Below are 922746 nucleotides of genomic sequence, written 5' to 3' on the forward strand. Positions count from 1 at the left end.
CCGGTGCGGACGCGCACCCCGGTGATGTAGTCGTGGAGCTGCTCGGCGGTGGACCTGTTGCTCTGGGTCCAGTCGTAGGTGAAGACGTGCAGCCGGTCGGCGGGGTAGCCGTTGTCCAGGAAGTCCTGCCGCATGGACGACCACTGCGAGCCCTTACCGACGAAGCCGTGCACGAAGACGACGGGGTCGGGTTGGTCGGCCGGGGCGGCCTGGGCGGCGGGCGGGCCGAGGGTGAACGCCAGCGCCGCCGCGGCCGCGGCGGCGCCCAGGCGGGTGAGAAGACGACGCATCTGCGCTCCACTCCCGTGGTGGGGGAATTTTCAAGCAGTGTCCGCTATGTGTGCCTGCGACCGCATCGGCAATTTCGCCGGTGCATTGACCGTTGGTTTACCAACGAGTAACTTCGGCGGTGTGCTAGATGTGTCCCCCATCACATGTCCGGCCCGGCTGTACGGCCGCGACCGCGAGCGGAGCACCGTCCGCCGCCTCCTCGCGGACGCCCGCACGGGCACCAGCGGCGCCCTGCTCGTCCTCGGCGAACCCGGCATCGGCAAGACCTCCCTCCTCGACGACGCCCGCACCGCCGCACCCGAGTTCACCGCGCTGGAAGCACGCGGCGTCCCCGCCGAGACCGACCTCGCCTTCGCCGGCCTGCACCGGCTGCTGCGCCCCGTCACCGGCCGGTCCGCCGCGCTCCCCGACGCCCAGCGCGACGCCCTCGACGCCGCCCTCGGCCAGTCCGCCGCCGGAGCACCCGAACCCTTCCTCCTGTCCGTCGCCGTCCTCTCCCTCCTCACCGAAGTCGCCCAGAACCGCCCCCTGCTCGTCCGCGTCGACGACGCCCACTGGCTCGACACCCCCTCCCTCGACGCCCTCTCCTTCACCGCCCGCCGCGCCGGGACCGAGGGCATGTGCCTCCTCGTCGCCGCCCGCGGCGAGGTGCGCGCCGCCGAGGAGGACCACACGCGCCTGGCCGCCGGAGTCCCCGTCCTGCGCCTGGACCGGCTCGACGCCGACGCCATCCACGCCATCCTCGGCGACGCCGCGCCCCACCCCCCGGCCGACGCCGTGCGCACCGAACTGGCCGCCCTCGCCCAGGGCAACCCGCTGGCCGCCGTGGAACTGGTCGCCTCGCTCACCTCCGACCAGCTCGCCGGAACCGAACCCCTGCCCTGCGTCCCCGATCCCGGCGGGCGCCTGGGGCGGACGTATGCCCGACGCATCGGGCGGCTACCCGAGGCGACCCGCACGCTCCTGCTGCTCATGGCGGCGGCCGAAGGGCTCGCGCCGCCGACCCTGGTGCGCGCCGCCGAGCACGTCGGCGCCGACCTGGGCGCGCTCGAACCCGCCGAGGCCGACGACCTGATCCGGGTGGGCGAGGACGCGATCGGCTTCCGCCACCCCCTCGTCCGCTCCGCCGCTTACCACACCGCAGGGCTCGCCCGGCGCCGTGCCGCCCACCTCGTGCTCGCGCGCGTCTTCGACGAGATCGGCGACCCGCTGCGCGGAGCCTGGCACCGCGCCGCCACCGCCCCGCACCACGACGAGGAGTGCGGGCGCGAACTGGAGCAGGTCGCGGTCGCGGAACGGGGGCACAGCGGCTACGCCACCTCCTCCCGGCTCTTCGAGCGCGCTGCCGAGCTCACCCGGGACGGCGCCGCCAAGGCCGACCGGCTGACCGAGGCGGCCCGAGACGCCTGGCTCACCGGCCGACCCGGGCGTGCGCGCAGCCTGCTCGACCGCGTGCGCGCACTCGGCGACGGCCCGGGGCTGGACCGCGCCCGAGGCCGCACCGAACTCCTCCGCGGCCACATCGAACTCCGCACCGGCATCGCCATCGATGCCCACACCGCGCTCGGTAGTGCGGCCGAGCGGCTGCTGCCCGACCACCGCGACCTCGCCCTGCACACCCTGCTCCACTCGGCGGAGGCCGGCGCCCTGTCCGGAGACCACCACCGGTTCTGCGCGACCGCCGACCGGATGATGGCGCTGCGTCGGCCGGACGAGGCGCCGCACGCGCGCATCATGTTCGACTACGTCGCCGGGAAGGCGGCGATGTACCGGGGGCGCTACACCGAGGGCATCGAACCGCTGCGCCGCGCGGTCCACGCCTCCGAAGGCGTCGACGACCCCGAGGTACTCACCTGGGGCGGGATCTCCGCGCTGCTGCTGGGCGCCCCGTTGCGCGCCCACAACCTGCTGTCCCGTGCCGTGGCCGTGGCCCGCCGGACCGGGGCGGTGTCGGCCGTGCCCCACGCGCTGGAGTTCCTGACGTATGCCGAACTGTGGACCGGGCGGCTGCCCCTGGTGTCGGCCAACGCCACCGAAGGTCTGCGGCTCGCCGACGAGACCGGTCAGCGCAACTGCGCGAGCCACCACCGGGCGTCCCTCGCCATGGTCGCGGCGATCCAGGGGGAGCAGGACGTGTGCCGCAGCCAGGCCGCGGCCTCGCTGGGCCACGCCGAGGCCCACGACCTCGGCGTCACGGGGGCGCTGGCGACCTGGGCGCTCGCCCACCTCGACATGGGGATGGGCCGGATGAACGACGCGGTGGTCCGGCTGCGCGCCATGGCCAAGGCCGGTCCGGGGCGCGGCCACACGGCGCTGCGGCTGCTCAGCGCCCCGCACTACCTGGAGGCCGCCATCCGGACGGATGACGTGGGTCGGGCGGAGCGGGCGCTGCGCTCCTTCGACCGGTGGGCGCAGGCGACCGGCAGCGACGGCGCCCGCGCGCTGGCCGCGCGATGCCGGGCGCTTCGCGCGCAGGGGAAGGCGGCGGAAGGGCATTTCGAGGAGGCGATCGCGCTGCACCAGCGGGGCTACTGCGACTTCGAGCGTGCCCGCACCGAGCTGCTGTTCGGCGACATGCTGCGCCGCACCCGCCGGGTGCGCCGGGCACGCGAGTACCTGCACGGTGCGCTGGAGACGCTCGAACGGCTCAACGCCGTGCCGTGGGCGGACCAGGCCCGTGCGCAGCTTCGGGCATCGGGGGAGTCGGTCCGCACCCGGGAACGGCCCGCCCTGGAGTCGCTGAGCCCGCAGCAGCTGCAGATCGCCCGGTTCGTCGCGGAGGGGGCGACCAACCGCGAGGTCGCGGCCCAGCTGTTCCTCAGCCCGCGCACCGTCGACCACCACCTGCGCAATGTGTTCACGAAGCTCGGAATCCGCTCCCGCGTCGAACTCGCCCGCATGTTCACCTGAGCGGCGGCATGATGTGGACCGGGAGAGTCCGGCATACACATCTACGGCATACGGGGATCATTCCGCGCGGCCCGGGGCCGGTCCCGAGAAATACCGCTACCCGGGCATTGGTCCGTTGACCGCGCCATTACCGGAATGAGCGCGGTTGTTGAATCGGTGACTATTGAGATCGCCACCATCCGGGCGATCCGCCACATGAGTTCGTCGCCTTCCCGCTGATCATCATCGATTCTCATCGGACCCATCCGACCACCGTGGACTTTCACCCCGCTTATGGGCGGCTGAAGTATCGGCTGCCATTCGGATGAGCGGCGGGCGCGGGCGCGCACCGCTTGACCTCAAGCCTGGTTGATGTTTTAGCGTCGTGGGGCGAGCGGGGGATATCCCCCGGACCATGCGGATGATGGGAGCCGGAACATGGCGATCGAACTGAACCACACCATTGTCGCGGCGCGGGACAAGGAGGCCTCGGCGCGGTTCCTGACCGAGATCCTCGGCCTTCCGGCGGCCAAGCCGTTCGGTCCGTTCATGGCCGTCGAGCTGGACAACGCCGCGACGCTCGACTTCATGAACGTCGACGGCGAGATCCCGTCCCAGCACTACGCCTTCCTGGTCGGCGAGGACGAGTTCGACGCGGGCTTCGCCCGGATCCGGGAGAAGGGGCTGGACTACTGGGCCGACCCGATGCAGGAGCGGCCCGGTGAGATCAACACCGACGACGGCGGGCGCGGAGTCTACTTCCTGGACCCCGACGGCCACTTCCTGGAACTGATCACCCGGCCCTACGGCAGCGGCGCGGAGGACTGATCGGCCGTCGCCGCTCGCCCGGGGGCGGCCCGCGGCGCGTCGGCCAGCAGCACGGCGGCGGCGGCCCGGGCGTCCCCGGCGGCGTCGGGGTTGCTGCCGGTCGCCGCGCCGACGATCGAGCCGTCGACGAGCAGCAGGAGTCGGGCGGCGTGGTTCTCCGCGGCGGCGATGCCGTCGAGCTCCAGGAAGTCCGTGAGGTCGTCGTGGAGCATGCGCTTGTGGGTGTAGGTCGCCTGCGCGATCCGCTCCGATCGGGCGGAGAGCTCGCCGAAGGCGTTGATGAAGGCGCAGCCGCGGAAGTCGTCGGTGTCGAACCACTCGCCCAGGAAGTCGAAGACGGCCAGAGCGCGCGGCCCGCCGGTGTCGGCCGCCTCGACGAACGCCGTGAGGTCGCGGCGCCAGTGCAGGTCGCGCCGTGCGAGGTAGTGGATGACCAGGTCTTCCTTGCCCGGATAGCACTGGTAGAGGCGTTTGAGGGAGATCCCGGCCTCGCCGCGGATGGCGTCCATGCCGACGGCCTGGATGCCGTTGCGGTAGAACAGCCGTCCGGCCGCATCCAGGACACGGTCCCGAGCCTCGGCCAGGTTCACGTCGGCCAACTTTCCGATCGGAGGTACTTGCGCGCGAGAACGGTCGTTCTCTAGGGTACATAAGCGAAGGAGAACGACCGTTCTCCGCAGCCTGTCGACGCGTGCGACGGTCGACGGATCCGACCCGGAGGTGGACCACATGACCGCACGTCCGCCGCTTCCCCCCTTCGACGAGGAGTCGGCTCGACGCAAGGTCCAGGCCGCCGAGGACGCGTGGAACACCCGGGAGCCCGACCGCGTGGCCCTCGCCTACACGCCCGACTGCGTGTGGCGGAACCGCGACGACTTCATCGTCGGCCGTGCCGCGATCATCGACTTCCTGGCGCGGAAGTGGAAGCAGGAACTCGACTACGCGCTGCGCAAGGAGCTGTGGAGCTTCGGCGGAAACCGGATCTCGGTCCGGTTCCAGTACGAGTGGAACGACGTGGCGGGACGCACCTGGCGGAGCTACGGCAACGAACTGTGGCAGTTCGACGGGCACGGCCTGATGAGCCGCCGCGAGGCGAGCATCAACGACGTCCCCATCCACCCCGAGGAGCGCCGCATCCTGGGTCCTCGTCCGGACGAGGAGTACGGGAACGCGCTGCCGCTCCGCTAGGACACGATCCACGATCCACGCCCCAAGGGCGGGGGCGCCGGGCCGTTCGCCGGGGCGGCGCCGCCACCGATTCCGCGTGTCGCGCACGGGGGCCGTCGCGCGGGATCGGTCCTTCGGGGGTCAGCCGATGATGAGGAGGAAGAGACGGCCGGGCATGTTCACGAATCCGATGGCCCCGGCGAAGATCGCGGCGGCGATGAGCAAGGGCGTCGTCGCGAATGCCAGCACGACCTCGAACGTCGACGAAATATCGCGGGGGTGGAGTTCGCTGGGAACGTAGCGGATGGTCCGGGTCTTTTTCGGCGCCGCGTGGTCGGAGTCCCCCGGAATATGGGTGTACTCGCGCGCGGATCCGTCCGGATCGGTGAATGTGTAGATCTGGTAGGTGGTGGAATTCCCCTCGGCGTCGCGCCGGGTTTCGGTGTGGCTGTAGCGAGCCTCCATCCGGACGCCTTTCGTCAGCACCAGCCACGCGCTGCGAATTCCGTTCACGGAGAGAGTGAGAAGGGCGCCTGCCGCGTACCAGCCGATGAATCCGCACCAGGACATCAGTGCCCAGAACCATTCACCGAAGATGATGAGACCCAGGGAATTGAGGGTGAACAGCATCAGCAGGACGCGTGTTGCGAGTTCCTGGGGTTCGCATCGTTCGAGGAGCGGGGGCTCGTCGGGGCGGGGCGAGACGGTGACGGCAGACCGGGCGGAGGCCGCGGGGGCGTCTCCGTTCCGGGGGATCTGGGCGGTGATGGCCGTGGCGAAGGCGGTGGCGTCGCGGGGTGAGCACAGCAGTTCGTAGACGGACGGATGGCCGGTCCCGGTGTCACGAACGGTGACTCTCAGGCTACTGGCGTAGGCTGGGAAGGGGTCGGCCTCCGCGTCGGTGATGGCCGTGTAGGGAATGTGGCTCACCGTGACCGCGTCCTCCCAGACCAGGGCTTCCGGGGTGAGCCGGATGGTCACGCCCGCCCTGCGGATGCTCAGCGAGGGGGGCGGTGAGGGGTAGGTCTGTTCGGCCATGGCGAGACTTCCTTTTTCCTCTTTAGAGGCAATCATGCCTGAGAGGAGGCTAATAGGGGACACCCCTAGTCGGATCAATGAGTGAACAGCGATCTGCCTCACGTTCGCCGGGTGGGATTCCGGACGGGCCGCGGCATTCTCCGCTCCCGTCCGTGGGGTATCCGCGCGCGTCATGTATGTCACTCTTCGTTTCCAAGTGAATTCTCCGTGTAGTCGTGGGTGGCGTTTCGCGCGGCGTGCCGCGCTGCCACTGCGGTGTCGCTAAGGAGATTCGGAGCTTTCGGGCATCGGTATTCTGATGGGTTGATTCGCCATAACCCGGCGATGCGGTCGCCTCTGATGAAGCAGTGGTTATCCAAGGGTTAGAAAAAAGAGGCGGAGCCGTGCGTCGGGATTGGTCAGCCTAACCTCAGGAAAACCCGCGGGTAGGGAGAACGACCGGTCGACGTGGACGTCCCATGGATTGGTCACCGGCAAGGCGGCGGTCCGCCCCCGCAATGCGCGGACGGCGGGTTCCGCGCACATTCGACCATGCCCCCCAGGAACGCCCGTGCGGTGCACACCACCGCCCTGACCAGCCACGGAACCATACCACCCGGCGCACTTCCCGGACCTCGTACCGCGCCGGAGTACCCTTCTGGAACAACGCGGTTACGGGATTTCCCCACACCCCGCCGGACACCCCCCGACCGGAAACAAAGGTGGCCATGACCCGCGCGCGATCCGCTTCTCCACATGTCCCCGCACCCCCGATCCACGCCCCCGCCATCGTGGAACACACCGCCGCCCGCGGAAACGACCGGACCGCCGATCCCCGCCGGCTCCCGCGAAGGGAGTCGAGATGATGCCGGTGGACGCGATGGGTGCATTCGCGGCCGGTGCGATGGCGGGCGACCTCCCCCCGGCCCACGCGGCCGCCCAGGCCGCCGTGGAACCCGACGCCGCCCTCCTTGCCTCCTTCACCCTCTACCTCGTCCTGGTCATCGGCATCGCCGTTTACGCCACCCGCGTCGCCTCGGGGTCGGCGGCCGGATTCTTCCTCGGCGGGCGCGCGATGAAGCAGGTCGTCGTCGCGCTGAGCGCGGTCACCTCCGGCCGCAGCGCCTGGCTGCTCCTCGGCCTGACGGGGCTGGCCTTCATGACGGGGGCCTCGGCCGTCTGGTCGGTCGTCGGCTACACGCTGATGGAGCTCTTCCTGTTCCTGTTCGCCGCGCCCCGGCTGCGGCGGTTCACCGGCAGGCGGGGCGACATCACCCTGACCGACTACTTCGTCAGTCGCCTCGGCGGCGGACGGGGGCTGCGGGCGCTCATCGCCGCGGTCATCGCGGTCTTCATGATCGCCTACGTGTCCGCGCAGTTCACCGCCGGAGGAAAGGCCTTCGCCGGCACCTTCGGGCTGCCGACCGCGACGGGCGTGTGGATCACCGCGGGCATCGTGCTGTTCTACACGGTCGTGGGCGGGTACGCCGCGGTGGCGCTCAGCGACGTCGTGCAGGCCGTCTTCATGCTCTTCGGGCTGGTGGTGCTGCCGGTCATCGCCATGGCGAGCATCGGCTGGACCCCCATGGTGGCCACCCTGCGCGCGCTGGACCCGTCGCTGCTCGACCCGTTCTCCCTGGGCATCGGCGCGCTGGTCGGCGCGCTCGCGATCGGCCTCGGGTCACCCGGCAACCCGCACATCATCATCCGGTACATGTCCATCGACGACCCCCGCCGTCTGCGCGGCGCCGCCGCCTGGGGAACCGTGTGGAACGTCCTCATGGGGTGGGGCGCGGTATCGGTGGGCCTGGTCGGACGGGCGGTCTACGGCGACGTGGAAGCGCTGCCCGGAGCCGACAGCGAGCAGCTCTTCCCGTTCCTCGCCGCGGAGTACCTGCCCGCGTTCGTCGCCGGCCTGCTCGTGGCGGCGGTCTTCGCGGCCATCATGTCCACCGCCGACTCCCAACTCCTCGTCGGCGCCTCGGCGGTGGTCCGCGACATCTACCTGGGGCTCATCCGCGGAGGCCGCAGGCTGGAGGAGGCCACCGCCGTCCGCGTCAGCCGCTGGGTGGTCCTCGCCATGTGCCTGCTCGCGGTCGGCCTGCTCCACGTTCCCGGCATCGACGACGTCGTCTTCTGGCTCGTCCTGTTCACCTGGGCCGGCCTCGGCGCCGCGTTCGGCCCTCCCCTCCTGCTCTCCCTCTTCTGGAAGGGCACCACCGCGGCGGGGGCCGCGGCAGGCGTCATCACCGGCACGGTCACCACGGTGACGTGGTACTACACGCTCAGCGCCCACATGTACGAACTGATCCCGGGTTTCATCGCCTCCACTCTCGCCACCTGGCTCGTCAGCCTCGTCACCCGCAAACCGGACGACACCGACTCCCTCATGGCCGACATGCGCCCGGAATCCGACCGGCGGCCCGCCTCCGGAAACCAAGACGGGACCTGCCCGTAGTCGGTGGGATCCCTATGCGACTTGCTGCCAGCGGGCCGCCATCGCGTCGATCTCGGCGGCCTCATTGATTCCCCGGCGGCGGAACGGAGACAGCGTCGCGCGGATGTCGGCCACCGCTGCACGGGCGCGGGCCGAGTTCACGCCTTGCTGAGGTATTCCACGACCGCCGAGCGGCCGACTCCTCCTCCGAGGCGCTCGTCTGCGCGGACGACGTCGCGGACGGTGTCGACCTCGGCGTTGCCCACCGCCCCGCCCCGCAGGGCGGACTCGGCACGCTCGGACAGTGGGGCCGAGCCGGGTACCGCCATGGCAGCGGGCAACGAGAAGGCGGCGGTGAGGAATCCGTGTCGGTCCACGTCCATCCTCCCGAGGTGGGCGAGGTCGCCCACCAGGTCGCCAGTGGCGGCGGGGGTGTCTGCGGGCGAGCCTAGTCCCAGATCGGTCGGCGTGATCGGGCGTCGGGCCCGGCGGGCCAGGGCTTCGGCCAGATAGGCGGCGGTGGCGGGTTTCGGGCGGATGCCGCGCCCGGCCGTGCCCACCGTGGAGTCACCGACGTCCACCGGGGGTGAGCTTGCCGCCGAGAGCTGCGACCTCCCAGCCTGACGCCTGCCATGCGCCCACGTCCAGCCCGCCCCGAGCGTCCACCAGCCGAGCGTGGCGAATGGCGGTTCGCAGCTGGCCCGGGTCGATCTCGGTGAATTCCGGCCAGCCGGTGAGGTGGAGAAGGACGTCCGCGCCCACGACGGCGTCCAGGGCACTGGGCGCGTACACGAGGTCAGGGTGGGCCTTGCGGGCATTGTCCATCGCCTGAGGATCGTAGACGACGACCTCGGCACCTTCACCGACGAGGCGGGATGCGACATCCAGAGCCGGGGAGTCGCGCACATCGTCCGTACCGGCCTTGAACGCCGCCCCCCACACGGCCACACGGGAGCCCCGAACCGACCCGCACAGGTGGCGCGCGGCCCGGCAGACGGACTCGCGGCGTTCCTCGTTAACCGATTCCACACCCTGCAGAAGGTGGGCGAGCTGATAGGCACCGGTTTCACTGGACGACGCGATGAGCGCGCGCACGTCCTTGGGCAGGCAGCCCCCGCCGTATCCGAGCCCCGGCGCCAAGCCCTGAGAACCGATGCGCTGGTCGTGTCCCAGTGCCTCGGCGGCGGTGTGCACGTTCGCGCCGACCTGCTCGCACATACCGGCGATCGCGTTGATGAAGGAGATCTTGGTGGCGAGGAACGCGTTGGCGGCGACCTTCACCAGCTCGGCGGTCTGCAGGTCGGTGACCAGGAACGGGATCTTCTGCTCGATCTGCGCGGCGGAGACCTCCCGCATGGCCTCCTCGACCCGGGGGGAGTCGGTGCCGATGACGATCCGGTCGGGGCGCAGGGTGTCCTCCACGCCGAAGCCCTCGCGCAGGAACTCCGGGCTCCACCCCAGCTCGACGTCGCGCCCGGCCGGGGCCAGGGTCTGCAGCCGCGCCGCCGCGCAGGCGGCGGTGCCCACCGGCACGGTCGACTTGCCGATGACCACCGCCGGGCGGGTCAGCCGGGGGCCCAGCGCGTCGATGGCCGCGTCCAGGTAGGTGAGGTCGGCGGCGTTGGAGTCGGCGCGCTGGGGGGTGCCCACGCAGACGAAGTGGACGTCGGCGAACTCGGCGACCTCGTCGTAGGAGGTGGTGAACCGCAGGCGGCGGCCGGCCAGGTTACGGCGGAAAAGGTCGTCGAGTCCGGGTTCGTACAACGGGGCTCGCCCCCGTGTAAGGGCGTCGACGAGGTCGGGATCGACGTCGAGGCCGATGACATCGTGGCCCAGTTCGGCTGTGCAGGCAGCGTGGACGGCTCCGAGGTAGCCGCACCCGATGACACTTGTACGCATGGACACGTTCCTCTCAGGGGCTGGGCTACCCGCCCGTGAGAAGAGGGGTCAGGGGCGGGCGGCCAGGTAGCGGTCGATGGCTGTGCGGATGAAGGGCGGGATGGTCAGTGTGTCGAGCTGGCCGGGTGCGACCCAGCTGAGCTTGGCCCCCTCGGACAGCGGGAGGAGCGCGGCATCGCCGTCCCAGTTGGCGGCGTAGACGGTGATGAGCTGCCCGGAGCCGTGCTCGTCGAAGACTTCGCAGAGCTCTTCCAGGCGCGTGATAGTGAGCCCGGCCTCTTCGCGCAGTTCGCGTACGATCGCCCGGCGGGGGTGCTCGCCCGGGTCGCATCCGCCGCCCAGCACCGACCAGTGGCCGGGCCAGGCGATGGACGGGATGTCGTCGCGCAGGTGGAGCAGGAGCTCGCCCTTGCTGTTGGTGATGATGGCCACTGCGCCGCGGGGCAGATCGGTTCGCATCCGACCACGGTAGAGCGCCCGCTGATCGTGTGGCGAGCGAACACCTCAGGCCGCCGTTGCGCGGGCGCTGGTGAGCCACTGCGCGTAGATGACGGCCTGCATGCGGGTGCGGTCGTAGCGGTCGGCGGGTTTCAGGCCTGCCTGGAGCAGGGGATGCAGTGCGGCTGGGGCGTCGGGGATCGCCGAATGGACCTGCTGCTCGGCCCATGACGCGAGCGGGCCGTTCAGCCATGCGGGAACTGGTGAGGCGAAGCCCAGTTTGTCGCCGTTGGCCCACACCTCCTCCGGGACGCCGAGTTCGCGGGCGGCGTCGCGCAGGACGCGTTTGCCCGTGGCGGGGCGGAGGATCTTGTGGTCGGCCGGGAGGGCGTAACACCATTCGGCGAAGGCACGGGCGAGGTACGGGGAGCGCCGCTCCAGCGAGAAGGCGGAGGCGAGCTTGTCACTGGTGGCCACGAGTGGGCGCCAGCTCGTGGCCAGGTCCACCAGGGTCAGGGCGCGGGCGGCATCGCCGCCTGCCCGGTCGAAGCAGTCGGCGACCAATGCGCGCACCCGCCCATGGGGGTCGGGGCCGCGGGTGATCAGACGCGCGGCGGTCTCGGGTCCTGTAAGCGGCCGCGTGGCCGGGCCCATGAGCTTGGAAGCCAGCGGCCGGTAGGCGTGCAGCCCGCCTGCGAGGACGGCTCGGGCGCCGAAGAGCACCAGCGCATGGCGGACATAGCCCATGAGCAGTTCGTCGGGGCCCAGTCCGCCGTAGACGACGCGGATCCCGCGGTCGGCGATCGCCCGGTAGGCCATGTGCTCGCTGAGCAGGGAGGCGTTGCCGACCGGGTAGTCCAGGGCCGCCACAATGCGGGGGAGCTCCTGGCACAGGTCGTGCGCTGAGGGTTCGACGACGAGGAGTTCGGCGCCGACAGCCCGTGCAACGCGGGCGGCGGTGGCCGACTCATCCAGGCGCTGTTCACCGGGGTAACGAACGGTGACGCACACCTGAGGCCGCAAGAGATAGGCCAGCAGGGCGGAGTCCAGCCCTCCCGATAGCAGGAGTGCCGCCCTGCCACCATGGCGCCGCGCGGCCACATCGGATTCCAAAAGGCCGACCGCCCGCTCTACCGCGGCCGGATACGCCGGCTCGGCGGGGCAGGTCGACGCCAGATCCCACCACCGCCCCTGTGACAACGAGCCGCTGGCGGTGTCGAAGCACAGCACGCCGCCAGGGGGCAGCAGCTGTATGCCCTGATAGGGGGTGTCGGCCGCGACCGGTGTCTCCAACGCCCCCATCTCGGGCCGGTAGACCAGCGCGGCCGGCCCGTACCCTGTGAGGCTGGAGACCTCCGAGGCGAAGGCGAGCCGCCCGCCGTCCAGGCGCCAGTACAGCGGTTTCTCTCCGAAGCGGTCGCGGGCCAGGTACAGCACACCGCGGCGGGGGTCGTAGACAGCCAGCGCGAACATCCCGTCCGCCTCCTCCAACGCGTGCGGCCCGTGCTTGTTCCAGGCCCGCAGAAGCAGGTGGGCATCCGTCTCGTGCTGCTCCAATTCGATACCCCACCGCCGCGCCAAGCACCGGAAGTTGTAGACCTCCCCGTTGAGAGCCAGCATCAGTCCGGAGGCCGCATCGCGGTAGGGGCCGACGGCGGCGTCCGGCGCGACGACCTTGAGGATGCTCATCGCCAGCACCGCGCGGCCGTCGGCGGCACACGCCTGCCCGGTGCCATCAGGGCCGCGGTGGCGCTGGGCCCACCCCATGGCCGTGACCGTCTCGGCGTGAAGTGAGGCATCCGGGCCGGCGAGACCGGCGATTGCGCACATGAGACCTCCCGTTTGCGGATGGCCGGGCCTGCTTGGATCGGACGGCCACGCCTCCCAGCAAACTCCCGGCGCACCTCGGCGGGGGAGGGCTCACGCGGGGGCACACGAATCACGTGCGGGGTTCACACGCCCTCACCCACCGGCTACGGTCAGTGCACGCCCCCAGGAGGAGACTCCATGGCCCACCCCCCGAACACCGCGCTGCGCGACCTCATCCGCCACTCCGGCGCCAGCCACAAAGCGCTCGCGCACCGCATCAACCAGCTCGCCCCACCCGGCGCACCCACCGCCTACACCCACACCTCCATCGCGAACTGGGTCAGCCGGGGCATGAAGCCGCGCCCGCCCGCGCCGCGCCTGCTGGCCGCGGCCCTGTCCGAACGCCTCGGGCGCCGGGTGGAACTCGCTGAGATCGGCCTGGCCGGCACCGAGCCCATCGACGAAGATGTGGGTTTGGCCTTCCCCCGATCACTGCCCGCCGCCATCCAGGCCGCGGGCACCTTCTGGAGCCACATGGACCGCCGCCACTTCCTCAACGCCGCCTTCAGCACCGCAGCGTTCGGATCACCGACCCTGCGGTGGATGTCGCAGCACGCCGACGAAGCGGCCGCCCACCACGGCGGTCGGCGCATCGGACGCGCCGACATCACCGAACTGGCCGATCTCGCCGAACAGGCACGCCACACCGACTCCCGCTACGGCGGCGCCAGCGTCGGGGTGTCAGCGGTCGCCGTCTGCCTACGCGATGTGTGCGCCCCCATGCTCAACGGCACCTACACCGACGAGGTGGGCAAGGACCTGTTCACCGCCACCGCCATCCTCGCCCGGCTGGCCGGGTGGGCGGACTTCGACGCAGGCCACCACGCCCGCGCCCAGCGCCAGTGGATCCAGGCCCTGCGCATGGCACGCGCCGCCGGGGACGTCAGCCTCGGCGCCTACGTGCTGTCCTGCATGGCCCTTCAGGCTTCCCTTCGCGGCTTCCACGACGAGGCTCTCGACATGGTCGAGGCCGCCACCTCCGCCACCCGTCGCGGCTCTGCGCCACGAGTGCGAGCATTCCTTCACCTCATCGAGGCGCGGGCCCACGGCCGCGCGCTGCGTCCTCGCGCGGCCGGTCGCGCCCTGGCCATGTCGGAGCGCCTACTGGAGGCGGCTGGTGTCCGCAGCGGCGACGACCCGACGTGGATCGACTTCTACACGCCCGCCCGGTTGGCCGCGGACGCGGTGGAGATCCACCGTGACCTGGGGCAGCCCGAGGCGGCGTTGCGTTGGAACGGACAGGCGCGGATGCCGACCGACCGCTTCGCCCGCTCCTTCGGGCTGCGGTTGGCCGTAGTGTCCTCAGCGCACGTCCAATCCGGTGATCTGGACGCTGCCCTGCCCGCGGCACACCAGAGCGTGGACGTCCTCGCCCGAGTCGCCAGCCGCCGCGCGCAGGACTACCTCGACGACCTCGCCACACGGCTCGCGCCGTGGCGCGCCCAACTGCAGGTGGGGGAACTCTTGCGTCGAATCCACCCCGGCGAGCACCGCTGGGTGCCAGCCTGACCTCGCGAGACACGCAAACCATCCGGGTGTGGGGGCGAGTGGAGACGGTTGCCCCCCATGCACGCCGCCTCACCCGCCTTAGCGAAGGACTCCGTATCTCCTCCCTCCGAACCCATCGGCGAGCCAAGGGGCAGGCGGCCCTGCACTGGCTGCGCATCCGCCTGGAGCCCGGAGCTTGAAACACGCCGTGTGGCTGATCAGGGTTCCTCCCCGCCCCTTCCTCGGGGAAGGAACCCGGCTTTGAGTCGGCCTCTGCGATAATCGGATCGGCCGCTCCGGCCCTGCTAAGCCCAGGGCCGGAGCGGTTTCGTCGTTCCCGGGATCATGTCTCGGGGGTGCCTTCCAGGTCGAACCAGACCTCGCGACCGAGGACGTTGCCCCGGTGGCCGAATCCGCTGGCCAATGACCGCACCAGAGCCAACCCGCGCCCGCCGAGGGCGTCGGAGTCGGTGTCCTTGACTGTGGGCGTCTTCTCCGACCCGTTGTCGCGGACGACCACGCGGACCATCGAGGGGTAGAACTCGACGCGCACCCACACGACCCCGCCGATCCAGCTGGAGCGGGTGTGCGCGAGGGCGTTACTCGCGAGCTCGGTGACACACAGCTCCGCGACCCAGAGGACGTCGCCGGGGTAGTCGCAGAGGATCATACGGAGCCACGAGCGGCAGTTGGGAACCTCACTGGCGCTGCCCTCGAAGCAGCCGCACTTGATGCTGAGCGGGGGGACGTAGGTGAGCTGACCGGTCAAGGAAACCACCTGCTCAGGGGGTAGTGACACGCAATGTGCGCGGACGCTCGCTCTGAGCGTGTGGTCTCACTCTGCACTGAGCAAAAGCTCTGAGCAACCACTTTGAGTGAATCTGTTGAAAACCGCTCGCGCCACCGGGAGACTGAGCGCATGATCACTGAGAGTCCCACGCTGAACTCACTCCGCCTGGGGCGTTGGTTGCGTGAGCTACGGGAGAGTGCAGGCCTTTCCCCTGCGGATGTGGCTGATGGCGTCGGAATCCATCGCACAACGGTGGCGCGACTGGAAAAGGGGAAGGTTCGCCGTGTCAAGCGCAGAGATCTCACCGCGTTGCTGGACCTCTACGACGTCCATGATGAGGAGACCCGGGGCGAGATCTTCCAACTAGCCGAGGGTGCTCGCCAGCGAGCGTGGTGGGACAGCTACAAGAAGGACCTTTCAGAGACCTACTCCCACTTCATCGGCATGGAAGCTGGTGCTGAACGGATCAGAACGTGGCAGCCGCTTATCATCCCAGGGCTGTTGCAGACTGCGGACTATGTGCGCGCCACCATGAGTGCCCCGGGCTTCCACCTCGACACAGAGGCGATCGAACAGCGTGCTCAAGTCCGTATGGCACGACAGAGGCTTCTGGCACCGGAGCGTTCCCTGGACTTCTGGGCCATCCTCGACGAAGCGGCACTCCACCGCGAGGTCGGCGGTAAGGAGACCATGCGGGCACAGCTGCGACATCTGGCAGAGATGGCAGAACGCCCTAATGTAACCATTCAAGTCGTCCCGTATTCCGCAGGTATGCACCCGGGGACTGCTGGGAGCTTCATGATCATGGAAGCCCCTGAACTGGAGGGGAGCAGTGCGGTCTACATGGAAACGCCCATCGGGGACCTGTACCTACAAGACAATGCAGACGTGCAACGATGTCGAGATATATGGGAGTATTTGATCGCTTCTGCGCTGGGAAGACGGGACTCGGCCGGGCGGATCATGGCAGTGGCAAAGGACGTGAATGATGACTAACAAAGCGGGCCGGGGAGTGCAGCTCGGGAACTGGAGCACATCTAGCCACAGTGGGACGGGTGGCCAGTGCGTCGAGGTCGCCGACCTGGCTCGGCCTTCGTCCGTGTCGCAGGCACAGTGGCGCACCTCCAGTTACAGCCAGCCGACCGGCGAGTGTGTCGAGGTGGCTGCTTTCCCGGGGCACCGCGCAATGCGCGACTCGAAGTACCCGGGCGCGGGACACCTCGCCTTCACCGCTCGCGAATGGAACGCCTTCCTCCACGCCGCCAAGGGCGACCGACTGTAGTCCCTGTTCCCCCTAACCGACGATCGGGCGCTCCTCGGGGAGTTCGAAGCGGCGGACGTGGCGGCGGAGGGCCAGGGCCGAGGCGAGGGTGATGGGGCCGAGGCGGCCGATGAACATCAGGGCGATGATGATGAGTTCGCCCATCGTGCCCAGGTCGCCGGTGATGCCCGTGGACAGGCCGACCGTGGAGAAGGCCGAGGTGGTCTCGAAGAGGATCTCGTCGAGCGTGAACGGCGTGATGACCATCAGCGCCATCGTCGCGGAGAAGACCAGGCCGATCGCGAGCAGGGCGACCGTGATGGCCTGCTGGGCGACGCCCGCGGCCAGGCGGCGGTTGCCGACGTGGACGGTCGCCTCGCCGCGGACGTTGGCGTAGATGACGAAGGCCAGCAGCGCGAACGTCGTCACCTTGATGCCGCCGGCCGTGCCCGCGCTGCCGCCGCCGATGAACATCAGCATGTCGGTCATCAGCAGCGTCTGGGTGTTCATCTCCCCGAAGGGCAGCGATTCGAAGCCGGCCGTGCGCGGCATGACCGCCTGGAACCAGCCGGTGAGGACCTTGTCTCCGACACTGAGCGGGCCCATGGTGGCCGGGTTGCGCCACTCCAGCACCACGAAGGCGACCCACCCCACGGCCAGCAGCACGCCCGTGGTGGCCAGCGTGATCTTGGCGTGCAGGGTCCAGCTGTGCGGCTCCTTGCGGCGGCGCGCGTGGCGCCACAGCTCCACCCAGACCGGGAAGCCGAGACCGCCCGCGATGACCGCCACCGACACCGGGACCGTGATCCACGGGTCGGTCGCGAAGCCCTGCAGGCTGTCGGAGTACAGCGCGAACCCGGCGTTGTTGAAGGCGGAGACGGAGTGGAACAGCCCCAGGTAGGCGGCGTGCCCGATCGATTCGCCGTAACCGGCCCACAGCCGCAGGGTGAGGACGGCGCACACCGCCGCCTCGAAGATCAGCGTCACCCGCAGGATCCCGGACACGAGCTGGCGGACGTCGCCGATCGTCACGCTCTTGGTCTCGGTCCCCGCGGTGATCTGCATCCGCAGCCGGATCCGGCGCGTGACCACCAGCGTGAGCACCGTCGCCAGCGACATGATGCCGAACCCGCCGATCTGGACCAGTCCGAGGATCACGACCTCGCCGAACGTCGACCAGTACACCGGCGTGTCCACGACGATCAACCCGGTCACGCACACCGCCGAGGTCGAGGTGAACAGCGCCGTCACGAACCCGGCGGACTCCCCGCTCTCGGTCGCCGCCGGGAGCAGGAGCAGCACGGTGCCGAACGCGACCATCGCGGCGAACGCCAGCACCACGAGCGTCGCCGGACGCCTCAGCCCGGCCAGGTCGCGGAGGCGGTACCGGGCCGCGGCGGCCCCGGTTCGGGAACGGAACCGGTCGAGTCGGCTGGACCGTGTGAACCGGGAGCCGACCCTGGACGAGCTGCGCAGACTCAACCGGGTCCTCCGTGATCGTGAAGCGGGCGCGCCGATGGCCGCCGGGTCGGCGGGGCGCACGGTTCCGACACACGGTCGGAAATCGGGCATGGCTTTGCCAAACTAAAGCATGACCGGCCTTGCGGCGGCGCACCGCCACGGCCCACGGGCGTGTCCCACCGGCGACCTCCCCCTACACCGGCGGTGAGCCGAAACACCCCGCGCCGCCCGGTGGACCGGCCGCGCGCGGCGGCGCCGGGCGCATAGCATCCTTCGTCGGGACGTGCACACAGCCAGACGTGCACACAGCCACTCGAAGGAAAGAGGGATCCACCCATGTCGGGACGGTACGGCAGCGGCCAGGGGCGGGGCCACGGAGGGCGCCCGGATCACCGCGGCCGCACCGGCGGACGGCGGCCCGGCCGCAACGAGCCGCCGCGGATCCACGGCCGCCGCGACGACGCCCGCCTCGCCGCCGAGCTGCGCGACATGTCCGGCGCCTCCTACGGCCGCTACAAGTCGCTCCAGGGCGACTGGGACTACGGCGACTTCACGCTGACCGTCGACCGGGTGCAGTCCGACCCCTTCGCCCCGCCCTCCCGCGTCTCCGTGCTCATCCCCGCCGACGTCGCCGAACTGCCCGATTCGGCGTGGCGCTCGCCGGTGCGCCGCCGCGCCACCGCCGACTTCCTGGCCCGCCGCGCCTACCGCGTGCTCAAGGGCTCCCGGCTGCGCATCGACGTCGGCGGCCAGGAGGTCATCGACCGCGCCTCCGTGCAGATCGAGGAGGGCGACCTCCGGCTCCGCCTGGGCATCGAGCTGCCCGGCCACGGGCGGCGCATCGACGGCCGCACCGCCGAGCACGAGCTCTGCGACCGCCTCCCCGACCTGGTCGACGCACTGCGCTGGCCCGAGCTGGACACCCGCGCCGCCGTCGCTTTCGCCGACACCGTCGAGGACACCACCGCCCTGCGCGACCGGCTGCCCGACCTCGGCCTCGTCGCCTTCGTCGCCGACGGCTCGGTGCTTCCGCGGCGCAGCGGCGTCAGCGACCTGCCCATGGACGGGGAGGGAAACGCCGTCCCCTTCGCCTCCCCCGACAGCCTCCGGGTCACCGTCCGCCTCCCGCACCGCGGCGAGGTGCGGGGAATGGGTGTACCCGAGGGCATCACCCTCATCGTCGGCGGCGGCTTCCACGGCAAGTCGACCCTGCTGCACGCCCTGGAGCGCGGCGTCTACGACCACATCCCCGGCGACGGCCGCGAACTCGTCGCCACCCGCCCCGACGCCGTGAAGATCCGCGCCGAGGAGGGCCGCCGGGTCGAGCGCACCGACGTCGCCTCCTTCGTGCGCAACCTGCCCACCGGCGCCGACACCGGCGACTTCTCCACCGACAACGCCTCGGGTTCCACCTCCCAGGCCGCCAACATCGCCGAGGCCCTGGAAGCCGGGTCCGCCACGCTGCTGGTGGACGAGGACACCACCGCCACCAACCTGATGATCCGCGACGCCCGGATGCAGGCCCTGGTGCACGGCGACCGTGAACCCCTCACGCCCTTCGTCGACCTGGTCCGCCCCCTGCACCGGGAGCACGGTGTGTCCACGGTGCTCGTCATGGGCGGCAGCGGCGACTACTTCGACGTCGCCGACACCGTCATCATGCTCGACGGCTACCGCCCTTCCGATGTCACCGAGCGGGCGCGCGGCCTGGCCGCCGAGCGTACCGACGCCGAGTTCACCGTCCCCGCCCACCGGGTGGTCGACCCGCGCTCGGTCGACGCGACCGCCCGCGGCCGCGCCCGCCTCAAGCGCCGCGACATGGACGTGCTCACCTTCGGCGAACACGACATCGACGTCCGCGGCCTCGCCCAGCTCGTCGACCCCGGCCAGGTCATCGGCGTGGGCCTGGCGATGCGCCTGCTCGCCGAAGACGGACTCCTCGATACCGGGCGCACCCTGGCCCAGGCTCTCGACGCCCTCGACGAGCGGCTCGCGTCCGGCGGCGTGACCGCGCTCGGCCGCGGCTACGCCGGTGACTACGCCCGGCCCCGCCGATTCGAGGTCGCCGCCGCGCTCAACCGGTTGCGGACGCTGCGCGTCGCCCGCCTGGAGCGCCCTGTCGGCCGCGGCTGAGGCGGGGAACCCGCCGCGGTGCCGGAATGCGCCGCGGCCGGGCCGTGTTCGCTACGAATAGGGACCCACGGAGCGCCCGCACGCCACGGCCCCGGCAGGGACCGCCGCCCCGCGTCGCTATCCTGGTACGTCGACCCGTCGGCCGCCGCGCGGGGACCGCTCCTCCCTACGCCGGGCCCGCCCGCGGGCACCGCCCGGCGGCCCCTGCTCACTCGCGAATGGAGACCTGCCCACGTGCGTGACCACGCTGACCTCTACGAGCTGCGTCCCGGCTTCGACATCCGCGGAGCCGTCATGCTCGTCGTCCTCGACGGGTTCGTGGACGCGGGGTCGACCGGAAAGCAGGCCGTGAGCGCGCTCTTCGACGCGTACTCCGCCGAGGTCGTCGCGACCTTCGACATCGACCGGCTGCTGGACTACCGATCCCGGCGCCCGCAGATGACCTTCGTCGAGAACGCCTACACCGACTACGCCGAGCCCAAACTCGACCTCTACCTCATGCACGACGACGAGGGCACGCCCTTCCTCCTGCTCCACGGCCTGGAGCCGGACCGCGAATGGGAGGCCTTCACCGCCGCGGTGCGCAGCCTCGTCGACCACTTCCAGGTGAGCTTGACCGTGGGCATGCACGGCATCCCCATGGCGGTGCCGCACACCCGCCCGGCCACCGTCACCGCGCACGCCACCCGCCCCGAGCTGGTGGCCGCGCACACCCCCTGGATCGGCCGGGTCGAGGTGCCCTCCAGCGCCGTCGCCCTCCTGGAGTACCGGCTCGGCGAGGCCGGTCATGACGTGATCGGCTTCGGCGTCCACGTGCCCAGCTACCTGGCCCAGTCGGAGTACCCGCGCGCCGCGATCGCCGCCCTCGGCTACGTGGCCGGTGCCACCGGCCTGGCGCTGCCCGTGCGCAGCCTGGAGGAGAGCGCCGACGGCACCGACGCCGAGATCGAGGAGCAGGTGGCCGCCTCCGAGGAGGTCCAGCGCGTGGTGAGCAACCTGGAGCGCCAGTACGACGACATCATGACGGCGCGCCAGGCCTCCGACGAGCGCAGCGACGCCCTGCTGGCCGGTGACGAATCCGCCCTGCCCACGGCCGACGAACTCGGCGCGGAACTCGAACGCTACCTCGCCGAGCGCGAGCGTGGCTCGGAAGGTTGACCCTTGCTGTACCAGATGCTCTTTCACGCCGTGCTGCGGCACACCGACGCCGAGGCCGTCCACCGGCTGAGCTTCGCCGCGCTGCGCGGCGTCGCCGCCGTCCCGGGCGCCGCCGACGCCATGCGCAGGGTGCTCGGCCCGCGTGACCCGGAGCTGGCCGTGACCGCGCTCGGCCGCGAGTTCCCCGGCCCGCTGGGGCTGGCCGCCGGGTTCGACAAGAACGCCGAGGGTATCGACGGGCTCACCGCGCTCGGCTTCGGGCACGTCGAGGTCGGCACGGTGACCGCGCACCCGCAGCCCGGGAACCCGGCCCCGCGGCTGTTCCGGCTGGTCGAGGACCGCGCCATCGTGAACCGGATGGGCTTCAACAACCAGGGGTCGGTCGTCGTCGCCGACCGGCTGCGGGAGCGGAGCCGGGGGAGGGGCGTGCGCCCGGAGCCCGTCGTCGGCATCAACATCGGCAAGACCAAGGTCGTGCCGGAGTCCGAGGCCGTGGAGGACTACACCACCAGCGCGCGGCGGCTCGCCGACTTCGCCGACTACATGGTCGTCAACGTCAGCTCCCCGAACACCCCGGGCCTGCGCGACCTGCAGACCGTGGAGCGGCTTCGCCCACTGCTCACCGAGGTGCGCGCCACACTGGACGCCGAAGGCCACCGGGCGCTGCCGCTGCTGGTCAAGATCGCGCCCGACCTCGCCGACGAGGACATCGACGCCGTCGCCGACCTCGCGCTGGACCTGGGGCTCGACGGCATCATCGCGACCAACACCACCATCTTCCGTGAGGGCCTGCGCACCGATCCCGGGCAGGTGGAGGCGGCCGGTGCCGGCGGCCTGTCCGGTGCGCCGCTGAAGTGGCGCTCCCTGGAGGTGCTGAAGCGGCTGCGAGCCCGCGTGGGCGACCGCCTGGTCCTCATCAGCGTGGGCGGGATCGAGACCCCTCAGGACGCCTGGGAGCGGATCCGCGCCGGGGCCACCCTGGTCCAGGGCTACACCGGCCTCATCTACGGCGGCCCGCTGTGGCCGCGCAGGATCCACAAGGGCCTGGCGCGGCTCGCCCGTGCCGCCGGGTACGCCTCGGTCGCCGACGCGGTGGGGGTGGACGCCGGTATCACCGACGACGACGTGTACGGCTGACGCTCAGGCCCCGGCCGGTCCGAGCGGCGAGGGCGCCCCGCACGGGAGTGGAGTTCCGGTCGGGGCGCCCTCGTTCGTGGCCGGGCAAGGCGTCCGGGGTGGGTCAGGCCCGGGTGAGCGGTGCGGGGGCGTCGAGTTCGGCGCCGAGCAGCGGACCGTCCAGGTATTCGGGACGGAGCCGGACACCGGTGACGCGGTCGGCGAGCGCCAGCAGGGCGGCCCCCGGGTCGGCCGGTTCGGCGTCGTCGGTCAGCCCGACCGCCTGCATCTGGTCGGCCAGCGCGTCGGGGCGGGTGCCCCGGCGGACCGACGGGGTGGCGGCGTCGAAGAAGGTCTGCAGCACGCCGTCGACGACCCAGCGGAACTCGCAGACCTGATCGATCAGGACGCGTACCGACACCAGCTCGGTCTCGGCGGACAGCTGCCGGTAGCACTCGGGCCGGGTGGCGCGGCACCCGGTGGGCTCCACGATGACCGTCCACCCCTGGACGGACAGGGCGTGCACCGTGAGCGGAGGGGTCCCCTCGGCGCTCAGTCCGGCCTCGACGGCCTCGGCGATCGGTAGGCAGCGCAGGCGCCGCTCCGCCACGCCGAGCCGCCCCAGCGCCTCGGCCTTGGTCAGTCCCCGGACATAGGAGAGGCAGTACGCCTCGGCCAGATCCGGCTGCGTCTCTCGCAGCCAGGCGTAGTCACCTGGACACGCGACGGCCATCGGCCTTTCCCTTCTGCGTTCTTGGGCCTTTTCAAGCGGGGATCTCCCGCCTTGAAGGGGAAGTGCGCCCAATTGACGCTTTCCCCGGGTGAGGGGGGTTAAGCGGGCCACTTCAGGACACCGCTGTGGGATTGGGAGATGACGGCGACGGGTACCTCCCGCGCCGAAACCGCGGAGGCTATCGGGCCGCCGTCGGAATGCCGTGGCGGTAGCGCCACGCTGTCGGCCGACGTCCACGGCCTACCACACTACGCCCGGGTAGCGGGTGGCCGGTACCGGGGGACACGTGTTTCCCATGAGACGCGGCGCGCACCGGCCGTTCGCGGGGCGCGCCGCGTCGGGGGGCGACGGTAGCGCCCCGGTCAGTCCTTGTCGTCCTTCTTGTCGTCCTTCTTGTCCGACTTCTCATCCGACGAAGCGGATGTACCGTCGTCCTTGCCGTCCGTGTCGTCCTTCTTCTCCTCGGGGTGGCCGTTGAAGTAGGACTCGCCCGGCTCGGTGTCGCCGAGCAGCTGGGACACCGTGACCATCCGGTACCCCTTCTCATCCAGCTGCTTGAGGATGGAGGGGACGGCGTCGATGGTCGTGCCGTGGATGTCGTGCATCAGGATGATCGACCCCGGCTTCGCACCCTTGACCGCGCGCTTGGCCACGACGGAGGAGTCGCGGTCCTTCCAGTCGTTGGTGTCGACGCTCCAGATGATCTCCGCGAGCCCCTGCTCCTTGGCGATCTTGGCGACCTTGTCGTCGGTCGCACCGTACGGCGGCCGCATCAGCTCCAGGTCGAACCCGGTCTCGCGCCGGACCAGGTCGTTGACGGTGCTCAGCTCCGCGCGGATTCGCACCTCGGCCTGCCGGGTGAGGTCGGGGTGGTGCACGGTGTGGTTGGCGAGCTCGTGCCCCTCGGCGTACTCGCGCCGCACGGTGGCCGCGTGCTCCCGCACCGGCCCGCCGGTGAGGAAGAAGGTGGCCTTGGCGTCGTACTTCGCCAGGGTGTCGAGAAGTTCGGGGGTGCGCTCGCCCGGACCGTCGTCGAACGTCAGTGCGATGCACTTGGATTCCGGGTCGGAGCAGTCGACATCATCGTCTCGCGTCGCGAACACTCCCGGGACCCCCGCCTTCGACCCGTCCTTGGGGGCCGCCGGCTCCTCCTCGATCCGGTAGTCGGGGGTGACGACGACGGCCGCGGTCTGCGCCTTCCTCCCGAAGTCCGACAGCAGCGGCTCGACGTCCGCCTTCGCGACGACCGCCGAGACCCGGCCGGACTTCACCGGAGCGACCTGGCCCTCGTCGAACTCCACGACGAGGTCCCCATCGGGGTTGAAGCCCATCGAGTCATAGGAGCGCAGGATCGGGTAGAGGTGGGAGGTGTCCACCTTGTCGCCGTCGTTCTCCTTCAGGGCCTTCTTCACCAGCCCGTCCAGGGTCTCCAGCTCCTGCTGCCCTGCCAGCAGTTCGGTGGAGTAGGCGGTGGTCCCGGTCGCCGTGTCGTACCAGTAGGTGGCCCAGGCGGTGCGCTCGCCCTCGTCGTCCTTCTCGTCCTGGGTCAGCCGCACGGCCATGACGTCGTCGCCGGCGACGCTCAGGTTCCACCCGATCTTGATGGACTCGGCCTTGGGGACGGCCCCGAGGAAGTCGTCCCGCTCCCGGTCGGTGATCTCGTCGAGCCGCTTGGCGAGCGGGTCGGCGTTGGGGACCTTGGGGTAGCTCAGCGACGCCGTGACACCGTTCTCCTCGGTCTCCTTCTTCTCCTCGGTGACGTCCGGGACGTTGTCGAGATCGACGACGGTGAGCTCGTCGGCCTCACCGGTGGCCTTGGCGCGCTCGGGCTGATCCGACCGTCGTTCGGCATCGGGCGAGGTACAGGCGCCGAGCGCCAGGGCGGTCGCGAGTGCGACCACGAGCGGGGCGAAGACCCGAGGCAGGCGTGGGGTGCGCCGACCGGCCGCGGTCGGCGCGGGCGAATGGGGCGTGGTGAACGGCGTGTGGGAGCCGCCTGGATCTGTCTGCAAGGGAAGGAACGTCTTTCGCATTTTTGGGGAGTTCTTCAGACCCGAAATCTCGGTCGAGCAGGGGTCCGGATCGCCTTCGCCTGGGGGAGTTCCGGAGGTGGAACCGGGCCCACGCAACGAGCTTAGAACGGCAGAGGGGCCGCCCGCTGTGCTGACAGGCAATAAGAGCGTCAACACCCGCTGACCGGAACGCAAAACCCCAGCAAGAGGGATGATTCGGGCGGATGGTGGCATGTCGGACTCAAGCGCCCGCGGGCGCGTCCCTATACTGGCAGCCGCGGTCGGTACACGCATGGCATCCGCCGGGCGTGTCGTAAGAGGGAACCCGGTGCGAATCCGGGACTGCCCCGCAGCGGTGAGTGGGAACGACAGCCGTCAACAGCACTGGGCCGAAACGCCTGGGAAGCGGCGGCCGGTAGGTCGCGTACCGGACATCCGGTGCGCATGCCCACGAGTCCGAATACCTGCCCTCCGCCCGCGGACGCGCCCGCGTCCGCGGTAGGTCCACGTGCCCCGAGGGAGGGCCGAGGGCGGCGGGCGCCACGCGTGCACCCGTGCTCCCGCGCTGCTCCCCCGAACGGTACGGCCGGACCGCCGACGGCTGTTCGACGAGGGAGAGACAGAGCCAGATGACTATCCGAACCCCGTTCCGCGGCGGTGGTGTCCGATGACGACGACCGTGCTCGGCTACCCCCGCATCGGCCCGGACCGCGAGCTCAAGCGCGCGAGTGAGGCCTACTGGAGGGGACGCACCACCGTCTCCGAACTGGACGCCGTCGCCGCCCGACTGCGCCGCGGCGTCTGGGAGACGCTGCGCGACGCCGGGGTGGCGGAGATCCCCGCCAACACCTTCTCCTACTACGACCACATGCTCGACACCGCGGTCCTCTTCGACCTCGTGCCCGAGCGGTTCCGCACCCCGGCCTTCGCCGGGGAGGGCCGCGAGGCCGAGCTGCGGCGCTACTTCGCCATGGCCCGGGGCGCCGACGACGTCGCCCCCCTGGAGATGACCAAGTGGTTCGACACGAACTACCACTACCTGGTCCCCGAACTCGCCCCCGGCCGGCGGCCGCGCCTGGCCGACCCCGCCAAACCACTCTCGGAGTTCACCCAGGCCAAGGGGCTGGGCATCCGGACGCATCCGGTCATCGTCGGCCCGCTCACCTTCCTGATGCTGGCCAAGCCCGCCGCCGACGCTCCGGAGGGCTGGCGGCCGCTGGACCTGCTCGACGACCTGCTGGGCTGCTACGCCGAACTCCTCGCCCGCCTGGCCGCCGCAGGAGCGCACCAGGTGCAGCTGGACGAGCCGATCCTGGCGACCGACGACGGCCGCGCCGAACCCGTCGCGCTGGAGCGGGCCTACACCCGGCTCGGTGAGCTCACCGACCGTCCGGAGCTCTTCGTCGCCACCTACTTCGGGTCCATCGGAACCGCTGCGCTCGACGTCCTCAAGCGCACCGGCGTGGAGCGTATCGGCCTGGACCTGGTCGCCGGCCCGGAGTCGGTGGACGAGGTCGCCGCCGTCTCCGGTCTGGGCGGCAAGACCCTGGTGGCCGGCGTCGTCGACGGGCGCAACGTCTGGCGCGCCGACCTCCCCAAGGCGCTGTCCACCCTGGGCTCGCTGCTGGGCCTGGCCGACCGCGTCGTCGTCGGCACCTCCTGCTCCCTGCTGCACGTCCCCATCGACCTGGACGCCGAGACCGACCTGGACCCGGTGATCCGCGAGCGCCTGGCCTTCGCCCGGCAGAAGGTGGACGAGGTCGTGCTGCTCGGCCGGGCGCTCTCGGCCGGAGACGGGGGCATCGCCGCCGAGCTGGAACGGGCGCGCACCTCGGCACCGGACACAGCGGCGTTCGTCAACCCCCGGGTGCGTGCCCGCCTGGACGCACTGGGCGACAGCGCCGTCCGCAACGGCCACGACCGCCGCGGTGCGGCCCAGGCCGACGAGCCGCCGCTGCAGACCACCACCATCGGTTCGTTCCCGCAGACCCCTGATGTGCGAAAGGCGCGGGCCGACCACCGCGCCGGGCGCATCGACGACGCGGAGTACACCCGGCGGATGCGCGCCGAGATCGACCGGGTCATCAAGCTGCAGGAGGACATCGGCCTGGACATCCTCGTGCACGGCGAACCCGAGCGCAACGACATGGTGCAGTACTTCGCCGAGCGCCTCGACGGCTTCGTCACCACCCAGAAGGGGTGGGTGCAGTCCTACGGTTCGCGGTGCGTGCGCCCGCCGATCCTCTACGGCGACGTCTCCCGGCCCGAGGCGATGACCGTCGACTGGATCACCTACGCCCAGTCGCGCACCGACAAGCCCGTCAAGGGCATGCTCACCGGACCGGTCACCATGCTCGCCTGGTCGTTCGTCCGCGACGACCAGCCGCTTGGGGACACCGCGCGGCAGGTGGCGCTGGCACTGCGAGACGAGGTGTCGGACCTGGAGCGCGCCGGGATCCGGCACATCCAGGTCGACGAGGCCGCGCTGCGGGAGCTGCTGCCGCTGCGCGCCGAACGGCACGCCGACTACCTGGCCTGGGCGATCGGCTCGTTCCGGCTGGCGACCTCGGGGGTGGGCGACAGCACCCGCATCCACACCCACATGTGCTACTCGGAGTTCGGCCGGATCGTGGGCGCCATCGAACAGCTGGACGCCGATGTCACCAGCGTCGAGGCGGCCCGCTCGCACATGGAGCTCGTGGACGACCTCGCCGAGGCCGGGTACGAACGCGGCATCGGTCCCGGCGTCTACGACATCCACTCGCCGCGGGTGCCCACCGCCGACGAGATCGAGTCGGCGCTGCGCGACGCGCTGCGGGCCGTCGACCCGCGGCGGCTGTGGGTCAACCCGGACTGCGGGCTGAAGACGCGGCGCTACGAGGAGGTCGAACCGGCGCTGCGCAACATGGTGGAGGCGGCCCGCCGCGTTCGCGCCGACCTCGTCGGCTGACCCGGCGGCACCAGGCGGAGCAACGTAGGGAAACGTAGGGAAACGAAAACGTAGGGAAACGAAAAGGGGGGGTGTGCGGGCGGAGACCGCCGGCACACCCCCTCCTCACGCGGACGGGACCGGCGGCTAGGCGCCGATCGGGGTCAGCGACTGCTTGCCCAGGTCCAGCATCATGTCCTCCACGTCGGAGAACTTCAGCGGGGCCGGGACGCTCTCATCGGCGCCCAGGCCGGGCGACATCTGGAACTTGACCTCGGTGTTGATGTTGCCCTCGCGGACCAGCAGGGTGGCCACCGAGTAGTTGGAGTTGGTCAGCTTCTCCGTGGAGAAGACCAGCTTGGCCTCGTCGCCGAGCTTGACGTCCTGCTCCTCGTGGACCTCGCGCTCGGTGTAGCGGTTGTTCTCGTCGGTGACGAACTTGACGGCCGACTTGAAGTCGTCCTTGGCGCCCTCGACCGAGTCGGAGCCGGCGTAGGGGGTCTTGTACTCCAGGGAGAACGAGCCCCAGGTGTCGCCCTCGCCGTCCACCCGCCAGCGGCAGCTGGAGCGGTTGTCGCTGAGGTTCTTGCTGCCGTCCGAGATGGCGTACTCGCTGAGCTTGTCCTCGGTGTAGGTCTGGCAGGCGTCCTCAGGCAGGTCGTAGGGCGGCTCGCCCTTGTCGGCCTTGGGCTCGTCGCCGCCGTCGGAGTCCGCGTCCGCGTCGGGCTTGTCGGCCTCGCTCTGCTCGGCCTGCTGGGGTGCGGCGGCCGAGGTGTCGCCGCTGGGTCGCAGCACCACGATGAACACGGCGATCACCAGGATCAGGATGACCGCGCCGCCGCCGATGACCACCCACATGCCGGCGCTGCTCTTCTTCTGCGGCGGCGGGTAGTCGCCCGGCCCGCCGGGCATGCCCGGGCCGCCGTAGGGCGGCTGCCCCGGCGGAGGGGCGTACATGTTCTGGTCGTGCGGCGGCTGGTACCCGGGTCCCCCCGGCTGCGGCCCCCCTTGCTGGGCCGCACCGTAGGGGTAGCCCGGCTGTCCGCCGGGGTTCTGGCCGCCGTAGGGCGCCTGGTAGGGGCCGCTCGCGTACTGCTGGCCGGGGTGGGGGCCACCCTGCTCGGGCCCGGGCTGCCCATAGGGCCCGCCGTACGGCGGCTGCCCCCCGGAGCCGCCTTCGCCATCCTGCGGGAATTGCGGAGGCTGTGGATAGGGTCCGTTGTCGCTCATGACTCCCCTCGCGCCAGCTGCGTATGTGAACTGTCCGTCAGACGCGCGTCGGCGCGTTGCCGGTTCCATCGTGAATGGTCGGGATGACCGGTGGATCCGTATCGCTGATCCGCGTGCGGCGCGCAGCACACAGGATGGGACGCACCCGTCCGTGGCCACGGCTCGACTCCGGGCGGAAGCGATGGCTCGCCGCCTACCCTTCGCACCCGGCGGGTGGCCGCGTGTGCGTCAGGGGGCAGGACTCGGCAATCCTAGCTTCCGGAATCGTCCGAGGTTCCGGGGTCCCGGGGGAACGTCATGGATCGTCACTGTTTTGTGGCGGGAATGTGGGGATCGGGACCGGTTGTGGGGTTCTGTGCGCCGCCGCGGAGCGATGGATTCGCCGCCCGCGGGGTCAAGGGTGGCGACTCTACTGGGAAAACGGGACGAATCCGGCGGGATCGTTGTCGGATCGCAACCGCCCCGGCCGCCGGTTCCCCCGACCCCGGCGCGCCGCCGCGGGCCGGGGGATACGGTGGGTGTCCCCGGTTATCCGCGGCGTCCGCCCAGGGCGGGCCAGTGATGAGAAGGGCAGCAGAGGTGTCGTCGTCCTCCCCGCAGCGTCCCGACCACCGTCCCCGCCACGGCTTCGTCGCCTGGGCCGTGTTCATCCTCGCCATCGGTGCCGCGCTGGCCCTCATGGGAGGGTGTATGACCGTGCTCTACGCACCCCTGGTCACCGGGGGGTGAGGCGGCGGGGCGCGCCCGCTCAGAACATCGAGATGTGCACGTGGTCGAAGTGGTTCTCGGTGATACTGCCCCGGTCGGCCATGTCGCGCCAGCCCTCGCCCGCGCGCCGGACGTCCCAGATCTTCTGCCGGTAGATGATGTACATGATGCCCAGCCGCTCGGCGTTGTCCTGGGCGAACTTCGAGATCTCGTAGCCGCGGTCGATGTTCTCCTGCGTGGGCATCCGGCCCTCGTTGTTCACCATGAAGTCGCACGCCCGGCCCTTGGGGTGCTCACCGACGACCCAGCCGCCGTCCGGCCGGTAGCAGCCCACGCCGCCCTGCGCCCTGCCCTCACCGAACTTCTCGATGATGACTTCCTTCATCTGCCGGGTGCGCGGGGTGAGGTTGTCCGGCGGCCCCATCTCCTGGACGGGATGCTTGGCGATGAGCTCCTGCACCTTCTCGCGGCGCTCCTCCAGCTCGTCCAGGTCCTCCTGGACCTTGGCGGCCTTGCCCTCGGCGTTCTCCTTGGCCTTCCGGTCGCGGTCGATGGCCCGTTCCAGCCGCTCGATCTTGTCGCGCTGGCTGCTGGACAGGTGCCCGACCAGTGAGGCCTGGTCGATGACCCGCTGCGGGTCATCGTCGACGAACAGCGAGAAGGCGGGGTCGACGCCGCCCTGGGTGTAGCTGGCCACCGCCAGCTGGCGGACCTGGGCCTGGGCGGTGCCGACCTCCTCCTTGGTCCCCTCCGCCCGCTTCTCGGCGCGCTCCGCCTCCTCGATGACCCCCTCCATATCGATGAGGTGGCCGCCGTACTCCTCGCCCAGCGCCTCGGCGCGCTCCTGCAGGGAGCTCAGGCTCTCCTCGGCGGGCGCCGCCGACGCGCTCGGCGCCATCGGGGCCAGGCCGAGCGTGCCGGCGAGGGCGAGGGCGGGCAGGGAGAGGCGCAGGCGGCGCCGGGCCGCCGCTGGCAGGAGGGCCGGCCCGACACGGGGGTCGGGGGCCCAGAAATCGGGGAAGTCGTCCGGTCCGAATGGTCGGTCGGGCTCCACGTGGATCGCTCCTCGGTTCAGGCCGACGCACGAGCGGGATAGGGAGGCGGGCGCCTTCCACCCGCCACTGCGCGTCGGCTCTCGCATGGGGCCGGGACCGGGGCCGCGGTCCGCAGTGCGACCGGGACTCGGCGGCGAGGGTCGCTCCTCCCTCTCCGCGGAGCCCGGTGTCACGCCTCAGGCACATTAAGCGAGTTCCGCGCGTTTGCCAATCGATTGTCCGTGCTTGGGGCGCTGTTTGAGTCTAAGCAAGGGAGGTGTACGCGTGCGGGACGCTCGCCGAGACCGGTGCAGAAACCCCCTGGGAACAGGGGAATTCGGCTACAGGAGGCGAGAACTGTGGCGAACGTTACCCAGCATGAGAACGAAACAGCCTATTTCACACCACGTCGGTATGGTTTCGTAGGGGGCGTGAACTCACGCGATCGCGGCAACGTGACCTCCCGCGCCATGACGCGCGGCGGACGCCGGCGCTGCTCCATGGAGCACCGCGCCACCGGCGGCCTCTGTCGCATGTGCCGCTGACCGTTCACTCTCAGGCGTCCGCGCGCCGTACTCCGGCGCTTCTCCGACTCCGCGCGGCCCGTCCCCGGGCTCGGACGCGCGGGTCGGTCCCGGCCGGCATGGTGGTCCACCCGCCCGGTCCGCGCACGGGCGTCCGCTCCCCACACTCCGAAACGGGCGGACCCCACCGGATCGGCCCGGCACCACCGCACGCCCCGGCCACCGCCGGGCACCGCGGGACACCCCACACGACCCACGAGGAAACCAGTGATAGAAGCTGTGGGCCTGCGCAAGGTCTACCGGTTGAAAGACCGCGAGGTGCTCGCGCTCGACAACGTCGATCTGCACGTCCGCCAGGGCGAGGTCTACGGCGTGGTGGGGCAGAGCGGCGCCGGCAAGAGCACCCTGCTCCGCTGCGTCAACCTGCTGGAGCGCCCCACCGAGGGCAGCGTGCGCGTCGACGGCGAGGACCTCACGGCGATGGCCCCCGCCCGGCTGCGCGCGGCACGGCGCGGCATCGGCATGGTGCACCAGCACTTCGCCCTGCTGTCCTCCCGCACCGTCGCCGGCAACGTCGCCTTCCCGCTGGAGGTCGCCGGGGTGGGGCGGACCGCGCGCCGCAGCCGCGTCATGGAACTCCTGGACCTGGTCGGACTCGCCGACAAGGCGCGCGCCTACCCCGCCCAGCTCTCCGGCGGGCAGAAGCAGCGCGTGGGCATCGCCCGCGCGCTCGCCTCCGAGCCCAAGGTACTGCTGAGCGACGAGGCCACCTCCGCCCTCGACCCCGCCACCACCGAGTCCATCCTGGAACTCCTCCGCGAGCTCAACCGCGAACTCGGCCTCACCATCCTGCTGATCACCCACGAGATGGACGTGATCAAGCGGATCTGCGACTCCGCCGCCATCATGGAGTCCGGAGCGGTCCGCGAGTCGGGCCGTGTTCTCGACCTCATCGGAACACCGGGCTCGCTGCTGGCCCGCTCGCTGTTCCCGCTTCCGCCCACCGACGCCCCCGACGTGGTCGCCCTCACCTACCCGCGCTCCTACGACGAGCCGCTGATGTCGGAGCTCACCCGCAAGTTCGACGTCGACGTCAACGTCCTGGGCGGTGCGGTGGAGACGGTGTCCGGCCAGTCCGTGGGCCGGCTCAACGTGCAGATCCGGGGCGCCAACCGGGACGCCGCACTCGACTACCTGGGCGATAAGGGCCTGCTCGTGGAGGTGGCGGCATGATGACCTGGTCGACCGAATTCGCCGAACGGCTCCCCGAGATGTGGCCGGTCCTGTGGCTGGGCACCCTCGACACCCTCTACATGGTCCTGTGGGCCACCGTCTTCAGCGTCCTCGTCGGGCTGCCCTTGGGCGTGCTGCTGGTCACCACCGACCGCGGCGGACTCACCCCCGCACCGGTACTCCGGTCGGTCCTCAGCGCCGCCGTGAACATCGGGCGGTCGCTGCCCTTCATCGTGCTCATGGTGGCCGTGCTCTCGCTGACCCGGCTGCTGACCGGCAGCACCATCGGCCCGACCGCCGCGATCGTCCCGCTGAGCATCGGGGCCGTCCCGTTCTTCGCCCGCCTCGTCGAGTCCGCGCTGCGCGAGGTCGACCGCGGGGTCATCGAGGCGGCCCACGCGATGGGTACCCGCAAGCTCGGCATCGTCGGCAAGGTGCTGCTGCCCGAGGCCCTGCCCGGCCTCATCGCCGCGCTGGTCATGACCATCGTCACGCTCATCTCGTACTCGGCCATGGCCGGGGCCATCGGCGGCGGCGGTCTCGGCGACATCGCCATCCGCGAGGGCTACCAGCGCTTCGACGACTACTACCTGTGGGCCACGGTGATCCTCCTGGTCATCGTCGTCCAAGCCGCACAGAGCCTCGGCGACCTGCTGATCCGGCGGCTCTCCCACCGCTGAGGCCCGCGCTTCCCCGCGGCCCGCCCCGACCCGAACGTCCGACCGCACCACACACAGCAAGGAGCACGACCGTGCGCAGAACCTGGGGAATCATCGGCATCACGGCCCTGGCCACCACGCTCGCCGCGTGCGGCAGCCCCAGCGAGCAGGCGGCGGGAAGCGGCGACGCCGACGGCCTGACCACGATCAAGGTCGGCGCCTCACCGGTCCCGCACGCCGAGATCCTGGAGTACGTGCAGGAGAACCTCGCCGCCGACGCCGGGCTGAACATCGACATCACCGAGTTCACCGACTACAACCAGCCCAACGCGGCGCTGACGCAGGGCGACATCGACGCCAACTACTTCCAGACCAAGCCGTTCCTGGACGAGTACCTCGCCGGAAACAAGGGCGCCGACCTGGCCTGGGTGGACCCTGTGCACCTGGAGGCGTTCGGTCTCTACGCGGATTCCGACGATGTCACCAGCCTCGACGATCTGCAGGACGGCGCCGAGATCGGCGTGCCCAACGACGCCTCCAACATGGGCCGCGCCCTGCACCTGCTGGCCGACAACGACCTGATCACCCTCAAGGACGGCGCCGGCAGCGCCGCCACGGAGAAGGACATCGAGGACAACCCCAGGGACCTGCGGATCGTCCCGGTGGAGGCCGCGCAGCTGCCGCGCTCGCTGTCCGACGTGGACGCGGCCGTCGTCAACGGCAACTACGCGCTGGAAGCCGACCTCGCCGAGAAGGCCAACGTGCTGGCCCAGGAGCGGACCGAGGACAACCCGTACGCCAACGGCCTGGTGGTGGCCGCGGACAGGGCCGACGACGCCGACATCGCCAAGCTCGACGAGCTGCTGCACAGCGACGAGGTCCGCTCGTTCATCGAGGAGCAGTGGAAGGGCGTCGTCATCCCCGTCGACGCCGACTGACGCGGCGAGGCTTTCCCGCCTCCGCCTCCCGTCCCCCCGCACCCGACGGGCGCCCGCGCATCTCCGCGCGGGCGCCCGTCCGCGTCGGGCCCCGTTCCCACGCCGCGGCGCACGGCCCCGCACCGCGGCCGCGGTGCCGCGGCGACCTCCGGTACCGTGATCGCGGATGCGGCACCGCAGGAGGGGGCCGCTGAGGAGAGGGCGGCAATGCGCTGGGTCACCTACCTCTCGCCCAGTGGCGGGAGCGAACGCACCGGCACCATCGACGACGGCTGCGTCTTCGGCTACCCGGGAGAGGAGAGCGTCCCTGAACTGCTCGCCGCCGGAGGGGCGGCCCTGCGGGGCGCCTTCGACCGGGCTCTCGCCGACCCGGTCGAGATCATCGTGCACTTCGAGGCCTGCCACTGTCCGCCCGTCCGCCCGCGGCACCCGGTGCCCGTCCGGCTGGGTGACACGTGGACCGACATCGCCCCGGAGCTGGTGCGCGGCACCGACGACGGCGTGCTGCTGCCCGGCGCGTCCGGGGCGTTGTCGGCCGCGGTGGGCACCGCAGCCCTGTTCGACGCCCACGGGCGGTACGCCGGGTCCACCCTGGCCTGTCTGTGGCTCACCCCGGAGCGCACCCCGGCCGCCCTCACGCTCGGCCCGGCGGTCGTGACCCCCGACGAGTTCGCCGGCACCGACCTCGCGGTGCGGGCGGCGGCGGGGGAGGAGGTGCTGGCCACCGCCGCTGTCGGCGCCCCCGAGGAGTGGACCGGCGGCCGCGTCGGCACCGTGCTGGCCGACCTGACGGCCGAGACCCGGCCGCTCGAACGCGGTGAGGAGCTCTTCGTCGACGGCGGCCCACTGGGCATGTTCGAGATCCGCGTCGGCTCCGGCGCCTGACCCCCTGTCGCCGGCCTCGGCGACATCGCCCCGGTCGCGCCGCGCACGCGGTCGATGTCCCCCGGGTCGGCGGACGAGCTCCGTCAGGGGGCGGAGAACTCCCAGTGCCAGGGCTCGAAGCCGTTGCGGGCCCACGGCGGGTTGTGCCAGCCGTAGCGTGGCGCGTTGGCCAGCATCCACCCGTGCTCGGCCGATCCGTGCTCGTTGACTCCGCCGCACAGGTCGACCGCGATGCCCAGGCCGTGCGTGCTGGTCCCCGGCCGCGCGGCCATGCCCGCGGCCATCTCGCGGAACAACCGGACCTGCTCGTCCAGGGGACGGTAGGAGTCGGTGACGCACATCGCGCGGCCGAAGCGCTTCGCAAAGGCCCGGTCGAGCTCGATGAACGCGGCCGCGGCGTCGGCGCGGAGCATCTCGCCGGGCTGGGGAAGCGGGCACAGCGCCGAGCGGGGAATCCTCCCGTTCGCGTACTGGCCCAGGTCGCCGCCGGTGCACAGCCGGTCGGAACCGCCATCCGGCGACCCTGCGCTCTGCGGTCGGGTGGCCGGCGCCGCCGCGGCCCCCTCCCCGGAACCGGAGGACGCCGGGTCGCCGGAGCCGTTCCGGGCGGCCTGCTCGGCCCGCGCCAGGGCGCCGGTCCGCCGCTGCTCCGCGCCCGAGGCGCCGCCCGCGGCGCGGGACAGCCGTGCCTCCAGCTCCGACTGCCGGGCGAGCACGCCGGAGACCGCCTCCTCCTGGGCTCGGACCGCGTCGAACGCCTCCCGCTTCGCCTCGGCTGCGGCCTCGGTGGCCTCCTGCTGCTTCTCGACGGCGGAGTCGGCCATCGACCGCAGGGTGTCGGCGGCGACACCGCCGGCGTTGGCCCGGTCGAGGACATGCCCGCGCCGTTCGGACAAGACCTTGAGGTAGGCGGCGCGGTCCAGCACCTCCTGCGGGCCGCCCGGCTCCGACCAGGCGGCGGCCGGGTGCAGGTCGGCACCCTTGTAGGCGGCGCTCGCGTGCCGCACCGCATCGGCCCGGGAGTCCTCGTGGCGCTGGGCCGCGCGTTCGGCGGCGCGCCGGGCGGAACGTACCGCCCGCTCGGCCTCGTCCATGCGCCGGGCCTCGTCGAGATAGCGCAGGATCGCGCGGTCGGCGTCGTCGTACAGGTCGTCCAGGCGTGACCGGACGGCGGCCAGTTCCGCCTTGAGCCCGCCGACGGTGTCGGCCGCGTCGGTCCCGGCGGCCGAGGCGGGGCCGTCCGCGGCCGCCGCAAGGGCGGGTCCGGACCTGCTCTGGCCGGTCGCGGCGTCGCCGACGGGGTCGGCGAGCGCGGTCGGTCCGGACACGGCCAGGGCTGTCAGCGGCGCGGCGAGGCAGAGGCTGAGGGCGGCTGAGCAGGCCGCACGCGTCGCCCCCGACCGACAGGGCGCACCTGGACGATGTGATAACCGTTTCCACTGATCCACGGACGTTCCCCCCGAAACATGCGTGTGCAGTAGTCACATTGGCAGGTGATCGGACCTATCGCCCAGGACGTCGGTGGCGTGTTCGAAAAGTTATCGAGGCGTTGGGGGACCCGTGTCACAGCCGCCCTGGCCTGCGGAATCGGCGCGGTTGGGCGAATAATCCGGTCATCTGGCACGATCTACCCCAAGTCGATTGCCGGAACCGGCGGATCGGGGTATCCGAGGTCTCTGCGTGGATTGGTACGCTATCCACCTCACGTGCACCATTGGTGGTTTATGGAGCACAACGCCTCTCACCCCTCATGAGGCGCGTCCCGGTGCGTCAAGAGCCTCCCTAGTCCTCCGCGCGCCTTCGTCGGCGACAGCAGGCCCCAGCGGCTTTCCCGGCGTCACTCAGGGTTTTCCCGAACGTTGCCGGACCCGAGTACTCATGAGGTCCACGTCCCATCACCCGAGGCGGTGACACGAAAGGTTGCGAGGGTCCGTGTCGACACGAGCGACAGAACATGGAGCCGGCGCCCCTACCGAGGAGCCGACGGAAAACGCCGCAGCCGCAGCGCCCAAGCGCCGCGGCCGCTGGTTCACGCCGCGCAACTGGCGAGTCCGTTCCCGGCTCGTCGCGCTGATCGTCATCCCCACCGCCGTTGCCGTGGTGCTGGGTGGTCTGCGGATCTCCGAGAGCGTCGTGAACACGGTCACCCACGAGCGCATCGAGCGCACCGCCGCGCTGGGTGAGGCCGTTTCCGAACTCGGCAACCGGCTGGGCCAGGAGCGGGCCGCCAGCGCCGTCTACATCGCCGACGACCCCAACCCCGACAAGCGCGACGAGCAGCTGCTCCGCGCCCTGCAGGACCGGATCAACGAGACCCGGGACGCCCAGCAGAAGGTCGAGAACCAGATCAACGAGCTGGGCGACCCCGGCAGCGAGCTGGCCCGCAACCGCCTCTCACAGGTGCAGAGCAACCTGGACAGCCTCGGCACCGTGCGCCAGGAGGTCCAGGACTCCCGCATCACCGTGCTCCCCGCGGCCACCAAGTACCGCCAGGTGATCAACTCCCTCACCGACTTCAACCAGACCATCGCCGAGTCCACCGACGACACCTCCCTGCGGGAGAGTGTGCGCGCTCTCACCGCGATCAGCCGCGCCCGCGAGCACCTGTCCTACGAGTCGGCGCTCATGCTCCACTCGCTGATGCGCGGCTCGATGTCCAGCGGTGTCCAGGAGGCCATCGCCTCCAGCCGGGCGCGCTACGACAACGAGGTCCAGAACTTCACCGGCGCGGCGACCGTCGGCCAGCGGCAGATGTTCGACGACGTCTTCAAGGGCCTTGAGGTCAGCCGGATGGAGACCACCCGGTTGCGCGTCATGATGCGACTGGAGACCGACCAGAAGCTCACCGGCGTCACCGACAACGACGACGCCGGGAGTTATGAGGAGGCCGCGGGCGCGACCCTGGGCAAGATGCAGGAGGTCGAGGAGAAGCTCGCGGCCTCGGTGCGCTCCCAGTCCAACGACCTGGGGTCCACCGCCCTGTGGCGGGCCGTCCTGGAGTCGCTCCTCGTCCTGCTGGTCATCGGCGCCGTCTTCGTCATCACCTCGCTGGTGGTCCGCTCGCTGGTCCAGCCGCTGCGCCGGCTGCGCGAGGGCGCGCTGCGGATCGCCGAGGAGGACCTGCCCGACTCCATCACCCGCATGCAGGAGACCAGCTCCGCGCCCGAGGAGATCGTGGTCCAGCCCATCGAGGTCGGCACCGAGGACGAGATCGGCGAGGTCGCCCGCTCCTTCGACGAGGTCCACCGTGTGGCCCTGCGCCTGGCCTCCGACGAGGCGGCGCTGCGCAGCAACGTCAACGCGATGTTCGTCAACCTCTCCCGCCGCAGCCAGACGCTGGTCGAGCGGCAGCTGCGGCTGATCGACGGCCTGGAGCAGAGCGAGCAGGACTCCGACCGGCTGTCGGACCTGTTCGCCCTGGACCACCTGGCCACCCGCATGCGCCGCAACAACGAGAACCTGCTGGTCCTCTCCGGCCAGGACAACACCCGCAAGTGGGCGCAGCCGGTGCCGCTGGTCGACGTGCTGCGCGCCGCCGCGTCCGAGGTCGAGCAGTATGAGCGGGTCAACGTCCGCGCGCCGTCGCACATCTCCGTGCTCGGCCGCCCCGTCAACGACGTCATCCACCTCGTGGCCGAGCTGGTGGAGAACGCCACCTCGTTCTCGCCGAACGACTCCGAGGTCTCCGTGGAGGCGGAGGCCGCGGACAACGGCGCGGTGCGGATCGAGGTCACCGACAGCGGCATCGGCATGGAGCCCGACGAGCTCGCCGAGATCAACGAGCGCCTGTCCCAGCCGCCCGTCATCGACGTGGCCGTCTCCCGCCGCATGGGCCTCTTCGTCGTCAGCCGCCTGGCCGCCCGCCACGGTATCCAGGTGCGGCTGCGCCCGGCCCGCAACGGCGGCACCACCGCCACCGCGATCTTCCCGCCGGACCTGCTGATCACCCCGGTCGAGCCGGCCGGCCAGCCCGGCGCACTTCCGGCCGTGCCCGACACCTACGCCGAGGCCGCCGCGGCCTTCGCGGCGAACCCGGCCCCGGCCGAGCCCGGCGACGTCTGGCAGACCGGCGACGGGGGAGAGGGCACCCCCTCCGGGCTGCCCAAGCGCCAGCCCGGCGCGGCGGCCCGATCCGATGAGCACCCGCCCAGCGGCGAGGACCTGTGGGGCGGCGCCGGATGGAACACCCCGCCCTCGGCACCGCCGGCTCCGGCGGAGTCGCCGTCCCTGCCCCCGAGCACCCCCCCGGCGGCACCGGAGCCCCCGGCGCGCGCGGAGTGGCCCACCACCCCGCCGGCCGACTCCTCCACCACCGGGGCGTTCGGGACGCGGAGCCCGGCCCCGGAGCGTCCGGGGCAGCCCGGCGGCGGCTCCTTCGGCGGCGACGTATTCGGCGGCGATCCCTACGCCTCCGGAACCACCGGCGCGTTCCCGGCCGAGACCACCGACCCCCGGCACGCGGCCACGCCGGCCGAGCCGCCCGCTGCGGCGCCGGAGCCCCCGGTCCCGGGGTGGACCCCGGCCGGGACCTCCCCGGAGGCGGGCGGAGCCGACGACCGGCGCAGGGAGCCCGAGGCGGTGGTCGACCCGTGGGCCGCCGCCGAGCAGGCCGGGCCGCGCCCGGTCGCCGAGCCCGAGTCGCGCGAGGGTTACGGCTCCACGGCCTACCTCTCCCGCCGGTACGGCAGCAGCGCCGGAGCCAACCACAGCACCGTGGTCCCGCCGTCGCCGGACGGCGGCGAGGCGCTGCCGATCTTCGACGCGATCGAGTCGAACTGGTTCCGCCGCCGCAGTGGCGGCCCCACGGCCGCCGAGCCGGAGACCGGCCCCATGCCCCGCATGGGCGCGGCCGCGGGCACCGGCGCCCCGGCACCGGCACCCGCGGCGACGCCGCAGGTCGCGCCCGAGCCGAGCACACGGGAGTCGGCGGCGCCCGAGCCGCAGCCCGAGGACGAGTGGCGCTCCGACGCGGACCGCGGGTGGAAGGCGGCGCGCTCCGCGGCCGAGCCGATCGCGGGCGGTCTGACGTCCTCGGGGTTGCCAAAACGCGTTCCCAAGGCAAACCTTGTGCCCGGTACGGTTCCCCAACCGGAGAACGTCCGGCAGATCCCCGCCAGGTCCGCCGATCGGGTCCGCAGCCGGTTCTCAGGCCTGCAGCGGGGTGTCCGCGAAGGGCGCGAGCGGGGCACCGGCGAACAGCCGAACGAGGAGAAGTGAGCACGTGTCCAGTGCGACCGCGGCCGGTCAGCGACCGGCCTGCCGAGTCCGGGCCCGCGCGCCCGGGACGCGGGGTGGCCGAAGATCACGGATGGGCCATGAATTAGCATCATCCGCACTTCCAGGACATACGTTCCCCATAAAGTCACTATCGAAGAACACTTGGCTGACTGGCGGCCCCTGCTTGGGTGGCCCGCGCGAAGGCCGGGACGGACAGGAGAGCAGATGAGTCAACCGGTGAATGAGCTCAACTGGCTGATCACTGACTTCGCAAACCGTGTGCCGGACGTCGCCCACGCGATCGTCGTGTCCTCGGACGGGCTCCCGCTCGCCGCGTCGGCGGGGTTCCCTGCGGACCGCGCGGACCAGTTGGCGGCGATCGCCTCGGGGTTGTCCAGCCTGACCCAGGGCGCGTCGCGTGTCTTCGAGGGCGGGGCGGTGGCCCAGACCGTCGTCGAGATGGAGCGCGGGCTGCTGCTCATCATGTCGATCAGCGACGGCTCGTGCCTGGCGTCCCTCGCCTCGGCCAACTGCGACCTGGGGCTGGTCGCCTACGAGATGACCCTGCTCGTCGAACGAACCGGGCGGGCACTGACTCCGGCGGCGCGTACCTCGTGAATCCACTGAACCACCACGGACAGGAGGAAGTGGTGGCACCTCACAGTAGAGATGCCGGGAACGCCTCGTGGTTCGGACGGGAGACCGCCGGCGGCCCCAGAGCCCTGGCGGACGGTCCGGGCGGAGATGTTCCACGACCTAGCCAGCAACCAGTCGACCATCAACCACGGCCGGCGGCCCCCAACGGCCCCAGCTCTCTGGTCCGGCCCTACGCCGTCACCAAAGGGCGGACCAAGCCGAAGTCCCAGCTGCCGCTGGAGGCGCTGATCTCGGCGACGGCGACGGCCCGCAACGAGCAGGGCACCCTCACCCCCGAGTGCCAGGCCATCAGTGACCTGTGCAGGGAGTGGCGCTCCGTGGCCGAGATCTCCGCTCTGCTGCGGATCCCCCTCGGTGTCGCCCGGGTGCTCGTGGCGGACATGTCCGAGCAGGGTCTGGTCCAGATCCGCTCGTCGCTCAACGCCGAGAGCCGGCCCAACGTCAACCTGCTTGAAAGGGTGCTCAGTGGACTTCGCAAGCTCTAGCGCGGCCGATGACGGCGGTGCTGCGGCGAGTGCGATGACGTCGGTCAAGATCGTCGTCGCCGGAGGCTTCGGTGTCGGTAAAACGACGTTCGTGGGCTCCGTTTCCGAGATCGTACCGCTGACCACCGAAGCGGTCATGACCAGCGCCAGCGTCGGGGTCGACGACCTCGCCAAGACGCCGGACAAGCAGACCACCACCGTGGCCATGGACTTCGGCCGGGTCTCCCTGGACTCCGACCTGATCCTCTACCTGTTCGGCACGCCCGGCCAGCACCGGTTCTGGTTCATGTGGGACGACCTGGTCAAGGGCGCCATCGGTGCCGTCGTCCTGGTCGACACCCGGCGGCTCGCCGACTGTTTCCCCGCGATCGACTACTTCGAAGAGGCGCGCCTGCCCTTCATCGTCGCGATCAACGGGTTCGACGGCTACTACCCGCACGCGGCCGACGAGGTCCGCGACGCGCTCACCCTCAGCCCCGAGATCCCGATCGTCCAGGTGGACGCGCGCGACCGCACGTCCACCAAGTCGACGCTCATCACGCTGGTCGAGCACGCGATCACCGTGGGCGACCCGGGCGGCGCCGGCCAGCCGACCTCCACCGGAGGCCAGGGCACCTGGCGCTGACGCCGTGCTCCTGGGGGTAGGCACCCGGCAGTGGTGAGCCCGGGAGCATGGCCGGAAGGCGCCGACCGCGCGGGAGCGGGGCGACCGCGCTCCGCGGCGTCAGTCGGCCGTGCGCATCGCCACCGCGCGCACGGGCGCGCCGTCGCCGGCGGAGAGCCGGATCGGGAACGCGCTGAACACGGGGTCGGGGAAGTCGACCTCGTCCAGGGCGCACAGGTTCTCGACGATGGTGCCGCCCGCGCCCAGGAACGCGTGGTGCGCGTCCCAACCGCCGCCCGGGTGGCGGCCGTAGGGTGTCTCGTCCGGGCTCAGCGTGTCCACCCCGAGCGTGCGCACCCCCAGCTCCACCAGCCACCGCGCCGCCGCGCCGTCCAGGTACGGGTGGTCGAAGTACCGCTCGGTCCGGTAGTACGCCGACCAGCCGGTGTGCAGCAGCACGATCATCCCCGGGCCGAACTCCGCCTCCCAGGGCTCCAGGTCGGCCCGCGTGACGGGGGAGCGGTCGGGTTTCCCGGTCGCGTCCACGACCACGGCCCGGCCGAAGAACAGCTCCAGCGGCAGCTCCTCCAACCGGGGCCCCTCGTCGAGGAAGTGGTACGGGGCATCGGCGTGCGTCCCGGTGTGCGAGGTCAGGTGCACCTCGGTGGAGTTGAACCCCTCGACCGCAGTGGTCGCCGCCACCTCCAGCCGGGGCTCCCGGTCACCGGGGAACACCTGCGTCCCGGCGCCCACGGGACGGCTCAGATCGACGATTCGCGTCGCGCGCATCACGGCACACCTTCCACTCGGCTCACTCGGCCTTCCTCACGCTAACCGGCCCCACCTGGGGATGTGCGACGCGGCCCCGGACAGGGCAGGATGAACGGCGATGACTGAGAACGATCCACAGGGACGGCACGAACCCGGCGCCGACGGCGGTACCGATGCCGGCGCCGACGCCATGACCGACCGCTTTCACGACGTCGCGGAGCGCGTCTGCGACGCCCTGCTCGCCGAGTCCCCCGAATGGGCCAGCGACTTGGGCGACCACCGCCACGACGACCGGCTCACCGACCACTCCGCCGACGCCGACACGCGCCGCGCCGGGATGCTCGGCGACGCACTGGGTGCCCTCGACGAGATCGACGACCTGCTGCTTTCCGCCGCCGACCGGGTCGACCTGGAGATGCTGCGGGACCGTGTCTCCGCCGACCTGTGGCGGCTCACCGAACTGCGGCCGCACACCTGGGACCCCCTCCTCCACCTGCCGGGGGACGCCCTCTACGGCCTGATCACCCGTGCCACCCACCCCGCGGAGGAGCGGGTGGCGTCGCTCTGCGCGCGCCTGGACGCCGTGCCCGACTTCCTCGCGACCGCGCGCACCCGCCTGGCGGGCGGCCCCGGCATGCCGCGCGTCCACGTGGAGACCGCCATCGCCCAGGCCGAAGGGATCGTGACCCTGCTCGGCGGGGAGGTCGACACGCTGCTGGAGCACGCCCCCGCGCTCCGGCCGCGGGTCGATGCCGCGCGCGGCGGGGCCGTGGCCGCGCTCCGCGACCACCTCGACTGGCTCCGCTCCCGGCTCGACGGCGCCACCGCCGACCCCCGGTTGGGCGAGCGCACCTTCGCCGCCCAGCTCTGGTACACCCTCGACTCCGAGATCTCCCAGGACGCGCTGCTGACCCGGGCCGAGAGCGACCTTCTCGCCACCGAGGAGGCCATCGCGGAGGCCGCCGCCGAGTACGACGGCACACCGCGCTACCCCGGCCAGGTGCGCGACGTCCTCGACCGGATCGCCACCGCGACCGCCACCACCGCCGACACCATCCGGCCGCTCGCCGAGGAGGCCTTCGAGCACCTGCTCGGCCGGATGCGGGAGATCGACCTCGCCTCGGTCCCCGACCACCCCGTCAAGGTCATCACGATGCCCGAGGCGCGGCGCGGTGTGGCCGTCGCCTACTGCGACCCGCCCGGGCCGCTGTCCCCGGCCGAGGGCGAGCCCACCCTCATCGCCGTCGCGCCCCCGCCCGCCGACTGGTCGGCCGGGCGGCAGGCGTCCTTCTACCGCGAGTACAACGCCACGCTGCTGCGCAACCTCATGGTGCACGAGGGCATCCCCGGCCACGCCCTGCAGCTCGCTCACGCCGCCGGCTATACCGGCGGCACCCGGGTGCGCCGCGCCCTGTGGAGCGGCACGTTCATCGAGGGGTGGGCCGTCTACTGCGAGGACGTGCTGGCCCACCACGGCTGGGCCGAGGGGGCCGAGCGCGACAACCTCGCGCTGCGCCTGGTCCAGCTCAAGATGCGGCTGCGGATGATCATCAACGCCATCCTCGACGTGCGCACCCACGCCTTCGGCCTCACCGAGACCGAGGCCATGGCGCTGCTCACCGAGCGCGGCCACCAGGAGGAGGGCGAGGCCGCGGGCAAGTGGCGCCGCGCGCAGCTCACCAGCGCCCAGCTGTCCACCTACTACGTCGGCTACCGCGAGGTCGCCGACCTCGCCCGCGACCTCCGCAAGGCGCGGCCCGGCGCCGGGATGCGGGAGATCCACGACGCCATGCTGGCCCACGGTTCGCCCGCCCCGCGCCACCTGCGCACCCTCCTGGGCGTGTGACCCCGGCCGCACCGGCCGCGGATGTGGTGCGACAGTGGTCTCCTGCGGCGCCCGGAGCAGCGGACGCCTCCTATGCTGGAAACCGCCGAGCAGCGGGAGAATGGCTTCCATGACCGAAATCGATGAGGTGAGCGGGCGATGAGCGGTACGGAGCGGGCAGAGTCCGCGGGGAACGCCAAGGACCCCGATGGCTTCGAGCGCCTGTGGACACCGCACCGCATGGCCTACATCAAGGGTGAGAACAAGCCCAAGGGGCCGGCCGCCGGCGACGGCTGCCCGTTCTGCCGCGCCCCGGGCCTGCCCGATGAGGAAGGACTCGTCGTCGCCCGCGGCAAGACCACCTTCGCGGTGCTCAACCTCTACCCGTACAACAGCGGGCACCTGCTGGTCTGCCCCTACCGCCACGTCGCCGACTACACCGAGCTGGACGAGGCCGAGACCGCCGAGCTGGCCGCGATGACCCAGGACGGCATCGCCGCGCTGCGCCGGTCGGCCGGACCGCAGGGGTTCAACGTCGGCATGAACCTCGGCACGCCCGCGGGCGCCGGCATCGCCGCCCACCTGCACCAGCACATCGTGCCCCGCTGGGGCGGCGACACCAACTTCATGCCGGTGATCGGCCAGACCAAGGTGCTCCCGGAGATGCTCCGGGAAACCCGCGCGATCCTCGCCGAGAACTGGCCGGAACGCTAGGACGTGTTCGACGGATCATTCCCGGCTCGCGGCCACCGGAAAGCATCCGCCGAACACGCCCTAGGGCGTGATCCACAGAACACGGTCGAGGGACCACGGAGGCATCATGTCGACACCGGTGCTGGTTTACGACGGGGACTGCGCTTTCTGCAGCTCGTGCGTCGACTTCGCGCTGCGGCGCGTGGCGCCCGGGATCGCGGCGGTGCCCTTCCAGGACGGCGGCGTCACCGACGAGCAGCGCGCCCGCGCCGAGAACGAGGTGCTGGTGCTGCACCCCGACGGGCGCCGTGTCTGGGGCGGCGTCGACGCCGTGGCCGTGCTGCTGCTGGCATCGCCCCATAGCGCCTGGTGGCCGCTGGGAGCGCTGCTGCGCACGGGCCCGGTACGCCCCGTGGCCATGGCCGCCTACCGGTGGGTCGCGGCCAACCGGCACCGGATGCCGGGCGGGACCGCCGCCTGCCGGATCCGTCCGCCCGAGTGAGTCCGACCACGCGCACCGCATCGTGCGCGTGGCGCACCACAGGTGCCACGGACCATCCGCTCTAGGATCTAGAGAAGTCATGCTGCGAATCCTGCGTCCCACCGTCGCCCGGTTGACCCGCCCCGTAGGCCAGGGGCTGGCCCGGATCGGCGTCACCCCCAACATGGTCACCGTCATCGGGGCCGTGGGTGTCGTCGCGAGCTCGATGTACTTCTACCCGCGCGGCGAGCTCTACATCGGCACGATCGTCGTCACGGTGTTCGTGCTGTTCGACATGTTGGACGGCGCGGTGGCGCGCTCCACGGGCAACGACAGCAAGTGGGGGGCGTTCCTCGACTCCACTCTGGACCGTCTCTCCGATGCCGCGATCTTCGCGGGACTGCTGCTGTGGTTCACCGGCGGCGGCAAGGACCCGGTGCTCGCCGGGCTCACCCTGTTCTGCATGATCGCCGGGTTCGGCGTCTCCTACATCAAGGCCCGCGCCGAGGGGCTCGGCGCCAACTGCGACGTGGGCATCGCCGAGCGCACCGAGCGCCTCATCCTCGTCCTGCTCGCCGCCGGCCTGGGCGGCCTGGGCGTCCCCTACGCGCTGGCCGGCGGACTGTGGCTGCTCGGTGTGCTCAGCGCGGTGACCATCGCCCAGCGCCTGGTCGAGACGCGGGCACGGCTCACCGGCCCGCGTCGGCGCGCCAACGACTCCAACAACGTCTGACCCGCTGACCGGCGGACACCTCCGTTCACCCGATCAGCCGACCACCGGGCCCCACGGCCCCGCCCAGAGGCGCGGCCGTGTACCCGCGCCATCACACACGACCACGGAAGACGAGGCGAGAACGGGCATGGACGAACGGACCGCCGCTGCGGCCTTCACCGCGGGTTGGGCGCTGCTCCGCACAGTGCCCGAGGCGCCGGGCCGCCGCGTGTTCGACCGCATCGCCGACCACTCCTGGCGCCGCAGGATCGGCGGTGTCCGGCAGTTGGAGGCCAACCTGCGCCGGGTCGCCGGGCCCGACGCCACCCTGGCCCAGCTGCGCGCTCTCTCCCGGGCCACCATGCGCTCCTACATGCGCTACTACTACGAGATGTTCCGTCTCCCGGCGATGTCGGCGGAGACGGTCCTGGGGCGGGTCCGCGCCACCGGCATCGAGAGGGTCGAGGAGAACATCCGCGCCGGCCGCGGCGTCGTCGCCGCGCTGCCGCACATGGCCAACTACGACCTCGCCGGGGCGTGGATCGCGATGCGCGGAATTCCGCCCACGACCGTCGCGCAGCGTGTCCGCCCGGAGAGCGTCTACCGGCGCTTCGTCGCCTTCCGCGAGAGCATCGGAATCGAGGTGCTGCCGCTCACCGAGGGAGACGGCGACAACTTCGCCACCCTGGCCCGGCGGCTGGGCGACGGCGGCCTGGTGTGCCTGCTCGCCGACCGCGACCTCACCCGCAGCGGCGTCGAGGTCGAGTTCTTCGGCGAGACCGCCCGGATGCCGGCGGGCCCCGCCGCCCTGGCCGAGCGCACCGGCGCCGCGCTGCTGCCGGTGTCCCTCTGGTACGAGGGAGAGGATATGCGCGTGCGCGTGCACGACGAGATCCCGGTCCCCGGCGAGGGCGGGCGCTCGGCCCGGGTGCACGACATGACCCAGCGGCTGGCCGCGGAGTTCGAGGGGGCGATCGCCGAGCACCCGGAGAACTGGCACATGCTGCAGCGCGTCTTCACCGCCGACCTCGGTGCCGACCGCACCGCCCCCGCCCCGGCGCGCCCGGTCGGCGATCCCGGTCCCGGCGACACCCGCCGCGGCAGCGCGCGCGGCGGGACCCTCGCCACTACCGTGGAGGGAGCCCCCGACGCGCCGGCGGATCCGGTCCCGCCGCGCGACGACGACGTCGGCCGGAGGCGGTGAGGATGCGCGTAGGCCTGGTCTGCCCCTACACGTGGGATGTCCCCGGGGGCGTTCAGCAGCACGTGGGCGACCTCGCCGAAACGCTCATGGAGTTCGGCCACGAGGTCTCGGTCCTGACCCCCTGCGAGTCCGACACGGACCTACCCGACCACATCGTGCCCGCCGGGCGCGCCGTGCCCGTCCCCTACAACGGGTCGGTGGCGCGACTGGCGTTCGGCTTCCGGGTCGCGGCCCGGGTGCGGCGCTGGATCCGCGAGGGCGGGTTCGACCTGCTGCACGTCCACGAACCCGCTGCCCCGAGCCTGTCCCTGCTGGCCTGCTGGGTCGCCGACGGGCCGATCGTCGCCACCTTCCACACCTCCAACCCCCGGTCGCGGGCGATGTCGGTGTCGGCCGCCGCACTGCGCACCGCGCTGGAGAAGATCAGCGGCCGGATCGCGGTGTCGGAGGCCGCCCGCACGACCCTCGTCGCCCACCTCGGCGGCGACGCCGTCCTCATCCCCAACGGGGTCGCGGTCCGGCGGTTCGAGAAGGCCGAGCCGCTGGACGGCTGGCCCGGCGCGGGCGGCGCGATCGGCTTCGTGGGCCGCCTGGACGAACCCCGCAAGGGGCTGGGGGTACTGCTGGACGCGTTCACCGCCCTGGGCCGCGAGCGCGGTGGGCTGCGCCTTCTCGTGGCAGGCCCCGGCGACACCGCCGAGGCGCTCGGGCGCGTCCCCGCCGACCTGCGCGACCGGGTGGCGATGCTGGGGCGCGTCGACGAGCAGGCCAAGATCCGCGCCTACCACTCCGTCGACCTGTTCTGCGCCCCCAACCTGGGCGGGGAGAGCTTCGGCATCGTGCTGACCGAGGCGATGTCGGCCGGGGCCGCCATCCTGGCCAGCGACATCCCGGCGTTCCGCCACGTGCTGCGCGGCGGCGAGGCCGGCCACCTGTTCGCCGCGGGCGACCCCGGCGCCCTGGCCGGGGGTGCCGCCGAACTGCTCGACTCGCCGACCCGCCGCCGCGCCCTGTCGGCCTCGGCGCGGGCCGCGGTGCGCGGCTACGACTGGCGCACCGTCACCGAGGACGTGGTCCGGGTGTACGAGACCGTATTGGCCGGGGCCGCGGCCGGGCCGGTGACCGCCGGACGGCGCGAGGAGGAATGAGCCGTGGCCGAACTGCTCGCCGTCGTCTTCGCGGTCCTCGCGCTGCTGGTGCTGTCGGGCTTCTACGTCTCCTGGCGGGCCGGTCGGCTGGACCGGCTGCACACCAGGGTGGAGACCGCGCAGGCGTCCCTGGACGCCGCCCTGGAGCGCCGCGGTGCCGTCGTCCTGGAGCTCGCCTCGGCGCCCGAGCTGGAGCCGGCCTCGGCGGTGCTGCTGGCCGACGCCGCGGGCAAGGCGCGCCGCGCCGGCGACCGCGCCGCGCGCGAGCTCGCCGAGAGCAACCTGTCGCGCGCGCTGCGCGCGGTGGTGGAGGAGCCCGGCTTCGCCGACGCTATGGCCGCGACCCGCGACCCGGTCGGGGACGACCTGCTGGCCGAGGTCGAGGCCGCGGCCAAGCGCGTCCACCTGGCCCGGCGCTTCTACAACGACGGCGTCGCCAGTGTCCGCGAGGCGCGCTCCAGCCGCCTGGTCACCCTGTTCCGGCTGGCCGGGCATGCACGTATGCCGGAGTTCTTCGAGATGGACGACGAGCCCCCGGCGTGGAGCGCCCCCGCCTGAGCCGGCCGTCGTCCGAGACCGGCCGCGGGACGGACAGAGTGTCGAGAGCCCGCGGCGAAAGGCACCGAAATGTCCTGAGAAAGGTGGGGAGGAGAGGATCTAGTATGGGGGGTGAAGCAGCCCGGATGCGGACCGATCGCGGCGCATCGCGGGCGGGTAATCCCCTCTCCGCTGACGAACTGGGAGTCCGGCACCGTGGCCAACACCGTTGAGAACCCGACCGAGAGCACCGTGGGTACCACCCGCGTCAAGCGAGGCATGGCAGAGCAGCTCAAGAACGGCGTGATCATGGACGTGGTCACCCCGGAGCAGGCCAAGATCGCCGAGGATGCCGGTGCCGTCGCGGTCATGGCCCTGGAGCGCGTCCCCGCCGACATCCGCAAGGACGGTGGCGTGGCCCGGATGTCCGACCCGGACATGATCGACGGCATCATCGAGGCCGTCTCCATCCCGGTCATGGCCAAGGCCCGCATCGGCCACTTCGTGGAGGCACAGGTCCTGCAGTCCCTCGGTGTCGACTTCATCGACGAGTCGGAGGTCCTCACCCCGGCCGACGAGGCCTACCACATCGACAAGTGGGCCTTCACCGTCCCCTTCGTCTGCGGCGCCACCAACATCGGCGAGGCGCTGCGCCGCATCGCCGAGGGCGCGGCCATGATCCGCTCCAAGGGCGAGGCGGGCACCGGCAACGTCGTCGAGGCGACCCGGCACATGCGCTCCATCCGCTCCGAGATCAAGCGCCTGGGCACCCTTGACGAGGCCGAGCTGTTCGGCGCGGCCAAGGAGATGCGCGCGCCCTACGACATCGTCAAGGAGGTCGCGCGCCTCGGCAAGCTCCCGGTCCCGCTGTTCTCCGCCGGCGGTGTCGCCACCCCCGCCGACGCCGCCCTGATGCGCCAGCTCGGCGCCGAGAGCGTCTTCGTCGGCTCCGGCATCTTCAAGTCGGGCGACCCGGCCAAGCGCGCCGACGCCATCGTGCAGGCCACCCTGCACTACACCGACCCCGAGGTCATCGCCAAGGTCTCCCGCGGCCTGGGCGAGGCCATGGTCGGCATCAACCTCGACGAGCTCGACGACACCCAGCGCTACGCCGGCCGCGGCTGGTAGCCCCGCCCGGCCTCACGGCTCCGCCGGGCCCCTGAGACGCAGGGGCCGGCGGAGCCGTGCCGCCGTGTGTCGTGGCCGGAGCACCACAGCGTCTAGGCTGGATGTCCGGGTGGCCGGACGAGCGCGCCCCGGCCACAAGCCCCGGCACCGTGAACCAGCGAGCGAGGGAGTCCGTTGTCCGCCACACCCACCATCGGGGTCCTCGCCCTCCAGGGAGACACCGCCGAACACCTGCATGTCCTCGACGGGCTCGGCGTGCCCGCACGCCCCGTTCTGCGCCCCGAGGACCTCGACGGGATCGACGGCCTGATCCTCCCCGGTGGCGAGTCGACCACGATGTCCAAGCTCGCGGTGCGCTACGAGCTGATGGACCCGATGCGCGAGCGCGTCCACGAAGGGCTCCCGGCCTACGGCACGTGCGCGGGCATGATCCTGCTCGCCGACCGGATCCTGGACGGCACCGCCGACCAGCGGACCGTCGGGGGGATCGACATGACGGTGCGGCGCAACGCGTTCGGGCGGCAGACCGAGTCCTTCGAGTCGAAGGTCGACATCGAGGGGGTCGACGGAGGGCCGCTGGTGGCGGTGTTCATCCGCGCACCCTGGGTCGAGTCGGTGGGCCCGGACGTCGAGGTGATCGGCCAGGTCACCCACGGAGACCGGGCCGGTAGGATCGTCGCGGTACGTCAGGGGGCCCTGCTGGCCACCTCATTCCATCCCGAACTCACCGGGGACGCGCGTATCCACCGGCTCTTCGTCGACATGGTGAAAGGAAACGCATGAGCGGCCACTCCAAGTGGGCCACCACGAAGCACAAGAAAGCCGTCATCGACGCCAAGCGAGGCAAGCTCTTCGCCAAGCTGATCAAGAACGTCGAGGTGGCCGCGCGTACTGGTGGTGGCGACCCGGATGGCAACCCGACGCTGTTCGACGCCATCCAGAAGGCGAAGAAGAACTCGGTCCCGCTGGACAACATCGAGCGCGCCCGCAAGCGCGGGTCCGGTGAGGAGGCCGGCGGGTCCAACTGGGAGACCATCATGTACGAGGGCTACGCCCCTGGCGGCGTGGCCCTGCTCGTCGAGTGCCTCACGGACAACCGCAACCGCGCGGCGTCGGAGGTGCGCGTGGCGGTCACCCGCAACGGCGGCTCCATGGCCGACGCCGGATCGGTGTCCTACCTGTTCACCCGCAAGGGCGTGGTGATCGTACCGAAGGAGGGCACCTCCGAGGACGACGTCACGCTCGCGGTCCTGGACGCCGGCGCCGAGGACGTCAACGACCTCGGCGCGGCCTTCGAGGTCGTCTGCGAGGCCACCGACCTGGTACCCGTCCGCACGGCGCTGCAGGGGGCCGGCATCGACTACGAGTCGGCCGAGACCTCCTTCCTGCCCAGCATGGAGGTGCCCCTCGGTGAGGAGGACGCCAAGAAGGTGATGCGCGTCGTCGACGCCCTGGAGGACTCCGACGACGTCCAGAACGTGTTCACCAACGCCGACATCCCCGACGAGGTCATGGAGAAGATCGGCTGACGGCGCGGCACACCCGCACTCTGCGCCTCGGGCCCCGCTGCACCGCAGCCGGGGCCCGAGGCGTTCGCCGTGAAGGCCCCATCGCCCGATATGGTGGGCGACGCCCAGCCGCGGCCCGGCTCCACGGGCCGCGCCGTCCCCCGATCGAGCAACGGTGAGGAACCAGGCCGATGAACGCGCCCGGAGAGTACCCCTACGACCCCTCCCAGCCCTACGGCTACCACCAGCCGCCGCCCGGCGGCCCGGGTACGCCGCCGCCCGGCGGCCCCTACGGCCCCGGCACCCCGCCTCCACCGCCGGGCGGGGCCGTGCCGCAGGCGCCGGTGCCCAAGGGCTTCTTCGGATCGCTGTTCGATCTCTCCTTCCGGGACTTCGTCACATCCAAGATCATCAAGCTGCTCTACATCCTGTGGCTCGTGATGATCGGCCTGTTCACCCTGAGCGGCATCATCACCGCCTTCACGATCATGGCGATCGAGCCCGTCAGCGGGTTCCTCACCCTGGTCGGCGCCGTCCTCGGCGGTGCCATCGCGGTACTCATCACCCGCGTCGGGCTCGAACTGCTGATCGTGGTCTTCCGCATCAGCGAGGACCTGTCCGCCATCCGCCAGCGCGGCGGCTTCTGAGCCACCCCGCGGGGAGGCCCGCGCCGCGGGCCTCCCCGCGGTTCCCCTGCCGCGGCCTCCGCCCCGGGCATGTCGATGATCCACCGCTGTCCCCACCTGCCGGTAGGCTCGGACCCCGCGAACGGGCGTTCGACGCCCGGCGCGCCCCGAGCCGAGGCGGTACCGCGACCAGCGCCCCACGCCGCGGCGACCACCCCTCGACGGACGACACGGAGGAAGCGCGCGTGCGGGTATTGGGAGTCGACCCGGGTCTCACCCGGTGCGGCATCGGCGTCGTCGACGGCGCCATCGGGCGGCCGCTCGGCCTCGTCGCCGCCGGCGTGGTGCGCACCGCCGCCGACACCGAACTGCCCGCCCGGCTCCTGGGAATCGAACAGGGCATGGAGGCGTGGCTCGACGAGCACCGCCCCGACGCCGTCGCGGTCGAGCGCGTCTTCGCGCAGCACAACGTCAGTACCGTCATGGGCACCGCACAGGCCAGCGCCATCGCCATCACCTGCGCGGCCCGCCGCGGCCTGCCGGTCGCCCTGCACACCCCCAGCGAGATCAAGGCCGCCGTCACCGGCAGCGGCCGAGCGGAGAAATCCCAGGTCCAGCACATGGTCGCGCGGCTGCTCAACCTCGATGCCGCGCCCAGGCCCGCCGACGCCGCCGATGCCGTCGCCCTGGCCATCTGCCACATCTGGCGGGGCGGCGCCCAGGACCGGGTGGCCCGCGCCCAGCAGGAGTTCGCCCGCAAGGTGGAGATGGCGCGGCGTGCCCGCGGATGACGCGGGACCGCGCTCCGCACCCGCCCCACCGCACACCCACCGACCAGGATCCACGAGAGGAAAGTAGGAGAATGCCGTGATCGCGTTCCTCAGCGGCCGCGTGGCGGCCCGGGGCATCGGCACCGCCGTCATCGAGGTGGGCGGCGTCGGCATGACCGCGCAGTGCACCCCCGCCACGCTGGCCGCACTGCGGGTGGGGGAGCCCGCCACGCTGGCCACCTCCCTCGTCGTCCGGGAGGACTCCCTGACCCTCTACGGCTTCGCCGACGACGACGAGCGCGACGTCTTCGAGCGCGTCCAGACCGCCGGCGGGGTCGGGCCGCGCCTGGCCCTGGCCATGCTCGCCGTGCACACGCCCGACGCGCTCCGCCAGGCCGTCGCAGCGGAGGACACCGCCGCGCTCACCCGCGTCCCGGGCATCGGCAAGAAGGGCGCCCAGCGGATCGTCCTGGAACTGCGGGACAAGCTCGGCGCCCCCACCGGCGCACCGGGTACAGCCGACGGCACGGCCGACACCGCGGCACCCGCGGCCGCCGCGCCTTGGCGCCCCCAGGTCGTCTCCGGTCTCGTCAACCTGGGCTGGTCCGCCCGGGACGCCGAGGCAGCCGCCGACGCCGTCGCTCCCCAAGCCGACGAGCGGCCCGATGTCGCCGTGCTGCTCCGCAGCGCCCTGCGCTCCCTCAGCCGCGCCTGACCCCCACCATCCCTTCCGCCGGTTCCGGCAGGATCGACCCGATACGCGGTGACCGCGGTCGGTACCCCCGGGACCGGCGGGAGGAGGAAAGGAAACCGCCGACGCCATGACCGAGCACGAACGCGACATGGTCTCACCCGACGCCGACGCAGACGACCGGGCGCTCGAAGGCGCCCTGCGCCCCCGGAGGCTGGAGGACTTCGTCGGCCAGGAGCGGGTCCGCGAGCAGCTGTCGCTGGTGCTGCGCGGCGCCCAGCGGCGCGGCCGCGCCCCCGACCACATCCTCATGTCGGGCGGACCGGGCCTGGGCAAGACCACGCTGGCCATGATCATCGCCGCGGAGCTCGGCGCACCGCTGCGGATCACCTCCGGCCCGGCCATCGAACGCTCCGGCGACCTCGCGGCGGTGCTGTCCACCCTGCAGGAGGGCGAGGTGCTCTTCCTCGACGAGATCCACCGCATGGCGCGGCCCGCCGAGGAGATGCTGTACGTCGCCATGGAGGACTTCCGGGTCGACGTCGTCGTCGGCAAGGGGCCCGGCGCGACCGCGATCCCCCTCGACATCGCGCCGTTCACCCTGGTCGGGGCCACCACCCGGGCCGGGCTGCTGCCGGCCCCGCTGCGCGACCGGTTCGGGTTCACCGCGCAGATGGACTTCTACCGGCCCGACGAGCTCGAACTCATCCTGCGCCGCTCGGCCGGGCTGCTCGGCGTCGCCCTCGACGACGACGCCGCCGTCGAGATCGCCGGACGCTCCCGGGGCACGCCGCGTATCGCCAACCGGCTGCTCCGGCGCGTGCGGGACTACGCGGAGGTGAACGGCGACGGCCGACTCACGCTCGGCACCGCGCGCGCCGCACTCACCCTCTACGAGGTCGACGGTCAGGGGCTGGACCGGCTCGACCGCGCAGTGCTGGACGCCCTGCTGCGGCGGTTCCGCGGCGGCCCGGTCGGGCTGTCCACCCTCGCGGTGTCGGTGGGGGAGGAGCCCGAGACCGTGGAGGTCGTCGCCGAACCGTTCCTGGTGCGGTCGGGGCTGATCGCCCGCACACCCCGCGGCCGCGTGGCCACCCCCGAGGCGTGGGAGCACATGGGCGTCACCCCGCCCCCGGGCGCCGCCTTCGGCGCCGGGATCTGCGACGGCGCGTCCGCCGACCCGCCGGAACCGTCCTGACCTCGTGATCCGGCCGACACCGGGAGCACGTAAGCTGAGTGGCGGAACTCACCGGCGCGCGGTCTCGCCCGTGCCGCGCGGCCCTCGCCGCCGGACCGGAACGGCCCGAGCATGAGCCGTCGGGAACATGTGGCCCGCGCCGCCCGTTGACCAGGGCGCGACGTTTCGTTTTCCATGCCCGCGTGGCGGTGGCCACGAGCAGACACACAAGGAAGGACACCCCGTGGAGGGCCAAGACATACTCCTAGCGGCCGCCCAGCAGGACGGCGGCGGCATCCTTGGGATGATCCTCCCGTTCTTGCTGATCGCGGTCGTGTTCTGGCTGCTCATCCTGCGCCCGCAGCAGAAGCGGCGGCAGCAGGAGGTCCAGATGCAGAGCACGCTGCAGCCGGGCGTGGAGGTGCTGACCAAGGCCGGCTTCTACGGCACCGTGGTCGAGGTCCGGGAGAACGAGGTCGAACTGGAGATCTCTCCCGGCTCCCGGATCCGGATGCTGAAGATCGGCATCGGTGACGTCGTCACCCCCGGCCAGGGGACTCCGGATGACACCCCCGTCGAGGACCGCCCCGACTTCCCCGGCGGCTCGGGCGGCCCCAAGAACTGACCGCCGCGCCGCCGAGGCGGCGACCGGCGAGGCACTGGCGCACCGGCCCCGCACCGCGGGGCCGGTGCGCGTTGTTCGCCGTCGTTCCCGCCGCGGCCCCTGATCCCCCACCCCTGGACCCCGAACCTCCGACGAAGGCGAGACGACCCCACACCATGGCCGAACAACTCACCCGCCGCGACGACCTGAGCGACCTGATCGCGGCGGGCATCCGCGACGTTCCCGACTTCCCCAAGCCGGGCATCACGTTCAAGGACATCACCCCGCTGCTGGCGACCCCGGCCTCGCTGCGCGCCGTGGTGACCGCCGTCGCCGACCGGTACGCGGGCGCGGGCGTCGACACGGTCGTCGGCTTGGAGGCCCGAGGGTTCATCCTGGGCGCGCCCGTCGCCCTGGAACTCGACGCGGGTTTCGTTCCGATCCGCAAAGCCGGGAAACTGCCCTCGCGGACACTGCGGGAATCCTATGATCTGGAGTACGGCACCGCGACGGTCGAGATGCACGCCGACGCGATCACTCCTGGTAGCCGCGTGCTCATCGTCGATGACGTGCTGGCCACCGGCGGCACAAGCAGGGCCGCGGTGGAGCTGGTCCGCAAAGCGGGTGGTACCGTCGTGGGACTCTCGGTCCTGATGGAGCTCGCCTCCCTCCAGGGCCGCGATCAGCTGTCCGACGTGAACGTCCACGCTCTCACCGTGGTCTGAGCCCGTCCCCTCCGGTTCCGGTGCTCCCGGCCGTCCCCTCCGACGTGCGGAGATGCCCACAAATCGGGCATTAGACTTACGGGCATAGCCGAGCTACGACGGCGCGTCGGTACTGGTGAGCCGATCGTTCACGACGCAGACGTCAACCCGGCGGGCCGCGAGGGCGACGACCGTTCCCTTCTCGGGCACCGGGCCGAGCCGCGGGAGGGATGTCCATGCCACGTGAGGTACTTTCGGCCGAGACCGCGCCCGAGAGCCAGCACTCACCGACGTCCGCCCTTCCACCGGCGGGTGCGGCCGCACCCCGTGCGGAACGGCCGCGAAGATCAGAGTGTCCGGTGGGCGCCGCGGATTCCGCGGCGCCCACCGCTCGACAGGGCCGGGACGCCCCGGCGGCCGGAGGACGGCCGGACGCGGACACCCCCGGCACCGCGGACGGCTCCGCCGCGGGGGCCGGAGGTGGCGGTCTCGCACGGCCCGCCTCCCCGGCGCCCCCGGGGCCGTCCTCTACGGTGCGAGTACGGCGGCGACTCGCGCGACTCGGAGCCCAGCGGGGGGTGACCATGAACCCGGTTCTCGAACCACTGATCAAGACCGTGCGGGCGACCCACCCGAAGGTCGACGTACGGTTGCTGGAGCGCGCCTACGAGGTGGCCGCCCACCATCACCGCGACCAGAAGCGCAAGAGCGGCGATCCCTACATCACCCACCCCCTGGCCGTCGCCACCATCCTCGCCGAGCTGGGCATGCAGGAGCCGACGCTGGCCGCCGCCCTGCTGCACGACACCGTCGAGGACACCTCCTACACCCTCGACCAGCTGCGTGCCGAGTTCGGCGACGAGATCGCCGAACTCGTCGATGGCGTCACCAAGCTCGACAAGGTCAAGTACGGCGAGGCCACCCAGGCCGAGACCGTCCGCAAGATGGTCGTGGCGATGTCCCGCGACATCAAGGTGCTGGTCATCAAGCTGTGCGACCGGCTGCACAACATGCGGACCCTGCGCTACCTGCCGCAGCGCAAGCGCGAGCAGAAGGCGCGCGAGACCCTGGAGATCTTCGCCCCCCTGGCGCACCGCCTCGGCATGAACACCATCAAGTGGGAGCTGGAGGACCTCGCGTTCGCCACGCTCTACCCCAAACGCTTCGACGAGATCGCCCGCCTGGTCTCCGAGCGCGCCCCCCGTCGCGACGTCTACCTGCAGGACGTCATCGAGGCCGTCTCCGCCGACCTTCGCGAGGCCAGGATCAAGGCGACGGTGCGCGGGCGCCCCAAGCACTACTACTCGATCTACCAGAAGATGATCGCCCGCAACTGCGGCTTCGACGAGATCTACGACCTCGTCGCGGTGCGGGTACTGGTCGACAGCGTCCGCGACTGCTACGCGGCACTGGGCACCATCCACGCGCGGTGGAACCCGGTCCCGGGGCGGTTCAAGGACTACATCGCCATGCCGAAGTTCAACATGTACCAGTCGCTGCACACGACGGTCATCGGTCCTTCGGGCAACCCGGTCGAACTGCAGATCCGCACCCGCGCGATGCACCGGCGCGCCGAGTACGGCATCGCCGCGCACTGGAAGTACAAGGAGGACCGCGCCACCGGCGGCAAGGAGAGCACCAGGTCCAAGGGCGCCGGGGACATGGCCTGGCTGCGCCAGCTCATCGACTGGCAGCAGGAGACCAAGGACCCCGGCGAGTTCCTCGACTCGCTGCGCTTCGACCTGTCGGTGCAGGAGGTCTTCGTCTTCACCCCCAAGGGCGACGTCATCGCCCTGCCGCAGGGCGCCACCGCGGTCGACTTCGCCTACGCGGTGCACACCGAGGTCGGGCACCGGACCGTGGGCGCGCGCGTCAACGGGCGGCTGGTCGCTCTGGAGAGCGAGCTGCACAACGGCGAGACGGTGGAGGTCCTCACCTCCAAGACCCCTGACGCCGGACCCAGCCGCGACTGGCTGAACTTCGTCAAGAGCGCGCGGGCCCGCAACAAGATCCGGCAGTGGTTCACCAAGGAGCGCCGAGAAGCCGCCATCGAGCAGGGCAAGGACGCCATCGCCCGGGTGATGCGCAAGCAGGAGCTGCCCATCAAGCGGCTGTTCAGCGGCGAAGCCCTGATCGCCCTGGCCCGCGACCTGCGCTACGGCGACGTGGACGCGCTGTACGCCGCCGTCGGCGAGGGGCATATCGGCGCGCAGAACGTCGTGCAGAAGCTGGTGGACTCCCTCGGCGGGATCGAGAGCGCCGAGGAGGACATCGCCGAGTCCTCCCTGCCGACCCGCCCCAAGCCCAGGCAGCGCCCCGGCGGCAACCCCGGTGTCGTCGTGGAGGGCGACTCGGATGTGTGGGTGCGGCTGTCGCGGTGCTGCACACCGGTTCCCGGCGACGACATCGTCGGTTTCGTGACCCGGGGCAACGGCGTGTCGGTCCACCGCCGCGACTGCGTCAACACCCGGGCTCTGGACCCCGAGCGCATGGTGCACGTCGAGTGGCAGCCCACCGAGGACTCCATGTTCCTCGTGGCACTGCAGGTCGAGGCGCTGGACCGGTCGCGGCTGCTGTCCGATATCACCCGCGTCCTGTCCGACCAGCACGTCAACATCCTCTCGGCGACGGTGCAGACCAGCCGCGACCGGGTGGCGCTGAGCCGGTTCACCTTCGAGATGGCCGACCCCACCCACCTCGGCCACGTGCTGCGTGCGGTGCGTGGGGTCGACGGCGTCTACGACGTCTACCGGATGAAGAACTGAGCGGCGTGTCGGCCCTGCCCTCGTCGCAGGGCGGCCATACTGCCGAGTATGTTGAAGCTCTCACTGGACGCACTCGCCCGCAAACACCTCGACACGGCGGCCAGGTCGTCGGCCGGACGCAGCGCTGAGACGTTCTACGGCGGACACGAGCACGTCCTGCGGCAGACCCTGATCGCGCTGATGCGCGGCAACTCCCTGTCGGGGCACGAAACCCCGGGCGAGTCCACCCTGTACGTCCTCAACGGTCGGGTGCGGCTGACCTCGGACACCGACATGTGGGAGGCGCGGACGGGCGACGTGCTGATCCTGCCCTCCGCCGAGCACGCCATCGAGGCGCTGGAGGAGTCGGTCGTGGTCCTGACCGTGGCGATGCCCAAGACGGACGAGGGCACCTGGGCCCAGGAGTGAACCCCGCGGCACACCACGACCTGCCGCGGAGCTCCACCTCAGCGCATCAGCTCATCTCGTCGAGCGTCTTCTCGGCCTCGGTCAGCCAGGAGCGGCGGGCCTCCAGCGCGTCGGTGACCTCGCGGACCTTGCGGTCGCTGCCGCCGACACGGGCCTTCTCCAGCTTCGCCTCCAACTCGGCGATGGAGTCGCGCAGCTGGGCGACCGTGGCCTCGGCACGGGCGCGCGCCTCGGGATTGGTGCGCTCCCACTCCTTCTCCTCGGCCTTGCGGACGCCCTCCTCGATCTTGCGGAAGGCACCCTCCAACCGGTCCCGGGCGTCGCGCGGCAGCGGGCCGGCCTCCTCCCAGGCCTCCTGGAAGGCGCGCAGCCTCGCGCGGGCCTCGCGCGGGTCGGCGATCGCGGAGATCTCCTGGCGGGCCTCCTCCAGGATCTTCTCCTTGGCCTCCGCGTTGACCTGCAGTTCGGCATCGCGCTCGGCGAAGACCGCGTTGCGGGCCTGGAAGAAGCGGTCCTGGGCGGCCTTGAACCGGGCCCACAGCTTGTCCTCGCTGGTCCGGTCGGCCCGGCCGGTGGCCTTCCACTGCTGCATCAGGTCCCGGTAGCGCCCGGCCGTGGGACCCCACTCGGTGGAGTCGGCCAGGGCCTCGGCCTCGGCGACGATCTGCTCCTTGTCCTTGCGGATCTGCTCGCGCTGCTGGTCCAGCCCGGCGAAGTAGGCCTTGCGGCGCTTGGAGAACGCGTTGCGGGCGGCGGACATGCGCTTCCACAGCGCCTGCTCGGTGGGGCGGTCGGCGCGCGGCGCGGCCTTCCACTCGTCGATCAACTGACGCATCCGCTCGCCGCCGGTCTTCCAGTGCGTGGTCTCCTCGGCCACGCGCTCCGCCTCGGCGACGATGCGCTCCTTGATGTCGCGCGCCTCGGTGCGAGCCGCCTCCTGGGCGTGCTTCTGCTCGACCTTGCGCTGCTCCGCCCGCTCGGTGAGGGCGTCCAGCCGACGCTCCAACCCGTCGAGGTCGCCGACCGCGTTGGCGTCCCGCACGGCGGTGCGCAGCTTCTCAACGCTGGACAGCGCCTGGCCCGCCGACAGGTCGGTGGTGCGGAGTCGGTTCTCCAGCAGGTCGACCTCGGTCACCAGGGCGTCGTACTTGCGGCGGAAGAACGCGAGGGCCTCCTCGGGCGCGCCGGCCTGCCACGAACCGACGACACGTTCGCCCTCGCTCGTGCGCACGTAGACCGTGCCGTCGTCGTCTACGCGGCCCCAGGGGTCCGTGGTCACCGTGTCCTCCAGCTGTGATGTGCCTGACGCCGCGGCGTCGGGTCGTGTGTGTCGCGGCAGCCTACAACCTGATGTGCCGGGTCCGGTTGCGCACTCCGGCAGGCAGGGACTGACACGACGATGCATATGCACAATATCCGTACACAATGTCGGATATCGAGCTTGTCCGACTACTGTTATCGCATCTCAGCGGGGTGGACCAGCGGGTGTCGAACGCGTTGGCCGCAGCGCCGGGATGTCGGCCCGCCCCGGACTCCGGGTCCCGGAAGACCGGCCGAGATATGACGACGACCAATATGGCATCGACGGGCCGTCTGGCAAAGGGCCAAGTGGCGCGCGGTGATCGAATGGTGATGAAGCGGTACCGCCGCGACCCGCCGCGGAGGCCCCCGCAGGCCCGGGGGAACCACGAGGGTCACCGTCCCCGCCCACCGGAGGCCCGGACGGTGCGCGAATACCCGGTCGCCCCCCACCCCCTGTCCTCGGTACCCTCGGGGATAGGGACAGGGCCGCCCGCGCGGACGCCGCCGGACCGTCTCCACGCCCGGCCCCGCGAACACCCCGTGATCCACCGACAACGAATCGAGGACGACCCCGCCGTGCTCATCGCCGCCTTTCCCGCCGGTCCGCTCGCCGCGAACTGCTACGTGGCCGCACCGGCCAAGGGCGCGGGGTGCGTCGTCATCGATCCCGGCCAGGACGCCTCCGCCGGACTGCGCAAGCTGCTGGACGAACACGACCTCCGCCCCGAGGCGGTCCTGCTCACCCACGGCCACTTCGACCACGTCTGGTCGGCCGCCCAGGTGGGCGCGGCCCACGGTGTCCCCGTCCACATCCACTCCGCCGACCGCGCGCTGCTCACCGACCCGGCCAAGGGCCTCGACCCCGGCCTGGCCGCGCAACTGTCCGGCCTGCTGGGCGACGCCACCCCGGGAGAACCCGACGACCTGGTGGAACTGTCCGGCGGCGAGGAGCTGGACCACGCCGGACTGCGCATCACCGTCGAGCACGTCCCCGGCCACACCCCCGGCTCGGTCACCTTCGCCCTGCCGGGCGGCGACGAGCACCCCGGCATCCTGTTCACCGGCGACCTGCTGTTCGCGGGCTCCATCGGCCGCACCGACTTCCCCGGCGGCGACCACGCCGAGATCCTGCGCAGCCTGGACCGCGTCTGCCGCGATCACCCCGACGACACCGCGGTGCTCCCCGGTCACGGCCCCCAGACCACCATCGGCCGCGAGCGCGCCACCAACCCGTTCCTGCGAGATATCGCCGGCCGCTAGGGCATGATCCACAGAACTCGCCCCGGCCCGGTGCCCCGCATCGTCCGGGTCGGCCGCGCCGTCCACCGGCGCCACCACCGTGATCACCCCGGCCGCACCGTCCGAGGAACGGCCTGAGCCGGTCGGACACCGCCGTCATCGGGGGCGACCGAGGCCCGAGGCCGACCCGCGTGTGTGATCGAGGCGGTGGCCGAGATGGGTCGGGACTTCGCGCGCGTCAGGCAAGATGAGTTGTACTTGAGAACGTTGAAGGAGAACTCCGTTGATCCGCACGCACGACGCCGGTGCCCTGCGCGCCGAACATGCCGACGAGACCGTCGTCTTGGCCGGGTGGGTGGCACGCCGCCGGGACCACGGCGGCGTCGTCTTCCTCGACCTGCGCGAAGCTTCCGGCGTGGTCCAGGTGGTGGTACGCGAGGACGACCTCGCCCATGACCTGCGTGCCGAGTACTGCCTCAAGGTGACCGGCAAGGTCCGCATCCGGCCTGAGGGCAACGAGAACCCCGAGATCGCCACGGGTGCGGTCGAGGTCGTCGCCGACGAGATCGAGGTGCTGAGCGAGGCGGCTCCGCTGCCGTTCCCGCTGGACGGCTCCCAGGAGATCTCGGAGGAGGCTCGGCTCCGCTATCGCTACCTCGACATCCGGCGTCCCGAGCGCGCCGGCGCGCTGCGCACGCGCTCTACCGCCACCTATGCGGTGCACGACGTGATGCGCGAGCATGGTTTCGTCAACATCGAGACACCGAACCTCACGCGTTCGACGCCCGAGGGTGCGCGCGACTTCCTGGTACCGGTGCGGTTGCAGCCGGGCCATTGGTACGCGCTGCCGCAGTCGCCCCAGCTGTTCAAGCAACTGCTGATGGTCGGCGGCATGGAGCGCTACTACCAGATCGCTCGTTGCTTCCGGGACGAGGACTTCCGTGCCGACCGGCAGCCGGAGTTCACCCAGATCGACATCGAGATGAGCTTCGTCGACCAGGACGACGTCATCCAGGTGGGCGAGGAGCTCGTCGCGCGCCTGTGGAGCGAGGTACTGGGATACGAGGTCCCGCTGCCGCTGCCGCGCATGCCGTACTTCGAGGCCATGGACCGCTTCGGTTCGGACAAGCCCGACCTGCGCTTCGGTCAGGAGCTTACCGAGCTCACCGAGTACTTCGCCGAAACCCCGTTCCGTGTCTTCCAGGCACCCTACGTCGGCGGCGTCGTCATGCCCGGCGGTGCGACCCAGACCCGCAAGGAGCTCGACGGCTGGCAGGACTGGGCGAAGGCACGCGGCGCCAAGGGCCTCGCCTACGTGCTGGTTCAGGAGGACGGCACGCTCGGCGGGCCGGTGGCCAAGAACCTGGCGGAAGAGGAGCGTGCCGGACTCGTCGGCGTCGTCGGCGCGAAGCCGGGCGACGCCGTGTTCTTCGCGGCCGGTGAGCGCAAAGCCTCGCAGGAGTTGCTCGGTGCCGCCCGCCTGGAGATCGGCCGTCGGCTCGGCCTCATCGACGAGTCTCAGTGGTCGTTCCTGTGGATCGTCGACGCCCCGATGTTCGAAGAGGACGGCGAAGGCGGCTGGACTTCGGTGCATCATCCCTTCACCGGGCCCAAGCCGGAGTGGGCGGACACCTTCCACACCGACCCGGGCAACGCCCTGGCCTATGCCTACGACATGGTGTGCAACGGTTCGGAGATCGGTGGCGGCTCGATCCGTATCCACCGGGGCGAGGTCCAGCAGCGAGTCTTCGACGTTCTGGGCATCAGCAAGGCCGAAGCGGAATCGAAGTTCGGCTTCCTCCTGGAAGCTTTCAAGTTCGGGCCGCCCCCGCACGGCGGGATCGCCTTCGGGTGGGACCGGATCATCGCCCTGCTGACAGAGAGCGAGTCCATCCGCGACGTCATCGCATTCCCGAAGACCGCGTCGGGTGGCGACCCGCTCACCGGTGCTCCGACTCCGATCACCGTCTTCCAGCGCCGTGAGGCCGGAATCGACGCCGACCCGGAGACGGGTAAGGAGAAAGCGGAGGCGGAGCCGGCCGAGTAGGCGGCCGGTTCGTCGCCTTAGCCGAACCGTGGCGGAGCGGAGGAGTGGGGTGGAGGCACGGGTGCCTCCACCCCACAGATGTCGTACCCCCGCCTCCGTGGATCTCGGGAGAACGGTTCGAATTCTCGCCGGAATTCGAACCGTTCTCCCGAGATCCACGGGCGAGGGCCCGGCGGGGGTTTCCGGTGAGATCTGGACGATGCCCTGTGAGCCGCGCGGGTGGACGCGTACTGTGGGGGCGGGGTTCCCGCCCCCTGGGGTGGCTGATGTGCTGAGGGGTGGTGCGAAGGTCTACCTCTTCGCTGCGCCGCATTGCAGGCAGCAGATGGTCTCACTGTCGGGGTTGCTGTGGCTGCACAGGCGGCAGGTCCAGTTGCGGATGATCAGGTGCGGTCGACTGATTCCCCTGGTGCGGGCTGTTGATTCGCACATGAATGAATTGTAGATCCCTGAACCTTCGTAAAGATCGGTGCAATTTGGCCGGTTTCGGCATGTTTCGGTCGGCTGTGTTGTGGTGCGGGAGGGGCGCCCGCCGATCCGTGGTGATCACGGATCGCTCGTCGGGACCCGCGGGGGAGTGGAGGCTGAATGGCGGTCCTGTGCCGTAGCCTTGGTCGTGAGCAATGCGGGGCCATCGGGGGCCTGGTCACGTCGCAGTAACGATTGCGGAAAGATGCCCCCTCCTCCGCGGGTCGATTCGATGGGGTTTTTCCCTTATGACTGATTTTTGTGCAGTCGTTATGAAATGTCGTACAAGGTCGGAGGCGGGATCGGCGTACCGCGGGCGCATTGTGGGACGCGTCCGCCATCTGCCCTGACAGGCGGTCCTGTCGGTAAACTAAGCCGAATCGGAGGTCTCTGGGGAGAGCGTGCACTGGCGCGGGTGGAGACGTCCGGGACGACACAGGGATGATCGATTACGTGAACGGCACAACCGGCTCAACCGGTGGCTTCGCCGGTTCCTCCGCAGTGCCCGGCGCCGACCCGGCCCGGTCGGGAGATCACGTCGGCGCGGCGTTCCGGCACGCCCCGATCGCCATGCTCGTCGCCGACAGCGGGGGACACATCCTGGAGGCGAACGGAGCGTTCGGCGCGGTCGCGGACCGGGCGCCGGCCTCGCTCCGCGGCCGGTGCTGGCCCGAACTGCTGGCGGAAGGGGACAGGGCGACCGCCTGGGACCTGCATCGCGACGCACTGTCCTCTGCGGGAAGCGGCGGGTCGCGCGTCCTGCGCCTGGACATCCCAGGAGGCGCGCCCCTGCGGATGGTCGTCGAACTCCGCGGACTCGCCTCACCGCACAGCTCGCAGCGCAGCCCGGGCGACACCGCGAACGGATCGGGTGACGGGGACGGGGACGGAAGCGCGCACGGCAGCGGCAACGGGAACGCGGCCGCATCCGGTGGATCCGCCGACCCCGCCCACTCCGTTCCCTCGGCACGGTCCGGTGACGGTGGCGGTGACACCCCCGCCGGTGCCGACATCGGCGGAGACGGCGATCCCACCGCCGTTGCCGTGCTGTTCCGCGAGCCGCTGCCCGACGAAGAGACCCTGCGCGTCATCACCGAGCTGCGCACCGAGAACTCCGGCGCCGTGCTGTGGACACTCGACCTGCGCACCGGGCGGCTCGGCGAGCTGTTCGGCCCCTCACCGCTGGGCCGCATGCTCAGCGACGACGCCCGCGATCTGGAGGACTGCCTGGCGCGCGTCCACCGCGACGACATCGCCCGCGTGCGCGACGCGCTGGAAGCATCCCACCAGGGCCGCGACTACGAGCAGCGGTTCCGCATGTTCGACCGGACCGGTGAGGAGCGCTCGCTGCACGCCCGCGCCCGCTTCGTCGACGGCGAGCGTCCCCGGCTGATCGGCATCATCGACGACGTCACCGAGCACGTGCAGCTGGTCCGCCGCCTCGCCGACCGGCGCAGAATCGAGGCCGCGCAAGGGCGCCAGGTCACCGAACTGGCAGCGAAACTTGTCTCGGCCACCACCATCGACGAGGTCACCGGCCTCCTCACCGACGAGTTCGTGCCGATCTTCGGAGGCACCAGCGCGCACGTCATGCTCGTCGTCGACGGCGCCCTGCGGGCGTCCCCCGCCTCCAGTCGCAAGAGCGAAGCGATCGCGATGATCGACGGCCGCGACGCCGCAGACACCGCCTACCCGATGGGCGCCGTCGTCCAGGACCGCCAGCCCCGCTTCTTCGAGAGCCGCGCCGAAGCGGTGGAACGCTTCCCCGCGGCCGCGGAGATCCTGCACCACACGAGCGCGCAGTCCTGGGCCACGGTTCCGATCTTCGGCGACCGCCGGGTCGCCCTCGGCGTCTGGCAGGTCGCCTGGAACCAGCCCCACCACGCCACACCCGACGAGCGCGCGCTCATGCTCACCCTCGCCGGGCTGGCCGGGCAGGCGTTGCAGCGGGTCAGCCGCCAGCAGGCCGAGCTGGAGCTCGCCGACGCCATGCAGCGGCGCATGCTGCCGCCGCTGATCCCCGGGTTCGCCGCCCTCGACATCGCCGTCCGCTACCTGCCCGCCCGCGCCGGGTGGCGGGTCTGCGGCGACTTCTACGACGTCATCAAGCTCCCCGACGACAAGGTCGGCCTGGTCGTGGGGGATGTCCAGGGCCACGGTGTGGAGGCGGCGGCCGCGATGGGCCAGATCCGGGTGGCCTTTCGGGCCTACGCCACCAACCAGAGCGACCCCGGAACCGTCCTCGCCGAGACCAACCGCCTGCTCGGCGAGACCGGCGAGATCGTCTTCGCGACCTGCGGCTACCTCGTGCTCGACCTTGCCAGTGGCGAGATGCAGGCGGCCTGGGCAGGGCAGCCCCCGGCCGTGATCGGCACGGCCGACGGCTTCGAGCTGTGGGAACCGGAGACCGGCCCGCCCGTGGGCGTCGAGGCCGACGTCAAGTACCCGGTCTCGACACGGCGGCTGCGGGTCGGCGAGTGCCTGCTGGTGTGTTCCGACGGACTCGTCGAGAGCTCGGAGTGCACCATGGACGACGGTCTGGAGCAGGTGGGGGTCGTGCTGCGCGACCAGGCGGACAGCGTCGGCGTGCAGGGCATCGCGAGCGCTCTGACCGAGCTGGTCCCCGCGGGGCGCGGTGACGACATCGCCATCCTGGTGGTCCGGATGGCCGGGGCTGGCTCCCGCGACTAGCGCGGGCGGGCGGGAGGACGCGCCCCTAGCTCGCCTCGCCTACGCTGGGAGACGTGTCCGAAACACTGTTCGATGATGCCGGTGCCGAAGCGCAGCGCAGCCAGGAGCCCCTTGCCGTCCGGATGCGTCCGCGGGCGCTCGACGAGGTCGCGGGGCAGCGGCACCTGCTGGGGGACGGCAGCCCGCTGCGGCGGCTGGTCGAGGACGACGCCCCCATGTCGCTGTTCCTGTGGGGCCCGCCCGGGACCGGGAAGACGACGCTCGCCACCGTCGTCAGCCGGGTGACCCGGCGCCGGTTCGTGGAGCTGTCCGCCGTGACTGCCGGGGTCAAGGACGTCCGCGCCGTCATCGACGACGCCCGCCGCCAGATGGGCATGCGCGGCACCCGCACGCTGCTCTTCGTCGACGAGGTGCACCGCTTCAACAAGACGCAGCAGGACGCGCTCCTGCCCGCCGTGGAGAACCGCTGGGTGAGCTTCATCGGCGCGACCACCGAGAACCCGTTCTTCTCCGTGGTCAGTCCCCTGCTGTCCCGCTCGCTGCTGCTCACGCTTGAGTCGTTGGGGGACGACGACGTCCGCCTGCTCCTCGACCGCGCGCTCACCGACGCGCGGGGGCTGGCCGGGAGCCACACCCTGGCCCAGGACGCGGCCGACCACCTGGTGCGGCTCGCCGGCGGCGACGGGCGCCGGTCGCTGACCTACCTGGAGGCCGCCGCCCTGGTCGCCGGGGAGCGCGCCGAGATCACCGTCGACGACGTGGAGCGCGCGGTCGACCGGCACGCGGTGCGCTACGACCGGTCCGGTGACCAGCACTACGACGTCATCAGCGCGTTCATCAAGAGCATGCGCGGCAGCGACCCCGACGCGGCTCTGCACTACCTGGCCCGGATGATCGAGGCGGGGGAGGACCCCCGCTTCATCGCCCGCCGCCTCGTCGTGCACGCCAGCGAGGACGTCGGGATGGCCGATCCCACCGCGCTGCAGGTCGCGGTCGCCGCGGCCCAGGCCGTGGAGCTCGTCGGCCTGCCCGAGGCCAGGATCAACCTGGCCCAGGCGGTCATCCACATCTCGCTGGCGCCCAAGTCCAACGCCGTCATCAGCGCGATCGGCGCGGCAGAGGGCGATGTCCGCAAGGGCCTGGCCGGACCGGTCCCGCCGCACCTGCGCGACGGGCACTACAAGGGGGCGAAGGAGCTCGGCCACGGCAAGGGGTACAAGTACGCCCACGACTACCCGGGCGGTGTGGCCCCGCAGCAGCACGCCCCCGACGGCATCGCCGGCCGCGAGTACTACACGCCCACCACGCACGGCGCCGAACGCCGCTTCGGCGAGGTGCTGCAGCGGCTGCGGAACGTCCTGCGCGGGGAGTGAACCGCGCTATTCCACCGGCTGCGGGAACAGTTCGGTGATCCTGACGATCGTCCGCTGCCCGTCGTCGTCCCGGGCCTCGGCGAACTCCACCTCGGCGATGACGATGTCGCCCCACCCGAGGTAGTCGATGAACTCCTGGCCGGTCATCTCGTAGGTGCCGCGGCCGTCCTCGATGTGGCCGGGGCCGGGCCGGCAGAACCGGGCGCACCGCACCTCGGCCTCCGGGTCGATCACGGCCGTCCGCCGCTCGCTGCGCCCGGTCTCGTCCCACTGCGCCGCCCAGTCCCGCTGGGTGAGGAACCCCGGGTCGCCCTCCGGGGCGTCGTCCTTGTGCTGCTCGCGTTCGACCTCGACGTAGACCCACGGCCCGTCGACGGGGTTGTCCTGCTGGGTCGGGTCGAAGCGCACCACCGTGGTGCCCTCCTCCTGGTCCGGGGCGGGTGAGGCCGTCACGGGAGCCGCGGTCTCCTCCGGCCCGCCGCCCAGGGCGCCGTAGGCCGCCCACGCGCCGCCACCGAGGAGCGCGAGCGCCACCGCCGCGCCGACGGCGGCGAAGGCGGCCTTGCCCGGCCGTACGTCCGGGCCTTCCTGGACGGTGATCACGCGGGGGAGCCGCGCCGGCTCCACGACGCCCTGCCACTCCCGGGTCAGCACACGGGTGACCGCCGTACCCGGCACCGCCCGGTCCTCTCCCCGCTGACGCTCGGCCTGCAGGTCGCTCTGCTCCCAGACGGCGATGGCGGCCCCGATGAGCTCGCGGACGGTCGGTCGATCGGCCGGGTCCTTGGCCAGGGCGCGGGAGACCAGCGGCAGCAGGTCGGCGGGGACACCGGTGAGGTCGGGTTCCCCGTCGGCCACGCGGCCGGCCACGATGTGCGGCTCGGCCAGGCCGAAGGGGAGCCGTCCGGTCGCGGCGAATGCCATCACCCCGCCCCACGCGAACACGTCCGCGGCCGGGCCGGGCGGAGCGCCGGCGTGCCGCTCGGGGCTCAGCCAGGTGGCCGCGGCCGAGCGCAGGTGCTCGTCGTCGCCGGGCAGGGCGCAGTCGAGGATGCGCGGCCCCCCGGTGCCGAGCAGCACGTTGCTGGGCTTGAGGTCGCCGTGCGCGACCTGCTTGGCGTGCAGCGCCAGGATTCCCTCGGCCAGCCCCGCCGCCAGTGCGATGAGTCGGCCCGGCCCCAGCGCGCCCCGCCGCCGGACGTACTGGGCCAGCGGAATGCCCGACACGTAGCCCATGGCGATCCAGGGCGGTGAGGCGTGGGCGTCGAAGGCGATGGGCGGGACGTAGCAGCGGCCGTCGACGTGGGACAGGGCCTCCAGGCGCCGGTGCAGCAGGTCGCGGGTGGCGTCGTCGGCGAGGTGCGGGGAGCTCAGCGCTTTGACGGCGACGAGCGGGTCGTCGGTGACGGTCGGGTTGACCGCCGCGTAGACGCTCCCCGTCCCGCCGGAGCCGACTCTGCCGATCACCAGGTAGGGCCCGAGCCGACGGGGCTCGGCCCGGCTGAGCGGGAGGAGGTTCGGTGGTACCAGAACGGAGATCTCGCGCTGCGAACGTCGGCTCATGGGGGTCCTGTCGTTCTTTCCGTCGTGCCCCGGGGGATCGGGGGAGGGGAACTCGGCGGCGCAATCGTAGCCAAATCATGTCCTTCCACTCGGATTCTCCGCCATCCGCCCCGGTTCGTCGATGTCCGGCGGGTACCCCCCGCCGCGGGGAGCTGCGGCGATTCCGGTCAGGGGCCGTCCCGGAGGCCGCGGACCGCAACCGCCTCCGGCTCGACCGCGGGTGCTCCGGGCCGCCCGCATCGCGGCCGTGCCGATCCGGTGCCGCGGACATGGCGCGGTGTCGTTCTTGTCTCTCTCCCCAGCAGGCACAGTTCGGTGACGCGCAGCGGGGAAGCGCCTGACCGCCGCATGGGACGCGATAGGGTCTGCCCTATTCCGATCTTCCGGCCCCCACCCACGCGAGCGTGATCGAGCGAGCCCCTGACCGGAGATCGAACGACCCCGATCGTCGATACGGAGCCCTCATGCTGACCGGAGGAGAGCTGGCCGCCCTCATCGCCGCCGTGGTCTGGACGGTTCTGGTCGCGTTCCTCTGCGTGACCCTCGTCAAGCTCACACGGCTGTTGTCGGAGATGACCAAGGTCGTCTCCGAGTTGGGTGAACGCGCTCGGCCGCTGCTGGACGACGTCGCCTCCACCGTGGAGCGCACCGGCACGTCCCTCGACCGCGTCGAGGAGATCACCGCCAACGTCGCCAACACCACCGAGGACGTCTCCACGATGACCGCGCTGACGCGGTCGGTGTTCACCGGACCACTGGTCAAGATCGCGTCGTTCACCTACGCGGTGCGCCGCGTGATGGGCCAGCGCCGAGCCCTGGCCGTGGTCCGCAGCCGCCGCAGGAAGGAGCGCCGATGATCGGGCGAATCTTCTATCTGGTCGCGGGCGCGGCCATCGGCGGGTATGTTGTGCACAGGCTCAACCGCACGGCACGTGCGTGGAGCCCGGGCGGTATCGCCGACCGCGTCGAGGGCCATGTCGCAGATCACCGCGCCGCCCTCCGCGAGTTCAACGAGGACGTCGTGGACGCCATGGAACACCGCGAGGCCCAGTTGTGGCGCCTCTATGGTGACGGGAACCCCGGCGGCGCGGGGAGGCAACGGCCGCCCGGCCGATCCGCACTCCCGGCCGGCAGAGCAAACGAATCGCATGGCGCAATCGACGCCCCCGACCTGAAGGACGGCCGCTGATGGAGACGGCAGAAATCGCTCGCCGCTTCCTCGCTTTCTTCGAGAACAACGGGCACACCGTGGTCCCTTCGGCCAGCCTGGTCTCCGAGGACCCCACACTGCTGCTGGTGAACGCAGGCATGGTGCCGTTCAAGCCGTATTTCCTCGGCCAGCGGACACCGCCCTACGCCCGCGCCGCCAGCGCACAGAAGTGCGTGCGCACCATTGACATCGACGAAGTGGGGAAGACCTCCCGGCACGCCTCCTTCTTCCAGATGCTGGGCAACTTCTCCTTCGGCGACTACTTCAAGGCCGAGGTCATCCCGTTCGCCTGGAAGCTGCTCACCGACTCCGCCGAGGACGGCGGCTTCGGGCTCGACCCGGAGCGGCTGTGGGTCACCGTCTTCTTCGACGACGACGAGGCCGAGTCCATCTGGCGCGACAAGGTCGGCGTCCCCAGCGAGCGCATCCAGCGCCGCGGCATGGAGGACAACTTCTGGTCGATGGGCGTCCCCGGCCCCTGCGGTCCCTGCTCGGAGATCTACTACGACCGCGGCCCCGAGTACGGCGTCGAGGGCGGCCCCGTCGCCGACGAGAACCGCTACCTCGAAGTGTGGAACCTCGTGTTCATGCAGTACGAGCGCGGCCCCGGGTCGGGCAAGACCGACTTCGAGATCCTCGGCGACCTGCCCAAGAAGAACATCGACACCGGCATGGGCCTGGAACGCATGGCCGCCATCCTGCAGGGCGTCGACAACATCTACGAGACCGACACCCTGGGCACCATCCTCAGGCACGCCGCCGAGCTGTCCGGCACCGAGTACGGCGCCAACGAGAAGGTCGACGTCGGCCTCCGCGTCGTCGCCGACCACGTGCGCACCGCCACCATGCTGGTCGCCGACGGCGTCACGCCCGGCAACGAGAAGCGCGGCTACGTGCTCCGGCGCATCCTGCGCCGCTCCATCCGCAACATGCGGCTGCTGTCCGGCACCGCCGAGGACCGCCACTTCATGCACGACCTGACCGCCACCGCGATCCGGGTCATGGGCGACCTCTACCCCGAACTGCGCGGCAACGCCGAGACCATCCACAGCGTCATCGACGCCGAAGAGAAGAACTTCTCCGACACGCTCCGGTCCGGAACCACCCTGTTCAACCGCGCCGCCGAGCGCACCAAGGCCGGCGGCCACACGCAGTTCTCCGGTGCCGACGCCTTCCAGCTCCACGACACCTACGGCTTCCCCATCGACCTCACCCTGGAGATGGCGGCCGAACAGGGGCTCAGCGTCGACGAGGACACCTTCCGCTCGCTCATGCAGGAGCAGCGCGACACCGCCAAGCGCGACGCCAAGGCCAAGAAGCTCGGCAACGCCGACATCAGCGTCTACGCGCGGCTGCTCGACGGCTCCGGCACCACCGACTTCCTCGGCTACACCGACCACGAGAGCGAGGCCCGCGTCCTGGGCCTGATCGTCGACGGCGAACCGGTCACCGTGGCGCGGGCGGGTGACCGGGTCGAGGTCGTCCTCGACCGCACCCCGTTCTACGCCGAGAGCGGCGGCCAACTCGCCGACAAGGGCAGCATCGCCGCCGACGGCCGCGGCGTCGTCGACGTCGACGACGTGCAGAAGCCCATCCCCGGGCTGTTCGTCCACCGGGGCGCGGTCCGCGTAGGCGAGCTCGCCGTCGACGACCAGGTCCACGCCGTCATCGACAGCGGTCGGCGAGCGTCCGTCTCCCGGTCGCACTCCGCCACCCACCTGATCCACTCGGCGCTGCGCAACGCCCTGGGCAGCGGCACCGGCCAGGCCGGGTCGGAGAACCAGCCCGGGCGGCTGCGCTTCGACTTCACCGCGAACAAGGCGCTCACCCCCGGGGAGATGGCCGAGGTCGAGGAGGAGGTCAACACCGTCCTGTCCGGCGACATCCAGGTGCGCGACTTCCAGACCACCCTGGACGAGGCGCTGGCCATGGGCGCCCTGGCCATGTTCGGGGAGAAGTACGGCGACCGTGTCCGCGTCGTGGAGATGAGCGACTACTCCCGTGAGCTGTGCGGCGGCACGCACGTCGCCGCCACCGGCCAGCTCGGCATCGTCAAGCTGCTCGGCGAGTCCTCGGTGGGCTCCGGTGTGCGCCGGGTCGAGGCCGCGGTCGGCCTCGACGCGTTCCGCCGCCTGTCCCGGGAGTCGATGCTCGTCGGCCAGCTGTCCGAGCAGCTCAAGACGCCGCGCGAGGAGCTGCCGCAGCGTATCGACGCGATGGTGTCCCGGCTGCGGTCCGCGGAGAAGGAGATCGAGAAGCTGCGCGCCGCCCAGGTCCTGCAGGCCGCCGGCGGGCTCGCGCACAGCGCCCGCGCGGTCGGCGGGGCACGCGTGGTGACCCATCGGGTCGACGACGGTGTCACAGGCGACGACCTGCGCAAACTCGTCCTCGACGTGCGCGGGCGCCTCGGCGAGGACGGCCCCGTCGTCGTGGCCGTGGCCGGTGTGCCCAAGGACCGCCCGGTCGTCGTGGTCGCCGTCAACAAGGCCGGCCGGGAGGGCGGCCTGGCGGCCGGTGAACTCGTCGGTGTCGCCGCCCGTGTTCTGGGTGGGGGCGGCGGCGGAAAGGCCGACGTCGCCCAGGGCGGCGGAACCGACGCCTCCGCCGTCGACGCGGCCCTGCGCGCGGTGGAACAGCGGATTTCCGAGACTCTGTGATCTCATGGTGGATGTGTCGGCCGCCCGGTGGCCGACACATCCCGTGGGTTGTCTGGACGAAGACCGCGCAACGCGGTCGAACATCCCCGTGCGAGCCGACCGGCGCGTCCGTTCGCCCGATACGCCCGCAGTCACGCGGGGGAGGAAGGAATGCGAGAGTTGATCCCTCATTTCCCGGGCACCCGAACGGTCGCCGCGGCGCCGGCGGCCACCTGCCACCCGGGGGAGCCCGCCCGTTGAGGCACGGTGTACGTCTCGCGGTGGACCCGGGCAACGCGCGCATCGGGGTCGCGAGCAGCGATCCCAGCGGCCTGCTGGCCACCCCTGTGGAAACCGTTCCGCGCGGCGGCGGCGACACCGACCGCATCGCCCGGCTCGTGCTGGAGTACGAGGCGCGTGAGGTCATCGTCGGCTACCCCGCCTCCCTGTCCGGCCAGGAGGGCCCGGCGGCCCGTGACGCCCGCCGCTTCGCCGAGGCCCTGGCCGCCGAGCTCGCCCCTATCCCGGTGCGCCTCGTCGACGAGCGGCTGACCACCGTGACCGCGGAGAGCCAGCTCAAGTCGGGTGCCTCCTACGGAAAGCGCGGGGCCAAGGGCGGCCGCGCCCGCCGGTCGGTCGTCGACCAGGCCGCCGCCACCGTACTGCTGCAGACCGCGCTCGACATGGAACGCCAGACCGGGCGTCCCCCCGGGGAAGTGATCGGTGATTCCGCATGAGCGACAACGACACCTACGGTGATCCGCGGCGGCAGGGGCACGGGCCGGTCGATCCGGCCTACGGCGATCCCCGCCCCTACCGGGCCCGCCGCGCCCGGCTCGACCGGGAGTTCCCCGAGGATCCGCTGAGCGGCCCTCGCCCGGACACCACCGGGGCGTACCGCCCCGCTTCCGACCCCCTCACCGACCCCTGGCGCCGCGAGCCGCCCCGCCGCCCCGCGCCCGGCGGCTACGACACCTCCGGCCACCGGTTCCCCGCGTCCGGCCCCGCCGGATGGGACGAGACCGCGCCTCCCCCCGACCCCGACCTGGACCGGCCCCGCGGACGCCGCCACCGCCCCACCCCCGACACCGGGTACGCGCCCCCCGACGCCGACCCGCTGAGCGCACCGCGCCGCGCGTCGGACCCCGGCGAACCGCCGGCCCCGGGTGGCCGCCGCCGTGTCGCCGGACCGCCCGCGGAGACCGGCGATCGGGCCGAGGCGTGGGCGCAGCGCGCCCCCCGCGGCGACGACACACGCGGTGGCGACCCTCTCGGCGACGACCGGCCCCGCGGACGCCGCAGGCGCCCCGCCGCCGACTCCGGTGCGGAGCACACCGGTGCGCAGCGGGCCCTGCGCGACGCCGCCGGTCCCCGTGACGACCGCGAAGCAGCCGCGGATGCCGGTGCCCCCGGGCCGCGGCGCCGACGCGCCCGCGGCGACGATCCCGGGCGACCGGGCGGCCACGCCGCCGTCCCCAGCGACGAGAGCTGGCTGGACCAGGTGCGGTCCGACGCGGGAGACGACGACCTCGAACCGGTCGCACCGCGCGTCCTCGATTTCGACTCCGTCCCCGTCCGACGCAAGGGCGGGCGCGGCCGGAAGGCGGACGGCGCCCCCGCGCGGGAGCGCCGCGGGCGTCCCCGGAGCCGCGGACGCGACGCGGAGGAACCGGCCGGCGCACCCGACCCTGACGAGCAGGAGCGCCCGCGGCGCGCACGGCGTGCCGCCTCCGGTGCCGCGGACGCCGCCGAGAGCCCCGACCTCTACGACGAGGCCGACGCGGAGGACCGCGACGGGGACCGGGCCGAGGCGACGGACGGTGACGAGGGCCGCGGACACCGGCGGGGGCGGCGCGGCCGGGCCGGCCGCGACCGCCGCGGCACGGGCGGCGACGACGGCTCCGGTGGGCGGCGCGGCGGTGGGAAGAAGAAGATCGCGCTGATGGCCGCCGCGTCCGTGTTCGTCGTGCTCGCGGCCGGTGGCGCCTGGGGCGCCCGCACCTACGTGTTCCCCCCCGACTACAACGGCGAGGGTGGCGGCGAGGTCGAGATCGTCATCGCCCAGGGCGAGCACGGCGGGCAGGTCGCGCAGTCCCTGGCGGACGCCGGTGTCGTGGCCAGCCCACGGGCGTTCCTCAACGCGCTCACCGACGACCAGGCCAACCGGCTGTCGCCGGGCACCTACCGGCTCCGCTCCGAGATGAGCGCGCAGTCCGCGGTGGCCCTCCTGCTGGACCCCTCGGCGCGTGTCGGTGAGCGGATCACGTTCAAGGAGGGGCTGCGGGGCCAGGAGATCCTGGGTCTGCTGGCGGACAAGACCGATCTGTCCAGGGAGGACCTGGACGCCGCCTTCGCCGACACCGCGGCGCTGGGCCTGCCCTCCTACGCCGAGGAGGGAACGGAGGGCTACCTCTTCCCGGACACCTACACCGTCTCGCCGGGGGACACCGCCTCGGAGGTCCTCAAGCGCATGGTCGACCGGTTCAAGACCGTCTCGGAGTCCCCCGAGGTCGACCTGGAGGAGAGGGCGCGGGAGGTCGGCCACACGCCGAACGAGATCATGGCGATCGCCTCGATCATCCAGGCCGAGACGGGGACCATCGAGGACATGCCGAAGATCTCGCGGGTCGTCTACAACCGGCTCGACGAGGACATGGAGCTCGGCATGGACAGCACCTGCTTCTATGTGATCGGCCAGCACGGCATCGCGCTGACCAACAAGCAGCTCGCCGAGTGCAAGGACGAGGACAGCGACTACGCCACCTACGGGCGCAAGGGGCTGCCGGCCGGGCCGTTCGTCGCCCCCGGCGAGGACGCCATCCAGGCGGCCCTGAACCCGGCCGACGGCGACTGGCTGTTCTTCGTCGCCACCGACCCGGAGAACGGGGTCACCGAGTTCGCCGACACCTACGCGGAGTTCGAGCGGCTCAAGCAGAAGTTCAACGAGAGCCAGAGGAACGACTGATGCGCGCGGCGGTCCTGGGATCCCCCATCGAGCACTCGCTCTCGCCGGTCCTGCACACCGCGGCCTACGCGGAGCTGGGCCTGGCGGGGGAGTGGAGCTACGAGCGCTTCGAGTGCGACGAGGCGGGACTGCCGGCCTTCCTCGCCCGGTGCGACCGCACCTGGGCGGGGCTCTCGCTGACCATGCCGCTGAAGAGGGTGGCGCTGGAGCTCGCCGACGAGGTCGACGAGCTGGCCGTCCAGGTCGGCGGCGCCAACACGCTGGTGTTCACCGCAGGGCGCGTGCACGCCTGGAACACCGACGTCGCCGGAATCATGGCGGCGCTGCGTGAGGCGGGCATCGACCGTGTGCGGTCGGCCGCGGTCCTCGGCGGCGGTGCCACCGCGGCCTCCGCCGTTGCCGCGCTGCGCGGACTCGGTGCCCTGGATCCGGGCGCCGTGACCGTTCTGGCCCGCGACCCGGCCCGCGCGGCCGGGGTGGAGGCGGCGGCGGGGCGGATGGGGCTGGCGATCGGTGTGCGGCCGCTGGCCGAGATCGAGCGGCACCTCGATGTCGACCTCGTGGTCTCCACGCTCCCGGCCGGTGCCGCCGACCTTCTGGTGCCGGCCGTCGCGGCGAGCCGTGCCGCCCTGTTCGACGTGGTCTACAGCCCGTGGCCGACCGAGCTGGCGCGGGCCGTGCACGCGGCCGGGGCCGGTGCGGGGCAGCGGTCCGGGCGGATCGCGGTCGGCGGCTTCCCCATGCTCCTGCACCAGGCCGCGGTCCAAGTCGAGCTCATGACGGGGGCCGAGCGCGCCCCGGTCGAGGCCATGCGTGCGGCGGGTGAGGCGGAGCTGCGCCGCCGGGCATGATCCACGGAACTCACCCTGGGCGCGCCCGCGGTACTTCCGGGGGCGTGGCCGCTCTCGTAGCATGGACAGGGCGGGGAACGCCCGTCACACGGGTGGGTGTTCTCCACCACGGGGTACACCGTCGTTCCGGTGGTCGGAGGCCGTTGCCGCATCTAGTAGGATGAGTGGCAATTGGAAATGACCTGATCCGGCGCGGCGACGCTCCGGACACGTAAGCGGAGGTCGATCCTCCCACCTGCGGGGTTGTGAGCCCGCGCAGGTCCCGGTCGGCGACGTGCGGCGTTCGCCTGTCGGCTCCACTTGTCGGAGGCGGCGGCAGGTGACCGCTGAGCAGATGCCCGCCCGAAGGACGCATCCTTCGGCGGCGGCCCTGCGCAGCCGTCGCGCCGTACCGGTGGATCTACCCCGCTTGCGACCGCTGGCGGGGTTTTCGCTTTTCACGGCCTACCGGGCCGGGTGACCCCCGACACGAGCCATACGACGAAGCTAGGGAGGGGTCCCATCAGCGCAGAGCCCCGCATCAATGACCGTATCCGGGTTTCCGAGGTCCGTCTTGTCGGGCCCAATGGCGAGCAGGTCGGAATCGTGCCGGTGCAGGACGCACTGCGCCTGGCACAGGAGGCCGACCTCGATCTTGTCGAGGTCGCCCCGACCGCCCGCCCGCCGGTCGCCAAGCTGATGGACTACGGCAAGTACAAGTACGAGTCCGCGGTCAAGGCGCGTGAGTCGCGCAAGAACCAGTCGAACACGATCATCAAGGAGATCAAGCTCCGCCCGAAGATCGACCCGCACGACTACGAGACCAAGAAGGGTCACGTGGTGCGGTTCCTCAAGGGCGGGGACAAGGTCAAGGTGACGATCATGTTCCGCGGCCGGGAGCAGTCCCGGCCCGAGCTGGGGCGCCGACTGCTCGCCCGGCTGGCGGAGGACGTCCAGGACCTCGGCGCGGTCGAATCGCAGCCGAAGCAGGACGGCCGAAACATGGTCATGGTGATCGGCCCGCACAAGCGCCGTTCCGAGCACAAGGCCGAGGCCCGCGCGGCCGCCGGTGGCGGCAAGAGCCGCCGCGAGCAGCGGCAGCAGGTCGGTCAGGAGGGCTGACACCCTCCCGGGTGAACCCGGATCGTCCCATCCGCGGTCGGAGTGGTCCCGCCGCGGGCGGGTGAAGGGCGTGCCGCCGTCGGCCCAAGGTCGGCGGCGGCCGCGGGCCGACCCGCCGGGGTTCCTCGGCGCGGGACACGGTCGGGTACAGGGCGGTCCCTCAGGGACACGTGTACCGACCGGAGAATTGCGGAGAGCAGCGCCGGGTTCGCCTGTGCCCAGTGCAAAGCAAGACAGCACCACACCATCGTGTGGCGGTGCCGAGTGAGTAGGAGACGACGGCGACTATGCCGAAGAACAAATCGCACAGCGGAGCCAGCAAGCGCTTCAGGGTGACCGGCTCCGGCAAGATCATGCGCCGCCGTGCCAACAAGAACCACCTGCTTGAGCACAAGCCGTCCAAGCGGACCCGCCGCCTCGACAGCGACGTTCAGCTGGCCAAGGCCGACACCAAGATGATCAAGAAGCTGCTCGGCTAAGAGCCGCTTGCACATTCGTTCGACATCGGCCCTCCGGCGACACCGGGTCGGGCCGGCCGGTGGCGCGGTGAGCGCGCACCGGAAACCTACGAGGGAGTCACTGTGGCACGCGTGAAGCGGGCTCTCAACGCCAAGAAGAAGCGCCGGGTCGTCCTTGAGCGCGCCAGCGGTTACCGCGGCCAGCGGTCGCGCCTCTACCGCAAGGCCAAGGAGCAGATGCTCCACTCGATGACCTACTCCTACCGGGACCGCAAGGACCGCAAGGGCCAGTTCCGTCGGCTCTGGATCCAGCGGATCAACGCCGGTGCCCGCGCCAACGGGCTGACCTACAACCGGTTCATGCAGGGCCTGAAGGCCGCCGGTATCGAGGTCGACCGCCGCATGCTGGCCGAGCTCGCGGTGAACGACGAGGCGGCCTTCGCCAGCCTGGTCGAGACCGCGAAGAAGGCCGTTCCGGCCCCCTCCTCCACCTCCGCGGCCTGACGTCGCGCGCGAGGAGAGCGATAGCAGCGATGGCGAGCCACGAGTTCACGAGTATCCGGTCACCCCGAATCAAGGGGGCTCGTCGGCTCGCCAAGCGCGCCTTCCGGCAGCGTGAGCGCCGCTTCCTGGCCGAGGGGCCCCAGGCCGTACGCGAGGCCCTGGCAGCCCCCGGCGGGGTCCAGGAGATGTACGCCACCGCCGACGCCGTCCAGCGGCACAGCGACCTCGTCGACGCCGCCTACGCCGCCGGCATCCCGGTGCACCGGGTGAGCCTGGAGGTCATGTCCGAGCTCGCCCAGACGGTCACTCCGCAGGGCGTCATCGCCGTCTGCGACTTCGTCGACGTCCCCCTTCCGGAGGTCGGCGACGCCCGACTGGCGGTGGTCCTGTCCCACGTGCGCGACCCCGGCAACGCCGGGACGGTCCTGCGCACGGCCGACGCGGCCGGAGCCGACGTCGTGATATTCACCGACGCCTCGGTCGACCCCTACAACGGCAAGTGCGTGCGGGCGTCGGCCGGAAGTCTCTTCCACCTGCCCGTGGTCGTCGGGGTGCGCGTCGAAGACGCCGTCGCCCACCTGCGCACCCAGGGCGCGCGGATCTTCGCCGCGGACGGCGGCGGGCCGCGGGACCTGCACGCCGCGGCCGACGAGGGGGCCTTCGCCGACCGGGTCGGCTGGGTTTTCGGCAACGAGGCCTGGGGACTGCCCGAGCAGACCGTCGCCCTGACCGACGGCGCCGTCAGCGTGCCCATCTTCGGCGCGGCCGAGAGTCTGAACCTGGCCACCGCCGCAGCGGTCTGCCTCTACACCACCGCGCGCGAGCAGCGCGCGGCCGCCTCCGCGGTTCCCGCGGCCGCCCCGGCGGTCGGCGAGCGGAACTGATCCCGCCGAGCTGGCATTCCGGGAGCACCCGGTGCCGTGCGTCTCCGCGTTCCCATGCGTCAGAGGGGTAACAACCCGTGATCTGGGTAACCTCCCTCGGCCGGTGTTTCCTGCCTGGTAGAACGCGTCCATGACTGCAGAGCGTGATGCTTTGCCCCGATACCTCCCTGCGGTCCCGGGTTGCTGCGGCCCCCGCGATTCCCGCTACGCTCGGGGATCTCGACTCCGAACCGGGCGGTCGGACGTATCGGGCGCGGAATTCGGCGCGTAGTCACGGTGACCGGCGGGTAATGGTCTTCGATGGAGTCATCGGGCCTGTCACCGGGGAGGGCCGACTACAGCGCGTCGCGGTCCAGCGGTGCGGATGGCCACATGAGGGCGTCGCATGAGGGCAATGGGGAGGCCGGTCGTGGATGGCGACCATTCGACGGACCGTCGGCACGCGGAACCTCGCGCCGCGCACGCGGCGGCCGACCCCCTGCCACCGTCCGAACCGCTGCTGGCGGCCGAGGACCTTCCCGACGGCCTGATCGTCGCGGACCGCTCCGGACGCATCGTGACGTTCAACCGGATGGCCGCCCGGCTCTCCGGGATCGAGGCGGCCGACGCGCTCGGCCGCGACTTCCGCGACGTGCTGCCGCTGCACGACGCCGACGGCCGCGACTGGTGGAAGTCCACCGACCCCTACGGGGGCCTGCGGACCCGCACCCGCCAACCGGAGCGGCTGCTGTTCCTCGACGACGGCCGCGAGATCCTCGTGGCCGCGCGCTACGTCCGCGACCGGCCCCGCGGCGGGCTCGTCCGGCTCGTCCTCACCCTGCGCTCGGCCGCCCACCGCACGCGCAACGAGCGGCGCAGCGCCGACCTCATCTCCACGGTCGCCCACGAACTGCGCTCCCCGCTCACCAGTGTCAAGGGCTTCACCGCGACCGTGCTCTCCAAGTGGGACCGGCTCACCGAGAAGCAGAAGATCTTCATGCTGGAGACGGTCAACGCCGACGCCGACCGCGTCACCCGGCTCATCACCGAGCTGCTCAGCGTCTCCCGCATCGAGTCCGGGCGCCTGGAGCTGCGCCGCCACGTCGTCGACCTGCCCGACCGCGCCCGCAAGGTCGTGGCCGGACGCGTCGCCGCCGGGGAGGCGGAGGAGCGCTTCCGGTTGCAGGTGCGCGGCCCGCTGCCCGAGATGTGGCTGGACGCCGACAAGGTCGAGCAGATCATGTCGAACCTCGTGGAAAACGCGGTGCGGCACGGCGCTGGTACTGTCAACATAGTGATCGAGCCGTTCGAGGGAGGAGCAGCGGTGTCGGTGCGCGACGAAGGCAAGGGCATCCCGTCCGGGGCCGCCTCGCGCGTTTTCCGTCGTTTCTGGCGCACCAGGCGCCGGGGCGGCACCGGCCTGGGGCTGTTCATCGTCAAGGGCCTGATCGAGGCCCACGGCGGCGCGATCACGGTGGGCCGCGCACCCAGCGGCGGGGCGGAGTTCCGATTTACCATGCCCGCCGGCACCCCCGAGTTCGCCTGAGCGTTCCCGGGCGGGCCGCGGCGGGCGGTTCTTCCCAGCATTCCTGTCGGCTTTGAGCCCGTCGCGGACGCGGCGGGCCGTGACGACCGCTCCGCCCGTCCGACGGGCGGGGGCGGTGAGGCAATCGAAACCATGTCTGCACCCAACAGTTCCTATGATCCGGTCGAGGTGACCCCCTTGCATCCGGACGAGATCGCCCGGATGCGCGACGGAGCCCTGGCCGCGATCGCCGCGGCCGACTCCCTCGACGCCCTCAAGGAGGCGCGCATCGCCCACGTCGGCGACCGCTCGCCCCTGGCACTGGCCAACCGCGAGATCGGCGCGCTGCCCCCGCAGGCCCGCGCCGAGGCCGGCAAGCGCGTCGGCGGTGCGCGCCGCGAGGTCTCCGAGGCGATCAAGGCGCGCCAGGCCGCTCTGGAGGAGGAGCGCGACGCCCGCGTCCTCGTCGAGGAGGCCGTCGACGTCAGCCTGCCGTGGGACCGCGCCCCGCGCGGGGCGCGGCACCCGCTGACCACGATCGCCGAGCGCATGACCGACATCTTCGTCGGCATGGGCTTCGAGGTGGCCGAGGGCCCCGAGGTCGAGGCGGAGTGGTTCAACTTCGACGCGCTCAACTTCCTGCCCGACCACCCGGCCCGCACCATGCAGGACACGTTCTTCGTCGAGTCCCCCTCGGGCGGGGAGTCCGGTCTGGTGCTGCGCACGCACACCTCGCCGGTGCAGGTCCGCGCGCTGCTCGAACGCGAGCTCCCGCTCTATGTCGTGGCCCCCGGAAAGACCTTCCGCACCGACGAGCTCGACGCCACCCACACCCCCGTCTTCCACCAGCTGGAAGGCCTGGTCGTGGACGAGGGCATCACCATGGCGCACCTGCGGGGCGCCATCGACGCCTTCGTCGGGAGCATGTTCGGGGAGGGCCTGCGCACCCGCTTCCGCCCGTCCTACTTCCCGTTCACCGAGCCCTCCGCCGAGGTCGACATGGAGTGCTTCGTGTGCCGCGGCGCCTCGGTGGGCAACCCCGACTCCCCCTGCCGCACGTGCGGCTCGGAGGGCTGGATCGAGATCGGCGGCTGCGGTGTCGTCAACCCGCGCGTGCTGACCGCGGCCGGGGTCGACACCGAACGCTACAGCGGCTGGGCGTTCGGCCTGGGCGTGGAGCGGACCCTGATGTTCGCCCACGGTGTGGAGGACATGCGCGACATGGTCGAGGGTGACGTCCGCTTCACCTCGGCGTTCGGGAGGGAGATCTGATGCGCGTCCCCGTTTCCTGGCTCCGTGAGTACGTCGAGCTTCCGGCCGACGTCACCGCGCGCGGGCTGGCCGCCGAGCTGATCGCGGCCGGCCTGGAGGTCGAGACCGTCGACGAGGTCGGCGCCGACATCTCCGGTCCGATCGTCGTCGGCCGCGTCCTGGAGATCGAGGAGCTCACCGGCTTCAAGAAGCCCATCCGCCACTGCCGCCTGGACGTCGGTTCCGCCAACGGCACCGGCGAGCCGCAGAACGTCATCTGCGGTGCCCGCAACTTCGCCGAGGGCGACCTCGTCGTCGTGGCGCTGCCCGGCGCCGAGCTGCCCGGCGGGTTCGCGATCGGCGCCCGGAAGACCTACGGCAGGGTGTCGGAGGGCATGATCTGCTCGGCCGCCGAGCTCGACCTGTGGGAGGACCACGAGGGCATCATCGTGCTCCCCGAGAGCGCAGGTGAACCCGGCACCGACGCCTACGGCCTGCTCGGGTTGCGCGAGGACGTCCTGGACATCGCCGTCACCCCCGACCGCGGATACGCGCTGTCGATGAGGGGCGTGGCGCGCGACGCCGCCGCCGTCTACGGGGTGCCCTTCCACGACCCCGCCGAGGGCCTGGACGACCCTGCGGCGGTCGGTACCCCCGGCGCGGGCTACCCCGCCTCGGTGACCGGCCCCGAGGGCGCCTCCGGTGCGGCGATCTGCTCCACCTACGTGCTGCGCGGCGCCACCGGCTTCGACGCGGACGCCGCCACGCCGCTGTGGATGAAGCGGCGCCTGGCGCTGACCGGTGTGCGCTCGATTTCGCTGGCGGTCGACGTGACCAACTACGTGATGATGGAGCTGGGCCAGCCGCTGCACGCCTGGGACCGCGCCAAGCTGCGCGGCCCCGTCGAGGTGCGGCTCGCCCGTACCGGGGAGCGGCTGGAGACCCTCGACCACGTCAAGCGCGGCCTGGATCCCGACGACATCCTCATCACCGATGAGTCGGGTCCGATCAACATCGCCGGGGTCATGGGCGGCCTCGACACCGAGATCGGCCTGACCTCCACCGAGGTGCTCGTGGAGGCCGCGCACTTCGACGACCGGCACATCGCGCGCACATCCCGTCGGCACCAGCTCTCCTCGGAGTCCTCGCGCCGCTTCGAGCGGGGCATCGACTCCCGGCTGCAGCTCGCCGCCGCGACCCGGGCGGTCCGGCTCCTGGCCGAGCTGGGCGGCGCGAGCGTCGAGGACGGCTACACCCACATCGACCTGGGCGCCCCCCGTGAGCCGATCACCATGGCCGCGGACCTCCCGGGCCGGATCGCGGGTGTGGCCTACCCGAGGGACGGCGTCCGGCGCCGCCTCACCGAGGTCGGCTGCACGGTCGCCGAGAGCCCGGCCGACGCCGACGTCTGGCGGGTCACTCCGCCGTCGTGGCGGCCCGACCTCACCGATCCCAACGACCTCGTCGAGGAGGTCATGCGGCTGGAGGGCTACGAGAACATCCCGGCCATCCCGCCGCGCGCCCCGGCCGGGCGCGGCCTCACCCCGAGCCAGCGGCTGCGCCGGGCCGTGGGGCGGGGGCTCGCCGGCGCCGGCTTCACCGAGGTGCTGAGCTACCCGTTCGTGGGCGAGCGCGACCTCGACGGCCTGCAGCTGGACGCCGACGACGACCGGCGCCGCGCCGTCAAGCTCGCCAACCCGCTCAACGACGACGAGCCGCTGCTGCGCACCACGCTGCTGCCGGGGCTGTTCAAGACCCTGGTGCGCAACGTGGGCCGCGGGCTCGCCGACGTGGCGCTGTTCGAGACGGGCCTGGTGTACGCATCCAAGCCCGGCGCCCCGGAGCGGGCGCCGATGCTGCGGGTCGACCGCGGCCCCACCGCCGAGGAGCTGGCCTCCGTCGAGGCCGCCCTGCCCGACCAGCCGCGCCGGGTGGGCGCGGTACTGGCCGGCGACCGCGAGCCCTCCGGCTGGTGGGGCGAGGGCCGCGCCGCGACGTGGGCCGACGCCGTCCAGGCGGCCCGTGAGGTGGGCCGCGTCGCCGGCGTGGAGCTGACCGTCCGGGCCGCACAGCACGCCCCGTGGCACCCCGGCCGCTGTGCCGCGCTGTACGCGGCCGCGCCGGGCGGTGATGCGGCGGAGATCCTCGTCGGGTACGCGGGTGAGCTGCACCCGCGGGTCATCGCGGCCTACGGCCTGCCGCCCCGCAGCGTCGCCATGGAGGTCGGGCTCGACCGGATCGAGCAGGCCGTCACCCCCGTCCGCGCGCCCGCGGTGTCCACCTACCCGGTGGCCACCCAGGACGTGGCGCTGGTGGTCGACGCCTCGGTGCCCTCCGGCGACGTCGAGCAGGCGCTGCGCGACGGCGCCGGGGAGCTGCTGGAGAGCGTCCGGCTGTTCGACGTCTACACCGGCGCGCAGGTCGGCGACGGGCGCAAGTCGCTCGCTTACACGCTGCGACTGCGGGCCGGCGACCGCACGCTGACCGCGGAGGAGAGTACGGCCGCGCGCGATGCCGCGGTGGCCGCCGCCACCGAGCGCACGGGGGCGGTCCTGCGCGGCTGACCGCTTCCGGCCGCGGCCCCGCCTCCGGGCGGTTGCGCCGACGTGGATACGGCCCCGCGCCCCGGTTCGACGACCGGGGCGCGGGGCCGTATTACGTGGGCGAGACGTCCGTTTCGGGCGCTTTTTCCGGGTGGTTTCCGCAGGTCGACAGTGGTTTCGGGGAAGCCTTGCGGGGGTAGCGCGCATGATCGGTGTAAATACGGGGATGGTTTCTTGTTTCGCCTCTTGAACCCGGGCCAGTCGGGCATCTAGCCTGCTGCCATCTGCCGCGTTCGAGGGCTCGCGGGCTTCGCGGAACAGCAGTTCTCGTTGGTGTTTTCCTCTGGCGTTCGCACGTACAACCAGGCTCGGAGGTCGCTCTATGAGCGCAACAGCGGCTTCGTATGCGCGCACTACGACCAAGCAGCAGGAGCCAGGCCGCTTCTGGCACACCTTCTGCGACATGCACACCGTCACGCGGAACCAGAAGTTCCTGGTCACGCGGGCCGAGGGCGTGTGGCTGTGGGATGAGAGCGGAGATCGTTACCTGGACGGGACCGCGAGCCTCTGGTACTGCAACGTCGGACACGGGCGCAGGGAGATCGCCGACGCCGTCCACGCGCAGATGACCCGGCTCGACGCCTACACCGTCTACGGGGACTTCGCCAACGGCCCGGCGCTGGAGCTCGGCGAGCGGCTGGCCGCGCACGCCCCCGTGATCGACCCGCGGGTCATCCTGACCTGCGGGGGCGGGGAGTCCATCGACACCGCGGCCAAGCTGGCCCGCCGCTACTGGGGGGTCAACGGGCAGGCCGAGAAGACCCACCTGATCAGCCGGGCCGGCGGCTACCACGGCCTGCACGGGTTCGGCAGCAGCATCATCGGCATGGAGCGGTTCCGCGTCGGCTTCGGCCCGCTGATCGAGGACGTCTCGGTGGTCCCGCACGACTCGGTGGAGGCCCTGGAGGCGGAGATCCTGCGCGTCGGCCCGGAGCGCGTGGCGGCGTTCTTCGCCGAGCCCGTGATCGGCGCAGGGGGCGTCTACCCGCCCCCGGGTCCCGACTACTTCCGCCGGGTGGCCGAGGTGTGCCGCCGCCACGGGGTGCTGTTCATCGTCGACAGCGTCATCTGCGGCTTCGCCCGCATGGGCAACTGGTTCGGCATCGAGCGCTACGGCGTGCGCCCGGACATGATCGTCTTCGCCAAGGGGGTCAGCAGCGGCTACCTCCCGCTGGGGGGCGTGATCGTCAGCGGGGAGATCGCGGAGCCGTTCTGGGACCGGCCGGGCAACCCCTTCCTGCACGGGACCACCTACGCCGGGCACCCCGCGTGCTGCGCGGCGGCCATGGCCAACCTCGACATCCTGGAGCGGGAGGACCTGTTCACGGTCGCGCTGGAGATCGAGGCACAGCTGGACGCCGCCGTCCGGCAGCTGGCCGACCACCCGATGGTGGCCGAGGTGCGGGCGGGTACGGGCGTGATGGCGGCCGTGGAGCTGTCGGCGGAGACGCTGGACGAGCGGGGGATCACCACCGCCGAGGTGTTCGCCGAGGCGCGGTCGCGCGGGGTGATCCTGCGCGCGGTGCCGCGCGCCCTGCTCATCTCACCACCGCTGATCATCACCTGGGAGCAGATCGACCACCTGGTGAGCACTCTGCGCTCCGCGCTGGACGCCGTCTCCGCGGCGCACAACGGCGCGCAGCCCGGGACCGCCGGGGTGGCGGGCGGCTGAGGCCGCGGCGAGGAGCAGCCGGCCCGGCGTCGTCGGCGACGCCGTCGGGCCGGATCGGTTGCTGTCCGGAATGTCACCCGTTCCCAAGGGGGCAATTCCTTATCCAGGAAGATGCTTCTTGTTAACATCGTTAGCGGCAGAGGAACGGGTGACGAACGCGGGGAGTGGCGACATGAGCACGCAGACCGAGGCGGCCGCCGGCCGGGACGTCGGCGACGACGAACTCATCACCGCCTGGGGACTGTTCCACGAGGCGCTGCACAACACCGGTGAGCTGCTGCTGCGGGACGTCGACCCCAGCGGGGGCGACATGTCCGGCCCCTGGTTCGAGGTGCTGATCCGGCTGCAGCGCTCGCCGGGCAACCGCCAGCCGATGAGCAAGCTCGCCAAGGAGGTCTGCCTGAGCAGCGGCGGGTTCACCAAGCTCGCCGACCGGTTGGAGCGCAAGGGATACCTCGCGCGCAGGTCGTGTCCCTCCGACCGGCGCGTGGTCTACGCCGAGCTCACCGAGGCCGGCCGGGAACTGGCCGACGAGGCCCGGGCGCGGCACGTGGCGCTGCTGCGCGAACACGTGCTCGGCCCCCTCGGCCCGGACGGGCTGCGCAGGCTCGCCGAGCTCGCCCGCACGCTCCGCGACACCTCCCTGGCCACCTGACCGCACCGAGTCCGGGGCGACGCGTCGGCTCCGGGCCGGAGCGTCGCCCGCGCGCCCGGGAATCTTGACGGAACTTCGGCGTCCGCCACATCGAGTTGAGTGCGGACCGATAACCTGATCGGCGTTCAGGCGCGCACGCCTCGGTCCCCGGAGCAGCCCGGCGGGACGGCGCACCCGGTCGGCCCCGTGCGCGGGGCGACCGGGTCCGGATGGCCGGCGGACGCGAGCACCGTGCGCGCACTGGCCGACGCCGACCAACCAGCGCTGATCCGTCAGCACCGAGCAGTCCGGGGGCCCGAGATGAAACTCTTCGCCAGCGCGGCCGAGATGCGCGCCATTCCACGGTCGGCGGAGTTCCGCAACGGCGGCGTCTCGTTCTGGTACCGCGAACCCGGTCTGCCCGAGCGCCGCGCCGCGCTGCCCGGAGCGGCCGACTACGACGTGTGCATCGTCGGCGGCGGCTACACCGGCCTGTGGTGCGCCTACTACCTGAAGCGGGCCCAGCCCGACCTGCGCGTGGCGGTCCTGGAGCGGGAGTTCGCCGGCTTCGGCGCCTCGGGCCGCAACGGGGGCTGGCTCTCGGCGGAGTTCGCCGGATCCCGGCGGCGCCTGGCCGAAGCGCACGGCAAGGGCGCCGTGATCGCCCTGCAGCGCGCCATGATGGCCTCCGTCGACGAGGTCATCGCCACCGCCGAGGCGGAGGGCATCGACGCCGACATCGTCAAGGGCGGCATGCGCATGGTCGCCACCAACCCCGCGCAGCGGGCGCGCCTCGAAGAGGAGGTCCGCTACCTGCACGAGTGGGGCTACTGGCCGGAGGACGTGTTCATGATCGAGCACGGACACGAACCGCGGCTCCAGGTCGACGGCGCACTGCTCGCCTCCTACAGCCCGCACGCCGCCCGCATCCAGCCGGCCAAGCTCGCCCTCGGGCTGGCCGCGGCCGTCGAGCGGCTCGGCGTGGACATCTTCGAGGACACCGCCGTGACCGAGATCCGGCCCCGGGTCGGCGAGCGGCGGCCGGTCGCCGTCACCGCCGGCGGGGAGGTGCGGGCCGACCACGTCATCCGCGCCACCGAGGGCTTCACCTCGACACTGCAGGGTCGGCGGCGCGAGTGGCTGCCGATGAACAGCTCGATGATCGTGACCGAGCCGCTCGCCGAGGAGACGTGGAAGCACATCGGTTGGGAGGGCCGCGAGGTCCTGGGCGACGCGGCGCACGCCTACTGCTACGCCCAGCGCACCGCCGACGACCGCATCGCCATCGGCGGCCGCGGCGTGCCCTACCGATTCGGCTCCCGGCAGGACGCGGGCGGCGGCACGCCGCCCCAGGCCATCGCGGAGCTGTGGCGGGTCCTGGCACGGCTGTTCCCGGTCGCCTCGGACGTCCCGGTCGCCCACGCCTGGTCCGGCGTCCTGGGCGTGCCCCGCGACTGGTGCCCCACGGTGCACCTCGACCCCGAGACCGGCCTGGGCTGGGCGGGGGGCTATGTGGGCAGCGGGGTCACCGCCGCCAACCTGGCCGGGCGCACGCTGCGGGATCTGGTGTTGGGGCACAGGAGCGAGCTGACCCGGCTGCCCTGGGTGGGCCGAAGCGTCCGCGGCTGGGAGCCCGAACCGCTGCGCTGGGTGGGCACCCAGGTCGTCTACGGCCTGTACCGCACGGCCGACCGCCGCGAATCCGACCGCGTCTGCCACACCTCCCGCTTCGCCGACCTCGCCACCCGCATCTCCGGTCGCTGAGCGTCCGGGACCGGGGAGACCTGGCTCACCTTCCCCGCAGGCGCTTGCATAAATTTGCATTGGCATGCATGATGGTGCAGGTAAGTTCGGAGGAACACGGGGCAGGGGAGTCGACGCCATGGGGTATACGGCCGCCATCGCGGGCGCCAGCGGGTACGCGGGGGGAGAGCTGCTGCGCCTCCTGCTCGCCCACCCCGACATCGAGATCGGCGCGCTCACCGCCGGCGGCAACGCCGGGACCGGACTTGGCGACCACCAGCCGCACCTCGTGCCGCTCGCCGACCGGGTGCTGGCGGAGACCACCACCGACAACCTCGCCGGCCACGACCTCGTCTTCCTCGCCCTGCCGCACGGGCAGTCCGCCGCCATCGCCCGGCAGCTCGGCGACGACGTCCTCATCGTCGACTGCGGCGCCGACTTCCGGCTCAAGGACGCCGCCGCATGGGAGGCCTACTACGGCACCCCGCACGCCGGAACCTGGCCCTACGGACTGCCCGAGCTCCCCGGGGCCCGCGACGCGCTCGCCGGAGCCACACGGATCGCCGTCCCCGGCTGCCACGTCACCACCGCCACCCTCGCGCTCTTCCCCGCCCTCGCCGCGGGCCTGGTCGAACCCGACCTCGTCGTCGTCGCGGTCACCGGCACCTCCGGAGCGGGCAAGGCACCCAAGGCGCACCTCATCGGCAGCGAGGTCATGGGCTCCGCCGCCCCCTACGGTGTCGGCGGCGCCCACCGGCACAACCCCGAGATCGTGCAGAACCTCTCCGGCGTCGCCGGAGGCGACGTCACCCTGTCCTTCACTCCGATCCTGGCCCCCATGCCGCGCGGCATCCTCGCCACCTGCTCCGCCCCGCTGGCCCCCGGTACCACCGAAGAGCAGGTCAGAGCCGCCTACGAGCGACGATTCTCGGCCGAGCCCTTCGTGCACCTGCTGCCAGAAGGCACCTGGCCCACCACCGCGATGACCCTGGGCGCCAACACCGCACTGGTCCAAGTGACGGTCGACGCGGCGGCGGGCCGCATGGTCGCCATCGCCGCCCTGGACAATCTGACCAAGGGCACCGCGGGCGGCGCCCTGCAGAGCGCCAACATCGCGCTCGGACTCCCCGAGGCCACCGGTCTCCCCATGACAGGCGTCGCACCCTGACCGGCGCCCCACCCCTGAAAGGTCGCACCGTGAGCGTCACAGCACCCAGCGGCTTCCGGGCCGCCGGTGTCAGCGCCGGCATCAAGGCCGACGGCGAGCGCGACGTCGCCATCGTCATCAACGACGGTCCCTCGCGCTCCGCCGCCGCCGTCTTCACCCGCAACCGCGTCAAGGCCGCACCCGTCCTCTGGTCCCAGCAGGTCGTCAAGGGCGGCCGGGTGCGCGCCGTCATCCTCAACTCCGGCGGCGCCAACGCCTGCACCGGCGCCCCCGGGTTCCAGGACACCCACGCCACCGCCGAGCGCGTCGCCGACGCCCTGCAGGACTCCGCCGGCGAGATCGTGGTCGCCTCCACCGGCCTCATCGGTGAGCGCCTGCCCATGCCGGAACTCCTCTCCGGAGTGGACGCGGCCGTCGCCGCGGCCGCCCGCGACGGCGGGCTGAACGCCGCCGACGCCATCCGCACCACCGACACCGTCGCCAAGATCGCCTTCCGGCGCGGCCCCGGCTACACCATCGGCGGTATGGCCAAGGGCGCGGGCATGCTCTCCCCGGCGCTGGCCACCATGCTCTCGGTGATCACCACCGACGCCGAACTCACCTCCGAGCAGTGCGACCGCCTGCTGCGCGCCGCCACCTCCCGCACCTTCGAGCGGGTCGACGCCGACGGCTGCCTCTCCACCAACGACACCGTCGTCCTCATGGCCGGCGGCGCCTCCGGCACCGCCCCCGACGAGGCCGAGTTCGGGGCCCTGCTCACCGAGGTCTGCGATGACCTCGCCCGGCAGCTCATCGCCGACGCCGAGGGCGCCAGCAAGTCGATCGCCGTCGAGGTCGTCGGCGCCGCCAGCGAGGACGACGCGCTCACGGTCGCCCGCGCCGTCGCCCGCAACAACCTCTTCAAGTGCGCCATGTACGGCGAGGACCCCAACTGGGGCCGTGTCCTCGGAGCCGTCGGCACCACCGACGCGGAGTTCGACCCCGCGCGGCTCAACGTCGCGATCAACGGCGTGTGGGTCTGCCGCCAGGGCGCCGTCGGCGACGACCGCGCCAAGGTCGACCTGAAGCCCCGCGAGGTCACCGTCACCGTCGACCTGTCGGCCGGAAGCGTCGCCGCCACCGTCTGGACCACCGACCTGACCACCGAATACGTCCACGAGAACTCGGCGTACAGCACATGATCGCATTCCCCCCCGACCACGGGGCCCAGGACAAGGCCGCCATCCTCATCGAGGCCCTACCGTGGCTCAGCCGCTTCCACGGCAAGACCGTCGTGATCAAGTACGGCGGCAACGCCATGATCAACGAGGAGCTGCGCACCCGCTTCGCCGAGAGCGTCGTCTTCCTCTACTACGCCGGGCTGCGGCCCGTCGTCGTGCACGGCGGCGGCCCCCAGATCAGCGCCCACCTCGACCGCCTCGGCCTGCCGAGCACCTTCACCGCCGGGCTGCGGGTGACCACGCCCGAGACCATGGACGTCGTCCGGATGGTCCTCATGGGGCAGGTCAACCGCGAGATCGTCGGCCTGATCAACCGGCACGGACCGTTCGCCGTCGGAATGTCCGGCGAGGACGCCCACCTGTTCACCGCCGAACGCAAGCACGCCTACGTCAACGGCGAACAGGTCGACATCGGCCAGGTCGGCGAGATCGTCGACGTGCAGCCCGGCGCAGTGCGGTGCCTGCTCGCCGACGGCCGGATCCCCGTCGTCTCCGGCATCGCCCGATCGGACGACGGCGTCTACAACGTCAACGCCGACACCGCGGCGGCCGCGCTCGCCGTCGGCCTCGACGCCGCCAAGCTCATCATGCTCACCGACGTCGAAGGGCTGTACGCCGACTACCCCGCCAACACCGAGCTCATCAGCCGACTCACCGTCGGTGAACTGGAGGACCTGCTGCCCGGCCTGTCCTCGGGCATGCTGCCGAAGATGGAGGCGTGCCTGACCGCGGTGCGCGGCGGCGTGCCCCAAGCGCACATCATCGACGGCCGCGTCCCGCACTCCATGCTCCTGGAGGTCTTCACCAACCAGGGAGTCGGCACGATGGTCGTCGACGAGATCCGGGAGGCGGCCGAACTCGGCGCGCCCACCGACATCTACGGCGGCACCACCACCCAGGGGGAGAACGCGTGAACATTCCGGTGAACACCGGCGGACCCGCGGACGGCGGCAGCGCCACCGGCTCGGCGAGCGCGGCCGACCTGCGCGAGCGCTTCGCGGCCGCCATCATGCCCAACTACGGCACCCCGGAGATCGTGCTCGCCCGCGGCAAGGGCAGCACCGTGTGGGACGTCGAGGGGAACCGCTACCTCGACCTGATCGCCGGCATCGCCGTCTCCGCCCTGGGCCACGGCCACCCCGCCCTCGTCACGGCCGTCGCCGACCAGGCGGCCGCACTCGCCCACACCAGCAACCTGTTCATCCACGAGCGCGAGGTGGAGCTCGCCGAGCGCCTCACCGACCTGCTGCGCCGCGGGGGTACCCCCGCAGGGCAGGGCCGCTCCGGCGCCGACATCCGCGTCTTCTTCACCAATTCCGGCACCGAGGCCAACGAGGCCGCCCTCAAGCTGGTGAAGGCCGCGGCGGCAGGACGCGGCCTGGGTACCGGCAACGGCGACGGCTCCGGGCGGGCGGGCTACGTCGTGTCCACCCACGGCGCCTTCCACGGCCGCACCTCCGGCTCGCTCTCCCTCACCGGCAAGGCCGCCATCCGCGACAAGTTCGGGCCGTTCGGCACCGATGTGCGCTTCGTGCCCCACGGCGACGCCGCCGCACTGCGCGGCGCCGTCGACGACTCCTGCATCGCCGTCATCGTCGAACCCGCCCAGGGTGAGGCCGGGGTCGTCCCCGCCCCCGAGGGCTACCTCGCCGAGATCCGCGACATCTGCGACGCCACCGGCGCCGCCTTCGTCCTCGACGAGATCCAGAGTGGCATCGGCCGCACCGGACACTGGTTCGCCCACCACGGCGCCGGGGTCACCCCCGACGTGCTCACCCTCGCCAAGGGCCTGGGCGGCGGCCTGCCCATCGGCGCCTGCGTCGGCTTCGGCTCCTATGCCACCGCTTTCGCCAAGGGCGACCACGGCTCCACCTTCGGCGGCAACCCCGTGGCCTGCGCCGCCGCACTGGCCGTGCTCGACACCATCGACGCCGACGGCCTCCTGGCCAACGCCGCCGACCTCGGCGCGCTGCTCGCCGCCGAGATCACCGCCACCGGCCACCCCCTCCTCGCCGGAGTCCGCGGGAGCGGGCTGTGGCTGGGCATCCGGCTCACCGAACCCGCGGCCGCCGCCGTCCAGGCACGCGCCGCCGCGCACGGCTTCCTGGTCAACGCGGTCGCCCCGGACACCATCCGCATCGCTCCGCCGCTGACCATCACCCGCGCCGAAGTCCTCGGCTTCACCGCAGCACTCCCCGCGATCCTCGACCAGGCCGCCGCCACGGTGCGCCAGACAGGAGGTAGGCCATGACCCCGCCCCCCGCGCCCGCCGACCCCGCACTCCCGGCGGTCCGCCACTTCCTGCGCGACGACGACCTGGCCCCCGCCGAGCAGTCCGCGGTCCTCGACCTCGCCGACACCATGAAGAAGGACCGCTTCGCCCGGCGGCCCCTGGACGGCCCCCGCACCGTGGCGCTGCTCTTCGACAAGCCCTCCACCCGGACCCGCGTCTCGTTCGCGGTCGGCGTCGCCGACCTCGGCGGAATGCCGCTGGTCATCGACGCGCAGACCAGCCAGCTCGGCCGCGGCGAACCGCTGGAGGACACCGCGCGGGTCCTGGACCGCCAGGTCGCCGCCATCGTCTGGCGGACCTTCGCCCAGGAGCGGCTGGAAACCGTCGCCGCTGTCAGCGCGGTACCGGTCGTCAACGCGCTCACCGACGCCTTCCACCCCTGCCAGGTCCTCGCCGACCTGCAGACCGTGCGCGAACACCACGGGACGACGGGCGGCCGTACCCTGGCCTACTTCGGCGACGGCGCCAACAACATGGCCCACTCCTACCTGCTCGGCGGTGCGACCGCCGGAATGCACGTCCGTATCGCCGCGCCTGAGGGCTACCTGCCCGACGCCGCCATCCTGGCCGACGCGCAGGGGATCGCCGCCCGCACCGGCGGATCCGCCCAGGTCCTCACCGACCCGCTGGAGGCCGCGCGCGGCGCCCATGTGCTCGCCACCGACGTGTGGACCTCTATGGGCCAGGAAGCGCAGGCCGGCGACCGCGACGCGCCGTTCCGCCCCTACCAGGTCGACGACACCTTGCTCGCCGCGGCCGCCGCCGACGCCGTCGTGCTGCACTGCCTTCCCGCCCACCGCGGCGAGGAGATCTCCGCCTCCGTCATCGACGGCGCGCACAGCGCCGTGTGGGACCAGGCGGAGAACCGCCGCCACGCCCAGAAGGCACTGCTGGCGTTCCTCCTCGCCGGCGGGAACGCCGGCGGCGACACGGGAGAGGACGGCAGACGATGACGGTCGACGGTGCCGGTTCCGCCCCCATGACCAAGGCCGCCCGGCACGCGCGGATCACCGAGGTCTTGACCAGGAACGACGTCAGGTCGCAGAGTGAGCTCGCGCGGCTGCTCGCCGAAAGCGGCGTTCAGGTCACCCAGGCCACGCTCTCGCGCGACCTGGACGAACTGGGAGCGGTCAAGCTACGCACCGTCGACGGAAACCTCGTCTACGTGCTGCCCGGGGAGGGCGGTGAGCGCCTCCAAAGGGCGCGGCCCGACACCCTCGCCGACACACTCGACCTGGGGCAGGCCGCCAGCGCCCGCCTCACCCGGCTCGCCGAGGACCTCCTGGTCTCCGCCGAGGCCTCGGCGAACATGGTCATCGTCCGCACCCCGCCCGGTGCGGCCCAGTTCCTGGCGTCGGCGATCGACCACACCGACTTCCACGCCATCCTGGGGACCATCGCCGGAGACGACACCATCCTGGTGATCTCCCGCGACCCCCAGGGCGGCGAGGAACTCGCCTCGGCCCTGCTGCGCCTGGCCGACCGGCGCCCCTGAGCGCCGCGGTGCATCCCGCCACCGAGGTGCGCCACGACCGGAGGGGACGGACGGGGCGGGCCCCGACGGCAGCCGCAGTACCTGCTGACAAGCCGCACCTGCAACTCAAGGAGAGAAAACCCATGACCGAGCGGGTCGTACTCGCATACTCCGGGGGGCTCGACACCTCCGTCGCCATCGGCTGGATCGCCGAGGAGGCCGGTGCCGAGGTCGTGGCCGTGGCCATCGACTGCGGCCAGGGCGGTGAGGACCTCGACGTCGTCCGGCAGCGCGCGCTCGACTGCGGCGCCGTCGAAGCCGTCGTCGCCGACGCCAAGGACGAGTTCGCCAACGAATACTGCCTGCCCGCACTGCAGGCCAACGCCCTCTACATGGACCGCTACCCGCTGGTGTCGGCGCTGTCGCGGCCGCTGATCGTCAAGCACCTCGCCGACGCCGCCCGGTACCACGGCGCGACCATGGTCGCCCACGGCTGTACCGGCAAAGGCAACGACCAGGTGCGCTTCGAGGCCGGGCTGGCCGCCCTCTTCCCCGAGCTCAAGGTGCTCGCCCCGGTCCGCGACTCCGGCATGACCCGGGACAAGGCCATCGCCTTCGCCGAGGAGAAGGGCCTGCCCATCGACGTCTCCAAGAAGTCGCCCTACTCCATCGACCAGAACCTCTTCGGCCGCGCCGTGGAGACCGGGTTCCTGGAGGACATCTGGAACGGCCCCATCGAGGACGTCTACTCCTACACCGCCGACCCCGCCGAACCGCGCGAGGCCGATGAGGTCGTCATCTCCTTCGAGAACGGCGTGCCCACCGCCGTCGACGGCAAGGAGCTCACCGTCCTGCAGGTCATCGAGGAGTTGAACCGGAGGGCCGGAGCCCAGGGCGTGGGCCGGATCGACATGGTCGAGGACCGGCTGGTGGGGATCAAGAGCCGCGAGGTCTACGAGGCACCGGGCGCGATCGCGCTGATCGCCGCCCACCAGGAGCTGGAGAACGTCACCGTGGAGCGGGAACTGGCCCGGTTCAAGCGGGGCGTGGACCAGCGCTGGGGTGAACTCGTCTACGACGGCCTGTGGTTCTCCCCGCTCAAGCACGCCCTCGACGGGTTCATCGCGGAGGCCAACAAGCACGTCACCGGCGACATCCGGATGGAGCTGCACGGCGGCCGCGCGGTCGTCACCGGGCGGCGTAGCGAGGCCTCCCTGTACGACTACGAGCTCGCCACCTACGACACCGGCGACACCTACGACCAGAGCCTGGCCCGCGGCTTCATCGACATCTGGAGCATGCCGGCCAAGATCGCCAGCCTGCGCGACCGCCGGCAGTCCTAGGGCGTTTTCGACGGATCATTCCCGGCTCGCGGCCACCGGAACGACGCTCGCTGCGCCGCTCCACTCGTGAAGCCGACCTGGATTGACTTCGTGAAGCGGCTTGCGAGCGCCGCCCCGGACGGCCGCTCGCTCACCGGAAAGCATCCGCCGAACACGCCCTAGGGCGTGTTCGACGGATCATTCCCGGCTCGCGGCCACCGGAACGACGCTCGCCGCGCCGCTCCACTCGTGAAGCCGACCTGGATCGACTTCGTGAAGCGGCTTGCGAGCGCCGCCCCGGACGGCCGCTCGCTCAGGAGGAAAGCATCCGCCGAACACGCCCTAGGGCCTGGCCCGCGGACCGTACCCGGGCGGCCGCTCGCCGACCGCACGGCATCCGCGGAAGAGGCGCTCCGGGGCGCGTTCGGCGTGACGGGGCCGGGCCGCCGAGTCCCGGCCCGGCCCCGTTCCCCGTCGGGCTCGGGGGGGGACCGGTCGGAGCTCCGACCGGTCCCCCCCCGAGCCCGACGACAGTGGAGACTCCGACCGCTCGACCGATCATGCAAAGGACCCCGACCGTGGCTGACGAGCCCGACACCCAGGTCACCCGGCTGTGGGGCGGCCGGTTCGCCGGCGGCCCCTCCGAGGCGCTGGCCCGGCTCTCCCTGAGCACCCATTTCGACTGGCGGCTGGCCCGCCACGACATCGCCGGTTCCCGTGCCCATGCCCGCGTCCTGCGCCGCGCCGGGCTGCTGTCGGCCGAAGAGCTCGACGCGATGCTGGCCGGGCTCGACCGCCTGGAGGAGGACGTCGCCTCGGGGGCCTTCACCCCGGTGCTCGAAGACGAGGACGTGCACACCGCACTGGAGCGCGGCTTCATCGAGCGCGTCGGTGCCGACCTGGGCGGGCGCCTGCGCGCCGGTCGGTCGCGCAACGACCAGATCGTCACGCTCGTCCGCATGTACTTGCGCGAACAGGCCCGCGCCATCGCCGCCGAGCTGCTGGACCTGGTCGCGGCCCTGGCCGACCAGGCCGAGGCGCACGACGACGTCGCCATGCCCGGCCGCACCCATCTGCAGCACGCGCAGCCGGTGCTCCTCGCCCACCACCTGATGGCGCACGCCTGGCCGCTGGTCCGCGACGTGGAGCGGCTGCGCGACTGGGACCGCCGCGCCGCGGTCTCCGCTTACGGCTCCGGTGCGCTGGCAGGGTCCTCGCTCGGGCTCGACCCCGAGGCGGTCGCGACCGAGCTGGGCTTCCCCTCCTCCGCGGAGAACTCCATCGACGGCACGGCCGCGCGCGACGTCGTCGCCGAGTTCTCCTTCGTCGCGGCCATGATCGGGGTGGACCTGTCCCGGATCTCCGAGGAGGTCATCCTCTGGGCGACCAAGGAGTTCTCCTTCGTCACCCTGGACGACGCGTTCTCGACGGGATCGTCGATCATGCCGCAGAAGAAGAACCCCGACATCGCGGAGCTCGCCCGCGGCAAGGCCGGGCGGCTCGTCGGCGACCTGGCCGGCCTGCTCACCACGCTCAAAGGGTTGCCGCTGGCCTACAACCGCGACCTGCAGGAGGACAAGGAACCGGTGTTCGACGCCGTCGACACGCTCGACGTGCTGCTTCCTGCGTTCACCGGCATGATCGCCACGCTGCGGTTCAACCGCGAGCGGATGGAGGAGCTCGCGCCGCAGGGCTTCTCCCTGGCCACCGACATCGCCGAGTGGCTGGTGCGCCGCGGCGTGCCGTTCCGCGAGGCGCACGAGATCGCCGGGGCGTGCGTCCGCGCCTGCGAGGAGCGCGGCATCGACCTGCCCGAGCTCACCGACGCCGACTTCGCCGCGATCTCCCCGCACCTGACGTCGGGCGTGCGCGACGTTCTCACCGTCGGCGGATCGCTCGCCTCTCGCGCGAGCAAGGGGGGAACCGCCCCCGAGCGGGTCGCCGAGCAGTTGGAGCGCCTGCGCGGTGAGGTCGCCCGGCACCGGGAGTACGCGACGGGGCGCTGACCGCGCGTTCGCGGCTCGCGGTTCCCCGCTTGCCGCCTCCTCTTCCAGCACCAGGACATGACCCACGGAACACGCCCTGGGCCTCCGGTACTCCGGCACCGGCCCAGGGCCTTTCCGCCGTGGGAGTACGGCGTCCGCCTCCGCTCTCGGCCGGTGCGGTTCACCGCTGCGGTTCCCCTGCTCCGGCCGCCCGGTGGGCGCGTGGACAACTCGGTACAAGCCCGGCTTTCCCTCCGAATCCATCGTCCGATCCGGGGTTCTCGCAGGGAAATCAGCAAAAGCCCCTCACTGCGTGTACATGTGCTGTAGCGTCCAGAAGTCGTGGGCACCATGGGTGCACTCTCCCGCGATCAGCGTCCGGAGTGGCCCGTGCTGCATCGGGGGAGACGGCGGCCCGCGCCGCTTCGCGTGATATCGCCTCCGGCATCGCTGTGATGCCGTCTCTCCCACGGGCTGGGGCCACCCCCTGATCCGGCCGGGTGCCCGCGCTCACGTCAGCGGGAGGAGCGCAATGGGCCAGCCGGGCGGCGCAGACCGGAGCATCAAGGCGCAGCTCAACAGGATCGTGCTGATTCCCAGCATCACGTTCCTGGTGCTGTTCGCCGTCCTGAGCACCGCGATGCTGATGCAGGCCGTGTCGCTGCGCCTCGCCACCGGCGACGGCCGCACCGGCGCCTACCTCTACTACGCCGTCGCCGAGTTGCAGAAGGAGCGCCGCCTGGCGGCCGAGCACCTCGCCGACCCCTCCGAGGAGTCGATCAAGGAGCTGCGCGGCCAGATCAGCGGCACCGACGAGGCGGTCCGCCGGGTGGAGGACCGCAGGGAGAGCCTGAGCGGCCGCGGCGGCACCGAGGTCGCCAAGGTCGCCAGCGGATTCTTCACCGCCGTCGGCCGCCGCGATGAGCTGCGCGGGCACGTCATCGCCGGCGAGCTCGGGGTCGAGCAGACCGTCGCGGAGTACTCGGCCGTCGTCGACCGGGGCATCCGCCTCTACGACGCCGGCGGTCGCCAGCTCGACGACGGCGGATCGGCCGCCGCCAGCGCCGACGTCGTCGACCTCATGCGTGCCCAGGACCTGTTCACCCGCGCCGACGCCGTCCTCAGCGCCGCACTCGCCGCCGACCGGCTCACCCATGACGAGCAGGTCCGGTTCGCCGCGCTGATGACCGCCTTCCAGCAGCGGATCGTCAACGCCGGCCTCGTGCTGCGCGGCCAGACCGCCGACGCGCACGCGGCGCTCACCGGCAGCTCCCAGTGGGAGGAGCTCGACGCCATGAGCGAGACGGTCAGCCGCAACGTCCCCGTCATCGAGGTGGACGCCGCCGAGGGCGAGGAGTCGGGACCCGACGAGGAGCCGCCCGCCGGACTGGACGACTGGCGCACCGTCGCCGACGACGTCAACGCCGACCTGATCGTCCTCACCGACGCCCAGACCCAGGCCGTGGTCTCCGCCACGGACGCCGCGAGCACGTGGATGTTCACCATCGCGCTCGGCGGCGGCATCATGGCCCTGTTCGCCGGCACCATCGCCTACGGCGTCGCCTCGAAGTCCGCGGCGCGGCTGACCACGCGCCTGGCGCGGCTGCGCGCCGAGACCCTCGGCCTGGCCCGCGAGGAGCTGCCGCGGATCGTGCGGCGGCTGGAGAACGGCGAGACCGTCGACCTGGACACCGAGCTCAAGCAGCTCGACCACGGTACCGACGAGGTCGGGCAGGTCGCCGACGCGTTCAACACCGCCCAGCGCACCGCCGTCAGCGCCGCCGTCAAGCAGGCGGAGATCAGGGAGGGCGTGAACCGGGTCTTCCTCGGCATCGCGCACCGCAACCAGTCGCTGGTCCAGCGCCAGCTGCAGCTGCTGGACCGGGTGGAGCGCGAGGAGGAGGACCCCGACCTCCTCGAAGACCTCTTCCACCTCGACCACCTGGCCACACGGGGCCGCCGCAACGCCGAGAACCTGATCATCCTCGGCGGGGCGCAGCCGGGGCGGCGCTGGCGCAACCCGATCCCCCTGGTCGACATCCTGCGGGGGGCGATCTCGGAGACCGAGGAGTACGCCCGCGTCAAACTGCGGGTGGTCCCCGACCTCGCGCTGTCGGGGTCGGTGGTCGCCGACGTCATCCACCTGGTGGCCGAGCTCGTGGAGAACGCCACGTCCTTCTCGCCGCCGCACACCCCGGTGCACATCCACAGCGAGGTCGTGCCCAAGGGCGTCGTGGTGGAGATCGAGGACCGCGGCCTGGGGATGAGCGAAGCCGGTCTGGCCGAGGCCAACGCCACCCTCAGCCAGGCCCCGGAGTTCGACGTGATGGCGATGAACTCCGACTCCCGGCTCGGCCTGTTCGTGGTGGCGCGGCTGGCGGTGAAGCACGACATCCACGTCCAGCTCTGCCCGTCCCCCTACGGCGGGACCCGGGCGATCGTGCTGATCCCGTCGGCGCTCATCTCACCGGGGGAGGCGGCCGGCCGGCGGCGCCCCGCAGGTGACGCCGCGGACGGGGGCAGGCCCCAGGACACCGTCGCCACGCCCCCGCAGGGCATCACACCCGCCGGCGGCATTCCCCCTGCCGGCGGCCTCACACCGCCCGGTGGGACGACGCCGCCCGGAGGTCTCACCCCGAGCCGCGGCATTCCGGCACCCGCCCAGACCGTGGAGCGGGGGAAGGGTGACCTGCTGGCCGGGCAGCGGGGTGCGGGCGGGCGCCCGGGCAGCGCGCCCGGGACGGTCTCCGGGGCACCGGCGGCGCCCCGGGCGAACGGCCACGGGACGCCACCGGGAGCGGTTCCCGTGGCGCCCGGAACGGCATCGACCACGACCGGTCCCAACGGGCTCCCGATCCGCGAGGCCCGGCGCGGCGACCAGCACCCGCCGACGGGTGTTCCACGGCCGCCGGAGGACACCGGCGGCGGTGCCGCGGACCAACCCGCGCTGCCTCGGCGCCGCAAGCAGGCCAATCTCGCCGCGCAGCTCAGGAATGACCCCGCCACCCCCACACGGCGGGGACCGGAGACGTCGCGTTCCCCGGAGGAGGCGCTCCGGGCACTGAGCGCGTTCCAGTCCGGAACCAAGCGCGGACGCGAGGACGACCTGGGGTCCGGGGCGGCTCCGCAGCAGAACGCGGCGCCCGCACCGAACGGTGCGCGCCCCTCGGCTGCCGCCCCCCGGACACACGGGCGCGGCCCCGGAACCCCGGCTTCGGGGCTCCGCCGGACGAAGAGTGCGCCGGGCCGGATCGACCCGACCGCCAGCCCCGACGCCGCCCCCGGCGCGGTCGGCGGCGGCGGTGACGATGACGACGCCATCGTCACCTCCTTCCCCCGAGAGGAGCGGGGCCGGTCCGCCACGGCGGCAGCTACACGCGAGGGGCACGTCGGCCGTCCGGTCGGCGACCACATGGGAGAAAGCGATTAAATGGTGCACAAGAGCGGCAATTCGGCAGGCGATCTGAACTGGCTCCTCGACGACCTCGTCGACCGCGTGGTCAGCGTCGAGCATGCCATCCTGCTATCCGCGGACGGCCTCCTCATCGGCCGTTCGCGGGCGCTGTCGATGGAGGACGGCGAGCACCTGTCCGCCGTCGCCTCGGCGTTCCAGAGTCTCGCCCGCGGTACCGGCCGCCAGTTCGGCGGGGGAGCGGTCAACCAGACCCTCGTCGAGATGGAGCACGCCTACCTGTTCGTCACCGCAGCCGGCGAGGGCGCCTGCCTCGCGGTGCTCGCCTCGGAGGACGCCGACATCGGCATCGTGGCCTACGAGATGAACATGCGCATCCGCCGCGTCGGGCAGTTCCTCAGCTCCGCGCCCCGCTTTCCCGCGTCGGTCACGGCCACCGGCGGCGCCGGGTCATGACCGACGCACCGCCGTCGCACGAGGCGGCCACCGGGCGGACGCTGGAGCATCGGCGCACCATGTGGCCCGTGCCCGGCGTCGCCCAGGTCGACCGCGCGGCCGGGCCGCTGGTCCGCCCCTACACCATGACCGGCGGGCGGACCCGTCCCGCGGCGAGCGGGCTGGACATGATCAGCATCGTCGTGGCGGCGCGGGAGCGTGTGGACTGGGCCGCGCTGGAGCCCGAGCACGCCGCGATCCTCCGGCTCTCCCGCAGGCCGATCTCGGTCGCCGAGCTCTCGGCACAACTCGACATCCCCATGACCGTGGTCAAGGTGCTCCTCGGCGACCTCATCGCACAGGGCGACGTGTTCACCCGGGCGCCGACACCCGTGGCCGACCTTCCCGAACTGAACGTACTCCAGGCGGTACTCGATGGCATCCGCAGACTCTGACAGCGGAACCCGCGCTCCCATTCCGACGGCGGTGAAAATCCTCATCGCCGGGGGATTCGGTGCGGGAAAGACGACGATGGTGGGCTCGGTCAGCGAGATCACCCCCCTCAGCACCGAGGAGGTCATGACCGAGGCCAGTATGGGCGTGGACGATCTGGGCGGCGTGGAGGACAAGACCACGACCACGGTCGCCTTGGACTTCGGCCGGATCACCGTCAACGAGCGGGTCGTCCTCTACCTGTTCGGCACGCCCGGGCAGGGGCGGTTCTGGTTCATGTGGGACGAGCTCGCCGACGGCGCGCTCGGTGCGGTGGTGCTGGCGGACACCCGCCGTCTCGACACCTGCTTTCCGTCCGTGGACTTCTTCGAGAACCGGGATGTCCCATTCGTGGTGGCGGTGAACCGGTTCGACGGTGCCTACCCGCACACCCTGGAGGCGGTGCGCGACGCCATCGACGTGGGCGAGGAGGTCCCCGTGATGATGACCGACGCGCGGGACCGGGAATCGAGCAAGCGTGTCCTTCTCACCCTGGTCGACCACGTCATGCGGCGGCGCAGCCCAGCCCTGTCCACATGACCGCTACCATGGCCGGGCAGCCTCCACACCATGCCATCCCCCCGACGGTCGATTTCCCGATCCGTTGTTTCACGATCGGAATCGGCCTGGGGGCGCGATCCCTACTCCCGAGTCGTTAGCATTTTCCCGTGAATCCTGACAATATGCAGAATCCGGATAGACTACCCCCTCGCGATCTCCCGCGACGTCGGTCGGGACGGCACCGGAATCCATTGTCGTTCGACAGCTGGATCGGCACGCCCACGCTCGTACTGGCGGTGCCGGGCGATTCCGGCTCCGACGCCGACACCGGCGGTGTCGGCGCCCAGATGGTCGACCTGCTGCGCTCCTACCGGCCCGAGGTCACCATCCGGATCGGCTGCGTCGAGGGATCCGACCACCGCCTCGCCGACGCCCTCGCCGATCTGGAACCCGTGGCCGGGCACCCCCTCAGAGGCGTGGTCGTACCCCTGGTCACCGCCCCCCACCCGGCCACGAGCCGGGCCATCGCCGAGGCCGTCGAATCGACCGGAGCCGACGTCCGCGTCACCGACGGGCTGGGCCCCCACCCCATGCTCGCCGAGGTGCTCCATCTGCGCCTTGCCGAGTCCGGGTTCGTGCGCGCCGACCGGATGCGGCTGATCAGCGTCGTCGCGCCCAACACCACGATGACCGACGGCGTGATCGTGGGTGCCGTGGGCGGCGACGACGCGGTCAACGCCGCCGGTGTCACCGCGGTGCTGCTCGCCGCGCGGCTGGGAGTCACGGTGCTCCCCGCCGACCTGGAGGATGAGGCCTCGCTGGAGCAGGTGCGCGGCCAACTCGCCGACGCCGGATGCGTCCGGCCGGTCATCGCTCCCAGCATCGTCGGCCCGGAATTCGACGTGGACCGGCTCGCGGAGCTGGGCGAGCGCTACTCGGCCCGCTGCAGCGCCCCGCTCGGCGCGAGCAGCACGCTGGCCAAGATCGCCGCCCTGCGCTACGCGGAGATCCTCAATTCCGTCGGCCTCGACACCCCGCCCACCGTGGACGACCTCCCCTCGCCGGTGGGCTCCCGGCACCGCCCGGAAAGTTGAACCGGAGCCCGGCACACGTCCCTCCCCACCGTCCCCCCGCCATCGTCCGCTCAGTGCCCGGCGCCGCCCCCACATGCGGCGGCGCCGGAGGCAATGACCGAATGTAATGAAACAACAACACAGAGGCATGGTTTTTCGATAGCGTCGTTGCCCTATGGACGCGTTGGTGTCCACCTGCCGAGGGGTACCCCTCCGCGGCCTGTGATCCGCACCCGCGCGTCCGTCCAGGTTGGGGGAGACCATGGGCACACAACGACGCGGGGCTCTACGGGGGGCACCGCCAAAGCAAAGGGGCCGCAAAGAGCGGACCCTGCGGACGGAACTCTCGCGGATCGTCCTGATCCCGAGTATCAGCTTTCTCGCCCTGTGGCTGGTCATGACCGCCACCGGCACCTTCCAGGCCGGCACGCAGATGCTCTCCGTCATGGGGGGACGCGAGAGCGCCGACGTCTTCGACGACCTCGCCGCCGAACTGCGTGAGGAGCGGCGGCTCACCCAGATCCACCTCGGCGACCCCGAGCGGAAGCAAACCCGTGACCGGCTCGGTGCCCAGCGCGACAGCACCGACACCGCACGGGCCGCGGCCGAAGCGGAGACAGGCGCCGACATCCTCACCGGAGACTCCTCCGGCGACGACCTCGGTCGGCTCCGCGACGGCGTCGACGCCGGCACCGTCGGCCGCGCCGACGCTCTCGACCGCTACACCGAGCTGATCGAGGACACCGGCCTGCTCACCGCCGCCCACCTGCGCGCCCTGGAGCTCAGTCCCGGCCGCACCGACGCGGAACTGGCCCAGGACCTCGTCGGGGCGCACGAGGAGTTCTCCCGCGCCAACGCCCTGCTGGCCGGTGCGATCGCCGCGGGCGGAATGGACTATGAGGAGACCGCCCACTTCACCCACCTCACCGCCTCCTACCGCACCGCACTCGGCCGGGCCGAAGAGGACCTGCGGGGCGACGTACGGCGCGGCTACGAGGCGATGCGGGCGGCGCAGCCATGGGCCGACACCGAGCGGCTCAGCCGGGCCGTGGTCACCCGGCCGCCGGTAGGCGAATCCGACGTCCCGGGCAAGGCGGAGTGGAACTTCGACATCGGCGTCGACGCCGACGAATGGGAGGAGGCCTCCAGCGGCGCCGACCGGGAGTTCGGTGACCTCGTCGCCACCCAGCTGGACACCGCCATCGGCACCGCGTGGGCCGACGCGGTCCAGCGCATCGCACTGGCCCTCGCCGGGTGCGTGTTCCTCCTCGTCGCCGGGACGGCCTCCATCGTCATCGCCACGCGCGCCTCACGCCGCCTCGTCGGCCGGCTGTCCCAGCTGCGCAACGACACCCTCGCGCTGGCGGACACCCGGCTGCCCGACATCGTCGACCGCGCACAGAACGGGCAGCGGGTGAACCTCGCCGAGGAGCTCCCGCGCCTTTCCTACGGGCGCGACGAGATCGGCCAGGTCGCCGACGCGTTCAACACCGCCCAGCGCACCGCCGTGGGCGCGGCGGTCAAGCAGGCCGAGATCAGGGAGGGCGTCAACCGCGTCTTCCTCGGCATCGCCTACCGCAACCAGGCGCTGGTCCAACGCCAGCTGCACCTACTCGACGAGATCGAGTACGACGAGGAGGACCCGCGGACGCTGCAGCGCCTGTTCCGGCTCGATCACCTGGCCACCCGTGCCCGGCGCTACGCCGACAACCTCATCATCCTCGGCGGCGCCCAGTCGGCCCGCCGATGGCGCGACCCGCTGCCACTGGTGGACGTGCTGCGCGCCGCGATCTCGGAGACCGAGGACTACGAACGGGTGCGGCTCACCTCCGCGCCCCGGGTGCGGCTGCGCGGCACCGCCGTCGCCGACATCGTCCATCTGATCGCCGAGCTCGTGGAGAACGCCACCCAGTTCTCCCCGGCCGGGGCGCCGGTGGACGTCAACTGCGGGCCGGTGGCGGGCGGTATCGCGGTGGACGTGGAGGACCGCGGCCTGGGCATGACCGAGGAGGGGTACCAGGCGGCGGCGCGGACGCTCGCCGAAGCGCCGGAGTTCGACGTCATGGCGCTGCCGGACGAGCCGCGCCTGGGTCTGTTCGTGGTGGCGCGGCTGGCGGCCCGGCACGGCGTGCGGGTGCGCCTGTTCCCCTCGCCCTACGGCGGGACGCGCGCCACCGCGATCCTGCCCGAAACACTGATGGAGGAGGAGCACGACGCACGACCGGAGCCCGTGATGGTCCCCGACCAGCGTTCGGCGGACCACGGGCACTCGGGGGACGGAGCGGAGCGATGAGTGAGTCCGGGGGCGGCAGAGTGATGAGCAGCAGGGTAGACAGCGGCACCGTGAAGAGCGCCACGGCCGAAACCGGCAGGGCGGACGGCACCAGAGCGGGCAACGGCAGAGTCGGAAGCCATCGAGCCGACCGGGGCGCACCCGGCGTCCGCAGCGCGGTGCCGACGTCGGCCGTCCCCGGCCCGGTGGCCGCCTGCGGCGGGGGGAGCCGCGCGACACCTCCCGGTCGGCCCGCGGGCGCCCCGGCCGGGACCGGACGAGGGGAGTGCGGTGCCACCGAGAACAGGGCGGCCGTGCTCGGCGGGGCGGACGTCGGGCCAGCGCAGCACCCCCCTTCGGGCCGCCCCGAAACACATGGCGGCCAGCCCGATATCCGTGCCAATAAGGGGTCCGAGCGCCTGCTCCGCCCCTTCGCCATCACCATCGGCGGCGCCGCGGACACCAGAGGCCCCTGCCTCGACCTGCTCAGCATGGTGACCGCCACCCGACCGCCCGGCCCGCCCGATAGCCTGCGCCCCGAGCGCGAGACGATCCTGCTGCGGTCCCGCGAGCCGCAGTCCATCGTCGAACTCGCGGCCCACCTGGACCTCCCGGTCAGCGTGGTGAAACTGCTCGCCGCCGGGATGATCGCCGAAGGCGCGCTGCGGCTGCACGCCCCCGAACCGGAACAGACCCTCACCGGGCTGCCGCTCCTCTACGCCCTCCTGGACGGCCTGCGCGCGCTCTGATCCCGCGGCGGCCGACGAACGCGCGACCGGAGGGAAACCGGACTGATACGACCGGGATGCGGTACCGGACAAGGGGGTGCGATCTCGCCGATTCCCGTGTCCCCGGGCACATCCCGGTCCTACAGTCGTGTCATGGGAGACAGGGAGCGCCGCAACCCCGGTGTCAGCCGCCGCCGACTCGCCGCGGAGCTGCGCCGGCTGCGCGAGCGTTCGGGCCTCGACGTCGGGGAGGTGGCACGGCGGTGCGGGTGGTCGCCCGCGCACGTCGCCCGCATGGAGACCGGCGCCGCCCCCATCCGGGCCACCGACATCCGCTGCCTCGCCGACCTTTACCACCTCACCGACACCGAACGCGCAGCCCTGACCGAACTCGCCGAACGCACGGCGGCGAATTCCTGGTGGAGCCGGTTCTCCGACGTCCTGCAACCCGAGTTCGTCGACCTGGAGCAGGACGCGAGCCGCATCCGCCTGTGGGAGCCCTTGCTCGTTCCGGCGCCGCTACGGACCGACGCGTACCTGTGCGCGTGCGCTCGGGCGGTCCAGGCGCTCGACGGTCCGGACCTGGATCAGCTCGCCACCGCCCAGTCGGCCCGCCGAAGCGCGGTGCTGGGCGAATCCAGGGTTTCCCTGGATGCCGTCATCGGGGAGGCCGTGCTGAACAACGCCGTCGGCGGTCCGCAGGTGCTGCGCACCCAACTCGAATTCCTCCTCCACGCCGCGCGGCTGCCCGCGGTCACCCTCCGGGTCGTCCCCTTCACCGCCCACGACCACCCGGGCCACGCGGGCGGGTTCAGCGTGCTGACCCTCGCCGGAGCCACACCCGGGGAAGGCGGCGAAGACGTGGTCATCCACACCGAGCTGTCGGGCGCCGGCGCGTTCTTCGGGGACCACGACGGCGTCGCCCGCCAGGCGGCCAGGTTCACCTGGATCGAGGAGGCCGCACTGTCGTCTCGGGCGTCCTGCGCCCTCATCCAGCGCTACCTGAACCGGTGAGGCGGTGCGTGCCTTGCTAGCGTGTCGCGGGTGAGCAGCACACGCATCGGCATCATCGGCGCCGGAATCATCGGGCTGGCGCTGGCCCGATGGGTCACCCTGAACCGCCCCGGAACCCAGGTCACCGTCCTGGAGAAAGAGGACCGCGTCGCCGTCCACCAGACCGGGCACAACAGCGGCGTCGTGCACGCCGGCCTCTACTACAGGCCCGGGTCGCTCAAGGCCGAACTGTGCCACCGCGGCAAGGGGCTGCTGCGCGACTACTGCGCCGAGCGCGGGCTGCCCTACCAGGAGGTCGGCAAGGTCCTGGTGGCCCGTACCCGGGAGGACGCCGCACGGCTCGACGACATCGAGCAGCGCGCCGCGGCCAACGGCGTCGAGGGGGTCCGACGACTCGGTCCCGACGCTCTGCGCGACATCGAACCCCACGTCCGCGGCGTCGAGGGACTGCACTCGCCGCGCACCGCCATCACCGACTTCGTCGCCATCGCCGAGGCATTCGCCGACGACGTCCGCAGGGCGGGCGGACGGATCCGGCTGGGCAGCCCCGTGATCGCACTGCGGCAGGACGCCGACGGTGCTGAGGCGCTCACCGGCGCCTCGCACGGCGAGCGCGTCCGGTGGCGGTTCGACGGCATCGTCATCTGCGGCGGATTGCACGGCGACCGGATCGCCCGGATGGCCGGAGCCGGGGACGACCCGCGCATCGTCCCGTTCCGCGGCCAGTACCACGAACTGGTCCCCGAGCGGCGCGGCCTGGTGCGCGGCCTGGTCTACCCGGTCCCGGACCCCCGCTACCCGTTCCTCGGCGTCCACCTCACCCGGCACGTGCACGGGGAGGTGATGGCGGGGCCCAACGCCGTGCTGGCCGCCGCACGCGAGGGGTACCGGTTCCGCGATGTCCGGGCGGGTGACCTCGCCGCCACCCTGGCCTGGCCGGGCTTCTGGCGGCTCGCCCGCGCCCACTGGGGAATGGGTGCGCGAGAGGTCGCGGTGGCGGCATCCGCGGCGGCCTTCGCCCGGGAGGCGAGGCGGCTGGTCCCCGAGATCACAGCGGCCGACCTGCGTCCGGCCCCCTCGGGGGTGCGTGCGCAGGCGCTCGGGCGCGACGGCCGACTCCTCGACGACTTCGCCATCGACACGCATGGCCGGGTGGTCTGCGTGCGCAACGCCCCCTCCCCGGCTGCCACGTCAGCGCCGGCGATCGCCGAGTACCTCGGTGAGAAGGTGCTCGCCATTCTGTAGGAGCGGGGGAGGGGGCGTTGCCGCGCGCGGGTGTGTCAGCAGCGGCTGTTGAGCGTGCCCTGCAGGGCGGACTTCTCCGCGGAGTCGACGGTCAGGCGGTAGCGGTGTTTGACGTTGATCCAGGCCTTGGCGTAGTCGCAGTGGGCGGCGGTGCGGGGCGGCATCCAGTCGGCCGGGTCCTTGTCTCCCTTGGCACGGTTGCTGGTGGCCGTCACCGCCCACAGAGCGGGCGCGTTGACGTCGTTGGCGAAGTCGCGGCGCTTGGAGGTGCTCCACGAGTCGGCACCCGAGCGCCAGGCTTCGGCGAGCGGCACCAGGTGATCGATGTCGAACGTCGACGGGTCGGTGGTGGTGACGCCGTCGAACGCGCTGTACCAGCTCCCGGAGATGGGACGGCACTGGTCATCGGTGCGCACGTTGCTGCCGTCGCGCCGCAGCACGTACTCGCGGGCGTTGCAGTTGCCCTCGATCGTGATCCAGTGCGGGAACAGCGAGCGGTCGTAGCCCGCGGACGATCCCTCCGCTTGCACCGTCAACCCGTTGAGCTGCGATTGCGCGGTGGACTTGGAGGGGATTCCCGGAGGTACGGAGGCGGCGGCGGGTGCGGCGGGGGCGAAGACCGAAAGAAGGACGGCCGCGAAGACGGTGGCCGACGATGAGAACAGGCGGCGGCGGAAGGTACGCAATGTATTTCTCCTGCGGTCGGGAGGAATCCAAGCGGGACTTGCGAACACCTCAGACACTGAACGTCGAACGGGTCCTCTTCCAGTACCGCGGGTTAAATTCCTGTGGCCGGAGCCGACCGGGGCGGTGACGCAGGTGTCCGCGATCGACCCGGTCGGCTCCGGCCGCCTCCGGCGGGTACCGACCGCGCTCGCACTCTGCTCCGCCATCGGTCCTCCGCCGGTCGTCCACAGGTCGCAGAACCCGGGTGGCGGCGCGGAGACCGTGACCCGCAGTATGAGTTCTCGCAACGCCCCGGGAAGGGTTCCCGGGGCGGCGGCCGGAGGTTTTCGATGGGCTTCATACGGCGGTTTCTCGCCGTTCTCCTGACCGGCGTCATCGGCTCGATACTGATGGCGACGGGGGCATCGGCAGACCAGGGAGGTGGGGAGTTGGACGGATTCACGATCGGCCACCTACCGGACGACGTCGGCGGCGAGGTCGCGGATTTCGACTACGAGTGGGGTGGCGTCGAATTCGCCTCACGGGTGTGGGAGAGGCAGGCCGACACAGGCGGCTACGCCGTGGACCTGCAGGTCATCGTGATGCGCGGTGGCGGGCTGGACAGCCCCGAAGCACTGCTGCGCTTCCTTGCCGAGTACCACGAGCGTGATCCCGACGCCTGGGAGCTGCGGGCGTTCACGAACGACCGTTCCAGGGGCTTCATCGGCGGCTCCGAAGCCTTCTGGCTGGCCGAGCCCGGCGTGGCGGTGGAGGTGCGTATCGACGCCACCAGGTTCCCGGCCGAGGAGTTGCGGGCCACCGCCCTCGGGGTCCGGTCCGCCTACGCCTAACGGGCCGGTCCTGGCCGACCCGGGGATGCCGAACCGGGCATTCCCGGGTCGGCCGTGGGGCGGGCACCGCCGTCGGACGCGGACCGACTGCGGAAATCGATGCGGCGTCGCCGGGGGGCAGCGGATACGGTGGAGAACGTCCACCCGAACCGCGGGTGACCGGGGCACGGCGTCCGCCGTCGGACGGTTCCCGTCATCTCACCTCATATGGAAAGACCACAGTGACCGACATCATCGACGAACTGGAGTGGCGCGGACTCCTCGCGCAGACGACCGACCTTGACGAACTCCGCAAGGCTCTCGCCGATGGCCCGGTCACGCTCTATTGCGGCTTCGACCCCACCGCGGGCAGCCTGCACGTCGGTCACCTGACCCAGATCCTCACCCTCGCCCGGTTCCAGCAGGCGGGGCACCGCCCCATCGCGCTCGTCGGCGGTGGCACCGGCTTGATCGGTGACCCCAAGCCCACCGCCGAGCGCAGTCTGAACTCGGTCGAGATGGTCCAGGACTGGGTGCAGGTCCTCGGTCGGCAGCTCTCCGCCTTCTTGCGCTTCACCCCCGAGGGTGAACAGCCGCAGCAGACCGACGCCGTTCTCGGCAACAACGCCGAGTGGCTCGGCACCATCAGCGCCATCGAACTGCTGCGGGACGTCGGCAAGTACTTCAGCATCAACCAGATGCTCCAGCGGGAGACCGTACGGGCCCGCCTCGACGGCGAGGGCATGAGCTTCACCGAGTTCAGCTACGTCCTCCTGCAGTCCTACGACTTCGTCGAGCTGTACCGGCGCTACGGCTGCACCCTCCAGATCGGCGGGAGCGACCAGTGGGGCAACATCACCGCCGGCCTTGAGCTCATCCGGCGGACCGAGGGCAACCGCCCGCACGGCCAGGCCCACGGCCTGACCACCAACCTGCTGACGAAGAGCGACGGCACCAAGTTCGGCAAGACCGAGACGGGCACGGTGTGGCTCGACCCGGAGTCGACCACCCCGTACGCCTTCTACCAGTTCTGGTTCAACGCCGACGACCGTGACGTGATCCGCTACCTCAAGGTCTTCAGCTTCCGCTCACAGGAGGAGATCGAGGAGTTGGAGCGCCAGACCGCGGAGCGCCCCGCCGCCCGCGCGGCCCAGCGTGCACTCGCCGAGGAGCTCACGACACTGGTGCACGGTGCCGAGGAATGCGCGAAGGTCATCGAGGCGAGCCGTGCCCTGTTCGGCCAGGCCGACCTGGGCAACCTCGACGCCGCCACGCTCGGAGCCGCGCTGGCGGAGGTACCCAAGGCGGAGGTCCCGGGGCCGGTCGCCGAGCTTCCGGCGCTGGTGGACCTCCTCGCGGCAAGCGGCCTGGTGCCCAGCAAGTCGGCGGCCCGCCGTGCCATCCAGGAGGGCGGGGCGTACCTGAACAACACCAAGGTCACCGACGTCGACGCGCGTGTGGTGGAAGCGGACGTCCTCCATGGGCGCTACCTCGTGCTGCGTCGGGGCAAGCGAAACGTGGGTGGCGTCATCGTGGCAGGCTGAGCCAACTCCGACGCGGGAACGACCGGTCGGCCCTCGTCCTCCATCGTGTGCCCGCCCAAGGTGCCAGTGCACCCGGGCGGGCACACGTGTGCCCAGGATCTGGCAGGGTCTGCCCAGGCACCGAAAGTCCTTGTGCCAGTGGCGTTTAAGCCGATGTCGGTCCGGGGAAGTACCCATTCGGACGCAAAAGCTGACATACCGTGCGGGCCTGGTGCAAGAACGCGCGGGCGCGGGGGCCTGGCGAGGAGTCTCAACCCTCGACGTCCTCAGCCGACCACTGTGGACATGAGACCCGATTTGACGTAGCCGTGCACGAGCTCTACTGTAAGCAGGCCCATGTGGGGCGGTGAGTGGTCGCAAAGGCCCTCGAACCGAACCACATGAGGACTCCGAGCGGTCCTGTCCCGGGCGCTGGCCGCGGGTGATAGCATCATCCACCGGTCCTCCGTCCGGAGATGCAATCGGATCTCTTCAGCCAAGATCATTTCGACCGAATTCGCCGATTTGGTGGATGTCAGAAGGTCTGGTAAATTCGGAGGCACAACAAAGCGGAAAGCACCGCCTCTACAGAAAAGCCTGATCAGGATCGTTTGCGGATCAGCTTGTATGGGATGAGCGGTTGTTTCTTGAGAACTCAACAGCGCGTGTTTGTTTTTCTTTCAGCCAAGTTTGTTTTGGCCCCTTAGGGCACACGGATGCCTTGCGGTGTCCGGTTGGTGCTCGGGGTTCCTTTGATTGGCCAGGGTGATACCTGGTCGGTCAGGGTTATCTCTTCCAGGTTTACCGCCGCGCCCTCGGGTGCGTGCGGTTGTTTGACCTTTGATGGAGAGTTTGATCCTGGCTCAGGACGAACGCTGGCGGCGTGCTTAACACATGCAAGTCGAGCGGTAAGGCCCTTTCGGGGGTACACGAGCGGCGAACGGGTGAGTAACACGTGAGTAACCTGCCCCTGACTCCGGGATAAGCCGTGGAAACGCGGTCTAATACCGGATACGACGCCCCTCCGCATGGTGGGGTGTGGAAAGTTGTTTCGGTTGGGGATGGACTCGCGGCCTATCAGCTTGTTGGTGGGGTAACGGCCTACCAAGGCGATTACGGGTAGCCGGCCTGAGAGGGCGACCGGCCACACTGGGACTGAGACACGGCCCAGACTCCTGCGGGAGGCAGCAGTGGGGAATATTGCGCAATGGGCGGAAGCCTGACGCAGCGACGCCGCGTGGGGGATGACGGCCTTCGGGTTGTAAACCTCTTTTACCACTCACGCAGGCCCGGGGTTTTCTTCGGGTTGACGGTAGGTGGGGAATAAGGACCGGCTAACTACGTGCCAGCAGCCGCGGTAATACGTAGGGTCCGAGCGTTGTCCGGAATTATTGGGCGTAAAGAGCTCGTAGGCGGTGTGTCGCGTCTGCTGTGAAAGGCTGGGGCTCAACCCTGGTTTTGCAGTGGATACGGGCATGCTAGAGGTAGGTAGGGGAGACTGGAATTCCTGGTGTAGCGGTGAAATGCGCAGATATCAGGAGGAACACCGGTGGCGAAGGCGGGTCTCTGGGCCTTACCTGACGCTGAGGAGCGAAAGCGTGGGGAGCGAACAGGATTAGATACCCTGGTAGTCCACGCCGTAAACGTTGGGCGCTAGGTGTGGGGGCTTTCCACGGTTCCCGTGCCGTAGCTAACGCATTAAGCGCCCCGCCTGGGGAGTACGGCCGCAAGGCTAAAACTCAAAGGAATTGACGGGGGCCCGCACAAGCGGCGGAGCATGTTGCTTAATTCGACGCAACGCGAAGAACCTTACCAAGGTTTGACATCACCGGTAATCCGTTAGAGATAGCGGGTCCTTCGGGGATCGGTGACAGGTGGTGCATGGCTGTCGTCAGCTCGTGTCGTGAGATGTTGGGTTAAGTCCCGCAACGAGCGCAACCCTTGTTCCATGTTGCCAGCACGTAGTGGTGGGGACTCATGGGAGACTGCCGGGGTCAACTCGGAGGAAGGTGGGGATGACGTCAAGTCATCATGCCCCTTATGTCTTGGGCTGCAAACATGCTACAATGGCCGGTACAGTGGGCGTGCGATGCCGTGAGGCGGAGCGAATCCCTAAAAGCCGGTCTCAGTTCGGATTGGGGTCTGCAACTCGACCCCATGAAGGTGGAGTCGCTAGTAATCGCGGATCAGCATTGCCGCGGTGAATACGTTCCCGGGCCTTGTACACACCGCCCGTCACGTCATGAAAGTCGGCAACACCCGAAACCTGTGGCCTAACCCCTTGTGGGAGGGAGTGGGTGAAGGTGGGGCTGGCGATTGGGACGAAGTCGTAACAAGGTAGCCGTACCGGAAGGTGCGGCTGGATCACCTCCTTTCTAAGGAGTCTTTGATAGCCGACGGTTCCTGCGTTCGCAGGGTTTTTCCGATTGGTCGGCGGACTCGGAAGTGGACCCGGGTTCCTGGTCTGGTTTTTCTGGACCGGGGTTGCCTGGGATGGCTGGGTTTTGAGAAGCAAACGTCTCATGCCTTTCCTGGAAGAGGGGTGTGGGCGCGCTGTTGGGTGTCTGAGGGAGCGACCGTGTGGTTGTCTTCCCGCTGCCACCCTGACGAAGACCCGGGTTGCGGTCGTCCTGCTTGTTCGCTGGTTGTTGGCCGGTGGAGTTGGTGGGAGGTTCCGGCTGCTGCTGTCTGGTGTTGTGGTTGGGTGTGTGGCTGGTTTTTTGATTCGTGGATAGTGTGCGCGAGCATCTTGTATCTGTGGTGGCCAAGTATGTGTGGCATACGGTGGATGCCTTGGCACCAGGCGCCGATGAAGGACGTGGGAGGCCGCGATAGGCCGCGGGGAGCTGTCAACCGAGCGTTGATCCGCGGGTGTCCGAATGGGGAAACCTAGCCCGAGTTGTGTCGGGTTGCCGCCGCCTGAATGTATAGGGCGGTTGGTGGTAACGCGGGGAAGTGAAACATCTCAGTACCCGCAGGAAGAGAAAACAATATGTGATTCCCTGAGTAGTGGTGAGCGAAAGGGGATGTTGGCTAAACCGTGCGCGTGTGATAGACGGCAGTTGTTGCGTGTGCGGGGTTGTGGGATGTGCCTGTTCAGGTCTGCCGGCCTGGGGTGGTTGTGTGTTCTGTTAGCTGAATCCGTTGGGAAGCGGTACCGGAGTGGGTGAGAGTCCCGTAGGTGAAGGCAGAGCACTGGCTGCTGGGCATGCTCCCGAGTAGCGCGGAGCCCGTGAAATTCCGTGTGAATCTGGCAGGACCACCTGCTAAGCCTGAATACGTCCTGGTGACCGATAGTGCACTAGTACCGTGAGGGAAAGGTGAAAAGTGCCCCGGTGAGGGGTCGTGAAATAGTACCTGAAACCGTGTGCTGTCAAGCCGTCAGAGCCTGTGCTTTTGTGTGGGTGATGGCGTGCCTTTTGAAGAATGAGCCTGCGAGTTATGGTGTGTGGCGAGGTTAACCCGGGTGGGGTAGCCGTAGCGAAAGCGAGTCTGAATAGGGCGTTTGAGTCGCATGCTGTAGACCCGAAGCGGAGTGATCTACCCATGGCCAGGGTGAAGCGGCTGTAAGAGGTCGTGGAGGCCCGAACCCACCAGGGTTGAAAACCTGGGGGATGAGCTGTGGGTAGGGGTGAAAGGCCAATCAAACTCCGTGATAGCTGGTTCTCCCCGAAATGCATTTAGGTGCAGCGTTGCGTGTTGCTTGCCGGAGGTAGAGCGACTGGTTGGCTGATGGGCCCGACAAGGTTACTGAGGTCAGCTAAACTCCGAATGCCGGTTAAGTTGAGCGTGGCAGTGAGACTGCGGGGGATAAGCTTCGTAGTCGAGAGGGAAACAGCCCAGATCATCAGCTAAGGCCCCTAAGCGTGTGCTAAGTGGGAAAGGTTGTGGAGTTGCTGAGACAACCAGGAGGTTGGCTTAGAAGCAGCCATCCTTTAAAGAGTGCGTAATAGCTCACTGGTCAAGTGGTTCTGCGCCGATAATGTAGCGGGGCTTAAGCACACCGCCGAAGCTGTGGAGCCGGCACCTAGGGTGCTGGTTGGTAGGGGAGCGTCGTGCATCCGGTGAAGCTGCCGAGTGATCGTGTGGTGGAGGGTGTGCGAGTGAGAATGCAGGCATGAGTAGCGAGACACACGTGAGAAACGTGTGCGCCGATTGACTAAGGGTTCCTGGGGCAGGTTAATCCGCCCAGGGTGAGTCGGGGCCTAAGGCGAGGCCGACAGGCGTAGTCGATGGATAACGGGTTGATATTCCCGTACCCGTTCGCACGCGTCCAGTATCGAATCCTTTGATGCTAACCACCACTGAAGCGGTTTTTCACCTTCGGGTGTTTTTCCGTGGAGGCGTGGGACCCAGGAGGGTAGTAGGTAAGTGATGGGGTGACGCAGTGGGGTAGCTCTACCGGGCGGTGGTTGTCCCGGGATAAGCGTGTAGCCCGAGAGGTAGGTAAATCCGTCTCTCGTTATGTGGGTGAGGCGTGATGTCGAGCCGTTTTTGGTGAAGTGAGTGATCCCGTGCTGTCGAGAAAAGCCTCTAGCGAGTGTGTGGGCGGCCCGTACCCTAAACCGACGCAGGTGGTCAGGTAGAGAATACCGAGGCGTTCGGGTGAACCATGGTTAAGGAACTCGGCAAATTGTCCCCGTAACTTTGGGAGAAGGGGAGCCCTGTCTGGTGAAGGAGTTTTCCTCTGGAGCTGGGTGGGGTCGCAGATAGCAGGGGGAAGCGACTGTTTATTAAAAACACAGGTCCGTGCGAAGTCGTAAGACGCTGTATACGGACTGACGCCTGCCCGGTGCTGGAACGTTAAGAGGACCGGTTAGATTCCTTTCGGGGGGTCGAGGCTGGGAATCTAAGCGCCAGTAAACGGCGGTGGTAACTATAACCATCCTAAGGTAGCGAAATTCCTTGTCGGGTAAGTTCCGACCTGCACGAATGGCGTAACGACTTCCCCGCTGTCTCAACCATGGGCCCGGTGAAATTGCACTACGAGTAAAGATGCTCGTTTCGCGCAGCAGGACGGAAAGACCCCGGGACCTTCACTATAGCTTGACATTGGTGTTTGGGATGGTTTGTGTAGGATAGGTGGGAGCCTGTGAGGCCGCTACGCTAGTGGTGGTGGAGGCGTTGGTGAAATACCACTCTGGCTGTTTCGGGCATCTAACCCGCACCCGTGATCCGGGTGGGGGACAGTGTCTGGTGGGTAGTTTAACTGGGGCGGTTGCCTCCTAAAGGGTAACGGAGGCGCCCAAAGGTTCCCTCGGCCTGGTTGGCAATCAGGTGTTGAGTGTAAGTGCACAAGGGAGCTTGACTGTGAGACGGACGTGTCGAGCAGGTGCGAAAGCAGGGACTAGTGATCCGGCACCGGCGTGTGGAAGCGGTGTCGCTCAACGGCTAAAAGGTACCCCGGGGATAACAGGCTGATCTTCCCCAAGAGTCCGTATCGACGGGATGGTTTGGCACCTCGATGTCGGCTCGTCGCATCCTGGGGCTGGAGTTGGTCCCAAGGGTTGGGCTGTTCGCCCATTAAAGCGGCACGCGAGCTGGGTTTAGAACGTCGTGAGACAGTTCGGTCCCTATCCGCTGTGCGCGTTGGAGACTTGTGAAGGGCTGTCCCTAGTACGAGAGGACCGGGACGGACGAACCTCTGGTGTGCCAGTTGTTCCGCCAGGAGCATGGCTGGTTGGCTACGTTCGGGAGGGATAACCGCTGAAAGCATCTAAGTGGGAAGCCTGCTTCGAGATGAGGTCTCCCGCCCCACTTCGGTGGGGGTAAGGCTCCCAGTAGACGACTGGGTTGATAGGCCGGGTGTGGAAGCCTTGTGAGGGGTGGAGCTGACCGGTACTAATCGGCCGAGGGCTTGTCCACCGCAGATGCTGGGTGCTCGCGCACACTATCGACTTCTTTCACCGCTTGTGGGTGGTGGGGTGGTTGGCGAAGATCGCACACGAATCGTTTGTTTTTCATATTGTGCCGCTGTTGCGGCCCTGGTTTTCCACGCTGGTTTTGTCCGGTGGTGGTTGAGGGTTGCGGTGGTTTTGGCGGAGGGGAAACACCCGGTCTCATTCCGAACCCGGTCGTTAAGCCCTCCTGCGCTGATGGTACTGCCCTGTGGTGGGGTGGGAGAGTAGGTCGCCGCCGCGCGTTTTTGTTGGGGGGATCGCCTTTCGGGGTGGTCCCCCCTTTTTTTGTGCTGCCAGGGCTTGTGTGTTTGTGAACCCGCGGGTGGGTGGGGTTGTTGTTCGTTGATCTCGGAGATATCGGGGTATCCTGCGCGGTTTTCACCCCGATATCTCCGAGATCAACGGGGGAAGGCGGAAGGCCGCCGGGCAGCGCCTTCCCGCCCGCTCTTCCGATGATCTCGGGGGAAGACGCCGCCCGGGGGTAGGGTGGGGCGGCTCTGCCGCCCCTGTCGCTGCTGCTCGTCTCGCCAGATCACCGCGTGGGGGACCCCAGGGGCAGGGCCGGTCGGCGGACCCTCTCGTCTGGAGATTGGAGAAGATCGGCAGGGCTTGACGCACAGGCGGGCTTGACCGCCTGTTTCCGTCTGATTCCCTTCCGCCCGATTCCCGTTTCGCTTCGCCTTCCTGCGGCTTCGCTTTTCTACAGCGTGGTCAGGGGACCAGCCGCCGAGTTCTGATCTGTTCGATCAAACTGGCCAGCCCGGCCTTCGTGTGGCCGTCGGCCACTGTTCGGTCGGTCAGCCCCTTGATGTGCTGCAGAATTTCAACGTCGATCCCCTCGTCCTGGAAGGCCTTGATGAAGGTGGTCATTCCTGCGGCCTGCATTGCGAGTGGTGAAGCGTCGTCGGGGTAGTGGCCTTCGTCGATCTGCTGGGCCAGTTGTCCCATGCCGCCGCGGACGACGCCGTCGAGAAAGCTCTCGACGTAGGGAGCGAAAGCCGTCGCCTTGACGTCGGCGGTCCCCACCAGTGCGGCCCCGTAGAGGAAGCCGGTGAACGACATGTACATGGAGGTCAGAAGCCCGATGTCGTACAGGGCCGCCAGCCCGGGGTCAGCGCCGAAGTACGTGGAGGCGTCACCGAAGAGCTTGAGCGTGGCTTCGTGGCGTTCGAAGGCCGACTGGGATCCGCTGTAAAGGAGAAAGGCATCCGGTCTACCGATCGCCGGCGGCGTGGCCATGATCGCCCCGTCGAGATAGTCGATCGTGCGGTGCGTCGCCCACGCGGCGGCCTCCCGTGCTTGCTCCGGGGTCCCCGTGGTCAGGTTGACGAGCACGCGCCCTGCCAGGGCGTCGCACAGGGGATCAAGGAGCTCGTACATGGCCTTGTAGTCCAAGACACAGACGATCACCAGTGGGCTTGCCTGCACGGCTTCGGTGACCGTGGTCGCACGGGCAGCGCCCTGCTCGACAAGTGGGTCGGCTTTCTCCGGCGAACGGTTCCAGACCGTGGTCGGGTGCCCGTTCTCGATGAGTGCGGTTGCCAGTACCGAGCCCATCGCGCCCAGGCCGATCACGCTTACGGGAACGGGGTTGGTTTCCGTCATGGGGTGTCTCCTCGGGGGTGCTGTTCGGCCGATGTCCGACCGTGCTGGTGCCAGACTGCCCACCGGCACTTCGCATCGACTTCGGGGACACTTCCGGTGCACTTCGGGGGCCTTCGGGACTGCTCTGGCGGCATTGCCGGGGCATCAAGGCGTGATCAAAAGGAGTGATCAAGGCGTCATCGCTTCAGGGGTCGCCTCAGGAGCCGTCTCGGTTCGCCTCGGGCCGCCTTCCGTCCCCACCCCGCCGGGTCTCCGGAGACCCCTGCGCTATCTTGACGACATGCGCTTCGGGATGCTTGGTCCGCTGGCCGTGTGGACAGCCGACGGGCAGCAGGTCAGGGTCCCCGAGCTGAAGGTGCGTACGCTGCTGGCCGCTCTCTTGGCGCATGACGGCCGACCGGTGTCGGCCGACCGGCTGATCGATGACCTGTGGGAACGAAGGCTCCCCACCAATCCGACCGGAGCCTTGCAGGCGAAGGTGTCCCAGCTGCGGCGTGCGCTCGACGAGGCGCAGCCGGGGGGAAGGACCCTGGTGGTGTCGCGCGCCCCCGGGTACGCGCTGGAAGTGCCTCCTGATGCTGTCGATGCCCGGCGCTTCCAGGGGCTGGCCGCGCGTGCGCGCGCGACCGAGGATCTGCGCGCCAGGGCGGATCTGCTCTCCGACGCCCTGGCCTTGTGGCGAGGACCTGCCCTTGCCGATTTCGCGGACACGGAGTTCGCCCGACCGGTCATCGCCCGTCTCGGGGAACTGCACACCCTCGCGCTGGAGGAGCACGCGGAGACCCGTCTGGACCTGGGTGAACACCACCCTCTGGTCGGCGAACTGGCTGCCCTCGTGGCCCGCCATCCGCTACGGGAACGGCTTCGCGCCGCGCACATCCTGGCCCTTCACCGAGCCGGCAGGCAGCGTGAAGCCCTCGCTTCCTATGAGGACCTGCGCCGCCACCTGGCCGAGGAGTTGGGCCTGGATCCGAGCCCGGACCTCACCGGCCTCCACCAGGCCGTCCTCGAACAGGACCCCGGCCTCGCCTTGCCTCGTCGACCTGAACACCCTGCCGCACGGCCGTTCGCCGGACAGCCGATTGCCGCCCAGCCGCCGACTGCCCGGACGCCGGTGCCGACGTGGGCGTCCACCGAGGCGCCGGTGACGGAGCCGCAGTCGGTGTCGCCGCCGATGTCGCCGCCGGTACCGCTCACGAACCTGCCTGCTCCGCTCACGGACCTCATCGGACGGGGGAGCGCCGTTGAACAGGTACTGAGCAGGTTGCGCTCCGCACGCCTGGTGACCCTGACGGGGCCGGGAGGCGTCGGAAAGACTCGGCTGGCCCTGGAAGCAGCGGCGCAGTCCCTCCGCTCTTTCCCGGACGGGGTGTGGGTGGTGGAGCTCATCGGGCTCGGAGGGGCTGACGGTCGACCAGGGTCGGGCTACGGCTTGGCGGGTTGTGCGGAGGCGGTGAGCGCTGTGCTGGGCATACGGGACGATCCGGCAGCCGGTACCGGATCGCCGCCGGGCGCGCCCGTGTCGTTTGTCGACCGTGTCGCGGCTGCTCTCCGGCCCAAGCGCATGCTGCTGGTGCTGGACAACTGCGAACACGTGGTCGACGGGGTCGCGGAGTTGGCCGAGACTCTGCTGAGAACCGCGCCTGATCTGCGTATCCTCACAACGAGCCAGGAACCCCTCGGTGTGAGTGGCGAAGCGCTGTGGTCCGTCCCGCCGCTCTCCCTTCCCGACCCCTCGGTGGAGGTGACCCCCTCGGTGGTCGAGGTGTCCAGCGCGGCGCGGCTCTTCCTCGCGCGTGCGGCGGCGGCCGCGCCTGACTTCACCCTCGACGCCGAGAACGCCCACGCCGTCGCGACCGTCTGCCGCCGACTCGACGGCCTCCCGCTGGCGCTGGAGCTCGCTGCGACGCGCGTGCGCGTGCTGGGCGTACACGAGCTCGCGGAGCGGCTTGATGACCGTTTCCGTCTCCTCGCCGCTGGAAAGCGTGGTGCGCCGTCACGGCACCGGACGCTGCGCGCCATGATCGACTGGAGCTGGGAGCTTCTCACCGAGTCCGAGCGCACTGTCCTACGTCGCCTGGCCGTGCACGCCGACGGCTGCACTCTGGAGGCTGCTGAGACGGTGTGCACGGGGGAGGGGGTACGGGAGGAGGATGTCCCCCACCTGCTGTTCGACCTGGTCGATCGGTCGCTGGTGGTCACGGTCGAAGGTGCGGCCGGCACCCGCTACCGACTTCTCGAATCGGTCGCGGCCTACGGCGTGGAGCGCCTGCACCAGGCCGACGAGTTCGACCGAGTCACCCGCCGACACGACCGCTACTACCTCCGGTTGGCCGAGCGCGCCGAGCCGCACCTCTACGGGCCGAACCAGCGGCAGTGGCTGGAGCTCCTGGACGACGAGGCAGCGAATCTTCGCTCTGCGCTCGATCATGCCGTCCGGCGTGCGGACACCGACCCCGCCCTGCGCCTGGTCAATGCCCTGGCGTGGTACTGGTACCTGCGGGGCAGGACCGGGGAGGCCGTCCGGTCACTGGCGGGTGCGCTGTCCCTGAGCGATGGAGCAACGGATCTCCGAGCGAGAGCGGGCGCATGGCATGCCGGATTTCGGCTGCTGGCGGCGGAGGCGCCTTACCCGCCGGGGCAACGCAGGTCGGACATGTCGAGCTACGCGGGGATCGGCGACCCCCGTGCGCGGGCTCGCGCCCAGTGGTTCCTCGGGTTCGCCGGATGGGGCACCGGTGACTTGGGGAGCAGTGCGTTCCAGGTCGAACAGGCGCTCTCGGCCCTCAGCGCGGTCGGTGATCGCTGGGGCGAGGCGGCGGCGCTGAGCACGAGCGCGGTCCAGGCCATGCTCATGCGTGGGGATCTGAGGGGCGCACGGCGCGACGCGGAACGCAGCGCGGCCCTCTTCCGGCGGCTGGGCGACCGCTGGGGCGAACTGCAGGCGACCGACGCTCTCGGCATGGTGGCCGAGACCATCGGCGACTACGAGCGGGCCGGAGGGTTGCACCGGGAGGGCGCGGACATCGCCGAGGAGCTCGGGTTGTGGAGTGAGCTCTCCGCAAAGCTGTCGCAGCTGGGGAGAGTGCAGCTGCTGCGGGGGGACCACCGGCGGGCCGAGGACCTTCATCTGCGGGCACTGAGGTTGGCGGAGGAGCAGTCCGACGTGCGTAAGCAGGAGTACGCCGAGCTGGGGCTCGCGCTCGTCGCCCGGCGCGAGGGCAGACTGGACGTCGCCGAAAGTCGCCTGCGGGCCTGGGTGGAGTGGTGCCGCCAGGTCGAGGGCCAGCCGGGCCTGGCGCTGATGCTTGCCGAGCTCGGGTTCATCGCCGAGCAGAAGGGCGATGCCGAGCGGGCGCTTGAATTGCACGTGGAAGGCTGCGGTGCCGCACTGAGCACGGGCGACCCGAGGGCGATCGCGCTCGCTCTGGAGGGGGTGGCGGGTGCGCGGGCACTGACCGGACATCCGCGTCACGCGGCCGAGCTGTTGGGGGCTGCGGCCGCGGCCAGGGAAGCGATCGGGGCGCCGCTTCCGTCGGCGGAACGCGGCGATGTCGACCGCATCTCGGAGTCCGTGCGGGAAGAGCTGGGCGAGGAGGCTTTCGCCGCCTCCGTCCGGCGGGGCACCGCGCTGAGCGCAGAGGCGTGCGCCTCCGACCTGGTGCGGTCGGCGGCTGCCTGAGCGCCCGGTAGGCAGGGCGGGCAGGGTGTGAGGGATCGCCTGTGTGGACCGGTCCGCCGTGGCTGCGGGGTGGGCTCCAGGGCGGGCGTGATGCCGTAAAGTGGGATGACCGGGAATCACAATGCGCTGCTACGAGTAGGTGGCAGCGCTTTTGACTGCTTACGGACGGATAATGACTGACGACAGCCGATCGGGGGGCCGCGACGGCTCCGGAGCTCGCAATCATGGGGGGAATCGCCCCGGGGGTTCCGGTGGCCGCAGGGACGGCGGCGGTAGTGGTGACCGCTCCCGGTCGGGCTTCGGTCGCGGGGGTGGCGGACGCGGGAGTTTCCGCGGTGGTGAGGGCCGTCGCGATGACCGTTCGGGTTTCCGCGGTGGTGAGGGCCGTCGCGATGACCGTTCGGGTTTCCGCGGTGGTGAGGGCCGTCGCGATGACCGTTCGGGTTTCCGCGGTGGTGAAGGTCGTCGCGATGACCGTTCCGGCTATCGGGGCGGTGATCGCCGCCGGGACGGGGGGGAGGACCGGGATGGTCGGGGCGGTCGGCGCGACGGCCAGGGGCAGGCCAGGGGGAGCGGCCGCTCGTTCCGCTCCGACGACCGCCGTTCCGGAGGGCGCTTCGACCGCGACCGCCGCCCGCGCCGTGACGACCGCGACCGTGGTGACCGCCGCGGTGAGGAGCGCGACCCCCGGGACATCGCTCCCGCTGTTCCCGACGACGTGACCATCTCCCAGCTCGACGCCGAGGCCCGCCGCGAGCTCGGTTCGCTGCCTCGGACGCTCGCCGAGGTCGTCGGCCGCCACCTCGTGATGGCCGGGCGGCTACTGGACGAGGACCCGGAGCTGGCCTACCGGCATGCCGCCTACGCGCGCCGCAAGGCGTCGCGCGTGGGCGCCGTGCGCGAGGCGGCCGGTGTGGCCGCATACACCGTCGGGAACTGGCAGGAGGCCCTGTCGGACCTGCGTGCTGCGCGGCGAATGACCGGCCGTAACAACTTCCTGGCCGTCATGGCCGACTGCGAGCGCGGACTGGGCCGCCCCGAGCGTGCGCTGGAGATCGCCCGCTCGCCCGAGGCCGAGCACCTGGAAGCCGAGGACCGCGTGGAGCTGCGCATTGTGGCGTCCGGCGCCCGGCGCGACCTCGGCGAGTCGGAGGCCGCGCTCGTCGAGCTGCAGATTCCGGAGCTCAAGGAGCGGCGTGCCCGCCCGTACGTGGCCCGGCTGTTCTACGTCTACGCCGATGTCCTGCAAGAGCTCGGTCGTGACAAGGAGGCGCGGGAGTACTTCGCGCGCGCCTCGGCGGTGGACCAGGAAGAGTCGACCGACGCCGACGAGCGCCTGGCGGCGCTGGAGGGTGTGGAGATCGTCGACATCGACGACGGCGTCGTCTGGACCGACGCCGAGGAGCTCACCCTGGAGGACGAGATCGGACCCGAGGCCGAGGCCGAGGCCGCTCCCTCCGAGAAAGGTGCGGACCCCGATGGCGGCGGTCGACCCGAGGAGGACGCGCGGGACACCGGAGGCGGAGAGGCGAGCGCGCAGGATCGTTCCTGATCGTTCCCGGCCGCCGCTGGTCGACTCGGCCGACCGACGGGCGATGTGACGAAGGGCGCCGGTTCCCTGCCAGGGAACCGGCGCCCTTCGTCGTCGCGGCATGACCCGACACCCCCCTGATACGCGTGTGCCGTCCCCGCGTCTGCGGGGACGGCACACCGGATGACCGTGTGATTCCGCGGGTGTGAGCCCCGGGGAGGTCAGGTCGTGGGCGTCAGCTCTTGCCGACCGGCTCCTCGGTGACACTGGGCTCGCTCTGACGCCGGTAGTGGGCGTTGCGCCGCACCAGGATGGCCGCGGAGATCATCGTGGCGAGGAAGGACGCCAGCAGGACGCCGCCCTTGGCGTGCTCCAAGGTGGTCCCGGCGGGGAACGCGAGCTCGCTGATGAGCAGCGAAACCGTGAAGCCGATACCCGCGAGGAGGGACATCCCGGAGATGTCGATCCACTTCAGGCTGGGGTTGAGCTCGGCACGGGTGAACTTGGTGGTGAGCCAGGCGCCGCCGACGATACCGATGAACTTTCCGACGACGAGGCCGCCGATGATGCCGAGGGCGACGGTGTCGGTGATCATGCTCCCCATGCCGGAGAAGACGACGCCGGCGGACATCAGGGCGAAGACCGGCAGGGCGATCGCCGCCGACCAGGGGCGCAGGGCGTGCTCCGCACGGTGCAGCGGGGACTCGCTCTCGCCCTTGTGGATGCTGGTCCGCATGAGCAGACCCATGGCCACACCCGCGATGGTGGCGTGCACGCCGCTCTCGTGCATGAACATCCAGATGAGGAAGGCCAGCGGGATGTAGATGACCAGCATGGGGAAGGATGAGCGGTTCAGCGTGCGGGCGAACCCGCGGCCCCGCTGCAGGTAGGCGAAGACACCGAGCAGCGCGATCGCACCGAGCAGGTAGAGGAAGTCGAGCTTGTCGCTGTAGAAGATCGCGATGACCATGATCGCGCCGAGGTCGTCGACGATGGCCAGTGTGAGCAGGAAGGTGCGCAGCGCCGTGGGCAGATTGCGGCCGACGACCGCCAGGATGGCCAGCGCGAACGCGATGTCGGTGGCCATGGGGATGCCCCATCCGGGCAGCGCGTCGGGGCGGTGGATGTTCAGCGCGACGTAGACCAGGGCGGGCACGACCATACCGCCGAGAGCGGCGACGATCGGCAGCATCGCACGGCGCGGGTTGCGCAGCTCGCCGTGGACGAACTCCTGCTTGAGCTCGGCTCCGATGATGAAGAAGAACAGAGCGAGCAGGCCGTCCGCCGCCCACAGGCCGATGCTCAGGTTGAGGTGGAGGGCCTCGGGACCGATCTCGAAGTCGCGAATGCTCTCGTACAGGCCGGACGCGGGCGAGTTCGCCCAGATGAGGGCGATGATGGCCGCGGCGATGAGCAGGAAGCCACCGACCGCATCTTTTCGCAATGCGTCAGCGACCGCATGCACACCTGACTTCTGCACCATGGCAAAGCTCCCGAGTCGTCCTTGGGGGTTGCGTCCTTACAGCCGACCAGACTTCCCGGCACACCAGCGTCATGATGACGACGCAAACAACCACCTTGCCCTATGCGCAGGGTGGTGTCCAAATCGTCCCGGGCCGTCCGTTACTCCGCCATTAACGGTTTCCTAACGTAGCTTGGGCATTCCCACTGATCGTGAGATCAGTGTCACAGTGCGATGAGTCTGAAATCTGAGACCGACACGCCCTGTAGGATAACCGCGACCGAGCCCCTCAAACCGGAAGGTCCCCCGGATGACGAGTCGGCGTCCCCCACTCAACGGGGCGACGGTGCGGCTCGGCGGTGCGCCCGAGTGCTACGACTCGGTGGTCTGCCTGCTCTTCTCCGGAGAGCGACCGGTCATGGTCCGTAACCGGTACCGCGCCTGGGAATTCCCCGGCGGGCATGCCGAGGCCGGAGAGGACGTCGAAGCCACCGCGCGGCGTGAGGCGCGGGAGGAAGCCGGGGCCGAGCTCGCCGACGTCCACATCGATGGATACTACGTGCTCGCGAGCGGGCACACGACGGTCGTGACCCACGCCCAGGTGGCCGCCCGCGGCGCCCTCAGCGGGGACTTCGAGACCGTGGAGGTCCGCGAGTTCGACGCCCTGCCCTCCGATCTGTCCTGGGACGACGGCCTCTACGCCCACCTGCTGCGGGCCATCGGCCTGCCGGGCGCCCCCGGTCACAGCTCCGGTGCGTAGAGCCCCTCGGTGGTGTGGTGGCGGTAACAGAGCCGGGAGTCGATCGCGAGCATCGGCGCGTCGGCCGCGTCATCGGCCGTGTAGGCCGTGCGGAAGCCGTGTCCACGGGCGCGGTGAAGGGCGGCGGTCTTGGCGTACTTCGCGAGCCCGCGGCCGCGGTGTTCGCGCAGCGTGCCCGTCATCTCTGACTTCAGTCGCGTCCGGCCGTCGGCCTGCAGGGCGACGAGGCCCGCGAGACGCCCGTCGACCAGGAACACGATGCTCAGCCCGCGGTCCGGCCGGGGCTCGTTCCACACGAGGTCGACCCATGTGGTGTAGGGCATCGCGTCCATCGGCGTGTCACCCGGTTCGTCGGTGGCCACCGCCTCGTCGAGCGCGTGCACGGGACCCGGGTCGTCCGCGTCATCGGAGGCGGGGCGCAGCTCCACCCCCTCGGGCGGGGGGAGTGGCACCGGAAGCTCCGTCAGCTCCACCGCCTGGAGGCGGGTGGTGGAACGCCGCGCGTATCCGCGTCGGGTGGCGAACCCGTCGGCCTCGTCGGCAGGTCCGGCGGCGCGGACGATGGCCGCGCCGATGGAACGCAGGCGGTCCTCTGCCGCGCGGGCCAACCGGCTGCCGATCCCCCGGCGCCGGTGGTCGGGGTCCACGATGACCACGGCCTGCCCCTGGTCGTCGCGGCCGCTGCCCCAGACCGGCATCGCATGTGAGTAGCCGACGACGTTTCCGCCGACCTCGACGGACACGTCGTCGAGGTCGGCGGCGAACATCCGGAACCGCGCCCGCTCCGGAGCCCGTTCCATGCGCCACCGGAGCGCCGCGACCGTGGAGGTCTCGTACGGGAACGTGCGACGGCGCGGGGCGGCCGCGGCGGGGAGGTCCTCCGGGCGCACGGGGCGGATGGCAAGGCTCATCGAGCGGACCCTGGAGCAGGAGTCCCGGCGGGGCACACCGTTTTCCGCGCCGCGGCCCGGAGGGGGCCCGTGCGCCGCAGCCCCGGTGCCCGCCGCTGGGCTGCCTTCCGCCGTTACGGCGCCTTCTGTGCCGCGGCCGCATCGGCCGCCCGCTGGTCGGCGGCGACCCGGTCCAGCCAGTGCGCGATGCCCGCGACGTTGCCCTCCACCCCGCTGAGGATCTCCATCACCTGCGCCGACTCCGCGGACGCGCCGTCGGGCACGGGGCGGTAGCGGCCCTGGACACGCTCGCGGACCATCGCCACCGCGTGGTCGAGGTCACCGCTGTCGGGGCCGGAACGCCGTGCGTCGCGGACCGCTTGGACCCACGCGTGCAGCTCGGCGCCGGCCCGGTCCAGCGTCTCGTCGACGGTGTCCACCGCACCGAAGTGGGAGAACATCAGGCGGCGGGCCCTGATGTCGGCGAACAGCCGCAGCGACCCCAGGGCCGCGTCCATGTCGAAGTCCGGCGGCGGCGTCGCCGGCCGGATGTCCCAGGTGTCGGGGTTGTACACCCCCAGCGCGTCGCCGACGTAGAGATCGCCGGTCAGCGAATCGAGCAGTCCCATGTGGTGCTTGGCGTGCCCGGGCGTGTAGTGGCAGGTCAAGTGTCGCCCCGCGCCCAGGTCGACCGTTCCGGTCTCGGCGACCGCGCGGATGCGCGCGGTCTCGGTCGGGCGCATCCGGCCGAACAGCACGTCGAGCTTGTCGCCCCACACCATCCGGGCGCTGCCCATCAGCCGTGTGGGATCGGCCAGGTGGCGGGCGCCGCGCTCGTGTACGACGATCTCGGCGCCCGGGAACATCGCCGCGATGTCGCCGGTCCCGCCGGCGTGGTCGAGGTGGATGTGGGTCACCACGACGGTCGCGAGGTCGTGCGCGGCGACACCGAGAGCGGCCAGGGCGTCACGCAGCACCGTGGCCGATCCGGCGGTGCCGACCTCGATGACGCAGGGACGTTCGGTCCGGATCAGGTAGCTCGACGTGATCCCGGGGTATCCGGCCATCCGGGTGTCGATCGCGTAGACCTCGTCGCCCAGGGGAGTGATGCCGCTGGGGAGCCCGGTCGTGCCCGTTTCGTCGTGCACTTCCTCGCCTCCTTCTGCGTCGGCCGACGCCGCCGTAGACCGAATCTAGTTCACGGCGGGCCCGGACCCCAGGCCGGGTTGTCCACAGGGAGCGGATTCGGCTTTCGGAGCCGGGGCCGGCGTCGGGATGCTGGAAGCGCGCCACGGATCATCCGGTCGCACAGCGCTACCGGCCGGGGCACCGGACTATCCCGACGGGGAAAGGACCAGCATGCAGGAGAAGCCCGACGCTCACGCCTCCACCAGCCGTTCCACCACCGGCCAGGCCGTGGCCGCCCGCTCCGTCGACGGCCACTCGGTCGCCGCGCGGGCGTACTGCTCCGCGCAACCTGCGGCGCACGCCTGCTCGCCCTCCCCCTCCTCGCCGCCGTTGCCCAGGGCCGTCCCGGCGCCTCGCAACGGCCGCGCCCACGACCACCGCGGCGACCGCGGCCACCGCAACGAGGTGGTACTGGCGGGGCGGGTGACGGCGGAACCGTACGTACGTGAGCTGCCCAGCGGGGATCATCTGGTCACCTGGCGGATCTCCGTCGCGCGGCCCGCCGCGGACCGGCGTCCCAACCAGCCGGCCGACCCCATCACCTGCGTCAGCTTCCGGCCCGCGATCGAGGCGGCCACGCGCGGCTGGCGCATCGGCGACATCGTTCGGGTGAGCGGCGCGCTGCGGCGCAGGTTCTGGCGTTCGGCGAAGGGGGTGACCAGCGTGATCGAGGTCGAGGCCGCGTCGGTGGCCCTGGTCGAGAGCGCGGCGGCGGGCGGCGGTCGGCGCCGCGACGACGCGGCCGCCGGTCACCAGCCCAGCTGAGCCAGCGCCGGACCGTGGACGGGGCTCGTCGCCTCCGCCGGGGATGCGCCGCCGATGGGTGAGGTGGGGATGTGCCACGCGGCGGAGCACAGGGCGCGCAGGCCGTCGAGCCGGTCGCCGTCACCGGTCAGTTCGATGCGCCCTGCGCGCACCGTGGCGGTCCACCCGCCGCAGTGCGCGCCGGAGGCGTCGAGGTGGGTCTCGGGGTGCGGGAGGTTCAGCCCGCCGAGGTCCCAGGCGAGATAGGAGGGGCGGCGGTGCGGTGGGGCGGTGATGAGTTCGGCGGGTGTGGTGACTCCCGAGAGCACGAGCATGCCGGCCGCCCCACGCGCACACGCCCCTTCGATGTCGGTGTCGAGGCGGTCGCCGACCACCAGGGGGTCGGTGGCCCCGGTCCGGACCACGCCCTCCTCGTGCAGCGGCCGCATCGGCTTGCCCGCGACAAGGGGCTCCTCGCCGGTCGCGTTGGCGATCACCCGGGAGAAGGACCCGTTGCCGGGCAGCAGGCCGCGCTCCATGGGGGCGGTGGCGTCGGTGTTGCTGGCGATGAACAGCGCTCCCTGGGAGACCGCGAGGGTGCCCTCGATGATGCTGTCGTAGCCGAGTCGCGGCGAGTACCCCTGGACCACCGCCACCGGTCGCTCGGCCGCCACCGAGACCGGGCGCATGCCTTGTCGGCGCAGCGCCACGCGCAGCCCTGTGTCGCCCACGACGAGCACCGGGGAGCCCGCCGGAAAGCGTTCCGCCACCATGCGGGCGGCGGCCTCGGCCGACGTCACGACGTCGCCCGGCTTCGCGTGGACACCGAGTACGGTCAGCCGTTCGGCGATCGCGGCGGGGGTGCGCGAGGCGTTGTTGGTCACGAACGCCACCCGCATACCGCTGGCACGCGCCTTGTCGATGGCCTCGGGTGCGGCGGGGACGGCCTTCGGGCCGATGTAGACGACGCCGTCGAGGTCGAGCAGCGCGGCGTCATAGACGGTGTCCAGGGGTCGTGCGGAGCCGAGCAGGGTCATCGGTCAACCAGTTCGTCGGGTTCGTCGGGTCGGTATCAGCGGTGCCGCGGTCCACCGGCGCCGGGCGGCGGATCCGCCTCATTCCAGGTGGCGCATGACCAGCCCGGTGCGCGGCTTCGGGCCGAACGAGGTGGATTTTCGGGGTGTGAGTTCGCCGCGTGCGGTGACGGCGTAGACGTCCTCGACTTGAAGGGAGGGCACCAGGACGGCGGTGTCGAGCTCGGGCCGAGCCGTGGCCAGTGCCTCGGCGGGGTCGTCGTGCACCAGGTCGATGCGGCCGTTGTCGATCTCCCACAGCGGGCAGAGGAGGTGTTCCAGCACGGCGGTCGGCAGCGCGCGCCATTCGGCCGAGCGCTGCGGGACCGCGGTCGCCAGCCGTTCCATGTCGAATCCGTGCAGGAGGTAGCAGGCGTCCGCGCGGTGCCCGGCGAGCAGGAGCGCGGGGCCGTCCGCGGCGTCGCGGCGGAGCCGTTTCATCGCGGCCTGGACCTCCTCCGGGCCGGACAGCGGCTCGGAGAGCCGCTCGACCCGGGCCACCTTCGAGGCGGTGCGGGCGGCCGCGTGCACGTCGAGGTCCCGCAGCACCCGGTGGATGGCGCCCAGCTGGGGAGGTGAGGCATCGGAATCGACGAGCATGGCCAGGCCGTGCTCCCACGGCCCGGGGCCGGGGTGCTCGGCGCGCAGTCGATGGTAGGCCGCGTAGCGGTGGTGCCCGTCGGCGATCAGCGCCGTCCTGGTGGCCAGGTCGGCGGCGATGTCGGCCTGCACGGCCGGGTCGCCGACGGCCCACAGCCGGTGGGTGATGCCGTCGCCGGTGACGGTGTCCACCAGGGGCGTGGACCCGCCGTCCGCCGCGGCGTCGGTGGCCAGCGTGGCCGCCCCGCGCTCCGGACCGGTTCCGCCCCGGTAGAGCAGGAAGATCGGTTCGAGGTTGGCCCGGGTCGCGGCCATCAGCCTCGCGCGGTCGGCGACCGGCCCCGGGGCGGTGTCCTCGTGCGGGCGGACCGCCTGCCCGCCGGGGGGAGGAAGCCGGAGCGCCCCGATGAGACCGCGCTGGCGGCGCCCGGTGGGAGAGGTCTGCTCGTAGACGTAGATCACGGGGGTCGCGTCGCGCACCAGGATCCCGTCGCCGATCCAGCGGCGCAGTGTGCGGGCGGCCGCCCGGTAGCGGTCGGGGCCGGTCAGCTCGACGGCGGAGGGCAGGAGTCCGGGCAGCGACTCGGCCTCCACCCCGGCGGGCGGCGCGGTGAGCCGCATGGCGTTGTGCGGCTCGGCGCGCATCATGTCGAGGAACGACTCCGCGTCCACGACGTCATAGGGCGGGGCGAGGGCGAGTGCCAGGTTCAACGCGGGGGAGTCGATCAGCGCCCCGGCATCCGAGCTGGCGTAGCGCAGGCCGCGCAGCGGCGCCAGTTCCAGGGCATCGGTTCCCGTATGTCTCCGCACGTTTGGACGATACCCGCCGTTAACCGAGAAATCGTGCTCAGGTCAGAGCAACTTGCGCATCCGCATGAGGTCGCTGAAGCTGGCGTCGATCTTCACGCGGCCGGCGAACAGCGCCTTGCCGAAGTCCAAGCGGTCCTCGGCGAGGGCGATGAGGTCGGCGCCGGACGAGGTGATGCGGACCTGGGCACGCTCGCCGGGGGTGCCGGCATCGCGGGAGGTCACGTCCTCCAGCCCGTTCGGCGTCAGGCGCATGTCGAACACGGTGTCCAGATCGCGGACGGTGACGCTGATCGTGCGCTCCACGATGTGTTTGCGCCGGTCGGCCTCGTCGACCTCCATGATCCGGTCCGAGACTCGGTCGATCGCGTTCCGGCAGTCTTCAACGCTGGTCATGCGCTCCATGATGCCGCACATCTCCGCCCGGCGAAGTGCCGTGGGGCGGCGGAGCGGTGGGAGAGGGGCCACACAGTGCCGGTGCCGCCTGCGGGTTTCGCTCCACGTACGGCGATGATCCCGGTAGCGTTGTCGCCTGATCCCCCGTCGCGCCATCCGATCCGGTCGTTCACTGAGGAGCACGTCACAATGGTCGTGGAAGCGGTTCGCACGTATCTCGATGCCGCGAGTGGCCTGACCGAGCTGACCCGCAAGCGCGCGGTCGCGGCCGCCAAGACGCTGCTGAAGGCGGGAGACGACCGTGCCGGGGACACGGCCGATGCGGTCGCGACGGGCCGGGTCGGCCAGAACATCCAGGCGCTCGCCACCGACCTGATGGAGACCAACGACGCCAACCGCCAGGCACTGGGCGCGCTCGTGCAGGCGGAGGTGGAACGGGCCGTGGCCAACCTCGACCTGGTGCCCCGCGCGGAATATGAGCGCCTCAGCCGCCGCGTCGCGGAACTGGAGCGCCGACTGGCCGCCCGGCGGACTCCGGTACCCCCGGCCCCCGCGCCGGCCGCGGTGCCGGCGCCCACACCGATGCCGGCGGCGGTCGCCGCCCCGGCGGCCCCGGTCCCGGTGGTGCCCCCGGTGGCCGCGGCGGTGCCGGTCGCGACCGCAGCGTCCGCGACGCCCGCCGAACCGGACGGCCTGGAGACGGCCAACGGAACGGCGGCTCAGGTCACCCCCGTGGCGGCCCAAGCGGAGGCCTCGGAGCGGACCGTCCTGATCGAGACCCACCGCGAACCGGCGGAAGAGCAGCCCGCCACCGAGTCCGAGGAACGGCGGGCGGAGGGCGGCCGGGACGCCGCCGCGGCCGAGCAGCCCGCCCCGGCCGGCCGAACGCGGAAGGCGGAGAAGCCGGCCGAGCCCGAGAAGAAGACCGGGACCCAGAAGAGCACCGCGTCGCCGACCCGCAAGACGTCCACCACTAAGGCCAAGGGCACGACCTCGCGCACCCGGTCCACCGCCAAGGCGGGCGCGAAGAAGACGACCGGCCGCTCGAAGGGCTCCACCTCCGCGAAGAAGGGCGAGCAGACGTGAGCGCCCCCAGCGAGGAGGAGGCAGCGGCCGGCCTCGCCGAGCGGACGCTGGACGACACCCGTCGGCGGCTGGCCGACCTCGACGGCCTGCCGGTCTCCGAGCACGTCGCGGTCTTCGACCGGCTCCACCAGGACCTCACGGCCGTACTCGGCAGCCTCGACCAGCAGGAGGAGCAGGGCGGCCCCTGAACCGGTCGGGGATGGCTTCCGGCCCTCCGGGTGCGGGTATCGTCACCTCGCAGGTTTTCCCGACTCAGTTAGGCGCCCGACCTTCACCATGGCCAAGAGAACCCGGCTCGATGCCGAACTGGTCCGTCGCGGACACGCCCGCTCACGCGGGCACGCCGCCGAACTCATCGACGGCGGGTGCGTCCGCGTCAACGGGGTGGTGGCGACGAAGGCCGCGACCCAGGTGGGAACGGACCAGGCGATCGTGGTGAAGGTCCCCGACGAGGAGCCCGCCTACGTCTCGCGCGGGGCACACAAGCTCATCGGCGCGCTCGACGCCTTCGGGATCGACGTCAAGGGGCGGCGCTGCCTGGACGCGGGGGCCTCCACCGGCGGATTCACCGACGTGTTGCTCCGTCGCGGGGCCGACCACGTGCTCGCCGTCGACGTCGGTTACGGGCAGCTCGCGTGGTCGCTGCGCAGCGATGACCGCGTCCGCGTCGAGGAGCGGTGCAACGTCCGGGACCTCACCCCGGAGTCGGTCGGTGAGCCCCGCCCCGACCTGGTCGTCGGCGACCTGTCCTTCATCTCGCTCAAGCTCGTGCTGCCCCCACTGGTGGACTGCGCCGCGCCCGAGGCCGATTTCGCGATGATGGTGAAGCCGCAGTTCGAGGTGGGCAAGGACCGGGTCGGCGCGGGGGGCGTCGTGCGCGACCCCGGGCTGCGCGCCGAAGCGGTTCGCGACGTCGCCGCGCACGCCCTCACCCTGGGCCTCGGAACCGAGGCCGTGACCGCAAGCCCGCTGCCCGGCCCGTCGGGGAACGTGGAGTACTTCCTGTGGCTGCGGGCCGGGGCGCCGCCACTCGATGAGGCGCTGCTACGCCGCGCCATCGACGAGGGGCCGCAGTAGCAGACCGCCTCCGGCACGGGGCGGGGAACAAGACACGCTCGATGGTTCGTTCCCCAGACGGCGATGTGGCCGCGATACGGCCGTGTCGTCGGCGGCCGTTCGGCGCGGGGGCGCTGTTCGGATCGGGCCGTCGGCACCCTCCGGTTCGTTGTAACGTGACCCGGCCGGGGGTGCAGCGGCCTCGGCCCGGGGGCCGAAACGGTGACGAGAGGATCTTCCATGACCAGCGCGGGTCAGGGCGGCAGCGGAGTGGCCGGGCCGGGGGACCGGACCGGTCGCAGTGTGCTGCTGCTGGTGCACACGGGGCGTCCCGCCGCCATGCGCAGTGCCGAGCTCGTCCACCGCAGCCTGACCGATGCCGGGCTGACCGTCAGGATGCCCGCGGGCGAGGCCGACGACCTCAAGAAGGCCGGCTACGAGCTCGACCCGATCGAAGCGGCCCACGGCCCCGACACCGCCGACGGCGCCGAGCTGGTCATGGTGCTGGGCGGAGACGGAACGCTGCTGCGTGCCGCGGAGATCGCGCGGCCCGCCGGGGTCCCGGTCCTCGGCGTGAACCTCGGCCATGTGGGCTTCCTCGCCGAGGCCGAGCGCGAGGACCTGAACGAGACCGTCCGCGCCGTCGTCGACCGCGACTACGACGTCGAGGAGCGGATGACCCTCGACGTCGCCGTCTACAACGGGGGCCGCGACAGCGGCGCGCCCCCGATCCGCAACTGGGCGCTCAACGAGGCGACCCTGGAGAAGTCCACGTCCGGCCGGATGCTGGAGATGGTCCTGGAGATCGACGGCCGCCCGCTGTCGCGCTGGGGCTGCGACGGCGTGGTCTGCGCCACACCCACCGGCTCCACCGCCCACGCCTTCTCCGCGGGCGGCCCCATCGTGTGGCCGGAAGTGGCGGCCCTGCTGGTCGTGCCGATAAGCGCGCACGCGCTGTTCGCCCGCCCCGTGGTCGTCTCCCCGGATGCCACCATTGCTCTCGAAGTCGTACCGGACACGACCACGGGCGTGCTCTGGTGCGATGGACGCCGTATGGTCGAATTGCCCCCAGGGGCACGGATCGAGGTAACGCGTTCGGATGTGCCGGTCCGGTTGGCACGTCTGCAGCGCGCCCCGTTCACCGATCGGCTGGTCGCCAAGTTCGGCCTTCCGGTCGCCGGGTGGCGCGGGCGCGGCGAACGCGACCTGTAGCCGGACGGCCGCACAGATCCGGGGACACAGGCGAACATCGGTGGTGCCGCGCGGGCCTGGACGACATCAGGGCGGGCGGCACGCCAGTGATGGGAGCAGGAGAGGGTTCGGTGCTCGAAGAAGTCCATATCCGCGGTCTCGGCGTCATCGATGACGCCGTTCTGGAACTGTCTCCGGGATTCACCGTCGTCACGGGTGAGACCGGTGCCGGCAAGACCATGGTGGTGACCGGGCTGGGGCTGCTCTTCGGCGGGCGCGCCGACCCGCAGCGGGTGCGTCCGGGCACCGGCCGCGCGGTGGTGGAGGGGCGCCTCACCGTGCCAGCCGACGGCCGTGTCGCCGAGCGCGTCGTCGAGGCCGGCGGCGACCTGGACGAGGACGTCCTCATCCTGACCCGCATGGTGTCGGCCGAGGGGCGGTCCCGTGCGACCCTCGGCGGCCGGTCGGCGCCGGTGAGTCTGCTCGCCTACCTCGCCGACGACCTGGTGGCCGTGCACGGCCAGTCCGACCAGCAGCGGCTCCTGCGCCCGGAGCGCCAGCGGGCCGCGCTCGACCGCTACGCCGGTGCCGAGCTGAACCGTACGTGGACGTCCTACACGGCGGCCTACCGCCGCCATCGCGAGATCACCGAGGTCCTCGACGAGCTCACCACCCGCGCGCGCGAACGCGCGCAGGAGGCCGATCTGCTGCGCTTCGGCCTGGAGGAGATCGCCGCTGCGGAACTCCGGCCGGGCGAGGACGCCGAGCTGCTGGGGGAGGAGAACCGGCTGGCGCACGCCGACGCGCTCCGGGTCGCCGCCACCACGGCGCACGAGGCGCTCACCGGTGATCCGGCCGCCGAGGTGCAGGCCGACGTGGTGGGCCTGCTCGCGGCGGCGCGCGCCTCCCTGACCGCGGTGCGCGAGCACGACACCGCGTTGGCCTCCCTTGCCGACCGCCTCGACGAGGCCTCCTACGTTCTCAGCGACGCCGCCACGGAGCTGGCCTCCTACGCCGAGTCGGTGGAGGCCGACCCCGCACGGCTCGCCGCCGTCCAGGAGCGCCGTTCCCTGCTCACCCAGCTCTCCCGGAAGTACGGGGAGACCGTCGACGACGTCCTCGCCTGGGCCGAGGACGCCGCCAAGCGTCTGGCGGACCTGGAGGGCGACGACGACCGGATCGAGGAGCTGCGCGCCGAGGAGGCGGAGGTCGGCGCCCGGCTCGACGCGCTCGCCACCGAGCTCACCCGGATCCGCGTCGAGGCAGCCGAGCGGTTCGGTGCCGCGGTCACCGAGGAGCTCACCGCTCTGGCGATGCCGCACGCCCGTGTGAGCGTGCGGGTCACCACCGGCGACGGGTTCGGCCCGCACGGCCGCGACGACATCGAACTCCTCCTGGCCCCGCACCCCAGCGCACCGCCGCTGCCGCTGAACAAGGGCGCGTCCGGCGGTGAGCTGTCCCGGGTCATGCTCGCCATCGAGGTGGTGTTCGCGGGCGCCGACCCCGTTCCCACGTTCGTCTTCGACGAGGTCGACGCGGGGGTGGGCGGCAAGGCCGCGGTCGAGATCGGCCGCCGGCTGGCCCGCTTGGCGCGGCGGGCTCAGGTCATCGTCGTCACGCACCTGCCGCAGGTCGCGGCGTTCGCCGACAACCACCTCGTGGTGGAGAAGTCCAACGAAGGAACGGTGACCGAGAGCGGGGTGACCCGGCTGGACCGGGGCGGTCGGGCCCGGGAGCTGTCCCGGATGCTGGCCGGCCTGGAAGACTCCGAGCTGGGGCGCGCGCACGCCGAGGAGCTGCTCACGATCGCCGCCGCCGACCGCGCCTCCTGATCCGGTCGGCCCCCGCGGCGGTTTCGGTCGTATCCGCCCGGGGCATGACCCTGCCCAACGGGGGAAGACCCGTGTCCCCTTCCGGCCAGCGATTCGTCACCTGAACCTCGTTTACACCCAGGTGAGCACGGGAAACATGCCCGGGACGACTGTAGTGTGGTGAACACGCCGTGTACTTGCCGTTATAACTAATCCGGAATCGGCTCTGGCAGGATGCGAGCGATGAAGGTTCCGGCGGCGCTCAGCGCCCGACTCACACGACTCCGTCGACCGATCACCGACGACGGTTCCGCCGGTGTTACCGCCCCCGCCCGCTCGGACCGTCGGACCAAAGACCTCACCAAGCGCCTCAGACCCGGCGACATCGCGATCATCGACCACGTCGACATCGACCGCGTCAGCGCCGAGGCGCTGCTCGAACGCGGCGTCTCCGCCGTGGTCAACGTCGCCACCAGCATCAGCGGCCGCTACCCCAACCTGGGGCCGGGACTGATCGTGGAGGCGGGTGTCCCGCTCGTCGACGACGTCGACCCCGAGGTCTTCGCGCGCGTCCACGACGGTGAGGAGCTGCGGCTGGAGGGCGGGACCCTGTACCGGGGCGACGAGGTCCTGGCCAAGGGCGTCGTGCAGAACACCGACTCCGTCGCCGCCGCCATGGCCGAGGCCCGCGCCGGACTCTCGGTGCAGCTGGAGGCGTTCGCCGCGAACACCATGGAGTACCTCAAGCGGGAGCGGGAACTCCTCTTCGACGGCGTCGGCATCCCCGACCTCAGGACGGACATCGACGGCCGCCACGTGCTCATCGTCGTCCGCGGCTACCACTACCGCGAGGACATCTCGACCCTGCGCTCCTACATCCGCGAGTACCGCCCCGTCATGATCGGGGTGGACGGCGGCGCCGACGCGCTCCTGGAGGCCGGTTACCGGCCCGACATCATCGTGGGGGACTTCGACTCGGTGTCGGACCGGGCCCTGGCCACCGGTGCCGAGCTGGTGGTGCACGCCTACCGGGACGGCCGCGCCCCCGGGCTCAAGCGCCTCACCGACCTGGGGTACGAGCCCGTCGTGTTCCCGGCCACGGGCACCAGCGAAGACGTGGCCATGATGCTCGCCGACGACTCGGGGGCGACGCTCATCGTCGCGGTCGGCACGCACGCCACCCTGGAGGAGTTCCTGGACAAGGGGCGCGCCGGGATGGCCAGCACTTTCCTCACCCGGCTGCGTGTCGGCGGCAAGCTGGTGGACGCCAAGGGTGTGAGCCGCCTCTACCGCAGCCGGATCTCGCCGTGGGCGCTGCTCGCGCTCGTCGCGGCGTCTCTGCTCACCGTCCTCGTCGCGGCGTACAGCTCGCCGGCGGGACAGGTGTATCTCACCTCCCTCGCAGCGCGTTGGGACGCGCTCGTCTACTGGCTCACGGGGCTGTTCACGTGATCGATTTCCGCTACCACCTGGTGTCCATCGTCGCGATCTTCCTCGCGCTGACGGTCGGGCTGGTGCTCGGCACCACCATGCTGCAGGACCCGCTTCTGAACACGCTCAAGTCGGAGACCTCCGACCTGCGCGAGCAGAGCGACCAGCTGCGGTCGGACAAGGACGTCGCCGACAAGCTGAACGCGGGCGGAGGCGAACTCATCTCGGCCTACGCCGACGCCATGCTCGCCGACCTGCTGGACGACGTCGACGTGGTCGTCCTGGAGTCCCCCGGGGTCGACACGGCGACCCGCGACGAGCTGGTCGCCCGCATCGAGCAGGCCGGGGGCAACGTGCCCGGCCAGGTGGTGTTCACCGACAAGTACGTCGATCCCGGACAGGCGACGTTCGTGGACGAGCTCACCGAGCAGCTCGCCGAGGGGATGCGGCTGCCCAAGGGCGGGGCGCATGAGAAGGCCGGAGCCGAGCTCGCCCGCGCCGTGCTGCGGCCCGAGGACGACGCACGCGGCGGCGGTGACGACGACGCGGCGGACGGGTCCGATGACGAGGCGGGCGAGGAGTTCGACGCCGACGCCGTACTCGCCGGCTTCACCGAGGCCGGGCTGCTGACCGTGCAGGGCCGGGTCGCCGAGCGGGCCGATATCGCCGTGGTTCTCGCCCCGGCGCGGCCGTTCACCGCCGAGAACGCCCCGTCGCCGAAGGACGCCGAGAATCCTCCGGGCAACGACGTGATGCTGGCCCTGACCCGCGCACTGGACGACGCCTCGGACGGCGCGGTGCTGGTCGGCGGGACCGGTTCCACCGACCCCGGCGGTCTCGTCGCGCAGGCCCGAGCGGAGGAGGCGGCGTTCAGCACCGTCGACAGCGCCGGGTCGACCAGCGGAAACGTCGTCGCCGTCCTGGTCATCGCGGACGCGAGGGCCACGCGCAGCGGCGCCTACGGCATCGGTGACGGTGTCGACGGCTTCCTGCCGGACCCCCTGCCCGAGCCCGTCGAGAAGAAGGACGCGGACAACGGAAACCGGCAGCAGCAGGACGTGCAGGCGTCGGCGTCCACATCGTGAACCCCGCTGTCGGGCCGGGCCCGGTGCCGGTCCACCGGGCCGGTGCCGCTCCCACGGCGCCTTGATGCGGAGCTGACGGGGTACTGACGAGGATTCGACGACGAAGAAGACGAAGAATCGGAGCGAGCCCATGGCCTTCCCTCGCCGCACCCCCGGTGCGAGCCGCGTCCGGTCCCTCTGCACGGGGCTGGCCGGTGCCGTCCTCGGCGCGGTCGCCGCGCGGACGGCGTTCACCCGGGCGACCCGGGCGCCCCGCGGCGACACCGTCGACGACGTGTTCCTCGACTCCGGGCCCTCCCGCGATCTGTGGACCCGCACCAACTTCCGCGGCGAGAAGGTCACCCTCCTGGAAGGCCCCGCGCTGGCCGCGGGCACCTGCGCCGCGGCCGCCCTGGCGCCGGGCGTGCCCCGGCGGCTGCGCGCGGCGACGGTGACCGCCGCGGCGGGGGCGGCGGGCTTCGGCGCCTACGACGACATCTCCGGCTCCGCGGGATCCCGCGGGTTCAAGGGACACCTGGGTGCGCTGGCCCGAGGCGAGGTGACCACCGGCGCGGTGAAGGTGGCCGGAATCGGCGTGACCGGTCTGCTCGCCGGGGCGATGATCGACCGCCGACCGTTCGACGCGCTGGTCAACGGCGCGCTTATCGCCGGCTCCGCGAACCTCCTCAACCTGTTCGACCTCCGCCCCGGGCGGGCGGCGAAGGTCGGTCTCGCCGTGGGCGTCCCCGCGCTGGCCGGACCCGGGGCCGGAGCCGCCGGGCCGGTGCTCGGCGCCACCGCCGCGCTGCTCCCCGAGGACCTGGGCGAGCGCGCCATGATGGGCGACGCGGGAGCCAACGCCCTGGGCGCCGTCCTCGGCGTCGCAGCGGCGGCCTCCCTGCCGCGCTCCGCCCGTGTCGGGCTGCTCGGTGCCGTCGCGGGCCTGACCCTGGCCAGCGAGTTCGTCAGCTTCAGCAAGGTCATCGACGCCACTCCGCCGCTGCGCGCCCTGGACCTGGCGGGGCGACGCCCGGCTCCCACCCCCGCTCCGGCACCGGCGCCGGAAGAGGAGGAGGCCGCGGCCCGGGCCGTCGGCGACGTGCCGTGGGCACCCGGCACCGAGGCGATCACGGTCCCCGCCCAGCAGAGCCTCCGGACGACCCGCCGCACGGATACGGGGGGCCCGGACCGGCCGTGACCCGCTCGCCTTCGCAGCCGCCCTCCCCGCCGCAGGGCCGGACGGGCGACGCCTGCCCGCCCACCCCGCCACCCGGTGCGGGCGGGTGCCCTGACCCTCCCCGCCGCCCCCGCCGCCGGACGGGCGGCCGCCGCGGGCCCGGCCGGCGGAGACGGGTGCGGGTATGAGCCCGAGGCGACGTCTGCTGGCCGGGGTCGCGGGTGCGGCGGTGCTGATCGCCGTGGTGACCGCCTTCGCGCGGATGGCCGGATTCGGGCGGACCCTGGTCTTCTCGCAGACCGTCGGGGACAACTGCCTGGGCACCGCCTACGTCACGGCGAACATGCTGCCCACCATCCTCTTCGAGATCGTCATCGGGGGCGCGCTCGCCGGGATGGTGGTGCCGGTGCTGGCCTCCGGCGCCGACAAGGGGCAGGGCGAGCAGGTGCGGCAGACGGCATCGGCCCTGGTCACCTGGGTGGTCGTCATCGCCGTGCCGTTGAGCCTGCTGCTCGCCGCGGTGTCGGTCCCGGCGATGGCGGTGATGCTGGGCCCGGGAGCGGGGTGCGACCGCGCCGACCTGGTCCGGCTGGCCGTCCGGTTCCTGCTGGTCTTCTCCCCGCAGATCCTGTTCTACGGACTGGCCGCCGTGCTCTACGGCATCCTCCAGGCGCACCGGCGCTTCCTCGCCCCGGCGCTGGCCCCGCTCGTCTCCAGCCTCGTGGTGATGGCCGCCTACATCGCCTTCCGTCCCCTGGGCGGGGCCTACACCGACGACCTGGCCCACCTGCCGCTGAACGCGGAGCTGACCCTGTCGGTGGGGACCACGGCCGGTGTCGCCGCGCTGTTCCTCACCGCGCTCGTCCCGACGATGCGGCTGCGGCTCGGGCTGCGCCCGCGGTTGTCCTTCCCGCCGGGGGTGGCGCGCAAGGTGCGGTCGCTGGCCGCGGCCGCACTGCTGCCGCTGGTGGCCATGCAGCTCAGCCTGCTCCTGGCGGCCGCCCTGGCGAACCGGGGCGGCGGCTCGGGCGCGATCGTGCTGAACAACTACGCCTGGGTGCTGTTCACGCTGCCCTACGGGATCATCGCGGTCCCCATCGCCACCAGCGCGTTCACCACCCTGGCGGTCCGGCACGGGGAGAGCGACCGGCGGGGGTTCGATCGGGTGCTGTCGGGGAGCGCCCGCGCCTCGGCGATCATCACGGCGGCGCTGGCGACCGGGCTGGCCGCCGCGGCCGCACCGGTGGCGTCCCTGTTCGCCGAGGCCGACCCGCTGCCGCTGCAGCGCGCACTGCTCTGCTACGCGCCGGGCATCGTCGGGTTCGGCCTTCTCGCCCTGCTCAGCCGGGCGCTGTACGCCTCCCGGCACGGCCGCGAGGCGGCGCTGGCCCAGGTGGCGGGGTGGGGCGCGGTGATGGTCGCCAACGCGGCCCTGGTCTGGCTCCTGCCCCCCGACTGGACGGTGGCGGCCCTGGGCGCGGGCACCTCCCTCGGGTTGACACTGGCCGCCGTGCTCTTGGGCGCCGCGACCCTGCGGGCGCACGGGCGCGCGGCCTTCGCCGGGCTGGGCCGGGGGTTGCTGGCGGTGGCCGCCGGAGCGGCGGCGGGGTATCCGGCCGGTGCGGCGGTCTCGGCGTGGTCCCGGCCGCTCCTGGAGGCCGGGCCGTGGGGTGACGCCGCGGCCGCCGTGGCCGCGGGAGGGGCCGCGATCGCGGCCTTCGGAGCGCTGGCGCTGCTGATCGACGGCCGCGCGGTGCGCGCCGCGGTGCGCCGCCTGCGCGCCGCCGACGGGGCACAGGAGGGACCGGGCGAGGACGGCACCGCGCGCAACGGCGGAGGCAACCCCGGTGGGGGCGCTTCCGGCGGTGGCACGGACGACGGTGAGGTCAAGGGTGAGGGCAGATGAGAGGGGATCGGGTGAGCACGATGCGGGTCGCGCTGGTGATCGGTACCAGCAGCGGGGGGGTGGGAAACCATGTCCGGTCGCTGAGCGCGGGTCTGGTCGACCGCGGCCACCGGGTCGCGGTGGTCGGGCCTCCGGGCACCGACGAGCACTTCGGCTTCACCGGCGCCGGAGCGCGCTTCGCCGCCGTCGACGTCGGTGCGCTGCCGCGCCCGGGGACCGACGCCGTCGCGGTCGCGCGGCTCAGCGGGATGCTGGCCCGCGCCGACGTGGTGCACGCCCACGGCGTCCGCGCCGGTGCCCTGTGCGCACTGGCCGGGGCGGCCCCGCTCGCCGTCACCGTGCACAACGCGCCGCCGCAGGCGTCCGGTCCGCGCAGCCTGGTGTTCCGGGTGCTGGAGCGGATCGTGGCGCGGCGCGCCGACGTCGTACTGGGGGTATCCGGCGACCTGGTGGAGCGGATGCGCGCACACGGTGCCCGCAGGGTGCTGCCCGCCGTGGTCACGGCGCCGCCGATGCCTCCCGCCGCCGTCCCCCGCGACGTCGTGCGGGTGGGGCTGGGTGTCCCCGAGGACCGGCCGCTCGTACTGGTGGTCGCCCGGCTTGCCGCGCAGAAGGGGCTCGACGTGCTGCTGGAGGCGGCGTCCCTGGTCGCGGCGCGGGGTGCCGCGGAGGCCGGGCCGCCGCTCATCGCCGTCGCGGGGGACGGCCCGCTCCGCGGTGACCTGGCCCGCCGGATCGACGCGCGCGACCTACCGGTCCGGCTGCTCGGCCATCGCACCGACATCCCGGACCTGCTCGCGGCCGCGGACCTGTTCGTGCTGCCGAGCATGTGGGAGGGGCCGTCGCTGGTCATCATGGAGGCGCTGCGTGCCGGGCTGCCCGTGGTGGCGACGCGGGTGGGCGGTATCCCCGACCTGTACGAGGACGTCGCCCTGTTGGTGCCGCCGGGTGATGCGGTGGCGCTGGCGGAGGCGATGGGCCGGGTGCTCGGTGATCCGGGCCTGGCGGCGAAGATGCGGGCGGACGCCGAGCGCGCGGCCGAGCGGCTGCCCACCGAGGAGGACGCGCTGCGCCAGGTGGAGGGTGTCTACGCGTCGTTGACGCGGGGGTGAGGCACGGAGCGTGGACGCCGAAGCGCCCGTGTACCGCGGCCGTCGCCTGCGACCCGGGGCACCGGGGTGCCGCGCGGGCCGGAACGGATCGGGCGCGCCGGGGGCGCACGGGCGACCGTTCGATGGCTCACCGGAAGGCGGGCGGGACGATCCGTCGAATTTCCGTCGAGAGTGGTCCCCAGAGCCGCCGGGAGATGGCATGATGGACGACAGCTTCCGGGCCCGGCGGGAATGTCCCGCGCGTCCGGATCATTCTAGATAGAGGTGAGGGGAGTATCCCTTCGCGGCGGTGTCGTCATCACGGATCGCAATGACGCGTTCCCGGTGCCGCCGGTCCACTACCCGCGTTCGTCCGCCGAGCGCTGCGGTGTGGGCGGGAGAGACCTCCGGTTGATCGGCATGCGCGAAGCTGCGGCTTCGGGTGTGCGGCCGGAGGAGTGCCCTGATGAACGTTCCCCTGTGGGTCTGGATCGCAACGATCGGCGCGATGGTCGCCGTCCTGGTGATCGACCTCGCCATCGTCGACCGCCCGTGGAACAAGAAGAGCGGTCCGCGAGAGTTCGGTGTGAAGCAGGCCGCGTGGTGGGCCGCCTTCTACGTCGGGATCGCGATCCTCTTCGGGTTCGGGCTCTGGTACTTCGCCGGCGCCACCGTGGCGGGGGAGTACTTCGCCGGGTTCATCACCGAGAAGAGCCTGAGCGTCGACAACCTCTTCGTCTTCTACCTGATCATCGGCGGTTTCGCGGTCCCCCGCCGGTACCAGCACGAGGTGCTGCTGGTCGGAATCGTGATCGCGCTGGTCATGCGCGGGTTCTTCATCGCGATCGGCGCCCAGGCCATCAACGCCTGGAGCGAGGTCTTCTACGTCTTCGGCGCCTTCCTCATCTTCACCGCCGTGAAGATCATCCGCGACCACCTCGACCACGACGGGGACGCCGACTACACCGACAGCTTCGCGGTGCGGATGGTCCGCAAGGTCTGGCCGGTGACCGACACTTACCACGGCGCGCGCATGACGGTGAAGATCGACGGGCGCCGCTATGTGACCCCGATGCTCATGGTCATCGTCGCGATCGGCGTCACCGACCTGGTGTTCGCGGTCGACTCCATCCCGGCGATCTTCGGCCTGACCCAGGACCCCTACATCGTCTTCACCGCCAATGCCTTCGCCCTCCTCGGGCTGCGCCAGCTCTACTTCCTGCTCGCCGGGCTGATGGACCGGCTCGCCTACATCAGCTGGGGCCTGTCCGCGATCATGGTGTTCATCGGGATCAAGATGATCCTGCACGCGCTGCACGAGAGCGGCGTGGCCGCCCCGGAGATCACCACGGGCACCTCCCTGGTCGTGATCATCGGCGTGATGACCGTCACTGTCGTGGCGAGCCTGCTGCGGTCCCGGGGCGGCGCCAAGCGCGAGGAGAAGCAGCTGGAGGTCGAGCGCGGCGGCGCCGAATGACGGGGGAACGAGCGCGGTTCGAACGGATGTTCGTCTATAGTGGTGGTGTCCGCCGGATCATCCGCGCGGGCACCCCGCGTTTCCCCCGGGCGGAAGTTTCCGCCCGCCGAAGTCGTTACCGTTAGAAGGTCCATCGCCGCGGCATCCGGCGCGCCCTCGTCGCGCCGCCGCGCCCACGGTGGGCCGTATTCCGTGCGGTGTCCTGACCAGGGCCGGTGTGTCTCCACCCGAACCGCGCGCCGATGCCGAGGGGGCTGAAGCAAGAACATGGCCGAGCAGCTGGTGATCCGGGGAGCCCGGGAGCACAACCTCAAGGACATCTCCCTCGACCTGCCCCGCGACGCGATGATCGTGTTCACCGGACTCTCCGGGTCGGGCAAGTCGTCGCTCGCGTTCGACACGATCTTCGCCGAGGGGCAGCGCCGCTATGTGGAGTCGCTGTCGGCCTACGCCCGCCAGTTCCTCGGCCAGATGGACAAGCCCGACGTCGACTTCATCGAGGGCCTGTCACCGGCGGTCTCCATCGACCAGAAGTCGACCAGCCGCAACCCCCGCTCGACCGTCGGCACCATCACCGAGGTCTACGACTACCTGCGGCTGCTGTGGGCGCGCATCGGTGTGCCGCACTGTCCCGAGTGCGGCCGGGAGATCGCCCGGCAGACCCCGCAGCAGATCGTGGACCGGGTCCTGGAGCTGACCGAGGGCACCCGGTTCCAGGTGCTCGCCCCCGTCGTGCGCGGGCGCAAGGGCGAGTACACCGAGCTCTTCAAGGACCTGCAGGCCAAGGGCTTCACCCGGGCCATGGTGGACGGCACCATGGCCCGGCTCGATGAGGCACCGGCCCTGAAGAAGCAGGAGAAGCACGACATCGCCGTCATCGTCGACCGGCTCACCGTCAAGGAGTCGGCGAAGAAGCGGCTCACCGACTCCATCGAGACCGCGCTGGAGCTGGCCGGCGGCACGATCACGCTGGACTTCGTCGACCTGCCCGACGACGACCCCGAGCGCGAGAAGGTCTTCTCCGAACACCTCTACTGCCCCTACGACGACCTCTCCTTCGAGGAGCTGGAGCCGCGCTCCTTCTCCTTCAACTCACCCTTCGGTGCCTGCGCCGAGTGCGCCGGTCTGGGCACGCGCATGGAGGTCGACTCCGAGCTGCTCATCCCGGACCCCGGTAAGACGCTGAACGAGGGCGCCATCGCGCCCTGGTCGGGCGGCCACGCCACCGAGTACTTCGGACGCCTCATGCAGGCCGTGGGCGACGCCGTCGGCTTCGACCTCGACACCCCGTGGGAGCGGCTGCCCAAGACCGCCCGCAAGGCCCTGCTCGACGGCCACGACACCCAGGTTCACGTCCGCTACCGCAACCGCTACGGGCGCACTCGCTCCTACTACACCGACTTCGAAGGCGTCATCCCGTGGGTGAAGCGCCGCCACTCCGAGAGCGAGAGCGACTTCAGCCGCGAGCGCCTTGAGGGCTACATGCGCACCGTTCCCTGCCCGGCGTGCGACGGAAAGCGCCTCAAGCCGGTGGTCCTGGCGGTCACGGTGGGCGGCGCCTCCATCGCCGATGTCAGCGCCCTGCCGCTCAGCGAGTGCGCCCGGTTCCTGCGCGACCTGCGGCTGAGCGAGCGGGACCGGGTCATCGCCTCCCAGGTGCTCAAGGAGATCAACGCCCGGCTGGGCTTCCTGCTCGACGTCGGACTGGACTACCTCAACCTGGAGCGGCCCTCCGGTTCGCTCTCCGGCGGTGAGGCACAGCGCATCCGGCTGGCCACGCAGATCGGCTCCGGGCTGGTGGGCGTCCTCTACGTGCTCGACGAGCCGTCCATCGGCCTGCACCAGCGCGACAACTTCCGGCTGCTGGAGACCCTGCAGCGGCTGCGCGACATCGGCAACACCCTCATCGTGGTGGAGCACGACGAGGACACCATCCGGGCCGCCGACTGGGTCGTCGACATCGGCCCCGGCGCGGGCGAGCACGGCGGCAAGGTCGTCGTCTCCGGCTCCGTCGAGCAGCTGCTCGCCAGCACCGACTCCGCCACCGGCGACTACCTGTCGGGGCGCCGGGGCATCGAGGTGCCCACCACGCGCCGCCCCACCGCCAAGGGGCGCGAACTCGTGGTCAAGGGCGCCCGCGAGAACAACCTCAAGGACATCGACGTCGCCTTCCCTCTCGGGGTGTTCACCGCCGTCACCGGGGTCTCCGGCTCCGGCAAGTCCACCCTGGTCAACGAGATCCTGTACAAGGCCCTGGCCAAGGAGCTGCACGGCGCCCGCTCGGTGCCGGGGCGGCACACCAGGGTCAACGGGCTGGGGCAGGTCGACAAGGTCGTGCACGTCGACCAGAGCCCCATCGGCCGCACCCCGCGGTCCAACCCCGCCACCTACACCGGCGTCTTCGACCACATCCGCAAGCTGTTCGCGCAGACCACCGAGGCGAAGATGCGCGGCTACCAGCCGGGCCGGTTCTCCTTCAACATCAAGGGCGGCCGCTGCGAGGCGTGCGCGGGCGACGGCACGATCAAGATCGAGATGCAGTTCCTGCCCGACGTGTACGTCCCCTGCGAGGTGTGCCACGGTGCGCGGTACAACCGCGAGACCCTGGACGTGCACTACAAGGGCAGGACCATCTCCGAGGTCCTGAACATGCCGGTCGAGGAGGCCCTGGAGTTCTTCGAGCCGATCTCCGCGATCCGCAGGCACATGCAGACCCTCAACGATGTCGGGCTGGGCTACGTGCGGCTGGGCCAGCCCGCGACCACGCTGTCCGGCGGCGAGGCCCAGCGCGTCAAACTCGCCTCGGAACTGCAGCGCCGCTCGACCGGGCGCACCGTCTACGTGCTGGACGAGCCCACCACCGGCCTGCACTTCGAGGACATCCGCAAGCTGCTGGGAGTGCTGGACCGGCTGGCCGACAACGGCAACACCGTCATCGTCATCGAGCACAACCTGGACGTCATCAAGACCGCCGACCACCTCATCGACATGGGGCCCGAGGGCGGTGCGGGAGGCGGCACGGTCGTCGCCACCGGCACCCCCGAGCAGGTCGCGGCCGCGGACGGCTCCTACACCGGGCAGTTCCTCGCCAAGATGCTCTAGCGGGGGGCGTACGCACTAGGGTGGGATACTGAAACGCGCGACCATCTGGGACGCCGCCGCCTGGACGACGCTCCCCCCGGGGGCCCGTTCGCGGCGTCGGAGCACCTGGAATCGAGGAGACGATGAGCGACGCCCTCTCCGGGCGGCCCGGTGCCGGCATCCAGGTACCGGCCGGGATGGGCATGCGGGTCCTCGCCCGGGTGATCGACCTGGTCATCGTCGGTTCCATCGGCTTGGTGGTCAGCGCCGCCGTCTCCTACGAGGTGCCGGTCGGCAGCGAGACGATGATGAAGGAGTTCCTCGCCTCCCTGGTCTCCTCGCTCATCCTGTTCGTGCTCTACGCGGGCTATGAGGTGGCGTTCACCGCGCTCTACGGCGCCACGCCGGGCAAGCTCTTCTGCGGCCTGCGGATCGCCATGAGCACGGAAGAGGAGGACGGGAGCGGCGGCCCGGCCGACGCGCTGGGCGTGCTCAAGCGCTCCACCGTCCTGTACCTGTCGGTGCTGTTGAACTTCGTCCCGGTCATCGGACTGCTGGCGCTGGGCGTCTCCATCTACGCGGTCACCTCGGCCTTCCTCGACCAGCCGCGCGGACGCGGCCTGCACGACCGGCTCGGCGGCACCGAGGTGGTGACCACGCGAGAGCGGCCGGTATCGTCGGAAGGCGCCTGACACAGGCGTTCGACAGCGTGAGCGTTCCCCGACGACAAGCCCCCTGCCGAGAAGGTCGCAGCACAGATGAACCAACCACCGCCGTGGAATGAAGGCGCGGTGCCCGCCCCCGGTACGCCCGGGACGCCGGGACGGCCCGTCGGTGCCGCGCACGGGGGCTCCCACGCCCCTCCGCCACCGCAGCCGGGGTGGGGTGCGGCGGAGCCGGGCCCGGTGCCGCAGGTCGCGCCGGCCCGTCCCCCGGCCACGTGGCTGCGCCGTACGGGCGCGCGGCTCGTCGACCTCGTCCTGGTGATGGTCCCGTCCGCCGTGGCGGCCGGGATCGTGGGCCTGGTCTGGCTGGGCGCCCTGGCGCTCGGCGGCGGGGCGAAGGCCGAGAACTTCTTCATCATCTTCTGCGTCTGCTACTTCCTCATCCTGGTCGGGTACGACGCGGTCAACGTGGCGCGCAGGCGCCGCACGGCCGGTAAGAAGCTGCTCGACCTGGAGGTGGCGCCCCGCGAGGGGGGCGGCCACCCGGGCCCGATCCCGATCGCCTCGATCGTCGCCCGCGCCGCGGTGTTCCATGTCTGGGTGCTGTTCTGGTGGATCCCGGGCTGGAACGTGGTCGCGGGCATCCTGTTCCTGGTCTTCTGCGTGCTGTGGCCGCTGTGGTCCCGGCCCTATGGGCAGGGGGTCCACGACCACGTCGCCCGCACCATCGTGGTGCACAGCGGCTGACCAGGGCATCGGGGCGTGTCCCCGGTGACCGTTCCGCACCGAACTAGTACTACGCTATGTAGTGCTTTTCCGGGTTCGATCGAAGGGAGCCGCGTGATGGGTGCGGGGGCGACGTGTGCGTGCGGGATGAGCCGGAGGCGGCTGCTCGGCGCCGCGGGGGTCGCGGGAGCGGCCATGGTGGGAGCGAGCGCGTGCGCCAGCGCGGAGGGTCGGCCCAAGCCGCAGGACGTGCTCCGGGGCAGGGTCGTCGCGCAGACGACGGAGATCCCCGAGGGCGGCGGCAAGGTCATCGTCCAGGGCAAGCTCGTCATCACCCAGCCGGAGAAGGGCGACTACCGCGCCTACAGCGCCGTGTGCACCCACTCGGGCTGCACGATCCAGGAAGTCACCGAGACCGAGAACATCCACTGCCTGTGCCACGGCAGCGAGTTCGACATCGCCACGGGCGAGGTGCTCAAGGGCCCGGCCACCGAGCCGCTGGAGAAGTTCTCCGTCACCATCGACGGCACCGACATCGTGCTCGACAAGTCCGACGACTCCTGACCTTCCCCTTCCCGCCGGCGCTCTCGGGGGGAGGGCCGCGACTCCGGCCGGAGCCCGACCGCTCTCCCGAGATCGATGCGAGGATGCGGGGGCGACGGCCCGCTCAGGTGCCGTCGCCGTCTCCGTCGCCATCCCCGTCGCCGTCGCCGTCGGTCCGCGAGGTCTCGGACCCCTCCGCCGCCTCCGAGCGCAGCGAGCCGTCGGGGGCGCCGCCGGTGCCCTCGGCTCTGCCCCGGCGGCGCCGGAAGGCCGACTCGGGGAAGACCAGCCCGTAGGGGTCGTCCTCGGTGCGGGTCACGAACTCGGTCCGGCGGCGCGGAAGCGAGTCCGGGAAGTTGGTCGTGATGAACCCGATGAGGTGCTCGCGCAGGTCGCAGCAGAGATCCCAGCGGGCGTCGGCATCGGCGGTGGTGGCCACGGCGCGCAGCTCGACAAGGCCGCCTTCCAGGATGTCGGTGGCCTGGAGCGACCAGCGCCGCCCGTCCCACAGCGGGTGGGAGGTGATGAAGTCGCCGACCTCCTCGCGCAGCCGCTCGATGGGGATGCTCCAGTCGACCCGGAGCAGCACCCAGCCGGTGATGGAGGTGTTCTCCTTGGTCCAGTTCTCGAACACGTTGCCGGTGAAGTGGGAGACCGGCACGACCAGGCGCCGTTCGTCCCACAGCCGCAGCGTCACGTTGGTCAGGCTGAGCTCCTCGACCCGGCCCCAGTTGCCCTCGAACACCACGATGTCGTTGAGCCGCAGTGCGTCGCTGAACGCCAGTTGCAGCCCGGCGAAGAGGTTGCCCAGTGTCGACTGGGCCGCGATGCCGGCGACGATGCCGATCAGGCCGGCGGAGGTCAGCAGCCCGGCACCGAGTGGTTTCACCGCGTCGAAGGTGAACAGGACCGCCGCTGTGGCGATGACGGCGATGATGGTGGCGGCGATCCGGCGCAGCAGCCGCACCTGGGTCTGCAGGCGGCGGGAACGCCGGTCGGCGTCGCCGTTGCTGACCGAGAGCCGCTTGAGCACGGTGTCGGTGATCGCGTAGGCCACCGTGAGGGCGAGCCAGGTCAGGGCGATGATCATCGCGATGGTCAGGGCGTGCTGGATCACCGGGTAGAGCGTGCGGTCGGCCATCTCGGCCTGGTCGGGCCGTGAGATGTTCACGCCGACCACGGCAGCCGCCGCGTACGCGGAGTAGCGGCAGCGTCGCACCAGGGGCTCGGCCAGCTGCCAGACTTTCGACAGCTGGTGGGTGAGCAGCCAGTGCACGACCGTGACGAGCAGCACGGAGATCGCGACGGAGACGCCGATCACGGTCCACTGTGCGGCATCCACGGGAACGGTCCCCCTTTGAGAAACGGAATAATCGGGCGAGTACCTCGCCTAACCTAGGCCATCGGGATACCGAATCGTGACGTTCGCCGGGTGAGGTCGCGCATGCTCGCTGGTCACCCTCTGTATCTTCCACCTTAGGTCCGCGGGTGGCCGCGACCCCGTGCGGCGCCGACCGGGCGGCCGGCACGGCGCCAGGTGGCCGAATGTCGGCCCCGCCGACGACAATGGGGGTATGGCTGCCCGTTCCCATCTGCGCCCCAGCCCCGGTTCGATCCCGACCTCCCCCGGGGTGTACCGGTTCTCCGACGAGCACGGCCGGGTCATCTACGTGGGCAAGGCCAAGAACCTGCGGGCCCGGCTCTCCTCCTACTTCCAGGACTTCGCCGCGCTGCACCCCCGCACCCAGACCATGGTCTCCACCGCCGCCCACCTCGACTGGACCGTCGTGGGAACCGAGGTGGAGGCGCTCCAGCTGGAGTACTCCTGGATCAAGGAGTACGACCCCAGGTTCAACGTCAAGTACCGCGACGACAAGAGCTACCCCTACCTCGCGGTCACGCTGAACGAGCAGTATCCGCGTGTCCAGGTGATGCGCGGCGCCAAGCGCACGGGTGTGCGCTACTTCGGCCCCTACGGGCACGCCTGGGCCATCCGGGAGACCGTCGACCTGTTGCTCCGCGTCTTCCCGGTGCGGACCTGCTCGGCCGGGGTGTTCCGCGGAGCCCGCAACAGCGGCCGCCCCTGCCTGCTCGGCTACATCGGCAAGTGTGCGGCGCCGTGTGTCGACCGGGTCTCCGCCGAGGAGCACCGGGGGCTGGCCGAGGACTTCTGCGCGTTCATGGCCGGGGACACCGGCCGATTCATCAGGCGGCTGGAGCAGAGCATGCGCGAGGCCGCCGCAGAGCAGGAGTACGAGCGCGCCGCGCGGCTCCGCGACGACATCGAGGCGCTGCGCACCGCCCTGGAGAAGCAGGCCGTGGTGCTCGGCGACGCCACCGACTGCGACGTCATCGCCTTCGCCGAGGACCCGCTGGAGGCCGCCGTCCAGGTCTTCTACGTGCGGGGCGGGCGCATCCGAGGCCAGCGCGGCTGGGTGGTCGACAAGGTCGAGGACGTCGGTACCGGGGAGCTCGTCGAGCGGTTCCTGGCGCAGACCTACGGCGGGGCCGATGGCGGCGCCGCGGACCCTGCCGGCGCCGGGGCCGCCGCACCCGGGGGCCCGGAGTCCGCGATCCCCCGTGAGGTGCTGGTGTCGGCGGAACCGGCCGACCGGGACGCGGTCGTCGCCTGGCTCGGCGAACGCCGCGGCGCCGCGGTGAACCTGCGGGTGCCGCGGCGCGGCGACAAGAGGACGCTGCTGGAGACCGTTGCCAAGAACGCCGAGCAGGCGCTGGCGCGGCACAAGACCCAGCGCGCCGGCGACCTGACCACGCGCAGCCGCGCGCTGAACGAGGTCCAGGAGGCGCTCGGGCTGGACGAGGCGCCGCTGCGCATCGAGTGCTACGACGTCTCCAACCTGATGGGCGAGCATGTCGTGGCGTCGATGGTGGTCTTCGAGGACGGCCTGGCGCGCAAGTCGGAGTACCGGCGCTTCAGCGTCCGCGGGACCGGCCGGAACGGGGCGGAGCAGAACGACGTCGCCTCCATGCACGAGGTCATCAAGCGCCGCTTCACCCGCTACCTTGAGGAGAGCAGCCGCCACGGCGAGGTCGCCCGGATGGGCGACGGCGCCGAGAACGGGACCGGAGGGGGTACGGACGGGACGGCCCGGCCCGGGAAGTTCGCCTACCCGCCTAATCTGGTCGTCGTGGACGGCGGCCTGCCGCAGGTGCGGGCCGCTCGGGCGGCGATGGACGAGCTCGGCGTCACCGACATCGCGGTGTGCGGGCTCGCCAAGAGGCTGGAAGAGGTGTGGCTTCCCGACGACGAGGACCCGGTGATCCTGCCGCGCGCCGGAGAGGGGCTGTACCTGCTGCAGCGGGTGCGCGACGAGGCGCACCGCTTCGCCATCACCTACCACCGGCAGAAGCGGGCCAAGGCGCTCACCGGCAGCGCCCTGGACGATCTGCCGGGCCTGGGGCCGGCCCGGCGCTCGGCGCTGATCAAGCACTTCGGATCGGTGAAGCGGCTGGCGGCGGCCGACACCGAGCAGATCGCCGAAGTGCCCGGCATCGGCCCGCACCTCGCCCGGACCATCCACGACCGGCTGACCGGTGCGGACGGCGGGTCGGACGGCGGCGTGAACGGCAGCGGAGGCGACGGGGCGCGTGCGGGCGGCCGCAACGCGCCGGACGGGAAGGGCGGCTAGCGCGCGTTCCGCGGATGTCTTCCGGATACCGCGAGAGAGGAAGAGACCCGCCGAGAAACGCCCGATCACCGGTGGTCGGCGACGGAGACCACCGCGCAGGGCGCGGCGGAACGATGGACGACGAACGGGATGTGGATGAGGACGGCGAGACCTACAGCGAATTGGGGGAGAGGGGACGCATGACGAACAATCTCAGCGGGGAGCTCCCGCCGGAGATCGTCATTGTCACGGGCATGTCCGGTGCCGGCCGGAGCACGGCCGCACGGGCGTTGGAGGACCTCGACTGGTTCGTGGTCGACAACCTGCCGCCGGGCCTGCTCCCGACCATGATCGATCTCGCGGGGCGGACCCAGGGCGCGGTCCCCCGCGTCGCCGCGGTCGTCGACGTGCGCAGCATGGCGTTCACCGAGGACCTGCTGTCCATGGTGGAGGAGCTGCGGTCGCGGGGCATCATCGCGCGCGTGGTGTTCCTGGAGGCCGGCGACGACGAGCTGGTCCGCCGGTTCGAGAGCGTGCGCCGTCCGCACCCGCTGCAGGGCGACGGGCGGCTGACCGACGGCATCTCCCGGGAGCGCGAGACGCTGCGCGCGATCCGCGGCGAGGCCGACCTGGTCATCGACACCTCGCAGCTCAACGTGCACCAGCTCAAGGCGAAGGTCATCGGCTTCTTCGGCGGGGCCGAGGAGGCACGACCCCGGGCCAACGTGGTGTCGTTCGGGTTCAAGCACGGCCTGCCGGTCGACGCCGACCTGGTGCTGGACTGCCGGTTCCTGCCCAACCCGCACTGGATCCCCGAGCTGCGCCCGATGAACGGGCGCGACACGCCGGTCCGCGAATACGTCCTGGCCCAAGAGGGCGCCAAGGAGATGCTGGACGCCTACACCGAGGTGCTGCGGCTGATCCTGGCGGGCTACCAGCGTGAGGGCAAGCACTACATGACGTTCGCCGTGGGGTGTACGGGCGGCAAGCACCGCAGTGTCGCGATGTCGGAGCGGTTCGGCGAGCGCCTGCGCGAGCAAGGCATCGAGGTGCACGTGGTCCACCGGGACCTCGGCAGGGAGTGACCTCCGCCCCCGGATGGCCAAGCGGCGCCGGGATCCCTAGCATTGGCTCGTTCACTCTCGGTGGCGCGGGACCTTGCGGCGTGTCCGGCGCGGGCACTGCGGCCCGGTCCCGGGCGCAGGCGAGGAAAGGTACGAGGTAGACGGCACTGATGTCAGGCAACACGCAGGAGCGCGACGACCACGGGTGCGCCGATCCGGACCGGCCGGCGGCCGACCCCGGGGAGGACGACCTCCCGCCGCGGGTCGTGGCCCTGGGCGGCGGGCACGGGCTGCACGCCTCGCTGTCGGCGCTGCGCCGGGTCACCACCGACCTCACCGGGGTGGTGACGGTCGCCGATGACGGCGGGTCGAGCGGTCGGCTCCGCCGCGAGCTCGGCGTGCTGCCCCCGGGGGACCTGCGCATGGCGCTGGCCGCGCTGTGCGGCGACGACGAGTGGGGCCACACCTGGAGCGAGGTGGTCCAGCACCGCTTCCAGTCCGAGGGCGAGCTGCACGGGCACGCGGTCGGCAACCTGCTCATCGTCGCCCTGTGGGAGCTGCTCGGCGACTCGGTCGCCGGCCTGGACTGGGTGGGCCAGCTGCTGGGAGCACACGGGCGCGTGCTGCCGATGTCCTCGGTGCCGCTGGACATCGTCGCTGAGGTGCAGGGGGTCGACCCCGCGCGCCCCCACGATGTCACCACCGTGCGCGGCCAGGTGGCGTGCGCCAGCACCCGCGGCCGGGTGCGCTCGATCTCGCTGATCCCCGAGGGGCCGCCGGCCTCGCCGCAGGCGGTCAAGGCGGTCCGGGAGGCCGACTGGGTCGTGTTCGGTCCCGGTTCCTGGTTCACCAGTGTGCTGCCGCACCTCCTGGTGCCCGACCTCGCCCAGGCGCTGGTCACCACGGCGGCGCGGCGCATCGTGACGCTCAACCTGTCGCCCCAGCGGGGGGAGACCGACGGTTTCGCGCCCGAGACCTACCTGGAGGTGCTGGCCGCGCACGCGCCCAACCTGAAGGTCGACGTGGTGCTGGCCGACCGGGGGGCGGTCGAGGACACCCATCGGCTGGCCGAGGCGGCCAAGGCACTCGGCGGCCGGCTGGTGCTGGCCGACGTGGGGGCGCCCGACGGGTCGCCGCGCCACGACCACGATCGGCTTGCGGCGGCTTTCGACGACATCATCCGGAACTGACCGAAACCGCTCCGTCGGTACTCTGCGGCGCGGGGTGGGGAGGGCGGGGGCGCTTTCCTACCAAGATCGTCGGAACGGGGAAGAACGCGACTCGCCGGTTCGACCAGCGACATCGGACACGCGGCCAAGTGAGTGGCGAACCGGCCGCAGGCCAGTAGTCTGCGTACGAGGCCGCATTGCGCCCGCGACCGATATGTGCGCGAATCTTCGTCGCCGTGGCGAGCGCGGCCGCCTCGCGGCGGCGGAGGACCCCGCCGACGCGGGGGCAAGCGCGACGAGCTCCAGGGGGAGGACCGCATCCATGGCGATGACCGGCGTGGTGAAGGACGAGTTGAGCCGGCTGACCGTTCTCAAGCCATGCTGTCGGAAGTCCGAGGTCTCCACGATCCTCCGCTTCACCGGCGGCCTGCACCTGGTGGGCGGCCGGATCGTGATCGAGGCCGAGCTCGACACCGGGGCGGCCGCGCGGCGGCTGCGCAAGGACATCTCCGAGGTGTTCGGGCACGAGTCCGAGGTCGTCGTCCTGGCTCCCAGCGGACTGCGCAAGGGCAACCGCTATGTCGTCCGGGTGATCAAGGACGGCGAGAGCTTCGCGCGGCAGACCGGGCTGATCGACAACAACGGGCGGCCGGTGCGCGGCCTGCCGCGGCACGTGGTCGCCGGCGGGGCGTGCGACTCGGAGTCGGCGTGGCGCGGGGCGTTCATCGCCCACGGGTCGCTGACCGAGCCCGGGCGCTCGATGTCGCTGGAGGTCACCTGCCCGGGGCCGGAGGCGGCGCTGGCCCTGGTGGGGGCGGCGCGGCGGCTGAAGGTGCACGCCAAGGCGCGGGAGGTGCGCGGCGTGGACCGGGTGGTGGTGCGCGACGGTGACTCCATCGGGGCCCTGCTCACCCTGCTGGGGGCGCACCAGAGCGTGCTGGCCTGGGAGGAGCGGCGGATGCGCCGCGAGGTGCGGGCCACCGCCAACCGGCTGGCCAACTTCGACGATGCCAACCTGCGCCGCAGCGCGCGTGCGGCGGTGGCCGCCGGTGCGCGGGTGGAGCGGGCGCTGGAGATCCTCGGCGAAGAGGCCCCCGAGCACCTGGTCGCGGCCGGCCAGCTGCGGCTGGCGCACAAGCAGGCGTCCCTGGAGGAGCTGGGCCAGCTGTCCACGCCGCCGCTGACCAAGGACGCGATCGCCGGGCGGATCCGGCGGCTGCTGGCCATGGCCGACAAGCGCGCCTCCGACCTCGGTATCCCGGGCACCGACGCCAACCTCACCCCCGACATGCTGGTGCCCTAGTGTCCTGATTGGTTAGTTCGTTTATGGTTGTGGGATGAGTCTTCCCGGACCGAAACCGCCACCGCTGGACCTGTCCGAGGACGAGCGCACCGAGCTCCAGCGGTGGGTCAGACGCCGCAAGACCGCCCAGGACCTGGCCCTGCGGGCGCGGATCGTGCTCGCCTGCGCCCAGGGCATGTCCAACGCCCAAGTGCGGCGCGAGCTGGGGGTGTCGGCGCCCACGGTGACCAAGTGGCGGCAGCGCTTCGCCGAGCACCGCTTGGAGGGCCTGACCGACGAACCACGGCCGGGCCGGCCGCGCACCGTCACCGACGCCCAGGTCGAGGCGGTCGTGGCCGCGACCCTGGAGACCAGGCCCGCCCACGGCACCCACTGGTCCACACGCTCCATGGCCAAGCACACCGGCCTCACCCAGAACGCGGTCTGGCGGATCTGGAACGCCTTCGGCCTGCAACCCCACCGCACCGAGTCGTTCAAGCTCTCCACCGACCCGTTCTTCATCGACAAGGTCCGCGACGTGGTCGGCCTGTACCTGGACCCTCCCGAACGGGCGGTCGCGCTGTGCGTGGACGAGAAATCCCAGATCCAGGCCCTCAACCGCACCCAGCCGATCCTGCCGATGATGCCCGGCACACCCGAGCGCGCGACCCATGACTATGTGCGCGCGGGAGTGACCAGCCTGTTCGCAGCCCTGGACACCGCCACCGGCCGGGTGATCACCTCCATCCACCGCCGGCACCGCGCCACGGAGTTCAAGAAGTTCCTGGCCAAGATCGACCGCGAGGTCCCTGCCGAGCTGCAGGTACACCTGGTCCTGGACAACTACGCAACGCACAAGACACCCGAGATCCGCAGGTGGCTGCTGCGCCACCCCCGGTTCCACCTCCACTTCATCCCGACCGGCTCGTCCTGGCTGAACCTGGTCGAACGCTGGTTCGCCGAGATCACCGAGCGGCTGATCCGCCGCGGCACCCACCGCAGCGTCCAAGCCCTGGAAAAGGACATCCGCGCCTGGGCCGCGTCCTGGAACGAGGACCCCCGCCCATATGTGTGGACCAAGACCGCCGAGGAGATCCTCGACAGCCTTGCCTTCTACTGCCAACAAATCAACAAACGAACTAACCAATCAGGACACTAGGGCGTGTTTGACGGATCATTCCCGGCTCGCGGCCACCGGAACAACGCTCGCTGCGCCGCTCCACTCGTGAAGCCGACCTGGATTGACTTCGTGAAGCGGCTTGCGAGCGCCGCCCCGGACGGCCGCTCGCTCACCGGAAAGCATCCGCCAAACACGCCCTAGGTGTACTGACCACAGAAGTTGGTGACACAACGGGGCAAGCTGGACATAAAGGAAGGGCCTTCGGTGTCGGTGTGGGCGTCCGACGTCCACACCGGCTCACCGGAAGGCCCTTCACCCTTCAAGCCCCACGCTGCCCACACCGACGCCGACCTCGCGCCCCGGACCCGCCCCGGCCCGCCGAACGCGTCAAGTCGGCCGGGATCGACCCCGTGGAGCGGCACGAGAGCCCCCGGAGGGCCGCCCACCGCGGAGCATCCGCCGAACACGCCCTGGGCGGACGTCCCCCGCGCGGGGGACCGCGGGCCGTCCGGAACCGGGCCGATCGGCCGTCGACCGTTGCCCGGTCCGTGTTGCACTCTGTGAACAGCGCGAAGGTCCGGATAACTTCGGCAAATGGTATAGACCTCTGCCGGGTGTCGGTGCGACGATGGCCCGGGTGCTCGCGGAGCCGGTCGGCTAGGGCAGGGCGGACACCTTCACCTGCCGCTACTCCGCTAAGCTCGGTCTCGACCCCAGCGCGCATCTTCGCCGGGCCGTAGAACACTCGTCTCGTCGGTGCGGCGATCGTCAAAGCATGCAACAAGTGAGGAGACTGGTTCCGTGACCATCCGTGTAGGCGTCAACGGATTCGGCCGGATCGGCCGCAACTTCTGGCGGGCGGTCCAGGCCGCCGGCAGCGAGGTGGAGATCGTCGCGGTCAACGACCTCACCGACAACGCCACGCTCGCTCACCTTCTCAAGTACGACACCGTCCTGGGCACCCTCGACGGCGACGTCGCGGTCGACGGCGACACCATCCGCGTCGGCAACGCCTCGGTCAAGGCCATCGAGGAGCGCGACCCGGCCCGGCTGCCGTGGGGCGACCTCGGCGTGGACGTCGTCATCGAGTCCACCGGCCGCTTCACCAAGGCGGAGGACGCCAAGAAGCACATCGCCGCCGGGGCCAAGAAGGTCATCATCTCCGCTCCGGCCAAGGGCGAAGACCTGACCGTGGTCATGGGCGTCAACGACGACAAGTACGACGCGGCCCGGCACCACGTGCTGTCCAACGCCTCGTGCACCACCAACTGCGTGGCGCCGATGGCCAAGACGCTGCTGGACAACTTCGGCATCGTCAAGGGTCTGATGACCACGACCCACGCGTACACCAACGACCAGGTCATCCTGGACTTCCCGCACTCCGACCTGCGCCGGGCGCGCGCCGCCGCGCAGAACATCATCCCGACCACCACGGGCGCCGCCAAGGCCACCGCCCTGGTGCTGCCGGAGCTGCAGGGCAAGCTCGACGGCATCGCCATGCGCGTCCCGGTGCCGGACGGCTCGGTCACCGACCTGGTGGTCGAGCTGGAGCGCGAGGTCACCAAGGACGAGGTCAACGCCGCCTTCAAGGCCGCCGCCGAGGGCCCGCTCAAGCAGGTGCTGACCTACACCGAGGACCCGATCGTCTCCTCCGACATCGTCGGCACCGCGCCCTCCTGCACCTTCGACGCCAGCCTGACCATGGCCTTCGGCAGCACCGTCAAGGTCATCGGCTGGTACGACAACGAGTGGGGCTACTCCAACCGCCTCGTGGACCTGGCCAAGCTGGTCGGCTCCAGCCTGTAACCCCAGCCGGCAACCGTCGCGGTCCGGCCGTGCGAGCACCGGGGTGGCGCCCCTTCGAGAACGGGAGGGGCGCCACCGCGTTCCCATGCAGGGGGCGGTTCCCCACGGGCGCGGTGCCGCGGCCCTCACCGCGGAAGCAAGGAGAGTACTCACATGCGGACGATCGACGACCTCGACGTCTCCGGCAAGCGCGTGTTCGTCCGGGCCGACCTTAACGTCCCCATCGACGGTGACCGCATCACCGACGACGGCCGGATCCGCGCCGCCCTGCCCACCATCGCCAAGCTGCGTGAGCGGGGTGCCCGCGTCATCGTCGCCGCCCACCTCGGCCGTCCCAAGGGCGCGCCCGACCCCCAGTACACGCTGCGCCCCGTGGCCGTCCGGCTCGGCGAGCTCCTGGGCACCGAGGTCGCCTTCGCGGCGGACACCGCCGGTGACTCCGCCGCCGCGGTGACCGCCGCCCTGGTCGACGGCGAGGTCGCGCTGCTGGAGAACCTGCGCTTCGAGGCGGGGGAGACCAGCAAGGACGATGCCGAGCGCGGCGCCTTCGCCGACCGCCTGGCCGCCCTCGCCGACCTGTACGTCGGCGACGGCTTCGGCGCCGTGCACCGCAGGCACGCCAGCGTCTACGACCTGCCCCGGCGGCTCCCGCACGCCGTCGGCGGGCTGGTGCTCGCCGAGGTCGAGGTGCTGCGCAGGCTGACCACCGACCCCGAGCGGCCCTACGCCGTGGTCCTGGGCGGTGCGAAGGTCTCCGACAAGCTCGACGTCATCGACAACCTGATCGACACCGCCGACCGCCTCATCATCGGCGGCGGCATGGTGTTCACCTTCCTCAAGGCCCAGGGGTACGAGGTCGGCGGCAGCCTGCTGGAGGCCGACCAGGTCGAGACGGTCCGGGGCTACCTGCGGCGCGCCCGGGACAAGGGCGTGGAGATCGTGCTTCCCGTGGACGTCGTCGCCGCGGAGTCGTTCTCCGCCGACGCCCCGCACGGGCCGGTCGACGCCGACGCCATCCCCGCCGACCGCATGGGTCTGGACATCGGGCCCAAGAGTGTCGAGCTCTTCGCCGCCAAGCTGGCCGACACCCGCACCATCTTCTGGAACGGCCCCATGGGCGTCTTCGAGATGGAACCCTATTCGCACGGCACCCGCGGCCTGGCCGAGGCGCTCGTCGGTTCCGGCGCGTTCACCGTCGTCGGCGGCGGGGACTCCGCCGCCGCCGTCCGCGCGCTCGGCTTCGACGAGAAGGCCTTCGGGCACATCTCGACCGGCGGCGGCGCGAGCCTGGAGTACCTGGAGGGCAAGACCCTGCCGGGTATCCAGGCTCTCGACGACTGACCCCTTGTGAACGACGCCCACCACAGCAGCCGAGGACACGAAGACACCATGGCCAACGCCAAGCGCAAACCGCTGATCGCGGGCAACTGGAAGCTGAACAACAACCACCTTGAGTCGATCGCGCTCGTGCAGAAGCTGGCGTTCGCCCTGACCGACGCCGACTTCGACGCCGCCGATGTCGTGGTCCTGCCCCCGTTCACCAACCTGCGGACCGTGCAGACCCTGGTCGACGGCGACAAGCTCCGGATCGGCTACGGCGCCCAGGACATCTCCGAGCACGACAAGGGTGCCTACACCGGTGAGGTGTCCGGCGCGATGCTGGCCAAGCTCGGTTGTGCCTACGCACTGGCCGGGCACTCCGAGCGGCGCCAGTACCACCACGAGGACGACGCGATCGTCAACGCGAAGGTCAAGGCGGCGTTCGCCAACGACATCACACCGATCCTCTGCCTGGGCGAGGGCCTGGAGGTCCGCAAGGCGGGCGAGCACGTCGCCCACACGCTGGCCCAGCTCGACGGCGCGCTCAAGGACGTCACGGCCGAGCAGGCGGCCCGGCTGGTCATCGCCTACGAGCCGGTCTGGGCCATCGGAACGGGCGAGGTCGCCACGCCGGAGGACGCCCAGGAGGTCTGCGCGGCCCTGCGCACCCGCGTCGGCGAGCTCTACACCCCGGAGATCTCCCGCGAGACGCGCGTCCTCTACGGCGGTTCGGTCAAGGCGGACAACATCGCCGGGATCATGGCCAAGAGCGACGTCGACGGCGCGCTCGTCGGCGGTGCCAGCCTCAAGGCCGAGGAGTTCGCGAAACTGGCCCGCCTCGGCAAGGAGAAGTGATATACCGCTACTGAGCGGTTCTGAACGGTTGCAGCCACGCGACCCCGGCCGCGTGGCTGCGGCTGCTTTCGCGGATCCGCCGGTGCGGGTGACCGGACCGCTCGGGAGCTGAACGCCGTTCGCGCCCCTGGTGCCGGAACGGAACGGCCCTCCGTGCACGTTAGACTGCGCGGAAGGTATTTTCCTGCAGTGTCCGTGTGTCGTTGTGGCACGCGGTAAAATCGAGCAACGTCCCCGGTCCCTCCTCCGTCAAGGCCTATGGCCCCGCTTCGGCTGGGTCCTCCTGCGGTCGTTGGATCAAGGTCGTCAATTCCCCCTCGTCGGGGTCGAGTTACGGGTGAGAGCGTGATCCTCGGTCTGTCCATTGTCGTGATGCTCTGCAGCGTGCTGCTGATCCTGCTGGTGCTCCTCCACAAGGGCAAGGGCGGTGGCCTCTCCGACCTGTTCGGCGGCGGTGTGACGTCTTCGCTGGGCGGATCGTCGGTGGTGGAGCGCAACCTCGACCGGCTGACGATCGCCACTGGTCTCGTGTGGATCGTGTGCGTGGTCGCGCTCGGTCTGCTCATCAACCGGGGCGTGTAGGTCCGTCAGCGCCTCGCACCCGCGCGGTGCGGGGGTGCGTCGTACGCGCCCCGCCGCGGTGCGGGGCGCGTGTTCGTCTTTCCCCCTTCGTGGGGTATGTCCGCCGAAGGAGTTTTTCGTGGGTAGTGGCAGCGCCATCCGTGGCAGCCGCGTCGGCGCCGGTCCCATGGGCGAGGCCGAGCGCGGCGAGTCCGCGCCGCGTATCCGGGTCCCGTTCTACTGCGCCAACAATCATGAGGTCGTGCCGAGCTTCGCGCACGAGGCCCAGGTTCCCGAGGAGTGGGACTGCCCCCGGTGCGGCTTCCCCGCGGGCAAGGACCCGCACAACCCCCCGGCTCCGCCGCGTACCGAGCCGTACAAGACGCACCTGGCCTACGTGAAGGAGCGGCGTAGCGACGAGGAGGGCCAGGCCATCCTCGACGAGGCGCTGGCCAAGCTTCGCGCCGATCGTGCCGAGGTCGAGGCCTACATGCGGGCCAACGCCAACTAGCGCCGACGAGCGTCGACCGGCACGTCGCCGGCAACCGGGGTCGTTGTCGACTTCGCGGCGCCGCCTCCTCTTTCGGGGGAGGCGGCGCCGTCGTCGTGTCCGTGCGCGTCCGACCGGTCACGGGTGCCGTCGGCGCAGATGCAGGCGGGTGACGTAGGGGAGCTCGACCCGTTCGGCGGCGCCGTGGGCCTCCAGCAGGGCGCGCAGCTCGGCCGTGATCCGCTCCCGGCCCATCCGCCGCACGATGGGGCGCACCATGGTGGTGGACAGCGCCATGCCGATGAAGGCCTCCGCGTCGAGCTCGCGCACCCAGGGCGTCGTGGTGTCGACGGCGTCGCCGAGCCCGTCGACCCGGTCGAGTTCGGCGGTGAAGTCGATGTCCCGGTAGCGGCGCGAGTACCCGTCGCCGTGGCGCTCGATGAACGACTCGTAGTCGTCGACGAGTGCGCTGCGCTCCCAGTCCCTGTCGTTGGCCATCAGCGCCAGTGCTCCGCCGGGGTGCAGCGTCCGTACCGCTTCGGCGTAGAACACCGGGCGGTCGAACCAGTGCGCGGCCTGTGCCGCCATGACCAGGGCGGCGGTCCCGGTGGCGGCGGGCAGCTCCTCCGCGGTGCCCGCGCGGAACCGGATGTCCATCGCCTCGCGGGGGCCGCCGGGGCCGTGCTCGGACTCGGCGGCCGCGCGCATCCCCTCACCAGGCTCCACACCGACGATCTCGGGCTCGGAGCCGAAGGCGGCGCGCAGGGCGCGGGCCGAGATCCCCGTGCCCGCGCCCACGTCGATGAGCAGGGCCGGGCCGCGGCCGTGCGGGGCGATGCCCTCGTGCACGTAGGCGGTGACGTGCTCCAGCGCGGCCCGGGGGTACCCGGGCCGGTAGCGCCGGTAGAACTCGGCCAGGTCGTCGAACGCCCGGGTGCCGTCGATGACACTCACCCGCTTTCATCCGCCGCCGCGGTGGCACCATGCCGCTCGTGGGCCGCCGAGGCGATCCGTCGGGACTCCTCCATGTCCGGTTGTACCCCGTGGCGAACTCCCGCGGGGCGCCGTGTGCCGCGCCGGCGCCTCCCGGTCACGCTCTCAGGCCGACTCGGGCGGCCTGCCGCCCAGACGACGGGTGAGTTCGCCGGCGGCGTCGCGGGCGCGGCCGGCCAGCGCGGCCGGGGTGACCGGGCGCGCGCTGGGGACGGTGAGGCTGATCGCGGCGACGGGGACGCCGTTGTGGTCGAACGAGGCCGCCGCCACCGACGAGAATCCCTCGGTCACCTGGCCCTCTTCGGTCGCGTACCCTTGGCGGCGCTCGCTGCCGAGCAGTTCGCGCAGCTCCGAGGGGGAGGCCGGGCCGGAGCCGGTTCGGTCGACGAAGCTGTCGGCCCCGGGGTAGAGCGCCCGCACCTGGGCGCGGGGCAGATGCGCGAGGAGGGCGCGGCCGGAGGCGGTGAGGTGGGCGGGCAGGCGCACACCCACGCCGGTGATCAGCGTCGGCGCGTGCGGGGGCGTCTCCTTGAGCAGGTAGAGCGTGTCGGCGCCGTGCAGCACGCCGAGGTGCGCGGTGGCGCCGGTCTCCTCGCTGAGCCGCGCCAGCAGCGGACGGGCCAGGCGTTCCAGCGGGTCGTGGCGCAGGTAGGCCGATCCGATCTCGAAGGCGGCCAGGCCCAGCCCCCAGCGGTGCTCCTCGGGCAGGTGGGTGACGAACCCTTCTTCGGCCATGGCTTCCAGCAGCTGGTACACGCTTGACCGCGGGAGCCGCAGCTCCGCCGCGATGGACGTCGCCGACACCGGGCCGGGACGCGTCGCGAGAAACCTGAGCAACCGGAGTGCCCGGGTGGCCGCCGGAACGTGGGTCATGGCGCCGATTGTGCCATGGAGGCGCCGTGCCGTCGGACGATCGGCGCTGCGAGCCGGAGATCGTCGACGCGGGCACTGTCTGAAACATCAGACAGAACTGCTGTGTCGGCCCTCGCGAGAACGGTGCGAAGGGTGTGCGATGGGTACATGTCCACCACCCATGAGATTCCGGTCGGCCGAGAGCCGCTGAGCCCCCAGGACGTCGTCGCCGTCGCCCGAGGCGGCGCGCGGGTCCGTATCACCGACGACGCGCGCAAGGCCCTGACCGAGGGGCGCGAGCGGGTGCGGGCGCTGGCCGAGGGCGAGGTCCCCGCCTACGGCGTGAGCACCGGGTTCGGCGCGCTCGCCACCCGGCACATCGCACCCGACCTGCGCGCCAAGCTGCAGCGCTCGCTGATCCGCTCGCACGCCGCCGGCACCGGGGGCGAGGTCGAGCGCGAGGTGGTCCGCGCGCTGATGCTGCTGCGGCTGCGGACCCTGACCTCCGGCAACACCGGCGTCCAGGTCGAGACCGCCGAGACCCTGGCCGGGATGCTCAACTCCGGCATCGCCCCCGTCGTGCGCGAGTACGGCAGCCTCGGCTGCTCCGGCGACCTCGCCCCGCTGTCCCACATCGCGCTCGCGCTCATGGGGGAGGGCGAGGTGCGCACCGCCGACGGCACTCTCACCCCCGCCTCCACCGCACTGCACGCCGCCGGGCTGAGCCCGGTCGAGCTCGGCGCCAAGGAGGGGCTCGCCCTCATCAACGGCACCGACGGCATGCTCGGCATGCTCCTGCTGGCCTGCCACGACCTCGACCGGCTGGTGCGCGTCTCCGACATCGGCGCCGCCATGAGCGTCGAGGCGCTGCTCGGTACCGACCGCGTCTTCGCCGCCGACCTGCAGGAGCTGCGCCCGCACCCCGGCCAGGCCGCCTCGGCGCGCAACATGCGCAACCTGCTGGCCGACTCGCCCATCGTCGCCTCGCACCGCGGTCCCGACTGCACCCGCGTCCAGGACGCCTACTCGCTGCGCTGCGCCCCGCAGGTCACCGGCGCCGTCCGCGACACCCTCGACCACGCCCGCAACGTGGCGCTGCGCGAACTCGCCGCGGTCATCGACAACCCCGTCGTCCTGGACGACGGCCGGGTCGAGTCCAACGGCAACTTCCACGGCGCCCCCGTCGGCTACGCGCTGGACTTCCTGGCCATCGCCGTCGCCGACCTCGCCTCCATCGCCGAGCGCCGCACCGACCGCATGCTCGACGTCGCCCGGTCCCACGGCCTGCCGGCCTTCCTCGCCGACGACCCCGGCGTGGACTCCGGGCACATGATCGCCCAGTACACCCAGGCCGCGATCGTCTCGGAGCTCAAGCGCCTGGCCGCACCCGCCAGTGTCGACTCCATCCCCAGCTCGGCCATGCAGGAGGACCACGTCTCCATGGGCTGGTCGGCCGCGCGCAAGCTCCGCCGTGCCGTGGACGGCCTGACCCGGGTCCTGGCCGTGGAACTGCTCACCGCGGCCCGCGCGCTGGACCTGCGCGCCCCCCTGCTGCCCGCGCCGGCCACCGGCGCCGTCCTTCGCACCCTGCGCGAACAGGTCCCGGGCCCCGGCCCCGACCGCTACCTGGCGCCCGAGATCGACGCGGTCGCCGACCTCATCACCGACGGCTCCGTGATCGGCGCCGCCGAATCCGTCACCCCGCTCGCCTGACCCACCCCACACGACCCAGAAGGGGAAAGGGAAACCACGACCATGACGACCCACCACGCGACCTCCGGCCCGCGCCCCGTGCGCGCCCCGCGCGGCACCGCGATCTCGGCGAAGGGCTGGCCGCAGGAGGCCGCCCTGCGCATGCTCCACAACAACCTCGACCCCGAGGTCGCCGAGCACCCCGACGACCTCGTCGTCTACGGCGGCACCGGCCGCGCCGCCCGCGACTGGCGCAGCTTCGACCGCATCTCCGCCTCCCTGCGCGACCTGGAGGCCGACGAGACGCTGCTGGTCCAGTCCGGCCGACCCGTCGGCATCATGCGGACCCACGAGTGGGCACCGCGCGTCCTCATCGCCAACAGCAACCTCGTCGGTGACTGGGCCGACTGGGAGGAGTTCCGCCGCCTGGAGGCGCTCGGCCTGACCATGTACGGCCAGATGACCGCCGGATCCTGGATCTACATCGGCACCCAGGGCATCCTGCAGGGCACCTACGAGACCTTCGGGGCGGTCGCCGCCAAGCTCGCGGGAACCGGCGTCGGGACGCTGGCCGGGACCATCACACTGACCGCGGGCCTCGGCGGCATGGGCGGCGCCCAGCCGCTCGCCGTCACCATGAACGACGGCGTCGCCATCGTGGTGGAGTGCGACACCAGCCGCATCGACCGCCGCATCGAGCACCGCTACCTCGACGTGCGCACCGACAGCATCGACGAGGCGCTGCGCCTGGCCGTGGAGGCGCGCGACGCCCGCCGACCGCTCTCCATCGGCCTGCTGGGCAACGCCGCGGAAGTCCTGCCGGAGATGCTGCGCCGCGGCGCGCCCATCGACATCGTCACCGACCAGACCTCCGCCCACGACCCGCTGGCCTACCTGCCCGCCGGGGTGCCGTTCGCGGAGTGGCACGACTACGCCGCCGCCAAGCCCCAGGAGTTCACCGAGCGCGCCCGCGCCTCCATGGCCCGGCACGTCGAGGCGATGGTCGGCTTCATGGACGCCGGTGCCGAAGTCTTCGACTACGGCAACTCCATCCGGGGCGAGGCCAAACTGGCCGGGTACACCCGCGCCTTCGACTTCCCCGGCTTCGTCCCCGCCTACATCCGCCCGCTGTTCTGCGAGGGCAAGGGCCCGTTCCGATGGGCGGCGCTGTCCGGCGACCCCGCCGACATCGCCCGCACCGACCGGGCCGTCTGCGACCTGTTCCCCGAGAACGAGCACCTCACCCGGTGGATCCGCATGGCCGGGCAGCGCGTCGCCTACCAGGGGCTGCCCGCCCGCATCTGCTGGCTGGGCCAGGGCGAGCGCGCGGCCGCGGGGCAGCGCTTCAACGAGCTCGTCGCCTCCGGTGAGATCAGCGCCCCCCTGGCGATCGGCCGCGACCACCTCGACACCGGTTCGGTCGCCTCCCCCTACCGCGAAACCGAGGGGATGAAGGACGGCTCCGACGCGATCGCCGACTGGCCGCTGCTCAACGCTCTGGTCAACACCGCCTCCGGCGCGTCGTGGGTGTCCATCCACCACGGCGGCGGGGTCGGCATGGGACGCTCGATCCACGCCGGCCAGGTCAGTGTCGCCGACGGCACCGAACTGGCGGCGATGAAGCTGGAGCGGGTGCTCACCAACGATCCGGCCATGGGGGTCATCCGGCACGTCGACGCCGGCTACCCCGAGGCCGAAGCGGTCGCCCGGCAGCACGGGGTGCGCGTTCCGATGAGCGAGGGCTGAGCCGACCGAGGCGCCGCCCCCGAGCGGTGCCGGGGCCGATCTTCCCCGGCCCCGGCACCGCCGAGCGGCATGACCACCACCAGTGCCAGCCGGGCACCGGCGACGACGAGGACGAGGACAGGGCGGGTATGAGCGAGGGCTTCGATCGACTCTGGGCGGAACTGCAGCCCCTGGGCCGCAACCGGACCACCGGCGGCTACCGGCGCTTCTCCTGGGGGGAGGCCGACGCCGATGTGCGCGCGTGGTTCACCGACGCGGCGGCCGCCCGCGGGCTGACCGTCGAGACCGACCGGAACGGCAACCTGTGGGCGTGGTGGGGCGACCCCGGCCCCGACGCCGTGGTCACCGGCTCCCACCTGGACTCCGTCCCGGATGGCGGCGCCTTCGACGGGCCGCTCGGCGTGGTCAGCGCGCTGGCCGCGGTCGACGAGCTCAAACGGCGCGGGGTGCGTCCGGACCGCCCGTTCGCCGTGACCGTCTTCGTGGAGGAGGAGGGCGCCCGCTTCGGCGTGCCGTGCCTGGGCAGCCGGCTGCTCACCGGCGCCATCACCGCCGAGCGGGCGCTGGGCCTGACCGACGCCGACGGCGTCACCTGGGAACGCGCCATGGAGCAGGCCGGACACGACCCCGCCCGTATCGGCGCCGACCCCGACCTGCTGGGCCGCATCGGCGTCTTCATCGAGCTCCACGTCGAACAGGGCACCGCGCTCATCCACACCGACTCCGCCGTCGGGGTCGCCGGCTCCGTGTGGCCGCACGGCCGGTGGCGGATGGACTTCACCGGCCAGGGCGACCACGCCGGCACCACCCGCCTGGCCGACCGCAAGGACCCGATGCTGCCCTTCGCCCAGACCGTGCTGGCCGCGCGCGCCGCGGCCAAGGCGCACGACGCGGTCGCCACCATCGGCAAGGTGCACGTGGCGCCCAACGGCACCAACGCGATCCCCAGCCGGGTGCGGACGTGGCTCGACGCCCGAGCCCCCGACGAGGCGACCCTGCGCGCGGTGGTCGACCACGTCGACGCCGCCGCCCGCAGCGCCGCGGCCGCGCACGATGTCTTCCACGCCCGCTACGAGGAGTCCTACACCCCCGTCGTCGACCTGGACGCCGCTCTGCGCGACCGCGTCGCCTCCGTGATCGGCACCGCCGACCGCCCGGTCCCCGTGCTGCCGACGGGAGCCGGGCACGACGCCGGCGTCCTCGCCTCCTCGGTTCCGACCGCGATGGTGTTCGTCCGCAACCCCACCGGCATCTCGCACGCACCCCAGGAGTTCGCCCGCCCCGACGACTGCCACCAGGGTGTCACCGCCCTCGCCGACGTCCTCGCCGACCTCTTGGCGGAAGGGCGACGGGGGGCGGAGACGCCCGGCGCCGCGGGGCGGGGCTGAGCGCCCCGCCACAACGGCCCCCGGCCGCACCGGGCCGCGGGCGCGACCGGGACCGGCGATGCCGCAAGGCGGCCCGCGCGGCCATCGCGGTCCGACCCAGACGACGAGCAGGCGACGAGAACAGGGAGATCACGCGTGAGCAGCAGACCCTGCGGCAGGACACCGCACGGCGCTCCCGGAACCCGTGCGCGCGGGCGCACTCGGGCAGGTCGGGAAGGTAGGTCGGCATGAGCATCGACCCCGCCTCCGGCGGCCGCCGACCGCACAGCGGCCGTGCGGAGCCGGCTCCGGAAGGCACAGCGCCCACGCGGCCGGCGCCCGGCCGCGCCGTGCGCCGCTACTGGTGCGCGTGGGCCTGGACCGGCGGTGAGGACGCGCCCGTCGCGGCCGACGTCCTGATCGAGGTCGACGCGGTCGGCCGCATCGCGTCGGTCACCCCCGGCACCCCGCCCCCGGCCGATGCCGAGCACCTGCCCGGGCTCACCATGGCCGGGCTGGCCAACGCCCACTCCCACGCCTTCCACCGGGCGCTGCGCGGGCGCACCCACGCCGACGGCGGCTCGTTCTGGACGTGGCGCGAGCGGATGTACGCGGTCGCGGACCGGCTCACCCCCGACTCCTACCACCGGCTGGCCCGCGCGGTCTACGCGGAGATGGCGCTCGCCGGGATCACCTGCGTCGGCGAGTTCCACTACCTGCACCACGACCGCGGCGGCGCCCGCTACGCCGATCCCAACGCCATGGGAGCGGCCCTGGTCGCCGCCGCCGCCGACGCCGGGATCCGCATCACCCTCCTGGACACCTGCTACCTGTCGGGCGGGCTGTCCGCCGACGGCGAACACCTGCCCCTGGACGGCCCCCAGCTGCGGTTCGGCGACGGCGACGCCGACACCTGGGCCGCGCGCGTGGACGCCTACACCCCGCAGGGCGACCACGCCCTGCTCGGCGCGGCCGTGCACTCGGTGCGCGCCGTCCCCGCCGCGCAGATCCCCGAGGTCGCGGCCTGGGCCGACGCACACCGGGCGCCCCTGCACGTCCACCTCTCCGAGCAGCCCGCCGAGAACACCGCGTGCCTGGCCGCCTACGGCCGCACCCCCACCGCTCTGCTCGCCGACTCCGGGGCGCTGGGGCGGCGCACCAGCCTGGTGCACGCCACCCACCTCACCGACGCCGACGTCGGCGCGATCCGGGCGGCCGGCTCCACCGTCTGCCTGTGCCTGACGACCGAGCGCGACCTCGCCGACGGCATCGCCCGCACCGGCGACCTGGTGTCCGCGGGGTTCCCCGGCGGCACCGCGCCCGCGCCCCTGTCGCTGGGCACCGACCAGCACGCGCAGATCGACATGTTCGAGGAGATGCGCGGAGCCGAGCTGCATGAGCGCCTGCGCACCGGGCGCCGCGGCACGCTCACCCCGAGGGCGCTGCGCGATGCCGCCACCCGGCACGGGCACGCCTCCCTCGGCTGGGGCCCCGGCACCGTGGCCGGGGTGCTCACCACCGGTGCCCGGGCCGACCTCGTCACCATCGGTCTCGACGGTGTCCGGCTCGCCGGCCTCGACCCCGCCCGTGCCAGCGACGCCGTCGTGTTCGCCGCCACCGCGGCCGACGTCCGGCACGTCATGGCCGACGGCCGGTGGATCGTCCGCGACGGCGTGCACACCGCGATCCCCGACACCGCCCGCGAGCTCGACGCCGCTATCACCGCGCTGTACGCCTGACCCTCCCGGCCCCGGTGAAACCCCTCCGGAATCGACAGGTCCGACCAGAAGGAGCCCCGCACATGACCGCACCCTCCGCCCCGGCCGCCGTGCTGATCGACGGGATCGGCAGCCTCGTCACCAACGACCCCGCGCTGGGGGAGGGGCCGCTGGGGGAGGTCGCCGACGCCGCCCTGATCGTCGAGGGCGGCCGCGTCGCCTGGGTGGGCCCATCCGCACGGGCGCCCCGGGCCGACGTCCGCGTGGACGCGGCCGGGCGGTGCGTCATCCCCGGCTTCGTCGACAGCCACTCCCACATCGTCTTCGCCGGTGACCGCAGCCGCGAGTTCGCCGCCCGGATGAGCGGGCGGCCCTATGAGGCCGGCGGCATCCGCACCACCGTCGCCGCCACGCGCGCGGCCGGCGACGCCGACCTGCTGGGCAACGCCACCCGCCTGCTGCGTGAGGCCCATGCACAGGGCACCACGACGCTGGAGGTCAAGTCGGGCTACGGGCTCAGCGTCACCGACGAGGAGCGTTCCCTGCGGATCGCCGGGAGGGTCACCGACGAGGTCACCTTCCTCGGAGCACACGTCGTCCCGCCCGAGTACGCCGAGGACCCCGCCGGCTACGTCGACCTCGTCACCGGGCCGATGCTGGACGCGTGCGCCCCGCACGCCCGCTGGATCGACGTGTTCTGTGAGCGCGGCGCGTTCGACGAGGAGGCATCGCGCCGCGTCCTCACCGCCGGACAGGAGCGCGGGCTGCTCGCCCGCGTACACGGCAACCAGCTGGGCCCCGGGCCGGGCGTGCGACTGGCCGTCGAGGTCGGCGCCGCCTCGGTGGACCACTGCACCCACCTCGCACCCGAGGACGTGGACGCCCTCGCCCAGTCGGCCGAGGGCGGCGAGGGCACGGTCGCTACCCTCCTCCCCGGGGTGGACTTCTCCACCCGCCAGCCCTACCCCGACGCCCGTGCCCTCCTCGACGCCGGCGCCGCGGTCGCCCTGGCCGGGGACTGCAACCCCGGGTCCTGCTTCACCTCCAGCATGGCCTTCTGCATCGCCCTGGCGGTACGCGAGATGCGGATGACGCCGGACGAGGCGCTGCGGGCGGCGACGGTGGGCGGCGCCCGCGCCCTGCGCCGTACCGACGTGGGGCACCTGGGGGTGGGCGCCCGTGCCGACTTCGCCCTGCTGGACGCCCCCAACCACATCTACCTGGCCTACCGTCCGGGTGTGCCGCAGGTCGCGGCGGTGTGGAAGGACGGAGAACTCGTCAGCGGACGCCCGTGACCCGTTCTGACCTCCGCATTCGTCACTCCGAGTGACCCGCTGTGCCGCCCGCCGGGAGGTGGGCGAGCCCCGAAGGGCGGCCGCGAAGCCTTGCACCGCCGAGGATTCGGGGTTGAACCCACCCCTAACCGGCCCGTAGCCTGATCGAAACATAGGGTAATCAGACTCGGAGCGAATCGGCGCTCCCCGCTGCTGGCCCGCCGTCGTGCCGCCGCGGGGAGCGCCCACGTGCAAAGGGAGTGCTCATGACCCTGTGGCGGATCCGTACGGTCGTCGAAGACCGTCCCGGCCAGCTCGCCGGGGTGGTCGGGACGATGGCCGCCCACGGCGGCAACATCGTGGGCCTGTCCATCCACACCGACGCCGCCGGGGTGGTCGACGAGTTCATCGTCGACGTTCCGGGAGAGCACCACTCGCTGCTGCGCGCCGTCGGCCGGAGCAGCGTCACCGACTCCGTCGTGGCCGCTCCCGCCGAACGCCGCGAAGTCGGCGACGACGTCACCCGTGCCCTGCTCCTCACGGCGAAGCTGCAGCGCGAGCCCAACCGCCTGCCCGAGGCACTGGCCGAGCTGCTGCTCGCCGACGACGCACGGTGGACCAACCTCACCAAGCCCGTGGCCGAGTTCCCCGAGGAGCCCGAGAGCACGCTGCTGGTGCCCGTCGGGCCGCTGCGGGGGGTGCGGCTCCGCCGCGAGGATCGGCCGTTCACCTGGACCGAGTCGGCCCGCGCCGACGCGATGGTCCGCTCCGTGCTGCCGTCTGCGGGCCCGGCCCCCACCGACGGCGCCGTCGTCACCCACCGCGGCACCGACCTGTACGTCTGGCAGGTGGGGACGGGCGACGCCGCCGCACTGCAGCGCCTGCACCGGCGCTGCTCGGCGGAGACGACGCGGCGCCGCTACTTCTCCAGCGTGCGCGAGCTCAGTCCGCGGATGCTCGGTGTCTTCTGCGACCCCGAACGCGGCCTGACCCTGGCGGCGCGGTCGCTCAAGGGCGGCGAGCCCGTGGCCCTCGCCCACCTGATGTACACGCTGGACCCGGGGGTGGGCGAGATGGCCTTCCTGGTCGAGGACGCCTGGCAGCAGACGGGGGTGGGGACCGCTCTGGCGCGGGCGCTCACCGCCATCGCGGCCGACTGGGGGCTGGCGGAGGTGCGCGCCGAGACCACTCCCGGGAACAGGTCGATGCTGCGGATCATGCGGCGCCTGGGGGCGTCGGTGGGCCCCCCGCGTGACGGCGTCGTCCAGGCCCGCCTGCCGGTCGCCGGCACGGTGCCGTCGCGGCGGCCGGGGCGCCTGATGAGCCTGCTGAGCCAGGCCGGGTCGCCCAACGCCGCCCTCGGCTGACACGCGGCCGCCGCCCCTCCGGTGATCTCGGCGGTGCCGGTCGCCGGGAGGCCGGTCGCCGGAACATCGACCCGATACCGGTGAGGAGGAGGCCGATATCCCGAGACCGGCGGAGGGGCGGCGTGGCCGGGGTATCAGGCGGCGTCGTGGGGCACGGCGCTTCCGGTCGGCTCGGCCGCCGCCTCGCGCTGGGCACGTCCCAGTCGGCTGTTGCGCATGCCGTAGGCGAGGTAGATGGCCACGCCGAGCGCCATCCAGGCGAGGAAGCGGATCCAGGTGTCGACGGTCAGGTTGAGCATCAGCCAGCCGCAGGCCAGGGCAGCGATGATCGGTAGAACCGGGACCCAGGGGGCGCGGAAGGCGCGCGGCAGGTCGGGCCGGGTGCGGCGGAGCACGATCACGCCGATGGACACGACCACGAACGCGAACAGCGTCCCGATGTTGACCATCTCCTCCAGCGTGCCGATCGGGATCAGTCCGGCGAGGACGGCGACGACGGCCGTGGTGGCGATGTTCATGACGTACGGGGTGCCGTAGCGCGGGTGCGTCCTGGACAGGCCGCGCGGCAGCAGGCCGTCGCGCGACATCGCGAACCCGACGCGGGCCTGGCCCATCATCAGGACCAGGATGACCGTGGTGATGCCGATGACGCCGCCGAGCGAGATGAGGGTTCCGGCCCAGTCGGCGCCGACCGATCGGAACGCCTCGGACAGCGGGGCGGGGGTGTCCAGCTCCGTGTAGGGCCGCATGCCGGTGATGATCGCCGAGACGGCCATGTAGAGCACCGTCACGATGATCAGCGAGCCGAAGATGCCGATCGGCATGTCCCGCTTGGGGTTCTTGGTCTCCTCGGCGGTGGTGGCGACGACGTCGAAGCCGATGAAGGCGAAGAAGACGATCGAGGCGGCCGTGATGACGCCCCACAGGCCGTACTGGGTCGGCTCCAGGCCGAAGAGGAGGTGGGTGAGCGGGGTGTGCCCGACCGCGGTCTCCTCGGCCGGGACCGACCGCGCTTCGGGGATGAACGGCATCCAGTTGGCGGCCTTCACGTAGAAGGCGCCGACGGTGATGATGAGCAGCACGATGCCGACCTTGATGGCCACGATGACCATCGTGACGCGGCCGGAGAGCTTGGTGCCGAGCGTGCTGAGGGCGCCGAGTAGGACCACGATGAGGATCGCGCCGACGTTCACCGTCAGCCCGGCGATCTCGAACGTCGTCGGGACGCCGGTCAGATCGCCGGCGTAGCCCGACCAGCCCACGGCGACCACCGAGGCGGCGAGGGTGAACTCCAGGATCAGGTCCCAGCCGATGATCCAGGCGAGGAATTCGCCGAGTGCCGCGTAGCCGAAGGTGTAGGCGCTGCCGGCCACGGGCACGGTGGAGGCGAACTCCGCGTAGCACATCGCGGCGAGCCCGCACACGAGCCCGGCGATGAGGAACGCCAGCACGATCGCGGGGCCCGCGTTCTCCGCGGCCTGGCGTCCGGTGACGACGAAGATGCCGGTTCCGATGATGACACCGATACCGAAGACGATGAGGTCGAATCCGTTGAGGTCCTTCTTGAGCTGATGACCCGGCTCGTCGGTGTCGCGGATCGACTGCTCGATGCTCTTGGTACGCGTGAAACTGCGTAAAACGCTCAAGAGGCGCCTCCGTGCCCGTGCGTGGCCCTTGTGGGGCGGATGGGATGAAACAACGTCGGGTGATCCTACCGGGGATTTAACGCGAACTAACACCCCGCGTTTAGCTTCATCTGCTCCAGACGGCGGTCGGCGGGTGGAGATGAAGTAGACGGGGTCGTCGGGGGCGAAAAGATGTAGGCCGACTTCATCTCGGGCGGGGGCGCTCGCCCGTGCCGGCGCGTGGGGTGGGGCGGAGCACCGGACCGGATCCGGTGTGGAGGCGCCGGGGAACGCGAAAGCCGGTGCCGCGCTGGGGCGCTGCACCGGCTTCGCGTGTGCGGGGGCGAAACTCAGGCGTCGGAGTCTGCGGCCGACTGCTCGTCCGCCGAGGGCTCCGCCTCGGGGGCGGCGGCCTTGGGCTCGGCCTTCTTGGTGGCGCGGCGCTTCTTCACCGGGCGGGAGTAGTCGACCAGCGGCTCGAAGCGGGTCTCGTGCTCCTTCTTGCACTCGGTGCAGGCGTCGACCTCGCGGACGGTGCCCTCCCAGGCGAACTGGATGACCTCAGTCGCCTCGACCTTCTCCTCGCGGAGTGCGTGCGGATCGCAGTACTTGAGCGTGAAGACCTCGGTGACCACGGCGGTGGCATCCCTTCGGTTGTCGGATTGGGGACTGGTGCCCAGATCATACACGTGTTCGAAGGGTCTTCAGGGGGTGTTGCGAACCCCTTTTCGAGGCCGGAAACGCAGAAGTGGGGCGCGGTGTGGCCCCTGTGAAGCCTAGCGAAGCCGGGGGCGCGTCCGATGCGGATGGGGCGGGTGGGGGGAGGGGATATCGGTCACGCCCGTGTGGCGACCGACACGTGGTGAGCAGGGGTGGGGCTCGCATAGCATGTAGCTTCCAGGGAAGATATTTCCTTCTCAAGTCTCCGCATCCGGGGAGAATACGGGTGGAACGCCGCCCGGGCCTGTCTCCGACACCGACCGATTGAGAGTAGACCGATGCCAGGACAGACTCTGTCGACGAACCTGCCCACCACGACCCTGCTCGCCGACGTCACCGCCCTGATCGCACGCGTCGTCATCGGCGCCTCGTTCATCCTGCACGGGATGCAGAAGGTCGGCATGGGGGTGGACGGTACGGCTCAGATGTTCGCCGCGATGGGCATCCCGATGCCGCAGGTCGCCGCGATCGTCGCCATCGCCATCGAGGTCGGCGGAGGCGTCGCGCTGCTGATCGGCTTCGCGCTCCCCGTGGCCGGTGTGGCACTCGCCCTCCAGATGGCCGGCGCCATCGTCTTCTACCACCTGGCCGAGGGCCACGCCTTCGTCGCCCCGGCCGGCGAGCCGAGCTTCGAGCTGGCGGCCGTCATGGGCGTCGCCGCCCTCGCACTGGGCTTCACCGGTGCTCGCCTGGCCGTCGACCGGTGGCTGCCCTGGGGCAGGCAGGCTCAGAGCGTCGGCGCCTGACGTCGGCCGCGGCCGCGGAGGACGGCCGCGCGTGAGTGCCGGGCACACCCGAGGAAGGGGTGCGCCCGGCACTCGCCGTTGCACGCGCTGCCCGGATCAGGCGGTGCCCGATGCTCCGCTCCCGTCGTCCGCGTACCCGGACAGGCGCTCGGTGAGCAGCCTGACGAACCGCTCGGCGTCGACGGTGCGGCCGATCCGGGTGGTGCGCTCCCGGTCGGGGGTGCGCAGGTCGGCCACGAGCGCGCCGCGGGTGTACTCGCCGTGGCACTCCACCGTGGCGGAGCCGCTCTCCCAGCCGATGAGGTCGGGGTGGGTCACCGCCGCGACCGCGAGCGCGTCGTGCACCGGTGACCCGGCCGCTCCGGATGCCGCGATGACGCGCCGCGTGTAGACGCCGAGCAGCCGCCCGGCGACCCCCGCCGCGCCAGGGAGGGCGCTGAGCTCTTCGGCCGCTGTGAGCGGGAACAGTGCGGCGCGGGTGACGTCCAGGCCCACGATCCGCACCGGCAGCCCCGACTCCAGCACGCAGCGGGCCGCCTCGGGGTCGCAGTAGAAGTTGAACTCCGCGGCGGGCGTGATGTTGCCCTGGACGAACGCGGCGCCGCCCATCACCACGATCTCCCGTAGAGCCGCGCCCGCCTCGGGGTGGCGGCGCAGCAGCATCGCCACGTTCGACAGCGGCCCCACCGCGATCAGGGTCAGCTCGCCGGGCGCGGCCAGAGCCTGGGCCGCCAGCCAGTCGACCGCATGGGCGGGGTGGCGGCGGCGCGCGGATCCGGGCAGGTCGATCCCGCCGAGTCCGCCCTCGCCGTGGACCGGTTCGTCCCGGAGATGGCGCCGACGCGCGATCGGGCCGTCGAGCCCGGAGACCAGGGGAACGTCCTCGGGGACATCGGCCAGGTCCAGGACGCGGGCGGCGTTGCGCTCGACATCGGCCAGTGAGACGTTGCCGGCGACGGTGGTCACCCCGCGCACCTCCACCTCGGGGGAGGCGAACGCGAGAAGGAGGGCGACGGCGTCGTCCACCCCCGGGTCGCAGTCGATCGCAACAGGGGTCCTCGGCGTGCGCTCCACGGCGCCTCCATCCATGCGTCGGTGTTCCGGACGTCGTGTTTCCGCAGTGCGCCGTGACGGCCGCCCACGGCGGCCCGGAGGGGTGCGGTCCGGGGCCACCGGTGATCATCCCACCCCCACCTCCGATCTCCCACCTTTTCCCCCGCGGTCCTTCCGCTTTCGACGCCTTCGCTCGGCACTCGGGATGATCGCGTTCTTTCGCCGGGCGGCCCCTTGCGGCGACTCCGGTGTCGGCGGGCCCGCGGCCGGTGCGCTGCGGATCTTCTGGGGTTTCTCGGAAATCTATCGGCCGATTTGCGAATATGGACCCGGCGGTACCTCTTTCGCGTATAACGTGTTCCACCACCCCGATGGGCCCCGATGTGGGCGGTCGACGCCGTCCGCAGGGGTCGATCGGTGCCGATATCGCTCAGGGGAGGGCGAATCGGAATCGAGGGGGAGGAGCGGGCCGCGGGTCCGCCGAGTTCTCGTTTCCATCCACGTATTGGGGAGGATCGTGGTCGACTATCTGGAAGGCAGGCCCGGGAAGGTGCCTGAGGAAGGGGAGGTGGAGCGGTTTCGCAGCAGGGAATGTCGGGACGGCGGTAATTCCGCAGGGGCTGCGGGCGGCTCGGCTTCGGCCGTTTTCGCGTCCTGGGATCCGCAATTCGTCACGCTGCGCAGGCGGTCCATCGCGCTAATGGCGATTCTGGTGACTCTCGTCCTGGGATGGTATCTCGGCTACCTTTTCATGTCCGCCTATCAGCGCGACGTCATGGGCCATCAGCTCGTCGGCTGGGTCAATGTCGCGCTCATCGCCGGTGTCGGGCAATTCGTGTCGACATTCGCCCTCGCGTGGGCCTACGGGCGCTACTCCCGACGCCACCTCGACCCCCTCGCCGAACGGATCCGCGCCGGATCCCGGCGCGAGGGGGCCGACCTCCGCACCGCCTTCGGCGGGAAGGCGGAACACCTGTGACCACCACCGACATCGCCGCCATCCCCGAACGGGCCTTCGGCGCCTCGCACGCCTGGACGCTGGTGCTGTGCGCCCTGTTCATCGTCGTGACCCTGGCCATCACCCTGCGGGCACGCCGCACCACCCGCGCAGCCGTCGACTTCTACGCCGGAGGCCGCAGCTTCAGCAGCACCCAGAACGGGCTCGCCCTGACCGGCGACTACCTGTCGGCCGCGTCCTTCCTGGGGATCGCGGGCATGATCGCGCTGCAGGGCTACGACGGCTTCCTCTACTCCATCGGCTTCCTGGTGGCGTGGCTGCTCGTGCTGCCGATGGCGGAGCTGATCCGCAACACCGGCCGCTTCACCCTGGCCGACATCCCGGCGTTCCGGATGCGCCGGATGCGGATCCGGCTCGCCTGCGCCACCTCCACGGTGACCGTCAGCGTCTTCTACCTGATCGCCCAGATGGTGGGGGCGGGGGCGCTGGTGACCGTCCTGCTGGGTATCGCCGAGGGCGGGACCTTCCTCGGCCTGACGGCCTCGCAGACCAAGACCGCCGCGATCGTCTTCGTCGGCCTGCTGATGATCGTCTATGTCATGTACGGCGGTATGAAGGCGGCCACGTGGCTGCAGATCATCAAGGCGTTCCTGCTCCTGTTCGGCACGATGCTGATGTCGTTCATGGTGCTGGCCGTGTTCGGGTTCAACGTCAGCGCTCTGCTGGGCAGCGCCGCCGAGGCCAGCGGCCAGGGGCAGGCGTTCCTGGAGCCGGGACAGCGCTTCGGGGTCGAGGTCCCCGGCGATCCCGTGCAGACCCTGTTCAACAAGCTCGACCTGTTCAGCCTGGGGCTGGCGCTCGTGCTCGGCACCGCCGCGCTGCCGCACATCCTGATCCGCTTCTACACGGTGCCCGACGGGCGCGCCGCGCGCACCTCGGTCAACCGCACCATTCTGCTGGTCGGCACCTTCTACCTGATGACGCTGGCCCTGGGCTTCGGGGCGGCCGCGCTGGTCGGACCGGAACGCATCCGGGCCCAGGACCCGGCGGGCAACACCGCCGTGCCGCTGCTGGCCGCGGAGCTCGGCAGGATCGCCGGGGGGCCGGCGGGCGCCGCCGTGATGCTCGCGTTCATCAGCTCGGTCGCGCTGGCCACCATCCTCGCCGTCATCGCCAGTCTCACCCTGGCGTCGTCCTCCTCGGTGGCCCACGACATCTTCGGGCACATCCTCATGTGGGGCCGCCCCAAGGAGTCCCAGGAGGTCGGCGTCGCGCGGTTCTCCGCCGTCATGATCGGGGTCGTGGCGATCACGCTGGCGATCCGGGCGCAGAATCTCAACGTGGCGTTCCTCGTCGGGCTCGCGTTCGCCATCGCCGCCGCCGCCAACCTCCCGGTGATCGTGCTGTCGCTGTTCTGGCGCCGGTTCAACACCCGGGGGGTCGAATGGGGCATCTACGGCGGACTGAGCGCGTCACTGCTGCTGGTGCTGCTGTCGCCGGTGATGTCGGGCAAGACCGACCCCCGGACGGGGGAGAACCTGTCGCTGCTGCCCGACTGGATCGACATCCAGGTCTTCCCCCTGGAGAATCCCGGCCTGGTCGCGATCCCGCTCGGTTTCGCCTTCGCCGTCATCGGCACCCTCCTCTCCGAGGAGCGCAACGCCGACCGCTTCCAGGAGCTGCGGGTGCGGGCGCTCACCGGACTGGGGGTGAAGTAGGCCGACCGGTGGGCGGGCGGCACGATCCGGAACCGACGCGCCGCCGAGCCGTGCACACCCGCGGCACCACCCGGCACGCCCCGCTGACGGCGACGGCCCCGCCCCCCCGAGATCCGACCGACAAGGGGGCAGGGCCGTCGAAGCCGCTGAGAGGCGCGTGCGCGAGCGCTAGAGAGCGCCGGGGACCTCCAGGCCCTCGGGGAGCTTGGCCGCGGCGGCGCGATCCAGCAGGAACAGGGTGCGGTTGCGGCCGCGGGCGCCGCAGGCCGGGACCTGCACCGCCCCGCCGTCTCCCAGGGCCATGCGCACGGCGTCGGCCTTGCCCTCTCCGCCGGCCAGGACCCACACCTCGTGGGAGGCGCGGATGGCCGGGAGGGTCAGCGACACCCGGGTGGGCGGCGGCTTGGGGGCACCGTGCACCGCCACCACGGTCCGCTCCTCCTCGTACAGCGCGGGCTGGCCGGGGAACAGCGAGGCCACGTGCGTGTCGGGGCCGATGCCCAGCAGGCAGATGTCGAACGACGGCACCCCCGCGTGGTCCTCGGGGCGCGCCGAACGCGCCAGATCCTGGGCGTACCGCTCGGCACCGGGCTCCGGGACGTCCCCGTCGGGACCGTCCGACGCCGGCATCGGGTGGACACGCTCCGGGGCGACCGCCACGTGGTCCAGCAGCGCCTCGCGCGCCTGGGTCTCGTTGCGTTCCGGATCGCCGGCGGGCAGGAAGCGCTCGTCGCCCCACCAGATGTCCAGTCGGCGCCAGTCGATGGCGTCGCGCGCCGGGGCCTGGGCGAGCTCGCGCAACACGGCGATACCGACCCCGCCGCCGGTGAGCACGATCGACGCCGTGCCCCGCGCGGCCTGCGCGTCGACCAGCCGGGTCACGATGCGCGCCGCCGTGGCCTTGGCCAGCAGGGCGGCATCGGGGTGAACGATGATGCGGGGAGCGGTCACGCCGTCGCCCCCGATCGCTGCAGTCGGGTGCCCACGTGCTTGGCGGTCCTCTCATAGATCTCGTCGGCGTCCAGGCGGCGCAGCTCCTCGGCGAGCGCCTCGGCGGCGCCTCGCATCGACAGCGCCACCTGCTGGTCGGGCTGGTTGGGCCGCGACAGGGTCGCCACCCGGCCGTCCACCCGGGTGAGCGCGATGTCGCCGCAGTCGGTGATGAGCCGGGTGCCGGTGATGCCGGGGCCGTCGGACTCGGTGCGCTCCACCGGTACCTCCAGCTGGTCGGAGAGCCAGGAGGCGAGGAGTTCGGCGCTGGGGTAGTGCGGTTCGGCGGTGACCTCGGCCGCCGTCACCCAGCCGCACGGCTGGTCCATGGTGCTGGCCAGCAGCGAGCGCCACGGGGTCAGCCGGGTCCAGGTGAGGTCGGTGTCGCCGGGCCGGTAGTGCCGGACACGGCTGAGCAGGTCGGCGACGGGGTCCTCGGCACGCAGCGCGTCGGTGATGCGCCGGTGCGCCATCTGGCCGATCGGGTCGGCCGCGGGGTCGTGCGGTCCGACGCCCGGCCACCACGCCACCACCGGGGCGTCGGGCACCAGCAGCGGGGTGACGACGGAGTCGGGGTGGTCGCCCAGCGGGCCGTACAGGCGCAGCAGCACCGCCTCACCCGGGCCCGCGGTACCGGGGCGGCGGATCTCGGCGTCGATGGCGGGTTCGGCGTCCGGGTCGCGGCGGATCAGCGCGATGACCCGCGAGGGGTGCTCGCGGCCGGCCTCGGTGGCGGCGCGCACGGCGTCGTAGTGGTCGGCCTCGTCGGTGACGATGACGAGGGTCAGCACCATGTTCATCGCGCCGCCGCCGACGCTGTTCCGCTCGGCGGCCAGCTCCTCGGAGATCTGGGAGGTGGTGGTGCGCGGCAGGTAGAGCGTCATGGTCTCCTCCATTGGCGGCCGTCGCGGGCGAGCAGGTCGTGCGCCGAGGGCGGGCCCCACGTTCCGGCGGCGTAGGCGTCGGGACGGCCGTTCTTGGCCCAGAACTCCTCGATCGGGTCGAGGATCTTCCACGACAGCTCGACCTCCTCCTGGCGGGGGAAGAGCGGCGGGTCGCCGATGAGCACGTCGAGGATGAGACGCTCGTAGGCCTCCGGGCTGGACTCGGTGAACGACTGGCCGTAGGCGAAGTCCATGGTCACGTCGCGCACCTCCATGGCGGCGCCCGGGACTTTGGAGCCGAACCGCAGGGTGACGCCCTCGTCCGGCTGGATACGCAGGACCAGCGCGTTCTGCCCGAGGTCGGCCACGTCGGTCTTGCTGAACACCTGGTGCGGAGCGCGCTGGAAGACCAGCGCCACCTCGGTCACCCGGCGGCCCAGCCGCTTGCCGGTTCGCAGGTAGAACGGCACCCCGGCCCAGCGGCGGGTGTTCACGCCCAGCTTCATCGCGGCGTAGGTCTCGGTGACCGAGTCGGAGGGGATGCCGTCCTCCTCCAGATAGCCCGACACCTGCGCGCCGCCCTGCCAGCCACCCGCGTACTGGCCGCGCGCGGTGCCGGCGGCGAGGTCCGGCGGCAGTGTCACCGCCGACAGCGCCTTCTCCTTCTCCAACCGGATGTCGTCGGCCCTGAAGGACACCGGTTCCTCCATCGCCACCAGCGCCAGCAGCTGCAGCAGGTGGTTCTGGATGACGTCGCGCGCCGCGCCGATGCCGTCGTAGTACCCGGCGCGGCCGCCCACGCCGATGTCCTCGGCCATGGTGATCTGCACGTGGTCGACGTAGTTGCGGTTCCACAGCGGCTCGAAGAGCGTGTTGGCGAACCGCAGCGCCATGATGTTCTGGACGGTCTCCTTGCCCAGGTAGTGGTCGATGCGGAAGACCGAGGCGGGCGGGAACACGTCGTCGATGACCGCGTTGAGGTCCCGGGCGCTGTGCAGGTCGTGGCCGAACGGCTTCTCCACGATGACGCGGCGCCAGGCGTCCTCGCGGGACTCGGCGAGCCCGGAGCGCTTCAGCTGGGTGACGACCGTGGGGAAGAGCTTGGGCGGCAGCGACAGGTAGAACGCGTAGTTGCCGCCGGTGCCGCGCCGGGCGTCCAGGTCGCGGACGGTCCGGGCCAGCTCGTCGAACACCGCGTCGTCGTGCAGTTCACCCTGCACGTAGCGCACGCCCTCGCTGAGCTGGCGCCAGACGTCCTCCCGGAAGGGAGTGCGGGCGTGCTCGCGGACGGCGTCGTGCGCGAGCTGCGCGAAGTCCTCGTCCTGCCACTCCCGGCGGGCCACCCCCACCAGGCCGAAGCCCGGCGGCAGCAGGCCGCGGTTGGCCAGGTCGTAGATGGCCGGGAGCAGCTTCTTGCGGGCGAGGTCGCCCGTGACGCCGAACAGGACGAGCACGCTCGGCCCGGCGACGCGGGGCAACCGCCGGTCGGAGAGGCTGCGCAGCGGATTCGGGATCGCTCCCGGCATCACCGGTTCTTTCACCTTCGACGAACTCCCCGTGTGGTGGTGTGCGGCCGTGCCTGCGGTCGTGTCAGAGACGACGTGCGGAGATCGAATCGTCCGCCGCCCGGCGGGTCCCTGTCGCCGGAACACGCGGGGACCCGCCGAAGCGGCACCGATCTCCTGTCCTCGCGGCCGCAGAGAGCGGCCGCGGAGGGTTCAGCCCGCCGAGCCCAGGCGGTCGGTGACCATGGCCAGCAGGCTCTCCCAGGACTTCTCGAACTTCAGGACGCCGTCGTCTTCGAGCAGCTTGACGACGTCGTCCATGTCGATCCCGGCATCGGCGAGGGCCGCGAGGTCGGCGCGGGCCCGGTCGTAAGTGTCGCGCACGGTGTCACCGGTGATCTCACCGTGGTCGGCGGTGGCCTCCAGGGTGGCCTCCGGCATGGTGTTGACGGTGCCGGGCGCCACGAGTTCGGTGACGTACAGCGTGTCGGGGTAGGCCGGGTCCTTGACGCCGGTGGACGCCCACAGCGGGCGCTGCGGCCGTGCTCCGTCGGCCTCCAGGGCCTTCCACCGCCGCGAGCCGAAGACCTCCTCGTAGGCCTCGTAGGCCAGGCGGGCGTTGGCGAGGGCGGCGCGGCCGCGCAGCGCCTTGGCGGCGTCGGTGCCGATCGCCTCCAGGCGCTTGTCGATCTCGGAGTCGACGCGGCTGACGAAGAACGACGCCACCGACTGGATACGCGACAGGTCGTGCCCGTTGGCCGAGGCCTGCTCCAGACCGGCGAGGAAGGCGTCCATGACCGCCCGGTAGCGCTCCAGCGAGAAGATCAGCGTGACGTTGACGCTGATGCCCTCCGCCAGCGCCGCCGTGATGGCCGGAAGGCCCTCGACGGTGGCCGGGATCTTGATCATCAGGTTGGGGCGGTCCACCATCCACCACAGGGCGCGCGCCTCGGCGACGGTGCGCTCGGTGTCGCGCGCCAGCCGGGGGTCCACCTCCAGGGAGACCCGGCCGTCGACGCGGTCGGTGGAGTCGTACAGCGGGCGCAGCACGTCGGCCGCCCAGCGGATGTCGTAGCCGGTGATGAAGCGGACCGCCTCATCGACCGAGACTCCGCGCGCGGCGAGGTCACGCAGCTGCGCGTCGTAGGCGTCGCCCTCCTTGAGGGCCTTCTCGAAGATCGTCGGGTTGGATGTGACCCCGACGACGCTGCGGGTGTCGATCAGCTCCCGGAGGTTGCCGGAGCGCAGCCGCTCGCGGCTGATGTCGTCCAGCCAGACGGCGACGCCCTCGCCGGACAGCTTCTGCAGCGGATTGGTCATCTGCTCTTCGCCTCTTCACTCGTCGGGCCCGGCCGTGTCCCCGGCGCCCTGCCTCGCGGGGCGCCGGGGTGGTGCGCGGCGCCCGATGTACGCGGGGAGGGCCCTCCCCGGTGCGGTGGAGGACCCTCCTCATAACACTCAGTTTCCGGTTGTCGTTCCCCGCTCGCCGCCGAGCTTGGCCATGCTGGCGTGCACCGCGGCGACGACGCGGTCGGGCGTGAGCCCGAACTGCTCGTAGAGCGTCTGGTAGGGCGCGGACGCGCCGAAGTGCTCCAGGCTGACGGTCTCACCGGCGTCGCCGACGAACTCGCGCCACCCCATGCCGATGCCGGCCTCGACCGCGACGCGGGCGCGCACCGACGGCGGCAGCACGTGCTGGCGGTAGGCGTCGTCCTGTTCGCGGAACCACTCGACGCTGGGCATGGACACCACGCGGGTGGGGGTGCCGGACTCTTCGAGCCGCTTGCGGCCCTCCAGCGCGATGGCGACCTCGCTGCCGGTGGCGATGACGATCGCCCGGGGCTTGCCGTCGGACGCCTCGGCGAGGATGTAGCCGCCCTTGGCGGTGGCCTCGGCGTCGCCCAGCTCGGAGCGGTCGAGGGTCGGGACGTTCTGCCGGGTCAGCGCGAGCGCGACGGGGCGGTCGCCGTTGCACATGATCTGGCGCCAGGCCACCGCGGTCTCGTTGGCGTCGGCCGGGCGGACGACGTCCAGGCCGGGGATGGCGCGCAGCGACCACAGGTGCTCGACCGGCTGGTGGGTCGGGCCGTCCTCGCCCAGCCCGATGGAGTCGTGCGTCCAGACGTAGGTCACGGGGAGCTTCATCAGCGCTGCGAGCCGCACCGCCGGGCGCATGTAGTCGCTGAACACCAGGAAGGTGCCGCCGTAGGGACGGGTGGGGCCGTGCAGCGCGATGCCGTTGAGGATCGAGCCCATGCCATGCTCGCGGATGCCGAAGTGCAGCACCCGGCCGTAGCGGTTGCCGGAGAACGCCTTGGTGGAGTACTCCTCCGGGATGAAGGAGGGCTCGCCCTTGGGCGTGGTGTTGTTGGACCCGGCCAGGTCGGCCGACCCGCCCCACAGCTCCGGCAGCACCGGCGCGATGGCGTTGAGCACCTCGCCGCTGGCCTTGCGCGTGGCCATGCCCTTCTCACTGGGCTCGAAGACGGGCAGGGCGTCCTCCCAGCCGTCGGGCAGCTTGCCCGCGGCCAGCCGGTCGAACAGCTCGGCGCGCTCGCCGGCCGGGCTCCGCCAGCCTTCGAACGCCTCCTCCCAGGCGGTGCGTGCGGCGCGGCCGCGGTCGACGGCCTTGCGGGTGTGGGCCAGCAGCTCCTCGGGGACGTCGAAGGACGCCTCGGGGTCGAGCCCGAGGATCTTCTTGGTCGCGGCGATCTCGTCCTCGCCCAGGGCGGCGCCGTGCACGGCGCCGGTGTTCTGCTTGTTCGGTGCCGGCCAGCCGATGATGGTGCGCAGCTTGATGAACGAGGGCCGCTCGGTCTCGGCCTGGGCGGCCAGGACGGCGCGGTGCAGCGCCTCGACGTCCTCGGTGTAGGCCTCGCCCGCGGTCCAGTCGACCTCCTGGACGTGCCAGCCGTAGGCGGCGTAGCGGGCGGCGACGTCCTCGGAGAAGGCGATCTGGGTGTCGTCCTCGATGGAGATGTGGTTGTCGTCCCACAGGACGATCAGGTTGCCCAGCTTCTGCGTGCCGGCCAGCGCGCTGGCCTCGTGGCTGACCCCCTCCTGGACGTCGCCGTCGGAGCAGATGGCGTAGACGAAGTGGTCGAAGGGGCTCTCCCCGGGCGCGGTCTCCGGGTCGAACAGGCCGCGCTCGCGGCGCGCCGCCATGGCCATGCCCACGGCGTTGCCGATGCCCTGGCCCAGCGGTCCGGTGGTGGTCTCCACGCCCGCGGTGTGCCCGTACTCGGGGTGGCCGGGGGTGAGGCTGTCCCACTGGCGCAGCCGCTTGATGTCGTCCAGGCTCAGCCCGTATCCGGCCAGGAACAGCTGGATGTAGAGGGTGAGGCTGGAGTGGCCGCAGGAGAGGACGAAGCGGTCGCGGCCCACCCAGGACGGCTCGCTGGGGTCGTGCCGCATGACCTTCTGGAAGAGCAGGTAGGCGGCTGGGGCGAGACTCATCGCGGTCCCCGGGTGGCCGGAGCCCGCCTCCTCGACCGCGTCCATCGCCAGGGCGCGGACCACATCGACGGCACGCCGGTCGAGGTCCGACCAGTCAAGGGCTTGGGAAGTGTCGATGTTCACGCGGGCTTCAGGGCTCCTTTCACGCATCCAGCCGATACCCGGACACCTCGGCCGGGGACCGTGAATGTGAGGTTGTCCATCTCTGTGGTGATCTGCCGAGCGATCCGCGCGCAGGGGAACCGGCACGGGGTCGGCGGCCGAGTCACGGCGGCGCGACCGGGTACCCCGGAGAACGCGGCAGGTGTGACCAACTGCGAGCTTACCGCCCACATGGGCTCCGCGCCTGTCTGGGATGTCACAAATGAGCTTACCCCGCCACACCTGAGCGGCGGGTGGGAGCGGCGGAGCGTGGCGTGCCCGGCCTTCCGGTGCCGGATATGGGAAGCTGTGGAGGCTGCGCGGCGCGCCCGAGAGGCCGATCCGACGGCGCGGTGCGGCCGGTGCGGCGGGTACGTGGCGACGATGTGCGGCGGCGCGGGGCGGAACCGGGCGGAGTGGCGGGACGAACCCCGGTCAAAGGTGCGCCGGAGGAAGTACTACAGTATGTCGTTGACGGGGCTTACGGCATCTTGACCCGAGCGTCTGGAGTGACCTGGATCCCCGCTGTGGCGAGCAGTGAAGATCCCTGATTTCTTTGAGGTTCAGCGTGTCTTTGTCCGTAGGACGGATCATCCCCGCACTCCCCGAGGCGACGGCCCCCGCGCGGCCGGGAACACGGCGGCACTGATGGCACTGATGAACCGATCCGCCGACGACGCCTCCGGGGCGCGTCCCGACGAGTCGACCGAGGATTCACCGCGCACCACCCCCTCCTTCGGTGACTACGTCCGGGCCTATGTCGCCCTGTCCAAGCCGCGCGTGATCGAGCTGCTGCTGATCACCACCATCCCGGTGATGTTCGTGGCGGCCGGCGGGGTGCCCCCGCTGTGGACCGCGGTCGCCACCCTGCTGTTCGGCACCATGTCGGCGGCGAGCGCGAACGCCATCAACTGCTACATCGACCGCGACATCGACCAGGAGATGCGGCGCACCCGCCGCCGCCCGGTCGCCATGGCCCAGGTCACCCCCCGCGGCGCCATGGTCTACGGGCTGGTGCTGGCCGTGGGCTCGACCGTCGGCTTCGCGGTGTTCGTGAACTGGCTGTCGGCCGCGCTGTCGGTGTTCGCGATCGCCTTCTACATCTTCGTCTACACGATGCTGCTCAAGCGGCGCACCGCGCAGAACGTCGTGTGGGGCGGCATCGCCGGCTGCATGCCGGTCCTCATCGGCTGGTCGGCCATCACCGAGCGGCTCGACTGGGCCCCCTTCATCCTCTTCCTGGTCGTGTTCTTCTGGACACCGCCGCACACCTGGGCGCTGGCCATGCGCTACCGGGAGGACTACGCGGCGGCCAAGGTCCCGATGCTGCCGGTGGTCGCCGGTGACCGCCGCGTCATGCTGGAATGCGTCGCCTACAGCTGGGCCACCGTGCTGGTGTCGCTGCTGCTGTGGCCGGTCGCCGGGACGACGCTGGTCTACCCGGTGGTCGCGGCCGTACTGGGTGCGCTGCTGCTCGTGCAGGCCCACCGCCTGCTGGCCAAGGTCAACGCCGGGGTCACCGGGGCCAAGCTGCAGACGATGGGCTTCTTCCACCTCTCCAACGCCTACCTGGCCCTGCTGTTCTGCGCCGTGACCGTCGACCCGCTGCTGGCGGGCATCGTGCCCTGACCCGCGCGGCGACCGCCACCGGGCGGTGGGCCGCTCCCGCGGCCCGCCCGACCGGCCCACCGAACGGCGCGGACGGGCCCTGACGAGCCCTGGAACCGTTACCATCTGGGGCCATGCCCGCACTTGACACCAAGGCCATCCTCCAAGGGCGCAAGCCCGGCCGGTCCACCAGCCTGACCATCGGCATCATCGTCGGCACCCTGTGCACGCTGGGGATGATCGGCTACCTGCTCGTCTCGGGGCTGGCCCACGGCGGCGTCCACGGCATCCTCGGGTTCCTGCTGAGCCTGCTCGCGGCCGTCATCCCGGTCGCCATCCTCATCCCGCTGATCCTGCTCCTGGACCGGCTGGAGCCCGAGCCCGGGCGGCTGCTGGTGTTCGCGTTCCTGTGGGGTGCGGGCGTCGCCGTCGTCGTCTCGCTCATCCTCAACACGCTCGGCATGGAGGCGGTCGCCGTCCCCGTGTTCGGAGCCGACGTCGGCGAGATGGTGAGCACGGCCGCCGTCGCCCCGGTGGTCGAGGAGAGCGCCAAGGGCATCGTGCTCCTCCTGCTGCTGTGGCGGCGCCGCCACGAGATCGACTCCTACACCGACGGCGTCACCTACGCCGCGATGGTCGCCACCGGGTTCGCCTTCACCGAGAACGTCCTGTACTTCCTCAGCTCGTTCTTCGAGGAGGGTTTCTTCGGCCTGGTGTTCACCTTCGTGCTACGCGGCCTGATCGCGCCGTTCGGCCACCCGATCTACACCGCGATGATCGGCATCGGGGTCGCCTACGCCGCGATGAACCGCGGGAGGCTGCGCCTGCTGGCGCCCGTCGCGGGCTGGGTGGCCGCGGTGCTGCTGCACGCGATGTGGAACGGCTCGACGTTCTTCGGCTGGGCCGGGCTGGGCGCCGCCTACCTCGTGCTGTTCTTCGTGCTGCTGGGGATCATCGTGATCGCGGTGCAGGACCGGCGCCGCCAGGTCGCCGCGATCTCCTACCACCTGCCCGCCTACATCCCCACCGGCCTGGTCACCCCGGCCGACATCCGGATGCTCAGCTCGATGAAGGGCCGCCGCGGGGCACGCGCCTGGGCGCAGCGCAACGCCGGCCAGCGCGGCCGCCAGGCGATGAAGGACTACCAGCTGGCCGCCACCGAGCTCGCCCTGCTGCACCAGCGGCTGGACCGCGGCGTGGCCCGCCCGCACTGGGAGGGCCGCCGCGACAACTTCCTGGCGCTCATGCACGTGGCCCGCGAGGCGTTCCTCGGCCGGGTCCAGCAACCGGTCGCCCCGGGCTGGGCGGCCACTCCGACCGACTCCGGCTTCCTGCGGCGCGCCGACTTCGCCCACGTCATCGCGAGCGCGCAGGAGCAGCGGGAGCAGCGGGAGCAGGGCGCCCGGCCGTCCTCAGGACGCCACCGCGGCGCCGGCCAGCGCTACCGCAGCCACGGCGACCCTCGGCACGGGCGCGGGAACCCCGGTTAGGGCATGAAAGGCCGAACTCGCCCTAGCTTCGGGTGGGCGCGGCAGCGGCCGCACGGTCCTCGGGAGGCGACCCGGGGACGCTGACGGCGACGCGTTCGGCGGTGGCGAAGTAGAGCCGCAGGATCGCGATCCAGGTCAGCCCTGACCCGAGCACGTGCAGCACGACCAGCCACTCGGGCAGGCCCATCACGTACTGGGTGTAGCCGATCGCGCCCTGGACCAGGAGGACGGCGATGAGCAGCCACGCCTGCGTCCGCGCCGTGCGCGACGCCGGCCCGCGGGCCAGCAGCAGGACCATGGCGACCGCGCCGATCAGGACGCTCCAGGCCAGGGTGGAGTGGATCCGCGCGACCAGCACCATGTCGAAGCCCCAGCGCGGAGCCTCGGCGTCGCCGCCGTGCGGCCCGTTGCCGGTGACCACGGTTCCGGCGACCAGCAGGAGAAAACCGAGGCCGACGAGCGCGGTCGCCAGACGGCGGGCCGTGGGGGAGACGGTCACCCGTAGCGGCCCCTGCGGTTCGCGGCAGCGCACGTAGAACGCCACGGTCAGGACGACCACGACCATGGACAGCAGGAAGTGCGCGGCGACCGACGCGGGGTGCAGCTTGGTCCACACGGTGATGCCACCGACGACGCCCTGGCCGAGGACACCGACGGGGATGATCGCCGCCAGGCGGATGAGGTCGCGGCGGCGCGGCCGCATGCGCAGGCACGCCACGAGCACGATGACGCCCACGGCCAGCACGACGAAGGTCAGTGTGCGGTTGCCGAACTCGATGGCGGCGTTGAACGCCGAGTGCCCGGTGTCGATCGGGACGAAGCTCTCCTCGGTGCACTTGGGCCACTGCGAGCAGCCCAGCCCGGACGAGGTCACCCGAACGGTGGCTCCGGTGACGGCGATCCCCGTGTTCACGACGATGTTCCCCAGCGCCCACCAGCGCAGGCTGCGCGTGGTCGGCTCCCAGATGGTGCGGGCGAGCACCACCAGCGCGATCACGCCGAAGACGGCGAACGCGATCTGCCAGGCCCACAGAGGCAGGGAGAGGAGTTCGATGTCGTCCGTCGCGATCGCGGCCGGACCGGGGTCAGCAATCATACGACGAACTGTAGTAGACGCCCGCGGCCACCCCGGACCCCCTCCGCCGATCTCGGCGAAGTGCACTGAACACTGGAAACCACCGCGGTCTTTCCGTGCGCTTCGCCGGGATCAACGGCCAAGAGAGGAACGGCCGCGTCGGCGGCCGGGTCAGGACCGGGAGCGGGTGGCGCCCGCGCTCGCACCGACCACGCAGGCCACCGCGACCCACTGCCACACCGACAGCTGTTCGCCGAGCACCGCCAGGCCGATCAGCGCGGCGGCGGCCGGCTGCAGGCTCATCAGGATCCCGAAGACGCGCGGCGGCATCCGGCGCAGCGCATGCATCTCCAGGGAGTAGGGCACCACCGACGACAGCACCCCCACCGCCAGCCCGAACAGCAGCAGCCGGGGGTCCAGCAGCGCGGTGCCGCCCTCGGTGACCGCGGCGGGGGCGAGCAGCACCACGCCCACCAGGCTCGCGACGGCCAGCCCGGAGGTGCCGGAGAACCTCCGCCCGGTGGCGGCGCTGAGCAGGATGTAGCAGGCCCATGCCGCGGCCGCGAGCAGAGCGAAGCCCACCCCGGCGAGGTCGATGTCCCCCTCGCCCCGGCCGAGCAGCAGGACACCGGTTCCGGCCAGGGCCACCCAGACGAGGTCGACCGCGCGCCGGGAACCGATGATGGCGAGGGTGAGCGGGCCGAGAAACTCGATGGTCACCGCGATGCCCAGCGGGATGCGCGCGATGGCCTGGTAGATCGCCCAGTTCATCCCGGCCAGCGCCACCCCGAACCCGACGACCACCAGCCAGTCGGCGCGGGTACGCCCGCGCAGCACCGGGCGGGCCAGCACCGCCAGCAGGATGGCCGAGGTCAGCAGCCGCAGCCACACGACCGAACTCGGCGGCAGCACCGCGAACAGGTTCTTGGCGAGCCCCGCCCCGGCCTGAACGGACAGGATGCCGACCAGGATCAGCGCGGTCGGCGGGACGGCATCACCGGCCGAGCGGAGCACGGCGCCGGCGCTCGGCCGACGGCCCCACAGGGCGCCCCCGGAACCACTCACCGCTGTGTCGGCACTCACGACCCACCATCCTATGAATGACGTGGGGCAGCTCACGCCACTGATCGCCGCCGGCTGTCACGAGTGCAGGTCAGTGCCCCTTACCGTGTCCAAGTGCCGTGTATGGGCCCCACAAGGGACCGCCACCGCACGCGGGGACCGGACGCACGGCCCCGCCCGACGGAATTTCCCAGGTGAGACGGCAGTTCCACGGTGAGGCGGTGGCCCCCCACGCCGCCCCGCGTCTCGCCTCCACGCCTTGATCGAGCGGTACCGCACGCTGTGCGGTGCCCTCGCGCGCGGGCGGGCGAGAGGAATTCGTCGAGGCGGGCCGGGATGCGTCCGTCCGGTCACACCATCGACTTGTCGGCTCGGGCGCGGCTGCGCCCGCAACGGGGAAACGGATGCCACTGTGGCTGTAACGCAGGTGGAACGGGCACCACAGCAGGGGGAGGGCCCGACGGCCGACCAGCGCGGACGCGGCGCCCTCGGGCTGCCCATGGCGACCGCTCTGGTCATGGGCAACATCGTCGGCATCGGCATCTTCCTCCTCCCGGCCGAGATGGCGAGTTTCGGCACGGTGAGCCTGGTGGCCTTCGTGCTGGTGTCCATCGGCGCGGTGGCGCTCGCCGCCGTGTTCGGCCGACTCGCCGCCCGGCTGCCCGCGCCCGGCGGACCCTATGCCTACGCCCGCGCCGCCTTCGGCGACTTCACCGGTTTCTGGATCGCCTGGTCCTTCTGGATCACGACGTGGGCCGGGATCGCCGGGATCGCGGTGGCCTGGACCGGGTACGCCAACCACTTCCTGGGGTGGACGTCGACCGGAGGCCAGGCCGCCATCGCGCTGGTCGGGGTCTGGATCCCGGCCATGGTCAACCTGCTCGGCGTGCGCGTCATGGGCGTCATCCAGGTGATCAGCACCGTCGCCAAGTTCGTGCCGCTGGTGGTGGTCTCGGTGATCGGCCTGTTCTTCATCGACCCGGCCAACTACGGGCCGTTCAACGCCACCGGCGGGTCGCTGCTGATGGCGGTCTCGATGGCCGGAGCCGTCCTGCTGTTCGTCTACTCGGGCGTGGAGAGCGCCTCCATCGCCGCCGAGAAGGTGCGCGACCCGCGACGCAACGTCGGCCGGGCCACCATCATCGGGACCCTCGCCTGCTCCGCCGTCTACCTGCTGTGCCTGGTCTCGATGATGGGCGTCGTCCCGCACGACCGGCTCGCCGGATCCCAGGCCCCCTTCGCGCTGGCCGCCGACACGATGTTCGGCGGCGATTTCTGGGGAGCGGCCATCGCCGCCATGGCGGTCATCTCCGGTCTGGGCGCGATGAACGGCTGGATGATGGTGGTCGCCGAGATGCCCATGGCCGCCGCCCGCGACGGTCTCTTCCCCCGCTTCCTCGACCGCACCAACCGCCGCGGTGTGCCGCACGCCGGCGTGATCGCCGGAGCGGTCATGGCCTCGCTGGTCATCATCGGCAACTTCTACGGTGCGGCCGACGCGTTCCGGTCGATCGTCCTGCTGGCCACCTTCACCTCGGTGGTGCCCTACTTCTTCTCCGCCTGCGCCCAGCTCTACTGGCTGGCCACCGGCGCCCGCCAGGTGAGCACCGCCAAGCTCGTGATCGACTCGGTGCTGGCCGCACTGGCCCTGCTCTTCTCCCTGTGGATGGTGCTGGGTGCCGGAGCCGAGGCGACCTTCCAGGGGATGATCATCATGCTGCTGGGGGTGCCGATCTACACGGTGGTGAAGGCCCGCAGGGAACGGGAACGGACGACCGAGGCCGTCGACGCCTGACCGGTCCCGAGAGGTTCGCGGGGTGTGCGCGGGGAATGTTTCCGGCGTTGTGCATCCGCGAGAGAAACCGAGGGACCATGGGGTTTTCGGTCGCGTCGGAGGTGGGGCGGCTCCGCCAGGTGGTCGTGCACCGCCCGGAGCTGGAGCTCAAACGGCTCACCCCGTCCAACAACCACGAGCTGCTCTTCGACGACGTCCTGTGGGTGCGCCGGGCCCAGGAGGAGCACGACGCCTTCGTCGCGCAGCTGCACGACCGGGGCGTCCGCGTGCACTACTTCCACCGGCTGCTGCAGGACGTCCTGGAGATCCCGGAGGCCCGCGCCTTCGTCCTCGGGAGCATCCTGGACGACCGCTTCTTCGGGCCGATGGCGATCGACGCCATCCGCACCGCCTTCGACGCGATGGACGCCGAGACCCTGCGCCGCTTCCTCATCGGCGGCATCACCAAGCGCGAGCTGCTGCGGTACATGTCCGAGCCGCGGTCGGTCTGGTTCCACACCCTCGACATGGACGGGTTCGTCCTGACCCCGCTGCCCAACCACATCTTCACCCGCGACACCTCCTGCTGGCTGTACAACGGTGTCTCCATCAACCCGATGCGCAAGAAGGCGCGGCGCCGCGAGACCATCCACTACGAGGCCGTCTACGCCTGGCACCCGATGTTCGCCGAGGAGGACTTCGAGGTCTGGAACCCGGGCCGGGCCTGGGCTCCGGCGACGATCGAGGGCGGCGACGTCATGCCCATCGGCAACCGCTCGGTGCTCATCGGCCTGAGCGAGCGCACCCGCCCCCAGGCGGTCGAGCTGCTTGCCCACGAGCTCTTCGCCCGCGGCGGCGCCGAGAGGATCCTGGGCCTGTGGATGCCCAAGGCCCGCGCGGTGATGCACCTCGACACGGTGATGACCAACGTCGACCACGGTGTCTTCACCAAGTACGCGGGGCTGGGCATGCTGCCGTCCTACACCATCGAGCCGGGCGACAACGAGAAGGAACTCAAGGTCACCGACCACCCGCCGGAGGACATGCACCGCGCCATCGCCCAGGCGGCCGGACTCGACGACATCACCGTACTCACCCCCACCCAGGACGTGTTCTCCACCGAGCGAGAGCAGTGGGACGACGGCTGCAACGTCTTCGCGGTCGAACCGGGCGTGGTCATCGCCTACGAGCGGAACATGACCTCCAACACCTACCTCCGCAAGAACGGTATCGAGGTCATCACCGTCGCCGGCAGCGAACTCGGCCGGGGCCGGGGCGGCCCGCACTGCATGACCTGCCCTATCGAGCGGGACGCCTGAACCCACAGAAGGTAGCGGACCGTAGGCCCAAGTCGCCCGGGAAGGAGTTCGAGAAACGGTGGGAACATCTTCGTACCGCCCTGTACGGTGGGTACATGACGGTACGCAAGATGTCGATCTCCATGCCTGAGGAAATCGCCGAACTGATCAGAGATGCCGCCGAGGAGAACGGGCAGTCGGTGTCGTCCTGGGCGACCGAAGCGTTCGAGGAGAAGTTGCGTGCGGCCGCTTGGCGGAAGCAAGCCGAAGAGTCGTCGCGCGAGCTCATCATCGCCTATGAAGCCGAGCACGGTCCGATCCCGGAGCATGACCGCGAGGCAGCCTTGGAATTCATGCGCGGGGTCGGCCTGCTGGGGGACGCGCACGTGGCGAAGGCGGGCTGATGCAGACCATCGTCTATGACACGGGGGCCTTGATCGCTGCTGAGCGGGGAAGTTCGAGGATGCTCAGCCTCCACCGCGAGCTGATCAAAGCGCACGTCTACCCCACCGTTCCGGTCGTGGTGCTGGCTCAGGCGTGGCGTGGGGGGCCGCAGGCAATGATGTCGCGGCTGCTCAACGGCTGCGAGGTCGTTCCGGATGGTGAGTTGATCGGGCGCAGTGCGGGAGCCGCATGCCGTGCGGCCGGGACATCCGATGTGGTGGATGCGATCGTCGTCATGACGGCGATCCAGAAGCAGTCGTCCGTCGTGACAAGCGATCCGGACGACCTTCGAGCCATCAGTGACAGTATCAACGTCAAGCTGCCCATGTACGTCATCTGATCGAGCGTGTGGCGTCCCCGCCCGTGTCGGAGGGCGGCGGTCCTACTCCCAGCGGAAGAAGCGCGCGGCCAGAGTGGCGCCGAGGGCGGCCCATGCCGCCAGGACGAGGACGGGGAGCAGGGCCGGGGTGGCGCCGTCGGTGAGGACGGAGCGCAGGCCCGTGGCCAGGGCGGTGATCGGCAGGGCCTGCACCACCGGCTGCACGGCCTCCGGGAAGCGGTCGACGGCGAAGATGACGCCGCCCAGGCCCAGCATCACCACGTAGACGAGGTTGGCGGCGGCCAGTGTCGCCTCGGCGCGCAGGGTGCCGGCCATCAGCAGGGCCAGGGAGCTGAACGCCGCGGTGGCCAGCACGACGAGCAGCGCCGCGTACAGCGCGCCGACGATCCCGCCCTGGGGCGACCAGCCCAGGGCCAGTGCCACGCCGCCGATGACCGCGATCTGCAGCACCTCCACGGCGACGACCGCCAGGGTCTTGGCCGCGAGCAGGCCGAACCGCGACAGCGGGGTGGCTCCCAGCCGCTTGAGCACGCCGTAGCGCCGCTCGAACCCGGTACCGATGGCCTGCCCGGTGAAGGCCGTGGACATCACGGCCAGGGCGAGGATACCGGGGGTGAGGAAGTCGACCCGAGCACCGGTGCCGATGTCGAGGACCGAGGTGAGGCTGAACCCGACCAGCAGCATCACCGGGATGACCATGGTGAGCAGCAGCTGCTCGCCGTTGCGCAGGAGGATGCGCAGCTCCATGGAGGCCTGCGAGAGCACCATGCGGTGCATCGGCGCGGCGCCCGGTGCGGGGGCGAACGTCGTCGGGGTGTTCTGGACGGAGTTGCTCATGTCTCGCGGAGGTCCCGGCCGGTGAGGTGGAGGAAGACGTCTTCGAGGGTACGGCGCCGCACCCGCAGGTCCTGGGGGAGGACGCCGTTGGCGGCGCACCAGGTGGTGACGGTGGCGACGAACTCCGGGCCGATGTCGGCGGCCTCGGCCGTGGTGACCGCGTAGCGCACGAGGTCGGTGTCGGAGCCGAGGACGTCGACGCGGCTGCCGGGCGGCAGGGCCGAGAGCAGGCTGTCGGTGTCGAGCCCGCCCGCGGTCGCGAACAGCAGCTCCTGGCGGGTGTCGGTGAGGTCGTCGGTGGTGCCGTCGGCCACCACGCGGCCGTGGTCGATGATGACCACGCGGTCGGCGAGGCGCTCGGCCTCCTCCATGTAGTGCGTGGTGAGGACGACGCCGACCCCTGCGGCGCGCAGTTCGGCGATGAGGTCCCAGGTGGCCATGCGGGCCTGGGGGTCGAGCCCGGCGGTGGGCTCGTCGAGGAAGACGAGCTCGGGGCGGCCGATGACGGCGGCGGCAAGGGAGAGCCGCTGCTGCTGGCCGCCCGACAGGCGGCGGAAGGGGGTCTCGGCGACCGACACGAGGCCCAGCCGTTCCAGGAGGGTCCGGGGCGGGATGGGCCGGGCGTGGAAGGAGGCGACGAGGCGCAGCCACTCCCCGGCGCGGGCGCCGGTGGGCACGCCGCCGGACTGGAGCATCACGCCGACCTTGGGTTTGAGCGCGGCGGCGTCCGCCACCGGGTCGAGTCCCAGTACCCGTACCCGACCGGAGTCGGCTGTCCGGAATCCCTCGCAGATCTCGATGGTGCTGGTCTTGCCGGCCCCGTTGGGCCCCAGCAGCGCGGTCACGGCGCCCCGGGGCGCGGCGAACGACAGGCCCGCGACGGCAGTGGTGTCGCCGTAGCTTTTGACCAAGTCGGTGACCTCGACCGCGGCTGTGCTCATGGACTGAGAGTCTACGGCGGCTCAGCGGGCTCCTTGCACAGCCCCGTGCGTTTGGCAAGAGGGCGGGCGCGCCCCACCCTCCGCCGCGGCGGAGGGTGGGGCGCGCGGGGCGGCGAGCGGCGGAGGACGGAGGTCGAGGGCGCGGGGCGGGAATATCCGGAGGCGTCCGATGGTCGTCACCTGTGGCGCCGCCGTGCTCCGATACCGACACGTGTCTCACAGTTCGGTAACCTCGTCTTATTGATCGAGATTTACGGCGCGCGGTCCCGGGAGTGGATCGGGAGGTCGGGGCGGTGCGCCCCGCATAAGTCCTGTTAGGCAAGGCTTGCCTGCGTGATGAAGTGCATCGCGGGGCGTTTGCCCGCAGGGACGTATTTACGCCACACTGATGTTGTGAAAAAGGTGAGCAGCAGACGACGAGCAGGCGGGAGCGCCGTATCCGGTGCGCCCCGGGTGCCCGTCGGTCCCGAGCGGGGGGCCGAGACCGGCACCCGCGCGCGGGTGGCCCGGCTCATCCTGGAACACGGTCCGATCACGGCGTCCACGCTGGGGGAGCGCCTCGGACTCACACCGGCGGCCATCCGCCGCCACCTTGACAACTTGATGGACGAGGGGATGGTGGAGGCGCGCGACGCCCGGCCGCACGGGCGCCGCGGGCGCGGGCGCCCGGCCCGCGTCTTCGCCATCACCGAAGCCGGCCGCGACGCCTTCGTGCACGGATACGACGACCTGGCCTCCAGCGCCCTGCGCTTTCTCGCCGAGAAGGCCGGCCCCGAGGCCGTCACCGAGTTCGCCCGGCTCCAGGTCGCCGACCTGGAGCGGCGGTACCGGCCGCTGCTTGAGTCCGTTCCCCCGCAGCAGCGGGTCCGGCTGCTCGCCGAGGCGCTGTCCAACGACGGCTATGCGGCAACGGCGGGCGAGGCCCCGGCCCCCGGCGGCGGCGAGCAGCTGTGCCAGCACCACTGCCCGGTGGCGCACGTCGCGGCGGAGTTCCCGGAGCTGTGCGAGGCCGAGGTCGAGGCCTTCGCCCGGCTGCTGGGCACGCCGGTACGGCGGCTCGCGACCATCGCCCACGGCGACGGCGTGTGCACCACACACGTCACCCCCCGCGACATCGCCCGAGAGGACCCGCCCGAACCCCGGTGAAGCAGGCGAGGGCGGCGAACGCAAGCAATGCCAGATGAAGGACGTCTGAGTCCAGGAGGATCCGCGTAATGACGTCTATCGCGCACCCCGAGCTCGAAGGGCTCGGAAACTACGAGTACGGCTGGGCCGACCGTGACGAGGCCGGAGCCTCTGCTCGGCGCGGTCTGAACGAAGATGTCGTCCGCGACATTTCGGCCAAGAAGGACGAGCCGGAATGGATGCTGAAGCGTCGGCTCAAGTCGCTCAAGCTCTTCGACAAGAAGCCGATGCCCTCCTGGGGTGCCGACCTGTCGAAGATCGACTTCGACAACATCAAGTACTTCGTCCGCTCCACGGAGCAGCAGGCCACCTCCTGGGAGGACCTGCCCGAGGACATCAAGAACACCTATGACAAGCTCGGCATCCCCGAGGCAGAGAAGCAGCGCCTGGTCGCCGGCGTCGCCGCGCAGTACGAGTCCGAGGTCGTCTACCACCAGATCCGCGAGGACCTGGAGGAGCAGGGCGTCATCTTCCTCGACACCGACACGGCCCTCAAGGAGCACCCCGAGCTCTTCGAGGAGTACTTCGGCACCGTCATCCCGTCCGGCGACAACAAGTTCGCCGCGCTGAACACCGCGGTGTGGAGCGGCGGCTCCTTCATCTACGTGCCCAAGAACGTGCAGGTCGAGATCCCGCTGCAGGCCTACTTCCGGATCAACACCGAGAACATGGGCCAGTTCGAGCGGACCCTGATCATCGTCGACGAGGGCGCCTACGTCCACTACGTCGAGGGCTGCACCGCGCCGATCTACAAGTCGGACTCGCTGCACTCCGCCGTCGTCGAGATCATCGTCAAGAAGAACGCGCGCTGCCGCTACACGACCATCCAGAACTGGTCGAACAACGTCTTCAACCTGGTCACGAAGCGTGCCGTCGCCTACGAGGGCGCCACCATGGAGTGGATCGACGGCAACATCGGCTCCCAGGTGACCATGAAGTACCCGGCCGTCTACCTGATGGGCGAGCACGCCAAGGGCGAGACCCTGTCGATCGCGTTCGCGGGCGAGGGCCAGCACCAGGACACCGGCTCCAAGATGGTGCACTGCGCGCCGAACACCTCCTCGACCATCGTCTCCAAGTCGGTGGCCCGCGGTGGCGGCCGCGCCTCCTACCGCGGCCTGGTCCAGGTGCAGGAGGGCGCCGAGCGCGCCCGGTCCACCGTCAAGTGCGACGCGCTGCTGATCGACACCATCAGCCGCTCCGACACCTACCCCTACAACGACATCCGCGAGGACGACACCGAACTCGGCCACGAGGCGACCGTCTCCAAGGTCAGCGAGGACCAGCTCTTCTACCTGATGAGCCGGGGCCTGGACGAGGACGAGGCCATGGCGATGATCGTGCGCGGGTTCGTCGAGCCCATCGCGCGCGAGCTGCCCATGGAGTACGCGCTGGAACTGAACCGGCTGATCGAGCTGCAGATGGAAGGAGCGGTTGGTTAAGTTGGCCAGCCCGAATCTCGGAATCCAGGAACACTCCCACGGCAACGTGGAGCTTCCGATCTCCAAACTCGACGTGCACGGGTCGTTCGACGTCGACGACTTCCCGGTGCCGACCGGCCGCGAGGAGGAGTGGCGCTTCACTCCGCTGCGCCGGCTGCGCGGCCTGCACGACGGCCGGAACATCGCCGACGGCGCCGTCAAGGTCGAGACGCGTGCACCCGCCGAGGTCACCGTCGAGACCGGCGTCGCCTCCGGCGACCCGCGCCTGGGGACCTCCTTCCTGCCCACCGACCGCGTGAGCGCGCTGGCCTACCGCGACTTCGGCCGGTTCAACGGGGCCACGGTCGTCACCGTGCCCAAGGACACCGAGGTCGCCGAGCCGGTCTTCATCACGACCTCCGGCTCCGAGCACGGCGACGCCTACGGCCACACCCTGGTCCGCGTCGAGCGCCACGCCTCGGCCACGGTCGTCCTGGAGTACAACGGGTCGGCGGTCTACGCCGACAACGTCGAGTTCATCCTCGACGAGGGCGCCCGGCTCACCGTGGTCAGCCTGCAGGACTGGGAGACCGACGCGGTCCACGTCAGCCACCAGTACACCAAGGTCGGCCGCGACGCCCGCTTCAAGAGCCACGTGGTCACCCTCGGCGGCGACCTGGTCCGGCTCTCCCCGAAGGTCGGCTACACCGCCCCCGGCGGCGACGCCGAGCTGCACGGCCTGTACTTCACCGGGGACAACCAGCACCACGAGCACCGCTCGCTGATCGACCACAACGTGTCCAACACCCGCAGCCGCGTCAACTACAAGGGCGCGCTCAGCGGTGAGGGCGCGCACGGCGTGTGGATCGGCGACGTCATCATCGGCGAGGGCACCGAGGGCACGGACTCCTACGAGTACAACCGCAACCTCGCGCTCACCGACGGCACCCGGGTCGACTCCGTTCCCAACCTGGAGATCTTCACCGGCGAGGTGGAGGGCGCCGGGCACGCCAGCGCCAGCGGCCGCTTGGACGAGATCCACCTCTTCTACCTCCGCTCGCGCGGCATTCCGGAGGACGAGGCGCGCCGCCTGGTCATCCGCGGCTACTTCGCCGAGCTGATCAACCGGATCGAGATCCCGGAGCTGCGCGACCGGATCATGGACGAGGTCGAGGAGAAGCTGGCCCGCCATGAGTAACGAAGGATTCACCAGGATCTGCGCGCTGAGCGACATCCCCGAGGAGGGGGCGCTGGGCGTGGAGGTCGGCGACACTCCGGTGGCCGTCGTCCGCAGCGAGGGCGAGGTGTTCGCGATCAGCGACATCTGCTCGCACGCCGAGGTGAACCTGTCCGAGGGGGAGGTCGAGGACGGCACGATCGAGTGCTGGCTGCACGGTTCGTGCTTCGAGCTCTCGTCGGGCAAGCCGATCAACCCGCCGGCGACGCAGCCGGTCCCCACCTACGCAGTCAAGATCGATGGCGATGACGTGCTCGTCTCGCTGGACACGAAGAATTCCTGAGGCTGATTCACACATGACGAAGTTCGAACTCCGCGGGGTCCGCGCCGATGTCCTCATCGGGGCCGAAGAGCGTGAAGAGATCCTGAAGGGCGTCGACCTCACCATCAACTCCGGTGAGACGCACGCGATCATGGGCCCCAACGGCTCCGGCAAGTCCACGCTGGCCTACGCCATCGCCGGCCACCCGAAGTACGAGATCACCGACGGCGAGGTCCTCCTCGACGGTGAGAACGTGCTGGAGATGAGCGTCGACGAGCGCGCCCGCGCCGGCCTGTTCCTCGCCATGCAGTACCCGGTCGAGGTCCCGGGCGTCTCCATGTCCAACTTCCTGCGCAGCTCGGTCACTGCCGTGCGCGGCGAGGCCCCCAAGCTCCGCGCCTTCTCCAAGGAGCTGCAGGGCGCCATGAAGGGCCTGGCCATCGACCCGGTCTTCGCCGCCCGCGGCGTCAACGAGGGTTTCTCCGGCGGTGAGAAGAAGCGCCACGAGATCCTCCAGCTGGAGCTGCTCAAGCCCAAGGTGGCGATCCTGGACGAGACCGACTCCGGTCTCGACGTCGACGCCCTGCGCGTGGTCTCCGAGGGCATCAACCACGCCAAGGAGACCCACGAGATGGGGGTCATGCTGATCACCCACTACACCCGGATCCTCAACTACGTGAAGCCGGACCACGTCCACGTGTTCTCCGGTGGCCGCATCGTCGAGTCCGGCGGCCCCGAGCTGGCCGACAGCCTGGAGGCCGAGGGCTACGAGCGGTTCGTGAAGGCGGGCGCTTAACCGTGACGACGAGCGAGCTGGCGCTGCTCGACGCGGAGGCCATCCGGGCGGATTTCCCGATCCTCGCCCGGACGGTCCGCGACGAGCGCCCACTGGTGTATCTCGACTCCGGGGCGACCTCGCAGAAGCCCCGGCAGGTCCTCGATGCCGAACGCGAGTTCTACGAACGCCACAACGCGGCGGTGCACCGAGGCGCGCACCAGCTCGCGGAGGAGGCCACCGACGCCTATGAGGCCGCGCGGGCGACCATCGCGGCCTTCATCGGCGGCCGGCCCGACGAAGTGGTGTTCACCAAGAACACCACCGAGGCGGTCAACCTCGTCGCCTACGCCATGAGCAACGCGGCCACCGGCGGCGAGGCCTACGCCCGCTTCCGCGTCGGCCCGGGCGACGAGGTCGTCGTCACCGAGATGGAGCACCACGCCAACCTGGTGCCCTGGCAGGAGCTGTGTCGGCGCACCGGCGCGACCCTGCGCTGGTTCTCGGTGACCGACGAGGGCCGACTCGACCTGTCCGACCTGGAGCAGCTCGTCAACGAGCGCACCAAGATCGTCGCGCTGACCCACCAGTCGAACGTGCTCGGCACCATCAACCCGGTGCGGACCGTCGCCGACCGCGCCCACGAGGTGGGCGCCCTGGTGCTGGTCGACGCCGCCCAGTCGGTGCCGCACATGCCGGTGGACGTGCACGGGCTGGGCGCCGACTTCCTGGTGTTCTCCGGGCACAAGATGCTCGGCCCCAACGGCATCGGCGTGCTGTGGGGCAAGCCCGAGCTCCTCGCCGCGATGCCGCCGTTCATCACCGGCGGCTCGATGATCGGCGTGGTGTACATGGACCACTCGACCTGGGCCGAGCCGCCGCAGCGGTTCGAAGCCGGGGTGCCGATGGCCCCCCAGGCCGTCGGCCTGGCGGCGGCGTGCGACTACCTGAGCGCCATCGGCATGGACCGGGTGTTCGCCCACGAGCACGCGCTCACCGAGTACGCGCTCAAGCACATCGGAGCCCTCGACGGGGTCCGGATCTTCGGGCCGATGGACAGCGACCAGCGCGGCGGCGCCGTCTCGTTCACCGTGGACGGCATCCACCCGCACGACGTCGGCCAGGTTCTGGACGACCGCGGGGTGGAGGTCCGTGTGGGGCACCACTGCGCGTGGCCGCTGCACCGCCGGTTCGAGACGGTGGCCACCACCCGGGCGTCGTTCTACCTGTACAACACGTTCGCCGACATCGACGCGCTGGTCGAAGGCGTTCAGGAGGCCCAGCGGTTCTTCGGGACCACTGGGGCCCGGTAAGGGCGAGGGATAGCGACAGCGATGCGTTTGGACGCGATGTACCAGGAGATCATCCTGGACCACTACCGCAACCCGCACAACAAGGGCCTGCGCGACCCGCACAACGCCGAAGCGCACCACATCAACCCCACCTGCGGTGACGAGGTGACGCTGCGGGTGGCGCTCACCCCCGCCGACGGGCGGAGCCTCGACGGCCGGGCCGTCGTCAGCGACGTCTCCTACGACAGCATGGGGTGCTCCATCAGCCAGGCCAGCGCGTCGGTCCTGACCGACCTGCTGATCGGCAGGACGGTGGACGAGGGCATGCGGATGCTCGACGCGTTCACCGAGCTGATGCACTCCAAGGGCCAGGGCGAGCCCGATGAGGACGTCCTGGAGGACGCGGTGGCCTTCGCCGGAGTGTCGAAATATCCTGCCCGTATCAAGTGCGCCCTGCTCGCCTGGATGGCGTGGAAGGACGCGACCGCCCAGTCCCTGGAGAAGGAGAAGGAGGGCGCCTCATGACGGAGAAGGAGTCCGCCGAGGCCGTGGCGGCCCCGGAGCAGAAGCCGGCCGCCGGTGACGAGGCGCTGGCCGAGGAGATCGCCGAGACGCTGAAGGACGTCATCGACCCCGAGCTGGGCGTGAACGTCGTCGACCTCGGGCTGCTCTACGGTGTCAACGTCGACAAGGACGCCATCACCCTCGACATGACGCTCACCAGCGCGGCCTGCCCGCTGACCGATGTCATCGAGGACCAGGCCACCAGCGCGCTCGACGAGTTCGAGCGCGACGTCAAGATCAACTGGGTCTGGATGCCGCCGTGGGGTCCGGACAAGATCACCGAGGACGGCCGCGACCAGCTGCGCATGCTGGGCTTCAACGTCTGACGTCCGTACCTCGGCCGGGCGGTCGGACCGCACGACAGCCTCAGGGGCGAGCGCGAACGCGCTCGCCCTTTTTCCGTTGATCTCGGAGATACTGGGGTGAAAATCGCGTGGGAGACCCCACTATCTCCGAGATCAACGAAGGGGCGGTGGCTCGCCGGCGAACCGTCAGTGGTTCACGGCGTACAGGCCCGGCCCCAGCTCGCTGACGATGTCGTCGTCTCCGCGCTTGGCCAGCCGCTCCAGCAGGGCCTGCGGCTCGGCCGGGACCTCCTCGCCCTCCGGGCTGATCCGGTGCGCGATGATCTTCATCGCCTCCTCGGTGGTGGCCGGGGCGGTGTATCCGATGAGGTGCAGCGCCCGGCTCGTTGGCGTGTGGTCGCCCAGGGTGTCGGCCGGGAGCCGCCGCGCGTCGAGGCGGTCGCCGTTGACGGTCATGAAGACGCGGTCGCCGGGCTGCGCGGACAGGCGGCGCAGCAGCGGGCGCAGCGAGTCGAACGCGGGCTGGTCGCGCCAGACCAGCACGAGCAGGTCGGCGCCGGGGGCGGTCAGGCACAGCAGGCGCCCCGGCCGCAGGCCCAGGTGGGTGGCGTAGCCGGGGGGTACGGTCACCGGCGCCCCGTTGAGGTGGTCGGCGGTGACGTCCACCCGGTGCCACCACCGGCCGTCGGGCGCGCGGAAGCAGCGCGCCGAGGTCTCCACCCCGGGCAGCGACGCCTGGGTGTCCGCGGCGGCGGGTGCCGGGGCCGTCTGCCGCTGCCCGGGTGCCGGCCGGCGCCGGATGGGCAGCCCGTTGGTGGTGGTCGACCCGTCGGCGGCCTGGTGCATGCCGGCGTGGCCGCCGCCCGCGGCCTGCGGCGGGGGTTCGATCGGCGTGGCCGGGTCGACCAGCACCTGGCCGTCGCGGATGCTCACACCGGGGGTGCTGAGCAGCCACGCGCGCAGCGACTGCTGCCGGATGCCGAGGCGGCCGAGCCGGATCCCGGCCTCGGTCAGGCTGGGTGCGTCGCCCAGCATCTCGCGGGTCTGCCAGCGCAGCCGCTGCGGGTCCTCGGTGACCAGCCAGCCGTTGTGCAGGCGGCGGTCGGTGAACAGGGTGATGACGACCCGCCACAGCGGGGTGCGCAGCGTGGGCACCTCCGCGGGGTGGTCGGGGTGCGCGCTGATCAGGTGGTCGATGGTGGTGGCGGTGCCGAGCCGGTCGGACAGGTCCCGCAGGTGCTTGGTGACGGGGGCGCCGGCCGACGATCCCAGCCATTGCAGCAGCCGTTCCTCGACACTGCGCTGTGCGTTGCGGATCTCGGCGATCTCGACGTGCACCTGGTCGGCCAGCAGGCGGATGCTCACCGGGTCCGCGGCGAACAGGCGCTCGGCGGCGACCGTGCGCTCCAGTTCGTCCCAGCCGCGGAAGAGGTCCTCCAGCAGGTCGACCAACGGGTGCGTGCCGAGTTCGGGGGCGCCCTGGGCGCAGGTGGGGCCGGGCGCGGCCGCGTTCTTGGTCGGGTTGAAGGACGGGCGGCGCGAGCCGTCGCGGCCCAGCAGCGCGTTGCGGCGCTTGGCGAGTTTGCCGGACAGGGAGGCGGCGGTGGCCGGGGCGGGCTGCTGGTCGTCGCTGCCGCCGGACTCCTCCTCGCTGCGCTGTGCGCGCAGCGCCCGCAGCGTGCGGATCGCGCGTGAGGCCGGGGTCTGCGGTGCCTCCTGCGCGCCGCCGGGCCCGGCGGCGCAGTCGGCTCCCGTGGCCGTGGCCAGGTAGGACAGGGCGTTGTGCACGTGCTCCGGAGCCGAGGCGGGAATCCAGTGGGTGACCGCGCGCACGGCCTCGATCACCAGGGCGGGGGAGGGGGCCGGTGTACGCACGGCGTCGCCGGTGAAGGGCTGCAGGGCCTGCCAGGCGGCCGTGCTGACGACGTCGGTGATGCCGCACTCGCCGTGCGGGAACCATCCGGCCATGGTCTCGGGTGTGGAGGACACCAGCTGGTCCCAGCCGCCGGCCGTGGCCAGGACGGCGCTGCGCACGGGCTCGGCGATGTCGTCCACGTCCAGCGGGCATTCGCGCAGGGTGGGCAGGAAGTCGCCGAGTTCGAGGTAGGGCCAGTGCTCGGTGGAGAGCCGGGCCAGGCAGTGCGCCAGCCAGGTAGGACCCGCGATGTCCAGGACCCGGGCCAGAGGGAGGGACCGCCACCATCCGTCGACCAGCCGGGCATGCCGCAGCACAGGAGAGACGTCCGCGGGGTTGCTCCAGCGCAGGGCGGGCGCGAGGTCGGTGAGGCAGATCGGGGAGATGGCGTTCATCTGCGGAAGACCTCGACCTCCAGGCTGTCGGCTCGTGAACATGAAGGGGACCGCACGGGCATTCGGCTAGTGCCCCACATTACGCGTCCTCGGCCGGGGTGGCGGACCAAGTCGCTCCAATGGTCGCCAGCAGCGACGATGGCGTCGCCCTGCGCACTTCCCGGTGATCGTACGTCGGTCCGTGTCTCCTGGGTAGTCCCCGCTGCCGGATCGGCCGGACCGACGAGGCGATTCCCGGGGCGGCGGCGCGTGCCCCGGGTGACGGAGCGGGATGGCCGCCGGGGGAATCGGGCGCCGCCAGGGGCGGCTTCCCCAGGCGAAATATGTCATAGGTCACATCTGCTGGCCGGGGCCGGTCACGTGCACGCCTGGCAGAAGCGACATCACGTGTGATATTCCACCGCAGCGCTCTTCGCGGTCGGCCCATCGGATCCCGGAACGGATCCCCGGCGGGTCGGCGCGCGGTCGTCGGCGGCGCAGGGGCAGGGCCTGTACCGCCACGTGGCGGCGGTCGGCGGTATGCTGGTCGGGCACGCCGCCGTATCCCCAGTGGCGTCCGCTCGCGGTCGGTGCGAAGAGGGCTCCTGGCAGGCCAAGTCCACGACGTTTCCGTGCGCGTCAACGCGGATTGGGCGTGCCGTACGCACGGGTCGAGCCGCACGATTGGTAGTACGTGACTGACCTGGAGATGAACCCCCTCCGTGGCGACCGCCCGGAGAGCACCCCGGCCATTGGCTCCTATATCGCCATAGGGGACAGCATCACCGAAGGCCTCGATGATCCCGGGCCCGACGGCGAGTACCGCGGCTTCGCCGACCGCCTTGCCGCGCACCTCGCCGGCGGCGTGTCCGACTTCCGCTACGCGAATCTCGCGGTGCGCGGGCGCCGCGTGCGGCACATCTTCGGCGAACAGCTCGACCACACCCTGGCCTGCCTGCCGGACCTGGTGACGGTGCACGCCGGAGGCAACGACGTGCTGCGCCCCAACACCGACCTGGACGTGCTCGCCGCGGACTTCGAGCGCGGAATCCGGAGGCTGCAGGAGGCCGGGATCCGCCCCGTCATCCTCTCCGGCCACGACACCGGCTGGATCCCGGTACTGCGCGCCTACCGCGGCCGGATCGCGGTGTTCAGCATGCACCTGCGCCGTATCGCCGAGCGGACCGGCGCCGACATCGTCGACCTGTGGGCGATGGAGTCCCTCAACGACCCGCGCGCCTGGAGCGTGGACCGGCTGCACCTCAACTCCACCGGCCACCGGATCGTCGCCGCGCGCATCGCCGATCTCCTGGGTGCCCCCATGGGGCCGCAGGAGATGTGGGAGCGCCCCTGGGACACCCCGCCGCCGCAGCTGCCCCGGATCCTGCGCCGCCGCGAGACGCTGCGCTGGACCCGCGAGCACCTGGTCCCGTGGCTCAGCCGCCGCGCCCTGGGCCGCTCATCGGGCGACGGCCGCATGCCCAAGCGCCCCGAACTCACCGAACTCAACGGCGACCTGGGCGCCGACCGCTGGCACCTGTCCTAAGGTGTCCTAAGGCGTGTGCCGCGGAGGCTCGCCGGTCGGCGAGCGCCGTCGCGGCGGCCGGGAGCACCCCTTACAGGGGGATGTTGCCATGGGCGCCCCGGGCAGCGGGGGCGGTGGAGATGGCCTGGGCCAGGGCGCTTCGGGTGCGGGCCGGATCGATGACCTCGTCGACGACCCCGAGGTCGCGGGCGCGCTCCAGGCCGCCGGCCTCCTTCTCCTGCTCGGCGGCGAGAGCCTGCTCCAGCGCGGGGCGCTCCTCCTCCGGGACGGCGGCGAGCTTCTTGCGGTGCAGGATGCGCACCGCCGCGACCGGGCCCATCACCGCGATCTCCGCGGTCGGCCACGCCAGCACCCGGGTGGCGCCCAGGGACCGGGAGTTCATCGCGATGTAGGCGCCGCCGTAGGACTTGCGCGTCACCAGGGTCACCCGCGCCACGGTGGCCTCGGCGAACGCGTGCAGCAGTTTGGCGCCGCGGCGCACCACGCCGTCCCACTCCTGGCCGACGCCGGGCAGGTACCCGGGCACGTCGACCAGCACCACCAGCGGCACGCCGAACGAGTCGCACATCCGCACGAAGCGCGCCGCCTTCTCCGCCGACTTGGAGTCCAGGCACCCGCCCAGCCGTAGCGGGTTGTTGGCGATCACGCCCACCGTGCGCCCGCCGAGCCGGCCCAGCGCCGTGACGATGTTCGGCGCCCATTTGGCCTGCAGCTCGATCGCGCCCTCGCCGATCGGTGCGTCCAGTACACGGTTCACCAGCGGCTTCACGTCGTAGGCCCGCCGCGGCGACTCCGGCAGGACGTCGCTGAGGTCGGCGTCGGCGACGTCGTCGAGGCGCAGCTGGCCCTGGTGGCCGAGCAGCAAGGCCAGCTCGCGGCCCCTGACCATCGCCGCGGTGTCGTCCGGTGCGGTCAGGTGGACCACACCACTGCGGCGGCCGTGGGCGTCGGCGCCCCCCAGCTCCTCGGCGGTGATCTCCTCGCCGGTGACGCTGCGCACCACGTCGGGGCCGGTCACGAACACCTTGCCGCGCTCGGACATGACCACGATGTCGGTCAGCGCCGGGCCGTAGGCGGCACCGCCGGCAGCCGCGCCGAGCACGACCGAGATCTGCGGGACGACGCCGGAGGCCCTGGTCATCGCCGCGAACACGCGGCCGACGGCGTGCAGGCTCTCCACCCCTTCGGCGAGCCGCGCACCGCCCGAGTGCCACAGGCCGATGACGGGCATCCGCTCGCGCACCGCGTGCTCGTAGGCGGCCTCGATGGCCGCGCACCCCGCGGTGCCCATGGCGCCGCCCTGGATACGGGCGTCGTTGGCGAAGGCGACGGCGGGCATGCCGTTGATCCGGCCGAGGGCGGCCAGCGCGGCGCTGTCGTCCTCGGCGGTGAGCAGCCGCAGCGACCCCTCGTCGAAGAACGCGGCCAGCCGCAGGCGCGGTGTGCGCGGGTCCTCGGCGGCGGTCGCCGTCGGCGTCCCCGCCACTCTGCTGTCGGTCACGGTCATGGGGCCGACTCCTTCTGATGGAAGCGGGCGATGGTGAACCGGTCGGAGCCGCCGATGCGCGTCCGCGGGCTCCGCGGGAGCACGGGGTGGTCGCTTGCGGTCACCGCGGAACGTTCGGACGTGTCGTGCCGGCGGTGGGTGATCGGCGGAGGGTCGGCGCGACTCGGTGGGGTCGTCAGGGTCCACCTCCCGACGGCCGGTGCGGTCCCCGGCACGGCCGTCGGGAGGGGACGTCTCAGGGGCGGCGGAAGATGGTGCAGATGTTGTGGCCGCCGAAGCCGAAGGACTCGTTGAGCGCGGCGACCGGTCCGGCGGGCAGGTCGCGCGGCTTGTCCCGGACGATGTCCACCTGGACGCCGGGGTCGAGTTCCTCGATGTTGGTGGTCGCGGGGATCACGCCCTCGTGCAGGGCCAGGATGGTGGCGATGGCCTCGACCGCGCCCGCGCCGCCGAGCAGGTGCCCCGTCATGGACTTGGTGGAGGTGACCGCCACCTGGTCCGCGGCGTCGCCGAGCGCCGCGCGGATCGCGACGGTCTCGCCGACGTCGCCCGTGGGCGTGGAGGTCGCGTGCGCGTTGATGTGCGCGATGTCGCTCGGCTTGAGGTCGGCGTCGGCCAGCGCCTGGGTGATGGCGCGGGCCTGCCCGACGCCCTCCGGGTCGGGCTGGACGATGTCGTGGGCGTCGTCGGTGTAGCCGACACCCGCGGCCACGGAGTAGACGCGCGCGCCGCGCGCGGCGGCGTGCTCGGCCGACTCCAGCACGATGATCCCGGCACCCTCGCCCATGACGAACCCGTCGCGGTCGACGTCCCACGGGCGGGAGGCGTGCTGCGGGTCGTCGTTGCGGGTCGACAGGGCCCGCATGGACGCGAACGACGCGATGTTCAGCGGGTGGATGGCCGCCTCGGTGCCGCCGGCGATGACGACGTCGGCACGGCCGTCGCGGATCATTCTGATGGCGTCGGCGATGGCCTCGGAGCTGGAGGCGCAGGCACTCACCGGTGCGTGCGCGCCGGCCCGGGCGCTGAACTCCAGGGCGACGGCGGCGGACGGGCTGTTGGGCATGAGCATCGGCACCGTGAACGGCGAGACGCGCTTCCAGCCGCGCTCGCGGAAGGTGTCGTACTGCTCCAGGATGGTCAGGATGCCGCCGATGCCGCTGGAGACGACGACGCCCAGGCGGACCGGGTCCACCGCGGGGGCGCCTGCGTCCTCCCACGCCTCCTGGGCGGCGATCAGTGCGAACTGCTGCGTCCGGTCGAGCTTGCGCAGCCGCTGCCGGGGCAGCTTCTCGGCGGGTTCCACGGCGATCCGGCCGGCGAAGTGGACCGGGAGCCGGTCCTTCCAGTCCTCGGGAAGCTCGGTGATGCCCGACCGACCTTCGAGGAGGGCCGACCAGGTCGTGGTGACGTCACCCCCCAGCGGGGTGGTGGCGCCCAGGCCAGTGACGACGACATCGGTGGTACTCATCGGCCTATCGCCCTCTCGTCTCGTTGGTCGGTTCGCCCGGCGGGGTCGCGGCGGGGAACGGGTCGGATGGTCGGGGCCCGCCGGCGGGGGGTGGGCCGGCGGGCTCGGGACGGGCGCGGCGGCATCGGCGCCGCGACCCGTCGCGGGGACTACTTCTGGATGAAGGTGATGACGTCCTGGACCGTCTTGAGGTCCTTGAGCTGGTCGTCGGGGATCTCGACGCCGAACTTGTCCTGCGCGGCCACGGCGATCTCGACCATGGACAGGGAGTCGATGTCGAGGTCGTCGACGAAGCTCTTGTCCGGGGTGACGTCCCCCGCGGGCACACCCGCGATCTCGTCGACGATCTCGCCGATGCCGGCCAGGATGTCCTGCTCGGTGTGAGCCATTTCGGGTTGCTCCTTACGTTGGTACTACTGCGATGCGGTGAAAACGTTCGCCGTGGGGGCCGGGCGCGCACGCCGGAGGCCAGGGGTCCACGGAGGGTCAGGGAATCTCCAGCACCTGTGCCGCATAGGTCAGGCCGGCGCCGTATCCCAGGGTCAGCACCCGTCCTCCGGACGGCAGCTCGCCGCGCCCGATCATGCGCGAGAGCGCCAGCGGGACGGAGGCGGAGGAGGTGTTGCCCGCAGTGACGATATCGCGAGCGATGATCGCCTGCGGTGCCCCGAGCTTGCGGGCGATCGACTCCACGATGCGCAGGTTCGCCTGGTGCGGGACGAAGGCGGTGAGTTCGCCCGGCTCCACCCCGGCGCGCTCCATGGCGTCGAGCGCCACCTGGTAGAGCTCGGTGGTGGTCCACCGGAAGACCGCCTGGCCCTCCTGGTAGAGGTACTTGTGGTCGCGCAGGTAGATCTTGTCCGCGCGTTCGCCGGAGCTGCCCCAGACCACCGGGCCGATGCCGACGGTGTCGGAGGCGCCGACCACGGCCGCGCCCGCGCCGTCGGCGAAGATGACGCAGGTGGAGCGGTCGGTCCAGTCGACCCACTCGGACAGCTTCTCCGAGCCGATGACCAGCGCGTTTCGTGCCGACCCGGCCCGGACCTGGTCGGCGGCCACGCTCAGCGCGTAGCAGAACCCGGCGCAGGCGGCGTTGATGTCGAACGCGCCGGGGGCGGTGATGCCCAGCCGCGCGGCGACGGTGGCGGCGGCGTTGGGGATCTGGTCGGTCTGGGTGCAGGTCGCGACGATCACCAGGTCGATGTCGTCGGGGGTGAGCCCGCTGGTGGCGAGCGCCTTGCCGGCGGCGATGCACGCCATGCTCTCGACGGTCTCCTCGGCCCCGGCGATGCGGCGCTCGCTGATGCCGACACGGCTGCGGATCCACTCATCGGAGGTGTCCACCCGGCGTGCGAGGTCGTCGTTGGTGACGACGTTGCTCGGCTGGTACTCGCCCAGGCCCAGTACGCGTGCTCCGGGGGCCATCGGGGACTGCTGCAGCATGATCAGCGACCTTCCGGGTCGGCCGCCGGGCGTCCGGCGTGCTCCTCGATCAGCCGGCGCGCGGCTTCGAGGTCGTCAGGGGTCTTCACGGCCAGGCGTTCGACGCCGCGCATCGACCGCTTGGCCAGGCCGGTCAGCGTGCCCGCAGGGGGGAGCTCGATGAGCGCGGTGACGCCCAGGTCGAGCAGGGTCTGCGTGCAGGCGTCCCAGCGGACGGGGGAGCTGATCTGGGAGACGAGTCGGTCCAGGTACTCCCGGCCGTCGCCGACCACCGCCCCGTCGCGGTTGGACAGCAGGCGGACGCGGGCGTCGGCGGGTCTCATCCCGTCGGCGAGCCCTTGCACCTTCTGAACGGCGGGGGCCATGTGCGCGGTGTGGAAGGCCCCGGCCACCGACAGCGAGCGCAGCCGCGCCTTGGCGGGCGGTTCCGCCGCGAAGGCGTCGAGCTGCTCGGCGGTGCCGGCGGCGACGATCTGCCCGGCGCCGTTGTCGTTGGCGGGGGTGAGCCCGGCGGCCTCGATGGCGGCCAGGACCTCGTCGCGGTCGCCGCCGAGGACGGCGGTCATCCCCGTGGCGATGCCGGCCGAGGCCGCGGCCATGCTCCGCCCGCGCTCGGCGACCAGCGCGAGGGCGTCCTCGGGGCGCAGCACGCCGGCGATACCGGCGGCGGTGAACTCGCCGACGCTGTGCCCGGCGACGGCGTCGACGGCCTCGGGAGCCTTGTCCAGGTCGTCGAACAGGGCGAAGGCCGCGGCCAGTCCCGCGCCGACCAGAAGCGGCTGGGCGACGGCGGTATCGCGGATCTCGTCGGTGTCCGCGGTGGTGCCGTAGCGCGCCAGGTCGATCCCGGCGACGTCGGACCACTGCTCGAAACGCTCGGACATGCCGGGCAGTTCGAGCCAGGGAGCGAGAAAGCCGGGAACCTGGGCGCCTTGGCCAGGAGCAACGATTACAAGCACGACATCCACCTTGCCCTGTAGAAGATCGCCAGAATGATGGCGGTAGCCACGAAGTTTTCAAGATCGCGTTTGTGGATTACCTACAATAGGAGGCGTTGGAAGGGGGATCGGGGTGGAGCACGTCACGTTGTGACCGCTCGGTAGGGCATGCGCCCCCGCCGCGCCGCGCCCCGGACGGCCGAGGAACCGGCGTCCGCCGCCGGCGGCGGACCCCCGCCCGGAGGTCCGGCGCGGTGTGCGCCGCCGCGCCCGGCTGATGACACCCTGGAAAGCGTGACCACGGAACCCACGGAACACAGCGAACCGGTCGACCAGGAACGCCCCTCGGGCGACGACTCCCGGGTGCGGGCGGAGACCGCCCGGCGGCTGGAGCGCGCCATGGGCGCGCTCGGCACCGCCGCCGTCGCCCGGATGGAGAGCCGCCTGTCCTGGTTCCGGCAGATGTCGGCGGAGGACCGGTCCTGGGTGGGCCTGGTGGCCCAGTCGGGTGTGGCGGCGTTCGTCGAGTGGTTCAAGAAGTCCGGCAAGGGGCGTCCGGCGATCACCGTCGAGGTGTTCGGCACCGCGCCGCGCGAGCTCACCCGGTCGGTGACGCTGCAGCAGACGGTCGACATGCTGCGTGTGGTCATCGACGTGGTGGAGAACCAGGTCGACGAACTGGCCGCCCCCGGCGGCGAGCAGCAGCTGCGCGAGGCGGTGCTCCGCTACACCCGCGAGGTGGCGTTCAGCTCCGCCAAGATCTACGCCCGCGCGGCCGAGGCGCGCGGTGCCTGGGATGCCCGCCTGGAGGCGCTCATCGTCGACGCGCTGCTGCACGGCGACCGCGAGGAGGGACTGCAGACCTGGGGTGCCGCGCTGGGGTGGTCGCGCACGCCCGTCGTCGCCGTGGCCGGGGGGCTCGGCGAGCAGGGGGAGGCCGGACTGCTGGAGGACCTGCGCTCGGTCGCCCGCCGCGCCGGGCACGACGTCCTCGCCGGGGTCCAGGGGCAGCGCGTCATCGTGGTGATCGGCGTCAACGACAAGTACGCCGACGACTCCGACCCGATGGCGGCGGTGGAGCCGCTGACCGGCATCTTCGGGCCGGGGCCGGTGGTCGTCGGTCCTGCCGTCGCCGACCTGCGGGCCGCGGGGGAGTCCGTGGCCGCCGCCGTCAACGGGCTGCGCGCCGCCGTGGCCTGGCCCGACGCCCCGCGTCCGGTGCTCGCCGAGGACCTGCTGCCCGAACGGGCGCTGGAGGGGGACGGGTCCGCGCGCCGTCAGCTGGTGGAGGAGATCTACCTTCCGCTGCGCAACGCCGGCTCCCCGCTGCTGGACACGCTGTCGGTGTACCTGGAGTACGCCTCCTCGCTGGAGTCCACCGCGCGGATGCTGTTCGTGCACCCCAACACGGTGCGCTACCGGCTCAGCCGGATCGCGGAACTCACCGGCTACACCCCGTCCGACGGCCGGGGCTCGTTCGTGCTGCGGATCGCGGTGACGCTGGGGCGGCTCGCGGAGGGTACGGGCTCGGGGAGGTAGCCGGGATGCGGCCCTCGCGAGCGGGCCGGGAGGGCGGTGCGCCCGGCCGTCGTGGTCCAGGCGAAAATCCGGGGAATCGGACGCCGGAACCGGGAACCCCGTCGTGGTCCGGGACGTTGCCACACAAGCGGGTGTATCCGTCCTGACTGGATGGAACATCGCAGGTGGGCGCCGATGTGAGCGAACCAGAGCGAATCGCGCGCCTCCCGCGTCAACCGGGAGCGAAGCACAGGCGTCCACCTTCTGCGGGGGATTATCGGGCGATGGTGAATAGAGGGCCGAAAAGCGGATAACGTGACCCGTGAGCGGGTGTTCACGGGCTGAAGCGAGATTCGGCTTTCCCCTCCGGCCGGTGTGCAGGCGCCGGCCGCACCGTCGGCTCGGAGGGTCCCCTGCGCAGGAGCAAGAGGCCGCACGAGGTTTTGGGGGGTGCCATGGCAGAAATCGGCGCGGGCGTGAAGAAGCTGTACCGCAGATGGCAGGAGATCGTCCGAGAGCCGACGGAATCGGGACAACTGACGCGCCAGGTCCTCTTCTTCCTGCCGACCCCCATCCCCGTCCTCATTCTGACCGCGCTGGCCGTCGGTGGCAGCTGGTCGGCGTCGGGCTGGATGATCCTCCTCTCCGGATCCGTCGCCGTCGCCGCGATGCTGCTCGCCGTCGTCGTCCAACCGACCCCGCTGCCCGAAGGGCTGTCCGCCGACGCCTCCGTGCGGCGCTCCCTGCACCGCTTCCGGCAGATCACGGCGCTGCGCATCGCGCTGGCGCTCACCCCCGTCGCCGTCGGCGCCGGGGCCTCCATCGCCGGGGGCGGGCTGATGCCGCTCCTGGTCGCCCTGGCCCTGGCCTGGCCGCAGCTCGTGCTCGCATCCCCCATCTTCTTCACCATCACCCGGGCACGCCGCGCCATGGAGGCGTGGGGCACCAAGGCCTACCTGTGGGCGGCGCTCGCCCAGCCCGCGCCGGTGGAGTGGCCCGTCGCCACCGCGCTGATGGCCCGCTACCGCGCCTGGAAGGCGGAGCGCGCCGCAGCGACCGCGGGGCGGGAGGCCGGGACTCCGGCCGCGGGTGACGAGGGCGACGACGCGTCGGCGGAGGGATCCGGAACCGCGGGCGTCGGCGACACCGCGTCCGGTACCGGGGCCGTCGCCGACCTCCCCGAGCGTCTGGCGGTGCCCAGCAGCGAGCCCAAGCCCGAACCCGCCCAGCTGATCCCCGGGTTCGAGCTGCCGGCCGTGACGGCCCGCCGTGTCCTGCGCGGTGGCGGCGCACTGCGCCGCACCGTCCGCCAGGCACGGGGAGCCGGTCGGCGGCCCAAGACCAGGAGCTGACGGCGCCGGATCGAACCGCGCGGGGGACCGGGACATGACGTCCGGCCCGGTCCCCCGCCCTGTTCCGCCCCTCGCCCTTCCCTCCACCCCCTCGGCCGATTCCCCCCGCACCGCGACGCGTACGGTGCGGGCCCCCAGGGAACACCGTCACGCAGAGACGTCGGGGGAAAGGGGAGCGGCGTGTCCGCACGTGGCTGGCGGTTCTGGGTGGACCGCGGCGGCACCTTCACCGACATCGTCGCCCAGCGCCCGGACGGGCGCCTGGTCACCCACAAGCTGCTGTCGCAGGATCCCCGCCGCGACCGGGACGCCGCCGTCGCCGGGATCCGCGCTCTGCTCGGCCTCGGCGAGGACGCGCCCATTCCGGGGACGGCGGCCACCGCGGATCCGGACGGCGAGCCGATCCGCGTCGAGTCCGTGCGGATGGGGACCACCGTCGCCACCAACGCGCTGCTGGAACGCAAGGGCGAGCGCACCGCCCTGGTGATCACCCGCGGGTTCGCCGACGCCCTGCGCATCGGCTACCAGGACCGCCCGCGCATCTTCGACCGGCACATCGTCTTGCCCGAGCCGCTGCACGAGCGGGTGATCGAGACCGGCGAGCGCGTCATGGCCGACGGCACCGTCCTGCGCGGCCCCGACCTCGACCGGCTCGGCGCCGAGCTGGAGCGGGCGTACGCCGACGGGATCCGAGCGGTGGCGGTGGTGTGCATGCACGGCCACCTCCACCCCGACCACGAGCGGGCGATCGGCGCACTCGCCGAGCGCGTCGGCTTCCCCCAGGTGTCGCTGTCCAGCGAGGTCAGCCCGTTGATGAAGCTGGTGTCGCGCGGCGACACCACGACCCTGGACGCCTACCTCTCACCCGTGCTGCGCCGCTACGTCGACCGCGTGGCCGCGCAGATGCACGGCGTGCGGCTGATGTTCATGCAGTCCAACGGGGGGCTGGCCGAGGCCGGGCACTTCCGGGGCAAGGACGCCATCCTCTCCGGCCCGGCCGGGGGCATCGTCGGCATGGTGCGCGTGTCCCGGATGGCGGGGTTCTCCCGCATCATCGGCTTCGACATGGGCGGCACCTCCACCGACGTGTCGCACTGGGCAGGGGCCTATGAGCGGGTGTTCGACACCCGGGTGGCGGGAGTACGGCTGCGCGCCCCGATGCTGGACATCCACACCGTCGCGGCAGGCGGGGGGTCCGTCCTGCACTTCGACGGCAGCCGCTACCGGGTCGGGCCGGACTCGGCCGGAGCCGCTCCCGGCCCCGCCTGCTACCGCGCCGGAGGGCCGCTGACCGTCACCGACGCCAACGTCATGCTCGGCCGCATCCAGCCCGCGCACTTCCCCCGGGTGTTCGGGCCCGGCGGCGACCAGCCGATCGACGCCGAGACGGTGCGCCGCCGCTTCGCCGAGCTGGCCGCCGAGATCACCCGGGCGACCGGCGACGCGCGCTCACCCGAGCAGGTCGCCGAGGGCTACCTGCAGATCGCGGTGGCCAACATGGCCAACGCGGTCAAGCGCATCTCCGTGCAGAAGGGCCACGACGTCACCGGCTACGTGCTGACCACGTTCGGCGGCGCTGGCGGGCAGCACGCCTGCGCGGTGGCCGACTCACTGGGCATCTCCACCGTGCTCGTCCCGCCCATGGCCGGGGTGCTCTCGGCGCTCGGCATCGGCCTGGCCGACACCACCGCCATGCGCGAGCAGTCGGTCGAGGCGCCCTTGGCGGAGGAGGGGCTGCCGCGGATCACCGCGCTCGCCGACCGGCTGGCGGAGGAGACCGTGGGCGAGCTGCTGGACGAAGGCGTCCCCGAAGAGCGGATCACCGTGCTGCGTCGGGCGCGGCTGCGCTACGACGGCACCGACACCCCGGTCGACGCGGACCTGGCCGACGTGGACGCGATGGTCGCCGACTTCGAGGCCGAGCACCGCCGCACCTACTCGTTCCTGCTGGACCGGCGGCTCATCGTCGAGGCCGTCACGGTGGAGGCCGTCGGCCGCACCGACGAACCCGACCTGAGCCACCTGGGCCGGCCGCCCGAGGCCGACCGCTTCGGGGCGGCGACCTCCTCCGAACCGGAGATGGTGTGGCTGCACACGGGCGGGGCGTGGCGCAGGGCGCCGCTCTACCGCAGGTCCCACCTGAGCCCCGGGGCGCAGGTGATGGGTCCCGCGGTCATCTCCGAGGCCGATGCCACCACGGTCGTCGACGACGGGTGGCGGGCGGCGGCGACGGAGAGCGGCCACCTGATCGTCGAACGCGTCCGCGCCCGCGCCGACGCCGGTGTCGGCACCGCGGCCGACCCGGTGATGCTGGAGATCTTCAACAACCTCTTCATGTCGATCGCCGAGCAGATGGGCGCCCGGCTGGAGTCCACGGCCCAGTCGGTCAACATCAAGCAGCGCCTCGACTTCTCCTGCGCGCTGTTCGACCCCGAGGGCAACCTCATCGCCAACGCCCCGCACATGCCCGTGCACCTGGGCTCGATGGGCACCACCGTCAAGGAGGTCATCCGGCGCCGGGAGGGCGACATGCGCCCCGGCGACGTCTACGCGGTCAACGACCCTTACCACGGCGGCACCCACCTGCCCGACATCACCGTGGTGACGCCGGTCTTCGACGCGGGGCGGCCACCCGGCGCACCGACGCCGGGAGCGGCCGCCCCGGACGGCGGCGAGGTGCTGTTCTTCGTCGCCTCGCGCGGCCACCACGCCGAGATCGGCGGGCTCACCCCCGGGTCGATGCCGGCCACCAGCCGCGAGGTGCACGAGGAGGGCGTCCTGTTCGACGACCACCTGCTCGTGCGCGGCGGCGAGTTCCGCGAGGAGGCCACCCGGCGCCTGCTCACCGAGGCGCCCTACCCCTCCCGCGCGCCCGCGACCAACCTCGCCGACCTGCGCGCCCAGATCGCCGCCAACGCCAAGGGGGTCGAGGAGGTCGGCAGGATGATCGACCACTTCGGCCTGGACGTCGTGCAGGCCTACATGCGCCACGTCCAGGACAACGCCGAGGAGGCGGTCCGCCGCGTGATCGACGCCCTCGACGACGGCCGGTTCCGCTACGAGATGGACTCCGGCGCGGTGATCGCGGTGCGTGTGGCCGTGGACCGCGAGCGGCGCGCCGCGACGATCGACTTCACCGGTACGTCGCCGCAGCTCGGCACCAACTTCAACGCGCCGTCCTCGGTGGCGACCGCGGCCGTGCTCTACGTGTTCCGCACTCTGGTCGCCGACGACATCCCTCTCAACGACGGCTGCCTGAAACCGCTGCGCCTGGTCATCCCGGACGGGACGATGCTCTCGCCGGCCTACCCGGCCGCCGTCGTCGCCGGGAACGTCGAGACCTCCCAGGCGATCACCGGCGCCCTGTACGCGGCGCTGGGTGTGCAGGCCGAGGGGGCCGGGACGATGAACAACGTGACCTTCGGCAACGAGCGGCACCAGTACTACGAGACCGTCTCCTCCGGGGCGGGCGCCGGGGACGGGTTCGACGGCGCCTCGGTCGTGCAGACCCACATGACCAACTCCCGGCTGACCGACCCCGAGGTCCTGGAGTGGCGCTTCCCCGTGCTGCTGGAGGAGTTCCGGATCCGCCGTGGCAGCGGCGGCGCAGGCCGCTGGCGCGGCGGCGACGGTGCGGTGCGCCGCGTGCGCTTCCTGGAGCCGATGACCGTCAGCACCCTCAGCGGCCACCGCCGGCGGCCCCCCTACGGCCTGGCCGGAGGCTCCCCCGGAGCCCTGGGCCGCAACAGCGTCGAGCGCGCCGACGGCACGGTCGAACCCGTCGGCGGCTGCGCCTCGGTCGACATGCGCCCCGGCGACGTCCTGGTCATCGAGACCCCGGGCGGAGGCGGCTACGGGCCGGCGGATTCACCCGACTGACGCGCGGGGGTGGCGGCCGTGGGGCCTTCTCCCGCGATGATCATGGGATTGCATCCGATGGTGCCCGTTTTGCCGGATCGAACCCCATGGTCATTCACGGGAACCGGGCAAATCGGGCGTCGGGATGTTAGGGCTGTCCGCCACCCCCGATCAGGCGCGCCTGGAATCGACCCACCCGGCGACAGCCCTTCCCCGCGCCGGCACCCGCCCCGACCGCGGCGTGGCAGGTGCGCCCCACCCCGCTCCCGCCGTCGCTGCTGCTTTTCCCGCAGAACATCCCGCGCCGCGACCGCGGAGAAGGCCGCCCAGCAGACCCTCGATTCCCTTTCCTTTCCTTCCTCCTCGCCGATGATCTGACGGAGGGAGGTGGAATGTCAGGCGGGCTGCTCCAGTGCGGTGAAGGCGTCGACGAGCTGGCGTTCGGCGGCGTCGAAGTAGGCGGCGAGGAGGTCGGCCGCGCGGTCGGTGGCGCCGGTGCGCAGGAGGTCGTAGATCTCGCGGTTCCGGTCGAGGTAGGGAGCGTGGAACTCGCGGGGTGCGGCCATGATGTGGAAGACCAGCCGCAGTTCGGCCAGCAGCCGGTGGACGATCTCGTCGGTGCGGGGGCTGCCGGCGAGCCCCGCGATGGCCTGGTGGAAGCGCATGTTGGCGGTTCCCACGCCCCACCAGTCGCCCTTCTCCAGGGCGGCGGTGCCCTCGTCGACGGCGGCGCCGACGCGGGCGACCGCCTCCGGGGCGGCGCCGCCTGCCGCGCGCAGCGCCGAGAGCTCCAGGGCGCGCCGGACCCGGAACAGGTCGACGACGTCCGCGGCGGTCGGTTTGGCGACGAAGACGCCGCGGTTGAACTCGTGGACCAGCAGGCGCTCGTGGCTCAGCAGGCGGAAGGCCTCGCGCAGGGTGTTGCGGGAGACACCCAGTGCGGAACCGATGGCCTCCTCCGACAGCCGGGTGCCCGGGGCCATCGCGCCGTCGACGATGTGGGCGCGCAGCGCGTCGGCGACGCGTTCCGCGGTGCTCGACCGCTCCAGCGTGTCGCGGAAGCGCGTGAGCGCGTCGAATCCGTCGTCGATCACGGCCGCGTTCACTCCTTCGCCGTTGTGGTGGGGGATCGCCTTTCATTGTCGCCGATTCCGTCGCCGGGCGCGGACGGTCGGTGAACGTAGCGCCCCCGGGAACGGGGGGAGGGGCGGCGCGGGCCGGGGGCGATGCGCCGGTGTGTGTCGTGTGGCATAGGGGGGTGTGTCGCAATCGGCGTCGGCCATGTACTATGGCGTCGCTCACGCGATTGGAGGATTGTTGAACAATCCTCCAGAGTGTGGCGAGCAGTATCCCCCATCTCTTGAGTGCTCTCTCATCGGACCAAACCGCCGATCCGGCAGAAACGAGGGTCGCCATGGGCGAAACGCAGGCCCCCGCCCCCGCCCCCAGCCTCCGCGGCGCGGCCGCGCGCAGTACCCTCCTCGGCGCGATGTTCCTGATGGCCACCAGCGCCATCGGCCCCGGGTTCATCACCCAGACCACGCAGTTCACCGCGCAGCTCGGCGCCGCCTTCGCCTTCGCGATCCTCGTGTCGATCGTCATCGACATCGCCGTCCAGCTCAACCTCTGGCGGGTCATCGGCGTCGCCGGGGAACGCGCCCAGGACCTCGCCAACAAGGTGCTGCCCGGCGCCGGGTACGTTCTCGCCGGACTCGTCGTCTTCGGCGGCCTGGTGTTCAACATCGGCAACATCGGCGGGACCGCCCTCGGCCTCGACGCGCTCGCCGGCGTCGACGTCCGGGTCGGCGGCGCGGTCTCCGCGGCCATCGCCATCGCGATCTTCCTCAGCAAGCGCGCCGGGGTCGCCATGGACCGCATCATCGTGGTCCTGGGGCTGCTGATGATCGCGCTGACGCTGTATGTCGCCCTCGTCTCCCAGCCGCCCGTGGGTGAGGCGATGCGGAGTGCCGTCCTGCCCGGGACCATCGGACCGGACGGCTTCGTCGCGATCGTCACCATCGTCGGCGGTACCGTCGGCGGATACATCACCTACGCCGGGGCCCACCGGCTCGTCGACGCCGGCATCAGCGGCCCGGACAACGTCCGCGCCATCACCCGATCGTCGGTCATCGGCGTCATCGTCACCGGTGTGATGCGCGTCGTGCTCTTCCTCGCCGTGCTCGGCGTCGTCACCGGCGGCGCCTCACTCATCGGTGTCGACAACGCACCGGCGGCGGCCTTCTCGCACGCCGCCGGCGAGGTCGGGCTGCGCCTGTTCGGCGTGATCATGTGGGCCGCGGCGATCAGCTCCGTCATCGGGGCCTCCTACACCTCGGTCTCCTTCATCACCACGTTCTCCCCGAAGCTGGAGCAGCACCGCACCTGGGTGGTCGCCGGGTTCATCGCGGTGTCCGCCGCCGTCTACCTGCTCCTCGGCCAGGCGCCCGTCACCCTGCTCATCCTCGCCGGAGCGCTCAACGGGCTCATCCTCCCGGTCGGCATGGGGATCATGCTCTGGGTCGCCACGCGGCGCTCCGCCGACCTGCTGCACGGCTACCGCTACCCCTTCTGGCTGCTCGCCACCGGCTGGATCGCCTGGCTGATCACCGTCTACATCGCCTGGATGGCGCTGTCGGGCATCAGCGCCCTGTGGTCATGACGACGGCGCACCCCACCCACCACCGACCGACAAGGAGAACCGACGACGTGCGCATCGACCTCAACTCCGATCTCGGCGAGAGCTTCGGCCGCTGGGAGCTCGGCGACGACGCCGCCCTGCTGTCCATCGTGACCAGCGCCAACGTCGCCTGCGGATTCCACGCCGGAGACCCCACGGTGCTGCGCACGACCTGCGAACAGGCCGTCGAGCGCGGCGTGGCCATCGGGGCGCAGGTCGGCTACCGCGACCTCGCCGGGTTCGGCCGGCGGTTCATCGACGTGCCGCCCGCCGACCTCACCAACGACGTCCTCTACCAGATCGGTGCGCTGGACGCGATGGCGCGTGTCGCCGGAGACCGGGTCCGCTACGTCAAGCCGCACGGGGCGCTGTACAACGCCATCGTGCACCACGAGAAGCAGGCGGCGGCCGTGGTCGAGGCGGTGCTCGCCTACGACCCGGGCCTGCCGGTCATGGGGCTGCCCGGATCGCGGTGGCTCCGCCTCGCCGAGGAGGCCGGGCTCACCGTGGTGCGGGAGGCGTTCGCCGACCGCGCCTACACGCCCGAGGGCACCCTGGTGCCGCGCGGTCAACCGGGAGCGATCCTGCACGACGCCACCGAGATCGCCGACCGCTGCCTGCGCATCGTCCGGCGCGAACCCGTCGCCGCCGTCGACGGCACCGCCGTCCCGATCGAGGCCGACTCGCTGTGCGTGCACGGCGACAGCCCCGGTGCCGTGGACATCGCCCGGACCGTCGCCGCCCGGCTCGGAGCGGCGGGCGTGGCCGTGGCACCCTTCACCGCGGTCGGGGCGTCATGACCGGGACGCGTCGGCCGCTCCGCGCCCGGGGCGCGCTCGGGAGGCCGGCATGCAGGTCCTGACATGTGGCGACTCCGGTGTCCTCGTCGAGGTGGCCGACCTCGACGAGGTGCTGGCGCTCAACGCCGCCCTGACCGCGGATCCGCTGCCCGGGGTCAGCGACGTCGTCCCCGCAGCGCGCACCGTGCTGCTGCGCCTCGCCGAGGACGGCGACCCGGCGGCGGTCGCCGCGGCCGTGCGGCGGCTGCGGCCGCGGACCGTGCGCGCCGGGACGGCCGAGGAGGTCGGGATCGACGTCCAGTACGGCGGAGCCGACCTCGCCGACATCGCCGCCCACACGGGGCTGAGCCAGCGCGAGGTCGTCGCCGCGCACACCGGAACCGCCTGGACCGTCGCGTTCTGCGGATTCGCCCCCGGCTTCGGCTACCTGGTCGGCGGCGACCCCCGCCTGGACGTCCCACGCCGGGCCGAGGCGCGCACCCGCGTCCCCGCCGGAGCGGTGGCGCTGGCCGGGCGCTTCACCGGTGTCTACCCGCGCAGCTCGCCCGGGGGCTGGCAGCTGCTCGGCCACACCGACGCCGTCATCTGGGACCTGGAGCGCGACCCGCCGGGCCTGCTGCGGCCGGGCCTGCGCCTGCGCTTCCGCGAGGCGTAGCGGCGCCGAGCACACGCAAGGAGGCCGGGCGGGACGGCCGAAGGACCGGCGGGCCCCGCCGGGGCCGACACACGAGACGACACGCAGGGGGGATGGTCGGCGACATGGCGGCCACGACGGGCACAGCGGGCCTGGAGGTGCTGCGCACCGGACCGCTCACCACGGTGCAGGACAGCGGGCGGGCGGGACACGCCTCACTGGGCATCGGGCGCTCGGGCGCGGCCGACGCCGCCTCCTACGCCCTGGCCAACCGCCTGGTGGCCAATCCGCCCGGCGCCGCGGCGCTGGAGACCACCCTCGGCGGGCTCGCGCTGCGCGCGCACGGCCCCGCCACCATCGCGGTCACCGGGGCACCCGCGCCGGTCACCGTCGACCGGCGCGCCGCCGCGCCCGACACCGTACTGCACCTGCGCGACGGCGCAGAGCTGCGGCTCGGCACTCCGCCGCGCGGGCTGCGCACCTATGTGGCGGTGCGCGGCGGCTTCGACGTCGCCCCCGTGCTCGGCTCGCGCAGCACCGATACCCTCGCCGGCCTCGGCCCCGACCTCCCGGCCGTCGGCGACGTGCTGCCGGTGGGACCGCCGCCCCCGGGCTTCCCCGTGATCGACCACGCCCCGGTTCCGCCCGTCCCCGGCGACGAGGTCGAGCTGCGCGTCGTCCCCGGGCCGCGGGACGACTGGTTCCACCCCGAGGCCCTCGACGTGCTGCTGAGCCACCCGTTCGAGGTCACCGCCCGCAGTGACCGGGTCGGGGCCCGCCTCGCCGGCCCCCCGCTGCGCCGCGCCGAGCACGAGGAGCTGCCCAGCGAGGGCATGGTGCCGGGCTCCCTGCAGGTCCCTCCCGGCGGCGAGCCCGTGCTGTTCCTCGCCGACCACCCCGTCACCGGGGGCTACCCGGTCATCGCCGTGGTCATCACCGCCGACCTCGCCCGCGCGGCGCAGGCCCGCCCCGGGGCGCGCCTGCGGTTCTCGGTCGCGGTGAACCACCGGTCGACCCGTGGGCGATGAGGGGTGCGAGGGGAGGAACGCCCCCAGTGCGGCGACCGGCCCGTGTGCGGTGGACGGCGCGCCCGTGCCGAGGGGAGTGCGGTGGTTCCCCGGCGGGAATGCTCGGACCCCGGGCCGGCACACGACCGGACCCCGTCCGCTGAACACTCGGCGCCCGGCACACGTGTTGCGGGTGACCGGATACGCGTTCACCACCGCATCCACCCCGACGCCGCTCCCCGCGGCCGCGCCGACCCGTCCGGCGGCCCCGCCGGGTTCTCCCGGAGGCGACCGCGGTCACGGAGAAAATGGCGGTGGACGCCCGATCGTACCGACGCGAACACGGAGCACGCCCATGACAGCCGACGACTCCGGCCCCGGCCCGTCACCCGCCGTCCCACCCGCCGAACTGCGTCCGCGGCAGGCCCGGGCGCTGTTCCGGCGCGGAGTCCGGACGCCCACCGCCGGGTACTGCGCCGGCTACGCCCAGGCCAACCTCATCGCCGTGCCGCGCGACCTGGCCTACGACGTGCTGCTGTTCGCCCAGCGCAACCCGAAATCCTGCCCGGTGCTCGATGTCACCGAGCCGGGCGACACGCGCGCCTCCATCTTCGCCGGGGACCTGCGCACCGACCTGCCCGCCTACCGGGTCTACGCCAACGGTGTGGTCGTGGCCGAACCGGGGGACGTGGGCGACGTGTGGCGCCGCGACCTGGTGTCCTTCCTCATCGGATGCAGCTTCACCTTCGAAGCCCCGATGGTCAGGGCGGGCATCCCGCTCCGGCACCTGGAGACCGGCGGCAACATCGCGATGTTCCGCACGGACCGGCCCTGCCGCCCGGCCGGGCGGCTCCGCGGGCCGCTGGTCGTCACCATGCGCCCGATCCCCGCCGACCGGGTCGCCGACGCCGTTCGGATCAGCTCCCGCTACCCGGCGGTCCACGGCGCACCCGTGCACGTGGGCGACCCGGCCGCGCTCGGCATCGCCGACCTCGATCGGCCCGACTTCGGGGACCCCGTGGAGGTGCGGCCGGGCGAGATCCCCGTGTTCTGGGCCTGCGGCGTGACCCCGCAGGCCGCCGTCATGGCCTCGGCCCCCGAGTTCGCCATCTCGCACGCGCCCGGCCACATGGCCGTGACCGACGTGCGCGACACCGACTACCAGGTGCCGTGAAGGGCCGGGGATGACCGCCGCCGGAGCGGGCCGGGGGGAGCCGTGGCGGGGCGGTGAAGCCCCGGCAGCGCGCCGTGCTCAGCCCGACAGCCTCCGGCGGACCAGCTCGGCCACGGGCGGCCGCGGTGCCGAGGGCGGTGCCGCAGGGGAGTGCTCCCAGTGGACCTCCGCCGCGCGCCCCTCCAGGACCAGGGTGGCCAGCGTGTTCTGGTATTTCGGAGGGCCATCCAACCGCCAGGCCAGCCGTGGGCGGCGGATCCCGGCGGCGCGGGAGAGGAGGGCGCCGACCGCGCCCCCGACGCGCAGCGTCGACAGCCGGGTCAGCCGGCGCATGAGCGGCGGCAGCCGGTTGCACGTGGGCGAGCACACCAGCTGGGCGATCCGCGTGGCGGAGCCCCGCGCCGCACCGTCCCGGGGCCGTGCGCGGGCGAGGTAGGAGAAGTGCACGTCCCCGCCGAGGAACAGCACCGTCGCCGGTGGCGTGCCCCGCTCCCCGGCCGCGACCTCCAGCACCGAGTCCGCCAGCGACCGGAACGAGCGCTGGAAGGCCGCCCAGTGCTCCAGGTCGATGGCGCGGCGCAGGCGCTCGGCCAAGCCTCGCGGCGCCCGTCCCCATGCCCCGGCGCACACGGCCTCGTTCCACGCCTCCAGGTGGTGCACGGCCGTCGGCAGCAGGACGGGCAGGCCGCTCGCCACCACCAGGTGGTCGACACCGCCGGTCAGCCCCTGGTCCAACCAGGCGGTGCCGTTGCGGTCGAGCATGGAGCGGTGCGCGTCGTCCTCGACCTCGCGGCCGCAGCGGGTGTCGACCATGAGCACCCGGGTGCGGCCGATGTCCAACCGGTAGGACCAGAGGTAGGCCGCGGGCTCCGCGTCGGCCCGCCGCGCGAACGCGTCGAGGACCGGGGCGGCGTCGCGTCGGCCCGGGGCCGGGTCGTCGGCGGCCGCGCGCACATCGGCGTACACGGGGTCGGCGGCGCGCTGGTCGGGGGTGAGGTTGCCCAGGTGCTGGTAGACCCAGTACGCGCCGAGCCCTGCGGTGATGCGCCGCGCCCACCACGGGGTGCGGGCGATGTCGCGCCGCCAGGAACCGGAGGTGTTCCAGTCGTCCCGGATGTCGTGGTCGTCGAAGAGCATCAGGGTGGGGACGGTCGACAGCAGCCAGCGCACGTCGGGGTCGGACCAGGCCTGCCGGTAGAGCTCGGCGTACTCGTCGAAGGACACGACCTCGTCGTCGGGCGGTCGGGTCCGGCGCAAGCGGTCGGCGGGGGCGGCGGGATCGCCGGGGCCGGTGCGGCGGTGGTCCTCCGGCCCGTCCGCGCCCGCGTGCGCGCCGACGTCCCGCGCGCGGTGCGCCCGCAGGAACTCCAGCATCCGCGGCTGCAGCTCGTCGGCGTACACCTGGTCGCCGATGAGGAGCAGCACCGTGGGCTCCTCGGTGTCCGCGCCCGCCCTGCGGCGCTCTGCGAGCCGCAGGGCGTAGGCGCGCAGCATGTCGGGGCCGTAGCGCTCGACGGCCGCGGGGGAGTGGTCGGTGGGGGTGTGGCAGGAGCCGAAGACGATGCGGGCGGGCGCCGCATGGTCGAGGGTGCGCAGGAGGCTCGGCGGGTGGGCGGAGTCCGGCTCCGGCCACACCGGGGTGCCGTCCAGCAGCACCTCGTAGGCGAGCGCCGCCCCCGGGGGGAGCCCGGACAGCTCGCAGAGCGCGTAGTGGTGGCCGTGCACGGTGAACGTCGGGGCGTCTGCCGTGAACACGGCAGTGTCCGCCTCCGCGGCGTCCGCGGCTCCCTGCGTGCGTGCGCGGACCGTCACCCGGCACGGCGCATCCGCCTCCACCCACACGGTCGCCGTCGTGTCGGCCACGTTCCGCAGCAACGGGCCGAGCCGAAGTGCAGCTCCCACGTCCACCGCCTCCCTCATCCTCGTCGGTCCCCGCGCACCCGCCGCCGCTCGGGGGTGCGACACGCCCGGGCGGGCGTCCGCGCCCGACATCCCGGCCACCTCGGCCACCTCGGCCACCTCGGCCACCTCGGCCACCGAGTACGGCGCGCGCCGCCGGTGCGCTGGGGCGGGGCCTCCCGACACAGCGTGCCGCGTCAGAGTTGCATGTGGGCGCCGCCTGGGTAACCGTTGCCACATGCGGACAAAACTTCTCGACCTCCACACCGGGGGTTCGGAGAGCATCACCGACATCACCCCGGACTGCCGCGACTTCGCGGCGGAGGCCGGCGGGGACGGGCTGCTGCACGTCTTCGTCCCGCACGCCACCGCCGGTGTGGCACTCATCGAGCTGGGGTCCGGGTCCGACGACGACCTGCTGGCCGCACTGGACGACCTGCTTCCGCCCGACGACCGGTGGCGGCACCGGCACGGCTCGCAGGGGCACGGGCGCTCCCACGTCATGCCGGCGATGGTGGCGCCCTATGCCACGCTCCCCGTCGTCGACGGGCGTCTGGAACTGGGAACATGGCAGTCCGTCGCCGTGGTGGACCTGAACGTGGACAACCCGGATCGGCAAGTGCGGCTGTCGTTCTTGACGGCTGCCGCTCAGGTAGCAGGATGGTAGGTCAGACGGTAGGGAGCGGTGACGCGTTGACGGATCAGGCTCCCAACGTGTGAACTTATCCGAACAACAGCGGGATCGACCCGGCAACGGGGCCGCGTACAGGGCCGAGCCCGTCTCTTCGGACAACGGGTCGGCGGGGTATATGAAGTGTGGAGGAGGACTTTCGTGAGCGCGACCGCGGGCCAGGCACAAAGCGAACGTGGCCTGGCCGAACGACTCGGGTTCAAACCGGGTCAGGTGGTGCAGGAATTCGAGTTCGACGACGACGTTGACGAGCAGCTGCGTGCGTCGATCGCCGAATGCACCGGTGAAGAGCTGGTCGATGAGGACTACGACGGCGTCGCCGATGCCGCCCTGCTGTGGTGGCGGAGCGACGAGGAGGACGACCTCACCGATGTTCTGGTCGATGTGCTCGGCGCGGTCGAAGGCGGCGGCATCATCCTGGTGCTGACCCCGAAGGCCGGACGCGAGGGCCACGTCTCGCCGAGCGAGGTGGCGGAGGCAGCGAGCACCGCGGGTCTGTCCCAGACCAGTGCGGTGAGCGCCGGCCCGGACTGGGCGGGGACCCGCCTGGTCGCCCCCAAGATCCAGCGCTGAATCGATCCTGTCGTGCCCGGGGCGGCGGCCGGGGGCCGCCGCCCGCCCAGAGATGGGCCGCGCAGGGCACCGCCCGTCCGGTACGGCGGGCGGTACCGGCGGTGCGTCCGCGAGCGGCCGCACCGGAGTTCACGAGAAGTGGAGTTGACGGATGTCCATCGAGGTCGGCCAGAACGCGCCCGATTTCGAGCTCACCGACCAGCACGGGCAGGCCGTCCGGCTGTCGGATTTCGCCGGACGCAAGAACGTGCTGCTGGTGTTCTACCCGCTGGCGTTCTCCGGCGTGTGCCAGGGCGAACTGCGCGACCTTCGGGACAACACGGCCGAGTTCTGCAACGACGACGTGCAGGTGCTGAGCATCTCGGTCGACTCGATGTTCGCCCACCGTGCCTGGGCCGACACCGAGGGCCTCGACTTCCCGCTGCTCTCGGACTTCTGGCCGCACGGCGAGGTGGCGAGCGCCTACGGCGTCTTCGACGACACCCGGGGCGTCGCGGTCCGGGGCACCTTCCTGACCGACAAGGAGGGCGTCGTGCGCTGGAAGGTCGTCAACCCGATCTCGGAGGCCCGCAGCATCGACGACTACCGCAAGGCCCTCACCGACCTCTCCTGACCGCCCGGCCCGCTCCCGCGCGGGGGCGCCCGCGCCGCCCCGCGACGGGCACACCGGCGCCGCGAAGCCGGTACTATTTCTTCCGGCGTCCGACCGCGTCTGAGACACGCGGTAAGCCGGACCGGCCACATCACCGGGGCGCGTAGCTCAGTTGGTCAGAGCCCCCGCCTTACAAGCGGGTGGTCGGAGGTTCGAGTCCTCTCGCGCCCACCCCACAGGAACATGCGAAACGCCCCCTGGACTGCCAAGGCAGTCCAGGGGGCGTTCGTACGTCTGTCCGGTTGGCTACGGCCGGATCCGGCCGTAGCCGGTTAGCTGTGCCGAATACGTGCCGACGAACCCGGTCCGCCGCCGTAGGTGCAGTGCCGACCCGTGGCGTGGTCGGTGATCGTTTCCACGAGGTGCGGAAACCCGTCGGCGGGCATGTGCTGCCGGACCTCGTCGGCGGATTCGTCGACGCTCCCTCCCGCTCCGACGGGGAGGTCGGGCTCGGTCAGTACCAAGCCGTCTACATAGGCGTCCATCGCCGAGGACGTGTGTGCCGCCAGTGCCCGGCGCGCCGAGGCGCCCGCGACGACATCGCCCCGGCCGGATGCGGCCATCGGGCCGACCGCCGCCCCGGGGAAGGGGGAGGAGGTCTAGGATCGCGATGGTGACAGGCGTTGCGGTAGGGGGACGCCCGCCCCCATCCGTCTGCTGAGCGGCGAAGGAGAACGCGGTTGTCCGGGGCGCAGCACAACGAAACGCGGGATGTCTCGGGCGCCGTCGCCCAGTCCGAGACCATGCGGGACGTCATCTTCAACCTCGCGCCCCCCGAACCGCCACCCGCCGCGCGGCAGTTCCCGCGCACGGACCGCAGGTACACCAACCGTCTTGCCGAGCTACGCGAGGTGGACCGGGTGGTGGAGGACGTCGTCAGGCGTGGGCGGGGCGCCCGATACCTGCTCATCGGGCCGGAGGGCATCGGCAAGTCCGCGCTCATGGCCGAGATCGGCGCACGCAGCCGGGCCGACTTCGACGAATCGCTCCACCTCGACCTCGCCGAGGTCCGCGACCGCGAGGGCAGCGCCGACTACGCCCAGGCGCTGCGCCGACTCCTCTTCGCACTCCACGACCGCACGGCCGAGGGCCTGACCGACGTGGCCCGGCTGCGGCGGCGGTTCCAGGACATCACCGGTGGCCGGAGCCTGCTGCTGTTCCTCGACGACGTCGCCGACCGCGAGGAACTCGCGCTGTTCACCCCCGGCGAAGGCCGGTGCCTGCTGGTCGCCGCCTGCCGCCCCGGGTTCGTGGGCGCCGCCCTGGAGCAGCGCGACGGCGCCGAGGTGATCGAACTCGGCGCGCTCCGCACCCACGACGGCCTGCGGCTGCTGCGCGAGTACTCCGCCGTCGACACCCTCATGCGCGAGCCCGACGAAGCGGGCAGCGCCGAGGAACTGGTCGCTCTCTGCGGAGGCCTCCCCCTCGCCCTGCGCGTGGCCGCCACGCACCTCGACCGCCGCCCCGAACTCACCATCGGCGACCTCGTCGACGCGGTCCGGGCGCGCGTCTTCGCGGAGCCCGGGACCCCTTCGGCCCAGGCGGTCATCGAGCTGGGACTGGCCCGACTGAGCGCACGGGAGACCGAACTCATCGCCAGGGCCGCCGAGCACCCGGGCCGATTCTTCCCACCCGAGCTCGGCACCGCGCTCATGGGCCCGGACGGCCCCGACCTCATCGACGGCCTGGTCGAAACAGGTGTCCTGCGGCCGACCGGGGCGTCCGGCTACAGCATCGCCGAGCTCGCGCGCCAGACGGTGCGCAGCGGCCCGGTCCGAGACCCCGGCCGCGTCGCCGCCGACCGCGCCGCCATCCTGCGCTTCTTCGGGGTCGGCCACCGGCTCGCCGACCTGTACGGCAACGGCGAGCGGTTCCGTCTCGCCGACGTGATGGAAGCCGACGAGTCCACGGTCGCCCCGGCCGACTACCCGCAGCCGTTCGCGACCCCGGCCGAGGCGGGAGACTGGCAGGACCGGCATCTCGGCCACACCCCCGGCCTGATGCGGTCGGCCGTGGACATCGGCCGTCCTGCGGCCGCGCTGCTGCTCGCCGACCATACCTGGCCCGCCCACTACAACCGGCGCCGGTTGGCCGCGGGCACCGCCGTCTACGGCTACGCGGTCCGACTCGCCCGGACCCTCGGCCACCAGCACGCGCTGGCCCGGTGCCTGACCTACCTCGCCCGCCTCCACCTCGAACTGGAGGACAGGGACCGGGCCGCGGAGCTGCTGCGGGAGGCCGACGCCGCGGCGGACGCGTCCGGAGAACCGCTCAACCACGCCGTCGTCCTGGAAGCGCGCGGACTGCTCTACGGACGCGGCGCCTCCCCCGACCGGACAGCGGCCCGCGAAGCGCTCGCGGCGTCGCGCGCGATCCACCGCGAACGCGGCCGTGCGCGCGGTGACGTCCTGCAGACGTACCAGCTCGCCGAGGAGCACCGGAGAGCCGGTGAGCCCGACCGCGCACTGGAGGAGCTGCGGGACGCCGAAGCCAGGGCGGAGCGCCGCCTCACCGAGCTCGACCGCGCGGATGACCCCCGGCGGTCCGAACACCTCGTGCACGACTGGAAGCTCATCCAGGGCCGGGTGCAGCTCGCCCTCGCGCGCGTCCTGGACGCCCAGGGGCGGGCGGAGGAGGCCGAGCGCCGCGCGGAGGCGGCGCGCCGCGTGTTCGACGACGCCGGGCAACCCGTCAGGGAGGCGCGGGCGCTGCGCCTGCTCGCCGAGATCGCCGAACGGCGCGGGGACACCGAGTACTGCCGCGCCCTGCGGATCCGGACACAGCGGCTCTTCGCCCACTACCACCTGGATGATGACGCCGCCGAGGTCCACCGGCGGATTCCGCCCCGGCCTGCCTCAGGGCCGACCGGCTGAGTCCCCCGCCGGCTATCCGTCGGCTCCGAGAAAACGGAACTCGCGCGGGGGGGGGTAGGCCCTCACCTGCGTCTCGGCATCGCCTACGCCGACACGCACTCCGCGCCGCCAGGGGTGCCACGCCCTGCCGGTCCGCGCCCATCCGGCCGCCGCGGCGGCCAGTACGGCCGCGTCGAGCCGTCCTGACGGCGTCCGCGCGCGGAACCCGCGCCCGTCCCGGTCGACCAGCAGCGCCTGGCCGTCGCCCGTCGCGGCCGCGGCGAGGCGTGCCTTGGGGTACGTGGCGAGCCTGTCGTCGAGCCAGCCCACCGCCTCGCGTTCGGACATCGGGCGCCGCCGCGACCAGGCGTGTGCGGACTGCCAGCGCGGCACGACGGTGTCCTCCGCGTCGACCACGAGCAGGCGGTCCGGGTCCGGTGCGGTGAGCGAGGGCGCGCCCGCCGGGAAGCGGCGCAGCATGACATCGGGGCGGCGCCCCCCGGAGGCACCCGCCGGGGTGGTGTACTCCACCTGCCACGCCGTGACGTCCTCGTACAGCACGTCCAGGTCCGGGAGCGTCGGGTAGTGTGCGGCCGTCGCCGGCTCGGACAGCCCGAGCAGCCCGTACAGCAGGCCCCGCATCCGCTCCGCCGATCGGCCCTGGTGCTCGATCAGCAGGTCGGCGGTGGAGTGGGGGCGGCTCGCCACGGCCCGGTCGACCTGATCCTGCAGGTCGTCGTCGGGCGCGATGCGGCGGGCGCCGCGCCCGAACGTGAACAGCGGCGAAGCGGGATCCAGCTCGGCGTCGCCGAACGCGGCCAGGAGCACCGGGCGGCCGAGCGCCGAGGCGTAGAAGGTCACCGACCCGTGGTCGCCGATGACGACGTCGGCCGCGATGAGGGCGGCCCGCCATCCCTCGTACGGCGGGATGAGGATGAGCCCCGCCGCGATCTCGTCGGCGAACCACAGCTCCAGCATGGCCCGGCCGTGCCGGTACCAGACGTTGGGGTGGGCGATGAGGCCGACCCGGTACCCGTCGACGGGAAGGGCCGTCAGCAGCGCGCGGACGAGGTCGCGCTCCGCCCCCAGCAGCGAGTCCTTGTTCCAGGTCGACGACAGCACCACGAATCTCCGGTCGCCGCCGTCCCCGGACACCTGACCGGATCCGGCCCCTCCGCCGCCGGTGCTTCCCCCGGTCCGCAGGGCGGCCCGGTAGCGGTCTCGGCGCCCCAGGTGCGCGAGCATCCGATCGAAGGTCGGGTCGCCCACGACCACACCGCGCCGCGCCGCCGGCGGGCACGTCCGGTTCAGGCGGGCGACCTGCTCGGCGTGCGAGAGGGCGATCCGGTCCGGGACGATCCGGCCGTCGTGCAGGAGTTGGGACGGGTCGAGCCCCGAGGCGGTGGTGAGCGAGCCCGGAGCCTCGCCGACGAGCCGGTTGTGGCCGACCCCGTGCGGCATCAGCACCAGCGGGGAGGCCACCTCGTGGAGCGGCCCCTTGGGGCTCGCCGCGAGCGCCAGGGAGAAGCGCCTCCCCTCGGTCCGCGCCTGTTCGGCCCGGACCTGCTCCCATGACACGACCCGGGCCACCCCCGCCTCCCGGAGGAGTCCCCGGACACCCGGCTCGGAGACCGAGCCCGGGTCCGGGAGGAAGGTGACCTGGATGCGGTCGTCGCCGCGGAAGAGCCCGATGACGTCGAGGAGCCGGTTGGTCGAGGGGACGCTCCGGGAGATCGCCAGGACCTCGTGATCGGCGGCGATCGTCCCCCAGGGGTCGTCGTGTCTGTCCACCAGGAAGCGGTGATCTCTCTCGTTCGGCCACCGCGCGCGTCGTGGGCCGTGCGGCGGCGCGCAGCGTCGGATCACGGGGGTCTCGGAGGCGGCGACGGTGACGTCGGTGGCGGCAGGGACGTATCAGCCGACCAGGATAGAGGAAGGGCGGATCGGTGCGGACCGGCGGGTGCCGCGCCGCCCCGGGGAGGCCGGGGCGGGAGTGGCGCAGGCGGGCGGCCCGGTCGCACGAGTCGCCGCATATGGGAACTCTGTGTAATCGTTCGGGTGTAGTGTGTCACGCGGTGGCGAATCGAGCCGGGGGAGTGATCGTGCGAGTCGTCGGGTCCGGTGCCTGGGCGGAGGAATGTCCGATCGGGGATGACGGGGGGCGCGAAGCGCACGACGGTGCGGGGGCGGCCCCCGCGGAGTCGTTGCACCCGCTGGACTTCGCGGCCAAGCCCCTCGTGCTCGACCGGCTGCGCGTGCAGGCCGGGGCGTTCTTCGACCTCATCCGGCCCGATCGTGTCTGGGAGGAGCCCACGGCCGCCGGGCACTGGGAGGTGCGCGACCTCGCCGCGCAGATGGTGGCGGTGACCACGCGCCACCTGGCCTGCCTGACCGCGCCCGCGAGCACGCGCCACGTCGAGCTGCCGCGGCTGGAAGGGCACGCGCGGCGCACCGACGAGGCGGTGATGGCGGCCCGCACCGTCAGCCGAGTCGACACCCTCGCCGCCCTGGGCGACCGCTTCGCCGTGGTCACCGCGCTGCTGGACAGCCTCGACGAGACCATGTGGACCCGACCGGTCGTCGCCCACCCGGTGTTCGGCCGCGTGCCCGGCGTCTTCTGCGCCGCCCACCTCATCCTCGCCTCCACGGTCTACGCGTGGGACATCCGCGAGGGCCGCCGCCAGCGGCACGCGGTCTCGGCCGATGCCGCCGACATGGTGTCGCCGTTCCTGCCGAAGATCTGGCAGCTGACGCTGAAAGCGGCACCGGCCAGGCCGATCCGCGTCGGTGTGCAGGTCAGCGGGCGCAACGGCGCCGGGTACCTGGTCCACGTCGACCGCGCCGACGGCTTCCGCTGCACCATGGGCGATGCGTGGAGCGCACCCACCGTTCTGGAGTTCGACCCGGGGAGCTTCCTGCTGACGGTCTACGGGCGGATCAACGGCGGGTGCGACTACGGCGACCTCACCCAGGCGCGCAGGTTCCGCAACCTGTTCTTCCGGATCTGACCCGGGCCGCCCGCGCCACCCGGCCTACTCCACGTCCGTCCGGTAGCGCGGGCGCAGCGCCCGCGCGCGCAGCGCGGCCAGGGCGGTGATCTCGCCGCCCTCGGTCAGCACCGGCGTGTCGTCCACCAGGCAGTCGTCGTCGAGCATGCCCAGCGACCACATCCGGAGCCGGAACCGCTGCGCTTCGCGTCGGATCGGCTCGGCGAGGTCGCCGCCGTCGCGGAACGCCCACCCCTCCTCGGCGAGGATCGAGGTGAGCCGCCGGATCAGCTCGTCCCCGGTGCTCGGTGCCGAGGTGAGCAGCACCAGCAGCTCCGCCTCCCGCACGGCGACGCCGAAGTCGGGCTCGCCGCCCTCACGGCCGATGACGGCGGCGGTGGCGGTCCGCCAGAAGGTGTCCGCGTCCTCCAGCATGTGCAGACCCGTCTTGGTCAGGACCAGGAAGGTTCCGGCCCTGCGGATGGCGCGCATCTCCCGCTGCGCGAGCGAGCGCAGCGTGTGCAGCGGGACGACGTCGAGCTCGCGGTTGAGCGGGCCGGTGAGCCACTCACGCCACCCGAACAGGTCGACGGCCTCCGCGACCAGTGTCGGCGTGATGTAGTGCCGCGCTGTGAGCGGCAACCGGTCGCGGCTGTGCCCCAGCATCCAGCCCAGCGCCCGCATGACCCCCTCGGGCACGGGGTCGGGCGCCGTGGAGGGGATGGCCAGCAGCCGCGGTGAGAGCTCTCCGGCGAGGGTCGAGCGTTCCCCGTGGCGTTCCACGACCCAGGTCTCCAGCCGCTCGGAGTGGATGCGCTCCAGCCAGCAGGCGCCGTCGAGTTCGGGTCGTCCCTGGGTGAGCCAGCGGGTGAGCAGCACTTCGCGGGCCTGCTTCCATCCGCGGCCGCCCACCCGCAGTTCGCCGGAGGCCAGCGCCAGGTCCAGGGCCGCCGCGCAGTCCCCGAAGGCCGCGTTCTCCTCGGGGCCCATGAGCGTGCCCCAGGTGTGCAGCGGGGTGGCGGTCGGAACCGAGCCGCTGCGCGTGGTGGCCTCGGTGTAGGCGGCCACACCGGCGTCGTGGCCCTCCTCCTCATAGATCCGCAGGATCCGCTCGGTGAGCTCGGACTCGCACAGCGCGGCGTAGCGTTCCAGTCCGTTCAGGTTGAGCAGGCGGCCGAGCGCATGGGCCACCTGGACGCGTTTCTCCGTGCTGATCATCCATTTGACCGGCAGGGCGTACCAGAGGAAGTCCTGCATGCGCAGCAGATCGATGCCCTCCAGGCCACCGCTGGACAGCCAGCCCATGGCGGCGGCCGCGTCTTCGGCGTGCTCCGGGTTCTCCTGGCGGAGTACCGTCAGCGCCTCTCGTTCGCTCAGCATGGCGCCAGTCTGCCGTGTCGTGTGCGCCGAAGTACACCAGCAGGGGGAGGTGTTCGCGGTTCTCTCGATGTGGTGTCGGCCGTGCCGCCGGTGGACGGAGGCGCGCAGGGCGGTCGTGGCCGACCATCGGGGCGCGGGGGAGGGATGCGGGCCGGGTGGGAATGGGCCGGGACACCGACCTGCCCGGGCGTGGCGCGCGGGGGACCGCGGGAGAAGGCGGCCGGGGGTGCTGGCACCTCCGGCCAAGGGTGTGCCCGAGCCATGGTGGCCGTTTGCACCGGCCGCGTAGGTTGAAGGCGTCGGCTCCGGTGGTGCGTATACGGGCATACCGGTGCCGGTTCTCCTGTCCTGCAGGGGCAGGGAACCGGGCACGTGTCCACGCCGCGACCGTCCGGCCGACCCGGCTCGTCCCCACAACGCACCACCCGCGGTTCCGCACGGCCTGAGTGCGGCCGGTCGTGCCTCCCGGCACGCCGATCCGACCGGCCCGCCCAGCCCCGCCCGCCGCCCCCCATGATCACCGGCCCCACCGCCCCTACCGCCCCTACCGACCCGCACGATCCGCGTGGCCCGCCGACCGCCCCCACCGTCGGCACACATGGCCACGCAGCCCGCCGCGGCCGTCCCACCAGCTCTCGCCCCTCCCCCTGTCCCGAGCGCGTCGGGCACGGGGACCACCTGCCGAGGAGGAGAACAGTGCCCGCCACCGAAGTGAACCCCAGCCCGGCCGAGCCCGATGTCCGGACGGCACGACGCCCGGCGTCGGCCCGCGGAAGCGACTTCGCCCGGCTGTCGCGGCGCGTCGCCGAGGCCGGCCTGCTCGACCGCGCACCCGCCCACTACTACGTGCTGCGCCTCGGCCTCATCGGGCTGTTCTTCTTCGGCGGCTGGGCGGCCGTGTTCGTCCTCGGAGACTCCTGGTGGCAGATGCTCACGGCGGTCGTCCTCGCCGCAGCGTTCGGCCAGGTCGCGCTGGCCGCCCACGACCTCGCCCACCGCCAGGTGTTCCGGAACCGGGTGCCCAGCGAGGTGTGCGGGCGCCTCGTGGGCAACCTCGGCATCGGCATGAGCTACGGGTGGTGGCAGGACAAGCACACCCGCCACCACGCCAACCCGAACCACGAGGACCTCGACCCCGACGTCAACCCGGACGTCCTGGTGTGGTCGAAGGACCAGGCCGCCGCGGCCTCGGGGGTGGCCCGGTTCGTCGGCCGCTACCAGGCCTTCCTCTTCTACCCCCTGCTCACGCTGGAGGGCCTGAACCTGCACGCGCAGAGCGTGCGGGCGCTGTTCCAGCCCTACATGAAGAAGCGCGGGCTGGAGGCCGTGCTCCTCATCGGCCACTTCGCCGTCTACCTGGCCATCGTGTTCTCGGTGATGTCGCCGGACAAGGCGATCCTGTTCGTCGTCATCAACCAGGCGCTGTTCGGCGTCTACCTCGGCAACGTCTTCGCCCCCAACCACAAGGGCATGCCCACCCTGAAGAAGGGCGAGAAGCTCGACTTCCTCCGCAAGCAGGTGCTGACCTCCCGCAACGTCAGGGGCGGCTGGTTCGTCGACAACGCCATGGGCGGCCTCAACTACCAGATCGAACACCACCTCTTCCCGAACATGCCCACCCCGCACCTGCGCCGGGCACAGCCCATCGTGCGCCAGTACTGCGCCGAGATCGGCATCCCGTACCACGAGACGGGGTTCGTCCGCTCGCACGTCGAGGCGATGCGGCACCTGCACGACGCGGGCGCCCCCCTCCGCCGACCGGCGGGGGCCGTCTAGGGCCGCGCCGCCCCCAACCCCGTCCGAAACCGGCCCACCCGGATTGAGTACCCGTACTCAGGCGCCCGTGCGCCGGCCGCGATGAGATGGTTCCGGACAGCCGGGGTAGAGGTTGATCGACGGCCGCGAGCGGTCCGTGCCCGACCGGGAGGCACGGGCCGCCGCGGCGTCCGAGAGGGGACGGCGACGATGTTCAGGGAAGGCCGGGGCGGCGACGCCGATGCCCGGGACGAGGTCTTGGGCCGACTGGTCGAGCAGGGGGTGGTCTCCGCCGGACAGGCGGCCGCGGTGGGCGAGGCTCTGGAGCGCGCCGGGATCGGGACAGGCGGCCGTGCGGCCGTCCGCTGGACGGAGATCGCCGGATACGCGGGCGGCGGACTGGTCCTCGCGGGTGTGTTCGCCCTGCTCGCCACGGCGTGGCAGGACCTCGGCGACACGGTGCGCGTGCTGCTGCTGGCCGCCATCGCCCTGGTCGCCGCGGTGGCGGGGGTCGCGATGGCCGGCGGGCCGCGCGCCGTGCTCGGCCCCGACTCCCTGGCCGGGCGGATCCGTCCGGCCCTGGCGGGTCCCGCGGTCCCCGTGGTCCGGCGCCGGGTCGCCGGAGTGCTGTTCGCACTGGCCGCGGTGGCCACGGTGTTCGCCGTCAACGTCGGTCTGGGCGAGTCCGAGGCGTCGTGGTGGGTCGCACTGCTCGGCGGGTTCGCGGTCGCCGCCGCCGGCTATGCCGCACTGCGCTCCGCCGTGGGACTGGTGGTCTGCTGGTGGATGAGCGGCGGGCTCGCCCTGGCGGTGTTCGATGCGGTCGCGCCCACGAGGGTCGGCTACGAGGTGTACCAGGGGCTGATCCTGTTCGCGCTGGGGCTGGTGTGGGGCGGGCTGGCGGTCGGCGGGGCGTTCGTCGAGCGCAGGCTCGGACTCGGGCTGGGCGCCGGGATGGCCCTGCTCGGTGCCCAGCTCCTGGTCGCCTGGGACGCGGCACCGGTGGCGGGCTACCTGCTCACCCTGGCCACGGCCGCCATCCTGCTGGGCTACTACCGGTGGGAGCGTGCCGCGGTGCTGCTGGTGTTCGGGGTCCTCGGGGTCACCGTGGGGGTCACCGAGCTGGTCTGGGACATCACCGACGGCGCGATCGGCGCGGCGGCGATCCTGCTGACGGCCGGAGCCGTCCTGCTGGCCTCCTGCTGGGCGGGGATCCGGTTGCACGCGGGCGGCGCAGCACCGACCGGGCGGCCGGGCGCCGGCCCCGGGGACGGCGCCCCGGAACCGGACGCCCCCGAACCCGCACCCGGAACCGACAGGGCCGAGTGAGGCGGCCCCGCACACGGGGCCGCCCGTCCCACCCGCGACCGCGGGCGGAACGGGCGGCCCGGACCCGTTCGGGTTCCGTCAGCCCAGGCCCTTGTCGAGACCTGCGCGGCGCAGCGCCTCGGCCATCGCGCCGCCCGGTGCCGGCTCCTGGCGGCCCCCGCGGCCCCGGTCCGACCTGCCGCCGCGGCGGCCGCCCTGTCCGCTCTTGCCGCGGTCGCCGCGTCCGCCGCCGGAGGGGCCGGGCTCCCGCTGCCCGCCGCCGCGGCGGTCGCCTCCGACGGGGGCGGCATCGTCGTCGAGCCGCATGGTCAGCGAGATGCGCTTGCGCGCGGTGTCGACATCGAGCACCTTGACCCGCACGATGTCGCCGGACCTCACCACGTCGCGCGGGTCGTTGACGTAGTTCTTCGACATCGCCGAGATGTGTACCAGGCCGTCCTGGTGCACGCCCACGTCCACGAACGCGCCGAACGCCGCGACGTTGGTGACGGTGCCCTCCAGCAGCATGCCGCGTTCCAGGTCCTCCAGGGTCTCCACCCCCTCCTTGAAGGACGCGGTCGTGAACGCCGGGCGGGGGTCGCGACCCGGCTTCTCCAGCTCCGCGAGGATGTCGGTGACGGTCGGCAGGCCGAAGGTGTCGTCCACGAAGTCGCGGGGCCGCAGCGCCCGCAGCACCTCCCCGTTGCCGATCAGCGTGCCGATCGCCACACCCGCGCGCTCCCGGATGCGGCGCACCACCGGGTAGGCCTCCGGGTGCACGCTGGAGGCGTCCAGCGGGTCGTCTCCGCCGGGGATGCGGAGGAAGCCCGCGCACTGCTCGAACGCCTTCGGGCCCAGCCGCGCCACCTCCTTGAGCGCCTTGCGCGAGCCGAACGGGCCGTTGGCGTCGCGGTGCGCCACGATGTTCTCCGCGATGGTGGAGTTGATCCCCGACACCCGGGTCAGCAGCGGCGCCGAGGCCGTGTTGACGTCCACGCCGACACCGTTCACGCAGTCCTCGACCACCGCGTCCAGCGACCGCGAAAGCTTCACCTCCGACACGTCGTGCTGGTACTGGCCGACCCCGATCGACTTCGGGTCGATCTTGACCAGTTCGGCGAGCGGGTCCTGGAGGCGGCGGGCGATCGAGACGGCGCCCCGCAGCGACACGTCGAGTTCGGGCAGCTCCTTGGAGGCGTAGGCGGAGGCGGAGTACACCGACGCCCCGGCCTCGGAGACCGTGACCCGGGTGAGACCGAGCTCCGGGCGGCGCTTCATCAGCTCCGCGACGAGCCGGTCGGTCTCCCGCGAGCCGGTGCCGTTGCCGATGGCGACCAGCTCGACGCCGTGCTCCCCGGCGAGGCGGCCGAGGGTGTCCAGCGACTCGTCCCAGCGGTGCTGCGGCGCCAGCGGGTAGACGGTGGCGGTGGCGACCACTTTGCCGGTCCCGTCGACCACCGCGGCCTTGACGCCGGTGCGGATGCCCGGGTCCAGCCCCATGGTCGGGCGGGTCCCGGCCGGAGCGGCCAGCAGCAGGTCGCGCAGGTTGGTCGCGAACACGCGCACGCCGTCGTCCTCGGCCGCCTGCCACAGACGCATCCGCAGGTCGATGTCGAGGCGGACGAACACACGGGTGCGCCAGGCCCAGCGCACGGTGTCCAGCAGCCAGCGGTCGGCCGGGCGGCCCCGGTCGGCGATGCCGAAGTGCTCGGCGATCGCGGTCTCGTAGCCGCTGGGAGCCCGGCTCTCGGCCGGCGGGTCGGCGGGCTCCTCCGGCTCCAGGGTGAGGCTGAGCACCTCCTCCTTCTCGCCGCGGAACATCGCCAGAATGCGGTGCGAGGGCAGTTCGGTGAGCGGCTCGGCGAAGTCGAAGTAGTCGGCGAACTTCGCGCCGGCGGTCTCCTTGCCCTCGCGCACCTTCGCCACCAGGCGGCCGCGCTGCCACACGCGCTCGCGCAGCGTCCCGACGAGGTCGGCGTCCTCGGTGAACCGTTCGACCAGGACGGCACGGGCGCCCTCCAGCGCGGCGGCCGCGTCGGCGACGCCCTTGTCGGCGTCGACGTAGGCGGCCGCCGCGGTCCGGGGGTCCTGCCCGGGGTCGGCCAGGAGCAGGTCGGCGAGCGGTTCGAGGCCCGCCTCGCGTGCGATCTGCGCCTTGGTGCGGCGCTTGGGCTTGTAGGGGAGGTAGATGTCCTCCAGGCGGGCTTTGGAGTCGGCCTGCCTGATCCGCTCTTCGAGGGCGTCGTCCAGCTTGCCCTGGTCGCGGATGGACTCCAGCACGGTGGCCCGGCGTTCCTCAAGCTCCCGCAGGTAGCGCAGGCGCTCTTCGAGGGTGCGCAGCTGGGCGTCGTCGAGGGTGCCGGTCACTTCCTTGCGGTAGCGGGCGATGAACGGCACGGTGGCGCCGTCGTCGAGCAGCCCGATGGCCGCGGTCACCTGCTGCTCCCGAACGCCGAGCTCGTCGGCGATCCGCTGTTCGATGGAGGTCGTCACGTTGGCTTGTTCACCTTCTTACTCCGGTACACCGATGCATTGTCCTGGTGGGGGGCGGCCTTGTCACACCGATCGGGGTAGGGGGGCCGGCGTGGCGCGGGCCGCGGGGCCGGGGGCCTGTGGGGATGGCGCCCTCATTGCCCTCCTTTGGTGCGGCCGTGGCCCGCCACTCACCGGGCATTGATACCGGCCCTGGTCTCCTGTTAAGGAGGGAGTAACCACCTCTTCCGGTCCGCCGGACGGGGCTACATCGACGAGGGGCGGTATCACCGTGATCCTTGATCAGGCGTCGCTGCGGGACCTGGCGACGATGTCGGACGACAGCGGGGTGCTCTCGGTCTACGCCACGGCCGACCCGCGGGACCGGACGGCCTCACCGACCTGGCGGCGGACCGTCGCCAACTCGATCACCCGCCTGCGCAACGAGGTCGCCGCCAACGGCGACAAGAAGCACGCCGCCGCCGTGCTCTCCCGGCTGGAGAAGCTCGAACCGGAACTCGACGGGATCCTCGGCGCCACCGAACCCGGCCTGGGGCGGGCGCTGTTCGCTCCGGTCAGCAGTGACGAGGTGCGGACCGTGGTGGTGCAGGTTCCGCTTGTCGACTGCGCCGTACTGGAACCCAAGCCCTACCTGCGGCCGCTCGCCGCGGCCTTCGCCACAGGGGCGCCGGCGGGGGTCCTGGCGGTGGCCCAGGACGGCCTGCGGGTGGTCGACGTGCGGTTCGGCACCGCTACCGATATCACCCGGTTCACCTTCGAGGTCGACACTGACGAGTGGCGCGAGATGCGCGGACCCGCCTCGGCGGGGCGCCCCGGCATCGTCGACCGCGCCGCCAGCCAGACCGACCGCTTCGACCGCCGCCTGGAGGAGCAGCTGCTGCGCTACCTGCACTCGCTGCGGTCGCGGATCACCGAGATCGCCGACGCGCAGGGGTGGGCGTCCATCGTCATCACCGGTGACTCCCGGCTGATCGATGTCGTCCGCAAGGGCCTTCCGGCCAACGGTCCCCGCGACATCGTGCTGCTGGACCGCGTGGTCGAGACGCTCCCGGTCTCCGACATCGCCGCCCGGGTGCGTCCGGACCTGGAGGCCGCGCGTGTCCGCCGGTGCCGGGAGCAGGCCGAGCGGGCCCGTGACGCGGCGCTGTCCGGAGGTCCGGGGACCGTGGGGCTCAGCGACACCCTCGGCGCCTTCCGTGAGGGCCGGGTGGCCCACCTCTTCCTCGACGGGTCCCGGGAGATGCGCGGCCACCGGGCCGCCGACGGCTGGTACTACGCCCAGGGTGAGACCCCGCCGGGCGACTCCGGCACCGGCATGGCCGAGGAGCGGGACCTGGGCGAGCGCATGATCGAACTGGGCCTGGCCGGGGGCGCCGAGGTGACGGTGCTGCCGGAGACGGCCGCGGACGTCCTTGCGGAGGACGACGGCGTCGCGGCGCTGCTGCGCTGGTGAGCCCGGATCCGTCCCGCCCCTGATCGCGGGGCGGGACGGATGCCGCGCGCTCGGGGTCCACGCGGGCCGCGGCGCGGTGGGCGACACGGGTGCAGGCGGGCGTGGCCGGTGGACCGGCCACGCCCTGGGAGCCGGCCCTGAGACTCAGCGGCGGTAGCTGTGCCGCGCGTGGTGGCGCATCAGCAGTGTGGCCGTCGCGAAGATCAACGGGATCCCGATGGCGAGTAGGGCCATGATGACCAGCTCGGCGGTTTGCAGTCCCATGTCAGTGGTGTACCCGTCCGGTGCGGTGAATCACCGCCCGCCGCACGTGCGGCCGTCCGCCCTCGTCCTGCCCGCACGAAAGGGGCCGGGGTCCGCGGATGCGCGACATCGCCGTCCGACGCCGAGTCGGCCGTGCGCGCGCCGACCCCGGCCGTCGGCGTGATCTGGGACTTCTCCGTTTCGTAAGCCCGGCGTTACCGACGGGCAAGTTAAGGTTCTCCGGTGCCCACTGCATTATTGGCCGATAATGCCGTCAGATGGGATCCGCGGTGCGGATGATCCATCCGATGTCAGGGTTCTGCCAACGCCGACGGCTGGGAGTGAATAACCCGTGAAGATACGTCATGGCTGGTGCGCGCGGGCGGCCGCGGCCCTTGCGTCAGCCGCTCTCGTGCTGGGCCTGTGCGGGGCCGGGGCCGCGCTCGCGGACCCGGTCACGGGCGATCCGCAGGCGGGGACCGAAAAGTTGGGGTTCGGGCCCAAGAATGTGATTTTCCTGATCGGCGACGGGATGGGGTACAACCAGGTCGACGCCGGCAGTCTGTACGAGAACGGTACCTCTTTCAACCAGGTCCGCGTCGATCCGGAAACGGGGAAGATCGAACACGAGCCGGGCACGGCGAGCCAGGTGTACGAGAATTTCCCGGTGCGCCTGGGAATGGCGACATATCAGCACCGGAACGGCTATGAACCCGACAAGGCCTGGGGGGATTTCGCGTGGGTCCTGAAGAACCCGCCGGACTCCGCCGCGACGGCGACGGCCATGGCGACCGGCGTGCGCACGTACAACGGCGCCATCGGGCTGGACCCCGACCGCCTACCGGTGCGCAACCTCACCGAGCGCGCCCAGGAGCTCGGCAAGGCCAGCGGCGTGGTCACCAGCGTGCAGTTCAGCCACGCCACCCCGGCCGCGTTCGTCGCGCACAACGAGAGCCGGGGGAACTACCGCCAGATCGCCCGGGAGATGGTCTGGGAGCACGAGCTCGACGTCCTGATGGGAGCCGGCCACCCCTACTTCGACGATGACGGACAGGCCCGGGACACGCCGGACTTCCGCTACATCGACGAGGCGACCTACGAGGCCGCCGTGTCCGGGGCCACAGGGCACACCTTCATCGAGAAGGCGGGCGACTTCGCCGACCTCGCGGACGCGTTCGACCCGCCCGAGCGCGTCTTCGGACTGCCCCAGGTGGCGCGCACCCTGCAGTTCCACCGCAGCGGGCCGGACCGGGACGCCGACGGCACGCCCGTCGAGGGGGCCGAGCCCTACACTGCCCCCGAACTGCGGACCGTGCCCTCCCTGGCCGAGATGGCCTCGGGCGCGCTCAACGTGCTGGACAACGCCTCCGACCGCGGCATGTTCCTCATGGTCGAGGGCGGCGCGATCGACTGGGGCGGGCACGGCAACGAGATGGGCCGGATGATCGAGGAACAGCTCGCCTTCAACGAGGCGATCGAGACGGTCGTCGACTGGGTGGAGCGCGAGAGCAGCTGGCAGGAGACCCTGGTCGTGGTCACCGCGGACCACGAGACCGGCTACCTCGCGGGCCCCGGCGCCGGAGCGGACACGGGGTGGACCCCGCTCCGCGGCGAGGCCGGCGGTCTCCCGGAGCACTCCTGGCACACCGGCGGCCACACCAACTCCCTCGTCCCCCTCTACGCCAAGGGACCGGGCGCCTCACGCATCGACCACCACGCCCGGCACACCGACCCGGTTCGCGGTGACTACCTGGAGAACGTGAAGCTCGCCGAGAGCGTCTTCGACTTCTGGGGCCGGGGGGACACCGCGTCCCCCTGACCCGGAGGAGCGGCGGCCCGGTCACCCGCGGGTGACCGGGCCACCGGTCGACCTCGGGTGACACCTCCGGGGAGGGCCCGAGAGGGGAACCGTCACCGGCGGGCACCGGCGGATCACCCCGGTCCGAACCGCCTCAAGTGTCGTCGTTGAGGAGGTCGGGGGCGTAGTACTCGTCCAGCGGGACCGGGCCGCGGTAGCCCTGGCACATGCACTGGCGGTAGGTGCCGCCGGTCTGGCCGGTCCAGCGGCCGGGGATGACGACCTGGGCCTGGCACATCTTGGTCTTCTGATCGTGGAAGACGAGGTGGTGGCCGCAGCCGCAGATGGGCTGCGGGGTGCGCTGGGCCGCGGTGACGGTCTGCTGCTGTTGCTGCGACTGGTGGGCGTGGCGGTCAGATCGCCTGGGGAGCATCCGGCCGACGAGGATCCCGCCGAACGCGATGGCCGCTCCGAATACCAGACTCACCGGGTCCATGCTGTGCACCGCCCTCCGTTACGCATCGTTCTCATTGTGGCCCACGCCGGCGGGTCGGCGGCTCGGGGGACGGGGGAACTCCGGCGAATACCCACCCGGATGCGACGCCTGCGGTGGTGGGAGGCCGCCGCCACCGCGCGGCCGGATCCGGACGGCCACCCGGCCGGGTTTCCCTCGGTCCCCGGCGGGGCAACGGGGACACCGGAGCCGCAGCGTGCCTCTCCGTGCCTCCCCTGGCGCCGGACGGGCGTTCGGCCACCTCGACGTGGGTATGCCTGCACCAGGCCGTCCTTCTCCGAACGGAGGACGGCGAGGAACCAACCTGGGAGGGTCCGTGGAGATCACCGGCATCATCAGCGCCCTGGTCGTCGGTCTGATCATCGGCGCGCTCGGCCGCCTCGTCGTTCCCGGCAAGCAGGCGATCCCGATCTGGCTCACGCTGATCCTGGGCATCATCGCCGCGTTCATCGGCGGAGCCATCGCCGCACTGTTCACCACGTTCTGGGTGTTCGTGCTGATCGTCCAAGTCCTGGTGGCGGCCGCCGCGGTGGTCGTCGCCGAAAAGCTGTACGTGCGGGGCACCTGACCCCGCACGGCACCGCACCCCGGCATCGGGGGCCACCGCCTCCGGCGACGCCCGGCGGCCGCTCAGGACGGCCGGGGCCCGTCCCCGCGCAGCTCCTTAAGTGTCCGCACGTCGGCCGCGTGCGGTCCCTCCGGACCCGGAGTCTCCAGGGTGATGGGAACGCCCGCGCTCACCGGGTGGCGGAACAGCTCACCGAAGGGGTCGGCGCCGATGTGGCCCGCGCCGATGTTCTCGTGCCGGTCCTTCCTGCTCCCGCACGGCTCCTTGGAGTCGTTGGCGTGGATCAGCCGCAGCCGGTCGGCGCCGACGACCTCGCCGAAGCGGTCCAGCATCGCCCGCATGCCGGCGCGCGTGGCGATGTCGTGCCCGGCCGCGAACGCGTGCGCGGTGTCCAGGCACACCGCGGCCCGCGGGTGCCGGTCCAGTGCGTCGAGGTACCCGGCCAGGTCGTCCACCGTCGCGCACAACACCTGGCCCTGCCCGGCCATAGGTTCCAGCAGCACCGGCGGGACACCGTCGCCGAGCCGGTCCAGCAGCGGCAGCAGCCGCGACCGCATGCGGTCCAGCCCTTCGTCGCGCCCGCCGCGGACCGCGGACCCGGTGTGCACGACCACGCCGAGCGCCCCGATCTCCGCGCCGCGCCGCAGCGCGTGCTCCAGGGACGCGACCGACTTCTGCGCCACCGCCTCGTCCGGAGCCCCCAGGTTGATCAGGTAGGGGGCGTGGATGAAGACGGGCAGGTCGTCGCGTTCGCGCAGCCGCGCGTCCTCCGCGGGGTCGCCGGGCACCGTCGCCCAGCCGCGCGGGTTGGTGACGAACACCTGGATGGTCTCGGCGCCGATGTCGGCGGTGTAGGCGAGGCCGCGCTTGGCCAGGCCTCCGGATACGGGTACGTGCGCCCCGACGGGCGAAACAGGCAGATCAGTCATGGCTGATCACCACGTTAGCGGCCGCAGCGCTCCGGTCCGACCCGGACACCCGCGCGGGCACACCGGAGCCCTACCGGGAGTCCCGGCCGGTCAGGGCGTCCACGGCCACGGCGACGGCGATGACCAGCGCGGCATCGCCCCCGGCGTCGCTCCGGGCGGTGTCGACGTCGACCGCGTAGGTGTCGCGGATCCGGAACCATGCACGGGAGATGTGCGCGACCGGCCCGTCGCCGTCGCCGATCGCGTACTCCTTGTCGAAGAGGCTGCCGCTGATCTCCCAGCCGCCGCCCTCCTCCAGTTCGACCGCCAGCCTGTCCTTGACCAGGGTGAACATGCGCCTGCGTACGGTGGCGACGGTTCGGCCGTCCCGCTCGATGCGCATGGTGTCGCGCAGGCTGAGCAGCTTCTTGCGGATGACGAGCAGGACCTCGCCCTCAGGGGTCTTCAGCTCGAAGGTCCGGCGCACCCTCAGCACCTTGCCGTCGACGTGGAAGGCCCGCTCCCCGTTCTCGTCCTCCACCCAGAAGTCGTCGCCGATGTCGAAGATCCGCTCACGCACCAGGAACTTCATCGCCCCGCCCTCCTCCTCGCCCCCGCATGCGGGCGGCCGTTTCGCTCCCCACGGTAGGGCGTTCTCCGTGGATCATGTCCTGGGGCGCAGCGGCGCGCCCCAGCGCCCCTCCGATGTGTCCCCGCGGTCCCGCCCGTGCGTCCGGCGCGACTCGGTACGCACCCGCCCGACCCGCTAATCTGCGGTCCGTGACCACAACGCCTGCACCCGTGACCCTGCACGACGTGACCCGCGCCTTCGAAGAGGTCTACCCGCCCTCCTGGGCGGCGTCCTGGGACGCCGTCGGGCTGGTGTGCGGCGACCCCGCGCAGCCCGTCCGCCGTATCCTGTTCGCGGTCGACCCCGTCTCCGTCGTCGTCGACGAGGCCGCGGAGTGGGGCGCCGACCTGATCATCACGCACCACCCCCTGCTGCTGCGGGGGGTGACCAGCGTCGCGGCGACCACCCCCAAGGGGCGCCTGGTCCACCGGCTGATCTCGTCGGGCATCGCCCTGTACACGGCCCACACCAACGCCGACTCCGCCGCGCCGGGCGTCTCGGACGCCCTGGCCGCCGCCGTGGGGCTCGACGGCGACCTGCTCCCGCTCGACCCCGACCCCGCCGATCCGGAGGGGCGCCGCGGAATCGGGCGCGTCGGCGCCCTGCCCCGGCCGATGGCGCTGCGCGAGTTCGCCGCGCAGGCCGCCGCGGGACTCCCCGCGACCGCCTCGGGCATCCGCGTCTCCGGCGACCCCGGCCGCACCGTGCGCACGGTGGCGGTGTCCGGCGGGGCGGGGGACTCCCTCCTCGGGGCGGCCCGCGCCGCCGGGGTCGACGTCTTCCTCACCTCCGACCTGCGCCACCACCCGGCGTCGGAGTTCGCCGAGCACGACGACATCGCCCTCGTCGACACCGCCCACTTCGCCAGCGAATGGCCGTGGCTGGCCGACGGCGCCGCCCGACTCCGCAGCGCCCTGGGCGGGGAAGGGGCTAACGTGGAGACCCGCGTATCGACGACCGTCACCGACGCCTGGTCACAGACGTTCTGAGCCCGGCACCCCGCCCGGGCCAGCACACCCCACCCCCGCCCGGCCGGTCGGGGACCACCGCCGCACAAGGAGTCTGAGAGCACCCGTGAAAGCAGAACCCGCCGACCAGAAGCGACTGCTGGACCTGCAGGAGGTCGACAGCCGCATCCGGCTGTTGACGCACCGCCTCCGCACCCTCCCGGAGACCGTCGAGGTCCAGCGGCTGGAGGGCCGGGTCAGCGAGCTCCGCGACGCGAAGGCCGCGGCCGCCACCAGGCTGGGCGACCTCGACCGCGAGCAGCGCAAGGCCGAGTCCGACGTCGACCAGGTGCGCGCCCGCGCGGAGCGCGACAACCAGCGGCTCAACGCCGGCCAGGTCTCCTCCCCCAAGGAGCTGGAGCGGCTGCAGTCGGAGATCGCCTCGCTCCACCGCCGCCAGACCGAGCTCGAAGAGGTCGTGCTGGAGGTCATGGAGCGCCGTGAGGCGGCCGACGCCGAGCACGCGCGGTTGCAGAAGGAGATCGAGGCGGCCGAGGCCGAGCTCGAAGCCGTGGAGGAGCGCCGCTCCGCCGCCGTCGTGGACATCGAGGCGGACCTCGCCTCGGCCAAGGACCGCCGCGGCCGCGTCTCCGCCGAGGTGCCCGAGGACCTGCTGGCCCTCTACACCAAGCTGCGCGCCCAGTACGACGGCATCGGCGCCGCGATGCTGCGCTACGGCCGCTGCGAGGGCTGCAAGCTGGCCCTCAGCACCGCCGAGCTGGGCCAGATCCGCCAGGCGTCCGCCGACGAGGTGCTGCGCTGCGAGGACTGCCGCCGCATCCTGGTCCGCACGACCGAGTCCGGCCTGTGACGGTCGGCGCACGGAAGGGGAGGGGACACCGGTGACCCGCCGCCTGGTGGTCGAAGCCGACGGCGGTTCCCGGGGCAACCCGGGGCCGGCGGGGTTCGGCGCGCTGGTCCGCGACGCCGCCGACGGGGAGCTGCTGGCCGAGGTCGCCGAGGCCATCGGGGTGGCGACCAACAACGCCGCCGAGTACCGGGGGCTGATCGCCGGGTTGCGCGCGGCCGCGGAGATCGACCCGGGCGCGGCCGTGGAGGTACGGCTCGACTCCAAGCTCATCGTGGAGCAGATGTCGGGGCGCTGGAAGATCAAGCACCCCGACCTGCGCCCGCTCGCCGAGCAGGCGCACGCGGCCGCCGCGGACCTGGCCGGGGTGACCTACACCTGGGTCCCGCGCGCCGAGAACGCGCACGCCGACCGGTTGGCCAACGAGGCCATGGACGGCGCGTCGGTGCACTGGGGGACGGGCCCTGCGGACGCGGGCGGGGACCTTTCCGGAGAGCCCGCCGCCGCGGAGTCCGCGGCGGCGTCGCGGGTTGGGCGCACGGGCTGGGCCGCGCCGGACGGCACGCCGACCCGGCTGCTCCTGCTGCGCCACGGCCAGACCCCGCTTTCGGTCGAGCGGCGCTTCGCGGGCCTGGGGGACGTGGAGCTCACCGAGGCAGGCCATGAGCAGGCCCGCGCGGCGGCCCGGCGGCTCGCCGGGCGCGGTGGAATCGACGTCATCCTGTCCTCTCCGCTGCGCCGGGCCCGCGACACCGCCGACCACGTCGCGCGGGAGCTGTCGCTGCCGGTGGAGGAGTGGCCCGCGTTCGCGGAGACCGACTTCGGCGCCTGGGAGGGGCTGACCTTCGCCGAGGTCGGCGAGCGCTGGCCCGAGGAGATCGCCCGGTGGCTGGCCGACCCCTCGGTCCCGCCGCAGGGCGGGGAGAGTTTCGCCTCGGTCGCCGCGCGCGTGGGTGCGGCCCGCGACAAGGTCCTGGCCGAGTTCACGGGCAGCACGGTGCTCGTCGTCAGCCACGTGACGCCGATCAAGGTGTGCCTGCAGCAGGCGCTGCTCGCACCGCCCGAGGCGCTGTACCGGATGCACCTGGACGTCGCGTGCCTGTCGGAGATCGACTGCTACGGCGACGGCCCGATGGTGGTGCGGTCGCTCAACGACACCGCGCACCTGTCCGCACTGTGCTGAGCGGCGCCGGGAGCGGTGCCCCCGCGCCCGGCGCGCGGGGCGGAAGGACCCCCGCGACCGCCGTAGAATGGGCGGCACAGGGGAGAGTCGGCCAGACGGCCGCGGCGCCGTTCGCGGTGTCGAGGAAAGTCCGGACTCCACAGGGCAGGGTGGTCGGTAACGCCGACCCGGGGTGACCCGCGGGACAGTGCCACAGAGAACAGTCCGCCACCGCGTGCGGTGGTAAGGGTGAAACGGTGGTGTAAGAGACCACCAGCGGCCGGAGTGATCCGGTCGGCTAGGTAAACCCCACCCGGAGCAAGGTCGAGAAGGGGGACCGCAAGGTCCTCCGCGCGGATGATCGAGGGCGGCCCGCCCGAGTCCGCGGGTTGACCGCACCGAGGCTGTCGGCAACGGCAGTCCCAGATGGATGGCCGTCCGGTCCCACCGGGACCGACAGAATCCGGCTTATCGGCCGGCTCTTCCCCTCGTACGCCCCTCTGCGGCCGTGGTCGGCCGCCGCAGGCCGGGGGAGTGCCGGTACGGGCAGCGAAACCCCTGCGGAGTGGCGGAAGCCGGGCGTGAGCCGGGGGTGATCACCGCTAGATTGGACAGCGCCCGCCCCCCACCGAGCCGGCGTGCGGGGTCGGAACCGCGTCGAGCCGGCGTCGCTTGCGAATCAGGTGTCGGTACATGCTGGACTCTCCCGTGCTCTGGGTGATCATGTTCGGTCTCCCCATCATCGTGATCGTCACGATCGTCTCGCTCGCCTATTACCACACCACCGAAGTGCAGGATGACGGGCGCGATGACGAGCCGAGCGGACCCACCGAAGGGTAGACCCCCGCGCCGACCGCGCCATACCGGCGGAACGGGGCCGGGCGGCCCGGAGATCCGGGCCGCCCGGCCGGTGTCGCGTGCTGCGGGGAGCCGACCGGGCGGTCGGCCGCCCCGTCAGGCGGGTGAGCGCTCGCCCGGTCTGGGCTCGGCCTCGGTGCGGGGCCCGGGGATCCGCTCCTGCGGAACCGGGACGAACTCGCCGAGCCGTTCGTCTAGTACGTGCACCTCGGCCGTCTCCAGGTCGTAGTAGAGCCCGGTGAGCTCCAACCGCCCTTCCTGCACCCGTTGCCGGACGGCCGGGTAGGTGAGCAGGTTCTCCAGCTGCCGCACCACGTTGGCCTGGGACAGTATCCGGACCGCCGCGGGGGACGGTGTCGGCATGCTCTCGCCGAGGAGGGCGGTGGACCGGGGCAGCCCGGACGCGCCGCTGGAGAGCCAGCGCTGCAGATGGTCCATCCGCGGGTCCGGCGGGTCCTCGTGGGCGCCGTCGAGGACCGCCTTCATCGCACCGCAGTGCGAGTGGCCGCACACCACGATGGACGGCACCTCCAGTACCGTGACCGCGTACTCGATCGCGGCCCCCACGGAGTCGTCCCCGCGTCCGTTCGGCGGCACCAGGTTGCCGATGTTGCGCAGGGTGAACAGGTCGCCCGGCCCGCTGGCGGTGATGAGGTTGGGCACCACCCGCGAGTCGGCGCAGGCGATGAACAGCGCCCGCGGGTGCTGGGCCAGTGCCAGGCGGCTCATCAGCGAGCGCATGCGCCCGGCCGTGCTCGCGTGGTACTCCCGGGCGCCGGTGATCAGCAGCCCGGAGGCGGTGTCGGCGTGGTCGTAGCCGCGCAGCCCCCACGGTGCCCACCAGCGCGCCAGCCCGTCCGGCGAGGTCTTGCCCGACGGGGGAACGTGCCGGGACCTGCGTTCGTACCAGTTCTCGTGGACCTCGTCGATGTCCACGGACCCGCCGGTGCGCTCGTGGTCGACCCGCCAGGCGTGGATCGACTCGAACGCGGCGTGGTCCATGAAGTCGACGTGCAGGTCGAGGTCGACCGAGGTGCCGGGCGGGATGTTGCGCAGCACGTGGGTCACCCGGGGCACGCCCAGGAAGGTCAGGGACCCCTGGACGACCACGTGGTGGCGGTCGCCGCGCCGCTCGGTGTGCACCGCCACCCGGGTGAGGCGGTGCAGGGAGAGGACCAGGGCCAGGGCGAACCCGATGATCACGCCCTCCAGGAGCCCCAGCACCACGACCGCGACCAGGGTCATCAGGTAGATGCTCGACTCGTGGTGGCGGCGCAGGTCGCGCACGTGGGCGAGGTTGACCATCTGCACCCCGATGAAGACCAGCAGCCCGGCCAGGGCCGCCATCGGGATGAGCTCCACCATGCCGGCGAAGAGCGCGACGAAGAGGAGGATCCACACGCCGTGCAGGATCGTCGAGAGCGGGGTGCGCCCGCCGGCCTGCACGTTGGCGGTGCTGCGCACGATCACCCCGGCCACGGGGAGTCCGCCGAGCGCGCCGCTGCCGATGTTGGCGGCGCCCTGTCCGACGAGCTCCCGGTCGAGCCGGACGCGGCGGCCGTCGTGCATGCGGTCCACCGCGATGGCGCACAGCAGGGACTCCACGCTGGCCACCATGGCGACCGCCGCCACGGCGATGACGACGCCGTGGACCTGGTCGGCCTGGGGCAGGATCGGCCCCGCCCACGCGTCGGCCAGTGAGTCGGGCAGGGTGACCCGCTCCAGGTTCCATCCGCCCCAGGCGGCGAAGGCCGTCGCGGCCACCACCGCCACGAGCGCCGCGGGCACGCGGCTCGGCCGTAGTCGGCCGATGGCGGGCAGTCTCCCCCACAGGAACATGGTGGCGATGGTGAGGACGCCGACGGCGACGGCACCGGTGTGGTTGTTGGCGATCTGGCCGGGTAGCTCGGCGATGTTGTCGATGGCCGAGCTCTGCGGTGCGCCGCCGAGGACCACGTGGAGCTGGGCCAGCGCGATGGTCAACCCCACACCGGCGAGCATGCCGTGGATGACGGCGGGGGAGACCGCCAGCGCCGCCCGCGCGATGCGGAAGGCGCCCAGCGCCAGCTGGACCACACCGGCCATCACGGTGATGAAGCAGGTGACCCGCCAGCCGTAGGTGTAGACGAGGTCGGCGACGATGATCGTGAGCCCGGCGGCCGGGCCGCTCACCTGGACCGCCGAGCCGCCGACGGCTCCGGCGACGATGCCGCCCACGACGGCGGCGATGATTCCCGCGACCAGGGGCGCCCCCGAGGCGACGGCGATGCCCAGTGACAGCGGGACGGCGACGAGGAACACCACCAGGGAGGCGGCGACGTCGGACATCGGCGAGCTCGGTAACGGGATGGAGCGGAGCCGGGAGAGCGGGCGAGCCGTCGTCTCCTGCGGGTCGAGTACCGGTCCCTGGGCGTCGTGACGCATGCATACCCCCGATTGGGTCAAACGAAATGGCGCTCTGGGACAGCCGCCTTTCGGAGAGGCCCGATCGCGGACACCGGTGGAGGGGGATGCCCGGTTCCTCCGGGAATCCAGCGATTCGGTTACTCAACGAATGCTGTCAACAACTAAATGTAGTTAACTTTGGCCGCGCCGGTGCCGTCGGACGTAGGATCTTGATCACCAATTTTCCTGCCGGATCCCGCAGCTCCGACGGGAGGCGGCGGCGGACCGTGCCGGAACGCCCCCGTGACGGCGAAGGGGCGGGGCGCTGACAGCGCCCCGCCCCTCCGCGGAGGATCGGTGCCCGCCCGGCGGGCTCAGCGGAATCGGTCGTCGCCGGGACCGCCGTAACCGTAGCCGTAACCCCCCTGGTCGTAGGGGGGAGCGCCGTCCGCGGCGTCGCGGTGGCCCGGGTGCGCGTCGCGGTAGGACGGCCACTCGCCGCTGGGGGCCTCGTAGCCGACCGGCGGGTAGCCGCCCGTCTGGTCCGCCGCCCCCCGGCTGTAGTCGCCGAGGACGTCGGAGTAGCCCGGATAGCGCGGCTGCGGATCGGTGTAGGCCGGGCCGGCGGGACCGCCCGCCCCCGGATCACCCGGCCGGGGGTAGGAGCCGGTGCCGTAGGACGGCGGGCCGTAGGTACCGGTGTCACGGGGTGCCGGCGGCTCGAACCCGGTCTGCGGCGCCATCGACGGCTGCTCACCGGTGGCCCCGCCCCATCCGGCGGGGTCCCATGGGGTGGCCGGAGTGCCGCCGTTGTAGCCGTACCCGCCGCCCGGCGGGTAGGAGCCGGGGCCGGAGGGCTCCGGCGGCGGCGCGGGAGCGTCCGGGGCGCCGGGGCGCGCGTAGCTTCCGGTGTCGTAGGCGGAGTGGGAGAACGATCCGGTGGAGTAAGGGGAGGGCGCCTCGCCCGGCAGGGGCGACGGTGCGGCGCCCCCGCCCTGGGGGAAGGAGGACGGCTGGGCGGGGCGCGCGTGCGTCCCGGTGTCCATGCTGGACCAGATCGGGGAGGGGGCGTCGGAACCCGGCCGCCCGGAGGGGGCGAGCGGGTCGCTCAGCGGGTCACCGCCGGGCGCCCCCGCGGTCGGCATCCCGGGGTCGTACGCCGATCCGCCGTAGCCGGGCCGGTTGTGCGATCCGGTGTCGTAGGCGGAGCCGCGGACGTGCGATCCCGTGTCGTAGGCGGACCCCGAGGCGTAGCCGGAGTCCCGGGAGTGCGACCCGGTGTCGTACGGCGAGGGCGGCTGCGCCCCCGGACCGTAGCCCGGTCGGGCGTGGGACCCGGTGTCGTAGGCGGAGCCGCGGCCGTGGGACCCCGTGTCGTACGGCGAGGCCCCGCTGTCCCAGGACGCCGCGGGCGCGGTGGCCCCGCTGTCGTAGGACGCCCCGGTGTAGCCGGGGCCGCGGGTGTGGGAGCCGGTGTCGTAGGAGGAGCCCGGACCGCCGTAGGCGGAGCCTCGCGTGTGCGAGCCGGTGTCGTAGGAGGAGGGGGCCGGGCCGCCGGAGGCGCCGGGCGTGCCCAGCGGATCGCGGGAGAACGCGCCGGAGTCCCGCGTGTCGCCGCCGAGGGGGGAGGCCGCAGGGGACCAGGGCCGACCGGGGGTCGTCGGCGCCGCCGGGGGGGCGGCCGGGGTCGGGCCGGTGTCGCGGGTCCGCGGCAGGGGGCCGCTCAGCGGGTCGTCGTCCGCAGCGGGTGCCGCGCCGAGCGCGGGACGCTCGACGGGAGCGGCGGCCGGGGGCTCCGCCGGCGCGGTCGGCTGGGCCGGGGCGCCACCCTGCCCGAGGCTGGCGAGCACCGCGAGGTCGGGGTTGGCGAAGTCGCCGGTGTCCTTGGCGGACGGGGAAGGCGCGGCGGACGCCGAGGCCGGTTCGGCCTCTCGCTCGTGGCGGGAGCGGCGGCCGCGGGGCCGGGGGGCCGGCGGCTCGTCGTCCTCGTCGTCTTCCGGGCCGTCGAGGACGGCCTCCATCGCCTGGGTGGACTCGTAGCGGGTGTCCCGCCGTCCGGCCCGCTCCGGGCGCTGGGCGGGTTCCCGGTCGGGATCGTCGTCGTCGGAGAGGCTGGACCAGAAGTCGTTGTCGGACAGGTCGTCGGAGTCGTCGCCCCAGTCGTCGTCGCGTCCGCGGCGCGAGCGGGGGCGTCGCGACCCCCGGGAGGGCTCGGAGCCCCGCTCGCCGCGTGGGCGGCGGCCGCGGGGCGCGGGTTCGTCGTCGGTGTCGCCGAGGTCGTCCTCGGCGCCGTCGTAGGAGTAGCCGTCGTCATAGTCGTCGTCGTGGTCGTCTCTGGTGTTGCCGACGCTCAGCGCCCGCATGCCGAGGAGGATGAGCACGAGCACGACGAGTACGACGATGATCGCGATGATGGAGATGATCGCGACGGTCATGGTGAATGCACCACCCTTGGGCCCGTGGCCGTTACGAGGACAGAGGTGCCACCGGCGGGGGTGACGTGGCCGGAGCGGGCGGAGCCGCGCGCAACGGGCCACAGACGGTGGGAGAACTCCGGATTCGATTCGCGTCGCCCGCGGCGTCGGTCACGCGGATCCGCTGAGGCGGGGACACGGATCCCGCGGCTGCCGCAGCGCTGCTTCGGGCGCCGGGGGAGGGGCGACCCGTGGCCGAGGCCCGCCTGGGACGGGGCGGGACGGTGCGCTGCGGCATGCTGCATGAAATCGGTCATTACAGAATCGACGGGGGGCACGGCCCCACTTTATGCCTAGTTGTGCTGTCGGTGCAGTGGGCGACCGGGGACAACTCCCGTGATCCAGGAGAAGACGGCGGCGAAATGCGGACAATCGGCAGATATGGGGGAAGGCTCTGCTCGTTGAGCATTCCGCTACTCACCGGTAGCCGTAAGCGTACCCCGCGCGATCGTCCGCTGCGCGATCGCCTCCAGCGATTCCTGCAGCGGCGCGTCGTCGCCCAGGCCGATCTCGCTGTCGAGCGCGTAGACGGTGAAGCGGACATCGTGGGTGTGGGTCTCGCCGGGGCACGGCGGTGCGTACTCCGCCAGCCCCTCGCTGTTGCGCCCGGTGTGCCCCGGCTGCGGAACGCTGTTCTGCCGGATCTCCGCGAGCTGCGGGTCCAGCCCGTAGAGCACCCAGTGCACCGTCGCGCCGCGCGGGTCGTCGACCACCACCGCCAGTGACTCCGCGTCCTCGGGCAGCCCCGACCACTGCAGGGGCGGTGACACGCCCTCGCCCTCGCAGGTGTAGGTGTCGGGCAGCGGATCGCCCTCCTTGACCATCGTGCTGGTCACATTGATGTCGGTGCTGACCTCGCCGTTGGTCCCCGGGACGAGCCCCGCGCAGCCGGACGCCGCCAGCAGGGCCAGCGCCCCGCCCGCCGCGGCGGACCACCGCCGCGCGCCTGTCCGTTGCGGGAACATGCGGGCTGAACGGTGAGGTGCGACCGAGAACATGGGGCTCCAGCGATGGGTGATCGGCGACGGGGACGGAAGATCGGTGGCTCCGCTCGGGAGCCGCCGGTGGGCGGCGGGCGTCCTGCGCGGGGGTTCCCCCGAACCATACTGCGGTCCGCGCGGACGCTGGCCGCGCATACGCGGACTGTACATATGTATGCGCCGGACGCCGGTGACCGCCACGACCGCATGGGCGGCCCGCTGTTCGCGTCGGGCGGACATCCCGCGCACACCGGCCGCACTCGATTATCCGCGATCATAGGAGCGTGCGGTTCTCCATTCTGGGCCCAGCGACGGTCCGCGACGACGCGGGCGAAGCCATCGGTATCGGCGGCGCGCGCCTGCGCCGCCTGTTGGTGCTGCTTCTGCTCGACCCCGGCCGCACGGTCGGCACCGAGCGGCTGATCGACGGGATCTGGGGGGACGACGCGCCCGCGAGCGCGGGCAACGCCCTGCAGGCGCTGGTCTCCCGGCTGCGGCGGGTCCTGGGCGACGGGGCGCCCCTCCACGGCGACGCCACCGGCTACCGCCTGGACGTCCGCCCCGAGGACATCGACCTGCACGAGTTCGACGCCCTTGTCGAGCGCGGCCGGCGCGCTCGGGCGGACGGCGACCCGCGCACCGCCCAGCGGCTGCTCGGCGAGGCCCTCGACCTGTGGCGCGGTCCCGCCCTGGCCGACCTCAGCGGTCCCGACGGCGCCGAGGACATCATCGTCCGGCTGGACGGGCTGCGCCGCGCCGCGACCGCCGAGCGCCTGGCCATCGCCCTGGACCTGGGCGCCCACGCCGAGACGCTGCCGGAGATCGAGGCGCTGGTCGCCCGCGAGCCCCTGCGCGAGCAGCCGGTCGAACTCCTCATCCGCGCGCTGGCCGGATGTGGACGCCAGGCCGATGCGCTGGCCGCCTATGAGCGGCTGCGCCGCGGGCTCGCCGACGAGCTGGGCATCGATCCCTCCGAGCACATGCGCGAACTGCATCTGCGGCTGCTGCGCGGCGAACTGGAACCGCAGGGGTCCGAGGGCGCCGCGGAACCGGCCGCGCCCCCCGAAGCGCCGGATCCGGCGCACAGGCCCGCCGCCGCGGACGGCCGGCGTGCCGCCGTCACCCGGTTGCCGCATGTCATGACCAGCTTCATCGCGCGCGAGGACGAGGTCCGCGATGCCGTCGGGCAGCTGTGCCGCGAGCGCCTGGTCACCCTCATCGGGCCCGGCGGCGCGGGCAAGACCCGGCTGTCCATCGAGACCGGCGCCCGCTTCGCCGAGCACCGCGCCGACCTGGCCGCCGACGGCGTCCGGTTCGTCGAGTTCGCCCCGGTCAACGACGGCTCGAACATCGCCCACGCCGTCCTCGGGGCGCTCGGACTGCGTGAACTGTGGGCACGGACCCTGGGGGGCGCACCGGCGTCCTCCGGGCTCGACGACCCCGTGGACCGGATCGTCGAGTTCCTGGCCGACCAGCGGCTGCTGCTCGTCCTGGACAACTGCGAGCACGTCATCATCGACGCCGCCCGGCTCATCGAACGGCTCCTGGCCGCCTGCCCGGGCCTGCGCATCCTGGCCACCAGCCGGGAGCCCCTGGCCCTGGCCGGGGAGCGGCTGCTGCCGGTGCCCTCGCTCGCGCTGCCGCCCGAGCGGACCCCCGCGGAGCGCGCGGGCTCCTATGCGTCGGTTCGGCTCTTCGTCGAGCGCGCGGCCGCCGTGACGCCCGGGTTCGCCGTCGACGAGGCCAACGTGGAGCACGTCGTGCGCATCTGCCGCGAACTCGACGGCATGCCGCTGGCACTGGAGCTCGCCGCCGCGCGGGTGCGGGTCATGCCGGTGGCCCAGCTGGCGGCGCGCCTGAGCGACCGCTTCCGGCTGCTCACCAGCGGCAGCCGTTTCGCCCTGCCCCGCCACCAGACCCTTCAGGCCGTGGTCGACTGGAGCTGGGAGCTGCTGGACGACGCGGAGCGCACGCTCATGCGCCGCCTGTCGGTGTTCGCCGGGGGAGCGACCCTGGAGGCGGTCGCCCGCGTGTGCGGCGACGGCCGCGGCGACACGATCGGCGGCAGGGACGTGTGGTCGGTCCTGTTCGCGCTCGTCGACAAGTCACTGGTCGTATCCGACGGTCCGGCCCACGACGGCGCCGAACCCCGCTACCGGCAACTGGAGACCGTGCGCGCCTACGGGTCCCAGCGGCTGACCGAGAGCGGGGAGGAAGCCGCCGTCCGGCGGGCCCACGCCGACCACATACTGCAGCTGTGGGCCGAGGCCGACCCGCACCTGCGCGGCGCCGACCAGTTGACCTGGGTGTCGCGGTTGCGCGCCGAGCACGACGACTTCTCCGCCGCGCTGCGCTGGGTACTGGACAGCGGCGACACCGACCTCGCCCTCGACCTCAGCCACGTCGCCCAGTGGTACTGGCAGATGACCGACGACTGGGCCGAGCCGGGCCGCTGGTCGGCGGAGATCCTGCGGCTCATCGGTGACACCCCGCCGGCGGGCCGGGAGATCTCCTACGCCGAGTGCCTGTTCATGGTGGCGTTCGGCGGCGGCGACATCGACGAGGGGCTCCTTCTGCGTATCACGGAGGTCCTGGAGGGGGTGGGCGAGCGCCCGGAGGACCACCGCGCGCTGGTGTTCGTCCCGATCGTGCTGGCCATGTTCGGCCACGACCCCGAAGGCACCATGCGGCGCCTGGACGCCGGAGCCGAGCGCCAGGACCCCTGGCTGCGCGCCACCACGCGGGCCTTCGTCGGGATCCTCGCGATGTCCGCGGGCCGGGCGCGGATGGCCCGGGACCGGCTCACCGCGGCCCTGGAGGAGTTCCGCGAGGTCGGCGACCGGTGGGGCATGGCGCAGAGCATCATCATCCTCTCCGACCTCGTCCGGTACGGCGACCTGGAGGGGGAACTCGCTCTGCTCGACGAGGCCTGCCACCTCGCCGAGGAGCTGGAGCTGACCGCCCTGATCCGCGGGCTCAAGGCCCGCCAGGCCGGGAGCCGGGCGCGGATGGGCCGGTTCGACGACGCCCGCCGCGCGCTGGCGGAGGCCCGGGAGCTCGTCGGGATCAGTCGGGAGAACCGCGTCGTGCTCCACATGGGCGAGGCCGAGGTGGAGCGGTCGGCGGGCGCGCCCGCGCGCAGCCGCGAACTGCTGCTGGACGTCGGCGAGGCCGTCACCGGATCGTCGACGGTCATGCGCGCCTACCTGGGCCCGCTGTGGCACAGCCTGGTCGCCGCCGCCTGCGCCGACCTGGGCGAGGAGGAGCAGGCGTGGCACCACGCGCGCGAGGCCTGGGCGACGCTGCCTCCGACCTTCCTCTCCCAGCAGACGGCCTGCGTGCTGGAGTGCCTCGCCGAACTCACGGTCGGGCGGGACCCGGAGCGCGCCGCGACCCTCCTCGGATACGCGGAAGCCGTGCGCGGACTGCCCCACGTGACCGATCCCTGGGTCGGCCGGGTCCGGGATCGGGCGCGCGAACGCCTGGGCGACGCGGGGTTCGCCCAGGCGTACGACGGCGGCGCGGCCACGGCGACGGACAAGGTCATCGCGGCCGTCGGCGCGTGGCTGGAACAGGCGGAGCGGCACTGACGCCACGCCCCTCGCGTTGATCCCGGGGGTCGCGGGGGCGCCCGGGCGGCCCTTCCCGCGGCCGCCGGGACCGCCGCAAGGGCCCGCTGCGGTCGGCGGGCGCCCGGGTCAGGCGCGCCGCTTGTAGGCGCGGGTGGCCAGCGGGAAGAACACCGCGATGAGCAGGACGGTCCACACCGCGGTCCACATCAGCGGTCCGGCCACCGGGCCGCCCTCCATGAGCCCGCGCATCGCGTCGGTCACGTGGGTGACCGGGTTGATCTTGGCGAACGCCGACATCCAGCCCGGCATCATGTCGGGATCGACGAAGGTCGAGCTGGCGAACGTCAGCGGGAACATCCACAGCGTCCCGAAGATGTTGACGGCCATCGGCGTGCGCAGCAGCAGCCCGACGAACGCGGAGAGCCAGCACAGTGCGAACGCGAACACCATGACCACGGCGAACGCTCCCAGAACGCCCGGAACACCGCCGGCGGGCCGGTACCCGATGGCCACGCCGACCAGCAGCACGATCACCACGGTGATCGCGTAGCGGACCAGATCACCGAGGATGGCACCGGTCAGCGGGGCCGACCGGGCCACGGGCAGCGACCGGAAGCGGTCGAAGATGCCCTTCTCGATGTCGGTGTTGAGCGAGACGCCGGTGCCGATCGTGGCGAAGATGACCGACTGCGCGGTTATGCCGGGGATGATGAAGTCGCGGTAGACCTGCCAGTCGCCCATCATCGCCTGGCCGAACACGAAGACGAACAGCGCGACGAACATGATCGGCATGAACGTCAGGCCGAGGACCTCTTCGGGGTTGCGCTTGATCTTGAGCAGGCTGCGCCAGGTCAGCAAGGCGCCGTGGTGGAGTGCGGAGACGGGGGTGATCCGCTCCGCCACGCTGGGTCCGGACGGCGGGGTCGGCCGCTCCTGGGTGGTCACGGCGCTCATCGGGGGTGCGGAGCGCGGGTCGCGGCCGATGGCCGCGGAGTGTGCGCCCCTCCCTCCTCTCCGGTGGTCGGGTCGGGTGCGGTACGGGGAACTGCGGTCGGGGACATCAGGCTCCGGTCCGTTCGGGCGCCGGGCCCGCGGCGCCGGAGGGGATATCGTCGGCGGGATGGCCGGTGAGCGCGAGGAAGACCTCGTCCAGGCTGGGCTTGCGCAGCGTCAGCTCGGCGACCGGGACCTGCTCGTCGTCGAGTCGGCGCACCACCTCGGGCAGGACGGAGGGATCGGTCACCGCGGCGCTGACGACGGCCTGCGAGGAGCGGACCTCCGAGCCGGTGACCGCCTCCACGATCTGCGCGGCCTTCGGCAGCAGGCCGAGGTCGACCGGCTGCACCTGCAGCACCTGGGTGCCCGCCTGCGCCTTGAGCTCGTCGGGCGTGCCCCGGCTGATGACCCGGCCGTGGTCCAGCACGACGATGTCGTCGGCCAACTGGTCGGCCTCCTCCAGGTACTGGGTGGTCAGCAGGACCGTGACGCCGTCGTCGGTGAGCCCGCGGACCACGTCCCACAGTTCGTTGCGGCTGTGCGGGTCCAGGCCGGTGGTCGGCTCGTCGAGGAACAGCAGGCTGGGCCGCCCCACCAGGCTCGCCGCGAGGTCGAGGCGGCGCCGCATGCCGCCGGAGTAGGTCTTGGCGGCGCGGTCGCCCGCGTCCGTCAGGGAGAAGCGCTCCAGCAGCTCGGCGGCGCGCGCCCGCGCTCTCGGCCGCGAGTAGCCGAGCAGCCGGGCGATGAGCACCAGGTTCTGGGTGCCGGTGAGGTCCTGGTCGACCGCCGCGTACTGGCCGGTCAGGCCGATGAGGCGGCGTACCTCGTGGGGGTGGGTGACCACGTCGAACCCGCCGACGGTGGCGCGTCCGCCGTCGGGGCGCAGCAGGGTCGACAGGATCCGCACGGTGGTCGTCTTGCCGGAGCCGTTGGGACCGAGGACACCCAGCACGGCTCCCGTGCGTGCCACGAGGTCGACCCCGCCCAGGGCGGTCTGCCCCTTGAACTCCTTGACCAGGCCTTCCGTTCGGATGGCGTCAGTCATTCGTCCTCCAATCGGCATGTACAGGTCCCAGTTTCACCGCAGGTACTGACAAATCGCTGATATCGGTATCCGGTGGCCTGACACCCCGCTGTCGCGGTTTTCACGCGGGTTCCGCACCCTCGGGGGCGGAGGGCGGCCGTGTATGGCACAACACCGTGGGGTTGATCCGGATTGCCCGCTGTTCTGATCCTTTACCGCCGTTTTCCACACGGGGATCGGCGCCGCGGAGCCGTAGACTCGGGCCTGTGGCAGTGTCTCCGTCTTCTTCTACGTCGCCCTTGCGCCCTCCGGCGCACCGCGTCTCACCTCGGGCCGTCCCGATGTGGCGCTTGTCCATCGCCATCGAGTCGGTGGTGATGCTCGCCGTGCTGGGCGCGGCGGCCCTGGGGATCTCCTGGGTCGGCTGGGACTGGATCCCGGGGTGGCTCGCCGAGAACGCGTGGTGGATCCCGGTCCTCTACGGCGTCTACGCCGCGGCCAAGACCGCGATCGCGCCGCGCTGGCGCTACCGGGTCCACCGCTGGGAGATCACCGCCGACATGATCTACACGCGCGTCGGCTGGCTCAACCGGGCCTGGCAGCTGGTGCCGGTGAGCCGGATCCAGACCGTCGACCACACCCAGGGCTGGCTGGAGCGGATGTTCCGGGTGGCCACGCTGGAGGTGCAGACCGCCTCGCACGCCGGGTCCTCGACCATCGAGGGCCTGGACGCCGACGAGGCGCGGCGCATCTCCGAGGAGCTGGCCGTGCGCGCCGGTGAGCTGCGGGATGATGCGACGTGAACGGTGAGGACCGCCGCGCGCACGAGGACTTCGGGGACGCCCCGGCGCCCGAGGAGCCGCGCGCCGAGCGGCCGGACGCCGCGGAACCGGCCATCGGACCGGCCGAGGAGAGGGTGCAGGACGGGCCCGGGACCGCGCCGGAGCCCGGGCGCGACCCGGCCGCCGCGGCTGCCCCCGGCCCGGCATCCGGGGACGGGCCGCCGTCCGCGGCCGACGAAGACGGACCGGGCGGCCCCGAGGCCGAGCCGGAGCCGGAGCCGTGGCACCGGCTCAGCCCGCTGACACTGCTCACCGCACCGATGGGCTACCTGAGGAGCTTCGCCGTCCCACTGCTCATCGCGCTGGTGGCGGGCACGTTCAACCTCAATCCGTGGGTTCTGGGCAGCACGCTGGTGGCGATCATCGCCACGCTGATCGCCGGGGTCATCACCTACAAGACGTTCCGCTACCAGGTCGGCACCGACCGCCTGGAGATCCGCCGGGGCCTGATCAGCCGGTCCCGGCGCAGCATCCCGCTGCAGCGCATCCGGGGCGTGGACGTGACCGCCCAGCCCCTGCACCGCATGCTCGGCCTGGCCGTCGTGAAGATCGAGGCGGCCTCGGGCGGCGGGGAGAGCGAAGAGGGCAAGCTCGACGCGGTGACCGCGGCCGAGGCCGAGCGCCTGCGCACCGTCCTGCTGCACCGGCGCGCCGTGCTGCGCGGCGACAGCGCCGACGGGGCCACCGAGGGGGCCGGTCCCGCCGGAGCCCCGCAGGTCGCCGCCGGGGCCGGGGTCGCGCCGACCGTCTACTTCGTGATGCCGCCGTCGTGGTACTTCTACGCGGTGCTGAGCCTGGGCTACCTGCTGACGCCCTTCGTCGCGCTGGCCGCGCTGCTCGGCTTCGGTGGCCAGGCCATCGACGTCTCACCGGGGACCGAGGGCGGCGACGCCGCGCACCTCACCTACCTGTGGTTGCGGGACGTCGGCGTGACCGTGCTGCTCCTCCTGGCGGTGCTGCTGCTGGCGGTGCTGGTGCTGATGATGCCGGTGGCCGCCGTGATCTCCTACGCGATCACCTACTGGCGGTTCACCCTGCTGCGGCGCGACTCCTCGCTGGTGGCCGAGCGCGGGCTGCTCACCCGGCAGAGCGTGACCCTGGAGCACCGCCGGATCCGCGGCTACGAACTGCTCGACAACCCGCTGCAGCGACTGCGCGACGCGGTCAAGCTGCGCGCGATCGTGACCGGACTGGGTGAGACCGCCACCCGTGCGGTGCTGCTGCCGATCGGCGACCGCACCCGGGTGCTGCAGGTCGTCGAGCGTGCCCTGGACCCGTTCCGCGGCACGCTGATCGGGCACCCGAGGGCGGCCCTGGGGCGGCGGCTGTTCCGCGCGGTGATGCCCTTCGCCCTGGCGGCGGCGGTCGCCTGGGCGCTGGACATGCCCTGGGTGGCGGGTCTGTTCACGCTGCTGGCGCTGGCGGGCGTCCCGCTGGGCATCGACCGGTACCGGTCCCTGGGGCACGGATACGACGGCCGCCTGGTGAGCGTGCGCTCGGGGTCGATCAGCCGGGAGCAGGCCGTGGTGCAGCGCGCGGCGGTGATCGGGTGGACCTGGCGGCAGAGCGTGTTCCAGCGGTGGTCGGGCCTGGCCGACCTCGACGCGACGGTGGGGGCCGGCGATGGCGCCTGCACCGCGATCGACGCCGGGTTCGACGAGTCGGTGCTGTTCGCGGCCGGGGTGACGCCGGAGATGGTGGAGCCGTTCCTGCGTCGGCCCGGGGGAGCCGACGGCCGGGCCAAGGGGCCGAAGGACCGGCCCGCGGATGGGGCGGGGTCCGCGGGAGACGGGCAGGCACCGGACAGGGGGCCCGCCGGCTCCGCATGAACGTGAGCGGTGCCCGGGGCGCGGCCCCGGGCACCGGAGTCCCGGGTCAGTCCGTCTTCTTGGTCGACCCGAACATGATCTCGTCCCAGGAGGGAACCGAGGCGCGGCGCCCGCGCCCCTTGCGTCTGGGCGGCTGCGGGGCGGCCGCCGCACCGGCCGCCGCCGCGGGCAGCGGCGGCTCCTTGCGGCGGCGGGGCTCCGGCCGGTCCGCGGAGCCGGGGCGCTGGATGGCCGGTGCCTCAAGCGGGTCGATCGTGGGGCGGGCCCGGGTCGGGCGGCTGATCTCGGGGCGCTCCGGGCGGGCCGGCGGCTCCGCCTCACGCGCGGCCCCGTGCTCGACCGGCGGCGCGCTCTCCTCCGCGGCGGCGGGAGCGGGGCGGACATGCTCGGCGGTGATGGGAAGTCGACCGGCCGGAGCGGGGCGCTCCGGCAGCGGGGAGGGGAGCGGGCCGTCGGCGGCTTCCGGCGCGGGCTCGGCGGCCGCCTCCTGGCGGCGGGGCACGAACGGTGTGACGTTCGCGCTTACCGCGCCCAGGTCCATCGGCTCCTCGGCGTCGGGGTCGCTGAAGCGCAGCGCCTCCTCGTCGGCGGGGGTCACACTCCGGCGGCGCGGTTCGTAGACCCAGTGGGCCACCCGCTCCTCACCGGCGAGGAAGAAGGCGAGCTTGATCTGCCAGGTGTTGTCCTCGCGCTTCCAGGAGTCCCAGGCGGCGTCGCCGGTCTCCAGCTGGTGGGCACCGATGCGCTCGGCCACGATGTCGCCGAGTGCCGGTCCGGGGGCGGACTCGCCGGGGCGGCGCACGGAGGCCCGCTGGGCCTGCTGCGCCATGTACTCGCGTTCCTGGAGGACAGGGCCTTCGAACCAGCGCACGCGTTCGATGGGGATTCCCGCGTGGTCGGCGATCGCCTCCGCTGTCTCACCGGAGCGGATCCGGGCCTGGATTTCCTTGGGGCGCAACGGATTCTCCACTTCGATCTCGTACTGGCCGAGTCGGGAGAACTGGCCGCGAACGGCGGCGCGGAGACGGTCGTCGACGGGCAGCATGAAACGGGTTCCACGGCCGGCGCTCGCCAGCACCAGGTAGGTGCCGTCCTCACTCACGGCAACGAGGCGAAGCTCCTGCATCGCCCTCCCTTTCGCGTCCCGTCGAGGGTGGGTCCTCGGCCATCCCCCATGTTCTCAGTCTCAACAACAACCGGTTGTTCGGCCAGTACCGGGCGCGGCATGTCCGAACTGTTGGGCGACCCTGCGGGCGCGTGTGCCGCCGCCGCGAGCGTCGTGGTGCTCCTATCGTGCCATCTTGACACGGGAGTGGACCGGGGGCCGAGGACTGGGGCCGGGGTTTCGGTCGGGGCGGTGTTCGACACGCCGGGTCCGACCGCGGCTCGCGGCCCCCCGGTGGCCCCGGCGAGGGCGCAGGGGCGTGCAGGGCGCCACTGCGTCCGGAGGGTGGCGCAACCCGACACGCCGATCGAGATCACAGGGTGATTGATCCAATCTCTGACATTTATCGGAACATTAGTGCTCTTCGCGTAAGTTGTCCGGTTATGGATGGGGTGGAGTCGGTTGACTCCGCGAGAACGTGTTGCGGTCCAGCCGAAACCCCCCGTGGTCAACGAGCAGCCCGAAGCGCGCCAGGGGGCGCCGGAGGGGGGAGGATTGAGCGAGGGCGAGGATAAGAAGAAGCGGATCGACCTGAGCGTGTCCCAGGTCGTCGGTGGTGGCCTCGCTACGCTGGGCGCCGCTTCGGCGGCGTCGTACCTGGGGGTCTGGGGCACCATCGGCGGTGCCGCGGCCATGAGCGTCATGAGCACGGTCGGCGGCGCCGTGATCCAGCACTTCGTCAAGCAGAGCGGCGACAAGGCCAAGGAGCTGGCCGAGCGGACCCAGCTGGCGCCCACCGACCGGGAGGGGTCCGCCGCGGGCGGGGTGACCGGGGCCACCGCGGTGGCCCCGGTCACCGAAGTGCGCGGTGACCCCGACGCCACCCGGGCGATGCCGGTGGCGGACGCGATCGATGACGCCGCGACCGCGGCGCTGGCCATGCCCGCAGCAGCGGATCCGGCGGCCGACGCCGCTGCGACCCGGGCGATGCCCGCGGTCGGCGGCGCCGCGGCGGAGGAGCGGTCGGCCGGGCCGGATGCCGGGGCCGTTGATGGTGCCGACGGGTCCGACATCGACGACGAGCGGACGTGGTGGCAGCGGTGGCGCGCGATCGTCATTCCGGCTGCCGTCGTGTTCGTCGCCGTCATGGCGGTGATCCTGGCGATCGAGCTGCTCACCGGCAAGACGCTGAGCGATACGGTCCAGGGCAACGACGTCCGCTCCGGCCCGACCATCCTGGGCGGCCAGAGCCGGTCCGCCGACACCGGGATCGATGTCCCGGACCCGGGTGCGACCCCGGACACCGGCGGGCAGGACGGCGGGACGACGCAGCACGACGGCGCGACCCCCGACCCGGGAACCGGCGGAACGACCGACCGGAACGACGGGACCGACGGCGGGACCGACGGCGGCACGGGCGGCTCCGACGGGTCGAGCGATGGCGGGACCGGGGAAACCGGAGGCGAAACCGGCGGAGGCACCGGTGGTGGCACCGAGCACGGTGGCACCGGCGGCTCCGGTGGGACCGGGGGCGGCGGCGAGCAGGGCGGTGGCACCGGTGGCTCGGGCGGAGCCGACGGCGGAACCGACCAGCGGGCCCCGAACTCCGCGCCCTCCCCGGGCGCCGGCTGACCAAGGCGGTCCGCGCCCCGCCGCGGGGCGCGGACCGTCGGCCGCGCAGGGTCGGATCGCCCTCAGTGCCCCAGCACGGCCTCCAGATAGGCGTTGGTGAACCTGCGGTCCGGATCGACGCGGTCGCGGATCGCGAGGGCGTCGCCGAAGCGCGGGTACACCGACTCCAGGTAGGCGCGGTCGCGGGTGTGCATCTTGCCCCAGTGCGGGCGCCCGCCCACCGCGGTGAAGACAGCCTCCAAATCGGCGAAGTACCGCTCATGGGGGGCGCCCCGGTAGACGTGGGCGGCCACGTAGGCGGTGTCGCGGCCGTATGCGGTGGACAGCCAGACGTCGTCGGCCGGGGCGAAGCGCACCTCGATCGGGAAGCCGATGCGGTGGTCGCGGCGGTCGATGATGGAGCGGATCTCCCGGAGCACGTCGGCGACGTGCTCGGCGGGGATCGCGTACTCCGTCTCCACGAACTTCACCCGGCGGGTGCTGGCGAACACCCGGTAGGAGGTGTCGGTGTAGGCGCGCGCCGACAGGGCGCGCGCCGCGACCTGGTTGATCGCCGGGATCGCCGCGGGCGCCCGCAGCCCGGCGCGGTTGGCCCACTCGAAGACCGATGAGGACAGGAATTCGTCCTCCAGCCAGGCGCGCAACGGCCCGACCGGATCGGCGGGGCCGCCGACACGGTTGTTGCGCTTGGTGTAGGTGCGTCCGGTGTGCGGGAACCAGAAGAACTCGAAGTGATCGTTGTCGGCGCGCAGCCGCGCCCAGTTCTCCAGCACCGCGTCCAGCGGCAGCGGGATCTCCCGGGCGCGCAGCAGGAACGACGGGCGCACCGACAGGGTCAGCGCGGTGACGACGCCGAACGCGCCCAGCCCGACCCGAGCGGCGTGGAACAGATCGGGGTCCTGCTCGGCCGAGCAGGCCGCCACGGTCCCGTCGGCCAGGACCAGCTCCATCCCGACGACCTGGTCGGCCAGCCCGCCCAGGTCGCGGCCGGTGCCGTGCGTCCCGGTCTGGATGGCGCCGGCCGCCGTCTGCACGGCGATGTCGCCCATGTTGGCCAGGGCGAGGCCGTGCGCGTGCAGCGCCTCGTTGACATCGCACAGCTGCATTCCGGCCTCGACGGTGGCGGTCCCGGCGGCGGGGTCCACGTCGCGGACGCGGGTCAGGGAGGTGGGGGAGAGGAGGGTGCCGTCGGTGACGGCGACGTCGGTGAAGGAGTGCCCGGAGCCCACCATCCGGACCCGGCTCCCGGCCGCCGCGGCCGCGCGGACGGCCGCGACGACGTCGCCGGTGGTGTTGGGTGCCTCCATCCGGCGCGGCCGTGCCCGGTGTGTCCCGGGCCATGTGGTCCACAACACATTGGTCATACTTCGGCACCGTACCGAACCCGGTTCGGCGGTGCGGCGGCGACCCGGCGTCCGGTGACGTTCGCAACGCGCCGTCGACCCCGACCCGGGGCGGTGCGGCCACCGCAGCCTGGTTACATGGAACCCATGAGGCCCTACGACGCGTTTCTGCTGATCTCCTTCGGCGGCCCGGAGGCCGTCGACGACGTCATCCCCTTCCTGGAGAACGTCACCCGCGGCCGCGGCATCCCCCGCGAGCGGCTTGCGGAGGTCGGCGAGCACTACTACCTGTTCGACGGTGTCAGCCCGATCAACCAGCAGTGCCGCGACCTGATCGAGGCGATCCGCGCCGACTTCGCCGCGAACGGGGTGGACCTGCCCGTCTACTGGGGCAACCGGTTCTGGGAGCCGATGCTCGGCGACACCGTCGCGCGGATGGCCAAGGACGGGGTCCGCCGCGCGGTGGCGCTGTCCACCTCGGCCTACTGCAGCTACTCCAGCCACCGCGCCTATCTCGACGACATCGCCAAGGCGCGCGCGGCCGTCGGCCCCGACGCCCCGGAGATCGAGCTCATCCGCCCGTTCTTCGACCACCCCGGGTTCATCGAGCCCCTGGTCGAGTACGCCCGCGCGGCGCTGGACCGGCTCCCCGAGGGCGAGCGGGCCGGGGCGCGCCTGCTGTTCTCCGCGCACTCCATCCCCACGGCCATGGCCGAGGCCAGCGGCGACCCCGAGCAGGGCTACGGGCCCGGCGGGGCCTACGCCGCCCAGCTGGCCGAGGTCGCCCGCCTGGTCACCGAGCGCCTGGGCGGCGGGCACGACTACGAGCTCGTCTACCAGAGCCGCAGCGGGCCGCCCAGCCAGCCCTGGCTGGAGCCCGACATCAACGACCGGCTGGAGGAGCTCGCCGCCGAGGGGGTGACCGCCGTCGTCACCGTGCCCCACGGCTTCGTCTCCGACCACATGGAGGTCAAGTACGACCTCGACCACGAGGCCGTGGCGACGGCGCGCCGTCTGGGCATCGCCTTCGAGCGCGCGCTGAGCCCTGGCACCCACCCGAAGTTCGTCGCCATGGCGCGCGAGCTCGTCACCGAGCGCGCGACGGGCGCCGAGCGCGTCGGCCTGAGTGACCTGCCCGGCTGCCCCGAAGGCTCGGCGACCTGCTGCGCACCACGATGACCGGCGGAGGAGCGCTGTGAGAAGCATCACCGGTGGCCCGGGGGCGGCGCCGTGACCTCGCGGTCGCGCGGGCGGGCGCCCGGCGTGTCCCGGGCGCGGCCTGCGATGACGCCCCCGCCGACCGCCGGTTTCCGCGGGCGGCGGCTACGATGCATCGCGTGAGAGCCTGGCTGACGCGCGTCCGTCCGCGCGTGACCGTTCCGGTCGCGATCCTGGCCGTGGCGGTGGCCGGTGCCACCGCCACCGCGGTGGCACCGGGTGCCGACGACCCCTCCTACCGGGTGATCGACCAGGTGATCGAGGTTCCGGAAGAGCCCGGCGGCGACACCGCCATCGGACTCGACACCAGCCTCTTCCTGCCCGACGACGCACCGGGCCCCGTCCCGGCGATCCTCGTCGCGCACGGCTTCGCCGGAAGCAAGGAGACCAGCCGGGAGGAGGCCGCCGAGCTCGCCGAGGCCGGGTTCGCGGTGCTGACCTGGACGGCCCGCGGCTTCGGGGCCTCCGGCGGGCGGATCGGGCTCAACGACCCCGACTACGAGGTCGCCGACGTCACGCACCTCATCGACTGGCTGGCCGAGCGCCCCGAGATCCGGCTGGACGGCGAAGGCGACCCGCGTGTCGGCATGACCGGCGGATCCTACGGCGGCGCCGTCACCCTGCTCGCGGCCGGGGCCGACGACCGGATCGACGCCATCGCCCCGCGCTCCACCTACCACGACCTCGCCGACGCGCTCTTCCCCGACGCCTCCGGCGGCGGTCCCGGGAACGGCGTCTTCAAGCAGATGTGGACCGGGCTGCTGTTCACCGCGGGCAGCGCGGGAACCCAGGACCCCGAGGGGCTGGGCGGCCTGGTCGGCCCGGGCGCCCCCGGCACACCCGGCGAGGACCCGGACGGCGGCGGCGCACGCGGCGGCGCTTCGGACGCCGACGCCCCCGCCCCCGCCCCCGACGCCGACACCGGATCGGTGCGCTGCGGACGGTTCCGCGCCGACTTCTGCGCCATGTACGAGGAGGCCGCGGAGAAGGGCCGCCCGTCGGCGGACATGCTCGACCTGCTCCACCGCAACAGCCCCGCCTCCGCGGTCGACGACATCACCGCCCCCACCCTGCTCGTCCAAGGCATGCAGGACACCCTGTTCCCGCTCGACCAGGCCGACGCCACCGCCCGTGCGCTGCGCGACAACGGCGTCCCACTGGACGTCATGTGGACCGAGGGCGGCCACGACGCCGCCGAACCCGAGGGCCGGGACACCGCCGACGCCATCCGGGACTGGTTCGACGCCTGGCTGCGGGGCGACGGCCCGGACGAGGCCGAGACCGGGTTCTCGGTGACCCGCCCGCAGCACGTCAGCAACGGCGGCCGGTCCACCCGGCAGGGCACCGTCCCCCGGGCGGCGCGCGCCGAGGACTACCCGGGCCTGGAGGGCACCGACACCGACACCCTGCCACTCGCCCCCGCCGGCTCCGCCCGCGGCCAGGACGGCCCGCAGGAGATCGTCGCCCCGCCCGGCGGATCGCCCGCCGCGCTCTCCTCGGTGCCCGGCCTCGGCGCGCTGAGCCGCCTGGGCGGCGGGCTGCCCGGAGGGGGCGGGATCGCCGTGGACATCCCCGGGCAGACGGCGGTCTTCTCCTCCGACCCCCTCGACGAGGACCTCACGGTGACCGGCGCACCCACCGTCACCGTCCGCGTCGGCGGGGGCGGAGACGACGCCCCCGCCGAGGCCGTGCTGTTCGCCAAGGTCTACGACGTCACGCCCGACGGCATGGCCACACTTCCGCGCCAGCTCGTGGCCCCCTTCCGCGTCTCCCTCGGCGACGGGCCCTCCGACGTCGAGGTCCGCCTCCCGGCCATCGACCACACCTTCGCCGAGGGCCACTCCCTGCGCCTCGCGGTGAGCACCGGCGACATGGCCTACGCCCAGCCCGACACCGCCGCGACCTACACCGTCGACCTGCCCGACACCCAGGCGGGGCTCACCCTCCCGCTCCAGCCCGACCTGGTCACCCCCCGGGCGATGCTGCCCGCCTGGACCTGGGCGCTGCCGCTGTCCGCGGTCATCGTGGCCGCCGCCCTGCTGCTGCTCGGCCGCCGCCGGTCCGGGCCCGCGCCGGCCGACCCCGGCCTCGCCGACGTCCCGCTGCGCATCGACGGCCTGACCAAGCGGTTCCCCAACGGCCACCTCGCGGTCGACGACCTCTCGCTGCGGGTGGAGCGCGGCCAGGTACTCGGGCTACTCGGGCCCAACGGCGCCGGCAAGACCACGACCCTGCGCATGCTCATGGGACTGGTGCGCCCGGACGCGGGCGACATCCGCATCTTCGGCCACCAGGTCGTCCCGGGCACCCCGGCGCTGGCCCGACTGGGCTCCTTCGTCGAGGGGCCCGGCCACCTCCCGCACCTGTCCGGGCGCGCCAACCTGGAGCTGTACTGGCGTGCCACCGGCCGCCCGCTCGGCGAGTCCCGCGTCGACGAGGCCGTGCGCATCGCCGCTCTCGGCGAGGCGCTGGACCGCCCGGTGCGCACCTACTCCCAGGGCATGCGCCAGCGCCTGTCCATCGCCCAGGCCATGCTCGGCCTGCCCGACCTGCTGGTCCTGGACGAGCCCACCAACGGGCTCGACCCGCCCCAGATCCGCGAGATGCGCGACGTGCTGGTGGCCTACGCCGCCACCGGCCGCACCGTGATCATCTCCAGCCACCTGCTCGCCGAGGTCGAGCAGACCTGCACCCACGTCGTCGTGATGGACCGCGGGCGGCACGTCGCCGCCGGCCCGGTCGCCGACATCGTGGGCGAGGGGGACGCGGTCCTGGTCGGCGTGGACGACCCGGCGGCCGTCGCCGACCGCGTCCGCGCGATCGACGGCGTCGCCGAGGCCGAGCCCGCCGAGGACGGCCTGGTCGTCCGGCTGCGCGAGGGGCAGGGCGGGGTCGCCCGGCTCGTCGCCGAGCTCGTGTCATCGGGCCTCGACGTCCACCGGGTGGTGCCGCGGCGCCGTCTGGAGGACGCGTTCCTGTCCCTGATCACGGCCGGCGAGCGGCGAGTCGGCGAGCGAGCGGAACCGCCGCCGCCGGGTGCCGAGGGCCGAATCGCCGGGGCGGCGGAGACGAGCGGGCGGGCGAGCGCGAGGGGCGACACGGAGGCGGGGGAGCGGTCGTGAAGGAAGGAGCATCGGACGGCACGGTGAACGAGGCCGCGCTGCGGCACGCCGGTGCCACCGGCACGGCGACGGAGGCCGAGCGCCATGTCCGCCACACCCTGCCGCTGCGGGTGGAGCTCAGCCGCCAGCTGCGCCGTCGGCGCACCCTGCTGACGTTCGGGTTCCTGCTGCTGCTCCCCTGGCTGCTGGTGACCGCGTTCGCCGTGGACGGCGGGGACGACGGCGGGGGCGCCTCCAGGTGGAACCTACTGGACCTGGCCACCACCGGCGCGTTCAACTTCACCGTGTTCACGCTGTACGTCTCCGCGGGCTTCCTGCTGGTCGTGGTGGTGGCGCTGTTCTGCGGCGACACCGTGGCCAGCGAGGCCGAGTGGTCGAGCCTGCGCTACCTGCTGGCCGCGCCGGTGCCGCGGATGCGGCTGCTGCGCCAGAAGCTGGTGGTCGCACTCGGGCTCAGCGCCGCCGGGGTGCTCACCCTGGCGCTGATGTCGCTGCTGGCCGGGGGGCTCGTCTACGGCTGGCAGCCGATCGAGCTGCCCGTCGGCGGACCCGATCCCGGAGTCGCCGACTCGCTGATGCGGATCGGCATCGTGGTCGGCTACCTGATGGTGGCGCTGCTCGTGGTCGCCGGCACCGCGTTCGCGCTGACCGTGGCCACCGACTCGCCGCTGGGAGCCGTCGGCGGCGCCGTCGCGCTGATCATCATGTCCAACATCCTGGAGGCCGTCGACGCGCTCGGCGCCATCCGCGAATTCCTCCCCGCCTACTGGATGTTCGCCTGGACCGACGCGCTGCGCCCCGAACTGCCCTGGGACGGGATGGTGCAGGGGGCGGCGGTGTCGTTCTCGTATGCGACCGTGCTCGTCGCCTGGGCGTTCCGGCATTTCCGCGACAAGGACGTGGTCTCCTGACGGCCGTGTCGGCGGTGGCCGCGGCGGTCCGCCGCTCACCGGTCGGCCGGGCCGCGGGCGGCCGCTCCCGATAGGGTCGCCCGCACAGCGCTCGCCGCGTCCCCTCATGGACGCCGAAACACAGGAGGTTCGCGTGGTCCGACCCTGGCACGAGCTGTCCGAGTACGTCCGTCTGCGGCGCGTCAACGGGCTGCGGCTGTCCCCCGACGGGACGCGCCTGGTCGCGCCCGTCAGCGAGCTCCAACCGGACGGCAGGACCTACGGCACCGCGCTGTGGGAGATCGATCCGGCGGGTGGGCGCGACCCCCGCCGCCTGACCCGCTCCGCGGCCGGGGAGTCGGCCCCCGACTTCCTCCCCGACGGTTCGCTGCTGTTCACCTCGAAGCGCGCCGACCCCGAGGCGGCGCCCAACGGGTCCGCCGACAACGCCAAGCCCGCCCTGTGGCTGCTGCCCGCCGAAGGCGGGGAGGCCCGCCGCGTCGCCACGGCCGCCGGCGGTATCGCGTCCTTCGCGGTGGCGCGCGACACCGGCACCGTCGTCTACGCGGCCGCCGTCCACCCCGGCACCCAGGGTGCGGAGGCCGACGAGCAGTGGCGCACCGCGCGCCGGGACAGCGGGGTGACGGCGATCCTGCACGAGTCCGGCCTGGTGCGCTCCTGGGACAGCGACCTCGGCCCCGACCATCCGCGGCTGTACGCGGCCGCCCCGCCGGACGGCGCCGCCGCCCGGCCGGGGGAGGCGCGCGACCTCACCCCCGACGCCGGAAAGGCGCTGATCGACCAGGTCAGCGACATCACCCCCGACGGCGGCACCGTCGTCACCGGCTGGCAGGTGCCCGCCGGCCGCGGTGCGTGGCGCCGCGAGGTCGTCGCGGTCGACACGGCGACCGGGCGGCGCAGGCCCGTGGCCGACGACCCCGGGTTCGACTTCACCGGCCCCCGGGTCTCGCCCGACGGGCGCTACGCCGTGATGGCACGCGCCTTCGACGGCGAGTACGACGGGGAGCCCCGCGACCGCACCCTCTGGCTCGTCGACCTCGCCACCGGTGAGGGCCGCGACCTGCTGCCCGACACCGAGCTGTGGCCGGGCGAGTACGCCTGGGCCGCCGACTCCGCCGCCGTCTTCTTCACCGCGGACGCGGGCGGGCGCCGCCCGGTGTTCCGCGTCGACGTCGCCTCCGCCGTGCTGACCCGGGTGACCGGTGACGACGGTGCCTACAGCGCCCTCAACCCGGCCCCCGACGGCGCCGCCCTCTACGCTCTGCGCGACGCCGTGGACGCCGCGCCCGCGCCGGTCCGCCTCGACGCCACCGCGACCGACGGGCGGCCCACCCGGCTGCGCTCCCCCCAGGAGCCCCTGGACGTCCCGGGAACGCTCACCGAGATCGAGACCCGGGCGGACGACGGCACCGCGGTCCGCGCCTGGCTGGTGCTGCCGGCCGACGCCGCCGACACCCCGGCGCCGCTGGTGCTGTGGGTGCACGGCGGCCCCTACATGAGCTACAACGGGTGGAACTGGCGGTGGAACCCGTGGCTGCTGGCCGCCCGGGGCTACGCCGTGCTGCTGCCCGACCCCGCGCTGTCGACCGGCTACGGCCAGGACATGCTGCGCCGCGCCTGGGGGCGGTGGGGGCCGCGCACCTTCGCCGACCTGATGGCGATCACCGACGCGGCCGTCGCCCGCCCCGACATCGACGCGGAACGCACCGCCGCCATGGGCGGCTCCTTCGGCGGCTACATGGCCAACTGGATCGCCGGGCACACCGACCGGTTCCGGGCGGTCGTCGCGCACGCCTCGCTGTGGGGGCTGGACGCGTTCGGCGGCACCACCGACTACCCGTGGATCTGGGAGCGCGAGTTCGGCGAGCCCCGCACCCGGCCGGAGCGCTACGAGCTCAACAGCCCGCACCGGCACGTGGCCGGGATCACCACCCCCATGCTGGTGATCCACGGCGACAAGGACTACCGGGTGCCCATCGGGGAAGGTCTGCGACTGTGGTGGGATCTGATGAGCCACGAAGTGGACGCCAAGTTCCTGTACTTCCCGGACGAGAACCACTGGATCCTGACACCGGGCAACGCCCGCATCTGGTACGAGACGGTCCTCGCCTTCCTCGACCACCACGTGCACGGCAAGGAGTGGAGCCGCCCGGAGCTGCTGTGACCCCGGACACGCGGCCCCGGTGGCTAGGGTCGGATGCGTCGACCATGGGATCCGGGCGGACCAGTGCCCGGCCATAGACCAGGGGGATATCCGATGTCTGCAGCCGCCGGGGACCCGGCCGATCTCCTCGCGCTCGCCCTCGACGCCGCCCGGGAGGCCGGGCGGCTCGCGGCCGAGGGCCAGGACGGCATCGACGTGCTGGCGACCAAGACGACGCCGACCGACGTCGTCACCGCCATGGATCGCGCGGCCGAGGAGCTGATCCGCAAGCGCCTGCTGGGCGCCCGGCCCGGGGACGCCGTCCTCGGTGAGGAGGGCGGTGCCGAGGACGGCACCAGCGGGGTGCGGTGGATCGTCGACCCGATCGACGGGACGGTGAACTACCTCTACGGCCGCGAGGACTGGGCGGTGTCCGTCGCCGCGGAGGTCGGCGGCGAGGTCGTGGCCGGGGCCGTGGTGGCGCCGGTGCGGGGCGACGAGTACACGGCGGCGCTGGGCGGAGGAGCGTTCTGCAACGGCGCACCGCTGCGCGTGCGCCCCGCGGTGCCGCTGGAGATGGCGCTGGTGGCCACAGGGTTCGGCTACAGCGCCGCGCGCCGGGCCCGCCAGGCCGAGGTGGTGCGCACCCTGCTGCCGCGGGTACGCGACATCCGGCGCGTGGGCTCGGCGGCACTGGACCTGTGCGGGCTGGCCCGCGGCCGCTTCGACGCCTACTACGAGCGCGGGCTCAACGCGTGGGACTGGGCGGCGGCCGCGCTCATCGCCCAGGAGGCCGGGGCGCGGGTCGGCGGTCTGCACGGCGCGCCGATCAACCCCGAGCTGGCGATCGCGGCGCCTCCGGGCCTCTTCGAGGAGCTGCACGACCTGTTGGCCCCGCTGAACGCGGACGCGGACGCGAATCCCGACGAGAGCTGACACACCGCCGCGGCGGGGCACGCGAAGAGGGCCGGCCGGATCCTGGGGATCCGGCCGGCCCTCGGAAGGTCACGAGGTCAGGCGGACTCGGGGTCGATCCCGTTGCGGGCCGCGATGCGGCGCAGGTCCTCTAGCTCCGACGCGTGCGTGTCGGCGAGGAAGTCGTCTCCAGCGGACTGGGCCGCTTGGAGCGACATGGAGGTTTCTCGGATGCGGCACTTGATCTCCGCGAGGAACTCGCCCATTTCACCTCACTCAGTGTTCAAGCAGGAACTACGGTGTGTCACGACGGTGTGACAGGGGTACTGCCGCTCGGGCCGTGATCATGCCTACCCACCGCCCCGGTCCGGGTAAACCTGGCCTTTGCCGTCGGTGCCGATCCGCGGTCAGGCCTGTTCGGTGGTGCGGCGTGCCCACATCATGCCAGGCGGTGTGACGCGCCTCGCACCGGGGCCGGGTTTCCGCTTCCGGTTCCGGGCGGCCGCCCGCGCTCCGATCATCCCGGCCCGGGGTGGCGATCGCGGCGCCGGCCGGGCGATTCGGTCGAGGTGCGGGTGAACGGCTACCTTAGGAGTGTCGCGCGACACATCGGGTGATTCGTGCGAGGGCTTACTTCTTTCTTATCCTGGATGTGTCAGATTCGAGATGTGCGGGGTGATGCCGCTGCCGGCGGTTGGGGGATACGCCGGTAGCGGCTCCTCGCTTTCGAGGGAACGGCGGTCGCCCGGTCCGACGGGAACCGGCCGCCGAAACCCACGGCTTCCCGGCGCCTGCCGAGGTCGCCGCGCCCCGGGTTCCGCCCTACGTCGGGCGGTGCCGGGTGAAGGGCCGCTCCACCGCGGCCCCGCCGCAGTTCGCAAGGGCTGCGACGGTTTACTTCATCCTTATTCGGGGTGTGGGACAACAGTGGACGTGGCCGGGGATTAGACGCCGCTGCCGGTGTGTTGGGGGATGCGCCGGCAGCGGCCCATTCCGGGCTCTCCCATGGGAAACGAAGGACGACGGACACAGTGCGCGTACTTGTGGTCGAAGACGAGCGAGTGCTCGCCGACGCCATCGCCGTCGGCCTACGGCGCGAATCCATGGCCGTGGACGTCGTCTACGACGGCGACACCGCCCTGGAGAACGCCGGGGTCAACGAATACGACGTCATCGTTCTGGACCGGGACCTGCCCGGGGTGCACGGGGACGACGTCGCGCGCTCCCTGGTCGACCAGAGCTATACGGGTCGCATCCTCATGCTGACGGCCTCCCGCGAACTGGAGGACAAGGTCGAGGGCCTCACGCTCGGCGCCGACGACTACATGGCCAAGCCGTTCGCCTTCGCCGAGCTCATCGCCCGCGTGCGTGCCCTGGGCCGCCGCGCGGTCCCGCCGCTGCCGCCCGTGCTGCGCCGCAGCGGGATCACGCTCGACCCGGCCAACCACACCGTCGAGCGCGACGGCCGCGACGTGGCCCTCACTCCCAAGGAGTTCGCCGTCTTGGAGGTGCTGATGCGCGCCGACGGCACGGTGGTCAGCGCCGAAGGGCTGCTGGAGAAGGCCTGGGACGAGAACGCCGACCCCTTCACCAACGTCGTGCGCGTCACCGTGATGACCCTGCGCAAGAAGCTCGGCGAACCCCCCGTCATCCAGACCGTCCCCGGCGCGGGATACCGGATTTGAGCACCGGCGACGCCGAATCCGCGGTGCCACCGGGCGAGGTGGCGCCGACCCCGCCCGGTGAGACCGGCACATGGCGGCGGCTGAGTGTCCCCGCCGCGCCCTCGGACAAGCCGCAGAGCGCCGTCTCCCACCAGGTCCACCGGCTGACCGACAACATCAGCCTGCGCGCCCGGCTCACCCTGATCTACGGGATGCTGTTCTTCGCCGCCGGCTCGCTGCTGGTCCTGCTGAACTACGTCATCGTCGCCACCCTTCTGGACAACCTGGAGTTCACCCTCTCCACCGCGGCCCCCTACGAGGAGCCCCCGCCCGGGCTCGTCGAGGAGCTCAAGAACCAGCTGATCGAGTCGGTGCTGGCCCAGGTCACCCGCTTCTCGGTGCTGGCGCTGGTCATCGTGGGACTGCTCGCGGTCGCGCTCGGCTACGCGATCGCCGGGCGAGCCCTGTCCCCGCTGCACAAGATCACCCGCACCGCGCGCCGCCTGTCCGAGCGCTCCCTGCACGAGCGCATCGCGCTGGGCGGCCCCGAGGACGAGATCCGCGAGCTGGCCGACACCTTCGACGGCATGCTGGAACGCCTCGACCGCGCCTTCGACGGGCAGCGGCGGTTCGTCGCCAACGCCTCGCACGAGCTGCGCACGCCCCTGGCCATCAACCGGACCCTGCTGGAGGTCGCGCTGAGCGACCCCGACGCCTCGGCCGACCTGAAGTCGGTCGGGCGCACCCTGCTGGAGACCAACTCCCGGCACGAACGCCTCATCGACGGGCTGCTGCTGCTCGCCAAGAGCGACCGGGAACTCGACACCCGTGTCCACATCGACATGGGCGAGGTCGCCGAGACCGTGCTGAGCCAGCTGTCGGCCGAGATCGCGGCGTCGGGACTCAACGTCCGCTCCGACCTGCGCGCCGCCCACGTCACCGGCGACCCCGTCCTCTTGGAGCGGCTGGTGGCCAACCTGGTGGAGAACGCGCTGCGCTACAACGTGGCCGACGGCGAGATCACCATCCGCACGGGCATCTACGACGGCGCGCCCGCCGTCCAGGTGGAGAACTCCGGCCCGGTCATCCCCGGCTACGAGGTCGAGGGTCTGTTCGAGCCCTTCCGCCGCGCCTCGGGCGACCGGCTGAGGTCCGCCAAGAGCGCCGGCCTGGGGCTGTCCATCGTGCGCTCCGTCGTGCGCGCGCACGGAGGCACGGTGCAGGCCTGGCCGCGCGCCGGAGGCGGTCTCGTGGTCACCGTGTGCCTCCCCGAAGGGCGCGCGGAAGCCCCGTCGGGCACGGGCCGCTGAGCCTCTGCCGGACCCGGCTGCGCCGGGGATCTCGTCCGTGATATCTATACGTGTCGCACGACACGGCCACCACGGGACCGAGCACTTGCCACGGGTAGGTATGCTCACCCGGGCGTGAACACGGCGGGAAGTCATCCCGGCGTGAGCGTGTCTTCAGACCTTGCCACTCGGGGAGTACCCGCGCTCGTCCGGTGCGAGGAAAGACGATGAAATAGGTCGGAATCCTTCGGGCGTTGGGTAGCACATGAGAACGAACCGGTCCGCGTCGCCCACGGGCATGACCGGACCCGGCCGCTCCATGGCGCCAGCAGGTGGAACGTTGCCCGGGAGGGGGAACACTCCACTCGCGACCCGAGAGATTTTTGGCCGAAACGGGCACAAGAGGCGTCTCTCAAGCGTTACATCCGCGCGACGAGGCAAAGAACGAGGGGGATGGAGTTAGCGCAATGGCCACCGATTACGACAGCCCGCGCAAGACCGACGAGGACATCAACGAAGACAGCCTGCAGGAGCTGCAGGCGCGTCGGGTCGACAAGGGCACCGGCACCATCGACATCGACCCCGACGAGGTCAACGAGGGCCTGGAGCTTCCGGGGGCGGACCTGTCCGGTGAGGAGCTGGCGGTCCGAGTGCTGCCGCGGCAGGCGGACGAGTTCACCTGCTCGCGCTGCTTCCTCGTGCACCACCGCAGCCAGCTGGCCGAGGAGCGCAAGGGCCAGCTCGTCTGCAAGGAGTGTGCCTGAGAACGGGGAGCCTCCCTCCCTTGAGTCGCCTCGACGGCCGTGCGCCCTGGCATATCGATGCGTCCCCGCGAACCGGGGGCGCATCGCCTTTTCCACGGCCGGGACCGCCGCATCGCCGCCGCATCCCCGTCTGGTTTCATGGAGGAAACGCCGAGAGGAAGGTGAGACCGTGGCTGCGGCAGCGTCGGCATCACCGGGCGCGCCGGGGCCCCGGCCCCGTGCGGCCGACACCCACGACGGGGACACCGCCCCCGTCGGTGCCACCCCCGGCTCCGAGGGCGTCGCCGAGCTCGTCGGCACGATCGTCGCCGACGGCGGCACCGATCCCCGGCACCGTGCCGGACACATCGCGCGCCTGGCCCGCGCCCTGGCCGACAGCGCCCGGACCGCGGGCGTCGCGAGTGCGGCCACGGGCCGCTGGATCACGGACGTCTTCGCCGACGAGATCGCGCCGCGCATCCCGGTGCGCGACCGCGCGACCCTGGTCCGCCACCACAACGGGCTGGACGGCGAGGAGCTCGCCGACGCCCTGGTGCGCAACGCCGCCCACACCACCACCGCGGTCGGCGCCGCCGGCGGCGCGCTGGCGGCCGTCCAGCTGACCGCGCCCCCGCTGCTGCTCACCGCGCCCGCGAAGATCGCGGCCGAGACACTGGTGGTCGCAGCCGTCGAGGTCAAGCTCGTCGCCGAGCTGCACGAGGTGTACGGGACCCCGATGCCCGGGGCCGGGCTGCAGCGGGCCACGGGCTACCTGTCGGCGTGGGCGCGCAAGCGCGGCATCGACCCCCTCCAGGTCCCCGAGTCGCTGGCGATCGCGCTGGGCACCGCGGCCAAGGCGGCCCTGCGCAGGCGCCTGCTGCGGCTCATGGGACGCCACCTCAGCACGCTCGGCCCCTACCTCAGCGGCGCGGTGGCCGGCGGCACCCTGAACCGGATGGCGACGTTCGCGCTCGCCAAGGCCGTCCGCACCGACCTGCGCGCCCGGACACCGACCGCGGCCCCTCCGCCGGTCCCGGCGAGGAACACCGGGTGATCGGCGGTATCAGGTGTCCTGCGCCGGGACCGGCGGAGGGGCCGCGGTGTCGGTAGGGCAGGGGTCAGTCGCGCTCCAGCTCGCGGTGCCGGTGCGGCCCCATGCGCTTGTAGGCGGCGCGCACCGCCAGGACGCGGGCGACCTCCATCCCGACGCCGGTCACCACGGCCCAGCCCAGGGCCTCGCCCAGGCCGATCTCCAGCGACTCGGGGTCGTTCGGCGGCTCCTTGCCCGTCACCTGGGTCCATGCGAAGGTCAGGACCTTGCGGGCCGCGTACCCGGCCGCGAGGGCGGCCACGCCGCCCACGATCTGCGCGGCGAGCTCACCTTCCTGCTTTGCCATGCGATTCGATCACTTCCGTTGTCGTCGTCCGCGTGCTGCGGGGGTGTGCCGATGACGATACTGGCTTCTCCCGCGCCGTGTCCTGTGCCGTAGGGCCGTGCCCGGCGGTGACGCGCCCCGGCGGCTCCCGGCGCACCGGTGAGGCACGCGCCACGATCACACCGATGGTGGTGGATTCCCGGAGCGATCACGGTCGCTGGAGCAATACCATTGCCCCATGACCAACCGCTCTCGTTCCTTCCGCGTGCCCGACAAGCCCTCGCTCGACGGTATCGAGGCGAAATGGGTCGACGTATGGGATGAGTCCGGCGTCTACCATTTCGACCGCGCCAAGAGCCGCGAGGAGATCTTCTCGATCGACACCCCGCCGCCCACGGTCTCGGGGTCCCTGCACATCGGGCACGCCTTCTCCTACACCCACACCGACACCGTCGCCCGCTTCCAGCGCATGCGCGGCAAGTCGGTCTTCTACCCGATGGGCTGGGACGACAACGGCCTGCCCACCGAGCGCCGGGTGCAGAACTACTACGGGGTGCGCTGTGATCCGTCGGTCCCCTACGACCCGGACTTCTCCCCGCCGGCCAAGCCCGACCCCAAGCGGCAGGTGCCGATCTCCCGCCGCAACTTCATCGAGCTGTGCGACCGGCTCACCGCGGAGGACGAGAAGGTCTTCGAGCAGGTCTGGCGCCGCCTCGGGCTGAGCGTCGACTGGCGCTACACCTATGCCACCATCGACGACACCTCGCGCACCGCCGCCCAGCGGGCGTTCCTGCGCAACCTCGCGCGCGGCGAGGCCTACATGGCCGAGGCGCCCACGCTGTGGGACGTCACCTTCCGCACCGCCGTCGCCCAGGCCGAACTGGAGGACCGCGAGCGCCCCAGCGCCTTCCACAAGCTCGCCTTCCACCGCGCCGACGGCGGGAGGGTGCACATCGAGACCACCCGCCCCGAGCTGCTGGCCGCCTGTGTCGCGCTGGTCGCCCACCCGGACGACGAGCGCTACCGGGAACTGTTCGGGCAGACCGTGCGCACCCCGCTCTTCGACGTGGAGGTGCCGGTCAAGGCGCACCGGCTGGCCGACCCGGAGAAGGGCTCCGGGATCGCCATGATCTGCACCTTCGGTGACACCACCGACGTCACCTGGTGGCGCGAGCTGCAGCTGGAGACCCGCGCGATCATCGGCTGGGACGGCCGCATCGTGGCCGAGCCGCCCAAGGGCATCGAGGCCGAGGCGGGACGCCTGGCCTACGGCCGCCTGGCCGGCGCCACCGTGCACACCGCGCGCGAGCGCATCGTCGAGATGCTGCGCGAGTCCGGTGACCTGGTCGGCGAGCCCACGCCCGTCACCCACCCGGTCAAATTCTACGAGAGGGGCGACAAGCCGCTCGAAATCGTCACCACCCGCCAGTGGTACATCAGCAACGGCGGCCGCGACGCCGACGTCCGCGACGCGCTGCTGGAGCGCGGCCGGGAGCTCGCCTGGTACCCGGGCCACATGCGGTCCCGCTACGAGCACTGGGTGGAAGGCCTCAACGGTGACTGGCTGATCAGCCGCCAGCGCTTCTTCGGCGTCCCCTTCCCGGTCTGGTATCCGCTGGACGCCGAGGGCAACCCGCGCTATGACGAGCCGATCCTGCCCGATGAGGCGGCGCTTCCGGTCGACCCCAGCCAGGATGTGCCCCCCGGCTTCACCGAGGACCACCGCGGCCGCCCGGGCGGCTTCATGGGCGACCCCGACATCATGGACACCTGGGCCACGTCCTCGCTGACGCCGCAGATCGTCGGCGGCTGGGAGCGCGACAACGACCTGTTCGAGCGGGTGTTCCCGATGGACCTGCGCCCCCAGGGCCAGGACATCATCCGCACCTGGCTGTTCGCCACGGTCGTCCGGTCGCACTTCGAGCACGGTCGGGTGCCGTGGAAGAGCACCGGCATCTCCGGTTGGATCCTGGACCCCGACCGCAAGAAGATGTCGAAGTCCAAGGGCAACGTCGTCACCCCGATGGACCTGCTGGAGCGCTACAGCTCCGACGCCGTGCGCTACTGGGCGGCCAGCGGACGGCTGGGCACCGACACGGCCCTGGACGAGGGCCAGATGAAGGTCGGCCGCCGCCTGTCCATCAAGATTCTCAACGCCGGCAAGTTCGTGCTGTCGGTCGCGGGTGAGAATGCCTCCGAGGACCCGTCCGCGGTCACCGAGCCGCTGGACCGGGCCATGCTGGCGGCCCTGGCCGACGTCGTCGAGGACGCCACCGCCGCCTTCGAGGCCTACGACCACACCCGTGCCCTGGAGCGCGCTGAGCGGTTCTTCTGGGAGTTCTGCGACGACTACCTGGAGCTGGTCAAGGCCCGGGCCTATGACGCGGAGTCCGCTTCGGGCGCCTCGGCCCGCGCTGCCCTGCTCATCGCGCTCTCGGCGCTGCAGCGGCTGTTCGCCCCGTTCCTGCCGTTCGTCGCCGACGAGGTCTGGTCCTGGTGGAACGAGGGCTCGGTGCACGCCGCCTCCTGGCCCGATGCAGCCGAGTTCCGTGCGGCGGCCCAGGACGGCGACCCCGCCGTGCTGGCCACCACCTCCGAGGTGCTCAGGGCCATCCGCAAGGCCAAGTCGGAGGCCAAGCTGTCGATGCGCGCCGAGGTCGAGCGCGTCGTCGTGCGCGGCAAGAACGTGCAGAACGCCCGGGTCGCCCAGGGCGACATCGCGGCCGCCGGCCGCGCGGCCGCGATCACGTTCGAGGACACCGGCGACAGCGAGCTGACCGTCGACGTGGCCCTGCCCGCGCCCGAGTCCGACGCCTAGCGACACGGCGCGGGTCGCCCCGCCCGCCCCTCCGGTGGGCGGGGCGACCCGCGCTGCCCGCGCGCTCCCGCCGTCCCGGGCACGCCCGTTCCACCGAGCCCGGCAGCCCCCGGGCCGCGATAGGCTCGCCAAGTGTGAGTAGTACTTCCGTTAACGCCCCGGTGGAGATCCTCATCCGCCGCCTGGACCCCGGCGTACCGGTCCCCGCCTACGCCCACGCCGGCGACGCGGGCGCCGACCTGGTCACGACCGAGGACGTCGTCCTGGACCCCGGACAGCGCGCGACCGTGGGCACCGGCATCGCCATCGCCCTGCCCGACGGTTACGCCGCGTTCGTCCACCCCCGCTCCGGGCTCGCCGCCCGGTGCGGACTGACCGTCGTCAACGCCCCCGGCACGGTCGACGCCGGGTACCGCGGCGAGATCCGGGTGACCCTGCTCAACACCGACGCGACGACCCCGGTCAAACTGGCGCGCGGCGACCGGATCGCCCAGATGGTCGTCCAGCGGGTCGAGCGGGCCGCCTTCCGCGAGGTCGACGGCCTCCCGGACGACACGACGCGCGGGACAGGCGGGTTCGGCTCCACCGGCGGCCACGCGGCACGGAGATGACGACGACCACCCCCGGCGACCCCGGGGACGACGAAGTAGCGGGAGAGGTGTGAGGCGTGTTCGGACGCCGACGCAAGAAGAGCGAGAAGAGCGGCGCTGCCGACACCCCCGAGGTCGCCCAGCAGCCGACCCCGGTGCAGGAGCCGGACAAGCCGGAGGACCGGCACCGCGCCGAGGGCCCGTGGGACGCCTCGGAGTCGGTACCCGAGGTCGCCCGAATCGACCTGGGCGCCATCCGGGTGCCGGTGTCCCAAGGCCTGGAAGTGCAGGTCAATGTCGCGCAGCGGACCAACCAGATCATCGGTGTCACCCTGGTCCAGGGCAACTCCGCCCTGCAGGTCCAGCCGTTCGCCGCGCCCAAGTCCAGCGGCCTGTGGGAGGAGATGCGCGGCGAACTGCGTGAGCAGGTCGTCTCGCAGGGCGGCAAAGTCGAGGACTTCGACGGTCCGTTCGGCCGGGAGCTGCGGGCCATCGTCCCGGTCGAGGGCAAGACCAACGAGGAGGGCCGCCAACTGGGCCAGCGGGTCCGGTTCATCGGTGTGGACGGTCCCCGCTGGGTGCTGCGCGGCGTGATCCGCGGCGAGGCCGCTGCCAAGCCCGAGGCGATGGCGGGGATGGAGCAGGTCTTCCAGCAGATCGTGGTGGTCCGCGGCGACCAGCCCGTCCCACCCCGTGACCTGCTGGAGATCACGGTTCCGCCGGAGATCCGGCAGTCCATGGCCGAGCAGCAGAAGCGCGCCGCGCAGGCGGCGCAGGCGGAGCAGAACGGCCAGGGTGGCCAGGGCGGCCAGGGCGGGGCACAGCAGCAGGGCTGACCCCCGCCGCCCCCCACCGCCGGAGCCCCTACCCCGTCGCGCTCGGGGCGGCACGCCACCGCGGTCCGCCACCCCGAGCCGCCGTCGCCCCTCGGGCGCGTGCGGCGGATCGAATCCCCACCCGTGCCACCGGAACCACGCTCGTCGCGCCACTCCACGCGTCACGACGGCCCGACTCGACCTCGCGCAGTGGCGCGCGAGCGCCGCTCCGGACGACGGCTCGCCGAACGGAGAGCATCCGCCGGGCACGCCCTAGGCTGGCACCCATGACGACCTCAACCACTCTGCAGCCCCTGCGGGACGACTGGACCCGCGCGCTGACCGTCGTGGCGCACCCCGACGACCTGGAGTACGGCGCCTCCTCCGCGCTCGCCCGCTGGACGAGCCAGGGCAAGGCGATCACCGAGCTGCTGGTCACCCGAGGCGAGGCGGGGATCGACACCCTCCCGCCGCAGGAGAGCGGTCCGCTGCGCGTCCAGGAGCAGCTGGCCTCCGCCCGCGCCGTGGGCGTTGAGTCGGTCGAGTTCCTCGACTTCCCCGACGGCACCCTGGAGTACGGGCTGGACCTGCGGCGCGCGATCGCCCGGGCGATCCGCCGCCACCGCCCGGAACTGATCGTCTCGATCAACTTCCGCGACCACTTCCCGGGCAGCACCTCCTACAACCACGCCGACCACCGCGTGCTCGGCCCCGCCCTGCTCGACGCCGTCCGCGACGCCGCCAACCGATGGGTCTTCACCGAGCTGATCGACGAGGGACTGGCGCCCTGGTCCGGGGTGCGCGAGGTGGCGTTCGCCGCCGCACCCCACCCCACCCACTTCGTCGAGCTGTCCGAGGCGGACCTGGACGCGGGCATCGCCTCGCTCGACGCCCACGAGGTCTACCTGGCCAACCTCGGGGACTTCGACCAGAAGGCCTTCCTGCGCTCCAACGCCGAGGAGGCCGGCGCCCAGGCCGGCGTGGGGCTGGCGGTCGCCTTCGAGGTGCTGCCGGCCTGAGCCCGGGGCGGGAGCCGCGAAATACACCTTGACGATGGGCGCCCTCGGCGGCCACCCTGGCCCGGTGATGATCCGGCGTGAGACTCCCGCAGACGCTCCCGCGATCCGGGCCGTGACGGCGGCCGCCTTCGGCGCCGCCCCCTACAGCGCGCCGCCCGTGGAGCCCGGCGGCCCGCCGGGCGAGGCCACCCTCGTGGAGTGGCTGCGCGCCGATCCGGGCTGGATCCCCGAGCTGTCCCTGGTCGCCGTCGACGGCGGCGGCGAGGACGGTGGGGGCGCGGTCATCGGGCACGTCGTGTGCACCCGAGGCCGGCTGGACGGCGTCGCCGCGCTGGGGCTGGGGCCGCTGAGCGTGCTCCCCGACCGGCAGCGCGCGGGCGTCGGCGCGGCGCTGATGCACACCGTGCTCGGCGCCGCCGATGCCCGGGGTGAACCGCTGGTCTGCCTGCTGGGCGATCCCGACTACTACGCCGGGTTCGGCTTCCGCCCCGCCTCGGACTTCGCCATCCGCGGGGCGGACCCGGACTGGGGCGACCATTTCCAGGCGCGCGCCCTGAGCACCTACGACCTGTCCATGACGGGCACCTTCGCCTACGCCCGCCCTTACGGCCGCCTCTGATGCCGGTGGCGGAGTGGACGTCACGCCGGACCGGGGTCCTGCGGGTCGGCGACGTGGCCGAGGAACAGGATGGCCGAGCGGCGGCGCAGGATGACGGTGAACGGGCGGTCCGCCGTGAACACCACGGGCCGTGCCGGGAACGCCGCGGCGAGCGCCACCATGACGGCCGTCGCCGCGGCGCCTTCGGCACCCTTCTCGTCGACGCGTAGCACCGCCTGGTGGATCACCTGGTCGATACGGAGCCGCCGCGCGGAGATCCCGCCGAGGTCGGCGGCGTCGGTGAAGACCGTCCGCACACCGGTGTCGGCAAGGGGGCCGTTGAGCTCGGAGCGGTGCGTCAGCTCGAACCGCGGCAGTGACAGGTCCACGGTGGTCGGGCTCGCCTTGCGGTACAGCCGCTTCAGGGCCTCGGGGGTGAGCGCGGCGTCGGCCCGGTCGGCCAGTAGCACGTCCAGGGCCAGGTCGTGGTCGCCGCCGAGGGTGACCATGCTCCAGCCGTCCGCCTGCGCGTAGGGCAGGCGGCTCTCGCGGCGCATCATCGGGACCTCGCGGGTCCCTCGGGGGGTGTGGAAGTCGCGGGGCGCTGTCGCCGCGGGGTCGAACGGGTCGGGCCAGCGCAACCGCGCCCACAGCGCGTTGAGAAGGACCGCCTGGGTGTCGGTGCGGACGGTGCCGGGGAGGAGCAGCTCGTCGATCATCCCCCGGGTCACCTTGGCGACTTCGCTGTTGACCGCGGTGCGCACCCCCTCGGGGTCACCGCCGAAGTCGGCGGTGTGCACGGCGGACTCGGGGCGGGCGCGCACGTCGGCCTCGAACTCGGGCCGGACCGCCACGTCGTCGCGGACCCACAGCCCGGTGGTGGTGGCGAGTTCGGGCCCGTCGGCGACCGCGTCGTCCAGCGCCGCCAGGTGCGCCGAAAGATCCTGGCCGAGCAGGCCGGTCAGCTCCGCTCGCGTCGCTCCGCGGGTGCCGGTCGCCACGAGGCCCAGCGCACTGGCCACCGAGTAGGGCGACCACACGAATCCGGCGGGGTCGGCCGCGGCGGACAGCTCGGTGTGGAGCCGCAGCGCGAAAGCGACATGATCGGGGCGCAGGGACACGGACACAGCCACGGCACACTCCTCGCGAGAGCCACTCGGGTCTCCCGCCAGCCTACGCACGGCCGCCCGAGGGGTCCACGGCCCCCGTCGGCCAACACTCGGGGGCGGAGGGAACAACGACCCTGCGCCGAGCCGTTGACCTAGGGTGGACTGCACAACAGCCGATGTCAGTCCCCCGGCGGACACCGCGCCGCCGATTCAACCTGGAGCAGCATGACCGACCAGCAGCGGGCCGTGGAGACGTCCCGCCCGTCACCCGCACCCGCCCCGAACGGCGGCACCGACCGCCCGGGCGCTGCCGACGACGCCGCGCGGACCGCCCCGGAGCCGCCGCAGGCCGCCGCGGACCGCGGTGCCGACGGTTCGCACGGCGCCGACGGCTCGAACGGCTCGAACGGCGCGGCGGGTCCGCGGCGGGACGGCGCCGACGGTGCGCCGGAGCCCTCGGAGAACGGGGAGCAGCCGCAGGTCTCCGAGCAGACGGTCGAGGCCGTGGTGCGCGCCCAGCTGTCCAAGGCACTGGGCGGCAAGCGCGGCATGGTGGAGGCCGCGGTCCCCACCATCGCCTTCACCGTCACCTACATCGTCTCCCAGCACCTCCAGCTGGCGCTGGGCCTGGGGGTCGGCGCGGCGGTGGCACTGGCGCTCGTGCGGATCGTGCAGCGCTCCTCGGTCCAGTTCGTGTTCAACAGCCTCTTCGGCATCGGCATCGCGGCGATCTTCGCGCTGCGCAGCGGTGAGGCCGAGGACGCGTTCCTGCCGGGCATCATCTACAACGCGGTCTACGCGCTCGTGCTCATCGGGACCATCGTCATCCGCTGGCCGGCCGTGGGCCTGCTGATCGGCTCGGTCACCGGCGATCCCACCGGATGGCGGGACAACCCCGCCGTGGTCAAGCTCAGCTCCCGGCTGACCTGGCTGCTGGTGCTGCCCTGCGTCATCCGAGTGGCCGTGCAGTACCCGCTGTGGGCGGCGGCGAGCTACGGCATCGCCGACACCTTCGCCCTGCTGGGCATCGCCAAGATCGCGATGGGCTGGCCGCTGCAGGTGGCGGCCCTGGCCGCCATGGTGTGGCTGCTGGCCCGCGGCCGTACCGCGATGGACGGCCCCACCCTCGCGCCGCCGCGCGACCGCGACGGCGACGGCACTTGAGCCCGTGTCCCCCCCGATGACCTCGGGAGGCCGGTCGTCATTCTCCGGGAATGCGAACCGGACTCCCGAGATCATCGGCCGGGAGGCCCAGTAGGCCCAGTAGGCCCAGTAGGCCCAGCAGGCCCAGTAGGCCCAGCAGGTCCGGTCGGCCCGAGAGGTCAGGGAGCGAGGAGAAGCCCCAGTTCGTCCACGGAGTCGGTGCTGCTCAGGAAGACCAGGTCGTCGCCGGCCGCCAGGACGGTCTCCGGTGCCGGAGGCCGCACCCGGCCGTCGCGCACGAGCGCGACCAGGACGACCCCCTCGGGCAGGGCCGGGGCGAGCTCACCCACCGGGCGCCCCGCGTGCGGGGTGTCCGGTGGAAGCGTGAACTCCAGCAGGTCGGTCTCGGGCAGGGACACCGGCGCCATCGCGTCACCGCCATCGGTGATCGCGGCGACGTCGTCCACCAGCGAGGCGATCAGGCGCGGCGGCGAAACCGCCACGTCCACCCCCCAGTCGTCGGTGAACAGCCACTCGTTGCCCGGGTCGTTGATCCGGGCGATCGTGCGGTCCACCCCGAACTCCTTCTTCGCCAGCAGGCACACCACGAGGTTGACCTTGTCGTCGCTGCTGGCGGCGACGACCGTGTCGAAGTCGCCCAGCCGCGCGTCCTCCAGCGTGGACAGCTCGCAGGCGTCGGCCAGCATCCACTCCGCGCGCGGCAGCTCGTCCACGCCGATGGCGCGCGTGTCCCGGTCGATGAGCAGAACCTCGTGCCCGCTCTCACTCAGCTCGGCGGCGATGGAACGCCCCACGCTTCCGGCTCCGGCGATCGCGACCCGCATCGCCTACACCCCCTGGTCTTCGCTCGCGCGGGCGCTCAGCCGCGCCTGCAGGCCGTCGATGTCGGCGGCGCGGGCGAGGATGTGCAGTACGTCCCCGGCCCGCATCGTCTCGTCCCCGCGCGGTAGCAGGATCTCGCCGCCGCGTGAGAGGTAGGCCACGCGCAGCGGCAGTGCGGACTCCAGCTGCTCCACGCGCTGCCCCACCCAGGGGTGGGAGAGCGGAGCCTCGGTCATCAGCAGACTGCCCGACGGGTCGCGCCACAGCGGGGCCAGCTCCAGCCCCTCCGACCCCGGGACGAGGCGCCGCAGCACGGTGTCGGCGGTCCACCGCACCGTGCCGACGGTCGGGATGCCGAGCCGCTGGTAGACCTCGGCGCGCCGCGGGTCGTAGATGCGGGCGACCACGTTCTCCACGCCGAACACCTCGCGGGCGACCCGCGCGGCGATGATGTTGGAGTTGTCGCCGCTGCTCACGGCGGCGAACGCGGCGGCCGACGCGATGCCCGCGGCGATGAGCGCGTCACGGTCGTGGCCGATGCCGTGGACCGCCGTCTTGGCGGTCGAGGAACGCAGCCGCCGGAACGCGTCGGGGTCCCTGTCGATCACCGCGACCGTGTGCCCCATGTCCTCCAGCGTGTGCGCGAGGGTGGAACCCACCCGGCCGCAGCCAAGTATGACGATGTGCACAGGTCATCCGCTCCCGGTCTCGGCGTTCGGACGTGGGGCCGCTCGGTCGGCCGACCGCCGCGGATACGACCCCGGCAACGGTATACCCAACCGGAGCAAGGTGCCCGCTCGGCTAGTGTGTATGCGCAGATGGGCGGTGGCTGTACGCGGGGGGTCACCTGGCTACAGCCCGAAGAAGTCCCGTCGTGTCGGAGGTCATCCTTTCATGAGCCGTGTCGGATCCCACCTGGAGCTGCGCATCGACGGTGTCGCGCACGGCGGGTGGTGCGTGGGACGCCACGACGAGCAGGTCGTCTTCGTCCGCCACGCCCTGCCGGGGGAGCGGGTCCGGGTGCGGGTCACCGAGGAGACCAAGCGCTTCCTGCGCGGTGAGGCGGTCGAGGTGCTGGAGGCGTCCGCCGACCGGGTCGAGGCGCCCTGCCGGTTCGCCGGGCCGGGCAAGTGCGGCGGCTGCGACTGGCAGCACGCCACCCTGGACGCGCAGCGCCGGATCAAGGCGCAGGTGGTCACCGAGCAGCTGCGGCGCATCGCCGGAATCGAGCGCGAGGTGACCGTCGAAGAGCTCCCCGGCACCCCCGACGGCCTGGGCTGGCGCACCCGGGTGCGGTTCGCGGTCGACGGGAAGGGCCGGGCCGGGCTGCGCAGGCACCGCTCGCACGACCTGCAGCAGATCGACGAGTGCCTGATCGCCCACCCCGAGGTGAACCGCCTGGGCGTGCCCGAGCTGGAGTGGCCCGGCATCGCCGAGGTCGAGGCGGTCTCCTCCGGGTCGTGTGCCGACACCGCCGTCATCGTCACCCCGCGCGGCGCCAAGCTGCCCCTGCTGCCCACCCCCAAGGCCTCGGCCGCCGTGCTGCGCCGGTTCAAGGGCGGGCGCACCCAGTCGGTGCGGGGGCGCCGCGGCATCCGGGAGACCGCGGGTGGACGCGAGTACCGTGTCAGCGCCGGAAGCTTCTGGCAGGTGCACCCGGCCGCCGCGCAGACGCTGAGTGACGCCGTCATCGACGCCCTGGCGCCCAAGCCGGGTGAGACCGCGCTCGACCTGTACTGCGGCGCCGGGCTCTTCGCCGGTGCGCTGGCCCAGGCCGTCGGCCCCGAGGGGCGGGTCCTGGGCGTGGAGGGCAACGCCGAGGCGGTCCGCGACGCCCAGCACAACCTGCGCGACCTCCCGTGGGTCCGGGTGGAACGCGCCGACGTCGCCAGCCAGCTGCGGGAGTGGGTCGACATGCGCGTGGACGTCGCGGTCATCGACCCGCCGCGCGCGGGCGCCGGACGGGTCGTCGCCGAGCAGCTCGCCGAGCTCCGCAACCGCCGGGTGGCCTACGTCTCCTGCGACCCGGCGACCCTGGCCCGCGACCTCGTGGCGTTCCTGGAGTGCGGCTATGAGCTGGCCGACCTGCGGGCCTTCGACAGCTTCCCGATGACCCACCACGTGGAGTGCGTGGCCACCCTGGTGCGCGAGGGCGCCGCCTGACCCTTCCTCGGGCGATGATCATGGCGAAAGGCGTCGATTTCGTCCGCTTTCTCCGAGCGTTCGCCATGGTCATCGCGGAAGGGGAGGCTCACCGGCAGGGCGGGGCCGCGCTGTCCGGAACGGGGGCGACCAGGGCGAAGTCGGCCTCCTCAGGCGCGTCCTCCGGCTCGTCGCCGCGCCAGGCCTCGACGAACTCGGCGGCGCGTCGGCGGTGGGTGTCGGTGACGTCGATGCCGAGCAGCCGGGCCGCCTCGTCGGCGCCGGTGCCGGGGGAGACCAGCCGCTCCCAGTGCGCCTCCAAGCCCCGGGCGACCCGCTGCTCCGGGGCGTCGAGCAGGGCGACCGCGACGGCGGCCTGCTCGGTGTCCCGCGCCGTCCACCGGTTCTCGTACAGGGCGTTGAAGAGCAGCTCGGTGTCGTGCGACCCCCGGGCGACGAGCCACAGGTACACCGGCAGCCGGGCCTGTCCGCGGATGCTGCAGTCGTACTCGCGGTAGGTGCGCAGGCCGAGCGCGGGCAGCGCGATCTGCTCGGCGAGGTCCAGCCGGGGTGTCTCCTCGGCGGGGTCCCAGTAGTCGATGGGTGTGGCCAGGCCGTCCCGCAACGCGTCGGCCTCGCCGTTCCAGGGGTAGCGGCCGAAGGTCTGCTGGACCACGCGCGGCACGTCGCCGCGCGCCCGGCGGGGCAGCGCCGCGGCGACGGGGGCGGCCGCCGCGTGCCAGTAGGGGATCCACTGCTCGTAGCCGGCGTAGGCGCAGTAGGTGATACCCCCGCGGGTCCGGCACGTGTGGTCGGGCACCGGCCCGGCCCACGGCGCGTAGGAGCCGACGTCCATCTCGTAGTCGTTCATGCGGCGCCCGTCCTCGTAGCGCTGCGTGTAGGCGGCGGCCGATCCGGTCAGGCACACGGCGGCCAGCGCGGCCGTGAGCGCCCGGCCCCACCCCCCGGACTGGTGGCGCAGCAGGGCGAGGGCGGCCGCAGCCGCCAGAGCGAGTCCGAGGTAGACGAGGTGGGCGGGGGCGAGCCACCAGTAGCCGGGGCTGTAGTAGCTGCCGGGCTGCAGCAGTGCGTCCGCGACGCCGCCGATCTGGAACACGCCGGGGATCGCCGTGGCGTCGACGACGCGGACGTCGACCGTGAGCAGCTCGTTGGCGGCTACCAGGAGGATCAGGGCGGGCACCATGAGCCATGACCGCGTCCACACCCCGACCAGCACACCGACGGTGCCGCCGAGCGCCGAGACCAGCAGCGGCAGGGCGAACGCGGCGGGCGTGACCGAACCCGCGAGCGGCGCCGGGCCCGACGTCCAGACCAGCACCGCGTAGGGGATGAGGAAGAGCACGGCACCGCCGATCGCGGCGGCGACCAGCAGCGCGGTCAGCCGCGCCCGCCGGGCCACGGGCAGGGCGGTCCCACCGGTGTAGCGGACCTCCCGCACGGCCGCCGGCAGCGCGGCCACGAACATCCCGGCGCCGGTGATCGCGGAGCCGACCAGTGCGATGTCGAGGATGCTCCCCCAGTGCGCCAGTTCGGGGCGGTCGAGGTCGCGCAGCGACACGTAGGCGACCGCGAGCCACGGGGCGGGGTTGCGCGCCAGGCGGGTGAGCTCGAAGGCGACCAGCCGAGCCAGGGACACCAGGGACACCAGGGACGCGATCCGCCGTACACCACCGGGATCCGCCTCACCGGCAGGGCGGCAGGTCGGGATCGGCGTTCTCATCGGCGGCGTTCTCCTCATCCAGCAGGGTGAACTCGGAGGTGTGATCGGCGACGTAGATCCGGTCGAGTTCCTCTTCGGCGCGCGCCCGGTGGGCGTCGGTCACGTCGACGCCGAGCAGCCGGGCGGCGTCGGCCGACGTGGCGTCAGGCGAGGTTAGCCGCTCCCAGTGCCGGTCCAGTCCGCGGACGATCCGGTCCTCGGGGGCCTCCGCCAGGGCGAGGGCGGTCGCGATGTCCTCGGTCCTGGCGCCGGTGGCGTCCTCGCCCCAGACGGTCCACATCCCCTGGTCGGCCTCGTCGGGGGCGGGCCTGGTGGCGAGCCAGAAGTACAGCGGAAGGCGCGCCTGGCCGCGCAGCGTGCACTCGCCGTAGTGCCACCTCTCGGGCAGACCCAGTGTGAGTTGGACGAACTGGGTGGCCAGGTCCTGCTCGCTCCAGAGGGGGTCGGTGTCCCAGATCTCGACGGGAACGGCGACACCGTCGAGAACAGTCGCCTGCGGGCTCTCGAAACTCTGCAGGGCGACCTCCGGCAGGTCGGCGCGCTGGGTGGGCGGCAGGGCCGCAACGACCGGTTCCACGGCCCGCCGCCAGTAGGGGATCCACCGCTCATAGCCGGCGTAGCCGCAGTACGTCACGCCGTCGTGGTCTTCGCACACGCGCTCCGGGACGGCGACCCAGCTCGGGATATCGGGGCCTTCCCCGGACCACAGGTCGCCCTGCGACCGCTGGTCGGTATAGGCGGCGGCCACTCCGGCCAGCAGCAGGACGGTGAGCCCGGCGGCGGTGGCCCGCCGCCGCAGACCGGGCAGCGAGCGCAGGACCGCGGCGGCGTACCCCGCGGCGATGAGGCAGAGGAGCTGCACCACGTGGACCGCCGGGATCCCCCAGAGGGACGAGTAGCCGTCGGCCTGGGGCCGCAGCAGGGCGTCGGCCGCCGTGTAGGCCGCGGCCGCGCCGGCCGCCGGCGCGTCGACCAGCGTCGATCCGACGTTCATGAACTCGGCCAGGAACAGGTAGCTCGGGATGACCAGCACCGGCACCAGGGCGGGGAGCAGCGACCTGGTCCAGGTGCCGATCAGCACCCCGGCGACCCCTCCGGCGGCCGCGATCAGCGGCGGAGTGGCGAGTTCTGCCGGGGTCAGTGTGCCGGCGACCTCGGCGGGGTTCACGAACAGCGGCACCGTCGCCCAGGGCAGCGCGCCCAGAGCCGCGCCGCACAGCGTGACGGCGGCCAGCAGAGCGATCGAGCGCTGCACGGGCCCCAGCGGCGCGGTGACGGCGCCTCCGTAGCGGGCGTCCCGCACCGCGGGGAAGAGCCCGGCCAGGAACATGGCCGCGGCGGCCATCTCGCTGATCTGGATCGCCTCACGGGCCAGTGCTCCCCAGGCCTGAAGCTGGCCGGTGTCGCCGCGGCCGCTGGGCAGCCCCTGCAGGAGGATGATCCCGGCGACCGCGAGCCAGACGAACGGGCTCCGCACCAGCCGCTTGGCATAGAACCAGGTCAGCCGTGCGATGGACATCGTCATGTGAGACCCGGGCCCGCCGTCCCGCGTCCTGCCGTGTCCCCGGTCCTGGCCGTGTCGGCCGCGCCGGTCAGCAGCAGGTAGCCGTCCTCCAGGGTGGGCTCGACCGGTTCCGCGGACTCCTCGTAGCCCTCCGGCGGCCGCGTCGCGTCCGGGGTCAGCACGCGGTACCGGCCGTCGGGCCGCCGCCACGTCGTGGTCCCCGCCGAGGGCCGCTCGGGCAGTGACCACACGTGCCCGTGCGCCCGCCCGATGAGCTCGGCGGGGGTGCCGGTGAACACCAGCCGCCCCTCGTCCAGCACGACGACGCGGTTGCACAGCGCCTCGACGTCCTCGATCTGGTGGGTGGACAGGACGACCGTGCGCGTCGTGGCGAACTCCGAGACCAGGTCGCGGAAGCGGATCCGCTGCTCGGGGTCGAGCCCGATGGTGGGCTCGTCCAGCAGCAGCAGCCGAGGCTCGCCCAGCAGCGCACCGGCCAGTGCGAGCCGCTGCTTCATTCCGCCCGACAGGCGGCGCACCCGGCTGAAGCGGCGGTCGTACAGCCCCACCAGGCCCAGTACCCGGCGCACCTCGTCGTGCCGCCGCCTGCGCCCGCCCAGCTCCTTGAGCACGGCGATGTAGTCCAGCAGGCCGAACGCGGTGAAGTGCGGGTACAGTGTCGGGTTCTGCGGCAGGTGGCCGAGCCGCCGGCGGATCTCGGTCCGGTCCGCGGCCCGTTCCGGGTTGAGGCCGAGGATCTCCAGGCGGCCGCCGGTGGGGTCCAGGTCGGTCGCCAGGCAGCGCAGCAGCGTGGTCTTGCCCGCTCCGTTACGCCCCAGCAGGCCGGTCACCCCCGTGCCGAGCTCCAGCGTGAGGTCGCTCAGGGCGGCGCGCAGTCCGTAGCGCCGCGTCACCCCCTGTGCGGAGACGGTGGTGCCGAGCCCGGGGCACGCGGGCGTCGCGTGTGCGGTGGATGTGGTCATTCGGACCACCCGTGCCGCATCCGCAGGACCGCGAACGATCCGGCCATCAGGAGGAACGCCGCGGCCCACAGCGCCTGGGCGTGCGGGGCGAACAGCTGCTCGGGCCGCAGATGCTGGGCCGCGGTCGTCAGCGTCAGCGACGCCAGCCAGCCACCGGCCAAAAGAGCGCTGGCCAGGGTGAGGTTCACCCATCGCGACAGCGTCAGCGACGCCGCGACCAGGGTCAGCGCCGGGAGCAGCCAGGCGATCGGAGCCCAGTCGGGACCTGCGGTGCCGGGCAGCAGCAGGGCGGCGACCGTGCACAGTGTGAACGCGGGGATGAGCACCGCCATGGCGCGCAGGAACAGCAGCCGCTGACCGCCCATCGGGGTCACCGAGGTGAATTCGTGTGCTGGGTCCACGCCCCGGCCGTAGGCCAGGGCCACGCCGACCAGCGGGAGAACCGGGGCCAGGAAATAGAACATCAGCGAACCGTGCGGGACCGTGTGCGCGGCGACCAGGGCCGTGCCCAGGACCGCCACCATCGCGATCAGCCACGCGCGGTAGAGCGCCGGTGTGGCGACCAGGAGCCGTGCGGTGGACTCGTTGAGCCCGCACGCCTCCAGTGCGCGTTCCAGCAGGCTGCGTCGGGGGCGGTCGACGATGTCGCGCAGCTGCGCCCAGCTCGCCTCCAGCCACTGTTCGTCGGTCGGCAGGTCGTTGCGGCAGGTCGCACAGTGCATCAGGTGGGCCTCCGCGGACATCGCCGAAGCGTCGTCCGCACGTCCGGCGGCATAGTCCGCGAGTTGCCGGGATGTGAGATGCCAGGTCATGTCAGCTGCTCCCGGAGTTGGGCCTTGGCCCGCATGACACGGGTCTTGACGGTGCCTTCGGGGATCTGGAGCATCAGCGCGGCCTCCCGCACGGTCAGCCCGTCCAGGATGGTGGCCTGGATGGCCAGGCGCAGCTCCGGGGAGAGGTTGTTCAGCGCCACACCGAGCGGGCCGTGCTCGATACGGAGCAGCACCAGGTCCTCCGCCGAAGCCTCGCCCACGGGCTCGTAGGGCTCCGGGTCGGTGTCGCCGATCCACTGGTTGGCGCGCCGGCGCAGCTGCGAGATGAGCTGGCGGATGGCGATCGTCCAGATCCACGCGCCGGCGTCGCCGTCGGCGTCGCGGGGGGTGAACGTCCTGGCGTTCTTCCAGACCGCGAGGAACGTCTCCTGCAGGGCGGCGTCGACCAGGTCGGGATCGCTGCACCGGTAGCGCAGGCGCGCCCGCAGCCAGGGGGCGTGCCTGCGGTGCAGGTGCTCCAGGGCGGAGGAGTCACCGCACGCGACCGCGGCGAGCAGCTCGGCGTCCGAGCCGTCGGGGTCGTAGTCGGGGGTGCGCTTGGCACGTCGGAACAGCTTCACGTCGCTACTATCGCGCCTTCGGTCGGGATCGGTTCACCGGGAGGCGCAGGACCGGCGCCGACATTCGACGGTATCCGCTCCCCGCCGGCCGTGCATCCGTGACCTGCGACGCAGCGCCGTCCGAGGCCGCGCCGTCACCCATTGCGAGTGTTCGGGTTTCCCGTTCCCCGTGTTGGTAGAACAATGGGGTGCATGCGCCTGAGGATTTTCACTGAGCCGCAGCAGGGGGCGAGCTACGACACCCTGCTGACGGTGGCGAAGGCGGCGGAGAGCCTCGGCTACGACGCCTTCTTCCGGTCCGACCACTATCTGAAGATGGGGGACGTCGACGGTCTCCCCGGCCCCACCGACGCCTGGATCACCCTGGCGGGGCTCGCCCGCGACACCTCGCGCATCCGCCTGGGCACGCTGATGACCGCTGCGACGTTCCGGCACCCGGGCCCGCTGGCGATCGGTGTCGCCCAGGTCGACCGCATGAGCGGCGGCCGGGTCGAGTTCGGCTTCGGTGCGGGGTGGTACGAGGAGGAGCACGCGGCCTACGGCATCCCGTTCCCGGCGTCGGGCCGTGAGCGCTTCGACCGCTACGAGGAGCAGTTGGACATCATCACCGGGCTGTGGGCGACCCCGGTGGGTGAGTCGTTCCGCTACGAGGGCCGCCACTACCGGTTGGCCGAGGGGCCGGCGCTGCCCAAGCCGCAGCAGGCGCCGCGCCCGCCGGTGCTGATCGGCGGGACCGGTAAGAAGCGCACCCCGCGGCTCGCGGCGGCGCACGCCGACGAGTACAACGTGCCGTTCTGCGGCGTGGACGACACCTTCGCGGCGTTCGAGCGCACCCGGGCCGCGGTCAAGTCGTCGGGCCGCAGCGAGCCGATGGTGTACTCGGCGGCCCAGGTGCTGTGCTGCGGCCGCGACGACGCCGAGGTGGCCCGCCGCGCCGGGGCGATCGGGCGGGAGGTCGAGGAGCTGAAGGAGAACGGCCTGGCCGGGACCCCGGCGGAGATCGTCGACAAGCTCGGCCGGTTCGCCGAGATCGGTACCGAGAGGATGTACCTGCAGGTGCTCGACCTGTCCGACCTGGATCACCTGCAGCTGGTCGCGGAGCAGGTCGCCCCCCAGGTGGCCTGACGGGCCACCGGGCGCGGATACGGGCGGCGGCGGTGCCCTCGGCGGTTCCGCCGCACCCTCGTGTGCCCGGGCGGGGCCCCGGGGGATAACTTGATATCGAGATATACGTTCGATAGCTTGATGTCGAGATAAAAAACGACAGTTGGTCACCGGGTGTGAGGTTGGCCGCTGCCACCCTGAGGCAGCCGCGCGTGCGAAACCGCGCGGCCGGTGCGCGCGGCGGCGCGGGCGGCGACATCACCCCTGGTAGAACAGTTACTTTGGCGTGCTGTGAGGTGGGTCGGCCCCGGTCCACGCGCCATCTCATAAGGGCAGCCTCAGTGATCTCCCGGCGTCGCCGTTAGTGCAGGATGCTGGGAGAAAGTGGCGAGATCAGGAGGCAAGCATCGTGTCCGCGAACAGCTTCGGCAGCCGTGACACGCTCCGCGTTGGCGACGAGTCGTATGAGATCTTCCGCTTGGACGCCGTCGAAGGCTCCAAGCGACTTCCCTACAGCCTGAAGGTGCTGCTGGAGAACCTCCTGCGCACCGAGGACGGCGCGAACGTCACCGCCGAGCACATCCGTGCCCTTGGCAACTGGGACCCCAAGGCCCAGCCGAACCAGGAGATTCAGTTCACCCCCGCGCGGGTGATCATGCAGGACTTCACCGGCGTGCCCTGTGTGGTGGACCTCGCCACCATGCGCGAGGCCGTCAAGGAACTGGGCGGCGACGCCGACAAGATCAACCCGCTGGCCCCCGCCGAGCTGGTGATCGACCACTCCGTCATCGTCGACGTCTTCGGCCGGCCCGACGCCTTCGAGCGCAACGTCGAGATCGAGTACGAGCGCAACCGCGAGCGCTACCAGTTCCTGCGCTGGGGCCAGACCGCCTTCGACGAGTTCAAGGTCGTCCCGCCCGGCACCGGCATCGTGCACCAGGCCAACATCGAGCACCTGGCCCGCGTGGCCATGGTCCGCAACGGCCAGGTCTACCCCGACACCTGCGTGGGCACCGACTCCCACACCACCATGCAGAACGGCCTGGGCATCCTGGGCTGGGGCGTCGGCGGTATCGAGGCCGAGGCCGCCATGCTCGGCCAGCCGATCTCGATGCTCATCCCGCGCGTGGTCGGCTTCAAGCTCACCGGCAAGCTCAACCCCGGCACCACCGCCACCGACCTGGTGCTGACCATCACCGAGATGCTGCGCGAGCACGGCGTGGTCGGCAAGTTCGTCGAGTTCTACGGCGAGGGCGTGGCCGCGGTGCCGCTGGCCAACCGCGCCACCATCGGCAACATGAGCCCGGAGTTCGGGTCCACCGCCGCGATCTTCCCGATCGACGACGAGACCATCCGCTACATGAAGCTGACCGGCCGCAGCGAGGCGCAGACCGCCCTGGTCGAGGCCTACGCCAAGGAGAACGGCCTGTGGCACGACCCGGCCGACGAGCCGGTCTTCTCCGAGTACCTGGAGCTGGACCTCGGCGACGTGGTCCCGTCCATCGCCGGCCCCAAGCGCCCGCAGGACCGCATCGCCCTGTCGACCGCCAAGCCGACCTGGCGCCGCGACGTCCAGAACTACGTCGACGACCCGGTCGACGAGGCCAGCGACGAGTCCTTCCCGGCCTCCGACGCCCCGGCGCAGGCCGCCAACGGCGGCCGTCCCAACAAGTCGGTCAAGGTCACGCTGGCCGACGGCACCGAGACCGAGATCGACCACGGCGCCGTCGTGATCGCCGCGATCACCTCCTGCACCAACACCTCCAACCCGTCGGTCATGCTGGGCGCCGCCCTGCTGGCCAAGAAGGCGGTGGAGTGCGGCCTCACCCGCAAGCCGTGGGTCAAGACCTCGCTGGCGCCGGGCTCCAAGGTCGTCACCGACTACTACGAGCGCTCCGGACTCACCCCGTACCTGGACAAGCTCGGCTTCAACCTGGTCGGGTACGGCTGCACCACCTGCATCGGCAACTCCGGCCCGCTGCCGGAGGAGATCTCCAAGGCGATCCAGGACAACGACCTCGCGGTCACCTCGGTCCTGTCGGGCAACCGGAACTTCGAGGGCCGGATCAACCCCGACGTCAAGATGAACTACCTGGCCTCGCCGCCGCTGGTGGTGGCCTACGCCCTGGCCGGGTCGATGGACATCGACATCACCACCGAGCCGCTGGGCACCGGATCCGACGGCAAGCCGGTCTACCTGTCCGAGATCTGGCCGTCGCCGGAGGAGATCCAGGAGGTCATCGACTCCGCGATCGCCTCGGACATGTACGAGACCGCCTACTCCGACGTGTTCGCCGGTGACGAGCGCTGGCGCTCGCTGCCGACGCCGACCGGCAACACCTTCGAGTGGGACGCCGAGTCCACCTACGTGCGCAAGCCCCCGTACTTCGAGGGCATGGCCACCAGCCCGGCCCCGGTCACCGACATCACCGGCGCCCGCGTGCTGGCCAAGCTCGGCGACTCGGTCACCACCGACCACATCTCGCCGGCCGGCGCCATCAAGCCGGGAACCCCGGCCGCCGAGTACCTGAAGTCCCACGGGGTGGAGCGCAAGGACTTCAACTCCTACGGCTCGCGGCGCGGCAACCACGAGGTGATGATCCGCGGCACGTTCGCCAACATCCGCCTGCGCAACCAGATCGCGCCGGGCACCGAGGGCGGCTACACCCGCGACTTCACCCAGCCCGAGGGCCCGGTGTCGTTCATCTACGACGCCGCGCAGAACTACGCCGAGCAGGGCACGCCGCTGGTCGTCCTGGGCGGCAAGGAGTACGGTTCGGGCTCGTCCCGCGACTGGGCCGCCAAGGGCACCCGCCTGCTGGGCGTCCGCGCCGTCATCACCGAGTCCTACGAGCGCATCCACCGCTCCAACCTGATCGGCATGGGCGTCCTCCCGCTGCAGTTCCCGGAGGGGCAGTCCGCCGACTCCCTCGGCCTGACCGGTGAGGAGACCTTCTCCATCACCGGCGTCACCGAGCTCAACGAGGGCCGCACCCCGTCCACGGTGAAGGTGACCACGGACACCGGCGTCGAGTTCGACGCCGTCGTCCGCATCGACACCCCGGGCGAGGCCGACTACTACCGCAACGGCGGCATCCTCCAGTACGTCCTCCGCCAGCTGATCGCCAAGTAACCCCCGGCGATCGCGACCCACATCGGGCCGCCCCGTCCACAAGACGGCGGCGGCCCGTTTCGTGTGTGCAATGTTCTCGGGAGGCCTTCTCAGTCGTTTCCGATGAGATTTCGCACCACCCGTTTCACGTGGTCGTGCCGGTCGGGGCGTAGATAACCGACATTCTCGCGCAGCCAGGTCTGCGGAAACCAGACAACGCGATCGAGAAGTGCGACACCGAGGTTGGTGATAGGTTCGCTGATCTCCGGGTCGGTGAGTTGGTGGCGGTTCACCTCGCACAGGATCACGCCGAGCCCTGACTCGTTGTAAAGGTCACCGCTGACGACCAGGTGCGGTACAGGAGGCAGGATGTCGTCATCGTCTCCTTGGCCGATCGTCCAGACTTCGCCGAATCGGGGGGTCACTCCGCCTCTCCCGCACCGCGTGTCTCGCGGTGGACCGCAGCACGTCGGCGGGCATACGCGGCAAGGTGATCGGGTCCGAAGAGACCAGCGCGCTCTCTCTCCGCATGGGCGCGGGCATACGCGGCTCGCGTGGCCTCACGATGGGCGGCGCGTTCCACCCACTCCGACAGGCTGATTCCTGCACGCTCGGCCTCGGTTCGGATCTCGGTGGCGATGTCTGGGTTCACACTTACCGTAAGACGTTCCTTCATACCTTTCACTCTAGGCGGAGGACGTCAGGCACGACAGGAAAACAGAGAAAGTCGGCGCAGAGTCCCTCCAACGACCCGACAGACCGGTTGAGCCGGGCGGGAACACCAGCCCCTGCTCTGTACGGGAGGTGCGCTCAGTCGGGTCGGCGCCGGGGCATGCGCCGCAGGCCGGCCGGCTCCCTGCCGCAGCCACGCCGACGAAGGCAGCAGGGTCCAGGGGCCGCTGGTCGTCGTGCGGGTGAGGGCCACTCGGTTCGGGGCCTCGGCCCGACGCCACTCCCCGCGATGATGATGGGATTCATTCGCGCGAAACGGACATGTCGGGCGCACAGGTGGCAACGCGCTTGAGCTGGTCACAGTCCAAGGTCAGCAGAGTCGAGAACGGCCGCACCGCCGTATCGACCAAGGATCTGCGTGATCTGCTTACCCTCTACGGAGTCCCTGAGGTGCGCCGCGGCAGCTACATCGAGCTCGGCAAGGGAGCCCGGGTTAAGGGATGGTGGGATGACTATGCCGATGCTATCCCGCAGGACTACGCCAACTACATCGGTTTGGAGACGGAGGCTGCCCAGGTCCTCAGCTACGCGCCGCAGGTCGTCACTGGGATTCTCCAGACGGAGGACTACGCGCGGCATGTGATCAGGGCGGCGTTGTTGATATCTCCGCCAGGAGAGGTCAACCGTCGGATCAAAGTCCGGATGGAGCGTCAGGAGCGATTCATCAATGATCCGTCTCGCTCCCTCTCCGTGGTGCTGGATGAGGCTGCATTGCGGCGTAAGGTCGGTGGCCGGGAGGTTATGCAGGAGCAGCTGTCGTGGCTTCTTGCCGTTGCTGAGCGGGACAACGTCACCCTCCGCGTTTCGCCATATGAGGTGGGCGAACACCCCGCCACCGCAGGGGAGTTCACCATCCTGCAGTTCCCGGAGGACGGAGACCCCGACGTGGTTCATGTAGAAGCGATGACAAGTAGCCTCTACGTCGAGGAGGAGGCCGATGTCTTTCGCTATACGCTCGCCTTCAACCAGTTGTGCACGATGGCACTGCCCCCGGAGAAGACGCGCGCGTTCATGGCCTCCCTCCTCGATAGATGAAACCAGGTAGTCAAGAGGAGCCTCGGCATGTCCACGTCGGAGCCGTCCCCTAGAGGCTGGCGGAAGTCCAGTTACAGTGGGAACGGCCCCACATGCGTAGAAGTCGGAGACCTCCCCTCAGGGAGAGCCGTCCGAGACTCCAGGCATCCGGAGCTTGGTCACCTCTCCTTCGGGTTCTCGGAATGGCGGGCCTTCGTCTCTACGGTGAAATCCACGTGAAGGAGACCAGGTAGATGGTCCGCAAGTCCCCCCAGCCGCTCGGGCGTACCAGCAGCTACAGCGGAGGCGGGAAGGAATGCGTCGAGATCGCTCAGGCGGCTCGTGCGTCACTGGTCCGAGACTCCAAGCACCCGGAGCGTGGTCACCTCTCCTTCGGATTTCCCGAGTGGGAGGCCTTCGCCTCGTCGGTCAAGGAGGGTGAGATCGACGGCTGAGTCTCGGTAACCTCCACGCTCTACGTACGGACCCGGACCTCAGAGGGATCTGGTCCGGGGCTTTCCCGTGGCGTCACGGTCCGATCAGGGGGTAATCCATTGATTCTCAATCCCCTGATATCCACAAGTATCCCCTTTTTCTTATGATTGTTTCAATCAAGGATTTCACGTTGGCAATGTCGGTGGATATCTCTGGTCGGCGAAGGGCGATGCTGTCGAGCTCTTCGAGGATGCATGTTAGCTGCCAGGTGTTGAACATCGTGTCGGCGTGCAAGTGGATTCCCGACAGGAATGTCCCTTCTGTGGCGGCGTCGAATATTCTTTCCGTTGCAGAGCTGAGTTCTGGCCCCGCGTATTCGCGCTGGTGGATCTGGTCTTCAGTGAAAACAGAGATTCCCAAGACTTCTCCGCTGCTTCTGTGGGTTTGGGCTAGAGTGGATGCATTGTTATTACGCCACCCCACTTATCTTGAACTACCCTATATCTTCTTGTGGGGTCACCGCCTGCATTTTGTGACTTGTTTCCGATGATTTCGCTGGCTGTGACATCCCTTTCATAGTTGCCATTTCTGTTGGGTCCCCTTGCTGGAGTGGATTCAGCTGCCTCGACCAGCGCGTCCAGATCGACGTCGCTCCTGAACAGGCTCTTGTCAGGGGTGACAAGTGGCCCACCTGGCATGTGCTTGTCCCTAACATACTTCTCAGACTGGTCGTCGAGCATCGGTGGAGGGCAGTCGTTGTTGTGGACAAGGATATCCATTCCCGGCGCAGCAACGTAGTAAGTGCTGATCCCGTCGACCGTGAAGTTGTGGACATTCTGGTCGGAGGCCCTGCTCGTCTGGACTGCTGTAACCTGCACCCACGTTCCGTTGGAGGAACGGAGCCATGTGCCGGGATCCAGGTCGATCGCGTCGACCCACTTACCCTTCTCGGGAGCCCAGAAGGGGTGTTCGTCGGTGGCGGTGACCGATCCTGTGTCACCGTTGTCATCGGCGATGGTGATCTCGACGAGGGTCTTCTCGCCCGAGCCGGTGATGGTGGCGGTGACTGAACGGGGACCCTCCTCGCCGGTGAGGGGGTCGAATGCCCAAACGTCGCTGCCGACGGCTATGTCCTCGATGGGCGCCGATGTGCCGTCTGCGAGCAGGACGGGGGTTCCGGGGAGGAAGCTGTTCCCCGTCTTGCATCCAGCTGCCCTGTTGTCCTCATTCTTCTTTTCGTCGTTCGAAGAGTCTTCCTTGTCGGACTTCTGCCCGCTGTCCTTATCCGAGCCGTTTCCGTCGGGAGGTTTCGACCCACCTCCCTGGGGTGTCTTGGTGGCAGCCTTCCCACCCTTCAGAAGCAGGCCGACCCCACCTACGAGGGAGGATCCGATGTCCCACACGCCGTAGCCGAAGGCCGCCGGCCAGTCACCTCGGTCCCAGGCGTCGCGCAATTCCTGGCTGAGAATCAGTCCGAGAGGATCCTCAGCGATGGCGTCCCAGCTGTCGCCAAGGGATCCCACCGGATCGGTCAGCAGTTCCCCGATCCCCTCGATGACCCCACCGACATCGTTGCCGGCACCATCAGCCAGAGCGTCGAGAAACCGTTGCACCGGCGGGTCGTCTTCGTCGACCTCTCCGAGCCCTTTCGGCGTGACCTCGTCGCCCGGCGCCAGTATCAGCGGCTCGCCGTCTTCATCTACCGGGAAGTCCGTGCTGTGGGTGCGGCTGTATTCCCGGGTCGTCGCGTCGCCGGGAAGGCCGGTCGTTTCGGCCCCGTGGTCCGCGGTACCCCCCGGATCGATGTCGTCGCCCGCGAGTTCGGTCGGGTCGTGGCCGGCAGCGGTCTCTTCACCGGAGACGCCTTTGAGTGCCCGCTCGATCTCGGCCGCGACGCGGTCTCCGATTCCGGCGTCCATGACAACGCTGACGATCGCGGCGACCAGGAGGATGACCGCGGCGTATTCGATCATGTTCGCGCCGCGGTCGGGGTCGTGAATCCTGCGAAACACCAGGAGGACCTATCCGGGGGGGTTGGGGGGTGAGGGTTCCGGTGCGCAGGCTCTTATCTGTGGAGGGAAGAGCCTGACGTCAGAAAGGCGCGGGAGGATTTCTGTAGGACGAAGACGGTGATCAGGACCGGGAAAAGGAGATTCGTCAGCCCTTGCGGGTCGCCATTGCCGATCCGTCCGAGCGCAAAGAGAAGTAGGAACACCTGAAGGACCAGGATCGCCGCCAGTATCCACCTTCCACCTCTCGGGATGCGCAGGGCGAGGAACAGTGCTGCGATCCCGGGAAGCGCAGTCCATACGAGGAGGCCGAGTAGCTCGGGTCCCATGTCGAAGATCAACAGGCCGCCGATGACCTGGAGGCCAACGACAGCGGTTAGGACGAACAACAGGATCCGGGTGATGCGGAGTGGGGTCGGCAGCGTCTCACGCATGAGGAGAGACCTCCAGGGTGAGAAGCGGTGAGCGGCCGACGTCGAAGTGGGGGGAGGGGCGGGACACGGGATTCTCCGGGCGATGGGGGATGGAAGGGCCGGGGGAGGAGGGCGCAGAGGCGCCGGGCGGTAGCGACCCTAACGCGGACAGCCACAACAACGTCAAACCTCTGGCCGAAACTGGACACACGTATGAATCGATGCCTGACGCTTGTGTGACCGGCGGACCCCAGGCGCCTACTCGCATGAGGACGCGATGATCAGCAGGAGGATGAGGATCCCCAGGTGGGGGAGGCAGCCGAGGGAGTTGGGGTTCTTCGTATTGATTTCGACGCTGCCGCCGGGGATGAGTTCGGGGTGGTGGTCGGCGTAGTGGGCGATCGCGCGGTCTTCTGCCTCGGACTCGGTGGTCCATCCGGTTTTGAAGCCGCATTCGCCGCACCGGTAGCGGTAGGCCATATCGAACCTCCTCAAGGTCTTTCTCGAACGAGAAGGGGGTAAGTGAGCCGGGCCTCGGCGCGGGCCCGCGTGCGGCGGCGGAGCCGTCCCATGCGCCCAGACCGGTACTGCTTCGGGCTGGGCGATCTCTGCCGCGTGCACGTTCACCGGCCGACGGGTCCGGCCCGGCTCACCTTGACGATGGCGGCCGCGTGCGCCCGGTGAACAGGCCAGGGGACCGGCCAAAGATGACCTGCGGTTGACCTGCTTCTATGTGGGCGGCCATGGCGGGGGTGGATGGGGAAGAAGCCCGGCGGCCGGTTCCCCGTTCGGGCATGCGAACGCCTCGCGAGCCGTTCGTGCATCGCGAGGCGTTCAGCGGTCCGTGGGGATCGGGGTCAGGATCGCGGCGGCTGCCCCTCACACAGGGCCGTGTCCATCAGGTCCAGTCTCAGCTGCATGTTCGAGGAGATCACGACGAAGCCCGCGTTGGTCACGAGGGCAGCGTGGCGGCCGTCCTCGGTGACCAGGGTGTAGGTCGAGTAGCCCGGTACGTCGCCGCCGTGGCCCCATGCCTCGCCACCGCAGGACAGTTCATGCCGCATGAGGCCGAGGCCGTAGCCGCGAACAGAGTCGCCCATGTCGCGGATCTTCTGCATCTCGGCCAGACCCGCGGGCGAGACAACCTTGCCGTCGGTCAGCGCTCGGTAGAACTCCGTCATGTCCTCCAGAGTCGATGTCATTGCTCCGACGCTGCTGTAGAGGGACGGATCGTACGTGGGGGCGGAACGCCAGGCGAAGAAGCCGCCGACCCGGATACCTTCGTAGCCGTTGACGGCCGGAGTGGGCAGTGCGCGGTCGCCCGGCGCGGGGAATGCGGTCCGATTCAGGCCCAGCGGTTCGATGATGCGGCCTGTGATGGCCTCGTGCACCGCCATCCCCGTCACCTCCTCGATGAGCATGCCGAGGATGAAATAGCCGGTGTTGGAGTAGGTCCAGCCGGCGCCGGGCGCGGAGACCGGCGCATAGCTGAGCCCCTTGCGAACCGAGGCGGCCAGGTCGTAGGTGCCGTCCGGGTTGGCCGGAGGCTTCTGACCGAGCCAGTGCGGGTGGGGGGCGTACGGTGCCAACCCGCCGGTGTGCTGGAGCAGGTGGCGCACGGTGATGCGGGTGCCGTCGTAGCCGTCGCCGGTGACGACGCCGGGCAGGTAGTCCTCGATGGGGTCGTCCAGGGCGACCTCGCCCTCGTCGACCAGTTGCAGCACGACCGCCGCAGTGAACGTCTTGGTCTGGCTTGCGATACGGAAGTGCTCATCCGACTGAATCGGTCGGTTGGCGTTGACCGTTCCCGTGCCGACCGACAGTGTCCAGGTGTCGTTTCCGTCCCCGGCGTGGACGGCTGCTCCAGGGCCCGCGCTCCGCTGGAAGGCCTTCAGCGCAGCGAGCGTGGCAGGGTGGTCCTGCTCGGTCGTCTGCGCGCTCGCCGCCGGTCCCGACAGCGTCAGCATCGTCGCGCACACAGTGCCGATGATGATGGAGAGCTTCGTCTTGCTCCGCTTCTCTGCCATGGTGTCTGCTCCTTCGTGAGGGGGCACGCCGGTCAGTTCGTCGCCGCGGCCGCGAATGCGGCCTCCAGACGGGGGATGTAGTCAGCGATCGCGGGGGCGAAGCAACCGTAGTTGTGGCCGCCGTTGCAGGTGGGGGAGAGCGATGCGCCGTTGCCGTAGTTGACGGCGCGGCTGGGGATACCGAGCCTGTCCAGGCGGGATGTGACGGTGCGGACGCCGGCGGCGGTGCGCTTCTCGATGAGGTCGTTGTCGCCGGTGTAGAGAGTGATGCCGGTGTCGGCGAGCTTGGCCAGGTTGGTGGAGGACGCCGGATCGACCGACCTCCAGATGTGATCGGCGTTGAAGACGGGGTACGGCGAGCCGAAGATCGCGTCGCTGTCGACGACGGGGCCGTAGTCGGCACATCCGCGCGAGCTGCTGACGGCGCACCAGGCGCTGAGAAGGTTGAGCTCGGTGGCCACCACGGCGCCGCGGACGGCGTAGTCGCCGAAGTCGATGGCGCCGGACAGCGAGGCGACATGGCCGAACAGGTCGGGTCGGGCCTGGGCGTAGTGCATGGAGCCGAATCCGCCCATGGACAGCCCGATGACGGCGCGGTGGTCGCGGTCGGGGACGGTGCGCAGGTTGGCGTCGATGAAGGGGACGACCTGTTCGAGGTGGAAGGTCTTCCAGTTGGCCGCGCCTTCGGCGGTGTCCTGCATGAGCCAGTCGGCGTACCAGCCCTTCCGGCCACCGTCCGGTGCGACGGTGATCATCCGGTCCGAGCGCAGTCCCTCGACCGCGCCGGCATCGTCCGCGTTTCCGGGCCCGCCGTGGAGGAAGTACGCCACCGGCCAGCGCTTGCCGGGCTCGGACGCGTAGTCGCTGGGCAGGAAGATGCGGATCTTGCGCGGCCCGGCCACTTCGGGGGTGGTCACCGTGATCGAGAAGTCGGTGCCGGAGTGCACCTCCCGGGCATCCGGGACCTGGGTGAGCCCGAATCCGTCGGCGAACTCGGGTACGGCGGGCGCATCGGCGTGGGCGACCGGACCGGTCAGGGCCGCCCATGCCACGGCCGCGGTGGCCGCGGCGATGACTCGGGTGGCACGGAACCTGCGCGACAGCGTGGATCTCAGCACGTTCGTCTCCTTGGTGCGCAGTGGCGGGGGGAGAGGGCGGGGCCGCCGGCACGGCCCCGCCCTTGCTCGGGCGGACGCGGGCGGCTGACACTGGGGGTCGGCTCAGCACGCCGGATCACGTCCACCCGCCACGACCATGGGGTTTCCCGCCGCTTCACGAACAGGCCAGGGGACCGGCCATTGGTGACCGGTCGTCACGCTAAGCTCACAACGCCTGAGTTCGTGTGAAGGGCGGCCAATGTGACGGACCAGTCGGGCACGCTGTTGCGGCGACTGCGCAAGCATGCGGGCCTCACCCAGGAACAGCTCGCGGAGCGTGCCGGGGTGGGTGTGCGTACCATCCGCAGGCTGGAGACCGGCAAGTCCGCCGACCACCGGCTGGCGACGGTCAATCTGCTGGCGGACGCGCTGAACGCCAGTCCCGAAGACCGCCAGAAACTGACAGGCCCGCTGGTCCCGGCACCACGCGAGCCGGGCACTCCGCAGTCGGCACCGGATGCCCAGCCGTCCCAGCTGTCGCCGCCGTTTCGCGGGTCGGCTCGCGGGATGGTGCCGTCGAGCAACGCGCTCGTGGGCGCCGCCGATGCCCTGGCCAGAGAAGTCGGGCGCCGGTGGCAGCGGGAGGAGGACCAGCGCCGGGTCCCCGATCCGTTTCCGCTGCCGGTGCGGTGGCAGCAGGCTCCCGCAGATCTGACCGACCATGCGGAGAACATCCAGCGTCTTCCTCCGGGAGCGCCCCCGCAGGACGTGGATCTCAGCGGTGATGTGGGGAGCGTGGCCGAGACCTACCGGCGCATCTCCTCGGGACGGCTGGTGATCCTCGGCAGGGCGGGCTCCGGAAAGTCGATCCTGGCGATCAGGTTCGTGCTGGACCTCCTTTCGGCCCCGGATTCCCCCGGCCGGGTACCGGTGATCTTCGGCCTCGGATCCTGGGATCCGACGACCACCGCACTGCGGGACCTGCTGGTCGACGGGCTTCTACGGGACCATCCGCACCTGGCCGAAAGGGCGCCGGGCGGTGGGACGCTGGCCGCCGCCCTGGTCGACGCCGGACTGATCCTGCCGGTCCTGGACGGGTTCGACGAGATCGCCGATGGTCTGCGAGGCGAAGCGCTCCACACACTCAACACCACCCCGTCCATGCCGCTCGTTCTGACCAGCCGACGCGACGAGTACGCCCGCGCCGTCCGCACGGCGCACTCGCCCCTGGTCTGGGCCGCCGGCATCGAACTTTCCGACCTCACCCTCGACGACCTCGCCGGCTACCTGCCCCGCACCGCGCGGCCCGTCGCCCACGGCGACGCTTCCGGCGGCGACGCGGGGCTGTGGGACGCCGTTATGACCGAGCTGCGATCCGGGCTGACGCAGGGGAGCGTGAACCTCGCCGGGGTGCTGCGTACCCCGCTGATGGTCGGCCTGGCGCGGACGATGTACAGCGAAACACCGGGCAGCGACCCCGAGGAACTGCTCGACACCACGCGTTTTCCCACCGAGGACCACCTCGAAGAGCACCTGCTGGCCGGGTTCATACCGGCGGTGTACCGGCGCCGCGCCCCCGAGCGGTCCGACGACGGCCAGCCGCGCAGGCACCGGGATGCGCACCGCGCCCAGCACTGGCTCGGCTACCTCGCCCGGCAGAACCGCGGCCGCCAGGACCTCGGATGGTGGCGCATCGCGGGTTCCCTGGGCCTCCCGACACGCGTCCTGAACGTCGTGCTGGTCGCGACACTGTGCGTGGCCGTGTCCATCTGGATCGTCGGCGCGTTCCTGTCCCCGTGGGTCGTCGATGAACCGTGGAACCTCGGAATGATCCTGCTGCAGGGCGCCCTCTTCGGTCCCTGTGCCGGTGTCGCGTTCGGAGCGGCCTACTGCGCCCTGCCCTCCTTCCGCCGAGGGGCCGTCGAGCCGTCCCATGTGCGGTTGCGGCTGCCTGTCACAAGCCGCGGCGTGCGGCCCAGACCGGTCCGCGCGTTCACGGCCCGCTTCACCATCGTGATGCTGGGCGGAGTGGTGGTGGGCAGCGGACTCGCGTGGGCCGACGTCCTCCTGGGTGTGGTCCGGAAAGGAAACGCGTTCACCGACCCCGGAGTGCTCCAGAGCGCGGTCACCAACATGCTGGTCTTCGGACTGATCTTCGGAACGGCGGCCGGGCTGGTCTTCGGGCTGCTCGCCGTGCTCGAAGCCCCCATGGACATCACCGCCGCGGCCACCCCGGTCAGGCTGCTCTCCTCCAACCGCACGACCGCGGCACGGCAGTTCCTCGTCCTCGTACCGACGCTCAGTTTCGGCATCGCGCTGTCCGGCCACGTGGTCGTCGCCCTGTTCCAGCAAACCATTGGACCGCTGGCCTGGGGGCTACCCAGTGCCCTCCTGTTCGGGGCGGCCGGCGGACTCGGCGGCGCCTCCTCCTACGTGCTCGCCTTCACCGCCTGGGGCCAGTGGCTGACCCTGTCCCGCATCTGGCTCCCCCTCACCGGCAGGCTCCCCTGGGACCTGGTCGCCTTCCTCGACGACGCCTATCGCCGCGGCGTGCTGCGCCAGACCGGCGCCGTCCACCAGTTCCGCCACATCCGGCTGCAACACCACCTCGACCGCACATTCTGCGATCAGCAGGCCGACCCCCGACCCGCCCGAGCCGCAGCGAGCCCATGAGCGACCGGGACCCTGGAGAAGACAGCGGGGTGTGCCAGTGGCGTAGTGGCGTATCCGCGTTGGCGTTCTCATCCTCGATTCAGCGATTGGCGCCCTTCAGCGATCCCGTGGTTCCTCTGGGATCAATGATGACGCAGGTGACCTGGCGGTCGTTGAACACATTCCACGATTGTTCGCTGGGGTGGAGCAGTGAGAACTCAAGCTCGGAATCGTCGTAGTCGACATTCACAAACCACAGGAACTCCTCCCTGCAAATATCCTCGGCCGTCTCCTTGACCTTCGCCAAACCGGGGAAGTCACCGTCATCCAGCGTGGTGATGGCATAGACCTCGGCTCGGTGGGGATCCGTGCAGTCGACGGTGTTCACTCTGTCGACCTCGTCATCCGTGAACTCTGTGAGCAGACAGTCACCGACCTCAAGGCGGTAGGGGCTGTCCGCTCCGGGGTCGAAGAGAACGACCGGGAGGAACCCGCAGCCTGAGAGGGTCAGGCCTGCGGCGACGGCGGCGGCCGTGCTGATGGCGCGACCGGCACGGAGACGGGGGGCGGTGGGAGGCATGAAAGCTCCGTGAAGAGGTTCGGGGGTGTCGAGGGTCAACATATCGGTCGTTGTGGACGTTCAGGACTCTATTTGGTCACGACCGAAAAACGCCAATTCTGCGATGAACATGGTTTTCGTCGGGGCAAAACGGACGGAATTGACGCGGATTGCCATGGTCATCGTGAGGAATTATGGAAAAGCGGGCGAGGATTTCGGTGCGGTCGGAGGTGAAACGGAGGCAAATCTCTGTGTCGATTCGGGCTAAGCCGCGCCGTCAGACGTGGCGAGCACCGGGGTTCCGGCGAAGCTGTGTTTCAGAGATCGTGTCCGGTCGTCCGCGCACCGTGGGGGAGGAGCTCATGGCACTGCACAAGGCCGACCGGCCTGCCGAGGAACAGCTCGCGGACATCTTCACGAGCCGGCTGAGCGAGGCGCCGCTCCCCAAGTACCGCATGCCGGAGACCCAGTCCGTCCCGCGCGTCGCCTACGCCCTGGTGCGCGACGAGCTCTCCCTGGACGGCGATGCCTCGCAGAACCTCGCGACCTTCTGCACGACCTGGGCCGATGACGAGACCTACCGCCTCATGGCCGGAAGCCTCGGCAAGAACGTCATCGACAAGGACGAGTACCCGCAGACCGCAGAGATCGAGTCGCGCTGCGTGCACATCCTCGCCGACCTGTGGAACTCGCCCGAGCCGCGGCACACCATCGGGTGCTCCACCACCGGATCCAGCGAGGCCGCGATGCTCGGCGGTCTGGCACTGAAGTGGAGCTGGCGCAAGCGCCGCCGAGCCGAGGGTGCCGACGCTTCGCGCCCCAACATCGTGGCGGGGCCGGTGCAGGTCTGCTGGGAGAAATTCGCGCGCTACTTCGACGTGGAGCTGCGCCAGGTCCCGCTGGAGGAAGGCGCCACCGGTCTGCGCCCGCACCAGCTGCGCGACCACGTCGACGAGAACACCATCGGCGTCGTCGCGATCCTCGGTGTGACCTTCACCTGCGACTACGAACCGGTCGCCGACATCGCGGCGGAGCTGGACGCCATCCAGCGCGACACCGGGCTGGACATCCCCCTGCACGTCGACGCCGCCAGCGGCGGGTTCATCGCCCCCTTCTGCCAGCCGGACCTGGTGTGGGACTTCCGGCTGGAGCGTGTCGCCTCCATCAACACCTCGGGACACAAGTACGGCCTGGCGCCGCTGGGGGTGGGCTGGGCGGTGTGGCGGACCGCGGACCTGCTCCCCGAGGAGCTGGTCTTCAACGTCGACTACCTGGGCGGCGAGATGCCGACCTTCTCCCTGAACTTCAGTCGGCCCGGCGGTGAGATCATCGCCCAGTACTACGACTTCGTGCTGCTGGGCCGGGAGGGCTACCGCACGGTGCAGCAGCACTGCCTGGACACCGCTGCCCGGCTGGCCGAGGAGGTCGACCGGATGGGGCCGTTCACGCTGCTGTACCGGGGTGAGGGCGGTCTGCCCGCGGTCTCCTACACGCTTTCCGAGCCCGATCCCGGGTTCAGCCTGTACGACCTGAGCGACCGGCTGCGCATGCGCGGCTGGCAGGTCCCCGCCTACCCGCTGCCGCCCGACCGGGACATGACGGTCGTCCAGCGGGTGCTGGTCCGCCACGGCATCAGCGCGGACAAGGCCGTTCTCCTGGCCGAGGACATGCGCCGGGCGCTGCGGGAACTGCGATCGGGCGCGGCCGGGCCGGGCGCTCGGATCGGTTTCCATCACTGATCGCCGGGGCCGCTCGCACGATGGTGGCGGTGCCCTTCTTCGCGTGATGTCGGCGAGAGCCGTCGCCCGGACGAATACGCCGCGCTGCGCGTCCGTCCGGGCGGGGTCGGATCAGGCCTCGCTGTTCGTCAGCGAGCCCGTGGTGCCGTCCAGGTCGACGACCATGCAGGTGACAGCACGGTCGTCCATGTTGTTCCAGGAATCCTCGGTCGGCATCAGGAAGGTGTAGGAGAGTTCAGCGTCGTCGTTGTCGTCGATGAGCGCCTCCAGCTCCGAACGGCAGAAGGAGTCCGCTTCCTTGTCGGTCTCCTTCTCACCGGGGTACGTGTCGCCCGAGAGCTGATGCTCGGCGTAGACCTCTGCCTCGTGCGGCTCGGCGCAGTCGATGGTGTCAGCGTCGTTGATCTCCTCGCCGTCAGGGACTGTGGCAAGGCAGTCACCGACCTTGAGGTCGAAAGCGCTGCCCGCGAGGAGGCCGCAGCCGGAGAGGGCCAGGCCTGCGGTGACAGCGGCGGCGGTGGTGAGGGCGCGGCCGAGGCGGGGGTGGGGGAGGACAGCAGGCATCAGGCACTCCGTGATGGTTCAGGGGATTGCGGGGGGTCGAACAGAGATAGAACTTAGCGGTCGGAAGGGTGGTGAACGGTCGTTTTCGGGCGCGGTCGGGATTTCCTGGAAGAACTGTGACCTGGGCGGGCATCGAAGGGGGACGTTCGCCGCCGGTGTTCCACGCGGCCGGGGGCCGGGGCGGTGCGCCCGTGTCCGCCTCGGGGCGCCGACGACCGCGGACCCGGGGCAGGCTCCGACTGCGGTGGCGCCGCCGGTTCCGCCGACCAGGGTCGAACCCTCGACTCGGCCGACCGCGGTGGAGCCCGGGCACTCGCCGACGACCTCCAGGCCGCCGAGTCGGCGGCGGTCGCCTTCATCGACGAGCTCCGCGGCCGCCTCGACGGCTGGCGGCAGGCCCCGCAGGTCTACGTCGACCCCGCGCTGGTCCTCGCCTTCCTCCTCCACCCGGGCCAGGTCCGGCCCCCGGACAGCAACGGGGACGCCGAGGCGGGTGAGCTGTTCGGCGCGCTGTGGCAGCGGGTCGGGCGCTCCGAGGGACCCCTGCGGGCCGGCCACGCCGCGGCCGTGCACGCGGCGACGGGTACGGTCCGCACGATGGCCGAGAACCGCCGCGCGTGGCGCGGCGAGCTGGACCTGGCCCACACCGACCTCGACAAGGCACGGAACCGGTGGGCCCTGCAGATCTTCCTGCACGTGGCCAAGATCCTGATGTTCGTCGGCGCGATCGCGCTCATCCCCATCGGGTTCACCAACCTGGGCTACGTCAGGTCGACCGACCCCGCCTCCACCACGAGCGCGTTCAACACCTGGATCCTCTGGGAGGCCCTGCTGTTCGGCGGGGCGATCGCCATCGCGACGACCACCGGTGGGCACAACGGGTTCCGGACGCGCCGACATGCCGCCCAGGCTGGGCGGGCGTACGCCGCCGCCCGTGTCGAGGAACTGCGCGCGGGGATCGCAGCGGGCGACGAGGAGCTGCGGCTCACCCGCGAGATCTGCGGGCGGTAGCGGCCGATCGAGACCGACGGGGGCACCCTGGGGCTCAGACCTCCACCTTCATCGGATCCTCGCTGGGTTCGGGCATGCCCGACGCCGGTTCCAGGGTGATACCGATCTGGCGGGCCGTCCCCAGATCCTTGGCCATCCCCGAGAGCATGCCGTCCGCGGTCGCCTCCAGCATCCCCGCCGAGCGCATGCCGTCGTCGTCCACCAGCCACATCTGGTATCCCATGCCCTCGGGCGGCGGGGCCAGGCCCTCGACCATGATCATGGCGCTGCCCATCTCATCCGAGGTGACGACGGTCGCGCGCGCGGTCGTACGCGGCACCTCCGACGCGCGGATCCGCGCGTCGGAGGCCGCCAGCAGCGCCTCGACCTCGGCGGTGTGGGCGCGCATGTCGTCCATGCGCTGCTGCATCGCCACCACGGTCCCGCCCAGGGCGAGCGCGACGGCCAGGCACGCGGCCGCCGCGAGCCAGGGCAGCACCGTGCGGCGGCGCCGCAGCGGGACGGCGGGAGCGGTGCCGTCGGGGGCCGGGGACGCGGACTCCTCCTCGACACCGCCGGGCGCCGCCTCCGAGGCCGCGGTCTGCGCGCCGTGCTCGGCCGTCAGCGGCGGGAGCCGGCGGATGCCCGGCACCGAGGCGCGCAGCCGCTGCCAGACAGCCGGGTCGGGCTCCTGGGCCTCGGCGTAGGCCAGCCGCACCGTCGTCGCCCGGAAGTCGTGCAGGTCGCGGCGGCAGTCCGCGCACCGGACCAGGTGCCGTTCGGCGCGCTCCCGCTCCTCGCCGGTCAGCGCGTCGACCGCGTAGGCGGCGGTGAGGCCGTGGACCTCGTCGTCCGGTGCGCTGTGGTCCGGCGTGCTCATCGGGTCACCCCCAGGCAGTCGCGCAGCTTGATCAGTCCGTCGCGCAGGCGGCCCTTGACCGTGGTCAGCGGGACCTGGAGCAGCTGGGCCGCCTCACGCTGGGTGTAGCCGGTGTAGTAGGTCATCCGCACGGTCTCGCGCTGGATCTCGGTCAGGTGGCGCAGGCAGCGCCGCACCTTCTCCCGCTCCAGGCGGTGGGCGACCCGGTCGGGCACGTCGTCGGCCGGGGAGGCGTCCGGTTCCAGCCGACCGGCATGCTCCAGGCGGGTGGCCGCGGCCTGCTCGGAGCGGACCCGGTCGACCGCGCGCCGGTGGGCGATGGTGAGCACCCAGGAGCGCACGCCGCCGCGCTCGGCGTCGAAGCGGGCGGCGGTCCGCCACATCTCCGTGAACACCTCCTGGGTCACCTCCTCGGCCTGGGCGCGGTCCCGGATCACCCGCTGCACAAGGCCGAACACCGGCCCGGAGAGCTCCCGGTACACCGCCTCGAACGCGTCGAGATCGCCTCGGGCGGTGCGGCGCAGCAGGGGGCCCAAATCGCCCTGACCGTCGAGTGGGTGCTCGTCCGCCGTATCGCCGCCCCCCGGTGGGGGACTCACCGGTATCGCCTGCTCCACCCTGCCACCGCCCTTTCCTCGTGGTGCCGTCTCGCCGACTCCCACCATGTCATTCGGAGCCGGGGCGGGGAGGGCGACGCCGCCACGCGCCTCGCCCGAGGGCTTTACCGTTTCGTTGCCGAAATCGCCGTCGCCCCACCGTGCACCGGTCCGAACGAAGGACGTGTCGCATCAACGGAACGATTCGCCCGGAGCCCCTGGCCTCAGTGGCGCCATCGCCCTGCCGAACCGCGCCACCGCCGCGCTGTGCGGGCTGATCGCCGGGGGCGCCGGACTGGCTGCGGCCGAGGCCGTCGGCGCCCTCACCCGGCCCGAGGCCACGCCCCTGCTCGCCGTCGGAGCGGCGGTCATCGACCTGGTCCCGCGCCCGCTGAAGGAGTTCGCGGTCGCGGCCTTCGGCACCGCCGACAAGGCGGTGCTGCTGGGCGGGATGGCGGTGACGCTGGCCGCCCTCGCCGCGCTGCTCGGCACCGCTTCCCGGCGGCGGCCGGCGGTCGGCGGTGCCGGGATCGCTCTTGTCGGCCTCATCGGTGTCGCCGCCGCCCTGACCCGGCCCGACGGCGGTCTCCTCGACGGACTGCCGTCGGCGGTGGGTGCCGGCGCGGCGACGGTGCTGCTGCGCGGCCTACTGGCCCGCGCGCCCCGGCAGGGCGGTCCGCCAGAGGAGGGCGACGCCCCGCCCGGCGCGCGGGGTGGGCCTCCGGTCGGCGCGTCCGCCGACATCCCGGCGTCCACCTCGGCGGCGAGTCCCGACGCGGCCATCGGAGAGCGCGTCCCATTCGACCGCCGCCGCTTCACCCTGCTCGCCGGTGCCGCAGCGGCGGCGTCGGCCGGAATCGGCACGGGCGCGCGCCGGTACGCCGCCTCGCGGGCCGAGGGTGCCGCGTCGGCCGGACGGATCACGCTGCCCGCCCCCGCCTCGCCCGCACCGCCGCTTGCGGATGGAGTGGACCTGGAACTGGACGGGCTGACCCCCTTCTTCACCCCCGACGGCTCCTTCTACCGCATCGACACCGCGCTGACGGTGCCGCGCATCGACGCCACCGCCTGGACCCTGCGCGTCCACGGCCAGGGCGCCACCGAACGCCGGTACTCCTTCGACGACCTGCTCGACCGCCCCGACCTGATGGAACGCGACATCACGCTGGCGTGCGTCTCCAACCCTGTGGGCGGTTCCTATGTCGGCAACGCCCGCTGGATCGGTGTGCCGCTGGCGGCACTGCTGGAGGAGGCCGGGGTCCGTCCGCCCGCCGAGGGCGGCCCGGCCGACCAGCTCGTCTCGCGCTCCTCCGACGGCATGACGATCGGCACCCCCGTGGCCGACGTGCTCGACGGCCGCGACGCCATGCTCGCCCTCGGCATGAACGGGCGCCCCCTCCCACCCGAGCACGGATTCCCGGTGCGCATGGTCGTCCCCGGGCTGTACGGATACGTCTCGGCCTGCAAGTGGATCGTCGAGATCGAACTGACCACGTTCGACGCCTTCGACGCCTACTGGGTGCCGCGCGGCTGGGCCGACCGGGCACCGGTCAAGGCCCAGGCCCGCATCGACACCCCGAGGCAGCAGGCGCGGCTCGACGCCGGACCGGTGACGGTGGCCGGAGTCGCGTGGGCACAGCACGTCGGCGTCGACGCGGTCGAGGTCCGGGTGGACGACGGCCCGTGGCACCCGGCCCGGCTCGCCGCGGAGGGGACGGCCGACACATGGCGCCAGTGGGTGTTCGACTGGGACGCCGAACCGGGGGAGCACCGGCTCGGCGTTCGCGCCACCGACCGGAACGGAGATGTGCAGACCGGGCGGGAGGCCCCGCCCGCCCCCGACGGCGCCACCGGGTGGCACACGGTCGACGTCACCGTCGAAACGACATAGCGCCCGCCGGGGAAGCGGGGCGCGCACGGCCCCGGCCAGCGCCCCGTCCGCCCCTGCCCATGCCCCCGTGCGGTCCCCGCGACCGGTCACGGAGACGGCGGGTGCGCATCGCGCCCGTCACGTATCGCAAGTTCCGACCCACGAAAAGGAACCGAGGAGCCAGTATGTCCATTCGCTCGATGAACCGGTTGCGTTCCCTCGCCGCAGTCGGCGGTATCGCCCTGGCGATCGCGCTGCCGCTGTCCGGCTGCCTGAACAGCGAGGACAGCGGCGACGAGATGTCGACCCAGCAGGAGTCCACCGATGAGGACATGGGCGACATGAAGGACGACGAAGGCCAAGGCGGCATGGGCGGGGAGTCCATGGACGACGGGGAGATGATGGACGACGGCGACGCCATGCGGGGCGACGGCGACGACGGCGACGACATGGACGACATGGACGACATGGACGACGCGGGGGAGATGGACGACACGGACGAGGGCGGGGACATGGAGAGCGACGGGTAGTCCTCAGGCGACCTCCTGTCCCGCCGCGTCCGGCGCCGCGACCCGCTGTACGACCGGGCGGCGGGCGCGGCGCTCACAGCCGCCCCGCCGCCGTGTTCTCGATGATGAGGTCGGCGTGCTCGCGCGGGCGGTGTTCGGCGCAGAACGCGTCTTCCTGCCGGGCCCACATCTCCCGGTAGGGGGCGTAGAGGGCGGCGTCCCCGCGCTGCGCGAGGCGCTGTGCGCGCACGTCGGCAGGGGCGTCGACCCACGCCAGAACCGACAGGTAGGGGCGCAGCTCCCGTGCGCCCGTACCGCAGCCCTCGATCAGCAGGAACGGACCGGTCGGCGTCTCCTGCCACTCCTCGGCGTGCCGTCCCCGGTCCCAGTCGTAGGCCCGCCACCGCGGGTGCCCGCCGCGCAGCAGCGGATCGATCACCCATGCGCGCACCAGTGGGACCACGGCCGCCAGCCCGTCCCACCCGGGGTACAGGTCGTCCATGCGCATCACCGGGCAGCCCAGCTCGGTGCCGACACGGTCGGCCACGGTGCTCTTGCCCGCGCCCGAGGGGCCCTCCAGCGCCATGACCCGGCAGCGCCCGGCCCGGGGCGGAGCGCCGCGCAACAGCCCGGCCGCGGCGGCGGGCCAGGAGGGATCACCGGTGGAGAGGACAGGCACGCGCGGAGTCTAGCCCGACCGCGGCGACTCGACCGTGCCGGCCGTCGACGCACCGCAGCGCGGTGACCGCCGTGGGCGTGGGCCGGGCATCACGGCTAAGCTCCCTGTCACCGAAGGCCCGGCCGCCGGTCCGGGCCCAAGCCGTGAACCCAGGAGCGACGAGGGGAACCCGTTGTGACCGACACCGAGGTGGCACCGGGGAGCCAGGCGGAGCTGCGCCGGGCCAATCAGCGGCGGGTGGTCGAGGCGCTGCGTGCCGCCGGCACGCTCACGCAGGCGGAGATCGCCCGGGCCACCGGCCTGTCTCCGGCCAGCGTCTCCAACATGGTGCGCGACCTGCGGGCCGCCGGGACCGTGTCGGTGCGCGAGACATCGTCGAACGGGCGGCGGGCGCGCGCGATCACGCTGCTGCGCCCGCCGGGCGCCGTGATCGCGATCGACTTCGCCCCGGCCCGGCTCGCCGTCGTGCTCGGTGACAGCCAGGGCACGACGCTGGCCCGGGAGTCGGTCGCCTACGATGTCGCCGCGGACCCGGCACGCGGGGTGCGCCGCGCCGTGTGGCTGGTGGAGACGGTGCTGGCCGCGGCACGGGTGGACCGCTCGACCGTGACCTCCGCGGTCGCCTCGATCCCGGGCCCCATCGATCTGGGCAGCGGCGAGATCGGGGAGATCAGCTGCCTGCCCCGATGGGCGGGTTTCCGCCCGGCGGCCGCCCTGGCCGAGAAGCTGGGGGTGGGGGTGCTCGCGGAGAACGACGCCAACCTGTGCGCCCTGGCCGAGACGGCCTCCGGGGCTGCGCGGGGCCTGGAGCACGTCATCCACGTTCAGCTCTCCGAGGGCGTGGGCGCCGGGATCGTGATCGGCGGTCGGCTGCTGCGCGGTACGCGCGGCAACGCGGGCGAGATCGGGCATATCGGGCTGGACGAGCGCGGGCAGGTGTGCCGCTGCGGCAACCGCGGCTGCCTGGAGACGCTGACCGGGGCGCCGTACCTGCTGGGGATGGTGCCGCCGCGGCAGCAGAACGGCGACACTCCGGGCACGATCCCTGAGGTGGTGGCGGCGGCCGCGGCCGGAGACCCGGGGTGCCGCCGTGTGGTCGCGGAGGCCGGGAGCGCCCTGGGCCGGGGGATCGCGATCCTGGTGAACACGTTCAACCCGGACATGGTGACCGTCGGCGGCGAGCTGGCCGCGGCCGGGGAGCTGCTGCTGGAGCCGATGCGCCGGGAGGTGGAGCTGGGCGCACTCGGCAGTGCGGTGCGCGATCTGCGGGTGGTGCGGGCCGAGTTCAGCGGCGATTCGGCGTTGCGCGGTGCGCTGCGGCTGGCCGTGACCGCGGCCGGGTGACGCGGCCGCGTGACACGATTCGGTAAACAGGCCCGTGGCGCACGGATCTTCACACCCCCCGCATTCCCGTCAGGCGCTGGACTTTCGGTTTGTTCATGTCTTGAAGGCAACGTGCGTGACGTTTCGGTTATGCGTTCACACCTTGACGTCAACTTTGCCGGGGGTTTTGACTTCCGCCCATGACCTCACCGGGCCCCACCCCATCACCTGCCCGGTGTGAGCCCCAGAGGAGGACACCCCGTTGCAGAAGCGCACAGGATTCGTGAGCCGCGCCGCGGTCGGCGCCGCAGCCGCGCTGGCACTGCTGGCCGCAGGATGCGCGACCACCACCGGCGGGGACGGCGCGAACGGCGGCGATGCCAGCGTCGAGAAGGGCTTCAAGGTCGGCCTCCTCCTGCCCGAATCGAAGACCGCGCGCTACGAGAAGTTCGACAAGCCCTACTTCGAGCAGGCCCTCGCCGAGCTGTGCGAGAAGTGCGAGCTGTCCTACCAGAACGCCGACCAGGAGACCGCCAAGCAGCAGGCACAGGCCGAGGCCATGCTGACCGAGGGCATCGACGTGCTGGTCCTGGACGCGGTCGACGCCGAGGCGGCCGGCAAGATCGTCAAGGACGCCAAGGGCCAGGGCGTGCCCGTGGTCGCCTACGACCGGCTGGCCCACGGCGGCGTCGACTACTACGTCTCCTTCGACAACCGCAAGGTCGGCGAGGTGCAGGGCCGCGCGCTCATCGAGGCGCTGGAGAAGGAGGGCGCGGCCGGTGAGGGACAGATCGTCATGATCAACGGCTCGCCCACCGACCCCAACGCCGCCGATTTCAAGGCCGGAGCACACGCGGTGCTCGACGGCGAGGTCGAGATCGGCGCCGAGTACGACACTCCCGACTGGTCGCCGGACCGGGCGCAGACCCAGATGGAGCAGGCGATCACGTCGATCGGCGCCGACGACATCGTCGGCGTCTACTCGGCCAACGACGGTATGGCCCAGGGCGTGCTGGCCGCTCTGAAGAGCGCGGGAGTGGACGAGATCCCGCCGATCACCGGTCAGGACGCTGAGATCCACGGTATCCAGCGGGTCATCTCCGGTGAGCAGTACATGACCGTCTACAAGGCCATCCGCCCCGAGGCCGAGACCGCCGCCGCGATGGCGGTCGCCCTGGCCACGGGCGAGGACTACGCCGGCGGCGAGGACGGCCTCACCGAGGTGGAGAGCGGCGACGGGGAGAAGGTGAAGGCGGTTCTGCTCGACCCGATCGCGGTCACCGAGGACAACGTCGAGGAGACGGTCGTCTCCGACGGCTTCTACACCATCGAGGACATCTGCACCGAGGCCTACGCCACGACCGACTTCTGCACGTCGGCCGACGACAGCTGACAGGGGATCCGGTGGCGGGCGCGTGGCACGGGCGCCCGCCCCGCGGACCGTCCGCAACCCGCCGCAGGCGGAGTCTGAGGGATACGACATTGAGCACACCAGTCCTGGAGCTGTCCGGGATTTCCAAGAGATTCGGCGCCGTGCAGGCGCTCAGCGAAGTCGACCTGCGGGTCGCGGCCGGTGAGGTCGTCGCCCTGCTGGGCGACAACGGCGCCGGAAAGTCCACCCTGGTCAAGACCATCGCCGGGGTGAACCCGGCCGACAGCGGCACCATCCGGTGGGAGGGGCGGCAGGTCGCCGTCACCAAACCGAACGACGCGCAGCGGCTCGGCATCGCCACGATCTACCAGGACCTCGCCCTGTGCGACAACCTCGACATCGTGGCCAACCTCTTCCTCGGGTCCGAGCGGACCGGATTCGGCCTGCTCGACGAGGTGGAAATGGAGCGGCGCGCCCAGGACCTGCTCGACTCCCTGTCGGTGCGCATCCCGAGCCTGCGGGTCCCGGTGGCCTCGCTGTCGGGCGGGCAGCGGCAGATCATCGCGATCGCGCGCTCGCTGCTCGGCGACCCCAAGGTCGTCATGCTCGACGAGCCCACCGCCGCGCTGGGCGTCGCGCAGACCGCCCAGGTGCTCGACCTCATCGAGCGCCTGCGCGACAACGGGCTCGGCGTCATCCTGATCAGCCACAACATGGCCGACGTGCGCGCGGTCGCCGACCGCGCCGTGGTGCTGCGGCTCGGCCGCAACGCCGGTGACTTCCGTGTGGAGGACACCGCTTACGAGGAGATCGTCGCGGCCATCACCGGCGCCGCGGACAACCCCGTCGCGCGACGGGCCGGGCGCGTCTCGGTGTCCGGAACGGAGGAAGCGTGATGGCACAGCGGACATCTCTGGCCGGAGGGTCCGACGGGACCGCGCGACCGGCGGCTCCGCAGCGCGACCCCCGGCTGATCGTCGCCGACGCTGCCTCACCCGGGGACATCCTCCGGGCGCTCAAGGAGCGCCTGCGCGGCGGTGAACTGGGGCCGCTTCCGGTCATCACCGGCCTCATCGTCATCTCGATCGTGTTCCAGAGCCTGCACGACCGCTTCCTGTCCCCGCAGAACCTCTCCAACCTGACCGTGCAGATCGCCGCGGTGGGCCTGATGACCACCGGTGTGATCATGGTGCTGCTGCTCGGCGAGATCGACCTGTCGATCGGGTCGGTGGCCGGTGTGTCGGCCGCCGTGCTGGCGGTCCTCTCCGTCAAGCAGGGGCTCCCCGAATGGGCGGCCATCGCCGCGGCCGTCGGCGTCGGCCTGGCCATCGGCATCCTGCACGGCACGATCTTCGCGAAAGTCGGGGTACCGGCTTTCGTGGTGACGCTGGCCGGGCTCCTGGGCTGGCAGGGCGCGCAGATCTACCTGCTCGGCTCCGACGGCACGATCAACATCGGCGACGGCGGCCCGATCGCCTTCCTCACCCAGACGTACTTCGTTCCGGCGGTCGGCTGGGGGATCGCCGCGACCGTGGTGGCCGTGTACGCCGCGACCACGGTCCACGGCGAGCGGCGCCGCCTGCGGGCGGGGCTGCCGCCGCGGACGCCCATGGAACTCGCCTTCCGCGGGCTGCTGCTGGTGCTGCTGGCCGTCCTCGTCTTCGGCGCGGTGGCGGTGCTCAACCAGTTCAAGGGCGTGCCGCTGGCGTTCCTGATCTTCGTCGGGTTCGTGGTCGCCTTCGACCTGATGCTCCGCAAGACCCGCTACGGGCGGATGGTGTTCGCGGTCGGCGGCAACGCCGAGGCGGCCCGCCGTGCCGGCATCGACGTCGACCTGATCCGCATCTCGGTGTTCGCGCTGTCGTCCATGCTGGCCGCGATCGGCGGCGTGCTGATGGTGTCCCGTTCGTTCTCCGCCAGCCTGGACACGGCCGGCGGCGACGAGCTGATGCTCGCGATCGCCGCCGCGGTCATCGGCGGCACGAGCCTCTTCGGCGGCCGCGGCAACGCCTACTCGGCGCTGCTGGGCGGCCTGGTGCTCGGTGCGATCACCTCGGGGCTGTACCTGCTGCAGATGGACGCCTCGGTGCGGTACATGATCACCGCCCTGGTGCTGCTCATCGCGGTCATCCTGGACGCCATGTCCCGGCGCAGCCGCAGGACGCACGCCCGAGGCTGACCCCCGCTCCCCCGTCCCGCCCTTCCGTCCGGGGCGGGGCGGGCCGCCACGACCACCGGCCGCGCCCCACTCCCACTCCCGTGGGCGCGGCCGGTCTCCGCCGAGGCAATGGGTCGGGAGATCCTACCTCTGTAATCCGGTCTGGAATGCGGAGATGTAGCGTCGTCCGACGATGCCCGATATCTCCTTCCTTCTCATCGCCGGGACCGCGGTGATGGTCGGCGCCGTGGTGCAGAGCAGTGTCGGCCTGGGGCTCGGCCTGGTCGCCGCTCCCGTCGTCTCCTTCCTCGACCCCACGCTCATGCCCGGCGCACTGCTCATCGTGACCGCGGTGCTGCCCGTGTTCACCCTGGCCGCCGAGTGGCGCCACATCGACTGGCGCGGCCTGGCCTGGGCGCTGCCCGGGCGCCTGCCCGGCTCGGTACTGGGGGTGTGGGTGGTGGCGACGCTCACCCCCGAGATGATGGGCGTCGCCGTCGGTGCGATGGTGCTCGTCGCGGTCGTGCTGTCCCTCCGCGCGGTCCGGGTCCGCATCACGCCCGGGTCCCTGTTCGGCGCCGGCGCCCTGTCCGGGCTCACGGGCACCGCCACCTCCATCGGCGGACCGCCCATGGCCCTGCTCTACCAGCACGAGGAGGCCGCCCGGGTCCGCGGGACCCTCGCCGCGTTCTTCCTCATCGGGGTCATGATGTCGCTGGCGCTGCTCGCGGCCGGAGGCCAGCTCGGCGCGCACGAGATCCGGGGCGGACTGGCGCTGGTGCCCTTCCTCATCGCCGGGTTCCTCGCCGGGCGCCCGCTGCGCCGCGTCGTGGACGCCGGTCGCATGCGCACCGCCCTGCTCGCGGTCGTCACCGTCTCCGGGCTGGTGCTGGTCAGCAGCTCGCTGCTGTAGCGGTCGGAGGCGCCCGGAGACGGGGACGGCACCGGGGCGCAGGCGAGGACGCGCGGACGACGAAGAGAAGGTAGGCTCCACAGCCCATGAAGGCGACACCCCGGCCGCGCCCCACCAAGGCCGACCTCGCGGCCGCGCACGGCACCACGATCCCCGACGTCATCGCCCCCGGGCTCGACGTGCTGTTCTGCGGAATCAACCCCGGGCTGTACTCCGGGTACACCGGGCACCACTTCGCCCGGCCGGGCAACCGGTTCTGGCCGGCGCTGCACCGGTCCGGCTGGACACCCCGGCGGCTCCGCCCCGACGAGCAGGACCTGCTACCGCAGTGGGGAATGGGCATCACCAATCTCGTGGCCCGCGCCACCGCCCGCGCCGACGAGCTGAGCGCCCGCGAGCTCCGCGAAGGCGGCGAGAACCTGCGCGAACGCCTGGAGCGCTACCGGCCGCGCACACTCGCCGTCCTCGGTGTGACCGCCTACCGCTCGGCATTCGGCCGACCGAAAGCGCGGATCGGATCACAGCAGGACATGATCGGGCATACACCGGTATGGGTGCTGCCCAACCCGAGCGGGCTGAACGCCTCGTGGCCCGTGGACGCCATCGCCGCGGAGCTGGCGCGGCTGCGCGGCCACTGCCGCGGGGGCGACACGTGACGACCGCCTCCCCGGCCCGGCACGCGCGGCGCGCACGGGCGGCGGAGCGGCCGAGACGACCGGGGCGGGCACGCCCCTGGACCGGTACACAGAGGCGATAGGTTCGGGTGGGAGCCGCTGCACGCGGCCCATACACTCGATGGGACGTGCGTGCCAGGTGTGCGCAGTGCAACCCGCACACACGCCGAACGCACGCTGGACGAGGGGACTGAGGAGAGTTGGCGCTGCTCGATACGATCGGAAATCCGGACGACCTGAAGAAGCTCGGCGAGGACGAGATCCCACAGCTGGCGCAGGAGATCCGTGACTTCCTCGTCTCCGAGGTGTCGCGCACCGGCGGACACCTGGGCCCGAACCTCGGGGTCGTGGAGCTCACGGTCGCACTGCACCGCGTCTTCGACTCGCCGCGCGAGCCGATCCTCTTCGACACCGGCCACCAGTCCTACGTGCACAAGATGCTCACGGGACGCCAGGACTTCTCCAAGCTCCGCAACGCCGGCGGGCTGTCCGGCTACCCCTCGCGCGCCGAGTCCGAGCACGACTTCATCGAGAACTCGCACGCCTCCACCGTCCTCTCCTACGCCGACGGCCTGGCCAAGGCCAACGAGCTCCAGGGCCGCGGCGACCGCACGGTCGTCGCCGTCATCGGCGACGGCGCCCTGACCGGCGGGATGGCCTGGGAGGCGCTGAACAACATCGCCGAGGGCAAGAACCGGCGCATCGTCATCGTCGTCAACGACAACGGCCGCTCCTACTCGCCGACCATGGGCGGACTCGCCGACCACCTCGCCACCCTGCGCATGGCGCCCGGCTACGAGCAGGCGCTCGACCTCGCCAAGGTCGCGCTCAACCGGGCGCCGGTCGTGGGCCCGCCGCTCTACGACGCGCTGCACGGCCTGAAGAAGGGCATCAAGGACGCCATACAGCCCCAGATCATGTTCGAGGACCTGGGACTCAAGTACCTCGGCCCGATCGACGGCCACAACGAGCAGACGGTCGAGAAGGCGCTGCGCCGCGCCCGCGACTTCGGCGGGCCGGTCATCGTGCACTGCATCACCCAGAAGGGCAAGGGCTACGCCCCCGCCGAGAACCACGACGAGGACCAGTTCCACGCCATCCCCAAGCTGGACGCCGACACCGGCAAGGCGAAGTCCGCACCGGGCTCCGTCAAGTGGACCAAGGTCTTCAGCGAGGAGATGGTCGAGCTCGGCGCCGAACGCGAGGACATCGTCGCGATCACCGCCGCCATGCTGCACCCCACGGGGCTGGCCGCGTTCGCCGAGGCCTACCCGGACCGGATCTACGACGTCGGCATCGCCGAGCAGCACGCCGCCACCTCGGCCACCGGTCTGGCGATGGGCGGGCTGCACCCGGTCGTGGCGGTGTACGCGACCTTCCTCAACCGCTGCTTCGACCAGGTGCTGATGGACGCCGCCCTGCACCGCCAGGGGGTCACCTTCTGCCTGGACCGCGCCGGTATCACCGGCGACGACGGCGCCAGCCACAACGGCATGTGGGACCTGTCCATCCTCAACGTGGTGCCGGAACTGCGCCTGGCCGTGCCGCGCGACGCCACCCGGCTGCGCGAGCAGCTGCGCGAGGCCGTCGCGGTCGACGACGCCCCCACCGTGGTGCGCTACCCCAAGGGCGAGGTCGCCCCGGAGATCCCGGCCGTCGGCAGGATCGGCTCCATGGACGTCCTGCGCCGCGCCGCGGACGGCGGCCACTCCGAGGACCTGCTACTGGTCGCCGTCGGCCCGATGGCCGAGACCTGCTGCGAGGTCGCCGACCGCATGGCCGCCCAGGGCATCGGCGTCACCGTCATCGACCCCCGCTGGGTCAAGCCCCTGGACCCGGCACTCGTGGCCGAGGCCGCCGGATACAGCGTGGTCGCGGTCGTCGAGGACAACGGCCGCGTCGGTGCGGTGGGCGACGCCGTCGCCCGCGCCCTGCGCGACGCCGACCTGGACATCCCGGTGCGCACGTTCGGCATCGACCAGGAGTTCCTGGACCACGCCAGCCGCACGACCATCCTGGCCGACATGGGCCTCACCCCCCAGGAGCTCTCCCGCAAGCTGACCGAAACGGTCTCGCGGCACACCGAGCGCTCCCCCTTGGCGGACGAGCCGGCCCAGAGCTGACGGCCGCCAGTGGCCGGCGCGGCCACTTCGTCGGGCAGGGGCCGCGGACCATCGGGTCCGCGGCCCCCTGTCGGAACCTTCCTGGGAAAGCGGCCTCCGCCTGGAAGGATTCGGTGGTTCCGATCAGGGAGTGCTGGCGGCGAATTCCGTCAGCGCACGCGAGAGCGGCGTGACGACGCAGTCGCCCTCGGTGGGTTGGAAGGTGCCGACGCCTACCAGTCCACCGCTCAGTTCGGCCACGGGACCGATGACCGAGAAGTCGACGCGTGTGGTGTGGGTCTTCTTCTGACCGTCGACGGTGGTCGCCGTGATGCTGATCGTCCCACTGCCGGTGAGTCCGGGGTCGTCGATGAACGAACCGCAGTTCACCGGCTCGTCCGACCGCAGGTTGAGCCCGGCGGTCGCCAGTGTCGTGGTGTCGATCTTCTGCCCGCCGATGGTGCCCTCGCACACGGCGAGCTCGTCCTTCGCGTTGAACGACGACCGTGTCTTGATCGGCGAGCCGATGGGCTGCAGCGGCGGGGTGAGGGGGCCTTCGGCGGCGATCACGCAGGTCAGGTCGGCCCGGGTCGACTCGGCCTCCTCAGTGGCCTGGGCGTTGGCGGCGGTGATGCCGGTCAGGGTGAGGGCGGTGGTGGTGAGGATTACGGGCACGATACGGCGGATCGGGGGACGTGCCATGGAAGAGTCTCCGTTCCGTTGCGGCCCTCGGGCGCGCGCGAGCGCCGAGCCGAGCGGGGGGCAGGGGGATGGGCGAGTGGTGTGGCGTTTCCTATCCGCGGGTGGCCGTGTTTCCTGAGGCCACCGATGGAGGTCCGGACCTGTCATTGGTCTTACGTCAGTTCGCGATCTTCCGCAATGGCCGGTCGTCCGGGTCAACTCAGGGATATGCGCGGAACGTGGTGAAAAGCCGTTGGCCCGCTCGGCCGGGCGCATGCGGCGAAAGATGCGGGCCGACGCGATTCGGCGGCCGACCCGTGTCGGGGCAGCAGGCCATGGCCCTGTCGCGGTGGAGTCGGCGGTCGATGATCGACCCACTCGCCCTGGAAGCGCGGCGGCCCAAGGCCCCTCGCCGCCCTACCGCGCGCCACGGATGGTGAGATCCCTACCCGCCCGGTGGTGTCACCGTGGTCGCCGGACCTGGCCGCCAGGTACTGGGTCGTGGACGGACCTGACCCGCCGGTTCCGGCGGAGACGGTCACAGATCCTTCCCCGGGGTGCGAACTCGGCCGTTCCGGGCGGGGACCGGTGCGTGTTCCGGTCATCGCCCGGTGGCGACAGATGATCGGAGGGCGATAGCGCCCCCCCGGGTCGTGTGAGGCATGGATCGCCGCGGTGTCGCCGCGGCCCGGATCGGCCTGCGCTCACCGGCGCCGCGCGAGCGGAGGCCCCCGCGGGCGGGGGCGGAGGACGCGGGTGGTGAGCGGAAGCGGTGATTCCGGGGTCGGGATCCGGCGGGACCGGTCGGCCTTCGCGGGATCGGTCGTGCGAAGCGGCCGTCCGACCGCATCGACCGTTCACGAAATGAATGGTGTTCAACTCATATTTAAAGGGATTGTCGAAAAGAGATCGTCATCTTACGGTGATTCCAGATCAACGCACCCATGCGGGTGGAGAAGTATTCACGGGCGGGTCGCCTGAGAATGCCCGGCCGTTCATGGATGTTCCGGCTTCGGAACACCGAACCCCGCGTCCACGTCATTTACGGCAAGGGCGCGGGAGGAGGAATCGAGGGAATCACATTGATCGAATTCAAAGCGGGACTGAAGGGCATCGCCGCCGCGGGAACCGGCGCGTTCATGGTCTTCGGCCTCCTCAGCGCCCCCGCCCACGCCGCGCCGACCGCCGCGGACAAGGCGGCCGACGCCGCCCCTGCCGTCACCGAGGCCGGCGAAGCCGCCGACGGAGAGGTCGGCACCCTGAGCCACTGGCCCAACCCGGTCAACGCCACCAACAAGAAGACCGTCCCGGGGAGCTCCACGACCACGTCGCGCGGCACCATGCAGCTGCGCCGGGGAGTCGTCGACGGGCAGCGCATGGTCTGGGCTCGGGCGGTCAACGCGAATTCGAACCTCTACATCATGCTGCAGTTCCGGAGGGACGACGGCTCGTACGGAACGAGTCTGCCGCGGCGTATCGGCACCCGGAACTACACCAATGCCGCCCACGCCACCAACACCGTCGCTCGCAGCTTCCGGGCCTGCATCATCGCCGACCCGAACGACCGCCGGTGCAACAGCAACCACGCCGGTCCGTGGGTCCTTCGCGGAGACGTCTGGAATTAGATCCGGCCCCTGGCCCGAAACGGCGTGCACTCCTCACGCGTGCGTTTCTCCCGACCGCGGTACATGACCGTTCCCGGCCTCGCCCCTCCGAGGCCGGGAACGGACCCTGTCAGGGGCGGCCGCCCAGTGGGGCGGTGTGCTCCCGGCTGTGGGGCGCCCTCGTCCGCCGGCCACCGGAACGGAGACGCGGCGCCGGCTCCTCCAGCAGGGCGGCGCCCAGCCGGGTGACCGTGTGCAGGACGCGGCCGCCGTGCCGCCGGCTGTGGATCAGCCCGGCGTCGCGCAGGACCGAGGTGTGGTGGCTGGCGGCCGCCGGGGTGACCCTCAGGCGCCGGGCCAACTCACCGGTGGTGGAGCCCGACGCGGTGAGCTCCAGCATGGTGGCGCGGGTCGACCCCAGCAGGCGTCCCAGTGCCCGGCCTGCCGGGTCGGAGCCGCCCGTGTCCGACGCCCAGCCGAGGGCCGGAGGCGCGGGGTAGACGAGGACGGGAAGCAGGTCGTCGTCGTAGAGGGAGATGGGCGTCCGCCAGCAGAAGAACGACGGTTGCAGAAGCAGTCCGCGCCCGCCGAGCACCAGGTCGCGGTCGACCGGGTAGTCCGCTTCCAGCACCGGCGGGCGCCACCGCATCGGCGGCCCCAGGCCGCTGAGCAGGGTGTGGGCCCCGCCGCGCAGGAACGCGCGGGCGTGTGCCGTGTGGACGGCGTCGACGTGCGCCCGGATGGCCGGTGCGAAGGGCGCGATGAACTCTCGGTGGCATGCCCGCATGGCCTCGCCGATGCGGTGCAGGGCGTCCGGTTCGCCGTCGGCGACGGCGCGTGCCCATCCCGGTAGCCGGTGGTCGGCGGCCAGCCGCGCCATCTCGGTGCGCAGGCGTCGCCGGGGTGTGCCCAGCACGGTGTCGATGCGGGATTCCAGGTCGGCCGGGCCACCGGAGGGGGTGAGGAAATCGGGGAAGTAGTTGCTGTTGGGGACGAGTGGAGCCAGGAGCCGTGCTTCGGGGGGAATCCGTCGGCGGCAGGCCCGGCGCCATTCCTCGAACGCCAGGCCGCCGTGTGATCCGCCGAGCATCTGCAAGCTGAGGACGATCTCCCACGTCGCGTCGGGCCCTTCGGCCATGCGGGTGCGCGCGAGGTCGTCGCCGGTGAAGTGGATCCGCAACATTGCGTCTCCGGTCGTGCACACACTGTGCGGTTGGGGGATGACCTCCGATTTTAGGCACAGAGGGGCGCGTTTTCGCCCTGTATTGGCCGGATATGGCCGCGGGTGCGGGTCGTCCGGAAACACCGGTCGGCCGCGCACCCGCCCCTCGTGCTCCGCCTGTTCAGGCGGTGTACAGCGAAGCCGCCGCCAGCGCGACCGCCGCTGCGGCCAGGACGATCAGGGCGGTGTTCAGCTCCGGCGGCAGCGGCTCCCCGCGGCTGCGCGTATAGCTCCAGAGCAGCAGCACACCGGCGACCATGAGCACGGCGACCATGAGGACGAACAACAGCTCGGACATGCCACCCCGTTTCCGATCGTGAACCCCGTCTCGCTCCCATCCTCCCCCCTTACCTCCCCGCGGGGCGGTAGGACAGCCGCAGTGTCCCACGGGCGACGGCACGCCCGAAGGATGGGGGAGAATGGGGTAATGAGCTCTCCCGACTCCCTGCGCGTAGCGGTGATCGGTTCCGGTCCCGCCGGGATCTACACCGCCGACGCCCTCACCAGGCAGAGCCGCGAGACCGTGGCCGTCGACGTCATCGACCGCCTGCCCACCCCCTACGGGCTGGTGCGCTACGGTGTCGCCCCCGACCACACCAAGATCAAGGGTGTGGCCCGCACCCTGCGCCAGGTCCTCGAACGCCCCGAGGTGCGCTTCATCGGCGGGGTGCGGTTCGGCCGGGACGTCACCGCCGACGACCTGGACCGCGTCTACGACGCCGTCGTCTACGCCACCGGCGCCAGCGTCGACCGCAGACTGGGCATCCCCGGCGAGGACCTGCCGGGCAGCGTCGCCGCCACCGACTTCGTGAACTGGTACTGCGGCCACCCCGACACCGGGGTCGAGCGGTTCCTCCTCGACTCCGAGGAGGTCGCCGTCGTCGGCGCGGGCAACGTCGCCCTCGACGTCGTCCGGATCCTCGCCAAGTCCGCCGAGGAGCTGCGCCGCACCGACATCCCCCAGCCGGTCCTGGACGTCCTCGCGGACAGCAAGGTGCGGCGTATCCACCTGCTCGCCCGCCGCGGGCCGCTGCAGGCCAGGTTCACCGCCCCCGAGCTGCGCGACCTCGGTGAGCTGGCCAACACCGACATCGCCGTCCGCCCAGGCCAGGTCGACATCGACCCCGCCGGCGAGGCGATGCTCGGCGCCGCCCGGGCCGCGCGCACCAACCTCAAGATCCTCACGTCCTGGGCGCAGCGGCCCTCCGCGGACCGCCCCCGCCGCATCGACCTGCGCTTCTGGGTGCGCCCCGTGGAGATCCTGGGGGAGGAGTCCGTGGCCGGGCTGCGGGTCGAGGGCACCCGGATCGGCGACGACGGACGCCTGGCCGGAACCGGCGAGGAGGAGGTGCTCGACGTCGGCATGGTGTTCCGGTCCATCGGCTACATGGGCGTTCCCCTGCCCGGCGTGCCTTTCGACGAGTCCACCCGCACGATCCCGCACACCGACGGCCGCGTGCTCGGCCCCGGCGGCGGGGTGCTGGCCGGCCGGTACGTCGCCGGATGGATCAAGCGCGGGGCCACCGGCGTGATCGGCACGAACAAGTCCGACGCGGCGGCGACCGTGCGCAGCCTGCTGGACGACGCCCCCGCCCTGCGCGAGCGGCGCGCCGCGGGCGCGCACGATTCCTCGATCGAGGCGCTGCTGGCCGAGCGCGGGGCCTCCTTCACCGACTACGGCGACTGGCTGGCGATCGACGCCGCCGAGGCCGAGCGCGCCGCCGACCTCGACCGCGGCGAACGCGTGAAGCTGCACCGCTGGGACGAGCTCTACGGCGCCCTGGGCCGGTAGCGGCCGCTGAGACGGTGGCGGCCGCCCCGCGCGGGGCGGCCACCACCGCTCGGGCGTCGGTGCGGGTCCGCGGTCAGCCGACCCTGGACGCCGGGGCACCGAAGGTGTTGCAGGACTCCAGGGTGTCCCCGGTCGTGCCCGCCGTGTACCACTGGCGCCGGTTGATCGACTTGCCGTGGGTGGGCAGGTCGCCGCCGGAGTTGAGGAGCTCGTTGACCTCCTTGATCTCGGAGTCGTCGAACGCCCCCAGCCCGCGCATGGCGACACCGGCGAAGCACTCGGCCTGCAGCTCGGTACGGCGGAGCGACTCCAGCCGGACCGACTCCGAGGCCCCCGACTCCGCCGCCACGGAGCGGGAGATGATCGCCGTCACCTGCTGCACGTGGTGGCCGTACTCGTGGCCGAGCAGCGCGGCCCAGACGCTCTCCTGGCTGCCGTCGGGGATGAACTCCGCCATCTCGTTGACGTTGGGCAGCACCACGGTGATGGTCTTCTCGTCAGGCTTGTAGAAGGCCAGGACCACCCCCTTCTCCGCGGGGGCCTGCCGCGGCTTCTCGTTGGTGACCCCGAAGGTCGGGCCGGGCGTGCGGATCCCGAGTTCCTCGAAGCGCGGCTTCCACATCTCGTTCAGGCAGTCGCCCACCTCGGTCGTGAACTCCTCCCACGACGCGTCGGAGGACGTGTCGAGCCTGGGCACGTCGCAGTCGATGGGGTCGGGGGTCGCCGTGCCGAAGGCGGGGTGCTCGTCGAGGTCGAAGTCGGGCTCGACGGGGCGGTCGTCCAACTGCCGGGAGTAGAACGCGGACAGGTCCTCGCCGCCCGCCAGCGGCTGCTGGGCCCCTTCCGAGGAGGCGCCGGTGCCCTGGGCCATGAGGGTGATGAGGACGGTGAGGGCGGTGACGATGGCGAGCGCCGACCCGCCGGCGCCCACCACGACGGCCGTGGAGGGGCGGCGCCGCGGCCGGGGCGGCACTCCGGTCGGCGGGTGGGGGCCGAGCTGCCCCGGCATCCCCTGGGTCGGTCGGGGCGGCCTACCGTGCGGGGCGCCGCCGTACGGGGCGAAGGCGCCGGGGTGCCCCTGGGGTCCCGGCCCTCCCTGCGGCCCCTGCGCTCTGTGGGCCGTATGCGGCCCCTGCGGGGCGGGCTGCCCGTGGTGCCCGGGGGGTGCCTGGGGGCTGTGGGGCGGGCGTGGGGGCGCGTGGAAGGCGGTCGTGTGCGGCCCCTGCCCGGGGACGGCGGGGCGGGGTGCCTGCGGCGGGTGCCCGGCCTGTCGGCCCGGCGCGCTGTGCGGTGCCGGCCCCTGCGGCCGGTACGCCTGCTGCGCCCGCTGCCCCGGTGGCCCAGGGGCGGCGGGCGTCGGCCCGCCGGCCGGGGGCGGGGACGGCCGCGGGGGCGCAGCGGGTCGCGGCGAGTCCCGCGGGGCCTCCTGGGGGCCGGGGTACCGGCCGGCGTCGGGTGTCGGGGCGGGCGCGCCGGAGGAGTCGGGCGGCCGGCCGCTCCCGGGCACGGGCGCACCGTCGGGGGAGGTGTCCACTAGGTCGATCCTTCTGTTCTGCTGCGCGTGGGCAAGCCGGACGATCAACCCTATTCGGACCGGCGGCGGAGCCGGTAGTTCGCCGGTGGTTCAACGGTGGCCGGGAGTGGCCGAGGGCGCGGCCCGAGCGCGTCGGGCCGGTGTCAGGGCGCGCGGTAGGTGACGCCCACCGTGCGCAGGATGCCGGGCAGCTCGGCCTCGAAGAGCGGCTCCATGTCCGGCATGACGAAGGACAGGTGCTCGAAGACCTCCATGCACACCAGGCCGTAGATACGCACCCAGCACGAGGTGAGGACGTGCAGGGCGCCGAGCGGGACGTTCTCCGTCGCGAACCCCGTCTGCTCGGCGAAGGCCTCCAGCTGGCGGCAGAGCACGGGCGAGAGTTCGGCCTCGTCGGGTACCTCGAAGCGCCGCTCCCGGAGCAGGCGGTCGAAGAGGGCGAAGAAGATCGCGGCGAAGCGCTGGCCGGCCTCCAGGGTCGCGCCCCGCTCGTGGTCGCGGTGGTGGTGGGGGCCGGGCGGGCCGAACATCAGCGCGAACTCGGCGCGGTTGGCCAGCGCCCAGGTGCGCAGGGCGCGCAGGGAGGCGAGGATGCGGCCGTCGACGTCGTCGTGGGGCAGCGACCGGTCGGCGGCGGTGACGGCTTCGGCCAGCTCGGTGAAGAAGTCGGCGGTCAGCGAGGAGAGCAGGTCGTCGAGGCTGTTGAAGTAGCGGTACAGGCCGGGCGCGGTCATGCCCATCTCACGGGCGATGGCACGCAGGGACACCCCGGGCGGTCCCTGTTCGACGAGGTGGCGGCGGGCGATCTGCTTGATCTCCTGCGATGTGGCTTCGCGGACCCGTTCGCGCCGTGACAGCGCCGCCGTCGCCGTCGGCTTGTCCTCCTCGACGTGCACTGGTGTCGCCTTTCTGCCGCGGTCCGGTCGGGAGGCGCGGGTTAGGGATGTCCGGGGATGTCATAGGTCACATTGACATCACTGATTGATACGAGTTCTAGTGAACACCGTAAGCAAACAGCGTTCACGTGCGCTCTTCACCTCACGTTAACAGTCAGGCCCGGGGGGGATTCATGTTCGGAGGCCTTGGGCGCTTCGCCTACCGGTGGCGGGTCGGGGTGCTCGCCGCAACGGCGCTCTTCATCGCCTTCGCCGTGACCTGGGGAACAGGACTCTTCGGATCCGTCAGCCACGGCGGCTTCGAGGACCCCGACTCCGAGTCAAGCCGGGCCGCCGAACGCCTGCAGGCCGAATTCGGCCACGACGCCGTCGACGTCGTCGCCGTCTACCGCAGCGACGAACTGAAGATCGACAACCCGGTCTTCGCCGCCAACGTCCGCAACACCGTCGACCGCCTTCCCGAGGACAAGGTCGCCTCCGCCCCCAGCTACCTGGACGAGGACCTCTCCGACACCGAGCGCGGCATCCTCATCTCCGAGGACCGGCATGCCACCTACGTCCCCATCACCTTCAAGGGCGCGGACAACGACGAGCGCATGGCCGCCTTCACGTCCATCGCCGACGACCTCGACGCCGGCCCGCTGGACACCTACCTCGGCGGCCCGCTCGCCGTGGGCAAGGAGATCTCCGCCGGGGCCGAGAGCGACGTCGTCACCGCCGAGCTGATCTCCCTGCCGGTGCTGCTCGTGCTCCTCGTCGTCATCTTCGGCGGGGTCGTCGCCGCGCTGATGCCGCTGGCCGTCGGAGGCATCGCCGTCCTCGGCTCCCTCACCCTCCTGCACGCCCTCACCTACGTGACCGAGGTGTCGGTCTTCGCCGTCAACGTCGCCACCCTGCTGGGCCTGGGGCTGGCCATCGACTACGGGCTGTTCATGGTCAGCCGGTTCCGCGAGGAGTCCGCCCGCGACGGCACCGACACCCGAACGGCCATCGCCCGCACCCTGGCCACGGCCGGACGCACCGTCGCCTTCTCCGGCGTCACCGTCATGATCGCCTTCGGCGGACTGCTCTTCTTCCCCCAGCCGATCCTCCGCTCGATCGGCCTGGGCGGCATCGCCGTGGTCCTCTTCGACCTGCTGGCCGCACTCGTGATGCTGCCCGCACTGCTCTCCGTGGTCGGCCACCGCATCGACGCCCTTCAGCTGCGCCTGTTCCGACCGCGCCCCCGAGCGGGCACCGCCGACGCCTCCGCCGCGATGCGGACGGTCCCGACCGGCACGGGGGCGTGGGCGCGCCTGGCGCACAGCGTCATGCGCAGCCCCGCGCTCTACCTCGCCGCCGTCGGCGGCGTCCTGGTCGCCTTCGCCTCCGCACTGATGTTCACCCACGTCGGCTCCACCGACCAGCGCTACCTCCCGCAGGACGCCAACAGCCGGATCGCCACCGACATGCTCCGCGACGACTTCCCCGCCGGGGGCGTCAACCAGATCGACGTCGTGCTCGCCGGCGACATGTCCGGACGCGACCTCGACGGCTACGCCGAGCGCCTCGGCGGGCTGCCGGGCGCCGCCGGCGCCGACGTGGCCCGCACCGGCGACGGCGCCGCGCACGTGACCGTCGCCTACGAGGGCGAGATCGACGACCCGGCGACCACGGACCTCGTGCGCGACGTGCGCGCCGAAACCGCCCCGGAAGGCGCCGACGAGGTCCTGGTGGGCGGACCGGCGGCGGTGCAGCTCGACAACATGGACGCGATCGTCGACGCCGTGCCGTGGACGCTCGCCTTCGTCGTCACGGTCACCGTGGTCCTGCTCTTCCTGGCGTTCGGCTCGGTGGTGCTGCCGCTCAAGGCGGTGCTGATGGGCTTCCTGTCCCTGGGCGCGTCGCTGGGCGTGGTCATCTGGGGCTTCCAGGACGGCCACCTCGGCGGGCTCCTCGGCTTCGACGGGGTCGGCACCATGGACCCCACCTACCTCGTCCTCATCCTCATCGTGGCCTTCGGGCTGGCGATGGACTACGAGCTCTTCCTGCTCAGCCGCGTCCGCGAGGAGTACCTGCGCAGCGGCGACAACACCCATTCGGTCGCCGTGGGCCTGCAGCGCACCGGCGGCATCATCACCAGCGCGGCCCTGCTGCTCGTGGTGGTCATGCTCGCGATGGGCTCCTCGTCGCTGCTGTCCCTCAAGATCATCGGCATCGGCCTGGCCGTGGCCGTGATCGTCGACGCCACCCTGGTGCGCGCCCTGCTCGTCCCGGCCGGCATGCGCTTGCTGGGCCGCGCCAACTGGTGGCTCCCGCGCCCCCTGCGGTGGCTGCACGACCGCATCGGCATCTCCGAGGGAGAGGAGGCGGACACGGCGCCGCAGCCCGAAGCCCGCCCGGCCGTCCCTCCGGTCACGAGCGCCCACGATCCGGCGGATCCGGCGATAAGGAGCCGATAAACGCGGCTCGTAGGGTCCTTCTCGCCCTCCTCGGAGAGTGAGGACCGGGATCGACCGAAGGAGTCTCGTTGAAGAGCAAGCTCAAGGCCTTCGCCGCCGCAGCCGCCGTTCCGGCCAGCGCCTCGGCCGCCCGCCACCGCAGCTCCTCCCAGCGGCGCACGTGCGCCGCCAGACCGGCGATGCCCAGGCCGTCGAGCACGGGACCCCGCCACAGTGCGAGCGCCGCGCGCAGGCCGCGCGCCGCCTCGGCCATCCGCCCCTCGCCCATGGCCCCCCGGGCCGACTCCACCAGCCGCTCGGCCTCCAGGGCGTCGAGGCGCACCCCCTCGGTACGGAGCCGGTAGCCCGCCTCCCGGGTCTCGATGACCTCGCCCTCCTGCCCCGCGTCGCGGAACAGCCGCCGCAGCCCGGACACGACGATGGCGACCTGGGTCCGCGCGGAGGCCGGCGGCCAGTCCTCCCAGAGCACCTCCGACAGCCGGTCGACCGTCACGGTCCGGCCGGGACGCAGCAGCAGCGTCGCCAGCACCAGCTGCGCCCGCCTTCCGCCCGGAGCCAGCCGCTTCCCGCCGACCCCGGCCTCCAGCGCACCCAGAATCCCGAACTCCACCGGCTCGCACCTTTCCGCGGATTCGCACCGATCGCCTACCCTGCTGCATCGGTAGCGGCCGCGGAGAACGTTTTCCCTGGCGCGACAACGTGAGGCCGGAATGGGACACAGGACACGCCTCCGCGAACGGCCCCGGAGGCGTCGGAGGAACATGAGACTGCGCATCCACTTCACACGGGACGATCTGCTGCGCATCCGCCTGGCCGACGCCCCCGACCCCATGTGGGAGATCGTCAACAGCCTGCACCTGCTGCAGAGCGGCGGGGGCGGTCTGGTCTTCGACCGGTGGCGGCGCGGCAGCGCCCGGCGCCTGGACGGCGGTGAGGCGACGCGCCGGGCGTGGCGGATGCTGGTCCTCCTCGCCCCCTGCGCGTCCTACTTCCCCGACTTCCTCACCCCCGCCGGGGGACACCGCGAACTGGACGCCGCCGTCGACTCGGTGCTCAGCACACCGGCCGACCGGTTGGGCCGGGAGATGGGGCGCCTCGCCTCGGGCGGCCGCCCCCAGCCCTGGTTCGCCGCACTGGCCCGCGGCGACGCCGCGGTCATGGGCGTCCTGGGCGAGGCGCTGCGCACCTACCACCGCGGCGCGATCGAGCCGCACCGGTCGGCGATCCAGGCCGCGGTGCGGGCCGACATCGCCGCGCGCACCCGCGCGCTCCTCTACGGCGGCGGTGAGGCGCTGCTCGACTCACTGTCGCCGCTCATGCGGTGGAGCACCCCGGTGCTGGAGATGGACTATCCCGTGGACCGCGACCTCTACCTCGACGGGCGCGGCCTGCGCCTGGTCCCGTCGTTCTTCTGCTGGCGCCACCCGGTGAGCTACGCCGACCCGGGCCTGCCGCCCACGGTCGTCTACCCGGTCGGCCCGGCGCCCGGGTGGACGGACCCCGACGCCCAGGGCGGCGCCTCCGGGGGGCTCGCCGCGCTGGTCGGCCCCACCCGCGCGTGGATCCTCGAACTCGTCGCCGAACGCCCGGCCACCACCACCGACCTCGCCCGCGCCGCCGGGGTCTCACCCGCGACGGTCAGCAAGCACGCCGCGGTCCTGCGCGGTGCCGGGCTGATCTGCAGCCACTCGGAGGGCCGCCATGTGCTGCACACCGCGACCGCGGTCGGCATGACCCTGCTGGCGCAGCGGTGAGCGGGCGCTCAGCCCCCGGACCGCCCGGCCAAGGCCGTGCTCGCGCGCTCCACGACCTCGCCCGTCACCGGCACGGTCACCGGCTTCGTACCGGTCTCCTCGGCACCCAGCGCCAGCCGGGCGGCCTGTTCGCCCATCCACTCCAGGGGCAGGCGCACCGTGGTCAGTCCGGGGGTGAGGTCGCGCAGCGTGGGGATGTCGTCGAACCCGGCGACGGCCAGGTCCGCCGGGACCCTCAGGCCCGCGTCGCGGACGGCGGCCATGGCGCCGGTCGCCATGACGTCGTTGACGGCGAACAGGCAGCTCGCCTCCGTTCCGGCGGCGAGCAGCCGCCGGGCCGAGGCGTAACCGCCGTCGCGGGTGAACCCGCCGCGGATCACGTCGTGCGGGGCGAGGGCGATCCCGGCGTCGGCCAGGGCCGCGCGGAAGCCCTCCAACCGGTCGACGGCGGTGCGCAGCTCCGCCGGGCCGGCCAGGACCGCGAACCGGCGGTGCCCCTGGTCGATCAGGCGGCGGGCGAGGTCGGCGGCGCCCCCGCGGTTGTCGGGGACGACGGTGTGGGCGGGCAGACCCTCCTGGGAGACGCACGAGACGGCGCCGCCCTGCTCGACCAGCGCGGTGATCTCGGCGCTGAGCGGGACGAGGTCGGCCGCGTCGGTGGTGCGGGTGCCGACCAGCACCACGGCGCGGGCGCGGTGCGCGCGCAGGGTCGACATCAGGGTGACCTCGCGTTGCGGGACGCGTCCCGTGGTCCCCAGCACGACGACGAGGCCTTCCCCGTCGGCCACCCGGGTGACACCGGCGGCGATGCAGGAGAAGTAGGGGTCGGCGATGTCGTGGACGACCAGCCCGACCAGGCGGCTGGTGTTGCGCGCCAGTGTCTGCGCGTAGGGGTTGGCGAGATAGCCGAGTTCCTTGGCGCTGGCGCTGACCCGATCGGCCAGCTTCCGGCCGACCTGCCGGGTACTGCCGTTGAGGACCCGCGACGCGGTGGCCAGTGAGACCCCCGCGTGCCGAGCCACCTGCTGCAGAGTCACGTATCCGCCGCCCAAGGCGTCCTCCTGCTCCCTATCGGTCAGGCCCGGCCAGGCTGTTCACGGTTTTTTGCCAATCGTAGAGCAACGGTTGGGACACTCTTGGTGGAATCGCGGAGGCGGGCGGCGCGGGAACATGCCCAGGGTGCGGGGTGCGGGGTGCGGGGTGCGGGGTGCGGGGTGCGGGGTGCGGGGCCGTCACTCGACGTGCGCCCGGCGCATGCCCGGGGGGCGCCGGTCGTCGAAGGTGATCCCCGGCCGGCGGCGGCGGGCTTCGGCCACCACGTCCTCCACGGTGCGGTCCCAGGTCCGGTGGATGCGCACCGCGCGGTCCGGCCGCCACGGCGCGGGCGGCTGAAACGGGCGCGCCACCTCGTGGGGCGGGACGAAGACCAGGTACCACTGCGGCACCGCGCCGCCCTGGGCGGTGATGTCCTGGGAGCACACCCGGATGAGTGCGATGTCGTTCCAGTCCATCCACAGGTCGTCGTCGGACGAGCGGGGCCACGGCGCGACGACGCGCACGCCCTCGGCGTCCAGGACCAGCGTCGGCCGCCGGGACAGGAAGCGCGAGGCCGCCAGCAGCCCGCCGCCGCCGAACATCAGCACGGCCAGCAGCCCGATGGCGATGTCGGCGGTGCCGCCGCGCACGACCAGGGCGGCCCCCATCCCGGCGAAGATCAGGCACCCGGCGGCCAGTCCGACGCCGTCCCAGGTGACGCGGAACTGGTCGCGGACGGCGAACTGATCGGTTGGGCCGGTCATCCACCAAGGATAGAACGGGAGCGGCCCCCGGATCGTGAGGATCCGGGGGCCGCCGCGGTATTGCGCCCGATGTGCGGAGCCTCGTGCCGCTCTGTCGGGATTTGAGGGCGCCCCGCGCCCGGGTTCAGGACAGGGCCGACAGGCCCTCGGGGTGGAAGAGCTTCCCGTTGACCTTCTCCGAGACGCCCGACCGGTCCAGGTAGGGCGTGATGCCGCCCAGGTGGAACGGCCAGCCGGCGCCGGTGATCAGGCACAGGTCGATGTCGGCGGGCTTGGCGACCACGCCTTCGTCGAGCATGATCCGGATCTCCTCGGCCAGCGCCCGCAGGGCGCGGTCCAGGATCTCCTCCTCCGAGGAGGGCGTGCCGCCGCCCGTGAACAGCTTCTTCACCTCGGGGTCGATGCTGAAGTCCGGCGCGAAGATGGTGTTCTTACCGGCCTCCACGATCGTGCGCAGCTGCGCGGAGACGCCGAAGCGCTCCGGGAAGGCCTCGTGCAGCGTCTCGGAGACGTGCAGCGCGACGGCCGGCCCGACCAGCTGCAGCAGGAGCAGCGGCGACATCGGCAGCCCCAGCGGTGCCACGGCGCGGTCGGCGACCTCCGGCTCGGTGCCCTCCTCCACTGCGGCCAGTACCTCGCCCATGAACAGGGTGAGCAGCCGGTTCACCACGAACGCCGGGGCGTCCTTGCACAGCACCGCCGACTTCTTCAGCGACTTGGCCGTGGCGAAGGCCGTGGCCAGCGCCGCGTCGTCGGTCTTCTCGCCCCGGATGATCTCCAGCAGCGGCAGCACGGCGACCGGGTTGAAGAAGTGGAAGCCCACGACCCGCTCGGGGTGCTTGAGCTTGCTCGCCATCTCGGTGATGGACAGCGAGGAGGTGTTGGTGGCCAGCACCGCCTCGGGCGAGACGACCGCCTCGACCTCGGCGAAGACCTGCTGCTTCACCTCCATCTTCTCGAAGACGGCCTCGATGACGAAGTCGGCGTCGGCGAAGGCGTCCTTGGTCAGCGAACCGGTGACCAGGCTCTTCAGCCGCGCGGCCTTGTCGGAGTTGACGCGGCCCTTGGCCAGCAGCTTGTCGACCTCGCCGTGCACGTAGGCCACGCCCTTGTCCAGGCGGTCCTGGTCGAGGTCGGTCATGACCACCGGCACGCCCAGGCGGCGGGCGAACAGGAGGGCGAGCTGCCCGGCCATCAGGCCCGCGCCCACGACGCCGACCTTGGTGACCTTGCGCGCCAGCGACTTGTCCGGGGCGCCGGCGGGGCGCTTGGCGCGCTTCTGCACCAGGTCGAAGGAGTACAGCCCGGCCTTGAGCGTGTCGCTCATGATGAGGTCGGCCAGCGCGTCGTCCTCGGCGGCGAAGCCCTCGTCGCGGCTGCGGTCCTTGGCCGCGGCGACCAGGTCCAGTGCGCGCACCGGGGCCGGGGCGGCTCCGCGCAGCTTGCCCTCCACGGCGAAGCGGGCGTTGTTGACGGCCTGGTCCCAGGCCTCGCCCTTGTCGACCTCGGGGCGCTCGACGGCGATGTCGCCCTTGACGACCTTGGCCGCCCAGCGCAGCGACTCCTCGACGAAGTCGGCCGGCTCGAAGACGGCGTCGGCGATCCCCATCTCGTGCACCTGCGGGCCCTTGATCATCTTGTTCTGGGCCAGCGGGTTGTCGATGATGATCTTCAGCGCCTTCTCCGCGCCGATGAGGTTCGGCAGCAGGTAGGTGCCGCCCCAGCCCGGCACGAGGCCGAGGAAGGTCTCGGGCAGCGCGAACGCCGGGACGCCGGAGGAGACGGTGCGGTAGGTGCAGTGCAGCGCCACCTCCACGCCGCCGCCCATCGCCGCGCCGTTGATGAGCGCGAACGTCGGCACCTTCAGCTCGCCGAGCTTGCGGAACACGTCGTGGCCGAGCTTGCCGATGGCGTGCGCCTGCTCGCGGGTCTGCACCTTGGGCACACCCGTCAGGTCGGCGCCCACCGCGAAGATGAACGGCTTGCCGGTGACGGCGACGGCGACGATGTCGGTGCGGTCCTTGACCGACTCGATGGCTGCGTCCAGCTCCAGCAGCCCGCCGGGGCCGAACGTGTTCGGCTTGGTGTGGTCGTGGCCGTTGTCCAGGGTGATCAGGACGGCCTTGCCCGCGCCGTAGGGGAGTTCGATGTCGCGCGCGATGGCCTTGGTGACGACCTCGTCGCTGAACAGCTCCGAAAAGGAGCCGTGGCTCGCAGCGCCTCCGCTGGGGGCGGTGGCGGGCGACGGGCGGGATTGCTCGATCGGGGTGCTCACTTGGCGTTCCCTTCCCAGTTCGTGTTCTCCCACAGCACGGTTCCGCCCATGCCCATGCCCACACACATGGTGGTGAGGCCGTAGCGGACGTCGGTCCGCTCCGCGAAGAGCCGGGAGAGCTGCATCATCAGCCGCACGCCCGAGGAGGCGAGCGGGTGGCCCAGCGCGATGGCGCCGCCCCACGGGTTGACGCGGGCGTCGTCGTCGGCGATGCCGAAGTGCTCCAGGAACGCCAGTACCTGGACGGCGAACGCCTCGTTGATCTCGAAGAGGCCGATGTCGTCGATGCTCAGGCCCTGGCGGGCGAGCAGCTTCTCGGTGGCCGGGACCGGGCCGACACCCATGACCTCCGGCTCAACACCGGCGAAGGAGAAGTCGACCAGGCGCATCTTGGCGTCCAGGCCCAGGTCGGTGGCGACGTCCTCGGCGGCGATGATCGCACCGGTCGCGCCGTCGTTCAGGCCGGCCGCGTTGCCCGGAGTCACGTTGCCGTGCGGGCGGAACGGCGTCTTGAGCCCGGCCAGGGACTCCATGGTGGTGCCCGGCCGCGGCGGCTCGTCGGCGGTGGCCAGGCCGTAGCCCTGCTCCACGGAGCGGACCAGCACCTCGACCAGGTCCTGCTGGATCTTGCCGTCGGCGTAGGCCTTGGCGACCTTTTCCTGGCTGCGCACCGCGTAGGCGTCGGCGCGCTCCTTGGTGATGGACGGGTAGCGGTCGTGCAGGTTCTCCGCCGTGTTGCCCATGACCAGTGCGGAGGGGTCGACCAGCTTCTCGGAGAGGAAGCGCGGGTTGGGGTCGACGCCCTCACCCATCGGGTGGCGGCCCATGTGCTCGACACCGCCGGCGATGGCGATGTCGTAGGCGCCGAAGGAGATGCCGGCGCCGGTGGTGGTGACGGCGGTCAGGGCGCCGGCGCACATGCGGTCGATGGCGTAGCCGGGGACGCTGCGGGGGAGTCCGGCCAGGAGGGCGGCGCTGCGGCCGATCGTCAGCCCCTGGTCGCCGATCTGGGTGGTGGCGGCGATGGCGACCTCGTCGATGCGCTCCGGCGGGAGGCCGGGGTTGCGGCGCAGCAGCTCTCGGATGACCCGGACCACGAGGTCATCGGCGCGCGTCTCGGCATAGAGGCCCTTGCCGGCCTTGCCGAACGGGGTCCGAACCCCGTCGACAAACACGACATCGCGGGCAGTTCGCGGCACGATTGCCCCTCCTTCTCAAGCGGATGGGTGACTTGTGTCCCCCATGCTACTCGCCAGTAACTAGTGTCGCGAGCTGCGGGGGGCCACAAACCGAATCAAGTTCCGAAAATTGCCGCGGGTTGGTCTCCACCGGCCCCCACCACGGGGGATCCGGCCGGTGCGCGACGCTGTCGCCGTGCTGTCAGTCGAATGTAAGCGGCGGCGGGCATGCTGGGTCCGCCCGCGCCGCCGGATCTGTCGGAAATTTTCGCTTGACGGCCGGTTGGTGCGAGCACCCCACAGTCCTGGTGCCCGCCCACGCCACCCACAACCGAATGGAGCACGCATGCCGGACCCGGACCCGTCACGGCCCGACGCCCACGAGGCGGAGCCGCGTGGTGCTCCCAAGGCGCCGGTGCGCCGGATCTGGGAGTACGCGCGGCCGCACTGGAAGGCACTTGTCGCCGGCGGGCTGCTGACCTTCCTCGGAGGTATGACAGGACTCGTCCAGCCGCTCGTCGCCAAGGCCGTCATCGACGCCCTGGGCGCGGGGGAGTCGCTGGTCGGCCCGCTGCTCGTGCTCACCGGGGCGGTCATCGGCGGCGCCGTCATCAGCGCCGCGGGCAGCTTCGTACTGGAGCGGACCGGGCAGAGCGTCGTGCTCGGCGTCCGCCGCCGACTGGTGTCGCGGCTCATCCGGCTGCGCGTCGCCGAGGTCGACCGCCTCAAACCCGGCGACCTCGTCTCCCGGCTCACCGCCGACACGACCCTGCTGCGCACCGTCACCACCAGCGGCATCAGCAACGCACTCACCAGTTCGGTGCTCCTGGTGGCCGGAATCGTCCTCATGGCCGTGATGGACCTGTTCCTGTTCGGTGTGACGGCCGTGGTGATCGTGCTCAACGTGGTGGTCATGGTGGTGGTCCTGCCCAAGATCGGGCGGGCGACCGAGGCTTCGCAGGCCGCGCTCGGCGAGATGGGCTCGATGCTGGAGCGCGTCTTCGGTGCGTTCCGCACCGTCAAGGCGGCCTCGGCCGAGACCGCGGAGGCCCGGCGGCTCGACGAGGCGGCCGAGCGCGCCTGGAGCAAGGGGGTGGCCGTGGCCGGGTGGAGCGCGGTCGCCGGCGTGACCGCCTGGCTCGCGATCAACATCGCCTTCCTCGCCGTGCTGGGCTTCGGCGGTGCCCGAGTGGCAGCGGGCGACCTGGAGGTCTCCTCGCTGATCGCCTTCCTGCTGCTGCTCTTCTACCTGATGGAGCCGATCAGCACCCTGGCGGAGTCCGCCACGGAGCTGCAGAGCGGACTGGCCGCCATCCGGCGCATCGACGAGGTCGGCGAGCTGCGGCGCGAGGACACCGACGCCCCCGGCGGCGGGGACGGGGGTGCCGATGTGCCGGGGGGCGGGGCGCCTCCCCCCGACCCGGGGCCCGACGGGCGCCGCCCCGCCCGAGTGGGCTTCACCGACGTGACCTTCCGGTACGCCGAGGGCCTGCCGCCGGTCCACCACGGGGTGACCTTCGAGGCCGCCGGGGCCGGGCTCACCGCACTGGTCGGCCCCTCCGGTGCCGGCAAGACCACGGTGTTCTCCCTGCTGGAGCGGTTCTACGACGCCACCGGCGGCAGCGTGCGCGTCGACGGTGTGGACGTGCGCGACTGGCCGCTGGCCGGGCTGCGCGGCGCGATCGGCTACGTCGAGCAGGACGCCCCCGTCCTGGACGGGACGCTGCGCGACAACCTGCTGCTGGCGGCCCCGGAGGCGACGGAGGCCGCCATCGCCGACATCGTGCGCCGCGCGCGGCTGACCGAGCTCGTCGGCCGCCTCCCCGACGGCCTGGACAGCGCGGTCGGCCACCGCGGGACCACCATCTCCGGCGGCGAACGCCAGCGGGTGGCGATCGCCCGCGCGCTGCTGCGCCGCCCGCGCCTGCTCCTGCTGGACGAGGCCACCTCGCAGCTGGACGCCGCCAACGAGGCGGCGCTCAAGGAGGTCATGCTGGAGGCGGCGCGGGACACCAACGTCATGGTGGTCGCGCACCGGCTGTCCACGGTGACCAGCGCCGACCGGATCGTGGTGCTGGACGCCGGGGTCGTGCGCGCGGTCGGCACCCACGAGGAACTGGTGGCCGCAGACGACCTCTACCGGGACCTGGCCGCCTCCCAGCTCCTCACCACCCCCTGACCGCCCTGCCCTTGCGTTGATCTCGGAGATATCGGGGTGTCGGCGGCGATTTTTACCCCGATATCTCCGAGATCAACGCAGGAGGCGAGGCGGTCAGCAGGGGACGACCTGGACCTCGACTCCCTGGTCGCGGATCCGCTGCAGCTCGGCGCGGGGGAGGCCGTCGTCGACGACGACCACGTCGAAGCGGGTCAGCGGCGCCAGCGCGTACAGGCCCTGGCGGGTGAACTTGGTGTGGTCGACCAGGAGCACCCGGCGCGCCGCCGCCTCCATCAGCGCGCGCTTGACGTGCACCGTCTCCTGGGACTGGTGGTAGCAGGTGCCGTGGGTGATCGCCGTGGTCGACATGAACAGCACGTCGGCGCGGAAGGAGCCCACCGCGTCGGCGGTGTGCAGGCCGAGGAAGGCGTCGTAGGCGGGGTAGTAGGCGCCGCCCAGCGCCACCACGTCGATGCCGGGTACTCCGGCCAGCGCCTTGAGCGCGGTCAGGAAGTTGGTGATGACGGTCAGCGGAGCCCGCTGCGGCAGCCGCTTGGCCACGTACAGCGCGGTGGTGCTCTCGTCCAGCATCACCGACTGCCCGGGGGCGACGAGCTTGAGGGCCGCCGCGCTCAGCCGGTTCTTCACCTCGGGCATGGCGGCGGTGCGCTGCTCCAGGTCGCCGTGGAACACCGCGGAGGTCTGGGTGGTCGCGCCGCCGCGCACCTTGCGCAGCCAGCCCTGCGACTGCAGCGCGTCCAGGTCGCGGTGGATCGTCATCGGGCTGACACCGAACTCCTCGGCGAGCGCCTCCACGCGGACGAAACCGGCGTCGGTGACGCGGTGGCGGATGTCCAGCTGCCGGGAGAGCCGCCCGGCGCCCGGCCCCGCGGCATCGTGTCCACCGGGTGTGCGCTCCGGCGCCATGGCGCCCTCCTCGGCGTGGCAGGAAACTGTGATATCTCACAGTATTTAACATCTCCGGAATGTGCCAGATCGCGCACCTGACGAGCCTTTCAGGCCGCGGGTTCACACGGGGACCGGCTCTGTATGTGATGAGTATGTGGCAGCGTCTTGTGTCCTATAACACCACGCCTCTTTCATGGACCCACATGCGGTACCGCACCAGGTCCAACGGCCGGCTCCGCGACGACCGGCCCCGACGAACAATGAGGTGACCTCGGTGTCCAGCACACGACTCGATCCGCGGTCCGAGGCGGGGCCCGCACCCCGCCACTGGACCGAGCGGATCGGCATCCCCCGACCGCTGGCATGGGGCTTCATCGGCCTGCTGATCTTCATGATCGGCGACGGCGTCGAATTCGGATACCTCTCGCCCTACCTCCTGGACCAGGGCGTCCCCGGGCAGCGTGTCGCCCTGGTCTTCACCGTCTACGGGGCGACGGCGAGCATCGCCGCCTGGTTCTCCGGCGCGCTCTCCGACATGTGGGGGCCCCGCCGGGTGATGTGGGCCGGGCTGGCGATCTGGGTCGTCTGCCACATCCTCTTCCTCACCATGGCCCTCACCACGGTCAACTACGGGCTCATCCTGCTCACCTACGGCCTGCGCGGATTCGGCTACCCGCTCTTCGCCTTCGGGTTCCTCGTGTGGGTCGCCGCGGCCACGCCGCAGCGGCGCCTGGGCACGGCCGTGGGCTGGTTCTGGTTCGCCTTCACCGGCGGGCTGCCGACACTCGGGTCGCTGGTGGCCAGCGCCCTGGTGCCGTGGATCGGCCCCTACGCCACCCTGTGGGCCGCACTCGGGCTCATCGTCATCGGCGGCCTCATCGCGCTGCTGATGGTCAACGAACCCACGGGCCGCCGGCGCCTGGCACCCGAGGGCGAGCGCCCGATCATGACGCTCCTGGGCAGCCTGACCATCCTGTGGCGGCGCCCGCGCATCGGCGTCGGCGCCATCGTCCGCACCATCAACACCGCCCCGCAGTTCGGCTTCCTGGTCTTCCTCCCGATCTTCTTCACCGACACCGTCGGCTTCTCCCTGGAGCAGTGGCTGCGCCTGCTCACCGTCATGTTCGCCACCAACATCGTGTTCAACCTGATCTTCGGCGTCGTCGGCGACCGGCTCGGCTGGCGCCGGACCGTCGCCTGGTGCGGCGGAGTCGGGTCGGCGGTCAGCGTGCTGGCGCTCTACTACGTGCCGGCCGCGGCCGGGCCGCAGTACGCGCTGGCGGTCCTCGTGGCGGCGTTCTACGGGGCGACGCTGGCGGGCTACGTGCCGCTGTCGGCGCTGATGCCGTCGCTGGCGCCCGAGCACAAGGGGCAGGCGATGGCCGCCCTGAACCTCGGCGCAGGGGTCAGCGTCGTCGCCGGTCCGGCCATCGTCGCCGTGTTCCTCGAACCGCTGGGCGTGGCCGGCGTGATGTGGATCTTCGCCGTCCTCTACCTGGCGAGCGCCGTCATGACGATGTTCCTCAAGCTGCCCGAGGAGACGGGCGGCCGAACACCCGGCGGCGCGGGCGCCCCCGGCCGCCGGGGCGCCACCGCCGAACCGGAGGCCGAGGCCGCGCCGCCGAACCGGGAATGATCAGCGGTACCACCGCGCCGAGGAGAACCCGCCGCCGCCTTCCGGACCGGGAGCGGCGGCCCCACCACCGACAGGAGGACACAGATGGCGTTCATCGCCGTCGATGTCGGCACCTCGATGATCAAGGCCGTCGTCTTCGACGACGACGGCCGCGAGGCCGCCGTCGCCCGCCGCACCACGGAGGTGCGCCGCCCCCGCCCCGGCTGGGCCGAGCAGGACATGGACGACGTCTGGGACACGGTGGCCGCCGCCGTCCGCGAGGTGCGCGAGGGTGTCCGCGAGCCGATCGGCTTCCTGGCCGTGACCGCGCAGGGCGACGGCTGCTGGCCGGTGGACGCCGAAGGGCGGCCCACCGGCCCCGCGATCCTGTGGTCCGACGGCCGGGCCGCCCCGATCGTCGAGGAGTGGCGGGCCGAGGGTGTGCTCGCGGCCGCGTTCCGCCGCAACGGCTCGCTCACCTTCGCCGGACTGGCCAACGCCCTGCTCACCTGGCTGCGGCGCAACGACCCCGACCGGCTGCGGCGCACCGCCGCCGTCCTGTCCTGCGGCGGCTGGGTGTTCCACCGGCTCACCGGCGCCGTCGCCGTCGACGAGTCGGACGCCGCGGCCCCCTTCCTCGACCTGCGCACGCGCCGCTACGATCCGGACTGCCTCGCCCTGTTCGGCCTCGAATGGGCCCGCGACCTGCTGCCGGAGGTGCGCGGCGACGACCGCCGAACCGCCGGGCTCACCCCCGCCGCCGCGGCCGAGCTCGGCCTGCCCGCCGACCTCCCCGTCGTCATGGCGCCCTACGACATCGCCGCCACCGCCCTGGGCACCGGCGCCGTCGCCGACGGCCAGGCGTGCAGCATCCTCGGCACCACGCTGTGCACCGAAGTGGTCACCACCGAGCCCGACACCACCGGCGAGCCCAGCGGCCTGACGATCGCGCTCGACTCCTCCGGGCACCTGCTGCGCGCCTTCCCCACACTGGCCGGCACCGAGATCCTCACCTGGGCGGCCGCGCTCCTCGGCGCGGGCGACCCGGTCCGCCTCGGCCGGCTCGCGCTGGCCGCCGAGCCCCGCCCCGGAGGCCCCCTCTTCCTGCCCTACCTGTCGCCCGCCGGCGAGCGCGCCCCCTTCCTCGACCCCCACGCGCGCGGCACCTGGTGGGGGCTGTCCCTGGAGCACGACCGGGCCCGCGTCGCCCGCTCGGTGTTCGAAGGTCTCACCCTCGTCCTCAAGGACTGCCTCGCCGCCGCCCGCATCCCCGTCACCGAACTGCGGGTGTGCGGCGGGGGCGCCAACAGCGACGCGTGGTGCGACCTCATCGCCGACGTCACCGGCGTCCCGGTCGTCCGCTCCACCGACACCGAGGCCGGGGCCAAGGGCGCCTTCCTCAGCGGCCTGGTCGCCACCGGGCGCGCCCCCGACCTCGCCACCGCCGCCGACCGCCACGTCCGGCTGCGCGCCGTCCGCGAACCCGACGCCCGCCTGGCCAAGCACTACGCCCACACCTACGAGCGCTTCCTGGAACTGCGCGACCAGGCCCGGCCCGGCTGGCGGCTGATGGGAGACGGCGGGGCGGGAGAAGGGACGGGCCATGGCTGACATCCCCGCCGACCCCGTGTGGGTCGGCATCGACCTCGGCACCCAGAGCGTCCGCGCACTCGCCGTCGACGCGACCGGAGCCGTCCTCGGCGAGGCCCGCGAACCGCTCAGCGGCCGCCGCGACGGCGACCGCCACGAACAGGACCCCGAGGACTGGTGGAGCGCCGTCGCCGCGGCCTGCCGCTCCGCGCTTCGCACCGTCCCGCCGGGCAGGGTCGCGGGCGTGGCCGTCGACGCGACCTCCGGCACCATCCTGCTCGCCGACACCGGCGGCACCCCGATCACCCCCGGCCTGATGTACGACGACGGGCGCGCCGCGGTTCAGGCCGCCCGCGCCGACGAGGCCGGCGCCCACGTGTGGGCGGAGCTGGGCTACGGCCGCATGCGCGCCCCGTGGGCGCTGCCCAAGCTGCTGTGGCTGCTGGAGCGCGAGCCCCGCGCCAGGTCCGGTGCCGCGCTGCTGCTGCACCAGCCCGACCTGATCACCTGGCGGCTCACCGGGCACCGCACCGCCGCCGACTCCAGCCACGCCCTGAAGACCGGCTACCACCTCGTCGAGGAGCGCTGGCCCCAGGAGGTCATGGACGGGCTCGGCGTCCCGGCGTCGCTGCTCCCCGACGTCGTGCGGCCCGGAACCGAGCTGGGGGAGGTGTGCGCCGCCGCCTGCGAACGCACCGGCCTGCCCCGCGGCGTCCCGGTCATCGCGGGCATGACCGACGGCTGCGCCGCTCAGCTGGGCGCCGGGGCGCCGGCACCCGGCGCCTGGAACTCCGTGCTCGGCACCACCCTCGTCCTCAAGGGCGTGACCCCCGACCTGCTGCGCGACCCCGGCGGCGTGGTCTACTCGCACCGCTCGCCGACCGGGGACTGGCTGCCCGGCGGGGCGTCGAGCACCGGTGCCGGCGCGCTCACCCACGCCCTGCCCGGCCGCGACCTGGACGAGCTGTCCGCGCGCGCCGCCGAGCGCGGCGCCACCCCCGCGGTCGCCTACCCGCTGGTCTCCCGCGGCGAGCGGTTCCCGTTCAGCGCGCCCGAGGCCGAGGGGTTCCTGCTGGATACCCCCGCCGACGAGGTCGACCACTACGCGGCCCTGCTCCAGGGGGTCGGCTACGTCGAGCGGCTCTGCTTCGACTACCTCGACCTCCTCGGCGCACCGACCGACGGCCCGCTCAGCCTCACCGGCGGGGCGGTGCGCAGCCGCCACTGGTGCCGACTGCGTGCCGACATCCTCGGCCGCCAGGTCCTCGTCCCGGACAACGCCGAGCCCGCGCTGGGTATGGCGGTGCTCGCCGCCTCCCGGGACCGCGGCCCCGCCGAGGCCGCCGCCTCCATGGTGCGGATCCGCGCCGCCATCGACCCACGCGAGGACCGTGCCGAGGCCGACCTGCTCCGCGAGGGCTACCTGCGGCTCGTCGACGCCCTTGCCGAACGCGGCTGGCTGGCACCCGGAGTCGCCGCGCACGCCCGCGCGCGCAGCGCGCTCTGACAGGGAGGCGAGCGACGCGTGGCACGAACTGGGTAGCACCGAGTAAACAGCTCTGAACAGCGAAAACGCGCACTGCGCGCAGCGCGGACGACATCCCGTCCGGTCCGGCCTCCCGCCCGGCCCGGCGGCGAGAACGGAGAGTACAGTGACCGACCTTGTACTGGCGCGGCACGGGGAGACGACCTGGCACGCGAACAACCGCTACGCGGGCTCCAGCGACGTACCGCTGACACCCCGCGGCTACGACCAGGCCGAAGCGCTGGCGACCTGGGCCGGGGGAGCGGGCCTGGACGCGGTCTGGTGCTCGACGCTGTCGCGCGCCCGCGAGACCGCGCTGCCCAGCGCCGAGGCGGTCGGCGTCGAGCCGCACGCCGACGAGCGGCTGTGCGAGGTGGACTTCGGCCAGGGGGAGGGCAAGACCGTCGCCGAGATGGAGAGCCTGTTCCCCGAGCGCCGCGCCGCCTTCGTGGTCGACCCGGTCGCCCACCACCTCCCCGGGGGTGAGGACCCGCGCCTGGCCGTCAAACGCGCCCTGGCCTGCTTCGAGGACATCGCCGACGCCCACCCCGACGGCCGTGTCCTGGTCGTCGTCCACGGCACCCTGCTGCGGCTGGCCCTGTGCCGCCTGCTGGGCCTGCCGCTGCGCGAGTACCGCCGCCTCTTCCCGGTCGTGCGCAACACCGCCCTGACCACCGTCCGCCTCAGCGGCGGGACCGCGGCCCTGATCGAGTACAACGTCCCGACCGCGGCCGCCACCGCCCTGCCGTTCGGGCCGCACTCCCCGTGACCGGCCCGGCAGGGTGCACCGCGCCCCCGCAGGCCCCCCGCCGGCCCCCCGCCGGCCGAGACCGACCGAGTAGGAAGACCCCCATGACCACCACCGTCCTCGCCGCAGGCGACCGCTTCGTGCTGCCGGGGCTGCTGTCCGACGCCGTCCGGGCCCGCGCGGGCGCCGATGTCGAGGTGCGCGAGCTGGCCCTGCCGTGGCCGCACGTGCCCTTCGGGCCCGTCGCCGAGGTCCGCGAGGCCTCGGGCACCGAGGAGGAGCTGATCGCGGCCCTGCGCGGCGCACGGGTCTGCGTCACCCAGATGGCGCCGCTCACCGAGCGCGTCCTCGCGGCCTGCCCCGACCTCGAACTCTTCTGCGTCAGCCGCGGCGGTCCGGTCAACGCCAACGTCGAGGCCGCGACCCGGCACGGCGTCGCCGTCTGCTACGCCCCCGGCCGCAACGCCGCCGCCACCGCCGAGCACACGCTCGGCCTCATCCTCGCCGCCGCCCGCCACATCCCCGACCTCCACGCCGACCTGCGCGGCGGGCGCTGGCGCGGAGATTTCTACGACTACGACAACTGCGGGCCGGAGATCGAGGGGGCCACCGTCGGGCTCATCGGCTACGGCGCGATCGGCCGCAGGGTCGCCGCGGCGCTGTCGGCGCTGGGAGCGCGCATCCTGGTGCACGACCCGTATGTGACCGGCGACGCACTGGGGGACACGGCCGCCAAGGCCGACCTCGGCGACCTGCTGGCCGAGTCGGACATCGTCTCGCTGCACGCGCGCCTGACCCCCGAGACCGAGGGACTGCTCGGCGCGGCCGAGATCGCCCGGATGCGGCCGGGCGCCGTCCTGGTCAACTGCGCCCGCGGCGGACTCCTCGACTACGGCGCGGTCTGCGCCGCCCTGGAGTCGGGCCACCTGCACGCGGCCGCGTTCGACGTCTACGCCGAGGAACCGGTCCCGCCCGACGCCCGTCTGCTCACCGCCCCCAACGTCGTCCTCACGCCGCACGTGGCCGGGGCCAGCCGCCAGGTCGCGCACAAGGCCGCCGACATCGTCGCGGCCGAGGTCGGCCGTTTCCTGACGGGTCGGCCCCTCGCCCACTGCGCCAACCCCGCCGTCCTGGACGCCGGGGGCGTGCACCGGGGGCCGTGACGGAAGCGGGCCGGGGCCGCCCTCAGAACAGGGAGGCGGCCTCGCGGTGGCGGCCGCAGGCGCTGAGCGCCCCGGCGAGGTCGCGGCGCATCTTCATGGTCAGCATGCGGATCTCCGGGTCGCCGGCCTCGGCCAGGGCGTTGCGGTAGGCCGCCTGGAGTGTCTCCACGGCCTCCGCGCTGCGCCCGGCCTGGGTGTAGGCGCGGCCGAGGCGGTGGTGGATCACCAGGGTGTCGAGGTGGCGGCTGCCGAGCCGGCGCCGCCGCTGCGCCAGCACCATGCGCAGCTGCTGGATGGTGTCGTCGAACCGGCCCACCGCGTTGTAGGCGAGGCTGAGACCGAGGCGCAGGTTCTCCCGGTCCTCGGGCACGGCCGCGTCCTCGATCGCGCGCTCGAAGTGGGCGATCGCGGCGTCGTGCCGGCCGCTGCGGCGGTAGGAGACGGCCAGCCGGGAGCGCGCGGTGACGGTGTCGGCGGCGACCGGCCCCAGGTTCTCGTGGCGGTGCTTGAGCAGCGCCTCCCACTGCTCGGCGGCATCCGCGTGCCGACCCACGTCCCCATAGGACCAGGCGAGGTTCTCGCGGATGACGTCGGTCTGCGGGTGGTCCTCGCCGAAGGCCCGCGCGGCTTCGTCCAGGGCCAGCTCGAACTGGGCGACCGCCGCCTCGCGCCGCCCGATCTGCGCGTACTTGCTGGCCAGGTTGTTGCGGGCGGTGATGCTGCGGGGGTCCTCGGTGCCGAGCCGCTCGATGTGGTCCTTCAGGGTGCGCTCCAGCGACGCCGCGCGCAGCGCGGGGGTCTGCCCCGGGCCTTCGGTGGGGACGCGGACGGGCGAAGGGGCGCCGTTCGCCCGGGTCTCCGAGGAGACGAACCTGGTCTTGCGCAAGAGGGCACGCCACACCGACATGAGACTCACCACCCCGGATCGACTCGAATCCCGACCGCCACGGACCTTGCTACCCCGCATCAGCAACAGCACGATTCAATAACTTAATCCGCAAATCCGGACAGAGGAAGCATCTCGGGTGCAGCGGAGCGTGAGTTACCTCACTTATCCGATTTTTAACGCGATAAGTGGTTTAAAGGTACTCGGATCGGTTCGGCGGTGAGCGCGCGGGGGCCGTGAACGCGGGGCGGGCCCCTTCTCGGGCTCGGTGGTGTCGGGCACCGAAGCCGGGAAGGGGCCCGCCTGTGCGTGGGGCCGGGAAAGGGGCCGCTACTCGTTGGCCTTCGCCAGTGCCGCGGCCAGCTTCTCGGCGGTCAGAGCGACCTGCCAGGCGCGCGCGCCGTTGTCACGCAGGTGCTCGGCCACCGAATCGGCGTCGACCGACCCCGGCGGTGCCCAGGACAGCCGCCGCACCAGATCGGGCTGCAGCAGGTTCTCCGTGGGCATGACCACCCGTTCGGCGATCGACGTCACCGTCGCCCGCGCCGCCTCCAGACGGCGCGCGGCCGCCGGGTCGCGGTCGGCCCACCGGTTGGTCGGCGGCGGGCCATCGCCCGGGGTGCCGGGCTGCGGCAGCTCCGCGGGCGACATGTCGCGCACCCGGTTGACCGCCTTGATCCATGTGGTCAGATACCGGCGGCCCAGCCGCACCCCGAACGGCTTGATCGCCCCCAGCTCCTGGGCGGTGCGCGGCATCAGCGTCGCGGCCTCCACGATCCCGGCGTCCGGCAGCACCCGCCCCGGCGACATGTCCCGCTCCTGGGCGATGCGGTCCCGCTCCTGCCACAGCTCCCGGACCACGCCCAGTCCCCGCTGGTTGCGGACCTTGTGGATGCCCGAGGTGCGGCGCCAGGGGTCGGGCCTCGGCTCCTTGGGAGGGGCGGCCAGCACGGCGGCGAACTCCTCCAGCGCCCACTCCAGCTTCCCGGCCTTCTCCAGCTCCGTGTGCAGCTCGTCGCGCAGGTCCACCAGGACCTCCACGTCCAGCGCCGCATACGTCAGCCAGTCCTTCGGCAGCGGCCGGATGGACCAGTCCACCGCCGAGTGCTCCTTGGCCAGCCGCAGACCCAGTACCCGCTCGACCATCGACCCCAGGCCCACCCGCTGGTAGCCGAGGAGCCGCCCCGCCAGCTCGGTGTCGAACAGCCGGCGCGGCCGCAGGCTCACCTCGCCCAGGCACGGCAGGTCCTGGTGCGCGGCGTGCAGCACCGCCTCGGTGTCCGCGAGGGCGGCGTCGAGCGGTGCGAGGTCCGGGCAGGCGACCGGGTCGACCAGTGCCGAGCCGACCCCCTCGCGGCGCAGTTGGACGAGATAGGCGCGCTGGCCGTAGCGGTAGCCCGAGGCCCGCTCGGCGTCGACGGCGACGGGTCCGCTGCCCGCTCCGAACTCCTCGGCGGCACGGGCGAGGTGCGCCGCGTCGGAGATGACCGGCGGAAGCCCCTCCCGCGGCTCGCTCAGCAACGGGGCCTGCGGGCCGTCCTGATCACCGGGATTCTCCGGATCCGGGGTATCTGTCTTGGGGTTCAGCACATTCGCCACAGCACTACGGTATGTGCTTTCGTCCCCTGGCATGCGCCGTCGGGGGCGACCGCGGGCCGCGAGGACCGGCGGAATCCCGTGGTGGCGGGCGTGATCAACTTCCCGGCGGGGGGCGGCGCTTGGCGATGGCCGCCACATCGGCGGGGGGCAGGCCGGCCGCCGCCGCCAGCAGGTCCAGCCACGCCGCCATATCCCCGGACAGGTCGTCGGAGGTGGGCGACCACGACGCCCGCAGCTCCAGCTCGGTCGAGGGGGGCTCGTCGGCCTTGGCGGCGAAGCCCTCGGTGGTGGCGCGGGTGACCGTTCCGCTGAGGGTGTGGTGCTCGGCACCACGCGCCTCCAGCGCTTCGGTCAGCCAGCTCCACGCCACCTGCCCGAGCAGCGGGTCCGCCGCCAGCTCGGCCTCGACGTCGGCACTGGCATAGGCGACCACGCGGAAGGGCCCGGGCCAGTCGCGGGTGCCCTCGGGGTCGTAGAGGACGATCAGCCGCCCCACCGCGACATCGTCGTCTTCGACCCGGACGGTCGCCGACTTGGCCACGGCATGGGGGGCGAGGCGCTGGGGCGCGGGCATGTCCTCGACCGTGACCTCGGGCCGGACCGCGCGTGTTCGGAGGCTCTCGACTGCGCGCCGGAATGCGGGTGGCGCCTCATCGACTCTGCCGAGAGGGGGCATGGTGGAAACGTCAGCCTTAATCGTGTGAATCGACAATCATGTGCAGCTGGACCGCGCGCCGAGGGCCCCGGACGGTCCCGGTCCGCGCGAGCGGGCATGGGGTGACCGCGGCCCCACCGCCATGGAGAATCACCCCGAGGTTCGACGGAGCGTGACGCCGGGCACCGTATGACGGTGGCACGAGTCACCGTGCGGATCGCGGAGTTCTCCCGGCGTGTCGGGGTTTTGTGATGATCTCGGAATCCCTCCTGAGATGCCGCCGTTACGAACCGGTTTGGGCGGCCCGTGGCCGGGGCCGGCCACCCCCGGCCGCGGCGCGAGGTGGGGAGTCGGGGCGCGAGGGCGTTCGGGGCATGGCACGATCGAGGTGTGACGCTGCAAGACTCTCCCTTCCTCCGCGCCTGCCGGCGCCTCCCGGTGGACCACACCCCGGTGTGGTTCATGCGCCAGGCCGGTCGCTCACTGCCCGAGTACCGCAGGGTGCGCGCCGATGTCCCGATGCTGGAGGCATGCGCGCGGCCCGACATGATCGTCGAGATCACCATGCAGCCGGTGCGCCGGTACGGCGTGGACGCGGCCATCTACTTCAGCGACATCGTGGTGCCGCTGAAGGCGATCGGCCTGGACCTCGACATCAAGCCCGGGGTCGGTCCGGTCGTGGACGACCCGATCCGCGACGCCGAGGGCGTCAAGCGGCTCCGCGACCTTGAGCCCGGCGACGTCTCGTATGTGACCGAGGCCGTCGGCGAACTCGTCGGCGAGCTGGGCGACCGCCCGCTCATCGGCTTCGCCGGCGGGCCGTTCACGCTGGCCTCCTACCTGATCGAAGGAGGGCCGTCGAAGAACCACGAGCACACCAAGGCGCTCATGTACGGCGCCCCCGACCTGTGGGCCGACCTGATGCGCCGCCTGTCGGCCATCACGCTGGAGTTCCTCAAGGTGCAGATCTCCGCCGGCGCCAGCGCCGTGCAGCTCTTCGACTCCTGGGTGGGCGCGCTCAGTGCCGAGGACTACCGCGAGTCGGTCCTGCCGCACACCTCGTGGATCTTCGAGGAGCTCAGCAGGTACGACGTGCCGCGCATCCACTTCGGGGTGGGCACCGGTGAGCTGCTGAGCCTGCTCAGCGAGGCCGGCGCCGACGTCGTCGGCGTGGACTGGCGGGTCCCCCTGGACAAGGCCGCCCAGCGGGTCCAGCCGGCCACGGCGCTGCAGGGCAACCTCGACCCGGCCACGCTGTTCGCCCCCTGGGAGGCCGTGGCCGAGCGCACCCGCGACGTCCTGACCCGGGCCCGCGCCGCCGAGGGGCATGTCTTCAACCTCGGCCACGGCGTGCTCCCCGCGACCGACCCCGACGTCCTCACCCGCCTGACCGAGTTCGTCCACCAGGAGACCGCCCGCTCCTGAGCGTCGGCCCGGCGCCGCCGGATCCTTCGCCGATCCCCGGGGGTGCACCCACGACCGCCGGTCGTCCGGTGCGCGTACCCGGGATCGGCGAAGGGCCGGGGCCGGTGGCGGGGTCAGCCGCGCCCGGCCGGCCCGTCGTCGGCGTTCGAGGAGTCCTCGGGCGCAGTCGCGTCCGGGCCGGGGCGCGGTGCCGCCGCGGCGTCCGTGCGTCGCACGCGCAGGCGCCGCCACCACAGCGCGGCGGGCGACGCCAGGACGATCAGGGCCACCAGGAACGGCAGCGCCCAGCCCGCGCCCGCGGCGAGCGCCCCCAGCAGCCCGGAGAACGCCTTCCACCCCTCCCGCAGGCCGCCGGCGAAGCCCAGCGAGCCGGTGCCGTCCTCCTCCACCTTGCCGGGCGGCGGGGTCAGCTCCAGGTTCACCGTGCCCAGCGCGGTCCGGTCGGCCAGGGCCGCCCGGCGCGCCTGCAGCGCCTCCAGCTCCTCCTGGCGGCCGTCGATCTCCCGCTCCACGCTGAGCACGTCCTTGACACTCTCGGCGTCGTCCAGCAGCTCGCGCAGCCGTTCCAGCGAAGCCTCCGCGGACTTCACCCGGCTGTCGACGTCGGCGACCTCCTCGGTCACGTCGACGGCCTCCCGGTCCAGGCTCTTGCGCGTGCCCAGCCCGGCCAGGCCGTCCAGGGCGTCCTCGTAGCGGTCCTGCGGCACCCGCAGCGTGAGCGACGCCCGCGGCGCGTCCCCCGCGGTGGTGCCGAGGCTCTCGGCCCCGACATGGCCGCCCGCCCCGGTCACCAGCTCCTTGGCGTCGGCCGCGGCCTCGTGCACGTCGGGCACCTCCACCCGCAGATCGGCGGTGTGGATCACGTCGCGCTCGACGACATCGACTGCGACGTTCGTCACCCCAGCACCGTCGTCGGAATCGGCGCTGTCCTCGGCCTCACCCGACCCGCCGGGCCCCTCCTCGGCGTCCGGCGGAGCCGGAGCCTGCGGGGCGGCGTCGCGGGCAGCGGCGTCCTCCGTGCCGGCGCTCTGCTCGACGACGGCCCCTGAACACCCCGCGAGCAGGGCGGTCGCGAGCGCTACGGTGATGGCGGCCGCGGGCAGGCGGCCCTTGCCGGGTTCGACCACTGCTGGCTTCATGACCCTTCGACGTGACGCGGGCCACGCCCGTTGCGCGGGCCCGGTAACGCCTGGGTCACGGATCCCGGGAGGGGTTCCCGACACCCCGTCAGCACCCCGCGCCCGGCGGCGCCGCGTCGCACGGGGTCGGGTAACAGTGCCCGCGGCGATCTGGAAAGCTGGGGGCCATGCAGACGAAACCGCACGTCGTCGTGGTCGGTGGTGGTGTCTCCGGGCTGACCGCCGCCTACCGCCTCAGCCGTGCCGGGGCCGGCGTCACCGTGCTGGAGTCCGCCCCCCGCCTCGGGGGAAAACTGGCGGCCTCGCCGGTGGCCGGCGTCCCGGTGGACGCCGGCGCGGAATCGGTGCTGCGTCGGCGCCCCGAAGCCCTCGCGCTCATCTCCGACCTCGGCCTGGACGACCGGGTCGCCCATCCCGCCCCCGTCCCCGCGAGCATCTACTCCCGCGGTCGGCTGCGGGCCTTCCCCGAGGGCCAGATGATGGGCGTGCCCGGCGACCTGGCGGCGCTCGCCCGCAGCGGGGTGCTGTCCACGCCCGGCCTGCTGCGCGCGGCCGCCGACCTCGTCCTGCCGCCCACGCCCGTCCAGGGCGACGTCTCGGTCGCGGCCCACATCGGCCGCCGGATGGGCGCGGAGGTCGTGGACCGGCTGGTCGAACCGCTGCTCGGCGGTGTCTACGCGGGCCGCGCCGACCGGCTGTCGCTGCGTGCCACCCTCCCGCAGATCGCCGAGCTGGCCCAGGGCGGCCGATCGCTGGCCCGCGCCGTACGGGACGCCAAGGCACGGCAGGCCGCCGCGCCCGGCGGCTCCGGCCCCGTCTTCGCCACGCTGCGCGGCGGACTGGCCACCCTCATCGACGCGCTCGCCGAGCAGAGCGGCGCGGAGATCCGCACCTCGTGCCCCGTGCGCGAGCTGCGCCGCGAGGGCGCCTCATGGGCGGTCACCGCCGGGCCGCCGGACGCCCCCCGGCACATCACGGCCGACGGCGTCGTGCTCGCCTGCACCGCCTCGGCCGCATCCCGGATCCTCGGTCCCGTGGCGCCGACGGCCGCCGGCGAGCTCGCCGCGATCGAGTACGCGAGCATGGCCATCGTCACCCTGGCCTACCCCGCCTCCGCCTTCACGCGCCCGCCCGAGGGCAGCGGGTTCCTCGTCCCGTCCCGCGAAGGCCGCACCATCAAGGCGGCCACTTACAGCAGTATCAAGTGGCCGTGGCTGGGGGAGGCCCTGGCGGCCGCCCACCCCGGCGGCGGGATGGTGCTACTGCGCGCCTCCATCGGACGCTTCGGTGAGGAGGCGGTCCTGGAGCGCGACGACGCGGAGCTCGCCGCGCTGGCCGCCGCCGACCTCGCCGACATCTGCGGCGTCGGCGGCACCCCCGCCGAGCGGCGGGTCACCCGCTGGGAGGAGGGCTTGCCCCAGTACGTCACCGGCCACTCCGACCGCGTCGGGCGCGCCCGCGCCGCCCTGGCCGACAGCCCGGACCTGGTGCTGTGCGGAGCGGCCTACGACGGGGTGGGCATCCCCGCCTGCATCGCGGGCGCCGAAACCGCCGCGGACGGGTTGGCCGCCCACCTGGCCGGGGACCGCCGGTCGCCCCGGCCGACCGGGCCGACCCCGTAGCGGGCGACCGGGAGACCGCTATCGCTCAACAAAGCCAATCGCGACATGTGGACCGGTCCAGCGCATGCACTGCACTGGCCGCCCACCGGAGTCAACCGACGAGTACAAGGGAGTGCACGTGACCACGGGCCAGCCCGCCACCGCAGAGGCGGCAGAGGAACTCAACAAGCTCATCCGCTACACCATGTGGTCGGTGTTCAAGGTCGGCGACCTGTCCGGCCTCGACCGCGCGGCCGCGGCCGACGAGCTGTCCGCGCTGTTCGACGGCGCGGCGGAGAAGGGGGTGACCACCCGCGGCGCCTACGACGTCCAGGGCTTCCGCGCCGACGCCGACATCATGTTCTGGTGGGTCGGCGAGACCCCCGAGTCGGTCCAGGAGATGTACTCCGCGTTCCGCCGCACCCGGCTCGGCCGCGCCACCACGCCGGTCTGGTCGGTCGTCGGCCTGCACCGCCCCGCCGAGTTCAACCGCGCCCACATCCCCGCGTTCCTCGCGGGGGAGGAGCCGCACGACTACATCTGCGTCTACCCGTTCGTCCGGTCCTATGAGTGGTACCTGCTGCCCGAGGACGAGCGTCGCGCGATGCTCGCCGAGCACGGCCGGATGGCGGCGGGGTACAAGGATGTGCGCGCCAACACCGTCTCCACGTTCGCGCTCAGCGACTACGAGTGGATGCTGGCGTTCGAGGCCGACGAGCTGCACCGCATCGTCGACCTGATGCGCCACCTGCGCGGTGCGGAGGCGCGCCGGCACACCCGCGTCGAGGTGCCGTTCTACACGGGCCGCCGCAAGGGCGTCGCCGAACTGGTCGAAGCGCTGGCCTGAACACGCCGCACGGCGCCCGGGGGTGCGGGGGAGGGGCCCGGCCGGGCCCCACCGGCCCTGGAGAGGCCGCACAAGCGTGAAGGGGTCCATCCGCCTACCGGATGGACCCCTTCACGCTTGTGCGGCCTCAACGGTCGCCTCAGCCCTCCCGGGGTGTGGGCGGGGCCGGGGCCGGCAGGCCGTCGTCCTCGTCGTCATGGCCGCCGCGGCGGGTCATGAACACGTAGACGGGGATCGCCAGCATCAGCATGAGGACCAGGCTGGAGCCGGAATAGAGCAGGGCCTCGCCGGCGGGCGCGTCCATCGCCCAGGCCGCCAGGCACGCCACAGAGCCCAGCATCCAGGCCAGCACGGCGTAGGCGAGGCGCCCGCGCGGCTTGGGGTACTCGATGCGGCTCACCATCAGCCATGCGACCACGAGGACGGCGACCGTCCCGACCAGCACGGGCGGGTCGAGGAGCACGATGGTCACGACCGCCATCGCCCCGAACGGGCCGGGCAGCCCGCTGAAGCTCGTCGCCCCCGGCGACTGGCAGGAGAACCGGGCCAGCCGCACCACCACCGCGAGCAGCACGGCCGCCGCCGCGATGACCGGTGCGATACCGCCGTCACCGCCGAGCGTGCCCCAGGCGACCACGAAGAACGCCGGGGCGAACCCGAAGCTGATCACGTCGGCCAGGTTGTCCAGCTCGGCGCCCATACCGCTGCCGCCGAACTTGCGCGCCACGCGCCCGTCGAACAGGTCGAAGGCGGCCGCGGCCAGCAGCAGGATCACGGCCGTGGCGATGGCGTCGCGCTGCAGCGGCACCGACGCCGCGGCCGCGTAATGGGCCGCCGCGGCCAGCTGCCACACCGCCATGAACCCGCACAGGGCGTTGCCGAGGGTGAAGTAGTCGGCCATCGCCAGGCGCAGGCTCGGCACGGCGTCCTCCGACCCCATGGCGGCGGTGCCGGGGGCCAGATGGCCCTTAGTCGTGATCAAGACGCGTTTCACCCGCCCGGACCTTTTCCCCGATCGCCACCGATGGGGAGATACCGGCCGGGAGGTAGACGTCGACCCGGGAACCGAACCGGATGAGCCCGATCCTCTCGCCCTGTTCGACCTTCTGCCCTTCAGTGAGATACGGGACGATACGCCGGACCATCGCGCCGGCGATCTGAATGACCGTGACCTCACCGATCTCGGTTTCGAAGGTCCAGATGAGGCGTTCATTGCGCTCGCTGTCCTTGTCGAATGCGGGACGGAAGCCCCCGGGGCGGTGCTCCACGCTCTTGACCACACCCGCCAACGGCGCACGGTTGACGTGCACGTTGAGCGGGTTCATGAAGACCGCGACCCGAGTCCGGCCGTCCGGCTGGGGGTCGATGCTCTGGACGACGCCATCGGCCGATGAGAGGACCCGTCCGTCGGCCGGACCGCGGTCCGGGTCGCGGAAGAACCAGGCCATCCCGGCCGCCAACCCGACCGCGGGGACCGCGAGGGCCCGGCCGAGGCGGCTTCTGCGGCCGGCCAGCACGGCGGCACCGGCGACCGCGCACGCGGGAACGAGCCAGGGCGCGGAGCCCTTGGCCATCCGGATACCCGGCCTGGCAGGAACGTCGGGATGTGAGTCGTGGGTCATCGAGAGCTTTCGTAGGAGTGTTGTGGGTGGGTTCCCCCGCGGGGACCGCTGTGGTCCTCAGCGGGGACCGTGTGAGCCGCGGCACCGGACGCGATCGGGGGACATCGGTCGGCGTGTCCCGCTGAACGAGGATGCTATTGCACCGAGTCGTCCGCCTCTAGTGCGAGAGCGACCGAGTTGATGCAGTAGCGGTCGTCGGTGGGGGTGGCGTAGCCCTCCCCGTGGAAGACGTGGCCGAGATGGGAATCACAGCGTGAGCAACGGACCTCGGTACGTATCATGCCAAGGCTCCGATCCTCGTGCAGCGTTACCGCGGAGCTGTCCGAAGGATCATAGAAACTCGGCCACCCGCAGTGCGACTCGAACTTCGTTCCGGAGCGGAACAGCTCGGCGCCGCAACCGCGGCAACGGTAGACGCCGACCGTCGTGGTCCCGACGTATCGGCCGCTCCACGGCCGCTCCGTGGCACCCTCGCGCAGCACAGCGTAGGCCTCGGCGTCCAACCGCTCGCGCCACTCCTCCTCGCTCCGAGGGATCGGCGCCGTCGATTCGTCCATGGTAGAGACGCTACCTCCACTCGGCCCGCCCGTCTCCTCGCCATCGTCCCGGCAGGACGCGCGGCGCAGGGCGTCGCTCCTCGCCTACGTGCGGCTTGGGGGGAGTCAACCGTTCGTGATGGATAAATGCCGGTTTCTTCACGCCTGGTGAGTTCGCGAAAAAACTTACCGGGTAGGCCTTTGACAGGGTCTCATGGGTAGCCGGGAGAACTGACCATGCTCGTTTCGTACCGACAACCGTTGGGAGTGGGATACCGGCAACAGCCTCTGCACGTGGGCTGGACGCGCTACCTCCGCCTTTGGTTGGACCACCACGCCGATCACCTTCGAGAGGAAATGCGGCCGGGTTGGCGCGCGCTGACCTCGGCCGCCGCGGAAGTCCGCTGGGTCGTGCTCTTGACCGCACTGGACACGGCCGCGCGAATGGAACGGGTCCGTCCGCACCCGTGGACGGACGGAAAACTCCTCACCGCCCTGACGGTCACCGCGATCGGTGCACTGTCCGTGGCCGTCCTGCTGGGGATCTCCCTGGCCGAATGGTGGGCGGACACCTCCCGCGACCTCCTCCCCGCGGCGGGCGGGGCACTGGTCGTCGGAGCGGCACTGCTCACTCTGCTCTTCCTGGTCTTCGCCTCGACGGGGCCGAACCGGCCGGAGGAGCACTGACAGCGGCCATCGGGGAACGGGGACGCGCCGGCCCCGCTCGCGTCAGCGGGCCGGGGCCGTCCTCCCCGGCCCGCCGTTAGCGGCCCCTTACTCGCGGTGCCGGAGAGCCTTCGACGGGGGCCAGGGAGGGTTCTCTAGAGAACCCGTACTCCTATCTCGACACGGAACCTGCCGCGCGTCAACCGTTATCCCGGCGAATGTCCGGGTTCCGTTGCAATTTCGTGGGGGCAATAGCGTGGGCGGGAGAACCGCGTGATGCCGCCTGCCGCGGAATGCGTTCTCATCTCCGCACGTCAAGCATCGAAGTCGTACTGCAGGACGTAGGCCGACCCGTCCAGGGTCATCTCGTTGAGCTCGACGGCCCGGTGGTCGTCGGTCAAAGCCGTGCGCAGCACCTCCAGCACGGGGGTTCCGGCCGTCAGCCGCAGGTCGCGCGCCTCGACGGGATTGGGCATCCGCACCCGGATCTCCTCGGTGAAGTGGGCGGGGGCGTGGCCCAGATCGGCCAGCCGGGCGTAGATACCGCCCGGACCGGTGTCGACGCGGGTGATCGGCGTTCCGGCCACCAGGTCCAGCGGCAGGTAGGAGGTGGCGAGCTGCATCGGCCGCCCGTCCAGCCGGTAGCGGCGCCGCCGCCGGACGACACGCGCGCCCTCGGCGAGGCCGAGGGCGCGGATCACGTGCTCCGGCGCGGGATCCTCGCTCACCTCGATGTTGTCGGTCTCGAACCCCCGGTCGGCGGCGTCGGCCTGCCAGATGGACCGGCCGGTGCCCCACAGCTCCCGGGACAGACGTCGCGGTCCGTGGCGGCGCAGGGGACGGAACGTGCGGACGTAGATGCCCGATCCGCGGATCGGGACCACCAGGCCCTCGTTGATGAGCACCGACAGGGCCTGGCGCGCGGTGGCTCGGGCGACGCTGTACTGCCTCATCAGTTCGTTCTCGCCCGGCACGCGGTCGCCGTCGGCGAGCTCGCCGGAGGCGATGGCGGACCGCAACGCCTCGGCGATTTCCCGATAGACCGGCGGGGATTCGTTTTCGGACGTCGGCACTGAATTCATCCTCTCGCCCGGAATGCGTGGTCACGCCGTTCGAGTCGTCCTCGTGGTCCTTGTGCGTCCTCTAGGTCCTCGCGGCTCTCGTGGTCCCCGAACGGCCGTCCCCGGGCGGCGCTGTGCGCCGGGAGGGACGCATACCGGTGTGCTCCATGTGTATACCCCTCACCTCCTGACCCGGATCGCCGCCAAAGGTACACAGCCGGTATGTCCGTATGCGGAAGGGTTTATGCGTGCGCTGGGGGGATCCGGAATCGGCCAATCCCCACAAGGTCCGACGTCCCGGTCGGCGGCGGTCACACCACGCGGTAGCGGGCGAACAGCGCCCCCTCCGACTCCAGGAGCGACTCCAGGCGCAGGTCGCGCGGGTGAGAAGGGGAGTCTCCGGCGACGATCCGCGACGCCGCCGGTCCCAGCAGATGCGGACTGACCGTCAGGCACAGCTCGTCGAGCAACCCCTCAGCGGTGAATTCGGCCAGCAGATGCGGCCCACCCTCCGTCAGCACGCGGAACAGCCCGCGCTCGGCCAGCGCCGCCAGGACCTGTTGCGGTCGGACCGAATCCTCGCCCGCTACCACGACGTCGGCCATGGCGGCGGCCGCGCGGCGCCGCTCCTCCGGTGCCGACTCGGTCGTGAACACGATCGTGCGCGCGTCGGCCGGCGCCTCCGACAGCAGATCGGGGTGGAGGTCCAGTGTGCGGGTGACCACCGCGATGGACGGCGTCGCCGGGCGCCCGGCGCGCAACCCCTTCCACACCTCGCGCGGCCGGACCGGGCGGTAGCCCTCGATGCGCGCCGTGGCCGCACCGGCCACCACCACGTCGGACAGACCGCGCAGCACACCCATCACCGCGCGGTCGGCCCGCGACGACAGCTCCCGGGTGCGCCCCGACGCGCCCCACGCGCCGCCGTCGGCGCTGGAGACCATGTTGGCGCGCAGCCAGGGCCGCTCCGGCACGGCGGGGTAGGCGTAGGAGGACGCGAGGTCGACGTCGAACTCGGGGCGCGGGAAGAGCGACCGGAACAGCGGGGCTGCGCCGGCGTCGGCGTGAACGGAACCCATGGTGCCCGAGCCTAGACGCTGCTCGCGGCGGGACGGCGCATGCCGGGGGCGCGTCAGCCGGCGCCGTCCCCGGCGGCGGGCACCGGGCCCTGGTACTGCTGCGGCGCGTCGCGCTGCGAGACGCGCCGCAGCAGTACCAGGGCCCGGTCGATCACCCGGACCGTCCCCGACGCCGGGACGAACGGGCGGTCGCCGACGTCGGGCTCGGCGGTGTCCAGCGTGGTCTCCCACGCGGTGCCGTACTCGGGACCGGGAACGGTGAAGTCCACCGGTTCGGGGCTGCCGTTGAGCAGCAGCAGGAAGGAGCCGTCGGTGACCCGCCGACCCCGCGGGTCGGGCTCGCTGATGGCGTCGCCGTTGAGGAAGACGCCCAGCACCCGGCCCCCGGAGCGCCAGTCGTCCTCCGACATCAGCCGGCCGTCGGGACGCAGCCAGGCGATGTCGTGCAGCTCGTCGGCCGGCGACGGCCGCCCCGTGAAGAACCGGCGGCGGCGGAAGACCGGGTGCTCGCGCCGCAGCCGCGCCAGGCGGCGGACGTAGGCGAGCAGGTCCGCGCTGTCCTCCGCGCCCTTCCAGTCCACCCAGGCAAGCTCGTTGTCCTGGCAGTAGGCGTTGTTGTTCCCGGCCTGCGTGCGGCCGACCTCGTCGCCGTGCGAGAGCATCACCACGCCCTGGGAGAGGAACAGTGTGGCCAGGAAGTTGCGGACCTGGCGCCGCCGGAGCGTGACGACGCCCGGATCTTCGGAGGGCCCCTCCACCCCGTGGTTCCACGAGCGGTTGTCGTCGGTGCCGTCGCGGTTGTCCTCCCCGTTGACCTCGTTGTGCTTGCCGTCGTAGGACACCAGGTCGGCGAGGGTGAAGCCGTCGTGGCAGGTGACGAAGTTGATCGAAGCCACCGGGCGGCGGCCGTCGTTCTGGTAGAGGTCGCTGGACCCGGCCAGCCGCGAGGCGAACTCGGGTACCACCGGCTCGCCCCGCCAGAAGTCCCGCACGGTGTCCCGGTACTTGCCGTTCCACTCCGTCCACAGCGGCGGGAAGTTGCCCACCTGGTAGCCGCCCGGCCCGACGTCCCACGGCTCGGCGATCAGCTTCACCTGCGAGATCACCGGGTCCTGCTGCACGATGTCGAAGAACGTGCTCAGCCGGTCGACGTCGTGGAACTCCCGCGCCAGCGCCGAGGCCAGATCGAAGCGGAAACCATCGATGTGCATCTCGGCCGCCCAGTAGCGCAGCGAGTCCATGATGAGCTGCAGCGAGTGCGGGTGGCGCATGTTGAGGCTGTTACCGCAGCCCGTGTAGTCCAGGTAGTAGCGCCGGTCGTCGTCGCGCACCCGGTAGTAGCTGAGGTTGTCGATACCCCGCAGCGACAGTGTCGGCCCCATGTGGTCGGCCTCGGCGGTGTGGTTGTAGACGACGTCGAGCAGCACCTCGATCCCGGCCGCGTGCAGCGACTTCACCATCGCCTTGAACTCCTGCACCTGCTGGCCGCGCGAGCCGTTGGCGGCATACCCGCTGTGCGGCGCCAGGAACGCCAGGGTGTTGTACCCCCAGTAGTTGGTCAGGCCGCGGGCCACCAGCGCGTGCTCGGGCAGGAAGTGGTGCACCGGCATGAGCTCCACGGCGGTCACCCCGAGCGCGACCAGGTAGTCGAGCATGGCCGGGTGGGCCAGCCCGGCGTAGGTGCCGCGCTGGTGCTCGGGGATCTCCGGGTGGCGCATGGTCAGGCCGCGCACGTGCGCCTCGTAGATGACGGTCTCGTGGTAGGGGATACGCGGGCGGCACTCGTTGCCCCAGTCGAAGAACGGGCTCACCACCACGCACTTGGGCACATAGGGCGCGCTGTCGCGGGTGTTCTGCTTGGAGGGCGCGTCGAAGTGGTAGCCGAACAGGGACTCGTGCCAGGTCACCGAGCCGTCGATGGCCTTGGCATAGGGGTCGGTCAGCAGCTTGGCCGGATTGCAGCGCAGCCCGTTCTCCGGCTCATAGGGGCCGTGCACGCGGTAGCCGTAGCGCTGGCCCGGGCCGACACCGGGCAGGTAGCCGTGCCAGACGAAGCCGTCGTACTCGGTCAGGGGGACGCGGGTCTCCGCGTCGGCGTCGTCGAAGAGGCACAGCTCGACGCGGTCGGCCACCTCCGAGAAGAGCGAGAAATTGGTCCCCGTGCCGTCGTAGGTCGCACCGAGGGGGTACGTGCTTCCCGGCCAGATCTCCACCATGGCCTCACAGGTCTCGCACTCGGGCTCATCCCCACACGTGTGGGGCACGGAGTCCGGCCGGGCTCCTAAGGCCGGACGTCACACCGCTGGACACCCCCATTGTGCACACTTCCCGGAGCCAGACCAGGGATCCGGCGCGCCGACGCGGCCGGGGAGCGGCCCGGCGGCATCGGCGAGCGGCCTCTGCCAGCGGAAACGGAGGGTCAACCCAGGGTACGCGGCCGGTTCCGGTCGATGATGGTCCGGGTGTCGGTGCCGCGGGGCAGGGTCCCGAAGACGTGGCCCCACTCGCCGCCGAGGCGCGAGCCGACGAAGGCGTCGGCGACGGGCGCCGGCGCGTGCCGGAGCAGGAGCGACGCCTGCAGGGTCAGCGCCATGAGCTCCACGACGCCGCGCGCCCGGAACTCCGCCTCCTCCAGGTCACCGAGCTCGGAAAGCAGCCGCTTCACGGCCGTGTCGTAGCGGGCGTCGGCGCCCTGGGCCCGGCCGAGCTCGGCCAGGAACGCCTCGACGGAGGCGGGCTGCCGGGCCATGGCCCGCAGGACGTCCAGCGCGGCGACGTTGCCCGAGCCCTCCCAGATGGAGTTGAGCGGCGACTCGCGGAAGAGGCGCGGCATGCCGGACTCCTCGACATAGCCGTTGCCGCCGAGGCATTCGAGGGTTTCGGCGGCGTGGGCGGGGAGGCGCTTGGTGACGTAGAACTTGCCGACGGCCACCGCCAGGCGTCGGAACGCGGCTTCGGCCTCGTCGCCCCGGATTGCGCGGTCGGCGGCCCCGGCCAGGCGCATCATCAGCGTCGTCGCGGCCTCGGACTCCACGGCCAGGTCGGCCAGGACGTTGCGCATCAGCGGCTGCTCGATCAGGAGGCGCCCGAAGGCCTGGCGCTCACCGGCGTGGTGGAGCGCCTGCAGCAGCCCCGCGCGCATCCCGGCGGCCGACCCGATGACGCAGTCGAGGCGGGTGCCGTTGACCATCTCGATGATGGTGCGCACGCCCCGGCCGAGCTCGCCGACGGGCCAGGCCAGCGCGCCGTCGTATTCGAGCTCGGCGGAGGCGTTGGAACGGTTCCCGAGCTTGTCCTTGAGCCGCTGGATGTGGAGGGGGTTGCGCGTGCCGTCCTCCAGGACACGCGGCACCAGGAAACAGGTGAGGCCTTCGGGAGCCTGGGCCAGCGTCAGGAACAGGTCGCCCATGGGGGCCGAGGTGAACCACTTGTGCCCCGTGAGCCGGTAGGAGCCATCAGCCGAAGGTACGGCCCGCGTCGTATTCGCACGGACGTCGGAGCCACCCTGCTTCTCCGTCATCGACATCCCGGCGAGCAGCCCCTGCTTGCCCAGCGGCGGGCGCAGGCCGAAGTCGTAGGTGCGGGCGGCGAGTAGCGGCTCATATCGGTCGGCCAGCTCCGGAGAATGCCGAAGCGCGGGCACCGCGGCATAGGTCATCGAAATCGGACACCCGTGCCCGCCCTCGACCTGTGACCACGTGTAGAACTTCGCGGCGCGGGCCACGTGTGCGCCGGCGCGGTCGTCGGCCCAGGGGGCGGCGTGCAGCCCGTGGGAGACGGCGGTGTCCATCAGGACGTGCCAGGCGGGGTGGAAGTCGACCTCGTCGACCCGGTGCCCGTAGCGGTCGTGGGTCCGCAGCTGCGGCTCGTTGACGTTGGCCTGCTCGCCCCAGGAGCGGGCGCGTGCGGTCCCGGCCAGGCGGCCGATCTCGTGCAGTTCCTCGGCGGCCCACGCGGCACCTTCGCGCTGCAAGCCCTCGGTCAGCGCGGCATCGGCGGCGACGTCGTAGTCCTCCAGGGGAGAGGCTTGGTTGAACACCTCGTGCGTGGGGGGCATGGGCGACGCCGTCCTTTCCGAACGTTTCCGAACGCGATTCGGTTTCAGAGCCGACTTCACCCTAGCGCGCCCCGCCCCCACCTCTCCACACCCGACCTCCCCTTCCCCTGACCTCCGTTGATCTCGGAGATACTGGGGTGAAAATCGCCGCGGAGACCCCAATATCTCCGAGATCAACGAGGGGGGCGGGGCAGCGCGGGGGGATCAGGGCGTGCGCCCCACCGCGCAGTACTGCAGGACCTCGGCGGCGTCGGCGTTCTCGGGGGCGGGCCTCCAGTGCGAGCATGACACGATGCCGGGGTCCAGCAGCTCCAGGCGGCGCATGAACGCGGCGAGCTCCCTGGGGGAGCGCAGCTTCTGCGGGGTCGCGCTGGTCTCGTTCAGCCGCCGGATGGCCTCCTCGGTCCTGGCCCCGCCGACCTCGGCCGTCGGGTGGGCGATGGCCAGGTAGCTGCCCGCGGGCACGGCGTCGAGGAGCCGGTCGACGATGGCGTGCGCTTCGTCGTCGTCCAGGATGAAGTTGAGGATCCCGAGCATCATCACGGCGACGGGTTGGTCGAAGTCGATCGTGTCGGCGGCCTTCGCCAGGATGCGGTCCGCATCGCGCGCATCGGCGTCGATGTACTCGGTCGTGCCTTCCTGAGCGCCGACCAGGAGGGCCTGGGCGTGCAGCAGCACGATGGGGTCGTTGTCGACGTAGACGACCCGGGACTCGGGGGCGATGCGCTGGGCGACGGTGTGCGTGTGGTCGACGGTCGGCAGGCCGGTCCCGATGTCGAGGAACTGCCGGACCCCGGCGTCGTCGGCGAGAAAGCGAACGGCCCGCGCCAGGAACGCCCGATCCTCCTGCGCGACTTCCCTAAGATCCGGCTGCAACTGCAACGCCTGCCGCACAGCTTCCCGGTCCGCGGCGAAGTTGTCCTTCCCGCCCAGCAGGTGGTCCCAGAACCGCGCGGAGTGCGGCACGGTGGTGTCGATCTGCGGCGGCAGGTCGGAGGTCTCGCTCATCCACACGCTCCCTTGCGTTTCACGGCGTATTCGACGCATTCGTCGGAGTCGGTCGGAATCCTACGCCCCTCGCAGGTAGCCTGAAAAAATCATGCGACACCCACCCAAACCCCCTGTTGCCGTCCGGCGGACGCCCCGATACGAAGAACAAGGAGCCATAGTTGGCATCAGGTCTCGACCTGCGTGAATTACAGGTGGGAATCTTCGGAACCCGCGCGGACCTGCACTGGTACCTGGAGGAGATCCGCACCCTCCTCGACGAGATGAGGAATCACGGCTCCCCGGAGCTCACCTACGACCTCCACCACCTGGAAAGCGACGAACCGCTCTCTCCGGATGAAGCTGAGGAGGACGGGATGTCCGTCGCCGAGGGCTATGACGAACTCCCGGAACAGTGGCGCGTCGAGCATCCCAACGAAAGCCCTGGTAGTCGCACCACCTTCGAGGTCCGGGTGGGCTTGCTGAGCACGGAGGAGGAAGCCGATCACCTGGTTGACCGCCTCCCGGCCCTGATCTGCCCCGAAGAGTTCCACAAGGGCCCCTGCCACATGCCGTGGACCAGCAGCTGCCACCCTCCAGCCGGCGACGCCGACCGCGCCCGCTTGGAGGCCCGCTACGGCCACCTGCGCGACTGAAGCGCCCGGAGGTGCCATCGGACGGCACCACCGGTCGCGTTCGCGGGGTCTAGCACCAGACGAGCACGCCGCCGCGTCGGTCGGCGAACAGCTCGGGGTCCTGGAAGGAGAAGAGGTCCCTTCCGGTCAGGGGCCGCGCGATTCCGCCGCCCGCCGGGGAGGTCACCCCGTAGTAGGTGTGCACGAATTCCTCTGCGTCGTCGTCCCAGCAGTCGACATAGAACGCACGCGGGCGGTCGGACGCAGCGGGAGGCTGGTAGACAGGAACTGAATCGAGGGGGTTGGTGTCCTGCATAGGTCCATCCTTCCTTGGTTCGTTAGGCCCGGGCGGTTGGTTGTCGAGGCCCTTCGCCCGGGCCGTCTGATCGGTCGAGCGGACGGCGCCGCAGTCCACGTCCGATTTCGCACGATTCTGCGACCACCGCCTCACTCTCTGTTAGAGTTGCACATACCAAAGGGTCAAACAAGCTTGTATTGAAGATCTGTGGACAACTCATGTGGGGGGTGTTCCGTGGGGGTTCGAAAAGCCAAGACAGCCACGCTTCGCAGTCGATGGCTCGGCCGTCGGCTCCGAGAACTCCGCGAAGAGACCGGCATGAGCATCGAGGAGGTGGCCGACTACCTCCAGCGTAATATGGGAACGGTCAGTCGGTTTGAAAATGGGATATATCCGGTAAGGCGGCCGGACATGTTGGCCATGCTCGATCTGTACGGGGTCAACGAGCCACGGCACCGAGACAACCTCATCAAGCTCAGTGAGAGTGTCTGGCAGACCGGATGGTGGGACGGTTTTCCCGACGAGTTCGAGGAGTTCGTCGACTTCGTTTGGTTGGAAGGGCAGGCGGTCGAACACATGCTCTTCGACAACACGGTCCTTCCTGGGCTGCTCCAAACGAGGGCCTACGCCGAAGCGGCCATCCGGACCGCCGAGTACAACTCACCGGAAAGTTTCGTCAGGCAGGGCGTCGAACTGAGGCTGGCGCGTCAGCGACTCCTTGAGGCCGAATCTCCGCCGGTCATCAGGTCGGTTCTTGACGAGGCCCTCCTCCACCGTTGTGTGGGTTCCCCTGGCGTCATGAAGGAGCAGCTGCGGCATCTCGTCGACCTCGCCGGTCGTCCTGCGGTGCACCTGCGTGTACTGCCGTTCAGCGCGGGCGCCCATGAGAGCCCGACCGGTGCCTTCAACCTGTTCCGGATGGTCGACCCTTACCCCGAGGTCGCATACGTCGAGACCCCGAAGGGGGCCTTGTACATCGAAGCGTCCGATACAGGGGCAATTCGTCAGATATACGATCGATTGTGGAACGCTTCTCTGACCGAGGAAGCATCCGTGGAGTTCATCTCACGCTTGATCGAGGAGTCAAAGTGATCACCCCCCTGACCTCGCAACAGCTCGCCGACACGGAGCTCGCGAGTGTCACGTGGCACATAAGCAGCTTCAGCACGAACGGCGGCGCCACGTGTGTCGAGGCCGGCCCTCTCAACGACGGCACCGGCCGCGTCGCCGTCCGGCACAGCCGCCACCCTGATGGCGCCGTGATCGTCTACACCCGCCAGGAGTGGGAGGCCTTCACCAAGGGTGTTCGGGTTGGCGAGTTCGATTTCACCGGGTGACGGCTGTTTGCCTTGAGTGGTCGCCGGGCGGCTGTTACAGGGCCGCTGTCTACGTCGGCCAACGGCAATTGATGCGATGATCTGAGAAGCTAAGCGTCGGGTGGCTGGTCGGGTGGCCGAGAGGCACCTGACGGGCAATCGAAACACAGTGAGTGGTTTGCGGGCTTTGGTTGGTATGTCCAAATCGTGGGAAGTTGCATATTCGGTACCCTCGCCGGGATGAAACCGCAGGTCACCGAGTCTGCTCCCCGCGCACGCGGGGATGGACCCCCGGCCGGTTCCGTCCAGGACGCCGCGGACAACTGCTCCCCGCGCACGCGGGGATGGACCCCCAACGACGGTGCGTGTCATCAGTGACGCCGACTGCTCCCCGCGCACGCGGGCTTGCTGTGGGCGGTGGCCACCGGGCACTGGTGGGCTCGACTGGCGATCGATCCATCAGCGCTTGTCTTCACGAAGTACGGCGCGCGTCTCCCAGCCGTCACGTGTCCGGCGTAGCACCGGCTGAAGGTCCCCATAACCCGGTCGCCCGGCGGCCCGCCAGCTCTCGACCCACGACCGCAGTGTGTCCAACGCGTTCTGGGTTCCGTAGTGGACCACATCATGGCGGAACACGCCGTCGGTGACGGTGCGGCGGAGCACCGCTGCCCCGTCGGCGTCCGCGTAGCCGACGTGCCACCCGGACGTCCCCATGCCGATGACGGTGATGTCGTCCGGGAACCCGGCGTAGAGGTAGCCGGTGAAGTCCTCGTCGGATTCGGTGTCGTTCAGTTGCCGGTGCGGCGTCGTGGGAGCCGCAGCGATTTCCTCCAGCAGCCGCGCTGCCGCCTCAGCTCCGGTTTCCTGCCCGACCCTGGGGGCGCCGTCCTCCGCCCAGGCCGCCGAGATCCACCATGGGTTTCCGTCGGCATCTCGAATCAGGGCGTCGGCCCCGCGCGGCGGCACCAGCCATTGGTCCAGCGGTTCACTGTGCATCTCCACGTATCCGCCGGCTGCGAGGGACTCACCGATGATGCGCCTGTCCTCGGCCACGGACGCGGTGAGGATGGCATTGGTCCTCGCTCGGCCGGTGATCCGAACTGGAGTGATGATCACGGCGCCCGGCTCGGCCTGATCCGCCCACGCCTGTGGGAGCAGGTCCGGTGTCGTCCACGCGACGATCCGGTCGAAGGTCCCGTGCCCTGGCGCGCCCTTGCCGCCATCGTCGGTGAGCAGCTGGATGTTCGCCCGGCCTTGACGAGCATGCAGTTCGCGTGCCCGCTCGATGAGCCCGGGCACCACGTCCACGGACACCACCGTGCCCACAGGCCCGACCAGCTCGGACAGCAACGCACCGGAGAAGCCGGAACCCGTGCCGATCTCCAGCACGCGCATGCCCGGTCGAACGTCGAGCGTGTCCAGCGTCGCCGCGATGAGCCAGCAGGCGGTCGATTGTGTGACCAGGTTCCCGTCGGGGCGAAGCGTGTAGTAGTCCTCATCCACGGCCTCAAGGGCTGTCCGCACGGCCGGGCTGTAGCTCATGAAGCAGGGCCTTTCCTCGCGTTGGGGGAGCTTGTCGGTTGGTCGGTCAGGTTTGAAGCAGAAGCAGGTAGGGGCGGTCTGGGGGCAGCGGTTCACCGATGGCACGGCCGTCCGCCTCGATCCAGGCGTGGGCGGTGTAGGGCATGAGGCGCGCACCGATGCACCAGACGACGCGTCGACGCATCAGCACGGCCGTGAGCGCGGCGGCGAGAGAGCCCTCCAGGCACGCGGCCCGGCCCGGAAACCAGCGGGCGGCCGCCCGGCTCGCGGCGACGATGGTCTGGGCCTCGGCCATGGCCGCTGGCTTCGGCGTGCTCCGGTTGAGGCGTCCGACGACCGCTACACCGTGCTTGAGTGGAAATCGGAGCAACAGGATCGCGGCCGCGAATCCGAGGACGCCGAGGAGCCGATCCTTGAGGCGCAGCCGCTGAAGGTCTGGCTGCGGGAGTGCCATATGCGACGTCATCGGCGCCTTCCCCTGTTCGCCGTGCGGTCAAGCGGTATGAGCAGGCCGACGGCGTGCAGAGCGTGAACCAGACGGTGGGTGTCCCGACGCATGCGCGCCTCATCGACGCTCAGGGCCGGGGCCAACTCGTGGGGAATCTCAGTAAGGGGAACACCGTCGGCGATCTTCTTCCAGATCGCGGCGGCGGTCGGGTTGAGGCCGTAGAACTTTCCCGCCGCGAGGTCGAGTAGCACCGCCCCGTCCGCCTGTGCGGCGAAGTGCACGCTCGGGGAGGGCGAGAGGGCTGGAGGGAGAGAAGAAGTCGCGCTCATGGACGCTCCTCGGCTGAAACTGCGGACCGTGCTCCTGCGGGAACGTGCTCTTCGAGCCCGCGTAGCCAGATCTCGGCAGCGACGACGTCACCGAGGGCGGCCATCGCGGCCGGTCCGCCGTTGATGGCGCGGTCCAGCTCACAGAGAACGGCGCCTGGGCGGATGACGCCGAGGTCACCGAGCCGCGATTCGCGGAGCAGGGATCGCAGGTACGCGGAGTTGCGGCGCACACCGTGGTACTCGCACGAGCCGTAGTCGCCCTTCGTGCGCCGAGCGAACAGTTCCGGCGGAAGTGTCTCGGCCAAGGCGGACCGTAGGAGCGGTTTCGCCTGGTAAACCGATACACGATCGGCGGGGGCAACGGCGTAACAGGCATCGATGACCTGGTTGTCGAAGAAGGGGGCGGCGATACGCACGCCGAGCCGATCGGCGACGTCGACGAAAGCGCGTGTTGCCGCTCCGTGCCGCCAGAGCATCCGCCAACCGTGCGCGTCGACTTCCGAGGTGACCGGGGGTGCTTCCGCTGCGGCTGCTTGCAGTTTCTGGGCCACCGCCACTCGGGCTCCGTGTGTCGCCCACTCCGCGGCGTCGCTGAGTGAGGCCCACGTGATGCCGTCCTCCATGAGGGAAACCGCCGAACGCCGGGGCACGGAAGCGGTTGTCGTCGCCGGAGTTTCGAGTGTTTGGGCGAGTGCGTTGAGGGTGTCGTGATAACCGGTACGGGCGGTGCCGGCCGCGGCCCTGAGAACCCGGTGGACGGGGCGGTTTCGGAGCCGTGCCCATGCCCGGCTGTCGGAGATCAAGTGGGCGAGCCGCCGCCTCTGGAGCAGATCCCCCAGGTAGGTCAGCGGCGCCCCGAGAACGATGTCGCCGCCGTCGCCGACGAAATGCACCGTCGCTCCGGACACGAACGCAGGGGCGAGGCGGGCTCGGGTCCGTGCCCAGATCACCGTCTCCAGGCTCGGCAGGTCGGTGAACGGCGCGGCCCGCAGCGAGGTGAAGGGCAGAGCATCCGCGTCGCCGTGAACCACGACACGGTCCAGGGCCGGTTCACGGGTGGAGATGCGCTGCGCGTGGTCGATGTCGTCGTCATTGGCCGCGAAGTCGTCCGCGTAGGTGATCGTGCGAACTCGATGCCGGTGGCAGCTTGCGGCGAGCAGGGCCAGGGTGGAGGAGTCCAGTCCGCCACTGAGATCCGCCGTTACCTGCAGGGCGCCAGAGACCCGCTCTTCAACGGCGGTGAGCAAGGCACTGCGCAAAGCGTCCCCTGCTGCGGTCGGGTCCACCGGTTCACGCTCCAGTGGCCGATCTGCGAGGGAGATGTGCCGACCCTTCACGACGAGTATCCGGCCGGGCGACAGCTCGGCCACACCGTGGAACAGCGAGCCGTCATTCAAGCCAGTGGTGAAGTCAGCGCATAACAGGCGAGCGGCGAGCGCGTTGCGATCGAGCTGAAGTCCGCTGTCGTACGCGAGGGGCAGTGGACTGGTCGCGAATTCGACGCTGTCCCGTCCGGGCCGGAACCAGATCCGGATGATCCCGGCTAGGTCCCCGGCGACCGCCGCCTCTCCCCGGCTGTAGACGAGTACGCCATAGCGGCCGGGGAATCGAGAGATCTTCAACAACGCCGCACGAGCCGATGTCGCCCCGCTGAGTTCTCTGGCCACACAGACATCGGACGTGAGGCATTCACCGAAGATGACAGCCTTCCAACGGTCGACGTTCAGCTTCCGCAGCCGAGAAGTGGGCCGGTCTTCAGAACACCACAGTGAGCCGCGCCCCGAGCGATGCACCCGACCGCGGATGACATTCGAACCATAGGCAGCCGACACTCGACCGGTTCGGACGTCCATCGAATTCTGGATCTTCACCGACACCTCCTTCGGATCGGTAGCCGTATCCGGTGCGATCCTGTGCGGCCCTGGTTGGGCCACACAGGTCGCCGGGGTTTACCAGTAATGGGAGGTGTTCAAATCCGCTGTGTCTTGGGATCCGTTGCCCAAGATGAACTCCCGGGCATCGCCGAGCTCCACCACAGCCGGAGGTTCGTAGGCCAACTCGGGCATCTCCTGCGTCTCGTTCACGGTTTCTCCTTCCTTCCGGACAGTCGAGACCCTACGAAAGAGTGCGTGAAGCGCCAAGAGGTATGGAGAAATATTCACGCGATCAGCCAGGGGCGGACCTGACGCCGAATAATCCCGAATAAACAAGGGTTCGCGAACGCGAACCCGGTATCCTGGAAGGTGAGTCAGGAGGTCAGATCCTCGGAGATGCGGTCGAGGATGACGCGCGCGTCACGCCCGTACCGCGCGGACTCCGCCACTGCGCGGAAGGCCCGCTCGTAGGTCGCGACCTCGCTCTCATGCCCGAGGTTGAGCTCAGCGGAGACCGTCTCGACCACCACTCTGTCCTCGTCTTTAATCCAGAATCCGTGGAGAGGAAGGTAAGGCAAGCACGCAGAAAACGGCAGGATGCCTATAGAGACGTTGGAGAGGCGCGATGCTGATATCAGACGATCCACCTGGCCCAACATCACTTCGCGCCCCCCGCGCCAGTAGCGCAAAGCCGATTCCCCCATGACGAAGTGGAATCTCTTCTTGTGGGTGTAGAGGACTTCCTGTCGGCGCATCCGCTCGCGCACCGCTTCCTCGGCGCCAAGTGGGGTCCGGTCCATGCGTGAAGCCGATTGAAAAACAGCACCTGCGTAATCGGGCGTCTGTAGTAGTCCAGGAACGATCATCGGCTCATAAATCCGAAAAAGGGAACATTCCTTTTCTTCGTGAGCGATGCGCTTCTGGATACCGTCAAATCCGCCGCGTAGCTGTAGCTTCCATTCGACATACATCGACTCCAGGTCGCTCAGTCGGGCATTCAAGGCGGCAACCGCGTCATCGCGGCCACAGGCATTCGCCCACTCAGCGATCTCGGCTTCGGACGGCGCCTGCCGACCGGTCTCGATCTTCGAGATCTTCGGCTGGCTCCAGCCCAAACGCTCCGCGAGGTGCGCGCCGGTCAACCCGGCTGTCTTCCGCAGCTCGCGGAGCCTCTGTCCTAGCTCCTGACGGGCACGCTCAACGCTGTACGACACCTACGTATTGAACCGCTTCGCTGCCCCAGGGGTGTACTCGTCGTGCGGAGTCGCATAGTGCCAGGCGATGTCTCGCCACTGGCAGTGCTGTGCGACGATCAGCGGATCGTCGATGACCTCGAAGGACGTCACCTCATCGTTCTCGTCGAAGTGCAAGATGCAGAGGCGCTTGCTGTCGAAGAGCCAGAAGTCGAGGTCCGGTAGCTGATTGACGGCCGAGTGGTCTCGGGGAAGCCACCGGATGTCCTCACCGGCCGCGTTGTTGTACCGGGTCACCGCGTGCTCCCACCGGATGTAGTTGCTCAGGGGCTCCGTCACGACCCGAACACGCTGCCAGATCTTCCCCTCCTTCCTGCTCTGGACCACGTTGCGGTGCCACCACGAGGTTTCGAGATCGCTCTCGTCGCGGCCGATGTCACCAGTTGTCAGGAAGCGTTGGAGCGTCTCGCGCTCCTGAGGGATGGCGTACCGATCGCGAACCTCCAGCTTCCACGCGGTGTGCTCGAAGTCGACGAACAGCTGGTCGAACTCTTCGTCAGAGATGAACTTGGACATCGACGTCCGCTCCCGATCGGCGTACCGGAGTAGCTCACGAGGAACCTCCACAACGTCCTCGTCCTCCGCGAGGCTCCGGACATCAGCCAGAGCCTGCGGATCGGCGACCTTGTAGCCCTGCACAGCGATCGTTCCTCGATCGGTCTCGTAGAGCGTCGGACAGGTACCCCTTTCACTGTCGGTGCCCAAGAACCTGAGGCGCATCGGACGACTCCTCGCATAGTCGCGAATATTCGACTCAATAACACAGTGCACCATCGATGAGCAGTCTGATAGATGCATTGGGTGACCGGAGTCGGCCAATCCAGCAGTCTGCAGAGGCCGGGGCGCCTCACACACCAAACGTGGGACCAGCGTGTCCCCACGTCGTACAGGGTTCGTATGCGGTTCGGCTGGCCCTGGCCTGGTACACGAAACAGCCCCGTTCCCCAGGCGGTGGGGCCCTCCCGCCTGATGGATGACGAGGAGGGCATGTCGCGACGTCGTGGGTGCTCGGCGCATCGGCGGTCAAATGCCGACCCAGCAGGTCCGTCACGAGCAGAAATGCCGCATCGAGCAAGGTGGTGCCTACCTCTTCCTGCACAGGTGGACACCCTCGATACCGGCGGAGCGCATCATTGGACACTGCGGCGGTCCTCGCCCAAGCAGAAGCGGCTCACTACTCTATTTCTCCCGCGAAGCAGGCGGTCGCCTTGCGCAGGAACGCCCAAGCTTCCTCCAGCTCGGCGATACGCGCGCGCAGCTGCCGGTTCTCCTGCTCCAGGCCGGGCTCTTCAGGGGTGGCGGCCCCCGGGCCCTGCGGCTGTCGTCGATCCGGATCCAGGTGCGCAGGGTCGCTCGGCTGACTCCGAGGCCGTGGGCGACCTCGGTGATGGTGGCCCCGGGGCGAGAGCGGTAAAGCGCGACGGCGACGGCCTTGAATTGCGGTGGGTAGGCCTTGGTGACCATGGTGGGGACTCCTCCTGAGGCTCAATTTTCCTATATGTCCACTGCTTGGGGAAGTGTCCCGAGAGTGGGTGGGTGGAAATTCTGGCATGGGGACGTGGTGCGCGGGTGTGGATTGTGAACTTCCGTTGGCAAGTGTAGGTATTCGACATCCAAATCCCGTGTTGAGAAACCTTCGGGAGCCGTCTGAGTGTGGGTTCTCAGTGACTAGTATGGAAGTTGGTCTATGGGGTTTTGTTCCTGGCTTGTGCCGGGTTGATCCAACGGGATCTGGTTGTCGATTTCGTATGTGCCGTTGCTCCCCGTGTACGCGGGGGTGGTTTGGTGGAGGCGTCTGTGTTGAAAATTCCCTGTTTGGGGGGTTTGTGTTTTGTGTCCAATTTTCGAGAAGTTGCATATACGGGCTCCCGTCCTGAATAAACCCGCAGGTCACCGAGTCTGCTCCCCGCGCACGCGGGGATGGACCCTTTCCTGCCAGGATCAGCCGGGCGTGGCTGGGCTGCTCCCCGCGCACGCGGGGATGGACCCTCCCTTACAGGCACCCCCTGTCTCCCTTGCCCCTGCTCCCCGCGCACGCGGGGATGGACCCTCCCTTACAGGCACCCCCTGTCTCCCTTGCCCCTGCTCCCCGCGCACGCGGGGATGGACCTCGGCCGAAAGGTTGGCGTGGGAGGAGAGCCAGCCGCTCCCCGCATGGACCCAGCCCGGCGACCGTTTGGGCGGCCGCGGTGGCCTGCTCCCCGCGCACGCGGGGATGGACCCTTCCGGGGATCACTGGCTACAGCTGGCGGATGCTGCTCGCTGCGCGGTATACGCCGATCCGATTCGGCGGCCTCCTCCCGCTACCATCGCGCCTGTGGGCATGAGCGTCCCCGTCAGACTGGTGGCTGATGGCAGTACGTCCTGTCAGCCTGATCATCGCCTCCCGCACGACGGGCCGTAGCAGGCTTCTTTGCTGCTTCCGCGTATAAGCGCCTAGTATGCATGCGTACTAGCGGCTAGTCTGGGGGTGGGGCCTATCAGTTGGAGATGGTGGAAGAGGTCCGGGAATGGTTGCACACTCTGCGGCGGACAGATCGTAGTACGGCGATCTTGGTCGGCCAGGCGGTCACGGCACTGCTTGATGCTGGCCCCAGCCTCGGCCGACCCTTGGTCGACCGTATCAAGGGATCGAGTCTGCACCGTCTGAAAGAATTGCGCCCTGGCTCGTCTGGGACTTCCGAGATCCGTATCTTGTTCATTTTCGACCCGGACCGGAGGGCTGTTCTTCTTGTTGCTGGAGACAAATCTGGCCAATGGTCGACTTGGTATCGAACCGCGATACCTCAGGCAGAAGAGCGGTACGCCATCTATCTCAAGGAGAGGCAGGGATGAGCGGTACTCACAGCTACGACCGCGAAAGCTTCTTGAATGAGTTCTTTCCTGACACCGAGGATCGTGCTGAAGTCGAAGCCGGTGCTCGGCACATGGTCGAGGTAAGCCATGCCTACCGTTTGGCTGAGATGCGGCGTCGCCTCGGATTGACCCAGAGTGAGGTCGCGGAGCGCATGAATGTTCGGCAGGAGCGGGTGTCGGCGATCGAGAGAGCTCAGGTCGGCGCCACAGAGTTTCGGACGATTTCAGCCTATATTGAGGCATTGGGCGGCCGAGTGGAGATCGTAGCTGATTTTGGTGGCGAACGTCTCGTCGTTGGATAATAGTCGATTCGTTCTGCTGTTGGTTGAGGGCGTGTGATGGCTGCTGTTTTGCACTCGCGGTCGCTCTCCGCTCGACTTCCGGTCGGCGTTACGCGGCGCATTAGTAGCTTCGGTGCGAACGCCGCTGCCGGATTCGTCAATTCCGGACCTGTGAACGACGGTACGGGCCACATGGCCGGATGCGAACTCCTGTGAGTTGGTCTTCATGATGATGTTCAGGGTCCCGTTTCGGCTCCCCGTGCACGCGGGGATGGACCCTGCCCTCCGCTGGAACCGCTGACCGGGCTGGCCTGCTCTCCCTCTCCCGCGCATGCGGTGGCGTTTGGGCAGGTCAGGGGGGTGTAGGTAGCGAATTTTGGGATTCTGCCGAAATCGTCCGCCATCTTCGGTTGAATGTGCGCCATGCCCGCCTCTACCCCCCTTGGCCTGGCCGTGGATCGGCTTTCCTCGGCTGCTGGTGTCGCCTGGGCCAAGCACAGCCATGATGATCAGGCGTGGCTTCCTCTTTGGTGTCACATGGCCGACAGCGCTGCCGTGGCGGGGCGGTTGTGGGATGTCTGGCTGCCGAGGCAGGTGAAAGACGGGGTCAGCGCGGTGCTGCCCGGTGGGGCCGACGACGCTCGGGCCATGGTGGTGTGGCTGGCGGCGGTCCACGACATCGGTAAGGCGACACCGGCCTTCGCCTGCCAGGTCGACGAGCTCGCCGGGCGCATGCGCGATGCCGGGCTCGGCATGCCGACCCTTGCGCAGATGCGTTCAGACCGCCGTCTGGCCCCGCATGGCTTGGCCGGGCTCGTGCTCCTGCGCGAATGGCTCGTCGAGCACCACGCGTGGCGCAAGCCGACCGCCCTTCAGCTGGCAGCGGTCGTCGGCGGCCATCACGGGGTGCCTCCCACGAACCTGGAGATCGGCGAACTCCTCGACCACCCCGCTCTGTTACGCGCCAGGGGCAGCGAAGAGGCCTGGCGCCACGTGCAGACCGAGCTCCTCGACGCGGCCGCTGCCGAAACCGGCGCCCTGGCACGCCTCGATGCCTGGCGCGACGTGAAGCTCCCGCAGACCGCCCAGGTCGTGTTCTCCGCCCTGGTCATCGTGGCCGACTGGATGGCTTCCTCCCGCGAGCTCTTCCCCCACAGTCCCGACGCACCCCTCGACGATCCCGGCCGTGCCGAGAACGCCTGGGCGGCGCTGGACCTGCCCAGGCCATGGGAACCGGACCAGCCGGTCGAAGGCACCGCCGCCGAGCTGTTCGCCGGCCGCTTCCAGCTGCCAGCCGACGCGGTGGTCCGCCCGGTCCAGGAACAGGCGGTGCGCGCCGCGCGCGACATGGCCGGCCCGGGGATGCTGGTCGTCGAGGCGCCGATGGGCGAGGGCAAGACCGAGGCGGCGCTCGCTGCCGCCGAGATCCTGGCCGCGCACACCGGCTCGGGCGGCTGCTTCGTCGCACTGCCCACCATGGCCACCGGCAACGCAATGTTCCCCCGGGTCCTGTCGTGGCTGGAGAACCTCCCGGGCGGTCGGACCGATCCTGAGCAGCACTCCGTGTTCCTGGCCCACTCCAAGAACGCGTTGAACGACGACTACGCGGCACTGCTTCGCGGTGGCCGACAGGTCACGGACATCGACCGGGACGGGGCGCCGGACCGACCGTCGGAGCGCGCCGAGCACGGAAAGGGCGACCTGCGCGACTGGCGGGGTTCTCGCCGCCACGCCCCCGCAGAGCTGGTCGCCCACTCCTGGCTGCGCGGGCGAAAGAAGGGTCCGCTGGCATCGTTCGTGGTCGGCACCATCGACCAGCTGCTCTTCACCGGCCTCAAGAGCCGCCACCTGGCACTGCGCCATCTCGCCGTGGCCGGCAAAACCGTCATCATCGACGAAGCCCACGCCTACGACGCCTACATGTCCACCTACCTCGACCGGGTGCTGGCCTGGCTCGGCGCCTACGGCGTCCCCGTGGTCGTGCTCTCGGCGACCCTGCCCGCCCGGCGCCGCCGCGAACTCGCGGCCGCCTACGCACGGGCGCGCCGCGACGACACCGCATTCGCCCCGCTGGCCGAGGCCGACGGCTACCCGCTCATCACCGCCGTCCCCGCGGGCAGGGCCCCGTCCGTCACCGCTCCCGAAGCCTCCGGGCGCAGCACCGACGTCCGCGTCGAGCGGCTGGACGACGACCTGGACACACTCGCCGCGCTCCTCACCGCCGAACTCGCCGACGGCGGTTGCGCCGCAGTGGTCCGCAACACCGTTTCACGCGTCCACGAGACAGCGCACCACCTGCGGGAACATTTCGCACGCGCAGGCGTCGGCATCACCGTCGAGGTCGCCCATTCGCGCTTCGTCGCCTTGGACCGGGCCGAGAACGATTCCCGCCTGCTCGCTGACCTCGGCCCCCCGGACCGGGTCGCCGACCTCGGCGGGACGCGCCCGACCTCCGGACACGTCGTCGTCGCCAGCCAGGTCGTCGAGCAATCCCTCGACATCGACTTCGACCTCATGGTCACCGATCTCGCCCCGATCGACCTGATCCTCCAGCGCATGGGCCGGCTCCACCGCCACCGGCGCGGCGAGGGTCAATGCGAGCGCCCCCGACGGCTGCGCACCGCGCGCTGCCTGGTCACCGGCGCCGACTGGACAGCCGGCCCACCGCAGCCCGCCCGGGGATCCACCGCCGTCTACCCCCTCTACCTCCTGCTACGCGCCGCCGCCGTACTTGAACCCCACCTGTCGTCGAACGACGACCACGGCCGGAGCATCCGCCTGCCCGACGCCATCAGCCCCCTGGTCCAGCACGCCTACGCAGACGCCCCGGCCGGTCCGCCCGCGTGGCAGGACGAGCTGGAACAGGCCCGCCGCGACCACGCCGGCCGCGAAGCGGACCAGGAGGAACGGGCCGCCGACTACCGGGTCGCCGCTCCCGGCCGTGCCGGGCGCAGCCTGGTGGGCTGGGTCGACGCCGGGGTCGGCGACGCCGACGAGACCCCGCGCGGCCGGGCCCAGGTCCGCGACAGCGCGGAGAGCCTGGAAGTGCTCGTGGTGCGCCGACGGGCGGACGGCTCGTTGGCCACCCTCCCCGACCTCGGCCAGGGCCTGGGCGACCAGCCGATCCCCGAAGACACAGCGCCCCCGCCCCGCCTCGCCCGGATCATCGCCGGATGCTCGGCGCGGCTGCCCTACCAGTTCACCCTGCCCCGGGTCATCGACCAGGCCATCGAGGAACTTGAGGACCGGAACTACTTCCCCGCCTGGCAGCACAAGGACTGCCACTGGCTGGCCGGAGAGCTGATCCTCGTCCTGGACGAGAACCTTCACACGAACCTGGCAGGTTACCGGCTCACCTACTCCCGATCCGACGGCTTCGAGGTCCGCATGGCGAATGAACCCCCCGTCCTTTCCTTCGACCTCACCGAGCGCCCCTGGATCCCCGTCCAGCGGCTGGACGGGAGCGAAGCGGAACTCTCGCTTCGCCAGGTCTTCGTGCAGGCCGACACCCTGCGCCGCATCTCGGGCGACCTACCGACCCAGGAGTTCGCCCTGCTCCGGCTGCTGCTGGCCATCCTGCACGACGTCGTCGACGGTCCCGCCGACGCCGAGGAGTGGCACGACGAACTGTGGGCCGAGGGCCTGCCGATCACCGCCATCACGTCCTATCTGGACACCCATCGCTCCCGATTCGATCTCCTGCACCCCAGCACCCCCTTCCTTCAGGTCGCCGACCTCACCACGGGGAAGCGGGACGTCACGTCCCTGGACAAGATCGTCGCCGATGTCCCCAACGGCGCCCGGTTCTTCACCATGCGGGCGCACGGCGCGCCCCGGCTGGGCTTCGCCGAGGCCGCCCGCTGGATCGTGCACGCGCACGCCTACGACCCCTCTGGGATCAAGTCCGGCGCGCTCGGCGACCCCCGCGTCAAGAGCGGCAAGGGCTACCCGCTGGGGGTGGGCGGCGCCGGAAACCTCGGCGGGGTGTACGTCGAGGGGGACGACCTGAGCCAGACGCTGATCCTGAACCTCATCGCGACCGAAGACGCGGAGGTGATGGGCCTGCGAACGGATGACGACGACCGGCCGGCCTGGCGCTTCCCTCCCTCCGGTGCGGCACCGCTCGACACGGTGGAGCAGAGTCGGCGTCCGTACGGCCTGCGCGACCTCTACACCTGGCAGAGCCGGCGCGTGCGCCTCCACTACGACACCGCAGGCGTGCACGGTGTTCTGCTGGCCTACGGTGATCCGCTCGCACCTCAACACCTGCGCCGACGCGAGCCCATGACGGCGTGGCGGCGGAGCCCCGCCCAGGAGAAGAAGCTGGGCAGGGCTTTGGTGTACATGCCGCGCGAGCATGACCCCGCCATCAGCGCCTGGCGGGGGCTGGGCGCCCTCATCACCGGTGAAGCTCCCGGTTCCCGGCAGCGGCAGGAGGCCGCGAGCGGTCTGCCGCCCCGCATCGTCGAGTGGATCGCGCGGCTCGCCCGGGACGGCTACGTGAGTCCCACACACAGGATTCGGCTGCGGCTCGCCGGGGCCGTCTATGGAACCCAGCAGTCGGTCATCGACGAGGTCGTCGATGACCGGATCGACATGGCGGTCGCCCTCCTGCACGAGCGGGAGTCGACGCTCGGACAGGAGGCCGTCGACGCGGTGCGCGCCGCGGAACGGGCGGTGGGCGCGCTCGCCAACCTGGCGTCGAACCTTGCACAGGCGGCGGGTGAGGACCAGGAAAGCCCGCGCGCCACCGCACGGGATCACGGCTACGGCGAACTGGAAGCGCCGTTCCGGGAGCACCTGCGCCGGCTCCTACCGGGCACGGACCCGGCCGAGTGGCAGGCCCGGTGGCACCGGGAGGCGTACCGTGCCATCCGCGGCATCGGCGCCGACCTGGTGAAGCAGGCCGGAGAGGCCGCCTGGACAGGCCGGGTCATCGGGACGGGGGACCGCAGCTGGGTTCTGGACGCCGCCTACGCCGAGGGGCGGTTCCACGGCGAGCTGCGCCGCGCGCTCGACAGGTCCGGTGACGGGCCGGCGGACCAGGACACAGGACCAGGACAAGAGTGAGGACGACGAATGACGACGACCCGGGTGGGCGATGAGGCCCAAGTGGAGACAGAGCGCCCGAACGTCCCCGACCGGGACGGACCCAAGACGCTGCGCGCGGCCGTGAGCGAGCGCGCGGCCGAGCTGGCCCGGGGATACCGCGACGACGACGCCGGAGCCATCGCCGACCTCGCCCGCCTGCGCAAGGGGGCGGGGAAGCTCCCGCAGGACACACCGGAACTGTGGGGATCCACCTGCGACCCCGCCGACTACGCCCAGGAGCCGTGGTCGGTGGGGGACGACGAGGAACGGGCGGAAAGGGCAGTGCACGTCGCCCTCACCCTGTTCGCCCTGCACCAGCAGTCCCGCAGGGAGAAGGCGATGCACTGGGAAGGCGTGTGGATCTCCGGAAAGCGGCGCGAACGCGACCTGGGGTGGGCGGTGCGCGAGCTCATGCCGCACGGCAAGGTCGACGAGACGCTCCGCCACCGCCTGGTGCACGCCGGGAAGGCGACGAGTATCGACAGCCTCGCCGAGCGGCTGCGCGCCATCGTCCAGCTGCTCCGCCGTGACGCGATCCCCCTCGACTACGGCCTACTCGCCCAGCAGCTCCTGACCGCGCAGCGGCCCGGTGGCATGAGCGAGGTCCGACGCTCATGGGGCCGCGGTTTCCAGTACCACCGGCCTGCCCAGGACAGCGGCGACGCGCCGGACGGCCCCGTCGGCGCCCATGGCAACGAGAACGAGAACGAGAACGACCCCGCCCCCGACCCCGCATGACGAACCACCCGAATCGCTCCAGCTAAGGAACCCCTCCGTGACCCGAACCATCCTCGATCTGCATGTCCTGCAGACCGTGCCGCCGAGCAACCTCAACCGCGACGACACAGGAACCCCCAAGACCGCGCTCTACGGCGGGGCCCGCCGCTCACGCGTCTCCAGCCAGGCCTGGAAGCGCGCGACTCGTGCGGCCTTCGCGGAACTGCTCGCCCCGGAGGAGCTCGGGGTGCGCACGAAGCGCGTCGCGGAGTTCGTGGCCGAGCGCATCCACGAGCTCGACGACTCCATCGACCGCTCCGAGGCCCTGGCCTTGGCGGCCGAGACGGTCAAGGCGGCGACCGGGTCCAAGATCGAGGTGCCCAAGCGCAAGAGCGGGAAGAAAACGGATGACGGAGCGAGCGAACCGCCCGCCCCCCAGTCCTCCTACCTGATGTTCCTCAGCGCCCAGCAGCGCGACGCGCTCGCCCAGCTCGCCGTCAAGGGGCGCGCCGACATCAAGGCGTTCTTCAAGGACAAGGACAACAAGGAGGAAGCCAAGTCGAGCGCCAACACCCGCCATTCCGTCGACATCGCGCTGTTCGGCCGGATGGTCGCCGACGGGGCCGACATCAACGTCGACGCTGCGACCCAGGTCGCCCACGCCATCAGTGTGCACGCGGTGGAGAACGAGTCCGACTATTACACCGCCGTCGACGACCGCCGCAAGGACGAGGAACCCGGCGCGGGCATGATCGGCACGGTGGAGTTCAACTCGGCCACGCTGTACCGCTACGCGGCACTCGATGTGGACCGGCTCGCCGCGAACCTCGGCAGGGGACTGCGTGACGGTGAGGAGCCCACCACCCCCGTGCGCCGCGCCGTCGAGGCGTTCGTGGAGGGGTTCGTGGATTCCATGCCGTCGGGGAAGATCAACACCTTCGGCAACCACACCCGGCCCGAGGCCGTCATCGTCAAGCTGCGGGGGACGCGTCCCGTCAACTTCGTGAGCGCCTTCGAGCAGCCGGTCGTGGCGGATGTCGGCAGCGGCTATCTGCGCAAGGCCTGCGAACGCCTCGCGGACCACATTTCTCAGATCGAGGAGGCCTACGGTACGCACGCAGACACCACGACCTGGGTGCTGCGGGCCGGTGCGAACACGGAGCCGCTGGCCGGGCTCGGCGCGGAGTCGTCGATGGGGGAGTTGGTGGAGAGCGTCGGCCGAGCGGCCGCTGACCGGCAGGCGGAGACAGCGTGAGCGTACTCGCGCTGTGCTTGGCCGGCCCGCTACAGGCGTGGGGCTCGTCCGCCCGCTTCGCACGGCGTACCACGGAGAACGTCCCTACCAAGAGCGGCGTGCTGGGGATGCTCGCCGCCGCGCAGGGGCGTGACCGTGCCGCCGACGTGTCCGACCTGGCCGAGCTGCGGTTCGGCGTACGGGTCGACCAGCGGGGCACCCGGATACGCGACTTCCAGACCGCCCACCACACTGAGACCGGCAACGCGATGCCGGTCTCGGAGCGCTTCTACCTGGCCGACGCCGTCTTCGTCGCGGGAGTGGAGGGAGACGGCGACCTGATCGCCGCCCTGCACCGCGCGGTCCGTTCGCCCGTCTACCTGCCCTACCTCGGGCGCCGGTCCTGCCCGCCGTCCCGTCCCGTCGATATCGGGGCGTTCGACGGCACCGACGCCGTCCTTGAGGACGTGTTCCGCAGCGTCGAATGGCAGGCCGCCGAACACCACCGGAGGAGGCGTAGCGGGGAGCGCCGGGTCGCGCTACCCGTCTTCATGGACGCTGCGGAGGGGGACCGGGAGAAGAACAGCCGGCGCGACCTGCCCGTGAGCTTCGACCCCCGGCACCGCCGCTACGCGCTCCGAGACGTGAAGGCCGACACGGTCGAGGTTCCCAACCCCACCCACCGGGCGCCCGCGGCCCCCTCCCACCACGATCCGATGCCCCCTCTTGGAGGCGACTGATGTACCTCACGCGCTTTCGCGTCAACACCGCGCGAGTGGGGGCGCGCAAACTCCTTTCCTCGCCGCAATCGCTGCATGCTGCGGTGATGGGCGGGTTTCCCGGAATCCTGCCCAGCGCGGGTGGATCCCCGCGGGTGCTGTGGCGGCTGGACCGCAACGCCCGCGCGGAGGTGCTGCTCTATGTGGTCAGCCCGGACAAGCCCGACCTGACCCATCTCGTGGAGGACGCAGGCTGGCCCACGCTGCCCGAGGTCGGGTGGGAGACCCGCGACTACATGCCGTTCCTGGACCGCTTGGCGGTCGGCGATGTGTGGGGGTTCCGACTCACCGCGAATCCGGTGCACTCCGTCCGCGTCGAAGGCAAGGAGGACAAGGAGAAACACGACACGAAACCCACGCCGCACGTCACACCTCGCCACCAGATGCGCTGGCTGCTGCAGCGCGAGGAACGCTCGGGCTTTCAGGTGGTGCGCAAGGCGGCTGAGCAGGAACGGCTGCCGGACGGCGACGACTGCGAGCTGGTGGTGTGGGGCGCGCAGCGGCTGCGGTTCCGCAAGACGGGTTCGGCGGAGAGGGCCGGAGGCCGAGGCGCCTCCGACGTCAGGTTGACGACCGTGACGTTCGACGGTCGGCTCCAGGTCACCGACCCGGCCAAGCTGCGACACACCCTCACCGCCGGCCTCGGCCGCGCCAAGGCGTACGGGTGCGGGCTGATGACACTGGCGCCCGTCGCCTCAGCGGGTGCGACCCAGAGGCGGTCGGCGTGACGGTGAGCAAGCGGGGGGCTTCCACACCTCGTGAGCTGGCCAGAGTCAAGGACCGTGTCTCCTTCGTCTACCTGGAACGGTGCACGGTCCACCGAGATGCGAATGCCATCACCGCCGAGGACAGCGAGGGTGTTCGGCACATTCCTTCCGCGACGATCGGCACCCTCCTCCTGGGGCCCGGGACCCGCGTCACCCACCAGGCAATGAGCGTCCTCGGCGAGTGCGGGGCCGGGGTGGTGTGGGTCGGGGAGCATGGCGTGCGCTACTACGCGGGCGGCCGCGCCCTCACCCGGTCCTCAGCGCTCGCGGAGGCACAGGCGGTGGCGTGGGCCAACCGCAGGACGCGCTTGGACGTCGCGCGTGCGATGTACAGGCTGCGCTTCCCCGACGAGGATCCGGCGGGCGCCACACGCCGGGAACTGCTCGGCCGGGAAGGCGACCGCGTCAAGGCGTGCTATCGACGTGAGTCGGCACGTACAGGCGTCCCCTGGCATGGTCGACAGTACGTGCCGGGCGACTTCACTGTCGGCGACCCACCCAACCAGGGGGTCACTGCGGCCGCCCAGTGCATGTACGGAGTGGCCCAGGCTGTCGTCGCCGCGCTCGGGTGTTCTCCCAGCCTCGGGTTCGTCCACTCCGGCCATGAGCTGTCCTTCGTCATGGACGTCGCTGACTTGTACAAGACGGACGTTGCGATCCCCGTCGCCTTCGACGTCGCGGCGGCGGGGGCGGAAGACGTGGGGTCGCGGACCAGGCGGGCGATCCGGGACCGGATCAACGAGGCCGGGCTGCTGGAAAGGTGCGTTCGCGATATCAAGCACCTGCTTCTTGCCGAGACGGCCGACGATGTGGCGGACAGCGGCGAAGACCGAGTCGGCCTCCAATCCGATCGCGGCATACAGGTGGAAGCGGGGCGCAATTACGGATCGGACGGTGACTCGGCTGAGCTCTGGGACGTGATGTGGTGACCGTCATCGTTCTCACGCTCTGCCCGGAGGGCCTCCGCGGTTTTCTGACCAGGTGGTTACTGGAGATATCCCCCGGCGTATTCATCGGAAGTCCCTCTGCGCGTATCCGCGACATTTTGTGGACCGAAGTGCGCCTGTACGCGGGCAATGGCCGTGCCCTGTTGGTCTACAGCGCCCCGAATGAGCAAGGGTTCACGTTCGAAACCTTCGAGCACAAGTGGGAGCCGATTGACCATGAGGGCCTCACGCTCATCCACCGTCCTCACCAGCAGTCCAGTGCGAAAGCTGAGGGTGAAGGGAAACGAAAGAACTGGAGTAAGGCGGGGCGACATCGCCGTTTTGGGAGAAAATGAGGGCGACGTTCGCCTGTCGTCCTTTATGTCCGAATTTCAAGAAGTTGCAGATTCAGGGGTCCCGCCGTTGTAAACCCGCAGGTCACCGAGTCTGCTCCCCGCGCACGCGGGGATGGACCCAAGCTCGGGCGGATCCGGGCCCGAGCGCTCGCCTGCTCCCCGCGCACGCGGGGATGGACCCAATGGCCGGTTTCAACGCATTCGGCTCTCAGTCTGCTCCCCGCGCACGCGGGGATTGGCTCATCGATGTCATGTCGCCGTTCTCGCTCGCACGCCGCGAAGCCATCAGCGGTTACTCGTCGAAGGCGTTGCCTCCACGAATCGGTACCGCCGTGTCAGGGGATCTCGGAGCGCGCGGCGACGGGCCTCGCCCTATCCGGTTCCGGTGTGCGGACTCCTCTCACCACCAGCCACAGCATGAACGAGATCTCCGCGATCGCCGCCGGGGTCATGACGTACAGCGAGATCGCCGCGCCGAAGTCCGGGGCCAGCAGCCGTGCGAACACGTCGGCCAGGTGGCCGCAGGCTCCGACCATCAGCAGGTAGCCCAGCATCTTGGGGAAGTAGCCGGACTTCACGACCAGGTAGCCCAGCGGCAGCAGCCACAGGCCGAAGAACGTCTGGGCGATGAGGTAGCCGTCGTGGTACAGGTCGGTGAACAGCAGGGCGAGCCGGTCGGCGCTGTCCGGGCCGAGGGTGTCCTCGTAGGCCTGGCCGGTGGCGATCATCAGCGCGGCGTTCTGGTTGAGCAGGTTCAGGCACTGGATCGCGACACTGACCGCGACGACGGTGACCATCGCCGCGGCGACCCGCTGGTCGACGTGCTTGAGCAGCAGGTACAGCGCCATGGCCGTGGACAGGAAGAACACGGCTCCCACCAGCTCGCTGACGAAGCCGAGACGGAAGAGTGCGGCCGAGGCGCCGATGTTGTCGGCCGTGGCCGCCGCGTCCCCCGCCTCGACGATGCGCATGTTCACCACCCCGGCGAAGATGGTGAAGGCGGAGACCAGCAGGTACAGGGTCCCCGCGATCCTGGCGAGCGTCCGGGGAGCGATCATGGGGCGGTCCTCTCGCGGCCGGTGCGGTCGGCTGCTCATGACCGGCCGCCGGTGCGGGCGTGGGCAAGTGCCGAGGGGGTCAGTCGGCCGACGATGGCCGGAGCCTCGTGGATCAGGGCGTCGTTCTCCACTGCCTCGACCATGAAGCGGGCGTAGTCCACGCGGCGGGTCCGGTTGCTCGCGAGCACCGGATCCCCCACGTGTCGGCTCCATACGGGCAGCCCCTGGCTGTCGCCCTCCTCCAGATCGCTGCCGCGCACCACCGTCCACCGTGCATCGCTGTCGAAGACGCGTCGGCACGCCTCCACTTGGTCGTCCACGTCCACGAACCTGATCAGCTTCGCCAGCGGCCCGAACACGGCCACCTCCATCCGCAACTTCCAGGGGTAGACGTCCCTGCCGTCGCGGCTGATGTGCCAGCCGCAGGAGAACACCAGGCGGGCGCCCGGCCGCGCGTGGTCGAGCACGGCCTGGGCGGTGCCGGACGCGTAGTGGTCCACCCCGAACGGCACCAGCACCGTGAGCACGGCGTCGCACCCCTCCACGGCATGGGAGACGACCTCGCGGTCGTCGGTGGCGCCGGGGATCACGGTGATCCGGTCCGCGACGTCGGCGAGCTTGCCCGTGCTCCGTTCCCGGCACACGCCCACCACCTCGTAACCGCGGTCCAGGGCGTGGTGCACCATGTAGCGCCCGAGCTTCCCGGACGCGCCGATGATGCACATCCTCTTTCCGGTGCCCGGCTTTCCGACATCGCCTGTCACGTTCGATTCCATGACGTCCTCTTCCTCTTCCTCGATCCGCACTACTCGACTTACGCCGTAAGGTACAGCCTTGCACTGTAAGGTTGTCAAGGTGGTCCAACGAAGAGGAGGAAACGGCGTGTCACCAGAGCCGACCGGCGCACCGAGCCGCGGCCCGCTCAGCAGGGAGAAAGTGCTGCGCACGGCGATGGAGATGGCAGACGAGTCGGGGAGCGGGGTGCCGAGCATGCGCGGCCTCGCCAAGCGGCTCGGCGTCGAGGCGATGTCCCTGTACCACCACTTTCGCAACAAGGACCTGATCCTCGACGGCATGGTCGACCTCGTCTTCGGCGAGGTCGAGCTCCCCGCCGAAGACGACGACTGGCGGACCGCGATGCGGCGCCGGGCCGCCTCGATGCGCGACGCGCTGACCCGCCACCCCTGGGCGGTCAGCCTGATGGACTCACGGACCAGCCCCGGCTACGCGACCCTGCGCCACCACAACGCGGTGATCGGCTGCCTGCGGTCGGGCGGTTTCTCGATCGCCGGTGCGTCGCACGCGTTCTCGGTGCTGGACAGCTACGTGTACGGGTACACGCTCCAGCAGCTCAGCCTGCCCTTCGGGTCGTCCGGCGACATGGAGGGTGTGGCGGGATCCATCCTGGAGGGGCTGCCCGAGGAGTTCCCGCACCTCGCCGAGATGATCACCGGCCACGCGCTGAAGCCGGGCTATGTGTACACCGAGGAGTTCGACATCGGGCTGGAGCTGATCCTCGACGGGCTGGAGGGGCGGCGCGAGCACTGGGGGTAGGAAGGCCCACCTTGCCCGTGCCTCTCCCGGACCCGCCGCACGAGAAGCCACCCGCGGTGGCAGGACACCACGGCGGCGGAGCCGGCGGGTCGCCTCGCCGCAGCGGGCTCCACCGCGGTGGATACTCGCCGACGGCTCGCTCGTGGTTCTCCACACCGGCAGGCAACGGTCGGTCGGCCCTGGGCGGGTGGAAAGCGCAGTGCGGGGGCCTCGTCGGGCTCGCGGTCGGAGTGCCGGCAGGCCCTGACGCTGTCCGCACCGGTCACCTGCCCGGATCGTGGACGGCGCCGTCGGGCCGGGGAAGCATGTCACCGCCCCCGGCCTCCGTCTGCACCCAGTCACTGTGGGCCCGTCTTCGGGTGGAGGGCATTCCGGCTCTCCGCCCGCCATGTCGACCCACCTCCCCTTTCCCCCGCCCCTCCCGCGGGCGGTCCCCCGGTCATGGCCGGTGTCAGGCGTCGAGTCGTGCGCCGCTGTTGGGCGCGAACACGTGCGCCCGGCGGACCCTTGCGTGGACCGTCTCCCCGATGCGGGGCGCACGGCCCGGGGCGACCCGGATGACGATGTCGTCTTCCGCGGGGTGCCCGGGGATCCCGCCGTACACGTAGCAGTCGGCGCCCAGCTCCTCGACGAGCCGCACCTCCAGGGCGAACCCGTCGGCGGGCCGGGCCGGGTCGGCGTGCATGGCCAGGTCGGCCGTCTCCGGGCGGAAGCCCAGCAAAGCGGTGTCGGCCCCGTCGCGCTCCAGGCCGGCGAGCTGCCGCCGGGAGAGTGGAATGTCGGCGTCACCGAGCCGCAGCGCGTCGCCCGCTACCTTGCACTCGCGCAGGTTCATCGCCGGGGAGCCGATGAAGCCCGCAACGAACGCGTTGGCCGGCCTCTCGTAGAGCGCCATCGGGCTGTCGCACTGCTGGAGCACCCCGTCCTTCAGCACCGCGACCCGGTCGCCCATCGTCATCGCCTCGACCTGGTCGTGCGTCACGTACACGGTGGTGGTCCCCAGCCGCTTCTGCAGCGCGGCGAGCTGCGTCCGGGTCGACACCCGCAGCTTGGCGTCGAGGTTGGACAGCGGCTCGTCCATGAGGAAGACCTGCGGTTCACGGACGATCGCCCGCCCCATCGCCACCCGCTGGCGCTGTCCGCCGGACAGCGCCTTGGGCTTCCGGTCCAGGTAGGGTTCCAGGTCGAGGAGCGCGGCGGCCTCGCGCACGCGGCGGGTGCGCTCGTCCTTGGGGACCTTCGCCAGTTCGAGGGCGAACCCCATGTTCTGCGCGACCGTCATGTGGGGGTAGAGAGCGTAGGACTGGAACACCATCGCGATGTCCCGATCCCGTGGCTCCAGGTGGGTGACGTCGTTGCCGCCGATGCGGATCGCCCCGTCGGCGACGTCTTCGAGCCCGGCGAGCATGCGCAGCGACGTCGACTTCCCGCAGCCCGACGGGCCGACGAGCACGAGGAATTCGCCGTCGCCGATCTCCAGGTTCAGCCGGTCCACAGCGGGCACCTCGGAGCCCGCATACCGGCACGTGGTGTTCTCGAAGCTGACCGTAGCCATGTCTGTGTTCCTCTCTCAGCGGGACTGGGGATGGACCTGGAGTTTTCGGCCGCGTCCCGCACGGAACGCGTCGAGGGCGTCGGTGTATTCGTCCAGGGTGAACCGGTGGCTGATCATCGCGTCGGCGTCCACCGCCCCCTTGGCCATGAGGTCGACCGCCCGGCCGTAGCTGTGCAGCACGGCCATGGAACCCACGATGGTGATCTCGTCGTTGTAGACGCGGAAGGGGGAGAAGTTCGCCGTCGCCTCACTCGGCGCGACACCGAACACCTGGAACGTGCCGCCGCGGCGCACCCGCTTCAGGCCGTCCTCGATCGCCGGAACCGCCCCTGTGCAGTCGATGACCACATCCCAGCCCGGCCGGTCGAGCCCGTCGGCGCTCGTCGCGGTGTGGTCCGCGGCGAGCTTCGCGGCGACCGCCAGGCGCTCGCTGTTCAGGTCGACCACGGACACGCTCGCCGCCCCGGCGCCGCGCGCGAGCTGCGCCATGAACAGGCCCATGGTCCCGGCCCCGTAGACCAGGTAGTGCTCGCCCATCCGCCCGGGGAGGAGGTCGAAGGCGTGCACCGCGCAGGAGAGGGGTTCGATGAGGGCGGCGTGGTCGAAGGGAAGCGCCTCGGGTATGCGGTGGCAGTCGGCGACGGGCGCCGCCACGTAGTCGGCGCACGCACCGGATGTGGTCACCCCGATGGCGCCCCACCGCTCGCACAGGTTGCCGCGCCCGACCGCGCAGTAGTGGCATTCTCCGCAGAACAGCGACGGGTCCACGGCCACGCGGTCGTCGGCCGCGAGCTCGGTGACCTCGGAGCCGACGGCGACGACGGTTCCCGCGAACTCGTGGCCGGGGATGATCGGGTAGGGAGTGGGTTCGAACTCGCCGTCGAGGATGTGGATGTCCGTACCGCAGATCCCGACGGCGGCGGGCGCCACGATCACCTCGCGGGGACCGGGTGCGGGGTCGTCGACCGTGGTGAGGGACACCCGGCCGGGTTCGTCGATGACGATCGCGCGCATTTATTTCACGGCTCCGAGGGAAAGGCCGCGGACCAGCCACCGCTGGGCGGCCCATCCGGCGAGGATCACGGGCAGTGCCGCCATGGTGGAGGCGGCGGACAGGCGGGCCCAGAACAGCCCCTCGCCGGTGATGAAGCCGACGAGGAAGACCGGAACCGTGGCCGCCTGCGTGGCCGTCAGGCTGACGGCGAAGAAGAACTCGTTCCAGGCGAAGATGAAGCAGATCAGCGCGGTCGCCGCGAGGCCGGGCGCGATCATCGGGAAGATGACCCGCCACATCTCGGTGCGCCGGGTCGCGCCGTCGAGCCGGGCCGCCTCCAGCACTTCCTTGGGCAGTTCCATCAGGAAGGAGCGGATCATCCACACCGCGATCGGCAGGTTCATCGCCGTGTAGACCATGGCCAGCATCGTCACGTTGTCCAGCACGCCCAGGTTCGTCGCCAGCACGTAGAGCGGCAGGATCATCGCGACGGGCGGCAGCATCTTGGTGGAGATGAAGAAGAACAGCGAGTCGCGCCACGCCGGAATCCTGACGAGCGACAGTGCGTAGGCCGCCGGAAGCGCCAGGGCGACGGCCAGGACCGTCGAGATCAACGACGCCGAGAGCGAGTTGAGGAAGTAGGGCGCGAAGTCCCGGCCCAGCACGGCCCGGTACTGGTCGAGCGTCGGCGCGAAGAGGAAGGTCGGCGGATCGGTCGACGCCTGCGCCTCCTGCTTGAATCCGGTGGCGAACATCCACAGCACGGGGAAGAAGAACAGCAGGCCGGCGAGCCAGGCCAGGATTCCCACGACCGGCAGCCGCCGGCGGTAGCGGAGACGGCCGGGCAGGCCGGCCACCCCCTGTACCTTCGTCTTGGGCGGTGCGGCGATGGCGGTGGTCACGACTCCTCCTCGAACAGGTTGGAGATCACCCGCAGCGCGAACATCGCGATGGCGATCGTGGCCGCGACGACGATGACGCCGGCCGCGGCGGCCTCCCCCACGTCGAAGGCGCGGAACGCCTGCAGGTAGATGAAGTAGGGGAGGTTGGTCGACGCCTGGCCGGGCCCGCCCTGCGTGATCATGAAGATGGCGTCGAACGTCTGCACGACGTAGATGGTTCCGAGCAGGATCCCCAGTTCGATGAAGCGCCGCAGGTGCGGGAAGGTGACCCGGCGGAACGTCGCCCAGGATCCGGCGCCGTCGACCCGGGCCGCTTCGAGCACCTCGGGAGACTGGCTCTGCAGGCCCGCGAGCACGATGAGCATCATGAACGGGGTCCACTGCCAGGTCAGCACGGCGATGATGGACAGCAGCGGGTACTGGCTGACCCAGTCGGCGCTGATACCGAAGGGCGAGAGCGCCCAGTTGACCAGCCCGAACACCGGGTGGTACATGGACGTCTTCCACAGCAGCGCGGCGGCGGCGGGCATGACCAGGAACGGCGTGATCAGCATCGTGCGGACCACGGCGCGCCCGGCGAACCGCTGGTCCAGGAGGACCGCGAGCGCGATGCCGAGCAGCATCGACAGCGCCACCGCGCTCACCGTCAGGACGACGGTGTTGGCCACGGCGTTGCGGAAGTGCGGCTCGGCGAGGACCTTCGCGTAGTTCGCCAGCCCGACGAACTCTCCGGAGTCGGGTCGGAGGAGGTTGCGGCCCTGGGTGCTGTAGTACACGGTGAACAGGAACGGCACCTGCGTCAGGGCGATGACGAAGAGGAGTGCGGGGAGCAGCGGTGCGCGGCGCCCCCACCGTTGCGCGCGGGTGAGCGCGCCGGCGTCCGGCCGGCGGACCGGCGCCTTTGACGATTGAGCGGTCATGGCTTCTTCCTGTGCGGGGGGCGGGCCGGCGCAGTGCCGCGCCGGCCCGGCGTGCTAGTCGCGGTAGCCGCCCGATTCGGCGGTCGACTCGGCGTAGCGCTGGGATTTCTCCAGAGCCTTCTCGACGGACTGCTGTCCGGCGATGGCGGCGGAGATCTCCTGGGAGACCTTCGTCCCGAGGTCCTGGAACTCGGGGATCGCGACGTACTGGACGCCGGTCCACGGCTGCGGGTGCAGGCCGGGCTGGTGCACGTCGACGTTCTCGATCGCCTCCAGCGTGGCGCTCGCGAACTTCTCCGCGGCGGACTGGTACTCGGGCTTGGAGTAGGTGGACATCCGGCTGCCCGGCGGCACCCGCTCCCAGCCCAGCTCCTCACCGACCAGGGAGATGTACTCCTTGGACGTGGCCCACGAGATGAACTCCCATGCGGCATCGGGGTCCGAGGACGTGCTCGGAACGGCCATGGACCACGCCCACAGCCAGCCGGCGTGGTCGGTCTCGGCCACCGGGGCCGGCGCGTAGCCGATCTGCCCGGTGACGTTGCTCGACTCGGGGTCCTCAAGGAGGCCCGCGGCGACGGTCGCGTCGTAGAACATGGCGGCGTTGCCCTGTGCCATCGTCGTCAGGCACTCGGTGAACCCGTCGTTGGGCGCGCCCTGCTGGCCGTAGTCGCGCAGCAGGTCGACGTAGAGCTCGACGGCTTCCTGCGTCTCCGGGGAGTCGAGGTGCGCGTTCCAGTCCTCGTCGTACCACTGCCCGCCGTGGGTGAGGATGACGGTGTTCAGCGGCGCGAGCAGCTCTCCCCAGCCAGGCAGGCCGCGCATGCAGATTCCGGCGACGTCGTCGTCGGGGGCGTGCAGCTCCTCGGCGAACCCGGCGATGTCCTTCCACGTGGGCTGCGGGGGCATCTCCAGGCCGGCCTCGTCGAAGAGGTCGGTGCGGTACATCATGAACGACGACTCGCCGTAGAACGGGGCCGCGTACAGCTCGCCGTCGTACGAGAGCGCCTCCCGGACGGCCGGAACGAGGTCGTCGACGTCGTAGTCGCCCTGGCCCGCGTACTCCTCCAGGCTGACGAGCCAGCCGTTCTCCGCCCAGATCGGCGCCTCATAGGTGCCGACGGTGACGATGTCGTACTGCCCGCCCTGGGTGGCGATGTCCTGTGTCACGCGGTCGCGCAGCTGGTTCTCGGGCAGCGTCACGAACTGCACGTCGATGTCCGGGTGCTGCTCGGAGAACTTCCCGGCCAGCTCTTCGATGTCCTGCATCTGCGGGTTGGCGACGGTGGCGATCGTGACCGTGCGCTCCGCTCCGCCGCCCCCTCCCGCACCGGCGCAGGCGGTCGCGGTGAGCAAGGCTCCGGCCGCGGCCGCGGCCAGGCCTGGACGTCTCAGGGGGATGAACATGTGGACCTCCGAAAGGTGAGGGGTGTCGGCGGTCTCGGGGAGAAGAGGTCGCGCAGCCGGTCCCTGCCCCAGTGACCACCGGGTGCTCATGTGAGCGGAAATATGTGCATTTGAGCTCCGATGCACTTCAGTTAAGGTGTGACCCCTCTCACCAGTCAAGATGCTCTGCAATAATGAGACCAAGCGCGCTCATATGAGCAGCAAAGGAGGGGGTGGCTGATGGCGACCGGGGCGCCTGCTCTCCGGCCTGCAGAGTTGATCCGCGCGGCCGCGATCGCCCGCCGCTACTACATCGACGGCGTTTCCAAACTCCACATCGCGCAAGAGTTCGGCATCAGCCGGTTCAAGGTCGCGCGCATCCTCGACGATGCGCGCGCCGCGCACATCATCCGCTTCGACATCTCGGTGCCCGCCGAGATCGACGCCGAACTGTCGGACGCCCTCCGCTCGGCTTACGGGCTACGCGAGGCGATCGCCGTCGCCACGGCCGACGACCGCGACTCCCTTCACCGCGACAACCTGGGCCGCCTCGCCGCCGACTACCTGACCGAGGTACTCGGCGAGGGCGACACCCTCGGACTCGCCTGCTCGCGCACACTGAACGCGATGACGCTCGCACTCGGCGCGCTACCCCGGTGCACGGTCGTACAGCTGACCGGTGTCCTGCCCGGCGGCGTCGAGGAGAACTCCGTGGAGCTGGTGCGCCGCGTGGCGAGCCTTGCCCGCGGCCCCGTCTTCCCCATCTACGCGCCGCTCGTCGTCCCCGACCCCGCGACCGCACGTGCGCTCCGCCGCCAACCGCAGGTCGCCGACACGATGCGGCGCTACGCCGACCTCACCAAAGCCGTGGTCGCGATCGGCTCGTGGGAGCCGCCCGCCTCGCTCGTGCGCGATGCCCTGCCCCCGGGCGAAGGGGCGCTGCTGTCCCATCACGGCGTACGGGCCGAAGTCTGCGCGCGGCTCATGGACGGCGACGGCGTCCCGATCGCGACGGACCTGACCGACCGCACCATCGCCATCACGGTCGACCAGCTGAAACAAGTCCCCGAGGTCGTCGCCGTCGCCGGGGGCGCGGACAAGACCGCAGCCATACGCTCGGCCCTGAAGGCAGGCTTCATCACGTCCCTCGTCACCGACGCGGCGACGGCCCGCGCCCTCACCCAGGGCGGTTGACCGGCGCCGCCCCGCCACCGCAGGACCGGAGCCGCGGCCCCGCCCCCGCCGGCACGATCAGGGGCCACAGATGAGCGAGGAGGGAATCCGGCGCGCGGCCTCGGCGCCCGTTCGCGCCGCGTACTCCGCCACACCATCGGCGGTCTCGCCGGCCCAGCCCACGTAGCCGTCCGGGCGTATGAGGAATACGCCCACGCCGTATCCCTGAGGCGCGGCCGCGCCTGTCGTCAGCAGGGTCCAGTGCGCACCCCGCAGCGCGTCGAACAGCCGCACCCCCGCCACCGTCGCGTCCGGTGCACGGTCGCCGGCACGCACCGGACCCGGGGCGGCGCGGGTCTCCTCTGTGAGGGAGGAGGCGCGGTAGCCGAGGCGGAGCTGGCGGGTCGCCTCGCCGCGGCGGGTTTCGCCGCGGTGAATGCGCGTCGACAGGCCGAGCATGTCGGCGGCGATCGGGCGCCGTTCCTCCTCGTAGGTGTCGAGGAGCGAGGCGGGCGCGCCGTCCCGCAGCACCGCGCCCAGCTTCCAGCCCAGGTTGTAGGCGTCCTGCACGCCGGTGTTGAGGCCCTGGCCGCCGGCGGGTGAGTGGACGTGCGCCGCGTCTCCGGCGAGGAAGACCCGGCCCTCGCGGAAGCGGTCGGCAAGGGCCGCCCGAGGGCGGAAGTCCGAGGCCCACCGCGCACCGGTCACGTCCTCGGGGGCCAGGTGCGAGCGGGCCGCGACGGCCGTGCGTATGCCGTCGAGGGAGAGGTCCACCTCGGTGCCCTCGGGGAACCGGGCCACGAGCTGGAAGTCCTCGGTGCCCGCGAGCGGGCAGATCGTCAGGAAGCCGTCACCCTCCCCGTTCGGCGGGAAGATGTGCCAGTTGTCGCGGTCGAGGCCGGTGATACGGACGTCGGCGACCAGCATCGGGCTCGGGTCGACGGTCTCACCGGCCATGCCGATGCCGAGTGCCCGGCGCACCGTCGAGCGGCCCCCGTCCGCGGCGACCACGTACCCGGCCCGCAGGTCGGGACCGTGGGCGAAGCGTACGGTCACCCCGTCGTCGCCCTGGGAGAGGCCGATCACTTTTTGGCGGAAGGCGACCCGCCCACCCAGCGCCTCCAGTCGTGCCAGCAGGATCTCCTGCGTGCGCCACTGCGGCAGCATCCACGGGTCGGGGTACGGGGCCTCCTCCGTCGCCCCCGCCGGTTCGAAGATCCGCCGCTCGCCCATACGCCGACCGTCCTGCCAGATCATCCCGGCGGGGTAGGGGCCGCCGGCCGCGCGGATCGCGTCGAGGACGCCGAGGTCGTCGAAGACCTCCAGGGTGCGCGGCTGGATCCCCTTGCCGCGCGAGCCGGGGAACAGCGCGTCGGCCTGCTCGACGACGAGCACATCCACCCCGCGGCGGGCGAGGTCGATGCCGAGGGTCAGTCCACTGGGTCCCGCACCCACGACCAGTACGTCCGTCTGTACGTCCAGTTGTGCAGCCATGTGCACACGCTCCTTAACGACGTTAAGTTGATGGTGCGACTATGTACTTAACGGCGTTAAGCTGTCAAGTGTGAACGCGAAACCACGTGTACCCCTCGACCGCAAGCGCGTCGCCGACACCGCTCTCAACCTCCTCAACGAGGTGGGCCTGGACGGTCTGACGCTGAGCGCGATCGGCCGCGAGCTGGGCGTCAAGGCACCCGCCTTGTACTGGCACTTCAACAACAAGCAGGCGCTGCTGGACGAGATGGCCACGGAGATGAACCGGCGGATGGTCGCCCGGACGCCGCGCGACCCCGCCGACACCTGGCGGGAGCGGCTGCGCACGTCCAACCACGGCCTGCGCGCGGCGCTGCGCGGCTACCGCGACGGCGCGAAGGTCTTCAGCGGCTCACGCTTCACCGGCATCGAGCACGCCGAACAGATGGAGGACGACCTGCGCCTCTTCACCGCAGCCGGGTTCACTCTCACCCAGGCGGTCCGCGCCCTAGCGACGACGTACCTCTACACGACCGGCTTCGTCGCCGAGGAGCAGGGTGTCGAGCCGCTGCCGGACGAGCGGCGCGAGGGCTACGACGTCGAAGAACGCGCCCGGATGATGGCCGACTTCCCGCTGTCCGCCGCCGCGGGCACCGAGATCTTCGAGAACTACGAGGAGCACTTCGCAGAAGGGCTGGAACTCGTGATCACCGGTATCTCGGCCCGGTACGGAATCGACTGACGGGCGCAGGGCCGCCTGCGGTTCTCCGGGGATTCTCCGGGAATCACCCGGGGAATCGCGCCCACCCGGCTCCGTCCCACCCCTCCGCCGACCTGTGCCCCTGTCTCCGATGATCGCGGGAGAACGGTTGGAATTTCCGGCGGATTTCGAACCGTTCTCCCGCGATCATCGGAGACTGAGCGGAGTCAAGGTGTCGGCCGGGACACCGGGGGAGCGTCGCCGTTTGCCGCCATGGCCGCGTACCGACGTGCGACGGCGTGATAGGCGGCCTTGGGTGCCCACTGCTCAGCGGCCTCGGGAGTGTCGCCGGCCTCTCGGGTGACCTTGACGATTCCGAAGCAGCCCAGGTCCTGGTCGGTCGCGGGGTCGGCGGTGTGCACGTAGGTGGGCTCGCTGAAGGCGAACACGAACGCCCCGTGGACTCCGGCCGATGTGAGCGCGTCGAGCGACTGGGTCACGTAGTCGGCCTGGACATCCTCGTCGCGCGTCAACTCGGCGGTGATGCGCGGCGGGTCGGTCCGGTGGTCGAAGATGTCGTACCCGTCCGCGCCGAGCTCGGCCGCGCCGCGGTAGGCGCAGCAGCCGAATTCGGTGATCAGCACGGGTTTGCCGCGCTCGACGTGGCGGCGGACCTGGTCGGCGTAGACCTGCGCGTTGCGCTCGTCGCGATAGGTGTCCAGCCCGACGTAGTCGAAGCGGGACCAGTCGACCGACTCCCAGTCGCCAGCGCTGTAGGTGATCGGGCCGTCGAAGGATTCCCGGGTGACGGTGACCAGGCGGTCCAGGAGCTCGTTGAGCTTCCGGTCGAACCGCGGCTTCCTCTTACGGATGAGCTGCGGCAATCGTTGGCTCCGGTGGCCGAACAGGCGCCCGGGCACGATGCCCCGACTGGTGAGGGTCAGTTCGCAGCCGACGTTGATTCCGATCTTCCCGTGCTGGGAGCGTCGGCGTTCGGCGGCCGGGCCCAGCTCGCGCAGCACGGACGCGGTCGCTCTGGGGCGGCCGTCGATGACCCGCGGCTGAAGCCAGGCGAACAGGCCCGATTCGACGGCGATGTCCGCCGCCTCGATCAGCCGCCGCGGGTCGGTGGCCATGATGGAGACGGCATTGCAGGACAGGTCCTCCCGGATCGCGGTCATATCGCGGCGGACGTCATCGGGCCGCCAATGTGGCCGGGAGGGGAATTTCCTGTGGTAGAGGACACCGGCGTCGTAACAGATACCGCGAACGGGAAGGACGGCCATACTCAGCACCTCGTGGTCGCCACCTGTGGTTTCGCGAACCGTTCAACGCCGCCTCCTCGGAGCCGAAGACGCTGGCCGGTACGCAACGGTAACAACGCGCTTCCCGTCTTTCGGGTTCCCGGGCGAAGAATGAGCGCGGCGAACACCCTGGAATCGTCGGGCCGGGCCGCCCACACGGCATCGATCACGCCGAACAGAACCCGTTCTCCCAAAGTAGAGAGCGGGCCAGACGCTGATGGAGATAATCGGGGAGACCAGCAGGGTCTGAGTGTTTTCGATGCCGTCAGAAAATGTCTAGAAGTGTCTGATTTTGTGTGGTTCGAGCGTACATGTCTGATTTTCAGGAAGTTGCATATTCAGGGGCTGGCCCCAGGTAAACCCGCAGGTCACCGAGTCTGCTCCCCGCGCACGCGGGGATGGACCCACGCGGACCGGCAGGCCGCGCCGAACCGTGGCCTGCTCCCCGCGCCGGATGGGGTCGTTTCGCCCGTCCAGGTGTCCGGTGTCAACCGTCCTCGCGGAGGCGGTCCACCATTCCCTGGGTCAGTTCCAGCTCCTCCAGGTTCCAGCGGAGATCTTGCTCCGCGTGGTTGGTGGACCAGAAGACCGCCACTCCTTCGTCGATCAGCCGGGCGAACTCGGCGTAGGACGAGCCGTTGCCGCCGTTATGCCAAACGACCTTGCGCTCGTCTTGGACCATGACGACCCACCCGTATCCGTAGTGTGTCTCGCCGTCGTCTTCCAGAACGTGTGGCTCGAACAGCTTCTTTTTCGCCGCCTCCGACAGGATGCCGTGTCCGTCGAGCGCGACATGCCAGCGGAACATGTCCGGCGCGGTGGATAGAATCCCACCATTGCCACGAAGGTTCCAGTAGGGGCCGTCGGTGTCCCACAGATGGTCGTTCGGTCTGCCTTTCGGTGTTCCTTCCGCGTCATATTCGACTGCTACTTGTGTCCGCTCCCAATTCGGCAGAACGTATCCGGTGTGAGCCATTCCGGCCGGGACGAAGAGATACCTGGAGAGGTACTCTTCGTAGCCGATCCCTGAGACCATCTCGATGACCGCGGCCAGCACGCTGTAGCCAACGTTGGAGTAGTGGTACTCGGTTCCCGGAGCCGACAGCAGATCGGATCGGGCGGCAGCGGCCAAGATGCCGTCCCGGGACTGGGCGTCGTAGTCGTCTCCGATTTGTTCGACCAATCCCGAGGTGTTCGTCAGAAGCCGGTGCAGTGTGATGTCCTGCTTGTCCTCAGGGAGGCCGTCGACGAAGTCCGAGAGCGGATCACTCGTCGCCAGCTCTCCGGCCATCTCCAGTTTCAGGATCGCCGCGGCCGTGAACTGCTTGGTGATCGACCCGATGTCGTAGACGGTGTCGCATTCGGCGCCGATGTTCGATTCCCTGTCGGCGAAACCGATGCCTTTGCAGTACACGATTTCGCCGTGCCGAGCCGCGAGAGCCGTCAGGCCGGCCCCCTCCGGGACCGTCTCGGTGAGGAATCCGTCGATCGAATCGCCGATATGTCCGCCGTCCGATTCCGGTGTGGCGCTTCCGTCCTGCGCTGGGGTGCAGCCGACCACGGCGCCCGCTGCTCCGGTCAGGGCCGCACCCGACAGCAGCGCTGCGGCCTGTCCCACGAACTGTCGCCTCGTCGTTCCTGTCATCGGACTACTCTCCGTGCCGTTTCGACATGAAGCTCACCCATTCCGATGTGTCCTGAAGGGCGCCGGTATGGGTGCGGGGGTCGGTAGTCAGCGTAGAGGAAGAGCGCTGCGGGACTCAGAGGGCGGAGGAGACCTTCGCCGTTGAGCCAGGTCGGGGCGATGGCGGGCGGCGTCGGATCGGCAGTTCGACACGAGTTCGACACGAGTTCGACAGGCTGCTGTCGGCGGTTGACGGCGAGAATGCCGCTCCCGCCTCAGCCGCCCAGCGGTTCGGCGGGGCGTGGGGCGGCGGTGTTCCAGGACCACCGGGAGGCGACCCGGTCGCGCCCGGCAGTGCCCATGGCGGTGGCGCGGGCGGTGGCGGCCGGCAGACCGGCGGCGGCGATGGTGAGCGGGCTGCCGCCGTCGACGGCGTGGCCGGTCACCCCCCTGGCGCCCGGCCTGAGCCGCACCCTGGCCCTGTTCCACCTCCATTCCTTTCGGTGACCTCGGGGAGATCGACCGAATCCGCGGCGGAACAGGGTCGATACCCCCGAGATCAGCGGAGGTGGGTGGGTCAGGCGGTGGGAATGCCGGGGACGGGGAGGCCGTGCCGGGCCGCGTCGTAGCGGTCCAGGACGACCTCGGCCAGCTGCGGGACGTCGCCCAGCGCCGGGGCGACCGCCGTGGCGCCCGCGGCGAAGGACTGGTCGGCGACGCGGTCGGAGAAGAAGCCCGGGGCCAGCAGGTAGCCCGACACCGCGACCCTTGCGGCGCCGGCGGCGCGCAGCCGGGCCACGGCCTCCCCCGGGGTGGGGGAGGCCGCCGAGGCGTAGGCCGGCACGACCTCGCGCCAGGGGTTGCGCCGGGCGAGCGCCGCGGCCATCTCTTCGATGGTGCGGTTGGCGTCCGGGTCGCTCGATCCCGCGGAGGCGAGGACGAGGGAGGTGTCGGGGGCCGCCACCGCGCCAGCCTCCTCAAGGCGCTGTTCGACGGCATCGAGGAGCAGCGGGTGGGGGCCCAGCGTGTCGGCGTAGTGGATGTGCAGCCACGGGCACGATGCCCGGACCCGGTCGAGGACGTCGGGCAGGTCGACCTTGCTGTGGTACGCCGAGGTGAGCAGGGCCGGCAGCACGACGACCTCGCCGACCCCCTCGGCGGCCACCCGGGTGACGGCCTCCTCCGCGCCGGGGGAGACGTGGTCGAGGTAGGCCACGCGCACGTCGAGCTCGGGGCGGAGGCGCCGCACGCGGGCGAAGACCCGCTCGACCGTGTGCGACGACCGCTCGTCCCGGCTGCCGTGGGCCACGGCGACCAGGGGGATGGGCGGGCGCCCGTTCCCCCGCGCCTCGACGACGTCGCGCCCCATCACAGGTGGATTCCGCATTCGGTCTTGCCCATACCGGCCCAGCGGCCGCTGCGCGGGTCCTCACCCGGGGCCACCGGGCGCGTGCACGGGGCGCAGCCGATCGAGGGGTAGCCGTCGTACCGCAGCGGGTTGACGATGACGCCGTGCTCCTCCATGTAGGCGTCCACGTCCTGCTGGGTCCACCGCGCGATCGGGTTGACCTTGACCATCTTCTTGCGGGCGTCCCACTGCACCACGCCCACGCCGCGCCGGGTCACGGCCTCGTCCCGGCGCAGGCCGCTGACCCAGGCGTCGTAGGGCTCCAGCGCGCGCTGCAGCGGCTCGACCTTGCGCAGGTGGCAGCAGATGTTGGGGTTGCGCCCGTGCAGCCGCGGCCCCAGGTCGCGGTCCTGCTCCTCGACCGTGCGCAGCGGCTCGACGTTGACGAGGTTGATCGGGTACACCTGCGCGACCGCGTCGCGCGTGCCGATCGTCTCGGCGAAGTGGTAGCCGGTGTCCAGGAAGATCACGTCGATGCCCGGCTTCACCCGCGACACCAGGTCGACCATGAGCGCGTCCGCCATCGAGGAGGTCATGCACAGCCGGTCGCCGAAGGTCTCGGCGGCCCACCGGATGATCTCCTGGGCGCTCGCCTCCTCCAGCTCCGCCGCGGCCCGATCCGCCAGCGCCCGGCCGTCCTCCAGTGCGACGTTCATGCCTGCTCCACCGTCCCGTCCGTGTGTCTCCTGGCGCCCGCCGCGTCGCCCGCACCGGCCACCGCGGCCGCCCGGAGTCCGACGAATTTCACCCGGAACACCCGTGCGCACGACAGGCAGTCCCAGGCGTATCCAGCGCCCTTCTCGGCCTCGCCCTCGTGCGGCATCAGGTCCTCGTCGCCGCAGAAGGGGCAGTAGTAGGGCGCCGCCCGCTCGCTCACTTGAGATCGCCTTCCTCGGCCCGGCCGACCCACGTCGCGAACGCCTCGCCGTCCTGCTTGGTCTCCAGGTAGCGGCGCAGAACCCGTTCGACGTAGTCGGTCAGCTCCTCCGACGTCGTCTTCAACCCGCGCACCTTGCGGCCGAATCCGGCGTTGAGCCCCATGCCACCGCCCAGGTGCACCTGGAAGCCCTCGACCTGACGGCCGTCGGCGTCGGTGACCAGCTGGCCCTTGAGCCCGATGTCGGCGACCTGGATGCGGGCGCAGGAGTTGGGGCAGCCATTGACGTTGATGGTGATCGGTTCCGGGAAGTCCGGCAGCCGCTGCTCCAGCTCGTCGACGAGCGACGCCCCGCGCGCCTTCGTCTCCACGATCGCGAGCTTGCAGAACTCGATGCCGGTGCACGCCATGGTCTGGCGCCGGAACACGCTCGGCCGCACCTCCAGGTCCTCGGCGTCCAGGGCCGTGACGAGCGAGTCGACCTGGTCGTCGTCGATGTCGAGGATGACCAGCTTCTGGTCGGCGGTGGTGCGGATCCGGTCCGAGCCGTGCGCCTCGGCGATGTCGGCGATCCGCGCCAGCTTGGTCCCCGAGACCCGTCCCACCTTGGGGGCGAAGCCGACGTAGTTGCGTCCGTCGCGCTGCCGGTGCACGCCCACGTGGTCGCGGCGCAGGTCCTGGGCGAGCTCGGGCTCGGGCCCGTCGGGCAGTGCGTAGCCCAGGTACTCCTTCTCCAGCACCTCGCGGAACTTCGCCGCGCCCCAGTCCTTGATCAGGAACTTGATCCGGGCGCGGTGCCGCAGCCGCCGGTAACCGTAGTCGCGGAAGATCGAGCAGACGCCCGCCCACACCTCGCTGACCTGGTCGGGCCGGACGAACGTGCCGAGCCGCTGGGCGAACATGGGGTTGGTGGACAGCCCGCCGCCGACGAACAGGTCGAAGCCGGGGGTGCCGTCGGGGCCGATCACCCCGGCGAACGCGACGTCGTTGATCTCGTGGTTGGTGCAGTAGGCCGAGCACCCCGAGATGGAGCTCTTGAACTTGCGCGGCAGGTTGGAGAAGAGCGGGCTGCCGATGTGGTCGTCGTAGATCCGGTGGATCTGCTCGGTGGCGTCGACGATCTCGTCGGCGGCGATCCCGGCGAGCGGGCAGCCGAGGATGACGCGCGGGGTGTCGCCGCACGCCTCCATCGTGCTCAGGCCGACGGCCTCCAGCTTCTCCCAGATGGCCGGCACGTCCTCGATGCGCACCCAGTGCAGCTGGACGTTCTGCCGGTCGGTGATGTCGGCGGTGTCGCGGCCGTAGGCGGTGGAGATCTCGGCGACGGTGCGCAGCTGCGCGGCGCTGAGCTGGCCGCCGTCGATGCGGATGCGCAGCATGAAGTAGCGGTCGTCGAGCTCCTCAGGCTCCAGCACCGCCGTCTTGCCGCCGTCGATCCCCGGCGCGCGCTGCGTGTAGAGCCCGTACCAGCGGAAGCGGCCGCGCAGGTCGGCGGGGTCGATGGAGTCGAACCCCGCCTTGGAGTAGATGTCGATGATGCGCTGGCGGACGTTGAGCCCGTCGTCGTTCTTCTTGTTCTCTTCGTTCTTGTTCAGCGGTTCCCGGTAGCCGAGGGCCCATTGGCCCTCGCCACGGCGGGGGCGGGGGTTGCGGCCGGGTGCTGCGGGAGCGGAGCCGGCCGGTGCGGATGTGGGAGGCATCGCGGAGTCCTCCGAGAGGTGCGCGGGGGGCGGGCAGCGGCCGCCGCGCGCATCACCGCAGGGCCCCGTGTCCGGCACGTCGTTGTGCTGCGGTCACGTTGCTGCTGGTCCGAGGGTGATGAGGGAACGTCGGCGCCGCGTGCGCCCCGGGAAACGGGCGGAATCGATCACACGGTGGTGGCGGGGGTCAGCCGACGTTGCGACAGATGGCGCTGCTGACCCGCAGAAAGTCCACGTGCCGGCGCACGCGGAGCATCGGGTCAAGAACAGCGGTCATGCCCTCGACGATGACACGGCGCGGGCGGGTTTGTCCAGGAGTCGCCGGTACTCCCGCACCGTGAAGCACGTCACGTCGGGGCGGAGACGGGGTCGGCACTCTCCGCCCGGAACCACAGGGGCGTGGGCGGCCTGGTCACGAAGTTACATCGAAACCGTATGGATGCACGCGGATCGGGCGTCGTTTCGGGGCGCGGTGGCGGTGCTGCCCCTACGTTGGAGCGCGTGTGGGGCTTGTGGGAACGAATCTGGCGTGCCGTCGACGAGGCACTCTCCCGCCATCCGAGGCTGAGCGACCTCGTCCTGCTCATCGCGCGCACCGGCCGCTCGGCGACGCGCACCCGGCTCGTCGGCCTGTCCGCCGAGTCGGCGTTCTTCGCCCTGCTGTCGCTGCCCGCGCTGCTGCTGGGACTGGTGGGGACGCTGGGCCACCTGGGGGCCGTGCTGGGCACCCGGACCGTCCTGGACATCCGCGCGTGGATCCTCGACCTGGCGGCCAAGGCGCTGACCGGCGAGGTCGTCGACACGGTCGTGGTCCCCCTCATCGACGACTTCCTGCGCGGCGCCCAGGCCAACGTCCTCTCCCTCACCTTCCTGGTGTCGCTGTGGTGGGGGTCGCGGGCGATGCGGGTCTACATCGAGGCCATCACCATCGCCTACGGGCTGGAGGGCCTGCGCGGCTATGTCCGGCAGCGGGCGCTGGCGTTCGTCGCCTACCTCGGCGGCCTGCTGTTCGCGCTCATCGTGCTGCCCGTCCTGGTGGCCGGGCCCAACCTGGTGCAGGACCTGCTCCCGGTGACGGCGGGGCGGCTGAACGTCGCCTACTGGCCGGTGGTCGGCGGGGTCTCGGCGGCCGCCGTGGCCCTGCTGTACGTGCTGGCCGTGCCGGTGCGCACACCCCTGTGGCGGCACCTGCCCGGCGCCGTGGTCGCCACGCTCGGCCTCATGCTGGGCTCCGCCCTGCTCCGCGTCTACCTGGACCGCTCGTTCGGCGAGGTCACCATCTACGGGTCGCTCGCGGCGCCCATCGCGATCCTGGCGTGGCTGTGGGTGGTGTCGATGGCCGTCCTCGCGGGCTCCCTCCTCAACGCCGAGATCGACTCGATGTGGCCGACCTCCCGCACCGCCGAGGCCCGCGCCGAGATCGCCGCCCGCCGGTACGCCCGCGCCACCCGGCTGGTCGAGCGGCACGAGGAGGCGCTGCGCCGCGTCGGTGAAGCCGGCGGCGCGCCGGACGGAGGAGAGGAACGGGAGCGCGCAGCGGGCGCCGGGGGCCGCGAGGCTCCGGAGGACACCGGGTCGCAAGCGGAGCAGCCGGGGCGGGCGCGGCCGGAAGCGGACGCGCCGGACGGCGCCCCGCCGCCTTCGGGCGCCGGCTCCGCGGCCACAGGTGGGGAGCGGGCGCCGGAGGAGGGGCCTGGGGAGCCGGAGGGCCCGGCATCCGGCCCGGACGGTACAGCGGACGGCACGAATGAGAGCAGGGGCACGTCGTCCCCTGGGGAGAGGGAACCGCGGGATCCGGCATGATCTTGTCTGGCCGGTCTCCCCGCGGCGCCCCGCACCGCACCGGCCGATCCCCCGACCCCCGCACCCGTTCCCCGCCCCCCGACCCCCGCACCCGTTCCCCGCCCCCCGACCCCCGCACCCGTTCCCCGCCCCCCGACCCCCGCACCCGTTCCCCGCCCCCCGACCCCCGCACCCGTTCCCCGCCCCCCGACCCCCGCACCCGTTCCCCGCCCCCCGACATGTGCACGCAGGAGAATCGAATGAACCGTCCTTTCCGCAGCGACTCCGGCTCCGGTGGCAGGAAGGGGTTGACCGGCCTGCTCGCCTCCGCGGTGGCGGTGATCGTGCTCGCCGCCGTCATCTCGGCGTTCACCGGCAAGGACTTCCTCGACACCGCGGGCGACCTCCTCGGCCGCGACGGCGGGTCCGGCTCCTCCGCCCCCGGCCCGGGCTCGGCCGACGACCGCTGGGGGACCACCGACCAGGAGGTCGCCGAGGCGCGCAAGCGGCTGGAGACGATCGCGATCGCCGAGCCGCAGCCGCGCGGCGACTACGAGCGCAAGGAGTTCGGCTCCTCCTGGATCGACACCAACAACAACGGCTGCTCCACCCGCAACGACATCCTCGCCCGCGACCTGGAGGACACCCGCGTCAACACGGACTGCAAGGTGCTGGAGGGAACGCTGGAGGACCCCTACACCGGCGAGACGATCGACTTCACCGCGGACAGGCCGCAGGAGGTGCAGATCGACCACCTGGTGCCGCTGTCGCTCGCCTGGCGGATGGGTGCCAGCGAGTGGGACCGCGACAAGCGCGTCGAGTTCGCCAACGACCCGGAGAACCTCTTCGCCTCCGACGGACCCGCCAACATGCAGAAGGGTGACGCCGGGCCGGGGGAGTGGCAGCCCTTCGAGGGCTTCCAGTGCACCTACGCGGTCTCCTACATCAACGTCAGCGTGGGCTACGGCCTCCCGGTCGCCAAGGAGGACCACGCCGGCCTGAAGGACATGCTCGCCACCTGCTGACCGTAGGCGGGCATGCGGCGGCGCGGGGGCGGTTCGGCAGGAGGGGCCGCCCCCGCGCCCGTGCGGCCGGATGTGGTCATTTTTGGCAGAACTTTTCGGTCGATAGTGGTGATCCCAAACCGGGGTGATCGCGTCTCCGCCCCGCCGCGCGACCCCGAGCCGCGAGGATCGCCGCAGGTGAGAGGGGATCCTCGGGCGGCGCGCGAGCCCGTCACCGCCTCCGGTGGACCGCCGCATCCCCGCTGCGGCAGGCGCATCCGGGAACATGACCGTTACCCGAGGTCAGTATCATCGCGTTGGCCCGTCATCACCTCCCGGCCCGATGGCGGCCCTTTTCGCCTTCCCCGGGTCCTCTCCGACACCCCCGTACCCCCGTGCGGCGCCGCATCGGCGCCCCACGCTCGATGACGAACAGGTTCAGATCACCATGAGCGCCGCGTTTCCGCCGCGACGAGGTATGCGACCGCGCCTCCGTCCCATCGGATCCGCCGCAGGCCGCCACCCGGCGTGCCCGGACAACGGACCGCACCCGCGTGCCGACCGGCGGGTGACCGTATGACCGGCGGGAGGGAGCCGGGCCGCCAGCGCGGCTCGGTCGTCATCGTCATCGCCCACGACGAGTGCAGCGCCGAGATCACCATCGAGGGGCGCACCCAGGTCGTGACCGGTGCGATCCCCAAGGAGACCCGCCGCGCCGCGCTCGACGCGGCCACCGCCTACGCCGCCCACCTCGGCCGCTCCGTGCTGGTCAACGCACGCGACGCCAACGGCGCCTGGCAGCTCATCATCAGCCCGACGGGTGTGGTGCGCGCCGCCGGCGGGAGCGAGGCCGAACTGGTGGTCCGCCCGGACACCCAGGGCCGGGGCAGGGGCCGGAAGATCGCGCTCGCCCTCACCGGCGGCGCCCTGGCCGTGCTGGCCGCGGTCGGCGTCGGCGCCGTCTGGGTGGTGCGGGGCTCCGACGTCACCGGTACCGAGGTCAACGGCGGCGACATCGAGGGGTCCGGTATCCGCCTGGAGACCCGGGCCGCGCCGCCCGGGTTCAGCGTCGAAGCGGCGTGGCGGCTGCCGACCCGGACCGGGACCCGCCCGGCCGTCGCCCCCGACGGCACCCTGGCCGCGTTCGTCAACCCCGATGACGAGCTCGTCGTCGTCGGCCCCGACGGGGAGCCGGCGTGGTCGGCCGAACTGCCCCTGTCCTCCTCCGCCATCGAGGGCGCGCCGGCCTTCACTCGCGCCGACGGCGGTTGGGGAGTCGCGCTCACGGACAACGCGACGCTGTGGCGGTGGCCGGCCGGCGGCGGGGACCCCGAAGCCGTCGAGCTGCCCGAGGACGCCCGCGTGACCTTCGCCGGAACCAGTCCGCTCGTCCTTGAGGAGGCGGACGCCTATGTCCCCGAGGGGGACGAGCTGACCGAGGTCGAGGTCCCCTCCGGCTTCGGCGCGATGCTCGCCGACGGCGACCGCGTCCTCATGGGCGTCAAGACCGGCCGGTGGACCTGGGTGGGCGTCGACGGCGATGAGGGCAGGGAGATCGTGCCCAAGGCGCCTTCGGGCGCGGACCGGCCGATCGAGCTGCTCACCGCCCGCAGCGAGCACACCGTCGTGCTCTGGAAGGCCGATGGCGGGGGCGCGGACATCGTCGCCGTCCACGACGCCGAGGACGGCTCGGTGGTCGCGGCGGCCGCGGCCGACGACGACCGGCTCACCGACGCCCGGTGGGTCCGGGGCGGCTCGCTCGCCGCCTACGGGCCGGTGATCTTCGACCTCGATGCGGGTGAGGCGCGGACGCTCGACGGCTTCACCCCGGCCAGCGCGGCCGGCGGCCATGTCTACGGCGAGGTCCCCGGCGACGGCCGGTCGGCCGGTGTGCCGGTCGCGGTGACGGGTGACGGCGACCCCGTGGACATGGATGCCGATGCGGTCCGGCCCTGGGGGCTCCTGGACGACCGCGCCGTCGTCATCGCCGATGGCGACCTCTATGCCCTTCTCCCTGAATAGAAATATCCCCCTATGAAAGAAAGGAGCAGGATGTCCTTTACAGCACGCGCGGTCACCGTGACGGCCGCGGGCCTGCTGGCCGCCGGATTCCACGCGGTTCCGGCGTTCGCGGACACCGTTGCGGAGACGGCCCCCGAGGCTGTCGAAGCCCCGCAGCAGCAGGAGGCTCCGGCTGCGACCACGCTCTCCAAGCCCGCTGACGTGGCGCCGGCGAGCATTCTGCCGGACCTCGGGAACCTGATCCCGGGTGACCAGCCGGACCCGCAGCCGGAGCCTGAGCCGGAGCCGGAGCTGCCCGACCCGGGCCCGAGCCCCGAGCCCGAGCCGGAGCCCGAGCCTGAGCCGGAGCCGGAGCTGCCCGACCCGGGCCCGAGCCCCGAGCCGGAGCAGCCGGGTGGCGGCAACGAGGGCGACCAGCAGAACCCGGGGGCGCCGGGCAAGCCGGGCGAGCCCGGTCCCCAGGGCCCGCAGGGTCAGCAGGGCGCTCAGGGGCCGCAGGGCCAGCAGGGTGCCCAGGGCCAGCAGGGCGAGAGCGGCCAGTCCTCGACCGGTGGCGACGGCAAGTCCGCGCCGCAGAAGGAGGGCGGCTCGTCGGGTGGCAGCACCAACCAGGCGGGTCAGCAGCTGCCGGTCACCGGTGTCGACCTCACGGGCTTCGTGCTCGGCGGGGCCGTCATCGCCGGTGTCGGTGCGATGACCGTGTTCGCGTCGCGGGGCCGCGCCCCGCAGCTGCGCTAGGACAGGCGGCGACCACCGCCCGGGCGGCCGTGAACGCGGCGCCCGAGCGCGCGGACATCCCGATGAACCCGTCCCGGGCCACACTGTGGCCCGGGACGGCCTATGTCCGGGTGACCTGACCTCCGCCCGCGGCGCGCGGGCGCAGCGCGAAGGCGAGCACCGCCGCGGTCAGGGCCCCCAGCGGTACCAGCCACAGCGCCGTCCCCAGCGACGAGGCGTCGGCGACCGCTCCCACCAGCGGCGGGAACAGCATGAACCCGAACCGCCCCAGCCACCCGACGACCACCACCCCGTCGCCGCTGCGCACCCCGGGAACGTCCCCGGCGGCCGCCAGGGTGAGGGGGAAGAGCGTCGCCACCCCCAGCCCCACCATGCCGAACCCGGCGATCGCGCTCGCGGCCGTCGGCCACACCAGCGCCACCGCCATGCCCGCGGCCGCGAGGACCGCCCCGCCGCGCGCCACCGCCACCGGGCCGAACCGGTCGGTCAGCCGGTCGCCGACCAGCCGCCCCACCGTCATCATCGCCTGGCAGGCGATGAAGGGGAGGCCCGCGAGCAGCAGCGGGGCACCGAGTTCGCCGTGCGTGTAGACCGCGCCCCAGGACGCGGCCGAATCCTCGATCGCACCGGCGAGCATGAGCAGCAGGCTCAGTGTCAGGAGGGTGCCGAGGGCCGGGCGCGCCCACCGCAGCAGCTCCCGCGGACCCGGCGCGGAGACGGCGCCGACGCCGTATTCGGTGTGCTCCGGCCCGGGCAGCAGGAACCGCGAGGTCGCGAGGACCGCGGCGACGAGCAGCACCGCGACCCCGGTCAGGTGCAGCGCCAGCGGCACGCCCAGCTGCGCCATGCTCGCACCGACCAGCCCGCCGGCGACGGCGGCGATGCTCCACACGGCGTGGAAGGTGTTGATGATCGAGCGCCCGTAGCGGCGCTGCACCCGCAGCCCGTGGGCGTTCATCGCCGCATCCATCCACGCGTCGGCGACCCCGAGCGCGAACAGCGCCGCCGCCAGCGCCCACCACCCCGGTGCCGCCGCCACCAGCGGCAGTACACAGGCGCCCAGCGCTCCGGCGGCCACCGCGACGCGCCCGCTGCCGAACCGCGCGATCAGCGGACCGGCCAGCATCCCGGTCAGCAGCGCACCGAACGGCATGGCCGCGATCGCAGCGCCCAGTGCCGCGTTGGACAGGCCCAAGCCGTCCTTGATCGCGGGAAGCCAGGGCACCACGTTGGTGTAGGTGAAGCCGTTGGCGAAGAAGAGCACGGCCACCGCGCGCCGCGCGCGCACGGCTCGCCGTCCCGCCGCCCGCGCCTGTCGGCCGACCGCCACCCGCCCCTCCCTGTCGTCGCCCCGGGGGTCCCGTGGGGGAAGTACGTCCGGTCATCGTAGGGGGTTGCAATCGATCGGGAACGCCGTTTACGTATGATCTTCTGGCATATTCCACCCCTGTTACGACGATCGCCACGCCCCCAGCCGGATTCCCGCTCATCCGGCGATGACGACCGGAGTCCCCCACGATGATCGACCTGAGCGCCCTGCGCGAGAAGCCCACGCTTTCGGGTGAGCACGTCCGCCTGGTGCCGGTGAGTGAGGAACACGCCGACGACTTCTACGCGTCGATGCGGGACGAGGAGGTGCGCCGCCTGACGGGGACGCACCGGAGGTTCGGCTACGCCGAGATCCGACGCTGGTGCGCGACCCGGGCCGAGCAGCTCGACCGGGTGGATCTGGCCATCATCGAGCGGCCCACCGGGCGCTTCGTCGGCGAGCTCGCCCTCAACGACATCGACGCCGACAACGAGAGCGCCGCGTACCGCATCGCCCTGTCGGCCATCGAGTTCACCGGGCAGGGGCTGGGCAAGGAAGCCACCCGCCTGGTTCTGGAGTACGCCTTCGACCACCTGGGCCTGCACCGGGTCTGGCTCGACGTCTACGCCTTCAACATGCGGGCGATCGCCGTCTACCGCGCCTGCGGGTTCAGCGTCGAGGGCCGCCTGCGCGACGCCCTGCTGTGGGAGGGCCGCCGCCACGACGCCCTCATCATGGCCGTGCTGGAGAGCGACTACCGCAAGGCGGCCGGCTGAACCGCGGGCGCGGCCCCGATTTTCCCCGCCGGGGATGTTGCCCGAGGTGGGGAAACGGGTATCCCCGTAGCACTTTCTCCACCGCACCATCGGGAGGGGAGCGGCGCCGACTCCGCCGCGCATGGCGGCGGAGACGCCGGACGACGATGAATCCGCTACCCGTATCGCTGCCGTTCACCGACAGGTCCGAGGCCGGACGTCGGCTCGCCGAGCGTGTGCGCGAGCTCGACCTCGACAACGACCCCATCGTGCTGGCACTGCCGCGCGGCGGGGTGCCGGTCGGCGCCGAGCTGGCCCGCCGCCTGGGGATCCCGCTCGATGTGCTGCTGGTCCGCAAGATCGGCCTGCCCGGCCACGCCGAGCTCGGCGTGGGCGCCATCGCCGAGGACGGCCAGGTCGCCTTCGACGACGTCGCCCTCGCCCGCCTGCATGTGCCCCGATCCGCCCTGATGGGAACGGTCGACCAGGAGCGTGCCGAGCTCGACCGCCGCCTGCGGGCCTACCGCGGGTCGCGGTCGTCGCCGCGGTTGGGCGGCCGGGACGTGGTCGTCGTGGACGACGGTGTCGCCACCGGCGGCACCGCGCGCTCGGCGCTGCGCATGGTCCGCCGCGCCCATCCCTCGCGGGTGGTGCTCGCGGTGCCCGTCGGTTCGCAGCAGGCCGTGGAGGCGCTGCGCCCCGAGGCCGACGAGCTGGTGGTGCTGACCGCGCCGGACAACTTCCACGCGGTGGGGGAGTGGTACCGCGACTTCGCCCAGCTGACCGATACCGACGTGACGGCGCTGCTGTCCGAGCTGCGCGAGGCGGAGGCCGGGGCCGAGGCGGAGCGAGCGGTCCGGATCCGCGCGGGCGACGTCCACCTGGACGCCGACCTCACGACCCCGGCGTCGGCGCGGGGCGTGGTCGTCTTCGCGCTCGGGCACGGGCGGCACGACCCGCGCCACCGGGCGGTCGCCGCGCGGATGCGGCGGTCGGGCCTGGCCACCCTGCTGATCGACCTGCTGACGTCGGAGGAGTGGCACCGCGCCAACGGCGGGGGCGGCGAGGAGGTCACCGCCATGACGCTGGCCGCGCGGCTGGAGGAGGCGGTGGACTGGGTGCGCCGGGCCACGGACGTGGGCGATTCCCGTGTGGGGCTGTTCGGTGCGGGTGCGGGGGCGCCGGCGGCGCTGGCCGCCGCGGCCGGCCGCCCCGACGACGTCGCGGCGGTCGCGGCGCACGGCGGCCGGATCGATCTCGCCGAGGAGCGGCTGCCCGGGGTGCGGGCGCCGACGCTCGTGCTGCTGGAGGGGGGTGACTCGTTCATCCGCGAGCTCACCGAGTGGGCGCTGGGCCGACTGGGGGCACCGCATGAGCTGCGGGTCGTGCCGGGGGTCGAGCAGCTGCTCGGGGAGCCGGGCGGGTGGCGGGAGGTCGGGGCCGCCGCGACCGAGTGGTTCGGCCGGCACCTTTGACCCGCCGTACCGGGCGGGCGGCGGGGAGGAGTAGAGGCGTGCCGTGCGGGGCGTCGCGGCGGTCGAGGTGCCGGAAAACCCGTGGCGCCCTCGACGTCGAGGACGTCGGGGCGCCACGGGTGAATATCGAAGGCCGGGGCCGCAAAGGGAACTGGGATCGTCTCCGTGTGCGGGGGGCGCCTGGTCTCAGGCCGCCACCGCCGGGGACGCAGAGCCCGGGAAGCGAGGAACCGGGTCAGGCGGCGTTGGCGCGGCGCATTCGGCGCCGACGCTCCGAGGCCCGCTCGTCCTCGTTGAGGCCGCCCCAGGTACCGTACTTCTCGGGCCGCGAGATCGCGTAGTCGAGACACTCGGTACGGACGGGGCAGGCGCCACAGATCTCCTTTGCCTTGCGCTCGCGGATCTCCCGCTCCGGCTGGCGTTCGCCATCGGGGCCGAAGAAGAGCACGAGGTCTTCGCCCCGGCACGCGGCGGCATCCTGCCACCCCCAGCTCGGGCGGGGGCGCAGCGCGGCCTGCCGACGTACCTGAGACATGGTTGAACCACCTCTACTGAATTCGCTAGTAAGCTGTCGAGCAGCTAGGGTCAGAGCAAAACAATGGTCAAGCGGCGTGAGTCACCCCGCACGACGCAAACGCCATGCGATGCTTCGGTGTTCCCGGTGTGGTGGAGACCACTGCGGCGCAGATCCGCCGAAGACGGCGGGCGCTCACGCGAACGGCCCGGAAGGCGATTCCGCTCTTCCCGCGAGCCGGTACGTAATCATGCCATCCCCACTCCCGCTTGCGCACGGGGGGTGGGGAAATTTCTCGCTCAACCGTTACCTCAACCGACGGATACGCGACCGATCTTTGCGGATCTGTCCGGTTTGGGGCGTGAATCACGACGTCCGGCATCTTTCAGCCGGACGCACACATCGTAGGGGGGATTTCGGTCGCTGCCTAGGGGTGGGCCCTGATGCACGCATCACATTCCGGTCTAGACCAAGGCCCGGTCATGTCCGCTCCCGGCCCCTACAGGTCGTCCTGCTGGCCCGGCAGCATCCGGGCGTAGTCGACGCCGGGCACCGTCATCCCGAGCACGCGGGCGTAGACCCCGGCTCCGTCCTCGCTGAGCAGGCCGTCGTGGATCGCGAGCGCGCGGCGCGGCGCGGCCTCGCGAAGGTAGTCGATCACCTCGCCCACCTTCGACCACGGTGCCTGCACCGGCACCAGGAGGGTGTCCACCGGGTCCTCGGGCACGGTCAGCGCGTCGCCGGGGTGGAACACGCCGCCCCCGGATGTGTCGATCCGGAATCCGATGTTGGTTATGACCGGAATGTCGGGGTGGATCACCGCGTGGCGCTCCCCGTAGACGTGCACGTCGAATCCGGCCATCCGCGCCGTGTCGCCGTGCGCCACCGTGTGCACCCGCGCCCCCAGTTCGCGCAGCGGCTCCAGCTGCTCGGCGATGCCCGCGTGCGTGTAGATCTCCACCCCCGGCCGACCCCGCAGCGCCGCGCGCAGCCGCTCCAGGTCGAAGTGGTCGGGATGCTCATGGGTGATGGCGATGGCGTCGGCCCCCACCGCCGCGTCGGGCTCGCTGAACCCTCCCGGGTCGATGACCAGGGTGCCGCCGTCCCGCTCCAGGCGGACGCAGGCGTGTCCCAGCTTGGTCATGCGTGTCGTGCCGGTGCGCACCGTCGGTGGTCCTTTCGGTCGTGTCGGATCCGCCGAGGCCGGGGGGCGCTCCCGGACGGCACGTCGCCCGGGACGCCTCGGAGTGTGCGACCGACCCTATCCCCGCCCTCGGCGGCGCCCACCGCAACCCACCGACCCGGCCGCGTCCGGAGGACGACCGTTCCCCCTAGGGGAAACATGCGGGACACGGGTGGGAACACAATGCGCCCCGTTGCCGTCGGAGGGAGAGTGAACGTGAACCGGGGTGCCGGAGCGCTGTGGCCTCCGGCTCGACCGCGAACGCGGACTCCGACGTGGATTCGACGTGGAAACGAGGCATCGTGGCCCTGCTGCGGCTCATTCTCAACATCATCTGGCTGGTCGTCGCCGGCTTCTGGCTCGCGCTCGGGTACGTGGTCGCCGGCATCATCTGCTGCATCCTGATCGTGACGATCCCCTTCGGCGTGGCCTCCTTCCGCATGGCCAACTATGCGCTGTGGCCCTTCGGGCGGGAGTTGGCGCGCCGCCCGGGAGCGAGCGGCGGCAGTACACTTCTCAACATCATCTGGCTCATCGTGGCCGGTTGGTGGTTGACGATCGGGCACATCGCGACGGCGCTCGGGCTGGCCGTCACCATCATCGGCATTCCGCTGGCCTGGGCCTCGCTGAAGATGATCCCGGTGGCGCTGGCTCCGTTCGGCAACGAGATCGTGCACAGTGGTCGTGCCCGGGAGCCGTGGCAGTTCTGACGCGGTCGGAGGCGGCGGGCCGGTGCGGGCGCACGGCGGGCCGCGGCAGCGATGAGGGTGAGTGCCGCCCGGATGCCGGGGGCCTGCGTCCGGAGGTGCGGCGGGCCCGGTCCTCCGGGGCCGCAGGAGGGAAATCAGCGAAGGGGCCGATGTGTGGATGAACCGTCCGGGGACGTGGTCGTTCCTGGAGTCGTTCTTGAAGAGGCGGAAGACGGCGCGGGAGGTCGTGGCCGAGCGGCCCGAGCCCGAGCCCGAGGAGCAGGAGCCGCAGGCCGAAGCTCCGGAGAGTGAGGACCTGCTGTTCAGGATGAGCAGCGCCGCCTGGCGGATCCTCGTCATCGGGCTGTTCATCGCGGTCATCGTCTACGTGCTGGTGCAGGTCCGGCTCGCGGTCATCCCCGTGGTGCTGGCCGTCTTCCTCACCGCGCTGCTCATGCCGCCGACCAACTGGATGCGCCGGCACGGCCTGGGCCGGGGCTCGTCAACGACCATCACCATCATCGGCGCGTTCGTCGTGTTGGGCGGTGTCATCACGCTGGTGGTCCAGCCCGCCATCGACGGTTTCGCCGGCCTGGTCAGCAGCGTGCAGAAGGCCGTGGCCGGGCTGCCCGACCTCGCCGAGAGGCTGGGGCAGGACCCCGCCGTTGTCGACCAGCTCATCGAGAACGTCACCGACCAGGTCCGCGGCGCGCTGCAGGAGGACTGGAGCGAGTGGGTCAGCCAGGCCTGGGCCGCCGGGGCCAGCGTCATCGAGCTGCTGGTGGGCCTGATCCTGGTCCTGGTGCTGACGATCTACTTCGTGCACTCCGGCGACCGGCTGGTGTCGTGGCTGCTCACCTTGTTCCCGGCGCAGACCCGGCGCTCCCTGGGCGCCGCCGGGCAGACCGCCTACGGGGTCATGGGCCGCTACGTGCGCGGCGTGGCCATGGTCGGGCTCATCGACGCCGTCGGCATCGGCGTGTTCCTGATCTTCCTGATCGATCCCAGCCTGGCGATCCCGCTGATCGTGCTCACCTTCATCGGCGCGTTCCTGCCGGTCATCGGTGCGTTCGTGACCGGCCTGCTGGCCGCGCTCGTCGCCCTGGTCACCGAGGACTGGGTCATCGCGCTCATCGTGGTCGCCGTCGTCATCATCGTCCAGCAGCTGGAGAGCCACGTCTTCGCCCCGCGCGTGTACGGCAAGGCGCTGGACCTGCCCGCCGCGGTGGTGCTGCTGGCGATCACCATCGGCGGTCTGGTCGCCGGCATCGCCGGGATGTTCCTGGCCACTCCGACCGTCGCGGTGATCGCGGCGCTGCTGCGCAACCGCCCGGCCGTCCAGCCCGCCGCGCCGCAGGTCCGGGAAGCCGAAGAGGAGGAGGCGAACCCTGCCCCCGCCTCCGCCGCGGCCGCCCCCGCCACCACCGAGCGCACGGAGCAGCAGGAGAGCTCCGAGCAGTGACACGCATGGCGGGGCCGCACCGGACACCGGTGCGGCCCCGCCGGTGCGTCGGTCCCGCCCGTGGGGCGGGCGGGCGCAGGGCGGCGAAAATCACGCGCGCCGCCCGGCCCGTCACGGATACCGTTGAGCCCGTGCGCGTGACGTGAGGATCGATCGCCCCCCGCAGTGACCCCGCCGGGCCCGGCCGCGCCGCGTGTGCCCGGTGCCCCGCCGCACACCCTCGTTAGAAGAGAGAGTTCTTCCTACTCCCATGCTGATCGCCTCTGATCTGGAAATGCGTGTGGGCTCCCGGCTGCTGCTGGAGCCCACCTCCTTCCGTGTCGCGGCCGGTGACCGCATCGGCCTGGTCGGCCGCAACGGCGCCGGGAAGACGACCCTGACCAAGGTCCTGGCCGGAGAGGGGCTCCCCGCCGCGGGGCAGGCGACCTCCACGGGCAGCATCGGCTACTTGCCGCAGGACCCCCGCACCGCCGACCCGGAGGAGATCGCGCGGGACCGCATCCTCTCGGCGCGCGGCATCGCCGAGGCCCTGCGCGACCTGCGCGCGGCCGAGGAGAAGATGGGCAGCGACGACGACAAGACCCGCGACAAGGGCGTCCGCGCCTACGCGCGGGCCGAGGAGCGCCTGCACGTGCTCGGCGGATACGCCGCCGAGGCCGAGGCCGCGTCCATCGCCGACAGCCTCGGCCTGGACCAGCGGGTGCTCGCCCAGCCGCTGGGTACGCTCTCCGGCGGCCAGCGGCGCCGCATCGAGCTGGCCCGCATCCTGTTCAGCGGGGCCGACACGCTGCTGCTGGACGAGCCCACCAACCACCTCGACGGCGACTCGATCATCTGGCTGCGCGACTTCCTCAAGTCCCACCAGGGCGGGCTGATCGTCATCAGCCACGACGTCGAACTGGTCGAAGAGGTCGTCAACAAGGTCTTCTACCTGGACGCCAACCGCTGCGTCATCGACATCTACAACATGGGCTGGAAGGCCTACCAGACCCAGCGCGAGGCCGACGAGCGCCGGCGTCGGCGCGAGCAGGCCAACGCCGAGAAGCAGGCGGGCGCGCTGCAGAAGCAGGCCGACAAGTTCCGTGCCAAGGCCACCAAGGCCCGGGCCGCCCAGCAGATGGCCAACAGGGCGGAGAAGATCCTCAGCTCGGTGCAGGGCCAGCACAAGGCCGACCGTGTCGCCAAGCTCCGCTTCCCCGACCCCGCGCCCAGCGGGCGCACCCCGCTCATGGGCGAGGGGCTGTCCAAGTCGTATGGGTCGCTGGAGATCTTCTCCGGGGTGGACCTCGCCATCGACCGCGGCAGCCGGGTGGTCATCCTCGGCCTCAACGGCGCCGGTAAGACCACGCTGCTGCGGCTGCTGGCCGGCGTCGAGCAGCCCGACACCGGCAGGGTGATCGAGGGGCACGGGCTGCGGCTCGGGTACTACGCCCAGGAGCACGAGACGCTGGACCCCGGCCGCACCGTGCTGGAGAACATGATGAGCGCGGCCCCCGACCTGCCCGAGGTGGAGGCCCGCCGCACGCTGGGCTCGTTCCTGTTCACCGGCGACGACGTCGACAAGCCGGCGGGTGTCCTCTCCGGCGGGGAGAAGACCCGGCTGGCGCTGGCGACCCTGGTCGTCTCCAGCGCCAACGTGCTGCTGCTCGACGAGCCGACCAACAACCTCGACCCCGCCAGCCGCGAGGAGATCCTGGCCGCGCTGCGCAACTACAAGGGCGCGATCGTGCTCGTGACGCACGACGAGGGCGCGGTCGACGCACTGCGGCCCGAGCGGGTGATCCTGCTGCCCGACGGTGTCGAGGACATCTGGAACGCGGAGTTCGCCGACCTCATCGCTCTGGCGTGAGCCGCACCGGCCCGGGCACCGGGCCCGGGCCGGTGCCCGCCGGACTACACGGACGTCCATATAGGCCTTCGGGTTCACACACTCCGGGTTTCGGTCGGGGTTATCTGATGACCGGAATCCGCGCCGCCACTCGACACGCCCCTGTGCCGCAACCGATGGGTAGCCAGCCGGGTCGCCATGGCTGATCATGGTCTGCAATGTCGCTACACGATCACTGAGAGCACACAGGAGGAACTCGTGGCCGAGACCCTGAGAAAAGGCACCCGCGTGACGGGCAACGAGCGCTCCGAGCTCGCGAGTGAGCTCAAGAGACGCTATGACGAGGGCGAGAGCATCCGTTCCTTGGCCGCCTCGACGGGCCGTTCCTATGGGTTCGTGCACCGTCTTCTCACGGAGGCAGGTGTGACGTTGCGTGGTCGCGGCGGTGCGACCCGTCGCGGCTGATCACGCGGTGGTCGCTCCGCTCCGGGCGGGCCCCGCCGGACGGCCGCCGGTGGCGGCGGACTAGGGTGGGCGACCGTCGAAGGTGGAGATCGAGAGCGCCCGATCGCCGGGCGCGGCGGATATGCGGAGGCAGGACAGATGGTGGAGTCGGCACCCCCCTCGAAGGACGATCTGGCCGCGGCCGGGCTGCGGCTGGAGATCGCCGACGCCGTCGCGACGGTCACCCTGTCCCGTCCCGAACGCCGCAACGCCATGACGGGGCGGACATGGACGACTCTGGCCCATGTCGGCCACACGCTGCCCCCATCTGTCCGAATTGTTGTCATTAAGGGTGAAGGGTCAACCTTCTCCTCGGGTATCGACCTTGCGATGTTCTCGCCCGAAGGTGTCGAGGGTGAGGCATCCGTCCTGCGGAACATCGGAGACGACACCGAGAGCCGCGCAGCCCTGGACGCGACCATCGCCGCGTACCAGGAGGGCTTCCTCTGGCTGCGCCGACCCGACATCGTGTCGATCGCGGCAGTGCGCGGCCACGCGATCGGTGCCGGGTTCCAGCTCGCGCTCGCCTGCGACCTGCGGGTCCTGGCCGACGACGCGCAGCTGTGCATGAAGGAGCCGGCGCTCGGGCTGGTCCCCGACCTCACCGGCACCAAGCCGCTGGTGGACATCGTCGGGGTGAGCCGCGCCATCGAGCTGTGCCTCACCGCCCGCTCGGTGGGCGCGGCCGAGGCGCGCGAGCTCCGGCTCGCCGAGCTCGTGGTCGAGGGCGCGGAACTCGACGCGGCCGTCCGGGACTTGGTGGCGGCCCTGTCCGCCACCGCGCCCGAGGCCGCCGCGGCGACCAAGGAACTGCTCCTCCAGGCCCCCCACAACACCCTGGACGAGCAGGTCGTGGTCGAACGCCGGGCCCAGGCCGACCGGCTCAACGCGCTGGCCCGGCAGCTCGGGATGTAGGGCCGAGGCCGCGGCCGGGTGCCCCCGGCCGCGGCCTCGCCGCCCCGGAGAGGCGCGGATCACCGGGGAATTCCCGGCCCCGCGTCCCCGTTATGGGATGAGTTCTAGTACGCTGCAGCAAGCGGTCAATTCATGCTGCGCGCATCCGGCGCGCCGGGCCGCTCGGCGCCGGGGGAACTCTCCATCGCCCCCGAGTCGCGTATCCGGCGCGTTTGTGTGATTTCTTCGCTGTGCCCGTAGGGTCGCGGAGCCTTCCTCGAAACGCCGCCGATTGATGAGGAAGGTTTACGTCACTTGACGGACAACGACGCATGCCCGCTTTTCGCCGATCTGGGTCTTCCTGAGGAGATCGTCGACAAGCTGGCCCAGAACGGTGTGACCAACCCGTTCCCGATCCAGGCCGCCACGATCCCCGACGCGCTGGCCGGACGCGACGTGCTGGGCTGCGGCCGCACGGGCTCCGGCAAGACCCTGGCCTTCGGCCTCCCGCTGCTGACCCGCGCCGCGGAGCAGCGCGCCGCCTCCCGCCGCCCCCGCGGCCTCGTGCTCGTCCCCACCCGTGAGCTCGCGCACCAGGTGCGCGACGCCCTGCGGCCCTACGCCCAGATCCTGGGCGCCCGGGTCGGCGACGTCGTGGGCGGCAGCTCCTACACCCGCCAGATCAACGAGCTGCGGCGCGGCGTCGAGGTCCTCGTCGCCACCCCGGGCCGGCTCAGCGACCTGATCGAGCAGGGCGCGGTCGAGCTCGACGCCGTGGAGCTGTCGGTGCTCGACGAGGCCGACCAGATGTGCGACATGGGCTTCATGCCGCAGGTCAGCGAGCTGCTCGACCAGGTGCAGCCGGGCGGCCAGACGCTGCTGTTCTCCGCGACGCTCGACGGTGACGTCGACAAGCTCGTGCGGCGCTACATGAACGAGCCGCGCACCCACTCGGTCGACCCGCCCGTCTCCCAGGTCGCGACCATGGAGCACCACCTGCTCAAGGTGCTGCCGCGCGACAAGAACAAGATCACCACCCTGATCGCGGCGCGCGAGGGCCGCACCATCCTGTTCGTGCGCAGCAAGTACCGCGCCGACACCATCAGCGAGCAGCTGGTCAACGCCGGCGTTCCGGCCGCGTCCCTGCACGGCGGCAAGACGCAGAGCGTGCGCACCAAGACGCTGGCCAAGTTCCGCGAAGGGCGGATCCAGGCGCTGGTCGCCACGGACGTCGCCGCGCGCGGCATCCACGTCGACGGGATCGACATGGTGGTCAACGTCGACCTGCCCACCGGGCACAAGGACTACCTGCACCGCGGCGGCCGCACGGCACGCGCCGGCGAGTCCGGACTGGTCGTGTCGCTGGTCGCGCCGAATCAGCGCCGGACGGCGCGCAGGCTGCTCGGCGATGCCGGTGTGGATGCCAAGCAGCACCTGGTCAACCCCGGGGACGAACTGCTGGCCGAGCTCACCGGGGCGCGCGAGCCTTCCTGGGAGCCGTGGATCGAGCCGCCGGAGCCCGAGCGTCCGCGCCGCGGCCGCGGCGGACCGCGCGGTCGGCGCAACGGCTACGGCGGACCGCGCGGCGACCGCCGCCCCTACCGGGACCGTGACGACCGCCGTCCGTTCCGCGAGGACCGCGGTGAGCGCGGTGGGCGTGACTTCGGTCGCGACCGGCGTGACGACGACCGCGGTGGGCGCCGGTTCGACGGCGAGCGCCGTCCGTTCCGCGAGGACCGCGGTGAGCGCGGTGGGCGCGACTTCGGTCGCGACCGGCGCGATGACGACCGCGGTGGGCGCCGGTTCGAGGGTGACCGCCGCGAGGGCGGGCGCCGGTTCGACGGCGAGCGCCGTCCGTTCCGCGAGGACCGCGGCGCGCGCCGGGACGACCGCCGCGGTGGCGGCCGCCCGTCCTACCGGGGCGACCGCGAGGGCTTCAGCGCCCAGCGCGGCTGACACCGGCCGGACGACGCGTGCCGACGGCCGCCTTTCCCCGCGGGGAAAGGCGGCCGTCGCCGTGTGCGGGTGCGGTGGCGCCTCCGGCCGCGGCCCCCGTGGCAGCGCCGGGGAAACCGCCGGGGAAACCGCCGGGAAAAGGTGTGGGCTGGTAAGCGGCACGAGGCTACAGTGAACCTGTGTCAGGATCACCACACGAGAACGCGCCGTCCGCACCCGTCCTGCTGACGGGCGAGCGGCTGGCCCTGCGCCCCTGGGGACCGGCCGACGGCCCCGAGCTCAACCGGATCGTCGCCCTGCCGGAGGTCGCGCGCTGGTGGGCGCCTGAGGACTTCACCCGGGCCGACGACGAGGCGTGCCGCTACACCATCGTCGTCGAGGGCGCCGTGCGCGGTCTGGTCCAGTTCTACGAGGAGACCGACCCGGACTACCGGCACGCGATGCTCGACATCTTCCTCGACCCCGCGGTGCGCGGCCGCGGCCTGGGCGTCGAGGCGGTCCTGCTGCTGATCCGCTGGCTGTTCGAGGCCCGGGGGCACCACCGTGTCACCATCGACCCCGCCTTGGACAACGAGGCCGCGATCCGTGCCTACGAGAAGGCGGGCTTCCGGCGCGTGGGGGTGCTGCGCGAGTTCTGGCGCGACCATGCCGACGGCGTCTGGCGCGACGGCCTTCTGCTCGACCTCCTCCGCCGCGACCTGCCCGGCTGACCCGGGCCGGGCGCCGTGGCGGCCTCGGAGGCCTCGGCGACCCATCTTCAATGGGGCGAAAGGGATATAGCGCCCAAATAGGTGTTATTGTCGTCATTCTGCGGAGGTCACCGCGTCCTTACGCGTGTCGATATCGGGCATAGCCACCCGTCGGCGCGAAGATGGACGCACCGGGGCCGGGGGACCACCGGGCCGCCGACACGTCGGCCGCTCCCGTGAGGCAGACCCCACCGCAGACCGCCTGCATCGCGTTCACCCCGTCCGTGGGTGGAGTTCGCCGTGCCCTCTCGAAGGAGAAAGTCACCGCGTGGACGCATTGAACGACGGCATCGTCACGCTCAACGATGCCTTCTGGACCTACCTGCTCATCCCGCTGCTGGGGCTGCTCGCGGTGTACTTCACCGTCCGCTCCGGCCTGGTGCAGGTCCGGATGCTGCCCGAGATGTTCCGGGTCATCCGCAGCCAGCCCGGGATCGCCCCGGACGGCAAGAAGGAGATCTCCTCCTTCCAGGCCTTCGCGATCTCCGCGGCGGCCCGCGTCGGCACCGGCAACATCGTGGGTGTCGGCGTCGCCATCGCGCTCGGCGGGCCGGGCGCGGTCTTCTGGATGTGGCTGATGGCGATGGTCGTCGGCGCGGCCGCCTTCGTCGAATCGACCCTGGCCCAGCTCTACAAGGTCCCCGTCTCCACGGGCTTCCGCGGCGGCCCCGCCTACTACATGCTGCACGGCCTCAAGCAGCGCTGGATGGGCGTGCTGTTCGCCGTCGTCATCACCGTGACGTTCGCCTTCGTGTTCAACTCGGTGCAGGCCAACAGCATCGTCGGGTCGATCTCCGGGTCGGCCGCGGCCTTCGGCTTCGACACCGGGCTCGGGCTGCAGCTGGCGGTCGGCGCCGCCCTGGTGCTCATCACCGGTCTGGTCATTTTCGGCGGTGTCCGGCGCATCGCGCACGTCGCCCAGACCCTCGTGCCGTTCATGGCCATCGTCTACATCCTGCTCGGCCTGGCGGTCGTCGCGCTGAACGTCGAGCGTGTCCCGCAGGTCTTCGCCGACATCTTCGCCAGCGCCTTCGGCGCCAAGGAGTTCGTCGCCGGCGGCATCGGAGCGGCGATCATGAACGGCATGCGCCGCGGCATGTTCTCCAACGAGGCCGGCATGGGCTCGGCGCCCAACGCCGGCGCGACCGCCTCGGTCAGCCACCCGGTCAAGCAGGGCCTGGTGCAGACACTGGGCGTCTACTTCGACACCCTGCTGGTCTGCTCGGTCACCGCCTTCATCGTGCTGCTGAGCGACCCGACCTACGGCGAGACCGCCGGTGTGGCCATGACGCAGAACGCGCTGGAGGCCAACCTCGGCGGCTGGGCGGTGCACGCGCTGACGATCATCCTGTTCCTCCTGGCCTTCACCTCGGTGCTGGGCAACTACTACTACGGCGAGTCCAACCTGGCCTTCCTGTCGGCCAAGCCCGGGGTCATGACCGGGTTCCGGGTGATCGTCCTGGTCATGGTGTTCGTCGGCGCGCTGGCCCCGCTGGACCTGCTGTGGAACATGGCCGACGTCTCCATGGGCGTCATGGCGACGATCAACCTGATCTCGCTGGCACCGCTGTGCGGCATCGCCTTCCTGCTGCTGAAGGACTACACGGATCAGCGCCGCCAGGGCCTGGACCCGGTGTTCCGCCGCGAGAAGTACCCGCAGCTCACCGGCGTGCAGTGCTGGGGCAGCGAATCAGACGAGCACGGGCGCCCCGCGACCACGTCCTGAAACCCGCCGCCACAGCGGGACCGATGCGGAGGGTGAGGGGGAGTCGCGGCTCCCCCTCACCACATATCCGCACCTCATTCCACAAGTGAAAATGATTTCCGGTAGGGTGCGTCAGAGCGAACCGACGACTGACGGAGTTCCACCTTGCCCGAAAGGCCGCCGGGACACGCACCCGCTACCCCCTCCTCTCTGGGCGATTCGCTGGCCACCGGCTGGGACGGCCGCGACGACGCCCTCCCGCCCTCCGACTGGGGGCGCCCCACGGGCCCCCGCCGCACCGCCACGGTGTGGATGTTCGCCGTGTTCATCATGGCGCTGGCGCTGGGCAACGCCTGGCTGACCGACCGCCTGACCAGCGAGGCGTTCCTCGCCTGGGCGACCATCTTCACCGCGATCAGCCTGCAGGCGCTGCCCTTCCTCGTGTTCGGCGTCGCGCTGTCCGCGGCACTGACCGCGTTCGTACCCCCGTCGTTCTACCAGCGCATCATGCCGCGCAACCCGAAGTTGGGCGTCCCCGCCGCCGGACTGGCCGGCGGGGTGCTGCCCGGCTGCGAGTGCGCGTCGGTGCCGATCGCCGGGGGACTGGTCCGGCGCGGCATCGCGCCCGCGGTCGCGCTGACCTTCCTGCTCTCGGCACCGGCGATCAACCCGGTGGTGATGGTGGCCACCGCCGTCGCGTTCGCCGGGCAGCCGGAGATGGTGGCGGCGCGGTTCGTGGCCTCGCTGGGCGCGGCCGTCGTCGTCGGGTGGTTCTGGGTCCGCTTCGGCAAGGCCGACTGGCTGCGCCTGCCCCGGCGGTCGCACGACCCCTCGGCGTCCAAGTGGCAGGTCTTCCGCGAGTCGATGGTGCACGACATGATGCACGCCGGGGGCTACCTGGTCGTGGGCGGCCTGGCGGCGGCCTGCCTGAACGTACTGGTGCCCCGCGAGTGGCTGCTGACCGTCGCCGGGATGCCGATCGTCTCCGTCCTGGTGCTGGCGCTGCTGGCGATCCTGCTGTCCATCTGCTCGGAGGCCGACGCGTTCGTCGCGGTCAGCCTCACCGACTTCTCTCCCACGGCCAAGCTCGCCTTCATGGTGGTCGGACCGATGGTCGACCTCAAGCTGATGGCGATGCAGGCCGGGACGTTCGGCTGGGGCTTCGTGATCCGCTTCGTTCCGCTCTGCCTGGTCGTGGCCCTCTTCTTCAGTTTCCTGATCGGAGCTCTGATCACGTGAACCGGATCGCGCAGGGACTCGTCCTGGTGCTGCTGGGAGCGGCCGCGCTGAGCAGCACCGTGGTCTCCGACCTGTACCTCAACTACGTCCGCGACTACTTCCAGCCGTTCCTGATCGCGGCCGGGGTGGTGCTGGTCCTGCTCGGCGGGTGGCTCATCGCGGCCGAGGTGCGCAGTGCCGGCACCGAGGGCGACCACGCCCACGGCGACCACTCCCACGGCGGGGGTCACGACGACGGACACGGGCACGACCACTCCCGCGCCCCGGGGGTGGCCTGGCTGCTCCTGCTGCCGGTGGTCGCGGTGTTCGTCGTCGCGCCCCCGGCGCTGGGTTCCTTCACGGCCGGCCAGGCCACGGACCCGGGTGCCCCGTCGCCGCGCACCGAGGGCCGCTACGGCGACGCGCTGGAGGACACCGACCCCTCGCAGCCCGCGGAGCTCAAGCTCCAGGAGTTCGTCCTGCGCGCCTGGACCGACGAGGAGCGCGAGATGGCCGGGCGCCCCATCGAGCTGACCGGCTTCGCGGTCCCCAACGAGCAGGGCGAGGGCTGGTACCTGGCGCGGCTGCAGATGTCCTGCTGCGCCGCCGACGCGGTGGTCAACCGGGTGCTGGTCACCAACGCCGAGGAACCCGAGAAGGACAGCTGGTGGACGGCCCGCGGCACCTGGGTGGAGCCCGAGGGCGACCTGCAGAGCGTCCGCGACCACCGCTTCTCGGTCGACACGATGACCCAGGTCGACAACCCTCCGGACCCCTACGAGTAGCCCGCCTCCGCACCCCCCTCCGTCGATCTCGGGGATATCGGGGTCTCAGCGGCGATTTTCACCCCGGTATCTCCGAGATCAACGGAGAACAGTGAGGCGCCGCCCTCCAAGCGGGTGAGGGCGGCGCCGGTTCCGGCGGGATCGGGTCAGAAGTCGAAGATCCCGGCGGCCTCGACCCCCACGAGGCAGGGGTTGCCGAACGTGCGGGCGTAGTGGATCGGAGTGCCGTCCCAGACGCCGAAGACCTCCATGGGCACCGGCCGGTACTCCAGCGTGCAGGCCGCGTCCCTGGGTGGAATCGCCTCGAACCGGCCCTCGGCCGTGCGGATGGCGGCGCAGGCCTCGTCGGCGCGCGAGTGGTCGCCTGTGTTCGGGTTGCAGATCAGGGTTCCCACGTGCTCGCGGGCGATCGGAGTGTCGCGGGTGATCGTCGCCTCCCCGCGGAAGAAGTGGAGCACGGCCCCCGGGCGCCTCTCGGTGTTGTCCGGAGCCCCGGCGATGGCGGGCGCGGCGGAGGCCGGGAGAAGGCCCCCGATGAGGGCGATCGCCGTGAGGACGCCCGCGAGTGAGGGCTTGCGCATGGTCAGTCTCCTGAGGTGGTGCAGGTCGTGCCCTAGGCACCGGCGGTAGTTGCGTCACTACTTTACGTGCTCAGGTCGTGACAGTGCGGGATTGCCGGGATGTGTCGGGCGTGGCGCGTGCGGGATGGCTGCGGCGCGCGCGGGGGTGGTGTCGGGGTGCGTCGCGGCCCATGTAAGATAACGATAATCATTTTCAATCCTGGAAGCCGAGGTAACCCCAGATGACCCAGGCCATGCCCGCCCGGGTGGTCCTCGTGGCCGGGCTGCACGGCGCGGCCCGGACCACCGCCGTCGACCGGCTGCTGCACGCCGACCCCAGGGCGATCGCCATCCACCACGACCTCAGCCGGATCGGCGAGGGCGAGGTACAGCGCGTGACCCGCGACCGGTGGGGCGAGATCGACCGCACCCGGGTCGACCTGGTCCACGCCTGCGTCTCCTGCACCCTGCGCGAAGACCTGGTCCCGCTGCTCTGCGAACTCGCCGAGCGCGGCGAGTACTCCTCCTACATCGTCGAGGCCTGGGACGGGGTCGAACCCCGCCCGATCGCCGAAGCACTGACAGGCACCGTCGTCAACCGCCGTCCGGTGACCCGCTGGCTGCACCTCGCCGCGGTCATCACCGCCGTTTCCGCCGACCGCCTCGTCGCCGACCTGTCCACCAAGGACGACATGGTCGACCGCGGCCTCGCCGTCGCCGAAGAGGACGACCGCACCGTCGCCGAGGTGCTCGCCGAGCAGATCGAGTACCCGACCGCCCTCGCCCTGCACGGCGGCGGGCGCGACCCGCAGGTCGGCGCGCAGTGCACCGCCGTCCTCACCCAGCTCAACCCGGCCGCCGCCGTCGTCCCCACCGAGAAGGACGCCCTGCACGCGCTCACCGGCGGCGGATTCGACCCCGTCGCCGCGGCCGCGCGCATGGACCCGGCGGCCGCCCAGCCCCCGGAGCGCTGTGAGATGGGCGAGGTCCGCACCGTCACCTGGCGGCGCTCCCGACCCCTGCACCCCGCACGCCTGCACGCCGCCCTGGACGACGTCGTCGGGGTGTCGCTGCGCAGCCGCGGCCGATTCTGGCTGGCCAGCCACCCCGACACCCTGCTGGTCTGGGACGCCGCCGGATCCTCGCTGGCCATGCAGCCGGCCGGGCCCTGGCTGGCCGCGCTGCCCGACGCCGCCTGGGACCTGGTCCCCGAGCACCGCAAGGCCGCCGCAACCCTCGACTGGGCACCCGAGTGCGGCGACCGCTGCCAGTGCATCTCCTTCACCGGGGTCGGCCTGGACACCGACCGCCTGGTCGAAGTCCTCGACTCCTGCCTGCTCACCGAGGAGGAGGTCGCCGACGCCACCCTCACCTTCGACCGCGCCGACGACCCCTTCGCCGAACTCCTGGACACCGCCTCCTGACCACACGGCCGGCTCCGGCCCCGCGACGCCCGCCGTCCCGGCTCCACAGAAAGGACATCCGAGCATGCCCACGCCCCGCCGCCGCCCCGAGCGGCCGCGCCGCTTCGCCAACCCCCTGCACGGCGTCGACTACATCGACTACAAGGACGTCGACCTGCTGCGCAAGTTCATCTCCGACAAAGGCAAGATCCGCAGCCGCCGCGTCACCCGCGTCACCGCACGCCAGCAGCGGCTGATCGCCACCGCGATCAAAAACGCCCGCGAGATGGCGCTGCTGCCCTACCCCAACGGCTCCCGCAGCTGACCGACCGGGCGCTCGGCGAGGGCGGTCCGGCCGGGGAGGGCATCCCCGGCCGGACCGCCCTCGTGTGCGCGGAGGGTCCGCCGACCCCTCGCCCACTCCCGGCCGGAGAGTGCGGCACGGCCGACGCCGGTCGACACCGCGCGGCCGACCGGCGGGTAACGTCGTGATCAGAGCGATGACCCGGCGATCGAGGGATCTTGCCGGGCACCGAGGTCACCTCGACGTCCACCGCCGCCGGTGACCGCGGCGACGGGGCGGACCCGAGGCAGGGGGAGGGGCTGCGAGTGCACGAGGCCCAGTCCGGGGTGCCCGCAGACCCGGAGCGCAGCCACGCCCGGCGCCCCCGTTCGATCCGCTCCCGGGTGACCGCCGGGGCGGTGCTGGTCACCGGCATCGTCCTCGTCCTGGCCATCACGGCGGTGTCGCTGGTCACCCGCGACGCCCTGCAGCGCGACCTGTCCGACCGCACCGACGCGGCGGCCCGCCACGTCATCGAAGAGATCGGCGACCGGCGCTACGTGGGCCCGATTCCGGCCCAGAGCGGCATCACCCGCCTGCAGATCGTCGACAAGGACGGCGACGTGGCCGCGGCGAGCGCGCCCCTGGCCGGCTACGGACCGATCACCGAGCTCCGGCCCGAACCCGGCGACTTCCGCGTCGACACCACCGTGTGCCGGAGCGCCGAGGCCCTCGCCGGATGCCTCACCGTCGTCGGCTACCACGAGGCCAACAGCGCCTACGGCGACGTGATGGTCTACGCCGCCACCCAGCAGCCGGCCCTCCTCACCGGCCACATGATGGAGCTCGTGCTCGTGGTACTCGGACTGGTCATCCTGGCCGCGACCGGATGGGTGACCTGGTGGGCGGTGGGGAGGACACTGCGCCCGGTGGAGACCGTCCGCGCCGAGCTCGACCGGCTCACCGCCTCCGACCTGCACCTGCGCATCACGGTCCCGGACAGCGGCGACGAGATCGCCGACCTGGCGCGCACCGCCAACGCGACCCTCGACCGGCTGGAGTCGGCCATGGCCCGCCAGGCCCGCTTCGTCTCCGACGCCTCCCACGAACTGCGCAACCCCATCGCCGGGCTGCGGGTCCGCCTGGAGGTGGAGCTGGCCGACCCCGAGGGCGGCGACGCCGTCGAGGTGCTGCGTGCCGCGCTCGGCGATGCCGAGCGCCTGGAGGGGATCGTCAACGACCTGCTCGAACTGGCCCGGCTCGACGCGGATGTCACCACCGCCCGGGAGAGCGTCGACCTGGCCGAGCTGGTGGAGCGCGAGGTGCGCGGGCGGGTGACCGCCAAGGAGGTCACCACCGAGCTCACCCCCGGCGTCGTGGTCGAGGGCAACCGGATGCGGCTGGCGCGGCTGCTGGTCAACCTGCTCGCCAACGCCGAGCGGCACGCCCGCGACCGCATCCTGGTGACGGTCGGTGCCGAGGACGGGCAGGCCGTGCTGCGGGTGCACGACGACGGGCACGGCATCGCGCCCGAGGACCGCGAGCAGATCTTCGAGCGCTTCACCCGCCTCGGCGAATCCCGGCGCCGCGACCCCGGCGGCAGCGGGCTGGGTTTGGCGATCGCCCGCGAGGTCGCCCTCGCGCACGGCGGCACCATCGACGCGGGCGAGAGCCCCGAACTGGGCGGGGCGGTGTTCACCCTGCGGTTGCCGTGCGCCTGACCCGGACGCCGTGCGGTGGCGCCGGTGCGCCAAGAGACACATGCGGCGGGTTTGTCGCGTATGTCGGAATGGGGAATGTACAGGTCAACAGGATTTCGGGGGCCATGCGAGGGGGGAATGATGCCCGGCGACATGACCGATGACATGGGGAACGACCTGCAGGAATCGGAGATCAACCTCTACGAGCGGTACATCGACGACCCGCCGGAGGAACTGATCATCGAGGAGGCCGAGGTCGGCCACGAACTCGGGATCTCCGAGGAGGTCGCCGAGGAGGAGCCGTCGCCGACGGCGGACGCGGACGAGGACGACGAGGAGCCGTTCCCGGAACCGCGGCAGCCCACCGAAGGCAGCGGCCTGCACGTCGAAACCTGACGGGGAGCACGGCAGACGACTCCCCGCCCGCCGGCTCCCGGCTCCCAGGGGGGCGGCGCACCACCGGGCTCCCGGTGGTGCGCCGGAGCCGGAGCCCACGCGGCCGCGGACCGTGCGGCCTCAGCCGAGCAGCCCGCGGGCGATGACGCGCTCGCGCAGCGTGCGCTCGATGTCGGCGGCGTCGCCGAGGTGGCCGGAGTGCTCGGTGCGGCGCCGGACCTCCAGACGGATCGCCTCGATGACGGTGTCGGACAGCAGGGCGTCGGCCAGCCGCTCGGCCTCCAGCGCGTCGCGCCACCGGCGCAGGTCGTCCAGACGCCCGGCCTGCACCGCCTCGCGCGTGAGGTGGAACAGCAGGTCGAGGGTGGCCTGCGCGTCCTCGGCGCCCAGCACGTCGACGTCGAGGATGAGCCCGCTGCCGTCCTCGTCACCGGCACCGAAGTGGTGGGCCTGCCAGCGGCGGCCGTTGGTGAGGAGGACCCACTCCACGCCGTCCTCGGCGGCCTGTGAGCGGGCCGGGCGAAGACTGCGGTGGTCGAGTTCCTGCCCGCACTGCTTCACTTCGACGAACGCGAACACGCGGTCGTCGAGCAGGATTCCGTAATCGATGGATTCACCGGAGGTACGGTATTCGGTCGTCAGCCCGCCGTACTTGCTGTAATTGAGGGCGTCGCTCAGGAAATCCGCGACCAGCATTCGGGTGTCACCCTCGTTGGCGTCCCGCGCGATCAGGTCGGACAGGGGTCCGGAGAAGCGGTGTACGCAGGCTGCCAGCCGCGCGCGGACCTCCGCCTCCCACTGCGGTGTGGAGGCCTGGCCGAAGGTGAATTCCCCGGTCCTGGTCATGACCTGGGTCGTGTCCGCATCCATTATCCAGTTGATTCCGTTCCATCTGTTCCCGCCCCTGGCGGCCGCAGCCGAAAAGCCGCGCCGAAAGAAAAAGATAACTCTCGCGGGGGGTAGGTGGCAAAACGGCCCCGGCCGGAGCACCCGGCCGGGGCCGCCCCCTCCTCCCGGCCCGCGCGGGCCGTCCGGCGGGCGTCAGCCCGGTGGCGGGTGACCTGTCACCCCTGGTCGACCGATGCGCGGCGGCCGTCGATGCCGTCGCTGCCCTCCCAGACGAGGCGGAAGTAGGTGCCGCACTCTCCGGGCAGCGTGCCGAGCTCATCGGCGAAGTGCAGGGCGAGCCGCAACCCCCGGCCGTTCTCGGCATCGGGACCGGGGTCAGGACCGGCATCGGGGCCGACGTCCAGGGTGAAGGGGCGGCCGGTGCTCGCGCCACCGTCGATGACCCGGGCGGTGAGCGCACCGGGGGTGAGCGTGAGACTCACGGTGAACCGGCCGTCGTCCTTCACGCCGTCGCTGTGCAGAACGGCGTTCGTGCTCAACTCGGAGACGAGAAGGACAGCGGTGGCGACAGTGTCGTCGGGGACGAGCGAGATGCGGACCGCCGTGGTGAGCACTGAGTCCACCCAGTGCCGCGCCTCGGCGACCTGCTCCGGCACCCCGGGAAAACTGCGGGCGTAGACAGGCATGTTCACATCGCCTCCCCGACACGGACACGGACGTAGGGACGCACCCGAGACCTCGGACCGGAGGGGGAGTACCCCCGAACCGGGCCCCGCCAGCGACACGAACCGGTCGCTTGCTCTGGCTGATGGACGATAACGTTCATATCGGGTCCTCACCTGTTCTTCCTTGTGTGCTCAGGTTGGGGATCAAGGCCCTGCGCCCGGTGTGTGCCTACACCGGCCAGGGCCGTCTTTACGTCACCTACCTTGCATTCACCGTTAACGGGAGTCCAGAGAAGTCACAGCCAGAGAGTTTTCTGTGGAATCTCGGGACGCTGGTAGAGGCTGTGTGTATAAAAGTAGACATGGTGGATCGGGTGAACGAGAAGTGGCGGCGTTGGGGTGATGAGCTGCGGAGATGGCGCAGCCTGGCGAAGAAGACTCAGGCCCAGTTGGCAAGCCTTCTGAACGTGGCCCCTGTGACGGTCAGTGCGTGGGAAAGAGGTACAAGAATCCCAAATCGGGACACGGCGCAAGCGGTAGACGAAAAGCTGGGAACTGGAGGTGTCCTGGATCAGCTATGGTGCGAGTTGACCAATTCCCGGGAGATCCCCGAGGAGTGGCGCGACTTCGCGAAGCTGGAACGTCAGGCGACTGCGATCCGCGCATACCAACCCATGGTGATCCCGGGCCTGTTGCAGACTAGGGAGTACGCCCGGCACATCATGCTGCAGTGGGAGCCGGAACTCGACAGTGACCAAGTGGAACATCAAGTCACGTCCCGAACATCCCGCTTGGACGGGCTGCGGCGTACCGCACTGACCTTCGTTTTGGAGGAAGGAGTAGTAGGTCGACAGGTGGGCTCGGCTGACCTGATGCGAGAGCAGCTCGACCACATCCTGAACGTGATCGACGACCACCGGATACGCGTGTCGGTGATCCCGAGGCACGCTCCACTTCGCCCGCTCATGACCGGATCGTTTCGGATCATGACCCTGCCCGACGGGCGTCTCGTCGGGCATCAGGAACTTATGCGGGGTGTCCACGTCACGACTGGCACCGTGGAGGCTGGGAGGATGGTCTCGATGTTCGGCTCGCTGCAGGCGGAAGCACTCTCTCCCGGAGCTTCCGCCGATTTCATCGCGAATCTGAGAAAGGAAACCTGATGGATATGCTGAACTGGGTAAAGAGCAGCTACAGCGGTGGAGCGAATCCGGACTGCGTGGAGGTCGCCAGATGTCCGGAGGAAGCCTACGTGCGTGACACGCAGAATCGTCAATTCGGGCACCTGGCGGTGTCGGCCCAGGAGTGGGCGGCCTTCCTGTCCGGTGTGCGTGCCGACCGCATGTAGGATCCCATCCTCCGTTTCCCTCTTGTGCCTCCTGCCGTACGCGGTCGGGGGCCGTTCTCCTTGGTCAGTCGCACACCATGCTTCATAGCGTGCAAGGAGAGTGCAGGTGAACATCACCGAATCCGCCTGGCACAAGTCCAGCTATAGCAAGGCAGAGGCCAACTGTGTGGAGGCCGTGTGCGTGGCGTCTGGGAACGCTGCCATCCGCGACACGCGGAACCGTCACCTCGGGCACCTGACAGTCCCGGTTCAGGAGTGGGCGGCTTTCCTGTCCGGTGTTCGTACTGAGCGTCTGTAGGGCGCCTTGCCCGTAGGCGGAGTCGGCAGCCGCCGCCCCTGGGGAGCACCCTTAGCGCGCGGGCGGCGGTGGGTAGTCCGTGGACGGGTCCGGGTGCGATGGGGGTGTGGCCCGCTGCCGCCGGTGCCGTGCCAGGCATTTCCCGCTGCCCACCAGGCAGGCCACGGCGGCGATGAGGACGCCTGCTCCGATGTAGGCGAGGATGTCGAATGCGCCCGGCTCCGTCGAGGGGACCGTCACGGCCTGGTGGGGACGCTCGGGGTGGTAGGCGATGGTGAGCCGGTCGCCCTCGTAGTAGTGCGCCGGGTTGACCCCGTGGAGCCGCACATCGGTGTGCTCACGGCCGTCCACCGCGTAGGCGACGTAGACACGTGCCGAGCTGGGTCCGGAGTTGGTCGCGGAGCCCGAGCTCCGTTCCTCGACCCGGTTCACCACGACGGCATCGGCGCGCCCGGTGAAGTCCGTGTAGTCGTTGAACATGGTGGATAGCACCATCATGGCACCGATGAACCCCAGCACGGCGCCGAGGATCAGAAGGAAGAAGAACTCGGCCAAAGGGCCCTTGGTCCGCCATACCTGAGCATTCATCCGTGCCGCCTCCCTGGGGTGAGCCAAGTGACCATCCGACCGGTTTCGACGCGCGTGCCGCGGCCGGGGTTGCAGGCGGCGCCGGCTTGGTGCTGCCGGACGTCTCCGGCTCCGCGATGACCATGGCGAACGGCGGGACGAAACGGTCGGAATCGACGCCTTTCGCCATGGTCATCGGCGGAGAGCGGCGGGCGACTACCAGCTGGACTTGGTGATGCCGGGGAGTTCGCCGCGGTGGGCCATTTCGCGGAAGCGGATGCGGGAGAGGCCCGCCTTGCGGATGTAGCCGCGGGGGCGGCCGTCGACGGAGTCGCGGTTGCGCAGGCGCGTCCTGCTGGCGTCGCGCGGCTGCTTGTTCAGCTCCAGTACCGCCGCGGCGCGGGTCTCCGGATCGGTGCCGGGGTGCTTGATGAGCCGCTTGAGCTCGGCGCGGCGCTCGGCGTACTTGGCGACGACGACGGCGCGCTGTTCGTTGCGGGCGATCTTGCTCTTCTTCGCCATGGTTCAGACCCGCTCCCCGCGCGCGCGGATGTCGGAGATGACGCGCTCGATGCCGCGCTGGTCGATCACCTTCATCCCCTTGGTGCTCACCCGCAGCTTCACGAACCGCTGCTCGCTGGGCAGCCAGTACCTCTTGCTCTGGATGTTGGGGTCGAAGCGCCGCTTGGTGCGGCGGTGGGAGTGCGAGACGTTGTTGCCGAAGGTGGGGCGTTTGCCCGTCACCTGGCAGACGCGGGACATGGGCGTCTCCTCGGTCGGAGGTGTTCGGTGAGGAGAGCAGCCTACACGAAATGAAAACCGTTTTCATTTGGGGCCGGGTGCCGACGCGCTGAGGGGCGGGGCCGTCGGCCCCGCCCCTCAGCGCACACCCTTCTTCCGCGACATCACCACCAGGGGGAGCGCAGCTCGGGCTTGCACGGCAGCGCGGTGTCTTCGAGGATGCAGGCCTGGAAAGCCCGCTCCGACGTCTTGGCGGTCGGGTAGCCGGGTGTGTACTGGCGGTCGCCCAGGCGCACGTAGCGGGAGTCGTCCCACCGCCGGTCGCCGTCGAGGTCCACGTCCAGGCTGAGGTGGTGGTCGGGGTTGGCGGGGTCCTGCACCCACGCCCACGCGTACTGGATGCCCAGGTAGGTGCCGTACGCCAGGTGGATGGTCCCGGAGTCGGTCTTCGTGCTGGAGGCCACCTTGCCGTCCTTGATGACGGCGGGGTCGTACAGCCATGGGTCGTGCTTCGGGTCGTCGGACGCGCCCATCTGCTCGGCGGTGGTGCGCATGTCCTGGCCGACCCCGGCCGGTGCGGAGCCGAGCAGGGTGACCCCCACCAGGGCCGCGACGCCGAGCGCCGCGGCCCGCCGCACCAGGGTTCTGATCGGTTGCATGTCCTCTATCCCCGTTCTCCGTGGCCGTGCGTCCGTCCGCACACCGCGCCGGATTCCGGAAGGCGGGTTGCGGCCACGGGGCGGTCGGCGAAGGTTTCCGACATGGACGAGGTTACGCCGCGTAAGCACGTGATTCCGGGAAGTGCGAACGGGGTGTCGTGCACCGCGGCTCCGCCCGCTGAGCCGCTGCTCTAACGTAGGTGCGCTGACGAGACGTGATCAGGGGAGGCGGACGTGGCCGAGGGGCAGAGCGGCGCAGGGCACGAAGCAGCGGTCGGGGGAGGAGGGGAGCGCGCGGCGGACGGGGGTCCCGCGGCCGATCGCGAGCAGGGGCAGGGGGTGCGCGCGGCGGTCGCGGCGCCTCCGGGGCCCGAGGCGGAGCAGGGGCGGCCGTCCGACGAAGCCCCCGGCACCGCGGCGCCGGGCCGCCTCAACTTCTTCATGCTCGGATTCACCGGCGCGCTCGGCGTCTTCGCCGCGTGGCTGCTCTTCCAGGCGATCGTCGTCGCCCAGGCGATCTTCGTCTACATCCTGGTCGCGCTCTTCTTCGCCGTCGGCCTCAACCCCATCGTGGAGTGGCTTCGCGGACGGGGGATTCCACGCTGGGGCGGCATCGTCGCCCTCTGCGTGGGCCTCATCGCGTTCGTCGTGGGCTTCATCTGGGCGATCGTGCCCCCGCTGACCGAGCAGGTCACCGACTTCGTCACCCAGGTGCCGCACTACGCGGCCCAGCTGCAGGACAACCGGCTGATCGCCGACCTCGACCAGCGCTTCGGGCTGCTGAAGCGCTTCGAGTCGGTGGTCACCGACCCCAACGTGGGCCAGCAGGTGTTCGGCGGGGTGTTCGGCTTCGGGCAGGCGGTGCTCAACTCGCTGATCGCGACGTTCACCGTGCTCGTCCTGACGCTGTTCTTCATGGCCTCGCTGCCCGGTATCGCCGAGGTCGGCTACCGCCTGGTGCCGCGCTCGCGCCGCGCGGGTGTGCGGGCGATCGGTGACGAGATCATCGTCCGCATCGGCTCCTACATCGGCGGCCAGCTGCTGACGGCGTTGATCAGCGGGGTCGTCGCGCTGGTCTTCCTGTTCCTCATCGGGTCCGACTACGCGCTGACGCTCGCGCTGGTCGTCGCCGTCACTGCGCTCATCCCGCTCATCGGCACGACGCTGGGCGCGCTGGTGTGCACCGTGGCGGTGGGGGTCGGCGACCTCTTCCTCGGCGCGGTGACGCTGGTGTTCTTCATCGTGTACCAGCAGATCGAGTCCTATGTGATCTCGCCGCGCATCATGCGGCACGCGGTCGACGTGGCGCCGACGGCGACGATCACCGCGGCACTGCTGGGCGGGGCGGTCATGGGCCTGATCGGCGCGCTGATCGCCATTCCGGTGGCGGCCGCCGTGACGCTGGTGCTGAAGGAGGTGGTCTTCCCGCGGCTGGAGGAGCGATGAACCGGGTCGTGGGGGACGGGCCGTGTGAGGCGTTCGTCGCGCTGTCTCCGGGTTGACAGCGGCTGCCGCGGGGCGAAGACTGGCGGGCGGCTGGTTAGGTAAGCGTAACCTTAGTAAGGTTCGCTTGGCCTTTGTCGTCCGAAAGGATCCCGGTGACCTCCACGCAGCAGCCTCCGTCCGTCGATGCCCCGACCGGTGGTGGCACCGGTCCACGCGATCGCATCGCGACCTGGAGGCCCCGCGCCCGATGACCGTCACCGTGACCGGCGAATGCCCACCCGACGATGATGACGAGGCGTCGATCGTCGCGTTCGGGCTCGACGCCGCCACCCACCGAGCCGTCCGCCGTGCGGCGCGGGCCTACGGCACCACCGCGTCGGTGTTCCTGCGCGCCGCCGTCGCGATCCTGCTCCGCCGGCTCGGCGCCGACACGGCCCTCCCCGGCGGACACCCGGCTCAGTGCGGCCTCGACCTGTCCGGCGACCCCACGACGCGCGACGTCCTGGCGCGCGCACGCGCCGCCGACCGCGACGGGCGCCTCGGCGCCGAAGCCCGGACCCCGTTCTCCCTGCGCCGCCTGCTGCGCCTGATCGGCACGGGGGAGACGCCCGGCCCCGCCGATCGGCTCAAGCAGGTGCTGGTGCCCATGATCGTCGCGCCCGACCTGCCGATCAGCGACATCGACGTCCGCACCGACGCCGAGTGCCGACGCCGCCGGCGAACCGACCCGCACCCGGTGCCGCCCGGCGTCGGGCGCGGCCCCGTCCCGCTGTCGACCGCGCAGCGCGCCGTGTGGGCGGCGGGGCGGACACACGTCCGCCCGGAAGCCGACAACGCGTGGTGGACCGTGCGGCTCCGCGGCGCCCTCGACGCCGACGCGCTGCGGGCCGCCGCACGCGACGTCGTCGGCCTGCACGAGCCCCTGCGCACCCGCTATCCCGAGCACGGCGGAGAGCCCGCCCAGGAGATCCTGGACGCCGATGCGGTCGGCGACCCCCTCGACGTCGTGGACGCCGCCGGTGGCGATGTCCAGGACCTCCTGGCCGAGGCCGTCCGCCGCCCCTTCGACCTCCGCCGCGAACCCCCGTTCCGGATGGTGCTGTTCACCGCAGCCCCCGACTCCCACGTCCTCCTGCTGCTCTTCCACCGCATCGCCGTCGACCCCGCCTCCCAGGGGCCGCTCCTGTGGGACCTGCAGGCCGCCTACGGCGCCCGGCGCTCGGGCACGGCCCCGGCCTGGCCGCCGCTGCCGGTGCGCTACGCCGACGTCGCCGCCCGCCGGCACGCGCGGCTCGGCGCGGCCGACGACCCGCGCAGCCGGTGCGCCCGGCAGCGCGCCTACTGGGCGCAGGCACTGGCCGACCTGCCGCAGGCGGTCACCCCGGCCGCCGGTCCCGCCACGACCGGCGGCGCCCCGTCGCCCGCGGCCGCCTTCCCGGCGGCCGACTCCGAGGGGTCGGGCACCGTCCGCGCCGAGATCCCGGCGGCCCTGGCGCAGAGCATGGCGGCCTTCGCCCGCGAACACGGGACGACGACGGCGACGGTGTTCCGCTCGGCGGTCGCCGTTCTCCTGCACCGCTCCGGGGCGGGCACCGACGTCCCCCTCGGCACCCTGGTGAGCGACCGGGCAGAGGAGGAGGGCCTGCACGACGCCGTGGGGACGTTCCTGACCCCCCTGGTCCTGCGCGCCGACCTGTCCGGTTCCCCCTGCTTCTCCGACGTCGTGCGGCGGGTCAGCGCCACCGGCCGTGCGGCCCGCGAGCACGCCGACCTCCCACTCGACCAGGTCGCGGACGCCGCGGCCCGCGCCCCCGGCCCGGTGCCGGGGCGGCCGCCCCTGTTCGGGACCATGGCCTCCCACACCACCCGGGCCGAGCGCCCCCGGCGCCTGTTCGGCCTGGACACCGCCATCGGCGCCGACGGATACGCCGCGCCCCGATGCGAGTGGGAGTTCGACGCCGTCGAGGCGCCGGAGGAGGAACGGACGGCGCTCACACTGCGCTACGCGGCCGACCGCATCGACCACGCCACCGCCGAGTCGATCGTCGCGCGCCTGCTGCGGCTGCTGGCCCGGGCCATCGCACACCCGCGCCGACCGATCGGCGACCTGGAGACCGCCCCCGGCGAGGAGGACCGGGAGCGCGGGCGCTCCGCCGTCATCCTCGTTCTTCCGGACCGCTCCGGAGCGGCGACGGGCCGCGTTCCACCCCGGCACGCCCGGTTCGGCAGGGTCCCGCGCGACGCCGTCGCCGCCCACAGCGGCCCACCCCACCCGATCTGGAGGCTGACATGAGCAGAGCCACCTACCGGTACGAGACACGGTCGCCGTCGTGTGCGCCGCGCGCCGCACGTCCCGGTCCCCCGCACAGGTCCCGGACAGCGGAGCGCGCCGGGGAGCCGCACCACGGCGGCGGGATTCCCGTCCTTCCCTTCGCCGCCGACGACGCGGGGCTCACCATCGCCGAGATCGACGCGACCGTCGACCGGCTGGTCCGCGACCTCACCGCGCTCGGCGCCGGGCCGGGGACCGAGGTCGCCGTCGCCCTGCCGCGCTCGCCCGGACTCGTCCTCGCGCTGGTCGCCGTCATGCGCACGGGCGCCACCCACATCGCCCTCGACCCCGACCACCCGGACCGCGCGGCCCGAGCCTTGGCCGACGCCGCACCCGTGTGCGCGGTGTGCACCGCCGGGGCCGACGCCGCCGAGGGGATCGCCTCCCTGCTCACGGCCGGGCCGGGGGAGCGGAACAACGGGGCCCGCCCCGGCGTTCGACCTTTCGGCGGGCGGGAGAACGACCCCGCCTGCGCCTCCGCCCCACGGCAGGGGCCATGATGGAGGAGTTCACGGGACCCTTTAGGGCCTGTAGTCACTTCGCATCACACAGCTGAGGATGAAGCACGTGCGTCGCACACTGTTCAACGGCAAGATCCACCGCGCCACGGTGACCCAGGCCGACCTGCACTACGTCGGCTCCATCACCATCGACGCCGACCTCCTGGACGCCGCCGACATCGTCGAGGGCGAGCAGGTGCACGTCGTCGACATCGACAACGGCAACCGCCTGGTCACCTACACCATCGCCGGTGAGCGCGGCAGCGGCGTGATCGGCATCAACGGCGCGGCGGCGCACCTGGTCGACCCGGGCGACCTGGTCATCATCATGTCCTACGTCGAGGTCGACGAGGCCGAGCGCGCCCGGCACACCCCCAACGTCGTCCACGTCGACGCCGACAACCGCATCGTCCGCCTCGGCACCGACGCTTCCGAGCCGGTCCCCGGCTCCCCCCTCGTCTCCGGGGCCGTGACCGCCGGTCCTGCGGGCGCTCCCTGATCGCACGCCCCGCACCCCTCCCGGCCTGGGAGAGCCGCTGCAGCGGCTCTCCCAGGCCGGCCTTTCCCCGCACCTGTGCCGTCGGGCATCCGTGCGGGGAAATGATCATGATGTGACTCTTCGGCCATCCGAATGATCGTGCTAGTGTCCCGGCATGTCCCCGGCACATTGACGTGTCGATTTCTGCTCCGTGGCGGCTGACAGGGCAGATCAAGGAGACTCGGGCGGGCACCGGGGTGTGGCGAATCCCGGCTCGGGGCGATCGACGCCGCGCCTTCCGTGGAACTCGATCACACGCCCATGCGAGATGGCCCTCTGCTCGGGTGCCCGCTCCGGGGATCCTGCCTGTGCTCTTTTCCAGGAGGGTGAGTGAAGATAGTAGTCGACGAACTGTCGGGCCAGGAGATCATCGAATTCCTCGAAGAGCACGTCGAGGAGATGAGGTCCGTCTCCCCGCCCGAAAGCACGCACGCCCTCGACCTGGAAGGGTTGCGTCGGCCCGAGGTCACCTTCTGGTCGGTCATGGACGGCGTAGCCATAGCGGGCTGCGGTGCGCTCAAGGAGCTGGCCCCCGACCGTGGCGAGATCAAATCGATGCGGACCGCGGCTGCGTACAAGGGCCGCGGCGTGGCCTCCATGGTGATGCGGAACATCCTCTCCGAGGCCAGAGGCCGCGGCTATCGCCGCCTGAGTCTGGAAACCGGGTCCTGCGCCTTTTTCGCTCCGGCGCGCAACTTCTACCTGAAGCATGGGTTTTCCTACTGCAAGCCGTTTTCGGGCTACCGGGATGATCCGAACAGCGTGTTCATGGAGAAAGTCTTGTAGGGGTGCCTGGAAATCCCCTCCCTCTCGTGCGGTCGGGGATATGTTTTCCAGTGTTTCTCAAATTTTTCCATTCGACCGCCCGGGGCATTTCCCGGTGGCCCGGTGGCGCTGCGTGCATCGCCTCCTGCCCGGGGCTCCAGCGCAGGGTCTCCTGCCACCTTTCCGCTTCTGTGCGCTTCGCCGCTTTCCCGGGCGCAGAGTAACGACGCGATCATTTCACCGGCGCTTTCGCCTTTTTCAGGGCCTGTGCCGTGAGTTCGGCGAGGCGCCCGACGAACGCCACCGGCTTCCTCGCGGTCGCGTCCGCTGGGCGGCCGTCGTCGGCGGGGCTGCATCCGGGTCCGCACGCGGGTGTGAAGCGGCAGTGCGGTCCCGTCGGCGGCCACGTGACCACATCCGGCCCGTGGGGTGGGTGAGCCCCGGGGCGGACCGGCGGGTATGCACCTATTGCGATGAACGGTGAGGACGAGGACCAGCGAGAGGTCGCCGCGCATATCGAGTGGCAGAAACGGGGCATGTGGCTGGTTCTGTGGGGGTATTACACCCGCCGTTACTGGGCGTTCGCCCGATGGCCGGTCCCGGCCGGAGGGGTGGTCGTCTCGGCGCCCGACCCCGACGGCCTGTATGCCGAGATGCGGCGCATGGAGCGCGAGCACGGTTTCCTGCGCTGGCGCTACGGGGGCGGGTGAGCGCGGACGCGGTGCCCGGCGGCCGCGCTCGCCCCCCCGGGCGGAATCCTTCGTCCCGATCGCGGAAACACCGTGCGGCTTCCGGTGCGACGGTGACCTCCGGTGGTTATGGTGCGAGATGGAAACTCGCCGGGTCCCGCTGTGAACCGCCGCGCCACGGGAGCCGTCGGGTCTATGAGGAGAGTTCCGCATGACCCACCATCCGCCGCCCGTGGAGCCCCCGGGCGGGGACAGCCCCGGGCAGCCGCCCGAGGGCTCCGCCCCGTACCCCGACGGCGCCCCCGGGGGGCCGGCGCAGCCGCCCCGGCTGACGCCGTGGGGAAAGATCATCGGTTTCGGCTGCGTCGTGGCCGTGCTGCTCGCCCTTCTCGTGGCGGGGTGCGTGATCGTGCTGATCAGCCTCGGTGACGACGCCATCGAGCCCGGTATCCAGTACACCCCCGAGGGCCCGCCGCCGACCGGGCCGACCGAGGGCGCCATCGGCGACTCCGTCTACTCCGGCCACCTGCGGATGACGGTGACCGGTGTGCAGACGGGGGTGCTGAGCGTGGGCGCGGATCCGCTGCGCAAGGACGCCGAGGGGCAATACATCATCGTCAACGTCACCGTGAAGAACCTCGGTAACACGCCGACGGCGTTCGAGGGCTCGGGCCAGGTGCTCATCGGGGACGACGGCCGGCGCTACGCCAACGACGGCCAGGCCGAGGTCTACCTCGGCAACGAGGAGACGTTCTTCCGGAAGATCCCGCCGGGTGACACGATCGACGGGCGGCTCGTCTACGACATCCCCGAGGATGTCCGGCCGGAGGAACTGGAGATGAAGGACCTGCTCTCGCCGGACCCGCCGGTGGTGGTCGACCTGTCCCGGTAGCCGCCCCGGCGCGCCGCCGCGGTGCTCAGGGCGCCATCGCCGGGTTGCGGATCCACCGGCGCAACTCCACCCGGCGGTCGGTGTCGCACTTGAGCGGGCAGGTGGTGCAGTAGCCGCTCTCCGGGTCGCCCTTGTAATCGAAGCAGCAGGTGCCGCGCACGGCCCAGGTGCCGCGCGGGTGGTTCTCGTAGAACGGGAAGAGCCGGGGCCGCGCGCGGGCGGCGGCGCCCGCCGCGATCAGCGCCTCGCCCAGGCGCCCGGCGCGCTCCCAGGCGTGCCGGGCGTCGCGGCCCAGGAACCGGGCCGGGTTGAGCATGTAGAAGTGGGTGGTGTCCAGGGCCCAGCCCCACAGGGTGCGCCGCCCTACGCGGGTGTGGTCGTGCACGGCATCGATGACCGGGGTGAACGTCTGCACCATGTGCTCGGCGGCCATTCGGTCCAGCTCGGCCTCGTCCGCGGCGACGACGGCGTCGGGGTGCCCGGCGGCGGGGTCGCCGGCGGTGACGGCCACGCGTGTGCCGGTGACGGCGGGGGTGCCGAAGCCGCCGCTCGGCAGCCAGGGGAACCACAGGTGCTCGGGGGCCAGCAGGGGGGCGCGGCCGGTGAGGTAGAGGCCGGCGGAGACCAGGAACACGGGTTCGCGCAGCAGCACGCGCAGGAAGCGGGTGGCGGCGGGCAGCCGGTGCGCGGGGCCGTTTCGGGTGGTGAGCCGGTCGAACAGGGGGCCGACATGGCCGTCGGCGGCCATCCGGTCGGCGCGGTACCAGTGTTCGGTGCCGGAGCGGGGGCGCGGGGAGGCCGCCTGGTCGGGCAGGTCGGCCCGGATGTAGGGCAGCGGCGCGAACTTCAGCGGCGCACAGGCGTCGATCACCGCCTGGAGCGGCGGGACTGGCGTCATGGTCATGCTGAAGGCTCGACCTTTCTGCGCGGGTGCCCTGCGGAACGCGCCCCTGGGGGCGGACTCCGAAGCGTCCTTCGGGACGCGGAACGGTGGGCCGACCGGCCACTGCGGTCAGGTTCGACCCCCGCCATCCCTTAGCTGAGGCTACCCTAACGATGCCGGGGGCGGCAATGAATCCGCTCCTTCCGGCGATGCGTGTCCGCCGTGGTCAGGCGGGCCGGGAGTGCCGACCGCGGCGTCGGTGTCGAATCGCATTCGGTAATTCGGACAAGCGGTTGTATATTTCTCATTCGGGTTCGTAGTTCACTCCTGGTGTCGGTGAGCCCCGTGCGGTCGCACCGCACGGTCGGCGCCCGGGGCTGCGTTCACCGCCACTCCGCACCACCGGGCCCGACCGGCGCCGCCGAATGCCGCCGTCATGCCGATCCGTCCCGTGGTCGGGGCCAGCCACCCGCGACCAATGGGGAAGGGAAGGCGTAATCCGTTGCGCAAGCACCCCAGAGGGTTGATCACCCTCGCCGGTACCGAACTCAACGAGCGGGCGTCCTTCTACGGGATGCGCGCCATTCTCGTCCTCTTTCTGGCGGCCACGGTCGCGGAAGGCGGCATGGGACTGGGGACCGGCACCGCCACCGCCATCGTCGGCCTCTACATGGCGCTGAGCTACTTCACCACCCTGCCCGGCGGGTGGATCGCCGACCGGGTCCTCGGCGAGCGGCGCACCGTCCTCGTCGGCGGCGTCATCATCATGCTCGGCCACGTCTCCCTGGCCGTGCAGGTCGGCGACGTGTTCGTGTGGGCCGGGCTGATCCTGGTCTGCCTGGGCACCGGCTTCCTCAAGCCCAACGTCACCTCGCTGGTCGGCAAGCTCTACACCGACGACACCGACGCCCGCCGCGACGCCGGCTACTCGCTCTACTACATGGGCATCAACATCGGCTCGCTGATCGGGACACTGGTCATCGGCTACATCGGCGAGAAGGTCTCCTGGCACATCGGCTTCAGCGTCGCCGCCGTCGGCATGGCACTGGGCCTCACCCAGTACGTGCTGGGGCAGCGCAGCCTCGGCGAGGCGGGCAAGGAACCCGGGCAGCCGCTGACCGCCCCGGAGCGCACCAGGATGATCCGCTGGGTCGCGATCGGGGCCGCGGTGGTGTGCGCGGCCATCGCGCTGTCCGTCGCCACCGGGACCTTCAGCATCGACCGGGTCACCTACGTACTCACGGCGCTGGCGATCGTCGTCCCGATCCTCTACTTCGTCAACATGTTGGTGGTCAAGCGCGACCGGATCGTCGGTGAGGAGCGCACCAAGCTCAAGGCGTTCCTGTGGCTCTTCATCGCCTCCGCCGTATTCTGGATGATCTTCGACCAGGCGGCCGGACCGCTGACGCTGTTCGCCAAGAACGACGTCGACCTGCACCTCCTCGGCTTCGAAGTCCCCGCCGGGTGGACGCAGGCCGCCAACCCGCTCATGGTCATCCTCTTCTCCGGTGTGTTCGCGCTGGTGTGGACGAAGCTCGGCAACCGGGTCAGCACCGCGGCGAAGTTCAGCGTCGCGCTGGTCGTGGCCGGCCTGTCCTTCGTCCTGATGGCCGCGGCCACGGCCGCCACCGACGGAGGCACCGTCAAGGTGAGCCTGCTCTGGCTGGTCGGCGTCTACCTGCTGCTGACCATCGCCGAGCTGTGCCTCAGCCCGGTCGGCCTGTCGATGACCTCCAAGCTCGCCCCCAAGGCCTACGCCGGGCAGATGATGGGACTGTTCTTCCTGTCCATCGCCGCCGGCGACGCCGTCGGTGCCCAGGTCAGCCGGCTGCAGCCGGCCATGGGCGGCACCTACTACCTGGTGCTGGGCCTGCTGGCCATCGTCTGCGGCATCGCGCTGAGCCTGTTCGTCGGCAAGCTGCGCGCGCTCATGGGTGAGCACCGCGACACCGATACGGCGGCCGACGCGGCAGCGGAGCAGCGGGCCTGAGCCCCGGCTAGGGCTGGGAGCCCTCCCCGGGGCGCTCCTCCTCGACGTCCGCGGTGATCGCCGAGCGCAGCTGCGTCTCGGTCAGGCCGCGCACCGTCGACAGGTCGACCCCCCACAGGTCGGCGTCCTTCAGGTCGGCGCCCACCAGGTTCGCGTGGTCGAGGTTGGCCCCCACCAGGTCCGCGCGCTGCAGCTGGGCGCCGACCAGGTCGGCGCGCTGCAGGTGGGCGTCGACGAGGTTGGCCTGCTCCAGGTGCGCGCCCACCAGGTAGGCGTCCTCCAGGTGGGCGCCGCCGAGGTTCGCCCGCTCCAGGTGCGCGCCGCGCAGGTTGGCGTGCTGCAGGTGCGCGCCCAGCTGGTTGGCGTCCTCCAGGTGGGCGTCCACCAGGTAGGCGTGTTCGAGGTGGGTGTCGACCAGGTTGGCGCGCTGCAGGTGGGCGCGTCTGAGGTTGGCGTGTTCCAGGTGGGTCCCCACCAGGTAGGCGCGCTCCAGGTGCGCCCCGAGCAGCCGCGCGTGTTCGAGGTGGGCGCCCACGAGGTTGGCGTCTTCGAGGTGCGCCCCCCACAGGTCCGCCCGGCGCAGGTGGGCGCCGCCCAGGTAGGCGTGGCGCAGGTCGGCGCCCCACAGGTCGGCGTGCTGCAGGTGGGCGCGTCTGAGGTTGGCGTGCTGCAGGTGGGCGCGTCTGAGGTTGGCGTCCTCCAGGTGGGCGCCGCGCAGGTCGGCGTGCTCCAGGTGGGCGCCGCGCAGGTCGACCTGTTCGAGGTGGGCGCCGCGCAGGTCCGCGCCGCGCAGGTTGGTCGTGCCCAGGTCGACCCGGTTCTGCTCGGGGCGCCGGGGGCGCCGGGCGATCACCGTCAGCGCCGTCTGGATGTCGGTCGCCGGGCGCTTGCGCGTGTGCGGGTCGTCGGGCGGGTCGAGTGTGCCGGTGGGCGGGTGCATCCACCGCCCCCGGTCCCGTGCGGACGCCCACACCTCGTCGGCCGGGGCGTTCTCCCGGATGAAGGCCGACAGGACCTCGACGACCGTCGAGTGGTCCCGCTCCGACTCCCGCATGATGTGCTCCAGTGCGTACATCCCCCCGATGCGCTCGGCGAGCTTGTCGGAGGCGAGGTTGCCGATCGCCGCCGTGTAGCGCTCGGTGATCTGCCCCCGTCGGTTGAGCCGGTAGTTGACCGCCGCGAACGCCAGTGCCGACAGCGCCGCGGTGCCGCCCACCGACTGCAGCACGGTCATCCGCACGTGGTTGAGGGCAAGCGCCTGGTCCTTGTCGGGAAGCCGGTGCACGACCGGTCCGGCCACCCAGTGCGTGAACGGTCCCAGCAGCATCGCCAGCATGAACATGATCACCGCCGCACCGACCGGGGCCGCCAGCCAGACCCCGTACCGCATGGTCCACGTCGGCTCCGCCTCGCCCCGACCCAGAGTCCTGCCCATGCTGTAATTCCAGCATCACCGAGCGTGCGGCGTCGGGGAAACGGTCGCCATCGTCCGGGTGGCCGCGGACCGCCGGGGCATTGGTCGTCAATGGACACAACGCATCCGAGCTGATCGGACCGGGAAAACCCCTGCCGACCAGGCCAGGAGTGGCCACATGCCCACAGTCCGCAATGATCCGGAACCGGCGAATCCGGTCGCCTTAATCCGGGGGCGGCGGGATGCGCTCCCTCACCGCAGCAGCACGAGGTGGTGGCGGACCAGGGCGCGCAGGATCTCGGCGGTGATGGGCATCGGGGTGCCGGAGCGTTCGGCCAGGTCGGCGGCCGACAGCTCGCGGTCCTCGGCGAGGCGGGCAAGGACGGGTTCGGCCACGGCGGGCAGGCGGTAGCGGCGGCCGGCGACCGTGGCGGTCACGCTCGACCCGTCGCGCTCCAGGTGCGGGGCGAGCAGGGGGACGAACTCCACGCGGGTGTCGGGGGCGGGCACGGCGCCGTCCACCGCCCAGGCCAGGGAGAAGGAGCGGCGGCGCGGGAAGCGGGCGTCGCGCTCCCGCAGGAAGGCGTCGACGTCGAGGTCCTCGGCTAGCTCGGCCAGGCCCCGGACCAGCTCGTGGTGGTGTTTGCGCCGTTCGTCGGGCGTGGCGAACCGCGGTAGGTCGCGGCGCGCGAACTCCGATTCGTGCAGCCGGTCCAGCAGCGCGCGGGCCCAGTCGACGCCGGTGGCGCGGGTGAACCCGAACGTCAGGTGCATGCTGACGTCGCCGGTGCCGCGGACCGTGTGCCACCATCCGCGCGGCACGTGCAGCACCTGCCCGGGGCGCAGCACCCCCTCCCACACCACGCCGTCGGGCGGGGTGTGGGAGTGGTCGGCGTCGACCTTCATCGGGTTGCGGCGGCTGCCCTGGCCGTGGACCTGCCAGGACTTGGTCCCGGCGAGCTGCACGACGAAGGTGTCGTGGTCGTCCCAGTGGGTGTCGAACCCGTGGGAGTCGCCCCAGATCAAGTACAGGTTGGCCTGGGCGCGCTCGTGCACGAGGCGCATGAGGTCGTCGGCGGCGGCCCGGACGGGCGGGTGCAGCCGGTCGACCCCGTCCAGCACCAGACTGGCGCCCTCGCGCAGCTGCCGGTAGAGGTCCTCGGGCCGGATGACCGAGCGGGCGCTGCCGGACGCCTCGCCGGGCTCGGTGTAGCGGTCGGCGGGGACCGGCCGCCCCCGCTTGTGCAGCCGCAGCCGGGGTGGTTCGAGTTCCCGGGTGCGCAGGATCTCGTCGAGGTCGGCGAAGGTGAGCAGGGAGCGCACGGTGTCGGCCCCCAGGTCGGTGCGGATGACGTCCGACGAGAGCCGGGCGGAGAGCAGGTCGTCGCCGAGGGCGGCGCGCAGCGTCTCGGTGAACAGGCGGTCGGTCACGGTCGGCCTCTCTGCGTTCTCCACGGGTACGGGGACCGCCGGGGAGCGGGGGCTTCCCCGGCGGCCGGCCGCCGATGGGTGGGTCACTGCATCGGATCGTGTGTCCGCGCGGACACGGGGTGGGGATCAGATGAAGTCGGAGCTGGAGTCCGTGCCGTCACTGTCGCCGCCCGCGGTGATGTCCCGCGAGGTGACCTGGGTCAGGTCCTCGACCTCGACCTCGATCGGGTCCATGTGCGTTCACCTCTCTTCCTCTGGGGAGTAGGCCGCCCTCACACGGATCGGATCCGCGGGGACAACCCCGTTCGCGCGGCCGCGAACGCGTGCGCGTCGGCCGCGAGTTCGATGGCGCTGGTCACCGCGCGCGGTCCGTGCCCGACGTCGCGCTCGTAGCGGAGCAGCACAGGGCGGTCGGGGGAGGTGGCGGCGCTCAGCGCCGCGCACATCTTGCGCGGGTGTGCGGCGTCGGTCCGGGTGTCGCCGTGGAAGCCGGTGAGCAGCACGGCCGGGTAGCGGCAGCCGTGGCTGCGCAGCGCCCGGTGGTAGGGGGAGTAGGACATCAGTGCGGCGAAGTCGACGGGGTCGGCCGTGGTGCCGAACTCCCGGGTCCACAGCCGTCCGAGCCCCAGCTGCTCGAAGCGGGCCATGTCGGCCAGCGGTGCCGAGGCGATGACGGCCGCGCACAGGTCGGGGCGCATGGTGGCGGCGGCGAGGACGAGCAGCCCGCCGGCCGAGCCGCCCGACAGGCACAGCTGCCCGCGCGAGCAGTACCCGCAGTCGACGAGCGTGTCGGCCGCGGCGACGAGGTCCTGGACGGAGCGGATCTTGTTGCGCCGCGCGCCGCGCATGTGCCAGTCCTGCCCGGCGTCGCCGCCGCCGCGCACGTGGGCGACGGCGTAGCGGCCCCCGGCCAGCAGCCAGGACAGCACGGTCGCGCTGAACCCGAACCGGCGGGCGCGGCCGAAGCCGCCGTAGGCGTGCAGGATCGTGGGGCCGGGCTCGTCGAAGGGGCGGGCGGAGAAGAGGGTGACGGGGACGCTCGTGCCGTCGGCCGAGCGGCACCGGATGGTGCGGCGGCGGGGGCGGCTGCCGCGGCTGCGGCCGATCGGGACGGGCGTGCGCGGGGAAGGCCCGGAACGGGTGGTCGAGGCCGGGCGCTGCGCGGTGTCGTCCGGCGCGGGGACGGTCCAGGGCCGGGGGCGGCGCGCCCCGTGGTCGAGCACCAGCACCTTCTGCTGGGTGGCGACGTCGGCGTAGCAGAAGTAGGCGGTGTCGGGGGCGGCGTCGGCCTCCAGCCGGGTCACCATCCCCTCCCCGGGCAGCTCGACGCGGCGCAGGCGGCGGCCGTCGTGCGCGTCGTGGGCGGTGAGCTCGCTGATGCCCAGGAGGTTGCGGGTGACCAGGAGTTCGAGGGCGTCCGGTGTGCCGGTCACGGTGAACGCGTCCAGGGTCGCACCGGGGTCCTCGGGGACGATCTCGCGCCACCGCTCGGGGGCGGGGTCGCGGGGGTCGGCGGCGCAGATACGGCGGCGCGGGGCCTGGAGCGTGGTGCGCAGATAGAGGCGGCCGTCGGGGCCGACGTCGGCCTCGGAGTCGATGTCCTCACCCACGTGGACCGGCCGCAGCCGCGGTGCCCGTGCGCGGCCGCCGGAGAGGTCGGCGATCCACAGGTCGGTGCGGTGCCCGGTGCCGTGGTTCTCGGTGAGCAGCAGCCACCTGCCCCTCACCAGCCGCACGCCGGGGACGGCGCACGGGCCGGCGGTGGAGTGGACGAGGATGTCGGGGACGCGCGGCACGGCCAGGACGCGGTGCAGCCACACGCCGGGGCGGCCGCCGCGGGAGTCGCGGCGCACGTAGTAGAAGGCGGCGTGGTGGGGGGCGGGCAGCCAGGCCACCTGGGAGTAGCGCACGCCGCGGATCGGTTCCTCGACGGGCAGCCCGCTGTCGGCGGACAGGACGCGCAGCGCGCCGCGCTCGGTGCCGCCGGTGGAGGTCTGGACGGCCACCAGGCGGCCGTCGGGGCTGGGCTCCCAGGCGTCCAGAGTGGTCCGGCCGCTGGGGTCGTGGACGGCCGGGTCGAAGACCACGCGCTCCCGCCCGTCGCGGATCGTGACGAGGCGGGGGTGGTCGGCGTCGGCGTCGCGGCGGGTGGTGAAGGCGAGGCCGCCCCGGTGGACGGGCGGGGACCACAGTTCGGTGGCGACCAGGCGGCGGATCTGCCGGGCCAGGCGATCGCGCATCGGCCACGTGGCGGTGGCGCGTGCGAACTCCCGGGACCGGTCGGCGAGCCACCCGCGGGTGGCGGGGGAGTCGGGGTCCTCCAGCCACCGGTAGGGGTCGGCGACGGGCCGTCCGTGCAGGGTGTCCACGACCGACACGAGGTCGCCCCGCCCCGGCGCCCTGGCGAGGCCCTGACGGGGTGACGCCGTGCTCACCATGGAAGGCCCGGGGAGCGGGCGGGGGCACGGGAACAGCCGCGGTGTCGGTTACGCACGCCCACATCCTTCAAGCGCTCGGTAACGGCGGTCAAGTAGCAGCTGACTGGCGGGAGGTAACAGGAAGCTGTCGGAGAAGTTATATTACAAATCGGAAATATCTCCTTTGAACTGCGAGAACGCGCGGTCTGTGCGGCGCTTTCCTCGGTGTCCGGTGCGACTTCCAGGATGGAATGTCCTCACTCTTCGGAGCCATGCTTGTGGACGCCGGGCCCCGTCCACCGCGGACGTCCCGGTGTTCCCGGATGCGCTCGGCGGTGATCGGACGGACGGGGCCGGGCGGGGCCGGGCGGGCGGCGCCGGTCGATTCTGGTGGATTTTCGGCTATGCACCTTTCGCAACCTTTATTGGGCCTTGGGCGTCTCACCGGTGAACGGGTGCGTGAAATCACGCGAAATCATGCGAAATCACCACGGCGGGCGCGGCAGCCGAACAGGCGACACGTGCACCGGCGGGAACTCGAAAACGGGGAGCGCGGACATGACCACAACGGCACGCAGGGCGGCGCGCGCGGCCCTCGCATCGGCGGTGGCGCTGGGCGTCGCCGCGGCGGGCTCGGGCACGGCGGCCAACGCCGAAACGGAGTGGCGGATTCTGCACGGCGGCCAGAGCCTCGGCGGGTCCTTCGGCGCGGTCGCGGCCGCCGACGCCGACCACATCTGGGCGTTCGGCGACGACCAGGCCCAGTCGGACGGCGCGACCTGGGTGTACGGCTGGGACGGGCGGCAGTGGACCCGGGAGGACCTGCCCGAGCAGTGGAGCCTGGTCCCCGAGGTCGCCGACGCCTCCGCCCCCGACAACGTCTGGGCCGCCGGGCGGGGCGCGGACCGGCAGGCGGGAACGCTGCGCTACGACGGCGAGGAATGGCGCACCTTCGACCTGGACCCGGCGCTGTGGCCCAACGACATCGCGGCGGTGGCCCCCGACGACGTCTGGCTGCTGGGTGGAATTCCCGGCGACCCGCCACGTGCCGCGCGCTTCGACGGCGAGATCTGGCGCGACTACTCCGCACCCCGGGTGGGCGGGGCGCTGTCCGCCCTGGACTCCGGTGACATCATCGCGGTCGGAGAGGCCGACGACCGCCCCGCCGTCGACCGGTGGAACGGTGAGGAATGGGTGCCCATGGCCGCGCCCGAGGTGGACGTGCCCCCGGGGGAGTCCGGTGCGGCCCTCACCGACGTCCTCGCCCGCGCCGACGACGACATCTGGGCGGTCGGCCACATCCACTACAAGGACCCCGACGACGTGGCCCACCGGAAGCCGATCCTCGCCCACTGGGACGGAACGGAGTGGGACACGACCGTCGAGGAGAGCGACACCGGCTACGACGTGGTCGTCGACGACGGGGCCGGCGGCGTGTGGATCCGCGAGAGCCACTGGAACCCCACCTACCTCCACCGGGCGGCCGACGGCGCCGTCACCCGCCACACCGTGGACGGCGGCGAGTACGACCTGGCCGTCTTCGGAATGGCCCACGTCCCGGGCACCCACCGGGTCGTGGCGGCCGGCACCGCCTTCGAGAAGGGCGACCCCGACGAGTTCCACGACTACGGCGTCATCCTCGGCCACGGGTTCTAGCCGAACCGGCCACCGGGGTCGGCGCCGCGACGGGGCGGCCGGACACCCGGCCGAGGCGTGCGGTCACGGCACGGCGGTCGGGCATCACCCGTGGCGAGGGCGGGCACGGGCGACCGCAGCACGGCCAACGCGACCGACGGCGACCGCCGCACCGGGTGGAACGGCCGGAGGTCGCGACCCGCGCCGACTTCGGTCGATGCCCTGGCCGCGGCACGGCGGCGCGGGCCGGGGCGAGGGTAGCGTCGTTACCCATGGAAGGTCCCGATCCCCGGCCCGCCCACCGGCGCAGACTGCGCGACCGGTGCGTCGACGCCGCACTGTTCGCCTGCGCGGTGCTCTTCGGGCTGCTGGTCCTCCTGGAACGCAGCGGCCCGCCCCCGTGGCCGCAGTGGCTGGTGGCCGTCGAGTACGCCCTCGGCGCCCTGAGCTGCCTGGCCCTGTGGCTGCGGCGCCGGTGGCCGGTCGCCCTCGCGGTCGTGCTCGTCGTCCTGGCCAGCGCCATCGAACTGGTGGCCGGAGCCGCGCTGGTGGCGCTGTTCACCGTCGCGGTGCACCGGCCCTGGCGGACCACCGCCGCCGTCGCCGGGCTGTCCGTCGCCCTCGGCGCCGTCGTCGTCGCGCTGCACTCCGGCCCGGTCATGCCGCGCGCCCTCGACGAGCTGCTGGGCACCAGCATCCTGCTGGGGCTGGTCGGCTGGGGCCTGTTCATCCGCCACCGGCGCCAGCTCGTGCTGTCCCTGCGCGACCGCGCCGAGCGCGCCGAGACCGAGGCCCGCCTCCGCGCGGAACAGGCGCAGCTGCTGGCCCGCGAGCAGATCGCCCGCGAGATGCACGACATCCTGGGCCACCGCCTCTCCCTGCTCAGCGTGCACGCCGGTGCGCTGGAGTTCCGGCCCGACGCCCGCCCCGAGGACATCGCCCGCACCGCCGGGGTCATCCGGGAGAGCGCCCACCAGGCCCTCCAGGACCTGCGCGAGGTCATCGGCGTGCTGCGCGCCCCCACCGAGGAGCTGCCCCAGCCCACCTTCGCCGACGTACGCGGGCTCGTCGCCGAGTCCTCCCGCGCCGGGACACCGGTCGAGCTCGACGAGGACATCACCGGAACCGTCCCCGACACCGTCGGCCGCACCGCCTACCGCATCGTCCAGGAGGCACTCACCAACGCCCGCAAGCACGCGCCCGGCGCCCCCGTCCATGTCGCCCTCGCGGGACGGCCCGGGGAGGGGCTGACCGTCGAGGTCCGCAATCCCCTTCGCGGCGGCGGTCCACGGGCGGGCACGCCCGTGCCCGCCGGGGCGCCCGCCGCGAAGGCCGGCCACGGCCTGCTCGGACTGGCCGAGCGCGCCGCCATCGTCGGCGGGCGCCTGCGCCACGGCCCCACGACCTCCGGCGACTTCCGGGTCGAGGCCTGGCTACCCTGGCCCGCATGACCTCACCCGGGACCCAGCACATCCGCGTGCTCATCGTCGACGACGACCCCCTGCTCCGCGCCGGACTCGCCATGATGCTGGGAGGCGCCCCCGACATCGAGGTGGTCGCCGAGGCCGGCGACGGAACCGAGGTCGCCTCAGCGGTCGACCGGCACGCGCCGGACGTCGTCCTCATGGACATCCGGATGCCGGCCATGGACGGCCTGGCCGCCACCGAGGCCCTGCGCGCCCGCACCCGCGCGCCCGAGGTCGTCATCCTGACCACCTTCGACGCCGACACCCACGTGCTGCGCGCCCTGCGTGCGGGCGCCGCCGGATTCGTCCTCAAGGACACCCCGCCCGCCGAGATCGTCGAGGCCGTGCGGCGGGTGGCCACGGGCGAACCCGTGCTGTCCCCGGCGGTCACCCGCCGCCTGATCGACCGGGTCACCGAGTCCGACGAGGACCTGCGCCGCCGCCGGGCCCGGGAACGCCTCACCCTGCTCAACGAGCGGGAGCGCGAGGTGGCCGTGGCCATCGGCGGCGGCCGCTCCAACGCCGAGATCGCCGCGAGCCTGTACATGAGCGTGCCGACGGTCAAGTCGCACGTCTCGCGCATCCTCACCAAGCTCGACCTGAACAACCGGGTCCAGGTCGCCCTGCTCGCCCACGACGCCGGCCTGCTCGACGGCGCCGACTGACCCCCTCCCCGCCCCCGACCCGCGCCTCCCTCCGTTGATCTCGGAGATATCGGGGTGAAAATCGCGGCCGAGGCCCCGATATCTCCGAGATCAACGACGAGAGGGGCGGTGGTCGACTTCGGTCGCGGTGGCCGATACCGAAGGACGATGCCCCGGCCCGGCGGCTCGCCCTAGCGTCGGGGGCGTACCTCGCCGCCGGCCCCGGTCGGCGGCATCCGTCCCGAGGAGAAGCGAAGAACCGCGCCATGGAATCGCCGATGAGCCGCCCCGAGAACACCACCGTCGTCCGCGAGCACGTGTGGTGGATCGGCCTGCCCCTGATCGGCGCCGGACTCGGCTGGCTGCTGAGGTCCGTCGCCGGGTGGGTGGCATCCCTGGAATGGGCGCCGTTCCAAGGCCCGTTCAAGCTCGTCGCCGCCCTGCCCGAACCCGTCGCCACCATCGGCGCCCTCGCACTGGGCGCGGCGGCCGGACTGGTCCTGGCCGTGCTGTGGTGGGCCGAGAGTCTGACGGTCACCGTGACCGACGACGGGGTCGAGCTGAAGCGCGGCGACAGCGCCCAGGACTTCCGGCGCTCCTCGGTGCACGCGGCCTTCCTCGACGGCGGACACCTCGTGCTGCTCGGCGGCGGCACCCGCGAGCTGGCCCGGGAGAAGTGCGACCTGGACGCCGCGGCCCTGGCGGGCGCGTTCACCGCCCGCGGATACGCGTGGCTGGCCGACGGCGACCCCCACCGCGAGGAGTTCCGGCGCTGGGTCGAGGGCGCCCCCGAGCTGTCCGCGTCGGCCGACGCCCTGTTCCGGGCCCGCCAGCGCGCACTGGAGGAGAAGGACGGGGACGACGCCGCCGAGCTCCGCCGCGAACTCGCCAAGCTCGGCATCGTCGTCCGGGAGGAGAAGAAGCGCCAGTACTGGCGTGCCGCCGACACCGGCGACCGCCCCTGACCGGCGTCGGCGCCGCCGGTGCGGCCTCCGCGTTCGCGGCGATCCCCTTTCGTCCGCCTCTTTCATCCGCCTCTCATACGCGGCCGCCACGATCGGGCCCCATGGCAGAAGAACCGCATGAGCACCGCGCGACCTCCGCAGCGCCTCCGCCCGCAGCCACCGACTCCGCCCGCCCGCCGCGGCCCCGCCCCGGCCGACTGCTGGCCGGGATCGCCGCCTGCGTCGGCGTGGGTGTGGCCGTGCCGCTGGCCGTCGCAGCGGCCGCACAGCCCGCCGCCGCACCGGTCCGAGTCGAGGACGGATCGGTCATCGTTCCCATCCGAGGCGGCGACGCCGTGGTCGACACGGCCACGCTGGCCGTCACCGCCCGGCCCGACACGGACGGCGGCCCGCGCACCCTGTCCGAATCCGCCGAGCAGGACCTGGGCGAACCCGGCGACGTCGCGGTCGACGGCGACGGCGCCCACTGGTCCTACCCCGACCTCGGGCTGGAGGCCACGGCGACCGCCGAGCAGGGCCGCCTCGCCGTCGAGCTGCGCTCCACCGCCGAGGCCGCCGCCGACACCACCCTCACCTGGCCGGTGACCGGCACCGACCCCGCCGCCTCCGCCGTGGATTTCCCCCGCGGGGAGGGCCTGTCGGTCCCGCTCGACGACGACTTCTGGAACTCCGAGGACGCCGGGCTGGCCGGGACGGACATCGACATGAGTTCCGGGCTGACCATGCCCTTCTGGGGGATCGACCTGGGCGGGCTCGGCGCCGCCTACAGCGTGGGCGACGACGGCATCGGGACCCTGCTGCGCTTCGTCTCCGACGGCGGGCGGCTGTCCAACGAGGCCGAGCACACCTTCTCCGGGGCGTCCGGGACCCTCGACTACGCGGTGACGATCGCCCTGACCGGCGCCGAGCCCACCGCCGCGGCGGCCGACTACCGCTCCCTGCTCAAGGAGCGCGGGCGGCTCGGCTCGCTCAGGGCGAAGATCGCGGCCAACCCCGAGGTCCAGAAGCTCATCGGCGCCTTCCACGCCTACACCTGGGGCGCCGGCAGCCGTGCCGAGGGCATCGCGCGGATGCGGGAGCTGGGGATCGGACGCATGTGGCTCGGCTACGACCCCGAGAGCGCGCCGATGGACGCCGAGGCGGTGGGCGCCGCCGACGACGCCGGGTACCTCGTCGGCCCCTACGACTCTTGGGCCAACGCCCAGGACCCCGCCGATTCCGACACGGCCCTGTCGGTCTGGCCCGACGGTGTCTACCCGCGTGACTGCGTCATCGAGGCCGACGGCACACCGAAGACCGGCTTCGGCGGCCGCGGCTGCTACCTGAGCTCCCAGGCCGTCGCCGACGGCGACGAGCTCCGGGAGTCCATCGCCGAGCGGGTGAGGGACCTGACCGCCAACGGCGCCACCGGCTACTTCCTCGACGTCGACGCCGCGGGTGAGCTCTTCGACGACCACAGCCCCGACCACCCGATGACCCAGGCCCGGGACCGCGACAACCGCATCGAGCGGATGCGCGGCCTGACCGAGGACGACGGCCTGGTCCTCGGCTCGGAGTCGGCCGTCGGCTGGGCCAATGAGGTGATCGCGTTCGACCACGGCTCCTCCACCCCGGTCGCCGACGGCCTGTGGGCGGCCCAGCGGGACCGGGAGAGCTGGGGCGCCTGGGCCCCGGCGAGCGGCCCGAAGTTCTTCTTCAAGCCCGCGACCCTGCCCGAGCCGGTCGCCACGGCCATGTTCGACCCCGCCTACCGGGTCCCGCTGTACCAGACCGTGCTGCACGACTCGGTGATCGGTACCGACCGCTGGGAGCTGCCCCTCTACAAGCTCCCCGACCGGAAGCGCGACCGTGTCCTGCTCGCGATGCTCTACAACACCCCGATCAACCTGGTGCTCAACGACGACGAGCTCGACGCGCACGGCGAGGAGATCGCCGAGCTGCAGAACTACTTCCAGCCGCTGCACGAGGCGGCGGCCACCGAGCCCATGACCGGCTTCGCCTACCTGTCCGACGACCATCTGGTGCAGCGCACCGGGTTCGGCGACGGGGCGCTGACCGTCACCGCCAACTTCGGCGACGCGGCCGACCCCGGCACCGGACTGCCGGGCGGCTGCGTCGAGGCGAGTGTCGACGGCGGTGCGCCCCGGCGCCTGTGCCCCGAGGCGGCCTGACCACGGGCCCCTGACACCGCCGTTCCCCCGAGACCATCGGAGGGAATACCGCCATGGGGTAGCGTCCCCGGCGTGCGGGGGACCGGTGACGCGGAGAGGCGGCCACGATGCGGGTCGAGGGATTCACGGCCACCTGATCGACGGCGTCCTGCGTGCGGGCGCCGACACCACGCTGGCCGAGGTCTATGCGGGTGTGGTGCGTCCGGCGCTGGGCATCGAGGCCTACTTCGGGGTGCCGGAGCACGTCCTTGCCCGGGCCGCCGACCTGGAGTACGCCGACGCGGAGTGGCCGCGCCGGCTGCCCGCACTACCGTGGATGGCGCCGCCCGCCGGAGCCATGGACATGGGCCGGATGAACAGCCCGGAGTGGCGGCGCGCGGTCTTCGGTGCGATCAACCTGCACACCACCGCGAGCGCCGCTGCGAAGTTCTTCGCCGATCTGACCCGCGAGGACGGCCCCGTGCGCGCACTCCTGGGCCCGCGCCTGCACGGCGAATTCCTCCGACCCCAGGTCACCGGCCACGACGACCTGTTCGGCACCGAGGTCACCTGGACGCCGGGCTTCGTCCGCGACCATGTCAAGATCGCCAAGGGCGGGCTCGGCGGCTCGGCCGCCTGGTGGTCGCTGCGGCACCACCACGCCTGCGCCTACCTCACGCGCCGCCTCGACGACCACGCGCGCGCCGCCGAGATCGCGGCCGCCCTGGGCGACGACCTGACCGTGATGCCGCTGCGCTGACCTCGGCGGGGGCGGCTATACCCACCCGGCGTCGTGGGCGAGGATGGCCGCCTGCACCCGGTTGGTCATGCCGAGCTTGGAGAGGATGCGGCTGACGTGTGCCTTGACCGTGGCCTCGCGCATCCCCAGTTCGCGGCCGACCTCGGCGTTGGACATGCCGCGGGCGATGGCGACGAGCACGTCGCGCTCGCGGTCGCTCAGCACCTCCAACCGCTTGGCGGCCACCGGCGCCTCGTCGGACGCGGGTGCGGCGAAACGCTCCAGCATGCGCTTGGTGACGCTGGGCGCGAGCATGGCGTTGCCCTCGTCGATCGTCCGCACGGCCGAGATCAGGTCGCGCGGCGGGGTGTCCTTGAGCAGGAAGCCCACGGCCCCCGCACGCAGCGCGCGGTGCACGTACTCGTCCAGGTCGAAGGTGGTGAGCAGGACGACTTTGGGCGGGTTCGGCAGGGCCGTCAACTCGGCGGCGGCGGTCAGCCCGTCGACGCCCGGCATCCGGATGTCGAGCAGGACGACGTCGGGCGCCAGCTGACGGGCCAGGCGGACCGCCTCGGCGCCGTCGGCCCCCTCGCCGACGACCTCGATGTCGTCGGCCGAGTCCAGGATCATCTTCAGCCCCGAGCGCACCAGCTGCTCGTCGTCGATCAGTATCGTGCGGATCACCCGCGTTCCCCTGTCTCCTCAGACTCCTGCGTCCCCACCGGCAAGATAGCGCGAACCTGCCACCCGCCGTCCGGGTACGGGCCCGCGGACAGGTCGCCGCCGACCAGACTGATGCGCTCGCGCAGCCCGGCCAGCCCGTATCCGCTGCTGGGCGGAGGTTCCGAGCACGGGCCGGCGGTGTCGCGGCGCGGCTCGTTGGTGACGACGATCTCCAGGTTGTCCTCGCCGTAGTCCATGCGGACCGTGACCGCGCCGCCGGGGGCGTGCTTTCCGGCGTTGGTCAGCGCCTCCTGCACCGTGCGGAACGCGGTGCGCTCCACCTGGGCGGGCAGCGGGCGCGGGGATCCCGTGGTACGCCACTCGATCCGCATTCCGGCCGTCCGCCATTCGGAGATCAGCCGGGCGAGGTCGGAGAGGACCGGCTGCGGGGCGGTGGGCGCGTCGGCGGCGGGGTCGTCGCGCAGCACGCCGAGGATCTCGCGGAGCTCGGAGAGGGCCTCGCGGCCGGTGCTGCGGATCAGCCCGGCGGTCTCGACGGTCGTCGGGTCGGAGGCGGACACCTCCAGTCCGCCGGCGTGCAGCACCATCAGGCTGACCCGGTGGGCGACGACGTCGTGCATCTCCCGGGCGATGCGGGTGCGTTCGGCGGTGATGGCGCGGTCGGCCATCAGGTGCTGTTCGCGCTCCAGCCGCTCGGCGCGCTCCTTGAGGTTGTCGACGAGCTGGCGGCGGGTGCCCACCCACAGCCCGATGGTGAGGGGGAGCGCGATGAACACGATCCACACGCTCAGGGTGAGGAAGACGGGCGTCTCGCTGAAGGAGTAGGCGACGGCCGCCCCGATGACCATGGTCAGGGTCCAGGCCGCCAACCGCCGCCGGTCGGAGAACCAGGCGGCATACGAGTACAGGGCGATCGCGGCCGCCACCCCGCTGCCGAACACGAAGAGCATCACGGCCGCGGCTATCAGCAGCAGCTCGGGGCGGGTACGGCGGAACAGGATCGCCAGCGCCGTCAGCGCGGGGAACAGCAGCACCACCAGGCCGATCGCCACCAACTGCAACGGCCACGCCACGGGTCCGTCCAGCAGGCGCATCACCGGAGCGGCCATCCCCGACTGCGATGCGGCGGAGGACAGGATGATCCACGGCCAGAGGGTGATCGCGTAGAACCAGTCGGCGAACCGGTAGCGGCGGTCCCACCACCACTTCCAGAGCCGCGTCGGGCGCTCCCCGAACGCGCGCCGCAGCTTCTCTTCCTCTCCATGGAACATGTGCCGGAGTCTATGGCGCGCTCTGCGCCGCGGGCTTCGCCTGGTCAACGGCGTTTTCCCGGGGGCGGCGAAAGTCGATCACCCATCAGCGCCGCAGGTCAGGAAGGCGAACCCGGGCGAGTCCGGGGAGGCGGGGGTGGAGGGGCACCGACGAAAGTCGGTACCGGTGCCCCGACGAAGGCGTCGCCGGCGCCGTTCGGCCGTACTTTCGGCCCAGGCGGAAATCGGCTCTCCGACCGAGGAATCCGTGACATGCGCGGACATACCGTGATCAAAGTTGCGGCGGGCCATGCACCCGCCCGTCGCCGGAACAGACCCCGTTGAATCCGTCAGGAGAACCGATCGTGAGCGAAAGCGCCGCACTGGCCACGCCGCACCGACAGCACCCGCAAGCCCCGCCCGTGGTGATCGCCCGTAATCTCACCAAGGTGTACGGCAGCGGGGACTCGGCGGTCCGCGCCCTGGACGACGTGTCGGTGGAGTTCACCCGCGGCGCGTTCACCGCGATCATGGGCCCCTCCGGATCGGGCAAGTCCACCCTCATGCACACCCTGGCCGGACTGGACACCGCCACCTCCGGCACCGTCCACCTCGGCCGCACCGACATCACCCGCCTCAAGGACAAGCAGCTCACCCTCCTGCGCCGCGACCGCATCGGCTTCATCTTCCAGTCCTTCAACCTCCTGCCCATGCTCACCGCCGAGCAGAACATCCTCCTGCCCGCCCAGATCGCCAAACGCGGCACCGACCGCGAGCGCTTCGACCACATCATCAAGGTCGTCGGCCTGGAGAACCGGCTGCACCACCTGCCCTCCAAGCTGTCGGGCGGCCAGCAGCAGCGCGTGGCCGTGGCCCGCGCCCTGCTCGGCGCCCCCGAGGTCGTCTACGCCGACGAGCCCACCGGCAACCTCGATTCGCGCTCCGGCGCCGAGGTCCTGGCCTTCCTGCGCGACTCGGCCCGCGAGCTGGGCCAGACCATCGTCATGGTCACCCACGACCCCGTCGCCGCCTCCTACGCCGACCGGGTCGTCTTCCTGCGCGACGGCCGCCTGGTCGACGAGGTCCACGCCCCCACCGCCGAGACCGTGCTCGACCGCCTCGTGAAGCTGGAGGCCTGAGCCGTGCTGCGCACCACCCTGGCCGGCCTGCGCATGCACAAGGGCCGCCTGATCACCACCGCCCTGGCCATCATCCTCGGCGTCATGTTCGTCTCCGGCACCCTCGTCTTCACCGGAACCCTCAAGGAGAGCTTCAGCAGCCAGGTCATGGGCTCCGCGGACAAGCTCTCCGCGATCGTGGAGCCGGAGAGCACGCCGCACCAGGCCCCGGACGCCGAGCCGGACCTGCTGCCGAGCTCGACCCTCGACGACATCCGCGACCTGTCCGAGGTCGACAAGGCCGACGGCGTCATCAAGGCCGACGCCCCGCTCCTGGACAAGGACGGCCGCGCCGTCGGCACCTTCCCGACCAAGGGCATCTCGGTCGGTGAGGTCACCCGCTACGACGCGACCGCGGGGCGCCTGCCCACGGCGGGCGACGAGGTCGCCCTGGCCACCAACATCGCCGCCGAGACCGGTTATGAGATCGGGGACAAGGCCGAGGTCCTCGACCCCGACGGTGAGAAGCACACCTTCACCGTGACCGGCCTCATCGACGTCGGCGTCGACCAGGAGCTCGCCTTCATGGGCGCGCTCGCCTTCACCCACGACACGGCCGTGCGGATGACCGGTGTCTCCGACTACAGCGAGATCGACGTCATCGGCACCGACGGTACCGACGACAGCGCCGTCGCCTCCGCCGTGGAGAAGGCCGCCGGCAGCGGCGCCGAGGTCATGACCGGCCAGGAGAAGGGCGAGGCCCTGGCCAAGGCGGCAGGCGCCCAGGCCGATGTCATGGCCACCGCCCTCATGCTCTTCGCCCTGATCTCGGTCTTCGTCGCCGGGATCGTCATCTACAACACCTTCGCCATCCTCATCGCCCAGCGCCAGCGCGAGATGGCCCTGCTGCGCTGCGTCGGCGCCCATCGCGGCCAGGTCTTCGGCAGCGTGCTCACCGAAGCGCTCGTCGTCGGCCTGGTGGCCTCGGCTCTGGGCGTGCTCGCCGGCATCGGCCTGGGCTACGGCGCCTTCCAGCTCGGCGGCGAAGCCATCGGCGGCGACGGCGCCCCGGCCGCGCTGGTCGTCAGCCCGTCGGCGGTCATCGTCGGCATGCTCGTCGGCACCCTGATGACGCTGTTCGCGGCGCTGGTCCCGGCGCTGCGCGCCACCCGCGTGCCGCCGCTGGCGGCGCTGCGCACCAGCGCGGTGGCGCACGGCCTGGACAAGGGCTTCGGGTGGAAGCGGATCGCCGGTGCCGCGGTGTTCTTCCTGGCCTCCGGCGGACTGATCCCCCTGGCGATGGACGCCAAGGGGCAGGACGGCCTGACGCTGACCGCCGTGTCCGGCATCCTCGCCTTCATCGGCGTGGTCATCATCGGCCCGCTGCTGGTCCGCGCCGTGGTCACGGCCGTGGGCGTTCCGATGCGCAGGATCGGCGTGCCCAGCATGCTCGCCGCCGACAACGCGCGGCGCAGTCCCAAACGCGCCGCCACCGCCATGATCGCGCTCACCGTCGGCGCCACCCTCATCACCGGCTACTCCGTCATCAGCGCGTCGGTCTCCAAGACGATGACCGAGATGATGGACAGGCAGTTCCCGGTGGACTACCAGGTCACCCAGCAGGTCAGCCTGGACGGCGACGGAAACGGCCGCGGCATCCCGGAGGCGGTCGTCGACCGCCTGGAGGCCTCCCCGAAGATCGCCACGGTCATCGGCCAGCGCAGCACCGACGTGGAGGGCGAGGACGGCTACACCCCGGTCTCCGCCTATGACGGCGCCACCCTCGGTACCGACATCAAGTCCGACGTGGAGGCCGGCGACCTGGCCGACCTGGGCCCGGGGAAGGCCGTCCTGTCGGACGACACGGCCACCGGCGGATCGGGCGTGGGGGACACCTACACCCTGCGGACCGAGAAGGGCGAGCGCTCCTTCGAGATCGTCGCGATCACCAAGGACTCCCCGCAGATGTGGGGCGTGACCCTGGACCCGGACGACTTCGCCGCGGACTTCCCCGGCGTCAGCGGGTACCGGCAGGTCTCGGTCAAGGGCGCCGAGTCGGCGCCCAGCGACGAGGTGCGCGACGCGGTCTACGCCGCCGTCGACGACGACCCGACGCTGCAGGTCGCGTCGGTCGCCCAGGTCAAGAAGCAGTTCGACGACATGCTCAACATGGCGTTCCTGGTCATCGCGGCCATGCTCGGCCTGGCGATCATCATCGCGGTGTTCGGCATCGCCAACACCATGGCGCTCTCCGTGCTGGAGCGCACCCGCGAGTCGGCGCTGCTGCGGGCGCTGGGACTGTCCAAGGCGCAGCTGCGGCGGATGCTCAGCCTGGAGGCCGTCCTGCTCTGCCTGATCGGCGCGGGCGTGGGCATCGGGCTCGGTGTCCTGTTCGGCTGGGTCGCGGGCGCAGCCTCGTTCCAGGGCATGCAGTTCGCCCTGCCGGCCGGGCAGATCGCGGTCTTCATCGCGGTCGCGGTCGTCGCCGGCCTGCTGGCCTCGGTGCTGCCGGGCCGCAAGGCCGCGAAGACCTCGATCACCGGGGCGCTCGCCAGCGAGTAGCCCCGGCCGGGGCGCGGGGTCGTTTCACCGGGCGGCCCCGCGACACACCGGTGGCGCGGGCGGTTCCCCCTCAGGGGGGCCGCCCGCGCCGTAGTGTTTCCCGGGGAGGTGAGCCGGGTGATCGGTGGCGGGACCGGCCGGGTCGCCGCGGGCGAGGTCGCCTGGGGCACCCCGGCGGCACGGTGGATCATGACCGCGACGGTGCTGGGCTCGGGCATGGCGTTCCTCGACTCGACGGTCGTCAACGTCGCGCTACCCGACATCTCCGCCGACCTGGACACCGGCATGTCCGGGCTGCAGTGGATCGTCAACGGCTACATGATCACGCTGTCGGCCCTGATCCTGCTCAGCGGGTCGCTCGGCGACCGGTTCGGCCGGGTGCGGCTGTTCATCCTCGGTGTCGCCTGGTTCGCGGTGGCCTCGGCGCTGTGCACGGTCGCTCCGGACCTGTCCTGGCTGGTGGCGGGGCGCCTGCTGCAGGGGGTGGGCGGCGCGATGCTCACCCCGGGCAGCCTCGCGATCATCCAAGCGGGCTTCCGCAAGGAGGACCGGGCGCGGGCGATCGGCGCGTGGTCCGGGCTGACCGGCGTGGCCGCGGCGGCCGGGCCGTTCGTCGGCGGCTGGCTGGTCGACACGGGCTCATGGCGGCTGATCTTCCTCATCAACCTGCCGCTGGCGGTGGTGGTGCTGTTCATCGCCTGGCGCCACCTGCCCGAATCGCGCGACACCGAGGCGCCGGAGCGGCTGGACCATCGCGGGGCGGTCCTGGGCGTCGTCGGGCTGGCCGGGATCACCTACGCGCTGATCCAGTCGGGCGCGCCCCAGGCTCCGGTGGCGGGGATCGCGGCCAGCGCGGTGATCGGGGTGGCGGCGCTGGTGGCCTTCGTGGTCGCCGAGCGGCGCAGCCCCCACCCCATGCTGCCGCTGGACATCTTCTCTTCGGTGCGCTTCAGCGTGACCAACGCCGTGACCGTGCTGGTCTACGGTGCGCTGGGGCCGCTGTTCTTCCTACTGGTCATCTACCTGCAGGAGGTGCGCGGCTACAGCGCGGTGGCCGCCGGCGCCGCCGCGCTGCCCATCACCGTGCTGATGCTCGTGCTCTCCGGCCAGTCGGGGCGGCTGTCCGAGCGCATCGGTCCGCGCCCCCAGCTGACCGTCGGCCCGCTGCTGGTCGCCGCCGGGACGCTCCTGCTGGCCAGGCTGGGCGCTCCCGAGCCCGGCCAGGAGGCGACACTGGGCGACTACACCGCCGCCGTGCTGCCCGGCGTCGTCCTGGTCGGGCTGGGGCTGTCCACCGTGGTCGCGCCGCTCACGGCCACCGTGCTGGCCTCCGCCCCCGAACGCCACGCCGGGGTGGCCTCCGGCGTCAACAACACCCTGGCGCGCGGCGCCCAGCTGATCGGTGTGGCCGCCGTTCCGGTGCTCGCGGGGATCACCGGTGCGCGCGGCATCGCCGCCGGGTTCGGCCCGGCGATGCTGATCCTCACCGGACTCGGCGTCGCCGCGTCGGTGCTGGCCCTGTTCCTGCGGGACCACGAGGTCCGGGCCCGCGCGTTCCGCCGCACCTTCTGCGACGTGTCCGGGCCGCCGCTGAGCCGCTGCCCGGGATCGACGGCGGGTGAGGGACCCGGCGCGGCCGACCGCTGAGTCGCGTCGGCGCCCGAACCGGTCTCCGAGCGTGCCGGACGCGCATCGCGCCTGGTCTAGCCTGGCCGGAGGGGCGCCATCCCCGCCGCGGGATGAGCACGGGAAGGGAGAACGGGGTCCTGGGAGTGGGCACGAGCCGGAACGCCGCCGAACCGGTCATCGCGTTCGCGGGCGGCGGCCCCAGCGCCGCGCTGGTGGCCATCGCGCTGCTGCGCGCCACCACCTGGCTGCGCCTGGGCTACGAGGTGGTCCTGTTGGACGAGTACGGCCGGTACGCCCGCGGCACCTCGTGCGCGGGCGGCGACGACCGGCGGCTGGACGCGCCGGTCCGCACGCTGTCGGCCTTCCCCGACCGCCCGGCCCATCTGCTGGAGTGGGCGCGGAGCAGCGGGGTGCGGTGCAGCCCGGCCACGCACCTGCCGCGGCGGGTGTACGGCGACTACCTCGCCGCGACGCTCGCCGATACCACCGACTGGGCCTGGCCGCACGCCGCCGTCCACCGGCGGAGCGCCCGGGTGGCCGCACTGGCGGCCGACGGGGACGGGGTGGTCCTGCACATCCGCGACGACCGTCCGGGGCGCGCGAGTGCCCGGACCCGGTCGGCCGGAACCGGAGCGGGCCCCGCCGGAGAGGAACGGCTGCGGGTGGCCGCCGCCGTCGTGGCCACCGGAGACCCGGCGGTCCACGCCCCGCCGCCCATCGCCGGTGTGCCCGCGCAGCGTGGCGCGGCAGGGCTGGCGAGCTGCCCGCGCGGGGCACTGATCACCGTGTCGGGCGGCCCGTCGCCGTGCCTGTTCGTCGTCGGCCCGGCGCGCCGCGGGCACCGGTTCGACGCCCTCCCGCGCATCCGCGACCAGGCCGAACGCCTCGCCGGGCTGATCGCCGACACGGTGCTGCGCCGGGCCGGAACCGCGCATCGCGGGGACCCGGCCGGGTAGCCGGCGCCCTCACTCCTGCTGGAACAGGCCGATGAGGTTGCCGCAGGTGTCGTTGAAGACGGCCTGGGTCACCGTCCCCTCCTTCGTCGGCTCCATGATGAACTCCACGCCGAGTTCGCGCATGCGCTCGTACTCGGCGTGGATGTCGTCGGTGGCCAACGAGGTCATGGGCGTTCCGGCCGCCATCATCGCCCCCTGGTACTGCCGGGCGATCCGGCTGCCGCCGGGTTCGAGGAGCAGTTCCACCCCCTCCGGTCCCCGGGGTGAGGCGACGGTGAGCCACCGGGCGTCGCCGATGGGGAAGTCCTGCTTCTTCTCGAAGCCCAGCACGTCGGTGTAGAAGGCCGGCGCCTTCTCCTGGTCGGTGACGTACACGCCGGTCAACGCGATCCTGATCATGAGGGGCATGCCCTTCCGGTCGGTGCGCGAGGAGTGATCACCGCCGAGTCCCGCACCTGCCGGTGACACCGCACGGGACGGACACGGTGCGCCCATAGGAGAGCGGACCGCCCCGCGCGGCCCCTCATTTCCTGCGCGCCTCGCGCTCGTAGGAGCGCAGCCGGAACGGGCGCAGCGCGGACTCGACCTGGACGGCCAGGTCCATCTTGCTGGACCCCTCCTGCCGGTCCTCGAAGTGGATCGGGATCTCCACGATCTTCTGCCCCCGCCGGTAGGCGCGGAAGTGCATCTCCACCTGGAAGCTGTAGCCGCTGCTGTGGATGCTCGGCAGGTCCAGCACCTCCAGCGCCTCGCGGCGCCACAGCTTGAAGCCCGCCGTCACGTCGCGGACCGGCATCGCCAGGATGGCCTTGACGTAGGCGTTGGCCCACCCGCTGAGCAGGCGGCGGCGCAGACCCCAGTGTTCCGACAGGCTCCCGCCGGGAACGTAGCGGCTGCCGATGACCACCCCGGCGCCGGTGGACAGCAGGGTCCCCAGCAGCTGCGGCAGGTAGCCCGGCGGGTGGCTCAGGTCGGCGTCCATCTGGGCGACGTACTCGGCACCGTCCTCCAGTGCCCTGGTCATCCCGGCGACATAGGCGCGCCCGAGCCCGTCCTTGGCGGTGCGGTGCACGACGGTGATGCGCGGTGCGCCCGCCCCGACCTCCCCGGCGCTCGCGGCGAGCTTGTCGGCGATCTCACCGGTGCCGTCGGGAGAGCCGTCGTCCACGATCACCAGCCGCAGGTGCGGCAGGCCCAGGGCGAGGACCTGTTCGACCAGGACAGGGAGGTTGTCGGCCTCGTTGTAGGTGGGGACGACGACGGTCACCCGGGCCTGCGACCACGGCTCGGGGAGTGTCACGGGAATCGGCATACAGCGGTCTCCAGGGGGACGGCGGTCGTGGCGGGCGGGCGTGGAACGGCCCTGCGCGCTGCCGCACCCTCCGGTACCTGCGACGCCGCCCGTGCGCCCACCCCTTACCGACCAGTATCGGACGTTGTGTCCCCGGCCGCCAGCCGGCGGCGATGGCGGCGGACGACGGCCCGGAGCCGCGGGGCGCCGAAACCCCCGCCTCTACTCGCCGCGGTCGACCTCCAGCACCGCGACGTGCACGAGCGTGCCCATGTCCTCCAGCGTCATCAGCACCTCGGGATCGGCGTGGTTGTCGGTGATCAGGTGCGCGATGTGCTCGGGTGCCACGGTCTGCACCATCGTGTCGGCGCCGACCTTGGTGTGGTCGGCCAGCACGATGACCTCCTCGGCGCAGCCGACCAGCGCCCGGTCGGTGCTGCCCACCGCCGGGTTGGGCGTGCTCAGCCCCCGCTCGGCGGTGACGCCGTTGCCGGACACGAACGCGCGGTGCACGCGCAGCCCGGCCAGTGACTGCTCGGCGGCGGTGCCGACCAGCGCGAGATTCGTGCTGCGCAGCGTCCCGCCGGTCACCACCACCTCCACCCCGGGTGCGGCTGCCAGGATCTCGGCGACGGGCAGCGAGTTCGTCACCACGGTGAGGTTCCGCCGCCCGACGATCTCGCGGGCCAGCGCCTCGGTGGTGGTCCCGGGGCCGAGCACGATGGCGTCGTCGTCCTGGACCAGCCGGGCGGCGGCCGCGGCGATGGCGAGTTTCTCCGGGGCGGCCGTGCCGGAGCGCTGGGTGTGGTTGTGCTCGTGGACGAGCCGACCGGGCAGAGCGGCCCCGCCGCGTCGCCGGTCGATCAGGCCCTCGGCCTCCAGCACGCGGATGTCGCGGCGCACGGTGACCTCCGAGGCGCGGACCTGGGCGGCGATGTCGCGCAGCGCCATGCTGCCGTTGGCGCGCACCAGCTCCAGGATGCGCTCCCGGCGCTCCGCCGCGAACGCGGGCCTGGTCTCCTCCGTCATCCCTGTGTCCCCCCTGATCACGCCGGGCCTTCGGCTCGATCATAGGGCGGGACCGGGGGGCCGCTCTTCTCAGGCTCTCATCCGAGGTGGACGCCGTGGGCGTGCGACGAGCGGTCGACCTCCTCGTCGTCGGCCTGTTCGGCGTCGCCGGCATCGCCCGCCCCGGCCAGCAGTGCCGTCATGAACAGTCCGACGAGTAGAGCGAACATCGCCAGAGACCCGATACCGAACATCACCATGATGGACACGGGGGCCTCCTTGGGGGACGGACCGACCTGCCTCCCCGGCCCCGGCGGCACGGACCGCACCACCGGGCACCCGGGGTCTGGAGAACGGATTCCCAACGGGACCGGCGGTTACACCTCATCGGACGCACCCGGTGCGGTGCGTGACCGTCACCTCACCGGGCGCAGCGCTCCGGCCATTCCCGCCATGAGCAGGGCCAGCAGGGCGGGCAGCGCCAGTGCGACGCCGAGTCCGCAGAGGTGGGCCAGGGCGCCGATCAGCACCGGACCGCTGAGCAGGCCGACGTAGCCCGCGGCCGCGACCCGGCTCAGGTTGCGTCCGGCGCGCAGCGGATCGAGCGCGGCCGCGGCGGTGAAGGCCTGCGGGACGATGCACGACAGGCCCGCCCCCATCAGCCCGAACCCGGCGACGGCCGCCCACGGCACCGGGACCAGCAGCGCCGCCCCCAGTCCGGCCGCCGCCAGCAGTCCGCCGCCGCGCACCACGGTCGCGGGGCCGAACGCGGCGCTGAGCCGGTCACCGACGAGCCGCCCGGCGGCCATCGTGGCGGAGAAGACGGCGAAAGCGCCGGCGGCGACCGCGGCGGAGCTCCCCATCGTGTCGTGCAGGTAGACGCTGGACCAGTCGAGTGCGGCGCCCTCGCCGAGGAAGGCGGCGAACGCGACGAAGCCGAACAGCAGGAGCTTCGGCGCCCATGCCGCAGGGGGGACGGGCGCGGGGGGACCGGCCTCGACCGCCCCGGCGGCGGGCGGTGCGGATGCGGCGTCGGGCCCGGCCAGCAGGCCCCGCCGCACCGCCACCGACACCGCGGCCATGACCGACGCGACGCCCCAGAAGTGGGCGGCCGGACCCACACCGGCCTGGGCGGCCAGCGCGCCGATCCCGGCCCCGGCGAATCCGCCGAACGAGAACGCCGCGTGGAACGAGGCCATGATGGGACGGCCGTAGAGCCGCTCGACCCGGGCGGCGTGCACGTTCATCGGGACGTCGAGCATGCCGTGCCCGGCGCCCAATGCGAACAGCGCGGCGAAGAGGAGGGGCAGCGAGTCGGCGTGACCCGGCGCCGCGAGCGCGAGGCTGCCCGCGACCGCCGCCGGGAGGATGACGGCGGCGCTGCCGAAGCGGTCGCTCAGCCGACCGGCGGCCTGCATGGCGGCGAGCGCGCCGAGGGCCAGGCCGAGCAGGCCGATGCTCAGCCGCCCGTCGTCGAGGCCGGTCTGTGCCTTCACCGCGGGGACGCGGGCCGCCCACGTCGCGATGATCAGCCCGGCGATGAAGAAGTACGCGGCCACGGCGCCGCGTGCGCGGCGCAGTCGGCGGTCGGGGCGGGCGGCGGAGGGGCCGCTGCCGTGCCCGGTGGACGGGGCGGATGCGGAGGCGTCAGGCACGGACGACCGTCACCCCCGCCGCCTGGAGGTCGGCCACGATGCCGTCGGGGGCGGCGGAGTCGGTGACCAGGGTGTCGATGGCGGTGACGGGGCCGACGCGGCCCATCGTCACCTGCCCGAGCTTGGTGGAGTCGGCGGCCAGGACGGTGCGCCGGGACGACCGCATGGCGGCGCGTTCGACCGCGACCTCGCCGAGGTCGTGGGCGGTGATGCCGTCGCCGACCGTGATCCCGCAGCAGCCCAGCACGGCGACGTCGAAACGCACCGCGTCCAGGGATGCCTCGGCCAGGGGTCCGTGCAGGCTGAGCTCGGTGGGGCGGACCTCGCCCCCGGCCATCAGGACCTTGGTCGCGCGGTCCGCGCTCAGCAGCTGGGCGGCCTGCAGCCCCAGGGGCATCACGGTGATGGCCCGCCCCGCCAGGACACGGGCGACCTCGGCCGCGGTGGTTCCGCCGCCGAGGACCACGGCGCTACCGGGGCCGATCAGCTCGCCGACGGCGGCGGCGATGCGCCTCTTGGCCTCGGCCGACTGGCGCTCGCGCAGTGCGTAGGGGGCCTCCTGGCCGCGCGGGACCAGGCTGACGGCGCCGCCGCGCACCCGCCGCAGCACGCCCTGGGCGGCGAGCTGGTCGAGGTCGCGGCGGATGGTCATCTCGGAGTGGTCGGTGAGTTCGGCGAGCTCGGTGACGGTCACCTCGCCGGTCTCCCGCAGCCGGGAGACGATCAGATCGGTTCTGTCCGCACTGTCCATGCCGCCCATTCAAACACATATCATGTTCGATGTCGGGAAAAACTATCGTTATCCATGTTCGAAGGAACATCGGGGTCGGGTGTGCCGCGGGCGCGGACGACCCGCCACAATGGGGGCGTGACGAAACCGACCTGTGACGTGTGGTGGGCGGAACCGGCCCAGGCGCACCCCGGCCTGCTCGACCTGCTCGACGAGGAGGAGCGCGCCCGCCACGCGCGCTTCCGCCTCGCGGCCGACCGCGACCGCTACGCGGTGGCCCACGCCCTGGCCCGGCTCGTCTGCGCCCGCCGCGCCGGGTGCGCACCGCAGGAGGTGCGCTTCACCCTGCACTGCAGGAACTGCGAGTCGCGCCGGGAGCCGCGCACCGAGCCGCACGGCAAGCCGCGCCCCGCCGGGCCGGCGCTCGGCCTGGAGATCTCGATCAGCCACTCCGGCGACCGGGTCGCACTCGCCGTGTCCGACGGGGTCGAGGTGGGGGTCGACGTCGAGGCGGTCGCGCCCGACCGGGACATCGACCGGCTGGCCTCCTACACGCTCACCGAGAAGGAGCTCGCGGCCTGGCACGCCTTGCCCGGCGCCGAGCGCACCGCCGGCTTCTTCCGGTACTGGGCGCGCAAGGAGGCCCTGCTCAAGGCGACCGGGGACGGACTGTCGGCCGGGCTCGGCAGTGTCGGGGTCACGGGGCCGGGCGACCCGGCGGGTCTGGTCGCCTGGAGCGCGCCGAAAGCGCCCGCCGACGTGTGGCTGACCGACCTGGACGCCGGGGCCGACTACCGCGCGGCGCTGGCGGTGCTGGCCCCCGGCCCGGTCGCCCTCGCCATGCACCGGGCCGCCCCGCTGCTGGCCGCCGGGTAGCGCCGCTACCCGGATCCGGTCAGGCGGCCAGCGCGAGGGCGACGCCGAAGGCGGTCAGCGCGACGCCGCTGCCCAGTTCGATGCCCTGGCGGACCCGGCGGCGGCGCAGGAACTCGGTCAGGCGGGTGATCGACAGGATGTAGATCAGCCACCACGCCCCCGTCACCAGCACCACGATGGAGCCCAGCACCGCCGTCTGCAGGGTGGCGTCGGCGGGGGAGTCGATGAACTGCGGCAGCGCGGTGAGGAAGAACGCCAGCGGCTTGGGGTTGAGCACGTTGTTGAGCAGGCCCTGCCAGAACGGGGCGCCGCCGTGCACCCCCGTGCCCTCGGTCGGCTCTCCCTCCCCGCCGGAGGCCGGGTCGGCGGCCTGGACGAGGGTGCCCGCGCGCCATCGCCGCCGGAGCCGCACCAGCGCGCTGGTGCCCAGGTAGATGAGGTAGGCCGCGCCCGCCAGGCGCAGCACCGTGACGAGCGTCGGGTTGGCCGCGATGAGCACGGTCAGCCCGGCCGCGGCCAGGGCCGCCCAGGCCGACATGCCCAGCACGCAGCCTGCGGCCGTCGCGAAGCCGGTGCGGCGTCCCCCGGTGAGGGTGTTGCGGGTGACCAGGACGAAGTCCGGTCCGGGTAGGACCACGATCAACACCGTGGTGAGGGTGAAGAGGAGCAGGTGCTCCGGCTGTGGCATGGCGGATCCCTCCCATCGGGTGAGCTGCGTCACCGCTGCGGCCTGCGACACGACGAAACGACCGGGAGGTCCCGGTCGTTTCACGGCAAGAACAGCTCAATTATGTTGAGTTATCGGTCTATATGGCAAACTGCCGTGATATCTTCGGACCATGGCCGATAATCTGCGTCTTGATTCGACCGACCTGGAGATTCTGCGGGTTCTGCAGAACGATGCACGGATCACCAACCGCGAACTCGCCGCCACCGTGGGCATTGCGGCCTCCACCTGCCTGGACCGCGTCAACCGGATGCGCGAGGGCGGCGTCATCCTGGGCTACCGCCTCCAGGTTTCGCCCGAGGCTCTGGGGCGCCCCATCCAGGCATTCCTCACCATCCGCGCCCAGCACCGCCGCGAACTGCTCGCCTCCCTGGCCGAGCACATCCGCTCCCAGCCCGAGACCCGCGCGCTCTACCACCTGGCCGGGCGCGACGACTTCCTGGTCCTGGTGGCCGCCGAGAGCGTCGCCGACCTGCAGCGGCTCGTCATCGACGAGCTCACCTGCCGACCGGAGATCACCCAGGTGCAGACGACTCTGGTGTTCCAGGAGTGGGAGGGCGGCCCGCTGCTCCCGCCCGGCGCGCGGGCCTGACCGCGCAGACGTGTGCGGGTGACCGGCGTCACCCTCGCCCGGGGCGCGTCCCGGTCTATTGTGTGCACGTGGCCCCCGCACCGGGGCCCTCGGAGAACACGACCCGACCGGGTCGCACAGCGGCAGAACAGTGACAGAAAGGCCGTGCCGTGGCCGTCCGAACCCGCGGTGGCGAAGGCAGCTCAGCAAGACCCCCGTCCCCGGCGTCCTGCGCCCCCGCCGACCGCGCCGAGGCCGCCGCGGCGGCCGCGGCCGGTGAGAGGGCCGGCGCGGCGGCCGCGGCCGGTGAGAGGGCCGGCGCGGCGGCCGACACCGTGCCGCGGCGCCTGCTCACCGCGGCCACCCGGCTCTTCGCCGAGAAGGGCTTCGACCGCACCTCCGTGAAGGAGATCGTGGACGCCGCCGCCGTCACCAAGGGCGCGATGTACCACTACTTCGCCGCCAAGGACGACCTGCTCGCCGAGGTCTACGCGCGGGTGCTGCGCATGCAGATGTGCAGACTGGAGGAGATCGCCGCCTCCGGCGGGCCCGTCGACGACCGCCTCGGCCGGGCCGCCGCCGACGTCGTCGTCAGCACCATCGCCAACCTGGACGACGCCACGATCTTCTTCCGCTCGATGCACCAGCTCAGCGCCGCCAAGCAGCGCGAGGTCCGGGCCGAGCGGCGCCGCTACCACGAGCTGTTCCGGTCGCTGATCAGCGAGGGCCAGAGCGAGGGCGTCTTCGCCGACCGCGTGCCCGCGGACCTGGTGGTGGACTTCTACTTCGGCTCGGTGCACCATCTCAGCACCTGGTACCGCGCCGAAGGCGCGCTGACCCCCGCCGAGATCGGCGCCCACTACGCCCGCCTCCTCCTCGACGCCCTGCGGCCCGCGACCGCCCCCGCCTGACCCCGGCGCCGTGCGCCCGCCCGGCCCGGAGCACCCCCGGCGGAGCCGGAACCCCCGCCACCACTACGATGCGTGCGACGCACCGGCAGACCGAGCACGCACAACGGGGGCCCCGCCATGACCGAACGTCCCGCCTGGATGCAACCCCGCTTCGACGACCCCGCGGCACCGCCCGGGATCGACACGAGCGCCGCCCACCCCGCCCGGATCTGGGACTACTGGCTGGGCGGCAAGGACAACTTCGCCGCCGACCGCGCCACCGGCGATCTGATCCTGGAGGCCATGCCGCAGATGGGCGCCAACGCCCGCGCCGACCGCGCGTTCCTCGGCCGGGCCGTGCGCCACCTCGCCGCCGACGCCGGCATCCGGCAGTTCCTCGACATCGGAACCGGCATCCCCACCGCCGACAACACCCACGAGGTCGCCCAGTCGGCGGCCCCGGACAGCCGCGTCGTCTACGTCGACAACGACCCGGTCGTGCTCGCCCACGCCCGCGCCCTGCTCGTCGGGGACGAACGGGGCAGGACCGACTACGTCCACGCCGACCTGCGCGAGCCCTCCGACGTCCTGGAACAGGCCGCCCGGACCCTGGACTTCGACCGGCCCGTCGCCGTCATGCTCCTCGGCGTGCTGGAGTTCATCACCGACCCCGGGCAGGACGCGGCCATCGTGCGGACCCTGATGGACGCCCTGCCCTCCGGCAGCCACCTGGCCGTCTCGGTGTCCACCACCGAGGTGGACGCCGCGGCCATGGAGGAGGCCGCGCGGCTGTGGAACGAGGGCGGCTCCACCCCGCTGGTGCTGCGGACCGCCGACGAACTCGCCGCGCTGTTCGACGGCCTGGAAACGGTGGCACCCGGCGTCGTCCCGTGCACGGAGTGGCGCCCCGAACCCGGTGCCGACACCACCCCGGTGGCGCAGTACTGCGCGGTCGGCCGCCGCCCCTGAGGCGCCGCGCGGACACGCCGACGGCGGACACGGGTGGGTCGACCGCTCTCCTGTGGCCCCTGATGCGGTAGAACGTCGACATGACGGAAAGCATGAGTGACAGCGCGCCCGGATGGTTCTCGCCCGAGGAGCTGGACGGCGTGCGCAGTCGGCTGCCCATCCTCTATGTCAACGCCGTCCCGGTGCGGACCGACGAGTCCGGCATGGTGACGCACGTCGGCCTGCTGCTGCGGGCCGCCCCGGACGGCACCATCAGCCGCGCCCTGGTCTCCGGGCGGGTCCTCTACCACGAGCGCATCCGCGACGCGCTCACGCGCCACCTGGAGAAGGACCTCGGCCCGATGGCGCTGCCGCACGTCCCCGCATCGCCGCAGCCGTTCACCGTCGCCGAGTACTTCCCGACCCCCGGCATCACGCCGTTCCACGACCCGCGCCAGCACGCGGTGTCGCTGGCCTACGTCGTCCCGGTCACCGGCGACTGCCAGCCCCGCCAGGACGCGCTCGACCTGGTGTGGTTCACCCCCGAGGAGGCCGCCGGCCCCGCCGTCCAGCAGGAGATGAGCGGCGGCCAGGGCGTGCTGCTGCGTCAGGCCCTCGGGCACGTCGGCCGCCTTTCCTGAGCGGGCCGGTGCGCCGCTCAGACCAGCAGCGCCGCGCCCAGCGCGGGGGTGCCGAGCAGGCAGCCCCACCGGATGACCAGTTCCACCGGAGAACCGGTCGAGAAGCGCAGGCCGTGGGGCATCCCGACCATCCGCCAGCGCTGCCCTCGGATGCGCACCGGCCAGGCCAGGGGGACGGCCGTGCGCGTCAGTGCGTCGCCCAGCGAGTGCACGATCATGCCCATCGCCAGCACCGCGCCCACGTAGCCGCCCGTGGCCACGCCGCCCCAACCGACCAGTAGCGCGGTGGCGACGCCCGCGAGCAGGGACACGGTCGGCCACGATCCCAGCTCCCGCCGGTTGCGGCCGCGGGGCAGGCACTGGCCCAGGCCGCGCAGTGCCAGGGAAAGCGTCAGCCACAGGACGACCGCAAGCGCCTGCCACCACAGGCTGCAGACCACTCCCACCGCGGCGCCCACGGCGAGCGCGAACAGCGGGGTGTGCAGCAGGTAGCGGTGCTCGCCGTCGGACACGCGGTCGCCGCGGGTGCGGGTGCGCCGGTAGACGGCGGCCGACAGCGCCCGGGCGCCGCGGCTGACCAGCCCGGTGGCCGGGCCCTGCGAGCGGGTGGCCGTGGAGTTGGGGTGGTCGAGGTCGGGCAGGAGGGCAGCGCCCGCGCCGATCCCCGCGGCGGCGGTCAGCTCCACCGGCCCCGCGGGGACGCCGAAAAGCGGGGCGAGCAGCCCGGTGGCCGCCACCCCGGCCAGTGCGCCGGTGGCGGCGTGCGAGCCGCCCATCATCGCGCGGCCGCCTCACCGTGCGTAGCGGTCCGACGTGGTGTCCGGTGAGGGGTGAAGCATGGGGAATCGGCGCAGGGGAGGGCGGTGTGGGGCACCGGGGGCCTTTCTTCTCTTGTCGGAGGGGTCCTTCCAGGGTCACACACCGTGCCGACATGTCGGTCCGGGAGGCCGCCCTCCGAGCACCCTCCGACCGGACGCAGATCGAATACCGACCGGGTGGTATGTTGGTCGCTCCTCGAAGGCATCGAACGGCGGGAGGGCCGACCGTGGGTACGGCGACGACGAACCCCCCGGGGCTGGACCCGCAGCGGCTGCGTGCCCACCTCGACGCCGAACGGCCCGGACTCGTGTGCGGCGACCTGCGGGCCACCCTCATCACCGGCGGCCGCTCCAATCTCACCTATGACGTCACCGACGGCCACCGGCACTGGGTCGTGCGCCGCCCGCCGCTCGGCCACGTGCTTCCCACGGCGCACGACATGTCGCGCGAGCACCGCGTCGTCACCGCGCTCGCGCCGACGCCCGTCCCGGTGCCGGGGACGGTCCTGTACTGCGACGACCCCGAGGTCATCGGGGCGAGCTTCTACGTCATGGAGCGGGTCGTCGGCACGCCCTACCGGGAGGCCGACCGACTGGCCCGACTCGGCCCGCGGCGCACCCGGAACATCGCCCACGCGATGATCGACACCCTGGTCGACCTGCACGCCGTCGACCCGGCCGCGGTCGGTCTCGGCGACTTCGGGCGCCCCGACGGGTTCGTCGAGCGCCAGCTCCGCCGGTGGGCCCGCCAGCTGGACTCCTCCCGGAGCCGCGAGCTGCCCGGCATCGACGAGCTGCACTCCCGGCTCGCGGCGGCGCTGCCCGCCTCACCCCCGCCGACCATCGTCCACGGCGACTACCGGCTGGACAACCTCCTGATCGGCGCCGGGGACGGTGCCGGCCCCGACGACCGCATCACCGCCGTCCTCGACTGGGAGATGTCCACCCTCGGCGACCCCTTCACCGACCTGGCCCTCCTCATCGCCTACAGCAGCCCCGCCATCCCGCCCGTCCCCGGCGTCAGCGACGCCCACACGGCGCCGGGCTACCCCGGCCCCGACGAGATCGCCGAGCGCTACGCGCGGTGCTCCGGACGCGACGTCTCCGGCCTCGACTTCTACGTCGCCTTCGCCTACTTCAAGCTCGCCGTCATCCTGGAGGGCATCCACTACCGCTTCGCCCGCGGCCAGACGGTGGGGGACGACTTCGACCGGCTCGGCGAGGCCGTCCCCCGGCTCGTCGAGGCCGGACTCAGGTCTCTCGGCGCGGACTGACGATGTCGCCGGCCCGGACGAGCTGCGCGTGCGGGTCCCGCTCGCTCAGGTGCGCCCGGTCGTGCGGTGCGTGGAAGTCCACCTGCGGCCCGGCCGGGACGATCCGGCGCGGATTGATCGCGCTGTGCGTGACGAAGTAGTGCCGCTTGATGTGGTCGAAGTCGGTGGTCTCGCGGAACGCCGGCTCGGAGTACAGGTCGCGGGTGTAGCCCCACAGGTTCGGGTAGTCGACCAGGCGCCGCACATTGGTCTTGAAGTGCGTCACATAGACGACGTCGAACCGCACGAGGGTCACCCAGAGCCGCACGTCGGCCTCGGTGATGCGGTCGCCGAACAGGTAGCGGCGCGTACCCAGCCGCTCCTCCAGGTCGTCGAGGGTGGCGAAGAGCTCGCTGACCGCGCTGTCGTAGGCGGCCTGGGTCGGCGCGAAGCCGCACCGGTACACCCCGTTGTTCACGGTGGAGTAGATCCTGCGGCTGAGCGTGTCGATGTCCGAGCGCATCCCGGCCGGGTACAGCTCGATCCGGTTGCGCGCCCAGGCGTTGAAGCAGGAGTTGAGGTCCAGTGTGATATCGGGGAAGTTGTTGCTCACGATACGGCGGGTGAAGGTGTCCCACAGCACCGGTACCGAGACGTGCCCGTCGTAGCCCGGCCGACTGGCCGTGTAGACGTCGCGCAGCAGCGCGAAGTTCCCCACGTCGTCGGGGCCGTGCCCCGGACCTTCGCGAAACGCCCAGCCCCGGCCGTCCCGGATCGGGTCGGCGATGCCGACCGAAACGACGTCCTCCAGGCCCTTGAGCTTGCGGACGATCAGCGCGCGCTGGGACCAGGGGCAGGCGTAGGAGGCGTACAGGTGGTAGCGGTGGGCCTCGGCGGGGAACCGCTGCGAGCCGACCCGGCCGCGGAAAGTGTAGGGAGGCCGGACGAAGGCCGCTTCCTTCGGGCTGGTCAGGAACGTTCCGTAGTCGCCGTGGGCATCGAAGTCGACGGGTGAGGCGGTGGTGATGGTCTTCATGGGTCCTCCCCATGCTGCGGGCGGCGCGTACCCGGATTCCTCTGGCCGTACACCGGCACAGTCCTCTGTACCCGCGCGGCCGCCCTCTGACGCCGTCCGCACCCATCCTGATCCGCGGTTTTGCCGACAGCAGGGGCCGACGCCCGGGCGTGCCGGGCCCGGTTCCCCCGGCTCGATTCCGTTACCGCCAAGTAGCTGGATACGCTGCTGTCCGTTCTGGCATGGTTGTCACCGCGCTCATCAGCGCATTCGGAGGTAGTTCGAGATATGTCCCGCACGGCACTGGTCACCGGCGGCAGCCGGGGGATCGGCCTGGCCATCGCGCGTGAGCTCGCCGCGGCCGGCGACGACGTCGCCGTCACGTACCGGTCGGGCGAACCGCCGGAGGGCCTGTTCGGCGTCCACTGCGACATCACCGACACCGCTCAGGTCGACGCCGCGTTCAAGCAGGTCGAGGAGGAGTACGGCCCGGTCGAGGTCCTGGTGGCCAACGCGGGCGTCACCAAGGACCAGCTGCTCGCCCTGATGAGCGAGGACGACTTCGCCTCGGTCCTGGACACCAACCTCACCGGGGCGTTCCGCGTCGCCAAGCGCGCGGTCCGCGGCATGATGCGCAAGCGCCGCGGCCGGATCGTCCTGGTCTCCTCGGTCGTCGGCCTGCTCGGCTCCGGCGGCCAGGCCAACTACGCCGCCTCCAAGGCCGGGCTCGTCGGCTTCGGCCGCTCGCTCGCCCGCGAGCTGGGCTCCCGCGGCATCACCGTGAACGTCGTGGCCCCCGGCTTCATCGAGACCGACATGACCGCGGCCCTGCCCGAGGAGCGGCAGGCCGAGATCAAGAAGAACGTCCCGCTGGGCCGCTTCGGAACGGCCGAGGAGATCGCCAGGACGGTGCGCTTCCTCAGCAGCGAGGACGCCGCCTACATCACCGGTGCGGTCATCCCCGTCGACGGCGGCCTCGGCATGGGCCACTGACCCCGACGCCACCAACCCGCCGGCAGCGGCGGCGCTCCCGCGCCGCGGTCCCCTGCTACCGGGCGCGAACGAAAGAACTGGACGGAAAGACTCCATGGGAATCCTTGAGGGCAAGCGCATCCTCGTCACCGGGGTGATCACCGACTCCTCGATCGCCTTCCACGTCGCCCGCCTGTGCCAGGAGCAGGGCGCCACGGTCGTGCTCACCGGCTACGGCCGGCTGAGCCTGGTCGAGCGCATCGCGCAGCGGCTCCCCGAGACCCCGCCGGTGATCGAGCTCGACGTCACCGACAGCGGCCACCTCGACAGCCTCGCCGACCGGATCGGCAAGCACGTCGACGGCATCGACGGCATCGTGCACTCGATCGGCTTCACGCCGCAGGGCGCACTGGGCGGCAACTTCCTCGACACCGCGTGGGAGGATGTCGCCACCGCCGTGCACACCTCCACGTTCTCGCTGAAGTCGCTGACCACGGCGGTGCTGCCGCTGATGCGGGACGGCGGCTCCGTGGTGGCCATGGACTTCGACAACAGCGTCTCCTACCCGGTCTACGACTGGATGGGCGTCGCCAAGTCCGGGCTCACCTCCACCGCCCGCTACCTGGCCCGCTACCTCGGCGACCAGAAGATCCGGGTCAACCTCGTCTCGGCCGGCCCGCTGCGCACCATGGCCGCCCGCAGCATCCCCGGCTTCGACGAGCTCGCCGGGCACTGGCCCGAGCGCGCCCCGCTCGGCTGGGACACCTCCGACCCCGAGCCGGCGGCGCGCGCCGTCGTCGCGCTGCTGTCGGACTGGTTCCCCGCCACCACCGGCGAGATCGTCCACGTCGACGGAGGGTTCCACTCCACGGGCGCATAGGGTGAGAGGTTCCCAGGCATGATCACCGCGGGCGCCCCCTTCGCCGCGGGCAGGGGGCCGCCCGCGGCCGCGTGCGGGACAAGCGCGGCCACACCAGAGAGGACGTAGAACGCCGATGGATCTCGGACTCCAGGGAGCCAGGGTCGTCGTCACCGGGGCGAGCCGGGGCATCGGCCGCGCCATCGCCCGGACCTTCGCCGAGGAAGGGGCCGACCTCGCCATCTGCGCCCGGTCACCCGAGCCGCTCAAGCGCGCCGCCGAGGAGCTGCGCGCGACCGGCCGCCGGGTCGTCGAGCAGGCGGCCGATGTCACCGACGGCGAGGCGCTGCGCGGCTTCGTCGCCGAGGCGGCCGAGCGGCTCGGCGGCATCGACGTGCTGGTGTCCAACGTGTCGGGCGGCAGCGCGGCCACCCCCGACCAGTGGGAGCGCGGGCTGGCCGCCGACATCCTGCCGTTCGTGCGGCTGACCGAGTACGCCGAGCCGCACCTGGCCGCCTCCGAGCGGGGTGGGGCGGTGGTCCTCATCTCCACCACCTCGGCCCTGCACGCCAGCGCGCCCTCCGGGCCCAAGGCCTACGGCGCGGTCAAGGCCGCGCTCAACCACTACGCGGCCGCGCTGGCCCGGTCGTGGGCGGAGAAGGGCGTGCGGGTGAACACGGTCTCGCCCGGCCCGATCGAGTTCCCCGGCGGCGGTTGGGACCGCCGCAGGCACAACGACCCCGTGTTCTACGAGAGCATCCGGGCCAGGATCCCCTACGGGCGGCTGGGCCGCCCCGAGGAGGTCGCCCGAGCCGCCGTCTACCTCGGCAGCCCCGCGGCGAGCTTCGTCACCGGAACCAACCTCGTCGTCGACGGCGCGTTCCTGGACCGCGTCCACTGACCCCGCCCGACCCCGGCCCCTCGGTGAGGCCGCCGCCCCCGTGGCGGCCTCACCGAGGGGCCGGCGCCGTCACCGAGGGGCCGGCTCCAGCCCCAGCTCCTCGGCAGCCCGGGCACGCATCTCGACCTTGCGGACCTTGCCGCTCACCGTCATCGGGAACGACTCCACCACCCGCACGTAGCGCGGCACCTTGAAGTGGGCGAGCCGGTCGCGGCAGAACCCGGCGACCTCGTCGCGGGTGGGCGGGTCGGCGGGGTCGCGGGGGATGACGCAGGCCAGGACCTCCTCGCCGTACTTCGCGTCGGGCACCCCGACGACCTGGACGTCGGCGACCTTGGGGTGGGTGTAGAGGAACTCCTCGATCTCGCGCGGGTAGATGTTCTCCCCGCCGCGGATGATCATGTCCTTGAGGCGGCCGACGATCGCCGCGTAGCCGTCCTCGCGCATCACCGCAAGGTCGCCGGTGTGCATCCACCTCCCGGCGTCGATCGCCTCGGCGGTCTTCTCCGGCTCCTCCCAGTACCCGGTCATCACCGAGTACCCCCGCGTGCACAGCTCGCCCGGCTCGCCGCGGGGCAGGGTGACACCGCTGGCCGGGTCGACGACCTTGATCTCCACGTGCGGCATCACCCGGCCCACGGTGGCGGTGCGGCGCTCCAGGTCGTCGTTGACCCGGGTCATCGTGGACACCGGGGAGGTCTCGGTCATGCCGTAGCAGATGGCGACCTCGGGCATGTGCATCTCCGACATGACCCGCTTCATGATCTCCTCGGGGCACGGCGAGCCCGCCATGATGCCGGTGCGCAGGCTGGACAGGTCGTAAGCGGCGAAGTCGGCCAGCCCCAGCTCGGCGATGAACATCGTCGGCACCCCGTACAGCGCCGTGGCCCGCTCCTCGGCGACCGCGCGCAGGGTGGCGGCCGCCTCGAAGGACGGCGCCGGGATGATCGCGCAGGCGCCGTGGCTGGAGGCCGCCAGATTCCCCATGACCATGCCGAAGCAGTGATACAAGGGCACGGGGAGGCAGATCCGGTCGTGTTCGGTGTAGCCCAGCAGCTCGCCGACGAAGTACCCGTTGTTCAGGATGTTGTGGTGGGTCAGCGTCGCACCCTTGGGGAAGCCGGTCGTTCCCGAGGTGTACTGGATGTTGATCGGGTCGTCGCAGGACAGCGTCGCGGCGCGTGCGGCCAGCCGCTCCGGCGGCACCCCGGCCCCCCGGTCCAGCAGCAGGTCCCAGCTCGGGTCGTCGAGGTAGACGACGTCGCGCAGCGCGGGGCAGCGCTCCCGGCTCCGCTCGGCCATCCGCCGGTAGTCGCTGCCCTTGTGCCGCTGCGCGGCCACCAGAAGCCGCACACCCGACTGGTCGAGCACGTACTCCAGCTCGTGCGCGCGGTAGGCGGGGTTGATGTTCACCATGATCGCGCCGACCTTGGCGGTCGCGTACTGCACCAGCGACCACTCCGGCCGGTTGGGTGACCAGATCCCCACCCGGTCGCCGCGCTCGACGCCCATCGCCAGCAGGCCCAGCGCCACGGCGTCGACCGCGGCGCCGAACCGGGCATAGGTCCACCTGCGGCCCGATACGACGTCCACCAGCGCCTCTCTGCGCGGGAACGTCGCCACCGTCCGGTCCAGGTTCTCCCCGATGGTGTCGCCCAGCAGCGGCTGGGGGGAGGCGCCGCTGGCATAGGACTTGGTCATGGTCGCCGTCCTTGTCGTTCGGTCGTGGTCGCGCGGGGCGGAGGGGACGCACTACGATCGTTGCCGATGTGACCGGCGTCTCCCTACCCCCGAACGGGGGTAGGGGATCGCGCCCGACACGGGAGGGAACTCGGTATGCAGCCCCGTGCCGCCCGCGGCGACGACCTCGCGGAGATCCGCTCCGCCCTACCCCGCCTCCGCAGAGACAGCGGGCTGCCGGTGGTCTTCGGCGGCGCGGTCGGCCCCGGCGGCCGCGCCCGCTACACCGAGCTGGCCGGAACCCGCACCGAGGCCATCCGCGGCCTGGTCGTCGAACCGGGGTGCGGGCTGGGCGGCAAGAGCCTGGCCACCCGCCGCCCGGCCTGGGTGCGCGACTACATCTCGGCCTCGGCGATCAGCCACGAGTACGACGCCGCCGTGCGCGCCGAGAAGCTCGGCGCCATCGTGGCGGTCCCCGTCGTGGTGCGCGACCGGCCGCGCGGGCTGCTGCTCGGCGCGCTGCGCCAGACGCTGCCGATGGGCGACCGCGCCATCGCGGCGGTGCACGCGGTCGCCCGCGCCGTCGAGCAGGAGATCGCGGTGCGCGACGAGGCCCAGCGGCGCCTGCTGGACCTGGAGCGCGCGCGGGCCGGGCCGCGGGACCGCGGCACCGCGGCCGGCGCGCCGCACTGGGAGGAGATCCGGGCGCTCAACGCCGAGCTGCGCTCGCTGGCCGGGCGGGTGGTCGACGCCGACCTGCAGGCGCGGCTGCTGGAGATCAGTTCGCGGATGGCCTCCGCCGCGGACGGCGACCAGGCGGGCCGCGGCCGGGACGGCGATGCCCCGGCGCTGGCGCCGCGCGAGCTCGACGTGCTCTCGTGCGCCGCCCTGGGGTGCACCAACGCCGGAATCGCCGACCAGCTGGGGCTGCGGCCCGAGACGGTCAAGAGCTACCTGCGCTCGGCCATGCGCCGCCTCGGCGCGCACACGCGGCTGGAGGCGGTCAGCGAGGCGCGCCGCCAGGGGCTGCTGCCCTGAACCCGACGCCGCGTGCCGCGCCGGACATTTCTCGGACTTCGCGGCCCGCATCCGCCCGGATTTGGTGTGAATTGTCGTCCCCCATGGGTTTTCTTTATTGTCGGAGCGGATAGTGAATTGCCGTTATGGGTATTCGTCTCCGGAGAGCGGTCGCAGATGTTCCCGGGGGTGGACGCAATGGCGCACGCGACGAATTATCCGGTCCGGGTCGAAGGGGAACTCGGTCCGGTCACCCGATGGATGTGGCTGGTCAAGTGGATCCTGGCCATCCCGCACTGGATCGTCCTGTTCTTCCTGCGGATCGCGTTCGCGATTCTCACGGTGATCGCCTTCTTCGCGATCCTCATCACCGCCCGCTACCCCAGGTCCATCTTCACGTTCAATGTCGGGGTGCTGCGCTGGCGCTGGCGCGTCAACTTCTACACCTATTGGGCGCTGGGTACCGACCGGTACCCGCCGTTCACCCTCGCCGAGGTCGACGACTACCCCGCCAAGTTCTCGGTGGACTACCCCGAGCGGCTCTCCCGCGGGCTCGTGCTGATCAAGTGGTGGCTGCTGGTCATCCCGCATCTGATCGTGATCGGCTTCTTCACCGGCATCGCGGTCTGGACGACCCGCGACGGCGAGGCCGGCTGGGTGTGGAAGAGCGAGGACATGCCCGCCGTGTGGACCGACGACTACGGCAAGTACGTGGCCGTTCCGGGACTCATCTTCGTGCTCGTCGCCTTCGCCGCCATCGCGCTGCTGTTCGCCGGCCGCTACCCGCGCGGCATCTTCGACTTCGTCCTGGGCATGAACCGGTGGTTGCTGCGGGTGCTCGCCTACCGCTCGCTGATGACCGACCGCTACCCGCCGTTCCGCATGGAGCCGGGCGGGCGCGACCCGGGGCGGCCCGCACGGCCGACCACGCCTCCCGCCGAGGGCGGCGATGAGGGGGGCGATGAGATGCCGGTGTCCGGCGGCGGTACCGCCTGAGCGGCGGTCCGAGGCGGAACGCGGCCGGCCTTCCTCAGCCCTCGCGCAGAATCCGCACCAGGCGGCTGTGCCGGGGGAGGGACGGGATCTCCCGGACGGCCCGGGCCAGGGCGGGGCCGGACGCGTGTACGACCGACAGGTGGTGCCGCGCCCGGGTGACGGCCGTATAGACCTGCGGGCGCGACCCGCGGGTCTGCGGACCGAACACCGCGACCACCGCCGGCCACCGCCCGCCGTGCGCCGCGGCCACGGTGATGGCCCACCCCGGGCGCAGGTGCGCGGCGTCGGCGAGGCCGACCGACGTACCATCGGGCAGCTCCACCGCGAGGCCGCCGCCCTCCACCGCGCGCAGGTGGCCGACATCGCCCGCCGCGTAGCCCGGTCCATCGGCCGCCAGCAGCACCCGGTCGCCCGGGTCCACGCCGTTGTACGCCCCCGGACCCGGGTTGAACCGGGCCTTGCAGGCCGCGTTCAGCGCGTCGGCGCCCGCCTCGCCGCCCCGCGTCGCGGCGACGATCTGCACCTCCTCGGCGGGGATGCCCACCGCGCGCGGGATCGAGTCGCCGATGAGCTGCAGCGTGCGATGCGCCGCCTCGGCGCCGGATCCCGCGGGCACGACCACGACCTCCCGCCGCGGGGCCGCCACCTCGCCCAGCTCCCCGCCCGCGACCAGGGCCGCCAGCTCGGCCAGCGGGCCGGCCCCGGCGGCGTCCGGCAGTTCCGCCACGGCCAGCGCACGTGACGCCGCGAGGTCGGCGACCACCTGCCCCGGGCCGACCGACGGTGCCTCGGCCGGGTCGGCGACCAGCACCAGGTGGGTGCCGTCCGCGCACGCCTCCACCAGCGCCGCCGCGTGCTCCACGTCCAGCGCCATCGCGTCGGTGACGACGACCAGCCCCGCCTCGACGGGGCGCTCGGCGCCGCGCCCGAACGCGCCGGGGCCGCGGCACTCCAGCAGCCGCGCCAGCGGAACGGCCACGGCGCCCGCCCCGCCGTCGCCCAGGGCCGTCAGCTCCGCGTTGAGCGCGGCCGCGGCCTGCGCGGTGGGCGCGGCGACGGCGACACCGAGTTCGCTCTCGGCCCCGATGTCGGCGGCGCACGCCACCACGTGGGCGACGGCCGCGCGCGACCCCGCACCGTGCGTCAGGACCGACACACCCCGCAGCGCCACCGTGACCAGCGCGGCGACGGTCTCCGGGGCGATCTCGACGCCGAGGCGCGCCGCCGTGGCCGCGACGGTCTCGGCGGCGGTCGCCGAATCCATGACCGGCTCGCCGGTGCCCGACAGCCGCACCAGGCCCTCACCCAGGTCCTGCTCGGCCAGGCCGAGGCGCGCCAGGCCGTAGTGCCGCTCGGGCTCGGGCATCTCGGCGGCCTCCCCGCCCTCGCCGAAGGGGTCGCCGTCGTCCGGGAAGGACTCGAACACCATGACGCCGCCGTCGTCGAGGGCCGCCGTCATCGCGGCCTCGGCCGTGCGGACCCCGGCCGCGCGCACCGCCCGCGCCAGCCGCCGCTCCTCGATGGCGGTGTGGCCCTCGCGCGCCGCGCGGCCCAGCAGGTGGGCGACGATCGCGCGGCCGCGCCGCGGGTCGTCGGGAGAGGGGCCCTCGCCCAGCGCCCGCCGCGCGCAGTGGTCGGCCTGCTCCGGGGTGATGCGGGGGAGGGCCAGCAGCCGCCACGGGTCGGCGTCCAGCTCCTCGGCGGCCCCCGGCCCCAGCACACCCACCAGCGGCTCCGCCAGGGGTTCGGGCGCGCCCAGCCGCGCCAGCACCGCGCGGGTGCGCTCGACGGGGCCGCCGCCCTGGGACCCCGCCGCGATCGGTGCCTCGGACATCGGGAGTTCCTTTCCTGCGCGAACAGTGGTGTGCGAACGTCCCTGGGAGCTTAGCGAGCGCGGCGGACGGATCCGGCCGCCGCGAGCCGGGCTGTGGACGGCCGGACCCGCGCCGCCCCGCCGGCGAAACCCCGCGGAACTCTCGCGGTCGCCCGCACGACGTCCGGATGAACGTTCCCGGTGCCGCCCCTGGGTGCCCCGGGCCCGCGGGTGACCAGGGCGTGATCCACGGAACACGCCCTGAAGGCGTCACCGAGCCGGGGCGGAGGAGGCGTCGTCGAGGGCTTCGCGGATCTCCCGCGGCAACTCGACATCCTCGGCGGCGAGGACGCCGTCGAGCTGGGCGGTGGTGCGCGGACCCACCACGGCGGCGGTCACCCCCGGCCGGTCGCGCACCCAGCTCAGTGCCACGGCCAGCGGAGACACGCCCAGGCCGTCGGCGGCCGTGCAGACCGACTCCACGATGCGGCCGCTGCGCTCGTCGAGGTAGGGCTCGACGTAGGGCGCCATGTGCGGCAGCGCGGCGCGCGACCCCTCGGGCACTCCGCTGCGGTACTTGCCGCTCAGCACCCCGCGGCCCAGCGCCGACCAGGCGATCAGCCCCGCCCCGCGGTCGGCCGCCGCCGGGAGCAGGTCGTGCTCGGCACCCCGGTTGAGCAGGGAGTACTCCGTCGCGGTGGCGACCACCGGGGAGCGCCCGGAGCCGGGAGCGGCCTGCTGCCAGGTGGCGTAGGTGGCGAACTGCCAGGCCGTCAGGCCGCCCACGCCGATGTAGCGCACCTTCCCGGAGGCCACGGCGGCGTCCATCGCGGCCAGGGTCTCCGCCGCCGGGGTGTCGGGGTCGTGGACGTGCAGCTGCCACAGGTCGATGTAGTCGGTGCGCAGGCGGCGCAGGGACGCGTCCAGCGAGGCCAGCAGGTGGCGCCGGGAGGTGTCGCAGGGGCGGTAGCCCTCGGGGGTGTGCCCGGCCTTGGTGGCGATGATCACGTCGTCGCGCCGGACGACGCCGGTCACCAGCCGACCGATGATGCGCTCGCTGTGCCCGCCGGTGTAGATATCGGCGGTGTCGATCAGTGTCCCGCCGGCATCCACAAAGGAGGTGAGCTGGTCGCCGGCCTCCTCCTCCGAGGTGTCTTTTCCCCAGGTCATGGTGCCCAGGGCAGTACGAGACACCCAGAGCCCCGACCCGCCCGCCTGTCGCTGTTCCATGGCGCGGAGGGTACCGTGTCGCGTCGCACCTGGCTGTGATCCGCTCCGGGAACGGCCGATGGCGGCCGCGGGCCGCGGCCGCCGTCCGCGGGCACGCCCGCCCCGCCCGCGTGCCGCCGCGGCCGCCCGAAACGCCCCGACGGGCCGTTCTCGCACGTCGGCGCGGACGCGGCGGCTTGAGTAAGCTGCCCACATCCGTTCCGCGCCGCAGCCCGAGCCGGCGCACCGGTCCCACCGGATCTCCCCGGGTGCCGCCACGCGCGGTGCCGGAGTCCGCATGCCGTTGGAGACACGTCCGCCGTGAGCATTTTCGAGGCCATCGTCCTTGGGCTGATCCAGGGACTGACCGAATTCCTGCCGATCTCGTCCAGCGGCCACCTGCGGGTGTTCTCCGCCCTCTTCGGCTGGCCCGACCCCGGCGCGGCGTTCACGGCGGTGAGCCAGCTGGGCACCGAACTCGCCGTGGTCATCTACTTCCGCAGGCGGATCGGGGCGATCATCGCCACATGGTCGCGCTCCCTGGTCGACAGGGACCTGCGGCGCGACATCAACGCCCGCATGGGCTGGTACGTCATCATCGGCACACTGCCCATCGTCGTGCTGGGGCTGCTGTTCGAGGAGCAGATCGACAGCGCCTTCCGCGACCTGCGGCTCGTCGCGCTCACCCTCATCGTCTTCGGCGTGATCCTCGGCCTGGCCGACCGCCATACCCGCAAGCACCGCGAACTCGTCGACCTCGACGCCCGGCGCGGCATCACCTTCGGCTTCTTCCAGGCGCTCGCGCTCATCCCCGGGGTCTCCCGCTCGGGCGGCACCATCACCGGCGGAATGCTGCTGGGCTTCAAGCGCAAGGACGCCGCCGAGTACTCGTTCCTGCTCGCCATCCCGGCCGTGTTCGGTTCCGGGCTGTACAAGCTCAAGGACATCGGCGGCGACGAGTACGCCGGGGTGGCGGCCACCGTCGTCGGCACCGCCATCGCCGGTGTGGTCGGCTTCGCCGTCATCGCCTGGCTCATGCGGTTCATCTCCACGCACAGCTTCATGCCGTTCGTCTACTACCGGGTCGCGCTGGGCATCCTGGTCCTCACCCTGGTCGGCTTCGGCGTCCTGGACCCGCACGGCGGTGCCGACGCGGACCACCCCAAGAAGGAGATCATCGCCGAGGAGCAGGCCGCGCGGTCCTCGGCGGAGCCCGCTCCCTCCGCCGAGCCGGGCCCGGATCCGTCCCCGGCGCCCGCGCCGTCCGCGGTCCCGGCGGTCGGCTGACGGCACCGCCGGCGGGCGTATCGGCGGCCGGGGATCTATGCTGACGCACCATGGGGAGACCAGCGCAGCCGCAACCGCCCGAATCCGCCGCCACCCTGCTGCTCGTCCGCCACGGCCTGACCGCGGTCACCGGCAGCCGCCTCGCCGGACGCACCCCCGGCCTGCACCTGGACGGCCGGGGCCGCGCCCAGGCCGAGCAGACCGCCCGCAGACTCGCCCCGCTGCGCCTGGACGCCGTCGTCACCAGCCCGATGGAGCGGTGCGTCCAGACCGCCGCGGCGATCGCCGCGGCCACCGGAACCCCGGTCACCGAGGACGAGCGGTTCACCGAGTGCGACTACGGGGACTGGACCGGCCGCGACTTCGACGACCTGAGGCGCGACCCCCACTGGCCGATCGTGCAGCACCACCCCAGCGCCGCCCGCTTCCCCGGCGGCGAGACCCTGGCCGCGATGGCGGCGCGGGCGGTCGCGGCCGTTCGCGACTGGAACGACCGGCTGGCCGCCGCCACCCCCGCCCCCGTGTACCTCGTCTGCACCCACGGCGACATCATCAAGGCGGTCGTCGCCGACGCGCTCGGCCTCCACCTCGACCAGTTCCAGCGCATCGTCCCCGACCCCTGCTCCCTGACCGCCGTCCGCTACACCCCCACCCGCCCCTTCCTCGTGCGCCTCAACGACGTCGGCGGCTCGGTCGACGGACTGCTGCCCGGCCCCGCCGCGACCTCCGGCGACGCCGCGGTCGGCGGGGGAGCGGGGGCGGCCGGATGTGGCCGCTCGGCGGACCCGAGTGGCGGATCACGGCGGTGACCGCCATCATCTAGGGTTGATGACCATGCCCGTCTACTCTTACGACCCCCCCGAGCGTTTCGTGGCCGGAACCGTCGGCCGACCGGGGGAGCGCACCTTCTTTCTGCAGGCCACCGGCGGGGGCCGGATCACCAGCGTGGTACTGGAGAAGGCCCAGGTATCGGCGCTCGCCGAACGCATCGAGGAGCTGCTCGAAGAGGTACGGCGGCGCTTCGGGGAGCAGCCGGAGGACACCCCGCCGGCCCCCGAGGACATCGACGACGCCCCGCTGGAACAGCCCATCGAGGAGGACTTCCGCGTCGGGACGCTCGCGCTGGCCTGGGACGCCGACGCCGCCCGCGTCATCGTCGAAGCCCAGGAGGTCGAGGAGCCGGAGGAGACCGGGGAAGACCCCGTCGCCGAGCAGATCGAGGTCTTCGCCGAGGAGGCGCCCGCCACCCGCGACGTGCTGCGCGTCCACCTCACCCCGGCCGCCGCGCGGGCGTTCGCCGGGCGCGCCATGCGCGTCGTGGCCGCCGGACGGCCCAACTGCCCGCTGTGCGGCGGCCCCCTCGACCCCGGGGGCCACATCTGCCCGCGGCAGAACGGGTACAAGCCCTCCGGGCGCTGATGGGCCGGGCGGATCCGCGATGACCGCGTCCTTCCAGGGGCTGCCCACGACCGATGCCCTGGACCTGCTGCGCACCGGTGAGCTCACCGTCGAGGGGCGGCTGACCGACGCCTCCAACACCACCCTCTACTGCACCGTCTCCGGCGGCGGGCGCCGCGCCGCCTGCGTGTACAAGCCGGTCGCCGGTGAACGCCCGCTGTGGGACTTCCCGGAGGGGACGCTCGCCGGACGCGAGGTCGCGGCGTTCGCCGTCTCCGACGCACTGGGCTGGCACATCGTGCCGCCCACCGTGCACCGCGACGGCCCGTTCGGGGAGGGCATGGTGCAGCTGTGGGTGGACGGCGACCCCGGCGTCGACCTGGTCGCGCTCGCCCGCGACGTGCGCCACCCGGGACTGCGCCGGATGGCCGTCTTCGACGCCGTCATCAACAACTCGGACCGCAAGATCGGCCACCTGCTGCCCACCCGCGACGGCCACCTGTACGGCTGCGACCACGGTGTCTCGTTCGCCGAGGTGTACAAGCTCCGCACCGTGCTGTGGCAGTGGCAGGGCGAACCGCTGCCCGACGCGGCCCTGGCCGACCTGGACGCCCTGCACGCCCGGCTGCAGACCGCCGGCAGCGCGGTCGCCACCGAGCTCGCCCGGCACCTCACCCGGCCGGAGGGCTACGCCGTGCGCCGCCGCGTCGAACTGCTGCGCGAGCACCGCATCCACCCCTACCCCTCGCCGGAGTGGCCCTCGGTCCCCTGGCCCCCGGTCTGACCCGGCCGCGGCCGCCGGCCCGGTCAGACGCCCGCGGTCTGCCGCTCCGCCGCGGCCGCCGCCCGCTCCCGGTCGTGGCGCTCCTTGGCGCGCTCGATGAACCGGTCGTCGACCAGGCGGACGACGGTGATGAGCGTGGCGGCGACCCCCGCCACGACCAGGGCGGTGACCAGCTTTCCGGGGTCGCTGATGTCCAGTGCGAAGAACTCCCGCCCCTGCGGGGTGAACAGCACCGAGCACAACAGCCCCACCATCGACGCCACCAGCACGACCTTCCACCACACGTACGGCTTGGCCACCAGCAGCAGCACCCACAGCGTGGTCGCGCACAGCGTGACGACCACGGCCGTTCGGTCGGTCAGCTCCGGCATGGCCGAGCCGCCCAGCACCAGCAGGTAGGTGGTGACCGCGGCCAGGCCGCTGATGAGCCCGGCCGGTACGGCCAGCCGCAGGGTGCGGGCCACGAACCCGGGACGGGCGCGCTCGATGTTGGGCGCCAGGGCCAGGAAGAACGCCGGGATGCCGAAGGTCACCGCGTTGATCAGGGTGGCGTGGCGGGGGAAGAACGGGTAGGAGACGGCGAGCAGGCCGACGATCGTGGCCATCGTCATCGAGTACACGGTCTTGGTCAGGAACAGGTTGGCCACCCGCTCGATGTTGCCGATGACCCGCCGCCCCTCGGCGACCACCGCCGGAAGCGTGGCGAAACGGTTGTCCAGCAGCACGATCTGGGCCACCGACCGCGACGCCGGGCTGCCCGAGCCCATGGCCACGCCGATGTCGGCCTCCTTCAGCGCCAGCACGTCGTTGACGCCGTCACCGGTCATCGCGACCGTGTGCTCGCGCTTCTGCAGCCCCCGCACCATGTCGCGCTTCTGCTCGGGCGTCACCCGCCCGAAGACCGAGGTCCGCTCCACCGCGTCGTCGAAGCCGCCCTGCCCGCTCGCCAGCTCCCGGGCGTCCACGGGTGACTCGGCGCCGGGCAGCTCCAGCTCCCGGGCCACGGCCCCCACCGAGGCGGCGTTGTCCCCCGAGACCACCTTGACCTCGACGCCCTGCTCGGCGAAGTAGCGCAGGGTGGGCGCGGCGTCGTCGCGCAGGCGCTGGTCCAGCACGACCAGCGAGACAGGGGTGAGGGTGCCGGGCGCCTCGGGGGCGTCGACCGGTGTGCCCGAGCGCGCCAGCAGCAGCACCCGCATGCCCTGGGCGCCGATGCGCTCGGCCTCGGCCGCCTCCGGGCTGTCCGGCGCGGCCAGCACGTCGGGCGCGCCGAGCACGTAGTGCCGCTCCCCGGCCGGGGTGGCGAAGCTCGCGCCGCTCCACTTGCGCGCCGAGGAGAACGCGGCGGTGGCCGTCACCGCCCAGTCCGGCGGCCCGCCGCAGGCCTCGCCGACCGCCGCCAGGCTCGCGTTGGGCCGCGGGTCGGCCGCGGCCAGTGCCGCCAGCACCTCGCGCGGCGCCGTCCGTTCGCCGTTGACCCCGCCGCCCAGGTCGCGGACCTCCGCCAGCCGCATGCCGTTCTCGGTGAGTGTGCCGGTCTTGTCGGTGCACACGATGTCGACGCGCGCCAGCCCCTCGATCGCGGGCAGCTCCTGCACCAGGCACTTGCGGCGGCCCAGCCGGATGACACCGACCGCGAAGGCGACGCTGATCAGCAGTACCAGGCCCTCGGGGACCATCGACACCAGGGCGGCCACCATGCCGCGCAGCGCCTCGGCCAGCGGCCCGTGGATCTGCCCCCCGTCGAGGCTCTCCCTGATGCCGACCTGCCCGCCCAGGGCCAGCTGGCTGAAGATGAGCAGCCCGCCGATGGGGAACAGCGCCCAGGTGATGAACTTCAGGATCCGGTCGATCCCCGAGCGCAGCTCGGAGTGGACCAGACTGAACCGGCTGGCCTCCTCGGCCAGCCGCGCCGCATACGCGTGCCGACCGACCTTGGCGGCGCGGAACCGGCCGGTGCCCGCGACGACGAAGCTGCCCGACATCACCCTGTCCCCGGGGGCCTTGAGGACAGGATCGGCCTCGCCGGTCAGCAGCGACTCGTCGACCTCCAGCCCGGCGGCGGCCACCACCGCGCCGTCGACCGGCACCTGGTCGCCCTGGCCCAGCTCGATCACGTCGTCGAGGACCACGTCCTGCGGCCGGACCTCGACGACCTCCCCGTCGCGCACCACCCGCGGGTGGGCGGCGTTCACGATGGCCAGTTTGTCCAGGGTGCGCTTCGCACGCAGCTCCTGGACGATGCCGATCAGCGTGTTGATCACGATCACCAGGGCGAACAGGCCGTCCTGCATCGGGCCGATGACCGCGATGATGCCGAACAGCACCGCGATCATGGCGTTGATGCGGGTGAACACGTTGCCCCGGACGATCTGCCCCAGCGTGCGGCTGGCCCGCACCGGAACGTCGTTGGTGCGGCCCTGGGCGACGCGTTCGGCGACCTCGGCGGAGGAGAGCCCGCGCACCTCCTCGGCAGGGTCCGCGACCTGCTCCATTCGTTCGCCCTGGGGGGCCATCCACGCTCCAAGTACTCGCTGCGGTCACAATGAAGGGGAAAACGGCCGGCGGGGATCCTCACTTCGCACCCGACCGACCAGCAGCCTATGTGAAGTCGCGGCCCGCGGCGGTAGGACAAGGGCCCGTTTCGCCCGGTGTGCCGCCTGTCCTCCGACCCGGGCGCGCAGTGGCGGCCGGTCGGCGCCGGGGCACCGCGCAGCCGGACGGAACACCGAGGGCGAGGAGAACACGTATGTGTACGGCCGTCGTCGGCTTCGACCCCGGAGCCGAGGTGCCGCTGCTGGTCGCCGCGATACGCGACGAAATGGCCGACCGCGGTTGGGAGCGCCCCGCCCGCCACTGGCCCGGCCACCCCGACCTGATCGGCGGGCGCGACACCCGCGACGGCGGGACCTGGCTGGCCGTACACGCCGGCGCCGGCACCGGGCCGCGCGTCGGCGCCCTCCTCAACGGCTGGCCGGGCGGTGGACGCACCCCCCGCCTGGAGCCGACCGTCCCCGACCGCAGGCGCCGCAGCCGCGGACACCTGCCGCTGCTCATGGCCGAACACGGCAAGCTCACCCTCAGCGGCACCGAACTGCGCCGCTACGAACCCTTCCACCTGCTGGGCGCCGACGCCGCATCGGCGGTCCTCTACAGCTGGGACGGCCGCGAGCTCACCGAACGCGCCCTGCCCACCGGGGTGAGCGTCCTGGTCAACACGGGCCTGGACCCCGAGGAGCCGCGCGCCGCCCGGCACACCCCGCTGTTCGCGGCCACGCGGCCGAGCCCCGGCGCCGACACGCTGCGCTCGGCCGCCGACCCCGCACGGATCTGGGGCGAGTGGCCGCGCCTGGTCGACGCCGCAGCACGCGGCCCCGCCCGCACCGGCGGGTTGGGCCCCGGGCCCGACGACCCCTCCTCCCTGGTCGCCCGGGCCGACCTGGGCGGCGGCCGGATCTGGGCATCGGGATCTGTATCCTTGGTCGCCTGCTCCCCGCGGGAGGCCCGATACGCCTTCACCGGCGCGCCGGGAGACCCGGAGGCGTGGCGGATGGTCCGTTGACCTGGTGATCTTCCCGGGTCAGGGGTCGTCTCCGGTAAACCCCGGCGGTGCGTGTGGCGTCTCCTACTCGACGGCGCCTCCCGCGCCGCCGCTCGGGAGCCGGGGCCTCTCCGCGCCCGTCCTCGACCACGTCAACCCACGAAGCCGACCCACGAACAGGCGCCCGCCCCGGCGGGGACCGCCCGGGATTGCGACAACAGGTGATAGCTCGAAGATTCAGTGACCGGAGCCAGCGGGGCGAGGACGACGGGATCGCCCGGCCCCGCCTCCGCCCTCCCGGCTACTACCTCGAATCCGCCGCCTACTGGCTGCTCTACGTGGTGTCCTTCGCCGCCGCGTTCATGCACTGGCGGCTGGGCAACGAGCTGCTCGCGGCGCTGTGCGCCGGCGCCGTGATCGTCAGCGTGGCCGCCATCGCGCGCCTCTACCGGACCAGCCGCGCCCTGTAGCCGCGGCGGCGCCACCGCCCTCTTCCCTATTCCCCGAGGCGCTGGGAGGATCGCCTCTCTTTCCGCCCGCAGACTCCGGGCATTCCCCCACACACCGGCGGATAGTCTCGGATGTATGCGTTCTTGGTCTGCGCCTGACATCGTCCGCCTGCCGGGTAACGGCGGGCCGCTCCGCGTCCACGACACCGCCACCGGTACCCTGCGCACCACCGACCCCGGTCCCACCGCGCGGATGTATGTCTGCGGCATCACGCCCTACGACGCCGCCCACATCGGCCACGCCTTCACCTACCTCACCTTCGACCTCGTCGGCCGGGTGTGGCGGGACGCCGGGCACGAGGTCGACTACGTGCAGAACACCACCGACGTGGACGACCCCCTGCTGGAGCGCGCCGCGGCCAACGGGGAGGACTGGCGGGCGCTGGCCGAACGTGAGATCCAGGTCTTCCGCGAGGACATGACGGCGCTGCGCATCCTGCCGCCGCGCGCCTACGTCGGCGTCGTGGAGTCCGTGGAGCTCATCGCCGAGTTCGTCGCCAAGATCCGCGAGCGCGGCGCCGCCTACGAGATCGACGGCGACATCTACTTCTCCGCCGAGTCCGCGCCCCGCTTCGGTGAGGTGAGCCATCTGGGCCGCGACGAAATGCTGCGGCTGTTCGCCGAGCGCGGCGGAGACCCGGAGCGCCCCGGCAAGAAGGACCCCCTGGACTGGCTGCTGTGGCGGGCCGCGCGCCCCGGAGAACCCGCCTGGGACACCGTCCTGGGCCGGGGCCGCCCGGGATGGCACGTGGAGTGCAGCGCCATCTCCCTGCACGAGCTGGGCATGGGCTACGACCTCAACGGCGGCGGCAGCGACCTGGTCTTCCCGCACCACGAGATGGGCGCGGCCGAGGCCCGATGCGCCACCGGCACCGGACCCCACGCCCGTAACTACCTGCACGTCGGCATGGTCGGCCTGAACGGCGAGAAGATGTCGAAGTCGCTGGGCAACCTCGTGTTCGTCTCCCGGCTGCGCGAGCAGGGCGCCGACCCCATGGCGGTCCGCCTGGCCATGCTCGGCCACCACTACCGCACGTCCTGGGAGTGGGGCGACGCCGAGCTCACCGCGGCGACCGAGCGCCTCGCCCGCTGGCGCGCCGCGGCGGCACTGCCCACCGGCCCCGACGCCCTGCCGCTGCTCGCCCAGGTCCGCGCCGCCCTCGCCGACGACCTCGACACCGTCACCGCCCTGGCCGCGGTGGACGCCTGGGTCGGGGCCGCCCTGTCCGGCAGTGCCCAGGACGACCCCGCCGCCCCGGCCCTGGCCGCCGACATCACCGACACCCTGCTCGGTATCGGGCTGTAGGGCGCCCCGCCGTCCGGCCGCCCCCTGCGGGCGGGGCGGCCGGACGCGTGCCCGCATGCGCGCCGCCGGGCACACGTCCGGATCGACGCGAACCGGCGGCCCGAATCCCGGCCGCCATCCCGCCGCCCACCGGCGCTCGCGCCCGATCCCCACCCCTTCGGGCCGGGAAGGCCGCGACCGTCCGCGCGACACCCCCAACCATGGTGAGATGGGGGCATGACAACCCCCATCCAACTGTCGACCGCAGCAGAACTCGTCCGCGCCTTCGTCGCCACCGGCGACACCCTCGGCGACCGTGCGGACCTCGCGCGGTTCCTGCGTGAGCGCCGACTGGCCACCGACGGGGCCATTCCGATCACGCTCGCCGACTTCGACGAGGCCATCACCCTGCGCGACGGCCTGCACGCGCAACTACGCCGCGCCGCCGGCCACCCCGCCGACACCGAGGCCATCGCCAAGGCCCAGCGCGTCCTCGACGGGCTGCGGGTGACCGTGCGCATCGAGCCGACCGAGGGAACGGTCTCCGCGCTCGCCCCCGCCGTCGTCGACGAGGTCCGCCGCGGACTCGCCCGCATCGCGGGCGCCTGGGCCACCGTCCTCGCCACCGGCGAGTGGCGCAAGATCCGGGTCTGACCCGCTGCCCCGCCCGGTCCCTTGCGTCGACCTCGCGGATACGGCGGAGTTCCGCCGATTCCGCCCGTATCCCGAGATCGACGTCAAGGACCGGTGGCGCCGCCGGGGGAGGGACTAGGGCGTGTTCGACGGATCATTTCCGGCTCGCGGCCACCGGAACGACGCTCGCTGCGCCGCTCCACTCGTGAAGCCGACCTGGATTGACTTCGTGAAGCGGCTTGCGAGCGCCGCCCCGGACGGCCGCTCGCTCAGGAGGAAAGCATCCGCCAAACACGCCCTAGCCCCGGCCGCGGCGCTTGAGGTAGCGCTCGAACTCGCGGGCGATCGCCTCGCCGGTCGCCTCGGGAAGCTCGGCCGCGTCCTTGGCCTCCTCCAGGCTGCGCACGTAGCCCGCGATGTCCTCGTCCTCCGAGGCGAGCTCGTCGACGCCGTGCTCCCAGGCCCGGGACTCCTCGACGAGGTCGCCCAGCGGCACCGTGACGTCCAGGACGTCCTCCACACCCCGCAGCAGCGCCAGCGTGGCCTTGGGGGAGGGCGGCTGGGCCACGTAGTGCGGCACCGCCGCCCACAGGGACACCGTCTCCAGTCCCGCCGCGGCGAAGGTGTCGTGCAGCACGCCGATGATGCCGGTGGGGCCCTCGTACCCGGCGGGCTCCAGATGCAGCGACGACAGCAGGTGCTTGGGCGTGGTCACCCCGCTCACCGGCACCGGGCGGGTATGGGGGACGTCGGCCAGCAGCGCGCCCAGCAGCACCACCCGGCGCACCCCGAGCTCGCGGGCCACCGCCAGCAGGTCCCCGGCGAAGCCGCGCCAGCGCATGTTCGGCTCGACGCCGCTCACCAGCACGACATCGCAGCCCCCGCCCGCCGGCCGGGCGACGGAGATCCGGGTGCTGGGCCAGCTGATGCCCCTGCCCTCCCCGTCGACGACCTTCGTCCGCGGGCGCGCGACCTGGAAGTCGTAGTAGTCGTCGGGCTCCAGGGCCAGCAGCTCGTCGGCGCCCCAGGCCGCCGCTAGATGCTCGACCACCGACCCGGCGGCCTCCCCGGCGTCGTTCCAGCCCTCGAACGCCGCGACCAGGACAGGCTCGACGAGCTCACCCACGCTGTCGAGCTCAGACAACGGCCGTCTCCTCACACTTCCCCGGGCCGCCCTGCGCGCGGCCGGCCCGGCCGGGTTCCACTGACACACGCGACGTCCTCCGACGCGCCGTCCAGCCCTACCACGCCGCGCCGCCGCTACGACAGCCACGGGGCCGGACGCCGGCACCGGCAGCCGGACAGAACCACCCTATGGGGTGGGTGCAACGCCGCGGAACGCGCTGAGGTATCGTCGCTGGAAAGCGACGGCGGATCATCGGATGAAGTCATCCGGCGCCCCCGCCGCAGGCGCCCCACCTGCCGCATCACCGCACCGACGGCGAACGCAGGACCCCATGTCCTGTGCGGAAGGCAGGCCGACACTACAGTTAAGGGTCATGAGCTCTCGACTCTCCTTCCGGGATGCCCTTGCCCAGCGCGTCATCATCGCCGATGGTGCGATGGGCACCATGCTTCAGGCCCACGACCTCGACCTCGACGAGTTCGAGGGCCACGAAGGCTGCAACGAGATCCTCAACGTCACCCGGCCGGACGTCGTCCGCGCCACCCACGCCGCCTTCTTCGACGTCGGCGTCGACTGTGTCGAGACCAACACATTCGGTGCGAACTACGGCAACCTCGGCGAGTACGACATCGTCGACCGCACCTACGAGCTGGCCGAGGCCGGCGCGCGGGTCGCCCGCGAGGCCGCCGACGAGTACTCCACGCCCGACCACCCCCGCTACGTGCTCGGCTCCGTCGGTCCGGGCACCAAGCTCCCCACCCTCGGCCACGCCGAGTTCACGACCCTGCGCGACTACTACGAGCAGTGCCACCGCGGGCTCATCGAGGGCGGCGCCGACGCCATCCTCATCGAGACCTGCCAGGACCTGCTGCAGACCAAGGCCGCGGTGATCGCGGCGACGCGCGCGCGGCGCGCCGCCGGCTCCGACATCCCGATCATCGCCCAGGTCACCATCGAGACCACCGGCACCATGCTGCTCGGCTCGGAGATCGGCGCCGCGCTGACCGCGCTGGAGCCGCTCGGCATCGACATGATCGGGCTGAACTGCGCCACCGGCCCCGCCGAGATGAGCGAGCACCTGCGCTTCCTCTCCCAGCACTCCCGGGCGCCCATCTCCTGCATGCCCAACGCCGGCCTGCCCGAGCTCGGCGCCAACGGCGCCGTCTACCCGCTGGAGCCGCACGAGCTCGCCGACGCCCACGACACCTTCACCGGCGAGTTCGGGCTGTCGATGGTCGGCGGGTGCTGCGGCACGACGCCCGAGCACCTGCGCCAGGTCGTGGAGCGCGTGCAGGGCCGCGGCATCAAGGAGCGCCGTCCGCACAGCATCCCGTCGGCGGCCTCGCTCTACCAGAGCGTCCCCTTCCGCCAGGACACCAGCTATCTGGCCATCGGCGAGCGCACCAACGCCAACGGCTCCAAGAAGTTCCGCGAGGCGATGGTCGCCGAGCGCTACGACGACTGCGTCGAGATCGCCCGCGACCAGATCCGCGACGGCGCGCACCTGCTCGACCTGTGCGTCGACTACGTCGGCCGAGACGGTGTGCACGACATGAAGGAGCTCGCCTCCCGCATGGGCACCGCCTCCACCCTGCCGCTGGTGCTGGACTCCACCGAGCCCGCCGTGCTCGAAGCGGGCCTGGAGCTGGTCGGCGGGCGGGCCGTGGTCAACTCCGTCAACTACGAGGACGGCGACGGCCCCGACTCCCGCATCAACAAGATCATGCCGCTGGTCCAGGAGCACGGCGCCGCCGTGGTCGCGCTGACCATCGACGAGGAGGGCCAGGCGCGCACCGCCGAGTGGAAGGTGCGCGTGGCGGTCCGGCTGATCGAAGAGCTCACCACCAGGTGGGGGATGCGGGTCGCCGACATCATCGTCGACACGCTGACCTTCCCGATCGCCACCGGCCAGGACGAGACCCGCCGCGACGGCATCGAGACCATCGAGGCGATCAAGGAGGTCAAGCGCCGCTACCCCGACGTGCAGACCACGCTGGGGCTGTCCAACATCTCCTTCGGCCTCAATCCGGCCGCGCGCATCGTGCTGAACTCGGTGTTCCTGCACGAGTGCGTCGAGGCGGGGCTGGATTCGGCCATCGTGCACGCCTCCAAGATCCTGCCGATGAACCGGATCCCCGACGAGCAGCGCCAGGTCGCCCTCGACATGGTCTACGACCGGCGCACCGAGGACTACGACCCGCTCGCCAGGTTCCTGGAGCTGTTCGAGGGTGTGGACGCCAAGGCGCTCAAGGCCTCGCGCGCCCAGGAGCTGGCCGCGCTCCCGCTGTGGGAGCGGTTGGAACGGCGCATCATCGACGGCGAGATGGTCGGTCTGGAAGCCGACCTCGACGAGGCGCTCACCCAGCGCCCCGCCCTGCAGATCGTCAACGAGACGCTGCTGGGCGGGATGAAGGTGGTCGGCGACCTGTTCGGCTCCGGTGAGATGCAGCTGCCGTTCGTCCTGAAGTCCGCCGAGGTGATGAAGTCGGCGGTCGCCCACCTCGAACCGCACATGGAGAAGACCGACGACGACGGCAAGGGCCGCATCGTGCTCGCCACCGTCAAGGGCGACGTGCACGACATCGGCAAGAACCTCGTCGACATCATCCTCTCCAACAACGGCTACGAGGTCGTCAACCTCGGCATCAAGCAGCCGGTCTCCACGATCCTGGAGGCCGCGGAGGAGCGGCGCGCCGACGTCATCGGCATGTCGGGCCTGCTCGTCAAGTCCACCGTGATCATGCGGGAGAACCTGGAGGAGATGAACGCCCGCGGCATCTCCGAGCGCTACCCGGTGCTGCTGGGCGGCGCCGCGCTCACCCGGTCCTACGTCGAGCAGGACCTGGCCGAGATGTTCGAGGGCGACGTCCGCTACGCCAAGGACGCCTTCGAGGGCCTGCGGCTGATGGACGCCTTCATGGCGGTCAAGCGCGGCGTCGAGGGCGCCGAGCTGCCCGCCCTGCGCAAGCGCCGGGTCAAGAGCGGGGCCAAGCTCCAGGTCACCGAGCCCGAGGAGATGCCGGCCCGCAGCGACGTCTCCACGACCAACGCCGTACCCACCCCGCCGTTCTGGGGCGACCGGATCAGCAAGGGCCTCCCGCTGGCCGACTACGCCGCCTTCCTCGACGAGCGCGCCCTGTTCATGGGGCAGTGGGGCCTGAAGGCCTCGCGCGGCGGCGGCCCGGGCTACGAGGAGCTCGTGGAGACCGAGGGCCGCCCGCGCATGCGGATGTGGCTGGACCGGATCCAGACCGAGGGGTGGCTGGAGGCCGCGGTCGTCTACGGCTACTTCCCCTGCCACAGCGAGGGCGACGACCTCGTGGTGCTGGACGAGGACGGCGGCGAGCGGACCCGGTTCACCTTCCCGCGGCAGCGGCGCGACCGGCACCTGTGCCTGTCCGACTTCTTCCGCCCCAAGGAGTCCGGCGAGACCGACGTGGTGGCCCTCCAGGTCGTCACCGTCGGCTCGGCGATCAGCCGGGCCACCGCCGAGCTGTTCGAGAAGAACGCCTACCGCGACTACCTCGAACTGCACGGCCTGTCCGTGCAGCTCACCGAGGCGCTCGCGGAGTACTGGCACACGCGTGTGCGCGCCGAACTCGGCTTCGCCGGGGAGGACCCGGCCGACCTCGACGCCTTCTTCAAGCTCGGCTACCGCGGCGCCCGGTTCTCCCTGGGCTACGGGGCCTGCCCCGACCTGGAGGACCGCGCCAAGATCATGAAACTCCTGGAACCCGAGCGCGTCGGCGTCTCGTTGTCCGAAGAGTTCCAACTCGTTCCCGAACAGGCAACCGACGCGATCGTCATCCATCACCCGGAAGCGAAATACTTCAACGCTTGACGTCATCCCCCGTCCGAGGGCGGGGGATTCTCATGGCTCGCGCCGTGAGGATTCCTGCTTCACAGCCGACCGCCCCGTCCGGGAGGACTCCCGTTGAGGTCTTACGCCGGCTCGACAGGCCGACACCGCCAGCCCGGCGGCCGTGATGTTCTCCGCGGCGTTCACGTCCCGGTCATGAGCCGTGCCGCAATCGCATGTCCAAGTGCGCACGCGCAGCGGCATCCGCGTGGCGAGGGCGCCGCATGCCGAACACGGTTCGGAGGAGGGAAACCAGCGGTCGACCACGATGAGTTCGCGGCCGTACCACCGGGCCTTGTACTCCAGCATGCTCCGAAGGTCGTTCCATGCCGCGTCCGAGATGGCTCCGGCGATCTTCCTGTTCTTCAGCGGTGTGCGGACGTTCGAATCCTCGATCACGATCGTTCGGTTCTCACGAACGAGTCGAGTGGTGACCTGGTGCAGGTGGTCACGCCTGCGGTCGGCGATGCGAGCATGAATGCGGGCGACCCTGCGCCGCGCCTCGGCCCGATCGGCTCCAGAGCCTCGGGCCTTACGCGCGAGCGCTCGCTGTGCGCGAGCGAGCCGCTTTCGGTCCTTCCGCTCGTGCCGTGGGTCGGCGATCTCCTCACCGGTCGACACTGTCATCAGGTGGTCAAGCCCGGCATCGACCCCGACGGCACCGCCGGTCGCGGAGAGCGGTTCAACCGCCGGGTCTTCGCACAGGAGCGACACGAACCAGCGCCCAGCGGGGTCCTGGGACACGGTCACCGTCGACGGCGTCGTGCCGTCAGGGAGTGGTCGGGACCACACGATGTCCAGCGGTTCGGCCATCTTGGCGAGTGTAAGTTCACTGTCCCGGAACCGGAATGCCCTGGTGGCGATTTCTGTATATCTGCTCCTTTCTCGTGGGATATCGTTTTTTCTCCGCCTCAAAGGCGGGGTTTCGTCGGAGGTATCTGATGGCACATGCCGAGACCCGTGGCGCGCCCGGGGACGCTGCGACCGCGCAGGCCCCGGGCGGGTCTGTGCAAGCCGTTCTGTTCGATATGGACGGCACCCTGATCGACAGTGAGGGCCTGTGGGGGGAGGCCGAACGCATCGTCGTCGCCGGGCTCGGCGGGGAGTGGACCGAGGAGGACCACGAGCGCAATGTGGGCGGGTCGACCGGGGTCGTCGCCCGCTACATCATCGACCTGACCGGGGCCGCGGCCACCGAGGCCGAGGTGGGGCTGGCGCTGTACGAGGAGTTCGGCCGCCTGCTCGCCGACGGTGCGGAGCTGCGGCCCGGCGCCAAGGAGCTGGTCCGCCTGGTGGCCGACTCCGCGCTGCCGCTGGCGCTGGTGACCTCCACCGAGCGCCGCCTGGTGGAGCGCGCGATCGGCGGGATCGGCTTGGGCTCCTTCGATCTGAGCGTGGCCGGCGACGAGGTCGAGCGCAACAAGCCGCACCCCGACCCCTACCTGAAGGCGGCGCGGCTGCTGGGTGTGGACCCGCGGCGGTGCGTGGCGTTCGAGGACTCGGTCGTGGGCGTCGCCTCGGCCCGGTCCGCCGGATGCATCACGGTGGGCGTGCCCAACCACGTCGACATCGCCCCGGCGGACGGCCTCACCGTGCGCGACTCGCTGGTCGGCATCGACCTGGAGTGGCTGCACGGCCTCGCCGGACCGGCCCGGGGCTGACGCGTCGGCGTTGCCCCACCCTCGTTACATCTCCTTAGACGAAATGAGACCTAGGCCTCCGTAGAGTCAGCCGTTATGTGCACCACGACCGCAGGCACGCCGCCCGGTGTCGAAAACCCGGCCCGGCGGTGTGCCCGGGGGAAGGTGAAGCGTGGTGCGCTCACATCCGGTGGTACTCGACGAGAGGGCGGAGACGTGAGACGAACGGTAATGGCCCCCATCGCGCTGGGCGCTGCGGCGACCCTGCTGCTCAGCGCGTGCGGCGGTGGCGGCGGCGAGGACGGCGGGGGACCGGACGCGGCCGCGTTCGACGCGGGCATCACCGAGGTCGTGAACGCCGACGACACGGCCGGCGGCACGCTGCGCTTCGCGATCACGACCAACATGGAGAGCACCGACCCGGGCAACATCTACTACGGCTACATGTGGAACTTCAGCCGCCTGTGGGCCCGCACGCTCTACACCTACGCCGCCGCGCCCGGCGATGAGGGCCGCGAGGTCGTCCCGGACCTCGCCGAGGGCGAACCCGAGGTCAGCGACGACGGCACGACCTACACGGTCAAGCTGAAGGAGGGGCTGAAGTACGAGGACGGCTCGGAGATCGTCGCCGAGGACGTCAAGTACGCGATCGCCCGCAGCAACTTCGGGGACAAGGCGCTGCCCAACGGCCCCAAGTACTACAAGGAGCACCTCGACGTCGACGACTACGAGGGCGTGTACGAGGACGGCGCCGACGACCCGCTCGACGGCTTCGACGCGATCGAGACCCCCGACGACCACACCCTGGTCTTCCACCTCAAGGGTCCGTTCGCCGACTTCCCCTACGTGCTGGTGCAGCCGCAGAGCGCCCCGGTGCCCGCCGACGCCGACACCGGCGAGCGCTACCAGTCCTCGGTGGTCTCCAGCGGCCCCTACCGGTTCGACGGCGAGTACCAGCCGGGCAACGGGCTCAAGCTGGTGCGCAATGACGAGTGGGACGCCGAGTCCGACCCGATCCGCACGGCGCTTCCCGACGAGATCACCGTCGCCGAGGGCATCAACCAGGACGAGATCGACAAGCGGCTGGCGACCGGCGAGCTCGACGTCGACCTGAGCGGCACCGGCCTGGGCCCGGCGCGCAAGGGCGAGGTCTTCACCGATGAGAGCGAGAAGGCCAACGTCGACAACCCGGAGAACAGCGCCCACTACTACCTGACGGTCAACACCCAGGTGGAGCCCTTCGACGACGTGGCCTGCCGCCAGGCCGTGCAGTACGCCATGGACCGCGACGCGGTGCACCGAGCCTGGGGCGGTGACGCCGGCGGTACCCCGGCCACCCAGATCCTGCCCCCGGCGGTCCCCGGGTCCGACCCCGACCTCGACCTGTACCCGTCCAAGGAGGACGACAACAAGGGCGACGTCGAGGAGGCCCGCAAGAAGCTGGAGGAGTGCGGCGAGGGCGACGGCTTCACGGCCAACCTCGGGGTCCGCTCCGACCGGCCGGCCGAGGTCGCGGCCGCCGAGGCCATCCAGGAGGGGTTGAAGCGCGCCGGGATCGAGGTGAAGATCCAGCAGTTCCCGTCGGACACCTACACCAACACCCAGGTGGGTTCGCCGAGCTTCGTGCACGAGAAGGAGCTGGGCCTGAACATCTACGGGTGGATGCCCGACTGGCCCACCGGCTACGGCTACATGAGCCAGATCCTGGACGGCGACGCGATCAAGGCGGCCGGCAACTCCAACATCTCCGAGCTCGACGACCCGGAGATCAACCGGCTCCTCAAGGAGGTCGTCGCGGTCCCCGATGAGGAGGAGCGCAACCGCATCTACGCCGAGATCGACGAGAAGGCGATGGAGCAGGCCGTCATCGTCCCGATGGTCTTCCACAAGGCGGTGCTGTACCGGCCGGACAACGTGACCAACGTGTTCTTCAACCCGAGCTGGAAGATGTACGACTACGCGACGCTGGGTGTCGCCGACGGCTCGTGACCGGGCGGCGCTCCCGCGTGACCACCCGCGCGGGAGCGCCGGCACCTAGGGGAACGACCGGATGCGCGCGGGGCACCGCGAATGGGACACTGTGAGCATGGGTGTTCCGGAACAGTTGCCGATCGCGGGTCCGATGCTGGGAGCCGCCCTCACGATCGTGGGGCTGCTCATCTCCTGGATGGTGTGGCGCCGGAAAGGTGCCGCGGCCGGGCTCCGCGGTGTGGCGTGGTCGCTGCTGCCGCTGGCGGCGGGGCTCATGGGGTTGATGACCATCCTGTGGCGGCTGGTCTTCGACCTCTCCCGGTTCTTCACGGGGTTGATCTTCAACCCGATCGTGTGGGCCGGGGTGGCGCTGGCCGGGCTGGCCGTCGTGCTGTGGGTGGTCTCGGGGATCATGCGGGCGCGCGGCATCGGCACGGGCGGCGCCGCGGCGCCGAAGGCCGCCGAGGCGGGCGACGGGGCCGCAGCGGGGATCCCGGGGCCGCAGGCCGCGGCTCCCGCGCCGAGCCCGAAGCAGGCGGCGCCGAAGAAGGCCGCGCCCAAGCAGGGGGCCGACGAGGACTTCAGCGACATCGAGGCGCTGCTGCGCAAACGCGGCATCGAGTAGACCAGCGCACGCCGCCGAGACAGGTGAGGCAGGGGCCGAAAGGGGTACGACCCCTTTCGGCCCCTGTGCGTCTCGGGTCGCGGCCGCGACCCGATCATCGACCGCTCCGACTGCGTGCGCCCGCCGGTCGCACCGGCGCGCCGGGCAGGGCCGCGGGGCGCCGCGGCACGGCGTTTAGGCGGCCTGACGGTGCGGCGACGGCCCGGCTACGGCCGCCCTCTAGGCGGATCCGGGGAGTGCGCGCAACTGATTTTCCGGTTTTCGGACGTCCGCGACCGCGATTCGGCGCCGTTCTCGCAGGCGTCGCCTGCTCACCGGGTGTGAGCGGTCGGGTGCTCCGGCGCGTCCTGCCTCCTTCGTCTTGGCCGGTCAGGCACACTCTGTCGTGAGTGGTGTGCTGCGTGTCACGTTGCGGGAAGTGACGGATCCGTGTTTCTCGAATCACAATTCGGCCACATCGCTGCTAACTGGACGGTTTGTGTCCAAAACGGGCGTAAATTGATCGCGATGCACCGTTAGGTGGGTCACATGCGTTAGCCGTGTTGATCTCCCGAGCTAAGTCGACATGGATCAGCGCATGTCCCGGCGGCCGGGCGCACCCGCGCGCCGCCGGATCAGGGTCGTCCGTCTGTCGGCCCCGGGCACTCGACCAGTGCCCCACCAGGGCCTTGCAGGAGCCTGTCTCCTCGGGGCCCTGTCCGGACTTCAGGGCCGCGCCAAAAGCGGGAGTAGTGGGGGAGTAGTGGTGCAATGACCGCGCCTTCGGATGCGCCTGGGACAGCGGGCGACGCCTCGGAGGTGGAGCCGGCACAGGGCAGCGGCGACACCGCGAGCCGCTCTCTCCGCCAGATCGCCTGGCAGCGGTTCCGCAGGGACAAGGTCGCGATGGTCGGCGGTGTCGTCGTCCTGCTGCTGATCGCGGTCGCGATCTTCGCGCCGCTGCTGGTGAAGCTCTTCGGCTACCCGCCCAACGAGTTCAACCAGGCGCCGATCGACCCGCTGACCGGCGGTGTGCTCAAGGACCCCGACGACCCCATGAGCGGCATCGACCCGTGGGGCGGGATGAGCTGGAACCACCTGCTCGGCCTGGAGCCGGTCAACGGCCGCGACCTGTTCAGCCGGGTCGTCTACGGCGCGCAGATCTCGCTGCTCGTCGCCTTCGGCGCCACCGTGCTGTGTGTGGCCATCGGCACCGTCCTGGGCATCCTCGCCGGGTACTTCGGCGGCTGGGTCGACACCGTCATCAGCCGGGCCATGGACATCTTCCTCGCCTTCCCGCTGCTGCTCTTCGCCATCGCGCTGGCCGGCGTCATCCCCGACGGCGCCTTCGGCCTCACCGGCAACGGGCTGCGCATCGCCCTGCTGATCTTCATCATCGGCTTCTTCAACTGGCCCTACATCGGGCGGATCGTGCGCGGTCAGACGCTCACCTTCAAGGAGCGCGAGTTCGTGGAGGCCGCACGCAGTCTCGGGGCGAGCAACCGGCACATCCTCTTCCGGGAGATCCTGCCCAACCTGATCACCCCGATCCTCGTCTACTCCACGCTGCTGATCCCGACGAACATCCTGTTCGAGGCGGCGCTGTCCTTCCTCGGTGTGGGCATCAACCCGCCCACACCCACCTGGGGCGGCATGATCTCCAACTCGCTGCAGTACTACACGACCTCGCCGCACTTCGTGATCATCCCCGGGATGGCCATCTTCATCACCGTGCTCGCCTTCAACCTCCTCGGTGACGGCCTGCGCGACGCGTTCGACCCGAGGTCCTCCGACTGACGGGGGCGGGGCCCACCCGGCTCCGCGACCCCGCACGGGCGGTTCAACCCACGTCTGCGAGAAAGGCAGGACATGACGAAACGAACTCTGGGGTTCGTCGCCCTCGGCGCGGCGGCGGCCATGCTGCTGAGCGCCTGCGGCGGCGGCGCCACGGACGGGAACGGCGGGGAGGCCGCCTTCAACCAGGGGGAGACCCAGGTCGTCAACCCGTCGGACGCGACCGGCGGCACGCTGCGCTACGCCATCTCCGCGGACTTCGACTCGCCCGACCCGGGCAACATGTACTACGCCTTCGCGTGGAACTTCAGCCGCTACTACGCGCGCACCCTGCTGACCTACACCGGCGAGCCCGGCACCGAGGGCACCGAGCTCCAGCCCGACCTCGCCGAGTCGATGCCCGAGGCCAGCGACGACGGCAAGAGCTACACGGTCAAGCTGAAGGAGGGGCTGAAGTACGAGGACGGCTCGGAGATCGTCGCCGAGGACGTCAAGTACGCGATCGCCCGCAGCAACTTCGGCGAACAGGCGCTGCCCAACGGCCCGAAGTACTTCAAGCAGCTGCTCGACAAGAGCGACGACTACGAGGGCCCCTACGCCGACGGCGACGACCCGCTCAAGGGCTTCGACGGCATCGAGACCCCCGACGACCACACCCTGGTCTTCCACCTCAAGAAGCCGTTCGCCGAGTTCGACTACATCCTGCTGCAGCCGCAGACCGCCCCGGTGCCCGCCGAGGCCGACAAGGGCGAGCAGTACCAGACCCGCGTCCTGTCCTCCGGGCCCTACAAGTACGACGGCGACTACAGGTCCGGCGAGAGCCTCCACCTGGAGCGCAACGACCAGTGGGACCCCGAGAGCGACCCGATCCGCGAGGCGCTGCCCGACCGCGTCGAGGTCGAGATCGGCGTCGAGCAGAACGAGATCGACCAGCGCCTGGTCAACGGCGATCTCGACGTGGACCTCGCCGCCGCCAGCGTCGGCCCGGCGATGAAGGGCACGCTGCTCAGCGACGAGTCCAAGAAGGTCAACGTCGACAACCCCGAGACCAACACGCTGCGCTACGTCAACGTCAACACCGTCGTCGAGCCGCTGGACGACCTGGCCTGCCGCCAGGCGATCATGTTCGCCGCCGACCACGACGCCCTGCAGCGCGCCTGGGGCGGGGCGGCCGGCGGTGAGATCCCGACGCAGATCATGCCCAAGGAGCTCGACGGCTCCGACCAGAGCATCGACCTGTACCCGTCGGAGGACCGCAAGGGCGACCTGGACAAGGCCCGGGAGAAGCTGGAGGAGTGCGGCGAGCCCGACGGGTTCAGCACCAACATCGGCGCCCGCTCCGACCGCCCGGCCGACGTCGCCACCGCCGAGGCCCTGCAGTCCAGCCTGAAGCGGGTCGGCATCGACGCCCAGATCAAGCAGTACCCGTCGGACACCTACACCAACACCCAGGCCGGGTCGCCCGACTTCGTGCACGAGAACGAGCTGGGCCTGACGGTCTACGGCTGGGCGCCGGACTGGGCCACCGGCTACGGCTTCATGAGCAAGATCGTGGACGGCCGCTCCATCCAGAAGGCCGGCAACTCCAACATCTCCGAGCTCGACGACCCCGAGATCAACAAGCTGTTCGACGAGGTCGTCGACGAGCAGGACCCGGACGTCCGGGCGCAGAAGTACGCCGAGATCGACCGCCTGGTCATGGAGAACGCGGCGATCCTCCCGGCGGTCTTCGAGAAGACGGTGTACTACCGCCCGGACAACCTCACCAACGTCTACTACCACGTGGGCTACGCGGGCTACGACTTCATGGCCCTCGGCACCACCCGCGAGTAGCGGTTCCGCTCCGATTCGGTTGACAGAAGGCAGGTGAAGGCGGCGGGGGCGGCCGGATCCCCACGGGGACCCCGGCCGGCCCCGCGCCGCCGGCCAAGTTGCTGACTTACATTCTCCGCCGCGTGGGCGCCGGCGTGCTGCTGCTCGCCATCGTCACCCTCGTGACGTTCACGATCTTCTACGTCGTTCCGCGGCTGGCCGGGCAGACCACCGAGCAGCTCGCGACGATGTACGTGGGCAAGGCACCCACACCCGAGGCCATCGAGGCGACCATCGACCGGCTCGGCCTGGACCAGCCGATCACCGTGCAGTTCTGGGAGTTCCTCCGCGGCATCTTCGTCGGGGCCGAGTACCAGTTCGGCCGCGACACCGTGCAGTGCGCCGCGCCCTGCTTCGGCTACTCGTTCCAGAACTACCAGGAGGTCTTCCCGGAGATCATCAAGCGCCTCCCGGTGACCTTCTCGCTGGCCATCGGTGCCGGTGTCATCTGGCTGGTCGGCGGCGTCGCCGTGGGCGTCATCTCCGCCATCAAGAAGGGCAGCGTCTTCGACCGCGTCGCCATGGGCATCGCGCTGGCCGGCGTCTCCCTGCCGATCTTCTTCACCGGCCTGCTCTGCCTGGCCTTCCTGGTGCACGCCACCGGTCTGTTCCCGAGCCCGTCCTACACCCCGTTCACCGACAACCCGGTGGCCTGGGCGACCGGCCTGATCCTGCCGTGGGTCACGCTGGCGTTCCTGCACGCGGCCCAGTACGCGCGCCAGACGAGAGCGGGCATGCTGGAGACGATGGGCGAGGACTACATCCGTACCGCGCGGGCCAAGGGGCTGGCCGAGCGCAAGGTCGTCCTCAAGCACGGCCTGCGGCCCACCCTCACCCCGATCGTCACCATCTTCGGTCTCGACCTGGGCCTGGTGCTCGGCGGTGCGGTGCTGACCGAGACCGTGTTCTCCCTCAACGGCATCGGCCGCTACGCCGTCACCGCGATCGTGCAGAGCGACCTCCCGGTCATCCTGGGCGTCACCCTGTTCGGCGCGTTCTTCATCGTCGTGTGCAACCTCATCGTCGACCTGCTCTACGCCTGGGTGGACCCCCGGGTCAGAGTCACCGCCTGACGACCCCCGGCCGCCGGAGCCTCCCGGCGGCCGGGTGCGAGACCACGCAGAGCAGTCCTACTCACCCCCGGCCGGCCGACCGGCCGACCGGGGCCCGAGCCGAAGGAAGACCGGCAATGACCACTCCGGGAGCCGCGCAAGGGTCCGCGGCCGGCGCCGACGCGGCGGTCCGCGTCGCCGACCTGACGATCACCTTTCCGACGATGGACGGCGACGTCCACGCCGTGGACGGGCTGTCCTTCGAGGTGCCGCCGGGCGGCGCCCTGGGCATCGTCGGCGAGTCCGGCTCCGGCAAGAGCGCCACGTCGCTGGCGCTGATGGGGCTGCACCGCGGCAGCAGGGCCCGGATCACGGGGGAGATCACCGTCTCCGGGACCGACATCGTCGCCGCGACCGACGCCGAGGTGCGGGCGATGCGCGGCAACGACATCGCGATGGTGTTCCAGGACCCGATGTCGTCGCTGCACCCGCAGTACACCATCGGCGACCAGCTGATGGAGGCCTACCGCACGCACCGGCCGAAGGCGAGCCGCGCCGAGGCGCGGAAGCGCGCGGTCGACTCCCTGGACCGCGTGGGCATCCCCGACCCGGCCCGCAGGATCAACTCCTACCCGCACGAGTTCTCCGGCGGCATGCGCCAGCGCGTGCTCATCGCCATGGGGCTGATGTGCGACCCCAAGGTCCTGCTCGCCGACGAGCCGACCACGGCGCTGGACGTGACCGTGCAGGCGCAGATCCTGGACCTCCTCGACGACCTCCGCCGCGACCTGGGCATGTCGCTGATCCTGGTCAGCCACGACCTCGCGGTCGTCGCCGGGTCGGTGGACGAGGTGCTGGTCATGCAGAAGGGCCGCGCCGTGGAGCGCGGGGACGTGCGCCGGGTCCTGTCCGAGCCCGAGCACCCCTACACCCGGGCACTGCTGGCGTCGGTGCCGCGGGTGGAGGTGTCGCGTGCCGAGCGCCGCGCGCAGATCCGCGCCGAGCGTGCCGAGGCGGAGCAGCACGCCCGCCGGGAGCGCGAGGCCCCCGCGGCGGAGGCGGAGGCCGCCGAGCCGTCCACCGCGGGAACGCCGAGCGCCGCCGCTCCGGCCCCGGGGCCCGAGCGTGCGGCGGCCCCCGAAGCGGGCGAACCGCTGCTGCAGGTGCGCGACCTGCGGGTGCGGTTCAAGGTCCGCAGCGGCCTGTTCAGCCCCGCCACCGACTTCTACGCCGTCGACGACGTCTCCTTCGACCTGTTCAAGGGCGAGACGCTGGGCATCGTCGGCGAGTCCGGGTCGGGCAAGAGCACGCTGTCGCGCGCCGTCATGCGGCTGCTGCGGCCCACCTCGGGATCGGTCCGCTTCGAGGGCCGCGATATCACCGACCTGTCGGACCGGCGGCTGCGCCCGCTCCGCCGCGACGTGCAGATGATCTTCCAGAACCCCTACTCCTCGCTGAACCCCCGCATCACCATCGGCGACAGCATCGGCACCGCCCTGCGGGTCCAAGGCGAGAAGGACGGCAAGCTGATCAAGCGGCGCGTGCAGGAGCTGCTGGAGCGCGTGGGCCTGGAACCGCGGCACTACAACCGCTTCCCGCACGCGTTCTCCGGCGGCCAGCGGCAGCGCATCGCCATCGCGCGGGCGCTGATCCTCCGGCCCAAGCTGGTGATCTGCGACGAGCCGGTGTCGGCGCTGGACGTGTCCACCCAGGACCAGGTGCTGCGGCTGCTGTCGGAGCTGCAGGACGACTTCGAGCTGACCTACATCTTCGTCGCCCACGACCTCGCGGTGGTGCGCCAGGTCAGCGACCGGGTGGCGGTCATGCGCCGGGGCCGGATCGTGGAGATGAGCGACGGCGACGAGGTCTATGAGAACCCGCGGCACGACTACACCCGCCAGCTGCTCGCCGCAGCCCCGGTCCTGGACCCCGACGAGGCGCGGGCGCACCGCGCCGAGCGCGTCCGGATGCGCCGCGAGAAGGCCGAACAGGTGACCACCTCGGCCTGACGCCCCCACAGGGGCGGATGCGGGCCGGGGGCGCGGGTCCCGCACCCCCGGCCGCTCACCCCCGCCGTTCCCCGTCCACCGCGGCGGAGGCGACCGGTGCGGGCCCGGCCGCCGCGGAGCCGCGGGACCCCATGGCCTCGACCGCGCCCCACACACCGATCACCGTGTTCCAGAACATGAAGATCGCCAGCGGGGTGGAGAACCCGTCCAGGGCCGCCGTGCGCTCCGGGTCGCCCACGTACAGCGTCAACCCCGCCAGGGTGCCGCCGCCGACCAGGCAGGCGAGCAGGCCGCGCAGCCACGCCTTGCCCTCGTGGCGCAGCCGCGCCGAGCGGCCGCTGGGACGCGGCGGCGGTGGCGGTCCGCCGGCGAAGCGGTGCGCGAACCGGACGTCGGCCCAGGTGATGACCGAGTGCCCGTAGGCGACGGTGAATCCGAGGTAGAGCGCCCCGAGCCCGTGCGTCAGATCCGCGGTGGCCCCGTGGCCGAGGTGGAGGGCGATCACCGTCAGCAGCACCACGTCGAGGACCGGCACGAGCAGCAGCAGGACCGTGCTCAGCCGCCGCATCCGCAGCAGGTAGCGGGCGGCCAGCCCGCCCAGCACGAAGACCCAGAACAACGCCTCGACCACCAGGATCAGCGCCGCGATCACCGTGTCGTCCCCCTTGCTTCCCGCACGCGGGCGGCCCGGGTCCGCCGGACGCCCACATCGACCCCGCCCATCATCGGGGGCCGGGCCGGGGCCGCGGATCGGCGCGCGTGAGGAGATCGCCGTACGACCTTCGAAGTACGCGCGGGAGGGCCGAACGTGCTGAGATAGGGGCGTGATGCCGTTCTCCCGACGCTCCGAGGTGCTCGACCGCCGCATCCTCGGCGGCCGCCTCTACCTCGGCAGCACGCTGTGGGCCGGGCTGCACCTCGGCGGCGGGCTGCTGCTGTGGGGGCTCGGCGCCTACCTGGACCGGCCCGGTACCGACCCGCGCTGGCTGCTGCTCACCCTGGCCGGGGTGTGCTCGGCCGTCCTACTGCGCCGTATCGCCCCCGGGGTCGGACTGGCCGTCGCCTCGCTGTTCCTCGCCGCGGACATCGCGCTCGGGCCCTCGGCCGCGGTGTTCATCGTCTACGGCGAGGTCCTCTACGCGGTGGGCGCGTGGAGCCGCCGGCGGCTCGCCTACGCGACGGCGGCCGTGGTGGCGGCCGTCGCCGCGGCCGTGCTGGGCATCCTGCTCTACCTGCTCGCCCACGGAGTGCTGGGCGGGCTGCTGGACGTGATCCAGCTCCTCGGCCTCTATGTCCTGGTCTTCATCGCCCCGCTGATGACCGGGCTGACCGTCCGTGAGCACCACCTGCGTGCCGAGCTGGAGCGCCAGCGCGCCGACCAGCGCGTCCGCATGGCCGAGCTGGACCGGGGCACCGCAGTGGCCGAGGAGCGCGGCCGGATGGCGCGTGAGCTGCACGATGTCATCGCCAACCACCTCAGCGCCATCGCGGTGCAGTCCACGGCCGCACTGTCGATGCGCGACCCCGACCCCGAGCGGATCCGGCAGATCCTGGGCGTGGTGCGGGACAACAGCGTGCAGGGGCTCGCCGAGATGCGGCAGATGATCAGCGTGCTGCGCGCCGACGACACCCCCGACCTGGAGCGCGTCATGCCGCGCCTCAGCGAGGCCGACCGGCTGGTGACGACCGCGCGGCAGTCCGGGTTGGACGTGCGCATCGAGCAGCTCGGTACCGAGCGGCCGCTCCCGGTGCAGGTCGACGCGGCCGCCTACAGGATCGTTCAGGAGTCGCTCACCAACGCCCTGCGCTACGCCGAGCCCCGGAGGGTGGCCATCACGGTGGAGTACGCCGCGGCGGATACGGCCGGGGCGGAGGGCGACCGGCTGGTGCTGACGGCCGAGAACCCGGCACCGGACCGGCCGGAGCCGGACTGGCGCGCCGAGTTGGGCGGCGGGGCCGGCCTCACCGGGATGCGGGAGCGGGTCGCGCTGCTGGGCGGCCGGTTCGAGGCCGGGCCCGCGACGGACGGGGAAGCGGGCTGGCGGGTGCGGGCCGAGCTGCCGCTGGGGCGGCCCGGCGAGCCCGAGGCGACGGATGGACACAGAACGGGGATGGGCGCGTGATCCGGGTCGTGGTGGCCGAGGACCAGTGGGCGGTGCGGTCGGGGCTGGTGATGATCCTGGACGCCGCGCCGGACATCGACGTGGTGGCTGAGGCGGCCGATGGTGAGGAGGCGGTGGCCGCGGCGCGGCGCCACCTGCCCGATGTCGTGCTCATGGACGTGCGGATGCCGCGCAAGGACGGTATCGCGGCGGCCCGGGAGCTGGCCGGGACAGGTGTGGACGTGCTGATCCTGACCACGTTCGACCTCGACGAGTACGTGTTCGGCGCGCTGCGCGCCGGGGCGGTCGGGTTCCTGCTGAAGGACATCGAGGCCGACGAGCTGGTGGAGGCGGTCCGCGTGGTGGCGCGGGGCGAGGGGATGATCGCCCCGGCCGTGACGCGGCGGCTCATCGCCGAGTTCGCGGGCGGCGCGGCCCCGTCGGGCGGCGAGTGTGCCGGGCCGCGGGTTCCGGGGGTGAGCCCGGTCGCCGTCGGCGAGCTCACCCCCCGGGAGCACGAGGTCCTGGCGTGCGTGGGGGAGGGGCTGAGCAACCAGCAGATCGCCCGTCGGCTGTGCATCACCGAGACGACGACCAAGACCCACGTCAGCCGGATACTGGCCAAGCTGGGGCTGCGCAGCCGGGTCCAGGCCGCCATCGCCGCCCAGGAGCTAGGCATCACCCGCAAGTGAGCGCAGCAGTGCCTCCAGGCCCGCGTCGAACGCGGTCCGGGGGTCGGGGTCGAGTCCGCGCAGCCGGGCGACGGTGGGGAAGCGGCCGTCGAGCACGGCCGGGTTCGCGCCGGCCAGGCCGTCGCCGCGGACCTGGCCGATGACGGCGCCGGTCACATACGCGTCCAGGGCGGCGGCCGCCCGTACGATGTCGGCGCCCTCCAGTCCGGCCTCGGCGAAGGCGGCGTAGTGCAGTTCCAGGGCGTGCAGCGCCGCCTCGGTGTCGGGGCGGCGGTGGATGAACAGCGGCAGCGCTCCGGAGTGGCGCAGCAGCGCCGCCCGGTAGTCGTGCGCCCACGAGCGCAGCCGCTCGTCCCAGGGCCGGTCGTCCTGGGCCGCCTCCCCGGCCGGCGCGGTGCCGCCATCGGCGTCCCCGTCGGTGCCCTCGGTTCCGGTGCGCTCGGGGCGGGAGACGTCGGTGACGTATTCGACGATCGCGTCGAACAGCTGCTCCTTGCCGAGGGGGAAGTGGTGGTAGACGGCCATGGCCTCCACCTCCAGCGCGTCGCCGAGGCGGCGCATGGTCAGGCGGCGCAGCCCCTGGCCGTCGATGATCCGCAGGGCTTCGGTGATGATGCGTTCGGCGCTCAGGCCGGCATTGTTTCGGCTCACCCACCCGATCCTAGACTTACTTTGTAAAGGCGGTGGGTGGAATGCCACCCCGCGCGTCCACCGGTGACACGCATCACCTCTAGAGTGGCAGGCGACCCTGATCCACACGACGCCAACCCGCCGGAGGGAACCATGGGGCTCATCGGCCCGAAGGTCGACGACGACGCCCGTCGCCGCCACAGCGAGGACGAGCAGGCCGCGCACCGGCTGCCCGGGCTGCTGGAGGAGGTCGCGGCGGCCGAGCGGGCGCTGATCGCGGCGCAGGAGGACGGAGCCTCCGCCGCGGAGCTGCGCCGGTGCGGCATCGAGCTGGACCGGGCACTGACCGACGCGATGCGCGCCGCCTACGCCCGGGAGCGCGCCCTGATCGGCCCGCGCGGCTACACCGACCGCATCCACCGTCGCAAGCGGCTGGCCACGCGGGACGTCCGCCACGCCACCGAGCTCGCCGAGCGCCTGCTCACCGAGCGGGAGGCGCACCGCCTGCACGGCATCGCGCAGGTTCCCCGGAGCCCGGTCGGCGCCTGAGCCGCGGTCGGCCCCTCCTCACCGGCCTCCGAGCGTGCGCCCGGCGTCCTCGGATGGCAGGATCGTCAGGGAACACGGCGCCACCGGACGGCGCCGCGGAGGCCGACAGGACGTGGGCCGGACGAATGGAGTGGGGACGAAGATGCCGGGGTTCATCGAACTCGATCCATCATCGAAGGTGCCCCCCTACGAACAGATCCGGTCCGCGGTCGCCAACGCCGCGGCCAACGGCGACATCCCCGTGGGGTTCAGGCTGCCCACCGTCCGCGCGCTGGCGGGGGAGCTGGAGGTGGCGGTCAACACCGTCGCCCGCGCCTACCGCGAGCTGGAGCAGGCCGGCGTGGTCGAGACGCGCGGCAGGTCCGGCACCTTCGTCGCCGCCGGAGGCGACGCACAGCGCGAGGAGGCGGTGTCCGCGGCCCGCGACTACGCCGACGTCATCTCCCGGCTGGGCCTGGAGCGCGGTGAGGCGCTGGACATCGTGCGGGCCGCCCTGGAGCGCTGAGACCCCCACCGCTCCGTCGATCTCGGGGATATCGGGGCCTCAGCGGCGATTTTTACCCCAATATCTCCGAGATCAACGGAGGGGTCGGTGGGAGAGCGCTCTCCCGCGTGGTGCGTGCGGGTTGGGGCGCCCGGGTCGGGGGTTGCGGTGCGCCCGGAACCGCCGCCCGGAACCGAAAGGCGCCCGGAAGGCGACCTCCCGTCCCGTTTCCGTTGATCTCGGGAGAACGGTTCGAATTATCGCTGGAATTCGAACCGTCCTCCCGAGATCAACGGGGGAGTGGGGTGGTGTCGCGCCGGGCGGGGTGCTAGTCGCGGATCGCGATGATGGTGATGATGTAGAGCAGGACGAGCCCGCTCCACGTCGCGGCCACCCCCAGCGCCCCGCCGTAGCCCCCGCTGATGGCCGTCAGCGGGACGGCCAGCCCCAGCGTGATGATGGCCAGCACCATGCGCGCGGTCCGCGCCGGCACACCGCGCGGCTGGGCCCGCTCCCGGGCGGCGACGTGGTGCCGGACGCGTTCGTCGATGCTCTGCTCCAGGCGCTCGGCGAGCGATGCGGCGATCGCGTCGTCGTAGTCGGCGCCGAGCTCCCGGCCCGCGCGCAGTGACGCGGCCAGCTCGTCCGTGGGGAGGGGGTCGTTGGACATGCCCCCAGTATCCCCGCGCCCGAGGGCGTTGTGCGGCGCCGCGTCACCGGACCAGGGAAAGTTCAGGGATGTCCCTGGGGCCGACGGCGCCCGTGCGGCCGCACCGGTGGTGCGAGGACGCCGACGGCCCCGGTGCCCGCGTTCGACGCGGGCACCGGGGCCGTGGCCGCGGGGGACGTGCGGTCCCCCGGTGTCGATGTGCTCCTCCGTGAAGGTGTCAGCTCGCGAAGTCCAGCAGCTGCTGGGCGCGGCTGGGGTGCCGGAGCTTGGACAGGGACTGCTTCTCCAGCTGCCGGATGCGCTCCCGGGTCAGCCCCAGGTGCTTGCCGATCTCGTCGAGGGTGCGGGGACGGCCGTCCATCAGGCCGAACCGCAGCGACATGATCGTGGCCTCGCGCGGCTCCAGGTCCTCCAGGGCGCGGCGCAGCTGGTCGGCCATGAGCTGCCGGTCGACGACCTCCGAGGCCTCCGAGGCGTCGACGTCCTCGATGAGGTCGCCGATGCGGGTCTCGCCGTCCTCCCCGATCGTGGAGTCGAGGCTGATCGGCTGGCGCGTGATCCGCAGCAGCTCCTCGATCTGGCTCGGCGTCTTGTCCAGCTCGTGCGCCAGTTCCTCGGGGCTGGGCTCGCGGCCGAGGGTCTGGTGCATGTCGCGCTCAAGTCGGCTGACCTTGCTCAGCAGCTCCAGCACGTGCACCGGGAGGCGGATGGTGCGGGCGGAGTCGGCGAAGCCGCGCTGGATGGCCTGCCGGATCCACCACATGGCGTACGTGGAGAACTTGAAGCCCTTGGTGTAGTCGAACTTCTCCACCGCGCGGATCAGGCCGAGGTTGCCTTCCTGGACGACGTCCAGCAGGGACATGCCGCGGTCGCTGTACTTCTTGGCGACCGAGACCACCAGGCGGAGGTTGGCCTCCAGCATGTGCTGCTTGGCCTGGCGGCCGTCCTCGGCGACGGCCTCCAGCTCGGCGCGCTCGGCGTCGTCGAGCCGGGCGACCGGGGCGTCGTCTTCGACGAGCCCCAGACGGTACTCGGCGTAGAGACCGGCCTCGATCCGCTTGGCGAGGTCGACCTCCTCCTCGGCGGTGAGCAGCTTGCGGCGACCGATGGCCTTCAGGTACGTGTGCACCGAGTCGCCCATGGCCGGCGACTGGTCGTCGAGGTCGGCCTCGGGGCCGTCCGGCTCCTGGGCGGCGGTCTTCTTCCCCCGCGTCTTGGAGACGGCCTTGACGGCCTCCAGCGTTTCCTCCAGCACCTCGTCATCGGTGTCGGCGTCCACGGACTCCACCGCCGCGGCGTCGTCGCCCCCGTTGGCGAGCCGCACTCCGGCGTCGGTGAGCTCACGCAGGATGGAACGGCCGTCGGCCGGGCTGATGCCGGCCGCGGAGAACGCGGCGCGGAGCTCCGCGAGGGACAGGTGTCCCTGGGAACGCCCCCGAGTGATCAGCTGGTCGAGAGCCGCGGACGCGACATCATTGCCGTCTGCGGTCTCCGCCACTGTGTCCGCCACCGTGGGAGTGGGAGAAGTGGCTAGGGCAGTGCGCGACATGAAGGCACCTCCCTCCCTTCCAAGACGTCAGGCGCGAGGCGGTGGGAAACCGCCGTCTCGGCGCGCCAATATGTCTAACGTGTCAGAGAGTCAAATGTTCCCGGTCTCGATTGGATATCGTGCGTCGTGGTGTACATCACGATCGCTCGTGTGGCCGTCCGGTCCCGGGAGCGGGTAGTGGACTCGGCCCACGGTCGGCGCGTCGGGCGCGGCACCGTCTGCTGCTGCGTGTGATCCCCCCTCGATCGGATGATCCGCACTTTCGGCCACTCGCTGAGCCCCTCACATCGGTCGGCGAAACCGGATGCAGGAGTAGACGCCGATACTCCGCAGGAAGTTCCCCCGAATCGCGGATCCGTCCGGCTCCGGACACGCCTCTCATCTGATCGTGCCCGAGGAGCACCAGGTCAATCGCTGTGCCCGGAGGACGCCCGGAGCGCGGAGAGATCCGGTTTTCCCGAACCGAGCAGCGGGATCCGCGCGCGCAGGTCGAGCTCCCGGGGAGCCGCGTAGCCGGGCAGCCGGGACTTGACCCATTGTCTCAGGTCATCGAGTGAGGGCGGACACGCGGGGTCGGTGGGCACCACGACCGCGGTGACGCGCTGCCCCCATTCGGGGTCGGCGCGGCCGACCACCACCGCCTCGGCGACCGCGGGATGGCGTGCGACCAGCGCGGCCACCTCGCCGGGGACGACCTTGTGCCCGCCGGTGTTGATCATGTCGTCGGCGCGGCCCCGGACCCGCAGCCGCCCCTCCTCGTCGAAGCGTCCCAGGTCGCCGGTGCGGAACCAGCGCTCGTCGCCGCGGCGGCCGGCGGGCGGGAGCAGGTGCGCGGCGGTGTGCTCGGGGTCGAGGCGGTAGCCGGAGAAGAGCGCCGGGCCGGCGAGCAGGATCCGGCCCTCCCCGTCGAGGTCGGCGCGCATCCCGTCGAGGGGGACGCCGTCGTACACGCAGCCGCCGCAGGTCTCGCTCATGCCGTAGGTGGTGATGAGGCGGCCCCCCGCGGCGCGGGCGCGCTCCAGCAGCCCCTCGTCGGCGGCGGCGCCGCCGAGCAGGATGGTGCCGAACAGCGACAGGTCGGCGTCGGCGGCCAGCAGCCGGTGCAGCTGCGTGGGGACGAGGGAGACGTGCGGGCGGTGCGCGGCGGCGACGGCCATCGTGTCGGCGGGATCGAAGGCGCGGTGGACGGGCTCGGTACCGCCGACCAGGGCCCGCAGTACGACCTGCAGGCCCGAGATGTGCGCCGTGGGCAGGACGCACAGCCAGGCGTCGTCCGGGGCGGCGCCGATACGGCGGATCGAGGCGCGCGCCGAGTGCAGCAGGGCGTCTGCCGACAGCTCCACCCCCTTGGGGACGCCGGTGGAGCCGGAGGTGGCGATGACCAGGGCGGTGTCGTCGGCGACGCCGCCGTCGCCGCCGGGGAGGGAGCGGACGCCGTCGGCCGAGCGGATCCGGTCGGCGCGCATGGCCGTCAGCAGGGCGTCCACTCGGGCGGGGGGCAGGCCCGGGTCGATGGGCAGCAGGGCGGGGCCGCGGCCCGCCAGGGCCTCGGCCAACAGGGAGGTCAGGTGCGCGGGGTCGAGCCCGGTCACCGCCTGCAGAGGTCGGTTCGCCACGTCGACCAAGGTTAACGCGCGCCGCCGGTGCCGGCGGCGCGCGTAGTGATCGCGGGCGCCGGTACGGCCGCACTTGGCGGAACGACTATGGTTGACCCCTGACAGGCGCGGTGTTCGCGCAGGCGGCCGGGGGCGCCGTGCGCCGCCCCGACGAGCCGCGCGGGCGCTTCGCCGTGCAGTACCACCGGTGTCCGGGTTAGGAGAGACGAGAGCCGTGAGCAGCGTGATCGACTGGCAGCGGTCGGGAGAGTATTCCGACATCATCTACGAGACCGCCGAGGGCATCGCCAAGATCACGATCAACCGGCCCGAGCGCCACAACGCGTTCCGCCCGCAGACGCTCTTCGAGCTGCAGGACGCGTTCAACGTGGCGCGCGACGATTCCTCGGTCGGGGTGATCATTTTCACCGGCGCCGGCGACCGGGCGTTCTGCTCCGGCGGCGACCAGAAGATCCGCGGGGACGACGGCTACATGGGCGATGACGCGGTCGCGCAGCAGGGCATCGGCCGACTCAACGTGCTCGACCTGCAGGTGCAGATCCGCCGCCTGCCCAAGCCCGTCATCTGCATGGTGGCCGGCTGGTCGATCGGCGGCGGCAACGTGCTGCAGGTCTGCTGCGACCTCACCATCGCCGCCGACAACGCGAAGTTCGGGCAGACCGGCCCCAAGGTCGGCTCCTTCGACGGCGGGTACGGTTCGTGGCTGCTCGCCCAGACGGTCGGCCTGAAGAAGGCTCGGGAGATCTGGTACCTGTGCCGCCAGTACAGCGCGCAGGAGGCGCTGGAGATGGGCATGGTCAACACGGTCGTTCCGCTGGAGCGGCTGGAGGCGGAGACCGTCGCCTGGGCACGCGAGATGCTGGAGAAGTCCCCGCTGGCGCTGCGCATGGTCAAGGGCGCCATCAACGCGGTCAGCGACGGCGCCGCGGGGATGCAGCAGTTCGCCGGGGACGCCACGATGCTCTACTACATGAGCGAGGAGGCCCAGGAGGGCCGCGACGCCTTCAAGGAGAAGCGGCGGCCGCAGTTCGACAAGTTCCCGCGTCGTCCGTAGGCGGCCGGGGATGCGCGCTGCCGGCGCCGCCGCCGCGGACACCGCCGCCGCGGGGCGGGCCTTCTCCATCCCGATGCGGACCCGGTTCCGCGGTGTCACCTCCCGCGAGGGCCTGCTGGTCCGCGGCCCGGCGGGGTGGGGGGAGTTCTCCCCCTTCGCCGAGTACCCGCCCCGGGAGTGCGCCCGCTGGTGGGCGGCGTGCCGCGAGGCCGCCGAGGACGGCTGGCCCGAGCCCGTGCGGGACCGCGTCCCGGTCAACGTCACGGTGCCCGCGGTCGGGCCGCAGGACGCGGCGCGCATCGTCGCCGAGGGCGGGTGCGCCACCGCGAAGGTGAAGGTGGCCGAGCGCGGGCAGGACGCGGGCGAGGACATCGCCCGGGTGGAGGCGGTGCGCGACGCCATCGGCCCGGCCGGGCGGGTCCGCATCGACGCCAACGGCGCCTGGGACGTGGACACGGCCGTCCGCAGGCTCGGCGAGCTGCGCCGCTTCGACCTGGAGTACGTCGAGCAGCCCTGCCCGACCCTGGAGGAGCTGGCGCAGGTGCGGCGGCGCACCGACGTGCCCGTGGCGGCCGACGAGTCGATCCGCCGGGCCGAGGACCCGCTCAAGGTCCGCGCGGCCGGTGCCGCCGACATCGTGGTGCTGAAGGTGCAGCCGCTGGGCGGGGTGCGCTCCGCCCTGCGGGTGGCCGAGGCCTGCGGGCTGCCAGTGGTGGTCTCCAGCGCCGTGGAGACGTCGGTGGGCCTGGCCGCGGGTGTCGCCCTGGCCGCCGCGCTGCCGGAGCTGCCCTATGCCTGCGGGCTGGCCACGATGCGGCTGCTGCGGGCCGATGTGGCCGCCGACCCGCTGCTGCCCGTCGACGGCCACCTGCCGGTGCGCGCCGCCGAGGTCGACGAGGAGCGCCTTGCGGCCGTCGAGATCGACCCCGGGCCGTGGCGTGCGCGGATGGCGGCGGCCCGGGCGCAGTGGCGGGGCTGAGCCGCCTCGGCGGCTCCGCCGGTCGCGGCGGAGGTGGGGCGTATCGCACGGCTGTGCCGGACGATTACCGTGGGAAGACGCGTTGCACGGAACGGACCGTCGCATCACCGCCGCCTCCCCGCGGGCGTCGGCGCCCCGGAGGCGTGCGGGTGTGAGGGCCGCCCATCGCCGTGCCGAACGCGGTCGGGGTGCCGCTGCGGTAGGGGGGGAGCACGGCGGACGGGACGCTCCGCCGATACTGGTTGTCCACGTACGACTTGAGAGCAGTGTGCATGAATCCGTCAACCGCGCTGGCGCGGGTCCTCGTCGATGAACTGGCCCGATGCGGGCTGGCCGAGGCCGTCGTCGCGCCGGGGTCGCGTTCGACGCCCCTCGCGCTCGCCCTCGTCGCCCACCCCGGCATCCGGGTCCACGTCCGCATCGACGAGCGCTCCGCGGCGTTCTGCGCGCTGGGGCTGGCACGCGCATCTCGGCGCGCCGTCGCCCTGGTGTGCACGTCGGGGACGGCGGCGGCGAACTTCCATCCCGCGGTGCTGGAGGCCGACCAGAGCGGCATCCCGCTGCTGCTGCTCACCGCCGACCGGCCGCCCGAGCTGCGCGGCACCGGGGCCAACCAGACCGTCGACCAGATCAAGCTCTTCGGGTCCGCGGTGCGGATGTTCGCCGAGGTCGGCACGGCCGAGCGGCTGCCGGGCATGGTCGCCTACTGGAGATCGCTGGCGTGCCGCGCGTGGGCCGCCACCGGCCCTGAGCACCCCGGCCCGGTCCACCTCAACCTGGCGTTCCGCGACCCCCTGATCCCCGATGAGCCGGGCAGCGGTGTCCCCTGGCCCGAGCCCGTGGCGGGCCGCGCGGGCGGCCGCGCGTGGATCGAGCGCCCCGTACCGCCCGTCGAACCCGCGCCCGTGGCGGCGCCCCCGGTGGAGCGCGGCGTCATCGTCTGCGGCGACGGCGACTACGATCCCGTCCCCTACCTGGCCCTGTCCCTCGCGACGGGGTGGCCGCTGCTGGCCGAGCCCACCTCCAACGCGCGCCGCTCCGAGGCCGTCTCGACCTACCGCCACCTGCTGGCATCGCCGCGGTTCGTCGCCGCCCACGAGCCCGAGCTGGTGGTCAGCGTGGGCCGCCCCGGTCTCTCCCGCCAGCTCCTGGCCTACCTCCGCCGCGCCCCCCGGCACATCGTCGTGGGCGACCCGCGGTCGTTCGCCGACCCGGTACGCACCGCCACCGAGGTCGTCGGCGCCCTCGCCACGCCGGCGGGGGCCGCCCCCGACACCGCGTGGTCGCGCTCCTGGCAGGAGGCCGAGGCCGCGGCGCGCACCGCGGTCGACGCGCTGCTGGACCGGGAGGAGGCGCTGAGCGAGCCGCGGCTCGCCCGCGACCTCGCCGCGCACCTGCCCGACGGGGCGCTGCTGTTCGCCGGGTCCAGCATGCCGATCCGCGATCTCGATGCGGCCATGGGCGCCCGCTGCGGCGCGCGCATCATCGGCAACCGGGGGGTGAGCGGTATCGACGGCACCGTCTCCACCGCGATCGGCGCCGCCCTGGCCCACCGGCGCGAGGGCGGCGGCAGCGGGTTCGCCCTGCTCGGCGACCTGGCCATGCTGCACGACCAGAACGGCCTGCTGCTCGGCGCCGAGGAGCCGCGCCCCGACCTGGCGATCGTCGTCGTCAACAACGACGGCGGCGGCATCTTCTCCGGCCTGGAGCAGGCCGGGCACCCCGACTTCGAGCGGGTGTTCGGCACCCCGCACGGCGTCTCGATGGAGCGCGTCGCCGCCGTGGCCGACGTGCCCTACACCCGCCTGGAGTGGGCGACCGACCTGCCCAAGACCCTGCTGGGGGAGGGGATCAGGATGATCGAGGTCCGCACCGGCCGGGTCGACTCCGCAGCCCTGCGCCGCCGCCTGCAGGAGGCGGTCGACCGCGCCCTGGAGGCCTGACCCGTCTCCACACCCCCGCCCGCCCGTGGGACCCCGGATACCTCCGAGGTCGGCGGCGGGGGCGGATCGTCGTGTGCCTCTGGGCCGAGGGGGCCCCGGCGGACGATACTGGCCTCATGAACTACGTGCTGCACATGACCGACCTGCGCGAGTGGCGCCGCGGAGAGGGCGATCTCGAACCGGACTCCCTGCACACCCAGGGGTTCGTGCACGCCTCACCCGACGAGTCCACCCTGCTGGCCGTCGCCAACGCCTTCTACTCCGACGTGCGCGCACCCCAGGCCGTCCTGGTGATCGACACCGGGCTGCTGGACGCCGAGGTGCGCTGGGAGGAGCCGAACCCGCAACCTCCGCCGGGAGTACCGCCCGACGTGCTCTTCCCGCACATCTACGGCCCCGTGCGGCGCAAGGCCGTCATCGGAGTCCGCTACCTGCGCCGCGACCCCGACGGGGTGTACAGCGCCGTCCAGCACCGCGGGGCCGTCGCCGAGGAGCTCGACCTCATCCCGCACCCCGAAGGGGGCTGGTACCGCTCGACCTGGCGCAGCCGCCACACCCTGCGCCCCGAGGGGTACCCCGGGGAGCGCGACGCGGCTTCGGGCACCCTGTTCATGCTGGGGCCCGGCGAGGAGTCCCGCTGGCACCGGCTGCGCTCCGACGAGATGTGGGTGTTCAACCGCGGCGGCCCGGTCGAGCTGGTCTACGGCGGCACCGGGGAGCGGCCCGTCGCCGACACCCGGATCACCCTCGGCCCGCACATCGAAGCCGGGCAGGTAGTCCAGGCGCTGGTCCCGGCGGGAACGTGGCAGTCGGCGCACCCGCTCACGGGTAGCGAGGGCGTGGTGAGCCTGTTCGTCTCGCCGGGGTTCGAGTTCGAGGACTTCGAGGTCGAGCCCGGCGAGGGCATGGACCGCGGAACCCGGGCCTAGATGTGCCGGTCTGAGACGTCGGGAACGCGGGCGGCCCGCGGTCTCCCGGGTCAGTCCACCAGGGCCTGGCGCATGACCTGGAACTTGGAGTCGGCCTCGGCGAGCTCGGCGCCGGCCGTCGATCCGGCCACGATGCCGCAGCCCGCGAAGAGCCGTGCGCGGGCCCCGGAGATATGGGCGCAGCGCAGCGCGATGCCCCACTCGCCGTTGCCGCGCGCGTCGATCCAGCCCACCGGCCCCGCGTAGCGGCCGCGGTCCATCGCCTCCAGGTCGCGGATCAGCTCCATGGCGGGGCCGGTCGGGGTTCCGCCCACCGCCGCGGTCGGGTGCAGAGCGGCGACCACGTCGAGGGTGGAGACACCGGGCCGCAGCTCCGCGCGCGCCGGGGAGGCCAGGTGCTGCACATTGGCCAGGCGCAGCAGACGGGGCCGGTCGGGCGTCTCCACGGCCTCCGCCAGCGGGGCGAGCGCGGCGCGCAGCGACTCGATGGCGTACTCGTGCTCCTCAAGGTCCTTGGCCGACGTGGTCAGCTCTGCGGCCAGCCGCTGGTCCTCCTGCGGGGTGGCGCCGCGCGCCCGCGTCCCGGCCAGCACCAGTGAGCCGATGCGGCCGCCCTCGCGCCGGACCAGCAGCTCCGGGGTCGCCCCGACCATGCCGTCGATGCTGAACGTGTAGCAGCCCGGGTAGTCACGGGTGAGGCGGCGCAGCAGTGTGCGGATGTCGATGTCCTGCTCGGCGCGGGCGCGGACGTCGCGTGCCAGCACCACCTTGGAGAGCTCGCCGGCGCGGATACGCCGGACGGCGGTGGTGACCGCCTCCCCCCACGCCGCCGCCGGAATCGACCCCTCCGTCCAGGCCAGCGGGCCGATCGGACGCGCCGGAGTGCACGCGTCGAGGATTTCGCCGGGGTGGGTCCCGGGGCGGTCGCACACGGTGGTCAGCCAGGCCCGGTCGGCCCGTCGTCCCACGATGACGCGGGGGATGACCAGGGACGACCCCGCCGAGCGGCCGTCGAAGGTGAAGCCGCCGAAGGCCACCAACCCCGTCCCGGGCAGGCCCACCCCGTCCCGCACGTCCGTCTTCGCCGCCGCCTCGGCCAGCCACGCGGCTGCGGCCGTGAAGCGCTCCGCCCCCAAGCCGGAGTCCTCGCCCGGCCAGTCGAACCGCGCCGCCTCGCCCCACGCCACCAGCCCGTCGCCGCGGTGCGACCACGCCAGCGGGGCGCCGGCCGGAAGGTGGTCCAGGAGATCGCGCCCGTCCCGCAAGGGAACGGTGCGTACGGCCAGATGGGGCGGGGTTGCTGCGGCGACACTCACGACATCGCAGTTTAGGGCGCCGCCCGCGGCGTTCGCGCGCACCACGACGGCCACCGGTCGCCGGGACCGTGCCGAACGTCACGCCCGGCCCCTCCGCTCACCCGCGCCCGCTCCGCCGGCCGGCGCCCGCGCGCCACCCGGACGGCCTTAGGCTGTGCGGGGGAAAACCGGGGATCGCGCCGCCCTGCGCGGGCACGCGGTGGACCGGGGGGAGCCGAGGTGGTGGGTCGATGAGTCGGATCGGACGGGGAGCGGTGCTGTTCGCCGCGATGTCCCTACTCGCGGGATGCACGGGCGTGCCGCCGGGGGCCGAACCCGGGGCGGCGGGCCCCAACGCGGCCGCGGACGCCCGGGAACCGGGTGCCGCGATCCCCGACGGGTGCACGGTCGAGACGACCGCCCCCAAGCGCCAGATGCGCGGCGTCTGGCTCACCACCGTGCGCAACATCGACTGGCCGTCCACGGACGGCCTCGGCGAGTCGGAGCAGAAGAAAGAACTGATCCAGCAGCTCGACCGCGCCCGGGAACTCGGCCTCAACGCCGTGTTCTTCCACGTCCGGCCCACAGCAGACGCCGTCTACCGCTCCGACAAGGAACCGTGGGCGCGCTATCTCACCGGCCGGCAGGGCGGCGACCCCGGCTACGACCCGCTGGAGTTCGCCACGGCCGAGGCGCACAAGCGCGGCCTGGAGCTGCACGCCTGGTTCAACCCCTATCGCGTCGGCTGGAACGACCCGGACCTGAAGAACCTCGCCGAGGACCACCCGGTCAAGAAGAACCCCGAGTGGCTCATCGAGTACGACGACCAGGGGTGGATGGACCCGGGCAACCCCGACGTGCGCGCCTGGGTGGGCGACGTCGTCCTCGATGTCGTGGACCGCTACGACATCGACGGTGTCCACTTCGACGACTACTTCTACCCCTACCCCGACGACGGCGGATCCGATTTCGACGACGACGCCAGCTGGAAGAGGCACCGCGGTGACTTCACCGACCGCGGGGACTGGCGGCGCGACAACGTCGACAAGCTCATGTCGGAGATCCACGAACGGATCGAGGGCGCCAAACCCTGGGTGCGGTTCGGCGTCAGCCCGTTCGGGATCTGGCGCAACGACCGCACCGACCCGGCCGGCTCCGCCACCCGGGGCCTGCAGTCCTACGACGCCCAGTACGCCGACACCCGCGCCTGGATCCGGGACGGGTCGATCGACTACGTCGTCCCGCAGCTGTACTGGCCGCAGGGGTTCGAGGTCGCCGACTACGCCGAGCTCGTGCCCTGGTGGGCCGAGCAGGTCGCCGGGACCGACGTCGACCTGTACATCGGCCAGGCCGCCTACAAGGTCGGCGACGACGGGTGGAAGGGCGCCGGCGCCCTCACCCGGCAACTGGACTTCAACACCGGCCACCCCGCGGTCACCGGAGACGTCTACTTCTCCATGAAGAGCCTGAACGATGTGGCCGCGGACGCCATCGAGGAGGCCGCCGCCGCACACTACCGGCACCCGGCGCTGCCGCCCGAGGCCGACGGCGACGCCCCCGCCCCCGAACCGGTCGCCGACCTGGAGGCCGAACCCTCCTCCGACGGCGTCCGGCTGGTGTGGGAGACCGGCGGCGGCGCCCGGTTCCACGCCGTGTACCGGGTGCCCGGCGAGGGCGGGGAGGACCTGTGCGCGCTCGCCGACGCCTCCCACCTGCTGGCGGTCGTCGGCGGCAACGCCAAGAAGGGCAAGCAGGCCTTCACCGACACCGACCCGGCCGAGGGCCCCGTCCGCTACTACGTGACCGCCCTGGACGACTACCGTGCCGAGAGCGTGCCGGGCCCCGCGGCGCGGCTGGACGGCGCACAGGGCGGGTGACCGGCGCGGGGGCGGGGAATCCGGTCAAGGCGGGTAAGGAGATCCGTACCGTCAGGTGAGAGGCGATTTCGCGGAACAGGGCGATTTCCGCTCTCCGGCCCCGATAGAAATCAGTGGATGCAGGGGAGACTCGACCCACGCCTCGGAGTTGCCCCCGACCAGCGAGGAGGAAGCGATGGCTCTACGCGAGTACGAACGGCGGGTCCTCGCCGAGATCGAACACCGCCTCAGCGAGGACGATCCCGACCTGGCCGGGTACCTGCGGACCTTCAACGCCGAAGCCCCGACCCCGCCTGAGCCGCCGGAGCGGCCGGGGCTGGGCTGGCGGCCGTGGGCGGTGTGCGGACTCGTCTCGCTGGCGGTCATCGCCCTACTGCTGGCGCTCATCGTGACGGCGCCGGGGCTGCGCGAGGTGCCGGCGGGCACCGGCGGGGGCACCGAGACCGTCGCACCCGCACCCGGCGTCGGCTGATACGGGGCAGGTCGGCCGTTCCCCGCCCTGCGGTGAACACAGCGGGCCGGCGGCCCGGTGGCGGTGTCCGGACGACGGACACACGGCACCGGGCCGCCGGCCCGACCTGAGCGGTCGGCAGCCGGGCCCGCCCTACAGGGCGTTGGCGAACTTCGCGGCCACCGGCCCGGCGACCGAGCCGCCCGCGCCGCCGCCCTCCACGACGACGGCGAAGGCCACGTCGCCCTTGTACCCGACCATCCAGGCGTGCGAGTCCAGTTCGTCGTCCTCGTTCTCGGCGGTGCCGAACTCCGCCGACCCCGTCTTGCCGTAGACCTCGCCCTGGAAACCGGCCTTCTCCGCCGTGCCGTCGGTGACGACGGCACGCATCATCGGGCGGAGCTGCTCGGCGTGCGGGATCGGCCGGGGCTCCGGCTGATCGGGCAGTGCCGGGTCGGTGACCAGCACCGGCGACCGCCAGGAGCCGTCCTTGATCGCGGCCGGGACGGTGGCCATGTGCAGCGGAGTGGAGATGACCTGCCCCTGGCCGATGCTCTGCGCGGCCAGCATGGTGACGTTCTCCGGCGTGGGGAAGGAGGGGCGGCGGGTCGGCAGGCCGATGTCGAGGTCGGCGTTCATGCCGAACTCCTCGGCGGCCTTGGTCATCGACTCGGACGTCAGCTTCTTCTCGACCTCGGTGACCAGCGCGGTGTTGCACGACGTGGCGAAGGCCTCGGTCACGGTCTGCTTGCCGTAGGCGGCGTCGCCGGCGTTCTTGAACGGCCAGCCGCCGACATCCGCGGTCTTGGGGCAGTTCATCTCGGCGCCGGTGGACATGCCGTTCTCCAGCAGTGCCTCGTAGGTGATGATCTTGAACGAGGACCCGGGCTCGTACTGCCCGTCGAAGGCGCGGTTGAAGTCGCCGGCGTTCATGGCCACGGCCAGGATCTCGCCGGTCGAGGGGCGCACGGCCACCAGTGAGGTGGGCTTGCCCTCCGTGACCACGGCCTTCGCGGCGGCCTCCTGAACCTTGGGGTCGAGGGAGGTGGTGACGTCCTCACCGGCCGTGCCCTCGATGGTGCCGACCACGGCCTCGGACTCGCCGGCCTTGTCCTCCTCACCCGCGGCCACGACGCGGATCGAGGTGGAGGCGGTTCCGGCCAGGCGTTCTTCGAAGGCCTTCTGCAGGCCGTCCTGGCCGGTGGGATCGTCGGCCTGGTAGGCCGGGCCCAGTTCCTCCAGGTCCTCCTCGGTGGCGGGGCCCACCTGCCCGGTGAGCATCCGTACCGAACCGGTGGCGCCCTCGGTGTCCAGCCGGGAGCCGTCGGCGGCCAGGATGTGCCCCCGCTCGCCCCAGTCGTTGGTCCGGGCGAGCGTCTGCCCCTCGCCGAGGTCGGGGTGGATCACCGCAGGGGAGAAGTCGACCTTCCACTCGCCGTCGGCTCGGGTGAGCGGGAAGGTGCCTTCGTAGCTCCACTCACCCGCGTTGCTGAGGGACAGCGTCGCGGTGTAGGCGGCGGTCGCGGTGTCGCCGTCGGCGGTGACATCGCCGAGCTCGACGGAGGCCGCCTCGACGCCGAGGTTCTTCTCCACCTCCTCGAAGGCATCGGCCAGCCCTTCGCCGGTGGCCGCGGCGGCCATGGTCGGGTAGTCCTGGGAGTCCCACGCGGCGACGTAGTCCTTGGCCGCTTCGTCGGGACCGGGTGTCTGCGTCAGGAACCACGAGATGCCGCCGCCGACCAGGGCGAGCACCACGACGGCGGCTCCGATGCCGATGAACAGGCCCTTGCGGGAGCGGGGAGCGGGGTCGTCCCCGGTCCCCGGGCCCTCGGGGCCGGTCGGGCCGCCGGGGCCGTCGGTCCCGCCCGCGCGGTGCGGCTCGCCCGGCGCGTTCGCGGCCCCGAGAGGACCAGGGTGGTGGGGCGGTGTGCCCGCGTCGGCCCCGGCCTCGTGGAGCTGCGGGGAGAACGGCGGGGGAGTGGCGGGACGCGGCGGCTCCTCCGGCCGCGGGCGGCCTGCGGCCGCGGCACCGAAGTCCGGGCCGTAGCCGGGTGCGGGGATGCCGCGGGTCGGCGCGCCCGAGCCCTCGGCCTCCGGCCGGGCGGCCGCGCCGCCCGGCCAGGCGTCCCCTTGGGGGTGCCCGGTGGGCACAGCGGGTGGCGCGGCGGGCCGCGGAGGCCCCTGGTCCGGCTCGGGGAGGGGCGGCGGCTCGCTGCGGTAGCCATGCGGCGGTGTGGCGGGGGCCTGAGGGAACCCGGACGGCGGTGTGGCGGTGGGCGGTGGCCCGGCGGTGGCGCCGGGCAGGGGCCTGCCGGAGTGCTCCGGGGGGCCGGGCGGAGTGGCGGCGGGCGCGGCAGGGAACGGCCCCGTCGCGGTGCCCCCGGAAGGCCCGTCGGCAACGGAACCGCCGGTGGGTCCCTCAGCGGGCACCGCGGGGAAGGCCCCGGTGCCCTGTCCGTCGGAGGGGGCCGCGGGGAACGAGGTGGTGCCCTGGGGGTGGGCGGGGAGTGCGGGGAAGGCCCCGGTGCCCTGTCCGTCGGAGGGGGCCGCGGGGAACGGCCCCGTGGAGCTCCGGCCGTCGGAGTCCGGCTGCGGGGTGGGCCGATGCGGCGCGGCGGGCTCGGCGGACACGGGGGCGTCCTGTGCCCCCGAGGCCACCGCGGGGGCGTCCTGTGCCCCCGTGTCCGCCTGGGGCTCGGGCGGGCCCGCGGGGTGATCCTCTCCCGTGCCCCCAGGGCCGGAAGGAGTCGCGGGCCGCTCGCCCTCCGACTCCGGGGTCGACCTCTCGTCCACGCCTGCCGTCCTTCCCATCCGCCCGATACAGCTCCGCCCCACGCTCCCAGGGACCGGGAGAGCGGGGCGGGAACACGTGTGAGTGGCCGGTGTGGCGGTCGCCTCTCGGCGCGGGGCACAACGCGGCTCCGGCAGTCCGCGCGATCACCCGCCGAAGCGGGCCCCGCGCGCGGTATTCCACGAAGGCTATAGGTGAGGCCCGGGGGACACTTGCTACCACACCGACCACCAGTGACTCTAACCCATCGAGCCGCCCCCGTGTTCCCGTTGGAGCGGGGAAAGCGCGGGTTATCCAGGTCACAGGCGCCCCGCCAGGGGGCGACCGGCCGCCGGGCCGGGCGGGAATCCCCCGCCTTCAGGCGGGGGAGCCTTCAAAGCCACTGGCCGGAACCGGCCCCGGGGCGGGGCGGCGGGCGGGGGCCTCAGGCCTCGTCGCGGGCGATCCGCGTCATCTCCTCGCGCTGGAGGACCTTGACGCGCTTGCGGCCCTGGGGCTCGCCCAGAGACTCCTCGTGGGACTCCAGGCGCTGCCACCCCTCCCAGGTGGTGTAGCGGACGCCGCGCTCCTCCAGCAGCTGGATGAAGGACTCCGGCTCCGGGGCGGCGGCCGGGGCGAAGCCGTCGCGGTCGGCCACCAGGTTGGTGACGGTCTCCAGTGCGTCGCCCTTGGTGTGGCCGATGAGGCCGACCGGGCCGCGCTTGATCCAGCCGGTGGCGTAGACCCCGGGGATGGGGGCGTCGTCGAGGTCCAGGACGCGGCCGCCGTCGTTGGGGATGACGCCCCGGTCCTCGTCGAAGGGCAGATCGGTGGCGGGGGAGCCGAGGTACCCGATGGCGCGGTAGACGGCCTGGACCTCGTGGTCGACGAACTCGCCGGTGCCGCGCACATCGCCGTCGCCCGTCAGCTCCATGCGCTCGGTGCGCAGCCCCTCGACCCGCTCCGTGCCGAGGACCTCGACGGGGCGGTGCAGGAAGTGCAGGTGCAGGCGCTTGCCCTCACCGCGGGGGTCGCGGATCGCCCAGTTCTGCAGGACCTTGACGTTGGTCTTGATCTGGTTGGAGTCCTCGATCGCGGCGAGGCTCGCGTCGTCCAGGTCGAAGTCCTCGGGGTAGACGATCACCTCGACGCCGGCCTGCTTGTCCAGCTCACGAAGCTCCATGGGGGTGAACTTGCCCTGGGCGATGCCGCGCCGGGCGAAGACGTGCACGTCGGTGATCTTCTTGGCGCGCAGTCCCCGGTGCACGTTGTCGGTGATGTCGGTGTCGAGGAGGTCGTCGGCGTCCTTGGCGAGGATCCGCGCCACGTCGACGGCGACGTTCCCGGCGCCGATGACGGCGACGCTGGTCCCCTCGACGTGCCAGTCGGGGGCGACGTCGGGGTGGCTGTCGTACCAGAAGACGAAGTCGGCGGCGCCGTGGCTGCCGGGCAGGTCGATGCCGGGGATGTCCAGGGGGCGGTCGCGGTCCGAGCCGGTGGCGAAGATGACGGCGTCGTAGTGGTGCTGCAGGTCTTCGAGCTTGAGGTCGACGCCGTACTCGACGTTGCCGATGAAGCGGATCTCGGGCTTGTCCAGGATCTTGTGCAGGGCGCCCTGGATCTGCTTGATCCGGGGGTGGTCGGGGGCCACGCCGTAGCGCACCAGGCCGTAGGGGGACGGCAGCTTGTCCAGGATGTCGATGCTGACGGGTGTGCCGCTCGCGGTCAGGGTCTCGTCCTTGGTCAGAAGGTCGGCCGCGTAGATACCCGCAGGGCCCGCGCCCACGATTCCCACTCGCATCGGTCGCGTCATTGACATCTCCGTTTCGTCGCGTCTGTTCCGGGCGGCACAGTGGGGACCGTGTCGTGCCGCTCTCCACGTCACCCGGGACGCGGTAAATCAGGCAAGGCTAGCCTAATCTAATGCGTGCGGCATTTTCATACTTAGTCGACTATAAAGGTAGACAACCCGACTCCCGTTGCGATGCGCAGGGTGGGCGCCTCCCGGTCGAAGGTCGCATCGGCCCAGGCCACAGGGGAACAGCGGCCCCGGCACTTGGCACAACACCCGTCCGGCGCGACAATCAGCCCGAAACGGCTGTGGGGAACCTCACGCCTGCGGCGCGTGTCCATCCGCCCCGCGCGGCCGTCGGCCACAGGCGGATCAGGAACTCCTCGCGCCCGCGCAGCCCCTGCTCGGCGATCCGGAACTCGGCGGAGTGCGGGTCGCGATAGCGCTGGAGTAGCTGATCATAGCGCTCGGCCACCGCGCGCCGCTGCCGGGCGTGGACATCGGCGCGGTAGGGGCCGCTGCCGCCGAACAGCCGGTGGCGGACGGAGCGCCCGGGGATGTCGCCGCTCACGATCACCTGGCCGCGCAGGAACACGGTGGCCGAGGCGGTCTCCTCCCAGCCGTCGCAGGCGGCGTCGGGGGGCGCGATGTCCCACTCCTCCAGTGCGACGTTGACGTCCACCCGGCCCTGCAGCGTGCTGAGCTCCAGGTGGTCGAAGCCTCCGACGAGCAGTGAACCGCCGGACAGGCCGCTGATGTCGGCGCCACCGGCCGGTGCCCCCGGCCCGTAGACGTGGAAAAGCCCGTTCCCGGGGAAGACCGGGAACAGCAGCCTGGCAAGCCGTGCCACTGCTCCTGCACCTCCACACGCTGATGTCCGTACCCGGTGCCGGGCCGCCGCAGGGCGGCCGTCATCGGGCAGGACCGGCAGGGCGAGGGGACCGGTCTTGGAGCGACTCTAGACCTCCATCACGCGCCGTGTTCGCGGAACAGCGGAACTCCGACCGGGACGTGCCCCGACCGGGGGCCGGAGGGGCGGGCCGCAGAGTGGGTGCGAACGACGGGCTAGACCGACTCGGCCTTGACCGAGCCCGCGTAGCGGGCCACCGCCTCCTGGCCGGAGATCTCCCGGACAGCGGCCATGACGGCATCCGTCGCGGCGCGCCGGGAGCGTGCGTGGTCGTGCTTGCCGGCCCAGTCGGAGAGGTCGACCGGAGGGCCGCAGCGCACCTCGACCCGGCGGAAGATCGCGGGCAGCCGCCGCCCCCGGGGCAGGATCCGGTCGGTCCCGACCAGCGCGACGGGCACTACCGGAACGTCGGCTCGCAGGGCGAGCCAGGCCAGGCCGGTCTGTCCCTTGTACAGGCGGCCGTCGGGCGACCGGCTGCCCTCCGGAAAGATGCCGAACACGGCGCCCTCTTGCAGCACCCGCAGGCTGTTGTCCATCGCCTCCTGCGAGCTCTGGCCGGGCCGCCGGTCGACCGACAGCTGACCGATGGCGCGCAGCGCCCGGGTGAAGGCGCGCTGGGCGATGTTCCCCTCGGCGAACAGCTCCCGCTTGGCGATGAAGGTGACCGGGCGGCGCACGGCCACGCCGATCACCAGGGGGTCGAGTACGGACAGGTGGTTGGACGCGAGGATGACGGGACCCTCGGTGGGAATGTGCTCCGCTCCCGTCACGCGGATCGGCCACAGCGCCCGCGTGACAGGGGCGATCACCGCTTTGGCGATGCCGTAGGGCGACACGGCGGTGTCCTCTCTGCTGTCTTCGTCTCAGGGGATGGGCGGCGGGCGGGTGCGGGCGGGCCGCGGCCGCCGAACGCGCCGCCAGAGCACTGTATCGGGGCGTGTGGGCGGCGGAGCGGCGCCGGGGACACGCGGTTCGCCCCGGTCCCGGGGGGAACGATGGCACCGGACGTGGTCCGCACGCCCGAAATGACAGGGGGTTTCGGATGGAGCCCGGGCCCGGTGCGCACACGAGCTCCGGGAAACCGCCGGAAACCGGTGGTGGCCCAGGTCTCACCCGTTCTACTCTGGTCTAGACCTCTGCCCGGAGGTGTGCGGAGCCGCGGACCGCGAGCCCCAGGACACGGCACAGGGACACAGGGAATGAGGGCGGAAACGTGACACAGCTGGTCGACATCAGCCACCAGATCACCGCCGGGATGACCACCCACCCGGGACTCCCCGGACCGGAGATCGACGACCACCTGACCTTCGAGGAGTCACAGCGGAGGTACGCGGCGGGCACGGAGTTCAGCATCGGCCGCATCTCGATGGTCGCCAACACCGGCACCTACCTCGACACACCCGCACACCGCTACCGCGACGGCGCCGACCTCGCCGACCTCGACCTGGAGAAGGTCGCCGGCCTGCCCGGCCTCGTCGTGACCGCCGACGAACGGGAGATCGGCGCCGAGGCGTTCAAGGGACTGGAGGCGGAGGGCAGGGCGGTGCTCATCCGCACCGGCTGGGACCGGCACTGGCGGACCGAGGCCTACGGCTCACCCGAGCACCCCTTCCTCTCCGAGGATGCGGCGCGGGCGCTGGTGGACGCGGGTGCGGCGCTCGTCGGGATCGATACGGTCAACGTCGACGACACCTCCGAGGACGCGGGCGGCGCGCGCCCCGCACACTCCGCGCTGCTGGCCGCGGGCATCCCGATCGTGGAGAACCTGTGCGAGCTGGGCCGCCTGCCGACCGAGGGCTTCACCTTCTTCGCCGTCCCGGCCAAGGTGCGGGGCCTGGCCGCCTTCCCTGTCCGGGCCTTCGCCATGGTCTGAGACCGGGCGGGCCCCGGCGGCGACGGCGCCGGCCGCTACAGGTCGGCGTCGACCTCCTGGCGGGCGCGGTGCCGCTCGCGCTGCGCCCGGCGCTCCGCCTCCAGCGCCGCGCTGCGCTGGTCCTGGGCCACCGCGGTGCGCATCGACGAGGACAGCGCCCGCAGCTCCATGTTGATCCGCGGGTAGTCCGTCAGCCGGGGCAGCGCGCCCAGCCGCGGCGAGCGGTGCTCGCGCATCGCCGACATCAGCTCCTGGAAGGCGAGATCCACCCGCTGCAGGGTGATGTACGAGGCGGCGGGCGGCTTCTCCAGCGCCAGCGCCGCCAGCGCGAGATAGCCGGTGCGCTGGGTCGCCACCACGACCGGCCACAGCGGACGGGTGGTCCTGGCACGCGGAACGTCGCCGATGGCGCTGTCGTACACGCCGCGCAGGCTCAGCAGCGCCGCGCGCAGGTCGCGGCGGAGCCGGTAGCGGCGCTCAGGGCCGATCGTGACGTCGGGGTCCAGCACCGCCACGACCGCCGCTCGGGAGCGGTCCAGCGCGGTGGTGATGGTCTGCGGGAGGCGCGAGGCCGACGCGCGCCGCCACAGCAAGAGCGCGCCGAGCATGCCGACGAGCGAGCCGACGACCGTGTCGGTGATACGGGTCTCGGCCAGTGTGGTCACCGGGAAGGGCGCCGCTGTGTGCGCGAGCAGCAGCGCCATCGGAGTGAGGAACACGCTGCCGTAGAAGTAGTTCCGTCCGACCACCAGCTGGGTGAGTCCCTGGAAGGCCGAAGCGAGCGCGATGATCGCGGGCAGCGGCAGGTCGAGCATGAGCAGCCAGGCGGCGATGGCGACACCGACCAGTGTCCCCAGCGCGCGCTGCATGGACCGGTTCACGGTGAGGACGACGTTGCCGCCCTGCAGGACCGCGGTCGCGGTGATCGAGATCCAGTAGAAGCGCTCGAAACCCAGCGCCAGCCCGAGGAGTCCGGCGGCGGCGACGGTGATGCCCATGCGCAGCGCGGTCGGGCGGATCAGCGAGTCGCGGGTCAGGCTGGACCGCAGCGAGCTCGCCACCGAGGGGGAGCGGCTGTCGTACAGTCCCAGCCCGTGCCCCTCGTCCTCGTGCTCGGACCGCCGCGCCGCCTGCGCGGCCCGGACCAGCCTGTTGTACAGGCGCACCTCCAGCGAGCGCGGGCGCAGCCCCCTGTACAACCCGTCGAGGGTGTCGGGGGCGGGGCACTGGTCGGGGCGGCCCACGGCGTCGGCCAGGCCCTCGGCGAACACGACCGCGGCCTCCGGCAGCGGTTCGGTGCGCGCAAGGGACACGTCCGTGGCGGTCAGGTGGATGTCGGAGACCCAGCGGAGCAGCGCCCGCAGCCGCGCCGCGGCGGGCGTGTCACGGTAGCCGCGGGTCTGCGCCAACAGCACGATCCGCCAGGCCTCGGCGACCGCGAGGGAGGCCTCGTGCTGCACGTGGTCCAGCTGGGGCGTGCCGATCGCCCGCATCAGCTCGGCCAGCTGGCGGAAGGCCTCGGCGACCGCGCGGTTCTCCGGGTGCCGGCTGCGGACCGGGGCACCGGCCATCGACACCGCCCAGCCCACGGCCGCCCCGATGGCCGCGATCCCGGCATGGGTGGGGACGTCGGCCAGGCCGCCGGGGGCGATGGTGGAGATGGCGCAGACGACCACGAAGAAGATCGCACCGGGCTTCTCCGCGCGCAGTGCCTGGCACAGCCAGGTGGAGATGCCCGCGACCGCGCCGATGGCGATCGCCCCGGTCCACAGGGTGGCCGAGGCGAGTGACCCCACCGCCACGCTCGCGACGAACCCGAGCCCCACGACGGCGAGCGCCACGGCGCGGTAGCCGTACGGGGTCTTCTTCTCGTACAGGACGGTCATCGACCCCAGCGCGGCCAGGGTCGCCACCTGCGGGCCGATCAGGAACAGGGCGATGGTGAACGACACCGACATCGCGATCGCCGCCTGCGCGGCGGTGGTCCACGCCCAGCTTCCGGAGGCCAACCCGAAGATCGCCGACAGGTCGACCCGCGGCCGCGGCCGCTCGGCGATCCTCGACCGCACCCGGGCCGGCGGGTTCCAGATGGGCTCACTGGGTGTCGGATCGCCGCCGCTGTCTCGTGAAGCCCCCTGGTCGTGCACGTCCCCCATGTTAAAGGGATGCCGGGGTTCTCCCGCCGCCGACCGAAGGGAGGATCCGCTCAACCGATCTCCCCTCCGGGCCGAGGACCGGGAGACGGGTGACGATCCGCCCCCGGCCGGGTCGGGAGAGTCCGCTGAGGGCTGCCGGCACGGCCGCCGGCGGACCCTCCCGGCCTACCGGTCGGCGTCGGCGCGACCGTCGCCACCGGAGGCGGCGCGTAGGTGCTTGAGCTCGGCCAAGGCGTCGTCGAGGTGGGATTCGGCGCGTTCGGCGCGGTGGAGGGCCTGGTCGCGGCTGTGCTCGACCGCGGTCAGTCGCTCCTGGACGGCGGCGAGGCGTTCGGCGGCCGTCTCCTTCAGGTCGGCCAGGGCACGGGTCGCCGAGGCGCGTTGTTCGTCGAGCTCGCGGGAGAAGCGGGCGCGGTCGGTGTCGTGGGCCCGGCGCGTGCGCTCCAGCTCGGCGGTGAGTTCCGCGGTGCGGGAGCGTTCCCGTCCGGCGTCGGCCTCGGCGCGTTCGGCACGGCCGACGGCCTCGTCCTTGGCCCGCGCCTCCTCGGCGAGCCGGCCGCGGAGGCGGTCGGCCTCCGCGGCCGCCTGCTCACGGGCGGTGGCGAGCTCCTGCCGGGCGCGGCTGCGCTCCTGGTCGAGGGCCGCGGCCGCCTGGTCGCGTTCGTCCTCGATCCTGTGCTCGGCGTCGGCGAGGCGCGATGCGAAGTCGGTGCGCGCCGCTTCCAGCTCCTCGGCGGCGTTGCGGGCCCGGTCCAGGGCCGCGGTGCGCTCGGCGGCGGCCGCGTCGCGCTGTTCGCGTGCCGTGTCCCGCTCGGCGTGGGCGGCCTCGCGGCGCAGGATCGCCTCGTCGGCCATGCGTTCGGCGGCTCCGGTCGCGGCGATGGCCGATGCCGCGGCCTCCTCGGCGGCGAGGCGGGCCTGCTCGGCGGTGCGGCGGCGGTTCTCGGCCTCCAGGCGGGCGGTGTCGGCCTCGGCGACGCGCCGGGCGGCGTCCAGGCGGGCGGCCTCCACCTGGGCTTCGGCGCTCGCCGGGTCGGTCATGGTGCCGAATGCCCGGGTCGCGGCCTCCAGTGTCGCGGTCAGCTGCTCGGCTTGGACGGCGAAGCGGGTCAGCAGGTCGTCGGCGCGCAGCCGTGCGCTCGTCACCGGTGCCGGGTCGGCCGGGGAGGGGGCCGGGTCCGCGGTGCGGCGCGCGGTTCCCGATCCGTCGGCGGGGGTGGCGGGGGCTCTGCCGTTCGGCCCGGTGGCGGCCGTGCCGGGCGCGGGTGCCGCCTGGTGCGCCTCTTCGGCGGCGCGTCGGTGCTCCTCGGCCTCCTGCTGGAGCCTCTGGCGTTCCCGCCAGGCCCGCCAGCGGGTGTGCTCGGGCCGGTCGCAGTACTCCGGCGGCCGCCCGGGGGAGCTGCTGCGGGGCACGGGCCGGTCGCATCCGGGGAAATTGCAGGTGTTCGCGTCGGTATCGAGGGCCACGCGGATGAGCCTAGTGGTCCGGCCGGGCGGGACCGCGCCGCCCGGCCGGACCCGTCGGGCTATTCCTGTCCGCGCCGCAGTCCCTGCTCCGCCAGGAGGCGGCGCAGGTAGTCGGGCAGGGGGGTCTCCGCCGACATCGCGGGGTCGGGGACGGGGGTGCCGAGCGTCCGGGAGACGGGGATGACGCCGGCCCAGGTCGGGAGGTCGCGGTCCTCCGGTTCGTCGTTGACTCCGCCGGTGCGGACCTTGGCCGACACCTCCCGCAGGTCCAGGCGGATGACGGCGGTCTGGGCGAGCTCCTTGGCGGTGGCCGGGCGGCAGTCGGCGGCGCGGCCGGGGACGATGCGGTCGATGATCGCGTCGAGGGCGGTGCGGTGCTCGTCGGGGTCGGTGACGCGGTGGGCGGTCCCGTGTGCCACGACGGAGCGGTAGTTGAGTGAGTGGTGCATACCGGAGCGGGCGAGCACGAGCCCGTCGGTGCGGGTGACGGTGACGCAGACCCGCAGGCCCTCGGCGGCGCCGCGCAGCGGGCGGCTTCCGGTGGATCCGTGCAGGTAGAGGCGGCTGCCGACGCGGGCATAGGTCGTGGGCAGGACGATGGGGCCGCCGTCGGCCGACACGAAGCCGAGGTGGCAGATGTAGTCGGAGTCGAGGATGGCGTGGACGGTCGCGTGGTCGTAGTGCGCGCGTTCGCGCGCGCGGGTCGGGGTGGTGCGCGGGGTGGCGGGGTAGGGGGCGGCAGTACTGCTCACGGATCCACCTTTTGTATGGGTTGGAAGTTGAGTATGTACTAGTTTGATGTCCGGAGTCGGGTCGCGCAAGCCCCCGACGCCCCGGAACCGCACGGGGCCCGCGGAGACGCTTCCCCCGCGGGCCCCGTGGCAGTCCGCCGCCGCTACCGGGCCTCACGGCTGGATCAGTAGCGTGCGCCCCGGGCCTCCGGCAGCGCGCCGAGTTCGGCCAGTTCTTCAGCCGACAGCTCCATGTCCGCCGCGGCGGCGTTGGCTTCCAGGTAGCGGAGCGTCTTGGTGCCCGGAATCGGGACCACGTGGTCGCCATGAGCGCACAGCCACGCCAGGGCGATCCGCGCGGCCGACACCGCGCGCGGCTGGTCGAGGAGATCCGGAGGCTGGAGGCGACGGTCCGCTACCTCGATCGGAAGATCGGGATCTATGACGAGAAGCTGGCGCAGTGTGCGGCCGAGTCTCATGCGCGGGCGGGGGAGGACACCGGGGGCCGATGAGTGCCGCCCGCCGGCAGGCGGCGGAGAAGGCCGGAGAACGGCGGCGGCTCCCGCCGCGGACCGGTGGCCGGTCGCGGCGGGAGCCGCCGTGTGTCCGTCGGTGGACGTCAGTCGTGTGCGCCGACGCCGCCGATCCGGCAGACCATGGTCGTCACGAAGGGGCGGAACCCCTCCTGCTCGAAGAACCGGATGTCGTCGGAGCTGGTGGCCAACGCCGTCAGTTCGATCTCCCGGATGCCCATGGCGCCGACCTGCCGCCGGACCTCCTCCAGCAGGCCCGACCGCACGCCGGCCCCGGCGTATTCGGAGGGCACCGAGAGCGTCTGGACGACGGCCACCCGGTCGCCGCGGTCCCACGACCCCTTCGGGTTGTCCCTGATCGTCACCATGGCGTACCCGACCGGCTCGCCGCTGCTCTCCGCCAGCACCGCGAGGGTGTCGGGGTCGGCCAGCCAGCTCAGGTACTGGCTGCGGCGACGCCGCCAGGACTCGTCAGGGGACACCGACGTCACGATGTCCTCCAGGTGCGGGGCGATCGAGGTGTGCTGCTCGTGCAGGGTCATCCAGAGCTCGGCGAGCTCCTCGATCTCGTAGGGCCCGAGGTAGCGGAACCGCAGCACGTCCGAAAGAGGAGTGCGCGGTTTAGTCACCAACGAAGTTTCCATGTTCTTCCCACCCGTTCCGCCCGCAGTGACGTGACTACTCCCTGTTTTGGTCCAGACCAATCCATGGGATGAGCTGTGCCTCCGAGATTACGACCCGCGTCGATGCCGACGTGGTACCGGGCAAAGAAAAGGAGAGATCGTCATGACGGAAGGAAAAAATTTGCAGGATTTCACGATTCCGGCCGCCGGTGGGGCCGGCGGCCCGCTCGCCCGTGCCCGCCCCGGCGGCGGTGCGGCACCGGACCGCCCCGCGGGCGCGGGCCAACGTGTACGGGATCACGTCCCCACGGGGCCAGAAGATGTTACGGACGTGTTTCAGCTGGCCTAAATTGGCTCCCATGATCGATGTTCGGCGATTGCAGTTGCTGCGGGCGCTCGACGAGCACCACACCGTCGCCGGGACGGCCGAGGCGCTGCACGTGACCCCTTCCGCCGTCTCCCAGCAGCTGGCGACCCTGTCCAAGGAGACCGGGGTGACGCTGGTCGAGCGGCAGGGGCGCCGCTTCCTGCTCACCGGGGCCGCGCGCGTCCTGCTGGAGCACGCCGACGTCATCTTCGCCGAGATGGAGCGTGCCAAGGCCGACCTCGCGGCCTACGCCGACGGCACCGTCGGCGTCATGCGCGTCGGGTCCTTCTCCACCGGCATCTCCGACCTGCTGGGCCCCGCCGTCGCCGGGCTGCGCGAGACCCACCCGGGCTGGCGCTTCGAGATCATCCAGGCCGAGCCGGAGGAGAGCACGGAGATGATCCGCACCGGCGAACTGGACCTGGCCATCACCATGTCGTCGGTGCACCTCCCGCACAACGGATCGCCGGAGTTCCGCGCCGATCCGATCATGGTCGAGCCGTTCGACGCGGTGCTGCCGTACCACCACCCGCTGGCCAACTCCACCGATCTGGAGCTCGCCGCGGACCTCGGCGACGTCGACTGGATCATGTCGGCGCCCGGGACCGCCTGGTACGACTGCGTGACGGCCGCCTGCAACCAGGCCGGGTTCCAGCCCCGCATCGTGCACACCGTCGACGAGTTCAGCGCGGTGCTCGCCCTGGTCCAGGCGGGGCTGGGGGTGGCCCTGGTGCCGCGGCTCGGCTGGACCGGTCTGCCGGCGCCCAACATCGTCGTCCGGTCGGTCCGCAACACCGCGCGCCGCCACATCGTCGCGCTGAGCCGGGCCGGGTCGGTGCCCGAGCCGCTGCTGAGCGCGGTCCGCGAGGCCGCCGGCAAGGTACCGGTGCCCACGGTCGGTCCGCTCGTCGCCTCGGCGGGCTGACCGAACCGCGGCGATGCCGGCCCCGGCGCTCAGGCGGGTGCGTGCGGGCTCACCGGGTCGGAGAACGACAGGGAGTCCTCGACGTCGTCCAGCACCTCGCGGGCGACGCGGTGCAGGTACTCGGCCAGCACCCGCATCGGCGGCCAGGCCCAGCCGCCGGCCCGGCCGACCAGGTAGATCCGGCGGTTGCCACCCAGCTCCCCGAGCGGTGAGTGGATGACCCCCCGCCGCGTCACCGCCGCCAGCTTGGGCATCACCCCCACGCCGCGGCCGGACGCCACCACCTGCTCGACCACCTCCAGGTTGTCGATGCGGTGCCGGATGCGCGGTGCGAACCCCGCGGCGGCGCACATGCGCTGGACGAGTTCGTCCTCGTCGCTGCCGCGCGAGTTGGAGATCCAGGAGGCGGAGGAGAGCTCGCGCAGCCGCTGCCGGGTCAGGGGGCGGCTGGAGGCCGGCCGCCCCGAGGGCTGGGAGAGCAGCAGCGGCTCGCTGCCCAGACGGCGCAGTGTCAGCGTTTCCGGGAAGTTGCGGGGGACCAGGCTGTACTCGTAGACGAGGCCGACGTCCGCGTCGCCCGTCTGCAGCAGGCCCAGCGCCTCGTCGGGCTCGTGTTCGATGAGCCGCACATCGATCCCCGGGTGGTCCTCCCGCAGCCGGCGCAGGGCCGGCAGCACGATCGGCGGCGCCGCGCTGATGAACGTCACCAGGTCGATACGGCCGACCGGCTCCCCCTCGCCGGCGAGCTCGGAGCGCGCGGCCGCGACACGGGACAGGATGTCCACGGCGTACTCGGACAGCCGGTGCCCGGCCGGGGTGAGCCGGACCCGCCGCCCGTCGGGCACCAGCAGCGGAACGCCGACCTCCCGCTCCAACACGGCGAAGTGCTTGGAGACGGCGGAGGTCCCCATGCCCGTGACCTCGGAGACCGCCGTCATCGTGCCCAGCCGCTCAAGCTCGACCAGCAGGTGCAGCCGTGTCAGATCCATTCACCAAAAGTACAAGGTAAATCCACCATCGGTCCCTGGACAGAAACATAGGCCGTAGATCCAATGGCCGGGTGATCATCTCCATTCGTGACCTCCTTCGTTCTGCCCCGACGCGTATCCCCGCACCGATCCTCCTGGTGTGTGGGATGTTCGCGCTGCATACGGGCAGCTCTCTGGCGGTCACCCTGTTCGACGAGATGGGGTCGCTCGGCGTCACCTGGCTCCGCCTGACGTGGGCCGCGCTGATCCTGCTCGCCCTCGGCGGCCGCCCGCTGTGGGCCGCGTTCCGCGGAGCGTCGAAGAACGAGCTGGTCACGGTCGTGATCCTGGGCACAGTCAGCGCGGGGATGATGGCCTTCTACTCCGAATCCACGGCGCGAATCGACCTCGGCACGGCCACCGCGATCGAGTTCCTCGGCCCGCTGGCCGTGGCGGTCCTGGCCATGCGCCGTCCCCGGGAGTTCATGTGGATCGCCTTCGCCCTGCTGGGCGTGGTGTTCCTGACCCAGCCCTGGCACGGCGAGGCCGACCTCACCGGCGTCGCCTTCGGGCTGGGCGGGGCCGCGTTCCTCGGCTTCTACATCGTCTACACCCAGCGCGTGGGCAGCAGCTTCCGAGCGATACACGGGCTCGCGCTGTCGATGACCGTCGCCTCGGTCCTGATGGCCCCGCTGGGGGTGCCCGAGGTCGCCGCCAACCCCGACCCGCACGTCGTCCTCGTCACCCTCGGCATCGCACTGCTCTTCCCCGTCATCCCGTTCCTGCTGGAGATGATGGTGCTGCAGCGGATGAGCCGGACCACCTACAGCACGCTGGCCAGCCTGGAGCCGGCGGTCAGCCTGGTGATGGGCATGGTGGTCATCTCGCAGCACCCCGCCCTGGCGCAGATCGGCGGGATAGCGCTGGTGGTGATCGCCGGGGTCGGCGCGGCCCGCGGCGACTCGGCCGTCACCGACCCCGCACTGTCCGAGCAGAGCGTCCTGGGGACGGAGCGGGCGGCGCCCGACAGGGCCGCGGCGCGGCCACATCCGGACATCCCCGAGCCCGCCCGGCGAGCGCGGGGCGGTGCCCGGCGCTGAACCGGCGCCCCCGGCTCACTTCTCCCGGCGGCTACCGCCATACTTCTTGTGCACGGCCTGCTTGCTGATACCGAGGATCGTCGCGATCTCGGACCAGGTCGCGCCCTGCAAGCGGGCCCGCCGGACGTGCACCGCCTGCAGCCGCTCGACCTCCGCGCGCAGCTGGACGGTCGCGTTGAGCGCGGTCAGCGGCGACTCGTCCTCGCGTGCGGACTGCATGAGCCGGGTGAAGCGTTCGTCCTCCATACAGGGCAATCTAACGCCGACCCGGCGCCCCCGGGTACCGCACGCCGGGGCGGCCCGCGGGAACCGAAGCGAGGGGAGAGATCCACTAGTGTCAGGAGCAGTCATGAGCGAGAGAACTGATCTGGAACTGCTCCGGGCCTTCGAACCGGTCCTGCGCTACACCAAGGGCGAGCTCTTCTTCCCCACCGACGTCGAGGCCTACCTTCGCGCCTGCAGCCTGTGGGTCGAGGACGGCGGCGGCAAGGAGCGCGAACTCGTCCCCGCCGGCCACCTCACCCTGGACCGCCTGGCCGGGGCCGAAGACGAGTGGCCCGGACGCTACAAGCACCTCCGGTTCGTCCAGGAGGCGACGCTGCGTGAGGAGGCGCGGCGGTTCAGCTCCACCGCGCGCCCGGGAATCCCCAAGAGCGGACGGCTGGCCGCGGTCGGCGTGTTCGGCCGCATCGTCGACGTCCTGGTCAAGTTCTCCCTTCTCATCCGCGGCGCGGTCCCCGGCGGGCTGACCGCCGCCGCGGTCACCCGCTACCGTGAGCAGGTCGACAGCGGCGGTGCCACCTACTACGGGCGGGTGGTCCGTGAGGGCGGCTACATCGCGCTGCAGTACTGGTTCTTCTACGCGATGAACGACTGGCGCTCCATCTACGGCGGCGTCAACGACCATGAGGCCGACTGGGAGAAGGTCACCGTCTACGTCGCCGAGACGCCCGACGGCGGCGTCAGACCGGTCTGGGTGGGCGCCTCCTCCCACGAGTACACCGGCGACGACCTCAGGCGCAGCTGGGACGACCCCGCCCTGGACCGCCAGGGCGACCACCCCGTCATCTACGTCGGCGCCGGATCGCACTCCCACCAGATGCTCCCCGGCGACTACCTCATCCAGGTCGACCCCGCGCCGCTGCGCGGCGTCGTGCGCGCCTGGCGCAACGTCATCGCCCGCCTCTTCCCCAACTCCACCCAGCTCGACCGGCACGGCATCGGCGTGCCCTTCGTCGACTACGCGCGCGGTGACGGCGTGTGCGTCGGCCCCGGCGGCGACCGCGAGTGGAGGGCCGTCGTCATCGACGACGACACCCCGTGGGTGCGGGGGTTCCGCGGCCTGTGGGGGCGCGATACCCGCGACTGGTTCGAGGGGGAGCGCGCGCCCAGCGGCCCTCGCTACGAGCGCGACGGCACCATCCGACACTCCTGGTCCGACCCGCTGGCCTGGGTGGGCCTGCAGAAGGTCGCCCCTACCGAGGAGGCCGCGCGCGAGGACCTCGCCGCGCACCTCAAGGAGCTCGACACCCGGATCGACGACGCCGATACCGAGATCGCCGAACGCCGCGACCGGATCCGCCGCATGTCCGCGGCCCAGGCCGTGCTGTGGCGCGACCCGCACTCCCAGACGCGGGCGCGCGAGTACGGCGAGCGCATCCAGCAGGAGGAGCACGAGCTCGCCGGGATCTACCGCGAGCGGTCGCTCAAGGCCGACGAGCGCGACGCCCACCACCGGGCCCTGGAATCGGACGAGCCCATCGCCGCCGGGCCCACCGCGCACCTGCGCTCGCCCCACCTGCCGTATGCCACCGGAGAGCAGCGCACCACCCGCTTCGTGCACATCTGGGTCGCGCTGAGCACGCCCTTGCTCATCACCGCGCTGGCGGCCATGCTGTGGCTGCACGGCCCCTACACCATCCCGACCATGATCGGCGTGGTGCTGCTGTTCGCCGCCTTCGACAGCTTCGCCCGCCGCAGGCTCCGCACCTTCCTGGCCGGCCTGGCCGTACTGGCTCTGGTCGCGGGAGCGGCCACCGGCATCATCCTGGCGTTCATGGCCGACTGGCGGATGACACTGCTGGTGCCGATCGCGGCCGTGGTGGCCGTCCTCTTCGTCGTGAACGTCCGGGACCTGCTGCGGCGCTGACCGGTTTCGGCCGGTCGGCCGGCACTACGGCGGCTCTGGGTCGATTCGGGCCGATATTGCCGTGGTTTTTTGGCAGACTCGTACAGGAGGCGGGGTCCCTCCTGCGGCTACGCCCGCACGGTCGCCACGCGAGGGGATGGGGATGAGCGTCGTCGACCCGGCCCCGGAGACCGGTGCGCTCTCCGGGGCGGACCCGGGCGCCGACGCGGGCCCGGACGGGGGCGGCGCCGTCGGCCCGCGGGCGCGGCGGATCGCCGACCACGCTGTGCGGGCACTCATCGAGGAGGTCGTGCTCACCCCGAAACCGGGCCTGGTCGACCGCCGCGGCGGCGGTGCCCACCCCGACATGGACCTGGACCTGATGGAGCGGTCCGCCGAGGCGCTGCGCCCCGCGTTCGCCCTCATGGTGGCCGCGGCGGAGGGCCGCACCCCCGGCGAGGCGCTGCGGCGCCGACTGGGCGCCCACGGCCGCCGTGCCGAACAGGACATGCTGCGGGTCACCGGCGGGGTCAACACCCACCGGGGTGCGATCTGGGCGCTGGGCCTGCTGGTCGCGGCGACCGCCCTGCACCCCGACGGGACACCGGCGCACGACATCGCCCGCAGCGCCGGCCGGATCGCCCGCATCCCCGACCCCGTCGTCCCCGCCTACGCCGAACCCACCCACGGGGAGCGGGCACGGGCCCGCTACGGCCTGCGCGGGGCGCGCGGCGAGGCCGCCGACGGCTTCCCGACACTGGTGTGGAGCGTCCTGCCGGTGCTGCGGATCTCTCGCGCCGCCGGGGTGGACGAGGAGCACGCCCGGCTCGATGCCCTGGTCGGCGCGCTCGCCGTGCTCGACGACACCTGTCTGGCCCACCGCGGCGGGCTCGCGGCCCTGCGCAGCGTCCAGCGCATGGCCGCCGGGGTCCTGGAGGCCGGAGGCACCTCGACCGCCGCCGGGTATGAACTCTTCACCGGGCTGGACGACCACGTTCGGCGCGGCGGACTGTCGCCGGGGGGATCGGCCGACCTGCTGGCGGCGGCGCTGTTCCTGGACCGGGTCGCCGGACCGGGAGCGCACCGCCGGGAGTGAGGCCGCCGCCCGGTGCGGGCGGGGAGCCCGGGCGCCGCGCGTCGGCGCCGAGCGCGCCCACCGGGGCTGCGGGGTGGGCGGTGCGAGGGTGCCGCATCCCCGCGTGATAGCGTCCCACGCCCGAGCCGGCGCGGCGAGCGCGCCGCCCCTCCGCGGGGCACACACCCGGCGCGGGAGCGGGCCCCGCCGCGCTGGGCGGGGAGGAGGTCGACCACGCGATGAGACGCACTCTCAACGGTGCGCGCACCGCCTTCAGCGGGCTGAGCGCGCGTGAGCGCGCCCGCGCCGTTCTCGACGCGGGCACGTTCCGCGAGCTCCTCGACCCGGCCGACCGGTTCGCCTCCCCGCACCTGGCCGCCCAGGGCCTGGTGCCCCAGGACGACGACGGCGCGGTGGTCGCGCGCGGCCGCATCGGCGGCGCCCCCGCCGTGGCGGTCTCCCTCGACGGCACCTTCCTCGGCGGCGCGGTCGGCGAGGTCGGCGGCGCCAAGGTCGCCGGCGCACTGGAACTGGCCGCACGCGACGCCGCCGCCGGGACACCCATCCGCCCGGTCCTGCTGCTGGAGACCGGCGGCATCCGGCTGCAGGAGGCCACGCTGGGGCTGCTCGCCGTCGCCGACATCCATGCCGCCGTCACCGACCTGCGCCGCCACGTCCCGGTCGTCGGCGTCATCGGCGGCCCGATCGGCTGCTTCGGCGGCATGGCGATCGCGGCGGGCCTGTGCACCCGGCTGGTCATGACCGCGCGGGGGCGCCTCGGCCTCAACGGCCCGCAGGTCATCGAGGAGGAGGCCGGAGTGGGCGAATTCGACGCCGCCGACCGCGGCCTCATCCTGCGCACCTTCGGCGGGCGGCGGCGCGTCGCCGACGGGTTCGCCGACACCCTCGTCGCCGACGGCGCGGCCGAACTGCGCGGCGCGGTCCGCAGCGCGTTCGCCGAGGGGGCGGGTGCGGAGGAGTCCGTTTTTCGCAGCGGCCACGTCGCGGCGTCCATCGCCGGCCTGGCGCGGCACGCGCCGGAAGCGGCCCCTGCGGCCGCGGCGCGCCGGGCCGGGACCGGGGACGCAGGGGCCGCCCCTGCCACGGGTCGCAGAGGCGGTGTGTGGATCGAGGCCCTGATCGGCGCCCCGGTGGCCCCGCCGCCGGAGGGGCCGGCGTCGGTGCGCGTCGCCGATGGTGAGCTGGGCGGCCGCACGGCGCGCTTCCTCTCCGTCGTCGCGGATCCCGCCGCCCGCTGGCCGCGCGCCCGGGCGGGCGAGGTCGGCCTGGAGGAGGGCTGGGCGCTGGCGGCCCACGTCCGCGCCGCGGTGCGGGCCGATGCGGTGCTGCCGGCCGGGCGGAAGCGTGTGCTCGTCGCCATCGTGGACACCCCCGGCCAGGCCTATGGCTACCGGGAGGAGCTGCACGGCATCCACCAGGCGCTGGCCGGGGCGGTGGCGGCTTACGCCGACGCCCGCCGCTCCGGGCACCCGGTCGTCGCGCTCGTGGTCGGGCGGGCCGTCTCCGGCGGTTTCCTCGCCCACGGCCTGCAGGCCGACCGCATCGTCGCGCTCGACGACGGTGCCGTGGCCGTCCAGGCCATGTCGAGGGAGGCGACCGCCCGGCTGACCCGGCGCACTATCGCGGAGCTGGACGCCATCGCCCGCCGGGTCCCCGCCACCGCCGACGACATCAGGTCCTTCGCCTCCCTGGGCGCCGTCCACCGCCTCGTCACCGGAGTCGCCGCCGACGCCCCCGGCGCCGAGGACGCCGACGCGGTGCGCGCGGCCCTGGCCGAGGCCGCCGCCGACGCGCGCTCGGCACCGGTGGGGCTGTCGGCGCGGCTGCGGTCCGCCGGGGCCCGGAACGACCGCGCCGCCTCGCGGGAGGTGCGCCGCCGCCTCACCGCCGCATGGGGCGGCTGACGCGAACGGAAATTCACCCTGGCCCCGGGAACAGTGCTGGGGGTAACATGCCACTCACATTGCGTCATCTCGGGGTCAAGCGGAGCCAAAATCCCCTTGACCCCGCGTCGCGATCCGGGAGTGTCGGCGCAGGTGGGGGATGGGTCGGCGACCGCGGGCCGGTGGGACGGCAAGGGACGACCGGAACGTCTCGCGCGAAACGGGATGAACCGCGCCGGTGCCGCTGCACGTGTGAGAGACGACCCCGCTTCGGCGGGGGTGGACCACGGGGAGGCGATCGAGTGGTTGGCGACGAAGAGCTGGGCGCGGGATACGCGGTTGGGGGCCACGGGACCGGGACACTGACCGGCTACCGGGCCCACGACCTGCTCCGCTTCGACGACCCGGGCGCGGTTCTGCCCGAGGGGCCGGAATCGGACCTGCCGCTGTGGGCCGTGTCGATGCTGCGCGACGTCCCCTGGGTGGTGGTGCGGCGGGGCATCGCCTCCGCCGGAACCGTTCCGGTCGGGATCCGCGGCGTCCGGCGGGCCGACCGCGTCGCCGCGTTCCTCCCCGAGTCCGCCGTCGTCGACCGCGTCACCCCGGAGCAGGCCGCCCGCTCCCACCCCCGGCTGCCGGACGGGCGCCGGGCGGCCGTGCCCGCGCTCGGTGTGCTCACCCGGCTCGACATGACCCTGCGGCGGCACGTTCCCAGCTGGGGGATCGGCGGCAGCGCCGGGTTCGAGATCGTCACCGGCCTGCCCGTCACTCTGCCCGGCAGCGACCTGGACGTCGTCATCCGCCCCCGCGGACCGATCCCGCTGCTGCGGGCCGCCACGCTCCTGGCCGACCTGCGCGCGCTGCCCGTGCGGGTCGACGTGCAGCTGGCGTCCGCCGCGGGCGCCTTCACCCTGGTCGACTACGCACGCGGCGGGCCGGTGCTGGTCCGCCCGCTGGACGGCTCCCCGCCGCGCATGGCCGAGGACCCCTGGGCGGACCCGAGCGACCGCCCCTCACCCCCTCGCGTGGCGCGGCCACGCGAGGGGTGACGGCCGTCGGCGGATTCATCCGCGAATCTCAGCCTTTCTCATCGCCCTTCGGGCCGTGTGAAGCTTTCCGGGTGGGCGGCACGCGACGGCGTGCACGACCGAACCGCGTGGACGTGGGCGGAACAAGGCCGCATGCCGGTCCCTGGCGCCGGTATCCGTCGTCCACGACCTGCTCGCAGTGCGGGGAAGTGAAAGCCAGGCTTCCCCTGCACGTCCGGGTCTGCTCCTGCGAAGCGTGCGGTCTCATCATCGACCGCGATGAAAACGCCGCACGCAACCTCGCCACTCGTGCGGCGGCGTGCAGTACCGGTACCGGAGCGGCCGGAGACCAGGACGCCCAAGCGTCGAAACCGCGTGGAGCCGACCGTAGGACCCGGGCCACCCGTTCCCGCCGTGCGGCGGGAACGGGCCGGGCGGGTGGCGAAGAACCCGAACCCGGCGGGAAGGAAGCGCGAGACCGCCATCCGGACACCGCGGCCCTTATGCTTGAGTGACCCCGGTACGGACCTTCCTGTCCGAATGAAGGGGAATGCTGAGAGCCGCCGATGCTCTCAGCGACGGAACCTGGAACTCAGGGGGCGAGGCGGGCGCCGGCCGAGCGGGATGCGGCCGGGCGGCCGGTGGGGCGCGGCACCCGGCGGATCATACGCAGCCACGTGGACGCCGGGCATCCCGGCGTTCCCGGGAGTTCGGGCGGCGCCTTCGGGTGGGTATCACTAGGTTCGCCCGTCTTTGCTCTCGATGGCGAGGGACGCCCGATGAACGAAACCGGTACCACCCGCGACAGCATCGGCCACAGCGCGAACCTTCCGGTCGCGCCGGGGGGCACGGCGCCCGCCATACCGGCCCAGGACACCGCCCCCCTGCCCCTCACCCCCCTCGCCGACGGGGAGGAACCGTCCTCGGTTCCGACCATCGGCACCGAGGAGGAGTTCTTCGTCATCGACGCCCGGACCTTCCGGGCCCGCGCACGCGCCCCCGAGGTCCTCTCCGGTGCCCGCGCACGCCACCGCGGCGGCCGCCGCGAATCGGCGGTGTGCGCCGAGATCACCCGCCTCCAGGTCGAGGCGACGACCCCCGTCTGCCGCTCGGGCCGGGAACTCTACGGCCACCTGGTGTCCGCCCGGCAGGCGCTCGCCGACGCGGCCCGCGAACACGGGCTGGGCATCGCGGCGACCGGAACCGCGGTCATCGGCGACGCCGACCCCGCGCCGCTCACCCAGAGTGAACGCTACGCCCGGATCGACGCGCGCTTCGGCGCGCTGCGCGACGCGCACACGGTCTGCGGCTGCCACATCCACGTCGGCGTCGCCGACCGGGAGCCCGCAGCGTACGTCGCCAACCACCTGCGAGCCTGGACACCGGTGCTGCTCGCGCTCAGCGCGAACTCCCCGTTCCTGCTCGGCCGCGACACCGGCCACGCCAGCTGGCGCGCGGTCACGTGGGCGCGGCTGCCGTCGGCGGGGCCGCCGCCGTTCGTGCGCTCGGCCGCCGACTACGACCGCGCGGTCGAGGAGATGCTGGTGGCCGGCGCGATCCTGGACCGGCAGATGGTCTACTGGGACGTCCGCCTCTCCGCGCGCCTGCCGACGGTGGAGGTGCGCGCCGTCGACGCGGCCGGCACGGCGGAGGAGGCGGTTCTGGCCGCGCTGCTGGTGCGCGGCCTGGCGGCGGTCGCGCTGCGCCGGGCCGCCGAGGGGCGGCCCGCCCCGGCGCCCAGTGACCAGATCCTGCGGCTGGCGGTGTGGCGCGCGGCCCACGACGGCTTGGAAGGGGAGGCGTTCGATCCCTTCCGCGGCGAACTCGTCCCCGCCCGCCGCCTGTCCGAGCAGATGCTGGAGCAGGCCCGGCAGGGCCTCGACCCGGCCGACGCCGACCTGGCCGGACGACTACTCGACCGGGTGCTGGCCGTGGGGTCGGGCGCGCACCGGCAGCGCATCGCCTATGCGCGCCGGGGGCGGCTGGGCGACGTGGTGGAGCTGCTGGTCCGCCAGACCCGCCACGGCCTGGTCGCCGTGGAGGGCTGACCGCCGTCGCACCGGTGCCCTCACCCCAGCCCGGAGGCGCGGACGGTGATGTTGAGCCGCCCGCTGTCCAGCCCGGCCGCGGGGTCGGCGGTCCCGGGCAGGACGCGCGGCACGCCGTGGTAGGCCATGCGGGACGGGCCGCCGAACACGAACAGGTCGCCGCCGCGCAGCTCGACGTCGGTGTAGGGGCGGCCGCGGGTCTCGGTGTTGCCGAAGCGGAACACACACGCGTCACCGAGGTTGAACGAGACGACGGGAACGTCGGCCTGCTCCTCGCGGTCCTGATGCAGGCCCATCTTCGCCTCGGCGTCGTAGAAGTTGACCAGGGCCACGTCGTAGTCGGGGGTTCCGGCGGGCGGCGGGGCGCCGTAGGCCGCGGCCACACCGGCCCGGGCGAGCTCCCCGAGCAGCGGCGGGAACGGCCGGACCGGCTCGCCGCCGGGAAGCGTCCTGGAGTACCGGTAGGGCTCCCAGTGCCAGCCCAGGGAGACCATCCGCACGCTCATCATCCCGCCGCGCGGCATCCGGTGCCGCCGCATGCCCGCGGGTCCCCGCGCCCACTCGCGGCAGAGCGCCACGAGCTCGCGCTGGGTCGGCGTGCTCAGCCAGCCCGGCACGTGCACGGCCCCGGGCGCCACCTCCACGGGTTCGGCCGGGACGTCGAACAGACCGTCGCCCATGCCCCCACTGTGCCAGTGCGGCACACCCGAGTGCACGTCAGGGACACGGGTGCGCCCGTGCCCCGGGTAGGCCGGGGCACGGGCGCACGGTGCCGATCACGCGCGTCGGGCGGCTCCCCTCCTGGGCTGCCGCGTTCTCCTGCCGTTTTAGTGGCAGATCATGACGCTGAGGCCGCTGTCCCCGATATCGCAGGCGTCGGCCATGCTCATGGTGCTGTCAGGGATGCTGCCGAACACGTTCCGTTCGGCCTCGTGGGTCGCGGAGGCTTCCAGGGACTGCAGGTCGAGGATGTAGGGCATGGTTCTCCTGTCCTTTCTGGGCTGGCGTCGCTAACGTTCTCGGGTCGGATGGGGACGGGTACCCCCTTCGTCATCGGCTTCGGGGCGGGGCTCGCGGTGTCGCCGCCCGCCCGGGGCGGAGTCGGCGGACCGGCTGACGAAGGGGAGGACGGGCAGGCGGTCGTCGCGGACCGCGGCCAACCCGAGGAGGACGCCGGCCGCGCCCGTCGCCAGATCCATGGAGAGACGCAGCAACTGGTCGCCGGGGACGGCGATCTCGCCGCGCAGCCCGACCATGTGCCAGCGCAGCCGGTCGCGCCGCAGACCGATCTGCTCCTCCAGCCGCTCGTCGTTCTCCCCCGGGTAGCGCAGGTGGGCGAGGAAGCCGAGGAGCCCGGCGGCTCCCTGGAAGAGCGCGGGAAGGACGCAGAACGCGGGCTGTGCCGCGCGTCGGATGCGGTCCAGCGCCGTTGCGAAGACCTCGCTGTCCCGGTGCCGCAGGAATTCGCCGAGCACCAGGCCGATGCCGGCCGAGCCGTCGGCGAGATAGGGCAGGGTGCGCCGCCCGTCGTGGACGGACAGGGTGTCGTCGGTCGCCCGGTGGACGCACGAACGCAGGTCCCGTTCCAGGGCCCGCTGCGCCAGGTCCAGGTAGCCGGAGTCCCCGGTCTCCCGGTGGAGGTGGATGAAGAGCAGCGCGTGGCCGGAGGGGCCGCGCAGCAGCCCCGCCGGACCGCGTCCGCTCGGCTCACCGCCCTCCGCATACCCGTCGGCGATCCGCTGCGCGTCCTCCACCGCGGCGTCGAGGAGGCCGCGGTCGCCGAGGCGGCGGGAGAAGTGCACGCGGTTGAGGGCCGTGCCGCTCGATCCGGCGGCCAGGCTGTCGGGCATGACGGCGCCGCGCTCGTGGCGGTCGGCCGCCTCCAGGATGTCGAGTGCGTCCTCGCGCAGGCCGATCTCCTCCAGCGCGTAGGCGATGCCGTGCAGCCCGTCGAAGAATCCGAGGCGGTGCGGCCGCCGGTGTTCGCGTACCCGGCGCAGCAGCCATCCGGTCCATACCGCCCACTCCTCCGGATCGGTGGGGCGGCCGTGCCCCGCGACCGACAGCGCGTAGAGGACTCCGGCGGCGCCGTGGGCGAGGCCGAGGCCGGAGACGGTGAACTGTGCGATGTCGCCGGGAAAGAGCCGGTCGGTGCGCTCCGGTGCGGCACTGGCCCGGATGGCGCGCGCGATGGAGGCCTCGATCGCGGGCCAGTCGGGACCGCCCCGGGCCTCCGGCCCTCCGTCCCGTGGCGCCGGGCGCCGGGCGGCACCCGAGATGAGGGCACCCGAGATGAGGGCGGACGAGCGTGCCATCTGCCGCGCGGTGCCCGCCCACGGCGCGGGGCCGAGGTCGAGGTCGGCGAGCACGTTCCCGCCCCAGTCGGCCGGGACGTCGAACAGTCGCCCGATGGTCTCGACGAGGGCACGTGCCCTTCCGGTGTCCAGCGAGAGCAGCGTGGTCAGCGGGAGGAACAGGGCGATCTTCAGACAGCCGAGCGCATAGCGGTCCGCCGCGTAGGCTCCCCGGCGGTCGGGCGGTGTGAACCCGGGGGCGCCCATGGCCGTGTGCGGTCGGTCGCCGCCGGCGGTGGCGAGTTCGAAGTCGCCGAGGGCGATGCGGCCGTCGTCCCGGAGGAGGACATTGCGCGTGTGGAGGTCGCCGAAGGCGACGCCCCGGTCGTGCAGCCGCGCCACCGCCCGCTCGACCTGGTCGGTGACGCCCAGAACCCAGCGTGTGTAGTCCGCGTTCCCGGTGTCGTCGGGATCGGGGTGGATGAGGGGATGCCGGCGCACCATCTCGCGGCTGAGCGTGCCGCCCGCCGCGTACTCCTGGACGAGGAACTCGTGCTCCCAGGCGGTGAACCGGCCGCGGACCCCGATGACCTCCTCGACGTCGGCGAGCCGGGCCAGGATGTCGTGCTCGTGCCGCAGCCGGGCGACGGCGTCGCGTCCCAAGGGGTCGAGCGCGGCGTGCGGGCGCGCCTCCTTCACGACGACCTGCGCGCCGCCGGTGCGCGCGTGGGCGAGGTAGACGCCGCCCCCGTTGGAGTGGTGCAGGGCGGAGGTGATCACGTACGGGAAGGCCTCGGGCGGGTGGCCGGAGCGCCGTTCCTCCACCAGGGGGCGGAGGAACTCGGGCGGCCGTACCCAGTCGGGGCAGGAGAACACCGGCCGGCGGAGGTCGGGGCACAGCCGCCCCTGGGGGTCCTCGATCGCCGGAACCGGCTCGCCCTGCTCGTCGCGGACATACCGCCGCGTGAAACCGCCGTACCGGAGATAGAGCGGTCCGTCGTTCCACCGCAGATCGCTGAGGATGTAGGGGCCGCCGAGGCCGTGCAGGCGCTGGGTGAGCTCGTCGAGCGCGGCGTGCAGCTCCTCGTCCGATGAAGGGTAGACGGTGATGAATTTTCCGCTCGCAGAACGGTCCGCGTACTTGGCGTTCCTCCACAGGAAAGCGGTCTCATGGATGAGGAATTTGAACGAGATTCCTTTTTCGATGCAATAGTCGGACGTGATGTCCAGCGTTTTCTGTGCCGATTCCAGGCGGGCCGATACGTGGATCTTCCAGCCCTGGGCGGGGAGCCCCGCGCCCTGCCGCCTGTAGTGCACCCACGGGTGGTCCTCGCTCGTCGCCCACTGCCCGTCGGCGGGGGCCGGAGGGCGGGAGTAGGCGGCGCGGTCCGCCATCCGGTTCTCCGGCGCGTCATAGAAGAGGCGGTCGGCGACACAGTACTGGAAGTAGTCGGATTTCATCGTGTCCCCGATGAGAGATTTCTGTGTGCGATCCCGCACCGCTGCAGAAGTGTAGCCGTCGGATAAATGAGGTCGCAGCGTCTTCGTCCGGGGTTCGGTGGCCGCATTCGGCCACCTCCGCTGGGTGTGAAACGGGCGCGCGTCGCAATTTTATATTCTTGTCGGTTTCGGGGGGTTCGGATTCTGTTCGGCCCGGATGTGGCGCGATGCGTCCGAGTGGCGGTGTCCGGCCGCGGTGGCGGCGGGGTGGAGTGCGCTGCGGCGGGATGGACTTCGCGAGCCGAGTATGATAATCATTTTCGCAATGGGGTGTCCGTCGCCCGTGCTCCGCTCCGCTGCGGGGGCGCCGACGGACCGTGAGCCACCCGCCCCGCCTCGCAGGGGTCCGCCTCCCCCGAGGACCCCGCTCGCGGCGACGGCGGTGCGGGTTCGGCCGACCCCGGCCGGGGGTGTGCGGATGCCCCGGCCGGGCCAGGCCTCCGCCGCGAGGTGGGCGACCTCCTCAGCGCTCGCCTCGCGGCGGTCTTCGGCGCCGGCGCCCCACGGCACGTCCCCCCGCGATCTCGGCCGTCTCATGTGAGAATCGGCCTACGCGGCGCTACGGTGGGCGGTGGCGGCGATCACGACAGGGGGATCCCATGTCCGGAGGAGACAACGAGGGCAGAGAACTGCTGCGGCTGCTGGCCGGGCCCTGGCTGACCGAGGCCGTCGTCACCGCCGTCCGGCTCGGCGTGATCGACCGGCTCGGCGACGGACCGGAGACCCCCGCCGAGACCGCCGAGGGGCTGTCGCTGAGCCCCGAGCCGCTGGCGCGCCTGCTGCGCCTGCTCACCGCCGCGGGTGTGCTCGGTGAGGAGGGCGGCCGCTACGCCCTCACCGAGATGGGCGAGTTCCTGCACAGCGACCACCCCGCCTCGATGCGCGCCCTGGCGCTCCTCTACAGCAGCGACTTCTTCACCCGCGCCTGGCGCGGGCTGGCCGACGCGGTCCGGACCGGCGAGCCCGCCTTCCCCGCCGTCCACCGCCAGGGCATCTACCCCTACCTCGCCGACCACCCCGACGACGAGAAGCTGTTCGACGCCGGTATGGCCGCCGGCAGCACGTTCGCCACCGGCCTCCCCGCCGCCTACGACTTCGGCGCCGCCAAGAAGGTCGTGGACGTGGGCGGCGGCGACGGCACGCTGCTGGCCGCCGTCCTACGCGCCAACCCCCACCTGCACGGGGTCCTCTACGAGCGCGGCCCCGCCCTGCACGGCGCCCGCCGGCGCCTCGCCCCGCATCTCGCCGAGGGTCGCTGCGAGCTGGTCGAGGGCGACTTCATGCGCGACATCCCCGGCGACGGCGACGTCTACATCCTCTGCCGCGTCCTGCACAACTGGGACGACGAGGCCTGCCACCTGCTGCTGGCCAACTGCCGCGCCGCGATGGGGGCGGCCTCCCGGCTGCTGGTCGTCGAGCGCGTCATCCCCGACGGTCGGCACCCGCTGCTCACGCTCGCCTTCGACGTGCACATGATGGTCATGACCAGCGGCCGCGAACGCACCGCGAGCGAGTACGAGTCCCTGCTGCGCCCGGTCGGGCTGACCACCGACACCATCGCCGACCTCGCGGCGGAGATGCGGCTGCTGGTCGCCCGCCCCCGCTGAGGCCCGCGCGTGCGCCGACCCCCCACCGCGCCCGTACGGATTCCCCACCATCGGCGGGACCTTCGGCCCTCCCCTCACCGCGCCCCGCGGCTAGCGTTGAAGTGGCAGTGACATCGAGGACGGAGGAGACCATGGCCGGGCAGAGCACGGCACCGATCGTGGTGGCGGTGGACGGCGGTTCGGCCGCCGAGCGCGCGACCGACTGGGCCGCCGAGGAGGCCCGGCGCCGGCGCCGCCCGCTCCACATCGTGTACGCCAACGAATGGCCCATGTACCACTCCTCCGTCGGCCCCGCCGCGGAAGAGATGGCCCACGCCGCCCGCGACCTCATCGAGACCGCGCAGAAGCGGGCGCGCGCCAAAGCCCCCGACATCGAGGTCACGGCGCGCTCCGTCGTCGGCTACGGCTCCGCCGTGCTGCTGGAGCACTCCCGCCGCGCACACTTGATGGTCTCGGGAACACACCGTCTCAGCGGCCTGGAGACGCTGTGGATGGGATCCATCGGGCTGGAACTGGCCACCCAGGCCCCCTGCCCCGTCGTCCTCGTCCCCGACATCGAGCCGGGTGAGCCGCGGCAGACCGTGTCCGTGGGCGTGGACGGCTCCCCGGCCGCCGACGCGGCCGCCACGCAGGCGTTCCTCGCCGCCGCCGAGCGCGATGCCGTGCTGCGCGTCGTCAGCGCCTACGGCCCGGCGTCCCAGGGCAGGTTCGGCCCGCTCGACCACGCCGACCTCACCTGGCACGACGCCGCGCCCGAAGAGCCCGCCGCACGCGCCGAAGCCGAGCGCATGCTCGCCGAGTCCATCGCCGGCGAGCGCGAGCACCACCCCGATGTCAGGGTCGAGGAGGTCGTGCTGCGGGCGTACCCCGAGCGGGCGCTGATCGCCGAGTCGCACCGTGCCGACCTGGTCGTCGTCGGCGCCCGGGGCCGCGGCGGCTTCACCGGGCTGCTGCTCGGCTCGGTCAGCCAGAAGCTGGTGCAGCACGCCGACTGCCCGGTCATGATCGTACGGGCGGCGCGGGAGCCACGTGCCTGACGGCCGGTGGACCGGGCACGGATGGGGAATGCTCGTGGATGAGAGAACACGGAAAGCAGGTGCGGCCCGATGACCGCTGACGGCGACAACGCCACGACCAGGGTCTTCCTGGTCGACGACCACGACGTCGTACGGCGCGGCGTGATGGCCCTCTTCGCGGACGAGGCCGATATGGAGGTGGTCGGCGAGGCCGGCACCGCCGCCCAGGCCGTCGCCAGGGTCCCCGCCGCGCGCCCCGACGTCGTCGTGCTGGACGTGCGGCTGCCCGACGGCGACGGGGTGACCGTCTGCCGGGAGATCCGCTCGCGCATGCCCGAGGTCCAGTGCCTCATGCTGACCTCGTTCGCCGACGACGACGCCATCTACCAGGCGGTGATGGCCGGGGCATCGGGCTACGTGCTCAAGCAGATCCACGGCTCCGACCTCGTCGGCGCCGTGCGCACGGTGGCGAGCGGAAAGTCCCTGCTCGACCCGGTCAGCACCATGCGCATGCTCAACCGCGTGCGGGAGCAGGCCGAACGCAAGGACCCGCTGAGCCGGCTGTCCGACCAGGAGCGCAAGATCTTCGAGCTCATCGGCGAGGGCCTGACCAACCGGCAGATCGGCGAGCGCGTGTTCCTGGCGGAGAAGACCGTCAAGAACTACGTCTCCAGCATCCTGTCCAAGCTCGGCATGCAGCGCCGCACCCAGGCGGCGGCCTACGCCGCCCGGCTCGCCGAACGCGAGGACACCGGTAACGGCGCCGCCGAGTAGGCGCGCGGCCGGGGCCGAGTGCCGGCTAGGCGAGCGGGACGCGCCAGTGGAAGACCGTCCCGCCGCCGTCGCGCGGGCGTAGCTCGAACAGGCCGCCGAGTTCCTCGGCGCGCGTCCGCACGTTGTTCAGGCCGCTGCGCCGCCCCCCTTCGGGGACGCCCGAACCGTCGTCCTCCACCTGGACGGCCACGGCCTCGTCGGCGACACGGATGTCGACACCGACCTGGGAGGCCCCGGCGTGCCGGGCCACATTGGACAGCGCCTCCTGCAGCACGGCGAGCAGATGGTCGGCGATGCCCGGATCCACGGCGCTGTCGATCGGGCCCTCCAGCAGCAGCCGCGGCGCGAACCCCAGTGTCCCGGCGGCGCCGTTCACCATGTCCACGATCTGGCTGCGCAGCCAGTCGGCCCCGCCCTCCGCGGTGTGCTGCAGCTCGAAGATGGTGGAGCGGATCTGCCGGATGGTGTCGTCGAGGTCGTCGACGGCCCGCTGCACCCGCTCGGTCGACTCCTTGTCCGCGATGCGGTTGGCCGCCCCCATGAGCGACATGGCGGTGGCGAAGAGCCGCTGGATCACGATGTCGTGGAGGTCGCGGGCGATCCGGTCGCGGTCCTCCAGCACGCTGAGCCGCTCGGCGTCGTCCCGCGCCTCGGCCAGCTCCAGCGCGACCGCGGCGTGGTCGGCGAAGGTGGACAGCATGTCCTGCACCGCGTCGGGGAAGGGCGAGCGGCCCGGCCGGTTGCCCACGATCAGGACGCCGCGGACCCGGTCGGGGGGCCCGAACGGCACCAGCAGCACCGGGCCCAGCCCCAGTTCCTTGAGGAAGGCGGCGCCCAGGCTGGGGTGGGTGGTGACGTCGGCGAGCCGCGGCTCGCCGCGGTTGTAGACCTGGCCGACCAGGGTCCCGGAGGCGTCGACCGCCCGCCCGCGGCCCTTGTCGCCCTGGAAGCCCTCGCAGACCCGGACGGTGAGCCGGTCCTGATCGCGCTCGGGCAGGGCGACCAGCGCCAGGTCGGCATCCGACATCAGCCGGGCCCGGCGCGCCACCAGGCGCAGCACCTCGTCGGTGTCGGCCCCCGACAGCAGCCGGGTGGTGATCTCGCCGGAGGCGTCCAGCCAGGTCTCCCGGCGCCGGGTCTCCTCGAAGAGGTGCGCGTTCTCGATGGCCACTCCGGCCGCGGTGGCCAGGGCGAGAACGAGGGTCTCGTCGTCCTCGTCGAAGTCGTCGCCGTCGGTCGTGTCGGCCAGGTAGAGGTTGCCGAACACCTCGTCGCGCACCCGGATGGGGACACCCAGGAATCGCAGCATCTCCGGGTGGCCCTTCGGGAATCCGACCGACGCCGGGTGGTCGGCGATCGCGGAGAGCCGCAGCGGGCGCGGCTCCTTGATGAGCAGGCCGAGAAGGCCCTCACCACGCGGCCAGTGGTCGATCCGGGCGATCTCCTCCTCGGTGACGCCCACCGGGATGAACTGGGTGAGCTCCCTGTTCGGGCCGATCACGCCGATCGCGCCGTAGCGCGCGTTCACCAGGGTCACGGCGGCCTCGGCGACCCGGCGCAGCAGCGTCTCCAACTCCAGGCCCTCGCCGATCGTGATGACGGCTTCCAGCAGTGCGTGGATGCGGTCGCGGGTCGCCATGATGGTGGCCATCCGCGACTGCACCTCGTTGAGCAGGTCGTCCAGCCGCATCTGCGGCATCGGAAGACCCTCCCGGCCCGTATCCCCCGACCGCGGGTCGACCATCGCAGTCCGCCTCGTTCCGCTCGGGGCTCTCCGTCCGCAGGGAGCCCATCGCTTTCGAGTCTAGATCCCCGGTATCGGGGGTCACCCGAGCCCGCCCACGGGCGCGGGCGGCCCTTTCACCCCGTCGGCGGGTCCGCTGCGTCCTGCGTCGCATCCGCCGTATCCGCCGATGGGAGCCACCGGCCGGAGATCCGGGTCGGCATGATCTTGAGGTAGGTGTCGCGCTCGCCCCCCGCCCACGGGCGGATGGCGCGGACCTGCCGGATGTCCCTCAGCTCCAGCGGGTCGCGGATCCAGTGGGTCCGGCCGGTGATCAGCACGCTCCACCCCTCGTGGCGGACGGGGTCGATGTGGTCGACCTGGAAGGCCACGTGGCCCTCGGCGTTCTGCGCGATCACGCCGAACGGCGCGGTGCGGAAGACGACGACGTCGTTGAGCACCGCGAAGTTGACCGGGAGCACCGTGGGCGCGGCGTCGCCCGGGATGACGAACGAGATGCGGCCCAGCCCGCCCTTCCCGATCAGGTCCAGGCACCGCTGGGCGCTCAGGTGCTCGGGCATCGGGGCGGCGGGGCCGGCGTCGCGCTGCGGGGGTGGCTCGGTCCCGCGGAGCATCGCCGGTGTGGTCCGCAGCGCGTCGGCCAGGCGGGCCAGCGCCCAGCGGCTCACGAACGCGGGGTGCTCTTCGAGGTAGGCGAGATACCCGGGGGTGATCCCGGTGCGCTCTGCCACGGTCTCCCGGCTGAGCCCCAGCTCCTCGCGGCGGCGCGCGACGCGTCGGCCGAGTTCCCCCCGGCTCCGCTGGGTGTGGTCGACCCTGGGCACGATCATCGCCTCCTCACGTATACGTCGGTCCCTCATACCCCCAGTCTCCGCTCACCGGCCGTCGCGGGCCGGAGGCTTAGGGCATCGGCCCGGAGAGTCGGAGGTCCCGCCCGCGCGCTCGCGTGCGACTCGGCCGGATTGGGCGGAAATTTCGCGGATTCGCCCTTATCCGGGTCCGTGGACCGATACGATCTTGCGCACGGGGGAGTGATGGTGTTGTCACGTGGGGTCGTGTAGAGAGGCGGCGCGGGGTGACCGAACGACGGTCGGACAGCTTCCCCTGCCATGAGGCCATCGTCGTTCCGGTGCGCGGGGAGATCGACATCGCCACCGCCGATGACATGCGCGACCGCGTCCTGCGGGCCGCCCATCCGTCGCCCAGCACCGTCCTCACCGAAGGCGTCGCCGTCCGGGCGGGCGCCGCACGACGCGGGGCCGCCCCGCGGCAGGGCGGGCCGTGCGTCATCGTCGACCTGTCCGGGGTCGTGTTCTTCGACGCCAGCGGCGTGCGGGCGCTCATGGCCGCCTACCGCGTGCTGATCCGCGAGGGTCGCCACCTGGTGCTGGCCGAGCCCTCCCCGGCGGTCGCGCGCATCCTCGCCACCCTGAACATGGACCGGGTCTTCGAGATCTACCCGATCGTGGAGATGGCCCTGGCCCACGTCCGCGCCCCCGAGCGGGTCAGGCGCGCTCCAGGAACGGGGTGAGCAGGTCCGGAACCGCGGCGTCGGCGAACGCCAGGCCCTCGCCCAGGCCCACGTCCGGCGCGCAGTAGACGCCGTCGCCCGCGGCCGTGGTCGCGCGCACCGTGGCCAGGCCCAGGCGGCGCTGGAAGGGCGACCGCGATACCGTCCAGCCGATGACCGCCTCGCGCCGCAGCGCAACGGTGGTGCGCGCCAGCATCCCCGTGCGCACCACCAGGTACCGGCGGCCCACGGCATGCCCCAGCCCCCGGTAGCAGCCGACCGCGTAGGGCGCCAGCAGCGCCGCGGAGCCGAGCGCGACCACCGCCACCCCCCACAGCGGCAGCCGGTCCAGCAGCGTACCGGCCACCGCCGCCGAGACGCTGAGGGCGCCCGTGGCCGCGGCGGCGCGGTTCAGCCGACGGCGCAGTGCCGCCCGGGGGTGGGCGGTCAGCGGGACGTCGGTCGGCGAACCCGCCTCCGCGAGGACCGCGCCCGCGACGCGCAGTGCCTCGGCGCGCGGCATCTCCGGGGTCAGGGAGCTCTTGGCGACGGCGGCACCCTCCCGGTCGGCGAGCCCGGTCGCCACGGCCGACACGGCGGCGGCGCCGAACCAGCGCAGCGGCAGGGGTTCGCTCACCGCCACCCCGCGCAGCCGGCGCTCCTCCAGGGACAGCGAGGCGAGGTTGAGCAGGCCGCGGCGGAGGCGCAGCGTGCCTCCGGGCTCGCGGGACAGCCGGTAGCCCCACCACGCCTCCAGCTGTAGGGCGACGGCCGCCACGGCGCCGGTGACCAGCACGAACAGCAGGGCCGCCGGGATGGCCAGGATGAGGCGGGCCAGCAGGAAGGCATAGATCTCATGGGCGGCCTCGACCGGAAGGAGGGGGAACGACCCGGCCCGTTCCGGGCCGATCCAGCCCAGCCCGCCGAGTACGCCGCCCAGCGCGGCGGCGCCCAGGGCGACGGTGTACCAGGTCAGTGCGGCGTAGCCGAGCCAGACGGGGGTGAGGCGGGCGAGCTCGGCGGGCGCGGCCGCCCCGTGTTCTCCGCTGTCCCCGGTGGACTCCGGGGACCGGGACCCGCCGCGGCCGGCGGCATGGACCAGCAGCTCCCTGCGCAGCCGCTCGCCCTCGGCCGCGATGACGTAGTCCAGGCGGAGTTCGTCGGCGCCGGTCGCGTCGACGTTCCGGCCGGTGCCCACGACCACGCCGCACAGTCCGAACGGGCGGGCCCATACCGGCGCGTTCACGTCGACGCTGCGGATCCGCTCGCGCGGGATGGACCGGTAGCTCCGGGCGAGGATGCCCGTGTACATCTCCACGCGCTGCCCGGTGACCCGGTAGCGGGTGAGGCGCAGCCGCAGCAGGTCGATGCCGACCAGCCCGGCGACCAGCAGGGCGGTCGCCGGGACGATGACCGCGGCCCAGGGCGGCAGGCCGTCGAGGAGTGCGATCACGGCGGTGGCGATCAGTGCGGGTAGGCCGAGGACGACGGCGAGGGCCACCGCGCCCGCCCACGCGGTCAGCGGGCTCAGCGCGCGCCAGGCGGGCTCGGCGCACGGCGCCGGACCGCCCACCCGGGCGGAAGGGGCGTCGGTGCGGCCGTGGCGGGGCAGGGGGGTCGCCGGAGCTCCGGTACTCATGTCGCGTCTCCCGGGGTGGCCTGGGTGGTCTGGGTGAGGTAGCGGGCGAGCTCGGCGGCCCGCGTGCGGTCGAGGCCGACGATGCGCAGCGACCCGGCGGCCGACGCCGTGGTGACGGTGACGGTGGACAGGCCGAGCAGCCGCTGCAGCGGGCCGCGCTCGGTGTCGACCGTCTGGATACGGGACATCGGCGCCACCCGCCACTCCTGCCACAGCCAGCCGGAAGAGGTGTAGACGGCGTCCACGGTGGTCTCCCAGCGGTGCACGCGGTACCGCCACCGCGGCATGGCCAGGGTGACGGCCACGGCCGGAGCGGCGAGGGCGGCGGTGCCGAGCCACAACCACGCGGCGAGCTCCTCGACCAGGGCCGCGGCGATGGCCGGGGCCGCGACGGCGGGCACCGCGACCAGGAGGGAGTGCAGGGTCCACAGGATGATGGCGCGGCGGTCGACCCGGTGGTGGGGTGGCCGCAGGCGCAGATCCGTGGTCATCGTGTCGTGCTCCTTCGGACCGTCGGTGTAAAAAGTGATATCACAATGATAGTCTTACGTCATCGGTAAGCTTGGATGTCCGAGATCAGCGAAAGGTTCCGACGATGACGGCCGACACCACCACCAGCGCCCCCGGGGGCCCGATGCCCGAACCCCAGTACCGCGAACACGCGGCCTTCGGCTTCCCCGGGGTGCCGGCGTTCCTGCTCTGCCTGCTCGTCCTCGCGGTCGGCGCCGCGCTGGTGGCCGCCGGGTTCGCCGCGGGGGTCGTCGCGCTCATCCCCGCGGGCGCGGTGCTCGTGCTCGCAGCGGTCGGGGCCGCGCTGGGGCTCACCGTCGTCGCGCCGAACGAGGCCCGCGTCCTGCAGTTCCTCGGCCGCTACGTCGGAACCGTCCGATCGGACGGGCTGCGCTGGGTCAACCCGCTGACCACCCGCCGGCCGGTGTCCACCCGGATCCGCAACCACGAGACCTCGGTCATGAAGGTCAACGACTCCGACGGCAGCCCCATCGAGATCGCCGCCGTGGTGGTCTGGCAGGTGGAGGACACCGCACGCGCGGTCTTCGAGGTCGACGACTTCGTCCGGTTCGTCTCGATCCAGACCGAGGCGGCCGTCCGGCACATCGCCAACAACTACCCGTACGACGCCCACCAGGCGGACACACTCTCGCTGCGCGACAACGCCGACGAGATCACTGAGAAGCTCTCCAAGGAGATCTCCGAGCGGGTCCAGTCGGCCGGGGTGCGTATCATCGAGTCCCGGTTCACCCACCTCGCCTACGCCCAGGAGATCGCCCAGGCGATGCTCCAGCGCCAGCAGGCCACCGCGGTCGTCGCGGCGCGGCAGCACATCGTGGAGGGCGCCGTCGGCATGGTCGACCTCGCTCTGCAGCGGCTCTCCGAGGAGCGGGTGGTCGAGCTCGACGAGGAGCGCAAGGCCTCCATGGTCAGCAACCTGCTGGTGGTGCTGTGCTCGGACCGTCCGACCAACCCGGTCGTCAACACCGGATCGCTGTACCAGTAGGGAGCGGCCGAACATCGTGGCCGAGCGGAAGAAGATCCTCCTCAGGCTGGACCCGGCGGTCCATGACGCCGTCGCCCGCTGGGCCGGAGACGAGCTGCGCAGTACCAACGCCCAGATCGAGTTCCTCCTCCGCCGGTCCCTGACCGACGCCGGGCGCATGCCCAAGAACCCGGGCGAGATCCCGCGCCGCGGGCGGCCGCCTAAGCGCGCCCCCGGCGGAGTGGAGGGGACCGACGACACCGACCCGACCCAGGACGGGTGACCTCCGGGGGTCGGCCGCACCGTGTGGCGGCCGACCCCCGGGCTCCGGCCGCGGCACCGCACGGCGTCACGCCCCGGCCGCGGAGCACGGGGGAGGGATGATCGGGCCGGGGCGGGCTCCGCGGCCGCGCATCTCCATCGCGTCGGACATGGCGCTCACGATATGTCTCAAGACCGGAGCGGTGGGGCGCGAACGTGGCGGCGCGGCAGGGCCGACTCCGCTGCCGCCCGCTACGACCTGCGCGCTCGCACCGACGGCAGGCGCGTCAAGGGCGCCATGTGGCCAGAATCGGCCACTCATGACCCATATTCGGTGCGCCGAGGACTGCCGGGTGGGCCTCCGACGACCTCGGAATCCGGCATCGGACCGCAGCCCGCCGCCACCGCCACCGATCCCTCGGGTCGCCGTCCGCGGATTCGGGCCGGGGAGCCGTCAACGGTTCTCGACGATCATCGGCAGCGCGTCCGGGCGCGGCACCGCCGCGGGCACCTCGCGGACCCGGTGCCAGCCGGCCGGGCGCAGCCGCCAGCGCGAGCACACCGCCGCCACCGCCACCGTCATCACCGTCCAGGCGATCGCGTCACCCACGCACCGGCGGCCGCCGTCGCCGAACGGGAGGAACGCGCCGCGCGGCAGGATCCGCGAACCCTCCGTCGACACCCAGCGGTCCGGGTCCAGGCGCTCGGGGTAGGGGAACAGCCACGGGTTGCGGTGCATGGCGTAGGGGCTCACCGCCAGTTCGGTCCCCTCCGGAACGTGCATGCCGCCGATCTTGACAGGTGAACAGGTGCGGCGCGGCAGCAGCGGCGCCGCGTGCAGGCGGACCACCTCGTTGAGCACCCGCTGCGTGTACGCCAGGCGGGGCGGGTCGCCGGGGGCGCACGGCCGCCCGTCCAGGACGCGGTCGACCTCCTCACGCAGGCGGTCCGCCACCTCCGGGTGGCGGGCCAACTCGTGGAACGACCAGGCCAGTGTCGCGGCGGCCTGCTCGGTCCCGGCCATGAGCAGGGTGACCAGCTCGTCGCGGATCCGGTCGTCGGTCATGCCCGCGCCGGTCTCCGGATCGCGTGCCGCCATGAGCAGTGACAGCAGGTCGTCGAACCCGCCGTCGTCGGCCCGGCGGTCCTCGATCAGGGTGTCGACGACGAACCGCAGCCGCGCCGCGGCGGCGTCATAGCGCTGGTGCGGCGGGTTCGGCAGGCGGTCGAGCAGGCGCGGCGTGATCGCGCGGCCGAGTACGCCCTTGGCGACCACGCGCGTGGAGAACCGGATCTCCGCCGCGGCGGCCCGCCCCAGCCCGCTGGAGAACGCCGCCTCCAGCAGGATGCCGAGCACCAGGTCGAACATGGCCTCGTCCACCCGCACCATCTCGGCGGTGCGCCAGGCGGAGGTGAGCTCCTCGGCGTGGTGCGCGCTGATCTCCGTATACCGCGCGGGCGGGACCCCGCGCAGCGCGGCGCGTACGAGCCGCCGCTGCCGCCGGTGCTCCCCGCCGTCCGACATCGCCAGGCCGAGGCCCAGCACCGGCCGCAGCCGTTCGTACAACCGCCCTCTGCCGAGGCTCGCGGCCTTGGTGACCAGCACCTCGTACGCCAGCTCGGGGTCGGTGACCAGATAGACCGGGAGCGGGCCCACATCGACGCGGACCATGCCGCCCTTCGGCCGCTGGGAGGCGAGGAAGGCCAGTGGGCGGCGCCACAGGGGCACCGTATGCCCGGCGAGCGGGATCCGGCCCCGCGCGGCCGGGACGGACCCCAGAGAAGCCAGCGAAGCCAAGGCCATGGTGTGTCTCCTCCTTCGCCTCTCCGGCGCTCCGCCGCCGGCGCGGGCGGTGCGCATAAGGGCCGACAAGATCCCCCAGAGCCGATGAAAGCACCGATCTGCCTGCGGTGATCGCCAGGGCGAGAAACGGACCGCAGCATGGAGCAAGGAACCCGAGAAGAGGACGCGCCGGAACCACCCGCCGCCACGATCGGGATGTCGGTCGGCGCACGACCGGCGATCGCCGCGGCGCGCCGTGATCACCGTCGGGAGGCGGCGCCACCCGTCAGGCCGAGGGCGGGGGCGAGTCGGCCGCGGTGCCACTCCGGGGAACCGAACAGCAGGGCCGAGCCGTGAGCGCGTTTGAAATAGCGGTGGGCGTCGTGCTCCCAGGTGAGGCCGATCCCGCCGTGGAGTTGGATGGCCTCCCCCGCGATCGTGCGGAACGCCTCCGAGCAGGACGACTTGGCCAGCGCGGCCACCGCCGAGGCGTCGGGGTCGCCATCGGCCAGGGCGAAGGCGGCCGCGTACGACGCGGAACGGGCGCCTTCCAGCAGGACGTACATGTCCGCCAGGCGGTGTCTGACCGCCTGGAAGGCGCCGATCGGGCGGCCGAACTGCACGCGGCGGCGGACATGCGCGAGCGTCATGTCCAGGCAGTGCGCCGCCCCGCCGACCTGTTCGGCGGAGAGGGCCGTGCACGCGGCGTCCATGACGTGCCGCATCACCCGGTCGCCGTCCGCGCACAGCAGCATGGCGGGGGCGGCGTCCAGAGCGACGCGGGCCTGGGGGCGCGACAGGTCCATCGGCACCTGCGGTTCGACGGTGACGCCGGGTGCCGCAGGGTCGACCGCGAACAGTGCGAGGTCGGAGCCCGCGCGCGCGGCCACCAGCAGCACCCCGGCGCGGTCGGCGTCGAGTACGTGCTCCTTGACCCCGGTCAGCCGCAGGCGGGCGCCCGCCCCCGGCAGCCCTGCGTCGGGCGGGTCCGCGTCGGCGCCCCCGGTGCCCTCCTCGGCCCGGGTGGCGATGTCGTCGGGGTCGAAGGAGCCGCGCTCCGCCCACCCCAGCGCCCCGACGCGCGTCCCCGCGGCGATCTGCGGCAGCCAAACCGCGCGGATGGCGTCGGCGCACGCCGCCAGGGCCTGGGCGGCCAGTACCGCCGAGCCCAGGAACGGGGTCGGCGTCAGAGCCCGCCCCAGCTCCTCCATCACGACGTGCGTCTCCACACAGGAGAACCCGGCGCCTCCGTCCTGCTCGGCCACCGCCAGCCCGGCCGCCCCTACCTGGTCGGACAGCACCCGCCAGATGCCGTCGGCGGTCCCGCCCCCCGCCGGTTCCACCCAGGGCGCTCCCCTGGCGGACCCGTTGCCGCGTTCCAGCACCCTGCGCACGGTCGCGCGCAGTTCCTCCTGTTCGGCACCGAAGCGCATGGGCCTCCTCCGACTCCGACGGGCACCGGGGGTCGCGTACGCCGGACGGTGGGGAGAGGGGATCGTGCCACCGTCCGGCGCCTCTCGTCCAGTATCACCTAACAAGTGTTTGATAGGGTAGCGTCCGCCAGCCCGCGGGGACAGGAGGGGCCGGATGGAGGCAGTCGACCCACACGCTGAGCGGCACGCCGATGGCGCCGGCGGAGACACCCGCGATGAGCGGGAGTTCCGCGAGGAGGTACGGGACTGGCTGGACGCCAATCTCACCGGTGACTTCGCCCGCGCCCGCGGCCGGGGCGGCCCCGGCCGCGACCACGAGGCCTTCGACGTCCGTCTGGCCTGGGAACGCCACATGGCGGCGGCCGGGTGGACCTGCATCGGCTGGCCGGAGGAGTACGGCGGCCGCGGCGCGAGCATCCGGCACCAGGTCGTCTTCCACGAGGAGTACGCGCTGGCCGAGGCCCCCGCCCCGGTCAACCACATGGGGGAACACCTCCTCGGCCCGACCCTGATCGAGCTGGGCACCCCGCGCCAGCGCGACCGCTTCCTCGCGCGCATCACCGCCGTCGACGAGCTGTGGTGCCAGGGCTACTCCGAGCCCGGTGCCGGGTCCGACCTCGCCGCCGTCGCGACCCGTGCCGACCTCGTCGGCGACCACTGGGTCGTCAACGGCCACAAGGTGTGGACCTCGCACGCCGACCAGGCCGACCGGTGCTTCGCGATCGTCCGCACCGAGCCGGGGTCCCGGCGGCAGCAGGGCCTGAGCTGCCTGCTGATCCCGATGGACCGGCCCGGCGTCCACGTCCGCCCGATCACCCAGCTCACCGGGGCCTCGGGCTTCTGCGAGGTGTTCTTCGACGACGCCCGCACGGACGCGGCCGACATCGTCGGCGCGCCGGGTGACGGCTGGCGGGTGGCCATGACCACCCTCGGCTTCGAGCGCGGGGTGTCGATGCTGGGTCGGCAGGTCGGCTACGAACGGGAGCTGCGGCGGCTGGTGGAGGCCGCGCGGGCCAACGGTGCGGCGGACGACCCGCTGATCGCCGACCGGCTCGTCCAGGCCTGGATCGGGGTCCGGACCATGCGCTTCACCGCGCTGCGCACCATGGCCGGGCTGCGCGACGGGGCGCCCGGCCCGGAGGCTTCCACCGGCAAGATCCACTGGGCGCGGTGGCACCGCGCCCTCGGCGAGCTCGCGATGGACGTGCTGGGCGCCGGGTCGATGCTCACCCGGGGCGCGCCCTACGACCTCGACGCCTGGCAGCGGCTCTTCCTGTTCTCCCGCGCCGACACGGTGTACGCGGGCACCGACGAGATCCAGCGCGACATCATCGCCGAGCGGGTGCTGGGACTGCCCAAGGACCGCGGCCCGCGACCGCCGGAGGACCGGCGGGGACGGTGAGCGACCGGCCGTGGCCGGTCGGGGCCGGGGGGCGGACGCTCGCGCCTTCGCTCTGCGGAGCCGCGGCGGAAGGGGCCGGTCAGCCGTCGCCGATCCACCCCTGCTCTGTGCGTACCTGCTTCTTCAGCAGCTTCCCGGCGGCGTTGCGCGGCAGGCCGTCGTCCACGACGCGGATGTGGTCGGGGATCTTGAAGGCGGCGAGCCGCGACTTCAGGTGGTCGCGCAGTTCGCCGGGGGCCAGCCGGTGGCCGCTGTGCAGGCGCACCACCGCTCCGACCTCCTCGCCGTACACCTCATGGGGGACGCCGACCACGGCCACCTCGTGGACGGCGGGATGCTCGTGGATCGCCGCCTCCACCTCCGAGCAGTAGACGTTCTCTCCGCCGCGGATGATCACGTCCTTTATCCGATCTACAACGTAAAGGAAGCCCTCGTCGTCCATCCGACCGATGTCACCCGTCCGCAGCCACCCGTCGACGAAGGTCGCCGCCGTCGCCTCCGGCCGCTGCCAGTACCCCAGCACCACCCCGGGGCCGTTGAGCCAGATCTCACCCGGCTCGCCCGGTGGCAGTTCCGCCCCCTCCGCGTCGACGATCTTCACGTCGACCGCGGCGACGGGTACCCCGGCGCTGTCCGGTCGCAGCAGGTAGTCGGTGGCTGCGTTGAGCGAGGCCGTGGCCGAGCATTCGGTCAGCCCGTAGCCCTGCGCGAGCACCAGGTCGTGCAGTCTCCCGTGCGCCCGCGAGACCAGCGCCGGTGCGGCCGGAGCGCCACCCGTGCCCAGGGACAGCAGGCTGGAGAGGTCGTATTCGCCCAACCGCGGTGAGGCGAGCATCTGCGCGACCATCGTCGGCACCGCCGTGATGCCGGTGACCCGCTCGCGCTCCACGAGCCGCAGGGCGTCCTCGGCGTCCCACCGGTGCATCAGCACCAGCGTCCCGCCGCGCGCCACCGTCGGCAGCATGATGGTCTGCGCGCCGGTGGCGTGGAACAGCGGGACCGGACACAGCACTACCGGGCGCGGCAGCGCCTCCAGGTAGCCGACGCCGTCGTCGAAGTCCAGGCCGATCCGCATGAGTGAGCGGACGCGCGCGTAGTTCAGCGAGACGATGTTGGAGAGCATGTTGCGGTGGGAGGCGACCGCCCCTTTGGGGGTGCCCGTGGTACCGGAGGTGTAGAAGATCGCCGCGGGATCGTCCGGAGCGATGCCGGGGTCCGGGGGCAGCACGTGCTCCTCCGTAGGGCCCAGCACCTGGGCCCACGTGCGCGTCCCGGCAGGGAACGGGCGCCGCTCGCCGTCCGTCCCGCGTCCGGGGGTGCTCGCGGTGCTGCGGACGGCGATCACGGGGACGCCGAGCCGCGGCAGCGCGTCGGCGAGCCGGTCCGTCCGCTCCTGGTCGGCGATCAGTACCTTCGCACCGCTGTCGCTGAGCCCGAACTCCAGCTCGCCGGCGGCCCACCACGAGTTCAGGGGCACGGCGATCGCGCCGATGCTCGTTGCGGCGAAGAACGCGATCACCCACTCCGGGTGGTTCCGCATGGCGATCGCGACCCGGTCGCCCTTGGCCACCGCGTTGTCCTCGGCCAGGCGGCGGGCCAGGGTGGCCGCTGCGCGCTGGAACTCGGCGTGGGTCATCCGCTCCCGCTCGTAGACGAGGGCGGGGGCGTCACCGTGCTCGCCGGCCGCCTCCAGCACCGCCCGCAGGTGGGGCGGGGTGTGCTTCCAGACGCGGGTGGCGGTTCCGTTGACGTCGGCGATCTCGATCTCGAAAGGGCTTCCGGACACCAGCATGCGGGCGGTGACGGCGGCCATCGGGCGCAGGGGGCGGGTGGGGTCCGTCGATGTCATGTCTGCTCCGATCGGGTGTCCCCGGGAGAACCGGAGAGCGGGGCGGAGGGGGAAACGACGAAGGGCGGCGCGAAGGCCGCCCTGGTGCGCGTCATCCGATCCGGACCGGTGCGAGCGCGCTGATGGGGAGGGTACGGGAGGCGTGGCCGCCCCACCGGTCGATCCTGTCGGTGCGACACATCGATGTCTCCAACGGCGCGCGTGGGGTCCGTAACCGAAGTGAGGCGACCCTATAGGACCGACCGGTCGGTGTGCCCGCCCGGGTTGCCCGTGGCCGGGAGATCAGCCGGTGACCAGCGTGAGGTCGTACTTGGGCAGGATCTGCTCGATCGGCCGGAAGAAGGTCACGCCGCCGGTCCGGCAGTTGCCGCTGCCTCCGATGGTGATCCCTTGGAGCTGGTCACCGCTGTAGACGGGGCCACCGTGGTCACCGGGCTCGACGCAGATGGTCGTCCGGGTCACCCCGTGGACGGGCCAGGGGACGGGGTAGAGGCTCTGGTTCTTGGCCTGGATGGTCCCGCAGTGCCAGCCGGTGGTCGGGCCGGATCGGCAGACGGAGTCTCCGACCGGGGCCTCACGCGATCCCCTGACGGTGAGGTCGTCCCCGCCACCGTAGCGGTGGGCGTAGGGGGTCAGGATCCAGTCCTGGTGGGCACGGACGAAAGCCACCACGTCCGAGCGGGAGGCCCATTCGACGGTTCCCCGCTGGCCGTTGGCCAGCCGGACGGTTCCGCCCACCTCGCCGCAGCCGTATCCGGTGAGGAAACCACCGCCGCCGTCCGCGGTCCGGACGACGGCGCCGATCGCGCAGTGCCCTCGGTCATCGATGAACAGGGGTTCCCCGGCGATGAGCCGCGTCTCCTGACCGAAGGCGGGAGCGGGGGCGAGGGCGAGAAGTGTTGCGAGGGCCAGCAGGGAGGCGCCGACGAGGCGGCGAATGGGTGTCATGGCTGCGTTCCTTGATGCGTGGTGGGGTGGGAGAGAGGAGGGGATGGAGTGCGGGGCGGGGACCCGTGCCGCCGCCTCCGCATGGTCACCCCGTGATGAGCCGCAGGTCGTGCTTCTGCAGGACAGGAGCGATCGGTTTGAAATGGGTGATCCCTCCGATACGGCAGTTGCCGCTTCCGGCGATCAGGATTCCCTGGAGTTGGCTTCCGCTGTAGAACGGGCCTCCGTCGTCACCCGGCTCTCCGCACGCGTCGGTCCGGGTCATCCCGCGCAGTCGCCAGGGGTAGGGGATGGTCTGGTTCTTGGCCTGGATGGTCCCGCAGTGCCAGCCGGTGGTGGTTCCGGATCGGCAGACGTCGGCCCCGACGTCGGCCTCCTGCGATCCCCGGATGAGCAGGGGGCCGCCGCCCTGGTAGCGGCGGGCGTAGGGGGTGAGGATCCAGTCCTCCCGGCCGCGGACGAAGGCGACCCCGTCACCATCGCGGTCCGACCACACGACGGTGCCCCTCTGGCCGTTGGCGAGGGTGACCGTGGCGCCGACCCGTCCGCAGGTCGCGGTGGTGAGGAACCCGCCGGTACCGTCCGCGGTCATGACGGTCGCGCCTATGGTGCAGCGCGTGTTGGCCCCGTAGACGGCGTCGCCGGCCATGATCTCCACGGTGTCATCGGCCGTGGGGGTGGGCGTTGCGGTGCGGCCGGTGTCGGCCGTGGCGGTGGGGGTGAGGGCGAGGAGGGTCGCGAGGGCCAGCAGGGAGGCGCCGAGGAGGCGCAGGGTGTGGGGGATGGGTGTCATGGCCTGTTCCTTGGTCCTTGCCTGGGGGAGCGGACGAAGGGAAAGAGGGAAGAGCGGGGCCCGGGGTGGGGAATCGTGCCGCTCTTCCGTGGGGTCAGCCGGTGACGAGCCTCAAGTTGTACTTGTGCAGGATCGGGTTGATCGGTTTGAAGAAGGTGGTGCCTCCGGTCCGGCAGTTGCCGCTGCCGCCGACGATGAGGCCCTGGAGCTGGCCGTCGCGGTAGACGGGGCCGCCTTCGTCGCCGGGCTCAGCGCACGCGCTGATCCGGGTCAGTCCGCGCATGGCGCCCCACGGAAAGGCGACGGTCTGGTTCTTGGCCTGGATGGTTCCGCAGCGCCAGCCGGTGGTCGGGCCGGATCGGCAGACGGCGGCGCCGACCGGAGCCTCCTGGGACCCGCGGATGGTCAGGTGGCCGCCGCCTTGGTACCGGTTGGCGTAGGGGGTGAGGATCCAGTTCTCTTTGGCCCGGACGAAGGCGACCCCGTCTTCACGGGAGGACCACACGATCACGCCGGTCTCGCCGTTGGAGAGGCGGACCGTGGCGCCGGCCGGGCCGCAGGTGGCGGCTGTGAGGAACCCGCCGGTGCCGTCGGCGGTTCTGACGGTCGCGCCTATGGTGCAGCGCGTTCCGGTCCCGTAGACGGGGTTGCCGGCCATGATCTCCACGGTGTCATCGGCCGTGGGAGGGGGTGCTGCGGTGCGGCCGGTGTCGGCGGATGCGGTGGGGGCGAGGGCGAGGAGGGTCGCGAGGGCGAGGAGGGCGGCGCCGAGGAGGCGCAGGGTGTGGGGGATGGGTGTCATGGCCTGTTCCTTGGTCCTTGTCTGGGGGGACGAAGGGAAAGAGAGAAGAGCGGGGTCCGGGTGGGGGCCCGTGCCGCTCTTCATCTGGGGTCAGCCCGTGACGAGCCGCAGGCTGTACTTGTGCAGGATCGGGTTGATCGGCTTGAAGAAGGTGGTGCCGCCGGTGCGGCAGTTCCCGCTGCCGGCGACGGTGATGCCCTGGTGGTGGGTACCGCTGAAGTACGGAGTTCCCAGTTCTCCCTCTCCTGGCTCAACACACACATTGGTCCGGGTCAGCCCGTGCATGGGTCCTTCGGGGAGGTCAACGGTCTGGTTCTTGGCCTGGATGGTTCCGCAGCGCCAGCCGGTGGTAGGGCCGGAACGGCAGACGGAGGTTCCGATATTGGCCTCCTGCGATCCCGTGATGGTGATATATCGGCCGACGCCGGACAGGCGAGTGTAGGGGGTGAGGATCCAGTCCTTGTGCGCCTGGACGAATGCGACGCCGTCTTCGCGGGAGGACCACACGATGGTGCCGCTCGTACCGCCCGGCGCGGTGACGATGTCGCCTGCTCGCCCGCAGGAGAACGGGGTGAGGAATCCACCGGTGCCGTCTGCGGTCACGACGACCGCGCTGATCGTGCACTGGCGGCTGAACCTGGAGAAAGAGTCACCCGTGATGAGGTGGACCGCTCGCTCGGTGGTGGGAGTAGAGGTGCTGGCGCGGCCGGTGTCGGCGGATGCGGTGGGGGTGAGGGCGAGGAGGGTCGCGAGGGTCAGCAGGGAGGCGCCGAGGAGGCGCAGGGTGTGGGGGATGGGTGTCATGGCCGTGTTCCTTGGTCCGTGCCTGGTGGGGTGGACAAGGCGCGGCGGCGTGCGGGGACGGGGGACCCCCGTGCCGCCCGTTTCCCAGGGGCGGCCCGCGTCGTGTGCGGGGCGTTCTGGGGCGGGGTTCATCCGATGAAAGTTGAACCAGTCGAACGATAAGCAGATGGTGGGGCGTCCGAATAGACCCCTTTGTTTACTGAAACGGTCCGGGTACGCCGGACGGGGCCGGGGCCCGCGGTGATGCCGCAGGTCCCGGCCCCGTCGGAGAGCAGGCCCGGGTGCGGGGCGGCCGGTCGGCTGACCGACACCGGCCACGCGGTCGCGCCCGCCCGGTCAGCCGACCTCGCCGGAGCCCAGCCCCGCGATCGAGGTGCGCGCGGCCTTACGCGCGGGCAGGACCGCGGCGAGCAGCCCGGCGATCACCGCCGCGGCGAGGAACACCGTGATCAGACCCGTCGGCACGCGCAGGATCAGGTGGTCGAACGTGGCCGCCGCAGCGGCCCAGCCGAACACCACTCCGAGCGCGACCCCCAGAGCGGTGCCGATGAGGGACACCAGGACGGCCTCGATGCTCAGCATCCTCCGCAGCTGCGCCCGGGTCAGGCCGAGCGCGCGCAGCAGAGCCGACTCGCGGGTGCGTTCCAGCACCGACAGTGCCATGGTGTTGGCGATGCCGAAGACCGCGATGATGATCGCCAGCCCGAGGAGTGCGGCCACCGTCCAGAACACGCCGTTCATGATGCCGGAGTACTGCTCCTTCATCTCGGCCGCGCCGCCGAGGACGAGCGTGGGGTCCGCCGATATCGCACCCAGGATGGCCTCTCGGACGTTCGCCAGCTCTTCCCCATCCGCTGCTTTCACCAGCACCGCGTCGTCGGTGGTGGAACCGGGGAAGGCGGCGGCGAAGTCGGTGTCGTCCAGGACGATGCCCCACAGCGGGCCGTCCCCGTCGGGGATGGCCGCGATCTCGTAGGACCGCTCTCCCCGCTCGGTGGGGAGCGTGATGGTGTCACCGACCTCCAGGCCGAGCCAGTCCGTCAGGCCGAGGTGGACCGCGATCTTGCCCGGCCCGACCTGGGAGAGGTCTCCGGCGACGACCTTCTGCCGCACATCGGTGCCGACCTCGGCCCCGATGTAACCGACGACCGGGGTCGAGAACTCTTCCTCAGGGCCGTCCAGCGTGGCTTCGGCCTGGCGCCGCGGGAAGGTTCCGTCGATCTGGGGAAGCGCGTCCAGTTTCCGGGTGATCTCCGGTGGGACGCCGGTGTCGGCGTCCTCCTCATCGGCCGCGGCGCCGAGGCCCCCGATCGGCTGGCGCATCACCTCGTAGTCGACGGAGAACTTCAGCCCCAGCTGGTCGTCGAGGGTGGCCTCCATCGAGGAGTTGATCACGGCGTAGCCGGTCATCAGGGTGGCGCCGACGGTGAGCGCGATCATGGCGGTGGCGGCGCGTTTGGGACTGCGCCGGGCGTTGTCGGCGGCGAGCATGCTGGGCACGCCGATCTTTCGCATGGGGGCGCCGACGAGGCCGACGACGGCGCGCACCAGCAGCGGGCCGATGGTCACGACTCCGACGAAGCACACCATTCCGGCGGCGGCGACGAGGATCATCCCGGTGTCGTCGGCCTCGCCGCGCACGGCGTAGGCGACCATCGCGGCCGCGGCGAGGAAGAACACCGCGGATGCGGCGGCGCGCTTCCACCCGCTGCCCTCCTCCATGCCGGCGGCTACGGCGCCCGACCGCAGCGCCGCGAGCGGCGGGATGGCGGTGGCGCGCCAGGCCGGGAGCAGGGCGGAGACCACGGTGACGGCGGTGCCGACCAGCAGTCCGGCGATGACGGTGGTGGGGCTGAGCGTCGGCAGGCCGCTGACGGTCACGCCGTCCAGGAGGGCGGGTGCCAGGGAACCGACGGCGGTGATGCCCGCGGTGGCCAGGAGGTATCCGGCCGCGATTCCGATGAGGGAGGAGAGGGCACCCACGACGGCCGCTTCGGTCAGGACCTGGCCGAAGACCTGGCCGCGATGGGCGCCGACGCAGCGCAGCAGGGCGGTTTCGCGCTGGCGCTGGGCGATGAGGATGGCGAAGGTGTTGTAGATGACGATGCCGGCGACGAACATCGCGACGGCGGCGAACAGCAGCAGTGCGGTGCCCAGGAGTTTCACCTGGCCGCCGCCGGCACCCTCGGCCATGGCGTCGCCGAGTTCCTGGCCGGTCATGACCTTGGCGGGGGCGCCGAGCGCGGTGTCGAGGGCCTGTTTGACTTCGTCGGGTGTGGTGCCGTCGGCGCCGATGACGTCGATCTCGGTGAAGTCGGACGACCCGGTCATCCGGGTCGTGGTCGCGGGGGTGAAGCCGACGGCGCCCTGCATGGCGAGGTCCTGGTCGACGCCGAGGTCGATGATGCCCACGACGGTGAAGTCGCGGGGGTCGCCGTCGGAGTCGAGGATGGTGACGGTGTCGCCGGGGCCGTAGCCGGTGGCGGTGGCGCTGGTGTTGCCGATGGCGACTTCGTCGTCGGCCGTGGGCAGGCGCCCCTCGGCTGCGGTGTGGCGGGTGGCGAGGTCGTCGCCGACGGAGATGCCGGCGGTGCCCCAGCCGACGATGCGGCCGTCCTTGTCGAGCAGCGGGGCGTCGCCGCGGATGAGGCCGTCGGCCTCGGCGACCTCGGGCAGGTCGCGGGCCGCGGCGAGCATGCCGGGGGTGAGCGTGGGCTCCTGCCACTCCTGTTCGTCGTCGGGCTCGGGGGCGGCGGTGTCCCAGTCGATGAGGACGGCGGCGTCGATCCGGTCGGTGGAGCCCTTCACCTTGGCGTTGAAGGTGTCGTCGATGGTGTCGGTGAAGACGAGGGTGCCGGAGACGAACATGACGCCGAGGATGATGGCCAGGGCGGTGGTGATCAGGCGGCCCTTGTGCATGCGCAGGCCGGCCAGGGTGGTGCGCAGCACGGCTCAGGCCTCCAGCTTCACGAGGCGGTCGAGCACGGTCTCGGCGGTGGGGGCGTGGACCTCGTCGACCAGGCGGCCGTCGCGCAGGAAGACGACCCGGTCGGCGTAGGAGGCGGCGACGGGGTCGTGGGTGACCATGACGATGGTCTGGCCCAGCTCGCGGGCCGAGTCGCGCAGGAAGGCCAGGACCTCGGCGCCGGAGCGCGAATCGAGGTTGCCGGTGGGCTCGTCGGCGTAGACGACCTCGGGGGCGCCGAGCAGGGCGCGGGCCACGGCCACGCGCTGCTGCTGGCCGCCGGACAGCTTGGAGGGCAGGTGGTGCAGCCGGTTCTCCAGGCCGACGACCTTGATGATGTGGTCGAAGCGCTCGCGGTCGGTGCCGCGTTTGGCGATCTGGGCGGGCAGGAGGATGTTCTGCTCGGCGGTGAGCATGGGCAGGAGGTTGAAGGACTGGAAGATGAAGCCGATGCGGTCGCGGCGCAGGAGGGTGAGCTGCTTGTCCTTGAGGCGGGTGATGTCGGTGCGGCCGAGGTGGACGGTGCCGGAGGTGGCGGTGTCCAGTCCGGCCAGGGTGTGCATGAGGGTGGACTTGCCCGATCCGGAGGGGCCCATGATCGCGGTGAACGCGCCGCGGGTGAACTCCACCGACACGTCGTCCAGGGCGCGGACCGCCGAGTCCCCGCTGCCGTACACCTTGGTGAGATTACGGGCGGTGACGACCGGCTCGGGGCTCGATGGCCGGGGTGCGATGGCAGTGGCGTGTTCGCGCACTTCGTGTCCTCCTGGTCGCGGTGGTGGATGGGTCCGCGGGCCGGGTCGCGGGAGGAGCGACCTGGCCACAGGAGGGGTAACGCCGCCGGTGATCGATCCGGTTCACCGGGCGGGGGTGTGGCGGCGCTCACCCCTGCCGGGGGCGCCGCCACCGCGGTCGGCCGTGGTGGGCCGACGTCAGTCGGCGGGCAGCCGGGGCGCGCCGAAGGTCGCGCCCTCGTCGTGGGAGACCACGAGGACGCCGTGGACGACGGCGGCGATGTGGTCGGGCGTGGCATGGAAGGCTTCAGGGGCGCCTTGGGCCGATCCGAGTTCGCTCCAGGTCCGCCCGGCGTCGTCGCTGCGGTGGACGCCGCCGGTGGGGTCGATTCCCAGGACGGTGTCGTCGGCGGACCAGTCGACCAGCATGAGCGGCGGGGCGCCGTCGACGGTGGTGAAGGTCTCGCCGCCGTCGGTGGAGCGGCGCACGCCTTCCTGCGTGGTGGCCACGACGGTGGTGGCGTCGTCGTCGGTGGCGAGGGAGATCGCGGCGACATCGGGGGCGAGTTCGCGCCACTTCTCGCCGTCGTCGGTGGCCACAAGGGCGCCGTCGAAGCCGATGACGGTGTCCTCGGTGGCGGTGAGGGCGTGGAAGTCGGACTGGCCCGCACGGGAGAGGGTGGTCCAGGTCTTGCCGCCGTCGGTGGATTCCAGAAGGCCGACGGGGTTGGGCAGGTCCTGGGTGCCGGTGCCGGGGTGGCCGCTGGCCACGAGCCGGTCGCGGCCGGCCTCGGCCAGGCCCATGTAGTCCATGACCGGGCCGATCAGCTCGGCTTCGACGTCGTCGTCGGCGCCGGTGACCCGGTAGATGCCGTAGTGGGTGCCCAGCAGCAGGCCCCCGCTGTCGGGGTCGGAGACGATGCCGTGCACGTGCGCGGTCTCTTCGGGCAGGAGGAAGCCGTCGACGGGGGTGCCGTCGGCGCCGTCGGGGGCGGCGTCCTCGGCCGCGGGGCCGCAGGCGGTGACCAGGAGTGCGGAGGCGAGAAGCGCCGCGGGGCCGAGCAGGCGCTGTGTGGTGGTGTACATGGTGGCGTGTACCGCTTTCGTCGATCGGTGGTTCTGTTCCGGGTCCGTGGGTGGGGGACCGGTATTAGATCCGCAGGATCGACAGTTCGGCCAGGTCGGGGGGTGGGGAGGGGCCGATGGTGTGGGCGGGCGGCAGGCCGGTGGCGGGGGGTGCGGGCGGCGGCAGGAGGATGTCGGGTGCCGGGGCGGGGGCGGGCAGCGGCAGGGCGGTGGGGGCGGTGAGGCAGCCGCCGTTGTCGGAGGAGTCGCAGGTGCCGGAGGAGGTTGTGCCGGTGCCGTGTCCTGCGCCGTGGGATGCGGGTACGGCGGAGGCGGTGGTGTGTGGGTGGGGGCCGGTGTCGGCGCCGTGTGGCGCGGCGGCCGCGGACGGCGCGGCGGGTGCGGCGTGGACGGCGTGCTGGGGGAGCAGGAGCTCGTGGTGGGCCGCGAAGACGACGGCCATGAGCGCGGCGAGGATGCCCAGGGCCAGGTGGGCAGGGTGGACGCGGCCGCGGGCCCGTCCCCCGGTCCTCGTCATGGCACCCCGCATTCCCGGCCGTCGTGTCGGCACCGCGGTGGGGCGCCGTTCCTCATCCTAGGGGGAGGGGCGCCGCGCAGGTCGGCGGATGGGGGCGAAGGCAGGTGCGCGGCGCCGGGTTCGACAGGGCCGCATGGGTGGTGCTAGAAACACGGTCGTAAATGAAAACCGTTTTCGATCTGGGGGTGCCCCCATGGAATCCGCGCCCGCGACCGTCGGCGGCGCAGCCGCAGCGCTCCCGGTCACCGTCCTGTCCGGTTTCCTCGGTTCCGGCAAGACCACGCTGCTCAACCACGTCCTGCACAACCGGGTGGGGCTGCGCGTCGCCGTGATCGTCAACGACATGAGCGAGGTCAACATCGACGCCGGGCTGGTGCGGGGTGGCGGCGCGCTGTCGCGCACCCGGGAGCGGCTCGTCGAGATGACCAACGGGTGCATCTGCTGCACCCTGCGCGACGACCTGCTCGTGGAGGTCGACCGGCTGGCCCGGGAGGGCCGCTTCGACCACCTCCTCATCGAGTCCAGCGGCATCTCCGAGCCGATGCCGGTCGCCGCGACCTTCGCGTTCGCCGATGAGAACGGGGACAGCCTGCTCGACCGCGCCCGCATCGACACCATGGTCTCCGTCGTCGACGCGGCCGACTTCCTGCGCGAGCTCGACCGCGGCGACGACCTCACCGCCCGCGGGCTGGACGCCTACGAGGGGGACGAGCGCACCGTCAGCGACCTCCTCATCGACCAGGTCGAGTTCGCCGACGTGCTGGTGGTCAACAAGGCCGACCTCGTCGGGCCCGCGGAACTGGACCGGGTCGAGGCGGCGCTGCGGCGGCTCAACCCGCCGGCCAGGGTGGTGCGTACCGAGTACGGCCGCATCGACCCGCGGCTCATCGTGGGGGCCGACCTGTTCGACCTGGAGCGTGCGTCCCGTGCGCCCGGCTGGGCCGCCGAACTCAACGGCGACCACGTCCCCGAGACCGAGGAGTACGGCATCTCCAGCGTGGTGCTGCGCTCCGAGCGGCCGTTCCACCCCGGCCGCCTGTGGGAGCTGGTCGAAACCGGGCTGGACTCGGGCACCTACGGCACCGTCCTGCGGTCCAAGGGCTTCTTCTGGCTCGCCACCCGCGCCGAGGTCACCGGACTGTGGTCGCAGGCCGGGCCGGTGGTGCGGTTCGAGCCCTCGGGTGTGTGGGACCCGGCCGACGGCCCCCGGGTCGGCTACCGCCCTGAGGACCTGGAGGGCGCCGAGAGCGTGCCCCCGCGCCAGGAACTCGTCTTCATCGGCACCGGGCTGCGCGGCGACGCCCTGCTGCAGGCGCTTCGGGACTGCCTGCTCACCGACGCCGAGATGGCCCTGCCTTGGGGCCGCCTGCCCGACCCCTTCCCCGAGTGGGATATCCGCGGCCTGCACTCCCACTCCCACTCCCACGATCACGACCACGCCCTCCACCTGCCCGGTGCGGGCTGAGCCGCCGACGGTCAGCGCCCTGCGGAGCGGTCCTCGCCCCCAGCCGTCCCGGCCCGCCGCCGCTCCCGGACCTGCTCGGGCGTCTCGGGGATCTTGACCACCGCGATCAGCGACACGATCCCCAGCAGCACCATGTAGGCCGACACCGACAGCGTGGTGCCGGTGGACTCCGTCAGCGCCGCCGAGGCGAACGGTGCGAAGCCGCCGCCCAGGATCGCGCCGAGAGCGTAGGCGAACGACGCGCCGCTGTAGCGCACCCTGGCCGGGAACAGCTCCGCGTACAGCGCCGCCTGCGGCCCGTAGGTCAGGCCGAGCCCGACCGCCAGCATCAGCACCGCGGCCAGCATCATCGGGACCGCGGCGGTGTCCAGCAGCAGGAAGAACGGGAAGGCCCACAGGATCAGCCACACCGAGCCCAGGAGATAGACGGGGCGCCGCCCCACCGCGTCCGAGCGCCAGGCCGCCCACATGGTGGTCGCCATCCACAGCAGCGCTCCGGCCACGATGACCAGCAGCATCGTGTTCTCCGCGACGCCGAGCCGGGTGGTGGCGTGGATGAGGACGAATCCGAGGAGCACGTAGCCCATGCCGTTGTTGGCGACGAACACGCCGATGGCGACGAGGAACGGGCGGGGGTGGTGGCGCAGCATCTCGGCGATGGGCCGCCGGGAGCGCTGGGCGCGCTGTTTGAGTTCGGTGAACTCGGGGGACTCGTCGACCCGCAGCCGGATGAACAGTCCCACGACGATGAGCACCGCGCTGAACAGGAACGGGATGCGCCAGCCCCACGACTGGAACTGCTCGGCCGTCGTCGCGCTGGTGACCAGGAAGAACGCGCCGTTGGCCAGGACGAGCCCGGCCGGGGCGCCCAGCTGCGGGAACGCGCCGAACAGGCCGCGCCGGTGGACGGGCGCGTGCTCGACGGCCATGAGCGCCGCCCCGCCCCACTCGCCGCCCGCGCTCAGACCCTGCAGCAGCCGGAAGACCACCAGCAGGACCGGTGCGGCCAGGCCGATCTGGGCGTAGGTGGGCAGGAGGCCGACGCCGACCGTCGCCACACCCATGAGCAGCAGGGCCAGCACCAGCATGGCGCGGCGGCCGATGCGGTCGCCGAAGTGGCCCATCAGGACGCCGCCCAGCGGTCGTGCCACGAAGCTGACGCCGATGGTGGTGACCGCCGTCAGGCTCGCGGCCGCGGGTGACAGCGCGGTGAAGAACTGCGACCCGAAGACCAGCTGGGCTGCGGTGGCGTAGATGAAGAAGTCGTACCACTCGATCGTGGTGCCGATGAAGCTCGCCCCGGCCACGCGGCGGACCTGCGACCCCGGCCCGGTCTCCCCGGTGGTGCGTTGTGCCAACGTCGTCCCCGTTCCCAGTGAGATGGAGCTGCGGGTCGGATCCGCGGTGATTGTAAATGTGGCACGGAACACCAACAAGGGGGGCTTTCAGTCCGTCGCAGAGCGTAACGGCACGTCGATGGCGGTATGTGGTGATCGTCCGTATCCGGGTGGCTTTCAGGGGCCTCGGTAGGGTCGGAGACGTGGTCAGCAAACAGCGGCGGTTGCCGCGTCAGGTCAGAGAACAGCAGGTGATCGACGCCGCCGTCCAGGTGTTCTCGCGCGTCGGCTACCACACGGCCAGCGTCGAGGAAATAGCCGAGGCGGCCGGAATATCCAAGCCCATGGTCTACATCTATCTGGGCTCCAAGGAAGGGCTGTTCACCGCCTGCATCCACCGCGAGGCCGACCGGCTCGTCGAGGCGGTGCGCTCCGCGCTGCGGAGCGACGCCACACCCGAGCAGCGCCTATGGGAGGGGCTGCGCGCGTTCTTCCGGTTCGTCGCCGGCCACCGCGAGAGCTGGAAGGTCCTCTACCAGCAGGCCCGCAGCCAGGGCGAACCCTTCTCCAAGGAGGTCGCCCAGGCGCGCTGCCGCGTCATGGACGAGATCACCGCGCTGGTGGTCTCCGGTACCGAGCTGCCCGACGGCGGACGGATCATCTCCACCGAGGATGCCGAGCTCCTCGCCCGCATCGCGGCGGGCGCCGCCGACGCACTCACCGACTGGTTGCTGGAGCACCCCCGGGAGACGCCGGAGGACCTGACGATGCGCGTCATGGAGATCGCCCGCATCGGAGCCCACCGCTACTACCGCCCGGGGGCGGCGGGCCCCGGAATCGTCCGCCCCCGGACGGGGAGCTGACCGGGGCGGCCCCGAACGGGGCCGGTCAGCGCGGCGCCTCCCACCGGGTCAGGGCGAACCACAGGCGCATCCGCTGCTCGGGGTCGGCGAGGTCGGCGCCGAGGTCGCGCTCGATACGGCCGATGCGGTACCGCACGCTGTTGCGGTGGGAGCCCACCTCTGCGGCGGTTCGGTCCCAGCTGCCGTGGTGGGCGAGCCAGGCCCGCAGGGTCGCGCGTAGGCCGCGCGCGTCCTCGGTGTCGGCGCCCAGCGGGCCCAGGATGGCGCGGGCCGCGGCGCGGGCGCGCTCAGGGTCGATCGCGTCGGCCAGCGGGTCGGGCCCCTGGGGCCACAGCAGCGGCGCGCCCGCCGCCGCGGCCCGCGTCAGGAGGGTGGCGGCCCTGCGGTCGGCGCCGGCCAGCCCAGCGGGCGCGACCGGGTCGCTCAGCGCCGCCAGCCACCCCGCGCGGTGCAGCCGCTCCAGCTCGGCGCGGTGCGCCTCGGGGTCGCCGAGGTCGGCGAGCACGGCGCGCAGCTCGCCCTCTCCCGCGTCCACCAGCTCCGTCCCGGCCACGGCCGCCGGCGCCGCACCGGGAGGTGCCGGCCGCCGCCCGGTCCACCGGGCGCGTAGGACGCGGAAGGTGTCGGCGGGCACCCCCTCCTCGGCGTCCCCGGCCAGGTCGGCGAGCAGGGCGGCGAGCTCCGCGCCGGGTTCGGGGTCGAGCAGGAGGCGGGTGATGATGCGGCCCGGTGTGCGGACGGCGGGGGAGCGGCCGTGGGCGAGCAGGCCGAGCAGGGCCACCGCGGTGCCCAGCACAGCCCGGTCGGTGGGGTCGAGCGGGGCGGGCCGCCCGACGACCAGGACCTCGCCGGCGCCGGTCGGGCCCCCGACGGCGTGCAGGAACACCTCGTCGCCGCCTAGCCGGGCCTTGGCGCTGCGCGGCCCGCCCGGCCGCCGCACCTTCTCGACCAGGTCGACCACGTCGTCGCTGAGGGGCGGGACGTCTCCGGCGCGGGCGATCACCCAACCGGCGGCCAGGGCCGTCCAGCAGCCCAGGGCCCGCGCCAGCGTGGCCACCACCCGCTCCACCGGCGCGGCGCCGGTGACCGCGCGTGCCAGTGCCCGGTGCGCCTCACCCAGGCGGCGCAGGTCCTGGACGTGCAGCTCCTCCAGGGCCTCGCCGACCGCCTGGCTCACCGCGACGAACGGCGTCTGGCGCGGCACCTCCAGCAGGGCGAGCCCCTGGGCGCGGCACTCCTCGGCCAGGGGCGGGGGCAGGCGGTCGTGGACGGGGGTCACGCCGAAGCCGAGCGCGGCGACTCCGGCCCGCTTCAGCCCGGCCACATACGCGCGCACGTCCTCGGGCCGGGTGGACATGTTGACCCCCGCGGTCAGCAGCAGTTCGGCCCCGCGCAGGTAGGGCACGGGGTCGGGCAGCTCGCTGACCAGCGCCCAGCGCACCTGCGGCGCGTCGTTCGGCGCCCCGACCACGGTGCGCAGGTCCAAATCGCGGCGTTCGGCGACGGTGCGCAGCGGGACCGTGCGCGGGGAGGGGCGGTGGGGCATCATACGGGTCAACAGTGCGATCCAACCATGCGTGAGAATAAAACTGGACGGATCGTCCATTTCCTCGCAGCTTATCCGGTGTCTACGGTGCTCCCAGCGCACCGGCCGCCACCGGCCGGTGCCGCAGCACCCAGGGGAAACGAGGAAGACGAGGACCATGACCGCTCCGATCGGACCCACCGACTCCAGCCGAGTGCCGCGCTTCGCGGGCCCGGCCACCTTCGCCCGGCTGCCCCGCATCGACGAGGTCGAGCACGCCGACATCGCGGTCGTCGGTGTCCCGTTCGACACCGGAGTGTCCTACCGGCCCGGAGCCCGCTTCGGCCCGTCCGCCATCCGGGAGGCCAGCCGCCTGCTGCGCCCCTACAACCCGGGCCTGGACGTCGCCCCGTTCGCCGAACTGCAGGTCGCCGACGGCGGGGACATCGCGGTCAACCCCTTCTCCATCGGGGATGCCGTCGAGACCATCGAGGACGCGGCCCAGGCGTTCGCCAAGGCCGGCACCCGCCTGGTCACCCTCGGTGGCGACCACACCATCGCGCTGCCGCTGCTGCGCTCGCTGTACCGCCGACACGGCCCCATCGCGATGCTGCACTTCGACGCGCACCTGGACACCTGGGACACCTACTTCGGCGAGCCCTACACCCACGGCACCCCGTTCCGGCGCGCCGTGGAGGAGGGGATCCTCGACACCGAGGCGATCTCGCACGTCGGCACGCGCGGCCCGCTGTACGGCAAGAAGGACCTGGAGGACGACCGCCGCTTCGGGTTCGGCATCGTCACCTCCGCCGATGTGATGCGCAAGGGCGTCGACGAGATCACCGACGCGCTGCGCCAGCGCATCGGCTCCCGCCCGCTGTACGTCTCGGTCGACATCGACGTGCTCGACCCCGCGCACGCCCCGGGCACCGGCACGCCCGAGGCCGGCGGGTTGACCAGCCGCGAGCTCCTGGAGATCCTGCGCGGCCTGGCCGACTGCAACCTCGTGGGCGCCGACGTCGTCGAGGTCGCCCCCGCCTACGACCACGCGCAGATCACCGCGACGGCCGCCTCGCACGTCGCCTACGACCTGGTCAGCGTGCTGGCGCTGGAGCGGTCCCGCGGCGGGCACTCCTCCGCCTGACCGCCGCTGCCGGGCCGTCCGCCGCAGAGGAGGGGCGGGCAGCCCGGCAGCACGGCCCTCGGGCGGGGCTGCCCCGTGCGGCTCGGCCTCAGGGCGCGGCGGTCGGCTCCTTGTCGCGGCCGGTGGCCGGCCGCGCCCACACCGTGGCGATGAGCGAGCCGGACATGTTGTGCCAGACCGAGAACAGCGCGCCGGGCAGGGCGGCCAGCGGCGCGAAGTGCGCGGCGGCCAGGGCCACGGCCAGGCCGGAGTTCTGCATGCCGACCTCGATGCTCACCGCGCGCCGCGCCGATTCGGGCAGCCCGGTGGCGCGGCCCGCTGCATAGCCCAGGGCCAGGCCCAGCGCGTTGTGCAGGACGACCGCGAGCCCCAGCAGGGCGCCGGTGGCCAGGACCGCCTCGGCGTTGGCGCCGACGATGGCCATGACCACCACCGCGATCCCGCCGACCGAGACCACCGGCAGCAGCGGCAGCACCCGCTCCACCAGCGGCCCGGCCACCGCCCGCACGACGAGCCCGGCGACCACGGGGCCGAGCACCACCTGCAGGATCGAGGTGACCAGGGCGGCGGCGTCCACCGGCAGCGACGACCCGGCAAGCCACAGCACCAGCAGCGGGGTGAGGAAGGGCGCCAGCAGGGTCGAGACCGACGTCATGGCCACCGACAGCGCCACGTCCCCGCGCGCCAGGTAGACGATCACATTGGACGCGGTCCCGCCCGGGCAGGCGCCGACCAGCACCATCCCGACCACCAGCAGCGGCGGGAGCTGCAGCAGCACCGCGATGCCGTACCCGGCCAGCGGCATGACCAGGAACTGCGCGGCGATGCCGATGAGGACGGCCTGCGGACGCTTCGCCACGATCGCGAAGTCGGCGGCCCGCAGGGTGAGCCCCATCCCGAACATGATCACCCCGAGCAGCACGGTGATCCCGGGCGCCAACCGCGCCGCCTGCTCGGGCACCACCAGCCCGGCCACCGCGCCGAGCAGGATCAACACCGCGAACCACCGCCCGGCGAACGCGCCGATCCGCGCCATGAGGGCCATGTTTCCGTCCTTCCTGCATGTCATGTCGGAGCAGGATCGCAGAGGCGGGTTCGGGAGACGACGCCGGGCCGCCCCCCATTTCCGATACATCCTCCATTGCGACAATGTCCATGGGTATGGTTGTTCGTCCCGGTCGGCCCCGCCGGACCGGAGCCACCAGCGCGGAGGTCGCGATGGAGAACAGCCATGGCAGGAAGGCATAGTAGAACTCGTTGCACCCGGGTGCTAGCGTCCCGTCATGAGAGTCGATGAGTACCTGGCGCACGACGCCGTCGGCCTGGCGGCACTGGTCCGCGACGGCGAAGTCTCGGCCGCAGACGTCCTGGAGGCCGCGATCTCCCGGGCCGAGGAGGTCGACCCTCGCCTCAACGCGATCATCCGGCCCATGTACGAGGAGGCGCGCCGCCGCGCCGCCACCGCCCCCGCCGACGCGCCGCTGGCCGGGGTCCCGTTCCTGCTCAAGGACCTCTTCCAGGACTACGCCGGGGTGCCCACGTCCATGGCCTGCCGGGCCATGCGCGACATCCCCGCCCCCGCCCACGCCGAGGTCGTCCGCCGCTGGCTGGACGCCGGGCTGATCCCCTTCGGCAAGACCAACCTCCCCGAGTTCGGCGCCAAGGGCGTCACCGAGCCCCGCGAGTTCGGCCCCACCCGCAACCCCTGGAACCTCGCCCGCACCCCCGGAGGCTCCTCCGGCGGGTCGGCCGCGGCCGTCGCCGCCGGGATCGTCCCCGCCGCAGGGGCCAACGACGGCGGCGGCTCGATCCGCATCCCCGCCGCCTGCTGCGGGCTGGTCGGCCTCAAGCCCGGCCGCGGACGGGTCCCCTTCGGCCCTGCCGCCGGCGAGCCCATGCACGGCGCCGCCGTCAACGGCGTCGTCACCCGCACCGTGCGGGACAGCGCCGTCCTCCTCGACGCCATGGCCGGGCCTGAGCCCACCTCCCCCTATCCCATCGCCCCGCCCGAGCGCCCCTACGCCGACGAGGTCGCCCGCGACGCCGGGCGGCTGCGCATCGGGTTCACCCACCGCTCCCCGCTGGGCACCCGGGTGCACCCCGAAGCCGCCACCGCCGTCCGCAACGCGGCCGGACTGCTGGAGAAGCTCGGCCACGACGTCGAGGAGGCCGAACCGGGCATCGACGGCCGCGCCCTCACCGAGGACTTCCTGACCCTGTGGTACGGCTCGGTGGCGGCCCTCGTCGACGACATCAAGGCGCGCACCGGGTGCGGTGACGACGCCTTCGAACCCGACACCCACATGCTGGCGGCCATGGGCCGGTCGATGGACGCCTCGGTCTACGTGCGCTGCCACGAGCACTGGAACGAGCACATCCGCGCGCTGGCCGACTTCCACGGCCGCTACGACCTCCTGCTCACGCCGACCATCGCCGGACCGCCCATCCCCATCGGCCGCCTCGACCCGCCCGCCTGGCTGCGCGCCGCCGAACGCGCGCTCGTGCGCACCCGCACCGACCGGATCGTCGCCATGACCGGACTGGTCACCACCGAGGTGATGCACAACCTCACCGCCACCCCCTTCACCCTGCTGGCCAACCTCACCGGCGCCCCGGCGATCTCGCTGCCCCTGCACTGGACCCCCGACGGGCTCCCCCTCGGCGTGCAGTTCGTCGCCCCCGCCGGCGGCGAGGGCCTGCTGCTGCGCCTGGCCGCCCGCCTGGAAGAAGCCCATCCCTGGGCCCAGCGCAGGCCGTCGGCCGTCCCGTTCCCCGCACCCGCGGCGTCCTAACGGAGGCCGCAGCCCGCACCTCGCCCGCCGCCCCCGCGAGGGGCGGCGCGGTGGACCGGCCCTGAACCCTCAGCCCGTGGCCGCCGCCACGGGCGCGGCCGCCGCGCGGTACTCCGACGGGCGCACACCGTAGGCCCGCTTGAAGGCCGTGCTCAGCGCGAAGGCGTCGGCGTACCCGACCCGGCGGGCGACGGCGCCGACCGTGTCACGCGTCCCGCGCAGCAGGTCGGCGGCCACGGCCATGCGCCACCCCGTCAGATACGCCATGGGCGGTTCCCCCACGAGGTCGGCGAAGCGGCGGGCGAAGGCCGCACGGGAGGCGCCGCTGCGCTCCGCGAGCCCGGCCACGGTCCACGGGCTCGCGGGGGCGTCGTGCATGAGCCGCAGGGCCGTTCCCACCACCGGGTCACCCATCGCCCGGTACCAACCGGGCACCCGTGTGGCGTCCCGGGCGAACCAGTCGCGCAGCGTCGACACCAGGAGCAGGTCGAGCAGCCGGTCCAGCACGACCTGCCGCCCGGGCTCCTGCCGCGCCAACTCGTCGAGGATGAGGCCCGCCTCCGCGCACGGGCTCCCGTCGCAGTCGAGCACGACCAGCGGGGGCAGAACCGCCAGCACCCGCGCTGCGACCTCGCCCGCCACCTGGTACCCGCACATCAGGAAAGCGTCTCTGCCGTCGGGATCGGTGCCCCACGTGTAGTCGTCCAGGCGGCAGCCTTCGCCGATCGGCACGCCGTCGGGGCCGACGCACACCTCGGTGCCGTGGACGGTGACGCTGGTCGGTGTGTCCGGTGCGTCGGAGATGCCGAACGGGGCTCCCCCGATGAGCACGGCGGCGTCGCCGACGTCGATCGGCACCGGGTCGCCCCCTTCGGGAGTGATCCACCCCCGCCCCCGCACCATGCTGACCAGGGTGACCGGGGTTCCGTCGAGGAATCGCAGCGACCATGGCGGATCCATGATCGAGCGGGTGAACACGGCGCTGCGCGCCCGGACTTCGTGCAGGAGGGTCGAGAGTACGTCCACGCCGCAGATCTTAGACGCTCGAACATCATTTGTGGACGGACAGCCATGGATCGTCTCGCTGCTCTCCGGTGGAATGACACCCATGACAACGAACACCGACACGACCCGACCGACGACCCTGGTCCTGGGCGCCACCGGCAAGACCGGCCGCCGCGTCGCCGCCGCGCTGCGCGAGCGCGGCCTGCCGGTGCGCGCGGCGTCCCGCTCGGCCGCGTTCCGCTTCGACTGGGACGACCGGGGCACCTGGGGGCCCGCGCTCGACGGCGCGAGCGCCGTCTACCTGGTGGACTCCCAGCGGCCCGACGCGGCCGACACCGTGGGCGACTTCTCACGGCTCGCCGCGGAGCGCGGAGTCCGCCGCCTGGTGCTGCTGTCCGCCCGCGAGGACGGAGACGCCGCCGCGACCCTGCCGGCGACCGAAAGCGCGGTCAAGGAGTCCGGCGTCCCGTGGACGATCCTGCGGCCGGGCTGGTTCTCGCAGAACTTCACCGAGTCCGACTTCCTCCACGACTCCATCGTGGAGGGCGAGGTCCGGCTCCCGACCGGAACCGGCCTCGAACCGTTCATCGACGCCGACGACATCGCCGCGGTGGCGGTGGCGGCCCTCACCGAGGACGGACACGCCGGCCAGACCTACGAGCTGTCCGGACCGCGGCTGCTGACCTTCGAGGAGGCGGTGGGCGAGATCGCACGGGCCACCGGGCGCGATATCCGGTTCGTTCCGGTGTCAGTGGAGGAATACGTGCGGTCCATGACCGCACGCGGCTACCCCGCCGAGATCGCCCGCTTCCTGGGCGAACTGTTCGACTGGGTCGGGCAGAAGAAGCACGAGTACCTCTCCGACGGCGTGCGGCGCGCCCTCGGCCGCGAACCGCGTGACTTCAGCGAGTACGTGAAGTCCGCGGCGGCCGCCGGTGCCTGGAACGCCTGACCGCCGACCCCGCGGTACCCGATGGCGGGGCGCCGTACCGGGGGCGCCCCGCGGCCTGCCTCCTACTCCTGGTCGGTGCCCTGGGCGCCCTCCACGGTGATGCTGTGGGCGACGCCCGGCCGGGTGCCGTCCTCGGGGGTGACGCACGGGGTGTCGAAGGGGCCGAGGATCGGCGCGTCGATCCGGATCACCACGTCGCCGGGGGTGAGGTCGACCGTCCCGGCCCCGGCGACGGTGAAGTCGCCGGTGAACGGCCGCAGTTCGATGACGTCGCCGCCGCGGATCCGGTCGGCGGTGGCCCCGGGGGAGGCGAGCTCGGCGGACCCGCCCGCGGAGCCCGCGATGTCCAGGGTCCCGGTGACGGCGCTGCCCCGGAGCCCACCGACGAGGTTGACGATGCCCGGCGCCCGCTGGGGCGGGTCGAGTGTTGCGGTGGCCTGCAGAGCGACGGTGGCGCCGGGCGCGGCCGTCGCGGGGCCGGTCAGCTCCACGGTCACCTCGGCGTCGAACGGCGGGAAGTGGTCGTGGTACTGCTCGGGCGGGGTGCAGCGGAAGTCGTAGGTGGTCGTCCCGGCGTAGGCCGCGGTGGGGGCGGCCAGCAGGGCTCCGGCGGCGGTGAGCGCGAGGACGGCGGCGGAGGCGGTCGGGCGTCTGCGGGGTGTCGTCTCCATGGCGGTGCTCCCAGGTGGCGGGGGATGAGCGCAGGGGCTCGCTGTCGGGGAACGCCGCACGCGGCCGACCACGGTCGCGCCTACCGAAAAGGGGCCGAGTGCGGTGGGGGTGATCGCGCCCGGTAGTGGTGGGGATGGGGAGGCGTGGGGGGAGAACAAGGGGTCGCTGACACTGGGTGAGGGCCACTTGCTCACTTCGTCTATATCTCAACCAGATCCGGGCAGGGACGTCAACGGGGGAAACCGCGAAAACCGGAAAGTCAGTGAACCGTCCTGCCCGGTCGCGTGCGCCGCCGTGGCCCTGCGTATCTCTCGATCCGGGCTGACGACGACTGACGGCCGCCCGAACCGCGGAGAACGCGTTGAACGGGGGGAGCGTGTGCTGCCAGACTTGGTCGGATGACCGGTGGAGGAACGGCGCGCGCAGGGCTCCTGGTCCGGCAGTTCGACATCGCGCGGGCGCTCATGGGCCACCACCTTGGGCGCATCGACGGCGCCGCGTGCCTGTGGCAGCCCGCTCCGGGCAGTTGGACCGTGCGCCCGGACGGACGCGGCCGGTGGGTCGCCGACTGGCAGGTGCCGGAGCCGGACCCCGCGCCGACGGTGACGATCGGGTGGCTGACCTGGCACCTGGGTTTCTGGTGGACGATCACGCTCGCCCACTGCTTCGGGACGGGGGCCGCCCCGGAACGCGAAGAGATCGGCTGGCCGGGCAGCGCTGCGGCCACGGCCGAGTGGATCCTCGGCCTGGAAGCCCGGTGGCGCGCCGGACTGCTGCGGCTCGACGATACCGACCTCGACTCCACGGAGCGGACCGCCGCCCTGCCGTGGGGCGACGGCCGGACCCTGGCCGACGTGGCGGCCTGGGTCAACGTCGAGCTGACCAAGAACATCGCCGAGATCGGCATCGTGCACCACCTCTACCGAGCGCGGCTCGCCGCCGCGCCGCGGGAATAGGTGCGGCCGGGGCCGCGCGCCGTCTTCCACCTCGGCGCTCTTCCCGAGGCCGACACCCTCCGGAAGCCGGACGAATCCGCTGCCGTGATCGCCCGGTTCCGCGGCTGAGGCGCGGCCTTCGCAGAGGCGGACAGCGCTGTACGCGCCGATCCGGGTGCCGCTACTCGCCCTCCCCGCGTGCCGGGCGGCCGTGATAGGCGGGGGACTCGTAATCCGGCAGGGTGTGTCCCTCCACGGGGTCCCACTGACCGCGGCGCAGTCCGAGGCGGGCGGAGATGCGGCTGTAGGCCTCCATCGACCGAATCGCCTGCTCCCGCACCCAGACCCCGGCCCGACCCGACCGCGGTGCGAAGAACGAGGTGCTGAAGTTCGCTATCTCCTGGCCTCCCGGGACGATGCCGCGCATCTTCTCCTCATAGGCACCGAACGCGGCCGTGTGGTCGCCGTCGGCTTCCCTGAGCTCCCCGGCCAGGATGTGCGCGCCCGCCAGGCCCAAGCTGCTGCCGTAGCCGGCCATCGGGTCCGGGCAGTAGCCGGCGTCCCCGACCAGCGCCACCCGGCCCCGGCACAGGGAATCCATGCGGATCTGGGTCGAGGGGGAGAAGTGGAAGTCGCGGGAGTCCCGCATGGCCCGCAGCAGCCCCGGGACCTCCCAGCCGTCCTCGCGGAAGATCCTGTCGACGAACCGCATCCGCTCCTCGCGGCTCAGCGAGCGCACATCCAGCGGACGCGTGCTCCTGATCAGGAACATCCCCTCCAGTTCGGTGTTGCCCGGGAACGTGGTGATGGCGCAGCCCCGGTAGGGCCAGACGTGCCACAACCCGGAGTCGCGGAGGCCGAGGTAGTTGTCGACGGTGAAGATGACGAGGTTGGTGCCGAGGAAGTGGGCGAAGCGGCCGCTGTCGCCGAACACCAGCGAACGCACGTTGGAGTGCAGGCCGTCGGCCCCGATCACCAGGTCGAACCGGCGGGGCGCGGCATTCTCGAAGGTGACGTCCACGCCGTCGGCACTCTGGCGGACCGCCTCGATGGAGTCGTCGAAGATGTACTCGACCTCGCCCTTGACCTGCTGGTACAGAATCCCGGACAGTGGTCCGCGCTTGATGGCCACCTCGTCGCCGGGCGCCGCGGGACCGGATCCGGCCGTCGGATCGGACTGGAGGAAGGTGATGTCCGTGGGGCGGTTTCCGGGGCCCGTGTACAGCTTCACCGAGGGCGCGGGTCCTCCGGCGGCCCGCACCTGCTGCGTGATACCGAGGTAGTCGAAGGCCTCCAGGCCGATTCCGGACATCTCGATGCGCTGCCCGCCGGTCCGGATCTCCGGTGCGCGTTCCACGATGGTCGGCGTGAAGCCGAACCGGTGCAGCCAGTAGGCAAGGGCGGGCCCGGCGATCCCGCCGCCGGATATGAGGATTTCTCTGTTCCGCAGTGTCATGCTCGCCTCCACGGGGAGTCGGGGGGTGGGTGGTTCCGCGCCGCTCGTGTGACCGAGCGTAGGCGGCGACGCTAACAGAGCCCTTACCGCCGGCCGTCCGGCGGCCGACATAACGGCCACCGCGGTCGTTCGACGACATAGGGTGATCTACCGTCGACGCGCGTGGGCGATGTCGACCGTTGACGCACACGACGTTCGGAAAGGCGAGTGCCCGGATTGACCTTCCCTCCCAACAGCGGTGGCGCCCCCCGGCCGTACCCCGGTGGACCGCACCCCCACGCCCAGCCCCCGCAGGGCCCACCTCCGGTGCCCCACCCACCCGGGTACCCCGTCTACCCGGGCACCGGCGCCCCTGCAGGGGACGGGCCGTCTCCCGGCGGAAGGAAGCCGAAGACCGGCCTCATCGTGGCCGCCGTCGTCTCCGGTGTACTGGCCGTGGCCCTGGTCGCGGTGGTCGCCGTCGTGGCACTCGGCGGTGGCGGCGGCGAGGGCACGGCGGGCACCGGGGCCGCGCAGGAGGACACCGCCGACGGTACGGCCGAGGATGACGCCGGGCCCGGCCGCGGTGACGGTGGGGAGCGCCTGCAGGACGACGGCAGCGTCGTGGTCGCGGCGAACGGTGCGGACGCCCCGGTCGTGGAGGTCTACGCGGACTACCAGTGCCCGGCCTGCAAGCAGTTCGAGACCGCGGCCGGCAGCACCCTGCAGCGGTTGGCGGCCGACGGCGAGGCGATCGTGCACTACCGGCCGGTGAGCATCTTCTCCCAGCAGCCCGCACCGATCAGCGGCAACTCGCTGCGCGCCGCCGCCGCGGCGCGGGCCGCGGCCGACCACGGCAAGTACGTGGAGTTCAGCGGGTTCCTGTTCGACAACCAGCCGGCCGAGGGGAGAGCCGGGTTCGCGGTGGACGACCTGGTGTCCTGGGGCGGGGATGTCGGCATCGACGACCCGGCCTTCGCCGAGCGGGTGGCGGCCGAGAGCAAGGTCGTCGACACCTACACCGGCGACTACACCAGGGAACTGATGAACAAGGCCCAGGACGAGCTGGGCACGAACGAGCTGTCCACCATGACCGCCGGCGAGCTCATCGCGTGGGGCGACGGCAACGGCGTGGACGGCTCCTTCATGGACGGCACCTACGTCAAGGAGACCCTGGAAGCCACCAACGCCGCCTCCGCCCGCTACTCGGGGAGTGACAAGTTCGAGGGCACCCCGTCGATCTACATCAACGGAAGCAAACTGGGCAACGAGGCGTTCGACCCCCGTCAGCTCAAGAAGGCGATCCTCGACGCGTCGCCCGGAGAAGCGGACACCGACCCGGCATGACCGGGGCAAAGGGGAGGGGCGCTGTGCCCTTCCCCTCGATGCCGCTCCCCTCGATGCCGCTCCCCTCGATACCGCCCTCTCCCACCGGGCGGCGCCGCGGTCTCAGCTCAGCAGCTTCTTCTGGATCTTGCCCATGGCGTTGCGCGGTAGCGCGTCGACCACCCGGACCTCGCGGGGACGCTTGTGGACCGAGAGGTGGGCGGCCACGTAGTCGATGATCCCCTGCGCCTCGATGCCGTCTCCCACCAGGTAGGCGACGATCCGCTGGCCGAGGTCGTCGTCGGCCTCGCCCACCACGGCGGCCTCCCGCACCGCGGGGTGCCCGAGGAGCACGGCCTCGACCTCGCCTGCGCCGACCCGGTAGCCGCCCGTCTTGATCAGGTCGGTCGACATCCGCCCCACGATGCGGTGCCACCCGTCGGCGTCGCGTACTGCCGCGTCGCCGGTGCGGAACCAGCCGTCGGACGTCCAGCCGGCCGCGGTCGCCTCCGGCAGGTCGAGGTAGCCGTCGAACAGGGTCGCCCCGCGGACCTGGAGCTCGCCCGCGCTCTGGCCGTCCGCGGGGACCGGCCGCCCGTCCTCGCCGCGCAGCCGCGACTCCACCCCCGCCAGTTCCGTGCCGACCCACCCGGTGCGCCGGGGCGCGTCCGCGCGCGCCCCCAGGGTGATCAGGGTTTCGGTCATCCCGTACCGCTCGACCGGGGAGAGCCCGACGGCCGAGCGCAGCGCGTGCGCCACCGGGTCGAGCAGCGGCGCGCTCCCCGACACGAGCAGCCGTGCCCCGGCCAGCGCCGACACGCTGCCGGGGTCGTCGGTGATGCGCGACCAGACGGTGGGGACGCCGAAGAGCAGCGTGCCCCCGGCCCGTGCCGCCGCGGCGTAGGCGGCGGGGGTGGGCCGGACGGTGTGTACCAGCGGGCTGCCCACCCGCAGCGCCCCCAGCACGCCCAGGACGAGGCCGTGCACGTGGAACACGGGCAGCCCGTGCACCAGCACGTCGTCGGGGGTCCAGGCCCACGCGTCGGCCAGGGCGTCGAGGTCGGCGGCGATGGCCCGTCGCGATACGACCACCCCCTTGGGTGGTCCGGTGGTCCCGGAGGTGTACATGATCAGCGCCGTGGCGTGCGGGTCGGGCTCGGGCACGGTGAAGGACGAGCGGGCGGCGCCGTCGACGGGGACGACCGGCAGTTCCACCCCCGGCTGCGGCGCGCCCAGCCACAGCGCCGCGCCGGAGTCGCGCAGGATGTGTCCGCGCTCGGCCACACCGGAGTCGGCCGGGACCGGGACCACCGGCACTCCGGCCTGCAGGCCGCCGACGACCGCGACGACCGTCGACAGGCTCGCCTCGCCGTGGACCGCGACCGCCGGGGCGCCGGCGATCCGCTCGGCCACGGCCGCGGCGGCCGACCACAGTTCCTCTCGGTGGAGGCCGGCGTCGCCGAACCGCACCGCGGGCAGACCGGTCGGTGCGGCCGCGCCCGAACCCAGCAGCATGATCCGGTCCTCTTTCCTGCGTCGTGTCGTCTGCGGCCCGTGTCCGGGGCCTCGGCAGGGCCACGCTAGCCCACCGGCCGCCCCGGCCCAGGCCGGGGGCAGCGGTCAGCGCGGGGTGCCGGTGTCTGCGGTGTCCGCCGGGCCGAAGAGGAGGTCGAGGTGGTAGCGCAGGATCTCCGCGGCGGCTTCGGGGGCGCGCTGGCCGACCAGGACGCTGGTGCCCAGGCCGTGGTTGACGGCGATCAGGCGGGCGGCCTCGCGGTCGGGGTCCAGGTCGGCGGCGAGTTCGCCCTCGGCCCGGGCCTGGCGCAGTACGTCGGCGAGTCGGCGCTCCAGCCGGTTGGGCCCCTCGACGAACGGCTGGTCGGCGAGGCCCTGGTCGGTCATGGCCAGCACGGCATAGGAGGTCCACACGAGGTGGAAGACACGGCTTCGCACGTCGGTCGGCAGCGCCTCGGCGAGGAACGCCTCCACGTATGAGCGCGCCGAGCAGGGGCGGGGCGATTCCGCCAGCCGCGCCGCCCACCGCCGCCCGACGGTCGGGCCCTCGCTGGACCTGATGCCCTACGACGTCGATGAGATCGTCGCGGAGTGGCGCGAGCGGCACCGGGGCTGAGCCGGAGCGCCGCGGCCCGGGTGTCCCGCCCGTCGCCCTACGCCGAGGGCGCCTGCGGCCGGCAGCTGAAGCAGTTCATTCGGAAGACCTCCTCGCCGTCGACCGTGCCCAGGTACTCTCCGGGCAGGCTGGCGTCGCCCGGCTCCTGGTGCGCCAACCGGTCCCGGTCGATCGATCCGACGAAGCGGGCCTCGCCGTCGGCGTGCGTGACGCCGATGCACTCCACGACCAGGTCGGCGGGTTTGCCGATGTTCGGCTCGCACTCCAGCCTTCCCTGGATGGGGTGGCCCTTGCGGGCGAAATGGTCCTGGGCCTCCTTGCGCATCAGCGCGGCCGAGAGTTCACCGGTGACCCGCTTGAACTCCACCAGTTCCGAGGCGCACCCCGGCAGCAGCAGGGCTGCGGCCAGCGCGATCGCCGCGGTGGATGTGCTCCGGCGTCCCATGGGCAGATCTCCGATCCCGGCCGTGTCTCGGGCGTGCTCCTTCTGCTCGCTGCGACCTCTCCGCGCTGCCTCGCGCCCCCCTCCAGGGCACAGCGGCCAATGCGTAGAGTACACGAATGGTGATTCTAAGTAACGGCACGAATGCGTAAGCCCTCCTCATGGCCGACGATGCCATTGCTCGGACCTGTCCGGATCCGGGGATCCGCCTCCTTCCCATACCCGGCGAATATCGCCATTGCCGGCATAACTCTCCGGGATCCCCCGCCGATCGGCAGCGGGCTTCTCAGTTTCGGTTGATCTCCACCGCGACCCACACAAGGATGAAGTGATCCGCCCTACCAGTGAGGTCAATGGTCCCTGTGGCGCCGACACGGCTTGACACCGCCCTCCCCGCCGGCATCGATGCGCGGGAGTACGCACGACTGCTCCACCGGGTCCACGAGGCCACGCTGTCGGGGTCCGCCCCGCCCGCGCGGCTGCGTCCCGTCATCGAGGAGTCCTGGCAGCGGATGCGTCGCCATCGCATCGACCCCGACCACTGCAAGCCCGCCATGGCACTGCGCCGCGAGGAGGTGCAGCGCCACCGCAACGACTCGCCGCTGGCCGACCTGATGCCGCTGCTGCGCCAGTCCCTGGTGCCGGTGGCCGAGGACGCCGGGCACGTCATGGTCGTCGCCGACGACAAGGGCCGCGTGCTGTGGCGCGACGGCCCCCGGGAGATCAGCAGGGTCGCCGACGGGGCGGGGCTGATCGTCGGCGCGGCCTGGGACGAAGGATCGGCCGGGACCAACGCCATCGGCACGGCACTGATGGTGGGGCGCCCCGTCCAGGTCTACTCAGCCGAGCACTACGTGCGCGGCCTGCACTCGCTCACCTGTGCCTGCGCCCCCATCCGCGACCCCCGCGACGGCCGCCTCGTCGGAGCGATCGACGTGAGCGGGCCGGCGTCCACCGCCCACCCCTCCACCCTCGCCCTGGTCGACGCCGTGGCCCGCTTGGCCGAATCGCGGTTGCGCTGCATGCACCACGCGCATCTGGAACGCCTCCGCTCGGTCGCCGCACCTCTGCTGGCCGGGATGTCGGAGAAGGCGCTCGTGGTCGACGACGAGGGCTGGACGGCGGCCGTGGCCAACATGGAACCGGTGCGCCGCATCCCGCTACCCAAACGCGGCGGGCACGACCGGGTCTGGCTGCCCAAGCTGGGGGAGTGCCGGATGGAGCCGCTGCCCGGCGGGTGGCTGGTCCGCCCCACCGACGCGGAGTGCGCACCGGCCATGCGCGCCTGCCTCGACCTCACCTCGCCGCCCGCCGCCACCATCACGGTCGGAGGCCCGAGCGGTGAGTGGACCCAGCGCCTCACCGTCCGCCACGCCGAACTCCTCTTCCTGCTCGCCCGGCACCCCGACGGGCGCAGCGCCGCCCAGCTCGCCGCGGACCTGTTCGGCGACGAGGACCGGGTGGTCACGGTCCGCGCCGAGATGTCCCGGCTCCGCCGCCACCTCGGCGGGATCGTGGCGAGCCGCCCCTACCGGTTCAGCGAGAACGTCGACGTCACCGTGCGCGCGCCGCGGGACGCCATGGACCTCATGCCGACCTCCCACGCTCCCGGGATCCGCAGGGCGCGCGCGGATCTCGATCCCGGCGAGGACCTGATCCCCGGCTGAGGGCGCTCCCGGTGCCCGGCATCGCCCCTGGCGTCACACGAGTATCCTCCGCAACCGTGCGATGACCCTCGGTCAGCATGTTGCAACGTTCTGCAACCTTTGCCGGTCGCCCGTCCATGCGATGGACTGGTCCCACGTCGACGGGGGGTCGGCTCCGACCACGTCCGCCGGTGGTCCGCGCATTGGGGGAGCGGGGGTCGACCGCAAGGCGGACCGTCCAGCGGCGGCCCGAGGGCGATGGGGAATACCTCGGGCCGCCGCACCCAGAAGTCTCCGTGGTGAGGTCCCGCCTCCGGGACTCCGGCGCCCTCGCCGCGCGGGACCGGTACCCGGTTGGACGGGGCCGGGTAGCGGGACTGGGTCGGCCGGGCCCGGGTGTGCAGGTTGATGGGCGGCCCGGCCACCGAGGACGACGCCCTTCGCCTCCGGGGCAAGCCGACCGGCGGCGGAGGGCGTGTGAGTCCGCCCACAGCGACCACCGGTCCGGCGAACGGGCCCGCGCGACGTGCGCGGGCCCGTTCGCCGGACCGGTGAGAAGGAGCGATCGGGCCGCCCCTCCCCCGTGCGGGCGGCGGTCAGCCGACGAGTTCGGTGTCCTTCGGATGCTCCAGGGCGTGCCGCAGCAGCGCCATCAGGACACTGCCGCACGACTGGGTGTCGCGCGCGTCGAAGTCGACGATCTGCACGTCCGGGCCGACCTCCAGGGCTTCTCGCACCTGGTCGATCGAGTAGTCGAGGTGGCCGTCGAACCTGTTCAGCGCGACGATGTAGGGGATGCGCTGGTTGGTCTCGAAGTAGTCCACCGCATCGAAACTGTCGGCCAGACGGCGGCAGTCCACCACCACGACGGCGCCGACGGCACCTCGCACCAGGTCGTCCCACATGAACCAGAAGCGTGACTGTCCGGGCGTGCCGAACATGTACAGGATCAGCTCCCGGTCCACGGTGATCCGCCCGAAGTCCATGGCGACCGTGGTGGTGGTCTTGAAGGGGGTTGCGGTGGTGTCGTCGTGTCCCACGCTGGCCTCGGTCATGATGGCCTCGGTGGCGACCGGCGGGATTTCGGAGACCGAGCCGACCAGGGTCGTCTTCCCGGCCCCGAAGCCGCCGGCAATGACGATCTTGGTCGATAGCATCGACCTGCTGTCACTGGAAGAGTCGTTCGAGACCACGAAGAGCCCTCTCGAGAACCTGGTTTTCGGACGGACTGTGACCGGTAATGGTCGGGTGGATGTACACGAGGTCTTGATCGGCGAGGTCGCTCAGCAGAACCTGGGTGACGCCCAGCGGGATCTTCAGCTCCGCCGACAGCTCCGCCACCGACCGCGCCGTTCGGCACAACTCGAAGATGTTGCGCGCCTCCGGCATCATCGACGACGGCGGCTGAGTTCCGGGATCCGCGATCGACACCAGCGTCTGCACCATGAGCGGATGCCGGGATCTGGTCCGCCCGCCGGTGAAGGTGTAGGGGCGGATGCGGCCGCTCCTTCTCCTGCGATAGCTCATGTGATGGCAACCTCTTCACGGATGATTGACGACGGCTGGGGCTAGTTGCCGACCACTTCGCGGAGCTCGGAACGCAGCTGGGGGGTGAGCACGTGGGCGGCGCTCTCCACGAGCAGCGTCATCTGGTAGGCGACGATCCGCATCTCGGCATCGGGGGAGGTGAGCACGGCCAGGGAGGAGCCGTCGCTGATCGCCATCACGAACAGGTGCCCGCGCTGCATCCGCACGATGAGCTGCTCGCAGTTGCCTCGGGAGAACATCCGGGCGGCGTTGTGGGCGAGGCTGTGCAGGCCGGTGGCGATGGCGGCGAGCTGTTCGGCGTGCTCCATCGGGAAGGCGTCCGACGCGGTCAGCAGGAGGCCGTCGGAGGAGACCACGATGGCGTGCTCGACGCCGGGGACCTCTTCGACGAAGTTGGAGACGAGCCAGGCGAAGCTCTCCGCATTCTCACTCAGCTGGCGATTCATTCTTCAGACACCCTCTTCTCAACTAGGGACCGGTGGGGAGTGGGACATGCGCCCTGTTCACAGATCGACATCGCGGTCACAGGTCGTTCTTTCCGGAGGCCGCCTGCTCGCCTTGGACGAAGCCGTCGAGGTCGGCACTGATCCGCGCGGCCCGCTCCTCGGAATCCGCCGGCGGCGGGGCCGCGGCGTGTTCCGCCGGCGGCATGTCGTCCAACCCCTCGACCCCGTCGACCAGCCGCTGGGCGGTCTGGGACCGGTTGGCGGTGCGGCGGGGCAGTCCGGCGGAGGTGACCGGTGACCGATCGCCGTCGGCCTGCGGCGCGTGGCGGCCGGTGGGGGACGACGGGGGGCCGCCGGGGGACACGAGTGCGGGCATCGTGGGCCGCGGCTCCTGCGGGGCGGGGGCGCCGTAGGGGGAGGCGGCGCGCAGCAGCTCGGTCGGCACGATGACGAACGCGCTGATGCCGCGGAACGCGCGCGACTCCAACTGCACCTGGAACCCGTGCTGCTGGGCGAGCAGGCTGACCACGTACAGCCCCATGTGCCGGATGACCTGCTCGTCCAGCACGGGTTTGCCGGCGAGCCGGTGGTTGAGGTCGGTGATCTGCTCCTTGGAGATGCCGATGCCCTCGTCTTCCACGGCGAGCAGGACCCGGCCGTCGGCCATCCGCTGGCCGCTGATGACCACCTGTGCGTGTGCCGGGGACTTCGCGGTGGCGTTGTCGAGGAGTTCGGCGAGCAGGTGGCTGAGGTCGTCGGCGGCCGAACCGGCCAGCGCGGTGGAGGGCAGGCGGCCCACCTGCACGCGGTCGTAGTCGCTGATCTCGGAGATGGCGGCGCGGGCCACGTCCAGCAGGGGCACGGGGTCGGTGCGCGGGTCGTCGATCTCCTGGCCGGCCAGGACCAGCAGGTTCTCGCCGTTGCGGCGCATCCGGGTGGCGAGGTTGTCGATCTTGAACAGCCGGGCCAGCAGGTCGGGATCGTCGCTGGTCTCCTCCAGGTCCTCCACCACGGCCAGCAGCGAGTCGATGAGCGTGAGGTCGCGCATCGCGAGGTTGGCCAGCGTGTCGGTCATCAGCCGGGCCTGGCGGGCCGCCGCGGCGTCGATCGCCGTCCGGTCGACCGCGGGCGCGCGCTGGACCGCAGGCTCCGGCGTCCCGTGAATTGCGCCACCGGCGCCCTCAGGTGCCGGCGCCGCCCGCCGGGTGTCCGGCTCGGTCCGCGGCTGCGGTGCCGCAGGGGCACGCTCACCGGCAGGAGGGGATGGCGCGGGCACCGGTGCGGCGGGGGTGGCGGCGCCGGGAGGGACCGCGGCGGCGGAGGGCGGTGCCGCCGGGGGAGGGGCGGGGGGCGTGTCGGCTCTGGGCGCCGTGCCCGGCTGGGCGGGGATCACGGGCGGGGTCCGCGGGGTGGAGGGGGAGGGGGCCGAACCCCCGAGCCACGACAGGAAGCGTCGAAACCGGCCCCTGCGGGCCTCGCCCTTTCTCCTCGTGTCGGGTGCTTCCTCCTTCCCCGGAGGCTGTGTTCGGGGCTGGTCGTCGCGACCGGCCGATGACGGCACTTCTGCCACGGCGCATCTCCTTACTCGGGGCTGCCCCGCTCAGAGCGGTCCGCTGACTCACCGCTCCGGCGGCGGTATGCCGCTGTTGGTCTGGGGCCGCGGATGGCAACCGAGTCGAGCGTCACCGCGGCACTGGTCGTACTGGTCGGTCCTTCTGGTCGGCTAGGGGGTCACTGGTCGTTGTCGGACATGCGGACGGAATGAATACGGAGGGCACCGTAAAGTGCCCGCCGATGGTGCGGAGAACCGTGCCGGTGAACACCGGCGGACGGCTTCCGCGGCGGCGGGGAAAATGTTCTGGGGGATATCGGACGCCAGGTGCGACGCATGATCGGAAACCCGAAACTTCGCCTTACCTGGAATTCCAGATCGACGTGCACCAATACGGCGGCCGACGTGTTCTCGCCGCCCGGCCCGTTAACGGCCGAGAAGGAAGATGCTCGCCTCCAGCTGTCTGATCGGCCCGTGCGGCGCCGACGCCGAACCAGGGGCTCCTTCCCCGGTCGCGCCGGGGACGTTCGATCCCGTCACCGCAACACCTAACGTCTGAGACTGCACGAGAATCCCTCGTCACGCGGTCCCTGGCCGCTGAGGCGGCCAGGCGGTCCGCACCGAGGAACCGGTTGTTCTGCGCCTGCTGTTCTGCGTGGCTCAGAACAGTACTCCGGCGACAGGTACTCGCTCAGGCGTTTCCGTATATTTCCGGGGCCGATTCGCCGGTCCGTCCCTGAATCGATCCGGGGAACCGTCATGGCCAGGTATGACGATTGCGGGGAAGGGCAGAGGGGCGAGATCGTGGCCCGCACTATTCCAGCGGGGTGATGTAGGGCTCGCCCTCGGCGGCCCGGATGGATTGCGGACCGGCCACCTCGATGACCGGGATGACCTTGCCTCCGGGATTGCCGCCGCGCGTCTGGCTGAAGCTCAGCGTTCCACTGGCGCCGGGCACGCTGTGCTCGGTCTGGAGCAGGAGCAGCGCGTCCAGCACGTGCGACGGGAGCAGCTCCTGTCCCTCGGCCGGTTGGGCGATGCGGATCGCGCCGACCGCCGTCGCCATCGCGTCGTGGTGCATGACCGCGTACCCGTCGGCGAGGGCATCGCCGCTGCGGCCGGAGAAGTCCTCGTAGGCGGCGAGGAAGGCCGGGAAGTGCTCGGGCGCCGCGTCGAGATCGCGCGACCAGCCCGGATCGGTGGCCGACGCGTAGGCGATGGTGATGTTGCCGTCCTCCAGTTGCGCCAGCGCCTCCTCGTCCTCCAGGACGGACAGCCCCGTCACCGAGAAGACGAGGGTCAGCGGTTCGTCCCGGCAGACCCGAACGGACAGCGCGTCGACGAGTCCGTGCAGGTCGTGCGTGCGTCCGGCATAGACGACCACGTCGGGGCCGGCGGTGCAGATGTTGCGCGTCACCGCGTCGAACAGCCCCGCGCGCACATCATCACCCATCGTCGACCCGCGGAACGGCTGCGGCGGGAACCGCAGCAACTCGGGAAGTTCACGCTCGTAGGCCGTGCGCAGGGTGGAGACGAACAGGTCGGGTTCGTTGGAGTCGTAGACCAGGATGCCCGACTCCAGCTCCTCGCGCTCCTCGATGTAGGCGCGCAGCGCCGTCACGTAGTCGGTGTTGCTCGGCGAGGCGCGCAGCAGGCCGGGGATCGCGTCGTGGTCGAGGCCGTCGGCGGTCACGACGGCCGACACCATCGGGATGTCCTTCGCGGAGAAGTAGTGGGCCGCGTCCGCGGTGGCGGTGATGCTCACCCCCATGCCGATCACCGCGACCAGGGGGGCCTCATCGTCCGCGGTCATCTCGGCGAGCCGTCGGGCGACGGGCTCCCACTGCTCCTGGCGGCTGCCCTCGTTGGCCAGGTACAGCTGCACCAGCGGCAGCCGGTCGCCGAACTCCACACCGTGGTTGGCGCGCATCTGCGCGACGTAGGCGCCCTCCAGTGCGCTGCGCACCCGCGAGGCGTCCAGGGGGCTGACGTCGGTCGGCGTCAACGTGGTCAGCAGCGCGACCCTGACGTGCGGCCGGCCCTGCTCGGCGACCCGGTCGTTCTCCGCTTTGATCCGCTCCTGGATCGCGTCGAACCGCTGATCGAAGACGAAGGCCCCGTCGGTGACCCCGACGCACTCGCCGTCGACGAGTGCTATCCCGGACCGGGGACCACCGCACATCCAGGCGGGATAGGACCACACGCCGATCCCCGCCAGCACGACGAGCGCCATCGCGATCGCGGCCCGCCGCAGCCAGGTCCGCCGCTGCGGGGGAGTGGGGGTGAAGGGGCTGGGGGCGTTCATCTTCCGCGCTTCTCCTCACGCGTGTCGGGGTGGCGGCCGCGGCGGGTCGGGGAGGCGGGCGGCTCACGACCACAGGCGGGCCAGCCGGTCGTGCTCGTCGGCAGCCTGGAACAGTTCCGCCGAGCCGCCCGGGGAACCCAGCGCCAGGGAGCGGTAGTCGGCGGCGATCCGCTCGTGGAGGTGGCGCCGCCCCGGGCCGGTCATCGGGTCGGCGGCCAGCCACAGGGCGGCGACCAGCCGCCGGGTCTCGATGCGGGCGGCGCCGGGGCTCGCCGGTCCGCCCTCCTCGGCGGCCCGGGCCAGCAGGGTGTGTACGTGCTCGATGGGTGCGGGCCGGTCCAGCGCGACATCGGCGCGGGGAGCGCGCGTCACGGCGGTCAGCAGCTCGTTCCAGGTGCGGGGCGCCGCGCCGTTCACCGCGGGCTCGCCGCCGACACCGGCGAACCGTTCCTCCAGCGCGTCGGCGACGCGGACCAGGTCGCCGAGGGCCAGCGTGTAGTACAGCTCGCCGACGGCATCGCCCCGGCGCCGGGCCTCCGCGCACAGCCAGCCGAAGACCCGGGGCCAGTTGGTCTTGGTGTTGGGCCCGCGCCGGGCCAGCCGTCGCAGCAGGAGGCGGTGGAGCAGCGCCTCCCCGCCGTTGCCGTGGGCGAAGTGCGGGGCAGGGCGCCGCAGTTCGGCGCGGTCCCGGTAGGCGGGCTGGACCAGCCGGCTCTTCTGCGCCAGCCGTAGCGCGTCGGCCCCGGTTCGGGCGGCGGCGCAGGTGGCCATCGCGTGGATGAGGCCCTTGGGGGCGGAAACGCCGCCGGGCAGGCCGATCAGGTCGCCGAACAGCTGCGTCTCCTCCTGGGCCGTGGGGAACGCGGCCGGGTCGTCGACCCCGGCCAGGACCCGGCCCAGGCTCTGGTGGGGCGGCATGCGGTCGATGGCGTCGAGCAGCCGCCGCGTCGACCCGGGGTGGCCGCCGGTGAAACCGCGGATGATCCTGTTGGCGTGGCGGTAGGTCTTGTGGCCGACGCCCCGGACGGCCATCAGGGTGTCGGTCTCCTCATCGGTGAGATCGCCGAGCCGATACCGGGTCCAGTCGGGAGGCCGGTCGCCGGGGCGGGGACGGGGGCGGACGGCCTCGACGGGGTCGTCGGCGCTCACGGTGACCGCGGCCTCGTCGGACAGCGTCCACAGCAGCGGACCGCGGCTGGTCGCCACGATGGTCAGTGCCCCGTCGCGGTCGTCGACCTCGGCCCTGCGGCGGGCGCGGGCGAGGTGTTCGAGCAGGGTGCCGCCGGGGGCGTCGTCGGCGTTGTCCAGCAGGACGACCGGGGTCAGCAGCCAGGAGGCCGAGCGCCCGCCGTGTGCGAAGGCGTCACGCAGGTCGGCGAGGAAGGCCGCGCAGAGCACGTCGACGGCGCGCTCGCGGCCGCCGTGGCGGTGCGTCGCGTTCCACTGCTGGTTGAGCTCCACCAGCGCGTCGACGGGGTCGTCGGCGCCTCCGGCGTCACGGTGCCGGTACCAGTCCTGGTGGCGGCCGAGGAAGGGGCGGCTGCTCAGTGTCCAGGAGGTCAGGGCGCCCACGGCGGTGGCGACCGGTCGGCGCAGCGCCCGCGAGGCGGGATGCCCGGCAAAGGGAACGGCGGACACGACATCGCCCGCGGTTTCGCCGAGGAGTTCTTCGACGCGGTCGAGCTTGCGGTGTTTCTTGATTTCCGCGATGACGCGTTCCCGCGCACCATTGCGGTCGGTGTGGCCGAGGTCCAGCCGCAGAACCGATTGGCCGATGATCAGCCGGGGAAAATGCAGGCGGCCGTAGTTGGGGGTGTGACGGCTCAGACCGAAGGCCAGGGCGGAGAGCAGCTGGGCCGCATCTGCCTGCGGGCTGTGCCGGACATCGATGTGGGCGTGGGGCACCTGCTGGTGCAGAAGCCCGGAGACGTGGTCCAGCAGGGCGGTCTTTCCGATGCCGTGCATGCCCTCGAACACCAGGATCGGCCGCCGCGCGCCCGTCGGCGTCCCCTCCGGCCCGGGGCGCGTCATGAGGTGCCGAATGGCCGCGATGGCATGTTCGCGCCCGACGATGCCTCTGCCGTCCGAATTCACCACCTCCTCATTTGCCTTGTCCGTATCCCGCGTGAACGTTCGATAATAACGATGGCGGGGGTGAATGTCCGCGACGTATGCGAATTTGGAATGATCAACACCTGCTTCGATCCTCCGACCTGCGGTGATCTGTGGATCGGTGTCCGCATCCGGTCGCCGACTCCCGTGCGGCAGGTCGGCGGGTGGAATTTCGCGGATTCGCCAGGTCGAAATGCGCGATCCCGAGCCGAAGGGAAAGAATGAGCCCCCTGGCGGCACAGGAGGCGATTCTCTCCCCATCCGTCGCGAGCATCCGCTCTCCGCTACTTCTCCGGCCCCCTCCGCGCGTCGGTGGCCGCCGGCGCGACGCCGAGCCGCGCGGGGCCCCGTGGCGGGCCCCGCGCCGCGGCGGCTGGACAGGGGCGCATACACTGAACCGTGACCATTGCGCCGCCTGAGGCCGGTGATCACGCGGGTGCCGTCCGACCCGCCGGGATGACATGCGGTGACGAACGTCGCGAAAGCGCACGGTTGCGAACCATCACCGCCGTCCGCGCGTCTCACATGTCATCAATCCAACGTCGAACCAGCGGAGGTGGATCGTGTCCCAAGATCCCCGAGAACCCCACCGGCAGCCCTCGACGCAGGGCTCGCGGATCGACCCCTACGTCGGCGCCTACGCCGCACGGGCCCAGGGGATGGTGGCCTCGGAGGTCCGGGCACTCTTCGCCGTCGCATCGCGCCCCGAAGTGGTCTCCCTCGCGGGCGGCATGCCCAACGTCGGCGCGCTGCCGCTGGACCGCATGGGCGAGATCGTGCAGCAGGTCGTCGCCGAACAGGGCGCCACGGCGCTCCAGTACGGCTCCGCCCAGGGCGACCCCGTGCTGCGCGAACAGATCTGCGAGGTCATGGGCCTCGAAGGCATCGAGGCCGACGCCGACGACGTCATCGTCACCGTCGGCTCCCAGCAGGCCCTCGACCTCGTCACCCGCGTCTTCGTCGACCCCGGCGACGTCGTGCTGTGCGAGGCGCCCACCTACGTCACCGCCATCAACACCTTCGCCGCCTTCCAGGCCGACATCCGCCACGTCGCCATGGACGAGGACGGCGTGCTCCCCGAGGCGCTGGAGGAGCACCTCACCCGGCTCGCCGCCGAGGGGCGCACGGTCAAGTTCTTCTACACGATCCCCAACTTCCAGAACCCCGGCGGCGTGACCCTCACCGCCGAGCGCCGCCGCCGCGTCCTGGAGATCTGCCGGCGCCACGGCCTGCTGGTGCTGGAGGACAACCCCTACGGCCTGCTGCGCTATGAGGGCGAGCCCGAGCGCCCGCTGCGCGCGGATGCCCCCGACAACGTCATCTACCTCGGCTCCTTCTCCAAGACGCTGTCCCCGGGCTTCCGCATCGGCTGGGCGCTGGCGCCCTCCGCGGTGCGCGCCAAGCTCGTACTGGCCGCCGAGTCCGCGATGCTCAGCCACTCCACCTTCAACCAGATGGTGGTGGGCCGCTACCTGTCCACCCACCCGTGGCGGGAGCAGATCAAGGACTTCAACGAGATGTACCGGGAGCGCCGCGACGCCATGTTCGGCGCGCTCGACGCGCTCATGCCGGCCGGGACCACCTGGACCCGCCCCGAGGGCGGCTTCTTCGTCTGGGTCACCCTGCCCGAAGGGCTCGACGCCAAGGCCATGCTGCCGCGCGCCGTCACCGAGCGCGTCGCCTACGTGCCGGGCACCGGTTTCTACGCCGGCGACGAGGGGCACCGCAACATGCGCCTGTCGTTCTGCTACCCCACCCCCGAGCAGATCCGCGAGGGCGTGCGGCGCCTCGTCGGCGTGATCAAGAACGAGATGTCGCTGCGTGATACGTTCGGCAGCACGTCGGTCCCGCCCACCAGGGGCAGCGACGCGCCGACGCCCGACATCCCCTGACCCGCGAGGCGGGATCCGCCGTGGTGGCATCAGCAGGACAGAAAGAAGGCAGGACCGTGGCCGATCTCGACCGTGTGCTCGTACTGGCGGGCGGAATGTCCCCCGAGCACGAGGTCAGTGTGCGCTCCGGGCGACGCGTCGCCGAGGCGCTGCGCCGCCTGGACATCGAAGTGCAGGTCGCCGACGTCGACTCCGCGCTGCTGGGCATGCTGCGCAGCGACCCGCCGCAGGTCGTCTTCCCGGTGCTGCACGGCGCGGCGGGCGAGGACGGCGCCATCCGGGAGATCCTGGAGTTGAGCGGCGTCCCCTACGTCGGCGCGCCGCCGCAGGCGTGCCGGGTGGCCTTCGCCAAGCCGACGGCCAAGGCGCTGGTCGCCGAGCAGGGCGTGGCGGTGCCGCGCGGGGTGACGCTGCCGAAGTCGGCCTTCCACGACCTGGGCGCTCCGGAGCTGCTGGAGCGCATCGTGGCGACGCTGGGGGAGTCCCTGTTCGTCAAGCCCGACCAGGGCGGTTCGGCGTTCGGCGCGATGCCGGTCGACGCGCCCGAGGCGCTGTCGGCCGCACTGGTGAGCTGCTTCGCCTACGGTGACCACGCGCTGATCGAGGAGCGTGTGCGCGGCACCGAGATCGCGGTCGGCGTCCTGGACACGGGCGACGGACCGGTGGCGCTGCCGCCGGTGGAGATCGTGCCCGACGGCGGAGTGTACGACTACGCGGCGCGCTACACGGCCGGCCGCACGGAGTTCTTCTGCCCGGCCCGCCTGGACGAGGAGACCGTGCGCGCGGCCTCGGAGGCCGCCCTGACGGCGCACCGGGCACTGGGCCTGCGCGACCTGTCGCGCACCGACCTCATCGTCGACGCCGAGGGCGTCGTGCGTTTCCTGGAGGTCAACGTGGCTCCCGGGATGACGGAGACGTCCACCTTCCCGATGGCGGTCGAGGCCGCCGACCGCGACTTCGCCCTGACCTGCCGCGAACTCGCCCACCGCGCCCTGCTGCGCGGCTGATACCGGCGGCACCGATTCCACGGGCTGGTCGGTGGCTCTGCAGAGCCACCGACCAGCCCCTTTCGTATGCCGCGCCCCAACCTCCCGCCAGCCGGAGGAAAATTCACCCTGGACTCCCCGTACGACATACCGTACAGTGTACGAGCCAACGCGGTCGAACGGGCGTGCCGCATAGCGCTACTGGAAAGGTGGGGCATGACATTCTCGACCGGGGCTCACGGAATCACGACCGGCTACACGCCGACGGAGGAGGACCTGAGGAGCCTCGGATCCTGGTTCGCCCGCTACGACGAGCGCGCCGATGCGGGCGAGGCCGAGGGCATGGTGGACATGGGCATGTTCCCGATGAACCTCGTCAGCGACGACTCGGCCGGCAACGGCGTCGCCGCCCAGTGGAGCCGCGAGCAGTACCTGCGGATGCTGACCCACCAGGTTCCCGAGGAAGGCACGGACCTCACGACCGAGTCCGTCCGCACCCCGGTGTTCCTCAGTCCCCAGCTGGCCGTGGTGTTCACGGAGGCCACCATGACCGTCAACGGCGAGACCATGAAGATGCACTACGCCGACGTCCTGGTGAAGTCCGACGGCGACTGGGCCTACCAGACCATGGTCCAGGGAGGCTGGGGCGACGCGATGAAGGGGTAGTAGGGCCGATGAAGACGTGCTCCAGGGCATCGCCCTGGAGCACTGTCGTATCTGCGGGGGATGGGGAGGGCTAGACGAGTTCTCCGCGCTTGAGGCCGTCGACGAAGGATCTCCACTCACCCGCCCCGAACGCAAGCGATCCGAGGTGCCGGTGCTGGGTGTCTCGTACGAGCATCGTGCCTGGGGCTTGGCCGACCTCGACACAGTTGGCGCCAGTCGTGCTGCTGTAGCTTGACTTGCGCCATTGCCGGGGGTCATACATTCGAGTGCTCTTTTCGTATCTGTTTCATGAGCTCTATCGAGGCGCTTGGGGGAAGCGCCTCGGCTTGCAGGTCGCCGAACCACGTTAGGAGCTGCTGGATCTGCTGCGGCTTGCTGACCACGGTCTCCCCGAAGCAGTGCTCCACATGCGCTACCTGCCTGCTGGCTTCTAGGGTCATCACACGGAAGGCGCCCTGAATCAAGGGGCGCCCCGGCGCGAACTGGGGCACCACGGATATGTGTATCAGGGGCCTAACGCTGAGGGACAGCAGATGGTCCAACTGATCGACCATGATTTCAGGGCTTCCGATGACCTGACGCAAGGTCCGCTCATCGATCACGAAGTAGAGGGTGGGGGATCGGTGTAGCGCGTCGAGGCGAGACGCCCTGGCAGCCACCTTCTCCTCGATATGTTCGTCCGGTGCCCCAGGCTCATGGCGTCGATAGATGGTGCGGATATACAGCGGAGACTGGAGCAAGCCTGGGATCGCTTCACTGGCCCGCTCGCGGATCACATTCGCAGCACGTTCAAGGCTGATGAAATGCTTCCACTCATCAGGTATGTCCCGGACCTCGCAAATCTGTTCCCAGAACTGCGTCAGTACGCCTCCGGTGCATAGGTACTCATCGAGAGTGACTGCTTGCTCCCTCGATGGGGTTCGTGTCCCTATTTCGAGCTTTCCGATCTGCTGTCGCGATACAAGCAGCTCGCCTGCGACCTCCCCCTGCGTTCGCCCAGCTAGCCTACGGAGTTTCCGTAGCCTCTTTCCCCACTCGTCCCATCCTGACCTGACTGTTTCTGCCATGCACCAAGGATGAACCAGGCATGCCCCAGCGTGCATCCGGTTCCCTTTGAAGCGCCAAGAATGTAGCGGTTATGGCAGGTCGTTCTTCCTCCCGGCATCTTGGTTTCAGGCGCTAAGAAAGGAGCTGGGATGGAAGTCAATCGGCCGCCGAGGGTGCGGCCTTACGTCCCTCACATGGTCCTGATAGCGGGACGCGTCATCGCACTGCGAATCACCGGGCGGCGGTGGGGCTAGTGTCCGCATCGGCTACATGGGTCACTCGCTCCGGGATCACGACCCTCACGCGGGGCCGAGTCCGGATCACCTACGACCGCTACGCCGCCGAAAGCCGATGCTGGTCGGTGTACTTCGACGGTCGGCCCGCCGCCGAGCGCGTCGGGATGGACTCCGCCCACTGGGCCCTCCTCATCAACGGCGTGCCCACCATGATCGAGGCCGTCGACCTGCTCAACGCCGCCAAGGGCGACCAGAACGCCCGCCGACGCCTCAAGAGCCAGAGCGCGGACAGACGACGCTAGTGGTCCACCACCTCTTCCCTCCCCGCATCACCGGCCACGCGCACCTCAGGAACACGCGTGGCCGACCGGGGAGGGGAGCCGGGCAGGGCCAGTGAGGGCTTGGTCCAGGCCCGGCGCCGGGTGCCCCCGAGTCCGGGGAAGCAGCGGGGCACCCGGCTCCACTCCTAGCGTGCGGCAACCTCGCCGACGCCCTCCGCGGAATGCTTGGACGTCAAGACCCCGAAACGCAGCCGCCATCCGACGGCCCGCGCGTACCGCTGGATGGTGCTGATCCGCGGATTGCCGCCGATTCGCTCCAGATCGGAGACCACCGACTGCGTCGTCCCCATGCGCTGGGCGACATCGCTCTGGCTGAGCCCTCCCTGCTTGCGGAGGCTGACGAGGGCATCGATGAGGTTGGCGTACTCGCGGGCGTCCTCATCCGCCTGCTTCTGCCGCGGGTCGTCGGGGTCGACGCCGATGTGTTCGTATAGGCCGGTTCCCATGCTGGTGGCTCCTTGTCGGCCTCGGGCCCGCCCCAGGCCATGGCCAGACGTCTACTGGACCTGGGCAGGCTATGGGAGATTATCGCCTATAGGCGATGCTGTCTGCAAGGCGGGCCGTTATTCGTGATTGCGGCGCCTCCAGTCGCTGAGTCGGTCGAGCGCGAGCTGGATCGCCTTGGGCTCTGTCTGTCGTCTCTTCTCGAAGAAGTGCAGTGCCAACAGCACGACCCCGCAGGCGACCTCTGCGTACACGACGCGGAAGATCCGGTGGTCCCCGTCGGGCCTTCCTTCGAAAACACCGTCCCGTAAGGCTTTGACGTCTCTTGGGTAGGTCGACCTCTCAGCTATGCGCTGGAGGAGCAGTTCGAGGCGGGCGAGTTCGCTACGGCTCAGACGTGCGCGCTTGATATCGTCGGCGATCTTGTCCCGCCCTGCTGGGCTGGAGTAGAACTCCCACCGTCGCCCTGTCATCAGATCCCCTGTCGCGTGGAGGCTGCGGGGGTGAACATTGTTCCGCAGAGCCTGAGGAAATATCGGGTTTTCCGATGAAGATGTCGGTTGGCGGCAGCGCCGCTGGGGAGGCAGTACGAGTGGAACAAGCGGAGTCCGCGTGCTGGGAGGTGAGTGTGGCCTGACGGACTGATGTTCTGGCGGGATTCCAGACAGCGGGTACGCAGGATCGGCGGACCGCCGTAGACTCGTCGGATGACGCGCCCATACGACATCGTCCTTTACGGCGCCACGGGGTTCAGCGGTGGACTCACCGCCGACCGTCTCGCCGCCAACGCCCCGGCCGACACCCGCTGGGCACTGGCCGGGCGCGATCGGGCGCGGCTGGAGGCGGTGCGCGAACGCCTCGCCGGGATCAACCCGGCCTGCGCCGATCTCGACCTGCTGACCGCCGACTCCACCGACCCCGACTCGATGCGGGCCGTCGCCGAGTCCGCCCGCGTCGTGGCCGCCGCGGCCGGCCCCTTCGCCGAGGTCGGCGAGCCCATGGTCGCCGCGTGCGCTCAGGCCGGAACCGACTACCTCGACATCACCGGGGAGACGACCTTCGTCGACCGGATGTACGTCGCCCACCACGAGGAGGCGCTGCGCACCGGCGCCCGCCTCGTCCACGCGTGCGGGTTCGACTCCGTTCCGCACGACCTCGGCGCCTACTTCACCGTCCAGCAGCTGCCCGAGGACGTCCCGATCAGCATCGAAGGCTTCGTCCGGATGTCGTCGACGCCGTCCGGCGGCACCTGGCACAGCCTCATCGGGATCGTCGCCGACCAGGGTGCCGCCGCGCGCGCTGCCAAGGACCGCGCCGCCGTGGAGCGGCACCTGGCACGTCCTGAGGAAGGCATCGGAACGGGACGGCGCGCCCGGGTCGACCAGCGCCCCGTCCCCCGCACCCGGCTGACCAAGGGCTGGGCGCTGCCGATGCCGAGTCTGGACCCGCAGATCATCCGGCGCTCCGCCGCGGCGCTGGACCGGTACGGCCCGGACTTCCGCTACGGCCAGTACATGGCGACCCGCCGCCTGGTGAGCGCGGCGGGCACGGCAGCCGGTGTCGGCGGTCTCGTCGTCGGTTCCAAGATCCCCCGGGTCCGCGACTACCTCCTCGGCAAGCGCACGCAGGGCGACGGCCCGTCGGCGGAGGAGCGCGCCCGCGGGTACTTCCGCCTCCGGTTCCTCGGGGAGGGGGGAGGCCGCCGCGTCGTCACCGAGGTCGCGGGCGGCGACCCGTACGACGCCACCGCCGATATCTTCTCCCAGGCCGCACTGTGCCTGGCGCACGGCGACCTGCCGACGACCGCGGGCCAGGTCACCCCGGCCGTCGCCATGGGCGCCGCTCTCACCGCCCGGCTGCGGGGCGAAGGCATCTCCTTCCGCGTCCTCCGGGAGGAGTGACGCGCCTGGCAAGGTCCGGCGAGCCCGTCAAGCCCGTCAAGCCCGGCAAGCCGATGGGACGTCGGGTGGGCGACCGGTACGTCCGGGTGACCAGGTCTCCCGGGAATTCGGGGCATACCTGGATGCGGCTGGCCGGATAACGGGGATTGTGCCGATGTCTCGGTAGGCGAGGCGCGTGCGGTGCTGAAAAGTGGCCGATTGGCCATCACCGTCAGCGCTTGGAGCAGCGTGAAGCGTTACGTAGCCGTTCTCGCCATCGCCGGACTCGTTCTCGGTGGGGTGGCGTCGCCCGCGCATGTCGCCAGGGGAACGTTCTCCTACACGGTCGGTTTCCGCGAGCCCCACCTCGTCGACCCGCCGAATAACGTGTGCCACACGCTGGCCGAGGCCGTTCCCGCCCGTCGGCTGACCAACTCGACCGATGCGCGTGCACTCGTCTTCAACGAGCCCGACTGCCACACCTTCGTCTCCGACCTGGAGCCCGGCGAGACCGCTTCCCCGGTGATGACCGGCCGCAGCGTCACTTTCCTTTGACTGCTGCGCGGGTGGCGGGGGCAGGTGGGGTCCGCTGGGCGGCCTTGTCTGCGGTCACGTGCGGGATGTTCTGCAGGAAAAGCGGCAGCGACGGCGGCAGGGGTCTGGGCCCGCCTTTTCTCTGTGGGTGGGCGGGTGGCCGGGCCAGCGGCGAGTGCCAGCGCCTGCGGTCGGCCCCGGTCCCGTACGGAGAGGCAGCGACGAGGAGGAGCCGGGAGGGCGCCCCTCCCACCCCTCGGCCCGTGCCGCAACCGGCCTCATCCGCGGCCCTACTTCCGTTGATCTCGGGGATATCGGGGTAGAAACCGCCCGCGAGACCCCGATATCTCCGAGATCAACGAGGGCGGGGCGGGAAAGCGCTACCCCGAGCCCAAACCCCGGTGGCGCGCGGGTGAGGGCCCCGGATCGGGGGGCTGGTCGGACCAGAATGGATCCCCGCGATGACCATGGGAAAAAATCGGGCGAAACGGACACCACCGGATGCGAGCCCATGATCATCTTCAGGGAGGGGTCGGAGCTCCCGGATCATGGAAACGGCTGCACGCGAAGCGGAAAGCCGGACTTCCGGCCGGGCCGAAGCCGCCGGTCCGCCCGCCCCCAACCATCCCCCGCACCCGAAAGACCATCGGACAGCGCTTTCCCACCCCCTCCCCCGTTGATCTCGGCGAAGTGCACCGAAAAATCGCTGCCATTAGGTGCACTTTGCCGAGATCAACGGGGGAGGGCGCCGGTACGGCCGGTTGCGGCACGGACCGGGGGTGGGTAGGGGCGCCTATGCCCCACTCCTCCTCGTCGCTGCCTCTCCCAACGGGACCAGGACCGGACCGGCGCGAAGGCCCCCGCCGTTGGCCCGGCCGCCTGCCCACCCGCAGGGCGACCGGCGGCCCCAGTCCCTTCCTGCCCTCGTCGCTGCTGTGCGTCTCCGCAGGACACCGCGCACGGGACCACCGACACGGCCTCCAGCAGCGGGCCCGCTGCGCCCGCGCCGAAGGCCGACGGGCCGCCCTTTCGGCCTCCTAGCGCTCCAGTACCCGGCGCAGGGCGGACAGGACCAGCTCGGCGCGGTCGAGGCGGGCATTGTGGCCCATCAGGCCGATGCGCCAGATGGTCGAGGCGAGGTCGCCCACGCCCGCGCCGATCTCGATGTCGTACTCGGTGAGCAGCCGCTCGCGCACCTTGGCCGAGTCCACGTCCTCCGGGACGCGCACCGAGGTGAGCTGGGGGAGTCGGTGGCCCTCCGCCGCGAACGGTTCCAGGCCCATCTCCTGCAGGCCCTCCTGCAGGCGGGCGCCGACCGCGCGGTGGCGCTCGGTGACGGCGTCCAGGCCTTCCTCCTGGATACGCGCGAGCGCGGCGTCCAGGGACGCGATCATCGCGGTCGGTGCCGTGTGGTGGTACACGCGCCCGCCGCTGCCCGGGGCGCCGTGGACGTAGGCGCCGAGCAGGCCGAGGTCCAGGTACCAGACCGGCGGCACCTCCACCCGGCGCTCCCATGCGCGCTCGGAGAAGGTGAACGGCGCCAGCCCGGGGGCGACGCCCAGGCACTTCTGCGTGCCGGAGTAGGCGATGTCCACCCCCCACGCGTCGACGGCCACGGGGATCCCGGCGAGCGAGGTGACGCAGTCGGCCAGCAGCAGCGTCTCCGTCGAGCGCGACCGAAGGGCCGCGCCCAGGGCCGCGATGTCGCTCTCGACCCCCGTCGACGTCTCGGCATGCACGGCGGCGACGATCGCGGGGGAGGGGTGCGCGGCAAGGACGCGTTCGGTGTCCACCGGCTCGCCCCAGGTGTGGTCGACCCGGATCACCTCGGCGCCGTAGCGGGACGCGACCTCGCACATCCGCACGCCGAACACCCCGTTGACCGCGACCACGACGACGTCACCGGGGCGGACGGTGTTGGCGAACGCCGCCTCCATGCCGATCGACCCGGTCCCCGACAGCGGGAGCGTCACCGGGTTGGCGGTGCCCCACACCGTGCGCAGGCGGTCGCACGCGCGGTCCAGGAGCTTGATGAACTCCGGGTCGAGGTGCCCCAGCAGTGGTGCGGCCAGCCCGGCGGTGGCCTCGGGGTAGGGGTTGCTCGGTCCAGGTCCCAGCAGGATGCGCTCGCTCAAAGCCATGCCGTTCACTCTAGACGCGGGTGTCCCGCCGCTGCGGACCCGCCCCACCGTTCGCCGGTGTGCGTGCGGTTCCCGGCGGTGTGCAGGCATGTCCGGATCTGGGCGGTGGCGGGCGTATCGTGCTTTCGGGCCGCCTGTGGGGTGGGCCGATGGGACCAGAAGGACACGAGGCGAGCGGAGGGGCGGCGCATGGGTACATCGCGCGGCGGGCACAGCGGGCGGTGCGCGACCCGCGATCCGGGCCGGGTGGCGGCCGGGGCCGGCGACGGGGGCGGGGGCGTCGGCGTAACCGCAGATGGGATCACGGGGATCGCGGTGCGGTCCGTTCGCATCACCGACCCGCTGGCGGCGCCCATGATCGCCGAGCTCACCGCCGAGTACAGCCGCCGCTACGGCGAGGAGAACGGCCGCTATGAGATGAACTCCATCCCGGACTCCGACTTCGCCCCGCCGCACGGCGGCGTCCTGCTGCTGGAGGAGCACGGTGAGGTCATCGCGGGCGGGGCGTTCCGCCGCTGGGAGCACCCGTTGGACGGGGTGCCGGGTGCCCGTGTCGCGCCCGGCGCTCCGACGGCCGAGTTCAAGCGCGTGTGGACCGCTGGCGCCCACCGGCGCCGCGGGCTGGCCCGCCGGGTCATGGCCGAACTGGAGGCGGCGGCCCACCGCGCCGGTTACCGTACGGCGTTCCTCAGCACCGGGCCGGCCCAGCCGGAGGCGATCGCGCTCTACACCCGCCTCGGCTACACCCGTCTCGACCCCGCCGAGGTCCCGGGGATCGTGTACCCCGACTGCGTTCCCTTCACCAGGCTTCTGGGGTAGCGCACCGACGCGAGCGATGAGAGGAACGAATGAGAGGGAAGGGACGGGGGGACGAGCTGGAGGGAGGCTGGAGGGAGGTGGAGGGGAGATGGGAGGGAGGTGGAGGGGAGATGGGAGATGGGAGGGAAGCGGGGGAGTGGCGTCGGTCGCTAGCTGGTCGGCTGTCGCGTCGAGCTCGCCTCCGGGCCCGGTCCGGGTGCTCCGGGGTGGGCACCGGCGCGTGCGTTCGCGGCGGCGGTGGGCACAGGGGTATCCGGGTGGTCCGATCCTCATACGATGAGGAGGAAGCGCCGCCACGAGCGGCGCCCGCACCACACGCACTCGATGAGGAGGGCCCTACCGTGTCCGACCACCAGCATCCGCAGGCCGAGACGGAATCCGCCGGCACCGCCGAGGCCCCGGTGTTCAAGCCCCGCAAGAACGGCCAGGCGCAGGCGCCCTCCGAGGAGCTGGTCGCATGGATGCGCACGGGGTGGGCCGACACCGAGATGCGCGACCTGAAGCCCATCGAACAGGCCGCCCACACCGCGCGGCGGCGCGAGGCGCTCAGTGCCGCCTTCCCGGGCGAACGGCTGGTCATCCCGGCGGGCAACCTCACGACCCGCTCCAACGACACCGAGTACCCGTTCCGCGCCGCCTGCGACTACGTCTACCTCTCCGGTGACCAGACCGACGACGGCTGCCTCGTCTTCGAACCCCGCGCCGAGGGCGGGCACGACGTCACCGCCTTCCTCCGGCCGCGCTCCAGCCGGGAGAACGGCGAGTTCTGGCTCGACGGCCACGGCGAGCTGTGGGTCGGCCGCCGCGAGAGCCTGCAGGAGTCCGCCGCACTGCTGGGGATCGACACGGCCGACGTACGCACGCTGCCCGACGTCCTGCGCAAGGCGCCCTCCGCGCCCACCCGCATCGTGCGCGGCCACGACAGCGGACTGGAGTCGGTGCTGGCCGAGGTACGCGGCGCCGTCTCCCAGGAGGAGCAGGACACCGCGGCCCGGCGCGACGAAGAGCTCACCGTCACCCTGCACGACCACCGCCTGGTGAAGGACGAGTGGGAGATCCGCCAGCTGCAGCAGGCGGTCGACTCCACCGTGCGCGGCTTCCACGACGTCGTGCAAGCGCTCCCCAAGGCCAAGGCCACCTCCGAGCGCTACATCGAGGGCACGTTCTTCCTTCGCGCCCGCGTGGAGGGCAACGATGTGGGCTACGGCAGCATCGCCGCCTCCGGCCCCAACGCCACCACCCTGCACTGGGTGCGCAATGACGGCCCGGTGCGCGACGGTGAGCTGCTGCTGCTCGACGCCGGGGTGGAGACCACCACCCTCTACACCGCCGACGTCACCCGCACGATCCCGATCTCCGGCCGGTTCACCGACGTCCAGCGGCGCGTGTACGACCTCGTGTTCAGGGCACAGGAGGCCGCGCTCGCCGCGGTCGCCCCGGGCAACCGGTTCCTCGCCTACCACGAGGCCGCGCAGCGGACCCTCGCAGAAGGCCTGGTGGAGTGGGGCCTGCTCGACGGCCCGGTCGACAAGGTGCTGGAGCAGGGCCTGCAGCGCCGCTACACGCTGCACGGAACCGGGCACATGCTGGGCCTGGACGTGCACGACTGCGCGGCCTCCCGCACCGAGGTGCACCTGTACGGCGAGCTTCAGCCCGGCATGGTCCTCACCGTCGAGCCGGGCCTGTACTTCCAGCCCGACGACCTCACCGTGCCGGAGGAGCTGCGCGGCATCGGTGTCCGCATCGAGGACGACGTGCTCGTGACGCCGGAGGGCAACCGGGTCCTGTCGGCCGCCCTGCCGCGCCGCTCCGAGGAGGTCGAGGCCTGGCTGGCCGAGCACTCGCCCCGGGCCTGAGCCGCCTCGCACGGAGTCACGCGTCGTCCCGGCCGGGGTAGGCGTTGTACACGCCCGCCTCCTCCTGGCCGGAGAGGCGCTGAATCGCGGCCATGATCTCGTCGGTGATCGCGCGCCGTGCGGGGCCGGGCTTCCGTCCGCCGTAGTGGTCGGGTCCGAAGACCATCGGGGTGCCGAAGCGGATGGTGATCTCGGCGACCCGGGGGATCCGCGCGCCGATGGGCTGGATGCGCTCGGTGCCCGACAGCGCGAACGGGACCACCGGCGCGCCGGACTCCATGGCCAGGTGGGCCACGCCGGTGCGGCCGCGGTACAGTCGCCCGTCGCGGGACCGGGTCCCCTCGGGGTAGATCGCGAACGCCTCGCCGTCCTTCAGTGCCCTCAACCCCAGTTCGAGGGCGTCGAGTGCCTCGCGGCTGCTGCCGCGTCGCACCGGAACGGCACCGAGGGCGGTGAAGGTGAACCGGGAGAGCCGCCCCTTCACGCCGGGGCCCTCGAAGTAGGCCGCCTTGGCGAGGAATCGCACGCGGCGCGGAACGGCGAGCGGGATGACCACGCTGTCGCTGAAGGAGAGGTGGTTCCCGGCCAGGATCACCGGGCCGGAGGGCGGGATGTTCTCCACGCCCTCGATGGTCGGCCGGTAGACCACCTTGCCCAAGGCCGACGCGGTCGCTCGTAGCGTGTCGTAGAGCACGGGTCTCCGATCGTCGGACGTCTGACCGCGGGTCCGCCGCAGCGTTCCCGCCACGACAATCTAGTGCCCGTCGGCTCCGCTCGGGGCGGCGCCCGTCTGCTCCGGACCCGCCCGGGCCGGGCCGGAGCGGGGGAGACGAACGCGATCAGCGGGAACGTGACCCGAGCGCGACTCCGGGCTGGTGCAATGGTGCAGCGTGAACGACGCGCACATGAGTAACGGAGACGACGCCCTGGCTCGGTGGCAGCGGAACACCGAGATACCGCTGGCCGTCGCCGCCCTGGTCTTCCTCGCCGCCTACGCCTGGCCCATCCTGGATCCCGGGCTGCCCCAGGCCTGGGTGGATATCTGCGACGCGACCACCTGGGTGATCTGGGGGCTGATGGTGGCGGACTTCGCGGTGCGGCTCGGCATCGCGCCGCGGCGCCTCGCCTTCCTCCGCGCCAACCTCTTCGACCTCGCGATCATCGTGGCGCCGTTCCTGCGGCCGCTGAAGCTGCTGCGGCTCATCACGGTCGTCAGCGTGCTGAACCGGAGGCTGACGGTCACCCTGCGGCGCCACGTCGCCCTGTACGCCGTCAGCGTCTCCAGCCTCGTCGTGTTCGTCGGCGCGCTGGCGATCCTGGAGACCGAGCGGGGGGTGCCCGGAGCCAACATCACCACGTTCGACGAAGCGCTGTGGTGGACGCTGGTCACGATCACCACGGTCGGCTACGGCGACCACTTCCCGGTCACCACACACGGTCGGATGATCGCCGTCGGGCTGTTCATCGGCGGTATCTCACTGCTGGGTGTGGTGACCGGAACGGTGGCCTCGTGGTTCACCGAGAAGGTCGAGGACTCCCAGAGGGCGGCGCTGGCCACCCAGGAGCAGGTGGCCCTGCTGACGGCGGAGGTCCGGGCGCTGCGCACCGAGCTCGCGGAGCGGGGGGAGGGGCAGGACCGTGAGCAGAGCCGGGGGCGGCTCGGAGCGGGGGAGCGGTCGGCGGCACCGGTCGGCGAGGGGCGCGCGGGCGCCCCGGGAGGCGGGTGAGGGGCGGGAGCGTTCGGGGTCGGTCAGTCGGCGGGCCGCCAGTCGGCGTTCGCGCCGCAGATCACCAGGCAGGGGTCGTCGCCGGGGACCCGTCCGGCCAGCCAGGCGGCGAACGGGACCGCGGCCGCGGGCTCGGCGGCGATGCGGAACTCCTCCCACAGCCGGTCGCGCGCGGCCAGGATCTCCGCGTCGCTCACCAGTACCGGTGTGACGGGGTTCCGGCGCAGCACCGCGAACGGCACGTCGCCCACCCGGGCCGCGCCCAGCGCGGAGGCCGCCACCGAGTCGACGGGGGCGTCCACGGGTTCCCCGGCGGCCAGTGCGGCGTGCAGGCTCTGGCAGCCCTCGGGCTCCACGGCGACCACCCGTCGGCCGCCGCAGCCCAGCCGGACACCCGCCACCAGGCCGCCGCCGCCCACGGCCACGGCCACGGTGTCGCAGTCGGGGGCGTCCATCGCGATCTCGTGGCCGATCGTGCCCTGTCCGGCCACGACGAAGGGGTCGTCGTAGGCGTGCAGGTAGCGCACCCCGGTGGTCTCGGCGTACTTCCGTGCGGCCGCAGCGGCCACGGCGTAGTGCTCGCCGACGCGCACGACCTCTGCGCCGGACGCTTCCAGGCGTCGGGCCTTGGCGTCGGGGACGGTCTCGGGCACGTACACCACGGCCTCGATGCCCAGCAGCCGTGCGGCGGTGGCCACGCCCAGACCGTGGTTGCCGCCGGAGGCGGTGATGACCCGGCCGGCCTTCGGGCCGGCCAGCAGCGCGTTGAGTGCGCCGCGCAGCTTGAACGCGCCGGTGAGCTGGAGGTGTTCCAACTTCAGCGTGAGCGTGCGGCCGTCCACCTGCGCGTGCAGTACCGGTGTGCGCCGCGCGTGGATGGAGATGCGATCGGCCGCCGCGCGGACGTCTTCGGCCGTCGGGACGTGCGCGGGAACCGCGGTGCTGGGTGTCATGTTCCGACTCTGCCCGCCACGGTCATTAAGTTAAAGTTGCCTTTGCTAAAGATGATTAAGCAAAACTTTGTATCAATTTACGTCTGTGCTGGTGGGTTGTGCGCCCGGATGCGCCTGGCATCGCGTCCGGTCGCTCCGGACTCGACACCCTAGCGGGTGACGGGGCGCGTTCGTGTGGACACGCGCCGTCCGCGCGGGTCGCGCGTCGACCGGGGGGAACAGGTAGGGACACAAGGGGTGGGCGCCGGGGAGCCGGCGGCGACGGGGGCAGGTGAGACACGGCCATGCTCGACGCGAACCGGGTCCGGGTACTGGTGGAGATCGCGCACGCGGGCTCGATCGCGGCGGCGGCCGAACGGATGTCGTTCACCGCGCCCGCGCTCTCCCAACAGCTGGCCAAGCTGGAGCGGGAGCTCGGCTGTGCGCTGGTCGAACGCGGCCGCGCCGGGATCCGGCTCACCGAGCCGGGGGAGGTCCTGCTCGCCTACGGGGAGCGGATCCTGGGCGAACTGCGCGATGCGGAGACAGCGGTGCGCTCCACCGCGGGCGAGGCACCCCTGCGGCTGTCCCTGGGAACGTTCGCCAGCGCCGGCAAGGTGCTCGTGCCCAACGCCCTGGCGGCGTTCGGCGAGGCCCACCCGCACATCCGCCTCGCGCTGTCCGACGTCGAGCCGCCCGGCGGTTACGGTCTGGTGACCGCGGGCGAATTGGACCTGCTCATCACCCACCGGTACTCGGGGGTGGGCCTGCCCCCGGCGGCCGGGCTGCATCGCGAGCAGATCCTCGTCGACCCCCTGCTGCTGGTCGTCCCCGATGGCCACCCGGCCTCCGCCGCGCCGCCCCGGCTCGCCGATCTCGCCACGGAGGAGTGGATCTGCGGTGCGCCCGGCATCTCCAACCGAACCTGCCTGGACCTGGCGGCCGAAGCCGAGGGCGTGCCCCTGTCGGTCGCCTACGAGACCGGCGACTACGAGGTCACACTCGCGCTGATCCGCGCCGGCGTGGGGCTCGGCCTGATCCCGCGCAGCATCCTGGGCGCGGCCCTGCCCGGGGGATGGGTCGCCCTGCCGCTCGCCGGGGTCGAGCTCGTCCGGGAGATCTACGTCGTCCACCGCCGTCGCCCGCCCGCCCCCGTCCCCGAGATGGTCGCCACCCTGCGCCGCACCGCCGTCGCCTGAGGGCAGGGGGCGCCGCGGGCGTCATACGGGTTTGCGGGCCATGGCCGCCATCATCGCGCGCTGGTGCGGCTGCAGGTCCTCGACCGCCGCGAGGGGCGCGCCGGGGTTCTCCGGGTACCAGCGGGCGATGTACTCCAGGCCCGGCGGCAGCAGCTCCAGCCCGTCGAACAGGCCGCGGATCTGCTCCAGCGGCCGCTTCCACCCCGTGCCCAGCGTTTCCAAGCAGGCCCGCGACAGCGCCTCCTGGGCGGGGTCGCCGGTGTCGGGCCACTGGGTGGTGAACACGTGGCTGCCCGGGCACATCGCGTCCATCAGCTCCCCCATGAGCCGACCGGGCCGATCGGCATCGCTGATGTGCATGATGATGCCGACCAGGATCAGCCCGATCGGCCGGTCGAAGTCGAGGAAGGAGGTGATGCCGGGGTGGCGCAGGATGGTCTGCGGCTCGCGGAGGTCCGCGGTGATGACCGTACTGCTGCTCCCGGTCGCGAGGTAGGCGCGGCCGTGCGCGAGAACGATCGGATCGTTGTCGACATAGGCGACGCGCGCGGCCGGGTTGATCGACAGCGCGGCCTCGTGGGTGTTGGGCGAGATCGGCAGGCCGCATCCGATGTCGAGGAACTGGTCGATACCGACCACGCGGGTCATGTATTCGACCCCGCGGATCAGCGCGTCGCGGTTCTCCCAGGCGATCTCCCGCGCCTGGGGGATATTGGCCAGGAAGACGTCCGCCGCCTGCCGGTCGACCTCGAAGTTGTCCTTGCCGCCGAGGATCGCGTTGTACACCCGGGCGGTGGACGGACGGGACAGCCCCAGGTCGGGAAGGTAATTCTGACCCTGGGTGGACGTCCCGTCGGTGGGGGTCATCGGAAGTGCCTCCGCCTCTTCTACCTACGGTGGTGAACCGCAATCCTACGCCTGTGGCGCCCTTTGTATCCCGATAGTCTCCTGATTCCTCCGGAACAACGGAGCTATCCGCGCGCCCGCGTACCGACCGCGGACCCCGTCGGCGTATGCGGAACCGGGCCGATCCCCTCCACGTCCGCCGACAGGGAGAAAATCCGCGTAATTATAGGAATCGGTTTAAAAGCGTCGCCGTCGTGGCAGGCCATGGTTTGGAGCGGGATCATGGAGCAGCGGTGCCTCCGGCCGCGCCCTCCCGGAAATCCGGAGTCCGGAAGTGCGCACGGAGTTGTTCGAGTGGAAATGGGAGCCCACCGGGGAGGCACCATTCGCCCGGGGCGCCACCGACACTGCAGAGGAGCGCAGACGTGCAGGACCCTTGCCCGCGCCGCAGGTCCGTGACGGGGGAGGTGGCCTGAGCGTGGTCGCACCCATCCCCCGACCCACCGCCCAACCGCCCCCCTCCTCCCACACCCGCACCTTCCCCGGCCGACCCCACGAGGTCGCCCGGGCCCGGCACTGGGTCGAAGGCGTGCTGGCGGCCGCAGCCGAGGGCCTGCGCCCACCTCTGGACACCGTGGGCACGGCCGTCCTGCTGGTGTCGGAGGCCGCGACCAACGCGGTCCGCCACACCGTCACCGGCCTCGGCGGCCGGTTCACCGTCGTACTGCACCTGCTGCCGGGCCTGCTGAGCGTCCGCGTCGAGGACGACGGCACCTGCGGCGACGTCCCCCTGCCGGTCGACTCCGGCCCGTTCACCGAGTCCGCGCGCGGCATCGGCGTGGTCTCGCGCGTCGCCGAGGACTGGGGAGTGCTACCCGACGACGCCGGGGTCTACTTCCGCCTCACCTGGCGCTAGCTGTACTGCCCTGAGAGGTTAGGTACGCCGGTGGCGGGCCGACCGCCGGTGCTTCCGCAGCGCTGTCAACCGGTCCGTCCGGCCGCGATGCGGACCAGGTGCTCTCCCGGTTCGGTCAGCCGGGTCCGCGACCGCCACACCGCGCGCAGCGGGCGGCGCAGGTCGATTCCGTCGATGTCGACCTCCCGCAGGCGGCCGTCGGCGATCTCGGCGGCCACCGCCAGCTGGCTCAGTACGGCCGGTGCGGCGCCGCTCAGCACCGCCACCTTCACGGCCGCGTTGGAGGAGAGCTCCAGGGCCGGGGTGGTCGGCCCGATGCCCAGCGCCTCGGTCAGCGCGTGCTCCAGCGTCGTGCGCGTGCCCGACCCCCGCTCCCGCATCACCAAGGGAGTGGAGGCAAGCTCGAAGGCGGATACCGAGGCGCGGCGGCGCGCCCAGGAGTGGCCCGGCGCGACCACCGCGACCAGCCGGTCGACGCGGACGCGCGTGGCCGCGATGTCGCGCGGTAGGTCGTAGGACTCGATGAATCCCATGTCCGCGGTGCCGTTGTGCACCTGCTCGGCCACATCCTCGGAGTTGAGGACCTGGAGGCCCACCTCGATCTCGGGTTCGAGTTCGCGCAGCCGCGCCAGCCACCCGGGCACGAGGTACTCGGCGACGGTCATGCTCGCCGCGAGCTGCAGGGTGGCCTTGCGGTGGCGGCGCAGTGCGGCGACGCCGCTGTCGAGGTCGCGGGCGGCCTCGATCACGGCCTGGGCCCAGTCGGCGACGGTGCGGCCCTGCGCGGTCGGCCGGGAGCCCGTGGTGTCGCGCACGAGCAGCGGTATCCCGAGTTCGCGTTCGAGGGTGTCGAGGCGGCGGCTGGCGGACGCCTGGGTCAACCCGACCTCGGTGGCGGCGCGGCCGATGCTGCCGTACTCCACGACCAGCAGGAACAGCTCCAGGCTCGCCAGGTCGGGCCAGTGCACGCTCATACGGTCACTGTATGACCTTGTGCGTAATAGGGAGCTACCGGACGTTTCAGCGGAGAGTCAGGGTTGGTACCCGTGAGTCAACGATCCGTAGCGTCGCCGGTCCCACCCTCGTCTCCCGGCCCCACGTCCTCTGCCTCTTCCTCCGCTTCCGATCCAGCGTCCCCGACCGGCTCCCGGGCGGCACGTGCGCTGCTGCCCGGGCTCGGGCTGACCGCGGCCGGGGTCGCGGCGGCGCTGGTCGTCAACCGGATGGTGCCCGAGGTCAGCGCGCTCATCGTGGCCCTGGTGCTCGGGGCGGTGCTCACCAACGTGGGGCTGGTCCCCGCCTTGCTGCGCCCCGGACTGCAGGCAGCGGTAAAAACGCCGATGCGCGCCGGAATCGTCCTGCTGGGCCTGAGCCTGGCCCTCGGGGACGTGCTGGCGCTGGGGGTACCCGTACTTCTCGTGGTCGTGGGCGGTGTGGCGGTGACGTTCCTCGGCACTCTGGGCCTGGGCCGACTGATGGGGGTCGCGCGCGAGCGGCGCCTGCTCATGGCCACGGGGGTGTCGATCTGCGGGGCCTCGGCCGTCGCCGCGATGAACGACTCCGCCGAGGGCGACGAGGACGACGTGATGACGGCGGTCGCGATCGTCACCCTGTTCGGCACCCTCGCCGTCGTCGCCCTGCCGCCGCTGCGCGGGGCGCTCGGGCTCGACCCGGCGACGTTCGGGATCTGGAGCGGGGCGAGCGTCCACGAGGTCGGGCAGGTCGTTGCGGTGGCGGGCGCGGTCGGCGGCGCGGCGCTCGCGCCGGCCGTGATCGTGAAGCTGACCCGGGTGGTGCTGCTGGCGCCGCTCATCGTCGCCGTCAACCTGTGGCGGCGCTACGCCGAGCCGTCCGCGTCCGCGGCGGCCGCGACGGGCAAGCGGCCGCCCATCGTCCCCCTGTTCGTGATCGGCTTCCTCGCCGCCGTGGCCGTCGGCAGCACCGGGGCCGTCCCGGCACCGGTCATGGGGCCGGTGGGAGTCCTGCAGACGGTGCTGCTGTCGGCGGGCCTGTTCGCCATGGGCACGGGGGTCCGCCTGACCGCGCTCGCGCGATCGAGCGGCCGCAGCATCGCCCTGGGGGCGCTGTCGACCCTGCTGATCCTGGGGGTGACCTACGTCGGCTTGGTGCTCGTCGTCTGATCGGGTGATCGATCAGGTGATCTCCAGGCCGGGGCGGCGGTCGGCGTACCGCGTGGCCCGCTCGAACGCGTAGGCGTAGCGGAGCAGCGCCACGTCCGCGCGGTGCCGGGCGACGAGCTGGACGCCGACCGGCAGGCCGCCCGGTGTGAACCCGGCCGGGACCGACATCGCCGGACACAGCGTGGTCGTCACCCAGTAGGACGAGGCCATCCATTCGAGGTAGTCGCCCATCGGCCGCCCCGCGACCCGCGCCGGGTACTCCAGGCCCGCGTCGAACGGCAGCACCTGGCTCACCGGGAGGAGGAGCAGGTCGTAGCCGTCGAAGAACTCGCGGAAGCGGTGATACACGTCGGCCAGCCGCGTCTTCGCCGCACCCACCTCCTCCCCGGACAGTCGGCGACCGCCCCTGATCTCCTCGACCAGCGGCTCCTTGACCTGACCGGGGAACTCGTCGACGAGCGACCCGTAGGCCACGGCGAACTGCCAGGCGCGCAGGGTGCGGAAGACCCGGTCGACGGAGCCGAAGTCGAGCCGAACCTCCTCCACCGCACACCCGAGCCCCGCGAACACCTCCGCGGCCGCGGTGACGGCAGCGGACGGCGCGTTCTCGATCGGAAGCGCCCCACCGAAGTCGGCCGAGAAGGCGACACGCAGCCCGCGCACATCGGTGTCCAGCGGGTCGGCGAAGACCGTGCCCGGGTCGGTCAGCGCCATCGGCGCCCTGGCATCCGGCCCCGCGATCACCGACATCAGCAGCGCGGTATCGGAAACCGTCCGCGCCATCGCCCCCGCCACGGCCAGGGGCTCCCAGGGCAGAAACGACGGCCACTGCGGCACCCGGCCGGGGGAGGGGCGAATCCCCACGACATTATTGAAAGAAGCGGGATTCCGCAGCGACCCACCCATATCCGACCCATCGGAAAGCGGATGCATCCCCGCCGCGAGCGCCGCAGCCCCGCCCCCGGTGCTCCCACCGGCCGACAGCAGAGTGTCGTAGGGGTTCCGCGTGACACCGAAGACGGGGTTGTAGGTGTGCGACCCGGTCCCGAACTCCGGAGCGTTGGTCTTCCCCATCACGATCGCCCCGGCGGCCCGCATCCGCTCGACGATCAGCGCATCCCGCTCCGGCACATACTCCGCGAACACCGGCGACCCGTACGTCGTCCGCATCCCGGCGGTGTCGTGGGTGTCCTTCACCGCCACCGGAATCCCATGCAGCGGCCCGACCTCCCCACCTCCGGCCAACCGCTCATCGGCCGCGGCCGCTTCCCGCATGGCCCGTTCACCGTCGAGCGTCACCACGACGTTGATCTGCGGATTCACCTCGCCGATCCGCTCCAGATGCGCCCGAACCACTTCCCGCGCCGACACCCTCCGCTCCCGCAACATCCGCACGAGCTCAGTGGCGTCGGTGTAGTGGAGATCAGCTCCGAGTCTCGTCACCGTTGCTCCTGGAGGATGCCCCGGCCTTCAGGCCGGGGGAATCCGGTCATCTGCGAAGCAGGGGAGGAAGTGCCGGACCGCCCGGGGGCGTCCGGCACCACACCGCGGCAGTTCCTCAACTGTCGTACCTGCCCGCTATGTCGGCGGTCATGTCCACGACAGCGCAGCCGAAGGATGCCGGGAGCGCCCGGTACACCTAGCCGCCATGACCGTGCTGGGCGCCGCCGCCCCTGCGAACGCCGACACCGCGGTCCACTTCTGGTGACCATGGGATTCGATCCGGCAAAACGGACACCACCGGATGCAATCCCATGCTCATCGCGGGAGAAGGCCCCACGGCCGCCGATCCCCGCACCCCCAACCTCCCACCGGGCCCGAAAGGCCTCCGGCAAGCGCTCTCCCACTCCGTTCTGCGATGATCGGCTCGGTACTGTCGGCAACCGCACGAAGGCAGGCGCGCCCCGCCCCCTCGCCGTCGCTGCCGGGGCGGCCGGGCGGGGTGTCGACCGTCATGGCGAACCCGTCTCCTTGCTCGGGCGCGCGGTGGCCCAGGGGCCCGGGGCCGCGGCCACCGGTGGGGGACACGGGCGACGCCGGCGGCAGCACGGGCGGGCCGGTACGTGCCCGCCGCCGCTGGCGTGGGCACTCCGCCCTCCGCGCGGTCGGGTGCCTGCGCGGGGGCGGGGCGGCCCACACCCCGTAGTCAACAACTCCTGACGGGCCGAGACCAGAGGGGAACGCGCCCGAAATTCCCGCACTGCCGAGCGTGCGGCGGTGACCTGGGATGATGTCGAACGGCTCGGTGTCGGCGATGTGCGGCGCGCGTTCCGAGTCCCGGAGCCACCCGCCCTGCCCCTTCGGCGCCGGGGTGGCCCTGTGCGCGGTGGAATCGGGGGCTGGCGGAATCCTTGACAAAACACCGGGCATACCCGCTTTTGCGGTCGATGCACTCCGGGTTTTGACTACGATCGCAGGGGGCCTCAACGATGACACGGCGGCGATTTCGGAGGTGCGGACGTGGGTCCGTTGGAGAACGGTGACCCGGAGAGGATCGGCCGGTACCGGCTGATCGGTCGGCTGGGCGCCGGAGGCATGGGTCAGGTCTTCTTCGGGCGGTCCGCGGGCGGTCGGCCGGTCGCGATCAAGCGCATCCACCCGCACATGGCCACCGACCCCTCCTTCCGCGAGCGCTTCGCCCGTGAGGTGACGGCGGCCCGCCAGGTCAGCGGCGCGTTCACCGCGCCGGTCATCGACGCCGACCCCGACGGCGAGGTGCCCTGGCTGGTCACCTCCTATGTGCCCTCGCTGCCGCTGGACGAGGCGGTCCGCGCCCACGGTGCCCTGCCCGAGCACACCCTGCGCGTCCTGGCCACCGGTCTCGCCGAGGCGCTCAGCGAGATCCACCGCGTCGGCCTCATCCACCGCGATCTCAAGCCCGGCAACGTGCTGCTGGCCGAGGACGGGCCGCGCGTCATCGACTTCGGTATCGCCCGCGCCACCAGCGGCACGGCCGCCACCCAGTCGATCATCGGGACCCCCGGGTTCATGTCGCCCGAGCAGATCCAGGGTGAGCATATGGGACCCAGCAGCGACATGTTCGCCTACGGGGCGGTGATCGTCTACGCGGCCGCCGGAACCGGACCGTTCGGTGAGGGCGCGATGCCCACCATGGTCATGCGCATCCTGCAGAACGAGCCCGACATCTCCGCCGTACCCCCGTCCCTGCGCAACCTCGTCGCCGCCTGCCTGAGCAAGGACCCTCAGCGCCGCCCCGGCCCCGGCCCCCTGCTGGACGCGCTGGGCGACGTCCCCATCGGCGAGTCCTGGCTCCCGCCCGAGGTCATGCGCGGTGTCCGCGACCAGGTGGGCAAGGTCAACGCTGCGCTGAGCGGCGCCCCCACCCACACCGGCGCCACCGACACGGGAGGCAGGACCTCCGTCCTCGGCGCCGGAGCGGCCGGGGCCGCGGCGGGTGCCGCCGCCGGCGCGGCGGCCGGGCACATGCTGGGTGACGACCAGGCCACCCGCGCGGTCGGCGGACCCGGTGCGGGGCCGGGCGGCGCCGACGCGACCTCGGTCATGGGCGCCGGCGTCGGCCAGACCGCGCAGTACCCGCAGACCGCCGCCTACGGCCAGGGAACCGCCCACCCCCAGCAGCAGATCCCGCCGACCGCGGCCTACGGGCAGCAGCAGGCCGGCGCGCCGCCCACCGCCGCCTACGGTGCGGGCCAGGGGGCCGGCCACGCCCCGCCGACCGCCGCGATGCCCCCGGCCGGGCAGGACGGCGCCTACGACGACCTGTACCGGGACACCGGTTCGCGCCGCTCGCACCGCCAGGAGGAGCAGCGGCGGTGGCAGGAGGAGGAGCAGCGCCGCCACCGCCAGGAGGCGGACGAGCGCCGCCGCATGCAGGAGGAGCAGCGCCGCAGGCAGGAGGCCGAGCGGGCGCACCGGGAGCGCGTCCGCGCCGAGCAGGCCGCCGCGCGCCGCGCCCAGTCCCAGGCCCGCCGCGCCGACCAGCCGAGCCTGTGGAGCTTCGTCAAACTCCTTCCCCTGCTGATCATCCCGATCATCCAGATCCCGCTGGGCTGGGGTGCCTCCTATGCCTGGGAGTGGTTCACCACCTCCCAGATGTGGAGCGGGGTGCCCTACTACTACCCGGGCATCCTCACCGAGGCCGGGTTCTTCCAGGCGCTGTTCCTCGGCTACTTCCTGCTCAACAACATGCTGGGGCTGGAGTACCTGGTCCGGTCCCTGCGCACGTCCTTCGTCACCGGCATGCTGCTGGCCGGCCTGGTGATCGTGGCGACCAACGGCGCGCTGTACTCCTACGGCTTCTTCGGCTGACCGGGCCGCCCCGTTGCCCCCGCCGACCGGATCCGGTCAGCGGGCGGCGCGATCGTGATGGGCGACGCATGATCCGTCCGGCGCTGCGCGGCGTCCTACCCCCCATGGACGATCACGTCGGGCAGGGACAGGGACGGGGGCCGCGCGTGGGGGCGTGGAGGTGGAGACTCGCCCAGTTGGTGCGCTTCGGCCTGATCGAGGCCTGGGCGTGCGCGTTCGCGGTGGGGATCTTCATCGGTCTGGCCGCCTCGTCGGTGGTCCCCCTGCCGATCCCGCGCTATGACGCGCTGCTCGTCTACGGGGTCGTGCTCACCGCCGTCTTCTGGGGGCTGCGCCTGGAGACCGGGCGCGAGGTGCCGGCCATCCTGGGCTTCCATGCCGTCGGCCTGGTGTTCGAGCTGTTCAAGGTCCACATGGGGTCGTGGACCTACCCTGAGGAGGCCTGGACGAAGATCGGCGGGGTCCCGCTGTACAGCGGATTCATGTACGCGGCCGTCGGCAGCTACGTCGTGCGTGCCTGGAAGCTGTTCGACCTCACCTTGAGCGGCTACCGGCCGCTGGCCACGGGCGTCGTCGCCGCGCTGATCTACGTCAACTTCCTGACCCACCACTGGCTGCCCGACGCCCGCCTGCTGCTCGCCGTGGCGATGGTCGCCGTGACGTGGGGCGGCTGGGTGTACTTCACCGTGGGCCCGGCCCGCTACCGCATGCCCTTGGCACTGTCCTTCGTGCTGATCGGCTTCTTCCTGTGGGTGGCGGAGAACATCTCGACCCTCCTCGGTGCCTGGCGGTACCCCGACCAGGTCAACGCCTGGGCGATGGTCCACCCCTCGAAGTTCGGCGCCTGGGCGCTGCTGGTGACCGTGTCCTTCGTGCTCGTGGCGGCCTGGAAACACCCGGCACGGGGGCCCGGCGGGCCGGAGACCCGACCCGCCGGGCCCACCGGCCGTCCGGGTGGCGGCGCCGACGGCCCGCGGTCGGAGACGACGGCGCTGACCTGACAGTCCCGCTCTCGGTGGAATGCGCCGGTCAGCGGGGGCCGGTGGCCCGCAGCGCGGCGATCAGCCACTCCCAGGCGGGAACGCGCGGTTCGAAGGGCGGCATGCCGTTGATGACGCCCAGCAGCCGCCAGTAGCGCTCCACCCGCGCGTCGGAGAAGACGGACATCTCCTCGGCGATCTCCGCGCGGCGTGCCGGGGTGTCGGTGCCGCCGTAGGCGGCGAGGATGCTCGGCATCAGCTCCTCCACGACGGCCTGGCCCTCGGCGGCGTCCGGGGACGTCCCGGCGGCGAGGGCCGCGCGTCCGGCGGCCGTCACCTGGTCCGCGAGGTCCTGCCGGGCGGGGGAGGGGTGGTCGGGAGCGCCTTCGGCGCGGGCCCGGGCGCCCTCCTCGGCCATCTGCCGGGACCGCTGCCGGAAGCCCGGGTCCTGGACCAGCTCGGCCAGTTCCACCCAGGCGTCGACCTGCTCCGGGGTGGGGTCGTCCGGCAGGGCCGGGGACACGGCGCGGAACTTCGCCTCGACCGCTTCTCCGCCCTCCAGGCCGCCGAAGACGGCCTCGTGGTAGCCGTCGATGATGCGCTGCCGCTCCTCTGCGGACAGTCGCGCGAGTCGGTTCATCAGGGTGATCTCCCGTTCTTCGGGGGTGCGATGGGCCACGGTCCGCAGCACGGCCCGCCGCACGCGCAACACCCGGATCTGCGCGTCCAGCGCGTCGGCGTGTGCGGCGGCCACCGCCCCGATATCGACCTCGCGGTCCAGGACCGCCCGGATCGTCGCCAGGTCGATACCCAGGTCGCGGAGCGTGCGCACCAGGTCGAGGCGGGCGACGGCCCCGGCGTCGTAGAGCCGGTAGCCGGCGGCGCTGCGGCCCGTCGGCGGAACGATGCCCTGATCGGAGTAGAACCGGATGGTCTTCACCGGCAGTCCACTGCGTTCGGCCAGTGCACCGATGGTGTGCAAGCCGTGCTGCGTTTCCATGGGCACCATGGTGGAGTCTCCCCTCACTGGAGGGTCAACGCGCTTTTCCGCGTCAGGCGCCACCGCCGTCCTCCCCGCGGTAGAGGGCGAGCGTGGCGCGGGCGAGCTCGGCGATCCGTGCGCGCAGCTCGGGCGGGTCGAGCACCTCGATCTCGGGTCCGTAGCGGATGAACTCCGAGGCGGCGATGTCGACCGACTCGACGCGCAGCTCCACCTCGTAGTCGCCGTCCGCTCCCGGCTCGGCGCCCCGGGTGCCCGCCGCGGTGATGGCCGAGGACAGGGACCGCACCATGTCGAGCCCGTAGGGGGTGAGTCGGACGCGGACGCGCAGGGGGTGGCGGCTCTCCTCGAAGTCGCGTGACCACAGCGCCCACTGCTCGGCGAGGTCGAAGCCGCCAGGGCGGTCGAACGCCGCGCCGGTGTCGGTGAGGTCCTCGATGCGGGCGACCCGGTAGGTGCGCACCTGCGCCGCGCCGGGACGGTCGCTGTGCGCACGGGCGAGGAAATACCACGTACCGGCCTTGAGGACCAGCCCGAGCGGGTCCAGGGTGCGGCGCACCCCCCGCCCGTCGTAGCGGCGGTAGACGACCTCCACCGTGTGCTCCGCCCACACCGCCCCGGCCAGCGCCGACAGGTGCGGCACCGGGTCGGGGTCGCGCCACCAGGCGGGTGCGTCCAGGTGGAAGCGGGCGCGGACGCGTTCGGCGCGTTCGCGCATCTCCGTGGGCAGCGCCGCCAGCAGTTTCAGGTTGGCGACGGCCATCTCGGCCCCCAGACCCAGCTCGGCGGCGGCCTCGGGCACCCCGGCCAGGAACAGCGACTCGGCCTGGCCCCCGGTGAGGCCGGTGAGCCGGGTCCGGTAGCCCTCCATCAGGCTGTACCCGCCCCCGGTGCCGCGGTCGGCGTAGATCGGGACGCCCGCGGCGCTGAGCGACTCCACGTCGCGGTAGACGGTGCGCTCGGAGACCTCCAGCTCCTCGGCGAGGCGGGCGGCCGTCATCCGGCCCCGGTTCTGCAGCAGCAGGAGCAGGGAGAGCAGTCGACTGGCGCGCATGGACCCCAGTATCGCCTCGGTTCCTGACAGCCCGTGTCAGGTGTCGCCGGTGTCCTCCGGGGAGAGCCGGGGGACACCGGCGCCCCTCCCGCGCCTCACGGCCCCCAGCGTGAGCGGATCCGGCGCCCGGTCACCCGGAACGGAACGATGTGCAGGTAGGCGTCGCCGTGCCCCTCCGGCCACGGACGGACGGGTACCGCGGCCAGCTGCTCCATCAGCCGGTCCGATTCGCGTATCCGCTGAGCGCGGCCGGCGATCAGCACGCTCCACCCCTCGCCCATCACACCGTCGATCGCGTCGACCTCGAAGCCGACGTCGCCGTGTGCGTAGCGCCCGATGACACCGCCCGCACGCGTCCGCACCACGATCGCGCCGTCGACCAGCGCGAAGTTCACCGGAAGGACGCTGGGCGCGGCCTCGCCGGCGATGTGGAACGCCAGGCGCCCGATACCCCCGCAGGAGATCAGCTCCATGCACTCCTCGACGGAGAGCCCGTCCAACTCGGCCTCGCCGGTGGAGGTCGCGTGGCAGCCGGGAGGCAGCTCCGACTCGGCCCCCAGGAGCGCCTCCTCGGAGGTCCGCAGTGCGGTGGCGAGCCGGTGCAGCGCCCCCCGCGTGAGCTGCGGCGGCATCTCCTCGATGTAGGCGATGTAGCCGGGGTGCATCCCGGCCCGCCGCGCGAGCTCCTCGCGGCTCAGGCCGAGCTCGGCTCGGCGGTGGGCCACGCGTCGCCCGAGGTCGCCCCTGGCGTGTTCGGGGCGGTGGTCGGTCTTCATCTCTTCCCCCGAAGGTGGACGGGTCGTGCCGGTCGGGGCGTACCCGCATCGGCACGCGGCCGCGGCGGCCCCTGTCTCGATGGTCGCCGGACGCGGACGCCGGTGCACGGGGTCCGACGGTCCAGGGGACGGGCCGATGGTCCCGAGGAGCATGGGAGGCAGGCGCCGCACCGAATCGGGCCGAAGGGCCGGGCCGATCCGGGCCCCATGGCGCTGGCAGGACCCGCGCGACGCGTCGAGACTGGCGAAGGACAACCGCCCACCAGGGCCCCGGGCAACGAGGCCGTTCGAGGGGGAACCACCATGGGACGCACAGAGGCCTGGCAGGACCGGCGGATCACCGTGTCCACGGGGCGCGGGTTCGACGCGGCGGTCGCCGCCCACGTCGAAGACCGGCTGGCCGCTCTGGACAGCCGGCACGGCCCGCACATCCGGCGCGTCCACGGGGCCGTGCGCCACCTGGCCGTTCCGGGGTACGGCGAGATCACCCGGATCGAGGTGGCGGTCTGCTCCTCATCCGGCGACGTCCACGCGGTCGCCGACGCCGACAGCGTGTACGCCGCGGTGGACAAGGTCCTCCGCGCCGCCTACCGCCGCCTGGTGGTCCGCGCGGCCGCGGAGCGGCACCGCCGTGGTGAGGGGGCGGCGGGCGTGCCCCGGCCCGGCACGGCGCCGCAGGAATCAGCGGACGACGCCTACCGCGGTCCGTGGGTGACCTGACCCGGCACGGCAGTGTGCCCCGGGAGGCCCGCCGCCCCCGCCGACGCTCCCCTGACCCGGGGCGTCGGCGGGGGCGGCGGGCCTCCCGGGGTCAGCCGGATTCCACCACCACCCGGCTCACCCCGGGGACCATTCGGGCGATGCTCGCCACCAGCGACTCCTCCGCAGGGGTATGCCCGTTGCGGCCGGACAGGTGCGCGACACCGTCCGCCACGCGCACGTCCCACCCCCGCGTGTAGGGGCCGCGCACGCTGAGCGCCGTCAGCACCTCGTCGCGGATCCGCGTGTCGGGGCGCGCATAGGCCCGCAGCAGCTCGCGCCGACAGACCATGCCGATGACCGTGCCCTCGCGCACCACCGGCACACACCGGATCCGCGCGTGGTACATGCGCTGCGCCAGCTCCGCGACGTCGCCGACCTCCGTGGTGGTGATCACCTGCCGGGTCATCACATCGGAGATGCGGCGGGGCAGCGGGGATTCCGGTGCCGGGCGCGGAGCGATCGACGCGCGGGGGTCGGCTTCCAACCGGTCGCGCAGCAGGTCGATCTCGGTCACGATCCCGCACAGTTTTCCGGACGGGCCGATCACCGGCGCCGCCTGCACACCGGTGCGCACGAACGCCGCGGCCGCCTCCTTAAGCCGCGTGTCCTCGGCCAGCAGGAGGCGCGGGGGAGTCATCGCCTCTCGAACCAACATCTCGGCCGCCTCACTCCTCAGGTCGGGGACCCGTCGGGTCCGGCAGTGCTCCGGCACCGGGCGGGCGCGGGCCCCGCGCCCGCCCGGTGCCGGTCGGGCACCTCCACTCCACCGCGGCCGACCGGGGCGCGGCAGCGTCCGAACGTCCGGACGCCGCGGGCCCTTCGTCGTCCTCCGCGCCGGTCGACCCGGGCGTCTCTCACACCCCGGTCGGTGCGCCGTGGGCCGGATGCAGGGCCATGACCCGCGTGTGACCCGGCGGGACGTCGACGCGGCGCCCTGACAGCTCCACTTCGAGCGGCGGTTCGTCGGAGGGCGGCACGGTGATCGCCACCCGGCCCTCGCAGATCGACACCTCGATACCCCAGTGGCCCCGGTAGCGGATCCGGAAGGTGAAGCAGTCGAGCTCGGCGGGCAGCAGCGGGTCGAGCCGCAGGACCCCCTCCGCCGTGGACAGGCCCGTGTAGCAGCGCGTGAGGATGTCCACGGTCCCCGCCATCGCGCCCAGGTGGATGCCCTCGGCGGTCGTTCCGCCCTGCACGTCCTCGATGTCGGAGCGCAGCGCCTCCAGGAAGAACCGCCACGACGACTCGCGGTCGGTGTCGGCCAGGACCCAGGCGTGCACCACCGAGCTCAGCGTCGATCCGTGCGAGGTGCGGGCCAGGTAGTAGTCGATGGTCCGGGAGATGAGATCGGGCTCGCAGGTGTAGCCCAACCGGCACAGGATCCGCGCGAACTCCTCGGCCGGAAGCAGGAAGAACAGCATCAGCACGTCGGCCTGCTTGGACGCCCGGTAGCGGTTGCACGTGTCGCCCTCCGCCTCCAGGATGCGGTCCAGCCGGTGGATGTCGCCGTAGGTGGCCCGGTAGCCCGCCCAGTCCAGCTCCTCCAGCCCCGCATACCCGTCGAACTGGCTGACCACGCCGTCGTGGAACACCACCCGCATCCGCTCGGTGATGCGACGGAACTCCTCCAGCTCCGCCGGCGTCAGCTCCAAAGCCTCCCGCAGGTCCCGACTGCGCCACTCCGGCAGCGCCTCCACCACCTCCAGCGCCCGCATCAGCACCCACACCGTCATGATGTTGGTGTAGGCGTTGTCGTCCAGACCGGGCTCCTCCCGGTCGGGCATGCCGTCGTGGTACTCGTCGGGCCCCATCACGCCGCGGATCCGGTAGCGCCCGGCCTCCTCGTCGAACTCGGTCAGCGAGGCCAGCATGCGGGCGATCTCCAGCAGGAGCTCCGCCCCGAAGTCGGAGAGGAAGGTGACATCCCCGGTGACCCGGTAGTGCTGCCAGACGTTGTAGGCGATCGCGATCCCGGAGTGCCGCTGCAGCCGGGAGTTGTCCGGAAGCCACCGCCCCGAACGGGGGTTGAGGTGCAGGACCTGGGTCTCCTCCCGCCCGTCGCTCCCGCTCTGCCAGGGGAACAGGGCACCGCGCAGCCCCGCCTCCCGAGCGGCCGCCCGCGCCTGGGGCAGGCGTCGCCACCGGTAGCGCAGCAGCGCCCGCGCCGTCTGCGGGTAGCGCAGGTCGAGGAACGGGAACACGAACAGCTCGTCCCAGAACACGTGCCCCCGGTAGGCCTCGCCGTGCAGCCCCCGCGCGGGCACCCCGACGTCGAGGTCGGCGGTGTGCGGCGACACTGTCTGCAACAGGTGGAAGACGTGCAGGTTGAGGGCGAGCTGGCCCTCGCCGCCGCCGATGTCCACGGCGCACGACCGCCAGATCCGCTCCCAGGCGAGCGTGTGGCGGCGCAGCACCTCGCCGAAGGTGCCGGCGCGCGCGGCCGCCTCGCGCGCCGCCGTCAGGTCGTCGCTGATGGCCGTATCGCGGGAGGTGTACAGCGCCACCACCTTCTCCACCTGCACCACCCGCCCCTCGGCGGCATCGACGCCCAGGTCGCAGGCGACCCACCCGTCGGCCGCCGAGGCGACCGGTTCGCCCAGCGTGCCGCGGTCGGACGCCTGCACATCCACCGAGGTCCGGGCGGCCAGCGCGATGCGGATCCGGGAGGTGGCCGTCTCGGCGCGCAGCCAGGTGCGGCCGGTGCCCGCCGCGTCGGGGCCGTCGCGGCCGGTGTCCAGGGGGCGCAGGTGGTCGCCGCGCAGCAGCGAGTAGCGCCGCACGCCCTCGTTGCGCACGCGCGCGTCCAGCGCCGAGCGCACCGTCAGGCGTCCGCTCCAGTTCTCCGGGACCAGGGTCGCCTCCAGCGCGGCGACGTGCGGGTCGTCCATCGAGACCAGGCGGCGCTGCGTCATCCGGGTCACCCGGCCGGCCTGGTCACGCACCCTGCACGTGCGGGTGAGCACGCCGCGCCGCAGATCCAGCTCCACCCGGTCGTCGTGGGCCTCGGAAGTGGTGAACCACGGCCCGTCCCCGACCCGGAATGTCAGCGGCAGCCAGTCGGGGGCGTTGACCATGTCCTCGTTCTCCACCTCCTGGCCGGCGACGGTGGAGGTGAGCCGGTTGTAGCAGCCCGCGATGTAGGTCCCCGGGCGGCGCGAGCCGTCGGTGTGCGGCTCGGGCGTGGCACCGCGCGTGGCGAAGTACCCGTTGCCCAGGGTGCACAGCGCCTCGCGCAGCCCGGCGCGGTCGGGGCTCAGCTCGTCGTAGGTCAGCGTCCAGGCGTTCACGGGGAGACCTCCACGAAGTCGAGTTCGGCCAGGTCGGAGACGACGATGTCGGCGCCGCGTTCGTACAGTCCGCCGCGCTGATCGCCGCGGTCGACCCCGATCACCCACCCGAAGCCGCCGCGCCGTCCGGCCTCCACCCCCACCAGCGAGTCCTCGACCATGGCGGTGTGCCCGGGTTCCGCCGACAGCCGCCGCGCCGCCTCCAGGAACAGGGCGGGATCGGGTTTGCCCGGCAGGCCCAACCGGGCGGCCTCCACCCCGTCGACGCGCGCGTCGAAGAGGTCCTCGACACCGGCGGCGTGCAGTACCGCGGCGCAGTTGCGGCTGGCCGAGACGGCGGCGGTGGGGATGCGGGCGCCGCGCAGACGGTGCAGCAGTGCGACGGTGGAGGGGAACACGCGGACGCCGTCCCGGGTGATGCGGTCGCGGAAGATCCGGTCCTTGCGCGCGGCCACCGAGGCGACCGTGGCGGTGTCGGGGGCGTCGGGGGGAGCGGTCTCGGGCAGGGCCAGGCCGCGGGAGCGAAGGAAGGCGCGCACGCCGTCGGACCGCGAACGGCCGTCGACGTACGCCAGGTAGTCGCCGGCGGCGTCGAACGGCTGCAGGCGTGCGCCGTCGGCCGCGGAGGGGGACCGCAGCACCTCGTCGAAGACGGCCTTCCACGCGGCGGCGTGCACGGAGGCGGTGTCGGTGATGACCCCGTCCATGTCGAAGACCACCGCGGCCAGGTCGTCGATGCGGATCCGTGCGCTGTCTCGGGCCACGGCTTCCTCCCGGGAAACGGCGTGTGGGACGGGGCGTTGTACGTCATGACACCACCCGAGGAGCGGCGGGAGCGAGGACGTTGGTTGCGCATGGGCGGGTCGGACCGCCCATGTTCGGGCTTGTTACTGGTCTCCTACCCGGCCGCGTGCCCGGATCAGCCGGCACACCGCCGCTGTTCGGCCGGACGGGCGGGGCGCCGATGTTTATCGGCCCGGAAAGCCGACGAGGAGACCTGCATGCCCTGTCCTCGTCTCTGGAGTGCGACATGACCGCCGGCGGTGAACCGTCCCGCCCGGGCCCGGACCCGCGGGGAATCCCGGCCACCGACCTGCGCCACCCGGTCTTCGCCCGCATCTGGCCCCGGCTGCGGGTCGGCATGGACCGCGGGGGGATGGCCGAGCGCCGCCGCGACCTGCTGGCCGGCCTGGCCGGGCGGGTCATCGAGGTGGGCGCGGGCGACGGCGCCGACTTCGCCCACTACCCGCCCGAGGTCACCGGGGTGCTCGCAGTGGAACCGGAGCCCCGGCTGCGCGCACTGGCCCGCGCCGCCGCCCGCACCGCTCCCGTCCCCGTGCGGGTCACCGGGGGTATCGCCGAGGCCCTGCCCGCCGCCGAGGGATCCTTCGACGCCGCCGTCGCCAGCCACGTGTTGTGCTCGGTGCGCGACGAGGCCGCGGCCGCGGCCGAGCTGCACCGGGTCCTCCGACCGGGCGGGCGGCTGCGCTTCCTGGGCCACGTCGGCGCGGCGGCCCCGGCCGCGCGGGCGGTGGAGTGGCTGCTCGACGCCACCTTCTGGCCGCGGCTGTGCGCCGGGTGCCACCTGGGTCGAACCACCCTGGACACCCTGCGCCGCGCCGGGTTCCGGCTGAACGAGGGCACACTGGTGTGGTTCCACTTCCCCGAAGTGCGTATTGTGACCCCCGGCGGCCGCCACGTCCTGGCCGAACTCCGCCGCCCCTAGGGCGTGTTTGGCGGATGCTTTCCGGTGAGCGAGCGGCCGTCCGGGGCGGCGCTCGCAAGCCGCTTCACGAAGTCAATCCAGGTCGGCTTCACGAGTGGAGCGGCGCAGCGAGCGTCGTTCCGGTGGCCGCGAGCCGGGAATGATCCGTCAAACACGCCCTAGTGTCCTGATTGGTTAGTTCGTTTGTTGATTTGTTGGCAGTAGAAGGCAAGGCTGTCGAGGATCTCCTCGGCGGTCTTGGTCCACACATATGGGCGGGGGTCCTCGTTCCAGGACGCGGCCCAGGCGCGGATGTCCTTTTCCAGGGCTTGGACGCTGCGGTGGGTGCCGCGGCGGATCAGCCGCTCGGTGATCTCGGCGAACCAGCGTTCGACCAGGTTCAGCCAGGACGAGCCGGTCGGGATGAAGTGGAGGTGGAACCGGGGGTGGCGCAGCAGCCACCTGCGGATCTCGGGTGTCTTGTGCGTTGCGTAGTTGTCCAGGACCAGGTGTACCTGCAGCTCGGCAGGGACCTCGCGGTCGATCTTGGCCAGGAACTTCTTGAACTCCGTGGCGCGGTGCCGGCGGTGGATGGAGGTGATCACCCGGCCGGTGGCGGTGTCCAGGGCTGCGAACAGGCTGGTCACTCCCGCGCGCACATAGTCATGGGTCGCGCGCTCGGGTGTGCCGGGCATCATCGGCAGGACCGGCTGGGTGCGGTTGAGGGCCTGGATCTGGGATTTCTCGTCCACGCACAGCGCGACCGCCCGTTCGGGAGGGTCCAGGTACAGGCCGACCACGTCGCGGACCTTGTCGATGAAGAACGGGTCGGTGGAGAGCTTGAACGACTCGGTGCGGTGGGGTTGCAGGCCGAAGGCGTTCCAGATCCGCCAGACCGCGTTCTGGGTGAGGCCGGTGTGCTTGGCCATGGAGCGTGTGGACCAGTGGGTGCCGTGGGCGGGCCTGGTCTCCAGGGTCGCGGCCACGACCGCCTCGACCTGGGCGTCGGTGACGGTGCGCGGCCGGCCCGGCCGTGGTTCGTCGGTCAGGCCCTCCAAGCGGTGCTCGGCGAAGCGCTGCCGCCACTTGGTCACCGTGGGCGCCGACACCCCCAGCTCGCGCCGCACTTGGGCGTTGGACATGCCCTGGGCGCAGGCGAGCACGATCCGCGCCCGCAGGGCCAGGTCCTGGGCGGTCTTGCGGCGTCTGACCCACCGCTGGAGCTCGGTGCGCTCGTCCTCGGACAGGTCCAGCGGTGGCGGTTTCGGTCCGGGAAGACTCATCCCACAACCATAAACGAACTAACCAATCAGGACACTAGTGCCCGGAGTCGGGTTCCAGGCGGACGATGATCGACTTGGAGGTGGGGGTGTTGGAGGTGTCGGCGGTGGAGTCCAGGGGTACCAGGACGTTGGTCTCCGGGTAGTAGGCGGCGGCGCAGCCCCTGGTGGTGGGGTATTCGACGACCTTGAAGTGGGGTGCGCGGCGGTCGGTGCCGTCGGTCCATTCGCTGACGATGTCGACGTACCGGCCGCCTTCGACGCCGAGTTCGGCGCAGTCCTCGGGGTGGACGAGGATGACGCGGCGGCCGTCGTGGATGCCGCGGTAGCGGTCGTCCAGCCCGTAGATGGTGGTGTTGAACTGATCGTGGGAGCGCAGGGTCTGCAGGAGCAGCCTGCCCTCGGGGACCTCCGGGGCGGTCATCGCGTTGACCGTGAAGTTGGCCTTCCCCGTCGCCGTGGGGAACCGGCGCTCGTCGCGCGGCGCGTGGGGCAGCGCGAAGCCGCCGGGGCGGCGGGCGCGCTCGTTGAAGTCGTCGAAGCCCGGCACCACGCGCTCGATCCGGTCGCGGATCCGGTCGTAGTCGGCGGTGAAGGACTCCCACGGCACGGTGTCGTCGGTGCCCAGGACCCGGCGGGCCAGGCCGCAGACGATCGCGACCTCCGAGCGCATCTCCGATGACAGCGGGGTGACCTTGCCCCGGGACGCGTGCACCATGCACATCGAGTCCTCGACGGTCACGAACTGCTCGCCGCCCTGCTGCACGTCCCGGTCGGTCCGGCCCAGCGCCGGCAGGATCAGCGCCCGCGTCCCGGTGACGACGTGCGACCGGTTCAGCTTCGTGGACACGTGGACGGTCAGCCGGCAGCGCCGCATCGCGTCCTCGGTGACGCGGGTGTCCGGCGAGGCCGACACGAAGTTGCCGCCCATCGCGAAGAACACCTTCACCCGCCCATCGCGCATCGCGCGGATGGTATCGACCGTGTCGAGCCCGGGTTCGCGCGGCGGCTCGAAGCCGAACTCCTCGGCCAGCGCGTCCAGGAAGTCCTGTGAGGGGCGCTCGAAGATCCCCATCGTGCGATCGCCCTGCACGTTGCTGTGCCCGCGCACCGGGCACACGCCGGCGCCGGGGCGCCCCACGTTGCCGCGCAGCAGCAGGAAGTTCACGATCTCCCGGATGGTGGGCACCGCGTGCTTGTGCTGGGTCAGGCCCATCGCCCAGCACACCACGATGCGCTTGGACGCCAGCACCATGGCCAGCGCCTCGTCGATCTCCTTCCGGGCCAGCCCGGTCGCCCGGGACACCTTGGCCCAGAACGCCTCCTCGTCGGTGTCCAGCAGCCGCGCGGCGAACTCCTCGAAGCCGTGGGTGTGTTCGGCGATGAAGGCCCGGTCGAGGACGGCCGCGCTGCCGCTGCGCTCGGCGATCTGCAGCAGCAGCCGGTTGAACGCGCTGAACAGGGCGAGGTCACCGCCCACCCGGATCTGCAGGAAGAGGTCGGTGAGCCGGGTGCCGCGCCCGACCAGGCCGCGCGCGGTCTGCGGGTTCTTGAACCGCTGCATCCCGGCCTCCGGCAGCGGGTTGACCGTCATGATCCGCGCGCCCGCCCGCTTGGCCTTCTCCAGGGCGGTGAGCATGCGGGGGTGGTTGGTGCCCGGGTTCTGCCCCGCCACGATGATCAGGTCGGCCCGGTAGATGTCGTCCAGCAGCACGCTGCCCTTGCCGATGCCCAGCGTCTCGGTCAGCGCGGACCCCGATGACTCGTGGCACATGTTGGAGCAGTCCGGCAGGTTGTTGGTGCCGAACCGGCGGGCGAACAGCTGGTACAGGAACGCGGCCTCGTTGCCGGTGCGCCCCGAGGTGTAGAAGGCGGCGCCGTCCGGGGAGTCCAGCGCGCCGAGCTCGTCGGCGATCAGCCCGAACGCCTCGTCCCACCCGATGGGCGTGTAGTGGTCGGCGCCGTCGGCCAGGTACATGGGCTCGGTGAGTCGGCCCTGCTGGCCCAGCCAGTACCCGGAGCGCTCGGCGAGGTCGGCGACGCTGTGGCGGGCGAAGAACTCCCGGGTGACCGCGCGGCGGGTGGACTCCTCGGCGACCGCCTTGGCGCCGTTCTCGCAGAACTCGGCCGGGTGCCGGTGGTCGGGCTCCGGCCAGGCGCAGCCCGGGCAGTCGAAGCCCTTCTTCTGGTTGACGCTGACCAGGGTGAGCAGGCCGCGCTTGGGCCCGGACTGCTCCCCGACCACGCGCAGGCTGTTGACGATGGCGGGGAGGCCGACGGCCTGGGTGTGCGGAGCCTCGACCCGGGGGTCGTCCTGGCGCGGGTCGTCGCTCGGTGCGGTGGACATGGGCGGCTCATCCCCCTATGAACGCGGTGTCGACGTCGACGACGTGAACCTACCCCCATTCTGGCACTCGGGGCGGCGCGCGGTCTCCCATCGTGGCCGGGAGCCGACCGTCGGCGACGGGTGTCGGCCGGTGCCCACCGGAAACGCCCAGGTGATCACGGTCACATGACACTGGAGTGGTCCGTGTGATAGCGTCGCAGACAGGTTGCAGTCTTGATTTCGCTTGATCGTGTGTGATCGCCCGCGGAGTTTTTGACCAGCGGGCGTTTTTCTTTTCTGAAGAAAAAGGTTCGCAGCACCTGCAGAGCCGCAAAGTGCGGGTCTGGAACTGATCTTCAGAAGGTAGGAGATCGCGTATGGCGCAGGGAACCGTCAAGTGGTTCAACGGCGAAAAGGGCTTTGGTTTCATCCAGCAGGACGCCGGTGGCCCCGACGTTTTCGTGCACTACAGCAACATCAGCGGGTCTGGCTTCCGTAACCTGGAAGAGAACCAGCGCGTTGAGTTCGACATCACTGAGGGCCCGAAGGGCCCGCAGGCCGAGAACGTTCAGGGCCTCTAAGACCTGAGCTCTTCGTGAGCCTTGCTGTGGGGGCCGTCCGGGAGACCGGGCGGCCCCCGCTTGCATGTACGGGTCGGTGACGCCGGGGACACCGGAGGACCGTGTGGCCAGGGGGCCCGCCGTTTGGACCCCTTCGCGTGCGGTTACATTCGGGACATGACCGCTGAAGTGCGCACCGAGCGCCTGATCATCCGCGACTGGGACCTTTCCGACGCGGATGCCGCACTGAGCATCTACGGCGCCGAGGAAGTCGCGCGGTGGCTCACCCCTCAGATGCACACCGTGTCCGACGTCTCCGCGATGCGGTCGGTGCTGCACGCCTGGACCGAGGCCCAACCCGACCTGGTGCCGCCCGCCGGCCGCTGGGCGATCGTCCGCGCCGAGGACGGCGAACTCATCGGCGGGCTCTCGCTGCGGCAGCTGCCCCCCTATGAGGAGGACTTCGAGCTCAGCTGGCAGCTGCGCCCCGACGTCTGGGGCAACGGGTATGCCACCGAGGCGAGCAGGGCCCTCATCCGGTGGGCGTTCGACCAGGGCATCGAGGAACTGTTCGCCGTCGCGCGCCCCGACAACGAACGCGCCATCGCCACCGCCCGTCGCATCGGCATGGAGTGGGTCGGCGAGACCGACAAGTACTACGACCGCCGACTGCAGGTCTTCCGCATCCGTCCTGCGGAGACGTGACGCCGAAGGGAACGGGCCACCGCACGTGCCGACGCCCCCGTCGGCCCGGGGACGTCGACCTGCGCCTGTCCGCCGCCCTCGACCGCATAACCTAGGTCGACGCGGTCATCACATGAACCGCGGACGGGGAGAATCAAGAGCGCGTGAGCACCGCCGAACACGACCTCACCCGGCTACTGACCGGGATGCGACCCGAGCTGCGTCCGGGCCGCTACGTCTTCACCCATGCCGACCGGGTCCCGGAGGGCGTGCAGCCGGTCGTCACCGTCGCCGAGGACGAGGCCCTGACCATCGTGTGCCGCCAGGCCGAGGCCGATGCGGCGGGCCTGGCCTATGACTACCAGGCCGCCTGGATCACCCTGCGGGTCCACTCCGCACTGGAGGCCGTGGGGCTCACCGCCGCCGTATCCGCCGTACTCGCCGATGCCGACCTGTCGTGCAACGTCGTCGCCGGCTTCCACCACGACCACCTCTTCGTCCCCCACACCGACGGCCCCCGAGCGGTGGAACTGCTGCGCTCGCTCGCCGCACGGGCGGCGGACGGCGTGGAGCACCACTGACCCTCCACCGGCGGCGCCACCGGTTCCCGCGCTCCTGATCGCTGCGGCCTCCACCGCCCGGTCGCCGATGCGCGGTGCGCGTCGCAGCGATCAGTGCAACCGGGCGGTCAGCCGCTCATAGAGCGGTTCGAGCTCGCGCACCAGTGAGCCGCCGTCGTCGCCCGGAGGGTCGGTCGTCAGCATCACCGGCTGCGGCGGCCCCTCGCACGCCGGAGGCCGGGGCGGGTCCGGGGCGGACCAGAAGGCGTCGCCGGTCTGCGGCAGGGGAGGAGCGGCGGGCAGCGGAGGACAGGGAAGGTCCGCGAACAGGGCGGCCTCGTCTTCCCGTTCCCGAGCCGTCCCGCCCCCCGGCTCCGCGGCGGCGCGTGCCGCCCGGCGCAGCTCGGACAGGAACTCCCCGCGTTCCCTGCCGAGCCAGGCGAGCAGCAGGAACGGGTCGGAGTCCAGCATGCCGGCCAGAGCCTGGAGCACCGCCGCCACATGCGTGCACACCCCTTCCCACCCCGGGCAGGAGCATGCCAGTGCCAGGTCGCCGACGCCGCGCGGGAAGAGGGGGACACCCAGGACGTCGAAGACCCGCTCCACCTCCGGCGGCAACCCCCCGGCCAGCAGCCGGGCGCGGAACAGCGGCTGCCCGGCCAGCGCCGCGACCACCGTCGCCCACTCCTCCTCGTCCAGCGTCGGCAGGATCAGGCTCACGCGGTAGGGGCTCCCGCCGGAGTCGTGCACCTTGGCGAGCACCTCGCCCGGTGACACCCTGAGGTCGTGCACCGCGTCCTGGGCCGCACGGTGTCGCCCGTGCCCCAGCCGCACGCCCTCGGGGCCCGATTCCATCGCCTCGACGAAGCGGCGCGACCACCACGAGCGACCCTGGACGGGTCCGCCGCCGGTGCCGCGCGTGCCACCCTGGCTCATCGGGTCACCGCCTCCGGGGCCAGCCGGACCACCTCGCGCAGTTCCTCGGTGGACAGCTCGGTCAGCCACTCCTCACCCGTGGCGATCACCCCCTGCGCCAGCGCCTTCTTGCGCTCGATCATCTCGTCCACCCGCTCCTCCAGCGTTCCGACGCAGACCAGTTTGCGCACCTGCACGTCGCGCCGCTGCCCGATGCGGAACGCCCGGTCGGTGGCCTGGTCCTCCACCGCGGGGTTCCACCACCGGTCGATGTGCACGACCTGGTTGGCCGCGGTCAGGTTGAGCCCGGTCCCGGCGGCCTTGAGCGACAGCAGGAACACCATCGGCTCGGTGGAGGACTGGAAGCGCTCCATCATCTCCTCGCGCCGCGCCCGCGGTGTGCCGCCGTGCAGCCACAGCACCTCGCGGTCGAGCCGCGCCGCCAGGTAGGGCGCCAGCCGGTCCCCCAGCGCGGTGTACTGCGTGAAGCACAGCGCCTTGTCGCCCTCGGCCAGCGCCTCCGCCAGCAGGCCCTCCAGCCGCTCCAGCTTCCCCGACCGCCCGGCCAGGGGCGATCCGTCACCCAGGAACTGGGCCGGGTGGTTGCAGATCTGCTTGAGCCGCGCCATCGTCCCCAGCACCAGGCCCTTGCGCTGGATCCCGTCCGCCCCGTCGATCCGCTCCGTCATCTCGTCGACCGCCGCCCTGTACAGCGACGCCTGCTCGGCGGTGAGCGTGCACCAGGTGAGCATCTCGTGTTTCTCCGGCAGGTCGGAGATGATCGCCCGGTCGGTCTTGAGCCGCCGCAGGATGAACGGGCCGGTCAGACGCTTGAGCAGCGCGGTCTCGGCCCGCCCGCCCGCCGCCTCGTCGCCGGTGCCGGACACCTCGCGCTCGACCCGGTCGGCGATCCCCCGCCGGAACGCGGCCTCCGAACCCAGCAGCCCTGGATTGGCGAACTCCATGATCGCCCACAGCTCGCCGAGGTTGTTCTCCACCGGTGTGCCGGTGAGCGCGATACGGCAGTCGGCGTTCAGATCCCGCACCGCCCGCGCCTGCCGGGTGCCGCTGTTCTTGATCGCCTGGGCCTCGTCGCACACCACGCGGTGCCACGGCATCGCGGCCAGCTCCTCGGCATCGCGCAGCACCACCCCGTAGGTGGTCACGATCAGGTCGGTCACCCCCACGATCCGGGCCAGCGCGTTGCCGTGCGGCCGATTCGGCCCGTGGTGGACATGGACGCGCAGGTCCGGGGCGAAGAGCGCGGCTTCGCGCTGCCAGTTGCCGACCAGCGACACCGGGCAGACGAGCAGGGTGGGACCGGGCGCGGTCCGCCCGCCCCCGGCACGTTCCCGCGCACGCTCATCGGTGAGCAGCGCCAGTAGCTGCACGGTCTTGCCGAGGCCCATATCGTCGGCGAGGACCGCGCCCAGGCCGAGCGATCCGAGGAAGCGGAGCCAGGCGGCGCCGCGACGCTGGTAGGGGCGGAGCGTCCCGTCGAAGTCGTCGGGGGTGGCCATCGGGGTGAGGCGCTGCTCGGCCGCCCCGCCGAGCAGGGCACCCAGCGCGCCGTCGGCGTCGACGTCGGTGACGGGCAGCGGCGCGGCGTCCGGCGCCATCACCGCGCGCAGCGCCGCGTCGCGGCGCATGGTGCCGCGCCCGCGGCGGCGCAGGAAGTCCAGGGCGGTGCGCAGGTGCGCCGGGTCGACCTCCACCCAGCGTCCGCGCAGCCGGACCAGCGGCTGCTTGAGCCGGGCGAGCTCGGCGAGTTCGTCGATGTCCACGGCCTGGTCGCCGAGGACCGCCTCGAAGGAGAAGTCCACCAGGTCGGTCGGCCCGATTCCGCCCCCGCGGCCAGGAGGTGCGGGCCGCTTGTCGCGGGTGGTCAGCCGGAGCCCCAGCGCGCTGCGGCCGGTCCACTCCGGCAGCACGACCGCGAAGCCGGCGGCGCTCAGCCGCGGGGCGATGTCGCGGATGAAGGCGTAGGCGCCGCCGGTGCCCATGGTCAGGGCGGAGGGAGCGAGTTCGCGCAAGGCGCCGTGGACGGCGGGGTAGTGGCGGGCGGCCCGGGAGAGGTCGCGCAGCACCGTCGACTCGACGTCGTCGGGCAGCCAGGTGCCGCCAGCGCCCAGCCACAGGTCGGCGAGTGACAGCTGCAGGCTCGGGTCGGACGCCGACTGCACCCAGAACTCCACCCGCCACACCCCACCGCCCGCGGGCGGACGTTCGGTGCCCCTCTCGCCGGCACCGGCCGCGGCGTGGTCGGGGGCAGCGGCGTCACGGTCGGGTTCGATCAGACGGAACAGCAGCCGAGCGCGGCCCCGGGGGCCGTGGGCCGCCCGGTGCCAGTCGCGCAGCCGCGCCGCCGATCGGCCCGTGTCGGCGTCGGTGGTAACGCGGGCGTCGGGCCCGGTCAACGCCGCACGCAGCGACCGCCCGTCACGCCGGTGGCGGTGGCCGAGCGGGCCGAGGCGGTCGCGGGCGACGGCGTCCACCAGGTCGCACAGGGCCGTGAAGACCGGCGTGCCCGCCTCCGCGCCGGTCGGATCCAGGTGCGCCCGGGCGGCGGCGGGCGCGGTACTGCTCAGGGCGGCCAGGTGCCGGGCGTCGGTGTCGGAGAGGACCGGGCGCCACCGGGCGTGGGCGGGGTCGCCGACGAGCAGGGGGAGGAGCCGCCCGCGGGAGACCAGGTGGCCTGCGAATTCGGCGACAGCGAGGAGGTGGCGCAGGCCCGGGCCCAGGGCCAGGTCACCGACGTCATGGGCGGTGGAGAGGAGGGTCGGCAGCCGCGCCGCGGCTGCCGACGGGATGCGCAGGGCGGGGACCCGCCACCGCCGCAGGGCCGGGGCCTCCACGTGGGGAGCATCGGGGATCGGTCCCAGGGCGGGGGAGGGGAGGGGGTGGGTCGGAGAGCCGGGCAGGTGGAGTTCCGTCTCGGTCGGTGCCGCCGCGGTGAGGGCCGCCGGGTGGGTCGCCGGGAGTTCGGAGTCGCCGCCGCGGGCCAGAGCGGTGATCGCGTCGCGCAGCGCGGCGGACGGCGCTGCGTACGGGTGCGGCCTGACGGCCGCGCGCGCACCGGTCCGGGCCGACCCGGTGGCGTCCTCTCCCCACAGGACCAGGGCGCCGGTGCCGTCCGTCGATCCGATGTCGGCCGCGCTCTCCCAGTGGCCGTGCAGGACCAGCACCTCTCATCTCCCCTTGCCTGTTCCCAGTGGATGCGGTGCTGGACCGTCCGCTCGGCCCGACCCCGATCCGCGACCCTACCGGGCCGCAGCCCCCCGGCCGAGCCCTCATCCCACCACGCCCCGGTGACATCCGGCGCTCGGGCGGCCTGCGTGGGCGGCCGTTGCGCGGCATGGGTGAGGATGGCGGCATGACGTGGTGGATTCGCGCCCTGTACGAGGACGAGGGCCTGTGGTCGTACTTCGAGGCCGATGACGAGGGCTGGGCGGCGCGCCACGTCGAGATCCGGGCGGCGGACGGGGCGCCGACGGCGGCCTGCCTGCGGGAGGTGCTGCATCTGCGGGACCACGGCGATCTCGGCGCCATGGCCTGCTACGAGCGGCGGTACGGCGTTCTCGCGGAGGGGAGCCTGGAGGGGTGGCGGGACCACGCGGGGGCCGTCGAGATGTCGGGGGACGAGTTCGAGCGGTTGTGGGCGAAGGCCCGGCGGGCGCTGGGGAGGTCGGCCGGAACCGCGTGTGGCCCGGGGTGCCCGGGCCACACGCCGGGGATCGCGTCGGCCCAGTTCGAATCTACGCCGTAAAGGTGCCGGATGTGGGATTCCACCGGTCCACGGCACAACCGACATCGGTGCGGCTGCGCCGCACGACCCCCGCGGCGCGCCCGGCCGCCCCGGGCCGCGCCTCAGCGGTCATGCGCCGGACAGTTCCAGCTGCAGCACGTGGGAGACCAGGTCGACCATCACTGCCTTGACCGACTCCCGCTCCCGCGCGTCGCAGAGCATGACCGGCACGCCCGCATCCAGGTCCAGCGCGACCCGTACGTCCTCCGGCACGTGTGAGCGGTGCCCGTCGAAGCAGTTCACGGCCACCACGAACGGCAGGTGCCGCTGCTCGCAGAAGTCGATCGCCTCGAAGCACTCGGCCAGCCGCCGCGTGTCGGCCAGCACGATCGCGCCCAGGGCGCCCTCCGCGAGCTCGTCCCACATGAACGAGAAGCGCCCCTGCCCGGGCGTGCCGAACATGTAGATGACCGTCCGCTCGTCGAGGGTGATCCGGCCGAAGTCGAGCGCCACGGTGGTGGTCGTCTTGTCCTCCACGCCCTGCAGGTCGTCGACGCCGGTGCTCTCCTCGGTCATCACCTCCTCGGTGTGCAGCGACTCGACCTCGCTGAGCGCGGCGACCAGCGTGGTCTTTCCGGCTCCGAACCCGCCGGCGACGAGGATCTTCAGGGTGTCGGGAACGATGCCCCCGGTGTCGGACATGAGGTGCCCCCTCTTCACAGCGCGCGGATGCGCTCGATGACGGATCGCAGGGTCTGCGCGTCGGGCCGGTGCTGCTGCCAGGGCGAGATGTGCACCATGACGTGCCCGCGGTCGAGCAGGTCGGCGATGAGGATGCGCAGGACGCCCAGTGGAAGGCGGGTGCGTGCGGCGACCTCGGCGACCGAGACGGGGCGGGCGCACTCGCCCATGACCGACAGGTGTTCCGGCTCCAGCTCGGCGGGCTCCATCGTGGGGACGGCGACCACCTGCGAGGTCATCGCGAAGTCGGTGCGCGAGGGCCGGGTGCGCCCGCCGGTCAGGGAGAAGGGCCGGATCAGCCGCCCGTTGTCGGCGGTGGCCGGATCGCTGTTCTCGACCTCCATGGCGGTCACCCACCCAGGGTGGTCTCGGCGGCGCCACGACGCCCCGACGTGCGCGGTAGCGCGGACAGGTGGGGGCCGACCTGGCGCACCAGCCGGTTGATCTCGTAGGCGACCTGGCCGATGTCGCAGCTGGAGTCGGCCACGAGGCTCAGGTGCGCGCCGTAGCCCGCGGCCAGGACGAACAGGAAGACGTTGTCCATCTCGACGATGGTCTGGCGGACCTCCTCGGCCCCCAGCTGCTTGCGGGCGCCCTTGGCCAGGCTGGAGAAGCCCGAGGTGATCGCGGCGATGCGTTCCGCCCGGTCGCGGTCGATGCCCGTGGATCCGGAGAGCAGCAGCCCGTCGGCGGAGACCAGGACCGCCTCACGGGCGCCGGCGACGCGGTGCACGAGATCGGTCAGCAGCCAGTCCAGGTGGGTGGACGCGCTCGGCGGAGTGGTGGTCGCCTCGTTCATCGGCTCTCCTCGGTGTTCGTCATGTCGTCTCCGGTTCCGCTCTCCGAGCGCCGCCCCTCGCGGGTGCCCGACTGGAGGGCGCTCATCATGTCGCGGATCTCCTCCAGCGGACGCGTCGCGTCCGCTGCCTCGGTCGTCATCGCCTCGGTCGGTGGAGCGGGGAGGGAAAGGCCCTGGCGCCGGGATGTGCGGACGCGCCGCGGCAGCCCCTTGTAGGTGTCGCCGGTCGGGGCGACGGGGGCCGGATGCGGCGGGCCGTCGCCCGCGGCGTCCGGGGCCGGTGCGGCTCCCGACGCGTCGGGAGCGGGGGAGAGGGGCGGTGATGCCGGCCGTGTGGGGTCGGCCGCGGGGGACGTGTGGTCGGTGGAGGGGGCCGTGCCGTCGTCCGCGCCGGGGCGGCCCTGCGGCTCGCCCATGGGCGGCCGGGGGGCGGCGGGAGCCGCCTCCGGTGCCGGGCGCCGGGCCGCATCGATGCGGGTGCCGGAGGTGGCGGGCGCGCCGTCGGCGATGGTCTGCGGCGGCAGTACGACGATGGCCTGGGTGCCGTTGTAGGGCGACGGGCGCAGGGTCACCTTCAGCCCGTGCCGCTCGGCGATGGTCGCCACGACGAACAGTCCGAGCTGGGAGTCCTCGCGCATGTCGGCGAGGTCGAAGTCGGGGGGCGCGGCGAGCAGGGCGTTGGCGCGCTCGTAGCGCTCGGGGGGCATGCCCAGTCCGCGGTCCTCGACCTCCAGGGCGTAGTGGCCGTTGGCCAGCGATTCGCCGCGCACGGTCACGCTGGAGTGGGGCGGGGAGAAGGAGGTGGCGTTCTCCAGCAGTTCGGCGAGGAGCCGGACGAGGTCGCGCCCGGCGTCGCCCTGGACGGACACGCCGGGCATGGGCAGCAGGCGGACCCGCTGGTAGTCCTCGATCTCACTGGAGGCGGCCCGTGCGGCGTCCTGGAGCGTGACGGGGTCGCTGCGGCGGGCGGGGCGGGCGGTACTGCCTCCGGTGAGCAGCATCAGGTTCTCGGCGTTGCGCCGCAGCTGGGTGCTGAGGTGGTCGATCCGGAACAGGGCCTCCAGCACGTCAGGGTCGGTCTCGGAGTGCTCCAGGGTGTCGAGCAGGCCGAGTTGGCGGTGCACGAGGGTCTGGGTGCGGCGGGCGACGTTGCGGAAGAGGTTGCGGACCCCGGCACGCAGCCGGGTCTCCTCGACGGCGGCGGTGACGGCTGCCCGTTGAGCGGTGTTGAACGCCTCGGTGACCTGGCCGATCTCGTCGTTGCGCAACACCGGGATGTCGGGTGCCTCGGCTTTGACGTCGACGTTCTGCCCGGCGCGCAGGCGGGCGGTGATGGTCGGCAGGCGGGTGTCGGCGTAGTCGAGGGTGGCCTCGCGCAGGTTCTGCATGCGGAAGCCGAGTCGGCGGGTGAAGCGCAGCGAGACCGTCAGCGAGGTGAGGACGGCGACCAGCGAGACCGTGCTCAGCGCGATGGCGCGCCACAGCAGGGAGGTGGCCTCGCCGTGGATGTCGGTGGTGACGGCCTCGGTGCGGTTCTCCTCGACCTTCTGGAAGTCGATGTCCACGGCCTCCTTGGCGGCCTTCCACGACTGGGCGTTGACCGGGACGGGTGTGGAGCGCTCGGGGGCGGCGGCGACGACCGTGTCCTCCAGGGCGCGCACGGTGCGGAAGAAGGCGCTGTCGACCAGGCCGTCGAAGATCGCACGCTCGCTGTCGCTGAGGTCGGGGGTGATCTGGGTGTGGAGGTAGCGCTGGGCGCCGACCGCGGCGGCGAACTCGGCGTGGTCGTCGGTGGTCCAGTCGTCGGCGGCGTGGGCGTAGGTGAGAATGGCGTCCTCGCGGGCCATGAGCTCGCGGGCACGCAGCAGCGAGGTGAGGCTGTGGGTGTTGTGGGCGAGGCGGCCCTCGACGAGTTCGGCCTGGGCGTCCCAGATGCGCAGTGCGTCCTCGATCGCGCCGTCGTAGTAGGCGGCGGCGTCGGCGCGGCCGGGGGTGGCCTCGTCGAGGGCGCTGCGGTGGTCGTTGAGCCCGTCGAGGGTGGTGTCGAAGCTCTGGACGCGGGTGGCGGCCGGATGGGGGGCGCCGGAGTCGATGGCGGCGCGGAACCCGTCGACGGTCTCGTCGGTCTGGGAGCGGATACGTGCCAGGGTGTCGTAGCGGGGGGTGCGACTTTCGGCGCGGGCGCCGGCGATGTACTCCATCGTGTAGCGGCGCTCGGCCTGCAGGTCGGCGATGACGTCGAGAACGGGGGCGCCGACGTCCTCGGTGAAAGCGGCGGTGGCGCGCAGCTCCAGCATGTCCTGGACGAGGACGGTCGTGAAGACGGCCCACAGGGCGAGCAGCGCGGCGCTGGGCAGGAGGGACAGGGCGATCAGCCGCGACCGGAGGGATCGGCGCTGCTCAGTGGGCATGGGGGTGCTCATTGTGGGTGGTGGTGGGGGGCGGGCGGGGGTGCCGTGGCGTCCGGTGGCGGGAGGTCGGCCGGACGGGTTTCGGTCGGGGGCGGACGTGGAACCTGGGATGGGGATACGAGAGGTGCGGGTCCTGAGCTAACCGGGGATCGGCGATTATCGCAAGCTTTGCCCGATGTGGGCATTCTGTGATGTTTATGTAATGGAGCGTTATTTCTCCTGGTTGGCGTGATGGGAAAGTTGATTGTTCAGATACTTTGTCTGTTTTTTCCGAATTGTCCGTGATGGGTTCTCGGAATCGTTACCGTTTCCCCGCGTTTCCCATGGCATCGTGAGGGCTTGCCCGCACCGACCGCACCGGTCGCCTCTCCCGCCCCATCCCCTCCATCACCCGAAATCCCCCCGGACCACGCGGGGACCGCCCCCGCGCCCCGTTGCCAAAGGACGTGCAGTGCCCAACGACACCACCCGCCCCCCGGCCCGACGGAGCCCGTTCCTCGCGGCGACCGCGCTCAGCGCGGTCGGCCTGCTCCTGCTCACGGCATGCGGCGCCCCGCCCGCCCCCTCCGGCGGAAACGACCGCGGAGAGGCGGCGACCGCCACCTCCGCCGAGGACTTCGGCGGCCTGGACGCCCTGGTCGAGGCCGCCCAGGAGGAGGGGCAGCTCAACGTCATCGCCCTGCCCCCGGACTGGGCCAACTACGGCGAGATGATCTCCACCTTCGAGGACAAGTACGGGATCACCGTCAACTCGGCCTCGCCCGACGCCTCCAGCCAGGAGGAGATCAACGCCGCCGAGCAGAACGCGGGCACCGACCGCGCCCCCGACGTCTTCGACCTGGGACACGCGGTCGCCCTCGCCAACGCCGACACCCACTTCGCCCCCTACAAGGTCGAGACCTGGGACGACATCCCCGAGGGGCTCAAGGACGCCGAAGGCCGCTACGTCGCCGACTACACCGGCTACATGTCCATCGGCTACAACGCCGACGAGGTGCCCGAGCCCGAGAGCGTCCTCGACCTGCTCGGCGACGACTACAAGGGCAAGGTCGCCCTCAACGGCGACCCCACCCAGGCCGGCGCCGCCTTCTCCGGCGTCGCCATGGCCGCACTCGCCAACGACGGCGGCGCCGACGACATCCAGGCGGGCGTGGACTTCTTCGAGGAGCTCAACAACGCCGGGAACTTCCTCCCCGTCGACCCGACCCCGGCCACCATCGCCTCGGGTGAGACGCCCGTCGTCATCGACTGGGACTACACCAACGCCCAGCAGACCATCGACCTGGAGGGCAAGGTCGACTGGAAGGTCGTCGTCCCCAAGGGTGCCGTCGTCAGCTCGTACTACTACCAGGCGGTCAACGCCGACGCCCCCAACCCGGCGGCGGCCCGCCTGTGGCAGGAGTTCGTCTACTCCGACGAGGGGCAGAACATCTACCTCAACGGCTTCGCCCGCCCCGTGCGGATGGACGCCATGGAGCAGGCGGAGACCCTGGACACCGGCGCCGCGGCGAACCTGCCCGACGCACAGGGCGACCCCGTCGAGCTCACCGAGGAACAGATCGAGAAGGCCAACGACGTCCTCGGCGAGAAGTGGGCCGCGGCGGTCTCCTGACCGCAGGACCCGCCCGCCGGGCCCGGTGCCCGGGAGTCCCCGGGCACCGGTGGCCGCACATCGCCGGGGGCGCGCCTCCTGACCGGCGCGCCCCCGGTCCCGCCGACCATGGTGAACGAGAAACACGACAGAGCCATTGACTAGCCTCAACGATTCTCCGCACGCGGCAGCGCCGGAACCGCCCGGCCCCCCGCCTGCCCCCCGCCGGGCCGCGACCTGGCTGCGCACCGCCCGAGACTACGCCGGAGCGGTGCCGTTCTTCGCCTTCGTGGCGGTCTTCCTGCTCTGGCCCACCGGGATCGTCATCTCGGGAGCCCTCACCGGCCCTGACGGCACCTTCTCACTGGAGCACCTGGCGACCGTCACCGGATCGGTGCACCTTGCCGCCTTCGGCCGCTCGGTGTGGCTGTCCCTGGTCACCGCCCTGATCGGGGCGGTCGGCGGGGCCCTGCTCAGCTGGGCCATCTCCACCCGACCCGGAAGCGGCGGGGGCGAGAGCCGCCTGCGCCGTGTCGTCACCGCGTTCTCCGGTGTGCTCGCCCAGTTCGGCGGCGTCATGCTGGCCTTCGCGTTCCTGGCCACCGTGGGCCTGCAGGGGTGGCTGACCCTCCTCCTGCGCGACCTGCTCGGCATCGACCTCTTCGCCGGCGGCAACTGGCTCTACGACATGCCCGGCCTCGTCCTGGTCTACTGCTACTTCCAGATCCCGCTGATGACCATCGTGTTCCTCCCCGCCCTGGACGGCCTGCGCAAGCAGTGGCGCGAGGCCAACGAGAGCCTCGGCGGCTCCGCGTGGCACTACTGGCGGCACATCGCCGGCCCCATCCTCGCCCCCGCGTTCGCCGGGTCGTTCCTCCTGCTGTTCGCCAACGCCTTCTCCTCCTACGCCACGGCGGCGGCGCTGGTCTCCCAGGGCGGACCGATCGTGCCCCTGCAGATCCGCAACGCACTGACCAGCGAGGTGATCCTCGGCCAGGCCGACATCGGCTACGCCTTGGCCTTCGGGATGGTCGTGGTCGTCGCCGTCGTCATGTCCCTGTACGCACTGCTGCAAAGGCGGACCGCACGATGGCTGCGCTGACCCCCACCCCGGCGCCGGCCCCGCCGAGTGGCTCCACCACGGCCCCCGGCCGCAGGGGTCGCGGCGGGGCGTCCCTGCTGCGCTGGACCATCCTGCTGGTCATCGGCGCCTACCTGCTGTTCCCGCTGCTGGCCATGTTGGAGTTCTCCACCCGCGGCGCCGAGGGGCGCACCGCCGAGGGGCGCACCGCCGAGGCATGGCGGGCCATCGGCGAGGACCCGCAGCTGGTGGCGGCCATCGCGACCTCGCTGCAGCTGGCCGTCCTGACCGTGCTGGGCATGCTGGTACTGCTGCTCCCCACCATGGTGCTCGTGCAGCTGCGGCTGCCCCGGCTGCACCGGGTCCTGGAGTTCGTCTGCCTGCTCCCGCTCACCATCCCCGCGATCGTCATCGTCGTCGGGCTGGGCCCCATCTACGCGTGGGTCGGCTACCTCGTCGGCGACTCCCCGCTCACCCTTGCGTTCGTCTATGTCGTGCTGGTGCTGCCTTACGCCTACCGGGCGCTGGACGCAGGGCTGCGCTCCTTCGACCTCAAGACGATGGCGGAGGCCGCCCAAAGCCTCGGGGCCTCATGGTGGTCGGTGATCCTGCGGGTGGTCGTGCCCAACATGCGCGCTGCGATCCTGTCGGCCGCGCTCATCTCGGTGGCCCTGGTGCTGGGCGAGTTCACCATCGCCTCGCTGCTCAACTACCCGACGCTGCAGGTGCAGGTCAACAACATCGGCAAACGCGACGCCTCCCTGTCGGTGGCGGTGTCGCTGGCCGCCCTGCTGTTCGGGTTCGTCCTACTACTGGCCTTGTCCTTCGCCGGACGCCGCCGGGCGAGGGCGAGCGAGTGAGTGGAGTCGTCGGCCTTTGATCGGCCGTAGGCCCGGGGTGGGTCGGCGGCGTAGCGAGTGAGGAGTCTGAGCCCGCAGGAGGCCCGGGCGAGGGCGAGCGAGTGAGTGGAGTCGTCGGCCTTTGATCGGCCGTAGGCCCGGGGTGGGTCGGCGGCGTAGCGAGTGAGGAGTCTGAGCCCGCAGGAGGCCCGGGCGAGGGCGAGCGAGTGAGTGGAGTCGTCGGCCTTTGATCGGCCGTAGGCCCGGGGTGGGTCGGCGGCGTAGCGAGTGAGGAGTCTGAGCCCGCAGGAGGCCCGGGCGAGGGCGAGCGAGTGAGTGGAGTCGTCGGCCTTTGATCGGCCGTAGGCCCGGGGTGGGTCGGCGGCGTAGCGAGTGAGGAGTCTGAGCCCGGAGAAGGCGCGGGCGAGGGCGAGCGAGTGAGCGGAAGCGTGTCCACGCGATCCATGAGTAGAGAAGAGACGATGATGACGACGGCTGCGGACGCGTCCGAGCGCGCGGGTGTGCGGGGCGTTCCGGTCGAGCTGAAGGGGCTGGTGCGCGCGTTCTCCGGGGTGCGTGCGCTGGACGGCTTCGACCTGAGTATGGCGCCGGGGGAGCTGGTCGCCCTGCTGGGCCCCTCCGGCTGCGGTAAGACCACGGCCATGCGGGTGCTCGCCGGGCTGGAGCGCGCGGACGCCGGGTCGGTGCACGTGGGCGGCCAGGACATCACCCACCTGCCTGCCAACCGGCGCGACATGGGCATGGTGTTCCAGGCCTACAGCCTGTTCCCGAACATGACCGCGGTGGACAACGTGGCCTTCGGCCTGCGCCTGCGCGGGCGTGGGACGCGGCAGCGCCGGGCACGCGCGGGCGAGCTACTGGAGCTGGTCGGTCTGTCCGCCCACGCGTCGCGCTACCCGCACCAGCTGTCGGGGGGCCAGCAGCAGCGTGTGGCGATCGCCCGCGCGCTGGCCATCGAGCCGCGGGTTCTGCTCCTCGACGAGCCGCTGTCAGCGCTGGACGCGAAGGTCCGTGCGCAGCTGCGCGACGAGATCCGGCGCATTCAGCTGGAGGTGGGCACGACGACCCTGTTCGTCACCCACGACCAGGAGGAGGCGCTGGCGATGGCGGACCGCGTCGGCGTGATGCGGGCCGGGCGCCTGGAGCAGATCGCCGACCCGGCCACCATCTACGCACGGCCGGCCACCGAGTTCGTCGCCGACTTCGTCGGGCTGACCAACCGGGTGCCGGGCCGTGCGGCCGACGGCCAGGCCGAGGTGCTGGGTGGCCGCGTTCCGCTGCTGGAGGGCTCGGTCACGGGGGAGGAGGTCGCCGTGCTGCTACGGCCCGAGGCCCTGGAGGTCGCCGTCGATGAGACGGCGGCGGCGCGGGTGGTGGCGTCGAGCTTCCTCGGCTCGCTGGCCCGGGTGCAGGTGCGGTTGGGCGACGGACGGCTGGTGGTGGCGCAGATCGCCGGCGCGCAGATCGCCGACCTCACTCCGGGGACGCCCGTGGCGGTGACGCCCCGTCCGGTCCCGGCCCTGACCGCCGCATCGTAGGGATCTACGATGTAAAGGCGGTGGTGGGTCGGCGCGCGACCGGCCGAGACCGGAGATCGCGCGGCTACGCCGCACGCCTCCCCTGGCCCCCTCGCCCCCGACAGTGCGGGCCGATCGGAATCGCGCGGGGGATCACACCAGCGTGCGGAAGTGCGTGATCAATCGCCTGTCCCCGTCGAGCAGGTGGAACGCCAGCCCCGGCGGGGCGCTGTGGTCGGTTCGCCCCGTGCCGCCGTCGCCGACCTCCCACGGAAGACGCAGCGTGGAGTTGACGCCGACCGCGCCGACCTGCGGTCGACCGGCGAAGGTGGTGGCCACCGCCGCGTGCGTGTGGCCGACGAGCACCGCCACCACATCGGGGAACCGCTCGATCACGGCGGCCAGCGGGGCCGGGTCGCGCAGCCCCATGTCGTCGATGCCTGGGTGTCCGAGCGTCGCCGGGGGGTGGTGGAGGGCGAGCAGGACGGGCGTCCCCGGTCGCTCGGACGACAGTTGCCCGTAGAGCCAGTCGATGTCCGCCTCGCCCAGCTCACCGTGGGGTTCACCGGGAACGGTGGCGTCGAGGAGCACGAACGTCGCGCCGCCCACCCGGCGGACATGATGCAGCGGCGCACCGGCGCGGTCGGGAAAGGCCAGATCGGCGCGGGGGAGGAGCGGTGACTCCCGCATCGCGTCGCGGTCGTCGTGGTTGCCCGGGCACATGAGTACCGGCACCGGTTGGTCGACCAGCTTCGCCGCCTGCGTGTACTCCTCGGGCCTGCCGCGGTCGGCCACGTCGCCGGTCAGCAGGATCGCGTCCACGGGGCGGGTCAGCGCCGCCAGATGGTCCATGACCCGGCCGAACCGCTGGCGGCTGCGCTCGGTGGCTGCGATGTGAGGGTCGCTGACGTGGGCGATGACGAACATGGCGCGCTCCTTCGGGGTGGGGAAGGCCCAGGCGTGCCGCGGTCGCGGACGTCACGGCCGACGATAGCCACGCGGCGGCCGTGATGTGGTGCGGTTTCCGGGATCGCCGTCCGCGTTGCCGACCGCCGCAGGGGTGTGTGGGAGCGTGGGGCGTATGTCGATTTCTTCGCCGGGGAAGGGCGCCAGGTGTGGTCGTGTGCCGAGTCGGGTGGCGGTCTCTCCTGCCACGCCGGAGGATGCCGTGGCCGTGGGGGAGGTGCACGCGGCGGCGTGGCGCGTGGCCTACCGCGGGTTGTTCTCCGCGGAGCACCTCGAAGCGATGGCCCGTTTGCGGCAGGACAAGTGGGGGCCGTTGATCGCACGGTTGGGGGAGGCGGACGACGTGCTCCTGGTGGCCCGGGTCGATGCCAGGCCCCGGGCGTTCTGCTACGCCGGGCCGTCGCCCGCACGTCCAGGGGCGGCCGAGATCTTCGCGTTCTACAGCCACCCTGAGGCGTGGGGGAGCGGTGTGGCCGGGGCGCTGATGGACGCGGTGCTCGCGCGGCTGTCCGGCCCAGGGGGGCGGCACGTCCATGTCTGGACGCTGCGCGACACGCCGCAGTCCCGCCGGTTCTATGCCAAGTGCGGGTTCCGCCCGTCGGGCGCTCATGGGCGCCGGGCCATGGGGGACGGGCGCCACCATGAGCAGGTCGAGTACGAGTGCTTCGTTCCGCCCGGCCCGGGGGGCGGAAGCAGCGAGGAGTAGAACAGGACACCACGACAGTTTTCCGGCGTCGGCGCAGTGGTGTCGTCCTTCCATCCTTATGAATCTACGCTGTAAAGGTGGCGGTGTCGGTAAAGAACCGCAACTACGCCACAATAAATGGAGCGGCTACGCCGCACCCCTCTCCTCCAGCGCGCGAAGGGCGGTCGCATGGCCCAGGAAGAAACCTGGCATCTCGGGAGAAACGGCCCATGGCTGGTGGTCTCCGGTGAGACGCGCCACCCGCGGGCAGCCGTCCTCCTCATCCACGGTGGCGACGTCACCGACACCGCGGCCACCACCCCCTGGGAGCCCGCGGTGCTGCGCATGATCCCGTTCGCCTGGGCGCTGCGCCGCGCCTGGGCCGACTCGGGGCTTCTCGTCGCCCGCCTCCGGCTGCGCGTGCGCGGCTGGAACGGCGCCGATGCCGATGCTCTCGCCGACACCCGGCGGGCGCTGGAGGAGATCGAGCGCCGCCGCGGTCCGGTCCCGGTGGTCACCACCGGGCACTCCATGGGCGGGCGTGCGGTGCTCCAGGCGGCCGACGCTCCGCACGTACGCGGAGTCCTGGGGCTGGCGCCCTGGATCGTCGACGGCGACCCGGTGGAGCCGCTGGGCGGCCGCCACCTGCTCATCGCCCACGCCGACTTCGACATCAACACCAGCCCGGCCGCCTCTCGCGCCTATGTCGGCCGTGCGCGCGGGGTCGCGGCCAGTGCCGACTTCGTCCCCGTCCATCTGGACTCCCACCCCATGGTGCGGATGGGCAGGTGGAACGAGCTCACCGTGGCCTTCACCGGCCGTGTCCTCGGATGGGTCGGCGCGCGCACGGCGGTCGGCTGACCCGCGCGGTTCCGGGCCGCGCGATCACTCGCCCGGCCGCTTCTGTGCTTGTTCCACCGCTTCGCCGAGCAGGCGCACGGCCGCGTCCACGGCGTCGGTGAGCGTGGCCGGGTCCGGGCCGGGGCGGATCTCGTCGATTCCGCGCAGCCCGGCGAGGTCGAGCAGCCGCTTCTCGTTGGTCACCCAGATCCCCCGGGCGGCCGCGACCGCGTGGGCGGCCTGTGCGGCGGCCGTGGCGACGGCTCCGGCGGTCTCCGTGGCGTGTCCGCGTTCGGCGTGGGCCTTGCGGGCGTAGGCGAGGGTCAGTTCGGCCTGGCCCCACCACCGTGCGGGTGCCGAGCGGCGCAGCGCCTCGGGGTAGGAGGTGCGGGGGAGTTCACCATAAAGGACCTTGTTGATCGCGAGTTCGGCGACGACCAGGTAGGTGGGGATCCCGGCGAGGTGGAAGGCGAGCTGTTCGACGTCGAAGCGGCCCTTCTCGGCCTCGGCGATGCGGTGTTCGACGTCGTCGAGGTCGCGGTAGTGCACGTCGATGTGGCGGCCGTCGTAGGTGATCCAGGCGCCGCCGTTGAAGACGCCGCCGCCCCATTCGCCGATGTCGAAGACCTGGCCGTCCCAGCCGAGGGCGCGCAGGTGGTCGGGGTCGAATTCGCCGCGGTAGTAGATGGCGAAGTCGAAGTCGCTGTCGGGGGTGTGGGTGCCGGTGGCGCGCGACCCGCCGAGGGTGACGGCGTGGACGCCGGGGAGGTCGGCCAGTGCGGTGGTGATCTCGTGGGTGAGGCGGTCGTCACTGAGGCGCATGTGCGTAATGTACCCGTGCGTGGTTCTGCGGGGTGGGGTGGTCGGTGGCGGCCGTATGCTGAGCGGCGTGCTGAGAGAGGTTTCCGCGACGCGGTATGTGTTGCCGCTGCGCGAAGGGGGATCGTTGCCCGGGTTGGTCGAGGCTGATGACCTGGGCATGTACGTGGTGAAGTTCCTGGGCGCGGGGCAGGGGCGCAAGACGCTGGTCGCCGAGGTGGTCTCGGGTGAGCTGGGTCGTGCGCTGGGGTTGCCGGTGCCGGAGCTGGTGGTGGTGGACTTCGATGCGGTGATCGGGCGGGGCGAGCCGGATCCGGAGGTTCAGGAGCTGCTGAAGGCCAGCGGCGGACTGAACCTGGGGATGGATTTTCTGCCGGGGTCGCTGGGGTTCGATCCGGTGGCGTTCGAGGTGGACTCCGGGTTCGCCGGGCGGGTGCTGTGGTTCGATGCGCTGGTGGGCAATGTCGACCGGACGTGGCGCAATCCGAACATGCTGGTGTGGCATGGGGCGCCGTACCTGATCGACCACGGGGCGACGTTGATCTTCCAGCACAACTGGCGGGGGTCGTCCGGTGCGGTGGCGCGGGCGTATGACGCGTCGGACCATGTGCTGTTGTCGGCGGGGCCGGATCTGGCGGCGGCGGATGCGGAGTTGGCGCCGTTGGTGACGGAGGAGCTGCTGTGGGAGGTGGTCGCGCTGGTGCCGGATGAGTGGCTGGTCGATGAGCCGGGGTTCGGTTCGGTGCGGGAGGTGCGCGCGGCGTTCGTGGAGCACGTGCTGGCGCGGGTGGCCGGTCGGGGTTGGCTGCCGGAGGTGGGCCGGTGACGCGGGAGGTGTTCGAGTACGCGCTGGTGCGCGTGGTTCCGCGGTTGGAGCGGGGCGAGCAGGTGAATGCGGGGGTGATCGTGTACTGCCAGGCGCGGGGGTTCCTGGCGGCGCGGTGGGCGTTGGATGAGGCGCGGTTGTCGGCGTTGGATCCCGGGGTGGATCTGGTCGGGGTGCGGCGTGCGTTGGAGGCCGTGGAGGCGGTGTGCCGGGGTGGTGGTGCCGCGGGTGCGGCCGGTGGTGAGTCGGCGGGTCGGCGGTTTCGCTGGGTGACGGCGCCGCGGAGCACGATCGTGCAGCCGGGGCCGATTCATACGGGGTTGACGGAGGATCCGGAGGGGGAGTTGGAGCGGTTGTTGGATCGCCTGGTGCGCTGAGTTCGGCGCGGTGGTGCGGTGGGGTCGTCCCCGGTGGCCGGTTGCGGCTGCCGGGGTTTTTCGTGTTCTCGGGGGTGGGTCAGGTGAACCAGTGGGCGGCGCCGGTGTGGGGGTCGGTGTAGGCGAGGGGGCGCTCGTTGTGGGTGAGGAGGAGGGTGTGGCCGGGGCGGGGGTCGGGTTCGGGCGGGGTGGTGTGGGAGAGGGCGTCGGGGGGTTCTTGGGCGATCCAGTGGACGTCGAGGGTGCGGATGTGGTGGGCGATGCGGTGGCGTTCCTCGGCGGTGAGGTAGGTGAGGACGAGGGAGTGGAAGACGACGACGGTGGTGTGGGCGGGGGCGGTGGCGAGGGCGTCGGGGAGGCGTTGGAGGAGGTCGCCTTGGATGAGGTGGGGTGGGTCGGTGCGGGCGATGGTGATGGCGGCGTCGAGGCGTCGGGTGCGTTGGTGGTGTTCGGGCCAGATGAGGCTGTGGAGCCAGCGGGTGTCGTCGGGGTCGTTGATGTCGAGGGGGTTGAGGTCGATTCCGGTGCGCTGGGCGATGTCGAGGCGGGGGTGGGTGGGTGGGGTGGCGCCGGTGGCGGGTGCGGTGATGCGGAGGGGTGAGTGGGGGTCGCCGGTGGTGGGGCCGTCGGTGTCGTAGGCGTAGCGGTCGGGGTAGAGGCAGAGGCCGGCGGAGGCTCCGAGTTCGATGAGGGTGAGGGGTTGGGGGAGTGCGGTGAGGAGGGGGTGGAGGGGGGCGCAGCGGGCGGGTTCGTTGGTTTGGGTGCGGCGGTGCTGCATGAGGGGGGCGATGCGGTGCCAGTTGTCGAGGAGGGTGCGGCGGAGGTGGGGGAAGTCGGTGGGTGTGCCGGTGAGGTGGCGGGTGGCGGCGAAGAGGAGGTTGGGCTGGTGGCAGCGCGGGGGGAGGGTGTTGATGAGGGCGAGGAGGGTGGGGTCGCCGGCGATGCCGTGGGCGAGTTCGGTGTAGAGGGGGGAGGTGGTGGCTTCGTGGGTGGCGAAGTGGCGGTAGCGGGTGGCGATGTCGGCGGTGGTCATGGTGTGGGCCGTTTCCGGGGCAGGGGGCGGCTGCTGTGCGGTGCGGGGTGGTGGTACCCGGTGCGTGGCGGGTGGTAAACGAGTGGCTGGTGTTGGGGCGTGGTGTGGCGGCCCGCGGGTCCCGGGTGTGGGGGTCGGCGGGCCGCTTTCGTGTGTCGGGGGTTAGTCGAGGGTGTCGGTGTGGTCGGGGGTGGGGGTGCGTTCGTGGGTGGGGATGGGGGCGCCGCGTGGGGGGATGCGGTCGGCGCGGGCGGGGTCGATTCGGGTGAGGGAGGTGTCGGCGGTGCGTTGGGCGATGGCGGTCATGGCGGCGAGTGCGGAGCGGATTTGGCGTTGTTCGGCGTGGGGGCCGATGTTGCTGAGTTCGATGAGGATGCTGCCGCTGCCGTGGAGGCCGTAGGCGTTGCGGGCGATGCCGGGGTAGTCGCCGCCGGGGTAGGTGCTGACGTTGTTGGCGGGGTGGTGGGTGGTGATGGCGTGGGCGGCGGCGACGGTGGCTTGGCGGGAGAGGTCGGTGGCGGGGGTGGTGACGTCGGGGTGGGTGGGCCACATGACGGAGGCGGTGATTTCGCGTCCGTGGTGGTCGGTGTAGCGGCCTTGCATGTGGTAGTCGACGACGAGGTCGGGGGTGGTGGCGGCGTAGGTGCGTTGGATGGCGGCGGCTTCGGGGACGGGGTTGTGGTCGGGGTGGAGGTTGGGGTGGTGGTAGCGGTTGGGGTCGTAGCCTTTGCCTTTTCGTCCGTGTTCGGGGTCGGCGTGGGGGTCGTGGTTGTAGCGGGAGTTGTTCTCGTGGCCGTCGGGGTTGGCGCGGACGATGATGTCGACGGTGATGCGGGAGCGGAGCCAGTGGTGCCAGGGGGTGGTGCCGAGGCCGGTGTGGCGGAGGAATTCGAGGGCGGCGGGGGTGCCGAGGGGTTCGTTGCCGTGTTGCTGGGTGATGTAGAGGAGGCGGCGGGGGCCGGTGCCGACGGTGGCGTGGTAGATGGGGCGGTTCTGGTTGGTGCGGCCGATTTCGGTGATGCGGATGCGGCCGTTGCTGTGGTCGTGGAGTTGGTGGAGGCGGTGGGTGAGTTCGGCGGTGCTGGGGCGGGGGTCGATGTGGTGGCCGGTTGTGGCCGGTGCGGGGGGTGGGGTGTGGGCGTGGGCGGGTGTGGTGAGGGCGGCGGGGGTGGCGGCGATGGTGAGTGCGGTGAGGAGTGTGGCGAGTTTCGCTGTGGGGGTCATGGGGGGTCAGTGTGCCGGGGCGGGGGCGGTGGCTCAAGTATCGCGGGGGTGGTGTCGTGGGGCCGTGGTGTGGGGGTTGGGTGTGGTGGTGCAGGTCCGGGGGGTGTGGGGGGAGTTGCCGTCGGGTGTGCGGACCGTGCACAGTAGGGCTCGTTCAGGAGACGTTCGACGTTCGTCGGTTTTTCGACGTTGGCAGATAGGGCGGCGGCCGGGTGGCTGTGCCTGTGGGTGGAGGAGTAGCCGTCATGCGGCAGTCGCGCTCGGATGGGGTGGCGCAGGGCCCGCGCTTCGATGTGCTGGGGGATATCGCTTATCAGCGTGCCAATACGGAGGCGCGGGCGCGGGTGTTCGCGCGTCGGGGTGCGGAGGGCGGTTGGGAGCATGTGTCGGCGGGTGAGTTCCTCAGTGAGGTGACGTCGCTGGCGAAGGGTCTGATCGCGGCGGGTGTGGGTGCCGGGGATCGGATCGTGGTGGTGTGCGGTGCCCGGTATGAGTGGGCGCTGGTGGTGTTCGCGGCGTGGGTGGTGCGGGCGGTGGTGGTGCCGGTTCCGTCGTCGGCGTCGGCGGAGCGGGTGCGGCACGTGTTGCGGGATTGCGGTCCGGCGGCTGTGGTGTTGGAGGACGGGCGGCATGCGGGGACGGTTGCGGGGATTTCGGCGGAGTTGACGGAGCTGGCGCGGACGTGGCGGTTGGATGAGGGGGGTTTGGAGGCGATCGCGCGTCCGGGTGCGTATATGGATCCGACGGCGGTGCGGTTCCGGCGGGAGGAGTCGCGTCGGGAGGATGCGGCGGTGGTGGCGTATCCGGTGGGGCGTGTGGTGCGGGCCCGTGGTGTGGTGTTGACGCATGGGAATGTGTTGGCGGCTGCTGAGGGTGTGGTGCGGCGGTTGGGGCCGGCGTTGGCGGAGGTGGAGGAGGGGCGTGCTGCGGCGTTGTTGCAGCTTCCTCCGTCGGATGTGCATGGTCTTGCGGCTGTGGTGGCGTGTTTGGTGGGCCGGGTGCGGGTGGGTCTGCTGCCGTTGGGGTCGGGGTGGTTGGGTGCGGTGCGGGAGTTCCGGCCCAGTGTGGTGGTGTGTACGCCGCGGTTGTTGGAGGAGGTGCATGCGGTTGAGCGGGGGCGTGCGCGGGAGACGAGTTGGGACAGTCTGAACGCGTATGACGCGGCGACGGATCTGGCGGTGGATTTCGATCGTGCGGAGCGTCGGGGTGCCTGGAAGCGGGTGTCGATGGCGATGTACGACTGGATGTATGCGCGGATTCGGGAGGCGTTGGGTGGGCGGGTGCGGGTGGTGGTGTGTGGTGGGTGGCCGCTGGGTGAGCGGTTGGACCGGTTTTACAGCGGTGCGGGGATGCCGGTGTTTCAGGCGTTCGGGGTTGCGGAGTCGGCTGGGGCGTTCGTGGTGAATGCTCCGGGTGAGCGGCGTGCGGGGGCGCAGGGGCGGCCGTTGCCGGGTGTGGAGGTGCGGTTGTCGCGTGAGGGGGAGTTGCATGTGCGCGGTGAGGGTGTGTTCGGGGGGTATTGGGGTGATGAGGCGGCGAGTCGTGCGGCGTTTCGGGATGGGTGGTTGGCGACGGGGTTCGTCGGTGAGATGGATGCGGAGGGGTATGTGCGGGTGACGGGTCGGTTGCGGGCGCAGGCGACGTTGGAGGAGCCGTTGGCGCCTCCGTTGCCGCGGCCGTGGGCGCCGCGTGGCGGTGGGGTGGTGTCGCCGGGGGCGGCGGGTGCGGTGTCCGGTGGGCGGTCCGGTGGTGCGGTGGTGTCGTCGCGGGTGGGGGAGCGCGGGGAGCCGGTGCCGTCGGGTGCTGTTCCGGTTGTGGCCGCTGGTGGTGCGGGGGTGGCGCCGGCGGACCAGGTGGTGGCGTTGGAGCAGCGGTTGCGGGCGCATCCGCTGGTCAGCCAGGTGATGCTGATCGGGCGGGGGCGGCCGTATGTGAGTGCGCTGATCACGTTGGTGCGGGATCAGTTGGAGTATTGGCGGTTGGTGAACAACCGGCCGTTGTCGATGGCGCCGGAGGAGATCGCGGCGGATCCGGATCTGTTGAAGGAGATCCAGGCGATCGTGCATGAGGCCAACGGGACGGTGCCGCCGGGGTTGGCGGTGCGGGCGTTCCACGTGTTGGCGGAGGAGTTCACGCCGCAGAGCGGGTTGGTTCTGGCGTCGGGTGAGTTGCGGCGTGATGCGGTGTTGCGGGCGTTCGCCGAGGAGATCGACGGGTTGTACCGGAGTCCGGAGGCGGGCTGAGGGTGGTGTGGCGGTAGCGCGTCGGCGGTCCGGTGCCGGTGCGGGGCTGTGGGGCGGGCGCGGGTGTGCGTCCGCCCCTTTCGTGTGTGGGGGGTCAGGCGTTGTTGAGGTAGGCGAGGACGGCGAGGACGCGGCGGCTGTCGTCGGTGGAGGGGGGGAGGTCGAGTTTGGTGAAGATGTTGTTGATGTGTTTGCTGACGGCTTTTTCGGTGATGAAGAGGCGTTGGGCGATGGCGGAGTTGGAGCGGCCTTCGGCCATTTCTCCGAGGACTTCGCGTTCGCGGGGGGTGAGGGCGGCGAGGGGGCCGGCTTCGCTGTGTTTGGCGAGGAGTTGGGAGATGACGGCGGGGTCCATGGCGGTTCCGCCGGCGGCGACGCGGCGGATGGCGTCGATGAATTGGCCGATGTCGAAGACGCGGTCTTTGAGCATGTAGCCGACGGCTCCTCCGTCGTCGGAGAGGAGTTCTCGGGCGTAGAGCTGTTCGACGTGCTGGGAGAGCACGAGGATGGGGAGGCCGGGGACCTGGCGTCTGGCTTCGATGGCGGCCTGGAGTCCTTCGTCGGTGAAGGTGGGGGGCAGGCGGACGTCGACGACGCCGACGTCGGGGCGGTGCTCCAGGAGGGCTTTGAGGAGGTCGGGTCCGTTGTCGACGGCGGCGACGACCTCGAAGTCGTGGGCTTGTAGCAGCCGGATCAGTCCATCGCGGAGGAGGGCGAGGTCTTCGGCGATGACAACACGCACGGGAGCTCCATTGTGACGATTGTCGGCCCGCCTGCCGGGCTGACAATGCTTATCGTGCCATCGAATGCTCCGAGCCTGCGCCTGATGCCTTGGAGGCCGGTGCCTTTGGTGAGGTCGGCGCCGCCTTTGCCGTCGTCGCCGACGAGGAGGACGAGGCGGTCGCCGCCGTGGTTGATGCGGACCCAGGCGCGGGTGGCGTCGGCGTGTTTGGCGGCGTTGGTGAGGATTTCGGCGATGGCGAAGTAGGCGGCGGATTCGACGGGGGCGGCGAGGCGGCCGGGGAGGTCGATGTCGACGTCGATGGGCAGGTGCTGGGTGACGGCGAGGGCGCGGACGGCGCCGTCGAGTCCGCGTTCGACGAGGACGGGGGGGTGGATGCCGCGGACGAGGTCGCGGAGTTCGGTGAGGGCTTGGCGGGTGGCGTCGCGGGCTTCGGTGAGGAGTTGTTGGGCGGTGTGGGGGTCGCGGGCGAGCATTTGTTCGGCCATGCCGAGGCTCATGCCGAGGGCGACGAGGCGGGCTTGGGCGCCGTCGTGGAGGTCGCGTTCGATGCGGCGGACTTCGGAGGCTTGGGCGTCGATGGTTTCGGCGCGTGAGGTGGCGAGGTGGGCGACGCGTTCGGCGAGGCGGGTTTTTTCGTTGGGGGCGAGGAGCCAGCGGTTGAGGTGGGCGTAGCCGGTGACGCTGATGGGGGTGATGACCCAGTAGACGAGGATGAGGAGGAGGGCGGGCAGGAGGGTGATGAGGGCGCCGGTCTGGTCGGTGGGGGGGATGAGGCCGTAGTAGGTGGGGTCGTCGCGCCAGAGGAGGGTGCTGTAGAGGGTGAGGTGGGCGGCTTGGGCGATGAGCATGGCGGGCAGGGCGGCGATGACGGCGCCGAAGAGGCCGTTGACGAGGAGCCAGGTGAGGTCGCGCCAGGTGGTGGGGTCGGTGAGGATGGCGCCGGCGCGGTGGGAGATGCCGGTGGGGGGGAGTGGGTGGTAGGGGGTGGGGATGGGTCCGTCGGGGAGGAAGTGGCCGAGCATGGTGCGGTGGGTGTCGGCGTGGCCGCGGATGAGGGGGGTGAGCAGGACGATGAGGGGGAGGCCGACCCAGAGGAGGGAGAGGACGGTGGCCAGGGCGTAGAGGGTGAGGAGGAGGAGCCCGGTGGCGGCGTGGGCGACGAACAGCAGTGACCAGGCCAGCAGGTTGGTGCGGCTGGCGCGCTGGTAGTCGATGCCGGCCATGTGGGGTCCTTCCTGGGTGTGGGCGGTGTGGGGGGTGGTGGGTGTTCTGCCTTCATTGTGGCGGAGGGGGGTGGGGCGTGCAGGGGTGTCAGCTCCCCTTTGCGGCGGGTCAGAGGGGGTGGGTGGCGGTAACGGTTTGGTTTTGGGTTGTGGCCGGTGGGGTGGTTTCGGTGCTGGTGGGGGGTGGGGTGGGGCGACCGGGGGTTTGCAAGAGGGTTTCAGTTTCTGAAATTTCTTGCTAAGTTCTGCGCAATCGTTCCGCCGCGGGGGACACGGCGGCGGCGAGCCCCCCACGCGCACCCCAAGGAGACCCCCCATGCGGCTGGCCCCCATCGCCGCGGCGGCCCTCGGCCTGGCACTGGCCCTGCCCGCCTGCGGCACCGGCGCCCCGGCCCCCGAGGCCACCGGCGAGATCACGTTCTGGGACACCTCGGACGCCACCACCGAAGCCCCCGCGGTGCGGCGGCTCATCGACGAGTTCAACGCCGCCCACCCCGACTACACCGTCCACTACGAGAACGTGCCGTTCGCCGACGCGCAGGACACCTTCAAGACCGCCGCCCAGTCCGGGGACGGCGCCCCCGACGTGCTGCGCGCCGACGTGGGCTGGGTCGCCGAGCTGGCCGCGCTGGGCTACCTGGCCCCGCTGGACGGCACCCCCGCCCTGGAGGATCCCGACGACTTCCTTCCCACGCCCTATTCCAGCACCCGGTACGAGGGCGCGACCTATGCGGTCCCCCAGGTCACCGATGCCCTGGGGCTGCTGTACAACACCGAGCTGCTGGCCGAGGCCGGGCACACCGAGCCGCCGGCGACCATGGCCGACCTCAAGCGGGCGGCGCTGGACGTGGGCGAGAGGACGGACGCCGACGGGCTGTACCTGAACGCCGCCGACGGGTTCTTCCTGCTGCCGCACTACTACGCCCACGGCGGCGACCTGCTCGACACCGAGGCGCAGCGGATCACCGTCAACGACGGGGCCGGGGTGGCCGCACTGGAGGAGGTCCTCGACCTCATCGAATCGGGGGCCGCGGCGCGCCCCGCCCTCACCGACACCTACGCCACCATGCAGACCGCCTTCAAGGAGGGCGATGTGGCGATGATCTTCAACGGCCCCTGGGCCATGGGCGACCTGCGCGCCGGCTCCGCCTTCGCCGAGGACCCGGCCAACCTCGGGGTCGCGCCGGTGCCCGCCGGGCCCGGCGGGCAGGGGAGCCCCACCGGCGGCCACGACTACGCGGTCTATGCGGGGTCGGGGGAGGCGGAGGCCGCCCACGCGTTCATCCGGTTCATGGCCTCGGCCGACACCCAGGCCGCGTTGAGCGAGGAGCTGGGGCTGCTGCCGACCCGCGCCTCGGTCTACGAGCGCGAGGAGGTCGCCTCCCACCCCACGGTGCGCGACTTCGCCCCGGTGGTGGAGACGGCCCGGCCGGGGGTGTGGATCCCCGAGGGCGGCACGCTGTTCGAGCCCTTCACCAAGCAGCTGCCGGCGGCGGTGTCGGGGTCGGCCACCGCCCAGGAGGCGCTGGACGGCGTGGCCGCCGACTACCGGGCCGCCCTGGGGTGGGACTGAGCCCGGCGATGGCGACCACCCTTTCCCCCGCCCCCGGCGCGCCGCCGCGCCTGCGCCCCGGCCGGGGCGGCGGCGGTGCGCGGGCGGCCGCGGGCCGGCTGCGCCGCGCGGCCTCCCGCCACTTCTACGCCTGGCTGCTGGTGGCGCCGGTGGCCGCGGTCACCGCGGTGCTCATCGGCGTCCCGTTCGCCCGCGGGCTGTACCTGTCGCTGACCGATGCCACCGAGGCCACCGTGGGGCGCACGGTGGGCGCCGACGAGATCCCCGCGGCCTACGACGTCGTGGGCGCCGGGAACTACCTGGCGATCCTCTCCGGGGAGGTCGGCGAGTTCTGGCCGCGGCTGGCCTGGACGGTGGTGTGGACGGTGGTGTGTGTGGCCTGCCACTACGGGCTGGGCCTGGGGCTGGCGCTGCTGCTGCAGCGGCCGGTGCGGGGCCGGGCCGCCTACCGGGTGGCGATGGTGCTGCCCTGGGCGGTGCCGCCGTTCGTCACCGCGTTCACCTGGCGGTTCCTGTTCAACCAGGACTACGGGGTGTTCAACGCCGCCCTGGGTGCGGTGGGGCTGCCGGCGGTGCCGTGGCTCAACGACCCGTTCACGGCCAAGGTCGCCGTCATCGTCGTTAACGTGTGGATGGGGGTGCCGTTCATGATGCTGGCGCTGCTGGGCGGCCTGCAGTCCATCCCCCGCGAGCACTACGAGGCGGCGCGGGTGGACGGCGCCTCGGCCTGGCAGCGGTTCGTGCACATCACCCTGCCGGGGCTGCGGCCCGTCAGCGCGCCGGTGGTGCTGCTGGGCACCATCTGGACCTTCAACCAGTTCCCGGTGATCTACCTGGTCACCGGCGGCGGGCCGGGGGACAGCACCGAGCTGCTGGTGACCTACGCCTACCGGATGGCGTTCTCGGGCATCCGCGACTACGGCGGTTCGGCCGCCTACGGGATGCTCATCCTCGTCCTGCTGGCGGCCATGGCCCTGGTCTACCAGCGGGCCTTTCGGCGCGGAGGCGGCGCATGGTGAGCGCGGAGCACACGACCACCCCTGCGGTGCGCGGCCGCCGGCGGCGTGCCGGGCCTCGGACGCGCCCGCGTGCGGCGTCGCTGGCTCTGCACGGCGTGCTGCTGTGCGCCTCGGGCGCGGCGGTGCTGCCCGTGGTGTGGATCGTGCTGACCTCCCTGAAGCCCCGCGGGGCCTGGCAGAGCACCCGCATCGAGCTGTTCCACGACCCCTCCCCGGCCAACTACGTCCAGGTGCTGGGCTCCACCTCGTTTCTGACCTGGTTCGCCAACTCCCTCGTCGTGGCGGGCGGCACCACCGCCCTGGCGCTGCTGCTGGCCGCGACCACCGGGTATGCGCTGAGCCGGTTCCGGTTCCCCGGCATGCGCCCGCTGCTGTGGACCCTGCTGGTGACCCAGATGTTCCCGGTGGCCATCCTCATCGTGCCGCTGTACAACGTGCTGTCCGGGCTGGGCCTGATCAACACCCACCTGGGGCTCACCCTCACCTACCTGACCATCGCCGTCCCGTTCTCCGCGTGGATGCTGCGCGGCACCTTCGACACCATCCCCGTGGAGATCGACGAGGCGGGCCGGGTGGACGGGCTCAGCCCGCTGGGCACCTTCTGGCGGCTGGTGCTGCCGCTGGCCCGGCCCGGGCTGGCCGTGGTCGCGTTCTACGCCTTCATCACCGCCTGGGGCGAGGTGGCCTATGCCACCGCGTTCCTCACCACCGACGCGACCGCCACCCTGGCGGTGGGGCTGGGCCAGTTCGTCGGCCAGCAGAAGGCCGAGTGGGGCATGCTCAGTGCGGCCTCCGTCCTCATCGCCGCGCCCGCCACGGTGGTGTTCCTGCTGGTCCAGCGCCACCTGGTGGCGGGGCTGGCCGCGGGCAGCGGCAAGTCGTGACGCGCCGTCCCCGCGCGGGGGCGGCGCGCCAGGATGCCGGTCGGCGACCCCCGACCCGCAGGGAGCACCCATGGCCCAGCACCACGCCGCGCAGTCGGCCCGGCCCCCGCGGCCCGTGGCCGCGGTCACCGGCGCGGGCAGCGGCATCGGCCGCGCGGTCGCGCTGCGCCTGGCCGCCGACGGCTACGCCGTCGTGCTGGCCGGGCGCCGCCGGGCGCCGCCGGGCGCGGCTGGAGGAGACCGCCCGGGCCGCGGGGCCGCGGGCCGCCACCTTGGCGGTGAGTGTCGACGTCGCCGGCCCTGAGGCGGTGCGCTGCCTGTTCGCGCAGGTCAAGGACGCCTACGGGCGGTGTGATGTGCTGTTCGGCAACGCCGGGGCGATGCCGGAGCCCGCGCCCGTCCACGAGGTCGGCGACGCGGTGTGGCGCCAGGCGGTGGACGTCAACCTCTCCGGTGCGTTCTGGTGCGCACGCGAGGCCTTCGCCCTGATGAGGGAGCAGGACCCCCAGGGCGGGCGCATCATCGACAACGGGTCGGTCGCCGCGCAGGTGCCGCGCCCCCACGCGGTCGCCTACACCGCCACCAAGCACGCGGTGACCGGGCTGACCAAGGCGCTGGGCCTGGACGGGCGCCGCTACGGCATCGCCTGCGGCCAGATCGACATCGGGTATCGCGGCGGGCACCCTGCAGGCCGACGGCACCCGCGCCCCCGAGCCCGTCTTCGACGCCGCGCACGCCGCCGCCACCGTCGCGCAGATGGCCGCGCTGCCCCTGGACGCCAACATCCCCTTCGTCACCCTGACGGCCACCGCCATGCCCTACCTCGGGCGGGGCCGACCCCGCACCGTGCGGGGCGTTCTCACCGTCCTCTCAGCCAGGCGCTCCACCCTGGGCCCATGGACACCACCACCGGCCCCGCAGCACCCGATGCGCCCGCGCGGGCGCGCGCACGCCGCCGCGGCAGGCGGCGCGCCGCGCCGCGGCGCCGCCGGGTCGCGGCCGCCCTGGGGGCGGCGGCGCTGGCGGCGGCCGCGGTGCTGCTCGGCCACCGGGCGGTCCCCGAGCCGCTGGGCACCTACCTGGACACCGGCCTGCCCTGGTCGGGCGCGCCCATCGCGGTGCTGGGCGCCCTGGCCGTGGCGGTGCGCTCGCCGGCCGCCACCTGTACCGCCCTGGCCGCCGCGCTCACCTGGGCGGGGGTGTTCGGCCCCGCCTACCTGCCCGCGGCCGGGGCGTCCGCGCCCCCCGACCTCCGGGTGGCCTCGGTCAACCTGCGGGCGGGCAACCCCGATGCGTGCGCCGCCCTGCGGCAGCTGGCCGAGGGCGGTGCCGACGTCATCGCCGCCCAGGAGGTGACCGGGTCGGCCGCGCCGTGCGCCACCGGGCTGGGCCAGTGGGCCGGGGCCGGGACGGTGGGGGTGTGGAGCCGGTTCCCGGTCACCTCCAGCACCCCTGTCGACGTGGGCATGGGCTGGACGCGGGCGCTGCGTGTGCAGATCGCCACGCCCCGGGGGCCGGTCGTGGTCTACACCGCTCACCTGGCGTCCTTCCGGCCCGGGGCGACCGCGCGGCGCAACGCCTCGCTGGAGCGCCTGGCCCGGGCCGCCACCGCGGAGCGGGCGGCGCGCGTCGTCGTCCTGGGCGACCTCAACACCGCCGCGACCGACCGGCGTATGGGCGCATTCGCCGGCTTCACCGACGCCCGCGAGGCGGCCGGCGGCGGGCTGGGGTTCACCTGGCCGTCGGCGGCACCGGTGGTGCGGCTGGACCACGTCCTGGCGCGGGGCCTGGAACCGGTGGGCGCGGGCGTGGCGGCGGTGCCCGGCAGCGACCACCGGGCCGCCACCGCCGCCTTCGCCCTGTGACGCGCCCCGGGGGGGTGCGCGGGGGTCAGGGCCAGCGCATGTCGGTGGCGTTGGGGAGCGAGGACACGCGCGTGGCGGGGTCGGCGTTGAGGGCGTCGCGCAGCTGGGTCCAGGCCGCGTGGGGGGTGTTGTCGGTGCGGGTGCACCCGCCGCGCTGCCGGCAGGCGGTGTGCTGGGACAGGGCGCCGGCGAAGCGGACCTGGCCGTGCCCGCTGCTCGCCCCCCAGGCGCTGATGCGGGCCCACTGGCGGGCCTGGATGCCGTCGGTGCGGTAGATCTGCGGGATCGCCCGCATGGTGGGTGAGGCGCCGCTGGCCACGTAGTGCACGTCGGCCAGCGTCCAGCCGTTGTTGCAGCGCACCGATGTGCCGGAGGTGGGGCAGCCGTCGGCGGAGTTGCCGGTGTAGAGGGTGCGGTCGGCCGCCTGGGTGAACGCGCGCACCCAGGCGCGTGCCCAGGACGGCGAGGACCAGGAGGGTTCGGCGTCCACGGCGCCGACGACGGTGACGGCCGGGGTGCCGGCCGAGGCCGCCGCGGAGTTGACGACGCGGGCCCAGGAGCGGCCTGCGTCGGCGCCGCCGAGGCCGGCGTCGTCCTTGTTGTTGACGCCCAGGGCGAGGGTGGCGGTGGCGGAGGCGGTGCGGCAGGAGGTGAAGCCCTGGGCCCAGGCCGCGGCGGCGTCGATGGCGCGGGTCTCGGCTACGCGCGCGGCGGTGGTGGCGCGGGTGGTGCCGGGTGGGCGCAGGCGGGCGCCGGGCTCCTGGGTGCCGACGAAGAGGATGCGCACGCCGCTGCGGCCCGACCGGCCTTCGTCGCACCCGGCGGCGCGGGCGGCGGTGGTGTCGGCTGCGGCGCCGGTGAGGGGCACGTAGCGGCTGACGGTGGGGCCGGGGTAGGAGGGGGCGGCGGCCGGTTCTGCGGCGACGGTGCCCAGGGCGAGTGTGGCGGCGGTGGCGATGCTGGTGGACAGTCGGGTCAGTGCGGGGCGGGCGGTCGGAATGACGGGCATTTCAGGGTCCCTTCCCGGCGGCGCGTGCGGTTGTTGGGAGGGGGATGTGTCCCCCCATTAAGCCGCAGGTGGGGGCGTCCGGGAGGGAACGCGGCGTGTCCGGGCGGTTCTGCCGTAAGACGGGGTGAAGTGGTTTTTAGCAGGTCAATGGGGGTGTTGGGGGATCGGGCGGGCGGGTGTCGGGGATGGGGGCGGGGCCGGTCCGGGCTGACCTGCGGGAACGGGCACCGCCGCGGGGGCGGGGGTGGACGGGTGCTCGCCGGCGGCGCCGGGGGTGCTGCCGGCGGGGCGGGTGCGGGCCCGGCCGCCGCGCCCTGAGGCTGCGGCGGGCATCGGCCCGCACGCCGGGTGTGGAGGGGGACGGGAGCGTCGGACCGGGGCGGGTCGGTCCGGAGCCGCCGACCCGGTATTCCAGGGTTCCCGTTCGCGTACCCGGGGGCCGGGCGGTGTCGTCGGTGGCCGGGCGGTGTTCCCGGCTCCGCCTCCGCTCCCGCGGTCGTGATGGGACGCGATGGGGTGCGGCGGGCACCGTCGGGTGGGGCCCGCGGTCAGGTCCGGGGGCGGTGGGGCGGCGCCGGGAACGCCGACGGGCCCCGCCGGGTTCGGCGGGGCCCGTCGCTGCTGCGTGGTGGGGCCGGTGCGGCGGTCGCCTCACGGCGTAGGGCACAACGCGGCTCCGACGACCGCCCGCCCACCGGGGTGGGAACCGGGCGCGGTATTCCGCGAAGGCAATGGTTGGAGCCCGGGGGACACTTAGACCGCACCGACCCGCACCCCCTCCAACAGGGGGTGCCGTGGTGATATTCCGCGCCGCCGGATCTTTTTCGGCCGGCCGCCGCTGCCCCGGTGCCCGGGGGCGGTGTCAGTGGCAGTCCCAGTGGCCGTCGTGCCGGGCGTGGCGGTGGCCGTCGTGGGCGTAGTCGGTGTGGTCGCCGTGGGGGACGGCCACGTGCCCGCACCCGTGCCCGTGCTCGTGGGTGTGGGCCTCGTGGGCGCGGTGTGCCGCCGGTTCGCACTCGTCGGTGTGGTCGCCGTGGGGTCGGTGCAGGTGGCCGTCGTGGGCGTAGTCGGTGTGGCCGTCGTGGGGGACGGCCACGTGCCCGCACCCCTCGCCGTGGGTGTGCGGGTGGTCGGTGTGGGTCGGGTGGTCGCCGGTGATGGACATGGCGGTTGGCCTTCCGGGTCGGTGTGGGTCCGGCTGTGCGCGGAGGCGGGCCGGGCGCGGGTCTACATCTGCGACTGTGGCGCCCCCAGGCGTGCCCGTGCTGCCGGTGAAACAGGTTTTGACCTGGAGTTTCACCGATGATTGAGGGGGGTTGGCCCGGTGGTCGGGGGTGCTGGTCGGGGCATAGCGCCCACACGTGCGCATGTGGTGAATTCGCGGGCCGATTCGCCCGACTCGCCGCCGCCGGTTTCCCGTGCCTTGCCACGACCTGTGATGATTCCCTATGTGTGGCGTGAACTGATCGTGGACTTGTATCCCGAGGCGGATTTGCCCGGACCGGCCGACGAGGCGATGCTGGCCGAGGTGGAGAAGGCGCTGGTGCTGCCGATGCCCTTCGAGCTGGGTTCCCTGCTGCGCGAGTGCGACGGGGTGCACAACGCCTACGGCGATGCGATCGTGTGGCCGGTGGATCGGCTGGTCGAGGACAACCTCGCCATGCGCGCCGAACCCGACTACCTGGAGCTCTACGCCCCCTTCGACGAGATGATCTTCTTCGGGGACAGCGACATGGGCCCCCAGTTCGCCTACGTGCACACCGATTACGGGCCCGGCATCGTGGTGTGGGACCACGAGACCGACCGGCGGCGGCTGGCCGCGGTGTCGCTGCGCGACTACCTGGTGCGGTGCCTGACCCAGGGCAACGGATGGCACCGCTAGCCGCTGTGGGTGGCGGAAGAAAACCCCTGGCCCCCGCGCACCGCCGCCGCCTAGCATGCGCCGGGTGAACGACCGCATCGAACTCATCCGCAACGACGATCTCACCGACACCGTCGACTACGCCTGTGCCGCCGCCGTGACCGCCCCGCCGCGCACCATCTTCACCGCGGGCGCCTGCCCCCTGGACGCCGAGGGCGCCACGGTGGGTGCGGGCGACTACGCCGCCCAGGCCCACCAGGTGATGCGCAACCTGCGCACCGCCCTGCGGGGCGCCGGCGCCGACCTCACCGACGTCGTCAAGTCCACCGTGTATGTGGCCTCTGGCCGGCAGGAGGACCTGGTGGCCGCCTGGGAGGTGGTGCGGGGCCACTTCGGGGACCACGACGCCCCCAGCACGCTGCTCGGGGTGGCCGTGCTGGGCTATGACGACCAGCTCGTGGAGGTCGAGGCGGTGGCCGTGGCGCGCTGAGCCCCGGGCCCGGGGCGGGCGCCGAGGCGCCCCCGGGCTGTTCCGGGTCGTGCCCCGGGGCGGGGAGAATGGGGGTACCGGGCGGGGGCGGTGGGTGCCGCGGGACCGCACATGACCGGCCCGGTAGGCACTTTCGTGCTATTTTGCGAAGGTCGCGCTGCCGCGGGGGCGCGCCGAGAACCGTCCGGGACCGGAAAAGAGCAGATCAGGCATGTCCGAGCAGTCCATCGACACGCGGGTGCGCGTGCAAGGCGAACCGGTCGACACCTTCCCCGACATGGCGCCCGAGGCCGCCCGGGGCACGGTCCTGCGGGTCACCGTCGTCGGCGAGGACGTGCTGCACCGGCGCAACAAGGACGTCGACCCGGCGCAGTTCGGCACGCCGGAGCTGTCGCAGCTGATCGACGACATGTTCCTGACGATGTACGCCGCCGAGGGCGTGGGGCTGGCCGGCAACCAGGTCGGCCGGGACCTGCGGGTCTTCGTCTACGACTGCCCCGACGACGAGGGCGTGCGCCATGTGGGCCACGTCATCAACCCGGTGCTCGACGAGCGCGACCCCGACCGGACCCCGCTGGTGGTGGAGAACGAGGGGTGCCTGTCGGTGCCCGGCCCGCACGCCGAGCTCGCCCGCGCCGAGCACGCCGTGGTCCGCGGCTTCGACAAGGACGGCCGCCCGGTGGTGCTGGAGGGCACGGGCTACTTCGCCCGCTGCCTGCAGCACGAGACCGACCACACCCTGGGCCGCCTCTACATCGACCGCCTGGCCGCACGCGCCCGCAAGAAGGTCCTCAAGCAGATGAGCGAGATGGCCAACGACGTCTTCGCCCGACGCGAGGCCAGGGCCGCCGAGCTCACCGAGGCGCCCTCGTCCTGACCTGCGGCGGGCGCCCCCTGGGCGGCGGGGACACCGCGCCCCGGCGCCTACCGGCCGGTGGCCAGTTCGAACAGCTCGACCAGTTCGACGCCGTAGGCCCCCATGTCGGCTTCGGGGTGCAGCACCCACGTGGCCAGGGCGCCGGTCAGCGCCCGGTTGACGGTGGCCGCCACCACCTGCGGGTCGAAGTCGCGGAACTCGCCGTCGCGCTGGCCCTGGCGCAGGATCTCCACCAGTTCCCGGGTGATCGCGTCGTCGGCGCCCAGGGAGGCGAAGCGCAGCGTGCCGTCCTCCCGGCGGTGGCTGCCGACGATGGTCATCACCGCGATGGAGCGCATCCGGTGCGCGCGCATGTAGTCCAGGGTCGCCCTGATGTAGGCGCCCAGCCGGGCGCGGGCACCGGCCTCGGCGGCCAGCCGGGGCGCGATGAACGCCCACATCCCGGTGGAGATCTCGCCGACGACCTGGTCGAGCAGGTCGTCCTTGCCGTCGAAGTAGTAGGAGATGACGCTCTTGCTGATCCCGGCGCTGTGCGCGATGCGGGCCAGTGACGCCTGCGCGTAGCCGACCCTGGCCACGGTCGTGATCGCGGCGTCGACGATCTGGGCCCGCCGGGCCTCCTCGATGATCGACTGGGGCCTGCGTGGGTGGGGACTGCTCTGGGGCCGCATGGCGTGACGCTACGGTTCGCGCGGCGCCGGGGCAAGGCCTGCGGTGGCCGATGCGGAGGGCGGCCGGACTCCCGGCCCACTGGCCGTTCCGTCTTGTCCTGGATATCCGAAGTGCAACACGCCGAGTCAGGCCAATTTCTGCATTCAAAAGGCCAGTTGCGCCGCCCCTGCCAAGCCGGGTGGCGCCAGTGGCTGTCTCTCTAGGGAGAGCCGCACGTCCAATCGCCCGAGGGGCAGGTCCGGCGCGCGCGACGCTCCGGCACCGAGGGCCGACCAGCCCCGCGGACACCGCGGCAGGCGCCGACCCACTGCCTTCTACCCCGCCCCGGCCGCACGCAACCGTGCGCACGGTACGGCCCGGCTGCGTGCGGGCGGCCCCGCCGGCGGGGCCGGGAAGAGCGCCAGGACTCCCTGCGGATCCGTCCAGGCGTGTATACGCTGAGGCCATGACTGCCGAGCCGCTTCCCGAATCCGTCGAGCGCGTCCCCGAGCAGAAGTGGCGCAGCCGGGTGATCGGCCTGTTCTGCCAGGAGCTGGATCGGCAGGCCCCGGACCACCTGCGAGCGGACCGGGAGATGGCGGTGCGGCTGGGCAGCGGCAGGTCCCGGAGCCGGACGTCGTCAACGTCTCCACGCAGGCATACGACCGCGAGGAGCCGTCGACCTCCTATGCCGCCGATGGCGTCCTGCTCGTGGTCGAAGCGGTGTCCGCGGAGTCGCAGGTGCGCGACCGCGAGACCAAGCCGATGACGTACGCCAAGGCGGGCATCCAGCACTACCGGCGGATCGAGCCGGACGGCCGGCGGGCCGTCGCCTACCTCGATGAGCTCGACCCCGCGACGTCCACCTTGGGGCTCGCGGGCATCCACCGCGACCGGCTGACGACCTCGGTTCCCTCCCCGGTCGACATCGACCTGACCGCCGTGGGCCAGCGGCGCAGGTGAGCCCGCCCCGGCGCACGGTCACACCGCGCAGTGCAGCGGGCCGCCGTTGTAGGTGATGGCGTCGGCGAACGCGGCCATCAGGTCGACGTCGCCGCGCTGCGCCTCCGCATAGGCGCGGTGCAGGTTGAGCACCAGCCGCTCGGGGTCCTGCCACTGGGCGAACTCGCCCAGCTCGACGGCGTTGGCCGCCTCCAGGGGGCCCAGCCCCTCCTCGCGGCCCCAGGCCGCCGTCTCCGTGATGAACCGGTAGTAGCGGTCGTGGGCGGCCAGCACCGTGCGGAAGGCCCCGCCCCCCACCAGGCCCCCGTGGCCCGGGACGATGTGGTCGGCCTCGAAGCCGGCCAGCCACTCCACCGAGCGCAGCGCCCCTTCCAGCGAGCCCATCAGCAGCAGCGGGGTGACCCGGTGGAACACCAGGTCGCCGGTGAACAGGACGCGTTCGGCGGGCAGCCAGGCGACGACGTCGCCGGAGGTGTGGGCCGTGTACCCCGGGTGGTGCAGCTCGACGCGGCGCCCGCCCAGGTGCAGGGTCAGCGCGCCGGTCATGGTCAGGTCCGGGGTGCGCAGGCGCGCCCCGGACCAGTCGGGGGCGGGGCGCCACACGGGCGGGCAGGCGTCGATGAACGGGTCGGCGATCATGCCCGCGCGGGTCGCCTCGTGGGCGATGAGCACCGTGTCCTGCGGCAGCAGGTAGTTGCCGTAGGTGTGGTCGCCGTGCAGGTGGGTGTTGAGGGCGAAGCGCAGCGGCGCCTGCCCGGCGGCGCGCCGTGCGGCGGACAGGAAGCGCCGGGTGCGCTCGGCCGTGCAGCAGGTGTCGATGATCAGAGCGCCGCCGCCCTCGGTTCCGCAGACGACGCCCGCGTTGTTGATCCACCAGGACCCGTCCGGCTGCACCCAGGCGTGCACGTCCGGAACCAGCTCGACCAGGCCCGCGTCCGCCGCGCTCATCGCATCGCCTTCCGCCTCGACGTCATGCCTCGGTGCTCACCCTCTCGCGGTGCCCGGCGGGTGTCGAGGAGGGCAAGGGTGAAAAGGCGGAAACCGGCCGGCGTCACCCGTGGGCGGAGGGGGCGGACCGCTCCGCGCTTCGCGGGGCGCCGGAGCCTGCGCCCGGGGCGGCGGGCGCGGACTTCAGGGCGCGGCGGTCCAGCAGGCCGGAGGCCAGGGCGACCAGGAGGCCGGCCACGGCCAGGCCGGCGCCCAGCAGGTTGGGGGCGGTGTAGCCGTAGCCGGCGGCGATGACCAGCCCGCCCAGCCAGGCCCCGGCCGCGTTGGCGATGTTGAGCGCGGAGTGGTTCAGGGCGGCCGCCAGCGAGGGGGCGCCCTGGGCTGCGTCCATCAGGCGCATCTGCAGGGAGGGCACCAGGGCGCTGCCGGTGAAGCCGACGACGAACACCATCACCACCGCCGCGGCCTTGAACGGGGCCAGGGCGTAGAGGAGCAGCAGCGCCGCGGCCATGCCCACGAGGGCGGCGTACATGGTGGGCAGCAGCGCGCGGTCGGCGGCGCGGCCGCCGGCCAGGTTGCCGGCGGTCATGCCCAGGCCGTAGACGGCCAGCACGATCGCCACGGCCGGGGCGCCGAAGCCCGACACCTCGGTCATCATGGGGGCGATGTAGCTGTAGGCGGCGAACATGCCGCCGAAGCCCACGGCGCCCACCGCCAGCGTCATCCACACCTGCAGGCGGGCCAGGGCGCTGAGCTCGGAGCGGGCCGAGGCGCCGGGCTGCGGGCGCTGGGCGGGGACCAGGCGGATGAGCAGCAGGAGGGTCAGCACGCCCACGGCGGCGATCATCCAGTAGGTGCTGCGCCAGCCCAGTTCGTGGGAGGCCAGGGTGGCCAGCGGTACGCCGACGATGTTGGCGACGGTCAGCCCGGCGATCATCAGGGCGAAGGCCTGGGCGCGCTTGGTGACCGGTACCAGTGCGGCGGCCACGACCGAGCCGACCCCGAAGAAGGTGCCGTGCGGCAGGGCGGTGAGGAACCGGGCGGTGAGCAGGGTTTCGAAGGTGGGGGCGAGCGCGGAGGCGATGTTGCCGAGGGTGAAGACCACCATCAGGGCGATGAGCAGGTTCTTGCGGTCGACGCGGGCGCCGAGCGCGGTCAGCAGCGGGGCGCCGATGACCACGCCGATGGCGTACCCGGAGATCATGTACCCGGCGGTGGGGATCGACACCCCGAAGTCGGCCGCGACGTCGGGCAGGATTCCCATGGCGACGAACTCGGTGGTTCCGATGCCGAAGGCGCCGATGGCGAGGGCGAGCAGGGCGATGGGCACGACGGCTCCTCAGCGGTCGCTGGACGTACGAGGTCAGCGGGGGGAAGGGGGCGGGGGCGGGCCCGGGGGCGCCTGTGGTCGGGGCGCGGCCGGGCCGGGGACACTACCGCCAACACCGCCGGGCGCCGGGTTTCTTTCCGGATCCGTCCGGTCGGGGGTGTGATTGCGCTCTCGCCCTCCCCTGGAGCCTGCGGGATGTGCCGCGGGCCCCGGGGGAGGGGCGCGGTCAGTCGGTGAACCGGTGGGCGTCCACTTCGGCGAGCAGGGCGGTGCGCCGTTCGGCGTCGATGAAGGAGGCGGTGACGGAGTTGCGGGCCAGGGTGCGCACGTCGGCGTCGCTGAGTCCCAGGGCCGTGCGCAGCCCGCGCATGTTGTCCTCGGCATAGCCGCCGAAGTAGGCGGGGTCGTCGGAGTTGACGGTGACCACCAGCCCCGCCTGCAGCATCCGGGGCAGCGGGTGGTCCTCCAGGCGGTCCACCACGCGCAGCCGCACGTTGGAGAACGGGCAGACCGTCAGCGGGGTGCGCTCCCGGCGCAGCCGCTCGACCAGGGCCTCGTCCTCCAGGCAGCGCACCCCGTGGTCCACGCGCTGCACGCCCAGGACGTCCAGGGCCTGCCATACGTAGGCGGGCGGGCCCTCCTCGCCGGCGTGGGCGACCAGGTGCAGCCCGGCCTCGCGCGCCCGCGCGAACACCTCCCGGAACTTCTCCGGGGGGTGGCCCATCTCGGCGGAGTCCAGCCCGACCCCGCTGACCGCGCCACCGAGGTAGGGGCGCGCCTCCTCCAGGGTGGCCAGGGCCTCCTCGGCGGGGCGGTCCCGCAGGAAGCACATGATCAGCCGTGTGGAGACCCCGTGGCGCTCCTCGGCCGCGTCCAGTGCGGCCGACAGGCCGCGCACCACGGTGTCCATTCCGACGCCGCGCACCGCGTGCGCCTGGGGGTCGAAGAAGATCTCGGCGTGGCGCACGCCCTGGGCGGCGGCGCGGGCCAGGTAGGCCTCGGCCAGGTCGGTGAAGTCGCGCTCGGTGCGCAGCACCGCCATCAGCGCGTAGTACAGGTCGAGGAAGGACTGCAGGTCGGTGAAGGAGTAGGCGGCGCGCAGCTCGTCCACCGAGGCGTAGTCCAGCCGCACCCCGTTGCGGTCGGCCAGTGCGAAGGCCAGCTCCGGTTCGAGGGTTCCCTCGATGTGGACGTGCAGCTCGGCCTTGGGGATCGGGGTGGACATGCGGTGCGCCGCCTCGCTTCGGTGGGTGGTCGGATGATCGGGAGACTATTCCGCCATTCTTCCCGTCGCGAGAGGGCGCGCGGCCCTGGTAGGGGGCCGGTCGCGGTGCGTCGGGTCGGCCACAGTGCGGGCGCGTGCCCGCGGCGGTAGGTTGCGGGACATGGACACCAGCGGGGGGACGGCGCCGGGAGCGTGCGCCGTGGAGATCCACACCGACGGCGCGTGCAGCGGCAACCCGGGGCCGGGCGGCTGGGGTGCGGTGCTGCGCTACGGGGCGCACGAGAAGGAGCTGTACGGCGGCGAGGCGGCGACCACCAACAACCGGATGGAGCTGATGGCGGCCATCATGGCGCTGGAGAGCCTGAAGCGGCCCGTGCCCGTGCGTCTGCACACCGACAGCACCTATGTGCGCAACGGCATCACCGCCTGGATCCACGGGTGGAAGGCGCGGGGCTGGCGGACCGCCGAGAAGAAGCCGGTGAAGAACGCCGACCTGTGGAGGCGCCTGGATGCCGCCGCCGCCCGCTACGACGTCGACTGGCGGTGGGTCAAGGGGCACAGCGGCGATGCCGGCAACGACCGCGCCGATGCGCTGGCCTGCCGGGGCCGCGATGAGGCCGCCGCCTTGCCGACGGCCTGAGGCCGCGCGCGGCCCCGGTGGCGGGGTCCTGGTCGGCGGGGGGCGGCGTGGCTAGGCTGACCCCACGGCGGGATCGCGCATTCTCCGGACACCGAAAGGGGCTGGCTCCTACGATGAGCTGGTCGCGGGAAGGAGCACCTATTTCCGCCACCCTGTCGGAGCCGGACACGCGCTCGGCGGCCGGGGCTGGGCCAGAGGCTGAAGTCGAGGCGCCGCCGAGCGGCCCGGAGACCCCGCCGCGGGACGAGTCCATGCGGGTGGTCGCCGAACGTGTCGCCGAGGTACTCCCCGATGGCTGTCGCGTGGAGATTCTCGGAGGAAACCTCATCGTGTCCCGCACCCCAGTCCCCTTGCACAACTGGATCGTCACCCGGTTCATGCACCAGTTGCTGCAGCAGCTGCCCGCGGACAAGTCTCCACAGAGCGTGACCTCCGTGGGGGTGAGTAAGGAGGAGAGCGAGGACGAGGACTACGCGATTCCCGACCTGGTCGTCCTTCCCGCCGATGTGGCCAAGTCCGCCGCCGGGTGGCTGGTGCCCGCCGACTGCGCCGAGCTCGCGCTGGAGGTGGTGTCGCGGGGCAGCAGCACGACCGGCACCGACGCCAAGCCCTCGGCCTATGCCGACTGGGAGATCGCCATCTACGTCCTGGTCGATCCGCGTGACGGCACCATCGTGCTCTACGCGGACCCGCGTGACGGCAAGTACCAGAATGTCCACCGTATGAAGTTCGGCGACACCGTGGTCCTGCCCGAACCGCTCAAGGACATCCGCCTGGAGACCGAGGAGCTGTCCACCTACGGGTGATCCGCGCTGTCCACGGGAAGCTGCGCGGTCTCGATCTTCACGTCACTCAGCGGCGCCGGAGCCGTGATCGTCGAGCCGTAGTCGTCGATGCGCCTGTCACGGTAGGTGCCCGACTCCGGCGTCCACATCGTCGCGCAGACGCCTTCGTAGGGATCGAAGATCATGTAGATGGGCACGCCTGCGCTCGCGTGGAACTCCACCTTGTCGTTGTAGTCCCGCTGCACACCGCCGGGTGAGACGACCTCGATGGCGAGTTCCGTGAGTCCGGGCGAGTACGCGCTCAGATTCCTGTCCGCCTCAGCTTTCGGGACGGGAGCGCAGTGGCTTTTCCCGGAACCAGTACCACAGGCGGGAGCGGCCACGGGGTAGCCCGCCGGTCAGGCGGTCTGCCGCGTCGGCTCCTTCTTCTCCGCTGCGGTGAGGTGGCGGGCGGCCAGGTCGGCCAGGACGGCGGCGATGGTGTCGGGGGCCTCCAGGGGGGTCATGTGGCCGGCGCGGGGGATCTCGACGAGGTCCTCGCAGTGCGGCAGGGCGTCGGCGATGCGGTGGGCGTGGGCGATGGGGGTGAGCCGGTCGCGGCCTCCGGCCACCACGGTGGTGGGGCAGGACAGGGATCGCACTTCGGTTCGCAGGTCGAGGCGGGCCAGGACGCGGCCCCAGTGGGCGCGCGGTAGGGGCGGGCAGGTGTGGATCAGGCGGGCGCAGAAGTCGACCATCCTGGGGTCGGCGTCGGGGGCCATGGTGACGTAGTGCAGGGCGGCGCGGGTCAGGGGGGACTTGGGGCCCAGTGGCAGCGGGGCGCCGAGGAGCAGCCGGTGGCCCAGGGCGCCGAGGCGGGGGGAGTGCGCGGCGCCGGGGAGGATGCGGGCGGTGGCGAGCAGGTCGCAGCAGCCGGTGCTGATCAGCGCCGCCGCGGCGGCGCGTTGGCGCACTTCGGGGCGGTCGGCGGCGGCCATCAGCGTCATGGCGCCCATGCTGTGCCCGGCCAGGAGGGCGGGGGTGGTGGCGGGGACGGTGGCGCGCAGCACGGCGCACAGGTCGTCGGCCAGGGCGGAGACGCCGTAGCCGTGGCGGTCGGGGCGGGCGCTGCGGCCGTGGCCGCGCTGGTCGTAGACGACGACGCGGTGGGTGGGGGTCAGGCGGGTGGCCACCGGTGCCCAGAAGGGGATGGAGCAGGTCCAGCCGTGGCTCAGGACGATGGTGGGGGCGCGGTCGGGGCCGTGGATCTCGGCGTGCAGGCGGGTTCCGTCGGCGGAGCGGAGTGTGAGTTCGCGGCGGGGGGCCGAGGGGGCGGGGGAGACCGGTCTGCTGTGCATGGGGGTGCCTTCCGTGGCTACCGGCGGGTCACAACCAGTGCTGCCCGACCCTAAACCATGACAATGATCAATGGAAGGGTTTTGGGCGGGGTGCACCTCCCCCAGCGCGCCGCCCCGGCGGTGGCGCCCGGTGCGGTAACGTCGCACCCGCCGACACCCGCCGACACCCGCCGGCGCCGGCGGGCCGCCATCCGCACAGCCGCCGACCGGGGACGACGCACACCGCACATGAACGGCCACACCACCGACCTCGCCGACGTCCTCGCCGCCGTCCCGCTGTATGCGCCGGTCGGCGAGCAGCGCCGCGGACGCGTCAGTTCCACCACGGTCGCGCCCGGCGCCGCGCTGCCCACCAAGGTGGTGGTGGACTTCGGCTCCACGCCCGAGGGACCCGACCGCGGCCCCGACCTGGAGATCGCCACCCGCGCCTGGGACACCGGCACCGAGCCCGGCGAGCGCGAGCTGCGGGGCTTCTGCGCTGAGCGCGCCCTGATGGAGCTGCGCATGCGCGACCCGCTCAGCGGCCAGGCCACCGCGCTGCCGCCCGGCGCCGCCTGGTCCAGTGCCGCGATCACCGTGGATGCCACCCCCCGCACCTTCACCGTGCTGTCGGCCGGCGCCCTGTGGGTGGCCGCCACCGTCCTGCCCGGCCCCTTCCTGCTGCGGATCTACACACCGGTGGCCGGCGCACGCCCCGACCGGCTGCGCCGCCTCACCTCCGCCGCGGAGTTGGAGCCCCTGCGCGGCCGCGGCTGAGTGGCCCCGCTCCCGCAGGGCTCAGCGGCGACGCGTGGGCGGGAAGGCTTCACCGCGCCCGTTGACCCGCCTAGGCTCGCCGCATGGCCATTCACGTGCTGTCCAGCCGCGTCCTGCTGCGCCCCACCGACCTCGAACGCAGCCGGACCTTCTACCGCGACATCCTGGGGCTGGCCGTCTACCGGGAGTTCGGCACCGGTGAGCGGCGCGGCACCGTGTTCTTCCTCGGCGGGGGCTTCCTGGAGCTGTCCGGGCACAGCCCGCACCCGCCCGAGCCCGCCGCCACGCGGCTGTGGCTGCAGGTCCCCGACATCTGGGCGGCCCACCGCGCCCTGGTCGGCCGGGGCGTGCCGGTCGTGCGCGAGCCCCGGCGCGAACCGTGGGGGCTGCTGGAGATGCACATCGCCGACCCCGACGGGCTGCCGCTGTTCATCGTCGAGGTTCCCGCCGACCACCCGCTGCGCTACCGCCCCTGAGCGGCGGCGGAGCTCAGCCGGGGGTGCCGTCGTCGCACCCGGCCTGCGGCTCCAGCAGGTCCGGGGCGCCGCCGACGAGCAGGCGGCGGGGGCCGGGGCCCTCCTGGCCGCACTCGTCGTGGGGGTTGGACAGCACGCAGCGCTCCAGGGACAGGCAGCCGCACCCGATGCAGCCGGTGAGGTCGTCGCGCAGCTTCTCCAGTTGGCGGATGCGCGCGTCGAGTTCGCCGCGCCACTGCTCGGAGAGGTACGCCCAGTCCTCCTGGGTGGGGGTGCGCTCTTCGGGCAGCCCGGCCAGCGCCTGGCGGATGCGGTCGAGCGGGATCCCCACGCGCTGCGAGACGCGGATGAACGCGACCCGGCGCAGCGTGTCGCGCCGGTAGCGGCGCTGGTTGCCGGCGGTGCGGCGGCTGGTGATCAGCCCCTTGCGCTCGTAGAAGTGCAGTGCCGACACTGCGACACCGCTGCGTTCGGCGACCTGCCCGACGGTCAGTTCCCTGGCCTTCCACGACACCTGCGTCACGTGAACCACCCCGGTCGTCGTTCCTTAATCAAGGTTGACGTTACCGGGTCGCGCGGGTGGGCGCACCGTGTCCGCGATGCCGCCCAGCGCGGCGCGGATCGCCGCGGCCAGCGGCGGCTCCAGCGCCGAATGCCCCGCTTCCACCCAGGTCAGGCGCGTGTGGGGAAGTGCCGCGCGCAGGCGCCGCGCACTGGCGGCCCCCGTCGCATCGCCGGTGCCCTGGACGACCTCCACGGGCACGTCGAGGCCGGCGATCCGGTCGAGCACCCCCTGCTCGCCCAGGAAGAACCCGTGGCGGGCGTAGTGCGCCTCGACCCTCACGCCGGCCGTCAGGGCCGGGGTCGCCTCGATGAGGTGCGGGGCGAAGGCGGCGCCGCACTGCGCGGCGTCGAAGGCGGCCCAGTTGCGTACCGCAAGCGCGTGGTCGGGATGGCCGGGGTCGGCGATGCGGCGCGCGTAGGCGGCGGGGACGTCGTCGAGCTCGGCTGCGTCCAGCGGGGCGGTGAACCCCGCCCACACCCCGGCGTCCACGCCCCGCCCCTCCAGCAGCGGCGCGTACTCCTCGCGGGAGCCGAGGAACACCCCGCTGAGCACCAGCGCGTGCACGGTGTGCGGGTGGCGCGCCGCCAGGGCCAGCGCCAGCGCCGCCCCCCAGGAGGGGCCGAGCACCGCCCAGCGGGCCACGCCCAAACGGGTGCGCAGGTGCTCCAGGTCGCCGAGGAGGTGGCCGGTGGTGTTGGCGGCCAGGGCGCCGTGCGGGCGGGAGGCGCCGCAGCCGCGCTGGTCGACCTGGATGAGCCGGAAGCGGCGCGGGTCGGCCAGGGTGCGCTGGGCGCGGGTGCTGCGGCCGCCGGGGCCGCCGTGCAGGAGCAGCAGCGGGATGCCGTCGGGGGCGCCCGATTCCCACCAGCGCAGCACGTGCCCCTGGCCCACGGGCAGCGGTCCGGTGCGGCGGGTGGGTGCGGGAACGGTGGCGGCGGGGGGCACCGGCTCACCGCTCCCCGGCGCGGGCACGGGTGCGCAGGCGGCGTCCGCGCTCCTGGGGCAGGGCCAGGTGGCCGCCGGTGATCAGGTGGAACCGCTCCAGGCCGGGGCACTGCACCTGCACCACGGTGGTGCCGTGCGCCAGCACCGCCAGGTCGCGGGCGGCCACGCGGTGCCCGGCGGCGCCGATGCGCCGCACCACTTCGGCGCGCTGGTCGGCGACCGGTGCGCCGGCCGCGGCGGTGTCGTCGGGCGGCAGCGGGGCCCAGGGTGCGCCGGGGAGGCGGTCGTCGATGGCCAGGCGGGCGCAGGCCAGCAGGCGGGGGTGGTCGGCGACGCGGGCGCGCGCGGCGGCGCCGGTGCCGGGGCCCTCGGCGGTGCGGGCGAGGAGGTGGTCCTGGACGAGTTCGCCGATGGCGCGGTGGGCGGCGGTGGCGGGCGACAGGGAGGCGCCGATGCCGTAGCGGGGGGCGCCGTCGGGCAGCGGCGGGGCATGGGCGAGGACGACGGGGATGCCGATGTCGGTGGTCAGGTCCAGCAGGGTGACGGGGGCGTGCAGGGTGGCGGCCGCCTGGCGGAGGTCGCGGGCCGGGCCGGGGGGCAGGGAGGCGGGGTCCAGGCGGGCGGGCAGCGGCCCGCGGTCGTGGACGGCGCACAGCAGGAACAGGGAGAGGGCGTCGCGTTCGGCCCACTCGTTGAGGGCGTGCAGCAGGGCCTCGTCGCGGGTGGCGCCGATGGCGCAGCCGGTGTTGACGCTGTAGGAGAGCGCCCGGCGGTAGTCGGTGGTGTCGCCGATGCGGGTGCGGCGGGCGGCCGCCGGCCCGGTGGGCAGGGGGTACCAGGGCGCCCACAGGAAGAGGGGGACCTGCAGTGGGGGGCCGCCGTCCAGGGCGGTGTAGGGCAGGCAGGCGATGCGGGCGTCCGCGGGGCCGCCGAGGCGGCCGATGGCCCGTTCGGCGCGCAGCGGGCCGGCGGCGACGCGGTGCAGCGGGTGCGGTTCGACGGGGAGCGTGTCCAGGGCGTCGGGGCCGCTGAAGGCGTGTTCGAGGGCTTCGTAGAGTGCGCCGGTGCGGGCGGGGGCGGCGGGGCCTTTTCCACTGCCCTGTCCGTCGGGGACCGGGGTGCCGTCGTCGCGGTGCAGGCGGCAGTGCGCGGCGCGGGGGCCGGGGGCGGGGAGTTCCCGCAGCACTGGGCGCCATCCCAGGGCCGCGATTTCGGCTCGGGCCCGTCTCTCGGCTTCTTCGAGCGGTAATTCGCGTTCCCCGGCTCCGGGCCAGGGCGGGGGAGGGGGTGGGGTCGGGGGGCCGGCCGGGTCGGCCAGTCCCCCGACCGCGCGGTCGCGGTCAGGCCTCAACGGTGTCCTGCGCGGTTTCTTCGTCCATTTCGCCTGCATCCAGCGCAATGTCCTCGACGACGTCCAGGTCGACGGCGTTGAACTTTTGCCAGCATCCCATGGTGACTCCTCATCGTTTCGGCGCGGTCGAGAGGTTCGTTCAGAGGCATTTCTACATGCCTGCGCACTACTTGTCACCATGTGTGTTTACGGAATGCTGTCGGTGGTTTGCGGATAACATGCGGAATTTCACTGTCAGTGAATGCAGGGATGCGAAGTGTGGGCGCGGCCCCGGGGGCCGTGGGCCCGCCACCGCCTGGCACACTGCCGCCCATGAGCACACCGGAGGAAGACCGCCCCGATCTCCTCGCCCGCGTCGACGAGCTCGCCGCCGGCGCGTGGGTCCTGGCCGCCCTCGCAGCGGCGCTGCACGCCGAGGAGGGGGAGATCGGCGAGGAGCACGGCGCCGTCCTCGGCGCCGCAGGGCTCGCCGGGCGCACCGCCGGCGGATGGCGGCTGCACCCCGCCCACCGCGCGGCGCTCGACGCCCTGCCCGGCCACATTTCCTGGATGCTGGGGCAGGCGGCCGACGCCGCCGCCCGCCGCCCCGGCGGCGCCGAGGAGGACGAGGCCGAGCTCATCGCCGACGGAGAGGCCTCCGGGCGGGCCGTGGACGCGCTGCTCGACCGCCTCGCGTCCCTGGAGCCCGACCTCGCCGACCGCCTCCGCCGCCCGGGCCTGCGGTTCCTGGACGTGGGCACCGGCACCGGCGCGGTGGCCGCCGCCGTCGTCGCCCGCTCCCCGCGCGCCCGCGCCGTGGGCCTGGACATCGACCCGCGCCTCCTGCGCCTGGCCGAGGGGCGCCTGGCCGCGCGCGGTGTGCGCGAGCGCGTCGAACTGCGCCGCCAGGACGTCGCCGACCTCGCCGAGGCCGACGCCTATGACCTGGTGTGGCTGCCCCTGACCGTTCTCACGCCGGTGGCCGCGCGCAGGGCCCTGCCCCGGGTGCGGGCGGCGCTGCGCCCCGGCGGCTGGGTTCTGGCCACGTCCGCCCCGCGCGGCCGGGGGCTGGGCACCGGCGGCGAGCTCGGCGAGGCCGTCACCCGCTGGCGGCTGGCCCGCGCCGGCGTCACCCCCTGGGGCCCCGACGAGCTGGCCGGGCACCTGGCCGCGGTCGGCCTCGCCGAGGTCCGCGAGATCCGGATGCCCCCGCCCGCCACCGCCGTCGTGGCCGCCCGCCGCCCCCGCTGACCGCGGTCCCGTCGGCGGGGGCGGCCGCTAACCTGGGGGCACCACGGCACACCGGTGAGACAGGGAGACGATGTCGGCGACACGGCTGCTGGTGCTGGGGGTCGTGCGCACCCACGGCAGGGCGCACGGCTACCTGGTCCGCTCCGAACTACTCACCTGGGGCGCGGACGGGTGGGCCAACATCAAATGGGGCTCGATCTACCACGCGCTGCGCCAGCTGGCCAAGCAGGGCCTGCTCACCGCTATCGAGGACGCCGACGCCGCCGGGCGCACCGACTACGAGATCACCGAGAAGGGCGACGCGGAGTTCCTGCGGCTGCTGCGCGGCGCGCTGCGCGAATCGGCCGACCGCCCCGACATGCTGGGCGCCGGGGTCGCGTTCCTGCCCGCGCTCGCGCGCCAGGAGGCCATCGCCCTGCTCACCGAGCGGCTGGAGGGCCTGGAGGCCGACCGGGCCGAGGTCGATGGCGCCCTGGGCTACCCCGGCACCGGCGGACTGCCCCTGCACGTGCGGGAGCTGTTCTCCCTGTGGATGAAGTCGATCACCGGCGGCATCGAGTGGACGCGCGACCTGATCGCCCGCCTGGAGAACGGCGAGTACGTCATGGCCGGTGAAGGCCGCGGCGGGTTCGGCGAGCCCGGCACCGCCCACCTGCCCGAGTACACCCTGGCCGCCGACCGCAGGGCGCCGTAGCGCGCACACCCGTACTCAAATTTGTGCATCGCACGCCCCCAGGGCTAGACTGCGCCGAACACTCAAGTTTGAGTAATACCTGACTCAAACTTGAGTGCGGTGTGGGCGGGGTCCGCTCCGCCCACACCCGAAGAGCCACGACACCCACATGCGAACCCAGGAGGCGAACATGACGATTCTGGTGACCGGCGCCACCGGCAACGTCGGCCGCAACGTGGTCCGGGGGCTGGTCGAGCAGGGCGCGCGGGTCCGCGCCCTGACCCGGAGCCCCCGCACCGCCCGGCTGCCCGAAGCCGTGGAGGTCGTCCAGGGCGACCTCCTGCACCCCCGGACCCTGGCCCCCGCACTGGAGGGGGTGGAGCGCATGTTCCTCTTCCCCCAGGCCTACCGGGTCCCCGCCCCCGAGCGCTTCGACGACGTCGCCGACCCGACCCGGGCCGTGGAGGCCGCGGCAAAGGCCGGGGTGCGCCGCCTCGTGGCGATGTCCGCCACGGGCGACCTGCGCGCGGCGATCACGGACTCGCCCATGGAGTGGACCCTGGTCGACCCGGGCGAATTCATGCTCAACAAGCAGTACTGGGCGCACTCCATCCGCACCGAGGGCGTGGTCCGCTTCGGCTACCCGGACTCGCCCGGGTGCCCCGTCCACGAGGCCGACATCGCCGACGTCATCACCGCCGCGCTGCTGGGCGACGGCCACACCGGCGCCACCTACGAGCTGAGCGGGCCCCACCTGCTCACCCCGGCCGAGCAAGTGCGCGCCATCGGCGAGGGCATCGGCCGCGACCTGCGCTTCGAGCCCCTCACCCGCCACGAGGGCCGTGCCGAACTGGTCCGGCAGTGCGGAGAAGAGGCCGCCGACCACATCATCGAGTACTACGTGGAGTGGGCGACCAACCCGCCCCGCGTGCTGCCCACCGTCGAGCAGGTGACCGGCCGACCCGGCCGCACCCTGCGCACGTGGGCCGCCGACCACGCCGCGTCCTTCCGCTGATCTGCGCGGGGCCCGGCAGCGGCGCCGGGCCCCGCGCCGTGCGGCGCGTTCCCGCCCGGGGCCCTCAGCCCTCGGCGGCCGGCGCATCCGCGGCGCCGCCGCCGACCCCGTCGAGGAGGCGGCGCAGGAGCGTGCGCGAGCGCGCCGGCGGCAGCGCACGGCGCTCCAGGTCGGCGAAGGCGGCGTCATAGGCCGCGATCTCGTGGTCCTCCTCCAGGAAGGACGCCCCCATGCGGTGCTCGATGTAGACCAGGCCCTGGTCGCGGGGGTCGGGGAACCGCAGCACCGTGAACGACCCGTACCGGGCGGGGTGCGCGCCCGCGGCGAAGGCCAGAACCTGCAGGTCGACCTCGGGCCGCTGGGAGGCGGCCAGCAGCCGCAGCAGCTGACCGCGCATCACCTCCGGGCCGCCCACCGCGCGCCGCAGCACCCCCTCGTCGATGACGGCCCGCAGCCGCACCGCCCCCTCGTCGGCCAGCCGCCGCTGCCGGGCCGCGTGGATCTCCACGGCGCGCCGCGCCTGCTCCTCGGAGACGGGCGCGGGCTCGCCCTCCAGGAGCGCGCGGGTGTACTCCTGCGTCTGCAGCAGGGCGGGCACGTGGCCCGCCTGGTAGCAGCGGATCTCTCCGGCGTCGGCCTCCAGGCCGATGTACATGGAGTGCCAGGAGGGGATGTCCTTGGCGTAGCGCTGCCACCAGCCCCGCCTGCGCGCCGCCCGCGCCAGGTCGATGAAGTAGGCCCGCTCCTCCTCGGGGACCTTGTAGAGGCTGAGCATCATGGAGACCGTGCCGACCTCCGCCCTGACCTCCGCCTTCTCAAGCCGGGTGATGGTGACGGGGTTCTTGCCGACGTACTGGCCGACCTTCTCGCGCGGGATGCCCGCGGCGCGGCGCCGCTCGCGCAGGAAGCGGGCCAGGGTGCGGCGGGCCGCGGTGGGGCTGTTGCGAGGCACGATGCACCTCCTAAGCGGTCGGTGGGCCGCCGCACCAGGATATGCACTAGTGCTTTTTTAAGGAGTTCACCCATACCTGTTGCGCGTGGTGGGCGGCCCGGCGATATTGGAACGGTAGCCCCGCGTCACCGTGCGTGTCCGCAGAATCACGAAGGTCATGGCAAAGAACAGCCCTGGCCGGGTGGTGGAGCACCCGGCCAGGGCCTGTGCGTCCGACTCGCCTGTCTCGACCAGGGAGCAGAACCGTGCACAACATAACAGGTCGTCCTGTTCCGGGCTGTCCTGGCACGTTCCGCCACGCCGCCGACCACCGGCTGACCTTCGCCGGCCGCCCGGCGAGCATCGGCGTCCTGCGCGACTGGGTGGCGCGCCACATCCGGCTCGGCCGCCACGCCTACCCGCCCTCGCTCACCGACGACCTGGTGATCTGCGCGAGCGAGATGGGCACCAACGCCATCCGCCACTCGCGCTCCGGGCTGCCCGGCGGCGTGTTCACCGCCTCCATGTGGCAGAGCCCCGGGTGCGTGTGCCTGGAGGTCCGCGACATGGGCCCCCACCCCGGCACCCCCAGCATCCCGCACATCCCGGACTCGGCGTCGGCCGACTTCACCGGCGAATCCGGGCGCGGGCTGGGCTTCGTCTCCGCCCTGTGCCACGGCCGATGCGGCTACACCCTGCCGCCCAGCCCGCGCGGCCACACCGTCTGGTGCGAACTGCGCACTCCGCCGCGCTGAGCGCCGCCCGACCCGCGCCGCCCACCTGACAGCAGGTGTCAGGCACCGCGTCGTACAACAGCGGTACACGGCCCAGACGGCGCCGAGGACAACCGACACGGACGGGGGAGAGATGCAGCGCACACTGGAGGGCAGGGTCGCACTGGTGGCGGGGGCCACGCGGGGCGCGGGACGGGGGATCGCCGTCGAACTCGGGCGCGCGGGCGCCACGGTCTACGCCACCGGGCGCACCACCCGCGAGCAGCGCTCGGAGATGGACCGCCCCGAGACCATCGAGGAGACCGCCGACCTGGTCGCCGCCGCCGGCGGCACCGCCGTCCCGCTGCGCGTCGACCACCTCGAACCCGCCGAGGTGCGGGCCCTGGTCGAGCGGATCGACGCCGACCACGGCCGCCTCGACATCCTGGTCAACGACATCTGGGGCGGCGACATGCACATGGATGCGGACGTCCCGCTGTGGGAGCACACCCTGGACGCCGGCCTGCGGATGCTGCGGCTGGGCATCGACACCCACGCCATCACCAGCCACCACGCGCTGCCGCTGATGGTCCGCGAGCCCGGCGGGCTCGTCGTCGAGGTGACCGACGGCACCGCCGAGTACAACGCCCGCTACCGCGAAGGCGTCGGCTTCTTCTACGACCTGGTCAAGGTGTCGGTGCAGCGCATGGCCCTGGCCCAGGCCGCGGAACTGCGCCCCTACGGGGCCAGCGCGCTCGCCCTGACCCCGGGGTGGCTGCGCTCGGAGGCGATGCTGGAGCTGTTCGGCGTCACCGAGGACACCTGGCGCGACGCGCTGGCCGACCAGCCGCACTTCTGCATCTCGGAGTCGCCGGCCTTAACCGGGCGCGCCGTCGCCGCGCTGGCCGCCGACCCCGCGGTGGCGCGGTGGAGCGGCCGGACGCTGTCCAGCGGGCACCTCGCCCAGGTGTACGGTTTCACCGACACCGACGGGTCGCGCCCCGACGCCTGGCGGTACATCACCGAGGTGCAGGACGCCGGCCGCCCCGCCGACGCCACCGGCTACCGGTGACCCACGGCCGAGGACGGGTGCGGGCGGGCTCCCCGGGGACACAGGGGAGCCCGCCCGGTCGGCGCGCCCTCACCCCGCCCCGGGCACCCGGGCCCCGGAGACGGGCGCCCCCTCGGCCGCGGGCCGCGGCCCGGGCCGCACCACCCGCACCGGCCCGGGCTCCTCGGCCTCCAGCAGCGACAGCAGCACCGCCGCCGTCAGCAGCGGGACCGCACTCACCCCGGCCGCCAGCCACACCGCCACATCGGCCCCGACCAGCCCCGGCGCGCCCGCCGCCGGGCTCAGCGCGAGCAGCTCCAGCGGCACGGCGGCCAGGACGAACACCGGAAGCCACGCCCAGGCCGTGGCCAGCAGCGACGACGACACCCCGGGGCGCCGCGGCGGGCTGAGGAACGCGGTGGCCACGCAGAACAGGGCGAACGCCAGCAGCGTGCTGCCGATGACGTCGCTGGGACGGTGCCAGCCCTGGGAGATGGTGGTCATGGCCACCGCGCCCGCCCACAGCCCCCCGGCCCCGGCCGCCAGGGGCCGCAGGCGGGCGGGCACCACCAGCAGCAGGGCCAGCACCAGCGCCACCGCGAGCGTGACGTGCCCGCTGGGGAAGCTGTTGCCGCCCCCGCCCCAGCCGCTGCCCGGGGCCAGCGGCGGACGCGTGAGCACCTCGGCCTTGAGCACGAAGGTGGCCGCCGCCGCAAGGGCGACCGTGGCCAGCGCGACAGCGGTCGTACGGACACGGCGCCGGGCCAGGCCGACCACCGCCAGCACCGCCAGCCCGGCCGCCAGGATCACCGGCGCGCTCAGCCACTCCAGGCCGCTGAGCACCGACGCCCAATCCGCCGCGCCGCTGTGCAGGGCGTCGACGCGCCGGGCGGAGGCGTCGGCGAGGATCGCGTCCTCGATCCGCTGCCCGGCGGCGGTGCGCACCAGCAGCGCGTAGGTCAGGGCGAAGGCCGCCGCGCTGCCGGTCGCGGCCGCCCCCATCAGCATCCGGTGTCCGGGCACCTGCGCGTGGGAGGGGAAACTCATGTCAGGTAGTCCTCCAGAAGTGCGGGCTCCAGCCCGGATTTCTCCGCCGCGGCGACGAACGCCGCGATATCGGCGCTGAATTGCTCGCGGAAATGCATCAGGACGATGTCGCCGGGGCGCAGCCGGTCTCCCGCGGCGAATCGGATGCGGCCGTCGTCGATCTCGGCGCTCCAGTGCACGACGTGGGTGGCGCCGCATTCGGCGGCGGCGCGCAGTGTGTCGTCGTCGAAGCTGCCGTAGGGCGGGCGCAGCAGGGTGGGGCGCCGGCCGAACTCCTCTTCGTAGCGGTCGGAGGTCGAGCAGATCTGGCGCCGCTGCTCCTTGGCCGACGCGCGGGCGAGGTCGGGGTGGTCGATCGTGTGGTTCTCGATCGCCGACCCGGTCTCCTGGCTCAGCTCGCGGAAGAAGTCCGGGTCCTGGCGCACGTAGTCGTCGGTGAGGAAGAACGTCGCCTTGACCCCGGCGTCCTTGAGGACCTCGGCCATCTTCGGGTCGCGTGTGGCGCCGTCGTCGATGGTGAGGAAGACGACCGGGTCGTCGGTGTCCACCCGGTAGTCGGCGTCCTCGATGGTGCGCGGCTCCGCCTCGGCCGAGGGCTCGCCGCTCGCGCGTGCCGAGGTGGGCTCGGCGGGCTGGGGGGTGCACGCGGCGGCGGCCAGCAGCGCGGCGAAAAGCGCGCCCGCCGCTACCGATCGGGGTGTGGACGTTACTCTTCCTCCAAGCATGAAAGGCACACTAGGAGCGGTAGCCGTCGGCTTCCCTGAGCCTGCGTTGCGGAATTCCCGCGACCATCCATCGGCTGTGTAACAGCTGTTCACACGGCGGTAGCATGGCCGAAGTGAATGCCAGGGGGAGTTCCGCCGAAGCTGTTGCGGCGGTCGCGTGCGCGCTGGTGGTGGCCGCCGGCTGCGGTGTGGTCGACACCGGGGTGCGGGTGGTGGACGGGGGCGGCGGCGGTGGGGTCAGCCCGTCGCCGGAGTCGGGCGGCGGCGACAAGGACGAGGCCGTCAGCGTCGATCCCGTCGCGGTGCTGCGCGAGGACCCCGGGGTGAGCCCGAAGGTCAAGGAGATGGTCGCCCGGCCCTGCTCGGGCGAGGGGTACGCCGAGGGCTGGTTCCCGGTGTACGACACCTACACGACCATCGGCGGGGCCGACGTCCCGGTCGTGATCATCAGCGTGCAGGGGTGCGCTGATGTGGTCGCGTGCAGCGGTGTGGCCGCCAGCTACGTCTACCGGCTGTGGGAGGACCGCACCGAGCGCGTGTTCGCCACAGAGGAGCCGATGAGCGAGGTCACCGCCTCCGACGGGCGGCTGTCCCTGCAGCGGCCGGTGTGGCGGCCCAGCGACCCCTCCGAGTGCCCGACGGGCGCCGACATGGTTCCGCTGCGGTGGGACGGCGACAAGCTCGTGGCCGACGGTGAGTGAGGAAGAGGGGACGTGGCCGAGACACACGTGCTGTTCGTCGAGGACGACGACGTCATTCGGGAGGCGACCCAGCTCAGCCTGGAGCGGGACGGGTTCCGGGTCACCGTCGCGGCCGACGGGCGGGCCGGGTGGGAGCGGTTCCGTTCGGCGCGGCCGGACATGGCGCTGCTGGATGTGATGCTGCCGGGGATGAACGGGGTGAGCCTGTGCCGGCGTATCCGTGAGGACAGCCTCATCCCGGTCCTCATGCTCTCGGCGCGCGACGACCCGGTCGACATCGTCGTCGGACTGGAGGCCGGGGCCGACGACTACGTCACCAAGCCGTTCGACAGCGCCGTGCTGGCGGCGCGCATCCGTGCGGTGCTGCGCCGCGCCCAGGCCGCCCCGCCCGCAGAGCCCGGTGCCGGCGGCGGTGGCGGGGCGCTGAGGTTCGGGGACGTGGAGATCGACCCGGAGGGGGTGCGGGTGCTGCGCGGCGGGGAACCGGTCGCGCTGACCCCGACCGAGATGCGGCTGCTGCTGCGGTTCGCCGAGTCGCCGGGGGCCGTGCTCAGCCGCGACGTGCTGCTGGAGAGCGTCTGGGACTACGAGTGGGGCGGTGACACCCGGGTCGTCGACGTCCACGTGCAGCGGCTGCGCAACAAGATCGGCGCCGGGCGCATCGAGACCGTGCGCGGGTTCGGCTACAAGCTGCTCGGCCGACCCGAGTGAGCCTGCGCTGGCGGATCACCGCGACGATCACGCTGGTGAGCGTGCTGGTCGCGGTGGCGCTGAGCCTGACGGTGCACTTCGCCTACGCCTACCGGCTGGCCGATGAGGCCCGCAAGATGCAGGAGGAGCGGGTCGAGCTGGCGCTGCGCGAGTACAGCCGCACCGGTCGGCCCTCGCTGGGCAGCCGTCTGGACGACCCGGACCTGCCCGCTGCGCTGCGGTCGGTGGTCGGCGACGGTTACACCGCGACCATGATCGAGGAGACACCGGAGGGCGCCTACGTCTGGGCCGCGGCGGCCGCCTCCGACCAGCAGGTCCTCTCCCTGCGCTCGGACTACACCGCGCAGCTGGACGCGCTGTCCTCGCTGGACCGGGTCCTGGTGCTGGGGTCGCTCACCGTGGTGGCGCTGGGGGCCGGGGCGGGGGTCGTCATCGGTGCGCAGCTGTCGGTGCGGCTGCGGCGTGCCGCTTCGGCGGCCGGGCGGGTCGCCGACGGGGACCGCCGCACCCGGGTGAGCGCGGCCATCGGCGGCGGGTCGCGCGATGAGGCCGCCGAGCTGGCGCGCGCGGTCGATGCGATGGCCGATGCGCTGCAGGGCCGGCTGGACGCCGAGCGCCGGGTCACCGCCGACATCGCCCACGAGCTGCGGACCCCGCTGACCGGGCTGACCACGGCGGCCGAGCTCTTGGCCCCGGGCCGCCCCGCCGAGCTGGTGCGCGACCGGGTCCGCGCGCTGCGGGCCCTGGTCGAGGACGTGTTGGAGGTGGCGCGCCTGGACACCGCGACCGAGCGCCCCGACCTCTCCGAGGTGGCCCTGGGCGCGTTCACCACCCGCCGCGCCGCACCCTATGCTCCGGGCGTGCAGGTGCGTGTGCTGGCCGACGCGGTCGTGGACACCGACCCGCGGCGGTTGGAGCGCATCCTGGTCAACCTCATCGCGAACGCGACCAAGCACGGCGGGGCGCCGGTGGCCGTGGAGGTCGAGGGGGCGCGTATCCGTGTCCGCGACCACGGGCCCGGGTTCCCCGAGGAGGTGCTGGCCGAGGGGCCGAGCCGCTTCCGCAAGGGGACCGGGAGCACCGGAGGGCACGGCCTGGGGCTGACCATCGCCCTGGGCCAGGCCCATGTGCTGGGCGCGCGGCTCACGTTGGCCAACCCCGACGGCGGCGGCGCCCTGGCCACCCTGGACCTGGCCCCCTACGACCACCCCACCCCGCCTCTGGGTGAAGAGCTCCCACCCGGCTGGCGCTGAGCGGCCGGGGGCCTCAGCGGCCGCCCGCGTCGCTGCGGATGCGGCGGGCGCACCATCGGCGCAGCGCCGTATCCAGGTCGCCGGACGCGTCTCCGGCGGTGGTGCGCACCCAGGCGGCGTGGCCGTCGGGGCGCACCAGGACCGCGCCGGCCCCGGGGTGATCGGGGCATCGCGCGTCGATGACCGCGACGTCGTAGGACCGCGCCGCGGCCGCGAGACCGCGGTCCGATGCGGCGGTGAGGCCGAGCAGGACCGGGCGTCCCGCCGCCAGCGCCGCGGACAGCCGGATGGCACCGGCCGATGTGTGGAGGTTCAGGTCGGGCACGAGGCGCCCCAGCCACGGGTGGGCCTCGGGAGCGGCGGCGCCCACGTCGTAGCGGGTGTCGAGCCCTGTCAGGGTCTCGGTGAGCGCGCGGTTGGCCTCGGGCCGTGTGAGCAGGCGGGTGAGCAGGTCCTTCAGCGGGTCCAGGGCGGGGTCGGGTCGGCCGAGGATGATCTGGGCGCGGGTGGCGGCCAGGACGTCGGCGCCTGCCGGGTGCCGTTCGTCGTGGTAGGTGTCGAGGAGAGGGTCGGGCATGGTTCCGTGGACGACGGCGGCCAGCTTCCACCCGAGGTTCACGGCGTCGTCCAGGGCGATGTTGAGACCGATCGCCCCGGCCGGCGGGTGGATGTGCGCGGCGTCCCCGGCCAGCAGGATGCGGCCGCTGCGGTAGCGGGCGGCCTGGCGTGCCGCGTCTCCGAACCGGGTCAGCCACAGCGGATCGGTCAGTGCGACGTGGCGGCCCAGCGCGTCGTCGACGGCGGCCTGCAGCCGGTCGAGGGTGACCGGGGCGTGCCGGTCCGCGGGCGGGTGGGGGTCTTCGGTGATCAGGCGGACGTAGCCGGGGCGCGGGATGGCGAACACCGAGCCCCCGGGTCCGGTGGAGACGCCGAAGGGCAGTGCGTCGGGGTCGGCCAGGACGACGTCGCCCAGCAGCGAGTGGCTCGTCGCCGCGGTGCCGGGGAAGGCGATCCCGGCTATTTTGCGCACTGTGCTGCGGCCGCCGTCGCAGCCGACCGCGTAGGCGGCGCGGATCGTGCGTTCGCCGCCGTCCGCGGTGAGGGCGGCGGTGACGGTGGTGTCGTCCTGCTCGACGGTGTGGAGCCGGTGCCCGCGCAGGAGCTCGGCGCCGGCGGCCAGCGCGTGGTCTTCGAGGAGTTCCTCGACGCGGTTCTGGGGGATGCCCAGGGTGAAGGGGTGGCCGGTGGTGGTGCCCGCCAGCGGCAGTTCCACCGGCAGGCCGGGGGAGGGGGCGTGCGGCGCCCGCCAGCCTTCGGCGACGAACATGTCGGCCAGCCCGCGGCGCGCCAGCAGGTCCAGGCTGCGGGCATTGAGGTTGAAGCCGCGGGGGTGGCGGGGGCGCTGCCGGTCGCGCTCGACGAGGGTCGTGGACACACCGGCCAGGCGCAGCTCGCAGGCGAGCATCAGCCCGGCGGGGCCGGCTCCGACGATGAGGACGTCGGTGTCGCGGTCGGTCATGAGCGGTCCCGGGGGCCGTGGGCGGGGATGGTCTGGTGGGGCCAGACCAGGGAGCCGTCGCGGATCTCCTGGGCGGTGGCACGGGTCCAGGCGAGTTCGGCCTCGGCCATGTGCAGGGCGTACTCGACCTCGATCATGAAGAGGCGGGGCAGGTCCCCGGGGGCCATGGCCTCCTCCAGTTGCGTCCGGGAGGCCTCGATCTGCTCGCGGAGCCGCTGGGAGCGCTCGTTCAGAGCCTCTTCGGCCCGCTGGGGCCCCAGGGCGCCCAGGTAGGAGACGGCGGAGAGGAATCTCAGGTACTCGGGCGCCGGGGTGCGGATGATCTCGTCGAGCCAGCCGAGGAACTCCTGCTGGCCGTGGTCGGTGGGGGCGTAGACGGTGCGCCGGGGGCGGTTGCCCTCGCGCTGGGTGGCGTGCGGTTCGATCCAGCCGTTGCGGCTGAGGGCTTCCACGGTGTCGTAGAGGGTGCCCGTGCGGAGCTTGAAGACGGTGTCCATCTGGCGCTCGCGCAGTGTGGAGGCCATTTCGTAGGGGTGCATCGGCTTTTCCTGCAGCAGCCCCATGACCGCCAGCGCCAGCGTGTTGGTGACCTTGCGTTTCTCTGCCATCGACGACTCCACCAGATAGTCGGAAGCGAATAGTCGCTGCCGACTATAGTGGAGCCCCCTGCTGCGCGCACCCACGGGGGCGCGCAGCAGGGGGCCGAGAGAAAAAGAGGTGCGCGACATCGGGCTGCCGGGTTAGGCTGCGCCCCATGTCGACACCCCGGATCTCCTAGCTCGGACACCCGCTTCCGCGCCACCCTTGTGTCCTTGAGCTTCCCCGGAGTGCACCACCATGATCACCGCCCGCGGTGTCGACATCCATGTCGGCGCCCGCCAGCTGCTGTCCGACGCCTCCTTCACCATCACCCCCGGCGACCGCATCGGGCTCGTCGGCCGCAACGGATCCGGCAAGACCACCCTGCTCGAAACCCTGGCCGACCGGCGCCCGCCCCACGCGGGCACCGTCACGCGCACCGGCTCTGTGGGCTACCTGCCCCAGGACCCGCGCGCCGCCGACCCGGCCACCACCGTCACCGACCGCATCCTGGCCGCCCGCCGGCTGGCCGACGCCGTCCGCGACCTGCGCGCGGCCGAAGCGGCGATGGCCCAGGCCGCCCGCACGGCCGACCTCGACCGGGCCATGCGCGCCTACACCCGCGCCGAAAACGAGTTCCAGGCACGCGGCGGATACGCCGCCGAAGCCGCCGCCGCGCGCGTGGCCGCCGGGATCGGACTGCCCGACCGCCTCATGGGCCAACCGCCGGGCACGCTGTCCGGCGGGCAGCGGCGCCGCGTCGAACTGGCCCGCATCCTCTTCGCCCAGCACGACACGCTGCTCCTCGACGAACCGACCAACCACCTCGACGCCGACGCCGTCACTTGGCTGCGCGGCTTCCTGGCCGACCACCCCGGCGGGCTGGTGCTCATCAGCCACGACACCGACCTGCTGGACGCGACCGTCAACCGGGTCTTCCACCTCGACCCGCACCGGGCCGCGCTCGACGTGCACAACACCGGGTGGCGCGCCTACCTCGCCCAACGCGACGCCGACGAGCGGCGGCGCACCCGCGAGCGCGCCAACGCCGAACGCAAGGCGGCGGCGCTGCACGCCCAGGCCGACAGGATGCGCGCGAGCGTGGGCACCGCCATGGCGGCCAAGAACATGGCCCGCCGCGCCGACCGGATGCTGTCCGGCGTGGAGCCGGCGCGCCGCACCGAGGCGGTGGCGCGCATCCGGCTGCCCGAGCCCGCCCCGTGCGGCCGGATCCCCCTCGCCGCGGTCGGCCTGGCCAAGTCCTACGGCGACCTGCGCGTGCTCACCGGAACCGACCTGGCCGTCGACCGCGGCGGCCGCATGGTCGTCCTCGGATTCAACGGCGCGGGAAAGACCACCCTGCTGCGGATCCTCGCCGGACGCGAGCGACCCGATGCGGGCCGGGTGGTGCGCGGCCACGGGCTGCGACCGGGCTACTTCGCCCAGGAGCACGACACGCTCGACCCGGCCCGCACCGTCCGGGAGAACCTCCGCGCGGCCGCGCCGCACCTCACCGAAGGGGAGGCGCGGCGCGTGCTGGGAGCGTTCCTCTTCTCCGGCGACGACGCCGACAAACCGGCCGGGGTGCTCTCCGGCGGTGAGAAGACCCGGCTGGCCCTGGCCGGGCTGGTCCATTCGGGCGCCAACGTGCTCCTGCTGGACGAGCCCACCAACAACCTCGACCCCGCCTCCCGCGACGGAGTCCTCGCGGCCGTCGCCACCTATCCGGGTGCCATCGTGATGGTCACCCACGACGAGGGCGCCATCGAGGCACTGCGCCCGGACAGGGTCCTGCTGCTCCCCGACGGCACCGAGGACCTGTGGGACGAGGAGTACCGGGACCTGGTCGCGCTCGCCTGATCCAGGAGCCGAGGGGTCATCAGTAGAATCCCGAGCGGCCGTCACCGGCCCTGATTCCCGCAGGGCCGGTGACGGTCTCACTCAGATTCCTCGGTTGAGCCCTATCGCTTCTCCGCATCCTTGACCATGGGAGAAGAGCGAGCTCGGCCTCCCGGCCGTCCTCAACTCACTCATCGGCTTCGAGACGCAGGCCATCCGGCTCGCGTCCTTGGACCTGGGACACGTACCCGGGCTCCTTCAGACGCCTGACTACGCGAGAGCGATCATGTTGGGCGGAGGAATTCCGCCAGGCCCAGCGGAAAACTCTCGTGGCCACGCGTATCGGACGTCAAGCCATCCTCACTAAGCCGCAGCGGCCCGGGATCCACGCCGTCATCGGTGAATCCGCCCCGCGTCGCCTCCAGAGGCGGGTGGTCAGTCATGGCTGATCAGATTGATCGGATCGTCACATAGCCGCAGTCGACCAGGCAGGACAGGTGGACCGACACCCGCGGCCGGGACACCCCGGCGTGCTGCACGCACTCGGCCGCGGTGTGCTCCCCGGCGAGGATGTACTCCAGGAGCTTGAGCCGCGTGGGGTCAGACAGGCGCGGAAGAACCGCGCCGCGGCCTCCAGATGGGCGGCGGTGCCAACGCCGACGAGCGCGATCGTGCGGGCGCCGGCCGGACCCAGGTTGCGCAGGTCCCCGATGTTCATCGTCCTCCCCAGGGCACTCCGCATGTTCCGCAAAATACCCTATTTCTCCGAGATGGAGGGAAGGATACGGTACTTCTCGTGAGCAACCGTCTCTACTCAGTGGAACAGGTCGCCGACCACCTGAGCCTGCACGTCCGCACCGTCCGCAACTACATCCGCGACGGGCGGCTCGACGCCGTCCGCATCGGCAAGCAGTACCGCATCACCCACGAGGCCCTGGAAGCCTTCACCGGGCACCCGGTGACGCCTGCGCACGACACCCCCCGGGCCCGTGGGCAAGCCGAGGTGTCGGCCATCGTGGAGATCGACGCCGTCGACCCCGCGACCGCCGACCGCCTGACCACGCCCCTCAGCGCATTCCTGACCGCCGCGGCCGCCGACCGCCGCCCGGGTGAGGAGCCGCTGCGGATCGAGACGGCCTACAACAGGGACAAGGCCCGCCTGAAGATCATCATCCTCGGCAGTCCCGGCGACACCGCCCGGCTGCTCGCCTATATCGACGAGGTCCTCACGTCATGACCGCGATCTACACGTCCGAGGGCGGCGGGCGCGAGATCCGCCGACGGTACCGGGAGGCGCTGGGTGCCTGGCCGATCCCCGCCGAGCACCTGCGGGTGCCGACCCGCGAAGGGGACACCTTCGTCGTCTCTGGTCCCCCGGACGCGCCGCCGCTGGTCCTGCTGCACGGCTCCGGCGCGAACGCGACCATGTGGACGGGCGACGTCCCCTCATGGGCGCGGCACTTCCGCGTCCATGCCGTCGACCTCATCGGCGAGCCGGGACTCAGCGCGCCGTCCCGTCCACCACTGGCCTCCGAAGCCCTGGCGCTATGGCTGGACGACGTGCTGGACGACGTGCTGGACGGCCTCGGGCTCACCAACCCCGCATTCGTCGGGGCCTCCTTGGGCGGCTGGGTGGCCTTGGACCATGCCACCCGCCGCCCCGACCGGATCCGCCGCCTGGCACTGCTGTGCCCCGGCGGGATGGGGCGGCAGACAATGGGATGGCCGGCCAAGGCCCTGCTGCTGCGCCCCTTCGGACGCTGGGGCCTGCGCCGGTCGGCCCAAGCCGCCACGGGCTTGGAGGCGCCGGACAGCGAGCACGTCCTCGACTCCCTCGTGCTGACCTTCGCCCATTTCAAGCCCCGCATGGAGCGGCTGCCGGTGTTCTCCGACGACGCCCTGCGCCGCCTGACCATGCCCGTGCTGGTGATCGTCGGCGGCCGAGACGCCATGTTCGACTCCCGCGACACCGCACGGCGCGCACGCCGATGCATCCCCCGCGCGACCGTGACCCTCCTGCCCGAAGTCGGGCACGCGATCCTCGGCCAGACCGAGCCCATCACGGAATTCCTCCGCGGCTGATCCGGCCCACCCGGCTTTCCACTCGCCCATCGGCTGCCGCCGACCCACATGAGGAGACACCAGCAGATGACATCCACCCTCCCCACAGGCCCACACGACGCACCCGTCGTCCTCTACACCCCCGACGGCCGGGAGCTCAGCAGCGCCGACGCCGCGCTCGACCTCATCGGTGAGGCATGGGCGTGCCGCGCCGAGGTGCTGGTCGTGCCGGTGGAGCAGGTCGCCGACGCGTTCTTCGTCCTCAAGTCCGGGCTGGCCGGCGAGATCGTGCAGAAGTTCGTCAACTACGGGCTCCGCCTGGTCATCCTCGGCGACGTCTCCCCGCACGTCGCGGACAGCCCGGCCCTGCGCGACTTCGTCCGCGAGGCGAACCGCGGCCGCCAGGTCTGGTTCGTCGAGACACAGGAGGAACTGGACGAGCGGCTGCACCGCGGAAACCCTCCGAACATCCGGGAGCGCTGACACGCGGCCATGACGGGCGCGGCGAACACTCCGGGCCGGCTTCTCCCGCGCAGACCGGGGCGTTACCGCGGCGCGCTGTGCACGGCCGTCTCTGCGGGGGACACGGCGATCCACTCGTCGATGAGCCGGTGCAGGCGCGTCACGGTCCGAGCCGGGGCGAAGGAAGCGTCGGCCCCGGCTCGGGCCAGCTCGGCCAGCGCGTCGTCGTCGAAACCGTGCACCTCGCGCAGGACGGTGTACTCACCGGTGAGGTCGGTGCCGATGACGGCGGGGATGTCGGCGTTCACCGTGACGGTGAGCCCGGCCTCGCGCAGCCGGGGAAGCGGGTGGTCGCGGTGCGAGGCGGCGAAGCCCAGCGCGATGTTGGACGACGGGCACACCTCCAGCGGGAGCCCGCGGTCGCGGACCTCCGCGACGAGGTTCTCATCGTCGAGCACCCGGATCCCGTGCCCCAGACGCTCGGTGCGGCCGATCCCGATGGCCTCGCGGATACTCGCCGGGCCGCACGCCTCGCCGGCGTGGTGCACGATGTGCAGCCCGGCGTCGCGGGCGGCGACGATGACCTCGGTGAACGGTGCCAGGGGGTAGGCCTCCTCCCCGGCCATGCCGATGCCGACCACCCCGCCACCGCGTTGCCCGTCGGCGGCGTAGCGCCTGGCGAGGCCGAGTGTGAGCCGGGCGCGCTCCACCGAGCGGCGGCGGGAGTGGTCCAGGATGAGGCGGCATTCGATGTCGTGGGCGGCCTGGCCTTCGGCCAGCCCCTCCACGACCGCCTCCAGCGGCATCTCCGGTCGACCGAGGCGTTCGCCGTGCGCGGCGGCGGTGAAGGTGACCTCGGCGTAGCGCGTTCCCTGGGCGGCCTCATCGGCGCAGAACTCCCGGGCGATCCGGCGGAAGTCCTCCGGTCGGCGCAGGCAGCCCCGTACGAGCGCGTTGTGGTCGGCGAACCGGCGGAAGCCGCCGAAAGCAGCCCGCCCGGCCCCCGGGCGGTCGGGCGACTCCACCTCGTTGGCCGCGGCGATCTCGCGCAGCGTCTCCCAGCGGACCGTGCTCTCCAAATGGACGTGCAGGTGGGCCTTGGGCAGCCGCGCCAGATCTCGCATAGGCGGGAGTGTAGGGAGCCGCGGCCGTCGGGCACCACGCGTTTTCGCCGGCGCCGCGCCGTCTTGGGCGTGCGGGGAGCGGACGCGTCATCGCGAGGTCGGCGCGCCGTTGGCGGCCGTGGCGGTGACGAGGTAGTAGTCGACCCAGCCCTCCTTGTAGGCGGGGAGCCAGTTGCGGCCCCAGGTGTCGCGGTATTCGGTCTGGCTGACCCAGGTGTCGAAGCCGTGCCAGACGTGGTCTCCGATCGGCTCGGCCCGGACGTCGGTGAAGCCCGCCGCGCCGAGGTCGGCGGTGAAGGAGCCGATGGGGTGGACCACGTCGATGCCGTCGCGGACGGTCGCGATCAGTTCGGCCAGGCGCGTCGGCCCCTGGTCGTCGGGGGAGAAGAACGTCGCCAGCGCGAACCGCCCGCCCGGGCGCAGAACTCGGTGCGCCTCGCGGGCGAAGGAGGCGAGGTCGCCGAAGTGCTGGGCCGCCTCCACCGAGTAGACGCCGGTGAAGGCGGCGTCCGGCCACGGCAGGTCCAGGGCCGACCCCTGGTGGAAGGACAGGCGCCCGGGATGCTCGCGCAGGACCTCGGCGTTGGTCCGCTCGGCGCGGGCCAGCTGGTCCGGTGACAGGTCCACGCCGTGGACCTCGGCCGGGCCGAACTCGCGGACGACGAGCGCGGTCCCCACTCCGATCCCGCACCCGACCTCCAGCAGGACGTCATCGGGGCCGACGCCGAGACGGCCGACCACCACCCGGTACATCTCCTCCTGGCTGCGGGTGCGCTGCTCCACGGTGATGGGGCCGGGCCCGGTGAGGACATCCCCGGACCAGTAGCCGTAGTTGATGAAGTTTCCGGAGAACAGCGAGAACGAGCCCAGGTCCTGGGCGCCGTACATGGAGGACACCAGGGCGCTCCGCTCGTCGGATGAGTGCGGAGTTTCGGGCATGGCCGTGGATCCTCTCCGGTCGATGGCAGGTGTGTGCCGCGGCCCGGCGGTCGAGCGTCGGTTCGGCACCCATGGGCCTGCCCCGGCCGACCGCGGGGAAAACGGTCGCCCCGTGTGGCCGCTGTGGCCGATTCCGGCCGTCGGCCCCGCGAACGATGGCAGGAAAGGTGGGGACATGGTCATTGCGGTCACCCGGTGGCCCCGCCAGGATCGGAGGCATGGCGAGCCGAACCATGCTGATTCCCGTGTTCGACCGGCTCCAGTCGTTGGACGTCACCGGCCCACTGGAGGTGTTCGACCGGGCCGCCCGCATCGCCGACCCGGCGCGCCCGGCCTACACCGTCGTCACCGCCTCGGTGCACGGCGGCCCGGTGCGCACGTCGAGCGGGCTCGACATCGTGCCCGCGGCGGCACTGGACCGGGTCGGGGATATCGACACCCTGGTGGTGCCCGGCGGGCCTGGGACGCGTGAACCCCACCCCGACCTGGTGGAATGGCTGCGCCGCAGCGCACCGCGGGCACGGCGGGTGGCCGCGGTGTGCACGGGGGCGTTCCTCCTCGCCAGGTCCGGGCTGCTCGCGGGGCGCAGGGCCACCACCCACTGGTCGCACTGCGACAGCCTCGCCCGGGACTTCCCGGACATCACCGTGGACCCCGACCCCATCTTCGTGCGCGACGGCAACATCGCCACATCCGCGGGCGTCACCGCGGGGATCGACCTGGCCCTCGCCCTGGTCGAGGAGGACCTGGGCCGGGACACGGCGCTGACCGTCGCCCGCCACCTCGTCGTCTACCTGCGCCGCCCGGGCAACCAGGCACAGTTCAGCACCCACCTCGCCGCACAGACCGCCGCCCGCGAACCCTTGCGCGACCTCCAGCACTGGATCGCCGGAAACCTCGACGCGGACCTGTCGGTGGAAGCACTGGCCGCGCGCGTGCAGCTGTCCCCGCGCCAGTTCGCCCGCGTGTTCACCGCCGAAATCGGCATCACCCCCGGCCGCTACGTCGACCGGACCCGGCTGGAAACCGCGCGGCGCCTATTGGAGGACACCGACGACGGGGTCGAGCGCACCGCCCGCACCTGCGGCTACGGCACCCCCGAGGCGATGCGGCGCGCGTTCGTCCGCGCACTCGGCGTCTCACCCGCCGACTACCGCCACCGGTTCCGCCCCACCGCACACTGACCCACCGCCCCGAGTGGCCCGAGCAGCCCACCGGACCCAGAACACCGCTCACCCGGCACCGGAAAGGACACCTCCTCCATGCGCATCGCCATCCTCCTCTACGACGGCATCGCGGCCCTCGACGCCGTCGGCCCCTACGAAGTCCTCACCCACCTCCCCGACACCGAAGTCGTCCACGTCGGCCGGCGCCGCGGGGAGGTGCGCACCGGCCGCGGGAGCCTCGGCCTGACCGTCGACGCCGAACTCGGCGAGCTGCCCGACCCCGACGTGATCCTCGTCCCCGGCGGGCCCGGGCAGCGCGACCTCATGACCGACGGTCCGGTACACGACTGGCTGCGCGCCACCGATGCCACGAGCACCTGGACCACCTCCGTGTGTACGGGATCGCTCGTCCTGGCCGCGGCCGGGCTCCTACAGGGGAGACGCGCCACCACCTACTGGCTCGCGCTGGGCGAGCTGCCCGCGTTGGGGGCGGTCCCCGTCGAGGAACGCGTCGTCTTCGACGGAAAGTACGTCACCGCGGCCGGAGTCTCCTCCGGGATCGACATGGCGCTGAGCCTGGCCGGGGCCATCGCCGGAGACGCGACCGCGCGGGAGATCCAGCTGGCGATCGAGTACGACCCCCGGCCGCCCCACCGTTCGGGCTCTCCCGCCACCGCACCGGCCGACCTCGTCACGGCGCTGCGCGAGCGCAGCCGGTTCACCGCGACACCGGGGTAGACGGCGGTGCACCGGGCGGCCCCGCAGCACATCGTGTGTGCGGCGGCCGCCGGTCACGGCGGCTCTTCCGCGTCGATGGCGACGCGCCGCGCCAGCTGGCGGTCGCACTCCGCGGACAGATCGGGGTACCGGGCCGCGATGGCCGTATAGACGCGGCGGCGCAGCAGCAGCTCGGCCTGGACGCGGCCGACCCGGCCGCGCAGATCCGCCAGAAGGGAGTCATAGGGCGTGCGCACGTGGCGCAGGTAGTCGACCTCCCAGCGGCTGCGGACCGCGGTGGGGACATCCTCCACACGGGCCGGCGACGCGACATACGATCCACGGTCCTCGGCATCGGAGTCGGCGCGCCGGTTGCGGTGGGCCGCCGCGTATTCTGCCAGCCGCCTGCGGTCCAGGGCGGGGACGTCGATCGGTGCGGCGCGGACCAGGCCGAGCGTCTCCTCACCGATCCTCCCGGAGGATGCCCCGGCCTTCAGGTCGGGGAGGAATCCGTCCCCCCGCGTGGCGGGGCAGGGAAAGCCGAACCGCCGCTCGGCGGTCCGGCGCCACCCGCAGCGATACCGAAACTGTCGCACCCTGCCGTTAGGTTTGCGGGCATGCCCGCGACGACGGACCAGGACGCCGGTTGCGCCCGGTACACCTACCGTCTGCGCATGTCGGCAACCGCATACCGCGCCCTGCTCGAAGAGTGGGGGCGGTGCCGGTGGGTGTGGAACCAGTGCGTCGCCGAATCCAGGGACGCGCACCGCTGGAACAAGACGCGTCCGGAGGGTGCGGACAAGCGCACGTGCGGCCCGGGGCAGCTCGACCGGATGCTGACCGGGTGGCGGTCGTCCAAGGCGTGGCTGCGCAAGGGCGCATCCGTTCCCCAGCAGCAGGCCGTCCGGGACTTCGCCAAATCCCGGGCCAAGGCGCAGAAGGACATCAAGGCCGGGCTGCCCGTGCGCCGGCGCGCGGGGATGCCCCGGTTCAAGAAGAAGGACCTGGCAAACCCGACCCTGAACTACACGCGCCGCGGGTTCCGACTGCACGGCGACGGCCGGTTGGTCCTGGCCGGGGGAATCGCCGTGCGCCCGGTGTGGTCGCGGGACCTTCCGGCCGAGCCGTCCAGCGTGCGCGTGTACCGCGACGGCCTCGGGCACTGGTATTGCAGCTTCGTTGTTCCTGCGCAGGTCGAAGCCCTGCCCGCGACCGGGAAGGCGATCGGCATCGACTGGGGTGTCAGGGAAACCGCCACGACCACGTCCGGTGCCCACGACCTCCCCCATTCGGAGCACGGGAGGAAAGCCGCGGCCAGGCTGGCCCGCTATCAGCGGATGATGGCCCGGCGCAGGCCTCCGAAAGGCAGGTCCGCCTCGGCGGGCTACCGGAAGGCCAAGCGGCAGACGGCGAAGCTGCACAAAAAGGTCGCCCGGCAGCGCCAGGACACCGGCCGCAAGTGGGCCAAGCGCGTTGTGCGCGACCACGACCGGGTCGCGGTGGAGGACTTCCGGCCGAAGTTCCTGGCCAGGACCACCATGGCGCGCAAGGCCGCTGACGCGGCGATCGGCGCGGTCAAGGCGGCCCTGGTGGAGATGGGCCGCAAGCACGGGCGCGATGTGCGGCTGGTGCATCCCGCGCACACCACCATGGACTGCGCGCAGTGCGGAGCGAGAGCCAAGCACGCACTCCCGTTGTCCGAGAGAACCTATGCCTGCACCGCGTGCGGGGCCGTGTCCCCCCGGGACAAGAACTCCGCGCGCGTGATGCTGGTCCGGGCGGGTTGGAACCCGGATGGCGCTGAGGGTGCAAGACCGCGCGGGGCGCCGCCCCGGGCGGCGGCCTGAGCCATGAATCCCCACGCACGCCGTGAAAGGCGCCCCGCCAGGGGGCGACCGGCCGCCAGGCCGGGCGGGAATCCCCCGCCTTCAGGCGGGGGAGCCTTCAAGCCTCCGGTCCGCGTTGCGCCGCGCGGCCGCGGCCCTGCGCGACGCCTGCTCCGCGCGCGATGCGAAGCCCTCGCCCGTCTCGGCGTCCTCGACTCGGGGGAGCCGGTACAGCGCCATCGGCGCGCCCGAGCGGAAGATCGGGTTGGTCCGGGTCCGGTCAGGGGCGCCGAGGAGGTCGCGGACCATGGCGGGCGACCAGCCGCGCTGACGCAGTTCGGGCACGCTCACCAGCCGCGACGAGTCGCTCTCGGTAGCGGGGGAGGACGAGTCGGTGTTCGGAGGTCGGCACGCAGGCGGAGCCGGAGCGGGGGGAGAGGTCGACGTCGAACGCATGGTGCTGCAGCACTCCTCGGGCGGTCGCGGGCAGGTGAGTTGAGGACTGACGCCGTGTGTTCGACACGCTGACCTGCTCGCCGCCCGCGCCGGGCGGATTCCGATGGTGCTGTCGCGACGCTCTGCCCCCCACACTGGGCCGCCCGCACACCCGGCCGCCACACCGGTTTTCGCCCTGTGGACAACCGGCCGCGTGGGGCGGCAGGCGCGCTTCCGCCCCCGCACACCGCTCAACCTGACGAAGTTCCGTCAAGACCTGCCGCCGCCACTGGCCCGTGCCCAGGGTCGGCGACTACCGTCCGACACGGGATTCGCGGCCGCCGTGCGGTGATCGCGGCGCTCACATCGCCAGGCGGGGGAACAGCTCCTCGACGTTGGCGCGGTTGATGGCCCTGCGCTGCTGCGGGTCGAGGGGGTAGGTGTCGAGCTGCTGGGTGAAGTAGGAGGCGACGTCGGCGGGGGCGTAGGGCCAGTCGCTGCCGAAGGAGATGCGGGCGGGGTCGGCGAAGGCGATCAGCGCGGTCAGGCTGGCCGGGCTCGCCGACAGCGCGGTGTCGTAGTAGAAGTCGCGCATCTCGGCGAGGATGGTGTCGCGGTCGGGCCCGGTCGCGTCGCCCGACAGGCGCGCCTTGAGGACGAGGGTTTCGGCGACGTGATGTGCGGCGTAGGGCAGGAAGCCGCCGGCGTGGGACAGGATGAACTTGATCCGGGGATGGCGCGTCGTGGTGCGGCTGGCGATGAGGCGTGTCGCGGCGCGCACGGTGTCCAGGAGGAAGTCGGCCACGAAGGCGGGGACGCCGGGCAGCTGTGCGGCGGGCAGGTCGGCGGGGTGGACGAACGCAGGCGCCCGGCGCCGGTCGAGCTCGGCCATGACCGGCTCGAAGGCGGGGTCGCCGAGGTAGGTGCCGCGGTGGTTGCTGAGCAGGACGACTCCGTCGGCCTGCAGGTCGTCGAGGCTGTAGGCGAGTTCGGCCAGGGCGCCGTCGATGTCGGGCAGGGGGAGGATGGCGAAGAACCCGAACCGGTCGGGGCGGTCCTTTACGAGCTCGGCGGCGAACTCGTTGACCCTGCGCGCCCATGTGCGGGCCTCGGCGTCGTCGCCGAGGTGGGTGCCGGGCGAGGAGATGGACGCGATTCCGGTCTGGATGCGCATGCCGTCCATGAAGGAGATCGCGGCACTGGGGCTCCAGTCCGGCGCGGGCATGCCTCCCGCGGTGATTCCGCGGGAGTCGAGCCATTCGTGGTAGTCGGGAGGGGCGATGTGCTGGTGCGTGTCGATGCGTCCGGTGGCGTCCATCGTGGGTCCCCCTGGTGCGCTGCGGCCACGGCACCGGCGGCCGGGCGCGTCGCGGCGTACGGTAGGTCATGCCCGCGCCGGACCGCGGGTCGGCAGTCGGCCAGTATGACCTGGGTAAATTCCTGGTCGAGGTGCGTGTGTCGGGGCGGCCATCGCCCGGGCGTTCGCCGCCCAGGGGGCGCGGGTGGCGCTGCACTACTTCGACGCGGAGGCCGCCGCGCCCTCAGGCGTGCGGTGGGAGCACCGGACGCCTGAGGGCGCGGCGGCCGAGGACCTGGCTTCGGAGCTGGACGGCGCGATCGCCGTCGCCGCCGACCTGGCGGCCTCCGGTGTGCGGGTCGACGCCGTGGCACCGGGGCCGATGCCCGACAGCGCGGAGAGGGGAACGACGAAACCCGTGGCCGGAACAGCGTTCTGGCCACGGGCCGAGGTCAGACACCAAGCTAGCGGGCGAAGTCCTTCAATTCCTCGGTGTCCAGGGTGATACCAAGTCCTGGGAGGGTGACCGGCTCACCGTAGGGGAACTCGGAGATCTCCCGGTAGAGGCCGCCTTCGGGTCGACTGTGTACGATCACGGCATCGGTGTCCCGGTCGATGAGGATGTACACTCCGATCCCGGATTGCGCGTAGGACCTGGGTTTCTCCACACGGTCGCGGGTGTGGGTGTCGGTGTCCCACGAGGTGATCTCGATCGCGGCGATGACCCCGTCGGGGTCGGGGTATTCGCCTTGGCCGTGAAAGTGCCTCTTGGGGGCGATGATCCCGTCGGGGATGGCGCGCCCGTTGTGGTAGCCATCGACCTTGATGCCCTGCCCGGTGAGCATTTCGATCTCGGCCCGGTAGGGGACGAACTGGGCGAACAGCCACGAGATGATGGCTGCGTGGTCGCTGTCGGGCACGGGTTCCGCCCAGACCTTCCCGTTGATGTATTCGAGTTTGACGTCTTCTTCGCGGTCGGCGATTCGGGCGAGTTCTTCGAACAGCTCCGGCGACATGGGTAGGCGCGGTTGCCCTGATGGCGGTGTGTGCTGCGCTATGAGCATGGCTGTTCCTGCCTAAGCGACGGGGGTGTTGTTCGGGTCGTGCACTTCGGGATGGAAGGCGGCGCCGTCTTGCGTGTAGGGGGCGGGTGTGCTTGGGGTGGTGTCGGCGGCCCGGTCGGCGGAGGCGTCCGGGATGTGCCGTTGGTCGGCGCCGAGGATCTTGGGGCGCCTGGTGTCGAGCGCGTCAAGCGCCGCCTTAGGACCTTGAAGGATGTCCCCCGGAGGTATGCCGTAGTGATCGGCCAGGTCGTAGACGTCGTCAAGCGACCATTTGCGGGTGCCGCCGAGTTTGCGGTTGGCGGTTTGGTAGGTCTGCCCGAGTGCGCGAGCAATGTCGTCGATGCCCTGGTCGGTGTTGGACATGAGGGTTCGGACGGTGCGGGTGATGTGGCGCTGGCGCTGGTCAGGTGGGCGGCCGGGGCTCATGGTCTTACTGTACCAATTTGGTTCAATGACCACCCCCGTGGATTAATCCATTTTGGTTCTTAATGAGCCTGCGTGGTGCATTCGTGCGCGCAGGGAAGGCCGTACTGGAAACGTCCCCCTCATCAGCCGGACCATCGGGCAGGTCCTGCAGGTGGCGGGAGGCCGCGCCTTGTGACGGTGGTGTCCGGGGTGGGGCCTCAGCCCTGGGCATCGATCATGGCCTGGATGCCGTCGAGCATCCGGTGCAGGCCGAAGTTCTCCTCGTCGAGGCCTTCGGGGGGTTCGCCGCTTTCCATGTCGATGTAGACCTGGGTCAGGGTGGGGAAGCGCTCCATGTCGAAGTGCTCTTCCCACACGTGTTCCCGCGCCGCCCACCAGGCGTCCTCGGACTGGCCGGTCAGGGCCTCGGCGTTCTCCGACTCCACGCGGGCGCGCGCGTCGGCTTCGACGAAGGTGGCGATGGCCGAGGCCGCGGCGTTCATGCGGCGTGCGCTGAGGCCGATGCCCGACAGCGCGGAGAGCAGGTACTCCTGCTCGGCCATCAGTCCCGGTCCCAGTGGGGGCCGCACCGTGGAGACCCGCCCGAACCAGGGGTGGCGGCGGTGGACGGCCAGGGTCCGTGCGGCGTACAGCTCGATCCTGGCCCGCCAGTGGGCGGGAAGGTCGGGGTCGTCGGGGCCGGGCAGCGCGCGCTCGCGCATGACGGTGTCGACCATCAGGTCGATGAGCTCGGCCTTGCCGGGGACGTAGGTGTAGAGGGACATCGTGGCGACGCCGAGTTCGGCGGCGACCCTGCTCATCGCCATAGCCTCGACCCCTTCGCGGTCGGCCACGGCGATGGCCGCCGCGGCGATGCCGGCCACGGTCAGCTTCGGCTTGCGCCCGCGTGGTGATCGGCCCTCGGGCCGTGCTGTGGCCGTGTCGCGCCAGAGCAGGTCGAGGCTGCGGCGTGCGTTGCCTCCGCCGCTGCGTTGCGTTGCCACCCGTTCTCCTCCCTCCGCACTGTCGTGCGGCCGCCAGCTCCCCTGGCCGTCTATATCCGTATAAGGTACGGTAATTTTTAGCCGTATGGCATACGAAAATATGTGAGAGGTGGTGTGCCCGTGATGACGACCCTGCTGACCGTCGCACCGGAGCGCGATACGACCGGAGCCGTGCCCACCGTCCCCGTCGGCCGGTGCATGGCCGAACGGCTGTGCCGGGCGGGGGAGGGGGTGCGTGTGCTGGCACCGCCGTCCGAGCAGGAGGGCTGGCCGCCCGGAGCCGACGTGGTCGTCGGCGATGTCACCCGCCCCGAGCGGACACCGGAGGCCTTCGTCGGCATCGACCGGATGTTCCTGGCCGGGGCGGTCCCCGAAACCGCGCACTCGCTGGTCAGTTTGGCCCGGCGCGGCGGAGTGCGGCGCATCGCGGTGCTGTCGTCGCACGGCCCGGAGTTCGAGATCCAATGGGAGCCGGAGTCCTGGTACTGGCTGGCGATCGAGGTGGTGGTGGAGCGCTCGGGAGCGGAGTGGACGCACATCCGCCCCTCCCCGCTGATGGTCCAGACACTGTCCCGGGGCTTTCCGCGCCCGGGGCACAGCTGGGTGGAGCGGATCCGCGACGACGAGGTGATCTACGACTCCCATACCGCGGCACGCGTCCCCTTCATCGATGAGGACGACCTCGCGGCGGTCGCCGTGGCCGTGCTATCGGGGGACGGGTATGCCGGGCGGACGATGCACGTCTACGGCGACCCGATCAGCTCGGCCGAGCAACTGGAGTCGATCGGTGCGGCCCTGGGGCGCCCGGTGCGCTTCGAAGAACTGAGCCCGGAACAGGCGCGGGTGCGGTTCCGGGCCGAGGGTATGCCGGAGGAAGATATCGACCACACCCTCAGCATCGGCGAGGAGTTCCTGGCTGAGCCCATGGCGCCGAACCCCACCGTCGAGCAGGTGCTCGGCCGCCGCCCGCGCAGCTTCGCCCAATGGCTGGCCGACAACGCGGGCGCCTTCCGTTGATCGGCCGCTCGATGGGCACGCCGACGTCGGCGGGCGCCGTGATGCCCGGCACCTGCCGACGCCGCTGCGGTCAGTACGACTAGCGCGCGGACGGGACCTGAGGGTGGGCTCCGGCGGAGTCGCGGATCTCCTGGCCGAGAGCCGACTCCCCCTTGCGGGCGCAGTGGGCGCAGCAGAAGAACCGCCCTTCCACCTCGGCCCCGTGGCCGATGATGCGGGCCTCGCAGTGCTCGCACGTCGGCGCCAGCTTCTGGATGGCGCACTCGAAGCTGTCGAAGGTGTACTTGTCTCCGCTCACCGTCGTGATGTCGAACGCCATCCAGTAGTCGTTGCCGCAGGTTGCGCAGATAGCCATTGAATCGTCCCCCCCTGTCGGGACGTGCCTGGCCCAGACCGGTCCCGAGACGTATCTCGCCTGTCGCGGCTCCGCCGCCGGAAGGCGGCGGAGCGCGCCGGCATTCCTCCTCCCGACGCTAACCACTCTGAGCTGGATCCGCACGCATCGCGGCCGGATCCGGCGCGGCCCGCGCCCTGCGATCGGTCGCGGGAACACGGCGGAGGCTCAGGCGAACTCGGGTGTCATGGCATCGGCAAGGGGAAATCGACGCGGGCGCCGATGGCGTACCCGGAGATCATGTACCCGGCGGTGGGGATCGACACCCCGAAGTCGGCCGCGACGTCGGGCAGGATTCCCATGGCGACGAACTCGGTGGTTCCGATGCCGGAGGCGCCGATGGCGAGGGCGAGCAGGGCGATGGGCACGACGGCTCCTCAGCGGTCGCTGGACGTGGGCGGTCGTAGGGGGCCGACGCCCGGCCGGCTTCGACGACGTCCCGGTCGAGGTCTACGCCTCCTACATGGCGGGCGCGCTCATCGGCGTCATCGCCACCTGGGTCGCCGACACACCCGACACCCCTGCGCAGCAGACCGCCCTCGCCTTCGGGCGGCTCTTCCGCTCCTGATCACCGCCCCAGCCGGCACGGTCGGCACGGTCGGCCTCCGCCCCCTACCTCGTTCCCTATCACCCCGGATAATATCGTTGGGAAATAACGTTACAGAGAAACGTAATGGCCTTCTGGGGTGACGCAACAAAGCCCGAAGGTACGGGAATCCTGGCCTCCGATAAGTGGGCCTTATCGGAGGCCAGGGCGAAACGGGGGTCGGTCGGCCCCCGAGGGGGCGGAGAAGCGTTGCAACGTTATTCGGCGAGCCGCCGAGAGGGCCGAAAACGCGATCGGGGCGCTGAGCCGAACACAGAGCCCTTGCTCCCCCGTGGGCATGTCCTTACCTTCGGGCCACTCCGCTGTGCCGCCCATGGCCATCCTGTGGCGCCGATTTTTCCCGACTCCGACCAAGAAACGGACAAATCACCTCTGCTGTGTGTGCCGAAACAGCCGGGTGGGGGAGGGCCCGTCGGCCCACCCCCACCCGGAACACGCGTGACCAGCGACGACGCCGTGCGCGCTAAACGGCGCGCAGCGGGGCGAGGTGGCGGCGGCGTACCAGCAGGATGGCCACGGCCACCAGGCAGCAGACGGCGCCCAGGGCGTAGGGGTACACCGGGCTGATGTCCTCGCCCAGCTTCGCCGCGACGAACGGGGCGCAGGCCCCGCCCAGCCAGCGCACGAAGTTGTACCCGGCCGAGGCCACCGGACGCGGCGCGTCCGACACCTCCATCGCGGCCTCGGTGAACACGGTGTTGTTCAACCCGATGGGGATTCCCGTCGCGATCACCAGCACGACCAGGGCCGGTTGGGCGCCGACGAGAAGTGCCGCGGCGATGGCGGCCTGCAGGAGCAGCAGGAGGACGAGTGCCGTGTGCAGCGTGGGGACCGCGCCGATGCGGTGGTGCAGGCGCGGGGCGACGGCGACCGAGGAGACTGCGACCAGCACACCCCAGGCGAAGAAGACCGCGCCGATGCCGTAGGGCGACATCCCCAGGACGAAGGGGGTGAAGGCCAGGACGGTGAAGAAGGCGAAGTTGTAGAACAGCGCGGTGACGGCGGTGGTGGACAGCCCGCCGTGGGCCAGGGCGCGCAGGGGGTCGCTGAGCCGGGTCTTGGTCGCAGGTCGGGCGGGTGCGGCGAGCAGGACGGTGATGAGGATGAAGCCCACCGCCATCAGAGCGGCGGTGCCGAAGAACGGGGCCCGCCAGTGCCAGTCGCCGAGAACGGCCCCCAGCAGGGGTCCCGAAGCGATGCCGACCCCGAGGGCGGCTTCGTACAGGACGATGGCGGACTCCACGCCGCCGGTGGCCGAACCCACGATCACGGCCAGGGCGGTGGCGATGAACAGTGCGTTGCCCAGTCCCCAGCCCGCTCGGAAGCCGATGAGCTCGGCGACGGATCCGGAGGTGCCGGACAGTGCGGCGAAGACGACGACGATGGCCAGCCCGAGCAGCAGGGTCGCCTTACTCCCGATCCGGCTGGAGATGAAGCCGGTGATGAGCATGGCGAGGGCCGTGACCAGGAAGTAGCTGGTGAACAGCAGGGACACCTGGCTCGGGGTGGCGTTGAGTCCTTCGGCGATGGAGGGCAGGATCGGGTCGACCAGGCCGATGCCCATGAAGGCGACCACCGCGGCGAACGCGGTGGCATAGACGGACAGCGGCTGGTGCCACGGGCTGCGGGAGCGGGGCGGGGTGGATAAAGCAGCGGGTTCGGTCGCGGTCATCGCGGGTCAGTTCTCCTGGTCTTCCTGGTCTCGGCGGGGTGTGCGGGCAGCGGGGGGCAGGGATTCTGGGTCCGGTGCGGCGGTGAGCTTGGCGAGGTGGGGCAGGGCGGCGGCGATCGCCGAGCGTTCGTCGTCGGTGAGGTGGCGGAGGCGCGCCGTGAGGTGGTCGATGCGGGCCTGCCGGGCGGTAGCGAGGAGTCGGCGACCGTGGTCGGTGAGTTCGACGACGACGGCGCGGCCGTCGGCGGCGTCGGTGCCGCGGTGGACGGTGCCTGCGGCCTGCAGCCGCGTGATGTGGGTGGTCATGGTGGGGGTGCGCACACCGTGCTCACCGGCCAGGGCGGTGATGCGCCGCGGCCCGTGCTCCAGGGAGCTGAGGATGCTGATTTGGGGGGCCGAGAGCAGGCCGGGGTCGGTGGAACGGCGGATGAGGGTGACCAGGTCACGCAGGATCTGCGAGAGGTCGTGGGCGAGGTCGCGGGGTTGGGAGGGCACGACGGCGATCATATGATTAGATAGCCTAACTAAGCAAATCGGCGGGCGGGAAGCCGCCCGCCGATCGGCGAACCGGGGTGGGCGGGACCGGAGCGGAGGTCGGCTTCACGGGTGGCGGGGTTGAGGAACATCGGAACGGAACCCCGCTTCAAGCATTTCGCGCCTGTTCGTAGCTTCCGGGGTCACGGCGCGTTCGCTGGCCCCCTCCTCGCCGACCCCAGCGAGGCCCCCGAGAACGCGGTCATCCACCGCGCCGAACAGCTCGGTATCGCTGACCCTGGCTGCCTCGCCGACTACGCCGCCCGTGAACGGACCCGCCTTGACCACGCCGAGGAGATCCGCGACGCATGCGGATTCACGGACGCCCGGTGGTACGCCCTACGTCGGCGCCACAAAGCCGCCGAACTTCTGTTCGAGCAGTTCGGCCAGCCGCAGCTGGGTGCGGTCCTCGAACAGCGGACCGATGAGCTGCACTCCCACCGGCAGCCCCTCAGAGGACCGGCCCGCTGGTAGGGCGGTGGCGGGCAGACCGGGCATGGTGGCCAGACCGGCCCAGACAAGCTGGTCGAAGTACGTGTACTCGTCGCCGTCGATGTCGATCCGGCGTTCCAGCAGATCGGGGTCGTGGTCGTGCGGGAACGCGGGAGTCGGCGTGATCGGGCACACCACGGCGTCGAACTCGGCGAAGAGCTGCCGCCAGCCGTGACGGTGGAGCTCGCGACGGTCGTTCGCCTCGATCCAGTCGCGGTGGCTGAACACCATCCCGCGCAGCCGCGCCGCGTCGAGACTCCGGTCGTCCACGCCCAGTCCGGCGGCGCGGTCCCGCAGCTGCCCGTAGGCTTCGACGGGAAAACGCGCAACGGAGCCGGAGAACAGCAACTGCGTGTAGAGCGTCACGGCTTCGGCCAGGTCGGGCAGCAGGGGAGTGTGCCGTTCGACGTGGGCGCCGCCGTCGACAAGTGCGTCGGCCACCCGGTTCACGCCGTCCCGCACAGCCGACCCGGTCGGAATGAGCGGATGCTCGTCGACGACCAGGACCCGGAAGTCGCCGAGCCGCTCGTGACGTGCGGGCGGCAGCGTCAGGCGGTGCGCCTTGCCGAGCGTCAGAGGGTCCGGTCCGGCCATGACGTCGAGCAGGAGCGCGAGGTCGCGGGCGGTGCGCGCCATCGGACCGACGACGGCGAGGTCGTGGTCGACCGGCAATGGCGGTGCCGACGGCGCGGCCATGCCGCGGGTCGCCGCCAGTCCGAGGGTCGGCTTGTGCGCATAGATGCCGCATAAATGCGCGGGGGTGCGCAGCGAACCGGCGAGGTCGGAGCCGATGGACAGCGCGCAGAATCCGGACGCCAGGGCCGCCGCTGATCCGCCGGAGGATCCGCCCGACGTGCGAGCATGATTCCACGGATTGTTCGTGGCCCCGTAGATCTCGTTGAAGCTCTGGATATCCTGCAGTCCCAAAGGCACATTGGTCTTGCCCAGCACCACCGCGCCCGCGGCCTTGAGCCGCGATACCTGTACCGCGTCCTCGGCCGGCACATAGTCCCGGTGTTGCGGCATGCCCCAGGTGGTGGGCAGCCCCGCCATGTTGTAGGACTCTTTGACCGTCACCGGAATACCGAGTAGCGGCCGGTCCTCGCCGCGGGCGCGCGCCCGGTCGGCACCGCGCGCGGCCGCCCGCGCACGGTCGAAGTCCGGCACACAGATCGCGTTGACCGCTTTGTCGTCGCGCTCGATACGGGCGATCGCCTCGTCGGTCAGTTCCGCCGAGGTGACGTCACCGGCGCGCAAGGCAGCCGCGATTTCTTCTGCACTCTGAAAGGTCCACTCCATGAATGCGACCGTACTGAGCTCTGGCAGAGGTCATAAAATTCCGCTTCGCACAACGGGATAGATATCTCAACTCATCATGGCGCATTCCGGCCGCAGAAGATTCGCCCGACCCTGGCCATGGAATGGAAGGCCAGTCCTCCGCCCCACCGACCCAGAGCGGATCAACCGTCAGGTCGGGTCGCATTGTCTCGGACCCGCGGCTGACGCCTTAGCGCGGGACGTCGTTCCGATTCTCCTCAAGCCCGGGGCCGACCGCCTCTGCGGCGGCGGGCCGGTGGCGGCGGGCGTACCTGAGCGTCCACGCGGCCAGCGCGGCGAACGTCGCCACCATCAGGATCGTGGACAACCCGGCCATGACATCGGCGGGCAGAGTGAAGACCAGCGGGAGCCGGACGATCGACTCGGCCACCAGTCCGAGGCCCCACACCAGGCTCATCGTCGAGAACACGCCGCGGAAACGCGCGTCCACCGACCACAGCCGCTCCCACTCGGCGAGTTTCCGCTCGTCGGCGGCGTTCATCCGCCGGGCGATCGTGTAGATGAGCGGCCGTCCGACGACACACGAACCCAGGAACGCGGTCCCGACGACGGCGGTGGTCAGCGACTCCCGCGCCAGCATCATCCGGGGGTCTCCGGTGATCAGGGAGAGGAGGAGGCCCGTGGCGAAGACCGCGACCATGAGCGCGGCGAACCCGTCGAACCTGCGGTGCCGGGCCGCGATGATCCCGACGCGCAGCAGCGCCGCGGCCGTCCCCGCCAGCAGCGACACGAACACGTCGCAGCCCAGCGCCCGCGCGCCGTAGTACGCGGCGACGGGAAGGCCGACGTCCCAGGCCAGGCCCATGATGAGGGCGCGCGGTCTCACGGTGTGCCTCCGCGGCGGGAGCGCGGCCCGCGCACCTGCGCAGGCACCGGCACAAGGCGGGAGAGGGTGATCGTCATGCCCGCCAACATGACATGTCTATTTTGTACATGTCAACCTAGGACATGTATATTTGAGACATGTCACTCCGCCACGCACTCCTCGGCATGCTGGCCTACGAGCCGTCCAGCGGCTACGACCTGAAGAAACGGTTCGACGGGGACCTGGGGGAGTACGCCTGGCACGCCCCGCACACTCGCATCTACCCCGAACTCGCCAAGCTCGCCGATGAGGGGCTGATCGAGGTCGCCGGCGAGGGCGCTCGCGGACGCCGCACCTATGCGGTGACCGATGCCGGACGCGCCGAGCTCCGCCGGTGGCTGTTCACCCCCCAGGACGAAGGTCCGGCGCGCAACGTGCAGGTCCTGCGCCTGTTCCTGCTCTCGGCACTGGAACCGGACGACGCGCGGCAGCTCCTGCGTATGCACGCCGACGACAGCGACCGCGAGGCACACAAGCTGTCCGAGATCGTGGCCGCCCTCGACGCCGACGCGACGCCGGGCGAGCCTCCGCAGTTCGGCCGCGTCGCCGCCGAATTCGGCCTTCGCATGCACCGCGCACGCCGCGACTGGGCCCGGTGGGCCCTGGACCGGATGGGCTGAGCGCCCCCCGCAACCGCCCTCCGGCCGAGGACGTGGACGTGGCGCGGGCGCTCAGAGCCGGCCGCTGACCCCGCGGATCAGCTTGCCGAACATCCAGGTCACCATGTTCTTGGGCATGCCGGCCGAGGACATGCGCAGCGCCGCCTCGCTCTGGCCCAGGGTGCGCGGGCCGGAGGTCGCGATGCCCTGGGTGGCGGCCGTCGCGGCCAGCACCGCCTGGCGTCGGCGGCCGTTCTCGTAGGCGCTCAGTACCGCGGCCGGGTCGTGCTCGGCGTCGAGGCCGCGCAGCAGTGCGGCGACGTCTTCCAGTGCCTGGCCGGCTCCCTGCGCCAGGATCGGCGGCATCGCATGGACGGCGTCGCCGATCAAGGCGCAGCGGCCGCGATGCCAGTGGAGTGGGGCGTGGTGTCGGCGGTGCGGGAAGAACTCCAGGTCCTTCTCCGACAGTGCGGCCAGCAGTTCGCGCACGGGTGGTGCCCAGCCGGCGTACGTCTCCCGGAGGGCGGCGAGCGCGCGCTCCGGGCTGTCGACGCCGTCGGTCGGCCGCCACCGCAGGTCGATGAGCCACTGGAGCATTCCGTCGCCCGCGGGGTTCATGCCCACCCCGCCCTCGCGGCCGAGGAACAGCAGGGCGCGGGGGCCGATCTCGAACGGCGCCGGGATCAGTCCCTGCCAGGTGGCCGCGCCGGTCAGGCGCGCTTCTGTTCCCGGACCGGGGCCGAAGAGCGCCGTGCGCACCTGGGAGTTCACGCCGTCGGCGCCGATGAGCAGATCGCCCGAGTATTCCGCGCCGTCCTGCGCCTCGACGCGGACGCTTCGCCCGTCGTCGTGGAGGCGGGCGAAGCGGGCACCGAACCGAACGGTCCCTTCCGGCAGGCCTTCGGCGAGTCGGGCGATCAGCGACCTGCGGGGGATCACCATCGTCGGAGAGCCGAAGCGGGCTTCCAACTGCGCGGTGTCCACCACCATGGCGGGGCGTCCTCGGGCGCTGCGGACGTCGATGGCTTCGATGCGCTGTCCTGTCCCGTCCAGCCGTACACCGAGGTCACCGAGGATCGCCGTGCCGTTGTGCCAGAGGACCAGCGCGCAGCCGCCGTCACGCAGCTCGGGTGCCCGTTCGAGCACGGTCACCTCGTGCCCTGCGGCGATCATCCCCCGGGCTGCGGCCAGCCCTGCGATCCCGGCCCCCACGATGAGCACCCGCATGGCCCACACCCTCTATGCGTAGTAGTACTTCCCTATGTAGTACTACATGCTGTAGGAGAAAGGCGTTCGGGGGTGGACTTCGCGACCGATCGGCCCTTGCCCAGGGGGAGCCGCAGGCGCGCTTCCGAGCGCCCGCGGCTCTCATCCTCGGCCCGGTCGGCAGTGCCCGCGCGTCTCGTTACGGCAGAGGGCCGGGCAGCCTTCCGCTTCTCCGTTCACCCGGCGACGGAGCGGGAACAGGTCGCGCCACACACGTCGGCACGGCCGAATGCAGCGCGACACCGGGCTCGGTGCTCCGCCGGCCCTTGGGGCCGGTGAAGCCCCGGGGTTCGATGTACCGCCGGATGAGCAGCACCAGCTCATCGATGTCGGGGGCCTCGTAGTGGCCCGAGGTGGTCAGGGCGTGGTACCGCATGGTGTGTTCGCCCCACCAGATGATGGGGCCGGGGTGGCGGGCCGCCAGGGCGTCGGCTCGCCGGTGCTCGGCGGCGTACTCGGCGCGGCGCCCGCCGTTGAGGGGCTGGTCGGCGGCGCGGGCGGCCCGGCAGGACGGGTGCCGGCACGTCGGGCAGGCCGGTCCGGTGAGGGTCTGCTGCATGCTCACCCCTTCCAATCGGACGGGCGGTGAGCGGAGTAGGTGCGCTCGGTGGTGAGGACGCGCAGGTTCTCCGCTGTGGCCCCGCACCTCGCCCGGCACTTCCGCTGGATTCTCGCGACGGCGACCAGCTCGGCGAGGTAGCCGGGATCGACCAGTTCGCCGCCGCTCAGGCGGGGGGTGATGACCCGGACATGGAAGCATTGTGCCCCGGCGGGCTCGTGGACCGCCTCGACGGTGAACGTGTTGGCCCGGCGCTTGATCGCGATGACCGGCGGGAACGTCTCGCGGTACAGGCGGCGGTGGCGGGTGCCGTCGGCACGGACCTCCTCGGCGCGGTGGACCACGACGTCCCATGATTCCACGCGCTCGATGGCGACTTCGTGGTACTGCGCCCAGGTCTGGAGCGCGGCGAGCGTGAGCGCTTCGCCGGTGCGCATGGAGGCCATCACGACTCCACCTCCTGGACGGCGTCGATGAGGCGGGTGGCCTCGGCACGGGTGAGTCCGCATTCGCGGGTCAGGGCACGGTGCGCCTCGTCGCAGGACGCGCCCAGGCGCACGTTCCGCCCGCCGAGCCCGCGGACGATGAACGGCGCCGAGCTGTGGGGGTCGAGGCGGTAGACGACGGTGATGTCGCCGTGGCGCGCCACTCGGCTCACGGCCTCGCCCGACGGCAGGCGCTGGATGGTGACGGCGACGTTCATCGGTCGCCCCCTGCCCCGAGCCACCGCTCGGCGAGCTCGTCCTGCTCCGCCTTGTGGGCGATCGCAGCCAGGGATGCCTCATGGCGCGCGTCGGCTACCGACTGCTCGTAGTGGTGGGCGAGGACGAAGGGGCGCACGCGCTCCGACGGAGGCACCACGTCAGCGAGCCCACGAGAGGTGCGGTCGAGGAGGAGGCGGAAGATCTCCAGGGTCCGTGCGCTGACGGTGACCCCGGTCGCGAGGTGCTCGGCCTCGTAGACCAGGCGGCCCCGGTCCTCGCCGGTCGAGATCAGCCAGTCGTCGAAGCTGTCGGCGATGTCGGCGAGGTTGTCCAGGTCAGCGTCGTTGAGTGGGAGTTGGGGGTGGATTCGGTCCGAGGAGGGGGCGGCAGACAGCAGCAGCGCCCCCAAGGCAAGCGTGATGAGCGCCCAGATGCGGGCGCTAGTCTGGAACATGTCGATCTCCTGGCTAGGGTCAGATCGGCCGTGCCCCGGGGCGTTCACCGCCGCCGGGGTCTTTCTTGTGTGGGGTGACCCGTCTGAAACGGGTCCCACCGGGTCTCCGCCAGGCGGAGACCCGGAACTCATCGCAGGTCATTGGGTGGCCTGCATCGCTCCGCTTCGCTGGTCGGCATCAGCACCTCGATGTTGCGCCGACTTCTGACCTTCAGACGGTGCTCGGATTGGCTCGCGCGTGCTGCTGCGTAGCCGATGACCTGGTCGGGGTGCGGTCGCGGCGTCTTGGTGCTGCGCACCCAGCAGCCAATCGGGAAGTTCCTGGTCATCTCTCGCCATGTGGTGGCCCGTCGTACACGGTCGATCCGCCGTGCCAGGTCAGTGACCTCCGCGCCGGTCATCTCCCTACCAGCTGAGATCACCGAGTCGTCCGTGACGATGACGTGTGCAGGTGTGCGCATGCTGTCGGCCTCCTGCGCTGCGCGCGCCAACGTGCAAGGTTGGTGCGACATCCGCTGATCCATGGCTCGCATGTGGATGATCTCCTAGTCTTCATAGAAGAACGAGAAGATCGAGTGATATACATCATGAGGGGGATGGCCCGAGTTCACAAGTAAAATCGGGGATTCTCTTATTTTTTTCCCGACTAGACTGGTGCGCATGGCACGCACGCAGTCCTACAGCCCCTCGGTTCGTCGACGGCGCCTCGGCGCGCAGCTCCGGTCGGCGCGCGAGAAGGCCGGCCTCACCCTTGCGGACGCTGCCGAGCGGCTCGACTGGGCCAGAGCGAAGGTCGGACGTGTGGAAACCAGCGAGCTGAGGACCGTAAAGCCAGCCGATCTCGACCAACTTCTGACGCTGTACAACGTCGACGACGAGGCAACTCGCGAAGCCATGCACCAGCTCGCCCGCGAGGCGAAGCAGAAGGGCTGGTGGTGGAAGTACAGGGACGTCTTCGGTAGCGAGCCCCTACCGGACTTCGAGGCTGAGGCGTCGGCCATACGGACCTACCAAATCGCCATCATCCCCGGACTGTTGCAGACACCCGAGTATGCCGAAGCAGTGTTCCGAGGCGGCCGCTACACCTCCCTGGAGCACATCCAGCGCCAGGTGGACGCTCGCATGGCTCGACGCGAGATCCTCACCCGCTTCGACTCGCCGCCACGCCTGTGGGCGATCATCGACGAGGCCGCCCTCAGGCGCCCCATCGGCGGGTGGGACGTGATGGCCACGCAACTGGAGTACTTGTTGCGTGTTGGGCAGCTGCCGAACATCGACATCCAGGTGCTCTCGTTCGAATCGGGAGCGCATGCAGCTCTCGGCGCGGCCTTCACAATCCTGGATTTCCCCGAACCGCTCGATCCCACCATCGTCTATACCGACAACCTCGGTAGCGGCCTGTTCGAGGAGTCGCCCGAGGAGGTTGCCATCCATACGGATACCTTCGCCGAGATCCAGGCAGCCGCTCTCACCACGGTCCAGAGTGCGCAGTACCTCACCGACGTCCTCAAAGGCATCCCGCAAAGAGAGTGACCCAGCAATGAACCCATCACTTGAGTTCCGCAAGAGCAGCTACAGCAACAGAAGCCAGGACTGTGTGGAAGTTGCCGCTCTCAGTGAAAGAGCCAGAGCGATCAGAGACACGAAGCACCGCGAGCGTGGCGCGCTTGTCTTCCCGGCCGCCGAGTGGCGTGCCTTCCTCAACGAAGTGAAGACCGATCGGATCTGATCGCTTCTAAAGAAACGTGTTGGCCCCCTCATCGCGGAGACGAGGGGGCCAACACGCACCAGAGACCTCCGCTGAGAGCGTCGGTCTGAAGCCGACAAGTGCAAGGACCCGAGATGCCCACCCACCTGGTCTTTCGCAAGTCGAGCTATAGCTCGGCCAAGGGACAGGACTGTGTCGAGGTCGCCGACTTGCCCGGTGGCGCGGCTGTCCGCGATTCCCAACACGAGGGGACCGGGCATATCGCCTTTCCGGCCGCCGAGTGGCACGCCTTCCTGACCGAGGTGAAGGCCGACCGCCTGTAGCCCCAAGGTAAGCGAGAACCCGCAGGTCCAGGCCATCCAGCAACCATGCGTCCTCGCTCTCCACCTGGTCGGAGACGTGGTTCGCCGACCGTCAGCGGTCGAGCGTCCGCCCTGGCGCGTCGATCCATATGGTGTGCTGGCCACCCGCAGTCACCGTGACGCCGAAGCGGTCGATGCCGGGGCTGCCCACATCCAGCCAGCGCAGGTACGCGGCCTCGGCTTCGTCCCAGAGCCGTCGGCCGCCGTACTGCGTGACCTCGTACTCGTCGTCCCCTGGTTCGTAGTCGCAGGCCGCCCAAGCCCCCTCAGGCCTGCCGAGCTCGTACAGCGACACCGAGACGGTCCCGTCGCTGGCGCGGATCGGGATGAGCTTGACGTCCGGCACGAGCGCCGTGATCGCCAGTTCGGCACCCTCACCGGCGTCGACGATGCTGCGCGGGTCCAGTCGGGTCGTGGCGGTGACCGCCTGGTCCTCGTGATGCACGGTGAAGCGCATCTCCGCGCGCTGATCGCGGAGCATCATGTACCCGGCGCGCCCGTGGAACCGCCCATGGGCCGCTCCACCGGCCACTGTGAGCCGAACGATCCACCCGAAGTCGTACCCGGGCTGCCACGGCACAACGATGACACCGCCGGGACGGGTCTGGGCGACCCAAGCGCCCGGGATGCGCCGTACCGCGCAGGTGGCGTGAACCCGGTCATAGGGGGCGCCGTCGAGCCATCCGTCGGCGCCGTCGCCGACGACCAAGCGTGGGGCGTAGCCGACGCGCTTGAGGTTGGCCTCGGCCTGCCCGGCTACGGCGGGATCCACCTCGATACTGGTGACGTTGTGTTCGCCCACGCGCGCCGCCAGGACCGCGGCGGTGTACCCGGTTCCGGTGCCGATCTCCAGGACGCGGTCGTGGTCGCGGGGAGCGAGCATGGCGAGGAATGCGAAGGCCACGCCGGGTGCGGAGATGGAGCTGGAGGGCTGGGCGCGGCGGAGGTCCACCTCGGCCGGGTCGGTCTGTTCGTCGTCCCACTGGGTGATGACCGCGGTGTCGGAGAACACCGCGTGGCGCCACTCGTCGGGGCGGGCGTGCCGGTCGATCGCGTACCGCCCGCCGTTCGCCGGGCCGGCGACCCCGACGTCGGGAACGAACACGTCTCGGGGAACGGCCAGCATCGCCTCGCGCAGGGGGCCGGTCAGCCCTAGGAGGTCGGCGAGGTCTTCGGCTCGGCTCATGCGCGCTCCAGAAGATCGGCGATGGCGGCGGGGATGGGCAGGCCGGTGCGGCGGGCGATCCACCCGAACTCGCCGTTCTGGTTGGTCTCCAGGAACACGAACCGGCCCGAGAGGTCGTTGTAGATGAGGTCGGCTGCGCCGTAGACCAGGCCGAGCCTTCGGTGCAGGTCTACCAGGCCGGCCGACACAGCGTCGGGCAATTCGAAGACGGAGTGGCGCAGAGAGTCGTAGTCGGAGCGCCAGTCCTCCTGAGCCTGCGGACTGTCGGTGTCGATGCGCGCAGCGAACACGCGCTCGCCGACGACCGTTGCACGGACCGCGAAGCCCAGCGGCACGCGTTCCTGGAACATCTGGGCGGTCAGCGACAGCCGCGGATCGAGCAGGTCGTCCGGGTCCTCTATCGGCGTGGTGTACATCAGCCGGAGCCGGCCTTCGTCGGCGTGCCACACGCCGGACAGCGGCTTGTAGACGATGGGTCGGGCGAGCTGCTTCGCCCAGTCGTGCGCGGCCTGCGGGTCGGAGGTGACCAGCGTGTCCGGCACGGGTAGCCCGGCCTCGGCCGCCGCGGCGAGCTGGGCCGGTTTGTACTCGGCGCGGGACGCCGCGACCGGATCGTTCACCCACAGGCAGTCGCCCAGCGCAGCGAGCACACCGCCGAAGCCGCGGCGGGCCTCCCCGTAGGCGAACGCCCGTTCGGGGGCGGTCATCCGCCCGTCGAGCACGAACTGTGAGGCGCTGCGGCGCCACACCGCGCGGATCTCGCCGAGCTCGATCCGCCTGCCGTCGCTGGTGGTCAGGGTGCCCGACCATCGGCCGCCGTCCTTCAGGCGGGCCGCCATCGTCAGCTTTCGGGGGAAGGCCGAGGGAGTCAGCCGGGCGACGGCCATGCCGCGCCCCTCCAGTTCATCGGCCACCAGGTCGGCGACAGTGTCTGAGGGGTGGGCGAGGATAAGGACGGACATCAGTCCTTGTCCCAGTCTTCGGGGTTCTGGTTGTCCTGGCCGCCGCCGGTGGTGAACTCGCTGGTGTCCGCGCCGCGCTTGCCCGCGCGAGGCTTCGGGGTGTGGAGGAACCTCAACCCCCATGGGCGTGCTGCGGAGGCGGGCTCGTCGATCTTCAGGCGTTGGTGCGGCCGCGGGTCCATGGGGAAGATGTCACCGGCGCGGAAGTCGATCCCGCGCGATTCCCCGTCGGGCGAGTGGGTGATCAGATCGAGGTCTTCGGTCGGTCGGGGCGGCGTCTGCTCGCTCACCGCGCCTCCAGCGATCGGAAACGGAGTGGGAGAACCGTAACTCCATGCTCGCTGTGTGTCATTGCCATGGCCGGAGGCGGTCATGACTGGACCGAAGGCCGTCGGGGCCGGGGTTCGGCATCCGATCGGACCCGCCGCCGCGGCAGGGCAGGTCGCATCCGTGGTTCTTCTCTGCGGCCCGTCGGCGTGTGGCCCGGACCAGGACACCGACGAGGTGCGCCAGGTCGGCGGCTCCGTCCGCGTCGTCCGCATAGCGTGTGCTCTGGAGCGGGCCGACCCGGTCCAGCAGCACACCCTCTCTCACCAGCACGAAATCCAGGGCCAGGAGGACCGCGCGGCCGTTGCCGTCGGTGAACGGGTGGAAGAACGCGACGTCCAGGTAGGCGCGTGCCGCACGGGCCGGAAGCGGGACAGCGGTGTCGGTGCTCTCATGGAGACACCGTTCGATGTCCGCGCGCGTGCGCGGCGTCAGCCCGTAGCGCTCCCGCCCGGCCTTCGCGTAGGCGTCGCCTTCGCGGAACCCCGCCTCGTGTACGCCGAGGACGTGTCGCTGCCAGCGGGACATGAGATCGAACGTCAGGGGCGCCTGCCGTCGGGCGTCCTCCCGGGCCGCGGCGAGTGCGGACAGAAGCCGGTCGGCCCGCGCCGGGTCGCGGCGGCGGACCGGGCCGTCGAACCAGCTCGCCGCGCCGTCGACGGCTCCCATGACCGGGGTGTAGGGCGCTGCCGGAGCGGCCCTCGGCCAGTCCACCTGCCGACGGGCCCGCTGCCAGGCGGCCAGGGCGTCATCGGTCACGGTAGGGCCACCGCCCGCTCACCCGCGTCGCCACTCTCTCACCCACCGAGTCGACGACGGTCTGCGCAGGCCTGGACCAGCTCTCGAAGCGCCCGCCGATCGCCGCGTCGACGGCCGCCTCGGCTTCGGCGCCGTCCACGCCGACGGAGCCGAGGAACCACTCCAGCACCTGCGAACAGTGTCCGTACCAGCCGCTTTCCGCCTCGGTCCGGTCCACGACGACGGTCACCAGCCGGACGGCAGCTCGTTCGAGGTGCCAGCTGCGGTCCGCAGCGTCGGCATCGGGCGGCGGAGCCAGTTCCGCGAAGCGGTCGGCGAGCTCCTCCAGCCACTCGCGCCACTCCAGCAGCGCATCCACCACCCGCGCGGCGGTCTCCTCGGGTTCGCCGATGGAGTGCCCGGCGCAGCACCAGCTCGTCACGACGCCGCCGTCTTTGTCGCCCTCTCCGATCGACCGGTTCCAGTCGTCGGCCCATCGGCCGTAACGCGTCATCAGGAGGGCGCTTACCGCATCGGTGAGGCGGTACCCCGCCCTCCTGTCCGACCCCGCCTGCGGCACGAGGGGGATGATCGCGGCCATGAGGCTGGCCGCCTCGGCGTCGTCCCACTCGAAGGGGTTCTGGGCCGGATCGACATCCGGCCACGTCAGTTGGGGTGGACTCGGACACAGATCGGCCAACGTGAGGTGCTCCCAAGCGCGGGTGGTTTCGAACGGCGAAAACGCTACTACGCGGGCGAAGACGTCCTCGCCCGCACAGCCCGCGCTTCTCCCATGGGTTTGCCCGCACCCGGGCGGGCGCCGCCTACCGCTGCCGCGCCGGGCGTGGGCCGCAGGTGGCCAGTATGTCGGCCACCTGCGGGGCGTCCTCGATGGCCTCCTTCGGCAGGACCGTGTTGTCGGCCAGTGTCACGCCCGGCGGAGCCTCGCCAGGGTCGGCGTCGAAGACGTTGCCGATGAACGCCACGTGCTCCAGCGGCGGCCACACGTTCAGCACGATCGGCGCGTCGGCCCGGTAGACGGCGTTGCCCTGGACGGTGACCCAGGCCGCGCCGTAGTCGGTGTAGAGGCCGAAGTTGTACGGGGTGACGGTGTCGCGGACGACGTTGCCGCGGACCAGGGCGCCGCTGGCGTAGGAGTCGCCCTGCGGCCCGGAGATGTAGATGCCGCCGCCGTCGGCGAGGACCTGCATGGTGTCGTGCACGAGGTTGTCGAGCACCTGGGTGCCGCGGCCCGCGTTCGCGGTGATGCCGACGTGCGGGACGTCGTTGACCCGGTTGCGGGCGATGACGGTGTCGACGGCGCCGGAGACCACGACGGCCGGTGAGCCGCGGTAGTCGCGGCCGATGCCGTGGATGTGGTTGTCCTCGACGCGGTGCCCGCGCGCGCCCGCGCCGATCACCAGCCCGCCCGCGGCCGCGTCGGTGATCTCGCTGTGGCGCACCGCGTTGTCGGAGCCCTGGCCGCGGAACTCCAGCGCGACCCCGCCCAGGCGGGTGAACCGGCAGCCTTCGATCACGACGCGGGTGGAGTCCTCGATGAGCACGTTTCCGGGAATGCTCTCGGCCTCGGCGGGGACCGTCACCTGCCCCTGGTGCGGCTCCTCGCCCAAGGCCACGGTCATCAGCTCGCCGCCGTCGTGGAAGGCGTTGCCGTGGTAGTGCAGGAAGCCCCCGGGTCCGCTGGGCCGGTGCCAGGTCGCCTCGGCGAAGGTGATGCCGCGGAAGGCGATGTCGTGGACGCCTCGGGCGTGCAGCAGCGTCTCCAGCACGGGCGCGACGACGCCGGCCGGTTCCTCGCCGTTCCGCGGGCGGTAGTGGAGGGTGCCTCCGGCGGTTGCGAAGGTGCAGTCGGTGAGGAAGGCGGGGCTGTTCTCGGCGGAGGTGGGGGCGTCGGCGCCGTAGAACTCGCCGCTGTCGGGGCCGTTCCCGGGCATGACCGCGTGGTAGGCGCGTACGGCGCGGTCGAACGCGGGCTGCGCCATCGCGATGGCGGTCGAGTCCCCGTTCGCGGAGGTGTCGGCGACCGGGCACCGGGCCTCGGTCCAGGGGTAGGCGCCCCGGTAGACGAGCTCGACATCGCCTGACCAGGACTGCGGCGCTGCCCCCTCGGCGGTGTACCCGTCCGCTGTGCGGACGAGCCCGTGCGATTCGACGTTGACCGCCGCCCGCTCGACCCGACGTCCGGACGCGTACAGCTGGCGGGGTGCCGCGCCGGGGGTCGGGGCCTGCCAGGTGCCTCCGGTGTCCGCGTGCCAGCCGTCTACCGGCCGGCCGCCGCTGATGACGACCTCCTCCTGGTCTGCGGTGCCGTAGCCGTAGGCCTGGTAGACGACGCCGGAGTGCTGCGGGGACATGCGGAAGGTGTCGGCGAGGCGGTAGGTCCCCGCCCTGAGGTGGACGATGGTGCCGGGGGCGGCCGCGTCGCGGGCGCGTTCGAGGGTCGCGAACGGCCGCTCGAACGTGCCCGGACCCGAGTCGTCGCCCGAAGGATCGACGAAGATCATCAGGAACACCCCACCCTCTCGATTGTGTACGACGTATACTGTCAGTGGACAGCATACACACGACGATGGGAACCCATGCCGGATCCGGAGCGCAGTACCGATCTGCTGTGGGGCGAAAGGCCCCGCCGTGGCCTCAGCCTCGGCCGTATCGTTCGCGCTGCGGTGGAACTCGCCGACACCGAAGGGGTGGCCGCGGTGTCGATGCGGCGCCTGGCTGAGCGGCTCGGCTACACCACCATGGCGCTCTACCGCCACGTCCCCGGCAAGGCGGAGCTGCTGGCCCTCATGCGCGATGAGGTACTGGGGGAGTCGGCGGCGGAGCCCGGGGCCGTGCGGCGCGCCACCGGGTGGCGCGCGGAACTGGAGGCGTGGGCGCGTGAGGGGATGGCGCTGCACGAACGCCACCCCTGGCTCGCGGAGACCGGCGATGCGCGCCAGGTGCCCGGGCCCAACGCCGTGGCCGGTTTCGAGCACGGGCTGAGCATCGTCGCGCAGACAGGCCTGCCCCCCGCGCAGGTGGTCGCGGCGGTCAACCTCGTCGGCGGCTTCGTCGAGAGCACTGCCCGGCAGGCGGCGGCAGCGGCCCGCGCCCAGGAGCGGACCGGGGTCAGCGACGAGGAGTGGTGGAGCGGGCGCGACTCGCTCTTCGCCCACCTGGACCACCGCTACCCGACGCTGAACCGCCTGTACCGGGAGGGGGCCTATGACGCGCCGCCGGACCCCTTCGAGTTCGGCCTGCAGCGGGTGCTCGACGGAGTCGAGGCCCTTATCTGTGATGAAAGGCGTGACGAAAAGGAGTGTGGGGCGTGCGGTCGGCCCGTCGCCGTCGGACCCGCGGGGCGGCCTCGGGAGTACTGCTCGCGCGCGTGTCAGCAGCGCGCCTACCGCAAGCGCAGGGGAGAGGCCACCAAGGGCTGAGCCGCGCGGGGCCTCACTCGGCCGACGTGCCTTCGCTGTCCTGCTGTTTCCGCCGGTCCTGAGGATCGCCCATCTGCGCCCCGGGCTGTGCGGGCTCGCGGGGCACGGCCCGCAGGCCCTCTCCGGTGTCCGGGATGCGGTGGCCGTATTCGCAGTTCAGTGTGGTGCTTATTCGGCCTCCGCAGTCCGCGTGGCGCAGCTGCAGCGGCGGCCCTTCCGGCCCGGCGAGATGGCGGTCGCCCCACTGCATGAGGGCGGTCAGCACCGGGCGCAGCTCGCGTCCGGCGTGGGTCAGCTCGTACTCGTTCCGGGGGCGGGCACCCTGGTCCCGGTACTCGGTGCGGCGGAGGATGCCCGCCTCCACCAGGCGGCGGAGGCGCTCGGTGAGCACCGCGCGCGGCGCCCCGGTGTGCTCGTGGATCCGGTCGAAGCGGCGCACACCGAGGAAGACCTCGCGCAGGACCAGCAGCGACCAGCGCTCCCCGACCACCTCCAGGGTCCGGGCCACCGAGCAGTCGCGGGGCTGGGGCATGGGGTGTCCTCCTCTGCTTCAGGAACCGTTCGCATCTTCTGGGTTCGCTTTTTGAACTCAAATGGTACGCTGCGTGCCATGAGCGACCAAGACACGCCCGCAGCGCCGCAGGGATGGGGCGAGCCCCGGACCAAGACCGTCACGTGGCACGACCCGTTCGCCACGGCACAGGCCGGAGCGCAGATGCCCGGCCTGGACTACCTGCGGGCCGTGGCGGCCGGCGAACTCCCGCCCCCACCCATCAGCACCCTGCTCGGCAACGGCTTCACCGAAATGGTGGTCGAGAAGGGCGAGGTGTCGATGGCGTGCGTGCCCGACGAGTCGGTGTACAACCCCATCGGCCTCGTCCACGGCGGCGTGGTGTGCACGATGCTCGACTCCGTTATCGGATGTGCGGTGCACACCACCCTGCCGGTCGGGAGCGGGTACAGCTCGATCGAACTCAAGGTCAACTACCTCAGGCCGATCCACGCCAACAGCGGCGAGATCCGCGCCCGCGGCTGGGTCACCAAGCCGGGCAAGCGCGTCGCGTTCGGCGAGGGCGAGGTCACCGACGCCGCGGGCAAGGTGCTCGCCACAGCGTCCGGAAGCTGCCTGGTCTTCGAACTCTGAGACGAAGCCTTCCCCGCTCCCGCACACGTCTTCCATTCACGCCGTGCGTGCCGCGCAGGGCGCTGCTGGCCGCAACGAACCCAGAGCGCGCCCGAACGCCTGCTCGACAACGGCCTCGGCATTCCGACCGCTGGGTGCCGCTGCGCGCCAGGCGATGAATCCGTCCGGGCGGATGAGAGCAGCCCCTCAGTCGGTGGTTCCGAACGCGGTCGCCCATCGTCCCTCGGGATCCACGAGCAATGGCACACTGGCAGGCGCGATGTCTCCCTCGCCACAGACGCAGTAGGCCGCGACGGGAGGTCCGTTGCGTCAATCATTCGATAGAAGGATCCGGAGAGGGCGCCCGAAGGCGCCCCCGGGCGTCAGCCGGAAGCGGGCTCCGCCGACGGCCCGGCATGCGGCGCGACGTTGTGGTTCATCCGGAAGGTGTTGGCCGGGTCGACACGGGCCTTGAGCGCGGCCAGGCGGGTGCGGTCCCCCGGGTCGTAGGCAGCGCGGACCCGCTCCGGTGAAAGGCGCTCGCCATCGCCGAAGACGAAGTTCAGACTCGTGCCCATCGCCCACGGCGCGGCCTGCTCCAGAACCCGCCGGTGGACCGCCCGCACGACCTCGCGCTCACCAAGCGGCGACAGGATGGTCAGCAGGTAGCGGGCCGCGCGGTGGCCCACCGCGCTGGGCGCGGCAGGCGGCCCCGCCAGCGCGCCGCCCAGGTGGCGGATCCCCATGACGCACATGACCGGCGCGTCCGGACCGGTCAGCTCGGCGATGGGCCGGACCACCGACGCGTCGAGCCGCTGCAGCATGGCGTTGTCCCCGCAGTAGGCGTGTGGCGTGTCCGGCTCCTCATAGATAGCGCCCGACGCGGCATAGGGCATCTCCGCCAGGGTGTCCTTGAGCCGCGGCCCGACCGCGCGCAGCGGCGCGACCAGCTGCTCGCCCTCGGCCGCCGTGCCCGTGAAGGCGATGCGGACCTGGGCGACGTGGCGCCCCCGCAGGTGGTCGGGCAGTCCGGGGACATCGGGGTAGACGACCGTCGCCACCGATGAGGTCATCTCCTCGGGCAGCGACCGGGTCCACTCCAGGTAGGCGTGCAGGACCTCCTCGACGAGGCCACCGTCGAACACCATGCTGCCGCCGAAGATCCGCTCGACCGGAACCAGGCCGACCTCCATGCCGGTGACCACACCGAAGTTGTCCCGCCCGCCGCGCAGGGCCCAGAACAGGTCAGGGTCGCTATCGGCCGTGACATGGCGCAGGCGAGCGTCGGCACCGACGACGTCGATGGAGCGCACGTGGTCGGCCGCGTACCCGTATCGGCGGGCGAGGTGCCCCAGGCCGCCGCCGAGGGTGTAGGGGACGGCGCCGACGCCGGGGCTGGAACCGTTCAAAGGCGCCAGGCCGTGCCGGGCCGCCTCGGCGACCACCTTCTCCCAGCGCACACCTGCCCCCAGCCGCGCCGTGCGGGTGTTGGGGTCGACATGGACAGCGTCCATGCGCCGGGTGGAGATCAGCACCCCGCCCTCGGCGGCGAAGGGGGCGCCGTGGCCCCCGGCCCGGACGGCGACGGGCAGGCCGCGTTCGGCTGCGTGGCCAACTGCCGCGCTCACATCGTCGGAGCCGGTGGCGCCGACGATCACGGCCGGCCGCAGCTGGAACGCTGTCTGGAAGCCGGAGCGCTCCTGCTCGAAGCCGTCGTCTCCGGGGCGGAGGACCGGGCCGAGCACCCGCTCGGCCAGGGTATCGATGGTCGTGGTGGAGGGGGTGGAAGCGGGCGTCCCCGTGTGGTTCGTCATCGGTGCTGGATGTCCTCGTCTCGCGTGTCGATGGGGACGGCGGCCGAGCCGATGAGGCGCTGCGCCGCCGCTCGCCCGGCGTTCGAGGTGAGGGTCCCGCCTTAAGTTGCCAACAACCGTCATATTTTCTGCGGAGTTGTCCGGGAGCCGAGCGCGCGCCCTTGAGCCCGCGGCGCCCCCCGGTCAAGGGGGCGGTCTTACAGCAGCCCCGGCCACCAGTCGGACCTGCACCCCTCCCCGGAGGCGGACCCCTCGGCCTGTGAATATCCGCTCCGCCCGGCGGAGTCCGCGCTCGATATGCCGGTCCCGGCGGCGATCTCGCGGAGCCGTCCGTCACTGCGCATCCGGGCCATGGTCCGCTCCACGGCGCGGCGCAGGGACCGGTCGTCCGGCGGGAACATCATCTGGTAGTACCACTCATGGACCCGCGCCTCCTCCTGATACCAGAGGATGCGTTGCCCCGGACGACTGATCGACCGCCGCACATCGGGCGCCGCGAACTGCACCGACGACCGGCAGCCGATGCCGGTGGCCTGGTAGCCGATGTCGGCCTTCCCGGAGGCGACCGCGTTGCTGGCGTTCTCGTAGCCCGCCTCGTCTTCCACCACTGGTACGAGATCCAGGTCGGGCAGCCCCAGGTCGGCGAAGACCGCGCGGGTCAGCTCGGGGTAGTAGCCGGTGAGTTCGCCGTCGTCCGTCCACGACAGCGGCCGGTTGTCCGGGAGGAAGGCGACCGCGATGTGGCCGCGCTCGGCGATCCGGTCCAAGGCGGCGACATGCGTCCACCTGACCCACGCCACCCCGGCGGCCAGGGCGATCAGCAGAGGCACCAGTGTGAGCACCGCCGGGGTCCGGAACCTTCGTTTCCGGACCCCGGGATCGGGCGCATACCCCTGCTTCGGCCTGCCGACCCGCTGCCTGAAGGGAATGCGGGGTTGCGGCCGGGGCGGCCGCTGCTCGTCTCGACGGGGCGCGGGGGAGAGGGTGGCACGGAGGAGCCTCCGGGTGGCGGTGGTGGCGCCGGAGACCCCGCGCAGTCCGCGGATCCCGTCCAGCACGGCCGTGGTCGGCCACGGCCTCTGCCCTCGTGCGGGTTCGGGGTGAGGCGCGGACAGCCCGGGTGGGGGCCATACGGCCTCACCGGACTCCAGCTCGGCGAGGATGTCCGCCGGTGTCGGGCGCCGCGCCGGGTCGCGTTGCCAGCAGTCCCGCACCAGGTGGCGCAGAGCGCCGGGCAGCCCGGCCAGGCCAGGGGTGGGACCGGTGAGGCGTCGCACCGTCTCGGCCAGGGAGCCGGCGGCGAACGGGTTGGCGCCGGTCGCCGCGAAGACGAGCACCGTTCCCAGCGAGAAGACGTCCGAGGAGGGGCCGACCTGCCCGCCCTCGGCCTGCTCCGGCGACATATAGGCCAGCGTGCCCACCAGTTGCCCGGCGCCGGTGACCGCGTCGGCGCCGACGGGGCGGGCGATTCCGAAATCGATGATCCGCGGGCCGTCGGCCGCGACGATGATGTTGGCGGGTTTGAGGTCGCGGTGGACCAGACCGCACGCGTGGATCGCGTTCAGGCCCTCGGCCAGGCCGATCGCCAACGCCTGCACCGACGAGGCCGGGAACGGCCCGTGCCGGGCCACCGCCTCCTCCAGCGGCGGACCGGGAATATAGGCGGTGGCGACCCACGGCGGATCGGCGTCAGGGGCGGCATCGATCACCTGGGCGGTATAGAACCCGCCCACCCGCTGCGCAGCGTCGACCTCCCGGACGAAGCGGGCCCGGAAATCGGCATCGCCCAGGTGTTCGGGGCGGATGACCTTGACGACGGCCCTGCGGTTGCCGGGGGTGCGCGCGAGGTAGACCAGGCCCATTCCGCCGGCACCCAGCCGTCCGAGCAGGCGGAACCGGCCGATGCGTCGGGGATCACCGGGCTGTAGGGGCTGCATGCCGTATCCGCCTCCGCCGTCGGGGGGTTGCCGACAGCAGGAATTATCGACGACCCCGTCGGCGGGCGGAAGCGGTCCGATTCTCGCCGCGGGTGATCGAGGCGGCGTCGGAGGCATGCACGGGGGTGCTCACCCCTGCGTGTGCGGCGAGGCCCCCGCCTCAAGTTGCCGGCTTCCTTCCCTTCTGATGAGCAGCCGCTTGTGGATGGCGATCACCACTCCGGCGAGCAGGGCCACCGCGATGATCCGCAGCCAGGTCTCGACATCGATCGGGGCGGTGTAGAACAGCAGGTTCATGCTCGGCACGTAGGTGAAGAGGAGCTGGCCGATCACCTGCAGGCTGATGCCGAACATGATCCAGGGGTTGCTGAACGGGCCCAGCTGGCGTACCGACCGGGTCAGCGACCGGCAGCTGAGCAGGTAGACGATCTTCACCGCGATGAACACGTTCACCGCGGCCGTGCGCGCCTCGTCCAGCCCCTTGCCGTCGGCCAGCTGCCACTCGAACATCAGCCAGGCGGCGCCGACGAGCAGCGTGGCCACCAGCAGCATGCGCCCCACCACCGCCCGGCCGACGAGCGGCTCCTTGGTGTCGCGGGGCGGCCTGCGCATGATGCCCTCTTCCTTGGGCTCGAAAGCGAGCATGAGCCCCAGGCACAGCGCCGTGGTCATGTTGATCCACAGGATCTGGGTGGGCATGATCGGCAGCGATGCGGCGATCATGACGGCGATGAGGATGATCAGTCCCTCACCCATGTTGGTGGGAAGCGTCCACACGATGTACTTGGTGAGGTTGTCGAAGACACCGCGCCCCTCCTCGACGGCGGCCTCGATGGTGGCGAAGTCGTCGTCGGTGAGGACCATGTCGGAGGCTTCCTTGGCGACCTCCGTACCGCTCAGCCCCATCGCGATGCCGATGTTGGCCTGGCGCAGCGCCGGGGCGTCGTTGACCCCGTCCCCGGTCATGGCCACCTGGTGGCCGTGGGCCTGCAGCGCCTCGACCAACTGGAGCTTCTGGCCGGGGGAGACGCGGGCGAACACGCGGGCGCGGTCCACAGCATCCGGGTACTCCTCCTCCGACAGGGCTTCGAGGTCGGCCCCGGTGAGCACCTGCCCGGGGCGGTCCCCGTCGAGAAGGCCGAAACGCTCGGCGATGGCCGAGGCGGTCGTCGCGTGGTCGCCGGTGATCATCCGCACCGAGATCCCCGCGGTGCGGCAGGCCTCGACCGCGCTGATGGCGGCCTCACGCGGCGGGTCGAGCATGGCCTGCAGGCCGGTGAACACCGCGTCCTGGGCCCAGGACGCGTCGGCGCCCGGTGTGGCCGTGTCCACGTCACCCGCTCCCTCGGCTGCCAGGTCCGACACACCGTTCCCGCTGTCGGGGTCGAATACCGCGGGGTCGTCGATGGGGCACCGCGCCGTCGCCAGGACCCGCAGCCCCTGGCGCGCCAGGTCGTCGGCGGCGCTCAGCACCGCGTCGCGGTCCAGCGGCCGCGTGGTTCCGTCCGCCCCCATCTCCTGGTCACATATCGCGAGCAGGCGTTCGACCGCTCCCTTGACCAGCACGACGTGCTCGCCGGTTTCGGCCTCGCGGTGCAGGGTGGCCATGTACCGGCGCTCAGAGCTGAAGGGGATCGTCGCCAGGCGCGGGTAGGCGTCACCGATCCCCTCCCAGGGGAGCCCCGCCTTGGCGGCGGAGACGAGCAGGGCGCCCTCGGTGGGGTCGCCGATGAGCGAGCAGCGTTCGCCCTCGCAGGTCAGGGTGGCATCGTTGCAGGCGGCCCCGGCCAGCAGACTCCAGCGCAGCGCGGTGTCGACTTCCGGTTCCGACACGTCCACCGCGGCACCGTCGGTGTCCCCGACACGACGCACCTCACCGTTGACGGCGTAGCCGGCCCCGGTCACCTCGTAGGCCGTGTCCGGGGTCCACACCGCCCCGACCGTCATCTGGTTCTTGGTGAGCGTGCCGGTCTTGTCGGAGCAGATCACGGTGGTACTGCCGAGCGTCTCGACCACGGGCAGCCGCCGGGTCACCGCACGGCGCCGCGCCATCCGGGCCACGCCGATGGCCAGCGTGATGGTGACGACGGCCGGAAGCCCCTCGGGGATCGCGCCGACGGCCAGAGCGATCGCCGCGGTGAAGGTCTGCAGGAGTTCCTGCTGGTGCAGCATGCCGACGCCGAAGGTGAGCGCGGCAAGGACCAGGATCGCCACGGTGAGGATCTTGCTGAAGTGGGTGAGCTTGCGGGTGAGCGGGGTGGCCAGCAGTTCCGCCTCGCCGACCAGCCGGTGGATCTCGCCGAGCTGGGTGTGCGCACCGGTGGCCACGACGACGCCGCTGCCCCTGCCGGCCGTCACCAGAGTCCCGGAGTGCAGCATGTTGTCGCGGTCGGCCACGGGCGTCGTGTCCGGCAGCACCGCGCCGTCCTTCCCGCACGGGACGGACTCGCCGGTCAGCGCCGACTCGTCGACGCGCAGCTCCTCCAGGCGGGCCACCCGGATGTCGGCGGGCACCATGTCGCCGGCGTCCACCATCACCAGGTCGCCGGGGACCAGGTCCTCGGCGGGGACCGACTGCTCGCGGCCGTCGCGCACCACCCGGGCCTCGGTGCGCAGCATCGATCGCAGGGCGTTGAGCTCGGCTTCGGCCTTGGACTCCTGGATGAAGCCCACGATCGCGTTGACGACCACCACTCCGAAGATCACGGCGGAGTCGACGTGGGCGTCCATCACCAGGGTGACGATGCCGGCGACGATCAGGACGTAGATGAGCGGGTGGTGGAACTGGTGGAGTATGCGCATCAGCAGGCCCCGGCCGCCCGTCGTGGGCAGCTGGTTGGGGCCGTAGCGTTCCAGCCGCTCTGCGGCCTCGGCGGTAGCCAGTCCGCGTTCCGCGTCGGTGGCGAACCGCTGGACGACCTCGCCGGTCTCCTGCGCGTGGTAGGCGTCGGACTGTTGAGACGAGGCGGACACGTGCATGATTCCACCCAAGGATGAAACGAAGTCGCAGGCCAGGGCCGTTGGTCCCGTCCGAAAGGGAGAGAACTCCGTTTGCGGGAACGCCCCGGAAGCCGACTGCCCCTGCCAGCACACGCGCGCGTTGCCGACGTCCCCGGGCACGGCCTGACCTGCGGACATAATGTCGGGATGGATGTGACAGAGGTCCTGTTACCCGGTGTCGGGGTGCGCTACGAGTTCACCACCGCCGAAGGAGAACGACTCGGCATCATCGTCGGCCGCGGCGGAGATGCCGACATCGTCTCCTACACGACGGACCCCGATGTGGGGCGGCCGCTGTTCCGCCTGACCAACGAGGAGGCCGACACGGTCGCCGAGATCCTCGGGGCGCCGCGGATCACCGAACGCTTCGCCGACCTGTCGCGGGAGATCCCCGGCCTGAGGGCCGCCGACCTTCCGGTGGAGGACGGCTCGCCGTTCGCGGACCGGCCTCTCGGTGCCACCAGAGCCCGCACCCGCACCGGCGCATCCATCGTGGCGATCGTGCGCGGCGACGACGTCATCACCTCACCCGCCCCCGGCGAAGTCCTGCGATCCGGCGACATCCTCCTGGTCATCGGTACCCAGGAGGGGATCTCGGGTGTGGATGCCATGCTGAGAGGCTGACCTCTTGCCCGTTCTGCCCGCCCTTCTGCTTGAGCTCGGCATCGTTCTGGCCGTCCTCGGCATCCTGTGTGCGCTGGCGCGCAGGATCGGGTTCTCACCGGTTCCGCTGTACCTGCTGGCGGGGCTGGCACTGGGGGAGGGCGGGGTGGCGCCGGTCCCGGCGGTGGGCATGTTCGTCGAAGTCGGCGCGTCCATCGGCGTGGTGCTTCTGCTGCTGGCCCTGGGCTTGGAGTTCTCGGTGAGTGAGTTCTCCGCGTCGATCCGCACCCATGTTCCCTCCGCGGTCGTGAACTGCGTCCTCAACGCGCTGCCGGGGGCGATCGCCGGATGGGCGCTGGGGCTGGGGCTGGTGGGCAGCATGGCGCTGGCCGGAATCACCTGGATCTCGTCCTCGGGCATCGTCGCGCGGCTGCTGGGGGACCTGCGGCGGCTGGGTAACCGGGAGACCCCCTCGGTCCTGTCGGTCCTGGTCCTGGAGGACCTTGCGATGGCGGCCTACCTGCCGCTGGTGGGGGTCCTGGCCGCGGGCGGCGCCTGGTGGCACGCCCTTATCAGCTCCGTGGTCGCCAGCGCCGCTGTCGCCGTCGCGTTCATCGCCTCCTACCGGCACGGCGTCCGGCTGACGCGGCTGCTCGACACCGCCGACACCGAGCAGTTCCTGCTGCGGATCCTCGGCCTGACCTTGATCGTGGCCGGAGTCGCGGAGATCCTGGGGGCCTCCGCCGCCGTCGGCGCGTTCCTCGTCGGCCTCGTCCTCACCGGCCAGGTCGCCGACCGCGCCCGCCGGATCATCGGACCTCTGCGCGACCTGTTCGCGGCCGCGTTCTTCCTCACGATCGGCCTGGCGATGGACGCCCGGGAGCTGCCCGCCGTGCTGCCCGTCGCGGTGGCGCTCGCCGTTGTCACGGCCTTCACCAAGGTCGCCACCGGTTGGTACGCGGCCCGGCGCGACGGCGTGGGTCCGCGCGGCCGCCTGCGCGCCGGTGCCGCGCTCATCGCCCGCGGCGAGTTCTCGATCATCATCGCCGGGATGGTCATCACCACGACCGACGGCATCATCGGCCCCTTGACCACCGCTTATGTCATCATCCTGGCGGTCGTCGGCCCCACCGTCGCCCGCCTGGTCGACCTCGTCCCGCCCCGGACCGGTCCGCTGCGCGAAGCCAAGACGGTCTGAGGCCACTTGCCAAGGATGTCGGCTGTCGGAGCGAAGCACCTACGGGGAGGGGAAACTCTCCAGCGGGTCAGCGTGGAGGGCGCATTCCCCTACCCCATAGTCGTTATCGGTCACGCCCTGCCCCTCATGAACCCGGCCGCTCGCGCCGCCTCGGTGCGGATACGGCTGAACTCAGCAGCGGTCGCGCGCGCCTCCTCCAAGGTTCCGCCTTGGCTGACCTGCTCATCAAGTTGGCGCAACTTTTCTTTCCACTCGGGGCGTTTGGCGATCTCCACCTCAACTGCCCACGACTCGGCGAAGGTGCGCAAGGGCGCCGCGCTGGTTTGCTCACATGCCTTGCGAGTGGCCTCGGCACGATGATGGTCGAACTCGGCCACACGCTCGCGGGCTGTAGCCGGCCAGGTCGGCTCGAAGCTCCTCAGGGTCGAACGTCGGGCGGTGAGTCGACGCAGGCCGCGATGCCGACATGGTCACTCCCTTCCCAGGAGGCAGGGATGATCGACTTCCTGCCACTTGTCGATCGGGCACGGCGTTCGGAGGTTAGCGCTTCGATGGCCGTGTCGATGCAGGTGATGAGGTGTGGGGGCAGGGATCGACCAGTGCTCGGCCAAAGCGTAGAGATCAGCGAAGGTCCGCCCGCGGGTGCCGCTGATTTTCTGACTGACCGTAGGGGCGCACCGTCCAAGGACGAACGTGGTCGCAACGGGCATCGGGCGTCATATGTAGAGGCCAAGCTGGAGGGTGTGAAGGCTGACCGGCTCCTGTCCATCCTGCTGCTCCTGCAGACCCGCGGCCGAGTCGCCGCGAGTGAGCTCGCCGAGCGTCTGGAAGTCTCGCCACGGACCATCTACCGCGATGTGGAGGCGCTGTCGGCGGCCGGGGTGCCGGTGTACGCCGAACGCGGGCGGAACGGCGGGATCGCGCTGCTGCCCGGCTTCCGTACCGACGTCACCGGATTGACCTCCGACGAGGCGCGGGCGCTGTTCGTCCTGACAGCGCAGGGAACGCACGCCGCGCTCGGGTTGGACGGGGCGCTGGGATCGGCGCTGCGCAAGGTGATGGCCGCTCTGCCCGCACCGCACCGTCCCGCGGCCGAGCTGACCAGCCGCCGGATTCTGGTCGATCCCGACCGGTGGATGAGCGGCCCGCGCACGGCGGTCGACCTGGACACCCTGCACACCGCGGTGTTCACCGACTGCCGCCTGCGGATCCGCTATCGCCATAGCGGCGCGACCCGGCCGCGCACCTACACGGTCGACCCCTACGGCCTGGTGGCCAAGGCCGGGGTCTGGTACCTGGTCGCCGACGAGAAAAGCACACCGCGGCTGTTCCGCGCCGAAAGGGTCGCGGAAGCGGCCGTGACCGACGAGCCCGTACGGCGGCGGGCGGGTGTCGAGCTGCAGCAGGTCTGGGGCGAGCTGCGAAGCCGGGTGGAGAACCGCCCGCAGGGCGTGCGCGTCCAGGCGCGGATCCGACGCTCCCGCCTCGATCTGGCCGTCCGTATCCTGGGCTCGCCCCCGCTGGTGTCCCCACCGGCGCCAGGGGACACCGATGCAGACCCCGACGCGTGGGTGCCCATCGAACTCACCTACCCGGTCATCGGCGGAGTCCGCCAACTCCTCCAATTCGGCGCGAGCCTTGAGGTCCTCGACCCACCTGAGGCCCGGGAGGAGGTGGCCCGCGGCGCCGCCGAGATCTCCGCGCTCTATGCGGAGCCGACCGGTGAGCCGGGGCGCGCCGAGCGCAGGTCACAGGCCCCCGAACAGCACGAGGGACCAGGCCAGGCAGGCGAAGGCGCCCGTTGACGTCGCGGTTCGGGCGATGTTCCAGCGCACCCAGCGTGTCTCGAACCGCGCGCGGACCGCTGCGAAATCGCCGATCTCGTCCAGCGGCCCGGCCTTGTCGATCTGGTTGTTGAGGGGGATGTGCACCACGGCGGTGATGGCGAGCATCGTCGCGTACAGCACGAACGCGGCCACGGTCCACGGCAGCACGACCGTCCGCGCGTCCGGGCCGAGGTGGAGGCCGATGGCCGCGATCGTCAGCACCGGCGCACCCACGAAGGCCAGCGCGAACCAGCCGTTGAGGATCGCCACGTTGATGCGCTGCATCGTGTCGACGAACGTGCGGTCCTCGGCCCGCGCCAGGCCGCGCATGACGGACATGTCATAGGCGTAGAACAGTCCCGCGACGAGGCCAGTCGTCAAGGTAGCCGCGAGCAAGACGATCCCGCGCACGATCTCGAAGTCCATGCGCACCAGTAAAGCGTGGGACCGACCACCCCCACCAGTGGCGGCGATGCCCCTATCCCACGAAAACGTGCGCCTTCTCGGTGTCGGGTGCGGCGGATGCGAGCCGATGGCCCGCGGTCAATCGAAGCGGATGTGGCGCAGGCTGGTCCACCAGCGCCGTGCCTGGCGCGTCAATGGATCCGACCGGTCCGGGGCCAGCTCGATTCCGGCCTTGTCGGCGATGGCCTCGGCGACCCCTCCGATGGGGAGGTGGTCGGTGTCCAGGTGGGCCGCGAACTCCGGCGCGCGCAGCGCGGTCAGGCAGCGCTGCGTGTTCCGGGCCGCGAAGCCACCCCGCCCTTCGCCGCGAGAGCGGATGCGGCGCATCATCGTCTGCGGTGACGCCAGGAGGGAGACGTGGTGGACCTCGTGCCCGGACTCCCGGAGACGGCCGAACATCTCCCGGTGGTAGGCGGGGACGACCACGGTCATCGGGACGATGACGGTGCCGTCGTACTCGCGCAGCAGGCCGTCCAGCACCTCGTACACCCCGGACCGCCACACGGGTGAGTCCTGGAAGTCGCCGCGCCGGTCCTTCGGCAGCATGCGGTGCAGGCCGAAGCCCAGGTGCTCGGGGTCGCACACGAAGCTCCCCGGCAGACGCCGGTGCAGCTCGAACGCGGCCTGGGTCTTCCCGGCCCCGAAGGCGCCGTTGATCCAGATGAGCATGCCGCGAGGCTACCGACTCCCGACTCAGCCGGAGGAGCGGCGGCCGCGGTAGGCGCGCATCTTGTGCCGGGCACCGCAGATGTCCATCGCGCACCAGACGCTGTTGTCGCCGGGGGAGCGGTCGTAGAAGACCCAGCGGCACTCCGGGGACGCGCACACCTTGAGGCGGCTGCGGCGCCCGGCCAGCTCTTCGGTGGCCAAGGTCGCCAGCAGTGCACCGATCAGGGCGGCGGTCGGCGTGACGGCGTCGGCGGCCGGGATGTGCGCCTCGCCGCCCGAGTCCCACCGCGGGGGCAGGAGAGCGGTACGGGCGCGAGTGGTGAGGAGCCGACGGGCGGACCGCGTATCGCTGTCCGCCCCGCCTTCGAGGTGGTGGCGGATCGCCTCACGGACCCGCACCAGTTCGCCCAGCGCTGCTTCGTCAAGGCCGTCGGCATCGACCGGCCAACCGTGATCGCGCAGCCACGCGCTCGCGGTGCCCGGATCGGTGAACGCGTCCTCGCTGTAGAGGAAGCGCGCCGAGTTGCAGAACGTCTCGATCCGTTCCAGCGCGCCCGGAGCCGCAGGTCGTGAGTAGGGCATACGGGCGATGTTACTACCTCGCGGGCTATACGGGTAACGCCTTGAGTTACCCTCAAGTGAAGAATGCCGGTAACGAACGGAGGGACTTCCATGGATCACGTGCTCCCCGAGCGGTTCGAGTCAGCACACGGCACCGTCCGATGGGCGCGCCACGGCCAGGGCAGCCCTGTCGTCCTCCTCCACGGGACACCGTTCTCCTCCTATGTCTGGCGCGACATCGCCGCCGCACTCGGCACGCGGCACACCGTCTACCTCTGGGACATGCCGGGCTACGGTGCCTCGGCCAAGTACGCAGGCCAGCGCGTCTCGCTCGCTGCCCAGCAGTCCGTGTTCACCGCACTCCTGCGGCACTGGGACCTCGACCGCCCCGCCGTCATCGCCCACGACTTCGGCGGCGCCGTCGCGCTGCGCTCCGCACTGCTGGACGGCGTCGGCTACGACCGTCTCGCGCTACTCGACGCGGTCAGCCTGTGCCCCTGGGGCAGCGACTTCTTCCGCTTGGTCCACCGGAACGCCGAGGTCTTCGCCGCGCTCCCCGCGCACCTGCACGAAGCGCTGGTGCGCGGTTACATCGCCACCGCCAGCCACCGGGGGCTGCGCGGCGACGTCCTCGACGCCTTGGCGGCCCCCTGGCTCGGCGAGGAGGGCCAGCCGGCGTTCTACCGGCAGATCGCCCAGGCCGACGAGCGGCACACCGCCGACGTCGAGGAGCGCTATGCGAAGCTGTCCTGCCCCGTCCTCGTCGCCTGGGGACGGGAGGACACCTGGCTGTCGCCCGACCATGCCGAGCGGCTCGCCCAGTGCATCCCCCACGCGCGGCTGCGGTGGATCGACGCGGCCGGCCACCTCGTGCAGGAAGACGCCCCCGCGCAGGTGACCGTGCTTCTCACCGAATTCCTTGATGCCCGATGACCCGGAGCCCCGACGGCGCGGTGCCGGCCTTCGCCGCGAGGAAATCGAGCTGACCCTGCTGCCCCGGGTCGAGTACTCCGGACAGGAGGCACCGGGGAACGGCTGCGCGGCCTGCTCAGCGCGGCCTCCGCCGCCCAGTTCCACAGCGGCCGACGACGCGTTCGCCCAGTGCACGACCGCGCCTCTGTCACGGCGCAGGCTGGCGGGGCCCGAGTGGGTGCTCACCGACGCGAAGTGGCCGAAGTACTTGGCCGCGTACTTCAGCGCGCCGAAGCCGCCCATCGAGAACCCGAAGACGGCCCGGCCGTCGTACTCGGCGTAGGTCCGGAAGTTCGCGTCGACCCAGGGGATGAGCTGGGTGATATGGAACTCCTCCCAGCGCCTGGGACCCACGAGCGAACTGACCGGGTTGGAGTACCAGCCCGCGCGTCCGCCGTCGGGCATCACGACGATGATCCGCTTCCCGGCCGTCCAACGGCGGATGTCCAGGGGCGGACGGTCGAAGGTGATGAAGTCCTGGTCTCCGCCGTGGAGGAGGTAGAGGACGGGGTATCGGCGTCCGCTGTGGTGGTAGTCGTCGGGGAGCAGGACGTTGACGCCGGGGTTCCAGCCGATCGCGCTGGTCGAGAACCGGAAGTAGCGCATCCGGGGATCGCGTTCGTCGCGTTCCACGACGCGCAGGCCACCGGCGGCGGTGGCCGGTGGCGCCTCCGCACCGGGGCATCTTCGGGTGCGCGGCTGCGATCACGTGCCGCGTTGAACCGGGACGTGGCGCCCCTTGGCCTCCTTCTCGGTCGGTTTCGCGGCTTCTCGTCGTCGCCCTACCCGCACCGCAGCGCCCTACCCAGCTCCGACGTTCCGCCCCTGCGGGAAGGCCCTACGCGCGGGTCATGCGCGTTCGAGGTCGCGCCCCGCGCGCCCGACTGTCGACACGCCGTTGACGGATCCGGCCCGCGCCTGGAGTCTCACGCTGTTCGTCGGGGCCGCGGCGAGCACGACCAGGACCAGCGAGATGATCCCCAGCCCGACCCAACCCACCGCCGTCAGCGCCTCGCCGACGACCAGGACCGCAAGGACCGCGGCGACCCCCGGCTCGCTCAAAGTGACCGTCGTGGCCGTGCTCGCCGAGACCCGGGTCAACCCGAAACCGAAGAAGAGATAGCCCAAGAACATGGGGACCAGCGCCATGTAGGCGGCCACCGCGAAGGCTTCCGCGGACGCGACCAGGGGAGCCCCGGTGGCCGCGAGCACCGGCATCAGCAGTGCTCCACCGGCACCGAAGACCGCGCCCATGGACGCGGCACGGTCGATCCCGCGGACCATGAGGTTGTGGGCCGCCCAGGAGAACACGGCATAGGTGGCGCCGGCCACGAGCCCCAGGGCGATGCCGACGGCGGTCGATCCCGGCGAGGCCATGGGGTCGGCCATTTTGGACGAGCACAGCAGAACGCTGCCGAGTACGCCCAGTCCCGCGGCCAGCAGCCACCAGCGGCTCAACGGTCGGCGCTGGACCACCAGCTCCAGGATGCCGGAGGCCAGCGGTGCCGAGGCGAGGGAGACGACGGTGCCCACGGCCACCCCCGCCAGGTGCATCGAGCCGTAGAACGCCAAGGGGTAGACGGCGACGGCGAGGGCGCCCGTCGCCACCAGGGGCAGACTCTGCCGCAGCTGTGCGCGAGCGGCGTTGAGCGCGGGCAGGGCGATCAGCGCCTGGAGCAGGCCGCCGATCCCCAGCGCGGCGGAGCCGATGGCCAAGGGGCCTGCCTGTGGGGCGAAGGTGGCGGCCGTTCCGGTCGTTCCCCACAGGATCGAGGTGAGGGTGATCGCGCCGACACCGACCAGGTGGTGGCGGTTCACAGAGCGGCCACCATGGCCGAGGCGATCTCCCGGGCGTCGCGGAGGGGGTCGGGGCCGCCTTCCAGGCCGGCGCGGGCGATGGCCCCTTCGAGGAGGAAGGCGCAGTGGCGTGCGGTACGCGCGGCCGCCTCGGGTGTCGTGATCGCTTCCAGGTGGCCGGTCAGGATCGACTCGACCTGTTCCTTGTGGTCGCGCACCCGGGCTCTGCCCGGGGAGTCGGCGGGGAGTTCGGCCGCTGCGTTCAGCAGGCCGCAGCCGCGGAATCCGTGCGTGTACGCCGCCGAGGCGTGGTCGATGTAGGCGTCGAAGACGGCCAGGACCTTCTCCTGCGGGCTCGCGGCGGTCTCGGCCCGGTTCCGGTACAGGTCCAGCCACTCCCGGTGCCGCTCCTGGAGGTAGGCCAGGACGAGTTCTTCCTTGGAGGAGAAGTTGTTGTACAGGCTCATCTTGGCGACGCCGGCCTCGGCGGTGATCGTGTCGATGCCCGTCGAGACCACGCCGTGGGCGTAGAACAGCCGCGATGCCGCCTCGATCAGCCGCTCGCGGGCGGACCCCGAACGGGTCCTGCCAGGGGTCATGTCCGTGATGGCGCACCTCCGGAGATCGTCTAGGTAGACCAGTCTACCTAGACGATCGCGCCCAGCCGTGCCGGGGTGTGATCCCGGGGACTCGGCGAAGGCGGAGGAGGACGTCCGGAACGCCCGGCCCCGGGCCCTACGTGGTGTCGAGCGGGAGTGTGGTGCCCGCGATGGCGCCGCCGTCGACCATGAACTCGCTTCCCGTCGAGTACGTCGCCTCCGTGAGGAGGAAGTGGACCATTCGGGCGACCTCCTCGGGGTCACCGAACCGCTGTATGGGCTGGCCGGCCACGACGGAGTCGTCCATTTCGGCGGTCATGGGCGTGCGGATCGGCCCCGGGTGGACCGAGCACACGCGAACACCATCTGCGGCGAACTCCAGCGCCGCCGTCTTGGTCAGCCCGCGGACGGCCCACTTGCTGGCGACGTAGGCACCGATCCCGGCGTATCCCTGCATGCCGGCGGTGGAAGAGATGTTGACGATGCTTCCCCCGCCCGATCGCCGCAGTGACGGGAGTGCCGCACGCATGCCGAGCCAGGTCCCGAACAGGTTCACATCGAGTACCCGGCGGAAGTCCTCCACGGGCTGCGTCTCGATCGGCGCGATGTCGAGGATCCCGGCGTTGTTGACCACCGATGTGAGCGGGCCGGCCGCGCGTTCGGCCGCAGCCACCGCGTCCGTCCAGTCCTCCGGGCTCGTCACGTCCAGATGGACGTAGTGTGCACGGTCGCCCAACTCCTTCGCGAGCCGCTCGCCCGTGTCGTCCAGGATGTCGGCGATGATCGCGGAAGCGCCCGCGCGGTGAACCGCGCGGACCACGGCCGCCCCGATGCCGCGTGCGCCGCCGGTGACCAGCACGGTGGAGGTGCCGTGTTCACTCATCACGTGCTCCTTTCGTTTCCCCTGGTCTCACACTTTCCGACGGCCCGAACCGGGGAGAAGTACTTTCGGTCCCGAGCGGCGACGACGTTCGGGCAGTCCGGGAGAAGCGCCGTCATCCACATGCGACGCGACCGGTCGGGGCTCCTCGTCACGTTGCTGGGAAACGACGGGATCGGATGGCAAGATGTCGAACATGACCAGCAGATCCACCGCCGAGCAGCACCTGCGCGACCTCGCGCGGCTGCGGCGTGTGCGCGATCGGATCGACCGGGAGTACGCGCAGCCGCTGAACGTCGAGGCGCTTGCGCGGGGTGTGCACATGTCGGCCGGTCATCTCAGCCGCGAGTTCCGGCGCGCCTATGGCGAGTCGCCCTACTCCTACCTGATGACGCGGCGCATCGAGCGCGCGATGGCGCTGCTGCGGCGCGGTGACCTCAGCGTCACCGAGGTCTGCTTCGCGGTCGGCTGCGCGTCGCTGGGCACCTTCAGCACGCGGTTCACCGAGCTGGTCGGCATGCCGCCCAGCGCCTACAAGCACCGGGCGGCGTCCGCGGTAGCGGGCATGCCGTCGTGTATGGCCAGGCAGGTGACCCGACCGGTCAGGAATCGAGAAGCGCGGACTCCCGAGCCCCAAATAACGTGACCGCCATGGACATCACCATTCACGCCACGTTCCTGCCGCACGACGACCCGGAGGCCTCTCTGGCCTTCTACCGCGACACGCTCGGCTTCGAGGTCCGCAACCAGGTCGAATACGGCGGGATGCACTGGAACACCGTCGGCCCTCCCGGCCAGCCGGGCACGTCCATCGTGCTGCACCCGCCGGCCGCCGACCCCGGCGTCACCGAGGACGAGCGCCGCACCATCACCGAGATGATGGCCAAGGGCACCTACGCCAGCCTCATGCTGGCCACCGGCGACCTCGACGGCACGTTCGAACGGCTGCAGGCCGAGGAGGCCGAGATCATCCAGGAGCCGACCGACCAGCCGTGGGGAGCCCGGGACTGCGCGGTGCGCGATCCCGCGGGCAACATGATCCGTATCCAGGAACTTCGCTGATCTGCCGGGCGATGTCGGACGATCCGCGCCCTCCGCGCGGTCAGGAAGCCTTCGCATGACGTCGGCGGCCGCTCCGCCCCAACGATGGAGTCACGATGAGTAAGCCCTCGGCGGCAGACCCGCCATCGCCCGCCCCGCACGTCGCCGACAGCCACGGTCTGATCCGTGTGCACGGTGCCCGCGAGAACAACCTGAAGGACGTGAGCGTCGAGATCCCGAAGCGTCGGCTGACGGTGTTCACCGGCGTCTCCGGTTCGGGCAAGAGCTCGCTGGTGTTCGACACGATCGCCGCGGAGTCGCAGCGGATGATCAACGAGACCTACAGCGCGTTCCTGCAGGGCTTCATGCCGACGCTGGCGCGCCCCGAGGTCGACGTGCTCGAAGGGCTCACCACCGCGATCATCGTCGACCAGGAGCGGATGGGCGCCGACGCCCGCTCCACGGTCGGCACGGCCACCGACGTCAACGCGATGCTGCGCATCCTGTTCAGCCGCCTGGGGCAGCCGCACATCGGCTCGCCTGGCGCGTTCGCCTTCAACGTCCCCTCGGTCCGGGCGAGCGGCGCGATCACGGTCGAGCGCGGCGTCGGCAAGACCAAGCCGGTGAAGCAGACGTTCACCCGTACCGGCGGCATGTGTCCTCGCTGCGAGGGCCGGGGCACGGTCTCCGACATCGATCTCACTCAGCTCTACGACGACTCCAAGTCGATCGCCGAGGGCGCGTTCACCATCCCCGGCTGGAAGTCGGACAGCTGGTGGACCGTGCGGATCTACGCCGAGTCGGGTCTGCTCGATCCGGACAAGCCGATCCGCGAGTTCTCCGAGAGGGAGATGCGCGACTTCCTGTACCACGAGCCGATCAAGGTGAAGGTCCAAGGGGTCAACTACACCTACGAAGGGCTGATCCCCAAGATCGACAAGACGTTCCTGGCCAAGGACAAGGAGGCGATGCAGCCGCACATCCGGGCGTTCGTGGACCGGGCGGTCACCTTCCAGACCTGCTCCGACTGCGGCGGCACCCGGCTCAGCGAGGCGGCCCGGTCGTCGAAGATCAAGGGCATCAGCATCGCCGACGCGTGCGCGATGCAGGTCAGCGACCTGGCCGAGTGGGTGCGCGGCCTCGATGAGCCGTCCGTGGCACCTCTGGTCGCGGCGCTGCGGCGTACGCTCGACTCGTTCGCGGAGATCGGGCTGGGCTACCTGTCGCTCGACCGGTCCTCGGGGACACTGTCGGGGGGCGAGGCGCAGCGCACCAAGATGATCCGCCACCTCGGCTCCTCGCTCACCGACGTCACCTACGTGTTCGACGAGCCCACCACGGGCCTGCACCCCCACGACATCCACCGGATGAACGAGCTGCTGCTGCGGCTGCGCGACAAGGGCAACACGGTGCTGGTCGTGGAGCACGAGCCGGAGACGATCGCGATCGCCGACCACGTCGTCGACCTGGGACCCGGCGCAGGTATGGATGGCGGCACCGTCTGCTTCGAGGGCCCCGTCGGGGGGCTGCGGGCCGGCGGCACCCTCACCGGCCGCCACCTCGACGACCGGGCCGCGCTCAAGGAGGCGGTGCGGACACCCACCGGCGCACTGGAGATCCGCGGGGCGCGGCAGAACAACCTCCGGGACGTCGACGTCGACGTCCCCACCGGTGTGCTCACCGTCGTCACCGGTGTGGCGGGCTCCGGCAAGAGCTCGCTCATCGACGGGAACCTCGCCGGGCGCGACGGGGTCGTCGTGGTCGACCAGACCCCGATCAAGGGGTCCCGCCGCTCCAATCCTGCCACCTACACCGGACTGCTCGACCCGGTCCGCAAGGCGTTCGCGAAGGCCAACGGGGTGAAGCCGGGGCTGTTCAGCGCCAACTCCGAGGGAGCCTGCCCCGAGTGCAACGGCGCCGGGGTCACCTACACCGACCTCGGGATGATGCGGGGCGTCACCACCACCTGTGAGGAGTGTGAGGGAAGGCGGTTCGGCGCGGCGGTGCTGGACTACCGCCTCGGCGGGCGCGACATCAGTGAGGTGCTGGCGATGTCGGTGGCCGAGGCCCGGGAGTTCTTCGGCGGCGGGGAGGCGCGCACGCCGGCCGCGCACAGGATCCTCGACCGGCTCGCCGACGTCGGGCTCGGCTACCTCACCCTCGGCCAGCCGCTGACGGCGCTGTCCGGCGGGGAGCGGCAGCGGCTCAAGCTGGCCACCCGCATGGCCGAGCAGGGCGGCGTCTACGTTCTGGACGAGCCGACCACCGGCCTGCACCTGGCCGACGTGGAGCAGCTGCTCGGCCTGCTCGACCGGATCGTGGACGCCGGGACGTCGGTCGTCGTCATCGAGCACCACCAGGCGGTCATGGCGCACGCGGACTGGATCATCGACCTCGGGCCCGGAGCGGGCCACGACGGCGGCCGGATCGTCTTCGAGGGCACCCCCGCCGACCTCGTCGCCGACGGCTCCACCCTCACCGGCGAGCACCTGGCGGCCTACGTCATGCCGGGCGTCACGACCTTCATGGGCCCTCGACCGTGAGGCCGTCGGCCGCCAAGCCGGCCAGGACCGCCTCGCCCAGGGCCTGAACCGCGGACTGCGGGCGGACCATCACAGTGAACTCCTTGATCCGCCCGTCATGGTCGAGGTGCAGGAGGTCGATGCCGTGGATCTGCTTGCCGTTGGCGGTGGCGCGGAAGAGGAGGCCCGCTGACGGCGCTGCGGTGCCGTCGGTGCTGGTCTCGGCGCTGCCGTCGAAGTGTCCGACGTATCGGAAGTCCTCGAAGGTGCGCAGGAGCACCCCGAAGAGGCCGAGGACCATCGGCTTTCCCTCGAACGGGGCGAACTTCACCGGGCTGTAGAGCCGGATGTCCTCGGTGAGCAGGCCCTCCAGGCTAAGGATGTCGCGGCTGTCGACAGCGGCTCGGAAGCGGTCGGCGGTGGCCATCGCCCCTCCTCATGGTCATGGATGTGATTAGTCATTTTATTGAGTATCATGCGGAGGTAGTGTCCGAACAGGGGCGGGTGAGGAGATGGTCCGATGGCTCTGCGGCACGCCATCCTGGCGGCGCTGCTCGACGAGGAGCTGAGCGGGTACCAGCTGGCCAAGGCGTTCGACACGGGTGTGGCGAACTTCTGGCACGCACTCCCGCAGCAGCTCTACGCCGAGCTCGCCAAGCTGGAGAAGGAAGGCCTGATCAGCGGCCGAGAGGTGGTCCAGGACACCCGGCCCAACAAGCGCCTCTTCCAGGTCACCGACGCCGGACTGGCCGAGCTGGACCGGTTCGCGGCCGATACCGCCAAGCCCTCGTTCATCCGCGACGACCTGCTGGTCAAGGTCCAGGCCGCCGACCACGTCGACACCGGGGCGCTCATCGCGCAGCTCACCGAGCGGGCCGCCTTCGCCGAGGCCAAGATCCGGCTGTTCGACGCCCTGGCGCAGAAGATGCGCGGCGATCTCGGCGAGGAGGAGTTCCTCCGCGACGGCGAACGCATCGGCCCCTACCTCACCTGCATGCGCGGCCTGGATTTCGAACGCGGAAACCGGGACTGGTGCCGACGCGCCGTCGCGGTCTTGCGGGAAAGACAGGCCGCTCATGCCCAGCAGTGACGACCTGCGCTTCGTCGCCCTGGGCGACAGCCAGACCGAAGGCGTCGGCGACGGCGACGACACCGTGGGCTTGCGGGGGTGGGCCGATCGCCTCGCCGAGCGGATCGCGGCGCACCACCCCGGCACCCGGTACGCCAACCTGGCCGTCCGAGGCCGCCTCGCCGGGCAGGTACACGAGGAACAGCTCGCGCCCGCCCTCGCCCTCCGTCCCGACCTCGCCACCGTCGTCGCCGGGGTCAACGACCTGCTGCGCCCCCGATTCGACGCCGATGAGGTCGCCGGCCACCTGGAGGCGATGTTCGCGGCCCTGACCGGCCACGGCGCCCGCGTCGCCACGCTCACCTTCCCCGACGTCGCGCGGATCACCCCGCTCGCCCGCCCGATCGGCTCCCGTGCCACCGCGCTGAATCAGCGCATCCGGCAGGCGGCCGGGCGGCACGGCGTCGTCGTCGCCGAGACCGCCCACCATCCGGTGGTCACCGACCCCCGCCTGTGGAGCCCGGACCGGCTGCACGCCAGCCCGCTGGGCCACGAGCGGATCGCCGCCGCGGTCGCCCACGCCCTGGACCTGCCCGGCAGCGACGACTCCTGGACCCTGCCGCTGCCGACGCCGTGCCCCCGCCCCACCGGATGGCGCGCCGCTGCGGGGGAGGCGCGCTGGGCCGCGTCGTTCCTCGGCCCGTGGATCGGTCGCCGCCTGCGCGGTCGCTCCTCCGGCGACGGCCGCACCGCCAAACGCCCGAGTCTCCGACCTGTGCGCCCTGTCCCGCAGAGCGGCGCAGGCGGACCGTGAGTGGGATGGGCGGCGCGTGGAAGAGACCCGCCCACCGGGTGGTGTGGGCGTGGGCTCAGAGCCGAACCGGAAGGCCGGCCAGGCGCCAGGCACCGGGCAGGGGGACGCGGACCAGTTGGGTCGGGTCCACGGCCAGGGCGATGCCGGGGTAGCGCTCGAAGAGCTTGCCGAACGCGACCTCGCTCTCCTGGCGGGCCAGGGCGGCGCCGAGGCAGTAGTGGATGCCGTGGCCGAACGCGACGTGGGTTTCGCGGCGTCCACCCGGCTCGCGGGTGATGTCGAGGGCGTCGGGGTCCTCGAAACGGCGCGGGTCGTGGTTGGCGGCGACCAGGATCGGTGTCACCGCGTCGCCCCGCCGGACGGTGGTGCCGCCGATCTCCACGTCCTCGGCCGCGTAGCGGACCCCCACGTGGGTTGCGGGGGTTACGCGGCGCAGGAGTTCGTGGACCGCGCGGGGCAGGAGGTCGGGCCGGCGCTTGAGCAGCTCGAACTGGTCGGGGTGGGTGAGCAGGTCGGCGGTCCCGTTGGCGATGAACGTGGCGGTGGTGTCGTGGCCCGCCATGACCAGGGTCAGGACCATCATGACCATCTCGCCGTCGGTGAGCCGGTCGCCGTCCTCGTCGTGTGTCTGGACGAGGCCCGTCAGCAGGTCGGCCCGGGGCTCTGCCCGTCGCCGCTCGATCAGCTCGTGGACGTGGTCGACCAGATCGCGCACGGCCGCGGCGAACCGGGCCGGGTCGCCCAGGCCCATCTCCCGGCCCCACTGGCGCCACTGCGGCCGGTCCTCCTCGTCGATGCCGACCAGTTCGCAGATGACCGTCATGCTGAACGGGTAGCCGAACCGCTCCTGGAGGTCGACGACACCGTTCTCGTCGGCGGTGCCGGGGAGCCCGTCGAGGATTCCGTCGACGATCTCCTCCATGCGCGGGCGCAGCTCGCTGATCCGGCGCACGGTGAAGGTGCGGGAGACGTGCTTGCGCAGCCGGGCGTGCTCGGCGCCGTCCAGGTCGAGCAGGCTGACCATGTAGCGCGCGTACTCCTCGGGCAGGCCGGCGTCGGCCAGGAGGCGGAGCCGGGTGTCGTCGTGCTCGAAGCCGGGGATGGAGGCGCGGTCCCGGACGAAGCGCGCGTCGGAGAGGACCGCCTTGACGCCGTCGTAGCGCGTGACGATCCAGCCCGGCTCGCCGGTGATGGGGATCGTCGCGCGCAGCAGCGGGGCCCGCTCCCGCAGTGCGGCGTACCCGGTGAACGGGTCGGCCCTCAGCTCCGGGGCGCCCGGGTCGATGATGCCGTCGGCGTCGATCGGGGTGGTCATGGGTGGCTCCTCGGTGTTTCCCACGGAGTGGGGGCGGACGTGGCACGCCGACCAGGCTCCCCGGCACACCATCGTGCCCGCCTGCGGCGGCCCCGACTCCATTGAGTTTATCGAATCTTCAGAAATTTCTGAAGACTCCGTGATTCCGGAACCGTCGATATCCTGCGAGGTGCAGGTGGGAGGGCCGCACGGCCGCAGTACCGAGGCAGAGAAACGGAGACGACCGGAGTGTCGGCAGCACCGGATCGGCGCCAGACCGCCGAACAGCTCGCCCTGGTCCTCACGGACGGCGGGATGCAGCGCATGACCGCCCGCGTCCTGACGGCCTTCCTCTTCACCGAGCAGCCCACGCTGACCCAGGGCGAGGTCGCCGAAGAGCTCGGCGTCAGCGCGGGTTCGGTCTCCGGGGCGATCAGGATGCTGACGACCGTGGGACTGCTCGAACGCGTTCCCGTGGCCGGAAGCCGACGCGACCACCACCGCCTGCGCAAGGACGCCTGGGCCACCCTGTTCACCAAGCAGAACCACGTCATCGAGGCCATGCTGAGCGCGGCCCGCACCGGCCTGGAGGCCACCGGCGAGGACAGCGTGGCCGGCCAGCGCCTCAAGCGGATGCACGACTTCTACGCGTTCATCCTCGGTGAGATCCCCGACCTGCTCGACCGCTGGCACCGCGAGTCCGGTGGCGCCCAGGGGCGCTGACGCCCCACGGCCATCGCGCGCGGCGTTTCACGCTGATTCACTTCTGCCACACCGGACTCTGGACCACCACGGGGTGGCGCTGCCATTATTGGTCGCCCCCGACCCCAACCGGGAAGACCCCCCGAATGACCGAATCCCCCCACACCCCGCCCTGTCCTGCCTTCCTCACCCACAGGGCCGCCCCCTGTGCTGCGTCCTTGGCCCGACGATCGGGCATACCCGGTCCCGACCCGTCCGCGGGTTCGACCGTCCCCCGACCGAAGCAGCCGACAACTCCCTGACCTGGCCTGTTTCCCCAGGAACTGCACCGATAGGGGCACACGCCCCACTCGGACCCGTCGATCGCACTGGGATACTGACGCCGTCAAAGGCCCTCGGGTGCTTTCCCCGATGTCCCGATTCCCCGGATCGTCCCCAGGACCGTTCGCGATCGACCCCATCTGACGGCGGCCGGTTCGCAACCGACGGCCCCGCCCGCACGCCGGGCCCTCGACACCGCATGTGCAGCTCACCGGCCGCCCCTCTGTTGAACCGAAACTGACCCGCAGTCGTGTCCCAGGCACGAGCCGATGCGGTTCTGCCGGTGCTGCGCGCACCGGATAGGAGGGAGCAAGGGATGACACGTGCGTTGTCCCGCGACCGGATGACGGCCTCCGACGAGGCGTTGATTCGGACGCTCTATGAGGAGCACGGACGCGCGTTACTGGCCTATGCCACCCGGCTGACAGGCGACCGGGCGGCGGCCGAGGACGTCGTCCAGGAGACCCTCATCCGGGCATGGCGGCACTCCGAAGCCCTGGTGAGCGGAAAGGGGTCGGTGCGGGGGTGGCTGCTCACGGTCGCCCGCAACATCGTCACCGACCGGATACGCGCCCGGGAGGCTCGCCCCAAGGAGGTCGCCGAAACCCCCATCAGCGCGATCGCGCAGGACCACGCCGACTCCGTCGTGGACTCGATGGTCGTCATGGAGGCCCTCGACCAGCTGTCCGGGGACCACCGCGACGTCCTGGTCGAGGTCTACTTCCGCGACCGGAGCGTCGGAGAGGCGGCCAAAGTGCTGGGCGTGCCACCGGGTACGGTCAAGTCCCGGTCCCACTACGCGCTCAGAGCGCTCAGAGACATGTTCAGGAAACGCGAGGTCGTGCTGAAGGAGGCAGCGGGATGAGCGGTACGCGACACCAGGACGGCTACCTCCTCGGTGCCTACGTCCTGGGCACGCTGGATCCCCAAGAGGCAGCCGTCGTGGAGCGGCATGCGGCGGACTGCGCGGAATGCCGCGACGAACTGGCGGAACTCCGTGAGATGAAGGAGACACTGGGCGATCTGCCCCCCGAAGCGATGCTCACCGGCCCACCGGAAGGCGGCGACCTGCTACTCCAGCGCACGCTGCGCAGCGTGCGGGAGGAGCGCGCGAGCGCGGGGAGGAGGCGGCGGCTGGTCGTGTCGGCCGCCGCTGTGGCCGCCGCGGCGGTGCTCGTCGGCGGCGGCGTGGCGGTCGGCCGGGGCACCGTGCCCGAACCGCCCCCGCAGGCGGCCCCCAGCCCCACGGCGCCCACCGAGCCGCCCGACGCGCCGGAAGGGACCGTGACCATCTCCAGTGAGGACCCGCAGACGGGTACGAGCGGGGAGGTCACCATCGAGCCGGCCAACGGGTGGGTGCGGGTCAGCGCGGCGATCTCCGGGATCCCGGAGGGCGAGAAGTGCCGCCTGGTCGTGGTCGGAAAGAACAAGGAGCGCGAGACCGCCGGGAGCTGGCTCACCTCGGCCAAGGGGGAGGACGAGGGCACCACCCTGGACGGTGCGGCCCTCATCGCCCCCGAGAACGTGGAGGCCGTGGAGGTGTGGAACTTCGAAGGTGAGCGATTCCTCCGTGTCGAGGTCTGAACAGACCCGCGCCCGCGCGGCGTCCGTTCCCCGCGCGGACATGGATTCCGGACAATGGGCCGGTGGCCGGCTCTACACGACGGAAGATGAGTGGCGGTGACCCGTACGGGTCACCGCCACTCATCTTCCGTCGATCTCTGGGCTAGCGACCGAATTCTCGCCGGTGTCCGGTCGCTAGCCCAGAGATCGACGGGGGAGTGGTGCGGAAAGCGCGTTCCTGCGGGTGCCCGCTCGGGGGCCTCTCGGGTGGCCCAACCACCGCTCCGGGCGTCCCGCACCCACCCGCCCGGCCCGAAAGGCCTCCGGACGGCACCTTCCCGCCCGTGTCCGCGTTGATCTCGGAGATATTGGGGTCAAAAATGCCGCTGAGGCCCCGATATCTCCGAGATCAACGGAAGGAACGCACACGACGAAGCGACGGCCCTGGGGAAGAAGGGCCGTCGCGTTCGCGTGTCCGGGAGCGGGGTCGAGGCAGCGAGCGAGGGACGCCCGCCGGGCCGGACACGGGAGGGGCGCCGCGCCAGGCCCGCGCGGCACCCCGGTCTCGTGGGGCAGGGGAGAGGTGGGAAGAAGGGCCTAGTAGCCGCCGCCTCCGCCACCACCGCCACCGTTACCCTTGTCGGCGGACGCGCCGCCTCCACCGCCGTTGACGTCCTTGGCGCGCTTCCCCTCGGAGTTCACGGCCCACCACACGTCGCCCACGCCTTCGCCGGTCGTCTGCCCGGCGGCGGTGTCACCGACGTAGTAGTACAGCGGCCATCCGCCCAGCGTCACCTGGCAGGTTCCGTCGGGGAACTCCAGCAGCCCGATCTCGGAGTCGCTACCGTCCCACTTGGCCTTCTTCCCGTCGATCTCGACCTCCTTGCCGGCCATCAGCCGCGGCCACTGCTCCTCGCAGTCGGCGTCGCAGTTGGACGCGGGCGGGTCGGCGGTGTCCTGGTCGAAGCGGTAGAGCGTGCGGCCCTCACCGTCGACCATGATCTCGCCGAGCTCGGGGTCCTGCTTGGTCTTCAACACGGTCTTCTCCGACGACCACTGGCGCTCGCCGCTCTGGCCGCCGTCGCCCTCCGCGGCGTTCTGCTCTTCGGCGCCTTCGTCCGCGTCCTCGGCCCCGTTGTCGTCCTTGGCCTTCTTACCGGTGGGGCTGACCGCCCACCAGGCGTCGCCCATCGCCTCGCCGTTGGTCTGGTCGGGGGCGGTGTCACCGGCGTAGTAGTACAGCGGCCATCCGCCCAGCGTCACCTGCTCCTGGCCGTTGTCCCACTCCAGGGTTCCGGCCTCGGAGTCGTCGCCGCCCTCGATGGTGATCCCCTCGCCGGCCCACACCGGCGGCCACTTCTGCTCGCAGTCGGCGTCGCAGTTGGAGGCGGGCGGGTCGGCGGTGTCCTGGTCGAAGCGGTAGAGCGTGAAGCCCTTCTCGTCGACGACGATGTCGCCGAGCTCGTCGTGGTCCTTGACCTTGAGCTTGGTGGGGGAGGCCAGGTCCTGGTCCTTCTTGCCGTCGCCGTCGCCCTCCTGCCCGGCTTCGTTCTGCTCGCCGTCGCTGGCCGGGTTCAGGGACTGCGGGTCGCCGTCCTTGCATCCGGCGAGCACCAGGGCCGCGATGAGCCCGACTGCCAGGGGCATGAGCTTCTTCGTGCGTTGCACGGGAATGTCCTCTCGGTCGAGTCGCCACCGCGGACGTCTGCCGGGAGTCCCGCCCGAAGCCGTCCGCCGCGTCTGTGTTCCACCCCCATCACGGAGTGGTGCGCGCCCCGGTTCAGATCAATCGGCGCGGATCGTCCGGGAGTGCCCGGGTTCTTGGCGTTCGAGGTGGAGATGCCCGCCGGGTTTGCGCTGGTCGCGGCGGATGGACGCGCGGTTCGACCGCCGGCGTGGAATTTCCCTCCGGCCGGATGCGGACGAGGGGCGAACCGCGGCCGCGCCCGGGGCGCCTGACCGGGGATGGATTCGTTCCCACGGCGGTGAACTGCCATGATGACGCCCATGTCAGCGCGTGAACTCGTGATCCTGGGAAGCTCCAGTGCCGTGCCGACCAAGCGGCGCAACCACAACGGGTACTTCCTGCGCTGGGACGCCCACGGAGTCCTGCTCGACCCGGGCGAGGGCACCCAGCGCCAGATGCGCTTCGCCGGGCTGTCGGCCCACGACGTCACCCGCATCTGCGTGACGCACTTCCACGGCGACCACTGCCTCGGGATTCCCGGGGTCGTCCAGCGGATCGCGCGCGACCGCGTCGAGCACCCGGTGCACGCGGTGTTCCCACGGGCCGGGGAGGAGTACTGGCGCCGTCTGCGGCACGCAACGGCGTTCGGCGACACCGACGCCATCGCCGAGCACCCGGTGGAGGGGGAGGCAGCCCTCCTCGACGAGGAACTGCGCGGCGGGCCGGAGGACCGCAGCGGGCGGCTCGCGGTGACGGCGCTGCCGCTGCGGCACCGGATCCCGACCTACGGCTACCGGCTGGCCGAGCCCGACGGGTGGCGCATGCTGCCGGGCCGCCTGGCCGCGCGCGGCGTCCACGGCCCCGCGGTCGGCGCCCTGCTGCGCGAGGGGCGGGTGCGCAACGCCGCGGGAGAGCTCGTCCGGCTGGAGGAGTGCGCCGAGCCCCGCCCCGGCCAGGTGTTCGCCTTCGTCATGGACACCGCGGTGTGCGCCAACGCGGTGCGCCTGGCCCGCGGCGCCGACCTGCTGGTGATCGAGTCGACCTACCTGCAGTCCGAAGCCGCGCTCGCGGCGTCCTACGCCCACCTCACCGCGGCCCAGGCCGGTCGTATCGCGGCGGAGGCACGGGTGCGGCGGCTGGTGCTGACGCACGTCTCCGAGCGCTACGAGCCGGGCGACGACGCCCGCTTCCTCGCCGAGGCGGGAGCGGAGTTCGGGGGTGAGATCGTCCTCGCCGCCGACCTGGACCGCGTCGCCGTCCCCCGCCGCCCGCGCTGAGCGACCGGGCGCGGCTGAGGCGCCGGGTCAGCCCGCGATACGTCCTCCCGACTTGACCGCCTCCACGATCTCGGTGAACACCGGGTCGCCGAGGAACTGGGAGAACGTCTTGACGACCGCCTCGGGAGCTCCGGCCCGCGCGCGGGCGGCCAGCAGCTCGTGGCACAGCACCAGGTCGGCTCCGGCGGGCACGCGGTCGACGGGGGCGTGCTCCACCTGGACCCCGTAGGGCGCCAGGGTCTGGGCGAGCTGAGATTTCAGCAGCGCGCTGCTCCCCATGCCGGCGTCGCACGCGATGACGAGGCGGCGGACATCGGATCCGTTGACGGTGTTCACGGTGAGACCTCCGAGGTGGTGGACCGGGTCGCGCGTCCGTCGCGGCCGAAGCGCAGCAGCGCGGCGGCGACGGCGAAGGACACGGCGGCGGAGACGGCCACACCCGCCAGTACGGCGAGGTGCCCGCCCCTGGGGGTGACGGCCAGGTAGGCGATGATGCTGCCGGGGGAGGGGGTGGCGACCAGGCCCGCGCCCATCAGCGTGAACACGAGCACGCCCGAGGCGCCGCCCGCGATGACGGAGAGGATCAGGCGGGGCTGGGCGAGCACGTAGGGGAAGTAGATCTCGTGGATTCCGCCCAGGAAGTGGATGATGATGGCGCCGGGGGCCGAGATGCGCGCGGTTCGGGTGCCGAAGAACAGGATCGCCAGCAGCAGCCCCAGCCCCGGGCCCGGGTTGGTCTCGATGAGGAAGGCGATGGACTGGCCGGTCTCGGCTGCGTCGGTGGCGCCCAGGGGGCCGAGGATGCCGTGGTTGACCGCGTTGTTGAGGAACAGGACCTTGGCCGGTTCGACGAGGAGCGAGACGAGGGGCAGCAGGCGCAGGTCGACGAGGAACTGCACCCCGCCGCTGAGTGCGGTGGTCACCGCCCCCACCACCGGGCCGATGGCGAGCATGCCCAGGACGGCCATGGCCCCGCCGATGATGCCGGCGCTGAAGTTGTTCACCAGCATGTCGAAGCCGAGGTGGACGCGGTGCTGGACGAACCGGTCGAAGAGCTTCACGACCTGGGCGGCGAGCGGCCCCATGACCATGGCGCCGAGGAACATGGGGATGTCGGCGCCGACGACGATGCCGACGGTCGCGGTGGCCCCGACCACCGCTCCGCGCTGGCCGTGGACGAGGTGCCCGCCGGTGTAGCCGATGAGCACCGGCAGCAGCACCATGATCATCGGATCGACGAGCGTGGCGAGGGTCTCGTTGGGGAACCAGCCGGTGGGGATGAACAGCGCGGTGATGAGGCCCCAGGCGATGAACGCCCCGATGTTGGGCATCACCATCCCGGCGAGGTTGCCGCCGATGCGCCGCACACCGGCGCGCAGGCGGGAGTCGCCCGGGAGGGGGGAGGGTGCCGTCACTGCGGACTCCAGGGGGTCGGGGAGGCGCGTGCGGGGGGAGGTCGCGCCGGGTGAGGGGAGGCGGAGCGAGAGCACGGTCGCCCGTGGTCCGGTGCGGTCGTGTGGTCGGCGTGGGTCCGCCGGTTCGGCGATCCGGTCGGCCCGTGCCCGCGGTCGGTGGGCGGGCGGTGGATAATCTGGGGGAGCGGAACGGGTGGCCGCGAACTCCGCCCTTCTCCACGCTCTCCTCCTTTCGCCTCGATCGGGGCGCCTGCAGGAGAATAGATGCGGCTGCTCGGGGTGTCCAGATCCGCGACTCCGCCCGCGGATAATGGTATTGACTCGAAACGGATAGTGATCGCCGCTGGAAAATGCGAGGATGCGATCAGGGTATGACCGGATGCCGGACCATTGCCGCCGGTGTCGCCGCCCGGTCGTCGGCGGCCTCCCGGTGCACGGCCCCCAACGGCGCTGATGCGGCTACCGCCGCGGCTCTCGCCCGCCCGCTTCGCCTGTTGTGTCGACGATCCCACCACTCCACCCGTCCAGGATCGGCCGGGCGATATCCGTTCAAGTTTCAACCAATCGACTCCGCGGTGATTTGCATTCCACCGAAAGAACCTGGAAGGTAGGGGGATCACGTGGCCGCACAGGAAAATCGCGGGGGTCGGCGCCGCGCCGCCGAATAGCGCCCTGCCGCGCGGAGGATTGCTCTGACATGCGAGACCGGCGCGCGAACAGCTTTTCACGTAGTCCGCACTTCCACGGTCTTTCCGACCTCCCTTACCAGACCGCCACCAGAGCGGGCGAGGGAGGGTTCGCATACGGGGCGGACGGTGAATGGGAATACATCGCCGCCCACGAATTCGCCAGCGGTGTCACGGCCGTCGCCCAGGGGCTCATCGCCACCGGTATCGCTCCGGGCAACCGCGTGGTGCTCGCCTGCGGAACACGGCACGAATGGGCGCTACTCGCGTTCGCGGTGTGGGCTTCCGGCGGCGTCCTCGTCCCCGTCCACCCGGCGTGCTCGCCCGCGCGCCTCCAGCACATCCTGCGCGACACCTCGCCCAGCGCCGCCATCGTCGAGACCCGGCGGCACCTGCGCGCCGTCGCCGACATCCACGGCGGCCTCGACGCGCTCACCCGTGTGTGGCGCCTGGACGGCCCTCGGCCCGACGGGTGCGGTCCGACCCGGGGCTCGGGCCTGCGCGCCATCGTCGCCGCAGGCGCACACGTCGACCCCTCCGCCGTCCTGTTCCGCCGCCAGGACGTCGCCCGCGAGGACGTCGCGGCCATCATCCACCCGCCGACCACGCAGCGCGGAACCCACGGCGCCGTGTTCACCCACGGCAACCTCCTCGCCGCCGCCGAGGCACTGGTCGGCCGACTGCGGCCGTTGCTCGACGACGCCCCGGAGGGGCCGCCCACCGCGCTGCTGCACGTTCCGCTCACCGGCTTGTTCGGGCAGACCGTGCTGATCGCCTGCCTCATGGCCCGGGTCCGCGTCGGCTTCCCGGCCCGCACCTCCGCCTCCCTGGCCGAGATCGCGACGTTCCGTCCGACGTTCCTGTTCACCCGCCGACGCCTGCTCTCGGAGGTCTACGACCTGGAGCGGGCGACCGAGGTGGAGAAGTCGAAGAACCCCGGTTGGGACAACCTGCGCGCGTTCGAGTCCGCGGTCGACCACGCCGTCGACTACGGCAAGGCCGGACGCAAGGGGCTGGTGCGGCGCGTCTCGCACGCGATGCACGAATGGCTGTACACGCGCGTCCGCGACCGGTTGGGCGGGCGGGTGCGCTTCATCGCCGGCATCGAGCCCCTGCCCCAGCGCCTCACCCACTTCTTCACCGGCGCCGGAATGCCCGTGGTCCAGGGCTTCGGCACGCTGGAGACGTGCGGGGTTTTCACGCTGGACATCGGCGGGCGCAGCGGCCCCGGCGGGGTCGGCTTCCCCCTGGCGGGTGTGCAGGTTCGCGCGGCCGCCGACGGCGGCATCGAGGTGCGCGGACCACAGGTCTTCCGCGAGTACTGGAACGCCCCCGGGCGGACCCGCGACGCCTTCCGCGACGGCTGGCTGCGCACCGGTGCCACCGGCAGCCTCGACGCCGACGGCGCGCTGATCCTGCGCGGACCGCGTCACTGACGCGGTCCGCGCCCGGCCGCGAAACGCGCGAGGTGGCGCCCCGGCTGGTGCCGGGGCGCCACCTCTGTGTGTCGAACGCCGTTCGGCCGTGGTCTCCGGTCGGGGCGGCTAGGGCGTGTTTGGCGGATGCTTTCCGGTGAGCGAGCGGCCGTCCGGGGCGGCGCTCGCAAGCCGCTGCACGAAGTCAATCCAGGTCGGCTTCACGAGTGGAGCGGCGCAGCGAGCGTCGTTCCGGTGGCCGCGAGCCGGGAATGATCCGTCGAACACGCCCTAGCCCGCCGGGTCGGCCGGGACCTCTTCGGTCTCCGGCTGCTCGGGGTGGCGGCGGAGCAGGTAGATGGCCGCGGCCAGGCCGCCCCACACGATCACGACGGAGATGATCAGCATCACGATGGCTCCGGCCGACATCAGCGGGCCCCTTCTTCCAGTACGTCCGATTCGTCACCTTCGGCGCCGCGGCGCTTCCAGGGCACGAGCGAGAGGATGATGCCGATGACGATGGCACCGATCGCGACACCCCAGCCGAGGGATGCGACGACCCAGGTCTCATAGCCGCCGTAGTTCTCACGGAACTCGGCGATGAGGCTGTCGATCATCATCCAGCCCAGCACCACCGGCGTGATGACACCCAGGGTGATGCGCCACCACCGGCCCAGCGGGACCGCGGAGGTCGCGTTGGCGTGCTTCTGCATCCCCGGCAGGGCGCGGACGACCCAGGACACCACGATCACCAGGACGAGCGCGGCAAGCGCGATGCCGTACTGGTTGATGAAGTGGTCGGCGACGTCCAGCAGGTACAGCCCCTGGTCGGAGGGGAACAGCACGATGGAGGCGATGGCCACCGCGCCACCGACGCCCAGCACCGTGGGCACGCGGCTCAGGCCGGTGCGGTCCATCACGGCCGCGACCACGACCTGCACGATGCTGATGAGCGAGGACAGCCCCGCGACCACCAGCGACCCGAAGAACAGCACTCCGAACACCGCGCCGAGCGGCATCTGCGAGATGATCTGCGGGAACGCCACGAACGCCAGGCCGATGCCGGACTCCACGACCTCACCGACGGGGATGTTGGCCGATACCGCCATGAAGCCGAGCGTCGCGAAGACGCCGATACCGGCGAGGATTTCGAACGAGCTGTTGGCGAACCCGGCGACCAGCGCCGACCCGGTCATGTCGGCCCGGCGCCGCAGGTAGGACGCGTAGGTGACCATGATGCCGAAGCCGACCGACAGCGAGAAGAAGATCTGGCCGTAGGCCGCGACCCACACCCCGCCGCTGGTGATCGCCGACCAGTCGGGCGAGAACAGCGCGTCCAGGCCGGTGGCGGCACCTGGCAGGAACAGCGCCCGCACGACCAGGATGCCGAACAGCACCACGAGCATCGGGATGAAGATCTTGTTCGCCCACTCGATGCCCTTCTGGACACCCAGGGCCAGCACGCCCAGCGTGATCACCCAGACGGCGATGAGCGGCACCGCCACGCCCGTCACATAGCCGGAGATCGGCCCCGGTGATTCGGCGACCTGCAGGAAGTCGCCGAAGAGGAAGCCGGCAGGGTCGTCGCCCCACTGCAGGCCGATCGAGAACCCGACGAACCGCACCGCCCAGGCGATGATGACGGCGTAGTAGGCCGCGATCACGAAGCAGATCAGGACCTGCCACCACCCGATCGCCTCGGCCGGGCGGGCCAGCTTCCGGTAGGCGGCGGGCGGAGAGCCGCGGAAGCGGTGGCCGATCGTGTACTCCAGGATCAGCAGCGGGATACCGGCGGTCAGCAGCGCCACGAGATACGGGATGAGGAAGGCCCCACCGCCGTTGTCGTAGGCGACGTAGGGGAAGCGCCAGATGTTCCCCAGCCCGATCGCGGAGCCGATCGCCGCCAGTAAGAATCCCGCGCGCGTGCCCCACTGCTCGCGCTGCTGCTGTGCCATGTCAGGGGTCTCCTCAGCGGTCTGTCCGAATTACAGCGGGTCGAAATTAGCAGCAAAATGTTCCGATATACATCCCCCACGTCGGGCAACACTCGATATCGATACGGTGGTGCCCGGGTCTCGGCATCGGTGATCGAGTGAGGTGGCGGTGCGGCGACGCGAAGGTGCAGGCACGAACAGGGGACTTTGACGGCAAAGTGCTACCGCTGGTGGCACCCCGAGTGTAGTATCTGTGCCATGTCTGCAGAAAAACTGTCGGTTTCGCTCGCCCCGGAGACGGTTGCCCGTGCGCGCCGTGCTGCCAAGAGAGCGGGGTTGCCCCTGTCAACGTGGCTCGATCGTGCAGCCAGACATGAGGCAGACCTGGAGGAGGCGCGCCTGGCGCTGGCCGAGCACTTCGCTGAGTACGGTGAGCCTGACGAGGAGGCCCAGGCCTGGGCGCACGACATCCTCGACTCCACAGGTGTGGGGCGTCCCGAGCCCCCCGAGGATGCCATAGCCCGCCGTGAAGCACTCGCTCGGCTCGATGCCGTCAGTGCAGGGGATGCCGAGTGAAAGCGCTGCACGCCCGGCCCTTGGTTCTGGATGCGGGCGCTTTGCGTGACTCGGAGAAACATCCCCGGGGTCGCGCGTGGGGGCTATGCAAGGCAGAGGTCGCTCAAGGCAGGCCACCGCTTCTCCCCATCGCCGTCTTGGCGCGGATGTGGCGTGGAGGAGCGAAGCAAGCAGGCCTCGCCCAACTCGTCAAGCTGTGCGAAATCGTCGAGATCGATGAGCCTATGGCCCGCCGCATCGGAGTTCTCCTCGGCCTGTCGGAGAGCACCGACGTCGTTGACGCCATGGTTGTCCTGGTCGCCCTTGACACTGGGGCTACCGTAGCGACCTCCGACCCAGATGACATCACCAGGCTGGCTGAGGCTGCCGGAGTAAAGCTGCCTCTGGCGCCCATCTAGCAACCCGCCACTGGCGTGAGCATCCTGACCCCGAACAGGGTTCGGTCAGCGATGTCACCAAAGGAACAGCGCGGGGGCAGCAGCGCTTTCCTGGAGATTCGTCCCAGAGCGGTGGGAACAGGGCGTGCGGTGGTCGGTCCGCTGGTCTTCGCGCCACTCAGCAGCGGAGCAGTCCCACCCGAACGCTTCCGTACGGTGTACCGTACGTGCAGTCGGCCGACACATTCGGCCGCTCAGGAGCGGACCGGCTGGACAGGGGAGGCCCGATGGCGACGGAGCAGAGCGGGAGCGGTGATCCCGCACGGCGGTTGGCGCTGCTGTGGCGCACTCCGGGCGCCCCGGCGCGCAAGGGCCGGTCGGACCTGAGCGTCGACAAGATCGTCCGGGCCGCCATCGAGATCGCCGACGCCGAGGGGCTGGCCGCGCTGTCCATGCGCAAGGTGGCCGACCGGCTCGGCGTGGGAACGATGTCGCTCTACACCTACGTCCCGGGAAAGGCCGAGCTCACCGACGTCATGCTCGACACGGTCTACGGCGAGACCGAGCGGCAGGAGGACGCGGCCGGCGGGTGGCGGGCCCGGCTGGAGCGGATCGCGCGGGACAACCGGGCGCTCTACATCCGGCACCCGTGGATGCTGCAGGTCGCGACGGGCCGCCCCGTGCTCGGGCCCAACGAGACCGCCAAGTACGACCACGAGCTGCGCGCGGTCGACGGCATCGGGCTGACCCCCCTGGAGATGGACTCGGTCATCACCCTCATCTCGGGCTACGTGCACGGTGCCGCGCGCGGCGCGGTCGAGGCCGCCCAGGCGGTCCAGCGGTCGGGCATGACCGACGAGGAGTGGTGGCGCGCCCACGCGCCGCTGCTGGCCATGGTCTCCGACGCGGCCCGGTTCCCGACCGCGGCCAAGGTGGGGCAGGCGGCCGGTGCCGAGTACGGGGCCGCCCACGACCCCGACCGCGACTTCGAGTTCGGCCTGCGCCGGATTCTGGACGGCATCGAGGTCCTGGTTCGGGACCGCGCCGCAGCATCCGCCGACGGCTGACCCGGTCGGGGCGGTGCCCAGGTGCCGAGACCGTGCGGCGGCACCCGGGCACCGGCGGGTCAGGGCAGCATGCCCTCGATGATGTCGGCGGCGCGGCGGGTTCCGCCCTCCTCGCGCAGCTCCCGGCGGGCCGCGGCGCAGCTCTCGGCGACCTTCGGGTCGCCGGTCAGCTCCAGCAGAACCGAACGCAGCGCTTCGGCCGTCGCCTCCTCACTGCCGAGGCGCCGGGCCACACCGGCCTCGACCAGCTTGTCCGCATTGCTGAACTGGTCGGTCATCTGCGGAACGGCGATCATCGGCACCCCGCAGTACAGGCCCTCGCTGCTTCCGCCCATGCCGGCGTGGGTGACGAAGGCGTCGGCCTGTTCCAGGACCGCGAGCTGGGGCACCCACGGGTGCACCTCGACGTTGCCCGGGATGTCGCCGAGCTCGGCCGGGTCGAGCTCGGCTCCGATCTGCAGCACGACGTGCCAGCCCGGCAGGTCGCCGAAGGCGCGCAGGCACTCGCGGTAGAACTCCGGCTGGTTGGTGACGGCGGAGCCGAAGGAGATCAGCAGGACGTTGTCCGCGTCGGCCGGGCGGGTCCAGGTGCCCTGGTCGGAGCGGTCGCCGATACAGGGGCCGACGAAGGTGACCAGGTCGCTGTCCACCTTCTCGGCGTTGGGCTGCATGGCGCGCGGGATGAGCGCCAGGGTGGGCATCGGCGGTTGGAGGAAGAAGGTGTCGGGGTCGGCGGGGACATCGAGACCGTTCTCGGCCAGCCAATTCCGGTATTTCTGCAGGTAAGCATCGGCGCCGGGCAGCCGCCTCAGCTCCGCGCCCACCTCGTCCTCGATGCCGTCCCAAGGTGCGTAGGTGGGGGAGAGCTGGACGACGGGCAGGTCCCACTGCTCGGCCAGCACGCGGGCCGCCGTCCCGCCGATGTCGATCAGGAACAGGTCGGGGCGGTCGTCGGCGTAGGCTGCGCGCAGCTGCGGCAGCATGGCGATGGCGTCGTCGAGGAAGATGTCCATCGCGGCGATAGGGTCGTCGGGCCAGTCGTGGCTGTGCTCCTCGATCGGCAGTGTCGTGGAGTAGGTGACGAGTTCGCCGCCGGCTCCGCTGACGACGTCGGCCATCTGCGGGTCATTGGCGTAGGTGACGCGGTGGCCGCGGGCGGCGAGTTCGCGGATGACGTCCAGGCTGGGCAGGACGTGGCTGATGGCCGGGATGGAGACCATGGCGATATGGGCACGGCGGGTCACGGGTGTTCCTCCGAGGTCATGGCGGTTCTGTGTGCGAGGGACATCGGACCGGCGCGCGGAGGCTCAACGGGGCAGGGAGCAGCTGAATCGGTGCCTGCACTCCGGGCATTCGACGGGCGCGCCGGGAGCGTTCGCGGGCGGTGAGGTGCCCGCGGCTCGGAATTACTGGTAGAGCTGCTGGAAAGCCATGGCGCACAACGTAGCCGATCTCGGCCGTGGGAGGTAACCCGTTTTCGGGCGGCGGGGACGGGAGGGCGGTTTCCTCCGCCCTCTGGCCCGTTAGGGGAGGCCGAAGGCGGACCCGAGGCCGTTCTCCAGCAGGTCGAAGGCGGCGTGGGCGCGAGCGACGGCCTCCGGGTGGACGTCGTCGGCGCTGCGCCCGGCGCGCATCTCCTCGACATTGCGGGTGGAGAGCACGCGCTGGGTCGCGATGACCTGGCCGGCCGCGAGGCGCGCGGTGAACGGGTCGGTGCCGCCGGTCTCGGCCAGTGCTTCGGCGAGGGCGTCCTCTCCGCGCAGCATGTAGGCGGGCAGGCGGGCCAGCAGTGCCGGGGTGGAGTACAGCAGGTGCTGGAAGTCCAGTACCTCGCGTGTGTCGTTGAGTCCGGTGATCGGGTCGTGGCGGTCGAGCCCGTCGACGAAGTGGCGGCGCAGCGCCGTGAGCGGCGCCTCCCCGTCGTGGCGTGCGCGCACGACGCGTGCGGCTTCGGTCTCGTGGTCGGCGAACCGGTGCAGGACCAGGTCTTCCTTGCTGGGGAAGTAGGCGAACAGCGTCGGCTTGGACACCTCGGCGGCGGCCGCGACGTCGGCGACGGACACCTGGTCGAACCCGGACTCCTGGAAGAGCCGAACCGCGGCCTCGGAGATGGCCCGGCGCGTGCGCTGCTTCTTGCGTTCCCGGAGTCCTGTCGGCTCGTTCATGAGCCCAGTGTAGCCACTCTGTTGACCAAGGAAACCATGTGACTCGATCAACAATTTGACTCAGTTAAGTTATTCATGCTCTTCTGTGACCCGACAGTCGTCCACGGTTCACAGAGGAGAGCACACTGTTGGAAACGGAAACCGACGTCATCGTGGTGGGGGCCGGCCCCACCGGGCTCATGCTCGCCAACGAACTCGCGGCGGCGGGCGTAGGAGTCACCATCGCCGACCACCGCGCCTCCCGCTCCCCGCAGTCCAAGGCGGGCAACCTGCACCCGCGCAGCTGCGAGATCCTGGACCAGCGACGCCTCCTGGCCCCGATCGCCGAGCACGCCACCGCGCGCCTGCCCACCGGCCACTTCGCCGGGCTCCCCGTTCCCCTCGACTTCTCCGTGCTGCCCACCCGGCACCGCTACCAGCTGCTGGTCGAGCAGGCGCGGGTGGAGGAGGAGTTGGAGGCGTCGCTCGGCCGATCCGGGGTCGCCGTCGACCGCGAGCACCGCCTCACCGCGCTTGAGCAGGACAGCGCACGCGTCACCGCCACTCTGGACACCCCGTCGGGACCCAGGCGCGTGCGTTGTACCTACCTCGTCGGGTGCGACGGCGCGCGCAGCACCGTGCGTGAGCTCCTGGGGGTCGCGTTCCCCGGCCTGCCCGGGCGGACCGGCATGGTGGCCGCCGACGTCACACTTTCGCGCATTCCGCGCGGGGCGGATGAGCGCCGCCGCCACATCGGGGCACGGTTCCGCTTCGGATCGCGCAGTGCCGCCATGCTCCACCCACTGTCCGGCGGCACCTACCGGCTGCTGTTCCCGGCACCGCGCCAGGACGTCGCCAAGGACGCGCCGGTGGAGCCCGCCGAGGTGCGCGAGGTGCTGGCCGACGTCTACGGGGACGAAGCCGAACTCGACCGGCTGCTCATCGCCTCCCGCTTCACCGACGCCTCACGCCAGGCCGAGCGCTACCGTGTCGGCCGCGCCTTCCTCGCCGGCGACGCCGCCCATATCCACCTGCCGACCGGCGGGCAGGGCATGAACCTCGGCCTCCAGGACGCGTTCGCGCTGGGCTGGCGGCTCGCCGCCGCCGTGCGCGGGCATGCATCTGACCACCTTCTCGGCAGCTACGAGACCGAGCGCCACCCGGTCGCCGCCCGGGTCCTCGACAACACGCGGGCCCAGGGGGAGCTGGGCCGGGTCACCACGGCGCCGATGCAGGCGATGCGCGAGCTGTTCGTCGAGCTCGTGCGCCTGCCCGAGGCCAACCGCCACCTCGCCGGGATGGTCTCCGGCATCGACATCCGCTACCCGGCACCCGACGACCGGTCGGCGGCACACCCCCTGACCGGCCGACGCGCCCCCGACCTCGACCTCGACACCGCCGAGGGCCCGGCCCGCCTGACCCGCCTCCTGCGTCCGGGGCGCGGCCTGTTGGTCGAGTTCACGGTCGACGAGCCGCACTACGGCGACGCCGCCCAGAGGTGGAGTGACCGCGTCGACCATCTCGTGGCCGCCCCTGTCGACCCCGTGGACGCCACGGCCCTGCTCATTCGCCCCGACGGCCACATCGCCTGGGCCGTGGACAGCAACGAGAACCGCGGAGATACACCCGATGCTTCACTGCGCCAGTGGTTCGGCACTCCCGAATCGAACTGACAGCTACGGACATAGCCGAGAATCGCTGAACGGCGATACCGCGCGCAGGTAGCTTCGCTGGCGGTGGACACGATCCGCCCACCCTGAACGACCGATCGGAGGACGCGCCCCATGGCCCCGCCGCTCCCCGTATCTGATCACCCAGTGATCCCTATGCCGGAACTGACACCCGCCGCCTTGCGTGCCGCTGTGCGACAGATCGCGCCGACTCACCTGCCGAGCTTCGGCACGCACCTGGAACAAGCCGCCGAACAGGCGGCCGCGCAGAGCACCGTCGCACCCTTGCATGCCTTTCTTCAGTGGTGGGGGGAATTCGTGGCGATCCATCGTTACCCGGGCCGTGCTGCCCACCTGTGCCAGTTGGAGGAAGCTGTCGCCACCAGCGACGACCCTCATACAGTGCGTAGGTCAGCGGCCGAGATCCGCGAGATCATGGAGTCCGCGCAGCGAGAGGTCTCTGCTGGTTGATCACGACATGGACATATGTGTACGAAACCGATGCAGAGCAGGTCGCCGTGGCCGCCACGACCAGTGAGGCTTGCTAGATTTTGGCCATGCGGTCAGAAATCGGTCGGGAGGGCCAGCACGAGCGCTCCTTCATCGAGAAGGCGCGGCGTGCGCAGATCATCGAGTCGGCGGTGGCGGTGATCTCGGAGGCCGGGTACGCCAAGGCGTCGCTGGCGCGGATCGCGCAGCACGCCGGGATCAGCAAGGGCGTGATCTCCTACCACTTCGACGGCAAGCACGAGCTGATGGAGCAGGTCGTCGAGCAGACCTACACCGCCGTCGCCGAGAACGTGGTGCGGCGCGTGCTGTCCGCGAGCACGGCGCGCGAGATGGTGCGCACCCACATCATGGCGGTGGCGGAGTTCATGCGCGCCCGTCCCGCCCACCTGCGGGCGCTGGGCGAGATCTTCGTCAACCTGCGGAACGACGACGGGTCGCTGCGCTACGGTGTCGCTGCGTCCGAACCGATCTACCGCGGGCTCGAAGACCTCTTCCGCGGCGGTCAGGCCGACGGCGAGTTCCGCGACTTCGACCCCCGCGTGATGGCCGTCAGCCTGCAGGCCTCGATCGACAGCATGTTCGGCTACTGGGCGGCCTACCCCGAGCACGACCCGGAGGCCCACGCGCGCGAACTGGCCGACATCTTCGACCACGCCACCCGCGCCGAGCCGCGCACCGACGAGAGCGCTGCCCCGCAGTAGCCTCCGGCCCTCAAACGTCGCATCCGGTGGGCTGCCCCGGTCTGCCGCGCCCGGTTCCTGTCAGACCAGCCCGAGCTGGTCGAAGGTGGTGCGCAGCCGCTGGACGCCGTCGGCGATCTCCGCGGTCCCCGCCGTCCCGGCGAAGCTCAGCCGTATGTGCGGGGCCGGGGGCTCTGCCGGGAAGTAGGGGCGGCCGGGGGCGACGGCGACTCCGGCGCGCAGGGCGGTCGCGGCGAAGACGGTCTCATCGGCGCCCTCGGGTAGGCGCAGCCACAGGTGGTAGCCGCCCGAGGGCACGGCCGGGGCGGAGAGGCCGGGCAGTTCGCGCAGCAGCGCGGTGGCCATGGCGCGGCGGCGCTCGGTCAGTCCGGCGGCGACCGCCCGCAGGTGGCGCGCCCAGGCGGGGGATCCGACAAGTTCGAGCGCGGTCTCCTGCAGCGGCCGCGGCACGAAGAAGCTGTCGACGACCTGGATCGCGCGCAGCCGCTCCAGCACCGGGCCGCGTGCCGCCAGCGCGCCCACCCGCAGGCTGGGGGAGGTGCACTTGGTGAGCGAGCGGATGTGCACGACGGTTCCCTCGGGGTCGTCGGCCATGAGGGTGCGGGGCCGGGGGCCGGCGTCGGCGTGGACGAGGTAGCGGGCGAAGTCGTCCTCCACGACGAAGGCCCCGGCGGCGCGGGCGATGCGCAGGACCTCGCTCCTGCGGTGCTCGCCGAGCACGCTGCCGGTGGGGTTCTGGTAGAGCGGCTGGCAGATGAACAGCCGGGCCCCGGTGGCGCGGAAGGCGTCGGCCAGGAGTTCGGGGCGCACGCCGTCGTCGTCGATGGGGACCGGAACCGGGCGCACTCCCGAGGCGCGGGCCACGGCCAGCATCCCCGGGTAGGTGGGCGACTCGATGAGGACGGGCGCACCGGGCGGGGCGAGAGCACGCAGCGCGGTGGTGATCGCGCTCTGGCCGCCGGCGGTGATGATGACGTCGGAGGCGCCGAGGGTGCCGTCGTCGGGGCCGGCGATCTCGCGGGCGAACCAGCCGCGGAGCTCTTCGAGGCCCTCGATCGGCGGGCTGGCCCAGGCGCCGGGCCGCCGTCCGGCCCGGGCCAGTGCGGCGGCCAGTGCCCGTTCGGGCTGGAGGGAGGAGTGCAGGTAGCCGACGTTGAACGCGATCACCCCGGGTGCCGGAACGGCGAGGGTGGCGTCCACGCCCGCGGCGTCCACAGTGCGGGGGATCGGTTCGCCTGAGGCGGAGGCGGATTCGGCGCTGAGTGCGACCTCCTGCCAGGAGGTGTCGGCGGTGCGGCCCCGGCCTTCGTTGCGGCGTGCGCGGAACGCCCCGGCGCCGGGGCGGGTGACGACCAAGCCTTCGGCGGCGAGGGCGGCGACGGCGCGTGAGACGGTCACGGGGCTGACGCCGTAGCGTTCCACGAGTGCGCGACTGGACGGCAGCTTCTCGCCCGGGGAGTAGCGGTTGACCTCTCTTCGGAGCGCTGCCGCCAATTCCGCCACACTGCTACTCTGTTTCATGAGGACTGATGATAGCGCTATCGCCCAGCGGAGAGTAGCGGTCCGCAGCGGATCGCTACTGGCGGCCCTGGGCGTCCTCGCGTTCTCGACGACCTTCCCGGCGACCGCCTGGGCCTTGGAGGCGTTCGGGCCCTGGAGTATCACCGCGCTGCGCTGCGGGGTGGCCGGACTGCTGGCGCTGTGGTGCCTGCGGCTGGCCCGCGCGCCGTTTCCCGGACGCGACCGATGGCCCGGCATCCTCGTCGTCGCCGTCGGCTGCGTGGTCGCCTTTCCCCTGTTCAGCACACTCGCGCTGCAGACGTCCTCGACGTCGCACGCCGCGGTCGTCATCGGGGCGCTGCCGCTGGCGACCGCCGCGATCGGTGCGGCGCGCGCCCGGACCGGCCTCTCCCGCACCTTCTGGGCCGCCGCGCTCACCGGTGCGGCCGCGGTCACCGGCTTCACGCTGCTGAGCAGTGGCGGCAGGCCCGAAGCGGGAGACCTGTACCTCTTCGGCGGGCTCGTGCTGTGTGCTGCGGGCTATGCGGAGGGCGGCCGCCTGGCCGGGTGCATGCCGGGGTGGCAGGTGATCTCCTGGGCCCTGGTGGTGTCGCTGCCGGCGACGGTTCCGGCGATGGCGATCAGCCTGGCCGTCGAGCCGGTGCACCTGACGACCGCGGGCCTGGCCGCGGTCGGGTACCTCGCGGTCGTCGCCCAGTTCGCCGGGTTCGTGGCCTGGTACCGGGGAATGGCGCTGATCGGCGTGGCCAGGGCCAGTCAGCTCCAGCTCGCGCAGCCGCTGCTGACCCTGGTGTGGGCGGTGCTGCTGGTGGGCGAGCAGCCGTCGATCGCCGCCCCGCTGACGGCGGTCGTCGTCCTCGGCTGCATCGCCGTCACCCAGCGCTCGGGGGCCGTGCCCACGCGCCGCCGCGGCGCGGAGGAATCTCCCGCTCCCCGTGTCCCCGGCTGATTCCGGCCGCTCCCGCAGGCGGCCCGTCCGGGCGGGGCCCGGTTCCCCCGGGTCGTGATGGGTGGCCGGTCAGGGTCATCCCCCATGGACAAGTTGTCCGCTCGTGCTAGATTTTGGCCAAGTGGCCAAAAATTCATCCCTGTGACCAACGACGCGCGTGCTCGACCGCGCACGGGTCACGGACACCCGCACGAATCCAGGGGGACGGAGCACCATGGCCGAGCAGACACAGCAGACCCGCCGGACACCAATGACCGGGGGCGGGCCGCCGCAGGCCCCGGAAGCGCCGGCGGTCCGCCTCTTCTACATCGACAACCTGCGCATCCTGCTGACGGTGCTGGTGGTCCTGCACCACGTCGCCCTCACCTACGGCAACATCCCGATGTGGTTCTATACCGAGCCCGCCCAGGACGCCTCGGGGACCGCACTGGACCTCCTGGTCGTGTTCAACCAGGCGTTCTTCATGGGGTTCTTCTTCTTGATCTCCGGCTACTTCGTGCCGGGCGCCCACGACCGCAGGGGAGGCCGGGCGTTCTTCCGTGCTCGCCTGGTCCGGCTGGGCATCCCGCTGCTGCTCTTCCTCGTGCTGCTGCGGCCGTTCGTCACCGCCTACATCTACCTGGAGTACGCGTCGGAGGCCCCGTACTGGCTCTTCTACATCTTCAGCTGGGACCCCGGTCCGATGTGGTTCGTCGAGACGCTGCTGGTGTTCTGCCTGGGCTACCTGCTCATCGAGCGCTTCCGGCGCCCGAGGGCGGCCGAGGTCGGGCAGGCGACGGCCCCGGCACCGCTCCGGGCGGACACGCCGCGCCCGCTGCCCCTCCTCCTCGCGGCGATCGGATTCGTCATCGGGCTGGCGGTACTCACCTACCTGTGGCGCATCCCCGTCCCGATCGGCACCTACTGGCCCGTCGTCGGGCTGCCCACCCCGTTCTTCCTGCCGCAGTACGTGATCCTGTTCGGCGTCGGCGTACTCGCCTACCGGCGCGGCTGGGCGGAGCGCATCCCCACGTGGGCCGGGTGGGCCGGCCTCGCCGCGGCCGTGGCGGCGGCACTGGCCCATGTCCCGCTCTCCGGGTGGCTGGGCGAGGCGACGATGCAGCCGGGCAGCTGGCAGTCGCTGGTCGACGCCCTGTGGGAGCAGACCTACGCCGTCGGGATCATCGTCGCGCTGATCGTGCTCTTCCGGGCGCGTGTCAACCGCCAGGGGCCACTCGCCCGGTTCCTCTCCGACAACGCCTACGCGGTGTACTTCCTGCACCCGGTGGTGCTCGTCGGGCTCGGTGTCGCCCTCGGCGGCTGGGAGGCGACCGCCGTCGCGAAGTTCGCCGTCGTCGGCTTGCTCGCGCTCGCACTGTGCTGGGGCGCCGCCCATGCCCTGCGCCGCCTGCCCGGTGCGACCCGGGTGTTCTGACCGGTCTCCGCTGCAGCATGCCGCGCGTGCCGACGCGGGGCCCACACGGCCGGGTGCGTAGCGGTACTCGGACCGGTCTGAGTAGGCGTGCTCATGCCCCGCGTGTCGGAGCCGCCGATGATGGCGGTGTGGGCGGTCCTCCCTCTGGCAGGGTCACGGTCGCCGTCCGGGCGATCGGGGTTCGGGGGGGGGGGGGGGGGGGGGGCTGCCCACCCACCGTGGTTCGGGCCGCGCCGGTGGACGGCGGCGCGGCCCGCCTCAGCGGCGCTCGGCGTTGCGTGCCATCCGGGAGAGCACGTTGACGGTCGCCTGGTACTCCTCGGCCGACATGTCCTGGGTGACGCGGGCGCGGTGGTCCTGCACCTGCTGCCACAGCCCGTCGTGGACGCGTTCGCCCTCCTCGGTGAGCGCGAGGCGGCCGTCCGCGGTGTCGCGCACCCAGCCGAGTCCGCGCAGCTCGTCGATGTCGGGGGCGAGGCTCGCCACCTCGTCGTCGAGGAAGGGCGCGGCACGGGTCTCCAACTCCCCCGCCCGCAGCGGCTCCTGGCGCAGGGCGTGCACGATCTGCCAGTGCCTGCGCGTGAGGCCACGGCTCTTCAGCAGGCGCTCGAACCCGCCGTCCATGATGCGGTCGAGATGCTGGAGCCAGTAGCGGCTGGAACGCCTCGCCATTCCGTATCCCTCCCGTGTCGGCCAGAAGTCAATTATCCCACTTTCGAAAATCTTGGGCAGATAATTCTCCATGTCCGATATCGGCCACCGCGCAACGCCCCAGGCCGCAGCGGAGGCGGACACCGGGGAGCCGCCTCCGCCGGGGCGGCACCCGGGTGCGCTCAGGTGCAGCAGCCGTCCCGGCACCCGGACGGGCAGGTGCATGTCGCGGCGTCCGCACCGTCGGCCATGGCCGACGGTGCGGACGCCGCGACAGGAGAGGAGGGTCCGCAGCAGCCGTCGCCCCGCCATGCCTCGACCCCCTCCTTGGCCGCCACGCCCGCGATCACGAGGGCGGCGGCAGGGTCCGCCCACCACCAGCCGAAGAGGCTGTTCAACGCCAGCCCGGCGAGCAGCACGGCCGAGAGGTAGGTGCACAGCAGCGTCTGCTTGGAGTCGGCCACGGCGGTGGCCGACCCCAGCTCGCGGCCGGTGCGGCGCTCGGCGTAGGAGAGGAACGGCATGATCAGCAGGCTCAGCGCCGCCAGGGCCAGTCCGACGGTGGAGTGGTCGGCCCGCTCCGCGCCCGCCATCCCGCTCAGCGACTCCCAGGCCACGTAGGCGGCCAGGGCGAAGAAGGACACCGCGATGACCCGCAGGGTGACGCGTTCCCGCGCCGCGTGGTCGCCTCCGGAGAACTGCCAGGCCACCGCCAGCGCCGATACGACCTCGATGGTGGAGTCCAATCCGAAGGCCACCAGCGCGGAGGAGGAGGCCAGCGTGCCGGCGGTGATCGCGATGACCGCCTCGACGATGTTGTAGGCGATCGTGGCCGCGACGATGAGCCGGACGCGCCGTACCAGGGTGGCGCGGCGGCCGGGGGAGAGCATCCCGCTCACCGGGCGTCCTCCTCGGCCTCGGGGGCGGGGTCGGCCTCCGGTCCGTAGACCGGGCAGAGCACGACGGCGTCCCCGGTGGCCGCGAGTAGCCGCTCGGCGCTGCGCAGCAGGTCAAGGAGCTCCGGGCGGTCGAAATGGTAGAACGACTGGCGGCCTTCGGGCCGGAAGTCGACGAGCCCGCAGTCGCGCAGGCACGCCAGGTGCTTGGACACCGTCGACTGGGCCAGCCCGAGCTCGGAGGTCAGGTCCGCCACCCGCGCCTCACCGCGGGTGAGGCGCTGGACGATGGCCAGGCGGACCGGATCGGACAGGGAGTGGAAGAGCGCGGCAGCGGGAGCCAGCTCCGTGCGGGCACAGGGACCTTGATTCATCGCCATTTGGCGATGTTATCCCGATTTGTCGATGCAGTGTCCACTGCGCCGCTCCACGACGCCGTCACGGAGAACAGGGCGGGTGGACCGGGAGGCTCAGCCGGACAGCAGCGCGGCCACCTCGCCCGCCGTCCACGCCCCCTGGGCGCCCGGTCGGCGGGCGAGGTAGGCGGCGACCCGCTCGGCGGGCCAGCCGTGTACGCCGCGCAGCCCGCCGCCGATCAGCTCCAGGTACGCGGCGGCCGGCGCCGCCACCTCCACGTCGTTCCGCGACCAGTGCGCGGTCAAGGTCAGCACCGGCCAGCCGTCCAGCCGGCCGCAGTGGACGAGCGTCTCGTAGCGGCCCTCGCCGCGCACATCGCGGCCCTCCCGCAGCGCCGCGCCCAGGTCCAGGTCGGCACCGGGGGAGCGGTACATCTCCTGGGCGGCCACATCGCCGAACTGCCCGGCGGTGAGCAGGTAGGCATGGGCCGGGACTGCACCGGGAAGCGCCGGGTCGAGCAGGGCCAACCCGCCGCCCCACATCCGGGAGGTCAGAGCGAAGTAGACACCCCCGTTGAGCCAGACCGCGCGCCGGTCGCGCGGCGGCGTGCGGTCGCGGCAGCCCGGGTTGGCCCGTGATCCGTTGGGCGGTACTCCTCCGGCGACGTAGTAGGCGAACCGGCTGGGCGTCATGTTCGATCCATAGCTCGCGTACCAGACCAGCTCCGGAGCGGCCGGGTCGGCGGGGGTGGCGGGCATGGCGCAACGCTATCCCGGCGTGGGCGAGTCCGGCCACCACGGCCGTCGTGTGGCGGCTGGACCCGCCCCGTCCTCTGCCTCCCGACCCGGGGCCGCCGGGTGTCAGGCGTTGGGCGGCAGGTCGGTCCCGGCGCCCCGGTGGCGGGTCCTGACCAGATCGATCCGCTCCTCGGGCAGGGTCTGCTCGCCCGCGCCCTGAACGGTGAACCCCGCGTCGCGGATCATCTCCAGGTCGGCCTTGCCCTCCTGGCCCTCGCTGGTGAGGTAGTCGCCCAGGAAGATCGAGTTCACCACGTGCAGGGCGAGCGGCTGCAGGCCGCGCAGGTGGATCTCGCGGCCGGCGGCCAGCCGCACCTCGACATCGGGGAAGACCAGCCGCGCGGCCGCGAGGATGCGCAGGCAGCGCTGCGGCGTCAGGTTCCACTGCCCCGCCAGGGGGGTGCCCTCGAAGGGGATGAGGAAGTTGACCGGGACCGAGTCCGGGTCCAGCTCGCGCAGGGCGAACAGCGCGTCGACGAGGTCGTCGTCGCTCTCACCCATCCCCGCGATCAGTCCGGAACAGGGGGACAGCCCCGCCTGCTTGGCCTGCCGCACGGTGTCGACGCGGTCGTCGAAGGTGTGCGTGGTGCAGATGTCGGCGTAGCGCTCGCCGGAGGTGTTGAGGTTGTGGTTGTAGGCGTCGGCGCCGGCCTCGCGCAGGCGCTCGGCCTGCCCGTCGGACAGCAGGCCGAGGCAGGCGCACACCTCGACGCCGGGGTGCTCGGACTTGATCCGCTCGATGGTGGGGGCGAGCCGGTCGACATCGCGGTCGGTGGGGCCGCGGCCGCTGGCCACCAGGCAGACCCGCGAGGCCCCGGCCTGCACGCCGCAGGAGACGGCCTCGCTCGTCTGGTCGGGGCGCAGCCAGGTGTACTTGACGATGTCGGCGGAGGAGCCGAGCCGCTGGGAGCAGTAGGTGCAGTCCTCCGGGCACAGGCCGCTCTTGAGGTTCACCAGGTAGTTGAGCTTGACCCGGCGCTGGAAGAAGTGCCGCCGCACGCGGAAGACGGCGGCGACCAGTTCCAGCAGGTCGTCGTCGGAGCCGGTGAGCACGGAGAGCACGTCGTCCCGGGTGAGCGGTTCACGGCGCAGCGCCTTGTCCGCCATAGCGTCGAATTTCACCATGACGAAGATCATGGGGCACGGACGGGCTCCAGCACAGCCCCTGCCGACACCAAAGTTCCGCGCCGCCTCTTTGTGGACCTCGGCGGTGACTAGGGGTCGGTCGGGGTGGGGGAGCGCGCCCTCTCCCGGCGGATCGGGCCGCGGGGCGGTGTTACCGCTGGTGACGGAGGGTCCACCGAAAGGTCCGGTTCCGTGTGTCCTACGCTGCCGTGCGGTCCGCGGCTGCGTAGGGTGCCGCGGGGAGGGAAAAGGGGGGGAGCCCGTGGACGCGGAGATGGCCGACACGCTGCGCATCCTGATCATCATCCTGGCCGCCGCGGTGCTGGCACCGCTGATCAGCGACCAACTGGGCCGGTGGGTGGTGATCCCGGCCGTCGTGCTGGAGATCGCGCTGGGTATCGCTCTGGGGCCGGCGGGACTGGGGCTGATCCATGAGACCGAGATCGTCTCGGCGTTGGCCGGAATGGGCCTGGCGATGCTCATGTTCATGGCCGGCTACGAGATCGACTTCAACCGGGTGAAGGGGCGGCCGCTACGGCGGGCCACGCTGGCCTGGCTGTGCTCGCTGGCTCTGGGACTGGGGGCGGCCTGGACCGTCTTCGGTGCCTCGCAGACCACACTGGTCATCGGGCTGGCACTGACGACCACGGCGCTGGGCACGGTCCTGCCGATCCTGCGCGACGCGGGGGCGCTCAACACACCGTTCGGCACGCGGTTCCTGGCCTCGGGCACGGTGGGTGAGTTCGGCCCGATCGTGGTGATCGCCCTGTTGCTCAGCGGGTTCCGGCCGCTGGAGGGGACGGTGCTGCTGGTGGTGTTCTTCGCCGTCGCGGGCCTCGCGGCCTGGCGGGCCACCCGCCCGCGCTCGGAGCGGATCGGCCGGCTGATCCGGGCGACGCTGGGCACCAGCGCGCAGCTGGCGGTACGGCTGTGCCTTCTGATCATCGTCGGGATGGTGGGCCTCGCCGGCCTGCTGCAGCTCGACGTCCTCCTGGGCGCGTTCGCCGCGGGCATCATCGTGCGGCTGATGCTGATGACCAACCATCCCCAGGAGGTCCACGAGGTCGAGTCGAAGATGGAGGCGGTCGCCTTCGGGCTGTTCGTTCCGCTGTTCTTCGTCGTGACCGGCATGCGCTTCGACCTGCAGGCACTGGTGTCCGACCTCGGCGCGCTGCTGCTGGTGCCGCTGTTCCTGGCGCTGCTGCTGGTCGTGCGCGGGCTGCCGGAGCTGTGGCTGTCCCGCGACACGCTGGCGGGCCGCCAGCGCCCCGCGCTCGCGCTGTTCGCCGCCACGGCCCTGCCGCTTCTGGTGGTCCTGACGACCATCGGCGGTGAGATGGGGGCCGTCGAACCGGCCGTCGCCGCCGCGCTGGTCGGGGCGGGCATGCTCAGCGTGCTGGTGCTGCCCCTCATCGGGCTGCGGCTGTGGCGGGGCAGTGCGGCGCAGCAGAAGACGCCCACGACGGGGTGAGGCCGGCCTCCCCGCTGCGTCGTCTCTCGGTCCCGGGGCGGGCGGCCGCGGTGCGGCCGCCCGTTTCCGCCGGTCAGCCGCGGCGACCGGCCAGGGCGAGCAGGCGGGTCAGCGGGGCGGCGTTCTCGCCGACGTGGACCGGCGGTGCGAACAGCCCGTCCGCGCCCGCCATGCCCTCCTCGCCGACCCACTCCAGCAGGGCCTCGGTCAGCTCCGGGTCGATGCGCTCGTCCGCGCCGATGGCCCGGGCCAGGTCCCAGGCGTGCACGGCCAGGTCGAAGGTCATCTCCCAGAGGTAGACCGATCCGGGCGCGTCCCCGGCGGACAGGTGGACGGTGCGCTGCTGGGCACCGGGCTGCAGCCAGGCGGCGCGCGCCTCGCGTGCGGCCACCTCCCACACCGCCACGGGCTCCTCGCCCAGGACGTCGCCTTCGAAGCGGTCGCCGACCTCCGCCACCGGACTGCCCGCGAGCAGATGCGGCACCCACAGCTGCTCGCGGACGAGGTGGGCGACCAGGTCGTGCACGTCCCAGCTCGCGCACGGGGTGGGGTCGGCCCACTGCGTCGCCCGCATCCCGCGCACCCGCCGGTCGAACTCGGTCATGGCCCGGCCGTGCAGGTCCAGCAACTCGGGCATGGGTGTCACCCCGTCTGCGAATCGACATGTGTGTGACGGCGCTCACCTTCTACCCAACTACCCAACCAGGTGCGGGCCGTCGCTTCCACCCGACGCCCTCGGCACAGGGGGTTCCGGTTACCGAGCCGTAGCTTTTGTCGTGAATTGTTACCTAAGTCCCGTGATACGCGCCATAAGGATGTCCGATATGGTTCGTGATCGTAAATTTCCGTCGCATGGTTCATGTCCGAAGTGTGTCGGGGACACGGCCGCGCACCGGCCCGTGCCGATCATGGGCGGATCAGACGTTCGACGGGCCCGCCCGGCAGCGTGGCCGGACGGGTCCGACAAGGAGAGGCCGTGGCAACATCGGATCCGGCGGGAGCCAAATCCGCCGGTGAGCTGAACATCGTCCACGTCACGCTGATCGCCAGTGCGGCAGCGATGGGCGGTTTCCTCTTCGGCTATGACAGCTCGGTCATCAACGGCGCCGTCGACGCCATCCAGGACCACTTCCAGGTCACCGCCGCGATGACCGGATTCACGGTCGCGGCCGCCCTGCTGGGCTCGGCGCTGGGCGCGGGGCTGGCGGGCTCGCTGGCCGACCGGCTCGGCCGCATCCGCGTCATGCAGATCGCCGGCGTGCTCTTCGCGGTCAGCGCCATCGGCTCGGCCGTGCCCTTCTCCATCTTCGACCTCGCAGCCTGGCGGGTCGTGGGCGGTGTCGCGATCGGCATGGCCTCGGTGATCGCGCCGACCTACATCGCCGAAGTCTCCCCACCGGCCTACCGGGGCCGACTGGCCTCCCTGCAGCAGCTGGCGATCGTGCTCGGTATCGCCCTGTCCCAGCTGGTCAACTACCTGGTGGCGGGCGCGGCCGGCGGCAGCGCGCAGAACATGCTCGGCCCGCTGCAGGCCTGGCAGTGGATGCTGGGCGTGGAGATGGTGCCCGCGCTCGTGTACATCGCGCTGACGCTGACGATCCCCGAGTCGCCCCGCTACCTGGTGCGCATCGGACGCGACGACAAGGCCCGCCAGGTCCTGACCGAAGTCGAGGGCGGCGACGTCGACCGGCGGATCACCGAGATCCGGCAGGCTCTGGGCTCGGAGGTCCGGCCCCGGCTCCGCGACCTGAAGGGCGGCCGGTTCGGGCTGCTGCCGATCGTGTGGATCGGCATGGCGCTCTCGGCCTTCCAGCAACTGGTCGGCATCAATGTGGTCTTCTACTACTCGTCGTCACTGTGGCAGTCGGTCGGCGTCGATGAGAGCAACTCGCTGCTGCTCAGCCTGTTCACCTCGATCGTCAACATCATCGGCACGTTCATCGCCATCGGTCTGGTCGACCGGATCGGCCGCAAGCCGCTGCTGCTGATCGGCTCGGCGGGCATGGCCGTGTCGCTGGGCATGACGGGGTGGGCCTTCAGCCACGCCACCGTGGTCGGCGCATCGGCCTCCCTGGCCTTCGGCTGGGGCGTCGTCGCCCTCACCTCGGCCAGTGCGTTCGTCATGTTCTTCGCCCTGTCCTGGGGTGTGGTGACCTGGGTGCTGCTGGGCGAGATGTTCCCGCTGCGGATCCGCGCCGCGGCGATGGCCGTGGCCACCGCGACCCAGTGGCTGACCAACTGGCTGATCACGGTCTCCTTCCCGACCCTGCGGGACTGGAACCTGACCGGCACCTACATGATCTATACGCTTTTCGCCGTCCTGTCCCTCGTCTTCGTCTGGAAGTTCATCAGCGAGACCAAGGGCAAGACCCTGGAATCCATGGGCCAGGAAGCACCGGAAGAGGCGACCGCGAAATAGCCGGCTCCTGATTTCCACGGTGGCCGCCGCTCCGGGACACGGAGTGGCGGCCACCGCGCTTCGCGCCACGTCAGGCGGAGCGTCGTCCGGGTTCCCGCTGGAAGCGCCGCTTGAACTCGGCTTTCAGCGCCGCAGCCCGTTCGGGATCACGCTCAGGCCGCCTCTGCGCCTCCTCGACGGGGATCGCGCGAGCCGCGCGGTACTCGTAGTCTTCGTCGCCGGGGCGGAGGATGTCCGTGCCGCAGGCGATGGTCGCCGTGGCAGGATCAGCGAGACCGACCGGGACGTGGACGGATCCATCCGGATAGCGGACCGCGATCGCAGGCGTCGTACCATCGCCTTCTGGTTGTCTCGGATATCCGGCTCGTTCGTCCACGTGAGGGACTGTAGGTCGGCGACGCTGTCGGTGCGCCCGGAAGGATCAGAGTGTGTCGTGCGCCATATCCTGCCCGAATCCCCGTCTGCGGTTCCTGGACTCTGGAGCGGCCATGGACGACGAGCCCCTGCCCACAGTCTCCGAAACGGCGCATCGCGCAGAACGCAACGCCAACGCCAACGTGGCCGTAAGCGACGGTCTCGACGCCATCGACCGGGCACGAACGCGACGTGAACCGGTCGAGGACCCCACTGGAGAAGGAATGACCGGCGACCGAATGCAGGTCTCGTAGCGCTGCGGCGACGCCCTGCACGGGCCCGCCGGTGCATTGATCGCACCGCGGTCGTCCTGGCCGCCTCTGCGGCTTACCCTGGGACTTGCAACATCCGGGGGAGGAAGAGCGTGGGATGCGCGTACTGCTCGTGGACAACCACGACTCCTACACCTACAACCTGTTCCAGCTGATCGCCGGGGTCCTGGGCAGGGAACCCGTCGTCGTGACCAACGACGACCCGTGCTGGGACGGGATCGACCTGGGCGGGTTCGACGCCGCCGTCGTCTCTCCCGGTCCCGGGCGGCCGCAGCAGGCGCGGGATCTGGGGCGGGTGCCGCAGGTGCTGGCCGATCCGGAGCTGCCGGTGCTGGGGGTGTGCCTGGGGCACCAGGCCATCGCGCACTTCACCGACGAACCCGTGGTCTCCGCGCCGGTGCCGCGCCACGGGCACCTCAGCCCGATCCGGCACACCGGCACCGGCCTGTTCGCCGGAATCCCCCAGGGGTTCACCGCCGTCCGGTACCACTCCCTCGCGGTTCCCGACCCGCTGCAGGACCCCCTGACCGACGTGCTGACCGCGACGGCGTGGGCCGAGGACGACGTCGTCATGGGGCTGGAGCACCGCTCGCTGCCGCGCTGGGGCGTGCAGTTCCACCCCGAGTCGGTGGCGAGCGAGCACGGGCGGGAGCTCATCTCGAACTTCGCCGCGCTGGCCCGGTCCGCGCGACCGGCGGCCGTGCGTCTGACGCCGACGCGCACCGGCAAGCGCGAGGGGCGCGTCGAGGAAGTGTCCGAAACCCCCGGAGAAGGCCGCGCCGCACAGGTGACCGAAACCCGGGGTGGGAGATCTGGTGCCTCAGGACACCTGCCTGAGCTGGGGGGATGCGAGGCGCCGCTGTCCGAAACCCCGGCGGAGCCTTCGCGACCTCAATCCGGCGAGGTCCGATTCCGGGCCCTGCCCGAGGCCGTGGACACCGAACGCGCCTTCGCCCACCTCTACGCCGCCTCGCGCTACGCCTTCTGGCTCGACAGCAGCCGCGTGGGCGGGACGGCCCGGTTCTCCTTCCTCGGCGACACCGGCCCCGACGGCGAAGTGCTGACCTACCGGGTCGGGGACGGGGCCGTCACCGTCACCCGGGGCGGCGTCGAGCACCGCGAACCGGGGACCGTCTTCGACGCGCTGCGGCGCCGCGCGGCCGCCCGTCCCCACCACACCGCGCCCGGCCTCCCCTTCGACTTCGTCGGGGGATATGTCGGCTACTTCGGCTACGAGCTCAAGGCCGACTGCGGCGCCCGAGCCGCGCACCGCTCCGCCGTCCCCGACGCCATCTGGCTGCGCTGCACGCGCTTCGTGGCCGTCGACCACGCCGAGGGCCGCACCTACGCGGTGGCGGTCGGCGATGACCCGGCCGCGGACGAGGCCTGGCTGGAGGCGGCCACCCGCGAGCTCACCGACCTGCCGCCGCTAGAGGAACCGGCCCCCGTATCGGCCGCGGACGCCCCCGACCTTCAGGCGGCACTGGAACGCCGCCGCGAGGGCTACCTCACCGACGTCAAGGAAAGCCTGGGCCACCTCGTCGCCGGGGAGAGCTACGAAATCTGCCTGACCAACCGGCTGCGCCTCCCCGCACCCACCGACGACCTGGCCTACTACCGGAGGCTGCGGCGCAGCCGCCCCGCGCCGTATGCCGCGCTGCTGCGCCTGGGCGGCATCACCGTGCTCAGCGCGTCCCCCGAGCGGTTCCTGCGCGTGGACGCCGACGGCGTCGCCGACAGCCGCCCCATCAAGGGCACCGCGCCGCGCGGCGCCGACCCCGCCACCGACCGCCGGCTCGCCGATGAGCTGCGCACCGGTGCCAAGACGCGCGCGGAGAACCTGATGATCGTCGACCTGCTCCGCAACGACCTGGGCCGGGTCTGCGAGGTGGGCAGCGTCGAGGTCCCGGCGTTCATGTACACCGAGTCCCATGCGACCGTGCACCAGCTGGTCTCCACGGTGCGGGGGCGGCTGCGCTCCGATGTCCCGGCCGTCGACGCGGTGCGCGCCTGCTTCCCCGGCGGGTCCATGACCGGTGCGCCCAAGCTGCGCACGATGGAGATCATCGACGGGTTGGAGAACTCGGCGCGCGGCGTCTACTCCGGCGCCCTGGGCTTCGTCTCCTTCGGCGGGACGGCCGACCTGAGCATCGTGATCCGCACCGCGGTGCGCACCGGCGCCGGCCTGGAGATCGGCGCGGGCGGCGCCATCGTGCTGGACTCCGTCCCCGAGGACGAGTACGCCGAGATGCTGCTGAAGGCGGCGGTCCCGGCCGCCGGGCTCGGGGCCGGGGGGACCGGGGCTCGCTGAGGGTCGCGGTCGGCCGTTATGCCCGCAGGTAGGTGAGCACGGCCAAGACCCGCCGGTGCCGCTGGCCGCCGTGGGTGTTCAGCTGCAGCTTGGCGAAGATGCTGCGGATGTGTTTCTCCACCGCTCCGTGGCTGATCATCAGTTCCCGGTGGATGGCGGTGTTGGACATGCCCTGGGCCATCAGTCCGAGGACCTCGCGCTCCCTGGGGGTGAGCACGTCCAGGGCGCATTCGCCGCTGCTCCGGCGCACGCTCGGCACGCCGCGGTTCATCCGCTTGGGCAGAGTCATCGGTTCTCCTCCCGTCCGGGCCCCGGGGTGGGGCGGTCAGTCGCAGGGGACTTCGGCGACGATCAGCGTGGGGCCGCCGCGCGGGGAGTGCACGACGAGCTTGCCGCCGACCGCGTGCAGGCGCTCGCTGAGATCGGCCAGGCCGTGGCCCTTGGCGACCTGCGCGCCGCCGACGCCGTCGTCGCCGACCATCACGTTGAGCAGGCCGCCGGTGTGGCTGAGGGTGACGGTTCCCTTGGTGGCCCGGCTGTGCTCGGCCACGTTGATGAGGGCTTCGGCGGCGACGAAGTAGGCGAGGTTCTCGGCCGCGGCGGGGAAGCGCTCGGCGGTCTGCACGTCGAGTTCCACCGGGACGGTGCAGCGGTCGGCCAGCGCGGTCAGCGCGGGCCCCAGCCCGTGGTCGGTGAGCAGCGGGGGAGCGACGCCGCGCGAAAGTGCGCGCAGCTCGGCCAGGGTCTCGCGGGGTATGGCCGCCGCACCGCCCTGTCCGGCGGCGGGAACCGCCGCGACTCCCGCGGGTACCGCTTCGAGCCGCTGGGCCGGGGCGTCGGCGGCTTCGGCGTCGCCGATCCCGTTGACCGGGGTCAGCAGTCCCTGGCCCAGCGAGGCGGTGATCATCGCGCAGGCGCGCACGACGAAGGGGAGCATGAGTGCGAAAACGGCCCCGAGCAGGAAGTGGAAGACGATGGCGGTCAGGAGGCCCGCACCGAACCCGGTGAGTTCGGACAGGGGGACGTAGCCGGGGATCGCGTGCAGCGACCAGCCGTAGAGGGGGTAGAGGATGCCGTGCAGCACCACGGCCCACCAGACGACGGTGACGATGAAGGCCCCCACCTGCACAGGGGACTTGACGATGCCGTGGAGCAGGTCCATCCAGCTCTGGCCGCAGGTGAGCGGGTTGAGCGCCCTCCGGATGGGGCCGGCGCCCGCAGGCGGCCTCCGGTAGTGCGCCCGGGGGACCGGCCGGTCCAGCACCTCGCGCAGGCGGCTGCGCTCGATCTCGGCGAAGCCGCGTGCCATCAGCAGCGTCATGGAGAGGATGAACAGGCCGATGCCGACCACGGCGGTGCCGACGCCGGCGGAGAGCCCGGCCACCATCAGGGGGAACCCGATGAGGGCGAGAGGGAAGCCGACCAGCACGTAGCGGGTGTCGTCGCCGAGGCGGTGGAGGAGGGGATGGTCGAGAAGGTCCATGTCACCGACGCTATTGAGCCCGGCCGCCGCGATCACTCCCCTACGCACGCGTCCGGATGGTGGGGCTGGCCCCACCGCGGACCGGCGCCGCCCGGGACGGGCGCATCGGCTCAGTCGGCGGCAGGTGCCGCCCCCTCCGCGCGCCGCGCCGCCTCGATCCCGTCCAAGATGATCCCGAGCCCGGCCCGGAAGGTCTGGCGCGCCTCCTGTTCCAGGTAGGGAACGGTTTCGTCCTCGTTGCGGAAGGCCCCCTCGCGCTCCATGCGCGTCAGCATCGGGAAGCGCTCGGCGAAGTCGGGCGCGACCTCCTCCAGCAGGGGCGATCGGGTGAACCACCATTCGTCGTCGGACATCCCGGTCGCCGCTGCGGCCTGCCGTGCCTCGGCGGCGGTGCTCGCGATACCGCGCACGAAGTGGAACAGTGTCCCGACCACGCGCCGCAGGGCGGATGCCGGCAGCCCGGTTCCGCGGAGGATCCGCACCACCGTCTCCAGGACGACGTACTCGTTGGGGCCCAGTACCGGCCGCGCCTGGGACACCTGCAGGACCCAGGGGTGGCGCAGGTAGAAGTCCCACATGTCCCGTGCCCAGGCCGTCACGGCGGCTCGCCAGCCGTCGGAGTCGTCGTAGTCGGTCGGCAGTTCGACGAGCACCCGGTCGTACATCAGGTCGACCAGTTCGCTCTTGCTGGGGACGTAGGTGTAGAGGGCCATGGCCGTCTTACCGAGCCGTTCGCCCACGGCGCGCATGGACAGGGCCGCCATGCCCTCCTCGTCGGCGACGGCGACGGCCGTGTCGACGATCAGGTCCACGCTCAGTCCGGGTTTGGGGCCCGGGCCGGTCCGTGTCGTGCGCTGTTCCGATCCGCGCCACAGCAGCGCCATCGATCGGCGTGCGTCCCCCTGCCCGGCGAAGACGACCACTTGCAACTCCTTATGGAATAAACTAACGTGCTTCAGCTATCAGTTTACACCCTAAGGCTATCAGGAGAGGTTCCATGGTCCCCGCCCCCTCCCACCAGCGGCCCCAGACCGATTCGACCTCCATCGCGTCGGACGGGCAGCCGCGCGCCGCCGACGGCCACGACGTGATCGAGGTACGCGGCGCCCGCGAGAACAACCTGCGCAACGTGTCCGTGGACATCCCCAAGCGCCGCCTCACCGTCTTCACCGGCGTCTCCGGATCCGGAAAGTCCTCCCTGGTGTTCGGCACCGTCGCGGCGGAGTCGCAGCGGCTGATCAACGAGACCTACACCGCCTTCATCCAGTCCTTCATGGCCCCGGTCGGCCGCCCCGACGTCGACGCCCTACGCAACCTCAGCGCCGCGATCGTCGTCGACCAGGAGCGGATGGGAGCCAACTCCCGCTCCACACTCGGCACGGCCACCGACGCCCACGCGATGCTGCGGATCATCTTCAGCCGCATCGGCACCCCGCACATCGGCGCCTCGACCTGCTTCAGTTTCAACAGCGCCGAGGGCATGTGCCCGCGGTGCGAGGGGCTGGGCCGAGTGTCCGACATCGACGTCGCCCAGGTCGTCGACGTCGAGCGCTCACTCAACGACGGCGCGATCACCGCCCCCGGGTTCGCCGTGGGCTCGTGGTACTGGCAGGTCATGGTGCACTCCGGGTTCGTCGATCCCGACGCCAAGGTCGGTGACTTCACCCCGGACCAGTGGGAGGACTTCCTTTACAAGCCCCTCACGAAGGTCAAGACGGACCACGGCAACCTCACCTACGAGGGGCTCATCACCAAGGTCCGGCGGCTCTACCTGGCCAAGGACCGCGAGTCGATGCAGTCGCACATCCGGGAGTTCGTGGACCGTGCGGTCGCGTTCACCGCCTGCCGCGACTGCGGGGGCACCCGGCTCAACGCCGCCGCCCTGTCCTCGACCATCGGCGGATACGACATCGCCCAGTGCTCGGCGATGCAGATCAGCGACCTGGCCGCGTTCGTCCGGGGCATCGGTGACCCCTCGGTGGGGCCGCTGGTCGACACGCTCGGCGGCACACTGGACTCGCTGGTGGAGATCGGCCTGGGCTACCTGAGCCTGGACCGGGAATCGTCGACCCTGTCAGGGGGCGAGGCGCAGCGCGTGAAGATGGTCCGCCACCTCGGCTCCAGCCTCACCGACGTCACCTACGTGTTCGACGAACCCACCGTCGGCCTGCACCCGCACGACATCCAGCGCATGAACGACCTCCTGCTGCGCCTGCGCGACAAGGGCAACACCGTCCTGGTCGTCGAGCACAAGCCGGAGACCATCGAGATCGCCGACCACGTGGTCGACCTGGGGCCGGGCGCGGGCCGTTCCGGAGGACAGGTGTGCTTCACCGGAGATGTGGCCGGACTGCGCGCCTCCGGGTCGCTGACCGGACGCCACCTGGACCACCGCGCCCGCCTGCGCGATAAGGTCCGCGAACCCTACGGGCAGCTGCCCATCGCCGGTGCCGACCTGCACAATCTCAAGGACGTCAGCGTCGACATCCCGCTGGGCGTGCTGACCGTGGTCACCGGCGTCGCCGGGTCCGGCAAGAGCTCCCTGATCCACGGCTCGCTGCCCGGCCGGGAGGGCGTGGTCGTCGTCGACCAGTCGCCGATCCGCGGCTCCCGGCGCAGCAACCCGGCCACCTACACCGGGCTGCTCGACCCGATCCGCACCGCCTTCGCCCGCGCCAACAACGTCAAGGCGTCGCTGTTCAGCGCCAACTCCGCGGGCGCCTGCCCCAACTGCAGGGGCATCGGGCTCGTCTACACCGACCTGGCCATGATGGCCGGTGTCGCCACCATCTGCGAGGAGTGCGAGGGAAAGCGCTTCACCGCCGACGTCCTCACCTACCGCCTGCGCGGTAGGGACATCAGCCAGGTGCTGAACATGTCGGTGGCCGAGGCCCGCGACTTCTTCACCTCCGGGTCCGCCCGCACCATCCTCGACCGGCTCACCGACGTGGGCCTGGGCTACCTCGGCCTGGGCCAGCCGCTGACCACGCTGTCCGGCGGCGAACGGCAGCGGCTCAAGCTCGCCATCCGCATGGCCGAGAACGGCACCACCTACGTGCTCGACGAGCCGACCACCGGCCTGCACCTCGCCGACGTGGACCAGCTCCTGGAACTCCTCGACCGCCTCGTCGACCACGGCAACACCGTGATCGTCATCGAGCACCACCAGGCCGTCATGGCCCACGCCGACTGGATCATCGACCTGGGGCCGGGCGCGGGCGACGACGGCGGCCAGGTGGTCTTCACGGGCACCCCCGCCGACCTCGTCGACACGGGGGACACCCTCACCGCCCGCCACCTGCGCGCCTACGTCGGGGGGGAGGGACACCCGGCCCTAGGGTGACACGGTGTGGCCCGGGCCCGCCCACCATCCCCGAGCCGCCCCACCGCGTCGCGCTCGTGAGCCGATTCGAAGGGTTGGCCGCGTGCGGGTGCGGCCCCGTAGGGTGCCGACCATGGCTTGCCGAGTTTCCGAACTGGTCATCGAGTGCAAGGACCCACAAGGGCTCGCGGCGTTCTGGTGCGAAGTGCTGGGCTTCATCGTGCTCGATCCCGACGACGACGGCGCGGTCGAGATCGGACCACGAGGTGGCTTCGGCGGATCGCAGCCGACTCTGATCTTCAGCCCCGCCACCGACTCCGAGGCACGCAACCTGCGGCTGCACTTCGATGTCAACGCCACCGACCGCGATCAGGACGCCGAACTCGAACGTCTCCTGAAGCTCGGGGCGCGCCCGGCTGACATCGGCCGGACCGGTGAGGAGCCCCGGCATGTCCTGGCCGACCCCGAAGGCAACGTCTTCTGCCTCCTGCGAGCCCGCCTGAGCTGAGCATCGGCCCCTACCGGCAGCGGAGCGATTCTTCGCGCGGGCGGCGGGCCGGGGGCGCGGTGCACGTGCCGCCGCCGACCACCGGACGCTGCTTGTTGCCCCGGCCAGGGCAACAAGCAGCGTCCAGGACGTGCGGACGATGCCGGGGGCGGTCCTCCGACAGTGCGAGGAGCAGGATCAGGGAACGCTCGGTGCGCCCGGAGGAGGGGCGGCGGTCAGGCTGATCTCCGGTGCCTTCGTCCCGACCGCTCCGGCCCCCGCCGCCGCTGCGGCGCCGACGGGCCGGGCCGGGCGGTGAGCTGCCACAGCGCGGCCCACTGGTCGGCGGTGAGGCTCTTGGGCAGGGCCCGTGCGGGGAGGCTGTGCTCGCGCAGCCACCGGTCGAGTGTCCGGGCGTCGAGGCGTCCGGTGTGCAGCAGGATGTCGCGCAGGCCGCGGCCTCTGCCGGTGAAGACCTGGCGGACGAAGTCCTGGTAGGCCCGGCGGTCGGCGACCAGGGCGCGGTCGCGGCGGGTGATCGTGAGCAGCCCGCCGTCGACCGCGGGCATCGGGCGGAAGGCGCGGGCGGGGACGCGGGAGTGCAGGTCGAAGGAGTACCAGGGCCACCAGGCCGCGGTGAGCATGCTGGCCCCGCCCACTCCGGCCCGTCTGCGGGCGACTTCCCACTGCACCAGCAGGACGGCGTGCTGCCAGTTGTCGGCGGCCAGCAGGCGGCGCAGCAGTGCCGTGGTGAGGTGGAAGGGGACGTTGCCCACGACGGCGTGGGGGTGCCGGGGAAGGCGGAAGCGCAGGATGTCGTCGTTGACGACGGTGACGTTCGCCGACGCGCGGCGCTGGAGGCGCCGGGCCCGCCGGGGGTCGATCTCCACGGCGGTCAGTGGTCGGCCGGATCGGCTGATCGGGAGGGTCAGCGCGCCGTCACCCGCGCCGATCTCGACGATGGGTCCGGTGGTGCGGGCGACGAGGTCGGTGAAGGTCGCGATGACGGTGCGGTCGGCGAGGAAGTTCTGGCCGAGTTCGTGGCGTCCACCGTGGTGGGTGGCGTTGGCAGGCATGGGTGTGAAGCTCCGCGATGGGTGGTCGGAGCCGGGCAGCACGAAGCGGCCGCACCGGCGATGGTCCCGGATTGCGGCGGAGCCTGAGAAGGAAGAGTCGGAGGCCGCCGCCGCTAGGCGCGGCGGATCCGAATGAAGAAGGCGCAGTTCGCGCAGGTACCCATGGACATGGGGCGGACTGTAGCAGGACGCCGGCCCGGCACCCAACCGGTTTTCCGGGCAGGGCCGTCCGACCGAGGGCGAGAGCCGCAGGTCACCGACCCCCACAAAAGCAGCAGATCCAGCACTGCACCACGAAACAACATTTATCAAGATACGGATTCCATGCCCACCAGATCCGGTTGCATGGAATTCTTATCCGAATCCACCCCCCTCTGTTCGGGGTCAGGTTTTTCGTCGAGAATTCCCGTGCGACCCATTGCGCGGTGCCGGATCGGCATTCGCGGAATGGTCGTGTCCAGCCGAGGGGAAAGGCGCGAAGAATTGGACACGTGGGACCCGGCAGGTGTCAAGATCGAGCCCGGCCACATCAGGTACAAGCCGCTGAGCCGCGGATTCAACCCCAGATGGACGTCGACACCCGACTACATCCGGGTGGTGAGCACACCCGATGAGGCCCGCAACGCCCTGCGGGAGGCGGTCCGGGAGAGCGCGGATCCGGCACGCCGCCGAATCACCGTCCGTTCGGGCGGACACTGCTACGAGGACTTCGTCTGCTCACCGGACGTCCGCGTCATCATCGACGTGGGGCTGATGAACCGCATCTATCTCGACCCCGCCATGGACGCCGTGTGCGTGGAAGCCGGCGCCACCAACGGCGACCTCAACGGCAAGCTCGCCGGGAAGCTGGGGCTGCTGCTGCCCGGCGGGTCCTGCCCGGGGGTTGGCGTGGGCGGGCACATCTCGGGTGGTGGATTCGGCCTGTTCTCCCGCCAGCACGGGCTGACGGTCGACTACCTGTACGCGGTCGAGGTCGCCGTCGTCACGAGGAACAAGGAAGTCCGGCTGGTGACGGCGACCCGGGACGACGAGGGTGACCTCGGCGACCTGTGGTGGGCGCACACCGGCGGGGGAGGCGGCAACTTCGGAATCGTCACCCGCTACTGGTTCCGCGACCTGCCCAGCGTCCCCAGCGCCATCGTGCGCTCGGAGGCGGGATGGGCGTGGAAGAACCTCAGCGAATCGGATTTCCGGACGCTCGTGGGGAACTTCTGCTCGTTCTTCGACGAGCACCGCGGCGACACCAAGACGAAAAAGGACCCGTTCGCGGCGCTGTTCGGGATTCTGCTGCTGACGCACAATTCGCGAGCGAACATCGGCCTGATCGCGCACATCGACGCCGACGTACCTGATGCCGAGATCCGGGTGGCGGATTTCATCGCCGCGGTCGACGACGGCGTGGGGGCACCGCTGGCCGACCTGGAAGAGGACTACGGCGATCACCCCCTCCTCGTCGGGAGCAAGGACGCCACGGTCATCGGCTGGGAGCTGATGGAGAACCGGCCCCCGGTCCCGGTCAACCAGGAAGCGGGCAAGTACAAGTCGGCCTACATGCGCAAACCCCTGCCCGATGATCAGGTCACGGCGCTGTGGGAGGGCCTGCGCGAGCCGGTGAAGGGTGTGCGCAAGGCCGTGGTGCAGATCGACTCCTACGGCTCGGCCGTCAACCGGGTCGAGACCGGCGAGACCGCGGTCCCGCAGCGCGACTCGATCCTCAAACTCCAACACCAGGTGTACTGGCCGAACGACACCGACGGCAGCGACCACATCGACTGGCTGCGCAGGCTGTACAAGGACATGTACACCGACACCGGCGGTGTCCCGGTCTCCGACGAGACGACCGACGGCTGTTACATCAGCTATCCCGACGTCGACCTCAGCAGCGACGAATGGAACGAGTCAGGGGTCCCGTGGTCGACCCTGTACTACGGCGGCGACTACCCCCGCCTGCAGCAGGTCAAGGCGCGCTGGGACCCCAACAACGTGTTCTTCCACCAGCAGTCGATCGAGCCACTGCGCCCGGAGACCTGACCCCCGCCCCGTGGTGTCGGAAGCGAGGCGCGCCTCGCTTCCGACACCACGGGGCGCAGTGCGGCGCCCAGTCAGGGCAATGAACTGCTGTTTCGTTGCCCGAACCGGCTGGATCTACGCCCTAGCCGACCCCTTCTAGGCCATCGACCGTGGCGGATGTGCGGACGGTGAAGAACGACGCGCTGACCGAAGGCCCGCATCACTTCGGCATCGGCGTCCAGGGCGAGCCTTCAGGCATCTGCGGCGGCCTGGACCGACTCGGACGTCGTCCCAGCTGGACCAGGTCGCAAGGCTCGCACCGTGCTGACCAGGTGGGGGTTCACCCCAGGTAGATCCTGCCGACTTCGAGGGCATGGCTGATCCGCAGACGTTGGGTGCGGTGCATGGTCAGACTCGCCATATTGTCGGGAGAGATCCAGTGGACCTCGGTGGATTCCGCGCTCACGCGGAGGGTCCCCCCGATGGGGCGGGCCCGGAAGCAGATGTTGAACTGGCGCCTGACCTCGCCGTCGTCATAGGCAATGATGTGCCGAGGGTCGGTGTAAGTGCCGACAAGGCCCACGATCTCGACGTCGATGCCGGTCTCCTCCTTGACCTCCCGGACAGCGGCCGCAGGCAGGCTTTCCGTCTGCTCCATCGCCCCGCCTGGGAGAGCCCACAGTCCGTTGTCGGTCCTGCGCTGCATGAGCAGGCGCCCATCCCCATCGAACACAGCGGCACTAGCCGCGATGACCACACTGTTCGGTGTGGGGGCATCCGGATCATCGAAGAATTCGGTTCTGGCCATGGGGGAGGTCACCCTCTGAGATGGTCGGAAGTTTTCCACACGCTATCGAAACGTGAAGCATAGGCGCTGAACAGTCCACTTTCGGTGGTGCGCCGGAGGTGAAGGAATGGATTCCCGTAGGCATTAACTCCATATATGTGAGCGTTCACATACATTTCGTCATCCGCTCGGTAGATGGAATTATAGAGCGTCGTGGAATGTTGGGCCAGGCTCACCCCTGGAACGCCGATCAACGGTTTGTAGTGGAGCCGCGCAAGTCGACACCGCGACTCGATACTGTGGCCGAACTTCTCCTCCTCGCCGCGCAGGCGCACCGCCGTGCTGTTCGGGTCTCCTATCAGGATGCGGATTCGGCAGCCATGAGCGGCCCGGGCTCGTAAGAGATCGTTCCATTGAGGGATCTGCTCGTGTAGGAACACCGCCGGGAGCGGCCCGTCCCGGTGGGGGTAGCCCTGATCCACGCCGACCCGAGGCGTCGCAACGGCGAATACGTGACTGCGCTGGGGGAGTATCGCGGAAAAGGCATCGGCACCGAGGCGACGCGCCTCGTGCTCGACTATGCCTTCCATGTCACCAACCTGCGGTGCGTCTACCTGAGCGTCATCGAACCCAACACCGGGGCGATCCGCGCGTATGAGAAGGCGGGGTTCAGGCAGCAGGGCATCCGCCGCAACTCCAGCCAGTGGCTCGGCCAGACCGTCAACGAGGTTCTGATGGACGCAATCCCCGAGGATTGGGAAGGTCCCTCGCTCGTGGCTGAACAGCTTCGCTAGAGGGAACCCAAGCGGAGGTGATTCAGTTCGGTAGACGCCTGTGAACTTGGCTTTTACGCGGCTTCAGCGAGCAGCGCAAGCCGGACATCGGGTGGGGGCCAGGAACCGTCCTGGCCCCCACCCGATGTCGATAGCCGTTGATGAGCTCAGGAGCTCTCAGACCCAGACCAGCACTCCACCGATGCGTTCGGCGAACCGCTTCACGTCCTGGAGCTTGTGGATGCTGTTCTCCGAAACGGCCTGTGCCAGCCCGCCGCCGTCGGCGCATGCGACGCCGTAGTAGGCGTGCTCGGGGAGGTCGGTGTCCTCGTCGTAGACGTCGACGAAGAACGCCCGCAGCGGCGGAGGAGTGCCCGACTCGGCGTCGGCATGGTAGACAGACTCTGAATCGAAGCAGTGGTCGTCCATGAGGGGACCCTCTCGGTTCGAGGCCCGAGCGGTCGGTTTCCTAGGCCACGCCGCTCGGGCCGCCTGTGTTCTTGTACTGGTTCGCCTGCGCATTCCCGATTTGTGTGACGCGCGTCTCACCTGCTGTTAGATTAGGGCACAGATGGTGCTCTCACAATCGTTCATATGAAAATCTGTGGAGGAACCTCCGATGGCGGTGGGACGGCCTAAGCGGGTGACGCTGCGGGGACGGTGGCTCGGCCAGCGACTCCGCGAACTCCGGGACGAGAACCGGATGAAGGTCGACGAGGTGGGGGACTACCTCCAGCGCAGCTCGGGAACGATCAGCCGCTTTGAGAGTGGGCTGTACCCGATCCGCCGCGCCGAAGTGGTCGCGCTATTGGACCTGTACTGCGTCAACGATGCGAAGCAGCGAGAGAACCTGTTGCGCATCGCTGACGACGTCTGGCAGACAGGATGGTGGGACGGCTACGCAGGCGACGTCTCAGGCTGGCTTGTGGACTTCGTATGGCTGGAGAGCCTCGCCACGGAACATCGGCTCTTCGAGCCCTGCGCCCTGCCTGGCCTGCTGCAGACCGAGCAGTACGCGCGAGCACTGATGATGGCCGATGATCCCTCGGCCTCGAAGGAACAGTTCGACCGATGGATCGAGCTGCGCATGGAACGCCAACGCCTGCTGGACCGCGACACCCCACCGTGTCTCGACGTTGTGGTGGACGAGGCCGTTCTGAGGCGCAGGGTCGGGGGCTCCCGCATCATGCGGGCGCAGCTCCGTCACGTGCTGGACGTCATGGATCATCCAGCGGTCACCTTCCGGGTGCTCCCCTTTTCGATCGGTGCACACGCGGGCGCGGTCGGCTCGTTCAACATCTTCGAGATGGCGGAACCCTATTCGGAGGTTGCGTATGTGGAGACCGTGAAGGGCGGGCTCTACATCGAATCACCCGATACACGCCCAATCGTGGATAGATACGATCGGTTGAGGGAAGCCTCGTTGGACTGCGAGGCTTCCGCCGAACTTATCTCGGCGCTGATCAAGGAGCTGTCGTGAATACCGATCTGACGTGCCAGGAGTTGGACCCGCGGGATCTGACCGACGTCGCATGGCACATCAGCACGTTTAGTAAGAACGCCGGCGGCAACTGCGTCGAAGCGGGTCCACTCGGTGACGGCAGCGGCCGTGTGGTGGTGCGGCACAGCCATCACCCCGAGGGCGCGGTGATCGTCTACACCCGCCAGGAGTGGGAGGCCTTCACCGCCGGGGTCCGCTCCGGCGAGTTCGACTTCGAGTGACTCCGACGTGAGAAGCCCCGGCCGATGGCCGGGGCTTCTCACGTCGTCTTAGGCGGGGAGGTCCCATCCGGGTCCGTCCAGGGTGCCTAACCACACCCGATGCGCTCCGTCACCGCCGACGGTCAGCCCGAACTTGGAACGGTCCGGGCGCCCCAGCGCCGCCCATGTCCGGTAGGTTCCGGTGACCTCCTCGTACAGCTTCCTCGGGCCGCCCTGCCGCACGCGCACACCGTCGGCTCCGACGACGGTGAACGCCCATGACCCGTCCGGGGCGAGCACCCACCGCTCGTCGGGTGCGTCCGGATAGCTCAGCCTCAGCTCGTCGACGCCTGGGCACAGCAGCGCGGCGAGGAACCGGGCTTCCGGGTGGCCGAGAACTTCGGCCAGGTCCAGATCGACCTCGTCGGCGTCGGCCCTGTCAGCGTCGTCGGCTACCTGCTGGAAGACCTGGTAGGCCGATGGTGATCCATGGTTTCGGGTGGGCATGAATCCACCCGGCTGCTGGAGGAACCGGCCGCTCGCCTTGTCACCTGTGGCGACCAGGCGGGCGAGGGCGCCTCCGCCCAATGGCCGGTGAAGGTTGGCGAGAATAACCCCCTCGTCGGCGAGCTGCGCCACCCAGGCGCAGGGGATGCGAGGGAAAGATGCGGTCGCGATGATGCGGTCGAAGGGGGCGCACTCGGGCCACCCATCGGCGGCGTCTGCGTCACGGCAGGCGGGGCGGTAGCCCGCCAAGGCAAGGGTGTCAGCCGCCTGCGAGACCAGGACCGGATCGATGTCGATCGTGGCGACACGGGATTCGTCGGTGCGGTGGCACAGCAACGCCGCGTTGTACCCGGTTCCGGTCCCCGCTTCCAGGACGCGGTGCCCCTGGTGCACATCGAGTGCGCCGAGCATGTGCGCGATGAGCGACGGCTGTGAGCTCGTGCACGTCATCGCCGCCGCGTCCACCCGTCCCGCGCTCAAGGCCTGGTCCCACAGGCCGGGGTCGCCGTCCAGCTGGGTGATGCAGATGTCATCGGCGTAGACGTGCTCCAGCCACCTGGTGCGTGAGCCCGGGGTGGTTCCATCCAAAGGGGTATAGGCGCCATCGGGATCCGGGATGAAGATGCGCGGCACGAACGGGTGGCGGGGAACCGCCATGAAGGCGGGTCGCCAGTCGGCGGCCAGCGCGCCGGACGCGGTAAGGCGGTCGGCGAGGCGTGTTCGCAAGCAGCGGGCCTGAGCGGTGTCATGGGAGTAGTCAGCGATCATCAGGAGGCCCTTCTGTCAGTGCGGTGGCGATCGCATGAGCGTTGTCCGGGGCGGCTTGGGCGATCCATGCCCACTGCCCGTTCGGGTTGATCTCCAGGAACACCCACTCGCCCTCAGGAGTGACAAGGAAGTCCAGGGCGCCGAAACGCAGGTCCAACGTGCGCAGCAGCCGCCGTACCCCCTCGGCCACCCGTTCTGGAACGTCTGCGGGCTGGTACTCCAGAGCGTCATAGTCGGTGCGCCAGTCCACGTGCGTCTCGTCGGTGGCCGCATGGATCTCCGTGGCGAATAGGCGGTCGTCAACGGCCGTGAGCCGAACGGCATGCGTGTGTTCCACCCATTCCTGCACCATGTGTGCGGTCAACCCGATCGCCTCGTCGGCAAGGTCCTCGGCCGTGACGCGCCTGGCGAACAGCAGGTGTCGCACGGTCCCATCGTCGGCCAGCGGGAGCGCGGACATCGGCTTGTACACCACATCCCCCACCTGCTGGGCGAACTCCTCGGCGTCCGCACTGACGTTCGTGATCAGGGTGTGCGGAACGCGCAGCCCACACGTCGTCGCGGTGGAGAGCTGGACGGGCTTGTACTCGGCCGCTGCGATCCGGGCGGGGTGGTTGAGCCAGCGCGGGAGTGCGGCCAGTGTTCCGAGGAAGCCGATCTTCGCCTCCATGCACGCCCACCTTCGATGCTGGTGGGCCATCCCTTCAGGAAACCTGTACTCCGAGGGTCGCCGGTAGTAGATACCGGTGATATCCGACAGGTCGATGTGGCGTCGAGTGGTGCGTATGGTGCCGGCCCATGCGCCCGACAGCTCCGCCGTGAACGAGAGGTTCATGGGGAAGTCGGCGGTGTCGCAGCGCAGGACCGGCGTCCCGCGCCGGTTCAGTTCCTCGATGACTCGGTCTGCCGTCGGATCGATGTCGTTGGTTACGACGAGAACCGGCACGGTGTCCTCACAGCCCTCACATCTGCCCGACGTCGGTGTCGTCGTCGGAACTCTGCCGGTCCTGGGAGTTGGTGGACGTCTTCGTCTGTCCGCTGCGGCGGCTCATCATCGGCACGTCCGCGCCGTCCACGCGGACCATCGCGATCTGCCGGTCAGGGTCGAGGTAAGCGCGCCGCGTCTCGTCGGTGACGTCGGTGTCCTCGGGCACGGGGCACGCGAAGCGAGCCCCGAACGGAACGGTTGCGGTTGCGCCGAGTTCGGACTTGTCAATGCTCACGAAACGAGTCCTTTCATTCGGCGGCCGGGGCGCGGGAGCGCCGACCGAGTCGGAAATGCCTCTTCCTCTCCTCGATGTCTGAGGGGAGGTGGGCGGCCAGCTGGCCGCCCCGCACCGTTGACCGTAGAGAGAATCCGATGGTCGGCTCAATCAAGTTGCACGAGATTGCACAGAATCAGCCGCATGCTTCGGCCGTCGCTGGTCAGCGACGATGTGGCCGGTGCACGCTCCGCCCGCGTTCGTGTCTCCGAGCGGCGTCACCGGATACCTGGAGGCGAAGCCGGCATATTGCGCTCGTCGGCGATAGGGGCAAGGCTCGTGCACGCTGGCGCACTCCACTGACAGCGGGAGCGATAGTGGACCTAGAGTTTCTCGGGATCATCCCTGACACGCCGACCGACGAGTCCCCGACGATCTGGCGCGACACCCAGACAGGAGACCTCCTGATCCAGTCGTACAAGGCGACCGAGGACGAAGTGAAGAAATGCCAGGAGGCGGGTTCGATCCCCGGACACTCCACGAACGTCCCTGACCACGAGACGATCATCCGGCTCCCGGCGGTCATGCTCCAATACATCCCCCGACCGGACGACGACGGAGAGGCTGGACGTGCAACCACCCGCGCGTAACGCACTGGCGCGAGCCAAGCGCTCGGCGGTGCACCTTGAAATGCGTGACTCCTACATGCTCGACGACCCTGGGTTCCTCGCCTGGCAGCAGGGCCAACGCCTTGACCCGGATGACCGATCCTCATGGTGGGGCGGCTGGCATGAAGCGGTGCGCGATGCCGTCGACCGGGGAGTGCAGGTTCGGCGGGCCCGCATCGTCTCCGAGCCGATCAGCGACTATGTGCGCTACGAGTACGATGCGACGTTCACCAACCTCGCGGCCGGAGAGTCGGTTCGCTGGCTCCCCAGGCGCCAGACCACGGACCTGGCGTTGCCCGGCACGGACTTTTGGGTCTTCGATGACACCCGGGCGCTCTTCCACCATTTCACTGGCGACGGGCAGTTGGCCGAGGACGGGCGAGAGTACGCGAACGATTCCCACCGAGTGAAGCTGTGCGTGGACGCCTTTGAGGCGGTGTGGCATCGCGCGATCCCCCACGAGGAGTACCGACCCCGTTGACCCGTCCCCACCATGGCCATTTCTTCCTCCTCCAGCGTCCAGCGGGCCCGGCAGGCTCTGGCCGACCGCCTCACCGAGCTGTGCCGGGGCGCCGGACTGACCGGTGTCGAGCTTGCCGAGCGCTGCGGATGGCATCCGTCGAAATCCTCTCGGATCATGAACGCCCGCACATCCCCGTCTCCGGACGACGTCCGGGCCTGGTGTCGGGCCTGCGGGGCCGACGACCAGGCCGAAGACCTGATCGCATCGCTGCGCGCCGCCGAGGGGATGTGGATCGGATGGCGGCGGATGGAGCGCACCGGGCTGAAGCAGGCCCAACAAGCGCGCTTGCCGCTGTTCGAACGCACACGCCACTTCCGCGCCTACTCCTCCTGGCTCATGCCTGGTCTGATCCAGACGCAGCGATATACCGAGGCCGTATTGCGCGCCGTCCAGCGCCGACGGGTCGAGGTGGACGATGTCGCCGAAGCGGTGGCCGCCCGGTTGGAGCGCCAGCGTGTGATCCACCGAGGCGGTCGGCGGTTCGCCTTCCTGGTGGAGGAATCGGTCCTGCGCAACGGCATCGGCGGCAGGGAGGTGTTGGACGAGCAGCTTGCCCACCTTCTCGCCGTCGGATCGCTGCCCAGCGTCAGCCTGGGCGTGGTGCCCATGCGGGCGGACCGCTCCAGGATGCCTGTGGAGGGCTTCTGGATCTTCGACATGGCACAGGTCAACGTCGAGCTGGTCTCGGGCTATCTCACCATCACACAGCCCAGCGAGATCGCCATGTACGCCGACACCTTCACCGAGCTGGCCAACTTGGCCGTCTACGGCACGAACGCCCGAGCATTGATCACGACAGCCCGAGACTCGCTCCGGTAGGACAGAGGTGCGAGGGGCTGATCACGAGCCAATATTCGACATGATATTCGAACAGCTCTTTCGCTCCCTCGACCTGGAATACGGCCCATGGAATCCACTTGAAAGACGACCGTGAGTCAGCGTGATTCGATCCTGAAGCTCCAGCACCAGGTGTACTCGCAAAACGACATCGGCGGCACCCCGCACACCGAGTGGCTACGCAAGTCGATCGAGCTCCCGCTGCCAGACGCATCACCGCGCCGCTCGTTGCCGGAAGCGGAACCTGGGAGTTCGTTGCCAGCGACACCGCGGGTGCGTGGGTCAGGGGTCTGGGATCAGCGGGCAGCCCTTCGACTTCGTTTTCTCCAGCCCAAGGTCACCGATAAGGTGGACACACGCTGGCTGTGCCTCCTGATCGTCGATTTCCGCGAGGTGCAGCAGCGCAAGAGGGCTGTCGACCGCGATCGCCCTACCGCGGAATTCGATCCGTCCCGTGGCGCCGGGGTATGCGTAGTCGGCGCGGAGAAGACGTGCGGCGACTGTGCTGTGATGGCGGAGCTCACTCCACTGAAGTTTTCTCACCATGATCGATTCGGACAACGCGGCATTCGAAGCCGCGATCGGCCACATTCGAGGAGACTCGCGGACACACCACCGGTACCGGAAACAAGACGTGGAGCCCCGGTAGAAGAGGTCTCACCACAAGATCTCTCATCCACCCGAAAGGCCCTACGTGCTCCCCTATCCTGCCATGCTCGACGTCCCGCGCGAACTGGTCCGCTTCGTCGCCGCGCTGCTGCGCGCCGAGCGCAAAGCCCGCGGAACCAGGAGGGGAACACGCCGCCTGACCTGCTTCTTCCAGGCTCTGTTCGTGATCGCGTGGTTCCGGGACAAGCCGAACATCACCCGGCACGGCCGCGCCTTCGGCCTGTCCCAGGCCACCGCCTACCGCTACCTCGACGAAGGCATCGACGCCCTGGCCGCCCAGGCCCCCGACCTCCACCACTCCCTCCGCCAAGCCGCCGGCCAGGACCTGCCCCACCTGGAACTCGACGGCAAGATCTTCGGCACCGACCGGTGCCGCGAGAAAACCACCAGCGTGCAGGGAGAAACGATCGACGCATGGTTCTCCGGAAAGACCGGCGGCTTCGGCGGAAACGTCCAAGTACTGTGCGAACCGGGCGGATTCCCCATCTGGACCAGCGATGTCCTGCCCGGCGGCACCGTCGGCATCCAAGCCGCCCGCGAACTCGTCCTGCCGACCCTCTACCCCTACGCCAAGACCATGCCCGTCCTGGCCGACCCCGGCTACCAAGCCGCAGGCCACGGCATCCACGTCCCCTTCAAGCAACCATCGGACGGCAACCGGCTCGCCGTTGGCAACCGCACCTGCAACGCCCTGCAGCGCTCGCTGCGCTGCCTCGGCGAACGCGGCTTCGCCCTGCTGACCCAACGCTGGACCGCCCTCAGACACACCACCCTCAGCCCCGGAAGGATCGGCGACCTCGTCCGCGCAGCCCACGTCCTGACCCTTTTCGAACACCGCCGGATCAAGTGAAAGTCAGCGAGAAAACCTCATTAAAGATGTCAGAAATATCTGCTTTTGCTCTGGCCGAATCTTGGGTGAGATATGACGATGCCCTCCCACGCCCGGAGGGTGGGAGGGCATCGCTGGAGAGTTCAGCGGTCGATAGGCAAAGTCAGGAGGCAGGACGCAGACCCGCCGCCTCACTTGCCAGGGTTTCGATGCGGGACCAGTCGCCCGTTGCGATGGCGCCGGCCGGGGTGAGCCAGGTGCCGCCCACACAGCCGACGTTGGGCAGGGCCAGGTAGTCGGGGGCGCTGGCCGGGGTGATGCCGCCGGTCGGGCAGAAGCGGGCCTGGGGCAGGGGGCCGCCCAGGGACTTCAGGTAGGTGCGGCCGCCCGCGGCCTCGGCCGGGAAGAACTTCAGCGCCGTCACCCCCCGCTCCAGCAGGGCCATGGCCTCCGACGCGGTGGCCACACCCGGCAGGTAGGGCACGCCGGTGTCGTGCAGCGCGCCCTGCAGCCGGTCGGTGCAGCCGGGGCTGACCAGGAAGGCCGACCCCGCCTTGACGGCGGCCCGGGCCTGCTCGGGCGAGGTGACCGTGCCGGCGCCGACCACGGCGTCGGGGACCTCGGCGGCGATGCGCTCGATGGACGGAAGCCCGGCGTCGGTGCGCAGCGTCACCTCGATGGCCGGCAGCCCTCCCGCGACCAGGGCGCGGGCCAGCGGCACCGCGTTGTGCACGTCGTCGAGCACGACCACCGGGATGACCGGGGCCAGGGCGAAGATGTCGTCACTGCTCGCGGGCTTCATCGGGTCTCCAACCGCTGGTCGAGCCGGGCCGCTGTGCCGAGCAGCGCCGGGGTGGGCGCCACGATCAGCACCGTGGCGATGTCCTTCACATAGTCGATCATCCGCCGCTTCTCCTCGAAGCGGCGCCGGAAGTCGCTGCGCAGCAGCGTGGCGCTGATCCGCGGCGGCACCCCGCCGCCGATGAACACCCCGCCGGTGGCGCCGAGCGTGAGCGCGACGTTCCCGGCGAAGCCGCCGAGCAGGGCGCAGAAGATGTCCAGGGTCTCGGCGCAGACGGGGTCGTCGGAGGCGGCGCAGATCTCCGCCGCCGACAGGGGAGCGCTGCGCACCCCGTGCATGCGGGCAACGGCGCCGTGCAGCCGGGTCAGGCCGGGTCCGGAGAGCACGCACTCGGCGGTGACGGTGCCCTGGTCGGCGCGCAGCAGCCGGACCGCTTCCAGCTCGCGCTCCTCGACGGCCGGGGCGTCGACGTGCCCGCCCTCGCCGGAAACGGGGGTCCACCCGCCGGTGACCGGCCGCAGCCCGGCCACGCCGAGCCCGGTGCCGGGCCCGAGCACCGCCATCGGGCGATCGGCGCGGGGTGCCGGTCCGCCCAGCGGCAGCAGGTCGTCGTCGCCCAGGCGGGGCAGAGACAGCGCCAGGGCGGCGAAGTCGTTGAGCACCTCAAGGTGGTCGAGGCCGAGCGCGCGGCGGGTGGACTCGGCCGAGCAGTCCCAGCTGGCGTTGGTCAGCCGGATCCGGTCACCCTCCACCGGGCCGGCGATGGCGGCGCAGGCCGCGCTCGGCCTCGCACCGCGGCCCTCGCGCTCAAGGTAGGCGGAGGCGGCCGCGGCGAGGTCGGGGTGCTCGGCGCAGGGCATGCGGTGGACCCGCACCGGCCGCCCGCCGGGCGCCTCGACCAGGCCGAATCGGGCGTTGGTGCCGCCGATGTCGGCGACCAGCCAGGGCCGCTCCGGGGTTGCGGCGGTGACGCCGCTCACCGGTCGCCTCCGAACACCGCGGCGCCGCGTTCGGCCGGGCCGACGGCGGCGCGGAACGCGGCGAACAGCTCGCGTCCGGTGCCGGTGGAGGAGTCGACGGTGGCCTCGGCCGCCTCACGCTCCATGAGGTCGGGGGCCAGGACCTCCAGCGTTCCGGTGATGGCGTCGAGGCGGATGGTGTCGCCCTCGCGGACGCGGGCCAGCGGGCCGCCGGCCGCGGCCTCGGGGGAGACGTGGATGGCGGCGGGGACCTTGCCCGAGGCGCCGGACATCCGGCCGTCGGTGACCAGCGCGACCTTCTGCCCGCGGTCCTGCAGGACGCCCAGCGGCGGGGTGAGCTTGTGCAGCTCGGGCATGCCGTTGGCGCGCGGCCCCTGGAAGCGGACGACGGCGACGAAGTCGCCCTCCAGCTCACCGGTGGCGAACGCGTCCTGCAGCGCGGCCTGGCTGTCGAAGACCTTGGCGGGTGCCTCGATGACGTGGCGCTCAGGGGCGACGGCCGAGACCTTGATGACGGCGCGGCCGAGGTTCCCGGTGACCATGCGCAGGCCGCCGTCGGCGGAGAACGGGTCGTCGGCGGGGCGCAGGACAGTGGTGTCGCCGCTCTGCTTGGGCTCATCGCCCCAGGTCACGCGGGTGCCGTCGAGGGCGGGGCGCTGACGGTAGCTGCCCAGGCCACGGCCGGTGACGGTGGCGACGTCCTCGTGCAGCAGCCCGGCGTCCAGCAGCCGTCCGATGAGGTAGGCCATGCCGCCGACCTCGTGGAACCGGTTCACGTCGGCGGTGCCGTTGGGGTACATGCGTGTCAGCAGCGGCACCACCTCCGACAGCGCGGCGAAGTCGTCCCAGGTCAGTTCGATCCCGGCGGCCGCGGCGATGGCGACGAGGTGCAGGGTGTGGTTGGTCGACCCGCCCGTGGCCAGCAGCGCCACGACGGCGTTGACGATCGCGCGCTCGTCGACGACCTCGCCGATGGGTGTGTGGTTCTCACCCAGCGCGGTCAGGCCGGTCACCCGCCGCCCGGCCTCGGCGGTCAACGCCTCGCGTAGCGGGGTGCCGGCCTGCTCGAAGCTGGCGCCGGGCAGGTGCAGGCCCATGACTTCCATGAGCATCTGGTTGGAGTTGGCGGTGCCGTAGAAGGTGCACGTGCCGGGCGCGTGGTAGGCGGCCGACTCGGCCTGCAGCAGCTCCTTGCGCCCGGCCTTGCCCTCGGCGAACAGCTGGCGGACCTTCGCCTTCTCGGGGTTGGGCAGTCCGGAGGGCATGGGTCCGGCGGGCACGAAGACGGTCGGGAGGTGGCCGAAGGACAGGGCGCCGATGAGCAGGCCGGGCACGATCTTGTCGCACACGCCGAGCATGAGCGCGCCGTCGAACATGTCGTGGGACAGGGCCACGGCGGCGGCCATGGCGATGACGTCCCGGCTGAACAGGGACAGCTCCATGCCGGGGCGGCCCTGGGTGACCCCGTCGCACATGGCCGGCACGCCGCCGGCGAACTGGGCGATGCCGCCGGCCTCGGCGACCGCGGCCTTCAGCAGGGCGGGGTAGGCCTCCAGCGGCTGGTGAGCGGAGAGCATGTCGTTGTAGGACGACACGATCGCGATGTTCGGCTTGACCGACTCGCTGAGGCTCTTCTTCTCCAGCGGCGCGCAGGCGGCGAAGCCGTGGGCGAGGTTGGCGCAGCCCAGCGCGGAGCGGGCGGGGCCCTCGGCGGCCGCTGCGCGGATGCGGGCGAGGTAGGCGGAGCGGGTCTCGGCGCTGCGGGCGGCGATCCGCTCGGTGACCTCGGTGATGCGGGGGTGGGGGGTCTGCGGGGCGTCGGTCATCGGTTGAGTTCCTCTTCGTGCCAGGTGCGGCCCGAACGGCCGATCAGGTGGTGGGCGCCCGCGGGGCCGGTGCTGCCCGGTGCGTAGGGTTCCGGTTCGGTCCCGTCCCAGGCGGCGATGATCGGGTCGACCCACCGCCAGGCCGCTTCGAGCTCGTCGCGGCGCATGAACAGGGTGGGGTTGCCCGCCAGGACGTCCATCAGCAGGCGCTCATAGGCGTCGGGGGAGCGCTCGGCGAAGGTGTCGGCGAAGCTGAGTTCGAGGGGCGCGGGTCTCAGTCTCAGCGCGCCGGCACCCGGCTCCTTGGCGAGCATGTGCAGGTGGATGGTCTCCTCGGGCTGCAGGCGGATGACCAGCCGGTTGGCCGATGCCGCCTGGCCGGGGAAGATCGCGTGCGGGACGTCGCGGAACTGGACGACGATCTCGGAGTAGTGGCGCGCCATGCGCTTGCCGGTACGCAGGTAGAAGGGGACACCGGACCAGCGCCAGTTGGCGATCCCGGCCTCCAGCGCGACGAACGTCTCGGTGGCGCTCGGCCCGGCGCCGCCCGGTTCGTCGGTGTAGCCGGGCACGTCCTGGCCACCCGCGCGCCCGGCGGCGTACTGGCCGCGGGCTGTGTGCGCACCGGCGTCGGCCCCGGCCAGGGGGCGCAGTGCCTGGAGTACCTTGACCTTCTCGTCGCGGACGGCCTCGCGGTCGAAGCTGGCGGGGGGCTCCATCGCGATGAGGCACAGCAGCTGCAGCAGGTGGTTCTGGACCATGTCGCGCATGGCGCCGGAGCCGTCGTAGTAGCCGCGGCGGGTGCCGACACCCACGGTCTCCGCGGCGGTGATCTGCACGTGGTCGACCCAGCGGCTGTTCCAGATGGGCTCCAGGAACATGTTGGCGAAGCGCAGCGCCAGCAGGTTCTGCACGGTCTCCTTGCCGAGGTAGTGGTCGATGCGGAAGACCTGGTGCTCGGCGAATACCTCCCCGACCTCCTCGTTGATGGCGCGCGCGGAGGCGAGATCGCGGCCCAGCGGTTTCTCCAGGACGACGCGGGAGTCGTCGGTGACCAACCCGGCGGCGCCGAGGTCGCGGCAGATGCGGCCGAAGAGCATCGGGGGCAGCGCCAGGTAGAAGACGCGGGGGCGGTCGGGGCTCAGGAGGCTGCCGAGTGCGGACCAGGAGTCGGGGTCGCCTCCGACGTCGACGGTGACGTGGTGGAGCCGCGCGGTGAAGCGGCGGAGGGTCAGGGGGTCGACGTCGCCGGCGCGCAGTACGGCGGGGCTGTTCTGGACGGCCGCGGCGGCCTTGTCGCGGAAGTCGGCGTCGGCGAGGCCGTCGCGCGAGGCGGCGATGATCCGCGTCCGGGGGTCGAGCCCGCCGTCCCGGTCGCAGAGGAAGAGGGCCGGGAGCAGCTTGCGCATCGAGAGGTCGCCGGTGCCTCCGAAGACGACCAGGTCGGTCGGCGGGGAAGCCGTGTGGTGAGGCATCTGGTCCTGCGGTCCTTCCTGCGGCGATGGTGGTGGAGGCCCGTTATGGTTTAGACCACTCGGAATCTAACGGAAACTTGCGTAACAACACAAGTCGGACTTTTGTCGCTTGTGTTGCAAAAGTGGTGCACTCATACCCTCCCACGGGACCTGAACATGGTTGAATGGGGCACATGCCCCGCAGTACGGCCCCCTCCCCCTCGAACGCCACCAGCGGCCACGTGCTGCGGCTCATCCGCACCGGCGACGCCGCGACCCGTACCGAGATCGGCCGCCTCACCGGCCTGTCCCGCCCGGCCGTCGCCGCGCGCCTCACCGAGCTCATGTCCCGCGGACTGGTGAGCGAGGGCTCTCAGGGCCCCTCCAGCGGCGGGCGTCCGCCCGGCCGGCTGGAGTTCAACGCCTCCGGCGGCGTGGTGCTCACCGCCGCCCTGGGCATCTCCCGCAGCCAGATCGCCGTCTGCGACCTCGCCGGGCACGTGCTCGCCCACGTCGGCGGGTCCCCCCAGGTCGAGCAGGGGCCGGCGGCGGCGGTGCCCTGGCTGCTGGACACCTGGGAGGAGCTGCTGGCCAAGGCGGGGCGCAGCACCGACGACGTGTGGGGCGCGGGCATCGGCGTCCCGGGCACCGTCGAGTTCGCCACCGGGCGGGCGGCCAGCCCTCCGGTCCTGGCCAGCTGGGGCGGCGTGGAGATCCGGCCGCTGATCGCCGAGCGCTTCCCCGTCCCGGTGATGCTCGACAACGACGTCAACGTGATGGCGCTGGGCGAGCACTGGGCACGGCACCGCGACACCGTCGACGACCTCATCTTCGTGAAGGTGTCCACCGGCATCGGAGCGGGCATCGTGTCCGACGGCGCCATTCTGCGCGGCTCGCTGGGCGCTGCCGGCGAGATCGGCCACATCCCCGTCCAGGGCGACGGCACACCCTGCCGGTGCGGCAACACCGACTGCCTTGAGGCCGTGGCGGGGGGCCCGGCCCTGCTCCGCCAGCTCGCGGCCCAGGACCGCAATGTCACCGGTATCCGGGAACTGGCCGCACTCGCCCAGGAGGGCGACCCCGAGGCGGTGCGGCTCGTCCGCGACGCCGGACGCCGGATCGGCGAGGTGCTGGCCGGTGCGGTCAACCTGCTCAACCCCGCCGTCATCGTGCTCGGCGGGGACCTCGCCCTGGCCTACGACCACCTGGTGGCGGGGGTGCGCGAAGTCGTCTTCCAGCGCTCCACCGCACTGGCTACGCGGCAGCTGCGCATCGTGCCCAGCCGCCTGTGGGACGACGCCGGACCGCTGGGCTGCGCGGTCATGGTGCTCGACCGCCTGCTCGCACCGGAGGCGATCGACACCGAACTCGCGCGCAGATGAGAACAGCGGCGGGCGGCCGACCACTACCGGAGGTCTGTCCCGGTTCAGCCGCGCATCCGCCGGTGGGATACGGTTTCCGCGGACTTTTCACGGAATCCGACCCTTGAGGTGACGATGAGTACAGAGCGCGAGGCCCACACCTGGCGGCTTCGGGCCGCCGTGGGCCTGGCGGCGGCCGTCGGCCTGACCCTGACCGGCTGCGGCCTGTTCACCGACGCCGAGCGGCCCAGTGAGCGCGCGGCCAGAGAGGCCGACGACGCCGCGGGCACGGAGACGGAGGACGCCGCGGGGGACCGGAGCGGACCCGAGGCGGAGGACGACCGAGCCGTGCAGGTCGAGACGCTACCGATCCCTGAGACATGCGAGGAGGTCGGGTTCGAGGAGGCCGCGATGTCGCGCATCGACTGGGAGGACGCCGGAGCCGTCGGCGGGCGCGACGAGGACGACGACCTGAGCTGCCAGGTCATCGCCGCGGCCGACGACGACGCCCCGATTCCGCTGCCGCGGATCCTCAGCCTCACGATCTCCACCCAGGGCAGCGCCGTCGACGAACCCGTGGCGGACTTCCCCGATGACGCCCCGGACGGCGACTACTACGAGACCGAGATGACCAAGCGGTTCGGCGGCATCGCCGAATACGAGGGCGGCGAGGCACTGCTGGACAGCCTCGACTACCACCTGCCGGGCGTCCTGGTCTCCGTCGACGTCCTGGGCGACACCATCGGCCAGGAGGAGATCGAGAAGCTCACCGACGAACTGGTCGAGGCCGCGGCCGGGTGATACCGGAGGGCGCGCGGCGGGCGGCGCCTGCCTCGCGTCCGCACCCTGCCCGCTGCGCCATACGCCCATGGCGCCGCAGCAGGCCCGAACAACGCCGCGAATGCTCCTCACTTTCGGCCGATATCGGACACAACCTGGCGCCTCGCGCCCCCTCCGCCTCGGGCCCGCTCCGGTCCCTCCGCAGCGGCCGGGTTCCTGATCCGTCAGGTGCCCGCCGATCGGGGACCTCATGCGTCCGCAATGCCTCGTAGCGTCCCCTCAGCACACGGAACAGGGCCGGAAGGGGCACGGATGCTCAGGGGATTCGCGACCATCAGCCTGTGGGCGGAGGACGTCGTAGCGGCGAAGGAGTGGTACACGGAGGTTCTGGGCATCGCCCCCTACTTCGAGCGGCGGGGGCCGGACGGCCGACTCGCCTATGTCGAGTTCCGCTTCGGCGACTACCGGAGTGAACTGGGTCTGATCGACCGCCGCTACGCACCCGCCGGGCATTCATCCGGCACGGGCGGCACCGTCGTCTACTGCCACGTCAACGACGTGAAGGCGGCCTACGACCGCCTGCTGTCCCTGGGAGCAGCAGAGCACGAGGCCCCGACCGACAGGGAAGAGGGGTTCATCACCGCCTCGGTGCTCGACCCCTTCGGCAACATCCTCGGGGTCATGTACAACCCGCACTATCTGGGCATGCTGGCGTCGCTCACCGGAGCGGCCGCGCACGGGGCCGGACAGTCGGGCAGCAGGGGATGACCACTGCGGAGCCTCTCACCGCCACCGCGTGAACGGCGACGATTCGTAGTCGACGAAACCCAGCGGGAGCACGACCCCCGGACACCCCACCTCTGCGGATCGATCCTCGTCCCCGACCCCCCAAGGACAGCCGGTCTATGAAGAAGGACGTCAAGGTTCCCACCCCGCTGCTGACGGGTGTGGGAGGGGCGCTCATCGGCGCACTCGTCGTGTTCCTGGCGATGGCACTGGCCTCGCCCCGAACCTCCGACCCCGACGATGCGGTCTCGCCCGAGGACGCCCCACCGCCCCCCGCACCCGCTTCTGCGACACCAGAGCCATCCCCGACGGCACCACCCGGCACCCCCTCTCCCGAACCGACCCCGTCCCCGACAAGCAGTGCGGACGCTGACAGCGGGGGGCCATCGCGCACCGGCGACCGGCAGTCCATGGCCGGATGGGACCCCGTCGACGAGAAGGGGTGGATGGAGTGGGGCGGCGCCACGATGAACACGGAGGACTTCACAGACGCGCTGCTCTCCGGCAACCTGTGCCGCAGCGAACGGTGGGCCGAGTTCAACCTTCAACGCCAGTGGTCCACTCTGGAGGTCACCGTCGGCCTGGATGACGAGTCGGGCTCCGAAGACGGAGCCTCTTTCGAGATCATCGGCGACGGAGAACGCCTCGACCAGGCGACCATGTCACTCGGGGAGAGCAGAAAGCTCACCGCGGACGTCGAGGGGCTTCTGCGCCTCCGACTGGCCGTAAAGGGCACCGACGGAAACAAGTGCGGTACCAGTACCACCGCCGTGTGGGGCGACCCCGTCCTCTACGACTAGCCAGGTGGACGGGTGGCGCCCCGACGCACCGTTCCCGTGCCGGGGCGTGCGGATCCCGCCCGTATCCGCGGACAAGAAGTGGTTTCCGCACCAACCTAGGCGAGCAGAGAGGAAAGGACGTCGCGCAGCGCCTCGGCACCGGTGTAGTGCAGGCCCGCCATGCCGAGGCCGCGCGCGGCCTCGACGTTGGCCGCGGTGTCGTCGACGAACAGGCAGGCGTCGAGCGGCACCTGCGCCGCTGCGGCCGCGGCCGAGTAGATGGCGGGGTCCGGTTTGGCCACACCCAACCGGGAGGAGCTGATCACCGCGTCGGCGGCGTCGGCCAGACCGAGCGCGTGCAGCTCCTCCTCCAGCCGCGTCGTGGCATTGGAGACCAGCACCACCCGTGCCCGCTGCCGGACGGCGTTCAGCAGGGCCAGCACCCCGGTGTCGACTTCGGGGCGCAACGCCGACCACCGGGCCACCAGTGCTGCGGCGCGCTCCCTGGAACCACAGCCCTCGGTCAGGTCGGCAGCCACACCGGCACGCCACTGGGCGTCGGTGACCGCCCCGGTGACGGCGGGGGTGAGCCGGTGCGGCGCGAAGGCGGCCCGCGCCAGTGCCCCGTCGTCCAGTCCGAACTCCCGCTCCAGGGCCCGCAGAGGGGCGGGGTCCCACAGCCGCAGCACGCCGTCGATGTCACACAGGACCGCCTCATAGGCCGCTCGGGTCATGCCCGGCAGTCTGGCACGGCCCACCCCGCGCGGGAAACCGGGGGAGTGGGCACGGCCCCTGCTGCACTCCCGCACCTGCGGACGTCAGCGGCCCACGATGCGCTGGGCGGCGTCATCGGCGAGTGCCCGACCGGCCTCTCCGTACAGGTGGAAGACCTCGTCCGCGCCGCGCCGGCGCAGCTCGTCGATCTCGTCGGCATGGGTGACAACGCCCGCGACCACCGCGCTGCAGTCGCCCTTGCGCAGGCTGTCCAGGGCGGCGAGGTTGCCGCGCTGGTGGGGCATCGCCAGGACGACCAGCTCCACCTGGGAGGAGAGGGTGAGCCGCTCCCAGAAGTCGGAGTCGCTGGCGTCGCCCTGCACGACCCGGTACCCCTCGGCTCGCAGCCGCTCGACGGTGGCCGGGTTGTGCTCCACGCCGACCACCGACATCCGGTGGGCGTCGCGCAGCCGGTCGTAGGTGCCCCGGCCCACGCGCCCCATACCCAGGACCACGGCATGGGCACCGGCGATGTCGATGGGGCGGTCGCTGGGGAGCAGGTCGCCGTGCTCGCGGCGGTTCAGCCAGGGGGCGGCCACCCGGTACACGGCTTCACCGCGCGAGTTCAGCGGTGCGGCCGCGATGAAGCTCATCGCCACGGTCAGCGCGAGGACCACCAGCCAATCGTCGGAGAGCCACCCCTGCGAGGCCGCCAGGGCGCCGACGATGAGCCCGAACTCCGAGAAGTTGCTCAGAGTCAGACCGGACAGCAGGGAGGTGCGGCCGCGCAGCCGGAAGCGCAGGAACAGGGTGGTGAACAGGGCGCCCTTCAGCGGCACCAGCAGTAGCAGGGCGAGCGCCAGGGCGAACGTCTCCCAGGTGGGCAGTGCGGTGAGGCCGATGCTGAGGAAGAAGCCGACGAGAAGGAGTTCCTTGACGGAGAACAGCGCCTTGGCCAGCGGCGCGGCGTTGGCCGCCGGAGCGAGCAGCATACCCAGGATCAGCACGCCCAGGTCGCCCTTGATCCCAACGAGGTCGAACAGCGCGTACCCGAGTACCAGGGCGGCGGTCACGCCGAACAGCACCTGCATCTCGCCGTGGCCGAGGCGGTCCAGCAGCCGGCGCAGCAGTGGTGCCGCCGGGATGAGCAGCAGCAGGAGCAGCGCCCATGTGCTCGGGTAGCTTCCGGTGGAGGCGGTGATGAACACGACGGCGAAGATGTCCTGCATGACCAGGACACCGATGGCCAGTCGGCCGTAGAGCGACCCCATCTCGCTGCGCTCCTCCAGCACCTTCACCGCGAACACGGTGCTGGAGAAGGACAGCGCGAAACCCAGTAGCAGCAGGGTGGTCCAGTCGGTTCCCTGCAGGAGTGCCAGGCCGGTGAACTTCAGGGCGCCGACGGCGACCGCGATCACCAGGGTGGATGCCGCCATGTGCGCGGTGGCCGTCCCCCAGACCTCGCGGCTGAGCAGGGAGCGGACGTCGAGCTTGAGGCCGATGGTGAACAGCAGCAGGGTGACACCGAGGTCGGCGAGGGTCTCCAGCTCGGGGGTGAGCTCATAGCCCAGGAAGTTGAGCACGAAGCCTGCGAGGAGGAATCCGACGAGTGGGGGCAGGCGGACGGCCATGGCGGTGAGCCCGCCGACGAAGGCGGCGGCGATGAACGCGGGTTCCATGCTCTCTCAGATCTGTCGGGGGTCTTCAGCCTGGTAGGGCCACTGACAGGGTACGGGCGATGATGAATCGCGCGGCGTCCCAGGCAGTGTGACGATCCTCAGAGTGCGTCACCGGAGTCACGGCCGAGGCGGGTTCCAGAGAAGACAGCGAGACCCTGCGCAAGGCCGAGGCCGCTGTGCTGGTGGGACACCCTGGGGCGTCCCACCAGCACAGCGGCCTCTCAAACGTCGCGGCGGCGAGCGGTCAGGACGGCTGGTCCGAGTGCCCGAGCGACCGCCCTGGCGCGATGCGGTCGCGGATCAGGCGCTTCAGCTCGGCGGCATCGGTGAAGGCGGCGTCGCTCTTGCGCGACCAGATCGTCTCTCCTCCCAGTCGCACCTCGAACACCCCACCGGTGCCGGGGACGAGGCTGACCTCGCGGAGGTCGCGTTCGAACGTCGTCAGCAGCTCCTGCGCCATCCACGCCGCCCGCGTCAGCCAGCGGCACTGGACGCAGTACTCGATCTCGATGCTCGGCTTCTTCTCGTCTATCACACGCCCAGTATGGCCACGCCGTCGACGCATCCGCACGAAAGAGCTGCTATGGCTGGAGTTCTTCGGGGAAGAAGATGTCTTCAGCGCGTTCGGCGGTGAAGGCCCGCTGCAGCCATGCCTCGATCTGTTCGAGATCGCCGCACGTCGTGATGCGACCGCGGATCTCATCAGAGATCTTGATCCCGCGGCTATCCACACCACGGAGGAGGATTTCGGCGGCTTCCCTGGTTCTCCCTTCCTGGAGCCCTTCCTGGAGCCCTTCCAGGATTCCTTCTTTCAACCCCTCTTTCAGCCCTTCTTCTTTTCCGCGGCCGAAGTGCTCGCGCGCGAAGGGGCTGGAGACGGGCCAGGACGTCGAGGACATGATCTCCTCCAGAAGCCGCCGCACCATCGGCGCGGCTGTGCGGTGAGCGTGTTCATAATAGCGGGGGGCGACCTGGGGATCCATCTTTTCCATGCCCGCGACAAAGGCTTCCACTACGCTGCGTCGATCTCCATGGGCCATGACCCCCATGACCGCCAGCTCAGGGTCGTCGATGACCGCACCGGCGTCAGTAAGGACAGGGATGTCCCCAGGTCCTACCACTATGGACTCATGTGTGTAGCCAGCCAGGTCTGTCGTTATCGGTTTGGCGTACTCAGCCGCGGCCTGGCGCGTCGGGCACACGACCAGTACGGCGACTGGGCACTTGAGGAACAGCCACAGCGCGGCGGCGTACCGGGGGAGCTGTCTGAGCTTGGACTCGGACTTCGCCTTCTGGATCTCTACGACGATCGCGTGATCCGGGTGGTGCTTGGGGCCGATGAGGATCACCGTGTCCGGGAAAAGGTCACGCGAGGGGCGGTCGTTGAGGTTGTTTTCTCCCAGCTGGACAGGGGCGGTGTCGGGGAGCTTGATGTTCCCCAGCTTGCGGATGAACTCGACGGCCAGGGATGGGCGCTCCCGGAAGAGGTCGTTGAGGGTGTCGTGTAGTGGCGAAGGCACGGCAGGAAGGCTAGGGAACGCCCGCGCTGGCGGGGGCGGTTTCAGGGATAGTCATCCAGGGTCGAGTCGGCCTACCCCCTGGAGTGAGGTCCGATAGACCGATGTTCGGGCAGGTCACGGCAGTCGACTCCCGGCCAGGTGAGAGGTAGGGCAGCCGAGGGACATTGCTGAGAGCCACCTGGTTTTCACCTTCCGGAACTTCCTGGGCTGGCGTGCCACAACTTCCTCGGGGCGGAGTCCGCTCCTGCCGGGGAGATGTCGGCGTAGGTGGACAGCTCGTAGCCGTTGGCGTAGCGGATGCGGCGCCCGCCGACGCCGGTGAGAGGGGAGGACGGTGCTGCAGCACCGAGGTGGGCGTGGAGGGACTCGCGGCCCCCGTCGGTCCACGCCTGAGACAGTTCGTCCAGATCGTAGGCGTGGGTCGCGTTGATCGTGGGCAGACCGGAGCCGCCGACGCGGCGGATACGGCCGCGCACCGCCAGCAGCCAGGATCCGAACACCGTCGCGGCGCAGCGGTCCTGGACCGATTCGAAAAAGGTCAGGTCCACCAGCCCCGTTGCGTCGTCCAGGGTGGTGAAGATGATGCGCTGACCCGAGCGCACCGCCGGGGTCTGGGTCGCCACCTTCACCCCCAGGACGAGGACATCCTCCCCCGGACGGGCCCGGTGCAGGTCGCGGGCGAGCACTGCGCCATGGTGGGAGACGAGTTCGGCGATCAGCTCGGCGTAGCAGCCGAGCAGGTGCCGGGACGCGTCGTACCCCAGGACCTCCAGCTCGGTCTGCACCTCTTCCGCCATGGTCATCTCCGGCAGCTCGCCGGCGCTCGTCTCCTCCACCAGGCCGATCGGCAGCTGCCCGCCGCCCAGCGCGCGGCGCCCCGCCCGCTCCACCGCCCCTGCCTGCAGCAGCAGGTCGCGTCGGCTCGGCGCGGTCGGGTCGGCCCCGATGTGGTACAGCGCGTCGAACGCGCCCACCCGCACCAGCCGGTCCAGCACGTCACGGGCGGGCCGGGCCCGGTTCGCGAAGTCGGGCAGCGAGAAGTAGGGGCGCCCCGCCGTGATCGCCTCCACCTCGGCGTCGGTGATGCCCTTGACGTCGGCCAGTGCCGCGCGGATCCCCCACACGCCGCCGTCCGTGCGCTCCATCCGCCACTCGCGGTCGGAGGCGTTGACGTCGACCCCGAGGATGGGTACCCCGAAGCGGCGGGCGTCGTCCAGGATCGCGCGGCGCGGGTACATCCCGGGCTCGTGGGTGAGGACGCCCGCATAAAACGCCGCCGGGTAGTACCGCTTCAGCCACGCCGACTGGTAGGTGGGCAGCGCGAACGCGGCGGCGTGGGCCTTGCAGAACCCGAACGCGCCGAAGGCGGCGATGATCTCCCACACCCGCTCCACGACGTCCTCGGGGTGGCCGCAGTCCCGGGCCAGGCCGGTGAAGATCTCGCGCACCTTCTCCTTGCCCTCATCGGTACCCAGCCGGCGGCGCATCGCCTCGGCCTGGTCCAGCCCGCATCCGGTCATCGCGTGCAGCACGTTGATCACCTGCTCGTGGAAGATGACCACGCCTCCGGTCTCGGTGAGGACGTCGGACAGCGCGGGGGAGGGGAACTCCGGGGGCTGTTCGCCGTTCCGGACGGCGATGTAGGGCGTGATCATGTCGCTGTTCACCGGGCCCGGCCGGAACAGGGAGATGTCGACGATGAGGTCGCCCAGGCCGGCCGGTCGGAGGCGGCTGACGAGCTCGCGTTGGCCCGGCGACTCGATCTGGAAGCAGCCGAGGGTGCGGGAGTCGCGGATCATCGCGTAGGTGGCGGGGTCGTCGGCGATGATCGTGACGAGGTCGTCGTCCCTGATGCCCGTGCCCCCTGCTCGCTGCACCGCCGACACACTCGGGCCTCCGGCCACCGGAGTCGACGCCTCCGCTCGCTGCGTCGCACTCGCGTCGGTACCACCCCCCGCGCTCGCACTCCTCACTCGCTGCACCGCCGACACACTCGGGCCTCCGGCCACCGGAGTCGACGCCTCCGCTCGCTGCGTCGCACTCGCGTCGGTACCACCCCCCGCGCTCGCACTCCTCACTCGCTGCACCGCCGACACACTCGGGCCTCCGGCCACCGGAGTCGACGCCTCCGCTCGCTGCGTCGCACTCGCGTCGGTACCACCCCCCGCGCTCGCACTCCTCACTCGCTGCACCGCCGACACACTCGGGCCTCCGGCCACCGGAGTCGACGCCTCCGCTCGCTGCGTCGCACTCGCGTCGATGTCGACCTTTTTTCCTTCCGTCCGCCGGACCTCGGACAGGGCGTGGGTCATCGCCGACTGCATGCGTACGCCGATGACGTCGAGTTTGATCAGCCCCATCTCCTCGACGTCGTTCTTGTCGAACTGGGTCATCTCGTAGCCGATCGCTCCGGGCTCCAGCGGGGTGCGGTCCCGCAGGGAGGAGTCGGAGATGACGATGCCGCAAGGGTGCAGGGCGGTGTGGCGGGGGAGTCCGTCGAGGCGTTCGGCCATCTGGAACAGTACGGACGCCGAGGGGCCGTCCAGACCCCCGGCGCGGAGTTCGGGGAGGTCGTCGCAGGCGGCGCGGATCTGGCGGGCGCGGATGTGCGGGAACATCTTGGCCAGCCGGTCGACCTCATGCGGTGGGACGCCCATGACCGCCCCGACGTCGCGGATGGCGCTACGGGCACGGTAGGTCTCCATCATCGACACGCAGGCGGCGTCCGGGTAGGCGTCGAAGATCGCGTCGTAGGCCTCCAGGCGCCGGGCCGACTCCACGTCGAGGTCGATGTCGGGCAGCCCGCTACGGCTCTCGGTGAGGAACCGCTCCATCAGCAGCCCGTGCGCCAGCGGGTCGACGGCGGAGATCCCGATGAGGTGGTTGACCAGGCTGCCGGCCCCGGAGCCGCGGATGGAGCAGCGGATGCCGCGGGCGCGGATCCTGTCGGCGATGTCGGCGACGGTGAGGAAGTAGGAGGAGAAGCCCTTGCCCTCGATGATCTCCAGTTCGCGGGCGAGGCGGGAACGGGCCCGTTGGTCGCGGTGGAGGCCGAGCCTGGTCAGGCCCTCACCGCAGGCCCGCCACAGCCGGTCGCGCGCGTCGGGGAACTCCGGCAGGTGGGGGCGGCCCAGGCCCAGGTCGGCCGCCGGGTCCAGGGCACAGGAGGAGGCCAGCGCGCGGGTGTGGGCGAGGAGCCGCCGCGCCGCGGTGCGGTCGGGGCCGCAGAGCCGCTCGGCGACGGCGGCCATCTCCTCGCCGCTCTTCAGGTAGGCCTGGGAGACGGCCGGGACGGGGGTTCCCCCGACTCCGGGCCGGCGGCGGTGGACCTCGTCCAGGACGTGGGCGACCTCGGCGTCGGCGGCGCGGGGGTAGCGGGCGGCGTTGGTGAGCACCGCCAGGGTGCGGGTCTCGGTAGCCAGTCGGAGCAGGGCCGTGGCCTGCCGGTGTCGGCCGGGGCCGTAGTGGTCGACCAGTTCGATGGCCACGTCGGCGATCGCCCGCCAGCGGTCGAGCAGGCGCCGTGCCCGCTGCAGGTGGTGGTCGGCGGCGGCCAGGCCGACGTCGGAGCCGGGGCCGAGGAGGATGACCAGACCGTCGGCGTGTTCGGCGACGGAGTCGGGGGTGACGGAGGGGACGCCGCGTGTCCCGGTGGCGTGTGCCGCGGTGATGAGTCGGCACAGCGAGGCCCAGCCGCGTTTCCCTCTGGCCAGGGCGGTGATGCGGCCGCCGTCGGGGGCGGCGACGGCGAGGTCGGCGCCGAGGATGGGCCGGATTCCGGCCTGTTCGCAGGCGCGCACGTGTTTGACGGCGCCGTAGACGCCGTCGCGGTCGGTGAGGGCGAGCATGTCCATGCCCAGCTCGGCCGCGCGTTCGGCCAGCGCGGGCGGGTGGGCTGTGCCGTAGCGCATGGATGCCGACGAGGCCACGTTGAGGTGGGTGAAAGCGTCCGGCAATGGTCTCCCCCGAAGACGGTGCTGCGGCCTGAGGTGCGCGAGGCGCACCTGGGGAAGACGGGCCTTGATCGAACCTATGTACGAATTATACCTCGGATCATCCGCCCTGCATCCATGACCTGGGCGAATGCTCTCGGCGCTGCCGCAACGCCCGAAGGATGCCCAGAAATCAGCAGATCTCGCCTTTCGCCACCCTCATAGCCGACACTCTGGGTAAATTGATAACAACGCTATGTGATCATCCTGTTGGTAGGGAGGCGAGGCATATGAACAAGCGCCCCGGCACGGTCGAATCGTTCGATGCTGACACGGGACTGGGGTACATCATCCCGGACGGCGACCTTCCCTCTCTTCGCTTCGACTCCTCGTGCGTGTCCCGAGGGCTGGAGGCCATCGCCGCCGGGCGCCGCGTCGCATTCGACCTCCTGGTCGGCTCGCGAGGGCAGACGGCCGTGAACGTCGTGCCGCTGTGGCAGCGCGCGCACCACGGTCTCCAGCAGCGCACCGGTCGCAGCGCCGACCGCGACGACGGCGTGCGCACCGGGTTCCCCCCGCACGGCGCCGGTCGCGGCGATCACAGCGCGTCGGGCGTCCTTCCAGTTCGCGATACCGTGGCGAACATGGGGAACGCATCCGACCGGCCGTCCACGTCGGTCGAGGACTACGTGAAGGTGATCTACGACCTTCAGGAGCGCGGTTCGGGCCCGGTGACGATATCCGGGATGGCCGAACGGCTGTCGGTGTCCAATTCCTCCGTCTCCGGCATGCTGCGCAAGCTCGGCGAACTCGGTCTGGTAGACCACCGGCGCTACGGCCACGTCCGCCTCACCGACACCGGCACCAAGGCCGCGCTGGCCGTGCTGCGGCGGCACCGCCTCCTGGAGACCTATCTGGTCGAGGCGCTCGGCTACTCATGGGACGAGGTGCACGACGAGGCCGAGGAGCTGGAGCACGCCGTCTCCGACAAGTTCGTCGACCGGATCGCCGAGCACCTGGGCGACCCCCTGGTGGACCCGCACGGCGACCCCATTCCCACGCGCGACGGCAGGATCGTGGAACGGGACACCCATCTTCTGTCGGAGGCCGGTGCCGGCACCACCGGGGTGATCGTCCGCGTCAACGACACCGACCCCGATCTGCTGCGCTACCTCGCCGACCAGCGCATCGGCATCGGCATGCGCATCGAGGTGGTCGAGCGCCAGCCCTTCGGCGGCTCACTGCTGATCCGCATCGGAGCGCCCGGCGAGCAGCGGGACCAGGCGCTGGGACTGGTCGCGGCCGAGGCGCTGTGGATCGCGCCGACCCCGCAGGAGGCCACGGACGGCTGAGCACCGCGTCGCGCACCGGGGAAGAGAGGGGCGATGCGGCGGGGAGGGAGTGGGCGTCTCAGGCGTCGTTCTCCGCCTGGGCCCGCTTCGCCCGGCGTTCCTTCTCCTCCGCCTTGCGCGCGGCCTTCTCGGCTTTGCGCTCCTCCTTGGCGGCCCGCGCGCGCTCCTCCTTCACCGTCTTGGCGTAGCGGTCGACGTACTCCTGGCCCGACAGCCGCATGAGCGCGTACATGATCTCGTCGGTGATCGAGCGCAGTACGAGGTGGTCGTCCTCCATCCCGTAGTACCGGGAGAAGTCGAGGGGTTCGCCGAACCGTACGCGGGGCCGGACGCCGAGACGGGGGATGGTGGTTCCGGGCGGCATGATCTTCTCGGCGTTGATCATCGCCATGGGGACCACGGGGACCTTGGCTTTGAGGATGAGCCGGGCGACGCCTGTCTTACCGCGGTAGAGCTTGCCGTCCGGTGAGCGGGTGCCCTCGGGGTAGATGCCCAGCAGCTCGCCCCGCTCCAGCACTTTGAGCCCGGCACGCAGTGCCGCCTCGCTGGCCTTTCCGCCCGCGCGGTCGATCGGAATCGCGCCGGCCCCGCGGAAGAACAGCCGGGCGATCGCGCCCTTGGCTCCGCTTCCGGTGAAGTAGTCCGACTTGGCGATGAAGTTGATCTTGCGTGGAACCGGCAGGGGGCCGAAGAAATGGTCGGCGACCGAGAGGTGATTTCCGACCATGATCGCCGGCCCGTGCAGTGGGACGTGTTCGACCCCCTCAGCCCTGGGCTGCCACAACACCGCCAGTATCGGCCCCAGGACCAGCTTGAGAAGCCAGTAGATCACCGCAGGTCACCTCACCCGTCACCCGAGTTTTTCCCCGATGACCCTATCCGGAACCCCGACCGGATACCCGCAGCGGACGGCAGTGCTGCCGCCGTGCCGCCGACCTGAGCACCGGAGCGGAATCCTCCGGCAGCGGATAATCGGACTGCTCCCTCTTTCCTGTTTTCCTCGACGTCGAAGGTGAATTTCAATTCCAACCAGAGGAATTCGGCGTTTTCATCGTCGTCTCGGGACCCGCGGGCGAGCCAGGGGCATGTGCCTACGCGGCCTCGCGGGCCGCGGCCTGGAGGAAGCCCGACAGCGACTCCCGTGTCGTGCGCAGCGCATCCATGCGCGCGTCGATGGCGCCGAGCTCGCGGCGCAGGGTCGCCAGCAGGTTCGGGCAGGGCTCCAGCGTCGGCACCTCGCCCCGGGCGCACGGCAGCACGTCCTTGATGACCTGGGTCGACAGCCCGGCCGCCAGAAGCGCGCGGATCTGGTGGACCGTGGCGACCGCGCCATCGCCGTAAGAGCGGTATCCGTTGGGCAGCCGCTCGGCGTCCAGCAGTCCCTGCTCCTCGTAATAGCGCAGCAGCCGGGTGCTGACCCCGGTGCGCCTCGACAGTTCCCCGATCCGCATGCGCCCACCTCGACTTGACCTTCACACCGGTGTGAAACCCTAGCCTCCCCTCATGACCACACAGCCGCAGGGGCTCTCCCTGCACGACATCAGCCTGTCCGCCACAACGCTGGGCAGCGGCCCCGGCCTGCTGCTCGCCCACGGCGCGACCGGGTGGGTGGACGCCAACTTCGGACCGATCCTCGGCGACCTCGCCCGCCACCGCACCGTCGTCGCGCCCGACTACCCGGGCTCGGGCTCCACGCCGCGCGCCGCCGGCCCGCTCGACCTGGACACGCTCGCCGACCGCCTCGTGGCCGCCGCCGTCGAGGCAGGGCTGGAGCGGTTCGCCTTGCTCGGATACTCCATGGGCACGATGGTCGCGGTGCGCGCCGCCGCCCGGCACCCCGAACGGGTCACCGCCCTCGTCCTGACCGCGGGACTGGCCTACCCGCTCCCGCACGCGCGGCGGATCTTCGACGGCTGGCACACCGAGATGGCAGGCACCGAGCTCCCGCCGGAGCGGGCCGGCGCCTTGGAGCAGATCGAGCTGCTCCAGCGGGCGGACACGCGCGGCGACCTGCCGGGAATCGCCGCTCCGACGCTGGTGATCGCGACCATGGCCGACGACCTGGTGTCCCCCGACCATTCCGATGTCCTGGCCGAGGCGATCCCGGGTGCCCAGCGGGCCGAGCTGGACTGCGGGCACCTGGTCGCCGAGGATGCCCCGAAGGAGTGGGCGCGTCTGGTCACCGGTTTCCTGGACCGGGTGGTGCCGGTCTCCGGATAGCCGACGGGGGAGCCCCGGCTTGCGGGGCGACCGCGCTTCGGCTCGACGCGCTCCTGGACGGGCGGTCCTCAGCGCTGTCCCCGGCGGAGGCGGCCCTGCTGCGCGAGTGGCTGCGCCGTCTGGCCGCCGATGACGGGAAGAGCGGCGAGGAACGGCGGTGACGGCTCGCTCGCCCCTGCTCCCGGCCCGCTTCCGATGGCGCGAGGTCAGTGGGCGCTGGACGGGCGCGACCGGGCGGTGGGCGCCAGAGCGCAGTCGCCGCACTTGGCGCAGCCGGGGATGCGGTAGTACAGGCAGCAGGTCGAGCGGGTGAAGGACGGCGTCCCGGCGTCCGGCCGGGAGAAGGCGCCGAGCCCGGCCAGGGGGCTGCGGCGCATCAGGGCCTCGCCCAGATCCAGGGCCGCATCGGCGTGCCGCGGCCGGCCGTGGGCCAGCTGAAGGACCGTTCCGGCCAGTGAGGATGCCGCGTTGCCCCACAGCAGCCGCAGCGCGACCTTGACCTGGGCGCGCACGGCCGCGCCGGTCGGGTCGAGCACGCCCTGAATGACCCGGTCGTGCACGAACCGGGCCGCGGCCTCAGGCCCGGAGCCCCCCGGGGCGTCGAGTCCGGGGCCTGCGCCCAGCGCGAAGACCAGTGGTCCGGTGCGTGCGGGGCGCCACCGCAGCGACGCGGGGTCGGGGGAGCGGCCGTGGCACAGGGCCGCGGCGATGACCGGCGACAGCAGCCGGGAGGCCAGTCCCTGATAGAGGATCGACGCGGCGACCCGGGGCTCCACGGCGTCGAGGCCGACCCCCGCACGCGCGGCCAGCCTGCCGCGCACGTCGGCGATCTCGGCGGCCAGCAGGTCCGGCTGCCGCCACAGGGCGGAGACGGGCACCCAGCCGTCTCCGGCGGGCACCGGTTCGACCGCGAAGAAGGGGTTGATCGTGCCGATGTCGCGGAGTACCGCGCGGAGCGTGAGATCAGTCATCGGCTTCATTCTCGTCGATACCGGCAGGCGGCCGGAGACCGGGTGGGGCGGCCCCGCTCCCCACCCCTCCCGGCCTGCGCGACCGCCTGTGGTGCGGGGCCGAGACGGCCCCGCACCGCGAGCCGCCGGGCCCCCGTCGCCACTCCCCGCCCTACCGGTGGCACCGGGAAGAGAAAGGGAGAAACGGACAGGGGAATCCTCCGACGAGCGCCCGCCCGGTCGCGCTCAGTTGCACTTCTTCCAGGAGAAGTGGTACGTGGTCATGATGCTGCCGTCGGTGGAGTCCATCGCCATGAAGCTGGTGGTCCGCGGGTCGGAGGTTCCCGCGTTCACCCGGAGTTCGGTGTTGATATTGAAGTTGCGTATCGCGTTGCAGGGCGCATACACGTGCACCCCGGTCGTGTCTCCGAACTGCCAGTTGTCCGCGTGCGGGCCGCGGATGTTGTGGGTGACGGGAATGGTTTCCGGCATGCCCTGGAAATAGTAGCTGGCTCTCTGCGTGCCCGTCGCGCCCCGCTTCAGGTCCGCATACCCGCGGTAGTCGGCGCGCGCGATGGCGTAGGTGTACCCCTGCGGGACCTTGACCTGGACGGCGAGCTGGCAGTTCTTCCGCGCGTCGGTGGGTCTGGTCCCGGCGCCGGCCTGGGCGAGGTACTCGCTGTAGGTGACGGTGAAGGCGGTGTTGTCGGGAGCCACGGCCACGGCGGCGGTCCCGGGGCGGCAGCCGGATCCGTTGATGGTCACCAGGTCGATGGTGATCTGGCCGGGTGGCGGGGGTGTGAAGTGGAGGTCGGCGTTCGCGGGGGCTGTGAAGAGGGAGGACAGCAGGGCGGCCGCGCCTGCGACGGCAGCGATGGACTTGAGCATGGGGGATCACTTCCGATCGTCGTGATGGAAGAACGCGTAGAGTCCCTGGGCCGGGTGTCGCGATTCCCGGATTTTCACCACGGATTTCTCTGGCATCCGGCGGGGCGCGCATTCGGAGAAATGATCTTCTCTCCGCTGGCTTTCGGCGCACCGGGAGCCGGAAGTTGTAACGGCATGGTATTTAGGGCGCAACACGCCGTCAATATGCCCGTTGCAGCGTTTCGGGTTCATAGGAAATTCCCAGAAAACAGGAAGAGGCGATATCCACCATCCCATCGTTGGATGACGGACAGTCGGGAATGCGTTTTCCGGTTATCTCCTCCTCCGGATCGAAGGGACCGCAACGACCCTTGAGGCGCCCGGAGGGCGCGCATCGGGCGTCGGCCACCAGAGGCCGCCTACCTCGCACACCGCCCGATGTGGTAAAAGTTAGGCGTGCCGAACATTAGAGATTGGTCGCCTTTAACCCGGTCCATGACGACCCTCCCCGCCGCGGCCGCGCTCCTCAGCGCGGCCGCCTGTTCGGGCCTGCCCCCCGTGGCCTCCGACGACGGTCGACTCAAGGTCCTCACCACCTTCACCGTGATCGCCGACATGGCCCGCAACGTCGCCGGAGACGAGGTCGACGTCGAATCGATCACCCGCGTCGGCGCGGAGATCCACACTTACGAGCCCACCCCCGACGACCTCGTCCGCGGCCAGGGCGCCGACCTCATCCTGGCCAACGGGCTCGGCCTGGAGGCCTGGTTCGAGAAGTTCACCGACCGCATCGACGCCCCCACCGCCACTCTCACCGAGGGGGTGGAGACCATGCCCATCACGTCCGGCACCTACGAGGGCGAGGCCAACCCGCACGCCTGGATGTCGCCGGACAACGCCATGATCTACGTCGACAACATCCGCGACGCGCTCAGCGACCTCGACCCCGACAACGCCGCCGCCTACAGCGCCAACGCCGCGGACTACAAGGACGAGCTCGCCGAGATCAGCGGTTTCCTCGACGCCGAGCTCGGCGAACTGCCCGAGAACCAGCGCGCCCTGGTCACCTGCGAAGGCGCCTTCTCCTACCTCGCGCGCGACGTCGGGCTGGAGGAGAAGTACCTGTGGCCGGTCAACGCCGACAGCCAGGGCACCCCCCAGCAGATCGCCTCGGTCACCGCGTTCGTCCGCGACAACGAGGTCCCCGCGGTCTTCTGCGAGACGACCGTGAACGACGGCGCCCAGCAGCGGGTGGCCGACGAGGCCGGGGCCCGCATGGGGGACAAGCTCTACGTCGACTCCCTCTCCGAGGCAGACGGCCCCGTCCCCACCTACGTCGACCTGCTGCGCTACGACGCCGAGGCGATCGTGGCCGGGCTGACCGGACAGGAGCGCGCCTCATGACGGTGACGACACCCACCGGCACGGTCGCGTCGGCGTCGGCCGCCGCTCCGGCCATCGAGGCCAGCGGGGTCACCGTGCGCTACGGCGACGTGCTGGCTCTGGACGGCGTGGACCTGGCGCTGGCGCCCGGGCGCGTCTGCGGCCTGCTGGGCACCAACGGCTCGGGCAAGTCCACGCTGTTCAAGACCGTCCTGGGGCTGGTCGCCGCCGAACGGGGCCGGATCCTGCTGCACGGGCAGGACCCGGCCGCCGCACGCAAGGGCGGGCTGGTGGGCTACGTCCCGCAGTCCGAGCAGGTGGACTGGGCGTTTCCGGTACGGGTCGTCGACGTGGTGATGATGGGCCGCTACGGGCACATGGGCATCACCCGCCGTCCCCGGCGGGCCGACCGCGAGGCCGTCGCCGAGGCTCTGGAGCGCACCGACCTCACCGCCCTGGCGCACCGGCAGATCGGCGCGCTCTCCGGCGGGCAGCGCAAGCGCGCGTTCGTCGCACGCGGGATCGCCCAGGGCGCGAGCGTGTTCCTGCTCGACGAACCGTTCGCCGGGGTGGACAAGCGCTCCGAGGCCACCATCATCGAGGTGCTGCGCGCGATGCGCGCCGCCGGCCACACCCTCCTGGTCTCCACCCACGACCTGGCCAGCGTCCCGGGGTTCTGCGACGAGGCGGTGCTGCTCCAGCGCCGCGTGATCGCACAGGGCGACCCCGCCGACGTGCTCACCCCCGAGCGGCTGTTCGCGGCGTTCGGCATCGACTCGCACCCGGCCGGGGAGCAGCGGTGAGCGCACCGGACCCCCTCCATCCGCGGACCCGCCGCAGACGGGCCGCCGACAGCGGACGAAGAGGTGGAGCCTGATGGCGGGGTTCGCGGAGTGGCTGCTGATGCCGTTCCAGTTCGACTTCATGTGGCGGGCGCTGCTGGTGAGCACGGTGGCCGGGATCGTGTGCGCGGTCCTGTCCTGCTGGATGACGCTCATCGGCTGGTCGCTGCTGGGCGATGCGGTGTCGCACGCAGTGCTGCCCGGCGTGGTGCTGTCCTACCTGCTGGGCTGGCCGTTCGCGGTCGGCGCGCTGGTGTTCGGGGCGGGCTCGGTGGCGCTGATCGGCACCGTCAACCGCACCTCGCGGGTCAAGGAGGACGCCGCCATCGGCATCGTGTTCACCGCGATGTTCGGGATCGGGGTGGTGATGATCTCCAAGATCCCCAGCGACACCGACCTGATGCACATCCTGTTCGGCAACGTGCTGGGCGTCTCGGACTCCGAGATCGCCCAGGTGCTGATCATGGGCGCTGTGGTGCTGGCTGTGGTGGTGGCTGAGCACCGCGACCTGACGCTGTTCGCGTTCGACGCCACGCACGCCCACGCCATCGGGCTCAACCCGCGCCGCCTGGAGATGCTGCTGCTGGGCCTGCTGTCGGTCACGGTGGTGATCGCCCTGCAGGCGGTCGGGATCATCCTCGTGGTCGCCATGGTCATCATCCCGGGCGCCACGGCCTACCTGCTGACCGACCGGTTCGAGCGGATGCTGCTGATCGCGGTGGGGGTGTCGGTCGCTGCCTCGGTACTGGGCACCTACGTCAGCTTCCAGGCCGACGTCGCCACCGGCGGTGCGATCGTGGTCGCCCAGGCCTACGCGTTCGCCCTGGCCTACCTGTTCGCCCCCGAGCACGGCGTCCTGCGCCGTACCGCCCGCCGCAGGGAGGCGCGGCAGGAGCACGCCGGTTCCTGAGCCCGACCCCGGGGGCCGCTTCACCCAGGAAGGCGAAGCGGCCCCCGGGGTCGGCGGTGGCCTATTTCCACTGGGGTGCCCAGCCCGCGCTGTCGGAGACGCCGGGGGGCAGCGGGGGGAGGAGTCCAGCGCCGGGCGGTGTGGCGGGGACGGGCGCGGGCTCGGGCGGCTCCGGCGTTCGAGGCGCTTCTTCCGGGGCGTGGTCGGGCACGGCCGCGTTTTCGGGCACGGCCGCACTGTCGGGCGCGAGTGCCCGCAGCAACCCGTGGACCTCGCCGTACTCGGCGATCTCAGTGGAGAGCCGGCCGGCGATGTGTGTCAGCTCCTCCAGGAACGCCGTCTCCTGCGGCGCGGCGGGGACGGTGCACAGGGCCGCGCGCGTGTCGGCATCGGTGAGGACGGCCTTGGCGGCCAGGCCGTAGCGGTGCGCGACCCACCAGCCGGTGGTCGCCACACGCGCGAGCTCGTTGAGGGAGGCGGCGACGCGCTGCTCCTCGGCTGCGGTCACCTCCATCGGCGGGGGCGGGCTGCCGCCACCGGTCTGCTCCCAGGCCTGCAGGAAGACGTCGGCGGCCTTGCCGTAGTGGGCGAGCTGGCGCATGACCTCGATGCCGGCCTGCCCGGCCGGGGTGTCGGCCTCCACCAGTGCTCCGGCGAGAACGGCCAGGTCGGCGGCGATGCCGGCGATGGGCTCGCACTCCCGCATGACGGGGACGAGTGCTTCCAGGGCGAAGACGCGCTCTTCCTGCGGCACCTGGGGAGAGAGCCGGAAAACCTCGTGCATGGCGGAGCGGAACTCGGGCGACTGCGCCACGGAGGCGTCGAGCAGCCTCTGAAACGCGACGCGGAACTCATTGATCACATACGGAATCTTTGCACAGAAATCCGAGCGGATATCACCGCGACCACGGGTTTCAGGGGTGCGCCGCGCCGCGGTCAGGGGTCAGTCGGCGGGCACCAGGGTGATGCGCGTGCGCGTGGCACTGCACGGCCTCCTCGCCGGAGAGGAGCGGGACGTGGTTCTCCGCACACCACAGCGCGGCGAGGTCACCGGTGCACTCCGCGCGGGTCGCCGGACCGGCCGGGGGCGTCGACGGTGCGGGAGGCTTCCCGGTCACCGACGTCGAAGACCGTCCGCGGCGCAACACCGTCGACCTGCTCGACGGTGTCCGGATGCCGGAACGACGCGGCGACCGTGCCCCAGACGCCACCCGACGTCGGCGTGGGCGGAGCTCGGCGTCGACGGCGGCAGGGCGTCGCGGGCTGCGGCGCCGGATCCGCCCCGCGCGTTCTCCCAGGTACCGCCGGCCCGGACGAGCGGACGGCACCCCGGCCCGGCGCCGTGAGACGCGCCACATTTCCGCCGTTCGCCCTGGCCGGCCGGGGTGGGCGGATCCCGATCTCACGGCGATGAGGAGCGCGACGTGATGTGTCTGTTTCGCGAGTGTTACGGCATGACATGTCCCGGCAACGGCCGCTTCCTAGCGTCGACAGCGACACCACAGGCGAGCAGGAAAGGCCGGGATGTGAGCGGCACCAACTCCCCCCAGTCCCACAGGACCGCAACCGGCGAACGACGCGCCGGTGGGCGCTGGATCGCCCACTGGGACCCCGAGGACACGACGTTCTGGGAACGCGGCGGGCGGCGGATCGCCCGGCGCAACCTGTGGGCGTCGATCTTCGCCGAGCACATCGGGTTCTCCGTGTGGAGCCTGTGGTCGGTGCTGGTTCTGTTCATGACACCGGAGACCGGCTTCGCCTTCACCCCCGAGCAGAAGTTCCTGCTGGTGTCGGTGGTCGCGCTGGTCGGTGCGGTGCTGCGGGTGCCCTACACCCTGGCCGTTCCGATCTTCGGCGGCCGCAACTGGACGCTGGTCTCGGTGGTGGCCCTGCTGGTCCCCACCGCCCTGGCCATCGTCCTCATCCAGCGCCCCGAAACACCCTTCTGGGTGTTCCTGGCGCTGGCCGCCACCGCCGGTCTGGGCGGCGGGAACTTCTCCTCCTCCATGGCCAACATCAACGCCTTCTTCCCCGAGCGGGAGAAGGGGTGGGCGCTGGGGCTCAACGCCGGCGGCGGCAACATCGGCGTGGCCACCGTGCAGCTCGTCGGCCTCGGGGTCATCGCGCTGTTCACCGTGAACTCCGGAGCGTTCGTCCCGCTGTTCTACGTGCCCTTCCTGCTGCTGGCCACGTGGGTGGCCTGGCGCCACATGGACAACCTCTCCGGCGCCCGCGCCGATGCCGCCGCGCAGATCGCCGCGACCAAGGACCGGCACTTCTGGATCATGTCGTTCCTCTACATCGCGACCTTCGGCTCCTTCATCGGCTTCGGTTTCGCCTTCGGGCTGCTGCTGCAGAGCCAGTTCGACCGCACCCCGCTGGAGGCCGCCTCGGTCACCTTCATGGGCCCGGCCCTCGGCTCGCTGATCCGCCCCGTCGGCGGCTGGCTGGCCGACCGCTACGGCGGCGCACGCGTCACCCTGTGGAACTACATCGCGATGGTCGCCGGCACCGGGGTGGTCGTGATGGCCGTGACCGCCGACTCCCTCCCGCTGTTCATCGCCGCGTTCGGCGTGCTGTTCGTGCTCACCGGGCTGGGCAACGGCTCCACCTACAAGATGATCCCCGGCATCTACGCGGCCAAGGCCGAGGACATGATCGCCGCGGGCACCCCGCGCGAGGAGGCCCTGGCCCACACCAAGCGCATCGCCAGCTCGATGCTGGGCCTCATCGGCGCCATGGGCGCGCTCGGCGGCGTCGGCATCAACCTCGTCTTCCGCGAGTCCTTCGCCGCCACCGGAACGGCGACGCCGGCCTTCATCTCCTTCCTCGCCTACTACGTGGTGTGCATCGCCGTCACCTACGTCGTCTACCTGCGCACACCGGCCGGCACCCGCCCCGCCGCCGGAGCCCGGCCCCGCGGCGGCCCCGACGCCGACACGGAGCGCGTCGCCTCATGACCACCACACACTGCCCCTACTGCGCCCTGCAGTGCGCCATGCGCCTGGAGCCCGGCCCCGACGGCGCGCTGGCCGCCCGTCCGGCCGACTTCCCCACCAACCGGGGCGGGCTGTGCCGCAAGGGCTGGACCTCCGCCGAGGTACTGCGAACCCCCGACCGGCTCACCACCCCGCTGCTGCGCAAGGACCGCACCGCCGAGTTCACCGAGGTCGACTGGGACACCGCGCTGGACCACGTCGCCGACCGGTTGGCCGGCCTGCGCGCCGAGCACGGCCCCGACTCCGTGGCGGTGTTCGGCAGCGGCGGGCTGACCAACGAGAAGAGCTACCTGCTGGGCAAGTTCGCCCGGGTGGCGCTGGGCACCTCCCAGATCGACTACAACGGCCGGTTCTGCATGTCCTCGGCCGCCGCCGGCTCGATGCGCGCGTTCGGCCTGGACCGGGGGATGCCCTTCCCGCTCACCGACGTCGGTGAGGCCGATGTTGTGCTGCTGGCCGGAGCCAACCCCGCCGAGACCATGCCGCCGATGATGGGCCACCTCTCCGCACCCACGCTGATCGTGGTGGACCCCCGCCGCTCGGCCACCGCCCAGCAGGCGCTCGCCCAGGGCGGTATGCACCTGGCGCCGCGGCCGGGCACCGACCTGGCGCTGGCCCTGGGACTGCTGCACGCCGTGCGTGCCGAGGGGCTGGCCGACACCGACTACATCGACGCCCGCACCACCGGCTTCGAGGCGACCTGGGCGCACGCCGCCGCCTGGTGGCCCGAGCAGACCGAGCACGTCACCGGTGTGCCGGCCACCCAGATCCGCGCGGCGGCGCGCCTGCTCGCCGAAGCATCCGGCGCCTACATCCTCACCGGGCGCGGCACCGAGCAGCACGCCAAGGGCACCGACACCGTCTCGGCGTGGATCAACCTCGCCCTGGCGCTGGGCCTGCCCGGCACCCGCGGGTCGGGCTACGGCTGCATCACCGGCCAGGGCAACGGGCAGGGCGGGCGCGAACACGGCCAGAAGGCCGACCAGCTCCCCGGATACCGCAAGATCGACGACCCCGCCGCCCGCGCCCACGTCGCCGGTGTGTGGGGGGTGGACCCCGACACGCTGCCCGGCCCCGGGCGCAGCGCCTTCGAACTGCTGGACGCGCTGGGCACCGAGACCGGGCCGCGCGCGATGCTGCTGTTCGGCTCCAACCCCGCCGTCTCCGCCCCCGACGCCGGGCGGGTACGCGACCGCATCGCCGCACTCGACCTGCTGGTCACCGCCGACTTCGTGCTCTCCGAGACCGCCGCCATGGCCGACGTGGTCCTGCCCGTGGCCCAGTGGGCCGAAGAGACCGGCACCATGACCAACCTGGAGGGCCGCGTGCTGCGCCGACGCGCGGCCGCCGCCCCGCCCTCCGGCGTCCGCACCGACCTGGAGGTCCTGCACGGCCTGGCCACCCGCCTGGGCCAGCCCGCCCACCGGTTCCCCACCGAGCCCGACACCGTGCTGGCCGAGCTGCGCGCGGCCTCGGCCCGCGGCGCCGCCGACTACTCCGGGGTGACCCCCGAGCGCCTGGAGTCGGGCGAGGCCCTGCACTGGCCGGTGCGCGAGGGCGCCGAGCCCACGCCCCGCCTGTTCCTCGACGGCTTCGCCCACGCCGACGGCCGCGCCCGGTTCACCCCGGTGGCCCACCGGCCGCCCGCCGAGGCCACCGACGCCGAGTTCCCGCTCATCGCCACCACCGGGCGCCTCATGGGCCACTACCAGTCCGGCGCCCAGACACGGCGCGTGGCCGAACTCGCCGAGGCCGAGCCCGCCGTCTACGTCGAGGTCCACCCCGATACCGCCGCCCGCTACGGGCTGGCCGAGCACGCCTGGGCGCGGGTCACCTCCCCGCGCGGCAGCACCCTGGCCCGGGTGCGGCTGCGCGGGGACGCGCGCCTGGACACAGTGTTCCTGCCGTTCCACTACGCCGGACAGCAGGCGGCGAACAACCTGACCAACCCGGCGCTGGACCCGACCAGCCGGATGCCGGAATTCAAGGTCAGCGCCGTCCGACTGGAACCGGCCGCCCACCACACCGGAGGGGAGAACCCTTGAACCCTCCCCCAGCTAAAGCAAGGGGATTCCTGGCTCAGGAGGCCCCGCAGGTCGGCGACCGGCAAGGTCTTACTCCCTCAACACCAGCCGGGTTGGAACCAGCCCGGGGTCTTGAAACGAGTCCAAGAAGGTGCACGCGCTTGGTTCTCGCAACGTGCCGGTGTGCCAGCTTGGTTCTCGCTCAGCACAGCGCTGAGCTTACCCAATCATGTGGGCGGCGTCTCACCTTTGGGGCGAAACCCCGCTCCCTGCCCTGCTCCGCAGGAGTTCGATTCCTCCCCGGCCTGAAGGCCGGGGCATCCTCGAAGGAGAATCGGTGACTCAGCCCGTGCGCCACGTGGTGGTGATCGGCAACGGCATGGTCGGCGCCCGCTTCGCCGAGGAGGTCGCCCGGCGCGACCCCGCAGGCCGGCGGCTGCGCCTGACCGTCGTCGGCGCCGAGGACCACCCCGCCTACAACCGGGTGCTGCTGCCCGGGGTCGTCGCCGGAACCTACGGCCCCGACGACATCACGCTGCCCTTCCCCGAGTCCGACGCCGTCACCCTGCGCACCGGAACCGCCGCCACCGCCCTTGACACCGCCGGGCGCCGGGTGCGGCTCGACGACGGTACCGACCTGGACTACGACGAGCTGGTGCTGGCCACCGGGGCGCGCGCCTCCTTCCCGCCGGTGACCGGGGTGGCCGCCGCCGACGGCACGCCCGAGCCCGGGGTGACCGCGCTGCGCGACATGGCCGACTGCCACCGGGTGCGGGCGCTGGCCCGCCCCGGCGCGCCGGTGGTCGTGCTGGGCGGGGGAGTGCTGGGCCTGGAGGCCGCCCGCGCCCTGGCCGAACGCGGTGTGCGGGTCTCGGTGGTGGAGTCCTCGCCGTGGATCATGCGGCGCCAGATCGACCAGCCCGCCGCCGGGATCCTCGCCGAGTGCTACAAGGCGCTGGGGATCACCGTGCACTCCTGGCGGGTGGCGGCGCGCTGGATCCCGGGCACCGGTCTGGAGCTGGACGACGGCCGGGTGCTGGCCGGCGACGCGCTCGTGGTCACCGCCGGGGTGCGCGGCAACGTCGAACTGGCCAAGGACGCCGGGTTGGAGGTCGAGCACGGCGTCGTCGTGGACGACACGCTGACCACCAGCGACCCGCGGGTGCACGCCATCGGCGACTGCGCCCAGCACGCGGGCGGCGGCGCGGGCCTGGTGCAGCCCGGTTGGGAGCAGGCCGCCGTGCTGGCCGACCTGCTCACCGGTACCGCCCTGGAGTCGCGCTACAGCGGGGCGCGCCCGGTCACGCGGCTCAAGGCCGAGGGGATCGAGCTGACGGCGATGGGTGACACCGGCGCCGATGACACCGCCGAGACCGTGACGATCTCCGACCCCTACGGGCGCCGCTACGCCAAGCTGTCGGTGCGCGAGGGCCGGGTGGCGGGCGCGGTGCTGCTCGGCTTCCCCGACGCGGCCGCCACCGTCGCCCAGCTGTACGACACCGGGGCGCCGGTGCCCACCGACCGCCTGGCCCTCATCCAGGGCCGCCCCCAGCCCGATGCCGGGCCTGACCAGGGCGCCGGTGCGGCCGACCCGGTGGTGTGCCGGTGCAACGCGGTCACCCGCGGCCAACTGGAGTCGGCGTGGCTGGACGGCTCCCGCACCCGCGACGCCATCGCCGAGGCCACCCGGGCCACCACCGGCTGCGGCGGCTGCGTGCGCGACGTCAACACCCTGCTGGCCGGCTGGGACGACACCTCCCCGGCCCCGGTGGGCTGACCATACCGCCCACCGGCGGTCACCCGCGGATCTTCTCCCTGAGGTCGGCTGCTGGAACCGGGCGGCGGGGGCGGTTCTGAGCCTAGTGGGCGGAACCTCCCCTGCGGGGGAGGATCCGGGGGCATGATCGGTCCATGAGCGACTCCTCCACGCTGCTTCCCCTCGGGCCGCCGCTGGTCGTTGCGATCGTCCTGAGTGCGCTGGTGGCCGCCGCTGTCGCGGCTCTCGCCCGGTTGAGGGAGGGGGCCGCGGTGCTGCGGGCCGGGCTGCGGGCGGTGGTGCAGCTGGGGGCGGTGTCACTGAGTCTCCTTCGAGGATGCCCCGGCCTTCAGGCCGGGGAGGAATCGAACTCCTGCGGAGCAGGGCAGGGAGCGGGGTTTCGCCCCAAAGGTGAGACGCCGCCCACATGATTGGGTAAGCTCAGCGCTGTGCTGAGCGAGAACCAAGCTGGCACACCGGCACGTTGCGAGAACCAAGCGCGTGCACCTTCTTGGACTCGTTTCAAGACCCCGGGCTGGTTCCAACCCGGCTGGTGTTGAGGGAGTAAGACCTTGCCGGTCGCCGACCTGCGGGGCCTCCTGAGCCAGGAATCCCCTTGCTTTAGCTGGGGGAGGGTTCAATCATCATCGCCGCCGTCGTCAGCTCGGGGCCGCTGACGCTGCTGTATGTGGCGGTCATGCTGGGCGTGGCCGGGTTCACGGCGGGGCGGCGGTTCACCACCCGCGGGCGCGCGCCTGTGGCGGTGCTGCCGATCGGGGTGGCGGTGGTGCCGTTCGTGGGGGTGCTGGTGGCCGCCGGTGTGGTGCGCCTCGAAGGGCTCGTGCTCATTCCGATCAGCGGGATCCTCATCGGCGCCGGGCTGACCGCGACGGCGCTGGCGGGGCTCCGCGCCATGGACGCCCTGGCGCTGCGCTGGGGAGAGGTGGAGGCGGCACTGGCCCTGGGGATGAGCCCGCGCGATGCGGTGCTGGAGATCTGCCGCCCGGCGGCGGTCTCGGCCCTGGTCCCGGCGCTGGATCAGACCCGCACGGTCGGGCTGGTGACGCTGCCCGGCGCGTTCGTGGGGATGCTCATGGCCGGGGCCTCACCCCTGGCCGCGGGCGCGGTGCAGCTGTTCGTCCTCACCGGGGTGCTGCTGGTGCAGGTCATCGCGATCGCAGGCTGCCTGGAGCTCCTGGCGCGCGGCGTGTTCCCGCCCCGGGAGGGCCACCTGCGGGCGCGCGTGTGTCAGTAGTTCGCGGTTCAGTAGTTGGTGTCGGCGCCGCAGGTGGGGCAGGTCTTGCGCCAGGTCTCGATCATCGCGCCGCAGTTGGAGCAGTTCTTCTGGTCGATGTGCGGCGGCTGGAACAGGGGGGATTCGGCCAGCTCCACGATGCCCTTGCAGAAGGGGCAGTTGGCGTAGTAGCCGATGTCGTCGTCGGGGACGAAGTCGTTCCAGCAGCGCGGGCAGTTCATCGAGGTGCGGGAGCTGCCGCTGGCCGGGAGCATGGACGAGCCTTTCTCGACGGTGACCACTCTTCCAGACTACGCGCCTACCCACGGCACACACAGTGCAGCCACCCGGAGCGGCCGGTACCGGCCGCTCCGGCACCGCGACCGAAATACCCTGAAACAGCCCCCATAGCGGGATAAAAACGAATTCGTAACCGCGGCGGCGATGGGCTGCGCACGCGATCCGCTGTACCTTCCAGGCGTGTGCAGCCCCCCACTCGTGGGCCGGGACAGAGAACGGGGCCTCTTGGCCCGGGCCACCGCACAGCAGCGCGCCGTCGTCCTCATCTCCGGCGAAGCCGGAACCGGCAAGACCCGGCTCGTCCACGAGCTGGGCGTGCCCCCCGACGCCCCCGCCCGAGCCGGGCCGCTCCTGGGCCGCTGCCACCCCGCACCCGCCCCCTTCCCCTACGGCCCGCTCATCGAGGCCCTGCGCGGCGCTCCCATCCCCGCCAGGCTCAACCCCGTGTGCGGGACCCTGCACCCGCTGCTGCCCGAATGCGCCCACCTGCTGCCCGACCCCCCGCCCGCGCCGGCCGACCACAGCAGCCGACGCCACCGCCTCTTCCGGGCCTTCCGGGAGATCCTCACCGCCCTGGCCCCCGCCGTGCTGGTCATCGAGGACGTCCACTGGATCGATCCCGACACCCGCGCCCTGCTGGACTTCCTCGTCCCACGCCCGCCCGACCGGCTCACCCTCGTCCTGACCTACCGCCCCGAAGAGCTACCCGGCGACTACCCCGTGGCGGCGCTCGCCGCCCGCCTCCCACCCGGAACGTTCCGCGCCGAACTCGAACTGGACCCCCTGACCCCCGACGACATCGGGCACCTGTGCGACGCCATGCTCGGCGACCACCGCCCGCTGCCCGGCGGCTTCGCCGCCCGCCTGCACACCCGCACCCGCGGCAACCCCCTGGCCGCCGTGGAACTCCTGCGCCACCTGCGCGCCACCGGCACCGACCCCGCCCGCCCCACCGGCCCGGACGACACCGGCCTGCCCCCCGCGCTGCGCGACGCCCTGCTCGAACGCCTCTCCCGGCTGGGCCGCCACGCGCGGGCCATCGTGCACACCGCCGCCGTCCTGGGCGAACCCGCCACCGAGGCCCTGCTCACCGCCGTCGCCGAACTCACCCCCGTCCACGCCGCCCGTGGCCTGGACCAGGCCCTCACCCGCCGCATCCTGCACACCGCCCCCGACGGCGCCATCGGCTTCCCCCACCCCCTCATGCTCCAGGCCGCCTACAACTCCCTGCCTCTGGCCCGGCGCCGCCGCCTGCACCGGCGCGCCGCCGCCGTCCTGGGCACGGAACCGGACCCGCCGTACGCCGCCATGGCCGCCCACAGCCGCGAGGCCGGCCTCCACGACGCCTGGACCACCTATGCCGAACAGGCCGCCGACCGCGCCGTGGCCACCGGCGACGACGGCACCGCCGCCGAGCTCCTGCGCGACGCCCTGACCCGGCCCCGCCTCACCCCGGCCGCCCGCAGCCGCCTGGCCGTCAAGCTCGGCCGGGCGGCCCTGACCGGCCTGGCCACCGAGGAGACCATCACCCTGCTGCGCCAGATCATCGACGAGCAGGGCCTGTCCGCGGGGATCCGCGGCGAACTGCGCCTGGAACTGGGCCTGCTGCTGCTCAACCAGGCCGGGCAGGGCGCCCAGGCCCGCAACGAACTGGCCCGCGCCTGCGCCGAGCTCTCCCACCGCCCCGCCCTGGCCGCCCGCGCCATGTCCGCCCTGGCCGTGCCGCGCTCCACCCCCGAGCCCGTCGACGCCCACCGCCGGTGGCTGCGGCGCGCCACCGCGGCCGCCGGGCACAGCGGCGACCCGGTCATCAGCACGGCGGTCGCGGTCAACCGCGCCACGCTGCTGGCCCAGCTGGGCGACGCCCGCGCCTGGGAGGTCGCCCTTCCCGACCCCGCCGACCCGCTGGAGCGGGCGCAGCGCCGTGAGTTCACCCGCGGTGCCCTCAATCTGGCCGACGCCGCGGTGATGCTGGGCGACTACCCGCGCGCCGAGCACTACCTGCGGCTCACCACCGAACTGGCGACCACCGCCGAGGTGCCCTTCACGCTGGTCCTGGTGGGGGCCGAGTCCACCGGTCTGCTGCTGGACTGGGCGCGGGGCCGCTGGGAGGGCCTGGCCGAGCGGGCCCGGGGCGCCGCGCGCTCCCCGCACCTGGCCGGCCTTCCCCTGGTGGCCGCCGAGATCGACCTGGTGCGCGCCAACCTGGCGCTGGCGCAGGGGGATCCGGCCGAGGCCGAGGAGCTGCTGCGCGGGGTCGGGGGTGCCGCGGCGGCCCACCTGGTGCCGATCCGGGCGGCGGCCCTGGGGACACTGGGCCGGATCCTGCTGGCCCGCGGGGAGGCCGAGGGGGCCTGGCGGGGGATCGACCCGGTGCTGTGCCTGATCCGGTCCAAGGGGATCTGGGTGTGGGCCAGCGACCTGACCCCCGGCCTGGAGGCGCTGCTGGCGCTGGGGCACGACACGCTCGCCGACGACCTGCTCACGCGCTTCGCCGCAGGGGTGGAGGGCGCAGCGGCCCCGGCCGCGGCGGCGGCGCTGCCGCGCTGGCGGGCCCTGGTCGCCGAGCACCGGGGGCAGGCGGCGGAGGCGGCCGCGTTGTTCGCGCAGGCCGAGGCGGCCTACCGGGCGCTGCCCCGCCCCTATGACGCCGCGCGGATGCTGGAGGCGCGCGGGCGCTGCCTGCCGGGAGAGGGGGAGACCGCGGTGCTGGCCGAGGCGCTGCGCGCCTACCTGGTCCTGGGCGCGTCATGGGACGCGGCGCGCTGCCGCCGGGCCCTGCGCGAGCGGGGGGTCAGCACCCCGCACGTGGGGCAGCGGGGCTATGGGGGAGCGCTCTCGCCCCGCGAGCAGGAGATCGTCCGGCTCGCCGCGGGCGGGCGCACCAACCGGGAGATCGCGGCGATGCTGTATCTGTCCCCGCGCACGGTGGAGACCCACGTCGCCAACGCCCTGGGCAAGCTGGGCCTGCGCTCCCGCAAGGAGCTGGCGCGCGGGCGCTGATCCGCGGCGGCCGGTCAGGAGGCGGGCGAAGCACCGACGGCGGGCAGGATGGCCTGGTCGACGATGGCGGCGATGTATTCGTCGGGCGGGGCCTGCTGGTGGTCGAAGGCGTACTTGGCCATCAGCGCCTCACCGATGTCGACGACCACAGGGGTCAGCCGGGCGGGGTCGAGGTGGCCGCGCTCGGCGTAGTGCAGCAGGACCGTGCGGGTGAAGCGCCCACCGCGGGGATGGAAGACCCGCTCCCACAGCGCGTCGAAGAGGTCGGCGCGCCGGAAGGACTCGGCGATGACCGAGACCATCGCCTTGCCCAGGGGATCGGAGGTCAGGGAATCGCGCATGAGCCGCAGGGCCCGGATGAGGTCGCCGCGCAGGTCGTCGGCTGACGGGGAGGGCGACTCCTGGGGGAACCGGCGGTAGAGCGCGTCGATGAGGATGTCCTCGGGGCTGGACCAGCGCCGGTAGAGGGAGGTCTTGGCGGCCCCGGCGCGCCGGGCGATCCCCTCCATGGTCAGCCGGCCCGCACCGACGTCGGCCGCCTCGGCCACGGCGGCGTCCTCGATGGCGTGGACGAGGTGCTCGCCGCGCCTGCGCTGGACCCGCGGCTCAGGCCGGGTCGCCGACGGCGCGGGCGGCTCCGCGGGCCGCGCGCCTGTCCGGTTCCGGTCACCCATGCACACCCACCCTTTGAGATACGGTCCCGTATCTTAGAAAAAAGAGTTTGGATACGGGAGCGTATCCAAACTACCGTGGCCGATCGCAGAATCGGCGCACCCGATGATCGGAGCCCCACGATGCCCGGCACTTCGGCACCCGGAGCCCCGCCCGCCGCGGGGCTGGCACCGTCCCAGCGCGCACTGGCCCCCGACCTCGCCCGCGGCGTCATGCTCCTGGTGATCGCCGTGGTCCACGCACACATCTTCCGCCTGATCCAGACCCCAGAGGGCGGCTACACACTCTCGGGCACCCTGGACGTGGTGGTGACCGGCGCCGTGACCCTGTTCGCCGAGAACCGCGGCTACCCCATGTTCGCGGCGCTGTTCGGCTACGGCCTGACCCAGGTCTACCTGCGCCGGACCGCCGAAGGCCGGGAGTGGCCGTGGGTGCGCCGCCTGCTGCGCCGCCGCGGCCGCTGGCTGGTCGCCATCGGGCTGGCCCACGTCACCTTCATCTACTACGGCGACATCATCTCCGTCTACGGCCTGGTCGCGCTGCTGTTCGCCGGAACGCTGCGGTACACCGACCGGCGCCTGCTGGCGCACGCCTTCACCTGGCTGGCGGTGGGATCACTCGTCTACACCCTCTTCAACTCCTCCGCGCTGAACAGCGCGGCCCAGGGCGAAGGGGCCTACCCCGCGGAAGCCACCGCGCTGACTGACCTGCTCATCCGCCTGTTCTCCTGGCCGTTCACCACGCCGCTGCTCGTCATCATCACCGTGTTCCCGTTCATGATCGGCGCCTGGGCGGCGCGGCGGCGCCTGCTGGAGGAGCCCGAGCGCCACCGCGACCTGCTGCGCCGGGTGGCGGGTATCGGCATCCCACTGGCCGTGCTAGGCGGCGTCCCCTACGCCCTGGTGACCACCGAACTGTGGGATGCCGGGACGCTCGCCGAAGCCGCGGCGTTCTGGACGCACGTGGTGACCGGGTACGCCGGCGGGTTCGGGTATGCGGCGCTGATCGCGCTCATCGCCGTACGCATCGGCACCAGCCCCGGTCCGGTGACCCGCGCCCTGGCGGCGACCGGGCAGCGGTCGATGACCTGCTACCTGCTGCAGTCGGTGGCCTGGGCGGTGCTGTTCTCCCCCTACGCCCTGGGCCTTGCCGGCCGGATGTCCGACACGGCCGCCGTGGCAACCGGCGTCGGCGTGTGGCTGGCCACGGTCGTGCTGGCCGACCTGATGCGCCGCGCGGGCGTGCGCGGCCCCGCCGAGGCGGCGCTGCGCAGGCTGACCTACGGCCGCCCGGCCCGGGAGACGGCCCCCATCGCCCGATGACCCGGTGCGGCCTCCGCTACGTAGCCCGGCCCGGCGGCCAACTTTACGTAGGTAATACGTATTTCCACTACCGCCCACTCGGCCGATGCTGCTGTCCAGGAGCCGCCTTAAGGATCCACCCCGCTCCCGACCCCTAGGCGGCCCCCGCACATCCCCCACGCCCCTCCCCACCAGGGGCCCGCCGAAGGGCTGACGACACGATGCGAAGAATCTTTGCCGTGCTCGCCTCCGCCGCACTCATCCCGGTGCTCTCCGTGGCACCGGCCGCGGCCGATCCCACCCCCGACGCAACAGAACCCACCAAGGCCTACATCGTCGTCCTGGACGACGACGCCGACCCCCGCGAGGTCGCCGACCGGCACGGTGACCGCCCCCTGGGCGTCTACAAGCACGCCCTGACCGGGTACGCCGCCGAGATGACCGAGGCCCAGGCCCAGGAGCTGCGCTCCTACCCCGAGGTCGACTTCGTGCAGGAGGACGCGGTCGTCCGCATCGCCTCCCAGGAGATCCCCACCGGCATCTCCCGCGTCTTCGCCCCCGACAACGAGAACCTGAAGATCAACGGTCGGGACGACTTCCGCGCCGACGTCGACATCGCCATCCTCGACACCGGCATCGCCGCCCACCCCGACCTCGACATCGTGGAGCGCACCGACTGCACGACCGGGACCTGCCGCGACGGCTCGGGCAACGACGGCCACGGGCACGGCACCCACGTCGCCGGCACCGCCGCGGCCATCGACAGCGACTCCGGCGTCGTCGGGGTGGCCAACGGCGCCCGACTGTGGAGCGTCAAGGTCCTCAACGACAACGGCACCGGCACCATGCGCGCCATAGCCGCCGGCATCGACTGGGTGACCGGCCGCGCCGCCGACATCGAGGTCGCCAACATGAGCCTGGGCTGCGCCAACTGCTTCGACCAGGCCGTCAGCCGGGCCATCACCAACTCGGTGGACGCGGGCATCGTGCACGTCGTGGCCGCCGGCAACAGCCGGATGGACGCGCGCAACTTCTTCCCCGCCAACCACGGCGACGTGCTGACCGTCTCCGCGCTCGCCGACTCCGACGGCAAGCCGGGCGGCATCGGCGGGTCGCCCTCCTGCCGCCCCGACACCGACGACACCCTCGCCGACTTCTCCAACTTCGGCCAGGTCGTCGACGTCGCCGCGCCGGGCGTGTGCATCCTGTCCACCCACCTCCGCGGCGGACACTCCACCCTCAGCGGCACCTCGATGGCCGCCCCGCACGTCGCCGGCGCCGCCGGCCTGCTCGCCGTCGGCGACGCCAAGCCCACCAGCCGCGCCGACGTCATGGCCGTCTACGAGACGATCAAGGAGACCGGCAACCACGACTGGCGCGACACCTCCAACGACGGCTTCCACGAACCGCTGCTGGACGTCGGCGACCCCGACACCTACCCGGCCGACGGCGAGAGCGCACCCGGCGACCGACCCACCGCCGTCATCGGCCACACCTGCGACGACACCACTCTGACCTGCCGATTCGACGGCACCGGCTCCGCCGCCCCCGACGGCGACATCACCGCCTACGCCTGGGACTTCGGCGACGGCACCACCAGCCGGGACGCCACCCCCACCCACACCTACACCGACGAGGGCACCTACACCGTCACCCTGACCGTCACCGCCTCCACCGGCGCCACCGGCAGCGCGTCGGTGGACCTCACCGTCGGCACCGACCCCGGAAACGAGGCGCCCACCGCCGCGTTCGACGCGACCTGCTACTCCTTCTGGGGCCTGTGCGCCTTCGACGCCTCGGCCTCCAGCGACCCGGACGGCACCATCGTCTCCTACGGCTGGGACTTCGGCGACGGCACCACCGGCAGCGGCCGGACCACCTGGCACTTCTACAGCACCGCCGGCACCTATGAGGTCACCCTGACCGTCACCGACGACCAGGGCGCCACCGGCACCGCCACCAAGTCGGTCACCGTGCGCTGACGCCCGGCCGACCCACGCGGCCGCCGCCGGCCGCGGGCACCCACACCACCCCGGGCGGCGCCCCCACCCCCACCCTGCCGGGGGAGGGGGCGCCGCCCGGGGGAGACCTCACACGGGCACCCACTCCGGCAGCGGCTCGGTGCGCCGCCGCCACTCCTCGGGCAGCCGACCGCCGGGCAGCCGGGTGCCCACGACCCCGCCGACGATCGCGCACGTGGTGTCGAGATCCCCGCCGGCCCGCACACCCGCCGCCGCGGCCGCCCACAGCGCCCCCGGGAAGTCGTCGTGGTGCTTGGCCGCCGTCCACAGCGCGAACGGCACGGTGTCGCGGGCGCCGATGAGCTCACCGCAGCCCAGCTCCGCGGCGACCGCGCACGGATCGGCGGAGATCAGCAGGGCGCGCGCATCGGCCACACCCTCGCGCACGGTCCCGGAGGGCACGTGGTCCAGGACCTCGTCGAGGAACTCGTGCGACCCCAGCGGGTCCCCGCGCGCCGCCACCGCCGCCGCGACAGCCACGGCCACCGCCCCGGCGACACCGTCGGGGTGGGTGTGGGTCACCCGGGCCGACAGCGCCGCCTGGCGCGCCGCCTCGGCCACGTCGTCGGCGAACCAGGCGCCCAGCGGCGCCACCCGCATCGCCGCGCCGCTGCCCCACGAGCCGGCCCCGCCGAACTGGGCCGGCGCCAGCGCCCGCCAGTCACCGCCCGCCCGCACCGACCTCAGCAGGTGGTCGGTGGCCCGGTGGTAGCCGCGCAGCGCGTCGTAGTGCGCGGCGAAACCCGCCACCAGCGCGTCCTGGTCCACCCGCCCGCAGCGGTAGAGCACCGCATAGACCGAGCAGGCCATCTCGGTGTCATCCGTCCACTCCCAGGGCCCCGGCGGCAGCACCCGCCCGCGCACCGCCTGCGCCCCGTCGGGCTCCAGCAGCCGCGCCCCGAAGGCGTCACCGGCCGCGAGCGCGCTCAGCGACACCGCCGCGCGCCCGGCACGGGTGGAAACATTGGTCGACATCGCACCTAGCACCATGCCCGCCCGCCCCCCGCTCTACCCCCGACCTGCGCCCCTGCCGCACCCCACCGCCCGTTCACCACACCGTGACCTGCGATGGCAGGGAAACGAAACATGCGCGTCACACACGGCTGACCACCCGGAAACACCCCCTGGGTTGCCTGGAAACCCACGGAGGCGACCGGTCGGCGCCGCCACCGGCACCAGCCGACCACCGAGGGAGAAGAACTCGCACATGAGACAACTCGTCGTCATCGGCAACGGCATGGTCGGCCACCGCCTGGTCGAAGCGATCCGCGACCGCGACACCGACGGCCGCTGGAACATCGTGGTCCTGGGCGAGGAACCGCGCCCCGCCTACGACCGCGTCGCGCTGTCCTCCTACTTCGACGGCGCCACCGAAGAGGACCTGCGCCTGGGCGACCTGGGCGACCGCGTCACGCTGCGTTCGGGGGAACGCGCCACCGACATCGACCGCTCCGCCAAGAAGGTCACCACCTCCACCGGCGACGTCCTCGGCTACGACACCCTGGTGCTGGCCACCGGCTCCTACCCCTTCGTGCCACCCCTTCCCGGCCACGACCTGCCCGGCTGCCACGTCTACCGCACCATCGAGGACCTCGACGCCATCACCGACTCCGCCCGCGCCGCCACCACCGGCGTCGTCATCGGCGGCGGCCTGCTGGGCCTGGAAGCGGCCAACGCCCTGCGGCTGCTCGGCGTCGACACCCACGTCGTCGAACTCGCCCCCTGGCTCATGCCCGCCCAGATCGACGAGGGCGGCGGCGCCCTGCTGGGCCGCCTGATCGACGAGCTCGGCGTCACCGTGCACACCGGCACCGGCACCTCCCGCATCGAGGCCGGCGACGACGGCCGCCCCGCAGCGGTCCGCCTGGGCGAAGAGCGCATCGACGCCGACATGGTCGTGTTCTCCGTGGGCATCCGCCCCCGCGACGAGATCGCCCGCGCCGCCGGCCTGGAGATCGGCGAACGCGGCGGCGTCGTCATCGACGACGCCTGCCGCACCAGCGACCCCGACATCTACGCCGTCGGCGAGGTCGCCTGCCACGCCGGCACCGTCTACGGGCTCATCGCCCCGGGCAACGCCATGGCCGAGGTCGTCGCCGACCGCCTGGTAGGCGGCACCGCCGCCTTCACCGGCGCCGACACCTCCACCAAGCTCAAACTCCTGGGCGTGGACGTGGCCAGCTTCGGCGACGCCCACGGCCGCACCGAGGGCGCCCTGGACGTCGTCGTCAACGACGCCGCCGGACGCCGCTACGCCAAACTCGTCGTCTCCGACGACGCCTCCACGCTGCTGGGCGGGGTCCTGGTCGGCGACGCCTCCGCCTACGCCGCGCTGCGCCCCCTGGTCGGCCACGAGCTGCCCGGCGACCCGCTGGCGCTGATCTCTCCGGCCGGAGCCGAAGGCGGCGGCGTGGGCGCCGGCGCCCTTCCCGACGACGCCCAGATCTGCTCCTGCAACGCCGTCACCAAGGGCGACCTGACCCACGCCATCGCCGGAGGAGCCTGCGACGTGGCCGCCCTCAAGGGCTGCACCACCGCCGGCACCAGCTGCGGCTCGTGCGTGCCCATGCTCAAGCAGCTGCTGGAGGCCTCCGGGGTCGAGCAGTCCAGCGCCCTGTGCGAGCACTTCACCCACTCGCGCGCCGAACTCCTGGAGATCGTGCGGGCCACCGGCATCGGCACCTTCTCCGAGCTCATCGACCGGCACGGCACCGGGCGCGGCTGCGACATCTGCAAGCCGGCCGTGGCCTCCATCCTCGCCTCGCTGGGCGGCGGCCACATCCTGGAGGGCGAGCAGGCCGCACTGCAGGACACCAACGACCACTTCCTCGCCAACCTCCAGCGCAACGGCACCTACTCGGTGGTGCCGCGCATCCCCGGCGGCGAGATCACCCCCGACAAGCTCATCGTCATCGGCGAGGTCGCCCGCGACTTCGGCCTCTACACCAAGATCACCGGCGGCCAGCGCATCGACCTGTTCGGCGCCCGCGTCGAACAGCTGCCCGCGATCTGGGCCCGCCTGGTGGACGCAGGATTCGAGTCCGGGCACGCCTACGGCAAGGCGCTGCGCACCGTCAAATCGTGTGTGGGCACCACCTGGTGCCGCTACGGCGTCCAGGACTCCGTACGCATGGCCATCGACCTGGAACTGCGCTACCGGGGCCTGCGCTCCCCGCACAAGATCAAGGCCGCCGTCTCCGGCTGCGCCCGCGAGTGCGCCGAGGCCCGCGGCAAGGACTTCGGCGTCATCGCCACCGACAAGGGCTGGAACCTGTATGTGGGCGGCAACGGCGGCTTCACCCCCCGCCACGCCGAACTGCTCGCCTCCGACCTGGACGACGCCACCCTCATCCGCTACATCGACCGCTTCCTGATGTTCTACATCCGCACCGCCGACCGGCTGCAGCGCACCTCCACCTGGATCGAGAACCTGGAGGGCGGCCTGGACCACCTGCGCGCCGTCGTCGTCGACGACTCCCTGGGCATCGCCGCCGACCTGGAACGCGACATGGCCGCCCACGTCGCCGCCTACGCCGACGAATGGCGCGGCGTCCTGGAGGACCCCGACAAGCTCGCCCGGTTCGCGTCCTTCGCCAACGCCCCCCAGGCCCCCGACCCCACCATCAGCTTCGCCACCGAGCGCGACCAGCCCGTCCCGGCCGGCCCCGTCGCGCTGGGCATGCCCGCACCGCCCGTCGGCGACGCACGGCCCGCACCCAACGGATCCGCACCCGTGGAGGTCTGACCGATGACCGCACCCGCCCCCACCGCCCTGCCCGCGGTGCCCACCACCCCCGACGGCCAGTGGGTCCCCGCCTGCCCCGCCGAACGGCTCCTGCCCGAGCGCGGTGTGGCCGTCCTGCTGCCCTGCGGCGGCCAGGCCGCCCTGTTCCGCACCCACGACGGCACCCTCTACGCCCTGGACAACATCGACCCGTTCAGCGGCGCGGCGGTGATGTCCCGCGGCATCGTCGGCGACCGCGCCGGGGAGCCCACCGTGGCCTCTCCCATGCTCAAGCAGGTGTTCTCGCTGCGCACCGGCGTCTGCCTGGACGACCCCCAGGTACGCCTGGCCACCCACCGGGTGCGCGAGCACGACGGCGCCGTCCAGGTCAGCGCCCGGCCCGCGGGGGAGTCGCGGTGAGCACCTCCGCCCACAGCCCGCCCCACAGCCCGCCCCGCACCCGCCCCCAACCCGCCGCCGCGGTACCCCCTCTGGCCGGGTTCACCGTCGCGGTCACCGCGGCGCGGCGCGCCGACGAGCTGGCCGCCCTGCTGCGCCGCAAGGGCGCGGAGGTCGTGTGCGCCCCCGCGCTGCGCATCGTCCCGCTCAGCGACGACCAGCGCCTGGCCGCCGTCTCCCGCCGCCTGATCGCCGAGCCCGCCGACGTCGTCGTGGCCACCACCGGCATCGGATTCCGCGGCTGGGTGGAGGCCTGCGAGACCTGGGGGCAGGCCGAGGGGCTGGTCTCCGCCATGGCCAACGCCCGGCTCATCGCCCGCGGGCCCAAGGCCAAGGGCGCCATCCGCGCGGCCGGGCTCACCGAGGAGTGGTCGCCCCCCTCGGAGTCCTCCGCCGAAGTCCTGGACTACCTGCTGTCCACCGGCGTGTCCGGGCTGCGCGTCGCCGTCCAGCTGCACGGCGAGCCGCTGCCCGACTTCTGCGCAGCCCTGCGCATGGCCGGCGCCGACGTCGTCGAGGTCCCCATCTACCGGTGGACCGAACCCGAGGACGTCGCCCCCCTGGACCGGCTCATCGACGGCGTCGTCGGCGGCGCCGTCGACGCGGTGACCTTCACCAGCGCCCCGGCCGCCGCCGGGCTGCTGGCCCGCGCCGAGCAGACCGGCCTGCGGCACCCGCTGGTCGCCGCCCTGCGCACCGGCGCGCTGGCCATGTGCGTGGGCCCCGTCACCGCGCGCCCCCTCATGGCCCACGACATCCCCACCGTGTGGCCCGCCCGCGCCCGCATCGGCGCCCAGGTCCGCAAGCTCACCGAGGAGCTGCCCGACCGCTACCCCCTGCTACCGGTCGCCGGACACCGGCTGCGGCTGCGCGGCCACGCGGTCCTGCTCGACGGGGTGGTCCGGCCCATCTCCCCGGCCCTCATGCGGGTGCTGCGGGAACTGGCCCGCCGCCCCGGCCAGGTACGCGACCGCGCCGACCTGCTGGCCGGCCTCGGAGGCGACGCCGACGCCCACGCCGTGGAGACGGCGGTGGCCCGGCTGCGCACCGCCCTGGGCGACCCCAAGATCATCCAGACCGTGGTCAAGCGGGGCTACCGGCTGGCCTTGGACAGCGGCGACTGCCCCGCCTAGAGGAGGTCCGATGCCCGCCTCACACCCGCTGGCCGCCGCCCCGGAGTCCCCGGCGGCGGCGCCCGGCGCCGCGCACCGCGCGCACGCCCCCACACTGCTGCTGGCCGTCCACGGCACCCGCGACCCGCACGGCGTGGCGGTGGCCCGCGCGCTGGCCCGGCACGCGGCCCGCTGCGCCGGCGTACCGGTACACCTGGGCTTCGCCGACGTCCTGGGCCCTGATGTGGGGGAGGTCGCGGCCGCCGTCGAGGGGCCGGTGGTGGTCGTCCCGGCGTTCCTGTCCGCCGGGTACCACGTGCACGTGGACATCCCCGCCCAGCTGGAGCGGGCCGGGCGGGCCGATGCCGTGGTCGCCGGGGCGCTGGGCGGCGACGCGCGGCTGATCACCGCCGCGGCGCGGCGGCTGCGCCGGGCGGGGTGGGTGCCGGGCGACGCGGTGGTGCTGGCGGCCGCCGGGTCGTCGGACGCCGGGGCGCGCGCCCAGGTGCGCGGCGCCGCGGTGCGGCTGTCGCGCGCGCTGGACGCGCCCGTGGAGGTGGGCTACATCGCCACCGCCGAGCCGCGGGTGCCCGATGTCGTGGCGCGCGTACGGGGCCAGGGGAGGGGGACGGGCAGGGTCGCGATCGCGTCCTGGCTGCTGGCGCCGGGACTGTTCCACCGGCGCCTGGCCGAGGCCGGTGCCGATGCGGTGGCCGACCCGCTGTGCCCGGACGGCGCCGTGGCCCAGGCGGTGGCGGCCCGCTACCGCGAAGCGGTGGCCGCCCAGCCGGTGTAAGGGGCGCTTCCGGGGCGACCGGGGACCGTACCGGAGCGGTGCTGCGGAGTCATTTCCACTCGGCCGGCAGCGCGGTCAGCGGGTGGTCCTCGCCGGTGGAGCGGCGGTGCTGCGCGCAGACTTCGGCGAGGAACCCGTGCAGGTCCTGGGGCGCCATCCGCCGGAGGGCCCCGTCGGGCAGCGTGACGGCCACTTCGGTGTCGGTGGCGGTGCTGCCGTGCCTGCGGATCGCCCCGGTGTTCTCCAGGGCCGTGACGGTGACGATATGCAGATCACTCAACCCACTCACGTCAGGCTCCCACAGATTCGGCATTCGGTGCGGAAATCCTCGCTGACGAATCCACACCTGGAACATTTCCAGTCATAGATCACCGGAGTCGGCTTCGGCACGGGGGCTTCCTGCACGTGGTGTCGTTCATCGATACCTCCGCCGCGGTGTCATCGTCATCATCCCGTTACCCGGCCCGGGATCCGGCACCCGCGGTGTGGCCGGATCCGGCAACCTGCCTTCCAGTTGTTCTCTAGAGGGAATGTAGGAGGCGTGCGGACCGTGCGACGCGATGGGAGAGCCGATGTCCTCCGCCCCGCAGCAGATCGAGACCGGTGCGGTCTGGGACCGCGACGACCCGCGGCTGGACCGCGCCGCCGGGGCATGGGTGGGCGCGGCGGCCGCGGCGTGCATCGTCGGGGCACCCCCGGCGGTGACCGCCGGGGTGTGCCACCCCAACGGCCGCGCCGGCGGGCCGTCGCGGCTGGCCTGGCTGATCGGCACGGCGCTGGCCGGCCTCAACGACCCCGCCGCGGCGGCGACGGGGGTGCAGTGCCCCACGGAGCGGGCCTGGACGGTGGCGCTGGCGCGTACCGTGGCCGAGGGGCAGGTGCCGCCGATGGACCAGGTGGCCTCCGACCGCGGCCCGATCGCGACGGCGTGGCGGTCGGTGCTGCGCACCCCGGTGCCCGCGCCGGATCCCGCGCGCGGCTCCTTCCCCTGCTCGCAGCTGGTGGAAGCGGTGTGGCGGGCCTCTGCGCGCGGCGGCGACGCGGCGGCGATGTACGCCGGGGCGCTGGCGGGCGCACGCTGGGGGATGTCGGGGATCCCGCTGGAGGCGCAGCGGCGGCTGGCCGACACCGTGGCGCCGCGCAGCCTGGTGACGCGGGGTGTGGTGCGGGCGCGGGGCAGCGATCCGCGGGTCTGGCCCGAGCAGGTGCGCAACGGCCGCAGCGACAGCCCGCACATCCGCCACCCGTTCGCGGTCGCCCACCCCTACGACCCGGGGGTGACGCTGTGCAATCTGGCCTACGTGCGCTCGCGGCGCGGCGCCGAGGCGGTGGTGTCGCTGTGCCGCACGGGTCCGGGCGACGTGCCGCCCGGCCTTGCGCCCGGTGACCGGGTGGAGGTGTGGCTGGCCGACCGGGAGGGGGTCAACCCCAACCTGCACTTCGTGCTGGACGAGGCGGCACGCGCGGTGGCGGCGCTGCGGGCGGAGGGCAAGCGGGTGCTGCTGCACTGCGCGGCCGGGCAGTCGCGCACACCCGCGGTCGCCGCGCACTACGCCGCGGCGGCATGCGGGGCCGACGTGGTCGAGGCGCTGCGGGCGACGATCCGGTCGGTGGGCGGCCATGTCGACACCCCGGAGCTGTCCCGGGCAGCGGCGGCGCTGAACGGTGTGGACCTGGCCGACCCGGCCAAGGAGCTGTTCCCCGACGGGCTGCCCGCCCTGCGGCCGAGCCCGCCGGTCTGATCCGGGTGTGCGCCGACCCCGGCGGCTAGTTCTTGCGTTCCTCCAGGCGCAGTGCGACACCGAGGGCGAAGAAGGTGGGCGCCCACTGGCCCACGAAGATGCCCCAGCGGTCGGCGCGGGCCATGTCGGCGTCCTCGCCCTTCTTGGAGGCGAGCCAGGTGAGGATGCTCAGCCCGATGGAAGCGGCCCCGGCGGAGTAGGCCATGCCGGAGGTGACTCCCGCTTCTGACAGCTTGGCGATCATGTGTGCCCCCCTGTGGTGTTCGGCTGGTCATGCCCGGACTACCCGAGCCGCCGTCGGCGGAACCTCCATGGAGCGTCAAGGGGTACGGGTCTCCCCGGAGGCGGGAACGCGTTGCCGTTCTGCGACGGTCGCAGGTCGGGCATCCCGGCCCGGAGGGGGCGAGCGCGGGCGCAGGAGTCCGCATGGTGTGCATCACCCCACGCACTACACAGGGGAGCGTAAAGCAGACCCAACGTAGACAAAGTAAGTGACAAGTAACACAAACCCCCCGAATTTGTTTCCGTGACCCTCCCGTTATGCGTACGCTCTCCCGAGTCGGTCGATAGCCCTGACCTGCGGCTTAACCCCCGACCGGCCACCCCCGCCCCGTGATTCCGGGTGGAAGCGCTGTGCCCCCGGCACCCGCAGCAGAACCCCCATGGTTCCGCGGCCCCCGTGCGCACAGCCGGTCCCTGTCTCCGTTCAAAGGACTTTCCTCGTGGGCAATCATGAGCCCTCTCGTACTCCGCTGCTCGAACGCCTGAAGACCAAGCGCGCCGTCGTCGCGGCCGCGGCCACAGGCGCCGTCCTCATCACCGGCGGCACCGCCGGCGCGGCCGTTCTGAGCGACATGGGCAAGCTGGACGGCCCGCAGAGCGCCGCCAATGAGATGAAGGTGCCCTCCGCCGAGGTCAACGACCTCGGCGCCGAGGCCTCCGACACCCCGGCCGCACCGGACGCCGATGAGCGCAAGCAGACCGAGGAGCAGCGCGACCAGGCATCGGAGGAGGCCGCCCAGCCGCTCAAGGGTTCGGCCGCCGAGCCGAAGAAGGAAGAGCCCAAGCCGGAGCCGAAGAAGAAGGACGAGGAGTCCTCCTCGTCCTCCTCGTCCGACGACTCCGGACTGACCCCCACCGGTCAGGGCGGCTCCTGCGAAGCGTCGATGTACAGCGACCCGCAGCCCACCGCCAGCGGCGAGACCTTCAACCCCAGCGCGATGACCGCGGCCCACAAGACCCTGCCGATGGGCACCATGGTCAAGGTGACCAACCCGTCCAACGGCAAGTCGGTCACCGTGCGCATCAACGACCGCGGCCCCTACATCGCCGGACGCTGCCTGGACCTGTCCACCGCGTCCTTCACCTCCATCGCCTCGGCCAGCCAGGGCGTCGTCAACGTCGACTGGCAGATCGTCAGCTAGGCGCCGACCCCCGGCCCACCCGAGGCCGCAACGGCGGCCGTGGCCGCCGCGTGGCTCCCCGGGACCCCGGTCCCCGGGGAGCCACACCCCTTTTCTCCTCTTTTTCTCCTCCGCCCGCGCACCCGGCCCGCGCGACACCGCCGACCGGGTGCGCGCCCCGTGACACAATGCCCCCACAGCGACGCCGGGAGGTGGCAGAGGACGGTGTTCCGCAACGAGACCGGATGGGTGATCTCACCCACCGACCTGGTCGACGCCATGGAGTGCGACCACCGCAGCGCGCTCAAGGCCGCGCTGGCCGCGCACCTGCCCGGCGCGCCCGCCCCCGCCGACATCGACCCGCTGGTCGCCCGCAGCGGCGCCGCCCACGAACAGGCCGAACTCGACCGGCTGCGGTCCCTGTTCAGCGACGGCGTCGTGGCCATCGACAACCCTGAACCCACCCACGCCGCCATGCGCCGCGCCGCCGAGGAGACCGCGGCCGCCATGCGCTCCGGCGCACCCGTCGTCTACCAGGGCGTGTTCTACGAGCCCGGCCGACACGGCGTCGCCTTCCACGGCCGCGCCGACTTCCTGATCCGCGACGACCTGGACCCCGCCACCGGGCGGCCCCGCACGGGCACCGGCACCTACGAGCCCTACGACACCAAGCTCGCCCACCACCCCGGCCCCGGCGCACTGGTGCAGCTGGCCGCCTACGCCGCCGCTCTGGCCCGCATGGGCCAGGGCGACCCCGCCCACATGTACCTCGTCACCGGGGACGGCTCCACCCACGCCTACCGGGTCGCCGACTTCACCCCCCTGCTCGCCTCGGTCACCGACCGCCTCACCGCGCGCCTGTGCGCCCCCATCACCGCCCCCGACCCGCTGTGGGGCGAACCCCGCCCCGCCTGCGACGGCTGCGCCTACGCCGAGATGTGCCGACAGGGCCGCACCACCGCCCGCCACCTCACCCTCGTCGCCGGAATCCGCAACGACCAGGCCCGCAAACTCACCGACACCGGCATCACCACCATCGACGCCCTGGCCGCCGCCACACCGCAGGACCGGCCCACGGACCTACCCCGCCACACCTACACCCGGCTGCGCGAACAGGCCGCCCTCCAGGTCCGCCAGGACGCCACCCGCACCCCGGCCAACCCCACCGGACAGGTCATCGCCGAGGTCTACGCCCCCGACGGACTGGCCGCCCTCCCCGCCCCCAGCCCCGGCGACATCTTCTTCGACATGGAGGGCTACCCCTACTTCGACGGCGCCGACGGCCGCGGCCTGGAGTACCTCTTCGGCGCCGTCACCGAGGACGGCACCCAGCGCTTCCATGCCTTCTGGGCCCACGACCGCGCCGCAGAGAAGCGCGCCTTCGAAGACTTCGTCGACTTCGCCACCGACCGCCTGGACGCCGACCCCCACGCGCACATCTACCACTACGCCTCCTACGAGGTCGACCGCCTCACGTCCCTGGCCTCGGCATTCGCCACCCGCGAAGCCGAAGTCGACCGCCTGCTGCGCACCGGCCGCATGATCGACCTCTACACCGTGGTCAAGAAGAGCCTGCGCGTCTCCCAGCGCTCCTACTCCATCAAGTACCTGGAGCCGCTGTACTTCGAGACCCGCGACGGCGACGTGGCCACCGCCACCGCCAGCATCGACGCCTACGCCGACTACCTCGGCGCCCGCGAGGCCGGCGACCGGGACCGCGCCGAGAAGACCCTCGCCGACATCGGCGCCTACAACTTCGACGACTGCGTGTCCACCGCCCGGCTGCGCGACTGGCTGGAGGAGCGCCGCACCGCCGAGGGCATCACCGTGCGCCCGGCCGCGCAGACCGAACTCAGCACCGAGGAGGACGAGCGGCGCCGCAAGCGCGAGGAGAAGGACGCGCGCCTGCGCGCCCTGACCGAACCCCTCCTGGAGGGCGTACCCGCCGACGCCCTGGCCCGCGACGCCGCCCAGCAGGCCCGCGCCCGCCTGGCCGCCCTGGCCGGCTACTACCCCCGCGAGGAGAAGCCCTCCTGGTGGGAGTTCTTCCGCCGGGTCTCGGCCCCGGTGGAAGAACTGGAAGCCGACAACGACTGCCTGGTGCCGGTCCGCGTGGAGGCGGGGGAGTGGCAGGAGCCCACCGGCCGCCAGCGCCGCGCCCGCCGCGAACTGCGCCTGCGCGCCGACCCCACCCGGCCCCACCCCTTCACCGCCGAGGAGCGGGTGCGGCTCCTCTACCCCGGCCCGCCCGGACAGGGCGCCGACACCGTCGACGCCACCGTCACCGCCGCATCCGCCGACCGGCTCACCCTCACCGAGACCGCCGACCCCGAGCACCTCTACACCCGCGCCCCGGCCGCCGTCCTGCCCGGGCCGCCCATCCAGGCCGCACCCAAGGACGCCGCACTGGAAGCACTCGTCGAGCGGGCGATCGCCCACCGTCCCGACTGGTGCGCCGAGCCCGGCCTGGACGTGCTGCGCCGCCTGCCACCCCGGCTGCGCGGCGGCACCGCACTGCCCGACCCCGCCGAGCACGGCGGCGACCCCATCGCGGCCGCCATCGCCGCCGTGGACCGCCTGGACGGCTCCTACCTGGCCGTTCAGGGCCCGCCCGGGGCCGGCAAGACCTACCTCGCCGCCCGGCTCATCACCCACCTGGTCGCCCGCGGCGCCACCGTCGGCGTCTGCTCCACCAGCCACAAGGCCGTGGAGAACGTCCTGGCGGCCGCCGTGCGCGCCGGAGCCGACGCCGACGTCCCCGTGCCCGCCGCCAAGCGCCCCAACGGCAAGCAGCCGCCCGACCCCGACGCGCCCTGGCACCAGCCCCGCAGCCTCAACGCCCTGTCGGCCTGGCGAGCCAAGCAGGACGGCGGCCACCTCATCGGCGCCACCGCCTGGGGCATGGCCAACGCCACCATGCTCGACGACCCGCTGGACGTCCTCATCATCGACGAGGCCGGCCAGTTCGCGCTGGCCGACACCCTCGCCGTCTCGGCCGCCGCCCGCAACCTCGTCCTGCTCGGCGACCCCCAGCAGCTCCCGCAGGTCGTCCAGGGCACCCACGCCGACGGCGCCGACGCCTCGGCCCTGGAGCACCTCGTGGGCGACGAGGAGATCATCGACGCCTCCCGCGGCTACTTCCTGGACCAGACCCGCCGCATGCACCCGGCCGTGTGCGCCCCGGTCTCCGACCTGTCCTACCGGGGCCGGCTGCACGCCCACCCCTCGGCCGCCCGCCGCGGCCTGGACGGCATCGACGCCGGCCTGTACCGGCTGCAGGTGGGCCACACCGGGCGCAGCACCCACAGCCCCGAGGAGGTGGAGGCAGCCGTGGGCCTGGCCCGCCGCCTGGTGGGCACCGCCTACACCGAGCCCGGCGCCCCCGCCCGCCCGCTGCGCCCCGAGGACATCCTGCTGGTCGCCCCCTACAACCTGCAGGTGCGTGCGCTGCGCCGGGGCCTGCGCGACGCCGGCCTGGAGGGCGCGCGCGTGGGCACCGTCGACCGGTTCCAGGGCCAGGAGGCGCCGGTGGTGATCTGCTCCATGACGGTCTCCAGCGCCGTGGAGGTGCCGCGCGGCCTGGACTTCGTCCTCTCCCGCAACCGGCTCAACGTGGCCCTGTCCCGCGCCCAGGTGCTGGCGGCACTGGTCTACTCGCCGGACCTGCTGACCGCGGCCCCGCGCTCGGTGAACGAACTGCGCGTCCTGGCCGGATTCGCCGGACTGTGCCACCGGGCACACCCCTGGCCGCACCCGCCCGCGCGGTGACGCCGACGACACGCCGACGCCGCACGCGATCCGGTACCGCGCCGCAGCGGACAGGCGGGGGAGATCGACGACACTCGGCCCCGTTCCCTCTTGATCGACAGGCCCGAGCCGAGTTGGATGGTCGATATCGCGTCCGGGTGGCGCCCCCGGAGACCGCCCGCCGCCGTCCGCCGCCGGCACGCCCCACCCGCCCGACCGACACCGCCGTCCGCTTCACCCGTCCCGCTGAAAGGCATCACCGACACCGTGCTCGATTCTCCGTCCACGCCGCGCACGCCCCGGCGCGGCGCCTCGCGAACCCTGTGGGAGAAGGTGCGATCCCCGTTGCCGCCGGTCGAAAATGGAGGCCCTCCGATCCGCAACACCCGCCACCCCGTCGGTGTCCGCGTCACTGCGGCCATCCTGGGACTGGCCGGAGTGGTCCTGGGGCCCGTCGGCTACCTCAAGGCCGTGGCCGCCGACTCCGGGTCGGCCGCCGAGTGGTTCACCCTGGGCTTCGGCGCCGCGGTGGGCCTGCCGCTGCTCGCGGCCGCCATCACCACGGTCGCCGGGGACCGCGTCGCCGCGCGCTGGTCGCTGGCGCTGCTGCTGTGGCCGATCGCCTACCTGGCCTTGGCCAAACTTCTCCTGGCCTGAGCCGGCCGGCCTCCGTCCTTCAGGTGGGCCGACGGCGCCGCCCGCCGAACCCGCCGCGGCAGCCGAGCGGACGGCGCACGGGCTGCGTCACCGAATCTCCGTGGAGGATGCCCCGGCCTTCGGGCCGGGGAGGAATCGAACCCCTGCGGGGCAGGGCAGGGCGCGGGGTTTCGCCGCTGGCACACCGGCACGTTGCGAGAACCGAGCGCGTGCACCTTCTTGGACTCGTTCTCGGACTCGTTTCGCTACCCCGGGCCGGGTCCAACCCGGCTGGAGTCGAGGGAGTACGACCTCGCCGGTCGCCGACCTGCGGGGCTTCCTGACCCAGGAACCCCCTTGCTTCAGCCGGGGGAGGGTGCGAAGGACGCGGAGCTATTCGAGCACCCGCCCGGCTGCGAAGCGCCCCCCCCGACCGCGGTGGACGGCACGATCGGGCTCCACCTGTTCATCGCCGCATGACCAGGGCACCGGCCCCCGCCGCCTAGGGTGGGGCCGGTGCGGCCGTGCCCAGGGGGCCGCGCGCAAGGCCACTGGAGGGCGCGTGTCACCGAAGAAGAAGAACACCCGGAAACCGCGGGGTCGGCGCCCCGACCCCGCGGCGCCGACCACCCCCGCCACCGACCCGGCGCGGCCCGCCGCCCGCACCCCCGTCGTCCTGGAGGAGCCGCGCCGCTGGCCGGTGGCGGTGTGGAGCCTGCTCACCATCGCCTGGCTCGGCGGATCCGCCCTGTTCTTCCTGCTCTACCTCGCCGAGGGCTTCGCCATGCTCAACGCCGAGGAGGTCACCGACGCCGCCCGGCGCACCACCGCCTGGTACCTCGTCTGGCTGCTGGTCTTCGCCCTGCTGGTGCCGCTGGGCGGGGCCGCTGCCGCCGCCGCGCTGCGCCGCAAGGTCGCCGCGGTCATGTTCACCCTCGCGCTGCTGCTGTCGGGGGCGGTGCTGTTCTCCCTGGCCTCCCCGGCCGACATGGCCGCGGCCATCGGCGGCGCCCTGGGCTGACCTCGGTGCGGGGCGCCGCCGCGCGCCCCGCACCGCCTGCCGGCCCCGATGCGCCATGATGGACAGTCGTGGACGACAACCAGGATCCCCATCACCCCGGCGGCGGCGCCGCCGAAGTCCTGCCGGCCGAGGTCCGCACCCGGCTGGAACACGGAGCGCACAGCGTGCTCGTGGATACCCGCGCCCTGCAGGAGGTACGGCGCAGATTCGACGACGAGCAGGCCGACGCCCTGAGCCGCTACCTGGCCTCCGCCCAGTCGCCCAACACCCTGCGCGCCTACCGGTCCGACTGGTGCGCCTTCAGCGCCTGGTGCCTGGCCGAGGGCCGCCGCGCCCTGCCCGCCGACCCCGTCGACGTCGCCGTCTACCTGGCCGCCGCGGCCGACACCCTCGGCGAGGGCGACCCCACCCGCTGGGCGCTGTCCCCCTCCACCCTGGAGCGCAAGGCCGCCGCCATCGCCGCCGTCCACGGCGCCCACGGGCTGACCTCGCCCACCCGCGCCGACGTCGTCCGCATGACCCTGCGCGGTATCCGGCGGCGCCGCCGCGCCCGCCCCGACCGCAAGCGCCCCGTGCTCCTGCACACCCTCGAAGCCCTCCTCCAGGAGCGGCCCGCACCGGGCCACCCCACCGGCGCCGCCCGGCGCCGCGACGCCCTGCTGCTGCTCACCGGCTTCGCCGGGGCCCTGCGCCGCAGCGAGCTGGCCGCACTGACCTTCGACGACATCGCCCTGGACACCGACGCCAAGACCGGCGACCCGCTGCTGGTCGTGCGCCTGGCGGCCACCAAGACCGACCAGGAGGCCCGCCACGGCCAGCAGGTCGCCCTGCCCCGGGGGCGGCGCAGCACCACCTGCCCGGTGTGCGCGTTCGCCGACTGGGCCGATGCCGTGCGGGCGCACCGGGACGGCGGCGCCGCGGGGCTGCGCGCATTCCTGGACGCCGACCCCGCCGTGCGTGATCCCCACCACTCCGGTGGGGCGCCCGCCCACCGCTGCCACACCTACACCGGCACCGACCTGGCCGACGGCACCGGGCGGCCCCTGTTCGTTCCCATCGACCGCCACGGCCGCCTGGGGGCGCGCGCGATCTCCGGGCGGGCCGTCGCCGAGCTGGTCAAACGCTACGCCGAGCGGGCCGGGCTGGACGCGAGCGCGTTCAGCGGGCACTCGCTGCGCTCGGGGTTCGCCACCCAGGCGGCGCTGGGCGGGGCCGCCGACCGGGAGATCATGCGGCAGGGCCGCTGGGCCAACCCCCGCACGGTGCACGGCTACATCCGCACGGCCAACCCGCTGGAGGACAACGCCGTCACGCGGCTGGGGCTGTGAGGCGCCGCCGGGGCGCCGCACCTGCGCCCCGAGTTGCGGACGCAGCCCCACCGCACGGTCTGAGTGACCACAATGTGTCCGTTATGTGCGAAGATGCCGGGGTGATCGATGAGTTTCGCGCTGCTTTCCAGGAGCTGATCGACGCCTCAGTCGCGACGGATCCGCACCCCTTCCCCGCCGCAGCCCACAAGGTCTACACCCTGGTACCTCAGGTACCAGAGGAAGAACGCGAGCTCGCGCTGGAGGCGCTGGCCCCCATCCTCGCCGGCGGCCACGCCCTGCCCGGCGTAGCCGCCGACCTGAGCCTCATCGCCGGGGCCATGGTCGAGTCCGGAACCGACCCCGGCACCACCGGCGTCGAAGTCGTGCGCCTGCTGCGGCTGATGGGCAAGGGCGCCGCCGTGTTCCTCTCGGCCTGGGAGCGCACCGGCGGCGGCACCCCTCCCGACCCCGACACCGTCACCGCCGAGGCCGAGGAACGCGTCGCCGCCGACCTCGCCGAAGCCGCCCCCACCGCCACCGTGTGCTGGTGGACCATCCGCCGCCACGGCCTGGCCGCCAAGACCATGCTCGGCGAGTCCGCCGTCCGCGCCGCCATCCGCGCCGATGCCGCGCTGCACGCCGAACTCGTCGCCGTCTCCAACCAGCTCTCCGCCGCCCTGTGGGAGTTCGACGAGGTCCGCGCCCTGCTGCGGATGGCCGAGACCACCTCGGCCGTCGTCTTGGACCGCGCCTCCGGGCGGGCCTTCCGCGTCCTGTTCGACGGCATCGGCGACAACGTCCAACTGCACACCCTGCTGGCCGACGCGCTGGTGGGGCCCGAAGGCCGCGGACTGGACGGCCGGCGCCCCGACCCCCGCTGGACCGCCTCCTACCGCACCGACGCCCCCGACCCCGAGGCCCGCGTCGTACGCGGCTGGTGGAACCTGACCGCCGCCGACGGGTCGTGGATCTGGAACGAGAGCGTCCCGGCCGACATCCCCGCCATCGACGGCGAACGCATCGTGGTCCTCGACCCCCAGACCTTCCCCCGCACCTGGAACGCGGGACGCCGCCACCCCCACGTCTCCGGCTGGCTGGAAGTGGAGGAGGAGCTCACCAGCGACGAGGCGTTCGGCTGGTGGCGGCGCGTGGCCAGCACCACCGCCACGGGCACCGCCGCCACCCCCCACACGCCCACCCCGCCCTCGACCGGGGCGCCCCCCGCGGTACCCGACGGCTTCCCGGCCCCCACCGGGGACGACACCCCCGCGCAGCGCCCCGCCCTGGAGGAGATCCGCGCCTCGGCGGGCCCGGTCCCACCGACCGCCAAACGCACCGAACCCCGGGAACCGGCCGCCCCAGCGGACACACCGCCCCAGCCGCCGGCCGTCCCGGCCGATGCCGCCGCACCGGCACAGGCCCGGCAGGCCCACATCCCGGCCCCCGAGGAGGAAGTGCCGGGCGACCCCGCCCCCCGCACCGGCGACGGCGCCCCGGCCCCCGCCCGCGACCGGGCGGGGGCACCGCAGGAACCGGCCGACGACCCCCGGCGGGTGGACGCGTTCCTGGAGCGGACGCTGGGGTCCCTGCAGGTCACCGCCGAACAGAGCACCGCACCGGCGGCCGGCGACGGGCAACCCGCCCCCGCCGCCACCGCACCGGAGCCGGCACCGCACACCGCGGCCGCACCCGGCCGCGCCTCCGAACCCTACGCGGCGGCCACCGAGGTGTTCCCGGTGATCACCCCCGAGCTCATCGCCCAGGCCGAGCACGCCGACGAGGCACGCACCGAGGGACACGGCCCGCCTTCCCCGACCGCCGGCCCCGACCCGGCCGGGCAGGGGGACGACGAGGAGGCCGACGCCCGCCCGCCGGGCGCCTCCCTCCTGCCCCCGCTGCCGCCCGGCGTCTCCGACAGCTCCCGCTGGGGACCGACCTGGCTCTGACCGCGCCCGCAGGCCTGCCCGCCCGATCGGGGCCGGGCCCGCGGGGCACCGGTCAGGACGTGCGGCGGTGCTGGCCGCCGCGGGGCGCCGCAGCCGACTCGCGCCCGCGCCCGCCGGGGTCGGCGTCGTCGTCGGCGTGGTCTTCGTAGTCCTCGTCGTAGAGGCCGTCGAAGTACCCCTCGGGGCTGACGCCGCCCCGTTCCCCGCCCGCCCAGCGCGACGCCAGGAACATCGGGACCACCAGCGCCAGGCCCACCGGAACGAAAACGCCGAGGGACAGCAGGTCGAGGGCTCCGCCGAGCCCGGGAGTCGCGGGAAGGCGGTCGGCCAGCTCGGGGCGCAGCACGCCGGCGGCGCTCAGCCCGACCAGGGCCAGACCGGCGACGCCCGGAAGCAGGGGAGTGAGCCGCGGCGCCGCCATGGCCACCGCCACCAGCAGCGCGAGCACACTGAGCACCGCCACGGTGGCGGCGCCCCCCGCGCCGAGGAAGGTGGCCTCCGCCGCGCTCGCACGCGCCAGGCGGGGCAGCGCCCAGCCGGCCCCGAGCATCACCACGGGCGCCAGCACCAGTCCGACCAGGAAGCCGACGACGTGTCGCATGGGGGGTGCTCCTTTCAGGACGTGAGGTAGCACCCTAGCGACATCCACCCGACAATGACCATGTCGGACAAGTCATCCCATCGCACTCCAGTGCCCCACCCGCCCCGCACACCCACCACCCCACCAGGCACAACAGCACCCCTACACCCCGCACCCCGCGGGCCCTAGTCTGGAAGACGTGAGTACCGCCGACGGGTCCAGCGACCCCACCACCGACCCGGACATCATCGACCTGGCCACCACGGTCTTCGACTTCGCCCGTAACGGCGACACCGAACCCCTGGGGGCCTACATCGCCGCCGGCGTCCCGGTGAACCTCACCAACGACAGCGGCGACACCCTGGTCATGCTCGCCTCCTACCACGGGCACGCCGACACCGTCGCCCACCTGTGCCGCCACGGCGCCGACGTCGACCGCCTCAACGACCGCGGCCAGTCACCCCTGGCCGGAGCCGTGTTCAAAGGCGAAGACGACGTCGTGGCCGTCCTGGTGGAACACGGCGCCGACCCGCAGGCGGGCACACCCTCGGCAACGGAGGCCGCGCGCATGTTCGACCAACGCCACTACCTGGAACTCTTCGGCGACCAGGACCACTGAGGCCCCATGGCCGCCCCGGACCCCCACCCACGGCCGGTGTTCGACCCCACCCTGCCCCCGGCCGACCGCGACCTGCTCGCCGCCCACCCCGAGGCACTCATCCCGGCCGGCCGCACACCCCCACCGCCCCTCCGCCCCCGCTGGGAGTTCCCCGACCTCCCCGACCGCATCCCCGCCCGCCTCACCGTCGTGGCCGCCCTGTTCCTCGTCGCACTGATGACCCGGTCCGGAGCCCTCATCCTCATCACCGGCCTGGGCCTGGTCCTGGTCGCCATCAACCTCGCGATCGCCGGACTGCTGTCGGCCCGCCGCGTGGCCGAACCACCCGCCCGCGCCGCCGCACGCGCCCACCACGGCCGCTACCTGACCTCCGACGACCTCGACCGCCCCGCCCGCGCCCTACTCACCCGCGCACAGGCCGCCGTCGACGCCGCCACCTCGGCACCGCAGGCCGCCACCGGACACGCCGACACCATCGACAACACCGTGGTCCTGCCCGAACAGCTCTGGGACATCGCCACCCGCCTCCGCCACATCACCGACCTGCGCGCCCGCGCACGCGTCGCCGAGAACATCCGGCTCGACATCGACGTCTCCGGCCTGCTGGCCGAGCGGCACGCCGCCCTGCGCGCCGCCGACACCGCCGTCACCGGCCGGGTCCAGGCCCTGGAGCGCTACGCCGCCCACCTCACGGCCGCCGCCGAACACCACCGGCGCCTGCAGGAGCTGCAGAGGCTGCTGGACGAGCAGCAGGACTACCGCGACCTGCTCGCGCAGAACGCCGCCGACCCGCACGCCGTCCGCCCCGTCGAGGAGCTGACCGACCGCGCCCGCGCGGCCGAGGAGAACCTGCGCCGCTGCCTGGAGGAGGCGGCGCACGCCGCACGCATGCTGGACCCCGGCGACGCCGCACCCGACGAGGAGGAGGGGCCGGACCCGCCGCGCGGAACCACCGCCTGAGGGCCGCACCGCCCCCGGTCAACCGCCCCAGTCCACGGGGCGGCCGTCCTGCAGGTAGACGGTGAGCCCCGAGGCGGCGGCCTTCAACGCCGCCGCGCACCGACGCCCCCGCCCCCCGGGCAGCAGCAGCCCGAAGTCCGCGGTGTCGGCCAGCACCGCGTCGCTGAGCTCATCGGCCGGCAGCCGCACCTCGCCGAACCGCTCCGCGGGCAGCCGCCCGGAGAACACGAAGATGGTCGCCGGCCGGCCATCGGGGCTCAGGTCCGGCGGGATCCAGTCCACACACGCCAACCCGTCCAGGCGGGGAACGAACCCGATCTCCTCGGCGCACTCGCGCCGGCAGGCCGCCAGCGGCGACTCCCGCTGCTCGATCACCCCGCCGGGCAGGCTCCACCCGGGCTTGTAGGTCGGCTTGACCAGGAGCACCCGCTCATCCTCGGTCCGCAGCAGCGCGCAGGCCGCCCCACGGCTGCGCGGCAGGCTCTCGAAGAACTCCAGTTCGCTGTCGGCCATGCCACGACCCTACGCAACGGCGCCGGCACCGGCGGGCAGCAACCGCCCACCGGCGCCGACCGCCTCACCGCCGGCCGAGGTCCAGCGGCCGGTCGCTCACCGGCGTGGCACCCAGCCTGCTGCGCAGCTCATAGGCGACCAGCACGACCGCCACACTGGCGATGCTGCCCAGCAGCGGCCCCCGGTGCTCGGGCAGGAACGCCATCGCCGCCAGCACCGCCACCAGGGCCACCAGCGTCGCCCAGCTCAGGTAGGGGAACGCCCACATGCGGAAGGTCAGCCGCTCGGGCTCATCGGCGCGCAGCCGCCGCCCCATGACCAGCTGGGAGGCGACGATCGTGATGAACAGGACCAGCAGGATCGCGCCGATGGACGCGATGAGGAAGCCCAGCACCGTCTCGGGCCACAGGTAGTTGCCGATGGCCGACACATACCCCACCACCGTGCCCAGCAGGATCGCGCGCGCGGGCACACCGCGCCGGTTGACCGACGACAGCGCCCGCGGCGCGTCCCCCTGCCGGGTGAGCACGTGCAGCATCCGCGAGGAGGTGTACAGCGCGGCGTTGAGCACGCTGAGCACCGCCACGAACACCACGACCTCCATGACGAGCGGGGCCGCCGGGACCCCCACCGTCTCCATCACCGCCACGAACGGGCTCTTGCCCAGCTCGGCGTCGTTCCACGGCAGCACCATCACCACCACCAGGATGGAGGCGATGTAGAACAGCGCGATGCGCCACAGCACGTTGGTGGTGGCCCGCGCCACCCCCTGCTCGGGCTCGTCGCTCTCACCGGCGGCGATGGTCACGATCTCCACCCCGCCGAAGGAGAACAGCACCACCACCACGGCGGCGAACACCGCCACCCAGCCGTTGGGGGCGAACCCGCCGTGCACCCACAGGTTGGCCACGCTCGCCCCGTCGGCGCTGGGCCACATGCCCGCCGCATACAGCCCGCCCAGAATCAGGAACGCGACGATGGTGGCGATCTTGATCAGGGAGAACACCGACTCGGTCTCGCCGAACACCTTCACCGAGATGAGGTTGGCGCCGGTCATGACCACCAGCAGGAGCAGCGACAGCAGCCAGGCCGGCGCCTCCACCCACCGGGACAGGATCGCCGCGCCGGCCACCGCCTCGGCGGCGACCAGGACGGCATAGAGCCACCAGTACAGCCACCCGATGGAGAAGCCGACACGGGGCCCCAGGGCCATACGCGCGTAGTCGGAGAAGGACCCGGCGGCGGGCCGGGCCACTACCATCTCGCCCAGGGCGCGCAGGGTGAGCAGCACCAGCGCGCCTGCGACGGCGTAGGAGACGACGGCGGCCGGACCGGCGGCGGCGATCACGGCGCCGGAGCCGATGAACAGCCCGGCGCCCACGGAACCGCCGATGGCGATCATGGTCATGTGCCGCCGCCGCAGCGTGTGCGCGAGACGCGGCCCAGATGCCGGGGACGTGGTAGTTTCCGCCTCGATGGGCGAAGTGTCGTGCGAGGTCACGACCAGACAGACTATGTGGCACACCGCACCGCCGGCGCCCCGACCGGCCCCGACCGCCCCTACAAGCGGGGGACTGTGGGAGAGATCACCACCCGCCCGCCACCCGCCCGCCGACCGCCGGGGGAGGGGCACCCCGCACACCCGCACGGCCCGTACCACGGGAGACCCGACCGGTGCTCGCGCGTGCCATCGCTTTCCCGCGCACCCGGCCGTTGATCTCGGGGCCGTCGACCGGATTCTCGCCGGTATCCGGTCGACGTCCCCGAGATCAACGCAGGTCCGCCCCCGGCCGAGGCGCCCACCCGGCACGGAGAACGGACACACCCGGCTACGCGCCAGGTTCGGACACGTCGATCTCCCCGGCCTCACCCGGGTCCCCATGGCGGGAACTCCGCAACGGCCGCATCGCCTCATAGGCCTCGCCGTCGCTCAGCAGCCCGCTGCACACCGCCGCCCGCAACTCCTCCTTCGCGCGCAGGATGCACTGCCGGGAGCGCCCCGCCGGCCGCTCCAACCGACCCTCCCGCCACAGCGGCTTCAACGCCAAGTAGGCGTGGGCGTCGGTGAGCCGACCGTCGTCCAGCGCCGCCAGCAGTTCCTCCGTCGCGCTCATCGGCCGATCATCTCTTCGTCTCATCTCCTCGCCGCATCACAGGGGTGGACAGGCAGACGCGGAGCCGCAGCCCACAGGCCCGGGACACCGCCGCCGCACCGCACACGCGCCCACCTGCCCCTACCGCACCCGAGCGTAGGAGACACCGCCGCCCGCACGCGGCGGTTTACGGCAAATCCACCCGTCATTCACCCCCGGGACCCACCCGCCCCCCCGTTCCCTCCCCGGCGCGCGACACTCCCCCCGGCGGGGGAGGCCCCGGGACACCACCGCATGCCACGATCGAGGAGTGCCGATCATCCGCCTGCTGCTCGCCCCGCTGTGGAGCACCACCACCTACACCCGGTGGGTCTACCTCATCATCGGCGGCGCGGTCTTCCTGCCCTACCTCCTGGCACCCACCGTGCTGGCCTCCATGTTCCTCACCCCGACCACCCCCGGCCCCGGCGAAGGACTGGGCGCCCTGGCCGCAGGCGCACCCCCCGCGGTACTCCTGGTCGCCGCATCGGCATGGATCCCCGGCGCCCGCACCCTGGAAGGCCAGGTCACCCGCGCCCTGCTACGCGGCCCCATCGCCCACGAACCCATCACCGAATCGACCTCCCGGCCCACCCGCGCCCGCACCGGGGCCTGGCTGGCCCTCCACCTGGTCCTCGGCTTCGCCGCCGCACTGGCCACCATGGTCGTCCTCACCGAGTGCGCGGCCCTGGCAGCCACCCCCTTCGCCTCCCGACCCCTGGCCGTGGCCCAGGGACCACTGACCCTCTTCGGCGCCGACCCGCCCACCGGCACCCAGCGCTGGCTCGCCCCCGCCATCGGCCTCGGCTACCTCCTCGCCCTCGTCTACACCATGGCGCTGACCGGCACCGCCATGGCCCGGCTGGCGCCCCGCCTGCTGGGCCCCTCGGCCGCCGAACGGCTGGCCACCGCCCAACGGCGAGCCGACCACCTGGCCGAACGCAACCGCCTCGCCCGCGAACTGCACGACTCCATCGGCCACGCCCTGTCCGTGGTCGCCCTGCAGGCCGGCGCGGCCGCCCGCGTCCTGGACTCCGACCCCGCCTTCGCCCGCCAATCCCTGCGCGCCATCGCCGACCAGGCCCGCACCGCCACCGCCGAACTCGACCACGTCCTCGGGCTGCTGCGCGACGACCCCTCCACCGGCACCGCACCCCTGCGCGGCCTGGCCGACCTGCCCGGCCTCATCGAGGCCACCCGCGCCATCGGCGCCGACATACGCACCCGCATCGACGGCGACACCACCCACGTCCCCGCCGCCGTCTCACGCGAGACCTACCGCATCTGCCAGGAAGGCATCACCAACGCCCTGCGCCACGGCGGTAACGTCCCCATCACCCTGCACCTGACCATCGAACCCGAACGGCTGAGCGTGGAGATCACCAACCCGCACACCCCACCCGCCACCCCGACCCTGCACGCACTACGCCGCCGCGGCGGCCGCGGCCTGCACGGCATGCGCGAACGCCTGAGCATCCTCGGCGGCAACCTGGAAACCGGCCCCACCGACGGCCAATGGCGGCTGCACGCCGACATCGCCTGGGGAGACGCCCGATGACCGCGCCCCCACACCCCGACCCCACACCCATCACCGTGGCACTCATCGACGACGAGACCCTCGTCCGCGCCGGACTGCGCGCCCTCATCGACGCAGAAGCCGACCTGCGGGTCGTCGCCGAAGCCGAAGACGGCACCGGCGCGCTCGACCTGGCCCGCCGCACCCGCCCCGACATCGTGCTGATGGACGTGCGCATGCCCCGCATGGACGGCATCCAGGCCACCACCGCACTCCTCTCCGCCCTGGACACCCCACCCAAGATCATCGTCGTCACGACCTTCGAGAACGACGACTACGTCTACGGGGCGCTACGCGCCGGCGCCAGCGGCTTCCTCCTCAAACGCGCCCGCCCCGAGGACATCCTCACCGCCGTCCGGCTGGTCGCCCGCGGCGACTCCCTGCTCTTCCCGGCCGCGATCCGCTCCCTGGCCGCCACCCACGCCCACCCCGCCACACCCGCATCAGCGCAGATCCCCACACTCACCGACCGCGAGGCCGACACCCTGCGACTCATGGCCCGCGGCCTGTCCAACGCCGAGATCGCCGCCGAGCTGTACCTCGGAGTGCAGACCGTCAAGACCCACGTCTCCAACATCCTCGCCAAACTCGGCGTCCGCGACCGCACCCAGGCCGTCATCGCCGCCTACGACTCCGGCCTCATCCGCCCAGGCGCCCACCCCCCGCAGGACGGCGGCACCTGACGCCCCCTACCCGGCCCTGACGGCCCAACCGCCCCCGGCACCGGGCCGCACATCGACACACGACAGATCCCCCACCACCACATCGGCCTCCAACCGGGCCGCCGCATGCGTGGTAGCCACCGCGACCGTGCGCGCACCCGCACCGCGCGCCGCCGCCAACCCGGCCGGGGCGTCCTCGAACACCACACACCGGCCCGCCGCCACACCCAACAGCCGCGCACCCAGCGCGAAGGGCTCGGGATCGGGCTTGCCGCGCGCCACATCATCGGCCGTCACCAGCGTCGGCGCCACCAACCCCACCGCCTTCAACCGCGCCTCGGCCAGCGCACGCGTACACGACGTCACGATCGCCCACGCCCCGTCCGGAAGGACCGACAGCAGCTCACGGGTACCGGGCAGGACCCGCAACCCCCCGGCGCGGTCGATCTCCAGCTGCTCGATCCGCGCCACCGCCTCGGGCACCACAGCGGCCGGCAGCAACGCAGCGGCGATCTGGCGGGCCGGGATACCGTGGCCGGCCCTCGCCGCCAGCTCCGCAGGAGAAATCCCGTACTCCGCGGCCCACGCCGCCCAGCACTCCTCCACCACCGCCCCGGAATCCACCAGGGTCCCGTCCATGTCGAACAGCAGCGCATCCGCAGAGATCATCATCCTGCGGAGTCTAGAAACCCCCACCGCACCGGCCCACCCCGCAACGGGGTGATGCCTCCCACGCCCCCCTCACACCGACGGCGGACCCTCCACCGCCCGCCCAGAACGCACCCACACCACATCGGCGATATCGGCCACCAGCTTCGCGAAGTTCTCCGGCTGGTCCAGGCTCACCAAGTGCCCCGCCCGCGGCACGTTCAACAACCGCCCGTCCGCACACGCCTCCAAGAACCGCCGCTCATGGATCCGAAACGGATCCCGCGCCCCGTTGATCAGCCACACCGGCCCCGGGTAAGCACCCAACGCCCCCAACACATCCATCTCGGCGATCTCGTCGATCACCGCACGCGCCGCCTCCATCGCCAACCCGCCGTCCAACGCCGCCTCAGCCCCATCCGTAGGCAGCGTCAACCGGTGAAACCGCTCATTGACCGCCTCACCGTGATCCGGCAACCGGTCCAACAGCACCGCCGGAATCCGGTACACCTGCGCCAGCGCCTGCGCCGGCCGGGCCGTACACCCCACCGCCGCCAACCCCGCCACCCGCCCCGGATGCGCCGCCGCCGCGGCGATCGACACGAACCCGCCCAGGCTCAACCCCACCACCAGCGCCCGGCCGCCCACCGCGTCCACCGCCCCGGCCACCGCATCCACCGCACCACCCAGGGTGAACTCCTCACCCCGCCGCACCCCATGCCCCGGCAGATCCAACGCGACGACCCGCCGGCCCTGCGCCTCCAGCACCTCCTGCTGGGGCCGCCACATCGTCCCGGAGAACCGCAACCCATGGACAAGAACCACCGGCAACCCCATCACCGCACCCCCATCGGCCGCTCCGAGCGCCAACGCATCCCACCTCCGCACTACCGGCGATACCCGCCCCGCCGCCGCGCACCCCCGCGCCGCGGGCCCACCCCTACACCTCGTAGGACACCGTCACCGGCGCATGGTCCGACCACCGCAGCCCATGGGCCTCGGCCCGCTCCACCCGCGCCTCCTTGGCCGCACCCGCCAACCCCGGAGTCGCCACGTGGTAGTCGATCCTCCACCCGGCGTCGTTGTCGAACGCCCGCCCGCGGTACGACCACCACGAATACGGGCCCTCCACCTCCGGCAGCAGCGAACGCACCACGTCCACATACCCCGCCTCGTCGAACACCCGCGACAACCACGCCCGCTCCTCGGGCAGAAACCCCGCATTCTTCCGGTTGTTGCGCCAGTTCTTCAGATCCGCCTCACGATGCGCGATGTTCCAGTCCCCACACACCACCAACTCACGGCCCTCCGCCTCCACCTCGGCACGCCGCCGCACCAGATAGGGCAAGAACGCCGCCATGAACCGCTCCTTCTCCTCCTGACGCTCCGTCCCCACCTCACCCGAGGGCAGATACAGACTGGCCACACTCACCGGCCCCAGGTCCGCCTCCACATACCGGCCCGACCCGTCGAACTCCGCCGCACCGAACCCCACACGCACCGCCTCGGGCCGCGCACGCGAATACAGCGCCACCCCCGCACGCCCCTTGGCCGCCGCCGGCGCCAACACCACGTGCCAGCCCTCCGGCTCGATCACCTCGGCCGCCAGCTGGCCGCGCTCGGCCCGCGTCTCCTGCAGACACACCACATCGGCCCCGGTGGCCGCCAGCCACTCCACGAAGCCCTTCCGCGCCGCCGCACGCAAACCATTGACATTCACCGTCGAGATCGTCGCACCCACGCCGGCCAGCCTAACCGCCCCACCCGCTCACCCCGCCGCACCCGCCTCCGCCGACGCCCCGTCCTCGGCCAGCCGCCGCAACACCCCATAAGTCCGGTTCGACCGCGCCGCCTCCCGCTGCGCCGACGCCGTCACATCGATGTAGGACTGCGAGGAGGTGATCGACGTGTGCCCCAGCAACCGCATGATCTCGGTGACCGACGCCCCGTCCTCGGCCAGCCGCGTGGCGAACGTATGCCGCAGCGCATGCACCAGCGTCCCCCGCGCCACCCGGTCGTGCACCCCGGCATGCCTATAGCACTGCCGCACCAGGTACTGCAGCCCGCCCCGGCGCAGCGGCCGCCCACGGTTGTCCACCAGCAGCGCATCGGCGCCCCGCACCCGACCCCCGAACCGCACCTCACGCGACCGCAGGTACGCCTCCACCAGCACCTCCAGCGGCGCCTCGATCGGCAGCGACCGCGTCCGCCCGCCCTTGCCCACCACCCGGATCCGCCGCTCACCCGCACGACCGCTCAGCGCATCCACCCGCAGCCCCAGCATCTCCGCCGACCGCAACCCCGTCAGCAGCGCCAGCGCCAACACCGCCAGATCCCGCTCCGGCCACGGATCCCGCGCCCGGCGGCACCCCGCCGCCAACGCCTCCAGCAGCCGCTCCGGTGTGTCCTCACCCATCAGCGGCTTGGGCTCCGCCGGCTTCACCCGCGGCCGACGCACCCCCGGCATCGGATTCCCCTCCACGACCCCCTCGGCCACCAGGAACCCGAAGAACCCGTTCCACGTCGACCACGCCCGCACCACACTCGACGGCGCCCGCTCCGCCGCGAACCCCGCGAACGCCTGGCGCAGCACCCCGCCCGACAGGTCCGCCACCCGCAACTCGGCACGCCCGCACCGCCCCACCTCGGCCACACACCCCAGCACACCCAGCAGGTCCCGCCGGTAGGCCGCGATCGTGTGCGGCGACGGCTTCGCCGCACCCCGCACCACCAGATACTCCTCAACCGCATCCACGGCCCGCATCGACGACGCCCGGGCCCCTGCCTCCGCAACGCTCATGCCCCACAGCATCCCCGATCCCGGCTCTGAGGATCACCCCGGCCCGGTGTTCCTTCGAACACCTCCACCACCGCTGTTCGACGCGCGTCCGCGACACGCACAGACCCCGCCCACGGCAGCCGGCGCCCGCACCACCGGCCCGGGGGAGGGGAGCGGTCAGGGGATACGGCGGGCCACCCACATCGACACCGCGTGCAGCGGACCCTCCAGCGGCCCGCGCCGCGCCACCAGCCGCCACAGCGTCGCGAACACCAGCGCGCCCAGCAGCACCGACCACGGCAACTGGTCGGCCACCGGCTGCAGCGGCGTCCCGTCCAGTACCCCCGATTCGGCCGCCCAGATCAGCAGGATGTGGCCTACATACGTCGTCAGCGCCAGCGCGCCCACCGCCGCAAGCGGGAACAGCACCCACCGCACGTACCGCCCCACCAGCAGGAACACGCCCAGTACCGCGATCGCCACCCCACCGGCCCCCACGACCTCGAACGGGGTGCCGCTGTGCGGCGCCGCCGTCAGCAGCCACGCCCAGTGGTCCACCGGAACCGTCCCGGGCAGCCCCTCCCGCAGCGCCTGGCCCACCGTGTCGGCCCCGGCCCTGTCCGGGTCGAAGGAGGCCTCCAGGCTGGAGCGAACGTCCAGCACCCGCATCGCCGCCCACGAGGCGGTGTAGGCCGCGGCGGCCAGGCCCGCGCCGACGCCGGCCAGGGCCAGCTGCACCTTCGTCGAACGCAGGTTGAGGCGGCCGATGGCCAGCCCCGCCAGCACGAACGGCATCCAGGTGATCGCCGGGTAGGAGCCGGTGACCAGGAAGTCCACGAAGCCTTCGCCGGACCAGGAAACGAACGGGTCATAGGAGTTGACGGCGTCGACGGGCGCCGCCAGCGCTCCGCCCGGCTCCATCAGGCGGCGCAGGTAGAAGGAGACCACCGGGCCGAGCACCGCGAGGATCGCCGCGGTCCCGGCGACGATCTTCCACCGCTCGTCCATCAGCGGGGCGGCCAGGACGAAGAACACGGCGTAGTAGGCGAGGATCACCGAGACGGGGGTGCCCGTCATGGTGAGCAGGGTGCCGATGGGCAGCATGATCAGGCCGCGGATGACCACCCGCCACAGCGCGACCCCCATGTCGTGGCCCGACTTGGGCGCCGAGCCGCCGGACAGCAGGGCGATGGACACACCCGCCAGCAGGGCGAAGGTCGCCGCCGAGCGCCCGGCGACCGCCTCGGTCAGCGGGCTGCTGCCGTCGGCGGCCGTCCACCCGATGCCCACGTGCACGACGAACATCCCGAGGATGGCCAGGCCGCGGGCCATGTCGATGCCCACGAGGCGGCCGGTGTCGGCGCCGCGCAGCCCGGGCGGAACCAGCCTGCGGCGGCGCGGCGCCGACACCGCGGCCGGGGACGAAGAGGCGCCCCCGACGGTGCCGGCTGCCCCCGGACCGCCGCCGGATGCCGAGCCGTCGGCGGCGGTGTCCTCGGGGGAGTGGCTCTCTGATGAGGAGCTGATGCTGTTCGACACCCTTCGAGGATCCCCCGCTCGTCTCCCTCATGCAGAGGTATTTCCCAAATATGACCGGTTGTGGCCGGGAATTCGCGCGCCGCACGGTGCCGGTCAACGGATCACACGGGGCGGGCGTCCCATGCTCATGAGGTGTTGGCCGCATACGAGCGTATAGCGGGGGTGAGCGCGCCGGGAAGGGGGGAGCGGCGCGATGCGGCGCCGGCCGGCGGCGCGGTGCGGCGATCCAGGGGCCGGAGGAGCGGCCGGGAACACGCGGGGGCGTGGGGGCGTGGGGGCGGAACGCTCGCGCGGCCCCGCATCACACCGGATCGACCGGAAGCTTGGTCCGAATAATCCACATCATCCACTTTTCATGCATAACGCACTTTATGCATGAAACACGCGGAACCCCCGGCGCGGCGACCCAGGGGATCGCAGGATGCCCGGCATGCCCGAAGCATGCCCGAACCCCATACCCTCGGACTCTTCCTCCTCGCCGCCGGCGCCCTGGTCCTCATCTACATCCTCACCCAGAGCGTCAGCCAGGGCCGCGCGGCCGGAGTCGTCTCGGCCCTGGGCGTGGAAACCGGCACGCTCGTCCACGTGACCTCGGCGGCCATCGGGCTGTCCTCGCTGCTGGCCACCTCAGCGCTCGCCTTCGACATCGTCGAATACCTCGGCGCCGCATACCTCGTCTACCTGGGCGTCCGCACCATCCTGACCCGCCCGGCCGAAACGCCCGGCCACACCGATCCCGGCACCCCGGCACCACGACCCACCGCGCGGATCTTCCGCGACGGACTGCTCGTCAACGTCCTCAACCCCACGGTGGCCTTGTTCTTCCTGGCGCTCCTGCCGCAGTTCGTGGACCCGGCCCAGGGACCGGCCGCCACGCAGATCCTCGTGTTCGGCGCGATCATGGCCGCGATGGGACTGACCGTCGACCTGGCCATGGCCCTGGGCGGCGTCTACCTCGCCATGGGCGCCGCAACAGCGCTGACCGGACGCCGCTGACGCCACCCGGCGCACACCCCTCTCGGCACCCGCCCCCGAAGCGCCGATAATGCACATTATGTCAAGTCGAACCTCAGGGGACCCCGCCACCGACCGGCCCACCCTCACACCGCCGAGCCGCCCACCTCACCGACCACCCGCACGAACCCCAACGTCTCCCCGGCGTCCGCACGCAGCATCGCCGCCTCCTCCGCCACGAGCTCGACCGCCCCCTCCGGCGGCTCGCACTCCTCGATCCACGCCAACCAGTACCTCCAACCCTCCTCCAGAACATCGGCCCGATCCACCCGCACCGCCCCACTTGACGCAAAATTGGCACGCCACCACTCCGCGCTGTGAAACGACCGGTACGCCGCCTGCCAGAACGGCCGCAGCCGCTCCGGAACCGTCCCGTCCACCGGACGAACCAGCCCAGGCGACACGATCCCCAACCGACCCCCCGGCGCCACGAACCGCAGCAGATAATCCAGGTACAGATCATCGGTACCGAAATAGTGATAGGCATCGATCGAGATCACCGCATCGAAATACCCCTCCGCGAACGGCAGGTCCCGCGCCTCCGCCCGCAACGGAAACACACGGTCGGTCACACCCGCCTCACACACCCGCCGCCAATTGTCCCCCGGATCCACCCACAAATCCGCCGCAGTCACCCGGACACCGAACTCACGCGCAAGAAAAATCGAGGTCAGCGCCGTCCCCGCCCCCAGATCCAGCACCCGCTCCCCCGCAGCGACCGGCATCTCCTCCACCAGCCACTCCGCCAGCCACAGCGGGTTGGGTCCCATCATGTGCCTCTTCTGCCACTCCACGTCATAACCCGCACTCCGCGGAAAACGACCCGGCGGAATAGCCCCATCCACACTCCCCATAAACCCTCCACCCTCCCACGCGACGCCACCGACGAAAGTCGACACCCCCACCCGACCACACCCGGACACCACACCACCGCACACCTGTCCACGTTTCCCTACCCCCACAGCCCCCCGACCCCTAAGGTTGGGACATGACCTGGCAGCGCGACGTCGATCTGGTGGTTCCGTTGTGGCAGGGCGGCGACGACGTCCGCACCGCCGCAGGCGCATCCGCCCTCGCCCGCCTCATCCCCCCCAACGGCAACCGCCTCCACGTCGCCGTCACCGACGGCCCCCGCACCACCATCGACGGCATCCGCAGCCTCGACGCCATCCACGGCACCCTCACCCGCCTGCGCGACCGCCTCACCCGCCGCGACCCCCAACGCACCCTCACCCTCGGCGGCGACTGCCTCTCCGACCTCGTCGCCATCCAGCACCTCGCCACCCGCCACCCCGACATGACCCTCTACTGGGTCGACGCCCACCCCGACCTCAACACCCCCGCCACCTCCCCCAGCCAGCGCGCCCACGGCATGGTCCTGCGCACCCTCCTCGGCGACGGCCACCCCCGCCTCACCGGAGCCAACGGCGCCGCCCTCCCCACCCCCGCCGTCACCCTCGTCGGCGCCCGCGACCTCGACCCACCCGAAACCCGCTATATCCGCCACCACGGCATCGCCTGGGTCGACACCGTCGAACTCCTCGCCGACCCCACCCGCGTCACCGCCCCCAGACCAGCCGGCACCCCCGCCTACATCCACCTCGACATCGACGTCTGCGACCCCTTCGACCTCCCCGCCGTCGCCGTCCCCACTCCCGACGGTCCCCGCGCCGGCACCGTCGCCGAGGCCCTGGCCGCCATCACCGCGCACCACGACGTCGTCGGCATCGGCATCTGCGAGTACGCCCCCGTCATCGAACACGACGAGGCCCGCCTGGCCACCCTCCTGGCCGCCCTCGACCTCACCGGCTGACCACCCGCCCCGTCCACCCCCGCCCGGCGCCTATCCTGGCGGGCGTGGACGTCGCAATCGTGTGCCAGAGCTGCCAGGGCAGCGGTCTGAGAGTCGGCGTCGTCGGCTACGCCGGCGGCGACGGAGTCGGCGAGATGGTGGTGCCCCGCCGCTGCGCCGACTGCACCGGCTCCGGCCGCCTGCTCACCACCGGGTGGACCGCGCCCCCCGAACCCGCCGACACCCCCCGCCCCTGAACCCGCTCGGGTACGGCGCTCACGGCAGCCGCAGCCACCCCGTGCGCACCTCCCAGCGCCGCCCCGCCCGCACATGCGCCACCGCCGCACGCTCCAGGCGCGTGCGCAGCGGCACCCCCTCCAACTCCACATCCGGGCGTCGGAACACGAACCGGAACACGTCGCGGTTCCCCGGAGCCGAGCGCTCCACCAGCGTGAACCGGCGCTGGAAGGCCAGAATGTTGGAGTCCGGCGCCAGATACTCCGCCAGCTGCGGGTCCAGCAGCCACGACGTACACGTCGCCACCGGGTAGTCCACGCCGAAGCAGGAGGCGAAGAACCCCCGCGCCCGCGCCAGCGACGCGTCGATCCCCCCGGCGTCCAGCCGCCCCCCGGACGGAATGTGCAGCCGCAGCGCCGGCGCCCCATGGGCGAGCTCAGGCGCCGCCCCGGCCGCCTCCTCTGCCGCGTACCAGGTCACCGCCCCCTGCTCGACCAGCCGCGCCGGCTCGTACTGCAGCCGTCCCAGCTCGAACAGTCCGCCCCGGAACGGCAGCGCGATCCACGAGGCCACCTCCAGCCCCACCCGACCGAACATCGTGCGGTTGTGTCCCACGTGCCGCCCGACGTCCCGCAGGGTCACCGCCCCCACCTCCCAGGGCACCCCGTTGCGGTCGTACCAGGCACGAAGCGCCGGAACCGCCGCCGCGAACGCGAACACCGGCGTGCACCGCGCCCGCGCGTCGGCCACCTCCGGCAGCGGCGGCCAGTGCCGCCACTCCCCCGAACCCGCGGCCAGGTCCGCCCGCAGGCGGGCATACATCCGTTCCACCAGCCACAGCAGCTCCGGCGACCAGGTGCCGTCGGGCCACAGGCCCACCAGCTCCGCCTCGTCCTGGGCGGACAGCCCGAAGGGCGCCAGCGCGGCGCCCGCGCCCGAGCGGGGCGGCAGCGGGCACGCCCCCTCCGGCAGCGGAAGAGCCGCTGCCTGCTCCAGCCAGCCGCGCATGTCCTCGTCAAGGTCGAACCGGCGCACCACAGCATCCACGTCCATGGGCCACATGGTGGCGCCTCCCCGCCGCCCGCGCCACCACCCCTCCCCCGTGCGGCGCGCCCGCGGCCGCGGCAGGGGCCGGTGACCACGGTCGCCCGCGGCTGAGGGCACCATCACACACAGGGGAATACTCTGGAACACGACCACAGCAACACCCACAATCCTCCAGAAAAGGGGACGACCACCGATGCTCGACCCGGCGCAGCAGGTACGCGACTGGCTCGCCACCTACGACTCCCCCACCGCATCGGTGGCCCACCTGCTGTGCGACCGCCATCCCCACGACGCCCTCGCCGTCACCGAGGTCGGCCCCGACCTTCTCCCCCGCGACCTCACCTACGGCGAACTCGCCGAGCGCTCCGCCGCGCTGGCCGCGGCCATGGCCGACCTGGGTATCACCCGCGGCGACCACGTCGCCACCCTCATGGGCAAGGGCACCGAGCTGGCCGTGGCGGCCGTGGCCATCTGGCGGCTGGGCGCCGTCCACGTGCCGCTGTTCACGGCGTTCGCTCCCAGCGCCATCGCCCACCGCCTGGTGGACTCGGGCAGCCGGCTGGTCATCTGCGACGACGAGCAGCGCCCCAAGCTCGATCCGGGCGAGGACGTGCCCGCCGACGCGCCGTGGTACGTCGTCACCACGGGGCCGCTTGCGCTGCGGGAGGGGGACCGCACGCTGGCGGAGTTGACGCGTGGGGCGGGTTCGGCTCCCGCTCCGGTGGCGGTGGGCGGGGAGGCGCCGTTCGTGCTGCTGTACACGACGGGGACGGCGGGCCCTCCGCGGGGGGTGGAGGTGCCGGTGCGGGCGCTGGCGGCGTTCCACGCCTATCACCGGTACGGGTTGGACGTGGCCGATGACGACGTGTACTGGAACACGGCGGATCCCGGGTGGGCCTATGGGCTGTACTACGGGTTGGTGTCGCCGTTGCTGGCGGGGCATCGGACGCTGCAGTTGCGGGCGGGGTTCGATCCGGAGCTGACGCTGGATGTGCTGGCGATCTTCGGGGTGACGAATCTGGCCGCCGCTCCGACGGTGTACCGGACGTTGCGGGCGACGACGAAGACGCTGCCGCCGGAGATCGCGGTGCGGCGCCTGTCGAGCGCGGGTGAGCCGTTGAACACCGATGTGGTGGGGTGGGCCGCGGATACGTTCGGGGTGCCGCTGCGCGACCACTACGGGCAGAGCGAGTTGGGGATCTGCGTGGGTCACCAGAACCACGAGGATGGGGCGGCCGATGTGCGGGTGGGGTCGTTGGGGACGGCGCTGCCGGGGTGGTCGGTGACGGTGTTGGAACCGGTGGCCGACGAGGAGGCGCCGGTGGGCGCGTTCGGCCGGGTGGCGGTGGATGTGAAGGCCAGTCCGCTGATGTGGTTCCGGGGGTACCGGGACAATCCGGGTGCGTCGGCGGCGCGGTTCACGCCGGATGGGCGCTGGTATCTGACCGGGGATACCGGGAGCCGGGACCGGGAGGGGTATCTGTACTTCTCCAGCCGTGACGATGACGCGATCCTGATGTCGGGGTACCGGATCGGTCCGTTCGATGTGGAGACGGCGCTACTGCAGCACCCGGCGGTGGTCGAGGCCGGTGTGTACGGGGTGCCGGACGAGTTGTCGGGGCAGACGGTGGCGGCCAGCATCGTGTTGCGCGATGGGGCGCGGCCGAGTGAGGAGCTGGCCGAGGAGCTGCGGGATCTGGTGCGGGCGCGGTTCGCCGAGCATGCCTATCCGCGCCGGATCACGTTCGTGGATGAGTTGCCGCGGACGGCATCGGGGAAGATCCGACGGGGCCGGTTGCGTCCGACGGGTGGGTGAGGCCGCCGGCGGGGCGGGTGCCGGGTGCGGTGGCCGGTGCGTGGGTCAGCCGCGGGGCAGTGCGTCGGCGACGAGCCGGTCGATGCGTGCGGCGATCCGCATGTCGTGGCGGGTGAGGCCGTGGGCGGCGTGGGTGGTCTGGTGGAAGGTGATCTTGTTGTAGCGGATGTCGATGTCGGGGTGGTGGTTGACCTGTTCGGCGGCGTGGGCGACGGCGGTGACGAGGTGGATGCCGCTCATGAAGTCGGGCATCTTGACGGTGCGGCGGATCTCGTGGCGTTCGCGGTCCCATTCCCAGTCGTCGAGGCGGGCGAGGCCTTCGGTGATCTCGTGCTCGTTGAGCAGTGTCATGTCGGGTCTCCTGTTTCGTGTGCGGTCGGTGGTGCGTGAGTGTTCCTACCGCAGTGACGGTCGGATCAATCACGGTGGGTGGTGGGGCGGCGTAGCCGCTCGTTTAAGGTTTTCTAAGGTTTTCGTTTGTTGTTTTTTCCGGGTGGTCGGCGTGGGGAATATCAACCCCGCCTTTACGACGTAGATTCGTAGAGCGGCGGGTGCGGAGGCGACCCCCCTGCAGGGTTCCGCGGTCAGTCCATCCGCACCGTGGTCACCGCGGCCGCCCGGGAGCGGGCCCGCAGTACCACCGCGAGCACGAGCACCCCCGCCACCGCCGTCACATACCCTGTCGGCACCTCCTGGGGGCCGCTGAGTGAGCGCGCCACCAGGTCGGCGGCGACCACGACGAACGCGCCGACCGGCACGGCCGCCAGCGCCGTCCACCCCGGGTGGCCCGACATCAGCAGCCAGGCCACCCCTCCCCCGGCCAGCCCCGCCAGCGCCAGCGGGCCGGCCAGGGCCACCCCCGCCCCCACCGGCACCGCTGCGACGGCGACCAGGGCCAGCCGCCCGGCCACCGGCGCGGCCGCGGTAGCCGACGGCGCCCACCAGGCCGCCGCCACCGCCGGCAGAGCCGCTCCCAGGCAGACCGCGGCCAGCACGGGCGCCTGTTCCACCCCCAGCAGCGGCGACCCCACGACCACCCGGTGCGCGGCCGGGCCCACGAGCCCGCCCGCCGCGCTCACCACCAGGTACAGGGCCGCGGCCGTGCACACCGCGTCCACGACGGCCCCGGCCGGCAGCACCCGGCCCGAACGCAGTGCGGCCGCGCTCCCCCACCACCACGCCCCCAGCACCAGCCCCAGGCCGGCGGCTGCGGCCCCCGCGGCTCCGGCCGCGGCCGCCCCCGCCGGCACCTGGGCCACGGCCGCCGGGGCCAGCAGGATCGCCAGCATCGCGGCGCCGCCCATGCCCACCGTCCGCGGGCCGGCCAGCGGGGATCCGGTGGCCGTCTGGAGCACCGCGGCCGCGACCGACAGCGCCGCGCCCGAGGCCGCGCCGGCCAGCAGGCGCGGGACGCGCACCTCCCAGATGATGAAGTCCACCGACTCCGGGGCCGTGCCCGGCTCCCCCAGCGCTCGGGCCACGCCCCGCCAGGGCACCGGGAACTCCCCCACCAGCAGAGCGGCGGCCGCCAGGGCCGCCGCCGCGGCCACCGCGCCGATCAGGACCCACACCCGCCGGGCCACGTGCTGCCGGACCATCGCCACCCTTTCCGCCTCACCCACCGAGGTGCGCCGATCAGCCGAACCTACCGGGCGCCGCACCGGCGGGCCAGCGACCCCGGTCGGGTACCGGGGGCGGGCTCAGCCCCACCCCTGGGGGTCGGGCGGAAGGTCGGAGGGGTCGTCCTGCTCCACCTCCACGGTGGGCACGTCCGCGGGCGAGGGCGCGTCGGTGGGCCGGTAGGTGCCGTGCGGGTCCGGGGACACCCACGGGTCGCCCTCGGCATCCGGGGCGTCGGCGGGCTCCTCGGTGGCGGGGCCGCCGCCGGGGAACGGTTCGGATTCGCTGCCTCCGGCCTGGTCGGTGAGCCCGGTCAGCCACAGGTAGAGCAGGATGAGCAGGGCCGTGAACAGCAGCAGGACCAGGAGGAGGCCCATCACCACCCGCTGGTCGGTGGTGGCCTCGGCGGCCGGTCGGCCGGTGCGGGTGCCGCCCAGCCAGCGCGCGGCAGGGGGTCCGGGGCTGGCGGCCCAGTGCGGGGCGTAGTGGGGGGTCCCGGCGGCGGGGGTGCCCTCCTCGACGGCGACGGGGGCCAGGTAGGCCTCGGCCCCCGCCCGGCCGGGGGTATGGGCCACGGCCACCCAGGTGGCGGTGGGATTGGCGGTGCTGTGGGCCAGGACGCGGGGGGCGCGCTCCACGCCGGTGGCCTTGGTGACGGCGGCGGCGAACCGGTCGCGGGCGGCCGGGTCGGCGGCAGCGCCCTCGCTGAGCATCGCGACGCTGACGGGGTGGCCGTCGCGGTCGTGGGCGAGGTAGACGACCCCTTCGGGGCCGTGGCTGAGGCGGTGGCTCAGCCGGTAGGCGCCGATCTGGCGCGGGTCGGTCTGCTGCAGCGGCACGGGCACGGCTCGACCCCCTTCGCACGATTGCCCCGCTAGCTCCGTTCTGATCCCGGCACGAGCGGGTAGCATCGCCGTTGCGTCACCATCAACGTACCCGGCGGGATATCGCCGCAGATGGAAAGGCGGGCAGGCACATGGCGGACAGCGACCCCGAACCCGCCCCCGACGGCGCCCGCCGCGCCAGGGCGGAGAGCGCCGCCGGGGAACCGACCCGGCTGCTGCGCGCGGCCATGCAGGAGGTCTCCACCGTCATCGTCGGCCAGGAGCAGATGGTCGAGCGCACCATGGTCGCCCTGATCGCACGCGGGCACTGCCTGCTGGAGGGGGTGCCGGGTATCGCCAAGACGCTGGCGGTCTCCACCCTGGCCAAGGTGACCGGCGGGTCGTTCGCGCGCGTGCAGTTCACCCCCGACCTCGTTCCCTCCGACATCGTGGGCACCCGCATCTACCACCCCTCCACCGAGCGGTTCGACGTGGAGCTGGGGCCGGTGTTCGCCAACTTCGTGCTGGCCGACGAGATCAACCGCGCCCCCGCCAAGGTCCAGTCCTCGCTGCTGGAGGTCATGGCCGAGAAGCAGGTGTCGCTGGGGGGCACCACCTACCCGCTGCCCGCTCCGTTCGTGGTCATCGCCACCCAGAACCCGGTGGAGTCGGAGGGGGTGTACCCGCTGCCCGAGGCGCAGCGCGACCGGTTCCTGATGAAGGTCCTGGTGCCCCACCCGCGCGCGCACGAGGAGATGGAGATCCTGCGGCGGATGAGCACCACCCCGCCCGAGGCGCACCAGGTGCTCGACCCCGTCACCCTGCTGGAGCTGCAGGCCGACGCCGAGCGGGTCCACGTCCACCAGCTCATCGCCGACTACGTGGTGCGCCTCGTCATGGCCACCCGCGAGCCCGAGGAGTACGGCATGGGCGACCTGCGCCGGGTCCTGGAGATCGGCGCCAGCCCGCGCGCCACCCTGGGGCTGGTCGCCGCCGCGCGGGCGCTCGCGCTCATCCGCGGCCGCGACTACGTGCTGCCCGACGACGTGCGGTTGCTGGCCCGCGACATCATGGCGCACCGGCTGGTGCTGACCTTCGACGCCCTCGCCGACGGGGTGACCACCACCCAGATCGTCGACCGGGTCCTGGCCACGGTCCCCCCGCCACGGGTGATCTGGGACGACCCCGCCAGCGGCGAACCGGCCGCCGTGGCCGCCCGGTAGGCGGAGCGATGCGCGCACACCCGCCGGCCCCCGGCCTGGACCCGCGGCTGCACGACGCGCTGCGGCGCCTGGACCTGCGGGTGGTGCGGCGGTTGGAAGGGCTGCTGCACGGCGAGCACCTGGGGCTGCGGTCGGGGCCCGGGAGCGAGCCCGCCGAGGCGCGGCTCTATGAGCCCGGCGAGGACGACGTGCGGCTCATGGACTGGTCGGTGACCGCCCGTACCACCACCCCGCATGTGCGCGACCTGGTCGCCGACCGGGAACTGGAGAGCTGGACCCTGCTGGACCTGTCGGCGAGCATGGACTTCGGCACCGGGCGGGCGGAGAAGCGCGAGATCGCCATCGGGGCGCTGGCCGCCGTCAATGTGCTGACCCAGCGGGTGGGCGACCGGTTCGGCGCGCATTTCCTGCACCGCGGCCGGGTGCGGCGCTGGCCGGCCCGCTCCGGAAAGGCCGCCCTGCCCGCCCTGCTGGCCACGGTGGCCGCCGCGCCGCGCGCCACGCCCGGCACCGCCGGTGGGGCCGCCTTCGCCGATGCCGTGGACGACCTCGCCCGCACCCGGGGACGGCGGGGCCTGCGCGTGGTCATCTCCGACTTCCTGGACACCCCGCCCGAGGCGGGCGCCCCGGTGCCCTGGGAGCGCCCCCTGCGCCGCCTGGCCGCCCGCCACCAGGTGCTGGCGGTGGAGGTCGTGGACCCCCGAGAGATCGACCTTCCCGACATAGGATTGGTCACCATGACCGACCCCGAGTCCGGGCGCACCCGGGAGGTCCACCTCAGCGCGAAGGTCCGGCGCGACTACCGTGCCGCGGCTCTGGCGCAGCGCTCCGCGGTCCGGGCCGGCCTGCGCCGGTGCGGTGTCCCCCACCTCGTGCTGCGCACCGACCGGGACTGGGTCGTGGACATGGCCCGGTTCGTCGTGGAGCAGCGGCGTACCGCCCACCGGCTCGCCCGGCATACCCCGGCGGTGCCGCGGTGAGGGCGCGGGCCGGGCCGCACGCCGCGGAAAGGACGCCCGGGTGACCTTCCTTTCCGCCGGGTGGCTGTGGCTGCTGTCGGCTCTGGCCGTGCTGATCGGCGTTTACGTGGCGGTGCAGTACCAGCGCCGCGAGTATGCCGTGCGGTTCACCAACCTGGCCCTGCTGGACCGGGTGGCCCCGGCCCGCCCCGGGTGGCGGCGCCACGTCAGCGCGGTCCTGTTCTGCCTCACCGTGGCCACCCTCATCCTCGCGATGGCGCGCCCGGCCATGCCGGTGGAGGTTCCCCGCGAGCGCGCCACCATCATCGTCGCCATCGACGTCTCCCCCTCCATGGCCGCCGCCGACATCGAACCCGACCGCATCACCGCCGCCAAAGAGGCCGCCCGCGGGTTCGTGGGCGCTCTGCCCGACCGGTTCAACGTCGGACTGGTCGCGTTCTCCGCGACCGCCGGGGTCGTCTCTTCCCCCACCCAGGACCACCAGGCCATCGCCGACTCCATCGAGCACCTCCAGATGGCGCCGGGGACCGCCATCGGCGAGGGCGTGTTCACCTCGCTGCAGGCCATCGGCTCCTTCGACGAGGACGCCGGGCAGGACCCGCCGCCGGCCGCCATCGTGCTGCTCTCCGACGGTGAGAACACCAGCGGGCGGCCCATCGCCACCGCGGCCCGCGCCGCCGCCGAGGCCGAGGTGCCCGTGTCCACCATCGCCTTCGGCACCGGCGCCTCCATCATCGAGATCAACGGCCAGCCGGTCGAGGCCAACATCGACAAGGGCGCCCTGGAGCGGCTCGCCCAGGCCACCGACGGTCACTTCTACGAGGCGGAGTCCGGGGACGAGCTCACCGGGGTCTATGAGGACATCGGCTCCTCGCTGGGGTCGGAGACCGTGCACCAGGAGGTCGTCACCTGGTTCGTGCTCGCCGCGCTGCTGCTCGCCTTCGCCACCGCACTCGCGTCCCTCCTGTGGTTCCAGCGTCTTCCCTGACCACTCGCGGCGACCGCGCCCGCCCGCGCGGCGCCCGACCCCGAACGGTACCGTTGGCATGTTTCTGCCGATGCAGCATGCGACGGAAAAGCAAGGGACGATGCCGGAACCCACCCCCACCCCCGCGGTGATCTTCTTCGATCTCGACGACACGCTGCTGGACGACCACGCGGCCAGCTCGGCGGGGCTGCGCGCCCTCATGGAGCGGCTCGGCCACCCCGACTTCCAGGCCGCGCGGCGGCTGTGGGACGTCCAGACCGACATCTCCTTCGGCGCCTACCTCCAGGGGCGGCTCAGCCTGCAGGGACAGCGCCGCGAACGCGTGCGGGCGCTGGCCGTGCAGGCCGGGCACTCCCGCATCGCCGACGAGCACTGCGACGAGCTCTACCAGCTGTACCTCGCCGCGCACAGGACGGCCTGGCGCCCGTTCTCCGACGTCGCCCCCGTCCTGGACGCCCTGTCCGCCGCCCGGGTGGGCCTGGGGGTGATCACCAACGGCGCGGAGGCGATGCAGCGCGAGAAACTCGCCACCCTGGGCATCACCCGGTACTTCCGGACCATCGTGTGCGCCGATGCCGCCGGTGCCGCCAAACCCGACCCGCGGATCTTCCACACCGCCTGCCACCGGATGGGCGTCGCCCCCCACCAGAGCTGGCACGTCGGCGACCAGGTGAGATCCGACGCCCTGGGGTCGGGTGCGGCCGGGCTGCGCGCGATCCTGCTCGACCGCCACGACCGCTCCGGCGGGCAGGAGGAGACCGGGGTGACCACGATCCGCGGCCTGACCGACCTGCTCCGGCTCGCCGGAGTCCCCGGACCCTCCGCCATCGGCGTCCCCGCCGTGGAGGGGCCGTGAACGGCGCGGCGCCGCGCACGGCCCGGAGGGTGTGCGCCCAGTTCATCGGAGTGACGCCGCGGGGGCAGGCCGTCGGGGTCGTGGGGCCCTCGGGCGGGTGGGCCCTGCCCGGAGCGCGGGTGCTCTTCGGGCAGGACCCGGCCGACGTCGCGCGGCGGGCGGGCGGGGTGCCGCCCGGCACCCCGCTGTCCGCGCACGATGTCCGCAGCGAGATCGCGACGGTGCGGGATACGGCGGGCAGGGACGTGCGCGTGCACGTCGACCGGCTGTACTACACCGCCGCGGTGGACGCGCAGGCGTCCGAGGGGCGCCCCACCCTGCCGCTGGAGCGCGCCACCGCCCTGCCCGCCCTCCCGGCGGCCGGAGCACTGCTGGAGGAGGAGCCCCAGCGGCCGGCGTCCAGCCTGCGGCGGTTCGCCGGCTACGGGATCGTCACCGACGCCGCTGGCCGGATCCTGCTGTCCAAGATCGCCCCCGGTTTCCCCGGGGAGGGCACCTGGCACCTGCCCGGCGGCGGGGTCGACGACGGCGAGGACGTCCGGGCCGCACTGGTGCGGGAGCTGTTCGAGGAGACCGGGCAGCGGGGCGGCACCGGCGAGCTGGTCACCATCTCCCACCACCACCGCGGCGGCCAGACGGGGCCGCACAGCACCGACACCGAGATCTATGCGGTGTGGGTCTTCCTCCACGTGCACGTGGCCGACCCGGTGCCGCTGCGGGTGACCGAGGCCGCCGGGTCCACCGCCGACTGCGCCTGGTTCACCCCCGACGACCTGCCGCACCTGCGGCTGTCGGCGACCGCGCGGCGCGGCCTCACCGCCCTGGCCGCCCCCATCGCGCCCTGAGCAGCCACAGCCCGGCGCCGGCCGCCAGCACCGCCACCCCGGCCACCACCGAGGGCAGCGGCAGGCTGAACGCGAGCACCACGCACCCGGCCAGGCCCAGGACCGGGACCAGCAGCGGCGGCCGGTTCTCCTCGGGCCCCAGGCGCAGCGCCGAGGCGTTGGCGATCATGTAGTACACCAGCACGCCGAAGGCCGAGAACCCGATCGCGTCGCGCAGGTCCACCGTGGCCACCAGCAGGACGACGACCGCGCCGACCGCGACCTCGGCGCGGTGCGGCACCCCGAAGCGCGGGTGGATCCCGGCCAGATAGCGGGGCAGGTGCCGGTCGGCGGCCATCGCCTGGGTGGTCCGCGACACCCCCAGCACCAGGGACAGCAGCGCGCCGAGGCTGGCCAGGGCGGCGCCGGCCGCGACCACGGGCACCAGGGACGGCCACCCGGCGGCGGTCACGGCGTCGGCCAGCGGCGCGGAACTGGCGGCAAGGGCGTCCGGGCCCAGCACCGCCAGCACGGCGGCACCCACGGCCAGGTAGAGCACCAGGACCCCGCCCAGGGCGATGGCGATGGCGCGCGGGATGGTGGTGGCGGGGTCCCGGACCTCGCCACCCATGGTGGCGATGCGGGCGTACCCCGCGAAGGCGAAGAACAGCATCCCGGCGGCGCCGAACAGCCCGAAGAACCCGGGCCAGTCCCCGGCCAGGGACAGTTCGGCCGGGTCGGCGCGGCCGCTGCCCGCGACGGCCACGACCACCGCGGCCAGGACGGCCAGCACGGCCGCCAGCAGGACCCGGGTCAGCACGGCCGACTTGCGCACGCCCCGATAGTTCAGCGCGGTCAGGGCGACGACGGCGGCCACGGCCAAGGGGCGCTCGGCACCGGGCAGCGCGTAGGCGGCGAACGTGAGGGCCATCGCCGCGCACGAGGCGGTCTTGCCGACGACGAACGCCCATCCGGCCAGGTGACCCCACAGCTCGCCGAGGCGTTCGCGCCCGTAGACGTAGGTGCCGCCGGACTCGGGGTGCACGGCCGCCAGGCGGGCCGAGGAGGTGGCGTTGCAGTAGGCCACCACCCCCGCGACGAGCAGCGCCAGGGGCAGCCAGGCTCCGGCTTGGGCGGCCGCGGGCGCGAACACGGCGAAGACGCCCGCGCCGATCATGGCTCCGGCGCCGATCGCCACGGCGTCTGCGGTGCCCAGGACCCGGGCCGGGCTCGCCTGCGAACCAGATGAGGTGGTCATAGTGGCCGAGTCTGCCGTGGCATGATCACGCCGAAGTCAATTGGCCGGTGGTGGCCGGGGAGCACGGGGCGGCGATCCTCCCAGCAGCAGGGGGATCGGGCGTTGGGCCGCGGGGTGTGGTTCTGGCTACACCGGGTGGTGGGGCACTGTTCGACCAGGAATGGGAGGTTTTTCGCGGCACCGCCGGGGGCCGACCATGGGGGCGCCGGGCCGACGCCCGCATCCGCGGGCGGCTATCCGACGTGGCGGTGCCCGGTCGGGACTCTCCGACCGGGCACCGCGGTGGTCTGGCCCCGGGATCGGATCATGGGTCCGGGGCCATGGGTCACGGTCGCCATGGGGTCCCGGTGTGCTCCTGGATGTCCTCAGCCGCCACCTGGCGCACCTGCCGGGCGAGGTCGGCAAGCGCCCGGGAGATCGCGAGCTCGTCGCCGATCTCGGGCACGTCTTCGTCCGCTGGGTGCTTACGCGCCATGCCGTGACCGCGCAGACTCGACCCGTCCTCGGAGTCCAGGCAGGCCTCGGCCCACGTACGGGCGGTGTCGCCCTCGGACTCTTCGTTGATCAGGATGTCCACGCTCACCCGCTTCATGGTGTGCATCCAGCCCACCTCCACCTCTCACGTCCCGGATCGGCCTGTGTCTCCTCCGACCGGGCCTTCCTCGATATGGGCGTCCGGGCCTGGGTAGACGAGAACCTCGTGGTCCTTGTCCTCGTCCAACCAGCGGACCTGGTAGGGCGGTGCGCCGTTGTCACCTCGGACCTCGGTCACCACTCCGGTGCGACGGTGCATGTCGTGGCGCTCGCTCTCGACCACCAGGCGGTCTCCGATGCGTGCTCTCATCGCGCCTCCAGGATCCCTCCGTTACCCCCATTCTTCGTTGGCCACCCGGCGTTGGCAATGGTCGAAGGACACATATGCGCACGTCGGAAGGTGCTGGGCGCGGCGGCGCAGGCGGGTTCGGGGGTGGCTAGCCGACCCCGGCCGACAAGGTGCGGCCACCGTCCAGGGTGAGGGTCTGGCCGGTGATCCACGCGGCATCGGCGGAGCCGAGGAAGGCGATGGCGGCGGCCACGTCGCCCGGGACACCCAGGCGGCCCAGCGGGTAGGTCGCGGCGAGGGCGGCCTCGTCCTCGCCGACCAGGGCGCCGGCGAAGTCCGTCTTGACCACGGCCGGTGCGACGGCGTTGACGCGCACGGCGGGCGCGAGCTCGAAGGCGAGCTGCTGGGTGAGGTTGATCAGCGCGGCCTTGCTGGTGCCGTACACGCCGAGACCGGGGGCGGGGTGCTGGCCGGCGATGGAGGCGACGTTGACGACGGCGCCGCCGTGGTCCTTCATCCAGGCCTGGTGGGCGGCGGCCACCCAGCGGGCCGCGGCGATGACGTTGACCTCGTAGATCTTGGCCATGGCGGAGGGCTCGACGTTGACGACGGCGTC

At 72.0% G+C, this 922746-nt stretch carries 826 protein-coding genes, 1 tRNA gene, 3 rRNA genes, 1 other RNA gene, 5 pseudogenes and 1 riboswitch (2 of these 837 cut by a window edge); of the genes and pseudogenes, 470 read left to right on the plus strand and 366 right to left on the minus strand.

The genetic code is table 11. The annotated features are described in order from the left end of the window. Positions 1 to 290 carry the start of an esterase/lipase family protein gene (locus HNR23_RS05315; RefSeq protein ID WP_184074070.1) on the minus strand. 394 nt of this gene lie to the left of the window's left edge, so 290 of the gene's 684 nt are visible here — the first part of the coding sequence; it begins with the start codon at positions 288 to 290; its stop codon lies beyond the left edge, outside the window. 121 nt (positions 291 to 411) lie between these two features. Here HNR23_RS05315 and HNR23_RS05320 point away from each other — a divergent pair, with 121 nt between their 5' ends. Both HNR23_RS05320 and HNR23_RS05325 read left to right on the plus strand, forming a co-directional pair. Continuing rightward, the gene (locus HNR23_RS05320; RefSeq protein ID WP_343070430.1) at positions 412 to 3201 is read left to right on the plus strand and encodes a helix-turn-helix transcriptional regulator; all 2790 of its coding nucleotides are present in this window, start codon (positions 412 to 414) and stop codon (positions 3199 to 3201) included. 417 nt (positions 3202 to 3618) lie between these two features. Next, positions 3619 to 4008: a VOC family protein gene (locus tag HNR23_RS05325; protein WP_184074072.1), complete on the plus strand. Its 390-nt coding sequence runs from the start codon at positions 3619 to 3621 to the stop codon at positions 4006 to 4008. Here HNR23_RS05325 and HNR23_RS05330 read toward each other — a convergent pair. Further along, positions 3984 to 4598 (minus strand): TetR family transcriptional regulator, encoded by a 615-nt coding sequence (locus HNR23_RS05330; RefSeq protein WP_184079935.1) that lies wholly within the window; start codon positions 4596 to 4598, stop codon positions 3984 to 3986. The genes HNR23_RS05325 and HNR23_RS05330 overlap by 25 nt on opposite strands. Positions 4599 to 4737: 139 nt before the next feature. On the opposite strand from HNR23_RS05330, the gene HNR23_RS05335 reads away from it, so the two are divergent. Further along, positions 4738 to 5196, plus strand: coding sequence for a nuclear transport factor 2 family protein (locus tag HNR23_RS05335; RefSeq protein WP_184074074.1), 459 nt, complete (start codon positions 4738 to 4740; stop codon positions 5194 to 5196). A 120-nt stretch (positions 5197 to 5316) separates the two neighbouring features. Here HNR23_RS05335 and HNR23_RS05340 read toward each other — a convergent pair whose 3' ends face one another. Then, the gene (locus HNR23_RS05340; protein ID WP_184074076.1) at positions 5317 to 6213 is read right to left on the minus strand and encodes a hypothetical protein; all 897 of its coding nucleotides are present in this window, start codon (positions 6211 to 6213) and stop codon (positions 5317 to 5319) included. Between the two features lie 841 nt (positions 6214 to 7054). On the opposite strand from HNR23_RS05340, the gene HNR23_RS05345 reads away from it, so the two are divergent. Beyond that, complete coding sequence (locus HNR23_RS05345) at positions 7055 to 8650, plus strand: sodium/proline symporter (protein ID WP_246421602.1); 1596 nt, start codon at positions 7055 to 7057, stop codon at positions 8648 to 8650. 137 nt (positions 8651 to 8787) lie between these two features. Here HNR23_RS05345 and HNR23_RS05350 read toward each other — a convergent pair whose 3' ends face one another. The 4 genes from HNR23_RS05350 to HNR23_RS05365 are packed head-to-tail and all read right to left on the minus strand — an operon-like array spanning position 8788 to position 12796. Continuing rightward, positions 8788 to 9210 carry a hypothetical protein gene (locus HNR23_RS05350; protein WP_184074078.1) on the minus strand — a complete coding sequence of 141 codons (423 nt, stop codon included), beginning with the start codon at positions 9208 to 9210 and terminating at the stop codon, positions 8788 to 8790. Further along, positions 9197 to 10528 carry a UDP-glucose dehydrogenase family protein gene (locus HNR23_RS05355; protein WP_184074079.1) on the minus strand — a complete coding sequence of 444 codons (1332 nt, stop codon included), beginning with the start codon at positions 10526 to 10528 and terminating at the stop codon, positions 9197 to 9199. Before HNR23_RS05355 ends, HNR23_RS05350 begins: the two co-directional genes overlap by 14 nt. 48 nt (positions 10529 to 10576) lie before the next feature. Beyond that, positions 10577 to 10987: an NUDIX domain-containing protein gene (locus HNR23_RS05360; protein ID WP_184074082.1), complete on the minus strand. Its 411-nt coding sequence runs from the start codon at positions 10985 to 10987 to the stop codon at positions 10577 to 10579. A 45-nt stretch (positions 10988 to 11032) separates the two neighbouring features. Next, positions 11033 to 12796, minus strand: a complete 1764-nt coding sequence (locus HNR23_RS05365; RefSeq protein ID WP_184074084.1) for an asparagine synthetase B family protein — start codon at positions 12794 to 12796, stop codon at positions 11033 to 11035. A gap of 177 nt (positions 12797 to 12973) precedes the next feature. Between HNR23_RS05365 and HNR23_RS05370 the strand changes: the two genes are divergently transcribed. Further along, entirely contained in the window at positions 12974 to 14344 is a 1371-nt protein-coding gene (locus tag HNR23_RS05370; RefSeq protein WP_184074086.1) for a sporulation protein, read from the plus strand. Between the two features lie 322 nt (positions 14345 to 14666). On the opposite strand, the gene HNR23_RS05375 is transcribed toward HNR23_RS05370, so the two are convergent. Further along, positions 14667 to 15092 (minus strand): ATP-binding protein, encoded by a 426-nt coding sequence (locus HNR23_RS05375; protein ID WP_184074088.1) that lies wholly within the window; start codon positions 15090 to 15092, stop codon positions 14667 to 14669. A gap of 150 nt (positions 15093 to 15242) precedes the next feature. On the opposite strand from HNR23_RS05375, the gene HNR23_RS05380 reads away from it, so the two are divergent. Continuing rightward, positions 15243 to 16109 (plus strand): helix-turn-helix domain-containing protein, encoded by an 867-nt coding sequence (locus HNR23_RS05380; protein WP_184074090.1) that lies wholly within the window; start codon positions 15243 to 15245, stop codon positions 16107 to 16109. Further along, positions 16102 to 16395, plus strand: coding sequence for a DUF397 domain-containing protein (locus tag HNR23_RS05385; protein ID WP_184079938.1), 294 nt, complete (start codon positions 16102 to 16104; stop codon positions 16393 to 16395). Before HNR23_RS05380 ends, HNR23_RS05385 begins: the two co-directional genes overlap by 8 nt. Before the next feature lie 12 nt (positions 16396 to 16407). On the opposite strand, the gene HNR23_RS05390 is transcribed toward HNR23_RS05385, so the two are convergent. Next, positions 16408 to 17712 carry a potassium transporter TrkG gene (locus HNR23_RS05390; RefSeq protein WP_184079937.1) on the minus strand — a complete coding sequence of 435 codons (1305 nt, stop codon included), beginning with the start codon at positions 17710 to 17712 and terminating at the stop codon, positions 16408 to 16410. Between the two features lie 459 nt (positions 17713 to 18171). Between HNR23_RS05390 and HNR23_RS05395 the strand changes: the two genes are divergently transcribed. The 3 genes from HNR23_RS05395 (at position 18172) to HNR23_RS05405 (ending at position 22263) form a co-directional block, all read left to right on the plus strand. Beyond that, positions 18172 to 19968, plus strand: coding sequence for an ABC-ATPase domain-containing protein (locus tag HNR23_RS05395; RefSeq protein WP_184074092.1), 1797 nt, complete (start codon positions 18172 to 18174; stop codon positions 19966 to 19968). A gap of 234 nt (positions 19969 to 20202) precedes the next feature. Next, positions 20203 to 21126: a PAC2 family protein gene (locus HNR23_RS05400; protein ID WP_184074093.1), complete on the plus strand. Its 924-nt coding sequence runs from the start codon at positions 20203 to 20205 to the stop codon at positions 21124 to 21126. A 3-nt stretch (positions 21127 to 21129) separates the two neighbouring features. Then, positions 21130 to 22263 carry a quinone-dependent dihydroorotate dehydrogenase gene (locus HNR23_RS05405; protein ID WP_184074095.1) on the plus strand — a complete coding sequence of 378 codons (1134 nt, stop codon included), beginning with the start codon at positions 21130 to 21132 and terminating at the stop codon, positions 22261 to 22263. A 103-nt stretch (positions 22264 to 22366) separates the two neighbouring features. Here the strand turns inward: HNR23_RS05405 and HNR23_RS05410 are convergent, their stop codons facing one another. Continuing rightward, a complete protein-coding gene (locus tag HNR23_RS05410; protein ID WP_184074097.1) occupies positions 22367 to 22975 on the minus strand; it encodes a DUF6461 domain-containing protein in 609 nt (202 codons plus the stop codon). A gap of 362 nt (positions 22976 to 23337) precedes the next feature. After that, the gene (locus HNR23_RS05415) at positions 23338 to 24876 is read right to left on the minus strand and encodes a polysaccharide deacetylase family protein (RefSeq protein ID WP_394353810.1); all 1539 of its coding nucleotides are present in this window, start codon (positions 24874 to 24876) and stop codon (positions 23338 to 23340) included. A 394-nt stretch (positions 24877 to 25270) separates the two neighbouring features. Next, positions 25271 to 25456: riboswitch (cobalamin riboswitch) on the plus strand. A gap of 198 nt (positions 25457 to 25654) precedes the next feature. Here HNR23_RS05415 and metE point away from each other — a divergent pair. Next, positions 25655 to 27937: a 5-methyltetrahydropteroyltriglutamate--homocysteine S-methyltransferase gene (gene metE, locus HNR23_RS05420; protein ID WP_184074101.1), complete on the plus strand. Its 2283-nt coding sequence runs from the start codon at positions 25655 to 25657 to the stop codon at positions 27935 to 27937. A gap of 126 nt (positions 27938 to 28063) precedes the next feature. Here the strand turns inward: metE and HNR23_RS05425 are convergent, their stop codons facing one another. Next, a complete protein-coding gene (locus HNR23_RS05425; protein WP_246421608.1) occupies positions 28064 to 29146 on the minus strand; it encodes a DUF3558 domain-containing protein in 1083 nt (360 codons plus the stop codon). Positions 29147 to 29707: 561 nt separating this feature from the next. Between HNR23_RS05425 and HNR23_RS05430 the strand changes: the two genes are divergently transcribed. After that, the gene (locus tag HNR23_RS05430; RefSeq protein ID WP_184074103.1) at positions 29708 to 29875 is read left to right on the plus strand and encodes a hypothetical protein; all 168 of its coding nucleotides are present in this window, start codon (positions 29708 to 29710) and stop codon (positions 29873 to 29875) included. Between the two features lie 19 nt (positions 29876 to 29894). Here the strand turns inward: HNR23_RS05430 and HNR23_RS05435 are convergent, their stop codons facing one another. After that, complete coding sequence (locus HNR23_RS05435) at positions 29895 to 30908, minus strand: coiled-coil domain-containing protein (RefSeq protein ID WP_394353746.1); 1014 nt, start codon at positions 30906 to 30908, stop codon at positions 29895 to 29897. A 783-nt stretch (positions 30909 to 31691) separates the two neighbouring features. Here HNR23_RS05435 and HNR23_RS05440 point away from each other — a divergent pair. The 4 genes from HNR23_RS05440 to HNR23_RS05455 all read left to right on the plus strand — a co-directional run bounded on the left by HNR23_RS05440 (position 31692) and on the right by HNR23_RS05455 (position 35127). Further along, positions 31692 to 32645: a methionine ABC transporter ATP-binding protein gene (locus HNR23_RS05440; protein ID WP_343070741.1), complete on the plus strand. Its 954-nt coding sequence runs from the start codon at positions 31692 to 31694 to the stop codon at positions 32643 to 32645. After that, positions 32642 to 33325 (plus strand): methionine ABC transporter permease, encoded by a 684-nt coding sequence (locus tag HNR23_RS05445; protein WP_184074113.1) that lies wholly within the window; start codon positions 32642 to 32644, stop codon positions 33323 to 33325. Before HNR23_RS05440 ends, HNR23_RS05445 begins: the two co-directional genes overlap by 4 nt. A gap of 71 nt (positions 33326 to 33396) precedes the next feature. Then, on the plus strand, positions 33397 to 34242 hold the full coding sequence (locus tag HNR23_RS05450) for a MetQ/NlpA family ABC transporter substrate-binding protein (protein WP_184074115.1): 846 nt from the start codon (positions 33397 to 33399) through the stop codon (positions 34240 to 34242). Between the two features lie 207 nt (positions 34243 to 34449). Next, positions 34450 to 35127, plus strand: a complete 678-nt coding sequence (locus HNR23_RS05455; RefSeq protein ID WP_184074117.1) for a hypothetical protein — start codon at positions 34450 to 34452, stop codon at positions 35125 to 35127. Positions 35128 to 35210: 83 nt separating this feature from the next. Here the strand turns inward: HNR23_RS05455 and HNR23_RS05460 are convergent, their stop codons facing one another. Then, positions 35211 to 36455: a D-alanyl-D-alanine carboxypeptidase family protein gene (locus HNR23_RS05460; protein WP_343070431.1), complete on the minus strand. Its 1245-nt coding sequence runs from the start codon at positions 36453 to 36455 to the stop codon at positions 35211 to 35213. A 604-nt stretch (positions 36456 to 37059) separates the two neighbouring features. On the opposite strand from HNR23_RS05460, the gene HNR23_RS05465 reads away from it, so the two are divergent. The 4 genes from HNR23_RS05465 (at position 37060) to HNR23_RS05480 (ending at position 42111) form a co-directional block, all read left to right on the plus strand. Continuing rightward, positions 37060 to 40344: a nitrate- and nitrite sensing domain-containing protein gene (locus HNR23_RS05465; protein ID WP_184074120.1), complete on the plus strand. Its 3285-nt coding sequence runs from the start codon at positions 37060 to 37062 to the stop codon at positions 40342 to 40344. Positions 40345 to 40569: 225 nt separating this feature from the next. After that, the gene (locus tag HNR23_RS05470) at positions 40570 to 40962 is read left to right on the plus strand and encodes a roadblock/LC7 domain-containing protein (protein ID WP_184074122.1); all 393 of its coding nucleotides are present in this window, start codon (positions 40570 to 40572) and stop codon (positions 40960 to 40962) included. 29 nt (positions 40963 to 40991) lie between these two features. After that, positions 40992 to 41486 carry a DUF742 domain-containing protein gene (locus HNR23_RS26575; protein WP_343070432.1) on the plus strand — a complete coding sequence of 165 codons (495 nt, stop codon included), beginning with the start codon at positions 40992 to 40994 and terminating at the stop codon, positions 41484 to 41486. 34 nt (positions 41487 to 41520) lie between these two features. Beyond that, the gene (locus HNR23_RS05480; protein ID WP_184079948.1) at positions 41521 to 42111 is read left to right on the plus strand and encodes a GTP-binding protein; all 591 of its coding nucleotides are present in this window, start codon (positions 41521 to 41523) and stop codon (positions 42109 to 42111) included. A gap of 99 nt (positions 42112 to 42210) precedes the next feature. Here the strand turns inward: HNR23_RS05480 and HNR23_RS05485 are convergent, their stop codons facing one another. Continuing rightward, positions 42211 to 42879 (minus strand): cyclase family protein, encoded by a 669-nt coding sequence (locus HNR23_RS05485; protein WP_184074124.1) that lies wholly within the window; start codon positions 42877 to 42879, stop codon positions 42211 to 42213. A 172-nt stretch (positions 42880 to 43051) separates the two neighbouring features. Here HNR23_RS05485 and HNR23_RS05490 point away from each other — a divergent pair, with 172 nt between their 5' ends. The 16 genes from HNR23_RS05490 (at position 43052) to HNR23_RS05565 (ending at position 56690) form a co-directional block, all read left to right on the plus strand. Further along, positions 43052 to 44707: a DUF885 domain-containing protein gene (locus tag HNR23_RS05490; protein ID WP_221308413.1), complete on the plus strand. Its 1656-nt coding sequence runs from the start codon at positions 43052 to 43054 to the stop codon at positions 44705 to 44707. Positions 44708 to 44845: 138 nt separating this feature from the next. Further along, positions 44846 to 45400 (plus strand): HIT family protein, encoded by a 555-nt coding sequence (locus HNR23_RS05495; RefSeq protein ID WP_184074128.1) that lies wholly within the window; start codon positions 44846 to 44848, stop codon positions 45398 to 45400. A gap of 106 nt (positions 45401 to 45506) precedes the next feature. After that, the gene (locus HNR23_RS05500) at positions 45507 to 45881 is read left to right on the plus strand and encodes a thiol-disulfide oxidoreductase DCC family protein (RefSeq protein ID WP_184074130.1); all 375 of its coding nucleotides are present in this window, start codon (positions 45507 to 45509) and stop codon (positions 45879 to 45881) included. 79 nt (positions 45882 to 45960) lie between these two features. Further along, entirely contained in the window at positions 45961 to 46593 is a 633-nt protein-coding gene (gene pgsA / locus HNR23_RS05505) for a phosphatidylinositol phosphate synthase (protein WP_184074132.1), read from the plus strand. A gap of 127 nt (positions 46594 to 46720) precedes the next feature. Then, positions 46721 to 47776: a phosphatidylinositol mannoside acyltransferase gene (locus HNR23_RS05510; RefSeq protein WP_184074134.1), complete on the plus strand. Its 1056-nt coding sequence runs from the start codon at positions 46721 to 46723 to the stop codon at positions 47774 to 47776. A gap of 2 nt (positions 47777 to 47778) precedes the next feature. Next, positions 47779 to 48924, plus strand: coding sequence for a glycosyltransferase family 4 protein (locus HNR23_RS05515; protein ID WP_184074136.1), 1146 nt, complete (start codon positions 47779 to 47781; stop codon positions 48922 to 48924). Positions 48925 to 48927: 3 nt separating this feature from the next. Further along, the gene (locus HNR23_RS05520) at positions 48928 to 49482 is read left to right on the plus strand and encodes a LemA family protein (RefSeq protein WP_184074138.1); all 555 of its coding nucleotides are present in this window, start codon (positions 48928 to 48930) and stop codon (positions 49480 to 49482) included. Positions 49483 to 49677: 195 nt separating this feature from the next. Continuing rightward, the gene (gene pdxS, locus HNR23_RS05525; protein ID WP_184074140.1) at positions 49678 to 50589 is read left to right on the plus strand and encodes a pyridoxal 5'-phosphate synthase lyase subunit PdxS; all 912 of its coding nucleotides are present in this window, start codon (positions 49678 to 49680) and stop codon (positions 50587 to 50589) included. Between the two features lie 174 nt (positions 50590 to 50763). After that, positions 50764 to 51372: a pyridoxal 5'-phosphate synthase glutaminase subunit PdxT gene (gene pdxT / locus HNR23_RS05530; RefSeq protein ID WP_184074142.1), complete on the plus strand. Its 609-nt coding sequence runs from the start codon at positions 50764 to 50766 to the stop codon at positions 51370 to 51372. Then, positions 51369 to 52118, plus strand: a complete 750-nt coding sequence (locus HNR23_RS05535) for a YebC/PmpR family DNA-binding transcriptional regulator (RefSeq protein ID WP_184074144.1) — start codon at positions 51369 to 51371, stop codon at positions 52116 to 52118. Before pdxT ends, HNR23_RS05535 begins: the two co-directional genes overlap by 4 nt. Before the next feature lie 170 nt (positions 52119 to 52288). Next, complete coding sequence (locus HNR23_RS05540) at positions 52289 to 52744, plus strand: DUF4282 domain-containing protein (protein ID WP_184074146.1); 456 nt, start codon at positions 52289 to 52291, stop codon at positions 52742 to 52744. 224 nt (positions 52745 to 52968) lie between these two features. Further along, positions 52969 to 53514, plus strand: coding sequence for a crossover junction endodeoxyribonuclease RuvC (gene ruvC, locus HNR23_RS05545; protein ID WP_184074148.1), 546 nt, complete (start codon positions 52969 to 52971; stop codon positions 53512 to 53514). A gap of 76 nt (positions 53515 to 53590) precedes the next feature. Then, positions 53591 to 54208, plus strand: a complete 618-nt coding sequence (ruvA, locus tag HNR23_RS05550) for a Holliday junction branch migration protein RuvA (protein WP_184074150.1) — start codon at positions 53591 to 53593, stop codon at positions 54206 to 54208. Between the two features lie 106 nt (positions 54209 to 54314). Continuing rightward, positions 54315 to 55382: a Holliday junction branch migration DNA helicase RuvB gene (ruvB, locus tag HNR23_RS05555; protein WP_184074153.1), complete on the plus strand. Its 1068-nt coding sequence runs from the start codon at positions 54315 to 54317 to the stop codon at positions 55380 to 55382. Between the two features lie 283 nt (positions 55383 to 55665). Continuing rightward, on the plus strand, positions 55666 to 55986 hold the full coding sequence (gene yajC / locus HNR23_RS05560) for a preprotein translocase subunit YajC (RefSeq protein ID WP_184079949.1): 321 nt from the start codon (positions 55666 to 55668) through the stop codon (positions 55984 to 55986). 155 nt (positions 55987 to 56141) lie between these two features. Beyond that, positions 56142 to 56690, plus strand: a complete 549-nt coding sequence (locus HNR23_RS05565) for an adenine phosphoribosyltransferase (protein ID WP_184074155.1) — start codon at positions 56142 to 56144, stop codon at positions 56688 to 56690. Between the two features lie 93 nt (positions 56691 to 56783). On the opposite strand, the gene HNR23_RS27130 is transcribed toward HNR23_RS05565, so the two are convergent. Continuing rightward, a complete protein-coding gene (locus tag HNR23_RS27130) occupies positions 56784 to 56912 on the minus strand; it encodes a hypothetical protein (RefSeq protein WP_281381825.1) in 129 nt (42 codons plus the stop codon). Between the two features lie 341 nt (positions 56913 to 57253). Between HNR23_RS27130 and HNR23_RS05570 the strand changes: the two genes are divergently transcribed. Both HNR23_RS05570 and HNR23_RS05575 read left to right on the plus strand, forming a co-directional pair. Beyond that, positions 57254 to 59434 (plus strand): RelA/SpoT family protein, encoded by a 2181-nt coding sequence (locus HNR23_RS05570; RefSeq protein ID WP_184074157.1) that lies wholly within the window; start codon positions 57254 to 57256, stop codon positions 59432 to 59434. A gap of 48 nt (positions 59435 to 59482) precedes the next feature. Next, the gene (locus HNR23_RS05575) at positions 59483 to 59842 is read left to right on the plus strand and encodes a cupin domain-containing protein (protein WP_184074159.1); all 360 of its coding nucleotides are present in this window, start codon (positions 59483 to 59485) and stop codon (positions 59840 to 59842) included. A 46-nt stretch (positions 59843 to 59888) separates the two neighbouring features. Here HNR23_RS05575 and HNR23_RS05580 read toward each other — a convergent pair whose 3' ends face one another. Then, the gene (locus tag HNR23_RS05580) at positions 59889 to 61121 is read right to left on the minus strand and encodes a DUF349 domain-containing protein (RefSeq protein WP_184074161.1); all 1233 of its coding nucleotides are present in this window, start codon (positions 61119 to 61121) and stop codon (positions 59889 to 59891) included. Between the two features lie 599 nt (positions 61122 to 61720). On the opposite strand from HNR23_RS05580, the gene HNR23_RS05585 reads away from it, so the two are divergent. After that, positions 61721 to 62404 (plus strand): MBL fold metallo-hydrolase, encoded by a 684-nt coding sequence (locus tag HNR23_RS05585; protein ID WP_184079951.1) that lies wholly within the window; start codon positions 61721 to 61723, stop codon positions 62402 to 62404. A 262-nt stretch (positions 62405 to 62666) separates the two neighbouring features. After that, complete coding sequence (gene aspS / locus HNR23_RS05590) at positions 62667 to 64430, plus strand: aspartate--tRNA ligase (protein ID WP_184074163.1); 1764 nt, start codon at positions 62667 to 62669, stop codon at positions 64428 to 64430. Between the two features lie 291 nt (positions 64431 to 64721). Here the strand turns inward: aspS and HNR23_RS05595 are convergent, their stop codons facing one another. Further along, positions 64722 to 64862, minus strand: coding sequence for a hypothetical protein (locus HNR23_RS05595; protein ID WP_184074164.1), 141 nt, complete (start codon positions 64860 to 64862; stop codon positions 64722 to 64724). 489 nt (positions 64863 to 65351) lie between these two features. On the opposite strand from HNR23_RS05595, the gene HNR23_RS05600 reads away from it, so the two are divergent. Both HNR23_RS05600 and HNR23_RS05605 read left to right on the plus strand, forming a co-directional pair. Then, positions 65352 to 67589, plus strand: coding sequence for a SpoIIE family protein phosphatase (locus HNR23_RS05600; RefSeq protein ID WP_394353747.1), 2238 nt, complete (start codon positions 65352 to 65354; stop codon positions 67587 to 67589). A gap of 53 nt (positions 67590 to 67642) precedes the next feature. Next, entirely contained in the window at positions 67643 to 68962 is a 1320-nt protein-coding gene (locus tag HNR23_RS05605; protein ID WP_184074166.1) for an AAA family ATPase, read from the plus strand. 6 nt (positions 68963 to 68968) lie between these two features. On the opposite strand, the gene HNR23_RS05610 is transcribed toward HNR23_RS05605, so the two are convergent. Beyond that, positions 68969 to 70525, minus strand: a complete 1557-nt coding sequence (locus HNR23_RS05610) for a serine/threonine-protein kinase (RefSeq protein ID WP_184074167.1) — start codon at positions 70523 to 70525, stop codon at positions 68969 to 68971. A gap of 464 nt (positions 70526 to 70989) precedes the next feature. Between HNR23_RS05610 and HNR23_RS05615 the strand changes: the two genes are divergently transcribed. From HNR23_RS05615 to lhgO, 33 genes are all read left to right on the plus strand, one after another. Further along, the gene (locus tag HNR23_RS05615; protein WP_184074168.1) at positions 70990 to 71382 is read left to right on the plus strand and encodes a DUF948 domain-containing protein; all 393 of its coding nucleotides are present in this window, start codon (positions 70990 to 70992) and stop codon (positions 71380 to 71382) included. Continuing rightward, entirely contained in the window at positions 71379 to 71714 is a 336-nt protein-coding gene (locus HNR23_RS05620) for a hypothetical protein (protein ID WP_184074169.1), read from the plus strand. The genes HNR23_RS05615 and HNR23_RS05620 overlap by 4 nt, the downstream gene beginning before the upstream one ends. Beyond that, the gene (alaS, locus tag HNR23_RS05625; protein ID WP_184074170.1) at positions 71714 to 74392 is read left to right on the plus strand and encodes an alanine--tRNA ligase; all 2679 of its coding nucleotides are present in this window, start codon (positions 71714 to 71716) and stop codon (positions 74390 to 74392) included. Before HNR23_RS05620 ends, alaS begins: the two co-directional genes overlap by 1 nt. 236 nt (positions 74393 to 74628) lie before the next feature. Next, on the plus strand, positions 74629 to 75108 hold the full coding sequence (gene ruvX / locus HNR23_RS05630; protein ID WP_184074171.1) for a Holliday junction resolvase RuvX: 480 nt from the start codon (positions 74629 to 74631) through the stop codon (positions 75106 to 75108). Next, entirely contained in the window at positions 75105 to 77336 is a 2232-nt protein-coding gene (mltG, locus tag HNR23_RS05635) for an endolytic transglycosylase MltG (RefSeq protein ID WP_184074172.1), read from the plus strand. The genes ruvX and mltG overlap by 4 nt, the downstream gene beginning before the upstream one ends. Continuing rightward, entirely contained in the window at positions 77336 to 78187 is an 852-nt protein-coding gene (locus HNR23_RS05640; protein WP_184074173.1) for a shikimate dehydrogenase, read from the plus strand. The genes mltG and HNR23_RS05640 overlap by 1 nt, the downstream gene beginning before the upstream one ends. 456 nt (positions 78188 to 78643) lie before the next feature. Continuing rightward, positions 78644 to 79288: a translation initiation factor IF-3 gene (gene infC / locus HNR23_RS05645; RefSeq protein ID WP_184074174.1), complete on the plus strand. Its 645-nt coding sequence runs from the start codon at positions 78644 to 78646 to the stop codon at positions 79286 to 79288. A gap of 287 nt (positions 79289 to 79575) precedes the next feature. Continuing rightward, entirely contained in the window at positions 79576 to 79767 is a 192-nt protein-coding gene (gene rpmI / locus HNR23_RS05650) for a 50S ribosomal protein L35 (RefSeq protein ID WP_184074175.1), read from the plus strand. A gap of 102 nt (positions 79768 to 79869) precedes the next feature. Continuing rightward, positions 79870 to 80250 carry a 50S ribosomal protein L20 gene (gene rplT, locus HNR23_RS05655; RefSeq protein ID WP_184074176.1) on the plus strand — a complete coding sequence of 127 codons (381 nt, stop codon included), beginning with the start codon at positions 79870 to 79872 and terminating at the stop codon, positions 80248 to 80250. A gap of 29 nt (positions 80251 to 80279) precedes the next feature. Then, positions 80280 to 81134, plus strand: coding sequence for a TrmH family RNA methyltransferase (locus tag HNR23_RS05660; RefSeq protein ID WP_184074177.1), 855 nt, complete (start codon positions 80280 to 80282; stop codon positions 81132 to 81134). Between the two features lie 394 nt (positions 81135 to 81528). Next, positions 81529 to 82659: a sensor histidine kinase gene (locus HNR23_RS05665; RefSeq protein ID WP_184074179.1), complete on the plus strand. Its 1131-nt coding sequence runs from the start codon at positions 81529 to 81531 to the stop codon at positions 82657 to 82659. 132 nt (positions 82660 to 82791) lie between these two features. Beyond that, positions 82792 to 83910 carry a phenylalanine--tRNA ligase subunit alpha gene (gene pheS, locus HNR23_RS05670; RefSeq protein WP_184074181.1) on the plus strand — a complete coding sequence of 373 codons (1119 nt, stop codon included), beginning with the start codon at positions 82792 to 82794 and terminating at the stop codon, positions 83908 to 83910. Further along, a complete protein-coding gene (pheT, locus tag HNR23_RS05675) occupies positions 83910 to 86453 on the plus strand; it encodes a phenylalanine--tRNA ligase subunit beta (protein WP_184074183.1) in 2544 nt (847 codons plus the stop codon). The genes pheS and pheT overlap by 1 nt, the downstream gene beginning before the upstream one ends. Before the next feature lie 442 nt (positions 86454 to 86895). After that, positions 86896 to 88164, plus strand: a complete 1269-nt coding sequence (locus HNR23_RS05680; protein WP_184079953.1) for an aminotransferase family protein — start codon at positions 86896 to 86898, stop codon at positions 88162 to 88164. Between the two features lie 172 nt (positions 88165 to 88336). Continuing rightward, positions 88337 to 88819, plus strand: a complete 483-nt coding sequence (locus tag HNR23_RS05685) for a MarR family winged helix-turn-helix transcriptional regulator (protein ID WP_184074185.1) — start codon at positions 88337 to 88339, stop codon at positions 88817 to 88819. A 300-nt stretch (positions 88820 to 89119) separates the two neighbouring features. Beyond that, positions 89120 to 90562, plus strand: coding sequence for an NAD(P)/FAD-dependent oxidoreductase (locus HNR23_RS05690; protein WP_184074187.1), 1443 nt, complete (start codon positions 89120 to 89122; stop codon positions 90560 to 90562). A 118-nt stretch (positions 90563 to 90680) separates the two neighbouring features. Next, positions 90681 to 91709 (plus strand): N-acetyl-gamma-glutamyl-phosphate reductase, encoded by a 1029-nt coding sequence (gene argC, locus HNR23_RS05695; protein ID WP_184074189.1) that lies wholly within the window; start codon positions 90681 to 90683, stop codon positions 91707 to 91709. Positions 91710 to 91738: 29 nt separating this feature from the next. Next, positions 91739 to 92890, plus strand: coding sequence for a bifunctional glutamate N-acetyltransferase/amino-acid acetyltransferase ArgJ (gene argJ / locus HNR23_RS05700; protein ID WP_184074191.1), 1152 nt, complete (start codon positions 91739 to 91741; stop codon positions 92888 to 92890). Continuing rightward, the gene (gene argB / locus HNR23_RS05705; protein WP_184074193.1) at positions 92887 to 93843 is read left to right on the plus strand and encodes an acetylglutamate kinase; all 957 of its coding nucleotides are present in this window, start codon (positions 92887 to 92889) and stop codon (positions 93841 to 93843) included. The genes argJ and argB overlap by 4 nt, the downstream gene beginning before the upstream one ends. Beyond that, positions 93840 to 95180, plus strand: coding sequence for an acetylornithine transaminase (locus HNR23_RS05710; protein ID WP_343070434.1), 1341 nt, complete (start codon positions 93840 to 93842; stop codon positions 95178 to 95180). The genes argB and HNR23_RS05710 overlap by 4 nt, the downstream gene beginning before the upstream one ends. Then, positions 95177 to 96175 carry an ornithine carbamoyltransferase gene (gene argF / locus HNR23_RS05715; RefSeq protein WP_184074195.1) on the plus strand — a complete coding sequence of 333 codons (999 nt, stop codon included), beginning with the start codon at positions 95177 to 95179 and terminating at the stop codon, positions 96173 to 96175. Before HNR23_RS05710 ends, argF begins: the two co-directional genes overlap by 4 nt. After that, on the plus strand, positions 96172 to 96717 hold the full coding sequence (locus tag HNR23_RS05720) for an arginine repressor (RefSeq protein WP_184074198.1): 546 nt from the start codon (positions 96172 to 96174) through the stop codon (positions 96715 to 96717). The genes argF and HNR23_RS05720 overlap by 4 nt, the downstream gene beginning before the upstream one ends. Positions 96718 to 96839: 122 nt before the next feature. Then, a complete protein-coding gene (locus tag HNR23_RS05725; protein WP_184074199.1) occupies positions 96840 to 98039 on the plus strand; it encodes an argininosuccinate synthase in 1200 nt (399 codons plus the stop codon). A gap of 557 nt (positions 98040 to 98596) precedes the next feature. Continuing rightward, on the plus strand, positions 98597 to 100024 hold the full coding sequence (gene argH / locus HNR23_RS05730; RefSeq protein ID WP_184074202.1) for an argininosuccinate lyase: 1428 nt from the start codon (positions 98597 to 98599) through the stop codon (positions 100022 to 100024). Positions 100025 to 100535: 511 nt separating this feature from the next. Continuing rightward, positions 100536 to 103433 carry a sensor histidine kinase gene (locus HNR23_RS05735; protein ID WP_184074204.1) on the plus strand — a complete coding sequence of 966 codons (2898 nt, stop codon included), beginning with the start codon at positions 100536 to 100538 and terminating at the stop codon, positions 103431 to 103433. Continuing rightward, positions 103434 to 103871 (plus strand): roadblock/LC7 domain-containing protein, encoded by a 438-nt coding sequence (locus HNR23_RS05740; protein ID WP_184074206.1) that lies wholly within the window; start codon positions 103434 to 103436, stop codon positions 103869 to 103871. 59 nt (positions 103872 to 103930) lie between these two features. Further along, positions 103931 to 104305: a DUF742 domain-containing protein gene (locus HNR23_RS05745; protein ID WP_246421970.1), complete on the plus strand. Its 375-nt coding sequence runs from the start codon at positions 103931 to 103933 to the stop codon at positions 104303 to 104305. Beyond that, positions 104286 to 104882: a GTP-binding protein gene (locus HNR23_RS05750; RefSeq protein ID WP_184074210.1), complete on the plus strand. Its 597-nt coding sequence runs from the start codon at positions 104286 to 104288 to the stop codon at positions 104880 to 104882. Before HNR23_RS05745 ends, HNR23_RS05750 begins: the two co-directional genes overlap by 20 nt. A 143-nt stretch (positions 104883 to 105025) precedes the next feature. Further along, positions 105026 to 105937 carry a sirohydrochlorin chelatase gene (locus HNR23_RS05755; protein ID WP_184079955.1) on the plus strand — a complete coding sequence of 304 codons (912 nt, stop codon included), beginning with the start codon at positions 105026 to 105028 and terminating at the stop codon, positions 105935 to 105937. Positions 105938 to 106313: 376 nt separating this feature from the next. Further along, positions 106314 to 108209: a sensor histidine kinase gene (locus tag HNR23_RS05760; protein ID WP_246421610.1), complete on the plus strand. Its 1896-nt coding sequence runs from the start codon at positions 106314 to 106316 to the stop codon at positions 108207 to 108209. A 23-nt stretch (positions 108210 to 108232) separates the two neighbouring features. Continuing rightward, positions 108233 to 108937 carry a DUF742 domain-containing protein gene (locus HNR23_RS05765; RefSeq protein ID WP_184074214.1) on the plus strand — a complete coding sequence of 235 codons (705 nt, stop codon included), beginning with the start codon at positions 108233 to 108235 and terminating at the stop codon, positions 108935 to 108937. Positions 108938 to 109069: 132 nt separating this feature from the next. Further along, positions 109070 to 109930 carry a helix-turn-helix domain-containing protein gene (locus tag HNR23_RS05770; protein WP_184074216.1) on the plus strand — a complete coding sequence of 287 codons (861 nt, stop codon included), beginning with the start codon at positions 109070 to 109072 and terminating at the stop codon, positions 109928 to 109930. Between the two features lie 30 nt (positions 109931 to 109960). Next, complete coding sequence (lhgO, locus tag HNR23_RS05775; RefSeq protein ID WP_184074218.1) at positions 109961 to 111175, plus strand: L-2-hydroxyglutarate oxidase; 1215 nt, start codon at positions 109961 to 109963, stop codon at positions 111173 to 111175. Positions 111176 to 111210: 35 nt separating this feature from the next. Here lhgO and HNR23_RS05780 read toward each other — a convergent pair whose 3' ends face one another. Continuing rightward, the gene (locus HNR23_RS05780) at positions 111211 to 111861 is read right to left on the minus strand and encodes an HNH endonuclease family protein (RefSeq protein ID WP_184074220.1); all 651 of its coding nucleotides are present in this window, start codon (positions 111859 to 111861) and stop codon (positions 111211 to 111213) included. A 429-nt stretch (positions 111862 to 112290) separates the two neighbouring features. Here HNR23_RS05780 and HNR23_RS05785 point away from each other — a divergent pair, with 429 nt between their 5' ends. The 5 genes from HNR23_RS05785 to rrf all read left to right on the plus strand — a co-directional run bounded on the left by HNR23_RS05785 (position 112291) and on the right by rrf (position 120335). After that, positions 112291 to 112692: a hypothetical protein gene (locus HNR23_RS05785; RefSeq protein ID WP_246421612.1), complete on the plus strand. Its 402-nt coding sequence runs from the start codon at positions 112291 to 112293 to the stop codon at positions 112690 to 112692. A 221-nt stretch (positions 112693 to 112913) separates the two neighbouring features. Then, positions 112914 to 114215 carry a tyrosine--tRNA ligase gene (tyrS, locus tag HNR23_RS05790; protein WP_184074224.1) on the plus strand — a complete coding sequence of 434 codons (1302 nt, stop codon included), beginning with the start codon at positions 112914 to 112916 and terminating at the stop codon, positions 114213 to 114215. Between the two features lie 819 nt (positions 114216 to 115034). Further along, positions 115035 to 116569 (plus strand): 16S ribosomal RNA (locus tag HNR23_RS05795). A gap of 386 nt (positions 116570 to 116955) precedes the next feature. After that, a 23S ribosomal RNA gene (locus HNR23_RS05800) occupies positions 116956 to 120060 on the plus strand. Positions 120061 to 120219: 159 nt separating this feature from the next. Further along, positions 120220 to 120335, plus strand: a 5S ribosomal RNA gene (gene rrf, locus HNR23_RS05805). Together the 16S, 23S and 5S rRNA genes form the textbook arrangement of a ribosomal RNA operon. Before the next feature lie 470 nt (positions 120336 to 120805). Here the strand turns inward: rrf and HNR23_RS05810 are convergent. After that, positions 120806 to 121699, minus strand: coding sequence for an NAD(P)-dependent oxidoreductase (locus tag HNR23_RS05810; RefSeq protein WP_184074226.1), 894 nt, complete (start codon positions 121697 to 121699; stop codon positions 120806 to 120808). A 280-nt stretch (positions 121700 to 121979) separates the two neighbouring features. On the opposite strand from HNR23_RS05810, the gene HNR23_RS05815 reads away from it, so the two are divergent. The 3 genes from HNR23_RS05815 (at position 121980) to HNR23_RS05825 (ending at position 126933) form a co-directional block, all read left to right on the plus strand. Further along, on the plus strand, positions 121980 to 125381 hold the full coding sequence (locus HNR23_RS05815) for an AfsR/SARP family transcriptional regulator (protein WP_184074228.1): 3402 nt from the start codon (positions 121980 to 121982) through the stop codon (positions 125379 to 125381). Positions 125382 to 125692: 311 nt separating this feature from the next. Beyond that, positions 125693 to 126103 (plus strand): hypothetical protein, encoded by a 411-nt coding sequence (locus tag HNR23_RS05820; RefSeq protein ID WP_184074230.1) that lies wholly within the window; start codon positions 125693 to 125695, stop codon positions 126101 to 126103. Beyond that, entirely contained in the window at positions 126100 to 126933 is an 834-nt protein-coding gene (locus tag HNR23_RS05825; protein WP_184074232.1) for a tetratricopeptide repeat protein, read from the plus strand. The genes HNR23_RS05820 and HNR23_RS05825 overlap by 4 nt, the downstream gene beginning before the upstream one ends. A gap of 214 nt (positions 126934 to 127147) precedes the next feature. Here the strand turns inward: HNR23_RS05825 and nhaA are convergent, their stop codons facing one another. Continuing rightward, positions 127148 to 128395, minus strand: a complete 1248-nt coding sequence (nhaA, locus tag HNR23_RS05830; RefSeq protein ID WP_184074234.1) for a Na+/H+ antiporter NhaA — start codon at positions 128393 to 128395, stop codon at positions 127148 to 127150. A gap of 289 nt (positions 128396 to 128684) precedes the next feature. On the opposite strand from nhaA, the gene HNR23_RS05835 reads away from it, so the two are divergent. After that, positions 128685 to 129134 (plus strand): NUDIX domain-containing protein, encoded by a 450-nt coding sequence (locus tag HNR23_RS05835; RefSeq protein ID WP_221308037.1) that lies wholly within the window; start codon positions 128685 to 128687, stop codon positions 129132 to 129134. Here the strand turns inward: HNR23_RS05835 and HNR23_RS05840 are convergent. Together HNR23_RS05840 and HNR23_RS05845 are read right to left on the minus strand one after the other, a co-directional pair. Then, positions 129116 to 130045 carry a GNAT family N-acetyltransferase gene (locus HNR23_RS05840; protein WP_184074236.1) on the minus strand — a complete coding sequence of 310 codons (930 nt, stop codon included), beginning with the start codon at positions 130043 to 130045 and terminating at the stop codon, positions 129116 to 129118. The genes HNR23_RS05835 and HNR23_RS05840 overlap by 19 nt on opposite strands. A 113-nt stretch (positions 130046 to 130158) precedes the next feature. Then, entirely contained in the window at positions 130159 to 131172 is a 1014-nt protein-coding gene (locus HNR23_RS05845) for an MBL fold metallo-hydrolase (protein WP_184074238.1), read from the minus strand. 211 nt (positions 131173 to 131383) lie between these two features. Here HNR23_RS05845 and HNR23_RS27395 point away from each other — a divergent pair, with 211 nt between their 5' ends. Next, entirely contained in the window at positions 131384 to 131977 is a 594-nt protein-coding gene (locus tag HNR23_RS27395; protein WP_343070435.1) for a single-stranded DNA-binding protein, read from the plus strand. Here the strand turns inward: HNR23_RS27395 and HNR23_RS05855 are convergent. From HNR23_RS05855 to HNR23_RS05865, 3 genes are all read right to left on the minus strand, one after another. Then, positions 131962 to 132993, minus strand: coding sequence for an HAD-IIA family hydrolase (locus HNR23_RS05855; protein WP_184074246.1), 1032 nt, complete (start codon positions 132991 to 132993; stop codon positions 131962 to 131964). The genes HNR23_RS27395 and HNR23_RS05855 overlap by 16 nt on opposite strands. A gap of 78 nt (positions 132994 to 133071) precedes the next feature. Then, entirely contained in the window at positions 133072 to 134439 is a 1368-nt protein-coding gene (locus HNR23_RS05860; protein ID WP_343070436.1) for a DUF1015 domain-containing protein, read from the minus strand. Between the two features lie 42 nt (positions 134440 to 134481). Further along, positions 134482 to 134832, minus strand: a complete 351-nt coding sequence (locus tag HNR23_RS05865) for an SCP2 sterol-binding domain-containing protein (RefSeq protein WP_184074248.1) — start codon at positions 134830 to 134832, stop codon at positions 134482 to 134484. Between the two features lie 189 nt (positions 134833 to 135021). Here HNR23_RS05865 and HNR23_RS05870 point away from each other — a divergent pair, with 189 nt between their 5' ends. The 15 genes from HNR23_RS05870 (at position 135022) to HNR23_RS05940 (ending at position 153158) form a co-directional block, all read left to right on the plus strand. Then, positions 135022 to 135918: a coiled-coil domain-containing protein gene (locus HNR23_RS05870; RefSeq protein WP_184074250.1), complete on the plus strand. Its 897-nt coding sequence runs from the start codon at positions 135022 to 135024 to the stop codon at positions 135916 to 135918. After that, the gene (locus HNR23_RS05875; RefSeq protein ID WP_184074252.1) at positions 135915 to 136106 is read left to right on the plus strand and encodes a hypothetical protein; all 192 of its coding nucleotides are present in this window, start codon (positions 135915 to 135917) and stop codon (positions 136104 to 136106) included. Before HNR23_RS05870 ends, HNR23_RS05875 begins: the two co-directional genes overlap by 4 nt. 88 nt (positions 136107 to 136194) lie before the next feature. Further along, complete coding sequence (locus HNR23_RS05880) at positions 136195 to 136995, plus strand: TlyA family RNA methyltransferase (RefSeq protein WP_184074254.1); 801 nt, start codon at positions 136195 to 136197, stop codon at positions 136993 to 136995. 219 nt (positions 136996 to 137214) lie between these two features. Further along, positions 137215 to 138186 (plus strand): NAD kinase, encoded by a 972-nt coding sequence (locus HNR23_RS05885; RefSeq protein ID WP_184074256.1) that lies wholly within the window; start codon positions 137215 to 137217, stop codon positions 138184 to 138186. A 110-nt stretch (positions 138187 to 138296) separates the two neighbouring features. Next, positions 138297 to 139997, plus strand: coding sequence for a DNA repair protein RecN (gene recN, locus HNR23_RS05890; RefSeq protein WP_184074258.1), 1701 nt, complete (start codon positions 138297 to 138299; stop codon positions 139995 to 139997). A gap of 222 nt (positions 139998 to 140219) precedes the next feature. Beyond that, entirely contained in the window at positions 140220 to 141428 is a 1209-nt protein-coding gene (gene steA, locus HNR23_RS05895; protein ID WP_184074260.1) for a putative cytokinetic ring protein SteA, read from the plus strand. Then, entirely contained in the window at positions 141425 to 142492 is a 1068-nt protein-coding gene (locus HNR23_RS05900; protein ID WP_184074262.1) for a copper transporter, read from the plus strand. The genes steA and HNR23_RS05900 overlap by 4 nt, the downstream gene beginning before the upstream one ends. A gap of 130 nt (positions 142493 to 142622) precedes the next feature. Then, entirely contained in the window at positions 142623 to 143669 is a 1047-nt protein-coding gene (locus HNR23_RS05905; RefSeq protein WP_184074264.1) for a hypothetical protein, read from the plus strand. 163 nt (positions 143670 to 143832) lie between these two features. Further along, on the plus strand, positions 143833 to 145554 hold the full coding sequence (gene murJ, locus HNR23_RS05910) for a murein biosynthesis integral membrane protein MurJ (RefSeq protein ID WP_184074266.1): 1722 nt from the start codon (positions 143833 to 143835) through the stop codon (positions 145552 to 145554). Positions 145555 to 145574: 20 nt separating this feature from the next. After that, positions 145575 to 146666 (plus strand): glycosyltransferase family 4 protein, encoded by a 1092-nt coding sequence (locus HNR23_RS05915; RefSeq protein ID WP_184079959.1) that lies wholly within the window; start codon positions 145575 to 145577, stop codon positions 146664 to 146666. 445 nt (positions 146667 to 147111) lie between these two features. Next, positions 147112 to 148122, plus strand: coding sequence for a TerC family protein (locus HNR23_RS05920; protein ID WP_184074268.1), 1011 nt, complete (start codon positions 147112 to 147114; stop codon positions 148120 to 148122). Positions 148123 to 148389: 267 nt separating this feature from the next. After that, positions 148390 to 151224 carry an excinuclease ABC subunit UvrA gene (gene uvrA / locus HNR23_RS05925; protein ID WP_184074270.1) on the plus strand — a complete coding sequence of 945 codons (2835 nt, stop codon included), beginning with the start codon at positions 148390 to 148392 and terminating at the stop codon, positions 151222 to 151224. A gap of 122 nt (positions 151225 to 151346) precedes the next feature. Continuing rightward, positions 151347 to 151895 carry an RDD family protein gene (locus HNR23_RS05930; RefSeq protein ID WP_184074272.1) on the plus strand — a complete coding sequence of 183 codons (549 nt, stop codon included), beginning with the start codon at positions 151347 to 151349 and terminating at the stop codon, positions 151893 to 151895. 213 nt (positions 151896 to 152108) lie between these two features. Then, positions 152109 to 152615: an RDD family protein gene (locus tag HNR23_RS05935; protein WP_184074274.1), complete on the plus strand. Its 507-nt coding sequence runs from the start codon at positions 152109 to 152111 to the stop codon at positions 152613 to 152615. Between the two features lie 126 nt (positions 152616 to 152741). Then, positions 152742 to 153158, plus strand: a complete 417-nt coding sequence (locus tag HNR23_RS05940) for a Rieske (2Fe-2S) protein (RefSeq protein WP_184074276.1) — start codon at positions 152742 to 152744, stop codon at positions 153156 to 153158. A 103-nt stretch (positions 153159 to 153261) separates the two neighbouring features. On the opposite strand, the gene HNR23_RS05945 is transcribed toward HNR23_RS05940, so the two are convergent. Beyond that, a complete protein-coding gene (locus tag HNR23_RS05945) occupies positions 153262 to 154479 on the minus strand; it encodes a mechanosensitive ion channel domain-containing protein (RefSeq protein ID WP_184074278.1) in 1218 nt (405 codons plus the stop codon). A gap of 232 nt (positions 154480 to 154711) precedes the next feature. On the opposite strand from HNR23_RS05945, the gene uvrC reads away from it, so the two are divergent. From uvrC to HNR23_RS05995, 10 genes are all read left to right on the plus strand, one after another. Next, positions 154712 to 156787 (plus strand): excinuclease ABC subunit UvrC, encoded by a 2076-nt coding sequence (gene uvrC, locus HNR23_RS05950; RefSeq protein ID WP_184074280.1) that lies wholly within the window; start codon positions 154712 to 154714, stop codon positions 156785 to 156787. Positions 156788 to 156966: 179 nt separating this feature from the next. Next, positions 156967 to 157851 (plus strand): RNase adapter RapZ, encoded by an 885-nt coding sequence (gene rapZ, locus HNR23_RS05955; protein ID WP_184074282.1) that lies wholly within the window; start codon positions 156967 to 156969, stop codon positions 157849 to 157851. Between the two features lie 149 nt (positions 157852 to 158000). Continuing rightward, positions 158001 to 159020, plus strand: a complete 1020-nt coding sequence (locus HNR23_RS05960; protein ID WP_246421613.1) for a gluconeogenesis factor YvcK family protein — start codon at positions 158001 to 158003, stop codon at positions 159018 to 159020. A gap of 301 nt (positions 159021 to 159321) precedes the next feature. Continuing rightward, positions 159322 to 160302 (plus strand): DNA-binding protein WhiA, encoded by a 981-nt coding sequence (gene whiA / locus HNR23_RS05965; RefSeq protein ID WP_184074284.1) that lies wholly within the window; start codon positions 159322 to 159324, stop codon positions 160300 to 160302. Between the two features lie 34 nt (positions 160303 to 160336). Next, positions 160337 to 161440, plus strand: coding sequence for an IS630 family transposase (locus HNR23_RS05970; RefSeq protein WP_184074287.1), 1104 nt, complete (start codon positions 160337 to 160339; stop codon positions 161438 to 161440). A 762-nt stretch (positions 161441 to 162202) separates the two neighbouring features. Continuing rightward, on the plus strand, positions 162203 to 163207 hold the full coding sequence (gene gap, locus HNR23_RS05975; RefSeq protein ID WP_184074295.1) for a type I glyceraldehyde-3-phosphate dehydrogenase: 1005 nt from the start codon (positions 162203 to 162205) through the stop codon (positions 163205 to 163207). A 153-nt stretch (positions 163208 to 163360) separates the two neighbouring features. After that, entirely contained in the window at positions 163361 to 164548 is a 1188-nt protein-coding gene (locus tag HNR23_RS05980; RefSeq protein WP_184074297.1) for a phosphoglycerate kinase, read from the plus strand. A 48-nt stretch (positions 164549 to 164596) separates the two neighbouring features. After that, on the plus strand, positions 164597 to 165382 hold the full coding sequence (tpiA, locus tag HNR23_RS05985) for a triose-phosphate isomerase (protein ID WP_184074299.1): 786 nt from the start codon (positions 164597 to 164599) through the stop codon (positions 165380 to 165382). Positions 165383 to 165727: 345 nt separating this feature from the next. Continuing rightward, on the plus strand, positions 165728 to 165964 hold the full coding sequence (secG, locus tag HNR23_RS05990; protein ID WP_184074301.1) for a preprotein translocase subunit SecG: 237 nt from the start codon (positions 165728 to 165730) through the stop codon (positions 165962 to 165964). Positions 165965 to 166082: 118 nt separating this feature from the next. Then, positions 166083 to 166454 carry an RNA polymerase-binding protein RbpA gene (locus HNR23_RS05995; RefSeq protein ID WP_017618074.1) on the plus strand — a complete coding sequence of 124 codons (372 nt, stop codon included), beginning with the start codon at positions 166083 to 166085 and terminating at the stop codon, positions 166452 to 166454. A gap of 117 nt (positions 166455 to 166571) precedes the next feature. Here the strand turns inward: HNR23_RS05995 and HNR23_RS06000 are convergent, their stop codons facing one another. Continuing rightward, the gene (locus HNR23_RS06000; protein WP_184074303.1) at positions 166572 to 167387 is read right to left on the minus strand and encodes a methyltransferase domain-containing protein; all 816 of its coding nucleotides are present in this window, start codon (positions 167385 to 167387) and stop codon (positions 166572 to 166574) included. 144 nt (positions 167388 to 167531) lie between these two features. Continuing rightward, positions 167532 to 168299 (minus strand): IclR family transcriptional regulator, encoded by a 768-nt coding sequence (locus tag HNR23_RS06005; protein WP_184074305.1) that lies wholly within the window; start codon positions 168297 to 168299, stop codon positions 167532 to 167534. Between the two features lie 147 nt (positions 168300 to 168446). Here HNR23_RS06005 and hutH point away from each other — a divergent pair, with 147 nt between their 5' ends. The 6 genes from hutH (at position 168447) to HNR23_RS06035 (ending at position 177442) form a co-directional block, all read left to right on the plus strand. Continuing rightward, complete coding sequence (gene hutH, locus HNR23_RS06010; protein ID WP_184074307.1) at positions 168447 to 169991, plus strand: histidine ammonia-lyase; 1545 nt, start codon at positions 168447 to 168449, stop codon at positions 169989 to 169991. Positions 169992 to 170033: 42 nt separating this feature from the next. Next, a complete protein-coding gene (hutU, locus tag HNR23_RS06015) occupies positions 170034 to 171716 on the plus strand; it encodes a urocanate hydratase (RefSeq protein WP_184074309.1) in 1683 nt (560 codons plus the stop codon). Positions 171717 to 171844: 128 nt separating this feature from the next. After that, the gene (locus tag HNR23_RS06020) at positions 171845 to 173104 is read left to right on the plus strand and encodes an allantoate amidohydrolase (RefSeq protein ID WP_184079962.1); all 1260 of its coding nucleotides are present in this window, start codon (positions 171845 to 171847) and stop codon (positions 173102 to 173104) included. A gap of 227 nt (positions 173105 to 173331) precedes the next feature. Next, on the plus strand, positions 173332 to 174822 hold the full coding sequence (locus tag HNR23_RS06025) for a formimidoylglutamate deiminase (RefSeq protein ID WP_184074311.1): 1491 nt from the start codon (positions 173332 to 173334) through the stop codon (positions 174820 to 174822). Between the two features lie 62 nt (positions 174823 to 174884). Continuing rightward, a complete protein-coding gene (hutI, locus tag HNR23_RS06030; RefSeq protein WP_184074313.1) occupies positions 174885 to 176096 on the plus strand; it encodes an imidazolonepropionase in 1212 nt (403 codons plus the stop codon). Between the two features lie 245 nt (positions 176097 to 176341). After that, positions 176342 to 177442, plus strand: coding sequence for a GNAT family N-acetyltransferase (locus HNR23_RS06035; protein ID WP_184074315.1), 1101 nt, complete (start codon positions 176342 to 176344; stop codon positions 177440 to 177442). A 134-nt stretch (positions 177443 to 177576) separates the two neighbouring features. On the opposite strand, the gene HNR23_RS06040 is transcribed toward HNR23_RS06035, so the two are convergent. Together HNR23_RS06040 and HNR23_RS06045 are read right to left on the minus strand one after the other, a co-directional pair. Next, positions 177577 to 179088: an amino acid permease gene (locus tag HNR23_RS06040; RefSeq protein WP_184074317.1), complete on the minus strand. Its 1512-nt coding sequence runs from the start codon at positions 179086 to 179088 to the stop codon at positions 177577 to 177579. Positions 179089 to 179417: 329 nt separating this feature from the next. Then, on the minus strand, positions 179418 to 179702 hold the full coding sequence (locus HNR23_RS06045) for a hypothetical protein (protein ID WP_184074319.1): 285 nt from the start codon (positions 179700 to 179702) through the stop codon (positions 179418 to 179420). A gap of 363 nt (positions 179703 to 180065) precedes the next feature. On the opposite strand from HNR23_RS06045, the gene HNR23_RS06050 reads away from it, so the two are divergent. Beyond that, a complete protein-coding gene (locus HNR23_RS06050) occupies positions 180066 to 180533 on the plus strand; it encodes a DoxX family protein (RefSeq protein WP_184074321.1) in 468 nt (155 codons plus the stop codon). Positions 180534 to 180629: 96 nt separating this feature from the next. Here the strand turns inward: HNR23_RS06050 and HNR23_RS06055 are convergent, their stop codons facing one another. Next, entirely contained in the window at positions 180630 to 181607 is a 978-nt protein-coding gene (locus tag HNR23_RS06055; protein ID WP_343070437.1) for a nucleoside hydrolase, read from the minus strand. A 496-nt stretch (positions 181608 to 182103) separates the two neighbouring features. Here HNR23_RS06055 and HNR23_RS26580 point away from each other — a divergent pair, with 496 nt between their 5' ends. Continuing rightward, complete coding sequence (locus tag HNR23_RS26580) at positions 182104 to 182565, plus strand: DUF485 domain-containing protein (protein WP_343070438.1); 462 nt, start codon at positions 182104 to 182106, stop codon at positions 182563 to 182565. Beyond that, complete coding sequence (locus tag HNR23_RS06065; RefSeq protein ID WP_184074327.1) at positions 182562 to 184262, plus strand: sodium:solute symporter family transporter; 1701 nt, start codon at positions 182562 to 182564, stop codon at positions 184260 to 184262. Before HNR23_RS26580 ends, HNR23_RS06065 begins: the two co-directional genes overlap by 4 nt. Positions 184263 to 184430: 168 nt before the next feature. Here HNR23_RS06065 and pgl read toward each other — a convergent pair whose 3' ends face one another. The 5 genes from pgl to tkt form a co-directional block, all read right to left on the minus strand. Further along, on the minus strand, positions 184431 to 185213 hold the full coding sequence (gene pgl / locus HNR23_RS06070; protein ID WP_184074329.1) for a 6-phosphogluconolactonase: 783 nt from the start codon (positions 185211 to 185213) through the stop codon (positions 184431 to 184433). Then, positions 185210 to 186136, minus strand: a complete 927-nt coding sequence (locus HNR23_RS06075; RefSeq protein ID WP_184074331.1) for a glucose-6-phosphate dehydrogenase assembly protein OpcA — start codon at positions 186134 to 186136, stop codon at positions 185210 to 185212. The genes pgl and HNR23_RS06075 overlap by 4 nt, the downstream gene beginning before the upstream one ends. Next, positions 186133 to 187662, minus strand: a complete 1530-nt coding sequence (gene zwf / locus HNR23_RS06080; protein ID WP_184074333.1) for a glucose-6-phosphate dehydrogenase — start codon at positions 187660 to 187662, stop codon at positions 186133 to 186135. The genes HNR23_RS06075 and zwf (HNR23_RS06080) overlap by 4 nt, the downstream gene beginning before the upstream one ends. Positions 187663 to 187854: 192 nt before the next feature. Further along, positions 187855 to 188961: a transaldolase gene (gene tal, locus HNR23_RS06085; RefSeq protein ID WP_184074335.1), complete on the minus strand. Its 1107-nt coding sequence runs from the start codon at positions 188959 to 188961 to the stop codon at positions 187855 to 187857. A gap of 138 nt (positions 188962 to 189099) precedes the next feature. Continuing rightward, a complete protein-coding gene (gene tkt, locus HNR23_RS06090; protein ID WP_184074337.1) occupies positions 189100 to 191220 on the minus strand; it encodes a transketolase in 2121 nt (706 codons plus the stop codon). A 666-nt stretch (positions 191221 to 191886) separates the two neighbouring features. On the opposite strand from tkt, the gene HNR23_RS06095 reads away from it, so the two are divergent. Next, positions 191887 to 192867: a heme o synthase gene (locus HNR23_RS06095; protein ID WP_184074339.1), complete on the plus strand. Its 981-nt coding sequence runs from the start codon at positions 191887 to 191889 to the stop codon at positions 192865 to 192867. Between the two features lie 113 nt (positions 192868 to 192980). Beyond that, positions 192981 to 194336 (plus strand): PrsW family intramembrane metalloprotease, encoded by a 1356-nt coding sequence (locus HNR23_RS06100; protein WP_184074341.1) that lies wholly within the window; start codon positions 192981 to 192983, stop codon positions 194334 to 194336. 22 nt (positions 194337 to 194358) lie between these two features. On the opposite strand, the gene HNR23_RS06105 is transcribed toward HNR23_RS06100, so the two are convergent. Both HNR23_RS06105 and HNR23_RS06110 read right to left on the minus strand, forming a co-directional pair. Further along, positions 194359 to 195432: a COX15/CtaA family protein gene (locus HNR23_RS06105; protein ID WP_184074343.1), complete on the minus strand. Its 1074-nt coding sequence runs from the start codon at positions 195430 to 195432 to the stop codon at positions 194359 to 194361. A gap of 150 nt (positions 195433 to 195582) precedes the next feature. Next, positions 195583 to 196455: an EamA family transporter gene (locus tag HNR23_RS06110; protein ID WP_184079964.1), complete on the minus strand. Its 873-nt coding sequence runs from the start codon at positions 196453 to 196455 to the stop codon at positions 195583 to 195585. Positions 196456 to 196885: 430 nt separating this feature from the next. On the opposite strand from HNR23_RS06110, the gene HNR23_RS06115 reads away from it, so the two are divergent. From HNR23_RS06115 to HNR23_RS06130, 4 genes are all read left to right on the plus strand, one after another. Further along, positions 196886 to 198268 (plus strand): amino acid permease, encoded by a 1383-nt coding sequence (locus HNR23_RS06115; protein ID WP_184074345.1) that lies wholly within the window; start codon positions 196886 to 196888, stop codon positions 198266 to 198268. A gap of 77 nt (positions 198269 to 198345) precedes the next feature. Next, positions 198346 to 199566, plus strand: coding sequence for an arginine deiminase (locus HNR23_RS06120; protein ID WP_184074347.1), 1221 nt, complete (start codon positions 198346 to 198348; stop codon positions 199564 to 199566). A 95-nt stretch (positions 199567 to 199661) separates the two neighbouring features. Next, positions 199662 to 199949 (plus strand): Arc family DNA-binding protein, encoded by a 288-nt coding sequence (locus tag HNR23_RS06125; protein ID WP_184074349.1) that lies wholly within the window; start codon positions 199662 to 199664, stop codon positions 199947 to 199949. Further along, the gene (locus HNR23_RS06130) at positions 199949 to 200329 is read left to right on the plus strand and encodes a PIN domain-containing protein (protein WP_184074351.1); all 381 of its coding nucleotides are present in this window, start codon (positions 199949 to 199951) and stop codon (positions 200327 to 200329) included. The genes HNR23_RS06125 and HNR23_RS06130 overlap by 1 nt, the downstream gene beginning before the upstream one ends. Positions 200330 to 200371: 42 nt before the next feature. Here the strand turns inward: HNR23_RS06130 and HNR23_RS06135 are convergent, their stop codons facing one another. Beyond that, on the minus strand, positions 200372 to 201166 hold the full coding sequence (locus HNR23_RS06135) for an ABC transporter permease (protein WP_184074353.1): 795 nt from the start codon (positions 201164 to 201166) through the stop codon (positions 200372 to 200374). Beyond that, positions 201163 to 202107: an ABC transporter ATP-binding protein gene (locus HNR23_RS06140; RefSeq protein ID WP_184074355.1), complete on the minus strand. Its 945-nt coding sequence runs from the start codon at positions 202105 to 202107 to the stop codon at positions 201163 to 201165. Before HNR23_RS06140 ends, HNR23_RS06135 begins: the two co-directional genes overlap by 4 nt. Positions 202108 to 202560: 453 nt before the next feature. Here HNR23_RS06140 and HNR23_RS06145 point away from each other — a divergent pair, with 453 nt between their 5' ends. From HNR23_RS06145 to HNR23_RS06180, 8 genes are all read left to right on the plus strand, one after another. Beyond that, a complete protein-coding gene (locus HNR23_RS06145; RefSeq protein WP_184074357.1) occupies positions 202561 to 203253 on the plus strand; it encodes a helix-turn-helix transcriptional regulator in 693 nt (230 codons plus the stop codon). Between the two features lie 68 nt (positions 203254 to 203321). Then, positions 203322 to 204734, plus strand: a complete 1413-nt coding sequence (gene sufB / locus HNR23_RS06150) for a Fe-S cluster assembly protein SufB (RefSeq protein WP_184074359.1) — start codon at positions 203322 to 203324, stop codon at positions 204732 to 204734. A gap of 1 nt (position 204735) precedes the next feature. Continuing rightward, positions 204736 to 205911: a Fe-S cluster assembly protein SufD gene (gene sufD, locus HNR23_RS06155; RefSeq protein ID WP_184074361.1), complete on the plus strand. Its 1176-nt coding sequence runs from the start codon at positions 204736 to 204738 to the stop codon at positions 205909 to 205911. Continuing rightward, positions 205904 to 206233 (plus strand): non-heme iron oxygenase ferredoxin subunit, encoded by a 330-nt coding sequence (locus tag HNR23_RS06160; RefSeq protein WP_184074363.1) that lies wholly within the window; start codon positions 205904 to 205906, stop codon positions 206231 to 206233. The genes sufD and HNR23_RS06160 overlap by 8 nt, the downstream gene beginning before the upstream one ends. Positions 206234 to 206246: 13 nt before the next feature. Next, positions 206247 to 207008: a Fe-S cluster assembly ATPase SufC gene (gene sufC, locus HNR23_RS06165; RefSeq protein ID WP_184074365.1), complete on the plus strand. Its 762-nt coding sequence runs from the start codon at positions 206247 to 206249 to the stop codon at positions 207006 to 207008. A 2-nt stretch (positions 207009 to 207010) separates the two neighbouring features. Next, positions 207011 to 208300, plus strand: coding sequence for a SufS family cysteine desulfurase (locus HNR23_RS06170; protein WP_184074367.1), 1290 nt, complete (start codon positions 207011 to 207013; stop codon positions 208298 to 208300). 21 nt (positions 208301 to 208321) lie between these two features. Beyond that, the gene (gene sufU / locus HNR23_RS06175) at positions 208322 to 208804 is read left to right on the plus strand and encodes a Fe-S cluster assembly sulfur transfer protein SufU (protein ID WP_184074369.1); all 483 of its coding nucleotides are present in this window, start codon (positions 208322 to 208324) and stop codon (positions 208802 to 208804) included. Then, positions 208801 to 209169 carry a metal-sulfur cluster assembly factor gene (locus HNR23_RS06180; RefSeq protein WP_184074371.1) on the plus strand — a complete coding sequence of 123 codons (369 nt, stop codon included), beginning with the start codon at positions 208801 to 208803 and terminating at the stop codon, positions 209167 to 209169. Before sufU ends, HNR23_RS06180 begins: the two co-directional genes overlap by 4 nt. Positions 209170 to 209334: 165 nt before the next feature. Here the strand turns inward: HNR23_RS06180 and HNR23_RS06185 are convergent, their stop codons facing one another. Next, the gene (locus HNR23_RS06185) at positions 209335 to 211458 is read right to left on the minus strand and encodes a hypothetical protein (RefSeq protein ID WP_184074373.1); all 2124 of its coding nucleotides are present in this window, start codon (positions 211456 to 211458) and stop codon (positions 209335 to 209337) included. A gap of 333 nt (positions 211459 to 211791) precedes the next feature. Next, complete coding sequence (locus tag HNR23_RS06190) at positions 211792 to 211992, minus strand: hypothetical protein (protein ID WP_184074375.1); 201 nt, start codon at positions 211990 to 211992, stop codon at positions 211792 to 211794. A gap of 208 nt (positions 211993 to 212200) precedes the next feature. Here HNR23_RS06190 and HNR23_RS06195 point away from each other — a divergent pair, with 208 nt between their 5' ends. Further along, a complete protein-coding gene (locus tag HNR23_RS06195; RefSeq protein WP_343070742.1) occupies positions 212201 to 212983 on the plus strand; it encodes an SGNH/GDSL hydrolase family protein in 783 nt (260 codons plus the stop codon). A 70-nt stretch (positions 212984 to 213053) separates the two neighbouring features. Here the strand turns inward: HNR23_RS06195 and HNR23_RS06200 are convergent, their stop codons facing one another. The 5 genes from HNR23_RS06200 to HNR23_RS06220 all read right to left on the minus strand — a co-directional run bounded on the left by HNR23_RS06200 (position 213054) and on the right by HNR23_RS06220 (position 218288). Next, positions 213054 to 214490, minus strand: coding sequence for an acyl-CoA carboxylase subunit beta (locus tag HNR23_RS06200; RefSeq protein ID WP_184074377.1), 1437 nt, complete (start codon positions 214488 to 214490; stop codon positions 213054 to 213056). 235 nt (positions 214491 to 214725) lie between these two features. Continuing rightward, positions 214726 to 215961 carry a beta-ketoacyl-ACP synthase II gene (gene fabF / locus HNR23_RS06205; protein ID WP_184074379.1) on the minus strand — a complete coding sequence of 412 codons (1236 nt, stop codon included), beginning with the start codon at positions 215959 to 215961 and terminating at the stop codon, positions 214726 to 214728. A 149-nt stretch (positions 215962 to 216110) separates the two neighbouring features. After that, positions 216111 to 216350 carry an acyl carrier protein gene (locus tag HNR23_RS06210; protein ID WP_184074381.1) on the minus strand — a complete coding sequence of 80 codons (240 nt, stop codon included), beginning with the start codon at positions 216348 to 216350 and terminating at the stop codon, positions 216111 to 216113. Between the two features lie 97 nt (positions 216351 to 216447). Then, positions 216448 to 217404, minus strand: a complete 957-nt coding sequence (locus tag HNR23_RS06215; RefSeq protein WP_184074383.1) for a beta-ketoacyl-ACP synthase III — start codon at positions 217402 to 217404, stop codon at positions 216448 to 216450. A gap of 2 nt (positions 217405 to 217406) precedes the next feature. Then, complete coding sequence (locus HNR23_RS06220) at positions 217407 to 218288, minus strand: ACP S-malonyltransferase (protein WP_221308040.1); 882 nt, start codon at positions 218286 to 218288, stop codon at positions 217407 to 217409. A gap of 348 nt (positions 218289 to 218636) precedes the next feature. Between HNR23_RS06220 and HNR23_RS06225 the strand changes: the two genes are divergently transcribed. The 3 genes from HNR23_RS06225 to HNR23_RS27400 all read left to right on the plus strand — a co-directional run bounded on the left by HNR23_RS06225 (position 218637) and on the right by HNR23_RS27400 (position 225091). Further along, positions 218637 to 219881 carry a helix-turn-helix domain-containing protein gene (locus HNR23_RS06225; RefSeq protein ID WP_184074387.1) on the plus strand — a complete coding sequence of 415 codons (1245 nt, stop codon included), beginning with the start codon at positions 218637 to 218639 and terminating at the stop codon, positions 219879 to 219881. Between the two features lie 434 nt (positions 219882 to 220315). Continuing rightward, on the plus strand, positions 220316 to 221212 hold the full coding sequence (locus tag HNR23_RS06230; protein ID WP_184074389.1) for a hypothetical protein: 897 nt from the start codon (positions 220316 to 220318) through the stop codon (positions 221210 to 221212). 180 nt (positions 221213 to 221392) lie between these two features. Then, entirely contained in the window at positions 221393 to 225091 is a 3699-nt protein-coding gene (locus HNR23_RS27400; RefSeq protein WP_184074391.1) for a hydantoinase B/oxoprolinase family protein, read from the plus strand. Between the two features lie 374 nt (positions 225092 to 225465). On the opposite strand, the gene HNR23_RS06240 is transcribed toward HNR23_RS27400, so the two are convergent. Then, entirely contained in the window at positions 225466 to 226161 is a 696-nt protein-coding gene (locus HNR23_RS06240; RefSeq protein WP_394353811.1) for a GntR family transcriptional regulator, read from the minus strand. A gap of 323 nt (positions 226162 to 226484) precedes the next feature. Between HNR23_RS06240 and HNR23_RS06245 the strand changes: the two genes are divergently transcribed. From HNR23_RS06245 to HNR23_RS06265, 5 genes are all read left to right on the plus strand, one after another. Beyond that, the gene (locus HNR23_RS06245; protein ID WP_184074395.1) at positions 226485 to 227729 is read left to right on the plus strand and encodes an NRAMP family divalent metal transporter; all 1245 of its coding nucleotides are present in this window, start codon (positions 226485 to 226487) and stop codon (positions 227727 to 227729) included. Positions 227730 to 227776: 47 nt separating this feature from the next. Next, complete coding sequence (locus tag HNR23_RS06250) at positions 227777 to 228547, plus strand: 5-oxoprolinase subunit PxpA (protein WP_184079966.1); 771 nt, start codon at positions 227777 to 227779, stop codon at positions 228545 to 228547. A 49-nt stretch (positions 228548 to 228596) separates the two neighbouring features. Continuing rightward, on the plus strand, positions 228597 to 229202 hold the full coding sequence (locus tag HNR23_RS06255) for a 5-oxoprolinase subunit B family protein (RefSeq protein ID WP_184074397.1): 606 nt from the start codon (positions 228597 to 228599) through the stop codon (positions 229200 to 229202). Positions 229203 to 229306: 104 nt separating this feature from the next. Next, positions 229307 to 230209 (plus strand): 5-oxoprolinase subunit C family protein, encoded by a 903-nt coding sequence (locus HNR23_RS06260; protein ID WP_246421614.1) that lies wholly within the window; start codon positions 229307 to 229309, stop codon positions 230207 to 230209. Positions 230210 to 230543: 334 nt separating this feature from the next. Beyond that, positions 230544 to 231362: a putative hydro-lyase gene (locus HNR23_RS06265; protein WP_221308042.1), complete on the plus strand. Its 819-nt coding sequence runs from the start codon at positions 230544 to 230546 to the stop codon at positions 231360 to 231362. A gap of 78 nt (positions 231363 to 231440) precedes the next feature. Here HNR23_RS06265 and HNR23_RS06270 read toward each other — a convergent pair whose 3' ends face one another. Further along, on the minus strand, positions 231441 to 233264 hold the full coding sequence (locus HNR23_RS06270) for an alkaline phosphatase D family protein (protein WP_449406828.1): 1824 nt from the start codon (positions 233262 to 233264) through the stop codon (positions 231441 to 231443). Between the two features lie 235 nt (positions 233265 to 233499). Between HNR23_RS06270 and HNR23_RS06275 the strand changes: the two genes are divergently transcribed. From HNR23_RS06275 to HNR23_RS06290, 4 genes are all read left to right on the plus strand, one after another. Further along, positions 233500 to 233928, plus strand: a complete 429-nt coding sequence (locus HNR23_RS06275; protein WP_184074401.1) for a YjbQ family protein — start codon at positions 233500 to 233502, stop codon at positions 233926 to 233928. A 165-nt stretch (positions 233929 to 234093) separates the two neighbouring features. After that, positions 234094 to 234525 (plus strand): DUF3052 family protein, encoded by a 432-nt coding sequence (locus tag HNR23_RS06280; RefSeq protein WP_184074403.1) that lies wholly within the window; start codon positions 234094 to 234096, stop codon positions 234523 to 234525. A 151-nt stretch (positions 234526 to 234676) separates the two neighbouring features. Next, positions 234677 to 235138 carry a peroxiredoxin gene (locus HNR23_RS06285; RefSeq protein ID WP_184074405.1) on the plus strand — a complete coding sequence of 154 codons (462 nt, stop codon included), beginning with the start codon at positions 234677 to 234679 and terminating at the stop codon, positions 235136 to 235138. Positions 235139 to 235274: 136 nt separating this feature from the next. Continuing rightward, positions 235275 to 235348 (plus strand) — tRNA-Val (locus HNR23_RS06290). 101 nt (positions 235349 to 235449) lie between these two features. Here HNR23_RS06290 and HNR23_RS06295 read toward each other — a convergent pair. Continuing rightward, complete coding sequence (locus HNR23_RS06295) at positions 235450 to 235740, minus strand: hypothetical protein (protein WP_184074407.1); 291 nt, start codon at positions 235738 to 235740, stop codon at positions 235450 to 235452. A gap of 117 nt (positions 235741 to 235857) precedes the next feature. Between HNR23_RS06295 and HNR23_RS06300 the strand changes: the two genes are divergently transcribed. Continuing rightward, the gene (locus HNR23_RS06300) at positions 235858 to 238050 is read left to right on the plus strand and encodes an NB-ARC domain-containing protein (RefSeq protein WP_184074409.1); all 2193 of its coding nucleotides are present in this window, start codon (positions 235858 to 235860) and stop codon (positions 238048 to 238050) included. 12 nt (positions 238051 to 238062) lie between these two features. Here HNR23_RS06300 and HNR23_RS06305 read toward each other — a convergent pair whose 3' ends face one another. Further along, positions 238063 to 239820, minus strand: coding sequence for a translation initiation factor IF-2 (locus HNR23_RS06305; RefSeq protein WP_184074411.1), 1758 nt, complete (start codon positions 239818 to 239820; stop codon positions 238063 to 238065). 311 nt (positions 239821 to 240131) lie between these two features. On the opposite strand from HNR23_RS06305, the gene HNR23_RS06310 reads away from it, so the two are divergent. Next, the gene (locus HNR23_RS06310) at positions 240132 to 241037 is read left to right on the plus strand and encodes a hypothetical protein (protein WP_184074413.1); all 906 of its coding nucleotides are present in this window, start codon (positions 240132 to 240134) and stop codon (positions 241035 to 241037) included. 24 nt (positions 241038 to 241061) lie between these two features. On the opposite strand, the gene HNR23_RS06315 is transcribed toward HNR23_RS06310, so the two are convergent. Continuing rightward, on the minus strand, positions 241062 to 242396 hold the full coding sequence (locus HNR23_RS06315; RefSeq protein ID WP_184074415.1) for a hypothetical protein: 1335 nt from the start codon (positions 242394 to 242396) through the stop codon (positions 241062 to 241064). Between the two features lie 711 nt (positions 242397 to 243107). Here HNR23_RS06315 and HNR23_RS06320 point away from each other — a divergent pair. Together HNR23_RS06320 and HNR23_RS06325 are read left to right on the plus strand one after the other, a co-directional pair. Beyond that, positions 243108 to 244172 carry a fatty acid desaturase gene (locus HNR23_RS06320; RefSeq protein WP_184079969.1) on the plus strand — a complete coding sequence of 355 codons (1065 nt, stop codon included), beginning with the start codon at positions 243108 to 243110 and terminating at the stop codon, positions 244170 to 244172. Between the two features lie 189 nt (positions 244173 to 244361). After that, on the plus strand, positions 244362 to 245480 hold the full coding sequence (locus tag HNR23_RS06325) for a hypothetical protein (RefSeq protein WP_184074417.1): 1119 nt from the start codon (positions 244362 to 244364) through the stop codon (positions 245478 to 245480). Between the two features lie 78 nt (positions 245481 to 245558). Here the strand turns inward: HNR23_RS06325 and HNR23_RS06330 are convergent, their stop codons facing one another. Continuing rightward, positions 245559 to 247952: a Tex-like N-terminal domain-containing protein gene (locus HNR23_RS06330; protein WP_184074419.1), complete on the minus strand. Its 2394-nt coding sequence runs from the start codon at positions 247950 to 247952 to the stop codon at positions 245559 to 245561. Between the two features lie 271 nt (positions 247953 to 248223). Between HNR23_RS06330 and HNR23_RS06335 the strand changes: the two genes are divergently transcribed. Together HNR23_RS06335 and HNR23_RS06340 are read left to right on the plus strand one after the other, a co-directional pair. Next, positions 248224 to 249405, plus strand: a complete 1182-nt coding sequence (locus HNR23_RS06335) for a VLRF1 family aeRF1-type release factor (RefSeq protein WP_343070440.1) — start codon at positions 248224 to 248226, stop codon at positions 249403 to 249405. A gap of 751 nt (positions 249406 to 250156) precedes the next feature. Beyond that, positions 250157 to 251467: an alkaline phosphatase gene (locus tag HNR23_RS06340; protein ID WP_343070441.1), complete on the plus strand. Its 1311-nt coding sequence runs from the start codon at positions 250157 to 250159 to the stop codon at positions 251465 to 251467. Positions 251468 to 251600: 133 nt separating this feature from the next. On the opposite strand, the gene HNR23_RS06345 is transcribed toward HNR23_RS06340, so the two are convergent. After that, positions 251601 to 251942, minus strand: a complete 342-nt coding sequence (locus HNR23_RS06345) for a hypothetical protein (protein WP_184074423.1) — start codon at positions 251940 to 251942, stop codon at positions 251601 to 251603. Positions 251943 to 252276: 334 nt separating this feature from the next. On the opposite strand from HNR23_RS06345, the gene HNR23_RS06350 reads away from it, so the two are divergent. Next, positions 252277 to 252528, plus strand: coding sequence for a GlsB/YeaQ/YmgE family stress response membrane protein (locus HNR23_RS06350; protein WP_184074425.1), 252 nt, complete (start codon positions 252277 to 252279; stop codon positions 252526 to 252528). Between the two features lie 62 nt (positions 252529 to 252590). Here HNR23_RS06350 and HNR23_RS06355 read toward each other — a convergent pair whose 3' ends face one another. Together HNR23_RS06355 and HNR23_RS06360 are read right to left on the minus strand one after the other, a co-directional pair. Then, positions 252591 to 253457 carry a deoxyribonuclease IV gene (locus HNR23_RS06355; protein ID WP_184074428.1) on the minus strand — a complete coding sequence of 289 codons (867 nt, stop codon included), beginning with the start codon at positions 253455 to 253457 and terminating at the stop codon, positions 252591 to 252593. Between the two features lie 70 nt (positions 253458 to 253527). Then, on the minus strand, positions 253528 to 254028 hold the full coding sequence (locus HNR23_RS06360) for an LURP-one-related/scramblase family protein (protein ID WP_184074430.1): 501 nt from the start codon (positions 254026 to 254028) through the stop codon (positions 253528 to 253530). Positions 254029 to 254237: 209 nt separating this feature from the next. Between HNR23_RS06360 and HNR23_RS06365 the strand changes: the two genes are divergently transcribed. From HNR23_RS06365 to HNR23_RS06385, 5 genes are all read left to right on the plus strand, one after another. Further along, positions 254238 to 255056, plus strand: a complete 819-nt coding sequence (locus HNR23_RS06365; RefSeq protein ID WP_184079978.1) for a Nif3-like dinuclear metal center hexameric protein — start codon at positions 254238 to 254240, stop codon at positions 255054 to 255056. 85 nt (positions 255057 to 255141) lie between these two features. Beyond that, positions 255142 to 255885, plus strand: coding sequence for a CT398-like coiled coil hairpin domain-containing protein (locus HNR23_RS06370; RefSeq protein WP_184074432.1), 744 nt, complete (start codon positions 255142 to 255144; stop codon positions 255883 to 255885). Positions 255886 to 255916: 31 nt separating this feature from the next. Further along, positions 255917 to 257065, plus strand: a complete 1149-nt coding sequence (locus tag HNR23_RS06375) for a bifunctional RNase H/acid phosphatase (RefSeq protein ID WP_184074434.1) — start codon at positions 255917 to 255919, stop codon at positions 257063 to 257065. 83 nt (positions 257066 to 257148) lie between these two features. Further along, positions 257149 to 257531, plus strand: an RNA gene (rnpB, locus tag HNR23_RS06380) — RNase P RNA component class A. Between the two features lie 206 nt (positions 257532 to 257737). After that, on the plus strand, positions 257738 to 257884 hold the full coding sequence (locus tag HNR23_RS06385) for a hypothetical protein (RefSeq protein ID WP_184074436.1): 147 nt from the start codon (positions 257738 to 257740) through the stop codon (positions 257882 to 257884). A 114-nt stretch (positions 257885 to 257998) separates the two neighbouring features. On the opposite strand, the gene HNR23_RS06390 is transcribed toward HNR23_RS06385, so the two are convergent. The 3 genes from HNR23_RS06390 to HNR23_RS06400 form a co-directional block, all read right to left on the minus strand. Next, positions 257999 to 260326: a SulP family inorganic anion transporter gene (locus tag HNR23_RS06390; protein WP_184074438.1), complete on the minus strand. Its 2328-nt coding sequence runs from the start codon at positions 260324 to 260326 to the stop codon at positions 257999 to 258001. 335 nt (positions 260327 to 260661) lie between these two features. After that, positions 260662 to 262722, minus strand: coding sequence for a chromosomal replication initiator protein DnaA (locus HNR23_RS06395; protein WP_184074440.1), 2061 nt, complete (start codon positions 262720 to 262722; stop codon positions 260662 to 260664). A gap of 452 nt (positions 262723 to 263174) precedes the next feature. After that, complete coding sequence (locus HNR23_RS06400) at positions 263175 to 263726, minus strand: YbhB/YbcL family Raf kinase inhibitor-like protein (protein WP_184074442.1); 552 nt, start codon at positions 263724 to 263726, stop codon at positions 263175 to 263177. A gap of 299 nt (positions 263727 to 264025) precedes the next feature. Here HNR23_RS06400 and HNR23_RS06405 point away from each other — a divergent pair, with 299 nt between their 5' ends. Continuing rightward, a complete protein-coding gene (locus tag HNR23_RS06405; RefSeq protein WP_184074444.1) occupies positions 264026 to 267331 on the plus strand; it encodes a BTAD domain-containing putative transcriptional regulator in 3306 nt (1101 codons plus the stop codon). A 108-nt stretch (positions 267332 to 267439) separates the two neighbouring features. Here HNR23_RS06405 and HNR23_RS06410 read toward each other — a convergent pair whose 3' ends face one another. After that, the gene (locus HNR23_RS06410) at positions 267440 to 268267 is read right to left on the minus strand and encodes an ABC transporter permease (protein WP_184074446.1); all 828 of its coding nucleotides are present in this window, start codon (positions 268265 to 268267) and stop codon (positions 267440 to 267442) included. 106 nt (positions 268268 to 268373) lie between these two features. Next, a complete protein-coding gene (locus HNR23_RS06415) occupies positions 268374 to 269354 on the minus strand; it encodes an ATP-binding cassette domain-containing protein (protein ID WP_184074454.1) in 981 nt (326 codons plus the stop codon). Between the two features lie 320 nt (positions 269355 to 269674). Here HNR23_RS06415 and HNR23_RS06420 point away from each other — a divergent pair, with 320 nt between their 5' ends. Both HNR23_RS06420 and HNR23_RS06425 read left to right on the plus strand, forming a co-directional pair. Next, a complete protein-coding gene (locus HNR23_RS06420) occupies positions 269675 to 270136 on the plus strand; it encodes a PH domain-containing protein (RefSeq protein ID WP_184074461.1) in 462 nt (153 codons plus the stop codon). Beyond that, entirely contained in the window at positions 270133 to 272004 is a 1872-nt protein-coding gene (locus HNR23_RS06425; protein WP_343070442.1) for a PH domain-containing protein, read from the plus strand. The genes HNR23_RS06420 and HNR23_RS06425 overlap by 4 nt, the downstream gene beginning before the upstream one ends. Before the next feature lie 46 nt (positions 272005 to 272050). On the opposite strand, the gene sepH is transcribed toward HNR23_RS06425, so the two are convergent. Continuing rightward, a complete protein-coding gene (sepH, locus tag HNR23_RS06430; RefSeq protein WP_184074463.1) occupies positions 272051 to 273130 on the minus strand; it encodes a septation protein SepH in 1080 nt (359 codons plus the stop codon). Positions 273131 to 273664: 534 nt separating this feature from the next. Between sepH and HNR23_RS06435 the strand changes: the two genes are divergently transcribed. Continuing rightward, positions 273665 to 274741 (plus strand): hypothetical protein, encoded by a 1077-nt coding sequence (locus tag HNR23_RS06435; protein WP_184074465.1) that lies wholly within the window; start codon positions 273665 to 273667, stop codon positions 274739 to 274741. 62 nt (positions 274742 to 274803) lie between these two features. Here HNR23_RS06435 and HNR23_RS06440 read toward each other — a convergent pair whose 3' ends face one another. Further along, positions 274804 to 276105, minus strand: a complete 1302-nt coding sequence (locus HNR23_RS06440; protein ID WP_184074467.1) for a D-arabinono-1,4-lactone oxidase — start codon at positions 276103 to 276105, stop codon at positions 274804 to 274806. Between the two features lie 126 nt (positions 276106 to 276231). Between HNR23_RS06440 and HNR23_RS06445 the strand changes: the two genes are divergently transcribed. The 5 genes from HNR23_RS06445 (at position 276232) to HNR23_RS06465 (ending at position 284414) form a co-directional block, all read left to right on the plus strand. After that, the gene (locus HNR23_RS06445) at positions 276232 to 277263 is read left to right on the plus strand and encodes a ferrochelatase (RefSeq protein WP_184079980.1); all 1032 of its coding nucleotides are present in this window, start codon (positions 276232 to 276234) and stop codon (positions 277261 to 277263) included. Positions 277264 to 277421: 158 nt separating this feature from the next. Beyond that, a complete protein-coding gene (locus tag HNR23_RS06450) occupies positions 277422 to 280424 on the plus strand; it encodes an alpha/beta fold hydrolase (RefSeq protein WP_343070443.1) in 3003 nt (1000 codons plus the stop codon). Beyond that, on the plus strand, positions 280421 to 281335 hold the full coding sequence (locus HNR23_RS06455) for an ABC transporter permease (RefSeq protein ID WP_343070444.1): 915 nt from the start codon (positions 280421 to 280423) through the stop codon (positions 281333 to 281335). The genes HNR23_RS06450 and HNR23_RS06455 overlap by 4 nt, the downstream gene beginning before the upstream one ends. 133 nt (positions 281336 to 281468) lie before the next feature. Further along, complete coding sequence (locus HNR23_RS06460; protein ID WP_184074471.1) at positions 281469 to 283499, plus strand: alpha/beta fold hydrolase; 2031 nt, start codon at positions 281469 to 281471, stop codon at positions 283497 to 283499. A gap of 93 nt (positions 283500 to 283592) precedes the next feature. After that, the gene (locus HNR23_RS06465; RefSeq protein ID WP_184074473.1) at positions 283593 to 284414 is read left to right on the plus strand and encodes an inositol monophosphatase family protein; all 822 of its coding nucleotides are present in this window, start codon (positions 283593 to 283595) and stop codon (positions 284412 to 284414) included. 77 nt (positions 284415 to 284491) lie between these two features. Here HNR23_RS06465 and HNR23_RS06470 read toward each other — a convergent pair whose 3' ends face one another. Next, positions 284492 to 284659: a hypothetical protein gene (locus tag HNR23_RS06470; protein WP_184074475.1), complete on the minus strand. Its 168-nt coding sequence runs from the start codon at positions 284657 to 284659 to the stop codon at positions 284492 to 284494. 765 nt (positions 284660 to 285424) lie between these two features. Here HNR23_RS06470 and HNR23_RS06475 point away from each other — a divergent pair. The 4 genes from HNR23_RS06475 to HNR23_RS06490 all read left to right on the plus strand — a co-directional run bounded on the left by HNR23_RS06475 (position 285425) and on the right by HNR23_RS06490 (position 289143). Next, complete coding sequence (locus HNR23_RS06475) at positions 285425 to 286078, plus strand: response regulator (protein WP_184074477.1); 654 nt, start codon at positions 285425 to 285427, stop codon at positions 286076 to 286078. Next, a complete protein-coding gene (locus HNR23_RS06480) occupies positions 286075 to 287367 on the plus strand; it encodes a sensor histidine kinase (protein ID WP_184074479.1) in 1293 nt (430 codons plus the stop codon). Before HNR23_RS06475 ends, HNR23_RS06480 begins: the two co-directional genes overlap by 4 nt. Positions 287368 to 287813: 446 nt before the next feature. Then, entirely contained in the window at positions 287814 to 288110 is a 297-nt protein-coding gene (locus HNR23_RS06485) for a DUF4193 domain-containing protein (protein WP_184074481.1), read from the plus strand. Positions 288111 to 288279: 169 nt separating this feature from the next. Further along, a complete protein-coding gene (locus HNR23_RS06490) occupies positions 288280 to 289143 on the plus strand; it encodes a hypothetical protein (protein ID WP_184074483.1) in 864 nt (287 codons plus the stop codon). Between the two features lie 64 nt (positions 289144 to 289207). Here the strand turns inward: HNR23_RS06490 and HNR23_RS06495 are convergent, their stop codons facing one another. Then, the gene (locus HNR23_RS06495) at positions 289208 to 289486 is read right to left on the minus strand and encodes a DUF4235 domain-containing protein (protein WP_184074486.1); all 279 of its coding nucleotides are present in this window, start codon (positions 289484 to 289486) and stop codon (positions 289208 to 289210) included. Between the two features lie 217 nt (positions 289487 to 289703). On the opposite strand from HNR23_RS06495, the gene valS reads away from it, so the two are divergent. The 5 genes from valS to HNR23_RS06520 all read left to right on the plus strand — a co-directional run bounded on the left by valS (position 289704) and on the right by HNR23_RS06520 (position 295326). After that, complete coding sequence (gene valS / locus HNR23_RS06500; protein WP_184074488.1) at positions 289704 to 292283, plus strand: valine--tRNA ligase; 2580 nt, start codon at positions 289704 to 289706, stop codon at positions 292281 to 292283. Between the two features lie 161 nt (positions 292284 to 292444). Then, on the plus strand, positions 292445 to 292894 hold the full coding sequence (gene dut, locus HNR23_RS06505; RefSeq protein WP_394353812.1) for a dUTP diphosphatase: 450 nt from the start codon (positions 292445 to 292447) through the stop codon (positions 292892 to 292894). Positions 292895 to 292950: 56 nt separating this feature from the next. Next, positions 292951 to 293709, plus strand: coding sequence for a DUF3710 domain-containing protein (locus HNR23_RS06510; protein ID WP_184074492.1), 759 nt, complete (start codon positions 292951 to 292953; stop codon positions 293707 to 293709). A gap of 266 nt (positions 293710 to 293975) precedes the next feature. After that, complete coding sequence (locus HNR23_RS06515) at positions 293976 to 294707, plus strand: PIG-L deacetylase family protein (protein WP_184074494.1); 732 nt, start codon at positions 293976 to 293978, stop codon at positions 294705 to 294707. A gap of 67 nt (positions 294708 to 294774) precedes the next feature. Continuing rightward, complete coding sequence (locus HNR23_RS06520; RefSeq protein ID WP_246421615.1) at positions 294775 to 295326, plus strand: GNAT family N-acetyltransferase; 552 nt, start codon at positions 294775 to 294777, stop codon at positions 295324 to 295326. A gap of 20 nt (positions 295327 to 295346) precedes the next feature. Here HNR23_RS06520 and HNR23_RS06525 read toward each other — a convergent pair whose 3' ends face one another. Then, on the minus strand, positions 295347 to 296438 hold the full coding sequence (locus tag HNR23_RS06525) for a serpin family protein (RefSeq protein ID WP_343070445.1): 1092 nt from the start codon (positions 296436 to 296438) through the stop codon (positions 295347 to 295349). A 201-nt stretch (positions 296439 to 296639) separates the two neighbouring features. On the opposite strand from HNR23_RS06525, the gene HNR23_RS06530 reads away from it, so the two are divergent. Then, positions 296640 to 297578: a DUF3159 domain-containing protein gene (locus tag HNR23_RS06530; RefSeq protein ID WP_246421616.1), complete on the plus strand. Its 939-nt coding sequence runs from the start codon at positions 296640 to 296642 to the stop codon at positions 297576 to 297578. Positions 297579 to 297736: 158 nt separating this feature from the next. Here HNR23_RS06530 and HNR23_RS06535 read toward each other — a convergent pair whose 3' ends face one another. After that, a complete protein-coding gene (locus HNR23_RS06535; RefSeq protein ID WP_184074498.1) occupies positions 297737 to 298402 on the minus strand; it encodes a potassium channel family protein in 666 nt (221 codons plus the stop codon). 3 nt (positions 298403 to 298405) lie between these two features. Next, a complete protein-coding gene (locus HNR23_RS06540) occupies positions 298406 to 299089 on the minus strand; it encodes an NAD-binding protein (RefSeq protein ID WP_184074500.1) in 684 nt (227 codons plus the stop codon). A 205-nt stretch (positions 299090 to 299294) separates the two neighbouring features. Between HNR23_RS06540 and HNR23_RS06545 the strand changes: the two genes are divergently transcribed. Beyond that, complete coding sequence (locus HNR23_RS06545; protein WP_184074502.1) at positions 299295 to 300563, plus strand: class I SAM-dependent RNA methyltransferase; 1269 nt, start codon at positions 299295 to 299297, stop codon at positions 300561 to 300563. An 88-nt stretch (positions 300564 to 300651) separates the two neighbouring features. Here the strand turns inward: HNR23_RS06545 and HNR23_RS06550 are convergent, their stop codons facing one another. Genes HNR23_RS06550 through HNR23_RS06570 form a run of 5 tightly spaced genes read right to left on the minus strand, consistent with a single transcriptional unit; the run spans position 300652 to position 306163 of the window. Beyond that, entirely contained in the window at positions 300652 to 302283 is a 1632-nt protein-coding gene (locus HNR23_RS06550; protein WP_184074504.1) for a hypothetical protein, read from the minus strand. Beyond that, a complete protein-coding gene (locus HNR23_RS06555) occupies positions 302246 to 303808 on the minus strand; it encodes a hypothetical protein (protein WP_184074506.1) in 1563 nt (520 codons plus the stop codon). Before HNR23_RS06555 ends, HNR23_RS06550 begins: the two co-directional genes overlap by 38 nt. Continuing rightward, entirely contained in the window at positions 303805 to 304770 is a 966-nt protein-coding gene (locus HNR23_RS06560) for an ATP-binding cassette domain-containing protein (protein WP_184074508.1), read from the minus strand. Before HNR23_RS06560 ends, HNR23_RS06555 begins: the two co-directional genes overlap by 4 nt. Then, a complete protein-coding gene (locus HNR23_RS06565; protein WP_184074510.1) occupies positions 304767 to 305582 on the minus strand; it encodes a zf-HC2 domain-containing protein in 816 nt (271 codons plus the stop codon). Before HNR23_RS06565 ends, HNR23_RS06560 begins: the two co-directional genes overlap by 4 nt. Beyond that, entirely contained in the window at positions 305579 to 306163 is a 585-nt protein-coding gene (locus HNR23_RS06570) for a sigma-70 family RNA polymerase sigma factor (protein ID WP_184074512.1), read from the minus strand. The genes HNR23_RS06565 and HNR23_RS06570 overlap by 4 nt, the downstream gene beginning before the upstream one ends. Positions 306164 to 306355: 192 nt before the next feature. Here HNR23_RS06570 and HNR23_RS06575 point away from each other — a divergent pair, with 192 nt between their 5' ends. Next, the gene (locus tag HNR23_RS06575) at positions 306356 to 307288 is read left to right on the plus strand and encodes an LLM class F420-dependent oxidoreductase (protein ID WP_184074514.1); all 933 of its coding nucleotides are present in this window, start codon (positions 306356 to 306358) and stop codon (positions 307286 to 307288) included. Positions 307289 to 307676: 388 nt separating this feature from the next. After that, complete coding sequence (acnA, locus tag HNR23_RS06580; RefSeq protein WP_184074516.1) at positions 307677 to 310400, plus strand: aconitate hydratase AcnA; 2724 nt, start codon at positions 307677 to 307679, stop codon at positions 310398 to 310400. Positions 310401 to 310489: 89 nt separating this feature from the next. Here the strand turns inward: acnA and HNR23_RS06585 are convergent, their stop codons facing one another. Continuing rightward, entirely contained in the window at positions 310490 to 310804 is a 315-nt protein-coding gene (locus tag HNR23_RS06585; protein WP_184074518.1) for a hypothetical protein, read from the minus strand. A 568-nt stretch (positions 310805 to 311372) separates the two neighbouring features. On the opposite strand from HNR23_RS06585, the gene HNR23_RS06590 reads away from it, so the two are divergent. The 3 genes from HNR23_RS06590 to HNR23_RS06600 are packed head-to-tail and all read left to right on the plus strand — an operon-like array spanning position 311373 to position 312580. Further along, entirely contained in the window at positions 311373 to 312146 is a 774-nt protein-coding gene (locus HNR23_RS06590) for a helix-turn-helix domain-containing protein (RefSeq protein WP_281381828.1), read from the plus strand. A 27-nt stretch (positions 312147 to 312173) separates the two neighbouring features. Continuing rightward, a complete protein-coding gene (locus tag HNR23_RS06595; protein ID WP_184074522.1) occupies positions 312174 to 312365 on the plus strand; it encodes a DUF397 domain-containing protein in 192 nt (63 codons plus the stop codon). A 14-nt stretch (positions 312366 to 312379) separates the two neighbouring features. Further along, entirely contained in the window at positions 312380 to 312580 is a 201-nt protein-coding gene (locus tag HNR23_RS06600) for a DUF397 domain-containing protein (protein WP_184074523.1), read from the plus strand. 106 nt (positions 312581 to 312686) lie between these two features. Here the strand turns inward: HNR23_RS06600 and HNR23_RS06605 are convergent, their stop codons facing one another. From HNR23_RS06605 to HNR23_RS06630, 6 genes are all read right to left on the minus strand, one after another. Next, positions 312687 to 312980, minus strand: coding sequence for a hypothetical protein (locus tag HNR23_RS06605; protein ID WP_184074525.1), 294 nt, complete (start codon positions 312978 to 312980; stop codon positions 312687 to 312689). 29 nt (positions 312981 to 313009) lie between these two features. Further along, positions 313010 to 314533, minus strand: a complete 1524-nt coding sequence (locus HNR23_RS06610) for a polymorphic toxin-type HINT domain-containing protein (protein ID WP_221308045.1) — start codon at positions 314531 to 314533, stop codon at positions 313010 to 313012. 92 nt (positions 314534 to 314625) lie between these two features. Next, positions 314626 to 315003: a hypothetical protein gene (locus HNR23_RS06615; protein ID WP_184074527.1), complete on the minus strand. Its 378-nt coding sequence runs from the start codon at positions 315001 to 315003 to the stop codon at positions 314626 to 314628. 237 nt (positions 315004 to 315240) lie between these two features. Further along, positions 315241 to 315462 carry a hypothetical protein gene (locus tag HNR23_RS06620; RefSeq protein WP_184074529.1) on the minus strand — a complete coding sequence of 74 codons (222 nt, stop codon included), beginning with the start codon at positions 315460 to 315462 and terminating at the stop codon, positions 315241 to 315243. A gap of 377 nt (positions 315463 to 315839) precedes the next feature. Further along, positions 315840 to 317009: a serine hydrolase domain-containing protein gene (locus HNR23_RS06625; protein ID WP_184074531.1), complete on the minus strand. Its 1170-nt coding sequence runs from the start codon at positions 317007 to 317009 to the stop codon at positions 315840 to 315842. A gap of 32 nt (positions 317010 to 317041) precedes the next feature. Further along, complete coding sequence (locus HNR23_RS06630) at positions 317042 to 318127, minus strand: alpha/beta hydrolase (protein WP_343070446.1); 1086 nt, start codon at positions 318125 to 318127, stop codon at positions 317042 to 317044. A gap of 240 nt (positions 318128 to 318367) precedes the next feature. On the opposite strand from HNR23_RS06630, the gene HNR23_RS06635 reads away from it, so the two are divergent. Then, positions 318368 to 320779 (plus strand): helix-turn-helix domain-containing protein, encoded by a 2412-nt coding sequence (locus HNR23_RS06635; protein WP_184074533.1) that lies wholly within the window; start codon positions 318368 to 318370, stop codon positions 320777 to 320779. A 79-nt stretch (positions 320780 to 320858) separates the two neighbouring features. Here HNR23_RS06635 and HNR23_RS06640 read toward each other — a convergent pair whose 3' ends face one another. Beyond that, positions 320859 to 321338 carry a septum formation family protein gene (locus HNR23_RS06640; protein WP_184074535.1) on the minus strand — a complete coding sequence of 160 codons (480 nt, stop codon included), beginning with the start codon at positions 321336 to 321338 and terminating at the stop codon, positions 320859 to 320861. Positions 321339 to 321679: 341 nt separating this feature from the next. Here HNR23_RS06640 and HNR23_RS06645 point away from each other — a divergent pair, with 341 nt between their 5' ends. After that, positions 321680 to 323056, plus strand: coding sequence for a glutamate decarboxylase (locus HNR23_RS06645; protein WP_184074537.1), 1377 nt, complete (start codon positions 321680 to 321682; stop codon positions 323054 to 323056). Positions 323057 to 323167: 111 nt separating this feature from the next. Here HNR23_RS06645 and HNR23_RS06650 read toward each other — a convergent pair whose 3' ends face one another. Further along, on the minus strand, positions 323168 to 323620 hold the full coding sequence (locus HNR23_RS06650) for a septum formation family protein (RefSeq protein WP_184074539.1): 453 nt from the start codon (positions 323618 to 323620) through the stop codon (positions 323168 to 323170). A gap of 183 nt (positions 323621 to 323803) precedes the next feature. Between HNR23_RS06650 and HNR23_RS06655 the strand changes: the two genes are divergently transcribed. Beyond that, on the plus strand, positions 323804 to 324631 hold the full coding sequence (locus HNR23_RS06655) for a hypothetical protein (protein ID WP_184074541.1): 828 nt from the start codon (positions 323804 to 323806) through the stop codon (positions 324629 to 324631). Positions 324632 to 324665: 34 nt separating this feature from the next. Here HNR23_RS06655 and HNR23_RS06660 read toward each other — a convergent pair whose 3' ends face one another. Both HNR23_RS06660 and sigK read right to left on the minus strand, forming a co-directional pair. Next, a complete protein-coding gene (locus tag HNR23_RS06660) occupies positions 324666 to 325490 on the minus strand; it encodes an anti-sigma factor (protein ID WP_184074543.1) in 825 nt (274 codons plus the stop codon). Next, complete coding sequence (sigK, locus tag HNR23_RS06665; RefSeq protein ID WP_184074545.1) at positions 325487 to 326155, minus strand: ECF RNA polymerase sigma factor SigK; 669 nt, start codon at positions 326153 to 326155, stop codon at positions 325487 to 325489. Before sigK ends, HNR23_RS06660 begins: the two co-directional genes overlap by 4 nt. Positions 326156 to 326321: 166 nt before the next feature. On the opposite strand from sigK, the gene HNR23_RS06670 reads away from it, so the two are divergent. Continuing rightward, the gene (locus tag HNR23_RS06670; RefSeq protein WP_394353813.1) at positions 326322 to 327977 is read left to right on the plus strand and encodes a molybdopterin-dependent oxidoreductase; all 1656 of its coding nucleotides are present in this window, start codon (positions 326322 to 326324) and stop codon (positions 327975 to 327977) included. A gap of 164 nt (positions 327978 to 328141) precedes the next feature. Beyond that, positions 328142 to 328486: a hypothetical protein gene (locus tag HNR23_RS06675; protein ID WP_184074549.1), complete on the plus strand. Its 345-nt coding sequence runs from the start codon at positions 328142 to 328144 to the stop codon at positions 328484 to 328486. Between the two features lie 73 nt (positions 328487 to 328559). Here HNR23_RS06675 and HNR23_RS06680 read toward each other — a convergent pair whose 3' ends face one another. Continuing rightward, entirely contained in the window at positions 328560 to 329144 is a 585-nt protein-coding gene (locus HNR23_RS06680) for a hypothetical protein (protein WP_184074551.1), read from the minus strand. Between the two features lie 174 nt (positions 329145 to 329318). On the opposite strand from HNR23_RS06680, the gene HNR23_RS06685 reads away from it, so the two are divergent. The 7 genes from HNR23_RS06685 to dxs all read left to right on the plus strand — a co-directional run bounded on the left by HNR23_RS06685 (position 329319) and on the right by dxs (position 337707). After that, positions 329319 to 330488: an ROK family protein gene (locus HNR23_RS06685; RefSeq protein ID WP_184074553.1), complete on the plus strand. Its 1170-nt coding sequence runs from the start codon at positions 329319 to 329321 to the stop codon at positions 330486 to 330488. A 241-nt stretch (positions 330489 to 330729) separates the two neighbouring features. Then, entirely contained in the window at positions 330730 to 331860 is a 1131-nt protein-coding gene (locus HNR23_RS06690; RefSeq protein WP_221308046.1) for an ABC transporter substrate-binding protein, read from the plus strand. 89 nt (positions 331861 to 331949) lie between these two features. Further along, on the plus strand, positions 331950 to 332735 hold the full coding sequence (locus HNR23_RS06695) for an ATP-binding cassette domain-containing protein (protein ID WP_184074555.1): 786 nt from the start codon (positions 331950 to 331952) through the stop codon (positions 332733 to 332735). Further along, complete coding sequence (locus HNR23_RS06700) at positions 332735 to 334018, plus strand: sugar ABC transporter permease (RefSeq protein ID WP_184074557.1); 1284 nt, start codon at positions 332735 to 332737, stop codon at positions 334016 to 334018. Before HNR23_RS06695 ends, HNR23_RS06700 begins: the two co-directional genes overlap by 1 nt. A gap of 172 nt (positions 334019 to 334190) precedes the next feature. Beyond that, positions 334191 to 334910 carry a sulfite exporter TauE/SafE family protein gene (locus tag HNR23_RS06705; RefSeq protein ID WP_184074559.1) on the plus strand — a complete coding sequence of 240 codons (720 nt, stop codon included), beginning with the start codon at positions 334191 to 334193 and terminating at the stop codon, positions 334908 to 334910. Between the two features lie 86 nt (positions 334911 to 334996). Then, positions 334997 to 335566, plus strand: coding sequence for a G/U mismatch-specific DNA glycosylase (mug, locus tag HNR23_RS06710; RefSeq protein ID WP_184074561.1), 570 nt, complete (start codon positions 334997 to 334999; stop codon positions 335564 to 335566). Positions 335567 to 335784: 218 nt separating this feature from the next. After that, complete coding sequence (gene dxs, locus HNR23_RS06715) at positions 335785 to 337707, plus strand: 1-deoxy-D-xylulose-5-phosphate synthase (RefSeq protein ID WP_184074563.1); 1923 nt, start codon at positions 335785 to 335787, stop codon at positions 337705 to 337707. Between the two features lie 123 nt (positions 337708 to 337830). On the opposite strand, the gene HNR23_RS06720 is transcribed toward dxs, so the two are convergent. After that, a complete protein-coding gene (locus HNR23_RS06720) occupies positions 337831 to 338388 on the minus strand; it encodes a hypothetical protein (RefSeq protein WP_184074565.1) in 558 nt (185 codons plus the stop codon). 1061 nt (positions 338389 to 339449) lie between these two features. Here HNR23_RS06720 and HNR23_RS06725 point away from each other — a divergent pair. Then, positions 339450 to 339992, plus strand: a complete 543-nt coding sequence (locus HNR23_RS06725; RefSeq protein WP_184074567.1) for a hypothetical protein — start codon at positions 339450 to 339452, stop codon at positions 339990 to 339992. A gap of 109 nt (positions 339993 to 340101) precedes the next feature. Here HNR23_RS06725 and HNR23_RS06730 read toward each other — a convergent pair whose 3' ends face one another. Both HNR23_RS06730 and HNR23_RS06735 read right to left on the minus strand, forming a co-directional pair. Beyond that, positions 340102 to 341154: an ArsR/SmtB family transcription factor gene (locus HNR23_RS06730; protein ID WP_184074569.1), complete on the minus strand. Its 1053-nt coding sequence runs from the start codon at positions 341152 to 341154 to the stop codon at positions 340102 to 340104. A 160-nt stretch (positions 341155 to 341314) separates the two neighbouring features. Next, entirely contained in the window at positions 341315 to 341491 is a 177-nt protein-coding gene (locus HNR23_RS06735) for a hypothetical protein (protein WP_184074571.1), read from the minus strand. Positions 341492 to 341620: 129 nt separating this feature from the next. On the opposite strand from HNR23_RS06735, the gene HNR23_RS06740 reads away from it, so the two are divergent. Then, positions 341621 to 342985 carry an FAD-dependent oxidoreductase gene (locus HNR23_RS06740; RefSeq protein WP_184074573.1) on the plus strand — a complete coding sequence of 455 codons (1365 nt, stop codon included), beginning with the start codon at positions 341621 to 341623 and terminating at the stop codon, positions 342983 to 342985. A 73-nt stretch (positions 342986 to 343058) separates the two neighbouring features. Here the strand turns inward: HNR23_RS06740 and HNR23_RS06745 are convergent, their stop codons facing one another. Together HNR23_RS06745 and HNR23_RS06750 are read right to left on the minus strand one after the other, a co-directional pair. Further along, positions 343059 to 343994 (minus strand): neutral zinc metallopeptidase, encoded by a 936-nt coding sequence (locus tag HNR23_RS06745; protein ID WP_246421618.1) that lies wholly within the window; start codon positions 343992 to 343994, stop codon positions 343059 to 343061. Positions 343995 to 344662: 668 nt separating this feature from the next. Next, the gene (locus HNR23_RS06750; protein WP_184074575.1) at positions 344663 to 345415 is read right to left on the minus strand and encodes a WHG domain-containing protein; all 753 of its coding nucleotides are present in this window, start codon (positions 345413 to 345415) and stop codon (positions 344663 to 344665) included. Positions 345416 to 345588: 173 nt separating this feature from the next. Between HNR23_RS06750 and HNR23_RS06755 the strand changes: the two genes are divergently transcribed. Further along, on the plus strand, positions 345589 to 347856 hold the full coding sequence (locus HNR23_RS06755; RefSeq protein WP_184074577.1) for an MMPL family transporter: 2268 nt from the start codon (positions 345589 to 345591) through the stop codon (positions 347854 to 347856). Here the strand turns inward: HNR23_RS06755 and HNR23_RS06760 are convergent. Next, positions 347810 to 348466: a BTAD domain-containing putative transcriptional regulator gene (locus HNR23_RS06760; RefSeq protein ID WP_184074579.1), complete on the minus strand. Its 657-nt coding sequence runs from the start codon at positions 348464 to 348466 to the stop codon at positions 347810 to 347812. The two genes, HNR23_RS06755 and HNR23_RS06760, sit on opposite strands and share 47 nt — an antisense overlap. A 151-nt stretch (positions 348467 to 348617) precedes the next feature. Here HNR23_RS06760 and HNR23_RS06765 point away from each other — a divergent pair, with 151 nt between their 5' ends. Then, positions 348618 to 349610, plus strand: coding sequence for an ArsR/SmtB family transcription factor (locus tag HNR23_RS06765; RefSeq protein WP_184074581.1), 993 nt, complete (start codon positions 348618 to 348620; stop codon positions 349608 to 349610). An 8-nt stretch (positions 349611 to 349618) separates the two neighbouring features. Here the strand turns inward: HNR23_RS06765 and HNR23_RS06770 are convergent, their stop codons facing one another. The 4 genes from HNR23_RS06770 to HNR23_RS06785 all read right to left on the minus strand — a co-directional run bounded on the left by HNR23_RS06770 (position 349619) and on the right by HNR23_RS06785 (position 354883). Beyond that, a complete protein-coding gene (locus HNR23_RS06770; protein ID WP_184074583.1) occupies positions 349619 to 350662 on the minus strand; it encodes a LacI family DNA-binding transcriptional regulator in 1044 nt (347 codons plus the stop codon). Between the two features lie 180 nt (positions 350663 to 350842). Then, positions 350843 to 351409, minus strand: a complete 567-nt coding sequence (locus tag HNR23_RS06775) for an STM3941 family protein (RefSeq protein WP_184074584.1) — start codon at positions 351407 to 351409, stop codon at positions 350843 to 350845. 124 nt (positions 351410 to 351533) lie between these two features. Next, positions 351534 to 353684, minus strand: coding sequence for a 3-hydroxyacyl-CoA dehydrogenase NAD-binding domain-containing protein (locus HNR23_RS06780; protein ID WP_394353748.1), 2151 nt, complete (start codon positions 353682 to 353684; stop codon positions 351534 to 351536). After that, complete coding sequence (locus tag HNR23_RS06785) at positions 353681 to 354883, minus strand: acetyl-CoA C-acyltransferase (RefSeq protein ID WP_184074585.1); 1203 nt, start codon at positions 354881 to 354883, stop codon at positions 353681 to 353683. The genes HNR23_RS06780 and HNR23_RS06785 overlap by 4 nt, the downstream gene beginning before the upstream one ends. A gap of 325 nt (positions 354884 to 355208) precedes the next feature. On the opposite strand from HNR23_RS06785, the gene HNR23_RS06790 reads away from it, so the two are divergent. Continuing rightward, positions 355209 to 357041 (plus strand): ABC transporter ATP-binding protein, encoded by a 1833-nt coding sequence (locus HNR23_RS06790; RefSeq protein WP_184074586.1) that lies wholly within the window; start codon positions 355209 to 355211, stop codon positions 357039 to 357041. Positions 357042 to 357134: 93 nt separating this feature from the next. Here the strand turns inward: HNR23_RS06790 and HNR23_RS06795 are convergent, their stop codons facing one another. Further along, entirely contained in the window at positions 357135 to 357947 is an 813-nt protein-coding gene (locus HNR23_RS06795; RefSeq protein ID WP_221308048.1) for a DeoR/GlpR family DNA-binding transcription regulator, read from the minus strand. A gap of 256 nt (positions 357948 to 358203) precedes the next feature. On the opposite strand from HNR23_RS06795, the gene HNR23_RS06800 reads away from it, so the two are divergent. The 5 genes from HNR23_RS06800 (at position 358204) to HNR23_RS06820 (ending at position 364570) form a co-directional block, all read left to right on the plus strand. Further along, positions 358204 to 359565: an MFS transporter gene (locus HNR23_RS06800; RefSeq protein ID WP_343070448.1), complete on the plus strand. Its 1362-nt coding sequence runs from the start codon at positions 358204 to 358206 to the stop codon at positions 359563 to 359565. A gap of 84 nt (positions 359566 to 359649) precedes the next feature. Next, positions 359650 to 361155 carry an FGGY-family carbohydrate kinase gene (locus HNR23_RS06805; protein ID WP_184074588.1) on the plus strand — a complete coding sequence of 502 codons (1506 nt, stop codon included), beginning with the start codon at positions 359650 to 359652 and terminating at the stop codon, positions 361153 to 361155. Beyond that, positions 361148 to 362641, plus strand: a complete 1494-nt coding sequence (locus HNR23_RS06810) for an FGGY-family carbohydrate kinase (RefSeq protein WP_184074589.1) — start codon at positions 361148 to 361150, stop codon at positions 362639 to 362641. Before HNR23_RS06805 ends, HNR23_RS06810 begins: the two co-directional genes overlap by 8 nt. Positions 362642 to 362786: 145 nt before the next feature. Continuing rightward, the gene (locus HNR23_RS06815) at positions 362787 to 363428 is read left to right on the plus strand and encodes a histidine phosphatase family protein (RefSeq protein ID WP_184074590.1); all 642 of its coding nucleotides are present in this window, start codon (positions 362787 to 362789) and stop codon (positions 363426 to 363428) included. Between the two features lie 83 nt (positions 363429 to 363511). Then, positions 363512 to 364570: a 2-hydroxyacid dehydrogenase gene (locus HNR23_RS06820; RefSeq protein WP_184074591.1), complete on the plus strand. Its 1059-nt coding sequence runs from the start codon at positions 363512 to 363514 to the stop codon at positions 364568 to 364570. Between the two features lie 22 nt (positions 364571 to 364592). On the opposite strand, the gene HNR23_RS06825 is transcribed toward HNR23_RS06820, so the two are convergent. The 3 genes from HNR23_RS06825 to HNR23_RS06835 form a co-directional block, all read right to left on the minus strand. Beyond that, positions 364593 to 365477 carry a tetratricopeptide repeat protein gene (locus HNR23_RS06825; protein ID WP_184074592.1) on the minus strand — a complete coding sequence of 295 codons (885 nt, stop codon included), beginning with the start codon at positions 365475 to 365477 and terminating at the stop codon, positions 364593 to 364595. A 309-nt stretch (positions 365478 to 365786) separates the two neighbouring features. Continuing rightward, complete coding sequence (locus tag HNR23_RS06830; protein ID WP_184074593.1) at positions 365787 to 367055, minus strand: HRDC domain-containing protein; 1269 nt, start codon at positions 367053 to 367055, stop codon at positions 365787 to 365789. Between the two features lie 94 nt (positions 367056 to 367149). Next, positions 367150 to 367731, minus strand: a complete 582-nt coding sequence (locus HNR23_RS06835; RefSeq protein WP_184074594.1) for a DUF3000 domain-containing protein — start codon at positions 367729 to 367731, stop codon at positions 367150 to 367152. Positions 367732 to 368163: 432 nt separating this feature from the next. Between HNR23_RS06835 and hemE the strand changes: the two genes are divergently transcribed. Then, on the plus strand, positions 368164 to 369135 hold the full coding sequence (hemE, locus tag HNR23_RS06840) for a uroporphyrinogen decarboxylase (protein WP_394353814.1): 972 nt from the start codon (positions 368164 to 368166) through the stop codon (positions 369133 to 369135). A 113-nt stretch (positions 369136 to 369248) separates the two neighbouring features. Here the strand turns inward: hemE and HNR23_RS06845 are convergent, their stop codons facing one another. Beyond that, a complete protein-coding gene (locus tag HNR23_RS06845; RefSeq protein ID WP_184074595.1) occupies positions 369249 to 370274 on the minus strand; it encodes a DUF4349 domain-containing protein in 1026 nt (341 codons plus the stop codon). 167 nt (positions 370275 to 370441) lie between these two features. Here HNR23_RS06845 and hemG point away from each other — a divergent pair, with 167 nt between their 5' ends. Both hemG and hemQ read left to right on the plus strand, forming a co-directional pair. Beyond that, positions 370442 to 371896, plus strand: coding sequence for a protoporphyrinogen oxidase (gene hemG, locus HNR23_RS06850; protein WP_184074596.1), 1455 nt, complete (start codon positions 370442 to 370444; stop codon positions 371894 to 371896). Positions 371897 to 371960: 64 nt separating this feature from the next. Further along, a complete protein-coding gene (gene hemQ / locus HNR23_RS06855) occupies positions 371961 to 372722 on the plus strand; it encodes a hydrogen peroxide-dependent heme synthase (protein WP_221308050.1) in 762 nt (253 codons plus the stop codon). A gap of 139 nt (positions 372723 to 372861) precedes the next feature. Here the strand turns inward: hemQ and pssA are convergent, their stop codons facing one another. From pssA to msrB, 3 genes are all read right to left on the minus strand, one after another. After that, complete coding sequence (gene pssA, locus HNR23_RS06860) at positions 372862 to 373662, minus strand: CDP-diacylglycerol--serine O-phosphatidyltransferase (protein ID WP_184079997.1); 801 nt, start codon at positions 373660 to 373662, stop codon at positions 372862 to 372864. A gap of 28 nt (positions 373663 to 373690) precedes the next feature. Further along, the gene (locus tag HNR23_RS06865) at positions 373691 to 374344 is read right to left on the minus strand and encodes a phosphatidylserine decarboxylase (RefSeq protein WP_184074598.1); all 654 of its coding nucleotides are present in this window, start codon (positions 374342 to 374344) and stop codon (positions 373691 to 373693) included. Between the two features lie 134 nt (positions 374345 to 374478). Next, positions 374479 to 374901, minus strand: coding sequence for a peptide-methionine (R)-S-oxide reductase MsrB (gene msrB, locus HNR23_RS06870; RefSeq protein ID WP_184074599.1), 423 nt, complete (start codon positions 374899 to 374901; stop codon positions 374479 to 374481). A gap of 336 nt (positions 374902 to 375237) precedes the next feature. Here msrB and HNR23_RS06875 point away from each other — a divergent pair, with 336 nt between their 5' ends. Continuing rightward, on the plus strand, positions 375238 to 375567 hold the full coding sequence (locus HNR23_RS06875; RefSeq protein WP_184074600.1) for a hypothetical protein: 330 nt from the start codon (positions 375238 to 375240) through the stop codon (positions 375565 to 375567). Positions 375568 to 375860: 293 nt separating this feature from the next. Here the strand turns inward: HNR23_RS06875 and HNR23_RS06880 are convergent, their stop codons facing one another. The 5 genes from HNR23_RS06880 to HNR23_RS06900 all read right to left on the minus strand — a co-directional run bounded on the left by HNR23_RS06880 (position 375861) and on the right by HNR23_RS06900 (position 382751). Beyond that, positions 375861 to 376619, minus strand: a complete 759-nt coding sequence (locus HNR23_RS06880; protein ID WP_184074601.1) for a UTRA domain-containing protein — start codon at positions 376617 to 376619, stop codon at positions 375861 to 375863. 299 nt (positions 376620 to 376918) lie between these two features. Next, complete coding sequence (locus tag HNR23_RS06885; protein WP_184074602.1) at positions 376919 to 377686, minus strand: pyrimidine reductase family protein; 768 nt, start codon at positions 377684 to 377686, stop codon at positions 376919 to 376921. Positions 377687 to 377739: 53 nt separating this feature from the next. After that, complete coding sequence (gene glgX / locus HNR23_RS06890) at positions 377740 to 379902, minus strand: glycogen debranching protein GlgX (RefSeq protein WP_184079999.1); 2163 nt, start codon at positions 379900 to 379902, stop codon at positions 377740 to 377742. Between the two features lie 203 nt (positions 379903 to 380105). After that, complete coding sequence (locus HNR23_RS06895) at positions 380106 to 381743, minus strand: acyl-CoA dehydrogenase family protein (RefSeq protein ID WP_184074603.1); 1638 nt, start codon at positions 381741 to 381743, stop codon at positions 380106 to 380108. A 204-nt stretch (positions 381744 to 381947) separates the two neighbouring features. Beyond that, positions 381948 to 382751, minus strand: coding sequence for an SAM-dependent methyltransferase (locus HNR23_RS06900; RefSeq protein WP_184074604.1), 804 nt, complete (start codon positions 382749 to 382751; stop codon positions 381948 to 381950). A 161-nt stretch (positions 382752 to 382912) separates the two neighbouring features. On the opposite strand from HNR23_RS06900, the gene HNR23_RS06905 reads away from it, so the two are divergent. Beyond that, positions 382913 to 383386 carry a hypothetical protein gene (locus tag HNR23_RS06905; RefSeq protein ID WP_184074605.1) on the plus strand — a complete coding sequence of 158 codons (474 nt, stop codon included), beginning with the start codon at positions 382913 to 382915 and terminating at the stop codon, positions 383384 to 383386. A 49-nt stretch (positions 383387 to 383435) separates the two neighbouring features. Here the strand turns inward: HNR23_RS06905 and HNR23_RS06910 are convergent, their stop codons facing one another. Continuing rightward, entirely contained in the window at positions 383436 to 383681 is a 246-nt protein-coding gene (locus tag HNR23_RS06910; RefSeq protein WP_184074606.1) for a hypothetical protein, read from the minus strand. A gap of 216 nt (positions 383682 to 383897) precedes the next feature. Here HNR23_RS06910 and HNR23_RS06915 point away from each other — a divergent pair, with 216 nt between their 5' ends. Both HNR23_RS06915 and HNR23_RS06920 read left to right on the plus strand, forming a co-directional pair. Next, positions 383898 to 384755: a helix-turn-helix domain-containing protein gene (locus tag HNR23_RS06915; RefSeq protein ID WP_343070449.1), complete on the plus strand. Its 858-nt coding sequence runs from the start codon at positions 383898 to 383900 to the stop codon at positions 384753 to 384755. Beyond that, positions 384752 to 385000: a DUF397 domain-containing protein gene (locus HNR23_RS06920; protein WP_394353749.1), complete on the plus strand. Its 249-nt coding sequence runs from the start codon at positions 384752 to 384754 to the stop codon at positions 384998 to 385000. Before HNR23_RS06915 ends, HNR23_RS06920 begins: the two co-directional genes overlap by 4 nt. A gap of 438 nt (positions 385001 to 385438) precedes the next feature. On the opposite strand, the gene HNR23_RS06925 is transcribed toward HNR23_RS06920, so the two are convergent. The 8 genes from HNR23_RS06925 to HNR23_RS06960 all read right to left on the minus strand — a co-directional run bounded on the left by HNR23_RS06925 (position 385439) and on the right by HNR23_RS06960 (position 391889). Then, the gene (locus tag HNR23_RS06925; RefSeq protein WP_184074608.1) at positions 385439 to 386521 is read right to left on the minus strand and encodes a protein-L-isoaspartate O-methyltransferase family protein; all 1083 of its coding nucleotides are present in this window, start codon (positions 386519 to 386521) and stop codon (positions 385439 to 385441) included. Between the two features lie 46 nt (positions 386522 to 386567). Continuing rightward, positions 386568 to 386987 carry a lasso peptide biosynthesis B2 protein gene (locus tag HNR23_RS06930; RefSeq protein WP_246421619.1) on the minus strand — a complete coding sequence of 140 codons (420 nt, stop codon included), beginning with the start codon at positions 386985 to 386987 and terminating at the stop codon, positions 386568 to 386570. Continuing rightward, positions 386984 to 387298 (minus strand): PqqD family protein, encoded by a 315-nt coding sequence (locus tag HNR23_RS06935; protein ID WP_184074609.1) that lies wholly within the window; start codon positions 387296 to 387298, stop codon positions 386984 to 386986. Before HNR23_RS06935 ends, HNR23_RS06930 begins: the two co-directional genes overlap by 4 nt. Beyond that, positions 387295 to 389169 (minus strand): albusnodin/ikarugamycin family macrolactam cyclase, encoded by a 1875-nt coding sequence (locus HNR23_RS06940; RefSeq protein WP_184074610.1) that lies wholly within the window; start codon positions 389167 to 389169, stop codon positions 387295 to 387297. Before HNR23_RS06940 ends, HNR23_RS06935 begins: the two co-directional genes overlap by 4 nt. Before the next feature lie 78 nt (positions 389170 to 389247). Beyond that, positions 389248 to 389382 carry a lasso RiPP family leader peptide-containing protein gene (locus tag HNR23_RS06945; protein ID WP_343070450.1) on the minus strand — a complete coding sequence of 45 codons (135 nt, stop codon included), beginning with the start codon at positions 389380 to 389382 and terminating at the stop codon, positions 389248 to 389250. A 164-nt stretch (positions 389383 to 389546) separates the two neighbouring features. Beyond that, entirely contained in the window at positions 389547 to 390386 is an 840-nt protein-coding gene (locus HNR23_RS06950; RefSeq protein WP_184074611.1) for a Scr1 family TA system antitoxin-like transcriptional regulator, read from the minus strand. Further along, entirely contained in the window at positions 390387 to 391145 is a 759-nt protein-coding gene (locus HNR23_RS27405; protein ID WP_343070451.1) for a DUF6879 family protein, read from the minus strand. 459 nt (positions 391146 to 391604) lie between these two features. Then, positions 391605 to 391889, minus strand: coding sequence for a transposase (locus tag HNR23_RS06960; RefSeq protein WP_184074612.1), 285 nt, complete (start codon positions 391887 to 391889; stop codon positions 391605 to 391607). Positions 391890 to 392915: 1026 nt separating this feature from the next. Here HNR23_RS06960 and HNR23_RS06965 point away from each other — a divergent pair. The 9 genes from HNR23_RS06965 (at position 392916) to cas2e (ending at position 403432) form a co-directional block, all read left to right on the plus strand. Next, the gene (locus HNR23_RS06965; RefSeq protein WP_184074613.1) at positions 392916 to 393260 is read left to right on the plus strand and encodes a type II toxin-antitoxin system RelE/ParE family toxin; all 345 of its coding nucleotides are present in this window, start codon (positions 392916 to 392918) and stop codon (positions 393258 to 393260) included. Further along, on the plus strand, positions 393257 to 393583 hold the full coding sequence (locus HNR23_RS06970) for an XRE family transcriptional regulator (RefSeq protein WP_184074614.1): 327 nt from the start codon (positions 393257 to 393259) through the stop codon (positions 393581 to 393583). The genes HNR23_RS06965 and HNR23_RS06970 overlap by 4 nt, the downstream gene beginning before the upstream one ends. A 402-nt stretch (positions 393584 to 393985) precedes the next feature. After that, positions 393986 to 398632 (plus strand): type I-E CRISPR-associated protein Cse1/CasA, encoded by a 4647-nt coding sequence (casA, locus tag HNR23_RS26595; protein ID WP_281381829.1) that lies wholly within the window; start codon positions 393986 to 393988, stop codon positions 398630 to 398632. A gap of 9 nt (positions 398633 to 398641) precedes the next feature. Next, positions 398642 to 399391 carry a type I-E CRISPR-associated protein Cse2/CasB gene (gene casB, locus HNR23_RS06985; RefSeq protein WP_184074615.1) on the plus strand — a complete coding sequence of 250 codons (750 nt, stop codon included), beginning with the start codon at positions 398642 to 398644 and terminating at the stop codon, positions 399389 to 399391. Between the two features lie 37 nt (positions 399392 to 399428). Next, on the plus strand, positions 399429 to 400625 hold the full coding sequence (cas7e, locus tag HNR23_RS06990; protein WP_184074616.1) for a type I-E CRISPR-associated protein Cas7/Cse4/CasC: 1197 nt from the start codon (positions 399429 to 399431) through the stop codon (positions 400623 to 400625). After that, complete coding sequence (cas5e, locus tag HNR23_RS06995; RefSeq protein ID WP_184074617.1) at positions 400622 to 401344, plus strand: type I-E CRISPR-associated protein Cas5/CasD; 723 nt, start codon at positions 400622 to 400624, stop codon at positions 401342 to 401344. The genes cas7e and cas5e overlap by 4 nt, the downstream gene beginning before the upstream one ends. Beyond that, on the plus strand, positions 401344 to 402111 hold the full coding sequence (gene cas6e, locus HNR23_RS07000) for a type I-E CRISPR-associated protein Cas6/Cse3/CasE (RefSeq protein ID WP_184074618.1): 768 nt from the start codon (positions 401344 to 401346) through the stop codon (positions 402109 to 402111). Before cas5e ends, cas6e begins: the two co-directional genes overlap by 1 nt. Further along, positions 402108 to 403079: a type I-E CRISPR-associated endonuclease Cas1e gene (gene cas1e, locus HNR23_RS07005; protein WP_184074619.1), complete on the plus strand. Its 972-nt coding sequence runs from the start codon at positions 402108 to 402110 to the stop codon at positions 403077 to 403079. Before cas6e ends, cas1e begins: the two co-directional genes overlap by 4 nt. Next, entirely contained in the window at positions 403076 to 403432 is a 357-nt protein-coding gene (gene cas2e / locus HNR23_RS07010) for a type I-E CRISPR-associated endoribonuclease Cas2e (protein WP_184074620.1), read from the plus strand. Before cas1e ends, cas2e begins: the two co-directional genes overlap by 4 nt. A gap of 335 nt (positions 403433 to 403767) precedes the next feature. On the opposite strand, the gene HNR23_RS07015 is transcribed toward cas2e, so the two are convergent. Together HNR23_RS07015 and HNR23_RS07020 are read right to left on the minus strand one after the other, a co-directional pair. Further along, the gene (locus tag HNR23_RS07015; RefSeq protein WP_184074621.1) at positions 403768 to 404490 is read right to left on the minus strand and encodes a DUF4386 domain-containing protein; all 723 of its coding nucleotides are present in this window, start codon (positions 404488 to 404490) and stop codon (positions 403768 to 403770) included. Between the two features lie 35 nt (positions 404491 to 404525). Beyond that, entirely contained in the window at positions 404526 to 405266 is a 741-nt protein-coding gene (locus tag HNR23_RS07020; RefSeq protein WP_184074622.1) for an NAD(P)-dependent oxidoreductase, read from the minus strand. A gap of 106 nt (positions 405267 to 405372) precedes the next feature. Between HNR23_RS07020 and HNR23_RS07025 the strand changes: the two genes are divergently transcribed. Further along, on the plus strand, positions 405373 to 406044 hold the full coding sequence (locus HNR23_RS07025; RefSeq protein ID WP_343070452.1) for a TetR/AcrR family transcriptional regulator: 672 nt from the start codon (positions 405373 to 405375) through the stop codon (positions 406042 to 406044). A gap of 451 nt (positions 406045 to 406495) precedes the next feature. On the opposite strand, the gene HNR23_RS07030 is transcribed toward HNR23_RS07025, so the two are convergent. From HNR23_RS07030 to HNR23_RS07050, 5 genes are read right to left on the minus strand one after another with little or no spacing between them, the layout of a single operon-like run. Further along, a complete protein-coding gene (locus HNR23_RS07030) occupies positions 406496 to 407599 on the minus strand; it encodes an ABC transporter ATP-binding protein (protein ID WP_184074623.1) in 1104 nt (367 codons plus the stop codon). 15 nt (positions 407600 to 407614) lie between these two features. Further along, positions 407615 to 408613: a zinc-dependent alcohol dehydrogenase family protein gene (locus HNR23_RS07035; RefSeq protein ID WP_184074624.1), complete on the minus strand. Its 999-nt coding sequence runs from the start codon at positions 408611 to 408613 to the stop codon at positions 407615 to 407617. Then, the gene (locus HNR23_RS07040; RefSeq protein WP_394353750.1) at positions 408614 to 409495 is read right to left on the minus strand and encodes a carbohydrate ABC transporter permease; all 882 of its coding nucleotides are present in this window, start codon (positions 409493 to 409495) and stop codon (positions 408614 to 408616) included. After that, positions 409492 to 410415 (minus strand): carbohydrate ABC transporter permease, encoded by a 924-nt coding sequence (locus HNR23_RS07045; protein WP_184074625.1) that lies wholly within the window; start codon positions 410413 to 410415, stop codon positions 409492 to 409494. The genes HNR23_RS07040 and HNR23_RS07045 overlap by 4 nt, the downstream gene beginning before the upstream one ends. Positions 410416 to 410469: 54 nt before the next feature. After that, positions 410470 to 411822, minus strand: coding sequence for an ABC transporter substrate-binding protein (locus HNR23_RS07050; protein ID WP_184074626.1), 1353 nt, complete (start codon positions 411820 to 411822; stop codon positions 410470 to 410472). A 219-nt stretch (positions 411823 to 412041) separates the two neighbouring features. On the opposite strand from HNR23_RS07050, the gene HNR23_RS07055 reads away from it, so the two are divergent. After that, positions 412042 to 412995, plus strand: a complete 954-nt coding sequence (locus HNR23_RS07055) for a sugar-binding transcriptional regulator (protein ID WP_184074627.1) — start codon at positions 412042 to 412044, stop codon at positions 412993 to 412995. Between the two features lie 57 nt (positions 412996 to 413052). Here HNR23_RS07055 and HNR23_RS07060 read toward each other — a convergent pair whose 3' ends face one another. Continuing rightward, positions 413053 to 414468, minus strand: a complete 1416-nt coding sequence (locus HNR23_RS07060; RefSeq protein WP_184074628.1) for an FAD-dependent monooxygenase — start codon at positions 414466 to 414468, stop codon at positions 413053 to 413055. A 70-nt stretch (positions 414469 to 414538) separates the two neighbouring features. On the opposite strand from HNR23_RS07060, the gene HNR23_RS07065 reads away from it, so the two are divergent. Further along, positions 414539 to 415189: a TetR/AcrR family transcriptional regulator C-terminal domain-containing protein gene (locus HNR23_RS07065; protein WP_184074629.1), complete on the plus strand. Its 651-nt coding sequence runs from the start codon at positions 414539 to 414541 to the stop codon at positions 415187 to 415189. 185 nt (positions 415190 to 415374) lie between these two features. On the opposite strand, the gene HNR23_RS07070 is transcribed toward HNR23_RS07065, so the two are convergent. The 8 genes from HNR23_RS07070 to HNR23_RS27410 all read right to left on the minus strand — a co-directional run bounded on the left by HNR23_RS07070 (position 415375) and on the right by HNR23_RS27410 (position 422337). Next, the gene (locus HNR23_RS07070; protein WP_184074630.1) at positions 415375 to 416328 is read right to left on the minus strand and encodes a hypothetical protein; all 954 of its coding nucleotides are present in this window, start codon (positions 416326 to 416328) and stop codon (positions 415375 to 415377) included. A 610-nt stretch (positions 416329 to 416938) separates the two neighbouring features. After that, positions 416939 to 418096, minus strand: coding sequence for a serine hydrolase domain-containing protein (locus HNR23_RS07075; protein WP_184074631.1), 1158 nt, complete (start codon positions 418094 to 418096; stop codon positions 416939 to 416941). Positions 418097 to 418350: 254 nt separating this feature from the next. Continuing rightward, positions 418351 to 418548, minus strand: a complete 198-nt coding sequence (locus HNR23_RS27145) for a hypothetical protein (protein WP_184074632.1) — start codon at positions 418546 to 418548, stop codon at positions 418351 to 418353. Between the two features lie 104 nt (positions 418549 to 418652). Continuing rightward, positions 418653 to 419462, minus strand: coding sequence for a sirohydrochlorin chelatase (locus HNR23_RS07085; RefSeq protein ID WP_394353751.1), 810 nt, complete (start codon positions 419460 to 419462; stop codon positions 418653 to 418655). Beyond that, positions 419444 to 420139 carry a phosphoadenylyl-sulfate reductase gene (locus HNR23_RS07090; protein ID WP_184074633.1) on the minus strand — a complete coding sequence of 232 codons (696 nt, stop codon included), beginning with the start codon at positions 420137 to 420139 and terminating at the stop codon, positions 419444 to 419446. The genes HNR23_RS07085 and HNR23_RS07090 overlap by 19 nt, the downstream gene beginning before the upstream one ends. Further along, positions 420136 to 420360: a hypothetical protein gene (locus tag HNR23_RS07095; protein WP_184074634.1), complete on the minus strand. Its 225-nt coding sequence runs from the start codon at positions 420358 to 420360 to the stop codon at positions 420136 to 420138. Before HNR23_RS07095 ends, HNR23_RS07090 begins: the two co-directional genes overlap by 4 nt. Further along, positions 420357 to 422060 (minus strand): nitrite/sulfite reductase, encoded by a 1704-nt coding sequence (locus HNR23_RS07100; protein ID WP_184074635.1) that lies wholly within the window; start codon positions 422058 to 422060, stop codon positions 420357 to 420359. Before HNR23_RS07100 ends, HNR23_RS07095 begins: the two co-directional genes overlap by 4 nt. 187 nt (positions 422061 to 422247) lie before the next feature. Next, positions 422248 to 422337, minus strand: a complete 90-nt coding sequence (locus tag HNR23_RS27410; protein ID WP_332459723.1) for a putative leader peptide — start codon at positions 422335 to 422337, stop codon at positions 422248 to 422250. A 224-nt stretch (positions 422338 to 422561) separates the two neighbouring features. Between HNR23_RS27410 and HNR23_RS07105 the strand changes: the two genes are divergently transcribed. The 4 genes from HNR23_RS07105 to HNR23_RS07120 all read left to right on the plus strand — a co-directional run bounded on the left by HNR23_RS07105 (position 422562) and on the right by HNR23_RS07120 (position 427606). Continuing rightward, entirely contained in the window at positions 422562 to 423863 is a 1302-nt protein-coding gene (locus HNR23_RS07105; RefSeq protein ID WP_343070453.1) for a YihY/virulence factor BrkB family protein, read from the plus strand. A 239-nt stretch (positions 423864 to 424102) separates the two neighbouring features. Then, entirely contained in the window at positions 424103 to 424867 is a 765-nt protein-coding gene (locus HNR23_RS07110) for an HNH endonuclease family protein (protein WP_184074637.1), read from the plus strand. Between the two features lie 555 nt (positions 424868 to 425422). Continuing rightward, complete coding sequence (locus HNR23_RS07115) at positions 425423 to 426868, plus strand: hypothetical protein (RefSeq protein WP_184074638.1); 1446 nt, start codon at positions 425423 to 425425, stop codon at positions 426866 to 426868. Between the two features lie 30 nt (positions 426869 to 426898). Then, entirely contained in the window at positions 426899 to 427606 is a 708-nt protein-coding gene (locus tag HNR23_RS07120) for a DNA primase (protein WP_184074639.1), read from the plus strand. A 100-nt stretch (positions 427607 to 427706) separates the two neighbouring features. Here HNR23_RS07120 and HNR23_RS07125 read toward each other — a convergent pair whose 3' ends face one another. Further along, positions 427707 to 428936 (minus strand): MFS transporter, encoded by a 1230-nt coding sequence (locus HNR23_RS07125; RefSeq protein ID WP_343070454.1) that lies wholly within the window; start codon positions 428934 to 428936, stop codon positions 427707 to 427709. Positions 428937 to 429124: 188 nt separating this feature from the next. Between HNR23_RS07125 and HNR23_RS07130 the strand changes: the two genes are divergently transcribed. Both HNR23_RS07130 and HNR23_RS07135 read left to right on the plus strand, forming a co-directional pair. Continuing rightward, positions 429125 to 429691, plus strand: a complete 567-nt coding sequence (locus HNR23_RS07130) for a GNAT family N-acetyltransferase (RefSeq protein ID WP_184074640.1) — start codon at positions 429125 to 429127, stop codon at positions 429689 to 429691. 146 nt (positions 429692 to 429837) lie between these two features. After that, positions 429838 to 431145, plus strand: coding sequence for a phosphoribosyltransferase family protein (locus HNR23_RS07135; protein ID WP_184074641.1), 1308 nt, complete (start codon positions 429838 to 429840; stop codon positions 431143 to 431145). A 235-nt stretch (positions 431146 to 431380) separates the two neighbouring features. Here the strand turns inward: HNR23_RS07135 and HNR23_RS07140 are convergent, their stop codons facing one another. After that, positions 431381 to 431680 carry a WhiB family transcriptional regulator gene (locus tag HNR23_RS07140; protein WP_269769149.1) on the minus strand — a complete coding sequence of 100 codons (300 nt, stop codon included), beginning with the start codon at positions 431678 to 431680 and terminating at the stop codon, positions 431381 to 431383. Between the two features lie 478 nt (positions 431681 to 432158). Beyond that, positions 432159 to 432803, minus strand: a complete 645-nt coding sequence (locus tag HNR23_RS07145; RefSeq protein ID WP_184074642.1) for an MBL fold metallo-hydrolase — start codon at positions 432801 to 432803, stop codon at positions 432159 to 432161. 341 nt (positions 432804 to 433144) lie between these two features. Between HNR23_RS07145 and HNR23_RS07150 the strand changes: the two genes are divergently transcribed. The 10 genes from HNR23_RS07150 (at position 433145) to HNR23_RS07195 (ending at position 444632) form a co-directional block, all read left to right on the plus strand. Then, positions 433145 to 433552 (plus strand): YccF domain-containing protein, encoded by a 408-nt coding sequence (locus HNR23_RS07150; protein ID WP_184080019.1) that lies wholly within the window; start codon positions 433145 to 433147, stop codon positions 433550 to 433552. Positions 433553 to 433748: 196 nt separating this feature from the next. Then, complete coding sequence (locus HNR23_RS07155; protein ID WP_246421624.1) at positions 433749 to 434993, plus strand: AI-2E family transporter; 1245 nt, start codon at positions 433749 to 433751, stop codon at positions 434991 to 434993. A gap of 250 nt (positions 434994 to 435243) precedes the next feature. Then, entirely contained in the window at positions 435244 to 436842 is a 1599-nt protein-coding gene (locus tag HNR23_RS07160) for an ABC-F family ATP-binding cassette domain-containing protein (protein ID WP_184074644.1), read from the plus strand. Positions 436843 to 437079: 237 nt separating this feature from the next. Beyond that, complete coding sequence (locus HNR23_RS07165) at positions 437080 to 437286, plus strand: helix-turn-helix domain-containing protein (protein WP_184074645.1); 207 nt, start codon at positions 437080 to 437082, stop codon at positions 437284 to 437286. Positions 437287 to 437424: 138 nt separating this feature from the next. Further along, positions 437425 to 438240: an enoyl-CoA hydratase/isomerase family protein gene (locus tag HNR23_RS07170; RefSeq protein WP_184074646.1), complete on the plus strand. Its 816-nt coding sequence runs from the start codon at positions 437425 to 437427 to the stop codon at positions 438238 to 438240. Between the two features lie 294 nt (positions 438241 to 438534). Then, positions 438535 to 440175, plus strand: coding sequence for a DEAD/DEAH box helicase (locus tag HNR23_RS07175; protein ID WP_184074647.1), 1641 nt, complete (start codon positions 438535 to 438537; stop codon positions 440173 to 440175). A 221-nt stretch (positions 440176 to 440396) separates the two neighbouring features. Next, positions 440397 to 440885, plus strand: coding sequence for a GNAT family N-acetyltransferase (locus HNR23_RS07180; RefSeq protein WP_184080021.1), 489 nt, complete (start codon positions 440397 to 440399; stop codon positions 440883 to 440885). Between the two features lie 307 nt (positions 440886 to 441192). Then, entirely contained in the window at positions 441193 to 442650 is a 1458-nt protein-coding gene (locus tag HNR23_RS07185; protein ID WP_184074648.1) for an amino acid carrier protein, read from the plus strand. Positions 442651 to 442794: 144 nt separating this feature from the next. Then, the gene (locus HNR23_RS07190; RefSeq protein WP_184074649.1) at positions 442795 to 443868 is read left to right on the plus strand and encodes a permease; all 1074 of its coding nucleotides are present in this window, start codon (positions 442795 to 442797) and stop codon (positions 443866 to 443868) included. Further along, positions 443865 to 444632 (plus strand): TIGR03943 family putative permease subunit, encoded by a 768-nt coding sequence (locus tag HNR23_RS07195; RefSeq protein WP_184074650.1) that lies wholly within the window; start codon positions 443865 to 443867, stop codon positions 444630 to 444632. The genes HNR23_RS07190 and HNR23_RS07195 overlap by 4 nt, the downstream gene beginning before the upstream one ends. 146 nt (positions 444633 to 444778) lie before the next feature. On the opposite strand, the gene HNR23_RS07200 is transcribed toward HNR23_RS07195, so the two are convergent. Beyond that, entirely contained in the window at positions 444779 to 445213 is a 435-nt protein-coding gene (locus tag HNR23_RS07200; RefSeq protein WP_184074651.1) for an SSI family serine proteinase inhibitor, read from the minus strand. Between the two features lie 221 nt (positions 445214 to 445434). On the opposite strand from HNR23_RS07200, the gene HNR23_RS07205 reads away from it, so the two are divergent. The 4 genes from HNR23_RS07205 (at position 445435) to HNR23_RS07220 (ending at position 448974) form a co-directional block, all read left to right on the plus strand. Beyond that, complete coding sequence (locus HNR23_RS07205) at positions 445435 to 446616, plus strand: CobW family GTP-binding protein (RefSeq protein WP_184074652.1); 1182 nt, start codon at positions 445435 to 445437, stop codon at positions 446614 to 446616. Between the two features lie 64 nt (positions 446617 to 446680). After that, positions 446681 to 446920 carry a 30S ribosomal protein S18 gene (gene rpsR, locus HNR23_RS07210; protein WP_184074653.1) on the plus strand — a complete coding sequence of 80 codons (240 nt, stop codon included), beginning with the start codon at positions 446681 to 446683 and terminating at the stop codon, positions 446918 to 446920. Between the two features lie 197 nt (positions 446921 to 447117). Beyond that, complete coding sequence (locus HNR23_RS07215) at positions 447118 to 448599, plus strand: sensor histidine kinase (protein ID WP_343070455.1); 1482 nt, start codon at positions 447118 to 447120, stop codon at positions 448597 to 448599. 132 nt (positions 448600 to 448731) lie between these two features. Continuing rightward, positions 448732 to 448974, plus strand: a complete 243-nt coding sequence (locus HNR23_RS07220) for a hypothetical protein (RefSeq protein ID WP_184074654.1) — start codon at positions 448732 to 448734, stop codon at positions 448972 to 448974. A 120-nt stretch (positions 448975 to 449094) separates the two neighbouring features. On the opposite strand, the gene HNR23_RS07225 is transcribed toward HNR23_RS07220, so the two are convergent. Beyond that, entirely contained in the window at positions 449095 to 449844 is a 750-nt protein-coding gene (locus HNR23_RS07225; protein WP_184074655.1) for a hypothetical protein, read from the minus strand. A gap of 194 nt (positions 449845 to 450038) precedes the next feature. Further along, positions 450039 to 450509 carry an ATP-binding protein gene (locus HNR23_RS07230; protein ID WP_246421999.1) on the minus strand — a complete coding sequence of 157 codons (471 nt, stop codon included), beginning with the start codon at positions 450507 to 450509 and terminating at the stop codon, positions 450039 to 450041. A 122-nt stretch (positions 450510 to 450631) separates the two neighbouring features. On the opposite strand from HNR23_RS07230, the gene HNR23_RS07235 reads away from it, so the two are divergent. From HNR23_RS07235 to HNR23_RS07245, 3 genes are all read left to right on the plus strand, one after another. Then, positions 450632 to 451651, plus strand: a complete 1020-nt coding sequence (locus tag HNR23_RS07235) for a helix-turn-helix domain-containing protein (RefSeq protein ID WP_184074657.1) — start codon at positions 450632 to 450634, stop codon at positions 451649 to 451651. Further along, positions 451651 to 451836 carry a DUF397 domain-containing protein gene (locus HNR23_RS07240; protein ID WP_184074658.1) on the plus strand — a complete coding sequence of 62 codons (186 nt, stop codon included), beginning with the start codon at positions 451651 to 451653 and terminating at the stop codon, positions 451834 to 451836. The genes HNR23_RS07235 and HNR23_RS07240 overlap by 1 nt, the downstream gene beginning before the upstream one ends. A 106-nt stretch (positions 451837 to 451942) precedes the next feature. Next, on the plus strand, positions 451943 to 452134 hold the full coding sequence (locus tag HNR23_RS07245; protein WP_343070456.1) for a DUF397 domain-containing protein: 192 nt from the start codon (positions 451943 to 451945) through the stop codon (positions 452132 to 452134). Between the two features lie 51 nt (positions 452135 to 452185). On the opposite strand, the gene HNR23_RS07250 is transcribed toward HNR23_RS07245, so the two are convergent. The 4 genes from HNR23_RS07250 to HNR23_RS07265 form a co-directional block, all read right to left on the minus strand. Then, on the minus strand, positions 452186 to 452722 hold the full coding sequence (locus HNR23_RS07250) for a DUF3592 domain-containing protein (RefSeq protein ID WP_184074659.1): 537 nt from the start codon (positions 452720 to 452722) through the stop codon (positions 452186 to 452188). Positions 452723 to 452917: 195 nt separating this feature from the next. After that, on the minus strand, positions 452918 to 453223 hold the full coding sequence (rpsN, locus tag HNR23_RS07255; protein WP_184074660.1) for a 30S ribosomal protein S14: 306 nt from the start codon (positions 453221 to 453223) through the stop codon (positions 452918 to 452920). Between the two features lie 3 nt (positions 453224 to 453226). Further along, positions 453227 to 453463 (minus strand): 50S ribosomal protein L28, encoded by a 237-nt coding sequence (gene rpmB / locus HNR23_RS07260; RefSeq protein WP_184074661.1) that lies wholly within the window; start codon positions 453461 to 453463, stop codon positions 453227 to 453229. 143 nt (positions 453464 to 453606) lie between these two features. Further along, the gene (locus HNR23_RS07265; protein WP_184074662.1) at positions 453607 to 454101 is read right to left on the minus strand and encodes a hypothetical protein; all 495 of its coding nucleotides are present in this window, start codon (positions 454099 to 454101) and stop codon (positions 453607 to 453609) included. A 234-nt stretch (positions 454102 to 454335) separates the two neighbouring features. Between HNR23_RS07265 and HNR23_RS07270 the strand changes: the two genes are divergently transcribed. From HNR23_RS07270 to HNR23_RS07300, 7 genes are all read left to right on the plus strand, one after another. Next, positions 454336 to 455547: an AI-2E family transporter gene (locus tag HNR23_RS07270; RefSeq protein WP_343070457.1), complete on the plus strand. Its 1212-nt coding sequence runs from the start codon at positions 454336 to 454338 to the stop codon at positions 455545 to 455547. A gap of 247 nt (positions 455548 to 455794) precedes the next feature. Then, on the plus strand, positions 455795 to 457840 hold the full coding sequence (locus tag HNR23_RS07275) for a condensation domain-containing protein (RefSeq protein WP_184074663.1): 2046 nt from the start codon (positions 455795 to 455797) through the stop codon (positions 457838 to 457840). Continuing rightward, a complete protein-coding gene (locus tag HNR23_RS27150) occupies positions 457837 to 458379 on the plus strand; it encodes an AMP-binding protein (RefSeq protein WP_184074664.1) in 543 nt (180 codons plus the stop codon). The genes HNR23_RS07275 and HNR23_RS27150 overlap by 4 nt, the downstream gene beginning before the upstream one ends. Before the next feature lie 67 nt (positions 458380 to 458446). Continuing rightward, positions 458447 to 458878: an aspartate 1-decarboxylase gene (gene panD, locus HNR23_RS07285; RefSeq protein WP_184074665.1), complete on the plus strand. Its 432-nt coding sequence runs from the start codon at positions 458447 to 458449 to the stop codon at positions 458876 to 458878. A gap of 369 nt (positions 458879 to 459247) precedes the next feature. Beyond that, entirely contained in the window at positions 459248 to 459703 is a 456-nt protein-coding gene (locus tag HNR23_RS07290; RefSeq protein WP_184074666.1) for a GNAT family N-acetyltransferase, read from the plus strand. Positions 459704 to 460155: 452 nt separating this feature from the next. Further along, positions 460156 to 460392 (plus strand): hypothetical protein, encoded by a 237-nt coding sequence (locus HNR23_RS07295; protein ID WP_184074667.1) that lies wholly within the window; start codon positions 460156 to 460158, stop codon positions 460390 to 460392. A gap of 190 nt (positions 460393 to 460582) precedes the next feature. Continuing rightward, positions 460583 to 461263, plus strand: a complete 681-nt coding sequence (locus HNR23_RS07300; RefSeq protein WP_184074668.1) for a DUF4352 domain-containing protein — start codon at positions 460583 to 460585, stop codon at positions 461261 to 461263. A gap of 25 nt (positions 461264 to 461288) precedes the next feature. Here HNR23_RS07300 and HNR23_RS07305 read toward each other — a convergent pair whose 3' ends face one another. Continuing rightward, positions 461289 to 462161 carry a (2Fe-2S)-binding protein gene (locus tag HNR23_RS07305; protein WP_184080030.1) on the minus strand — a complete coding sequence of 291 codons (873 nt, stop codon included), beginning with the start codon at positions 462159 to 462161 and terminating at the stop codon, positions 461289 to 461291. 487 nt (positions 462162 to 462648) lie between these two features. On the opposite strand from HNR23_RS07305, the gene HNR23_RS07310 reads away from it, so the two are divergent. Next, positions 462649 to 464136: a peptide MFS transporter gene (locus HNR23_RS07310; RefSeq protein ID WP_246421626.1), complete on the plus strand. Its 1488-nt coding sequence runs from the start codon at positions 462649 to 462651 to the stop codon at positions 464134 to 464136. A gap of 7 nt (positions 464137 to 464143) precedes the next feature. Here HNR23_RS07310 and HNR23_RS27155 read toward each other — a convergent pair whose 3' ends face one another. The 3 genes from HNR23_RS27155 to HNR23_RS07325 form a co-directional block, all read right to left on the minus strand. Beyond that, positions 464144 to 465571 carry a pentapeptide repeat-containing protein gene (locus HNR23_RS27155; protein WP_184074670.1) on the minus strand — a complete coding sequence of 476 codons (1428 nt, stop codon included), beginning with the start codon at positions 465569 to 465571 and terminating at the stop codon, positions 464144 to 464146. 231 nt (positions 465572 to 465802) lie between these two features. Continuing rightward, positions 465803 to 466981 (minus strand): JmjC domain-containing protein, encoded by a 1179-nt coding sequence (locus HNR23_RS07320; protein WP_184074671.1) that lies wholly within the window; start codon positions 466979 to 466981, stop codon positions 465803 to 465805. A 272-nt stretch (positions 466982 to 467253) separates the two neighbouring features. Next, positions 467254 to 469419: a prolyl oligopeptidase family serine peptidase gene (locus tag HNR23_RS07325; protein ID WP_184074672.1), complete on the minus strand. Its 2166-nt coding sequence runs from the start codon at positions 469417 to 469419 to the stop codon at positions 467254 to 467256. A 537-nt stretch (positions 469420 to 469956) separates the two neighbouring features. Between HNR23_RS07325 and HNR23_RS07330 the strand changes: the two genes are divergently transcribed. From HNR23_RS07330 to HNR23_RS07355, 6 genes are all read left to right on the plus strand, one after another. Beyond that, positions 469957 to 471054, plus strand: coding sequence for a hypothetical protein (locus tag HNR23_RS07330; protein ID WP_184074673.1), 1098 nt, complete (start codon positions 469957 to 469959; stop codon positions 471052 to 471054). A gap of 251 nt (positions 471055 to 471305) precedes the next feature. After that, positions 471306 to 472484, plus strand: coding sequence for a histidine kinase (locus tag HNR23_RS07335; protein WP_184074674.1), 1179 nt, complete (start codon positions 471306 to 471308; stop codon positions 472482 to 472484). Next, the gene (locus HNR23_RS07340) at positions 472481 to 473164 is read left to right on the plus strand and encodes a response regulator transcription factor (protein ID WP_184074675.1); all 684 of its coding nucleotides are present in this window, start codon (positions 472481 to 472483) and stop codon (positions 473162 to 473164) included. Before HNR23_RS07335 ends, HNR23_RS07340 begins: the two co-directional genes overlap by 4 nt. A gap of 257 nt (positions 473165 to 473421) precedes the next feature. Then, positions 473422 to 474108, plus strand: coding sequence for a YqeB family protein (locus HNR23_RS07345; RefSeq protein WP_184074676.1), 687 nt, complete (start codon positions 473422 to 473424; stop codon positions 474106 to 474108). Positions 474109 to 474209: 101 nt separating this feature from the next. Next, complete coding sequence (locus HNR23_RS07350; protein ID WP_246421628.1) at positions 474210 to 476279, plus strand: glycoside hydrolase; 2070 nt, start codon at positions 474210 to 474212, stop codon at positions 476277 to 476279. Between the two features lie 85 nt (positions 476280 to 476364). Beyond that, positions 476365 to 477018: a hypothetical protein gene (locus tag HNR23_RS07355; RefSeq protein ID WP_343070459.1), complete on the plus strand. Its 654-nt coding sequence runs from the start codon at positions 476365 to 476367 to the stop codon at positions 477016 to 477018. Between the two features lie 15 nt (positions 477019 to 477033). Here the strand turns inward: HNR23_RS07355 and HNR23_RS07360 are convergent, their stop codons facing one another. Next, positions 477034 to 477681 carry a response regulator gene (locus HNR23_RS07360; RefSeq protein WP_184074678.1) on the minus strand — a complete coding sequence of 216 codons (648 nt, stop codon included), beginning with the start codon at positions 477679 to 477681 and terminating at the stop codon, positions 477034 to 477036. Further along, positions 477678 to 478952: a sensor histidine kinase gene (locus HNR23_RS07365; protein ID WP_184074679.1), complete on the minus strand. Its 1275-nt coding sequence runs from the start codon at positions 478950 to 478952 to the stop codon at positions 477678 to 477680. The genes HNR23_RS07360 and HNR23_RS07365 overlap by 4 nt, the downstream gene beginning before the upstream one ends. Positions 478953 to 479296: 344 nt before the next feature. Here HNR23_RS07365 and HNR23_RS07370 point away from each other — a divergent pair, with 344 nt between their 5' ends. The 4 genes from HNR23_RS07370 to HNR23_RS07385 all read left to right on the plus strand — a co-directional run bounded on the left by HNR23_RS07370 (position 479297) and on the right by HNR23_RS07385 (position 485196). Then, positions 479297 to 480070 (plus strand): ATP-binding cassette domain-containing protein, encoded by a 774-nt coding sequence (locus HNR23_RS07370; protein WP_184074680.1) that lies wholly within the window; start codon positions 479297 to 479299, stop codon positions 480068 to 480070. Positions 480071 to 480073: 3 nt separating this feature from the next. Continuing rightward, positions 480074 to 482611, plus strand: a complete 2538-nt coding sequence (locus tag HNR23_RS07375; protein ID WP_184074681.1) for an FtsX-like permease family protein — start codon at positions 480074 to 480076, stop codon at positions 482609 to 482611. A gap of 117 nt (positions 482612 to 482728) precedes the next feature. Next, a complete protein-coding gene (locus HNR23_RS07380; RefSeq protein WP_394353752.1) occupies positions 482729 to 484258 on the plus strand; it encodes an MFS transporter in 1530 nt (509 codons plus the stop codon). A 92-nt stretch (positions 484259 to 484350) separates the two neighbouring features. Further along, positions 484351 to 485196, plus strand: a complete 846-nt coding sequence (locus tag HNR23_RS07385) for an FAD/NAD(P)-binding protein (protein ID WP_184074682.1) — start codon at positions 484351 to 484353, stop codon at positions 485194 to 485196. A gap of 9 nt (positions 485197 to 485205) precedes the next feature. Here HNR23_RS07385 and HNR23_RS07390 read toward each other — a convergent pair whose 3' ends face one another. The 6 genes from HNR23_RS07390 to HNR23_RS07415 form a co-directional block, all read right to left on the minus strand. Continuing rightward, a complete protein-coding gene (locus HNR23_RS07390; protein ID WP_343070460.1) occupies positions 485206 to 485604 on the minus strand; it encodes a VOC family protein in 399 nt (132 codons plus the stop codon). A gap of 115 nt (positions 485605 to 485719) precedes the next feature. Then, complete coding sequence (locus tag HNR23_RS07395) at positions 485720 to 486508, minus strand: polyprenol monophosphomannose synthase (protein ID WP_184074683.1); 789 nt, start codon at positions 486506 to 486508, stop codon at positions 485720 to 485722. A 201-nt stretch (positions 486509 to 486709) separates the two neighbouring features. Continuing rightward, positions 486710 to 487516, minus strand: a complete 807-nt coding sequence (locus HNR23_RS07400; RefSeq protein WP_184074684.1) for a DeoR/GlpR family DNA-binding transcription regulator — start codon at positions 487514 to 487516, stop codon at positions 486710 to 486712. 77 nt (positions 487517 to 487593) lie between these two features. Next, the gene (locus HNR23_RS07405) at positions 487594 to 487764 is read right to left on the minus strand and encodes a hypothetical protein (RefSeq protein ID WP_184074685.1); all 171 of its coding nucleotides are present in this window, start codon (positions 487762 to 487764) and stop codon (positions 487594 to 487596) included. Positions 487765 to 487911: 147 nt separating this feature from the next. Next, positions 487912 to 489075, minus strand: coding sequence for an MFS transporter (locus HNR23_RS07410; RefSeq protein ID WP_184080039.1), 1164 nt, complete (start codon positions 489073 to 489075; stop codon positions 487912 to 487914). Between the two features lie 67 nt (positions 489076 to 489142). Next, complete coding sequence (locus HNR23_RS07415) at positions 489143 to 489901, minus strand: DeoR/GlpR family DNA-binding transcription regulator (RefSeq protein ID WP_184074686.1); 759 nt, start codon at positions 489899 to 489901, stop codon at positions 489143 to 489145. 117 nt (positions 489902 to 490018) lie between these two features. Here HNR23_RS07415 and HNR23_RS07420 point away from each other — a divergent pair, with 117 nt between their 5' ends. Beyond that, a complete protein-coding gene (locus HNR23_RS07420; protein WP_343070462.1) occupies positions 490019 to 490756 on the plus strand; it encodes a 4'-phosphopantetheinyl transferase family protein in 738 nt (245 codons plus the stop codon). A gap of 19 nt (positions 490757 to 490775) precedes the next feature. Here the strand turns inward: HNR23_RS07420 and HNR23_RS07425 are convergent, their stop codons facing one another. Then, positions 490776 to 491444, minus strand: a complete 669-nt coding sequence (locus HNR23_RS07425; RefSeq protein WP_184074687.1) for a LysE family translocator — start codon at positions 491442 to 491444, stop codon at positions 490776 to 490778. Positions 491445 to 491595: 151 nt separating this feature from the next. On the opposite strand from HNR23_RS07425, the gene HNR23_RS07430 reads away from it, so the two are divergent. The 4 genes from HNR23_RS07430 to HNR23_RS07445 all read left to right on the plus strand — a co-directional run bounded on the left by HNR23_RS07430 (position 491596) and on the right by HNR23_RS07445 (position 494533). Continuing rightward, positions 491596 to 492075 carry an Lrp/AsnC family transcriptional regulator gene (locus HNR23_RS07430; protein ID WP_184074688.1) on the plus strand — a complete coding sequence of 160 codons (480 nt, stop codon included), beginning with the start codon at positions 491596 to 491598 and terminating at the stop codon, positions 492073 to 492075. 314 nt (positions 492076 to 492389) lie between these two features. After that, positions 492390 to 492965 (plus strand): TetR family transcriptional regulator, encoded by a 576-nt coding sequence (locus HNR23_RS07435; RefSeq protein ID WP_184080043.1) that lies wholly within the window; start codon positions 492390 to 492392, stop codon positions 492963 to 492965. A 117-nt stretch (positions 492966 to 493082) separates the two neighbouring features. Continuing rightward, entirely contained in the window at positions 493083 to 493913 is an 831-nt protein-coding gene (locus tag HNR23_RS07440) for an SAM-dependent methyltransferase (RefSeq protein ID WP_184074689.1), read from the plus strand. An 80-nt stretch (positions 493914 to 493993) separates the two neighbouring features. Further along, on the plus strand, positions 493994 to 494533 hold the full coding sequence (locus HNR23_RS07445; RefSeq protein ID WP_184074690.1) for an NUDIX hydrolase family protein: 540 nt from the start codon (positions 493994 to 493996) through the stop codon (positions 494531 to 494533). Positions 494534 to 494550: 17 nt separating this feature from the next. Here the strand turns inward: HNR23_RS07445 and HNR23_RS07450 are convergent, their stop codons facing one another. Continuing rightward, positions 494551 to 495312: a metal-dependent hydrolase gene (locus HNR23_RS07450; RefSeq protein WP_343070463.1), complete on the minus strand. Its 762-nt coding sequence runs from the start codon at positions 495310 to 495312 to the stop codon at positions 494551 to 494553. Between the two features lie 221 nt (positions 495313 to 495533). Between HNR23_RS07450 and HNR23_RS07455 the strand changes: the two genes are divergently transcribed. Beyond that, positions 495534 to 496625: a phosphotransferase family protein gene (locus HNR23_RS07455; RefSeq protein ID WP_184074691.1), complete on the plus strand. Its 1092-nt coding sequence runs from the start codon at positions 495534 to 495536 to the stop codon at positions 496623 to 496625. Here the strand turns inward: HNR23_RS07455 and HNR23_RS07460 are convergent. After that, positions 496603 to 497640 (minus strand): glutathione S-transferase family protein, encoded by a 1038-nt coding sequence (locus tag HNR23_RS07460; RefSeq protein ID WP_184074692.1) that lies wholly within the window; start codon positions 497638 to 497640, stop codon positions 496603 to 496605. The genes HNR23_RS07455 and HNR23_RS07460 overlap by 23 nt on opposite strands. 267 nt (positions 497641 to 497907) lie before the next feature. Between HNR23_RS07460 and fabG the strand changes: the two genes are divergently transcribed. From fabG to HNR23_RS07475, 3 genes are all read left to right on the plus strand, one after another. After that, positions 497908 to 498612 carry a 3-oxoacyl-[acyl-carrier-protein] reductase gene (gene fabG / locus HNR23_RS07465; protein ID WP_184074693.1) on the plus strand — a complete coding sequence of 235 codons (705 nt, stop codon included), beginning with the start codon at positions 497908 to 497910 and terminating at the stop codon, positions 498610 to 498612. 94 nt (positions 498613 to 498706) lie between these two features. Then, positions 498707 to 499471, plus strand: a complete 765-nt coding sequence (gene fabI / locus HNR23_RS07470) for an enoyl-ACP reductase FabI (protein ID WP_184074694.1) — start codon at positions 498707 to 498709, stop codon at positions 499469 to 499471. 115 nt (positions 499472 to 499586) lie between these two features. After that, complete coding sequence (locus HNR23_RS07475) at positions 499587 to 500351, plus strand: SDR family NAD(P)-dependent oxidoreductase (protein WP_184074695.1); 765 nt, start codon at positions 499587 to 499589, stop codon at positions 500349 to 500351. 69 nt (positions 500352 to 500420) lie between these two features. Here HNR23_RS07475 and HNR23_RS07480 read toward each other — a convergent pair whose 3' ends face one another. Next, positions 500421 to 502052 (minus strand): AMP-binding protein, encoded by a 1632-nt coding sequence (locus tag HNR23_RS07480; RefSeq protein ID WP_184074696.1) that lies wholly within the window; start codon positions 502050 to 502052, stop codon positions 500421 to 500423. A gap of 135 nt (positions 502053 to 502187) precedes the next feature. On the opposite strand from HNR23_RS07480, the gene HNR23_RS07485 reads away from it, so the two are divergent. Beyond that, positions 502188 to 503069 (plus strand): helix-turn-helix transcriptional regulator, encoded by an 882-nt coding sequence (locus HNR23_RS07485; RefSeq protein WP_184074697.1) that lies wholly within the window; start codon positions 502188 to 502190, stop codon positions 503067 to 503069. A 177-nt stretch (positions 503070 to 503246) separates the two neighbouring features. After that, complete coding sequence (locus HNR23_RS07490) at positions 503247 to 504044, plus strand: DUF4389 domain-containing protein (protein ID WP_184074698.1); 798 nt, start codon at positions 503247 to 503249, stop codon at positions 504042 to 504044. Between the two features lie 34 nt (positions 504045 to 504078). Here HNR23_RS07490 and HNR23_RS07495 read toward each other — a convergent pair whose 3' ends face one another. Together HNR23_RS07495 and HNR23_RS07500 are read right to left on the minus strand one after the other, a co-directional pair. Further along, entirely contained in the window at positions 504079 to 505878 is a 1800-nt protein-coding gene (locus HNR23_RS07495; RefSeq protein WP_184074699.1) for a helix-hairpin-helix domain-containing protein, read from the minus strand. 249 nt (positions 505879 to 506127) lie between these two features. Beyond that, complete coding sequence (locus HNR23_RS07500) at positions 506128 to 507087, minus strand: aldo/keto reductase (RefSeq protein ID WP_184074700.1); 960 nt, start codon at positions 507085 to 507087, stop codon at positions 506128 to 506130. Positions 507088 to 507387: 300 nt separating this feature from the next. Here HNR23_RS07500 and HNR23_RS07505 point away from each other — a divergent pair. From HNR23_RS07505 to HNR23_RS07520, 4 genes and pseudogenes are all read left to right on the plus strand, one after another. After that, positions 507388 to 508350, plus strand: a pseudogene (locus HNR23_RS07505) (undecaprenyl-diphosphate phosphatase); the annotation flags it as partial. A gap of 53 nt (positions 508351 to 508403) precedes the next feature. Then, a complete protein-coding gene (locus HNR23_RS07510) occupies positions 508404 to 509162 on the plus strand; it encodes an MSMEG_4193 family putative phosphomutase (protein WP_184074702.1) in 759 nt (252 codons plus the stop codon). Positions 509163 to 509187: 25 nt separating this feature from the next. After that, a complete protein-coding gene (locus HNR23_RS07515) occupies positions 509188 to 509772 on the plus strand; it encodes a DUF3090 family protein (RefSeq protein ID WP_184074703.1) in 585 nt (194 codons plus the stop codon). 19 nt (positions 509773 to 509791) lie between these two features. Then, entirely contained in the window at positions 509792 to 510535 is a 744-nt protein-coding gene (locus HNR23_RS07520; protein ID WP_184074704.1) for an SCO1664 family protein, read from the plus strand. A 23-nt stretch (positions 510536 to 510558) separates the two neighbouring features. On the opposite strand, the gene HNR23_RS07525 is transcribed toward HNR23_RS07520, so the two are convergent. Further along, positions 510559 to 513030: an HAD-IC family P-type ATPase gene (locus tag HNR23_RS07525; RefSeq protein WP_246421632.1), complete on the minus strand. Its 2472-nt coding sequence runs from the start codon at positions 513028 to 513030 to the stop codon at positions 510559 to 510561. A gap of 254 nt (positions 513031 to 513284) precedes the next feature. Between HNR23_RS07525 and HNR23_RS07530 the strand changes: the two genes are divergently transcribed. The 4 genes from HNR23_RS07530 to HNR23_RS07545 all read left to right on the plus strand — a co-directional run bounded on the left by HNR23_RS07530 (position 513285) and on the right by HNR23_RS07545 (position 516524). Next, the gene (locus HNR23_RS07530) at positions 513285 to 514097 is read left to right on the plus strand and encodes an NRDE family protein (protein ID WP_184074706.1); all 813 of its coding nucleotides are present in this window, start codon (positions 513285 to 513287) and stop codon (positions 514095 to 514097) included. Positions 514098 to 514297: 200 nt separating this feature from the next. Next, positions 514298 to 514546: a hypothetical protein gene (locus HNR23_RS07535; RefSeq protein ID WP_221308986.1), complete on the plus strand. Its 249-nt coding sequence runs from the start codon at positions 514298 to 514300 to the stop codon at positions 514544 to 514546. Positions 514547 to 514661: 115 nt separating this feature from the next. Beyond that, positions 514662 to 515891, plus strand: coding sequence for a cysteine--1-D-myo-inosityl 2-amino-2-deoxy-alpha-D-glucopyranoside ligase (gene mshC, locus HNR23_RS07540; protein WP_184074707.1), 1230 nt, complete (start codon positions 514662 to 514664; stop codon positions 515889 to 515891). Between the two features lie 216 nt (positions 515892 to 516107). Further along, positions 516108 to 516524, plus strand: a complete 417-nt coding sequence (locus HNR23_RS07545) for an ABATE domain-containing protein (protein WP_184074708.1) — start codon at positions 516108 to 516110, stop codon at positions 516522 to 516524. Between the two features lie 277 nt (positions 516525 to 516801). Here the strand turns inward: HNR23_RS07545 and HNR23_RS07550 are convergent, their stop codons facing one another. Continuing rightward, positions 516802 to 517647, minus strand: a complete 846-nt coding sequence (locus HNR23_RS07550) for a PAC2 family protein (protein ID WP_184074709.1) — start codon at positions 517645 to 517647, stop codon at positions 516802 to 516804. Positions 517648 to 518002: 355 nt separating this feature from the next. Here HNR23_RS07550 and metH point away from each other — a divergent pair, with 355 nt between their 5' ends. Further along, the gene (gene metH / locus HNR23_RS07555; protein ID WP_184074710.1) at positions 518003 to 521470 is read left to right on the plus strand and encodes a methionine synthase; all 3468 of its coding nucleotides are present in this window, start codon (positions 518003 to 518005) and stop codon (positions 521468 to 521470) included. Between the two features lie 30 nt (positions 521471 to 521500). Here the strand turns inward: metH and HNR23_RS07560 are convergent. Then, a pseudogene (locus HNR23_RS07560) lies at positions 521501 to 522379 on the minus strand (RNA-guided endonuclease InsQ/TnpB family protein); the annotation flags it as partial. 50 nt (positions 522380 to 522429) lie between these two features. Here HNR23_RS07560 and HNR23_RS07565 point away from each other — a divergent pair. From HNR23_RS07565 to HNR23_RS07595, 7 genes are all read left to right on the plus strand, one after another. Further along, on the plus strand, positions 522430 to 523149 hold the full coding sequence (locus HNR23_RS07565) for an HAD family hydrolase (RefSeq protein ID WP_184074711.1): 720 nt from the start codon (positions 522430 to 522432) through the stop codon (positions 523147 to 523149). A gap of 210 nt (positions 523150 to 523359) precedes the next feature. Then, positions 523360 to 525117 carry an ABC transporter substrate-binding protein gene (locus HNR23_RS07570; RefSeq protein WP_184080049.1) on the plus strand — a complete coding sequence of 586 codons (1758 nt, stop codon included), beginning with the start codon at positions 523360 to 523362 and terminating at the stop codon, positions 525115 to 525117. A gap of 97 nt (positions 525118 to 525214) precedes the next feature. Next, positions 525215 to 525724, plus strand: a complete 510-nt coding sequence (locus HNR23_RS07575; RefSeq protein WP_184074712.1) for a cellulose synthase — start codon at positions 525215 to 525217, stop codon at positions 525722 to 525724. Positions 525725 to 526474: 750 nt separating this feature from the next. Continuing rightward, positions 526475 to 527500 (plus strand): ABC transporter permease, encoded by a 1026-nt coding sequence (locus HNR23_RS07580; protein WP_184074713.1) that lies wholly within the window; start codon positions 526475 to 526477, stop codon positions 527498 to 527500. A 72-nt stretch (positions 527501 to 527572) separates the two neighbouring features. Further along, positions 527573 to 529330 (plus strand): ABC transporter substrate-binding protein, encoded by a 1758-nt coding sequence (locus HNR23_RS07585; protein ID WP_184074714.1) that lies wholly within the window; start codon positions 527573 to 527575, stop codon positions 529328 to 529330. A gap of 98 nt (positions 529331 to 529428) precedes the next feature. After that, entirely contained in the window at positions 529429 to 530442 is a 1014-nt protein-coding gene (locus HNR23_RS07590) for an ABC transporter permease (protein WP_184074715.1), read from the plus strand. 116 nt (positions 530443 to 530558) lie between these two features. Next, entirely contained in the window at positions 530559 to 532430 is a 1872-nt protein-coding gene (locus HNR23_RS07595; RefSeq protein WP_184074716.1) for a dipeptide ABC transporter ATP-binding protein, read from the plus strand. Between the two features lie 55 nt (positions 532431 to 532485). Here HNR23_RS07595 and HNR23_RS07600 read toward each other — a convergent pair whose 3' ends face one another. Continuing rightward, complete coding sequence (locus HNR23_RS07600) at positions 532486 to 533082, minus strand: hypothetical protein (RefSeq protein WP_184074717.1); 597 nt, start codon at positions 533080 to 533082, stop codon at positions 532486 to 532488. 175 nt (positions 533083 to 533257) lie between these two features. Here HNR23_RS07600 and HNR23_RS07605 point away from each other — a divergent pair, with 175 nt between their 5' ends. Beyond that, positions 533258 to 534553 carry a sensor histidine kinase gene (locus tag HNR23_RS07605; protein ID WP_184074718.1) on the plus strand — a complete coding sequence of 432 codons (1296 nt, stop codon included), beginning with the start codon at positions 533258 to 533260 and terminating at the stop codon, positions 534551 to 534553. Continuing rightward, positions 534550 to 535224: a response regulator gene (locus HNR23_RS07610; protein WP_184074719.1), complete on the plus strand. Its 675-nt coding sequence runs from the start codon at positions 534550 to 534552 to the stop codon at positions 535222 to 535224. The genes HNR23_RS07605 and HNR23_RS07610 overlap by 4 nt, the downstream gene beginning before the upstream one ends. Here the strand turns inward: HNR23_RS07610 and HNR23_RS07615 are convergent. Beyond that, positions 535204 to 535875 (minus strand): TetR/AcrR family transcriptional regulator C-terminal domain-containing protein, encoded by a 672-nt coding sequence (locus HNR23_RS07615; protein WP_184074720.1) that lies wholly within the window; start codon positions 535873 to 535875, stop codon positions 535204 to 535206. The genes HNR23_RS07610 and HNR23_RS07615 overlap by 21 nt on opposite strands. A gap of 132 nt (positions 535876 to 536007) precedes the next feature. Here HNR23_RS07615 and HNR23_RS07620 point away from each other — a divergent pair, with 132 nt between their 5' ends. Together HNR23_RS07620 and HNR23_RS07625 are read left to right on the plus strand one after the other, a co-directional pair. Next, a complete protein-coding gene (locus HNR23_RS07620) occupies positions 536008 to 536403 on the plus strand; it encodes a hypothetical protein (protein ID WP_184080051.1) in 396 nt (131 codons plus the stop codon). Between the two features lie 142 nt (positions 536404 to 536545). After that, on the plus strand, positions 536546 to 536908 hold the full coding sequence (locus HNR23_RS07625) for a GntR family transcriptional regulator (protein ID WP_184074721.1): 363 nt from the start codon (positions 536546 to 536548) through the stop codon (positions 536906 to 536908). Positions 536909 to 537215: 307 nt separating this feature from the next. On the opposite strand, the gene HNR23_RS07630 is transcribed toward HNR23_RS07625, so the two are convergent. From HNR23_RS07630 to HNR23_RS07640, 3 genes are all read right to left on the minus strand, one after another. Next, positions 537216 to 537557, minus strand: a complete 342-nt coding sequence (locus HNR23_RS07630) for a hypothetical protein (RefSeq protein ID WP_184074722.1) — start codon at positions 537555 to 537557, stop codon at positions 537216 to 537218. A 217-nt stretch (positions 537558 to 537774) separates the two neighbouring features. After that, the gene (locus HNR23_RS07635; protein ID WP_184074723.1) at positions 537775 to 539106 is read right to left on the minus strand and encodes an RNA polymerase sigma factor; all 1332 of its coding nucleotides are present in this window, start codon (positions 539104 to 539106) and stop codon (positions 537775 to 537777) included. Between the two features lie 407 nt (positions 539107 to 539513). Then, positions 539514 to 540722 (minus strand): AMP-binding protein, encoded by a 1209-nt coding sequence (locus HNR23_RS07640; RefSeq protein ID WP_184074724.1) that lies wholly within the window; start codon positions 540720 to 540722, stop codon positions 539514 to 539516. A 214-nt stretch (positions 540723 to 540936) separates the two neighbouring features. On the opposite strand from HNR23_RS07640, the gene menB reads away from it, so the two are divergent. The 4 genes from menB to HNR23_RS07660 all read left to right on the plus strand — a co-directional run bounded on the left by menB (position 540937) and on the right by HNR23_RS07660 (position 545627). After that, positions 540937 to 541776: a 1,4-dihydroxy-2-naphthoyl-CoA synthase gene (gene menB, locus HNR23_RS07645; RefSeq protein ID WP_184074725.1), complete on the plus strand. Its 840-nt coding sequence runs from the start codon at positions 540937 to 540939 to the stop codon at positions 541774 to 541776. Between the two features lie 10 nt (positions 541777 to 541786). Then, positions 541787 to 542755 carry an o-succinylbenzoate synthase gene (locus HNR23_RS07650; RefSeq protein ID WP_184074726.1) on the plus strand — a complete coding sequence of 323 codons (969 nt, stop codon included), beginning with the start codon at positions 541787 to 541789 and terminating at the stop codon, positions 542753 to 542755. Between the two features lie 272 nt (positions 542756 to 543027). Then, positions 543028 to 544698, plus strand: coding sequence for a 2-succinyl-5-enolpyruvyl-6-hydroxy-3-cyclohexene-1-carboxylic-acid synthase (gene menD / locus HNR23_RS07655; protein WP_184074727.1), 1671 nt, complete (start codon positions 543028 to 543030; stop codon positions 544696 to 544698). A 116-nt stretch (positions 544699 to 544814) separates the two neighbouring features. Beyond that, positions 544815 to 545627, plus strand: a complete 813-nt coding sequence (locus HNR23_RS07660) for a cupin domain-containing protein (RefSeq protein WP_184074728.1) — start codon at positions 544815 to 544817, stop codon at positions 545625 to 545627. 50 nt (positions 545628 to 545677) lie between these two features. Here the strand turns inward: HNR23_RS07660 and HNR23_RS07665 are convergent, their stop codons facing one another. Then, complete coding sequence (locus HNR23_RS07665; RefSeq protein ID WP_184074729.1) at positions 545678 to 546943, minus strand: isochorismate synthase; 1266 nt, start codon at positions 546941 to 546943, stop codon at positions 545678 to 545680. A gap of 230 nt (positions 546944 to 547173) precedes the next feature. On the opposite strand from HNR23_RS07665, the gene HNR23_RS07670 reads away from it, so the two are divergent. Next, positions 547174 to 548799 carry a glycoside hydrolase family 10 protein gene (locus tag HNR23_RS07670; protein ID WP_184074730.1) on the plus strand — a complete coding sequence of 542 codons (1626 nt, stop codon included), beginning with the start codon at positions 547174 to 547176 and terminating at the stop codon, positions 548797 to 548799. A 175-nt stretch (positions 548800 to 548974) separates the two neighbouring features. Then, a complete protein-coding gene (locus tag HNR23_RS07675) occupies positions 548975 to 549271 on the plus strand; it encodes a DUF3040 domain-containing protein (protein ID WP_184074731.1) in 297 nt (98 codons plus the stop codon). 132 nt (positions 549272 to 549403) lie between these two features. Here the strand turns inward: HNR23_RS07675 and HNR23_RS27415 are convergent, their stop codons facing one another. The 4 genes from HNR23_RS27415 to HNR23_RS07695 form a co-directional block, all read right to left on the minus strand. Next, positions 549404 to 552043, minus strand: coding sequence for a penicillin-binding transpeptidase domain-containing protein (locus HNR23_RS27415; RefSeq protein ID WP_343070465.1), 2640 nt, complete (start codon positions 552041 to 552043; stop codon positions 549404 to 549406). A 422-nt stretch (positions 552044 to 552465) separates the two neighbouring features. Continuing rightward, a complete protein-coding gene (locus HNR23_RS07685) occupies positions 552466 to 553815 on the minus strand; it encodes an FAD-dependent oxidoreductase (protein WP_184080055.1) in 1350 nt (449 codons plus the stop codon). A gap of 289 nt (positions 553816 to 554104) precedes the next feature. After that, complete coding sequence (locus tag HNR23_RS07690) at positions 554105 to 554662, minus strand: hypothetical protein (protein ID WP_184074732.1); 558 nt, start codon at positions 554660 to 554662, stop codon at positions 554105 to 554107. 215 nt (positions 554663 to 554877) lie between these two features. After that, positions 554878 to 555558 (minus strand): 1-acyl-sn-glycerol-3-phosphate acyltransferase, encoded by a 681-nt coding sequence (locus HNR23_RS07695; protein WP_184074733.1) that lies wholly within the window; start codon positions 555556 to 555558, stop codon positions 554878 to 554880. 377 nt (positions 555559 to 555935) lie between these two features. Here HNR23_RS07695 and HNR23_RS07700 point away from each other — a divergent pair, with 377 nt between their 5' ends. Further along, entirely contained in the window at positions 555936 to 556595 is a 660-nt protein-coding gene (locus HNR23_RS07700) for a cyclase family protein (RefSeq protein ID WP_184074734.1), read from the plus strand. 35 nt (positions 556596 to 556630) lie between these two features. On the opposite strand, the gene HNR23_RS07705 is transcribed toward HNR23_RS07700, so the two are convergent. The 4 genes from HNR23_RS07705 to HNR23_RS26630 form a co-directional block, all read right to left on the minus strand. After that, positions 556631 to 558751, minus strand: coding sequence for an FUSC family protein (locus HNR23_RS07705; protein ID WP_184074735.1), 2121 nt, complete (start codon positions 558749 to 558751; stop codon positions 556631 to 556633). A 165-nt stretch (positions 558752 to 558916) separates the two neighbouring features. Next, the gene (locus HNR23_RS07710; protein ID WP_184074736.1) at positions 558917 to 560218 is read right to left on the minus strand and encodes a coiled-coil domain-containing protein; all 1302 of its coding nucleotides are present in this window, start codon (positions 560216 to 560218) and stop codon (positions 558917 to 558919) included. Between the two features lie 59 nt (positions 560219 to 560277). After that, entirely contained in the window at positions 560278 to 560970 is a 693-nt protein-coding gene (locus HNR23_RS07715; protein ID WP_184074737.1) for a pyridoxamine 5'-phosphate oxidase family protein, read from the minus strand. A 164-nt stretch (positions 560971 to 561134) separates the two neighbouring features. Then, entirely contained in the window at positions 561135 to 561266 is a 132-nt protein-coding gene (locus HNR23_RS26630; protein WP_343070466.1) for a hypothetical protein, read from the minus strand. A gap of 9 nt (positions 561267 to 561275) precedes the next feature. On the opposite strand from HNR23_RS26630, the gene HNR23_RS26635 reads away from it, so the two are divergent. Beyond that, positions 561276 to 561461: a hypothetical protein gene (locus HNR23_RS26635; protein WP_246422689.1), complete on the plus strand. Its 186-nt coding sequence runs from the start codon at positions 561276 to 561278 to the stop codon at positions 561459 to 561461. A gap of 107 nt (positions 561462 to 561568) precedes the next feature. On the opposite strand, the gene HNR23_RS07725 is transcribed toward HNR23_RS26635, so the two are convergent. Further along, complete coding sequence (locus HNR23_RS07725) at positions 561569 to 562111, minus strand: GNAT family N-acetyltransferase (protein WP_394353753.1); 543 nt, start codon at positions 562109 to 562111, stop codon at positions 561569 to 561571. A 353-nt stretch (positions 562112 to 562464) separates the two neighbouring features. On the opposite strand from HNR23_RS07725, the gene HNR23_RS07730 reads away from it, so the two are divergent. Continuing rightward, positions 562465 to 563397, plus strand: coding sequence for a LysR family transcriptional regulator (locus HNR23_RS07730; RefSeq protein WP_184074740.1), 933 nt, complete (start codon positions 562465 to 562467; stop codon positions 563395 to 563397). A gap of 29 nt (positions 563398 to 563426) precedes the next feature. Here HNR23_RS07730 and HNR23_RS07735 read toward each other — a convergent pair whose 3' ends face one another. Further along, positions 563427 to 564386 carry a LysR family transcriptional regulator gene (locus tag HNR23_RS07735; RefSeq protein ID WP_184074741.1) on the minus strand — a complete coding sequence of 320 codons (960 nt, stop codon included), beginning with the start codon at positions 564384 to 564386 and terminating at the stop codon, positions 563427 to 563429. Positions 564387 to 564457: 71 nt separating this feature from the next. On the opposite strand from HNR23_RS07735, the gene HNR23_RS07740 reads away from it, so the two are divergent. Beyond that, complete coding sequence (locus HNR23_RS07740; protein ID WP_394353754.1) at positions 564458 to 565465, plus strand: EamA family transporter; 1008 nt, start codon at positions 564458 to 564460, stop codon at positions 565463 to 565465. Between the two features lie 15 nt (positions 565466 to 565480). Here HNR23_RS07740 and HNR23_RS07745 read toward each other — a convergent pair whose 3' ends face one another. Then, positions 565481 to 565711 carry an ECF-type sigma factor gene (locus HNR23_RS07745; RefSeq protein WP_184074743.1) on the minus strand — a complete coding sequence of 77 codons (231 nt, stop codon included), beginning with the start codon at positions 565709 to 565711 and terminating at the stop codon, positions 565481 to 565483. 103 nt (positions 565712 to 565814) lie between these two features. On the opposite strand from HNR23_RS07745, the gene HNR23_RS07750 reads away from it, so the two are divergent. The 6 genes from HNR23_RS07750 to HNR23_RS07775 all read left to right on the plus strand — a co-directional run bounded on the left by HNR23_RS07750 (position 565815) and on the right by HNR23_RS07775 (position 573648). Continuing rightward, positions 565815 to 567614 (plus strand): hypothetical protein, encoded by a 1800-nt coding sequence (locus tag HNR23_RS07750; protein WP_184074744.1) that lies wholly within the window; start codon positions 565815 to 565817, stop codon positions 567612 to 567614. A gap of 142 nt (positions 567615 to 567756) precedes the next feature. Then, on the plus strand, positions 567757 to 568689 hold the full coding sequence (locus tag HNR23_RS07755; protein ID WP_184074745.1) for a triphosphoribosyl-dephospho-CoA synthase: 933 nt from the start codon (positions 567757 to 567759) through the stop codon (positions 568687 to 568689). A gap of 218 nt (positions 568690 to 568907) precedes the next feature. Next, entirely contained in the window at positions 568908 to 570593 is a 1686-nt protein-coding gene (locus HNR23_RS07760; RefSeq protein ID WP_184074746.1) for a biotin-independent malonate decarboxylase subunit beta, read from the plus strand. 281 nt (positions 570594 to 570874) lie between these two features. Then, on the plus strand, positions 570875 to 571621 hold the full coding sequence (locus HNR23_RS07765; protein ID WP_184074747.1) for a malonate decarboxylase holo-ACP synthase: 747 nt from the start codon (positions 570875 to 570877) through the stop codon (positions 571619 to 571621). Between the two features lie 113 nt (positions 571622 to 571734). Further along, a complete protein-coding gene (locus HNR23_RS27160; RefSeq protein ID WP_343070743.1) occupies positions 571735 to 572115 on the plus strand; it encodes a transposase in 381 nt (126 codons plus the stop codon). A gap of 264 nt (positions 572116 to 572379) precedes the next feature. Then, positions 572380 to 573648, plus strand: a complete 1269-nt coding sequence (locus HNR23_RS07775) for a carboxylate-amine ligase (protein WP_184074749.1) — start codon at positions 572380 to 572382, stop codon at positions 573646 to 573648. Between the two features lie 20 nt (positions 573649 to 573668). Here HNR23_RS07775 and HNR23_RS07780 read toward each other — a convergent pair whose 3' ends face one another. The 3 genes from HNR23_RS07780 to lanKC form a co-directional block, all read right to left on the minus strand. Further along, complete coding sequence (locus HNR23_RS07780; RefSeq protein WP_184074750.1) at positions 573669 to 574328, minus strand: alpha-ketoglutarate-dependent dioxygenase AlkB family protein; 660 nt, start codon at positions 574326 to 574328, stop codon at positions 573669 to 573671. A 147-nt stretch (positions 574329 to 574475) separates the two neighbouring features. Beyond that, on the minus strand, positions 574476 to 574628 hold the full coding sequence (locus HNR23_RS07785; RefSeq protein WP_184074751.1) for a SapB/AmfS family lanthipeptide: 153 nt from the start codon (positions 574626 to 574628) through the stop codon (positions 574476 to 574478). Positions 574629 to 574658: 30 nt separating this feature from the next. Continuing rightward, complete coding sequence (lanKC, locus tag HNR23_RS07790) at positions 574659 to 577403, minus strand: class III lanthionine synthetase LanKC (protein WP_184074752.1); 2745 nt, start codon at positions 577401 to 577403, stop codon at positions 574659 to 574661. Between the two features lie 638 nt (positions 577404 to 578041). Here lanKC and HNR23_RS07795 point away from each other — a divergent pair. From HNR23_RS07795 to HNR23_RS07805, 3 genes are all read left to right on the plus strand, one after another. Beyond that, entirely contained in the window at positions 578042 to 579049 is a 1008-nt protein-coding gene (locus HNR23_RS07795; RefSeq protein ID WP_184074753.1) for a methyltransferase, read from the plus strand. Positions 579050 to 579156: 107 nt separating this feature from the next. Beyond that, positions 579157 to 580086: a universal stress protein gene (locus HNR23_RS07800; protein ID WP_343070467.1), complete on the plus strand. Its 930-nt coding sequence runs from the start codon at positions 579157 to 579159 to the stop codon at positions 580084 to 580086. A 69-nt stretch (positions 580087 to 580155) separates the two neighbouring features. After that, positions 580156 to 580839 (plus strand): response regulator transcription factor, encoded by a 684-nt coding sequence (locus tag HNR23_RS07805; RefSeq protein WP_184074754.1) that lies wholly within the window; start codon positions 580156 to 580158, stop codon positions 580837 to 580839. A gap of 25 nt (positions 580840 to 580864) precedes the next feature. On the opposite strand, the gene HNR23_RS07810 is transcribed toward HNR23_RS07805, so the two are convergent. Together HNR23_RS07810 and HNR23_RS07815 are read right to left on the minus strand one after the other, a co-directional pair. Beyond that, the gene (locus HNR23_RS07810; protein ID WP_184074755.1) at positions 580865 to 582583 is read right to left on the minus strand and encodes a sensor histidine kinase; all 1719 of its coding nucleotides are present in this window, start codon (positions 582581 to 582583) and stop codon (positions 580865 to 580867) included. Positions 582584 to 582699: 116 nt separating this feature from the next. Beyond that, a complete protein-coding gene (locus HNR23_RS07815) occupies positions 582700 to 583443 on the minus strand; it encodes a helix-turn-helix domain-containing protein (RefSeq protein ID WP_246421641.1) in 744 nt (247 codons plus the stop codon). A 215-nt stretch (positions 583444 to 583658) separates the two neighbouring features. Between HNR23_RS07815 and HNR23_RS07820 the strand changes: the two genes are divergently transcribed. Then, positions 583659 to 584114: an STAS domain-containing protein gene (locus tag HNR23_RS07820; protein WP_184074756.1), complete on the plus strand. Its 456-nt coding sequence runs from the start codon at positions 583659 to 583661 to the stop codon at positions 584112 to 584114. On the opposite strand, the gene HNR23_RS07825 is transcribed toward HNR23_RS07820, so the two are convergent. After that, positions 584089 to 585732: a PH domain-containing protein gene (locus HNR23_RS07825; protein WP_184074757.1), complete on the minus strand. Its 1644-nt coding sequence runs from the start codon at positions 585730 to 585732 to the stop codon at positions 584089 to 584091. The genes HNR23_RS07820 and HNR23_RS07825 overlap by 26 nt on opposite strands. Continuing rightward, complete coding sequence (locus HNR23_RS07830) at positions 585729 to 586223, minus strand: PH domain-containing protein (protein ID WP_184074758.1); 495 nt, start codon at positions 586221 to 586223, stop codon at positions 585729 to 585731. Before HNR23_RS07830 ends, HNR23_RS07825 begins: the two co-directional genes overlap by 4 nt. 104 nt (positions 586224 to 586327) lie before the next feature. On the opposite strand from HNR23_RS07830, the gene HNR23_RS07835 reads away from it, so the two are divergent. Both HNR23_RS07835 and HNR23_RS07840 read left to right on the plus strand, forming a co-directional pair. Further along, a complete protein-coding gene (locus HNR23_RS07835) occupies positions 586328 to 587248 on the plus strand; it encodes an SPFH domain-containing protein (RefSeq protein ID WP_184074759.1) in 921 nt (306 codons plus the stop codon). Between the two features lie 16 nt (positions 587249 to 587264). Then, positions 587265 to 587510, plus strand: a complete 246-nt coding sequence (locus HNR23_RS07840) for a hypothetical protein (protein WP_184074760.1) — start codon at positions 587265 to 587267, stop codon at positions 587508 to 587510. A 432-nt stretch (positions 587511 to 587942) separates the two neighbouring features. On the opposite strand, the gene HNR23_RS07845 is transcribed toward HNR23_RS07840, so the two are convergent. Together HNR23_RS07845 and HNR23_RS07850 are read right to left on the minus strand one after the other, a co-directional pair. Continuing rightward, positions 587943 to 589292 carry a cytochrome P450 gene (locus HNR23_RS07845; protein ID WP_184074761.1) on the minus strand — a complete coding sequence of 450 codons (1350 nt, stop codon included), beginning with the start codon at positions 589290 to 589292 and terminating at the stop codon, positions 587943 to 587945. A gap of 239 nt (positions 589293 to 589531) precedes the next feature. Further along, positions 589532 to 590704: an acyl-CoA dehydrogenase family protein gene (locus HNR23_RS07850; RefSeq protein WP_184074762.1), complete on the minus strand. Its 1173-nt coding sequence runs from the start codon at positions 590702 to 590704 to the stop codon at positions 589532 to 589534. A gap of 154 nt (positions 590705 to 590858) precedes the next feature. Here HNR23_RS07850 and HNR23_RS07855 point away from each other — a divergent pair, with 154 nt between their 5' ends. Beyond that, on the plus strand, positions 590859 to 592106 hold the full coding sequence (locus tag HNR23_RS07855; RefSeq protein ID WP_184074763.1) for an acyl-CoA dehydrogenase family protein: 1248 nt from the start codon (positions 590859 to 590861) through the stop codon (positions 592104 to 592106). A gap of 79 nt (positions 592107 to 592185) precedes the next feature. On the opposite strand, the gene HNR23_RS07860 is transcribed toward HNR23_RS07855, so the two are convergent. The 9 genes from HNR23_RS07860 to HNR23_RS07900 all read right to left on the minus strand — a co-directional run bounded on the left by HNR23_RS07860 (position 592186) and on the right by HNR23_RS07900 (position 602604). After that, positions 592186 to 593955 carry a class I adenylate-forming enzyme family protein gene (locus HNR23_RS07860; RefSeq protein ID WP_184074764.1) on the minus strand — a complete coding sequence of 590 codons (1770 nt, stop codon included), beginning with the start codon at positions 593953 to 593955 and terminating at the stop codon, positions 592186 to 592188. A 282-nt stretch (positions 593956 to 594237) separates the two neighbouring features. Next, a complete protein-coding gene (locus HNR23_RS07865) occupies positions 594238 to 594903 on the minus strand; it encodes a S1 family peptidase (protein WP_184074765.1) in 666 nt (221 codons plus the stop codon). 85 nt (positions 594904 to 594988) lie between these two features. Beyond that, on the minus strand, positions 594989 to 595696 hold the full coding sequence (locus HNR23_RS07870; RefSeq protein ID WP_184074766.1) for a S1 family peptidase: 708 nt from the start codon (positions 595694 to 595696) through the stop codon (positions 594989 to 594991). Positions 595697 to 595790: 94 nt separating this feature from the next. Then, a complete protein-coding gene (locus tag HNR23_RS07875; RefSeq protein WP_184074767.1) occupies positions 595791 to 596498 on the minus strand; it encodes a S1 family peptidase in 708 nt (235 codons plus the stop codon). 90 nt (positions 596499 to 596588) lie between these two features. Beyond that, a complete protein-coding gene (locus HNR23_RS07880; RefSeq protein WP_184074768.1) occupies positions 596589 to 597302 on the minus strand; it encodes a S1 family peptidase in 714 nt (237 codons plus the stop codon). 336 nt (positions 597303 to 597638) lie between these two features. Beyond that, positions 597639 to 600251, minus strand: a complete 2613-nt coding sequence (locus HNR23_RS07885; protein ID WP_184074769.1) for an FtsX-like permease family protein — start codon at positions 600249 to 600251, stop codon at positions 597639 to 597641. 3 nt (positions 600252 to 600254) lie between these two features. Then, positions 600255 to 601022: an ABC transporter ATP-binding protein gene (locus tag HNR23_RS07890; protein ID WP_343070468.1), complete on the minus strand. Its 768-nt coding sequence runs from the start codon at positions 601020 to 601022 to the stop codon at positions 600255 to 600257. 177 nt (positions 601023 to 601199) lie between these two features. Continuing rightward, entirely contained in the window at positions 601200 to 602087 is an 888-nt protein-coding gene (locus HNR23_RS07895) for a F510_1955 family glycosylhydrolase (protein ID WP_184074771.1), read from the minus strand. 64 nt (positions 602088 to 602151) lie between these two features. Continuing rightward, a complete protein-coding gene (locus HNR23_RS07900; protein WP_184074772.1) occupies positions 602152 to 602604 on the minus strand; it encodes a DUF6153 family protein in 453 nt (150 codons plus the stop codon). Between the two features lie 193 nt (positions 602605 to 602797). On the opposite strand from HNR23_RS07900, the gene HNR23_RS07905 reads away from it, so the two are divergent. Then, positions 602798 to 604069 (plus strand): GTP-binding protein, encoded by a 1272-nt coding sequence (locus tag HNR23_RS07905; protein ID WP_184074773.1) that lies wholly within the window; start codon positions 602798 to 602800, stop codon positions 604067 to 604069. Positions 604070 to 604080: 11 nt separating this feature from the next. On the opposite strand, the gene HNR23_RS07910 is transcribed toward HNR23_RS07905, so the two are convergent. Further along, positions 604081 to 605427, minus strand: a complete 1347-nt coding sequence (locus HNR23_RS07910; protein ID WP_221308060.1) for an MFS transporter — start codon at positions 605425 to 605427, stop codon at positions 604081 to 604083. Positions 605428 to 605609: 182 nt separating this feature from the next. Between HNR23_RS07910 and HNR23_RS07915 the strand changes: the two genes are divergently transcribed. Then, positions 605610 to 606269 carry a TetR family transcriptional regulator gene (locus HNR23_RS07915; RefSeq protein WP_184074774.1) on the plus strand — a complete coding sequence of 220 codons (660 nt, stop codon included), beginning with the start codon at positions 605610 to 605612 and terminating at the stop codon, positions 606267 to 606269. A gap of 25 nt (positions 606270 to 606294) precedes the next feature. Here the strand turns inward: HNR23_RS07915 and HNR23_RS07920 are convergent, their stop codons facing one another. Continuing rightward, positions 606295 to 607818, minus strand: a complete 1524-nt coding sequence (locus HNR23_RS07920) for a PucR family transcriptional regulator (protein WP_246422012.1) — start codon at positions 607816 to 607818, stop codon at positions 606295 to 606297. A gap of 154 nt (positions 607819 to 607972) precedes the next feature. Between HNR23_RS07920 and speB the strand changes: the two genes are divergently transcribed. Beyond that, positions 607973 to 608938 carry an agmatinase gene (speB, locus tag HNR23_RS07925; RefSeq protein ID WP_184074775.1) on the plus strand — a complete coding sequence of 322 codons (966 nt, stop codon included), beginning with the start codon at positions 607973 to 607975 and terminating at the stop codon, positions 608936 to 608938. Positions 608939 to 609026: 88 nt separating this feature from the next. On the opposite strand, the gene HNR23_RS07930 is transcribed toward speB, so the two are convergent. Further along, positions 609027 to 609983 (minus strand): bile acid:sodium symporter family protein, encoded by a 957-nt coding sequence (locus tag HNR23_RS07930; RefSeq protein WP_184080065.1) that lies wholly within the window; start codon positions 609981 to 609983, stop codon positions 609027 to 609029. Positions 609984 to 610221: 238 nt separating this feature from the next. On the opposite strand from HNR23_RS07930, the gene HNR23_RS07935 reads away from it, so the two are divergent. Then, a complete protein-coding gene (locus HNR23_RS07935; RefSeq protein ID WP_184074776.1) occupies positions 610222 to 611730 on the plus strand; it encodes an amidase in 1509 nt (502 codons plus the stop codon). A 69-nt stretch (positions 611731 to 611799) separates the two neighbouring features. Here the strand turns inward: HNR23_RS07935 and HNR23_RS07940 are convergent, their stop codons facing one another. Continuing rightward, positions 611800 to 612756: an AraC family transcriptional regulator gene (locus HNR23_RS07940; protein ID WP_343070469.1), complete on the minus strand. Its 957-nt coding sequence runs from the start codon at positions 612754 to 612756 to the stop codon at positions 611800 to 611802. Positions 612757 to 612838: 82 nt separating this feature from the next. Here HNR23_RS07940 and HNR23_RS07945 point away from each other — a divergent pair, with 82 nt between their 5' ends. Next, positions 612839 to 613687 carry an NAD(P)H-binding protein gene (locus HNR23_RS07945; protein WP_184074778.1) on the plus strand — a complete coding sequence of 283 codons (849 nt, stop codon included), beginning with the start codon at positions 612839 to 612841 and terminating at the stop codon, positions 613685 to 613687. Between the two features lie 62 nt (positions 613688 to 613749). On the opposite strand, the gene HNR23_RS07950 is transcribed toward HNR23_RS07945, so the two are convergent. After that, entirely contained in the window at positions 613750 to 614358 is a 609-nt protein-coding gene (locus HNR23_RS07950; RefSeq protein WP_184074779.1) for a hypothetical protein, read from the minus strand. Positions 614359 to 614757: 399 nt separating this feature from the next. Between HNR23_RS07950 and HNR23_RS07955 the strand changes: the two genes are divergently transcribed. After that, entirely contained in the window at positions 614758 to 615315 is a 558-nt protein-coding gene (locus tag HNR23_RS07955) for a DinB family protein (protein WP_184074780.1), read from the plus strand. Positions 615316 to 615475: 160 nt separating this feature from the next. Here HNR23_RS07955 and HNR23_RS07960 read toward each other — a convergent pair whose 3' ends face one another. After that, positions 615476 to 616750 carry an FAD-dependent monooxygenase gene (locus tag HNR23_RS07960; protein WP_184074781.1) on the minus strand — a complete coding sequence of 425 codons (1275 nt, stop codon included), beginning with the start codon at positions 616748 to 616750 and terminating at the stop codon, positions 615476 to 615478. Positions 616751 to 617056: 306 nt separating this feature from the next. Here HNR23_RS07960 and HNR23_RS07965 point away from each other — a divergent pair, with 306 nt between their 5' ends. Next, positions 617057 to 618076 carry a DsbA family protein gene (locus HNR23_RS07965; protein ID WP_343070470.1) on the plus strand — a complete coding sequence of 340 codons (1020 nt, stop codon included), beginning with the start codon at positions 617057 to 617059 and terminating at the stop codon, positions 618074 to 618076. A 102-nt stretch (positions 618077 to 618178) separates the two neighbouring features. Here HNR23_RS07965 and HNR23_RS07970 read toward each other — a convergent pair whose 3' ends face one another. The 3 genes from HNR23_RS07970 to HNR23_RS07980 all read right to left on the minus strand — a co-directional run bounded on the left by HNR23_RS07970 (position 618179) and on the right by HNR23_RS07980 (position 620631). Continuing rightward, the gene (locus tag HNR23_RS07970) at positions 618179 to 619570 is read right to left on the minus strand and encodes an acyl-CoA synthetase (RefSeq protein ID WP_184074782.1); all 1392 of its coding nucleotides are present in this window, start codon (positions 619568 to 619570) and stop codon (positions 618179 to 618181) included. 105 nt (positions 619571 to 619675) lie between these two features. Continuing rightward, positions 619676 to 620044: a TetR family transcriptional regulator C-terminal domain-containing protein gene (locus HNR23_RS07975; RefSeq protein ID WP_343070471.1), complete on the minus strand. Its 369-nt coding sequence runs from the start codon at positions 620042 to 620044 to the stop codon at positions 619676 to 619678. A 179-nt stretch (positions 620045 to 620223) separates the two neighbouring features. Next, complete coding sequence (locus tag HNR23_RS07980; RefSeq protein ID WP_184074783.1) at positions 620224 to 620631, minus strand: hypothetical protein; 408 nt, start codon at positions 620629 to 620631, stop codon at positions 620224 to 620226. Positions 620632 to 620990: 359 nt separating this feature from the next. On the opposite strand from HNR23_RS07980, the gene HNR23_RS07985 reads away from it, so the two are divergent. After that, complete coding sequence (locus HNR23_RS07985; protein ID WP_343070472.1) at positions 620991 to 622295, plus strand: helix-turn-helix domain-containing protein; 1305 nt, start codon at positions 620991 to 620993, stop codon at positions 622293 to 622295. Between the two features lie 575 nt (positions 622296 to 622870). Here the strand turns inward: HNR23_RS07985 and HNR23_RS07990 are convergent. From HNR23_RS07990 to HNR23_RS08015, 6 genes are all read right to left on the minus strand, one after another. Then, positions 622871 to 623431, minus strand: a complete 561-nt coding sequence (locus HNR23_RS07990) for a GTP-binding protein (RefSeq protein ID WP_184074785.1) — start codon at positions 623429 to 623431, stop codon at positions 622871 to 622873. Positions 623432 to 623441: 10 nt separating this feature from the next. Further along, on the minus strand, positions 623442 to 623801 hold the full coding sequence (locus tag HNR23_RS07995) for a DUF742 domain-containing protein (protein WP_184074786.1): 360 nt from the start codon (positions 623799 to 623801) through the stop codon (positions 623442 to 623444). A 41-nt stretch (positions 623802 to 623842) separates the two neighbouring features. Next, on the minus strand, positions 623843 to 624268 hold the full coding sequence (locus tag HNR23_RS08000) for a roadblock/LC7 domain-containing protein (RefSeq protein ID WP_184074787.1): 426 nt from the start codon (positions 624266 to 624268) through the stop codon (positions 623843 to 623845). Positions 624269 to 624344: 76 nt separating this feature from the next. Continuing rightward, positions 624345 to 625661, minus strand: a complete 1317-nt coding sequence (locus HNR23_RS27420; protein ID WP_184074788.1) for an ATP-binding protein — start codon at positions 625659 to 625661, stop codon at positions 624345 to 624347. 973 nt (positions 625662 to 626634) lie between these two features. Then, positions 626635 to 628125, minus strand: a complete 1491-nt coding sequence (locus HNR23_RS08010; protein WP_184074789.1) for an ABC transporter substrate-binding protein — start codon at positions 628123 to 628125, stop codon at positions 626635 to 626637. Positions 628126 to 628188: 63 nt separating this feature from the next. Further along, positions 628189 to 630219, minus strand: coding sequence for a hypothetical protein (locus tag HNR23_RS08015; RefSeq protein ID WP_184074790.1), 2031 nt, complete (start codon positions 630217 to 630219; stop codon positions 628189 to 628191). Between the two features lie 677 nt (positions 630220 to 630896). Between HNR23_RS08015 and HNR23_RS08020 the strand changes: the two genes are divergently transcribed. The 3 genes from HNR23_RS08020 to HNR23_RS08030 all read left to right on the plus strand — a co-directional run bounded on the left by HNR23_RS08020 (position 630897) and on the right by HNR23_RS08030 (position 633781). Continuing rightward, positions 630897 to 632129, plus strand: coding sequence for an aminotransferase-like domain-containing protein (locus HNR23_RS08020; RefSeq protein WP_221308489.1), 1233 nt, complete (start codon positions 630897 to 630899; stop codon positions 632127 to 632129). A gap of 56 nt (positions 632130 to 632185) precedes the next feature. After that, complete coding sequence (locus tag HNR23_RS08025; protein WP_184074792.1) at positions 632186 to 633136, plus strand: D-alanine--D-alanine ligase; 951 nt, start codon at positions 632186 to 632188, stop codon at positions 633134 to 633136. 195 nt (positions 633137 to 633331) lie between these two features. Further along, positions 633332 to 633781, plus strand: coding sequence for a nuclear transport factor 2 family protein (locus HNR23_RS08030; protein WP_184074793.1), 450 nt, complete (start codon positions 633332 to 633334; stop codon positions 633779 to 633781). A 70-nt stretch (positions 633782 to 633851) separates the two neighbouring features. Here the strand turns inward: HNR23_RS08030 and HNR23_RS08035 are convergent, their stop codons facing one another. Beyond that, entirely contained in the window at positions 633852 to 634043 is a 192-nt protein-coding gene (locus HNR23_RS08035; protein ID WP_184074794.1) for a DUF397 domain-containing protein, read from the minus strand. Further along, positions 634036 to 634848 (minus strand): helix-turn-helix domain-containing protein, encoded by an 813-nt coding sequence (locus HNR23_RS08040; RefSeq protein ID WP_184074795.1) that lies wholly within the window; start codon positions 634846 to 634848, stop codon positions 634036 to 634038. The genes HNR23_RS08035 and HNR23_RS08040 overlap by 8 nt, the downstream gene beginning before the upstream one ends. A gap of 233 nt (positions 634849 to 635081) precedes the next feature. On the opposite strand from HNR23_RS08040, the gene HNR23_RS08045 reads away from it, so the two are divergent. Then, a complete protein-coding gene (locus tag HNR23_RS08045; RefSeq protein WP_184074796.1) occupies positions 635082 to 635366 on the plus strand; it encodes a hypothetical protein in 285 nt (94 codons plus the stop codon). Positions 635367 to 635530: 164 nt separating this feature from the next. Here the strand turns inward: HNR23_RS08045 and HNR23_RS08050 are convergent, their stop codons facing one another. Together HNR23_RS08050 and HNR23_RS08055 are read right to left on the minus strand one after the other, a co-directional pair. Further along, entirely contained in the window at positions 635531 to 635851 is a 321-nt protein-coding gene (locus tag HNR23_RS08050; RefSeq protein WP_184074797.1) for a helix-turn-helix domain-containing protein, read from the minus strand. 117 nt (positions 635852 to 635968) lie between these two features. Further along, the gene (locus HNR23_RS08055; RefSeq protein ID WP_184074798.1) at positions 635969 to 636322 is read right to left on the minus strand and encodes a type II toxin-antitoxin system RelE/ParE family toxin; all 354 of its coding nucleotides are present in this window, start codon (positions 636320 to 636322) and stop codon (positions 635969 to 635971) included. 234 nt (positions 636323 to 636556) lie between these two features. Here HNR23_RS08055 and HNR23_RS08060 point away from each other — a divergent pair, with 234 nt between their 5' ends. Together HNR23_RS08060 and HNR23_RS08065 are read left to right on the plus strand one after the other, a co-directional pair. Then, on the plus strand, positions 636557 to 637750 hold the full coding sequence (locus HNR23_RS08060) for a saccharopine dehydrogenase family protein (RefSeq protein ID WP_184074799.1): 1194 nt from the start codon (positions 636557 to 636559) through the stop codon (positions 637748 to 637750). A 228-nt stretch (positions 637751 to 637978) separates the two neighbouring features. Next, positions 637979 to 638284 carry a hypothetical protein gene (locus tag HNR23_RS08065; protein ID WP_184074800.1) on the plus strand — a complete coding sequence of 102 codons (306 nt, stop codon included), beginning with the start codon at positions 637979 to 637981 and terminating at the stop codon, positions 638282 to 638284. Between the two features lie 1016 nt (positions 638285 to 639300). Here HNR23_RS08065 and HNR23_RS08070 read toward each other — a convergent pair. Further along, positions 639301 to 640404 carry a pyridoxal-phosphate-dependent aminotransferase family protein gene (locus tag HNR23_RS08070; RefSeq protein ID WP_184074801.1) on the minus strand — a complete coding sequence of 368 codons (1104 nt, stop codon included), beginning with the start codon at positions 640402 to 640404 and terminating at the stop codon, positions 639301 to 639303. A 189-nt stretch (positions 640405 to 640593) separates the two neighbouring features. Here HNR23_RS08070 and HNR23_RS08075 point away from each other — a divergent pair, with 189 nt between their 5' ends. Together HNR23_RS08075 and HNR23_RS08080 are read left to right on the plus strand one after the other, a co-directional pair. After that, a complete protein-coding gene (locus tag HNR23_RS08075) occupies positions 640594 to 641223 on the plus strand; it encodes a GNAT family N-acetyltransferase (RefSeq protein ID WP_184074802.1) in 630 nt (209 codons plus the stop codon). 341 nt (positions 641224 to 641564) lie between these two features. After that, a complete protein-coding gene (locus HNR23_RS08080) occupies positions 641565 to 643079 on the plus strand; it encodes an aminopeptidase P N-terminal domain-containing protein (RefSeq protein ID WP_184074803.1) in 1515 nt (504 codons plus the stop codon). Positions 643080 to 643095: 16 nt separating this feature from the next. Here HNR23_RS08080 and HNR23_RS08085 read toward each other — a convergent pair whose 3' ends face one another. Further along, entirely contained in the window at positions 643096 to 643773 is a 678-nt protein-coding gene (locus HNR23_RS08085) for a 1-acyl-sn-glycerol-3-phosphate acyltransferase (RefSeq protein ID WP_184074804.1), read from the minus strand. 211 nt (positions 643774 to 643984) lie between these two features. On the opposite strand from HNR23_RS08085, the gene HNR23_RS08090 reads away from it, so the two are divergent. Next, the gene (locus HNR23_RS08090) at positions 643985 to 644806 is read left to right on the plus strand and encodes a potassium channel family protein (RefSeq protein WP_184074805.1); all 822 of its coding nucleotides are present in this window, start codon (positions 643985 to 643987) and stop codon (positions 644804 to 644806) included. A gap of 23 nt (positions 644807 to 644829) precedes the next feature. On the opposite strand, the gene HNR23_RS08095 is transcribed toward HNR23_RS08090, so the two are convergent. Beyond that, complete coding sequence (locus HNR23_RS08095; RefSeq protein ID WP_184074806.1) at positions 644830 to 645759, minus strand: threonine/serine dehydratase; 930 nt, start codon at positions 645757 to 645759, stop codon at positions 644830 to 644832. Positions 645760 to 646043: 284 nt separating this feature from the next. Between HNR23_RS08095 and HNR23_RS08100 the strand changes: the two genes are divergently transcribed. Then, on the plus strand, positions 646044 to 646937 hold the full coding sequence (locus tag HNR23_RS08100) for a LysR substrate-binding domain-containing protein (protein WP_184074807.1): 894 nt from the start codon (positions 646044 to 646046) through the stop codon (positions 646935 to 646937). A gap of 21 nt (positions 646938 to 646958) precedes the next feature. Here the strand turns inward: HNR23_RS08100 and HNR23_RS08105 are convergent, their stop codons facing one another. After that, positions 646959 to 647804 carry an SAM-dependent methyltransferase gene (locus HNR23_RS08105; RefSeq protein WP_184074808.1) on the minus strand — a complete coding sequence of 282 codons (846 nt, stop codon included), beginning with the start codon at positions 647802 to 647804 and terminating at the stop codon, positions 646959 to 646961. A gap of 457 nt (positions 647805 to 648261) precedes the next feature. Here HNR23_RS08105 and HNR23_RS08110 point away from each other — a divergent pair, with 457 nt between their 5' ends. Beyond that, positions 648262 to 648699: an ATP-binding protein gene (locus tag HNR23_RS08110; RefSeq protein WP_184074809.1), complete on the plus strand. Its 438-nt coding sequence runs from the start codon at positions 648262 to 648264 to the stop codon at positions 648697 to 648699. A gap of 65 nt (positions 648700 to 648764) precedes the next feature. On the opposite strand, the gene HNR23_RS08115 is transcribed toward HNR23_RS08110, so the two are convergent. Then, positions 648765 to 649673 (minus strand): LysR family transcriptional regulator, encoded by a 909-nt coding sequence (locus HNR23_RS08115; protein WP_184074810.1) that lies wholly within the window; start codon positions 649671 to 649673, stop codon positions 648765 to 648767. Between the two features lie 72 nt (positions 649674 to 649745). Between HNR23_RS08115 and HNR23_RS08120 the strand changes: the two genes are divergently transcribed. Beyond that, positions 649746 to 650840: a YeiH family protein gene (locus HNR23_RS08120; protein WP_343070473.1), complete on the plus strand. Its 1095-nt coding sequence runs from the start codon at positions 649746 to 649748 to the stop codon at positions 650838 to 650840. 12 nt (positions 650841 to 650852) lie between these two features. Here HNR23_RS08120 and HNR23_RS08125 read toward each other — a convergent pair whose 3' ends face one another. Next, positions 650853 to 652283, minus strand: coding sequence for an amidase (locus HNR23_RS08125; protein ID WP_184074811.1), 1431 nt, complete (start codon positions 652281 to 652283; stop codon positions 650853 to 650855). 1017 nt (positions 652284 to 653300) lie between these two features. Between HNR23_RS08125 and HNR23_RS08130 the strand changes: the two genes are divergently transcribed. Both HNR23_RS08130 and HNR23_RS08135 read left to right on the plus strand, forming a co-directional pair. Continuing rightward, the gene (locus HNR23_RS08130; protein WP_184074812.1) at positions 653301 to 655130 is read left to right on the plus strand and encodes a protein kinase domain-containing protein; all 1830 of its coding nucleotides are present in this window, start codon (positions 653301 to 653303) and stop codon (positions 655128 to 655130) included. A 104-nt stretch (positions 655131 to 655234) separates the two neighbouring features. After that, the gene (locus tag HNR23_RS08135) at positions 655235 to 656131 is read left to right on the plus strand and encodes a DUF817 domain-containing protein (RefSeq protein ID WP_184074813.1); all 897 of its coding nucleotides are present in this window, start codon (positions 655235 to 655237) and stop codon (positions 656129 to 656131) included. Positions 656132 to 656159: 28 nt separating this feature from the next. Here HNR23_RS08135 and HNR23_RS08140 read toward each other — a convergent pair whose 3' ends face one another. The 3 genes from HNR23_RS08140 to HNR23_RS08150 form a co-directional block, all read right to left on the minus strand. Next, the gene (locus HNR23_RS08140) at positions 656160 to 657110 is read right to left on the minus strand and encodes a MerR family transcriptional regulator (RefSeq protein ID WP_343070474.1); all 951 of its coding nucleotides are present in this window, start codon (positions 657108 to 657110) and stop codon (positions 656160 to 656162) included. A gap of 52 nt (positions 657111 to 657162) precedes the next feature. Next, entirely contained in the window at positions 657163 to 658164 is a 1002-nt protein-coding gene (locus tag HNR23_RS08145) for a helix-turn-helix transcriptional regulator (protein ID WP_184074815.1), read from the minus strand. A gap of 95 nt (positions 658165 to 658259) precedes the next feature. Continuing rightward, entirely contained in the window at positions 658260 to 658940 is a 681-nt protein-coding gene (locus HNR23_RS08150) for a helix-turn-helix domain-containing protein (RefSeq protein ID WP_221308062.1), read from the minus strand. 303 nt (positions 658941 to 659243) lie between these two features. Between HNR23_RS08150 and HNR23_RS08155 the strand changes: the two genes are divergently transcribed. Continuing rightward, a complete protein-coding gene (locus HNR23_RS08155; RefSeq protein WP_184074816.1) occupies positions 659244 to 659660 on the plus strand; it encodes an HPF/RaiA family ribosome-associated protein in 417 nt (138 codons plus the stop codon). 91 nt (positions 659661 to 659751) lie between these two features. On the opposite strand, the gene HNR23_RS08160 is transcribed toward HNR23_RS08155, so the two are convergent. The 3 genes from HNR23_RS08160 to HNR23_RS08170 all read right to left on the minus strand — a co-directional run bounded on the left by HNR23_RS08160 (position 659752) and on the right by HNR23_RS08170 (position 663753). Then, on the minus strand, positions 659752 to 660357 hold the full coding sequence (locus tag HNR23_RS08160) for a CBS domain-containing protein (RefSeq protein ID WP_184074817.1): 606 nt from the start codon (positions 660355 to 660357) through the stop codon (positions 659752 to 659754). Positions 660358 to 660556: 199 nt separating this feature from the next. Next, the gene (locus tag HNR23_RS08165) at positions 660557 to 662989 is read right to left on the minus strand and encodes a glycoside hydrolase family 65 protein (protein ID WP_184074818.1); all 2433 of its coding nucleotides are present in this window, start codon (positions 662987 to 662989) and stop codon (positions 660557 to 660559) included. Beyond that, a complete protein-coding gene (locus HNR23_RS08170; RefSeq protein WP_343070475.1) occupies positions 662986 to 663753 on the minus strand; it encodes an HAD family hydrolase in 768 nt (255 codons plus the stop codon). The genes HNR23_RS08165 and HNR23_RS08170 overlap by 4 nt, the downstream gene beginning before the upstream one ends. Positions 663754 to 664019: 266 nt before the next feature. Between HNR23_RS08170 and HNR23_RS08175 the strand changes: the two genes are divergently transcribed. Beyond that, the gene (locus tag HNR23_RS08175; RefSeq protein ID WP_184074819.1) at positions 664020 to 664715 is read left to right on the plus strand and encodes a class I SAM-dependent methyltransferase; all 696 of its coding nucleotides are present in this window, start codon (positions 664020 to 664022) and stop codon (positions 664713 to 664715) included. Positions 664716 to 664873: 158 nt separating this feature from the next. On the opposite strand, the gene HNR23_RS08180 is transcribed toward HNR23_RS08175, so the two are convergent. Continuing rightward, a complete protein-coding gene (locus tag HNR23_RS08180; RefSeq protein ID WP_184072741.1) occupies positions 664874 to 665977 on the minus strand; it encodes an IS630 family transposase in 1104 nt (367 codons plus the stop codon). Between the two features lie 34 nt (positions 665978 to 666011). Continuing rightward, a complete protein-coding gene (locus HNR23_RS08185; RefSeq protein WP_184074820.1) occupies positions 666012 to 668321 on the minus strand; it encodes an FdhF/YdeP family oxidoreductase in 2310 nt (769 codons plus the stop codon). Between the two features lie 356 nt (positions 668322 to 668677). On the opposite strand from HNR23_RS08185, the gene HNR23_RS08190 reads away from it, so the two are divergent. The 3 genes from HNR23_RS08190 to HNR23_RS08200 all read left to right on the plus strand — a co-directional run bounded on the left by HNR23_RS08190 (position 668678) and on the right by HNR23_RS08200 (position 670125). Then, positions 668678 to 668881, plus strand: coding sequence for a cold-shock protein (locus HNR23_RS08190; RefSeq protein WP_184074821.1), 204 nt, complete (start codon positions 668678 to 668680; stop codon positions 668879 to 668881). A gap of 156 nt (positions 668882 to 669037) precedes the next feature. Continuing rightward, the gene (locus HNR23_RS08195) at positions 669038 to 669565 is read left to right on the plus strand and encodes a GNAT family N-acetyltransferase (protein ID WP_184074822.1); all 528 of its coding nucleotides are present in this window, start codon (positions 669038 to 669040) and stop codon (positions 669563 to 669565) included. A gap of 143 nt (positions 669566 to 669708) precedes the next feature. Beyond that, on the plus strand, positions 669709 to 670125 hold the full coding sequence (locus HNR23_RS08200) for an ACT domain-containing protein (protein ID WP_184074823.1): 417 nt from the start codon (positions 669709 to 669711) through the stop codon (positions 670123 to 670125). A 90-nt stretch (positions 670126 to 670215) separates the two neighbouring features. Here the strand turns inward: HNR23_RS08200 and HNR23_RS08205 are convergent, their stop codons facing one another. Together HNR23_RS08205 and HNR23_RS08210 are read right to left on the minus strand one after the other, a co-directional pair. Next, the gene (locus HNR23_RS08205; protein ID WP_184074824.1) at positions 670216 to 671040 is read right to left on the minus strand and encodes an SWIM zinc finger family protein; all 825 of its coding nucleotides are present in this window, start codon (positions 671038 to 671040) and stop codon (positions 670216 to 670218) included. Then, complete coding sequence (locus tag HNR23_RS08210; protein ID WP_394353756.1) at positions 671037 to 674204, minus strand: DEAD/DEAH box helicase; 3168 nt, start codon at positions 674202 to 674204, stop codon at positions 671037 to 671039. The genes HNR23_RS08205 and HNR23_RS08210 overlap by 4 nt, the downstream gene beginning before the upstream one ends. Positions 674205 to 674392: 188 nt before the next feature. On the opposite strand from HNR23_RS08210, the gene HNR23_RS08215 reads away from it, so the two are divergent. Next, the gene (locus HNR23_RS08215) at positions 674393 to 674785 is read left to right on the plus strand and encodes a hypothetical protein (RefSeq protein ID WP_221308063.1); all 393 of its coding nucleotides are present in this window, start codon (positions 674393 to 674395) and stop codon (positions 674783 to 674785) included. Positions 674786 to 674893: 108 nt separating this feature from the next. Here HNR23_RS08215 and HNR23_RS08220 read toward each other — a convergent pair whose 3' ends face one another. From HNR23_RS08220 to HNR23_RS08235, 4 genes are read right to left on the minus strand one after another with little or no spacing between them, the layout of a single operon-like run. Next, entirely contained in the window at positions 674894 to 675466 is a 573-nt protein-coding gene (locus tag HNR23_RS08220) for a GTP-binding protein (protein WP_184074825.1), read from the minus strand. Positions 675467 to 675480: 14 nt separating this feature from the next. After that, positions 675481 to 675849 carry a DUF742 domain-containing protein gene (locus HNR23_RS08225; RefSeq protein WP_184080079.1) on the minus strand — a complete coding sequence of 123 codons (369 nt, stop codon included), beginning with the start codon at positions 675847 to 675849 and terminating at the stop codon, positions 675481 to 675483. A gap of 5 nt (positions 675850 to 675854) precedes the next feature. After that, complete coding sequence (locus HNR23_RS08230) at positions 675855 to 676304, minus strand: roadblock/LC7 domain-containing protein (protein WP_184074826.1); 450 nt, start codon at positions 676302 to 676304, stop codon at positions 675855 to 675857. After that, positions 676301 to 678715, minus strand: coding sequence for a sensor histidine kinase (locus tag HNR23_RS08235; protein ID WP_246421645.1), 2415 nt, complete (start codon positions 678713 to 678715; stop codon positions 676301 to 676303). Before HNR23_RS08235 ends, HNR23_RS08230 begins: the two co-directional genes overlap by 4 nt. Positions 678716 to 679166: 451 nt before the next feature. Here HNR23_RS08235 and HNR23_RS08240 point away from each other — a divergent pair, with 451 nt between their 5' ends. The 4 genes from HNR23_RS08240 (at position 679167) to HNR23_RS08255 (ending at position 683785) form a co-directional block, all read left to right on the plus strand. Then, a complete protein-coding gene (locus HNR23_RS08240; RefSeq protein WP_184074828.1) occupies positions 679167 to 680327 on the plus strand; it encodes an extracellular solute-binding protein in 1161 nt (386 codons plus the stop codon). Positions 680328 to 680577: 250 nt separating this feature from the next. Next, positions 680578 to 681408: an ABC transporter permease gene (locus tag HNR23_RS08245; protein WP_343070476.1), complete on the plus strand. Its 831-nt coding sequence runs from the start codon at positions 680578 to 680580 to the stop codon at positions 681406 to 681408. After that, positions 681396 to 682247: an ABC transporter permease gene (locus tag HNR23_RS08250; protein WP_221308065.1), complete on the plus strand. Its 852-nt coding sequence runs from the start codon at positions 681396 to 681398 to the stop codon at positions 682245 to 682247. The genes HNR23_RS08245 and HNR23_RS08250 overlap by 13 nt, the downstream gene beginning before the upstream one ends. Positions 682248 to 682708: 461 nt before the next feature. After that, positions 682709 to 683785, plus strand: a complete 1077-nt coding sequence (locus tag HNR23_RS08255; RefSeq protein WP_246421647.1) for an ABC transporter ATP-binding protein — start codon at positions 682709 to 682711, stop codon at positions 683783 to 683785. Between the two features lie 132 nt (positions 683786 to 683917). On the opposite strand, the gene HNR23_RS08260 is transcribed toward HNR23_RS08255, so the two are convergent. Next, complete coding sequence (locus tag HNR23_RS08260; protein ID WP_184074829.1) at positions 683918 to 684691, minus strand: metallophosphoesterase; 774 nt, start codon at positions 684689 to 684691, stop codon at positions 683918 to 683920. A 247-nt stretch (positions 684692 to 684938) separates the two neighbouring features. Between HNR23_RS08260 and HNR23_RS08265 the strand changes: the two genes are divergently transcribed. Both HNR23_RS08265 and HNR23_RS08270 read left to right on the plus strand, forming a co-directional pair. Further along, positions 684939 to 685436: a GNAT family N-acetyltransferase gene (locus HNR23_RS08265; RefSeq protein WP_343070477.1), complete on the plus strand. Its 498-nt coding sequence runs from the start codon at positions 684939 to 684941 to the stop codon at positions 685434 to 685436. Between the two features lie 168 nt (positions 685437 to 685604). Next, entirely contained in the window at positions 685605 to 686276 is a 672-nt protein-coding gene (locus HNR23_RS08270; RefSeq protein ID WP_246421649.1) for an alpha/beta fold hydrolase, read from the plus strand. A 24-nt stretch (positions 686277 to 686300) separates the two neighbouring features. Here HNR23_RS08270 and HNR23_RS08275 read toward each other — a convergent pair whose 3' ends face one another. Continuing rightward, entirely contained in the window at positions 686301 to 687077 is a 777-nt protein-coding gene (locus HNR23_RS08275; RefSeq protein WP_184074831.1) for a nucleotidyltransferase domain-containing protein, read from the minus strand. A 55-nt stretch (positions 687078 to 687132) separates the two neighbouring features. On the opposite strand from HNR23_RS08275, the gene HNR23_RS08280 reads away from it, so the two are divergent. Next, a complete protein-coding gene (locus HNR23_RS08280; RefSeq protein WP_184074832.1) occupies positions 687133 to 687900 on the plus strand; it encodes a HipA family kinase in 768 nt (255 codons plus the stop codon). Beyond that, entirely contained in the window at positions 687897 to 688277 is a 381-nt protein-coding gene (locus tag HNR23_RS08285; RefSeq protein ID WP_184074833.1) for a DUF3037 domain-containing protein, read from the plus strand. The genes HNR23_RS08280 and HNR23_RS08285 overlap by 4 nt, the downstream gene beginning before the upstream one ends. A gap of 79 nt (positions 688278 to 688356) precedes the next feature. Here HNR23_RS08285 and HNR23_RS08290 read toward each other — a convergent pair whose 3' ends face one another. Both HNR23_RS08290 and HNR23_RS08295 read right to left on the minus strand, forming a co-directional pair. Then, on the minus strand, positions 688357 to 689310 hold the full coding sequence (locus tag HNR23_RS08290) for a DUF2332 domain-containing protein (RefSeq protein WP_184074834.1): 954 nt from the start codon (positions 689308 to 689310) through the stop codon (positions 688357 to 688359). 162 nt (positions 689311 to 689472) lie between these two features. After that, positions 689473 to 690534: a M14 family zinc carboxypeptidase gene (locus HNR23_RS08295; protein WP_184074835.1), complete on the minus strand. Its 1062-nt coding sequence runs from the start codon at positions 690532 to 690534 to the stop codon at positions 689473 to 689475. 245 nt (positions 690535 to 690779) lie between these two features. Between HNR23_RS08295 and HNR23_RS08300 the strand changes: the two genes are divergently transcribed. Beyond that, positions 690780 to 692777, plus strand: coding sequence for an AMP-dependent synthetase/ligase (locus HNR23_RS08300; protein WP_184074836.1), 1998 nt, complete (start codon positions 690780 to 690782; stop codon positions 692775 to 692777). A gap of 94 nt (positions 692778 to 692871) precedes the next feature. On the opposite strand, the gene HNR23_RS08305 is transcribed toward HNR23_RS08300, so the two are convergent. Together HNR23_RS08305 and HNR23_RS08310 are read right to left on the minus strand one after the other, a co-directional pair. Then, positions 692872 to 693519: a LuxR C-terminal-related transcriptional regulator gene (locus tag HNR23_RS08305; protein WP_184074837.1), complete on the minus strand. Its 648-nt coding sequence runs from the start codon at positions 693517 to 693519 to the stop codon at positions 692872 to 692874. Further along, the gene (locus HNR23_RS08310; RefSeq protein WP_184074838.1) at positions 693471 to 694745 is read right to left on the minus strand and encodes a sensor histidine kinase; all 1275 of its coding nucleotides are present in this window, start codon (positions 694743 to 694745) and stop codon (positions 693471 to 693473) included. Before HNR23_RS08310 ends, HNR23_RS08305 begins: the two co-directional genes overlap by 49 nt. 316 nt (positions 694746 to 695061) lie before the next feature. On the opposite strand from HNR23_RS08310, the gene HNR23_RS08315 reads away from it, so the two are divergent. From HNR23_RS08315 to HNR23_RS27430, 5 genes are all read left to right on the plus strand, one after another. Further along, positions 695062 to 696318, plus strand: a complete 1257-nt coding sequence (locus HNR23_RS08315; protein WP_184074839.1) for an extracellular solute-binding protein — start codon at positions 695062 to 695064, stop codon at positions 696316 to 696318. 8 nt (positions 696319 to 696326) lie between these two features. Continuing rightward, a complete protein-coding gene (locus HNR23_RS08320) occupies positions 696327 to 697337 on the plus strand; it encodes a carbohydrate ABC transporter permease (RefSeq protein ID WP_184074840.1) in 1011 nt (336 codons plus the stop codon). Then, entirely contained in the window at positions 697331 to 698221 is an 891-nt protein-coding gene (locus HNR23_RS08325) for a sugar ABC transporter permease (RefSeq protein ID WP_184074841.1), read from the plus strand. Before HNR23_RS08320 ends, HNR23_RS08325 begins: the two co-directional genes overlap by 7 nt. A 70-nt stretch (positions 698222 to 698291) precedes the next feature. After that, positions 698292 to 698525, plus strand: a complete 234-nt coding sequence (locus tag HNR23_RS27425; protein ID WP_343070479.1) for an SDR family NAD(P)-dependent oxidoreductase — start codon at positions 698292 to 698294, stop codon at positions 698523 to 698525. Then, complete coding sequence (locus HNR23_RS27430; RefSeq protein WP_343070480.1) at positions 698494 to 700086, plus strand: SDR family NAD(P)-dependent oxidoreductase; 1593 nt, start codon at positions 698494 to 698496, stop codon at positions 700084 to 700086. The genes HNR23_RS27425 and HNR23_RS27430 overlap by 32 nt, the downstream gene beginning before the upstream one ends. 25 nt (positions 700087 to 700111) lie before the next feature. On the opposite strand, the gene HNR23_RS08340 is transcribed toward HNR23_RS27430, so the two are convergent. After that, positions 700112 to 701095, minus strand: coding sequence for a hypothetical protein (locus tag HNR23_RS08340; protein WP_184074843.1), 984 nt, complete (start codon positions 701093 to 701095; stop codon positions 700112 to 700114). 862 nt (positions 701096 to 701957) lie between these two features. Further along, entirely contained in the window at positions 701958 to 702260 is a 303-nt protein-coding gene (locus tag HNR23_RS08345; RefSeq protein ID WP_184074844.1) for a hypothetical protein, read from the minus strand. A gap of 273 nt (positions 702261 to 702533) precedes the next feature. Here HNR23_RS08345 and HNR23_RS08350 point away from each other — a divergent pair, with 273 nt between their 5' ends. The 3 genes from HNR23_RS08350 to def all read left to right on the plus strand — a co-directional run bounded on the left by HNR23_RS08350 (position 702534) and on the right by def (position 704323). Then, complete coding sequence (locus HNR23_RS08350) at positions 702534 to 702977, plus strand: SMI1/KNR4 family protein (protein ID WP_184080089.1); 444 nt, start codon at positions 702534 to 702536, stop codon at positions 702975 to 702977. A 55-nt stretch (positions 702978 to 703032) separates the two neighbouring features. Next, complete coding sequence (locus tag HNR23_RS08355; protein ID WP_184074845.1) at positions 703033 to 703446, plus strand: RidA family protein; 414 nt, start codon at positions 703033 to 703035, stop codon at positions 703444 to 703446. 211 nt (positions 703447 to 703657) lie between these two features. Beyond that, entirely contained in the window at positions 703658 to 704323 is a 666-nt protein-coding gene (gene def / locus HNR23_RS08360) for a peptide deformylase (RefSeq protein ID WP_184074846.1), read from the plus strand. Between the two features lie 47 nt (positions 704324 to 704370). Here the strand turns inward: def and HNR23_RS08365 are convergent, their stop codons facing one another. Beyond that, positions 704371 to 704994 (minus strand): TetR/AcrR family transcriptional regulator, encoded by a 624-nt coding sequence (locus HNR23_RS08365; RefSeq protein ID WP_184074847.1) that lies wholly within the window; start codon positions 704992 to 704994, stop codon positions 704371 to 704373. Between the two features lie 496 nt (positions 704995 to 705490). On the opposite strand from HNR23_RS08365, the gene HNR23_RS08370 reads away from it, so the two are divergent. Further along, positions 705491 to 705937 (plus strand): Uma2 family endonuclease, encoded by a 447-nt coding sequence (locus HNR23_RS08370; protein ID WP_343070481.1) that lies wholly within the window; start codon positions 705491 to 705493, stop codon positions 705935 to 705937. A gap of 18 nt (positions 705938 to 705955) precedes the next feature. On the opposite strand, the gene HNR23_RS08375 is transcribed toward HNR23_RS08370, so the two are convergent. The 3 genes from HNR23_RS08375 to HNR23_RS08385 all read right to left on the minus strand — a co-directional run bounded on the left by HNR23_RS08375 (position 705956) and on the right by HNR23_RS08385 (position 709440). After that, positions 705956 to 706885: an MBL fold metallo-hydrolase gene (locus HNR23_RS08375; RefSeq protein WP_184074848.1), complete on the minus strand. Its 930-nt coding sequence runs from the start codon at positions 706883 to 706885 to the stop codon at positions 705956 to 705958. Positions 706886 to 706988: 103 nt separating this feature from the next. After that, on the minus strand, positions 706989 to 708215 hold the full coding sequence (locus HNR23_RS08380) for an MFS transporter (RefSeq protein WP_184074849.1): 1227 nt from the start codon (positions 708213 to 708215) through the stop codon (positions 706989 to 706991). Positions 708216 to 708441: 226 nt separating this feature from the next. Further along, positions 708442 to 709440, minus strand: coding sequence for an adenosine deaminase (locus HNR23_RS08385; RefSeq protein WP_184074850.1), 999 nt, complete (start codon positions 709438 to 709440; stop codon positions 708442 to 708444). Positions 709441 to 709600: 160 nt separating this feature from the next. On the opposite strand from HNR23_RS08385, the gene rnhA reads away from it, so the two are divergent. Further along, positions 709601 to 710080 carry a ribonuclease HI gene (gene rnhA, locus HNR23_RS08390; protein ID WP_184074851.1) on the plus strand — a complete coding sequence of 160 codons (480 nt, stop codon included), beginning with the start codon at positions 709601 to 709603 and terminating at the stop codon, positions 710078 to 710080. Positions 710081 to 710331: 251 nt separating this feature from the next. Continuing rightward, positions 710332 to 710886 carry a Uma2 family endonuclease gene (locus HNR23_RS08395; RefSeq protein WP_246422026.1) on the plus strand — a complete coding sequence of 185 codons (555 nt, stop codon included), beginning with the start codon at positions 710332 to 710334 and terminating at the stop codon, positions 710884 to 710886. Here HNR23_RS08395 and HNR23_RS08400 read toward each other — a convergent pair. Both HNR23_RS08400 and HNR23_RS08405 read right to left on the minus strand, forming a co-directional pair. Next, positions 710877 to 711248, minus strand: a complete 372-nt coding sequence (locus HNR23_RS08400; protein ID WP_184074853.1) for a Uma2 family endonuclease — start codon at positions 711246 to 711248, stop codon at positions 710877 to 710879. The genes HNR23_RS08395 and HNR23_RS08400 overlap by 10 nt on opposite strands. 15 nt (positions 711249 to 711263) lie before the next feature. After that, on the minus strand, positions 711264 to 712202 hold the full coding sequence (locus HNR23_RS08405; RefSeq protein WP_184074854.1) for an alpha/beta fold hydrolase: 939 nt from the start codon (positions 712200 to 712202) through the stop codon (positions 711264 to 711266). A 228-nt stretch (positions 712203 to 712430) separates the two neighbouring features. Between HNR23_RS08405 and HNR23_RS08410 the strand changes: the two genes are divergently transcribed. Next, entirely contained in the window at positions 712431 to 712958 is a 528-nt protein-coding gene (locus HNR23_RS08410) for a hypothetical protein (protein ID WP_184074855.1), read from the plus strand. A gap of 83 nt (positions 712959 to 713041) precedes the next feature. Next, positions 713042 to 713434 carry a VOC family protein gene (locus HNR23_RS08415; protein WP_184074856.1) on the plus strand — a complete coding sequence of 131 codons (393 nt, stop codon included), beginning with the start codon at positions 713042 to 713044 and terminating at the stop codon, positions 713432 to 713434. A gap of 13 nt (positions 713435 to 713447) precedes the next feature. Here the strand turns inward: HNR23_RS08415 and soxR are convergent, their stop codons facing one another. The 3 genes from soxR to HNR23_RS08430 are packed head-to-tail and all read right to left on the minus strand — an operon-like array spanning position 713448 to position 716130. Beyond that, positions 713448 to 713957 carry a redox-sensitive transcriptional activator SoxR gene (gene soxR / locus HNR23_RS08420; protein ID WP_184080091.1) on the minus strand — a complete coding sequence of 170 codons (510 nt, stop codon included), beginning with the start codon at positions 713955 to 713957 and terminating at the stop codon, positions 713448 to 713450. A gap of 24 nt (positions 713958 to 713981) precedes the next feature. Then, the gene (locus tag HNR23_RS08425) at positions 713982 to 714944 is read right to left on the minus strand and encodes an alpha/beta fold hydrolase (protein ID WP_184074857.1); all 963 of its coding nucleotides are present in this window, start codon (positions 714942 to 714944) and stop codon (positions 713982 to 713984) included. A gap of 4 nt (positions 714945 to 714948) precedes the next feature. Beyond that, positions 714949 to 716130: a YcaO-like family protein gene (locus HNR23_RS08430; RefSeq protein ID WP_343070482.1), complete on the minus strand. Its 1182-nt coding sequence runs from the start codon at positions 716128 to 716130 to the stop codon at positions 714949 to 714951. Positions 716131 to 716607: 477 nt separating this feature from the next. Here HNR23_RS08430 and HNR23_RS08435 point away from each other — a divergent pair, with 477 nt between their 5' ends. From HNR23_RS08435 to HNR23_RS08445, 3 genes are all read left to right on the plus strand, one after another. Next, the gene (locus HNR23_RS08435) at positions 716608 to 717525 is read left to right on the plus strand and encodes an SAM-dependent methyltransferase (RefSeq protein ID WP_184074859.1); all 918 of its coding nucleotides are present in this window, start codon (positions 716608 to 716610) and stop codon (positions 717523 to 717525) included. 70 nt (positions 717526 to 717595) lie between these two features. Beyond that, complete coding sequence (locus HNR23_RS08440; RefSeq protein ID WP_184074860.1) at positions 717596 to 718219, plus strand: PadR family transcriptional regulator; 624 nt, start codon at positions 717596 to 717598, stop codon at positions 718217 to 718219. Positions 718220 to 718388: 169 nt separating this feature from the next. Next, a complete protein-coding gene (locus tag HNR23_RS08445; protein WP_184074861.1) occupies positions 718389 to 719213 on the plus strand; it encodes an SDR family oxidoreductase in 825 nt (274 codons plus the stop codon). Positions 719214 to 719277: 64 nt separating this feature from the next. On the opposite strand, the gene HNR23_RS08450 is transcribed toward HNR23_RS08445, so the two are convergent. After that, positions 719278 to 720165 (minus strand): Scr1 family TA system antitoxin-like transcriptional regulator, encoded by an 888-nt coding sequence (locus HNR23_RS08450; RefSeq protein WP_184074862.1) that lies wholly within the window; start codon positions 720163 to 720165, stop codon positions 719278 to 719280. 245 nt (positions 720166 to 720410) lie between these two features. On the opposite strand from HNR23_RS08450, the gene HNR23_RS08455 reads away from it, so the two are divergent. Together HNR23_RS08455 and HNR23_RS08460 are read left to right on the plus strand one after the other, a co-directional pair. Beyond that, a complete protein-coding gene (locus HNR23_RS08455) occupies positions 720411 to 720899 on the plus strand; it encodes an ATP-binding protein (protein WP_343070483.1) in 489 nt (162 codons plus the stop codon). Positions 720900 to 721011: 112 nt separating this feature from the next. Continuing rightward, positions 721012 to 721929 (plus strand): SDR family oxidoreductase, encoded by a 918-nt coding sequence (locus HNR23_RS08460; protein ID WP_184074863.1) that lies wholly within the window; start codon positions 721012 to 721014, stop codon positions 721927 to 721929. A 69-nt stretch (positions 721930 to 721998) separates the two neighbouring features. Here HNR23_RS08460 and HNR23_RS08465 read toward each other — a convergent pair whose 3' ends face one another. After that, positions 721999 to 722955: a phosphatase PAP2 family protein gene (locus tag HNR23_RS08465; RefSeq protein ID WP_184074864.1), complete on the minus strand. Its 957-nt coding sequence runs from the start codon at positions 722953 to 722955 to the stop codon at positions 721999 to 722001. After that, positions 722952 to 723680 (minus strand): polysaccharide deacetylase family protein, encoded by a 729-nt coding sequence (locus tag HNR23_RS08470; protein WP_184074865.1) that lies wholly within the window; start codon positions 723678 to 723680, stop codon positions 722952 to 722954. Before HNR23_RS08470 ends, HNR23_RS08465 begins: the two co-directional genes overlap by 4 nt. A gap of 104 nt (positions 723681 to 723784) precedes the next feature. Between HNR23_RS08470 and HNR23_RS08475 the strand changes: the two genes are divergently transcribed. The 3 genes from HNR23_RS08475 to HNR23_RS08485 are packed head-to-tail and all read left to right on the plus strand — an operon-like array spanning position 723785 to position 726345. Further along, the gene (locus HNR23_RS08475; protein WP_184074866.1) at positions 723785 to 724381 is read left to right on the plus strand and encodes a hypothetical protein; all 597 of its coding nucleotides are present in this window, start codon (positions 723785 to 723787) and stop codon (positions 724379 to 724381) included. A 12-nt stretch (positions 724382 to 724393) separates the two neighbouring features. Then, positions 724394 to 725092, plus strand: coding sequence for a two-component system response regulator CseB (cseB, locus tag HNR23_RS08480; RefSeq protein WP_184074867.1), 699 nt, complete (start codon positions 724394 to 724396; stop codon positions 725090 to 725092). A gap of 35 nt (positions 725093 to 725127) precedes the next feature. Next, positions 725128 to 726345: a sensor histidine kinase gene (locus HNR23_RS08485; protein ID WP_343070484.1), complete on the plus strand. Its 1218-nt coding sequence runs from the start codon at positions 725128 to 725130 to the stop codon at positions 726343 to 726345. 13 nt (positions 726346 to 726358) lie between these two features. Here the strand turns inward: HNR23_RS08485 and HNR23_RS08490 are convergent, their stop codons facing one another. Then, positions 726359 to 727864 carry an FAD-dependent monooxygenase gene (locus HNR23_RS08490; protein WP_184074869.1) on the minus strand — a complete coding sequence of 502 codons (1506 nt, stop codon included), beginning with the start codon at positions 727862 to 727864 and terminating at the stop codon, positions 726359 to 726361. Then, on the minus strand, positions 727861 to 728472 hold the full coding sequence (locus HNR23_RS08495) for a PadR family transcriptional regulator (RefSeq protein ID WP_184074870.1): 612 nt from the start codon (positions 728470 to 728472) through the stop codon (positions 727861 to 727863). Before HNR23_RS08495 ends, HNR23_RS08490 begins: the two co-directional genes overlap by 4 nt. Before the next feature lie 229 nt (positions 728473 to 728701). Between HNR23_RS08495 and HNR23_RS08500 the strand changes: the two genes are divergently transcribed. After that, positions 728702 to 730303 (plus strand): ABC-F family ATP-binding cassette domain-containing protein, encoded by a 1602-nt coding sequence (locus tag HNR23_RS08500; protein WP_184074871.1) that lies wholly within the window; start codon positions 728702 to 728704, stop codon positions 730301 to 730303. Between the two features lie 172 nt (positions 730304 to 730475). After that, the gene (locus tag HNR23_RS27600) at positions 730476 to 730649 is read left to right on the plus strand and encodes a Scr1 family TA system antitoxin-like transcriptional regulator (protein ID WP_394353815.1); all 174 of its coding nucleotides are present in this window, start codon (positions 730476 to 730478) and stop codon (positions 730647 to 730649) included. 82 nt (positions 730650 to 730731) lie between these two features. Here HNR23_RS27600 and HNR23_RS27435 read toward each other — a convergent pair whose 3' ends face one another. Further along, on the minus strand, positions 730732 to 731100 hold the full coding sequence (locus HNR23_RS27435; RefSeq protein WP_343070744.1) for an ArsR/SmtB family transcription factor: 369 nt from the start codon (positions 731098 to 731100) through the stop codon (positions 730732 to 730734). Here HNR23_RS27435 and HNR23_RS08510 point away from each other — a divergent pair. The 3 genes from HNR23_RS08510 (at position 731079) to HNR23_RS08520 (ending at position 732826) form a co-directional block, all read left to right on the plus strand. Beyond that, on the plus strand, positions 731079 to 731519 hold the full coding sequence (locus HNR23_RS08510; RefSeq protein ID WP_184074872.1) for a helix-turn-helix domain-containing protein: 441 nt from the start codon (positions 731079 to 731081) through the stop codon (positions 731517 to 731519). The genes HNR23_RS27435 and HNR23_RS08510 overlap by 22 nt on opposite strands. Then, a complete protein-coding gene (locus tag HNR23_RS08515; protein ID WP_184074873.1) occupies positions 731516 to 732364 on the plus strand; it encodes an alpha/beta fold hydrolase in 849 nt (282 codons plus the stop codon). The genes HNR23_RS08510 and HNR23_RS08515 overlap by 4 nt, the downstream gene beginning before the upstream one ends. A 66-nt stretch (positions 732365 to 732430) precedes the next feature. Further along, entirely contained in the window at positions 732431 to 732826 is a 396-nt protein-coding gene (locus tag HNR23_RS08520; protein WP_184074874.1) for a DUF4180 domain-containing protein, read from the plus strand. 62 nt (positions 732827 to 732888) lie between these two features. Here HNR23_RS08520 and add read toward each other — a convergent pair whose 3' ends face one another. Together add and HNR23_RS08530 are read right to left on the minus strand one after the other, a co-directional pair. Further along, positions 732889 to 733929 carry an adenosine deaminase gene (gene add / locus HNR23_RS08525; RefSeq protein WP_184074875.1) on the minus strand — a complete coding sequence of 347 codons (1041 nt, stop codon included), beginning with the start codon at positions 733927 to 733929 and terminating at the stop codon, positions 732889 to 732891. A gap of 87 nt (positions 733930 to 734016) precedes the next feature. Continuing rightward, entirely contained in the window at positions 734017 to 734868 is an 852-nt protein-coding gene (locus HNR23_RS08530; RefSeq protein WP_184074876.1) for a class I SAM-dependent methyltransferase, read from the minus strand. Positions 734869 to 735086: 218 nt separating this feature from the next. Between HNR23_RS08530 and HNR23_RS08535 the strand changes: the two genes are divergently transcribed. Both HNR23_RS08535 and HNR23_RS08540 read left to right on the plus strand, forming a co-directional pair. Further along, the gene (locus tag HNR23_RS08535) at positions 735087 to 736052 is read left to right on the plus strand and encodes a GlxA family transcriptional regulator (protein ID WP_184074877.1); all 966 of its coding nucleotides are present in this window, start codon (positions 735087 to 735089) and stop codon (positions 736050 to 736052) included. A 78-nt stretch (positions 736053 to 736130) separates the two neighbouring features. Beyond that, positions 736131 to 736772, plus strand: a complete 642-nt coding sequence (locus HNR23_RS08540; RefSeq protein WP_184074878.1) for a DJ-1/PfpI family protein — start codon at positions 736131 to 736133, stop codon at positions 736770 to 736772. 53 nt (positions 736773 to 736825) lie between these two features. On the opposite strand, the gene HNR23_RS08545 is transcribed toward HNR23_RS08540, so the two are convergent. Continuing rightward, positions 736826 to 737347, minus strand: a complete 522-nt coding sequence (locus tag HNR23_RS08545) for a hypothetical protein (RefSeq protein WP_184074879.1) — start codon at positions 737345 to 737347, stop codon at positions 736826 to 736828. 21 nt (positions 737348 to 737368) lie between these two features. Between HNR23_RS08545 and HNR23_RS08550 the strand changes: the two genes are divergently transcribed. Continuing rightward, the gene (locus HNR23_RS08550; RefSeq protein WP_184074880.1) at positions 737369 to 738598 is read left to right on the plus strand and encodes an RNA-guided endonuclease InsQ/TnpB family protein; all 1230 of its coding nucleotides are present in this window, start codon (positions 737369 to 737371) and stop codon (positions 738596 to 738598) included. 81 nt (positions 738599 to 738679) lie between these two features. Here the strand turns inward: HNR23_RS08550 and HNR23_RS08555 are convergent, their stop codons facing one another. From HNR23_RS08555 to HNR23_RS08575, 5 genes are all read right to left on the minus strand, one after another. After that, a complete protein-coding gene (locus HNR23_RS08555) occupies positions 738680 to 738928 on the minus strand; it encodes a hypothetical protein (RefSeq protein ID WP_184074881.1) in 249 nt (82 codons plus the stop codon). A 445-nt stretch (positions 738929 to 739373) separates the two neighbouring features. Then, entirely contained in the window at positions 739374 to 740330 is a 957-nt protein-coding gene (locus HNR23_RS08560) for an amidohydrolase family protein (RefSeq protein WP_184074882.1), read from the minus strand. Between the two features lie 443 nt (positions 740331 to 740773). Continuing rightward, positions 740774 to 741373, minus strand: a complete 600-nt coding sequence (locus tag HNR23_RS08565) for a Uma2 family endonuclease (protein ID WP_184074883.1) — start codon at positions 741371 to 741373, stop codon at positions 740774 to 740776. A gap of 12 nt (positions 741374 to 741385) precedes the next feature. Continuing rightward, positions 741386 to 741799 (minus strand): helix-turn-helix domain-containing protein, encoded by a 414-nt coding sequence (locus tag HNR23_RS08570; RefSeq protein ID WP_184074884.1) that lies wholly within the window; start codon positions 741797 to 741799, stop codon positions 741386 to 741388. A 197-nt stretch (positions 741800 to 741996) separates the two neighbouring features. Continuing rightward, positions 741997 to 742782 carry a TetR/AcrR family transcriptional regulator C-terminal domain-containing protein gene (locus tag HNR23_RS08575; protein WP_184074885.1) on the minus strand — a complete coding sequence of 262 codons (786 nt, stop codon included), beginning with the start codon at positions 742780 to 742782 and terminating at the stop codon, positions 741997 to 741999. A 123-nt stretch (positions 742783 to 742905) separates the two neighbouring features. Between HNR23_RS08575 and HNR23_RS08580 the strand changes: the two genes are divergently transcribed. Beyond that, positions 742906 to 743799, plus strand: coding sequence for an NAD(P)H-binding protein (locus HNR23_RS08580; protein WP_184074886.1), 894 nt, complete (start codon positions 742906 to 742908; stop codon positions 743797 to 743799). A 79-nt stretch (positions 743800 to 743878) separates the two neighbouring features. Here HNR23_RS08580 and HNR23_RS08585 read toward each other — a convergent pair whose 3' ends face one another. The 4 genes and pseudogenes from HNR23_RS08585 to HNR23_RS08600 all read right to left on the minus strand — a co-directional run bounded on the left by HNR23_RS08585 (position 743879) and on the right by HNR23_RS08600 (position 746967). After that, the gene (locus tag HNR23_RS08585) at positions 743879 to 744154 is read right to left on the minus strand and encodes a Prokaryotic metallothionein (protein WP_184074887.1); all 276 of its coding nucleotides are present in this window, start codon (positions 744152 to 744154) and stop codon (positions 743879 to 743881) included. Positions 744155 to 744390: 236 nt separating this feature from the next. Further along, positions 744391 to 744561, minus strand: a pseudogene (locus tag HNR23_RS08590) (MFS transporter); the annotation flags it as partial. Between the two features lie 702 nt (positions 744562 to 745263). Beyond that, entirely contained in the window at positions 745264 to 746472 is a 1209-nt protein-coding gene (locus tag HNR23_RS08595; protein WP_184074888.1) for an MFS transporter, read from the minus strand. A 6-nt stretch (positions 746473 to 746478) separates the two neighbouring features. Then, the gene (locus HNR23_RS08600) at positions 746479 to 746967 is read right to left on the minus strand and encodes a MarR family winged helix-turn-helix transcriptional regulator (protein ID WP_343070485.1); all 489 of its coding nucleotides are present in this window, start codon (positions 746965 to 746967) and stop codon (positions 746479 to 746481) included. A 111-nt stretch (positions 746968 to 747078) separates the two neighbouring features. On the opposite strand from HNR23_RS08600, the pseudogene HNR23_RS26650 reads away from it, so the two are divergent. Further along, positions 747079 to 747291, plus strand: a pseudogene (locus HNR23_RS26650) (hypothetical protein); the annotation flags it as partial. A gap of 54 nt (positions 747292 to 747345) precedes the next feature. On the opposite strand, the gene HNR23_RS08605 reads toward HNR23_RS26650, so the two are convergent. Next, the gene (locus HNR23_RS08605) at positions 747346 to 748797 is read right to left on the minus strand and encodes an amidase (RefSeq protein WP_184074890.1); all 1452 of its coding nucleotides are present in this window, start codon (positions 748795 to 748797) and stop codon (positions 747346 to 747348) included. 208 nt (positions 748798 to 749005) lie between these two features. Next, positions 749006 to 749662: a VC0807 family protein gene (locus HNR23_RS08610; protein WP_184074891.1), complete on the minus strand. Its 657-nt coding sequence runs from the start codon at positions 749660 to 749662 to the stop codon at positions 749006 to 749008. 137 nt (positions 749663 to 749799) lie between these two features. Here HNR23_RS08610 and HNR23_RS08615 point away from each other — a divergent pair, with 137 nt between their 5' ends. Further along, on the plus strand, positions 749800 to 750321 hold the full coding sequence (locus tag HNR23_RS08615) for a PadR family transcriptional regulator (protein WP_184074892.1): 522 nt from the start codon (positions 749800 to 749802) through the stop codon (positions 750319 to 750321). 51 nt (positions 750322 to 750372) lie between these two features. Here HNR23_RS08615 and HNR23_RS08620 read toward each other — a convergent pair whose 3' ends face one another. From HNR23_RS08620 to HNR23_RS08645, 6 genes are all read right to left on the minus strand, one after another. Then, complete coding sequence (locus HNR23_RS08620; RefSeq protein WP_184074893.1) at positions 750373 to 751527, minus strand: FAD-dependent oxidoreductase; 1155 nt, start codon at positions 751525 to 751527, stop codon at positions 750373 to 750375. A 178-nt stretch (positions 751528 to 751705) separates the two neighbouring features. Further along, a complete protein-coding gene (locus HNR23_RS08625; RefSeq protein WP_184074894.1) occupies positions 751706 to 752125 on the minus strand; it encodes a hypothetical protein in 420 nt (139 codons plus the stop codon). A gap of 2 nt (positions 752126 to 752127) precedes the next feature. Then, positions 752128 to 752571, minus strand: a complete 444-nt coding sequence (locus tag HNR23_RS08630) for a hypothetical protein (RefSeq protein WP_184074895.1) — start codon at positions 752569 to 752571, stop codon at positions 752128 to 752130. Then, the gene (locus HNR23_RS08635) at positions 752571 to 752828 is read right to left on the minus strand and encodes a hypothetical protein (protein WP_184074896.1); all 258 of its coding nucleotides are present in this window, start codon (positions 752826 to 752828) and stop codon (positions 752571 to 752573) included. Before HNR23_RS08635 ends, HNR23_RS08630 begins: the two co-directional genes overlap by 1 nt. Beyond that, a complete protein-coding gene (locus HNR23_RS08640) occupies positions 752825 to 753283 on the minus strand; it encodes a hypothetical protein (RefSeq protein WP_184074897.1) in 459 nt (152 codons plus the stop codon). The genes HNR23_RS08635 and HNR23_RS08640 overlap by 4 nt, the downstream gene beginning before the upstream one ends. A 128-nt stretch (positions 753284 to 753411) precedes the next feature. After that, positions 753412 to 753744 carry a hypothetical protein gene (locus tag HNR23_RS08645; RefSeq protein WP_184074898.1) on the minus strand — a complete coding sequence of 111 codons (333 nt, stop codon included), beginning with the start codon at positions 753742 to 753744 and terminating at the stop codon, positions 753412 to 753414. A gap of 199 nt (positions 753745 to 753943) precedes the next feature. Here HNR23_RS08645 and HNR23_RS08650 point away from each other — a divergent pair, with 199 nt between their 5' ends. The 3 genes from HNR23_RS08650 (at position 753944) to HNR23_RS08660 (ending at position 755314) form a co-directional block, all read left to right on the plus strand. Then, positions 753944 to 754816 carry a helix-turn-helix domain-containing protein gene (locus HNR23_RS08650; RefSeq protein ID WP_184074899.1) on the plus strand — a complete coding sequence of 291 codons (873 nt, stop codon included), beginning with the start codon at positions 753944 to 753946 and terminating at the stop codon, positions 754814 to 754816. A gap of 7 nt (positions 754817 to 754823) precedes the next feature. Next, a complete protein-coding gene (locus HNR23_RS08655; RefSeq protein ID WP_184074900.1) occupies positions 754824 to 755012 on the plus strand; it encodes a DUF397 domain-containing protein in 189 nt (62 codons plus the stop codon). Between the two features lie 113 nt (positions 755013 to 755125). Continuing rightward, positions 755126 to 755314: a DUF397 domain-containing protein gene (locus tag HNR23_RS08660; RefSeq protein WP_184074901.1), complete on the plus strand. Its 189-nt coding sequence runs from the start codon at positions 755126 to 755128 to the stop codon at positions 755312 to 755314. Positions 755315 to 755405: 91 nt separating this feature from the next. Here the strand turns inward: HNR23_RS08660 and HNR23_RS08665 are convergent, their stop codons facing one another. The 6 genes from HNR23_RS08665 to HNR23_RS08690 form a co-directional block, all read right to left on the minus strand. Beyond that, positions 755406 to 756539 (minus strand): methyltransferase domain-containing protein, encoded by a 1134-nt coding sequence (locus HNR23_RS08665; protein ID WP_184074902.1) that lies wholly within the window; start codon positions 756537 to 756539, stop codon positions 755406 to 755408. Further along, on the minus strand, positions 756536 to 757501 hold the full coding sequence (locus tag HNR23_RS08670) for an MvdC/MvdD family ATP grasp protein (RefSeq protein WP_184074903.1): 966 nt from the start codon (positions 757499 to 757501) through the stop codon (positions 756536 to 756538). The genes HNR23_RS08665 and HNR23_RS08670 overlap by 4 nt, the downstream gene beginning before the upstream one ends. Next, positions 757501 to 757791 (minus strand): hypothetical protein, encoded by a 291-nt coding sequence (locus HNR23_RS08675; RefSeq protein ID WP_184074904.1) that lies wholly within the window; start codon positions 757789 to 757791, stop codon positions 757501 to 757503. The genes HNR23_RS08670 and HNR23_RS08675 overlap by 1 nt, the downstream gene beginning before the upstream one ends. 58 nt (positions 757792 to 757849) lie before the next feature. Beyond that, the gene (locus HNR23_RS08680) at positions 757850 to 758587 is read right to left on the minus strand and encodes a Fic family protein (protein ID WP_221308068.1); all 738 of its coding nucleotides are present in this window, start codon (positions 758585 to 758587) and stop codon (positions 757850 to 757852) included. Continuing rightward, positions 758577 to 759266 carry a hypothetical protein gene (locus HNR23_RS08685; RefSeq protein ID WP_221308069.1) on the minus strand — a complete coding sequence of 230 codons (690 nt, stop codon included), beginning with the start codon at positions 759264 to 759266 and terminating at the stop codon, positions 758577 to 758579. The genes HNR23_RS08680 and HNR23_RS08685 overlap by 11 nt, the downstream gene beginning before the upstream one ends. A gap of 124 nt (positions 759267 to 759390) precedes the next feature. Then, positions 759391 to 761091 carry a right-handed parallel beta-helix repeat-containing protein gene (locus HNR23_RS08690; protein WP_184074905.1) on the minus strand — a complete coding sequence of 567 codons (1701 nt, stop codon included), beginning with the start codon at positions 761089 to 761091 and terminating at the stop codon, positions 759391 to 759393. A 75-nt stretch (positions 761092 to 761166) separates the two neighbouring features. Between HNR23_RS08690 and HNR23_RS08695 the strand changes: the two genes are divergently transcribed. Then, a complete protein-coding gene (locus tag HNR23_RS08695; protein WP_184074906.1) occupies positions 761167 to 762009 on the plus strand; it encodes a TetR/AcrR family transcriptional regulator in 843 nt (280 codons plus the stop codon). A 13-nt stretch (positions 762010 to 762022) separates the two neighbouring features. On the opposite strand, the gene HNR23_RS08700 is transcribed toward HNR23_RS08695, so the two are convergent. Continuing rightward, positions 762023 to 762541 (minus strand): winged helix-turn-helix transcriptional regulator, encoded by a 519-nt coding sequence (locus tag HNR23_RS08700; protein ID WP_184074907.1) that lies wholly within the window; start codon positions 762539 to 762541, stop codon positions 762023 to 762025. Positions 762542 to 762619: 78 nt separating this feature from the next. Between HNR23_RS08700 and HNR23_RS08705 the strand changes: the two genes are divergently transcribed. Next, positions 762620 to 763153 carry a PaaI family thioesterase gene (locus HNR23_RS08705; protein WP_184074908.1) on the plus strand — a complete coding sequence of 178 codons (534 nt, stop codon included), beginning with the start codon at positions 762620 to 762622 and terminating at the stop codon, positions 763151 to 763153. A gap of 36 nt (positions 763154 to 763189) precedes the next feature. Here the strand turns inward: HNR23_RS08705 and HNR23_RS27605 are convergent, their stop codons facing one another. The 4 genes from HNR23_RS27605 to HNR23_RS08720 form a co-directional block, all read right to left on the minus strand. Further along, positions 763190 to 763327 (minus strand): hypothetical protein, encoded by a 138-nt coding sequence (locus tag HNR23_RS27605; RefSeq protein ID WP_394353816.1) that lies wholly within the window; start codon positions 763325 to 763327, stop codon positions 763190 to 763192. Positions 763328 to 763515: 188 nt separating this feature from the next. After that, on the minus strand, positions 763516 to 764946 hold the full coding sequence (locus HNR23_RS08710) for an FAD-binding oxidoreductase (protein WP_184074909.1): 1431 nt from the start codon (positions 764944 to 764946) through the stop codon (positions 763516 to 763518). Between the two features lie 197 nt (positions 764947 to 765143). Beyond that, complete coding sequence (locus tag HNR23_RS08715) at positions 765144 to 766883, minus strand: serine/threonine-protein kinase (RefSeq protein ID WP_184074910.1); 1740 nt, start codon at positions 766881 to 766883, stop codon at positions 765144 to 765146. 129 nt (positions 766884 to 767012) lie between these two features. Next, positions 767013 to 769862 (minus strand): cation-translocating P-type ATPase, encoded by a 2850-nt coding sequence (locus HNR23_RS08720; protein ID WP_184074911.1) that lies wholly within the window; start codon positions 769860 to 769862, stop codon positions 767013 to 767015. Positions 769863 to 770030: 168 nt separating this feature from the next. On the opposite strand from HNR23_RS08720, the gene HNR23_RS08725 reads away from it, so the two are divergent. Continuing rightward, positions 770031 to 770507 carry a cation:proton antiporter regulatory subunit gene (locus HNR23_RS08725; protein WP_184074912.1) on the plus strand — a complete coding sequence of 159 codons (477 nt, stop codon included), beginning with the start codon at positions 770031 to 770033 and terminating at the stop codon, positions 770505 to 770507. A gap of 4 nt (positions 770508 to 770511) precedes the next feature. Continuing rightward, complete coding sequence (locus HNR23_RS08730) at positions 770512 to 771684, plus strand: cation:proton antiporter (RefSeq protein ID WP_184074913.1); 1173 nt, start codon at positions 770512 to 770514, stop codon at positions 771682 to 771684. A 110-nt stretch (positions 771685 to 771794) separates the two neighbouring features. Here HNR23_RS08730 and HNR23_RS08735 read toward each other — a convergent pair whose 3' ends face one another. Then, a complete protein-coding gene (locus HNR23_RS08735; protein WP_184074914.1) occupies positions 771795 to 772061 on the minus strand; it encodes a hypothetical protein in 267 nt (88 codons plus the stop codon). Between the two features lie 366 nt (positions 772062 to 772427). On the opposite strand from HNR23_RS08735, the gene HNR23_RS08740 reads away from it, so the two are divergent. Further along, positions 772428 to 773489, plus strand: a complete 1062-nt coding sequence (locus HNR23_RS08740; protein WP_184074915.1) for a WYL domain-containing protein — start codon at positions 772428 to 772430, stop codon at positions 773487 to 773489. Here HNR23_RS08740 and HNR23_RS08745 read toward each other — a convergent pair. The 3 genes from HNR23_RS08745 to HNR23_RS08755 all read right to left on the minus strand — a co-directional run bounded on the left by HNR23_RS08745 (position 773433) and on the right by HNR23_RS08755 (position 775226). Continuing rightward, positions 773433 to 773936 (minus strand): anthrone oxygenase family protein, encoded by a 504-nt coding sequence (locus HNR23_RS08745; RefSeq protein ID WP_184074916.1) that lies wholly within the window; start codon positions 773934 to 773936, stop codon positions 773433 to 773435. The two genes, HNR23_RS08740 and HNR23_RS08745, sit on opposite strands and share 57 nt — an antisense overlap. Before the next feature lie 117 nt (positions 773937 to 774053). After that, positions 774054 to 774644 carry an AAA family ATPase gene (locus tag HNR23_RS08750; protein ID WP_184074917.1) on the minus strand — a complete coding sequence of 197 codons (591 nt, stop codon included), beginning with the start codon at positions 774642 to 774644 and terminating at the stop codon, positions 774054 to 774056. 24 nt (positions 774645 to 774668) lie between these two features. Then, positions 774669 to 775226 (minus strand): CGNR zinc finger domain-containing protein, encoded by a 558-nt coding sequence (locus HNR23_RS08755; protein ID WP_184074918.1) that lies wholly within the window; start codon positions 775224 to 775226, stop codon positions 774669 to 774671. Between the two features lie 90 nt (positions 775227 to 775316). On the opposite strand from HNR23_RS08755, the gene HNR23_RS08760 reads away from it, so the two are divergent. Further along, complete coding sequence (locus tag HNR23_RS08760) at positions 775317 to 776138, plus strand: alpha/beta fold hydrolase (RefSeq protein ID WP_184074919.1); 822 nt, start codon at positions 775317 to 775319, stop codon at positions 776136 to 776138. Further along, positions 776128 to 776460: a hypothetical protein gene (locus HNR23_RS27165; RefSeq protein ID WP_281381833.1), complete on the plus strand. Its 333-nt coding sequence runs from the start codon at positions 776128 to 776130 to the stop codon at positions 776458 to 776460. The genes HNR23_RS08760 and HNR23_RS27165 overlap by 11 nt, the downstream gene beginning before the upstream one ends. On the opposite strand, the pseudogene HNR23_RS08765 reads toward HNR23_RS27165, so the two are convergent. The 4 genes and pseudogenes from HNR23_RS08765 to HNR23_RS08780 all read right to left on the minus strand — a co-directional run. Then, positions 776358 to 776783 (minus strand): annotated as a pseudogene (locus tag HNR23_RS08765) (alpha/beta hydrolase); the annotation flags it as partial. The gene HNR23_RS27165 and the pseudogene HNR23_RS08765 sit on opposite strands and share 103 nt — an antisense overlap. Before the next feature lie 243 nt (positions 776784 to 777026). Continuing rightward, positions 777027 to 777995 carry an EamA family transporter gene (locus HNR23_RS08770; RefSeq protein WP_184074920.1) on the minus strand — a complete coding sequence of 323 codons (969 nt, stop codon included), beginning with the start codon at positions 777993 to 777995 and terminating at the stop codon, positions 777027 to 777029. Further along, entirely contained in the window at positions 777992 to 778573 is a 582-nt protein-coding gene (locus HNR23_RS08775; RefSeq protein WP_184074921.1) for a TetR/AcrR family transcriptional regulator, read from the minus strand. The genes HNR23_RS08770 and HNR23_RS08775 overlap by 4 nt, the downstream gene beginning before the upstream one ends. A 136-nt stretch (positions 778574 to 778709) precedes the next feature. Further along, positions 778710 to 779456 carry an SDR family oxidoreductase gene (locus HNR23_RS08780; protein WP_184074922.1) on the minus strand — a complete coding sequence of 249 codons (747 nt, stop codon included), beginning with the start codon at positions 779454 to 779456 and terminating at the stop codon, positions 778710 to 778712. 193 nt (positions 779457 to 779649) lie between these two features. Between HNR23_RS08780 and HNR23_RS08785 the strand changes: the two genes are divergently transcribed. The 3 genes from HNR23_RS08785 (at position 779650) to HNR23_RS08795 (ending at position 783037) form a co-directional block, all read left to right on the plus strand. Further along, complete coding sequence (locus HNR23_RS08785; protein WP_184074923.1) at positions 779650 to 780099, plus strand: helix-turn-helix transcriptional regulator; 450 nt, start codon at positions 779650 to 779652, stop codon at positions 780097 to 780099. A 5-nt stretch (positions 780100 to 780104) separates the two neighbouring features. Further along, complete coding sequence (locus HNR23_RS08790; protein WP_221308070.1) at positions 780105 to 780515, plus strand: VOC family protein; 411 nt, start codon at positions 780105 to 780107, stop codon at positions 780513 to 780515. A gap of 95 nt (positions 780516 to 780610) precedes the next feature. Further along, on the plus strand, positions 780611 to 783037 hold the full coding sequence (locus HNR23_RS08795; RefSeq protein WP_184074925.1) for an ATP-binding cassette domain-containing protein: 2427 nt from the start codon (positions 780611 to 780613) through the stop codon (positions 783035 to 783037). Here HNR23_RS08795 and HNR23_RS08800 read toward each other — a convergent pair. Beyond that, on the minus strand, positions 783018 to 783443 hold the full coding sequence (locus HNR23_RS08800; RefSeq protein ID WP_184074926.1) for a nuclear transport factor 2 family protein: 426 nt from the start codon (positions 783441 to 783443) through the stop codon (positions 783018 to 783020). The genes HNR23_RS08795 and HNR23_RS08800 overlap by 20 nt on opposite strands. A gap of 93 nt (positions 783444 to 783536) precedes the next feature. Here HNR23_RS08800 and HNR23_RS08805 point away from each other — a divergent pair, with 93 nt between their 5' ends. Both HNR23_RS08805 and HNR23_RS08810 read left to right on the plus strand, forming a co-directional pair. Beyond that, positions 783537 to 784106: a PadR family transcriptional regulator gene (locus HNR23_RS08805; RefSeq protein ID WP_184074927.1), complete on the plus strand. Its 570-nt coding sequence runs from the start codon at positions 783537 to 783539 to the stop codon at positions 784104 to 784106. Beyond that, the gene (locus HNR23_RS08810) at positions 784093 to 784899 is read left to right on the plus strand and encodes an SGNH/GDSL hydrolase family protein (RefSeq protein WP_184074928.1); all 807 of its coding nucleotides are present in this window, start codon (positions 784093 to 784095) and stop codon (positions 784897 to 784899) included. The genes HNR23_RS08805 and HNR23_RS08810 overlap by 14 nt, the downstream gene beginning before the upstream one ends. Before the next feature lie 55 nt (positions 784900 to 784954). Here HNR23_RS08810 and HNR23_RS08815 read toward each other — a convergent pair whose 3' ends face one another. Continuing rightward, positions 784955 to 786214, minus strand: coding sequence for a cytochrome P450 family protein (locus tag HNR23_RS08815; protein ID WP_184074929.1), 1260 nt, complete (start codon positions 786212 to 786214; stop codon positions 784955 to 784957). A 228-nt stretch (positions 786215 to 786442) separates the two neighbouring features. Here HNR23_RS08815 and HNR23_RS08820 point away from each other — a divergent pair, with 228 nt between their 5' ends. From HNR23_RS08820 to HNR23_RS08830, 3 genes are all read left to right on the plus strand, one after another. Continuing rightward, positions 786443 to 786916: a GbsR/MarR family transcriptional regulator gene (locus HNR23_RS08820; protein WP_343070486.1), complete on the plus strand. Its 474-nt coding sequence runs from the start codon at positions 786443 to 786445 to the stop codon at positions 786914 to 786916. A gap of 616 nt (positions 786917 to 787532) precedes the next feature. Further along, positions 787533 to 788081, plus strand: coding sequence for a sigma-70 family RNA polymerase sigma factor (locus tag HNR23_RS08825; protein ID WP_184074930.1), 549 nt, complete (start codon positions 787533 to 787535; stop codon positions 788079 to 788081). Continuing rightward, positions 788078 to 788800: a zf-HC2 domain-containing protein gene (locus HNR23_RS08830; RefSeq protein ID WP_184074931.1), complete on the plus strand. Its 723-nt coding sequence runs from the start codon at positions 788078 to 788080 to the stop codon at positions 788798 to 788800. Before HNR23_RS08825 ends, HNR23_RS08830 begins: the two co-directional genes overlap by 4 nt. Positions 788801 to 789376: 576 nt before the next feature. Here HNR23_RS08830 and HNR23_RS08835 read toward each other — a convergent pair. Next, complete coding sequence (locus HNR23_RS08835; protein ID WP_184074932.1) at positions 789377 to 790447, minus strand: hypothetical protein; 1071 nt, start codon at positions 790445 to 790447, stop codon at positions 789377 to 789379. Between the two features lie 339 nt (positions 790448 to 790786). Between HNR23_RS08835 and HNR23_RS08840 the strand changes: the two genes are divergently transcribed. After that, positions 790787 to 791743 (plus strand): ribonuclease Z, encoded by a 957-nt coding sequence (locus HNR23_RS08840; protein ID WP_184074933.1) that lies wholly within the window; start codon positions 790787 to 790789, stop codon positions 791741 to 791743. A gap of 27 nt (positions 791744 to 791770) precedes the next feature. Here the strand turns inward: HNR23_RS08840 and HNR23_RS08845 are convergent, their stop codons facing one another. Beyond that, the gene (locus HNR23_RS08845) at positions 791771 to 792079 is read right to left on the minus strand and encodes a PTS lactose transporter subunit IIB (RefSeq protein WP_184074934.1); all 309 of its coding nucleotides are present in this window, start codon (positions 792077 to 792079) and stop codon (positions 791771 to 791773) included. Continuing rightward, a complete protein-coding gene (locus tag HNR23_RS08850; protein ID WP_343070487.1) occupies positions 792076 to 793158 on the minus strand; it encodes a PTS mannitol transporter subunit IICB in 1083 nt (360 codons plus the stop codon). The genes HNR23_RS08845 and HNR23_RS08850 overlap by 4 nt, the downstream gene beginning before the upstream one ends. A gap of 697 nt (positions 793159 to 793855) precedes the next feature. Between HNR23_RS08850 and HNR23_RS08855 the strand changes: the two genes are divergently transcribed. Continuing rightward, positions 793856 to 795280 carry an AMP-binding protein gene (locus HNR23_RS08855; RefSeq protein WP_184074935.1) on the plus strand — a complete coding sequence of 475 codons (1425 nt, stop codon included), beginning with the start codon at positions 793856 to 793858 and terminating at the stop codon, positions 795278 to 795280. Between the two features lie 270 nt (positions 795281 to 795550). Here the strand turns inward: HNR23_RS08855 and HNR23_RS08860 are convergent, their stop codons facing one another. Both HNR23_RS08860 and HNR23_RS08865 read right to left on the minus strand, forming a co-directional pair. After that, entirely contained in the window at positions 795551 to 795688 is a 138-nt protein-coding gene (locus HNR23_RS08860; RefSeq protein ID WP_184074936.1) for a methionine/alanine import family NSS transporter small subunit, read from the minus strand. Further along, positions 795688 to 797214 (minus strand): sodium-dependent transporter, encoded by a 1527-nt coding sequence (locus HNR23_RS08865; RefSeq protein ID WP_184074937.1) that lies wholly within the window; start codon positions 797212 to 797214, stop codon positions 795688 to 795690. The genes HNR23_RS08860 and HNR23_RS08865 overlap by 1 nt, the downstream gene beginning before the upstream one ends. Before the next feature lie 237 nt (positions 797215 to 797451). Here HNR23_RS08865 and HNR23_RS08870 point away from each other — a divergent pair, with 237 nt between their 5' ends. Both HNR23_RS08870 and HNR23_RS08875 read left to right on the plus strand, forming a co-directional pair. Then, positions 797452 to 797769 carry a hypothetical protein gene (locus HNR23_RS08870; protein ID WP_184074938.1) on the plus strand — a complete coding sequence of 106 codons (318 nt, stop codon included), beginning with the start codon at positions 797452 to 797454 and terminating at the stop codon, positions 797767 to 797769. Positions 797770 to 798433: 664 nt separating this feature from the next. Further along, positions 798434 to 799213: a TetR/AcrR family transcriptional regulator gene (locus HNR23_RS08875; RefSeq protein WP_184074939.1), complete on the plus strand. Its 780-nt coding sequence runs from the start codon at positions 798434 to 798436 to the stop codon at positions 799211 to 799213. Positions 799214 to 799272: 59 nt separating this feature from the next. On the opposite strand, the gene HNR23_RS08880 is transcribed toward HNR23_RS08875, so the two are convergent. Then, positions 799273 to 800433, minus strand: a complete 1161-nt coding sequence (locus tag HNR23_RS08880) for a macrolide family glycosyltransferase (RefSeq protein ID WP_184080104.1) — start codon at positions 800431 to 800433, stop codon at positions 799273 to 799275. Between the two features lie 303 nt (positions 800434 to 800736). Then, positions 800737 to 801378, minus strand: coding sequence for a TetR/AcrR family transcriptional regulator (locus HNR23_RS08885; RefSeq protein ID WP_184074940.1), 642 nt, complete (start codon positions 801376 to 801378; stop codon positions 800737 to 800739). A 128-nt stretch (positions 801379 to 801506) separates the two neighbouring features. Here HNR23_RS08885 and HNR23_RS08890 point away from each other — a divergent pair, with 128 nt between their 5' ends. From HNR23_RS08890 to HNR23_RS08900, 3 genes are all read left to right on the plus strand, one after another. Continuing rightward, positions 801507 to 803030: an FAD-dependent monooxygenase gene (locus HNR23_RS08890; protein WP_221308071.1), complete on the plus strand. Its 1524-nt coding sequence runs from the start codon at positions 801507 to 801509 to the stop codon at positions 803028 to 803030. Between the two features lie 153 nt (positions 803031 to 803183). Further along, positions 803184 to 803498, plus strand: coding sequence for a DUF6247 family protein (locus HNR23_RS08895; RefSeq protein ID WP_246421654.1), 315 nt, complete (start codon positions 803184 to 803186; stop codon positions 803496 to 803498). 86 nt (positions 803499 to 803584) lie between these two features. Continuing rightward, on the plus strand, positions 803585 to 804238 hold the full coding sequence (locus tag HNR23_RS08900) for a TetR/AcrR family transcriptional regulator (protein WP_184074942.1): 654 nt from the start codon (positions 803585 to 803587) through the stop codon (positions 804236 to 804238). 60 nt (positions 804239 to 804298) lie between these two features. Here HNR23_RS08900 and HNR23_RS08905 read toward each other — a convergent pair whose 3' ends face one another. Next, positions 804299 to 805759, minus strand: coding sequence for an aminotransferase-like domain-containing protein (locus tag HNR23_RS08905; protein ID WP_184074943.1), 1461 nt, complete (start codon positions 805757 to 805759; stop codon positions 804299 to 804301). On the opposite strand from HNR23_RS08905, the gene HNR23_RS08910 reads away from it, so the two are divergent. Both HNR23_RS08910 and HNR23_RS08915 read left to right on the plus strand, forming a co-directional pair. Next, positions 805758 to 806708, plus strand: a complete 951-nt coding sequence (locus HNR23_RS08910) for a DMT family transporter (protein WP_184074944.1) — start codon at positions 805758 to 805760, stop codon at positions 806706 to 806708. The genes HNR23_RS08905 and HNR23_RS08910 overlap by 2 nt on opposite strands. A gap of 214 nt (positions 806709 to 806922) precedes the next feature. Then, positions 806923 to 808122, plus strand: a complete 1200-nt coding sequence (locus HNR23_RS08915; protein WP_246421656.1) for an acyltransferase family protein — start codon at positions 806923 to 806925, stop codon at positions 808120 to 808122. 258 nt (positions 808123 to 808380) lie between these two features. Here the strand turns inward: HNR23_RS08915 and HNR23_RS08920 are convergent, their stop codons facing one another. The 5 genes from HNR23_RS08920 to bioB all read right to left on the minus strand — a co-directional run bounded on the left by HNR23_RS08920 (position 808381) and on the right by bioB (position 811948). After that, positions 808381 to 808794, minus strand: a complete 414-nt coding sequence (locus HNR23_RS08920; RefSeq protein ID WP_184074945.1) for a MarR family winged helix-turn-helix transcriptional regulator — start codon at positions 808792 to 808794, stop codon at positions 808381 to 808383. Between the two features lie 161 nt (positions 808795 to 808955). Further along, entirely contained in the window at positions 808956 to 809663 is a 708-nt protein-coding gene (locus HNR23_RS08925; protein WP_184080111.1) for a cation transporter, read from the minus strand. A gap of 5 nt (positions 809664 to 809668) precedes the next feature. Beyond that, positions 809669 to 810049, minus strand: coding sequence for an ArsR/SmtB family transcription factor (locus HNR23_RS08930; protein WP_184074946.1), 381 nt, complete (start codon positions 810047 to 810049; stop codon positions 809669 to 809671). Between the two features lie 90 nt (positions 810050 to 810139). Then, positions 810140 to 810784, minus strand: a complete 645-nt coding sequence (locus tag HNR23_RS08935; protein ID WP_184074947.1) for a histone deacetylase — start codon at positions 810782 to 810784, stop codon at positions 810140 to 810142. Positions 810785 to 810886: 102 nt separating this feature from the next. Continuing rightward, a complete protein-coding gene (gene bioB, locus HNR23_RS08940) occupies positions 810887 to 811948 on the minus strand; it encodes a biotin synthase BioB (protein ID WP_184074948.1) in 1062 nt (353 codons plus the stop codon). A 262-nt stretch (positions 811949 to 812210) separates the two neighbouring features. Between bioB and HNR23_RS08945 the strand changes: the two genes are divergently transcribed. Continuing rightward, positions 812211 to 813419 (plus strand): cation:proton antiporter domain-containing protein, encoded by a 1209-nt coding sequence (locus HNR23_RS08945; RefSeq protein WP_184074949.1) that lies wholly within the window; start codon positions 812211 to 812213, stop codon positions 813417 to 813419. A 73-nt stretch (positions 813420 to 813492) separates the two neighbouring features. Here HNR23_RS08945 and HNR23_RS08950 read toward each other — a convergent pair whose 3' ends face one another. Next, positions 813493 to 814056, minus strand: a complete 564-nt coding sequence (locus HNR23_RS08950) for a TIGR03086 family metal-binding protein (protein WP_184074950.1) — start codon at positions 814054 to 814056, stop codon at positions 813493 to 813495. 339 nt (positions 814057 to 814395) lie between these two features. Between HNR23_RS08950 and HNR23_RS08955 the strand changes: the two genes are divergently transcribed. Beyond that, a complete protein-coding gene (locus tag HNR23_RS08955; protein ID WP_343070489.1) occupies positions 814396 to 815838 on the plus strand; it encodes a sugar porter family MFS transporter in 1443 nt (480 codons plus the stop codon). Between the two features lie 70 nt (positions 815839 to 815908). Here the strand turns inward: HNR23_RS08955 and HNR23_RS08960 are convergent, their stop codons facing one another. Further along, positions 815909 to 816214 (minus strand): hypothetical protein, encoded by a 306-nt coding sequence (locus tag HNR23_RS08960; RefSeq protein ID WP_184074952.1) that lies wholly within the window; start codon positions 816212 to 816214, stop codon positions 815909 to 815911. A 112-nt stretch (positions 816215 to 816326) separates the two neighbouring features. Between HNR23_RS08960 and HNR23_RS08965 the strand changes: the two genes are divergently transcribed. Both HNR23_RS08965 and pabB read left to right on the plus strand, forming a co-directional pair. Continuing rightward, the gene (locus HNR23_RS08965) at positions 816327 to 816506 is read left to right on the plus strand and encodes a hypothetical protein (protein WP_184074953.1); all 180 of its coding nucleotides are present in this window, start codon (positions 816327 to 816329) and stop codon (positions 816504 to 816506) included. 115 nt (positions 816507 to 816621) lie between these two features. Then, complete coding sequence (pabB, locus tag HNR23_RS08970; protein WP_184074954.1) at positions 816622 to 818835, plus strand: aminodeoxychorismate synthase component I; 2214 nt, start codon at positions 816622 to 816624, stop codon at positions 818833 to 818835. Positions 818836 to 818851: 16 nt separating this feature from the next. On the opposite strand, the gene HNR23_RS08975 is transcribed toward pabB, so the two are convergent. From HNR23_RS08975 to HNR23_RS08985, 3 genes are all read right to left on the minus strand, one after another. Further along, on the minus strand, positions 818852 to 819124 hold the full coding sequence (locus HNR23_RS08975) for a response regulator transcription factor (protein WP_184074955.1): 273 nt from the start codon (positions 819122 to 819124) through the stop codon (positions 818852 to 818854). 36 nt (positions 819125 to 819160) lie between these two features. Beyond that, positions 819161 to 820318 carry a sensor histidine kinase gene (locus HNR23_RS08980; protein WP_184074956.1) on the minus strand — a complete coding sequence of 386 codons (1158 nt, stop codon included), beginning with the start codon at positions 820316 to 820318 and terminating at the stop codon, positions 819161 to 819163. Between the two features lie 110 nt (positions 820319 to 820428). After that, positions 820429 to 821241, minus strand: coding sequence for a TetR/AcrR family transcriptional regulator C-terminal domain-containing protein (locus HNR23_RS08985; protein ID WP_184074957.1), 813 nt, complete (start codon positions 821239 to 821241; stop codon positions 820429 to 820431). A 74-nt stretch (positions 821242 to 821315) separates the two neighbouring features. Between HNR23_RS08985 and HNR23_RS08990 the strand changes: the two genes are divergently transcribed. Continuing rightward, complete coding sequence (locus HNR23_RS08990) at positions 821316 to 823661, plus strand: ATP-binding cassette domain-containing protein (protein ID WP_184074958.1); 2346 nt, start codon at positions 821316 to 821318, stop codon at positions 823659 to 823661. Positions 823662 to 823773: 112 nt separating this feature from the next. Then, positions 823774 to 824148 (plus strand): VOC family protein, encoded by a 375-nt coding sequence (locus tag HNR23_RS08995; protein ID WP_184074959.1) that lies wholly within the window; start codon positions 823774 to 823776, stop codon positions 824146 to 824148. Positions 824149 to 824363: 215 nt separating this feature from the next. Here the strand turns inward: HNR23_RS08995 and erm are convergent, their stop codons facing one another. Next, on the minus strand, positions 824364 to 825203 hold the full coding sequence (gene erm, locus HNR23_RS09000; RefSeq protein ID WP_184074960.1) for a 23S ribosomal RNA methyltransferase Erm: 840 nt from the start codon (positions 825201 to 825203) through the stop codon (positions 824364 to 824366). Positions 825204 to 825686: 483 nt separating this feature from the next. Here erm and HNR23_RS09005 point away from each other — a divergent pair, with 483 nt between their 5' ends. Next, on the plus strand, positions 825687 to 827234 hold the full coding sequence (locus HNR23_RS09005; RefSeq protein WP_246421658.1) for an FAD-dependent oxidoreductase: 1548 nt from the start codon (positions 825687 to 825689) through the stop codon (positions 827232 to 827234). A gap of 319 nt (positions 827235 to 827553) precedes the next feature. Here HNR23_RS09005 and HNR23_RS09010 read toward each other — a convergent pair whose 3' ends face one another. After that, on the minus strand, positions 827554 to 828021 hold the full coding sequence (locus HNR23_RS09010; RefSeq protein WP_184074962.1) for an NUDIX hydrolase: 468 nt from the start codon (positions 828019 to 828021) through the stop codon (positions 827554 to 827556). A 440-nt stretch (positions 828022 to 828461) separates the two neighbouring features. On the opposite strand from HNR23_RS09010, the gene HNR23_RS09015 reads away from it, so the two are divergent. Beyond that, positions 828462 to 828794 carry a GNAT family N-acetyltransferase gene (locus tag HNR23_RS09015; protein ID WP_184074963.1) on the plus strand — a complete coding sequence of 111 codons (333 nt, stop codon included), beginning with the start codon at positions 828462 to 828464 and terminating at the stop codon, positions 828792 to 828794. A 156-nt stretch (positions 828795 to 828950) separates the two neighbouring features. Here HNR23_RS09015 and HNR23_RS09020 read toward each other — a convergent pair whose 3' ends face one another. Then, on the minus strand, positions 828951 to 829202 hold the full coding sequence (locus HNR23_RS09020; RefSeq protein ID WP_184074964.1) for a hypothetical protein: 252 nt from the start codon (positions 829200 to 829202) through the stop codon (positions 828951 to 828953). A gap of 190 nt (positions 829203 to 829392) precedes the next feature. Between HNR23_RS09020 and HNR23_RS09025 the strand changes: the two genes are divergently transcribed. Further along, entirely contained in the window at positions 829393 to 830253 is an 861-nt protein-coding gene (locus tag HNR23_RS09025) for a helix-turn-helix domain-containing protein (RefSeq protein ID WP_184074965.1), read from the plus strand. After that, positions 830250 to 830495 carry a DUF397 domain-containing protein gene (locus HNR23_RS09030; protein WP_184074966.1) on the plus strand — a complete coding sequence of 82 codons (246 nt, stop codon included), beginning with the start codon at positions 830250 to 830252 and terminating at the stop codon, positions 830493 to 830495. The genes HNR23_RS09025 and HNR23_RS09030 overlap by 4 nt, the downstream gene beginning before the upstream one ends. Positions 830496 to 830543: 48 nt before the next feature. Here the strand turns inward: HNR23_RS09030 and HNR23_RS09035 are convergent, their stop codons facing one another. The 3 genes from HNR23_RS09035 to tgmA are packed head-to-tail and all read right to left on the minus strand — an operon-like array spanning position 830544 to position 832972. Further along, entirely contained in the window at positions 830544 to 831749 is a 1206-nt protein-coding gene (locus HNR23_RS09035; RefSeq protein ID WP_184074967.1) for a methyltransferase domain-containing protein, read from the minus strand. Next, positions 831739 to 832695, minus strand: coding sequence for an ATP-grasp ribosomal peptide maturase (gene tgmB, locus HNR23_RS09040; RefSeq protein WP_184074968.1), 957 nt, complete (start codon positions 832693 to 832695; stop codon positions 831739 to 831741). Before tgmB ends, HNR23_RS09035 begins: the two co-directional genes overlap by 11 nt. A 16-nt stretch (positions 832696 to 832711) precedes the next feature. Beyond that, a complete protein-coding gene (gene tgmA, locus HNR23_RS27440) occupies positions 832712 to 832972 on the minus strand; it encodes a putative ATP-grasp-modified RiPP (protein WP_184074969.1) in 261 nt (86 codons plus the stop codon). A 356-nt stretch (positions 832973 to 833328) separates the two neighbouring features. Between tgmA and HNR23_RS09050 the strand changes: the two genes are divergently transcribed. The 3 genes from HNR23_RS09050 to HNR23_RS09060 are packed head-to-tail and all read left to right on the plus strand — an operon-like array spanning position 833329 to position 834961. Beyond that, a complete protein-coding gene (locus tag HNR23_RS09050; RefSeq protein ID WP_184074970.1) occupies positions 833329 to 833601 on the plus strand; it encodes a hypothetical protein in 273 nt (90 codons plus the stop codon). Next, positions 833582 to 834100 (plus strand): DUF6879 family protein, encoded by a 519-nt coding sequence (locus tag HNR23_RS09055; RefSeq protein WP_343070490.1) that lies wholly within the window; start codon positions 833582 to 833584, stop codon positions 834098 to 834100. Before HNR23_RS09050 ends, HNR23_RS09055 begins: the two co-directional genes overlap by 20 nt. A 12-nt stretch (positions 834101 to 834112) precedes the next feature. Next, positions 834113 to 834961 (plus strand): helix-turn-helix domain-containing protein, encoded by an 849-nt coding sequence (locus HNR23_RS09060; RefSeq protein WP_184074972.1) that lies wholly within the window; start codon positions 834113 to 834115, stop codon positions 834959 to 834961. A 300-nt stretch (positions 834962 to 835261) separates the two neighbouring features. Here the strand turns inward: HNR23_RS09060 and HNR23_RS09065 are convergent, their stop codons facing one another. After that, on the minus strand, positions 835262 to 835570 hold the full coding sequence (locus tag HNR23_RS09065) for a hypothetical protein (RefSeq protein ID WP_184074973.1): 309 nt from the start codon (positions 835568 to 835570) through the stop codon (positions 835262 to 835264). 103 nt (positions 835571 to 835673) lie between these two features. Between HNR23_RS09065 and HNR23_RS09070 the strand changes: the two genes are divergently transcribed. Further along, on the plus strand, positions 835674 to 836498 hold the full coding sequence (locus tag HNR23_RS09070; RefSeq protein WP_343070491.1) for a transposase family protein: 825 nt from the start codon (positions 835674 to 835676) through the stop codon (positions 836496 to 836498). Between the two features lie 142 nt (positions 836499 to 836640). Here the strand turns inward: HNR23_RS09070 and eda are convergent, their stop codons facing one another. From eda to zwf (HNR23_RS09090), 4 genes are read right to left on the minus strand one after another with little or no spacing between them, the layout of a single operon-like run. Next, entirely contained in the window at positions 836641 to 837279 is a 639-nt protein-coding gene (gene eda / locus HNR23_RS09075; RefSeq protein ID WP_184074974.1) for a bifunctional 4-hydroxy-2-oxoglutarate aldolase/2-dehydro-3-deoxy-phosphogluconate aldolase, read from the minus strand. After that, positions 837276 to 838259 (minus strand): glucokinase, encoded by a 984-nt coding sequence (gene glk, locus HNR23_RS09080; protein WP_184074975.1) that lies wholly within the window; start codon positions 838257 to 838259, stop codon positions 837276 to 837278. The genes eda and glk overlap by 4 nt, the downstream gene beginning before the upstream one ends. Continuing rightward, on the minus strand, positions 838256 to 840085 hold the full coding sequence (gene edd, locus HNR23_RS09085) for a phosphogluconate dehydratase (RefSeq protein WP_184074976.1): 1830 nt from the start codon (positions 840083 to 840085) through the stop codon (positions 838256 to 838258). Before edd ends, glk begins: the two co-directional genes overlap by 4 nt. Continuing rightward, a complete protein-coding gene (zwf, locus tag HNR23_RS09090) occupies positions 840082 to 841560 on the minus strand; it encodes a glucose-6-phosphate dehydrogenase (RefSeq protein ID WP_184074977.1) in 1479 nt (492 codons plus the stop codon). Before zwf (HNR23_RS09090) ends, edd begins: the two co-directional genes overlap by 4 nt. Positions 841561 to 841733: 173 nt before the next feature. On the opposite strand from zwf (HNR23_RS09090), the gene HNR23_RS09095 reads away from it, so the two are divergent. From HNR23_RS09095 to HNR23_RS09110, 4 genes are all read left to right on the plus strand, one after another. Next, the gene (locus tag HNR23_RS09095) at positions 841734 to 842921 is read left to right on the plus strand and encodes an ROK family transcriptional regulator (protein ID WP_184074978.1); all 1188 of its coding nucleotides are present in this window, start codon (positions 841734 to 841736) and stop codon (positions 842919 to 842921) included. 114 nt (positions 842922 to 843035) lie between these two features. Further along, positions 843036 to 843701: a hypothetical protein gene (locus HNR23_RS09100; protein WP_184074979.1), complete on the plus strand. Its 666-nt coding sequence runs from the start codon at positions 843036 to 843038 to the stop codon at positions 843699 to 843701. Between the two features lie 291 nt (positions 843702 to 843992). After that, positions 843993 to 844448, plus strand: coding sequence for a VOC family protein (locus tag HNR23_RS09105; protein WP_184074980.1), 456 nt, complete (start codon positions 843993 to 843995; stop codon positions 844446 to 844448). A 137-nt stretch (positions 844449 to 844585) separates the two neighbouring features. Further along, the gene (locus HNR23_RS09110; RefSeq protein WP_184074981.1) at positions 844586 to 845266 is read left to right on the plus strand and encodes an NPCBM/NEW2 domain-containing protein; all 681 of its coding nucleotides are present in this window, start codon (positions 844586 to 844588) and stop codon (positions 845264 to 845266) included. A 95-nt stretch (positions 845267 to 845361) separates the two neighbouring features. On the opposite strand, the gene HNR23_RS09115 is transcribed toward HNR23_RS09110, so the two are convergent. From HNR23_RS09115 to HNR23_RS26660, 5 genes are all read right to left on the minus strand, one after another. Continuing rightward, entirely contained in the window at positions 845362 to 845979 is a 618-nt protein-coding gene (locus tag HNR23_RS09115) for an HAD-IA family hydrolase (protein ID WP_184074982.1), read from the minus strand. 84 nt (positions 845980 to 846063) lie between these two features. Continuing rightward, entirely contained in the window at positions 846064 to 847638 is a 1575-nt protein-coding gene (locus HNR23_RS09120; RefSeq protein WP_184074983.1) for a cation:proton antiporter family protein, read from the minus strand. Between the two features lie 244 nt (positions 847639 to 847882). Beyond that, the gene (locus HNR23_RS09125) at positions 847883 to 848203 is read right to left on the minus strand and encodes a SelT/SelW/SelH family protein (protein ID WP_184074984.1); all 321 of its coding nucleotides are present in this window, start codon (positions 848201 to 848203) and stop codon (positions 847883 to 847885) included. A 16-nt stretch (positions 848204 to 848219) separates the two neighbouring features. After that, a complete protein-coding gene (locus HNR23_RS09130; RefSeq protein ID WP_343070492.1) occupies positions 848220 to 849158 on the minus strand; it encodes an RpnC/YadD family protein in 939 nt (312 codons plus the stop codon). Between the two features lie 185 nt (positions 849159 to 849343). Then, entirely contained in the window at positions 849344 to 853114 is a 3771-nt protein-coding gene (locus HNR23_RS26660; RefSeq protein ID WP_281381834.1) for a PHP domain-containing protein, read from the minus strand. Between the two features lie 620 nt (positions 853115 to 853734). On the opposite strand from HNR23_RS26660, the gene HNR23_RS09145 reads away from it, so the two are divergent. Further along, positions 853735 to 854442 (plus strand): metal-dependent transcriptional regulator, encoded by a 708-nt coding sequence (locus HNR23_RS09145; protein WP_246422048.1) that lies wholly within the window; start codon positions 853735 to 853737, stop codon positions 854440 to 854442. Between the two features lie 58 nt (positions 854443 to 854500). Here HNR23_RS09145 and HNR23_RS09150 read toward each other — a convergent pair whose 3' ends face one another. Beyond that, a complete protein-coding gene (locus HNR23_RS09150) occupies positions 854501 to 855274 on the minus strand; it encodes a 1-acyl-sn-glycerol-3-phosphate acyltransferase (protein ID WP_184074986.1) in 774 nt (257 codons plus the stop codon). Between the two features lie 259 nt (positions 855275 to 855533). Next, positions 855534 to 855893 carry a MerR family transcriptional regulator gene (locus tag HNR23_RS09155; RefSeq protein WP_184074987.1) on the minus strand — a complete coding sequence of 120 codons (360 nt, stop codon included), beginning with the start codon at positions 855891 to 855893 and terminating at the stop codon, positions 855534 to 855536. A gap of 52 nt (positions 855894 to 855945) precedes the next feature. Between HNR23_RS09155 and HNR23_RS09160 the strand changes: the two genes are divergently transcribed. Continuing rightward, positions 855946 to 856662 carry an alpha/beta fold hydrolase gene (locus HNR23_RS09160; RefSeq protein ID WP_184074988.1) on the plus strand — a complete coding sequence of 239 codons (717 nt, stop codon included), beginning with the start codon at positions 855946 to 855948 and terminating at the stop codon, positions 856660 to 856662. A 206-nt stretch (positions 856663 to 856868) separates the two neighbouring features. On the opposite strand, the gene HNR23_RS09165 is transcribed toward HNR23_RS09160, so the two are convergent. Both HNR23_RS09165 and HNR23_RS09170 read right to left on the minus strand, forming a co-directional pair. Further along, positions 856869 to 857633, minus strand: coding sequence for a (2Fe-2S)-binding protein (locus tag HNR23_RS09165; RefSeq protein ID WP_246421663.1), 765 nt, complete (start codon positions 857631 to 857633; stop codon positions 856869 to 856871). A 225-nt stretch (positions 857634 to 857858) separates the two neighbouring features. After that, positions 857859 to 858500 carry a DUF4360 domain-containing protein gene (locus HNR23_RS09170; protein ID WP_184074990.1) on the minus strand — a complete coding sequence of 214 codons (642 nt, stop codon included), beginning with the start codon at positions 858498 to 858500 and terminating at the stop codon, positions 857859 to 857861. Between the two features lie 435 nt (positions 858501 to 858935). On the opposite strand from HNR23_RS09170, the gene HNR23_RS09175 reads away from it, so the two are divergent. From HNR23_RS09175 to HNR23_RS09185, 3 genes are all read left to right on the plus strand, one after another. Further along, positions 858936 to 859883: a metal ABC transporter substrate-binding protein gene (locus HNR23_RS09175; RefSeq protein WP_394353758.1), complete on the plus strand. Its 948-nt coding sequence runs from the start codon at positions 858936 to 858938 to the stop codon at positions 859881 to 859883. Further along, positions 859880 to 860665, plus strand: a complete 786-nt coding sequence (locus HNR23_RS09180) for a metal ABC transporter ATP-binding protein (RefSeq protein WP_184074992.1) — start codon at positions 859880 to 859882, stop codon at positions 860663 to 860665. The genes HNR23_RS09175 and HNR23_RS09180 overlap by 4 nt, the downstream gene beginning before the upstream one ends. Positions 860666 to 860738: 73 nt before the next feature. Then, a complete protein-coding gene (locus tag HNR23_RS09185) occupies positions 860739 to 861614 on the plus strand; it encodes a metal ABC transporter permease (RefSeq protein WP_184074993.1) in 876 nt (291 codons plus the stop codon). A gap of 61 nt (positions 861615 to 861675) precedes the next feature. On the opposite strand, the gene HNR23_RS09190 is transcribed toward HNR23_RS09185, so the two are convergent. Further along, complete coding sequence (locus tag HNR23_RS09190; protein ID WP_184074994.1) at positions 861676 to 862476, minus strand: hypothetical protein; 801 nt, start codon at positions 862474 to 862476, stop codon at positions 861676 to 861678. 664 nt (positions 862477 to 863140) lie between these two features. On the opposite strand from HNR23_RS09190, the gene HNR23_RS09195 reads away from it, so the two are divergent. From HNR23_RS09195 to HNR23_RS09215, 5 genes are all read left to right on the plus strand, one after another. After that, positions 863141 to 864574 carry a nitrate/nitrite transporter gene (locus HNR23_RS09195; protein WP_343070493.1) on the plus strand — a complete coding sequence of 478 codons (1434 nt, stop codon included), beginning with the start codon at positions 863141 to 863143 and terminating at the stop codon, positions 864572 to 864574. Continuing rightward, a complete protein-coding gene (locus HNR23_RS09200) occupies positions 864571 to 866658 on the plus strand; it encodes a molybdopterin oxidoreductase family protein (RefSeq protein WP_184074996.1) in 2088 nt (695 codons plus the stop codon). The genes HNR23_RS09195 and HNR23_RS09200 overlap by 4 nt, the downstream gene beginning before the upstream one ends. Before the next feature lie 316 nt (positions 866659 to 866974). Then, a complete protein-coding gene (locus tag HNR23_RS09205; RefSeq protein WP_343070494.1) occupies positions 866975 to 868414 on the plus strand; it encodes an FAD-dependent oxidoreductase in 1440 nt (479 codons plus the stop codon). Between the two features lie 134 nt (positions 868415 to 868548). Then, positions 868549 to 868824 carry a hypothetical protein gene (locus tag HNR23_RS09210; RefSeq protein WP_184074998.1) on the plus strand — a complete coding sequence of 92 codons (276 nt, stop codon included), beginning with the start codon at positions 868549 to 868551 and terminating at the stop codon, positions 868822 to 868824. Between the two features lie 251 nt (positions 868825 to 869075). Then, a complete protein-coding gene (locus tag HNR23_RS09215; RefSeq protein WP_394353817.1) occupies positions 869076 to 869648 on the plus strand; it encodes an ABC transporter permease in 573 nt (190 codons plus the stop codon). 8 nt (positions 869649 to 869656) lie between these two features. Here HNR23_RS09215 and HNR23_RS09220 read toward each other — a convergent pair whose 3' ends face one another. Next, a complete protein-coding gene (locus HNR23_RS09220) occupies positions 869657 to 869929 on the minus strand; it encodes a hypothetical protein (RefSeq protein WP_184074999.1) in 273 nt (90 codons plus the stop codon). Positions 869930 to 870107: 178 nt separating this feature from the next. On the opposite strand from HNR23_RS09220, the gene HNR23_RS09225 reads away from it, so the two are divergent. Beyond that, positions 870108 to 872930 carry an AAA family ATPase gene (locus HNR23_RS09225; protein ID WP_184075000.1) on the plus strand — a complete coding sequence of 941 codons (2823 nt, stop codon included), beginning with the start codon at positions 870108 to 870110 and terminating at the stop codon, positions 872928 to 872930. A gap of 14 nt (positions 872931 to 872944) precedes the next feature. Here HNR23_RS09225 and HNR23_RS09230 read toward each other — a convergent pair whose 3' ends face one another. Continuing rightward, complete coding sequence (locus HNR23_RS09230; RefSeq protein ID WP_184075001.1) at positions 872945 to 873604, minus strand: TetR/AcrR family transcriptional regulator; 660 nt, start codon at positions 873602 to 873604, stop codon at positions 872945 to 872947. 120 nt (positions 873605 to 873724) lie between these two features. Between HNR23_RS09230 and HNR23_RS09235 the strand changes: the two genes are divergently transcribed. Continuing rightward, positions 873725 to 874924 (plus strand): DUF418 domain-containing protein, encoded by a 1200-nt coding sequence (locus tag HNR23_RS09235; RefSeq protein ID WP_184075002.1) that lies wholly within the window; start codon positions 873725 to 873727, stop codon positions 874922 to 874924. Between the two features lie 200 nt (positions 874925 to 875124). Next, complete coding sequence (locus HNR23_RS27170; protein ID WP_184075003.1) at positions 875125 to 876885, plus strand: PKD domain-containing protein; 1761 nt, start codon at positions 875125 to 875127, stop codon at positions 876883 to 876885. 108 nt (positions 876886 to 876993) lie between these two features. Here the strand turns inward: HNR23_RS27170 and HNR23_RS09245 are convergent, their stop codons facing one another. After that, positions 876994 to 877899, minus strand: a complete 906-nt coding sequence (locus HNR23_RS09245) for an ADP-ribosylglycohydrolase family protein (RefSeq protein WP_184075004.1) — start codon at positions 877897 to 877899, stop codon at positions 876994 to 876996. A 232-nt stretch (positions 877900 to 878131) separates the two neighbouring features. Here HNR23_RS09245 and nirB point away from each other — a divergent pair, with 232 nt between their 5' ends. From nirB to HNR23_RS09265, 4 genes are read left to right on the plus strand one after another with little or no spacing between them, the layout of a single operon-like run. Further along, complete coding sequence (gene nirB / locus HNR23_RS09250) at positions 878132 to 880669, plus strand: nitrite reductase large subunit NirB (protein WP_184075005.1); 2538 nt, start codon at positions 878132 to 878134, stop codon at positions 880667 to 880669. Positions 880670 to 880672: 3 nt separating this feature from the next. Beyond that, positions 880673 to 881068 carry a nitrite reductase small subunit NirD gene (gene nirD / locus HNR23_RS09255; protein ID WP_184075006.1) on the plus strand — a complete coding sequence of 132 codons (396 nt, stop codon included), beginning with the start codon at positions 880673 to 880675 and terminating at the stop codon, positions 881066 to 881068. After that, the gene (locus HNR23_RS09260) at positions 881065 to 882240 is read left to right on the plus strand and encodes a uroporphyrinogen-III synthase (RefSeq protein WP_184075007.1); all 1176 of its coding nucleotides are present in this window, start codon (positions 881065 to 881067) and stop codon (positions 882238 to 882240) included. The genes nirD and HNR23_RS09260 overlap by 4 nt, the downstream gene beginning before the upstream one ends. 10 nt (positions 882241 to 882250) lie before the next feature. Continuing rightward, positions 882251 to 883015 carry a sirohydrochlorin chelatase gene (locus tag HNR23_RS09265; RefSeq protein ID WP_184075008.1) on the plus strand — a complete coding sequence of 255 codons (765 nt, stop codon included), beginning with the start codon at positions 882251 to 882253 and terminating at the stop codon, positions 883013 to 883015. A gap of 49 nt (positions 883016 to 883064) precedes the next feature. Here the strand turns inward: HNR23_RS09265 and HNR23_RS09270 are convergent, their stop codons facing one another. Then, positions 883065 to 883295, minus strand: coding sequence for a hypothetical protein (locus HNR23_RS09270; RefSeq protein WP_184075009.1), 231 nt, complete (start codon positions 883293 to 883295; stop codon positions 883065 to 883067). Between the two features lie 280 nt (positions 883296 to 883575). Here HNR23_RS09270 and HNR23_RS09275 point away from each other — a divergent pair, with 280 nt between their 5' ends. Beyond that, on the plus strand, positions 883576 to 884757 hold the full coding sequence (locus HNR23_RS09275; protein WP_246421664.1) for a hypothetical protein: 1182 nt from the start codon (positions 883576 to 883578) through the stop codon (positions 884755 to 884757). A 25-nt stretch (positions 884758 to 884782) separates the two neighbouring features. Here HNR23_RS09275 and HNR23_RS09280 read toward each other — a convergent pair whose 3' ends face one another. Further along, entirely contained in the window at positions 884783 to 885001 is a 219-nt protein-coding gene (locus HNR23_RS09280; RefSeq protein ID WP_184075010.1) for a hypothetical protein, read from the minus strand. A gap of 478 nt (positions 885002 to 885479) precedes the next feature. Here HNR23_RS09280 and HNR23_RS27175 point away from each other — a divergent pair, with 478 nt between their 5' ends. The 6 genes from HNR23_RS27175 (at position 885480) to HNR23_RS09310 (ending at position 894820) form a co-directional block, all read left to right on the plus strand. Next, positions 885480 to 886181, plus strand: coding sequence for a septal ring lytic transglycosylase RlpA family protein (locus HNR23_RS27175; RefSeq protein ID WP_184075011.1), 702 nt, complete (start codon positions 885480 to 885482; stop codon positions 886179 to 886181). 204 nt (positions 886182 to 886385) lie between these two features. Next, positions 886386 to 889928, plus strand: a complete 3543-nt coding sequence (locus tag HNR23_RS09290; protein ID WP_184075013.1) for a TM0106 family RecB-like putative nuclease — start codon at positions 886386 to 886388, stop codon at positions 889926 to 889928. Between the two features lie 324 nt (positions 889929 to 890252). Beyond that, entirely contained in the window at positions 890253 to 890564 is a 312-nt protein-coding gene (locus HNR23_RS09295) for a hypothetical protein (RefSeq protein WP_184075015.1), read from the plus strand. A 541-nt stretch (positions 890565 to 891105) separates the two neighbouring features. Further along, positions 891106 to 891564: a hypothetical protein gene (locus HNR23_RS09300; RefSeq protein ID WP_184075017.1), complete on the plus strand. Its 459-nt coding sequence runs from the start codon at positions 891106 to 891108 to the stop codon at positions 891562 to 891564. 68 nt (positions 891565 to 891632) lie between these two features. Further along, on the plus strand, positions 891633 to 892892 hold the full coding sequence (locus HNR23_RS09305) for a tyrosine-type recombinase/integrase (RefSeq protein WP_184075018.1): 1260 nt from the start codon (positions 891633 to 891635) through the stop codon (positions 892890 to 892892). A gap of 101 nt (positions 892893 to 892993) precedes the next feature. Then, positions 892994 to 894820, plus strand: a complete 1827-nt coding sequence (locus HNR23_RS09310; RefSeq protein ID WP_184075020.1) for a hypothetical protein — start codon at positions 892994 to 892996, stop codon at positions 894818 to 894820. A gap of 52 nt (positions 894821 to 894872) precedes the next feature. Here HNR23_RS09310 and HNR23_RS09315 read toward each other — a convergent pair whose 3' ends face one another. After that, entirely contained in the window at positions 894873 to 895421 is a 549-nt protein-coding gene (locus HNR23_RS09315; protein ID WP_184075022.1) for a hypothetical protein, read from the minus strand. Positions 895422 to 895599: 178 nt separating this feature from the next. On the opposite strand from HNR23_RS09315, the gene HNR23_RS09320 reads away from it, so the two are divergent. Together HNR23_RS09320 and HNR23_RS09325 are read left to right on the plus strand one after the other, a co-directional pair. Then, positions 895600 to 896019 carry an ankyrin repeat domain-containing protein gene (locus HNR23_RS09320; protein ID WP_184075023.1) on the plus strand — a complete coding sequence of 140 codons (420 nt, stop codon included), beginning with the start codon at positions 895600 to 895602 and terminating at the stop codon, positions 896017 to 896019. A gap of 36 nt (positions 896020 to 896055) precedes the next feature. Further along, complete coding sequence (locus HNR23_RS09325; protein ID WP_184075025.1) at positions 896056 to 896979, plus strand: hypothetical protein; 924 nt, start codon at positions 896056 to 896058, stop codon at positions 896977 to 896979. An 18-nt stretch (positions 896980 to 896997) separates the two neighbouring features. Here the strand turns inward: HNR23_RS09325 and HNR23_RS09330 are convergent, their stop codons facing one another. The 3 genes from HNR23_RS09330 to HNR23_RS09340 all read right to left on the minus strand — a co-directional run bounded on the left by HNR23_RS09330 (position 896998) and on the right by HNR23_RS09340 (position 899606). Next, positions 896998 to 897492: an NUDIX domain-containing protein gene (locus HNR23_RS09330; protein WP_184075027.1), complete on the minus strand. Its 495-nt coding sequence runs from the start codon at positions 897490 to 897492 to the stop codon at positions 896998 to 897000. 64 nt (positions 897493 to 897556) lie between these two features. Beyond that, positions 897557 to 898900 carry an amino acid permease gene (locus HNR23_RS09335; protein ID WP_184075029.1) on the minus strand — a complete coding sequence of 448 codons (1344 nt, stop codon included), beginning with the start codon at positions 898898 to 898900 and terminating at the stop codon, positions 897557 to 897559. Positions 898901 to 899321: 421 nt separating this feature from the next. Next, positions 899322 to 899606: a hypothetical protein gene (locus HNR23_RS09340; RefSeq protein ID WP_246421666.1), complete on the minus strand. Its 285-nt coding sequence runs from the start codon at positions 899604 to 899606 to the stop codon at positions 899322 to 899324. A gap of 289 nt (positions 899607 to 899895) precedes the next feature. On the opposite strand from HNR23_RS09340, the gene HNR23_RS09345 reads away from it, so the two are divergent. Both HNR23_RS09345 and HNR23_RS09350 read left to right on the plus strand, forming a co-directional pair. Next, positions 899896 to 901182: a histidine kinase gene (locus HNR23_RS09345; protein WP_184075031.1), complete on the plus strand. Its 1287-nt coding sequence runs from the start codon at positions 899896 to 899898 to the stop codon at positions 901180 to 901182. Further along, positions 901179 to 901883, plus strand: a complete 705-nt coding sequence (locus HNR23_RS09350; protein WP_184075033.1) for a response regulator — start codon at positions 901179 to 901181, stop codon at positions 901881 to 901883. Before HNR23_RS09345 ends, HNR23_RS09350 begins: the two co-directional genes overlap by 4 nt. A gap of 6 nt (positions 901884 to 901889) precedes the next feature. Here HNR23_RS09350 and HNR23_RS09355 read toward each other — a convergent pair whose 3' ends face one another. From HNR23_RS09355 to HNR23_RS09375, 5 genes are all read right to left on the minus strand, one after another. Next, entirely contained in the window at positions 901890 to 902534 is a 645-nt protein-coding gene (locus HNR23_RS09355) for an HAD-IA family hydrolase (protein WP_184075035.1), read from the minus strand. 69 nt (positions 902535 to 902603) lie between these two features. Beyond that, positions 902604 to 903347: an alpha/beta fold hydrolase gene (locus HNR23_RS09360; protein WP_184080117.1), complete on the minus strand. Its 744-nt coding sequence runs from the start codon at positions 903345 to 903347 to the stop codon at positions 902604 to 902606. A 103-nt stretch (positions 903348 to 903450) separates the two neighbouring features. Next, positions 903451 to 904251: an exodeoxyribonuclease III gene (locus HNR23_RS09365; protein WP_184075038.1), complete on the minus strand. Its 801-nt coding sequence runs from the start codon at positions 904249 to 904251 to the stop codon at positions 903451 to 903453. Positions 904252 to 904278: 27 nt separating this feature from the next. After that, on the minus strand, positions 904279 to 905310 hold the full coding sequence (locus HNR23_RS09370; protein WP_184075047.1) for a tyrosine-type recombinase/integrase: 1032 nt from the start codon (positions 905308 to 905310) through the stop codon (positions 904279 to 904281). A 156-nt stretch (positions 905311 to 905466) separates the two neighbouring features. Further along, positions 905467 to 906828, minus strand: coding sequence for a heparan-alpha-glucosaminide N-acetyltransferase domain-containing protein (locus HNR23_RS09375; protein WP_184075049.1), 1362 nt, complete (start codon positions 906826 to 906828; stop codon positions 905467 to 905469). Positions 906829 to 907269: 441 nt separating this feature from the next. Here HNR23_RS09375 and HNR23_RS09380 point away from each other — a divergent pair, with 441 nt between their 5' ends. Next, a complete protein-coding gene (locus HNR23_RS09380) occupies positions 907270 to 907824 on the plus strand; it encodes a LysE family translocator (protein WP_184075051.1) in 555 nt (184 codons plus the stop codon). A 104-nt stretch (positions 907825 to 907928) separates the two neighbouring features. Here HNR23_RS09380 and HNR23_RS09385 read toward each other — a convergent pair whose 3' ends face one another. Continuing rightward, positions 907929 to 908615 (minus strand): SAM-dependent methyltransferase, encoded by a 687-nt coding sequence (locus HNR23_RS09385; RefSeq protein ID WP_246421667.1) that lies wholly within the window; start codon positions 908613 to 908615, stop codon positions 907929 to 907931. A gap of 215 nt (positions 908616 to 908830) precedes the next feature. Here HNR23_RS09385 and HNR23_RS09390 point away from each other — a divergent pair, with 215 nt between their 5' ends. Together HNR23_RS09390 and HNR23_RS09395 are read left to right on the plus strand one after the other, a co-directional pair. Continuing rightward, positions 908831 to 909655, plus strand: a complete 825-nt coding sequence (locus HNR23_RS09390; RefSeq protein ID WP_184075055.1) for an arginase family protein — start codon at positions 908831 to 908833, stop codon at positions 909653 to 909655. A 44-nt stretch (positions 909656 to 909699) separates the two neighbouring features. After that, on the plus strand, positions 909700 to 909891 hold the full coding sequence (locus HNR23_RS09395; protein ID WP_184075056.1) for a hypothetical protein: 192 nt from the start codon (positions 909700 to 909702) through the stop codon (positions 909889 to 909891). 19 nt (positions 909892 to 909910) lie between these two features. Here the strand turns inward: HNR23_RS09395 and HNR23_RS09400 are convergent, their stop codons facing one another. Then, positions 909911 to 910924 carry an acyltransferase domain-containing protein gene (locus HNR23_RS09400; RefSeq protein WP_184075058.1) on the minus strand — a complete coding sequence of 338 codons (1014 nt, stop codon included), beginning with the start codon at positions 910922 to 910924 and terminating at the stop codon, positions 909911 to 909913. A 187-nt stretch (positions 910925 to 911111) separates the two neighbouring features. On the opposite strand from HNR23_RS09400, the gene HNR23_RS09405 reads away from it, so the two are divergent. Continuing rightward, positions 911112 to 912734: an AMP-binding protein gene (locus tag HNR23_RS09405; protein WP_184075060.1), complete on the plus strand. Its 1623-nt coding sequence runs from the start codon at positions 911112 to 911114 to the stop codon at positions 912732 to 912734. 45 nt (positions 912735 to 912779) lie between these two features. Here HNR23_RS09405 and HNR23_RS09410 read toward each other — a convergent pair whose 3' ends face one another. From HNR23_RS09410 to HNR23_RS27180, 3 genes are all read right to left on the minus strand, one after another. After that, positions 912780 to 913085 carry a 4a-hydroxytetrahydrobiopterin dehydratase gene (locus HNR23_RS09410; protein WP_184075061.1) on the minus strand — a complete coding sequence of 102 codons (306 nt, stop codon included), beginning with the start codon at positions 913083 to 913085 and terminating at the stop codon, positions 912780 to 912782. Between the two features lie 233 nt (positions 913086 to 913318). Continuing rightward, positions 913319 to 914332 carry an iron chelate uptake ABC transporter family permease subunit gene (locus tag HNR23_RS09415; RefSeq protein ID WP_184075062.1) on the minus strand — a complete coding sequence of 338 codons (1014 nt, stop codon included), beginning with the start codon at positions 914330 to 914332 and terminating at the stop codon, positions 913319 to 913321. A gap of 102 nt (positions 914333 to 914434) precedes the next feature. After that, positions 914435 to 915199, minus strand: coding sequence for a hypothetical protein (locus HNR23_RS27180; protein WP_184075063.1), 765 nt, complete (start codon positions 915197 to 915199; stop codon positions 914435 to 914437). 131 nt (positions 915200 to 915330) lie between these two features. Here HNR23_RS27180 and HNR23_RS09425 point away from each other — a divergent pair, with 131 nt between their 5' ends. From HNR23_RS09425 to HNR23_RS09445, 5 genes are all read left to right on the plus strand, one after another. Beyond that, entirely contained in the window at positions 915331 to 916401 is a 1071-nt protein-coding gene (locus HNR23_RS09425) for an AAA family ATPase (protein WP_184075065.1), read from the plus strand. Between the two features lie 8 nt (positions 916402 to 916409). Next, positions 916410 to 917381 carry a DUF58 domain-containing protein gene (locus tag HNR23_RS09430; protein WP_184075067.1) on the plus strand — a complete coding sequence of 324 codons (972 nt, stop codon included), beginning with the start codon at positions 916410 to 916412 and terminating at the stop codon, positions 917379 to 917381. 40 nt (positions 917382 to 917421) lie between these two features. Then, a complete protein-coding gene (locus HNR23_RS09435; RefSeq protein WP_184075069.1) occupies positions 917422 to 918369 on the plus strand; it encodes a VWA domain-containing protein in 948 nt (315 codons plus the stop codon). A gap of 100 nt (positions 918370 to 918469) precedes the next feature. Beyond that, positions 918470 to 919225 carry an HAD family hydrolase gene (locus HNR23_RS09440; RefSeq protein ID WP_184075071.1) on the plus strand — a complete coding sequence of 252 codons (756 nt, stop codon included), beginning with the start codon at positions 918470 to 918472 and terminating at the stop codon, positions 919223 to 919225. Positions 919226 to 919275: 50 nt separating this feature from the next. Continuing rightward, positions 919276 to 920070 (plus strand): NUDIX hydrolase, encoded by a 795-nt coding sequence (locus HNR23_RS09445; protein WP_184080119.1) that lies wholly within the window; start codon positions 919276 to 919278, stop codon positions 920068 to 920070. Here HNR23_RS09445 and HNR23_RS09450 read toward each other — a convergent pair. The 4 genes from HNR23_RS09450 to HNR23_RS09460 all read right to left on the minus strand — a co-directional run. After that, entirely contained in the window at positions 920039 to 921307 is a 1269-nt protein-coding gene (locus tag HNR23_RS09450; protein WP_184075073.1) for an APC family permease, read from the minus strand. The two genes, HNR23_RS09445 and HNR23_RS09450, sit on opposite strands and share 32 nt — an antisense overlap. Before the next feature lie 325 nt (positions 921308 to 921632). Next, a complete protein-coding gene (locus tag HNR23_RS27445; RefSeq protein ID WP_343070496.1) occupies positions 921633 to 921908 on the minus strand; it encodes a DUF1876 domain-containing protein in 276 nt (91 codons plus the stop codon). An 18-nt stretch (positions 921909 to 921926) separates the two neighbouring features. Continuing rightward, on the minus strand, positions 921927 to 922151 hold the full coding sequence (locus HNR23_RS27450; RefSeq protein WP_343070497.1) for a DUF1918 domain-containing protein: 225 nt from the start codon (positions 922149 to 922151) through the stop codon (positions 921927 to 921929). A gap of 127 nt (positions 922152 to 922278) precedes the next feature. Beyond that, positions 922279 to 922746, minus strand: the 3' portion of a protein-coding gene (locus HNR23_RS09460; protein WP_184075075.1) for an SDR family oxidoreductase. 288 nt of this gene lie beyond the right edge of the window; 468 of the gene's 756 nt are visible here — the last part of the coding sequence; its start codon lies beyond the right edge, outside the window — the gene reads right to left on this strand; it ends in the stop codon at positions 922279 to 922281.

This window comes from Nocardiopsis mwathae (assembly GCF_014201195.1).
Classification (GTDB): Bacteria; Actinomycetota; Actinomycetes; order Streptosporangiales; family Streptosporangiaceae; genus Nocardiopsis_C; species Nocardiopsis_C mwathae.

Coding starts and splice junctions, on each gene's coding strand:
- HNR23_RS05325 (WP_184074072.1), top strand. CDS start 3,619: ATGGCGATCGAACTGAACCACACCATTGTCGCGGCGCGGGACAAGGAG.
- HNR23_RS05335 (WP_184074074.1), top strand. CDS start 4,738: ATGACCGCACGTCCGCCGCTTCCCCCCTTCGACGAGGAGTCGGCTCGA.
- HNR23_RS05340 (WP_184074076.1), bottom strand. CDS start 6,213: ATGGCCGAACAGACCTACCCCTCACCGCCCCCCTCGCTGAGCATCCGC.
- HNR23_RS05345 (WP_246421602.1), top strand. CDS start 7,055: ATGATGCCGGTGGACGCGATGGGTGCATTCGCGGCCGGTGCGATGGCG.
- HNR23_RS05355 (WP_184074079.1), bottom strand. CDS start 10,528: ATGCGTACAAGTGTCATCGGGTGCGGCTACCTCGGAGCCGTCCACGCT.
- HNR23_RS05360 (WP_184074082.1), bottom strand. CDS start 10,987: ATGCGAACCGATCTGCCCCGCGGCGCAGTGGCCATCATCACCAACAGC.
- HNR23_RS05365 (WP_184074084.1), bottom strand. CDS start 12,796: ATGTGCGCAATCGCCGGTCTCGCCGGCCCGGATGCCTCACTTCACGCC.
- HNR23_RS05370 (WP_184074086.1), top strand. CDS start 12,974: ATGGCCCACCCCCCGAACACCGCGCTGCGCGACCTCATCCGCCACTCC.
- HNR23_RS05380 (WP_184074090.1), top strand. CDS start 15,243: ATGATCACTGAGAGTCCCACGCTGAACTCACTCCGCCTGGGGCGTTGG.
- HNR23_RS05385 (WP_184079938.1), top strand. CDS start 16,102: ATGACTAACAAAGCGGGCCGGGGAGTGCAGCTCGGGAACTGGAGCACA.
- HNR23_RS05395 (WP_184074092.1), top strand. CDS start 18,172: ATGTCGGGACGGTACGGCAGCGGCCAGGGGCGGGGCCACGGAGGGCGC.
- HNR23_RS05410 (WP_184074097.1), bottom strand. CDS start 22,975: ATGGCCGTCGCGTGTCCAGGTGACTACGCCTGGCTGCGAGAGACGCAG.
- metE (WP_184074101.1), top strand. CDS start 25,655: ATGACGACGACCGTGCTCGGCTACCCCCGCATCGGCCCGGACCGCGAG.
- HNR23_RS05425 (WP_246421608.1), bottom strand. CDS start 29,146: ATGAGCGACAACGGACCCTATCCACAGCCTCCGCAATTCCCGCAGGAT.
- HNR23_RS05430 (WP_184074103.1), top strand. CDS start 29,708: ATGAGAAGGGCAGCAGAGGTGTCGTCGTCCTCCCCGCAGCGTCCCGAC.
- HNR23_RS05445 (WP_184074113.1), top strand. CDS start 32,642: ATGATGACCTGGTCGACCGAATTCGCCGAACGGCTCCCCGAGATGTGG.
- HNR23_RS05455 (WP_184074117.1), top strand. CDS start 34,450: ATGCGCTGGGTCACCTACCTCTCGCCCAGTGGCGGGAGCGAACGCACC.
- HNR23_RS05470 (WP_184074122.1), top strand. CDS start 40,570: ATGAGTCAACCGGTGAATGAGCTCAACTGGCTGATCACTGACTTCGCA.
- HNR23_RS05480 (WP_184079948.1), top strand. CDS start 41,521: ATGACGTCGGTCAAGATCGTCGTCGCCGGAGGCTTCGGTGTCGGTAAA.
- HNR23_RS05485 (WP_184074124.1), bottom strand. CDS start 42,879: ATGCGCGCGACGCGAATCGTCGATCTGAGCCGTCCCGTGGGCGCCGGG.
- HNR23_RS05490 (WP_221308413.1), top strand. CDS start 43,052: ATGACCGACCGCTTTCACGACGTCGCGGAGCGCGTCTGCGACGCCCTG.
- HNR23_RS05495 (WP_184074128.1), top strand. CDS start 44,846: ATGAGCGGTACGGAGCGGGCAGAGTCCGCGGGGAACGCCAAGGACCCC.
- HNR23_RS05500 (WP_184074130.1), top strand. CDS start 45,507: ATGTCGACACCGGTGCTGGTTTACGACGGGGACTGCGCTTTCTGCAGC.
- pgsA (WP_184074132.1), top strand. CDS start 45,961: ATGCTGCGAATCCTGCGTCCCACCGTCGCCCGGTTGACCCGCCCCGTA.
- HNR23_RS05510 (WP_184074134.1), top strand. CDS start 46,721: ATGGACGAACGGACCGCCGCTGCGGCCTTCACCGCGGGTTGGGCGCTG.
- HNR23_RS05515 (WP_184074136.1), top strand. CDS start 47,779: ATGCGCGTAGGCCTGGTCTGCCCCTACACGTGGGATGTCCCCGGGGGC.
- HNR23_RS05535 (WP_184074144.1), top strand. CDS start 51,369: ATGAGCGGCCACTCCAAGTGGGCCACCACGAAGCACAAGAAAGCCGTC.
- HNR23_RS05540 (WP_184074146.1), top strand. CDS start 52,289: ATGAACGCGCCCGGAGAGTACCCCTACGACCCCTCCCAGCCCTACGGC.
- ruvB (WP_184074153.1), top strand. CDS start 54,315: ATGACCGAGCACGAACGCGACATGGTCTCACCCGACGCCGACGCAGAC.
- yajC (WP_184079949.1), top strand. CDS start 55,666: ATGATCCTCCCGTTCTTGCTGATCGCGGTCGTGTTCTGGCTGCTCATC.
- HNR23_RS05565 (WP_184074155.1), top strand. CDS start 56,142: ATGGCCGAACAACTCACCCGCCGCGACGACCTGAGCGACCTGATCGCG.
- HNR23_RS05570 (WP_184074157.1), top strand. CDS start 57,254: ATGAACCCGGTTCTCGAACCACTGATCAAGACCGTGCGGGCGACCCAC.
- HNR23_RS05575 (WP_184074159.1), top strand. CDS start 59,483: ATGTTGAAGCTCTCACTGGACGCACTCGCCCGCAAACACCTCGACACG.
- HNR23_RS05595 (WP_184074164.1), bottom strand. CDS start 64,862: ATGTGCGAATCAACAGCCCGCACCAGGGGAATCAGTCGACCGCACCTG.
- HNR23_RS05610 (WP_184074167.1), bottom strand. CDS start 70,525: ATGAGCCGACGTTCGCAGCGCGAGATCTCCGTTCTGGTACCACCGAAC.
- HNR23_RS05615 (WP_184074168.1), top strand. CDS start 70,990: ATGCTGACCGGAGGAGAGCTGGCCGCCCTCATCGCCGCCGTGGTCTGG.
- HNR23_RS05620 (WP_184074169.1), top strand. CDS start 71,379: ATGATCGGGCGAATCTTCTATCTGGTCGCGGGCGCGGCCATCGGCGGG.
- alaS (WP_184074170.1), top strand. CDS start 71,714: ATGGAGACGGCAGAAATCGCTCGCCGCTTCCTCGCTTTCTTCGAGAAC.
- mltG (WP_184074172.1), top strand. CDS start 75,105: ATGAGCGACAACGACACCTACGGTGATCCGCGGCGGCAGGGGCACGGG.
- HNR23_RS05640 (WP_184074173.1), top strand. CDS start 77,336: ATGCGCGCGGCGGTCCTGGGATCCCCCATCGAGCACTCGCTCTCGCCG.
- rpmI (WP_184074175.1), top strand. CDS start 79,576: ATGCCGAAGAACAAATCGCACAGCGGAGCCAGCAAGCGCTTCAGGGTG.
- HNR23_RS05660 (WP_184074177.1), top strand. CDS start 80,280: ATGGCGAGCCACGAGTTCACGAGTATCCGGTCACCCCGAATCAAGGGG.
- HNR23_RS05665 (WP_184074179.1), top strand. CDS start 81,529: ATGGGGAGGCCGGTCGTGGATGGCGACCATTCGACGGACCGTCGGCAC.
- pheS (WP_184074181.1), top strand. CDS start 82,792: ATGTCTGCACCCAACAGTTCCTATGATCCGGTCGAGGTGACCCCCTTG.
- pheT (WP_184074183.1), top strand. CDS start 83,910: ATGCGCGTCCCCGTTTCCTGGCTCCGTGAGTACGTCGAGCTTCCGGCC.
- HNR23_RS05680 (WP_184079953.1), top strand. CDS start 86,896: ATGCACACCGTCACGCGGAACCAGAAGTTCCTGGTCACGCGGGCCGAG.
- HNR23_RS05685 (WP_184074185.1), top strand. CDS start 88,337: ATGAGCACGCAGACCGAGGCGGCCGCCGGCCGGGACGTCGGCGACGAC.
- HNR23_RS05690 (WP_184074187.1), top strand. CDS start 89,120: ATGAAACTCTTCGCCAGCGCGGCCGAGATGCGCGCCATTCCACGGTCG.
- argC (WP_184074189.1), top strand. CDS start 90,681: ATGGGGTATACGGCCGCCATCGCGGGCGCCAGCGGGTACGCGGGGGGA.
- argB (WP_184074193.1), top strand. CDS start 92,887: ATGATCGCATTCCCCCCCGACCACGGGGCCCAGGACAAGGCCGCCATC.
- argF (WP_184074195.1), top strand. CDS start 95,177: ATGACCCCGCCCCCCGCGCCCGCCGACCCCGCACTCCCGGCGGTCCGC.
- HNR23_RS05720 (WP_184074198.1), top strand. CDS start 96,172: ATGACGGTCGACGGTGCCGGTTCCGCCCCCATGACCAAGGCCGCCCGG.
- HNR23_RS05725 (WP_184074199.1), top strand. CDS start 96,840: ATGACCGAGCGGGTCGTACTCGCATACTCCGGGGGGCTCGACACCTCC.
- HNR23_RS05735 (WP_184074204.1), top strand. CDS start 100,536: ATGGGCCAGCCGGGCGGCGCAGACCGGAGCATCAAGGCGCAGCTCAAC.
- HNR23_RS05740 (WP_184074206.1), top strand. CDS start 103,434: ATGGTGCACAAGAGCGGCAATTCGGCAGGCGATCTGAACTGGCTCCTC.
- HNR23_RS05745 (WP_246421970.1), top strand. CDS start 103,931: ATGTGGCCCGTGCCCGGCGTCGCCCAGGTCGACCGCGCGGCCGGGCCG.
- HNR23_RS05750 (WP_184074210.1), top strand. CDS start 104,286: ATGGCATCCGCAGACTCTGACAGCGGAACCCGCGCTCCCATTCCGACG.
- HNR23_RS05755 (WP_184079955.1), top strand. CDS start 105,026: ATGCAGAATCCGGATAGACTACCCCCTCGCGATCTCCCGCGACGTCGG.
- HNR23_RS05760 (WP_246421610.1), top strand. CDS start 106,314: ATGACCGCCACCGGCACCTTCCAGGCCGGCACGCAGATGCTCTCCGTC.
- HNR23_RS05765 (WP_184074214.1), top strand. CDS start 108,233: ATGAGCAGCAGGGTAGACAGCGGCACCGTGAAGAGCGCCACGGCCGAA.
- HNR23_RS05770 (WP_184074216.1), top strand. CDS start 109,070: ATGGGAGACAGGGAGCGCCGCAACCCCGGTGTCAGCCGCCGCCGACTC.
- HNR23_RS05810 (WP_184074226.1), bottom strand. CDS start 121,699: ATGACGGAAACCAACCCCGTTCCCGTAAGCGTGATCGGCCTGGGCGCG.
- HNR23_RS05815 (WP_184074228.1), top strand. CDS start 121,980: ATGCGCTTCGGGATGCTTGGTCCGCTGGCCGTGTGGACAGCCGACGGG.
- nhaA (WP_184074234.1), bottom strand. CDS start 128,395: ATGGTGCAGAAGTCAGGTGTGCATGCGGTCGCTGACGCATTGCGAAAA.
- HNR23_RS05835 (WP_221308037.1), top strand. CDS start 128,685: ATGACGAGTCGGCGTCCCCCACTCAACGGGGCGACGGTGCGGCTCGGC.
- HNR23_RS05840 (WP_184074236.1), bottom strand. CDS start 130,045: ATGAGCCTTGCCATCCGCCCCGTGCGCCCGGAGGACCTCCCCGCCGCG.
- HNR23_RS27395 (WP_343070435.1), top strand. CDS start 131,384: ATGCAGGAGAAGCCCGACGCTCACGCCTCCACCAGCCGTTCCACCACC.
- HNR23_RS05855 (WP_184074246.1), bottom strand. CDS start 132,993: ATGACCCTGCTCGGCTCCGCACGACCCCTGGACACCGTCTATGACGCC.
- HNR23_RS05865 (WP_184074248.1), bottom strand. CDS start 134,832: ATGACCAGCGTTGAAGACTGCCGGAACGCGATCGACCGAGTCTCGGAC.
- HNR23_RS05870 (WP_184074250.1), top strand. CDS start 135,022: ATGGTCGTGGAAGCGGTTCGCACGTATCTCGATGCCGCGAGTGGCCTG.
- HNR23_RS05880 (WP_184074254.1), top strand. CDS start 136,195: ATGGCCAAGAGAACCCGGCTCGATGCCGAACTGGTCCGTCGCGGACAC.
- HNR23_RS05885 (WP_184074256.1), top strand. CDS start 137,215: ATGACCAGCGCGGGTCAGGGCGGCAGCGGAGTGGCCGGGCCGGGGGAC.
- steA (WP_184074260.1), top strand. CDS start 140,220: ATGAAGGTTCCGGCGGCGCTCAGCGCCCGACTCACACGACTCCGTCGA.
- HNR23_RS05905 (WP_184074264.1), top strand. CDS start 142,623: ATGGCCTTCCCTCGCCGCACCCCCGGTGCGAGCCGCGTCCGGTCCCTC.
- murJ (WP_184074266.1), top strand. CDS start 143,833: ATGAGCCCGAGGCGACGTCTGCTGGCCGGGGTCGCGGGTGCGGCGGTG.
- HNR23_RS05915 (WP_184079959.1), top strand. CDS start 145,575: ATGCGGGTCGCGCTGGTGATCGGTACCAGCAGCGGGGGGGTGGGAAAC.
- HNR23_RS05920 (WP_184074268.1), top strand. CDS start 147,112: ATGAACGTTCCCCTGTGGGTCTGGATCGCAACGATCGGCGCGATGGTC.
- uvrA (WP_184074270.1), top strand. CDS start 148,390: ATGGCCGAGCAGCTGGTGATCCGGGGAGCCCGGGAGCACAACCTCAAG.
- HNR23_RS05930 (WP_184074272.1), top strand. CDS start 151,347: ATGAGCGACGCCCTCTCCGGGCGGCCCGGTGCCGGCATCCAGGTACCG.
- HNR23_RS05940 (WP_184074276.1), top strand. CDS start 152,742: ATGAGCCGGAGGCGGCTGCTCGGCGCCGCGGGGGTCGCGGGAGCGGCC.
- uvrC (WP_184074280.1), top strand. CDS start 154,712: ATGGCTGCCCGTTCCCATCTGCGCCCCAGCCCCGGTTCGATCCCGACC.
- rapZ (WP_184074282.1), top strand. CDS start 156,967: ATGACGAACAATCTCAGCGGGGAGCTCCCGCCGGAGATCGTCATTGTC.
- HNR23_RS05960 (WP_246421613.1), top strand. CDS start 158,001: ATGTCAGGCAACACGCAGGAGCGCGACGACCACGGGTGCGCCGATCCG.
- whiA (WP_184074284.1), top strand. CDS start 159,322: ATGGCGATGACCGGCGTGGTGAAGGACGAGTTGAGCCGGCTGACCGTT.
- HNR23_RS05970 (WP_184074287.1), top strand. CDS start 160,337: ATGAGTCTTCCCGGACCGAAACCGCCACCGCTGGACCTGTCCGAGGAC.
- HNR23_RS05980 (WP_184074297.1), top strand. CDS start 163,361: ATGCGGACGATCGACGACCTCGACGTCTCCGGCAAGCGCGTGTTCGTC.
- tpiA (WP_184074299.1), top strand. CDS start 164,597: ATGGCCAACGCCAAGCGCAAACCGCTGATCGCGGGCAACTGGAAGCTG.
- HNR23_RS06005 (WP_184074305.1), bottom strand. CDS start 168,299: ATGACCCACGTTCCGGCGGCCACCCGGGCACTCCGGTTGCTCAGGTTT.
- hutH (WP_184074307.1), top strand. CDS start 168,447: ATGTCCACCACCCATGAGATTCCGGTCGGCCGAGAGCCGCTGAGCCCC.
- hutU (WP_184074309.1), top strand. CDS start 170,034: ATGACGACCCACCACGCGACCTCCGGCCCGCGCCCCGTGCGCGCCCCG.
- HNR23_RS06020 (WP_184079962.1), top strand. CDS start 171,845: ATGAGCGAGGGCTTCGATCGACTCTGGGCGGAACTGCAGCCCCTGGGC.
- HNR23_RS06025 (WP_184074311.1), top strand. CDS start 173,332: ATGAGCATCGACCCCGCCTCCGGCGGCCGCCGACCGCACAGCGGCCGT.
- hutI (WP_184074313.1), top strand. CDS start 174,885: ATGACCGCACCCTCCGCCCCGGCCGCCGTGCTGATCGACGGGATCGGC.
- HNR23_RS06035 (WP_184074315.1), top strand. CDS start 176,342: ATGACCCTGTGGCGGATCCGTACGGTCGTCGAAGACCGTCCCGGCCAG.
- HNR23_RS06050 (WP_184074321.1), top strand. CDS start 180,066: ATGCCAGGACAGACTCTGTCGACGAACCTGCCCACCACGACCCTGCTC.
- HNR23_RS06075 (WP_184074331.1), bottom strand. CDS start 186,136: ATGACGCTCTACCTGCCGCGCACCACCACCTCCCAGATCTCCGAGGAG.
- zwf (WP_184074333.1), bottom strand. CDS start 187,662: ATGCCGGGAGCGATCCCGAATCCGCTGCGCAGCCTCTCCGACCGGCGG.
- tal (WP_184074335.1), bottom strand. CDS start 188,961: ATGACCAATCCGCTGCAGAAGCTGTCCGGCGAGGGCGTCGCCGTCTGG.
- HNR23_RS06095 (WP_184074339.1), top strand. CDS start 191,887: ATGGCACTGATGAACCGATCCGCCGACGACGCCTCCGGGGCGCGTCCC.
- HNR23_RS06100 (WP_184074341.1), top strand. CDS start 192,981: ATGCCCGCACTTGACACCAAGGCCATCCTCCAAGGGCGCAAGCCCGGC.
- HNR23_RS06105 (WP_184074343.1), bottom strand. CDS start 195,432: ATGATTGCTGACCCCGGTCCGGCCGCGATCGCGACGGACGACATCGAA.
- HNR23_RS06120 (WP_184074347.1), top strand. CDS start 198,346: ATGGGGTTTTCGGTCGCGTCGGAGGTGGGGCGGCTCCGCCAGGTGGTC.
- HNR23_RS06125 (WP_184074349.1), top strand. CDS start 199,662: ATGACGGTACGCAAGATGTCGATCTCCATGCCTGAGGAAATCGCCGAA.
- HNR23_RS06130 (WP_184074351.1), top strand. CDS start 199,949: ATGCAGACCATCGTCTATGACACGGGGGCCTTGATCGCTGCTGAGCGG.
- HNR23_RS06135 (WP_184074353.1), bottom strand. CDS start 201,166: ATGAGCAACTCCGTCCAGAACACCCCGACGACGTTCGCCCCCGCACCG.
- HNR23_RS06140 (WP_184074355.1), bottom strand. CDS start 202,107: ATGAGCACAGCCGCGGTCGAGGTCACCGACTTGGTCAAAAGCTACGGC.
- sufB (WP_184074359.1), top strand. CDS start 203,322: ATGACGTCTATCGCGCACCCCGAGCTCGAAGGGCTCGGAAACTACGAG.
- HNR23_RS06160 (WP_184074363.1), top strand. CDS start 205,904: ATGAGTAACGAAGGATTCACCAGGATCTGCGCGCTGAGCGACATCCCC.
- sufC (WP_184074365.1), top strand. CDS start 206,247: ATGACGAAGTTCGAACTCCGCGGGGTCCGCGCCGATGTCCTCATCGGG.
- sufU (WP_184074369.1), top strand. CDS start 208,322: ATGCGTTTGGACGCGATGTACCAGGAGATCATCCTGGACCACTACCGC.
- HNR23_RS06180 (WP_184074371.1), top strand. CDS start 208,801: ATGACGGAGAAGGAGTCCGCCGAGGCCGTGGCGGCCCCGGAGCAGAAG.
- HNR23_RS06185 (WP_184074373.1), bottom strand. CDS start 211,458: ATGAACGCCATCTCCCCGATCTGCCTCACCGACCTCGCGCCCGCCCTG.
- HNR23_RS06200 (WP_184074377.1), bottom strand. CDS start 214,490: ATGACCGTGACCGACAGCAGAGTGGCGGGGACGCCGACGGCGACCGCC.
- fabF (WP_184074379.1), bottom strand. CDS start 215,961: ATGAGTACCACCGATGTCGTCGTCACTGGCCTGGGCGCCACCACCCCG.
- HNR23_RS06210 (WP_184074381.1), bottom strand. CDS start 216,350: ATGGCTCACACCGAGCAGGACATCCTGGCCGGCATCGGCGAGATCGTC.
- HNR23_RS06215 (WP_184074383.1), bottom strand. CDS start 217,404: ATGCTGCAGCAGTCCCCGATGGCCCCCGGAGCACGCGTACTGGGCCTG.
- HNR23_RS06220 (WP_221308040.1), bottom strand. CDS start 218,288: ATGTCCGAGCGTTTCGAGCAGTGGTCCGACGTCGCCGGGATCGACCTG.
- HNR23_RS06230 (WP_184074389.1), top strand. CDS start 220,316: ATGGCAGAAATCGGCGCGGGCGTGAAGAAGCTGTACCGCAGATGGCAG.
- HNR23_RS06245 (WP_184074395.1), top strand. CDS start 226,485: ATGGGCGAAACGCAGGCCCCCGCCCCCGCCCCCAGCCTCCGCGGCGCG.
- HNR23_RS06255 (WP_184074397.1), top strand. CDS start 228,597: ATGCAGGTCCTGACATGTGGCGACTCCGGTGTCCTCGTCGAGGTGGCC.
- HNR23_RS06260 (WP_246421614.1), top strand. CDS start 229,307: ATGGCGGCCACGACGGGCACAGCGGGCCTGGAGGTGCTGCGCACCGGA.
- HNR23_RS06265 (WP_221308042.1), top strand. CDS start 230,544: ATGACAGCCGACGACTCCGGCCCCGGCCCGTCACCCGCCGTCCCACCC.
- HNR23_RS06275 (WP_184074401.1), top strand. CDS start 233,500: ATGCGGACAAAACTTCTCGACCTCCACACCGGGGGTTCGGAGAGCATC.
- HNR23_RS06285 (WP_184074405.1), top strand. CDS start 234,677: ATGTCCATCGAGGTCGGCCAGAACGCGCCCGATTTCGAGCTCACCGAC.
- HNR23_RS06295 (WP_184074407.1), bottom strand. CDS start 235,740: ATGGCCGCATCCGGCCGGGGCGATGTCGTCGCGGGCGCCTCGGCGCGC.
- HNR23_RS06315 (WP_184074415.1), bottom strand. CDS start 242,396: ATGCTGAGCGAACGAGAGGCGCTGACGGTACTCCGCCAGGAGAACCCG.
- HNR23_RS06325 (WP_184074417.1), top strand. CDS start 244,362: ATGTTCAGGGAAGGCCGGGGCGGCGACGCCGATGCCCGGGACGAGGTC.
- HNR23_RS06345 (WP_184074423.1), bottom strand. CDS start 251,942: ATGGACCCGGTGAGTCTGGTATTCGGAGCGGCCATCGCGTTCGGCGGG.
- HNR23_RS06355 (WP_184074428.1), bottom strand. CDS start 253,457: ATGACTGATCTGCCTGTTTCGCCCGTCGGGGCGCACGTACCCGTATCC.
- HNR23_RS06360 (WP_184074430.1), bottom strand. CDS start 254,028: ATGAAGTTCCTGGTGCGTGAGCGGATCTTCGACATCGGCGACGACTTC.
- HNR23_RS06385 (WP_184074436.1), top strand. CDS start 257,738: ATGCTGGACTCTCCCGTGCTCTGGGTGATCATGTTCGGTCTCCCCATC.
- HNR23_RS06390 (WP_184074438.1), bottom strand. CDS start 260,326: ATGCGTCACGACGCCCAGGGACCGGTACTCGACCCGCAGGAGACGACG.
- HNR23_RS06395 (WP_184074440.1), bottom strand. CDS start 262,722: ATGACCGTCGCGATCATCTCCATCATCGCGATCATCGTCGTACTCGTC.
- HNR23_RS06400 (WP_184074442.1), bottom strand. CDS start 263,726: ATGTTCCCGCAACGGACAGGCGCGCGGCGGTGGTCCGCCGCGGCGGGC.
- HNR23_RS06410 (WP_184074446.1), bottom strand. CDS start 268,267: ATGAGCGCCGTGACCACCCAGGAGCGGCCGACCCCGCCGTCCGGACCC.
- HNR23_RS06415 (WP_184074454.1), bottom strand. CDS start 269,354: ATGACTGACGCCATCCGAACGGAAGGCCTGGTCAAGGAGTTCAAGGGG.
- HNR23_RS06420 (WP_184074461.1), top strand. CDS start 269,675: ATGTGGCGCTTGTCCATCGCCATCGAGTCGGTGGTGATGCTCGCCGTG.
- sepH (WP_184074463.1), bottom strand. CDS start 273,130: ATGCAGGAGCTTCGCCTCGTTGCCGTGAGTGAGGACGGCACCTACCTG.
- HNR23_RS06440 (WP_184074467.1), bottom strand. CDS start 276,105: ATGACCAATGTGTTGTGGACCACATGGCCCGGGACACACCGGGCACGG.
- HNR23_RS06445 (WP_184079980.1), top strand. CDS start 276,232: ATGAGGCCCTACGACGCGTTTCTGCTGATCTCCTTCGGCGGCCCGGAG.
- HNR23_RS06465 (WP_184074473.1), top strand. CDS start 283,593: ATGTCTGCAGCCGCCGGGGACCCGGCCGATCTCCTCGCGCTCGCCCTC.
- HNR23_RS06470 (WP_184074475.1), bottom strand. CDS start 284,659: ATGGGCGAGTTCCTCGCGGAGATCAAGTGCCGCATCCGAGAAACCTCC.
- HNR23_RS06485 (WP_184074481.1), top strand. CDS start 287,814: ATGGCCACCGATTACGACAGCCCGCGCAAGACCGACGAGGACATCAAC.
- HNR23_RS06495 (WP_184074486.1), bottom strand. CDS start 289,486: ATGGCAAAGCAGGAAGGTGAGCTCGCCGCGCAGATCGTGGGCGGCGTG.
- valS (WP_184074488.1), top strand. CDS start 289,704: ATGACCAACCGCTCTCGTTCCTTCCGCGTGCCCGACAAGCCCTCGCTC.
- HNR23_RS06515 (WP_184074494.1), top strand. CDS start 293,976: ATGACGACCTCAACCACTCTGCAGCCCCTGCGGGACGACTGGACCCGC.
- HNR23_RS06520 (WP_246421615.1), top strand. CDS start 294,775: ATGATCCGGCGTGAGACTCCCGCAGACGCTCCCGCGATCCGGGCCGTG.
- HNR23_RS06530 (WP_246421616.1), top strand. CDS start 296,640: ATGACCGACCAGCAGCGGGCCGTGGAGACGTCCCGCCCGTCACCCGCA.
- HNR23_RS06535 (WP_184074498.1), bottom strand. CDS start 298,402: ATGCGGGTCGCGATCGCCGGAGCCGGAAGCGTGGGGCGTTCCATCGCC.
- HNR23_RS06545 (WP_184074502.1), top strand. CDS start 299,295: ATGAGCCGTGTCGGATCCCACCTGGAGCTGCGCATCGACGGTGTCGCG.
- HNR23_RS06550 (WP_184074504.1), bottom strand. CDS start 302,283: ATGAGAACGCCGATCCCGACCTGCCGCCCTGCCGGTGAGGCGGATCCC.
- HNR23_RS06555 (WP_184074506.1), bottom strand. CDS start 303,808: ATGACGATGTCCATCGCACGGCTGACCTGGTTCTATGCCAAGCGGCTG.
- HNR23_RS06560 (WP_184074508.1), bottom strand. CDS start 304,770: ATGACCACATCCACCGCACACGCGACGCCCGCGTGCCCCGGGCTCGGC.
- HNR23_RS06565 (WP_184074510.1), bottom strand. CDS start 305,582: ATGACCTGGCATCTCACATCCCGGCAACTCGCGGACTATGCCGCCGGA.
- HNR23_RS06575 (WP_184074514.1), top strand. CDS start 306,356: ATGCGCCTGAGGATTTTCACTGAGCCGCAGCAGGGGGCGAGCTACGAC.
- HNR23_RS06590 (WP_281381828.1), top strand. CDS start 311,373: ATGTCGGGCGCACAGGTGGCAACGCGCTTGAGCTGGTCACAGTCCAAG.
- HNR23_RS06595 (WP_184074522.1), top strand. CDS start 312,174: ATGTCCACGTCGGAGCCGTCCCCTAGAGGCTGGCGGAAGTCCAGTTAC.
- HNR23_RS06600 (WP_184074523.1), top strand. CDS start 312,380: ATGGTCCGCAAGTCCCCCCAGCCGCTCGGGCGTACCAGCAGCTACAGC.
- HNR23_RS06610 (WP_221308045.1), bottom strand. CDS start 314,533: ATGATCGAATACGCCGCGGTCATCCTCCTGGTCGCCGCGATCGTCAGC.
- HNR23_RS06615 (WP_184074527.1), bottom strand. CDS start 315,003: ATGCGTGAGACGCTGCCGACCCCACTCCGCATCACCCGGATCCTGTTG.
- HNR23_RS06620 (WP_184074529.1), bottom strand. CDS start 315,462: ATGGCCTACCGCTACCGGTGCGGCGAATGCGGCTTCAAAACCGGATGG.
- HNR23_RS06625 (WP_184074531.1), bottom strand. CDS start 317,009: ATGGCAGAGAAGCGGAGCAAGACGAAGCTCTCCATCATCATCGGCACT.
- HNR23_RS06640 (WP_184074535.1), bottom strand. CDS start 321,338: ATGCCTCCCACCGCCCCCCGTCTCCGTGCCGGTCGCGCCATCAGCACG.
- HNR23_RS06645 (WP_184074537.1), top strand. CDS start 321,680: ATGGCACTGCACAAGGCCGACCGGCCTGCCGAGGAACAGCTCGCGGAC.
- HNR23_RS06650 (WP_184074539.1), bottom strand. CDS start 323,620: ATGCCTGCTGTCCTCCCCCACCCCCGCCTCGGCCGCGCCCTCACCACC.
- HNR23_RS06660 (WP_184074543.1), bottom strand. CDS start 325,490: ATGAGCACGCCGGACCACAGCGCACCGGACGACGAGGTCCACGGCCTC.
- sigK (WP_184074545.1), bottom strand. CDS start 326,155: ATGGTGGGAGTCGGCGAGACGGCACCACGAGGAAAGGGCGGTGGCAGG.
- HNR23_RS06675 (WP_184074549.1), top strand. CDS start 328,142: ATGTCCATTCGCTCGATGAACCGGTTGCGTTCCCTCGCCGCAGTCGGC.
- HNR23_RS06700 (WP_184074557.1), top strand. CDS start 332,735: ATGGCACAGCGGACATCTCTGGCCGGAGGGTCCGACGGGACCGCGCGA.
- HNR23_RS06705 (WP_184074559.1), top strand. CDS start 334,191: ATGCCCGATATCTCCTTCCTTCTCATCGCCGGGACCGCGGTGATGGTC.
- mug (WP_184074561.1), top strand. CDS start 334,997: ATGAAGGCGACACCCCGGCCGCGCCCCACCAAGGCCGACCTCGCGGCC.
- HNR23_RS06720 (WP_184074565.1), bottom strand. CDS start 338,388: ATGGCACGTCCCCCGATCCGCCGTATCGTGCCCGTAATCCTCACCACC.
- HNR23_RS06730 (WP_184074569.1), bottom strand. CDS start 341,154: ATGTTGCGGATCCACTTCACCGGCGACGACCTCGCGCGCACCCGCATG.
- HNR23_RS06735 (WP_184074571.1), bottom strand. CDS start 341,491: ATGTCCGAGCTGTTGTTCGTCCTCATGGTCGCCGTGCTCATGGTCGCC.
- HNR23_RS06740 (WP_184074573.1), top strand. CDS start 341,621: ATGAGCTCTCCCGACTCCCTGCGCGTAGCGGTGATCGGTTCCGGTCCC.
- HNR23_RS06745 (WP_246421618.1), bottom strand. CDS start 343,994: ATGCCGGGGCAGCTCGGCCCCCACCCGCCGACCGGAGTGCCGCCCCGG.
- HNR23_RS06755 (WP_184074577.1), top strand. CDS start 345,589: ATGTTCGGAGGCCTTGGGCGCTTCGCCTACCGGTGGCGGGTCGGGGTG.
- HNR23_RS06765 (WP_184074581.1), top strand. CDS start 348,618: ATGAGACTGCGCATCCACTTCACACGGGACGATCTGCTGCGCATCCGC.
- HNR23_RS06775 (WP_184074584.1), bottom strand. CDS start 351,409: ATGACCGGCCCAACCGATCAGTTCGCCGTCCGCGACCAGTTCCGCGTC.
- HNR23_RS06790 (WP_184074586.1), top strand. CDS start 355,209: ATGCCGGACCCGGACCCGTCACGGCCCGACGCCCACGAGGCGGAGCCG.
- HNR23_RS06795 (WP_221308048.1), bottom strand. CDS start 357,947: ATGGCGCCGGAGCGCACACCCGGTGGACACGATGCCGCGGGGCCGGGC.
- HNR23_RS06805 (WP_184074588.1), top strand. CDS start 359,650: ATGGCGTTCATCGCCGTCGATGTCGGCACCTCGATGATCAAGGCCGTC.
- HNR23_RS06810 (WP_184074589.1), top strand. CDS start 361,148: ATGGCTGACATCCCCGCCGACCCCGTGTGGGTCGGCATCGACCTCGGC.
- HNR23_RS06820 (WP_184074591.1), top strand. CDS start 363,512: ATGACCACCACCGTCCTCGCCGCAGGCGACCGCTTCGTGCTGCCGGGG.
- HNR23_RS06825 (WP_184074592.1), bottom strand. CDS start 365,477: ATGTCGGTGTGGCGTGCCCTCTTGCGCAAGACCAGGTTCGTCTCCTCG.
- HNR23_RS06835 (WP_184074594.1), bottom strand. CDS start 367,731: ATGCCCCCTCTCGGCAGAGTCGATGAGGCGCCACCCGCATTCCGGCGC.
- HNR23_RS06845 (WP_184074595.1), bottom strand. CDS start 370,274: ATGAAGCCAGCAGTGGTCGAACCCGGCAAGGGCCGCCTGCCCGCGGCC.
- hemG (WP_184074596.1), top strand. CDS start 370,442: ATGCAGACGAAACCGCACGTCGTCGTGGTCGGTGGTGGTGTCTCCGGG.
- hemQ (WP_221308050.1), top strand. CDS start 371,961: ATGCACTGCACTGGCCGCCCACCGGAGTCAACCGACGAGTACAAGGGA.
- pssA (WP_184079997.1), bottom strand. CDS start 373,662: ATGGGGTCGGAGGACGCCGTGCCGAGCCTGCGCCTGGCGATGGCCGAC.
- HNR23_RS06865 (WP_184074598.1), bottom strand. CDS start 374,344: ATGACCCACGACTCACATCCCGACGTTCCTGCCAGGCCGGGTATCCGG.
- msrB (WP_184074599.1), bottom strand. CDS start 374,901: ATGGACGAATCGACGGCGCCGATCCCTCGGAGCGAGGAGGAGTGGCGC.
- HNR23_RS06875 (WP_184074600.1), top strand. CDS start 375,238: ATGCGGCCGGGTTGGCGCGCGCTGACCTCGGCCGCCGCGGAAGTCCGC.
- HNR23_RS06885 (WP_184074602.1), bottom strand. CDS start 377,686: ATGGGTTCCGTTCACGCCGACGCCGGCGCAGCCCCGCTGTTCCGGTCG.
- glgX (WP_184079999.1), bottom strand. CDS start 379,902: ATGGTGGAGATCTGGCCGGGAAGCACGTACCCCCTCGGTGCGACCTAC.
- HNR23_RS06895 (WP_184074603.1), bottom strand. CDS start 381,743: ATGCCCCCCACGCACGAGGTGTTCAACCAAGCCTCTCCCCTGGAGGAC.
- HNR23_RS06900 (WP_184074604.1), bottom strand. CDS start 382,751: ATGAGCGAGACCTCCGACCTGCCGCCGCAGATCGACACCACCGTGCCG.
- HNR23_RS06910 (WP_184074606.1), bottom strand. CDS start 383,681: ATGCAGGACACCAACCCCCTCGATTCAGTTCCTGTCTACCAGCCTCCC.
- HNR23_RS06925 (WP_184074608.1), bottom strand. CDS start 386,521: ATGAGCTACAGCCCGGCCGTGCGGACAGCCCTTGAGGCCGTGGATGAG.
- HNR23_RS06930 (WP_246421619.1), bottom strand. CDS start 386,987: ATGACGTCGCATATGGCACTCCCGCAGCCAGACCTTCAGCGGCTGCGC.
- HNR23_RS06935 (WP_184074609.1), bottom strand. CDS start 387,298: ATGAGCGCGACTTCTTCTCTCCCTCCAGCCCTCTCGCCCTCCCCGAGC.
- HNR23_RS27405 (WP_343070451.1), bottom strand. CDS start 391,145: ATGCGCCTCAGGTTCTTGGGCACCGACAGTGAAAGGGGTACCTGTCCG.
- HNR23_RS06960 (WP_184074612.1), bottom strand. CDS start 391,889: ATGGTCACCAAGGCCTACCCACCGCAATTCAAGGCCGTCGCCGTCGCG.
- HNR23_RS06965 (WP_184074613.1), top strand. CDS start 392,916: ATGGTGGAAGAGGTCCGGGAATGGTTGCACACTCTGCGGCGGACAGAT.
- HNR23_RS06970 (WP_184074614.1), top strand. CDS start 393,257: ATGAGCGGTACTCACAGCTACGACCGCGAAAGCTTCTTGAATGAGTTC.
- casA (WP_281381829.1), top strand. CDS start 393,986: ATGCCCGCCTCTACCCCCCTTGGCCTGGCCGTGGATCGGCTTTCCTCG.
- casB (WP_184074615.1), top strand. CDS start 398,642: ATGACGACGACCCGGGTGGGCGATGAGGCCCAAGTGGAGACAGAGCGC.
- cas6e (WP_184074618.1), top strand. CDS start 401,344: ATGTACCTCACGCGCTTTCGCGTCAACACCGCGCGAGTGGGGGCGCGC.
- HNR23_RS07015 (WP_184074621.1), bottom strand. CDS start 404,490: ATGATCGCTCCCCGGACGCTCGCCAGGATCGCGGGGACCCTGTACCTG.
- HNR23_RS07020 (WP_184074622.1), bottom strand. CDS start 405,266: ATGGAATCGAACGTGACAGGCGATGTCGGAAAGCCGGGCACCGGAAAG.
- HNR23_RS07030 (WP_184074623.1), bottom strand. CDS start 407,599: ATGGCTACGGTCAGCTTCGAGAACACCACGTGCCGGTATGCGGGCTCC.
- HNR23_RS07035 (WP_184074624.1), bottom strand. CDS start 408,613: ATGCGCGCGATCGTCATCGACGAACCCGGCCGGGTGTCCCTCACCACG.
- HNR23_RS07045 (WP_184074625.1), bottom strand. CDS start 410,415: ATGACCGCTCAATCGTCAAAGGCGCCGGTCCGCCGGCCGGACGCCGGC.
- HNR23_RS07050 (WP_184074626.1), bottom strand. CDS start 411,822: ATGTTCATCCCCCTGAGACGTCCAGGCCTGGCCGCGGCCGCGGCCGGA.
- HNR23_RS07055 (WP_184074627.1), top strand. CDS start 412,042: ATGGCGACCGGGGCGCCTGCTCTCCGGCCTGCAGAGTTGATCCGCGCG.
- HNR23_RS07060 (WP_184074628.1), bottom strand. CDS start 414,468: ATGGCTGCACAACTGGACGTACAGACGGACGTACTGGTCGTGGGTGCG.
- HNR23_RS07070 (WP_184074630.1), bottom strand. CDS start 416,328: ATGACCGCGATCCGGGAGGACCTGTCCTGCAATGCCGTCTCCATCATG.
- HNR23_RS07075 (WP_184074631.1), bottom strand. CDS start 418,096: ATGACAGGAACGACGAGGCGACAGTTCGTGGGACAGGCCGCAGCGCTG.
- HNR23_RS07085 (WP_394353751.1), bottom strand. CDS start 419,462: ATGCGGAATCCACCTGTGATGGGGCGCGACGTCGTCGAGGCGCGGGGG.
- HNR23_RS07090 (WP_184074633.1), bottom strand. CDS start 420,139: ATGAACGTCGCACTGGAGGACGGCCGGGCGCTGGCGGATCGGGCCGCG.
- HNR23_RS07100 (WP_184074635.1), bottom strand. CDS start 422,060: ATGCCTCCCACATCCGCACCGGCCGGCTCCGCTCCCGCAGCACCCGGC.
- HNR23_RS27410 (WP_332459723.1), bottom strand. CDS start 422,337: ATGACCGCTGTTCTTGACCCGATGCTCCGCGTGCGCCGGCACGTGGAC.
- HNR23_RS07110 (WP_184074637.1), top strand. CDS start 424,103: ATGAACCGTCCTTTCCGCAGCGACTCCGGCTCCGGTGGCAGGAAGGGG.
- HNR23_RS07115 (WP_184074638.1), top strand. CDS start 425,423: ATGACCGGCGGGAGGGAGCCGGGCCGCCAGCGCGGCTCGGTCGTCATC.
- HNR23_RS07120 (WP_184074639.1), top strand. CDS start 426,899: ATGTCCTTTACAGCACGCGCGGTCACCGTGACGGCCGCGGGCCTGCTG.
- HNR23_RS07130 (WP_184074640.1), top strand. CDS start 429,125: ATGATCGACCTGAGCGCCCTGCGCGAGAAGCCCACGCTTTCGGGTGAG.
- HNR23_RS07135 (WP_184074641.1), top strand. CDS start 429,838: ATGAATCCGCTACCCGTATCGCTGCCGTTCACCGACAGGTCCGAGGCC.
- HNR23_RS07140 (WP_269769149.1), bottom strand. CDS start 431,680: ATGTCTCAGGTACGTCGGCAGGCCGCGCTGCGCCCCCGCCCGAGCTGG.
- HNR23_RS07145 (WP_184074642.1), bottom strand. CDS start 432,803: ATGACCAAGCTGGGACACGCCTGCGTCCGCCTGGAGCGGGACGGCGGC.
- HNR23_RS07160 (WP_184074644.1), top strand. CDS start 435,244: ATGCTGATCGCCTCTGATCTGGAAATGCGTGTGGGCTCCCGGCTGCTG.
- HNR23_RS07170 (WP_184074646.1), top strand. CDS start 437,425: ATGGTGGAGTCGGCACCCCCCTCGAAGGACGATCTGGCCGCGGCCGGG.
- HNR23_RS07200 (WP_184074651.1), bottom strand. CDS start 445,213: ATGCGCAAGCCCTCACTCGCGGGCGTCCTCACGGCGATCGCCCTCATC.
- HNR23_RS07205 (WP_184074652.1), top strand. CDS start 445,435: ATGACCCAGGCCATGCCCGCCCGGGTGGTCCTCGTGGCCGGGCTGCAC.
- rpsR (WP_184074653.1), top strand. CDS start 446,681: ATGCCCACGCCCCGCCGCCGCCCCGAGCGGCCGCGCCGCTTCGCCAAC.
- HNR23_RS07220 (WP_184074654.1), top strand. CDS start 448,732: ATGACCGATGACATGGGGAACGACCTGCAGGAATCGGAGATCAACCTC.
- HNR23_RS07225 (WP_184074655.1), bottom strand. CDS start 449,844: ATGGATGCGGACACGACCCAGGTCATGACCAGGACCGGGGAATTCACC.
- HNR23_RS07230 (WP_246421999.1), bottom strand. CDS start 450,509: ATGCCTGTCTACGCCCGCAGTTTTCCCGGGGTGCCGGAGCAGGTCGCC.
- HNR23_RS07235 (WP_184074657.1), top strand. CDS start 450,632: ATGGACGATAACGTTCATATCGGGTCCTCACCTGTTCTTCCTTGTGTG.
- HNR23_RS07240 (WP_184074658.1), top strand. CDS start 451,651: ATGGATATGCTGAACTGGGTAAAGAGCAGCTACAGCGGTGGAGCGAAT.
- HNR23_RS07250 (WP_184074659.1), bottom strand. CDS start 452,722: ATGAATGCTCAGGTATGGCGGACCAAGGGCCCTTTGGCCGAGTTCTTC.
- rpsN (WP_184074660.1), bottom strand. CDS start 453,223: ATGGCGAAGAAGAGCAAGATCGCCCGCAACGAACAGCGCGCCGTCGTC.
- rpmB (WP_184074661.1), bottom strand. CDS start 453,463: ATGTCCCGCGTCTGCCAGGTGACGGGCAAACGCCCCACCTTCGGCAAC.
- HNR23_RS07265 (WP_184074662.1), bottom strand. CDS start 454,101: ATGCAACCGATCAGAACCCTGGTGCGGCGGGCCGCGGCGCTCGGCGTC.
- HNR23_RS07275 (WP_184074663.1), top strand. CDS start 455,795: ATGACCGTCACCGTGACCGGCGAATGCCCACCCGACGATGATGACGAG.
- HNR23_RS27150 (WP_184074664.1), top strand. CDS start 457,837: ATGAGCAGAGCCACCTACCGGTACGAGACACGGTCGCCGTCGTGTGCG.
- HNR23_RS07295 (WP_184074667.1), top strand. CDS start 460,156: ATGAACGGTGAGGACGAGGACCAGCGAGAGGTCGCCGCGCATATCGAG.
- HNR23_RS07300 (WP_184074668.1), top strand. CDS start 460,583: ATGACCCACCATCCGCCGCCCGTGGAGCCCCCGGGCGGGGACAGCCCC.
- HNR23_RS07305 (WP_184080030.1), bottom strand. CDS start 462,161: ATGACGCCAGTCCCGCCGCTCCAGGCGGTGATCGACGCCTGTGCGCCG.
- HNR23_RS27155 (WP_184074670.1), bottom strand. CDS start 465,571: ATGGGCAGGACTCTGGGTCGGGGCGAGGCGGAGCCGACGTGGACCATG.
- HNR23_RS07325 (WP_184074672.1), bottom strand. CDS start 469,419: ATGGTGAGCACGGCGTCACCCCGTCAGGGCCTCGCCAGGGCGCCGGGG.
- HNR23_RS07330 (WP_184074673.1), top strand. CDS start 469,957: ATGACCACAACGGCACGCAGGGCGGCGCGCGCGGCCCTCGCATCGGCG.
- HNR23_RS07335 (WP_184074674.1), top strand. CDS start 471,306: ATGGAAGGTCCCGATCCCCGGCCCGCCCACCGGCGCAGACTGCGCGAC.
- HNR23_RS07340 (WP_184074675.1), top strand. CDS start 472,481: ATGACCTCACCCGGGACCCAGCACATCCGCGTGCTCATCGTCGACGAC.
- HNR23_RS07345 (WP_184074676.1), top strand. CDS start 473,422: ATGAGCCGCCCCGAGAACACCACCGTCGTCCGCGAGCACGTGTGGTGG.
- HNR23_RS07350 (WP_246421628.1), top strand. CDS start 474,210: ATGGCAGAAGAACCGCATGAGCACCGCGCGACCTCCGCAGCGCCTCCG.
- HNR23_RS07365 (WP_184074679.1), bottom strand. CDS start 478,952: ATGTTCCATGGAGAGGAAGAGAAGCTGCGGCGCGCGTTCGGGGAGCGC.
- HNR23_RS07385 (WP_184074682.1), top strand. CDS start 484,351: ATGAGCACGGGAAGGGAGAACGGGGTCCTGGGAGTGGGCACGAGCCGG.
- HNR23_RS07390 (WP_343070460.1), bottom strand. CDS start 485,604: ATGCCCCTCATGATCAGGATCGCGTTGACCGGCGTGTACGTCACCGAC.
- HNR23_RS07395 (WP_184074683.1), bottom strand. CDS start 486,508: ATGCCGATTCCCGTGACACTCCCCGAGCCGTGGTCGCAGGCCCGGGTG.
- HNR23_RS07400 (WP_184074684.1), bottom strand. CDS start 487,516: ATGACGGAGGAGACCAGGCCCGCGTTCGCGGCGGAGCGCCGGGAGCGC.
- HNR23_RS07415 (WP_184074686.1), bottom strand. CDS start 489,901: ATGGACAGTGCGGACAGAACCGATCTGATCGTCTCCCGGCTGCGGGAG.
- HNR23_RS07425 (WP_184074687.1), bottom strand. CDS start 491,444: ATGCCACAGCCGGAGCACCTGCTCCTCTTCACCCTCACCACGGTGTTG.
- HNR23_RS07430 (WP_184074688.1), top strand. CDS start 491,596: ATGGCCGATAATCTGCGTCTTGATTCGACCGACCTGGAGATTCTGCGG.
- HNR23_RS07440 (WP_184074689.1), top strand. CDS start 493,083: ATGACCGAACGTCCCGCCTGGATGCAACCCCGCTTCGACGACCCCGCG.
- HNR23_RS07445 (WP_184074690.1), top strand. CDS start 493,994: ATGACGGAAAGCATGAGTGACAGCGCGCCCGGATGGTTCTCGCCCGAG.
- HNR23_RS07450 (WP_343070463.1), bottom strand. CDS start 495,312: ATGATGGGCGGCTCGCACGCCGCCACCGGCGCACTGGCCGGGGTGGCG.
- HNR23_RS07455 (WP_184074691.1), top strand. CDS start 495,534: ATGTTGGTCGCTCCTCGAAGGCATCGAACGGCGGGAGGGCCGACCGTG.
- HNR23_RS07460 (WP_184074692.1), bottom strand. CDS start 497,640: ATGAAGACCATCACCACCGCCTCACCCGTCGACTTCGATGCCCACGGC.
- fabG (WP_184074693.1), top strand. CDS start 497,908: ATGTCCCGCACGGCACTGGTCACCGGCGGCAGCCGGGGGATCGGCCTG.
- fabI (WP_184074694.1), top strand. CDS start 498,707: ATGGGAATCCTTGAGGGCAAGCGCATCCTCGTCACCGGGGTGATCACC.
- HNR23_RS07475 (WP_184074695.1), top strand. CDS start 499,587: ATGGATCTCGGACTCCAGGGAGCCAGGGTCGTCGTCACCGGGGCGAGC.
- HNR23_RS07480 (WP_184074696.1), bottom strand. CDS start 502,052: ATGACCAAGTCCTATGCCAGCGGCGCCTCCCCCCAGCCGCTGCTGGGC.
- HNR23_RS07485 (WP_184074697.1), top strand. CDS start 502,188: ATGCAGCCCCGTGCCGCCCGCGGCGACGACCTCGCGGAGATCCGCTCC.
- HNR23_RS07490 (WP_184074698.1), top strand. CDS start 503,247: ATGGCGCACGCGACGAATTATCCGGTCCGGGTCGAAGGGGAACTCGGT.
- HNR23_RS07495 (WP_184074699.1), bottom strand. CDS start 505,878: ATGTCCGAGGCACCGATCGCGGCGGGGTCCCAGGGCGGCGGCCCCGTC.
- HNR23_RS07500 (WP_184074700.1), bottom strand. CDS start 507,087: ATGGAACAGCGACAGGCGGGCGGGTCGGGGCTCTGGGTGTCTCGTACT.
- HNR23_RS07510 (WP_184074702.1), top strand. CDS start 508,404: ATGGGGAGACCAGCGCAGCCGCAACCGCCCGAATCCGCCGCCACCCTG.
- HNR23_RS07515 (WP_184074703.1), top strand. CDS start 509,188: ATGCCCGTCTACTCTTACGACCCCCCCGAGCGTTTCGTGGCCGGAACC.
- HNR23_RS07520 (WP_184074704.1), top strand. CDS start 509,792: ATGACCGCGTCCTTCCAGGGGCTGCCCACGACCGATGCCCTGGACCTG.
- HNR23_RS07525 (WP_246421632.1), bottom strand. CDS start 513,030: ATGGAGCAGGTCGCGGACCCTGCCGAGGAGGTGCGCGGGCTCTCCTCC.
- HNR23_RS07530 (WP_184074706.1), top strand. CDS start 513,285: ATGTGTACGGCCGTCGTCGGCTTCGACCCCGGAGCCGAGGTGCCGCTG.
- mshC (WP_184074707.1), top strand. CDS start 514,662: ATGCGTTCTTGGTCTGCGCCTGACATCGTCCGCCTGCCGGGTAACGGC.
- HNR23_RS07545 (WP_184074708.1), top strand. CDS start 516,108: ATGACAACCCCCATCCAACTGTCGACCGCAGCAGAACTCGTCCGCGCC.
- metH (WP_184074710.1), top strand. CDS start 518,003: ATGAGCTCTCGACTCTCCTTCCGGGATGCCCTTGCCCAGCGCGTCATC.
- HNR23_RS07565 (WP_184074711.1), top strand. CDS start 522,430: ATGGCACATGCCGAGACCCGTGGCGCGCCCGGGGACGCTGCGACCGCG.
- HNR23_RS07570 (WP_184080049.1), top strand. CDS start 523,360: ATGGCCCCCATCGCGCTGGGCGCTGCGGCGACCCTGCTGCTCAGCGCG.
- HNR23_RS07575 (WP_184074712.1), top strand. CDS start 525,215: ATGGGTGTTCCGGAACAGTTGCCGATCGCGGGTCCGATGCTGGGAGCC.
- HNR23_RS07580 (WP_184074713.1), top strand. CDS start 526,475: ATGACCGCGCCTTCGGATGCGCCTGGGACAGCGGGCGACGCCTCGGAG.
- HNR23_RS07585 (WP_184074714.1), top strand. CDS start 527,573: ATGACGAAACGAACTCTGGGGTTCGTCGCCCTCGGCGCGGCGGCGGCC.
- HNR23_RS07595 (WP_184074716.1), top strand. CDS start 530,559: ATGACCACTCCGGGAGCCGCGCAAGGGTCCGCGGCCGGCGCCGACGCG.
- HNR23_RS07605 (WP_184074718.1), top strand. CDS start 533,258: ATGCCGTTCTCCCGACGCTCCGAGGTGCTCGACCGCCGCATCCTCGGC.
- HNR23_RS07620 (WP_184080051.1), top strand. CDS start 536,008: ATGGGGCTCATCGGCCCGAAGGTCGACGACGACGCCCGTCGCCGCCAC.
- HNR23_RS07625 (WP_184074721.1), top strand. CDS start 536,546: ATGCCGGGGTTCATCGAACTCGATCCATCATCGAAGGTGCCCCCCTAC.
- HNR23_RS07630 (WP_184074722.1), bottom strand. CDS start 537,557: ATGTCCAACGACCCCCTCCCCACGGACGAGCTGGCCGCGTCACTGCGC.
- HNR23_RS07635 (WP_184074723.1), bottom strand. CDS start 539,106: ATGTCGCGCACTGCCCTAGCCACTTCTCCCACTCCCACGGTGGCGGAC.
- HNR23_RS07650 (WP_184074726.1), top strand. CDS start 541,787: ATGCGCGCTGCCGGCGCCGCCGCCGCGGACACCGCCGCCGCGGGGCGG.
- menD (WP_184074727.1), top strand. CDS start 543,028: ATGAATCCGTCAACCGCGCTGGCGCGGGTCCTCGTCGATGAACTGGCC.
- HNR23_RS07660 (WP_184074728.1), top strand. CDS start 544,815: ATGAACTACGTGCTGCACATGACCGACCTGCGCGAGTGGCGCCGCGGA.
- HNR23_RS07670 (WP_184074730.1), top strand. CDS start 547,174: ATGAGTCGGATCGGACGGGGAGCGGTGCTGTTCGCCGCGATGTCCCTA.
- HNR23_RS07675 (WP_184074731.1), top strand. CDS start 548,975: ATGGCTCTACGCGAGTACGAACGGCGGGTCCTCGCCGAGATCGAACAC.
- HNR23_RS07705 (WP_184074735.1), bottom strand. CDS start 558,751: ATGGGGGACGTGCACGACCAGGGGGCTTCACGAGACAGCGGCGGCGAT.
- HNR23_RS26635 (WP_246422689.1), top strand. CDS start 561,276: ATGAGCGCACAGCCACGCCAGGGCGATCCGCGCGGCCGACACCGCGCG.
- HNR23_RS07730 (WP_184074740.1), top strand. CDS start 562,465: ATGATCGATGTTCGGCGATTGCAGTTGCTGCGGGCGCTCGACGAGCAC.
- HNR23_RS07735 (WP_184074741.1), bottom strand. CDS start 564,386: ATGGATCTGACACGGCTGCACCTGCTGGTCGAGCTTGAGCGGCTGGGC.
- HNR23_RS07745 (WP_184074743.1), bottom strand. CDS start 565,711: ATGGAGGACGAACGCTTCACCCGGCTCATGCAGTCCGCACGCGAGGAC.
- HNR23_RS07750 (WP_184074744.1), top strand. CDS start 565,815: ATGAGCGAGAGAACTGATCTGGAACTGCTCCGGGCCTTCGAACCGGTC.
- HNR23_RS07755 (WP_184074745.1), top strand. CDS start 567,757: ATGAGCGTCGTCGACCCGGCCCCGGAGACCGGTGCGCTCTCCGGGGCG.
- HNR23_RS07760 (WP_184074746.1), top strand. CDS start 568,908: ATGAGACGCACTCTCAACGGTGCGCGCACCGCCTTCAGCGGGCTGAGC.
- HNR23_RS07775 (WP_184074749.1), top strand. CDS start 572,380: ATGAACGAAACCGGTACCACCCGCGACAGCATCGGCCACAGCGCGAAC.
- HNR23_RS07780 (WP_184074750.1), bottom strand. CDS start 574,328: ATGGGCGACGGTCTGTTCGACGTCCCGGCCGAACCCGTGGAGGTGGCG.
- HNR23_RS07785 (WP_184074751.1), bottom strand. CDS start 574,628: ATGCCCTACATCCTCGACCTGCAGTCCCTGGAAGCCTCCGCGACCCAC.
- lanKC (WP_184074752.1), bottom strand. CDS start 577,403: ATGAAATCCGACTACTTCCAGTACTGTGTCGCCGACCGCCTCTTCTAT.
- HNR23_RS07795 (WP_184074753.1), top strand. CDS start 578,042: ATGTCCGGAGGAGACAACGAGGGCAGAGAACTGCTGCGGCTGCTGGCC.
- HNR23_RS07805 (WP_184074754.1), top strand. CDS start 580,156: ATGACCGCTGACGGCGACAACGCCACGACCAGGGTCTTCCTGGTCGAC.
- HNR23_RS07810 (WP_184074755.1), bottom strand. CDS start 582,583: ATGGTCGACCCGCGGTCGGGGGATACGGGCCGGGAGGGTCTTCCGATG.
- HNR23_RS07815 (WP_246421641.1), bottom strand. CDS start 583,443: ATGAGGGACCGACGTATACGTGAGGAGGCGATGATCGTGCCCAGGGTC.
- HNR23_RS07825 (WP_184074757.1), bottom strand. CDS start 585,732: ATGAGTACCGGAGCTCCGGCGACCCCCCTGCCCCGCCACGGCCGCACC.
- HNR23_RS07830 (WP_184074758.1), bottom strand. CDS start 586,223: ATGACCACGGATCTGCGCCTGCGGCCACCCCACCACCGGGTCGACCGC.
- HNR23_RS07835 (WP_184074759.1), top strand. CDS start 586,328: ATGACGGCCGACACCACCACCAGCGCCCCCGGGGGCCCGATGCCCGAA.
- HNR23_RS07845 (WP_184074761.1), bottom strand. CDS start 589,292: ATGGCCTTGGCTTCGCTGGCTTCTCTGGGGTCCGTCCCGGCCGCGCGG.
- HNR23_RS07850 (WP_184074762.1), bottom strand. CDS start 590,704: ATGCGCTTCGGTGCCGAACAGGAGGAACTGCGCGCGACCGTGCGCAGG.
- HNR23_RS07855 (WP_184074763.1), top strand. CDS start 590,859: ATGGAGGCAGTCGACCCACACGCTGAGCGGCACGCCGATGGCGCCGGC.
- HNR23_RS07860 (WP_184074764.1), bottom strand. CDS start 593,955: ATGACATCGACGGACCCCACCCGCCCCCTGCGCCCGATGGCCGCCGTC.
- HNR23_RS07865 (WP_184074765.1), bottom strand. CDS start 594,903: ATGACACCCATTCGCCGCCTCGTCGGCGCCTCCCTGCTGGCCCTCGCA.
- HNR23_RS07870 (WP_184074766.1), bottom strand. CDS start 595,696: ATGACACCCATCCCCCACACCCTGCGCCTCCTCGGCGCCTCCCTGCTG.
- HNR23_RS07875 (WP_184074767.1), bottom strand. CDS start 596,498: ATGACACCCATCCCCCACACCCTGCGCCTCCTCGGCGCCGCCCTCCTC.
- HNR23_RS07880 (WP_184074768.1), bottom strand. CDS start 597,302: ATGACACCCATCCCCCACACCCTGCGCCTCCTCGGCGCCTCCCTGCTG.
- HNR23_RS07895 (WP_184074771.1), bottom strand. CDS start 602,087: ATGTACACCACCACACAGCGCCTGCTCGGCCCCGCGGCGCTTCTCGCC.
- HNR23_RS07900 (WP_184074772.1), bottom strand. CDS start 602,604: ATGACGAGGACCGGGGGACGGGCCCGCGGCCGCGTCCACCCTGCCCAC.
- HNR23_RS07905 (WP_184074773.1), top strand. CDS start 602,798: ATGGAATCCGCGCCCGCGACCGTCGGCGGCGCAGCCGCAGCGCTCCCG.
- HNR23_RS07920 (WP_246422012.1), bottom strand. CDS start 607,818: ATGATGCCCCACCGCCCCTCCCCGCGCACGGTCCCGCTGCGCACCGTC.
- speB (WP_184074775.1), top strand. CDS start 607,973: ATGACCGCTCCGATCGGACCCACCGACTCCAGCCGAGTGCCGCGCTTC.
- HNR23_RS07930 (WP_184080065.1), bottom strand. CDS start 609,983: ATGGCCCTCATGGCGCGGATCGGCGCGTTCGCCGGGCGGTGGTTCGCG.
- HNR23_RS07935 (WP_184074776.1), top strand. CDS start 610,222: ATGAGAGTCGATGAGTACCTGGCGCACGACGCCGTCGGCCTGGCGGCA.
- HNR23_RS07945 (WP_184074778.1), top strand. CDS start 612,839: ATGACAACGAACACCGACACGACCCGACCGACGACCCTGGTCCTGGGC.
- HNR23_RS07950 (WP_184074779.1), bottom strand. CDS start 614,358: ATGGAGACGACACCCCGCAGACGCCCGACCGCCTCCGCCGCCGTCCTC.
- HNR23_RS07955 (WP_184074780.1), top strand. CDS start 614,758: ATGACCGGTGGAGGAACGGCGCGCGCAGGGCTCCTGGTCCGGCAGTTC.
- HNR23_RS07960 (WP_184074781.1), bottom strand. CDS start 616,750: ATGACACTGCGGAACAGAGAAATCCTCATATCCGGCGGCGGGATCGCC.
- HNR23_RS07970 (WP_184074782.1), bottom strand. CDS start 619,570: ATGCTGCTGGGTTCGGGCGCGGCCGCACCGACCGGTCTGCCCGCGGTG.
- HNR23_RS07980 (WP_184074783.1), bottom strand. CDS start 620,631: ATGGGACGCCGGAGCACATCCACCGCGGCGATCGCGCTGGCCGCAGCC.
- HNR23_RS07990 (WP_184074785.1), bottom strand. CDS start 623,431: ATGCTATCGACCAAGATCGTCATTGCCGGCGGCTTCGGGGCCGGGAAG.
- HNR23_RS07995 (WP_184074786.1), bottom strand. CDS start 623,801: ATGAGCTATCGCAGGAGAAGGAGCGGCCGCATCCGCCCCTACACCTTC.
- HNR23_RS08000 (WP_184074787.1), bottom strand. CDS start 624,268: ATGAATCGCCAGCTGAGTGAGAATGCGGAGAGCTTCGCCTGGCTCGTC.
- HNR23_RS08010 (WP_184074789.1), bottom strand. CDS start 628,125: ATGAACGCCCCCAGCCCCTTCACCCCCACTCCCCCGCAGCGGCGGACC.
- HNR23_RS08020 (WP_221308489.1), top strand. CDS start 630,897: ATGGTGGCCTCGGAGGTCCGGGCACTCTTCGCCGTCGCATCGCGCCCC.
- HNR23_RS08030 (WP_184074793.1), top strand. CDS start 633,332: ATGACATTCTCGACCGGGGCTCACGGAATCACGACCGGCTACACGCCG.
- HNR23_RS08035 (WP_184074794.1), bottom strand. CDS start 634,043: ATGTATGACCCCCGGCAATGGCGCAAGTCAAGCTACAGCAGCACGACT.
- HNR23_RS08040 (WP_184074795.1), bottom strand. CDS start 634,848: ATGGCAGAAACAGTCAGGTCAGGATGGGACGAGTGGGGAAAGAGGCTA.
- HNR23_RS08050 (WP_184074797.1), bottom strand. CDS start 635,851: ATGGGAACCGGCCTATACGAACACATCGGCGTCGACCCCGACGACCCG.
- HNR23_RS08055 (WP_184074798.1), bottom strand. CDS start 636,322: ATGACAGGGCGACGGTGGGAGTTCTACTCCAGCCCAGCAGGGCGGGAC.
- HNR23_RS08060 (WP_184074799.1), top strand. CDS start 636,557: ATGACGCGCCCATACGACATCGTCCTTTACGGCGCCACGGGGTTCAGC.
- HNR23_RS08070 (WP_184074801.1), bottom strand. CDS start 640,404: ATGGCTTTGAGCGAGCGCATCCTGCTGGGACCTGGACCGAGCAACCCC.
- HNR23_RS08075 (WP_184074802.1), top strand. CDS start 640,594: ATGGGTACATCGCGCGGCGGGCACAGCGGGCGGTGCGCGACCCGCGAT.
- HNR23_RS08090 (WP_184074805.1), top strand. CDS start 643,985: ATGAGTAACGGAGACGACGCCCTGGCTCGGTGGCAGCGGAACACCGAG.
- HNR23_RS08095 (WP_184074806.1), bottom strand. CDS start 645,759: ATGACACCCAGCACCGCGGTTCCCGCGCACGTCCCGACGGCCGAAGAC.
- HNR23_RS08100 (WP_184074807.1), top strand. CDS start 646,044: ATGCTCGACGCGAACCGGGTCCGGGTACTGGTGGAGATCGCGCACGCG.
- HNR23_RS08105 (WP_184074808.1), bottom strand. CDS start 647,804: ATGACCCCCACCGACGGGACGTCCACCCAGGGTCAGAATTACCTTCCC.
- HNR23_RS08115 (WP_184074810.1), bottom strand. CDS start 649,673: ATGAGCGTGCACTGGCCCGACCTGGCGAGCCTGGAGCTGTTCCTGCTG.
- HNR23_RS08135 (WP_184074813.1), top strand. CDS start 655,235: ATGGACGATCACGTCGGGCAGGGACAGGGACGGGGGCCGCGCGTGGGG.
- HNR23_RS08140 (WP_343070474.1), bottom strand. CDS start 657,110: ATGGAAACGCAGCACGGCTTGCACACCATCGGTGCACTGGCCGAACGC.
- HNR23_RS08145 (WP_184074815.1), bottom strand. CDS start 658,164: ATGCGCGCCAGTCGACTGCTCTCCCTGCTCCTGCTGCTGCAGAACCGG.
- HNR23_RS08150 (WP_221308062.1), bottom strand. CDS start 658,940: ATGAAGACCGACCACCGCCCCGAACACGCCAGGGGCGACCTCGGGCGA.
- HNR23_RS08155 (WP_184074816.1), top strand. CDS start 659,244: ATGGGACGCACAGAGGCCTGGCAGGACCGGCGGATCACCGTGTCCACG.
- HNR23_RS08160 (WP_184074817.1), bottom strand. CDS start 660,357: ATGTTGGTTCGAGAGGCGATGACTCCCCCGCGCCTCCTGCTGGCCGAG.
- HNR23_RS08175 (WP_184074819.1), top strand. CDS start 664,020: ATGACCGCCGGCGGTGAACCGTCCCGCCCGGGCCCGGACCCGCGGGGA.
- HNR23_RS08180 (WP_184072741.1), bottom strand. CDS start 665,977: ATGAGTCTTCCCGGACCGAAACCGCCACCGCTGGACCTGTCCGAGGAC.
- HNR23_RS08185 (WP_184074820.1), bottom strand. CDS start 668,321: ATGTCCACCGCACCGAGCGACGACCCGCGCCAGGACGACCCCCGGGTC.
- HNR23_RS08190 (WP_184074821.1), top strand. CDS start 668,678: ATGGCGCAGGGAACCGTCAAGTGGTTCAACGGCGAAAAGGGCTTTGGT.
- HNR23_RS08195 (WP_184074822.1), top strand. CDS start 669,038: ATGACCGCTGAAGTGCGCACCGAGCGCCTGATCATCCGCGACTGGGAC.
- HNR23_RS08205 (WP_184074824.1), bottom strand. CDS start 671,040: ATGAGCCAGGGTGGCACGCGCGGCACCGGCGGCGGACCCGTCCAGGGT.
- HNR23_RS08215 (WP_221308063.1), top strand. CDS start 674,393: ATGACGTGGTGGATTCGCGCCCTGTACGAGGACGAGGGCCTGTGGTCG.
- HNR23_RS08220 (WP_184074825.1), bottom strand. CDS start 675,466: ATGTCCGACACCGGGGGCATCGTTCCCGACACCCTGAAGATCCTCGTC.
- HNR23_RS08225 (WP_184080079.1), bottom strand. CDS start 675,849: ATGGAGGTCGAGAACAGCGATCCGGCCACCGCCGACAACGGGCGGCTG.
- HNR23_RS08230 (WP_184074826.1), bottom strand. CDS start 676,304: ATGAACGAGGCGACCACCACTCCGCCGAGCGCGTCCACCCACCTGGAC.
- HNR23_RS08235 (WP_246421645.1), bottom strand. CDS start 678,715: ATGCCCACTGAGCAGCGCCGATCCCTCCGGTCGCGGCTGATCGCCCTG.
- HNR23_RS08250 (WP_221308065.1), top strand. CDS start 681,396: ATGGCTGCGCTGACCCCCACCCCGGCGCCGGCCCCGCCGAGTGGCTCC.
- HNR23_RS08255 (WP_246421647.1), top strand. CDS start 682,709: ATGATGACGACGGCTGCGGACGCGTCCGAGCGCGCGGGTGTGCGGGGC.
- HNR23_RS08260 (WP_184074829.1), bottom strand. CDS start 684,691: ATGTTCGTCATCGCCCACGTCAGCGACCCTCACATCGCAGCCACCGAG.
- HNR23_RS08270 (WP_246421649.1), top strand. CDS start 685,605: ATGGCCCAGGAAGAAACCTGGCATCTCGGGAGAAACGGCCCATGGCTG.
- HNR23_RS08275 (WP_184074831.1), bottom strand. CDS start 687,077: ATGCGCCTCAGTGACGACCGCCTCACCCACGAGATCACCACCGCACTG.
- HNR23_RS08280 (WP_184074832.1), top strand. CDS start 687,133: ATGCTGAGCGGCGTGCTGAGAGAGGTTTCCGCGACGCGGTATGTGTTG.
- HNR23_RS08290 (WP_184074834.1), bottom strand. CDS start 689,310: ATGACCACCGCCGACATCGCCACCCGCTACCGCCACTTCGCCACCCAC.
- HNR23_RS08295 (WP_184074835.1), bottom strand. CDS start 690,534: ATGACCCCCACAGCGAAACTCGCCACACTCCTCACCGCACTCACCATC.
- HNR23_RS08300 (WP_184074836.1), top strand. CDS start 690,780: ATGCGGCAGTCGCGCTCGGATGGGGTGGCGCAGGGCCCGCGCTTCGAT.
- HNR23_RS08310 (WP_184074838.1), bottom strand. CDS start 694,745: ATGGCCGGCATCGACTACCAGCGCGCCAGCCGCACCAACCTGCTGGCC.
- HNR23_RS08315 (WP_184074839.1), top strand. CDS start 695,062: ATGCGGCTGGCCCCCATCGCCGCGGCGGCCCTCGGCCTGGCACTGGCC.
- HNR23_RS08320 (WP_184074840.1), top strand. CDS start 696,327: ATGGCGACCACCCTTTCCCCCGCCCCCGGCGCGCCGCCGCGCCTGCGC.
- HNR23_RS08325 (WP_184074841.1), top strand. CDS start 697,331: ATGGTGAGCGCGGAGCACACGACCACCCCTGCGGTGCGCGGCCGCCGG.
- HNR23_RS27425 (WP_343070479.1), top strand. CDS start 698,292: ATGGCCCAGCACCACGCCGCGCAGTCGGCCCGGCCCCCGCGGCCCGTG.
- HNR23_RS08340 (WP_184074843.1), bottom strand. CDS start 701,095: ATGCCCGTCATTCCGACCGCCCGCCCCGCACTGACCCGACTGTCCACC.
- HNR23_RS08345 (WP_184074844.1), bottom strand. CDS start 702,260: ATGTCCATCACCGGCGACCACCCGACCCACACCGACCACCCGCACACC.
- HNR23_RS08350 (WP_184080089.1), top strand. CDS start 702,534: ATGATTCCCTATGTGTGGCGTGAACTGATCGTGGACTTGTATCCCGAG.
- HNR23_RS08355 (WP_184074845.1), top strand. CDS start 703,033: ATGCGCCGGGTGAACGACCGCATCGAACTCATCCGCAACGACGATCTC.
- def (WP_184074846.1), top strand. CDS start 703,658: ATGTCCGAGCAGTCCATCGACACGCGGGTGCGCGTGCAAGGCGAACCG.
- HNR23_RS08365 (WP_184074847.1), bottom strand. CDS start 704,994: ATGCGGCCCCAGAGCAGTCCCCACCCACGCAGGCCCCAGTCGATCATC.
- HNR23_RS08375 (WP_184074848.1), bottom strand. CDS start 706,885: ATGAGCGCGGCGGACGCGGGCCTGGTCGAGCTGGTTCCGGACGTGCAC.
- HNR23_RS08385 (WP_184074850.1), bottom strand. CDS start 709,440: ATGTCCACCCCGATCCCCAAGGCCGAGCTGCACGTCCACATCGAGGGA.
- rnhA (WP_184074851.1), top strand. CDS start 709,601: ATGGACACCAGCGGGGGGACGGCGCCGGGAGCGTGCGCCGTGGAGATC.
- HNR23_RS08395 (WP_246422026.1), top strand. CDS start 710,332: ATGCGGGTGGTCGCCGAACGTGTCGCCGAGGTACTCCCCGATGGCTGT.
- HNR23_RS08405 (WP_184074854.1), bottom strand. CDS start 712,202: ATGCACAGCAGACCGGTCTCCCCCGCCCCCTCGGCCCCCCGCCGCGAA.
- HNR23_RS08410 (WP_184074855.1), top strand. CDS start 712,431: ATGAACGGCCACACCACCGACCTCGCCGACGTCCTCGCCGCCGTCCCG.
- HNR23_RS08415 (WP_184074856.1), top strand. CDS start 713,042: ATGGCCATTCACGTGCTGTCCAGCCGCGTCCTGCTGCGCCCCACCGAC.
- HNR23_RS08435 (WP_184074859.1), top strand. CDS start 716,608: ATGAGCACACCGGAGGAAGACCGCCCCGATCTCCTCGCCCGCGTCGAC.
- HNR23_RS08440 (WP_184074860.1), top strand. CDS start 717,596: ATGTCGGCGACACGGCTGCTGGTGCTGGGGGTCGTGCGCACCCACGGC.
- HNR23_RS08445 (WP_184074861.1), top strand. CDS start 718,389: ATGACGATTCTGGTGACCGGCGCCACCGGCAACGTCGGCCGCAACGTG.
- HNR23_RS08460 (WP_184074863.1), top strand. CDS start 721,012: ATGCAGCGCACACTGGAGGGCAGGGTCGCACTGGTGGCGGGGGCCACG.
- HNR23_RS08465 (WP_184074864.1), bottom strand. CDS start 722,955: ATGAGTTTCCCCTCCCACGCGCAGGTGCCCGGACACCGGATGCTGATG.
- HNR23_RS08470 (WP_184074865.1), bottom strand. CDS start 723,680: ATGCTTGGAGGAAGAGTAACGTCCACACCCCGATCGGTAGCGGCGGGC.
- HNR23_RS08475 (WP_184074866.1), top strand. CDS start 723,785: ATGGCCGAAGTGAATGCCAGGGGGAGTTCCGCCGAAGCTGTTGCGGCG.
- HNR23_RS08490 (WP_184074869.1), bottom strand. CDS start 727,864: ATGACCGACCGCGACACCGACGTCCTCATCGTCGGAGCCGGCCCCGCC.
- HNR23_RS08495 (WP_184074870.1), bottom strand. CDS start 728,472: ATGGCAGAGAAACGCAAGGTCACCAACACGCTGGCGCTGGCGGTCATG.
- HNR23_RS08500 (WP_184074871.1), top strand. CDS start 728,702: ATGATCACCGCCCGCGGTGTCGACATCCATGTCGGCGCCCGCCAGCTG.
- HNR23_RS08515 (WP_184074873.1), top strand. CDS start 731,516: ATGACCGCGATCTACACGTCCGAGGGCGGCGGGCGCGAGATCCGCCGA.
- HNR23_RS08520 (WP_184074874.1), top strand. CDS start 732,431: ATGACATCCACCCTCCCCACAGGCCCACACGACGCACCCGTCGTCCTC.
- add (WP_184074875.1), bottom strand. CDS start 733,929: ATGCGAGATCTGGCGCGGCTGCCCAAGGCCCACCTGCACGTCCATTTG.
- HNR23_RS08530 (WP_184074876.1), bottom strand. CDS start 734,868: ATGCCCGAAACTCCGCACTCATCCGACGAGCGGAGCGCCCTGGTGTCC.
- HNR23_RS08535 (WP_184074877.1), top strand. CDS start 735,087: ATGGCGAGCCGAACCATGCTGATTCCCGTGTTCGACCGGCTCCAGTCG.
- HNR23_RS08540 (WP_184074878.1), top strand. CDS start 736,131: ATGCGCATCGCCATCCTCCTCTACGACGGCATCGCGGCCCTCGACGCC.
- HNR23_RS08550 (WP_184074880.1), top strand. CDS start 737,369: ATGCCCGCGACGACGGACCAGGACGCCGGTTGCGCCCGGTACACCTAC.
- HNR23_RS08560 (WP_184074882.1), bottom strand. CDS start 740,330: ATGGACGCCACCGGACGCATCGACACGCACCAGCACATCGCCCCTCCC.
- HNR23_RS08565 (WP_184074883.1), bottom strand. CDS start 741,373: ATGCTCATAGCGCAGCACACACCGCCATCAGGGCAACCGCGCCTACCC.
- HNR23_RS08570 (WP_184074884.1), bottom strand. CDS start 741,799: ATGAGCCCCGGCCGCCCACCTGACCAGCGCCAGCGCCACATCACCCGC.
- HNR23_RS08580 (WP_184074886.1), top strand. CDS start 742,906: ATGACGACCCTGCTGACCGTCGCACCGGAGCGCGATACGACCGGAGCC.
- HNR23_RS08585 (WP_184074887.1), bottom strand. CDS start 744,154: ATGGCTATCTGCGCAACCTGCGGCAACGACTACTGGATGGCGTTCGAC.
- HNR23_RS08595 (WP_184074888.1), bottom strand. CDS start 746,472: ATGACCGCGACCGAACCCGCTGCTTTATCCACCCCGCCCCGCTCCCGC.
- HNR23_RS08605 (WP_184074890.1), bottom strand. CDS start 748,797: ATGGAGTGGACCTTTCAGAGTGCAGAAGAAATCGCGGCTGCCTTGCGC.
- HNR23_RS08615 (WP_184074892.1), top strand. CDS start 749,800: ATGTCACTCCGCCACGCACTCCTCGGCATGCTGGCCTACGAGCCGTCC.
- HNR23_RS08620 (WP_184074893.1), bottom strand. CDS start 751,527: ATGCGGGTGCTCATCGTGGGGGCCGGGATCGCAGGGCTGGCCGCAGCC.
- HNR23_RS08625 (WP_184074894.1), bottom strand. CDS start 752,125: ATGCAGCAGACCCTCACCGGACCGGCCTGCCCGACGTGCCGGCACCCG.
- HNR23_RS08630 (WP_184074895.1), bottom strand. CDS start 752,571: ATGGCCTCCATGCGCACCGGCGAAGCGCTCACGCTCGCCGCGCTCCAG.
- HNR23_RS08635 (WP_184074896.1), bottom strand. CDS start 752,828: ATGAACGTCGCCGTCACCATCCAGCGCCTGCCGTCGGGCGAGGCCGTG.
- HNR23_RS08640 (WP_184074897.1), bottom strand. CDS start 753,283: ATGTTCCAGACTAGCGCCCGCATCTGGGCGCTCATCACGCTTGCCTTG.
- HNR23_RS08645 (WP_184074898.1), bottom strand. CDS start 753,744: ATGCGCACACCTGCACACGTCATCGTCACGGACGACTCGGTGATCTCA.
- HNR23_RS08650 (WP_184074899.1), top strand. CDS start 753,944: ATGGCACGCACGCAGTCCTACAGCCCCTCGGTTCGTCGACGGCGCCTC.
- HNR23_RS08655 (WP_184074900.1), top strand. CDS start 754,824: ATGAACCCATCACTTGAGTTCCGCAAGAGCAGCTACAGCAACAGAAGC.
- HNR23_RS08660 (WP_184074901.1), top strand. CDS start 755,126: ATGCCCACCCACCTGGTCTTTCGCAAGTCGAGCTATAGCTCGGCCAAG.
- HNR23_RS08665 (WP_184074902.1), bottom strand. CDS start 756,539: ATGAGCCGAGCCGAAGACCTCGCCGACCTCCTAGGGCTGACCGGCCCC.
- HNR23_RS08670 (WP_184074903.1), bottom strand. CDS start 757,501: ATGTCCGTCCTTATCCTCGCCCACCCCTCAGACACTGTCGCCGACCTG.
- HNR23_RS08690 (WP_184074905.1), bottom strand. CDS start 761,091: ATGATCTTCGTCGATCCTTCGGGCGACGACTCGGGTCCGGGCACGTTC.
- HNR23_RS08695 (WP_184074906.1), top strand. CDS start 761,167: ATGCCGGATCCGGAGCGCAGTACCGATCTGCTGTGGGGCGAAAGGCCC.
- HNR23_RS08700 (WP_184074907.1), bottom strand. CDS start 762,541: ATGCCCCAGCCCCGCGACTGCTCGGTGGCCCGGACCCTGGAGGTGGTC.
- HNR23_RS08705 (WP_184074908.1), top strand. CDS start 762,620: ATGAGCGACCAAGACACGCCCGCAGCGCCGCAGGGATGGGGCGAGCCC.
- HNR23_RS08710 (WP_184074909.1), bottom strand. CDS start 764,946: ATGACGAACCACACGGGGACGCCCGCTTCCACCCCCTCCACCACGACC.
- HNR23_RS08715 (WP_184074910.1), bottom strand. CDS start 766,883: ATGCAGCCCCTACAGCCCGGTGATCCCCGACGCATCGGCCGGTTCCGC.
- HNR23_RS08720 (WP_184074911.1), bottom strand. CDS start 769,862: ATGCACGTGTCCGCCTCGTCTCAACAGTCCGACGCCTACCACGCGCAG.
- HNR23_RS08725 (WP_184074912.1), top strand. CDS start 770,031: ATGGATGTGACAGAGGTCCTGTTACCCGGTGTCGGGGTGCGCTACGAG.
- HNR23_RS08745 (WP_184074916.1), bottom strand. CDS start 773,936: ATGGACTTCGAGATCGTGCGCGGGATCGTCTTGCTCGCGGCTACCTTG.
- HNR23_RS08750 (WP_184074917.1), bottom strand. CDS start 774,644: ATGCTCATCTGGATCAACGGCGCCTTCGGGGCCGGGAAGACCCAGGCC.
- HNR23_RS08755 (WP_184074918.1), bottom strand. CDS start 775,226: ATGCCCTACTCACGACCTGCGGCTCCGGGCGCGCTGGAACGGATCGAG.
- HNR23_RS08760 (WP_184074919.1), top strand. CDS start 775,317: ATGGATCACGTGCTCCCCGAGCGGTTCGAGTCAGCACACGGCACCGTC.
- HNR23_RS27165 (WP_281381833.1), top strand. CDS start 776,128: ATGCCCGATGACCCGGAGCCCCGACGGCGCGGTGCCGGCCTTCGCCGC.
- HNR23_RS08775 (WP_184074921.1), bottom strand. CDS start 778,573: ATGACCCCTGGCAGGACCCGTTCGGGGTCCGCCCGCGAGCGGCTGATC.
- HNR23_RS08780 (WP_184074922.1), bottom strand. CDS start 779,456: ATGAGTGAACACGGCACCTCCACCGTGCTGGTCACCGGCGGCGCACGC.
- HNR23_RS08785 (WP_184074923.1), top strand. CDS start 779,650: ATGACCAGCAGATCCACCGCCGAGCAGCACCTGCGCGACCTCGCGCGG.
- HNR23_RS08790 (WP_221308070.1), top strand. CDS start 780,105: ATGGACATCACCATTCACGCCACGTTCCTGCCGCACGACGACCCGGAG.
- HNR23_RS08795 (WP_184074925.1), top strand. CDS start 780,611: ATGAGTAAGCCCTCGGCGGCAGACCCGCCATCGCCCGCCCCGCACGTC.
- HNR23_RS08800 (WP_184074926.1), bottom strand. CDS start 783,443: ATGGCCACCGCCGACCGCTTCCGAGCCGCTGTCGACAGCCGCGACATC.
- HNR23_RS08805 (WP_184074927.1), top strand. CDS start 783,537: ATGGCTCTGCGGCACGCCATCCTGGCGGCGCTGCTCGACGAGGAGCTG.
- HNR23_RS08810 (WP_184074928.1), top strand. CDS start 784,093: ATGCCCAGCAGTGACGACCTGCGCTTCGTCGCCCTGGGCGACAGCCAG.
- HNR23_RS08815 (WP_184074929.1), bottom strand. CDS start 786,214: ATGACCACCCCGATCGACGCCGACGGCATCATCGACCCGGGCGCCCCG.
- HNR23_RS08825 (WP_184074930.1), top strand. CDS start 787,533: ATGACACGTGCGTTGTCCCGCGACCGGATGACGGCCTCCGACGAGGCG.
- HNR23_RS08830 (WP_184074931.1), top strand. CDS start 788,078: ATGAGCGGTACGCGACACCAGGACGGCTACCTCCTCGGTGCCTACGTC.
- HNR23_RS08840 (WP_184074933.1), top strand. CDS start 790,787: ATGTCAGCGCGTGAACTCGTGATCCTGGGAAGCTCCAGTGCCGTGCCG.
- HNR23_RS08855 (WP_184074935.1), top strand. CDS start 793,856: ATGCGAGACCGGCGCGCGAACAGCTTTTCACGTAGTCCGCACTTCCAC.
- HNR23_RS08860 (WP_184074936.1), bottom strand. CDS start 795,688: ATGTCGGCCGGAGCCATCGTGATGCTGATCATCTCCGTCGTGATCGTG.
- HNR23_RS08865 (WP_184074937.1), bottom strand. CDS start 797,214: ATGGCACAGCAGCAGCGCGAGCAGTGGGGCACGCGCGCGGGATTCTTA.
- HNR23_RS08870 (WP_184074938.1), top strand. CDS start 797,452: ATGTCTGCAGAAAAACTGTCGGTTTCGCTCGCCCCGGAGACGGTTGCC.
- HNR23_RS08875 (WP_184074939.1), top strand. CDS start 798,434: ATGGCGACGGAGCAGAGCGGGAGCGGTGATCCCGCACGGCGGTTGGCG.
- HNR23_RS08880 (WP_184080104.1), bottom strand. CDS start 800,433: ATGGTCTCCATCCCGGCCATCAGCCACGTCCTGCCCAGCCTGGACGTC.
- HNR23_RS08885 (WP_184074940.1), bottom strand. CDS start 801,378: ATGAACGAGCCGACAGGACTCCGGGAACGCAAGAAGCAGCGCACGCGC.
- HNR23_RS08895 (WP_246421654.1), top strand. CDS start 803,184: ATGCCGGAACTGACACCCGCCGCCTTGCGTGCCGCTGTGCGACAGATC.
- HNR23_RS08900 (WP_184074942.1), top strand. CDS start 803,585: ATGCGGTCAGAAATCGGTCGGGAGGGCCAGCACGAGCGCTCCTTCATC.
- HNR23_RS08910 (WP_184074944.1), top strand. CDS start 805,758: ATGAGGACTGATGATAGCGCTATCGCCCAGCGGAGAGTAGCGGTCCGC.
- HNR23_RS08905 (WP_184074943.1), bottom strand. CDS start 805,759: ATGAAACAGAGTAGCAGTGTGGCGGAATTGGCGGCAGCGCTCCGAAGA.
- HNR23_RS08915 (WP_246421656.1), top strand. CDS start 806,923: ATGGCCGAGCAGACACAGCAGACCCGCCGGACACCAATGACCGGGGGC.
- HNR23_RS08920 (WP_184074945.1), bottom strand. CDS start 808,794: ATGGCGAGGCGTTCCAGCCGCTACTGGCTCCAGCATCTCGACCGCATC.
- HNR23_RS08925 (WP_184080111.1), bottom strand. CDS start 809,663: ATGCTCTCCCCCGGCCGCCGCGCCACCCTGGTACGGCGCGTCCGGCTC.
- HNR23_RS08930 (WP_184074946.1), bottom strand. CDS start 810,049: ATGGCGATGAATCAAGGTCCCTGTGCCCGCACGGAGCTGGCTCCCGCT.
- HNR23_RS08935 (WP_184074947.1), bottom strand. CDS start 810,784: ATGCCCGCCACCCCCGCCGACCCGGCCGCTCCGGAGCTGGTCTGGTAC.
- bioB (WP_184074948.1), bottom strand. CDS start 811,948: ATGGTGAAATTCGACGCTATGGCGGACAAGGCGCTGCGCCGTGAACCG.
- HNR23_RS08950 (WP_184074950.1), bottom strand. CDS start 814,056: ATGCCCGAGTTGCTGGACCTGCACGGCCGGGCCATGACCGAGTTCGAC.
- HNR23_RS08965 (WP_184074953.1), top strand. CDS start 816,327: ATGGACGACGAGCCCCTGCCCACAGTCTCCGAAACGGCGCATCGCGCA.
- pabB (WP_184074954.1), top strand. CDS start 816,622: ATGCGCGTACTGCTCGTGGACAACCACGACTCCTACACCTACAACCTG.
- HNR23_RS08975 (WP_184074955.1), bottom strand. CDS start 819,124: ATGACTCTGCCCAAGCGGATGAACCGCGGCGTGCCGAGCGTGCGCCGG.
- HNR23_RS08980 (WP_184074956.1), bottom strand. CDS start 820,318: ATGGACCTTCTCGACCATCCCCTCCTCCACCGCCTCGGCGACGACACC.
- HNR23_RS08990 (WP_184074958.1), top strand. CDS start 821,316: ATGGTCCCCGCCCCCTCCCACCAGCGGCCCCAGACCGATTCGACCTCC.
- HNR23_RS08995 (WP_184074959.1), top strand. CDS start 823,774: ATGGCTTGCCGAGTTTCCGAACTGGTCATCGAGTGCAAGGACCCACAA.
- erm (WP_184074960.1), bottom strand. CDS start 825,203: ATGCCTGCCAACGCCACCCACCACGGTGGACGCCACGAACTCGGCCAG.
- HNR23_RS09010 (WP_184074962.1), bottom strand. CDS start 828,021: ATGGCCAGAACCGAATTCTTCGATGATCCGGATGCCCCCACACCGAAC.
- HNR23_RS09020 (WP_184074964.1), bottom strand. CDS start 829,202: ATGGACGACCACTGCTTCGATTCAGAGTCTGTCTACCATGCCGACGCC.
- HNR23_RS09025 (WP_184074965.1), top strand. CDS start 829,393: ATGGCGGTGGGACGGCCTAAGCGGGTGACGCTGCGGGGACGGTGGCTC.
- HNR23_RS09035 (WP_184074967.1), bottom strand. CDS start 831,749: ATGATCGCTGACTACTCCCATGACACCGCTCAGGCCCGCTGCTTGCGA.
- HNR23_RS09060 (WP_184074972.1), top strand. CDS start 834,113: ATGGCCATTTCTTCCTCCTCCAGCGTCCAGCGGGCCCGGCAGGCTCTG.
- HNR23_RS09065 (WP_184074973.1), bottom strand. CDS start 835,570: ATGTGGCCGATCGCGGCTTCGAATGCCGCGTTGTCCGAATCGATCATG.
- eda (WP_184074974.1), bottom strand. CDS start 837,279: ATGAAGCCCGCGAGCAGTGACGACATCTTCGCCCTGGCCCCGGTCATC.
- edd (WP_184074976.1), bottom strand. CDS start 840,085: ATGACCGACGCCCCGCAGACCCCCCACCCCCGCATCACCGAGGTCACC.
- zwf (WP_184074977.1), bottom strand. CDS start 841,560: ATGCCTCACCACACGGCTTCCCCGCCGACCGACCTGGTCGTCTTCGGA.
- HNR23_RS09095 (WP_184074978.1), top strand. CDS start 841,734: ATGCCCCGCAGTACGGCCCCCTCCCCCTCGAACGCCACCAGCGGCCAC.
- HNR23_RS09100 (WP_184074979.1), top strand. CDS start 843,036: ATGAGTACAGAGCGCGAGGCCCACACCTGGCGGCTTCGGGCCGCCGTG.
- HNR23_RS09105 (WP_184074980.1), top strand. CDS start 843,993: ATGCTCAGGGGATTCGCGACCATCAGCCTGTGGGCGGAGGACGTCGTA.
- HNR23_RS09110 (WP_184074981.1), top strand. CDS start 844,586: ATGAAGAAGGACGTCAAGGTTCCCACCCCGCTGCTGACGGGTGTGGGA.
- HNR23_RS09115 (WP_184074982.1), bottom strand. CDS start 845,979: ATGACCCGAGCGGCCTATGAGGCGGTCCTGTGTGACATCGACGGCGTG.
- HNR23_RS09120 (WP_184074983.1), bottom strand. CDS start 847,638: ATGGAACCCGCGTTCATCGCCGCCGCCTTCGTCGGCGGGCTCACCGCC.
- HNR23_RS09125 (WP_184074984.1), bottom strand. CDS start 848,203: ATGCGTCGACGGCGTGGCCATACTGGGCGTGTGATAGACGAGAAGAAG.
- HNR23_RS09145 (WP_246422048.1), top strand. CDS start 853,735: ATGGGGAACGCATCCGACCGGCCGTCCACGTCGGTCGAGGACTACGTG.
- HNR23_RS09155 (WP_184074987.1), bottom strand. CDS start 855,893: ATGCGGATCGGGGAACTGTCGAGGCGCACCGGGGTCAGCACCCGGCTG.
- HNR23_RS09160 (WP_184074988.1), top strand. CDS start 855,946: ATGACCACACAGCCGCAGGGGCTCTCCCTGCACGACATCAGCCTGTCC.
- HNR23_RS09165 (WP_246421663.1), bottom strand. CDS start 857,633: ATGACTGATCTCACGCTCCGCGCGGTACTCCGCGACATCGGCACGATC.
- HNR23_RS09170 (WP_184074990.1), bottom strand. CDS start 858,500: ATGCTCAAGTCCATCGCTGCCGTCGCAGGCGCGGCCGCCCTGCTGTCC.
- HNR23_RS09180 (WP_184074992.1), top strand. CDS start 859,880: ATGACGGTGACGACACCCACCGGCACGGTCGCGTCGGCGTCGGCCGCC.
- HNR23_RS09185 (WP_184074993.1), top strand. CDS start 860,739: ATGGCGGGGTTCGCGGAGTGGCTGCTGATGCCGTTCCAGTTCGACTTC.
- HNR23_RS09200 (WP_184074996.1), top strand. CDS start 864,571: ATGACCACCACACACTGCCCCTACTGCGCCCTGCAGTGCGCCATGCGC.
- HNR23_RS09210 (WP_184074998.1), top strand. CDS start 868,549: ATGAGCGACTCCTCCACGCTGCTTCCCCTCGGGCCGCCGCTGGTCGTT.
- HNR23_RS09230 (WP_184075001.1), bottom strand. CDS start 873,604: ATGGGTGACCGGAACCGGACAGGCGCGCGGCCCGCGGAGCCGCCCGCG.
- HNR23_RS09235 (WP_184075002.1), top strand. CDS start 873,725: ATGCCCGGCACTTCGGCACCCGGAGCCCCGCCCGCCGCGGGGCTGGCA.
- HNR23_RS27170 (WP_184075003.1), top strand. CDS start 875,125: ATGCGAAGAATCTTTGCCGTGCTCGCCTCCGCCGCACTCATCCCGGTG.
- HNR23_RS09245 (WP_184075004.1), bottom strand. CDS start 877,899: ATGTCGACCAATGTTTCCACCCGTGCCGGGCGCGCGGCGGTGTCGCTG.
- nirB (WP_184075005.1), top strand. CDS start 878,132: ATGAGACAACTCGTCGTCATCGGCAACGGCATGGTCGGCCACCGCCTG.
- nirD (WP_184075006.1), top strand. CDS start 880,673: ATGACCGCACCCGCCCCCACCGCCCTGCCCGCGGTGCCCACCACCCCC.
- HNR23_RS09265 (WP_184075008.1), top strand. CDS start 882,251: ATGCCCGCCTCACACCCGCTGGCCGCCGCCCCGGAGTCCCCGGCGGCG.
- HNR23_RS09275 (WP_246421664.1), top strand. CDS start 883,576: ATGGGAGAGCCGATGTCCTCCGCCCCGCAGCAGATCGAGACCGGTGCG.
- HNR23_RS09280 (WP_184075010.1), bottom strand. CDS start 885,001: ATGATCGCCAAGCTGTCAGAAGCGGGAGTCACCTCCGGCATGGCCTAC.
- HNR23_RS09315 (WP_184075022.1), bottom strand. CDS start 895,421: ATGCGACACGTCGTCGGCTTCCTGGTCGGACTGGTGCTGGCGCCCGTG.
- HNR23_RS09330 (WP_184075027.1), bottom strand. CDS start 897,492: ATGGCCGACAGCGAACTGGAGTTCTTCGAGAGCCTGCCGCGCAGCCGT.
- HNR23_RS09335 (WP_184075029.1), bottom strand. CDS start 898,900: ATGACCATGATCGCCATCGGCGGTTCCGTGGGCGCCGGGCTGTTCATC.
- HNR23_RS09340 (WP_246421666.1), bottom strand. CDS start 899,606: ATGAGCGCGACGGAGGAACTGCTGGCGGCGCTGGACGACGGTCGGCTC.
- HNR23_RS09350 (WP_184075033.1), top strand. CDS start 901,179: ATGACCGCGCCCCCACACCCCGACCCCACACCCATCACCGTGGCACTC.
- HNR23_RS09355 (WP_184075035.1), bottom strand. CDS start 902,534: ATGATGATCTCTGCGGATGCGCTGCTGTTCGACATGGACGGGACCCTG.
- HNR23_RS09360 (WP_184080117.1), bottom strand. CDS start 903,347: ATGGGGTTGCCGGTGGTTCTTGTCCATGGGTTGCGGTTCTCCGGGACG.
- HNR23_RS09370 (WP_184075047.1), bottom strand. CDS start 905,310: ATGAGCGTTGCGGAGGCAGGGGCCCGGGCGTCGTCGATGCGGGCCGTG.
- HNR23_RS09380 (WP_184075051.1), top strand. CDS start 907,270: ATGCCCGAACCCCATACCCTCGGACTCTTCCTCCTCGCCGCCGGCGCC.
- HNR23_RS09385 (WP_246421667.1), bottom strand. CDS start 908,615: ATGATGGGACCCAACCCGCTGTGGCTGGCGGAGTGGCTGGTGGAGGAG.
- HNR23_RS09390 (WP_184075055.1), top strand. CDS start 908,831: ATGACCTGGCAGCGCGACGTCGATCTGGTGGTTCCGTTGTGGCAGGGC.
- HNR23_RS09400 (WP_184075058.1), bottom strand. CDS start 910,924: ATGGACGTGGATGCTGTGGTGCGCCGGTTCGACCTTGACGAGGACATG.
- HNR23_RS09405 (WP_184075060.1), top strand. CDS start 911,112: ATGCTCGACCCGGCGCAGCAGGTACGCGACTGGCTCGCCACCTACGAC.
- HNR23_RS09410 (WP_184075061.1), bottom strand. CDS start 913,085: ATGACACTGCTCAACGAGCACGAGATCACCGAAGGCCTCGCCCGCCTC.
- HNR23_RS09415 (WP_184075062.1), bottom strand. CDS start 914,332: ATGGTCCGGCAGCACGTGGCCCGGCGGGTGTGGGTCCTGATCGGCGCG.
- HNR23_RS09425 (WP_184075065.1), top strand. CDS start 915,331: ATGGCGGACAGCGACCCCGAACCCGCCCCCGACGGCGCCCGCCGCGCC.
- HNR23_RS09430 (WP_184075067.1), top strand. CDS start 916,410: ATGCGCGCACACCCGCCGGCCCCCGGCCTGGACCCGCGGCTGCACGAC.
- HNR23_RS09440 (WP_184075071.1), top strand. CDS start 918,470: ATGCCGGAACCCACCCCCACCCCCGCGGTGATCTTCTTCGATCTCGAC.
- HNR23_RS09450 (WP_184075073.1), bottom strand. CDS start 921,307: ATGACCACCTCATCTGGTTCGCAGGCGAGCCCGGCCCGGGTCCTGGGC.
- HNR23_RS27445 (WP_343070496.1), bottom strand. CDS start 921,908: ATGCACACCATGAAGCGGGTGAGCGTGGACATCCTGATCAACGAAGAG.
- HNR23_RS27450 (WP_343070497.1), bottom strand. CDS start 922,151: ATGAGAGCACGCATCGGAGACCGCCTGGTGGTCGAGAGCGAGCGCCAC.